At 70.7% G+C, this 915,803-nt stretch carries 854 protein-coding genes, 8 tRNA genes, 3 rRNA genes, 6 pseudogenes and 1 riboswitch (2 of these 872 only partly in view); of the genes and pseudogenes, 377 read left to right on the forward strand and 494 right to left on the reverse strand.

Annotation, left to right across the window (positions count from 1 at the left end; translation table 11 throughout):
- From otsB to OCS65_RS18385, 3 genes are all read left to right on the forward strand, one after another.
- On the forward strand, window positions 1-240 hold the final stretch of the coding sequence (gene otsB, locus OCS65_RS18375) for a trehalose-phosphatase (RefSeq protein WP_263507408.1). 3,012 nt of this gene lie to the left of the window's left edge; 240 of the gene's 3,252 nt are visible here — the last part of the coding sequence; its start codon lies off the left edge, out of view; its stop codon occupies window positions 238-240.
- Window positions 241-406: 166 nt separating this feature from the next.
- Window positions 407-925 (forward strand): hypothetical protein, encoded by a 519-nt coding sequence (locus OCS65_RS18380; protein WP_006946633.1) that lies wholly within the window; start codon window positions 407-409, stop codon window positions 923-925.
- Window positions 912-1,496 (forward strand): hypothetical protein, encoded by a 585-nt coding sequence (locus OCS65_RS18385; RefSeq protein ID WP_029543039.1) that lies wholly within the window; start codon window positions 912-914, stop codon window positions 1,494-1,496. The genes OCS65_RS18380 and OCS65_RS18385 overlap by 14 nt, the downstream gene beginning before the upstream one ends.
- A gap of 72 nt (window positions 1,497-1,568) precedes the next feature.
- On the opposite strand, the gene OCS65_RS18390 is transcribed toward OCS65_RS18385, so the two are convergent.
- The 3 genes from OCS65_RS18390 to OCS65_RS18400 all read right to left on the reverse strand — a co-directional run bounded on the left by OCS65_RS18390 (window position 1,569) and on the right by OCS65_RS18400 (window position 7,078).
- Window positions 1,569-3,911 (reverse strand): heavy metal translocating P-type ATPase, encoded by a 2,343-nt coding sequence (locus OCS65_RS18390; protein WP_263507409.1) that lies wholly within the window; start codon window positions 3,909-3,911, stop codon window positions 1,569-1,571.
- Between the two features lie 120 nt (window positions 3,912-4,031).
- Entirely contained in the window at window positions 4,032-5,423 is a 1,392-nt protein-coding gene (locus tag OCS65_RS18395; protein ID WP_263507410.1) for an FAD-binding oxidoreductase, read from the reverse strand.
- Complete coding sequence (locus OCS65_RS18400; protein ID WP_010596354.1) at window positions 5,420-7,078, reverse strand: L-lactate permease; 1,659 nt, start codon at window positions 7,076-7,078, stop codon at window positions 5,420-5,422. The genes OCS65_RS18395 and OCS65_RS18400 overlap by 4 nt, the downstream gene beginning before the upstream one ends.
- A gap of 152 nt (window positions 7,079-7,230) precedes the next feature.
- Between OCS65_RS18400 and OCS65_RS18405 the strand changes: the two genes are divergently transcribed.
- Window positions 7,231-7,914 carry a GntR family transcriptional regulator gene (locus OCS65_RS18405; protein WP_010596353.1) on the forward strand — a complete coding sequence of 228 codons (684 nt, stop codon included), beginning with the start codon at window positions 7,231-7,233 and terminating at the stop codon, window positions 7,912-7,914.
- Between the two features lie 138 nt (window positions 7,915-8,052).
- Entirely contained in the window at window positions 8,053-9,396 is a 1,344-nt protein-coding gene (gdhA, locus tag OCS65_RS18410; RefSeq protein ID WP_010596352.1) for an NADP-specific glutamate dehydrogenase, read from the forward strand.
- Between the two features lie 93 nt (window positions 9,397-9,489).
- On the opposite strand, the gene OCS65_RS18415 is transcribed toward gdhA, so the two are convergent.
- From OCS65_RS18415 to OCS65_RS18425, 3 genes are read right to left on the reverse strand one after another with little or no spacing between them, the layout of a single operon-like run.
- Window positions 9,490-9,717, reverse strand: coding sequence for a hypothetical protein (locus OCS65_RS18415; protein WP_006939021.1), 228 nt, complete (start codon window positions 9,715-9,717; stop codon window positions 9,490-9,492).
- A gap of 13 nt (window positions 9,718-9,730) precedes the next feature.
- Window positions 9,731-10,936: a fatty acid desaturase family protein gene (locus tag OCS65_RS18420; protein ID WP_029543030.1), complete on the reverse strand. Its 1,206-nt coding sequence runs from the start codon at window positions 10,934-10,936 to the stop codon at window positions 9,731-9,733.
- Between the two features lie 26 nt (window positions 10,937-10,962).
- Entirely contained in the window at window positions 10,963-12,075 is a 1,113-nt protein-coding gene (locus tag OCS65_RS18425; protein WP_043798991.1) for a ferredoxin reductase, read from the reverse strand.
- 95 nt (window positions 12,076-12,170) lie between these two features.
- On the opposite strand from OCS65_RS18425, the gene OCS65_RS18430 reads away from it, so the two are divergent.
- The 3 genes from OCS65_RS18430 to OCS65_RS18440 are packed head-to-tail and all read left to right on the forward strand — an operon-like array spanning window position 12,171 to window position 14,684.
- Window positions 12,171-12,872, forward strand: a complete 702-nt coding sequence (locus tag OCS65_RS18430; protein ID WP_029543027.1) for a TetR family transcriptional regulator — start codon at window positions 12,171-12,173, stop codon at window positions 12,870-12,872.
- 23 nt (window positions 12,873-12,895) lie between these two features.
- Window positions 12,896-13,735 carry an alpha/beta fold hydrolase gene (locus tag OCS65_RS18435; protein ID WP_263507411.1) on the forward strand — a complete coding sequence of 280 codons (840 nt, stop codon included), beginning with the start codon at window positions 12,896-12,898 and terminating at the stop codon, window positions 13,733-13,735.
- A 4-nt stretch (window positions 13,736-13,739) separates the two neighbouring features.
- Window positions 13,740-14,684 carry an SGNH/GDSL hydrolase family protein gene (locus OCS65_RS18440; RefSeq protein ID WP_263507412.1) on the forward strand — a complete coding sequence of 315 codons (945 nt, stop codon included), beginning with the start codon at window positions 13,740-13,742 and terminating at the stop codon, window positions 14,682-14,684.
- Here OCS65_RS18440 and OCS65_RS18445 read toward each other — a convergent pair.
- Window positions 14,668-15,267, reverse strand: a complete 600-nt coding sequence (locus tag OCS65_RS18445) for a TetR/AcrR family transcriptional regulator (RefSeq protein WP_006939010.1) — start codon at window positions 15,265-15,267, stop codon at window positions 14,668-14,670. The genes OCS65_RS18440 and OCS65_RS18445 overlap by 17 nt on opposite strands.
- A gap of 95 nt (window positions 15,268-15,362) precedes the next feature.
- On the opposite strand from OCS65_RS18445, the gene OCS65_RS18450 reads away from it, so the two are divergent.
- On the forward strand, window positions 15,363-16,184 hold the full coding sequence (locus OCS65_RS18450) for an acyl-CoA thioesterase (protein WP_006939009.1): 822 nt from the start codon (window positions 15,363-15,365) through the stop codon (window positions 16,182-16,184).
- On the opposite strand, the gene OCS65_RS18455 is transcribed toward OCS65_RS18450, so the two are convergent.
- Window positions 16,169-17,500 carry an MFS transporter gene (locus OCS65_RS18455; RefSeq protein ID WP_006939008.1) on the reverse strand — a complete coding sequence of 444 codons (1,332 nt, stop codon included), beginning with the start codon at window positions 17,498-17,500 and terminating at the stop codon, window positions 16,169-16,171. The two genes, OCS65_RS18450 and OCS65_RS18455, sit on opposite strands and share 16 nt — an antisense overlap.
- Before the next feature lie 165 nt (window positions 17,501-17,665).
- Between OCS65_RS18455 and OCS65_RS18460 the strand changes: the two genes are divergently transcribed.
- From OCS65_RS18460 to cmrA, 3 genes are read left to right on the forward strand one after another with little or no spacing between them, the layout of a single operon-like run.
- The gene (locus OCS65_RS18460; protein WP_006939007.1) at window positions 17,666-18,211 is read left to right on the forward strand and encodes a PadR family transcriptional regulator; all 546 of its coding nucleotides are present in this window, start codon (window positions 17,666-17,668) and stop codon (window positions 18,209-18,211) included.
- Window positions 18,208-20,235 (forward strand): NADPH-dependent 2,4-dienoyl-CoA reductase, encoded by a 2,028-nt coding sequence (locus OCS65_RS18465; protein WP_263507413.1) that lies wholly within the window; start codon window positions 18,208-18,210, stop codon window positions 20,233-20,235. The genes OCS65_RS18460 and OCS65_RS18465 overlap by 4 nt, the downstream gene beginning before the upstream one ends.
- Before the next feature lie 26 nt (window positions 20,236-20,261).
- Window positions 20,262-21,065, forward strand: coding sequence for a mycolate reductase (gene cmrA, locus OCS65_RS18470; protein WP_043798995.1), 804 nt, complete (start codon window positions 20,262-20,264; stop codon window positions 21,063-21,065).
- A gap of 6 nt (window positions 21,066-21,071) precedes the next feature.
- Here the strand turns inward: cmrA and OCS65_RS18475 are convergent, their stop codons facing one another.
- Window positions 21,072-22,820 carry a helicase HerA-like domain-containing protein gene (locus OCS65_RS18475; protein WP_231771707.1) on the reverse strand — a complete coding sequence of 583 codons (1,749 nt, stop codon included), beginning with the start codon at window positions 22,818-22,820 and terminating at the stop codon, window positions 21,072-21,074.
- Window positions 22,821-22,903: 83 nt separating this feature from the next.
- On the opposite strand from OCS65_RS18475, the gene orn reads away from it, so the two are divergent.
- Entirely contained in the window at window positions 22,904-23,503 is a 600-nt protein-coding gene (gene orn, locus OCS65_RS18480) for an oligoribonuclease (protein WP_029543010.1), read from the forward strand.
- A gap of 83 nt (window positions 23,504-23,586) precedes the next feature.
- Window positions 23,587-23,664, forward strand: a tRNA-His gene (locus OCS65_RS18485).
- Between the two features lie 147 nt (window positions 23,665-23,811).
- On the opposite strand, the gene OCS65_RS18490 is transcribed toward OCS65_RS18485, so the two are convergent.
- Window positions 23,812-25,272 carry a selenium-binding protein SBP56-related protein gene (locus tag OCS65_RS18490; RefSeq protein WP_065922690.1) on the reverse strand — a complete coding sequence of 487 codons (1,461 nt, stop codon included), beginning with the start codon at window positions 25,270-25,272 and terminating at the stop codon, window positions 23,812-23,814.
- Between the two features lie 271 nt (window positions 25,273-25,543).
- Window positions 25,544-26,686 carry a L,D-transpeptidase gene (locus tag OCS65_RS18495; protein WP_231771708.1) on the reverse strand — a complete coding sequence of 381 codons (1,143 nt, stop codon included), beginning with the start codon at window positions 26,684-26,686 and terminating at the stop codon, window positions 25,544-25,546.
- 350 nt (window positions 26,687-27,036) lie between these two features.
- Here OCS65_RS18495 and OCS65_RS18500 point away from each other — a divergent pair.
- Window positions 27,037-27,109: transfer RNA gene (locus tag OCS65_RS18500), tRNA-Lys, on the forward strand.
- Window positions 27,110-27,240: 131 nt separating this feature from the next.
- Here OCS65_RS18500 and OCS65_RS18505 read toward each other — a convergent pair.
- Genes OCS65_RS18505 through OCS65_RS18515 form a run of 3 tightly spaced genes read right to left on the reverse strand, consistent with a single transcriptional unit; the run spans window position 27,241 to window position 29,180 of the window.
- Window positions 27,241-27,810: an SRPBCC family protein gene (locus OCS65_RS18505; RefSeq protein WP_102800396.1), complete on the reverse strand. Its 570-nt coding sequence runs from the start codon at window positions 27,808-27,810 to the stop codon at window positions 27,241-27,243.
- On the reverse strand, window positions 27,810-28,481 hold the full coding sequence (locus OCS65_RS18510) for a hemerythrin domain-containing protein (RefSeq protein ID WP_231771709.1): 672 nt from the start codon (window positions 28,479-28,481) through the stop codon (window positions 27,810-27,812). Before OCS65_RS18510 ends, OCS65_RS18505 begins: the two co-directional genes overlap by 1 nt.
- 42 nt (window positions 28,482-28,523) lie before the next feature.
- Window positions 28,524-29,180, reverse strand: coding sequence for a TetR/AcrR family transcriptional regulator (locus tag OCS65_RS18515; protein ID WP_044476027.1), 657 nt, complete (start codon window positions 29,178-29,180; stop codon window positions 28,524-28,526).
- Window positions 29,181-29,429: 249 nt separating this feature from the next.
- Between OCS65_RS18515 and OCS65_RS18520 the strand changes: the two genes are divergently transcribed.
- The gene (locus tag OCS65_RS18520; RefSeq protein WP_006937571.1) at window positions 29,430-30,266 is read left to right on the forward strand and encodes a mycofactocin-coupled SDR family oxidoreductase; all 837 of its coding nucleotides are present in this window, start codon (window positions 29,430-29,432) and stop codon (window positions 30,264-30,266) included.
- Here the strand turns inward: OCS65_RS18520 and OCS65_RS18525 are convergent.
- From OCS65_RS18525 to OCS65_RS18535, 3 genes are all read right to left on the reverse strand, one after another.
- Complete coding sequence (locus tag OCS65_RS18525) at window positions 30,259-30,993, reverse strand: dienelactone hydrolase family protein (protein ID WP_231771710.1); 735 nt, start codon at window positions 30,991-30,993, stop codon at window positions 30,259-30,261. The two genes, OCS65_RS18520 and OCS65_RS18525, sit on opposite strands and share 8 nt — an antisense overlap.
- A gap of 28 nt (window positions 30,994-31,021) precedes the next feature.
- A complete protein-coding gene (locus tag OCS65_RS18530; RefSeq protein WP_006937568.1) occupies window positions 31,022-31,789 on the reverse strand; it encodes a L,D-transpeptidase in 768 nt (255 codons plus the stop codon).
- Window positions 31,790-31,964: 175 nt separating this feature from the next.
- Entirely contained in the window at window positions 31,965-32,186 is a 222-nt protein-coding gene (locus tag OCS65_RS18535) for a DUF3618 domain-containing protein (RefSeq protein WP_006937565.1), read from the reverse strand.
- A 74-nt stretch (window positions 32,187-32,260) separates the two neighbouring features.
- Here OCS65_RS18535 and bcp point away from each other — a divergent pair, with 74 nt between their 5' ends.
- On the forward strand, window positions 32,261-32,737 hold the full coding sequence (gene bcp / locus OCS65_RS18540) for a thioredoxin-dependent thiol peroxidase (RefSeq protein WP_006937563.1): 477 nt from the start codon (window positions 32,261-32,263) through the stop codon (window positions 32,735-32,737).
- Between the two features lie 8 nt (window positions 32,738-32,745).
- Here the strand turns inward: bcp and OCS65_RS18545 are convergent, their stop codons facing one another.
- Window positions 32,746-34,080, reverse strand: coding sequence for a dipeptidase (locus OCS65_RS18545; protein ID WP_037201611.1), 1,335 nt, complete (start codon window positions 34,078-34,080; stop codon window positions 32,746-32,748).
- Window positions 34,081-34,264: 184 nt separating this feature from the next.
- Here OCS65_RS18545 and OCS65_RS18550 point away from each other — a divergent pair, with 184 nt between their 5' ends.
- Entirely contained in the window at window positions 34,265-35,140 is an 876-nt protein-coding gene (locus OCS65_RS18550) for a cyclopropane mycolic acid synthase family methyltransferase (protein ID WP_006937561.1), read from the forward strand.
- A 135-nt stretch (window positions 35,141-35,275) separates the two neighbouring features.
- The gene (locus tag OCS65_RS18555; protein WP_373566480.1) at window positions 35,276-36,049 is read left to right on the forward strand and encodes a TetR/AcrR family transcriptional regulator; all 774 of its coding nucleotides are present in this window, start codon (window positions 35,276-35,278) and stop codon (window positions 36,047-36,049) included.
- Window positions 36,050-36,071: 22 nt separating this feature from the next.
- Here OCS65_RS18555 and acpS read toward each other — a convergent pair whose 3' ends face one another.
- The gene (gene acpS / locus OCS65_RS18560; protein ID WP_006937559.1) at window positions 36,072-36,473 is read right to left on the reverse strand and encodes a holo-ACP synthase AcpS; all 402 of its coding nucleotides are present in this window, start codon (window positions 36,471-36,473) and stop codon (window positions 36,072-36,074) included.
- A gap of 40 nt (window positions 36,474-36,513) precedes the next feature.
- Window positions 36,514-45,768 carry a type I polyketide synthase gene (locus OCS65_RS18565; RefSeq protein WP_231771711.1) on the reverse strand — a complete coding sequence of 3,085 codons (9,255 nt, stop codon included), beginning with the start codon at window positions 45,766-45,768 and terminating at the stop codon, window positions 36,514-36,516.
- Between the two features lie 406 nt (window positions 45,769-46,174).
- Here OCS65_RS18565 and OCS65_RS18570 point away from each other — a divergent pair, with 406 nt between their 5' ends.
- The 4 genes from OCS65_RS18570 (at window position 46,175) to OCS65_RS18585 (ending at window position 47,660) form a co-directional block, all read left to right on the forward strand.
- Window positions 46,175-46,657: an HNH endonuclease signature motif containing protein gene (locus OCS65_RS18570; protein ID WP_080688517.1), complete on the forward strand. Its 483-nt coding sequence runs from the start codon at window positions 46,175-46,177 to the stop codon at window positions 46,655-46,657.
- A gap of 47 nt (window positions 46,658-46,704) precedes the next feature.
- Window positions 46,705-46,789, forward strand: a tRNA-Leu gene (locus tag OCS65_RS18575).
- A gap of 68 nt (window positions 46,790-46,857) precedes the next feature.
- Complete coding sequence (locus OCS65_RS18580; protein WP_006937553.1) at window positions 46,858-47,277, forward strand: hypothetical protein; 420 nt, start codon at window positions 46,858-46,860, stop codon at window positions 47,275-47,277.
- Window positions 47,274-47,660 (forward strand): DUF3817 domain-containing protein, encoded by a 387-nt coding sequence (locus OCS65_RS18585; RefSeq protein ID WP_029542990.1) that lies wholly within the window; start codon window positions 47,274-47,276, stop codon window positions 47,658-47,660. Before OCS65_RS18580 ends, OCS65_RS18585 begins: the two co-directional genes overlap by 4 nt.
- Window positions 47,661-47,764: 104 nt before the next feature.
- Here the strand turns inward: OCS65_RS18585 and rdgB are convergent, their stop codons facing one another.
- From rdgB to OCS65_RS18605, 4 genes are all read right to left on the reverse strand, one after another.
- Window positions 47,765-48,373, reverse strand: coding sequence for an RdgB/HAM1 family non-canonical purine NTP pyrophosphatase (gene rdgB / locus OCS65_RS18590; RefSeq protein WP_231772922.1), 609 nt, complete (start codon window positions 48,371-48,373; stop codon window positions 47,765-47,767).
- Window positions 48,374-48,383: 10 nt separating this feature from the next.
- Window positions 48,384-49,172 carry a ribonuclease PH gene (gene rph / locus OCS65_RS18595; protein ID WP_006937538.1) on the reverse strand — a complete coding sequence of 263 codons (789 nt, stop codon included), beginning with the start codon at window positions 49,170-49,172 and terminating at the stop codon, window positions 48,384-48,386.
- Between the two features lie 13 nt (window positions 49,173-49,185).
- On the reverse strand, window positions 49,186-49,947 hold the full coding sequence (locus OCS65_RS18600) for a cyclic nucleotide-degrading phosphodiesterase (protein WP_043799009.1): 762 nt from the start codon (window positions 49,945-49,947) through the stop codon (window positions 49,186-49,188).
- Between the two features lie 124 nt (window positions 49,948-50,071).
- Window positions 50,072-50,695, reverse strand: a complete 624-nt coding sequence (locus OCS65_RS18605) for a rhomboid family intramembrane serine protease (RefSeq protein ID WP_231771712.1) — start codon at window positions 50,693-50,695, stop codon at window positions 50,072-50,074.
- Window positions 50,696-50,863: 168 nt separating this feature from the next.
- Between OCS65_RS18605 and OCS65_RS18610 the strand changes: the two genes are divergently transcribed.
- On the forward strand, window positions 50,864-51,016 hold the full coding sequence (locus OCS65_RS18610) for a hypothetical protein (RefSeq protein ID WP_006937532.1): 153 nt from the start codon (window positions 50,864-50,866) through the stop codon (window positions 51,014-51,016).
- Between the two features lie 16 nt (window positions 51,017-51,032).
- Here OCS65_RS18610 and OCS65_RS18615 read toward each other — a convergent pair whose 3' ends face one another.
- From OCS65_RS18615 to clpS, 3 genes are read right to left on the reverse strand one after another with little or no spacing between them, the layout of a single operon-like run.
- Entirely contained in the window at window positions 51,033-52,139 is a 1,107-nt protein-coding gene (locus OCS65_RS18615) for a P1 family peptidase (RefSeq protein ID WP_185712665.1), read from the reverse strand.
- Window positions 52,136-52,714: an oxidative stress transcriptional regulator AosR gene (gene aosR, locus OCS65_RS18620; RefSeq protein WP_006937528.1), complete on the reverse strand. Its 579-nt coding sequence runs from the start codon at window positions 52,712-52,714 to the stop codon at window positions 52,136-52,138. Before aosR ends, OCS65_RS18615 begins: the two co-directional genes overlap by 4 nt.
- Window positions 52,715-52,769: 55 nt before the next feature.
- The gene (clpS, locus tag OCS65_RS18625; protein ID WP_029542980.1) at window positions 52,770-53,153 is read right to left on the reverse strand and encodes an ATP-dependent Clp protease adapter ClpS; all 384 of its coding nucleotides are present in this window, start codon (window positions 53,151-53,153) and stop codon (window positions 52,770-52,772) included.
- Window positions 53,154-53,221: 68 nt separating this feature from the next.
- Between clpS and OCS65_RS18630 the strand changes: the two genes are divergently transcribed.
- The 4 genes from OCS65_RS18630 to OCS65_RS18645 all read left to right on the forward strand — a co-directional run bounded on the left by OCS65_RS18630 (window position 53,222) and on the right by OCS65_RS18645 (window position 57,519).
- Window positions 53,222-54,547 carry a nicotinate phosphoribosyltransferase gene (locus OCS65_RS18630; RefSeq protein ID WP_050035022.1) on the forward strand — a complete coding sequence of 442 codons (1,326 nt, stop codon included), beginning with the start codon at window positions 53,222-53,224 and terminating at the stop codon, window positions 54,545-54,547.
- Between the two features lie 5 nt (window positions 54,548-54,552).
- Window positions 54,553-55,131, forward strand: coding sequence for an isochorismatase family protein (locus OCS65_RS18635; RefSeq protein ID WP_029542976.1), 579 nt, complete (start codon window positions 54,553-54,555; stop codon window positions 55,129-55,131).
- A 25-nt stretch (window positions 55,132-55,156) separates the two neighbouring features.
- The gene (locus tag OCS65_RS18640) at window positions 55,157-57,187 is read left to right on the forward strand and encodes an ATP-dependent DNA helicase (RefSeq protein ID WP_231771713.1); all 2,031 of its coding nucleotides are present in this window, start codon (window positions 55,157-55,159) and stop codon (window positions 57,185-57,187) included.
- A 128-nt stretch (window positions 57,188-57,315) separates the two neighbouring features.
- On the forward strand, window positions 57,316-57,519 hold the full coding sequence (locus OCS65_RS18645) for a cold-shock protein (protein WP_029542972.1): 204 nt from the start codon (window positions 57,316-57,318) through the stop codon (window positions 57,517-57,519).
- Window positions 57,520-57,547: 28 nt separating this feature from the next.
- On the opposite strand, the gene OCS65_RS18650 is transcribed toward OCS65_RS18645, so the two are convergent.
- Window positions 57,548-58,249 (reverse strand): GAF and ANTAR domain-containing protein, encoded by a 702-nt coding sequence (locus tag OCS65_RS18650; protein ID WP_029542970.1) that lies wholly within the window; start codon window positions 58,247-58,249, stop codon window positions 57,548-57,550.
- 277 nt (window positions 58,250-58,526) lie between these two features.
- Between OCS65_RS18650 and OCS65_RS18655 the strand changes: the two genes are divergently transcribed.
- Window positions 58,527-58,721 (forward strand): hypothetical protein, encoded by a 195-nt coding sequence (locus tag OCS65_RS18655; protein ID WP_206530813.1) that lies wholly within the window; start codon window positions 58,527-58,529, stop codon window positions 58,719-58,721.
- A gap of 55 nt (window positions 58,722-58,776) precedes the next feature.
- Window positions 58,777-58,974, forward strand: coding sequence for a hypothetical protein (locus tag OCS65_RS18660; protein ID WP_050035020.1), 198 nt, complete (start codon window positions 58,777-58,779; stop codon window positions 58,972-58,974).
- Window positions 58,975-59,178: 204 nt separating this feature from the next.
- On the opposite strand, the gene OCS65_RS18665 is transcribed toward OCS65_RS18660, so the two are convergent.
- From OCS65_RS18665 to OCS65_RS18675, 3 genes are all read right to left on the reverse strand, one after another.
- Window positions 59,179-59,643, reverse strand: a complete 465-nt coding sequence (locus OCS65_RS18665) for an ATP-binding protein (RefSeq protein ID WP_029542966.1) — start codon at window positions 59,641-59,643, stop codon at window positions 59,179-59,181.
- Window positions 59,644-59,759: 116 nt separating this feature from the next.
- Window positions 59,760-60,266 (reverse strand): HPP family protein, encoded by a 507-nt coding sequence (locus OCS65_RS18670; RefSeq protein ID WP_006938378.1) that lies wholly within the window; start codon window positions 60,264-60,266, stop codon window positions 59,760-59,762.
- A 39-nt stretch (window positions 60,267-60,305) separates the two neighbouring features.
- Entirely contained in the window at window positions 60,306-61,190 is an 885-nt protein-coding gene (locus tag OCS65_RS18675; RefSeq protein ID WP_029542964.1) for an alpha/beta fold hydrolase, read from the reverse strand.
- Window positions 61,191-61,283: 93 nt separating this feature from the next.
- Between OCS65_RS18675 and OCS65_RS18680 the strand changes: the two genes are divergently transcribed.
- Entirely contained in the window at window positions 61,284-61,859 is a 576-nt protein-coding gene (locus OCS65_RS18680) for a TetR/AcrR family transcriptional regulator (RefSeq protein WP_231771714.1), read from the forward strand.
- Here the strand turns inward: OCS65_RS18680 and glgP are convergent, their stop codons facing one another.
- Window positions 61,860-64,439 (reverse strand): alpha-glucan family phosphorylase, encoded by a 2,580-nt coding sequence (gene glgP, locus OCS65_RS18685; RefSeq protein WP_029542962.1) that lies wholly within the window; start codon window positions 64,437-64,439, stop codon window positions 61,860-61,862.
- A gap of 306 nt (window positions 64,440-64,745) precedes the next feature.
- Between glgP and OCS65_RS18690 the strand changes: the two genes are divergently transcribed.
- From OCS65_RS18690 to OCS65_RS18700, 3 genes are read left to right on the forward strand one after another with little or no spacing between them, the layout of a single operon-like run.
- Window positions 64,746-66,788, forward strand: coding sequence for an alpha-1,4-glucan--maltose-1-phosphate maltosyltransferase (locus OCS65_RS18690; RefSeq protein WP_029542960.1), 2,043 nt, complete (start codon window positions 64,746-64,748; stop codon window positions 66,786-66,788).
- Window positions 66,785-68,983 (forward strand): 1,4-alpha-glucan branching protein GlgB, encoded by a 2,199-nt coding sequence (glgB, locus tag OCS65_RS18695; RefSeq protein ID WP_006938391.1) that lies wholly within the window; start codon window positions 66,785-66,787, stop codon window positions 68,981-68,983. The genes OCS65_RS18690 and glgB overlap by 4 nt, the downstream gene beginning before the upstream one ends.
- 31 nt (window positions 68,984-69,014) lie before the next feature.
- Entirely contained in the window at window positions 69,015-70,454 is a 1,440-nt protein-coding gene (locus OCS65_RS18700) for a neutral zinc metallopeptidase (RefSeq protein ID WP_269151797.1), read from the forward strand.
- Window positions 70,455-70,509: 55 nt separating this feature from the next.
- Here the strand turns inward: OCS65_RS18700 and OCS65_RS18705 are convergent, their stop codons facing one another.
- The 3 genes from OCS65_RS18705 to OCS65_RS18715 form a co-directional block, all read right to left on the reverse strand.
- Window positions 70,510-71,400, reverse strand: coding sequence for a tetratricopeptide repeat protein (locus tag OCS65_RS18705; protein ID WP_029542958.1), 891 nt, complete (start codon window positions 71,398-71,400; stop codon window positions 70,510-70,512).
- 96 nt (window positions 71,401-71,496) lie between these two features.
- The gene (locus tag OCS65_RS18710; RefSeq protein WP_263507414.1) at window positions 71,497-71,868 is read right to left on the reverse strand and encodes a DUF3817 domain-containing protein; all 372 of its coding nucleotides are present in this window, start codon (window positions 71,866-71,868) and stop codon (window positions 71,497-71,499) included.
- Window positions 71,869-71,963: 95 nt separating this feature from the next.
- On the reverse strand, window positions 71,964-73,154 hold the full coding sequence (locus OCS65_RS18715) for an acetyl-CoA C-acetyltransferase (protein ID WP_029541111.1): 1,191 nt from the start codon (window positions 73,152-73,154) through the stop codon (window positions 71,964-71,966).
- 105 nt (window positions 73,155-73,259) lie between these two features.
- On the opposite strand from OCS65_RS18715, the gene mce reads away from it, so the two are divergent.
- Together mce and OCS65_RS18725 are read left to right on the forward strand one after the other, a co-directional pair.
- Entirely contained in the window at window positions 73,260-73,742 is a 483-nt protein-coding gene (gene mce / locus OCS65_RS18720) for a methylmalonyl-CoA epimerase (protein ID WP_029542955.1), read from the forward strand.
- A gap of 107 nt (window positions 73,743-73,849) precedes the next feature.
- Entirely contained in the window at window positions 73,850-74,935 is a 1,086-nt protein-coding gene (locus OCS65_RS18725) for a coiled-coil domain-containing protein (RefSeq protein ID WP_231771715.1), read from the forward strand.
- Window positions 74,936-74,967: 32 nt separating this feature from the next.
- Here the strand turns inward: OCS65_RS18725 and OCS65_RS18730 are convergent, their stop codons facing one another.
- Window positions 74,968-75,288: a hypothetical protein gene (locus tag OCS65_RS18730; protein WP_029542951.1), complete on the reverse strand. Its 321-nt coding sequence runs from the start codon at window positions 75,286-75,288 to the stop codon at window positions 74,968-74,970.
- Window position 75,289: 1 nt separating this feature from the next.
- Window positions 75,290-75,964, reverse strand: coding sequence for an endonuclease NucS (gene nucS / locus OCS65_RS18735; RefSeq protein ID WP_029542949.1), 675 nt, complete (start codon window positions 75,962-75,964; stop codon window positions 75,290-75,292).
- A gap of 43 nt (window positions 75,965-76,007) precedes the next feature.
- Between nucS and OCS65_RS18740 the strand changes: the two genes are divergently transcribed.
- Window positions 76,008-77,549 carry an adenylate/guanylate cyclase domain-containing protein gene (locus tag OCS65_RS18740; protein WP_072634983.1) on the forward strand — a complete coding sequence of 514 codons (1,542 nt, stop codon included), beginning with the start codon at window positions 76,008-76,010 and terminating at the stop codon, window positions 77,547-77,549.
- A gap of 96 nt (window positions 77,550-77,645) precedes the next feature.
- Here the strand turns inward: OCS65_RS18740 and rrf are convergent.
- The 4 genes from rrf to murA form a co-directional block, all read right to left on the reverse strand.
- Window positions 77,646-77,762 (reverse strand): 5S ribosomal RNA (gene rrf, locus OCS65_RS18745).
- A 149-nt stretch (window positions 77,763-77,911) separates the two neighbouring features.
- Window positions 77,912-81,048: ribosomal RNA gene (locus OCS65_RS18750) — 23S ribosomal RNA — on the reverse strand.
- 296 nt (window positions 81,049-81,344) lie between these two features.
- Window positions 81,345-82,866, reverse strand: a 16S ribosomal RNA gene (locus OCS65_RS18755).
- The 16S, 23S and 5S rRNA genes sit together here, the layout of an rRNA operon.
- Before the next feature lie 638 nt (window positions 82,867-83,504).
- Complete coding sequence (murA, locus tag OCS65_RS18760) at window positions 83,505-84,767, reverse strand: UDP-N-acetylglucosamine 1-carboxyvinyltransferase (RefSeq protein ID WP_006944332.1); 1,263 nt, start codon at window positions 84,765-84,767, stop codon at window positions 83,505-83,507.
- A gap of 56 nt (window positions 84,768-84,823) precedes the next feature.
- Here murA and OCS65_RS18765 point away from each other — a divergent pair, with 56 nt between their 5' ends.
- The gene (locus OCS65_RS18765) at window positions 84,824-85,396 is read left to right on the forward strand and encodes a cob(I)yrinic acid a,c-diamide adenosyltransferase (protein WP_006944333.1); all 573 of its coding nucleotides are present in this window, start codon (window positions 84,824-84,826) and stop codon (window positions 85,394-85,396) included.
- A 19-nt stretch (window positions 85,397-85,415) separates the two neighbouring features.
- Here the strand turns inward: OCS65_RS18765 and OCS65_RS18770 are convergent, their stop codons facing one another.
- The 13 genes from OCS65_RS18770 to prmC form a co-directional block, all read right to left on the reverse strand.
- On the reverse strand, window positions 85,416-85,838 hold the full coding sequence (locus tag OCS65_RS18770) for a DUF2550 domain-containing protein (RefSeq protein ID WP_168579495.1): 423 nt from the start codon (window positions 85,836-85,838) through the stop codon (window positions 85,416-85,418).
- Window positions 85,839-85,885: 47 nt separating this feature from the next.
- Complete coding sequence (locus OCS65_RS18775) at window positions 85,886-86,251, reverse strand: F0F1 ATP synthase subunit epsilon (protein ID WP_006944335.1); 366 nt, start codon at window positions 86,249-86,251, stop codon at window positions 85,886-85,888.
- A 6-nt stretch (window positions 86,252-86,257) separates the two neighbouring features.
- Window positions 86,258-87,709 (reverse strand): F0F1 ATP synthase subunit beta, encoded by a 1,452-nt coding sequence (gene atpD, locus OCS65_RS18780; RefSeq protein WP_006944336.1) that lies wholly within the window; start codon window positions 87,707-87,709, stop codon window positions 86,258-86,260.
- A 4-nt stretch (window positions 87,710-87,713) separates the two neighbouring features.
- The gene (locus tag OCS65_RS18785) at window positions 87,714-88,697 is read right to left on the reverse strand and encodes a F0F1 ATP synthase subunit gamma (RefSeq protein WP_006944337.1); all 984 of its coding nucleotides are present in this window, start codon (window positions 88,695-88,697) and stop codon (window positions 87,714-87,716) included.
- A gap of 48 nt (window positions 88,698-88,745) precedes the next feature.
- Window positions 88,746-90,389: a F0F1 ATP synthase subunit alpha gene (gene atpA / locus OCS65_RS18790; protein WP_006944348.1), complete on the reverse strand. Its 1,644-nt coding sequence runs from the start codon at window positions 90,387-90,389 to the stop codon at window positions 88,746-88,748.
- Between the two features lie 64 nt (window positions 90,390-90,453).
- Window positions 90,454-91,293 (reverse strand): F0F1 ATP synthase subunit delta, encoded by an 840-nt coding sequence (locus OCS65_RS18795; RefSeq protein WP_006944350.1) that lies wholly within the window; start codon window positions 91,291-91,293, stop codon window positions 90,454-90,456.
- Window positions 91,294-91,298: 5 nt separating this feature from the next.
- Window positions 91,299-91,859: a F0F1 ATP synthase subunit B gene (locus OCS65_RS18800; protein ID WP_006944352.1), complete on the reverse strand. Its 561-nt coding sequence runs from the start codon at window positions 91,857-91,859 to the stop codon at window positions 91,299-91,301.
- A gap of 10 nt (window positions 91,860-91,869) precedes the next feature.
- Complete coding sequence (locus OCS65_RS18805) at window positions 91,870-92,121, reverse strand: ATP synthase F0 subunit C (protein ID WP_003935756.1); 252 nt, start codon at window positions 92,119-92,121, stop codon at window positions 91,870-91,872.
- A gap of 89 nt (window positions 92,122-92,210) precedes the next feature.
- Window positions 92,211-93,059 (reverse strand): F0F1 ATP synthase subunit A, encoded by an 849-nt coding sequence (gene atpB / locus OCS65_RS18810; RefSeq protein WP_170914067.1) that lies wholly within the window; start codon window positions 93,057-93,059, stop codon window positions 92,211-92,213.
- Between the two features lie 259 nt (window positions 93,060-93,318).
- On the reverse strand, window positions 93,319-93,735 hold the full coding sequence (locus OCS65_RS18815) for a Cg1360 family ATP-synthase-associated protein (protein WP_202917562.1): 417 nt from the start codon (window positions 93,733-93,735) through the stop codon (window positions 93,319-93,321).
- Window positions 93,736-93,797: 62 nt separating this feature from the next.
- On the reverse strand, window positions 93,798-95,003 hold the full coding sequence (locus OCS65_RS18820; RefSeq protein ID WP_006944360.1) for an MraY family glycosyltransferase: 1,206 nt from the start codon (window positions 95,001-95,003) through the stop codon (window positions 93,798-93,800).
- Window positions 95,004-95,021: 18 nt separating this feature from the next.
- Entirely contained in the window at window positions 95,022-95,684 is a 663-nt protein-coding gene (locus tag OCS65_RS18825; protein WP_029542940.1) for an L-threonylcarbamoyladenylate synthase, read from the reverse strand.
- A gap of 36 nt (window positions 95,685-95,720) precedes the next feature.
- Window positions 95,721-96,641: a peptide chain release factor N(5)-glutamine methyltransferase gene (prmC, locus tag OCS65_RS18830; protein WP_029542938.1), complete on the reverse strand. Its 921-nt coding sequence runs from the start codon at window positions 96,639-96,641 to the stop codon at window positions 95,721-95,723.
- 119 nt (window positions 96,642-96,760) lie between these two features.
- Between prmC and OCS65_RS18835 the strand changes: the two genes are divergently transcribed.
- Window positions 96,761-97,231 (forward strand): hypothetical protein, encoded by a 471-nt coding sequence (locus tag OCS65_RS18835; protein ID WP_006944374.1) that lies wholly within the window; start codon window positions 96,761-96,763, stop codon window positions 97,229-97,231.
- 24 nt (window positions 97,232-97,255) lie between these two features.
- On the opposite strand, the gene prfA is transcribed toward OCS65_RS18835, so the two are convergent.
- The 8 genes from prfA to argS all read right to left on the reverse strand — a co-directional run bounded on the left by prfA (window position 97,256) and on the right by argS (window position 107,711).
- Window positions 97,256-98,335: a peptide chain release factor 1 gene (prfA, locus tag OCS65_RS18840; protein ID WP_006944377.1), complete on the reverse strand. Its 1,080-nt coding sequence runs from the start codon at window positions 98,333-98,335 to the stop codon at window positions 97,256-97,258.
- 111 nt (window positions 98,336-98,446) lie between these two features.
- Window positions 98,447-98,680, reverse strand: coding sequence for a 50S ribosomal protein L31 (gene rpmE, locus OCS65_RS18845; RefSeq protein ID WP_006944378.1), 234 nt, complete (start codon window positions 98,678-98,680; stop codon window positions 98,447-98,449).
- 141 nt (window positions 98,681-98,821) lie between these two features.
- Window positions 98,822-100,816, reverse strand: a complete 1,995-nt coding sequence (rho, locus tag OCS65_RS18850; protein WP_006944379.1) for a transcription termination factor Rho — start codon at window positions 100,814-100,816, stop codon at window positions 98,822-98,824.
- A gap of 356 nt (window positions 100,817-101,172) precedes the next feature.
- A complete protein-coding gene (gene thrB / locus OCS65_RS18855) occupies window positions 101,173-102,102 on the reverse strand; it encodes a homoserine kinase (RefSeq protein WP_029542933.1) in 930 nt (309 codons plus the stop codon).
- A 35-nt stretch (window positions 102,103-102,137) separates the two neighbouring features.
- The gene (thrC, locus tag OCS65_RS18860) at window positions 102,138-103,232 is read right to left on the reverse strand and encodes a threonine synthase (RefSeq protein WP_006944382.1); all 1,095 of its coding nucleotides are present in this window, start codon (window positions 103,230-103,232) and stop codon (window positions 102,138-102,140) included.
- Window positions 103,229-104,554: a homoserine dehydrogenase gene (locus tag OCS65_RS18865; RefSeq protein WP_006944383.1), complete on the reverse strand. Its 1,326-nt coding sequence runs from the start codon at window positions 104,552-104,554 to the stop codon at window positions 103,229-103,231. The genes thrC and OCS65_RS18865 overlap by 4 nt, the downstream gene beginning before the upstream one ends.
- Window positions 104,551-105,972, reverse strand: coding sequence for a diaminopimelate decarboxylase (gene lysA / locus OCS65_RS18870; protein ID WP_050035015.1), 1,422 nt, complete (start codon window positions 105,970-105,972; stop codon window positions 104,551-104,553). Before lysA ends, OCS65_RS18865 begins: the two co-directional genes overlap by 4 nt.
- Entirely contained in the window at window positions 105,969-107,711 is a 1,743-nt protein-coding gene (argS, locus tag OCS65_RS18875) for an arginine--tRNA ligase (protein ID WP_050035014.1), read from the reverse strand. The genes lysA and argS overlap by 4 nt, the downstream gene beginning before the upstream one ends.
- A gap of 180 nt (window positions 107,712-107,891) precedes the next feature.
- On the opposite strand from argS, the gene OCS65_RS18880 reads away from it, so the two are divergent.
- Together OCS65_RS18880 and OCS65_RS18885 are read left to right on the forward strand one after the other, a co-directional pair.
- Entirely contained in the window at window positions 107,892-108,725 is an 834-nt protein-coding gene (locus OCS65_RS18880; protein ID WP_006944388.1) for a DUF3105 domain-containing protein, read from the forward strand.
- 1 nt (window position 108,726) lies between these two features.
- Window positions 108,727-109,437: a DUF305 domain-containing protein gene (locus OCS65_RS18885; protein WP_029542924.1), complete on the forward strand. Its 711-nt coding sequence runs from the start codon at window positions 108,727-108,729 to the stop codon at window positions 109,435-109,437.
- A gap of 79 nt (window positions 109,438-109,516) precedes the next feature.
- Here OCS65_RS18885 and OCS65_RS18890 read toward each other — a convergent pair whose 3' ends face one another.
- Window positions 109,517-111,907, reverse strand: a complete 2,391-nt coding sequence (locus tag OCS65_RS18890; RefSeq protein WP_029542921.1) for a phosphoketolase family protein — start codon at window positions 111,905-111,907, stop codon at window positions 109,517-109,519.
- Window positions 111,908-112,147: 240 nt separating this feature from the next.
- Between OCS65_RS18890 and OCS65_RS18895 the strand changes: the two genes are divergently transcribed.
- Window positions 112,148-112,223, forward strand: a tRNA-Arg gene (locus tag OCS65_RS18895).
- Between the two features lie 169 nt (window positions 112,224-112,392).
- Here OCS65_RS18895 and OCS65_RS18900 read toward each other — a convergent pair.
- The 8 genes and pseudogenes from OCS65_RS18900 to OCS65_RS18935 form a co-directional block, all read right to left on the reverse strand.
- Window positions 112,393-113,292 (reverse strand): annotated as a pseudogene (locus tag OCS65_RS18900) (MFS transporter); the annotation flags it as partial.
- Entirely contained in the window at window positions 113,280-113,498 is a 219-nt protein-coding gene (locus tag OCS65_RS18905; RefSeq protein ID WP_231385889.1) for a YbfB/YjiJ family MFS transporter, read from the reverse strand. The gene OCS65_RS18905 and the pseudogene OCS65_RS18900, both read right to left, overlap by 13 nt.
- A gap of 211 nt (window positions 113,499-113,709) precedes the next feature.
- The gene (locus OCS65_RS18910; RefSeq protein ID WP_006940201.1) at window positions 113,710-114,090 is read right to left on the reverse strand and encodes a limonene-1,2-epoxide hydrolase family protein; all 381 of its coding nucleotides are present in this window, start codon (window positions 114,088-114,090) and stop codon (window positions 113,710-113,712) included.
- A 13-nt stretch (window positions 114,091-114,103) separates the two neighbouring features.
- On the reverse strand, window positions 114,104-115,099 hold the full coding sequence (locus OCS65_RS18915; RefSeq protein WP_029542919.1) for an MBL fold metallo-hydrolase: 996 nt from the start codon (window positions 115,097-115,099) through the stop codon (window positions 114,104-114,106).
- A gap of 53 nt (window positions 115,100-115,152) precedes the next feature.
- On the reverse strand, window positions 115,153-116,268 hold the full coding sequence (locus OCS65_RS18920) for a 3'(2'),5'-bisphosphate nucleotidase CysQ (protein ID WP_029542917.1): 1,116 nt from the start codon (window positions 116,266-116,268) through the stop codon (window positions 115,153-115,155).
- Window positions 116,265-118,100: an adenylyl-sulfate kinase gene (gene cysC, locus OCS65_RS18925; RefSeq protein ID WP_263507415.1), complete on the reverse strand. Its 1,836-nt coding sequence runs from the start codon at window positions 118,098-118,100 to the stop codon at window positions 116,265-116,267. Before cysC ends, OCS65_RS18920 begins: the two co-directional genes overlap by 4 nt.
- Window positions 118,100-119,017 carry a sulfate adenylyltransferase subunit CysD gene (gene cysD / locus OCS65_RS18930; protein ID WP_029542913.1) on the reverse strand — a complete coding sequence of 306 codons (918 nt, stop codon included), beginning with the start codon at window positions 119,015-119,017 and terminating at the stop codon, window positions 118,100-118,102. The genes cysC and cysD overlap by 1 nt, the downstream gene beginning before the upstream one ends.
- Window positions 119,018-119,230: 213 nt before the next feature.
- Entirely contained in the window at window positions 119,231-120,145 is a 915-nt protein-coding gene (locus tag OCS65_RS18935) for an IclR family transcriptional regulator (RefSeq protein WP_043797219.1), read from the reverse strand.
- An 83-nt stretch (window positions 120,146-120,228) separates the two neighbouring features.
- On the opposite strand from OCS65_RS18935, the gene OCS65_RS18940 reads away from it, so the two are divergent.
- The 3 genes from OCS65_RS18940 (at window position 120,229) to OCS65_RS18950 (ending at window position 123,405) form a co-directional block, all read left to right on the forward strand.
- Window positions 120,229-121,395, forward strand: a complete 1,167-nt coding sequence (locus tag OCS65_RS18940; protein WP_043797220.1) for a hypothetical protein — start codon at window positions 120,229-120,231, stop codon at window positions 121,393-121,395.
- Window positions 121,392-122,195: an SDR family oxidoreductase gene (locus OCS65_RS18945; protein ID WP_029542907.1), complete on the forward strand. Its 804-nt coding sequence runs from the start codon at window positions 121,392-121,394 to the stop codon at window positions 122,193-122,195. The genes OCS65_RS18940 and OCS65_RS18945 overlap by 4 nt, the downstream gene beginning before the upstream one ends.
- Before the next feature lie 61 nt (window positions 122,196-122,256).
- On the forward strand, window positions 122,257-123,405 hold the full coding sequence (locus tag OCS65_RS18950) for a sulfotransferase family protein (RefSeq protein WP_065922711.1): 1,149 nt from the start codon (window positions 122,257-122,259) through the stop codon (window positions 123,403-123,405).
- Here OCS65_RS18950 and OCS65_RS18955 read toward each other — a convergent pair.
- Entirely contained in the window at window positions 123,390-123,935 is a 546-nt protein-coding gene (locus OCS65_RS18955; RefSeq protein ID WP_006940182.1) for an arsenate reductase/protein-tyrosine-phosphatase family protein, read from the reverse strand. The genes OCS65_RS18950 and OCS65_RS18955 overlap by 16 nt on opposite strands.
- Before the next feature lie 189 nt (window positions 123,936-124,124).
- On the opposite strand from OCS65_RS18955, the gene OCS65_RS18960 reads away from it, so the two are divergent.
- Window positions 124,125-124,652, forward strand: coding sequence for a MarR family winged helix-turn-helix transcriptional regulator (locus OCS65_RS18960; protein WP_006940181.1), 528 nt, complete (start codon window positions 124,125-124,127; stop codon window positions 124,650-124,652).
- Between the two features lie 54 nt (window positions 124,653-124,706).
- Here the strand turns inward: OCS65_RS18960 and OCS65_RS18965 are convergent, their stop codons facing one another.
- The 7 genes from OCS65_RS18965 to OCS65_RS18995 all read right to left on the reverse strand — a co-directional run bounded on the left by OCS65_RS18965 (window position 124,707) and on the right by OCS65_RS18995 (window position 133,869).
- A complete protein-coding gene (locus tag OCS65_RS18965; protein ID WP_006940180.1) occupies window positions 124,707-125,483 on the reverse strand; it encodes an enoyl-CoA hydratase in 777 nt (258 codons plus the stop codon).
- A complete protein-coding gene (gene mmsB, locus OCS65_RS18970; protein WP_006940179.1) occupies window positions 125,480-126,388 on the reverse strand; it encodes a 3-hydroxyisobutyrate dehydrogenase in 909 nt (302 codons plus the stop codon). The genes OCS65_RS18965 and mmsB overlap by 4 nt, the downstream gene beginning before the upstream one ends.
- Window position 126,389: 1 nt before the next feature.
- Complete coding sequence (locus OCS65_RS18975) at window positions 126,390-127,451, reverse strand: enoyl-CoA hydratase/isomerase family protein (protein ID WP_029542902.1); 1,062 nt, start codon at window positions 127,449-127,451, stop codon at window positions 126,390-126,392.
- Window positions 127,448-128,602, reverse strand: coding sequence for an isobutyryl-CoA dehydrogenase (locus OCS65_RS18980; protein WP_029542900.1), 1,155 nt, complete (start codon window positions 128,600-128,602; stop codon window positions 127,448-127,450). The genes OCS65_RS18975 and OCS65_RS18980 overlap by 4 nt, the downstream gene beginning before the upstream one ends.
- A gap of 12 nt (window positions 128,603-128,614) precedes the next feature.
- Window positions 128,615-130,120, reverse strand: coding sequence for a CoA-acylating methylmalonate-semialdehyde dehydrogenase (locus OCS65_RS18985; protein WP_006940176.1), 1,506 nt, complete (start codon window positions 130,118-130,120; stop codon window positions 128,615-128,617).
- A 189-nt stretch (window positions 130,121-130,309) separates the two neighbouring features.
- Window positions 130,310-131,068: an SWIM zinc finger family protein gene (locus OCS65_RS18990; RefSeq protein ID WP_050035011.1), complete on the reverse strand. Its 759-nt coding sequence runs from the start codon at window positions 131,066-131,068 to the stop codon at window positions 130,310-130,312.
- Window positions 131,065-133,869, reverse strand: coding sequence for a DEAD/DEAH box helicase (locus tag OCS65_RS18995; protein WP_198163299.1), 2,805 nt, complete (start codon window positions 133,867-133,869; stop codon window positions 131,065-131,067). Before OCS65_RS18995 ends, OCS65_RS18990 begins: the two co-directional genes overlap by 4 nt.
- Window positions 133,870-134,058: 189 nt before the next feature.
- Between OCS65_RS18995 and OCS65_RS19000 the strand changes: the two genes are divergently transcribed.
- The 3 genes and pseudogenes from OCS65_RS19000 to OCS65_RS19010 all read left to right on the forward strand — a co-directional run bounded on the left by OCS65_RS19000 (window position 134,059) and on the right by OCS65_RS19010 (window position 136,097).
- Window positions 134,059-134,385 carry a hypothetical protein gene (locus tag OCS65_RS19000; protein WP_006940172.1) on the forward strand — a complete coding sequence of 109 codons (327 nt, stop codon included), beginning with the start codon at window positions 134,059-134,061 and terminating at the stop codon, window positions 134,383-134,385.
- 81 nt (window positions 134,386-134,466) lie between these two features.
- Window positions 134,467-135,132 (forward strand): annotated as a pseudogene (locus OCS65_RS19005) (HNH endonuclease family protein); the annotation flags it as partial.
- Between the two features lie 140 nt (window positions 135,133-135,272).
- The gene (locus OCS65_RS19010) at window positions 135,273-136,097 is read left to right on the forward strand and encodes a shikimate 5-dehydrogenase (RefSeq protein WP_044476147.1); all 825 of its coding nucleotides are present in this window, start codon (window positions 135,273-135,275) and stop codon (window positions 136,095-136,097) included.
- Window positions 136,098-136,107: 10 nt separating this feature from the next.
- Here OCS65_RS19010 and OCS65_RS19015 read toward each other — a convergent pair whose 3' ends face one another.
- The gene (locus tag OCS65_RS19015) at window positions 136,108-136,944 is read right to left on the reverse strand and encodes a sulfurtransferase (protein ID WP_231771719.1); all 837 of its coding nucleotides are present in this window, start codon (window positions 136,942-136,944) and stop codon (window positions 136,108-136,110) included.
- Between the two features lie 100 nt (window positions 136,945-137,044).
- Between OCS65_RS19015 and OCS65_RS19020 the strand changes: the two genes are divergently transcribed.
- From OCS65_RS19020 to OCS65_RS19030, 3 genes are all read left to right on the forward strand, one after another.
- Complete coding sequence (locus tag OCS65_RS19020; RefSeq protein WP_231771720.1) at window positions 137,045-138,241, forward strand: benzoate/H(+) symporter BenE family transporter; 1,197 nt, start codon at window positions 137,045-137,047, stop codon at window positions 138,239-138,241.
- A complete protein-coding gene (locus OCS65_RS19025) occupies window positions 138,238-138,714 on the forward strand; it encodes an acyl-CoA thioesterase (protein WP_006940160.1) in 477 nt (158 codons plus the stop codon). Before OCS65_RS19020 ends, OCS65_RS19025 begins: the two co-directional genes overlap by 4 nt.
- A 93-nt stretch (window positions 138,715-138,807) precedes the next feature.
- Entirely contained in the window at window positions 138,808-139,980 is a 1,173-nt protein-coding gene (locus OCS65_RS19030; protein ID WP_029542887.1) for a thiolase family protein, read from the forward strand.
- A gap of 43 nt (window positions 139,981-140,023) precedes the next feature.
- Here the strand turns inward: OCS65_RS19030 and OCS65_RS19035 are convergent, their stop codons facing one another.
- Window positions 140,024-140,494, reverse strand: a complete 471-nt coding sequence (locus tag OCS65_RS19035) for an Lrp/AsnC family transcriptional regulator (RefSeq protein WP_006940156.1) — start codon at window positions 140,492-140,494, stop codon at window positions 140,024-140,026.
- 166 nt (window positions 140,495-140,660) lie between these two features.
- Here OCS65_RS19035 and pdhA point away from each other — a divergent pair, with 166 nt between their 5' ends.
- Genes pdhA through OCS65_RS19055 form a run of 4 tightly spaced genes read left to right on the forward strand, consistent with a single transcriptional unit; the run spans window position 140,661 to window position 145,256 of the window.
- The gene (pdhA, locus tag OCS65_RS19040) at window positions 140,661-141,764 is read left to right on the forward strand and encodes a pyruvate dehydrogenase (acetyl-transferring) E1 component subunit alpha (RefSeq protein WP_006940155.1); all 1,104 of its coding nucleotides are present in this window, start codon (window positions 140,661-140,663) and stop codon (window positions 141,762-141,764) included.
- Entirely contained in the window at window positions 141,761-142,744 is a 984-nt protein-coding gene (locus OCS65_RS19045; protein WP_006940154.1) for an alpha-ketoacid dehydrogenase subunit beta, read from the forward strand. The genes pdhA and OCS65_RS19045 overlap by 4 nt, the downstream gene beginning before the upstream one ends.
- Before the next feature lie 10 nt (window positions 142,745-142,754).
- Window positions 142,755-144,059 carry a dihydrolipoamide acetyltransferase family protein gene (locus tag OCS65_RS19050; RefSeq protein ID WP_029542885.1) on the forward strand — a complete coding sequence of 435 codons (1,305 nt, stop codon included), beginning with the start codon at window positions 142,755-142,757 and terminating at the stop codon, window positions 144,057-144,059.
- Between the two features lie 21 nt (window positions 144,060-144,080).
- On the forward strand, window positions 144,081-145,256 hold the full coding sequence (locus OCS65_RS19055) for an MFS transporter (protein ID WP_029542883.1): 1,176 nt from the start codon (window positions 144,081-144,083) through the stop codon (window positions 145,254-145,256).
- Here the strand turns inward: OCS65_RS19055 and OCS65_RS19060 are convergent.
- From OCS65_RS19060 to OCS65_RS19075, 4 genes and pseudogenes are all read right to left on the reverse strand, one after another.
- Entirely contained in the window at window positions 145,253-145,870 is a 618-nt protein-coding gene (locus OCS65_RS19060) for an NADPH-dependent FMN reductase (RefSeq protein WP_029542881.1), read from the reverse strand. The two genes, OCS65_RS19055 and OCS65_RS19060, sit on opposite strands and share 4 nt — an antisense overlap.
- 123 nt (window positions 145,871-145,993) lie before the next feature.
- Window positions 145,994-147,422, reverse strand: a pseudogene (locus OCS65_RS19065) (NAD(P)(+) transhydrogenase (Re/Si-specific) subunit beta).
- Entirely contained in the window at window positions 147,419-147,763 is a 345-nt protein-coding gene (locus OCS65_RS19070; RefSeq protein ID WP_006940142.1) for an NAD(P) transhydrogenase subunit alpha part 2, read from the reverse strand. The pseudogene OCS65_RS19065 and the gene OCS65_RS19070 overlap by 4 nt, the downstream one beginning before the upstream one ends.
- A gap of 117 nt (window positions 147,764-147,880) precedes the next feature.
- Window positions 147,881-148,450, reverse strand: a pseudogene (locus OCS65_RS19075) (Rossmann-fold NAD(P)-binding domain-containing protein); the annotation flags it as partial.
- A 259-nt stretch (window positions 148,451-148,709) separates the two neighbouring features.
- Here OCS65_RS19075 and OCS65_RS19080 point away from each other — a divergent pair.
- The 6 genes from OCS65_RS19080 to OCS65_RS19105 are packed head-to-tail and all read left to right on the forward strand — an operon-like array spanning window position 148,710 to window position 151,978.
- The gene (locus OCS65_RS19080) at window positions 148,710-149,075 is read left to right on the forward strand and encodes a DUF488 domain-containing protein (RefSeq protein ID WP_006940140.1); all 366 of its coding nucleotides are present in this window, start codon (window positions 148,710-148,712) and stop codon (window positions 149,073-149,075) included.
- The gene (locus tag OCS65_RS19085) at window positions 149,072-149,242 is read left to right on the forward strand and encodes a hypothetical protein (protein ID WP_164528083.1); all 171 of its coding nucleotides are present in this window, start codon (window positions 149,072-149,074) and stop codon (window positions 149,240-149,242) included. The genes OCS65_RS19080 and OCS65_RS19085 overlap by 4 nt, the downstream gene beginning before the upstream one ends.
- 4 nt (window positions 149,243-149,246) lie before the next feature.
- Window positions 149,247-150,017 carry an SIR2 family NAD-dependent protein deacylase gene (locus OCS65_RS19090; RefSeq protein ID WP_051445986.1) on the forward strand — a complete coding sequence of 257 codons (771 nt, stop codon included), beginning with the start codon at window positions 149,247-149,249 and terminating at the stop codon, window positions 150,015-150,017.
- Window positions 150,018-150,021: 4 nt separating this feature from the next.
- A complete protein-coding gene (locus OCS65_RS19095) occupies window positions 150,022-150,462 on the forward strand; it encodes an HIT family protein (RefSeq protein ID WP_029542872.1) in 441 nt (146 codons plus the stop codon).
- The gene (locus tag OCS65_RS19100; RefSeq protein ID WP_006940133.1) at window positions 150,459-151,343 is read left to right on the forward strand and encodes a maleylpyruvate isomerase family mycothiol-dependent enzyme; all 885 of its coding nucleotides are present in this window, start codon (window positions 150,459-150,461) and stop codon (window positions 151,341-151,343) included. The genes OCS65_RS19095 and OCS65_RS19100 overlap by 4 nt, the downstream gene beginning before the upstream one ends.
- An 11-nt stretch (window positions 151,344-151,354) precedes the next feature.
- Window positions 151,355-151,978 carry a Type 1 glutamine amidotransferase-like domain-containing protein gene (locus OCS65_RS19105; protein WP_043797229.1) on the forward strand — a complete coding sequence of 208 codons (624 nt, stop codon included), beginning with the start codon at window positions 151,355-151,357 and terminating at the stop codon, window positions 151,976-151,978.
- Between the two features lie 21 nt (window positions 151,979-151,999).
- On the opposite strand, the gene OCS65_RS19110 is transcribed toward OCS65_RS19105, so the two are convergent.
- The gene (locus OCS65_RS19110; protein WP_006940127.1) at window positions 152,000-152,317 is read right to left on the reverse strand and encodes a hypothetical protein; all 318 of its coding nucleotides are present in this window, start codon (window positions 152,315-152,317) and stop codon (window positions 152,000-152,002) included.
- Window positions 152,318-152,445: 128 nt separating this feature from the next.
- Between OCS65_RS19110 and OCS65_RS19115 the strand changes: the two genes are divergently transcribed.
- Both OCS65_RS19115 and OCS65_RS19120 read left to right on the forward strand, forming a co-directional pair.
- Window positions 152,446-152,967, forward strand: a complete 522-nt coding sequence (locus tag OCS65_RS19115; protein ID WP_006940125.1) for a hypothetical protein — start codon at window positions 152,446-152,448, stop codon at window positions 152,965-152,967.
- Between the two features lie 174 nt (window positions 152,968-153,141).
- A complete protein-coding gene (locus OCS65_RS19120; protein ID WP_006940123.1) occupies window positions 153,142-153,420 on the forward strand; it encodes a GNAT family N-acetyltransferase in 279 nt (92 codons plus the stop codon).
- 92 nt (window positions 153,421-153,512) lie between these two features.
- Here OCS65_RS19120 and OCS65_RS19125 read toward each other — a convergent pair whose 3' ends face one another.
- The 4 genes from OCS65_RS19125 to OCS65_RS19140 all read right to left on the reverse strand — a co-directional run bounded on the left by OCS65_RS19125 (window position 153,513) and on the right by OCS65_RS19140 (window position 156,854).
- Complete coding sequence (locus tag OCS65_RS19125) at window positions 153,513-154,199, reverse strand: DUF998 domain-containing protein (RefSeq protein WP_050035003.1); 687 nt, start codon at window positions 154,197-154,199, stop codon at window positions 153,513-153,515.
- 168 nt (window positions 154,200-154,367) lie between these two features.
- Complete coding sequence (tatA, locus tag OCS65_RS19130; protein WP_006940119.1) at window positions 154,368-154,541, reverse strand: Sec-independent protein translocase subunit TatA; 174 nt, start codon at window positions 154,539-154,541, stop codon at window positions 154,368-154,370.
- Window positions 154,541-155,212 (reverse strand): Rid family hydrolase, encoded by a 672-nt coding sequence (locus OCS65_RS19135; protein ID WP_043797233.1) that lies wholly within the window; start codon window positions 155,210-155,212, stop codon window positions 154,541-154,543. Before OCS65_RS19135 ends, tatA begins: the two co-directional genes overlap by 1 nt.
- A gap of 28 nt (window positions 155,213-155,240) precedes the next feature.
- Window positions 155,241-156,854 carry a flavin monoamine oxidase family protein gene (locus OCS65_RS19140; protein ID WP_144415010.1) on the reverse strand — a complete coding sequence of 538 codons (1,614 nt, stop codon included), beginning with the start codon at window positions 156,852-156,854 and terminating at the stop codon, window positions 155,241-155,243.
- A gap of 201 nt (window positions 156,855-157,055) precedes the next feature.
- Here OCS65_RS19140 and OCS65_RS19145 point away from each other — a divergent pair, with 201 nt between their 5' ends.
- Window positions 157,056-158,552 carry an APC family permease gene (locus tag OCS65_RS19145; RefSeq protein ID WP_043797237.1) on the forward strand — a complete coding sequence of 499 codons (1,497 nt, stop codon included), beginning with the start codon at window positions 157,056-157,058 and terminating at the stop codon, window positions 158,550-158,552.
- A gap of 2 nt (window positions 158,553-158,554) precedes the next feature.
- On the forward strand, window positions 158,555-159,298 hold the full coding sequence (locus OCS65_RS19150; RefSeq protein WP_231771723.1) for an IclR family transcriptional regulator: 744 nt from the start codon (window positions 158,555-158,557) through the stop codon (window positions 159,296-159,298).
- Window positions 159,299-159,317: 19 nt separating this feature from the next.
- Here the strand turns inward: OCS65_RS19150 and OCS65_RS19155 are convergent, their stop codons facing one another.
- Window positions 159,318-159,989: a sterol desaturase family protein gene (locus OCS65_RS19155; protein WP_043797238.1), complete on the reverse strand. Its 672-nt coding sequence runs from the start codon at window positions 159,987-159,989 to the stop codon at window positions 159,318-159,320.
- Entirely contained in the window at window positions 159,986-160,720 is a 735-nt protein-coding gene (locus OCS65_RS19160) for a FadR/GntR family transcriptional regulator (RefSeq protein ID WP_029542852.1), read from the reverse strand. Before OCS65_RS19160 ends, OCS65_RS19155 begins: the two co-directional genes overlap by 4 nt.
- A 133-nt stretch (window positions 160,721-160,853) precedes the next feature.
- On the opposite strand from OCS65_RS19160, the gene OCS65_RS19165 reads away from it, so the two are divergent.
- A complete protein-coding gene (locus OCS65_RS19165; RefSeq protein WP_029546562.1) occupies window positions 160,854-162,017 on the forward strand; it encodes an IS30 family transposase in 1,164 nt (387 codons plus the stop codon).
- 51 nt (window positions 162,018-162,068) lie between these two features.
- On the opposite strand, the gene OCS65_RS19170 is transcribed toward OCS65_RS19165, so the two are convergent.
- Complete coding sequence (locus OCS65_RS19170) at window positions 162,069-163,610, reverse strand: carboxylesterase/lipase family protein (RefSeq protein WP_029542851.1); 1,542 nt, start codon at window positions 163,608-163,610, stop codon at window positions 162,069-162,071.
- Between the two features lie 123 nt (window positions 163,611-163,733).
- Window positions 163,734-163,833: riboswitch (TPP riboswitch) on the forward strand.
- Here OCS65_RS19170 and OCS65_RS19175 point away from each other — a divergent pair.
- The 4 genes from OCS65_RS19175 to OCS65_RS19190 all read left to right on the forward strand — a co-directional run bounded on the left by OCS65_RS19175 (window position 163,826) and on the right by OCS65_RS19190 (window position 167,112).
- Window positions 163,826-164,545, forward strand: coding sequence for a TenA family protein (locus OCS65_RS19175; protein WP_006939427.1), 720 nt, complete (start codon window positions 163,826-163,828; stop codon window positions 164,543-164,545). (Overlaps the previous riboswitch by 8 nt.)
- Window positions 164,542-165,576, forward strand: coding sequence for an ABC transporter substrate-binding protein (locus OCS65_RS19180; RefSeq protein WP_043797242.1), 1,035 nt, complete (start codon window positions 164,542-164,544; stop codon window positions 165,574-165,576). Before OCS65_RS19175 ends, OCS65_RS19180 begins: the two co-directional genes overlap by 4 nt.
- The gene (locus tag OCS65_RS19185) at window positions 165,557-166,351 is read left to right on the forward strand and encodes an ABC transporter permease (protein WP_043797243.1); all 795 of its coding nucleotides are present in this window, start codon (window positions 165,557-165,559) and stop codon (window positions 166,349-166,351) included. The genes OCS65_RS19180 and OCS65_RS19185 overlap by 20 nt, the downstream gene beginning before the upstream one ends.
- Complete coding sequence (locus tag OCS65_RS19190) at window positions 166,348-167,112, forward strand: ABC transporter ATP-binding protein (protein WP_006939435.1); 765 nt, start codon at window positions 166,348-166,350, stop codon at window positions 167,110-167,112. The genes OCS65_RS19185 and OCS65_RS19190 overlap by 4 nt, the downstream gene beginning before the upstream one ends.
- 6 nt (window positions 167,113-167,118) lie before the next feature.
- Here OCS65_RS19190 and OCS65_RS19195 read toward each other — a convergent pair whose 3' ends face one another.
- A complete protein-coding gene (locus OCS65_RS19195; protein ID WP_037201594.1) occupies window positions 167,119-168,480 on the reverse strand; it encodes a WS/DGAT/MGAT family O-acyltransferase in 1,362 nt (453 codons plus the stop codon).
- Window positions 168,481-168,771: 291 nt separating this feature from the next.
- On the opposite strand from OCS65_RS19195, the gene OCS65_RS19200 reads away from it, so the two are divergent.
- Both OCS65_RS19200 and OCS65_RS19205 read left to right on the forward strand, forming a co-directional pair.
- Window positions 168,772-169,767, forward strand: coding sequence for an alpha/beta hydrolase (locus tag OCS65_RS19200; protein ID WP_043797244.1), 996 nt, complete (start codon window positions 168,772-168,774; stop codon window positions 169,765-169,767).
- A 134-nt stretch (window positions 169,768-169,901) separates the two neighbouring features.
- Window positions 169,902-171,287 carry a T3SS (YopN, CesT) and YbjN peptide-binding chaperone 1 gene (locus OCS65_RS19205; protein ID WP_043797245.1) on the forward strand — a complete coding sequence of 462 codons (1,386 nt, stop codon included), beginning with the start codon at window positions 169,902-169,904 and terminating at the stop codon, window positions 171,285-171,287.
- A gap of 84 nt (window positions 171,288-171,371) precedes the next feature.
- Here the strand turns inward: OCS65_RS19205 and OCS65_RS19210 are convergent, their stop codons facing one another.
- The gene (locus tag OCS65_RS19210) at window positions 171,372-173,024 is read right to left on the reverse strand and encodes a protein kinase domain-containing protein (protein WP_006939444.1); all 1,653 of its coding nucleotides are present in this window, start codon (window positions 173,022-173,024) and stop codon (window positions 171,372-171,374) included.
- A gap of 268 nt (window positions 173,025-173,292) precedes the next feature.
- On the opposite strand from OCS65_RS19210, the gene OCS65_RS19215 reads away from it, so the two are divergent.
- Genes OCS65_RS19215 through malQ form a run of 3 tightly spaced genes read left to right on the forward strand, consistent with a single transcriptional unit; the run spans window position 173,293 to window position 177,905 of the window.
- Window positions 173,293-175,059 (forward strand): sensor histidine kinase, encoded by a 1,767-nt coding sequence (locus OCS65_RS19215; protein WP_231385888.1) that lies wholly within the window; start codon window positions 173,293-173,295, stop codon window positions 175,057-175,059.
- Entirely contained in the window at window positions 175,056-175,721 is a 666-nt protein-coding gene (locus OCS65_RS19220; protein ID WP_043797247.1) for a response regulator transcription factor, read from the forward strand. Before OCS65_RS19215 ends, OCS65_RS19220 begins: the two co-directional genes overlap by 4 nt.
- A 48-nt stretch (window positions 175,722-175,769) precedes the next feature.
- Entirely contained in the window at window positions 175,770-177,905 is a 2,136-nt protein-coding gene (malQ, locus tag OCS65_RS19225) for a 4-alpha-glucanotransferase (protein WP_043797250.1), read from the forward strand.
- A 47-nt stretch (window positions 177,906-177,952) separates the two neighbouring features.
- On the opposite strand, the gene OCS65_RS19230 is transcribed toward malQ, so the two are convergent.
- Window positions 177,953-179,743, reverse strand: a complete 1,791-nt coding sequence (locus OCS65_RS19230; RefSeq protein WP_043797252.1) for an AMP-dependent synthetase/ligase — start codon at window positions 179,741-179,743, stop codon at window positions 177,953-177,955.
- Window positions 179,736-180,230, reverse strand: coding sequence for a MarR family winged helix-turn-helix transcriptional regulator (locus OCS65_RS19235; RefSeq protein WP_006939453.1), 495 nt, complete (start codon window positions 180,228-180,230; stop codon window positions 179,736-179,738). Before OCS65_RS19235 ends, OCS65_RS19230 begins: the two co-directional genes overlap by 8 nt.
- 224 nt (window positions 180,231-180,454) lie before the next feature.
- Here OCS65_RS19235 and OCS65_RS19240 point away from each other — a divergent pair, with 224 nt between their 5' ends.
- Together OCS65_RS19240 and OCS65_RS19245 are read left to right on the forward strand one after the other, a co-directional pair.
- Complete coding sequence (locus tag OCS65_RS19240; protein WP_029542836.1) at window positions 180,455-181,699, forward strand: hypothetical protein; 1,245 nt, start codon at window positions 180,455-180,457, stop codon at window positions 181,697-181,699.
- A 129-nt stretch (window positions 181,700-181,828) separates the two neighbouring features.
- Window positions 181,829-183,385 carry a long-chain-fatty-acid--CoA ligase gene (locus OCS65_RS19245; RefSeq protein WP_043797256.1) on the forward strand — a complete coding sequence of 519 codons (1,557 nt, stop codon included), beginning with the start codon at window positions 181,829-181,831 and terminating at the stop codon, window positions 183,383-183,385.
- Window positions 183,386-183,448: 63 nt separating this feature from the next.
- Here OCS65_RS19245 and OCS65_RS19250 read toward each other — a convergent pair whose 3' ends face one another.
- On the reverse strand, window positions 183,449-184,633 hold the full coding sequence (locus tag OCS65_RS19250) for a thiolase family protein (RefSeq protein WP_043797306.1): 1,185 nt from the start codon (window positions 184,631-184,633) through the stop codon (window positions 183,449-183,451).
- A gap of 115 nt (window positions 184,634-184,748) precedes the next feature.
- Window positions 184,749-185,600 carry a hypothetical protein gene (locus OCS65_RS19255; RefSeq protein ID WP_235194009.1) on the reverse strand — a complete coding sequence of 284 codons (852 nt, stop codon included), beginning with the start codon at window positions 185,598-185,600 and terminating at the stop codon, window positions 184,749-184,751.
- 375 nt (window positions 185,601-185,975) lie between these two features.
- Here OCS65_RS19255 and OCS65_RS19260 point away from each other — a divergent pair, with 375 nt between their 5' ends.
- Window positions 185,976-186,275: a chorismate mutase gene (locus tag OCS65_RS19260; protein ID WP_006939464.1), complete on the forward strand. Its 300-nt coding sequence runs from the start codon at window positions 185,976-185,978 to the stop codon at window positions 186,273-186,275.
- 99 nt (window positions 186,276-186,374) lie between these two features.
- Here OCS65_RS19260 and OCS65_RS19265 read toward each other — a convergent pair whose 3' ends face one another.
- The 3 genes from OCS65_RS19265 to OCS65_RS19275 all read right to left on the reverse strand — a co-directional run bounded on the left by OCS65_RS19265 (window position 186,375) and on the right by OCS65_RS19275 (window position 189,536).
- Complete coding sequence (locus tag OCS65_RS19265; protein ID WP_231771729.1) at window positions 186,375-186,848, reverse strand: hypothetical protein; 474 nt, start codon at window positions 186,846-186,848, stop codon at window positions 186,375-186,377.
- Between the two features lie 94 nt (window positions 186,849-186,942).
- Window positions 186,943-188,367 (reverse strand): aldehyde dehydrogenase family protein, encoded by a 1,425-nt coding sequence (locus OCS65_RS19270; protein WP_231771730.1) that lies wholly within the window; start codon window positions 188,365-188,367, stop codon window positions 186,943-186,945.
- Window positions 188,368-188,462: 95 nt separating this feature from the next.
- Entirely contained in the window at window positions 188,463-189,536 is a 1,074-nt protein-coding gene (locus tag OCS65_RS19275; protein WP_231771731.1) for an alpha/beta hydrolase, read from the reverse strand.
- Between the two features lie 147 nt (window positions 189,537-189,683).
- On the opposite strand from OCS65_RS19275, the gene OCS65_RS19280 reads away from it, so the two are divergent.
- On the forward strand, window positions 189,684-191,771 hold the full coding sequence (locus tag OCS65_RS19280; protein ID WP_203329333.1) for an elongation factor G-like protein EF-G2: 2,088 nt from the start codon (window positions 189,684-189,686) through the stop codon (window positions 191,769-191,771).
- Between the two features lie 19 nt (window positions 191,772-191,790).
- Here OCS65_RS19280 and OCS65_RS19285 read toward each other — a convergent pair whose 3' ends face one another.
- The 3 genes from OCS65_RS19285 to ppk2 all read right to left on the reverse strand — a co-directional run bounded on the left by OCS65_RS19285 (window position 191,791) and on the right by ppk2 (window position 193,786).
- Window positions 191,791-192,474, reverse strand: a complete 684-nt coding sequence (locus OCS65_RS19285) for an alpha/beta fold hydrolase (protein WP_231771732.1) — start codon at window positions 192,472-192,474, stop codon at window positions 191,791-191,793.
- Between the two features lie 50 nt (window positions 192,475-192,524).
- Window positions 192,525-192,734 carry a hypothetical protein gene (locus OCS65_RS19290; protein ID WP_044476108.1) on the reverse strand — a complete coding sequence of 70 codons (210 nt, stop codon included), beginning with the start codon at window positions 192,732-192,734 and terminating at the stop codon, window positions 192,525-192,527.
- A 104-nt stretch (window positions 192,735-192,838) separates the two neighbouring features.
- Window positions 192,839-193,786, reverse strand: a complete 948-nt coding sequence (gene ppk2 / locus OCS65_RS19295; protein ID WP_006939479.1) for a polyphosphate kinase 2 — start codon at window positions 193,784-193,786, stop codon at window positions 192,839-192,841.
- 191 nt (window positions 193,787-193,977) lie between these two features.
- Here ppk2 and OCS65_RS19300 point away from each other — a divergent pair, with 191 nt between their 5' ends.
- The 4 genes from OCS65_RS19300 to OCS65_RS19315 all read left to right on the forward strand — a co-directional run bounded on the left by OCS65_RS19300 (window position 193,978) and on the right by OCS65_RS19315 (window position 196,588).
- Window positions 193,978-194,427, forward strand: coding sequence for a DUF5994 family protein (locus tag OCS65_RS19300; RefSeq protein WP_006939480.1), 450 nt, complete (start codon window positions 193,978-193,980; stop codon window positions 194,425-194,427).
- 37 nt (window positions 194,428-194,464) lie between these two features.
- Window positions 194,465-194,599, forward strand: a complete 135-nt coding sequence (locus tag OCS65_RS19305) for a hypothetical protein (protein WP_263507416.1) — start codon at window positions 194,465-194,467, stop codon at window positions 194,597-194,599.
- A 103-nt stretch (window positions 194,600-194,702) separates the two neighbouring features.
- A complete protein-coding gene (locus tag OCS65_RS19310) occupies window positions 194,703-195,851 on the forward strand; it encodes a serine hydrolase domain-containing protein (RefSeq protein ID WP_065922738.1) in 1,149 nt (382 codons plus the stop codon).
- Window positions 195,852-195,907: 56 nt separating this feature from the next.
- Window positions 195,908-196,588 (forward strand): DedA family protein, encoded by a 681-nt coding sequence (locus tag OCS65_RS19315; RefSeq protein ID WP_231772924.1) that lies wholly within the window; start codon window positions 195,908-195,910, stop codon window positions 196,586-196,588.
- Window positions 196,589-196,612: 24 nt separating this feature from the next.
- Here the strand turns inward: OCS65_RS19315 and OCS65_RS19320 are convergent, their stop codons facing one another.
- From OCS65_RS19320 to OCS65_RS19335, 4 genes are all read right to left on the reverse strand, one after another.
- Window positions 196,613-197,827, reverse strand: coding sequence for a GNAT family N-acetyltransferase (locus tag OCS65_RS19320; RefSeq protein WP_006939485.1), 1,215 nt, complete (start codon window positions 197,825-197,827; stop codon window positions 196,613-196,615).
- A gap of 66 nt (window positions 197,828-197,893) precedes the next feature.
- On the reverse strand, window positions 197,894-198,181 hold the full coding sequence (locus OCS65_RS19325; protein WP_006939487.1) for a hypothetical protein: 288 nt from the start codon (window positions 198,179-198,181) through the stop codon (window positions 197,894-197,896).
- A complete protein-coding gene (locus OCS65_RS19330; protein WP_006939490.1) occupies window positions 198,175-198,381 on the reverse strand; it encodes a hypothetical protein in 207 nt (68 codons plus the stop codon). The genes OCS65_RS19325 and OCS65_RS19330 overlap by 7 nt, the downstream gene beginning before the upstream one ends.
- A gap of 104 nt (window positions 198,382-198,485) precedes the next feature.
- Window positions 198,486-198,770, reverse strand: coding sequence for a hypothetical protein (locus tag OCS65_RS19335; protein WP_263507417.1), 285 nt, complete (start codon window positions 198,768-198,770; stop codon window positions 198,486-198,488).
- Window positions 198,771-199,313: 543 nt separating this feature from the next.
- Here OCS65_RS19335 and OCS65_RS19340 point away from each other — a divergent pair.
- Together OCS65_RS19340 and OCS65_RS19345 are read left to right on the forward strand one after the other, a co-directional pair.
- Entirely contained in the window at window positions 199,314-199,646 is a 333-nt protein-coding gene (locus tag OCS65_RS19340; protein ID WP_043797274.1) for a hypothetical protein, read from the forward strand.
- Window positions 199,643-200,266 carry a DUF3558 domain-containing protein gene (locus tag OCS65_RS19345; protein WP_263507418.1) on the forward strand — a complete coding sequence of 208 codons (624 nt, stop codon included), beginning with the start codon at window positions 199,643-199,645 and terminating at the stop codon, window positions 200,264-200,266. The genes OCS65_RS19340 and OCS65_RS19345 overlap by 4 nt, the downstream gene beginning before the upstream one ends.
- A gap of 91 nt (window positions 200,267-200,357) precedes the next feature.
- On the opposite strand, the gene ribB is transcribed toward OCS65_RS19345, so the two are convergent.
- The 13 genes from ribB to OCS65_RS19410 form a co-directional block, all read right to left on the reverse strand.
- Window positions 200,358-201,578, reverse strand: a complete 1,221-nt coding sequence (gene ribB, locus OCS65_RS19350) for a 3,4-dihydroxy-2-butanone-4-phosphate synthase (RefSeq protein ID WP_263507419.1) — start codon at window positions 201,576-201,578, stop codon at window positions 200,358-200,360.
- Complete coding sequence (locus OCS65_RS19355; protein WP_263507420.1) at window positions 201,575-202,060, reverse strand: flavin reductase family protein; 486 nt, start codon at window positions 202,058-202,060, stop codon at window positions 201,575-201,577. Before OCS65_RS19355 ends, ribB begins: the two co-directional genes overlap by 4 nt.
- Window positions 202,057-202,560, reverse strand: coding sequence for an NADPH-dependent FMN reductase (locus OCS65_RS19360; protein ID WP_263507421.1), 504 nt, complete (start codon window positions 202,558-202,560; stop codon window positions 202,057-202,059). The genes OCS65_RS19355 and OCS65_RS19360 overlap by 4 nt, the downstream gene beginning before the upstream one ends.
- 24 nt (window positions 202,561-202,584) lie before the next feature.
- Window positions 202,585-203,616 carry an ABC transporter permease gene (locus OCS65_RS19365; RefSeq protein WP_161995023.1) on the reverse strand — a complete coding sequence of 344 codons (1,032 nt, stop codon included), beginning with the start codon at window positions 203,614-203,616 and terminating at the stop codon, window positions 202,585-202,587.
- Window positions 203,616-205,154 (reverse strand): sugar ABC transporter ATP-binding protein, encoded by a 1,539-nt coding sequence (locus tag OCS65_RS19370; RefSeq protein ID WP_263507422.1) that lies wholly within the window; start codon window positions 205,152-205,154, stop codon window positions 203,616-203,618. The genes OCS65_RS19365 and OCS65_RS19370 overlap by 1 nt, the downstream gene beginning before the upstream one ends.
- Window positions 205,141-206,319 carry a sugar ABC transporter substrate-binding protein gene (locus tag OCS65_RS19375; protein WP_263507423.1) on the reverse strand — a complete coding sequence of 393 codons (1,179 nt, stop codon included), beginning with the start codon at window positions 206,317-206,319 and terminating at the stop codon, window positions 205,141-205,143. Before OCS65_RS19375 ends, OCS65_RS19370 begins: the two co-directional genes overlap by 14 nt.
- A 226-nt stretch (window positions 206,320-206,545) precedes the next feature.
- Window positions 206,546-207,184, reverse strand: coding sequence for an isochorismatase family protein (locus OCS65_RS19380; RefSeq protein WP_263507424.1), 639 nt, complete (start codon window positions 207,182-207,184; stop codon window positions 206,546-206,548).
- A complete protein-coding gene (locus OCS65_RS19385; protein WP_263507425.1) occupies window positions 207,181-208,674 on the reverse strand; it encodes an MFS transporter in 1,494 nt (497 codons plus the stop codon). Before OCS65_RS19385 ends, OCS65_RS19380 begins: the two co-directional genes overlap by 4 nt.
- Window positions 208,667-210,319 (reverse strand): amidase, encoded by a 1,653-nt coding sequence (locus tag OCS65_RS19390; protein ID WP_263507426.1) that lies wholly within the window; start codon window positions 210,317-210,319, stop codon window positions 208,667-208,669. Before OCS65_RS19390 ends, OCS65_RS19385 begins: the two co-directional genes overlap by 8 nt.
- Window positions 210,316-211,284, reverse strand: a complete 969-nt coding sequence (locus OCS65_RS19395; protein ID WP_263507427.1) for a carbon-nitrogen hydrolase family protein — start codon at window positions 211,282-211,284, stop codon at window positions 210,316-210,318. The genes OCS65_RS19390 and OCS65_RS19395 overlap by 4 nt, the downstream gene beginning before the upstream one ends.
- A 73-nt stretch (window positions 211,285-211,357) precedes the next feature.
- A complete protein-coding gene (gene rutA / locus OCS65_RS19400) occupies window positions 211,358-212,443 on the reverse strand; it encodes a pyrimidine utilization protein A (RefSeq protein ID WP_017680428.1) in 1,086 nt (361 codons plus the stop codon).
- A gap of 127 nt (window positions 212,444-212,570) precedes the next feature.
- A complete protein-coding gene (locus tag OCS65_RS19405; protein WP_263507428.1) occupies window positions 212,571-213,623 on the reverse strand; it encodes a LacI family DNA-binding transcriptional regulator in 1,053 nt (350 codons plus the stop codon).
- A gap of 234 nt (window positions 213,624-213,857) precedes the next feature.
- The gene (locus OCS65_RS19410; protein ID WP_263507429.1) at window positions 213,858-213,989 is read right to left on the reverse strand and encodes a hypothetical protein; all 132 of its coding nucleotides are present in this window, start codon (window positions 213,987-213,989) and stop codon (window positions 213,858-213,860) included.
- A 497-nt stretch (window positions 213,990-214,486) separates the two neighbouring features.
- Here OCS65_RS19410 and OCS65_RS19415 point away from each other — a divergent pair, with 497 nt between their 5' ends.
- From OCS65_RS19415 to OCS65_RS19430, 4 genes are all read left to right on the forward strand, one after another.
- Window positions 214,487-215,026 carry a DUF4352 domain-containing protein gene (locus OCS65_RS19415; RefSeq protein ID WP_263507430.1) on the forward strand — a complete coding sequence of 180 codons (540 nt, stop codon included), beginning with the start codon at window positions 214,487-214,489 and terminating at the stop codon, window positions 215,024-215,026.
- 380 nt (window positions 215,027-215,406) lie between these two features.
- A complete protein-coding gene (locus OCS65_RS19420; RefSeq protein ID WP_263507431.1) occupies window positions 215,407-215,814 on the forward strand; it encodes a DUF4352 domain-containing protein in 408 nt (135 codons plus the stop codon).
- Between the two features lie 286 nt (window positions 215,815-216,100).
- The gene (locus tag OCS65_RS19425; RefSeq protein WP_263507432.1) at window positions 216,101-217,621 is read left to right on the forward strand and encodes a hypothetical protein; all 1,521 of its coding nucleotides are present in this window, start codon (window positions 216,101-216,103) and stop codon (window positions 217,619-217,621) included.
- Window positions 217,618-220,233, forward strand: a complete 2,616-nt coding sequence (locus OCS65_RS19430) for a phospholipase D-like domain-containing protein (protein ID WP_263507433.1) — start codon at window positions 217,618-217,620, stop codon at window positions 220,231-220,233. The genes OCS65_RS19425 and OCS65_RS19430 overlap by 4 nt, the downstream gene beginning before the upstream one ends.
- 144 nt (window positions 220,234-220,377) lie before the next feature.
- Here the strand turns inward: OCS65_RS19430 and OCS65_RS19435 are convergent, their stop codons facing one another.
- From OCS65_RS19435 to OCS65_RS19450, 4 genes are all read right to left on the reverse strand, one after another.
- A complete protein-coding gene (locus OCS65_RS19435) occupies window positions 220,378-222,963 on the reverse strand; it encodes a DEAD/DEAH box helicase family protein (RefSeq protein ID WP_263507434.1) in 2,586 nt (861 codons plus the stop codon).
- Window positions 222,956-224,614, reverse strand: coding sequence for an Eco57I restriction-modification methylase domain-containing protein (locus OCS65_RS19440; RefSeq protein ID WP_263507435.1), 1,659 nt, complete (start codon window positions 224,612-224,614; stop codon window positions 222,956-222,958). Before OCS65_RS19440 ends, OCS65_RS19435 begins: the two co-directional genes overlap by 8 nt.
- On the reverse strand, window positions 224,611-225,264 hold the full coding sequence (locus tag OCS65_RS19445) for an N-6 DNA methylase (RefSeq protein WP_263507436.1): 654 nt from the start codon (window positions 225,262-225,264) through the stop codon (window positions 224,611-224,613). The genes OCS65_RS19440 and OCS65_RS19445 overlap by 4 nt, the downstream gene beginning before the upstream one ends.
- A gap of 159 nt (window positions 225,265-225,423) precedes the next feature.
- A complete protein-coding gene (locus tag OCS65_RS19450; protein ID WP_263507437.1) occupies window positions 225,424-225,627 on the reverse strand; it encodes a hypothetical protein in 204 nt (67 codons plus the stop codon).
- Window positions 225,628-226,121: 494 nt separating this feature from the next.
- Here OCS65_RS19450 and OCS65_RS19455 point away from each other — a divergent pair.
- The 4 genes and pseudogenes from OCS65_RS19455 to OCS65_RS19470 form a co-directional block, all read left to right on the forward strand.
- Window positions 226,122-226,463, forward strand: a pseudogene (locus OCS65_RS19455) (transposase); the annotation flags it as partial.
- A 280-nt stretch (window positions 226,464-226,743) separates the two neighbouring features.
- Window positions 226,744-227,655, forward strand: a complete 912-nt coding sequence (locus tag OCS65_RS19460; protein ID WP_263507438.1) for an SDR family oxidoreductase — start codon at window positions 226,744-226,746, stop codon at window positions 227,653-227,655.
- Between the two features lie 220 nt (window positions 227,656-227,875).
- Window positions 227,876-228,679 carry a replication protein gene (locus OCS65_RS19465; protein WP_263510377.1) on the forward strand — a complete coding sequence of 268 codons (804 nt, stop codon included), beginning with the start codon at window positions 227,876-227,878 and terminating at the stop codon, window positions 228,677-228,679.
- A 345-nt stretch (window positions 228,680-229,024) separates the two neighbouring features.
- Window positions 229,025-230,542: a plasmid pRiA4b ORF-3 family protein gene (locus OCS65_RS19470; protein ID WP_263507439.1), complete on the forward strand. Its 1,518-nt coding sequence runs from the start codon at window positions 229,025-229,027 to the stop codon at window positions 230,540-230,542.
- Window positions 230,543-230,550: 8 nt separating this feature from the next.
- On the opposite strand, the gene OCS65_RS19475 is transcribed toward OCS65_RS19470, so the two are convergent.
- Both OCS65_RS19475 and OCS65_RS19480 read right to left on the reverse strand, forming a co-directional pair.
- Window positions 230,551-231,081, reverse strand: a complete 531-nt coding sequence (locus tag OCS65_RS19475) for an HNH endonuclease (protein WP_263507440.1) — start codon at window positions 231,079-231,081, stop codon at window positions 230,551-230,553.
- A gap of 183 nt (window positions 231,082-231,264) precedes the next feature.
- On the reverse strand, window positions 231,265-231,387 hold the full coding sequence (locus OCS65_RS19480; protein ID WP_255326693.1) for a hypothetical protein: 123 nt from the start codon (window positions 231,385-231,387) through the stop codon (window positions 231,265-231,267).
- A gap of 441 nt (window positions 231,388-231,828) precedes the next feature.
- Here OCS65_RS19480 and OCS65_RS19485 point away from each other — a divergent pair, with 441 nt between their 5' ends.
- The 3 genes from OCS65_RS19485 (at window position 231,829) to OCS65_RS19495 (ending at window position 235,398) form a co-directional block, all read left to right on the forward strand.
- Complete coding sequence (locus tag OCS65_RS19485) at window positions 231,829-233,223, forward strand: SLC13 family permease (protein ID WP_029542716.1); 1,395 nt, start codon at window positions 231,829-231,831, stop codon at window positions 233,221-233,223.
- Window positions 233,224-233,431: 208 nt separating this feature from the next.
- A complete protein-coding gene (locus tag OCS65_RS19490; protein WP_263510378.1) occupies window positions 233,432-234,544 on the forward strand; it encodes a PrpF domain-containing protein in 1,113 nt (370 codons plus the stop codon).
- An 8-nt stretch (window positions 234,545-234,552) separates the two neighbouring features.
- Entirely contained in the window at window positions 234,553-235,398 is an 846-nt protein-coding gene (locus OCS65_RS19495; protein ID WP_263507441.1) for an HpcH/HpaI aldolase/citrate lyase family protein, read from the forward strand.
- Between the two features lie 29 nt (window positions 235,399-235,427).
- On the opposite strand, the gene OCS65_RS19500 is transcribed toward OCS65_RS19495, so the two are convergent.
- Window positions 235,428-236,348, reverse strand: coding sequence for a LysR family transcriptional regulator (locus OCS65_RS19500; protein WP_029542709.1), 921 nt, complete (start codon window positions 236,346-236,348; stop codon window positions 235,428-235,430).
- Between the two features lie 219 nt (window positions 236,349-236,567).
- Here OCS65_RS19500 and OCS65_RS19505 point away from each other — a divergent pair, with 219 nt between their 5' ends.
- From OCS65_RS19505 to OCS65_RS19545, 9 genes are all read left to right on the forward strand, one after another.
- Window positions 236,568-237,833 carry a CaiB/BaiF CoA transferase family protein gene (locus OCS65_RS19505; protein ID WP_263507442.1) on the forward strand — a complete coding sequence of 422 codons (1,266 nt, stop codon included), beginning with the start codon at window positions 236,568-236,570 and terminating at the stop codon, window positions 237,831-237,833.
- On the forward strand, window positions 237,833-238,624 hold the full coding sequence (locus OCS65_RS19510) for an HpcH/HpaI aldolase/citrate lyase family protein (protein WP_263507443.1): 792 nt from the start codon (window positions 237,833-237,835) through the stop codon (window positions 238,622-238,624). The genes OCS65_RS19505 and OCS65_RS19510 overlap by 1 nt, the downstream gene beginning before the upstream one ends.
- Window positions 238,625-239,598: 974 nt before the next feature.
- Window positions 239,599-239,931 carry a hypothetical protein gene (locus tag OCS65_RS19515; protein WP_065922774.1) on the forward strand — a complete coding sequence of 111 codons (333 nt, stop codon included), beginning with the start codon at window positions 239,599-239,601 and terminating at the stop codon, window positions 239,929-239,931.
- The gene (locus OCS65_RS19520; RefSeq protein WP_263507444.1) at window positions 239,928-240,557 is read left to right on the forward strand and encodes a DUF3558 domain-containing protein; all 630 of its coding nucleotides are present in this window, start codon (window positions 239,928-239,930) and stop codon (window positions 240,555-240,557) included. The genes OCS65_RS19515 and OCS65_RS19520 overlap by 4 nt, the downstream gene beginning before the upstream one ends.
- Window positions 240,558-240,655: 98 nt before the next feature.
- A complete protein-coding gene (locus tag OCS65_RS19525; RefSeq protein ID WP_174824743.1) occupies window positions 240,656-242,167 on the forward strand; it encodes a DUF3375 domain-containing protein in 1,512 nt (503 codons plus the stop codon).
- Window positions 242,164-242,769, forward strand: coding sequence for a DUF4194 domain-containing protein (locus OCS65_RS19530; protein ID WP_040275769.1), 606 nt, complete (start codon window positions 242,164-242,166; stop codon window positions 242,767-242,769). The genes OCS65_RS19525 and OCS65_RS19530 overlap by 4 nt, the downstream gene beginning before the upstream one ends.
- Window positions 242,766-246,065: an ATP-binding protein gene (locus OCS65_RS19535; protein ID WP_263507445.1), complete on the forward strand. Its 3,300-nt coding sequence runs from the start codon at window positions 242,766-242,768 to the stop codon at window positions 246,063-246,065. Before OCS65_RS19530 ends, OCS65_RS19535 begins: the two co-directional genes overlap by 4 nt.
- Window positions 246,062-247,198, forward strand: a complete 1,137-nt coding sequence (locus OCS65_RS19540; RefSeq protein ID WP_263507446.1) for a Wadjet anti-phage system protein JetD domain-containing protein — start codon at window positions 246,062-246,064, stop codon at window positions 247,196-247,198. Before OCS65_RS19535 ends, OCS65_RS19540 begins: the two co-directional genes overlap by 4 nt.
- 275 nt (window positions 247,199-247,473) lie before the next feature.
- Complete coding sequence (locus OCS65_RS19545) at window positions 247,474-248,964, forward strand: stealth family protein (RefSeq protein ID WP_263507447.1); 1,491 nt, start codon at window positions 247,474-247,476, stop codon at window positions 248,962-248,964.
- Window positions 248,965-249,062: 98 nt separating this feature from the next.
- Here OCS65_RS19545 and OCS65_RS19550 read toward each other — a convergent pair whose 3' ends face one another.
- Entirely contained in the window at window positions 249,063-250,022 is a 960-nt protein-coding gene (locus tag OCS65_RS19550; protein WP_263507448.1) for a DUF1214 domain-containing protein, read from the reverse strand.
- A 118-nt stretch (window positions 250,023-250,140) separates the two neighbouring features.
- Window positions 250,141-250,923, reverse strand: a complete 783-nt coding sequence (locus tag OCS65_RS19555; RefSeq protein WP_231385879.1) for an IclR family transcriptional regulator — start codon at window positions 250,921-250,923, stop codon at window positions 250,141-250,143.
- Window positions 250,924-251,094: 171 nt separating this feature from the next.
- On the opposite strand from OCS65_RS19555, the gene OCS65_RS19560 reads away from it, so the two are divergent.
- Genes OCS65_RS19560 through dmpG (OCS65_RS19570) form a run of 3 tightly spaced genes read left to right on the forward strand, consistent with a single transcriptional unit; the run spans window position 251,095 to window position 253,918 of the window.
- A complete protein-coding gene (locus tag OCS65_RS19560; RefSeq protein WP_263507449.1) occupies window positions 251,095-251,922 on the forward strand; it encodes a 2-keto-4-pentenoate hydratase in 828 nt (275 codons plus the stop codon).
- Entirely contained in the window at window positions 251,919-252,896 is a 978-nt protein-coding gene (locus OCS65_RS19565) for an acetaldehyde dehydrogenase (acetylating) (RefSeq protein WP_263507450.1), read from the forward strand. Before OCS65_RS19560 ends, OCS65_RS19565 begins: the two co-directional genes overlap by 4 nt.
- Entirely contained in the window at window positions 252,893-253,918 is a 1,026-nt protein-coding gene (dmpG, locus tag OCS65_RS19570) for a 4-hydroxy-2-oxovalerate aldolase (protein WP_050034942.1), read from the forward strand. Before OCS65_RS19565 ends, dmpG (OCS65_RS19570) begins: the two co-directional genes overlap by 4 nt.
- A 68-nt stretch (window positions 253,919-253,986) precedes the next feature.
- On the opposite strand, the gene hcaB is transcribed toward dmpG (OCS65_RS19570), so the two are convergent.
- From hcaB to OCS65_RS19605, 7 genes are all read right to left on the reverse strand, one after another.
- On the reverse strand, window positions 253,987-254,784 hold the full coding sequence (hcaB, locus tag OCS65_RS19575; RefSeq protein ID WP_263507451.1) for a 3-(cis-5,6-dihydroxycyclohexa-1,3-dien-1-yl)propanoate dehydrogenase: 798 nt from the start codon (window positions 254,782-254,784) through the stop codon (window positions 253,987-253,989).
- A complete protein-coding gene (locus tag OCS65_RS19580; protein WP_006933065.1) occupies window positions 254,771-255,145 on the reverse strand; it encodes a bifunctional 3-phenylpropionate/cinnamic acid dioxygenase ferredoxin subunit in 375 nt (124 codons plus the stop codon). The genes hcaB and OCS65_RS19580 overlap by 14 nt, the downstream gene beginning before the upstream one ends.
- An 11-nt stretch (window positions 255,146-255,156) precedes the next feature.
- Window positions 255,157-255,717 (reverse strand): aromatic-ring-hydroxylating dioxygenase subunit beta, encoded by a 561-nt coding sequence (locus tag OCS65_RS19585; RefSeq protein WP_006933066.1) that lies wholly within the window; start codon window positions 255,715-255,717, stop codon window positions 255,157-255,159.
- Window positions 255,714-257,045, reverse strand: coding sequence for an aromatic ring-hydroxylating oxygenase subunit alpha (locus OCS65_RS19590; RefSeq protein WP_263507452.1), 1,332 nt, complete (start codon window positions 257,043-257,045; stop codon window positions 255,714-255,716). Before OCS65_RS19590 ends, OCS65_RS19585 begins: the two co-directional genes overlap by 4 nt.
- The gene (locus tag OCS65_RS19595; RefSeq protein ID WP_263507453.1) at window positions 257,038-257,940 is read right to left on the reverse strand and encodes a VOC family protein; all 903 of its coding nucleotides are present in this window, start codon (window positions 257,938-257,940) and stop codon (window positions 257,038-257,040) included. The genes OCS65_RS19590 and OCS65_RS19595 overlap by 8 nt, the downstream gene beginning before the upstream one ends.
- Before the next feature lie 22 nt (window positions 257,941-257,962).
- The gene (locus OCS65_RS19600; RefSeq protein WP_065923506.1) at window positions 257,963-258,820 is read right to left on the reverse strand and encodes an alpha/beta fold hydrolase; all 858 of its coding nucleotides are present in this window, start codon (window positions 258,818-258,820) and stop codon (window positions 257,963-257,965) included.
- A 137-nt stretch (window positions 258,821-258,957) separates the two neighbouring features.
- On the reverse strand, window positions 258,958-260,217 hold the full coding sequence (locus OCS65_RS19605; protein WP_263507454.1) for an NAD(P)/FAD-dependent oxidoreductase: 1,260 nt from the start codon (window positions 260,215-260,217) through the stop codon (window positions 258,958-258,960).
- Between the two features lie 234 nt (window positions 260,218-260,451).
- Here OCS65_RS19605 and OCS65_RS19610 point away from each other — a divergent pair, with 234 nt between their 5' ends.
- Complete coding sequence (locus OCS65_RS19610; protein WP_263507455.1) at window positions 260,452-262,104, forward strand: helix-turn-helix domain-containing protein; 1,653 nt, start codon at window positions 260,452-260,454, stop codon at window positions 262,102-262,104.
- Between the two features lie 22 nt (window positions 262,105-262,126).
- Here OCS65_RS19610 and OCS65_RS19615 read toward each other — a convergent pair whose 3' ends face one another.
- A complete protein-coding gene (locus OCS65_RS19615) occupies window positions 262,127-262,705 on the reverse strand; it encodes a TetR/AcrR family transcriptional regulator (RefSeq protein ID WP_263507456.1) in 579 nt (192 codons plus the stop codon).
- A gap of 73 nt (window positions 262,706-262,778) precedes the next feature.
- Window positions 262,779-263,576: an IclR family transcriptional regulator gene (locus OCS65_RS19620; RefSeq protein WP_256997141.1), complete on the reverse strand. Its 798-nt coding sequence runs from the start codon at window positions 263,574-263,576 to the stop codon at window positions 262,779-262,781.
- Between the two features lie 209 nt (window positions 263,577-263,785).
- Here OCS65_RS19620 and OCS65_RS19625 point away from each other — a divergent pair, with 209 nt between their 5' ends.
- Genes OCS65_RS19625 through OCS65_RS19650 form a run of 6 tightly spaced genes read left to right on the forward strand, consistent with a single transcriptional unit; the run spans window position 263,786 to window position 270,963 of the window.
- Window positions 263,786-265,033 carry an FAD-dependent monooxygenase gene (locus tag OCS65_RS19625; RefSeq protein WP_263507457.1) on the forward strand — a complete coding sequence of 416 codons (1,248 nt, stop codon included), beginning with the start codon at window positions 263,786-263,788 and terminating at the stop codon, window positions 265,031-265,033.
- A gap of 25 nt (window positions 265,034-265,058) precedes the next feature.
- Window positions 265,059-266,642 (forward strand): class I adenylate-forming enzyme family protein, encoded by a 1,584-nt coding sequence (locus OCS65_RS19630; RefSeq protein ID WP_263507458.1) that lies wholly within the window; start codon window positions 265,059-265,061, stop codon window positions 266,640-266,642.
- Window positions 266,639-267,091, forward strand: a complete 453-nt coding sequence (locus tag OCS65_RS19635; protein ID WP_263507459.1) for a MaoC family dehydratase — start codon at window positions 266,639-266,641, stop codon at window positions 267,089-267,091. The genes OCS65_RS19630 and OCS65_RS19635 overlap by 4 nt, the downstream gene beginning before the upstream one ends.
- A 36-nt stretch (window positions 267,092-267,127) precedes the next feature.
- Window positions 267,128-268,927, forward strand: a complete 1,800-nt coding sequence (locus OCS65_RS19640) for an FAD-dependent oxidoreductase (RefSeq protein ID WP_263507460.1) — start codon at window positions 267,128-267,130, stop codon at window positions 268,925-268,927.
- A 3-nt stretch (window positions 268,928-268,930) separates the two neighbouring features.
- Entirely contained in the window at window positions 268,931-270,019 is a 1,089-nt protein-coding gene (locus OCS65_RS19645; RefSeq protein ID WP_263507461.1) for a maleylacetate reductase, read from the forward strand.
- Complete coding sequence (locus OCS65_RS19650; protein WP_263507462.1) at window positions 270,016-270,963, forward strand: dioxygenase family protein; 948 nt, start codon at window positions 270,016-270,018, stop codon at window positions 270,961-270,963. Before OCS65_RS19645 ends, OCS65_RS19650 begins: the two co-directional genes overlap by 4 nt.
- Before the next feature lie 51 nt (window positions 270,964-271,014).
- On the opposite strand, the gene OCS65_RS19655 is transcribed toward OCS65_RS19650, so the two are convergent.
- Window positions 271,015-271,935: a phosphodiesterase gene (locus tag OCS65_RS19655; protein ID WP_006933091.1), complete on the reverse strand. Its 921-nt coding sequence runs from the start codon at window positions 271,933-271,935 to the stop codon at window positions 271,015-271,017.
- Between the two features lie 132 nt (window positions 271,936-272,067).
- On the reverse strand, window positions 272,068-272,862 hold the full coding sequence (locus tag OCS65_RS19660; RefSeq protein WP_029542674.1) for a hypothetical protein: 795 nt from the start codon (window positions 272,860-272,862) through the stop codon (window positions 272,068-272,070).
- A gap of 202 nt (window positions 272,863-273,064) precedes the next feature.
- Here OCS65_RS19660 and OCS65_RS19665 point away from each other — a divergent pair, with 202 nt between their 5' ends.
- Window positions 273,065-273,481 (forward strand): CoA-binding protein, encoded by a 417-nt coding sequence (locus tag OCS65_RS19665; RefSeq protein ID WP_029542672.1) that lies wholly within the window; start codon window positions 273,065-273,067, stop codon window positions 273,479-273,481.
- A gap of 85 nt (window positions 273,482-273,566) precedes the next feature.
- Here OCS65_RS19665 and OCS65_RS19670 read toward each other — a convergent pair whose 3' ends face one another.
- The gene (locus tag OCS65_RS19670; RefSeq protein WP_029542669.1) at window positions 273,567-273,860 is read right to left on the reverse strand and encodes an SHOCT domain-containing protein; all 294 of its coding nucleotides are present in this window, start codon (window positions 273,858-273,860) and stop codon (window positions 273,567-273,569) included.
- Window positions 273,861-273,915: 55 nt separating this feature from the next.
- The gene (locus OCS65_RS19675) at window positions 273,916-274,365 is read right to left on the reverse strand and encodes a DUF6325 family protein (RefSeq protein ID WP_263507463.1); all 450 of its coding nucleotides are present in this window, start codon (window positions 274,363-274,365) and stop codon (window positions 273,916-273,918) included.
- Between the two features lie 249 nt (window positions 274,366-274,614).
- On the opposite strand from OCS65_RS19675, the gene OCS65_RS19680 reads away from it, so the two are divergent.
- Window positions 274,615-275,040 (forward strand): DUF7144 family membrane protein, encoded by a 426-nt coding sequence (locus OCS65_RS19680; RefSeq protein WP_006933103.1) that lies wholly within the window; start codon window positions 274,615-274,617, stop codon window positions 275,038-275,040.
- 116 nt (window positions 275,041-275,156) lie between these two features.
- A complete protein-coding gene (locus OCS65_RS19685; RefSeq protein ID WP_263507464.1) occupies window positions 275,157-276,941 on the forward strand; it encodes an alpha/beta hydrolase in 1,785 nt (594 codons plus the stop codon).
- Between the two features lie 172 nt (window positions 276,942-277,113).
- On the opposite strand, the gene OCS65_RS19690 is transcribed toward OCS65_RS19685, so the two are convergent.
- From OCS65_RS19690 to OCS65_RS19765, 16 genes are all read right to left on the reverse strand, one after another.
- Window positions 277,114-277,644, reverse strand: coding sequence for a flavin reductase family protein (locus OCS65_RS19690; protein WP_006933107.1), 531 nt, complete (start codon window positions 277,642-277,644; stop codon window positions 277,114-277,116).
- 4 nt (window positions 277,645-277,648) lie between these two features.
- A complete protein-coding gene (locus OCS65_RS19695; protein WP_203329390.1) occupies window positions 277,649-278,437 on the reverse strand; it encodes an SDR family oxidoreductase in 789 nt (262 codons plus the stop codon).
- A complete protein-coding gene (locus OCS65_RS19700; RefSeq protein ID WP_139310991.1) occupies window positions 278,434-279,576 on the reverse strand; it encodes a LuxR C-terminal-related transcriptional regulator in 1,143 nt (380 codons plus the stop codon). The genes OCS65_RS19695 and OCS65_RS19700 overlap by 4 nt, the downstream gene beginning before the upstream one ends.
- A 68-nt stretch (window positions 279,577-279,644) precedes the next feature.
- Entirely contained in the window at window positions 279,645-281,729 is a 2,085-nt protein-coding gene (locus tag OCS65_RS19705; protein WP_037200721.1) for a hydantoinase/oxoprolinase family protein, read from the reverse strand.
- A gap of 2 nt (window positions 281,730-281,731) precedes the next feature.
- Entirely contained in the window at window positions 281,732-283,531 is a 1,800-nt protein-coding gene (locus OCS65_RS19710) for a hydantoinase B/oxoprolinase family protein (protein ID WP_065922788.1), read from the reverse strand.
- Window positions 283,532-283,547: 16 nt separating this feature from the next.
- Window positions 283,548-284,705, reverse strand: a complete 1,158-nt coding sequence (locus OCS65_RS19715) for a M24 family metallopeptidase (protein ID WP_263507465.1) — start codon at window positions 284,703-284,705, stop codon at window positions 283,548-283,550.
- The gene (locus tag OCS65_RS19720) at window positions 284,702-286,069 is read right to left on the reverse strand and encodes a styrene monooxygenase/indole monooxygenase family protein (RefSeq protein WP_263507466.1); all 1,368 of its coding nucleotides are present in this window, start codon (window positions 286,067-286,069) and stop codon (window positions 284,702-284,704) included. The genes OCS65_RS19715 and OCS65_RS19720 overlap by 4 nt, the downstream gene beginning before the upstream one ends.
- A 36-nt stretch (window positions 286,070-286,105) precedes the next feature.
- On the reverse strand, window positions 286,106-287,599 hold the full coding sequence (locus OCS65_RS19725; protein ID WP_029542647.1) for a glutamine synthetase family protein: 1,494 nt from the start codon (window positions 287,597-287,599) through the stop codon (window positions 286,106-286,108).
- A gap of 31 nt (window positions 287,600-287,630) precedes the next feature.
- Window positions 287,631-287,963, reverse strand: a complete 333-nt coding sequence (gene fdxA / locus OCS65_RS19730; protein ID WP_263507467.1) for a ferredoxin — start codon at window positions 287,961-287,963, stop codon at window positions 287,631-287,633.
- A gap of 19 nt (window positions 287,964-287,982) precedes the next feature.
- A complete protein-coding gene (locus OCS65_RS19735) occupies window positions 287,983-288,966 on the reverse strand; it encodes an NAD(P)/FAD-dependent oxidoreductase (protein ID WP_029542643.1) in 984 nt (327 codons plus the stop codon).
- On the reverse strand, window positions 288,956-289,663 hold the full coding sequence (locus tag OCS65_RS19740; protein ID WP_029542640.1) for a type 1 glutamine amidotransferase: 708 nt from the start codon (window positions 289,661-289,663) through the stop codon (window positions 288,956-288,958). The genes OCS65_RS19735 and OCS65_RS19740 overlap by 11 nt, the downstream gene beginning before the upstream one ends.
- Window positions 289,660-289,935, reverse strand: a complete 276-nt coding sequence (locus tag OCS65_RS19745; RefSeq protein WP_029542639.1) for a hypothetical protein — start codon at window positions 289,933-289,935, stop codon at window positions 289,660-289,662. Before OCS65_RS19745 ends, OCS65_RS19740 begins: the two co-directional genes overlap by 4 nt.
- 10 nt (window positions 289,936-289,945) lie before the next feature.
- Complete coding sequence (locus tag OCS65_RS19750) at window positions 289,946-290,536, reverse strand: aromatic-ring-hydroxylating dioxygenase subunit beta (RefSeq protein ID WP_006944802.1); 591 nt, start codon at window positions 290,534-290,536, stop codon at window positions 289,946-289,948.
- 13 nt (window positions 290,537-290,549) lie between these two features.
- Window positions 290,550-291,833, reverse strand: coding sequence for an aromatic ring-hydroxylating oxygenase subunit alpha (locus tag OCS65_RS19755; RefSeq protein WP_006944801.1), 1,284 nt, complete (start codon window positions 291,831-291,833; stop codon window positions 290,550-290,552).
- Between the two features lie 374 nt (window positions 291,834-292,207).
- A complete protein-coding gene (locus OCS65_RS19760) occupies window positions 292,208-293,125 on the reverse strand; it encodes a pseudouridine-5'-phosphate glycosidase (protein ID WP_263507468.1) in 918 nt (305 codons plus the stop codon).
- A gap of 64 nt (window positions 293,126-293,189) precedes the next feature.
- The gene (locus OCS65_RS19765; RefSeq protein ID WP_006944788.1) at window positions 293,190-293,930 is read right to left on the reverse strand and encodes a DUF429 domain-containing protein; all 741 of its coding nucleotides are present in this window, start codon (window positions 293,928-293,930) and stop codon (window positions 293,190-293,192) included.
- Between the two features lie 206 nt (window positions 293,931-294,136).
- Between OCS65_RS19765 and OCS65_RS19770 the strand changes: the two genes are divergently transcribed.
- Complete coding sequence (locus tag OCS65_RS19770; RefSeq protein WP_006944786.1) at window positions 294,137-294,295, forward strand: hypothetical protein; 159 nt, start codon at window positions 294,137-294,139, stop codon at window positions 294,293-294,295.
- A gap of 30 nt (window positions 294,296-294,325) precedes the next feature.
- Here the strand turns inward: OCS65_RS19770 and OCS65_RS19775 are convergent, their stop codons facing one another.
- Window positions 294,326-294,808 (reverse strand): hypothetical protein, encoded by a 483-nt coding sequence (locus tag OCS65_RS19775; RefSeq protein ID WP_006944785.1) that lies wholly within the window; start codon window positions 294,806-294,808, stop codon window positions 294,326-294,328.
- On the reverse strand, window positions 294,805-295,662 hold the full coding sequence (locus OCS65_RS19780) for a ParA family protein (RefSeq protein WP_006944784.1): 858 nt from the start codon (window positions 295,660-295,662) through the stop codon (window positions 294,805-294,807). Before OCS65_RS19780 ends, OCS65_RS19775 begins: the two co-directional genes overlap by 4 nt.
- A 123-nt stretch (window positions 295,663-295,785) precedes the next feature.
- On the opposite strand from OCS65_RS19780, the gene OCS65_RS19785 reads away from it, so the two are divergent.
- Entirely contained in the window at window positions 295,786-297,321 is a 1,536-nt protein-coding gene (locus OCS65_RS19785) for a hypothetical protein (RefSeq protein ID WP_263507469.1), read from the forward strand.
- Between the two features lie 155 nt (window positions 297,322-297,476).
- Window positions 297,477-298,457, forward strand: coding sequence for a hypothetical protein (locus tag OCS65_RS19790; RefSeq protein ID WP_065922795.1), 981 nt, complete (start codon window positions 297,477-297,479; stop codon window positions 298,455-298,457).
- Between the two features lie 44 nt (window positions 298,458-298,501).
- Here OCS65_RS19790 and OCS65_RS19795 read toward each other — a convergent pair whose 3' ends face one another.
- Window positions 298,502-299,170 carry an HAD family hydrolase gene (locus tag OCS65_RS19795; RefSeq protein WP_006941379.1) on the reverse strand — a complete coding sequence of 223 codons (669 nt, stop codon included), beginning with the start codon at window positions 299,168-299,170 and terminating at the stop codon, window positions 298,502-298,504.
- A 243-nt stretch (window positions 299,171-299,413) separates the two neighbouring features.
- Between OCS65_RS19795 and OCS65_RS19800 the strand changes: the two genes are divergently transcribed.
- On the forward strand, window positions 299,414-300,553 hold the full coding sequence (locus OCS65_RS19800) for a patatin-like phospholipase family protein (protein WP_081637013.1): 1,140 nt from the start codon (window positions 299,414-299,416) through the stop codon (window positions 300,551-300,553).
- Window positions 300,554-300,657: 104 nt separating this feature from the next.
- Here OCS65_RS19800 and OCS65_RS19805 read toward each other — a convergent pair whose 3' ends face one another.
- The 5 genes from OCS65_RS19805 to OCS65_RS19825 all read right to left on the reverse strand — a co-directional run bounded on the left by OCS65_RS19805 (window position 300,658) and on the right by OCS65_RS19825 (window position 306,076).
- Window positions 300,658-301,704 carry a zinc-dependent alcohol dehydrogenase family protein gene (locus OCS65_RS19805; RefSeq protein ID WP_029542625.1) on the reverse strand — a complete coding sequence of 349 codons (1,047 nt, stop codon included), beginning with the start codon at window positions 301,702-301,704 and terminating at the stop codon, window positions 300,658-300,660.
- A 115-nt stretch (window positions 301,705-301,819) separates the two neighbouring features.
- Complete coding sequence (locus tag OCS65_RS19810; protein ID WP_051446069.1) at window positions 301,820-302,242, reverse strand: hypothetical protein; 423 nt, start codon at window positions 302,240-302,242, stop codon at window positions 301,820-301,822.
- A 225-nt stretch (window positions 302,243-302,467) separates the two neighbouring features.
- The gene (locus OCS65_RS19815) at window positions 302,468-303,646 is read right to left on the reverse strand and encodes a hypothetical protein (protein WP_006941391.1); all 1,179 of its coding nucleotides are present in this window, start codon (window positions 303,644-303,646) and stop codon (window positions 302,468-302,470) included.
- A gap of 70 nt (window positions 303,647-303,716) precedes the next feature.
- Complete coding sequence (locus tag OCS65_RS19820; RefSeq protein WP_263507470.1) at window positions 303,717-305,570, reverse strand: acyl-CoA thioester hydrolase/BAAT C-terminal domain-containing protein; 1,854 nt, start codon at window positions 305,568-305,570, stop codon at window positions 303,717-303,719.
- Window positions 305,571-305,623: 53 nt separating this feature from the next.
- Window positions 305,624-306,076, reverse strand: coding sequence for a GyrI-like domain-containing protein (locus tag OCS65_RS19825; RefSeq protein WP_006946883.1), 453 nt, complete (start codon window positions 306,074-306,076; stop codon window positions 305,624-305,626).
- Window positions 306,077-306,920: 844 nt separating this feature from the next.
- Here OCS65_RS19825 and OCS65_RS19830 point away from each other — a divergent pair.
- The 3 genes from OCS65_RS19830 (at window position 306,921) to OCS65_RS19840 (ending at window position 316,153) form a co-directional block, all read left to right on the forward strand.
- The gene (locus OCS65_RS19830; RefSeq protein WP_043797926.1) at window positions 306,921-312,434 is read left to right on the forward strand and encodes an ATP-binding protein; all 5,514 of its coding nucleotides are present in this window, start codon (window positions 306,921-306,923) and stop codon (window positions 312,432-312,434) included.
- 885 nt (window positions 312,435-313,319) lie between these two features.
- Window positions 313,320-314,153, forward strand: a complete 834-nt coding sequence (locus OCS65_RS19835) for a 3-oxoacyl-ACP reductase family protein (RefSeq protein WP_006946880.1) — start codon at window positions 313,320-313,322, stop codon at window positions 314,151-314,153.
- 53 nt (window positions 314,154-314,206) lie between these two features.
- Entirely contained in the window at window positions 314,207-316,153 is a 1,947-nt protein-coding gene (locus tag OCS65_RS19840) for a 3-oxoacyl-ACP synthase III family protein (protein WP_006946876.1), read from the forward strand.
- An 81-nt stretch (window positions 316,154-316,234) separates the two neighbouring features.
- On the opposite strand, the gene OCS65_RS19845 is transcribed toward OCS65_RS19840, so the two are convergent.
- Window positions 316,235-317,011, reverse strand: a complete 777-nt coding sequence (locus OCS65_RS19845; protein WP_006938998.1) for an alpha/beta fold hydrolase — start codon at window positions 317,009-317,011, stop codon at window positions 316,235-316,237.
- Window positions 317,012-317,239: 228 nt separating this feature from the next.
- Between OCS65_RS19845 and OCS65_RS19850 the strand changes: the two genes are divergently transcribed.
- Together OCS65_RS19850 and OCS65_RS19855 are read left to right on the forward strand one after the other, a co-directional pair.
- Window positions 317,240-318,157: a LysR family transcriptional regulator gene (locus OCS65_RS19850; protein ID WP_043797932.1), complete on the forward strand. Its 918-nt coding sequence runs from the start codon at window positions 317,240-317,242 to the stop codon at window positions 318,155-318,157.
- 348 nt (window positions 318,158-318,505) lie between these two features.
- Entirely contained in the window at window positions 318,506-319,621 is a 1,116-nt protein-coding gene (locus tag OCS65_RS19855; RefSeq protein ID WP_263507471.1) for an MFS transporter, read from the forward strand.
- Here OCS65_RS19855 and OCS65_RS19860 read toward each other — a convergent pair.
- The 5 genes from OCS65_RS19860 to OCS65_RS19880 form a co-directional block, all read right to left on the reverse strand.
- Window positions 319,555-320,499: a 3-carboxyethylcatechol 2,3-dioxygenase gene (locus OCS65_RS19860; RefSeq protein WP_263507472.1), complete on the reverse strand. Its 945-nt coding sequence runs from the start codon at window positions 320,497-320,499 to the stop codon at window positions 319,555-319,557. The two genes, OCS65_RS19855 and OCS65_RS19860, sit on opposite strands and share 67 nt — an antisense overlap.
- Before the next feature lie 134 nt (window positions 320,500-320,633).
- Entirely contained in the window at window positions 320,634-321,503 is an 870-nt protein-coding gene (locus OCS65_RS19865; RefSeq protein ID WP_006938972.1) for an alpha/beta fold hydrolase, read from the reverse strand.
- A complete protein-coding gene (locus OCS65_RS19870; protein ID WP_231385877.1) occupies window positions 321,500-323,401 on the reverse strand; it encodes an FAD-dependent monooxygenase in 1,902 nt (633 codons plus the stop codon). Before OCS65_RS19870 ends, OCS65_RS19865 begins: the two co-directional genes overlap by 4 nt.
- Before the next feature lie 13 nt (window positions 323,402-323,414).
- Window positions 323,415-324,770, reverse strand: a complete 1,356-nt coding sequence (locus tag OCS65_RS19875) for an MFS transporter (protein ID WP_102799168.1) — start codon at window positions 324,768-324,770, stop codon at window positions 323,415-323,417.
- Window positions 324,771-325,184: 414 nt separating this feature from the next.
- Window positions 325,185-325,925, reverse strand: coding sequence for a GntR family transcriptional regulator (locus tag OCS65_RS19880; protein WP_006938967.1), 741 nt, complete (start codon window positions 325,923-325,925; stop codon window positions 325,185-325,187).
- A gap of 285 nt (window positions 325,926-326,210) precedes the next feature.
- Here OCS65_RS19880 and OCS65_RS19885 point away from each other — a divergent pair, with 285 nt between their 5' ends.
- The 4 genes from OCS65_RS19885 (at window position 326,211) to OCS65_RS19900 (ending at window position 329,877) form a co-directional block, all read left to right on the forward strand.
- The gene (locus tag OCS65_RS19885) at window positions 326,211-327,284 is read left to right on the forward strand and encodes an LLM class flavin-dependent oxidoreductase (protein ID WP_029542606.1); all 1,074 of its coding nucleotides are present in this window, start codon (window positions 326,211-326,213) and stop codon (window positions 327,282-327,284) included.
- A 29-nt stretch (window positions 327,285-327,313) separates the two neighbouring features.
- Window positions 327,314-327,937 carry a cysteine hydrolase family protein gene (locus tag OCS65_RS19890; protein WP_263507473.1) on the forward strand — a complete coding sequence of 208 codons (624 nt, stop codon included), beginning with the start codon at window positions 327,314-327,316 and terminating at the stop codon, window positions 327,935-327,937.
- 98 nt (window positions 327,938-328,035) lie between these two features.
- On the forward strand, window positions 328,036-329,145 hold the full coding sequence (locus tag OCS65_RS19895; RefSeq protein ID WP_006938963.1) for an alcohol dehydrogenase catalytic domain-containing protein: 1,110 nt from the start codon (window positions 328,036-328,038) through the stop codon (window positions 329,143-329,145).
- Window positions 329,146-329,535: 390 nt separating this feature from the next.
- Window positions 329,536-329,877 carry an excalibur calcium-binding domain-containing protein gene (locus OCS65_RS19900; protein WP_168579407.1) on the forward strand — a complete coding sequence of 114 codons (342 nt, stop codon included), beginning with the start codon at window positions 329,536-329,538 and terminating at the stop codon, window positions 329,875-329,877.
- A gap of 67 nt (window positions 329,878-329,944) precedes the next feature.
- On the opposite strand, the gene OCS65_RS19905 is transcribed toward OCS65_RS19900, so the two are convergent.
- The 4 genes from OCS65_RS19905 to OCS65_RS19920 form a co-directional block, all read right to left on the reverse strand.
- The gene (locus OCS65_RS19905) at window positions 329,945-330,661 is read right to left on the reverse strand and encodes a maleylpyruvate isomerase family mycothiol-dependent enzyme (RefSeq protein ID WP_029542602.1); all 717 of its coding nucleotides are present in this window, start codon (window positions 330,659-330,661) and stop codon (window positions 329,945-329,947) included.
- A 10-nt stretch (window positions 330,662-330,671) separates the two neighbouring features.
- Window positions 330,672-331,493: a fumarylacetoacetate hydrolase family protein gene (locus tag OCS65_RS19910; protein ID WP_029542600.1), complete on the reverse strand. Its 822-nt coding sequence runs from the start codon at window positions 331,491-331,493 to the stop codon at window positions 330,672-330,674.
- Window positions 331,494-331,499: 6 nt separating this feature from the next.
- Window positions 331,500-332,570, reverse strand: coding sequence for a cupin domain-containing protein (locus OCS65_RS19915; protein ID WP_006939100.1), 1,071 nt, complete (start codon window positions 332,568-332,570; stop codon window positions 331,500-331,502).
- Between the two features lie 125 nt (window positions 332,571-332,695).
- Window positions 332,696-333,538 (reverse strand): IclR family transcriptional regulator, encoded by an 843-nt coding sequence (locus OCS65_RS19920; protein ID WP_006939102.1) that lies wholly within the window; start codon window positions 333,536-333,538, stop codon window positions 332,696-332,698.
- Between the two features lie 47 nt (window positions 333,539-333,585).
- Between OCS65_RS19920 and OCS65_RS19925 the strand changes: the two genes are divergently transcribed.
- The 3 genes from OCS65_RS19925 to lhgO all read left to right on the forward strand — a co-directional run bounded on the left by OCS65_RS19925 (window position 333,586) and on the right by lhgO (window position 337,368).
- Window positions 333,586-334,839: an MFS transporter gene (locus OCS65_RS19925; protein WP_006939104.1), complete on the forward strand. Its 1,254-nt coding sequence runs from the start codon at window positions 333,586-333,588 to the stop codon at window positions 334,837-334,839.
- Between the two features lie 39 nt (window positions 334,840-334,878).
- The gene (locus OCS65_RS19930) at window positions 334,879-336,075 is read left to right on the forward strand and encodes an FAD-dependent monooxygenase (protein WP_029542596.1); all 1,197 of its coding nucleotides are present in this window, start codon (window positions 334,879-334,881) and stop codon (window positions 336,073-336,075) included.
- Between the two features lie 87 nt (window positions 336,076-336,162).
- Window positions 336,163-337,368 carry an L-2-hydroxyglutarate oxidase gene (lhgO, locus tag OCS65_RS19935; RefSeq protein ID WP_263507474.1) on the forward strand — a complete coding sequence of 402 codons (1,206 nt, stop codon included), beginning with the start codon at window positions 336,163-336,165 and terminating at the stop codon, window positions 337,366-337,368.
- A 4-nt stretch (window positions 337,369-337,372) separates the two neighbouring features.
- Here the strand turns inward: lhgO and OCS65_RS19940 are convergent, their stop codons facing one another.
- Window positions 337,373-338,080 carry a type 1 glutamine amidotransferase gene (locus tag OCS65_RS19940; protein WP_263507475.1) on the reverse strand — a complete coding sequence of 236 codons (708 nt, stop codon included), beginning with the start codon at window positions 338,078-338,080 and terminating at the stop codon, window positions 337,373-337,375.
- 159 nt (window positions 338,081-338,239) lie between these two features.
- Between OCS65_RS19940 and OCS65_RS19945 the strand changes: the two genes are divergently transcribed.
- From OCS65_RS19945 to OCS65_RS19965, 5 genes are all read left to right on the forward strand, one after another.
- Window positions 338,240-338,893, forward strand: coding sequence for an NAD(P)-dependent oxidoreductase (locus OCS65_RS19945; protein ID WP_263507476.1), 654 nt, complete (start codon window positions 338,240-338,242; stop codon window positions 338,891-338,893).
- A gap of 82 nt (window positions 338,894-338,975) precedes the next feature.
- Window positions 338,976-339,503 (forward strand): flavodoxin domain-containing protein, encoded by a 528-nt coding sequence (locus OCS65_RS19950; protein WP_263507477.1) that lies wholly within the window; start codon window positions 338,976-338,978, stop codon window positions 339,501-339,503.
- Window positions 339,500-340,348 carry an alpha/beta fold hydrolase gene (locus OCS65_RS19955; protein ID WP_263507478.1) on the forward strand — a complete coding sequence of 283 codons (849 nt, stop codon included), beginning with the start codon at window positions 339,500-339,502 and terminating at the stop codon, window positions 340,346-340,348. The genes OCS65_RS19950 and OCS65_RS19955 overlap by 4 nt, the downstream gene beginning before the upstream one ends.
- Window positions 340,349-340,387: 39 nt before the next feature.
- The gene (locus tag OCS65_RS19960) at window positions 340,388-340,918 is read left to right on the forward strand and encodes a flavodoxin domain-containing protein (protein ID WP_263507479.1); all 531 of its coding nucleotides are present in this window, start codon (window positions 340,388-340,390) and stop codon (window positions 340,916-340,918) included.
- Between the two features lie 406 nt (window positions 340,919-341,324).
- Complete coding sequence (locus OCS65_RS19965; RefSeq protein ID WP_263507480.1) at window positions 341,325-342,347, forward strand: alpha/beta hydrolase; 1,023 nt, start codon at window positions 341,325-341,327, stop codon at window positions 342,345-342,347.
- A gap of 65 nt (window positions 342,348-342,412) precedes the next feature.
- Here the strand turns inward: OCS65_RS19965 and OCS65_RS19970 are convergent, their stop codons facing one another.
- From OCS65_RS19970 to OCS65_RS20050, 17 genes are all read right to left on the reverse strand, one after another.
- Entirely contained in the window at window positions 342,413-344,350 is a 1,938-nt protein-coding gene (locus tag OCS65_RS19970) for an FAD-dependent monooxygenase (RefSeq protein WP_263507481.1), read from the reverse strand.
- Window positions 344,351-344,353: 3 nt separating this feature from the next.
- Complete coding sequence (locus OCS65_RS19975) at window positions 344,354-345,694, reverse strand: MFS transporter (protein WP_006939122.1); 1,341 nt, start codon at window positions 345,692-345,694, stop codon at window positions 344,354-344,356.
- Between the two features lie 135 nt (window positions 345,695-345,829).
- A complete protein-coding gene (locus OCS65_RS19980; protein ID WP_006939123.1) occupies window positions 345,830-346,765 on the reverse strand; it encodes a LysR family transcriptional regulator in 936 nt (311 codons plus the stop codon).
- Between the two features lie 235 nt (window positions 346,766-347,000).
- Window positions 347,001-348,326, reverse strand: a complete 1,326-nt coding sequence (locus OCS65_RS19985; protein WP_006939125.1) for an MFS transporter — start codon at window positions 348,324-348,326, stop codon at window positions 347,001-347,003.
- Window positions 348,327-348,377: 51 nt separating this feature from the next.
- Window positions 348,378-349,838 carry a benzaldehyde dehydrogenase gene (locus tag OCS65_RS19990; RefSeq protein ID WP_065922799.1) on the reverse strand — a complete coding sequence of 487 codons (1,461 nt, stop codon included), beginning with the start codon at window positions 349,836-349,838 and terminating at the stop codon, window positions 348,378-348,380.
- A 317-nt stretch (window positions 349,839-350,155) separates the two neighbouring features.
- A complete protein-coding gene (locus tag OCS65_RS19995) occupies window positions 350,156-351,295 on the reverse strand; it encodes a CaiB/BaiF CoA transferase family protein (RefSeq protein ID WP_263507482.1) in 1,140 nt (379 codons plus the stop codon).
- Window positions 351,296-351,326: 31 nt separating this feature from the next.
- Window positions 351,327-352,508, reverse strand: a complete 1,182-nt coding sequence (locus OCS65_RS20000) for a mandelate racemase/muconate lactonizing enzyme family protein (RefSeq protein ID WP_006939130.1) — start codon at window positions 352,506-352,508, stop codon at window positions 351,327-351,329.
- Window positions 352,505-353,758: a CaiB/BaiF CoA transferase family protein gene (locus OCS65_RS20005; protein WP_263507483.1), complete on the reverse strand. Its 1,254-nt coding sequence runs from the start codon at window positions 353,756-353,758 to the stop codon at window positions 352,505-352,507. Before OCS65_RS20005 ends, OCS65_RS20000 begins: the two co-directional genes overlap by 4 nt.
- Window positions 353,755-354,942, reverse strand: a complete 1,188-nt coding sequence (locus OCS65_RS20010) for an acyl-CoA dehydrogenase family protein (protein WP_050034903.1) — start codon at window positions 354,940-354,942, stop codon at window positions 353,755-353,757. Before OCS65_RS20010 ends, OCS65_RS20005 begins: the two co-directional genes overlap by 4 nt.
- A gap of 180 nt (window positions 354,943-355,122) precedes the next feature.
- A complete protein-coding gene (locus OCS65_RS20015) occupies window positions 355,123-356,046 on the reverse strand; it encodes a LysR substrate-binding domain-containing protein (protein WP_263507484.1) in 924 nt (307 codons plus the stop codon).
- 43 nt (window positions 356,047-356,089) lie between these two features.
- Window positions 356,090-357,022 (reverse strand): hypothetical protein, encoded by a 933-nt coding sequence (locus OCS65_RS20020; RefSeq protein ID WP_006939145.1) that lies wholly within the window; start codon window positions 357,020-357,022, stop codon window positions 356,090-356,092.
- Between the two features lie 12 nt (window positions 357,023-357,034).
- On the reverse strand, window positions 357,035-357,658 hold the full coding sequence (locus tag OCS65_RS20025) for a hypothetical protein (protein WP_050034902.1): 624 nt from the start codon (window positions 357,656-357,658) through the stop codon (window positions 357,035-357,037).
- Entirely contained in the window at window positions 357,655-359,310 is a 1,656-nt protein-coding gene (locus OCS65_RS20030; RefSeq protein ID WP_029542569.1) for a nuclease-related domain-containing DEAD/DEAH box helicase, read from the reverse strand. The genes OCS65_RS20025 and OCS65_RS20030 overlap by 4 nt, the downstream gene beginning before the upstream one ends.
- A 4-nt stretch (window positions 359,311-359,314) precedes the next feature.
- Window positions 359,315-361,399, reverse strand: coding sequence for a hypothetical protein (locus tag OCS65_RS20035; protein WP_050034901.1), 2,085 nt, complete (start codon window positions 361,397-361,399; stop codon window positions 359,315-359,317).
- A gap of 105 nt (window positions 361,400-361,504) precedes the next feature.
- Window positions 361,505-362,740, reverse strand: a complete 1,236-nt coding sequence (locus tag OCS65_RS20040) for a type II toxin-antitoxin system HipA family toxin (protein WP_029542565.1) — start codon at window positions 362,738-362,740, stop codon at window positions 361,505-361,507.
- A gap of 5 nt (window positions 362,741-362,745) precedes the next feature.
- A complete protein-coding gene (locus OCS65_RS20045; protein WP_006941585.1) occupies window positions 362,746-362,988 on the reverse strand; it encodes a helix-turn-helix transcriptional regulator in 243 nt (80 codons plus the stop codon).
- A gap of 170 nt (window positions 362,989-363,158) precedes the next feature.
- Window positions 363,159-363,350 carry a hypothetical protein gene (locus tag OCS65_RS20050; protein WP_006941589.1) on the reverse strand — a complete coding sequence of 64 codons (192 nt, stop codon included), beginning with the start codon at window positions 363,348-363,350 and terminating at the stop codon, window positions 363,159-363,161.
- Window positions 363,351-363,565: 215 nt separating this feature from the next.
- Here OCS65_RS20050 and OCS65_RS20055 point away from each other — a divergent pair, with 215 nt between their 5' ends.
- From OCS65_RS20055 to OCS65_RS20065, 3 genes are read left to right on the forward strand one after another with little or no spacing between them, the layout of a single operon-like run.
- Window positions 363,566-364,792, forward strand: a complete 1,227-nt coding sequence (locus OCS65_RS20055; RefSeq protein ID WP_006943021.1) for a CaiB/BaiF CoA transferase family protein — start codon at window positions 363,566-363,568, stop codon at window positions 364,790-364,792.
- On the forward strand, window positions 364,789-365,742 hold the full coding sequence (locus OCS65_RS20060; RefSeq protein WP_102799611.1) for a beta/alpha barrel domain-containing protein: 954 nt from the start codon (window positions 364,789-364,791) through the stop codon (window positions 365,740-365,742). The genes OCS65_RS20055 and OCS65_RS20060 overlap by 4 nt, the downstream gene beginning before the upstream one ends.
- Window positions 365,724-366,701 carry a glycerate kinase gene (locus OCS65_RS20065; RefSeq protein ID WP_231771811.1) on the forward strand — a complete coding sequence of 326 codons (978 nt, stop codon included), beginning with the start codon at window positions 365,724-365,726 and terminating at the stop codon, window positions 366,699-366,701. The genes OCS65_RS20060 and OCS65_RS20065 overlap by 19 nt, the downstream gene beginning before the upstream one ends.
- A gap of 24 nt (window positions 366,702-366,725) precedes the next feature.
- On the opposite strand, the gene OCS65_RS20070 is transcribed toward OCS65_RS20065, so the two are convergent.
- The 7 genes from OCS65_RS20070 to OCS65_RS20100 form a co-directional block, all read right to left on the reverse strand.
- Window positions 366,726-367,724: a serine/threonine-protein kinase gene (locus OCS65_RS20070; RefSeq protein WP_263507485.1), complete on the reverse strand. Its 999-nt coding sequence runs from the start codon at window positions 367,722-367,724 to the stop codon at window positions 366,726-366,728.
- Between the two features lie 79 nt (window positions 367,725-367,803).
- Window positions 367,804-369,537 carry a CocE/NonD family hydrolase gene (locus OCS65_RS20075; protein ID WP_185713658.1) on the reverse strand — a complete coding sequence of 578 codons (1,734 nt, stop codon included), beginning with the start codon at window positions 369,535-369,537 and terminating at the stop codon, window positions 367,804-367,806.
- Window positions 369,538-369,560: 23 nt separating this feature from the next.
- A complete protein-coding gene (locus OCS65_RS20080; RefSeq protein WP_263507486.1) occupies window positions 369,561-370,490 on the reverse strand; it encodes an MBL fold metallo-hydrolase in 930 nt (309 codons plus the stop codon).
- 13 nt (window positions 370,491-370,503) lie between these two features.
- Complete coding sequence (locus OCS65_RS20085; RefSeq protein WP_263507487.1) at window positions 370,504-371,445, reverse strand: alpha/beta hydrolase; 942 nt, start codon at window positions 371,443-371,445, stop codon at window positions 370,504-370,506.
- A gap of 4 nt (window positions 371,446-371,449) precedes the next feature.
- Window positions 371,450-372,577 carry an FAD-dependent monooxygenase gene (locus OCS65_RS20090; protein WP_006938622.1) on the reverse strand — a complete coding sequence of 376 codons (1,128 nt, stop codon included), beginning with the start codon at window positions 372,575-372,577 and terminating at the stop codon, window positions 371,450-371,452.
- A gap of 71 nt (window positions 372,578-372,648) precedes the next feature.
- Window positions 372,649-373,602: a phosphotriesterase family protein gene (locus OCS65_RS20095; protein WP_072634775.1), complete on the reverse strand. Its 954-nt coding sequence runs from the start codon at window positions 373,600-373,602 to the stop codon at window positions 372,649-372,651.
- Window positions 373,603-373,649: 47 nt separating this feature from the next.
- On the reverse strand, window positions 373,650-374,699 hold the full coding sequence (locus OCS65_RS20100) for a phosphotriesterase family protein (protein WP_029542549.1): 1,050 nt from the start codon (window positions 374,697-374,699) through the stop codon (window positions 373,650-373,652).
- A gap of 148 nt (window positions 374,700-374,847) precedes the next feature.
- On the opposite strand from OCS65_RS20100, the gene OCS65_RS20105 reads away from it, so the two are divergent.
- Complete coding sequence (locus OCS65_RS20105; RefSeq protein ID WP_050034894.1) at window positions 374,848-375,435, forward strand: TetR/AcrR family transcriptional regulator; 588 nt, start codon at window positions 374,848-374,850, stop codon at window positions 375,433-375,435.
- Window positions 375,436-375,472: 37 nt separating this feature from the next.
- On the opposite strand, the gene OCS65_RS20110 is transcribed toward OCS65_RS20105, so the two are convergent.
- The 13 genes from OCS65_RS20110 to OCS65_RS20175 all read right to left on the reverse strand — a co-directional run bounded on the left by OCS65_RS20110 (window position 375,473) and on the right by OCS65_RS20175 (window position 389,628).
- Entirely contained in the window at window positions 375,473-376,432 is a 960-nt protein-coding gene (locus OCS65_RS20110) for a LysR family transcriptional regulator (RefSeq protein ID WP_263507488.1), read from the reverse strand.
- Window positions 376,433-376,508: 76 nt separating this feature from the next.
- Window positions 376,509-377,654: an NAD(P)/FAD-dependent oxidoreductase gene (locus OCS65_RS20115; RefSeq protein ID WP_263507489.1), complete on the reverse strand. Its 1,146-nt coding sequence runs from the start codon at window positions 377,652-377,654 to the stop codon at window positions 376,509-376,511.
- Window positions 377,655-377,682: 28 nt separating this feature from the next.
- Window positions 377,683-377,877: a ferredoxin gene (locus OCS65_RS20120; protein WP_050034893.1), complete on the reverse strand. Its 195-nt coding sequence runs from the start codon at window positions 377,875-377,877 to the stop codon at window positions 377,683-377,685.
- The gene (locus tag OCS65_RS20125; protein ID WP_263507490.1) at window positions 377,874-379,052 is read right to left on the reverse strand and encodes a cytochrome P450; all 1,179 of its coding nucleotides are present in this window, start codon (window positions 379,050-379,052) and stop codon (window positions 377,874-377,876) included. The genes OCS65_RS20120 and OCS65_RS20125 overlap by 4 nt, the downstream gene beginning before the upstream one ends.
- A 139-nt stretch (window positions 379,053-379,191) precedes the next feature.
- Complete coding sequence (locus tag OCS65_RS20130; RefSeq protein WP_235431178.1) at window positions 379,192-380,013, reverse strand: alpha/beta fold hydrolase; 822 nt, start codon at window positions 380,011-380,013, stop codon at window positions 379,192-379,194.
- Between the two features lie 7 nt (window positions 380,014-380,020).
- On the reverse strand, window positions 380,021-380,842 hold the full coding sequence (locus tag OCS65_RS20135) for an alpha/beta fold hydrolase (RefSeq protein WP_263507491.1): 822 nt from the start codon (window positions 380,840-380,842) through the stop codon (window positions 380,021-380,023).
- Between the two features lie 90 nt (window positions 380,843-380,932).
- Window positions 380,933-382,486, reverse strand: a complete 1,554-nt coding sequence (locus OCS65_RS29825; RefSeq protein WP_050036313.1) for an HD domain-containing phosphohydrolase — start codon at window positions 382,484-382,486, stop codon at window positions 380,933-380,935.
- A 158-nt stretch (window positions 382,487-382,644) separates the two neighbouring features.
- Window positions 382,645-383,484, reverse strand: a complete 840-nt coding sequence (locus OCS65_RS20150; protein ID WP_050034890.1) for an alpha/beta fold hydrolase — start codon at window positions 383,482-383,484, stop codon at window positions 382,645-382,647.
- Window positions 383,481-383,912 carry a helix-turn-helix domain-containing protein gene (locus OCS65_RS20155; RefSeq protein ID WP_161995659.1) on the reverse strand — a complete coding sequence of 144 codons (432 nt, stop codon included), beginning with the start codon at window positions 383,910-383,912 and terminating at the stop codon, window positions 383,481-383,483. The genes OCS65_RS20150 and OCS65_RS20155 overlap by 4 nt, the downstream gene beginning before the upstream one ends.
- Before the next feature lie 129 nt (window positions 383,913-384,041).
- The gene (locus tag OCS65_RS20160) at window positions 384,042-384,527 is read right to left on the reverse strand and encodes an LppA family lipoprotein (RefSeq protein ID WP_263507492.1); all 486 of its coding nucleotides are present in this window, start codon (window positions 384,525-384,527) and stop codon (window positions 384,042-384,044) included.
- The gene (locus tag OCS65_RS20165; RefSeq protein WP_029542540.1) at window positions 384,524-386,107 is read right to left on the reverse strand and encodes an alpha/beta hydrolase; all 1,584 of its coding nucleotides are present in this window, start codon (window positions 386,105-386,107) and stop codon (window positions 384,524-384,526) included. Before OCS65_RS20165 ends, OCS65_RS20160 begins: the two co-directional genes overlap by 4 nt.
- 227 nt (window positions 386,108-386,334) lie before the next feature.
- Window positions 386,335-388,857: an ABC transporter permease gene (locus OCS65_RS20170; RefSeq protein ID WP_263507493.1), complete on the reverse strand. Its 2,523-nt coding sequence runs from the start codon at window positions 388,855-388,857 to the stop codon at window positions 386,335-386,337.
- A gap of 12 nt (window positions 388,858-388,869) precedes the next feature.
- Window positions 388,870-389,628, reverse strand: coding sequence for an ABC transporter ATP-binding protein (locus OCS65_RS20175; protein WP_029542537.1), 759 nt, complete (start codon window positions 389,626-389,628; stop codon window positions 388,870-388,872).
- A 138-nt stretch (window positions 389,629-389,766) separates the two neighbouring features.
- On the opposite strand from OCS65_RS20175, the gene OCS65_RS20180 reads away from it, so the two are divergent.
- Both OCS65_RS20180 and OCS65_RS20185 read left to right on the forward strand, forming a co-directional pair.
- Window positions 389,767-390,537: a deoxyribonuclease IV gene (locus OCS65_RS20180; protein ID WP_006938663.1), complete on the forward strand. Its 771-nt coding sequence runs from the start codon at window positions 389,767-389,769 to the stop codon at window positions 390,535-390,537.
- A gap of 47 nt (window positions 390,538-390,584) precedes the next feature.
- Window positions 390,585-391,187 carry an AMIN-like domain-containing (lipo)protein gene (locus tag OCS65_RS20185; RefSeq protein ID WP_006938664.1) on the forward strand — a complete coding sequence of 201 codons (603 nt, stop codon included), beginning with the start codon at window positions 390,585-390,587 and terminating at the stop codon, window positions 391,185-391,187.
- Window positions 391,188-391,196: 9 nt separating this feature from the next.
- On the opposite strand, the gene OCS65_RS20190 is transcribed toward OCS65_RS20185, so the two are convergent.
- On the reverse strand, window positions 391,197-391,658 hold the full coding sequence (locus OCS65_RS20190) for a PPOX class F420-dependent oxidoreductase (RefSeq protein WP_006938665.1): 462 nt from the start codon (window positions 391,656-391,658) through the stop codon (window positions 391,197-391,199).
- A gap of 193 nt (window positions 391,659-391,851) precedes the next feature.
- Here OCS65_RS20190 and OCS65_RS20195 point away from each other — a divergent pair, with 193 nt between their 5' ends.
- From OCS65_RS20195 to OCS65_RS20205, 3 genes are all read left to right on the forward strand, one after another.
- Window positions 391,852-393,753: an ABC transporter ATP-binding protein gene (locus OCS65_RS20195; RefSeq protein WP_006938666.1), complete on the forward strand. Its 1,902-nt coding sequence runs from the start codon at window positions 391,852-391,854 to the stop codon at window positions 393,751-393,753.
- Window positions 393,750-394,265: a mycothiol transferase gene (locus tag OCS65_RS20200; RefSeq protein WP_231771822.1), complete on the forward strand. Its 516-nt coding sequence runs from the start codon at window positions 393,750-393,752 to the stop codon at window positions 394,263-394,265. Before OCS65_RS20195 ends, OCS65_RS20200 begins: the two co-directional genes overlap by 4 nt.
- Window positions 394,266-394,373: 108 nt before the next feature.
- A complete protein-coding gene (locus OCS65_RS20205; RefSeq protein ID WP_029542535.1) occupies window positions 394,374-395,177 on the forward strand; it encodes a DUF1206 domain-containing protein in 804 nt (267 codons plus the stop codon).
- A gap of 139 nt (window positions 395,178-395,316) precedes the next feature.
- On the opposite strand, the gene OCS65_RS20210 is transcribed toward OCS65_RS20205, so the two are convergent.
- The 3 genes from OCS65_RS20210 to OCS65_RS20220 form a co-directional block, all read right to left on the reverse strand.
- Window positions 395,317-397,251: a DEAD/DEAH box helicase gene (locus OCS65_RS20210; protein WP_081636982.1), complete on the reverse strand. Its 1,935-nt coding sequence runs from the start codon at window positions 397,249-397,251 to the stop codon at window positions 395,317-395,319.
- Window positions 397,252-397,320: 69 nt separating this feature from the next.
- Window positions 397,321-398,361, reverse strand: a complete 1,041-nt coding sequence (locus OCS65_RS20215; protein ID WP_231771823.1) for an SDR family oxidoreductase — start codon at window positions 398,359-398,361, stop codon at window positions 397,321-397,323.
- Window positions 398,358-398,930 (reverse strand): TetR/AcrR family transcriptional regulator, encoded by a 573-nt coding sequence (locus tag OCS65_RS20220; protein ID WP_050034882.1) that lies wholly within the window; start codon window positions 398,928-398,930, stop codon window positions 398,358-398,360. The genes OCS65_RS20215 and OCS65_RS20220 overlap by 4 nt, the downstream gene beginning before the upstream one ends.
- Before the next feature lie 122 nt (window positions 398,931-399,052).
- Between OCS65_RS20220 and OCS65_RS20225 the strand changes: the two genes are divergently transcribed.
- The 4 genes from OCS65_RS20225 to OCS65_RS20240 all read left to right on the forward strand — a co-directional run bounded on the left by OCS65_RS20225 (window position 399,053) and on the right by OCS65_RS20240 (window position 403,592).
- Window positions 399,053-400,327, forward strand: a complete 1,275-nt coding sequence (locus tag OCS65_RS20225) for a TrpB-like pyridoxal phosphate-dependent enzyme (protein WP_231771824.1) — start codon at window positions 399,053-399,055, stop codon at window positions 400,325-400,327.
- A 136-nt stretch (window positions 400,328-400,463) separates the two neighbouring features.
- On the forward strand, window positions 400,464-400,895 hold the full coding sequence (locus OCS65_RS20230; RefSeq protein ID WP_006938685.1) for a hypothetical protein: 432 nt from the start codon (window positions 400,464-400,466) through the stop codon (window positions 400,893-400,895).
- 104 nt (window positions 400,896-400,999) lie between these two features.
- Window positions 401,000-401,629, forward strand: a complete 630-nt coding sequence (locus tag OCS65_RS20235; RefSeq protein ID WP_006938688.1) for a phosphoribosyltransferase — start codon at window positions 401,000-401,002, stop codon at window positions 401,627-401,629.
- Between the two features lie 160 nt (window positions 401,630-401,789).
- Entirely contained in the window at window positions 401,790-403,592 is a 1,803-nt protein-coding gene (locus OCS65_RS20240) for an AMP-dependent synthetase/ligase (protein WP_029542526.1), read from the forward strand.
- A 64-nt stretch (window positions 403,593-403,656) separates the two neighbouring features.
- On the opposite strand, the gene OCS65_RS20245 is transcribed toward OCS65_RS20240, so the two are convergent.
- Window positions 403,657-404,301: an alpha/beta hydrolase gene (locus tag OCS65_RS20245; RefSeq protein WP_203329430.1), complete on the reverse strand. Its 645-nt coding sequence runs from the start codon at window positions 404,299-404,301 to the stop codon at window positions 403,657-403,659.
- Window positions 404,302-404,333: 32 nt separating this feature from the next.
- On the opposite strand from OCS65_RS20245, the gene OCS65_RS20250 reads away from it, so the two are divergent.
- On the forward strand, window positions 404,334-405,689 hold the full coding sequence (locus OCS65_RS20250) for a DUF2252 domain-containing protein (protein ID WP_263507494.1): 1,356 nt from the start codon (window positions 404,334-404,336) through the stop codon (window positions 405,687-405,689).
- Window position 405,690: 1 nt separating this feature from the next.
- On the opposite strand, the gene OCS65_RS20255 is transcribed toward OCS65_RS20250, so the two are convergent.
- Complete coding sequence (locus OCS65_RS20255; RefSeq protein ID WP_161995670.1) at window positions 405,691-406,866, reverse strand: amino acid deaminase/aldolase; 1,176 nt, start codon at window positions 406,864-406,866, stop codon at window positions 405,691-405,693.
- A 72-nt stretch (window positions 406,867-406,938) separates the two neighbouring features.
- Window positions 406,939-407,583 (reverse strand): TetR/AcrR family transcriptional regulator, encoded by a 645-nt coding sequence (locus tag OCS65_RS20260; protein WP_263507495.1) that lies wholly within the window; start codon window positions 407,581-407,583, stop codon window positions 406,939-406,941.
- Window positions 407,584-407,660: 77 nt separating this feature from the next.
- On the opposite strand from OCS65_RS20260, the gene OCS65_RS20265 reads away from it, so the two are divergent.
- The gene (locus OCS65_RS20265; protein WP_029542516.1) at window positions 407,661-408,986 is read left to right on the forward strand and encodes a D-arabinono-1,4-lactone oxidase; all 1,326 of its coding nucleotides are present in this window, start codon (window positions 407,661-407,663) and stop codon (window positions 408,984-408,986) included.
- A gap of 8 nt (window positions 408,987-408,994) precedes the next feature.
- On the opposite strand, the gene OCS65_RS20270 is transcribed toward OCS65_RS20265, so the two are convergent.
- The 5 genes from OCS65_RS20270 to OCS65_RS20290 form a co-directional block, all read right to left on the reverse strand.
- Window positions 408,995-409,918 carry an adenosine deaminase gene (locus OCS65_RS20270; protein WP_203329431.1) on the reverse strand — a complete coding sequence of 308 codons (924 nt, stop codon included), beginning with the start codon at window positions 409,916-409,918 and terminating at the stop codon, window positions 408,995-408,997.
- 55 nt (window positions 409,919-409,973) lie between these two features.
- Entirely contained in the window at window positions 409,974-410,735 is a 762-nt protein-coding gene (locus OCS65_RS20275) for a crotonase/enoyl-CoA hydratase family protein (RefSeq protein ID WP_203329432.1), read from the reverse strand.
- A gap of 105 nt (window positions 410,736-410,840) precedes the next feature.
- Window positions 410,841-411,896 (reverse strand): class I adenylate-forming enzyme family protein, encoded by a 1,056-nt coding sequence (locus OCS65_RS20280; protein ID WP_029542511.1) that lies wholly within the window; start codon window positions 411,894-411,896, stop codon window positions 410,841-410,843.
- Between the two features lie 66 nt (window positions 411,897-411,962).
- On the reverse strand, window positions 411,963-412,760 hold the full coding sequence (locus OCS65_RS20285; protein ID WP_006938708.1) for an enoyl-CoA hydratase/isomerase family protein: 798 nt from the start codon (window positions 412,758-412,760) through the stop codon (window positions 411,963-411,965).
- A gap of 10 nt (window positions 412,761-412,770) precedes the next feature.
- Window positions 412,771-414,240 (reverse strand): DHA2 family efflux MFS transporter permease subunit, encoded by a 1,470-nt coding sequence (locus OCS65_RS20290; RefSeq protein WP_263507496.1) that lies wholly within the window; start codon window positions 414,238-414,240, stop codon window positions 412,771-412,773.
- A 38-nt stretch (window positions 414,241-414,278) separates the two neighbouring features.
- On the opposite strand from OCS65_RS20290, the gene OCS65_RS20295 reads away from it, so the two are divergent.
- Together OCS65_RS20295 and OCS65_RS20300 are read left to right on the forward strand one after the other, a co-directional pair.
- Window positions 414,279-414,974, forward strand: coding sequence for a GNAT family N-acetyltransferase (locus OCS65_RS20295; RefSeq protein WP_072634754.1), 696 nt, complete (start codon window positions 414,279-414,281; stop codon window positions 414,972-414,974).
- A gap of 28 nt (window positions 414,975-415,002) precedes the next feature.
- Window positions 415,003-416,031, forward strand: coding sequence for a glutathione S-transferase family protein (locus OCS65_RS20300; protein ID WP_050034876.1), 1,029 nt, complete (start codon window positions 415,003-415,005; stop codon window positions 416,029-416,031).
- A 1-nt stretch (window position 416,032) separates the two neighbouring features.
- Here the strand turns inward: OCS65_RS20300 and OCS65_RS20305 are convergent, their stop codons facing one another.
- Both OCS65_RS20305 and OCS65_RS20310 read right to left on the reverse strand, forming a co-directional pair.
- Window positions 416,033-416,434, reverse strand: coding sequence for a VOC family protein (locus tag OCS65_RS20305; RefSeq protein WP_050034875.1), 402 nt, complete (start codon window positions 416,432-416,434; stop codon window positions 416,033-416,035).
- Window positions 416,431-417,288, reverse strand: coding sequence for a helix-turn-helix transcriptional regulator (locus tag OCS65_RS20310; RefSeq protein WP_203329433.1), 858 nt, complete (start codon window positions 417,286-417,288; stop codon window positions 416,431-416,433). The genes OCS65_RS20305 and OCS65_RS20310 overlap by 4 nt, the downstream gene beginning before the upstream one ends.
- A gap of 116 nt (window positions 417,289-417,404) precedes the next feature.
- On the opposite strand from OCS65_RS20310, the gene OCS65_RS20315 reads away from it, so the two are divergent.
- From OCS65_RS20315 to OCS65_RS20340, 6 genes are all read left to right on the forward strand, one after another.
- On the forward strand, window positions 417,405-418,154 hold the full coding sequence (locus OCS65_RS20315) for a hypothetical protein (protein ID WP_263507497.1): 750 nt from the start codon (window positions 417,405-417,407) through the stop codon (window positions 418,152-418,154).
- Between the two features lies 1 nt (window position 418,155).
- Window positions 418,156-418,995 carry an alpha/beta fold hydrolase gene (locus tag OCS65_RS20320; RefSeq protein WP_050034874.1) on the forward strand — a complete coding sequence of 280 codons (840 nt, stop codon included), beginning with the start codon at window positions 418,156-418,158 and terminating at the stop codon, window positions 418,993-418,995.
- A gap of 43 nt (window positions 418,996-419,038) precedes the next feature.
- A complete protein-coding gene (locus OCS65_RS20325) occupies window positions 419,039-420,130 on the forward strand; it encodes an ABC transporter ATP-binding protein (RefSeq protein ID WP_050034873.1) in 1,092 nt (363 codons plus the stop codon).
- Window positions 420,127-420,912 carry an ABC transporter permease gene (locus OCS65_RS20330; protein WP_263507498.1) on the forward strand — a complete coding sequence of 262 codons (786 nt, stop codon included), beginning with the start codon at window positions 420,127-420,129 and terminating at the stop codon, window positions 420,910-420,912. The genes OCS65_RS20325 and OCS65_RS20330 overlap by 4 nt, the downstream gene beginning before the upstream one ends.
- A 125-nt stretch (window positions 420,913-421,037) precedes the next feature.
- Window positions 421,038-424,838: an ABC transporter ATP-binding protein gene (locus tag OCS65_RS20335; RefSeq protein ID WP_065922819.1), complete on the forward strand. Its 3,801-nt coding sequence runs from the start codon at window positions 421,038-421,040 to the stop codon at window positions 424,836-424,838.
- Window positions 424,839-424,945: 107 nt separating this feature from the next.
- Window positions 424,946-428,716, forward strand: a complete 3,771-nt coding sequence (locus OCS65_RS20340) for a multifunctional oxoglutarate decarboxylase/oxoglutarate dehydrogenase thiamine pyrophosphate-binding subunit/dihydrolipoyllysine-residue succinyltransferase subunit (protein ID WP_084648654.1) — start codon at window positions 424,946-424,948, stop codon at window positions 428,714-428,716.
- 118 nt (window positions 428,717-428,834) lie between these two features.
- Here OCS65_RS20340 and OCS65_RS20345 read toward each other — a convergent pair whose 3' ends face one another.
- Window positions 428,835-429,467, reverse strand: coding sequence for a TetR/AcrR family transcriptional regulator (locus OCS65_RS20345; RefSeq protein ID WP_072634746.1), 633 nt, complete (start codon window positions 429,465-429,467; stop codon window positions 428,835-428,837).
- A 71-nt stretch (window positions 429,468-429,538) separates the two neighbouring features.
- On the opposite strand from OCS65_RS20345, the gene OCS65_RS20350 reads away from it, so the two are divergent.
- Genes OCS65_RS20350 through OCS65_RS20360 form a run of 3 tightly spaced genes read left to right on the forward strand, consistent with a single transcriptional unit; the run spans window position 429,539 to window position 432,874 of the window.
- Window positions 429,539-431,122 carry a flavin-containing monooxygenase gene (locus OCS65_RS20350; RefSeq protein WP_029542501.1) on the forward strand — a complete coding sequence of 528 codons (1,584 nt, stop codon included), beginning with the start codon at window positions 429,539-429,541 and terminating at the stop codon, window positions 431,120-431,122.
- Entirely contained in the window at window positions 431,119-431,946 is an 828-nt protein-coding gene (locus OCS65_RS20355; RefSeq protein WP_006938739.1) for an SDR family NAD(P)-dependent oxidoreductase, read from the forward strand. The genes OCS65_RS20350 and OCS65_RS20355 overlap by 4 nt, the downstream gene beginning before the upstream one ends.
- 10 nt (window positions 431,947-431,956) lie before the next feature.
- A complete protein-coding gene (locus OCS65_RS20360) occupies window positions 431,957-432,874 on the forward strand; it encodes an alpha/beta hydrolase (protein WP_050034871.1) in 918 nt (305 codons plus the stop codon).
- On the opposite strand, the gene OCS65_RS20365 is transcribed toward OCS65_RS20360, so the two are convergent.
- From OCS65_RS20365 to OCS65_RS20380, 4 genes are all read right to left on the reverse strand, one after another.
- Entirely contained in the window at window positions 432,833-433,780 is a 948-nt protein-coding gene (locus OCS65_RS20365; protein ID WP_065922822.1) for a glycine betaine ABC transporter substrate-binding protein, read from the reverse strand. The two genes, OCS65_RS20360 and OCS65_RS20365, sit on opposite strands and share 42 nt — an antisense overlap.
- A gap of 80 nt (window positions 433,781-433,860) precedes the next feature.
- Complete coding sequence (locus tag OCS65_RS20370) at window positions 433,861-435,054, reverse strand: NAD(P)-dependent malic enzyme (RefSeq protein WP_029542499.1); 1,194 nt, start codon at window positions 435,052-435,054, stop codon at window positions 433,861-433,863.
- A gap of 445 nt (window positions 435,055-435,499) precedes the next feature.
- Window positions 435,500-435,919, reverse strand: coding sequence for a hypothetical protein (locus tag OCS65_RS20375; protein WP_065922823.1), 420 nt, complete (start codon window positions 435,917-435,919; stop codon window positions 435,500-435,502).
- Entirely contained in the window at window positions 435,916-436,770 is an 855-nt protein-coding gene (locus OCS65_RS20380; RefSeq protein WP_006938750.1) for a PHP domain-containing protein, read from the reverse strand. Before OCS65_RS20380 ends, OCS65_RS20375 begins: the two co-directional genes overlap by 4 nt.
- A 123-nt stretch (window positions 436,771-436,893) precedes the next feature.
- Between OCS65_RS20380 and corA the strand changes: the two genes are divergently transcribed.
- Both corA and OCS65_RS20390 read left to right on the forward strand, forming a co-directional pair.
- Window positions 436,894-437,961, forward strand: coding sequence for a magnesium/cobalt transporter CorA (gene corA, locus OCS65_RS20385; RefSeq protein WP_029542492.1), 1,068 nt, complete (start codon window positions 436,894-436,896; stop codon window positions 437,959-437,961).
- Window positions 437,952-439,766 (forward strand): hypothetical protein, encoded by a 1,815-nt coding sequence (locus OCS65_RS20390; RefSeq protein WP_082120213.1) that lies wholly within the window; start codon window positions 437,952-437,954, stop codon window positions 439,764-439,766. Before corA ends, OCS65_RS20390 begins: the two co-directional genes overlap by 10 nt.
- A 9-nt stretch (window positions 439,767-439,775) precedes the next feature.
- On the opposite strand, the gene OCS65_RS20395 is transcribed toward OCS65_RS20390, so the two are convergent.
- Window positions 439,776-440,363: a suppressor of fused domain protein gene (locus OCS65_RS20395; RefSeq protein ID WP_006938753.1), complete on the reverse strand. Its 588-nt coding sequence runs from the start codon at window positions 440,361-440,363 to the stop codon at window positions 439,776-439,778.
- Window positions 440,364-440,457: 94 nt separating this feature from the next.
- On the opposite strand from OCS65_RS20395, the gene OCS65_RS20400 reads away from it, so the two are divergent.
- Complete coding sequence (locus OCS65_RS20400; RefSeq protein WP_006938754.1) at window positions 440,458-441,303, forward strand: ParB N-terminal domain-containing protein; 846 nt, start codon at window positions 440,458-440,460, stop codon at window positions 441,301-441,303.
- Between the two features lie 189 nt (window positions 441,304-441,492).
- Window positions 441,493-443,196, forward strand: coding sequence for a RecQ family ATP-dependent DNA helicase (locus OCS65_RS20405; RefSeq protein WP_084648655.1), 1,704 nt, complete (start codon window positions 441,493-441,495; stop codon window positions 443,194-443,196).
- A 154-nt stretch (window positions 443,197-443,350) separates the two neighbouring features.
- Here OCS65_RS20405 and OCS65_RS20410 read toward each other — a convergent pair whose 3' ends face one another.
- Complete coding sequence (locus OCS65_RS20410; RefSeq protein ID WP_006938758.1) at window positions 443,351-443,884, reverse strand: DUF1360 domain-containing protein; 534 nt, start codon at window positions 443,882-443,884, stop codon at window positions 443,351-443,353.
- Window positions 443,885-443,960: 76 nt separating this feature from the next.
- On the reverse strand, window positions 443,961-445,067 hold the full coding sequence (locus OCS65_RS20415) for a winged helix DNA-binding domain-containing protein (RefSeq protein WP_065922824.1): 1,107 nt from the start codon (window positions 445,065-445,067) through the stop codon (window positions 443,961-443,963).
- Window positions 445,068-445,191: 124 nt separating this feature from the next.
- Here OCS65_RS20415 and OCS65_RS20420 point away from each other — a divergent pair, with 124 nt between their 5' ends.
- Window positions 445,192-446,712, forward strand: a complete 1,521-nt coding sequence (locus OCS65_RS20420; RefSeq protein WP_006938761.1) for an MFS transporter — start codon at window positions 445,192-445,194, stop codon at window positions 446,710-446,712.
- Window positions 446,713-446,722: 10 nt separating this feature from the next.
- Here OCS65_RS20420 and OCS65_RS20425 read toward each other — a convergent pair whose 3' ends face one another.
- The 7 genes from OCS65_RS20425 to OCS65_RS20455 all read right to left on the reverse strand — a co-directional run bounded on the left by OCS65_RS20425 (window position 446,723) and on the right by OCS65_RS20455 (window position 453,580).
- Window positions 446,723-447,535, reverse strand: a complete 813-nt coding sequence (locus OCS65_RS20425; protein ID WP_065922825.1) for a hypothetical protein — start codon at window positions 447,533-447,535, stop codon at window positions 446,723-446,725.
- A 22-nt stretch (window positions 447,536-447,557) separates the two neighbouring features.
- Window positions 447,558-448,727, reverse strand: a complete 1,170-nt coding sequence (locus OCS65_RS20430) for an ABC transporter ATP-binding protein (RefSeq protein WP_006938765.1) — start codon at window positions 448,725-448,727, stop codon at window positions 447,558-447,560.
- 5 nt (window positions 448,728-448,732) lie between these two features.
- Window positions 448,733-449,569 (reverse strand): carbohydrate ABC transporter permease, encoded by an 837-nt coding sequence (locus tag OCS65_RS20435; RefSeq protein WP_006938767.1) that lies wholly within the window; start codon window positions 449,567-449,569, stop codon window positions 448,733-448,735.
- Window position 449,570: 1 nt separating this feature from the next.
- Window positions 449,571-450,536, reverse strand: a complete 966-nt coding sequence (locus OCS65_RS20440) for a carbohydrate ABC transporter permease (protein WP_006938769.1) — start codon at window positions 450,534-450,536, stop codon at window positions 449,571-449,573.
- Entirely contained in the window at window positions 450,533-451,867 is a 1,335-nt protein-coding gene (locus OCS65_RS20445; protein WP_065922826.1) for an ABC transporter substrate-binding protein, read from the reverse strand. The genes OCS65_RS20440 and OCS65_RS20445 overlap by 4 nt, the downstream gene beginning before the upstream one ends.
- Before the next feature lie 136 nt (window positions 451,868-452,003).
- A complete protein-coding gene (locus OCS65_RS20450; RefSeq protein WP_003936099.1) occupies window positions 452,004-452,492 on the reverse strand; it encodes a YflT domain-containing protein in 489 nt (162 codons plus the stop codon).
- A gap of 131 nt (window positions 452,493-452,623) precedes the next feature.
- Window positions 452,624-453,580, reverse strand: coding sequence for an HpcH/HpaI aldolase/citrate lyase family protein (locus OCS65_RS20455; RefSeq protein ID WP_029542478.1), 957 nt, complete (start codon window positions 453,578-453,580; stop codon window positions 452,624-452,626).
- Window positions 453,581-453,638: 58 nt separating this feature from the next.
- Here OCS65_RS20455 and OCS65_RS20460 point away from each other — a divergent pair, with 58 nt between their 5' ends.
- The 5 genes from OCS65_RS20460 to OCS65_RS20480 all read left to right on the forward strand — a co-directional run bounded on the left by OCS65_RS20460 (window position 453,639) and on the right by OCS65_RS20480 (window position 458,708).
- A complete protein-coding gene (locus tag OCS65_RS20460; protein WP_029542476.1) occupies window positions 453,639-454,913 on the forward strand; it encodes a magnesium transporter MgtE N-terminal domain-containing protein in 1,275 nt (424 codons plus the stop codon).
- Window positions 454,906-455,433: a DUF1003 domain-containing protein gene (locus OCS65_RS20465; protein WP_006938782.1), complete on the forward strand. Its 528-nt coding sequence runs from the start codon at window positions 454,906-454,908 to the stop codon at window positions 455,431-455,433. Before OCS65_RS20460 ends, OCS65_RS20465 begins: the two co-directional genes overlap by 8 nt.
- A gap of 88 nt (window positions 455,434-455,521) precedes the next feature.
- The gene (locus OCS65_RS20470; protein WP_050034866.1) at window positions 455,522-456,511 is read left to right on the forward strand and encodes a lysozyme family protein; all 990 of its coding nucleotides are present in this window, start codon (window positions 455,522-455,524) and stop codon (window positions 456,509-456,511) included.
- A gap of 159 nt (window positions 456,512-456,670) precedes the next feature.
- Window positions 456,671-457,549 carry a lytic murein transglycosylase gene (locus tag OCS65_RS20475; RefSeq protein WP_006938784.1) on the forward strand — a complete coding sequence of 293 codons (879 nt, stop codon included), beginning with the start codon at window positions 456,671-456,673 and terminating at the stop codon, window positions 457,547-457,549.
- Window positions 457,550-457,574: 25 nt separating this feature from the next.
- Window positions 457,575-458,708 (forward strand): Mrp/NBP35 family ATP-binding protein, encoded by a 1,134-nt coding sequence (locus OCS65_RS20480; protein WP_006938786.1) that lies wholly within the window; start codon window positions 457,575-457,577, stop codon window positions 458,706-458,708.
- 70 nt (window positions 458,709-458,778) lie between these two features.
- Here the strand turns inward: OCS65_RS20480 and tatB are convergent, their stop codons facing one another.
- The 4 genes from tatB to sigE form a co-directional block, all read right to left on the reverse strand.
- Window positions 458,779-459,159 (reverse strand): Sec-independent protein translocase protein TatB, encoded by a 381-nt coding sequence (gene tatB, locus OCS65_RS20485; protein WP_006938788.1) that lies wholly within the window; start codon window positions 459,157-459,159, stop codon window positions 458,779-458,781.
- 84 nt (window positions 459,160-459,243) lie between these two features.
- Window positions 459,244-460,695 carry a S1C family serine protease gene (locus OCS65_RS20490; RefSeq protein ID WP_037201547.1) on the reverse strand — a complete coding sequence of 484 codons (1,452 nt, stop codon included), beginning with the start codon at window positions 460,693-460,695 and terminating at the stop codon, window positions 459,244-459,246.
- A gap of 190 nt (window positions 460,696-460,885) precedes the next feature.
- On the reverse strand, window positions 460,886-461,239 hold the full coding sequence (locus OCS65_RS20495; protein WP_029542469.1) for a zf-HC2 domain-containing protein: 354 nt from the start codon (window positions 461,237-461,239) through the stop codon (window positions 460,886-460,888).
- Between the two features lie 16 nt (window positions 461,240-461,255).
- Window positions 461,256-461,882 carry an RNA polymerase sigma factor SigE gene (gene sigE, locus OCS65_RS20500; protein WP_006938796.1) on the reverse strand — a complete coding sequence of 209 codons (627 nt, stop codon included), beginning with the start codon at window positions 461,880-461,882 and terminating at the stop codon, window positions 461,256-461,258.
- Window positions 461,883-462,126: 244 nt separating this feature from the next.
- On the opposite strand from sigE, the gene OCS65_RS20505 reads away from it, so the two are divergent.
- Window positions 462,127-462,756, forward strand: coding sequence for an O-methyltransferase (locus OCS65_RS20505; protein ID WP_065922827.1), 630 nt, complete (start codon window positions 462,127-462,129; stop codon window positions 462,754-462,756).
- Between the two features lie 19 nt (window positions 462,757-462,775).
- Here OCS65_RS20505 and glgC read toward each other — a convergent pair whose 3' ends face one another.
- Window positions 462,776-463,990: a glucose-1-phosphate adenylyltransferase gene (gene glgC, locus OCS65_RS20510; RefSeq protein ID WP_037200697.1), complete on the reverse strand. Its 1,215-nt coding sequence runs from the start codon at window positions 463,988-463,990 to the stop codon at window positions 462,776-462,778.
- Between the two features lie 87 nt (window positions 463,991-464,077).
- Between glgC and glgA the strand changes: the two genes are divergently transcribed.
- Window positions 464,078-465,253: a glycogen synthase gene (gene glgA, locus OCS65_RS20515; RefSeq protein WP_029542466.1), complete on the forward strand. Its 1,176-nt coding sequence runs from the start codon at window positions 464,078-464,080 to the stop codon at window positions 465,251-465,253.
- A gap of 10 nt (window positions 465,254-465,263) precedes the next feature.
- Here the strand turns inward: glgA and OCS65_RS20520 are convergent, their stop codons facing one another.
- The 10 genes from OCS65_RS20520 to dapE all read right to left on the reverse strand — a co-directional run bounded on the left by OCS65_RS20520 (window position 465,264) and on the right by dapE (window position 473,759).
- A complete protein-coding gene (locus OCS65_RS20520; protein ID WP_006938800.1) occupies window positions 465,264-466,115 on the reverse strand; it encodes a putative RNA methyltransferase in 852 nt (283 codons plus the stop codon).
- Window positions 466,116-466,227: 112 nt separating this feature from the next.
- On the reverse strand, window positions 466,228-466,395 hold the full coding sequence (locus tag OCS65_RS20525) for a DUF3117 domain-containing protein (protein WP_003936084.1): 168 nt from the start codon (window positions 466,393-466,395) through the stop codon (window positions 466,228-466,230).
- Between the two features lie 123 nt (window positions 466,396-466,518).
- Window positions 466,519-467,115 carry a DNA-3-methyladenine glycosylase I gene (locus tag OCS65_RS20530; RefSeq protein WP_006938803.1) on the reverse strand — a complete coding sequence of 199 codons (597 nt, stop codon included), beginning with the start codon at window positions 467,113-467,115 and terminating at the stop codon, window positions 466,519-466,521.
- A 2-nt stretch (window positions 467,116-467,117) separates the two neighbouring features.
- Window positions 467,118-467,498 (reverse strand): DivIVA domain-containing protein, encoded by a 381-nt coding sequence (locus OCS65_RS20535; protein WP_006938805.1) that lies wholly within the window; start codon window positions 467,496-467,498, stop codon window positions 467,118-467,120.
- A 42-nt stretch (window positions 467,499-467,540) separates the two neighbouring features.
- Complete coding sequence (locus OCS65_RS20540) at window positions 467,541-468,458, reverse strand: glucosyl-3-phosphoglycerate synthase (protein ID WP_029542464.1); 918 nt, start codon at window positions 468,456-468,458, stop codon at window positions 467,541-467,543.
- Window positions 468,455-469,336 carry a dihydropteroate synthase gene (gene folP / locus OCS65_RS20545; protein WP_029542462.1) on the reverse strand — a complete coding sequence of 294 codons (882 nt, stop codon included), beginning with the start codon at window positions 469,334-469,336 and terminating at the stop codon, window positions 468,455-468,457. Before folP ends, OCS65_RS20540 begins: the two co-directional genes overlap by 4 nt.
- 59 nt (window positions 469,337-469,395) lie before the next feature.
- Window positions 469,396-471,168: a long-chain-acyl-CoA synthetase gene (locus OCS65_RS20550; RefSeq protein WP_006938811.1), complete on the reverse strand. Its 1,773-nt coding sequence runs from the start codon at window positions 471,166-471,168 to the stop codon at window positions 469,396-469,398.
- Between the two features lie 70 nt (window positions 471,169-471,238).
- Window positions 471,239-471,826, reverse strand: a complete 588-nt coding sequence (locus OCS65_RS20555) for an LOG family protein (protein ID WP_051446043.1) — start codon at window positions 471,824-471,826, stop codon at window positions 471,239-471,241.
- Entirely contained in the window at window positions 471,820-472,626 is an 807-nt protein-coding gene (locus OCS65_RS20560) for an LOG family protein (protein ID WP_006933996.1), read from the reverse strand. The genes OCS65_RS20555 and OCS65_RS20560 overlap by 7 nt, the downstream gene beginning before the upstream one ends.
- Window positions 472,627-472,682: 56 nt before the next feature.
- A complete protein-coding gene (dapE, locus tag OCS65_RS20565) occupies window positions 472,683-473,759 on the reverse strand; it encodes a succinyl-diaminopimelate desuccinylase (protein WP_043799253.1) in 1,077 nt (358 codons plus the stop codon).
- A gap of 73 nt (window positions 473,760-473,832) precedes the next feature.
- On the opposite strand from dapE, the gene dapD reads away from it, so the two are divergent.
- A complete protein-coding gene (dapD, locus tag OCS65_RS20570; RefSeq protein ID WP_029542360.1) occupies window positions 473,833-474,786 on the forward strand; it encodes a 2,3,4,5-tetrahydropyridine-2,6-dicarboxylate N-succinyltransferase in 954 nt (317 codons plus the stop codon).
- 16 nt (window positions 474,787-474,802) lie between these two features.
- Window positions 474,803-476,191, forward strand: a complete 1,389-nt coding sequence (locus OCS65_RS20575) for an amino acid permease (protein ID WP_065922828.1) — start codon at window positions 474,803-474,805, stop codon at window positions 476,189-476,191.
- Between the two features lie 38 nt (window positions 476,192-476,229).
- Here OCS65_RS20575 and OCS65_RS20580 read toward each other — a convergent pair whose 3' ends face one another.
- From OCS65_RS20580 to OCS65_RS20630, 11 genes are all read right to left on the reverse strand, one after another.
- Window positions 476,230-477,780, reverse strand: coding sequence for a substrate-binding domain-containing protein (locus OCS65_RS20580; protein WP_080688523.1), 1,551 nt, complete (start codon window positions 477,778-477,780; stop codon window positions 476,230-476,232).
- A 153-nt stretch (window positions 477,781-477,933) separates the two neighbouring features.
- A complete protein-coding gene (locus tag OCS65_RS20585) occupies window positions 477,934-479,199 on the reverse strand; it encodes a PucR family transcriptional regulator (protein ID WP_006933981.1) in 1,266 nt (421 codons plus the stop codon).
- Window positions 479,200-479,329: 130 nt separating this feature from the next.
- Window positions 479,330-480,748: an acyl-CoA synthetase gene (locus tag OCS65_RS20590; protein WP_006933979.1), complete on the reverse strand. Its 1,419-nt coding sequence runs from the start codon at window positions 480,746-480,748 to the stop codon at window positions 479,330-479,332.
- Between the two features lie 5 nt (window positions 480,749-480,753).
- Complete coding sequence (locus OCS65_RS20595; RefSeq protein WP_006933977.1) at window positions 480,754-481,449, reverse strand: hypothetical protein; 696 nt, start codon at window positions 481,447-481,449, stop codon at window positions 480,754-480,756.
- Window positions 481,450-481,525: 76 nt separating this feature from the next.
- Window positions 481,526-482,545, reverse strand: a complete 1,020-nt coding sequence (locus OCS65_RS20600) for a proline dehydrogenase family protein (protein WP_006933970.1) — start codon at window positions 482,543-482,545, stop codon at window positions 481,526-481,528.
- The gene (gene pruA / locus OCS65_RS20605) at window positions 482,542-484,182 is read right to left on the reverse strand and encodes an L-glutamate gamma-semialdehyde dehydrogenase (RefSeq protein ID WP_006933968.1); all 1,641 of its coding nucleotides are present in this window, start codon (window positions 484,180-484,182) and stop codon (window positions 482,542-482,544) included. Before pruA ends, OCS65_RS20600 begins: the two co-directional genes overlap by 4 nt.
- Window positions 484,183-484,325: 143 nt before the next feature.
- Window positions 484,326-485,411: a succinyldiaminopimelate transaminase gene (dapC, locus tag OCS65_RS20610; protein ID WP_043799291.1), complete on the reverse strand. Its 1,086-nt coding sequence runs from the start codon at window positions 485,409-485,411 to the stop codon at window positions 484,326-484,328.
- Between the two features lie 35 nt (window positions 485,412-485,446).
- Complete coding sequence (gene fdxA, locus OCS65_RS20615) at window positions 485,447-485,770, reverse strand: ferredoxin (protein WP_006933964.1); 324 nt, start codon at window positions 485,768-485,770, stop codon at window positions 485,447-485,449.
- A 129-nt stretch (window positions 485,771-485,899) separates the two neighbouring features.
- Window positions 485,900-486,601: a hypothetical protein gene (locus OCS65_RS20620; RefSeq protein ID WP_044475772.1), complete on the reverse strand. Its 702-nt coding sequence runs from the start codon at window positions 486,599-486,601 to the stop codon at window positions 485,900-485,902.
- Window positions 486,598-489,231, reverse strand: a complete 2,634-nt coding sequence (locus tag OCS65_RS20625; protein WP_029542348.1) for a bifunctional FO biosynthesis protein CofGH — start codon at window positions 489,229-489,231, stop codon at window positions 486,598-486,600. The genes OCS65_RS20620 and OCS65_RS20625 overlap by 4 nt, the downstream gene beginning before the upstream one ends.
- 60 nt (window positions 489,232-489,291) lie before the next feature.
- Window positions 489,292-489,480 (reverse strand): hypothetical protein, encoded by a 189-nt coding sequence (locus OCS65_RS20630; RefSeq protein WP_006933961.1) that lies wholly within the window; start codon window positions 489,478-489,480, stop codon window positions 489,292-489,294.
- 174 nt (window positions 489,481-489,654) lie between these two features.
- On the opposite strand from OCS65_RS20630, the gene OCS65_RS20635 reads away from it, so the two are divergent.
- Genes OCS65_RS20635 through OCS65_RS20645 form a run of 3 tightly spaced genes read left to right on the forward strand, consistent with a single transcriptional unit; the run spans window position 489,655 to window position 492,415 of the window.
- Window positions 489,655-490,134 (forward strand): PH domain-containing protein, encoded by a 480-nt coding sequence (locus OCS65_RS20635; protein WP_044475775.1) that lies wholly within the window; start codon window positions 489,655-489,657, stop codon window positions 490,132-490,134.
- On the forward strand, window positions 490,131-491,684 hold the full coding sequence (locus OCS65_RS20640) for a PH domain-containing protein (protein ID WP_065922829.1): 1,554 nt from the start codon (window positions 490,131-490,133) through the stop codon (window positions 491,682-491,684). Before OCS65_RS20635 ends, OCS65_RS20640 begins: the two co-directional genes overlap by 4 nt.
- Entirely contained in the window at window positions 491,681-492,415 is a 735-nt protein-coding gene (locus OCS65_RS20645) for a uracil-DNA glycosylase (RefSeq protein WP_006933956.1), read from the forward strand. The genes OCS65_RS20640 and OCS65_RS20645 overlap by 4 nt, the downstream gene beginning before the upstream one ends.
- Here OCS65_RS20645 and OCS65_RS20650 read toward each other — a convergent pair.
- The 5 genes from OCS65_RS20650 to typA form a co-directional block, all read right to left on the reverse strand.
- On the reverse strand, window positions 492,378-492,815 hold the full coding sequence (locus OCS65_RS20650) for a hypothetical protein (RefSeq protein WP_006933953.1): 438 nt from the start codon (window positions 492,813-492,815) through the stop codon (window positions 492,378-492,380). The two genes, OCS65_RS20645 and OCS65_RS20650, sit on opposite strands and share 38 nt — an antisense overlap.
- Before the next feature lie 52 nt (window positions 492,816-492,867).
- The gene (locus tag OCS65_RS20655) at window positions 492,868-493,026 is read right to left on the reverse strand and encodes a hypothetical protein (protein WP_006933951.1); all 159 of its coding nucleotides are present in this window, start codon (window positions 493,024-493,026) and stop codon (window positions 492,868-492,870) included.
- A 50-nt stretch (window positions 493,027-493,076) separates the two neighbouring features.
- A complete protein-coding gene (gene mshB / locus OCS65_RS20660) occupies window positions 493,077-493,970 on the reverse strand; it encodes an N-acetyl-1-D-myo-inositol-2-amino-2-deoxy-alpha-D-glucopyranoside deacetylase (protein ID WP_084648721.1) in 894 nt (297 codons plus the stop codon).
- Entirely contained in the window at window positions 493,967-495,874 is a 1,908-nt protein-coding gene (locus tag OCS65_RS20665) for an ABC transporter family substrate-binding protein (protein ID WP_065922830.1), read from the reverse strand. The genes mshB and OCS65_RS20665 overlap by 4 nt, the downstream gene beginning before the upstream one ends.
- A gap of 65 nt (window positions 495,875-495,939) precedes the next feature.
- Window positions 495,940-497,826 (reverse strand): translational GTPase TypA, encoded by a 1,887-nt coding sequence (typA, locus tag OCS65_RS20670; RefSeq protein ID WP_006933946.1) that lies wholly within the window; start codon window positions 497,824-497,826, stop codon window positions 495,940-495,942.
- 401 nt (window positions 497,827-498,227) lie between these two features.
- Between typA and OCS65_RS20675 the strand changes: the two genes are divergently transcribed.
- Window positions 498,228-498,395: a hypothetical protein gene (locus OCS65_RS20675; RefSeq protein ID WP_006933942.1), complete on the forward strand. Its 168-nt coding sequence runs from the start codon at window positions 498,228-498,230 to the stop codon at window positions 498,393-498,395.
- A gap of 12 nt (window positions 498,396-498,407) precedes the next feature.
- Here the strand turns inward: OCS65_RS20675 and OCS65_RS20680 are convergent, their stop codons facing one another.
- Window positions 498,408-498,812 (reverse strand): (deoxy)nucleoside triphosphate pyrophosphohydrolase, encoded by a 405-nt coding sequence (locus tag OCS65_RS20680; protein WP_029542337.1) that lies wholly within the window; start codon window positions 498,810-498,812, stop codon window positions 498,408-498,410.
- A gap of 25 nt (window positions 498,813-498,837) precedes the next feature.
- Between OCS65_RS20680 and OCS65_RS20685 the strand changes: the two genes are divergently transcribed.
- Window positions 498,838-499,125, forward strand: coding sequence for a 4a-hydroxytetrahydrobiopterin dehydratase (locus OCS65_RS20685; protein WP_029542335.1), 288 nt, complete (start codon window positions 498,838-498,840; stop codon window positions 499,123-499,125).
- Here the strand turns inward: OCS65_RS20685 and OCS65_RS20690 are convergent.
- The gene (locus tag OCS65_RS20690) at window positions 499,070-500,317 is read right to left on the reverse strand and encodes a mannosyltransferase (protein WP_037200676.1); all 1,248 of its coding nucleotides are present in this window, start codon (window positions 500,315-500,317) and stop codon (window positions 499,070-499,072) included. The two genes, OCS65_RS20685 and OCS65_RS20690, sit on opposite strands and share 56 nt — an antisense overlap.
- A 331-nt stretch (window positions 500,318-500,648) precedes the next feature.
- Between OCS65_RS20690 and OCS65_RS20695 the strand changes: the two genes are divergently transcribed.
- From OCS65_RS20695 to OCS65_RS20705, 3 genes are all read left to right on the forward strand, one after another.
- A complete protein-coding gene (locus OCS65_RS20695; RefSeq protein ID WP_006933936.1) occupies window positions 500,649-501,503 on the forward strand; it encodes an Rv1157c family protein in 855 nt (284 codons plus the stop codon).
- Between the two features lie 100 nt (window positions 501,504-501,603).
- Complete coding sequence (locus OCS65_RS20700) at window positions 501,604-501,951, forward strand: hypothetical protein (protein WP_044475770.1); 348 nt, start codon at window positions 501,604-501,606, stop codon at window positions 501,949-501,951.
- A gap of 123 nt (window positions 501,952-502,074) precedes the next feature.
- Window positions 502,075-503,502: an MFS transporter gene (locus OCS65_RS20705; protein ID WP_006933931.1), complete on the forward strand. Its 1,428-nt coding sequence runs from the start codon at window positions 502,075-502,077 to the stop codon at window positions 503,500-503,502.
- Here OCS65_RS20705 and OCS65_RS20710 read toward each other — a convergent pair.
- Both OCS65_RS20710 and OCS65_RS20715 read right to left on the reverse strand, forming a co-directional pair.
- Window positions 503,489-504,211 (reverse strand): DUF1906 domain-containing protein, encoded by a 723-nt coding sequence (locus OCS65_RS20710; protein ID WP_065922831.1) that lies wholly within the window; start codon window positions 504,209-504,211, stop codon window positions 503,489-503,491. The genes OCS65_RS20705 and OCS65_RS20710 overlap by 14 nt on opposite strands.
- Before the next feature lie 124 nt (window positions 504,212-504,335).
- Entirely contained in the window at window positions 504,336-505,280 is a 945-nt protein-coding gene (locus tag OCS65_RS20715) for a restriction endonuclease (protein WP_006933925.1), read from the reverse strand.
- Window positions 505,281-505,436: 156 nt separating this feature from the next.
- On the opposite strand from OCS65_RS20715, the gene OCS65_RS20720 reads away from it, so the two are divergent.
- Window positions 505,437-506,003: a mismatch-specific DNA-glycosylase gene (locus tag OCS65_RS20720; RefSeq protein ID WP_065922832.1), complete on the forward strand. Its 567-nt coding sequence runs from the start codon at window positions 505,437-505,439 to the stop codon at window positions 506,001-506,003.
- A 12-nt stretch (window positions 506,004-506,015) separates the two neighbouring features.
- Here OCS65_RS20720 and OCS65_RS20725 read toward each other — a convergent pair whose 3' ends face one another.
- Window positions 506,016-506,351: a DUF1330 domain-containing protein gene (locus tag OCS65_RS20725; protein WP_029542324.1), complete on the reverse strand. Its 336-nt coding sequence runs from the start codon at window positions 506,349-506,351 to the stop codon at window positions 506,016-506,018.
- 128 nt (window positions 506,352-506,479) lie between these two features.
- On the opposite strand from OCS65_RS20725, the gene OCS65_RS20730 reads away from it, so the two are divergent.
- Complete coding sequence (locus OCS65_RS20730; RefSeq protein WP_006933920.1) at window positions 506,480-507,271, forward strand: helix-turn-helix domain-containing protein; 792 nt, start codon at window positions 506,480-506,482, stop codon at window positions 507,269-507,271.
- Between the two features lie 90 nt (window positions 507,272-507,361).
- Complete coding sequence (locus tag OCS65_RS20735; RefSeq protein WP_006933918.1) at window positions 507,362-507,577, forward strand: hypothetical protein; 216 nt, start codon at window positions 507,362-507,364, stop codon at window positions 507,575-507,577.
- Window positions 507,578-507,587: 10 nt separating this feature from the next.
- On the opposite strand, the gene OCS65_RS20740 is transcribed toward OCS65_RS20735, so the two are convergent.
- Both OCS65_RS20740 and OCS65_RS20745 read right to left on the reverse strand, forming a co-directional pair.
- A complete protein-coding gene (locus tag OCS65_RS20740) occupies window positions 507,588-508,112 on the reverse strand; it encodes a 2'-5' RNA ligase family protein (protein ID WP_006933916.1) in 525 nt (174 codons plus the stop codon).
- A gap of 35 nt (window positions 508,113-508,147) precedes the next feature.
- Window positions 508,148-508,903 (reverse strand): CPBP family intramembrane glutamic endopeptidase, encoded by a 756-nt coding sequence (locus OCS65_RS20745; protein ID WP_044475769.1) that lies wholly within the window; start codon window positions 508,901-508,903, stop codon window positions 508,148-508,150.
- A 292-nt stretch (window positions 508,904-509,195) separates the two neighbouring features.
- On the opposite strand from OCS65_RS20745, the gene OCS65_RS20750 reads away from it, so the two are divergent.
- Window positions 509,196-510,893 carry a fumarate hydratase gene (locus OCS65_RS20750; RefSeq protein ID WP_006933912.1) on the forward strand — a complete coding sequence of 566 codons (1,698 nt, stop codon included), beginning with the start codon at window positions 509,196-509,198 and terminating at the stop codon, window positions 510,891-510,893.
- Between the two features lie 96 nt (window positions 510,894-510,989).
- Here OCS65_RS20750 and OCS65_RS20755 read toward each other — a convergent pair whose 3' ends face one another.
- From OCS65_RS20755 to OCS65_RS20765, 3 genes are all read right to left on the reverse strand, one after another.
- Entirely contained in the window at window positions 510,990-511,412 is a 423-nt protein-coding gene (locus OCS65_RS20755; protein WP_029542318.1) for a hypothetical protein, read from the reverse strand.
- Between the two features lie 92 nt (window positions 511,413-511,504).
- Window positions 511,505-511,894, reverse strand: a complete 390-nt coding sequence (locus OCS65_RS20760) for a hypothetical protein (RefSeq protein WP_065922833.1) — start codon at window positions 511,892-511,894, stop codon at window positions 511,505-511,507.
- Between the two features lie 106 nt (window positions 511,895-512,000).
- Window positions 512,001-512,456, reverse strand: a complete 456-nt coding sequence (locus OCS65_RS20765) for a carboxymuconolactone decarboxylase family protein (RefSeq protein ID WP_029542316.1) — start codon at window positions 512,454-512,456, stop codon at window positions 512,001-512,003.
- Window positions 512,457-512,531: 75 nt separating this feature from the next.
- On the opposite strand from OCS65_RS20765, the gene OCS65_RS20770 reads away from it, so the two are divergent.
- Window positions 512,532-513,461, forward strand: a complete 930-nt coding sequence (locus OCS65_RS20770; RefSeq protein ID WP_065922834.1) for a sigma-70 family RNA polymerase sigma factor — start codon at window positions 512,532-512,534, stop codon at window positions 513,459-513,461.
- A gap of 75 nt (window positions 513,462-513,536) precedes the next feature.
- Here OCS65_RS20770 and OCS65_RS20775 read toward each other — a convergent pair whose 3' ends face one another.
- On the reverse strand, window positions 513,537-514,631 hold the full coding sequence (locus OCS65_RS20775; RefSeq protein WP_006933903.1) for a VOC family protein: 1,095 nt from the start codon (window positions 514,629-514,631) through the stop codon (window positions 513,537-513,539).
- 221 nt (window positions 514,632-514,852) lie between these two features.
- Between OCS65_RS20775 and OCS65_RS20780 the strand changes: the two genes are divergently transcribed.
- The 5 genes from OCS65_RS20780 to OCS65_RS20800 all read left to right on the forward strand — a co-directional run bounded on the left by OCS65_RS20780 (window position 514,853) and on the right by OCS65_RS20800 (window position 519,723).
- Complete coding sequence (locus tag OCS65_RS20780) at window positions 514,853-515,731, forward strand: acetaldehyde dehydrogenase (acetylating) (protein WP_065922835.1); 879 nt, start codon at window positions 514,853-514,855, stop codon at window positions 515,729-515,731.
- A complete protein-coding gene (dmpG, locus tag OCS65_RS20785; RefSeq protein WP_006933900.1) occupies window positions 515,728-516,801 on the forward strand; it encodes a 4-hydroxy-2-oxovalerate aldolase in 1,074 nt (357 codons plus the stop codon). Before OCS65_RS20780 ends, dmpG (OCS65_RS20785) begins: the two co-directional genes overlap by 4 nt.
- A 15-nt stretch (window positions 516,802-516,816) precedes the next feature.
- Window positions 516,817-518,295 (forward strand): aldehyde dehydrogenase, encoded by a 1,479-nt coding sequence (locus OCS65_RS20790; protein ID WP_043799230.1) that lies wholly within the window; start codon window positions 516,817-516,819, stop codon window positions 518,293-518,295.
- Window positions 518,296-518,460: 165 nt separating this feature from the next.
- A complete protein-coding gene (locus OCS65_RS20795; RefSeq protein WP_006933896.1) occupies window positions 518,461-519,213 on the forward strand; it encodes an SDR family NAD(P)-dependent oxidoreductase in 753 nt (250 codons plus the stop codon).
- Between the two features lie 81 nt (window positions 519,214-519,294).
- Window positions 519,295-519,723: a tautomerase family protein gene (locus OCS65_RS20800; protein ID WP_006933894.1), complete on the forward strand. Its 429-nt coding sequence runs from the start codon at window positions 519,295-519,297 to the stop codon at window positions 519,721-519,723.
- A gap of 121 nt (window positions 519,724-519,844) precedes the next feature.
- Here OCS65_RS20800 and nphA read toward each other — a convergent pair whose 3' ends face one another.
- Together nphA and OCS65_RS20810 are read right to left on the reverse strand one after the other, a co-directional pair.
- Complete coding sequence (nphA, locus tag OCS65_RS20805) at window positions 519,845-520,375, reverse strand: NADH-dependent flavin reductase (RefSeq protein ID WP_006933892.1); 531 nt, start codon at window positions 520,373-520,375, stop codon at window positions 519,845-519,847.
- 28 nt (window positions 520,376-520,403) lie between these two features.
- Entirely contained in the window at window positions 520,404-521,966 is a 1,563-nt protein-coding gene (locus OCS65_RS20810) for a 4-hydroxyphenylacetate 3-hydroxylase family protein (protein WP_065923515.1), read from the reverse strand.
- Window positions 521,967-522,203: 237 nt separating this feature from the next.
- Here OCS65_RS20810 and OCS65_RS20815 point away from each other — a divergent pair, with 237 nt between their 5' ends.
- Entirely contained in the window at window positions 522,204-523,226 is a 1,023-nt protein-coding gene (locus tag OCS65_RS20815) for an AraC family transcriptional regulator (protein ID WP_006933888.1), read from the forward strand.
- A gap of 54 nt (window positions 523,227-523,280) precedes the next feature.
- On the opposite strand, the gene OCS65_RS20820 is transcribed toward OCS65_RS20815, so the two are convergent.
- Window positions 523,281-524,309: an NADH:ubiquinone reductase (Na(+)-transporting) subunit F gene (locus tag OCS65_RS20820; protein ID WP_006933887.1), complete on the reverse strand. Its 1,029-nt coding sequence runs from the start codon at window positions 524,307-524,309 to the stop codon at window positions 523,281-523,283.
- Window positions 524,310-524,311: 2 nt separating this feature from the next.
- Window positions 524,312-525,526, reverse strand: a complete 1,215-nt coding sequence (locus tag OCS65_RS20825) for a cytochrome P450 (protein ID WP_029542310.1) — start codon at window positions 525,524-525,526, stop codon at window positions 524,312-524,314.
- A 131-nt stretch (window positions 525,527-525,657) separates the two neighbouring features.
- Between OCS65_RS20825 and OCS65_RS20830 the strand changes: the two genes are divergently transcribed.
- The gene (locus tag OCS65_RS20830) at window positions 525,658-526,662 is read left to right on the forward strand and encodes an AraC family transcriptional regulator (RefSeq protein ID WP_043799227.1); all 1,005 of its coding nucleotides are present in this window, start codon (window positions 525,658-525,660) and stop codon (window positions 526,660-526,662) included.
- Window positions 526,663-526,785: 123 nt separating this feature from the next.
- Here OCS65_RS20830 and OCS65_RS20835 read toward each other — a convergent pair whose 3' ends face one another.
- From OCS65_RS20835 to OCS65_RS20860, 6 genes are all read right to left on the reverse strand, one after another.
- Entirely contained in the window at window positions 526,786-528,051 is a 1,266-nt protein-coding gene (locus tag OCS65_RS20835) for an acyl-CoA dehydrogenase family protein (protein ID WP_065922836.1), read from the reverse strand.
- Window positions 528,052-528,182: 131 nt separating this feature from the next.
- Window positions 528,183-528,380, reverse strand: a complete 198-nt coding sequence (locus OCS65_RS20840) for a tautomerase family protein (RefSeq protein ID WP_006933877.1) — start codon at window positions 528,378-528,380, stop codon at window positions 528,183-528,185.
- 2 nt (window positions 528,381-528,382) lie between these two features.
- Entirely contained in the window at window positions 528,383-529,171 is a 789-nt protein-coding gene (locus tag OCS65_RS20845; RefSeq protein ID WP_006933875.1) for a 2-keto-4-pentenoate hydratase, read from the reverse strand.
- Window positions 529,168-529,962: a 2-keto-4-pentenoate hydratase gene (locus tag OCS65_RS20850; RefSeq protein WP_006933873.1), complete on the reverse strand. Its 795-nt coding sequence runs from the start codon at window positions 529,960-529,962 to the stop codon at window positions 529,168-529,170. Before OCS65_RS20850 ends, OCS65_RS20845 begins: the two co-directional genes overlap by 4 nt.
- 45 nt (window positions 529,963-530,007) lie before the next feature.
- The gene (locus tag OCS65_RS20855) at window positions 530,008-530,835 is read right to left on the reverse strand and encodes an IclR family transcriptional regulator (protein ID WP_065922837.1); all 828 of its coding nucleotides are present in this window, start codon (window positions 530,833-530,835) and stop codon (window positions 530,008-530,010) included.
- 212 nt (window positions 530,836-531,047) lie between these two features.
- Window positions 531,048-531,938, reverse strand: coding sequence for a LysR family transcriptional regulator (locus OCS65_RS20860; RefSeq protein ID WP_029542302.1), 891 nt, complete (start codon window positions 531,936-531,938; stop codon window positions 531,048-531,050).
- Window positions 531,939-532,033: 95 nt separating this feature from the next.
- Here OCS65_RS20860 and OCS65_RS20865 point away from each other — a divergent pair, with 95 nt between their 5' ends.
- Window positions 532,034-532,678 carry a LysE family translocator gene (locus OCS65_RS20865; protein ID WP_065922838.1) on the forward strand — a complete coding sequence of 215 codons (645 nt, stop codon included), beginning with the start codon at window positions 532,034-532,036 and terminating at the stop codon, window positions 532,676-532,678.
- 3 nt (window positions 532,679-532,681) lie between these two features.
- Here the strand turns inward: OCS65_RS20865 and OCS65_RS20870 are convergent, their stop codons facing one another.
- Window positions 532,682-533,998, reverse strand: coding sequence for an MFS transporter (locus OCS65_RS20870; RefSeq protein ID WP_065922839.1), 1,317 nt, complete (start codon window positions 533,996-533,998; stop codon window positions 532,682-532,684).
- Window positions 533,999-534,055: 57 nt separating this feature from the next.
- The gene (locus tag OCS65_RS20875; protein ID WP_043799220.1) at window positions 534,056-534,526 is read right to left on the reverse strand and encodes a VOC family protein; all 471 of its coding nucleotides are present in this window, start codon (window positions 534,524-534,526) and stop codon (window positions 534,056-534,058) included.
- 149 nt (window positions 534,527-534,675) lie between these two features.
- Between OCS65_RS20875 and OCS65_RS20880 the strand changes: the two genes are divergently transcribed.
- The gene (locus OCS65_RS20880) at window positions 534,676-534,849 is read left to right on the forward strand and encodes a hypothetical protein (RefSeq protein ID WP_006933860.1); all 174 of its coding nucleotides are present in this window, start codon (window positions 534,676-534,678) and stop codon (window positions 534,847-534,849) included.
- 14 nt (window positions 534,850-534,863) lie between these two features.
- On the opposite strand, the gene xylB is transcribed toward OCS65_RS20880, so the two are convergent.
- The 4 genes from xylB to OCS65_RS20900 are packed head-to-tail and all read right to left on the reverse strand — an operon-like array spanning window position 534,864 to window position 539,693.
- Window positions 534,864-536,273 (reverse strand): xylulokinase, encoded by a 1,410-nt coding sequence (xylB, locus tag OCS65_RS20885; RefSeq protein ID WP_006933858.1) that lies wholly within the window; start codon window positions 536,271-536,273, stop codon window positions 534,864-534,866.
- A complete protein-coding gene (locus tag OCS65_RS20890) occupies window positions 536,270-537,196 on the reverse strand; it encodes a carbohydrate kinase family protein (RefSeq protein ID WP_006933855.1) in 927 nt (308 codons plus the stop codon). The genes xylB and OCS65_RS20890 overlap by 4 nt, the downstream gene beginning before the upstream one ends.
- Window positions 537,193-538,665 (reverse strand): mannitol dehydrogenase family protein, encoded by a 1,473-nt coding sequence (locus OCS65_RS20895; protein WP_006933853.1) that lies wholly within the window; start codon window positions 538,663-538,665, stop codon window positions 537,193-537,195. The genes OCS65_RS20890 and OCS65_RS20895 overlap by 4 nt, the downstream gene beginning before the upstream one ends.
- Window positions 538,666-538,676: 11 nt before the next feature.
- Window positions 538,677-539,693 (reverse strand): NAD(P)-dependent alcohol dehydrogenase, encoded by a 1,017-nt coding sequence (locus OCS65_RS20900; RefSeq protein WP_006933851.1) that lies wholly within the window; start codon window positions 539,691-539,693, stop codon window positions 538,677-538,679.
- Window positions 539,694-539,809: 116 nt separating this feature from the next.
- Here OCS65_RS20900 and OCS65_RS20905 point away from each other — a divergent pair, with 116 nt between their 5' ends.
- The 6 genes from OCS65_RS20905 (at window position 539,810) to OCS65_RS20930 (ending at window position 546,783) form a co-directional block, all read left to right on the forward strand.
- Window positions 539,810-540,814, forward strand: coding sequence for a sugar-binding transcriptional regulator (locus tag OCS65_RS20905; RefSeq protein ID WP_006933848.1), 1,005 nt, complete (start codon window positions 539,810-539,812; stop codon window positions 540,812-540,814).
- A 62-nt stretch (window positions 540,815-540,876) separates the two neighbouring features.
- Window positions 540,877-542,205 carry an ABC transporter substrate-binding protein gene (locus tag OCS65_RS20910; protein ID WP_006933846.1) on the forward strand — a complete coding sequence of 443 codons (1,329 nt, stop codon included), beginning with the start codon at window positions 540,877-540,879 and terminating at the stop codon, window positions 542,203-542,205.
- On the forward strand, window positions 542,202-543,167 hold the full coding sequence (locus OCS65_RS20915) for a carbohydrate ABC transporter permease (protein WP_006933844.1): 966 nt from the start codon (window positions 542,202-542,204) through the stop codon (window positions 543,165-543,167). The genes OCS65_RS20910 and OCS65_RS20915 overlap by 4 nt, the downstream gene beginning before the upstream one ends.
- Window positions 543,167-544,048 (forward strand): carbohydrate ABC transporter permease, encoded by an 882-nt coding sequence (locus OCS65_RS20920; RefSeq protein WP_006933843.1) that lies wholly within the window; start codon window positions 543,167-543,169, stop codon window positions 544,046-544,048. The genes OCS65_RS20915 and OCS65_RS20920 overlap by 1 nt, the downstream gene beginning before the upstream one ends.
- A gap of 29 nt (window positions 544,049-544,077) precedes the next feature.
- Window positions 544,078-545,160 carry an ABC transporter ATP-binding protein gene (locus OCS65_RS20925; RefSeq protein WP_006933842.1) on the forward strand — a complete coding sequence of 361 codons (1,083 nt, stop codon included), beginning with the start codon at window positions 544,078-544,080 and terminating at the stop codon, window positions 545,158-545,160.
- 99 nt (window positions 545,161-545,259) lie between these two features.
- A complete protein-coding gene (locus tag OCS65_RS20930) occupies window positions 545,260-546,783 on the forward strand; it encodes an ATP-dependent DNA ligase (protein WP_065922840.1) in 1,524 nt (507 codons plus the stop codon).
- A gap of 43 nt (window positions 546,784-546,826) precedes the next feature.
- Here OCS65_RS20930 and OCS65_RS20935 read toward each other — a convergent pair whose 3' ends face one another.
- Together OCS65_RS20935 and OCS65_RS20940 are read right to left on the reverse strand one after the other, a co-directional pair.
- Window positions 546,827-547,486, reverse strand: a complete 660-nt coding sequence (locus tag OCS65_RS20935; protein WP_006948048.1) for an enoyl-CoA hydratase-related protein — start codon at window positions 547,484-547,486, stop codon at window positions 546,827-546,829.
- The gene (locus tag OCS65_RS20940; protein ID WP_006948046.1) at window positions 547,483-548,142 is read right to left on the reverse strand and encodes a TetR family transcriptional regulator; all 660 of its coding nucleotides are present in this window, start codon (window positions 548,140-548,142) and stop codon (window positions 547,483-547,485) included. Before OCS65_RS20940 ends, OCS65_RS20935 begins: the two co-directional genes overlap by 4 nt.
- Before the next feature lie 175 nt (window positions 548,143-548,317).
- Here OCS65_RS20940 and OCS65_RS20945 point away from each other — a divergent pair, with 175 nt between their 5' ends.
- Both OCS65_RS20945 and OCS65_RS20950 read left to right on the forward strand, forming a co-directional pair.
- On the forward strand, window positions 548,318-548,686 hold the full coding sequence (locus OCS65_RS20945; RefSeq protein ID WP_050034842.1) for a helix-turn-helix domain-containing protein: 369 nt from the start codon (window positions 548,318-548,320) through the stop codon (window positions 548,684-548,686).
- Window positions 548,687-548,787: 101 nt separating this feature from the next.
- Window positions 548,788-549,603 carry a mycofactocin-coupled SDR family oxidoreductase gene (locus tag OCS65_RS20950; RefSeq protein ID WP_006948042.1) on the forward strand — a complete coding sequence of 272 codons (816 nt, stop codon included), beginning with the start codon at window positions 548,788-548,790 and terminating at the stop codon, window positions 549,601-549,603.
- A gap of 103 nt (window positions 549,604-549,706) precedes the next feature.
- Here OCS65_RS20950 and OCS65_RS20955 read toward each other — a convergent pair whose 3' ends face one another.
- Window positions 549,707-550,300: an ATP-dependent Clp protease proteolytic subunit gene (locus OCS65_RS20955; protein WP_029542284.1), complete on the reverse strand. Its 594-nt coding sequence runs from the start codon at window positions 550,298-550,300 to the stop codon at window positions 549,707-549,709.
- Window positions 550,301-550,302: 2 nt separating this feature from the next.
- Entirely contained in the window at window positions 550,303-550,905 is a 603-nt protein-coding gene (locus OCS65_RS20960) for a ClpP family protease (protein ID WP_029542283.1), read from the reverse strand.
- A gap of 102 nt (window positions 550,906-551,007) precedes the next feature.
- Here OCS65_RS20960 and OCS65_RS20965 point away from each other — a divergent pair, with 102 nt between their 5' ends.
- The 3 genes from OCS65_RS20965 to OCS65_RS20975 all read left to right on the forward strand — a co-directional run bounded on the left by OCS65_RS20965 (window position 551,008) and on the right by OCS65_RS20975 (window position 554,807).
- Window positions 551,008-551,757, forward strand: a complete 750-nt coding sequence (locus tag OCS65_RS20965; protein ID WP_043799209.1) for an ABC transporter permease — start codon at window positions 551,008-551,010, stop codon at window positions 551,755-551,757.
- An 88-nt stretch (window positions 551,758-551,845) separates the two neighbouring features.
- Window positions 551,846-553,474, forward strand: coding sequence for a LuxR family transcriptional regulator (locus OCS65_RS20970; RefSeq protein WP_006948036.1), 1,629 nt, complete (start codon window positions 551,846-551,848; stop codon window positions 553,472-553,474).
- 115 nt (window positions 553,475-553,589) lie between these two features.
- A complete protein-coding gene (locus tag OCS65_RS20975) occupies window positions 553,590-554,807 on the forward strand; it encodes a flavin-containing monooxygenase (protein ID WP_065922841.1) in 1,218 nt (405 codons plus the stop codon).
- On the opposite strand, the gene OCS65_RS20980 is transcribed toward OCS65_RS20975, so the two are convergent.
- The 6 genes from OCS65_RS20980 to OCS65_RS21005 all read right to left on the reverse strand — a co-directional run bounded on the left by OCS65_RS20980 (window position 554,752) and on the right by OCS65_RS21005 (window position 564,423).
- Entirely contained in the window at window positions 554,752-555,117 is a 366-nt protein-coding gene (locus OCS65_RS20980; RefSeq protein WP_065922842.1) for a type II toxin-antitoxin system death-on-curing family toxin, read from the reverse strand. The genes OCS65_RS20975 and OCS65_RS20980 overlap by 56 nt on opposite strands.
- Window positions 555,114-555,317, reverse strand: a complete 204-nt coding sequence (locus OCS65_RS20985) for a hypothetical protein (RefSeq protein WP_006948033.1) — start codon at window positions 555,315-555,317, stop codon at window positions 555,114-555,116. The genes OCS65_RS20980 and OCS65_RS20985 overlap by 4 nt, the downstream gene beginning before the upstream one ends.
- A 24-nt stretch (window positions 555,318-555,341) precedes the next feature.
- The gene (gene recD / locus OCS65_RS20990) at window positions 555,342-557,225 is read right to left on the reverse strand and encodes an exodeoxyribonuclease V subunit alpha (RefSeq protein ID WP_065922843.1); all 1,884 of its coding nucleotides are present in this window, start codon (window positions 557,223-557,225) and stop codon (window positions 555,342-555,344) included.
- Window positions 557,222-560,518, reverse strand: coding sequence for a UvrD-helicase domain-containing protein (locus tag OCS65_RS20995; RefSeq protein WP_185713699.1), 3,297 nt, complete (start codon window positions 560,516-560,518; stop codon window positions 557,222-557,224). Before OCS65_RS20995 ends, recD begins: the two co-directional genes overlap by 4 nt.
- A complete protein-coding gene (recC, locus tag OCS65_RS21000) occupies window positions 560,515-563,811 on the reverse strand; it encodes an exodeoxyribonuclease V subunit gamma (protein ID WP_029542272.1) in 3,297 nt (1,098 codons plus the stop codon). Before recC ends, OCS65_RS20995 begins: the two co-directional genes overlap by 4 nt.
- Window positions 563,812-563,925: 114 nt before the next feature.
- The gene (locus tag OCS65_RS21005) at window positions 563,926-564,423 is read right to left on the reverse strand and encodes a DUF2505 domain-containing protein (RefSeq protein ID WP_006948023.1); all 498 of its coding nucleotides are present in this window, start codon (window positions 564,421-564,423) and stop codon (window positions 563,926-563,928) included.
- A gap of 66 nt (window positions 564,424-564,489) precedes the next feature.
- Here OCS65_RS21005 and OCS65_RS21010 point away from each other — a divergent pair, with 66 nt between their 5' ends.
- On the forward strand, window positions 564,490-564,822 hold the full coding sequence (locus tag OCS65_RS21010; protein WP_043799194.1) for an ArsR/SmtB family transcription factor: 333 nt from the start codon (window positions 564,490-564,492) through the stop codon (window positions 564,820-564,822).
- Window positions 564,819-565,301: an SRPBCC family protein gene (locus tag OCS65_RS21015; protein ID WP_050034837.1), complete on the forward strand. Its 483-nt coding sequence runs from the start codon at window positions 564,819-564,821 to the stop codon at window positions 565,299-565,301. The genes OCS65_RS21010 and OCS65_RS21015 overlap by 4 nt, the downstream gene beginning before the upstream one ends.
- A gap of 138 nt (window positions 565,302-565,439) precedes the next feature.
- Here OCS65_RS21015 and OCS65_RS21020 read toward each other — a convergent pair whose 3' ends face one another.
- Window positions 565,440-565,640, reverse strand: coding sequence for a hypothetical protein (locus OCS65_RS21020; protein WP_260502470.1), 201 nt, complete (start codon window positions 565,638-565,640; stop codon window positions 565,440-565,442).
- 220 nt (window positions 565,641-565,860) lie between these two features.
- On the opposite strand from OCS65_RS21020, the gene OCS65_RS21025 reads away from it, so the two are divergent.
- Both OCS65_RS21025 and OCS65_RS21030 read left to right on the forward strand, forming a co-directional pair.
- On the forward strand, window positions 565,861-567,516 hold the full coding sequence (locus tag OCS65_RS21025) for an alkaline phosphatase D family protein (protein ID WP_065922845.1): 1,656 nt from the start codon (window positions 565,861-565,863) through the stop codon (window positions 567,514-567,516).
- A 25-nt stretch (window positions 567,517-567,541) separates the two neighbouring features.
- Window positions 567,542-569,233, forward strand: a complete 1,692-nt coding sequence (locus tag OCS65_RS21030) for an FAD-binding oxidoreductase (RefSeq protein ID WP_065922846.1) — start codon at window positions 567,542-567,544, stop codon at window positions 569,231-569,233.
- Here OCS65_RS21030 and OCS65_RS21035 read toward each other — a convergent pair.
- The 3 genes from OCS65_RS21035 to OCS65_RS21045 form a co-directional block, all read right to left on the reverse strand.
- Complete coding sequence (locus OCS65_RS21035; protein ID WP_029542262.1) at window positions 569,220-570,443, reverse strand: EAL domain-containing protein; 1,224 nt, start codon at window positions 570,441-570,443, stop codon at window positions 569,220-569,222. The two genes, OCS65_RS21030 and OCS65_RS21035, sit on opposite strands and share 14 nt — an antisense overlap.
- A gap of 88 nt (window positions 570,444-570,531) precedes the next feature.
- Window positions 570,532-570,756 carry a hypothetical protein gene (locus tag OCS65_RS21040; protein WP_065922847.1) on the reverse strand — a complete coding sequence of 75 codons (225 nt, stop codon included), beginning with the start codon at window positions 570,754-570,756 and terminating at the stop codon, window positions 570,532-570,534.
- A gap of 256 nt (window positions 570,757-571,012) precedes the next feature.
- On the reverse strand, window positions 571,013-571,552 hold the full coding sequence (locus OCS65_RS21045) for a nitroreductase family deazaflavin-dependent oxidoreductase (protein ID WP_231385873.1): 540 nt from the start codon (window positions 571,550-571,552) through the stop codon (window positions 571,013-571,015).
- Between the two features lie 242 nt (window positions 571,553-571,794).
- On the opposite strand from OCS65_RS21045, the gene OCS65_RS21050 reads away from it, so the two are divergent.
- The 3 genes from OCS65_RS21050 (at window position 571,795) to OCS65_RS21060 (ending at window position 574,822) form a co-directional block, all read left to right on the forward strand.
- Entirely contained in the window at window positions 571,795-572,424 is a 630-nt protein-coding gene (locus OCS65_RS21050) for a class I SAM-dependent methyltransferase (RefSeq protein WP_029542256.1), read from the forward strand.
- A gap of 156 nt (window positions 572,425-572,580) precedes the next feature.
- Window positions 572,581-573,543 (forward strand): DUF8129 domain-containing protein, encoded by a 963-nt coding sequence (locus tag OCS65_RS21055; RefSeq protein ID WP_029542254.1) that lies wholly within the window; start codon window positions 572,581-572,583, stop codon window positions 573,541-573,543.
- A 301-nt stretch (window positions 573,544-573,844) separates the two neighbouring features.
- Complete coding sequence (locus tag OCS65_RS21060; protein ID WP_029542252.1) at window positions 573,845-574,822, forward strand: pseudouridine synthase; 978 nt, start codon at window positions 573,845-573,847, stop codon at window positions 574,820-574,822.
- 223 nt (window positions 574,823-575,045) lie between these two features.
- Here OCS65_RS21060 and ychF read toward each other — a convergent pair whose 3' ends face one another.
- Genes ychF through OCS65_RS21075 form a run of 3 tightly spaced genes read right to left on the reverse strand, consistent with a single transcriptional unit; the run spans window position 575,046 to window position 577,192 of the window.
- Complete coding sequence (ychF, locus tag OCS65_RS21065) at window positions 575,046-576,125, reverse strand: redox-regulated ATPase YchF (protein WP_006934885.1); 1,080 nt, start codon at window positions 576,123-576,125, stop codon at window positions 575,046-575,048.
- A 12-nt stretch (window positions 576,126-576,137) separates the two neighbouring features.
- Window positions 576,138-576,746: a class I SAM-dependent methyltransferase gene (locus tag OCS65_RS21070; protein WP_263507502.1), complete on the reverse strand. Its 609-nt coding sequence runs from the start codon at window positions 576,744-576,746 to the stop codon at window positions 576,138-576,140.
- A gap of 29 nt (window positions 576,747-576,775) precedes the next feature.
- Window positions 576,776-577,192 carry a hypothetical protein gene (locus tag OCS65_RS21075; protein ID WP_263507504.1) on the reverse strand — a complete coding sequence of 139 codons (417 nt, stop codon included), beginning with the start codon at window positions 577,190-577,192 and terminating at the stop codon, window positions 576,776-576,778.
- Between the two features lie 127 nt (window positions 577,193-577,319).
- Here OCS65_RS21075 and OCS65_RS21080 point away from each other — a divergent pair, with 127 nt between their 5' ends.
- Window positions 577,320-578,498, forward strand: coding sequence for an AI-2E family transporter (locus tag OCS65_RS21080; RefSeq protein WP_029542245.1), 1,179 nt, complete (start codon window positions 577,320-577,322; stop codon window positions 578,496-578,498).
- Window positions 578,499-578,508: 10 nt separating this feature from the next.
- Here OCS65_RS21080 and OCS65_RS21085 read toward each other — a convergent pair whose 3' ends face one another.
- Window positions 578,509-581,484 carry an AAA family ATPase gene (locus OCS65_RS21085; RefSeq protein ID WP_263507506.1) on the reverse strand — a complete coding sequence of 992 codons (2,976 nt, stop codon included), beginning with the start codon at window positions 581,482-581,484 and terminating at the stop codon, window positions 578,509-578,511.
- On the reverse strand, window positions 581,481-582,656 hold the full coding sequence (locus OCS65_RS21090; protein ID WP_263507508.1) for an exonuclease SbcCD subunit D: 1,176 nt from the start codon (window positions 582,654-582,656) through the stop codon (window positions 581,481-581,483). The genes OCS65_RS21085 and OCS65_RS21090 overlap by 4 nt, the downstream gene beginning before the upstream one ends.
- An 84-nt stretch (window positions 582,657-582,740) precedes the next feature.
- Between OCS65_RS21090 and OCS65_RS21095 the strand changes: the two genes are divergently transcribed.
- On the forward strand, window positions 582,741-583,904 hold the full coding sequence (locus OCS65_RS21095; RefSeq protein ID WP_029542241.1) for a DNA recombination protein RmuC: 1,164 nt from the start codon (window positions 582,741-582,743) through the stop codon (window positions 583,902-583,904).
- A gap of 53 nt (window positions 583,905-583,957) precedes the next feature.
- Window positions 583,958-584,863: a DUF6542 domain-containing protein gene (locus OCS65_RS21100; RefSeq protein WP_050034828.1), complete on the forward strand. Its 906-nt coding sequence runs from the start codon at window positions 583,958-583,960 to the stop codon at window positions 584,861-584,863.
- 10 nt (window positions 584,864-584,873) lie between these two features.
- Here the strand turns inward: OCS65_RS21100 and OCS65_RS21105 are convergent, their stop codons facing one another.
- A complete protein-coding gene (locus OCS65_RS21105; RefSeq protein ID WP_006932912.1) occupies window positions 584,874-585,875 on the reverse strand; it encodes a 4-hydroxy-3-methylbut-2-enyl diphosphate reductase in 1,002 nt (333 codons plus the stop codon).
- A 79-nt stretch (window positions 585,876-585,954) separates the two neighbouring features.
- On the opposite strand from OCS65_RS21105, the gene OCS65_RS21110 reads away from it, so the two are divergent.
- The 3 genes from OCS65_RS21110 (at window position 585,955) to OCS65_RS21120 (ending at window position 588,240) form a co-directional block, all read left to right on the forward strand.
- Window positions 585,955-586,689: a lipid droplet-associated protein gene (locus OCS65_RS21110; RefSeq protein ID WP_050034827.1), complete on the forward strand. Its 735-nt coding sequence runs from the start codon at window positions 585,955-585,957 to the stop codon at window positions 586,687-586,689.
- A complete protein-coding gene (gene xseA / locus OCS65_RS21115; protein ID WP_006932910.1) occupies window positions 586,686-587,933 on the forward strand; it encodes an exodeoxyribonuclease VII large subunit in 1,248 nt (415 codons plus the stop codon). The genes OCS65_RS21110 and xseA overlap by 4 nt, the downstream gene beginning before the upstream one ends.
- A 103-nt stretch (window positions 587,934-588,036) precedes the next feature.
- Entirely contained in the window at window positions 588,037-588,240 is a 204-nt protein-coding gene (locus tag OCS65_RS21120; protein ID WP_037201491.1) for an exodeoxyribonuclease VII small subunit, read from the forward strand.
- Window positions 588,241-588,252: 12 nt separating this feature from the next.
- Here the strand turns inward: OCS65_RS21120 and OCS65_RS21125 are convergent, their stop codons facing one another.
- A complete protein-coding gene (locus OCS65_RS21125; protein ID WP_072634681.1) occupies window positions 588,253-588,822 on the reverse strand; it encodes a DUF4245 domain-containing protein in 570 nt (189 codons plus the stop codon).
- Between the two features lie 178 nt (window positions 588,823-589,000).
- On the opposite strand from OCS65_RS21125, the gene glpX reads away from it, so the two are divergent.
- From glpX to OCS65_RS21140, 3 genes are all read left to right on the forward strand, one after another.
- Window positions 589,001-590,038 carry a class II fructose-bisphosphatase gene (gene glpX, locus OCS65_RS21130; protein WP_006932905.1) on the forward strand — a complete coding sequence of 346 codons (1,038 nt, stop codon included), beginning with the start codon at window positions 589,001-589,003 and terminating at the stop codon, window positions 590,036-590,038.
- 84 nt (window positions 590,039-590,122) lie between these two features.
- Window positions 590,123-591,532, forward strand: a complete 1,410-nt coding sequence (locus OCS65_RS21135; RefSeq protein ID WP_029542230.1) for a class II fumarate hydratase — start codon at window positions 590,123-590,125, stop codon at window positions 591,530-591,532.
- Window positions 591,533-591,627: 95 nt separating this feature from the next.
- On the forward strand, window positions 591,628-592,602 hold the full coding sequence (locus OCS65_RS21140; protein WP_263507515.1) for a phosphotriesterase family protein: 975 nt from the start codon (window positions 591,628-591,630) through the stop codon (window positions 592,600-592,602).
- A 51-nt stretch (window positions 592,603-592,653) separates the two neighbouring features.
- Here the strand turns inward: OCS65_RS21140 and OCS65_RS21145 are convergent, their stop codons facing one another.
- Window positions 592,654-594,171: a class I adenylate-forming enzyme family protein gene (locus OCS65_RS21145; protein ID WP_263507517.1), complete on the reverse strand. Its 1,518-nt coding sequence runs from the start codon at window positions 594,169-594,171 to the stop codon at window positions 592,654-592,656.
- Window positions 594,172-594,322: 151 nt separating this feature from the next.
- On the opposite strand from OCS65_RS21145, the gene OCS65_RS21150 reads away from it, so the two are divergent.
- Window positions 594,323-595,705, forward strand: a complete 1,383-nt coding sequence (locus tag OCS65_RS21150) for an MFS transporter (protein ID WP_029542223.1) — start codon at window positions 594,323-594,325, stop codon at window positions 595,703-595,705.
- 67 nt (window positions 595,706-595,772) lie between these two features.
- Here OCS65_RS21150 and OCS65_RS21155 read toward each other — a convergent pair whose 3' ends face one another.
- On the reverse strand, window positions 595,773-596,249 hold the full coding sequence (locus tag OCS65_RS21155) for a MaoC family dehydratase (protein WP_029542221.1): 477 nt from the start codon (window positions 596,247-596,249) through the stop codon (window positions 595,773-595,775).
- A gap of 169 nt (window positions 596,250-596,418) precedes the next feature.
- Here OCS65_RS21155 and OCS65_RS21160 point away from each other — a divergent pair, with 169 nt between their 5' ends.
- Genes OCS65_RS21160 through OCS65_RS21170 form a run of 3 tightly spaced genes read left to right on the forward strand, consistent with a single transcriptional unit; the run spans window position 596,419 to window position 599,497 of the window.
- Complete coding sequence (locus OCS65_RS21160; RefSeq protein ID WP_029542219.1) at window positions 596,419-597,675, forward strand: acyl-CoA dehydrogenase family protein; 1,257 nt, start codon at window positions 596,419-596,421, stop codon at window positions 597,673-597,675.
- A gap of 3 nt (window positions 597,676-597,678) precedes the next feature.
- Entirely contained in the window at window positions 597,679-598,473 is a 795-nt protein-coding gene (locus OCS65_RS21165; RefSeq protein ID WP_006940406.1) for an SDR family oxidoreductase, read from the forward strand.
- A 40-nt stretch (window positions 598,474-598,513) separates the two neighbouring features.
- A complete protein-coding gene (locus OCS65_RS21170; RefSeq protein WP_006940405.1) occupies window positions 598,514-599,497 on the forward strand; it encodes an NADPH:quinone oxidoreductase family protein in 984 nt (327 codons plus the stop codon).
- Between the two features lie 25 nt (window positions 599,498-599,522).
- Here OCS65_RS21170 and OCS65_RS21175 read toward each other — a convergent pair whose 3' ends face one another.
- The gene (locus tag OCS65_RS21175; RefSeq protein ID WP_006940404.1) at window positions 599,523-600,113 is read right to left on the reverse strand and encodes an LGFP repeat-containing protein; all 591 of its coding nucleotides are present in this window, start codon (window positions 600,111-600,113) and stop codon (window positions 599,523-599,525) included.
- Window positions 600,114-600,439: 326 nt separating this feature from the next.
- Between OCS65_RS21175 and OCS65_RS21180 the strand changes: the two genes are divergently transcribed.
- From OCS65_RS21180 to OCS65_RS21190, 3 genes are read left to right on the forward strand one after another with little or no spacing between them, the layout of a single operon-like run.
- Window positions 600,440-602,050, forward strand: coding sequence for a serine hydrolase (locus OCS65_RS21180; protein ID WP_050034820.1), 1,611 nt, complete (start codon window positions 600,440-600,442; stop codon window positions 602,048-602,050).
- Window positions 602,047-602,472, forward strand: a complete 426-nt coding sequence (locus OCS65_RS21185) for a limonene-1,2-epoxide hydrolase family protein (RefSeq protein WP_263507521.1) — start codon at window positions 602,047-602,049, stop codon at window positions 602,470-602,472. Before OCS65_RS21180 ends, OCS65_RS21185 begins: the two co-directional genes overlap by 4 nt.
- 52 nt (window positions 602,473-602,524) lie before the next feature.
- Window positions 602,525-602,935 (forward strand): carboxymuconolactone decarboxylase family protein, encoded by a 411-nt coding sequence (locus OCS65_RS21190; RefSeq protein WP_006940401.1) that lies wholly within the window; start codon window positions 602,525-602,527, stop codon window positions 602,933-602,935.
- Window positions 602,936-603,020: 85 nt separating this feature from the next.
- Here the strand turns inward: OCS65_RS21190 and OCS65_RS21195 are convergent, their stop codons facing one another.
- The 3 genes from OCS65_RS21195 to OCS65_RS21205 all read right to left on the reverse strand — a co-directional run bounded on the left by OCS65_RS21195 (window position 603,021) and on the right by OCS65_RS21205 (window position 607,241).
- Window positions 603,021-604,376 carry a PhoH family protein gene (locus OCS65_RS21195; protein WP_174824765.1) on the reverse strand — a complete coding sequence of 452 codons (1,356 nt, stop codon included), beginning with the start codon at window positions 604,374-604,376 and terminating at the stop codon, window positions 603,021-603,023.
- A gap of 267 nt (window positions 604,377-604,643) precedes the next feature.
- Window positions 604,644-605,939 carry a serine hydroxymethyltransferase gene (gene glyA / locus OCS65_RS21200; protein ID WP_263507523.1) on the reverse strand — a complete coding sequence of 432 codons (1,296 nt, stop codon included), beginning with the start codon at window positions 605,937-605,939 and terminating at the stop codon, window positions 604,644-604,646.
- A 111-nt stretch (window positions 605,940-606,050) separates the two neighbouring features.
- Window positions 606,051-607,241 carry a DUF885 domain-containing protein gene (locus tag OCS65_RS21205; protein ID WP_065922855.1) on the reverse strand — a complete coding sequence of 397 codons (1,191 nt, stop codon included), beginning with the start codon at window positions 607,239-607,241 and terminating at the stop codon, window positions 606,051-606,053.
- A gap of 175 nt (window positions 607,242-607,416) precedes the next feature.
- On the opposite strand from OCS65_RS21205, the gene coaA reads away from it, so the two are divergent.
- Window positions 607,417-608,349, forward strand: coding sequence for a type I pantothenate kinase (gene coaA, locus OCS65_RS21210; RefSeq protein WP_006940397.1), 933 nt, complete (start codon window positions 607,417-607,419; stop codon window positions 608,347-608,349).
- Between the two features lie 60 nt (window positions 608,350-608,409).
- Here the strand turns inward: coaA and OCS65_RS21215 are convergent, their stop codons facing one another.
- Window positions 608,410-609,177: an isoprenyl transferase gene (locus tag OCS65_RS21215; protein WP_006940394.1), complete on the reverse strand. Its 768-nt coding sequence runs from the start codon at window positions 609,175-609,177 to the stop codon at window positions 608,410-608,412.
- Between the two features lie 164 nt (window positions 609,178-609,341).
- Here OCS65_RS21215 and trhA point away from each other — a divergent pair, with 164 nt between their 5' ends.
- Both trhA and OCS65_RS21225 read left to right on the forward strand, forming a co-directional pair.
- Window positions 609,342-610,010: a PAQR family membrane homeostasis protein TrhA gene (trhA, locus tag OCS65_RS21220; protein WP_006940391.1), complete on the forward strand. Its 669-nt coding sequence runs from the start codon at window positions 609,342-609,344 to the stop codon at window positions 610,008-610,010.
- 62 nt (window positions 610,011-610,072) lie between these two features.
- Window positions 610,073-610,987, forward strand: coding sequence for a mechanosensitive ion channel family protein (locus OCS65_RS21225; protein WP_006940390.1), 915 nt, complete (start codon window positions 610,073-610,075; stop codon window positions 610,985-610,987).
- A gap of 12 nt (window positions 610,988-610,999) precedes the next feature.
- On the opposite strand, the gene OCS65_RS21230 is transcribed toward OCS65_RS21225, so the two are convergent.
- Genes OCS65_RS21230 through mca form a run of 3 tightly spaced genes read right to left on the reverse strand, consistent with a single transcriptional unit; the run spans window position 611,000 to window position 614,185 of the window.
- Window positions 611,000-613,024, reverse strand: coding sequence for a thioredoxin domain-containing protein (locus OCS65_RS21230; protein ID WP_043799697.1), 2,025 nt, complete (start codon window positions 613,022-613,024; stop codon window positions 611,000-611,002).
- 10 nt (window positions 613,025-613,034) lie between these two features.
- Complete coding sequence (locus tag OCS65_RS21235; RefSeq protein ID WP_006940388.1) at window positions 613,035-613,310, reverse strand: hypothetical protein; 276 nt, start codon at window positions 613,308-613,310, stop codon at window positions 613,035-613,037.
- Window positions 613,307-614,185: a mycothiol conjugate amidase Mca gene (gene mca, locus OCS65_RS21240; RefSeq protein ID WP_029542206.1), complete on the reverse strand. Its 879-nt coding sequence runs from the start codon at window positions 614,183-614,185 to the stop codon at window positions 613,307-613,309. Before mca ends, OCS65_RS21235 begins: the two co-directional genes overlap by 4 nt.
- Before the next feature lie 154 nt (window positions 614,186-614,339).
- On the opposite strand from mca, the gene OCS65_RS21245 reads away from it, so the two are divergent.
- Together OCS65_RS21245 and greA are read left to right on the forward strand one after the other, a co-directional pair.
- Entirely contained in the window at window positions 614,340-614,771 is a 432-nt protein-coding gene (locus OCS65_RS21245; protein WP_029542204.1) for a DUF4307 domain-containing protein, read from the forward strand.
- 222 nt (window positions 614,772-614,993) lie between these two features.
- The gene (gene greA / locus OCS65_RS21250; RefSeq protein WP_003935085.1) at window positions 614,994-615,488 is read left to right on the forward strand and encodes a transcription elongation factor GreA; all 495 of its coding nucleotides are present in this window, start codon (window positions 614,994-614,996) and stop codon (window positions 615,486-615,488) included.
- A gap of 93 nt (window positions 615,489-615,581) precedes the next feature.
- Here greA and OCS65_RS21255 read toward each other — a convergent pair whose 3' ends face one another.
- From OCS65_RS21255 to OCS65_RS21265, 3 genes are all read right to left on the reverse strand, one after another.
- Window positions 615,582-616,976: a bifunctional lytic transglycosylase/C40 family peptidase gene (locus OCS65_RS21255; protein WP_065922858.1), complete on the reverse strand. Its 1,395-nt coding sequence runs from the start codon at window positions 616,974-616,976 to the stop codon at window positions 615,582-615,584.
- Between the two features lie 280 nt (window positions 616,977-617,256).
- Window positions 617,257-618,411 carry a cystathionine gamma-synthase gene (locus tag OCS65_RS21260; RefSeq protein ID WP_006939059.1) on the reverse strand — a complete coding sequence of 385 codons (1,155 nt, stop codon included), beginning with the start codon at window positions 618,409-618,411 and terminating at the stop codon, window positions 617,257-617,259.
- Window positions 618,412-618,480: 69 nt separating this feature from the next.
- Window positions 618,481-619,866 carry a cystathionine beta-synthase gene (locus OCS65_RS21265; protein WP_006939058.1) on the reverse strand — a complete coding sequence of 462 codons (1,386 nt, stop codon included), beginning with the start codon at window positions 619,864-619,866 and terminating at the stop codon, window positions 618,481-618,483.
- A 120-nt stretch (window positions 619,867-619,986) separates the two neighbouring features.
- Here OCS65_RS21265 and OCS65_RS21270 point away from each other — a divergent pair, with 120 nt between their 5' ends.
- Window positions 619,987-620,949 (forward strand): SGNH/GDSL hydrolase family protein, encoded by a 963-nt coding sequence (locus OCS65_RS21270; protein WP_050034817.1) that lies wholly within the window; start codon window positions 619,987-619,989, stop codon window positions 620,947-620,949.
- Here the strand turns inward: OCS65_RS21270 and OCS65_RS21275 are convergent.
- From OCS65_RS21275 to OCS65_RS21285, 3 genes are all read right to left on the reverse strand, one after another.
- Complete coding sequence (locus OCS65_RS21275; protein ID WP_029542200.1) at window positions 620,946-621,797, reverse strand: Bax inhibitor-1/YccA family protein; 852 nt, start codon at window positions 621,795-621,797, stop codon at window positions 620,946-620,948. The two genes, OCS65_RS21270 and OCS65_RS21275, sit on opposite strands and share 4 nt — an antisense overlap.
- Before the next feature lie 96 nt (window positions 621,798-621,893).
- Window positions 621,894-623,039: a class I SAM-dependent methyltransferase gene (locus tag OCS65_RS21280; RefSeq protein ID WP_263507535.1), complete on the reverse strand. Its 1,146-nt coding sequence runs from the start codon at window positions 623,037-623,039 to the stop codon at window positions 621,894-621,896.
- Window positions 623,033-623,392, reverse strand: coding sequence for a hypothetical protein (locus OCS65_RS21285; protein ID WP_006935793.1), 360 nt, complete (start codon window positions 623,390-623,392; stop codon window positions 623,033-623,035). The genes OCS65_RS21280 and OCS65_RS21285 overlap by 7 nt, the downstream gene beginning before the upstream one ends.
- A 161-nt stretch (window positions 623,393-623,553) precedes the next feature.
- Here OCS65_RS21285 and OCS65_RS21290 point away from each other — a divergent pair, with 161 nt between their 5' ends.
- The gene (locus OCS65_RS21290; protein ID WP_065922860.1) at window positions 623,554-627,048 is read left to right on the forward strand and encodes a serine/threonine-protein kinase; all 3,495 of its coding nucleotides are present in this window, start codon (window positions 623,554-623,556) and stop codon (window positions 627,046-627,048) included.
- A gap of 51 nt (window positions 627,049-627,099) precedes the next feature.
- Window positions 627,100-628,116, forward strand: coding sequence for a magnesium transporter CorA family protein (locus tag OCS65_RS21295; protein ID WP_006935791.1), 1,017 nt, complete (start codon window positions 627,100-627,102; stop codon window positions 628,114-628,116).
- 25 nt (window positions 628,117-628,141) lie between these two features.
- Here OCS65_RS21295 and OCS65_RS21300 read toward each other — a convergent pair whose 3' ends face one another.
- Window positions 628,142-628,333: a hypothetical protein gene (locus tag OCS65_RS21300; RefSeq protein ID WP_029542193.1), complete on the reverse strand. Its 192-nt coding sequence runs from the start codon at window positions 628,331-628,333 to the stop codon at window positions 628,142-628,144.
- A 135-nt stretch (window positions 628,334-628,468) separates the two neighbouring features.
- Here OCS65_RS21300 and OCS65_RS21305 point away from each other — a divergent pair, with 135 nt between their 5' ends.
- Window positions 628,469-628,666 carry a CsbD family protein gene (locus OCS65_RS21305; RefSeq protein ID WP_263507540.1) on the forward strand — a complete coding sequence of 66 codons (198 nt, stop codon included), beginning with the start codon at window positions 628,469-628,471 and terminating at the stop codon, window positions 628,664-628,666.
- 69 nt (window positions 628,667-628,735) lie between these two features.
- Here the strand turns inward: OCS65_RS21305 and OCS65_RS21310 are convergent, their stop codons facing one another.
- The gene (locus OCS65_RS21310; protein ID WP_263507542.1) at window positions 628,736-630,247 is read right to left on the reverse strand and encodes a DUF4389 domain-containing protein; all 1,512 of its coding nucleotides are present in this window, start codon (window positions 630,245-630,247) and stop codon (window positions 628,736-628,738) included.
- Between the two features lie 364 nt (window positions 630,248-630,611).
- On the opposite strand from OCS65_RS21310, the gene OCS65_RS21315 reads away from it, so the two are divergent.
- From OCS65_RS21315 to OCS65_RS21325, 3 genes are all read left to right on the forward strand, one after another.
- Entirely contained in the window at window positions 630,612-630,755 is a 144-nt protein-coding gene (locus OCS65_RS21315; RefSeq protein ID WP_006935784.1) for a hypothetical protein, read from the forward strand.
- A gap of 276 nt (window positions 630,756-631,031) precedes the next feature.
- On the forward strand, window positions 631,032-631,733 hold the full coding sequence (locus tag OCS65_RS21320) for a type 1 glutamine amidotransferase domain-containing protein (RefSeq protein ID WP_050034815.1): 702 nt from the start codon (window positions 631,032-631,034) through the stop codon (window positions 631,731-631,733).
- Between the two features lie 94 nt (window positions 631,734-631,827).
- A complete protein-coding gene (locus tag OCS65_RS21325; RefSeq protein WP_006935782.1) occupies window positions 631,828-631,977 on the forward strand; it encodes a hypothetical protein in 150 nt (49 codons plus the stop codon).
- A gap of 19 nt (window positions 631,978-631,996) precedes the next feature.
- Here the strand turns inward: OCS65_RS21325 and OCS65_RS21330 are convergent, their stop codons facing one another.
- Window positions 631,997-633,490 carry an amidase gene (locus OCS65_RS21330; protein WP_050034814.1) on the reverse strand — a complete coding sequence of 498 codons (1,494 nt, stop codon included), beginning with the start codon at window positions 633,488-633,490 and terminating at the stop codon, window positions 631,997-631,999.
- Window positions 633,491-633,634: 144 nt separating this feature from the next.
- On the opposite strand from OCS65_RS21330, the gene OCS65_RS21335 reads away from it, so the two are divergent.
- On the forward strand, window positions 633,635-633,814 hold the full coding sequence (locus OCS65_RS21335; RefSeq protein ID WP_006935779.1) for a hypothetical protein: 180 nt from the start codon (window positions 633,635-633,637) through the stop codon (window positions 633,812-633,814).
- A 32-nt stretch (window positions 633,815-633,846) separates the two neighbouring features.
- On the opposite strand, the gene OCS65_RS21340 is transcribed toward OCS65_RS21335, so the two are convergent.
- Window positions 633,847-634,017 carry a hypothetical protein gene (locus OCS65_RS21340; RefSeq protein ID WP_006935777.1) on the reverse strand — a complete coding sequence of 57 codons (171 nt, stop codon included), beginning with the start codon at window positions 634,015-634,017 and terminating at the stop codon, window positions 633,847-633,849.
- Window positions 634,018-634,550: 533 nt separating this feature from the next.
- Here OCS65_RS21340 and OCS65_RS21345 point away from each other — a divergent pair.
- The 3 genes from OCS65_RS21345 (at window position 634,551) to OCS65_RS21355 (ending at window position 635,739) form a co-directional block, all read left to right on the forward strand.
- Window positions 634,551-634,901, forward strand: a complete 351-nt coding sequence (locus tag OCS65_RS21345) for a hypothetical protein (protein WP_263507545.1) — start codon at window positions 634,551-634,553, stop codon at window positions 634,899-634,901.
- Window positions 634,898-635,074 (forward strand): hypothetical protein, encoded by a 177-nt coding sequence (locus tag OCS65_RS21350; RefSeq protein ID WP_263507547.1) that lies wholly within the window; start codon window positions 634,898-634,900, stop codon window positions 635,072-635,074. The genes OCS65_RS21345 and OCS65_RS21350 overlap by 4 nt, the downstream gene beginning before the upstream one ends.
- Window positions 635,075-635,205: 131 nt before the next feature.
- Window positions 635,206-635,739 (forward strand): DUF1214 domain-containing protein, encoded by a 534-nt coding sequence (locus OCS65_RS21355; RefSeq protein ID WP_263507549.1) that lies wholly within the window; start codon window positions 635,206-635,208, stop codon window positions 635,737-635,739.
- Window positions 635,740-635,852: 113 nt separating this feature from the next.
- Here the strand turns inward: OCS65_RS21355 and OCS65_RS21360 are convergent.
- The 6 genes from OCS65_RS21360 to OCS65_RS21385 all read right to left on the reverse strand — a co-directional run bounded on the left by OCS65_RS21360 (window position 635,853) and on the right by OCS65_RS21385 (window position 640,347).
- A tRNA-Leu gene (locus OCS65_RS21360) sits at window positions 635,853-635,926 on the reverse strand.
- 66 nt (window positions 635,927-635,992) lie between these two features.
- On the reverse strand, window positions 635,993-636,952 hold the full coding sequence (locus OCS65_RS21365) for a Ppx/GppA phosphatase family protein (RefSeq protein WP_029542185.1): 960 nt from the start codon (window positions 636,950-636,952) through the stop codon (window positions 635,993-635,995).
- Entirely contained in the window at window positions 636,949-637,476 is a 528-nt protein-coding gene (locus tag OCS65_RS21370) for a DUF501 domain-containing protein (protein ID WP_065922861.1), read from the reverse strand. Before OCS65_RS21370 ends, OCS65_RS21365 begins: the two co-directional genes overlap by 4 nt.
- Entirely contained in the window at window positions 637,473-638,135 is a 663-nt protein-coding gene (locus tag OCS65_RS21375) for an FtsB family cell division protein (protein ID WP_006940798.1), read from the reverse strand. The genes OCS65_RS21370 and OCS65_RS21375 overlap by 4 nt, the downstream gene beginning before the upstream one ends.
- 10 nt (window positions 638,136-638,145) lie before the next feature.
- Entirely contained in the window at window positions 638,146-639,432 is a 1,287-nt protein-coding gene (gene eno, locus OCS65_RS21380) for a phosphopyruvate hydratase (protein WP_006940797.1), read from the reverse strand.
- A 153-nt stretch (window positions 639,433-639,585) separates the two neighbouring features.
- Window positions 639,586-640,347 (reverse strand): lytic transglycosylase domain-containing protein, encoded by a 762-nt coding sequence (locus tag OCS65_RS21385; RefSeq protein WP_006940789.1) that lies wholly within the window; start codon window positions 640,345-640,347, stop codon window positions 639,586-639,588.
- Between the two features lie 139 nt (window positions 640,348-640,486).
- Here OCS65_RS21385 and efeU point away from each other — a divergent pair, with 139 nt between their 5' ends.
- From efeU to efeB, 3 genes are read left to right on the forward strand one after another with little or no spacing between them, the layout of a single operon-like run.
- Entirely contained in the window at window positions 640,487-641,365 is an 879-nt protein-coding gene (gene efeU / locus OCS65_RS21390; protein ID WP_006940787.1) for an iron uptake transporter permease EfeU, read from the forward strand.
- Between the two features lie 29 nt (window positions 641,366-641,394).
- On the forward strand, window positions 641,395-642,534 hold the full coding sequence (gene efeO / locus OCS65_RS21395) for an iron uptake system protein EfeO (RefSeq protein WP_231771876.1): 1,140 nt from the start codon (window positions 641,395-641,397) through the stop codon (window positions 642,532-642,534).
- Window positions 642,531-643,805, forward strand: a complete 1,275-nt coding sequence (gene efeB, locus OCS65_RS21400; protein WP_006940784.1) for an iron uptake transporter deferrochelatase/peroxidase subunit — start codon at window positions 642,531-642,533, stop codon at window positions 643,803-643,805. The genes efeO and efeB overlap by 4 nt, the downstream gene beginning before the upstream one ends.
- Before the next feature lie 37 nt (window positions 643,806-643,842).
- Here efeB and OCS65_RS21405 read toward each other — a convergent pair whose 3' ends face one another.
- The 6 genes from OCS65_RS21405 to OCS65_RS21430 form a co-directional block, all read right to left on the reverse strand.
- Window positions 643,843-645,324, reverse strand: coding sequence for a sugar transferase (locus OCS65_RS21405; protein ID WP_043800396.1), 1,482 nt, complete (start codon window positions 645,322-645,324; stop codon window positions 643,843-643,845).
- 152 nt (window positions 645,325-645,476) lie between these two features.
- A complete protein-coding gene (locus OCS65_RS21410; protein ID WP_029542170.1) occupies window positions 645,477-647,333 on the reverse strand; it encodes a putative bifunctional diguanylate cyclase/phosphodiesterase in 1,857 nt (618 codons plus the stop codon).
- A gap of 45 nt (window positions 647,334-647,378) precedes the next feature.
- The gene (locus OCS65_RS21415; protein ID WP_420833212.1) at window positions 647,379-649,508 is read right to left on the reverse strand and encodes an Rv1355c family protein; all 2,130 of its coding nucleotides are present in this window, start codon (window positions 649,506-649,508) and stop codon (window positions 647,379-647,381) included.
- Window positions 649,508-649,852 (reverse strand): hypothetical protein, encoded by a 345-nt coding sequence (locus tag OCS65_RS21420; RefSeq protein WP_263507555.1) that lies wholly within the window; start codon window positions 649,850-649,852, stop codon window positions 649,508-649,510. Before OCS65_RS21420 ends, OCS65_RS21415 begins: the two co-directional genes overlap by 1 nt.
- A 513-nt stretch (window positions 649,853-650,365) precedes the next feature.
- A complete protein-coding gene (locus OCS65_RS21425; protein ID WP_029542164.1) occupies window positions 650,366-650,791 on the reverse strand; it encodes a hypothetical protein in 426 nt (141 codons plus the stop codon).
- On the reverse strand, window positions 650,788-651,249 hold the full coding sequence (locus OCS65_RS21430; RefSeq protein ID WP_072634659.1) for a GyrI-like domain-containing protein: 462 nt from the start codon (window positions 651,247-651,249) through the stop codon (window positions 650,788-650,790). The genes OCS65_RS21425 and OCS65_RS21430 overlap by 4 nt, the downstream gene beginning before the upstream one ends.
- A gap of 246 nt (window positions 651,250-651,495) precedes the next feature.
- On the opposite strand from OCS65_RS21430, the gene OCS65_RS21435 reads away from it, so the two are divergent.
- The 4 genes from OCS65_RS21435 to OCS65_RS21450 are packed head-to-tail and all read left to right on the forward strand — an operon-like array spanning window position 651,496 to window position 655,223.
- Entirely contained in the window at window positions 651,496-652,752 is a 1,257-nt protein-coding gene (locus OCS65_RS21435) for a class I SAM-dependent methyltransferase (RefSeq protein WP_029542160.1), read from the forward strand.
- Window positions 652,749-653,543, forward strand: coding sequence for a glycosyltransferase family protein (locus tag OCS65_RS21440; protein ID WP_029542158.1), 795 nt, complete (start codon window positions 652,749-652,751; stop codon window positions 653,541-653,543). Before OCS65_RS21435 ends, OCS65_RS21440 begins: the two co-directional genes overlap by 4 nt.
- Complete coding sequence (locus tag OCS65_RS21445) at window positions 653,540-654,193, forward strand: PIG-L deacetylase family protein (RefSeq protein WP_029542156.1); 654 nt, start codon at window positions 653,540-653,542, stop codon at window positions 654,191-654,193. Before OCS65_RS21440 ends, OCS65_RS21445 begins: the two co-directional genes overlap by 4 nt.
- A 1-nt stretch (window position 654,194) precedes the next feature.
- Window positions 654,195-655,223: an NAD-dependent epimerase/dehydratase family protein gene (locus OCS65_RS21450; protein ID WP_263507559.1), complete on the forward strand. Its 1,029-nt coding sequence runs from the start codon at window positions 654,195-654,197 to the stop codon at window positions 655,221-655,223.
- Here OCS65_RS21450 and rfbC read toward each other — a convergent pair.
- A complete protein-coding gene (gene rfbC, locus OCS65_RS21455) occupies window positions 655,207-655,761 on the reverse strand; it encodes a dTDP-4-dehydrorhamnose 3,5-epimerase (RefSeq protein WP_043800389.1) in 555 nt (184 codons plus the stop codon). The two genes, OCS65_RS21450 and rfbC, sit on opposite strands and share 17 nt — an antisense overlap.
- 14 nt (window positions 655,762-655,775) lie before the next feature.
- On the opposite strand from rfbC, the gene OCS65_RS21460 reads away from it, so the two are divergent.
- The 3 genes from OCS65_RS21460 (at window position 655,776) to OCS65_RS21470 (ending at window position 659,419) form a co-directional block, all read left to right on the forward strand.
- Window positions 655,776-656,846 carry a class I SAM-dependent methyltransferase gene (locus tag OCS65_RS21460; protein WP_251550437.1) on the forward strand — a complete coding sequence of 357 codons (1,071 nt, stop codon included), beginning with the start codon at window positions 655,776-655,778 and terminating at the stop codon, window positions 656,844-656,846.
- A gap of 44 nt (window positions 656,847-656,890) precedes the next feature.
- Window positions 656,891-657,835 (forward strand): TIGR03621 family F420-dependent LLM class oxidoreductase, encoded by a 945-nt coding sequence (locus OCS65_RS21465; RefSeq protein WP_263507561.1) that lies wholly within the window; start codon window positions 656,891-656,893, stop codon window positions 657,833-657,835.
- Window positions 657,836-657,931: 96 nt separating this feature from the next.
- Entirely contained in the window at window positions 657,932-659,419 is a 1,488-nt protein-coding gene (locus OCS65_RS21470) for a lipopolysaccharide biosynthesis protein (RefSeq protein WP_083662413.1), read from the forward strand.
- Here the strand turns inward: OCS65_RS21470 and OCS65_RS21475 are convergent.
- The gene (locus OCS65_RS21475; RefSeq protein WP_251550431.1) at window positions 659,416-660,552 is read right to left on the reverse strand and encodes a glycosyltransferase; all 1,137 of its coding nucleotides are present in this window, start codon (window positions 660,550-660,552) and stop codon (window positions 659,416-659,418) included. The genes OCS65_RS21470 and OCS65_RS21475 overlap by 4 nt on opposite strands.
- 242 nt (window positions 660,553-660,794) lie before the next feature.
- Between OCS65_RS21475 and OCS65_RS21480 the strand changes: the two genes are divergently transcribed.
- Entirely contained in the window at window positions 660,795-661,352 is a 558-nt protein-coding gene (locus tag OCS65_RS21480) for a YdcF family protein (protein WP_338049251.1), read from the forward strand.
- A 10-nt stretch (window positions 661,353-661,362) separates the two neighbouring features.
- A complete protein-coding gene (locus OCS65_RS21485) occupies window positions 661,363-661,974 on the forward strand; it encodes a serine O-acetyltransferase (RefSeq protein ID WP_072634641.1) in 612 nt (203 codons plus the stop codon).
- On the opposite strand, the gene OCS65_RS21490 is transcribed toward OCS65_RS21485, so the two are convergent.
- From OCS65_RS21490 to OCS65_RS21500, 3 genes are read right to left on the reverse strand one after another with little or no spacing between them, the layout of a single operon-like run.
- Window positions 661,937-663,262, reverse strand: coding sequence for a lipopolysaccharide biosynthesis protein (locus tag OCS65_RS21490; protein ID WP_263507566.1), 1,326 nt, complete (start codon window positions 663,260-663,262; stop codon window positions 661,937-661,939). The two genes, OCS65_RS21485 and OCS65_RS21490, sit on opposite strands and share 38 nt — an antisense overlap.
- Window positions 663,262-664,170, reverse strand: coding sequence for a glycosyltransferase family 2 protein (locus OCS65_RS21495; RefSeq protein WP_072634639.1), 909 nt, complete (start codon window positions 664,168-664,170; stop codon window positions 663,262-663,264). Before OCS65_RS21495 ends, OCS65_RS21490 begins: the two co-directional genes overlap by 1 nt.
- Window positions 664,167-665,402, reverse strand: coding sequence for a hypothetical protein (locus OCS65_RS21500; RefSeq protein ID WP_263507569.1), 1,236 nt, complete (start codon window positions 665,400-665,402; stop codon window positions 664,167-664,169). The genes OCS65_RS21495 and OCS65_RS21500 overlap by 4 nt, the downstream gene beginning before the upstream one ends.
- 292 nt (window positions 665,403-665,694) lie before the next feature.
- Here OCS65_RS21500 and OCS65_RS21505 point away from each other — a divergent pair, with 292 nt between their 5' ends.
- The 9 genes from OCS65_RS21505 to OCS65_RS21545 all read left to right on the forward strand — a co-directional run bounded on the left by OCS65_RS21505 (window position 665,695) and on the right by OCS65_RS21545 (window position 675,433).
- Entirely contained in the window at window positions 665,695-666,057 is a 363-nt protein-coding gene (locus OCS65_RS21505; RefSeq protein ID WP_338049252.1) for a putative colanic acid biosynthesis acetyltransferase, read from the forward strand.
- A gap of 4 nt (window positions 666,058-666,061) precedes the next feature.
- Window positions 666,062-667,183, forward strand: coding sequence for a glycosyltransferase (locus OCS65_RS21510; RefSeq protein WP_065922866.1), 1,122 nt, complete (start codon window positions 666,062-666,064; stop codon window positions 667,181-667,183).
- Window positions 667,180-667,845 carry an SGNH/GDSL hydrolase family protein gene (locus OCS65_RS21515; protein WP_263507574.1) on the forward strand — a complete coding sequence of 222 codons (666 nt, stop codon included), beginning with the start codon at window positions 667,180-667,182 and terminating at the stop codon, window positions 667,843-667,845. Before OCS65_RS21510 ends, OCS65_RS21515 begins: the two co-directional genes overlap by 4 nt.
- Window positions 667,846-667,886: 41 nt before the next feature.
- Window positions 667,887-668,828, forward strand: coding sequence for an SGNH/GDSL hydrolase family protein (locus OCS65_RS21520; RefSeq protein WP_232334096.1), 942 nt, complete (start codon window positions 667,887-667,889; stop codon window positions 668,826-668,828).
- Entirely contained in the window at window positions 668,825-670,138 is a 1,314-nt protein-coding gene (locus tag OCS65_RS21525) for a Wzz/FepE/Etk N-terminal domain-containing protein (RefSeq protein ID WP_263507578.1), read from the forward strand. Before OCS65_RS21520 ends, OCS65_RS21525 begins: the two co-directional genes overlap by 4 nt.
- Window positions 670,139-670,251: 113 nt before the next feature.
- Window positions 670,252-671,412 carry a hypothetical protein gene (locus OCS65_RS21530; RefSeq protein ID WP_263507580.1) on the forward strand — a complete coding sequence of 387 codons (1,161 nt, stop codon included), beginning with the start codon at window positions 670,252-670,254 and terminating at the stop codon, window positions 671,410-671,412.
- A 100-nt stretch (window positions 671,413-671,512) separates the two neighbouring features.
- The gene (locus OCS65_RS21535; protein WP_050034794.1) at window positions 671,513-672,262 is read left to right on the forward strand and encodes a hypothetical protein; all 750 of its coding nucleotides are present in this window, start codon (window positions 671,513-671,515) and stop codon (window positions 672,260-672,262) included.
- Window positions 672,259-673,668 carry an O-antigen ligase family protein gene (locus OCS65_RS21540; protein ID WP_065922869.1) on the forward strand — a complete coding sequence of 470 codons (1,410 nt, stop codon included), beginning with the start codon at window positions 672,259-672,261 and terminating at the stop codon, window positions 673,666-673,668. The genes OCS65_RS21535 and OCS65_RS21540 overlap by 4 nt, the downstream gene beginning before the upstream one ends.
- A complete protein-coding gene (locus tag OCS65_RS21545) occupies window positions 673,658-675,433 on the forward strand; it encodes a DUF4082 domain-containing protein (protein WP_203329471.1) in 1,776 nt (591 codons plus the stop codon). Before OCS65_RS21540 ends, OCS65_RS21545 begins: the two co-directional genes overlap by 11 nt.
- A gap of 17 nt (window positions 675,434-675,450) precedes the next feature.
- Here the strand turns inward: OCS65_RS21545 and OCS65_RS21550 are convergent, their stop codons facing one another.
- Complete coding sequence (locus OCS65_RS21550; protein ID WP_263507583.1) at window positions 675,451-676,308, reverse strand: glycosyltransferase; 858 nt, start codon at window positions 676,306-676,308, stop codon at window positions 675,451-675,453.
- The gene (locus OCS65_RS21555; RefSeq protein ID WP_251550421.1) at window positions 676,301-678,040 is read right to left on the reverse strand and encodes a WecB/TagA/CpsF family glycosyltransferase; all 1,740 of its coding nucleotides are present in this window, start codon (window positions 678,038-678,040) and stop codon (window positions 676,301-676,303) included. Before OCS65_RS21555 ends, OCS65_RS21550 begins: the two co-directional genes overlap by 8 nt.
- A 544-nt stretch (window positions 678,041-678,584) precedes the next feature.
- On the opposite strand from OCS65_RS21555, the gene OCS65_RS21560 reads away from it, so the two are divergent.
- Window positions 678,585-679,508, forward strand: coding sequence for a GDP-L-fucose synthase family protein (locus tag OCS65_RS21560; protein WP_072634652.1), 924 nt, complete (start codon window positions 678,585-678,587; stop codon window positions 679,506-679,508).
- A 10-nt stretch (window positions 679,509-679,518) separates the two neighbouring features.
- Here the strand turns inward: OCS65_RS21560 and gmd are convergent, their stop codons facing one another.
- The gene (gene gmd, locus OCS65_RS21565; protein ID WP_231771890.1) at window positions 679,519-680,556 is read right to left on the reverse strand and encodes a GDP-mannose 4,6-dehydratase; all 1,038 of its coding nucleotides are present in this window, start codon (window positions 680,554-680,556) and stop codon (window positions 679,519-679,521) included.
- On the reverse strand, window positions 680,556-681,812 hold the full coding sequence (locus OCS65_RS21570; RefSeq protein WP_231771891.1) for a glycosyltransferase family 4 protein: 1,257 nt from the start codon (window positions 681,810-681,812) through the stop codon (window positions 680,556-680,558). Before OCS65_RS21570 ends, gmd begins: the two co-directional genes overlap by 1 nt.
- 134 nt (window positions 681,813-681,946) lie before the next feature.
- Here OCS65_RS21570 and OCS65_RS21575 point away from each other — a divergent pair, with 134 nt between their 5' ends.
- The 3 genes from OCS65_RS21575 to OCS65_RS21585 all read left to right on the forward strand — a co-directional run bounded on the left by OCS65_RS21575 (window position 681,947) and on the right by OCS65_RS21585 (window position 684,892).
- Window positions 681,947-682,609: a hypothetical protein gene (locus OCS65_RS21575; RefSeq protein WP_050034789.1), complete on the forward strand. Its 663-nt coding sequence runs from the start codon at window positions 681,947-681,949 to the stop codon at window positions 682,607-682,609.
- Between the two features lie 264 nt (window positions 682,610-682,873).
- On the forward strand, window positions 682,874-683,851 hold the full coding sequence (locus tag OCS65_RS21580) for a hypothetical protein (protein ID WP_050034788.1): 978 nt from the start codon (window positions 682,874-682,876) through the stop codon (window positions 683,849-683,851).
- A gap of 141 nt (window positions 683,852-683,992) precedes the next feature.
- On the forward strand, window positions 683,993-684,892 hold the full coding sequence (locus OCS65_RS21585; RefSeq protein ID WP_231771892.1) for a glycosyltransferase family 2 protein: 900 nt from the start codon (window positions 683,993-683,995) through the stop codon (window positions 684,890-684,892).
- Window positions 684,893-684,952: 60 nt separating this feature from the next.
- Here the strand turns inward: OCS65_RS21585 and OCS65_RS21590 are convergent, their stop codons facing one another.
- From OCS65_RS21590 to OCS65_RS21615, 6 genes are all read right to left on the reverse strand, one after another.
- A complete protein-coding gene (locus tag OCS65_RS21590) occupies window positions 684,953-685,843 on the reverse strand; it encodes a nucleoside triphosphate pyrophosphohydrolase (protein ID WP_050034786.1) in 891 nt (296 codons plus the stop codon).
- Between the two features lie 100 nt (window positions 685,844-685,943).
- Window positions 685,944-689,576: a transcription-repair coupling factor gene (mfd, locus tag OCS65_RS21595; RefSeq protein ID WP_050034785.1), complete on the reverse strand. Its 3,633-nt coding sequence runs from the start codon at window positions 689,574-689,576 to the stop codon at window positions 685,944-685,946.
- Window positions 689,577-689,664: 88 nt separating this feature from the next.
- Window positions 689,665-690,240, reverse strand: coding sequence for a PIN domain-containing protein (locus tag OCS65_RS21600; RefSeq protein WP_006938885.1), 576 nt, complete (start codon window positions 690,238-690,240; stop codon window positions 689,665-689,667).
- A gap of 11 nt (window positions 690,241-690,251) precedes the next feature.
- Window positions 690,252-690,584, reverse strand: a complete 333-nt coding sequence (locus OCS65_RS21605; protein WP_006938886.1) for a helix-turn-helix domain-containing protein — start codon at window positions 690,582-690,584, stop codon at window positions 690,252-690,254.
- 44 nt (window positions 690,585-690,628) lie between these two features.
- Complete coding sequence (locus tag OCS65_RS21610; RefSeq protein ID WP_029542131.1) at window positions 690,629-691,264, reverse strand: ScbR family autoregulator-binding transcription factor; 636 nt, start codon at window positions 691,262-691,264, stop codon at window positions 690,629-690,631.
- Between the two features lie 160 nt (window positions 691,265-691,424).
- Window positions 691,425-692,018 (reverse strand): TetR/AcrR family transcriptional regulator, encoded by a 594-nt coding sequence (locus OCS65_RS21615; protein ID WP_037201479.1) that lies wholly within the window; start codon window positions 692,016-692,018, stop codon window positions 691,425-691,427.
- A 234-nt stretch (window positions 692,019-692,252) separates the two neighbouring features.
- Here OCS65_RS21615 and OCS65_RS21620 point away from each other — a divergent pair.
- From OCS65_RS21620 to OCS65_RS21645, 6 genes are all read left to right on the forward strand, one after another.
- Window positions 692,253-692,324: transfer RNA gene (locus tag OCS65_RS21620), tRNA-Gln, on the forward strand.
- 71 nt (window positions 692,325-692,395) lie between these two features.
- On the forward strand, window positions 692,396-693,874 hold the full coding sequence (gene glmU, locus OCS65_RS21625; protein ID WP_065922874.1) for a bifunctional UDP-N-acetylglucosamine diphosphorylase/glucosamine-1-phosphate N-acetyltransferase GlmU: 1,479 nt from the start codon (window positions 692,396-692,398) through the stop codon (window positions 693,872-693,874).
- A complete protein-coding gene (locus OCS65_RS21630) occupies window positions 693,871-694,851 on the forward strand; it encodes a ribose-phosphate diphosphokinase (RefSeq protein WP_006938895.1) in 981 nt (326 codons plus the stop codon). The genes glmU and OCS65_RS21630 overlap by 4 nt, the downstream gene beginning before the upstream one ends.
- A 53-nt stretch (window positions 694,852-694,904) precedes the next feature.
- On the forward strand, window positions 694,905-695,534 hold the full coding sequence (locus OCS65_RS21635; RefSeq protein WP_006938897.1) for a DUF2461 domain-containing protein: 630 nt from the start codon (window positions 694,905-694,907) through the stop codon (window positions 695,532-695,534).
- Window positions 695,535-695,726: 192 nt separating this feature from the next.
- A complete protein-coding gene (locus OCS65_RS21640) occupies window positions 695,727-696,395 on the forward strand; it encodes a hypothetical protein (RefSeq protein ID WP_006938898.1) in 669 nt (222 codons plus the stop codon).
- 237 nt (window positions 696,396-696,632) lie between these two features.
- A complete protein-coding gene (locus OCS65_RS21645; RefSeq protein WP_065922875.1) occupies window positions 696,633-699,191 on the forward strand; it encodes a helix-turn-helix transcriptional regulator in 2,559 nt (852 codons plus the stop codon).
- A gap of 111 nt (window positions 699,192-699,302) precedes the next feature.
- Here OCS65_RS21645 and OCS65_RS21650 read toward each other — a convergent pair whose 3' ends face one another.
- Window positions 699,303-699,944 carry a class I SAM-dependent methyltransferase gene (locus tag OCS65_RS21650; protein WP_029542122.1) on the reverse strand — a complete coding sequence of 214 codons (642 nt, stop codon included), beginning with the start codon at window positions 699,942-699,944 and terminating at the stop codon, window positions 699,303-699,305.
- 54 nt (window positions 699,945-699,998) lie between these two features.
- Between OCS65_RS21650 and OCS65_RS21655 the strand changes: the two genes are divergently transcribed.
- Entirely contained in the window at window positions 699,999-701,258 is a 1,260-nt protein-coding gene (locus tag OCS65_RS21655) for an MFS transporter (protein ID WP_006938907.1), read from the forward strand.
- A gap of 4 nt (window positions 701,259-701,262) precedes the next feature.
- On the opposite strand, the gene OCS65_RS21660 is transcribed toward OCS65_RS21655, so the two are convergent.
- The 6 genes from OCS65_RS21660 to OCS65_RS21685 form a co-directional block, all read right to left on the reverse strand.
- Complete coding sequence (locus tag OCS65_RS21660) at window positions 701,263-702,459, reverse strand: MFS transporter (protein WP_029542117.1); 1,197 nt, start codon at window positions 702,457-702,459, stop codon at window positions 701,263-701,265.
- An 81-nt stretch (window positions 702,460-702,540) separates the two neighbouring features.
- The gene (gene egtD, locus OCS65_RS21665) at window positions 702,541-703,497 is read right to left on the reverse strand and encodes an L-histidine N(alpha)-methyltransferase (protein ID WP_006938910.1); all 957 of its coding nucleotides are present in this window, start codon (window positions 703,495-703,497) and stop codon (window positions 702,541-702,543) included.
- Entirely contained in the window at window positions 703,494-704,240 is a 747-nt protein-coding gene (gene egtC / locus OCS65_RS21670) for an ergothioneine biosynthesis protein EgtC (protein ID WP_006938912.1), read from the reverse strand. The genes egtD and egtC overlap by 4 nt, the downstream gene beginning before the upstream one ends.
- Window positions 704,233-705,528, reverse strand: a complete 1,296-nt coding sequence (gene egtB / locus OCS65_RS21675; protein ID WP_065922876.1) for an ergothioneine biosynthesis protein EgtB — start codon at window positions 705,526-705,528, stop codon at window positions 704,233-704,235. The genes egtC and egtB overlap by 8 nt, the downstream gene beginning before the upstream one ends.
- On the reverse strand, window positions 705,525-706,757 hold the full coding sequence (egtA, locus tag OCS65_RS21680) for an ergothioneine biosynthesis glutamate--cysteine ligase EgtA (RefSeq protein WP_029542112.1): 1,233 nt from the start codon (window positions 706,755-706,757) through the stop codon (window positions 705,525-705,527). The genes egtB and egtA overlap by 4 nt, the downstream gene beginning before the upstream one ends.
- A gap of 79 nt (window positions 706,758-706,836) precedes the next feature.
- Entirely contained in the window at window positions 706,837-708,081 is a 1,245-nt protein-coding gene (locus tag OCS65_RS21685; protein WP_006938915.1) for an APC family permease, read from the reverse strand.
- A gap of 45 nt (window positions 708,082-708,126) precedes the next feature.
- Here OCS65_RS21685 and OCS65_RS21690 point away from each other — a divergent pair, with 45 nt between their 5' ends.
- The 4 genes from OCS65_RS21690 (at window position 708,127) to pth (ending at window position 712,349) form a co-directional block, all read left to right on the forward strand.
- Entirely contained in the window at window positions 708,127-709,305 is a 1,179-nt protein-coding gene (locus OCS65_RS21690) for an aminotransferase class V-fold PLP-dependent enzyme (RefSeq protein WP_006938916.1), read from the forward strand.
- An 89-nt stretch (window positions 709,306-709,394) separates the two neighbouring features.
- Window positions 709,395-710,864 carry an FAD-dependent oxidoreductase gene (locus OCS65_RS21695; RefSeq protein ID WP_065923519.1) on the forward strand — a complete coding sequence of 490 codons (1,470 nt, stop codon included), beginning with the start codon at window positions 709,395-709,397 and terminating at the stop codon, window positions 710,862-710,864.
- Window positions 710,865-711,069: 205 nt separating this feature from the next.
- Window positions 711,070-711,675: a 50S ribosomal protein L25/general stress protein Ctc gene (locus tag OCS65_RS21700; protein ID WP_006938918.1), complete on the forward strand. Its 606-nt coding sequence runs from the start codon at window positions 711,070-711,072 to the stop codon at window positions 711,673-711,675.
- A 101-nt stretch (window positions 711,676-711,776) separates the two neighbouring features.
- Entirely contained in the window at window positions 711,777-712,349 is a 573-nt protein-coding gene (gene pth / locus OCS65_RS21705; RefSeq protein WP_006938920.1) for an aminoacyl-tRNA hydrolase, read from the forward strand.
- 72 nt (window positions 712,350-712,421) lie between these two features.
- Here pth and OCS65_RS21710 read toward each other — a convergent pair whose 3' ends face one another.
- Window positions 712,422-714,056: a fatty acyl-AMP ligase gene (locus tag OCS65_RS21710; protein ID WP_065922877.1), complete on the reverse strand. Its 1,635-nt coding sequence runs from the start codon at window positions 714,054-714,056 to the stop codon at window positions 712,422-712,424.
- Between the two features lie 199 nt (window positions 714,057-714,255).
- Between OCS65_RS21710 and OCS65_RS21715 the strand changes: the two genes are divergently transcribed.
- On the forward strand, window positions 714,256-715,923 hold the full coding sequence (locus OCS65_RS21715; protein WP_006938923.1) for a peptide chain release factor 3: 1,668 nt from the start codon (window positions 714,256-714,258) through the stop codon (window positions 715,921-715,923).
- A gap of 85 nt (window positions 715,924-716,008) precedes the next feature.
- Window positions 716,009-716,542 carry a hypothetical protein gene (locus OCS65_RS21720; protein WP_065922878.1) on the forward strand — a complete coding sequence of 178 codons (534 nt, stop codon included), beginning with the start codon at window positions 716,009-716,011 and terminating at the stop codon, window positions 716,540-716,542.
- 126 nt (window positions 716,543-716,668) lie between these two features.
- Here the strand turns inward: OCS65_RS21720 and OCS65_RS21725 are convergent, their stop codons facing one another.
- From OCS65_RS21725 to OCS65_RS21740, 4 genes are all read right to left on the reverse strand, one after another.
- Complete coding sequence (locus tag OCS65_RS21725; RefSeq protein ID WP_029542103.1) at window positions 716,669-717,706, reverse strand: enoyl-CoA hydratase/isomerase family protein; 1,038 nt, start codon at window positions 717,704-717,706, stop codon at window positions 716,669-716,671.
- Between the two features lie 83 nt (window positions 717,707-717,789).
- Entirely contained in the window at window positions 717,790-718,236 is a 447-nt protein-coding gene (locus tag OCS65_RS21730; RefSeq protein ID WP_006938929.1) for a VOC family protein, read from the reverse strand.
- A 28-nt stretch (window positions 718,237-718,264) separates the two neighbouring features.
- On the reverse strand, window positions 718,265-718,744 hold the full coding sequence (locus OCS65_RS21735; RefSeq protein ID WP_006938931.1) for a nuclear transport factor 2 family protein: 480 nt from the start codon (window positions 718,742-718,744) through the stop codon (window positions 718,265-718,267).
- A 101-nt stretch (window positions 718,745-718,845) separates the two neighbouring features.
- Window positions 718,846-719,475, reverse strand: a complete 630-nt coding sequence (locus tag OCS65_RS21740; RefSeq protein ID WP_029542101.1) for a TetR/AcrR family transcriptional regulator — start codon at window positions 719,473-719,475, stop codon at window positions 718,846-718,848.
- Between the two features lie 100 nt (window positions 719,476-719,575).
- Here OCS65_RS21740 and OCS65_RS21745 point away from each other — a divergent pair, with 100 nt between their 5' ends.
- From OCS65_RS21745 to OCS65_RS21755, 3 genes are read left to right on the forward strand one after another with little or no spacing between them, the layout of a single operon-like run.
- Complete coding sequence (locus OCS65_RS21745) at window positions 719,576-721,090, forward strand: acetyl-CoA acetyltransferase (RefSeq protein WP_065922880.1); 1,515 nt, start codon at window positions 719,576-719,578, stop codon at window positions 721,088-721,090.
- A complete protein-coding gene (locus tag OCS65_RS21750; RefSeq protein WP_065922881.1) occupies window positions 721,087-721,881 on the forward strand; it encodes an enoyl-CoA hydratase-related protein in 795 nt (264 codons plus the stop codon). Before OCS65_RS21745 ends, OCS65_RS21750 begins: the two co-directional genes overlap by 4 nt.
- The gene (locus OCS65_RS21755; protein ID WP_006938938.1) at window positions 721,878-723,035 is read left to right on the forward strand and encodes an acyl-CoA dehydrogenase family protein; all 1,158 of its coding nucleotides are present in this window, start codon (window positions 721,878-721,880) and stop codon (window positions 723,033-723,035) included. Before OCS65_RS21750 ends, OCS65_RS21755 begins: the two co-directional genes overlap by 4 nt.
- A 61-nt stretch (window positions 723,036-723,096) precedes the next feature.
- Here the strand turns inward: OCS65_RS21755 and OCS65_RS21760 are convergent, their stop codons facing one another.
- A complete protein-coding gene (locus OCS65_RS21760; protein ID WP_006938940.1) occupies window positions 723,097-724,893 on the reverse strand; it encodes an ABC-F family ATP-binding cassette domain-containing protein in 1,797 nt (598 codons plus the stop codon).
- A 23-nt stretch (window positions 724,894-724,916) separates the two neighbouring features.
- On the reverse strand, window positions 724,917-725,843 hold the full coding sequence (locus tag OCS65_RS21765) for a 4-(cytidine 5'-diphospho)-2-C-methyl-D-erythritol kinase (protein WP_006938943.1): 927 nt from the start codon (window positions 725,841-725,843) through the stop codon (window positions 724,917-724,919).
- Between the two features lie 75 nt (window positions 725,844-725,918).
- Here OCS65_RS21765 and OCS65_RS21770 point away from each other — a divergent pair, with 75 nt between their 5' ends.
- Complete coding sequence (locus tag OCS65_RS21770) at window positions 725,919-726,908, forward strand: helix-turn-helix transcriptional regulator (RefSeq protein ID WP_065922882.1); 990 nt, start codon at window positions 725,919-725,921, stop codon at window positions 726,906-726,908.
- An 81-nt stretch (window positions 726,909-726,989) separates the two neighbouring features.
- On the opposite strand, the gene OCS65_RS21775 is transcribed toward OCS65_RS21770, so the two are convergent.
- The 5 genes from OCS65_RS21775 to OCS65_RS21795 form a co-directional block, all read right to left on the reverse strand.
- On the reverse strand, window positions 726,990-727,196 hold the full coding sequence (locus OCS65_RS21775) for a cold-shock protein (RefSeq protein ID WP_003937833.1): 207 nt from the start codon (window positions 727,194-727,196) through the stop codon (window positions 726,990-726,992).
- Between the two features lie 442 nt (window positions 727,197-727,638).
- A complete protein-coding gene (locus OCS65_RS21780) occupies window positions 727,639-727,845 on the reverse strand; it encodes a cold-shock protein (protein ID WP_003937832.1) in 207 nt (68 codons plus the stop codon).
- 267 nt (window positions 727,846-728,112) lie between these two features.
- On the reverse strand, window positions 728,113-729,003 hold the full coding sequence (gene rsmA, locus OCS65_RS21785) for a 16S rRNA (adenine(1518)-N(6)/adenine(1519)-N(6))-dimethyltransferase RsmA (protein ID WP_037201475.1): 891 nt from the start codon (window positions 729,001-729,003) through the stop codon (window positions 728,113-728,115).
- Between the two features lie 87 nt (window positions 729,004-729,090).
- Window positions 729,091-730,218 (reverse strand): resuscitation-promoting factor, encoded by a 1,128-nt coding sequence (locus OCS65_RS21790; protein ID WP_065922883.1) that lies wholly within the window; start codon window positions 730,216-730,218, stop codon window positions 729,091-729,093.
- Between the two features lie 12 nt (window positions 730,219-730,230).
- On the reverse strand, window positions 730,231-731,358 hold the full coding sequence (locus OCS65_RS21795) for a resuscitation-promoting factor (RefSeq protein ID WP_029542085.1): 1,128 nt from the start codon (window positions 731,356-731,358) through the stop codon (window positions 730,231-730,233).
- Between the two features lie 286 nt (window positions 731,359-731,644).
- Between OCS65_RS21795 and OCS65_RS21800 the strand changes: the two genes are divergently transcribed.
- Both OCS65_RS21800 and OCS65_RS21805 read left to right on the forward strand, forming a co-directional pair.
- A complete protein-coding gene (locus tag OCS65_RS21800; protein ID WP_231386008.1) occupies window positions 731,645-733,045 on the forward strand; it encodes an amino acid ABC transporter substrate-binding protein/permease in 1,401 nt (466 codons plus the stop codon).
- The gene (locus OCS65_RS21805) at window positions 733,042-733,812 is read left to right on the forward strand and encodes an amino acid ABC transporter ATP-binding protein (RefSeq protein WP_006944900.1); all 771 of its coding nucleotides are present in this window, start codon (window positions 733,042-733,044) and stop codon (window positions 733,810-733,812) included. Before OCS65_RS21800 ends, OCS65_RS21805 begins: the two co-directional genes overlap by 4 nt.
- A gap of 40 nt (window positions 733,813-733,852) precedes the next feature.
- Here the strand turns inward: OCS65_RS21805 and OCS65_RS21810 are convergent, their stop codons facing one another.
- A complete protein-coding gene (locus OCS65_RS21810) occupies window positions 733,853-734,278 on the reverse strand; it encodes a DoxX family protein (RefSeq protein ID WP_006944906.1) in 426 nt (141 codons plus the stop codon).
- 163 nt (window positions 734,279-734,441) lie between these two features.
- Between OCS65_RS21810 and OCS65_RS21815 the strand changes: the two genes are divergently transcribed.
- Complete coding sequence (locus tag OCS65_RS21815) at window positions 734,442-734,996, forward strand: VOC family protein (RefSeq protein ID WP_221776569.1); 555 nt, start codon at window positions 734,442-734,444, stop codon at window positions 734,994-734,996.
- Window positions 734,997-735,977, forward strand: a complete 981-nt coding sequence (locus OCS65_RS21820; RefSeq protein WP_065922884.1) for a pirin family protein — start codon at window positions 734,997-734,999, stop codon at window positions 735,975-735,977. It begins immediately after the preceding gene.
- Window positions 735,978-736,045: 68 nt separating this feature from the next.
- On the opposite strand, the gene OCS65_RS21825 is transcribed toward OCS65_RS21820, so the two are convergent.
- Both OCS65_RS21825 and OCS65_RS21830 read right to left on the reverse strand, forming a co-directional pair.
- Window positions 736,046-737,104, reverse strand: a complete 1,059-nt coding sequence (locus OCS65_RS21825) for a maleylacetate reductase (RefSeq protein WP_029542080.1) — start codon at window positions 737,102-737,104, stop codon at window positions 736,046-736,048.
- Window positions 737,105-737,156: 52 nt separating this feature from the next.
- Window positions 737,157-737,987 (reverse strand): TatD family hydrolase, encoded by an 831-nt coding sequence (locus OCS65_RS21830; RefSeq protein ID WP_006944914.1) that lies wholly within the window; start codon window positions 737,985-737,987, stop codon window positions 737,157-737,159.
- 36 nt (window positions 737,988-738,023) lie between these two features.
- Here OCS65_RS21830 and metG point away from each other — a divergent pair, with 36 nt between their 5' ends.
- The 5 genes from metG (at window position 738,024) to OCS65_RS21855 (ending at window position 744,272) form a co-directional block, all read left to right on the forward strand.
- Window positions 738,024-739,571: a methionine--tRNA ligase gene (gene metG, locus OCS65_RS21835; RefSeq protein WP_050034773.1), complete on the forward strand. Its 1,548-nt coding sequence runs from the start codon at window positions 738,024-738,026 to the stop codon at window positions 739,569-739,571.
- A 42-nt stretch (window positions 739,572-739,613) separates the two neighbouring features.
- Entirely contained in the window at window positions 739,614-740,792 is a 1,179-nt protein-coding gene (locus OCS65_RS21840; RefSeq protein WP_006944919.1) for a DUF2786 domain-containing protein, read from the forward strand.
- Between the two features lie 107 nt (window positions 740,793-740,899).
- Window positions 740,900-742,045 carry an FAD-dependent oxidoreductase gene (locus tag OCS65_RS21845; protein WP_174824796.1) on the forward strand — a complete coding sequence of 382 codons (1,146 nt, stop codon included), beginning with the start codon at window positions 740,900-740,902 and terminating at the stop codon, window positions 742,043-742,045.
- Entirely contained in the window at window positions 742,042-742,917 is an 876-nt protein-coding gene (locus OCS65_RS21850; RefSeq protein ID WP_006944922.1) for an RNA polymerase sigma-70 factor, read from the forward strand. The genes OCS65_RS21845 and OCS65_RS21850 overlap by 4 nt, the downstream gene beginning before the upstream one ends.
- A gap of 50 nt (window positions 742,918-742,967) precedes the next feature.
- Entirely contained in the window at window positions 742,968-744,272 is a 1,305-nt protein-coding gene (locus tag OCS65_RS21855; protein WP_065922885.1) for an aminodeoxychorismate synthase component I, read from the forward strand.
- Here the strand turns inward: OCS65_RS21855 and OCS65_RS21860 are convergent.
- From OCS65_RS21860 to rsmI, 3 genes are all read right to left on the reverse strand, one after another.
- A complete protein-coding gene (locus OCS65_RS21860; RefSeq protein WP_263507596.1) occupies window positions 744,211-748,191 on the reverse strand; it encodes a WD40 repeat domain-containing protein in 3,981 nt (1,326 codons plus the stop codon). The two genes, OCS65_RS21855 and OCS65_RS21860, sit on opposite strands and share 62 nt — an antisense overlap.
- A gap of 386 nt (window positions 748,192-748,577) precedes the next feature.
- A complete protein-coding gene (locus tag OCS65_RS21865) occupies window positions 748,578-749,972 on the reverse strand; it encodes an alanine/glycine:cation symporter family protein (RefSeq protein ID WP_006944928.1) in 1,395 nt (464 codons plus the stop codon).
- A gap of 33 nt (window positions 749,973-750,005) precedes the next feature.
- Window positions 750,006-750,866 (reverse strand): 16S rRNA (cytidine(1402)-2'-O)-methyltransferase, encoded by an 861-nt coding sequence (gene rsmI, locus OCS65_RS21870; RefSeq protein ID WP_006944930.1) that lies wholly within the window; start codon window positions 750,864-750,866, stop codon window positions 750,006-750,008.
- Between the two features lie 71 nt (window positions 750,867-750,937).
- On the opposite strand from rsmI, the gene OCS65_RS21875 reads away from it, so the two are divergent.
- Complete coding sequence (locus tag OCS65_RS21875; protein WP_170914054.1) at window positions 750,938-752,446, forward strand: dolichyl-phosphate-mannose--protein mannosyltransferase; 1,509 nt, start codon at window positions 750,938-750,940, stop codon at window positions 752,444-752,446.
- Here the strand turns inward: OCS65_RS21875 and OCS65_RS21880 are convergent.
- The 4 genes from OCS65_RS21880 to mscL (OCS65_RS21895) form a co-directional block, all read right to left on the reverse strand.
- On the reverse strand, window positions 752,397-752,957 hold the full coding sequence (locus OCS65_RS21880; protein ID WP_029542063.1) for an SAM-dependent methyltransferase: 561 nt from the start codon (window positions 752,955-752,957) through the stop codon (window positions 752,397-752,399). The two genes, OCS65_RS21875 and OCS65_RS21880, sit on opposite strands and share 50 nt — an antisense overlap.
- Complete coding sequence (locus tag OCS65_RS21885; protein WP_139310951.1) at window positions 752,950-754,602, reverse strand: BCCT family transporter; 1,653 nt, start codon at window positions 754,600-754,602, stop codon at window positions 752,950-752,952. Before OCS65_RS21885 ends, OCS65_RS21880 begins: the two co-directional genes overlap by 8 nt.
- Before the next feature lie 66 nt (window positions 754,603-754,668).
- Window positions 754,669-755,031, reverse strand: coding sequence for a GntR family transcriptional regulator (locus tag OCS65_RS21890; RefSeq protein ID WP_006944937.1), 363 nt, complete (start codon window positions 755,029-755,031; stop codon window positions 754,669-754,671).
- A gap of 82 nt (window positions 755,032-755,113) precedes the next feature.
- A complete protein-coding gene (gene mscL / locus OCS65_RS21895; protein WP_029542060.1) occupies window positions 755,114-755,539 on the reverse strand; it encodes a large conductance mechanosensitive channel protein MscL in 426 nt (141 codons plus the stop codon).
- 95 nt (window positions 755,540-755,634) lie between these two features.
- On the opposite strand from mscL (OCS65_RS21895), the gene arsC reads away from it, so the two are divergent.
- Window positions 755,635-755,982: an arsenate reductase (glutaredoxin) gene (gene arsC / locus OCS65_RS21900; RefSeq protein ID WP_006944940.1), complete on the forward strand. Its 348-nt coding sequence runs from the start codon at window positions 755,635-755,637 to the stop codon at window positions 755,980-755,982.
- Between the two features lie 34 nt (window positions 755,983-756,016).
- On the opposite strand, the gene arcA is transcribed toward arsC, so the two are convergent.
- On the reverse strand, window positions 756,017-757,222 hold the full coding sequence (arcA, locus tag OCS65_RS21905) for an arginine deiminase (RefSeq protein ID WP_006944942.1): 1,206 nt from the start codon (window positions 757,220-757,222) through the stop codon (window positions 756,017-756,019).
- Between the two features lie 116 nt (window positions 757,223-757,338).
- On the opposite strand from arcA, the gene OCS65_RS21910 reads away from it, so the two are divergent.
- Entirely contained in the window at window positions 757,339-757,806 is a 468-nt protein-coding gene (locus OCS65_RS21910; RefSeq protein WP_006944943.1) for a heme-binding beta-barrel domain-containing protein, read from the forward strand.
- A 4-nt stretch (window positions 757,807-757,810) separates the two neighbouring features.
- Here the strand turns inward: OCS65_RS21910 and OCS65_RS21915 are convergent, their stop codons facing one another.
- The gene (locus OCS65_RS21915; RefSeq protein WP_006944945.1) at window positions 757,811-758,428 is read right to left on the reverse strand and encodes a response regulator; all 618 of its coding nucleotides are present in this window, start codon (window positions 758,426-758,428) and stop codon (window positions 757,811-757,813) included.
- Complete coding sequence (locus OCS65_RS21920; protein WP_050034767.1) at window positions 758,425-759,606, reverse strand: sensor histidine kinase; 1,182 nt, start codon at window positions 759,604-759,606, stop codon at window positions 758,425-758,427. Before OCS65_RS21920 ends, OCS65_RS21915 begins: the two co-directional genes overlap by 4 nt.
- 112 nt (window positions 759,607-759,718) lie before the next feature.
- On the opposite strand from OCS65_RS21920, the pseudogene OCS65_RS21925 reads away from it, so the two are divergent.
- Window positions 759,719-760,789 (forward strand): annotated as a pseudogene (locus OCS65_RS21925) (FtsX-like permease family protein).
- Window positions 760,790-760,884: 95 nt separating this feature from the next.
- Complete coding sequence (locus tag OCS65_RS21930; protein WP_263507602.1) at window positions 760,885-761,547, forward strand: ABC transporter ATP-binding protein; 663 nt, start codon at window positions 760,885-760,887, stop codon at window positions 761,545-761,547.
- A gap of 3 nt (window positions 761,548-761,550) precedes the next feature.
- Here OCS65_RS21930 and OCS65_RS21935 read toward each other — a convergent pair whose 3' ends face one another.
- From OCS65_RS21935 to OCS65_RS21945, 3 genes are all read right to left on the reverse strand, one after another.
- The gene (locus OCS65_RS21935; RefSeq protein ID WP_006944952.1) at window positions 761,551-762,411 is read right to left on the reverse strand and encodes an SDR family oxidoreductase; all 861 of its coding nucleotides are present in this window, start codon (window positions 762,409-762,411) and stop codon (window positions 761,551-761,553) included.
- A 176-nt stretch (window positions 762,412-762,587) separates the two neighbouring features.
- Window positions 762,588-762,731, reverse strand: a complete 144-nt coding sequence (locus OCS65_RS21940) for a hypothetical protein (protein WP_006944955.1) — start codon at window positions 762,729-762,731, stop codon at window positions 762,588-762,590.
- A 110-nt stretch (window positions 762,732-762,841) separates the two neighbouring features.
- Window positions 762,842-762,917 (reverse strand) — tRNA-Ala (locus OCS65_RS21945).
- Between the two features lie 99 nt (window positions 762,918-763,016).
- Between OCS65_RS21945 and OCS65_RS29830 the strand changes: the two genes are divergently transcribed.
- Complete coding sequence (locus OCS65_RS29830; protein ID WP_276558393.1) at window positions 763,017-764,666, forward strand: helix-turn-helix domain-containing protein; 1,650 nt, start codon at window positions 763,017-763,019, stop codon at window positions 764,664-764,666.
- Window positions 764,663-765,454, forward strand: a complete 792-nt coding sequence (locus OCS65_RS21960) for a class I SAM-dependent methyltransferase (RefSeq protein WP_006944958.1) — start codon at window positions 764,663-764,665, stop codon at window positions 765,452-765,454. Before OCS65_RS29830 ends, OCS65_RS21960 begins: the two co-directional genes overlap by 4 nt.
- 84 nt (window positions 765,455-765,538) lie before the next feature.
- On the opposite strand, the gene sepX is transcribed toward OCS65_RS21960, so the two are convergent.
- From sepX to OCS65_RS21980, 4 genes are all read right to left on the reverse strand, one after another.
- Window positions 765,539-766,393 (reverse strand): divisome protein SepX/GlpR, encoded by an 855-nt coding sequence (gene sepX, locus OCS65_RS21965; protein ID WP_029542048.1) that lies wholly within the window; start codon window positions 766,391-766,393, stop codon window positions 765,539-765,541.
- A gap of 225 nt (window positions 766,394-766,618) precedes the next feature.
- Entirely contained in the window at window positions 766,619-767,254 is a 636-nt protein-coding gene (locus tag OCS65_RS21970; RefSeq protein ID WP_006944963.1) for a GNAT family N-acetyltransferase, read from the reverse strand.
- A complete protein-coding gene (gene glp / locus OCS65_RS21975) occupies window positions 767,254-768,513 on the reverse strand; it encodes a molybdotransferase-like divisome protein Glp (RefSeq protein WP_263507606.1) in 1,260 nt (419 codons plus the stop codon). Before glp ends, OCS65_RS21970 begins: the two co-directional genes overlap by 1 nt.
- 32 nt (window positions 768,514-768,545) lie before the next feature.
- Window positions 768,546-769,457 (reverse strand): UTP--glucose-1-phosphate uridylyltransferase, encoded by a 912-nt coding sequence (locus OCS65_RS21980; RefSeq protein WP_006944965.1) that lies wholly within the window; start codon window positions 769,455-769,457, stop codon window positions 768,546-768,548.
- Between the two features lie 62 nt (window positions 769,458-769,519).
- Between OCS65_RS21980 and OCS65_RS21985 the strand changes: the two genes are divergently transcribed.
- The 4 genes from OCS65_RS21985 (at window position 769,520) to mscL (OCS65_RS22000) (ending at window position 771,819) form a co-directional block, all read left to right on the forward strand.
- Window positions 769,520-770,125, forward strand: coding sequence for a 5-formyltetrahydrofolate cyclo-ligase (locus tag OCS65_RS21985; RefSeq protein ID WP_006944966.1), 606 nt, complete (start codon window positions 769,520-769,522; stop codon window positions 770,123-770,125).
- A gap of 69 nt (window positions 770,126-770,194) precedes the next feature.
- Window positions 770,195-770,494, forward strand: coding sequence for an FmdB family zinc ribbon protein (locus tag OCS65_RS21990; protein ID WP_006944967.1), 300 nt, complete (start codon window positions 770,195-770,197; stop codon window positions 770,492-770,494).
- A gap of 98 nt (window positions 770,495-770,592) precedes the next feature.
- Entirely contained in the window at window positions 770,593-771,291 is a 699-nt protein-coding gene (cpaB, locus tag OCS65_RS21995; protein WP_263507609.1) for a Flp pilus assembly protein CpaB, read from the forward strand.
- A gap of 96 nt (window positions 771,292-771,387) precedes the next feature.
- Complete coding sequence (mscL, locus tag OCS65_RS22000; RefSeq protein WP_263507611.1) at window positions 771,388-771,819, forward strand: large-conductance mechanosensitive channel protein MscL; 432 nt, start codon at window positions 771,388-771,390, stop codon at window positions 771,817-771,819.
- Window positions 771,820-771,909: 90 nt separating this feature from the next.
- Here mscL (OCS65_RS22000) and OCS65_RS22005 read toward each other — a convergent pair whose 3' ends face one another.
- From OCS65_RS22005 to mrf, 9 genes are all read right to left on the reverse strand, one after another.
- Window positions 771,910-772,536 carry an MspA family porin gene (locus OCS65_RS22005; RefSeq protein ID WP_263507613.1) on the reverse strand — a complete coding sequence of 209 codons (627 nt, stop codon included), beginning with the start codon at window positions 772,534-772,536 and terminating at the stop codon, window positions 771,910-771,912.
- Window positions 772,537-772,587: 51 nt separating this feature from the next.
- On the reverse strand, window positions 772,588-773,349 hold the full coding sequence (locus tag OCS65_RS22010) for an MspA family porin (protein WP_263507615.1): 762 nt from the start codon (window positions 773,347-773,349) through the stop codon (window positions 772,588-772,590).
- Window positions 773,350-774,132: 783 nt separating this feature from the next.
- On the reverse strand, window positions 774,133-774,630 hold the full coding sequence (locus OCS65_RS22020) for a MogA/MoaB family molybdenum cofactor biosynthesis protein (protein ID WP_029542037.1): 498 nt from the start codon (window positions 774,628-774,630) through the stop codon (window positions 774,133-774,135).
- A gap of 71 nt (window positions 774,631-774,701) precedes the next feature.
- Window positions 774,702-775,970 carry a S1C family serine protease gene (locus OCS65_RS22025; RefSeq protein ID WP_006944973.1) on the reverse strand — a complete coding sequence of 423 codons (1,269 nt, stop codon included), beginning with the start codon at window positions 775,968-775,970 and terminating at the stop codon, window positions 774,702-774,704.
- 107 nt (window positions 775,971-776,077) lie between these two features.
- Window positions 776,078-777,466, reverse strand: coding sequence for a HAMP domain-containing sensor histidine kinase (locus tag OCS65_RS22030; RefSeq protein WP_202916546.1), 1,389 nt, complete (start codon window positions 777,464-777,466; stop codon window positions 776,078-776,080).
- 38 nt (window positions 777,467-777,504) lie between these two features.
- Window positions 777,505-778,194, reverse strand: a complete 690-nt coding sequence (locus OCS65_RS22035) for a response regulator transcription factor (RefSeq protein WP_006944976.1) — start codon at window positions 778,192-778,194, stop codon at window positions 777,505-777,507.
- A 101-nt stretch (window positions 778,195-778,295) separates the two neighbouring features.
- Window positions 778,296-778,469, reverse strand: a complete 174-nt coding sequence (gene rpmF / locus OCS65_RS22040; RefSeq protein WP_006944977.1) for a 50S ribosomal protein L32 — start codon at window positions 778,467-778,469, stop codon at window positions 778,296-778,298.
- Between the two features lie 30 nt (window positions 778,470-778,499).
- Window positions 778,500-778,754, reverse strand: coding sequence for a type B 50S ribosomal protein L31 (locus OCS65_RS22045; RefSeq protein WP_006944978.1), 255 nt, complete (start codon window positions 778,752-778,754; stop codon window positions 778,500-778,502).
- Window positions 778,751-779,965 (reverse strand): ribosome hibernation factor-recruiting GTPase MRF, encoded by a 1,215-nt coding sequence (gene mrf / locus OCS65_RS22050; RefSeq protein WP_263507619.1) that lies wholly within the window; start codon window positions 779,963-779,965, stop codon window positions 778,751-778,753. Before mrf ends, OCS65_RS22045 begins: the two co-directional genes overlap by 4 nt.
- A 117-nt stretch (window positions 779,966-780,082) precedes the next feature.
- On the opposite strand from mrf, the gene rpmB reads away from it, so the two are divergent.
- The 5 genes from rpmB (at window position 780,083) to OCS65_RS22075 (ending at window position 782,150) form a co-directional block, all read left to right on the forward strand.
- On the forward strand, window positions 780,083-780,319 hold the full coding sequence (rpmB, locus tag OCS65_RS22055) for a 50S ribosomal protein L28 (RefSeq protein WP_006944981.1): 237 nt from the start codon (window positions 780,083-780,085) through the stop codon (window positions 780,317-780,319).
- Entirely contained in the window at window positions 780,319-780,483 is a 165-nt protein-coding gene (rpmG, locus tag OCS65_RS22060; protein ID WP_003937781.1) for a 50S ribosomal protein L33, read from the forward strand. The genes rpmB and rpmG overlap by 1 nt, the downstream gene beginning before the upstream one ends.
- Before the next feature lie 3 nt (window positions 780,484-780,486).
- On the forward strand, window positions 780,487-780,792 hold the full coding sequence (gene rpsN, locus OCS65_RS22065; RefSeq protein ID WP_006944984.1) for a 30S ribosomal protein S14: 306 nt from the start codon (window positions 780,487-780,489) through the stop codon (window positions 780,790-780,792).
- A gap of 10 nt (window positions 780,793-780,802) precedes the next feature.
- Entirely contained in the window at window positions 780,803-781,063 is a 261-nt protein-coding gene (gene rpsR / locus OCS65_RS22070; RefSeq protein WP_006944985.1) for a 30S ribosomal protein S18, read from the forward strand.
- A 193-nt stretch (window positions 781,064-781,256) separates the two neighbouring features.
- Window positions 781,257-782,150 (forward strand): DUF559 domain-containing protein, encoded by an 894-nt coding sequence (locus OCS65_RS22075; RefSeq protein ID WP_263507623.1) that lies wholly within the window; start codon window positions 781,257-781,259, stop codon window positions 782,148-782,150.
- A 31-nt stretch (window positions 782,151-782,181) separates the two neighbouring features.
- Here OCS65_RS22075 and OCS65_RS22080 read toward each other — a convergent pair whose 3' ends face one another.
- From OCS65_RS22080 to OCS65_RS22105, 6 genes are all read right to left on the reverse strand, one after another.
- Window positions 782,182-783,195, reverse strand: coding sequence for a zinc-binding dehydrogenase (locus tag OCS65_RS22080; RefSeq protein WP_263507625.1), 1,014 nt, complete (start codon window positions 783,193-783,195; stop codon window positions 782,182-782,184).
- Window positions 783,171-784,772 carry a phosphonate ABC transporter, permease protein PhnE gene (phnE, locus tag OCS65_RS22085; RefSeq protein WP_168579302.1) on the reverse strand — a complete coding sequence of 534 codons (1,602 nt, stop codon included), beginning with the start codon at window positions 784,770-784,772 and terminating at the stop codon, window positions 783,171-783,173. The genes OCS65_RS22080 and phnE overlap by 25 nt, the downstream gene beginning before the upstream one ends.
- Entirely contained in the window at window positions 784,769-785,563 is a 795-nt protein-coding gene (gene phnC / locus OCS65_RS22090) for a phosphonate ABC transporter ATP-binding protein (protein ID WP_065923521.1), read from the reverse strand. Before phnC ends, phnE begins: the two co-directional genes overlap by 4 nt.
- Window positions 785,564-785,630: 67 nt before the next feature.
- A complete protein-coding gene (locus tag OCS65_RS22095; protein ID WP_065922896.1) occupies window positions 785,631-786,593 on the reverse strand; it encodes a phosphate/phosphite/phosphonate ABC transporter substrate-binding protein in 963 nt (320 codons plus the stop codon).
- A gap of 30 nt (window positions 786,594-786,623) precedes the next feature.
- On the reverse strand, window positions 786,624-787,301 hold the full coding sequence (locus OCS65_RS22100) for a phosphonatase-like hydrolase (protein ID WP_231771901.1): 678 nt from the start codon (window positions 787,299-787,301) through the stop codon (window positions 786,624-786,626).
- A gap of 32 nt (window positions 787,302-787,333) precedes the next feature.
- Entirely contained in the window at window positions 787,334-788,464 is a 1,131-nt protein-coding gene (locus tag OCS65_RS22105; RefSeq protein WP_161994958.1) for a TIGR03364 family FAD-dependent oxidoreductase, read from the reverse strand.
- Between the two features lie 97 nt (window positions 788,465-788,561).
- Here OCS65_RS22105 and OCS65_RS22110 point away from each other — a divergent pair, with 97 nt between their 5' ends.
- On the forward strand, window positions 788,562-789,278 hold the full coding sequence (locus OCS65_RS22110; protein WP_006945000.1) for a GntR family transcriptional regulator: 717 nt from the start codon (window positions 788,562-788,564) through the stop codon (window positions 789,276-789,278).
- Window positions 789,279-789,330: 52 nt separating this feature from the next.
- Here OCS65_RS22110 and OCS65_RS22115 read toward each other — a convergent pair whose 3' ends face one another.
- Window positions 789,331-789,702, reverse strand: a complete 372-nt coding sequence (locus OCS65_RS22115; protein WP_263510393.1) for a hypothetical protein — start codon at window positions 789,700-789,702, stop codon at window positions 789,331-789,333.
- Between OCS65_RS22115 and OCS65_RS22120 the strand changes: the two genes are divergently transcribed.
- Genes OCS65_RS22120 through OCS65_RS22130 form a run of 3 tightly spaced genes read left to right on the forward strand, consistent with a single transcriptional unit; the run spans window position 789,659 to window position 792,171 of the window.
- Window positions 789,659-790,585 carry an AEC family transporter gene (locus tag OCS65_RS22120; RefSeq protein WP_006945002.1) on the forward strand — a complete coding sequence of 309 codons (927 nt, stop codon included), beginning with the start codon at window positions 789,659-789,661 and terminating at the stop codon, window positions 790,583-790,585. The genes OCS65_RS22115 and OCS65_RS22120 overlap by 44 nt on opposite strands.
- A 23-nt stretch (window positions 790,586-790,608) precedes the next feature.
- Window positions 790,609-791,001, forward strand: a complete 393-nt coding sequence (locus OCS65_RS22125) for a large secreted protein (RefSeq protein ID WP_072634593.1) — start codon at window positions 790,609-790,611, stop codon at window positions 790,999-791,001.
- 3 nt (window positions 791,002-791,004) lie between these two features.
- Window positions 791,005-792,171 carry an MFS transporter gene (locus tag OCS65_RS22130; protein WP_029542013.1) on the forward strand — a complete coding sequence of 389 codons (1,167 nt, stop codon included), beginning with the start codon at window positions 791,005-791,007 and terminating at the stop codon, window positions 792,169-792,171.
- Window positions 792,172-792,302: 131 nt separating this feature from the next.
- Here OCS65_RS22130 and OCS65_RS22135 read toward each other — a convergent pair whose 3' ends face one another.
- Together OCS65_RS22135 and OCS65_RS22140 are read right to left on the reverse strand one after the other, a co-directional pair.
- Complete coding sequence (locus OCS65_RS22135) at window positions 792,303-794,240, reverse strand: vWA domain-containing protein (protein ID WP_006945008.1); 1,938 nt, start codon at window positions 794,238-794,240, stop codon at window positions 792,303-792,305.
- Complete coding sequence (locus OCS65_RS22140; protein WP_029542008.1) at window positions 794,240-795,625, reverse strand: sigma 54-interacting transcriptional regulator; 1,386 nt, start codon at window positions 795,623-795,625, stop codon at window positions 794,240-794,242. The genes OCS65_RS22135 and OCS65_RS22140 overlap by 1 nt, the downstream gene beginning before the upstream one ends.
- Before the next feature lie 136 nt (window positions 795,626-795,761).
- Here OCS65_RS22140 and OCS65_RS22145 point away from each other — a divergent pair, with 136 nt between their 5' ends.
- The 3 genes from OCS65_RS22145 (at window position 795,762) to OCS65_RS22155 (ending at window position 797,866) form a co-directional block, all read left to right on the forward strand.
- The gene (locus OCS65_RS22145; RefSeq protein ID WP_263507631.1) at window positions 795,762-796,334 is read left to right on the forward strand and encodes a DUF4126 domain-containing protein; all 573 of its coding nucleotides are present in this window, start codon (window positions 795,762-795,764) and stop codon (window positions 796,332-796,334) included.
- 23 nt (window positions 796,335-796,357) lie between these two features.
- A complete protein-coding gene (locus OCS65_RS22150) occupies window positions 796,358-797,317 on the forward strand; it encodes an alpha/beta hydrolase family protein (protein ID WP_006945011.1) in 960 nt (319 codons plus the stop codon).
- A 312-nt stretch (window positions 797,318-797,629) separates the two neighbouring features.
- On the forward strand, window positions 797,630-797,866 hold the full coding sequence (locus OCS65_RS22155) for a hypothetical protein (protein ID WP_006945013.1): 237 nt from the start codon (window positions 797,630-797,632) through the stop codon (window positions 797,864-797,866).
- Between the two features lie 23 nt (window positions 797,867-797,889).
- On the opposite strand, the gene purH is transcribed toward OCS65_RS22155, so the two are convergent.
- The 4 genes from purH to OCS65_RS22175 form a co-directional block, all read right to left on the reverse strand.
- Entirely contained in the window at window positions 797,890-799,455 is a 1,566-nt protein-coding gene (gene purH, locus OCS65_RS22160; protein WP_263507635.1) for a bifunctional phosphoribosylaminoimidazolecarboxamide formyltransferase/IMP cyclohydrolase, read from the reverse strand.
- A complete protein-coding gene (gene purN, locus OCS65_RS22165; protein WP_072634590.1) occupies window positions 799,442-800,089 on the reverse strand; it encodes a phosphoribosylglycinamide formyltransferase in 648 nt (215 codons plus the stop codon). The genes purH and purN overlap by 14 nt, the downstream gene beginning before the upstream one ends.
- Before the next feature lie 54 nt (window positions 800,090-800,143).
- Window positions 800,144-801,772 carry a cell division protein PerM gene (locus tag OCS65_RS22170; RefSeq protein WP_231771905.1) on the reverse strand — a complete coding sequence of 543 codons (1,629 nt, stop codon included), beginning with the start codon at window positions 801,770-801,772 and terminating at the stop codon, window positions 800,144-800,146.
- A 66-nt stretch (window positions 801,773-801,838) separates the two neighbouring features.
- Window positions 801,839-803,068 (reverse strand): DUF5336 domain-containing protein, encoded by a 1,230-nt coding sequence (locus OCS65_RS22175; RefSeq protein WP_168579298.1) that lies wholly within the window; start codon window positions 803,066-803,068, stop codon window positions 801,839-801,841.
- Window positions 803,069-803,175: 107 nt separating this feature from the next.
- Here OCS65_RS22175 and OCS65_RS22180 point away from each other — a divergent pair, with 107 nt between their 5' ends.
- A complete protein-coding gene (locus tag OCS65_RS22180) occupies window positions 803,176-803,799 on the forward strand; it encodes an IMPACT family protein (protein WP_050036291.1) in 624 nt (207 codons plus the stop codon).
- A gap of 70 nt (window positions 803,800-803,869) precedes the next feature.
- Here the strand turns inward: OCS65_RS22180 and sucD are convergent, their stop codons facing one another.
- The 3 genes from sucD to OCS65_RS22195 all read right to left on the reverse strand — a co-directional run bounded on the left by sucD (window position 803,870) and on the right by OCS65_RS22195 (window position 807,817).
- The gene (sucD, locus tag OCS65_RS22185) at window positions 803,870-804,772 is read right to left on the reverse strand and encodes a succinate--CoA ligase subunit alpha (protein WP_003937757.1); all 903 of its coding nucleotides are present in this window, start codon (window positions 804,770-804,772) and stop codon (window positions 803,870-803,872) included.
- Between the two features lie 15 nt (window positions 804,773-804,787).
- On the reverse strand, window positions 804,788-805,957 hold the full coding sequence (sucC, locus tag OCS65_RS22190; protein ID WP_006945023.1) for an ADP-forming succinate--CoA ligase subunit beta: 1,170 nt from the start codon (window positions 805,955-805,957) through the stop codon (window positions 804,788-804,790).
- A gap of 144 nt (window positions 805,958-806,101) precedes the next feature.
- Window positions 806,102-807,817, reverse strand: a complete 1,716-nt coding sequence (locus OCS65_RS22195) for a hypothetical protein (RefSeq protein ID WP_263507640.1) — start codon at window positions 807,815-807,817, stop codon at window positions 806,102-806,104.
- 226 nt (window positions 807,818-808,043) lie between these two features.
- On the opposite strand from OCS65_RS22195, the gene OCS65_RS22200 reads away from it, so the two are divergent.
- On the forward strand, window positions 808,044-809,087 hold the full coding sequence (locus OCS65_RS22200; protein ID WP_065922906.1) for a M23 family metallopeptidase: 1,044 nt from the start codon (window positions 808,044-808,046) through the stop codon (window positions 809,085-809,087).
- Between the two features lie 77 nt (window positions 809,088-809,164).
- Here the strand turns inward: OCS65_RS22200 and pcrA are convergent, their stop codons facing one another.
- The gene (gene pcrA / locus OCS65_RS22205) at window positions 809,165-811,609 is read right to left on the reverse strand and encodes a DNA helicase PcrA (RefSeq protein ID WP_065922907.1); all 2,445 of its coding nucleotides are present in this window, start codon (window positions 811,607-811,609) and stop codon (window positions 809,165-809,167) included.
- 289 nt (window positions 811,610-811,898) lie between these two features.
- On the opposite strand from pcrA, the gene OCS65_RS22210 reads away from it, so the two are divergent.
- Window positions 811,899-812,207 (forward strand): chorismate mutase, encoded by a 309-nt coding sequence (locus OCS65_RS22210; protein ID WP_029541984.1) that lies wholly within the window; start codon window positions 811,899-811,901, stop codon window positions 812,205-812,207.
- A 327-nt stretch (window positions 812,208-812,534) separates the two neighbouring features.
- On the opposite strand, the gene OCS65_RS22215 is transcribed toward OCS65_RS22210, so the two are convergent.
- The gene (locus OCS65_RS22215; protein WP_263507642.1) at window positions 812,535-813,986 is read right to left on the reverse strand and encodes an NAD-dependent succinate-semialdehyde dehydrogenase; all 1,452 of its coding nucleotides are present in this window, start codon (window positions 813,984-813,986) and stop codon (window positions 812,535-812,537) included.
- Window positions 813,987-814,065: 79 nt separating this feature from the next.
- Between OCS65_RS22215 and pgi the strand changes: the two genes are divergently transcribed.
- Entirely contained in the window at window positions 814,066-815,700 is a 1,635-nt protein-coding gene (gene pgi / locus OCS65_RS22220) for a glucose-6-phosphate isomerase (protein WP_263507644.1), read from the forward strand.
- Window positions 815,701-815,787: 87 nt separating this feature from the next.
- Here pgi and OCS65_RS22225 read toward each other — a convergent pair whose 3' ends face one another.
- The 3 genes from OCS65_RS22225 to OCS65_RS22235 form a co-directional block, all read right to left on the reverse strand.
- Complete coding sequence (locus OCS65_RS22225; protein WP_065922909.1) at window positions 815,788-816,612, reverse strand: FAD:protein FMN transferase; 825 nt, start codon at window positions 816,610-816,612, stop codon at window positions 815,788-815,790.
- A gap of 121 nt (window positions 816,613-816,733) precedes the next feature.
- Entirely contained in the window at window positions 816,734-818,356 is a 1,623-nt protein-coding gene (locus OCS65_RS22230) for an acyl-CoA dehydrogenase family protein (RefSeq protein ID WP_044475732.1), read from the reverse strand.
- A 20-nt stretch (window positions 818,357-818,376) separates the two neighbouring features.
- On the reverse strand, window positions 818,377-818,982 hold the full coding sequence (locus OCS65_RS22235) for a TetR/AcrR family transcriptional regulator (protein ID WP_029541968.1): 606 nt from the start codon (window positions 818,980-818,982) through the stop codon (window positions 818,377-818,379).
- A gap of 58 nt (window positions 818,983-819,040) precedes the next feature.
- On the opposite strand from OCS65_RS22235, the gene OCS65_RS22240 reads away from it, so the two are divergent.
- Together OCS65_RS22240 and OCS65_RS22245 are read left to right on the forward strand one after the other, a co-directional pair.
- On the forward strand, window positions 819,041-820,282 hold the full coding sequence (locus tag OCS65_RS22240; RefSeq protein ID WP_072634555.1) for a hypothetical protein: 1,242 nt from the start codon (window positions 819,041-819,043) through the stop codon (window positions 820,280-820,282).
- 39 nt (window positions 820,283-820,321) lie between these two features.
- On the forward strand, window positions 820,322-821,860 hold the full coding sequence (locus OCS65_RS22245) for a carboxylesterase/lipase family protein (protein ID WP_231771910.1): 1,539 nt from the start codon (window positions 820,322-820,324) through the stop codon (window positions 821,858-821,860).
- On the opposite strand, the gene OCS65_RS22250 is transcribed toward OCS65_RS22245, so the two are convergent.
- The 3 genes from OCS65_RS22250 to OCS65_RS22260 are packed head-to-tail and all read right to left on the reverse strand — an operon-like array spanning window position 821,853 to window position 823,527.
- Window positions 821,853-822,179: a cupin domain-containing protein gene (locus OCS65_RS22250; protein ID WP_006933250.1), complete on the reverse strand. Its 327-nt coding sequence runs from the start codon at window positions 822,177-822,179 to the stop codon at window positions 821,853-821,855. The two genes, OCS65_RS22245 and OCS65_RS22250, sit on opposite strands and share 8 nt — an antisense overlap.
- A 59-nt stretch (window positions 822,180-822,238) precedes the next feature.
- Window positions 822,239-822,736 carry a dihydrofolate reductase gene (locus tag OCS65_RS22255; protein ID WP_029541961.1) on the reverse strand — a complete coding sequence of 166 codons (498 nt, stop codon included), beginning with the start codon at window positions 822,734-822,736 and terminating at the stop codon, window positions 822,239-822,241.
- Window positions 822,733-823,527 (reverse strand): thymidylate synthase, encoded by a 795-nt coding sequence (locus OCS65_RS22260; RefSeq protein WP_006933254.1) that lies wholly within the window; start codon window positions 823,525-823,527, stop codon window positions 822,733-822,735. The genes OCS65_RS22255 and OCS65_RS22260 overlap by 4 nt, the downstream gene beginning before the upstream one ends.
- A gap of 85 nt (window positions 823,528-823,612) precedes the next feature.
- On the opposite strand from OCS65_RS22260, the gene OCS65_RS22265 reads away from it, so the two are divergent.
- From OCS65_RS22265 to OCS65_RS22280, 4 genes are all read left to right on the forward strand, one after another.
- Complete coding sequence (locus OCS65_RS22265; protein WP_029541959.1) at window positions 823,613-824,479, forward strand: Fpg/Nei family DNA glycosylase; 867 nt, start codon at window positions 823,613-823,615, stop codon at window positions 824,477-824,479.
- Between the two features lie 59 nt (window positions 824,480-824,538).
- Window positions 824,539-825,594 carry a tellurite resistance/C4-dicarboxylate transporter family protein gene (locus OCS65_RS22270; protein ID WP_006933256.1) on the forward strand — a complete coding sequence of 352 codons (1,056 nt, stop codon included), beginning with the start codon at window positions 824,539-824,541 and terminating at the stop codon, window positions 825,592-825,594.
- The gene (locus OCS65_RS22275) at window positions 825,591-826,244 is read left to right on the forward strand and encodes an alpha/beta hydrolase family protein (RefSeq protein WP_231771911.1); all 654 of its coding nucleotides are present in this window, start codon (window positions 825,591-825,593) and stop codon (window positions 826,242-826,244) included. The genes OCS65_RS22270 and OCS65_RS22275 overlap by 4 nt, the downstream gene beginning before the upstream one ends.
- Window positions 826,245-826,513: 269 nt before the next feature.
- Entirely contained in the window at window positions 826,514-828,046 is a 1,533-nt protein-coding gene (locus tag OCS65_RS22280) for an MFS transporter (protein ID WP_065923522.1), read from the forward strand.
- On the opposite strand, the gene OCS65_RS22285 is transcribed toward OCS65_RS22280, so the two are convergent.
- Together OCS65_RS22285 and OCS65_RS22290 are read right to left on the reverse strand one after the other, a co-directional pair.
- Window positions 828,027-828,773 (reverse strand): 2OG-Fe dioxygenase family protein, encoded by a 747-nt coding sequence (locus tag OCS65_RS22285; protein ID WP_043797715.1) that lies wholly within the window; start codon window positions 828,771-828,773, stop codon window positions 828,027-828,029. The two genes, OCS65_RS22280 and OCS65_RS22285, sit on opposite strands and share 20 nt — an antisense overlap.
- A gap of 181 nt (window positions 828,774-828,954) precedes the next feature.
- Window positions 828,955-830,301 (reverse strand): nicotinate phosphoribosyltransferase, encoded by a 1,347-nt coding sequence (locus OCS65_RS22290; RefSeq protein ID WP_043797717.1) that lies wholly within the window; start codon window positions 830,299-830,301, stop codon window positions 828,955-828,957.
- Between the two features lie 151 nt (window positions 830,302-830,452).
- Here OCS65_RS22290 and OCS65_RS22295 point away from each other — a divergent pair, with 151 nt between their 5' ends.
- Window positions 830,453-832,135 carry a sensor histidine kinase gene (locus OCS65_RS22295; protein WP_051445996.1) on the forward strand — a complete coding sequence of 561 codons (1,683 nt, stop codon included), beginning with the start codon at window positions 830,453-830,455 and terminating at the stop codon, window positions 832,133-832,135.
- 13 nt (window positions 832,136-832,148) lie between these two features.
- On the opposite strand, the gene OCS65_RS22300 is transcribed toward OCS65_RS22295, so the two are convergent.
- Window positions 832,149-832,787 carry a response regulator gene (locus tag OCS65_RS22300; protein ID WP_029541947.1) on the reverse strand — a complete coding sequence of 213 codons (639 nt, stop codon included), beginning with the start codon at window positions 832,785-832,787 and terminating at the stop codon, window positions 832,149-832,151.
- A 193-nt stretch (window positions 832,788-832,980) separates the two neighbouring features.
- On the opposite strand from OCS65_RS22300, the gene OCS65_RS22305 reads away from it, so the two are divergent.
- The 3 genes from OCS65_RS22305 (at window position 832,981) to OCS65_RS22315 (ending at window position 835,197) form a co-directional block, all read left to right on the forward strand.
- Complete coding sequence (locus OCS65_RS22305) at window positions 832,981-833,901, forward strand: nitroreductase family protein (RefSeq protein WP_029541945.1); 921 nt, start codon at window positions 832,981-832,983, stop codon at window positions 833,899-833,901.
- A gap of 70 nt (window positions 833,902-833,971) precedes the next feature.
- Entirely contained in the window at window positions 833,972-834,925 is a 954-nt protein-coding gene (locus tag OCS65_RS22310; RefSeq protein ID WP_006933268.1) for an acyl-ACP desaturase, read from the forward strand.
- The gene (locus OCS65_RS22315; RefSeq protein ID WP_263507653.1) at window positions 834,922-835,197 is read left to right on the forward strand and encodes a hypothetical protein; all 276 of its coding nucleotides are present in this window, start codon (window positions 834,922-834,924) and stop codon (window positions 835,195-835,197) included. The genes OCS65_RS22310 and OCS65_RS22315 overlap by 4 nt, the downstream gene beginning before the upstream one ends.
- A gap of 180 nt (window positions 835,198-835,377) precedes the next feature.
- Here OCS65_RS22315 and OCS65_RS22320 read toward each other — a convergent pair whose 3' ends face one another.
- From OCS65_RS22320 to OCS65_RS22330, 3 genes are all read right to left on the reverse strand, one after another.
- The gene (locus OCS65_RS22320) at window positions 835,378-836,280 is read right to left on the reverse strand and encodes a universal stress protein (RefSeq protein ID WP_006933272.1); all 903 of its coding nucleotides are present in this window, start codon (window positions 836,278-836,280) and stop codon (window positions 835,378-835,380) included.
- 55 nt (window positions 836,281-836,335) lie between these two features.
- On the reverse strand, window positions 836,336-837,376 hold the full coding sequence (locus OCS65_RS22325; protein ID WP_029541944.1) for an LLM class F420-dependent oxidoreductase: 1,041 nt from the start codon (window positions 837,374-837,376) through the stop codon (window positions 836,336-836,338).
- 92 nt (window positions 837,377-837,468) lie between these two features.
- Window positions 837,469-838,419 (reverse strand): universal stress protein, encoded by a 951-nt coding sequence (locus OCS65_RS22330; RefSeq protein ID WP_029541943.1) that lies wholly within the window; start codon window positions 838,417-838,419, stop codon window positions 837,469-837,471.
- Between the two features lie 147 nt (window positions 838,420-838,566).
- On the opposite strand from OCS65_RS22330, the gene OCS65_RS22335 reads away from it, so the two are divergent.
- From OCS65_RS22335 to OCS65_RS22350, 4 genes are all read left to right on the forward strand, one after another.
- Window positions 838,567-839,013, forward strand: a complete 447-nt coding sequence (locus tag OCS65_RS22335; RefSeq protein WP_006933276.1) for a CBS domain-containing protein — start codon at window positions 838,567-838,569, stop codon at window positions 839,011-839,013.
- Window positions 839,014-839,078: 65 nt separating this feature from the next.
- Entirely contained in the window at window positions 839,079-839,519 is a 441-nt protein-coding gene (locus OCS65_RS22340; protein WP_006933279.1) for an RrF2 family transcriptional regulator, read from the forward strand.
- Between the two features lie 55 nt (window positions 839,520-839,574).
- Window positions 839,575-840,798, forward strand: a complete 1,224-nt coding sequence (locus tag OCS65_RS22345; RefSeq protein WP_161997030.1) for a globin domain-containing protein — start codon at window positions 839,575-839,577, stop codon at window positions 840,796-840,798.
- A gap of 75 nt (window positions 840,799-840,873) precedes the next feature.
- Entirely contained in the window at window positions 840,874-843,159 is a 2,286-nt protein-coding gene (locus tag OCS65_RS22350) for a M28 family peptidase (protein ID WP_263507661.1), read from the forward strand.
- Here OCS65_RS22350 and OCS65_RS22355 read toward each other — a convergent pair whose 3' ends face one another.
- The 4 genes from OCS65_RS22355 to OCS65_RS22370 form a co-directional block, all read right to left on the reverse strand.
- Window positions 843,160-844,680: a glutamate-cysteine ligase family protein gene (locus OCS65_RS22355; RefSeq protein ID WP_065922920.1), complete on the reverse strand. Its 1,521-nt coding sequence runs from the start codon at window positions 844,678-844,680 to the stop codon at window positions 843,160-843,162. It lies immediately after the preceding gene.
- Between the two features lie 76 nt (window positions 844,681-844,756).
- Entirely contained in the window at window positions 844,757-845,581 is an 825-nt protein-coding gene (locus tag OCS65_RS22360) for a M23 family metallopeptidase (RefSeq protein WP_029541940.1), read from the reverse strand.
- A gap of 326 nt (window positions 845,582-845,907) precedes the next feature.
- Entirely contained in the window at window positions 845,908-846,681 is a 774-nt protein-coding gene (locus OCS65_RS22365; protein WP_065922921.1) for a neutral zinc metallopeptidase, read from the reverse strand.
- 225 nt (window positions 846,682-846,906) lie between these two features.
- A complete protein-coding gene (locus OCS65_RS22370; protein WP_029546562.1) occupies window positions 846,907-848,070 on the reverse strand; it encodes an IS30 family transposase in 1,164 nt (387 codons plus the stop codon).
- A gap of 25 nt (window positions 848,071-848,095) precedes the next feature.
- Between OCS65_RS22370 and OCS65_RS22375 the strand changes: the two genes are divergently transcribed.
- On the forward strand, window positions 848,096-848,398 hold the full coding sequence (locus tag OCS65_RS22375) for a hypothetical protein (protein WP_263507664.1): 303 nt from the start codon (window positions 848,096-848,098) through the stop codon (window positions 848,396-848,398).
- Window positions 848,389-848,461, forward strand: a tRNA-Arg gene (locus tag OCS65_RS22380). The genes OCS65_RS22375 and OCS65_RS22380 overlap by 10 nt, the downstream gene beginning before the upstream one ends.
- Window positions 848,462-848,561: 100 nt before the next feature.
- On the opposite strand, the gene OCS65_RS22385 is transcribed toward OCS65_RS22380, so the two are convergent.
- From OCS65_RS22385 to OCS65_RS22395, 3 genes are all read right to left on the reverse strand, one after another.
- On the reverse strand, window positions 848,562-849,068 hold the full coding sequence (locus OCS65_RS22385; RefSeq protein ID WP_037200600.1) for a PNPOx family protein: 507 nt from the start codon (window positions 849,066-849,068) through the stop codon (window positions 848,562-848,564).
- A gap of 16 nt (window positions 849,069-849,084) precedes the next feature.
- The gene (locus OCS65_RS22390) at window positions 849,085-849,840 is read right to left on the reverse strand and encodes a hypothetical protein (protein WP_006930274.1); all 756 of its coding nucleotides are present in this window, start codon (window positions 849,838-849,840) and stop codon (window positions 849,085-849,087) included.
- Between the two features lie 122 nt (window positions 849,841-849,962).
- Window positions 849,963-850,706, reverse strand: coding sequence for a Clp protease N-terminal domain-containing protein (locus OCS65_RS22395; protein ID WP_263507666.1), 744 nt, complete (start codon window positions 850,704-850,706; stop codon window positions 849,963-849,965).
- Window positions 850,707-850,804: 98 nt separating this feature from the next.
- On the opposite strand from OCS65_RS22395, the gene rpe reads away from it, so the two are divergent.
- Window positions 850,805-851,536 (forward strand): ribulose-phosphate 3-epimerase, encoded by a 732-nt coding sequence (gene rpe, locus OCS65_RS22400; protein WP_006930272.1) that lies wholly within the window; start codon window positions 850,805-850,807, stop codon window positions 851,534-851,536.
- 87 nt (window positions 851,537-851,623) lie between these two features.
- On the opposite strand, the gene OCS65_RS22405 is transcribed toward rpe, so the two are convergent.
- The 4 genes from OCS65_RS22405 to OCS65_RS22420 all read right to left on the reverse strand — a co-directional run bounded on the left by OCS65_RS22405 (window position 851,624) and on the right by OCS65_RS22420 (window position 853,118).
- Window positions 851,624-852,022 carry a DUF302 domain-containing protein gene (locus tag OCS65_RS22405; protein ID WP_263507669.1) on the reverse strand — a complete coding sequence of 133 codons (399 nt, stop codon included), beginning with the start codon at window positions 852,020-852,022 and terminating at the stop codon, window positions 851,624-851,626.
- A gap of 25 nt (window positions 852,023-852,047) precedes the next feature.
- A complete protein-coding gene (locus OCS65_RS22410) occupies window positions 852,048-852,332 on the reverse strand; it encodes a metal-sensitive transcriptional regulator (RefSeq protein ID WP_037201469.1) in 285 nt (94 codons plus the stop codon).
- Window positions 852,333-852,447: 115 nt separating this feature from the next.
- Window positions 852,448-852,807, reverse strand: coding sequence for a rhodanese-like domain-containing protein (locus OCS65_RS22415; RefSeq protein ID WP_006930269.1), 360 nt, complete (start codon window positions 852,805-852,807; stop codon window positions 852,448-852,450).
- Entirely contained in the window at window positions 852,804-853,118 is a 315-nt protein-coding gene (locus OCS65_RS22420) for a rhodanese-like domain-containing protein (protein ID WP_006930266.1), read from the reverse strand. The genes OCS65_RS22415 and OCS65_RS22420 overlap by 4 nt, the downstream gene beginning before the upstream one ends.
- A 199-nt stretch (window positions 853,119-853,317) precedes the next feature.
- On the opposite strand from OCS65_RS22420, the gene OCS65_RS22425 reads away from it, so the two are divergent.
- From OCS65_RS22425 to OCS65_RS22435, 3 genes are all read left to right on the forward strand, one after another.
- Complete coding sequence (locus tag OCS65_RS22425; protein WP_006930265.1) at window positions 853,318-854,613, forward strand: lactate 2-monooxygenase; 1,296 nt, start codon at window positions 853,318-853,320, stop codon at window positions 854,611-854,613.
- A gap of 17 nt (window positions 854,614-854,630) precedes the next feature.
- Window positions 854,631-855,377 carry an amidohydrolase family protein gene (locus OCS65_RS22430; protein ID WP_037201466.1) on the forward strand — a complete coding sequence of 249 codons (747 nt, stop codon included), beginning with the start codon at window positions 854,631-854,633 and terminating at the stop codon, window positions 855,375-855,377.
- A 149-nt stretch (window positions 855,378-855,526) separates the two neighbouring features.
- Window positions 855,527-855,985, forward strand: coding sequence for a hypothetical protein (locus OCS65_RS22435; protein WP_043797747.1), 459 nt, complete (start codon window positions 855,527-855,529; stop codon window positions 855,983-855,985).
- Window positions 855,986-855,997: 12 nt separating this feature from the next.
- Here OCS65_RS22435 and OCS65_RS22440 read toward each other — a convergent pair whose 3' ends face one another.
- The 14 genes from OCS65_RS22440 to OCS65_RS22505 all read right to left on the reverse strand — a co-directional run bounded on the left by OCS65_RS22440 (window position 855,998) and on the right by OCS65_RS22505 (window position 871,501).
- Window positions 855,998-856,327, reverse strand: coding sequence for a YnfA family protein (locus OCS65_RS22440; protein ID WP_029541928.1), 330 nt, complete (start codon window positions 856,325-856,327; stop codon window positions 855,998-856,000).
- Between the two features lie 67 nt (window positions 856,328-856,394).
- Window positions 856,395-857,162: a methanethiol S-methyltransferase gene (gene mddA, locus OCS65_RS22445; protein ID WP_006930258.1), complete on the reverse strand. Its 768-nt coding sequence runs from the start codon at window positions 857,160-857,162 to the stop codon at window positions 856,395-856,397.
- Between the two features lie 134 nt (window positions 857,163-857,296).
- The gene (locus tag OCS65_RS22450; protein WP_029541926.1) at window positions 857,297-859,558 is read right to left on the reverse strand and encodes an ATP-dependent DNA ligase; all 2,262 of its coding nucleotides are present in this window, start codon (window positions 859,556-859,558) and stop codon (window positions 857,297-857,299) included.
- Window positions 859,559-859,750: 192 nt separating this feature from the next.
- Window positions 859,751-860,182 (reverse strand): type II toxin-antitoxin system Rv0910 family toxin, encoded by a 432-nt coding sequence (locus OCS65_RS22455; RefSeq protein WP_263507676.1) that lies wholly within the window; start codon window positions 860,180-860,182, stop codon window positions 859,751-859,753.
- Window positions 860,183-860,253: 71 nt separating this feature from the next.
- A complete protein-coding gene (locus OCS65_RS22460) occupies window positions 860,254-861,888 on the reverse strand; it encodes a solute symporter family protein (RefSeq protein WP_006930252.1) in 1,635 nt (544 codons plus the stop codon).
- Window positions 861,885-862,247: a DUF485 domain-containing protein gene (locus OCS65_RS22465; RefSeq protein ID WP_006930250.1), complete on the reverse strand. Its 363-nt coding sequence runs from the start codon at window positions 862,245-862,247 to the stop codon at window positions 861,885-861,887. The genes OCS65_RS22460 and OCS65_RS22465 overlap by 4 nt, the downstream gene beginning before the upstream one ends.
- A 160-nt stretch (window positions 862,248-862,407) precedes the next feature.
- Entirely contained in the window at window positions 862,408-864,219 is a 1,812-nt protein-coding gene (locus tag OCS65_RS22470; protein WP_006930241.1) for a sodium/solute symporter, read from the reverse strand.
- 7 nt (window positions 864,220-864,226) lie between these two features.
- The gene (locus tag OCS65_RS22475) at window positions 864,227-864,532 is read right to left on the reverse strand and encodes a hypothetical protein (protein ID WP_202917667.1); all 306 of its coding nucleotides are present in this window, start codon (window positions 864,530-864,532) and stop codon (window positions 864,227-864,229) included.
- Between the two features lie 158 nt (window positions 864,533-864,690).
- Window positions 864,691-865,479: a LytR/AlgR family response regulator transcription factor gene (locus OCS65_RS22480; RefSeq protein ID WP_006946359.1), complete on the reverse strand. Its 789-nt coding sequence runs from the start codon at window positions 865,477-865,479 to the stop codon at window positions 864,691-864,693.
- 88 nt (window positions 865,480-865,567) lie between these two features.
- Entirely contained in the window at window positions 865,568-866,785 is a 1,218-nt protein-coding gene (locus tag OCS65_RS22485; protein ID WP_006946362.1) for a sensor histidine kinase, read from the reverse strand.
- Window positions 866,782-867,174, reverse strand: coding sequence for an MmcQ/YjbR family DNA-binding protein (locus OCS65_RS22490; protein WP_006946363.1), 393 nt, complete (start codon window positions 867,172-867,174; stop codon window positions 866,782-866,784). The genes OCS65_RS22485 and OCS65_RS22490 overlap by 4 nt, the downstream gene beginning before the upstream one ends.
- A gap of 97 nt (window positions 867,175-867,271) precedes the next feature.
- Complete coding sequence (locus tag OCS65_RS22495; RefSeq protein WP_044476511.1) at window positions 867,272-867,475, reverse strand: YbdD/YjiX family protein; 204 nt, start codon at window positions 867,473-867,475, stop codon at window positions 867,272-867,274.
- Window positions 867,468-869,795: a carbon starvation CstA family protein gene (locus OCS65_RS22500; RefSeq protein WP_006946367.1), complete on the reverse strand. Its 2,328-nt coding sequence runs from the start codon at window positions 869,793-869,795 to the stop codon at window positions 867,468-867,470. The genes OCS65_RS22495 and OCS65_RS22500 overlap by 8 nt, the downstream gene beginning before the upstream one ends.
- Window positions 869,796-869,863: 68 nt before the next feature.
- A complete protein-coding gene (locus tag OCS65_RS22505) occupies window positions 869,864-871,501 on the reverse strand; it encodes a Na+/H+ antiporter (protein ID WP_029541922.1) in 1,638 nt (545 codons plus the stop codon).
- Between the two features lie 232 nt (window positions 871,502-871,733).
- On the opposite strand from OCS65_RS22505, the gene OCS65_RS22510 reads away from it, so the two are divergent.
- Both OCS65_RS22510 and OCS65_RS22515 read left to right on the forward strand, forming a co-directional pair.
- Window positions 871,734-872,885 (forward strand): acyl-CoA dehydrogenase family protein, encoded by a 1,152-nt coding sequence (locus tag OCS65_RS22510; RefSeq protein WP_006946371.1) that lies wholly within the window; start codon window positions 871,734-871,736, stop codon window positions 872,883-872,885.
- Window positions 872,886-873,223: 338 nt separating this feature from the next.
- A complete protein-coding gene (locus OCS65_RS22515; RefSeq protein ID WP_050034729.1) occupies window positions 873,224-874,588 on the forward strand; it encodes an MFS transporter in 1,365 nt (454 codons plus the stop codon).
- A 76-nt stretch (window positions 874,589-874,664) separates the two neighbouring features.
- Here OCS65_RS22515 and OCS65_RS22520 read toward each other — a convergent pair whose 3' ends face one another.
- Together OCS65_RS22520 and OCS65_RS22525 are read right to left on the reverse strand one after the other, a co-directional pair.
- Window positions 874,665-875,513, reverse strand: a complete 849-nt coding sequence (locus OCS65_RS22520) for a 3-hydroxyacyl-CoA dehydrogenase family protein (RefSeq protein WP_050034728.1) — start codon at window positions 875,511-875,513, stop codon at window positions 874,665-874,667.
- A 98-nt stretch (window positions 875,514-875,611) separates the two neighbouring features.
- On the reverse strand, window positions 875,612-876,790 hold the full coding sequence (locus OCS65_RS22525) for a thiolase family protein (RefSeq protein ID WP_043797757.1): 1,179 nt from the start codon (window positions 876,788-876,790) through the stop codon (window positions 875,612-875,614).
- A gap of 147 nt (window positions 876,791-876,937) precedes the next feature.
- Between OCS65_RS22525 and OCS65_RS22530 the strand changes: the two genes are divergently transcribed.
- The 8 genes from OCS65_RS22530 to OCS65_RS22565 all read left to right on the forward strand — a co-directional run bounded on the left by OCS65_RS22530 (window position 876,938) and on the right by OCS65_RS22565 (window position 884,771).
- Window positions 876,938-877,732 (forward strand): enoyl-CoA hydratase-related protein, encoded by a 795-nt coding sequence (locus tag OCS65_RS22530; RefSeq protein WP_006941059.1) that lies wholly within the window; start codon window positions 876,938-876,940, stop codon window positions 877,730-877,732.
- A 36-nt stretch (window positions 877,733-877,768) separates the two neighbouring features.
- The gene (locus tag OCS65_RS22535; protein ID WP_006941061.1) at window positions 877,769-878,500 is read left to right on the forward strand and encodes an SDR family NAD(P)-dependent oxidoreductase; all 732 of its coding nucleotides are present in this window, start codon (window positions 877,769-877,771) and stop codon (window positions 878,498-878,500) included.
- A 29-nt stretch (window positions 878,501-878,529) separates the two neighbouring features.
- The gene (locus OCS65_RS22540; RefSeq protein ID WP_006941062.1) at window positions 878,530-880,200 is read left to right on the forward strand and encodes a class I adenylate-forming enzyme family protein; all 1,671 of its coding nucleotides are present in this window, start codon (window positions 878,530-878,532) and stop codon (window positions 880,198-880,200) included.
- The gene (locus tag OCS65_RS22545) at window positions 880,197-881,387 is read left to right on the forward strand and encodes an acyl-CoA dehydrogenase family protein (RefSeq protein WP_043797761.1); all 1,191 of its coding nucleotides are present in this window, start codon (window positions 880,197-880,199) and stop codon (window positions 881,385-881,387) included. The genes OCS65_RS22540 and OCS65_RS22545 overlap by 4 nt, the downstream gene beginning before the upstream one ends.
- 13 nt (window positions 881,388-881,400) lie before the next feature.
- Window positions 881,401-882,549, forward strand: coding sequence for an acyl-CoA dehydrogenase family protein (locus tag OCS65_RS22550; RefSeq protein ID WP_006941064.1), 1,149 nt, complete (start codon window positions 881,401-881,403; stop codon window positions 882,547-882,549).
- Window positions 882,550-882,580: 31 nt separating this feature from the next.
- On the forward strand, window positions 882,581-883,243 hold the full coding sequence (locus OCS65_RS22555; protein WP_050034726.1) for a TetR/AcrR family transcriptional regulator: 663 nt from the start codon (window positions 882,581-882,583) through the stop codon (window positions 883,241-883,243).
- Window positions 883,244-883,245: 2 nt separating this feature from the next.
- A complete protein-coding gene (locus OCS65_RS22560; protein ID WP_251550391.1) occupies window positions 883,246-883,998 on the forward strand; it encodes an enoyl-CoA hydratase/isomerase family protein in 753 nt (250 codons plus the stop codon).
- A 110-nt stretch (window positions 883,999-884,108) separates the two neighbouring features.
- A complete protein-coding gene (locus tag OCS65_RS22565) occupies window positions 884,109-884,771 on the forward strand; it encodes a TetR/AcrR family transcriptional regulator (RefSeq protein ID WP_029541912.1) in 663 nt (220 codons plus the stop codon).
- Here the strand turns inward: OCS65_RS22565 and OCS65_RS22570 are convergent.
- From OCS65_RS22570 to OCS65_RS22595, 6 genes are all read right to left on the reverse strand, one after another.
- The gene (locus tag OCS65_RS22570; RefSeq protein WP_006941080.1) at window positions 884,764-885,432 is read right to left on the reverse strand and encodes a ScbR family autoregulator-binding transcription factor; all 669 of its coding nucleotides are present in this window, start codon (window positions 885,430-885,432) and stop codon (window positions 884,764-884,766) included. The two genes, OCS65_RS22565 and OCS65_RS22570, sit on opposite strands and share 8 nt — an antisense overlap.
- Window positions 885,433-885,684: 252 nt before the next feature.
- Window positions 885,685-885,873, reverse strand: a complete 189-nt coding sequence (locus tag OCS65_RS22575; protein WP_006941081.1) for an antitoxin — start codon at window positions 885,871-885,873, stop codon at window positions 885,685-885,687.
- An 86-nt stretch (window positions 885,874-885,959) separates the two neighbouring features.
- Window positions 885,960-886,205 (reverse strand): antitoxin, encoded by a 246-nt coding sequence (locus tag OCS65_RS22580; protein ID WP_006941082.1) that lies wholly within the window; start codon window positions 886,203-886,205, stop codon window positions 885,960-885,962.
- Window positions 886,206-886,311: 106 nt separating this feature from the next.
- Window positions 886,312-886,596 carry an antitoxin gene (locus tag OCS65_RS22585; protein ID WP_029541908.1) on the reverse strand — a complete coding sequence of 95 codons (285 nt, stop codon included), beginning with the start codon at window positions 886,594-886,596 and terminating at the stop codon, window positions 886,312-886,314.
- A 123-nt stretch (window positions 886,597-886,719) separates the two neighbouring features.
- Window positions 886,720-889,197 carry an HAD-IC family P-type ATPase gene (locus tag OCS65_RS22590; RefSeq protein ID WP_231771914.1) on the reverse strand — a complete coding sequence of 826 codons (2,478 nt, stop codon included), beginning with the start codon at window positions 889,195-889,197 and terminating at the stop codon, window positions 886,720-886,722.
- Window positions 889,198-889,258: 61 nt separating this feature from the next.
- The gene (locus OCS65_RS22595; RefSeq protein ID WP_006941088.1) at window positions 889,259-889,624 is read right to left on the reverse strand and encodes a YybH family protein; all 366 of its coding nucleotides are present in this window, start codon (window positions 889,622-889,624) and stop codon (window positions 889,259-889,261) included.
- A 100-nt stretch (window positions 889,625-889,724) separates the two neighbouring features.
- On the opposite strand from OCS65_RS22595, the gene OCS65_RS22600 reads away from it, so the two are divergent.
- Together OCS65_RS22600 and OCS65_RS22605 are read left to right on the forward strand one after the other, a co-directional pair.
- Window positions 889,725-890,612 carry a LysR family transcriptional regulator gene (locus tag OCS65_RS22600; RefSeq protein ID WP_043797769.1) on the forward strand — a complete coding sequence of 296 codons (888 nt, stop codon included), beginning with the start codon at window positions 889,725-889,727 and terminating at the stop codon, window positions 890,610-890,612.
- Window positions 890,613-890,700: 88 nt separating this feature from the next.
- Window positions 890,701-891,045 (forward strand): hypothetical protein, encoded by a 345-nt coding sequence (locus OCS65_RS22605; protein WP_006941091.1) that lies wholly within the window; start codon window positions 890,701-890,703, stop codon window positions 891,043-891,045.
- 6 nt (window positions 891,046-891,051) lie between these two features.
- Here the strand turns inward: OCS65_RS22605 and OCS65_RS22610 are convergent, their stop codons facing one another.
- The 5 genes from OCS65_RS22610 to OCS65_RS22630 form a co-directional block, all read right to left on the reverse strand.
- On the reverse strand, window positions 891,052-891,816 hold the full coding sequence (locus OCS65_RS22610) for a ZIP family metal transporter (protein WP_006941093.1): 765 nt from the start codon (window positions 891,814-891,816) through the stop codon (window positions 891,052-891,054).
- A gap of 111 nt (window positions 891,817-891,927) precedes the next feature.
- Window positions 891,928-893,043 (reverse strand): MBL fold metallo-hydrolase, encoded by a 1,116-nt coding sequence (locus OCS65_RS22615; protein WP_006941094.1) that lies wholly within the window; start codon window positions 893,041-893,043, stop codon window positions 891,928-891,930.
- 29 nt (window positions 893,044-893,072) lie between these two features.
- Window positions 893,073-893,804, reverse strand: a complete 732-nt coding sequence (locus tag OCS65_RS22620; protein WP_029541887.1) for an enoyl-CoA hydratase — start codon at window positions 893,802-893,804, stop codon at window positions 893,073-893,075.
- A gap of 70 nt (window positions 893,805-893,874) precedes the next feature.
- Window positions 893,875-894,075, reverse strand: a complete 201-nt coding sequence (locus OCS65_RS22625; RefSeq protein ID WP_050034723.1) for a type II toxin-antitoxin system antitoxin — start codon at window positions 894,073-894,075, stop codon at window positions 893,875-893,877.
- A 15-nt stretch (window positions 894,076-894,090) separates the two neighbouring features.
- A complete protein-coding gene (locus OCS65_RS22630) occupies window positions 894,091-894,978 on the reverse strand; it encodes an SPFH domain-containing protein (RefSeq protein WP_263510381.1) in 888 nt (295 codons plus the stop codon).
- Between the two features lie 206 nt (window positions 894,979-895,184).
- Here OCS65_RS22630 and OCS65_RS22635 point away from each other — a divergent pair, with 206 nt between their 5' ends.
- Window positions 895,185-896,285 (forward strand): NAD(P)-binding domain-containing protein, encoded by a 1,101-nt coding sequence (locus OCS65_RS22635; protein WP_263507686.1) that lies wholly within the window; start codon window positions 895,185-895,187, stop codon window positions 896,283-896,285.
- Complete coding sequence (locus OCS65_RS22640; protein ID WP_263507688.1) at window positions 896,282-897,343, forward strand: S1C family serine protease; 1,062 nt, start codon at window positions 896,282-896,284, stop codon at window positions 897,341-897,343. The genes OCS65_RS22635 and OCS65_RS22640 overlap by 4 nt, the downstream gene beginning before the upstream one ends.
- 109 nt (window positions 897,344-897,452) lie before the next feature.
- On the opposite strand, the gene OCS65_RS22645 is transcribed toward OCS65_RS22640, so the two are convergent.
- Together OCS65_RS22645 and OCS65_RS22650 are read right to left on the reverse strand one after the other, a co-directional pair.
- On the reverse strand, window positions 897,453-897,959 hold the full coding sequence (locus OCS65_RS22645) for a pyridoxamine 5'-phosphate oxidase family protein (RefSeq protein ID WP_006936055.1): 507 nt from the start codon (window positions 897,957-897,959) through the stop codon (window positions 897,453-897,455).
- A gap of 148 nt (window positions 897,960-898,107) precedes the next feature.
- Entirely contained in the window at window positions 898,108-898,932 is an 825-nt protein-coding gene (locus tag OCS65_RS22650) for an aldo/keto reductase (RefSeq protein ID WP_006936057.1), read from the reverse strand.
- Between the two features lie 86 nt (window positions 898,933-899,018).
- Between OCS65_RS22650 and OCS65_RS22655 the strand changes: the two genes are divergently transcribed.
- The 8 genes from OCS65_RS22655 (at window position 899,019) to OCS65_RS22690 (ending at window position 907,655) form a co-directional block, all read left to right on the forward strand.
- On the forward strand, window positions 899,019-900,656 hold the full coding sequence (locus OCS65_RS22655) for an ABC-F family ATP-binding cassette domain-containing protein (protein ID WP_065922927.1): 1,638 nt from the start codon (window positions 899,019-899,021) through the stop codon (window positions 900,654-900,656).
- Entirely contained in the window at window positions 900,653-901,027 is a 375-nt protein-coding gene (locus tag OCS65_RS22660) for an RNA-binding S4 domain-containing protein (protein WP_006936062.1), read from the forward strand. Before OCS65_RS22655 ends, OCS65_RS22660 begins: the two co-directional genes overlap by 4 nt.
- Window positions 901,028-901,128: 101 nt before the next feature.
- Window positions 901,129-901,419: a helix-turn-helix transcriptional regulator gene (locus OCS65_RS22665; RefSeq protein WP_029541869.1), complete on the forward strand. Its 291-nt coding sequence runs from the start codon at window positions 901,129-901,131 to the stop codon at window positions 901,417-901,419.
- Complete coding sequence (locus tag OCS65_RS22670; protein ID WP_084648664.1) at window positions 901,416-901,961, forward strand: hypothetical protein; 546 nt, start codon at window positions 901,416-901,418, stop codon at window positions 901,959-901,961. The genes OCS65_RS22665 and OCS65_RS22670 overlap by 4 nt, the downstream gene beginning before the upstream one ends.
- A 32-nt stretch (window positions 901,962-901,993) precedes the next feature.
- Window positions 901,994-902,884, forward strand: coding sequence for an ABC transporter ATP-binding protein (locus OCS65_RS22675; RefSeq protein WP_029541864.1), 891 nt, complete (start codon window positions 901,994-901,996; stop codon window positions 902,882-902,884).
- On the forward strand, window positions 902,881-904,071 hold the full coding sequence (locus tag OCS65_RS22680; protein ID WP_029541861.1) for an ABC transporter permease: 1,191 nt from the start codon (window positions 902,881-902,883) through the stop codon (window positions 904,069-904,071). The genes OCS65_RS22675 and OCS65_RS22680 overlap by 4 nt, the downstream gene beginning before the upstream one ends.
- Before the next feature lie 61 nt (window positions 904,072-904,132).
- Window positions 904,133-905,635, forward strand: a complete 1,503-nt coding sequence (locus OCS65_RS22685) for a carboxyl transferase domain-containing protein (protein ID WP_029541857.1) — start codon at window positions 904,133-904,135, stop codon at window positions 905,633-905,635.
- A 127-nt stretch (window positions 905,636-905,762) separates the two neighbouring features.
- On the forward strand, window positions 905,763-907,655 hold the full coding sequence (locus OCS65_RS22690) for a propionyl-CoA synthetase (protein WP_006936070.1): 1,893 nt from the start codon (window positions 905,763-905,765) through the stop codon (window positions 907,653-907,655).
- A 91-nt stretch (window positions 907,656-907,746) separates the two neighbouring features.
- Here OCS65_RS22690 and OCS65_RS22695 read toward each other — a convergent pair whose 3' ends face one another.
- Window positions 907,747-908,052, reverse strand: coding sequence for a DUF3618 domain-containing protein (locus OCS65_RS22695; protein ID WP_006936071.1), 306 nt, complete (start codon window positions 908,050-908,052; stop codon window positions 907,747-907,749).
- Window positions 908,049-909,602, reverse strand: a complete 1,554-nt coding sequence (locus OCS65_RS22700) for a YhjD/YihY/BrkB family envelope integrity protein (RefSeq protein WP_006936072.1) — start codon at window positions 909,600-909,602, stop codon at window positions 908,049-908,051. Before OCS65_RS22700 ends, OCS65_RS22695 begins: the two co-directional genes overlap by 4 nt.
- Window positions 909,603-909,685: 83 nt before the next feature.
- Here OCS65_RS22700 and OCS65_RS22705 point away from each other — a divergent pair, with 83 nt between their 5' ends.
- Both OCS65_RS22705 and OCS65_RS22710 read left to right on the forward strand, forming a co-directional pair.
- Window positions 909,686-910,180 carry a flavin reductase family protein gene (locus OCS65_RS22705; protein ID WP_006936074.1) on the forward strand — a complete coding sequence of 165 codons (495 nt, stop codon included), beginning with the start codon at window positions 909,686-909,688 and terminating at the stop codon, window positions 910,178-910,180.
- Window positions 910,181-910,217: 37 nt separating this feature from the next.
- Window positions 910,218-910,973, forward strand: coding sequence for a pyrimidine reductase family protein (locus OCS65_RS22710; protein WP_006936076.1), 756 nt, complete (start codon window positions 910,218-910,220; stop codon window positions 910,971-910,973).
- Here the strand turns inward: OCS65_RS22710 and OCS65_RS22715 are convergent.
- Window positions 910,945-912,000 carry a carboxylate-amine ligase gene (locus OCS65_RS22715; protein ID WP_065922928.1) on the reverse strand — a complete coding sequence of 352 codons (1,056 nt, stop codon included), beginning with the start codon at window positions 911,998-912,000 and terminating at the stop codon, window positions 910,945-910,947. The genes OCS65_RS22710 and OCS65_RS22715 overlap by 29 nt on opposite strands.
- Window positions 912,001-912,080: 80 nt before the next feature.
- Between OCS65_RS22715 and OCS65_RS22720 the strand changes: the two genes are divergently transcribed.
- The gene (locus tag OCS65_RS22720; protein ID WP_006936080.1) at window positions 912,081-912,569 is read left to right on the forward strand and encodes a CinA family protein; all 489 of its coding nucleotides are present in this window, start codon (window positions 912,081-912,083) and stop codon (window positions 912,567-912,569) included.
- On the opposite strand, the gene OCS65_RS22725 is transcribed toward OCS65_RS22720, so the two are convergent.
- On the reverse strand, window positions 912,538-913,152 hold the full coding sequence (locus OCS65_RS22725) for a TetR/AcrR family transcriptional regulator (RefSeq protein WP_029541848.1): 615 nt from the start codon (window positions 913,150-913,152) through the stop codon (window positions 912,538-912,540). The two genes, OCS65_RS22720 and OCS65_RS22725, sit on opposite strands and share 32 nt — an antisense overlap.
- 82 nt (window positions 913,153-913,234) lie before the next feature.
- On the opposite strand from OCS65_RS22725, the gene OCS65_RS22730 reads away from it, so the two are divergent.
- Window positions 913,235-913,822: a dihydrofolate reductase family protein gene (locus OCS65_RS22730; protein WP_065922929.1), complete on the forward strand. Its 588-nt coding sequence runs from the start codon at window positions 913,235-913,237 to the stop codon at window positions 913,820-913,822.
- Between the two features lie 32 nt (window positions 913,823-913,854).
- Here OCS65_RS22730 and OCS65_RS22735 read toward each other — a convergent pair whose 3' ends face one another.
- On the reverse strand, window positions 913,855-915,654 hold the full coding sequence (locus OCS65_RS22735; protein WP_065922930.1) for an acyl-CoA dehydrogenase: 1,800 nt from the start codon (window positions 915,652-915,654) through the stop codon (window positions 913,855-913,857).
- 123 nt (window positions 915,655-915,777) lie between these two features.
- Between OCS65_RS22735 and OCS65_RS22740 the strand changes: the two genes are divergently transcribed.
- Window positions 915,778-915,803, forward strand: partial view of a TetR/AcrR family transcriptional regulator gene (locus OCS65_RS22740; RefSeq protein WP_006936086.1) — the beginning only. Its footprint extends 610 nt past the window's final position; only the first 26 of its 636 coding nucleotides appear in the window; the start codon lies at window positions 915,778-915,780; its stop codon lies beyond the right edge, outside the window.

The raw sequence follows: 915,803 nt of genomic DNA on the forward strand, positions 1-915,803 counted from the left end.
CAGCGGTGCGTCCCCGGCCTCGAGACCCGGGGCGACCGGCTCGTGTTCGCCCCGCAGTGGCCCGAACCACTCGGTGCCCTCGAATTCCCGATCTTCTACCGGGGGCACCGCCTTCGCCTGCGCATCAGCGGCACAGAGGTGCAGGTGAGCGCCGGTCCCGGGATGCAGGCGCCGATCGAGATCGAATGCCGCGGCCGGGTCGCCCAACTGCACCCGGGAGGCACGGTTCGCCTGAGCTAGTGCGACGACGACGAACCCGCGACCGAGGGCAGGACGTCGGGCCTTCGCCGCGTCGGCATCGCCCGTGCGGCGTCGCTGGGGACCTACGGCCCTGGAACGAGCACGGTTCCGCGGTTCACGATGAGAGGGGGCCCGTTTCCGCGGGCCGTGATCAGGAGGACGCGCCGTGGATTCTGCTGCCTCGTACGTCCGGAAGCAGGCCGTCGTCACCGGCCTGGTGAACGTCGTCGTCAATCCGCTGCTGGCGTGGGCGGGCAAGCGCGGCACGTCGTTCGTGCCGCTGTGGTCGGCCGACGGGATCGTCGTCGACATCGCGCTGACCGCGATCATCCTCTCCGTGCTCGTCTCCTGGTTCTCCGCCGCCGGGGTGCGACGGGCGTTGCGCGCAGGGCTCGATGCGACCACCGCCGACGCCCCGCAGGCCGGTCGGTGGCTGGCGCGATTGCCGTCCGGCACCTGGTCTCTGGGCCTGTCGCTCGGGGTGGCGGCCGCGGCCGTCTCCGTGCTCGCGATCTGGGTGCTGCACCTCCTCGGTGTGTCGGGGCTGTCGACGGGATGGTTCCTGGTGCTGAAGGCCGTCTACGGCGGTGTCCTCGGCTACCTCGTCGCGCGCTGGGTGATGGTCCGGCAACTGTCGGCGACTCGAACCGCGCAGCTTCCGAGGAGCAACAATGCCGGACGGTGAATCCACCGCGACCGAACGGCAGCTGCCGGTCTTCGAGCAGCGGGTCGTACGCGCGCGGGTGGTCGACGCCCCGGCCGGGGACACGTTCGCCGCGATCCGGCGCATCGACTTCATGCGGTCCCCGGTGATCGCCGCCCCCAATCTGGCCCGGATGGCCTTCGACGCCGTGCGCGCGCCGCGGCGTCGGGAGGTGCGGGCGCACCGCTCGATCCGCCTCGGTGACCTGATCGGTCCGCAGGGCGGCTTCGAGGTGGTCGCCGAGGAACCGGGGCGGGAACTCGTGCTCGGCTTCGTCGGTCGGTGGTGGGAGCCGGGTTACGGCCGCGTCGACTGGGATCCCGGGGCGCCCCTGTCGAGCATCGCGATTCCCGAATGCGGGGTCGGCACATGGAGTTTCACCGTCCTGCCGTACGACGCGCAGACCTGCGTCCTGCTCACCGAGATCCGGGTGCACGGCACCGACGAAAAGGCCCGCAGACTCTTCCGCCGCTACTGGACGGCGGTCGGGCCGTTCGTGCGGGCCATGGCACGGCCGACCCTGTCGATGATCGCGGCCGAAGCCCGGCGCTGACCGGCCGCCCCACCGCGAACGTCGCACCGGCAGAACCGGATACGTACGGCCGCAGCCGTCCGCCCGGACCGGTCATGCCGAGCCGTCCGCCCGTTCGGCCTCGGGCGCGAGGGTGAAGTAGTTCTCCTCCTCCTGCACGAAGTGCAGCCGCAGCAGCGCGTACAGCCCGTACAGGCAGGCGAGCAGGTCGTCGCACTGGTCCGGTCGCAGCCCGCCGGCGGCGTCGGCCTGCGCCAGGTGCGTGCGCAGGCGGCGGCTGAGCCGGTCGATCTCGGCATGCATCCGGCTCATCGTCGCGGTCGCCTCCCCGCTGCCGAGCGGCACCGCGAGCGCCGGGTACAGCTCGCTGTCCTCGGCCTGCTCGTGCGGCAGCAGCGTGTCGAACAGGAACGCGTCCACGCGGCGCAGCGCCGCGTGGGCGGCGGGCCGATCGCCGGACGCGAGCAGCTGGGCGGTGTCGCGCAGGATCGACAGCTCGTCGCGCAGGACGTCGTGTTCGGCCGAGAACCGGTGCAGCATCGCCTCGGTGTCGTCGGGCAGGGCCAGCTCCCGGTCCCGGTCGCCGCGCAGGGCGCGCAGGGCGTTGAGGATCACCGCGACGTCGATGCCCTCCTGCAGCAGCGCACCCACCGCGGGAGGCAGGTAGCCGAACGCGGCGAAGCCCATGGCGACCAGCGACAGGCCCATGCCGACCGTGGCGCTCTGCACGGCGATACGCCGGGAGCGACGCGCGATCTCCATGGCATCGGCGAGCCGGTCGAGGCGGTCGGTGGTGAGCACGATGTCCGCCGCCTCCGAGCTCGCCGTGGATCCGCGGGCGCCCATCGCGACGCCGACGGTCGCGGCGGCGAGGGCGGGGGCGTCGTTGACGCCGTCGCCGACCATCACCGTCACCGCCGACTCCCGCTCGGCACGCACACCGTTCACCTTGTCCGCCGGGGTCTGCTCGGCATAGACCCCGTCGAGGCCGAGGACGGAGCCGATCTCCTCGGCCGGTTCGCGACGGTCGCCGGTGAGCATGACCAGCCGGTCCAGCCCGGCCGAGCGCAGCCGCCGCAGCGTGCGGGCGGCGTCGCGGCGCAGCGGGTCCACGAGCAGCAGGGCGCCGGCCAGGTCACCGTCGACGGTGACCCAGGCGACGACGGCGCCGTCGAGCGCGGCACGGCTGAGCACCGCCCGGGCCCAGCCGGGCGCGTCGGCGGGCAGCGGCAGGCTGCCGACGGTGACGCGCCGGCCGTCGACGGTCGCGGCCACGCCGGTGCCGGCCTGCTCGGCGACGTCGGTGGGCAGCGACAGGGTCAGCCCGCGCATCTTCGCCTCCTGCACGATGGCCTCGGCGAGCACGTGCGGGGAGAGCTGGTCGGCGGACGCCGCCAGGCGCAGCAGCTCGGCGCCGTCGCCCCCGGGTGCGGTGACGATGTCGGCGCCGGCGGGCCGGCCGCTGGTGAGCGTGCCCGTCTTGTCCATCACCAGCGTCGTCGCGTGCCCGAGGTTCTCGAGTGCGCCGCCGCTGCGGATCACCACCCCCAGGCGCGAGGCGCGGGAGAGACCGGAGACGATCGCGACGGGCGCGGCGAGCAGCAGGGGGCACGGGGTGGCCACCACCAGCACGGCGACGGCACGGGTCGCCGACCCGCTGAACAGCCACGCGAGCCCCGCCACCGTCAGCGACAGCGGCAGGAACCACGCGGCGACCCGGTCCGCGATCCGCACCACCGGGGCGCTCTCGGCGGCGGCCTCGCGGGCCAGGCGCACGATGCCGGCGTAGGTGCTGTCCTCGGCGGTGGCACGGGCGTGGATCTCGAAGGCGCCGCCGGCAGCGACGACGCCGCTGCGCACGGCCTCCCCGGTGCGGCGCTGCACGTGCATCGGCTCGCCGGTGAGGACGGACTCGTCGAGCACCGCGAGTTCGGAGGTGATCCAGCCGTCGACCGGCACCACCTCGCCCGGCCCGACGACCAGGGTGTCCCCGGGTACGACGTCGCCGAGCGGCACCACCTGCACCTCGTCGCCGACGCGGCGGCGCGCGGTGTGCGGGGCGTGCTCGAGCAGGGCCCGCAGGTCCTTGGTGGCGCGGCGTTCCGCGGCGGCGTCGAGGGCCTGCCCCGACGCGAGCATCACGCCGATCAGCGCCCCGGCGACGTACTCGCCGACCAGCAGGGTGCCGACCAGGGAGAGCACCGCGATCAGATCCACCCCGACGCGGCCGCGGCGCAGCGCGTCGATCACCCACCAGGTCGCGGGCACGATCGCGACGACGGTGCCGGCGATCCAGCAGGCGTCGGCGACGGCGTGGGCACCGAGAAGCCAGGCGATGCCCCCGGCCGTCAGGGCGGTGAGGGTGACGGCGAGCAGCGCGGGTTCGAAGGCGTGGCGCAGCCGCTCCCGCCGCGTGGATTCCGGTTGTGTCGCCACTGCCGCACTCCCCCGTTCCGCACCGGTGCCGATGTCACCTCCCACCGTGCCACCACCAGCCGTCGGCCGGGTAGGGACGGAGGTCCGTCGACGGGTCCGTCCCCGGGGGTCGCCGGCCGGTCAGATCCCGCGCCCCGGGTTGAGAATCCCGCTCGGGTCGAACGCCGCCTTGATGCGCTGCATGAGCGCACGCTCGACCGTGCCGACCTGGGTTTCGAGGTACGGCTGTTTGAGCACCCCGATGCCGTGCTCTCCGCTGATCGAACCGCCGAGCGCCAGGCATTCGGCGACCATCTCGTCGAACGCCTGCCGGGCGCGCCCCGCGACGACCTCGTCGGCGGCGTCGAACACGATGGTGGGATGCAGGTTTCCGTCCGCCGCGTGCCCGAACGTGCCGATGAGCAGCTCGTGCCGCGCGGCGATCGCCTCGATCGCCGCGAGCATCTCGGGCAGCCGCGGCACGGGAACGGCCAGGTCGTCGAGCAGGGTGCTGCCACACCGCTCGAGCGCGGTGAGCGCTACCCGCCGCGCGGCCATGAACTCCTCCCCCTCCACCGGGTCGGCGGTGTCGTACACCTCGGTGGCGCCCGCCGCGGTACAGGCCCGCGCACACACCTGCGCTTCGGCGGCGGCGTCGCGCCCGTCGCACTGGACGAGCAGCAGCGCACCGGCCGTGTCGTCGAGTCCCATGTGCGTCATGTCGTTGACGGCGGCGATGGTGGTGCGGTCCATCAGTTCGACGAGGCACGGCTCGGCCTGCTCGCGGATCGCCAGCACCGCGGCGACGGCCTGTGCGGTTTCCGGGAAGCTCGCGACCACCGTGGCGGCCGCGGTGGCGGCGGCGCGCAGCCGCACGGTGGCCTCGACGATGACGGCGAGGGTGCCCTCGGACCCGACGAGCAGTTGCGTGAGGTTCAGTCCCGCCACGTTCTTCCGGGTGACGGCGCCGGTGTGGATGATCCGCCCGTCGGCGAGCGCCGCCTTGATGCGGGCGACATGGTCGGCCGTGACCCCGTACTTCGCGCAGCAGGTGCCGCCGGCGTTGGTGGCGAGGTTGCCGCCGATGGTGGAGACGGCGCGGCTGCCGGGGTCCGGCACGTACCACAGCCCCCGCTCGGCGGCCGCGGCGGCGAGATCGCCGTTGATCACCCCGGGTTGCACTGTGGCGGTGCGTGATTCGGTGTCGATTTCGACGATGGCGTTCATCTTCTCGACGCTGAGCACGATGCCGCCGTCGAGGGCGTTGGCCGCACCCGCGAGACCGGTGCCGGCGCCGCGGGTGACGACGGGGATGCCGTGCCGGTGCGCGATCGTCAGGGTGGCGACGACGTCGTCGGTGTCCCGCGCCCGGACCAGGGCGAGCGGCATCCCGGCCGGCGTGAGCAGCGACTGGTCGCGCCGATAGGCGAGCATCCGGTCCGGATCGGTGACGACGGCGTCGCCGAGGGCGTCGACGAGCGCGGCGACGACCGGCTCGGTGTCGGGGACGGGAGTCACGACGCTGGTGTTCACGGAACCATCCAATCGAGAACGGGGGTGGACTGCAGGTAGATGACGACGGTGAGGAACACGAGCAACCCGAGGCTCCAGCCGATCAGACGGCGCAGGATGACACCCTCCGCCCCGGCCAGGCCGACCGCGGCCACCGCGACCGACAGGTTCTGCGGCGAGAGCATCTTGCCGAGCACACCCGCGGACGAATTGGCCGCCGCCATGAGCACCGGGTCGAGCCCGGCCTGCTGCGCGGCGGTCATCTGCATGACGCCGAACAGCGAGTTCGACGACGTGTCGGATCCGGTGATGGCCACGCCGATCCAGCCGATCAGCGGCGAGACGAGGGCGAACACCCCGCCCGCGGACGCGAGCGCCATGCCCAGGCCGGCGGTCTGACCGGACAGGTTCATCACGAAGGCCAACGCGAGCACCGAGGTGACGGTGACGATGGTCCAGCGCAGCTGCACGAGGGTGTCGGCGTAGGCGCGGACGGCGCGGCGTACGCCGATCCCGTACATCCCGGCCGTGACGGCCCCGGCGAGCAGCAACAGGGTGCCGGTGGCCTTGAGGTGGTCGAGCTTGAACGTCTGCGCGCTCAGCGGCTTGCCGTCGACGTCGACGATGTCGAGTCCGGGCCAGCGGAACGACACGGTGCCGATCTCGGTGAGCCACGTCTTGACGAACGGGATCTGCGCCACGGTGAAGATCGCGATGATCGTCAGGTACGGGGCGAGGGCCAGCAGCGTGCGCCGCGTCCGGCTGTATCCGTCGAAACGCGACGGCGGGGCGGCGATGCCGACCGCGGTGCCGGCGCCGACCGGTGCGGTGAGGGCGGTGTCGGTCGTGGCGACCAGGCGCTCCTCCGGCTGCCACACCTTCAGCATGCCCAGCACCGCGCCGACCGTGACGATCGCGGCGACGACGTCGGTGAGCTCGACGGTGAGGTAGTTCGCGGTGACGAACTGGGCGAGGCCGAAGGTCAGGCCCGCGACGACCGCGACGGGCCAGGTCTGCCGAACTCCGCGGCGGCCGTCGACGAGGAACACCATCACCATCGGCACGACGGCCGCGACGAACGGCGTCTGCCGGCCGGCCATCGCGGACAGGTCGTCGAGCGGCAGCCCGGTGACCCCGGCGAGCGCGAGGATCGGGGCACCCATCGCGCCGAAGGCCACAGGCGCGGTGTTCGCCAGCAGGGACGTGCACGCGGCTTTGAGCGGTGCCATGCCCGCGGCCATGAGCATCGCCGCGGAGATCGCGACGGGCGCGCCGAATCCGGCGAGCGACTCGAGCAGCGCGCCGAAGCAGAAGGCGATGAGAATGGCCAGGATGCGCTGGTCGTCCGAGATGGACCGGATGACCCGGCCGAGCTCCTCGAACCAGCCGGTGACAACCGTGAGCTTGTAGACGAAGAGGGCGTTGACGAGGATCCACAAGATCGGGAACAGGCCGTAGAAGGCTCCCTCGGCGGTCGCGGCGGCGGCCTGGCCGAGCGGCATGCCCCACCCGGCGACCGCCGCGAGCACGGCGAGCGCCAGACCGACGAGGGCCGCGCGGTGCGCCTTCCATCTGAAGACGCCGAGCATGACGAACATCGCGGCCAGCGGGATCGCCGCGACCACGGCCGACCAGGCGAGTGAGCCGCCGATCGGGTCGAGTGTCTGTTGGTACATAGCGCGCCTCTCGTTGTGATGCCTGTCACCGTTCCGAGAATTGTCAGACAAGTACACATTCCTGTCAAGAATGCATGTGCGGCGTCGTGCAAGAATGCTGGTGTTCGCGCAGGTCCGTGCGGGTGCGCGGAGAGCCGGGAAGGAGCGGGGCATTGGTCGGACGCGTCGAGGCCCTGTCGATCGTCGACGCCCTCGCCCTGGAACTGCGGCGGCGCGTGTTCGCCGGAGAGCTGACGCACGAGGACGCCCTCACCGAAGCCGAGGTGTCCCGCGCCTACGAAGTCGCCAGGCCGACCGCCAAGGCCGCCATCGAGAAGCTCGTCGGCGAGGGCCTACTGCAGCGCAGCGCCCACAAGACCGCCCGCGTGCCCCAGTTGGGCCCCGACGACGTGCGCGACATCTACCGCACCCGCGCGCACCTGGAATCGGTAGTGCTGCGCGCGCTCGCCGAGACCCGGGCGGTGCCTCCGGCGGCGTCGGCCGCCAACGCCGAGATCTCGGCCATGACCGAGGCCGACCCGCTCACCGTCGTCGAACCCGACATGCGCTTCCACACCGCCCTGGTGGACGCGCTGGGCAGCCCGCGCACCAGCCGCATGTTCGGCTCGCTCGTGTCCGAGGTGCGGCTGTGCATGGTGCAGGTGCAGGGCAAGCAGCTGCTCACCACCACGAGCATCGCGGCCGAACACCAGCAGATCCTCGACGCCGTCCTGGCCGGCGACGGCGATGCGGCGGTCGAGGTGATCACCCGGCACCTCGGACGCGCACGCGAACGCCTCGTCGCCGCGCTCGGCGGCAGCCCGGGCCCGGAAGCCACCCTTCCCGAGCCCGCGTAGCCGTCCCCCGGTTCGGCCGACACCCTCGACGCCCGGAGCCCGGGCATACTGCCCCCTTTTATCGGATGCCCGGTGCCTGCGCCTATGATTCAACGTGTTAACGCCATGTAACAGTTTCCTCACAGTCAGGTGGTGAGCGTGTCGACCCGGGACCGCATTGCAGAGATCTACGAACAGGTGAAGGCGCGCAACGCCGGTGAACCCGAGTTCCATCAGGCAGCCGCCGAGGTGTTCGAGTCCCTGCATGTCGTCCTCGAGCGTCACCCCCGCTACTTCGAAGCCGGCCTCATCGAACGGCTGACCGAGCCCGAGCGGCAGATCATCTTCCGGGTGCCGTGGATCGACGACCAGGGCAACGTGCACGTCAACCGCGGCTTCCGGGTTCAGTACAACAGCGTGCTCGGCCCGTACAAGGGCGGCCTGCGCTTCCACCCGAGCGTCAACCTCGGCATCGTGAAGTTCCTCGGCTTCGAGCAGATCTTCAAGAACGCCCTCACCGGCCTGCCCATCGGCGGCGGCAAGGGCGGCTCGGACTTCGACCCCAAGGGTCGCTCGGAGCAGGAGATCATGCGCTTCTGCCAGTCCTTCATGACCGAGCTGCACCGCCATATCGGCGAGTACACCGACGTCCCGGCCGGCGACATCGGCGTCGGCGGACGCGAGATCGGGTACCTGTTCGGCCAGTACAAGCGCCTGACCAACTCCTACGAGTCCGGCGTGCTCACCGGCAAGGGCCTGACCTGGGGCGGCTCGCAGGTACGCCGGGAGGCCACCGGGTACGGCGTCGCCTACTTCGTGGCGGAGATGGCCAAGTCCGTGAACTCCTCCCTCGAGGGCCGCAAGGTCGTCGTGTCCGGTTCGGGCAACGTGGCGATCTACGCGATCGAGAAGGTGCACCAGCTCGGCGGCATCGCCATCGCCTGCTCCGACTCCTCCGGCTACATCGTCGATCAGAACGGCATCGACCTCGAGCTGCTCAAGGAGATCAAGGAGGTCCGGCGCGGCCGCATCTCCGAGTACCTCGACGAGCGTCCCGACGCGCAGTACTTCCCGGGTGGTTCGATCTGGGACGTGCCGTGCGACGTCGCCATCCCCTGCGCCACCCAGAACGAACTGGACGAGACCGCCGCGAAGACCCTGGTGAACAACGGCGTGCGGGTCGTCGCCGAGGGCGCGAACATGCCCACCACCCCCGGTGGCATCGCGGTGTTCCGCGAGGCGGGCGTCGCGTTCGCCCCGGGCAAGGCGGCGAACGCCGGCGGTGTGGCGACCTCCGCGCTCGAGATGCAGCAGAACGCCTCGCGCGACTCGTGGCACTTCGACTACACCGACGAGCGCCTCGCCGGCATCATGCGCGACATCCACCAGAACTGCGTGGAGACCGCAGCCGAGTACGGCAAGCCCGGTGACTACATCCACGGCGCCAACATCGCCGGCTTCGTGAAGGTCGCCGACGCGATGTTCGCGCTCGGCGTCATCTGATCCGAACACACGCCGACGGCGCGGGGCGGGCACCGGATCCCGGTGCCCGCCCCGCGCTGTCTGTGTGTTCTTCAGCTACCCGGCGTTCTTCGCCTACCCGCCGGACGGCTCGGACGGCGGCTCTGCGACGCGCTCGTCGTCGGCGCTCGCCTTGCGGGCGGCCTCCCGCATCTCGATGCCGTCGCTGATCCAGTCCCCGACCTCCCGGGTGACCTCGCGGACCGCGCCGGTGATGATGCCGGCGATGTTGCCGACGTGCGTCGCCGCGGACTCGGTCAGTTCCTGGAGCGTGTCCTTGTTGCGTTCGAACCTACCCACCATGGCGGTGCCCCCTTCAGGCGCTGTCGTGGGCGAGGGTACCCGCGACCGGCACGCCGCGCTCGATGAGCACCGACGTCGTGGGCTCCTCGGAGACCCAGCTCGGCGGCAGGGCCAGCTTCACGATCTTGCGCCACACCGAGCCGACCTGGGCGAGCAGGCCCCCGGTGTTGTAGGGCAGCCCGTAGCGTTCGCACAGTTCCCGCACCTCCGGCGCCAGCTGCGGGTACCGGTGCGCCGGAAGATCCGGGAACAGGTGGTGCTCGATCTGGTGCGAGAGATTGCCCGACATGATGTGGAACAGCGGCGTGCCGGTGATGTTCGCGCTGCCGAGCAGCTGACGCACGTACCACTCGCCGCGGGTCTCGTGCGCGGTCTCCTCCTCGGTGAAGGACTGCACCCCGGACGGGAAGTGCCCACAGAAGATGATGGAGAACGCCCACACGTTGCGGACCAGGTTGGCGGCCGCGTTGCCGAGCAGCGTCGGCACGAACATCGGCCCGGACAGCAGCGGGAACGCGACGTAGTCCTTGACCACCTGCCCGCGCGCCTTACGCCACCACCCCCGGGCGAGCGGGATCACGTCGCGCCAGCTGCGTTTGCCGGCGACGACGTTCTCGACCTCGGCGTCGTGCAGCATCACACCCCACTCGAACAGCAGCATCAGCCCCGTCGCGTAGACGGGATTGCCGAGGTAGTAGGGGTGCCAGCGCTGCGCCGGATCCATCCGCAGGATGCCGTAGCCGACGTCGCGATCCATCCCGAGGATGTTGGTGTAGGTGTGGTGCAGGTAGTTGTGCGAGTGCCGCCACTGGTCGGCGGGACATACGGTGTCCCACTCGAAGGTGCGGGAGTTCAGTTCCGGCTCGCGCATCCAGTCGTACTGGCCGTGCATCACATTGTGGCCGATCTCCATGTTGTCGAGGATCTTCGACACGCTCAGCGCGGCCACGCCCGCCACCCATGCCGGCGGCAGGAAGCCCACGAACAACAGGGCACGACCGGCGATCTCGAAGCGCCGCTGCGCCCCGACGATGCGGTAGATGTACTCGCGGTCGGCCGCGCCGAGCGAGGCGACGGTGCGCTCGCGCAGGGCGTCGAGTTCGCGGCCGATCTCCTCGACCTGCTCGCGGCGCAGCACGACCGGCGACGGGTCGGGATCGCGACGGCCGGACAGGAACGCCGGCAGCGGAAGGGACAGGGGGATGGACAAACCGAACATGGTGTCCTCCAATTGTTTCGAGTGGGTCAGAGGTCGAAGGCCGCGTCGCCGACGGGGACGTTCACGCAGATCTGCACCTCGGCGCCGGGCTCGTCGTCGATCTCGCCGGTGCGCACGTCGCGGGTGCCACCGGACAGCCGGGTCACCGTGCAGGAGTGGCAGATTCCCATGCGGCAGCCGTGCTGTGGGGTGAGCCCGGCCGCCTCGGCCTGTTCGAGGGCGGTGACGCCGCTGTTCTCGGCGCGGACCCCGGACGCGGCGAAGGTGACGGTGCCGCTCGCGTCGTCGTCGCGGACGACGACGGGCGGGGTGAACTGCTCGGTGCGCAGCAGGTGCGCGGCGCCGGCGTCGCCGTAGACCTCCCGCACGCTGTCGACGAGCCCGGCCGGGCCGCAGACGTAGGCGGGTGCGCCGGCGAACCACGGGGCGACCCGCTCGAGATGACTCCGGTCGAAGCGGCCACGCAACGCACCGTCGTCCGCCCGGGTGTAGGCGAAGGCCACGTCGACGCCGGCGTGGGCGCCGGCCAGGGACTCGATCGCGTCGCGGTGCGGCACGTGCGCAGCGGTGGGCGCGTAGTGCAGGAACGCGACGGTTCCGGAGTGGCCCTCGTCGGCGAGGGTGCGCAGCATCGACAGCACCGGAGTGATGCCGCTGCCGCCGCTGACGAGCACCAGCCGCTCCGGCCGCTCCGCCGGGAGACAGAACTCGCCGGTGGCCGCCGCGAGGTCGACCACGTCGCCCGCGGTGGCGTGCTCGTGCAGGTGCCGCGAGACGACGCCGTCCGGTCGCACCCCGACCGTGAGCTGGATGCGCCCGTCGGCTCGATGCTGGGAACTCACCGGCGAGTAGCTGCGGCTGTGCCGCACACCGTCCACCACCACGCCGAGTTGCAGGTGCTGACCGGCCCGGAACTCCAGGGGCCGGCCCGGGCGCAGCTCGAGCGTCACCGCACCCGGGACATTTCGGTCAACGTTCGTGATCCGGGCGCGCGTGTGCTGCACGGCCAGGAGCGGATCGGCCAGTTCGAGGTACCGATCCGGGTGGTGCGGCGCGGAGAGTACATGCAGCGCCTTGATCAGGGCTTTGCGTCCGATCGACGGCCCCGGCCCGCGTCGGGCGCGGTGAAGCAGGGTCATGGCGTCGCTCCTCTCGAGCGAGAATCCAAAATCAGTGCACAAATGTGCACTGAGTTCAGTGTGCCAGGGTCGCCCGGTGGGCTGTCAACGTTGTTGTGGCGGCCGTCACCACGGTCCCCGACCGCCGCCGCGTCGCACTGCCTAGACTCGGAGCCGTGTCCGCAGCCCCCGTTCCCGAACCCGCGACGCGAGCTGCGCGCAAGGAGCGCACCCGCCAGGCCCTGCTCGACGCGGCGCTCGAACTCTCCGCCGATCGCAGCTTCGCGACGGTGAGCCTGCGCGAGGTGGCCCGCCGAGCCGGGATCGTGCCCACGGCGTTCTACCGCCACTTCGGCTCGATGGAGGAACTCGGCGTCGCCCTCGCCGCCGACACCATGCGCATGCTCCGCACGCTGCTGCGCGAGGCCCGGCGCACGCGCGGCCCGTCCTCGGCGCGGGCGTCGCTCGAGGCCCTGGTGCGGCAGGTCCGCGCCCACGAACAGGCGTTCCGATTCCTGGCCCGGGAGCGCTACGGCGGCCAGCCGGCCGTCGCGCGCACCGTCACCGTCGAGTTGCGGCTGATCACGGGCGAGCTTTCCGTCGACCTCTCCCGCATGCCCGGCATGGCGGACTGGGACGTCGACGACCTGGAGATGGCGGCCGACCTGCTGGTGACCGCCATGCTCGAGGTGGTGCTCGAACTGCTCGACGTGGACCGGCCCGGCGGGCCGGCGGAGGCCGAGGTCCTCGCGCGCGCCGAAAAGCAGATGCGTCTCATCGTTCTCGGCATGGGCGCGTGGAAACCTTCCCACCGCTAACGGCAACCCGTACGGTGGGCGCCATGTTCGAGACCACTCACGTCACCCTCGGAGACCTCACCTTCGACGTTCACGTCACCGGTCCCGCCGACGGCACGCCCGTCGTGCTGCTGCACGGCTTCCCGGAGACCGCCCGCAGCTGGGAGGCCGTGGCGCCGCAGCTCGCGGAGGCGGGTCTGCGAGTGCTGATGCCGGACCAACGGGGGTACTCCCCCGGTGCCCGCCCGGACGACGTGTCGGCATACACCATCGACCTGCTGGTCGGTGACGTGATCGGGCTGCTCGACGCGACGGGCCTCGGGCAGGCCCACCTGGTGGGGCACGACTGGGGCGCCGCCGTGGCCTGGCAGGTCGCGGCGCGGCACCCCGACCGCATCAGCACCCTGACCGCGGTGTCCGTGCCGCACCTCGCGGCCTACGGCTGGGCCCTGCGCGAGGACGCCGATCAGCAGGCCCGCGCCGCCTACATCAAGCTGCTCCGGCAGGAGGGAAAGGCCGAGCACGTCCTGCTCGAGGACGACGCCCGTCGCCTGCGCGCGATGTACGGCGACCGGGTGAGCCCCGAGTCGATCGACGAATACGTGCGCGTGCTGTCCGAGCCCGGCGCCCTGACCGCCGCGCTCAACTGGTACCGCGCGATGACCCGGGAGCTCTCCGAACTGGCACCGGTGCGGGTGCCCACCACCTACGTGTGGAGCACCGAGGATTCGGCCCTCGGCCGGGTGGGCGCGGAGCGCTGCGGCGAGTTCGTCGACGCGCCTTACGAATTCGTCGTCCTCGACGACGTCAGCCACTGGGTGCCGGAGGAGGCACCGGACGCGCTGGCGAAGGCGATCCTCGCCCGCATCGGCGACCGGCCGTAAGAGCATGACCACAGGAGGGGCCGTGACCACCGCAGCCTGCCACCGCCGTATGCGTCGCCGGCTCGGCGCGGTCGCGGCCGCCTCCCTCACCGTGCTCGCCGGCGCGGCCTGCACCGATCCCGGGTCGCCCGCCGATTCCGAGCCCGAGCCCAGCCCCGCCTACAGCTCCTATGTGGCCCTGGGTGACTCGTTCACGGCGGGCCCGATGATCCCGCCCCAGATCGACTCGGCGTGCGCGCGCTCGGGGAGCAACTACCCCCATGCGGTGGCCGAGACGCTGGGCATCGACAACTTCCGCGACGCGTCGTGCAGTTCCGCGACGACAGCGAACCTGACAGGGCCCCAAGTGGTTTCGTCGGGCGCCACCGTCCCTGCGCAATACGATGCGCTCACCCCCGAGACCGAGCTGGTCACCGTCGGGATCGGCGGCAACGACATCGGCCTGGTCGCCCTGGCCGGATCGTGTCTCGCGCTCGACCGCTCGTCCGGCAGGGCCGCGGCACCGGCCGGACCCCTGTGCGCGACCGCGAACGTCCGCGACGGCCTCGACCTCGTGGACCGCGCGATCGACGACTTCGCCCCCACCTACGGCGTGATCGTGCGGGAGATCCGCAACCGCGCCCCGGACGCGCGCATCCTGCTCGTCGGCTACCCGACCGGGATCCGGGACGGCGGATGCTATCCCGATCAGCCGATCCTGCCGGACGACGCGACGTACCTGCAGGCGAAGATCGACCGGCTCAACACGGCGATGGAACAGCAGGCCGACGCCGCGGGCGTCGACTACGTCGACCTGCGCGAGTCCACCGTCGGGCACGACGCGTGCCAGCCCTCCGCGCAGCGCTGGACCGAAGGCCTGTTCCCGTCCCAGCCGGCCGCCCCGCTGCACCCCAACGCCGACGGCCACCGCAACGCCGCCGAACAGGTCCTGGTCACGATCGCGGACTAGCCGCGGGGTCGATCGCCGATCGGCACAGGGCCGAGAGCTCGTCGACCACCGCGTCGAGCGGCGCCGAGCTGCGCTGCGCCTGGGCGAGCACCAGCGCACCCTCGAGCGCGCCGACGATGAGCACCGCCAACGACCGGGCGCGTTCCGGGCCCACCCCGTCCGCGACGAGCGTGCCGGTGAGCAGGCCACACCAGTGCTCGAACGCCTCCCCGGCGACGTCGCGGGCGCCGCGCTCGGTGCCCAGGGCCGCCGCGACGATCGGGCAGCCGACCGCGTAGTCGCCGGCCTCGAGACCGCGACGCCACAGGTCGGCGAGAGCCTGCAGTGCGCCGGGGGTGTCCGAGGAGTCCAGCACCCGTGCCATCCCGTCACCCAGGTGGTCCGCGGCGCTGCGGGTGGCCTCCTCGACGAGCTGCGCCTTTCCGCCCGGGAAATGGTGGTAGACCGACCCGCGCGGCGCGCCGCTGTGGGCGAGCACGTCGGCGAACGAGGTCGCCGCGACGCCCCGCTCGCGGATGAGCCGGATCGCGCTGCGGATCATCGCGGCGCGAGGGCCGGTGGTCGGGTCGCTTCGCCTCGCCATGTCCGTGCTCCGCTCTTGCCGTCGGTTTCTATGTATGTTGTCATACTTAGGTCCGGACCGTGCCGGAACGGACCCGTTCTTCCCGAGGAGTCGTCGTGACCGAGATCGCCGCCCCGCCCCACCCCTTCGACGCCGCCGTGGCGCTCGAGCCCGCGGAGGACGGTCACGCGCGGGGGCGGACCAGCCCGGAGTACACGAACATGGTCGGTCCGTTCGGCGGCGTCACCGCCGCCGCCCTGCTGCGGGCCGTCCAGCAGCACCCGGACCGGCTCGGCGATCCCATTTCCCTCACCGTCAACTACGCCGGCCCGGTCGCCGACGGCGAGTTCGACATCACCGTGCGGGCGGTCCGCACCAACCGCACCAACCAGCACTGGCTCCTGGAGCTGACGCAGGACGGTGTGGTCACCACCACCGCCACCGCGGTGTTCGGCACCCGCCGCGACACCTGGTCGGACACCGAGCTCGACATGCCGGCGGTCCCGTCGGCGGATGCGGTTCCCACCCGGACCTTCCCGGACTTCATCGCGTGGGCCCGCAACTACGAGATGCGGTTCGTCGAAGGCGCGGTGCCCCAGCAGGACGCCGGCGAGCACCCCGACTCCACCACGACGCTGTGGGTGCGCGACACCCCGGCCCGCCCGCTCGACTTCCCGGCGCTGACGGCGCTGTGCGACGTGTTCTACCCGAGGGTGTTCCTGCGCCGCGGCCGGTACATGCCGGCCGGGACCGTGTCCCTGACGGTGTACTTCCACGCCGACGCCGGGCAGCTCGAGGCCCAGGGCGACGACTTCGTCCTGGGCACCGCACGCACCCACCGCTTCTCGCAGGGCTACTTCGATCAGGCCGCCCAGCTGTGGGGCCGCGACGGCACGCTGCTCGCCACGACCCACCAGCTCGTCTACTTCAAGGACTGACCCTCCGGGGCCCGCACCGCGAGCAGCGCCGCCAGCCCCGCGCCGAGCACGACGAGCAGGCCGGCGATCCCGGCCCGGTCCGCGTCGAACGTCCAGGCGAAGAGCCCGAACAGGGTCGGGGCCAGGAACGACACGGCGCGGCCCGACGTCGCGTAGAGCCCGAACATCTGCCCCTCCCGCCCGGCCGGGGTGATGCGCGCGAGGAAGGTGCGGGCCGACGACTGCGCGGGCCCGACGAACAGGCACAGCAGCAGACCGAAGATCCAGAACATCAGCGGCCCCGACACCACGAGCAGCACGACCCCCACGGCCATCATCGCGGCGAGCGAGGCGACGATCACCGCCTTGGGGCCGACCCGGTCGTCGAAGCGCCCCGCGACCAGCGCACCGAGGGCCGACACCACGTTCGCGGCCACGCCGAACAGCAGCACGTCGGCGGCATCGATGCCGTACACGTTCACCGCGAGCACCGCACCGAACGTGAACACCCCGGCCAGGCCGTCGCGGAACAGCGCCGAGGCGCCGAGGTAGCCGACGGTGCGCCGATCCATCGCCCACAGCTCGCGCAGGTCGCGCAGCAGCACCCGGTAGGACTGCACAATCCCGGCCCGCTCCGCGCCGGGATCGGCACCGGTGGGCGGAACCTCCGGCACCGCCAGCAGCACCGGGACGGCGAAGACCGCGAACCACACCGCCGCGGCCACCACGACCAGGCGGATGTTGAGGCCGCCCTCGGTGCTCACGCCGAGGAAGCCGCGGGTGTCGCCGTCGCCGGCAATGAACCCGAAGTACCCCAGCAGCAACAACAGCAGCCCACCGAAATAGCCCATGGCCCAACCCAAACCGGAGACCCGGCCCATGTTCTCCTCGGTGGAGACCTGACGCAGCATCGCGTTGTAGGGCACCTGCGCGAGTTCGACGACGACCGACGACACACCCAGCAGCACGAGGCCGAGCCACAGGTAGTGGTAGTCGTCGCGCACGAACACCATCGCCGCCATCAGCGCGACACCGGCGTAGGACAGCACCGCCAGGGACCGCTTGCGCCGGCCGGCCGCGTCGTAGCGCTGGCCCGAGACGGGGGCGGTGACCGCGATGAAGAACCCCGATATGCCCAGCGCCCACCCGAGCCACGTGCTCGCCGACATCGACCCCGGCAGGTCGTCGCCGACGGCGTCGGTGAGATACACGGAGAAGACGAAGGTCAGCACCACCGCGTGGTAGGCCGACGACCCGAAGTCCCACATTCCCCAGGCAAAGACCTGCCGTCGCGAGGTGGCCTCCCCGATCCCGGCGGCGTCCGTGTGCGCGCTCATGCCCGCAGCCTAGGAGATCGTCGCGCCGAGAACCGGCCTCCGGTGATCCGCGCGATTTCCGGTCAGCCGCGACCGCACTCCGCGTTCGCGGCTGACCGAGAGATTCGCGACCGTCACCCCAGCTGTGCACTTGATTGCATATGCACCTCGGTGCATACTCTCGGCATGGCCCTGGAACACGCGCTGCTCGCCGCGCTCGACGAGCGGTCCGGCTCCGGCTACGAACTGGCCCGCCGGTTCGACAAGTCGATCGGCTTCTTCCACAGCGCGACGCACCAGCAGATCTACCGCGTGCTGCGGCGAATGGAGGACCACGGCTGGATCACCGGCCGCACCGTGCCGCAGGACGGTCGGCCCGACAAGAAGGTCTACCGCGTCAGCTCCGCCGGACGCACCGAGCTGGACCGTTGGATCGCCCACCCCTCCGACCCCGAGCAGCTGCGCAGCGACCTGGCCGTGAAGATCCGCGCCGCCGGGCCCGGCACCCTGCCCGCCCTCCTCGCGGAGCTCACCCGCCACCGCGACGCCCACGCCGCCCGCCTCGAGGTGTACCGCACCATCGAGAAACGCGACTTCCCCGCACCCCACCGGCTCACCGGGCCCTCACTGCACCAGTACCTCGTCCTGCGCGGCGGCATCCGCGTCGAACAGGGCTTCGCCGACTGGTGCCAGGAAGTGCTCGACGCCCTCACCACCGAGGACCACTCGTGACGAACCCCTACCCCCACCTGCTCTCACCGCTCGACCTCGGACCGTTCCCGGTGCCCAACCGCGTCGTCATGGGCTCGATGCACACCGGACTCGAGGACCGCGCCAAGAACACCGGCCGCCTCGCCGCGTACTTCGCCGAGCGTGCCCGCGGCGGGGTCGGCCTCATCGTCACCGGCGGCTACGCACCCAACCGGACCGGGTGGCTGCTGCCGTTCGGCGCCAAGCTCACCAACCGCTTCGAGGCCCGGCGGCACCGGACGATCACCGATGCCGTCCACGCCGAGGGCGGTCGCATCCTGCTGCAGATCCTGCACGCCGGGCGCTACAGCTACTGGCCGCTGAGCGTGTCCGCCTCGTCGATCAAGGCGCCGATCAACCCGTTCCGGCCGCGCAGGCTCACCTCCTGGGGCGTGCGCCGGCAGATCCGCGCCTACGTCCGCTGCGCCCGCCTCGCCCAGCGGGCCGGCTACGACGGCGTCGAAATCATGGGCGGCGAGGGCTACTTCATCAACCAGTTCCTCGCCGAGCGCACCAACCGGCGCACCGACGAGTGGGGTGGCAGCCCCGAGAACCGTCGCCGGCTGCCCGTCGAGATCGTCCGCCGCACCCGCGAGGCCGTCGGCCCGGACTTCGCGATCTGCTTCCGGCTGTCCATGGCCGACCTCGTCGAAGGCGGCCAGCGCTGGGACGAGATCGTCGCCCTCGCCCAGGAGGTCGAGCGGGCGGGCGCAACGCTGATCAACACCGACATCGGCTGGCACGAGTCGCGGGTGCCCACCATCGTCACGTCCGTCCCGCGCGCCGCGTTCGCGGACGTCTCGGCCGAACTGGCGAAGCACGTCGCAATCCCCGTCGCCGCGTCCAACCGGATCAACATGCCCGAGACCGCCGAGGAGATCCTGGCCCGCGGCGACACACAGCTCATCTCGATGGCCCGGCCGATGCTGGCCGACGCGGAGTGGGTCCGCAAGGCCACCGCCGGCGCCGCCGACGAAATCAACACCTGCATCGCCTGCAATCAGGCCTGCCTCGACCACGCCTTCGTCAACAAGCACGTCTCGTGCCTGCTCAACCCCCGCGCCGGGCGGGAGACCGAGCTGCTGCTCGCCCCCACCCGCCGCCGCAAGGCCGTCGCGGTCGTCGGCGCCGGGCCCGCCGGGCTCGCCGCGGCGGTGAACCTGGCCCGCCGCGGGCACGCCGTCACCCTGTTCGAGGCCGACGACGAGATCGGCGGCCAGTTCGGCATCGCCCGCCGCATCCCCGGCAAGGAGGAGTTCGCCGAGACCCTGCGGTACTACCGCCGCCAGCTGGAGCTGACGAAGGTCCAGGTCGAGCTCGGCACCCGCGCGACGGCCGACGACCTGATCGGTGCCTACGACGAGGTGGTCGTCGCGACCGGCGTCACCCCCCGCGTGCCCGCGATCCCCGGCATCGACCACCCGAGCGTGCTGTCGTACCCGCAGGTCGTCCGCGAGGGTGCGCCCGTCGGCGCCCGCGTCGCCGTGATCGGGGCGGGCGGCATCGGCGTCGACGTCTCCGAGTTCCTCACCCACGACCACTCCCCCACCCTCGACCTGGCCGAATGGAAGCGCGAGTGGGGCGTCACCGACCCGAAGGCCGCCCCGGGAGCGCTCACCGAGCCCCGCCCGTCGCCGTCGCCGCGCGAGGTGTTCCTGCTGCAGCGCAAGCCCGGCCGGATCGGCGCGCGGCTCGGCAAGACCAGCGGATGGGTGCACCGGGCGTCGCTGCAGCACAAGAAGGTGCACGAGATCTCGGGCGTGAACTACGAGCGGATCGACGACGCCGGCCTGCACATCAGCTTCGGCGAGGACCGCCGCGACCCGAAGGTGCTCGACGTGGACAACGTGGTGATCTGCGCCGGGCAGGAACCCGTCCGTGACCTCGTCGAGCGGCTCACCGCCGCGGGCGTGACCACGCACGTCATCGGCGGTGCCGACATCGCCGCGGAACTCGACGCCAAGCGCGCGATCGAGCAGGGCACGCGCCTCGCGGACCGCATCTGAACCGGCCGCGGCTACGCTGACCGACCATGACTCTGCCGAACCCCACCCCCGACGCCCGCGCCGTCGTGACCGGCGCCTCCTCCGGCATCGGCGAGGCCCTCGCCGCCGAGCTCGCCGCGCGCGGGCACTCGCTGATCCTGGTCGCCCGGCGCGGCGACGTGATGGAGGAGCTCGCCGCGACGCTGCGGGCGACGCACGGCGTCACCGTCGAGGTCCGCGCGTGTGACCTGTCCGACCGCGACGCGCGGGCGAAGCTCGTCGACGAACTCGGCGAGCGCCCGATCAGCATCCTGTGCAACAACGCCGGCATTGCGACCTTCGGCCCGGTGGCCCAGCTGGATCCGGGCTACGAGCGGGCCCAGGTCGAGCTGAACGCCGTCGCGGTGCACGACCTGACCCTCGCGGTGCTGCCGCAGATGGTCGAGCGCCGCTCCGGGGCGATCCTGATGGTCGGTTCCGCGGCGGGCAACATGCCGATCCCCCACAACGCGACCTATGCGGCGACGAAGGCATTCGTCAACACCTTCTCCGAGTCGCTGCGCGGGGAGCTGAAGGACAGCGGCGTGCACGTGACGCTGCTGGCGCCGGGCCCGGTGCGCACGGAGACCCCGGATCCGGCGGAGGCCTCGATCGTCGACAAGCTCGTGCCGGACTTCCTGTGGATCTCCAGCGAGCACACCGCGAAGGTGTCGCTCGACGCGCTCGCCGAGAACAAGATGCGCATCGTGCCGGGCCTGATCAGCAAGGCGATGTCCGTCGCCGGCAACTACACCCCGCGCGGCGTCGTCGCGCCCATCGTCGGCGCCTTCTACCGGAAGCTGGGCGCGTAGCCCCCGTCAGCGTCTACGGCGGCGGCCGGTGCCGAAGATGCTGCGGCTGATCTCGCGCCCCGCGGCCGACGCCGCGGACCGCAGGAAACCCTTGACGGCCGCGCTGCCGAGGACCTGCTCGACCATGCTCGGCCCCGCGTCCCGGGGCGGTGGCGTGCCGGGCAGGTCCGGCAACGGCGGGACCTGCGCACGTGGGTCCAGGTCGGGGGCGCCGGCCACCTTCGCGGTGAGCCTCTCGTAGGCGGACTCGCGGTCGACGGTCTGCCCGTACTTGCCGTACAGCGCACTCCCGCGCGCCGCGGACCGGATCGCCTCCTCGCCGACGGTGTCCAGCAACGAACGCGGCGGACGGATCCGCGTCCACGCGACAGGCGTCGGCGCGCCCTTCTCGGACAGCACCGTGACGACGGCCTCGCCGATCCCGAGGGTGGTCAGCGCCTCCTCGAGGTCGTAGAACTCCGTCTCCGGATACGTGCGGACGGTCTTGGCCAGCGCCTTCTGATCGTCCGGTGTGAATGCGCGCAGCGCGTGCTGCACCCGCGCGCCGAGCTGGGACAGCACCGCATTGGGCACATCCGTGGGCAGCTGGGTGCAGAAGAACACTCCCACGCCCTTCGAACGGATGAGCTTGACCGTCTGCTCGATCTGCTGCAGGAACGCCTTCGAGGCGTCGGCGAAGAGCAGGTGCGCCTCGTCGAAGACGAACACGAGCTTCGGCTTGTCGAGGTCGCCCTCCTCCGGCAGCGTCTGGAACAGGTCGGCGAGCACCCACATCAGGAACGTCGAGAACAGCACCGGCCGCGCCGCGTGGGCGCCGAGCTCGAACAGGCTGATCACGCCGTTGCCGCCGACGACGCGCAGCAGGTCCTCGGTCTCGAACTCCGGTTCTCCGAAGAAGGTCTCCCCGCCGCCGGCCTCGAGGTTGACGAGCGCCCTCAGGATCACGCCGGCGGTCGCCGGGGAGACCCCGCCGATACCTTTCAGCTCTGCCTTTCCCTCGTCGCTGGTCAGGTGTGTGACGACCTGCCGCAAATCCTTGAGGTCGAGCAGCGGCAGCCCCTGGCGGTCGGCCCAGTGGAAGATCAGCCCCAACGTCGATTCCTGGGTGGGGTTGAGGCCGAGGACCTTGCTCAGCAGGATCGGACCGAACGCGGTGACCGTCGCGCGGACGGGCACGCCCGGGCCTTCGGTGCCGAGCGAGAAGAACTGCACCGGGTAGGCGGTCGGTCCCCATCCGGAATCCCCGGTCTCCGCGGCGCGGGTCCGGAGCCCGTCGTCGTCCTCTCCGGGCGCCGACAGCCCCGACAGGTCACCCTTCATGTCGGCCATCACGACCGGGACCCCGGCGGCCGAGAGTTGCTCGGCGATGCCCTGCACGGTCTTGGTCTTGCCGGTGCCGGTCGCACCGGCGACCAGTCCGTGCCGGTTCATCGTGGCGAGCGGGATCCGTACCCGGGCCGACGAATCGACCACCCCGTCGTGGACGACCGCACCGAGTTCGAGGGCGACCCCGGCGGCGGCGTATCCCGCGGCGATCTGCCGGGCCGGCCCGGCGGGTGCGATCTGCCGGGCCGGCCCGGCGGGCGCGGCGTCCGTCGCCTCGGCGGCCCGCGCGGCCGCCTCCGCCTCGCGCTGTGCCTGCTCGGCCGCCTTCAGGGCCGCTTCGGCGACCCGTGCCGCTTCCTCCGCGGCCGCGCGGGCGGCCGCCGCCTTCTCGGCCGGCGACGGTGCCGGCGGTGTCGGATCGACCGTCATGCGGTGTCCTCCTCGTCCACGTGCGGCCGCGGAATGGTCACCGTGACCTTATCGCCACGACCGGCCTGACTACTCTGTGTTTCGTGCAGGACAAACTTGTGTGGATCGATTGCGAAATGACCGGATTGCGGATCGACAGCGACAAGCTGATCGAGATCGCCGCCCTCGTCACCGACAGTGATCTCAACGTGCTCGGCGACGGGGTGGACATCGTCATCCACGCCGACGACGACGCGCTCGCCGCGATGCCGGACGTCGTCACCCAGATGCACGAGCGCTCCGGGCTCACCGACGAGGTGCGCCGGTCCACGGTGAGCGTCGCCGAGGCGGAGAAGATGGTGCTCGACTACATCCGGGCCCACGTCCCGGAGGCCGGCACCGCGCCGCTGGCCGGCAACTCGATCGCGACGGACCGCGGGTTCATCGCCCGCGACATGCCCGAGCTCGACGCCTACCTCCACTACCGCATGGTGGACGTCAGCTCCGTCAAGGAGCTGTGCCGGCGCTGGTACCCGCGGATCTACTTCGGGCAGCCGGCGAAGGGCCTGTCGCATCGGGCGCTCGCCGACATAAAGGAGTCGATTCGGGAGCTGCGGTACTACCGGCGGACCGCGTTCGTCGCCCCACCGGGCCCTCCGTCGGCCGAGATCGCCGCTGTCACGAAGGAGTTGGGTCCGGCCTGACCTGCGGATTCGCCGTTTCCGGCAAAGTCAGGCTAGTATCTGTACCGCAGGCGCAACCGGCCCAGGCCGATCGCGAATGCGATGGTGAGTGTAGTTCAGTTGGTAGAGCACCAGGTTGTGATCCTGGCTGTCGCGGGTTCGAGTCCCGTCACTCACCCCCACAGGGCGAGTCCCTGACCAGCAGAGATGCCGGTCAGGGACTCGTCTTTTTCGGCGTCGCGCAGCTCTGCACCAGCGCTCCGTCCCGAGATGCGGCGCTTGGGCGGACGACCGCCGAATCGCGCGATCGACCCGCCGTGCAACGGCGATCACCCGGTGAAGCAGTACGAGTCGCTGGACGCATCCCCGCCCTGCAGGCGGGTCTGGTGCACCCTGCGTCCGCGGAAGTCGTCGCCGTGCGGGAAGAATCCACGGTCGATGACCAGACCACCGGCGGAGACGTCGGCATCGAACTTCGCCATCCACGCCCCCACCCCGTCTGGGTAGAAGACCTCGTCCCAGGCCGCATAGAGCGAGTTGGTGGCGTAGACCCGGCGCCCGTCGCGACTGACCTCCACCATCTGCGGAGCTCCCGCGAGCCGGAGGCCCGGATCCGCCGGGTGCGGCTCGCGCCGCACGATCCCACCGAGGCGCACCGATCCCGTCTCCCTCGGGTGGAACGGATCGCCGACGTCGTACTGCTTGAGTTCTCCTGTGCCCCAGCACGAGACGTACAGCCAGCGGTCGTCGACCGACAGATCGATGTCGGAGACGAGCGGCGGTACCGCGCCGAAGGGTTTCAGCGCGGGCGGCAGATCGTCGGCCTCGGCCGGCTCCGCCGGAATGGTGATCACCTTCTCGACCACCCACCGGTCGTCGCTCTTGTGCCACATCCACACGGAGGCCGACAGATCCTCCACGCTGATGACGACTCCCACGAACCCGAACGCCTCGGAGGGATTGTGAGCCGGGCGGAGTTCGAGAACCATCTGGTGCTCGTCGCCGAGGTCGACGCGCTGGGTCAGCTTGCGCTCGGACATGCTCCAGAAGTCCAGGTGGTGTCCGAACCTGCGGCCGAGGAGGTCCTCGGCGTCGAGTCCGTTCTCGATCATCGACGGCGTGGCCCACTCGGAGGTGATCACCGTGTCGTACTTCAGGTGCCACCACACGTCGTACGCCAAGAACTGCTCGCCGTGCTCCGCCTCCCACGCTCCGACGACGTCGAACGTGTCGTGGTCGAGCAGCGCGACACCGCCCGGACCCTCGGCGCCGTCGGCGCCGCCCAGGGCGGACATGAAGATGCCCCCCGGTCCGCAATGCACCGTGTGCGGCCGCGAGTATCCCGCCTTCGCGGCGAGCTCGGCGGCCTCGATCGTGCGGGTCACCACCGGGTGCCGCGGGTCGGGTTTGGTGTCGAGGATGTACGTTCTCGACGAGCGGATGCCCGGCACCACCAGGTATCGCCGCTCGAGCGGCTGCCCGTGATGCCCGGCGTGGTGATCGCCGTGCCCCTCGTGACCGTGCCCCTCATGACCGTGCCCCTCATGACACAGCGCGCTCGAGCAGGCGTTCCACCCGAAGTGGTGCAACTCGTTGCCCGCCGTCGGCAACTCGGTCCAGCCGACCACACCACCGTATGTCGGCGAACCCGGCTCGCAATCGACCACTGCGATCGCGTCCTTCGCCCGGCCTGCGGGATCGAAGGCAGCCACATAGGCAAGCCGCTCGGGCGCGGCTGCTACGGCGTCACTCGGGGTGCGGTAGAACGTGGGATCTGTCGTCGTAGACATGAATCCTCCTCGACTCGGTCCTGTCCGCCGGGCCACCCTCGGTGGTCCACGGTCGGTCGACGTCACAGGTAGGCATGCCTTTCCCTGATTGTCCGCCGCGCAGGACCGCATGTCGACCTTCCGCGGGGGCGGGCTGCCCGGAAGGCGCCGCCCGACATGGGAAGACCCCCTGGATCGTCGATCCCGGGGGTCTCGTGCCAACCCCTACCACAGGAGGCGGCCCCAGCCTGCCACACGCCGGGGTGGCGCCGCCGGGCGGCCCGGCGGCGGATCAGGCGCGTGCGTTTCCGGCCTTCCACGTCGACCACGGGATGTTCCAGTCCCCGAGCCCCTCGGTGCCTTCGAGGATGCCGCCGACGGTGTTCTTCACGATCACGATGTCGCCGCGCTTGGTGTTGTCGAAGATCCACCTGGCGTTGGCCGGGCTCAGGTTGAGGCAGCCGTGGCTGACGTTGCGGGAACCCTGATCGCCGAGCGACCACGGCGCGGAGTGGAAGAAGATGCCGCTGTACGACATCCGCGTCGCCCAGTCCACCGGGGTCCGGTAGCCCTGCGGGGAGTCGACGGCGACGCCATAGGTCGACGAGTCCATCACCAGATGCTCGAACCGGTCGCCGATCGTGTACACGCCGTTCGGGGTGGGCGTGCTGTCCTTGCCCATGGACGTGGGCATCGTCATCACGTCGACCCCGTTGCGGTTGACGGTGACCTGCTTGGTGTTGTCGTCGGCGGTGATGATCACCGCGTCGCCGACGGTGAAGGTCGAATGTACATCCGACTGCCCGAACAGACCGTCGCCGAGATCGCGGCCGTAGACCTTCACGTCCACCGTGACCGTCGTGCCCGGCGCCCAGTAGTGCTCGGGCCGCCACCGCACCTCGCGGTTGCTGAGCCAGTAGAACGCGCCCTCCACCGGCGGGTCGGTGACGACGGTGATGGCCTGCTCGACGGCGAGGCGATCAGGGATGTTCTCGTCGAACTGGATCGCGACGGGCTGGCCGATGCCGACGACCGAGCCCTCGCCCGGCATCACGTAGGGCTGAGTGAGGTTGCCGGGGGCGCTGGTGGCGAAGGAGGCGACGGTCGTGGTCGCTCCGCCGAGCCCGTACGCGACGGCCTCGAGCCGGTACTGCCGGCTGTAACCGAGGGGCTCGGTGTTGGCCCAGGTGGCTCCGTCCGGGCCGAGCGCCCCGGCGACGGGTTCCCCGTCCGGGTTGAGCAGCGTGACCGACTCGAGCTTGCCGTTGACCACCGAGACCGTCACGGGCTCGATGGGCGAGAAGCCGACTCCTCCGTCGACGACGCTCGCCGACACCGTGGGCTTGATGAGCGCGGCGAGCGGATTCGAATCGATCGGCACCTCCTCGGCCCCGCCGGCGCTGCTCGCACCGGAGCAGGCCGTGACGAAGGTCATGACGCCGACCAACACGGTCCCGAGCACCACCGCGACGGCGCGCCGATTCCGCCGTCGGCGCGGCGCCGCACTGTTCCCAACCACTCTCCACCCTCCGATTCCGGGCCTCCCCCGGGCCGCAAAAGTGCACGTCGATGCGTGTGCGCTCGATGATGCCAGCCCCGCTCGAGGCGGAGCCGTCGCGACGTCGACGACGCGAATAACGTTCGAATACCAATCGCCGCCGGACCCCTCGGCGTTACGTGTCGCTCCCACCGAAATGCGGCATGACCTGCCGATTTGGTGCGCTACTGGAAGGTGTGTAATCTTTCCTTCGTCGCCGGGACAACGGCCCGGAGACGCACCGCCAAGCGCCATTAGCTCAATTGGCAGAGCAGCTGACTCTTAATCAGCGGGTTCGGGGTTCGAGTCCCTGATGGCGCACAAGAAGGGCCAGACCTCCCCACGAGGTCTGGCCTTTTTCTTTACCCAACCCACGCCCTTGCCACCCCACCAGCCACCCCGCCTTCGACGCGGCCTCGAACACCGGCCGCGCCTCCGCGGGACCGCCCGGACTACGCCGAGTACCGGCGACGTTCCGTGCCGCGGCCGAGGGAACCGTCGGCCACAGCGCTTCCCTCGCGAGGCGGGCGCATGGCCGGCGTGTGCGACGCGGCCTCGACCGCCGCCAGTTCGGCGAGTCGGCGGAGGTCGCCCTCCAGTGCCGCGCGCCGGTCTCGGTGCGCCTTGACCAGCCGCCAATAGACCCGGTCCAGGCCCGGTGCCACGTGGAGCACACGGTAGGTCTGGACGATCTTGGTGCCTCCGGGGACGGGTTCGAGGTCGATGCGCCATTCGGTGCTGTCCGCCCGGCCCAGGAGACCCGCCGTCCGCCATGCCAGCGTCCGCGGCGGCTCCACAACGGTGAATACGCACGACCGACTCCACCGGAGGCCGCCGGAGCGGTTCCTGCCCCGGAACCGGATTCCCGGCGCTGCCGCTCGGGCGTTTCCGAGCAGGCGCGCGTCCCGGCATTCGTGACTCCACTCACCGACCCGGGTCACGTCGGTGATGATCTGCCACACCGCCTCCGCCGGGGCGCGGCTCACCGTCTCGGTCCTGCCGTGCCGCGCCAAGGTGCCCATCAGGATCGCCCCTCGAGAAGCGCAAGGTTGAGCGACGGCAGCTCGGCGGCGGGCCCGTGGCCCCACCGCAAGCCGGACTTGCGCCGGTAGGTGCGCGCGAAGCCGTGCAGCAGGATGAAGCGCGGCACGGCGGGGACCACGTGCATGATCAGCTCACGGTCGTCCTCGCCGAGCCCGTCGATGACCCAGTGGGCCTCCGCGCCGAGTTCCAGGAAGCTCTTGGGCCTGACGAAATACTCCTGTTCCACGTCGTGGTACTCGGCGGTGGTGAGGGTCGCGGCCACGACCGGCATCATCTCCAGCTCTTCACGCCGCAGATGGGGAAGGAGCACGTCGGTGAGCCCTGCCAGCGCTTCGAGCAGCGGTTGCCGAGCGTTCGCGTCGTCGCGGTAGGCCAGCGCTGCGTCTTCCAGGGCGGTGATCGCCGGTGCGATCCGCTGGTGGTCGGCGTCCATCTGGTCCAGCAGGGCGCCGGCGTCGGGGTTCTTCACCCGGATCAAGGGCCACAGCCCGACATCCTCGCCGGTGTGATGGATGTGCAGGAAGCGCATCATCCACAACACGTGCTCCGCCAGTCCGCGTCGACGCCGAGGGTCCGGGTACGGCTCGGTGGTGAGCACGATCCGGGTGCGTTCCAGGTCACGGCGAAGTGCGCTGTGCACTATTCCCATGCTGCGTGTGTCTGCGGGTCCATGGTCGGTAGTCATGGCCCATCACCTTCCACTCTCCAGGCCCAGGAGCCGGATGACGGCTCCGGTGAGCCAGTTCTCGTACTGCTCAGGGCTCCAGCCGGTGCTGCCGGTCAACAGCTCGTACACCTCCATGCTGAGCACGGCCCACAGCCCCTCGGCCTCGACCGGGCTCAGTTCACGGCCGGCCATCATCGCACCGCCGACCCGCACGTTCAGGCGCTGGCGCTCCCGTGCCTGTTCCAGCCATGTCGCGAGGTCCGGCTCCACGACGGCTGCCGCGCGCAGGGTGCGCTGCAGGCCGACGGTTCGTCGGTTGATGCCGGTCACCAGGGCGGCTGCCGCGGCGGCCCGATCCCGAGGGGTGCCCTGCGACAGGGCGGCGAACTCCGGCCGGTCCATCAGCGCCACCCGTTCGTCGTCCCCGACAACGGCGACGTCGAGCACCTGCATGAGGAGTCCCGCCTTGGAACCGAAGTGGGCATACACCGTTTCGACCGATGTGCCCGCCGAGCGCGCGACGTCTCGGACCGCGACCGACCACCCACCCTCGGAGAACAGGGTGGTGGCGGCGTCGAGGACGGCCCGCCGGTTCTGCTCGGCCTGGCGCCGGCGAAGGGTCGAGTCGTACCGCCGCGGCTTCTCCTCCACCGGGCCCACGTCGCGCGCTTCTGCGCTCATACTCCAACGGTAGAACCGTTCCGTTTTCAATACAAGTAGCTTCAGGCCAAATCTTTCGTGCACGCTGCCCGCACCGATCGGAGACTCCTACCGCGCCGGGGCGCCCGGCGTCCGTTGCCCACCGGGAATGTTCTCCACGACCGGACCGGACGCCGAGTATGCCGATCCACCTTGCGATTTCGGTCCGACCACCAGCGAACCCCTCTAGCCTCGGAGGCGGATCACATCGACCGTCGAAGGAGTGTCGCCATGGGTCAGCTCGAGGGCAAGGTCGCGTTCATCACCGGTGCCGCACGCGGACAGGGCCGCAGTCACGCCGTCCGGCTGGCCCAGGAGGGGGCCGACATCATCGCCGTCGACCTCTGCGCCCAGGTCGACACGGTGGGATACCCACTCGCGACGGCCGACGACCTCGCCGAGACCGTCCGGCAGGTCGAGGCGCTGGACCGGCGGATCATCGCCGGCCAGGCCGACGTCCGCGACAGCGCCGCCCTGAAATCGGCGGTCGACGAGGGCGTCGCCCAGCTCGGCCGGCTCGACATCGTCCTCGCGAACGCCGGCATCGCCAGCTTCGCGCCGGTCGAGGACCTGACGGACGAGATGTGGGACGACATGATCGATATCAATCTCACGGGGGTGTTCAAGACGGTGCGGGCAGCCGTGCCGCACCTGAAGGCCAACGACGACGGCGGCGCAATCGTGCTCACCAGTTCCACCGCCGGCATCAAGGGCCTGGCGAACCTTGCCCACTACGTCGCCGCCAAGCACGGAGTGGTGGGGTTGACGAAGACACTCGCCAACGAGCTCGCTCCCCACATGATCCGCGTGAACTCGGTGCATCCCACGGCAGTGAACACAGACATGATCCACAACGAGCAGACCTACTCGGTCTTCCTGCCGGACAAGAAGCCGTCGGAGATCACCCGCGAGGAAGCGGCCGAGTCGTTCAAGGCCATGAACGCCCTGCCGATCGAATGGGTCGAACCGGTCGACATCAGCAATGCGATCCTGTTCCTGGTCAGCGACGCGGGGCGCTACGTCACCGGCGTGCAGCTGCCGATCGACGCGGGCTCGGTGATCAAGTAGCCGCCCCGGGCCCGTCGCTCGCGCGCGGAGCGTCGCCGAGGTGCCTGCGGAAGAAGGCGGCGATGCGGGCGCGCGCGTCGCGGGTGGCCGGCTCGTCGTAGCGGGCGGCCACGACCTTGGCGATGGTCCTGTCCACGATCGACAGATCACCGGGGTCGTGGTCGTTCATGAAGCCGTGCCCCACGTTCGGGTATCGCTCGATGTCGTGGTCGATGTTCGCGGCCGTCAGTACCGGTTCGAGCCGGTCGGGCACCTCGCGCACGCCGGGCCATCGGTCCTTCGTCCCGAAACTGCCGACGATCGGACACGCCCGCGGCAGGGCACGCTCGACTTCCTTCGTGAGGCCGCCGTAGTTGACGCTCGCCGCGGCGAAGTTGTGGTCGGACGCGACGGCGAGGGCGAAGCCGCCGCCCATGCAGAACCCGATCACGCCGATGCGGCCCGTGCAGTCCCGCCGGTCCGCGAGCCAGTTCCGCGCGGCGTCCAGGTCGCCGCGCGGCACCCAGCCCCGGAAGAGGGAGAACAGGCAGGTGGACCGCCTGGACCCGTGGAACAGGTCCGGCGCGACGGCAAGGAAGCCCTCGCCGGCGAGCCAGTCGGCCTGGGCGCGGATGTCGCGGCTCATGCCCAGCGCGTCGTGGATCACGACGACCCCGGGCCACGGACCGGGGCCTGCGGGCGTGGCGAGGTGGGCGGGCATCGGCCCGCGCTCCGTGGGGATGGTCACGTCCGTCACGGTGCGTCCCTCCTGCCGGTCAGCCCTCCACGATCACCGGGTCGCCGATCTTCACCCGGTCGAAGTACCACTGCGCGTTCTCGGTACTCAGGTTGATGCAGCCGTGGCTGACGTTCGCGTAGCCCTGCGAGTCCACCGACCACGGCGCCGCGTGCACGAAGATGCCACCCCAGGTGAGCCGCACGGCGTACTCGGTGTCGATGCGGTAACCCTCCGGCGAGTCGATCGGGACGCCGTAGGTGGACGAGTCCATGACGAGATCGCGGAACTTCTCCAGAACCGAGAAGGTGCCGACCGGGGTCTCGTAGCCGGGCTTGCCCATCGACGCCGGCATCGTCCGCACCACCTCGCCGTTGAGGATGACCGTGAACTGGTGCGTCGACCGGTTCGCGACGGCGACGAACTCGTCGCCGACCTGGAACTCGGTGCGCGCCCCGGCCACGGCGACGGTCACGGTGGTGTGCCCCGGCCAGAGGCGGTCGGGAACCCACTGCACGCGGCTGTCGTCGAGCCACGCGAAACGGCCGCTCACGGGCTTCGACGTGGTGATCTCGACGGCACGTTCGGCGGCGGCGCGGTCACCGACCGGTGCGCCGAACCGGACGGTCACGGGATGTCCCACCCCCACCACCGCGCCGTTCGCCGGCTCGAGCGCCGACGCGGGCAGCCTGGCCGGCGGCGCACCGCCGACGGTTCCCGCCGCGGCCGCGGCCCCCGAACCGAGCAGGGCCATGGCGGTCAGGATCGAGACGAGAAGAAGTCGTGCAACCCGCTGTGCGTTCGGCATGGCCGTCAGCCCCCTCGAAGATGGCGCGGTTGGCTCGTTACCAGTCAACCACGCCAAGATCGAACTCGAAACGGGTCCTTTGTCACTCCCCCGGCGGGCACGACCACGACGCCGGGAAACGACGAAGGGCACCGCGGTCCGGCGAACCGGACGACGGTGCCCTTCGGATCAGCTGTCAGCGCAGCAGCTTGCGCAGCGCCAGGGCGCCGATGACGACACCGACCGCCGCGAGCGCGTACTTGACGTTGGGCTGGTTCACCTTCTCCATCACGGTCTGCTTGGCATGGGCCATCACGTTCTTCGGGCTGGCGCGCACACTCAATTCGTCGAGGGTGCTCGCAAGCTGGTTGCGGGCGTTCTCGATGTCCCGTTCGATGGCCTCGGTGTCCCTACCCACGTGATCCTCCAGTTGGTCGCTGCACTGTGCTGCGACCACGGTAGTGGACGCACGGGTCCGTTACCCTCTCGGAGGTGACGGAAAACAGCAGCAGGCTCGCCCCCGGCGATACGGCTCCCGAGTTCACCCTCCCCGACGCGGACGGCAACGAGGTGTCGCTGTCGGACTACCGCGGACGCAAGGTGATCGTGTACTTCTACCCCGCCGCGAGCACCCCCGGGTGCACCAAGCAGGCCTGCGATTTCCGCGACAGCCTCGCCGACCTGAACGGCGCCGGGCTCGCCGTCGTGGGCATCTCCCCCGACAAGCCGGCCAAGCTCGCGAAGTTCCGGGACGCCGAGCAGCTGACGTTTCCGTTGCTGTCGGATCCGGACAAGACCACGCTCACGGCGTGGGGGGCGTTCGGCGAGAAGAAGATGTACGGCAAGACCGTTACCGGAGTGATCCGTTCGACGTTCGTCGTCGACGAGGACGGCCGGATCGAGGTTGCGCAGTACAACGTGCGCGCCACCGGGCATGTCGCGAAGCTGCGCCGCGACCTGTCGGTCTGAGCGGCGGCTCACCGCGTGAGGGAGGCGAGCACCAGCGCCTCCGCGACGGCCATGTGCTCGAGCTCGGACGGGTCGATGCTCTCGTCGGGCCCGTGGATCCGGGCGCTCGGCTCCTCCACGCCGAGCAGCGCGATCTCCGCGTCCGGCAGCACCTGTTGCAGCACCGTGCACAGCGGGATCGATCCGCCCTGCCCGACCGTGCCGACCTCGCGTCCGTAGACGGCGCCGAGCGCGCTGCGCAGCGCGGCGTATCCCGGTCCGTCGGTCGCGGCCCGGAACGGTTCGCTCACGCCTTCCCGGTCGACCCGCACCCGCACGTTCCACGGGGCGTGGGCGTGCAGGTGGGCGACGAGGGCGTCCTGAGCGGTGGCCGGATCCATCCCCGGCGGGACGCGGAGGTTCAGCCGGGCCGACGCGCGGGGCACGACCGCCGCCGCCGACCCCACCACCGGTGGGGCGTCGATGCCGAGGATCGTCAGCGCGGGACGCGCCCACACGGCGTCGGCCACGGACCCGGCCGACAGCAGTGAGACCCCGTCGAGCACACCGGCGTCGGCGCGGAACACCTCCTCGGGATACGGTTCGCCGCTCCAGATTCCGGTGGGGTCGAGCCCGTCGATCACGGTGTCGCCGGCCTCGTCGCGCAGGCTCGACAGCAGGCGCACCAGCGCGGCGAGCGCGTCGGGGGCTGCGCCGCCGAACTGGCCCGAGTGGATCTCCCCGGCGAGGGCTTCGACGTGGACGACGACGTTCGCCAGGCCGCGCAGCGACGTCGTGAGGGTCGGCCGTCCCACCTCGGCGTTGCCGCAGTCCGCGACGAGCACCAGGTCGGCGGCGAACAGATCGGGCCGTTCGCGGGCCAGGTTCTCGAGCCCGCCGCCACCGGTTTCCTCCGAGCCGTCGCCGACGATCCGGATCCCGACGGGAAGCGGTCCCCGCTCCCGCAGCGCGCGCAGCGCGAGCAGGTGCATCACGAGATTGCCCTTGCAGTCCGCGGCGCCGCGCCCGTACCAGCGGCCGTCGCGTTCGGTGAGCGTGAACGGCGGAGTGTGCCAGAGCGATTCGTCGCCCGGGGGCTGCACGTCGTAGTGGCTGTAGAGGAGCACGGTCGGCGCTCCCGCCGGGGCCGGCGTGTGCCCGAGCACCGCGAGCGAGCCGTCCGACGTCTCGATCAGCGCGGTGTTGTCGACGCCGACCGCGGCGAACGCATCGCGCACCCATCGGGCGGCAGCGACGCATTCCTCGGCCGGGAACAGCCGCGGATCGGCCACCGACCGGAACGCCACCAGTTCCCCGAGGTCCCTGCGCGCCCCGGGCATCAGCCGGCGCACCCGCTCCCGCATGTCCGCGACGTCCACCGCGCCTCCCCGATCGTCGTGTCTCGTTTTCGCTACGGGTACCGCCCCTCGAGATCGAAGCATGCTCGCAGCGGCCGCGTCCGGCGTAGATTCCGCGATATCGAGGTTGCCATCGGGCGGAACGGTCCAGGAAGCGGGGCCGGACGGCCCTCGAACGGAAGGCACAGCGATGCCACCCAGCCCGCAGAGCGCGCTCACGCCGTTCTATCGGCAGGTCCAGTCCCACTACGACCTCTCGGACGAGTTCTTCACGCTGTTCCTCGACCCGTCGATGACCTACAGCTGCGCGTATTTCGAGCGGGACGACATGACGCTCGAGCAGGCCCAGGCCGCGAAGGTCGATCTGTCGCTCGGCAAGTGCGACCTGCACCCGGGCATGACACTGCTCGACGTCGGATGCGGCTGGGGCTCGACGATGCTGCGCGCCGCCACGCACTACGACGTGAACACGATCGGGCTCACGCTCAGCCGCAACCAGTACGAGCACGTCCGCGACCTCGCAGCGGGGCTGCCCGGCCCCCGCACCGTGGACGTGCGGCTGCAGGGCTGGGAGGAGTTCGACGGGCGCGTGGACCGCATCGTGAGCATCGGCGCGTTCGAGCACTTCCGGAGCGAACGCTACGACCGGTTCTTCACCAAGTGCCACGACATGCTGCCCCCGGACGGCCGGATGCTGCTGCACACCATCGTGGGGCACCGCCTCGCGACGCTGCGCGAGCGGGGAATCCCGGTGACCCGGGAGAACGCGCTGTTCCACATCTTCATCAAGCGGGAGATCTTCCCCGGCGGGCAGTTGCCGCAGCCGGAGACGGTGGTCGACGGCGCGGAGCGGGCGGGGTTCCGGGTCGAACGCATCCAGGCCCTGGCGCCGCACTACGTCCGCACCCTCGAACACTGGGCCGCGGCGCTGTCGGCCCGCCGGGACGAGGCGGTCGCCCTGTCGTCGGAGGAGATGTACGAGCGCTTCATGAAGTACCTGAACGGTTCCGCCGAACACTTCCGCACGGGCCACATCGACGTCATGCAGTTCACTCTCGTCAAGTGAGCGCCGGCGACCGCGGCACCACCGGCGGTGTTAGCTGAGACTCGCCCTCACAGCTAAAAGTTCGGAATTCGGACAACCTCCGGTTAGCCTGGGCGCGTGGAGTCTGCAACGAAGCGCGGCCGCACCCCACGCCGTATCGATCCGGCGCTGGAGGTCCAGGCGGCGCCCCAGGAACTCGTGCCGCGCCGTCGCCCGACGCAGGAGCGCAGCCGGCGCAAGTTCGACGCGCTGCTCGCCGCGTCCCGCGAACTGCTCACCGAGGTCGGCTTCGAGTCGTTCACCTGCGAAGAGGTGGCTGCCCGTGCCGATGTCCCCATCGGAACCCTCTACCAGTTCTTCGCCAACAAGTACGTCATCGTGTGTGAACTGAACCGGCAGGACCTGGTGGGTGTGCAGGACGAGCTCGCCAAGTTCGACGGCGTCATCCCCTCCGTGGACTGGCTGCGGTTCCTCAATGCCTTCGTCGACCATCTCGCCGGGCTGTGGATGTCGGACCCCTCGCGGCGGGAGGTGTGGCTCGCGATGCAGTCCACCCCGTCGACCCGGGCGACCGGCGCGATCCACGAGAAGGAGTTCGCCGAGCAGATCGCGCGGATGCTGGCTCCGCTCATGCCCGACACCCCGCGCGAGCGTCGCACGCTGATGGCCGAGGTGCTCGTGCACGTCGTCTACTCGATGCTGAACTTCTCCGTGCAGGACGACCAGAGCCACGCCGACGCGGTCGTCGAGCTCAAGCGGCTGATGGGTGCGTATCTGATGGTGGCGGAGAAGGAGTCACGCACCAGCGCCAAGCGGCGCAGGCGCCGTGAGGCCGCCGCCCGGGCGGAGGAGACCGAGCGGCCGGTCCCGGAGGACGACGGCCAGGTGGAAACGCGTCAGGCGGAGGAGACGCACGCCTCCCCCGCCTGACGCGGAATTCTCCCGCAGACTCCTACGCCTGCGGGTCGTCCTCGAGCACGACGAACGCGCCGGCCATGTCTCCGTCGTGGGTGAGCGAGACGTGGATCCGCACCCCGGTCAGGTGCTCGGCGACGTCGCCGTGCAGCCGGATCCCGGGTCGGCCCCACGCGTCGGAGACCACCTCGATCTGCCGGTGCACGGTCTCCGGCAGCACCGGTGGGCTGCCGAACAGCGACGCCGACCACGCCTTGATCAGCGCCTCCTTCGCCGCCCACCGGGCGGCGAAGTGCCGGCCCGGACGGGAGCTGCGGGTGTTCGCGTCGCGACGCTCGCCCGGGGTGAAGTTCGAGAGCATCGCCGTGCCTGCCCGGCCCAGCTGTTCCTCGAACTCCGACACCGTGACCAGGTCGAACCCGATCCCCGCAACTCCCATCCGTCCCGTGACCCGCTCTCTGTGACCGTGCGGCCGGCGGCTACTTGCAGCCGGGCAGACCCGAACGGTACACGTCGCCGTCACCCAGTCGTGCCTCCGGCGAGAGCAGCACGTCGGCCTCGAGCTGGCGTGCCGCCTTGGCCGGCACCGAGTCCCCACCGAAGCGACGGTCGGCGGGCCGCTGGTACAGGGCCGCACCCCCGGTCATCGCCTCCGCGAGGCGGCGCTTACCGGCGACGGCGCGGGCCTGAGCCTGCTCCACGTAGGCCTCCCGGCGCTCCGCCGGGATCGCCTCGACGAACGCCTGCGGGTGGACCACCGCGATCAGCCCCGACACGTGACCGAACCCGAGGCTGGTCAGCAGACCGGCCTTGAGCGCGTACCGCTCGCCGAAACGCAGCGGGGTGCGCGGCCACACCAGGTGCTCGAACTCGGCCATCTTGTCGTCGACGCAGTCCAGGCTGCGGTTCGGCGGGACGACGCCCTGGCTGAGGACCTGGCACAGGCCGATCAGCTGGAACGCCGCCGCGCCGCCCTTGGCGTGACCGGTCAGCGACTTCTGCGACACCACGAACATCGGCGCGCCCTCGCTGCGGCCCAGCGATCCGGCCAGACGCTCGTGCAGCTCCGCCTCGTTCGGGTCGTTGGCCGCCGTGGAGGTGTCGTGCTTGGAGATCACCGCGATGTCGTCGGCGGTGACACCGAGCTTGCGCAGCTCCCGCGCCAGGCCCGACTCGAGCCCGCCGCGACCGGCGCCGAGGGCACCGATGCCCGGAGCCGGGATCGAGGTGTGCACGCCGTCGGCGAAGGACCCGGCCCACGCGACCACACCGAGGACGGGCAGGCCCATCTCCAGCGCCAGGTCGCCGCGGGCGAGCAGGACCGTGCCGCCACCGGCGGACTCGACGAAACCGCCGCGCCGGCGATCGTTGGCCCGGGAGAACCGGCGATCGCTGATGCCCTTGGCCGTCATGTCGTCCGACTTCGCGGTGGCCGACATGTCACCGAACCCGACGATGCCCTCGATGCCGAGGTCGTCGAAGCCGCCGGCGACGACCAGCTGCGCCTTGCCCAGCTTGATCTTGTCGACGCCCTCCTCGACCGACACCGCGGCCGTCGCGCACGCCGCCACCGGATGCACCATCGCGCCGTAGCCACCGACGTACGACTGCACCACGTGCGCGGCGATGACGTTCGGCAGGGCCTCCTGCAGGATGTCGTTCGCGCGGGACTCGCCGAGCAGCGTGTCGATGTACAGCGACCGCATCGAGGTCATGCCGCCCATGCCGGTGCCCTGGGTGTTCGCCACGTACGAGGGGTGCACCCAGCGCATCAGCTCCGACGGGGTGAAACCGCTGGAGAGGAACGCGTCGACCGTGGTCACGATGTTCCACAGGCCCACCCGGTCCACGGACTCGGCCATGTCGGCGGGGATGCCCCACTTGGTGACGTCGAACCCGGTCGGGATCTGGCCGCCGACCGTGCGGGTCAGGTTCATCTTGCGGGGCACCCGGATCTCGGTGCCGGCCTTGCGGGTGACGGTCCAGTCACCGCTGTCCGGAACCGAGTGCGCGACGGTGTTCTCCGGGTCGGCGTCGACGAACGCGCGGGCCTCGGCCTCGGAACCCACCACGAACGACAGGTCCTTGTCCAGGAACACCGAGGTCAGCAGCGGCGCCGCGTTGTCGACCATCGCGCCGTCGTCGGCGTAGCGGCGGATGCCGCAGCGCTCGACCACCGCGTCGTGGTACCGGTCGGCGATCTCCGCCTCGGGCACCAGCTCGCCGGTCTCCGCGTCGTACCAGCCCGGCTTGGGATCGTTCTCCCACGCCACCAGGCCGGTGGCCCACGCCAGCTCGAGCACACCGGCGGCCGACAGCTCCTCGTCGACCTCCATCTCGAAGCGGGTACGGGCCGACCCGTAGGGGCCGAGCTCGCCGGCGCCGACGATGACCACCAGATCGGCGGGGTCGACGTCGAGCGTGTTCCACTCCGGTGCCGGCAGCGTCGCGTCCAGGCGCGGCGGTGCGGGCAGCGCCGCGATCGTCGCGTGCTCGGGCTCCGCCGCGGCGTCCTTCGCGGCCTCGGCCTCCTCCTGCGCCTGCTTGGCCAGGGCCGGCAGGTCGATGTCGGCCTCCGACAGACCCCCGGTCAGGTCCGCCACCAGCGGCTCGACCGCGGCGGCCTCCTTGGAGCCGGCGGTGACGAGCTTCAGCAGCTCGACGGCCATCTCGTCGGTCGACCAGGTCCGCACACCGGCGGCCTCGGCGGCCTCCACCAGCGGATCGTTGCCGCCCATCAGGCCCGTGCCGCGCACCCACCCGATGAGGGCGTGGGCGAGGGTGACCCGCTCGGCCCAGATGCGCTCGGCGTGCCAGCGGTTGACGATCGCGTCGAGCGCGGCCTTCGCCTCGCCGTAGGCGCCGTCGCCGCCGAACTTGCCGCGGTTCGGCGAACCCGGCAGCACGACGTGCAGGTGGGTGTCCACGTCACGGTCGGAGCCGATGTCGGCCAGGCCCGCGATCAGGCGCTCCACCGACCACAGCAGGACCCGCATCTCCATCTCGGCGCGGGCACCGGCGTCGGTCATCGACCCGGACACGCGCGGCGCGGCGAACGGGAACAGCAGCGTCGGGGTCAGGGCCTCCTTGATCAGCTTCTTGGCGCCGCCCGCGGTCTCCACGGTTTCGGTGCCGAGCCACGTCACCAGGGCGTCGACGTCGGCGTAGGACGCCATGTTGGCCGGGACCACCCACAGCGCCGCACCGGAGCGTGCGTTGCGCGCATACAGCTCCTTGTAGAAGCCGAGGCGGCTGTCGTTCAGGCTCGACGTGGTGACCACGACCGTGGCGCCGCCGGCGAGCAGCTTCGCCGCGACCGCGGCCGCGATCCCGCCCTTGCTGGCGCCGGTGACCACGGCGACCTCGCCCGCGTACTCGGCGTCGCCGGTCTGCCGGGCGGCCGTCGCGACGGCGTCGAAGACCTGCGCGAGCTCCGTGCGGCCGGCCTCGGTGGCCTTGCCCGCCCAGAACGCGGCGTGCGCGGCGACCGTGGCACCCGCACCGGCGAACCGCTCCGCGCCGATCTCGGCACCGAGCCAGATGCGAGCCAGGTCCTCGCGGGCCGTCGCCCACCGGTCGTCGATCAGCACGGCCTTGCGGGCGTCGAACGCCGGTGCGACCAGCCGCGGCCAGTCGGAGCCGAGCTCCGCCGAGACCAGGTCGACCAGCTCGGTGTCCGCCTTGTCCGCGAGGTCCGAGGCCGCGTCGGCCAGGCCCAGCTCGGACAGGATCAGTCGGGCGGTCTTGGCGAGCACACCGTTCGAGCCGGTGATGCCCTCGGCGAACTCGCCGAGCGCGGCAGCGTCGACGGTGGCACCGCCACCGCCACCGGCGGACGGCATCGACACCGCGACACCGCGGCGGCCGGCGACCGACTGCACGGCCGCGTCGATCAGCTTGTCGACGGCGGCACCGTCGGACAGCGCGCCGTCGGAGAGGCCGCCGAGCGCACCGCCGCGGACGGACGAACCGTCCCGGCTGCCCAGCGCGACCTCCGCGGTCACGTGCGACGCCCAGCCCTCGCCGAGACCCCACACCTTGGTGACCCGGTCGGCGACGTAGGCGGGACGCTTGCCCGACGGGCCGAACACCTTGCGCAGGTGGTCGTTGATCGAGTCCGACAGCACCGGACCGAAGGGCCGGTAGGTGCGGGCCAGGCGATCGACCGTGCCGGCGAGCGCGCCCATGTCGGCGTCGGCCGCACCGTCGATGGCACCGAGCGACAGCTCCGAGCCGAGGTCGACGAGCAGCTGGTTGCGCCGCGAGGACACGCCGTCGCACAGCGCCTCGATCGTGTCGGCGGGACCGATCTGATCCGGGCGCAGCTTCGTCCACAGGGCGATGAGCACCTTCGTGGCGTCGGCGGCCTTGAACGCGATGTCGTCCGGACGCGGACCACCCGCGGGAGCTGCGGGCGCGGCGGCCGGAGCGGCGGCCGCGGCCGGAGCGGCAGCGGAAGCGTCGGCCGAGGCCGGCTCGTCGTCCTCCACCGGCGCCGGATCGACGTCCGTGGAGTACACGATCGAGGCCTCGCGCTCGATGTTGAGCACCTCGACCGGCTGCCCGAAGCGGCCCGGCAGCTTCAGCGTCTGCGACGCCAGGTTCGCCACCGTGGGGGCGGCGCCGAGGCCGACCTCGACGAACCGCTCGACACCCAGGCCACCGTCGGCCTCGTCGGCGAACAGCAGATCCTGCGTCTCGATCCAGCGGACCGGGGACGCGAACTGCCACGCGAGGAGCTCGGCGAGCACCACGCGGCACAGCTTCGAGGGGTCGGCCGCCCAGGTGTCGAAGTCCGCGAGGACCTCAGCCAGCGGCTCCGACGGCACCAGGTCCGCGATCTCCTGGACGAACTCCCGGCCCAGGTTGAACGGCTTGGGCACCAGGTTCGGGATGTAGCGGCCGATGAGGATGTCGGGATCGATCTGCTCGGGCAGCAGGTTCAGCAGGCGCTCCCGGAAGTCGTCCACGCCGCCGCGCAGGACGGTCGAGTGGAACGGCACGTCGATGCCCGGGACCAGGATGAACGCACGCTTGCCCCCGAACTCGGCGACCTTGCGCTCGATCACGGACTCGAGGGCCTCGAGACCGGCGACCGTACCGGCAATCGCGTACTGCGAGCCGCGCAGGTTCAGGTTGACGATCTGCAGGAACTCCCCGGTCTCCTCGGCGACCCCGGCGACGAACGCCTCGAGATCGGCGTCGGCGACACCGAACTGCGACGGCCGGATCGCGGCCATGCGGTAGTTCGAACGGCCCTGCTCGTCGCGCGGCACGAGGGCGTGCATCGCCGACCCGCGGCTGAAGACCACCTCGAGCACCGCCTCGAGCGGCAGCACCCCGGCGACCGCGGCGAGCGCGTTGTACTCGCCCACCGAGTGGCCGGCCAGGAGCGCACCCTCGACGAAGGCGCCGGCCTCACGCAGTTCCGCGATCTGGGCGACACCCAGGGTCGCCATCGCGACCTGCGTGAACTGGGTCAGGTGCAGCACGCCGTCCGGGTGCTTGTGGGTGACGCCGCGGGCCTTGAGGACGGTCGGGTTGTCGCGCACCACGGCAAGGATGGAGAAGCCCAGGGCCTTGCGGGTGTGCTTGTCGGCGCGATCCCAGATCTCCCGGGCGGCCTTCGAGCGGGCGCGGGCGTCCAGGCCCATGCCGGGCCGCTGGATGCCCTGGCCGGGGAACGCGTACACCGTGCGCGGGGCGGCGGTGCGGCCGGTGGCGACCATCACCAGGTCCCCGTCCACGCGGCAGCTCACCTCGACGATCTCGGCGCCACGGTCGGTCGCGATGCGGTCGACGCGCACGTCGATCTGCGCACCCGGACGCACCATGCCGAGGAACCGGGCGGTCCACGCCGTCAGGCGGCGGGCCGGCAGCTTGGCGTCGGCCTCGAGGGCGGTGACGACCTGCTGGGCGGCGGCGGACAGCCACATGCCGTGCACGATCGGGGTGCCCAGGCCGGCCAGGAGGGCGGCGTTGTCCGAGGTGTGGATCGGGTTGTGGTCGCCCGACACCCGCGCGAAGGCGCTCATGTCGATCGGGGCGACGATCACGGCGTCGCGGCGGCGGCGACGCGGGGTCTCCACCGCGTCCTCGCTCACGGCACCGCCGGCACGGACCGGATCGGCCAGCTCGGCCTTGCCGGTGCGGCCACGGATCGCGAACCGCTCGATCAGGGTGGCGACCGTGGTGTCACCCGAGCCGTTGCCGTTGTCGGCGGTGATCTCGACGTGCACCTCGACGACCCGGCCGAGGTCGGTGTCGGCCACGTCCCGTGCCTCGGCCTTGACGCCCAGGATCGACGGATCGGTCGGCAGACCGTCCTTCACGTCGACGGCGTGGTCGAGATGGACCAGGTCGAGCATGCCCTCGATCACCGACAGGCTGTCGTCGGTCTGCGCGGCGCCGAGCGCGGCGAACACCGCCGGCCAGCACGCGCCGACCAGGACGTCGGGCACACCGTGGCCGCTCGGGGTCAGGTTCAGCGGCAGTCCCGAACCGGTGACACCGGCGTGGTCGGCGATCTTCTCCGGCAGCCAGCCGAGGGTGATGCGGGCCGCGCCCTTCTTCACCGCGGGCAGCTCCTGCCCCGCGGCGACACCGAGCAGCGCCGACATCGACGCCGACGCGTCGTCCGCGGTGACGACCGGGGCGCCACCGGTGTGCACGGTGGCGGGCACCGTGAGGCGGATCTCGACGGTCTTGTCGCTGGCGAGCGGCACCGTCAGGCCCACGTGCTCGGCGTCGAGAACGCTCAGCGTGGCGCCCGTCGCGCCGTGCACGGCGGCGGTGTCGGACTCGACGGACCACTCGTCCAGGTCACCGAGGCGGTGCACCGGGTTGACGGTCTGCCGGCCGGCCCAGTTGACGTCCGGAGCCGACAGCACGGCGTCGAGCAGGCCGGCCGCGAGGTCCTGGTGGCGGCGGGCCGCGATCTGCACCGGCTCGATGCCGGCCGCGATCAGCTCGTCGACCGCGGCCTTCTCGAAGCGGTCGAGCAGCTCACCGACGGGCTCGTCGGCGCGGGTGATGCCCGCGACGGCGACGGTGCCCGGGATGATGCAGACCTGATCGGCGCTGTAGCGCGGATCGTGGGCCTGCCACAGGGAGTCGGACCGCCACCAGCGACGCACGTCCTGGTCGACGACCGGGACGAAGTTCACCGGCTTGCCCGGGGTGCGGCACAGCGAGACGAAGAACGGAACGTCGGCCGGGTGCAGGACCACCGAGTCGGCGTCCGGGAACTGCTCGGTCAGCGCGGCCAGCGCCGCGTACGGCCGGTCGAGGGCCGCGTCGTCGGCGAACAGCGTCGGGATCGGGCCACGGTCGGCCGGGTGCAGGCGGGACTCGGCGCGCTGCAGCATCTCGTGGAAGCGCTCACGCCAGGTGACGTCGATCCACGGGTTCTCGGCCGCGTCGGCCACCTCCTGCGAGCCGACGGCCAGCTCCAGGTAGCGGGCGAGCCACTGCCCGTAGGTCATCTCGGCGACGTCGCCGAAGTACGGCTTCGCGGTGACGTCGAGCGCGGCGATGATCTCGTCGCGGCGCGCGGCCACGGCCTCGGCGTCGCCCGCGACCTCGTCGAGCAGGCGGCCCGTGCGGGACGCGGCGTTGTCGATCTCGTGGATGTCCGCGCCCAGCTGGCTACGGCCGGAGGCCATGCCGCCGGAGGCGGTGCCGGCGCCGACCCAGTCGGGGGTGCCGGGGGTCTCGACGAGCATCCGCTTGACCTCGGGCGACGTGGTCGCCTCGAGCGTCGCCATCGCCGCGGTGCCGACGAGGATGCCGTCGAGCGGCATCGCCGGGAAGCCGTGGGCGGTGGACCAGCGGCCGGTCAGGTAGTCGGCGGCCCGCTCGGGGGTGCCGATGCCACCACCGACGCACAGCACCAGGTTGGAGCGGGTGCGCAGCTCGGCGTAGGTGGCGAGCAGCAGATCGTCGAGGTCCTCCCACGAGTGGTGGCCACCGGCGCGGCCGCCCTCGATGTGGACGATGACCGGGTAGTTCGGCACCTCGTTCGCGATGCGGATCACCGAGCGGATCTGCGCCACGGTGCCCGGCTTGAAGGCGACGTAGCTGATGCCGGCCTCGGTCAACTCCTCGATGATCGAGACGGCTTCCTCGAGCTCGGGGATGCCGGCGGTGACGACCACGCCGTCGAACGGCGCGCCCGCGGCGCGGGCCCGCGGCACCAGCCGCTTGCCACCCACGTGCAGCTTCCACAGGTACGGGTCGAGGAACATCGAGTTGAACTGCACGGCGCGGCCCGGCTCGAGCAGCCCCTTCAGTTCCTCGACGTGGTCGGCGAAGATCTGCTCGGTGACCTGGCCGCCGCCGGCGAGCTCGGCCCAGTGGCCGGCGTTGGCTGCCGCGGCGACGATCTTCGGATCGACGGTGGTCGGCGTCATGCCGGCCAGCAGGATCGGGGAGCGGCCGGTCAGGCGCGTGAACGCCGTCTCGACGCCCTGGCGGCCGTCGGGCAGGGTGACCGGCTTCGGCGCGAACGCGGACCACGGCTGCGGCACCTCGGGCTCCGCGCCCGGGGTCAGCAGGTTGCGCTGACCGCCGCGGGTGGCGGCCGCGATGATGCCCACACCCTGGCCACGCAGGCCCGAGCTGGTCATACGGGTCAGCAGCTCACCGGGACCCATGTCCAGGATCCACGAGGCGCCGGCCGCGACGGCGTCGTCGACGAGGGCGACCCAGTCGACCGGGTCGACGAGCACTTCCTGCGCCAGCGAGCGGGCGAGGTCCGCGTCCAGGCCGCAGCGGGCGGCCCAGTCGGCGACCTGCTCGACCGCGTCGGCGAGAGCGGGGTGGTGGAAACCGATCTCGGCGGAGACCGGCTCGAAGGTCGGGGCGAACACGGCACCGCCGCGCTTCTTCGCCTCACGCTCGCGGGTCTCCGCGGCGGAGATCTCCTCGCAGCGCTGCTGCACGCGAGCCAGGGCGGCCGGCGGGCCGGACAGCACGACGCGGCGGCGGGCGTTGCGGATGGCGACGACCGCGGAGCGCTGCGGGTCCTGGTCGGCGAAGACCTCGGCGACGACGGCGCGCAGGCGCTCGGGGTCGACGTTCGCGACCGCGAGCATCGGGAAGCGCTCGGCGCCGGCGATGATGCCGCGGCGACGGCCGACGAGGGTGGCGGCGGCACCGATGAGCTGGGCGATCGCGAGGATCTGCCCGTCCTTGGCGCCGGCGGCCTCGGTGGCCGCGACGGCCAGCACGCCCTGCGAGTGGCCGATCACGGCGGCCGGGGCCTGGGCGGTCACGTCGAGGCCCTGGTTCGCCAGCGCGCGCAGCGCGGCCACCTGGGTCAGGAACACGCCGGGCAGCGAGACCGCGGCGGAAGTCAGCGTGGACTCGGAGGGGCCGGAGACGGGCGTCTCGTCCTCGTCGGCGACCTCCTGCTCGAGCATCCAGGCGATGGGGTCGAAGCCGCTCGGGCGCACGACGACGAGGTCGTGTGCGACGGGCGCGAGCAGCGCGGTGGCCTCGTTGACCAGTTCGGTCAGGACCGGCTCGAGCCCGTTGTCGCGGCTGAGTTCTTCGAGGGAGCTGAGCCAGGGAGCGCCCTGACCACCGAAGGCGAGTGCGTAGGGCTCCCCGGCGAGGAGCTTGTCGACCAGCGCGCCCTTACGGGAAGCGGGGGCGTTGCCCCGGTCACTGGCGCGTCGTGATGCCTTCGAGTTCCGTCCGTTGTCGGCTGGTGTGGTCTCGTCGATCGTCACGCGTGTAGTTCCTCTCCTGAACACCGCAAGGGCGTGGTCTCGTGGCCGCCCGCGCCGCCGTTGGCGTTCTGATGGGCTCTGATCTGCTCGTTCGGGCTACCCAAGAGTGACACAAAATCATGAGGGGTTCCTCATGTTTTGTTCCGCGCGGGTTACCTCCCCCGAAGGGGCACGTGAGATCACTCACAGGAGGTCGGAGAAGTGACCGGTTGGTAGGGAGAGTCCGCGCAGGCTGCGCGGCTACATGGACGTCCATCAACCTGAGGAATCCCTCAGGTTTATCGTTACACAATCGTTACCATCTTGACTGACCGCGAAACGCGTGCATGAGGGCACTTTCGGCAATTTGTCGGCGCCGTCCGATACAGTCCCGCGCATCGAACATACATTCGATCCAGGGGGGATGATGGGACGGTCGACGAAGTACACACGGGAAGTCCTCGAGGATGCGGTCCGAAACTCGACGAGCGTTGCGGGGGTCATGCGCTACTTGGGCCTGGTGCCGAGCGGGGGTTCGCACCATCACCTCAGTCGCCGGATCAAACGGCTGGGCATCGACACGTCGCACTTCACCGGATCGGCGCACACCAAGGGCAGTCATGCCCTGAACCGTCTCGCATGGAGGGAGGTGCTTGTCTGCAAACCGACCGGCGCTCCCCGACAGAGACCGAATCTGCTTCGCCGCGCCCTCATCGAGTCCGGTCGTCCCTACAAGTGCGAGGGGTGTGGCATCGGCACTGAATGGTGCGACTACCCGATAACGCTCCATGTCGACCACATCGATGGGAATCCGAATGATTCCCGTCCGGAGAACATCCGCTTCCTGTGCCCCAACTGCCACAGCCAAACCCCGACCTGGGCCGCGAGAAAACGCTTTGGCGCCCGATAGGTCGAGCGAGGAAGGACGGATGTAGTCGCGTATGGTGACGCTGGTAAGCGCGAGTGGCGGAACAGGCAGACGCGCGGCGCTTAGAACGCCGTGTCTTCGGACGTGGGGGTTCAAGTCCCCCCTCGCGCACCACGTGACCTCGCCCACGGCCCCCGACCGCTCTTGGCAGGTCGAGGGGCCGCTCGGGTACTTTTGATGACGTGTCCGAGAACCGTCCGCCGCGTCGCCTTGCCCTCGTCGTACTGGTGGCGGTCGCCGCGGCCGGCTGTCTCGGTCTGGGTTTCTGGCAATGGACACGGTTCGAGGCCGTGGGCGGCACGTTCCAGAACCTCGGCTACGCCCTGCAGTGGCCCGCCTTCGCCTTCTTCTGCGTCTACGCCTACCGCCGGTTCGTGAAACTCGAGACCGAGGACGCCGAGAGCCAGGCCACGGGTGCACCGCGCGCGTCGGAACCGAAGGAACCCACCGAGATCCCCGAGGATCTCCTCCCCCAGCGGCCCCGCACTGGGCTCGATCCGAACGCGGCCGTCGATCCGGACGACCCGGAGGCTCGGCAGATGCTGGAGTACAACGATTACCTCGCGCAGCTTGCGCGCAGGTCCGATAGGAGCGCTCAGTGAGCACGACCCCCGAGCAGGCACCCGACCAGACGAGCGGTTCGACCGCGCCGCAGTCCCGTCCGGAGGCCGACCGGAAGAAGATTGCCTCGGCCCTGACGCGGTACCGCGCGCTCGCCTGGATCACCGGCGTGTGGCTGCTCGTGCTCACCGGCGAGATGGTCGCGAAGTACATCCTGAAGGTCGAGAACGTCCCCGGCTGGATCGCCGTGGTCCACGGCTGGGTCTACGCGGTGTATCTGGTGCTCACGCTCGACCTGGCGATCAAGGTGCGCTGGCCCGCGGGCCGCACGATCGGCACCCTCCTCGCCGGCACGATCCCGTTCCTGTCGTTCTTCGTCGAGCACCAGCGCACGAAGCAGGTCAAGGCCGACTTCGGCGTCTGACCGGCCGGCCGATCGGCGCGCGAAACAGCAAGCCGCCCACGCGATTGCGTGGGCGGCTTCTTGTTTCGCGTGGGAGCGCAGGCTTCGCGCCGCGGCGGCGGGCGTCAGCGGGCGAGCGCTGCGAGATCGGGCACCAATCGTGCCAGTGCGCGCCCGCGGTGCGACGAGGCGTCCTTCTCCTCGGCGCTGAGCTCGGCGGCGGTGCGCTCCTCCCCCTCGGGCCGGAACACCGGGTCGTAGCCGAAACCGTTGGCGCCGCGCGGGCTGTGGACGATGGCGCCGCGCCACTCACCGCGCACGACGTGCACCGCGATCTCGCCGTCGTCACCGGGAACGGCGAGGGCACAGGCAGAGACGAATGCCGCGCCGCGGCGCTCGTCGGGAACGTCCTGCAGCTGCCCGAGCAGCAGTTCGGTGTTGGCGTGGTCGTTGCCGTGCCGCCCCGACCACCGGGCGGAGAGCACCCCGGGCATCGCATTGAGGGCATCGACCTCGAGTCCGGAATCATCTGCGACGCACGGCATTCCGGTCGCCGCCGCGCCGTCGCGCGCCTTGGCGGCCGCGTTCTCCTCGAACGTCGCGCCGGTCTCGGGCGCCTCGTCGTAGGGCGGCACGGCGTCGAGTCCGACGAGGTCGATCCCCTCGATCCCGGCGGCGTCGAGGACGCGCCGCAGTTCGCGCAACTTCTTCGCGTTCCGGCTCGCCACGAGCACCTGCACCCTGTCAGACACCGAACTTCTTCCTGGTCCGCTCGGGGGTCACGGGCTGCGGCAGCGTGCCCGGGTAGGGGGCGTCGAGCGCCTGCTTCTGGATCTCGCACAGTTCGGCGATGCCGGCGAGCGCGGAGTCGAGCATCTTGTCGAGGGTGGACCGGGCGAACGTCGCACCTTCGCCGGTCCCCTGGACCTCGACGAGGGTGCCGGTGTCGGTGGCGATGACGTTCATGTCGACCTCGGCGCGCACGTCCTCCTCGTAGGGCAGGTCGAGGCGGACGCGGCCGTCGACGACTCCGACGCTCACGGCCGCGATGGCGCACGAGATCGGCTGCGGGTCGGTGAGCCGGCCCGCCGCGCTCAGCCACGCGACGGCGTCGACGAGGGCCACGTAGGCGCCGGTGATGGCGGCGGTGCGGGTGCCGCCGTCGGCCTGCAGGACGTCGCAGTCGATGGCGATGGTGTTCTCGCCGATGGCGGCGAGGTCGATGCAGGCGCGCAGGGCGCGGCCGACAAGGCGGCTGATCTCCTGGGTGCGGCCGCCGAGCTTGCCCTTGACGGATTCGCGTCCGCTGCGGGTGTGGGTGGCGGCGGGGAGCATCGCGTATTCGGCGGTGAGCCAGCCGAGACCGGAGCCCTTGCGCCAGCGCGGCACGCCCTCTTCGACGCTGGCGGTGCACATGACGCGGGTCTGGCCGAATTCAACGAGCACCGAGCCCGCGGGGTGGTTGGTGAATCCTCGGGTGATCCGGATGGGGCGGAGTTCGTCGTCCGCTCTGCCGTCTTCTCGTGTGGTCACCCGGACGAGCCTATTAGATGGGGTAGACGTCCCCGGCGGACACCGCGTGGACGGGCCCGGAGTACTGCTCCTTGGCTTCGGCGATGACGTCCTCGCGCGAGGTCCACGGCGGGATGTGGGTGAGCAGCAACTCGCCCACCTCGGCGCGAGCGGCGAGCATGCCGGCCTCGGCGCCGGAGAGGTGGATGCCGTCGGGGCGGTCGTCGGGTGCGTGGGTCCACGAGGCCTCGGACAGCAGGACGTCGGCGCCGCGCGCGAGCTCGACGACCTCGTCGCACATGCCGGTGTCGCCGGTGTAGACAACGGTGCGCCCGGAGTCGCTGGTGATGCGGAATCCGTAGGCCTCGGGCGGGTGGTTGACCCGGCCGGGGTGGATGGTGAGCGCGCCGAAGCGGAAGGCTTCGCCGTCGGCGAGGGGGCGCACGTCGAGGGTGTCGCTGACGTCGTCCATCTCGCCGGCGATCTCGGCGGAGGCGGCGCCGATGCGCACGCTGGTGTCCGAGGGGCCGTAGACGAGGGTCCGTCCGGTGGGGCGGTTCGGGGAATAGCGCCGCCAGACGAGCAGGCCGGGGATGTCGAGGCAGTGGTCGGCGTGCAGGTGCGAGAGCAGCAGCGAGACCTCGCCGGGGTCGGCGTAGCGCTGGAGGGCCCCGAGGACGCCGGGACCGAAGTCGATCACCAGGGGCGGGGTGCCCGGGGCGGTGATCAGGTAGCCCGACGCGGCGGAATCCGGCCCGGCCACGCTGCCGGAACACCCCAGGACGGTCATGCGCATGGGGGTCATGCTGCCACGTCCCTGTGGCTGCGACGAAGCCAACGCAGGTTTTGATCGAGAGATGTCACAGTTGCGGCGACGCTGTGAGCCTACCGATCGGTCAGTTGTTGCGCGGGGGTGCGTCTCACCCGAACGAGGAGGTGGGCACGGCCGGCGGGCGGCGGCGACGCTCGTCGGCGGAGAGCAGCCAGGCGGCCAGGACGCCGCCCCCGGCGCCGAAGAGGTGCCCCTGCCAGGAGACGCGCGGATCGCTGGGCAGCACGCCCCACAGGATGCTGCCGTAGACGAACAGCACGATCACCCCGATGACGATCTGGCTCGACTGCCGGGTGAAGATGCCGCGTGTGATCAGGTAGGTGAGCCACCCGAAGACGAGGATCGACGCGCCGATGTGCACGAAGCCGGACCCGGCGGTGAGCCAGGTGCCGAGCCCGCCGACCACCCAGATGATCGCGGTGGCGGCCAGACCGCGGCCGATGCCGGAGACGAGCACGAGGAAGCCGAGCACGAGCAGCGGAATGGTGTTGGCGCTCAGGTGCGCCCAGTCGGCGTGGAGCACGGGTGCGAACGCCACGCCCCACAGCCCGTCGGCGGTTCTCGGTTCGATACCGGCGGAGTCGAGGTCGGCGGGCGCGGCGGCGTCGACGGCTTCGACGCCGTAGAGCAGGGCGACGAATCCGGCGATCAGGAGCGCCGCGCGCTGCCAGACGGGCCGGGGCCCGGGACGGGAACCGTCGGGTACGGTCATGCGCTCGCCCTTCGCGTGTGTCCTGTGCTGTGTTCCTGGCTTTCGAGCCTACCGACGTGCGCACCGCTCGACACGTGCGCGGCGACGGTCGGGCTTCGCCGTGAAAGCCCTGTCGACCGGCGGCCCGGTGGCTACTGTGAGAGGCACCGTCGGACCCGGGAGGCAGTCGTGCCGAGAAACGTCGGAGATCGCTACGCCTGCGAGAAGTGCGGCGCGCAGATCGTCTACGAGAAGCCGTGCCCCTGCACCGAGGGGATGCCGCATTCGGAGATCTGCTGCGGCGACCAGATGAAGCGCGTGTCGGAGGGCACGTCGGGCTGAGCCCTCAGCGCGGCCCTCAGCGCGACGTGGGAATCCCGGCCGTGAAGGCGGAGGGGAACACGTCACGATAGGCGGGGATACCCGCGACCGCGGTGGCCTGCAGCACCGCGTCGACGACGGCGCGCTGGACGACCTCGGCGGCCGCCTCGCACACGGCGGCCAGCACGGGCAGTTCGGGCGCGAAGGCCTCCGGGATCGGTCGGCTCGCGCCGGGGGGCGTCGCGGTGCCGGTGGCCAGGGCGAAGAGTGTGTCGCCGTCGAGGGGCGAGTGGGCGGGGCGGACGGCCCGGGCGAGGCCGTCGTGCCCGGCGACGGCGACACGGCGGCAGGCCGCGGCGGTCAGGTCGGCGTCGGTGGCGACGACGCCGATGGTGGTGTTGAGGGCGGTGCCCTTGGATGCGAGGGCGTTGGCGGCGGCGAGGTCGGTTGCGGTGGGCGCGACGAGCCCGAGCCGGGCGGCCCGGGCGGGGCCGAGGCCCCAGGGCAGGCCGGTCTCGGGGTCGAACACGGCTCCGACGGGGTTGGCGACGACGAGGGCTGCGACGGTGACGCCGGCGGCGGGGCCCTCGGTCAGGAACAGGCTCGCGGTGCCGATGCCGCCCTTGAGGGTGCCGGCGCGTGCGCCGACTCCGGCGCCGACGGTGCCACGGGCGACGGTCGTGCCGGCGGCCGCGGCGGCCCGGTATCCGCTGTCGGCGGTGGGCCGGGCGGTCCACTCCCCCACGGGCAGGTCGAAGACGACCGCGCCCGGCACGATGGGCACCACGGCCCCCGGCGGCCCCATCGGAATGCCGCGGCCCTGTTCCTCGAGCCACCGCATCACGCCGTCGGCGGCGGCGAGCCCGTAGGCGCTGCCTCCGGTGAGGAGCACCGCGTCGACGCGCTGGACGGAGTGGCTGGGGTCGAGCAGGTCGGTTTCGCGGGTGCCGGGCCCGCCGCCGCGGACGTCGACGGCGGCGGTGACGGCACGGTCGGGCACGACGACGGTGCATCCGGTGGCCCGCCCGGTGCCGAAGGCGTGGTCGGAGCCGAGGGTGACGTCGGCGTCGAGGGCCTGCCAGTGCCCCACGCGCAGGCCGGCGACGTCGGTGAGCGAGTCGGTGGGTCCGGGCGTGGCCGTCACGGCAGCAGCGCCTGGACGAGGGAGTCCTGCATCCAGGTCAGCCAGTGGTAGACGTCGAGGTGCGGGGCCCGCGGGTCGTCTTCGTCGAGTGTCTCGGGGGTGTCGTCGTCGATGCCGAGGGTGGTGCCGAGGGCCAGCCGGAGGTCGTTGAGCCCGTACAGCCAGGCATCGGCCTGTTCCGGGCTGAGCACCACCTTGCCGCCGGATTCGGGGACGGTGCGCAGGATGACGGCTCCGGCGGCGAGCTTGGCGTCGATGATGTCGGGTTCGTGCAGGCTGCGCAGGGCACCGTTGAGGTCGGCGGATTCGTCGTCGGGATGGACGGTGGCGTCGGCGTCGGGCCGGTGGAAGTCGGGCAGCAGCCGTTGCAGGGCGGGGACGTCCGGCGGGGTGCAGTTGCCGGTGCGCAGGCCGGTGAGGGCGGCGAGGTCGTCCTGCGGGGCGCCGGCGGCGCGTTCCTCGAGCATGCCGAGTACGGATGCGACGAGCGAGCGCAGCACCGACGCCTCGTGTGCGTCCATCTCGGATCGCAGCTTCACGCCTCCGAGCGAGTTCTTCCTGCTCCACTGCCGCACGTCGGTCGGCTCCTCCTGGCTTCGCGGTCGGGATGGTCGGCGAGCGGGCGGCCGATCACTCGGCCCGCTGCATCGTCGCCCACAGCCCGGCGGCGTGCAGGCGTTGCACGTCGTGTTCCATCTTGTCACGCGAGCCGCTCGAGACGACCGCCTTGCCTTCGTTGTGCACCTTGAGCATCAGCTCGGTGGCCTTGGCCTTGCTGTACCCGAACAGCTTCTGGAATATGTACGCGACGTAGTGCATGAGGTTGACCGGGTCGTCCCACACGACGGTGACCCAGGGCCGGTCGACTGCTTCGATCTCCTCGACGGTTTCGGCTTCCGCCGGCATTGCCTGCCCTGCCGCCATGGTGACGGCGGGAAACGAGGCCACGGTGACTGCGTCGGACGGCTCCGGGGGGGCGGTGCCGAACGGGCTTGTCGGGGAACACGTCGCCATGTCTCCAGGGTACGGCGTCGGCGCCCGGCAATACAGCCGCATCCCGGCCCGCGCTCTACAGTGATCGGGTGCCCGATTCCCTTCTGCCGCGCACCGCGACGGCGAGCACCGCCCTGTTCACGGACGTCTACGAGCTGACGATGCTCGAGGCCGCGCTCGCGGACGGCACCGGTTCCCGCCCTTGCACGTTCGAGGTGTTCGCGAGGCGTCTGCCGCCCGGGCGCCGGTACGGCGTGGTCGGTGGGACCGGCCGGCTGATCGATGCGCTGGAGACGTTCCACTTCGGCGAGGAGGAACTGGCCGTGGCGGGACGGTTCCTCGACGCCTCGACCGTGGAGTGGCTGCGCGGCTACCGGTTCTCCGGCGACATCGAGGGCTACCGGGAGGGCGATTTCTACTTCCCCGGTTCGCCGGTGCTGGCGGTGCGCGGCACGTTCGCCGAGTGTGTCCTGCTCGAGACCCTGATTTTGTCGATCCTCAACCACGACAGCGCGGTGGCGTCGGCGGCGGCGCGGATGGTCAGCGCCGCGGACGGCCGCACGCTGATCGAGATGGGGTCGCGCCGGACCCACGAGGAGGCGGCGGTCGCGTGTGCGCGGGCGGCATACCTCTCGGGCTTCGACGCGACGTCGAATCTCGAGGCGGTGCGCCGGTACGGGGTGCCGGGCACGGGTACCGCGGCGCACGCGTTCACGCTCGTGCACACCACCGGGGCGGGCCGCGACGAGGCGGCGGCGTTCCGGAGCCAGGTCGAGACGCTCGGGGTGGGGACCACGCTGCTGGTGGACACGTACGACATCACCAACGGGGTGCGCACGGCCGTCGAGGTGGCCGGCACCGGACTCGGGGCCGTGCGGATCGACTCGGGCGATCTCGGCGTGCTGGCCCGGCAGGTGCGGGAGCAGCTCGACGGCTTGGGGGCGACGAACACGAAGATCGTGTTGTCGGGTGACCTGGACGAGTACTCGATCGCAGGTCTGCGCGCCGAGCCGGTCGACGTGTACGGCGTCGGGACGTCGCTGGTCACCGGCTCGGGCGCGCCCACGGCCGGGATGGTCTACAAGCTGGTCGAGGTCGACGGCATCCCGGTGGAGAAGCGCAGCGCGCACAAGGAGTCCCGGGGCGGCGCCAAGCGGGCCGTGCGGTTCGCCCGCCCGACCGGCACGCTGGTGGAAGAGGTGATCTACCCGGCGGACGCGCCCGTACCGGGGGGCGACGGCGAGGTGGTGCACGAGCTGATGGTTCCGCTGGTCTGCAACGGCGAGCGGGTCGGCGACGGGCCTACGCTGGAGGAGAGCCGGGCATTGCTCGCGCACGGGCTGATCAGTCTCCCGTGGGAGGCCCTGACCCTGTCGGCGGGCGAGGCCGCGGTGCCGACCCGATTCGTGAGGTGAGGACGTTGTCGCGGGCGCTGATCATCGTCGACGTGCAGAACGACTTCTGTGAGGGCGGGTCGCTGGCCGTGGCCGGTGGCGCCGCGGTCGCCGCGGACATCAGCCGGTACCTGGCCGCACACGCGCAGGACTACGCGCACGTGGTCGCCACCCGGGATCACCACGTCGATCCGGGTGCGCACTTCGCCGAGGAGCCGGACTTCGTGGACTCGTGGCCGCCGCACTGCCGGGCGGGAACCGAGGGTGCCGAGTTCCATCCGGCCCTCGACACCACCCGCGTGGAGGCGGTCTTCTCCAAGGGGGCGTTCGAGGCCGCGTACTCGGGCTTCGAGGGCAGCCACGACACGGGCGAGTCCCTCGACGGGTGGCTGCGCGGGCACGGGGTCACCGCGGTCGACATCGTGGGTATCGCCACCGATCACTGCGTGCGGGCGACCGCGCTCGATGCCACCGCCGCCGGGTTCGACACGCGGGTGCTGCTGCCGTACACGGCCGGGGTGAGCGAGGCGACCGTCGAGTCGGCGCTCTCGGCGCTCCGGGAGGCGGGTGTGGACCTGGTCGGACAGGTCGGGCCGCGAACCTGACGGTGGTGCCCAGTACCCTGACGCGGTGCCCGAACTCCCGAATGTGCCGGAACTGCTGCGCACCGCGGTGCACGCGCTGGGCGGCAAGGAACGGCGCAACCAGCTGACCATGGCCTCGGCGGTGGCGCATTCGCTGGACACCGGCGAGCACCTCGCGGTCCAGGCCGGTACCGGCACCGGCAAGTCGCTGGCCTACCTCGTGCCGGCCGTGCGGTATGCGGTGCAGACGGGCCGGACGGTGGTGGTCTCCACCGCGACGATCGCGCTGCAGCGTCAGCTGGTGGACCGGGACCTGCCGCGGCTGGCCGGCGCGCTGGAGTCGGCGCTGGGCCGGCGCCCCCGCTTCGCGATCCTCAAGGGCCGCGGGAACTATCTGTGCCTGAACAAGATCCACACCGGTCTGGCCGAGGAGCCGCCTGCGGACGACCAGTTGTTCGACGCGTTCGCCCTGTCGCGGATCGGCCGGGAGGTGCGTCGGATCACGGAGTGGTCGTCGGCCACCGGCACCGGCGACCGCGACGACCTCGTCCCCGGCGTGTCGGATCAGGCGTGGCGTCAGGTGAGTGTCACCGCCCGCGAGTGCCTGGGCAAGTCGCGGTGCCCGGTCGGCGAGGACTGTTTCGCGGAGATCGCCCGCGCCGAGGCCGGGCAGGTCGACGTGGTCGTCACCAACCACGCGCTGCTGGCGATCGACGCGATCAGCGGCATCTCGATCCTGCCCGAGCACGACGTGGTGGTGGTCGACGAGGCGCACGAACTCGTGGACCGCGTCACCGGGGTGGCGACGGCGGAGCTGTCCGGCGGCACCGTCTCGGCCGCGGCGCGGCGCTGCGTGAAGCTGATCGAGGACGAGGACGTCGACCGACTCGAGGGGGCCGCCGAGAACTGGGAGGCGCTGCTCGAGGAGCTGCCGCCGGGGCGGTGGGACGAGTTGCCCGAGGGCGCGGGCGCGGCGCTGGCCGCGATCCGCGACGCGGCGTGGGCCGTGCGCACGGCGATCGGACCACCCAAGGCGGGGCTCGACGCCGAGGCCGCCGCGGCCCGCAACCAGGCGCTGGCGGACGTCGACGAGGTGCACGACTGCGCGGTTCGCGTGCTGACCGCCTTCGAGGAGACGGATCCCGCTGCCCGCCGGGACGTCGTCTGGCACGCCGCCGACGAGTTCCGCGGCAACACCCGCCACACGGTGCGGATGGCGCCGCTGTCCGTCGGCGGACTGCTGCGGTCCCGGCTGTTCGCCGCGTCGACGGTCGTCCTGACCTCGGCGACGTTGACGGTGGGTGGCTCGTTCGACGCGCTCGCCGTCAACTGGGGGCTGCCGCCGCAGTCGCCGGCCCGCAGCGACACCGGCGCGGCGTCGGGGACGGAACCACCGTCGGACGACGGGGACCTGCGGTGGAATTCCCTGGACGTGGGATCGCCGTTCGATCACGCCCGCTCCGGCATCCTGTACGTCGCCAAGCACCTGCCGGCCCCCGGCCGCGACGGGCTCTCCCCCGCGTACCTGGACGAGATCGCGGAGCTGATCGAGGCCGCCGGCGGCCGCACGCTCGGGCTCTTCTCGTCGATGCGCGCCGCGAAGGCGGCGGCGGAGGCGATGCGGGAGCGCCTGGACACGCCGGTCCTGTGCCAGGGCGAGGACGCGACCGGCGCCCTGGTGGAGAAGTTCGCGGCCGACGAACCGACGTCGTTGTTCGGGACCCTGTCGCTGTGGCAGGGCGTGGACGTGCCGGGACCGTCGCTGTCGCTGGTGATCCTGGACCGGATCCCGTTCCCGCGACCGGACGACCCGCTGCTGGTGGCGCGGCAGCGGGCGGTGGAGGCGCGCGGGGGCAACGGCTTCCTGTCGGTGGCGGCCACCCACGCCGCGCTGCTGCTCGCGCAGGGCGTGGGCCGGTTGTTGCGCAGCACGGACGATCGGGGTGTCGTGGCGGTGCTCGATCCCCGCCTGGCGACCGCACGGTACGGCGGGTATCTGCGCGCGTCGCTGCCCCCGTTCTGGGAGACAGCCGATCCGCGGGTGGTGCGCAAGGCGCTCGTCCGTCTGCGGGGCTGACCGGGCCGCGACGCGTCCGATCCCGAAACGTTCACGACTTTCCCGGAATTTCCGGCCGTTTCGCGGCAGCATCGAAGGCGGCGCAGGCGCCGGAGTCGAGGGTCGCAGGGACAGGGGGCTTTTCGGATATGCCACAGGGCGTTGTGAAGTGGTTCGACGAGGAGAAGGGGTTCGGCTTCATCGCGGAGGAGGGCGGCGGGCCCGACATCTTCGTCCACTACTCGGAGATCGCGGGGACGGGCTTCCGCTCGCTGACAGAGGGTCAGCGCGTCGAGTTCGAGATCGGACTGGGTGTGAAGGGACCTCAGGCGGAGAACGTCCGACCGGTGTGAGAACCGCGGCCGCCGCGGCACCCGGTGATCAGACCCGCAGGCCCACCTCGACGATCGCCTTGGCAACCGACCGCACGGGTGCCTGGTTGCTGCGGGCGTGGCCGCGGATGAGCCGGAACGCCTCGTCGGGGGTGGTGCTCCGGGCGTGGGCGATGATGCCCTTCGCCTGTTCGATGACGATGCGCGAATCGAGCGCCGCCTGCAGTTGCGCGTTCAGCTGCTCGTGCTGCCGCAGCTTGTTGGAGTTGACGATGTAGCCGGTGGCCATGTCTGCGAAGATCTGCGCCGCCGCGATCTCACGATCCGCCCATTCGCGCGGTTCGCACGCGTACAGGTCGAGAGCGCCGATCTTCTCGTCCGCGAGCTGCATCGGTATGCCGGCCACCGCCGCGATCCCGTGCTCGCGGGCCTTCTCGGCGTAGTCCGGCCACAGGTCTGATCGTGTCCGCACGTCGGCGACCGCGATGGGCTCGCCACGATCGAACGCGTACTGGCACGGCCCCACCCCGGCCTCCTCCTGGCAGCGTTCCATCTCCCCCACCACCTCGGCGGCCGCGGTGACGAACTGCAGCCGGCCCTCGCACTGCAGGCTCACGCCGCACCCGAGGAGACCCAGAACGGCGGTCACGCCATCGACGAGCTCGTCGAGCGCTGCGCCGACGTCGTAGGGGGTGGGCAGCAGGCGCGCGAACCGCGACAGCACCGCCATGAACTCGTCCTGGTCGAACACCGGCGCGCCCCCTCCGGTCGGCAACACCCTCGATAGTGACACACATCACAGTTCTTGGGTGGCGTCGCACGCGTCACATCACATATCCTGGTACACAGAGCGTCCGCCCCAGATCCCGGCGACGCCCGAATCGGAGCCGCCCCGACCCCCGGTGCTCCTCTCTCACTCTCCACGAATCGTGTGGACAGGTTTTCGGGAGAACACCGCTCGAGGCCCGGTTGCCCGTCGCTCCGAGCAGGTGTACCTCCCGGACACGATCCGCGAAGAAGGAACACCCATGGCTCACCTCGCCCATCCGGCTCCCCACAGCGACAACTCGCCGCTGCTCTCGGTACCGTCCATCATCGTCGGTGCCGGCACCCTCTCGTGCGGGCTGGCCGTCGCGATCAGCCGATCCCTCACCCTCGGCGTGCTGGCCGCCCTTCTCACGGTGGCGACGGTCGCGGTCGCAGCGGTGATGATCCGCTCCTGACCTCGCCCACTCCCGACTCCGACGGCCCGCCCGGGCCCACCCGAGCAAGGAACCGATGAACCACCTCAATCACGTCGCCGACCCGAGCACCGTCCCGGGTTCGGCGATGAGCACGGCCGAGATCAAGGCTCGTATCGACGCGATGTTCGCGGACGACCACGGGAACACTGTGACCGGCGACGATCGCAGGGCCACCGCGGCCTCGCCCCGGCGCCCCGGATGGGCGTCGAGCCGGCGCGGCCGCAGGAGCTGACCACCGACGTTCTCCCGGCGTCGGTGGTCTCCGACCGGACCACCGGCTTCCGGACAGCGCCGCAGGGGGGCGCTTCCGGAAGCCGGTGGTCCGTCACTGCCGGGTCACGGCTGATGTGTCACTGCCGGGTCACGGCTGATGTGTCACTGCCGGGTCACGGCTGATGTGTCACTGCCGGTTCACGGCTGATGCGTCACTACCGGGTCACGGCGCCGCGACGAGCGCGGGCGAGGTCGAGACGTCCCACTTCATCGAGACCGAGGTGCCGTCGGGGACGGTGACGACATCCGTGTGGGACGTCAGGGTCCGGATCAGCGCGAGCCCGTGGCCACGGCAGCTGTCGCCGGACGGATCCTCCGGGGTGCGCCAGCGGCCGTGATCGGTGACGATCACTTCGACGGAACGTTCCCCCGGTCGATAGACGGCCTCCAGGTCGACCGCGCCGACACGATCCCCGTACCCGTCGGGATACGCGTGCTCGACGGCATTGGCCAGCGCTTCGTAGCTGGCCAGCAGCACATCCTGCCCGAGTTCGACCTCGAGGTGGAGGCGGTCCAGCCACCGGTCCAGGGCCTGCCGGAGCATCGTCACCTGGCTCGGCTCGGCGCGGACCCCGCGGTAGAACAACCCGGTCGATGTGAACGCCTGAGAGGCGTGTCGCGAGTGCATCCTCCTCCTCGATTTCCGATGCGTCCTCGGTCGGACGCATCGGGTGTATACCCACCGCCCCGCGGTCCTATACCTCGAAGCGAGGGCGTGCGCACAGCGACGGGCGACCGTCCCGGTCAGCCGGCACGGGCGACCCGCGCCGGATAGACGAATCCGGGCAGCACCCGCCCGGCGACGGTCGCGACGCCGAGGACGACGAGGAGCGCCGGCACCAGCGTGGTTCCCACGTAGCCGATCCCCGGGTCCGTGAGCCCGATCGCCCCGGCACACACTGCGGCGGGCACATGCGGCGCCCGCAGCAGCGCCATGGCGACGACCGCAAGTCCCGCTGCGACGGCGGCGCCGGCCTGCGACGGACCGGCGACGGCCGCGACGACGAGCGCCGCGGCCGCGGCCGCAGGGTAGGCCCGCACGATCGCTCCGGGCCGGGCGGCCGGGGTGCCGGGTGCGAGGGCGATGAGGGCTGCGGACGCGACGTACGGCAACCCGAACACCGCCCAGTGGGCGAGGTTCTCGAGGGCGGCGAGCGCGCCGGCCGCGCCGAGCGCGACGGCCCCCGGGGCGAGGGCGGCGGCCAGGGCACGGCGGGACCCGTCCGGTGCATCACCGAGAAGCGGTGGCATCCGATTACTCTCCTTCGGTCTCGGAGTGTGCGGCCGGGCTCAGAGTGCGGCCGGGTTCAGAGTGCGGCCCAGGAATCCACGGACGAGGTCCGCGATCTCCGGCCCGTGGGTCTCGAGGGCGAAGTGGCCTGCGTCGAGCAGGTGAATCTCCGCGTCGGGGAGGTCGCGGGCGAATGCTTCCGCACCGGCGGGACCGAAGATCTCGTCGCCGCGGCCCCACGCCACCAGGGTCGGCGGCCGCCAGGCGCGGAAGTACTCCTGGAATGCCGGGTACGCGTCGAGGTTGAACTGGTAGTCCCAGAACAACTGGAGCTGGATCTCCTTGTTGCCGGGCCGATCGAGGCCCAGTTGGTCGAGCAGCCAGGCTTCCGGGGCGATCCGGTCGAGCCGGTCCTCGGGGACACCGTGGACGTACTGCCACCGGGTCGCCTCGGGCTCGAGGAGGGCACGGACGGTGGATTCGTGGGCGGCGCGGTCCTGTGCGTGGGCGAAGAGGACCTCCCAGAACGGGGTGAACCCTTCGCGGTAGGCGTTGCCGCTCTGGGTGATCAGCGCGGTGACGCGCTCGGGGTTCCCGGCCGCGATCCGCAGGCCGATCGGGGCGCCGTAGTCGTGGAGGTAGAGGGCGAAGCGCGTCAGCCCGATCCGGTCGAGCAGCGCATCGGTGATCTGCGCGAGACGGTCGAAGCTGTAGTCGAACTCGTCGACGGCGGGCATCGCCGATCGCCCGAAGCCGATGTGGTCGGGGGCGACGAGGTGGTACTGGTCGGCGAGCTCGCCGAGCAGGTGGCGGAACATGTGCGAGCTGGACGGGAAGCCGTGCAGCAGAACGAGAGCCGGCGCACCCGGGTCCCCGGCCTCGCGGTAGGAAACGTCGAGCCCGTCGATGGTCTCGGTGCGGTGGCGGACAACGGAAGCGGACATGAGTCCTCCTCGGATCGGTCGGAGAACGAGCGTTCTCCGGTACGTGGTGTAGCGTAGAGAACGATGGTTCTCGATGCAAGAGGGAGGGGCCCGATGGACGCGGACACCGCGCAGACCCGGCTGCTCGACGCCGCCGAGGAACTGTTCAACGAGCACGGCATCCAGGCCGTCGGAATGGACACGATCCGGGCCCGCTCCGGGGTGTCGCTCAAGCGGCTCTATCAGCTCTACCCCGCCAAGGACCGGCTCGTGGAGGCCGTTCTGACCCGGCGCGATCACACCGTGCTGACGGATCTGCGCCGGTATGTCGATGCCCGCACCGATCCGCGCGAGCGGGTTCTCACGGTGTTCGACTTTCTCGAGGAATGGTTCGCCTGCAGCGACTTCCGCGGCTGCACCTTCATCAACACGTTCGGCGAACTCGGCGGAATCTCCGGTGACGTCGCCGAGATCGCCCGCACGCACAAGGACGCGTTCCGGCGCTACCTGCGCGGACTCGTGGCGGACGCGGGCAGCCCCCCGGCACTGGGCGACCAGCTGGCGATCCTGGCCAACGGGGCGATGGCGACGGCGGCGATCTCCGGTTCTCCCGCCGTCGCGCGGCAGGCCCGCGACGCCGCGCGCGTCCTGCTCGACGCGAGCGGCCGCGGGCCCGGCGCGGAGAGCTAGCTAGGCGAGCACGACCTTGCCGAGTTCGGCGTCCGACGCGAGCAGCTCGTGGTGCGGCAGCACCCGCACCGTGTAGCCGACCGACCCGGCCATCGGCAGCGCGACCTCGACCTCGAAGACCTCGCCCAGCGGGTTCGTGCCGGTGTGCCGCATCGGCACCGTCACCACGTCGGACAGGGTGTCGTCGACCCCGACCCGGCCGACGACGGCCTGAACGACCACGTCGGTCACCCGGAGACCGTCGAGGTACACGTGGGCGGTCAGGGCCAGTTTGGAGCCGATCTCCGGGATGTCCGGCAGTCCGGCGCTGTCGACCTGGGCCACCCGCACGGCCGGCCATGCCGCCTCGACGCGACGCCGGTAGTGGGCGAGCTCGCGCGCTCCGGCGAACCCGTCGGCGACCGCCTCGCGCGCGGCCGCGGCCGCCGGCGCGTAGTACTGCACGGTGTAGTCCCGGACCATGCGGGAGGCGAGCACCTTCGGACCGAGGTTCTGGAGCGTGTGCCGCACCATCTCGATCCAGCGGGTGGGCACACCGCTGCCGTCCCGGTCGTAGAACCGCGGCAGGACCGAGCGCTCGAGCAGCTCGTACAGGGCGCTGGCCTCGAGGTCGTCGCGGCGGTGTTCGTCGATCACACCGTCGGCGGTGGGGATGGCCCAGCCGTTCTCGCCGTCGTACATCTCGTCCCACCAGCCGTCGCGGATGGAGAGGTTGAGCCCGCCGTTGAGGGCCGACTTCATCCCGGAGGTGCCGCACGCCTCGAGCGGGCGCAGCGGGTTGTTCAGCCACACGTCGCAGCCCCAGTAGAGGTACCGGGCCATGGACATGTCGTAGTCCGGCAGGAAAACGATGCGGTGCCGCACGTCGGCGGCATCGGCGAACCGCACCACCTGCTGGATCAGTGCCTTGCCGCCGTCGTCGGCCGGGTGGCTCTTGCCGGCGACGACCAGCTGCACGGGGCGCTCCTCGTCGAGCAGCAGGGCCCGCAGTCGTTCCGGGTCGCGCAGCATCAGGGTGAGCCGCTTGTAGGTCGGCACCCGGCGGGCGAAGCCGACGGTGAGCACGTGCGGATCGAAGACCCCGTCCACCCAGCCGAGTTCGGCCTCGGTGGCGCCGCGCTGGAGCCAGGACCGGCGCAGCCGCCGACGGATCTCCTCCACCAGCTGCGCACGCAACGTGTTGCGGGTGGCCCACAGCTCGCGCGGTTCGACCGTCTGCAGCAGTTCCCAGCCCTGGGCCTCCTCGACCCGGTCGGGACCGGCGAGACGGTTGGCGAACTCGAGCCACTCGCGGGCGGCCCAGGTATGGGCGTGCACGCCGTTGGTGACCGACCCGATCGGCACCTCGCCGGCGTCGAAGCCGGGCCACAGGCCCACGAACATCTCGCGGCTGACCCGGCCGTGCAGCTTCGACACGCCGTTGCTGCGCTGGCCGAGCCGCAGACCCAGGTGGGCCATGTTGAACACACGGGGGTCCGATTCCCGGCCGAGGGAAAGGACGCGGTCCACCCCCAGGCCGGGCAGCAGCGCCGACTCGTTCTCGCCGTTCGGTCCGGAGAAGTAGTGCCGGACGAGTTCCGCCGGGAACCGGTCGATGCCCGCGGGAACCGGGGTGTGGGTGGTGAAGACGGTGCCGGCGCGCACGGCGGCGAGCGCCTCGTCGAAGTCCAGACCGGCGCCCGTGACCAGTTCGCGGATGCGTTCGGCGCCCAGGAACCCGGCGTGTCCCTCGTTCATGTGGAACACCTCGGGATCGCGCAGTCCCGCGATCCGGGTGTAGGCGCGGACGGCGCGCACCCCGCCGACCCCGGCCAGGATCTCCTGCTTGATGCGATGGTCCTGGTCGCCGCCGTAGAGGCGGTCGGTGACCCCGCGCAGTTCCTCGTCGTTCTCGGCGATGTCCGAGTCGAGCAGCAGCAACGGGACGCGGCCCACCTGGGCGATCCACACCCGGGCGGTGAGGGTGCGATTGCCGGGCATGGCGACCTGGATCAGGGCAGGGGTGCCGTCGGCCTCGGTCAGCAGCCGCAGCGGCAGGCCCTGCGGGTCGTAGTTCGGGTAGTGCTCGCTCTGCCATCCGTCGGCGGTCAGGGACTGACGGAAGTAGCCGGAGCGGTAGAGCAGGCCGACACCGATGAGCGGCAGGCCGAGGTCCGAGGCCGCCTTGAGGTGATCGCCGGCCAGGATGCCGAGTCCGCCGGAGTAGTTCGGCAGAACCTCGGAAACGCCGAACTCCATGGAGAAGTAGGCGATGCCGGACGGCAGCCCGGTGCCCTCCTGCTGCTGGTGCTGGTACCAGCGCGGCCTCGCGAGGTAGTCGTCGAGGTCGGCCGACTCGGCGTCGAGCCGCGCGAGGAACTCCTCGTCGGCGGCGAGCGCGTCGAGACGGGCCGGCGGCACCTCGCCGAGCATCCGCACCGGGTCGTGCTCGACGCGACGCCACAGCGCGGAGTCGATCGAGGCGAACAGGTCCTGCGTGGGCGTGTGCCACGACCAGCGCAGGTTGACGGCGAGCGGGCCCAGTCCGGCCAGCCGCTGGGGAAGGTGGGCTCGTACGGTGAACCGACGCAAGGCTCTCACCCCGGGAAGACTACCGACATTCGGCCGGCCGGGAAGACCGGCAAATGCGGCGGCCGTCCGGCGGCCGGGCCACGTTCCCCGCGAGCGGACGCGCGAGCCCCGCGGCACACGGCGCCGCGGGGCTCGCTCGTTCCGGCGCGTCGACCCCGGGTAACAGCTATTGCGGGGCGTCGACGACATTACGCGTCGCATGAGGGGACGGCGGTGCGTACCTCCACTACGGTTGGGGACGGGCCGCATCCGAAGGCTCGTCAGCAGTCCGTGCGAGGGAAACGGAGCCGGCATGACAGACGGAACGGAGCGAGCGTGACAGGTCGAATCGGAGCCAGCGCGACAGGCCGCCTCGGCATCGACGATGTCCGTCCCGACATCTCGGGAGGGCGACATCCGGTCAAGGCCGTTGTCGGGGAGGTGGTTCCCGTGTCGGCAGTCGTGTGGCGAGAAGGCCACGACGCCGTCGCCGCCACCCTGGCCGTGCGCGGGCCGGGATCGGACCCGGAGAGCGAAGGGAAGCTGATCCGGATCCCGATGGTTCCCGGCGAGGTGCCCGACACCTTCCACGCCGTGTTCACCCCCACCAGTCCGGGACTGTGGACGTACCGGGTGGAGGCCTGGAGCGATCCGGTGAGCACGTGGCGGCACGCGGTGGACGCGAAGGTCGACGCCGGCCAGGGTCCGGAGGACCTGGCGAACGACATCGAGATCGGCGCCCGCCTGTTCGAGAAGGCCGCGAAGACCGCGCCGCGCCCCAACCGGCCGGCCCTGCTCGCCGTGGCCGCGGCGCTGCGTTCGGAGCGGCCGCTCGCCGACCGGATCGCCCCTGCCTTCGCCGCCGACATCACCGAGATCCTGCGGGCCAATCCGCTGCGCGAGCTGATCACCCGCGGGAAGGCGTACACCGCCGTGGTCGATCGGGAACGGGCCCTGTTCGGTTCCTGGTACGAGTTCTTCCCCCGCTCGACGGGCGGGTGGAACGAGGACGGCACGCCACGGCACGGCACCTTCGCCACCGCCGCGGAGGAACTGCCGCGGGTCGCCGCGATGGGCTTCGACGTGGTGTACCTGCCGCCCATCCACCCGATCGGCAAGGTCAACCGCAAGGGACCGAACAACACCCTCACCGCCGGCCCGGACGACGTGGGCTCCCCCTGGGCCATCGGCTCCGACGAGGGCGGCCACGACGCGATCCACCCGCAGCTCGGCACGGAGGACGACTTCCGCGCCTTCGTCGCCCGGGCGCGCGAACTCGACCTCGAGGTGGCCCTCGATCTGGCGCTGCAGTGCGCCCCGGACCACCCGTGGGCGAAGGAGCATCCCGAGTGGTTCACGGTCCTGCCGGACGGCACGATCGCCTACGCCGAGAACCCGCCCAAGAAGTACCAGGACATCTATCCGGTCAACTTCGACAACGATCCGGACGGCATCTACGCCGAGGTGCTGCGCGTGGTGCGGCACTGGATCAGCTTCGGCGTCAAGATCTTCCGGGTCGACAACCCGCACACCAAGCCACCGAACTTCTGGGAGTGGCTGATCGCCGAGGTCAAGCGCACCGATCCCGACGTGCTGTTCCTGTCCGAGGCCTTCACCCGTCCCGCCCGCATGTACGGCCTCGCCCGACGCGGGTTCACGCAGTCCTACACGTACTTCACCTGGCGCGTGGCGAAGTGGGAGCTGACCGAATTCGGACAGGAGATCGCGGCGAAGGCGGACGAGGCGCGCCCGAACCTGTTCGTCAACACGCCCGACATCCTGCACGAGTCGCTGCAACACGGCGGACCCGGAATGTTCGCTCTGCGCGCGGCCCTCGCGGCCACGCTCGCCCCGTCGTGGGGGGTGTACTCCGGTTACGAACTCTACGAACACGTCCCGCTGCGACCCGGCAGCGAGGAGTACCTCGACTCGGAGAAGTACCAGCTGCGTCCGCGACGGTTCGACGAGGCCCGCCGCCGCGGCGAATCCCTCGAGCCGTGGATCGCCACGCTCAACCGGATCCGGCGCGCCCACCCGGCCCTGCAGCAGCTGCGCAACATCCACTTCCACCACATCGACAACGACGCCCTCATCGCGTACTCGAAATTCGATCCCCGGACCGGGGATTCGGTCCTCACCGTGATCAACCTCAACCCGTTCGGCGCCGAGCAGGGCACCGTCTGGCTGGACATGCCGGCGCTCGGCCACGAATGGCACGACCAGCTCACGGTGTTCGACGAGGTGTCCGGCGCGCAGTACTCGTGGGGCCAGGCCAACTTCGTCCGGCTCGAACCCTGGCGCGCGGTGGCGCACATCCTGGCGCTGCCCCCGATCGGTGTACCGACGCGAACCACCCTCGCCTACAGGAGCAACTCGTGACAGTGCCCCCGACTCGACGCCACTCCCCCAACCCGCACGACCTCGCCCGGCTGGCGGCCGGCGAGCACCACGATCCGCACTCGGTGCTCGGCGCCCACCCGCATCCGGAAGGCACGATCATCCGGGCCATGCGTCCCCACGCGGAGAAGGTGGCGGCGCGCATCGGCGGCATCGATCACCCACTCGAGCCTCTCGGCCACGATGTGTTCAGCGCGCTCGTCCCGGTGCACGACCTGTCGGACTACCGGCTCGTGGTGACCTACCCGTTCGAGCACACCGTCGTCGTCGCCGACCCGTACCGGTTCCTGCCCACGCTCGGGGAGCTGGACCTGCACCTGTTCGCCGAGGGCCGGCACGAGCGGCTGTGGGAGATCCTGGGGGCGCATCAGCGCTCGTACGAGACCCCCGACGGCACGGTCCGCGGCACGTCGTTCGCGGTGTGGGCGCCCGGCGCGCGCGGCGTCACGGTCGTCGGCGACTTCGACGGCTGGAGCGGCCGGCTCGCGCCGATGCGGGTGCTCGGCTCCAGCGGCGTGTGGGAACTGTTCCTGCCCGACGTGGAGCCGGGTGCGCTGTACAAGTTCCGGGTCCACGGCCGCGACGGCTCGGTCCAGGACAAGGCCGACCCGATGGCGTTCGCCACCGAGGTGCCGCCGGCGACGGCCTCCGTGGTCAACCACAGCAGCTACGTGTGGGGCGACGACGCGTGGCTCGCCGCCCGGGCCGACTCCCGGCCGTGGCAGGAGCCGATGAGCGTCTACGAGGTGCACCTCGGCTCGTGGCGTCCCGGTCTCGGATACCGGGAGCTGGCCGACCAGCTCGCCGAGTACGTCGCGGCGGCCGGCTTCACCCACGTCGAGCTGCTGCCGGTGGCCGAGCATCCCTTCGGCGGATCGTGGGGATACCAGGTCACCTCGTACTACGCCCCCACCGCCCGCTTCGGCACGCCCGACGAGTTCCGTGCGTTCGTCGACCGGTTGCACGCCGCCGGCATCGGCGTGATCGTGGACTGGGTGCCCGCCCACTTTCCGAAGGACGAGTGGGCCCTGGCCCGCTTCGACGGCAGTGCCCTCTACGAACACCCCGATCCCCGGCGTGGCGAGCAGCTGGACTGGGGCACCTACGTCTTCGACTTCGGCCGCCGGGAGGTGCGCAACTTCCTCGTCGCCAACGCGCTGTACTGGATCGACGAGTTCCACATCGACGGCCTGCGCGTCGACGCCGTCGCCTCGATGCTGTACCTCGACTACTCGCGGCCCGAGGGCGGCTGGACCCCCAACGTGTACGGCGGCCGGGAGAACCTCGAGGCGGTGGCCTTCCTGCAGGAGATGAACGCCACCGTGCACAAGCTCCACCCCGGCGTCGTCACCGTCGCCGAGGAGTCCACGGCATGGCCCGGCGTCACCCGGCCCACCCACGCGGGCGGGCTCGGGTTCTCCATGAAATGGAACATGGGTTGGATGCACGACACCCTCGGGTACATCGGCCGGGACCCGGTGCATCGCACGTACCACCACCATGAGATCACCTTCTCGCTGGTGTACGCCTGGAGTGAGAACTTCGTCCTGCCCGTCAGCCACGACGAGGTCGTGCACGGCAAGGGCACGCTCTGGACCCGGATGCCGGGTGGCGACCGCGAGCAGGCCGCCGGCCTGCGCGGCCTGCTCGCGTACATGTGGGCCCACCCCGGCAAGCAACTGCTGTTCATGGGGCAGGAGTTCGGCCAGACCGCGGAATGGTCCGAGGAGCGGGGCCTGGACTGGTGGCAGCTCGACGATCCGCACAACGGACCGCTGCACCAAGGCGTGCACCGGCTCGTCGCCGACCTCAACCGGATCTACCGTGAGCACCCCGCCCTGTGGACGCTGGACACCTCGCCGAGCGGGTACTCGTGGATCGACGCCAACGACTCGGCGAACAACGTGCTGAGCTTTCTCCGTCACGGGAGCGACGGTTCCGTCGTGGCGTGCCTGTTCAACTTCTCCGGATCGACGCATTCGGACTATCGTGTCGGACTACCCGAAACAGGACAGTGGTCGGAGATCCTCAACACGGATTCGACGGCCTACCAGGGCAACGGCGTCGGCAACCTCGGCGCCGTGACGGCCACGGCACGCTCCTGGCACGGGCGCCCGGCGTCGGCGGAGGTGACGCTGCCTGCTTACGGTGCGATCTGGCTGACGTTGCAGCGGTGACCGCCGTCCTCGGACGACAGGAGAAGAACAGGTGACTCGGACGCGGCTGCCGTTCCGCCTCGCGGTACCGGCGCTGGCCGTGATGGTGCTCGCCGGATGTGCCGCTCGCATCGAGGGCACCGCCGTCTCCATCTACGACAACCCGTTCTCGGTGGCGGGCCTGCCGGTGTCCTCGGGCCCGAGCGGCCCGCGGCCCGCCGCCCCGGACGCGCAGGTGACGATCGAGAACTCGGACGGCGGGGACGTCGACGTCCTCGCCGGCAACGCGGTCGCCGACATCGAGGCCTACTGGAACGAGGAGTTCCCGCGCATCGCCCGGGGCGCGTTCGAGCCCGTCGGCACGATCGCCTCGTGGGATCCCGACGAGCGCGGTCCGAAGTTCTGCGGCGAATCCACCTTCGAGTTCATCAACGCCGCGTACTGCAACCGCGACGACGTCATCGGGTGGGACCGCACCTACCTGATGCCGCAGCTCATCGAGACGTTCGGCCCGATGGCGGCCGTGACGGTGCTCGCCCACGAGTACGGGCACGCCGTCCAGTTCAAGGCCGGGACGGTCGCCGAGGACGATCCGGGCATCGTGTTCGAGCAGCAGGCGGACTGCTTCGCAGGCGCCTTCATGCGGCACGTCGCCGCCGGCAACTCGGAGCACTTCCGGTTGAACACCTCGGACGGGCTGAACTCGGTGCTGGCGTCGATGGTCTCCTTCCGCGACAGCGACCCCAACGACCCGGACGCGATCCACGGGTCGGCATTCGAGCGGGTCACCGCGTTCCAGATCGGCTTCACCGACGGTGCGGGATCGTGCACCCGCATCGACGCCGCCGAGATCGAGTCCCGGCGCGCCGATCTGCCGCAGTTCTTCGACAGTTCCGACGACGGCGAACTTCCCGTGACCGAGGAGTCGGTGAAGGCGCTGATGGCCTCGTTCCGCCGGGTGTTCGATCTGCCGGAACAACCGGAGCTCGACCTGTCCGGCGCCGACCTCGGCTGTCCGGACGCGAAGGCCACGTCGCCGGTGTCGTACTGTCCCGCCACCAACACCATCGGGGTGGACGTCGACGAGCTGGCGGACCGCGGTACCCCGTTGCAGACCGGCGCCGGGGGGATCACGACCGACGTACGGGGCGACTACGCCGCCTACGTGCTGCTCGCCTCCCGGTACGCCCTGGCCGTGCAGAACGCGGCCGGCCAGTCGCTCGTCGACCCCCAGACGGCGCTGCGGGCTGCCTGCCTCGCCGGCGTGATCAGCGCGGAACTGAGCCCCGACAGCACCGGCGCCCAGCCGGCCGAGGACATGGTGTGGTTGTCGCCGGGCGATCTGGACGAGGCGGTCTCCGGCCTGCTGACCGACGGCCTCGCCGCCAGCGACGTCAACGGCAACACCGTGCCGAGCGGATTCTCCCGGGTGGACGCGTTCCGCACCGGGGTTCTCGGCGGCGAGGCCGCCTGCTCGGGCCGCTACCACTGACCGACGCGCGGTGGCGGCCCGGGAAGCCGGACCGCCACCGCGGGTCGGGAACCGATCAGTACAGCGCCGACGCCAGCTTGCGGCGCGCGGTGACGACGAACGGCTCGGCGGGATCGAACAGCTCGAACAGCTCCAGCAGCCGCGTGCGGGCGGCGTTCCTCTCGTCGCCGGCGCTGCGGGCGACGAACCCGATCAGCCGGGTGAAGGCGGCCTCGGGCTGCTGGGCGAACAGTTCGGCGTCGGCCGCGACGAGCTGCGCCTCGAGGTCGGCCGGGGCGGCGTCGGCCGCGGCGATCGCGTCCTCGGGCACCGACTGAGCGCGGGCGAGGAACCGGACCTGCCGCAGCGCGGCCAGAGCGTCGGCATTGGCGGGCTCGGAGTTCAGGATCAGCTCGTACGCCGCCTCGGCACCGGCCAGGTCCCCTGCCTCGAGGGCCTGCTCGGCGGCGACGAACCGCGGATCCTCCTGCTCCTCGACGGGCTCGGCGCCGGGCGGGCCGGACAGCTTTCCGGCGACCGCGTCCTGGATGGCGGCGAGCCATTGCCGAAGCTGCGGTTCGGGCTGCACGCCCTGGAAGTCGGCGAGGGGCTGCCCGGCGGCGATCGCGACGACGGTCGGCACGGACTGCACACCGAACGCCTGCGCGATCCGCGGGTTGGCGTCCACGTCGACCTTCGCGAGGACCCAGCTGCCGCCGCCCTCGTGGGCCAGCTTCTCGAGGACCGGCGAGAGCTGCTTGCACGGGCCACACCAGGTGGCCCACAGGTCCACGATGACGGGGACCTGCATCGAGCGCTGCAGCACCTCGGCCTCGAAGGTGGCCTCGGTAACGTCGACGACGGGCGTGAAACCGGACTGGGGGCCGGTGCCGGAGCCGGGCTGCGACGGAGGTGGGGGCGCGGTAGACCGCTCCTTGAGGGGCGCGAGATCCACCGCGCCGGACATCGCCGCGGCGGTCGCGGCGGAACGTGCTGCAGGACGGGAACCTGGTCGAGTCACGCCGTCCAGTCTGTCACGTTCCGCGCGACAGGGGACAGCAGGTCAGGCGAGTGCGGGCGCGTCCACCGGACGCGCTTGCGCGGACAGTTCCGCGAGCCGGCCGGTGCGCACAGCCCACCATTCGAAGACGATCGTGCCGAACGGCGGGACGGACGAGATCAGGGCCAGGCCCGTGGTGACCAGGTTCCACTTCAGCGCCCGCGCGGTGAGGGGGGCGACGAGGACGAAGGCCACGAACACGCCGCCGTGCAGCGGGCCGAAGATCTTCACCCCGATCTCGTTGCCGTTCTCGGGCAGGTACTTGAACGCCATGCCGACGAGCAGGCCGGCCCAGGTGAAGGCCTCGAGGACGGCGACGAAGCGGAACCGCTTGGCCGGGGTGCTGAGATCGAAGAAGTTCGCCATGCACACCATTGTGCCGATCGGCTACGACGAGCTGTCGTTGCTGTGAGAGACGTCACCGCCCCCACGCGGTGCGCGGGGGCGGCGACGAGAGTATTGGACGCGGTCTACGCCTTGGGGACGCGGACGATGAGGGCGTCGCCCTGGCCGCCGCCGCCGCACAGGGCCGCGGCCCCGACACCGCCGCCGCGGCGGGCCAGTTCGAGCGCCAGGTGCAGCACGATCCGGGCCCCGGACATCCCCAGCGGGTGCCCCAGCGCGATGGCGCCGCCGTTGACGTTGATCCGGGCCGGGTCCAGCCCCAGCTCGCGGCCGGAGGCGATCCCGACCGCGGCGAACGCCTCGTTGATCTCCACCAGGTCCAGCCCGGCCGGGTCCAGGCCCTCCCGGGCGCAGGCCTTGGCGATCGCCCGGGCCGGCTGGGACTGCAGCGTCGAGTCCGGGCCGGCGACCACCCCGTGCGCGCCGATCTCGGCGAGCCAGGACAGACCCAACTGTTCGGCCCTGGCCCGGCTCATCACCACCACCGCGGCCGCCCCGTCGGAGATCTGCGACGCCGACCCGGCGGTGACGGTGCCGTCCTTCGCGAACGCCGGCCGCAGCGCCGCCAGCGACTCGGCGGTGGTCTCCGGGCGGATGCCCTCGTCGGCGGTGACCACGACCGGCTCGCCGCGGCGCTGCGGGATCGACACCGGCACGATCTCCGCGTCGAACAGCCCGTCCTTCTGCGCGCGGGCCGCCCGCTGGTGGCTGGCGGCGGCGACGGCGTCCTGCTCGGCGCGGGAGACGAACCGGGTGCCGGTGTTGGCGGCCTCGGTGAGGTTGCCCATGGCCTGGTCGGTGAAGATGTCGTGCAGCCCGTCGAAGGCCATGTGGTCGCGCAGGGTCGCATCGCCGTACTTGAACCCGGCCCGGGAGTGCTCGAGCAGGTGCGGGGCCCGGCTCATCGACTCCTGGCCGCCGGCGACGACGATGTCGAACTCGCCGGCGCGGATGAGCTGGTCGGCCAGCGCGATCGCGTCGATGCCGGACAGGCACACCTTGTTCACGGTCAGGGCGGGCACGTCCATCGGGATGCCGGCGGCCACGGCGGCCTGCCGGGCCGGGATCTGGCCGGCGCCGGCGGTGAGCACCTGACCCATGATCACGTACTCGACCTGCTCCGGGGCCACCCCGGCCTTGGCGAGGGCACCGGCGATGGCGACCCCGCCGAGGTCCGAACCGGAGAGGTCCTTCAGGGCGCCCTGCAGACGCCCCATCGGGGTCCGGGCTCCGGCAACGATGACAGAACTGGTCACGAGGATTTCCTCCGGTGGTGGGAGTGACGGCTTCCGCGCGGGCTCGAGGCCGGCAAGCCCATCCCGACGCATACTGATCTAACGTTAGCGCTACCGTCTTTATTCATGACTGAGACCTCCCCCACTCCGACTCCGCTCGCGGCGCTGACCTCCGGCCTCGTGACCGCCATCGACCACGTCGGCATCGCGGTCCCCGACCTGGACGCCGCCCTCACCTGGTACGCCGAGAACCTCGGGCTCGTCTCCACCCACGAGGAGGTCAACGAGGAGCAGGGCGTGCGCGAGGCGATGCTGTCGGTTCCCGGCTCGCCGGAGGGCGCGACCGCGATCCAGCTGCTCGCCCCGCTGAACGAGAACTCGACGATCGCGAAGTTCATCGACCGCAGCGGGCCCGGCCTGCAGCAGCTCGCCTACCGCGTCAGCGACCTCGATGCGGTGTCCGCCGAGCTCCGCGCGCGCGGCGTGCGCCTGCTGTACGACGCCCCGCGACGCGGCACCGCCGATTCCCGCATCAACTTCCTCCACCCCAAGGACGCCGGCGGCGTGCTCGTCGAGCTCGTCGAACCTGCTGCGCACGGATCGCACTGACCGCCCCCATCTCACCCGGCCGACTCGCCGGGTTCACACCGCCGCAGCATTAGCACAACGCGGCGGCACGCGCAGCTCCGGCCGCTTCGAGCAGGTAGATTGGCGCCATGGTCTTCGATCGCGATCGCACCCCAAGCCACCTGCCCTTCTCCATCGTGCGCAAGGGATTCGACCGCGACGAGGTGACCAACTACTTCGCCAGATTCGAGGCCGAGCTGCGCGTGACCGCCACGGACCGGGATGCGGCCGCCGCGCAGGCTCGCGACCTGGCTCGACAGCTCGAGAACGCCCGCAACGAGATCGACGAGCTGCGCAAGGACGTCGATCGGCTGTCGGTGCCGCCCACCACGGCCGAGGGCATGAGCGACCGCATCTCCCGCATGCTGCGCCTCGCCTCCGACGAGGCGTCCGAGCTGCGGGCACGGGCCGAGGCCGACGCAGCCGAGATGATCTCCCTGGCCGAGCAGGAAGGCATCCGGCTGCGCGGGGACTACGAAGCGATGATCGCCGAGCTCGCCGAGCGGCGTAAGGCATTCGAGACGGAGCACGCCCGCACGATGGCGGAGGCGCGTGCCCAGGCCGCCCGGATCATCGCCGCCGCCGAAGCGGAGCGCGATCGCCTGGCGGCGGAGGCGGAGGCCAAGCGGGACCGGGTCCAGCAGGACTTCGAGATCGCCATGAGCGAGCGCCGCAGCAAGGTCCTCGGCGCCCTCGACGAGCTCGAGCGCACCAGCAAGGCCGAGGCCGAGCAGCGTCTCGAGATCGCGTCCCGCGAAGCGGCACGCCGGCTCGAGATCGCCACCGAACAGTCCGAGCGGAAGATCGCCAACGCCCGCGATCTGACCGAGGAACTGCGGGTGCTGCGCGGCCGCATCCTCAGCCAGTTGGACGGGGTACGCGGTCAGCTCGAGGCCGTGCCGTCGATGCTCGCCGCCGTGACGCGCGAGGGCGAGCTGCTCGACCGCGACCGGGATGCGCTCACCACCGAGGGCGAGGCCGACGCGACCAAGGAGATCGCCACCGGGGAATCCGAGAAGGAACCGGCCACCAAGGAACTCCCGGCGGCCGGCGGCAAGCCGGAGGGCAGCGACGGCGAAGCCGGCTCGGCGCAGGAGGCACGGTCCGGCGAGGAGGCACCGCCCACCGATCGCCTCGGCCGCTCACCTGCAGTGGCCAGCAAGGTCCGTAACTGAGCCGTCACTAGGACCCGACGGCTGAGCCGTCACTAGGACCACCGCCGGGTCGGTCCGCGGGTACCGCGGCCGGCCCAGCATCCGTTGTGCCAGTGCCGGCGTTCGTCGGCGCCCCCGATGTCGTCGGTGGGCCAGGCGACCACGTGGGGTGTTCCCGGCGCGATCTCGTGATCGCAGCCGGGGCACCGGTACGCCTTCGTTGCTCGCGACCCGGGGACGGTGCGCACGGTGTAGCGCTCGGACTCCGCGCCGGACGGCCCCCATTCGGTGCGGGAGGTGGCCCCGGAGAACGTCGACCCGCCGATATCGGGCCGGCGCCGGCGCTGCGATCGGGGAACGTTGCGGCGGGGCATATCAGAACAGCCGGAACTCGTTGCTCTCGGTGCCGCGCAGGGCGTCGTAGTCGAGCACGAGGCAGCGGATACCGCGATCGGTCGCAAGGGTCTTGGCCTGTGGCTTGATCTGTTGCGCCGCGAAGACACCGCTGACGGGCGCGAGCAACGGGTCCCGATTGAGCAACTCGAGGTACCGGGTGAGCTGCTCGACACCGTCGATCTCGCCGCGTCGCTTGATCTCGACGGCCACCGTGCCGCCGTCCGCGTCCCGGCACAGCAGGTCCACCGGACCGATGGCCGTGGGGTATTCCCGGCGGACGAGGGTGTAGCCGGGGCCGAGGGTTTCGACGTGCTCGGCGAGCAGTTCCTGCAGATGCGCCTCGACACCGTCCTTGATCAGGCCCGGGTCCACACCCAGCTCGTGGCTCGAATCGTGCTCGATCTCGTCGATGGTGATCCGGAGTTGCTCACCCGTCTTGTTGGTCACCACCCACAGGGCGTGCGCCTCGTCTGCGGACTCCTCGACCAGCCAGCACGGCGGACTCATCCAGTTCAGCGGCTTGTAGGCACGGTCGTCGGCGTGCACACTGACCGATCCGTCGGCTTTGACCAAGAGCAGCCGACGCGCCATCGGCAGGTGTGCCGTCAGACGTCCGACGTAGTCGACTCGACAGCGGGCAATCACAAGGCGCACGTTGCCACCCTAGAGGATCGCTCCGGACTACTCTCGAACGACCATGCCTCGCACCCGCCGCACCTCGCCCCTCGGCTCGCCGCTGCTCGGCGCGCCCGCGGAATCCGTCCGGCGCCAACGTGTTCGCGTGCAGACATTGCTCACCCTGTTGCTGCTCGGCACGAACATCGCGGGGGCCGCGATCACGGCGTTGTTGATCAACGTCGTCGTCCCGGGCCCCTCGGTGCTGCGTCCGGAGTTCGTCGTCGTCACCGGCGTCATAGCACCCGTCTACGTCGGCGGGGCCATCGTCCTGGGGACGGCCTTCGGGACCCGGCTCGGCCTTGCACAACTGCGGTGGATCCTCGAGGACCGGGATCCCACCCCCGACGAACGACGTGCAACCATGCGGCTGCCGATGCGCCTCACCGCCCAGCAGGGTGCATTCTGGGCGCTGGGGCTGGTGCTGTTCGCGACCGCGTTCGGTGTAGTGGATCCGCGCACGATCCCGAAGGTCGCCCTCACCATCGCCCTCGCGGGCCTGACGGTCTGCGGCTTCGTCTATCTGTTCAGCGAATTCGCCCTGCGGCCGATCGCGGCCCGGGCCTTGGAGGCCGGGGCGACGCCGCGACGCCGACTCACCGGCACCAGCGGCCGCATCATGGTGGCCTGGGCGCTGGGCAGCGGCGTTCCCGTCGTCGGGCTGATGCTCGTGGCGGTCTTCAGCTTCGTCCGTCCCGTATCACCCGTCCGGTTCGCGGTGACGATCCTGACGATCGGCGGACTCGCCTTGTTGTTGGGGGCGTTGCTTATGCTCCTCACCGCCCGGACCAGCGTCGCGCCGATCGAGTCGGTGCGGTCCGGCATGGCCCGCATCGAGCGGGGCGACCTCGATGCCGAGGTGGTCGTCTACGACGGAACCGAACTGGGAGAACTGCAGGCGGGATTCAACCGCATGGCCGACGGCCTCCGCGAGCGCGAACGGATCCGCGACGTCTTCGGCCGGCACGTCGGGCAGGACGTCGCGCGGGCGGCGTTGGCGTCGTCGCCGCGCCTGGGCGGCGAGGAACGCCATGTCGCGGTGCTGTTCATCGATATCATCGGCTCGACGGCAATGGCGGCCGATCGACCGCCCACCGAGGTCGTACATCTGCTCAACCGCTTCTTCGAAGTGGTGGTCGAGGAGGTGCACCGGGCCGGCGGGTTCGTCAACAAGTTCGAGGGCGACGCGGCACTGGCCATCTTCGGCGCTCCGGTCGCAATGGACGACGCGGCGGGCAGTGCGCTCGCGGCCGCCCGGGAGATGGCCCGCCGGTTGCGCACCGAGGTCCCCGAGTGCGAGGCGGGAATCGGGGTCACCGAGGGCCTCGCGGTGGCCGGAAACGTGGGCGCTCACGAGAGATTCGAGTACACGGTGATCGGCGATCCGGTGAACGAAGCGGCTCGGCTGTCGGACGTGGCCAAGACGTTCCCCGGCCACGTGGTGGCGTCGGCCCGGGCGGTAGAGGTGGCCGCGGAAGCGGAGCGCATCCGATGGTCGCTGAAAGGTGAAGTCACCCTGCGCGGGCGGTCGGAGGTCACCCGCCTTGCGGTCCCGGTGGACTGATCCCGACGAAGGACCGACGGGTTCGGCTGCGCCCCACAGGGAACGCGGAAATGCCGGAAGCCCCCCAACGAGGTTGGGGGGCTTCCGGTAACGGGTGTTCGGCGGTGTCCTACTCTCCCACACCCTGTCGGGTGCAGTACCATCGGCGCTGGAGGGCTTAGCTTCCGGGTTCGGAATGGGACCGGGCGTTTCCCCTCCGCTATGGCCGCCGTAACTCTGTGAAACGACCCACGCACGCTGTTCGCGTGGGTCGGGGGCCGCAGGCCCACCCATTCTTTGGGGGGCAGCGTTTACTCCGACTCCTCGCGCAGCGAGTGTGAGTGTGTTGTTTCAGATACCGCACAGTGGACGCGTAGCTTCTTTGTGGTAAGTCCTCGGCCTATTAGTACCGGTCACCTGCATGCGTTACCGCACTTCCAGTTCCGGCCTATCAACCCGGTGGTCTGCCGGGGGCCTTACCCCCTCGAGGGGGTGAGAAACCTCATCTTGGAACAGGCTTCCCGCTTAGATGCTTTCAGCGGTTATCCCTTCCGAACGTAGCCAACCAGCCGTGCCCCTGGCGGGACAACTGGCACACCAGAGGTTCGTCCGTCCCGGTCCTCTCGTACTAGGGACAGCCTTCCTCAAGTTTCTAACGCGCGCGGCGGATAGAGACCGAACTGTCTCACGACGTTCTAAACCCAGCTCGCGTGCCGCTTTAATGGGCGAACAGCCCAACCCTTGGGACCTACTCCAGCCCCAGGATGCGACGAGCCGACATCGAGGTGCCAAACCATCCCGTCGATATGGACTCTTGGGGAAGATCAGCCTGTTATCCCCGGGGTACCTTTTATCCGTTGAGCGACACCGCTTCCACATGCCGGTGCCGGATCACTAGTCCCGACTTTCGTCCCTGCTCGACCTGTCGGTCTCACAGTCAAGCTCCCTTGTGCACTTGCACTCGACACCTGATTGCCAACCAGGCTGAGGGAACCTTTGGGCGCCTCCGTTACATTTTGGGAGGCAACCGCCCCAGTTAAACTACCCACCAGGCACTGTCCCTGAACCCGATCAGGGTCCGAGGTTAGAGGTCCAATACGATCAGAGTGGTATTTCAACAACGACTCCACCCACACTGGCGTGCGGGCTTCCCAGTCTCCCACCTATCCTACACAAACCGAACCGAACACCAATACCAAGCTGTAGTGAAGGTCCCGGGGTCTTTTCGTCCTGCCGCGCGTAACGAGCATCTTTACTCGTAGTGCAATTTCGCCGAGTCTGTGGTTGAGACAGCAGAGAAGTCGTTACGCCATTCGTGCAGGTCGGAACTTACCCGACAAGGAATTTCGCTACCTTAGGATGGTTATAGTTACCACCGCCGTTTACTGGGGCTTAAATTCTCAGCTTCGCGGAGTGAACTCCGCTGACCGGTCCTCTTAACCTTCCAGCACCGGGCAGGCGTCAGTCCGTATACCTCGTCTTACGACTTCGCACGGACCTGTGTTTTTAGTAAACAGTCGCTTCTCTCTGGTCTCTGCGACCACCCCCGGCTCACGGAGCAAGTCCGGTCACCGGGACTGGTCCCCCTTCTCCCGAAGTTACGGGGGCATTTTGCCGAGTTCCTTAACCACAGTTCTCTCGATCGCCTCGGTATTCTCTACCTGACCACCTGTGTCGGTTTGGGGTACGGGCCGTGTGAAAGCTCGCTAGAGGCTTTTCTCGGCAGCATAGGATCATGGAATTCGCCTCATTCGGCTACGCATCACCTCTCAGGCTGTGTGCGACACGGATTTGCCTGTGTCACGCCCTACGGGCTTACACCGGTACAACCACTGACCGGCCCCACTACCTTCCTGCGTCACCCCATCGCTTGGCTACTACCACCGAAGGTCCCGTGCAGCAGGCTCTCGGCTCCCGAAGGAACTCGATCACCCTTTGGACGGTTAGTACCGATGATTCACCAGGGGCGCGTTCACACGGGTACGGGAATATCAACCCGTTGTCCATCGACTACGCCTGTCGGCCTCGCCTTAGGTCCCGACTCACCCTGGGCGGATTAACCTGGCCCAGGAACCCTTGGTCATTCGGCGGACGAGTTTCTCACTCGTCTTTCGCTACTCATGCCTGCATTCTCACTCGCGCAGCCTCCACACCTGGATCACTCCGGCGCTTCCCCGGCTGCACGACGCTCCCCTACCCACCCGCACCACTGCCGGACGATCCGTGGACCCTCCGGGGTGTTGTGCGAGTGCCGCGGCTTCGGCGGTGTACTTGAGCCCCGCTACATTGTCGGCGCAGAACCACTTGACCAGTGAGCTATTACGCACTCTTTCAAGGGTGGCTGCTTCTAAGCCAACCTCCTGGTTGTCTCAGCGATCCCACATCCTTTTCCACTTAGTACACGCTTAGGGGCCTTAGCCGGCGATCTGGGCTGTTTCCCTCTCGACTACGAAGCTTATCCCCCGCAGTCTCACTGCCGCGCTCTCACTCACCGGCATTCGGAGTTTGGCTGATTTCGGTAAGCTTGTGGGCCCCCTAGACCATCCAGTAGCTCTACCTCCGGTGAGAAACACGCGACGCTGCACCTAAATGCATTTCGGGGAGAACCAGCTATCACGGAGTTTGATTGGCCTTTCACCCCTACCCACAGCTCATCCCCTCAGTTTTCAACCTAAGTGGGTTCGGGCCTCCACGACGTCTTACCGTCGCTTCACCCTGGCCATGGGTAGATCACTCCGCTTCGGGTCTAGAACATGCCACTACAGACGCCCTGTTCGGACTCGCTTTCGCTACGACTACCCCACACGGGTTAACCTCGCGACATGCCACTAACTCGCAGGCTCATTCTTCAAAAGGCACGCCGTCACCCCCAGCAGACCAAACTGCTCGAAGGCTCCGACGGATTGTAAGCGCACGGTTTCAGGTACTATTTCACTCCCCTCCCGGGGTACTTTTCACCTTTCCCTCACGGTACTAGTCCGCTATCGGTCACCAGGGAGTATTCAGGCTTATCGGGTGGTCCCGACGGATTCACAGCAGATTTCACGGGCCCGCTGCTACTCGGGTACCCTCCACGAGAGCCGGCATGTTTTCGTCTACGGGATTCTCACCCTCTACGACAGGCCGTTCCAGACCATTTCGACTAACACACCGGTTTCTTACTCTCGCCCACCATGACAGTGATGGGAAGAAGGGCCCCACGACCCCACGAGTGCAACGCCTGCCAGCTCTCACACACCCGCGGTTTAGCCTCTTCCGTTTTCGCTCGCCACTACTCACGGAATCACATGTTGTTTTCTCTTCCTGTGGGTACTGAGATGTTTCACTTCCCCACGTTCCCTCCACACGCCCTATATATTCAGGCGCGGGTAACACGACATCACTCGTGCTGGGTTTCCCCATTCGGAAATCCTCGGATCACAGCTCGGTTGACAGCTCCCCGAGGCATATCGCAGCCTCCCACGTCCTTCATCGGCTCCTGGTGCCAAGGCATCCACCGTACGCTCATAAACACTTACAACAAAGATGCTCGCGTCCACTGTGCAGTTCTCAAACAACACACAACACCCACTACTCACCCCACCGACCGGCGGAAGCTTTGATGAGCATCGTCGCTGACAAAACACTCGCGTGTTCTCTCAGGACCCAACAGTGCACCGATATAACTCCTCGGATCCCGCACAGAAACGGGACCCGGACGAGAAGTAGCTGTCAGCGTTCCACCCATGAGCCACCGTGTCCCACATGCGGGGACAAACGGTCTCTGGCCGCACACGCGCCCCGACTGTTCGGGGTGTGTGGGCAGATGCTCCTTAGAAAGGAGGTGATCCAGCCGCACCTTCCGGTACGGCTACCTTGTTACGACTTCGTCCCAATCGCCGATCCCACCTTCGACGGCTCCCTCCCACGAGGGGTTAGGCCACCGGCTTCGGGTGTTACCGACTTTCATGACGTGACGGGCGGTGTGTACAAGGCCCGGGAACGTATTCACCGCAGCGTTGCTGATCTGCGATTACTAGCGACTCCGACTTCACGGGGTCGAGTTGCAGACCCCGATCCGAACTGAGACCGGCTTTAAGGGATTCGCTCCACCTCGCGGTATCGCAGCCCTCTGTACCGGCCATTGTAGCATGTGTGAAGCCCTGGACATAAGGGGCATGATGACTTGACGTCGTCCCCACCTTCCTCCGAGTTGACCCCGGCAGTCTCCTGCGAGTCCCCAACCGAATTGCTGGCAACACAGGACAAGGGTTGCGCTCGTTGCGGGACTTAACCCAACATCTCACGACACGAGCTGACGACAGCCATGCACCACCTGTACACCGACCACAAGGGAAACCCCATCTCTGGGGCGGTCCGGTGTATGTCAAACCCAGGTAAGGTTCTTCGCGTTGCATCGAATTAATCCACATGCTCCGCCGCTTGTGCGGGCCCCCGTCAATTCCTTTGAGTTTTAGCCTTGCGGCCGTACTCCCCAGGCGGGGCGCTTAATGCGTTAGCTACGGCACGGATCCCGTGGAAGGAAACCCACACCTAGCGCCCACCGTTTACGGCGTGGACTACCAGGGTATCTAATCCTGTTCGCTACCCACGCTTTCGCTCCTCAGCGTCAGTTACTGCCCAGAGACCCGCCTTCGCCACCGGTGTTCCTCCTGATATCTGCGCATTTCACCGCTACACCAGGAATTCCAGTCTCCCCTGCAGTACTCAAGTCTGCCCGTATCGCCTGCAAGCCCGCAGTTGAGCTGCGGGTTTTCACAGACGACGCGACAAACCGCCTACGAGCTCTTTACGCCCAGTAATTCCGGACAACGCTCGCACCCTACGTATTACCGCGGCTGCTGGCACGTAGTTGGCCGGTGCTTCTTCTGTACCTACCGTCACTCGCGCTTCGTCGGTACTGAAAGAGGTTTACAACCCGAAGGCCGTCATCCCTCACGCGGCGTCGCTGCATCAGGCTTGCGCCCATTGTGCAATATTCCCCACTGCTGCCTCCCGTAGGAGTCTGGGCCGTGTCTCAGTCCCAGTGTGGCCGGTCGCCCTCTCAGGCCGGCTACCCGTCGTCGCCTTGGTGGGCCGTTACCCCACCAACAAGCTGATAGGCCGCGGGCCCATCCTGCACCGGAAAACCTTTCCACCCCGGAACATGCATCCCGAGGTCCTATCCGGTATTAGACCCAGTTTCCCAGGCTTATCCCGAAGTGCAGGGCAGATCACCCACGTGTTACTCACCCGTTCGCCACTAATCCACCCAGCAAGCTGGGCTTCATCGTTCGACTTGCATGTGTTAAGCACGCCGCCAGCGTTCGTCCTGAGCCAGGATCAAACTCTCCGTTGAAGACTCACAATCAAACCCCGAAGGGCCGATCAGTCATAGACATCGAGCCAAATCACCAGCAAAAAACTCAAACCAGCAAAAAACACTGACCACCACAGACGGAAGAATGCGGCAGCCAGCAACAACCACCCCCCGAAAAGAGGGGCGGTCGCACCAAAAATATTTTGGCACTGACATTCATCGGCACACTGTTGAGTTCTCAAAGAACACGCACACACCATCACCCACGAACCGAGGTCCGCGGCGCTCCGGGGCAACCGTTCCAGCCTACCCACACCACCCGGCGAAAACAAACCCGACGCGCTCGGTGGGATCGGCAACGGCCCAGAACCCTACCAGAAGATTCCGAACCGAACAATCAGGCGCCTGCGTCCAACCTCGTTGTCCCGGGCCCCTGCGGGCCGGGTCGGTGTCCGTGTCGCTCTGACCTGGAATAAGTTACGTGAGGAACAACCGTGCACCAAATCCGCTGGTCAAGCTCCGATGCGGCACTGTTTTCCCAGTTCGCGGGCCGCCCCCCGCCCCGCCTCCGCGCTATCACTCCACCGTGATGCGCGGCACATTCGGACCAGCCATGGCGTGCACCCGGCCGTTTGAGCCCGAAATGACTGAGGCACAGCCGATTTCGGCGCTCCGCATCAGGAGTCGGAGTTGACCCGCTCGATGACGCCACCGAGCTCCTCGATGATCTCCACGAATCTCGGGTAGCCGCGGTCGATGTGGTAGACGTCGTGCACCTCGGTGACGCCGTCCGCACACAGCCCGGCCAGGACCAGTCCGGCACCGGCACGGATGTCCGACGACCACACCGGCGCGCTCGACAGCTCCTCGACACCGCGGACCACGGCATGGTGCCCGTCGGTGCGCGCATCGGCGCCGAGCCGGATCATCTCCTCGACGAACCGGAACCGCGCCTCGAAGACGTTCTCCGTGATCATCGACGTGCCGTCGGCGACCGCCGCGAGCCCGATCGCCATGGGCTGCAGGTCGGTCGGGAAGCCGGGATACGGCAGGGTCGCGAAGTTGACCGCCCGGGGACGGTCGTGCTGAACAACCCGGAAGCCGTCCACCTCGGGCGTCACCTCCGCGCCGGCGGCACGGAGCTTGTCGAGGACGAGGCTCAGGTGCTTCGGGTTGACGCCGCGCACGCGGACGTCGCCGCGTGTCATCGCCGCCGCGATCCCCCACGTCGCCGCGACGATGCGATCCCCGATGACGCGGTGGGTGGTGGGTTCGAGCCGGGGGACGCCCATGATCGTCAGCGTCGAGGTGCCGGCCCCGGAGATGCGGGCACCCATCTGGACCAGCATGGTGCACAGGTCGACGATCTCCGGCTCCCGAGCCGCGTTGTCGATCGTGGTCTCTCCGCTCGCGAGAACGGCGGCCATCAGGATGTTCTCGGTGGCCCCCACCGACGGAAAGGCCAGGCGGATCGCGTTGCCGTGCAGGTCGTCGGCCTCGGCCACCACACAGCCGTGCTCGATCGTGCTGTGCGCCCCCAGCAGGCGGAGCCCCGTCTGGTGCATATCGAGCGGCCGTGAGCCGATCGCATCGCCGCCCGGCAGCGCGACGACGGCCTTGCGGCACCGAGCCACCAGCGGTCCGAGGACACACACCGACGCACGGAATTGCCGGACGGCGGCGAAATCTGCCTGGTACTTCGGCTGCGCGGGGGTCGTGATGCGTACCTCGTCACCCTCGAGCTCCACGTCGCATCCGAGTCCGCGGAGAACCTCGGCCATCAGCGGCACGTCGAGGATGTCCGGGCAGTTGGTGATGACGCTCGTCCCCTCCGCCAACAGGGCGGCTGCCATCAGCTTGAGCACGCTGTTCTTGGCGCCCCCGACGACTACCTCACCGACAAGCCGGTTACCACCGGAGACAAGAAAGCGATCACTCACAACGCCACAGCCTATCGACCACACTGCGGGAATACGGGAGCGGTACCGTGACCTGCATGGCTGTCCATCTCACACGGATCTACACCCGCACCGGCGACGACGGTACGACGGGCCTCAGCGACTTCTCCCGGGTGTCGAAGAACGACCCGAGGCTGATCGCCTACGCGGACTGCGACGAGACGAATGCGGCGCTCGGCGTGGCGCTGGCTGTGGGCGACGTACCGGAACGGATGGTGCCGGTCCTGCGCCAGATCCAGAACGACCTGTTCGACGCCGGAGCCGACCTGTCGACGCCGGTGGTGCCGGAGCCGAAGTATCCGCCGCTGCGGATCACGCAGGGGTACATCGATCGGCTCGAGCGCTGGTGCGACGAGTTCAACGAGGAACTGGCGCCGCTCGATTCCTTCATTCTCCCCGGCGGCACCGCGCTGGCGGCCCTGCTGCACACGGCCCGGACGGTGGCACGGCGGGCGGAGCGCTCCGCCTGGGCGGCGGTGGCCACCCACCCGGACGACACGAATGTGCTGCCGGCGAAGTACCTCAACCGGCTGTCGGATCTGCTCTTCATCCTCGGTCGCGTCGCGAACCCGGATGGTGACGTGCTCTGGAAGCCGGGCGCGGGCGCGTGAGGACCCGGTCGGCCGGACCTCAGTTCGGCCGGCCGCGCAGGGATCGGTCCGAAGGCCGGGATTCGAGCCAGGACAGGAAGGCGGTGAGCGCACCGCTGTCGAGGGCGATCTCGAAGTTGTTTGCACCGTCCTGGATTTCGAGGATCACGATGTCCTCGGTCATGATGTCGTGCTCACTGCCCTCGGGCGCGCGACGGCTGCGCACCTCGACTCCCTGCCGGGCGAGGCGCGAGTCCGGGCCCGGGCGCAGGCTGGAGAGCTTGTAGAAGACGACCGTGCGCTCGCCGTAACGGATGACGCCGTGCCGCCACCCGGCGCCGGCGCCGTTGGGCAGGCGCCGCAGGATCGCGGCGGTGCCGCCGCCCCGCAGGGTGACGAGGCGATAGAGAAAAGCCGCGACGGCAGCCGCGAGCAGTATCACCAGAACGATGAGAACAATCATTCCAACTGACACTGCTCGTCGGCTCCGTCGCGGCTTCTCTTGTCCGGTCAGGCCCGCTCGACAGCCCGGAGCCGGCCCCGCGCCGCAGCGATCTCGGCCTCGTCCCGGCTTTCGCTCAGCACGGCGCGCGCGGACTCGACGTCGATGTTCTCCGTCAGCTCCGCGGCCTCGGCGAGGATCGTCACCGTCGTGGCGGTCACCGAGAGGAAGCCGCCGTGCACGGCCGCGACGACGCGCTCGCCGTCGCCGGTCGTGATGGAGACGACGCCGCCCTCCACGAGCTGGCCCAGGACCGGCTCGTGGCCCGGCATGACACCGATCTCGCCCTCGGTCGTCTGGGCGCTGACCAGCCGGGCGGTGCCCGACCACAGGCGCTCCTCGACGGCAACGAGGTCCACGGTCATTTCAGCCATCGCGGACTACTTCCCGGCGATCTTCTTGGCAGCGGCCTCGACGTCGTCGAGTCCACCGCAGCTGTTGAACGCCTGCTCGGGCAGGTGGTCGAACTCACCCTTGGTGACGCGGTCGAACGCCTCGATGGTGTCGCGCAGCGGCACCACGGAGCCGGGCTCGCCGGTGAACTTCTCGGCCACGATGAAGTTCTGGCCGAGGAACTTCTGCAGACGACGGGCGCGGCCGACGAGGACCTTGTCCTCCTCGGAGAGCTCGTCCATACCGAGGATGGCGATGATGTCCTGCAGCTCCTTGTACTTCTGCAGGATCCGCTTCACCTCGTTGGCGACGCGGAAGTGCTCGGCACCGACGATGCCGGGCTCGAGGATGCGCGAGGTCGACGTCAGCGGATCCACAGCGGGGTAGATACCCATCTGCGAGATCGGACGCGAGAGCTCGGTGGTCGCATCGAGGTGCGCGAACGTCGTGGCCGGCGCCGGGTCGGTGTAGTCGTCGGCGGGGACGTAGATCGCCTGCAGCGAGGTGATCGAGCGGCCACGGGTCGAGGTGATCCGCTCCTGGAGCTCACCCATCTCGTCGGCCAGCGTCGGCTGGTAACCGACGGCCGACGGCATACGACCGAGCAGGGTCGACACCTCGGAACCGGCCTGGGTGAACCGGAAGATGTTGTCGATGAACAGCAGCACGTCCTGGCCCTGAATATCGCGGAAGTACTCCGCCATGGTCAGCGCGGACAGGGCGACGCGCATACGCGTTCCCGGCGGCTCGTCCATCTGGCCGAAGACGAGGGCGGTGTCCTGGAGGACGCCCATCTCCTCCATCTCGAGGTGGAGGTCGGTGCCCTCACGGGTGCGCTCGCCGACGCCGGCGAACACCGACGTGCCGGAGAACTCACGCGCGATACGGGTGATCATCTCCTGGATCAGAACGGTCTTGCCGACACCGGCACCACCGAACAGACCGATCTTGCCGCCCTTGACGTACGGGGTCAGCAGGTCGATGACCTTGATGCCGGTCTCGAGGATCTCGGTCTTGCCCTCGAGCTGGTCGAAGGCCGGCGGCTTGCGGTGGATGCCCCACTGCTCGCCGTCGCGCCCGGTGCCCGGGGCGTCGAGGCAGTCACCGAGGGCGTTGAACACGTGGCCCTTGACGACGTCGCCGACCGGCACGGAGATCGGACGGCCCGTGTCGACGACCGTGGTGCCGCGCACCAGGCCGTCGGTGGGCTGCATGGAGATCGTGCGCACCAGGTTGTCACCCAGGTGCTGCGCGACCTCGAAGGTCAGGGTCTTCGCCACGGACGGCAGAGTGACCTCTGCGTGCAGGGCGTTGAACAGAGCGGGAACGGCACCACGCGGGAACTCGACGTCCACGACGGGGCCGATGACCCGAACGACGCGGCCGGCGGTGGCCGAGGCCGCCCCCGCCCCGTAGTTATCGGTTACTGCTGCGGTCATGTGCTTAGTCACTTCCTGCACTCGAGGCGAGCGCGTTGGCACCGCCGACGATCTCGCTGATTTCCTGGGTGATCTGCGCCTGGCGGGCCTGGTTGGCCTGACGGCTGAGGGTGTTCACCAGTTCCGTGGCATTGTCGGTGGCCGCCTTCATGGCGGTACGCCGAGCAGCCGACTCCGATGCCGCGGCATCGAGCAGCGACGCGAAGATGCGGGTGCTGATGTACTTCGGCAGCAGCGCCGCGAGCAGCGTCGAGGCCTCCGGCTCGAAGTTGTAGCCGGGCCGGGGCCCGCCGTTGCTGCCGACGTGCCGGCCGTCGGTGAGCATGTCCTCGCCGAGGTCGATCTCGTCCTCGGTGACGGTCACCTCGAGCGGCGCCATCCGGCGCACCTCGGGGGTCTGGGTCAGCATCGAGACGAAGCGGGTGTAGACGATGTGCAGTTCGTCGACGCCCTCGATCGTGCCCTCACCGTTCGGCGCGGGCACCTCGTTGCCGGACCCGGCCATGAACAGTTCCACCAGGTGACGACTCGCCTTGGCCGCATCCGTGTAGCGCGGCTCCTGCGAGAAGCCGGTCCACGCCCCCGCAACCTGCCGGCCGCGGAAGGTGTAGTAGCTCAGGCCCTTGGCACCGAGCACGTAGAACACCGGCTCCTTGCCCTCGCTGACCAGCAGCTGCCGCAGCTCCTCGGCCTCCTTGAGGACGTTGGCGTTGTAGCCGCCGGCCATGCCACGGTCACTGGTGACAACCAGGACTGCGGCACGCCTCGGGTTGGGCCGTTCGTTGAGCAGGGGGTGATCCAGCGACGCGGACGCGCTCGCCAGTTCGGAGAGCACCTTGGTGATCTCCTCGGCGTACGGCTTGGACGCTGCCACTCGGGCCTGAGCCTTCGTGATCCGCGACGTCGCGATCAGCTCCTGCGCCTTGGTGATCTTCTTGGTCGAGTTGACCGACTTGATCCGCGAGCGGAGCTCGCGCAGGCTTGCCATTCGTCGATCACACTCCCTTCACAGGACGCTGGGTCATGGTCTCCACGCTCACTTGCGAACAGTGGTGCGCTTGACGGAAACCTGCTCCTGCTCGACCTCGTCGGCGCCCAGGGCCTCGGCCTCGGCCTCGTTCACGACGCGGGTTCCGTCGGAGGCGATGAAGCCCTCCTTGAACTTGTTGGTCGCGGCGAGCAGCGCGGACGCGGAGTCGTCGGTCAGCGCCTTGCCGCCGGCGATCTGCTCGTAGACGCCCGAGGCGCTGTGGTGCAGGTCCTCGAGCAGCTCGGCCTCGAAGCGGCGCACGTCGCCGACGGGAACCGAGTCGTAGACGCCCTCACCCGCGAGGTAGATCGACACGATCTGGTCCTCGACGGCGACCGGGGAGTACTGGTCCTGCTTGAGGAGCTCGACCAGACGCTGGCCACGCTCGAGCTGCGCCTTCGAGGCCGCGTCGAGGTCGGAGGCGAAGGCGGCGAAGGCCTCGAGCTCACGGAACTGCGCGAGCTCCAGACGCAGCGAGCCGGACACCTTCTTCATGCCCTTGGTCTGCGCGGCGCCACCGACTCGGGACACCGAGATACCGACGTTGATGGCGGGGCGGATGCCCTTGTTGAACAGGTCGGACTCGAGGAAGACCTGGCCGTCGGTGATGGAGATGACGTTGGTCGGGATGTAGGCCGAGACGTCGTTGGCCTTGGTCTCGATGATCGGCAGGGCCGTCAGCGAACCGCCACCGAGCTCGTCGGACAGCTTGGCCGAGCGCTCCAGCAGACGGGAGTGCAGGTAGAACACGTCGCCCGGGTAGGCCTCACGTCCCGGCGGGCGGCGCAGCAGCAGGGAGATCGCGCGGTACGCCTCGGCCTGCTTGGTCAGGTCGTCGAACACGATGAGCACGTGCTTGCCCTGGTACATCCAGTGCTGGCCGATGGCCGAGCCGGTGTAGGGGGCGAGCCACTTGAAGCCGGCGGAGTCGGAGGCGGGGGCCGCGACGATGGTGGTGTACTCCATCGCGCCGTGCTCCTCGAGGGCGGCCTTGACGCCCGCGATGGTGGAGCCCTTCTGGCCGATCGCGACGTAGATGCAGCGGACCTGCTGCTTCGGGTCGCCGGAGGCCCAGTTGGCCTTCTGGTTCAGGATCGCGTCGACGCAGACGGCGGTCTTGCCCGTCTTGCGGTCGCCGATGACCAGCTGGCGCTGGCCGCGGCCGATCGGGGTCATCGCGTCGATGGCCTTGATGCCGGTCTGCAGCGGCTCCTCGACCGGCTGGCGCTGCAGCACGGTCGCGGCCTGCAGCTCGAGGGCCCGGTTCTCGGTCGCCTCGATGTCGCCGAGGCCGTCGATCGGCTGGCCCAGGGGGTTCACGACGCGGCCGAGGTAGCCGTCGCCGACCGGCACCGACAGAACGTCGCCGGTCCGCTTGACTTCCTGGCCCTCTTCGAGGTCCTGGTAGTCGCCGAGGATGACGGCACCGATCTCGGTGGCGTCGAGGTTCAGGGCCACGCCCAGCACACCGCCGGGGAACTCCAGCAGCTCGTTGGCCATCGCCGACGGCAGACCGCTGATGTGCGCGATGCCGTCACTGGTGTCGGCGACCACGCCGACCTCCTCGCGGGAGGCCTCCGGGGAGTAGCTCGCGGTGTAGTTGTCGATCGCGCTACGGATCTCGTCGGAGGAGATCGTCAGCTCCGCCATGTTCTTCCTGCTCTCGGTATCTGGTCTTCGAAAAGATCGCTATGTGTGTGTGTTCGGTAGTGGACTACGTGAGGCTCTTGCGCACTGCGGCGAGTCGACCCGCGGCGGTGCCGTCGATGACCTCGTCGCCCACCCGGACGACCAATCCACTGAGAAGCTCGGGAACCACCTCGACGTGCACCGTGACCGGTTTCCCGTACGTTCTGGTCAGGATACCGGTGAGCCGTTCGGCCTGCGCCGCGCTGAGAGGTGCCGCGCTGCGCACGTGGGCGACGGCGCGGTCCCGCTGGGTGGCGGCGAGGTTCGACAGTGCGTCGAACGCGTCGGCCGGGGCCTTGTCCTTCAGCCGTCCGACGGCCTGCACGGCCAGGGCCTCGGTGATCGCCGTGGACTTGCCGTAGAGCAGACGCGAGAGGAACTCCCGCTTGGCCGCCAGCGGCTTGGTGCGATCGGAGAGGGCCTGTTCGAGTTCGGCGTTGCCGGCCACGATGCGACCGAGCCGGAACAGCTCGTCCTCGACGGTGTCGAGCTGGTTCTGGTCCGCCGCCGCCGACAGGAGGGCTTCGCGGCCCAGCTGAACGAGGGAGTTGGTCAGGTCGGACTGGGTCGACCAGTCCTGCCCGGCCGCCGCCTTCAGGGTCGCGAGGGTGACGGGCGAGACCTTGCTCCCGAAGACCCGCTCGGCCAGTGCCTGCCGACCGGCTGCCGGGGCCGAGGCGTCGGCCAGCGCACTCCGCAGGGTGCGCTGATCGTCGAGCACCTCGACCACCGAGAACAGCTCGGAGCCGGCCTGCGCCGCAGCTGCAGTTGCGGCACCCGCGGCAGCGGATGCGGTGCTCGACGCCAACGCGCCCTGCAGCGCGGAACGCGTCTGAGCGAGTGCCTCACGGCTTGCTGCGTACATGGTGCTCACTTTCGGGATGCAGAGTCAGCGCTGAGGGAGTCGAGCTCGCTGAGGAAGCGGTCGATCGAGCCGGCACGCTTGACGTCGTCGGAGAGGGACTCCCCGATGACCTTCTCGGCCAGATCCACGGCGGTGCGTCCGAGATCGCCGCGCAGCTCGGTCACGATCTGCTGGCGCTGGGCCTGCAGCTGGTTGTGACCGGCAGCGACGATGCGGTCGCTCTCCTCCTGGGCCTGGGCCTTCATGTCCGCGATGATCTGCTGGCCCTGGGCACGGGCCTCCTCGCGGATCTGCGCCGCCTCGGTGCGGGCCTCGGCGAGCTGCGCGCGGTACTGCTCGAGCGCGGCCTTTGCCTCGGCCTGAGCTTCCTCGGCCTTCTTGATGCCGCCTTCGATCAGCTCCGAACGCTCGTCGAGCACCTTCTGGAACAGCGGAAGCACGTACTTCCAGAAGACGAGCCCGACGATGATCAGGGCGACCAGCGACCAGACGATGTCATACGTCGCGGGGAGCAGAGGATTTTGGTCCTCCGCCTCCGCCGCGAGCAACAGGATGCTGTCAGCCATGGTCGTCAGATCAGAAGATGAAGCCGGCGACGATACCGATCAGCGCCAGGGCCTCGGTGAACGCGATACCGAGGAACATGGTGGTGCGCAGCTGGCCGGCCATCTCGGGCTGGCGGGCCATGCCCTCGATCGCCTTGCCGACGACGATGCCGATGCCGATGCCGGGGCCGATGGCCGCGAGGCCGTAGCCGACCGCACCGAGACCGCTGATGGTGCTCTCCGTCTGGGCGAGGACGTCAACTGCCTGAAGCGCAACGCTCATTGGTGTTCCATTCCCTTTCTTGTGGCTCGGCCCCGGGGATCGGCAACCGAGTCAGTCTGTGTGTTGTGTGGGTAGTGCCGGTCGGCGCGCTAGTGCTCTTCGGCGTGCAGCGCCAGGTCGATGTACACCGCCGTCAACAGCGAGAAGATGTACGCCTGCAGGACGATCACCAGCAGCTCGAAGAAGGTGAACGCGACGCCACCGATCAGCGAGCCGATGCCGAAGATCTTCATCGCGCCTTCGGAGCTGAAGAAGAAGAACTGGGTTGCGCTGAAGAACAGCACCAGCATGATGTGGCCGGCCAGCATGTTCGCCATGAGACGGATGGTGAGCGTGAACGGGCGCAGCAGGAACGTCGAGATGAACTCGATCGGGATGACCAGCACGTGCAGCGCGGGGGGCAGGTTCGGGACGACGATGCTGCTCTTGACGTAGCGGAAGAACCCGTACTTCTTGATGCCCACGTAGTTGAAGACGACGTAGGCCAGCGCGGCCAGCACGATCGGCATACCGATGCGCGCGTTCGACGAGATGTTCAGGAACGGGATGACCGACGTCAGGTTGAGACCGACCACGAGGAAGAAAATGGTCACGAGCACCGGAAGGAATCGGCGGCCCTGCTGCTTGCCGAGGATGTCCTCGGCGATGTTGATCCGCACGAAGTCGATCATGATCTCGGCGACGTTCTGCACACCGCGGGGCACAATCTTCGGGCTGCGCATCGCGAGCGCGAAGAACAGCGCCACGAGCACGGCCACGACGACGCGGATGAGCATCAGGCGGTCCATTTCGAAGGGGGTGCCTTCGAACAGAACTGCTGGGGGGAAGAAATCGGCTAGTGACGGCGCGTGGAATTCTCCGGCAGCCAAGGTGGTGACGCTCAGCGCTCTCTCCCGTAGTCGGCCGCAGGCATTGCCGTCTGCGGTTCGATCGGACATTGACGATCCAACAAGTCGACCAGGTCGGCTCGCGTATTCGCCAGCTGCTGTCGGCTCCCGATCGGGGCCAGCGTCTGTCGGTGTCGGCGACTCTCGTCGACTCGGCGGCCATTCGAACACGACCGCCTGCGAGGGCACAACCGCACTCGACTCCTCCGGAATCGCAGGCAGTCGCACTCGCTTGGGACGACCTTATCAACACTTCTACGACGTTGTGTAGGCGGGTGCCCGTACCGCCAGGTCATTGACAACGGCGGTACTACCGCTCGTCGTTGTTCCCCTGCTCAGCGCTACCGGCAGGCTCCACGTACAGCGCCCGCTGCGACAGCACACCGTAGGTCTCGGCCCCCAGGACGATGAGCAGCGCGAAGACGATGGTGAGCACCAGCGCACCCTTGTCGTAGAAATCGAGCGGCTTGAGCAGCATCATCACCACGATCGCGAGGATCAACTTGAGCAGCCAGGTGCCCAGCAGCACCGCGCCCGCCGTCGTCGCCGGGAGCCGGGCGGTGAGCAGCACGCCGAGAGCGGTGAAGAGAATGAACCCCCCTCCCACGGCCGCGCCGATCAGCGCGCCCCACACGCCCGGCAGGCCGGCGACGAGGCCGCCGATCACCGTCGCGACGACCGTCAGTGCGATCAGTCCGAGCACGCCATAGCGGACGGCGGCGCGCATCGGCGCGGAAGAGTCGGGCAGGGCGGGCAGGGGCCGATCCGGGGAGGTCACGGGAATCAAGCCTAACGGACCCGGCGCCGGCCCCAGCGTCGCCGGGGACGGTCGGCGTCCTCGTGACGCAGCGACGGCACCGCCGTGACGACCAGCGCGAACACCAGTCCGCCCGCCACGAGCAGCACGACGGCCCGCCGGTCGAGCAGGGAGGAGCCGACGGCCCCGAACGCGAGCACCCCGACCCACAGGTAGATCAGCAGCACCACCCGGCGGTGCGAGTGCCCGATCTGCAGTAACCGGTGATGCAGGTGCATCTTGTCGGGACTGAAGGGGCTGACCCCGGCCCGGGTGCGCCGGACGATCGCCAGCAGCAGGTCGAGAATGGGGATGAACATGACAGCCCCGACGAGGATCAGCGGGGAGAGCAGGCCGAGCAGGTCGCGGGTGCCGTAGGCGGCCAGGGGGATGCGTCCCGACGCGCTCGTCGAGGTCGCCGCCAGCATCAGGCCGATCAGCATCGATCCGGAGTCGCCCATGAAGATCCGGGCCGGTTGGAAGTTGTGCGGCAGGAAGCCGAGGCAGGCGCCGGCGAGGGCCGCGGCGATCAGGGCGGGCGGATACGCGCTGACGTCGCCGCCCTGGTCGTGCAACAGCCCGACGGAGAACGCACAGATCGCGACGGCTGCGATCAGTCCCAGGCCGGCCGCGAGCCCGTCGAGGCCGTCGACGAAGTTCATCGCGTTGATCATCACCACCGCGACCAGCACGGTGAACAGCCCCGCCTGCAACTGGTCGAGGATGAGGGTGCTGCCGCCGAACGGCTCGTAGATGACGATCCAGCTCACGCCCATCACGACGAGCACGCCCGCCGCCGTGACCTGCCCGACGAACTTGGTCAGGGCGTCGAGTCCCCAACGGTCGTCGATGATCCCGACGATCACGATGATGGTGCCCGACACCAGCGCCGCACCCATGTCGGGGGTGTACTCGAAGCCTCTGGTCAGCGCCGGCAGCTGCTGGGCGAACAGCAGGCCCGCCACCAGCCCGATGTACATGCCGACGCCGCCGAGCCGTGGCGTCGGCTGGACGTGCACGTCGCGGTCCCGGGGCACCGCGACGGCACCGAACCGGATCGCGGCGATCCGCACGGCCCCGGTCGAGAGGAAGGTGACGACCGCGGCGGTGAGGAGCACGAGCAGCAGCTCACGGATGGGCACGCCGGCGCCGCGGCCCGACTGGGCCAGCACCAGGGATGCCGTGTCGGCGGCAGTCACTTCGCCCGGTCCCCGCCGTCACTCCCCGCCGGCACGCAGCTGCGCCGGGTCCTCGCCCAGCACCTCCGCGATGTCCTCGACCGCCACGGCGCCCTCGCGCAGCACGCGGGGCCGGTCGGCGGTCAGGTCGACGATGGTGGAGGCGACGGCGTGTTCGGCCGGTCCGCCGTCGAGGTACACGCTCGCAGACCCGCCGAGCTGGGTGCGCGCCTCGTCCACCGTGGTGGCCGGCGGACGGCCGGAGACGTTCGCGCTCGACACGGCCAGCGGGCCCACCTCGCGCAGCAACTCGAGCACCACGGGGTGCAACGGCATGCGCAGCATCACGGTGCCGCGCGTGTCCCCCAGGTCCCATGCGAGCGAGGGAGCTTGGTGCACAACGAGACTGAGACCGCCGGGCCAGAAGGCACGGATGAGTTCCCGCGCCTGCGGACGAACGGTGTTCACCAGGCCGTCGATCGTGTTCCACGAGCCGACCAGCACCGGCACCGGCATGTCCCGGCCCCGGCCCTTGGCGCGCAGCAGACTGGTCACCGCATCGCTGTCGAAGGCATCCGCCGCGATCCCGTACACCGTGTCCGTGGGCACGACGACGAGCCGTCCGGCCTTGAGCGCACCCTTGGCGGCGGTCAGACCGGCGGCGCGGGAATCGGGGCGACTGCAGTCGTAGACGGTGCTCACGGGTTCATCCTTCCACTGCCGCGAACGTGTCCGGCATCACACACCCGTCCCGCCCTGGGATCCGCCGCGCCGCGCCTCCACGTCGGTCGGCACCCGGCGGGCGACGACGAACCGCGGCCGGCCCGCCAGATCGGGGTGCTCGGTCACGTCACCGAACACGCGGCGCTGCGCGAACAGCTCCGCGACCTGGGCACCGTTCGTGTCGTCGTGCTCGACGCCGACGGCACCGCCGATCCGCAGCCAGCGGGCAATGTTCGACACCATCGGCTTGATCACCGACAGCCCGTCGGGACCGCCGAACAGCGCCGAGTGCGGGTCGTGCTCGATCACCTCGGGCGGGAGGTCGGTGCCCTCGGGAATGTAGGGCGGATTCGACACCACGATGTCGACCCGGCCCTCGAGCGAGGTGAGCAGGTTGCGGTCCGTCACGTCGCCCTGATGCAGGAGGATCGGCGTGTCCCCCGCCGCCGCGCAGCGTTCCGCGTTCCGCCGCGCCCACGCCAGGGCGTGGGGCTCGAGTTCGACGGCGTGGACGACCGCGTCGGGCCGGGCGTGCGCGACGGCCAATGCGAGGGCGCCCGAGCCGGTGCACAGGTCGAGCACCACCGGCGGATGTTCCTGGAGTCCTTCCAGGTACGCCAGGGCCCAGGCCAGCAGCAGCTCGGTCTCGGGCCGCGGGACGAAGACGCCGGGGCCGACCTCGATGTCGATCTCACCCATCCCCGTGCTGCCGGTGATGTACTGCAGCGGGATCCGCTTGGCACGCTGCGCGATCATCGCGCGGTACGCGTCGACCATGGCGGGGTCGACGAGCGGCACGAGCCCGAGACGGGTGCGCTCGATGCCGAGCAGATGCGCGGCGAGCAGCTCGGCGTCCACACGCGGGCTGGGGACACCGGCTTCCTCGAGCACCGACACCGCTTCGAGGATCGCCAGGCGCAGGGGTTGACGAGTCACGGCGTACAGACTGCCATGCCGGTCACCACACGGAAACGGACAGGTCACGCATCCGGTCTGCGGCATGATCGAGATCGTCCGTGTCAGGCAGCACTACGGAACTACGGAAGGATCTTCCTGTGACGAAGTCGGGATTCGCGGTTCGGGCAGCGGCCGTCGTCGCGCTCGGAGCCGCCGGCAGCCTCGCAGCGCCCGGACTTGCCTCCGCATCGCCGATCGACGTCCAACCCACGCCGCTGCTCTGCAGCTACGTCGCGCCGATCCACAGCGTGACCGAGACGGACAGCGACGCCCTCGAGGAGGGTCGGCTGTTCTTCGCCGTCGGCGAGCAGAAGGCGCAGAACGGTCAGGTGGGCTGGGTCAACACGGCCACCTGGCAGACGGGGGGCGCCTCGTTGACCGCGACACCGCAGAGCAGCGACGTCCCGGTCGCGCTGCTGAACACCGGGCCGGGCACCGTCGTGTCCGCCGTGTGGGGACCGCATCAGAACGCGAAGGGTGAGAGCTGCTTCCTGCTTCCCGGCATCGACATCTCGCAGGTGCCCGGGGACGACGATCCGGGCGACGAACCCGGCGAGACCGCGCAGTAGCCGCCCGGGGCCCGGCTCACGGCGTCACTCCGCGGCGAGCCGGGCCTCCCGGTCGGCCTTGCCCAGGGCGTCGAGCAGGGCGTCCATGTCGCCGTCGAGCACACCGTCGAGGTTGTGGGCCTTGAAGCCGATGCGGTGATCGGTGATCCGGTTCTCGGGAAAGTTGTAGGTGCGGATGCGCTCGGAGCGGTCCACCGTGCGCACCTGGCTGGCCCGGCCCGCGGAGGCCTCCGCCTCGGCGGCCTCCTCCGCCGCGGCCTGCAGCCGCGCGGCGAGCACCTGCATCGCCCGTGCCTTGTTCTGCAGCTGGGACCGCTCGTTCTGGCACGTGACGACGATGCCGGTGGGCAGGTGCGTGATGCGCACCGCCGAGTCGGTGGTGTTGACGCCCTGACCACCCTTGCCGGAGGAGCGGTACACGTCGATGCGCAGGTCCGACTCGTCGATCTGGACCTCCTCCACCTCGTCCGGCTCGGGGTAGATGAACACGCCGGCCGCCGAGGTGTGCACCCGGCCCTGGGACTCGGTGACGGGGACACGCTGGACGCGGTGCACGCCCCCCTCGAATTTCAGGCGCGACCAGACGCCGTCGCGCACATCGCTCTTCGACTTGATCGACAGCGTCGCGTCCTTGTAACCGCCGAGGTCGGAGATGGTCGCGCCGAGGACCTCCACGCGCCAGCCGGCGCGCTCGGCGTACCGGATGTACATGCGGGCGAGGTCGGCGGCGAACAGCGCGGACTCCTCACCGCCCTCCCCCGACTTGACCTCGAGCACCACGTCGTCGCCGTCGTGCGGATCGCGCGGGGCGAGCAGGTCGGTGAGTGCCTTGTCGAGTTCGCTCACCCGCTCCTCGAGGGCGGGAATCTCGGTCGCGAAGGCGGCGTCGTCCGCGGCGAGCTCACGCGCGGCCTCGAGATCGTCGCGCGCGGCCCGCAGCTTGGTGTAGGTGGCCATGACGGGAGCGAGCTCGGCGAACCGCTTGCCGACCTTGCGGGCCGTCGCCGGGTCGTTGTGCAGCGCCGGATCGGACAGCTGCTGCTCGAGACCGGCGTGTTCGGCCAGGATGTCGTCGATGGCCGACGGCTTGGTCTGCCCCGCCATGTGATTCGCTCCACTCGTCCGTCGTGCCGATCCGTGCCGCGCCCGGATCGGGATGGAAAAAGGCCGACGCCCGGTCTGTTGCTGAGACAGAACCGGGCGTCGGCGAGACAGCTACTTGTCGGCAGCAGCCTTCTTGGTGTCGCGCTTGCCGTAGCGGGCCTCGAAGCGGGCGACGCGTCCGCCGGTGTCGAGGATCTTCTGCTTGCCCGTGTAGAACGGGTGGCACTGCGAGCAGACCTCGACGGTGATCCGTCCCGACTCTGCGGTGCTGCGCGTCTCGAACGTGTTCCCGCAACCGCAGACGACGGTGGTCGTCACGTAGTTCGGGTGGATTCCTGCCTTCATGGTGTCCCTTTCGTGGCCGCCGGGTCGCCTCCGCGGATCGGAGACGTGAACCGGGACCGGACTGAGCTGTTCGATTATGCCAAACGCATGCCCGGGGGAAGAAATTCCGCCCCCGGGCATGCGGCGCCGCTGCCGCGGCGATCAGTCGTCGAGCGCTCCCGGTGCCGTCTTCGACACCTGCAGGAGGAACTCGATGTTGCTCTTGCTCTTCTTGAGCCGGTCGATGAGCAGATCGATGGCCTGGTGCGAGTCCAGACCGGAGAGCACGCGGCGCAGTTTGTGCACCACCGCGAACTCGTCGGGGCTCATCAGCAACTCGTCCTTGCGCGTACCGGAGGGGTTGACGTCCACCGCCGGGAACACGCGCCGCTCGGCGATCTTGCGGTCGAGCTTGAGCTCGGCGTTGCCGGTGCCCTTGAACTCCTCGAAGATCACCGTGTCGCCCGTCGAACCCGTCTCCACCATGGCCGTGGCGATGATGGTGAGCGAGCCGCCGTTCTCGATGTTGCGAGCCGCGCCCAGGAACCGCTTCGGCGGGTACAGGGCGGTCGAGTCGACACCACCGGAGAGGATGCGGCCCGACGCCGGCGACGAGTTGTTGTACGCGCGGCCGAGGCGCGTGATCGAGTCGAGCAGGACGACCACGTCGCGGCCCTGCTCGACGAGCCGCTTGGCCCGCTCGATCGCAAGCTCGGCGACCGACGTGTGGTCCGACGGCGGCCGGTCGAAGGTCGAGGCGATGACCTCGCCCTTGACCGAGCGCTGCATGTCGGTGACCTCTTCGGGCCGCTCGTCCACCAGCACGACCATGAGGTAGCACTCGGGGTTGTTGGTCGTGATCGCGTTCGCGATGTCCTGCATCACCGTCGTCTTGCCGGCCTTAGGCGGCGAGACGATCAGGGCACGCTGGCCCTTGCCGATCGGCATGATCAGGTCGATCACGCGGGTGGTCAGGATGTTCGGGGTGGTCTCGAGCCGCAGCCGCTGGTTCGGGTACAGCGGGGTGAGCTTGTTGAACTCCGGGCGGCGCTTGGCGGCCTCGACGTCGCCGCCGTTGACCGTGTCGAGCCGGACCAGCGGGTTGAACTTCTGGCGCTGGTTGCCCTGCTCCCCCTCGCGCGGCACGCGGACCGCACCGGTGATGGCGTCGCCCCGGCGCAGGCCGTTCTTGCGCACCATGTTCATCGAGACGTACACGTCGTTGGGGCCGGCCAGGTACCCGGAGGTCCGGACGAACGCGTAGTTGTCCAGGACGTCGAGGATGCCGGCGACCGGCTGCAGGACGTCGTCCTCGCGGATCTCGGGCTCGCGTGTGTCACCGCCGGCCTCGCCGCGGTCACGTCCGCGACGACGCTCACGGAAGCGGCGCCCGCGGCGCCCGCGGCCGTCCTCGTCGTCCTCGCCACCCCGGCCGTCGCGGCCGTCCTGACGGGGGCCCTGACCACGGTCCTCGCGGCGGCGTTCCCCCTGGTCGCGCTGGTCGCGCTGGCCGTCGCGCTGGTCGCGCTGGCCGTCGCGCTGACCGCGCTCGCGCCGACCGCCGTCGGACGGCTCGGCCTTCTCCTCGGTCTTCTCCTCGGCGCGCGGCTTCTCGTCGGTCCGCGCCTCGGCGGCGTCCTTCGGGGCCTCGGCGGTGGTCGTCTCGGCGGCCTGGTCGCCACCTCGGCGACCGCGACGCTGACGACCCCGGCGGCCACCCTCGGCCTCGCCGTCGGCGGGCTGCTCCGCCGCCTCGGCGGGCTGCTCGGGCGCCGTCGTCGCGGCGGGCCGCGCCTGGGCCGGCTCGGCGGCGGGGGCGGCGGTGTCGGCCGGGGCCGCGTCCTGGGCGGCACCACGGGCGCGACGAGCCCGGACGGGCCGGGCCGGCTGTTCCGGCGCAGGAGCCGTCTCGGCGGCTCCGCCGCCCTGACGCTCCTTGATCGCGGCGATGAGATCGCCCTTGCGCATCCCGGAGGTTCCCTTGATGCCGAGTTCGGCCGCGAGAGTCCGCAGCTCGGCCAGCACCATGCCGGAGAGACCGGCGCCACGCCGCCCACCGGCACGCGGTGCAGTCTGTGCAGGATCGGTGGCCTGCGCTCCCGCGGACGAATCCGTGGTATCGAGAACAGGCGTAGCGATCAGGTCCGTATCTGTCACGGAGATCCTTTCCTTCCCTCACTCGCGCCACGCAGAGTCGAGGGTTCGTTCCGCAGATCTTGCGTCGATCTGGGATTGCCGTACGTGTTCACGGATCGAACGGTCGGCACGTCCGCCATCACGCCATCCTCCGGCAGGTGCGGTCGGTCCATCTCCCCGAAACGAGGTCAGGTGAGGATCGATCCAGGATCGATCGCCCCGATGGATCTGGAGTGAATGCCCTGGAAAAGCCAGCGACTGAAACGCACGACGTGCGGACTAAGCACAGAATAGCGACGAACTGTACGTTGAGCAAGAAGAAGCCCCCGGGCGCGTCGCCCGGGGGTTCGCGCCCGACTCGAGAGGTTCGGGCTCGCTCACACGACCTGCACGCCGTCCGCGACGTCGAGTTCGAGCACGGTCATGTCGTCGGCCTCCGCGGCCGCGCGCAGGTCCGCGGGGAACGACTCGGTCGTGAGGGCGAGGACCGTGGGGCCGGCACCGGAGACCGCGGCGGGAATGCCCGCCGCGCGCAGGGCGGCGATCCACTTGGTGGTCAGCGGCAGGGCCGGGGCGCGCTGCGCCTGGTGCAGCAGGTCCTCCGTCGCCGGCATCAGCAGGTCCGGCCGCTCGGTGAGGGCGACGACGGCCAGCGCCGCGCGGCTGACGTTGAACGCCGCGTCGCGGTGCGGCACCAGATCGGGGAGCAGCCCGCGGGTGTGCGCGGTGGACGAGCGCGACGACGGCACCAGCACGACGACCCGGATCGCCGGGTGGACCGTGAGGGGCACGGCGCGGTAGGTGCGCTGTTCGTCGCCGACGACCGACTCGCTCCACGACACGACCGCGCCGCCGAGGATGCTGGCGGAGGCATTGTCCGGGTGGCCCTCGAATTCGGAGGCGAGCTGGACGAGCTGCGCCTCGTCGAGCACGCGCTCCGGAGCCACCTTGCGCACCAGCCCGTTGGCGGCCGCCAGGCCTCCGACGACCGCCGAGGCCGAGGAGCCGAGGCCGCGCGAGTGCGGAATAACGTTGCGGCACAACACGTCCAGGCCGTCGGCCCACACTCCGGCGGCCTCGAGGCCACGCTCGACCGCCCGCACCACCAGGTGCGACGGTCCCCACGGCACCTCTTCGGCGCCCTCGCCCTCGACGCGCACCTCGAGGCCCGATGCGGTTGTGGTGACCGTGATCTCGTCGTACAACCCGACGGCCAGCCCGAGCGAATCGAAACCGGGGCCCAGATTCGCGCTCGAGGCCGGGACCCGGGCGGTCACGGAGATCCCTACGGGCAGCGTCTGCGTCATGTCGTCTTTCCCAACGGAGGAGGGCGCGGCGGTCACTAGGCCAGCTCGAGCGCCGCGGCCACAGCGACCGGATCGACCGGGATCGGCTCCACCTGCGGCATCCCGAGCAGCGCCGTGTCGGGATCCTTCAGGCCGTTGCCGGTGACGGTGCACACGACCTTCAGCCCGGAATCGAGCCAGCCCTCCTTGCGGGCGGCGAGCAGACCGGCGATCGACGCGGCGGACGCCGGTTCGACGAACACGCCTTCGGTGGCGGCGACGAGCCGGTACGCCTCGAGGATCTCCTCGTCGGTGGCCGCCCGGAACGCGCCGCCGGACTCCTCCTTGGCGGTCATCGCCCCGTTCCACGACGCCGGGGCGCCGATGCGGATGGCGGTGGCGATGGTCTCGGGGTCCTTGACGGGGGCGCCGTGCACCAGCGGTGCCGCGCCCGCGGCCTGGACGCCGAGCATGCGCGGCTTGCGGGTGGTGAGGCCGTCCGCGAAGTACTCGGTGTAGCCGCGCCAGTAGGCGGTGATGTTGCCGGCGTTGCCGACGGGCAGCACGTGCACGTCGGGGGCGTCGCCGAGCGCGTCGGCGATCTCGAACGCCGCCGTCTTCTGCCCCTCGATGCGCACGGGGTTGACGGAGTTCACCAGCCCGATGGTGGGGAACTCGGCGGTGGTCTTGCGGGCGAGCTCGAGACAGTCGTCGAAGTTGCCCTGGACCTGGATGATCTTCGCGCCGTACATGACCGCCTGGGCCAGCTTGCCCATCGCGATCTTGCCGTCCGGCACGAGCACCGCGCAGCCCATGCCGGCCTTGACGGCGTATGCGGCCGCCGAGGCGGAGGTGTTGCCGGTGGAGGCGCACAGCACGGCCTGCTGGCCGCGGGCGAGGGCGTCGGTGACGGCCATCGTCATGCCGCGGTCCTTGAACGAGCCGGTCGGGTTCAGGCCCTCGACCTTCAGGTGCACCTCGCAACCGGTCAGTTCCGACAGGTGCGCCGCGGGCAGCAGCGGGGTGCCGCCCTCGCGGAGGGTGATGGTCTTCCAGTTTTCGCCGATCGGGAGCCGGTCACGGTACGCCTCGATCAGACCCGGCCACGGGGTGTGCACGGGGGTGGCGGTGTTCTTCTCGGGCGCGCTCATTCGGCGGATCCCTCCAGTCTCAGGACGCTGGTCACAGCGATCACGGATTCGAGTTGGTCGAGCGCTGCGACGGTGTCCGACAGCGCCTTGTCGGTGGCGCAATGGGTCAGCACCACCAGGCGGGCTCCGTCGCCGGCGCCCTCCTGGCGCACGGCGGCGATGCTCACGTCCCGCTTGGCGAACTCCGCGGCCACCGCCGAGAGCACGCCGGCCCGGTCCGCGACCTGCAGGTTGACGTAGTAGCGGGTGACGATGTCGCTCATCGGGGCGATCTCGAGGTCGGCGTACCGTGATTCGCGCGGGCCCCGGCCCCCGTGCACCCGGTTGCGGGCGGCCATCACGAGGTCGCCCATCACCGCGGAGGCGGTGGGCGAACCGCCGGCACCCTGGCCGTAGAACATCAGACGGCCCGATGCCTCGGCCTCGACGACGACCGCGTTGAACGCACCGTTGACGGCGGCGAGGGGATGCTCGCGCGGCACCAGGGCCGGGTAGACGCGCGCCGAGACCCGGTCCTTGCCGTCGGTGGTGATCCGCTCGCAGATGGCCAGCAGCTTGACGGTGCAGTTCAGCGCCCGCGCGGTGGTCAGGTCGGCGGCGGTGATCTTCGAGATGCCCTCGCGGTAGACGTCGCCGGCGGTGACGCGGGTGTGGAAGGCGATCGAGGCCAGGATCGCAGCCTTGGACGCGGCGTCGAAGCCCTCGACGTCGGCCGTCGGGTCGGCCTCGGCGTATCCGAGCCGGACCGCCTCGGCGAGGGTCTCGGCGTAGTCGGCGCCGGTCTCGTCCATGGCCGAGAGGATGTAGTTGGTGGTGCCGTTGACGATGCCGAGGACCCGGTTCACCTTGTCACCGGCGAGGGACTGGGTGAGGGGCCGGATGACCGGGATGGCGCCGGCGACGGCCGCCTCGAAGTACAGGTCCACGCGCTTGGCCTCGGCGGCCTCGGCGAGCTCGCCCGTGTACTCCGCGAGCAGGGCCTTGTTGGCGGTGACCACGGATTTGCCCGAGTCCAGGGCCGTGCGGACGAGCTTGCGCGGCAGTTCGATGCCGCCGATGACCTCCACCACGATGTCGACGTCGTCGCGGGCGATCAGGCCCTCGGCGTCCGTGGTGAGCAGGTCCTGCGGGATGCCGCGGTCGTCGCGGACGGTGCGCACGGCCACGCCCCGCAGCTCGAGCGGCGCGCCGATGCGCGCCTCGAGATCGGTGGCATCGTCGCGGATGATGCGCACGACCTCGGCTCCGACGGTGCCGTGCCCGAGCACAGCCACACCGATCGGGCGCTGCCCCGGTTCGTTGGTCACCGCTTCGGTCGTCACTCCGTAACCTCCAAGCTGAGCAGATCTTCCACGGTTTCCCGACGCAGGACGACGCGGGCGGCGCCGTCCTTGACCGCCACGACGGCGGGCCGGGGCAGCAGGTTGTACCTGCTGGACATCGAGTAGCAGTATGCACCGGTCGCGGCGACGGCCAACAGGTCGCCGGCTTCGAGGTCGGCGGGCATCCACGCGTCGCGGATGACGATGTCGCCGCTCTCGCAGTGCTTGCCGACGACGCGGGACACGACGGGCTCCGCGTCGCTGGACCGCGACACCAGGCGGGCCTCGTACTCGGCCTGGTACAGGGAGGTGCGGATGTTGTCGCTCATGCCGCCGTCGACGCTGATGTAGCGGCGTGCCTGGTGAGCCCCCACCGCGACGTCCTTGATGGTGCCCACCTCGTAGAGGGTCACGGTGCCGGGGCCGGCGATCGCGCGTCCGGGCTCGACCGCGAGCGTCGGCTCGGGCAGGCCGGCGAGTGCGGACTCGGTCTGCACGATGTGCCGCAGCTTGGCAGCGAGTTCCTCCACGGGCGGCGGGTCGTCGCTGGGCACGTAGGAGATGCCGAGGCCGCCGCCGAGGTCGACGATGTTCATCTGCGCGGTCTTGTCGACGCCGAATTCGTGGACGGCATCGCGCAGCAGGCCGATGACCCGGTGCGCGGCGAGCTCGAACCCGTCGACGTCGAAGATCTGCGAGCCGATGTGGCTGTGCAGGCCGACCAGGCGCAGGTGATCGCTCGCGAACACCTTGCGGACCGCGGCCATGGCCACCCCGCCGGCCAGGGACAGCCCGAACTTCTGGTCCTCGTGCGCGGTGGAGATGAACTCGTGGGTGTGCGCCTCGACGCCGACCGTGACGCGGATCAGCACGTCCTGCACGACGTCGAGTTCGGCGGCGACCGCGTCGAGCAGGTCGATCTCCGACATGGAGTCCAGGACGATGTGCCCGACGCCTGCGGCGACGGCGGTCCGCAGCTCGGCCACGGACTTGTTGTTGCCGTGCATGGCGATCTTCCCCGCCGGGAAGCCGGCGCGCAGCGCGACGGCGAGCTCACCGCCGGTCGAGACGTCGAGGGACAGGCCCTCCTGCTCGACCCAGCGCGCGATCTCGGTGCACAGGAACGCCTTCGACGCGTAGTGCACCTTCGCGCCCGGCCCGAACGCGGCCGCGATGTCCCGGCACCGGGAGCGGAAGTCGTCCTCGTCGACGACGAAGAGCGGGGTGCCGTATCTCTCCGCGAGGTCGGTGACGGGCACGCCGGCGATCGTCACGACGCCGTCGTCGCCGCGCCGCGCGTTGCGGGGCCACACGTTCGGGTGCAGCAGGTTCAGCTCGCCGGCGTTCGCGGGCCGCTCGGTCAGGCCCGGTGCGTGCGGGATCTCGGCGTGCCGGGGACCGGCGGGGTGCGCGTTCACATCCGCTCCGGGGCGCTCACGCCGAGCAGTCCGAGCCCGTTGGCCAGCACCTGACGGGTCGCCGCGCACAGCGCGAGCCGCGCCGCGTGCAGCGGGCCGGGCTCCTCGTCGCCCTGCGGCAGGATGCGGCAGGAGTCGTAGAAGCGGTGGTAGGTGCCGGCGAGTTCCTCGAGGTACCGCGCGACGCGGTGCGGTTCCCGCAGTTCGGCGGCCTTGGCGAGGACGCGCGGGTACTCGCCGATCGTGCGGATCAGGTCGCCCTCGCGCTCGTGGGTGAGCAGGGCCAGGTCGGCGTTCTCGGCGCCGAGACCGAGCTCGGCGGTGTTCTCGGCGCCGAGACCGAGCTCGGCGGTGTTCTCGGCGCCGAGACCGAGCTCGGCGGTGTTCTCGGCGCCGAGACCGAGCTCGGCGGCGCCCCGGGCGATGGACGAGAGCCGGGCGTGCGCGTACTGGACGTAGTAGACCGGGTTCTCGTTGGTGGTGCTGGCCCACAGCTCGAGGTCGATGTCGATGCTCTGGTCCACCGACGAGCGCACCAGCGCGTAGCGGGCGGCGTCCACGCCGATCGCCTCGACGAGGTCGTCGAGGGTGATGACCGTGCCGGCGCGCTTGCTCATCTTCACGGCGACGCCGCCGCGCACGAGGTTGACCATCTGCCCGATCATCACCTCGACGGTGTCCGGGTCGTCGCCGAACGCGGCGGCCGCGGCCTTGAGCCGGCCGATGTAGCCGTGGTGGTCCGCGCCGAGCATGTAGATGCACAGGTCGAAGCCGCGCGACCGCTTGTCCTGGAAGTAGGCGATGTCACCGGCGATGTAGGCGGCGTTGCCGTCGCTCTTGATGACGACGCGGTCCTTGTCGTCGCCGAAGTCGGTGCTCTTGAGCCACCACGCGCCGTCCTGGTGGTACAGGCTCCCGGAGGTCTTGAGTGTCTCGACGGCCTTCTCCACGGCGCCGGACTCGAACAGGGAGTTCTCGTGGAAGTACACGTCGAAGTCGACACCGAACTCATGCAGGGTGCGCTTGATGTGCGCGAACATCAGTTCGACGCCGATCGAGCGGAACACCTCGTGCCGCTCCTCTTCGGGCAGCGCGAGCGCGTCCGGGCGCTGCTGCAGCACGGCCTGCGCGATGTCGGCGATGTACGCGCCGGCGTAGCCGTCCTCCGGCGCGGGCTGCCCCTGTGCCGCGGCGATCAACGAGCGCGTGAACCGGTCGATCTGGGCGCCGTGGTCGTTGAAGTAGTACTCGCGGGTGACGTCGCCGCCCTGCGTGGTGAGGATCCGGCCGAGGGCGTCGCCGACCGCGGCCCAGCGGGTGCCGCCGAGGTGGATGGGCCCCGTGGGGTTCGCGGAGACGAACTCGAGGTTGATGCGGGTTCCGGCCAGCGCGTCCGAGTTGCCGTACGCGGCGCCCTCGGTGAGCACCTGGGCGACGATCGCGCCCTGGGCGTCGGCGGCGAGGCGGATGTTCAGGAAGCCCGGGCCGGCCACCTCGGCGGACTCGATGCCGTCGGCGGCGGTGAGGGCCTCGGCGAGCCAGCCCGCGAGTTCCCGCGGATTGACGCCGGCCCTCTTCGCGACCTGCATCGCGACGTTGGTCGCGTAGTCGCCGTGCTCCGGGTTGCGCGGCCGCTCGACCGTCAGGGTCTCGGGCAGGACGGACACGTCGAGGTCGCGCTCGGCGAGCACCCTCGCAGCGGTTCCGTGGAGCAATTCGGCAAGGTCGGCAGGAGTCACGGGTCTCTATCCTATTGGCTCCGTCCCACCCGGCGTGACGCCGGTCCGGCCTGTTGTCACGGTCACGGCCCGCCCGCCGCGGGGATGCCTGCCCGCCGCCCGCCCGTAGAGTTGACAGAGCACGCGCGGACCGAGCGTCGTGCGCCCTCTGTTGTCCATCCGTCGAAAGAGCACCCAACGATGCCCAGCGGTTCGGTAAGTGGCGGTTCCGGCAAGAAGTCCGGTGCCAAGTCTGCGAAGGCGATCAAGGCCGCCCAGAAGAAGAGCGGCGGTCGCGGCCTGCCCAAGCAGCGGCAGATTCCGTGGCTTCTGATCGGCGGCGTGGTCGCGGTGGTCGCGCTGGTCGCGGTCATCGCCGCCAGCATCATCCCGAAGTACCAGGACTCCCAGGCGCTCGCGGAGTGGACGCCGTCCGAGTCGAATCAGGACCCGTCGACTGCGATCGAGGGGGTCGTGACGGTCGACTACCCCGCCGGTCAGCACATCGGGTCCACGCAGCGCGTCGCGTACGACCAGAGCCCGCCGTTCGGCGGGCCGCACGACGCGATCTGGGCCACGTGCACCGGCACCGTGTACCCGGAGGCGATCCGCACCGAGAACGCCGTGCACTCGCTCGAGCACGGCGCGGTGTGGATCACGTACAACCCCGACCTGGTCGACCAGGCGGGCGTCGACGCGCTCGCGGCGAAGGTGGACGGCAAGTCCTACCTGATGATGTCGCCGTACCCGGGCCTCGACGCTCCGATCGCCCTGCAGTCGTGGGGGCATCAGCTGAAGGTGGACGCCGCCGACGACGAGCGGATCGACCACTTCATCGCGTCGCTGCGGCTGAACCGCTACGCCTACCCGGAGGTCGGCGCGAGCTGCTCCACGCTGCCCGGCTCGTACGACCCGAGCAATCCGCCGCCGTTCGATCCCTCCGCCCCCGGTCCGGACGCGGTGCCGATGGACGGCGGCACGGTGGACGGCACCGAGCAGGTGCCGGCCGACATGCAGGCCCCGGCGGGGAGCTGACGTGACGCACGATTCCGCTCCCACCGCCCAGGGGACTCCCACCCCCCAGGAGACGGGCCGACGCAGGGCGCTGTTGATCCTCGGTCTCGTCGCCGCCGTCGCGATCGGTTTCCTGCTCGGGTTCCTCGCCCGCATCCCGCTCGAGGACTCGCCGCCGGCGACGCCGGCCGCCGGCTCCGTCGACGTGGGATTCGCCCAGGACATGACCGTCCACCACAGCCAGGCGATCGAGATGGCCACCGTCGCGTTGACGGTGTCGGGCGACCAGCGGGTGCGCAACCTCGCGTACGACATCCTCACCACCCAGCAGAACCAGGTCGGGCAGATGCAGGGCTGGCTGTCGCTGTGGGGGCAGCCGCTGCTGCCCACCGGTGACTACATGACGTGGATGACCGAGGAGTCCGGCCACGACCACGGGAGCACGAGCCACTCCGACGGCGGCGGCGCCGGCCGGATGCCCGGCATGGCGACGTCCGAGGACCTGGCGAACCTGCGCCGCGCCACCGGCCCGGAACTCGACGTGCTGTTCCTGCAGCTGATGCTGCGCCACCACGAGGGCGGGCTGCCGATGATGGAGTACGGCGCGCAGTACGCGGGCCAGCCGGCGGTACGGACCCTGGCGCAGACGATGGTCGACACCCAGACCAGCGAGTCGGAACTCATGACGTCGATGCTGGCGGAGCGGGGCGCGCAGCCGCTGCCGATGAACTGACCGACCGGACCCGCGGACGGGGGACGGCCCACCGGGCCGTCCCCCGTCGGTGTGTACCGTCCGGGTCCCCCGTCGGTGTCTACCGTCCGGCCCGGCCCCACTCCCAGTCGCGGATGTCGGGCATGTCCTCCCCGTGGGTGCGGATGAACTGGTGGTGCTCGACCAGCCGGTTCTTCAGGTGCTCGCGCGCGTACGCGGAGATCGGATGCAGACGGGGCACCCGGTCGACGACGTCCATGGCGAGGTCGAACCGGTCGATCTGGTTGAGCACGCACATGTCGAACGGCGTGGTGGTGGTGCCCTCCTCCTTGTACCCGCGCACATGGATGTTGTCGTGGTTGGTACGCCGGTACGTCAGGCGGTGGATCAGCCACGGGTAGCCGTGGTAGGCGAAGATCACCGGCTTGTCCGTGGTGAACAGCGAGTCGAATTCGCGGTCCGACAGTCCGTGCGGATGCTCCGTGTGGTCCTGCAGCCGCATCAGATCCACGACGTTCACGACGCGGATCTTCAGGTCGGGGAACCATTCGAGCAGGATCTCCACGGCGGCGAGGGTTTCCATGGTGGGCACGTCGCCGGCGCAGCCGAGCACCACGTCGGGTTCGACCCCCTTGTCGGTACCCGCCCAGTCCCAGATCCCGATTCCCTTGGTGCAGTGCACGATTGCCGCATCCATGTCGAGGTACTGCAGTTGCGGTTGCTTGCCGGCGACGATCACGTTGACGTACTGCCGGGTGCGCAGGCAGTGGTCGGCCACCGACAGCAGGGTGTTCGCGTCCGGCGGCAGGTACACGCGGATGACGTCGGCCTTCTTGTTGACCACGTGGTCGATGAAGCCCGGGTCCTGGTGCGAGAAGCCGTTGTGGTCCTGCCGCCACACGTGCGAGGTGAGCAGGTAGTTCAGCGACGGGATCGGCCGGCGCCAGTCGATGCCGTTGGTGGTGCGCAGCCACTTGGCGTGCTGGTTGAACATCGAGTCGACGATGTGGACGAAGGCCTCGTAGCAGGAGAAGAAGCCGTGCCGGCCGGTCAGCAGATAGCCCTCGAGCCAGCCCTGGCAGGTGTGCTCGGACAGGATCTCCATCACCCGCCCGTCGGGGGCGAGCCGGTCGTCGGTGGGCAGGATGCGGGCGTTCCAGGTGCGTGCGGTGGCCTCGAGGACGGGACCGAGCCGGTTGGAGTTGTTCTCGTCCGGGGAGAACACACGGAAGGTGGTCGCGTTCTCGCGCATGACGTCGCGCAGGAAGGTACCGAGCACGCGGGTCGATTCGACGCTGCCGGTACCGGGCGCCTCGACCGGCACGGCGTAGTCGCGGAAGTCCGGCAACGCCAGGTCTCGTACGAGCGGCCCGCCGTTGGCATGGGGGTTGGCGCTCATCCGCCGCTCCCCCGCCGGGTGCAGGTCGCGGATCGCGGGCACGGGGGCACCGTGGTCGTCGAACAGTTCCTCGGGCCGGTAACTGCGCAGCCACTCCTCGAGAATCTTGCGGTGGCTTTCGTCGTCGCGGGCATTGGCGAAGGGCACCTGGTGCGAGCGCCAGTACCCTTCGACCGGGAGACCGTCGACCTCCTTCGGTCCGGTCCAGCCCTTCGGGGAACGCAGCACGATCATCGGCCAGCGCGGTCGCTCGGTGACCCCGTCGCGGCGGGCGCGGCGCCGGATCTCGAGGATCGCATCGACGCAGTGGTCCAGGGCCGCCGCGAACGCCTGGTGCATGCGCTCGGGATCGGAGCCCTCGACGAATACCGGATCGTGGCCGTAGCCGCGGAGCAGGTGCTCGAGTTCCTCGTGTTCGATGCGGGCGAGGACGGTCGGATTGGCGATCTTGTACCCGTTCAGGTGCAGGATCGGCAGCACGGCGCCGTCCCGGCGCGGGTCGACGAACTTGGTGGAGTGCCAGCTGGTGGCCAGCGGGCCGGTCTCGGCCTCGCCGTCGCCCACCACGGCAGCGACGATCAGGTCCGGGTTGTCGAAGGCGGCGCCGTAGGCGTGCGACAGGGCGTACCCGAGCTCGCCGCCCTCGTGGATGGACCCGGGTGTCTCGGGGGCGACGTGGCTGGGGATGCCGCCGGGGAACGAGAACTGGGTGAACAGCCGGGCCATGCCGTCCGCATCCTGGGACACGTCGGGGTAGATCTCGCTGTAGGTGCCCTCGAGCCAGGCTGCGGCGACCGGCCCGGGCCCGCCGTGGCCGGGGCCCATCACGTACATCATGTCCAGCTCGCGGGCGACGATGGCCCGGTTGAGGTGGGCGTAGACGAAGTTCAGCCCCGGGGTGGTGCCCCAGTGTCCGAGCAGCCGGGGCTTGATGTGCTCGGGACGCAACGGCTCGCGCAGCAGGGGGTTGCCCATGAGGTAGATCTGCCCCACCGACAGGTAGTTCGCGGCTCGCCACCAGGTGTCGAGCGCGGCGAGCTCCTCTCGGCTCAGCGGTCCGGTGCGGGTTGCCGTGTCGGGTCCTGCGTCCACGTACGGTCCTCTCCTGCAGGTGTGCGTCCGGTTTCGGGTTCGAGCCTGCCCCGGGCGGGTGGCCCACGCCGGCCGTTCCGGGAAACACTCGCCGAAGAGTTCCTCCCGGACGGCGCATCCGTGCCTGCCGGATACCCGACGAGCGCCGGAGAAACCCCCTCCGACCAGGCGATGTGGCGTATCGCCGACAATGCGCTACGCTAACTCCCGCCCCACCGAGCAACCGGTGGAGTCCGGAACGCCCTCGTAGCTCAGGGGATAGAGCGCTTGCCTCCGGAGCAAGAAGTCGCAGGTTCGAATCCTGCCGAGGGCACCACGGGAACGGCCCCGCGTCGCAGTGCGACGCGGGGCCGTTCCCGTTCTGCGGCCCGGACCTGGCGCAGAGCGACAGGACGTCGAGACCAGGTGTTGTGAAACGCGGACTCGTCACGAAGCAGGATGTGCGCATCGTCCACGCCCAGAGATTCTGTGTTCATCGTCCGATGTCACCGACTGCCGCCCCGTGCGAGAACCCGTACAGCATCAGCGCCACCGCGCTGAGCAGTGACACCGCCGCGGTGACGACGAGCAGCGACCCCAGACCGAGGGCGGGTATCGCGGCACCGGCGTGCTGCGACCGAGCTGAGGGCTCCCAAGACCAGGCAGGCTGTGAACGCCGCACCGGCGCGCTCGGGTACCAGCTCGGCGGTCCAGACCGCGAGCACCGCGGATCCTGTCATGTACCCCATGCCGAAGATGCCCGCCGAGGGTGCGGTCGTGGCTACGGAGCCACCTGCCAGCCCGAGCAGCACCAGCGCCGCACCGACCGTTGCAAGGCACAGCGCGGCGACCCGGACGCTGCCCAGTCGCTGCCCGAGGGTTCCGGTCGCCACCCCCACCATGCCGGTGAGACCGAGGGCCGCGTAGAGAGCCGGGAGGGCCGCCGCCGGGAGGGTGCCGCTGTCCAGGACGTCGGCGGCATAGGTGAAGTAGACGACCACGACCGCGAAGTAGACAACGGAGTAGGCTACCGGGACCCGAAGCGCTGCCACCAGCGAGGAGGCACCGGCTCGCCCCTCCGGACGTGGGGCCGACCCGGTCCGCGGCACCAGGCGCAGGTTCACGAGTGCGGCGGCCACGGCAGCGAGGGCGATGCCGGCCCACACCAGGCGCCACAAGCCCACCGCAGCCAGGACGGCCAGCGCGCCCAGCAGCACCAGTCCGCCGCTGGTGCCGGTGGTGATGATCGCCAACGCTCGGGGCTGCTGCCGCGAGGGCACCGATCGCGTCACTATGTCGGAGTAAGGCGCCCAGACCCAGCCACCGGCGCTGCCGGCCAAAACGACAACGACACCGACGGCAAGCAGCCCCGGGGACTGCGCGAAAGTCACGATCACCGCCCCCGCAGCGCCGCAGGCCCCGCCCGCTGTCGTCGGCGCGCGCGACCCGCGGCGAGCGGCGAGCCGCGGCGAGCGGCGAGCCGTCCGGCGAGCAACAGACCGGCCAGGTAGCCCGCAAACGTTGCGCTGGCGACGAGGCCGAGCACCAGCTCGGAGAGCCGCAGGTCTTCCCGGATATCGGGCAGTGTCAGGCCGTAGGCGTAGCGGGCCATGCCGAAGCGACTCCGACCACCGCAGCTCCGGCCAGGCCGATCCGCCCGCCTGGGGAGAGCGTCATGAATTCCCCTTCATGCCGTGGGCCCGGCTACGTCACGGACCTCGGCCCGACTCCCGGGAGCATCGGCACTCACTGCGTGCATGCACCGACTCTCCCACGGCCGGATCAACTCGGTCACCTGCGGCCGACGACCGCGAGACCGGGTGTCAGTCCGCCGGATCCTGCTGGGCGGCCTCGGTGATCGGCGCCATGTCGAAGTAGTCGCGCCAGCCGGCGATCCTGCCGTCGACGACCTCGAAAGTCCCCATCACCGGCAGTTCGACGGTCCGTCCCCCGAGCGTGAACACGTCGACCCGCTCGTTGAGCACCACGCCGCCGTGGACAGCCTGGTGCCGGATGCGGAAATCGATGCCGCCGAACGAGGCGACGAACCCGGCGATGAACTCCTCGATCGCCGCGCGCCCGCGCACCGGTTCCATCGGGATGTTGTGGTAGACGGCGTCGTCGGTGAAGTAGGACGCGAGCACGGCCGGGTCGGGATCGGCCCAACGGCGGCAGAATTCGGTGACGAGCTCGTCGGGGGTCATGCGGTTCCTTCCGTCAGGCCCGGGCGAAGCGCGCCGGGTCGGTGCCCGGGACCCGGCGCGCCCGGCCTCTCTCGATGAGGTGCCGCACGTGCGCCGAGGCCTCGGACAGCGCCATCTGCTTGCCCGTGGGCGGAGTCTGGTCCCAGGGGCGGTACCACGTCATCCGCTCGGCAGCCTGCCACAGCGTCAGCTCCTCGTCGCCGAACGCCGCGTACAGATCGTCGAGGCGTCGCTCGTGGTGCTCGACGAGCGCGTCGGTGCGGGCCGCGAGGTCGTCGATCGGCTGCCGGTGCGCGGGCAGGGTGCGCCGGGCCGGGAGGGTGCCGACGGCGCGCAGGGAGTCGATGAATTCGCCGAGGGCGTCGCGTTCGGGGAGGGGGAAATCGAAGTCGCCCACGTGCGGGGTCGTGGTGGCGAGGACGTGGTCGCCGCTGAAGAGGATGTCGTGCTCCTCGATGTAGAAGCAGGCGTGGCCGGGGGTGTGCCCGGGGGTGAACACTGTGCGCAGGGTGCGGCCGGCGAGCGTGATCCGTTCGTCGGTGGCGAGCTTGCGGTCGGGATGGACGTCGGGCTTGCCGGTTGCGCGTTCCCCGTTCACCCGGTCGAGGTAGGTGGCGATCTGGTCGTCCGGGGCGCCGGCGCGGCGCCACTGCTCGGCCTCCCACTCGGCGTTGCCGTCGCCGGAGATCATGAGCTCGAGCTGGCCGAAGTCGTCCTCGTGCATGCCGACCCAGCAGCCCGACGCCTCCCGGATCCGGCCGGTCAGACCGACGTGGTCGGGATGGAAGTGGGTGACGACGACCCCCTCGACGTCCGCGACGGAGGCGCCGACGGCGGCGAGGCCGTCCTGCAGCGCGGCCCAGGACGTGTCGTCGTTCCAGCCCACGTCGACGAGGACCAGCCCGCGCGGCGACTCCATCGCATACACCTGGGTGTCGCCGACCGGCAGGTCGCTCACCGGTACGGGGATGCGGTAGATGCCGTCGCCGATGTCGCGGGCGTGGTCCATGGGGTCCTCCGAGCTACTCGATCGTTAGCCATTCAATGAACACAAACAGTAAACTATTTGGGTTCGTGCGGCTCGATGATCGCCATGATCGACCGGATCTCCCCCGCTGGGATGGCGAAGTGCTCGGTGACCGCCACGGTGAGGGTGCCGTCGCCGGCGTCGAGGTCGAGCAGGAACCGCGCGACGACGTTGTCGTCCCACTCGCGAAACGTCAGCTCCCGCACACGACGGATCGAGCGGTACTCGGGGCCCTGCTCGAGCCGGTCGCGGATCTCGACGCCGCTGTCGCCGGTGCGCACGCCGTTCTCGACCCGCCACGCGTCGGCCGCGAGCCGCACGTGTGATGCGTCGTGTCCGACGAGGGAGCGGATGTAGGAGCGGGCCATGGCGACGCGGGCGCTGTCGGTGGGCGCGCCGGCATGCTCGGCGATCGCGGCCATCAGGGTCGGCGCCCAGTCCGGCCGGCAGATCACCAGGTCCGGCATGTAGGGGTGGGGGCGGTTGTACTCGAGCTCGCTGCCGTCGATGCGGGCGCAGTACAGCCCCGCCGCCTGCGCGACCCCCACCGGCGCCGCGGAGTCCCACTCCCACTGCCCGCCGGCGTGCACGTAGGCATCGACGTCGCCACGCACCACCGCCATGGCCTTGGCCCCGGCCGAACCCATCCGCACCACGTGGGCGCCGACGGCCCGGGCGACGTCGGCGACGAAGACCGGCGGCCGGCTGCCGCTGACGACGATCCGGGGCCGTCGGCCGGCCAGCGGCCGCAGTTCGGCGGGACGGACGTCGTCGGTGCCGTAGACGGCACCGACGGCCGGCTGAGCGACGGCGGCGGCGGTGATACCCCTGCCGGCCTCCCACAACGCGACGTGCACGGCCCAGTCCTCGTGGTCCGGCATGCCGTACTCCTTGGACCCGTCCAACGGGTCGACGATCCACACCCGCTTCGCGTGCACCCGCACCGGATCGTCGGCGGATTCCTCCGAGAGCACCGCGTCGCCGGGGCGCTCGGCGGCGAGCCGCTCGAGGATGTACGTATCGGCGGCGCGGTCGCCGCGGCGGCCGAGTTCGCGACCGGTGAGCGTGTCGGCCTCGGCCGCGCGGACGGTCAGCAACAGTTCGCCTGCAGCGGTGGCGATCTCGGCGGCGAGGGCGGCGTCATCGGTCATGGGGCCAACAATTCCATGACCAGCCCGGCCTGCGCGACCGGATCGCCGTCCTGCGGCCGCAGCACCAGGTCCGGCCGGGTGGGCGCCTCGTAGGGGTCGTCGATACCGGTGAACCCGGTGATCTCCCCGGCCCGGGCCCGGGCGTACATGCCCTTCGGATCGCGGGCCTCGCAGTCGGCGAGCGGGGTGTCGACGAACACCTCGAGGAACGGCAGCCCGGCCTCCCGGTGCTGCTCGCGGATCCGGTCCCGGTCGGACCGGTACGGGCTGATGAGCGCGCAGATCGTCACCAGGCCCGCGTCGGCCATCAGCTGCGCCACCGCGCCGACGCGCCGGACGTTCTCCGCGCGGTCCCGCGGCCCGAAGCCGAGGTCGGCGTTGAGGCCGTGGCGCAGGTTGTCGCCGTCGAGCCGGTAGGCCGGGACACCGGCCGCGAGCAGGCGCCGCTCGAGCGCCGCGGCGACGGTGGACTTGCCCGACGCCGACAGGCCGGTCAGCCACACCGTCGCGCCGCGCGAGAGGCGTTCGGCGCGGGTCGCCTCCGCCGCGTGCCACACGACGGGGGCGGCGGCGAGGGTGGGTCCGGTGATCATCCCGGCGGCGACGGTGCTGCCGGTCGCGTCGTCGACGAGCACGAAGCTGCCGGTGGTCCGGTTGCGCCGGTAGGGGTCGAACAGCACGGGACGGCGGGTCCGCAGCTGCACCCGTCCGATCTCGTTGAGGGTCAGCGATCGTGCCGTCCCGTCGCGGTGGAGGGTGGTGACGTCGAGCCGGTAGTCGAGCCGCACCACGTGCGCGGCGGTGGCGTTGGTGGTGTGCAGCAGGGTGTAGGTGGCGTCGGGTGCGAGACCCGGGCCCTCGGCGAGCCAGCACACCATCGCGTCGAGCTCGTGCCCGACGAGCGGGCGGTTCCCCGGGCGGCACAGCATGTCACCGCGGCCCACGTCGAGGTCGTTCTCGAGTTCGAGGCACACGGCGCTGCCCGCGAAGGCGCTCGGCACCGGGTCGCCGCCCGGTCCGTGGACGGCGCGCACACGCGTGCCGTAGCCCGAGGGCAGCACCACCACCTCGTCGCCGGGGGCGAACGCCCCGCTCGCGACGGTGCCGGCGTAGCCGCGGAAGTCGCGGTGCTCCCCGTGACCGGGGCGGAGCACGTACTGGACGGGGAATCGCGCGTCGATGAGGTTGCGATCGGAGTCGATGTGCACCTGCTCGAGACGGTGCAGCAACGAGGCGCCCTCGTACCAGGTCATGGTGGTGGTGCGCGTGACGACGTTGTCGCCGAGCAGCGCCGACACCGGCACGAACGTCAGGTCGTGGATGTCGAGTTTGGCTGCGAACGAGGAGAATTCGGCGCAGATCTCGTCGAAGCGCTGTTGCGACCAGTCGACCAGGTCCATCTTGTTGACGCACAGCACGAGGTGGGGGACGCCGAGCAGGCTGGCGAGAAAGGCGTGCCGGCGGGTCTGCTCGACGATGCCCTTGCGGGCGTCGACGAGAATGAGGGCGAGGTCGGCGGTCGAGGCGCCGGTGACCATGTTCCGGGTGTACTGCTCGTGGCCGGGGGTGTCGGCGACGACGAAGGCGCGGTGCGGGGTACAGAAGTAGCGGTGGGCGACATCGATGGTGATGCCCTGTTCCCGCTCCGCCCGCAGTCCGTCGGTGAGCAGCGCCAGATCGGGGGTGTCCATGCCGCGCTCGCGGCTGGTGCGGGTGACGGCGTCGAGCTGGTCCTCGGGCACGGCCTTGGAATCGTGGAGCAACCGGCCGATCAGCGTGGACTTGCCGTCGTCGACGCTGCCGGCGGTGGCGATGCGCAGCAACCGGGTCATCAGAAGTAGCCCTCCTTCTTGCGGTCTTCCATGCCGGCCTCGGAGATGCGGTCGTCGGCGCGGGTGGCGCCGCGCTCGGTGACGCGGCTGACGGCGACCTCGGCGACCACCTCGTCGGGGGTGGCGGCGGCGGATTCGACGCACCCCGTGCAGGTGGCGTCGCCCACCGTGCGGAACCGCACCAGCGCGTCGCGCGGCTCGTCGTCCGGCAGCAGAGCGAGGAACTCGTTGAGCGCCAGCAGCATTCCGTCGCGCTCGACGACGGTGCGGCGATGGGCGTAGTAGAGCGACGGCAGCTCGATGCCTTCGTCGCGGATGTAGTTCCAGACGTCGAGTTCGGTCCAGTTGGACAGCGGGAACACGCGGATGTGCTCACCGCGGCGGTGCCGGCCGTTGTACAGCTGCCACAGTTCGGGACGCTGCGCCTTGGGATCCCACTGCCCGAACTCGTCGCGGAAGGAGAACACGCGTTCCTTGGCGCGGGCCTTCTCCTCGTCGCGGCGGGCGCCGCCGAACACCGCGTCGAATCCGCCTTCGCGGATGGCGCGCAACAGCGTTCGGGTCTGCAGCCGGTTGCGGCTCGCGCGCGGGCCGACGTCCTCGACGGCCCGGCCGGCGTCGATGTCGTCCTGCACCGAGGCGACCAGCAGGCGCACCCTCCGGCGGGCCGCCTCGGCGTCGCGGTAGGCGAGGACCTCGGGGAAGTTGTGGCCGGTGTCGATGTGCAGCACCGGAAACGGGATCGGCGCCGGCCAGAACGCCTTGGCCGCCACGTGCAGCATCACCGCGGAGTCCTTGCCTCCGGAGAAGAGCAGCACGGGACGTTCGAAGGTGGCCGCCACCTCCCGGAAGATGTGCACGGACTCGGCCTCGAGCGCGCGCAGCAGGGACAGTTCGTACGACGGCGTGAGGGTCATCGGGGCTCCAGCTCACGAGCGCCGGTCCAAATATGTACCGGCTCGGTCGAAAGGTTTCGCCCCGAACAATAGAACGAGTTTCAGTTCCGGGTCAACGCCTCGCGGGGTGCGAGCGAATGTATCGCCCACTCGATCAGACCGACGGCATGATCCATTCGCTCGGTCCCCCGGGGCCGCAACACCCGGCCGTCACCGGGCCGGGCGACGCCCGCGTCACCGGGCCGGGCGACGCCCGCCGAGCTCGCGCGTGACGGCCTCGGCGGTGGCCACGAGGGCCGCCCCGCGCCGGGCGATCTCCCGGTTGGCCAGGGTCGCGCCCACGTGGAGCGTGAGCACCACCGACTGCCGCCCGTCCGCGTCGTAAGCGGGGGCGGCCAGCAGGTTCACCGGATGCTCGGCGTCGGCCGGTTCCGCCCCGGTCAGCAGCACCCGCTCCCCCAGGCTGGACACCATCTCCCCCAGCAGTTCGCGCAGCTCGGACGGCAGGTCGTGCGCCGCGACGCCCGCCATGAGCGCGTGCAACCGCCGCCCGCCCGCAGTGAGCGACTCGACCAGATATCCCGCGGTGCGGCACTCGTCGACCACGTCCCGCAGGCGGTCCCGGTCCAGCCGCACCGGAAGCGTCGGCTCGCGCGCGAGCCACTGCTCGAGCCGCTCGTCGGAGTCCCACAGCACGTACATCAGGCCCACCGGCGGCGCGAACGGATAGACCTCTCCCACCCGCGCCCCGGCACCGTCCGGATCGGCCCCGGCGACGTCGAGGACCGCGATGCGGTCGCCCACCACCGCCGACGCGGCGCAGGTGGCACCGAACTCGGCGCCGAGCGCGGCCAGGTGCCGGTGGGTGACGGGACCGACGGCGAAGCCGCGCTGCGCGGCGCGGCCCGCGACGATCAGCGCGGGACCGAGGCCGTACGTCCTGTCCGCGGGATGGCGCATCAGGTAGCCGGCCTCGGTCAGGGCGGTCAGGATCCCCAGGCACGTCGGCTTGCTCATGCCCAGCCGGCGCGCCAGCTCGGAGAGCCCGAACCGGGTCTCCGGGTGCGCGACCAGGTGGTCCAGGACCTGCACGACCCGATCGGTCGGCGGCGAACGCCGAGCGGACGACGTCGCGGCGGCCTCGGTCATTGACGCCTCCTTGGAACACGTTCTATCGTCGCTGCACCGAGAGCCTACCGCACCGGTACATATTTGAACCGCAAGGAGATCGTGTGCTCACCGATCCGCTCACATCCGCCATCGCCGAGGCCGAGAAGCTCGTCGCGACGGCGCCGCACATCCGCACCGAGCAGGACCTGATCGAGGGGTACCGCTACCTCGCCGGCGGGATCACCGCCTGCGTCCACTCGGCGTGGGCGGCCGAGAGCCCCCACCCCACGTTCGTCACCGGCACCGGGCCCTACACGAAGATGGGGCTCGACAACCCCGACACCCTCTACTTCGGGGCGCGCATCCGCGACGACGCCGAGTACGTCGTCACCGGCCGCCGCGGCACCACCTGCGACCTGAGCTTCCAGGTGCTCGCCGGCAACTACACCGACGCCGAGGTACCCGGCAACGTCACCGCGTTCGACGACCGCGAGCTGCGCATCGCCGACGACGGCACCTTCGAGGCCCGGTTCGGTCCCGGCCCTGCCGACCCCGGAAACAACTACTTCACCCTCGCCCCCGGCTCGTCCCAGCTCGTCGTCCGGGAGGTCTACAGCGACTGGTCCCAGCGGCGCGGCACCCTGCGCATCGACCGGGTCGACGCGCTCGGCACACCGCCACCCGAGCCGACGCAGGACGACGCCGCCGCTCGCTACCGGCGGGCCGGGCGCGCGCTCGTGTCCCGGGTGCGGACGTGGCTGCAGTTCCCGCAGTGGTTCTACCTCGACCTTCCGGTCAACACGGTCACCGAACCGCGGCCGACGCCCGGCGGCCTGGCCACCCAGTACTCGTCCGTCGGGCACTTCGACCTGCGCGACGACGAGGCGATGATCCTCACCGTCCCCGCCTCCGACGCGCCCTACCAGGGCTTCCAGCTGGGCAGCCTCTGGTATATCTCGCTCGACTACATCCACCACCAGACGTCGCTGAACAACACACAGGCCCAGGTCGATCCGGACGGGATGATCCGCATGGTCGTCTCCGCCCGCAATCCCGGCGTCGCCAACTGGGTCGAGACCCTGGGCCGCAGCCGCGGGTTCCTGCAGTTCCGCTGGCAGCGCCTCTCCCGCGACCTCACGACCGCGGACGGCCCGACGGCCCGGGTGGTCCCGTTCGACGACCTGGCCGCGGCACTGCCGTTCCTCGACCACAACCGGGTCACGCCCCAGCAGTGGTCCGCGCGGATCGCCGCTCGCCAGACCGCGATCGCCGACCGGATGCTCGGGTGAGCGCCGTGACCACCACCCCGAGCCCCCTGCTCGCCGGACAGACCGTCGTGGTCAGCGGCGTCGGGCCCGGACTCGGCCGCACCCTTGCGGTGCGGTGCGCCGAGCACGGCGCCGACGTCGTGCTCGCCGCCCGCACCGCCGCCCGCCTCGACGACGTCGCGGCCGAGATCACCGCCCTGGGCCGGCGCGCCCTGTCCGTCCCGACCGACATCACCGACACCGGCTCCGCGTCCCGGCTGGTCGAGACGGCCCTCCGCGAGTTCGGCCGGGTCGACACCCTGGTCAACAACGCTTTCTCGGTTCCGTCGATGAAACCGTTGGCACGCACCGACTTCCAGCACATCCGCGACAGCGTGGAACTCACCGTCCTCGGCGCGCTGCGCCTGACCCAACTGTTCACCGACGCCCTGACCGAGACGAAGGGCTCGGTGGTGAACATCAATTCGATGGTGCTGCGACACTCGCAGGAGCGCTACGGCAGCTACAAGCTGGCCAAGTCGGCCCTGCTCGCGCTGTCACAGTCCCTCGCCACCGAGCTCGGCCCTCACGGAATCCGAGTCAATTCCGTTGCCCCCGGCTATATCTGGGGAGAAACCCTGAAGGCGTACTTCGAGCACCAGGCAGAGAAGTACGGCACCACCGTCGAACAGATCTACCAGCACACCGCGGCGGGCACCGACCTCAAACGCCTGCCCACCACCGAGGAGGTGGCCGACGCCGTGATCTTCCTCGCCTCCCCGCTGGCACGGGCCGTCACCGGCCAGTGCCTGGACGTGAACTGCGGCGAATACCACCACTGACCAGCCATGCGCGTTTTCGGTAGCCGGCACTACCAGAAGCGCGCACAGGGAAGGGAGATCCATGAGTGAACGCACCAGCGTCGGCACCGTCGAGGACCTGCACGCCTCCGCGACGCGGCTGACCGGCCTGACCGACTTCGGCGACGACGACTACACCGGGGCCCTCGGCGTCCTCCTCGACTCGTATGCGCGCGACGAACACCTCACCCCGCTCGGCAGCAAGATGTCGCGGGTGTTCCTGCGCGGCGCCCTCGTCGCGCGGCTGCTGAGCGAATCGGCCTGGCGCGCGCACCCCGAGCACGCCGACGTCGCGATCGAACGGCCGATCTTCGTCACCGGCCTCCCCCGCACCGGCACCACCGCGCTGCACCGCCTGCTCACCGCCGACCCCGGCCACCAGGGACTCGAGATGTGGCTGACCGAGCTGCCGCAGCCACGGCCGCCGCGCGAGACGTGGGCCGGGAACCCGGCGTTCGCGGCCATCGAGGCCGGGTTCGCGCAGCACCACGTCGAGCACCCGGAGTTCATGGGTGTGCACTACATGTCCGCCGGCGAGGTCGAGGAGTGCTGGCAGCTGCTGCGGCAGTCCTTCCGATCGGTGTCCTACGAATGCCTCGCGCACCTGCCCACCTACTCGCGCTGGCTCGCGCGGCAGGACTGGACCGGAGCGTACGCCCGGCACCGCCGGAACCTGCAGCTGATCGGGCTGCCCGACGCCGGCAAGCGCTGGGTCCTGAAGAACCCGAGCCACCTGTTCGCACTCGACGAACTGCTCACCGTCTACCCCGACGCGCTGATCGTCGTCACCCACCGCGACCCGCGCACCGTGATCCCGTCGGTGTGCAGCCTGGCCGCGCACGCCACCGACGGCTGGTCGCACACCTTCCGGGGCGCGAGCATCGGGCGCAGCCAGCTCGACCTGTGGGCGCGCGGGCTCGACACGTTCACCGCGGCACGGAGCCGGCACCACCCGGATCGGTTCGTCGACGTGGACTACCGCGACTTCGTCGCCGATCCCCTCGGCACGGTCGGCGCGATCTACGACCGGTTCGGCATCCCGCTCACCGCCGGCGCCGAACAGGCGATGGCCGCGCTGCACGCCGAGAGCCGCAGCGGGGATCGCCGGCCGGCGCACCGCTACCGGCTCGAGGACTTCGGTCTGAGCGACGCCGAGGTGGACGAGCGGTTCCCGGACTACGCCTGTCGCTGACCCGCGGCGACCGCCGCGGCGGCGAGGACGTCGAGCAGCGGGAACAGCGCGGCGGCGATGAGATCCCCGGTCTCGACGAACGCCTGCTCGGACAGGCCGATCGGGTCGGGGATGTTCGGGGTGCGGGCCGCGCCGCTGGGATCCCGGCAGGCGTCGAGCCGGGCGATCGTCTCCGCACCGGTGACGGTCGCGATGCGGTGCGCCTCGGTCAGGGTGAACGACTTCGCCGCGGCGCCGGCGGTCAGGCCGGCGACCCGGTCGCGCTGCTCCTCGCTCATGGTCAGGACCAGGTCGGCGCCCTCGACCATCGTCGCGGTCACCCGGCGGGCGCGGAAGTCGCTCGCGTCGGCGCCGAGACCGGCGATGACCGCGGCCGCCCGGGGTTCGACGGGATACCCGACGAGGGCCCGCGTGCCCGCGCTCTCGGCGGTCAGGTCGGCCCACCCCGATTCGCACGCGTAGGCCCGCGTCAGCCGCTCCGCGATCACGGACCGGCAGACGTTGCCGCTGCAGACGAACAGGATGTGCACGCGCGCACTCTAGCCGCCGCGAATCGGGCGGAGGGGACGCGATTTTCGGCGCCGTGCGATGTTCACGTGCCGTTCGCACGCGCGCCGCGTGTCGTTCACTCACGGCGGCCGGTTCGCGGGCCGCCCCGGCGGGGTCCGGAAGCCGTGTCCACGTCACGTCCAGACCGTGCGACATGGGATGATCGACGTATGCCCGCACCCCTACCGCTCGATCCGATCGCCGAGGCCCACCGCCAGTGGACGGCCCACGGCTGGGGTGAGGTCGCGGACGGCATGGCCGCGGTGACCTCCGTGATGCGCGCGCAGCAGATCATGATGGCGCGGGTCGAGGAGGTTCTCAAACCGTTCGGGCTCACGTTCGCCCGGTACGAACTGCTGACCCTGCTGCACTTCACCAGGACCGGGGCGCTGCCCATGGCGAAGGCCAGCGCCCGGCTGCAGGTCCACCCCACCAGCGTCACCAATGCCGTGGACCGGCTCGAGACCGCGGGGCTCGTGCGCCGCACCCCGCACCCGAGCGACCGTCGCGCCACACTGGTCGAACTGACCGACGAGGGGCGGGCGCTGGCCGTCGAGACCACCGAGAAGCTCAACGCCGAGGTGTTCGCCCGGCCCGGCGTGCCCGACGACCAGCTCGAGACGCTGCTGCGGATCCTGGCCGGCCTGCGCCGCGACGCCGGCGACTTCGACACCGGAGGCGATCCCACCAGGTGGTGACACGGATCGGGGCCGTCCCGCAGGATGCGGAACGGCCCCGGTCGAGGACGACGATCAGGCGTGCTTGAACTCCGGCGCGCGCTTCTCGACGAACGCGGCCATGCCTTCCTTCTGGTCGGCGGTGGCGAACGTCGAGTGGAACACCCGCCGCTCGAACTTCACGCCCTCGGCGAGGGTGGTCTCGAAGGACCGGTTGACCGCTTCCTTGGCCATCATCGCGACGGGCAGCGACATCGACGCCACCGTGGTCGCGGCCTCGAGCGCCACGTCGAACAGGTCCGCGGCCGGCACGATGCGCGACACCAGGCCCGCGCGCTCGGCCTCCTCGGCGTCCATGTTCCGGCCGGTCAGGCACATGTCCATCGCCTTGGCCTTGCCCACGGCGCGGGTGAGCCGCTGCGAGCCGCCGATGCCGGGGATGACGCCGAGCTTGATCTCGGGCTGGCCGAACTTGGCGGTGTCCGCGGCGATGATGAAGTCGCACAGCATGGCCAGTTCGCAGCCGCCGCCGAGGGCGTACCCGGAGACGGCGGCAATGATCGGCTTGCGGGCCGAGGAGAGCCGATCCCACTGCGAGAACAGGTCTTCCGCGTACACCTCGGAGAACGTCTTCGGCGCCATCTCCTTGATGTCCGCGCCCGCGGCGAACGCCTTCTCGGAGCCGGTGAGCAGGATGGCGCCGATACCGGCATCCGCCTCGAGCTCCTCGACGGCCGCCACCACCTCACGCATCAGTTGGCTGTTGAGGGCGTTGAGCGCCTTGGGCCGGTTCAGCGTGATGATGCCGACGCGGTCCTTGCGGTCGAGCAGGATCGTCTCGAAGTCCGTCACTGGGTTTCCTGTTCTGTCGAGCGGTTGCGGATCTCGGTGATGATGGCCGAGAAGTCCAGTCCGCCGCCACCCGACTCGTTGAAGCGGTGGTAGATCTCCGCGGCCCGAAGCCCCAGCTCGGCGTCGACGCCGTTGGCGCGCAACGCGTTCGCGGCCAGACCGAGGTCCTTGTCCATGAGCGCGGCGGCGAACCCGGGCTGGTAGTCGTTGTTGGCGGGGGTGGTGGGCACCGGCCCGGGCACCGGGCAGTTGCTGGTCAGCGCCCAGCACTGGCCGGAGGCGTTGGACGCGACGTCGAAGAGGGCCTGGTTGGTCAGTCCGAGCTTCTCGCCGAGCACGAAGGCCTCGCTGATGGCGATCATCGACACGCCGAGGATCATGTTGTTGCAGATCTTGGCGGCCTGGCCGACGCCGGACCCGCCGCAGTGCACGACCTTGCGACCCATCACCTCGAGCAGCGGCTTTGCGGCTTCGAAGTCCTCCTCCGACCCGCCGACCATGAAGGCGAGGGTGCCGGCGGCCGCACCGGCCACGCCGCCGGAGACGGGCGCGTCGATGGCGCGGTGCCCGGCCTGCACGGCCTTCTCGTGGGCGGCGCGCGCGTCGGCGACGTCGATGGTGGAGCTGTCGACGAACAGCGTGTTCGGCCGGGCGGCCGGCAGGACCTCGTCGTACAGCTTCAGCACGAGGGCGCCGTTGGGCAGCATCGTGATCACGACGTCGGCGTCGCGGACCGCGTCGGTCGCGGACTCGGAGATCGTGAGGCCGTCGGCGCGGCCCTGTTCCTGGGCCGCCGGCACCGGGTCGAAACCGGTGACCGGGTAGCCGGCCTTGACGAGGTTCGCGGCCATCGGCCCGCCCATGTGGCCGAGACCGAGGAAGGCGACGTTCGGCAGTGTGCTCATGTCAGGCGGTTTCCTTCTCGGGTGCGACGAGCCCGAGTTCGAGCTCGCCGAGTGGCTGGAAGTACGCGTCGACGTCCGCGTCGGTGACGTCGGCGAGGGTCGCCGGCGACCACGCCGGGTTGCGGTCCTTGTCGACCACCTGCGCGCGGATGCCCTCGACGAGGTCGTGCGAGCGCAACGACGCCAGGGACACCCGGTACTCCTCGTTCAGCACCTCTTCGAGGCTGCCGAGTTCGCGGGCGTGGCGCACCGATCGCAGGGTCACCTTCAGCGCGACGGGCGACTTGCCGAGGATCTGCTCGGCGGCCGCGCGGGCCTCGGGCTCCTCGGCGTCCTGCAGTCGGGCGACGATCTCCTCGACGGTCGGCGCCGAGTAGGCGGCGTCGATCCAGGAGCGCTGCGCGAGCAGCGGCGACTCCGGGGCCGGCTGGGCGAATTCGGCGAGCGCCTCGTCGACCGTGCCGGATTCGAGGGCGGCGACGAACTTGTCGAGCGCCTCGGACGGCACGAAGTGGTCGGCGAAACCGAGGGCGATGGCGTCGCCGGCCGTCATCCGGCCGGTGGTCAGGGCGAGGTGGGTGCCGAGCTCGCCCGGTGCGCGCGAGAGCAGCCAGGTGCCGCCCACGTCGGGGACGAAGCCGATGCCCACCTCGGGCATCGCGATCGTGGAGCGTTCGGTGACGACGCGGACGTTGCCGTGGGCGGCGATCCCGACGCCGCCGCCCATGACGATGCCGTCCATGAGCGCCACGTACGGCTTCGGGTAGCGGCCGATGGCGGCGTTGAGGATGTACTCGTCGCGCCAGAAGTCCTGCGAGCCGGTGCCCCCGTCGCGGGCGTCGTGGTAGATCGAGACGATGTCACCGCCGGCGCACAGGCCGCGCTCCCCCGCCCCGTCCACGACGACCGCACGGACCGAGTCGTCCCCGGCCCACTCGCCGAGCGCGGCGGCCGTCACCTTCACCATGTCGTAGTTCAGGGCGTTGATGGCCTTGGGCCGGTTCAGGGTGATCCGGCCGATGCCGCCGGAGACCCGGACGAGGACGTCTTCCGTCTCGGTCATTTTGCTCCGTTCTGCGCCGCGGCCACCACGCTGCGCGCGACGACCACCCGCATGATCTCGTTGGTTCCTTCGAGGATCTGATGCACCCGCAGATCCCGCACGATCTTCTCGAGCCCGTACTCGGCAAGATAGCCGTAGCCGCCGTGCAGTTGCAGCGCGTCGTTGGCGGCGTCGAAGCAGGCATCGGTGGCGAATCGCTTCGCCATGGCGCACAGCTCGACCACGTCGTCGGCATTCCGGTCCAGCGCGTCGGCCGCGCGCCACAGCAGGGTGCGGGAGGCCTCGATGCCGGTGCGCATGTCGGCGAGCCGGAACTGCAGGGCCTGCGAGTCGAGCAGCCGCTCGCCGAACGCCTTGCGTTCGGCGAGGTAGCCGACGGTCTTGTCGAGCGCGGCCTGAGCGCCGCCGACCGAGCACGCGGCGATGTTGAGCCGGCCTCCGTTGAGCCCGTGCATGGCGATGCGGAAACCGCTGCCCTCCTCGCCGAGCAGGTTCTCGGCGGGCACCCGGGCACCGTCGAAGATCACCTGCCGGGTGGGCTGGGCGTTCCAGCCCATCTTCTTCTCGTTGGCGCCGAAGGACAGCCCGGGGGTGTCCTTCGGGACGATGATCGCGGAGATGCCGCGCGGGCCGGGCTCGCCGGTGCGGGCCATCACCACGTACACGTCCGACGTGCCGGCGCCGGAGATGAACTGCTTGGCGCCGGTGAGGACGTACTCGTCGCCGTCGCGGACGGCCCTGGTGCTCAGGGCCGCCGCGTCGGAGCCGGCGCCGGGCTCGGTCAGGCAGTAACTCGCGAGCTGGTCCATCGAGCAGAGCCCGGGGACCCAACGGCGGCGCTGCTCGTCGTTGCCGAACCGGTCGATCATCCACGTGACCATGTTGTGGATGGAGATGTAGGCGGCGATGGACGGGCAGCCCTTGGCGAGTTCCTCGAAGATCCGGACGGAGTCGAGGCGACGCAGGCCCGACCCGCCGACGTCCTCGCGGACGTAGATGCCGCCCATCCCGAGGGCCGCGGCCTTGCGCAGGACGTCGACCGGGAAGTGCTTGGTCTGGTCCCATTCGACCGCGTTCGGGGCGAGGAACTCGGCGGCGAAGTCGCGGGCGGTGTCGCGGATCGCCCGGTCGTCGTCGGTGAGGGTGAACATCGGTATCTCGTCCTAGTCCATCGTCGGGATGACGAAGTGGTCGGCGTTCTCCTTCAGGCCGGAGAACCAGCGCTGCGTGACGGTCTTGGTCTTGGTGTAGAAGCGGATCGAGTCCGGGCCGTGCTGGTTGAGATCGCCGAAGCCGGACCGCTTCCAGCCGCCGAAGGTGTGGTACGCGATCGGCACCGGGATCGGCACGTTCACGCCGACCATGCCGACGTTGACGCGGTTGGTGAAGTCGCGGGCGGTGTCGCCGTCGCGGGTGAAGATGGCCACGCCGTTGCCGTACTCGTGCTCCGAGGGCAGCCGCAGGGCCTCCTCGTAGTCGTGCGCGCGGACGACGATCACGACGGGACCGAAGATCTCCTCGCGGTAGATCTTCATCTCCGCGGTGACGTTGTCGAACAGGGTGGCGCCGGAGAAGAAGCCGTTCTCGTGGCCCTCGAGCACGAAGTCGCGCCCGTCGACGACGAGCTCGGCGCCCTCGTCGATGCCGGACTGGATGTAGTCGTGCACCCGCTGGCGAGCCTCGGCGGTGACGAGCGGGCCGAAGTCGGCGTTCGGGTCGTCGCTGCGGCCGACCTTCAGCTCGGCGACGCGTTCCTTCAGCTTGGCGACGAGAGCCTCGGCGGCCTCCTCGCCGACGGGCACCGCGACGGAGATGGCCATGCAGCGCTCACCGGCGGAGCCGTAGCCGGCGCCGACGAGGGCGTCGGCCACCTGGTCCATGTCGGCGTCGGGCATGACGATCGCGTGGTTCTTGGCGCCGCCGAAGCACTGGGCGCGCTTGCCGTGGGCGGCGGCGGTCTCGTAGATGTACTGGGCGATCGGCGTGGAGCCGACGAAGCCGACGGCCTTGACGCGCTCGTCGGTCAGCAGCACGTCGACGACGGTCTTGTCGCCGTTGACGACGTTGAACACGCCGGCGGGCAGCCCGGCCTCGATGAACAGCTCCGCCAGGCGCAGCGGCACCGACGGGTCGCGCTCGGAAGGCTTGAGCACGAACGCGTTTCCGCACGCGATGGCCGGTCCGGCCTTCCACAGCGGGATCATCGCGGGGAAGTTGAACGGGGTGATGCCGGCGACGACGCCGAGCGGCTGGCGCATCGAGTAGACGTCGATGCCGGTGCCGGCGGAGTCGGTGAACTCGCCCTTGAGCAGGTGCGGGATGCCGGTGGCGAACTCGATCACCTCGAGGCCGCGCTGGATGTCGCCCTTGGCGTCGGCGACGGTCTTGCCGTGCTCGGAGGACAGCAGCCGCGCGAGGTTGTCCATGTCGTCCTGCACGAGCTGCAGGAACTTCATCAGCACGCGGGCGCGCTTCTGCGGGTTGAACGCGGCCCATTCCTTCTGAGCCTCGACGGCGTTCGCGATGGCGGCCTCGGCCTCGGCGACGTCGGCGAGCGGAACCCGGGCCTGCACCTCGCCGGTGTTGGGGTCGAAGACGTCGGCGAACCGGTCGGAGGCACCGGGGATGTGCTTGCCCCCGACGAAGTGGGTGAGTTCTCGAACGCTCATGTCCGGATCCGTCCTAACTGGTCGAATTCTCGTGTTTCGGTGGGATGATCGGGGGCAGCGGACGACACCCCCGGAAATGTGTGCTCATCCTATAGTTGGAAGTCCATGTATGTCCATAGGCGGCTGCGCCGCCGGTGCGTCCTTTGGGTCGCTCCAGCCGCCCAAAGGACGCACCGGCCGCGGAGCGGCCTATCGCAGCCGCCGGTACATCTCTTCCAGGTCGGCGGCACCGCGGATGACCACCGACTCGTCGGTGCCGCCGGCCCGCAGGACCCGCCGCAACAGCATCGGATCGAGATCGTCCAGCGCGGGCCGGTACGGCTCGGCCGGCAGATCCGGCAACCGGATCGCGTCCCCGTAGAAGTCCTCGTCGTCGGTCTCGGCGGCGTCCACCCCGCCGATCAATGCGTTCAGGTCGACCCCGCGCAGGGTGAGCACCGCCAGCGGCTGCTCGTCGACGTGCTCGGCCAGCAGGTACCCGACTGCCGCCGCGTGTTTGCACGGCCACCCGTCGTCGGGGCACGTGCAGTCGAAGTCCAGTTCACCGGCGCGCCGCGGCAGCAGCAGCGGACCCAGTTCCTCCGGCAGCGTACCGCCCGCGAGCCGGACCAGCATGCCCGGAGCCGACCGCACCCGGTCGATCAGCTCCGTGACCGCCTCCTCGTCGAGCGTGCGGATCGAGACCGTCGAGGTGAACGGGCGCAGCTGACTGCCCTGCACCTCCCCCACCGCCACGCCGGGCTCGAGCCGCATCGAGACCACCTGTCCCGACCGGGCGTAGGTCCGGCCCCGCGCCAGCCGGCCCTTGTCGGCGACCTGCTCCATCGCCGAGACCAGCTCCTTCGACCACCAGGTGCGTCCGATCGACCCGCGCTTCGTCCGCGCCTCGATGCCGCCGACGACCCGCCGGCGCTTGCCGTAACGGTCGAACCCGCCGGCCGGGCTCACTCGCCCACCGCCTCGTCGCCCAGGGACAGCAGCGAGTGCAGCTGCTCGGTGGACAGCTCGGTGATCCAGTTCTCGCCCGCTCCCACCGCAAGCTCCGCCAATTCCTGTTTCCCCGCGATCATTTCGTCGATCCGTTCCTCCAGCGTGCCGACGCACACGAGCTTGCGGACCTGCACGTCGCGGCGCTGGCCGATGCGGAACGCCCGGTCGGTGGCCTGGTTCTCCACCGCCGGATTCCACCAACGATCCAGGTGCACCACGTGATTCGCGGCCGTCAGGTTCAGGCCCGTGCCGCCGGCCTTGAGCGAGAGCAGCATCATCGGCGGGCCGCCGTCGCCCTGGAACGCGGCGACCATCGCGTCGCGCCGGCCCTTGGACACCCCGCCGTGCAGAAACGGCACCGTGGTGTCGAACCGCTCGGCGAGATACGGGGCGATCAGCTCACCGAACTCCCGGAACTGGGTGAACAGCAGCGCCTTCTCGCCGTCGGCGAGGATCGACTCGACGATGTCCTCCACCAGCCCGAGCTTGCCCGAACGGTGCCGGCCCCGCCGCAGCACCCCGGAGCCGTCGCCCAGGTAGTGCGCGGGGTGATTGCACACCTGCTTGAGCCGGGTCAGCGCGGCGAGCACCGCGCCCTTGCGGGCCATGCCCTCCTTGTCCCGGATCTGCCGCATCATCTCGTCGACCACCGCCCGGTACAGCGCCGCCTGCTCGGCGGTCAGGTTGGCCCGCACCGTCTGCTCGAACTTCTCCGGCAGGTCCGAGATCACCGACGGATCGGTCTTGACGCGGCGAAGCACGAACGGCGACGTCAACGCCCGCAGCCGCGCGGCGGCGGCCGCGTCGCGCTCCCGCTCGATCGGGACGGCGAACCGGGCCCGGAACGTCGACGGCGAACCCAGCAGGCGGGGATTGGCGAAGTCGAGGATCGATCGCAGTTCCTCGAGCCGGTTCTCCACGGGGGTGCCGGTGAGCGCGACGCGGTGCCGCGCGGGGATCGCCCGCGTCGCGCGGGACTGCGCGGTCGCGGCGTTCTTCACGTGCTGGGCCTCGTCGAGCACCACCCGGCCCCAGCGCAGCGACCTCAACGGCGCCACGTCACGCGCGACGAGCGCGTACGTCGTGATCACCAGGTCGCTGTCGGCGACCGCCGCGGCCAGCGCGGCGTCGCGCAACCGCGCCGGGCCGTGGTGGACGTGCACGCGCAGGCCCGGGACGAACCGCTGGGCCTCGCGCTGCCAGTTGCCCACCACCGACATCGGGCACACCAGCAACGTCGGGGGCACGTCGTCGCCGCCCGCCCGTTCGTGGGCGAGCAGCGCGAGCACCTGCACGGTCTTGCCGAGGCCCATGTCGTCGGCCAGCACCGCGCCCAGCCCGAGGCCGCTCATGAACGCCAACCACTCCAGGCCGCGCTGCTGGTACGGACGCAAGGTCGCGTGCAGGCCGGGTGGGGGCGGCACCGGTTCGGGCCGGACCTGCCCGTCGAGCAGGGTCGCCACCCAGCCGGTAGCGGCGACGTCGGTGACCTCCACCGGGGGCGGCTCGTCGCCGGTGAACCGGCCGAACAACGTCGCCAGCGTCGCGTCCGTCGCGCCCTGGCCGGCGACGTAGCGGGCGGCCCGCGCGAGCGCGATCGGATCCGCCTGCACCCACTTGCCGCGCAGCTTGACCAGGTCGCTGTTGGCCGCGATCAGCCGTTCCATCTCGGCGGGGGTGAGCAGCATGTCGCCCACGGCAAGCTGCCACTCGAACGAGACGAGCGCGTTCATGCCGACGGTGTCGTCCTCGGCGGCGACGGGTGCGACCGGCGAGGACACCTGCAGCCGCAGCGACGGCTCGAGCCGCGCCCACGCGCGCGGCAGCAGCAACGCGACGCCGGCCTCACCCAGCGCACGGCCACCGTGCTCCACGAGGTCGGTCACGACCCCCGTCGGCAGCAGCAGGTCCAGGCTGTCCGGGTCGCGCGGCACGTCCTGCAGCCGCGGATACGCCTTCAGGGCGGCGCCGAGCTTGCGGATCCCGATCTGCAGCAGCTGCGCGTCGGAGCCGTCCACCGGCACCGGCACCGGCGCCTGCCCCTCCGATCGCAGGCACACCTCGAGCCGCCACAGCGTGTCGGCGCCGATGCCGTCCTCCTCGTCGTCCGGTTCGACGAGCCGCAGCACCAGGTCGGGCTCGTTTCCGGCGAGCGAGGCCCGCCATTCGTCCAGCGCCTCGGCCATGCGCTGGGAGCCGCTGTGGTGCGGCTGCCCCTCGGCCAGGGCGGCGATCAGCGGATGCAGCGAGGTACCCACGTTGCCGATCAACGCCCGGGTGATCGGATCGGTGAGCTCGGTGGCGAGGTCGTCGAGGAGCGCCGCGGGCCGGCCGGCCTGCCGCTGCACCGGCGGCATCGCGGCGGACAGCTCGGCCGTCCAGGCCCGGATCCGGTCGCCGCCGAGCAGGCGCCACCGGGCCCACCACTGCCCGTCGGCGCGGTGCAGTTCCGGGGCCACCCGCCCGGCCTGCGCCCAGCGCTCGATGCCGCGGGCGACGTGGGCGAGGTAGCGCAGGTCCCCGGCCACCCCCTCGGCGTGCCGCGGCAGCGCCAGCAGCAGCTCCGCGGCGTCGGGCGGCGCGACCGCCACCGCGGGGATCCGCCGCGGAGCGTCGTCGCCGGGCAGACGCAGCTCGACGCGGTGCCGGAACGGCCGGTCGATCCATCGTCGCAGTACAGCGGGTGTGTCGTCGGGCGGGTCGTCGCCGTCGCGCCACAGCATCAGGCCCGCTCCCGGTGACCACAGCCCGTGCAGCATGCCCACCATGGTGCCAGCCGCGACCGACACCGTCGTGACGGGCTGGGGCGCACGCCCGCCGTCGTGGCGGGTGGGCCCGCGCGGGACGGTCGTGCCGAGCGTGCGCCGAGCGCCGGTGACGATCGGCCCTGGATCGGGCTCGCTCCCCGGAGGACACTGGGCTGCAGGTGCACCCACCAGGAGACTGCGATGTCGATCATGATCCAGGTCCTCGAACAGGCCTACAGCGCCCACACCCCTTGGGAGCAGGTCAAGTACGCGTTCGTCGACTCCGAGCACATCACCACGATGCGGCTCGACGGCCAGTGCGGCGTGTGGCTCGACGGGACGAAACACGGTGAGTCCCACCGGCTCGCCGCCACCGCCACCGCGGAGCAGGCGGTGTTCTTCCTGCTGACCGTGTTCGACCGGATCGCCGAGTGCAGGCAGCACGGGGGGTCGTGGATCGTCGGGCACGACGGCCGCACCATCGAGTCCATCCACGCGACGCGGTTTCCGCTGACGACCGACGGCTGAGCGGGCACCGGCGCCGCCGCTGTCGGTGCGGTCGGTGAGAATGTCCGCGTGCGAGGGGGCGCAGCGTTCTGGGGGCTGGTGGTGGCGGTCGCGATCGCCGTGTCGTGGGGTTGGGACCGGATCGAGTCGAACGCACCACCGGCACCGGGCAGCCCCGGCCGCGGCGAGCTCGAACAGCTGCTGGCGCGGGCGGCGGTGGTGCCGCACCGGCCGCAGGTGCCGGGGTACGAGCGGGGGTGCGGACCGGGCGAGGGGTGCGTGTTCGGGGAGGCGTGGTCCGACGACCATCCGGGACCAGGCGGGCGCGACGGGTGCGACACCCGCAACAACGTGCTCGCCCGCGATCTGCGCGACGTGGCGTTCCGGCCCGGCACCGGCGACTGTGTCGTCCTGTCGGGCACGCTGACCGACCCGTACACCGGGGCGCGGCTCGAATTCCGTCGCGCCGAGGGCCGGGCCGTCCAGATCGACCACATCTACCCCCTGGCGGCGGCGTGGGACCTCGGGGCGGCGGCCTGGCCGGCCGAACGGCGCCGGCAGTTCGCCAACGACGTCGCCTACAACCTGATCGCGGTGGACGGCCCGGCGAACGAGGACAAGCGCGATCACACCCCGGCCGAGTGGCTGCCGCCGGCGGCGGCGTATCGCTGCTGGTTCGCGGGCAAGTACCTGTCGGTGGCGGTGCGCTACGGGCTGCCGATCACGGTGGCCGACCGGCGGGCGCTGGCGTCGACGATCTCCGCGTGCCGAGCCCGTCGTCGCGGCGATCGCCCGCTCGTCGGTCGGACCCATCCACGAATTGCCCGCGCGGACGCCCGGTGGTCGCGCGGCTGCCGCCCTCCGGCGACGTGCCCCGCATCCGGGCACAGGGAACTAGCGTGGCACTCATGGTTTCGCGCATCACCAAGGACACCCGCCTGTGCATCTCGCTGTCGGGCCGCCCGAGCAACATCGGCACCCGCTTCCACAACTACCTCTACGACGAACTCGGCCTGGACTTCGTGTACAAGGCGTTCACGACGACCGACCTGCCGGCGGCGGTGGCCGGGATCCGCGGCCTCGGCATCCGCGGGTGCGGGGTGTCGATGCCGTTCAAGGAAGCGGTCATTCCCCTGATCGACGAGCTGCACGACTCGGCGCGGGCCATCGAGTCGGTGAACACCGTCGTCAACGAGAACGGGGTGCTGCACGCCTACAACACCGACTACCAGGCGGTGGTGGATCTGCTGCGCGAGCACGAGGTCGACCCCGCGTTGCCGGCCGCCGTCGCCGGCAGCGGCGGGATGGCAAAGGCGGTTGTGGCGGCCCTGCGCGACAGCGGGTTCGCGAACGTGTCGGTGATCGCCCGCAACGAGAAGACCGGTCGCCCGCTCGCGCAGCAGTACGGGTTCGACTGGCGGCCCGAGCTCGGCGAGCTCGCTCCGGGCCTGCTCGTCAACGCCACGCCGATCGGGATGGCGGGCGGGCCGGAATCCGGGCAGCTGCCGTTCCCCGAAGCCGCGGTGGGCGCGGCGACGACGGTGTTCGACGTGGTGGCGATGCCCCCGCAGACGCCGCTGATCCGCGCGGCCCAGGAGCGGGGACTGCCCGTGATCACCGGCGCCGAGGTCATCGCCCTGCAGGCGGCGCAGCAGTTCGCGCTGTACACCGGCGTGACCCCGACGCCCGAGCAGGTGCGCCGCGCGTCGGAGTTCTCCCGATCCGCGGCCTGAGCCCCGGCATTCACGCCCCGGTGGCGATCTCCCGGGCCGGGTCCCGGCACCACTGCGACCACGAGCCCGGGAACAGGGCTGCGTCGATCCCGGCGAGGGCGAGCGCCGCAATCTGATGGGTCGCGGTCACCCCGGATCCGCAGTAGACGGCGACGGGACCGTCCCCGCACACGGTCGCGAAGCGGTCGGCGAGTTCCTCGGCGGTCCGGAACGTGCCGTCCTCGCGGAGGTTGTCCGTGGCGGGGGCGCTGACCGCGCCGGGGATGTGGCCGGCGCGCGGATCGACGGGCTCCTCGTCGCCCCGGTACCGCGCCGCGGCCCGCGCATCGAGCAGGGTTCCCCGCGAAGGGAACTCGGCCGCCTCGTCGATGCCGACGGTGGACATCCGGCCGCCGCGCAGGGTCACCGATCCCGGCTTCACGGCCTCCCCCGGCCCGGCCGCGAGGCCATGTCCCTCCGCCGTCCACAGCGACAGCCCGCCGTCGAGCAGGCGCACGTCCCGAAGGCCCGCCCAGCGCAGCAGCCACCAGGCCCGGGCGGCGGCGAGGCCCCCGGTGTCGTCGTAGACGGCGACGGTGTCGCCGTCGTCGATCCCCCACCGTCGCGCGTGGTCCTGCAGCCGCACCACGTCCGGCAGGGGGTGACGGCCTCGCTCGGGCGAGCCCGGATCGGCGAGCTCGGTCTCGAGGTCGACGTACACCGCTCCGGGGATGTGACCCTCGTGGTAGCGGTCCTCGCCGTTCGGGTCGTCGAGCGACCAGCGCACGTCCAGCAGAACCGGCGGCCTGCCCACCTCGACGAGATCGGCCAGTTCGCTCACGGTCATCAGCACGGGATTCGCAACCATGGCTCCGATCCTGGCACGCCCGCGCGGTGGGCGCCGCGCGACACGGGAGGTGCGGCGGCGTCCACTGCGGCAGAATGCCGCCCGGGTCCACTGCGGCAGAATGCCGCCCGTGTCAGATGCTCCCGCGCCCACCCGTCCCGCCCCGCTCACCCAGCCGATCGGGGCGGGCATCGTCACGGCCCTCGTCGGATTCACCAGTTCGTTCGCGGTGGTGCTGACGGGACTGCGGGCGGTCGGGGCGTCGCCGTCGGAGGCGGCGTCCGGTCTGCTGGCGCTCTGTATGACGCAGGGGCTCGGCATCCTGTGGCTGGCGCGGCGGTACCGCACACCGATCACCCTCGCGTGGTCCACGCCCGGCGCCGCGCTGCTCGCCGGCACCGGCGTGGTGGCGGGCGGATGGCCGGCCGCGGTGGGCGCGTTCGTCGTCGTGGGCGCCGCGATCGTCCTGACGGGGCTGTGGCCGCGGCTCGGCGCCCTGATCGCGGCGATCCCGACGCCACTGGCGCAGGCCATGCTCGCCGGGGTGCTCGTCCCGCTCTGCCTCGCCCCGGTCGAGGGGGTGATGTCCTCGCCCGCCTCGATCCTGCCCGTGGTGGCGACGTGGCTCGTGCTGCAGCGGCTGCGGCCGCGCTGGGCGGTGCCGGGGGCGTTCGCGACGGCCGCGGTGGTCGTGGCAATCCACCTGTCGCGCTCGGGAACCCGGCCCGCGGCGCGGGATCTGCTGCCCTCGATCGATCTCACGGCTCCGGCGTGGACGTGGCAGGCGCTGCTCGGCATCGCCGTGCCCCTGTACATCGTGACGATGGCGTCGCAGAACATCCCGGGCACCGCAGTGCTCGACTCGTTCGGTTACGCCACGCCGTGGCGGGCGGCGATGACGGTCACGGGCCTCGGCACCGTCGTGGGCGCGCCGGCCGGTGGGCACGCGATCAACCTCGCGGCGATCAGTGCGGCGCTGGCGGCGGCGCCCGAGGCGGACCCGGATCCGGCACGCCGGTGGGTGGCGGCGTGGTCTGCGGGCTGGTCGTATCTCGCGCTGGCCCTGTGCTCGACCGGGCTCGCGACGGTCGTGGCGATGGCACCGGACGGGGTGGTCGAGGCGGTGGCCGGATTGGCCCTGCTCGCGACGCTCGGCGGGGCCCTGGCCTCGGCTCTGCGCGACGCGCCGGAGCGCGAAGCAGCGGTCGTGACGTTCCTGGTCGCGGCGTCCGGATCGACCCTGTTCGGTATCGGATCGGCATTCTGGGCGTTGATGGTCGGACTTGCCGTCCGCGTGGGACTATCGTCAGCACGGTGACGAACCGCCAGCCGACGACGCCCGCCGCCGACCCACCCGTTCCCGCCCGGTTCCCGGTCCTCTGGCCGATGCAGACCCGGTGGGCGGACAACGACCACTACGGCCACGTCAACAACGTCACCTACTACTCGTACTTCGACTCCGCGGTCAACGGATGGCTGATGGCCACGACCGGGGTCGACATCCGGGAGCTGGACGCGATCGGCGTGGTCGCGGAGACGTCGTGCCGGTATCTGGCGGAGCTGTCCTTCCCGGACCGGCTGCGCGTCGGCCTGGCGGTGGAGCGGCTGGGAACCCGCAGCGTCACCTATTCGCTGGCCATCTTCCGGGAGGACGGCGAAGGCGGGCTGCAGCCGGCGGCGACCGGGCGTTTCGTGCACGTGTACGTCGACGCCCGCACGCGACGTCCCGTGGCGATCCCCAAGGAGATCAAGAAGGCGGTCGCCCAGCTGGTGACGCCCCCGGCGGAATAGCTCCCGACCACCAAGCATCCGCTTGGCATTGTATTCATCTACCGGATTACACTCCGGGGCATCCGCACGTCCCCGAGAGAGAGCGATCCCAAGATGCGCGATGCTGTCATCGTCGAAGCCGTCCGTACCCCCATCGGCAAGCGGGGCGGCGGCCTGTCCGGCGTCCACGCCGTCGAGCTGTCCGCCCACGTCCTGCGCACCATCGCCGAACGCACCGGCATCGACCCGGCGCTCGTCGACGACGTGCACTGGGGCACCGTGCAATCCGTCGGCATGCAGTCCGGCAACATCGGCCGCATGGCCGTGCTCGGCGCGGGCTGGCCGGAATCGGTGCCCGGCTTCACCATCGACCGGCAGTGCGGCTCGTCGCAGCAGGCCGTCTCGACGGCGGCCGCGGCGGTGATCTCCGGCCAGGCCGATCTCGTCGTCGCCGGCGGCGTCGAGATCATGTCGGCGATCCCGCTGGGTTCCTCCGCCCCCGAGGGCACCGGGCAGATGGGCGGTCCGGCCCGCGAGCGGTACGCCGACGAGCTCACCGCGCCCGGCTTCCACGGCCGCTTCAACCAGGGCGTGGGCGCCGAGATCATCGCCGAGCAGTGGGGCATCTCCCGCACCGAGCTCGACGAGTACTCCGTCCGGTCGCACGAGCGGGCCGCCCGCGCGCAGGACGAGGGGTTGTTCACGGACGAGATCGCGCCGTACACCCTGGCGGACGGCACCGTGATCGCCGCGGACGAGGGCATCCGGCGCGGCTCCACCGTCGAGAAGCTCGCGGGCCTGAAGGCCCCGTTCCGGGAGAACGGAGTGGTCACCGCCGGCAACGCGTCCCAGATCTCCGACGGCGCCTCCGGGCTGCTGATCACCACCTCGGAGAAGGCGAAGGCGCTGGGCCTGACCCCGCTCGCGCGCGTGCACACCGCCGTGGTCACCGGCGACGATCCGGTCAAGATGCTCACCGGCCCCATCCCGGCCACTGCCCTGGCGCTGAAGCGGTCGGGACTGTCGCTCGACGACATCGACGCGTTCGAGGTCAACGAGGCCTTCGCCTCGGTACCGCTGTCGTGGCAACGCGAGACGGGCGCGCCGCTCGAGAAGCTGAACCCCCTCGGCGGTGCCATCGCGCTCGGCCACCCCCTCGGCGCCTCGGGCGGTCGCCTGGCCGCGACGTTGATCCACCACCTGCGCCGCACGGGTGGCCGCTACGGCCTGCAGACGATGTGCGAGGGCGGCGGCACCGCCAACGCCACGATCTACGAGATCCTCTAGTCCGCGGTGGTGCCTTCCGGGACCCGGTCCCGGAAGGCACGCCTCATCGCTGCGCCAGCCGCTCGAGCAGCGGCGTCGTGCGCGGACCCACCAGTTCGCGCATCACCAGCGCCATGTTGGTGCGCTCGACGCCGGGGATCTCGAGGATCTGCCCGGCCAGCCGGTAGAGATCCTCGGCGTCGCGCGCGACCACCTTCACCGACAGGTCCGTCTGCCCCGTCATGCCGTACACCTCGGTCACCTCCGGGATCTGTGCCAGGGCCGCGACGACCGAATCGAGCCGGTGCTGATCGACCCGGGTGGCGACGAACGCCGCCAGCGGATAGCCGAGAGCCCGCGGATCCACCCGCCGCTCGAACGACCCGAGGACCCCCTCCGCATCCCATCGCGCGAGCCGCGCCTGCACCGTGTTCCGGGACAACCCCAGACGCTGGGACAGCTCCACCCCGGTCGCCCGCGGGGTCCGCGCAAGCTCGAGCAGCAGCCGGGCGTCGGTGGCATCGAGACTGGTCATATTTCGCAGTATGACAGCGGCGGGCACCCAGAAACCGTGCTTCCTGCACAATTGCGCATCGGCCGATTGCGCACCTGCACCCCGCGTGGATTATGTGAGGTACAACACAGGTCCGCCGGCCCGCCTCACGAGGGCGACCGGTCCCGCCATAGCGAGGTGGTGCACGGTGGTCGACAAGATTGCCTATCCGGTCCAGCTGATCCAGCCCGACGGACGACGGGTCTACAACCCCGAGTACTCCGCGCTCGTCGCCGACGTCGGACCCGACGAACTCCGCGCCCTCTACCGCGACATGGTCGTCGTCCGCCGCCTCGACGCCGAGGCCACCGCGCTGCAGCGGCAGGGCGAACTCGGACTGTGGGCGCCCCTGCTCGGCCAGGAGGCCGCCCAGGTCGGCTCCGCGCACGCCCTCCACCGCGACGACTACGTGTTCACCAGCTACCGCGAGCACGGGGTGGCCTGGTGCCGCGGCGTCGACCCCGCCGACATGACCCGGCTGTGGCGCGGGTGCGCCCACTCCGGCTGGGATCCGGCCACGGTCAACATGACCAATCCCGCCATCGTCGTCGGCTCCCAGGGCCTGCACGCCACCGGATACGCGATGGGCGCCCACTTCGACGGCGCCGAGATCGCCACCGTCGTCTACTTCGGCGACGGGGCGACCAGCCAGGGCGACATCGCCGAGGCCCTCGGCTTCGCCGTCGCGTGGGGCGTCGGCGTGGTCTTCTTCTGCCAGAACAACCACTGGGCGATCAGCCACCCGGTCCGGTCGCAGAGTCCCGTCCCGATCGCGCAGCGCGCCGCCGGCTACGGGATGCCGGCCGTGCAGGTCGACGGCAACGACGCGCTCGCGGTGCTCGCCGTCACCCGCCGGGCCACCCGGCATGCGCGGGAGGGCAGCGGCCCGTCGTTCGTCGAGGCCATCACCTACCGGATGGGCCCGCACACCACCTCCGACGACCCCACCCGCTACCGCACCCCCGCCGAGACCGAACTGTGGAAGGCCCGGGACCCGATCGACCGGCTCCACCGGCTGCTCCGGCGGGAAGGACACGCCGGCGACGAGTTCTTCGACGAGGTCGGCGCCGCCGCCGACGAGGCCGCGGCCCGGCTGCGCGCCGGCACCCTCGGTGCCCCGAACCCCGAGCCGCTGAGCATGTTCGACCACGTCTACGCCACCGACCATCCGATGATCGCCGAGGAACGAACCCGCTACCGCGACTACCTCGCCGATTTCGAGAACGCGACCCACGAGGAGGCGCTGTCATGACCACCACCACGCTGGCCCTCGGGGCCGCCCTCGGCGCCGGGCTGCGCCGGGCCCTCGAACACGACCGCAAGGTGGTGATCATGGGCGAGGACGTCGGCCGGCTCGGCGGGGTCTTCCGGGTCACCGACACGTTGCAGAAGGACTTCGGCGACAACCGCGTCATCGACACGCCCCTCGCCGAATCCGGGATCGTGGGAACGGCTTTCGGCATGGCCCTGCGCGGCTACCGGCCGGTGTGCGAGATCCAGTTCGACGGCTTCGTCTACCCCGCGTTCGACCAGATCGTCTCGCAGGTCGCCAAGATCCACTACCGCACCGCCGGGAGGGTCACCGCCCCCCTGACCATCCGCATCCCCTACGGCGGCGGGATCGGTGCGGTGGAGCACCATTCGGAGTCACCCGAGGCGTACTTCACGCACACCGCCGGACTGCGGGTCGTCAGCCCGAGCCATCCGGCCGACGCCTACACGATGATCCAGCAGGCCATCGCGCTCGACGACCCGGTGATCTTCCTCGAGCCGAAACGCCGGTACTGGGACCGCGGCGAGGTCGACCTCGACGCCGAGCCCGACCTCCCGCTCGACAAGGCCCGCGTCGCCCGGCCCGGAACGGACGTCACCGTCGTGACGTTCGGGTCGATGGTGGCCACCGCGCTGCACGCCGCGCAGATCGCCGACACCGAGGGGCACTCGGTCGAGGTGATCGACCTCCGGTCCCTCTCCCCCATCGACTTCGACACCGTCGAGGCGTCGGTCCGGCGCACCGGACGGCTCGTCGTGGTGCAGGAGGCTCCGCTGTTCTGCGGCATCGGCGCCGAGATCGCCGCCCAGCTCGCGGAGCGCTGCTTCTACCAGCTCGAGGCGCCGGTGCTGCGGGTCGGCGGCTTCGACATCCCCTATCCCCCGGCGAAACTCGAGGCTTACCACCTGCCCGACCCGGACCGGATCCTCGACGCCGTCGACCGCAGCCTCGCGGCGTGAGGAGCCGGACATGGAACCGGGCATGAGCGAACACGGCACCGTGGTGACCGAACACAGCGAGGTCTTCCGGCTGCCGGACCTCGGGGAGGGCCTGACCGAGGCGGAACTGGTGTCGTGGTCCGTCGCCGTCGGCGACCGGGTCGAGCTCAACCAGGTGATCGCCGAGGTCGAGACCGCCAAGGCAACGGTGGAACTGCCCTCCCCGTACGCGGGAACGGTCGCCGAACTGCTCGCCGAGCCGGGCGCCGGCGTGCCCGTCGGGGCGCCACTGATCCGCATCGCGGTGCCGGTCGCGGCGGGCACCGCGCCGGCCCCGACCGGTGGCGGGGACTCACCCGTGCAGGTGCTCGTCGGCTACGGGCCGGGCGCCGCGCCGGTGAGCCGGCGCGCGGCCCGCGCCGCAGCGGCGGCACCGGCCCCGGCGCAGGCACCCCCACCGCCCGGGGAGCGGCACCGCCCCGACGCGAAACCGTCGGCGCGCCGCGAGGCCCGGCTCCTCGGCGTGGATCTCACCGAGGTGACGGGAACCGGCACGGGCGGGGCGATCACCGTCCCGGACGTCCGACGCGCCGCGGAGGAACGCGGATCCGCTACGGCGGCAACAGGATCGGATCGCGAGACCCGGACCCCGATCCACGGGATCCGCAGACGTACCGCCGCCGCGGTGGCGCGCAGCGCCTTCACCGCCCCGCACGTGACCGTGTTCCTCACCTGCGACGTCACCGCCACGGTCGACCTCGTCGCCCGGTTGCGCGGCGCGGCCGCCTTCGAGGGCCGTCACCCGACGCTGCTCACCGTGGTGGCCAAGGCGCTGCTGCGGACGCTCGAGCACCAGCCCGTCCTCAACGCGGCCTGGGACGAGGAGCACCAGGAGATCGTCACCCGCCACTACGTCAACCTGGGCATCGCGACCGCCACCGACTCGGGCCTGATGGTGCCGGTGATCCGCGACGCCGACCGCATGTCGCTGCCGGACCTCGCCGGCGCCATCGCCCACGCCGCGGAGACCGCCCGCTCCGGCCGGGCCACCCCGGCCGACCTGACCGGCGGCACGGTCTCGATCACCAACATCGGCGTGTTCGGCGTCGACACCGGCACCCCCATCCTCAATCCCGGGGAGACGGCGATCCTCGCGCTCGGTGCCGTCACCCCGCGACCGTGGGTGGTCGACGGCGAACTCGCCGTCCGGCAGGTGACGACGCTGTCGCTGTCGTTCGACCATCGTCTCGTCGACGGCGAGCAGGCAGCGCGGGCGCTGGCCGAGATCGGGGCGATCCTCACCGACCCGGTGCCGGAACTGCTCGCCGGTATCTGACGGGCGGTAGCGTCGGGACACGTGACCGCTCAGGATCTTCGCCGCGCCCGCGCGGCCGTGTTCGCCACCTTCGGCGTCAACGGGTTCCTGCTCGCGATGTGGGTGGTGCACATCCCCGCGATCGAGGAGCGCGTCGGCATCGACCACGCCACGCTGGGTTCCCTGCTGCTGGTCCTCGCGGCCGGGGCGATCGCCGGAATGCAGGCCACCGGTCCGCTCGCCGACCGGTTCGGCAGCGACCGCACCACCGTCGCCGCGGCGGTCCTGCTGGCGGTGGCGACCCTCGGCCCCGGCCTGGCCGGCGCGGCGTGGCAGCTGGGCGTGGCGCTCGCGGTGTTCGGGTTCGCGAACGGCGCCCTGGACGTGTCGATGAACTCGCAGGCCGTGGCGGTCGAGCAACGCTACCGGCGGCCGATCATGGCCGCGTTCCACGGCCTGTTCTCGGTCGGCGGGGTCGCCGGGTCGCTGGTCGGGGCGGCCGCCCTGGCGACGGGGCTCGCCCCGGCCGTCGCCCTCGGCGGCGCCGGCCTCGTCGGCGCGCTCGTCGTCGCGGTCTCGGCGCCGCACCTCGTGCGGGTGCCCCGGGTCGAGCACCCGCGCGAGGCCGGCCCGCGCGGCGGATACTCCCGCCGGGTGCTGCTGCTCGGCGGGCTCGCGTTCATGCTGATGCTCAGCGAGGGCGTCGCCAACGACTGGAGCGCCCTGCAGGTCAAGGAACACCTGGGCAGCCCGGATGCGGTCGCGGCGCTGGCCTTCGGCGCGTTCTCCACGACGATGACGCTCGGCCGCTTCGTGGCGGACCGCGTCAGCGCCCGCATCGGCGCCGTGGCCGTGGTCCGGTACGGCACGCTGCTGGCGGGGGCCGGGATGGGCACGGTCGTCGCCTCCCCGTGGCTGCCCACGACGCTCGCCGGATGGGCGCTGTTCGGGCTGGGCCTGTCCGGCGCCGTGCCGCAGATCTTCAGCGCAGCCGGGAACATCGACGCCGGCGCCCCGGGCCGCAACATGTCCCGTGTCGTCGGCATGGGATACATCGGGTTCCTGGCGGGGCCCGCCACCATCGGCTGGCTCTCGGAGGCGACGTCGCTCACCGCGGCGATGACGGTGCCGTTGGCATGTGTGCTCGCCGCCGCAGCCCTCGCCGGCTCCGTCGGTGAGCGGACCCGTCGCACGCTCGCGCGCGTGGACGGCCGCTAGCGCGGGAGGACGGTCAGGACCCGCACGACGTGGTCGCGGAACTCGCGCATGTAGTTGCGGAGGAAGTCCTCGGTGCCCGAGTTGTGGACGGTGCCGTCGTCCCCGAAGACCTCGGGCGTGTAATGGATGTACGCCTCGGGCGACGTCATCTGCCGCGCGTTGCAGAAGCTCAGCACGGCGCGCAGGCTCTGCTGGCCCACGGCGGTGCCGATCGCGCCGATGGAGGCGCCGATCACGGCGGCCGGGATGTGATCGAACGAGTTCTGCCCCCACGGGCGCGACGCCCAGTCGATGGCGTTCTTCAGCGCCCCGGGAATCGACCGGTTGTACTCGGGTGAGACGAACAGCACCGCATCCACAGCGGCGATCGCGTCCTTGAGCGCGGCCCCCTCCGGCGGGTAGTTCGCGTCGTAGTCGGGGCTGTAGAGCGGCAGGTCCCGGATGGCGATCTCGACGAATTCGAGGTCGTGCGGGGCGAGCCGGATCAACGCCTTCGCGAGGATACGGTTGATCGAGGTGGACGACAGGCTGCCGACGAAGTAGCCGACCCTGTACGTCCTCTCGGTCCCTGGGTGCTCGGTCCCTGAGTGCTCGGTCCCTGGGTGCTCGGTCACGGGACGCATCCTTTCCGTCGGTGCCACGGGCCGGGGCACAGCCCGCCTGCCACCTCCGACGGTCGCACACGAGCGGGGCGCCCGCACGGTGTTCCGTGCGGACGCCCCGGTTCGTCGAACTCCCTACAGCGCCTTGAGTTCCTCGGTGACCTCGGAGACCATCTTCTTCGCGTCGCCGAAGAGCATGGAGGTGTGGTCGGCGGTGAACAGCGGGTTGTCGATGCCGGCGTAGCCGGAGCTCATCGAGCGCTTGAGCACGATGACCGACTTGGACTGGTCGACGTTGAGGATGGGCATGCCGTAGATCGGGCTGGACGAATCCTGCCGGGCGGCGGGGTTGGTGACGTCGTTGGCGCCGATGACGACGGTGACGTCGGTGCGGGAGAACTCGCCGTTGATGTCGTCCATCTCCTTGAGCGCCTCGTACGGCACCTCGGCCTCGGCGAGCAGGACGTTCATGTGCCCGGGCATCCGGCCGGCGACCGGGTGGATGGCGTACTTGACCTCCACGCCCTTCTCCTCGAGCAGCGCCGCCATCTCCTTGACCGCGTGCTGCGCCTGCGCCACCGCCAGCCCGTACCCGGGCACCACGATGACCTGGTTGGCGTAGGCCATCTGGACCGCGGCATCGGAGGCGGAGGTCGCCTTGACGGTGCCGCCGGCCCCGCCGGCGGCCGCACCGGCACCGCCGTCGCCGCCGAACGAGCCGAACACGATCGCCGGGATGGACCGGTTCATCGCCTTGGCCATCAGGTTGGTCAGGATCGAACCCGACGCACCGACGATCATGCCGGCGACGATCATCGCCTGGTTGTTCAGCGCCAGGCCGGCCGCCGCGGCCGACAGGCCGGTCAGGGCGTTGAGCAGCGAGATGACCACCGGCATGTCGGCGCCGCCGATCGGCAGCACCACGAACAGGCCCATCAACCCGGCCACGACGAGCAGCGCGACGATCCACACCGCCGAGGTCGGATCGCCTCCCGGGTCGGCCGCGAGTCCGATGTACACCGCGAGCGCGATCGCCGCGAGCGCGAGCACGATGTTCGCCAGCTGGAAGGCCTTGGCCGCGCCGACGAGGCGGCGCTCGAGGTTCTTGTTCAGCAGCTCCTGCAGCTTGGCGAACGCCACCAGCGAACCCAGAACGACACCGATCCGATGATCGCGGCGAACAGCGAGCCGACCACCACGGGCACCGTCGGTTCCTCGGCGAGGGTGGTGAAGCCGTCCGAGTCGAGGAACTCCGCCCACGCGATCAGCGCGACGGTGCCGCCACCGACGCCGTTGAACAGCGCCACCAGCTGCGGCATCGCCGTCATCTTCGTGCGCAGCGCCGGCGGGACGCCCAGGACGACACCGACGACCAGGCCGGCGACGATCCAGCTCCAGTTGTCGGTGTCGCGGATGTCGATCAGCACGGCGAGCACCGCCACGGCCATGCCGACCGCGGCGATTAGTTGCCGCGGACCGCGGTCTTCGGGCCGGTCAGGCCCATCAGACCGTAGATGAACATCGCGAACGCGACGATGTACAGGACGGAGACGAGGTAGCTCATTTCGCGTCGGCTCCCTTCTGCTCCGCCGGAGCGGCCGACACCGGCACCCGCTTCTTGGGCTTGAACATCGCGAGCATGCGGTCGGTGACGACGAAGCCACCGACGACGTTCAGCGTGCCGAACACCAACGCGACGAACAGGATGACCTTGATGCTCCACGGCGCACCGGCCGGCAGGTGGCCGAACACCACCAGCGCACCGAGCACCACGATGCCGTGGATGGCGTTGGTGCCCGACATCAGCGGGGTGTGCAAGGTGTTGGGCACCTTCGAGATCACGGCGAAGCCCACGAACCCGGCCAGGACCAGGATCGCGATGTTCGCCAACAGTTCGGTATACATCTAGACGTTCTCCTTCGAGCGGGTCACGCACGCGCCGTCGAGGATCTCGTCCGAGAAGTCCGGCGCCAGGGCACCGGACTCGTCGAGCATCAGCTCGAGCAGGGCCACGACGTTCTTCGAGGCCAGCCGCCTGCAACCCGCCACCCCCACACCGAGCACCAGCACCGTCGCCGGCTTGACCGTGCCCGCGGCGGTGGTGAGCATCGGGAAGAACCGCGTCGACTCCGTCGCGGCGACCAGCACCGACTTGTACCCGGCGACGTTCGCCTGCGACGACAGCGCGTCCATCACCTGCGCCCGGGAGATCCGCGGGATCGACTCGACGGCGAACGCCTGCACCCCGGCCGCGGCCAGCGCCCCGATCTGGTTCTCGGCGTTGCGCGGGGCGAGGAACCCGATCAGCGCCTGCCCCGACCGCATCCGGGCGACCTCCGCATCCGACGGCGGCGCCACCTTGAGCACCACATCCGCCGACCACGCATCCCCGATCCGCGCACCGGCCTCGACGTAGGCCTCGTCCGGGATCAGCGCACCGAGCCCGGCCCCGGACTCGACGACCACGTCGAGCCCCTTCTTGATCAACGACGGGACGATCATCGGCACCAGCGCGACCCGCCGCTCGCCGTCGTTGGTTTCCCGAACGACGCCGACGGTGGGTCGCGCTGTCACCGCACGTCCCGTACCCATATCCTCGGTTTCCAAAGTTTTCGACTCCTGCGTTGAATCGGCACCTCACCGCGATGAGCGGCGGGTCATGTGCGACGAGCGGCCGACTCGGGCCGTGCACGATGGGCGATGAGCCTAGTCAGACGTACCCCGCCCCCGACAGCGGCGCAACCGCTGGGTTTCGTCTGAATCGAGTCCGAACAGTCGAACGATGCCAGAATGTGAGGTAGTTCACTTCACAATTCTGCCGTATCCGCGGTGAGGGAGGAGGGGCGAGTCCATGGCACGTCGCAGCGTCGTCGTCGAGCGCGTGTACGACCATCCGGGAGACGAGGAGGCGTTCCGGGTGTTCGTCGACCGGCTGTGGCCGCGGGGGCTGCGCAAGGACGCGTTCCATCACGACGACTGGGCCAAGGACCTGGCGCCGTCGACCGGGCTGCGCAAGTGGTACTCGCACGACGCCTCGCAGTTCGCCGAGTTCCGCGACCGGTACCTCGCCGAACTGGACGGCCCGGACGCGCGTGCAGCCCTGGCGCGCCTCGACGACTTGGCCGACGGCCGGTCCGTCGTCCTGCTCACCGCCACCCGGGACCTCGAGCACAGTGGCGCCGCCGTCCTCGCGGAGCGGATGCGGGGTGCGCGGTGAACGACGTGCCCGCCGCCGGCGGCGACCCCGTGTGCTGGATGCACCGGGTCTGCCCCGACTGCGGCTTCTTCCTCGAGGAACCGGAGGCCCCGTGCCCACGGTGCGGCGCCGTCCTCCGGCACGACGAGGAGAGTACGGACGAGTCCGGCCCCGGCCCCCTACCCTGACCCGATGCCCACTCCCCCCGCGCGGATCCTCGATCTGGCCCGGCCCGCACGACGGGTCGCCGTGCTCACGGGCGCCGGAATGTCCGCCGAAAGCGGCGTGCCGACGTTCCGCGACGCGCAGACCGGCCTGTGGGAGCACTTCGACCCGGCCGATCTGGCGACACCGGAGGCGTGGGACCGCGATCCCGCGTCGGTGTGGGCCTGGTACCAGTGGCGCGTGGCCCTGGTCCGACGAGTGCAGCCGAACGCCGGGCATCGGGCGCTGGCCCGCTGGGGGCGCACCGTGGACCTGTCGATCGTCACGCAGAACGTCGACGACCTGCACGAGCGGGCCGGCAGCCCCGTGCTCTCGCATCTGCACGGCAGCCTGTTCTCGCCGCGGTGCGCCGAGTGCGGCACCCCCGCCGACCTGCCCGAGGCCCCCACCGAGCCGGTCGCCCGTCTCGATCCACCGGCCTGCGGCGCGTGCGGCGGCGACGTGCGGCCCGGGGTGGTGTGGTTCGGCGAGCCGCTGCCGGCCGGACCGTGGGAGGCGGCCACCGCCTCCGTGCTGACCGCCGACGTGGTGTTCGTGGTCGGCACGTCGGGGATCGTCTATCCGGCCGCCGGCCTGCCCTCGCTGGCCCGCCGGCACGGTATCCCCGTCGTCGAGGTCAACCCCGAGCAGACCGACCTGTCCGACCGGGTGGACGAGGTGTGGCGCACCACCGCCGCGGTGGGCCTGCCGCAACTCGTCGCAGCGGTCGCCGCGGAGCAGACGCCCCGCCTACAGTGAGCGGGTGAGCTCCTGTGTGTTCTGCGCCATAGTCCGCGGCGACGCTCCCGCCGTGCGGGTGTACGAGGACGACGACGTGGTGGCCTTCCTCGACATCCGGCCGATCGCCCGCGGGCACACGCTGGTGGTGCCGCGGGTCCACGCGCCCCGGCTCGACGACCTCGATCCCGAGCACGGCGCCGCGCTGTTCCGGGCCGGGCAGCGCATCGCCCGGGGCGTGCAACGCTCGGATTTCGCCGCGGACGGCGCCAACCTGGTGTTCAACGACGGCCGGTCCGCCTTCCAGACCGTCTTCCACGCGCATCTGCACGTGCTGCCGCGGTGGCGCGGCGACAAGCTGCGCCTCGCGGCGGGACTGCTGCGGCGCCGGCCCCACGACCCGGAGGCCACCGGTGCGGCGATCCGCGCCGGCCTGGCCCGTCTCGAAGCGGAGGACGCACTGTGACACACGGAAAGACACACGGAAACACCACGACCGGCGGCACCACCGGGCCGGACACGGACGCCGCGCCGGAGTTCCCGGTCGAGCCGATCCGCGCGCTGCTGCTCGAGCAGTTCGGGGTCATCGACGAACTGCTCGCCGACGTACACGGGGACACCTGGTACACGCCCACCTCGCTGCCCGGGTGGACGGTCAAGGACATCACGGCACACCTGATCGGGACCGAGTCGATGCTCGCCGGTATCGAGGCGCCGCACGTCGAGATCGACGTGCACGCCCTCGGCCACGTCCGCAACGAGATCGGCGCCTTCAACGAACGGTGGATCGAGTCCCTCCGCGGCACGCCCGGCGACGAGGTGCTCGCGCGGTACCGGGAGATCGTCGCGCGCCGGCGGGAGCAACTCGGGGCCATGACCCAGAAGGACTTCGACGAACCGGCGATGACCCCGGTGGGGCAGGCCACCTACGGCCGTTTCATGCGCATCCGCGTCTTCGACTGCTGGATGCACGAACTCGACCTCCGCGACGCGCTCGGCGTGCCCGGCGACGAGGGCGGCGCCCGGGCCGAGCTCGCAGCCGCGGAGATCTTCGGGGCGCTCGCGTACGTCGTCGGCAAGCGCGGCAAGGCTCCCGACGGGGCGCGGATCACGTTCGAGCTGAGCGGCCCGCTGGCCCGCACCCTCCACGTCGAGGTGGACGGCCGGGCCGCGGTGGTGCCGGCCCTGTCCGGTCCGGCGACGAGCACCGTGGCGATGGATTCGCGGCTGTTCGTGCGACTCGCCGGCGGCCGCACGCACGCGTTCGACCGTCTCGACGAGATCACCCTCGGCGGCGACACGACGGTGGGCCGGCGGATCGTCGACCACCTCGCCTTCACCATCTGATCGGCGGCTCCGTGCGGCTGTTCCTGTCGTCGTACCGGTTCGGCACGGATCCCGGGTTGCTCCTCGGAGTCACGCGGGGACCGTGCCCGATCGCGGTGATCGCGAACGCGGCCGACGCATGGCCGTCCCGGGCCCGGGACTCGGCGGTGGCGAGCGAGCTGGCGCCGCTGCGTGCGCTCGGATACGAACCCACCGAGGTGGATCTGCGGGACCATGCCGGCGCCCCCGACGGCCTGCGGGCGGCGCTGTCCCCGTTCGGAGCGTTGTGGGTGCGCGGCGGCAACACGTTCGTGCTGCGCGCGCGGCTCGCCCTGTGCGGGGGCGACGAGATCCTCACGGACCTGGTCCGTTCCGGTGGGCTGGCCTACGCTGGATACAGCGCAGGGGCGTGCCTTGTGACGCCGTCCCTGCGCGGTCTCGAATTCTCCGACGATCCCGGCGAGGTCGACGCGGTCTGCGGGGTCCCGGCCCGCTGGGACGGTCTCGGGTGGGTGGACTACGCGATCGTCCCGCACGCCGGGGACTCGCCCCTCGCCGACGCGGGCGTCGCGCGGACGCTGGACTTCCTCACTCGCGAGCGGCTGCCGTTCCGGGCACTCGGCGACGACGAGGTGATCGTCGTGGACGAGTCCTGAGGCCCCGTGGCGGTGCCGTGGTCACGGCCCGTTGCTCGCGCGGACGAACGGCGCGAACCGGTCGAGGGAGACCCAGGCCGTGCGGCATCGGCGGGCGGTGACCTCGTCGGCCCGCGCGAGCAGGATGTCGAGAAGTTCCCGGGGATTGTCCCGCCAGCGCAGGGCGAGGTGCCGTTCCTCCTCGTCCGACAGCGCCGCGAACCTGCTCGCCGCGGCGGCCCAGTCCGCCACGTCCCCGTGATGAAGGCGCTCCAGCGCGTTGTAATCGACTCGCCGCGAAAGGAATTCGTCGGACAACGCGCGGACGAGTTTCGCGTCCGTCAGCGCGGATGCGGTCATACGGCACCTCCTTCGAACGACCGTTGACGTTAGTGACCTGCGACAACCACCCGATCGCGCAGCCGGAACGATTCGATAACAGAGTGACTGGTGAGACTGATGTGACTTCCGCTGTTAGGATCCGTACGGTGGAGACACTGACCGACCTGCTCACGAGCGGTGCGGCACCCTGGTGGGCCGTACCGGTGGGACTCACGGCCGGCGTGCTCCTCGGCGTCCTCGCCACCCGGATCGGCGCGCGACCCCCGCGACGGAACGCCGCCGTGGCCGCTCCCCTGCGGGCGGCCGATCGCGCGCTGCAGGTTCGCTTCCTGCACGCCGCCGACAGCGTCTACAACCACCTGTTCGAGGCGGATCACTCCGCCCTCGCCGAGGCCGACCTCACCGAGGCCCTGCAATCCGACGACCTGCACCTGCGCTCGGTCGCCCGCGGCATCGTCGACCTCGACGCGATCGTCAACGAGATGCGGCTGTCCGCTCCCGATCCGGTGCTCGCCGCCGCCGTCGCCCTCTTCGGATACCTCACCGCCGTCTCGAGCGACGGAACCGACGACCTCGACGAGTTCCGGGACCGCTACCTGACCCGCAAGTCCGCGTTCGTCGACGCCGTCCGCGCCGCCCACCCGCCGGCCGGCCCGGTCCCCGCCTGAGCCCGTCGCCACTGTCGACTGCATCGCGTCACCACCACCACGTCACCGCTCACGTCACGCGGGGCCCGCCCTCGACACAGGTCCACAACAGGAACATCGCGGCCCGCGCCGCGCGCATTACCGCCGCCGCGGGCGGATCCCCCCGCCGGCGCGACGGCCGGTAGGGTCGTTGGCGTGACCAACGACGAGCACCGCATCGAACATCACGCCGAGCAGTCCCGATTCGCGTTGTACACCGGCGACACCCTCGCCGCGTTCGCCGACTACACCGACTCGGACGGTGTGCGCGACTTCGACCACACCGTCACCCAGCCCCGGTTCCGCGGTCACGGACTCGCCGCCGAGGTGGTCCGCCACGCCCTCGATGCCACCCGTTCGGAGGGCCTGAAGATCGCGGCCTCGTGCTGGTACGTCGCGCAGTTCCTCGACGCGAACCCCGAATACCGGAACTGACTCGCCGAGGCGCCGCCTCAATCAGCACGGAGGCGCCGCCTCTATCAGCACGGAGGCGCGCGCCTCTAACAGCGCGGAGGCGCCCGCCTCGCTCAGCGGGCGCCGGCCTGCCCGGTGGGGGCACCCCCGGCGCGCAGGCAAAGGCCCAGCGCGACGAGCGCGGGGAAGACGACCAACCAGAGAATGCCCCGCTGCACGAGACCCGCGAGGTCGTGCAGGGGCGCGTCGTCGGGCAGCACCAGCACGACCATGAGCGGCACGCCGGCCGCGGCGACGAGTCCCGCACCGAGCACGTAGCGCGACAGCGCCGGGAACCGCCCGTCGCGTGCGAGACGGCGCGACGTCACGACCAGGCCGAGCGCGATGCACGAGAAGAACGTGAAGCCCGAGACGAAGTGGTAGCCCGGGTCGTAGGTGACCCCCGCTGCGTCCTCCCGCAGCGGGAACACCGCCGCGAGCAGTGCGCCGACGCCGGCGAGACCGATCAGCACCGGGCCGAGGGCGCCCGTCCGGTCGGCCGCCGGTCCCCGGTGCACGGCGACGGTGAAGATCAGCAGCAGGAGTCCGAACACGACGAAGTTGAACTGCTGGATCCAGCCGTTCGGGCCGGCTTCGAGCGCACTGATCGTTTCCGCGGTCGGGCTGTACTCGTCCCGCCGGGCTGCCTGCTGCGCCAGCACCACCACGGTGAAGAGGAGGGGCGCGACGATCCCGGCGAGTGCGGCGGCACGTCCCCGAACCAGCCGCGTACCGGGTCCGACGCCGACGTGTGCGCTCATGACCGCTCCTGACCGAGTCCGAATCTGCCGTCGCAGAGGACGTTAGGAGCACCGACGGTGACCGGCATCGGAAGGATTGCCCATTCGGCCCGCCCCGGGATGGGAACTTCGACCCATCGCCCGGCGGACGCGGCCCGTGGGCCTGCGCCGCGGCGCAGGCCCACGCGTTCACAGCTCCCGTGGCGCGTCGCCGGTGTCCGTATGCAACTCACCCACTTCCGTCTTCAGGATTCGCATCGACCGTCCGAGGCCCCGTGCGGCCTCGGGCAGCCGCTTGGATCCGAACAACACCAGCACCACGAGAGCAATGATCGCCCAGTGGGCGGGACTGAGTGCTCCCATCAGCGGGGTCCCTTCCCCTCGGGGTAGACGGCGTCGACCTCCACTTCGACGAGCCACCCGGCCACCGGCAGACTCGCCACCTCCAGCGCGAATCGGCTCGGGCGAGCCGGGTTGCGTTCGAGCGGCGCGGCGGGCTCGGCGGTCCCCATCGGCACCAGCTCGGTGTCGCCGGTCTCGAGGTTGGTGTTCGCGAAGAACTGGCGGTACGCCCGGTTCCATCCGGCGTAGTCGGCGCGATCCGTCCCCGGGGCGTTGTCGAGGAAGACCCGCATCGTGGTCACGTCCGCCAGACCGAGCCCCTGAGCCTCGAGATTGTCGCGGATCTTGCGGAGCACATTGATGCCCTGCGCCTCGGTGACCGTCACCCCGGCCGGGAGGACACCGCCCGCGAAGGTCGCGGTGTCGATGTAGGACTCCGGGGACCCCTGCGGCGCGGCGGTGTTCGCGGCCGACGGCCCGATTCCGCTGGTCTTGTACACGGCGGCGCTGGCGCCGATGCCCACGCCCTCGGCGATCATCGGGTTGGCCTCCCCGACCGGCAGCACCGACTGCACGAGCACGGGCGGTGCCGAGCCGGCCTCCGCGTCCGTGGACGAGCACGCCACGGTCGAGGCGCCGACGACGGGCAGGACCAGGGCCGCGAGAACGGTTCGGGCGGCACGCTTGTTCATGGATCTCTCCTTGTCCGGGATGGGGATGTCAGGATGCCGCGACACGCTCGTGCAGCGACGTGACCACGGCGCGTGCGGAGGTGAACGCACCGTGTTGCCAGGCGATCGCGTTGGACAGGTGGTCGCCGGCGAAGTAGACGTTCTGCACCGGGTCGAGCAGCAGGGTGTATTCGGGGGTTGCCTCTCCCCCGTGGGAACCCCCGGCACCCTGCCACGATGCCCAGGCCGACTCCGAGTACCGGGTGCGGCGCCAGCTGCCCGAGAACGACGAGGCAATGTCGCGGGTGTACTTGTCGCCGTGGATCTCTGCCCCCTCCGCGATCGCCTTGGCCAATCTCTGCTTGTGCGTGAGCGATTCGAAACCGAGGTGCCTCTTGCCCGAGGAGTAGTAGCCGACGACCACGCCGCGGTCCGAGTTGTAGTGGTCGTAGGGGAACATGATCTGGGAGATGTCCTTGTCGGTGTTGCTGGCACCGCCGTAGATCCGGTCCTCGAGTTCCCACCAGCGGCGCGTGTACTCGATGCCGAGCTTGCCCGAGGAGCTGGGCTCGGCCGCGCCGAGTGCGTGCACGACGTCGGCGGGCAGGTTGTGGTTCAGCCGCGTCACCAGGTGCGGCGGGATGGTGCAGATCGCGAAGTCGGCGTCCACCACCCGCGGCGCACCGTCGCGGGTGTATTCCACCCGCACCCCCTCGGTCGTGTTCTGCAGGGCCGTCACCTCCGACCCGTATTCGATCCTGTCGGTACCGATGCGGTCCTCGAACGCGTAGTAGATGCGGTCCATGCCCCCGACCGGGGTGAACATCATCATCGCCTGGTCGTAGCCGAAGTCGAAGCTGAAGTTGCGGCCGATGCCGCCGCGGATCACGTCCGTCATCGCGAAGGGCGGCTCGTGCGTGCCGAAGTCCAGACCGGCGCCGGGCTCGGAGGTGTACCCGCGGCGGGTCGACCCGACGTATCGTCCGTCGCCGGACAGGTCGCCGAAGTCGCTGAGGAACTCGGACAGCGCGTCCTTGTCGGCCTGGGTGAGCACGTCGTCGAGTGCGCCGCGGGAGGCCGCCTTCTGCAACAGCTCCGACATGTACCCGTACGTGTCGGCCTTCGCCGCCCGATACGTGATGGACCGGTCGGACAACGCCGTGTCGCTCGAGTAGTGCACGAAGGTGTTGGCGTTCTGGTTGCCGAACGCCTGCAGTTCCACCCCCAGTTCGCGGCAGTAGTCCATCGTCACGTGGCTCTGCGGGATGCGGGTGGCACCGAGGTTGAAGTAGTGCCCGTCGGCGAAGGTGCAGACCTGCTTCTCGCCGTTCAGGTCCGTCTCCTCCGTTCCGGCGCGCACGGACCAGACCCGGCCACCGGGCCGACGCCGAGCCTCCAGCACCGTGACGTCGTACCCGGCCTTCCCCAATTCGTAGGCGGCGCACAATCCGGCCGGGCCGCCGCCGAGGACGACGACCGAATGATGGCCGTCCACCCGGCCGATCAGGTCGCTGCGCGCCGGCGCCCGGAAAGCCGGCGCCGACGCCGTTGCGGGCGCGAGGCCGATCGTGGACATCGCGCCGTACATCAGGCCGGCGCCGCCCGTGACGCCGAGTCCTTTCATGAAAGACCTACGTGTAACTGCCACAGTGACTGCTCCCATCGTGCAACACCGACCGTCCCGATCGGCTCGGCACCTATGGTGGGAAGAGCGGGATGCGGGGATGTCTCGCACGCGCAACGTCTTGCGGACCGGCGCTCGAGAACGACGGTCCGCCGCGGACCCGAATTCTCGATCCCGGTGCGCCCGTTCGACTTCCCCCGGAAACAGACCGGAAACACCGGGCCGATAGCTTCGCGTGCCATGTCCGCACTCTCCGACGCGATCACGCAGTCCTTCACGGCGCGTGAGCCGGAACGACCGGCCTTGTCGCCGCTACGAGCCCTCGGCCGGCGCCGGCTGTCCGGCATCGAGGTCCTCGCGCAGTCGGTCGCCACCACGGCGCCCGCCGCGTCGATGGTCGTCCTGACGACCGCGATCGTGGCCGGGCAGTCGATGCTCGCAGGCCTGCTCACCGTGGCGGCGACGACGGTCCTGCTGGGCGCGGTGGCCGGATGCTTCGCGGCCTTCACCCGCCGCCTCGCCGCCGCCGGCGGCCCGTACACGTTCGTCGCGCAGGGACTCGGCCCGCGCGCCGCGCTCGGCGGTGGTGCCGCGCTGGCGGTGAAGTACCTCGGCAGTGCCGGGCTCACCCTCTACCACGGGGGGCAGTCGATCCTGGCAGTCGCCCACGGGGCCGGCGTCTCCGTTCCCGCACTGCCGTTGTATCTCGTGCTGGCCTGCGTGATCGGCGCGTGCGTGGTCCGCGGGATCAGATTCGCGGTCCACGCGATCCTGCTGGTGGAGGCGTGCTCGCTCGCGTTCATCCTCACGCTGTTCCTCGTGCCGGCCGTGCCCACACCGGTCGCGGAACCCCCCGGCGGCGGCGCCGGCGAACTCGTGGTCCTGGCGCTCACCGCCGTGTTCGCGCTCGCCGGATTCGAGAGCGCCACCTTCCTGGCACCCGAGGCCCGGCGACCGTTGGTGACGGTCACCCGCACCGTGCTCTGGACACCGGTGATCTGCGGGGCGCTCTGCGTCCTCGCGGCCCTGGCGGTCTGGGGTGGCCGCGGCGGGACGGTGATCGACGCGTATCGCCACGGCACCGACTCCGGCGTGCCGGTCGCCGTCGTCGTGGCGCTGCATCTCGGATTGACCTGCTCGTGGCTGGCGTCCTCGATGGCATCGGTCAACGCGGTTTCGCGACTGGGGTACACGATGGGGATCGAGCGGGTGCTCCCCCGGCCCCTGGCCGCGGTGCACCGGATGTACCGCACGCCGTACCGTGCCGTCGCCGCGGCCGGGCTGGTGGCGCTCACGATCGCCGTCGCCAAGGCCGGGGCTCCGCATCTCGTCGCGGGGCTTCAGCACGCGGTACGCGTCGCGGTGCTCGTCGCGTACGTCCTGGTGGCCGTCGCCTCCCTGCGCTTCCTGACCAGAATCGGCGAGCAGACCCGCGGCTCGACCCTCGTCGGTGGTGCTGCGGCCGCGGGCGGCGCGCTGCTGCTCGGCTGCGTCGTCGGCTCCGGCATCGTCGCGGTCGATCCCGCCGTGGTGGCCGTCCCCCTGCTGCTGCTCGCCGCGGGACCCCTGTGGTACCTCCTGCTCCGGCGGCGGACGCCACGCGCTGCGACGGCGATCGGGGTGTTCGACAGCGCGGAATCCGCGGACGTGCTGCCGGGCGCCGGGGTCTTCGCACCCGACCGGCTCGGCGCGATGACCCTGGTGCGTGCCGACCGCGGCCCGCATCGGGATCTCTGACGGTGGCGCGCGAGGTCACCGGCCGGGAGCCGACGGCCGTGCAGCGTGCGCTGGCCCTGCTCGAGGCGGTAGCTCAGCTGGGTTCGGGCGCGACGGCCAAGGATCTGGCCCGGCTCACCCGCATCCCGCCGGCGACCGCGTACCGGCTGCTCAACCTCCTCGTCGCCGACGGCTATCTGGTGCGGGTGCACGACCTGTCGGGTTTCGCGCTCGGCCGACGGACGCAGGAGCTGGCGGCAGCACCGCACGCGGAGACGTGGCCGGTGGCCGAGGTGCTCGAGGATCTGCGCGCCCAGGTGCGGCACGGGGTGTATCTGGCCTCCTACGAACAAGACCGGATCCGGCTGGTGGATCGCGACCCGGACCACGAGCTGCTGGGCGAGTCGTCGTTGACCCGGCACCTGCACGCGTCCGCGATCGGGAAGCTGCTTCTCGCCGACCGCCCCCATCTCGTCCCCGGCACAACCCTGCCGAAGGTGGGGCCGCGCACGATCGTCGAGCTCGACCGGCTCGCGATCGAGCTGAGTCGCATCCGGAGCCTCGACGTGTCCGTCGAGCAGGACGAATTGCGTCAGGGACGCACCGCGGTCGCCGTCCCGGTGCGCGACGACGGCACCGCGATCGTGGGATGCCTCGCGGCGATCGGCGGTACCGGGCGCATCCGCACCGACGATCGGGATCTGATCGATCTGCTCCACGAGTTCGCCGGGCGTCTGCGGCTGCCCGGCGCAGCGCGACGCACGTGAGCGGGGTCCACGCGCCGGGTCAGCGGGACGCGTGCAGATTCCGGGCGGTCGGCGACGTCTCGACCGAGGCCGGGTCCGGTTCGGTGCCGAGAATCCGGTCGGCGGTGCCCGCGGTGGTGACGGTGAACCAGTAGTGCTCGTTCTTGAAATGGTGGTGCCGATGGTGGCGCCACACCGCGCGGTAGGGCCGCGAGTTCGGGCGGTAGTCCGTGTGGATGAGGTAGTGCGTCCATTCGTAGCTCAGGCCCAGGACGCCGACGGTCACCAGGAACGTCAGTGCCAGGCCGGCCCTGGGGAAGGCCAGCCATGCGCCGGCGACGAGAACCGGCAGCAGCCACACCAGGGTCTGCCAGGGAATGAAGATCAGCGGCACGTCGCGCGGGTCGCAGTGGTGCTCGCGGTGCTTGCGGGCCAGCAGCGAATCCAGCGTCAGTCCGGCGATCCGGCGCGGCCGCCAGTGCAGGATGCCGACGTGGATGACCCATTCCACCAGCGGGAACACCAGCAGGGCGACCAGTGGGACCAGGGCGTCGGAGATCTGCCAGTCGCCGCGGAGAACCCGCGCGACGCTCGCGGCGGCGAGCATCGCGCCGATCATCCACGGCGACGGGTGCCGCGCGAACTCGGCGGCGGCGTCCCACAGGCCGATCGAGGTGCGACGGCTACGCCGTTCGGTCCGATCCGTGCTCATGCCCGGCTCCTCGCATCTGCGTGTTCCGCATGGTCGATGGCGGTCGTCAGGGCCGACGTGCCCAGGTCGAGCAGTTCCCCGGCGGCGCGTTCGGCGCCGTCCTCGTCGTGGGCGACGATCGCGCCGGCGAGCCGTTCGTAGAGGTCGGTGCGGCCGACTTCGGCGACCAGGACGCCGGCCATCGCGGTCATGGCCGGTTCGTAGGCGTTGCGCAGGCTGTTGAAGATCAACCGGAACGCGAGGGAGTCGGCCGCGTCGACGACGCGTTCCCAGAATTCGAGGGCGGCGACCTGCAGCGCGACGGGGTCCTCTCCCGTCGCGAGCCGCGCCACGGCGTCGCGCAACCGGGGTTCCGTCTCGTCCGTCGCGCGGGCGGCGGCGAGCCGGGCAACCTGACGGCCGATGAGGCGTCGGGCCTCGAGGACGCTGCGGACGACGTCCCAGTCGGGCCGGCCGTCGCGCACGAGCAGCCGCGGGAGCAGCTCCGGACCGGCCTGGGTGCGGAAGTCGCGGACCGACGTCGCCTCCCCCTGGCGCACCTCCACCAGACCCGCGTGGGATAGCCGGGAAATCGCCTCGCGGACAGCGGGTCTCGATACACCGAACGCTTCGGCCAGGTTGCGCTCGCTCGGCAGCGCCGCCCCGGCGGCGAGGTCGCCCCCGAGCACCCGGGCGGCGATCTGGTCGTACACCTCGCCGGAGGCGGACTTGCGGGCGATCGGCTCGAACATCACGGACCGACCGTAGGCCGGAACCCGGCCAGAGGTCAAGTGGTCATACCAGTTTGGTGTCGGCCGAATGTCACAGCAGGCCGATCTGGGCTGACTCAGGTGGTCCATGCGACACGCTCCCTGACCAGGGGAGATGTCAGTGGGTCGAGCAGCACGAGAGGCGAAGAAGGCTAGGTTCTTCGCCATGCGCATGACGAAGGTGTCGATCGCCAAGGCCGCAGCCGCGGTCGGTGTCAGCCGACAAACCGGCTACCGGTGGGAGGACGAGGCCAACGGCACCGTCCGCCGTGCCCCGCACTGGGAGCACGGCGGACGGTCGTTGTCCCTGGGCGAGCGGGAGCTTGTCGCCCTCGGACTCGCCCGCAACGAGTCGGTCCAGACGATCGCCGCGCACCTGGGCCGGCACCGGTCGGTGATCTACCGGGAGATCGAACGCAACAGCAACCGCGACGGTAGCTACCGCGCCGTGTCGGCCCACGCGCGGGCCTGGACCCGAGCACTGCGACCGAAAGTCGCCAAGCTGATGGCCGCACCCGAGTTGCGCGCGTATGTCGTCGCCAAGCTGAAGCTGCGCTGGTCCCCGCAGCAGATCTCGGCCAGGCTGGTGGTCGACTTCCCCGACCGAGCGGAGATGCGGGTGTCCCACGAAACCATCTACCAGGCCGTGTATGTGCAACTGAAAGGCGAACTGCGAAAAGAGCTTTCGGAGTATCTGCGGCGCCGGCACACCCGTCGGGTGCCGCAGGGGCGAGTGCCGAGCAGTGCCCGCCATATTCCCGACAAGATCCTCATCTCCCAGCGGCCCGCCGAGGTCGAGGACCGGGCGGTGCCCGGGCACTGGGAGGGAGATCTGATCATGGGGGCGCGCAACCGCTCGGCGATCGGCACCCTGGTCGAGCGCACCACCCGGTACGTGGTGTTGCTGCACCTGCCGAAGGTCCGCGACGTGTCCGGCGTCCGCGATGCGATGATCGCCGCGATGCGGTCGTTGCCGGAGGTGATGCAGCGGTCGGTGACCTGGGATCAGGGCCACGAGATGCGTGCTCATGCCCAGATCACCATGGCCACCGACGTCGCTGTCTACTTCTGCGATCCGCACTCGCCGTGGCAGCGCGGCACCAACGAGAACACCAACGGTCTGCTCCGGCAGTACTTCCCCAAGGGCACCGACCTGTCGGTGTACACGCCCGAGGACCTGCAGCAGGTCCAGGACGAGTTCAACGGCCGCCCCCGGCAGACGCTACGCTGGCGCACGCCAACCGAAGCGTTCACCGAGCTTGTCGCATCGGCCGCCTGAAACCGCCCTGAGCGAAGTGATGTGACATTCGGCCCGCACGGAGCCGCCCGATCAGCTGAAGCCCATCACCTGGTCGCCCCAGGCCTCACGCAGCACCCTGTCGGGGTCCGGGACTAGGGTGTCGGTGCTGTCGATCAGCAGGGTCATCCGCTTTCCGGTGTCGTACGGCGCCCAGTGCCGGGACCCGTCCAGGGCGGCGGGCACACCGTGGTGCGCGAAGGCCAGCCAGCGGCGCTGGATCCGGCCCGAGACCACCGTCGCGGCCTTGCGGCCGCCGAGCCAGAACGTGGGGTCGCGATCGAGGGTCCCGAAGTTGCCGAAGACGTAGGGTAGTTCGGTGGCGTGGCCGGCGCCGATCCGCGCCGCCTTGAGCATCGGGGTGGCGTGGTCGAACCGGTACACCCACGTCGGCGAGTGGGCGCTGTGCGCGTCGGCGATCCACACCACCGGCATCCGGAACCCGGCGTCCCGCGAAAGCGCCATCGCCCCCGACGTTTTCGAGACGTCCGGATACGCGGAGATGATCTCCGCGATACGGTCGGGCGGCAGCTCCGGATGATCCGCGGCGAGCGCGTCGAGCATCGCCTGCACGGAGGCGTCGCTCACCGGCATCAGCGGCGACTTCATGAAGCGGAAGATCGACGGCTCGTCCTTGTTGGACCCGATGATCAGGGGAATCCGGTGCGCGAGCCCCTTCTGGAACGCCGCCACCGGGTACTTCGGCACCAGGTCGCGGTCGACCACCGGCGCCATCGCGAGCGTGCCGGGGAACTTCGTGGGGATCTCCCCGACGAGCACGTCGCCCGCATCGGTCAGCGTCTCGTGCGGCATGTCCCGCAGCGCCCACACCCGGGCCGGCGTGAGGTCGAGGATCTCGAGGAACCGCTCGGCGACCCGGGCAGCCCGCTCGGACCCGTATGCCGACGTCGCCGGCGGGCTCTGCGCGATGGCCCGGTGGAACAGGCCCTCGGCGCGGGGCACGGTCATCAGGGTGGTCAGCGACCCGCCGCCCGACGACTCGCCGAACACGGTGACCCGGTCCGGGTCGCCCCCGAACGCGGAGATGCAGTCGCGCACCCACTCGAGCGCGGCGATCTGGTCCCGCAACCCGACGTTGGATTCGAAGGTGGTCCCGGCTGTCGAGAACGACGAGAAGTCGAGGAAGCCGAGGGCTCCGAGCCGGTAGTTGACCGTCACCACGACGACGTCCCCGCGTTCGGCGAGCAACCGTCCGTCGTAGATCCGCTGACCCGAGTACCCGAGGACGTAGGCGCCGCCGTGGATCCAGACCATCACCGGCCGCGGCTCCCCGTCCGGCTCCGGTGCCCAGATGTTCAGCGAGAGGCAGTCCTCGCCGATCGACAGGCCCGGGTCGATGGGGATGGGATTGTTGCGGCCCTGCGGCGCGATGGGCCCGAACCGGCGGGCGTCGAGCACGTCGGTCCACGGCTCCGGCGGTTCGGGGGCGCGGAACCGAAGGTCGCCGGACGCCGGCGCGGCGTACGGGACACCCTTCCACGCGTAGACGGAACCGTCGCGGTAGCCGCGTACGTCGCCGTACTTGCACCCGACGATGAGAGTCTCGGCGTCCACGGTCCCTCCCGAACGAACGGTCTGGGGCCAAGGTACCAACAACAGACAGGCTGCACGCGCAGCCCCGGCGACCCGGCACCCCGGGCCCGCGTGGGGCGAGCCACACCCGGTGCTATCGTCGCCTCCGTAGACACGGGGTGCTCCGCACACGAGCGGGAGCTGAGATCACACCCGTCGAACCTGATCAGGTAATGCTGACGAAGGGATGTCACGGCATGACCATGCCTGCCCATGCGTCGGTCCCGGAGGGGACCGAGCGCTTCACCGATCTGCTGTGGGACCGTACGAAGGTCCTGCGCGAGGCCATCGACGACCTCGAGTTCCTGCGCCGGCTCGGCGACGGGACCCTGCCGCTCGACGCGTTCCGCTTCTACATCGAGCAGGACGCCCTCTACCTCGCCGGCTACGCCAAGGCGCTCGCCCTCCTCGCGGCGAAGGCCCCGGACCCGGCCACCGCCGCGTTCTGGGCCAACAGCGCGGCGACGGCCGCCACCGAGGAATCGGCCCTGCACCGGGGTCTGCTCACCGGTGGTGTCCTGCCGCCCGCCGAGGACACCCCCGCGCACTCCCCCGCCTGCCTCGGCTACGTCTCCTACCTGACCGCCACGGTCGCCACCGATCCGTATCCGGTCGGCGCCGCCGCGGTGCTTCCGTGCTTCTGGATCTACGCCGAGGTCGGCCGCGAGCTGGCCGTCCGCGCCGCCGACGTGCTCACCGCGGACCCCACCCACCCCTACGCCCAGTGGGTCACCACCTACGACGCGCCCGAGTTCCACGCCGCGGTCGCCACCGCCCGCGAGCTCGTCGACGTCGCGGCGGCGGCCGCCACCGACACCGAGCGCGACGCCATGGCCGGGGCGTTCACGATCGCCACCCGCTACGAGCTGCTGTTCTGGGACACCGCGCTGAACACGCAGGACTGGCCGGCCTCATGACGACCACCTCCCGGCTGCGTCGCCGGCTCACCGTCCTGGCCGCCCTCACCGCGGCGCTGCTGCTCACCGCGTCCTGCGCCGGCGGCACCGGCGACGACGACTCCGGCGACACGATCCGGTTCGCCCTGGACTGGACGCCGAACACCAACCACACCGGCCTGTACGTGGCCCAGCAGGAGGGCCTGTTCGCCGACGCCGGTCTCGACGTCGAGTTCCTGCCCTACAACAACACCACCCCGGACACCCTCGTCGACGCCGGCAACGCCGAGTTCGGCATCTCCACGCAGGCGCAGGCGACATTCTCCCGGGCGGCCGGCTCGCGCACCGTCTCGGTCCTCGCGCCGCTGCAGCACTGGGCGACCGGCATCGCCGTCAAGGCCGACCGCGCCGACCTCACCCGGCCCCGGGACCTCGACGGCCGCACCTACGCGGGCTTCGGCGACCCGGGCGACGAGGAGACGCTCGCCCAGGTGATCCGGAACGACGGCGGGCGGGGCGACTTCACCTCCGTCACCCTGGGCACCTCCGCCTACGAGGCCGTGTACTCCGGCACCGCCGACTTCACCGTCTCGTACCTGGCGTGGGAAGGCATCGAGGCCGAGCACCGCGGGCTGCCGATGCGCTACTTCCGCTACACCGACTACGGGTTCCCCGACGCCTACGCGATCGTGATCGACGGCAACGAGGACTGGCTGGCCGAACATCCGGACCAGGCCCGGGCGTTCGTGCAGGCCGTCCAGCGCGGCTACGAGATCGCCGCGCAGGACCCGGACCGCGGAGCCCGCGCGCTGATCGACGCCGAGCCCGGCGCCTTCCCCGACGAGGATCTCGTCTACGAGAGCCAGCGGATGCTGTCGGCCGGCTACCTGCGCGACGAGAACGGCCGCGTCGGCACCCTCACCCTCGAACGGTGGACCGGGTACTCCCGGTTCCTGTTCGAGAAGGGCCTGCTCTCCGGCCCCGACGGCAAGCCGTTGACCACCGAGCCGGACTGGTCGACGTACTTCACCGATGACTACCTCACGCCCTGACCCGACCCGGAATCCCTGGGTGCGGCGCGTCGCACCGGCCGTGCTGGTCGTCGCCGCGCTGACCGTCGGCTGGCAGCTGTACGTGACGCTCAGCGGCATCCGCCCGCAGGTGCTGCCCTCCCCCACCCGGGTCCTCGGGCAGGGCTGGGCGCACCGCGACGACATCGCGGGCCATGCCTGGTCGACGCTGCAGGTCACCCTCGTCGGTTTCGCGGTGTCCCTCGTCGTGGCGTGGCTCCTCGCGATCGTCGTGGACTTCTCGCCGTGGCTGCGCCGCGCCCTGGTGCCGCTGTTCGTGGTGTCGCAGACCCTGCCGATCATCGCGATCGCGCCGCTGATGATCATCTGGTTCGGATTCGGGCTGCTGCCGAAGATCCTGGTGATCGCGCTCGCCACGTTCTTCCCCATGGCGATCGGCCTGATCGAGGGCTTCGCGGCCGCGGACCGGGAGGCGGGAGCGCTGCTGCGCAGCATGGGTGCCTCCCGGTGGCAGGAGTTCCTGTACGTGCGGCTGCCGTCGGCGCTGCCCCGGTTCTTCACGGCGCTGCGCATCGGGGTCACCTACGCCGTCGTCGGTGCGGTCTTCGCCGAATACGTCGGCGCCACGTCGGGGCTCGGGATCTACATGAGCACCCAGAAGAACTCGTTCCGGACCGATCTGGTGCTCGCGGCGGTGCTCGTCACCGCGGTGGTCTCGCTGGCGTTGTACCTGCTCACCTACGCCGTGGAACGGGTGGTGGCGCCGTGGGCGCAGACGACGAGGAGCCCGCGATGAACGCCGTCACGGTCACCGGCGTGCACAAGGCGTTCGGTGCGCGCACCGTCCTCGACGGCGCCGAGTTCGCCGTGGCCGAGGGCGAGTTCGTCTCGCTCATCGGCCCGAGCGGGTGCGGCAAGTCCACCCTGTTCGGGCTGATCGCCGGTCTCGACTCTCCCGACACCGGTGCCGTCACGGTGGGTGACCGGCCGGCCGCACCGGGACGGGCCGCCCTGATGCCGCAGAAAGACCTGCTGTTCCCGTGGCGCACCGTGCTCGGCAACTGCGCACTCGGCCTCGAGGTGCAGGGCGTGCCGCGCGGCGAGGCGCGTGCCCGGGCCCGGGAGCTGTTCCCCGCCTTCGGCCTCGCCGGGTTCGAGGATGCCGCCCCCCGGCAGCTCTCGGGCGGGATGCGCCAGCGCGCGGCCCTGGCGCGGACGGTCCTGCAGGGCCGCAAGGTGCTGCTGCTGGACGAACCGTTCGGGGCCCTGGATTCGCTGACGCGCACCGAGATGCAGCTGTGGCTGCAGCAGGTGTGGCAGCGGGACCGGTGGACGGTGCTGATGATCACCCACGACGTGCGCGAGGCGCTGCTGTTGTCGGATCGGGTGCTGGTGCTCACGCGGCGCCCGGCCCGGATCTGTCACGAGGTGACGGTGCCGCTGCCCCGCCCCCGGGGTCTGGACACGTTGACATCGCCGGAGTTCGTGACCCTCGAGAAGGAACTCGTCGACGTCCTGCACGCCACCGGACCACGCAGTTCCGCACTGCCGGACTGACGCCGATCACGAAATGTCAAGTGCCACCTCGAGTTCCACAAGGGCGTCCTCGAGGTGGCCGAGCAGCCGCTGCAGGCCGGGGACCGTGCGGCGGCATCCGACGACGCCGAAGTCGACGGTGTCGGCGGTGGTGGTCAGCGTGATGTTGAGTGCCTGGCCGTTGAGCACCACCGACACCGGGTAGATCCCGTCGAGCCGGGACCCGCTGCGGTACACCCGCTCCCGCGGTCCCGGCACGTTGGAGATGATGAGGTTGAACGGCGGCGGGGCCAGGGAGACGGCGCCTGAGATCGGTGCCAGCGCGAGCCCGGCGACGTTCAGCGCCGACCACACCGTCGCCTGCAGCGGCGTCATCCCGGCGAACAGGGTCTTGCCCTCCGCCATCGAATCGCTGACCGTCGAGAGCCGGGTGAGCGGATCCTCGAGATGGGTGCCGAGGTTGCACAGCGTGACCCCTACGCTGTTGCCGCCCGCGGCCGAATCGGGAGCGTCCTTGGCTCGCAGCGACACCGGGACCATCGCGATCAGCGGGAGGTCGGGCAGGTCCTGCTGTTCGAGGAGGTAGGCGCGGAGGGCACCTGCGCACATGGCGACGACGACGTCGTTGCTCGACACCCCGGCCGCCTGCCGCACCCGCGTGATGCGTTCGCGGCTCCAGGACTGCGCCGCGAAGCGCCGCGTCCCGTCGATCGGAACGTTGAACATCGACCGCGGTGCCTCGTACGGCAACGCGACGCGGCGCCCGCCGAGGACGGTCCGGGCGATCCGCAGCGCGACGGGCGCCGCGCCGATCACGTCGCCGGCCAGTGAGCGCACCGCAGCGAACAGCGAGTCCTGCTCCCGGGTGCCGGAGCTGGGGCGGGCCGGCAGGTGCCACGGCGCCGGGAATTCGCGCACGTTCGGATCGGGGGTGTAGGTCCGCTGCAGCAGCCGCAGCCCCGAGACCCCGTCGAGCAGCGCGTGATGCATCTTCGTGTAGACGGCGAACCGGCCGTCGGCGAGCCCTTCGATCAGATAGGCCTCCCACAGCGGCCGGTGCCGGTCGAGCAGGCCGCTGTGCAGGCGCGAGACGAGGGTGAACAACTCACGGATCCGGCCCGGCGCCGGCAGGGCCGAGTGCCGGACGTGGTACTCGAGGTCGATCTCGTCGTCCACGGCCCACCAGGTGTAGCCGAGGCTCGACACCGGGTCGGCCGGGCGCTTGCGGAACAGCTCGTCGACCTGCGCGTCGGCGACCAGCCGGTTGTAGAGGTCGGTGACGTATCCCGGACCGGCGTCGGGCGGCGGCGTGAACAGCTCGAGCGAGCCGAAGTGCATCGGGCGCTCCCGCGACTCGGCGATCAGGAACATCGAGTCGGTCACAGGCATGTATCCCACCGGGACAGCCCCCTTTCGTCCGCCGTCGCACGCTGGGATGGATGGTACGTCCGGCGACCGGACGGCCGTACCGGATCGATAACGGGCACGCCGACGACCTGCGGAGTTCCCTTTGTCCGGTCTCCATCGAGTCACGATGCTTCGCCCCGGCGATTCCTCGTCGTACTGTCGGGCAACCGACCCGGACGAACGCCGCGAACGCCTCGGAGAAGGGCCGAGAGAGAAGACGGGAGCCGTCGACGAGAGGGCTCCGTCCGAGCAGGTGAGGACGAGGAGGTCCCGGTGACGAGTACCGCGTCGAACCATCCGTCGTTGTCGTATCCGCCCGTGCCGCGGCCGGTGCTCCGCCGCGAGGTCGCCGGCGTGAGCCTGCCGTCGCAGGCGCTGACCTTCTCGGTGCGCAGCACCGTCAAGCCGGTCATCGACGCGTGGGCGCGCGCCCCGCACCTGCCCTGGCCGACGGGCGTGGTGGACCGGCTGGCGTTCCCCCTCAAGCCGGTCCCCGGCACGCACCGGCACCCGGTCCGGCTGCCGTCCTGCCACGCCGAGTTCCTCGCCGCCCCCGGAGCCGACGGCGCCACGGCGATCCTCTACCTGCACGGCGGCGCGTTCCTGGTGTGCGGCCTGACCACCCACCGGCAGATGGTCTCCCGCATCTCGTCGGCGGCCGGGGCACCCGTGCTCAGCGTCGCCTACCGCATGCTGCCGGGACACCCGATCGAGAGCGCGGTCGAGGACGGCATCGAGGGGCTACGGTGGCTGATCGCGCACGGCTACCCGACGGAACGAATCGTGGTGGCCGGCGACTCCGCCGGCGGATTCCTCACCTTCCAGGTGACGCTCGAGGCGCTGCGGCTCGGTCTCGGCCGGCCGGCCGGCAACGTGGCGCTCTCGCCCCTGACCGACCTCGACACCCGCGGCAAGCTCGAACATCCCAATTCGTACCGGTGTGCCCTGTTCCCGCGCCGCGCCGTTCCGGCCCTCGCCGCTGTGATCGCCCGCATCGACGCCGCCTCCGGCCGGCCGGGTCCGCGCGCGGTGTCACCGGTCGACGCCGACCTGACCGCCATGCCGCCCGCCCTCATCCAGACCGGCTCGGAGGAGATGACGTACGTGGACGCCGAGCTGATGGCCCGGCGCCTCGCCGGCGCCGGCGTGCCCTGCGAGCTGCAGGTGTGGGAACGGCAGGTGCACGTCTTCCAGGCCGCGGCGGGCCTCGTGCCCGAGGCGGGGCGAGCCGTCGATTCGATCGGAGCGTTCGTCCGCAGCGTCGGCTGAGATTCCCCCACCGGACCACCCCGCCGGTGCCACGTGGCGACCACCACCCGCGCCGAGCCGGGCACCTGTCGGACGGCGCGACTAGTGTCTCCGGCACAGATTGGTCCGGCAGCACTGGGAAAGGGGGGCGGATCGTGACCGACACCGAGAGCCGATTCGACCGCGACGTCGACCGGTCCTGGAGCGAGTTCCGGGCACGGCTCGCCGATCACGTGGCGTCGATGTGCGACGGCGACGGGCTGCTCCTCGAGCCGCTCGTCGAGGAGGAGTCCGGACCCGCCGGACCGTGCGTGCAGTTCTACGCGTGGGGTGCAGGCCAGGTGCGGTGCGAGGTGCCGTCCAACGCCCACCTCGGCGGCGACCGTCGCCTCCGCCCGGCCGACGAGGCGCTGCTCGCCGAGCTCGGCTGGCGCGAACCGTCCCGGGGACCGGAGGACCCGGAGGACGGCGGGTCCCCGGCCTACTGGATGGACCGGCCCGCGGCGTGGGCCGACCAGCTCGCGGCCGTCGCGGTGACGGCGCTGCGCCGGGTGTGGGGGGTGCCGCATCCGCTGTTCCTGCGCACCGAGACGTTCGGCGCCGGCCGGGCGGCGGCCTTCGACCTGCCCGCGCCCGCCGAGGAGACGCCGCCGCCGGCCGCGCTTCCGCTCGCCGTCGAGACCGCGGGCGAGGAGCACGTGCGCGAGCTGATCGAGTCGACGCTGCGCGAGCGGATCGGCGACGTCCCGCTGTGGGACGAGGACGGCGACCTGGCGTTGCGGGTCGCGGGGTTGCTCGTGTTCGTCGGCGTCGGGCCGCACGAGCGCACCGTCGACGTGTTCGCCCCGATCGTCCACAACATCACCGGGCGCACCCGCGCCGCCGAGGTCGTCGCCGACCTCAACCGCCGGTGGCCGCACCTGAAGTTCGTGCTGGTCGAGGACCGGGTCGCGGTGGCGGCACACCTGCCCGCGTCGCCGTTCGTGCCGGCCCACCTGCTGACCACGCTCGACCACGTCGCGCAGTTCCTCGAGGGGCTGGACGAGGCGTTCGGCACCCGCCTCGGCGGCGAGCTGCTGCACGAGACCGACCACGACGGTGTGCCGCCGCCCCCGGACGAGCTGCCGCCGTGGACGACGGACTCCGAGGAGGACCTGCCGCCGACGCTGCTGGCGCTGCGCGATCTCCATCTCGACGGCCGGGCGGAGGTCGAGACCCGGACGGTGGCCCGCATGGCCGGCGACGAACCGGACCAGCTGCTGCGTTTCCTGCGGATGAGCGTGGACGCGCAGGTCTGCTGGCAGGCCGAGGCGATGGGGCGTGCCGCGGCCGGAGACGGCGCCGGCATCGCCCGCGCCGAGGCGAAGGCGCAGGAGTGGGAGCTGACCTGCCGCTCGCTCACCGCAGCGATGCGGCTGCTCGTGCCCCCGGCGGGCACCGCCACGACACGCGTGCGGCGGCCGCGTCCGTCCCCACCCGAGCAGATCGAGCTGTTCGAGAACCCGGACGAGCCGACGTTGTTCGACGAACTCTCCGACTGAGCACCTCGTGCGGGCGAGCCGTTTCCGCGGGACGGCGCGGCCGCAGCGCGGGCACCCGGCGTGGCCCTCGGCAGCCGGGGTGGTTCACGGGGTGGTCGCCTCGAGATGCTTGAGCACGGCCAGGACGCGTCGGTGGTCCTCGGGTTCGGGGTGCAGACCGAGCTTGAGGAAGATCGCCCGGACGTGCGCCTCGACGGTGCGTTCTCCGAGGAACAGGGCCGCCCCGATCGCCCGGTTCGAGCGGCCCTCGGCCATGAGGCTGAGGACCTCGCGTTCGCGGGTGGACAGCGTGTCGATGGGACGGCTGTCGCGGTGGGGCCGGGCCACCATCCGGCTCACCACGCTGGGGTCGATGGCCGAGCCGCCCTCGGCGACCCGGTGCAGGGTGTCGACGAACTCGTCGATGTCGGCGACCCGATCCTTGAGCAGGTAGCCCAGGCCGGCGGCCCCGTCGGCGAGCAGATTCATGACGTGGTCGGTTTCCACGTACTGCGACAGCAGTACCACCGCGGTGTCCGGGTGGTCGGCACGGATGGCCGCCGCGGCGACGATTCCCTCGGTGGTGTGGGTCGGCGGCATCCGGATGTCGACGACGGCGACGTCGGGCCGCTCGTCGGCGACGAGACCGAGCAGGGTGGCGGCGTCGCCGGCCTCGCCGACGACGTCGATCCCCTCGTCGCACAGCAGCCGGGCGATACCCTCGCGCAGCAGCACGGAGTCGTCGGCGAGCACCACCCGCAGGGGTGCCGCGCTGTCGCCGCGCCGCGTCGCGCGCCGCGTCGCGGCGACCCTGCTCGGTGACGCGGCGTCCACCGCCACCGTCCGGGCCAGGGTGTCGTCGGCTGCCGGCGCGGGGACGGTGGTCGTGGTCTCGGACGTGAGGGCGTTCCGGGCGGCGGCGGTGAGTTCCCTGCAGGTGTCGTAGCGGTCGTTGCGGTCCTTCGCGAGGGCACCCGCGACGACGGCGTCGAACGCCTTCGGCAGGTCGGGCCGGGCCTCGCTCGGCCGGGGTATCGGGCTGCGGACATGCCCGTGCCACAGCTTCGCCAGGGTGTCGCCGGAATACGGGGGCCGGCCGGTGAGCAGGTGGTAGAGGGTGCAGCCGAGCGAGTAGATGTCGGTGCGGTGGTCGAGCGCGGCGGTGGTGTCGAACTGCTCGGGTGCGGCATTCTGCAGGCTGCCGACGAACATCCCCGTGCGGGTGAGCCCGCCCGCCTCGTCGAGGGCCTTGGCGATGCCGAAATCGGTGAGCAGGACTCGTTCGGGTTCGCCCGGGCCGGCGGGTTCGGCGAGCAGGATGTTCGTCGGCTTCACGTCCCGGTGCAGCACCCCGGCCTGGTGGGCGTAGTCGAGGGCCTTGCCGATCTCGGAGACGATGTGGACTGCCCGCTCGGGCGGGACGGGCCCGTGGCCGAGCAGCGCGGCGGCGTTGGTGCCGGGGACGTACTGCATGGCGATCCAGAGCCGGCCGTCCTCGCAGCCGCGGTCGTAGACCTGGACGATGTTGGCGTGCTCGAGGCGCGCGGCATGGTCGGCCTCGAGTTCGAAGCGGGCCTTGACGCTGTCGTCGGCGGTCAGGGCGGGGTGGAGGAGTTTGAGGGCCACCTTGCGCGGCAGGTGCGGGTGCTGCGCCAGGTAGATCGAACCCATGCCGCCCGCGCCGAGCAGCCGCTCGATGGTGTACCCGGCAAACACCGAACCCGGCCCGGGAGCCCCGTTCCCCGTCACCGCCACCACCTCCCGAAGCGGCCCACCTCCTCTATTCAACCCCTCGGGGATCGTCGGCGGAACCGCTGCGGCGCGCGGTTGTCCGCCGACCTGGCGCCGGTCCGGCGCGGAGCGCACCGTGCAGACACCGGCCGGGGCTCCGTGCAGGCACGGTACGGATCTCCGTGCAGGCGCTGCCGCCGAATCACGTGACGGCCAAGATGGTCGAACAGTGCCAGCACGGTGGTCCGGCGGGGCCGGGAGCGAGATGCTGGGAGCGAGGATCGGAGGCCTCGTCGTGAGTCGTCGAACAGTGCCGGCCATCGTCGCCGTGACCACCCTGCTGGTGGTCGCGGTGGTGGTGGTGTCGCTCGATTGGCCCGGCGGTCCGCCCGTCGGCCCGGCGGAACTGGTCGCCTTCCCCGCGGTCGGCGTCGCCTTCGTCGCGGCGGGCATCATCGCGTGGCGGAGCCGCCCGGACGACAACACGGGACGGCTGATGGTGCTGGCCGGGGTGCTGTGGCTGGTGAAGGGGGGCGGTGCGTCACGCAATCCGGTCGTCTTCACCGTGGGCGCGGCGCTGACGGTGATGTATCTCCCGGTGCTGATCCATATCCTGCTCGGTTTTCCGACGGGGCGATTGAACCGGCGGTGGGAACGGTGGTTCGTCGGGGGCTGCTATGTGTACTTCCTGGTCTCGGTCCTGCTCGATCTGATGTTCTACAACCCCTCCGTGATGGTCGGCACAGAACGCTTCACCGCGCCCAACCTGCTGCTGGTCCGGGACGACCCGGCGATCTTCAGGGGGCTGCAGCTCGTCTTCGGCGCAATTGCCATCGGCATCAGTGTGGTCGTGATCGGCGTGCTGCTGGCCCGCTGGCGGTCGGGGTCCCCGGCCTACCGGGCCGCGTTCGCGCCCCTGTGGATCGCCGGCATTCTCGGATTCGCCACGGTGATCGGAACGGGGCTGGTCACGGCGCGGTCTTCCGGCGTGGGGAACGTGTGGACGGCCTACCTGAGCTATCTGGCGACCGCGCTGTTTCCGGTGGCGGTGCTGGTCGGGTTGTGGCGCTACCGGGTCGCGCGCAGCGCGGTCAGCGACGTGATGATCGAGGTCGGTGCGGCCCCGCTCGGGGACGAGTTCGTCCACGCGCTGCGCAAGGCACTGCGCGACCCCGGCCTGATCCTGTGGTCGTGGTCACCACAGTGGAACAGCTATCTCGACGCGAACGGGGAGCCGCAGAGCCTGCCGGACGACGACGACCCCCGCGCGGCGACCGTCCTCGAACGCGACGGCGTCCCGGTCGGAGCGCTGGTGTACGACCGGTCGCTGCGACATCAGCCGCAACTGCTCGCGGCGGTGCGCAGCGCCGCGACCCTCGCGCTGGACAACCAGCGCCTCCAGTCCGAGTTGCAGGCTCAGCTCGCCGAGGTCCGCCGGTCCCGGGAGCGGATCGTCGCCGCCGGGGACGCCCAACGGCGGCGGCTCGAACGCAACCTGCACGACGGTGCGCAGCAACGCCTGGTTGCCGCGACGATTCTGTTGCGGCGTGCGCAGCGGGCATCCCAGCCGGAGCGCAAGCAGGAGCTGCTCGACGAGGGCACGGCCGAACTGGACTCGGCGCTGGTGGAACTGCGGGAACTGGCCCGGGGTGTCTATCCCCCGGTGCTGCAGGAACACGGGCTCGCCGCCGCGCTGACCGCCCTGGCCGAGCGCGCGCCGCTGCCGGTGGAGATCGTCGACACCCTCACCGTGCGGGCTCCCGCCTCTGTCGAACTCGCCGCCTACTTCATCGCCGCCGAGGCGGTGGCCAACGCCACCAAGCACTCCGGCGCCACCCACATCGAGATCGACCTTCGCCGGGACGGCGGGATGCTGCGGATGGTCGTCACCGACGACGGGTGCGGCGGTGCGACGCTGACCGCCGGCGGTGGGTTGAGCGGACTGGCGGACCGGGCCACGGCCCTCGGTGGGGTGCTCACCGTGCACAGTCCCGTGGGGGGCGGAACGACGCTGACGCTGTCCCTTCCCCTCACCACCGGGACATCCGGGGAGCCGTCGTGAACCTCCGGGTGGTGCTCGCCGACGACTCCGCGGTGCTCCGCGAGGGGATCGCCGGCCTGCTGCACGACGAGGGAATCGAGGTGGTCGGCCAGGCCGCGGACGCGCAGGCCCTGCTGCGGCTGGTCGGCGAGCAGCGCCCGGACCTCGCCGTCGTCGACATCCGGATGCCTCCCACCCACACCACCGAGGGCATCGAGGCCGCCCTCACCATTCGCCGGTGCTTCCCGGGCACCGCCGTGCTGCTGCTGTCCCAGTACGTGGAAACTGAGAACGTCATGAACGTCTTCGCCGGCGGGACGGCCGGTCTGGGATATCTGCTCAAGGACCGCCTCTCCGACATCGACGGGTTCCTCGGCTCGCTGCACCGCGTCGCGGCGGGCGGAACGGCGATCGATCCCGACGTGGTCGGCCGGTTGGTCTCGCGGCCGCACCGCGACCGGGTGGCCCTCGACGAACTGTCCCCCCGGGAACGGGAGGTCCTCACCCTCCTGGTCGAAGGCCGCTCGGACCGAGCGATCGGAGCGGCCCTGTCCCTCGGGGAACGTACCGTCGGCGCGCACGTGCGCGCCGTCTTCGACAAGCTCGGTCTGCCCCCCGAACCCGACGGCCACCACCGCGTCCTGGCCGTGCTCGCCTACCTCGGCCCCGCAGTCCGCAACTGACATCGCCGGGTCTGCCGAGTGGTCCGCGACCTGGCATGATCGGGTGTCGTGACATCGACGGTGAAGCTGCGGGAACTGGCCGAGCAATTCGGGATCGCCACCTCGTATGTGGGGTGGGACAAGCAGGACCACTACGCGAGCGACGACACGTTGCGCCGGGTCCTGGCCTCGCTGGGCGTGTCCGCGGGCACCGAGGCGGAGATCGACGCCGTCCTCGCGGATCTGCCGAACGAGCCGTGGCGGCGCATGCTGCCACCCGTCCTGGTGGTCGTGCAGGGCGAGGAGCGCACCTTCCCCGTGCACGTGCCCCACGGCACTGCGGTGCAGGTGCAGGTGCGCACCGAGGACGGCGACGTCGTCGACGTCGCGCAGCGCGACGTGTGGGTCGATCCGCGGGAGGTCGACGGCCGGCTCGTCGGCCGCGCGACGTTCGCCGTCCCGGACCTGCCGCTCGGGTGGCACACCCTGCACGCCCGCAGCGACGACACCGCGGCCGAGACCACCCTGGTGGTGACACCCGCGCGTCTCGGCACCGCCGACCGGCTCCTCGAGCGACGTCGCCGGGGCCTGGCCGCGCAGTTGTACTCGGTGCGGTCGAAGCGGTCGTGGGGCGTCGGCGACTTCGCGGACCTGGCGGACCTCGCCGCGATCACCGCCTCGGTGGACGGCGGTGACTTCGTGCTCGTCAATCCCGTCCACGCGGGCGAGCCGGAGCCGCCGCTCGAGCCGTCGCCGTACCTGCCGAGCTCGCGGCGGTTCGTCCACCCGATCTATCTGCGGGTGGAGAACATCCGCGAGGCGGCGTTCCTGCCGCGCAAGCACCGCAAGACGCTCGAGGCGTACGCCGGGAAGTTCGCCAAGTCGAACCGCAAGGACAAGCGCATCGACCGCGACGCCGCGTTCCGGGCCAAGATAGACGTGCTCGGGCACGTGTTCCGGGTGCCGCGCAGCCCGGCGCGGCAGGCGGAGTTCGACGCGTTCCGCGCCGCGGGCGGGGACGCGCTGACCGACTTCGCGTTGTGGTGCGCGCTCACCGAGAAGTTCGGCGACCGCAGCGCCCGCTGGGAGACCCTGGCGGCGACCCCCGACACGCCGTACGTCGCGCGGCAGCGCACCAAGCTGGCCGAGCGCATCGAGTTCCACTGCTGGTTGCAGTGGCTGTGCGACGAGCAGCTCGCCGAGGCGCAGTCCGCGGCGCGTGCCGCCGGCATGGACGTCGGCATCGTGCACGACCTCGCGGTGGGTGTCCGTCCCGACGGCGCCGACGCCTGGACGCTCGGCGACGCCCTGATCCGCGACATGACGGTCGGTGCGCCGCCGGACGACTTCAACCGGCAGGGTCAGGACTGGACCCAGCCGCCCTGGCATCCGGTCCGGCTCGCGGAGCTCGGCTACCGGCCCTACCGCGACGTGGTGCGCACCGCGCTGCGCCACGCCGGCGGCCTGCGGGTGGACCACATCCTGGGCCTGTTCCGCACCTGGTGGATTCCCGAGGGCTGCACGCCCGATCAGGGCACGTACGTCACGTACGACCACGAGGCCCTCATCGGGATCCTGGCGCTCGAGGCGCACCGGGCCGACGCCGTGCTGATCGGCGAGGACCTCGGCGTGTTCGAGAGCTGGGTGCAGGAGTACCTGTCCCGCCGCGGCATCGCCGGGACGTCGATCCTGTGGTTCGAGCGGGACGGCGACGACCCCCGGCCCCCGGAGAGCTACCGGGAGCTGTGCCTGACGTCGGTCACCACGCACGACCTGCCACCGACGGCGGGTTTACTTGCCGGAGAACACATCACGCTGCGGTCCGAGCTGGGTCTGCTCGAACGGGACCTGGAGACCGAGGCCGCCGACGCGGCCGCCGAACGCGACGCCGTGCTGGCGGTGCTGCGGGAGCGCGGACTGCTCGACGAGGTCGCCGACGAGCGGCGGACCGTCGAGGCACTGCACCGGTTCGTCGCGGCGAGCCCGTCGGCGCTGATCGGGGTGTCGCTGGCCGACGCGGTCGGTGAGCGGCGCAGCCAGAATCAGCCGGGCACGACCGACGAGTACCCCAACTGGCGGATCCCGCTGGCCGACGAGAAGGGCCGGACCGTGCTGCTCGACGATCTGCCCGGCAACGAGCGGTTCGCGGCACTGCTCGCCGCTGTGGCGCCGGCCACGGATCCCTCCGCAGCCGACCGGGTCTGAGCGTCTCGGCCGGCTGCCGGGTTCCGAACCCGGCAGCCGGCCGCGCGTCACTTCGCGTACATGCTCTCGATGTCGGCGGCGAAGCGCTCGGTCACGACGTTGCGCTTGATCTTCAGCGTCGGCGTCAGCTCACCGGTCTCCTCGGTGAGGTCCCGGTCGAGGATGACGAACTTCTTGATGGCCTCGGCGTGGGAGACCATCGAGTTGGCGTCGTCCACGATGGACTGCAGCGCGTCGTGCAGCGCCGGGTCGTGCCGCAGGTCGGCGATGGTGGCCGTCGGCGCCTTCCCGTTCTCGGCCTTCCAGTTGTCGAGCACCTCGGGGTCGACGGTGAGCAGCGCGGTGATGAAGCTGCGCCCGTCGCCGACGACCACGGCCTGCGAGACGAGCGTGTGCGAGCGCATCCGGTCCTCGAGCGGCCCGGGCGAGACGTTCTTGCCGCCGGCGGTGATGATGAGGTCCTTCTTGCGGCCGGTGATGCTCACGTAGCCGTCCTCGTCGATCTCGCCGAGATCGCCGGTGCGGAACCAGCCGTCGTGGAAGGCCTCGGCGGTGGCCTTCTCGTTGCGCCAGTAGCCCTGGAACACGACCCCGCCGCGCAGCTCGATCTCGCCGTCGTCGGCGATGCGGGTGCTGTTGCCGCCCATGGGCTGGCCGACGGTGCCGATCTTCTGGGCGCCGGGCACGTTCACGCTGTGCGCGGCGGTGCTCTCGGTCAGGCCGTAGCCCTCGTAGATCGGGACGCCGACGCCGCGGAAGAAGTGGCCGAGACGGGGACTCAGGGCGCCACCACCGGAGATCGCGAACCAGCACTCGCCGCCCATCGCCTGCCGCAGCTTGGCGTAGACGAGCTTGTCGGCCATGTTGCGCTTGGCCTTGAGCACGAACGACGGACCGCCGTGGTCGAGCGACTCGCTGTAGGCGATGGCGGTCTCCTCGGCGAACGCGAAGATCGCCGCGTTGAACCTGCCACCGGCCGCAGCCTTGCGCGCGGCGGCGTCGCGCACCTTCTCGAAGACGCGCGGCACGCCGAGGATGGTGTTCGGGGCGTAGCGCTCGAACTGGGCGGAGATCGTGCCGAAGTCCGACCAGTGCGCCTGCGCCGCACCGCCTTCGAAGACGGCCAGCGAGACGGCACGGGCCAGCACGTGCGCGAGCGGCAGGAAGGTCAGTACCCGGCTGCCCGGCTTGGCCACCTCACCGATCGAGGCGGTCAGGATGCCGCGGACCTCGCTGTAGAAGTTGCGGTGGGTCAGCATGCAGCCCTTGGGCCGGCCGGTGGTGCCCGAGGTGTACACCAGCGAGGCGAGGTCGTCGGCGCGGATGCCGTCGAGGCGGGCCTGCAGCTGGGCGTCGTCGACGACGGCGCCCTCGGCGATCAGCGTCTCCACGGCGCCGCGCTCGATCCGCAGCGTGCGGCGCAGGGTGTCCGGCATGTCGACGAACAGCGCCTCGTGGCGCGCGGTCTCGACGACGGCGACGACCGCCTCGGAGTCCTGCAGGATCCAGCGGATCTGCTCGGTGGACGAGGAGTCGTAGATCGGCACCGTGGCGGCGCCGGCGGCCCAGATGGCGTAGTCGAACAGCGCCCACTCGTAGCGGGTGGCCGACAGCAGGGCCACCCGGTCGCCGGGCTGCACGCCCGCCGCGACGAGGCCCTTGGCGACCCCCGAGACCTGCTCGGCGAATTGCCGTGCGGTGACGGCGACCCAGTCCTCTCCCTCCGGGCGGGAGTACATCACGCGGTGCGGAGTCTTCTCCGCGTGCGTGAAGACCGTGCGGACGACCGATTCGTCGTCGCCGACGGTGAACTGGGCGGGGGTGGTGTACTCACGCACGAGCGTCTCCCTCGTTGTGGTCGGGGCGGGCAGTGGACCGGTGTTCCACTCCCTGGCGGAAGCGGCGCAGCATGTCGACGAACCGATCGATGTCGTCCTGGCCCCAGCCGGTCAGCGCCGCGCGGATCTCGTCGTGACGTCCGGCGACGGTGCGGGCGAGGGTCTCGCGGCCCCGGTCGGTGAGCCGGAGCGGGTGGCCGAGCCGGGTGGGTCCGGCCTGCGCCTGGACCAGCCCGGCGTCGATGCAGCTGCGCAGCTGACGGGAGACGGTCGACCGATTCACGCTGAACGCATCCGAGATGTCGGTGGCTCGGCAGCCCGGGTTGCGGTCGATGAAGCCGAGCATCGAATGCTGCGCCAGCGAGAGCACGTCGTCGTGGGCGCGCTCCCCCGCTGTGAGATGGCGAATCAGGTACACGAACTCGTCGTATACCTCGGATACACCGGCCGCTGCGGACTGCGCCGCAACCTCCCGCTTGTGTTGCACGACGCAACTGTAAGCCCTGTGCCGCTCGACACCCCAATCGCCTCTCCCCGCGGCACCGCACAGACGCGCCGAGACGCACGGCGTCGATCGCGAATTTCCCCGAACCGCAGGCCCGGCCTGCCCGTTTCCGGTACAGATGATGCGACAGGACCAGGCCCCCGGCGAAGGAGTTCCCCGTGGCCGCACCCGATCGTTCGACGGCCGAACCCGATCCCGCGACGGCCGTGCGCGGCCGGCGACGGACCGCCGTGCTCGTCGGCCTGCTCGCGGCGGCGCACGCACTGCTGACGCCCGCGACCTCCGCGGCCCAGGAACCCGTCGGCTCGTGCGCGTGGCAGTTCCGGTCCGACTCGACCGTGCTGGACATCGCGTTCCCCGACGTCGATGCCACCTACTGGGTGCTGCCGTACGCGCTGGCCCCGGGCGACAGCATCGAACTGCACGGCACCTATCCGGCGGCCCGGTACTTCTCGCTCAACACCTACGGAACGAACTTCGACACGGTCGACACCCTGCGCGACGCACAGATCGCACCCGATCCGGGCAGCGGGAACCCGTTCGCGGACGCGGCCGCCGAGGGGCTGCCCGCCTCGGCCCGGCGCTGGAGCGCCACCGTCGTCACCGGTCCGGCCGACCACGCCCGCAACGAGATCGGCGCGCTGCCCACCGGCGGGTCGCCCACCGCACCGGCCGGATTCCTCATCGTCCGGGTCTATGTGCCCGACGACCCGGCCTCCCCGACCGGCGGGGTCCCGCTACCGGACGTGACGCTGCACCAGGGTGGGCGCGCCGTGCCGGTGCCCACGTGCAGCTCCGACTTCGACCCCGCCGACTACGGCAGCGGACCGGTCGAGCGCGCCGCCGAGGCGGCCGTCGACCGCATCGTCGAGGGCGCGGCGTCCGGCGCCTTCCCCGGCAACAACCCCGAGGCGACCTTCGTCAGCCCGGCCACCACGTCCGGGTTGTTCCCGAACGGCGACAACAAGTACATCGGCTCCGTGCTGACGTACCAGCCGGGCCGGATCCTCGTCGTGCGCGGCAAGGCCCCCACGTTCCCCGACACCCGCGCCGGCGAACCCGTCACCACGCCCGGCCGCCAGGTGCGGTACTGGTCGATGTGCCAGAACGACCAGGTCACCCCGTACCCGGTCGTCGCGTGCGCGGCCGACTTCGAGACGGCGACCGACGCGGAGGGCTGGTTCACCTACGTCGTCGCGGCGCCCCAGGACGTGCCCGCCCGCGCCACGGCCGATCCGACGGTGACGGTGCTGCCGTGGGGCTCGACCGAGGTCCCCAAGAAGACTCTGCTCTACCGGAACATGCTGCCGGCCGACGCGTTCTACCCGCAGTCGGTGCAGGCCGCACAGGGCGGCGATCCGGCCGCGACGATGGGTCCCTACTACCCGCGGGCCGCGTACTGCGACACCGCCACCTTCGAGGCCGGCGGCTACGCCGCCTGCCTGCCCTGACCTCGCGGAGCCGGACCACGGGACCCGCCCGGCGGCGATACGTCCGATTCCGAGACGCCACGCCCCGCCGGCAATAACCTGTGTGACACCCGCCACACGGCGGCACCTGTTCCCCCAGGAGGCTCACGCATGTCCGTCCCCGCCCCGTCCGTCATCCTCGACCGCGTCGCGCACTGGGCGCAGACCAAACCGGACGAGGTCGCGGTGCAGTACCTCGACCGCACCCACACCTGGGCGCAGTGGCACGAGCGACTGCTCCACCTCGCCGGCGCCCTCGCCGCCGACGGCGTCGGACCCGGCGACACCGTCGCATTCGTCGACAAGAACAACCTCGCGTGCCTCGAGGTCACCTTCGCCACCTCCGCGCTCGGCGCGGCGAACGCCATCCCGAACTTCCGGCTCGCCGGCGACGAGCTCGACTACGTGATCAACGACTCGCGCGCCCGGATCCTGTTCGTGGGAGCGGAATTCGCGCAGGAGATCGAGTCGCTGCGACCCCGGCTGTCCACGGTGCAGAAGATCGTCGTCGTGGGCGGGGAGAACGACGAGTTCGAGCCGTGGCTCGCGGCGGCCGCGCCGGCGACCCTGCCCGACGTCGCGCCCGAGACCACCGCGCTGCTGCTCTACAGTTCCGGCACCACCGGCCGGCCCAAGGGTGTGCAGCTGACGCACCGCAACCTGTTCGCGCACTCCGAGGACGTGCTCGCGGTGCTTCCGTTCACGGAGGGTGACTGCCTGCTGGTGGCGATGCCGCTGTTCCATGTGGGCGGCACCTGTTACGCGATCATGGGTATCCACGACGGCCGCCGGTGCGTGTTCACCCGGGAGGCCGACGCGCCGTCGCTGTTCACGGGTCTCGCGGCCGGCGCGAACATCGCCTTCCTGGTGCCCCCGGTAATAGCGGCCGTCCTCGGCGCGGGAGCGCACGCGATCGGGGCGTTCTCCCGGCTCAAGCGCATCACCTACGGCGCCGCGCCGATGCCGCTGCCGCTGCTGCGCGGCGCGCTCGCCGCGTGGCCGGACACCGAATTCGTCCAGGTGTACGGCATGACCGAGCTCGCCGGCGTGATCACGGCGCTGCTGCCGGAGGTGCACCGCGATCCGGCGCAGGAGGCGCGGATGGCGTCGGCCGGCACCCCCATTCCCGGCGTGGAGATGCGCATCGTCGATCCGGCCACGCTCGAGGACGCGGCCCCGGGCGCGATCGGCGAACTGTGGTGGCGCTCGGCGCAGACCACCCCCGGCTACTGGAACCGGCCCGACGCCACGACCGAGACGATCACGGCCGACGGGTGGCTGCGCAGCGGCGACATGGGCCGGGTCGACGACGGCGGCTTCGTGTTCATCGAGGACCGGCTCAAGGACATGATCATCACCGGCGGTGAGAACGTGTACTGCCCGGAGGTCGAGCGGGTCCTCGTCGAGCATCCGGCCGTCGCCGAGGTCGCGGTCATCGGCGTCCCGGACGAGAAGTGGGGCGAGACGGTCAAGGCGGTGGTGGTGCTCGCCCCGGACCAGAAGGCGGACGAGCAGGAACTCATCGACTACACCCGTCGGCACCTGGCGAAGTTCAAGTGCCCCGCGACCATCGACATCGTCGACATGCTGCCGCGCAACCCCACCGGGAAGATCCTCAAGCGCTCCCTGCGGGCCCCCTACTGGGCCGGACACGAACGGACCATCTGAGCGGTGCGGCCTTTGGGCTGCTGCAGCAGCCCATAGGACGCACCGGCCGCGGAGCGGCCCGGCTCAGCGCACCCGGCGCAGCAGGGCGGCCAGGGCCTGGCCGCCGCCGATGCACATGGTGACGATGCCGAGTTCGAGGTCGCGGCGCACGAGGTCCTTGGCCACCCGCAGGGTCAGGATGCCGCCGGTCGCGCCGACCGCGTGGCCGAGGGCGATCGCCCCGCCGTACGGGTTGGTCTTGGCCGGGTCGAGCTTGGCGTCGCGGATCACGGCGACGGCCTGCGAGGCGAACGCCTCGTTCAGCTCGACGGTGTCGATGTCGGCCGGGGTGGTGCCGGTCTGCTCGAACAGCTTCTGCAGGGCGAGGACCGGCGCGTAGCCCATCAGCTCCGGCTCGAGCGCGGCGGTGGCGACGGACTCGATCACCGCGAGCCCACCCAGGTCCCGTTCCTGCGCGACGGACTCGCGGGCGAGGACGACGACGCCGGCGCCGTCGTTGATGCCCGAGGCGTTGCCGGCGGTGACCGTGCCGTCCTTCTGAAATGCCGGGCGCAGCTTCGCGAGGGTCTCGACGGTGGTGTCGGGCTTGGGGTGCTCGTCGGTGGTGACGACGGTGGGCTTGCGGCCGCCGATCTCGACGGGGGTGATCTCCTCGGCGAACGCGGCGCGGGCGGCGTCGGTGGCCGCGCGGCGCTGGGATTCGACGGCGAACTCGTCCTGCGCCTCGCGGCTGATGCCGTACTCGCGGGCGACGTTCTCGGCGGTGACGCCCATGTGGATGCCGTGGAACGGGTCGGTGAGCATGCCGACGGTGCCGTCGACGAGGGTGCGGTCGCCCAGCTTGTAGCCGGAGCGGGCGCCGAAGTCGTAGAACGGCATGCGGGACATGTTCTCGTCGCCGCCGGCCAGGGCCAGATCCACCCCGCCCCAGCGCATCTGCATCGCCGCCGACCAGATCGCCTGCAGGCCCGAGCCGCACAGCCGGTTGACGGTGTACGCCGGCACCGAGACCGGCAGCCCGGCCGCCAGCGCGACCCGACGAGCGTTGTAGGCATCCGGGCCGACCTGCCCGATGCAGCCCATGACGACCTCGTCGATGTCCTCGGCCGCCACGCCGGCGCGCTGCAGGGCCGCCTTCGCGGCGGTCGCGCCGAGTTCGTGGGCCGGTACGTCCTTGAACGCGCCGCCGAAGCTGCCGACCGGGGTACGCGCACCGTCGACGATGACGATCCGTTCCGGAGTGCTCATCTCACGTCCCATCTCTCGCAGGAACGGCACCGAGTGCCATCTCTTGCCCACGACGATACCGGAGCAGTGAGCCGCAACACAGTCGGGTGGCACTGCGGCGCAAGACGGGCAGCCGTCAGGCCGGGTCGCTCAGGTCGCCCCGGTCCACGCGCTCGGCCGCCGCGGCCGACCCGAGCTCCGCCCGGGCCTGCGGATTTCTCGCGTAGAAGTCGAGCATCCGATACAGCAGCACCGGGTCGCCGTCGAACTTGCGGGAGTCGACCTCGATCACCGGTTCGCGGGGCAACCGGTCCAGGCGGAACAGCCGGCTGGTCCGTCGTCGCGCCCAGGCGGCGGCCGGCGTGCCCAGCACCCAGATCTCGGGGAATCCGTGATGGACGGCGTGCACCCCGGCCACCGAGACCCACGGCAGGTACGACTCGATGGTCCAGCCGCGTTGCCGGATCCCGTCCGGGGTCAGCAGCAGCGCCCCTCGGCGGATCCCCCCGCGCAGCACCTCCGCGACGAACGCCGCGCAGGGCAGCCCGAAGGCGGCGAGCAGCACACTCACCCACGGAACGCCGTCGTCGAACAGGACTATCTCGACGGCCGCGCCGAGCGAGAGCAACGCCGCGCTCGTCGTCATCGCCCCCATCAGATGGAAGACGGCGCCGGAAGCGCGGATCTCGGTGGCCCCGCGGCCCCGCGACTCCACGAACCGGATCTCGGGGTCGCCGCGGCGCGGACGCCAGTACACGTATCCGAAGAGCGCCGTGAGGGCCATCAGGCCGGACAGGATGAGGAAGAACCGGGTCACCGCCCAGGCTCCCGCCTGCCCGGCATCCCAGGCCCGCCAGAGCGAGACGAGGATCACGACGCCGGCGAGGGCGATCGCGGCGGCGACCCGGGCGCTGAACTTCGGGGGCGGCCATTCCTCCGGGCGGATCAGCGGCACGGCGTCGGACTCGTCTTCATCGGTGCCGTGCACAAAACACCCGTCCCACTGAGTTCCCCTTCCGGAAGCGCCGGGGATCCCACCGCCCCGACCGGTTGCCGGTAGGTGGGGAACGCTACCGCAGGGCCTGCGGATTGTGGTTCACGACACGCGCCGGGGCGGGCGTCCACGGCGGAGAAGGGACCTTCGACCCTACGTCCGAGGGGCCCGACGAGGCGGATACCCGACGGTGTGACCATTGCCACAAATGCCACGGGACGGACATAAAGCCCAGTTCAAAAGGTGTTCAACTCGTGTTGGCCGGCCGCCGGACGCGGGACACGAAAATCTTGTCTACGGATGAGTAACACTGGCGCCGACGGGAACGACACAATCATCGACGATCCAGACGAGACCGGAGGAATCTGCATGACTGTCCAGCTTGATTCGCCTGGCTTCGAGTCCGCCCGCGAGGTGGTTTCGGCCCAGGAAGACCTCGGTCGACTGTTCGACGAGATCGGGACGCTCGATGCGCAGATCCTCGAGGCGATCGAGCGCCGCAGCGAGCTGTCGCGCCGGGCGGGCATCGCTGCGAAGGAGTCCGGGACCGCGCGGCAGGCCCAGAACCACGAGATGCGGGTCCTCGACCGTTTCGCCGAGCTCGGCGCCGACGGCAAGACCCTGGCGATGACGCTGCTCCGCCTCGGACGCACCCGCCTGTCCTCCTAGACCCGACGACTTCGCGCGGCCCCCGCACCGGATCGGTGCGGGGGCCGCGTCGTCGTTGCCACCCGAAGAGCCGTGGCCGCCCGAACGCAGGTACGGCGGTCAGCGCCTCGCGTGCAGGAGGCCGTCCCGCACCCAGGCCGGCTGCGGCGTCTCCAGCTCGAACTCGGCGAACGCGCGGCCGGCGACGGCGGCGATGCCCGCCGGCGGCAGCTCCTCGAACTCACCGAGCACGAGGGCGATCTGCTCGACCGGCGGCAACGTCGAGAACAGGACGGCGTCGTCGCCGCAGCCTTCCGCACGCCGATGCGCGGGCGTCTCGGCGTGCAACAGGTACACGAACCACGACACGGCGTACGCGCACAGTTCGGGACCGATCGGGCCCCGCCACGTCGCGACCGCACGCGCCAGCGCCCGGTCGAAGACCGGGGCCGCGCGCTCGGAACCGACGGACAGCAGCCGCGCGCAGGCCGCGAGGTCCGGGAGCTGGCCTTCCATGACCTCACGCAGGCCACGCGGGGGAATGTCCAGTTTGCCCGCGGACCCGCCACTCGGGTCCGGCGGCATGATGTACATCGTCCGCTCCTTCCGCGCTTTCCCTGTCGGGGAAACCGATGCCGTTTTCCCGTCTATCGTTCTGCGGCACCCGAACGTGACGTACCCCATACGGTCACCGCAGGAGTGCCTTGACCTCCAGGAACTCTTCGAGACCGAAGACGCCGGCTTCGCGCCCGACGCCGGAGTGCTTGTAACCGCCGAACGGTGCGTCGGTGTTGAAGGCGGCCCCGTTGATGGAGACCTGCCCGGTGCGCAGCTGTCGCGCGACCCGCTCGGCCCGGGCGCGATCGGCAGACCAGACCCCGCCGGAGAGCCCGTAGTCGCTGTCGTTGGCGATGCGCACGGCGTCGTCCTCGTCGCGGTATCCGATGATCGACAGGACCGGACCGAAGATCTCCTCGCGCGCGATCATCATGTCCTCGGTCACGTTCGCGAACACGGTCGGCCCGACGAAATAGCCGGTGCCGAGGCCGGTTTCGCGGCCGTCGAGGACCAGTTCGGCGCCCTCCTCGATGCCCTGGTCGATGTAGGACCGCACGCGCTTGAACTGGTTGGCGTTGACCAGGGGGCCGAGCCGGGTGGTGGCCGCGGCGGGATCGCCGACGGTGTAGGCCCGCGCGACCTGCTCGGCGAGGGCGGCCACCTCGTTCATGCGCTCGGCGGGGACGAGCATGCGGGTCAGTGCCGAACAGGTCTGCCCGGAGTTCAGGAAGCACTGGGCCACGCCGTCGGTGACGGCCCGGGTCAGGTCGGCGTCGTCGAGGATGACGTTGGCGGACTTGCCGCCGAGTTCGAGAGCCACCTTCTTCACCGTCTCCGCGGCGACGACGGCGACGCGCTTGCCGGCGCGGGTGGAGCCGGTAAACGAGACCATGTCCACGCCGGGATGCGCCGCGATGGCCTCCCCCACCACCGGCCCGTACCCGCTGACGAGGTTGAACACGCCGGGCGGCAGGCCCGCCTCGTCGCAGATGTCGACGAGCGCGTAGGTGATCAGGGGCGCCACCTCGGTCGGCTTGAGCACGACGGTGCAGCCACCCGCGAGGGCGGCGAACACCTTCAGGACCACCTGGTGCAGCGGGTAGTTCCACGGCGTGATGGCGCCGACGACACCGATGGGCTCGCGCACGATGAGGGCGTTGCCCACCTCGCCGGCGTCGAAGTCGTAGGTCGCGGCGAGTTCGGCGTAGCGGGTGATGTTCTTCAGCGGCATGCCGATCTGGACCGGCTTGGCCAGCGTCACCGGCATGCCCATGTCGCGGGAGACCAGCGCGGCGAGATCGTCGATGCGCTCGGCCATGAGGGCCGCGACCTTGCCGAGGTGGGCACCGCGTTCGGCGCCGGTGAGCGCCGACCACGCCGGGAACGCCGCCCGCGCCGCGCGTACGGCCCGGTCCACGTCCTGTGCCGTGCCTTCGGCGACGACGGCGATGACGTCCTCGGTGGCCGGGGCGATCACGTCGATCCGGCCGGTGCCGTCGGAGTCCACCCATTCGCCGCCGATGTAGATCTTCGTGCGGTCGAGCACGTTGTTCATATCGTTCCTTCTCCGCCGAGTGATGTGCTTCACACGCAGCGTACGACGCGTCCCCGACGGGCCGCGGGAAGCGGGTCCGGCCCCGTCGCGGCGCGTCAGGGCCGGGTCTCCAGGGCGCGCTGGAGCGTCGGCCACGCCTTGGGCAGCTGGTCGCGCCAGTAGCCCCAGGCGTGCACGCCGACGGGTTCGTAGGTGACGGTGACGGGGATCTTCAGGGCGCCGAGGCGTTCCTCGAGCCGCTGGGTGCACATCCGCGAGCCGGCCTCGAGGATGCCGCCGGCGACGAGGGTGCGCGCCAGGTCCGGGGTCTCGGGCGTCTCGTGGGGACCGGGCACGCCCGTCGCGGCGGACAGGTAGAGCTCCTTGCCGGCGAGGTTCTCGGCGTGCGCGACGGTGTCGTGCTCGGCCCACTCCCGGGTGCCGGGCGGACCCCACATGTTCACGACGTCGCCGCCCTGCGACGAGGTGCTGGTCTGCACGACGGCGCTGCCGAGCAGGTCGCCCGTCGAGTAGCAGCCGCTGAAGGCGGCGACGCCCCGGTAGAGCTCGGGGTGCCGGTGGGCGAGCATCATGGCCGCCTGCCCACCCATCGAGTTCCCGGCGATCGCGTTGACCCCGTTGCTGTTCAGCCGCGCGGCGAGCAGCGGCGGAAGCTCCTCGGTGAGGAAGGTTTCCCACTTGTTCAGGCCAAGCTTGGGGTCGGACTGCTGCCAGTCGCTGTAGAGGCTGCCGCGGCCGCCGTTGGGCATGACGACGTTGACGTTCTTGTCGGCGAAGAAGGCGGGCGCGCCGCCGATGTTCATCCAGCCGCTGGTGTGGTTGCGGGCGCTGACCCCGTCGAGCAGGTACAGGGTGGGGCGCGGGGCCGAGTTGTCGGCGGGCAGCAGGACCTCGACGCCCACGTCGCGGCGCAGGGCGGGGCTCGCGACGGTCAGCCGCACGGCGCGTTCGGAGATCGGGGTCTCCCCCACGATGGCCGGTGTCGCGATGTCCCGCAGCTCCGGCAGGGGTCCGGGGTCCTCCTGGAAGGCCGCCGGCACGGACGAGCCGGAATTCGATCCGGTGCCGGGTGCCGCGACGGCGACCCCCGCCCCCAGCACGGAGACGGCGGCGAGTGCCGTCCCGGCCGTGAACAGGCGGACGAGTGCCGGGCGCTGAACATCAACCACGAGGGCCTCCCTAAACCTCAAGTTCAGGTTGAGAGTAACTCGAGCATCGCCCCCGCGGCGCCTTTTCGGACCGCCGCCGATCCCGAAAGACGCCACGGCGGCGGAACCGCCTCCTACACTTGGCACAGGCCACGGGAGGAGTCGCCGATGCCCGACCGCTCTGCCGCACGCACCGAACGGGCGCCCGCCGTCGAGCGCCCCGCACAGCTCCGCAACGTCGTCCTCGTCGGTTGCAGCGGGGTCGGCAAGACCACCCTCGCCGAATCCCTGGCCCTGGCCGCCGGCGCCGTGGGCCGCGCCGGACGCACCGCCGACGGCACCACCGTCTCCGACTACGAGGCGATCGAGCAGCAGCACCGCCGCTCGGTGCAACTGGCCGTGCTGCCGCTCGAGTGGAACGGCGTGAAGATCAACATCATCGACACCCCCGGGCATCCGGACTTCGACGCCGAGGTCCGCGCGGGACTGCACGCCGCCGACGCGGCCGTATTCGTCGTCTCCGCAACAGATCCCATCTCCGCCGCCACGCGCACCCTGTGGCGCGAATGCGCCGAGACCGCGATCCCGCGCGCCATCGTCGTCTCCAAGCTCGACGTCGCCCGCACGGACTTCGACGAGATGCTCACCGCCTGTCACGACGCCTTCGACCTCGGGCCGGACACCCTGCGCCCCGTGTACGTGCCGGTCTTCGACTGCGGCCGCCCGTGCGGCTCGATCGATCTGCTCACCGGCCGCGGCTACGGCCATCCCGCCGCCGTGCCGGACACCGGCGCCGCGCGCGAGAGCCTCGTCGAGGCGATCTCCGGCCAGGACGACACGCTCATGGAGCGCTACCTCGCCGGCGAGGCCCTCGACACCGAGTCCCTCGACGAGGGGCTGCGGCACGAGATCGTCGACTGTGCACTGCATCCCGCGCTCGCCACCACCGACTACGGGGTCGGCGCCGCCGAACTGCTCGATCTCGTCGCGATGGCCTTCCCCGACCCCACCCACCGTCGTCCGCCCGCCCCCGCCGCCGATCCCGCGGGGCCGTTGACGGCGCAGGTGATCCGTGTCGCCGGGGATGCGTACGTCGGGCGCATCAGCCTGGTGCGGGTGTTCTCCGGAACGCTGCGCCCCGACACGACGATCCGGCTGGCCGGGTCCGCCGGCGACGACACCACCGAGCGCGTCGCGACCCTCACCAGCCCGTTCGGCCGGCAACAGCGACCGGTGCCCGAGGCCGTCGCCGGCGATCTGGTGTGCATCGCCAAGCTCGTCACCGCCCAGCCCGGCGACACCCTCTCCGAAGCGGGGGCATCGACCCTGCTGGACCGCTGGCCGCTGCCCGAGCCGCTGCTGCCCGTGGCCGTCGAGGCCCACAGCCGCAGCGACGACGACAAGCTCTCGCAGGCCCTCTCCCGGCTGACCGCCGAGGACCCCGCCCTGCGTCTCGAGCAGAACCCCGACACCCACCAACTGGTGCTGTGGTGCACGGGCGAGGCCCACGCCGAGGTCGTCCTCGACCGGCTGCGCACCCGCCACGGCGTGAACGTCGACGCCGTCCCGTACCGGGTGGCGCTGCGCGAGACGTTCGCGGCCCCCGCCAAGGGCCACGGCCGCCTCGTCAAACAGTCCGGCGGCCACGGCCAGTACGCGGTGTGCGACGTCGAGGTCGAACCGCTGCCCATCGGCGGCGGCATCGAATTCGCCGAACGCGTCGTCGGCGGCGCCGTGCCCAGGCAGTTCTTCCCGTCCGTCGAGAAGGGCGTGCGTGCGCAGGCCGCCAAGGGTGTGGCCACCGGAAACCCGCTCATCGACGTCCGCGTCACCCTCGTCGACGGCAAGGCACACTCGGTGGACTCCTCCGACGCCGCGTTCCAGACCGCGGCCGGGCTGGCGCTGCGCGACGCCGCCACCCACACCGAGGTCAAGCTGCTCGAACCCGTCGCCGCGGTGCGGGTGATCCTGCCCGAGGAGTACCTCGGCGCCGTCCTCGGCGACCTGTCCGCCCGGCGCGGCCGGGTCCTCGGCACCGAGAGCGCCGAGCCGGGCAGGACCCTGCTGCGCGCGGAGGTCCCCGAGCTCGAACTCGCCCGCTACCCGGTCGATCTGCGGTCGCTCACCCAGGGCACCGCCGAGTTCGCCCGGATGCACCTGCGCTACGAGGCGATGCCCGCCGCGGTGGCGGCGCAGTTCACCGGCGGCCAGGAGACGGCCACGTCGAACGGCAAGTCCCGCAGCGGAAGCCGGTAACGCGTCCGGCGACGGATCCTCATTCCCGCAGCAGCAGCGACGCCAGTTCCGCCGGGCGGGCGAGGGCGGGCAGGTGCCCGCTGTCGATCACCTCGGGCTCCACGCCCAGCCGCTCGCGAGCGAGGCGCTCGATCAGCGGCAACGGGAACAACCGATCGTGACGGCCCGCGATCACCCGCACCGGCACGTCCGGCCACCGCGGCGCCCGCCACGCCGGCTCGAACGCCGCCTCCGACATGCCCGGCTGCTCGTGCGCGAAGGCCTCGTCGACCACGTCGGCGGGCACGTCGTGGAAGAACAGCCCGCGCGGATCCAGCGGCGCGTCCGGATCGCGCCCCTCGGCGACGTCCTGCGCGCGCTTCGCCTCGGCCTGCCCCACCGCCGACCACCACTGCCCCGGCGACTCGCCCGGCGCCGGAATCATCGGGGCCACCAGGATCAGCCCGTCGACGGGCATCCGCTCGGCGGCGATCGCCGCGGTGAACGCGGACATCGACTGCGCGACCAAGGTCGGCGGCCGCGCGACGTCCCGGCCGGCCGCCACCACGACGTCCGCGTACGCGTACTGGTCGGCGCCGGGATCGGTGTACGGCAGGTCGACCGGGACGACCTCGTGCCCACGCTCGCGCAGCAGCGGCACCACCCGGTGCCAGTACCACGAGTCCGAGCCGGCCCCCGGCAGCAGGACGAAGGCACGGGTCATGTCATGGCATCGGGCATCGGCGGCTCCCGGTCGGTGACGACACGGCCCGGTCAGTCCGGCGCCTCGTCGCCCGTCACGATCGGCTTCTGCTCCTCGCGGTCCGAGACGCTGCCCTCGACGCCCTCCTCCTCGCGCTCGGACTCGACCCGCTTCTCCATGTCGTCCACCAGGTTCTCCAGGTCTTCCCGGGTGACCGGGGCGGGGCGGTCGGTGGCCTCCACGGGCTCTTCGCGCTCATCGCGCTCATCCGGACTTCCCACGGTGTGACGTCCTTTCGATGTCGGCCGGCATCCGCCGGTTCGGCCCTCTCGCAGTACCCGGTCTCCCGCACCCCGAAACGGCGCGGGCGGTCGCCGGGCGCAGATCACATCGTCGGAAAGGACTCCGAGGGGCGCTCCCCCTCGTCGTACACCGTCTCGGGCGAGCCGATGATCAGCGGATCCGGGGTGCGGACCACGCGCGGATCCTTGCCGGTGTAGTCGAAGCGGTGCAGCACCCACTTCATGGCCTCGATCCGCGAGCGCTTCTTGTCGTTCGCCTTGACGATGGTCCACGGCGCGTGCGGGGTGTCGGTGTAGAACAGCATCGCCTCCTTCGCCTCCGTGTACGCGTCCCACTTGTCGAGGCTCGCGAGGTCCGTCGGCGAGAGTTTCCACTGCTTGACCGGATCGGTGCTGCGCGCGACGAACCGCGCGTGCTGCTCCTCGCGGCCCACCGAGAACCAGAACTTGACCAGATGGATCCCCGACTGCACCAGCATCCGCTCGAATTCCGGTGCGGAGCGGGTGAATTCGCGATACTCGTTCGGGGTGCAGTAGCCCATCACCCGTTCGACGCCGGCCCGGTTGTACCAGGACCGGTCCATCAGCACGATCTCCCCACCCGCCGGCAGGTGCTCGACGTAGCGCTGGAAATACCACTGCGTGCGTTCACGCTCGGTGGGCTTCTCGAGCGCCATCACCCGCGCGCCGCGGGGATTGAGGTGCTCGGTGAACCGCTTGATCGCCCCACCCTTGCCGGCCGCGTCGCGGCCCTCGAAGATGATGACGATCTTCTCGTCGTACTCCTTGACCCAGGCCTGCAGCTTGAGCAGTTCGATCTGCAGCCGGCGTTTGCGGGCCTCGTACTGCCGCCGCGTCATCTTCGTGTCGTACGGATACCCGTGCCGCCACGGTTCGTCGACGTCGGCGACCAGGTTCTCGCGGCCCGACTTGCGCAGCAGCTCGCCGATTTCGTCGATCTCCGGGGTGACGTCGACCTGGCCGTCCGACGCGAGTTCGAACGGCTCGCCGTTCTCGTTCAACTCGTCCACTCCGTGAGATTACCGCCGGCACCCGCACCCCGCGGTTCGATCGGGTGTGCGACCCGCTGCACATTCGCCCGTTCCCGGCCCCACCCTGTAGGCTTCGGGTATCGATGGGCATCTCGCGTCGAGCCTCCCGCTCGATGGGCCCCGATTGGAACATCTTTCCGGCTGATTCGCGGCCGACCAAGGAGCGTCCTGTGACGCACACACCGCCTCCACATCCCGGCACCCGCCGGGATGCGCCGGCACGGGCGGGAACGCAGCCGTTCCCCGAGCCCACACGCACCCCGCGGCTGCTGCTGCGACCTGCCGGGGCGCCCACGTCGTCCGTCGACGGCGCATGGTTTCCCTGGACCTCGAACATCACCTCGGAGCTGCACGACCTGATCTCGGCACTCGCCCCGCGGCTCGGGTCCGTCGCACGGATCGCGTTCGAATGGAATGCGGTCAGCTCCGCTCAGCGACGCATCGACGACGTCGACGACATCGAGATCACCGGTCCGATTCCCGGACAGCCGGCGAACCTGATGTATCTGTTCGGCGAGAACGACACGCGGATCGCGCTGACGCTCGTCGATCCCCACACCGATCCGGACCGCGCCTACGAGATCATGCGAACAGTCGCCGATGCGCCCGGCGACCACTGACCCTTCCCTCCCCGATCGCTCCACAGAACAGGACACCATGCAGCACCACGAGTACCCGATCTTCCTTCAGCCCGGCACGCCCGCCGAGCCGGACACCACCGCCGACCTCGAGGCGGACACCCGGCGTCACGGACCGTACGACTACTCCGGCCTCTTCTCCGCACCGAACTGAGCGCCCGCCGCCGCTTTCATGATCGAACTGCACGCGCTGCGCCGGTGCAGGGTTCACACTGAGGTCCGATGATGTTGTCATCCTGCCGACCCTGGGAGCTGCGATGCGCCGTCTTTCGATCCTCGCCGTGAGCGCATTCGTGGTGGTGGCCGCGGCCTGCGGCTCCGACACCGGCACCGAGGACTCCGCGACGACGACCACCCGCGCGCCCGACGCGGCCCAGGCCGAGAAGTTCCAGACCGCGCTCGACGACGTGCGCAACGACTTCAAGTTCCCCGGCGTCGTCGCGCGGGTGATCACCGCCGACTACGAGTGGACCGGCAGTTCCGGGACCGCAGGCCAGGACTCCACCGAGCCCCCGACCGCCTCCGACCACACCCGCATCGGCAGCATCACCAAGACGTTCACCGTCACCGCGGTGCTCCAGCTGATGCAGGACGGCAAGCTGTCGCTCGACGACCCCATCGGCAAGTACGTGCCCGGCCTGCCCAACGGCGACACCGCCACCCTGCGCCAGCTCGCCGACATGACCAGCGGCATCCCCAGCTACACCTTCGACGAGAACTTCCAGAACCAGCTCTTCGGCGACCCGACCAAGCCCTGGACTCCCGAGCAGCTGCTCGACATCGTGCGTGGAGCGCCGCCGAACTTCCCGCCCGGGGAGAAGTGGGAGTACTCGAACTCGAACCTCATCGCCCTCGGCCTGGTCGTCGAGCAGGTCAGCGGGCAGAGCCTGGGCGACTACATCACCGGGAAGATCATCGAGCCGCTCGGGATGCGGGAGACCTCCTTCCCCGACACCGCCGAGATCCCCTCCCCCCACCTCGAAGGCATCACCGAGCAGGGCCAGCCGGAGGGACAGACCACCGACCCCACCAACTGGGATCCCTCGTGGGCATGGGCCGCCGGGGCGATGATCTCCACCCTCGACGACCTGCAGATCTGGGCGAAGGCCATCGGCACCGGCGAGGGGCTCTACGACCAGCAGACCCAGGACGTGCGCATGTCGTCGTTCCTGTACGGGCTGCCACCGAACACCGCGACCGCGGCGTACGGGCTCGGGCTCGGCGACGCCGACGGCTGGCTCAGCCACACCGGCGAGCTGCCCGGCTTCAACACCTACTTCGGCTACGACAAGAACACCCAGGACATCATCCTCGTGGCCGTCAACAGCGACATCCCCAATGCCCAGAACCAGAACCCCGCCCCCGCCGTGGTGCAGAAACTGCAGGCCGCGCTCGCCGGATCCTGACCGGGACGAGGCCGTGGCGGCCCTCACGTCGGCCGGATCCGGCGTGATCCGCCGTTATCGTGGGTGGGGTGACTGCACCACTCCTCGCCGCCATACCGGCCGACGCCGCCGTCCCGACCGAGGGCCTCGCCGGCTGGGCGCTGTCCCTCATGGACCGGCTCGGCGGCGTCGGAGCGGGGATCGCGATCGCGCTGGAGAACTTCTTCCCGCCGCTGCCCAGCGAGGTCATCCTGCCGCTGGCCGGGTTCGCCGCGAGCCTGGGCAGCTTCACCCTCTTCGGGGCGCTGTTCTGGACCACTCTCGGCTCGCTCGCCGGCGCCCTCGGCCTCTACGCGGCCGGGCGCGGCGTCGGACCGGACCGCATCCGCCGGATCGTCGACAGGCTCCCCCTCGTCGACGTCGCGGACCTCGACCGCACCACCGCATGGTTCGAGCGGCACGGCAGCAAGGCCGTGTTCTTCGGCCGGATGGTCCCGCTGTTCCGCAGCCTCATCTCCATCCCCGCCGGCGTCACCCGCATGCCCGCGTGGCGATTCGTGCTGTTCACCACCGCCGGCAGCCTCGTCTGGAACACGATCTTCGTCCTCGCCGGCTACGGGCTGGGAGCGAACTGGGCGCGGGTCGAGCCGTACGCGTCGGTGTTCCAGAACATCGTGATCGCCGCCATCGTCCTGTTCCTCGGCTACGCCATCGTCAAGCGTGTCCGGAAACGTCGCGCGCAGAGCGGTGCGAGCTGACCACGACACTGCGCCCGGGCGGGATCAGAACATGACGCCGGCGAACGGCGCCGATGCCGTCGCGAACAGCTGCTCGACCACCGGGAGCGCCTCGTCGTCGAGCACCCGCACCAGGCCGGCAACCTCCAGCTGATGCCACCGCGTCCCGCCGAGCAGCGTCGCGGCGAGCGCGGACACGTCCACCTCGAGCTGCGCCGGCTCGTCCACCCGCTCGGCCCCCGCCGCCGAGATCCGATAGGTCCCGGTGTTCTCCGGGAGACGCTCGTCGATCACGGCCAGCCGCACCTCTCCGGTGCCGGCGTAGGTCCGCGCACGCAGCGCGGCCGGCACGTCGACGATGCGCAGCCACGTCTCGTCGCCGGCACTGCGCAAGCGCACCGCGCGCGAGTCCGTCAGCAGCCACGGCAGCGGATCGTCCTGTGGGAGCGCGGCGAAGACGAACGTGTCGACCAGATCGAGGTTCAGCAGGAACCGGAGCAGGCCCAGGTAGGCGGTGCGGGTCGGGGCGAAGAAGTCCTCGACGACGACCGTCCGGTCGCGGCTGCCGAACCACATGTCGGTGCCGATCGGCCGGTACCGGGCAAAGCCCGTCTCCGCGCCCGGCTCACCGTGCACCGCGACGTACCGGGGCTCGCGGTCCCCGACGATCCGGTGCTCCTGCGACCGCCACCACGGCGGGATGCGATCGATGCTTCCGGGCCGCGACGACGGATTGGCGTCGGCAATGCGCGACAGCAGGTCCCACGCGTGGTGCGGATCGACGAGCCGCACCGGTTCGCCCTCGCCCACCGACGGACGCAGCACCGCCCGCCGCACGTCGAGCTCGACGGTGTGCGTCGTCGTGGCGACGCCGTACCCGAAGCGGCCGTAGATCGTCGCCTCGGAGGCCCGCAGCGACGTCACCACCTCACCCCGGTCCTGGGCATCGCTCAGCTGACGACGCATCAACGCCGAGAGCACACCCCGCCGCGTGTGCGTGGGCAGCACGCCGACGTGCGTCACGGCGGCGTGCGGAACCCGCCGGCCGCCGGGCAGCACCATGCCACTCGACGCCGACTCCACCGTGCCGACCATCTGCCCGTCGACGAACGCCCCGAGGGTGCGGCCCTGTTCGCGCTGGGTGAGGATCTGTCCCGGCTCGAGCGGATTCGGCGCCGGCATCCCGATCATCGCGGTACGGAACAGCTTCGCCGCCGTCAGCAGCTCGGCTTCGGTGTCCAGGACTCGAATCTCCGGCATTACCGCAGCATACGGGGATCACGGCGACGGGACCGCCCAGACGTGCCCTCCGCCCGGGCCCGCCGTTCATCGAAACGCCGCCGCCGCCCCACCGAACAACAGGACACCGACCAGCAGCGACGGGACCGCGACGCTGGAGATGGCCAACCCCGTGCCGAATCGACGGACCGGCCCGCGGAACGCCGTCAGCAATCCCCCACCGACGAGTGGACCGAGGTACGGCCACGCTGCGCCGCCGCCGGCAATGCCGAGAGGGACCGACGCCACGCACACCAGTCCGCACAGCGCCCCGACGAAGCTCTCCGGGCCGAACCAGTCGATGCGATTGGTCCACCACGACTCACGGCTCACCACGACAACAACCACACGACACAGAGAACTACCGCGGCCCCACCGACTCCGAGCGCAATGCCGCGGTCACGTTCGGCGCGTGAGCGCGCCAGCACGGCAGCGACGGCACCCATGAGTGCGGCGACGACAGCGAGGAGCCACCCTTCCGTCGGGTTCGCCCGATAGTCGATCATGCCGATCGCGGCGACAATCCCGACGAACATCGACGCTCCGCCGGCTGCGGCAAACGGCAGGGACCACGTGGCGGCCTCCCAGAAGCCGATCCGATCGAGCCGTTGCGAAAGCCCAGGCGGGAGGACCGGCCGAATCATCGGACGACCACCACACGAGGCGCATCCTCCGTACCACCGAGCCGCGTGGGCTGGTGCGGATCCGCATCCGGACGTGTCCCCGCCTCGTAAGGCGGCAACTGAGCGTACGCAGACCTGAAACGCTCGAACGCTTCCGTTCCGACCCCGATCGAATGATGGAACGGAAGGTTGATGAGCGGACCGTATTCGCTGCCGCTGTCGGCAGGTTCGATCGTGACAGTTTCCGTACCGCCCATGGGCGTATCCCGATAGACCTCGAGCGCCGGGTAATCCGTGATCACACCGTCGACAGCAATTCCTTCCGGCCGCGGCGATATCACGCTGTCACCGTTGACCGTATGCGTTGGAGTCGACACATCTGGAGCGAGAGGGTTTCTCGCGTGGTGCTGGATCCGGACCGCACCGTCGGCCTACGCACGATCCACCGCCGAGCGGCACCGGCCTCCGCAGTCCTTGCTGCAAGCAGCCGGAGTTCTTCCGGCGCGACGAAAACGCTTCCCCCATACAGTTGCCCCCTGTGTCCCCTACCTGCCCGAGGCACCTTACACAGAAGGACCCGCGGTGCTTGCGACTGCCGGAGGACCGGCTGCCGAAAATCCGACGGATCACCCGCAGCAGCGCTGACCGAGTCAGCCGGCTTGCACCCGTTCCGAGATGTAGGCACTCGTTCCAGCTCGCTGCAGCGAGTGCCTGCGTCACAAAGCAGGTGCACACTCCCGGTCGTTCCACCCATCAGTCGCCATCATCTCGCGTTCGAGCAGTGACGCACCCACGCCGTCGGCGCGCTACAGTACCCGGGCCAATGGACATCATGGGGGGATTTCATGGCCGAGGAACTTCGTCTGGATCCGCAGGCGATCGACGAGATTGTCGCGATCTGCGACACCATGCTCGGGACGCTGAAAGACGCGGCTGGGGAGGCCCGCAACCTGACCGATGCGCCCAGCTTCGGTGGGTTCGCGTCGGCCGAGGCTCTCCGCGCCGGATTCGTGCGCAAGGCCCAGGGCACACCCGACTCGCTCTACGAGCGGCTCGAGCAGTTCTATGTGGTGCTCAAGGACATGCGGGACCTCTTCGCCGCCGGTGGCGAGGGTTTCCTTGCCGCCGAGTACGACTGGATGCAGCGTGTGCACGGCGCGAGTTCGGACGAGCAGTGACCAGCCGCCGCACCGCCGGTGCGCTGCTCGCTGTCGGGGTGCTTGCCGGCTGCGCGCCGTCCACACACTCCGCCGTCATAACGGGTGAGCCGCCGACTCCCGTGACCACCACGACACGCGTGCCGCGCCTGGTCGACGAATCCGACCGACCCCTCGTCGCCTTCGACCCCTGCCTCGACATTCCCGACGACGTGCTCACCGCCGCCGGCTACGACCCGAGAACCGAGGACAATGCGGACTTCGCCGCCACGCATTTCACGATGCTCGGCTGCTCCTACGACGGCACGTTGCACATCCCCGGAGTCCTGGCCAATTATGGTCTGTCCGTATTGTCCGCCAACTTCGACTTCGAGGAGGAGAGGCAGAAGGCCACCGGTAACGGTGACGACATTGTCCCCACCCAACTGGCGGGACGACGCGCGCTGCTCAAGACCAATTCGTCCCTGCCCTACAGCTGCGGCATGAGCGTCGAAACGTCCTACGGCGTTCTCATCATCGGCCGAATCCACTTTCGCGACCGGAACGTTCCCCTGCCGGAATCCCAGTGGTGCGCAGGCATCGAAGATACCTCCTCGCGCATTGTCGCCGCCCTCGACGAGTTCGAATCACGCAGCCGCTGAGTGACATTTACAGCCGCTCCACCGTCAGTCGTCCCCTCCTGCAATACGCACGAGCGGACGACTGCGAACACCGCCGATGCAGTTCTGCGACTCACCCCTCCGCCGCCGGCAGCAGATGTCCCATCCGCCGTCGTTTGGCTTCGAGGTAACGCACGTTCGCCGGGGCCCTGCCGACGTGCAGCGGCACCCGCCCCGACACGACGATGCCGTTGTCCTCGAGCCCGGAGATCTTGGCCGGGTTGTTGGTGAGCAGCCGCACCGACCGCACACCGAGGTCGTGCAGGATCGCGGCGGCACCGCCGTATTCGCGGCCGTCGGCGGGTTCGTCCAGTTCCAGATTGGCCTGCACGGTGTCCAGGCCGCCGTCCTGCAGCCGGTAGGCGGCCAGCTTCTTCAGCAGTCCGATGCCACGGCCCTCGTGCCCGCGCAGATACACCAGCACCCCGCCCTCGTGCGCGAGACGCTCGAGGGCGGCGTCGAGCTGCGGGCCGCATTCGCAGCGCTGGGAGGCGAACGACTCCCCGGTCAGGCACTCCGAATGCACCCGCACCAGCGCCCCGTCGACCGGGTCGCCGGCGAGCAGCGCCAGGTGCTCGGCACCGGTGTGCCGGTCCAGGTAGCCGACGGCACGGAAGGTGCCGAACCGGGTCGGCATCACGGTCTCGTCGGCGCGGATCACCCGCCCGGCCGGCACCACGGTTGCGGGCAGCGGGTGCGCGGCGCGGTAGTTGATCAGCTCCGCGACGGTGAGGACGGGCAGGTCGTACCGGGCGCCGAGGTCCTCGATGCCGGGCATGCGCATCATGGACCCGTCGTCGGCGACGAGTTCGGCGATCACCCCGACCTGGGGCAGCCCGGCGAGCGCGCACAGGTCGACGGCGGCCTCGGTGTGGCCGGGACGTTCGAGCACCCCGCCGAGTCGGGCGCGCAGCGGCAGGATGTGGCCGGGCCGGATCAGGTCGCGGGTGGTGGCGGTGGGGTCGGCGAGCACCCGCAGCGTGGTGGCGCGGTCGGCGGCGCTGATGCCGGTGCTCACCCCGCGCGCGGCGTCGACGGTCACCGTGTACGCGGTCTGCTTCGGGTCCTGGTTGTCGGTCACCATCGCCGGCAGGTCCAGGGCGTCGGCGCGGGCGCCGGTCATCGGCGCGCACAGCAGGCCCGAGGTGTGCCGCACGGTCCACGCGATCCACTCCGGGGTGGCGTGGTGGGCGGCGAGGATCACGTCGCCCTCGTTCTCGCGGTCGGCGTCGTCGGCGACGAGGACGGGCCGCCCCGCGCGCAGTGCGGCCAGCGCCGCCTCCACCCGGTTCACGACGCCACCAGCCTGCGGAAGGCGCTGCGGTGGAACACGATCGGCTCGGTGCCGGAGTCGTCGCAGTGCAGTTCGCGGACCCGCAGCACGACGATGGCGTGGTCGCCCGCGGGCACTTGCTGTTCGATCGACACGTCCAGCCGGACGCTACAGCCGGCGACGAACAGCGCTCCCCCGTCACGGGTTTCGGTGTCGATGCCGGCGAACCGGTCGCCGTCCTTGGCCGCGAGCACCCGGGCGGCACCGTCGGAGTTCAGGACGCTGATGCCCAGTCGCGGTCGTGCCGCGAGCTTCGGCCAGGTGGTGGAGGTGTTCTGCACGCAGAATGCCACCAGCGGCGGATCCAACGACACCGGCACGAACGTGCTCGCGGCCATGCCGAGGCGTTCGGTGCCGGTGTCGGCGCAGATCGCGACGACCCCGGACGGGATGTGGGCGAAGGCGCGACGCAGCGCGGCGCCGTCGAGGGTCAGGGTGGTCATCGGGCCTCCGTCCGGAGAGTGGAGCGCAGGACCGGAGCCCAGCGCTGGGCGTAGTCCGCGATCCGCGTGTCGGTGGTGTAGGTGGAGTCGAGCAGGTACAGACCCGGCGCCGGGGTGGTGGCACCGAGTTCGACGAGGACCGGCTTGAGCAGCAGGTCCGGGGCCAGGGCGTGGGCCGGGCCGGCGCCGAGCATGAGCGGCACGGCGGTGACGTCGCGCAGGCCGTCGCCGGTGGCGAACTGGTCGAGGAACAGCTTGAGGATGCCGGTGTAGGTGGCCTTGAACGTGGGGCTGGCGACGACCACGAGGTCCGAGGCGGCGACGGTGTCCACCACCGCCTTGACGGCGTCGTCGCCCCAGCCGAGCAGGCCGGGTCCGAGGGTGATCACGTCGACGACGTGGTCCGGTGCGGAGCCGGTGAGTTCGGTGGCCAGGAGGGTGGCGGCGTCGAGGGTGCGGGAGCCGGGCTTGGGGTTGCCGGCGACGACGGTGGTCTTCATGGCGGGTGTCTTTCGGTCGGGCGCTCAGCGCGCGGATCGGGAGGCGGTGCGACGACGGACCGCACCGGAGAGCGCGACGGCGACGACGAGTGCGCCGCCGTAGAACAGTTGCTGGACGAAGCTGGCGACGCCGAGCATCTGCAACCCGACGACCCCGGCGACGAGGAAGTACACCGCGACGAGGGTGCCGAAGGCGTTGAAGCGGCCGGGCACGATCGCGGTGGCGCCGAGGAACGCGGCGGCGAACGCCGGCAGCATGAACGACTGCCCGGACGACGGGTCGGCGCCGCCGAGCATGCCGGCGTAGACGATGCCGGCCAGGGCCGCGACGAGCGCGGAGGTGACGAGCGCGCCGCCGCGGATGCGGTCGACGTGCAGACCGCTGAGCCGCGCGACCTGCGGTCCGCGCCCGACGAACAGCAGCCGCCGCCCGATCGGCGTGTACTGGAAGATCACCGCGGTGAGCAGGACGAGGGCGAGGGCGTAGTAGAACTGCAGCGACACCCCGAACAGGCGGGTGCCGATGGTCGCGTCGACGAGCGCGGCGTCGATGCCGGTGACCGAGGTGGAGTCGGAGATCCACTGCACCACGCCGAGGACGACGGTGCCGCTGCCGAGCGTCGCGATGAACGAGTCGATGTGCAGCCGGACGACGAGCACGGCGTTCACGACGCCGACGAACAGCGCGACGAGCACGGCGACGGCGATGGCCGGCAGCAGCGACCAGCCCTGCTGGACGTTGAGCACCGCGATGGTCATCGCGGCGAGGGACATGGTGGACACGGCCGAGAGGTCGAACTCGCCGGCGGTGAGCGGCACGATCAGCCCGAGGGCGAGGATGAGCAGCACGGCCTGGGAGCCGAGGATGTTCTGCAGGTTGTTCGCGGTCGGGTAGATCTCGGGGCGCAGCGCGCTGAACACGAGCACGACGGCGACGAGGGCCAGCACGAGCGCGTACTTCTCGACCAGCGGGCCGAGCGCGACGCGCGGCCGGGCGGAGTCCGCCACGGGTGCGGGAGTTTTCGTGGTGGTGGTCTTGTCGAGGGTGACGGACATCAGGCTTTCACTTCCTGTCGGGTCAGTCCGAGGACGCTGTCCGAGATGTGGTGCTTGGAAAGGTGGTCGCCGGTGAGGTCGGCGACGATGTGGCCGCGGGAGAAAACGAGGACGCGGTCGCACAGCACCGACAGCTGCTCGTAGTCGGAGCTGGCGACGACGATGCCCGCTCCCCCGCGCGCCGTCTCGCGGAGCATCTCGAAGATGCGGGCGCGGGCACCGATGTCCACGCCCTGAGTGGGTTCGGCGAGCAGCACCAGCGCCGGGTCGGTCTGGAGCCACTTGCCGAGCAGGGCCTTCTGCTGGTTGCCGCCGGAGAGGGAACCGTAGACGGCCTGGGGGTCGCGGGGCCGCACGTCGCAGCGTTCGGCTAGGGACGCGGCGACGGCCCTGAGCGCGCCCGGTTTGACCAGGCCCGCGCCGAGGATCGGCAGGGTGACGTTCTCGGCGACGGTCAGCTCCGGCGCGCTGCCCTCCACCTTGCGGTCCGGCGGCACGTACACCACCTTGCGGTCGAGCGCGTCGATCGGCGTGATCGTCTGTAGCGCAACGGTGTCGGGGCCGATCGTCAACCTTCCCCCGCGGGCCGGTCGGGCCCCGTAAACGGCGGGCAGCACGTCGTCGTAGCCGGAGCCGGCGATGCCGGTGAGGCCGACGATCTCGCCGGGCCGCACGTCGAAGCCGATCCCGTCGACGGTCGCGGTCTCGAGTTCCTCGATCCGGGCGAGCGGCGCCGCGTCGTCGAAGTCGCGGACGGGACCGGCGACGCGGGGGTCGGCGGAGTCGAGGCTGCGGCCGACGATGAGATCGATGAGCGAGACGGCGGTGAGGTCGCGGGTGCGGTGGGTGCCCTGGGAGACGCCGTCGCGCAGGACGGTGACGCGATCGGTGTGGTCGAGCACCTCGTCGAGGTCGTGGGAGACGAACAGCACCGCGGCCTTCCTGTCGGCGACGATCTCGCGGACGACGGAGAACAGCAGGTCGGTGCCCTCGCGGGGGAGGAAGACGGTCGGCTCGTCGAGGACGAGGAGGGTGCGGCGGTCGCCGAGTTCCTCCACGGCCCGCAGGATCGCGACGAGCGCGCGGTCGGTCTCGCCGAGGCTCGACACCGGCGCATCGGGGTCGACGTCGAGGCCGAAACGGTCGAACAGCGCTCGCGCGGTCGACTTCTCGCGTCGCCACGAGATCCACGGCCTCGAGCCGGCGACGACGGGCCCGACGCGCAGGTTCTCCACCACCGACAGGTCGGGCACGAGGGCGAGGTCCTGGTGGACGAAGCTGATGCCGAGTTCGCGGAACCCGCCGGCCGGGACGGGCAGGGGCACGTCGCGGCCGCGGACCTGCAGGGCGGCACCGGGGTCGGGGGCGTGGAACCCGGCGAGGACCTTGATGAGGGTGGACTTGCCGGAGCCGTTCTCGCCGAGCAGGCCGTGCACCTCGCCGGCGTGGATCGTCAGGCCGACGTCCTTCAGGACGGTGTGGCTGCCGAAGGTCTTGGACAGGCCGACGATGTTGACGATGGGGTCAGGGCTGCTCACTGGACCCCCACAGGGCCTCGTAGCCGGTGACGTAGGCGGTGCCGTAGCCCTTGTCGGGCTGCGGCGGGGTGCCGGTCTCGTCGATGTTGTCGGCGGTGATGAGCTTGAGCGGGGTCTGCTGGGCACCGTCCGGGACGGGGTCGTAGCCCAGGAGCAGGCGGCCGGCCTGGTCCATGGTGGCCCAGGCGAGCCACGGGATGGATTCGCCGACGTTCATGGTGACGATGCCGTCGTCCTGCTGGATCTTCAGCACGGCGGGGGTGCCGTTGACGGAGGAGATTTCGACCTGGCCGGTCTTACCGGCGGCCTTGATGCCGGACTGGGCATAGAGCGACATCGAATCGTAGATGGGCAGGACGAAGTTGATGGTGGGGTCGGCGGAGAGGGCGGACTGCACCTCGGACTGGATCTTGGTGGCCCACTCGGCGACGGGCACGTTGACGATCTTGTATTCGCACCGGGGGCAGTACTGCGCGATCTCGTCCTCCATCGCCGCGACCTCGGCCTTGGCGGGCGGGACCTCGTTGGAGGTGATGATCAGGGCGTTGCCCTCGCCGTCGGTCTGATCGATCATCCAGTCGACGGTGAGGCGGTTGGCCTCGGCGAGCGGGGCGTCGGTGGTGGCGTCGACGAGGCCCTCGAGGCCGGCGGGCAGCGACTCGCCGCGCAGGATGGTGTGGGTGAGCAGGACGGGAATGTTTGCCGCCTCGGCCTTTTCGAGGGCCGGTTTGATGAGGGAGGCGTCGATGCCCTGGGAGAGGATGATCAGGTCGACCCTCTGGTTGACGGCCTGTTCGACGCCGGTGGCCCACTGGGCGGGCTGGCCCTGGTTGGTGTATTCGATCCAGGTGGCGCCGTAGCGTTCGGCGACCTTCTTCGATTCCTCGTCGACGGCGACGTTGTAGGGGTTCTCGCTGTTGGTGGGGATCGCGAAGATCGTCTTGCCGGCGATGTTCCGCATCGGGAAGGGCTCGGCCTCGAGGGTGAACTCCGGGTCGGCCGCGTACTTCGCGAGCTGGGCGCGGGCGTACTCGATGCCGGCCGCGACGTCGGCGTCGGAGACGTCGCCGCCGCCGGAGCCGGAACTACTGCATGCGGCGAGACCGAGGGCGGCCGTGAGGGTGAGCGCGGCGATCGCGGCGCGGCCGGGAAGGGTGGTGCGCATGAATTCTCCTGGAGGGGGAAGCGGAGGTTCGACGAGAGGCGGGATTCGACGAGAGGCGGGATTCGACGAGAGGCGGGGGCGCGTCGTTGCGGGGCCGGCCGATGCGGTCGATGACTTCGAATGTATCGGGTGCCGTGTTGCGGCCGGCAACACCGTTGGTTCGTTCGTGTTAACTGCCTGCGGCTCCGCCGCCCGTGCGCGTTTCTGGTAGCCAGAACTACCGGAATCACGCACGGGCGAGGTAGGACTGGGCGCGGGTCAGCGGCCAGACCTCGGCCATCTTCTGCTGCATGTCGAACAGGTTCGAGTGGTGGATGGCCGGATCCCGGTCGCCCACGGCGTCTTCCACGACGATGGGGATGTAGCCGTGCTGCATCGCGTCGAGGGTCGTCGCGCGCACGCAGCCGCTCGTGGACAGGCCGGCGATGAGGACGGTGTCCACCCCGAGCGACGTCAGGTACGAATTCAGGGACGTCCCGAAGAACGCGCTCGCGTACTTCTTCGTCACGAGCAGCTCGGCGCACGTCGGCTCGAGGCCGTCGATGAGCTCCCCGTACGGGCTGCCCTCGCAGAACGCGACGAGCGTGCCCGACTTCTTGAAGAAGACTCCGGCGTCGGCGCCGTCGGCGCGCAGTCGCACCTCGGTGATCACGACGGGGATGCCGGCGGCGCGGGCGTCGGCGAGCAGCGTGCGCATCGCCGCGACGTTCCCCTCCACCCCGGCGTAGAGCGGGCAGTCCGGTTCGATGTAGGCGCGGGCCGGGTCGACGACGATCAGGGCCGGGCGGGTGCCGGGCTGAAGTTCCTGCCCGAAGCCGGCGCGGGCGTAGTCGGCCGCCTGGGTGGTGCGGTCGGCGAGGGTCATGCGATGTCCTTCAGGGTGGTGACGGGTTCGAGGGGACGCACGGCGGCGGGCGCGGTGACCTGCCGGCGCGGGAAGGCCAGGCACACGGCGACACCCGCGGCGGCAATGACGGTGAGCGCGAGACCCACCGCGCGGACGTTGTCGACGAACCGCGCGAGCTCGGCGCTGCCGAGCGTGCCGAGGGTGCCGCCGTACGCGGCCTGCCGCGCGGTGGCGCTGAGCCCGACGGTCGCGACGGCCAGCGCCAGCGCGGTGCTGAGCAGGTAGCCGACGTTCTGCAGCGTCGAGCGCAGCCCGTTGGCGATCCCGCGACGTTCCGCGGGCGCGGTGAGCATCAGCGCGCTGGTGCTCGGGGTCATGAACAGGCCGGTGCCGCAGCCGAGGACGAACAGGAACGGCGCCGTCGCTCCCAGCGATCCGCCGTCGGGCGAGAGCATCAGGGTGACGCCGAGCAGCCCGACGGCGTTGAGCGCCATGCCCGTGGCGGTCAGCGTGCGCGGGGTGAAGCGCAGCATGAGCGAGCCCGCGGCGGCGGCCGCGACGACGGTGCCCACCGCGACGGGCATCACCAGCAACCCGGCCGCGACGGCCGAGATCCCGCCCACTGCCTGCCCGTACAGCGACACGAGCAGCGTCACCGCGTAGGTGGCGACGGCGTTGACGAGCACCGCCACGAGGACGAGCGCGATGCCGCGGTTGCGGAAGAGCGTCAGGTCCACCAGGGGGTGGGTGCGACGGATCTGCACCGCCGCGAATACCGCGCCGAGCACCAGGCTCGCGGCGCCGCACGCCCACGGCAACCACGGCGACGACGTCACCCCCGGTGTCAGCGCCAGCACGACGGCGGTCAGCAACGCGGTCGACAGCACGGCCCCCGCCAGGTCGAACGGCTCGCGCTCGACGCGCCGGCGGGTGCCGCGCGGGATCACCAGCAGCGACGACGCGATCGCGAGCACTCCCACCGGCAGCACGACGACGAACAGCCCGCGCCAGCCGAATGCGGCCGTCGCGGCACCGCCGATCACCGGCCCGACGACCTGCGCGACGGCCGCGACGGTCGCGTTCCAGCCGAGGGCCCGGCCCAGGCTGTGCGGCGGGAAGGTGTCGGTGAGCAGCGCCGTGTTGTTGGTGACGACGGCTGCCGCCCCGACGCCCTGCAGCACCCGCGCCGCGATCAGCCCCCCGGCGGTCGGCGCGAGCATGCACAGCCCGGTCGCGACCGTGAACACCGCCAGCCCCGCCAGATACAACGGGCGCCGGCCGACGATGTCGGCGAGCCGGCCGAACACGAGGATCAGCGCGGTGGTGACGAGCATGTAGCCCAACAGGATCCACGTCGACTGCGCCGCCGAGGCACCCAGCTCGCGGGTGACGGTGGGCAGCGCGACGGTAAGGCCGCTGATGCTGAGGAACACCGCGACCACGCCGATACTGGTGGCCGCGAAAACCCGCCACGGATGCGGATGATGCCGTGCGGCAACGCTATCCATCGGAGCGACGCTCGTGGACGTCGGTGACGGCCTGCAGCGCCTGCGCCAGGCGCAGGCACGTGTCGTCGGCCCACGGCCGGCCCACGATCTGCACGCCGACGGGCAGCCCGTCGACGAAACCGGCCGGCGCCATCACCGCGGGCAGGCCGAGGTAGTCGAACAGACCGGTGTTGCGGCCGACGATCGACTGCATCGGGTGGCGCACGCCGTCGATCTCGACGGTGACGTCCGACAGCCGCGCGGCCGTCGCCCCGATGCCCGGGGTGACGAACGCGTCGATCCCGGCGGCGTCGAACGCCTGCACCGTTGCGCGCTGGGCGCCGGCGCGGCGCCGCAGCGAGCGCAGGTAGTCCACCGCCGACGGCACCAGCCCGCGCGCGATGCGCACCTGGGTGCCGATGTCGTACCGCGCGAACCGCTCCAGCGCGCCCTCCTGGTTGGCGGCAAGCTCGCAGGTGAGCACGATGGTGACGTCGTCGTGCAGGCGGCGGGCGTCCGGGACGTCGACGGGCACCACCTCGGCGCCCAGGCCCCGCAGCGCGGCGATCGCCGCCTCCCACGCGGCCAGCACGCCCGCGTCGCACAGCTCGGTGAACCACATGGTGGGGACGCCGAGCCACACCCCGGCCAGCGACGGCGCGCCGGACGTGCCGGGGTCCGCGAGGCCGGCCTGCACCTGCCGCGCCACCGCATCCGGGGCCGCGGCGGGGTCGAGGCCGTCGGGTCCGGCAAGAACGTCGAGGACGACGCGCAGGTCGGCGGCGGAGCGCGCCATCGGCCCGATGTGATCGAGGGTCCACGACAGCGACGCCACGCCCGTGCGCGGGACGAGCCCGTAGGTGGGCTTGATGCCGGTGAGGTTGCACAGGGCGCTGGGCACACGGATCGAGCCGCCGGTGTCGGTGCCGAGGGCGAGCGGGACGAGGCGCGCGGCGAGGGCGCCGGCCGAGCCGGTCGACGAGCCGCCGGTCCAGCGGCTGCGGTCCCACGGGTTGGTGACGGCCCCGTAGCGGGCGTTGTGCGGAGCGCCGCAGGCGAATTCGGTGGTCGCGGTGATCAGGACGGGGATGGCGCCGGCGGCGCGCAGCCGGGCGACGGCCGTCGCGTCGGTGCCGGCGATGCGGTCGCCGGTGGTGTGCGAGCCCGCGGTGACGGGCGCGCCGGCGACGTCGACGATGTCCTTGACGCCGAAGAAGACACCCTCGAGCGGGCGGGCGGTGCCGTCGCGCCAGCGACGGGTGGAGTCGGCGGCGGCCTCGTCGGCGCCGTGGACGACGGCGAGGATCGCCCCGCCCACGAGGGCCGGGTCGGCCCAGCGGGCGCGCAGCGCGGCGAGCACCGCGGTGGGCGTGGTGGTGCCGGCGGCGTAGGCGGCGAGCAGGTCGAGCACGCCGAGGTCGTGCAGGGCCGCGTCGGTGCGCGCGCGGTGGGCCGGGACGGGAAGGGGTGGGGCCGGGACGGGGCTCGCGGCGAGCAGCGCGACGGAGTGGGCGGGCTCGGCGGCCGGTGCGTCGGGTGCGGGCGGCAGCGGCGCGAGCCGGGAGGTCTCGAGCAGGGGCGTCATGTCGGCGCGGGCCTGGGGCAGCAGGTCGTCGACGGTGGTGGCCGCGGCGGCGGTGAGGTCGGGGTAGTCGGTGGTGGTCACCCGCTCACCTCCAGCGGCAGGGCGCTCGGCCGGGGCAGCGGCGCGGGCCGGAGGGTGCCGGCGGTGAGGTCAGCGAGCAGGCGCAGCACGTCGGGGCGACGGTCGCGGGCCAGCGGGAAGGCCGCGCGCACGGCCGGGACGGCGTCGAGGTCGAGGGTGAAGCGCAGCGTCTCCCCCGCCCGGTGCGCGGGTGCCTGCGCGACGATCTCGCCGTTCGGGGCAATGACGCACGAGAGACCGAAGTAGTCGACGGTAACGCCGTTGAGGGTTTCCGGCCCGGCGCGGTTGGCGGCGACGATCCACATCTGCGATTCGAGGGCGCGGGTCTGCAGCTCGGCGAGGAACAGGTCTTCGCGGGTGCCGAGGGACGAGACGATCGCGAGCATCACCTCGGCGCCCAACGCGCGGGCGACGGCCCAGTTCTCGGGGAAGGTGCGGTCGTAGCAGACGACGCAGCCGAAGCGGGTGCCGAACAGGTCGGCGGTGGCCGGGGCCTGGCCGGGTGCGAAGTGGTACTTCTCGTCGATGTCGACGTCGCCGACCTTGCTCGCGGGCAGCGAGAGCTTGCGGTAGGCGGGCACTGCGCCGCCGTCGGGGGTGCGCCAGGTGACGACCTCGCCGGCCGGGTCGACGAGGACGACGGAGTTGTGGGTGACGTCGTGCGCGGTGCGCTCGTACATGCCGAAGGCGATGGCGCAGCCGAGTTCGCTGGCGAGGTCGCCGAACAGCGTGGTGGCCTCGCCGGGGACGGTCTGCGCCCAGGGGGTGCGGTCCACGTCGTGGCTCGTGCAGAAGTAGGGGGTGGTGATCAGTTCGGGCAGCACCACCAGGTCGGGGACGGCGCCGGTCGCGTCGGGTGCGGCGGCGGTGCGGACGAGGGCGGCGAGCCGGGCCAGGTTGCCGAGGAGGTCCTCGGTGAGTTCGCCGGCCTGGACGATCGCGACGTCGAGGGTGCGCGGATGCAAGAGGGAACCTCCGGGTGTGGGGTGGCGGGTGGGGGCGCGGATCGGTGCACGCGCCCCCACCCGCCGCTCGGGGTCAGGCGGCTTCGGCCTGAACGGTGGTGCGGCTCTTCATCAGCGGCTGGATGCGGGTGCCGAAGTTCTCGATGCCCTCGACGAAGTCGTCGAAGGTGAGCATGATGCCCTTGATGCCCTCGATCTCGGCGACCTCGTCGAGCATCTTCGCGACGGTCTCGTACGAGCCGACGAGGGTGCCCATGTTGAAGTTCACGGCGCCCTCGGGCAGGGAGATGGTCTTGGCGGTCGAGGCGTCGTCGGCGGTGGCGTCGGCGGCGGACTGGTCGGCCATGTAGCCGAGGGCGGCGAGGTCGGCGTTGTCGTGGTAGTCCTGCCACTTCGCCTGTGCCGCTTCGTCGGTCTCGTCGGCGATGATCATGAACAGCGTCAGGGCGCCGACGTCGCGGCCCGTCTTGTTCGCCGCCTCGACGAGGGTGGCGGTGGCGTCGGAGATCGCGGTGGGCGTGTTGATGCCCGTGCCCATGATGAAGTTGTAATCGGCCATTTCGGAGGCGAACTTCATGCCGCTCTTGGACTGTCCGGCCGCGACGATCGGCACGGCGCCGCCGGTGGGGCTCGGCGAGAGGACGCACTCGTCCATCGTGTAGTGCTCGCCCTTGAAGTTGCTGACACCGTCGGCCCACAATTGCCGCATGACGGTCACGTACTCGGTGGCCTGCTGGTAGCGGTAGCCGAAGTACTCCTCGCCCGGCCATAGGCCCATCTGCGTGTATTCGTTGGGCGCCCAACCGGTCACGATGTTGACGCCGAAGCGGCCGGGGGCGATCGAGTCGATGGTCGACGCCATGCGGGCGACCATGGCCGGCGGGAGGGTGAGGATCGGGGTGGAGGCGAACAGCTTGATCTTCTCGGTGACGGCCGCAAGGCCGGCCATGAGGGTGAACGACTCGAGGTTGTGATCCCAGAACTCGGTCTCGCCGCCGAAGCCCTTGAGCTTGATCATCGACAGGGCGAAGTCGAGGCCGTGCTTCTCGGCCTTCTGCACGATCGTCTTGTTGAGCTCGAACGACGGCATGTACTGCGGGGCGCTCTTGGAGATGAGCCAGCCGTTGTTGCCGATGGGGATGAAGACGCCGATTTCCATGTCGCTCCTGAAGCTGCGGGGATTCGAAGAAGCGGTGGGGCAACATTGCCCTGCTCGCCATGACTTCGAATGTATTCAGGGGTTATTGCCGAATCGGAGCTCATGGGTAACGGACTTGTTGCCCCGGTTAACGATCTTTGACGGACTCCGCACGCCCCAGGTGACCGACGGGGGCCGCACTCCCCCGCTGCACCCATTCCACGGCGAAGTTCCGGTGCACCGGCGCACCCGCCGCGCCGTCGATCCGCGCGAGCAGCAGTTCGGCGGCGGCCGAGGCCATGTCCTCGAGCGGCTGGCGCACCGTCGTCAGGTCGAACATCGACCAGCCCGACGCGTCGAGGTCGTTGTAGCCGACGATCGACACGTCGTCGGGCACGAGCAGGCCCAGGCGCTTGGTGGCGTCGAGGGTGCCGTAGGCCATGTAGTCCGTCGCGCAGAACACCGCCGTCGGCCGGTCCGGCCGGCTCAGCAGCTCCATGCCGCCCTCGTAGCCGGTCTTCGCGTCCACCGCGCCACGGTGCACGAGCGTCTCGTCCAGCGGATGGCCGTGCTTGTCGAGCCCCTCCCGGAAGCCTGCCTCGCGCAGCTTCACGCTTGGGTTCTCCAGCGGGCCGGAGATCAGCCCGATGCGCCGATGCCCCAGCTCGACCAGGTGGTCGGCGACGAGCCGGCCCCCGCCGACGTTGTCCGACGTGACCCGGTCCACCCGGCCGGCCTGGCTGCCGTCGACGTCGCGGTTGAGGATCACCAGCGGGATCTTCCAGTCGATCATCTCCGACACGATGGGCGAGTCCAGCCGCGCCGAGATGAACACGACCCCGTCCACCAGCCCGCCGCGCAGCGCCAGGATGTCCTTCTCCAACGACCCCTCGGTCCGGTCACTCATCAGCAGCACCCGGTAGTCGTGCTGCGCGAACCGGTCCTGGAGCGTGTTCACCAGCGTCGGATACGACGGATTCCGCAGGTCACCACTGACCACCGCGATCGACGACGACCGCCGGGTGATCAGGCTCCGCGCCGTGATGTGCGGGACGTAGCCCATCTCCTTCGCCAGCGCCTGGATGCGCTCGCGGGTCTCCTCGATGACGCGCGGGTCGCCCCGGAGGGCACGGGACACCGTCGACTGCGACACGCCCGCGGCGCGCGCGACGTCGTAGCTGGTGACCGACTTGTTGCCCACGAACGGATTCTAGGTGCGCATTGCCCCTCCCGGCGCGCACGCTTGCACCCTTTAGCAACAGCGAACGGCAATCCACGCCGATCGGCTGCCCTGGGTCGCCGCGGAGGAACGATCTCGGTTGCCGCGGTCGCACCCACAGACTTGGCGCTCGACGGTGGGGAACCCGCCCGCCACCGATCAGGTGGACCGATGCCGACTAGGGTCGATGCCCCAACCGGGTGGTTCTAGGAGCGGTCACGTGTCGATCCCTGCGGACAGCTCCAGCCTTTTCGCGGATACCCCGACGATGCGCCGAAGGACAAGGCTGACATCCTCGCCAGCGCCGTCGCCGCGATTGCCGGCGGCAATATCGCCCAGGCCCGGCATGTTCTGCGCACCGGGTGCCTATCCATTCCGGCTGCGAAGACGGCGCGGAGCAGCGGTGCCACCTCAAGACGCTCGGCTTGGTCCTCCCAGCCGACCTTGACGTCCCAGTCCTTGTGAAACCGGACTCGTGGCCAGCTCATCGTGGAGCAGCACTGCCACCAGGCGCTCGGTCCATTCGACGAGCGGAGCCTGATTTCTGGGGCCGATGCCCACCGAGAACTTCGCCTCGGGCGCGGACGTAGCAAGCCAGATCGGCCAACCGGCGTCTCACTTCGACGAGATCCATCCGGTCAATGCCTGTAACAAACCGGCAAGCCCACATCGAAAGAAAGGGCGAGAAGCAAACCGCTTAGAACGGGGCCCCGATGACTCAGCCTCCGCAACCGCCGTACAGTCAGCAGCCTCCGCAGGGCGGCCAATATCCGCCGCAGTACGGGGCGCCTCAGACGCAGACACCGAAAAGGCGCAAGAAGTGGCCGTGGATCCTGGGAGCCATCGTGGCGTTCTTCGTCATCATCGCGGTTGCGACGAGCGGCGGAGGCGACGAGTCCACCAGCACCGGCAGCAGCCCCACCGGGAGCAATAGCACCGGGGAGAACAGTGAGAACTCCGGAGGCAGCTCCCTGGACGCGGGCGCAGCCCCCGCGGGGATCGGCAACGAGGTCCGCGACGGCAAGTTTGCCTTTACCGTCACCGATGTCGAGACCGGTACCACCCAGGCCGGCGACAACCCCTATGCGAACAAGGTTCCACAAGGACAGTTCGTGTTCGTGCACGTGGACGTGAAGAACATCGGGGACAAGGCCCAGTCCTACTTCGGATCCAACCAGAAGCTCATCGGCGTCCAGGGGCGTGAGTTCAACAACGACACCGAAGCAGAAATCTACGCGAACGACAACTTCACCATCGGCGACATCAACCCCGGCAACACCGCGTCGGTGATCGTCGTCTTCGACATCCCCCCCGACGCCCAGCCCAAGACCGTCGAGCTGCACGACTCGATGTTCTCCGGCGGCGCCACCGTCAATATCGGCTGATCCACTGCTCCAGCTGAACCGCATGGGTCTAGGGACGCCCCCGCAGAAACAAGCAACGGCCGGCATGGAGGGACATTGATACACGATGCAAAACCAGCATGTGGCTCTCGGAGGACCTGGTGCCGCGCCGGCATCCCCCAGTGTGAATCGTGTCCAGTTGCCCACATCTGCCGCAAGGACATCGCTGCTGCCGCCAAAGGTCGGTGGAATCTGAAGGACACCAACAGATGGAACACTCACAGCCACCACCGCACGGACAGCCACATTCAAGGCCGGACACTGATCGACGACGGTTTGTCAATGCCCTGCTCGTAATCAGCGCAGTCGTACTACTTATCACTTTCTTCGCCAACCAGGAAACCGAAACAGACACCGCAAGCGTGAGCACCGAGGTCACCTCACCAGAGTCACCGACACCCGAAACACCGACTGCATCCTTCGCCCCCGCCCAACCGCCGGCTCCGGTCAACGCCATCGGCAGACCCGTTCGAGACGGCCAGTTCGAATTCGTAGTCACCTCTTTCGACGGCAGCACCGCTCAGATAACGGTGACGAACATCGGTGACCGACCGAAGACGGTCGACGTCGGAGAGCAGGTCCTCGTTGACATCCAAGGCCGGCAGTTTGCTCCCAGCGTGAGCACCATGTCCGACATCTACTACGAGACCTTAAATCCCGGGGAATCCGTGTCAGGTGCGTTGACTTACGAGCTCAGCGGCGCAGTCCCGAACCATCTGGAGCTGCATGACTCGGTATTCAGCGAGGGCGTCGAAGTCTCGCTCCGATAGCAATCGGGCGAACGAGCACTACGTCGCACTCTTCGTTTTTGACGACGCCGGCCGAACAAGTGCGATGAACTGCTCAACCCAATCTCGATACGAGACGAAGCTGAGGGAGGAGGAAGGGACCCATACCGGGGCCGTCGGGGATGTCTTCATGGTCGTGGCGAAATTCGTCGGTGGGCGCATCACAGGACTGTTCATCGGCGCAATCATGTCGAGCTGCTCTTGACGCCGAGCCGCCTCCTCCGATCCAACGCCGAGCCGATCACCGACAACTGAAATGATCGGACCCATGATTAGCGCTCCGATACTCGAGGGGCCCGCTTGGTGCGCGCCGGGACTCGACACGAAGGGCAGCCGGTTCCCCCTGCGGGTCGAGGCACCGGTGATGAACCTGGTCGACGCTCTCGTCCCCGGTGTGTCGACGATGACCAGCAACAGCCGCTACTACAGCTTGTATTGGGCGCTGGCCGATTACGCCCACGACCAGGACTTCGACACCCTCACGTGTCGGACCGTGCTGCGGCGCGCCGAGGTTGCGCTGGCATTGGCATCACTGGTCGACACCGGTACCGGCGGACTGGACGGCCCCGGCGATATGCACGGCGCCGACACCGTCCGGACTCGGCTGCTCACCAGGTCGGCTGAGTGTCTTGCCGATGTCGGCGAGGGTTCGTATTCGCCGCGGGTGTGGGGGTTCTGGTCCCAGTACAAGGGCCCGGTCGTGACGTTGGGGATCGCCTCGACAGACCGTGAAGCTCTCCGCCGGGGCCCGCGCGCAACTCCCGACTCGGTGAAGGCCATGTTCCGGCCCTTCCTCGATCTGGTTGCCGACCGGCCGGTGACCGTCGACGACGCAGCGGACTTGATCGACCTCACCCGCGTGCTTCCCGATTCCGCGGACGTCGCGCCCCTGCGCGCGGTCATGACCGCCACCGAATCCGGTGGGACACAGACCGTGTGGACCGCCAACGATCGCACGAGACGGTCGACGTTCCGGATTCTGGCACGAGCGGTGCAGCTGCAGCCGAGCGGTAAGGGGTGGACGGACCGGTTTTTCAACGCCGTGGCCTATGGCTCCGCCCTCGACGGCGATCCCGTTCTCGCCATGGAGGGAAAACGCGCACAGACCTGGCGGGGCCTGCTGCTGCGGCACCACTCGGTCGGTGCGTGGCGGCGCCTGTGGTCGGCGCTCGTCGACCAGGTCGTCGCCGCAGGAGTACCGGTGGCACGCCAGGACCTGCACGAGTGGATCCGGGGCTCGACCACCGACGACACCGTCGAGATGTTTCTGAGGGGCTGCCCCGACCCGTTCGACGCACACGGTCACCCTGCCCCGGCCGAGGTACGGCTTCGGGAGCTGCGCGAGCCGATAGAAGCCGACCTCGGTGTACTCCTGCTCGGGTCCCTGCGAGACGACCAGCTCACCGGCGTCACCCAGCAGGCGTTTCGCGGCCACGCGGGACGAGGACGGTATCTGGACCCGCGGTGGGTGGCCCATCAGCGGCGCGAGCACCTCCACCGGCCGCTGTCGGACTTCGCGTGCACCCTGGTCGACGACATGCTCGCCCAATCCCACCGTGTCGCACTGCTGAAGATGCACATCGACGGAAACGGACGCATGAAATTGCCCACCAAGCTGCACGAGCGCAACGGCCGATACTTCGCCGACAATCGTGAGGGATCCGGAAACGTGGGGTTGCGCCTCGAGCAACTCGGTGGACTCGGCACCCAGCTCGGGCTCTTCGACACCGCCGGTGAGCGCGTGGTGACCACCGAGCGGGCGGCAACCCTGCTGGAGCTGCCGCGATGACCCGGGCACGGTTCGGGCTGCATTCGCCACTGACCTTGCTGCACGAATGGGACAACGGTCCGCTCCGGGAGGTCCTGATCACCGGGTACACCCTGGATCTGGTGTTCATCGAGCGGCACTGCGTGCCGATCGCCCGTGCCCTCGGTGCCCGGGTGACGGTGCTCTCCGACGCTCACCAGCCGGTGCACGACGCCGCGGACGTCCGCTACGCCGGCCGGACCTACCAGCAGGGCAACGTCGGCTGCCGCGGCGCGTTTCACCCCAAGCTTGCGGTGCTCGTCGGAGACGATGACGTCTGGGTGGCGATCGGATCGGGGAATCCCACCACCTCCGGATGGGGTCACAACGACGAACTGTGGTTGGTGATCCGCTCCCCGCGAACCGTCGGACCGGCGGCCTTGGTCGATCTCGCCGAGTGGCTGCGCACCCTGCCCTCGGTGGTGTCGATGCCGTCCTGGATTGCCGATACCCTGCACGTCCTCGCAGAGTCGATCACCCCGGAGCAGGTCGACGACTCGTTGCCCGAGCTGTCCATCGTGGGAAACCTCCACCGGCCGATCATCGAACGACTCCCCCAGACGCGGATGCGTTCCCTGCACCTGTCCGCGCCGTTCTTCGACCCGGCCTCCGCCGCGGTCGCCGCACTGACCGCGCAAATGACCCCGGAACACGTCGTCGTCGCGCTGCAGGAGACGGTGTCCTGGTACAACGGTGCGACGCTGGTAGATGCCACTGCGGCCGTACCAAGCGTCGAGTTCCGATTCCTCGACGAGACCCGCACCAGCCACGGCAAGCTCGTGGAATGGCAGGACAGCGCGGCGACCACTGCGCTGGTCGGCAGCGCGAACCTCAGCCGCGCTGCCCTGCTGACATCGACCCTCCAAGGCGGCAACTGTGAGCTGGTGGCAGTCCATCCGGTCGAGCACACGCTCCTGCCGGACGGAGTGGGCACCGCCGCCGCGGACGGTATGCGGACACGGTCGACCATGCCCTCCCACCCCGAATCCCGTAACCGAGTGCCACTCACGCTGCTCGGCGCCCGGTGGCAGGACGACGCGATCCTCGTCGAACTGCATACTGCGGCAGCAGGATCGATCACGGTCGAGATGTCACCGACCGGCGCGCCGGGATCGTGGCGGCGCGTCGACGTCATCGATGCGCACATCCCCGGTCGAGTCGAGACCGTCTTCCGGGCCGACGAAAGCACCGGTGGAGCGGTCCGCGCTCGGATCGCAGAACCCGACGAGTACGTGACCTCCGTCGCCTTCCTGACCGACGTCGCCCGGTGCCTACCCCGGCAGGTCGACGATGGCGGTCCGCGCCTCTCCCGCGACTACGACATCGACGATTTCATCAACGACCCCGAACTGGCGGACCGGCTGAGCAACGATCTGCTGCGGTTGATGAAGACGATCGGCCAGCACCGCGCCGCGACCCCGACGCCGGTGCCACCGGCCCGGTCTCCGCACGAGACCGAGCGCGCGGACGACCGATGGGGTGCGTGGTTGGACAGCGTGCAGCGCGCCCTCGGCCCGACGTTCGCCGGGCTGATCTTCCCCAAGGCGACGCCGGCGAGCCGACCGGAAACGGACACGGCGGTGCAGTGGACCATCGACGACACCGAACCGGTCACCGACATCACCGACGACGAGAACGACGAGGACGTCGACCCGATCGCCGACGCCGGCAACGACCAGCAGCCGCCGGTGATCGATCCCGATCAACGCGCGGCGTGGCGCACTCGCTCGGAACGACTGCGCAGCGCGGTGGTCGCCGAACACCGACGGCCTCCCCTGGAACTGCGTATGGGGGTGACCCGGATCTACATCGATCTGCTCGCTGCCGGAGTGTGGGGACCCGACGACGAGGAGTGGCGTTGGGCCCTTGCCGACGTCCTGACATCGCTGCCGCCGCGAGACCGCGATGACGAGAAGGTTCCCGACACCGCGCTGACCTACACGAGCTCGATGATCGCGGTGGGCTTGGCGCTGCTGGGGCAGGACACGAAGATGGACGGGGGATATCCCGAGGACGTCCTGTGGCGGTCGACGTGGAAAAGGCTGCGCGTCTGGCTACCGTCGGCGCGCACCGAGATCATCGACGACTATCTGTACGTGCCGTCGCAGAGCTATGCGCGGGTGGCGGACAAAGTCACCATCGATTCGTTGATCGAACTGGCTGTCGAGGCGGCGGCCGATCCGCACGCGGAGACACGTGCGACGCTCGACGCGGCCGGCTTGACGGCACAGTTCCGTGACGGCGTGTGGATCGGTGAGGCCAACAGCGGCGCTGTTCGCAAGGTCGCTGCTCGCATCGCAACAATCGTGGGTGACCCGTGTGCGGTGATCGTTGCAGGTACGGGAAAGGCGTGTGCGGTGCTGCGCGTCGGTGCGACGTTGGTGATGGGTGAGCGGACGCCCGCGATGTGGCACGTGATGACGATGCCGTCGTCCGTGAGTACCCCGATGTCTCTTCTGACAGGCGCCGACGGGCTGCCTTCGTCTCGAAAGCGAATCCCGCTGGGGACGCCGAACCCAGACGTGATCTCGGTAGCAGATGCTCTGGGTATCGACCTTGCCCAGCTTATTGAAGCCGTTCGCCGATGGGGCTGACCGACCCGAATCCGAAATCTGATGACCGCACCGGATCCCCCGCGCGATCGGCGCCCGGGCACCCACCGACCAGACGGCACCGTTGTCCGCCGCCACCCCTTGTATCAGGGCTCGGTCGTTCCCGTCCGATAAGCGCGCCTTATGTCAACTTCGAGCTACCGACTCGTGAGGTTCCGCATCGGCAGCAACGACGGTGTCGTAAAGGCCGTAGTGGCGCAGACCCTTGTGGGATTCGATACCGGTGTAGGACAGGGAGGCGTCTTCGTAGCGGCGGAAGGCGAAGACGGCTTGATTCATGTGGGTGGCGTTGAAGACGCCGAGATTGACCAGGAGGTGAAAGTCGGCGACGCTCAGACCGGTGACGGCTCTGAACAGCTCGGGCTCCAGTTTGGTGATGACGTCTTGGAGTGTGTTCTCACGGAAGTCGGTGAGGTACATGAACGCCGGGATACGGGTGGCGAACTTGACCAGCTTCTCCTGGATCTGCTTCCGCTTGGACTTGTACTCCTTCTCCTCCGCCGTCAGTTCCTTCTTCTCCTTGGGTGTTAGATCTTCGCCCTTCTCCTTCTTGGCCTTCTTTACGGCTTCACTCTTGTTGACGACGGTCTCGAAGATCGCCGACCCCAAAGCACGGAACCCTTCGATGTTCATCACTGCGTCCATCGCGGCCTGGTTGCCCATAATGCGGCGCAGGGTGTCGTTGTCGACGTTTACGAGGATCGCGGACTCCCACTTGCGGGCCAACAATGTCGCCGAGGTTCCAGCCATGGCGATATCGAGGATGCCGCCCGCGTCGACCTGGGTCATGTTCGAGCCGTCGTAGGCGAGCACCGGCAGGAACTTCACCAGTTCCTCGACGGCCTGTTCAGGGTTCTGGGTCTCCGGCGAGAGTCCCACCCCGTAATCCGAAATCTGGCGCAGCGCCCGGGTGGGGGCGAAGTCGAACACGAAGCACACCGGCTTGAGCACGGTCTCCTGGTTCGGGTCGTCCCCGTCGGGGTTCTTGATCGACCACGGTGACTGCACCCTGAACGCCGCCTGAAAGTACGTCTCGGGGGAGTTGAGGTTGCGCAGCATGAGGATCGAGGACCACTGCTTCACCGTGACCCCGGTGGTGAGCTTCCCGCATGACAGCGTGATGGTCTTGGTGTCGTGGCCGTCACGGATGGCCGCGCGCACCGGTGGCAGGGCATCGAGCCCGATCCCCGCATGCGGGCCGGCAACGACAAGGACCTTGTAGTCGTGCCAGAATACGTTCTGCCGCGCGGCCAGCAGGTTCGCCATCGCCTCGCAGGCCGAGACGGTGGGCAGGAACCAGAACGAGTGCTGCAAGTACGGCAGCAGGCGAGCATCGGAGTACGGGAACGGCGGGCGGGTGCCCATCCGCATCGCGTCGACCTGGCTGGGCAGATATGCGCCACGGATGATGTCGACCCACTTCTGCACGTCCGACTTGTGCACGAACTCGGCGGCTTTACCGGTGCCGGTGGCTTCGAAGAATGCGTTGAGGTCGAACTCGTCGAACTCGCCCTGGCTCGCTACCGCGATCAGCTCGTCGGGCATCTGGTATGTGAACAACCGCATCTCAGGCAACGCCCCGTACGGGTTCCACTCGCCGGGATGCGCGGCGGCGTAGTCGGTCTTGGCGCGCTGCTCGTCGGTGTAGGTCCAGTTGAAGATCTGCTCCTCTATGAACTCCCCGGTGGCCAGAGCCTTGAACGGGGTTCCCGACAGGTACAGGTAGGCACGGGTGGTGATGGGGAGGAAGTCGTCCTCGTCGTTGCCCAGCTCGTCGAGTTCCTCATCGAACGCGACCAATCCGTCGTCGTACTCGGCGGCGAGTTCCTTCTTTGCGACCGTGTCGTCCTCGCCCTCGAACAACTCCTTGGCCGAATCGCGCCAGGCACCGAAGTGGTACTCGTCGAAGATCACCAGGTCCCAGTTGGTGGTGTGCACCCACTCGTTCTTGGACTTGATCAGCCCCGTCTTCTTGTCACGGCCGAGCAGGTCCTGGAACGAGCCGAAATACACCAGCGGTCGAGCCCGGTCTGCGGCGTCGGGGTCTGTGCCAGCTGCAGAGGAGCGGTACTGCCAGTCCTCGAAGTCGGCATGGGACTCCAGGTCGGTCTGCCATGCGTCCTCGACGGCCGGCTTGAACGTAACCACTAGGACGCGTTGGGCATCGAGACGTTTAGCCAGCTGGTAGGCGGCGAAGGTCTTACCGAAGCGCATCTTCGCGTTCCACAAGAATCGCGGCACGGCCTGTGGATTTTCGGCCCAGATCGACTTGTAGTACTCGTAGGTCTTTTCGACAGCATGCTCCTGCTCGGGGCGCATCGGGAACGTCTCGTGATGCGTGCCGGTGAGTTTCTGCCCGGTGCGTAGCTCGGTGATCGCGGCGCGGACATCGTCAGGGGTGCAGCGCATCCACTCACGTGCCGATCCGAAGATCGGGTTGTCGAAGCCCTTCTCGATAAGGCGCTGGCGCACGTCGGTGTCACGGAAGATCGTGCCGTCGTCCCGCTCGGCCAGCTCGTCGACATGGAGAGTGTAGGCGTGCTGCATCTGTCCTTGAGACTGGCGGATGCGCGCGTTCACGTCAGCCTTCGTAGTCTGGCCGACCTTGATCAGACCGACGTAGTCGGCTGGCGGGTCGTTCGGGGTCCAGGCGTAGATGCGCAGCCGCTCGACAGGCTTGGCAGGGAGCAGCTCGGCGATGTCTTTACTCATCCCCGTCATCCCCGCCCTCGTCGAACAGGGTGTCGTCGTGTGCGGCGACCTGGGACTCGACAAACGCGATCTCGTCGTCTGTCAGTCCGTACCGCTCATAGAGTAGGGAGTCAGTCCAGTCGCGGTCGAGTGGCACGTCAGGAACGAAGGCGTACACGTCGCGGGTGGCGTGTTGCGTCGACTTGCGCAGTGAGACGAGAAAGCGAACGAAGCGGGTCCGCATATACATCGCATACCGAGCGGCTTCCTCCTCGGTGCCGAACCTTCCCGCGACCAGATAGGTCTCGGTGCAAGCGGTGCCTGGTCCAGCGATGATCGGCTTGGACAGGAACTTCGTCTCGACTGCGGCACTTGTGCCTTGCACCGCCGTCATGAGCACTTTCCACTGGTCAATCCAGGCATCGTTGAGGGGGATGTCAGATCTGTCGATCCATGTCACCTTGCGCGATCCGAAGAGTTGAACTGGGTTGCTGATTCCGCGTGGCGACTCGTTACCGTGGAAGAAGGTACGTAGACCAAATGGCTTGCCACTAGACACTCGAGTGTCGAGGGTGACCTCGCGCCGTGCGCGGACCTTCTCGAGGATGGGAACCGCTTCGTTGCGGCGGACGAGGACATCGTATGTATCGAGGTAGCGAGCGACAGCTTCTCCTACCGGCTGACCGTCCCACATCGTCTGGATGGTGCAGGGACCGTCATAGTCCCGGTCCCACAGGAAGTAGGAGACGCCGCCCCTGATCTTCACGCCAGGGAAAGCCTCGTAGAGCTTCGGGTAGTCCACAATATGGTGCATACGATGGTCGGCGAGCATCTTCTTGCGATAGTCATCGAGCCCTTTACCACCTGCGAACCAGCGGGACGGGGTGACGAAGACGGCGAAGCGCGGGTCCAGACCGAGGGCCTTCTCGACGAACATCTGATAGATCGGTGCTGCGGAAGTGCCGTAGCCGCCGTCGCTGAGCTGATAGGGCGGGTTTCCGATGATGACGTCGAACTGCATGGTGTCTCCGAACAGCTCGGCAATACGAGCGTTGATATCGTCGGTGTGGATGAACGCGTAGGCGTGGGTTTCGAGTTCGGATCCACGCCCGTAGTCGTCTTCGCTGGCACCGCAGTAGCGACATCTGCGGTGGGTGTAGATGGTGATCTCATCTCCGGTCAGCGGGTCGGCACGGAACTCCCGTTTGCCACCGACCCAGGTGTGCTCGGTGCGCTCGAACCAGATGTTGCCGTCCTCTGTGGTGAAAGACGTGGCGACCGAGTGTGGGCCGTTGGCGTACTTGGAGCAGTAGACGCTGCGGCGAGCCAGAAGCGCGGTGAGCTGGGTGATGCCGATGCCATAGACCTGCCGGGTGAGGATGTGGTCGACGCGCTCAGCTAGGTCGGGGATGGCGAGGGCAAGGCCGTCGGTGAGGCGGCGAGTGATTTCCCGGAGGAAGACCCCGGACTTGGTGAACGGGTCCAGGAAGGTGACGTCCGGACTCGCCCAGAGATTCGCGCCGTCGTTGGCATCAGACCATGCCTTGGCGAGCAGATCGAGCATGGCGTTCGCCATCTCGGGCGGGGTGAAAACCTCGTCGTTGGAGAGATTGGCGATGCATGTCAAGACGTCCGGATTGTGACCCCGCAGGGTGAAGGGTGCAAGGCTCACGCGGCACTCACCAGCTCGGCGATCTCGTGGACCGTCATCGTCGGATACGTCTTGGCCGGAGTGAAGAGATCCTGTCCCAGATCCTGGAACAACGACCCTTCCGCCTCATACGCGGCACGCTGGGTGAGGTCGTCATAGCGGAAGTCGCGGCGCTGAAACTTGCCCTTGCCGAGGTATCCCCACTCAGGGAACGTGATCGGGCGTCCGCTTGGCAGGGTCATGGTCAAAGCGTCGCCCTGGACGATGTTGGTGGTGAGGACGGTGCGGGCGGCCCGGGCCCATTCGTCCTCATCGTCGACGCCCAGGAAGGTGTTGAAGACGGTGGAGAGGTTGTCGCGGCACTCCTGCGCGTTGTCGGCGAGCAGTTCGATGCCGTAGGTGCACATCAGGGCGAACAGGGCGTAGCAGCGCTTCTCGAAGTCGTTCTTACCGTGCCGGACCAGCACGGTGGCGAGCTTGCGAGCAAGAACAGTCACGAGGAAGTTGCCGGCCCCGCAGGCGGGTTCCAGCACACGCGAGTCGATACGCTCAGACTCCCCCTTGACCAGGTCGAGCATCTCCTCCACCATCCAGGCAGGAGTGAACACCTCGCCGTGGTCGGCAACGCGTTGCTTGGACTTGACCAAGCGCTCTACGTCGCTCAGGTTCATTACCGCTCCTCACTCCATGTTCGTCTCTGCTAGGTTAAGCGCCTTCCGGAAAGTGGTGGAACTCGCCCGCTGCACCGATTAGTTCGACCCCGAATCGTCGCGAAGTCTGGACCCGGGTTTCGTACCCGTCGGACTGTTGATTCGGCGCGTTTTGCCTGTTCAGACCTGGCCGAGGGCGGTGATCGCGGCAGGCGGGATAACCCGGCAGTGACGGAAGATTTCGGCTGGCGCGGTGTTCGGCGGGGTGGTGTGGACAGCGGTGCTGGTACTGCCGGTCAGTCCTACGGCGTGCACCCTGCTAAGGGCGGCTTCTTCGACGCTGATGTGCAGGTCGGACGTGACGATGAGGTACTTGCCGTCCAACCGCTCTTCGGCTCCTCACCCTCCCGGAGCGAGCGCTGGCCGACAAGGCCCACAGCAGCACGGCCAACCATGCCTTCCTGCGCAGACGCGGCGAACGCACCGAACCCTTGGACAAGCGATCCCGTTGATCGTCTCCGTTTCGCCCGATTCCGGCAAGATTTGCAGGGCTCCCGTATCAGCTGCGGCAACGGACAGATCTGTCGACCCGAACCGCACAGTCGACGCGAGCTATCCAGGCCCTGTGGCGAGTGGGCTATCGACGTCTGCCGAAGCCGGAGAGTCCTCCTGAAACCGTCCAGACACTGGTACTCGTCACGACCGTGCCCCTTCGCCAGCGCTTCTTTGACTTCTTGGGAGCGTGATTCACCGGCTTGTCCGGCCCGGTGTCAACCAGACGGACGATCTTCTTGCCGGTTGCCTTGTCGATCCCGATGACACGCAGGGGCTCGGAAGACATTAGGAGCGACAACTCCATCAGCATCTCCGCAGCGATCGGCCCCTTCGCAGCGATCGGCGCGAGGCTGCCCGGCGCCTCCTGGCAGAGGTGCCGCACCCACTACGCGACAAATCTGATGGCGGTGACCCCGAAGTCGTCGTGGCCCTGGGTGAAGACGCTGCTACATTCGTTCTACGACCGGCCTGACGCGGAGTCCGTTCAGGCACAATATGATCGAGTGATCGATGCGCTCAGGGCGAAGCTGCCGAAGGTGGCCGATCACCTCGACGCCGCACGGTCGGATCTGTTGGCGTTCACCGCGTTCCCGAAGCAGATTTGGAAACAGGCCTGGTCCAACCTGTTCCGCATCGCAAGCAGCCCACCCGCAGCCACCACCTGACCACCGACCCCGAACGGGTCACGACCAAGGACACCAGTGGAAACGCCGGGCAGACCGGCGAGACACTCATGCCCGAAACCGGAACAACGTCCGAAAACGATCGGAGAACAGACACAGATCAACACCGGTGGATCAGGGTTGATCCACCGACGAGGAATCACGCGACGACGTCGTACACCACCTCACAGGACTTGACCCGGTCCCGTTGACCAGGTGCTGATGACCCAGTTGCCTATTCGGGTATCCACAAGGAGGTGGCTGTAGCAGTACCGTTCCAGCCATGGCACAGCCACTCGAAGGCAAGACCGCCCTGGTCGCCGGCGCCACCCGCGGCGCCGGCCGCGGCACCGCAATCGCCCTCGGTGAGGCCGGCGCGACGGTCTACTGCACCGGCCGCAGCACCCGCGAGCGCCGCTCGGAGTACGACCGGCCGGAGACCATCGAGGAGACCGCCGAGCTGGTGACGGCCGCGGGCGGAGTCGGCATCCCCGTCGCCGTCGACCACCTCGATCCCGAGCAGGTGCGACGGCTCGTGCAGCGCATCGACGACGAGCACGGCCGCCTCGACGTCCTCGTCAACGACATCTGGGGCGGCGAGAAGCTCATCGAGTGGGACACCCCGCTGTGGGAACACGACCTCACCGGCGGGCTGCGGATGGTGCATCTCTCGGTCGACACGCACCTGATCACCAGCCACTTCGCGCTGCCACTGCTGATCCGGAACCCCGGTGGGCTCGTTGTCGAGATGACCGACGGCACAGCCGAATACAACGCGAAGAACTTTCGTCTCTCGGTGTTCTACGACCTGGTCAAGTCCTCGATGCTCCGGCTTGCGTTCTCCCAGGCGAAGGAGCTGGCGCCGCACGGGTGCACGGCCGTCGCGCTGACGCCCGGGTGGATGCGGTCGGAGATGATGCTCGAGCACTTCGGGGTCACGGAGGAGAACTGGCGCGACGCCGCCGTGCCACATTTCGTCGCGATCTCGGAGTCGCCGCGTTTCGTCGGCCGGGCCGTCGCGGCGCTGGCCGCGGATCCGGACGTCCATCGCCGCAACGGCGGGTCGTTCTCGTCGGGTGGCCTGGCGCGCGAGTACGGCTTCACCGACGTCGACGGATCACAGCCCGACTGCTGGCGGTACATGGTCGAGGTTCAAGATCCAGGCCTGCCGGCGGATGCGACGGGGTATCGGTGAGCGCGACACGCCGACAGAACGACTACTGTTCGCCCACAGCACATTCCACGCAGGGGCGCCGAATCGATTGACGGCCCCGCGTCCCGGTGCGACGATGTGGCATCCCCCGCGCCCGCGAGGGCCACAATTGAAAAGGCCCGCCAGGAGTTGCCGCTCCCGACGGGCCGGATGTCCGACTGGAATGGAGTCGAACGTGGGTAAGAATACCCGCGTCGGAGGCGTGCGCCGCGCGCCGCGCCCGACGAGCAACTACACCGTCGTCCGCAACGAGACGATCGGCAACAAGGACCTCTCCTTCCGCGCCCGCGCGGTCTTGATCTGGCTGCTTTCGAAGCCGGCCGACTGGCGCATCCGCTCCGACGCGATCGCCGCGGAATCACCGTCCGAAGGCCGCGACGCCATCCGGTCCGCGATGCGCGAACTGGCTGCGCACGGCCACCTCGTCACCGAGCGTCGGCAGAACGAGCACGGCCAGTGGATCACCGTCCAGACCGTCTACGAAGTACCGCTCCGGCCCGAGCCGGGGCCTGGAAATCCGAACCCCGGCGAACCGGACACCGGAGAGCCCGGCGCTGAACAAAGAACTGAGGACCAAGAGACTGAAACAAACCCCTCACCGGCCGCCGAACCGGCGGCACCGTCCGCGCGGCCACAAGGGGTGATCAGCATTCCGGAGAAGAAGCAGATCGGCGAGCTGGCGACCGCATGCCGCGCCGCGGGCCTGACGGCGACGTTCGACTATCTGCCCGCCGCCGCGCGCTCCCAGATCGTCGCGCTGATCGACTCCCACGGAATCCCGCCCCTGGTTGCGGCGGCCCGATCGGCGCATCGACCGGGCAATCCGACGCGCTTCGCGCACGCATGGATCCCGCTGTGGCAATTGCTCCCCCAGCCGCGGCCCCCGCTGCCGCCCCGATGCGGCCGGTGCGACGAGTACGGCTGGCTGCCCGACGACCCGCACGGGCGCGCCATCCGATGCCCGTGCCGTCGCGTGCACGCACCCGCCCACCCGCTCGCCGCGTGAGTACCCGTCGACGGCGAACCGGTAGCATCGGCGAGAACTGTGCCATGACCACCGAATCGAGGTCGGACGCCCATGTCCCGTAAGCGCTCCGAGTCGAGTAGCGGATCCTCACCTCGTAAGCCACTTCCCGACAATGTCGTGTCGTTGGCCGAGCGCCGTCGCCGGACGGTCACACCGATCGAGCAGTACCGCACACTGGCGCCGGAGTTCGCCGCATGGCTGATGGAGAACGCTGGATGCCCCGCGAATCAGGCGGAGGATTTCGTTGTCAGCGTCGCGCATGCGATCGACGCGCTCTCGCGTGCAGATTCCGGGTTTGCGACCACGGCATGGCGGAGCCGCGACGTGGACCACCTTCTCGAGCGGGTGCTGACGAGTGAACTGGTCGAGGACGACGAAGAGACGCGGGCGCATATCGCCGGGGATGCCGCCGTGTTCTTGCAGTTCCTCTCGGCGACAAACCGGTGGACCGGCCAGGACGAAGACCTCGGGTACGCCCTGTCCACGCTCACGTCGTACATCGAATCGAGGCTCGCGTCTCTTCCACCCACCGAGGTCGACGAACCACCGGTCGAGCCCGAGGTCGAACGTGCCGCCTTGACGGTCGTACCGGTCGTCGCACGGCTGGACGCCCTGCTCGGCTGGATCGGTGAACGCCGGCCTGTGACCGCGACCGGCGCGCTGAAGCGTGCCCTGGTCATGGAGGCCTTCGACGCTGTCGGCGGCAAGCGCGAGGATCTGGCGCCACGCAAGGTCCAGTCGATGTGGGATCTTCCCGTACTGGCACAGACCTGGGTCGTTGCAGCCATGCTGGACCTGATCTCGATCGGAAAGACCGTCGTCAAACCCGGTCCTGCCGCGCCGGCGTGGCGGGATCCGGACCGGAATCCCGGCGAGTACCTCACCCTGTGCCGGGACGCGGTGACACATTCCCTCGTCGTGGCCCTCGGCAGGCGCGGCGAGGGGCGGCTCGTAGCATTTCATTCCGTCCTCGACGAGGCGACCGCTGCCGTCCTGTCCGCCGGTCTCGGTGAGCACCCCCTGCCGGCCGGCCCCGAGGAACGCCTGCACGCACTGTCCGTGCTGTTCCCCGGCAGGCCGGTCGGACCGAGTCTTCTCGGCAGCATGCTCGGCGACCGCCTCGACGACCTCGTCGCCGACGGGCTCCTCGACGACGCGGACGGCTACCGCGTGCCGACGCCTCTCCGTCCTGCCGTGCGGGCCGCCGTGCGCATCCTCCTCGGCGACGCGACACCCGTCGCCATCCACCCGCCCGCGCGGTGCACCCTGCGAATCACGTTGCGCGACAGCGAACCTGCGGTGTGGCGACGGGTGGTGGTCGACAATTCCCTGAGTCTGCTGCATCTGCACTTCGTCATCCAGAGCTGCTTCGCCTGGGAGGACTACCACCTGCACCAGTTCACCGAGGGCGAGCCGTTCACCGGTGGTTGCGTGTACGTGCCCGACGATCAGCTCGACGACGAGCTCGCAAACGGTCAGGACGAGGTCGTCTACGAGGGAATGGTGACCATCGGGACGGCGCTGCCCCAGGTCGGGGCATCGCTGACGTACCTGTACGACTACGGCGACGGGTGGACGCACGACATCGTCGTCGAGTCCGTCGCCGAATTCGACGCCGAAGCTCCGCGCGCCGCCTGTGTCGACGGGCAGGGCCTGGCGCCGGCCGAGGACTCCGGCGGGACGTGGGGCTGGACGGACATGCTCGCCGCGGCCGACGACCCGGCCCACGATCGACACGACGAGATCCGGCAGTGGCTCGGACTGCGGCCGGGTGAGCGCGTCGACCCGGAGTGGTTCGACCGCGACGACGCCAACGGACAGCTGCGCGCACTGTTCGGATAGCGCTGCGGTCAAACGGTTTGCGCGAATCTCGCATCGAGCGAGCAATCCTTCTCCCCGGTCCGCCGTACACCCTCGGCAGCGGTGGGTGACGACACGAAAACCTGGGTTCGGCGCCACCCGAGGCACGCCGTGTCGGGCCGATCCGCGCCCGCCGGAAGAATCAACCGGTCGGCCAGCGGCGGCTTGCCGAAGGCACGACGCAGTGGTTCGTCACTCGGCAGTGCGCGTTCCAGGTCGGTTGCGTACGTGATCGAGAGGTCCTCGGACACGGTGAGGAGGCCCGTGTCGAATGCGACATCGTGTGTGGGGCAGGCCGTCAGTCCGTTCAGGTGGTCGAGGCGTTCCTTGTTGGTGCTGTCTCGCCACGGCTTGATGTGGCTCGCAGTGAGCAGTCGCGGCCGGCGACGTCCCCCGATCACGCTCCCCATGCCGCAGAACACGCACCGGTTGCCATGGCCGGTGAGCACTGCCTTGGCGAAGCGGTGCTGACCGATACGAACGGTCGAGGTGAGCAAACGCTGCGTGATCTCGACCGGCACATCCTGCCGCTCACGCGCCCACTTCTCGACAACCCCCTCGAGTTCTCGCTCGACGGCGGCCGCTTGTAGAGGCTGGGAAGGTGCTGGACTGGAAAGCCGGCTCGATGCGCGCTGCTGCCGGACCGACTGTGGTCGACGAGCACGAGGCACACAGCGACAGGACGACCTCGTTCTGGACGAAGTTCACCTGCCGCTGTCCTCGACCTGTTCGGCCAGGTCGAGGACCGGGACCAGCCCGGCCGCGGACACGAGATTGTGTTCGTCGAACACCCCGGACCCAGCCGTGAAGGTGTCCGATGATTGCACTGAAAGCGCCTCTACGTATATGGGTAAACGTGACGTCAAGAATCTCGATTCTCTCACTACGGGAAGCGCTTTCGTCATTCACATGCCGTCACGGCCGGCGCGGTCTCCACGGATCCGGCCTCAGCGATGCCGAGAAGCAGGAACAGGGTCACCACATCGAACGGATTACGCCTCACCCCTCCGGGTGAGCCTTCAGTTCAACTAAAGCCCACCATAGCGATTCGACATTGTCATGAACACGGGCCGCTTCTAATGTGATGTAGGTAATGGTCAAGCGAAGGATGTGACATGCAAATAGTCACTCTTCCGGCACCCTGCGGGAACGCCTCGTGCGACGTGGACTGCGACAGCAAGACACGTTCTGCCTCGCTTGACCCGCCCGTTCGCAACTGCCGATCGGGCGCCGTTCGATCCGCCTCGCGGTGAACCGAAAGAACGCTCATGACTTCCATCGAGATACTGCCACTGATCGCATTGGTGGCGATGTTCGTGATCGCCACCTTCTTCCCCATCAACATCGGCATATTGGGGTTCATCGGCGCGTTCGTCGTGGGCGCGTTCCTCCTCGGCTACGACGACAAGGAGATCCTCGCCGAGTTCCCCAGTTCGATCGTGCTGACGATCATCGGCGTCACCTACTTCTTCGGCATGGCGAAGAAGAACGGGACCATCGATCTCCTCGTCAACACCTGCATACGCAGCGTCCGCGGACGAGTGACGATCGTTCCCTGGGTGTTCTTCTTCTGCGCCTCGGTACTCACGGCCTTGGGCACGTTCAGCCCGGCGGCCGTCGCCTTGATCACGCCGGCGGCGATGTCGTTCGCCGCTCGCACCCGGATGAGCCCGCTGGTGATGGGTATCATGACCATCAACGGCGCACACGCCGGAGCATTCTCGCCGATCTCGGTCTCGGGCGTCCTCGTCCGTGACATCGTCGAATCGAGTGGGTTGACGATCGCCCCGTGGACCCTGTTCTTCGCCAGCTACGGCATCAACCTGCTGCTCTCGGTCCTGACCGTGATCGGCTACGCCGTGCTCGCCCGGATGCGGAACCTCGAATTCACCGCTACCGGCTCGAGTGACGAGTTCGACTCCGACGGCGGCGGGAGTCCTCACCGCACTCCCGTCGAGGGACCCGGCACGGCCCCGTCCGGCAGCTCGGCCGGGGGAACCGGCACCCAGGTACTCATCCGGACCCCGCGCACCGAGATCGTCACCGAACCCGCACGACAGCCGGTCACCGCCGTGCAGAAGCTCACCCTCGTCCTGATCGCCGCGGTGCTGGTGCTGGTGCTGGTGCTGCACATGCCGATCAGCTTCGTCGCCATCGCCGCCGGTGCGATCCTCGCCTTCACCGACCTGTCCAAGCAGAGTGAGGCCATCGCCGGTATCAGCTGGTCCACGGTGCTGCTCGTGGCGGGCATGGTCACCTATGTCTCCCTCATGGAGGAGATCGGCACGCTCGACCATCTCGCCGAAATGGCGATCACCATCGGGGCCCCCCTGCTGGTCGCCGTCGTCCTCTGCTATGTCATCGGCGTCACCTCGGCGTTCGCGTCGTCGACCGCACTGCTCACCGCTGTCATCCCGCTCGCGCTTCCGCTGCTGCAGACCGGAGCACTCCCGGTCGTCGGCGTCGTGGCGGCCCTCGCCATCTCGGCCACCGTGGTCGACGTATCCCCGTTCTCGACCAACGGCGCGCTCGTCCTCGCCAACGCCCAGAACATCGAACGCCCCCGGTTCTACCGCCAGCTGCTGCTGAACGCGGGCATCGTGGTCGCGATCGCGCCGATGCTGTGCTGGCTGCTGCTGGTGGCCATCCCGGCCCTGGCCTGACGCGTCGACGCCACCCCCTGAGGGTTTAGCTCTAGTTAACCCTCATCGAGAAATCCGCCATTGTTCTCCACCCTGATCTCGGTCAGGGTGGGTAGTGGGACACCGCTGGCACCTACGCTCCCTATCCGATCGGAGCCTCCAGCGGTGCCTCACACACTCTTCCAACCCGAAAGGTGGGCCGACCGTGTTCACACTCCGTGGAACCTGGATGCGGGGAGGCACCAGCAAGTGCTGGCTGTTCAACGCCGTGGACGTCGATCCCCTCATCCCCCAGGCAGGGGGGCTGGACGCCATCTTGACCTCCGCGTTCGGCTCCGGCGACCCGCGCCAGCTCGATGGTGTCGGCGGCGGCAGCTCGACCACGTCGAAGGCGGCGATCGTGCGCCGCTCCAGCGAGTCCGGCATCGACGTCGACTACCTGTTCGCGCAGGTCGCGATCGGTGACCGGCAGGTCGAATGGGGCAGCAACTGCGGAAACTGCGCCACCGCGATCGGACTGTATGCGCTGCAATCCGGCTTCGTTCCGGTCGACTCCGCGGTGACGACCGTGCGAATGCGCAACCAGAACACCGGCGCAATCCTCACTGCCGAGATCGCGACCCCGGGCGGAATGATCCCCACCGAGGGTGACGCGGCCGTGCCAGGCACCAGCGCGCTGGGCGTCCCGGTTGGCCTCACCTTCGCCGGTCTCGCTGCCGATACAGCCACACTGCTGCCCACCGGCGCACCCGCCGAACAGATTTCGATCGATAACCACACGTACCGCGCCACGATGGTCGCCGCTGGCGCTCCGGCGGCGTTGTTCGACGCCGCCGACCTCGGCCTGACCGGCGCAGAAGACAATCGGACCATCGCCGAACACCTGCCGCTGCTTCTCCGGCTGCGACGGGAATCATCGTTGCGGATGGGACTGAGCAAACCGGGAGACCCGGTCACACACGCGATCCCCAAGATCGGCGTCGTCGGCCCGCCGGTGGACTACCGCACCAGCGCGGGCGTCGACATCGACGAAGACGACTACGACATCTCCGTCCGGATGCTGTCGATGCTTGCCCCGCACCCCGCAATCGGACTGACGTCCGCTGTCGCCGTCGCCGCGGCGTCCACCGTGACCGGTGGCGTCGTCACCCACAACACACGGGTCCGGTGGCCCGGATCGCTACGGATAGGGACGCCCGCCGGGGTCCTCGACGTCGACCTCACCACCTCGCCCGACGGTATCCTCGAATCGGTCACCTTGCACCGGGCGGCCCGACGCATCGCAGTGGCGGAACTCTTCGTCACCGGCCCGGCGCCCGCACTGGTCGGGTTGGCACGGTGAAGGTCCGAATGCCCGAGAACGCCACGATCGCACCCCGGACAATCGACGCGCGGATCGCCCGCTCCTGGCTGCTGGTCAACGGCGGCCGGACCGACCTGTTCGACCAGGCCGAACGTTCCTGCGCCGATCAGATCGTCCTCGACATCGAGGACGCAGTCGATCCGCAACGGAAGTCCTCAGCACGCGAGGACGTTGCCGCCTGGCTCGAACACTCCTCGGCCTGGGTCCGGATCAACGACCGGTCCTCGAAGTACTGGAGCGACGACGTCGATCGACTCGCCGGCCTTCCCGGACTGGCGGGTGTAATGCTCGCGAAAGTCGAAGCGGCCGAACATATCACCGAAACCTTCGACCGACTCGGCGGAGGCACCCCAGTTCTTGCCCTGGTCGAATCCGCCCTCGGCATCGAGCAGGCCGGCGCTATCGCCCGCGCCCGCGGCGTGTTCAGGCTCGCCTTCGGCAGCGGCGACTATCGCCGGGACACCGGCACGAGCGCCGACGACCTCGCCATGGCGTACCCTCGCTCCCGACTGGTGGTCGCCAGCCGGGTCGGCCGGCTGCCCGGACCGATCGACGGCCCCACCGTCAGCAACGGCCACACCGTGTTGCGCGAACAGTCCGCAGTGACCGTCTCCCTCGGCCTTACCGGAAAGCTGTGCCTGGACACCGATCAGCTGCAGGTGATCAACGAGGCCATCAGCCCTACACCGTCGGATGTCACCTGGGCGCGGCAGTTCCTGGCCGATTTCGAAGCCCGCGGCCGCATCATCCGCGACGGCAGCGACCTGCCCCGCCTCGGGCGGGCCGAGCAGATCACTCGCCTCGCCGACGCGTTCGGCATCTGCCGGAACTGACAGGCATCCTTCCGGGGAGGGTCGGGCCCCTATCCGGCCTCGAATCCCTCCTGCAGTAGGCGGGCGGCGGCAGTGCACACCGCGATTCCTTCCTGCGCGGCCGGGCTCAGCCGCCGCTCGGTCAGATGCGCGACCAGGATGCGCCGCTGCGGCGGGCGGGTCGCGAGGGGAATCGACCGGACGTCGGGCCGGAGGTTGAGCACGGCCAGGCGCGGCGCGATGGCCACACCGAGCTCGACGGCCACCATCGCCTGTACTTCACCGTAGTCGTGCGCGAACACGCTCGTCCGAGGCATGAAACCACCTTGTTGACAGAGCTTTTCGAGTGTCTGGGCAACCGGGTGATCGTCGGCGCGCACCACCCACGACTCGTCGCGCAGTTCGGTGATCCGGATCGAGTCGCGGTCGGCCAGACGGTGCCGTTCCGACACCAGCAACACGGTCGGATCGTTCATCAGGTGGTGGTAGGTCAACGTGGGGTCGTCGATCCGGTTCCATTCGTAGTCCCACAGCAACGACAATTCGGTCTCCCGCCGGCGCAGGGCGTCGACCAGTTGCGCGAACCGGCCGCTGAGCACCTTCAGATCGACGCCCGGGTGCCGCGTCTTGAACTCCTTGACCACCAGCGGCAGCAGTGACGATCCGGCCGTGGGAAAGGTGCCGATCGCCAGCACACCGGCCCGCAGCCCCTTGATCTCCGCGAGTTCGGCCTCGGCGGCCTCCAGCTCGACCAGGATACGTTCGGTGTGCCGAACCACCGAGCTTCCGGCCTCGGTCAGCACGATGCCTCGCGCGTGCCGCTCCAGAAGCGGCTGCCCCGCCTCCTTCTCCAGCTTCGCGATCTGTTGGGACACAGCCGAAGTGGTATACCCGAGCGCGGACGCCGCCGCGGTGATCGACCCGTGCGCGGCGACCGTGCGCAGTGTGAACATCCTGGCAGTATCCAGCACGCGCCACCCCTGACTTTAGACAAAGTTAACTGCTGTCGATATGCCCGTGATTGTAGTTGAACCCGGGGGATGTCAATCTGAGGTGGCGGCAACGGCGCCACGGACTTTTCGGTCGCGCCATGACCCTGCCGGCATCACCCGTCGGTCCGCGCTCGTGCACCCCGGCCGCTGTCGAGCGCCGCACCTGTATCGACCTTCCCCACCATCCGAGGACAGCTTATGACTGCACACCCGAGCGACAGTTACTCGACCCACGACCACCCTGGCACGAGCACAGCCGACAGCCCTCCTCCGACACGTGGCCCGTTGCACGGCCTCCGCGTCCTCGACATCAGTACCGTCTACGCCGCACCGATCACCGCCATGCTCCTCGGTGATTTCGGCGCGGACGTAATCAAGATCGAGCACCCCTCGGGCGATCCCGCCCGCTCACACGGAGCCCGGAAGGACGGCCACGGACTGTGGTGGAAGGTCATCGCCCGTAACAAGAAGTGCATCACTCTCAATCTCAGCACCGACGAAGGCCAGCAGATACTCCGCGACCTCGTGATCGATGCCGACGTGCTGGTGGAGAACTTCCGCCCCGGCGTACTCGAGAAGTGGGGGCTGGGTCCGGACCGACTCCATGCCGTCAATCCGGGACTGGTCCTGCTCCGCGTCACCGGGTTCGGCCAATCCGGACCCTACGCCGAGCGCCGCGCATTCGGCACCCTGGCCGAGGCGATGAGTGGCTTTGCACACCAAACCGGGACGGAGGACGGTCCACCGACGCTGCCGCCCTTCGGACTCGCCGACGGCGTTGCCGGACTTGCCGGCGCATTCGGCGTGGTGGCCGCACTCCTCCACCGCAACGGCTCGGCCGGCCGCGGACAGGTCATCGACATGTCACTACTCGAACCACTCCTGGGAATTCTCGGCCCCGGGCCCACCGCCTACGACCAACTCGGCACCATCGCCGGCCGCAACGGCAACCGCTCCCCCAATAACGCCCCACGCAACACCTACCTCACCAAGGATGGCCGGTGGGTTGCCGTCTCCGCGAGCGCCACCTCTGTCGCCGCGCGGGTCATGCGCCTGGTCGGCCGACCTGACATCGTCGAGCAATCCTGGTTCGACTCCGCCGGCGAACGCAGCCGCAACGGCGAACTGCTCGACGACGCGGTTGCGAAGTGGATCGCAGACAGACCCCTGCACGAAGTCACGGCCGAGTTCGAACGGGTCGGCGCCGCGCTCGCACCCATCTACGACGTCGCGCAACTCATGAGTGATCCGCAGGTCCTCGCCCGTGACTGCATCACGACCGTCGACGACGAAGACCTCGGCCCGATCAAGATGCAGAACGTCATGCTTCGCATGCTCGGGACTCCGGGCGCGATCAAGTTCCCCGGCCGCCGTCTCGGGCAGGACAACCAGGAGTTCTACCGGGACACCCTCGGCATCGACCAGGAACGAATTACCGAACTCACCGAGAAGGGCGTCCTTTGATGAACCGCAGCTACCTCTTCGCGCCTGGCCACAACCTGAATCTGCTCGGAAAGGTGTTCCACGCCGGCGCCGACGCCGTCATCCTCGATCTCGAGGACGCGGTGCCGCCCTCCGAGAAGCGGACCGCCAGGGCAAACGTCGCATCCGTCGTCACCACCAGGACCGCATGGGTGCGAATCAACGCCCCCGGAACCGGACTCGCCGCCGCTGATCTGCATGCCGTCGCTGCATCGGCACACGGCATCCGCATCCCCAAGGTCGAAACACTCGACGACGTTCACTGGGTCGCAGCCCGGGCCCCGGAAAAACCCCTGATCTGCGCCATCGAAACCGCGAAAGGGGTCGCCAATGCCTTCGATATCGCCGGTCACCCGGCGGTAACGCATCTCGCACTCGGCGGTATCGACCTGCAGAAGGACCTCGGCACGGGAGACGGGGACATACCGATGCAGTACGTGCGATCCCACCTCGTCGTCGCCGCGCGCGCCGCCGGCATCGCCCCACCGATCGACAGCGTCTACCCCCACCTCGATGACAATGACGGACTCATCCAGCAGGCCGCCCACAGTCGCAGCCTCGGCCTGTTCGGCAAGTCCGCAATTCACCCCGCTCAGCTGACGGCCATCCATGCCACCTTCACTTCGGGACAGGAGGACATCGACTGGGCCCGCGCAGTGGTCGACGCATTCGAGAAGGCCGGCGGAGCGGCGGTCCGGCTACCTGGAGGTGAATTCGTGGATCTCCCCGTCGCAGAGCGGGCACAAAAGATCTTGGACGCGGCGCGAACGTGATGCCGTCATGCTCCGCACCGTCTACACCATGTAGTGCACGAACGCGTGCCACCTGCCATGAGCAGATGCTTCGGCCGACGCATCACCTCCCGATACGCCGGCTGGTGGCTACCGAGAGTAGACCTAGGACAGCAAGGTGGTGGTGATCACGGTTCCGCGGCTGCCGGAGTGCAAGTACCGGTTCGGCAATTCCCACAGCCTGCGAACGTTGGCAACCTCGTCGAGCACCGCGAGCAGGGATAGCGGGAGCCGCTTCGACACCGTGGTGACTCCGTACTGGGGGGCGTTCCCACGATGAGGAGCAGCCACCAGAACGCGTCGAACTTCCCGACCGTCTCGCGCACGAAGTCTGGGCCTCGCTGTCCAAGGTGACGCCGGTCTGGGCGTACAGGTGGACCTCACGCTGTCGTGGGATTGCTCGGCTCCGCCTCGACGCTGTGCATGGTGCTGGTCGGGGCGGTGCTCGACGGGGCCGTCACGCTCGGCATCGTCATCGCCATGTGGCGAAAGATCGAACTTCAGCGGTCTGGGATTCTTCGGTTACTGCGTCGCCGTCGCAATCGGTACCGGCGCGCTGCTGTTCGCGATCTGACCCGCCATCGTGGTTTACCCACGGAGGTTCGATGCTCCCCGCGCACATCTGTGCATCCGCTTTGAGCTCGACGCCGCCGGCACTGCGGACTGATCGCACTGATTCTCGCCGTGGTGGGCGACCGGGGAGCGCCGATCTTCGACAAGCACTCCGCCTGGATGCTCGCCTCCGGCCTGACCGCACACACTCTCGCAGAAGCAGGCCTGACACTGGCGCTGTGAGACACCGACCCCGCCGACGAGAACCGAATCGTCCCGACCGAATCGCACGCGAGCTCGGTCGGGACGCAGGCGTCTCAACCCCCCATTCTCGAATGAGAATCCCGCGTGACCTGCAAACGAATGCGTTACAGTTCCCGGGCCAACTGATACCGGGGGGATTCATGGCAGAGAGACTTCGTTTGGAACCGCGGACGATCGAGGAGATCGTCGCCATCTGCGACACCATGCTCGAGACGCTCCGCGAAGCGGCACGGCACGCAAGCGACTTGGCCGATGCACCGAGCTTCGGGGGCTTCAAGTCGGCCGAAGACCTCCGCACCGGCTTCGTACGCAAAGCCCGCGGGACACCCGAATCGCTTTTCGAACGCCTCCAACAATTCGCAGCGGTACTCGAGAATATGCGAGAGACGTTCGCGTCAGGCGGCGAGGGATTCTTGGCTACGGAACACGACTGGAGCGCCGTCCTCAACGCGTCGGGTCAGGGTGGGCGGTGACCGCATTTCGCAGCGCCGCCGCGGCAGGTGCACTTCTGGCCCTCGCTTCGCTGATCGGCTGCGCCGACTCTACCGCCACCACGGACACCGCGAGCAAGACACCGAGCACACCGGCCACCACGACTCGCGTGCCGCGACTGGTGGACGAGTCCGACCGCCCCTTGGTCGCCTTCGACCCGTGCCTCGACATTCCCGACGACGTGCTCATTTCCGCCGGCTACGACCCGAGATCCGAAAACAACGCGGACTTCGCGGCGACCCACTACACGATGCTCGGCTGCTCCTACGACGGCACGGTGAAGCGTCCCGGGGTGGCGGCCTACGGGCTGACCGTGAGGTCGGCCAACTTCGACTGGGCGATAGAACTGCAAAAGACCGCAGACAACGGCGACAACGTTGTCCCCACCGAGATTGCCGGCCGGCGCGCACTACTCAAGACCAACACGTCCTATCCCGAGAGTTGCCATATGAGCGTCGAAACCTCCTATGGAGTGATGCTCTTCGGCCAGGTGGTATTCGGTTCCGAAGTCGAGTACTTGCCCGAGTCACAGTGGTGCGTGGGCCTCGCGCACACCGCCGAGCGCATCGTCGCCGTCCTCGACGACGTCGAGTCGCGCACCCGCTGACCCAGCATAGGGTCTGGATTCGAGCCCGGAAGCCGAACTCGAACCCGCACAGGTTGGTCGAGACCACGCCCGCGACGCTGTCGGCGCCGTATGTCAGCATGGTCGAACCCGACACCGGAGGGAGCGTCGTGTCCACCGCCGACCTGCACCGCCTGGCGCGTCTGCGTCAGGAGCACCCGGCGTGGGCGCTGCTGCGGTCGGACAATGCAGCCGCGGTGCTGGCGCTGCTGGGCCGGCACTTCGACCGCGGCACGCGACGGCTGCCGGCCCCGGAGCTGTTCGCCCGCCTCGATGCGGACCTGCAGGAACTGCGCGACGAGGGCTTCGAGCTGCCGCGCACCGGTCAGGCCTATTGTGCGGACTGGGTGCGCGCGGGTTACCTGCTGCGCCGCGCGAGCGCCGACGCCCGGGAGGAGACCCTCGAACCGACCGAGGCGACGTTCGCCGCGCTCACGTTCGTCGCGGGCCTGACGACCGCCACCAGCTCGGTCACCGAGTCGCGGCTGACCACCCTGTCGAGCCAGCTCCAGGCACTGGCGCGGGACTCGGACCCACGCAGCGAGAGCCGCCTGGCGGCGTTGCGGGCCGAGCGCGACGAGCTGGACCGGCAGATCGCCGCCGTCGAATCCGGGGATTTTCCCGTGCTGGACGGGAACCGCGCGGTGGAACGGTCCGCGGAGATCCTGGCGTTGGCCGGGGAGATCCCGGGTGACTTCGCGCGGGTGCGCGCCGAGTTGGAGGCGCTCAACCGGGAACTGCGGGCCCGGATCCTCGACGACGAGGGCGACCGCGGCGACACTCTCGGCGAGGTGTTCCGCGGGGTCGATCTGATCGGCAGCTCCGACGCCGGCCGCAGCTTCGCCGGCTTCTACGACATGATCATCGATCCGGAGCGGTCGTCGCAGCTCGACGACTGGATCGAGGCAGTGCTGCAACGCCCGTTCGCGCAGCAGCTCACCACCGAGCAGCGCAACCGGTTCCGCACCCTGCTCACCGAGATGGAGGACGCGGGCGGCGAGGTCCACGTGACGATGACGTCGCTGTCGCGTTCGCTGCGACACTTCGTGCAGTCCCGCCACTACGAGGAGCACCGGCGCCTGCAGCGGCTGTTGCGCTCGGCCCAGCAGCAGGCCCTGCAGGTGGCGCAGCGCCGCAAACCATACGACCTGCTGGACCTCGAACTGGTGCGGGTAGGCATGGGCATCGACTCGGTGGCGGCGCTGCGGCTGCACAACCCGGCCGACGACCTGGTGGCCGAGCCGGTGGTGACGCAACCGGTCGGCGAGGTGGATCTGGCGGAGCTGCGCCGCATCGTCCGCGAATCGGAGATCGACATGGACGAGCTGGCCGGCAACGTCGCCGCCACGCTACGTTCCCGCGGCAGCGCCACGATCGGCGACGTATTGCGCGACCATCCCGCCACGCAAGGTCTGGCCAGCGCGGTGGGTCTGCTGGTGCTCGCCGCGGAGCACGGTCACCGCGTCGACGGCACCGAGGAGATCGCGTGGACGTCCCCGTCGGGCGCGACCCGCGTCGCGACGGTGCGGCGGCACCTGTTCGACCCCACCGACACCGAGTTCACCGCCCGCATCACCGAGGACGCGTCATGACCGAATCGACCACACGCACCGGGCTGTATCCGGGCGACACCGGCGAACTCGACCTCGACACCCGCCGCGCGCTGGTGCAGCTGCTCAAGGGACCGCTCGTCACCGCCGACAAGCACCCGGAGGTGTGGCGGACGGTGATCCGCGACGAGCGGGTGCTGCGGTCCCGGCTCGCGGACGTGTTTCTCGATCTCGTCGTCGACGAGGACGATCAGCTCGCGTTCACCCGCCCCGCCGACACGGGCGACCACAAGGCCCCGACGGTGCTGCGCACCGAGCGGCTCACGTTCATGGACACCGTGATGCTGCTGGCGTTGCGGCACCGGCTGCTGCGCGCCCAGCCGGGCGAGCGGGTGATCGTCGACTTCGACGAGGTGGCCGGGCAGTTGGAGATGTACCGCGCTGCGACGAGCACCGATCCGGCCGGCTTCCGCAAACGGGTCAACGCGTCGTGGGAGAAGTTGAAGAAGTACACGCTGCTGGCGTCGACGTCCACGGAGGGCCGGATGGAGGTCTCTCCGGTGTTGCGGCAGTTGTTCGACGCCGATCAGGTCGCCGCCGTCGAGGCCGAGTTCCGGCGCATCGTCGAGGAGGACGCGCCGTGAGCGCCGCCCCCATCCACCCCGGCCAGTTCCGGCTCGCGCGGGTGCAGGTGGTCAACTGGGGCACCCTGCACGGGCATCACGACATTCCCGTGGCCCGCAAGGGTTTTCTCATCACGGGCGCGTCCGGCTCGGGCAAGTCGACGCTCATCGATGCGATCTCGACGGTGCTCATGCCGGGCGGCAGCGTGCGGTTCAACGCGGCCGCGCAGGAGTCGGCGGCCGGGTCGGGCCGCAACTTCGTCAGCTACATCCGCGGGGCGTGGCGGCGCGAGGCCGACGCCGACACCGACGCGCTCACCGCCTCGTATCTGCGCACCGGCGCCACGTGGAGCGCGGTCGCACTGACGTACAACGCCGCCGACGGCGCGGCCCCGGTGACCCTGGTCAAGCTCATGCACCTGCGCCGGGGCGCCAACGCCAACAACGAGATCTCGCACCTGCACCTGATCCTCGACACCGACGTGGAGCTGACCGACCTCGAACCGTTCGTCACGCGGGGAATCGACACCCGGGGCATCCGCAAGCGCTGGCCTGATGCGGTCGTGAACCCCAGCTACGCGCCGTTCGCCCGCGCGTTCCGGTCCAAGCTCGGCATCTCGTCGGAGGCCGCGCAGCGGCTGCTGCACCGCACGCTGTCCGCGAAGAGCCTGAACAGCCTCGACCAGCTGTTGCGCGACTACATGCTCGACGAGCCGCCGACGTTCGCGATGGCCGAGCGGGCCACCACGCAGTTCCGCGAGCTGCGCGAGGCGCATCGCGTCGTCGTCGACGCCCGTCGTCAGGTCGAGACGCTCGAGCCGCTCGTCGCGCTGGCCGACACCCGTCGCAGCGGCCTGCAGTCACAGCGCGACCTGCAGGACGAGACCGATCACCTCGACGCGGTGCACGCCCGGATGACGGTGGACCTGCTCAGCGACAGGCTCGACGAGACGCGGGCGCAGACCGGTCTGTTGCAGGCCGCCGCGGACAAGACCGCCGACGAGGCCGACCGCGCCGGCGAACGCACCCTCGATCTGCGGGTGCGCGCCGAGAGCGCCGGCGACGGCCGGCTCGCGACCCTCCGCGTGCACAACGAGACCGCCGAGACCGCGCTCGAACGAATTACCCAGCAACGCAAACGGTTCGACATCGCCCTCGCGCACTGGGAGGCGGAGACACCGGCCACCGCGGACGACTTCGCGCATCTGCAGGCCCAGCTCGAGGGGGAACTGCGCGAGCTCGACGCGACCGCGGACACGCGCAGGGCCGAGCTGTACGAGGTGGCCGGCGCGCTCGCCGAGCGCCGGAAGACGATCCGCGAACTGATCGCCGACCGGGAGGTCCTGGCCCGGCGGCGCTCGAACCTCGATCCCGACCTGCTGCGCGCCCGGGAACTGGTGTGCTCGGCGGCCGGACTCGGTGAGGACGCCCTGCACTTTGCGGGCGAGCTGATCGCGGTGCGCGCCGAGCACGCCGAGTGGACGGGCCCGATCGAGCGTGTCCTGGGCGGATTCGGGCGCACCCTGCTGGTGCCCGACGAGCTGTACCCGCGGGTGGCCGCCGCCGTCGACGCACACCATCTCGGTGCCCGCCTCGTATACCGGCGAGTCCGCACGGGCGTCGGTGCGCCGGACGCACCCACCACCGCCGACGGCTCGCTCGTCCGCAAGCTCGAGGTGCGCCCCGGCCCGCTCGCCGCGTGGCTGCAGCACCACCTGGCGGACCGCTTCGACTACGCGTGCGTCGACACCGCCGACGACCTGCGCCGCGTCCCGCGGGGCGTGACCCGGGCCGGGCAGGTCAAGCACGGTGGCGACCGGCACGAGAAGGACGACCGGCGGCGCATCGACGACCGCAGCCGCTGGGTCCTCGGCTTCGACAACGAGGCCAAGCTTGCCGACCTGCGCCGGCGCATCGGCGACGCCGAGACCGACGTCGACGCGCTGCAACGGCGGCAGGAGGCGCTCGAACGCGCCGAGTCTGCGATCCAGCTGCGCCGGCAGGCCGCCGCGGTGATCCGCGAGTCCGCGTGGTCCGACGTCGACGTCGCGGCGGCGGAAAACGCGGTGGACGCGATCGAGGAGCGGCTGCGCGAGTGGATGCAGGGCAACACCGAATATGCCACGCTCACCGCGGATCTGGCTCGCGCCGAGAGCGAGGAACGCGCCGCCCGGCAGGCGCACACCGCGGCGCTGGCCAAGCTCGAACAGCACCGGGACGAGCTGACCCGGGTGCAGGCGCGGCTCGACGAGGCGCAGGCCCACGCCGGCACGGCGGTGCCCGACCCGATCGCCGCGCGCATCCGGGCCCGGTTCGCCGCGGCGGTCCGCCGCGTCACCGTCGACAACATCGACCGGGCCCTGAGCACGGTGGGTCGCGCGATCAACGCGGAGATGCGGTCCGCGCAGCACGACACCGCGGACGCCGAGCGCCGCATCACCGCCATCCTCACCGGCTACCTCGCCGAGTGGGAGGCGCGGCGCGCCGAGATGCGCTCCGAGGCCGAGTACGTCGACGACGCCCTCGCGGTGCTCGCCCGGCTGCGCAGCGACGGCCTGCCCGCCTACGAGGACGAGTTCTTCCGGCTGCTGCGCGAGCAGTCGCACCGCAACATCGGGGAGCTGGCGCGCGCGATCCGTAAGGCTCCGGGTGAGATCCGCTCACGTATCGAGCCGGTGAACGAATCGCTGCGCCGCTCGCCGTTCGACACCGACCGGATCCTGCGCATCGACGTCAAGGACCGGCGCTCCCCTGCCGCGTCGGAGTTCCTGGCGGAGCTGCTGCAGATCACGAGCGGCGCGTGGAAGGAGGAGGACCGGGCCGCGGCGGAGCGGCGGTTCGAACAGATGGCGGCGGTGCTCGAACGGCTCGACTCCGGCGAGCCCGCCGACCTGCGGTGGAAGCGCCTCGTGCTCGACACCCGCCTGCACGTCGGATTCATCGGGGTGGAGGTCGACCCGGAGGGCAACGACGCCAACTATCACGACTCGAGCTCCGGCCTGTCGGGTGGACAGGCGCAGAAGCTGGTGTTCTTCTGCCTCGCGGCGGCGCTGCGCTATCAGCTGGCCGCCGCCGGCGAGGAGCTGCCGCGCTACGGCACCGTGATCCTCGACGAGGCGTTCGACCGCGCCGACCCCGCGTACACGCGACGGGCGCTGGACGTGTTCACCCAGTTCGGGTTCCACATGGTGCTCGCCACCCCGCTCAAGCTGCTGCAGACCCTCGACGACTACATCGACGGCGTGGCCGCGGTGAGCATCCGCGACAAGCGCTACTCGCAGATCGCACTGTTGCCGATCCGCGGGGACGGCACGTGAGCGCACTGTGCGTGCCGCCGTCCGCGGTCGCCAGCAAGGCCCAGGTTGCCTACCGCAGCCGCCGCACCCGATGGATCACCGATCCCACTGCGGCCGAATCGGATTCGCTGTCGATCGGGCTGCATCCGCCGTCCGAGCGGCGGGTCGCGCAGGATCCCGACGCCGTCGTCGCGTGGGTGCGTGCCTGGCACCGCTACCCGGGTGCCGGGCGGGTCGAGTGGGAGACGCGGCGCTGGCCGAGCTTCGGCACGCAGGAAGTGCCGATGCGCCTGCTGCTTTCGGGCGCGACCGAGATCGCCGCCGCGGCCGCACGAGCACCCGAGTGGCGCACCCTCACCGAACGGCAGGCGCGGCTGCTCGACGGACTCGGCCCCGGCACCGCGACGCTCGCGACAGCGATCGCCGCGACGCATGCCCGCTGGCTGGAGCTGGACGAGCCGGACTTCGCGCGGCTCGTCGCAGCGGTGCGCTGGCTGGCCGAGCATCCGTCGTCGGGGCTGTTCGTCCGCCAGCTGCCGGTGCCCGGCGTCGACACCAAATGGGTGTCGCGGCACCGCGGCCTGGTCGAGACGCTGCTCGACGGCGTGCGGGGCGATCGTGACCTGGGGGTGCGGTCGCTGCCGCGGATGTGCGAGGTGGCCGTGTGCGACCGGGCGCTGCTGGCGGGGGCGCCCCGGATCTTCGCGACGTCGCTCGACGAGCTGGCGGCACTGCCGGTGAAGCCGGCCCGCACCCTGATCCTGGAGAACAAGGAGGGCCTGCACGCGCTGCCGGAGCTGCCGGCGACGGTGGCGGTGCACGGCGGCGGCTACGCGGTGCACGAGCTGGCGGACGTGCCGTGGCTCGCCGCCTCCGACGTCGTGTACTGGGGTGACCTGGACACGCACGGTTTCGCGATCCTCGACCGGCTCCGCGGCCGCCTCCCGCACGTGCGCAGCCTGCTCATGGACCGCGGCACCGTCGAGCGGTGGCGCGACCTCGCCGTGCCCGAGGCGTCACCCGCCCCGCACACGCCCGCACACCTGACCGGACCGGAACGCGACGCGCTCGCGGTGGTGCGCACCGAGGGTCTGCGGCTCGAACAGGAACGGATCCCGTGGCCGTACGTCGTCGCCCATCTCGAGGCGCTGTAGGCGCGGGCGTCGAGCCTGTCGCCCCGCACGGGCCGCCGGTTCCGGAGTCGTCTTCCCACCTGCGGCTTCACGATGTGCCTGAAGTTGCAATAGTGAACTAGAATCAAACTTCTCATTCCCGGGATCTTTCACGGGAAATCCCTTCACAGGAAAGGAGCACTCCGACGCACACGCCGGCCCCCCACACCGTTCATCTCGTCCCCCTGCCCCACAGCGTCGGGGACGCTCCCCCGCTCGCGTCCGAGCGGCCCCGGCTGCACGGCCACCCGGACATCGTGTGGTTCCGGGATCGCTATGCGATCCCCATCTCGACGACCACGCCGCACGAGGCGATGCTCGAGGATCTGTACTTCGTGCGCCGGGTCCTCGATGACGCCGGCATCGACTTTCTGCTGGTCCGCGGCGACGGCGCGCGCCCGGTGCTGGCGGTGGACTGGGCCGACCGCAAGGAGCTGCGCGCCGCACTGGTCGTCGCGTGCACCGACGAACCGTTCTACTCCAAGACGGTCGGCACCAAGCGGCGCCGACCGGTGCTCGTCGCCGACGGCCGGCTTTCCCCTAGTTCCAAGGACCGGGTGTTCCGACTGTTCCGGCCGCGAGTCGAGCTGACCAGCGGGCTGCGGTACGGGGCGTCGAACGGGGTGCAGATCGAGCTGTGGTCGCACACCGACGACGAAATCCTCCTGCCGAAAGAGAACGCTCTGACCCGGCGCAGCGTGCCGCGGGAGGAGATCACCCGCACCACCGTCGAGCGCTACGGGCAGACGTGGCCGACGATCGAGGGGATGTTCGCGACCCATCCGTCGGACGTCCCGTTCGAGATCGACCTGGTGTTCTCGTGGGTGGACGGCTCGTCGAAGGAGTGGCAGGCCGAACGCGCCAAGCGCATGCAGAACTACGTGGTGGGCGAGGGCGACGACTCCCCCGCGCGCTTCCGGCAGATCAACGAGCTGAAGTACGCGCTGCGCTCCGTGCACATGTATGCGCCGTGGATCCGGCGGATCTTCGTCGCGACCGACTCGGAGCGACCGGACTGGCTGGCCGACGACGGCCGGGTCACGTTCGTGCGCAGCGAGGAGTTCTTCGCCGACCCGTCGGTGCTGCCCACCCACAATTCGCAGGCCGTCGAGTGCCAGCTGCATCACATCCCGGGCCTGTCCGAGCACTTCCTGTACTCGAACGACGACATGTTCTTCGGCCGCGCGGTGGATCCGCAGATGTTCTTCTCCGCCGGCGGGGTCACGAAGTTCATCGAGGCCGACACCCGGATCGGATTGGGCCGGAACCACAAGAAGCGCAGCGGTTTCGAGAACGCGGCACGCGTGAATCGCCGGCTGCTCGAGGACCGGTTCGGGGTGACGATCACCCGGCACCTCGAACACACGCCGGTGCCCCTGCGCAAGAGCATCATGGTGGAGATGGAGCGGGAGTTCGCGGAGGAGTTCGCCGCGACGGCGGCGAGCACGTTCCGGGCCGCGGAGAACATCTCGGTGACGAACTCGTTCTACCACTACTACGCGCTGATGACCGGCCGGGCGGTGCAGCAGACGACGGCCCGCATGCGGTACGTCGACACGACGATGGTTTCGGGTCTGCGCGAGCTGGACACGCTGCTGGCGACGCGGAAGATGGACTTCTTCTGCCTCAACGACGGCAGCGTGCCCGAGGTCGACCTCGAGGTGCGGACGGCCAAGGTCACGCAGTTCCTGGAGCGGTACTACCCGATCCCGGCGCCGTGGGAGACGGACTACCCGAGGCGGGCGTGACCTGCGCCCTCGGACGCATCGGGCCGTCCCGATTATCCGTGGGGCGGCCCGGCCGGGTGAACGCGAACTCGGGGACGACGCCGGGCCGGCGTCGACGCTCACCGCCCGTTCGGTGACGAGGCGAGGGCGGGAAACACCCAGCTTCCGTCGAGGACCTCCGCACGCGGGCGATACAGGCGAACGAGATAGTTCCACCCCTCCGTGACGGGAAGGTGATTGGCGCGGTCCGCATCGTCGCCGCCACCGAAACGGACGGTGATCGAGCCGTCGGCGTTGGGAACGCCTGTGAGGTTGTTGATGCTGTAGGCGTGGTGCTCGTTCGGTTCGAAGAAGCCCTCGGCGTTGTAGACCGAGACGGACCAGAAGCCGTCGACGGGCACATCGCCGACGGTCAACTCGTACTCTCCGACCGGCAGTCCCGGATCGACGCCGATGTACACGGCCTCCTCGGTCGGAAGGCCGCCCCAGCCGGCGGCGGTACCGATCAGGTGCCGGACCGGGTCGACGGTGTTCCGGGCACCGAACATCCGATCGAAGCCGGTCAGTCCTCGTGCCAGCGCCAGCAGCGCCTCCCGCGTCGCGTCGAGGCTCGCACGGTCGTAGTCGGGCGCCGCGAACGGCGTCGACGAGCCGACTTCGAGACGGAACCGGTCCTGGAGCGAGACCACGGTGCGGACGTCGTCCGGATCGGAGGGATCGACGAGGATCCGCACCGCGACGGCGACGTACGGTGTCGGGAACTCGTCGGCCGTGAACCTGTGCTCTCCCGGGTCGTGGAGGATCCGATCGACATGGTGGTCCTGGTCGACCACCATCACGGACATGTACCGCCGACCGCCGTCGGGGATGGTGAGCGTCGCTCCCTCCGAGGTGTCGACGATCGCGAGGCTGTACAGGGTGTCGCGGTTCATCCGGATCACCGTCTGCTGCTCGACCGAGGCGGGCTCCCGGTTGTGCCGGAGCACATTGATGCCCCCGGCGTCCCGCTGAAGGTCGAGAAACATCCGATCCGTCTCCGCGCGAACGAAGTTGTCCACATTCACCGGAATCGATGTCATGCGCGGCAGCCTAGACGACGAACACCCCACGCGCTGTCCGATTCGTCCGCCTCCGCGACGGTCCGGTGTTCCCTGCCGGAACTGCCGGGCCGGCCGCCGGGCACGGTGCGGCACCGTCTCATTCCGGCTCCGACATCCGCGCGCGGCGCGCGAGGGTGGCGGCGACGCCGGCTGCGGCCGCGCGCACCGACGTGGCGTGCCGCTCGGGATGGAAGCGGGCCACGGGACCGGTGACGCTGAGGGCCGCGATCGGCCGGTCGTCCGGGTCGAGTACCGGCGCAGCGACGCAGGTGATGCCCATCGCGGATTCCTCGCGTTCGTACGCGACCCCCTCGTCGACGATGCGTTCGAGCTGTGCGCGCAGCAGTCCGGGCCCGGACAGCGTCTTCGGGGTGCGCCGTTCGAGTGGCTCGGCGAGCACCCTCTCGAGGATCTCCGGATCGGAGTAGGCGAGGAGGGCCTTTCCGATGGCCGTGCAGTGCAGCGGCATTCGGCCGCCGAGACGGGACGGGGAGCGGGCCTGCCGGTGTCCCCCGATCTTGGAGATGTAGACCACTTCGGTGCCCTCGAGGATGCCGAGGTGCACCGTCTCGTGCGTCCGCTCGTACAGGTCCTCCATGAACGGGGTTGCGACCTCGATCAGGCTGCGTTCGGTGGACGCCCGCATTCCGAGTTCGAACAGTTGCCCGCTCAGCCGGTAGCCGGCCTGGGTGCGGTCGAGAAGGCGCACCTTGACGAGGTCGGAGACCAGCCGGTGCAGGGTGCCCTTGGGGATGCCGGTGCGCCGGCCGAGTTCCGCGAGGCTGAGCCCGTGGTCGTCGACGGTGAACGCATACAGCACGGTGACGACCTTGCCGAGCACGGTGTTCGGGTCGATCTGCACGTCGCTGGGAGTGTGCACCGCATTCCCCCTTTCGTCCGGTGACCTGGCGATTCGGGTCACCAGCCACTGTACGTTCCACTGAGTCGAACACTTTCCTGGCCGGATGCCGGCTCGCCCGGCGACAGTGGGCAGACCAATTCCCTTCGACCTTCCGGGACCGCCATGACCCCCTCCCCAGGAACCGACCACATGCCGGCTCCGCCCTCCGGCGGCGCCGCGACGGACGATCCGGCTGTACACGCGGCCTTCGTCCGGATCGACCACGCGGTGCGCACCCACTCACCGTGCCCGCCGGTGCGTGACCTCATCGGCAGCTCCGATATCGAGCGCGCCTACGCGGTCCAGACGAAACTGAACGCGGCACGCACGGCCGCCGGCGCTCGTGTGGTCGGTCGCAAGATCGGGCTCACGTCACCGGCGGTCCAGCGGCAACTCGGCGTGGACCGGCCCGACTTCGGTGTCCTGTTCGACGACATGCAGTACACCGAGGACGAACCCGTGCCCTTCCACCGCCTGCTGCAACCGAAGGTCGAGGCGGAGATCGCCTTCGTGCTCGGGCAGGACCTCGCCGACGGCCCGCTCGACGACCGGCGCATCCGCGACAGCGTCGACTACGCCGTCGCCGCCCTCGAGATCGTCGACAGCCGGATCGCAGGGTGGGACATCACCTTCGGGGACACGGTCGCCGACAATGCCTCGTCCGGGCTGTTCGTCCTCGGCACCCGGCGCCGCGGGCTCGACGAGTTCGAACCGGTCGACACCGAGATGGCGATGCGCGTCGACGGCGCGGCGGTGTCCACCGGGAACGGCGCGGCCTGCCTGGGCGACCCGCTGCGGGCCCTGGCGTGGCTCGCCGACACCGCCCGCCGGTTCGGTGAACCGCTCCGCGCCGGGCAGATCGTCCTGTCCGGGGCCCTCGGGCCGATGGCGCCCGTCCACCCCGGCTCCACCGTCACCGCGGACATCACCGGACTCGGTTCCGTAACCGCGACCTTCACCGAGGAGGACCACACATGAGCACCCGCAGAACACAGGTGGCCGTCATCGGCTCCGGCAACATCGGCACCGACCTGATGATCAAGGTGATCCGGAACTCGACCAATCTCGAGATGGGCGCCATGGTCGGCATCGACCCCGACTCGGACGGCCTGGCCCGCGCCCGCCGGCTGGGTGTCCCCACCACCGCCGACGGCGTGGCGGGCCTGATCGGCCTGCCGAACTTCGACGAGATCGGCTTCGTGTTCGACGCGACGTCGGCACAGGCGCACCGGGCCAACGCCCGGGCGCTCGAACCCTACGGCAAGCGGCTGATCGACCTCACGCCCGCAGCGGTCGGCCCGTTCGTCGTTCCGGCCGTCAACCTCGACGCACACCGGCACGCCCCGAACGTCAACATGGTCACCTGCGGTGGGCAGGCAACCATCCCCGTCGTGGCGGCGGTCTCCCGCGTCACGCCCGTCGCCTACGCCGAGATCGTCGCGTCCATCGCGTCGAAGTCCGCCGGACCCGGCACCCGCGCGAACATCGACGAGTTCACCGAGACGACGGCGCACGCGATCGAGTCGGTCGGCGGCGCGGCCCGGGGTAAGGCGGTGATCGTCCTGAACCCTGCCGAGCCGCCGCTGATCATGCGGGACACCGTGTTCTGCCTGATCTCCGAGCCGAGCGCAGTCGTGCACGACGCCGTCCGGGAGTCGATCGAGCGGATGGTCGCCGACGTCGCCGCCTACGTGCCGGGCTACCGGCTCAAGCAGCAGGTGCAGATCACCCCGGTCCCGGAGGGGCAACCGGTGCATACCCTGCTCGCCGACGGCGCCCCGGCCACACCCACCCACCAGGTGTCGGTATTCCTCGAGGTCGAGGGTGCCGCCCACTACCTGCCCGCGTACGCGGGCAACCTCGACATCATGACCTCGGCTGCCCTGCGGTTCGCGGAGGCCGCCGCCGAGACGGACACCGCGCGCGCGGCAGAACTGGAGACCACCCGATGACGACCGAACTGTTCATCCAGGACGTCACGCTCCGGGACGGGATGCACGCCGTTCGGCACCGCATCACCCCGGACGACGTGGGCCGTATCGTGGCCGCGCTGGACGCGGCCGGTGTCGACGCCATCGAGGTCGCCCACGGCGACGGCCTGGCCGGGGGCAGCCTCAACTACGGACCGGGCAGCCACACCGACTGGGAGTGGATCGAGGCCGCGGCCGCGAACGTGTCCCGGGCGCGCCTCACCACGCTGCTTCTGCCCGGGATCGGCACGATCCGCGAACTCGAGCACGCCTACCGGCTCGGGGTCCGCTCGGTGCGCGTGGCCACGCACTGCACCGAGGCGGACGTCTCGGCCCAGCACATCGCGACGGCCCGCGAGCTGGGCATGGACGTCTCCGGATTCCTCATGATGAGCCACATGGCACCGCCCGCCGAACTGGCGCGACAAGCGAAGTTGATGGAGTCCTACGGCGCGCACTGCGTCTACGTGACCGACTCCGGCGGTCGTCTGACCATGGACGGGGTACGCGAACGGGTTCGGGCCTACCGGAGCGTGCTCGACCCGGGCACCGAGATCGGTATCCACGCCCACGAGAATCTGTCGTTGTCGGTGGCGAACTCCGTGGTCGCCGTCGAGGAAGGTGTCACTCGCGTCGATGCCTCCCTGGCCGGACACGGCGCCGGGGCCGGCAACTGCCCGCTCGAGGCGTTCGTCGCCGTCGCCGACCTGCAGGGCTGGACCCACGGCAGCGACCTGTTCGCGCTGCAGGACGCGGCCGACGACCTGGTCCGGCCGCTTCAGGATCGGCCGGTCCGGGTGGACCGCGAGACCCTCACCCTCGGCTACGCCGGCGTGTACTCCTCGTTCCTCCGCCACGCGGAGGCTGCGTCGGAGCGTTACGGCATCGACGTGCGCACCCTCCTGCTCGAGGTCGGGCGGCGCGCGCTCGTCGGCGGGCAGGAGGACATGATCGTCGACATCGCCCTCGACCTGCTGGGGGAACGTGCCGGCAGCCCGGCGTGACCCGGGATCCGCATACACGCCGGGGCGGGTCTGTCGCGAACGACAGACCCGCCCCGGTCGCTGCGCCGTCAGACGGCGTCGGTCCTCTTGGGTGTTCCCCAGCTGCTGACGTCCACCACCGTTCCCGTCACGGTCGCGGAGTCGTCACGGCACGCGAGATAGAGGTAGGCGCCCACGTAATCGTCGGGTTCCACCTCGATCTGCAGAGCTCCGTTGTCGCGCACCATCTGCCGGATCGGAATGGCCTCGGCCACCGAGCGGTCGGCGAGCCCCATCGCGCCGGGCCCGCGTAGGTCGGTGGCCATGCCGCCGGGAGCGACCGCATTGACCCGAACCTCCGGGGCAAGTTCGTACGCCAGCTGGCGCACGAGTCCCACGCCGGCATGCTTGGACGAGACGTACAGCGGGCCACCGCCGCCCGGGAAGAAGGCCGCGTTGGACAGGGTGAAGATCATGCTGCCGCGGGAGGACTTCAGGTGCGGCGCTGCGGCCTTCGCACCGAGCAGATAGCCCTTCACGTTGACGGCGAACAATTCGTCGAACCCGGTACCCAGTTCTTCCGGCGACGCGTCGAGCAGCGAACGACCGAAGTCCCAGACTCCGGCGTTGCCGACGAAGGTGTCGAGAGCACCGAACTCGCGCACGGCGAGATCGGCTGCTTGCTTGTTGTCGGCGAACGAGGTGACGTCGCCCGTCAGGGTGCGCACGCTGGTCCCGAACGCCTCGCGCAGTGCGGTCAGCTTCGGCTCCGACCTGTCGAGCACGGTCACGCGACCGCCGTTCTCGACGAACCGTCTCACCAGGGCGTGGCCGAGCCCGGATCCGCCGCCGGTCACGAGAATCGACTTTCCGTCAAGCCGTCCCACTACGGGCTCCTTCCTTCAGTTCGTACGAGTCGGGAAGTCCGACGTGGATGTCGCCGCCCTCGATACGGACCGGGTGCGTGCCGACCGCGGTCGTCGCGGGCGGATTCAGGGGCCGGCCGGTTCGGAGGCAGAACTTCGCCATGTGGAGCGGGCATTCCACGACGCAGTTCTCGATCCATCCGTCGGCGAGGGAGTACGTCTCGTGCGTACACGTGTCGTCGACGCAGAAGTACTCCCCGTTCGACCTGAACACCGACACCGGCGGACGCGAGTCGAGCCGCACCGCGTCGTCGTCGTCGAGGTCGCCGACCGCGCAGACACGAACCCACCGCGTGTTCTCACTGGATGATTCAGCCGTCATCGTCGGATACCTCACAGGAAGATGCTGATGCTGGGGGCGAGGATCGTGGTCTGCTCGAGGACGATCCGGCGCTCGCGGATCTTGAAGGGCAGGGTGCCGGTGTGGTGGCGCAGCACATCGAAGCGCTCACCGACGAACCAGTCCTGGTGCCGCTCGAGCCGGCTGCGGTAGACCCAGAAGTTGCACACCACGTCGAGATCGCCGTCCTCGCGGTGCGCGACACGGACATTGGTCAGCAACCGCCGGGTGCGCGACGGGGGCTCCTCCGACCACGACAGGCCCGAGGTCAGCCGTCGGACCCTGCCCCGCAGGAAGGGGAAGTCGTCGTCGATGAACGCGCCCTCGTCCGGGCCGGAGATCTCGGCGTCGCGTTCCCGGAACGTGCGGGTCATGCGGGTGGGCGCCCAGTAGTGCACGTCCTCCCCGAAGAACTCGAGCCATTCGTGGTAGCGGTGGTTGTCGAGGTGTTCCGCCTCGGCATACAGGAACTGTTCGACCGCGTGCTGCAGATGCACGTCGGCGCGCTGGACGGCCGCGGGCAGCCCGTCGGCGCTGCGGGTGTCGGTGGTCATCGGTTCTCTCCTGCGTGTTCGGAGCGCTTGGCCTCGTCGGCTCGGCGGAGGATTTCGTCCCACGGCAGGCCGTCGACGAGATCCAGCCACCGCTGGTAGAACCCGCGGGCGGCGGTTTCGCTGTAGACATCGTTGGACAGGCCGGGAAGACCGTGACTGTCGCGTTCCTCGAATCCCATCCCCATCTGGACGTTGAACTCGGTGCTGCGCGACTTCCAGCCTCGCAGCACTTGCTGCACCTCGGTCCAGTTCTCGCCGTCATCGGTCTCGAAGACCCCGGCCGGGCTGAAGGAGCGCTGGGTGCCCCGCCGCATTCCCGCCTTGGCCTCCGGCGAGGCATCCTTCGGTACGAACGTCCATGCCCACACTTCGATCTGTCCGGGACCGCGCGGATGCCACACGCGCATCGTGTTCACGGGTCCGAGCCAGGAGAAGTTCGGGAAGATCAGATTGTGCCCTGAGACCTTGACGGCGCGGTCGGCGCCGATCCGCCGGAGGACTTCGTCGCGATGTGCGGTCTGCCAGGCGCTGTACTCGGGGCCTGCGTGCAGGTCGGGACCGAATTCGGGGAGCCAGAAGCTCCCGGATCCGTGGCCGTCGCCGGCGAACTGCCGGCCCGGTGCGTCGGGCGGTGGGTTGAGCAGACCGTGGAAGGCCGGATCCTCGTGCAGGGCCAGCATCGCCGACGAATGCGAGATCGCGGCGTGGTACATGTCGCTGGCGAACTGCTCCGCCGGCAGCTTCCAGTTGCAGTCGATGACCCACTTCGCGGCGCCCTTGACGAACTCGATGCCGTTGTCCCATCGATCGATGGTCGCGTCGAAGTAGTACGCCATCTCGCCCAGATACTCGACGAAGTCCGGGACCTCGTCCGACCAGGTGCCGAAGTGGAACCCCCGGTAGCTCGCGATGCGGGGGACCTTCGTGGCGCCCCAGGAGGATTTGTCGATCCGGTCACGGTATCCGCGTTGCTGCTGCGGCACGTTGATGAGGTTGCCCTCGAGGTCGTACGACCAGCCGTGGTAGGTGCACGTGAACGCGCGACTCGTGCCCTCGTCCGATCGGCAGATCCGCATTCCCCGATGCCGGCACTGATTGAGGAACGCCTTCACCGAGCCGTCTCGCTGGCGCACGACCAGAACCGGATCCTCACCCATGTACGTCTGGACGAACGACCCGGGCTTCGGCAACTGACTGTCGTGCGCGAGGAAGAGCCAGGTCCGGCCGAACACCCGCTCGAGCTCCAGTTCGTAGATGCCCGGGTCGGTGTAGATGGTGGGGTTGAGTAGGCCGTGAGCGGGGTCGACCAGCGCATGGATGTCACTCATCGTCGGCCCCCACTGCCACGGCGCTGGGGACGTCGGCAAGGACCTGATGGCCCCACGTGCTGGCCGACCGGTAGTGGCCGACAGTCCACGAGTCGTCGTCCACGAGTCTGCCGTTCCATCCGTACTCGATCGCGAACCCGGACGGTGTGGACAGATAGAACGAGGTCATCTCGTCGTTGGTGTGTTCCCCGAGGGCGCGGACGACCTGTCCTGGCGTCTCCATCGCCAGATCGAGTGCACGGCCGACGGAGTCGAGGCGGCTGAGCTCGAGCATCACATGGCCGATCCCCGGTTCGAAGCCCGGGATGGCGGCGAGCGCCACCGTGTGGTGACGCGGATTGCAGTGCAAGAAGACTGCATTGGTCGGGCCGAAGGCGATGGTGTCGCTGGGGCGGAAGCCCAGCATCGACTGGTAGAACTCGGCGGATCGCTGCGCGTCGGATGCGAAGAGGAACACATGCCCGAGGCCGAGATCGCCGGTGACGAAGTCGATTCCCCGCGGCGACACGAACGGGGTGTGGTCGTGCGGATGACCGTACACGACCTCGATCGGGTTGCCGTCGGGGTCATCGAAGGCGATGAGCCGCTGCACATGCCGTGCACGCGCCAGATCGGCATCCTCCGAGACCGGGACCGAGTTCGCGACCAGGCGGCGGGCGAGCGCGTCGAGGTCCTCGCTGGTCCGCGTCTCGAACCCGAGGGCGAGCAGGGCGTCCGCCCCGGGGGGACCGTCCTCGACCGTCAGCCGGTACTCACGCTCGTCGAACCGGAAGCGGGCCTCGGTGGGGTCGTCGGACGGCACGAGTTGGGCTCCGACGATGCGGGTGCCGAACTCCCTCCACTCGTCGACGGGGCCGCGCACACGCAGGTATGCAAGAGCCTTCACAGTGCTCACGGGATTTCCTTTCGTTGACATCTCAGATCCGGCCGCGCAGGAACAGCGTGCTGAGCTGGACGAACCGATCGGCCTGTTCGATCTGCGCCCAATGACCGCAGTGCGGCATGACATGCAGGCGCGCGTTGGGGATTCGCCGGGCGAGCCATTCGCTGCTCTCGGCGGGGACCACCGAGTCCTCGCGGCCGTGGACCAGCAGGACGTCATTGCGGATCCGCCGCAGCGATGTCTCCGGGACACGTAGGCCCGGAAGCCCGGGACCGGATTGCGGAAGCCCGAAGGTGAGGAGATGGGATCGACGCACGTCCGGACGCAGCGCCGTCTCGAGCCGGTCCCGGGCGATCGAGTCGATCTCGTCGCCGAACAGGTCCGGATCGTGGAGCATGTACGAAATCAGCTGCTTCATGCTCTCGAGCGTGGGGTCGTTGTAGAACTCGATGAGCTTGAGCAATTCCCCGGTCGGGGCGGGGTTGCCGCCGCCACCGGCCCCCATTCCGATGACCTTCCCGATCCGGTCCGGGGCGACGGTCAGCATGTTCAGGGCGACGACCCCACCCAGCGAGTTCCCCACGAGGTGCACGCTGTCGAGGCCGAGGGCGTCGACCAGCGCCAGGTTGCTCAGTACGAGCTGCCGCACACGTCCGCTCGGGGGGAGCTCGGCCGGGTGACTCGAGTCGCCCCAGCCCACCTGGTCGATCACAAGACAGTCGTAGTCGTCCGCGAAGGCGGAAACGGTCGCGGCATAGTTCGACAACCCGGTGGCACCGGGCCCCGATCCGTGCAGGAACAGAATCGTCTCCCCGGTGCGCGGGCCGGCTCTGTTGAGCCGGATGCGGAAACCGCCGGCTTCGACGTCCGAAGTCTCCATTGTTGTCGTCATCGTCATCCTCTCTACGTCCGGGTGTGCCAGATTTCACCCCGGGCCGGGGCTAGCGGGACCACGCCACGGGGCACCTGAAACGCCCGGCCCGGGCGAATCCGGTTATGGAATAGATTCGGGTCGCGTCTGTTTCGGGATCACCCGGTCACATCGACGTCGCGCCGGGTGTCCGGGCTCCTCAGTTGGCGGACCAGCCTGCGCAGGTCGGTACCGGCGAACCGCAGAGTCTCGTCCGGAACTTCGATCCTGTTTTCCGCCAGGATTTTTGCCGATCGGACATCGCGCGGCTCGTCCAGGGCGGCTGCGGCGGCAACACGCCCGTCGCGCACCCAGAAGGCCACGAATCCGGGTTCGGTGGTCGAGTCACGGACAATCACGCGGTCGCCGGGCCGCCCGCGCCCGTACATCTGCAGCGTGTGCTGGTACTGGTGCGACCAGAAGTAGGGGATTTCGCGGTTGACGGTCGCGTTCCCCGCCATCGACGCTCCGACGGCCGCACCGTGCCGGCGGGCCACGTCCCAGTGCTCGATCCGACCCCGGTGACCGAGGTGCGGGTTGACGTGCGCGGCGATGTCTCCGGCCGCCCAGATCCAGGGGTCGCTGCTGCGGCCCAGGTCGTCGACGGTGATGCCGTCGGCGCAGGCTACTCCCGCCTGTCTCGCGAGACCGTCGTTGGGGACGACACCGCACCCGACGACGACGGTGGCCGCGTCGAGACGTTCGCCGGTCGACAGCCGCACCGACTCCACTGCGCGCGAGCCCGCGAACGCGTCGACCGTGCGGCGCGTCAGGATGCGCACCCCCCGTTCCGTGTGCAGCCGGCAGATGCGCCGGGCGATCTCCGGGCCGACGGCCGCCAGAAGGGGGAGCTCGCCGAGTTCGACGACGGTGACGTCGATTCCGCGGTCCACCGCGGCCGCAGCGACCTCGAGGCCGACGAACCCTCCACCCACAACGACGAGCGGCCCACCCGCCCTCAGCCGGGCGGACAAGGCCGCGGCGTCGGCCGCATCCCGCAGCGTGAGGATGTTTCCGAGGGCGGCCCCGGGAACGTCCAACCGCCGTGCCGCCACGCCGGTGGTGAGCAGCACCCGGTCCGCGACAAGCTCTTCCCCGTCGGATGTGTCGATGCGCCGGTCCGACGGTCGAAGCCGGCACACCCCGACACCGAGGCGCAACTCGATGTCCAGGCGCCGGTACTCCGTCTCGGCCACTATCTCCCGCAGCCTGCGGTCGGAGAGGTACTCCTTCGACAGTGGCGGGCGTTCGTAGGGTGTGTGAGGGTCGGCGTCGACGACGGTGATTCGACCGGCGAATCCGTTGTCTCTCATCGCCGACGCCGCGGCCAGGCCGGCGGCGCCGGCGCCGACGACGACGTGGTGCTTGTTACGGGTCAAGGTGCCATCTCCTTCACGGAGCGGTTGGGAGGTGCCCCACTCCGCAGGCATGTTGTACGGATCACAGTAGGTTCGCGTGGACACCGCCGTCCATCGACTGTTCCGTGCGCCGGAACTCCGACCGGGACGGTCCTGTGAAGTGTGATGCGGCCCAGCGTTTCTCTCATCTGCGGACCCGAATCGGCACGGCGAATCCGCCGGAGCACGGCCGTGGTCGAGCGTATGCTCACCGCCATGCCTGCCGAACGATCCGGGCGCGCTCAGTACACCGACATCCTGACTGCTCTTCGCGACATCGTCGCGGCCGACAGTGCCGACGACGTGGTGCGCGCGGCACTCACCTCGGCGCGCGCCACCGCGCGTGCCGACGCGGCGTTCTGGATGGACGCCCGCGAGGACGGCCTCCACATGGTGGCCGGGTCGGGTCTGAGTCAGCCCGAAGTCCATGCCCTGAGCCACATACCGCCCGACCGGGGGCTCGGAGGCGAAGTGCTGCGCAGCGGCGGACCGGCATCGACACCCGACTACAGCGCGGACCCCCGGGCGATCCCCCGGATGCGGCAGCTGCTGGAACGAGAGGGACTGGTCTCGGCGGCGGCGGTGCCCGTGAGCGGGGCCGCGCACGTCGACTCGGTGCTGTATGTGGTGTCACGCGCACGCCGCCCCGTCGAGTCGGAGGAGCTGCGCGCGCTGGCCGGTCTCGCGTCGATGGCCGGGGAGCTGCGCGAGCGGGCTGCGGAACGAGCACGCGCCGCGCAGGACATGCGGACGCTCGAGGACGACCGCGAGCGGTCCCGCGCCGAGCGGGAGCTGTATCTGGCCACGGCCGAATCGATGCTCTCCGGTGCCGGTCTCGACCACTGTCTCGAACTCGCAGGCGACGCGTGGGGCGCATCGGTGCACCTCGAGGGGCCGAACGGCCGCCCGCCGCGGCCGGGCAACCCGACCGTCGACCGAAGCCGCACGACGGGGTGCGTGCGGGAGTTCCGCGTCCCCGGAACGGACAACGCAACGCTGACCCTGCGCGGGGCCGCCGCCACCGGGGACGACTCGGTGCGCGTGCTGGCGGCTCTCGTCGGGATGGACCTCGCGCGGCACCGTGCCGCCCTCGAAACCGAGATCCGCCTCACCGATCACTTGGTGCGGAGCCTGCTGGACGGGTCGAAGGACGAGCTGCGCCGGCTGTGGCATCGGGCTCTGCTGGTCGGGCTCGATCTCGGCGTCCCTCGGGCGGTCGTCGCCGTGGGAGGTGACCGGCACGTGGATCGGGCACTGCTCGACACCCTGGGCCGGCGGGTGCGGTCTCGGGTTCCCGGCGCGCAGCTGACCACGTTCGAGGGCGACGCGTTCGTGCTGTGGCCCGTGCGCGGCGACGCGGAATCGACCGTCCTCGCAACGCACCTCGCTGCGATCGTCGAGGAGTGCCGCCCACACATGCTCGGCGCCGGCATCGGTCCGGTCTGTCGCCGGGCCGAGGACTATCCCGCGGCCGTGCGCGAGGCCCGCTTCGCGCTGCGCGTCGGTGTCCACGGACGACGCGAACGCGCCGTCGTCTCCGTCGAGTCTCTCGGAATGTACCGCCTCTTCGCGCACGTCGGCGGGGTCGACGCACTGGCGGCCGCGGCGGAGGAATCGTTGGCTCCGGTGCTGCGCGCCGACACCCGCGACGGCTCCGATCTGCTGCACACGCTGCAGACGTATCTGGAGAAGGACCGGCGAGCGGCCGAAACGGCCCGTGCACTGCACGTTCACGTCAACACGTTGCGCTACCGCATCGAACGCGTCTGCAAGCTGCTCCGCGTCGATCTCGACGACCCGGATGCTCGCTTCTTCCTGCTGCTGGCGCTGCGGTTGAGCACCGTCGTGGGACGCCGGGACGGCCGCTGACGCGGGCCGCGCGACCGTGCTCCTACGGGCCGGCGCCGCGGCCGGCGCCCTGGGCGACGATGTCGGCGCGCAACATCCGGTAGAGGGCGCCGATCTTGCGTTCGAGGTACGCCGCGTCCCCCCCGGATTCGATGACGGCGCCGCGCACGAAGGTCACGCTGGTCAGAGCGAGTTCGACCGCGAGCGCGCGCGGGTCCACCACACCGGCCTCCCGCGCGAACGGCTCGATGACGTCCACCAGCTGGTCGCGGGCATAGCCGGTGGCCTTCGCCACCACAGCGGCGAGTTCCGGGTCGGCCGCCCCGTGCCAGACGATGTCCGCCTCGAGCTGGAAGTACGAGATGTGTTCGGCGATGGTTGCGGCCGCAGCCGACCAATACGCGCGCATCGCCTCCTCGGTGGATCCGGAAATATTCACCGCCCGAGGAAGATTGGCGAAGAACCTCCGGCTTCCCCGCTCGATCACCGCGGCGAGCAGGCCGGACTTGCTCTTGAAGTGGTGATAGATCGATCCGACGGGAAGCCCCGATGCACGCCGGATGTCCGCGATGGAGGTCCGGTGGTAGCCCTGAGCCGCCATCAACTCCTCCGCGACGTTCATCAGGTGATCGCGACTGTTCTGTGAAATTGCCTCCGCGCCGGCCATGGATCCGGTCCCCACCTCCTCGACTCGTCTAGACAGATACGTAACGCGCCCCGAGCGACCGGCCGATCGCGGCCGACGCCTCCCGCAACGGCGAGACGAGTTGCTCTCCGGTGCCGTACCCGCTCGGAAACGCCACGGAGATCGCCGCGACCGCGTCGTCGCCCACCAGGACGGGAACCCCTACGCACGCCAGGCCTTTCGCAGATTCCTCGCGATCGAGCGCGTACCCGGAGATGCGGACGCGCTCGAGACACGTGTGCAGGTCGTCCGGACGCACGATCGTGCTGGGTGTGCGCGGGACGAGGACGCGAGATCGCGACGGCGCGGGGCCGAGGGGTGTGTGTGCGAGCAGAGCCTTGCCGACCGCCGTGGCATGAGCCGGCAGCCTGCCACCCACCGAGGCCGGGGTCGACGTTGCACTACCGGTCATCTTCGCCAGATAGACCACGTCGTTTCCGCGCAGGACTGCAAGGTTCACGGTCTGCCTGGTGGCCCGGTGGATTCGTTCGAGGAACGGCAGCGCAGCGTCACGGAGTTCGAGCTCGGCGGAGCAGAGTCCCACCGAGAACAACCGCAGTCCCACCTGATACCGGTCGTCGATACGCTCGACGGCGCCCACCTCCTGCAGCATCGCGAGGAGACGGTGCGTCGTGGACTTGGGCAACCCGCTTCCGCGCGCGAGTTCGCTCAGTGTCATGGACCGTCGGGACTGAGTGAATACACCCAGGATCTCGAATGCCCGCCCGAGCAACGATGCGGTAGCCGCACGATCGTCCGGCGCCGAAACACTGCGGCATTCCAGTCCGGGACGAGGATCTCCTGCCATAACGCCTCCAAGCTGGCTAGAACGATCGTTCCAATGAGGCTATCCACCGACCGGCACCCTGTCAACGAATCACGCCCGCCGCACCGCCTGCGCCCCTCGGGGCCGCGTCCACGTGCCCACCGCCTCGAGTCGATGCCCACAACACCCGGCCCGATCGCTGGACGAGTCATCCATTGAGCACCGATCCGGGTCCGACCACAGTCGAAGCCATGACATCCGAATCCCCCTCTCCCCCGGACCCGACCTCGGCGCCACGAATTCAGGTCCTGGTCGTCGGCGCCGGCCCCGTCGGACTCGTGGCGGCCCTCGCCGCGCACTCACACGGCCTCCGGACGACAATCCTCGAGGCTGAGGACAGCAACCGGCTCCGACCCGGAAGCCGCGCGACCTACCTCTACCGCGAAACGCTGGACCAGCTCGACGCCTTCTCCCCCGGCCTGGGCGCGCGGCTCGCCCGCGAGGGCGTGACCTGGCCGCGTATCCGTTCGACGTACCACGGCCGCACCGTGTACGAACGGACCTTTCCGCGCGCGCCCCACGGCGCGTTCGGCGCCAGCATCTCGCAGCGGCTGCAGGAGCGGGCGATGCTCGAACACGTCGAGAAGGCCGGGATTCCGATCCGGTGGAGCAGTCGGGTCGGCAGCGTGTCGTCCACCGAGAACGGGGTCACCGTCCACCTCGTCGACGGCAGCACGATCGACGCAGACTACGTCGTAGCCGCCGACGGTGCGCACTCCGCGGTACGCACGTCGCTGGGAATCGGCATGGAGGGTCCGCGGTCCGACGCGTCCTTCGTCATCGTGGACGTCGACGAGGTCGCCGACGACCCGCTGCCGCTCGTGCGGGAGTTCCACTACCGGCACCCGGCGGTCGAAGGACGCAACGTCCTCGTCCTGCCCTTCCAGGGCGGGTGGCGCCTCGACCTCCAGGCACGCCGAGACGACGACGTCGAGGCCCTCCAGTCGGCCGACGGCACCGCCGCCTGGGTCGCGGCCATCCTCGGCGAACGCTACCGCGATCGCATCGCGTGGGTCTCGCGCTATCGATTCCACCGCGCGGTCGCCGCGCGATTCACGGACCCGCACAACCGGGTGTTCCTCGCGGGTGAAGCGGCGCACCTGTTCGCACCGTTCGGCGGCGGACGCGGATTGAACTCCGGAGTGCGCGACGCGCAAGCCGCGATCGAGGCGTTCGCCGCCGCCGATCGCGACGGCGGGGACGCCGCCGCCCGGGAACAGGTCGGCGCGACGGGCGAGACACGCCGCCGTGCAGGGCATTTCAACGCCGATGCCGCCGGAGGCGCGCTCGCCCAGATGGAGGCGAACACCGTGTTCGACCGTGCCGCGCAATGGGGTGCGGCGTTCGCCGCGCGCTGGTGGACCCGGCCGGGAATGTGGCTGGACAGCCGGGTGACATCCGGTTCCGCCGAGCGCTTCTCGCCGTCCACCCGATTCTGACCATCACCGCACGCCGAGGACCATCATGATCGATCAACCTCATCCCAGCCCCGGCACCTCGAACACCAGCCTCTGGGACGTGTTCGCCCGCCGCGCCGCCGCCCACCCCGATCGCGAGGCCGTCGTGCACGGTTCGTTCCGCTGCACCTACGGCGAACTGCGCGAACAGGCCGAACGCACCGCCGCCGGTCTCGAAGCGCTGGGGGTGTGCCCCGGCGACCGGGTCGGCATGCTCTCGTACCCGCGCCCCGAAGTCGTCGCCGTCTATCTCGCGTGCGCCCGATTGGGCGCCCTCTTCCTCGGGATCGGAACGCGGGTGAACGAGAAGGAACTGGACTACATCCTCACGGACGCCACGCCCTCCGTCCTTGTCACCGTGGAACGATTCGAGGGCACGCAGTTCGGTGCCCTCGTCGATCGGGCCGCGGAACGCCACGACATTCGTGCCGTCGTTCATCTCGGTGACGAGCCGGGCGGGCCAGTGCCCTTCGAGGCGGTTCCCGCACGATCCGTCGCGCGGCCCGTCGATCCCGACGCCCCGCTGTCGATCGTCTACACGTCCGGGACGACGGGGGACCCGAAGGGCGCCGTCGTGACCCATCGCGGCATCCTCACCTTCTCCGCGCTCCTGCGCCACACTCCCGTCGAGGCGCCACGCATCCTGTCGCTCATGCCGATCGACCACATCGGTGGTCAGGGCAACGAAGTCGTGTCCGCCATTCTGTCCGGCGGCACCCTCGTCCAGCTGCCGCGCTTCGAGGCCGGCGCCGCACTCGACGCGATCGAGCAGGAGAAGGTCACCCTCTGGCAGGGTGTCATCCAAACCATGCTCAACAGGCTCATGGCACACGATCGGTTCGAGACCGCGGACCTCGGCTCGCTCGAGCGGTTGTGGTGGGTCGGACCGTTGCCGGTGAGCCTGGCGGAACGGCTCGCCGCCCGGATCCCCGTCGTCGGCACCTCCTACGGCATGACGGAGATCGGGTGCATCACCATGACCGATCGGGACATCACCCCTGCGGAGGCGACCCGCACCGTCGGCAAACCGCTCGACGACATCGACATCCGGATCGAACCGATCCCGGGGCACCGCCCCGGCGAGCCCGGCGAGATCCTCGTACGACGCAACCCGTTGATGCACGGGTATTGGGGAAAGCCCGACAAGACCGCCGAAGCGATCACGCCGACGGGATGGCTCCGCACCGGCGATCTCGGGTACTTCGAGGACTCGGGAAACCTTGTCCTGGCCGGTCGTTCGAAACTGCTCATCCGCTCGGGCGGCTACAACATCTCACCGATGGAGATCGAGCAGGCCGTCGAAAACCACCCCGGCATCCAGCTCGCCGCCGTGGCCGCCGTGCCGGATCCCGACCTCGGCGAGGCCGCCCACATGCTTGCGGTCCCGGCCCGCGGGCACGCCCCGACCGAGGAAGAAGTGAAGAGGTTCCTTCGCGAGCGCCTCAGCTCGTACAAGATCCCCAAGAGCGTGCGGTTCTGCGACCAGCTCCCGTTCCTGGCCAACTCCAAGCTCGACCGCCGGGGCGTGCAACAGATGCTCGACCCGAGATCCGACAGCCCCGCACCCGTCCCGTCCCAGGAGGAACGATGACCGTCTTCGGCAGCACCGCCGATCTCACCCAGCACGTCGGCACACATCTGGGCTCCAGTCCGTGGGTGACGCTGGACCACCAGCACATCCGCGGATTCGGTGAGGCCACACACGACTTCAACTGGATCCACTTCGACACCGAGCGCGCCGCGGCGTCCCCGTTCGGATCGATCATCGCGCACGGCTACCACACGTTGGCGCTGATCGGCGGGCTCATCCAGCAGACCATCGATACGTCCTTCTGCTCCCTCGGACTCAACTACGGCCTCAACAGAGTTCGTTTTCCGGCCGCGGTTCCGGTCGACACGCGGGTACGGCTGGACCTGCACCTGGCCGACACCGTGCCGTTCGACGGCGGCGTCGACGCCGTCTACCGGTGCGTCATCGAGATCGAGGACGGCGACAAGCCCGCCTGCGTCGCCGAGGTGATCTTCCGCTACTACGACTGATACCCGCCGCCCGTCACCCCTGCCTTCGGAGAACCCATGCCTGTCTTTCACGACGGTCTCGCCGAGACCGCTCCTCCCCGTGGCCCGGTCGTCGAAACCGACGTCGCCATCGTCGGGTCCGGCCCCGCCGGCGCCTCCGCCGCACTGTTCCTGTCCACGCTCGGCATCGACAACATCATGATCACCAAGTACCGGTGGACCGCCAATACGCCACGCGCTCACATCACCAATCAGCGGACGATGGAGATCTTCCGCGACGTGGGCATCGAGCAGCAGGTCCTTGCGGAGGCGTCCCCCCACGCCATCATGGGTGACACCGTGTTCTGCACCGCCCTGGCGGGCGAGGAACTCGGGCGGATCCTGGCGTGGGGTACCCACCCCGCACGCGAGGCCGACTACGTGCTCGCCTCGCCGTCCCTCAACTGCGACATTCCGCAGACGCATCTCGAACCGATCCTCGTGAAGAACGCCACGGTCCGCGGTACGCAGACGCGGTTCTCGACCGAGTACCTCTCGCATTCCGAGGACGCCGGCGGGGTCACCGTCCGTGTTCTCGATCGGCTCGACGGCCGCGAATTCGACATCCGGGCCAAGTATCTGATCGGGGCGGACGGCGCCCGCTCCACGATCGCAGCCTCCCTCGACCTGCCGTTCGAGGGCCGGATGGACATTGCCGGTTCGATGAACATCACGTTCCGTGCCGACCTCACCGACCTCGTCGCGCACCGCCCCTCGGTGCTGTACTGGGTGGTGCAGCCCGGCTCGGATGTCGGCGGCATCGGCGCCGGACTCGTCCGCATGGTGCGCCCGTGGAACGAGTGGCTCGCGGTGTGGGGCTACGACATCGAGCTGCCGCCACCGGAGATGAACGACGATCACGCCCGGGAGATCGTCCGCACCATGATCGGTCGCGACGACATCGACGTGGAGATCACGGGCTACTCGCTGTGGGGCAACAACGAGATGTACGCCACGCACATGCAGTCGCACCGGGTCTTCATCGCCGGCGACGCGGCCCACCGTCACCCGCCGAGCAACGGCCTGGGCTCCAACACCTCCATCCAGGACTCCTACAACCTCGCCTGGAAGATTGCCGCCGTGCTGGAAGGACGCGCCGGTCCGGGACTCCTCGAGACCTACTCCGTCGAACGTGTCCCTGTCGCCGAGCAGATCGTCAGGCGGGCCAACAAGTCCAGTCGGGAGTTCGTGGGAATCTTCGAAGCCCTCGGCACAACTCGGGCGACGACGGTCGAACACATGCAGGCCGAACTCGCCGAACTCCGGGCCGACACACCCGAAGGTGCCACCAAGAGGCAGGCGCTCGCGGCGGCGATGGAGCTCAAGAACTACGAATTCAACGCTCTCGGCGTCGAGCTGGGGCAGAACTACGCCGGCTCCACCGCGGTGGCCGGGGACGGGAGCGTCCTGCCCGCCCCCGCGCGGGATCCGGAACTCTACTACGAGCCGCACACGTATCCCGGTGTGCGCCTGCCGCATTGCTGGGTAGGCAACTCGACGAGCAAGATGTCCACGCACGATCTGGCGAAGTACACGCAGTTCACTCTCTTCACCGGCAAGACCGGCCGGGCGTGGGCCGGCGCGGCGGCGAAGGTCTCGGAGGAACTCGGCGTCGAGGTGGTCCCGATCGTGCTCGGAGCCGGCGAGCAGGTACAGGACCTGTACTTCGACTGGAACAGGCTGCGGGAGGTGGCGGAGGACGGTGCGGTCCTGGTCCGGCCGGACACCCACATCGGATGGCGAGCACACCGTGTGGCGGACGACCCGGTGGCCGCACTGCGCGACGCCATGCTCCGAATCCTGCACCGGCAGGCGTGACCGATGGGACTGTCGTTCACCCATGAGGCCCTTCCGCAGCGCGTGGTGTTCGGGGCCGGAGGCGCACGCCGCCACCTCGCGGCCGAGATCGACCGGCTCGGCGCCGCGCGGGTCATGCTCGTGGCATCGGCGGCGGAAGATGCCCTCGCCGACCGCATCGCCGGGGACCTGCCGGTGGTTTACCGCTGGTCGGAGGTCCATCCGCACGTCCCCGTCGAGGTTGCGCGACGAGCACGGCGGGCCGCAATCGACGCCGAGGCCGACGCCCTCGTCAGTATCGGCGGAGGATCGGCCGTCGGCCTGGCCAAGGCCGTCGCGATGACCACCGGCCTACCGATCGTGGCCGTGCCGACGACCTACGCCGGTTCGGAAGCGACCAACGTGTGGGGGCTGACCGAGAAGGGGGTGAAGACCACCGGCGCCGACAACGCGGTCCTTCCGGCCTCGGTGATCTACGACTCCGAGCTGACCGTCGGCCTGCCGGTCGATCTGAGCGTGGCCAGCGGCCTGAACGCGCTCGCCCACTGCATCGACTCGCTGTGGGCCCCGCGCGCCGATCCGATCAATGCCGCGCTCTGCCTCGAGGGCGCCCGTGCCCTCGCCACCGGCCTGCCGGAGGTTGTCGCGGACCCCGGCGGCATCGACGGCCGCGACCGCTGCCTGTACGGCGCGTACCTCGCTGCCGTGGGGTTCGCGTCGGCCGGCGCGGGCATGCACCACCAGATCTGCCACGTCCTCGGTGGCGCGTACGGTCTGCCGCATGCGCAGACCCACGCCGTCGTGCTGCCCTACGTGCTGGCCTTCAACGCCGCGTCGCTCCCCACGCTCGGCCGGCGCCTCGCCGTCGCGCTGGGATCCCCGACCCCGACGGATCCCGATGCGGCCTCCGCTGCGCTCGACGAACTACGGCGGCGCTCCAACGCTCCGACGTCTCTCGCCGAGCTGGGGATGCGCGAGGCGGACCTTCCCGACGCGGTGCGGCGCTGCCTTGCCGCCGTTCCCGACACCAATCCCACACCCGTCACGCCGCGGAACCTGACCGAGCTGCTGTACGCGGCGTGGTCGGGTCGGCAGACCCGGAGGACTCCGTGAACACCGCATCCGATCACCCTCACGAGCCGTGCCACCCGACCGCCCGCCCACTCGACGCGGCGCCCTCCGTATCGCCCGAACAGGCACGACGCGAGCAGGACCTCGTCGACCGGGTCGTCGCGTCGTTCGACAACACCGGTTCGCCGCGCCTGCGTCAGCTCATGCAGGCGCTCGTCCAGCATCTGCACACGTACGTGCGCGAGGTACGGCTCACCGAGCAGGAATGGAGTACCGCCGTCGGCTTTCTCACCGAGTGCGGACACATCACCGACGACAGACGCCAGGAGTTCGTCCTCCTCTCGGACGTCCTCGGTGTCTCGATGCAGACCATCGCCGTCAACAACGAGGCCATCGGCGACGCCACCGCGTCGACCGTGTTCGGGCCGTTCTTCGTCGACGGGTCACCGCGCATCGAGACCGGCGGCGACCTGACGTTCGGCGCGAAGGGCCAACCGTGCCGAGTGCAGGGCACCGTCCGCGACCTCACAGGCCGGCCTGTGCCGGGCGCGCGCCTCGAGGTGTGGGAGGCCGACGAGGACGGACTGTACGACGTGCAGTACCGCGACGAGCGCGTCGCGGCTCGCGCTCACCTGTTCACCGGCGACGACGGCCGGTACAGCTTCTGGGGACTGACCCCCACCCCCTACCCGATTCCGCACGACGGTCCGGTCGGGCGGCTGCTCGAAGCCGCCGGGCGGTCACCGATACGCGCGTCCCACCTGCACTTCATGGTGTCCGCGCCGGGACTTCGAACGCTCGTCACCCACATCTTCGTCGACGGCTGCGACTACCTCGACCGCGACAGCGTGTTCGGTGTCGAGGACTCGCTCGTCAAGGACTTCGTCCAGCACTCGGCTCAGGAGCCGCCGCCGGACGGACACGACCTCGCGGGGCGCAGCTGGGCGAGCGTCGATTTCGACATCGTGCTGGCGCCCGCCGAGTAGGCCGGCCGTGGCGACGCCGGTACCGACCGTCCGAGTTTGTGCGGCGCGCGCCTAGACGCGGACGGTGACGTCCGGGTTCTCGGGGATGCGGATTCCGGCCTCGGCGAGACGCTGGGCCGCGTCCTCCGCGGTGGACGGCCGGCCGGTGGTGATGTAGCTGCCGGTCGGCACCACGGAGTGGACGATGGTGTCCGGGTAGACGTGCACGAGGTTGAAGCCCTGGGCACCGTCGTGGCCGCGCTGGCACCCGGCCGGAACGTTGAGGTCCTGGGTGTAGCACGTCGAGGAGGCCACGGAGACGGGGATGTCGGCGAAGGTCGCGGTCGTGGTGTAGTGCAGGTGCCCGGCGAGGATGGTGCGCACGTCGGTGCCGCGCAGCACCTCGGCGAGGCCGGCCTGGTCGCGCAACTCGACGAGCACGGCCTGGTCGAACACGCTGGGCACCGGCGGGTGGTGCATGGCGAGGATGGTGCCGAAGCGCGCCGACGTCTCGAGTTCCTGCGCCAGCCAGTTCAGCTGTTCCTGCGAGATCTCGCCGTGGTGGAAGCCGGGCACCGAGGTGTCGAGGGTGATGATGCGCAGGCCGTTGACGTCGTATACGCGGTCGATCGGGCCGGTGGACGGCGCCTGATCCAGCAGCAGTTCGCGGAAGGTGGCGCGGTCGTCGTGGTTGCCCATGGCCCACACGATCTGCGCGCCGAGTGCCTGCGCGACGGGCTCGACGAGGCCGCGCAGCTTCGAGTAGGCGTCGGGCTGGCCGCGGTCGGCGAGGTCGCCGGTGAACACGAGCGCGTCCGGCTGTACCTGGGACGCGCGGATATCGGCGAGAATCTGCCGCACCCGGGCGTCGGCGTCGACCGTCCCGTAGAGCAGTTCGTCTCCGCCGACCAGGTGGGTGTCGGTGATGTGCAGCAGGGTGTGCGAGGGCCTCGGGTATTCGGCTATTCGCTCGGCCCCACGAGGGCTGCCCATGATCTCTCACTTCCGTTCGCCGACGTGCTCAGGGGCACACGTCGAGTATGACCATAGTCGAACGGGTTCGGGTTGCCCTTGGGCACCCCGGAGTCGACGCGACGGCGAACAGGGCGGAAACCTCGGGTGCCGTCAGGCGAGGTGCGCCCCCAACGGCGTGGATTCCGGCTGGTCGAGGCGCCAGAACATGCCGCCGTCGCACGATTCGACGTCACCGCTGAGGTAGCTGGCGACGGCGACGGCGGCGGTGGTCGGATCGGGAAACCGCCGGCCCTCCATCGGACCGGCCGTGATCTCGAGGACGCCGGTGGCGGGGTCGAACCGCCCCTTGACCCGGTAGCCGTCCCAGTCGGCGAGCACCGGCAGCCGCGGGTCCTCGGCGACCTCGGGTTCGGCCGCCCCGCGTGCCTTGCCCGAGGCGCTCGCCTTGCGCGCGCGGTTGCGGGCGAGCCGCTCCTGCTCGGCCTCGGCCGCGTCGTCGTCGGTGTAGCGGGTGGTGTCCTTGGCCGGCGTCAGGCCGAGCAGGTCCCAGCGGTCCTTGCCGTGGGCGACGCTGCTGAGCGGGATGGCGTGGCTTCCGGTGCGGGTCCGGCCGCGCGCATCGGCCATCCAGATGTCGACCTCGGCGGCGATCCCCGCCGCGACCTCGTCGGACGGAAGCACGAAGTACGTCACCGGGGTGCTCCCCAGGTCCACGAAGACCCAGAACTGCGAGCCCGTGTCGTCGGCGTCCGGCAGGGCGTCCTGCCGTCGCGCCTGCCAGTCCCCGTCGATCTTGGCGCGGACGCGCACGATGCAGCTGTCCCCGTCGACGCCCCACACCTGGACCGGGTTGCGCGGCAGGTGCTCGAGCCGCTCGGCGCGGCCCCCGCGCTGGATGACCTCGGAAATGAAGGCTTGGATGCCTCGACCGGCCGTATCTTGCACTCGACTGCGTCCATTTCTGTGCTGCGCCCCGTACGCATCGGTGAGCTGTGTTGCGACGGGTCCAACGCGGCACGACTCGAGTTTCTGTACTCCAGAGTACGGGCAGGGGTTCGGCGGTGGCCGGACGAGTCGGCCTTCGGTGGGTCGGACCGGGTGCCGCGACGATGTCCGCCCCGCGCCGACGAGGGGTAATTTTGCTGCCATGAGCACGTCCTGGCAGGACCCGAAGGCTGTGAACCTGATGCTCGACGACTGCGACACCTGGGCGGTGGTCGGGCTGTCCGGCAATCCCGGCCGGACCGCGTATCGGATCGCGCGCCTGTTGCAGGAGCGCGGCAAGCGGATCGTCCCCATTCATCCGAACGCGCCGACGGTGCTCGGCGAGCAGGGCTACGCGTCCCTCGCCGACGTCCCGTTCCCCGTCGAGGTGGTCGACGTGTTCCGCCGGTCGGAGTCGGCGGGCGAGTTCGCCGACCAGGCCGTCGCGATCGGCGCGAAGGGCGTGTGGTTCCAGCTCGGCGTGATCGACGAGGACGCGTTCCGGCGCACCACCGAGCAGGGCGTGGCGATGGTGATGGACGCGTGCCCGGCGATCGAGTGGGGCAGGCGGCGCGGCTGAGCCCGCTGCTGCGCCGCGGCGTCGCCCTCGCTGACCGGCCGACCCGCCGGCGACGGCCGGCCGCCGTGCCGATCGAGCGGAGGGATCAGGACGCCAGGATCCGGGCCTTCTCGGCCTCGAACTCGGCCTCGGTGAGCACGCCTTGTGTTTTCAGCTCGGCGAGGTCCTTCAATGCGGCGATCCGGTCCGTCCCTCCCGGCGCCGCCGGGGCGGCCGGCGTCGGGGCAGGTTCGGGCGGGTACTGCGCATCGCGGTCGTATGGAGCCTGCTCCTGCGCCGCCCAGCGCCGGCCCTGCCGCCGGGACACCCGGTTGGACACGGCGGTGGCGGTTCCGGCCACCACGGCGGTACGGGCGACTCCGCGAAGCAGTCCGGGCATGGTGCACTCCTCGGGTACTCGAATGGCATGTCGATTCGAATTACTTTGCTCTACTTCAGCTTTCAGATCCAAGGGCGTCCAGAGACGACAGGATGCTCTGCACCGGGATGCGGCCCGACGCGACGAGCTGGGCGCCGTTGCGACGCAGTGCCCGCGCGAAGGGCGCGGCCCAGGTGTTCTCGTAGACCAGGACGGCTGCCGAGCAGCCCGGCTCGAGCGCGGCTCCGGCTTCGGCGAAGTCGGTGTCGTCGAGCAGACCCGAGGCGGCCTCCGCGAACAGGGTCACATCGAACTCGCCCTCGAGCCCGACCTCGGCGATGTCGATCCCGGCGACGGAGCCGTCAGGGTCCTTGCGGACGAACGCCAGGTCCAGCACGCGGATGATGCCGCGCTCGACGAGATCGCGCAGGAGCGGTAGCGCCGACCCGTCGGGAGGGCGATCGGCAGGAAACTCGATGACGAAATAGTCGACCGGACCCATCTCGTCGATGTCGGAATCGGTCACCAGGAGCCTCGTTTCAGCGACGGAACCAGTGTTCGGCGGGCGCACCACCCCACCACCTGTTCGACGATAGTCCGCGCGCGGCAACCCGCATCGGTTTTTGCACATGCGGCATCGGGACACCGACCCGCCCCCGGCGCATGCCGGTCTCGTGACCGCTTCGAAACGGGAAAAAGGCCCAAAGCCACTGCAGAGAAACAGAGCCGAAGCGCACACTGGGCGATACCAGTCCCGCCTCGGAAGGGGAGCATCATGTCTCAGAACGTGCGTGCCGATCAGGAAGGCATGTCCGTCAAACAGGGCATCGCCGCGGGGACGTCGATCGGGGCCGCGGTCATCATGGCCACGATCGGCATCCTGCAGTTCTTCCAGGGGATTGCGGCGGTGGCCGAGGACGAGGTGTTCGTCCAGGGCCAGGAGTACACCTTCAAATTCGACCTCACCACCTGGGGGTGGGTCCACATCGTCTTCGGCGTGGTGATGGTGGTCGTGGGCATCGCCCTGATCAGCGGCGCGACGTGGGCACGAGTGTCGGCAATTGTCATCGCTGCGCTGTCGATCCTCGCGAACTTCCTGTGGCTCCCGTACTACCCGTGGTGGTCGATCCTGATCATCGCGCTCGACGTGGTGGTGATCTGGGCGATCTCGACCTGGAACCCGCGAGCCGACTACTACTGACCAGGGCGAGGAGGAGATCCGGACCTTCGTTCCCCTGCTGATCGAGAAGTCGGCCTGGCGCGAAATCGGGAATGCTTCTCGCTCGTCCCGGACCGGTCGCACATAGGCGGACAGCAATGACACCACAGGGAACCGGGGCCCAGGACGATTCGGCGCCGAGCGCGCCCGACACGGCGACCACCGGTGCAGGTCTTCCCGGCTCCGGACATCGCACCGCGACCGTGGAGGCCGCGGCAGGAGACGACGAGAGCCGGTCGCCCGAGACCGTGGGCCGCCGGAAGCTGCTGTACGTCACCCTTCCGGGGTGCTGGGGCGCACTGATCTTCGCGTGCTTGTCGTTCACGCCGTCGCTGCTACCACGCGGAGGCCTGCTCCAGGGCCTGATCTGTGGCATCACTGCCGCGATCGGCTACGGGTTGGGGGTGTTCGCGGCGTTCGTGTGGCGCGCATTCGCCGACCGAGGCCCTCGACGTCCGCGGCGCGGCTCCTGGCTGGTCTTCCTCGTCGCCGCGGCGGTGCTGTTCGTCGGCTCCTTCGCCATCGGTCAGTACTGGCAGCACGAGATCCGCGTGTTGATGGGGGTCACCGAGTACAACGTCGCGCTCGTGGTCCTCTCCCCCGTCGTGGCTGCAGTGATGTTCGGTCTCCTCCTGGCGGTCGGGCGCGGCGTCCGGGGCTTGTATCGCTGGCTGGCCGCTCTGCTCAACCGGTGGATCGGACATCGCGCGGCGACCGTGGTCGGGTGGCTCGCGGTCGCCTGGCTCGTCTATGCGGTCGTGTCGGGTGTGCTGCTCGGTGGCCTCGTCGGTGTCGCCAACTCGGCGTTCTCGGTGCGGGACACCATGACCCCGGAGGGCATACAGCAGCCCACGACCGGCCTGCGTTCGGGCGGACCGGGATCGGTGGTGCCGTGGGAGTCGTTGGGGTGGCAGGGGCGCAGCTTCATCGGCTCCGGCCCCTCCACAGAGGAGCTCACACAGTTCGCCCAACGCCCGGCCCTGGAGCCGATCCGGACCTATGCCGGACTGGCGTCGGCCGACGACTCCGAATCCCGGGCGGCGTCGGCGGTCGAGGACCTCAGCCGTGCCGGAGGTTTCCAGCGGGGGAACCTGCTGGTGATCACCACCACGGGAAGCGGGTGGGTGGACCCGGCGCTGGTGGATTCGTTCGAGTATCTCACCGGTGGCGACGCGGCGACCGTGGCGCTCCAGTACTCGTACCTGCCGTCGTGGATCTCCTATCTGGTCGATCAGTCGAAGGCCCGGCAAGCCGGTCGCGATCTGTTCGACGCGGTCTACGACGTGTGGTCGAAACTGCCACAGGACAACCGCCCCCGGCTGTTCGTCGCCGGAGAGAGCCTCGGCTCGTTCGGCGGCGAGACCGCCTTCAGCGGCGAATACGATCTGCGCAACCGCACCTCGGGGACGCTGTTCGTCGGCCCCCCGAACTTCAACACCCTGTTCCGGGAATTCAGCGATCGGCGTGCCCCGGGCAGCCCGGAGATCGAGCCGGTCTACCAGAACGGGCGCACGGTGCGGTTCACCAACGATCCCCGGACGGAGATTCCTCCCGCGGACACGCCCTGGGACGGCAGTCGGGTCCTGTACCTGATGCATCCGTCCGACCCGATCGTCTGGTGGAGCCCGAATCTGATCCTCGGCGAACCGGACTGGATCGGTCAGCCACCCGGACAGGATGTGCTCGAGGAGATGTTCTGGATGCCGTTCGTGACGTTCTGGCAGGTCACCGCGGACCTGCCGTTCTCCACCGGTGTCCCGGGCGGCCACGGCCACAAATACACCTCCGGGTACGTCGACGGGTGGAACGCGGTCATGCAACCGACGGGGATCACCCCCGAGCAACTCACCACCCTCCGGACGATCATCGAAGCCGGCGAGTAGGACAGGAGGGGCGTTCCGGTGGCGATGATTCGAGTGATGTTCCGGCACCGAATCTTCCGAGACCCGGGGAACCACCTGCTCGTCGACGTCGACGACAGTCCGACCAGGGCGTGGCGGTAGTGATGGACGCGCGCCCGGCCGTCGGGTGCGGCAGGCGGCGCGGCTGACGGCCCTACCGAGCGGCCGGCGAGCGGGCGACGCACCCGGGCACGGCCTCCCGGGGTGCGGCGAGCCGGTAACTGCCGGCGTGGAACAGCAGCGGCTCGTCCTCTCCCCGTTCGTACTCCCGCACCCGGCCGACGAAGATGGTGTGATCGCCCTCCACGTAAGCATTTTCGCGGGTGCACACGAACCGGGCGAGGCATCCGCCGAGCAGCGGCACCCCGCCGGGCCCCTCGTCGACCGGCAGCCCGGCGAACTTGTCCTCGGCGGGCCGGGAGAACCGCTGCGACAGCCCCTGCTGCTCGACCCCCAGCACGTGGACTGCGAAATACTCGGCGGTGCAGAATGTTTCATAGCTGGGCGCCCGGTTGGCGAGGCAGAACAGCAGCAGGGGCGGATCGAGCGACAGGGAGGTCAGCGAGTTCGCGGTGATGCCGGCCCGCCGGGCGCCGGCGCCGCGCGCGGTGATGACGGTGACGCCGGTGGCGAACTGACCGAAGGCGTTGCGCAGGTCGCGGAGATCGAGTCCGTGGGTGGTCATGGCGTCACTCCTGTCCGGCGAGTTCGGCCATGAGCTGATCGGCCCGTTCGGGGCCCATGGCGGTGTAGCCGCCGTCGACGGCGTAGTCGGCTCCGGTGACGAACGACGCCTCGGGCGAGAGCAGGAACCGCACCACGGCAGCCACCTCCGCCGGGTCGCCGGTGCGGCCGAGCAGGTGCAGCGGCGCGGCCACCCGGTCGGCCTTGACGCGGTCCCCGCCGGCGAGCTGGTCGATGGCGTTGGACCAGGTCCAGCCGGGCGAGACGGAGTTGACGCGGATGCCGTCGGCGGCGAGGTCGAGGGCCATGTTGCGGGTGAGCTGGACCATGGCGGCCTTGCTGACGGGGTACGTCCAGCGCCCGGCCTGCGCGACGCGCGCGGAGGTGGAGGTGAAGTTGACGACGGCGGCCCGGTCGGAGCGGCGCAGCCACGGCAGCGCGAGCCCGGTGAGGACGGCGGCGCTGACGACGTTGACGTCGAGGGTGGCGAGCCAGTCGGAGCGGGTGGAGGCGGGCCCGTTGTCGCGGTAGACGCAGGCGAGGTTGACGAGGTGGTCGATGCCGCCGTGACGGTCGGCGATCGCGGCGACGGTGCCGGCGAGGGCTTCGTCGTCGGTGAGGTCGGTGCGGTGGAAGCTCGCCTGCTCGCCCAGCCGGTCGGCGACGGCTCCGCCGGCGGGATCGACGTCGACGATCGCGACGGACCAGCCGTCCTTGGCGAGGGCTTCGGCGACGGCCGCGCCGATCATGGTGGCGCCGCCGGTGACGACGGCAGTGGGGGCGGTGGTGGTCATGGCTGCTCCGGGGTCGTGGGGCGCGGTCCGTCGTCGGCGGGTTCGCCGGTGAGGGCGGCGCGGGTGAGCTCGAGCCGGGATCGGATCCCGAGCTTGCGGTAGGTGGTCTTGAGGTACTGCTTGACGGTGTAGCGGCTGAGGAAGAGCTTCTCGGCGATCTGCTGGTCCTGCAGGCCCGCGACGGCGAGGGCGGCGATCTCGCGTTCGCGGGCGGAGAGCTGCGAGGCGAGGTGGTCGGGCAGCGCGGCGACGCCCGGTGCGGCGGGCAACAGCTCGAGCAGTGCCACGACGCGGCGGGCGCCGCCCCGGTCGGTGACGCAGCTCTGCACCTGCAGGTGCCGGGACACCCCGTCGAGGCGCACGTCCAGGACGAACGTCTGCCGCATGCCGGCGTCGGCGTCGCGGCCGGGCCCGCCGGCTTCGATGAGCCCGGTCAGCCAGAGCGTGGGCTCGCTGATGCCGACCCGGCCGAGCAGGGCCCGCGCGGCGGCGTTGACCTGGCGTTGCCCGGTGGCGAGATCGAGGATGACCGTGGCCTCGCTCGACAGGTCGAGCGCGGCCCACAGGTCGTCCTGCACGGCGCGGGCCGCCTCCCGCCGGGCCACCTCGGTGACCGCGACACCCACGAGACGGCCCAGGGCGCCGGCGACGGCGATCTCCGCGGGCGACGCCAGCGCGAGCCGGTCGTTGTCGGCGAAGTTGAGGGTGCCGACGACGTGGCCGCGTTCGATGATGGGCGCCTCGAGCACCATCCGCATGTCGTGCAGGCGGGCCACGTCGCGGAAGAACGGGGACTCGGTCCACGTGTTCTCGCTCATCAGCCGGCTGCTGTGGGTGGGGCGGCGGCGTTGCTCGAGCGTGCGCAGCACGGGGTCCTGGTGGCGGCCGAGTTCCTCGTACAGCGTCAGGAAGCGTTCGCTGACGCCCTCCGCGGCGGCCAGCGGGGTGCGGCCGGGCGAGTCGCCGAACAGGTAGATGCCGAAGGCACGGGACGGCAGCACCCGCGGGACGAGGTCCATGCACAGGTCCTGGATCGCCTCGACCGTGTCGACGGCGAGGAGGGACTCGGCGACGTCGGCGAGATCGGTCGCGACGGTGCGATCGTCGTCGTCACCGTCGAACGGGAACTCGATGTCCATGGCCCCCTGCACCTCCTCGGCCGCCCGTGCGGCGGCCTCCACCCTCGTATCGGCAACCCGCCCGGCGTTCAGGACGCCGCCGGCCGGTAGCGGAGGACGAACGACCCGCGGTCGTCGACCTCGACGGCGAACTCGTCGGGCACCACGACGCTGCTGGTGCCCAGTTCGATGATCGCCGGCCCCTCCAAGTGTGCGCCCACGCCGAGGCCGTGCCCGTCGTACACCGCGGCCTCGACCATCGTCCGGTGCAGCACCGACCAGATCGGGCGGGTGCCGATCCGCCCGGTGCCGTCGCCGGTGGGCACGACGGCGCTGTCGAGGCGCGGCTTGGGGGTGGTGCCGACGACGCTGAGCCGGATGTTGAGCACGTCGATCGGCATGTCCGGGGAGCGGTAGCCGAACAGGGTGTCGTGCATGGCGTGGAACCGCTCGGCGACGTCGGCGAGGTCGACGCCGTCGAGGGACGACGGGTCGAGCGGCACGTTGATCTCGTACCACTGGCCGCGGTAGCGCATGTCCAGCGAGGGTTGCAGGGTCACCTCGGTGTCGGCGACGCCTTCCTCGGCGAGGATCTTGCGGCCGCGCATGGCCATGTCGTGCCAGATCCCGAGGAGTTCTCCGGTGTCGAGGGCGGCGAGTTCGGCCTTGTGGCTCTGCACGAAGTCGTGCTGGAAGTCGCACACGAGCATGCCGGCGGCGCAGAAGATCGACGACTCGCGCGGGGTGACGAGCACGGGGATCTCGAGTTCGCGGGCGATGGCGGCGGCGTGGACGGGCCCGGCTCCCCCGGCGACGACGATCGGGAAGTCGCGGGCGTCGAGACCGCGGCGGACGGTGATCTCCCGGACACCGGCGGCCATGCCGACGTTGACGACGTCGTAGATGCCGGCGGCGGCCTCCTCGACGGAGATGCCGAGGGGTTCGGCGACGTCGCGGCGGATCGCCTCGATCGAGGCCTCCCGGTCGAGGGGGATGTCGCCGCCGAGGAAGCTCGCGGGGTCGACGTAGCCGAGGACGACGTCGGCGTCGGTGACGGTAGCGCGGGTGCCGCCGCGGCCGTAGCAGGCGGGTCCGGGGACGGCGCCGGCGCTCTCGGGGCCGACGCGCAGCAGGCCGCCCTCGTCGACGTAGGCGATGCTGCCGCCGCCGGCGCCGATGGTGTGGATGTCGACCATGGGCAGGGCGATGCGGCCGCGGTCGATCTGCCCGTCGGTCATCACGAGCGGCCGGCCGTCGTTGACGACGGCGGCGTCGAAGCTGGTGCCGCCCATGTCGACGGTCAGGCAGCGGTCCCAGCCGTGCGGGGCGACCTCGAGCAGGCCGGCGGTGGGCCCGGACGCCGGGCCGGACAGCAGCGACAGGGCGGCACGGCGGGCCAGCTCGTCGGGGGTGGCGACGCCGCCGTTGGACTGCATGAGCAGCAGGATGCCGGTGAATCCCGCCGCGTCGAGCGCCTCGGTGAGCACCCGAAGGTAGCGCGTGATGATCGGTCCCGCATAGGAATTGAGCACGGCGGTGCTGGTGCGGTCGTAGTAGCGCACCTGCGGCAGCAGCTCGCTCGAGCGGGTCAGGTACACGCCGGGCAGCTCGGCGGCGAGGATGTCGGCGGCCTGTCGTTCGTGCTCGTCGCCGGCGTGCGAGTGCATGAACGACACCGCCACGGCCTCGACGCCCTCGCGCCGGAACAGTTCGGCGGCGGCACGCACGTCGTCGGTGGCGAGCGGGGTGACCTCGGTGCCCTCGTGGTCGAGGCGGCCGCCGACGGGCCGGCGCAGCGCCCGGGGCACGAGCGGCGCCGGCGGCGTGAGCCGGTTGTCGTAGGCGTCCTCGCGGGTGCCGTCGCGCATCTGCAGCACGTCGCGGAAGCCCTCGGTGGTGAGCAGGCCGGTCTTGGCGCCGGTGCGGGTGAGCAGGGCGTTGGTGGTGACGGTGGTGCCGTGCACGATGGTGTGGACCTGCGCGAGCAGGCCGGTGAGGGTCTCCCCGCGCCGCTCGGCGATCTCGGTCAGGCCCTTGACGACCGCGGTGGACGGGTCGGAGGGGATGGAGCTGGTCTTGTGCACGAGCCGGGTGCCGTCCTCGTGGACGACGAGGAAGTCGGTGAAGGTGCCACCGACGTCGACTCCGATGCGGATGCTGGGTGTTGCCGACATGGTCACTGTCCGCCTTTCCGGGTGTTGCGCAGCTGAGCGGTTGCCTCGGCGTCGAGGGTGCGGGTGGCGGCGTCGACGACGACGCCGTAGCGGATGCGGGCCTGTTCCGCGGAGAGCAGTTCGTTGCGGACCTCGTCGGCGACGAGGTCGGCGGGCCGCAGCAGCGGGTCGCCGTAGCCGGCGCCGCCGCCGCTGACGGAGCGGACCACCGAGCCGGACGGGAGCTCGACGAGTTCCTTCGACCCCCACTCGTGGGTGGTGCCGTCGGGGTATTCGACGGTCATGCGGTTCATGCCGGAGGGGCCGCCGCCGAACAGGCCGGCTCCGGGGGCGCCGCCCTCGGATTCGACGGATTCGCCGATGGTGACGCCGATTTCGGAGTCGCCGTAGCAGCGCCACGCCGAGCGGGTGCCGAGGCCGCCGCGCCACTGGCCGGCGCCGGCCGAATCCGGTAGGTACTCGTGATATTCGAGGAAGTGCGGGCTCGACAGCTCGAACATCTCCGGGTCCGGGGAGCGCATCTGCCCGGCGGTGCCGGTGAAGCCGAGCGCGTCCCACCCGTCGGTGCCCTTCATGGCGCCGGGGCCGTTGCGCTGGAACACGGTGAGGGTCACGAACGGCTGTTCGGTGCGCGGGTCGGTGCCGTTGAGGGCGGTGCAGATGAATTTGTTCCACCCGGCGGTGACGCGGTCCGGCAGGGCGTCGGCGAGGGCCGACATGATGGCGTCGACGACCTCGTCGCACATCTGGTTGCCGAAGATGGTCGCGGCCGGGAAGTGCGGGTTGAGCAGCGAGCCGGGCCGGAACACGGTGTGCACGGGCCGGAACAGGCCGTCGTTGGTGGGGATGTTGATGCCGCCGGCGGCGACGAGCATGAGGAACGCGATGCGCACGGCGCCCATCGCGGAGGCGGGCGGCATGTTGGTGATGCCGGGGGCCTGATCGTCGGTGCGGGAGAAGTCGAAGGTGACCTCGTCGCCGGAGACGGTGATGTCGCAGGCGACCTTGTAGCGGCGAGTGGGGTCGAGGCCGTCGGAGATCATCCAGCTCTCGCCGTGGTACACCCCGTCGGGCCAGCGGCCGATCTCGGCACGGACCTGCTTCTCGGAGCTGTCGAGGATGTAGTCCATGTGGGCGTCGAAGGTGCCGCGGCCGTAGCGGCCGAGCAGTTCGACGAGGCGGCGCGAGCCCACGGTGCACGCGCCGACCATGGACTTGATGTCCTCCATGACGAAGTCGATGCGGATGTTGGCGCCGACGAAGTCCCACACGTCCTTGCGCAGCACTCCCCCGGCCATGATCTTCACGGGCGGGATGCGCAGGGCCTCCTGCCAGATCTCGGTGGCGCTGGGGTTGTAGCCGCCGATGGTCATGCCGCCGATGTCGGCCATGTGGCCCTTGGCGGCGGCCCAGCCGACGAGTTCGCCCTCGTGGAAGATGGGCAGGTAGACGCCGGTGTCGGCGTTCTGGTTGCCGCCGGTGTAGACGTCGTTGTGGAGGATGACGTCGCCTTCGGCGATGTCGTCGCCGAAGTAGTCGATGATGTATTCGAGTGGCGGCTGGGCGCCGAAGGCGATGATGGCGGCGAACTCGGCCTGGGCGAGGGTGCGGCCGTGCTTGTCGAACAGCACCGTCACCAGGTCGCCGATCTCGTTGAAGATCGGCGAGCGGGACGAGCGCATCAGCATCGTCGCCATCTCCTTGGCGATGGCGTCGACGCGCCGCTGCAGCACCGACGCGAGGATCGGGTCGATGGCGGTGCCGCCCGCCGTGCCGGCGGTGGGGCGTTCCAGGGTGGTCATGATTGCTCTACCTCTCTCAGACCCGGTACAGCTCGGTCGGAAACTTGGACAGGGTGCGGGTGCGCCCGGCCTCGACGACGCAGGTGTCGGCCATGTAGCCCATGGCGCCGGAGTCGGCGTCCCACAGCATGGGGTGCAGGGCGATCACCATGCCCTCGGCGGTGGCGGTGACGGCCTCGTGGTTCTCGTTGTCCTGCACCATCTCCAGGCCCACCCACGGCTCCTCGAGCACGTCGAGGCCTAGGCCGTGGCCGGACCAGTAGGACGACCTGACCCCGTGCTGCTCGATCGCGGCGATGACGTCGCGCTGCACGCCGGACATCGTGGTGCCGGGGCGCAGGGCGGCGCTTCCGGCGGCCAGGCCGGAGCACACCGCGTCGGCGAGGCGCTGCACCTCCGGCGTGGGCGGGGCGAAGGTGACCATGCGGGACAGTTCCATCCAGTAGCCGGCGGGCCCGACGAGTTCGTAGCTGAAGGTGAACACGTCGTGGGCGGTGAGTTCCCGGCCGCCGGGGGCCCCGAACGTCGGGCACGGGCCGGTCGGCTCGTCGTCGGCGTACATGGTGAGGAACAGCGGGTCCTCGGCGCCGAGCGAGTAGGCGACGCGGTACATCTCGGCGGCGACGGCGCGTTCGGTCGTGCCGGGGCGGGCGATCTCGAGCAGCCGTTCGAAGCAGCGGTCGGCGATGTACGCGGACTCCTCGGCGCCACGGATCTCGGCGGCCGTCTTCACGGCGCGGACCTGCTCGAACATCGCACTCGCGTCCTCGAACACGGTGCCGGGCAGTTCCTCGGTGAGGTGCAGGTAGTCCTCGACCTTCATGACCTGCCCTATGCCGACGATGCCGACGCGGGCCGGTGCCGCACCCCGGGTGAGGGTCTTGACGAGCGCCTCGGAGAGTTTCTCGGCGTAGACGTAGTCGTCGATCCAGCCGGTGCGGGGCCGGCGGCCGCCCTCGAGGTTCTTCGGCAGCACGAGGGTGGGCGCGGCGCCGGGGTGCAGGACGGCGTAGCCGAAGCGGTGCGAGAGGTTGTAGTCGGCGAGGTAGCGCAGGGCGCCCTTGTGGCCGCGGTAGTCGGCGGCGGCGAACAGCAGCGCGTCGTAACCGTCGCGCTCCATCCGCTCGTGCAGCAGCCGCCAGCGCCGGTCGCGCTCGGCGAGGGTGGCGATCACGCGCTCACCGCCCGCGGGAAGTGGCTGCCGCGCAGCGTGTTCCGGACCTGCCCGGCGAGGATCTTCGCGGTGCCGGCGGCGACGACCGCGCCGGGGCGGCGATCGGTGTGCTCGCCGATCCACCGGTCGGCGGCCGCGCGCTCGGTGAGCCACGGGAAGGCGGTGGGAGGTGCGTCGAAGACCTGCGCGAAGCGGGTGGCGAGGCGCTGGTCGGCGAAGCACGCGGTGAGCACCCGCTGCGGTGTCTTGCCGAGCGGTTCGAGGAGCAGGTTGGTGAACCGGTAGGTGCCGGCGATGTGCTCCTCGTAGACGCCTTCGAAGGTGCGGGTGATCCAATCGGCGTCGAAGGGTCCGTCGCCGCGGGCGAGGAGGGCGTCGAAGTAGTGCCCGGCCTGCCGGATGCCGGAGCCGGCGCCCTGACCGGCGACGGGGTCGTAGGCGACGGACGTGTCGCCGAGGCTCATCATCGGCCGGCCGCCCGGGGTGGTGCCCAGCCCGGAGCGCACGGACGGGGTGACCCGGCCCTTGAGCCACGAGTGCGGGTCGTCGAGCATCGGCTCCATGTTCCGCATCGACGGCCAGTCCCACGGGGCGTAGTCGCGGGCCAGGCGCGAGGCGGTCGCGAAGGCCTGCTCGACGGTGGTGACGTCGGCCCAGCAGTCGAACGGGCCGCCGGGCTTGGCCTCGAACACCAGGCACCAGACGTTCTCGCCGGACTTGTGCAGGAACGGCACCCAGAAGATCTCCCCGGCGTCGCCGAAGAGATTGAAGCACACGCCCGTCGAGCCCTCGACACGGTTGGGGAAGGCGGTGCCGTCGGTGGGGATGCCGCGCACGAGCACCATGGCGAGGTTGCGCTGCGGGGTGTCGTAGACGCTGCGCCGCGCGTCGCGGGCGAACAGCGACGACAATCCGTACTTGCCGGTGGAGACGACGGTCAGGTCGCTGCCGGCGGCGATGTCGTCGAGGTCGTCGGGCTGCACCGATGTCACGACGATGTTGCCGCCGAGTTCGGCCAGGCGCACCATCCGGTCGTACGACTTGCGGCGCACGTCCACGGCACCGCCGGCGGCGTCGCCGAGCGCGGAGCCGAAGTGCACCAGCTCCTGCCCGATCTTCGGACTGAAGCACACGTGCAGGGCGTCCATCGGCACGCCCTTGTCGTCGTAGCCGGGGCAGCCGAGCCGCAGCTCGGTGGCGACCGAGCGGTGGAACAGGGCCGCGGTGCCGGTCGGGGAGGTCTCGTGCAGGATCTCCTCGGCGGTCTTGTCGGTGTAGAGGTCTACTTGGAAGCCGTTGGCCTGCAGGGCCATCGACAGGAGGGTTCCGGCCTGGCCGGCCCCGATCACGGAGATTCTTCTCATGGCGGTCATCCCTTGTGCCGGTGGGTGGAGCGGTGGTCAGAAGAGTTCGAAGTACTCGCGGTGTTCCCACTCGGTGACGGTCTCGGCGTAGCCCTGCGGGTCGGGCTGCTCGGCCAGGTGCGCTTCGTAGCGCGAGACCTCGCTGGACTTCATGGTGACGAGGTAGTCGACGAACCGGTCGCCGAACGCCTCCCGGTAGAACCGGCTCGCCCCCAGGGCCGCGAGCCCTTCCTTCAGGCTCGTGGGCAGGCGCGGAACGTCGGCGGCGTACGGATCCACCGACGGGGCACCCGGCTCGGTCTTGTTCTTGATGCCGTCGAGCCCCGCGGCGGCCTGCGCCGCGATGTACAGGTACGGGTTGGCGGCGGGCTCGCCGACGCGGTTCTCGACATGTGAGGCCTTGTCACCGGGAGCGCTGATGACGCGCATCATCGCGGCCCGGTTGTCCAGGCCCCACGTCAGCCGGTCCGGGGCCAGGGAGTACGGGCGACGGCGGCGGTACCCGTTGATCGTGGGCGTCATGAACGGCGACGCGGCGGCGGCGTGGGCCAGGGTGCCGCCGACGTAGTGCCGGCCGATGTCGGACAGCAGCTCCCCCTCCCCCGGCACCATGACGTTCTCGCCGGTGACGGTGTCGACCAGGGAGGTGTGCAGGTGCCAGCCGCTGGCGTAGAAGCCGGGGATGCCCGGGGTGGACATGAAGGAGGCGAGGTAGCCACCGCGGCGGCAGATCTGCTTGACGGCGGAGCGGAACAGCAGCATCGAATCCGCGGCGGCCATGCCCTCGAGCACGTCGAAGGTGGTCTCGACCTGGCTCGGCGCCCACTCGTCGTCGATCGAGCGCAGCGGCAGCCCGAGCGCGGTGACGGCCTGTCGCACCGGGCGCAGCACGTCGTCGATCTCGTCGAGATGCGATTCGAGGAGGTAGTTGTAGCCGCGGGCGACGGCCGCGACCTCCGGCGGGTCGGCGGGCATCCCGGGGGCACCGAGGGAGCCGGTGACGAGCTTGTCGTCGAGGACGCGGGTGAGATACCACTCGACCTCGAGGCCGGTGATCAGGTGGTAGCCGGCGCTTTCGAGCTGGGCGAGGGTGTTGCGCAGGATGCTGCGGGGGGAGAACGGGAAGGGGCTGCCGTCGCGGAAGTACAGGTCGCACAGCACCCAGCCGGTGTCCGGCGCCCACGGCAGCACCCGGAAGGTGGTGGGGTCCGGAACCATGGTGAGGTTCGGGCTGCCGGACAGCTCGGGCATGTCGAACCCGCCGCCGGGGCTGAACGGGTTGAAGACGATGGCGTTGGCGGTGTCGAAGAAGAACGGCGCCATGGTGATCTCGGTGCCGGACTCGAGCGCCGCCAGGTAGCTGTCGACGGTCATCGTCTTGCCGCGGATCAGGCCGTGCTGATCCGGCCAGGCCAGGCGGACCATCTCGATGCCCTTCTCCGCGAGAAGGTTCCGGGCGCGGTCGGCCGCCTCCTGCTGCGCGGCGTCGTACAGGGCGTGGCGGGCGACGAACTTGGCTGAAGTGGACATGCGGTCCTCCGTGAGGGGTGGGTTCGTGGGGTCAGTCGCGTGCCGCGACGAGTGGGGTGTCGACCCCGATCGGGCCGGTGTGCACCGCCCCGCCCGGGGAGCCGAGCGGGACGTCGCGCCCGGGCAGCACCGCACTGAAGAAGACGGCGTTGTCCTCGAGATGGATGCGGGTGGTCTCGTCCACCCGGCGGTCGTTCGAGATGGCCTCCATCGGGCAGACCGATTGGCAGGCACCGCAGTCGACGCATTCGAACGGGTGGATGTAGAGCTTGCGGGCGCCCTCGTAGATGGCGTCGACGGGGCATTCCTCCATGCACGACTTGTCCATGACGTCGGTGCAGGGTTCTCCGATGAAGTACGGCACGGTTCCTCCTGGGGGTGCGTCAGCTCGGGACGGGGCCGGCGTCGGTGGAGTGGCCGGGGAACAGCGGCGCATCGTCGTCGATGCGGTGCGCGATGTGGTTGACGGCGGTCGCGGCCTCACCGAAGCCGACGGACATCAGCCGCACCTTGCCGGGGTACTCGGCGATGTCGCCGGCGGCGTAGACGCCGGGGACGTTGGTGGCCATGTCGCGGCCGACCACGATGTGCTGACCGTGGAGTTCGAGGCCCCAGGTGCGCAGCGGCCCGAGCTGGGCGGTGAAGCCGAGCGCGGCGATCAGCTTCTGCGCCGGCAGCCGCACGGTGTCGCCGTGCTCGTGGCGCAGGACCTCGACGAGTTCGAGACTGTCGGTGCCGTGTGCGGCGGTGACCTCGGCGTTGGTGTGGATGGTCGCACCGCGGCGGCGTAGTTCGTCCACCGACGCGGCGTGCGCGCGGAAGCGGTCGCGGCGGTGCACGAGGGTGACGGACCCGGCGATCGGATGGAGGGCGAGCGCCCAGTCGAGGGCCGAGTCCCCGCCGCCGACGACCACGACGTCGCGGTCGCGGTAGTCGCCGAGGTCGGTGACGAAGTACGCGGCGCCGCGCCCGGCGTACCTGTCGGCGGCGTCGAGGGGCCGGGGCCGGAAGGACCCGATGCCACCGGCGACGAGGACGGCGCGGGTGCGGATGCGCTCGTCGTCGTCGGTGCGGACGGTGAGCACGTCGCCGTCGCGATCGAGGTCCACGGCCTGCCGGCCGAGGAGGTACTCGACGTCGTCGCCGGCCTGCTCGACGAGCTGCCGGACGAGGTCCTTGCCCTTCACCGCGGGCAGGCCGGCGACGTCGTAGATCTCCTTCTCCGGGTAGAGCGCGGCGACCTGGCCGCCGAGCTCGGGGAGCGCGTCGACGACGACGGTGCGCAGGCCGCGGATGCGGGCGTAGTAGGCGGCGTACAGGCCGGTGGGGCCGGCACCGAGGATGAGCAGGTCGGCGTCAGTGTTCATGACCGGCTCCGGGACTCGGGCACAGCGCCGGGGCGAGCAGGTGCTCGACGAGGTCGGCGAGGTGATCACGGGAGGGATCGGCGAACTCCGGTGCCTTGTAACGGATTTCGTCGGGGTCGGCGCCGGCGGCGCGGACCTTGTCCGGCTCGCCGGCCATGAGCCCGGCGATGCCGTCGACGGAGCTCTCGGGGTGGTACTGCACCCCGATGGCGGAGCGGAACGCGAAGGCCTGCACGAAGTCCCGGGACCGGGCCAGGACGGTCACGTCGGGCGGCAGCTGGAAGGTGTCCCAGTGGAAGGAGAACCGGGTGCCGGTGAAATCGACGGGGTGATCCAGCCCCGCCCCGCAGGCGGTGACGTCGACGAAGCCGACCTCGGCACGGTCGCTGCCGCGCACCGCCGTGCCGCCGAGCGCGAGGGCGAGCAGTTGGGAGCCGAGGCAGATCCCGAGCGTGGGCACGTCGCCGGCCGCGGCGGTGCGCAGGAAGTCCCGTTCGCGCAGCAGGTAGTCGTGCGGGTCGTCGGCGGACTCCTTACCGCCCAGGCAGATCACCGCGGCGGCCTCGTCCGGCGCGGGCAGCACGTCGCCGCGGAAGGGGCGGACGATCCGGATCGGGACGCCGTGATCGCGCACGACGTCGCCGAGGACGGTCAGGTCGGGGTCGTCGACGTGGGCGACGACGAGCAGGGGTTTCATACGGCACCTCGGGGTTCCAGAGTGTGTGTCCACGGTCGCCAGTGGTCGGTGGCGGCGAGGGCGCGCAGCAGGGCGACGGCGTCGGCGCGGTCGACGGCGATCCAGCTGCCGTCCGGGACGAGTTCGTAGGGGGTGAAGTCCCAGAACTGCGCGCGCCGGATCGCGTCGGCGACCTGCCGGTGGGCGGCGAGCTCGCGGTCGAGGCGGTCGACGCGCCGCGTGAGCCGGTCCACCTCGGCGCGCAGGCGGTCGAGTTCGGTGTTGTCGGTCATGGCGGGCCCGTCAGAGGACGAGGGTCAGGTTCTCGTGGCCGTGTTCGCAGTCGACGAGGTTGACCTGCTTGACCGCGATCCGCCACTGCTCGTCCCGGCGGACGAGTTCGTGCCCGCACCAGCCGGCGTACGTCTTGGTCGTGCCCGCCCGGAACTCGGTGATCAGGAAGTTCGATCGCACGAGCCGGCGGTCGGGTGTGTCGAGGACCTCGACGTTGGTGACGAGCCGCCGGGTGCGCGACGACGGGATCTGGCAGAACGCGAGTCCGGTGCGCAGCCAGTAGATCCGGTCCATCAGCCGGCGACGGTCGTCGAAGGCGTGGGACACCTCGCGCCGGGGGTCGCCGCCGCCGGGGGTGGTGGGCACCCAGTAGAGGCATTCGTCGGTGAACAGCTCCACCCAGTCGTTGAAGCGGCCGTCGTCGATCAGGCGCGCCTCCCGGTAGAGCAGGTTCTCGACCTCGGAGCGCACCCGCGGATCGGGTTCGCTCCAGTCCTCCTGCCAGGCCCCCATCAGCTCGGCCAGGTGGTCGTAGTAGGCGGAGTCCAGGTAGTACGAGTACCGGGAAGTGTCGTGGCGTTCGTTGCTCTGCACGGTCATCTCTCGTGTCCCTTCACCGGCTCATCAGCCGGAGCCATTCCTGGTAGTAGCCGCGCATGTGCAGCTCGTCGGTCACCGGCCCGGTCACGACGCCGTCGGCGTCGACCTTCTGCCGGCCCTCCACACCGAATCCGCGGTTCATCTGCACCCATGCGACCTCCGGGATGCTCAGGCCGCGCTGGGCCTCCTCGAAGTTGGCCTGGTCGTCGGGTTCGCCGAAGGCCGGGAAGTCCTCCTGGGTGCGCATGCGCAGGACGTTGACCTCGTCCGGGACACCGCCGACGGTGGTGGCGTACCAGGTGAGCTGGGTACGGTCCACGGCGAGCGGCTCGATCACCTGCACCTGGTTCCCGATGATGAGCAGGTTCGGGAAGATGTTGAGGTTGATCTGGGCGCCGACGGTCAGGTCGAGGTAGCGCAGCGCGTCGTCGGGGTACTCGCTGCGGATCAGCTCCTCGAACACCTCCCTCCCGGGTTGCGGGCGCTGGTTGGCCCAGAACGCGCCGGGGCCGTCGTAGCTGGGGCGCTGGTCGATGAAGGTGTGTCCGTTGCCGAGGTACTGCACGTACATGGGGCCGCGGTCGGGGGTGCGGCCGAAGTACGTCATGTCCTTGGACTCGCCGAGCCGTTCGGCCATCTGCAGCAGGGAGCGGTGCGAGAACGCCGGATGGTATCCGTCGCCGGCGTTGTCGTACGCCAGCTTCCAGTTGCCGCGGTAGACCATGCGGTGCGCGGAGTTGCGGAGGAACACCTCACCACCCGGGGCGCGGTCGATCCAGTAGTCGAGGGGTTCGCGGACCGGGCCGAGATGCTCGGCGAGCGGCGGCGCATCGGCGTTGAGGGTGCCGAAGACGAAGCCGCGGTAGCTCTCCACCCTCGGCACCACGCCGAGGTTCAGGTCGGTGCGCTCGAAGTCCGGTCCGTACGCGTCGGGCCACGGCACCCCCACGAGCTGCCCGGTGTTCTTGAAAGTCCAGCCATGATACGGGCATTGGAAGTTCTTGGCGGTGCCGCTCTCGTCGCGGCAGACGGTGGCGGCCCGGTGGGTGCAGCGGTTGAACAGGGCGTGCAGCTCGCCGGCCCGGTCTCGGGTGACGATGATGGGGCGCAGACCCAGGTAGCCGGTGCGGTAGCTGTTGGGAGTGGGGACCTGACTCTCGTGCGCGAGGTACACCCAGGTGCGGCCGAAGACGCGGCGCATCTCGTCGTCGAAGATCGACGGGTCGGTGTACAGCGTGCGGTGCACCCGGTCGTGCTGCACCAGCTCGTCGTACGAGTGGGTGGAACTCACGGTCATGGCTCTTGCCCTTTCGCCGAGGCGTCACGTGGCGGGATCGTTCGTCGTCGCCCGAGGTTCGGGCGGTTTCCGATCGCGTCGGATTGCGTTCGCGTCGGGTTAATCCTGGCCGGGCCGCACGGGGCTCGGTATCCCTCCCAGGAGGGGTATTCACCGGCCCGCAAGGGTCGAACGACACCAGAAATCCCGTGTGTAACAAGAGATTTACAGAACGGACCCATGACGGGTCGCGGCACGACGGCCGATTACGGCGGGGTTACGACACCCGCCGGACGTGGGCATGATTGTGCCCCAGGTCACAGTCGCTGTCAACGCGCGGTGGCGCACCGGGCACGGCCGCCCTCGAGGCGGCGGGCGGGAACCCCGGCCGGCGGCTATCGCGGTTCGGCGGCGAGCGCCGTGGCGACGGCACCGCCGAGCGCGACATTGCCCCGATAGACCTCGACATTGACGTCGAGGCTGCGGCCGCCGGTCGCGCGGTGGAAGTGGTCGAGCAGGAACGGGGTGGTGTCCTTGCCGACCACTCCGGCCGCCGCGGCCCGCTCCTCGGCCTCGTGCAGCACCCGCGCATGCAGCGCGGGGTCGAGCTGGGCGTCTTCCGATACCGGATTCGCAAGCAGGACACCGGATTTCAGGCCGAGTGCGTCCCGGGCACGGACAAGGGCGGCGACCTCGGCCGGCGACCCGACGGAATGTTCGAGCGGGCAGCCGCTGTCGCGGATGTAGAAGCCGGGGAAGCTGGTCGTGCGGTAGCCGACGACCGGAATGCTCAGGGTCTCGAGCCGCTCCAGCGTGGCCGGGATGTCGAGGATCGACTTGACGCCGGCGCTGACGACGAGGATCGGCACGGTGGACAGGGCGACCAGGTCGGCGGACTCGTCGAAGGTGCTCTGCGCGCCGCGGTGCACGCCGCCCAGCCCGCCCGTCGCGAAGACCTCGACCCCGCCGCGGTGTGCGAGCAGCGCCGTGGCGGCAACGGTGGTGCCGCCGGACAGTCGTCGCGCCACGGCGATCGGCAGGTCGCGCACACTCAGCTTCGTCACCGTCTCCGCCGTCGCGAGGTCGGCGATCTCGTCGGTGGACAGCCCCACGGTGGGGACGCCGCGAAGCACGCCGACGGTGGCGGGGACGACGTCCGCCTCCCGCAACCGCGCCTCCGCCTCGAGCGCCACCTCGAGGTTGCGGGGGCGCGGCAGGCCGTGGGTGAAGATCGTCGATTCCAGGGCCACCACCGGCCGGCGGGCTGCGACGGCGTCGCGCACCTCGTCCGATATCCGGATCACCGGGTCCATGCGGCTCCTCTCGTTGCGTGCAGGGTAGCGGCGGAGGGCGAGCGTCGCCGATCATCTCGGAAATTCAGAGCAGCTCACGGATTCCGCACAGCGGCAGATGGATCCACCCCTCCCGGACCGCGACGGCGCGCTGCGCCGCATCGGGCCGGACGGTTCTTCCGAGCGCTGCCGCTCGGGCGACGAGGCCGGCGACCACCGCATCGAACGCGTCGTCGGAGGCCACACAGAGGTCCCGGAAGCCGCCGAGCCTCAGTCCCGGAAGGGCGCGTTCCAGTGCGGCCACCGATGCGGCCCGCGCCTCGCGGTTCTTCGCGCTCTTGTATCCCTTGAACGGCAGGCCCCAGCCCTGCAGCGCAGCAGCGGGATACACCTCGACCACCGTTCCGTCGACGCGGTCGACATCCACCCCGACGGCATCGAGTTCCGCGAGCAGACCCGCACACCGCAGCGCCACATGGGCGATGAGATCCGCGGACACGCTCAACGGGACGATTCCCGTCCCGGCATGCACCACGCGGTCGGTCAACCGCCGCACCAGCGGGAGCCGTCCGGCTCGGCTGCTCAGGGCGCGCTCGCGCGAGTACTCGAGGCGATGGTGCGCGCCGACGAAGTCCACGAACGCGTCGGGCCACCCGAACGGCGCGTCGATGCCGGTCCGGTCCGCGGCGGCCACCGCGTTGACGACGTCCGGGTCGGTCGCGCCGAGCCGTAGCTCCTGCACCGTCGCGGTGCCGTGCTCCCAGGCGACGGTGGCGACCGCCGTCTTCGCCGGCTCCGCCGCGAGGTCGACCCCTACCGTCTTCACGGACGTCACGGTATCCGCTGCCCGGCCCCGGAGCCTGCACTCGTACTGTGCACCGCGCACCCCCGGTCCCGCCACAACGGGGGCAGGCACGCCCTGGAGGGAGCAAGCCGCCGGCACGCACAGGATCGGCGGGCACGCAATCGTGGACTACGTTCCGCATCCGTGCCACGGTGGAGGCGGATATCTCTTCCAGGAGGTGCAACACCATGGAGCACACCCAGCAGAACAGCGCCGCACAGGAATGCCCGGACTGCCATGCCCTCGCCGCGGACCTCGCGGCTCACAAGCAATGGCACTCCAGGGTCGTCCACGACCTCGCCGTCGCCGTCGAGAAGGAAGTGGATCGACGGACACGGACACCCTGACCGGCGCCGCTCCGCGATCCGGTTGCGCCGTCAGCGGAAGGCGTCGCCCTTCGTCGTGAGCGCCTTGACCCGCTCGACGATCCTGTCCTGCAACTTCTTCGGCGTGCGCCAGCGCATGGCGAGGCGGTCGTAGTCCATCGCGTGCTCGGCGACGATGTCCTTGAGCTGCTCGACGTCCAGCGGCGCCAGCTTCGCGCGCAGGCCGGCCTCGCCGCCGTCGCGGAACGCGGCGAACGGGTCGAACGGCCCCGGGGCGCGTGTGCCGCGCCGAGCGGCGGGGGCCTTCCGCGGTGCCGGGGCGGGCGACGGCGCCTCTGCCGGCGCGGTGAGTGCCGAGGCGAGGGCGTGCGCAAACCGCGGGGTGCGGGCGGCCTCGTCGGCGATCACCTGCACCAGCCGCACCAGGGCGGTCGCGGCGGCGGGGCTCGATCCCTGCAGCCGCAGCAGCGCGGCGCTCGCCTCCCCGATCTGCACTCGGAGGCGGGCCTCGTCGCGGTCGACGGTGCCGGTCACAGCAGCACCTGCGCGTTCATCAGGACGTCCTCGGTCAGCATGCGCAGGGCGTCGAACTGCCCGGAGTTGCCGTACTTGCGCTTGAGGGTGCCGTACGGGACGAACTCCGCGGACTGCGCGATCTGGTTGGCCTCGGGGATCCACGCCGGTACGACGTTCGCGATCCGTTCGTCGCGCTGCAGCTGTTCGATGATGCTGCGGTGCAGGTTCGACGCACTCCGGTACTTGGTGATGACGAGGCCGATCTCGCGGATGGGATGTCCCGTCCGCTCGGCGAACGCCCGCACCCGGGTCTGCAGCTGCGGGATCCCGTAGGTCGAGAGGATGTCGGGGATGGTCGGAATGAGGTAGCCGTTCGCCAGCCGCAGGCCGTTCTGGGTGAGCATGCCGAGGTTGGGCGGGCAGTCGACGAGGATGTAGTCGTACCGGTCGGCGATCGGGGTGATCGCGTGCAGCAGCACCTGGAGGGGCCGGGTGGACTTCGGGTCGGCGTACTGCTGGTGGCTCAGTCCCTCCTGGATGTCCATCAGATCCAGCGACGAGGCGAGCAGGTCGACGTTCTCGACGGCGCGCACGGGTGAGACGTCGCGCTGGAGGGCCTTCTCGATGTCGAAGGCGGGGGCGTCGGGATCGACGGCACCGCGGAACAGCGTGGCGAGGGTGCGGTCGAGCTGGTTGAGCTCCTGCCAGCGCTCCTCCCCGATCATCATCGTGGTGAGGTTGGTCTGCGGGTCCAGGTCGATCAGCAGCACCCGCTGCCCGAATTCGGCGGCCATGAACTCCGCGAGGGCGGCCGTCGTCGTGGTCTTGCCGACGCCGCCCTTCAGATTGATCGTCGCGATCACCCGCGCCACACCACACCCCCAGCACACTCGCTACTCGTTCGCTCAGCAAAGTACACCGGGACCCGGACGAATCCGGCGCCGGGCACCGGCGCACCCCCTAGATTCGAGGCAGTCGGCGACGGGAGCCCGCGAGTGCGAGAGGGACGGTGGAGGCGCTGGTGGCCGCTCGCGGCCACCGCGGCGCTCGTCGTGCTGCTCGCCGCGACGAACGCGGTCCCGACCTGGCCGGGGCTCATCCACCTGGTGGCGCTGCCGCCGCTGGATCAATTCACCGACCTGCGGATCCTGCTGTCGCGGGCGTCGTCGTGGCCGGCGTTCCTGGTGTTGCTCGCCGGGGTGGCCGCAGCCCGGGTGGCGCTCATGGCGTGGCTCCTGGGCGGCCTCGACGCCCGCCGGCTGCGCTTCGCGGCCCTGTTCTACACGGTCGCGTTCGGGCCGGTGCTGCTGGCGGCGTTCGCCGACGCCACCGCCTACGCGGTCCTGTACTCCCGGCTGTTCTGGCCCGCCGTCGCCCTGATCGGGGTGCTGGTGCTCACGCTCGGCCCGGTGCCGTGGCAGGGCGGATCCCGGTTGCGCGCGGCCGTCGCGCTGACCTGGCGGCGGGGGCTGCGGGTCGAGGTGATGCTGCCGTACTGCGCGGTGATCCTGGCGCTGGGTGCCGTGGCCGAACGGGTCCCGGTCCTGACGGTGCCGCTCGTCCCGGTCTCGGCCGTCGCGACCGGCCTGGCGATCCGGGCGATGGGCCGCCCGGCGCTGCGCCGGCCGGGGGCGGTCCTGACCGCGCTCGTCGCGGTGCTCGCCGCCGCGTCGCTCGTGTTCGTCGCGACCCGCGGGTACGACGAGCCGGAACCCGGACCGCCGCAGCCGGGTTCGCTGTTGATCCTGTCGGGGATCAACTCGGCGTCGGGGCGGGGCGCGATCCACGCGACGGACGTGCACCGCCTCGGTTACCGCTGCGAGCAGGTGTACTACTTCTCGTATGCCGGACCGGGCGACGGGCAGCCGCAGCGAGACGCGACCTGCCCGATCCGCACGGGTGCCCCCTACGGGCCGAGCGACACCCAGCGTCCGTTCCACGAGCAGGTCGATCTGTTCGTCGAGCAGGCGTCCGCGCTGCCTCGTCCGCTGGTGGTGGCCGCGCATTCGCACGCCGTGTGGGTGGTGTGGGAGGCCGTCGCCACCGGACGGGTCGACGTCGATGCGCTACTGCTGGTCGGCCCGTTCCCGAGCACCCCGACCGGCTATCCCCCACCGCACGTGAACGCGCCCGGCCGCGTCTTCGGCGACCTGCTGCGTGCCGCCGCTCCGGCCACCGACCTGGTCCGGTTCCACTTCGACCCGGACACCCCCGCCGCGCGGGAACTGCTCGGCACGGCGGGAGCCGCGGAATCCATCCTCGCTCAGCCACTTCCCGCAACGGTACGAGCAACGAGCCTCCCCGCGGCCACCGATCTGCCCCTGATGCCGGACGACTGGCAGCTCGACGTCGAGCGAAACGGGTGCCCGGCCCGCGTCGCCCACCCGTACCTGCCCAGATCGGCGGCATTCGAGGACGCGGCGATCCGCTTCCTGAACGGCCGTCCGCCCCCACCGTGCCCGCCGTGGCGGGACTGGGGTGCCGTACTCGTGCGGCCGTTCGGGGTGCCGGCCGGGCAGGCTCTGCGATGATCCCGAATTCCCCGGCGACGATCGCCGCCGAGGGGGATATTCGGAGGAGGCCACCACCGGTAACGAACGCGGCATCGCCGGAAGCAGCGCGGTGCTCACGACCCACGACCGCCACGACCCAACGACTGCCACGACCCAACGACTGCGGAGTACCCATGACACTGCTTCCCCGCCCCGGTCTGTCGACGATCGTGACGGTTGCCGCCGCTGCACTACTGTCCGTGTCGATGCCGCCGAACGCGCTGGCCTTCGCGCCCGACATCCACGGCGCGATCCTGCGTGCAGCGCTGCCCCCGGCCACCCTCGACGGGGGTGTCGACGACCCGGCGCTCGCCGAGATCACCGGAAGCCTCCTCACCGGCACCGGCAACGAAGGCAGCGACCTGTTCCAGGGCGACGCCTTCCGGCACTTCGACAACGCCGCGCGACCGGCGGACGTCTGCGACCGTGCCCGGGACGCGTGGAACTTCTTCGTGCCCGCCGTGATCGCCGGTGCGCAACCCACCGGCCCGCCGGAGTTCCGCACCTCCGCGAACGGCTTCGCGGCCCGCAGCGCCTTCGGCGGCCTGACCCACGCACTCGCCGACTTCTACTCCCATTCGAACTGGGTCGAGCTGGCCGTCGGCACGGATCGGGCACCGGGGCTCGCCCCGCTCTTCCCGACGTGCGATCCCACCGCTCTTCCGGCCGGACTCCACACCGGATACTTCGAGCTGACCCCGGCGAACGGCCTCGACGGCTGCCCGAGCGGTCCACCCGCTCCCCCGGCCGGGTCGTCCGTCCCACCGGCCGAGGGCCCGCCCGCCCCGCCCGCCCCGTTCGAGGAGTGTCACCTGACCCTGAACAAGGACGATCCGGGCACGCTCCGCGGTCGTGAGCCGGTCCCCGGATATCCCGGCACGACGTATCACCAGCTCGCGGTGCAGCTCGCCGTCGAACACACCACCGCGCTGTACCGGGAGGTCCGCGGTCTCGTCGCCGGTTCCGTCCCCGCCGGTGTCGACGGCGAGTGCGTCGCCGACAACCTGTTCCGGGCCGCGCAATTCGCACCCTGCGCGGTCCCGGCTCCCACTCCCGTTCTTCCCAAACGTGTTTCGGGTCAGCCGGTCGGCGTTGCGCCGAGTCCCCCGGCATAGGGGCGAGACCGGCTGCACCGGGGCAGGGCCCCGGCATCCACCTCTCACCTCATCGCTGCCACCGCGGCCGGGGTGAGACTGTCCAAGCCGGGCAGCACCAGTCCTGCGAGGGCGAGCGCATCCGGGTCGGGTGGGTACCGGGGATGGGGAATCGCGATCACCCGCATGCCGGCCGACGCCGCCGACCGCAGCCCGTTGCTGGAATCCTCCACCGCCGCACACCGAGCCGGGTCCATCCCGAGTCGCTCGGCCACCGTCAGGTAGATGTCGGGTGCCGGCTTCCCACGCGCCACACCTTCGGTGGACAGCGCCACGGTGAACACGTCTCCCAGCGCTGCGGCGTCGAGCACGCCGTCGATCAGAGCCTGCGGGGACGAGCTGGCCAGCCCGAGCGGCCACCGCGCCGCCATCGCGCGCACCGCCTCGACCGCACCCGGAATCAGCGGCAGCCGGTCGGCGTAGCGAGCGCCCATGCGATCGATGACCAGCGCTGCCACGTCGTCGGGCGGCAGGTCGACACCGAGACCGTCGCTGAGATACCTCGACCACTCCGGGGTACTCATGCCCATCAATCGGCTCTGCGCGTCGGCAGTCCACCGACCCCCGTGCTCGGCCACGACCTGCCGGCGCACCTGCTCCCACAGCGGTTCGGAGTCGACCAGCACACCGTCCAGGTCGAACACCACCGCTTCCACACCGCCGATATCGGACACAGGCCCAGTCTCGGCCACACTCGTCCGCAGGCACGACACCGACACGCAACCGATCGGCGGACGGATCCGGCGCCCCCGGCCGGATGCCCGTGAGCGCTGCCGACGGGGCGAGGATGTGCTCGTCGCGCCCCTCGTCCGCCTCCTGCGGATCACGCATTCGGCGCCGCACCGGCGCGTATCGTTCTCCGATGTACGCACGTGCTCGTCGTGAGGGGGACGACCGTGAGCGAAACCGTAGGTCTGGTGGTATCCGGCGCGGGCGCCCGGGGCGCGTACGAGGCCGGAGCTATCGCATCGCTGCTGCCGCACCTGCCGAGGTCGGAGCACCCCCCGATTCTGGTGGGAACCAGCGCCGGCGCACTGAACGTCGTCGCGTTGGCCGCCTTCGCCGGGGACGGGTACAAGGCCGCAACCCACAGGATCGTGAGCCTGTGGTCGACGGTGGGACTGGACGACGTCTTCGGCCCCGTGGGGACGCTGGTCGGCACGGGCCTGCGCTACCTCGGTCAGGCCGCCGGTCTGGACGTCACGCTACCGAGCCTTCTCGACACCGAGCGCATGCACGACCTGCTGGACTCTCTCATCTGCTGGGAGGACCTGCACGCCAACATCCGCAGCGGCGCCATCGGGGCGGTCGCGGTGACCGCAACGTCGGTCGCCACCCGCGGCACCGTGGTCTTCGTCGAGAAGCACTCGTCTGTGCCGCTACCTCCCTACGACGAACATCGCAACATCACCTACGTCGAAACGGAACTGACCGTCGAGCACGTGCTGGCATCGGCGGCGGTGCCGGTGCTGTTCCGGCCCGTCCGGGTCACCGAACCGGCGGCGTGGGCAGGCTGGTACGCCGACGGCGGTCTGCAGCTCAACACCCCGCTGAAACCGGCCCTCGCCTTCGGCGCGGACACCCTCGGAGTCGTCGCGACCCAGCCGCGACACTGGATCGAACGGCCTGCCGCCGACCTCGTGCCCTGCGACGACGAACCGCCCGACGTATTCGGTGCCGCCGCGCTGATCCTGCGCGCCCTCCTCTCGGACCGCATGATCGAAGACCTCCACCAACTCGAGGTCCGTAACGACCGGCTGATGCGCATCCGTGCAGCCGGAGTGGACAGCGCGGACGTGACATCGGATCGGGAGATCCGGGTGCGGTTCGCGGGCCCGTCGCTCGATCAGGCGTACGACCTCGGCCGGCTCGCGTACGACGTGTACAGCAGGAAGGCCGCGGGCGTCGGCGGTCTGCGCCATCCGTGGCTGTCGGTCCTGGGTCGCCTCGCCGGGGGAACACGCGAGGACCACGGCGACCTGCTGAGCTTCCTGCTCTTCGACCCGGACTTTACTTCCGCCGCAGCCGAACTCGGAATTGCGGCAACTCACGAATGAGCGCGGCCCGAGCGAATGTATCGCTCACCTCGGTAGTCCGACGGAACGATACATTCGCTCGCCTGTGGCGGCGCGGGTGAAGCAGCGAGCGCAGCCGCGCCAGGTTACCGGCTGCCCGTCAGCAGCACCTTGAGCGCACCGGTCTCACCCGCGCGGCCGAAGACGTCGTAGGCCTCCTCGAACTCGTCGAGTGCGAACCGGTGGGTGATCATCGGCGAGGTGTCGAGTTTGCCGCTGCGGACCAGGCCGATCAGGGTCGGCGTCGAGTAGGTGTCGACCAGGCCGGTGGTGATGGTGAGGTCCTTGATCCAGATGCTCTCCAGGTGCAGGGTGGCGGGCGCGCCGTGGACGCCGATGTTGGCGACATGGCCGCCCGGCCGGACCAGTTCGACGGCCTGTTCGAACGTCGCCGGCACTCCGACGGCCTCCATGGTGACGTCGGCGCCGAGGCCGCCGGTGAGGTCGCGCACCACCGCGGCGACGTCGTCGCGCCCGCCGTTGACCACGACGTCGGCGCCGAACGCCTTGGCGGCCTCGAGGCGGCTGTCGGCGAGATCGACCGCGACGACGTGGCTCGGGCTCAGCAGCCGGGTGGCGAGGATCGCGGCGAGACCGATCGGTCCGGCGCCGACGATGACGACGACGTCGGCGGGCCGCACGCATCCGTTGAGCACGCCGACCTCGTAGGAGGTGGGCAGGATGTCGGCGAGCATGAGCATCTGCTCGTCGCTCACGCCCTCGGGTACACGGTGGGTCGAGTTGTCGGCGAACGGGACTCGCACGAGTTCGGCCTGGGTGCCGTCGATGAGGTGGCCGAGGATCCAGCCCCCGCCCCCGAGGCACTGGCCGTAGCGGCCCTCGCGGCAGAAGCGGCAGCGCCCGCACGAGGTGATGCACGAGACGAGGACCCGGTCGCCGGGCGCGAGGTTCTGCACGCCCGGCCCGACCTCGACGACGGTGCCGACGGCCTCGTGCCCGAGGATGCGCCCGTCGGTCACCTCGGGGACGTCGCCGCCGAGGATGTGCAGGTCGGTGCCGCAGATGGTGACCGCGTCGACGCGGACGATCGCGTCGGTGGGGTCCTGGATTCGGGGGTCGGGAACGTCCTCCCAGACGCGCTTGCCCGGACCGTGGAACACCAGTGCCTTCATTGCTTCGGCCCTTTCGCCGATGGGTGTCTGCCGGTCTCAGCGTCCCATCGTTCGCGCCCGTTCGGAACGGGTCCTTGGACCTCGAATCGGACGGGGGGATGTCACACCGGGTCGGTCAGTGGCCGGAGACGATCGTGAGCCGGTCCGGGGCCGCCTCGACCAGCGCCTCGGGGGTGCCGTACCCGTCGACCTCGACGACGGGTGCCCGGTCGACGGTGGCACGGACGACGGCGCCGTCGGACATGAAGACGATCAGGCCCTGCCCCGCGGTGTCGGGGAGGTTCTCCCACACGGTGCCCGTCAGGCCGAGATCCCGGTTGATCGAGCTCATCAGCAGGGGCAGCGAGAATCGGTACATGCGGTCCCACGACCCCGGCGACAGACCGGCGTCCTCGGCCACGGAGGCGAGGGTGCGGGGTTCGCCCGTCAGCAGGACCGTGTCGAACTCCGCCTCGAGGATCGGGGCGTCCTGCACCCGGACCGTGCCGCCGGACCCGCCGCAGCCGGCGACGGCGAACACCGTCGCCGCCAGGAGCATCCCCGACCTCCGGGCCGTGCACGCCGGCACCGTGGGTCTCGGCACCGTGCATCTCGGCGCCGTGCATCTCGACACACTGCGCAGCATCCGTTCACCCCCAGTCGATTTCGCTCGAGAACGCGTGAAAGTTACAGCACCGCCCGCACGAGAAGCAGTGCCGTCGGGCGACGTCGGAATCACCGAGGAGCTGGGCTGTGACAGCTGACAATCGACGCGCGGGCGGCCTCACTCCCGCGCGGTGAGCTCCGCGATGTCGCCCCTCAGCTCCGACCGGAGCGAACCCATCAGCTCTGCCGCGATCCCGAACTGGTCGCCGACGAAGTGGGTGTTGTCGGCGGACAACTCCCGCGCTCCCGATCGGCCGATGAGGGAGTCGATCCGCTCGTCGAGGCTCGCGGTGCGGGCCTCGACCTCGGCCGTGCGCAGCTGGACCTCGGCGACGGTGAGCAGTTCGCCGATGCGGGCCAGTGCCGCCACCCGGTCGAGAAGCTGATCCCACACCGGTGCGAGCGCGGCGATACGCGCGTCGACGGCCGCGCGAGCGGACGGCGCCGCGCGCCGGGCGTCGGCGAGTTCGGCGAGCAGGCCCCGCAACGTCACGGCGTCCACGGCGATCTGCGTCAGCTCGTCGGCGAGATCGAGCTGGGACCGCTGCACCGCGAGGTGGTCCGACCGCCAGGCCGTGGAGCCTTCGATCCGATCGAACAGGGTGCCGGCGAGGAACAGCAGGGTGTCGTACCGGTCGACGAAGTGATCGTCGCCGTCGGGCACCTGCCGGCCGAGGGCGTCGGCGGCGCGACGTCCCACCGCGGCCGCCGCGGTGCCGTCGGACCAGCGCGTCACCCGGTCCACGGCCACGCCGAGCACGGCGCCGCGCACCTGATCGGTCGTTCTCTCGGGGATCGGCGCGGGCGTGCGCTGCAGCGCCGCGAACAGGGCGTCACGCTGGTGCGGGTCGAGGTGCACGCCGTCGCGCCGTTCCCGCCGCACGGCCCGCACGCCCTGCGCGTAGTGCCGGCCGGACACGGTGAGCGTGTAGTGGGCGTTGCGCAGCCGCTTGGCCAGCTCCCCCGCCCGGTACTCGAACACCAGCCGGGCGGCGCCGGGGCGCAGGTCGGCGGCTCGCACCGTGAGGCGGGCGTGCTCGTCCGTGAGATGGCGCAACGCGCCGAACCCGCCGAGCGTGGGCAGGCCGCGGCCGATCCGGCGGCGCCGGGCCAGGATGTCGCGGGTCTCGTCGTCGAGGTGGCCGGCGGCCAGGCAGAGAGCGGCGGCGTCCGACAGCGGGGCGTGCCGGCCGTCGAGCCGGTGCTGCTCGCACCAGCGGCGCACCTGCGCGGCCATCCGCTCGCGGCGCTGCTCGGCCGGTTCGAACCCGACCGGGAACTGCGGGTCGTCGGACATCGGGACCTCCTCGTGGCGTCCGGACCCCTCCACTGTTCCAGAAAACCCGGGACCGCGACGGGAGCGCCGGTCAGGCGAGGAACTCGGTGACGGCGTCGACCGCGGCGCGCTGGGCCCTGCCCTGCCCGGCCGGGGTGCCGCCGAAGGCGATGCCACCGCTCCACTGGGCGTCGCCGGGGAACATGCCGAGGCGGATCAGGTGGCCGGCGCCGTCGACGGACAGGTGCCGGTCGCGACCGTCGCCGCGCCGGGCGAGCAGGGCGCCCGCCATGTCCGTGGCCGGCCACAGCTGGTCGTCGGTGCCGGTGATGCACAGGATCGGGGCGTCGATCTTCTCGGACCGCAGGTGGGCGGGGTCGGGCGCGTCGCGCAGTCCCGCGCGGTAGGCGTCGGACAGCCGCAGCAGCGACGGCCGGTGCCGGGCGACGTCGCGGCCGGCGCGCCAGGCGTTGCGGATCATCTGCGGCATCAGCGCGGAGCTGGGCAGCGGTGCCCAGGGCTGTGGCGCGCCGCCCAGGGTCCACGACGGAGTGTCCGGGATCTCCCCGTCCGGCCCGAGTCCCTGCCACGAGACGGAGCTGGGGCTGACGAGCACCAGCGCCCGCAGCGACGTGCCGTCGGCCGCGACGGCGGCGAGAAGGCCTTCGGCGCCCCGGGAAATGCCCACGGCGGCAACGTTGTCGGTGTCGATCTCGGGCAGGGCGGCGAGGTGGCGCAGCGCGCCGGTGAAGCGCTCGAGCGGTACGGACGCGACCTCGGTGTTCTCGTCGAGCCACGAGTAGGCGAGGGCGACGTGGCCGTGGGAGGCGAGGGCGGCGATGGTGGCGCGCTGGGAATCGACGCCGCCCTCGGATCCGCCGACGCACAGCACCGCCGGCCATCCGCGCGGCGGAGCCGGGCCGTCCGGGCGGGCGAGCAGACCCGGCCGTCCGGCGACGTCGAGGTCTTCGACGGTCACGCCGGGCGCGGCGTCGGTGCGGATCACCGTGCGTCGCGTGGTGTGCGGGCCGTCGGTGACGGTGAGCGTGACCGGCCACCGGCCGGGCGGGGGGACGAACAGGTCGGGTACGCGGTCGGGCTCGTCGAACCGCATGTCCCACAACGGTTCGTCGACGACGTCGACGCTGCCGTCGTAGCTGCGGTGCGACCGCCAGCGGGCGCCGGACATGTCGGCGCCCTCGGCGGTGACGGTGATCGTCGCGTCGGGCCGCGACCCGGCGAGGGTGAGGCGGAACGGCTCGTCGTGCCGCGACTGGCGCGGTACGACGAGGTGCACCCGGGGCGAGTCGAGGTCCGGGGGTGGTGCCGTCGGGGACGCGGGTTCGGGGCTCGGGTTGGCGGTGGCGGCGAGCGCGGACTTCGTGTCGAACCACTTGGGAAACAGGGCCGAAACCAGTCCGGCGGCACCCAGGACGACGAAGGGGACGACCCAGTAGCCGACGACGGAGAGCGCGTCGGTCTCGTCGCGGACGGTGGCGGAACCGTCGACGATCGGCGGGATCAGCGAGGACACGGTCATCACGGCGAACGCGGCGGCCCACATCCACGTCATCGCGGTGGTGATGTACCGGAAGCCGCCGGATGCCGCGGTCGCGGGATCGACTGTCTCGACGGCGTATTCGCGCACGAACGGTCGTCCGGCGAGGATGCCGCCGAGGACGACGAGCAGCAGTCCGAGATTGCCGACCGGCTGCAGCCAGCGTTCGAGGACGGCGTCGTCGAGCGTGAGCGCGGCGATCAGCAGCAGCGCGAAGACGACGACGGTGCCGACGTCGAGGGAGCGCCAAGGCTTTCCGCGCACCCGCTGTACGAGGGGGCCGGCGGCGGCGAGCGCGAGGGCGGCGGCCACGGCGGTGACGAACCCGGTGTTGCCGACGAGGATCCAGTACACAATCCACGGCGCGAATCCGACGACGAGGGACATTCGCGGATTGTCTCCCGCCTCCCGCCGCCGTGGGGGTGCTTCCGCGATACGCCTCAGGAGTTCACGGGAACGAAGATCACGGTTCGCACTTCCTCGGCGGGGGTGCCCGGCGGGCTCCAGTACTCCTCCCACGCGGTGCTCAGGTCGAGGTCGTGCCCCTCGCGGGCGGCCCAGGCGGCGAGGGCCTCGTAGGTGTGCTCGAGCGTGTCGTAGGGACCGAGGTGGGTCTCGGTCGCGACCTGGCCGGCGGGCAGGTCGATCGGGACCACGTGGCCGTCGCCGTCGATCCGGGTGGCGACCTCGAAGCCGGCGGCGCCGTCGAAGCCCTCCCTGGTGAAGTTGCGGTAGTACGCGACGGCCGGGCCGGCCGGCGACGTGCCCGCGCCGGCCAGGTACTGCTCGACGGCGCCGTACGCCTCGCCGAGGTGCTCACCGATGTGCGCCACGTCGGTGCTGAACTCCACGGCGGCCAGATGCCTGGCCGGTGCGTGCACGATCTCGGGCATGCGTCCTCCCCTGTCGAAGCCTGGGGCCACGATAGGCGATTCACACTGCCGATTCGTGAACTTCCGGAGACATCGAGCGCCCGGGCTGTGCGGGGGTTGCCGGCGGCCGAATGTCACATCCGGTCGATGCAATCGAATCGATGTGACATTCGGCCCGCACACACGAGCGCTCCGACTACCGTGACAATCGTCACAGCACCGGCCGGACCGCAGCGACCCTCGTCGCGGCGGCGCGACGGGTCCCGCAGCCGGCGGCCCGTGTCCGCTTCGACCCGTTCGCGGCGTCGATGCCGGTCCGATGCTGGACAATTCACGTAGCCGACGGCGCTCGCGGACCCGACATCGTGCCGCGCGAAAGACCAACGGCCCGAATGTTACTGCCCGGTGTTACCCGGCGGTATTCCCGGGCCCGCCGAGGCCGGGCCCCGGAATCGTCCCCCATTTCGATCGTAATCGACTGTCCGCCAGCGGTTCCCGCGCGCGAGGCGGAGAGGGAGCGGCAAACCCCGCCCTGCCGACCACAAAACGTGACAAACCCTCATGTTTCCTTCATGCTGTTAGCGGAAGGATCGTCCCCACCGGGGGGCACTCGGCCGTCGACGACGACGGTCCGCGGGACGAGGCCGACCGCCTGTCCGCCGACACCCAGGCATCCGCCGGGCCAGTCGGTGCACACGTCCGCACGCATACGCCGACACGAGGAGCCGACCGATACATGTTCTTGCTCGCGTTATCAACCCGTGACGCGGGCCTCGACATCGGTTAACTTTTTTCACTCACTGGCGAGAAGCTTCGACGAGCGTCGCACGAGCGCGCACAAACCTGGAGAACGGTGGCAACGAGTATGTTCAAACGGATCGCGGTGGTCAACCGAGGTGAGGCGGCAGTACGCCTCATCAGAGCAGTCCGGGAGCTCAACTCCGAGCACGGCTACGACATCAAGACGATCGCCCTGCACACCGAGGCCGAGCGGCGGGCCATGTTCGTCCGCCAGGCCGACGAGGGCGTCACCCTGCGGCCGTCCACCACGGCCGCCACCCCCTACCTCGATCACGCCGAACTCGAGCGCGCCCTCCTCGAAGCGAAGGCCGACGCCGTGTGGGTCGGCTGGGGCTTCGTGGCCGAGGATCCCGCCTTCGCCGAGGTCTGCGCCCGCCTGAACATCACCTTCATCGGCCCGTCGGCCGAGGCCATGCGCCTGCTCGGCGACAAGGTCGAGGCCAAGCTGCTCGCCGAGAAGGTCGGCGTGCCCGTCGCCCCGTGGTCGGGCGGACCGGTCGAGACCCGCGCCGACGCGCGCCGGCACGCCCAGGCCATCGGCTACCCGCTGATCATCAAGGCCCGTTCCGGCGGCGGCGGCCGCGGCATCCGCAAGGTGTACTCCGAGGACGAGCTCGAGCTCGCCCTCGAGCGCACCCAGGGCGAGGCCGAGCGCTCGTTCGGCGATCCCGTGGTGTTCATCGAGCGTCTCGTCACCGACGCCCGCCACGTCGAGGTCCAGGTCATCGCCGACGGTCACGGCAACGTCTGGGCGCCGGGCGTGCGCGACTGCTCCATCCAGCGCAAGAACCAGAAGGTCATCGAGGAGTCGGCCTCGCCGCTGCTGACCAAGGAGCAGGCCGACCACCTGCGCGCGGTCTCCGCGGACCTCGTGCGCGCCGCCGGGTACTGCGGCGCCGGCACCGTCGAGTACCTGTACCAGCCGGACCTGAAGATCTTCACCTTCCTCGAGGTCAACACCCGCCTGCAGGTCGAGCACCCCATCACCGAGGCCACCACCGGCATCGACCTGGTCAAGCTGCAGATCCTGGTGGCCTCCGGGGAGAAGCTGCCCGGCGACTGCCCGCCCGAGTTCGGTCACGCCGTCGAGGCCCGGCTCAACGCCGAGGACGCCGACAACGGTTTCGCCCCCGCCCCCGGCTCCGTGCAGCTGCTCAAGTTCCCGCTCGGGTCCGGCCTGCGCGTCGACACCGGCATCGCCCAGGGCGACGTCATCCCGCCGGACTACGACTCGATGGTTGCCAAGATCATCGCGTGGGGCCGCGACCGCGACGAGGCCCTGGCCCGCCTGCGCACCGCGCTGCGCGAGACCACCGTCGTCCTCGACGGCGGCACCACCACCAAGTCGTTCCTGCTCGACCTGCTCGACCGCGAGGAGGTCATCTCCGCGTCGGCCGACACCGGCTGGCTCGACCGCACCGGAGCCGGCACCGCCACCGGTCCGTCCCGGGTGGCCGACATCGCGCTGATCGCCACGGCCGTCGACGTCTACGACGCCGAGGAGAGCCACGAGCGCGCCGCGTTCCTCACCTCCGCCCGCGGCGGCCGCCCCCGCGCCGGGCACTCGGTGGGCCGCAAGGTCGAGCTGAGCTACCAGGGCCAGGCCTACGAGCTGCTCGTCGGACAGGTCGGGCCGCACCGCTACCGCGTCGACGCCGGCAGCGGCGAACTCGAGGTGGACGTCGACCGGCTCGGGCAGTTCGAGTCCCGGCTCGTCCTCGCCGGCCGCCGCCACCACATCGTCTCGATCGCCGGCGCCACCGGCTTCCTCGTCGAGGTCGACGGCATCAGCCACCAGATCAGCCAGGACGAGGCCGGCGTCGTGCGCACCCCCGCGCCCGCCGTCGTCGTCGCGGTGCCCGTCGCCCCCGGCGACGACGTCGAGGCCGGCCAGACGCTCGTGGTGCTCGAGTCCATGAAGATGGAGACCGCGGTGCGCGCGCCCTTCGCCGGCCGCGTCCGCGAGGTCCTCGCCGTGGTCAACTCGCAGGTCGACGCCGGTGCACCGCTGCTGCGTGTCGATCGGATCGCCGAGGAGACCGTCACCGAGACGGTCGAGCGCGTGCAGTTCCCCGCACCCGCCGCCGTCGTGACCGGCGACGCCGCGGCCGACGCGCTGGCCCGGCTCGACGCCCTCGAGGCGCTCGTCACCGGTTACGACGTCTCCGGCAAGCGGACCGCGACGCTGCTCGCCGAGTACGACCGCCTGCGCGGCGAGGCCGCCGGGAACTGCGACCTGGTGCGCGCCGAGCTGGCGCTGCTCACCACGTTCGCCGACGTGTGCGAGCTCTCGCGCAACCGCCCGACGCAGGCCGAGGAGTCCAGCGACGAGCGCGTGCACAGCCCCCGCGAGCACTTCCACGGCTACCTGCAGTCCCTCGACGTCGAGGTCGGCGGCCTGCCCGAGAGCTTCCGTGCGCGACTGTCGCAGGCGCTGCGGCACTACGACGTCACCGAGCTGGATCGCACCCCCGAGCTCGAGGAGGCCGTCTACCGGCTGTTCCTCGCGCAGCAGCGCATCGAGACGCAGGTTCCGGTGGTCTCGGCACTGCTCGAGCGGTGGCTCGAGGAGACCGAGGGACCGGCCGGCATCTCGCAGGAGCTGAACGAGGTCCTCGACCGGCTCATCGTCGCCACCCAGGTGCGCTACCCGGTGATCGGCGACGCGGCCCGCAACCTGCGCTACCGCCTCTTCGAGGAGCCGGTGATCCGCAAGGTCCGCGAGCAGGTGTACGACGGGGTGCGCGGCAGCCTCGCCCACCTCGCCGACCACCCCGGCGCCGCGGACTACGCGCAGCGCGTCGAGGCCCTGGTGGCCACCCCCGAGCCGCTGATCGACCTGCTCGCCCAGCAGATCGCCCGACCGGAAACCGTTCCGGGCCCGCTGCTCGAGGTCATCACCCGCCGCGCCTACAAGATCCGCACGCTCGAGCAGGTGCAGTCCGAGGTGCGCGGCGGCCGGCAGTTCGTCACCGGCAACTTCGATCTGCGCGGCACCCGCCTGTACCTGATCTCCACCGAGGCCCGGCACGCCGAGCTCGAGGCGGCCCTGGACACCGTCGAGGAGTCGGCGCGCACCCTGCCCGGCACCGACAACCTGGTGGTCGACCTGTACCTCGCGTGGGACGACGCCCCCGCCGACGCCGACGCGCAGGCCGAGGCGCTGCGCGCGGTGCTGGCCGGCCGTGAGGTCGCCACCGCCGCCCGCCGGGTCACGGTGACGGTGTGCCACACCGACCGCGCCGAGGAGCACGTCTTCACCTTCCGCCCGTTCGAGACCGGGTACGCGGAGGAAACCAACATCCGCGACATGCACCCGCTCACCGGTCAGCGCCTGGATCTGTGGCGGCTGAAGAACTTCGTCGGCACCCGCCTGCCGGCGAACCCGGACTCGTACCTGTATCACATTGCGGCGAACGAGAATCCGTCCGACGAGCGGCTCATCGCCCTCGCCGAGGTGCGGGACCTGACCCCGCAGCGCGACGAGACCGGCACGATCGTGGGCCTGCCCGCGTTCGAGCGGGCCCTGTCGAGCTGCCTCGACGCGATCCGCCGGTCGCAGGCCGCCCGCGGCAAGCGCCGGCTCGACGCGAACCGCGTGGTGCTGTTCGTGTGGCCCGAGGTGGATCTGAGCATCGACGACCTGAAGCGGGTCAGCCGTGGGGCGGCCCCGCTCACCGTCGGCGCCGGCCTCGAGGAGATCACCGTCATCGGCTGGTGGCGTGAGACCGCGGAGGCCGAGCCCCGCGAGGTGGCGCTGCGATTCTCGTACCGCTCCGGCGCCGGCGTGGTCGTGCGGGTGACCGATCCGCCGAAGGAGCCGCTGCAGCCGCTCGACGAGTACACCCAGAAGGTCCAGCGCTCCCGCGCCCGCGGCACCGTGTACCCGTACGAGCTGATCCCGCTGCTCACCGGCAGCAAGGGCAGCTTCGTCGAGTACGACCTCGACGACTCCGGGGCGAGCGCAGCGACGGGGGGTGTCACCGGTGCCGTGGTGCCGGTGCAGCGTCCGTACGGACGGAACAAGGCCGGTCTGGTGGTCGGGCTGGTCACCACCCCGACGCCGCGGTACCCGGAGGGCATGACCCGCGTCGCGCTGTTCGGCGATCCGACGAAGGCGCTCGGCACCGTCGCGGAGGCCGAGTGCGCCCGCGTCGTCGCCGCGATCGACCTGGCCGAGCAGCTCGGCGTCCCGGTCGAGTGGTTCGCGCTGTCCTCCGGCGCCACCATCTCGATGGAGTCCGGCACCGAGAACATGGACTGGGTCTCGCGGGCCCTGCGCCGCATCATCACCTTCACGCAGGCCGGCGGCGAGATCAACGTCGTGGTCACCGGCATCAACGTCGGCGCCCAGCCGTACTGGAACGCCGAGGCGACGATGCTCATGCACACCAAGGGCATCCTGGTGATGACCCCGGACAGTGCGATGGTGCTGACCGGCAAGCAGTCCCTGGACTACTCCGGTGGCGTGTCGGCCGAGGACAACTTCGGTATCGGCGGCTACGACCGCGTCATGGGCCCCAACGGTCAGGCGCAGTACTGGGCGCCGAACCTGTCGGCCGCGGTCGAGGTGCTCTTCGGGCACTACGAGCACGCCTACCTCGCCCCGGGCGAGCGGTTCCCCCGCAAGGCCGAGACCGTCGACCCGATCGAGCGCGACGTCCGGGTGTACCCGCACGTGCACCCGTCGAGCGACTTCACCACGGTGGGCGACATCTTCTCCGCGGAGACCAACCCGGACCGCAAGAAGCCGTTCGACATCCGCACGGTCATGCGCGCGGTGGTCGACCAGGACCACCCGGTGCTCGAGCGGTGGGCAGACATGGCCGACGCCGATACGTCGGTGGTGTTCGACGCCCATCTCGGCGGCAACGCGGTCACGGTGATCGGCATCGAGTCCCGCGCCATCGCCCGCAAGGGCTGGTTCCCCACCGACGGGCCGGACCAGTGGACCTCGGGCACGCTGTTCCCGAAGTCGTCGAAGAAGACCGCGCGGGCGATCAACGCGGCGAGCGGCAACCGCCCCGTGGTGGTGCTGGCGAACCTGTCCGGGTTCGACGGCTCCCCCGAGTCGCTGCGTAACCTGCAGCTCGAGAACGGCGCCGAGATCGGCCGGGCGATCGTCAATTTCGACGGCCCGATCGTCTTCGTCGTGGTCTCCCGCTACCACGGTGGCGCCTTCGTGGTGTTCTCCGGCGCGTTGAACGAGAACATGGAGGTGCTCGCGGTCGAGGGCTCGTTCGCCTCCGTGCTCGGCGGCGCACCCGCCGCGGCGGTGGTGTTCACCCGCGACGTCAATGCGCGCACCGCGGCGGATCCGCGGATCACCGAACTCGAGGCGCAGCTCGCCGCGGCCGAGGACGGCGAGAAGGCCCGCCTGCGGGTCGAGCTGGCAACGCAGCGCACGGCGGTGCGGTCGGAGAAGCTCGGTGAGGTGGCTGCGGAGTTCGAGGCCATCCACAACATCCAGCGCGCCCAGCAGGTCGGCTCCGTGCACTCGATCATCCCTGCCGCGGACCTGCGGCCGGAGATCGTCGCCGCCGTCGAGCGAGGCATGGCGAAGGTGCTCGCGCAGTAACCGCACGATCCCCGAAGGGCCCCGCACCGGTTCGCCGGTGCGGGGCCCTTTCTTGTGCCCTCACGGGTCCGTCACCGTCTCGGCCGGCGTCCCGGGTACTTTCTCCCGCCGGGACGGCCGTACGTCGCCCTGCAGTCGCTGGGCGAGACGACCGATCCGCGCACACAACCCCCGATCCGGAGTGTCCCAATCCCGGGAAATATGCGATCGTGAGCAAGCTCACAGGTTTGCGGCGGCGTGGAGCCGGGTACCGATTTTCGCCCCCCACACCCCCCGCGCAGGTCGCTACATGCACGCTGTTGGCACGCAGTGCTTTCGAGCCGGCACCCCCCGTTCGATCGGAACAGCCACGGATCGAGCAGTGAATTATGTTGTACTGGAGTATGTTTCGCAGGCAGATCACGAATACGCGAACAGACCAGCTGCATGTATGCCGCACTCCTGACCGTGCAGTAGTACCGCGCGCCATTCCGATCGGCCCGCTGCGCGTTGCGTGTTGTGACGAAGGTCCCGGAACGGACATGCAGTCGGCCTGTAGGTGAACATCACCCCAACAATGACCGTAATCCGTTGTTATTCAAGACTATTCAGTATCATTAGCGTAAGTCATTGCTCTGCCAATCATTTTCGGCGAAAGACATGACACATGACGCGCGATGCTGCATCATTGAACTCGACAGGGGAGAACGAGCGGGAGCACTACGTGAATTCGGTTGGCAGGGGCGAATATCGCGAAGCGTGCAGGGACGCTCACATCAGCTGCTCGCGGTAGCACCCACGCCGATCGGACTCCGGGCACCGCCGCTCGGGGCACCGGCATCGCCGGCCCGACACATCTGTACTCGACGGCATCCGTCGAGTTCGCCGCATTCGAGGAGAACCGACATGACCAGCACCATCGAACCGTCGTCCCGTACCACCGTCGCCGGCACCAAGCTGCGCGGCCGCGTCGCATTCGTGACCGGTGGAACGCGCGGCATCGGCGCGGCCATCAGCCGCAGCCTCGCCGCCCAGGGCGCGACGGTGGCCGCCGGGTACGGGCGCAACACCGCCCAGGCCGACCAGTTCCTCGCGGACATCCAGGCGAACGGCCAGAACGGCGTCGAGTACAGCGTGCACAAGGGCGACGTCGCGAACGCGGACGACTGCCGTCGCACCATCAACGAGGTCATCGAGCGGCACGGGCGCCTGGACATCCTCGTCAACAACGCCGGCATCACCATCGACCGCACCGTGCTGAAGATGGAGGACGACGACTGGAACAACGTCATCTCCGTCAACCTCTCCGGCGCCTTCTTCCTGGCCCAGGCCGCCCTGAAGCACATGCTCGAGCGCGGCACCGGTCGCATCGTCAACGTCTCGTCCGTCATCGGCGAGACCGGCAACATCGGCCAGGCGAACTACGCGGCCTCGAAGGCCGGCATGTTCGGCCTGACCAAGACGCTCGCGAAGGAGGCGGCGTTCACGCTGGCCCGCTCCGGCAAGCTCACCCCGGACAGCATCGGCGTCACCGTCAACACCATCACCCCCGGCTTCGTCGCCACCGAGATGGTCGAGACCATCCCGGACAAGGTCCTCGATCGCATCAAGAGCACGATCCCGGTGAACCGCCTGGCCGATCCCGAAGAGATCGCCCGCGTCGTCCACTTCCTGGCCGCCGACGCCTCGTCCTACATCACCGGTCAGGTGTGGGGCGTCAACGGCGGACTCGACATGTGACCCGCTGCACCCAGACACACCTCCGCACTTCTCACTGAACGGTACTTCGGCACATGCAGCCTTTCGAGCTCAACCGACACGGGCGGATCGTCTTCCCGTCCAACTTCTTTCCCGATCTCGATTTCTCGACGATGACGAGCGTCGAGCAGCTCGATGCCGTCATCCGTCGCGATTTCGAGACCAAGGCCCCCACGGTCTCGGAGATCCTCTCGCGCCACGCGCAGGGCGTCTACCGCACCAAGGTCGATCTCATGCGCGACATGGCGCTGAACCTTTTCTGGGCCAACCGCTTCGCGATCACGATGTTCGACAAGCGCCCCACCCGGTGGTCGGACGTGCCGCGCAACCGCGACGACGTCTACATGCCCGTCCTGACGCCGTGGCCGGACAGTGAGACGAAGACCGCCCAGGTCGCGGACGCCTACCGCGCCCTGCCCGCGGGCTGGGACGACCCCGCCGAGGACCGGATCTTCGAGACCCTCTTCGACGTCTTCGGCGCCCGCAAGCACATCGCCTCCGGGTTGCCGACGGTCAAGCCCACCGTCGCAGAGCTGATCTCCGATCCGTCGAACCGGACGATGCGCCTCGGTGCGTACAACCCGGACTTCCCCCGGTTCGGCTACGACGAGATCCTCGACTGCCACGAGGACGTCGCCGAGCTCGAGGCGCTGCGGCGCTGGTCGATGGTGCTGCACAACCAGCAGCCGTGGGAGCGAACCCAGGTCGAGCTCACCGAGGTGGGGCAGCTGCGCGACGACGACTACGTCGTGCTCTACTACCCGCGCGACCGGCACGTGCAGCGGTTCATCTCCCGGGTCACCTCGGGTCGGACCGCCCGCGCCGCCGTCCCCGCGAAGGTCGAGCCGGTGCAGCCCTCGCGGCCGTACCCGACGATCGACGTACGCCGCGACTTCGCGGTGCAGCCGCGCATCGAGGCCCTCGCCGTCGCGCACGGTGATCAGGTGTGCACCAACGAGGATCTGATCCGCAACTCGGCCTACAACTGGTCGCCGATGACCGCGGACGAGATCACCGCCAAGACCGGCATCGAACAGCGCCGCTACACCTCGGGCAGCTTCGAAGACCTCGCGCTGTCGGCGGCGAAGTCGGCGATCGAGCACGCGCAGGTGGGACCCGAGGACATCGGGGCCGTGATCGTGTGCACCTGCACCAGCGCCCGGCTGATCCCGTCGCTGGCCACGTGGATCTCCGGCGAGCTGGGCATCGCCCAGACCCACGCCTCGTTCGACCTGGTCGCCGCGTGCGCCGGCCTGCCGTACGGGCTGGCGGAGGCCACCCGGATCCTGCAGCAGGTGCAACGGCCGGTGCTGGTGGTGTGCGTGGAGAAGTTCTCCGACAAGATCGGCAATGTGCGCCCCTCCCGGATGATCTTCGGCGACGGCGCGGCTGCGCTCGTGGTCGGCGTGGCGCCCGAAGGCTCCGCACCGGACATCGAGTACATGCAGACCTACGCCAGCGGCCCGAACAGCCAGGTCAACTCGATCATCTGGCCCAACCCGGACTTCGACAACTACATCACCGTCTACGGACCCGAGGTCAAGGCGCTCGCCGGCCGCTATCTGGTCCAGATGCTCGACGACGTGAAGGCCCTGCCCGCCCCGGAGGGCGGCATGGGAACGCTGCTCGACAACATCGACCTGATCGTCCCGCACCAGGCGAACAAGACGATGATCACCGAGCTCGCGGCGGACGCCGGCCTTTCGTCGGACCGCCTGTACTTCAACATCGAGAAGGTGGGCAACGCCTCGTCGGCGAGCATCCCGCTCGCCATCCACGACGCGGTCCGGGACGGGGTGATCACCGAACCCGTGCGGATCTTCGCTCCGGGCTTCGGCGCCGGCGCCGTCGCCGGCTTCACGGTGCTGCGGATCGATCCGGCGGTGGTGGCACCGTTCCGCCCGGTCGACGGTGGGGCCGTGGCCATCGACCCGCTGCGCGCAGCGTCCACCTCGGACGACGTGACACTCGCCTTCGGCTGATCGAACCGTCGTTCCCCGCGTGGGGAATCGTTGCCCGCGTGCGCACCAGCGCACGCGGGCAACGGCTTTCGGTACCGATGCTCAGGGCAGGACGCGGATCCAGTCGATCAGGGCCCGGGCGACCTCGTGCGGAACCTCGGGGATCAGGGCATGCCCGGCCCCGGGGATCAGCACGACCGTGACCCGGTCGGCGCCGAACTGCCCGGTGAGTTCGCCGCGGGTCGGCGCCGGACGGAACACGTCGTCGCCTGCCTGCAGGTCCAGCAGCGGCGACGGCGCGACCGTCCACCATGATTCCTTGTCCGTGGCGGCCATCGCCCGGCGCTGCGCGACGATCGCGGCGGGCCACCAGCCGTCGAGCCACACCGCCGGGTCGTGCCCCTCGGCGAAGAACACCGCCCGCAGATGCTCGAGCCGCTCGGCACCCGGCAGCGACAGGTCGGAGCACTTGGCGACGCGTTCGGTGAGCGACTCCGGGAACCGGCGGGCGCCCGCGGCGAGAATCGCCACCCCCCGCACCAGGTCGGGCCGATCCGCAGCGAGGACCCGCGCGACGTAATGGCCGAAGGCGTGCCCGGCGAGGACGGCCGGGCCCGCGTCGAGCCGCTCGATCACCTCGGCGACGTCGCGGGCGAGGTCGTGCAGGTCGAGGTCCTCGAGCGGACCGCGGCTCGTGCCCACGCCACGCGGCTGGGGCCGGATCGCACGGAAGCCCTCGGCGGCGAGGTCGGTTGCGATCGGGTCGAACTCGTAGGAGTCGCGGCCGAGGGACGGCAGCAACACCACGGCCGGGCCGGATCCGTCGACGAGCACCTCGATCTCCACGTCGCCGAACGCGACGGTGTGTATATCGCTCATGGCGACATCCTTCCAGTGCCGCCGACCAGGGGCGCGGCCCTGTCCGACGCTTGCGTGGCTACTGCCGAAAGAATGCGATCCGTTGGGTTCTGACGAATATTCGCCTTCGTCGTCCGCCTTCTCGGCCGGAGCGTCGAGTTCCCACCGGGAGGCTCTGCTGAAATTGATGCTCGCCAAATATCAATAGCGGCCCGGTCTGATAGTCGAGATAGATCAATGGGGGCAGTAGTGGAGATCCGTCACCTGCGCACGTTCCTTGCGGTAGCGGAGGAACTTCACTTCGGCCGGGCGGCCGCGCGGCTTCATATGGCGCAGCCTCCCGTCAGCCAGCAGATCCAGCAGTTGGAGAAGGAGCTCGGCGTCCAGCTGTTCGAGCGCAACACACGGTCCGTCTCACTCACGAAGGCGGGCCAGGCGTTGCAGGGCCCGGCGCAGAAGGTTCTGAACGACTTGGACCTGGCAAAACGCGCGGCGATGTTCGGCAGCTCGGGAATCACCGGCAGAGTTTCCTTGGGTTTTGCCAGCGCCAGCAGCCGCCGCGTCCTGCCTCTGATCACCAGGGCCGTCAAGGGCAGCGAACCGGGCATCGACCTTGCTCTCCAAGGGCAGACGTACGGCGGAGCGGTGGTGAATCAGATCCTCTCCGGAAGCCTCGACATGGGCTTGGCTCGTCTGCCTGTGCGCGACCCGTCGATCGACTGGCACATCATCGACTTCGAGACGCTGGTGGCTGCGCTGCCCGAAGACCACCCACTGGCGGCGAAACCGGAGCTGGAAGTCGCCGACCTGGCCGGTGAGCCGTTCGTGACTTTCCCTGGCACGCAAGGCTCTACGGTCAGGGACGCCACGGCGCTGATCGCCCTGCAGGCGGGCTTCTCCCCGCGCATCGTCCAGGAGGCGCCCGATTCCTATACGATCCTCAGTCTCGTCGCCGCCGGTGTCGGGATCACAGTGACAGTCTCCTCCGTACAGCACATCCAAATGCCCGGACTTTGCTATCGGGCGTTTTCCACACCGGTACCGAAAATGGCCGCTGTGCTGGCATGGCACAAGAAGAACACGGATCCTGCCCTGCACGCTGTCGTGGCCATTGCCCAGGAGCTCCTGCCCACACCCGAGCCCGAGCCGGTACTCCTCATCCGGTAACCCGACGTTGCCCCGAAAGGGCCTGATCAGCCCCGCCGGACTCACCGAAGCCCCGGTTCCGCTGGGGTTCTTGTCGTTCCCGTCGACGTACCTTCGGATTGGTTAATCCCCGCTATCGAACTCATAGTGAATTCAGATCAATCAGAATTGGATTGCACTACTGTGGATATGAGAAGCTCTGCGCGGTGGGTCACAACTCCCGCCCCGGGGGGCGCGCCTCATAGGAGCCGTTCCCCTCCCTCAACTTCTCCCTTCGATAGGTTCTCCATGTCAACAACAGCCACTGCCGGCGACGGCGCCGGAATACCAGACGGCACAGGGCACTTTCCGAGAAATCAGCGGAAGTCCATGATCGCCGTCGTCTCGGGAAACTTCCTCGAATGGTTCGACTGGACCATGTATGCGCTCCTGACCACATACTTGGCCGCCAACTTCTTCGACAAGAACGATCCCCAGTCGGCGCTGCTCTCCACGCTGGCGGTGTTCGCCGGCGGCTTCCTCGCCCGCCCCCTCGGCGGGCTGATCTTCGGCCGACTGGGAGACAGGCTGGGACGCAAGACATCCCTGGTCATCTGCATGCTCATGATGGGCGCAGGCAGTCTCCTGATCGCGGTGATCCCGACCTACGACTCCATCGGCATCTGGGCCTCGGTTCTCCTTCTGACGGCTCGGCTCATCCAGGGCATCGCCCACGGCGGCGAAAGCGGAAACGCCTACACATACCTGGCCGAGATCGCCCCGGCGAACAAGCGGGGCCTGTGGGGTAGCAGCATCATGATGACCATGCTGCTCGGCGTCATGGCGGCAACCGCGATGAGCATCCTTCTGACGTCGATCATCTCCGAGGACGACATGTCGGAGTTCGGGTGGCGCATCGGCTTTGCCATCGGAGCAGTGCTGGCCATCTTCGCGCTGTTCCTCCGCCGTCAGGCCGAAGAATCCGGATTCTTCGAGGAAGCCAAGGCGGCCGCCGGCACCGCGTCGGTCCGAGTGATCACGCGCCGGCAGCTGGTGATCATCGCCGTCCGCATTCTGATGCTGAGCCTCCTGACCAACGTCCTTTACTACACGTGGGTGAACTTCTCCTCGTCGTTCGCCATTTCCGGCAAGGGCATGGATCCCAACGGGGCTTACATCGCAACGTTCTGCGCACAGATTCTTGCCTTCATCGCACTGCCGTTCTGGGGGCGGCTCTCGGACCGGATCGGGCGCCGCAAGCAACTGGTGTTGTGGGCTGTCGCGGTCATTGTGGTGGTGTTCCCCATCAACTGGGTCCTGACGTCGGCGCCGTGGACCCTGTTCGTGTCGCAGCCCGCGTTCACCGACGGCGAGCACGGGCGGACGGAGGTCATCCGGGGCCACCTTTCGTTGGGACTGCGGGGCGGGAGCGGCGGGGTCTATTCGTCGACGGCGACGGCGGTAACAATTCCGAATCCTGCTATCCACTCGTGGATTTCGCGGTAGAAGGTCGAGGTGACGCGGTACTTCCCGGCGGCGCTCATTGCCGCGTACGCGGCGATCCAGGTGCGCACTTCGTGGGAGGAGTGTCCGGCCTGTTCGACGAACCAGTCGTTGGTCCACGCGTCGATCTGCTCGAGGTCGCCGGAGGCGAGGACGTCGAGCAGGTGCCGGTCCCATTCGGGGTTCAGTGGCTGGATGGCGGCGGTGCCGGCGGCGAAGTCCCGCCCGGCGGTGATGACGCGCTGTTCGCGGGCATCACGTTCGGCGGCACTGGGATTGCGGCCGTCGATCAACCGCTCGCGCACTTCCTCTGGCGCGGTGGCGAACTGCGGGACCGGCGGGTCGTGGGACAGGCCGCCGGATCCGACGAACAGCACACGCTTGTCCAGCTTGGCAGCGGCCCGCCCGACCGCCTCGCCGAGCAGCCGTACCCGGCTGACCGGGCCGAGCGGTTCGGCGACCGAATTGATGAAGATCGGCACGGTCGGCACGGCGGTGATCGATCCGACCAGCAATTGGAGTGCTTGGGCGAATCCGTGGTCGACGTGCATGCGTTCGGAGAATGCGACGTCGATGCCGCTGTCGAGGACTTCGCGGGCGACTGCGTAGGCGGCGTCACGGTCGACGTCGAGAGGGCCGGCTTCGGTGCCGTAGTCGCCGACGGACTGCGCGGCGGCACCGATACAGAACGGCGGCAGCAGGTCGTAGAAGACGCCGTTGTAGTGGTCGGGGGCGAAGATGACGATGAGATCGGGGGCGAAGTCGGCGACGAACCGGCGCGCGTGGTCGAATGCGGCGTCGACGGCGTCGATGACTTCCTGTTCGGGGTCGTTGCGTCCCATCAGGGGGGAGTGCGACATCGCGCACAGCGCTACAGGCATCGCGGCGGTCTCCTTGCTGCTGCTTCGGCGCTTTCTCTCCGGGGGTCCGGACGAGAGCGCAATAGGTCGGGTAAGTGGGATCCGGCCGGTGCCGCCCGGGTTGCAGGGGTTGGCGGCACCGGCCGGGGTCTGTGTCAGCTGCGACCGAGGAGGAAGTCCAGATGCAGCTTGTTGAAGGTCTCGGGGTCCTCGTACTGGGGCCAGTGGCCACAGTTCTCCATGATGGCCAGCTTGGCGCCCGGGATGTGGGAGGCGATGCGCTTGGCTTCGTCGACCGGACCGGAGGGGTCCTTGGTGGTCCACAGCACCATCGCGGGCACCGTGATGCCGTTGAGAGTGGCGTCGGTGATCATGTTCCGCTTGCGGGTTTCGAGGTCCTGCAGTGCCATGTTCATCTCGCAGGCCTTGAGCCAATCCGGCTGCTGGAAGATGGCCTGGCGGGTGCGGATCAGGTCGTCGGTGACCATGGTCGGGTCGGCCATGAGCCATTCGAGGCGTGCTTTGACGCGTTCCCAGCTCGGGTCCTTCGCCGCTTCCATCGACAGGGTATAGAGACGTTCCATCACCTGAGGGTTGGCCATGGTGCCGCCCATGGTGTTGAGCACGATCCGGTCGACCTTCTCGGGATGGTCGTGCGCGAACTGGGCGGTGACCCAGCCGCCGAGAGACTCCCCGGAAAACGAGGCCTTCTCGACGCCGATGGCGTCCAGGAACTGCAGCACGTGGTCGATGTAGTGCTTGATCTCGAGCGGGTGGTCGGGCTTGGTCGAGTAGCCGTGGCCGATGAAGTCGATTGCCCAGACGTTGAAGTGCTCGGAATGCGAGCGCAGATTGCGCACGTACGCCTCGGCGTGGCCGGTGATGCCGTGCAGCAGGATCAGCGTGGGCTTGGACGAGTCGCCGGCGTGTAGGTATCGGGTCCGGTAGGGGCCGGCCTGGATGAATCCCTGGCTGAACTCGACCTGGTTCAGGTCGTCCCAGACGCTGGTGTAAGGACGGGTCATCGGTTCTCTCCCTCGACTGTGGTGGTGCGGGTGGCGGAAGCTGGTGCTGCATCCTCGGCGGTAACGTGCGGAACGACGATCGGCACGGCCCGGGTGCTGTACTGCGGCTCGTTTGTGCCGCTCGGGTTCCCGTTGTCGCTGGCCGAGTGGTCGAGGACCGCGGTGAGAGCGTTCTCGAGGCTGGTGAGCGCTTCGGTGTCGTCCCAGACCGGAGCACTGTGTCGCCACGCGACGTAGCCGTCGGGCCGCACGAGCAGGGCGCCGGCCTCGTCGATGTCGCGGACCCGCCGCCAGTATCCGTAAGGGTCGATGGTGCCGGGTTCGCCGACAACGACGGTCCGCAGGAACGGCAGGTCGAGTTTGGCGGCGGCACGCTTCCATGCCTGGCCGCCGAGTCCGGTCAGCAGGGTCATCATTCCCTTGCCGGTGACGTCGAGGGTGGAGATGCGGGTTCCGTCGGCGCCGACCAGCCACGCATGCGGCAGCTTCGCGCCCGGCCGGGTGGTGGCCTGCAGGTACAGCTCACGATCGCGCACCCACACTTCCTCGCCCGCCTCGGGGTCGGGAACGACCGCGGACGAGGTGTAGCGCTGGTTGAGTTCGACGCCCTGGGCGTTGAATTCGGCGTTCTTCACCTCCAGCGCCTCGTACAGCCGCTCACGCAGAGCAACACCTTCGGACGAGGGTTCCTTCAACTTTGCCAGGCCGGCGGCGACCGGGTCGTCGCTCTCGTGATCGAACCATTCGCGCAGCCCGGCGTAGTCCTTGCGGGACTGGTTGGCGCGAGCGACGATCTGTTTGCCGACCGGAACACGCTCAGGAGAGTAGGACTCGAGCAGACCCGGTCCTGCATACCCCTTCACGACGAACGCGATCTTCCATGCCAGGTTGAACGCGTCCTGCATGGACGTGTTCGAGCCCAGCCCGCTGCTCGGCGGATGCCGGTGCACCGCGTCGCCGCCGCAGAACACTCGACCGGACTGGTAGTGCTCAGCCCACTGCTGGTTGACGTACCAGAAGGACCTCGACACGATCTCGACGTCCAGGTGCGGGTCGCCGACGAGGGTCCGGATCTGTTCGAGGACAACGTCGTCGGAGACATCCGGCTCGCCGTTCGCCATGTCGAAGCCCCAGCCGGCGATCCACTGGTCCCACGGTCGGATCGCGCGCAGCAGACCCATGCCGATCTCACCGAAACCGGCCTTCGAGTTGACGATCCAGTGCAAGATGCTCGGCCGATGAGCGACATATTTGCTCAGGTCCGCGTTGAACAGGATGTACGCGGTACCGGCGCGGGCGAGTTCACCTTCGAACGGAAGCCCGATCTGTTCGGCGATCTTCGATCGTGCGCCGTCGAAACCGAGCAGGAAGCGGGCTCGCTGGGTGAACACGGTGCCCGAGCGGACGTCGCGGAACCGGACGGTCACCCCGTCCTCGTCCTGGGCGTGGTCGAGGTATTCGGTGTTGAAGCTGATGACCGCACCACGTTCGGCGGCGTTCTTGATCAGCACCGGCTCCATCAGGGGCTGCGGAATGTCGAGCATCGTGCAGGGGCTTCCGGACAGGTAGTCCCCGTAGCGGATATCGCCCGTACCCCAGGTCTGCATCCGGACGATCTCCTCGCCGGCCAGGCTCGTGGTGAACAGCGTGTCGCCCATCTGGTCCCACGGGGTGGCGTAGTTGCGCGCCTCGTCTTCGACGCCCAGGTCACGCAGCACTTCGACGGCGCGCTGGTTGGTGATGTGCGCGCGCGGCGAGTTCGCCACCCAGGGGAACATCGAGACGGCGTGAACGCGGATGCCGTAGCTGGCCAGGGCAAGCGCCGCTGTGCCACCGGCGGGGCCGAGGCCGACGATCACGACGTCGGTGTCGTAGGAGGTGCGGTCGTGGTCACTCATGTCTGTCATCACTTCACTTGTCGAGGACGCGCAGGGATGCTGCGGTGTCCGGAACTGTCCGAGTCGAAAATGTTTCGGTGTCAGGCATTTTCGGTGTGGAGGTGGCCTGGTCGCGAGTGAGCTGGCTCGCAGCGCCCTTGCGCCCCCAGCCGCCGGGCAGCAGGATCACCGAGACGATCGAGATGGCCGAGACGATCAGCAGGTAGGTCACGATCGAGTTGCTGGTGTTGGTGGAGGCGTACAAGGCGGTCGCGATCGTCGGGGCGAACGCGGAGCCGGCGACCTGGGAGATGGTGTAGCCGATAGAGACACCGCTGTAGCGCACGTCCGCGTCGAAGACCATCGTGAACAGGGAGCCTGTCACGCCGGCGGCGGGGGCCATTGCAATTCCGAAGACCAGCACCTGCGCGGCCATGAACAGCCACGGGTTGCCGGTGTTGATCAGTGCGAAGGCGGGGGCGATCACCACACCCATCGCGGCGGCGCCGAGCAGGTACATGGTCTTGCGGCCGAAAGTGTCGGACAGAGCGCCGAACACGGGGTAGAGGAGGACGGCGACGATGCCGGCGACGAATACTCCGGCCAGGGCGAAGGTGCGGCTGATCCCCGCGACGGTGGTGCCGTAGGAGACGAGGTAGGCCATGCAGATATAGGCGAACACTCCTTGGGACAGGTAGGTGCCCGCGATGAGGAGAATTTCCTTCCAGTGCTTGCGGAACGCTTCGGCGATCGGCATTCGCACCACGGCGCTCTGTGCCTTCACCTCGGCGAAGTCGGGGCTTTCGGCCAGGGACAGGCGAATGAACAGCCCGATCACGATCAGCACCGCGCTGAACAGGAACGGCAGTCGCCAGCCCCAACTCAGGAACTGCTCGTCGGGCAATTGGGAGACCGCGAAGAACGCCAGGGTTGCGACGCTGGTCCCGGCGGGTGCCCCCATCTGGGAGAAGGATCCGAAAAAGCCCTTCTTCGCGGTGGGGGCGTGCTCGACGGCCATCAGGGTGGCTCCACCCCACTCGCCGCCGACGGCAAAGCCCTGCACCAGGCGCAGCAGGGTCAGCAGGATGGGGGCGGCGATCCCGATTTGGGCGTAACCGGGCAACAATCCCATCAGTACGGTGGCCGAGCCCATTCCGACCAAGGAGATCACCAGCATCTGCTTGCGGCCGACCCGGTCACCGAAGTGCCCGAACACTATGCCACCCAGCGGGCGGGCGAGGAACCCAACGCCGAAGGTCGCGAACGACAACAGGATTCCGATCGCGGACGAGACATCCGGGAAGAACAACTCAGGGAATACCAGCGCGGCCGCGGTGCCGTAGATGAAGAAGTCGTAGTACTCGACGGTGGTACCGATGAAGCTGGCCATCGCTACCCGCAGCGGTGAGGTCTTCGTCGGGGAGGTAGGTGTGGTGCTCACGGTCGGGCTTCCCCGATCTGTGGGCGGAAGTGGGCTCGTGCCCCGAAGGACGATGCGTGCGAAGCGGTCGTCATGGCCGCTCCTTTCTTCTGGGGATGTTCGAGAGGGGTTCTCTGGAGAATCTTCGAGAGGGAGCACTCAACTAGAATGCTAGACGTCTAGTTCAGACGCTACTCGGGCATAGAGGGTGACGCAAGTCTCTGGATGAGGGTAAAGGTGATCGACGGCGCGCCGGCCCTCTGGGGCGAGACAGGGGTCAGCGTGGAGGGTGCCGGTGGATCGTCTGCAGCGCTACGGCCGAGAGTCCCCCCTCGGCGTAGGTGGCGCGATAGCGGAGCCGGTCGATGGCCCGGGTATCGGGGTCTAGCTCGGCAGCTGGGCGTTGGATTCGTCGCGGATTACTGCGATGGTGCCGACGATGTGGCGTTCCATGGCCTCGCGGGCGGCAGCTGCGTCACGGTTGCGGATGGCCTCGGTGATTTCGTGGTGGTCATGCTGCCGGTCGGGCAGTGCGCTCGAGAGCGGGTTGGTGATGCCGGTGGTGTTGATCAGGAAGTCCGACAGATCCCACATTCGCTGGCTGGTCTCCTCCATGATCCGCGAGTGCGCCATCGCGTGGATGGCCGCATGGAACTCCCGGTTGTGCACGCGGTACCCGCGGGCGCGGACCACCGGGTCGTGGGAGGTGATCAGGGCGTCGACCCGCGCCGAGATCAGGTCCAGCTCCAGCAACTGGGCCTCGGTCCGCCGGGAGGCCGCTACCGCGGCGATGGTCCCTTCGAAACCGCCGAACAGGGTGTAGAAGTCTTCCACTTCGCGCGGGGCGTAGGAGACGACCTCGCAACCGACCTGGGGAACGATGTGGACCAGCTTGTCGCTGGACAGGCGGCGCAGAGCGTCCATGACGGGCTGCTTGCTCACCCCGAACTCTTGCCGGATCGACTCGACGACGATCTTCTCGCCTGCCGCATAGCGCCCTTCGAGCAGCCGGTTCTTCAGAATGTCGTACAACGCGGAGGACAGCCGCGCCCCCGAGGTGCGGACATTGGCGAGCAGGGCGGCGGCCTCACTGCCCGGCTTGGGGCCGGTGTCGGTGGTGGTCATCGAGTCAGGCTTTCCGTCGGCGTCCCGGACATGGCTCCCCCTTATGCCGCGGCGCTCACCGCAACAGCTTGCATTCTAGTACTTGTGGTGTGAGTCACTGTGGGTTACCTTCGTCTGGAACGCTAGCATTCCAGACCTGATGGACGGGGCATCGTGGCCAACCTCGGGGTTAACGCCGGAGGGCACGCCGTACGCGCCATATCCCGGCACCCGGACATGCGCCCTCTGCGGGCGACAGGCCGAGCAGTGCCCTCGGCAACGCGGGCCACATGCAAGGAGAAGAACATGGAATTCTGTATCGGTACCTGCGCCAAGATCGATCAGGTCGCAGTGGTGAAACGGGCCGAGGACCTGGGCATCACACACTTCGGCGTCGGCGAAGGCCCCTTGCTGTTCTCCGACCCTTACCAGTTCCTCGCCCTTGCCACCCAGCACACCAGCACCATCAACCTGGGGACCATGGTCACCAATCCGCTGACCCGGATCGCCCCGGTCACCGCCAATTCGATGGCCACCCTCAACGCCCTGGCCCCCGGCCGGACCTTCCTCGGCATCGGCACCGCCAACAACGCCCTGCGCTCGATGGGCAACCGCACCGCGAAGATCTCCGAACTCACCCACGCCATCGAAGTCTCACGAGAGCTGATGGCCGGCCACCGGGTCACCCACCATTGGCTCGGGCAGTCCCGGGAAGTGGAATTCCTCGACAAGGACAGTGGCTTCTACAACGTCACCGACCACATACCCATCTGGGTCGCGGCCGGCGGACCCCGCGGGCTCGCCGAGGCGGCGAAGTACGCAGACGCCGTCGTCTACTGCCTCGGGCCCGACACCGACATGATCGGCCTGATCCGCCGCGAACTCGACAAGGCGGTTGCCGATGCCGGCCGGGCACCGGGTTCGGTCAAGCTCGTCTCTCTGTCGTGGTTCTACCAACTCGGCAACGGGGAAACCTGGGAAGACGGCGTCACCAACGGCTTCGGTTCCGGCCCGATCAGCTCATGCATCACCAACGCCGGGCTGATGGACCAGCACCGCGAAGAGCTCGGCGATCCGATTGTCGACGCGTCCCTCACCGCCGCCCAGCAGTACCTCGCTGACCCGAAGACCCCGGACCAGCCGCACTACCTCGATGTCTGGGCGAAATACCTGCGCGGACTCGATCCCCGACACCGTCCGATCATCACCAAAGAACTCGTCGACTACTGGTGCCTGTACGGATCCCCCGCCGACCTGCGCGAGAAGGCGGCCCTGATGCGCGAGGCCGGCGTCGACATACTCCAGGTCTTCCTGTCCAACCCGTTCACCGCTGCCCGCGACATCGACAACATCGGGCACTCGATCCTCGCCCACGCCTGACCGCCCCCACCCTTCCCAGCCAGGAGCTCTTGACGGAACTCGACCCGCGCACCACCGCCGTCGTGGCAGTGCACTGCCAAGGCGACATCGTCGGCCCCACCGGCGCCTTCGCCGACTTCTTCCACCAGCAGGTCACCGTACGCCACGTCATCGACCAGATTGCCGCGCTCATCGCCGCCGCCCGCACGGCCGCCGCAACCGTCGTCTACACCCGGGTCGCGTGGAAGCCCGACTTCTCCGATCTCGAGGTCAATTCACCCCTGCTGGGCATCGTCGCTCAATCCGGCTGCCTCAAAGAGGGCAGCGAACTCGCCGAGATCGTTGAACCGCTCGCACCGCACGGAGATGACATCGTGCTCACCCATCAGCGCATCGGCGCGTTCGCTCGTACCGACCTCGACACCGTCCTGCGCGAGAAGGGCATCACCACTCTCGTCTTCGCCGGAGTGGCCACGAACGCCTCCGTCGAGGGCACTGCCCGGGTGGCCAGCGATCTCGGCTACCGGGTGGTGATCGTCGAAGATGCATGCTCCGCAGCCACCCCCGCAGCGCACCACGCGAGCATCGACTCACTCGGACTGCTGGCCGAGATCAGCACCGTCGACGAGGTCCGCACCGCCCTGACCGCGACGGTCACCGGCACCCGCGCCTGATCACACCGAAGCTCGCTTCGATGCGGGCACATGACCGCGCCGTACATCCCCACCTATAGACCGCGACCAAACACACTAAATATCAGGAGTTTTCGTACATGAAGTCCACCATGCGTGTGGCCCGCCTCCACGAGATCAATCAGCCGATGCAGATCGAGGACCTCCCTGTTCCCGAGCCACGGCCGACCGATGTGCTGGTACAGGTCAAGGCATGCAACGTCGTGCCGAACCTGAGCAACGTCCTGGCCACCTACAGCGAATGGTTCCCCTATCTGCCGCTGCCCAAGCTCCCCGCCGTCTTCGGTCTCGACTCTGCCGGTGTCGTCGCCGCCGTCGGCAGCCATGTCACCGACGTCGCCGTCGGTGACCGGGTCTACGTCAACCCCGGCATCTCCTGCGGCGGCTGCCGCGCCTGCCGGCAGGGCAACGATCAGAACTGTGACCGCTATACCTTCATGGGCTACTTCTCCTTCGGCGCCGACGGCCAGAAAATGTTCGACGCCTACCCCTATGGCGGCCTCAGCGAGTATCTGACCGCACCCCAACGCAATCTGGTCAAACTGCCCGACACGGTCAGCTTCGAGGAAGGCGCCCGCTTCGGCTATCTCGGCACCGGCTACTCGGCACTGCGCAAGGCCGGCGCCGGCCCGGGCACCACGGTCCTGATCGACGGCATCTCAGGAACTCTGGGCCTGGGCACCTGCCTGAACGCCCTCGCGCTCGGCGCGACCCGCATCTTCGGCACCGGCCGCAACGCCGGCCTGCTCGACGACGTCCGCGCGATCGCCCCCGACCGCATCCACGTCCTCCCCGCCGGGGAGGGTGAGCTGCGCAGCTGGGTGCACGAGCACAACCACGGCGAGGGCGTCGACATCGTCATCGACGCCCTCGGTCCCGGCGCCCCTGCCGAATCGTTCCTCGACGCCATTACCACCCTCCGTCGCGGTGGCGTCGCGGTCGATATCGGCGGCATGATGGAACGCCCACCGCTGGATATGTTCTCGCTGATGTGCCGGCAGATCAGCGTGCTCGGCAGCTTGTGGTTCTCCACCGCCGAAGCCCAGGACATGGCCGACCTCGCCGGCGCCGGGGTCCTCGACCTCTCGGTCTTCGAACACCACAGTTTCCCGCTCGAGAAGATCAACGAAGCACTCGCCGACCTGCCTGCCCGACATGGCGGATTTTCGAACTTCATCAGCGTTCCCTGAGGTGACACGCGAAAGATAAGAGCGAGACTCGGTGCAGATGGCCTTTGCGATGAAGATGCGAAGGTCATCTGCATTCAGCGCCGGTAGCTACGCGCGCATTGCAGGTTCAGTGCCGATAGCCGAAATCATGTGAGTCTGGAGATAGCAAAGCTCATTTCCCACTGCGATCCACTTCCTGCCGAACTCCATGATCGTCCTCCTGTCGTCGGTGCGCCCTGTTGCGCACCACAACCGTGGTTCCCGCGCGTGAAACCCCGGGGAGACCGACATCAGCGAGTTCTCATGATCGAAGAAGGGATCGATGCGGTGCCGCGAATGGACAAAAGGGATAATCGAGCGGCCGCGCGGATTCCCCCGATCCGTGCGCCGTCCCGAGAGAAAGAGACACACATGAAGATTCGTCGGCTCATCGCCACCGCGGCCGGGTGCGCTGCCCTCGTCGTCGCCGCTCCGGCCACCGCGAACGCATTCTCGCTCGCCGACCTGCTGCCCACCGGATCCGCGGATTTCCTGTTCCCGCAGCCCGCCCCGCCGGCTCCTGCCCCGGCACCCGCGCCCCAGGCGGCCCCGGCCCCGGCGCCCGCGCCGGCGCCGGCGCCGAGCGTCGGATACAAGAACTGCACCGAGGCGTGGAACGCCGGCGTGGCGCCGCTGTACCGGGACGAGCCCGGCTACGCGCCGAAGCTGGACCGCGACGACGACGGCATCGCCTGCGAGGTCGACCCCCGCTAGGATCCACCGACGCGGCGGGGGCCTGCGACCGTGTCCGGTCGCAGGCCCCCGTCGTCGTGTGCGGTGATCAGAGCCAGCGCGGCGGCTGCACGTCGGCGCCGGCGGTGAGTCCGACGGCGCCACGTCCGGCGGCCCAGCGCACCACGGCGGCGAGCGGGCCGCTCACCTTGGTGACCGGGTCGGCGTCCTGTCGCACGGCGATCGGGTCGCGACCGTCGACCTCGAGCACGAGGCCGGCGCCGAGATCCTTCTTGCGCCACATCCCCACGATGTCGTCGAGCAGCGAGTCGAGGACGACGGGCGGGAAGTCGCCGAAGCGCGCGCCGTTGCCCAGATCCACCGCGTGGATCCACACCTCGCGGGTGCGCATCCAGGCGGTCTCCTCGGCCGGCACCAGCCGGCCCTGCGCCGTGCGGACCTGCGCCTGCCACGCCGACTCCGGCAGGTGCCGCCACTTCTCGTCGAGCCGGGCCACGGTGTGGGTGAACAGGTTCCGCAGCGCCGCCGCATTGAGGGTGGCGCCCTCGGCGATCTCCTGTCCGCGCTGCTCGGTGGAGGCGTACATGGGCGTCTCGACGCCCGTGGCGGCCCAGTCCATGAGCCGGCACAGGGCCGCGGCGTTGTAGCCCACGTGCGCGACGAGGTGCTTACGCGTCCACCCCTCGAGCGCGGTCGGTGCGTCCAGCTCGTCGTCGGTGAGTTCGGCGAGACGCTGGGAGAAGTACGCGGTGCCGCGCCGGGCGATCAGCAGCCGCTCGGACAGGTCGAGATCGTTGAACCCCACGGGTGAGCTCCTACTTGACGATGGTCTTGTTGCGCACCGAACCGAGGCCCTCGATGCTGACCTCGACCGTCTCCCCGTTGCCGATGTAGCGAGCAGGCTTACGGGCGTGCCCGACCCCACCGGTGGTGCCGGTGATGATGACGTCGCCGGGCTGCAGGGTGACGATGTGGGAAATGTAGTCCACCAGCTTGGCCGGGGTGAACACCAGGTCGTCCGTGGTGGCCGACTGCATGACCTCACCCTCGAGCCGGGTCTCGATGCGCGAGCCGAGGGCGTAGTCGGTGCTCAGGAACGGACCGAAGCCGCTGGTCTTCTCGAACGTCTTGCCCTGATCCCACTGCAGCGTGCGGTACTGGTAGTCGCGCATCGTGTAGTCGTTGATCACCGAATAGCCGGCGATGTACTGCTCGGCGTCGGCCTCGGAGACCTGGTACGCCTGCTTGCCGATGACGACGGCCAGCTCGGCCTCCCAGTCGAGCTGCGCGGCGGCGTACTCGGGGACGATCACGTCGTCGTAGGGGCCGGTGAGGGCCTCCTTGAACTTCGAGAACAGGGTCGGGTACTCGGGCAGGTCGCGGCCCATCTCCTTGATGTGGGTCCCGTAGTTCAACCCGACGCAGACGATCTTGCCGGGGTTCGGCACGACCGGCGCGTAGTCGGCGTTCGTCAGGTCGACGGTGCGTCCGGAGGCCCGCTCGGCGACGGTCTTCCAGTCCGGGTCGGTCAGCAGCGCGGACAGGTCGGCGTAGCCGTCGATCACGGTGGCGGTGGTGTCGGAATCGACGCGCACGGCGGCGGTCGTGCCGTCGAGGCGGAGGGTGGCGAGTCGCATGTCGGGTCAGGCTCCTTCGGAGATGTAGGTGCGGTTGAAGTGAAGGCGTTCGACGATCGGGGCGTCGGAGAAGGCGAACAGGTCGACGCCGCCGTCGGTCTCGAGCGACCACTCCACCCAGGACGGCACGACGATCATGTCCCCCTTGGTGACCGTGTGGTCCCGGCCGCCGAGGTGGAAGCGACCTTCACCCTCGAAGACCTGGAACACGGTCGAGCCCACGTCGCGCCGGGTGCGGGTGTGCGCACCGGCGCGCAGCCGGTGGAACTCGGCGCGGATCGTGGGCATGACGTCGCCGCCGGTGGTCGGGTTGGTGTACCGGATTGCGGCGTGGCCGGGTTCCGGGGTGGCGGCGTAGCCCTCGTCCTCGAGGGCGAGCTGCTCGTTCAGCGCGGCGTCGGTGTACTTCCAGCGGTAGCACGCGATCGGCGAGCTGGACTTGGCGTCGAGGCCGACGAGCGGGCGCAGACCGGGGTGCACCCACAGCCGCTCGGAGCGGGAGACGTCCGGGGTGGACTCGTCGGTCACGCCGTCGGACCCGAACTCGAAGAACCCGGTGTCGGTGTAGTGGACGAACGGGATGTCGAGGCCGTCGATCCACGCCATCGGATGGTCGGTCTCGTTGTGGTGGCCGTGGAAGTTCCAGCCGGGGGTGAGCAGGAAGTCGCCGCGGCACATGGCCACCGGATCGCCGTTGACGACGGTCCACACGCCTTCGCCTTCGACGACGAACCGGAAGGCGTTCTGCGAGTGCCGGTGCTCGGGCGCGGTCTCCTTGGGGCCGAGGTACTGGATCGCCGCCCACAGCGTGGGGGTGACGTAGGGGACGCCGCCGAGACCGGGGTTGGCCAGCGCGATGGCACGCCGCTCGCCGCCGCGGCCGACGGGCACGAGATCGCCCGCCCGCTGGGCCAGGGGGTACAGGGTCGACCACTTCCACACGAACGGCACGGCCTTGGACGTCGGGGCCATCGGCATCAGGTCGCCCAGCTGGGTCCACAGCGGATTGAGGTGCTCGGTCTCGAAGTCTGCGTAGAGCTGCTGCAGCTCCGGATCGGTGTTCTCGGTAGCGGTCATGACCTCTCCTCGTGAAGCGGGACACGTGCGGCGTTGCTCTCAACGTAGGTCTCCGGTCCCCCCGCAGCACAAGCAATTCTTCTATGCGGAATCTCTGCGCCGCCCTCCGCGGGGCCCGGGCGGCGTCATTCGATGTGCGCGACGTCGACCTCGATCCCGCGGACCGTCGCGCGCATCCGGGAGACGAGGGCCCCGTTCAGATGCTGGCGGTACCGCGTGATCGGCACCGCGGCCGTGATCGCCGCGATCGCCCGCCCGCGCCCGTTGCGGACGGCGACACCGAATGCGGCGACTCCCTCCTCGGTCTGCTCCACGTTGACGGCGAACCCCACCCTGCGGGCCGCCTCGAGCTCGGCGAGGAACACCTCGAATTCCCCGGGGGCGAGCCGGCGGTCCACCCCGTACCCCGCGATCGGGCGCGGATCGATGTGCGGCTCTTCCGGCGGCCTCAGGTAGAGCTGCTCGAGCGTCTGCCTGGGCAACTCCGCCAACAGGATTCGCCCTCCGGCCGTGAGCTCGGCGGCCAGCACCTGACCTTGGCGGTCGCCGACCCGCAGCATCGACTCGGACTCCGCGGAGTAGAGGAACCGGGCCTGCGACCCCACCCGGATGACGAGGTTGATCGTCTCGCCGGTCAGGATCGCCAGCGCCTCCATGTGCGGCCGGCAGAGTTCGGTGAGTTCCCGCGTCCAGCCCTGCTGCGCGGGTCCCACTCCCATCGCCGGGCCGGGGTGGTAGCGGCGCTTCTCGTCCTGCACGGCGAACCCCCGGTACACCAGCATCGACAGCAGGCGGTGGGCCGTCGACGGGGCCGTCCCGAGTTCCTCGGCGGCATCCTTGAGCCGCAGCGCACCGACGTCGCGGAGCATCTGCAGCAGGCGCAGGGCGTTGTCCACCGATTCCAGCGCATACGACGGCCGGGTGATGGTCTTCGATGCCTTCTTCGGGGCCGCGGACTTTTTCTGCACACCAGAACTTTATTGCACCGGAGCGTGGGGCGCATCACGGTAGAGCCATGCACAGTTCTTCCGGCGCCGACGCCGCCCCCGGCGAACGCACGATCGTCCTGAATCGCGGCACGGCGCTCGCCGTGATCGTCTGCTGGCTGTTCGTCGTCTTCGACGGCTACGACCTCATCGTCTACGGCAACGTCATCTCCAGCCTCCAGGACGAGTGGGGCATCAGCTCCGCGACCGCCGGAACCCTCGGCAGCCTCGCGTTCCTCGGCATGATGATCGGCGCGGTGCTCGCCGGGCGCCTGTCCGACGCGATCGGCCGCAAGCAGGCCGTCATCGGCTGCGTGGTGGTGCTGTCGGTGTTCACCACGCTCTGCGCCTTCGCCACCGGTCCGTTCATGTTCGGCGCCATGCGGCTGATCGCCGGACTCGGCCTCGGCGGCCTGGTACCGACGTCGAACGCCCTGGCCGCCGAACTCGTTCCGCGGCGGTGGCGCGCCGCCGTCGCGACGATGATGATGTCCGGCGTGCCGATCGGCGGATCCATCGCGGCCCTGCTCGGCATCCCGGTCATCCCGAACTGGGGCTGGCGCCCGATGTTCCTGTTCGCTCTCGTGCCCCTGTTCGTCCTCGTGCCGTTGGCGCTGAAGTACCTGCCCAACACCCATTCCAAGACGGACGCCCCGGCCGGCGGCGGCTTCCGCGAACTGCTCGGCTCGAGGTTCCGGACCATCAGCATCATGTTCGCCCTGGTCACCGTGGTGACGCTGCTCGCCTGGTACGGCCTGGGCACGTGGCTGCCGAAGCTCATGCAGAACACGGGCACCGACCTCGGCAGCGCCCTGACCTTCGCGCTGGCGCTGAACCTCGGCGCGGTGGCCGGCTCGTTCATCACCGCGTGGGGCGGCGTGCGGTTCGGCACCGTGCCCACCAGCATCGTCGCGGCGTTCGTCGCCGGCGTGGCCCTGCTCGCCCTGCTGCTCTCCCCACCCACTGCGGTGGTGTACGCGATCTTCGTGCTCGCCGGCGTGGGCACCCACGGAACGCAGTGCCTCATCATCGCGGCGGTGGCCTCCTACTACCCCGACCATCTGCGCGGCACCGCGCTCGGCTGGGCGCTCGGCGTCGGCCGGATCGGGGCCGTGGCCGCCCCGCAGATCGGCGGCTGGCTGCTCGCCGCCGGACTGGGCGCGAACTCGAACTTCATCCTCTTCGCCGTGAGCGCGCTGATCGCCTCGCTGTTGCTGACCGTCGTGTGGAAGCGCTTCCCCGTCAGCGACGACGCACCGCGCGGCCCGATCATGGCCCACTGATCCATTCGTCATATCGATCTACCGACCACAAGGAGTGTCATGTCCGATCTGAAGGACGCGCGGGTTCTCATCGCCGGCGGCGGCATCGGCGGAGTCGCCAACGCCCTCGCCCTCGCCCTCAGGGGAGCCGAGGTCACGCTGTTCGAGCGCGCTTCGGAGTTCGGCGAAGTGGGCGCCGGACTGCAGATCGGCCCGCACGGCTCCCGCATCCTCCAGGCGCTCGGCGTCTACGACGAGGTCATCTCCAAGGGTGTCCTGCCGAAGAACCTCGTCTTCCGCGACGCCGTCACCGCCGAGATCCTCACCAAGGTCGACCTCGGCCACGACTACCAGCAGCACTACGGCGGCGTGTACTTCGTCGTCCACCGCTCCGATCTGCACGCGGTGCTCGTCGACGCCGCCCGCCGGGCCGGCGCCGACCTGCGCACCGACGCCCCCGTGAACGACGTCGTCACCGAAGGCGACAAGGTCCGCGTCATCCTCGAGAACGGTGAGGAGCACGTCGGCGACATCGCTCTCGGCATGGACGGCCTGCACTCGCGGCTGCGCCCGAAGCTGTCCGACGACAAGCCGGTCGGCTCCGGATACGTCGCCTTCCGCGGCACGTTCCCGATGAACGAGGTCCCGCTCGAGGAAGAGATCGAGGACGTCGTCGGCTACATCGGCCCGCGCTGCCACTTCATCCAGTACCCGCTGCGCCAGGGCGAGATGCTCAACCAGGTTGCCGTCTTCCAGTCGCCCGCATTCCTGCGCGGTGAAGAGAAGTGGGGCAGCCCGGACGAACTCGCGCACGCCTACGACCACTGCCACGAGAGCGTCCAGACCGCGCTGAAGTACCTGTGGACCGACCGCTGGTGGCCGATGTTCGACCGCAACCCGATCGACAACTGGGTCGACGGCCGCATGATCCTGCTCGGCGACGCCGCGCACCCGCCGCTGCAGTACCTCGCCTCCGGCGCCGTCATGGCGCTCGAGGACGCCAAGTGCCTGGCCGACTACGCCGCCGAGGACTACCAGGGCGACAACGCCAACTGGCCGAAGATCCTGCGCGACGTCAACGCCGAGCGCGCACCGCGCTGCAACCGCATCCTCACCACCGGCCGCATGTGGGGCGACCTCTGGCACCTCGACGGTGCCGGCCGCGAGGCCCGCAACGAGCTGTTCCGCATCCGCGACACGTCGAGCTACAAGTACACCGACTGGCTGTGGGGCTACAGCTCCGACCGCAACCGCTGAGCCACCGGGCGTGTGGCCGAATGTCACACGCGTTCGATCCAAGCGAACCCGTGTGACATTCGGCCGCCGGCTCGTAGGCTGGCGCGCATGGGTTCGCTGCGGGCCGCAGTCGTGGGCGGGGGGATCATCGGCGCCGCCACCGCGCGGAAGCTGGCGATGCACGGGGCCGACGTCACCCTCTTCGAGAAGGAACCCCGGCTCGCCGCGCACCAGACCGGCCACAACAGCGGGGTGGTGCACGCCGGGCTGTACTACCCGCCCGGCAGCCTCAAGGCGCGCCTGTGCCGGCGCGGGGTGCAGTTGCTCGCCGAGTTCACCGCCGCCCGCGGCCTGCCGTACGAGGAGTGCGGCAAGCTCGTCGTCGCGCTCGACGACAGCGAACTCGACCGTCTCGACGCCATCCACGACCGCGCCGTCGCCAACGGGGTGCCGGGAATCCGCCGGATCGGGCCCGACGAGATCACCGACATCGAGCCGCACGCGCGCGGCATCGCCGCCCTGCACTCCCCGCACACCGCCATCGTCGACTACGTCGCGGTGACCACCGCTCTCGCCGACGATGTCACCGCGGCGGGCGGCACCGTCCGGCTCGCCACGCCCGTCACGGCGATCCGCTCCCTCGGCGACGAGGTGCTCGTCGGCACCGACATCGGCACCGACTGCTTCGACCTGGTGATCACGTGCGCGGGCCTGCAGTCGGATCGGCTCGCCCACGGCGCCGGGGACCTCGCGACACCCGCGATCGTGCCGTTCCTCGGCGACTACCACCTGCTGCGGCCCGAGGCGGCCGGGCGAGTGCGCGGACTGATCTATCCGGTGCCCGATCCGCGGTACCCGTTCCTCGGCGTGCACCTGACCAAACGGGTCGACGGCGCGATCATGGTCGGGCCCAACGCCTTCCTGGCGCCGGGCCGCGAGGCGTACCGCCGCCGGTCGGGGTCGCTGCGGGACCTGCGCGACGCCCTCGTCTTCCCCGGATTCCGCCGCTTCGCCGTCCACAACGTCCCGGCCGCGTCGCGCGAGCTGCGCACGGCCGTGAGCATCCGGCGGTTCGTCGCCGAGGCCGCGAAGTACGTGCCCGGGTTGACCGTCGCCGACGTGCTCCCCGGACCCCGGGGGATCCGCGCGCAGGCCATGGAGGCCGACGGCTCGCTCGTCGACGACTTCGTCATCACCGGGCACGGGCGCGTGGTCCACCTGCGCAACGCCCCCTCCCCCGGCGCGACGTCGTCGATGGCGATCGCCGAGCACCTCGTCGGCGCGGCGCTCGAGCGGGCCGGTCTGCAGGCCTGAGCGCTCACACGACGTACGTCTCGAGCCACCGCTTCATCACGGCCGCCGCGTGCGCGACGGTCTCGGGCTGTACCGAGCGCAGTTCGGCGGCGACGGCGTCGGCGGACCCGGGCCCGAGGGCCGCCTCGAGCGACGCCCGGTACTCGTCGATCGCGAGCCAGTCACCGAGTTGGTCGGCGTCGGCCTCGAGATGGAACTGCACGCCGTAACTGCTGCCGTGCCGGAACACCTGGTTCGGGTAGGCCCGCGACGACGCGAGCAGGGTGGCGCCCGGCGGCAGGTCGAAGGTGTCGGCGTGCCACTGCAGCACCGGGAAGGTGGACGGCAGCTCGCCCCACACCGGGTCGGCGGCCGAGGCGTGCGCGAGTTCCACCTCCCCCACGCCGACCTCCGGGACGGGGCCGGTGTAGACGTCGGCGCCGAGGGCCGCGGCGAGCAGCTGCGCGCCGAGACACACCCCCCACACCGGAATGCCGGCGGTGACGGCGGACCGCAGGTACGCGATCTCCTCCCCCAGCCACGGAAGCGTCGCGGCGTCGGCGACGCCCATCGGGCCGCCCATGACGACGACGGCGGCGTAGTCGAGCGCCGTGGGCACCGGGTCGCGCCCGAGCCGGACGGTGCGCACCTGCGCGTACTGCTCGAGCACCGGCAGATACGCGGCGGGGCCCTCGCATTCGACGTGGCGGAGTTCCAGGACGACAGGGTTCATCGCCCCAGCATGCCCGCTGTACGTTGCACCTCGGGTGCCCGGGGCGTGAACGTTCGGTGAGCGAACGTCGCCGACCGGTGCTCCCCCACGGACCACCGCCGCCGTGGTGCGATGGTGGGAGGCGGCCCGACGGGCGGGCCGGCGACGGAAGGATTCGACATGGCACGGATCGTGATCATCGGCGGCCACGGGAAGGTGGCACTGCACCTCGAGCGGCTGCTCGCCGACGCCGGCGACGAGGTGACCGCGGTGATCCGCAACCCCGACCACGCCGACGACGTGCGCGCCGCGGGCGCGACCCCCGTCGTGGCCGACGTCGAGCACCTCGGCGTCGACGAACTCGTGCCGCTGCTGTCCGGTCACGACGCCGTGGTGTGGTCGGCCGGCGCGGGCGGCGGCAATCCGCAGCGCACGTACGCCGTGGACCGCGACGCGGCGATCGCCTCGATGACCGCGGCCGAGCGCGCGGGGGTTCGCCGCTACGTCATGGTGTCGTACTTCGGGGCCGGCCCGGACCACGGCGTGCCCGAGGACAACGGCTTCCATCCGTACGCCGAGGCGAAGGCGGCCGCGGACGCGCACCTGCGCGGCACCGATCTGGACTGGACGATCCTGGGCCCGAGCCTGTTGACCCTGGATCCGCCGACGGGCCGGATCGAGACCGGCCCGGACGCCGGCAAGGGGCAGGTCTCGCGGGCGGACGTGGCGGCGGTCGCGGCGGCGGTGCTGCACCGGCCCGCGACGGTGCGGCACACCATCGAGTTCAACAACGGGGACACCCCGATCGAGGAGGCCCTCGACGCACTCGGCTGAGCAGCGCTTGACGGGTGACGCCGGCGGGGCCGATGGTGGAACGGGCCGGCAGGAGCACAGCTCGACGACAGGGGTATCCGCCATGAAGGTTCTCGTTGCATACGCCAGCCGGCACGGCGCCACCGCCGGGATCGCGGAGCGGATCGCCGAGGTGATCCGGACCGAGGGGCACGTGGTGGACACTCTGGAACTGCCGGCTCCGGCGTCGGTGGACGACTACGACGCGTGCGTCGTCGGCAGTTCCGCCTACCTGGGGCACTGGGAGAAGCCGGCGAGCGCGTTCGTGCGCGAGCACCGCGACGGACTCGTCGCCCGCCCGGTCTGGCTGTTCACCAGCGGACCGCTCGGCACCGACGAGGTCGACGAACAGGGACAGAACGTGCGGGAGAGCGCGGCACCGCAGGAACTCTCGGAGCTGACCGACGCGGTCGCGCCACGGGAGCATCACGTGTTCTTCGGCGCCCTCGACCCGAAGACTCTCGGTGTCGGAGCGCGGTTGATGCGCAAGCTGCCCGCCGGACGAAAGCTCTTGCCTGAAGGCGATTTCCGGGACTGGCAGGAGATCGAGGACTGGGCGAGGAGCATCGCACGGACGCTGGACGCGGCGTGATCGCAGCGCAGGAGGGCACCTGGAACTCGGGCATGCCCTACCTGCGCGCCGGTACGGGTCCGCCCCTGCTGTTCATGCCCGGCCTGTCGAACCACCACCGGCCACCCCGCGGCTTCGACCGCCGCACCCAGCTGGGACAGATCGCGCCCTGGACGACGACGCGACGCGTGTGGTGGGTGAACCGCCGGCCGGGCCTGCAGCCGGGGACCACCATGGCGGATCTCGCCCGCGACTACGCGGAGGCGATGCCCGACCACTTCCCCGGCCCGGTCGACGTCCTCGGTGTCTCGACCGGCGGCAGCGTCGCGCTCCAGCTGGCTCTCGACCACCCGGCGCTGGTGCGCAGGTTGGTGCTCGTGGCGTCGGCGCACCGCCTCGGCCCGGGCCGCGAGGTGCAGCGACGGGCCGCGGCCGCCGTGCGCGAGGGGCATCCGCGACGGGCGATGGCGGAGCTCGCGGCGACGACGGGGGCGCGATGGTGGTCGCGCAGGCTGCTGTGGACGCTGGGATGGCTGCTCGAGCCGTCGGGTGCCCGGCACGGGTACGACGATTTCCTCGCCGTGGCCGAGGCCGAGGACCGCTTCGACGTGACCGCCCGGCTCCCCGGGGTGTCGTGTCCGGTGCTCGTGGTCGGCGGCGACCGGGACGGCTTCTACGGCGCGGCGCTGTTCCGGGAGGCTGCGGCGGCCGTGCCGCGGGGCCGGGCGCTCGTCCATCCCGGGGTGGGCCACCTGGGCGTGATAACGGGTGAGCGGAGCGTGAGGGACGCTTCGAGCTTTCTCGACACTCCCGACGCGCCGGACTTTCCGGGGAACTGGCGGGCACCCTCCGGCACAGCCGGATAATCGTCGCGTCATCGGGACAGGTCGGCGGAGGGAGCTCACGTGAAGGTACTGGTGGCGTACACGACGGCATACGGGGCGGCCCGCGGCGTGGCCGAACGGATCGCACAGCGGCTCACCGAGGCCGGGCACGACGTGGACCTTCGGGATCTGGCCGAGCCGGTCGATCCGTCGGACTACGCCGCGATCGTGCTCGGCAGCTCGGTGCACAACGGGCAGTGGCTCGCTCCCGCCGCTCGTTTCGCGGATCTGCACCGCGCGCTCCTCGCTGGGAAGCCCGCGTGGCTGTTCTCGGTGCAGACCATCGGTGCGACGAGCGCGATGATCTCCGCGCGGCTGGCCGGGTGGGTGCGGCCGAAGCTGAAGGAGCCGAAGGTGGCGGCGGCGCTGCGGGCGACGGCGAACGTGCGCGAGTACCGGGCCTTCGCCGGGGCGATCGAGCCGGAGCAGTGGCCGGGGCCTCTGGGCCGGGTGGTGTTCCGCCTGACCGGCGGCCGGTACGGCGATCACCGGGACTGGGCCGACATCGACGCCTTCGCCGCCCGGATCGTCCGGAATATCGACCGGCCGTAGCCGGGAATTCACATTTCGGGCCGACCGCGCGAATCGCACATAATTCCGAATCCCCGCGTCCGTGCTGCGGTCCGAACAATATGCTCACCCATATATCTGCAGATTTCCCCGGCCCTGACCGGCGGAAATACCGAATATCAAATAAAAAGGGTAATCGGTACCCGAACTACCTGCGAATCAACCACACTCGTGTTACACATGAAAAGTCCGCCCGAACTGACAGAATGAAGGAGCTTTCATGTCAAGCCTCGCAGATTTGCTCGGTTCAATCGAGCTCGGTGACCTGCTCGAACTTGTCCTGGATCTGCTCAGCTGACCGTCCGACGCACAAGAGCCCGCACATGCCCCGTGCGGGCTCTTGTGCGTCGTAGCATCGAAGGATCTCGTCCCGACCGAAGGTGATCCCATGCGCCGTCCGAGACCGTTCCGTCGAGTGACGGCAGTCGTCGCGGCGACGCTGACGGCCGCCGCGCTCGCCGTGGCCGCACCCGCGGCGGCACAGCCGGCCCCGAGCGCCGACGGTTCGTACCTCGAGCGCAGCGAGGACAACAGCCCTCGGCAGCGCACTCTGCATGTGTACTCGGCGTCGATGAGCCGCGTGATTCCGGTGGCGGTGCTGCTGCCGCGCGACACGAGCACCCCACGCCCGGTGCTGTACCTGCTCGCCGGCGCCGGCGGCGGCGACGGCGGCACCCTCACCTGGCTCGACCGCACCGACGTGGCCGACTTCTTCGCCGACAAGGACGTCAACGTGGTGCTGCCGCTCGAAGGCGCGTTCAGCTACTACACCGACTGGAAGCAGGACGACCCGGTCCTCGGCCGGAACCGGTGGACGACCTTCCTCACCCGCGAGCTGCCGCCGATCGTCAACGCGGCTCTCGGCACCACCGGGGCTAATGCCATTGCGGGACTGTCGATGTCGGGGACTTCTGTGCTGAGTCTCGCGGAGTCCGCACCGGGCCTGTATCGCGGTGTCGGCGCCTTCAGTGGCTGTGCCCAGACGAGCACCCGTCCCGGCCGGACCTACGTCGAACTCGTCGTCGAGGTGCGCGGTGGCGGCGACGCCGACAACATGTGGGGTCCCGAAGGCGACCCCACATGGGTGGCCAACGACCCCTACGTCAACGCCGAGAAGCTGCGCGGGACGCAGATCTACCTGTCCAACGGCACCGGGTTGCCCGGTCCGTACGACCGGCTCGATCATCCGAACGTCGCCGGCGACCCGGCGAACCTTGCCGAGCAGGTCGTCGTCGGGGGCATCATCGAGGCCGCCACCAACGAATGCACGCATCTGCTGGCCCGGCGGCTCGCCGAGCTCGGCATCCCGGCCACCGTCGACTTCCGGCCCGTGGGCACCCATTCCTGGGGCTACTGGCAGGAGGACCTGCACCGGGCCTGGCCGATGCTCGGCTCCGCCATCGGCGCCTGACCCGCAACGCGCGACGGCACCCCCGTCCGGGATCCGCCGGGCGGGGGTGCCGTCGTCGGACGGACTCAGGCCTGTGGGGCCAGTTCCTCGGTGCGCACCGGCGACGTGTCGGTCGCCGCAGCGATGGCCTCTTCGAACTCGCGGTGGCCGGCCTGCGAGCCGAGCTGCAGGGCGAGGCGGACCAGGAAGCCTTCCCGGTCGGACGGGTCCACCTGATCGAGCGCATCCGACAGACCCAGCCACACGTTCTCGCGGCGCTGCTCGTCGTCGGTGAGCACCTGCGCGGGGCGTGCGGGGACGGCCGGGCCCTCGGGTGCCGTGCCGGCGCGGAGCGCGGCCGCGACGCCGGACAGTTCGGCGACCGGCACCCGGCACAGCAGCAGGCCGTCGGGGCGGATGACGAAGGCCTCGCCCGCGGTCGCGCCGAGCGCCTCGGCCAGGTCGGGCGCGTCGAGCACCGTGACCCCGTCGTCGGCGGTACCGCCGACGGCAACAGAACTGTCGGCGCCGCCGACGGCAGCAGCGCACACGCTCTCCGGCGCAAGAGCGGCGGCGAGGGCGGAAGCGGCCGCGGCGAGGGCGGCACTGCCGTCGGCGTCGAGACCGAAGCCCACGACGGCGAAGCCGGTGCCGCGAACCACGTTGAGCGACGACGCGGTGCTGCCGTCGGCGGTGACGACCCGCACGCGGCGGTCCTCGACGGGGTCACCGGGCAGCACCCCGGTCAGGCCCTCCGCGACCGGCCAGGTCAGCGGCGACAGGCGAGCGTGGGTGGCGCTGGACTGGCGCGGGTTGATCAGTTCACCGAACTCGGGGCGGCCCACGGCGAGCGCCAGCACCGCGTCGCGGGTGGTGCGGTACCCGTGGGTTCCCGGGGACATGATGAGCGTGGACTTGCCGGCGTTCGCGACGTTCTGCTCCCACGCGTCGTGCCGCTCGATCGAGTACGCCTGCAGCAGCGCGGCGTCGGCGTTGCCGTGGACGACGGCGGCGAGCTGCCAGGCCAGCGTCTCGGCGTCCTCCATGCCGGAGTTCAGGCCGCGCACGCCGAAGATCGGCACGAGGTGCGCGGCGTCGCCGGCGAAGAGGATGCGGTCGTGGGTGAACTCGCGCAGCGCGAGGGCGCGGGCGCTGTAGAACCCGTGCCACTCGAGCGTCCAGGGCAGGTCGTTCTGCAGCCAGTCGAGGTGCTTGGCGATGCGGGCCCGGATGGCGTCTTCCTGGGTCTCGATCTCCGCGTCCTCGGACGGGTCGAGCTGGTAGTCGATGCGCCAGATGTTCTTCGGCTGCTTGTGCATGATGATCGTCGAGCCGGGGTTGCTCGGCGGATCGAACCAGACCATGCGCTCGGCGGGCAGGTCCGACTCCCAGTGGATGTCGGCGATGACGTAGCGGCCCTCGTAGTTGGTGCCCTCGAGGCGCAGGCCCGCGAGCTCGCGCATGCGGCTGCGGCCGCCGTCGGCGGCGACGACCCACGCGGCGCGCAGGTGGCGCTTGCCGAACGCGGTGTCGACCTCGAGGGTCACCTCGTCGTCGCCGCGGAGGATGCCGGCGATGCTCGCCTGCCAGTGCAGCGTGATGAGCGGGTTCTGCTCGATGGTGTCGACGACGATCTGCTCGTACTCGGACTGCGAGACGTTGATCATCGGCGGCCGCACATCGAACTCGCGCTGCGGCATCCGGAAGTGCAGCACCTGCTGGTCCCGGTAGAAGCTGCGGCCACCGACCCAGGGCAGGACGATCTTCTCGAGCTCGGCACCGAAGCCGAGGCGTGCGGCGGCCTCGAGGCTGTGCCGGGAGATGCAGATGGCGCGGCTGCCGAAGGAGACCTGGTCCGCCGCCTCGAGGATCGTCACGGGGATGCCGCGCTGCGCGAGACCGAGGGCGACGGCCATGCCGACGGGTCCGGCTCCGACGACGACGACGGGCAGCGCCTCGGCGTCGGGCTGCATCGACGGGAAGTCGGATGCGGGGTACTTGGGGGGCTGGTAGTAGGTCGACATGCCTCAGGCCACTTCCTGCTCGGACCGATGGGAGGGCGCCACCGCGACCGACGGGTCGTGGGGGTGGCGAAGAAGGAGGATGCTGATCAGGCTGACGAGCGCGATCAGCACGAAGTACGCGGTGACGGCGAGCGAGGTGCCGAAGGCCGCGAAGAGGGAGGTCGCCACGATGGGGGCGAGGCCGCCGCCGAGGATCGCGCCGATCTGGTAGCCGAGCGACGCGCCGCTGTAGCGGATGTGGGCGGGGAACAGCTCGGCGAACAGGGCGGACTGCGGCCCGGCGCAGGCGCCGAGGACGAAGCCGAGGGCGATCATCGCGACGAGCATCACGGGCAGGATCGCGGTGTCCATCAGCGGGAAGAACAGGGCCGCGACGATCACGAGGGCGATCGAGCTGACGATGTAGACGCGGCGCCGGCCGACGATGTCGGACTTGTAGGCGCTGATCGCCATGCCGGCCATCCAGAACGGGCACGAGGCGATGAGCAGGAACAGCATCGTGGACTTGTCGAAGCCCAGTTCCTTCTCTCCGTACTTGAGGACGTAGACCATGTAGGCGTAGGCGATGCCGTTGGTGGCGACGAAGGTGCCGCCGGCGAGCAGCACGGTCTTCCAGTGCTTGACGAGGACCTCGGCGAGCGGGAGCTTGACGTCCCCGGCCGCGTCCCGGCTCTTCTCGAAGTCGGCGCTCTCCTCGAGCCCGAGCCGGATCCACATGGCGACGCCGACGAGGGCGGCGCTGAGCAGGAACGGCACGCGCCAGCCCCAGTCCGCGAACGCGGCGTCGTCGAGGACAGCCGTGAGCGGCAGGAACACGAGGTTGGCGAGGAGGACGCCCGCGGGAACGCCGATCTGGGGTGCGGCGCCGTAGAGGCCGCGCTTGCCCGCGGGCGCGTTCTCGGTGGCGACGAGGACAGCCCCGCCCCATTCGCCGCCCACGCCGAGGCCCTGGACGAAGCGCAGGGCCACCAGCAGGATCGGCGCGGCGACGCCGATGGCGGCGTAGTTGGGCAGCAGCCCGATGGCGACGGTCGCGAAGCCCATCAGCAGCAGCGAGGTGACGAGCATCGATTTGCGGCCGACGCGGTCGCCGAAGTGGCCCATGACGATGCCGCCGATGGGGCGGGCCACGAAGCCGACGGCGAGGGTCGCGAAGGCGGCGAGGGTGCCGGCCAGTTCGGACGTGCCGGGGAAGAACTGCGGCCCGAGCACGAGGGCGGCGGCGGTGCCGTAGATGAAGAAGTCGTACCACTCGATCGCGGTGCCGACGAAACTGCCGAGCGCAGCCTTGCGGGCCTTGCGCTGCAGCACCTCCGGCGACGGTGCCGGCGTGGTAATCGTCATGTGTTGCTTGCCTTTCACGATGCGGCCCGCGTCACGGCGGACCGGGCAAGCATGACCCCCATCACAAGCGGTTGAAAAGCGCAACTATTCGTGCTGATACCCCGGAAATTCCGTGGTACTCCGGATCACCGCAGGTCAGGGTCTCGCGGTGGGTGTCCTTCCCGTGGACGCGAAGTGAATGAATGCTCGTGTCACCCGGCTGAGCATCGAGTCCTGATGCCACGCGACGACCACGTCGACGGAGTCGGGAACCGGATCGACGAGCGGCCTGACGACGAGCGGGAGATTCTCGTACGTCACGTCGAGCGGGGGCCGCTGCAGCAGCAGGGTCCACCCCAGGCCGCGACCGACGAAGGCCCGCGCCGTCTCGTAGTTGGAGGTGCGGTAGGCCACGCGCGGCGCGAACCCGGCGCCCCGGCACACCTCCATCGCGTGGTTGCTGCTCGGCGGCGCGTCGAGCAGCACCATCGGGTCGTCGCGCAGATCGGCCAGCCGCACCGGGCCGTCCCCGCCGGCGAGACGGTGGTTCGCGTCGAGCAGCACCGTCGGCTCGCGCGTCATCAGCGTCGCCTTGCGCCACTCCGCGGACAGTTCGAGGTCGTAGACGATCGCGAGGTCGAGCTCGCCGTTGTCGAGCTGGGTGCGCAGCCGGTTCTGGGTGTCTTCCCGGAACTCGACCCGCGCGCGCGGGAAGCGGTGGGTGAATCCGGCGAGCAGCGCGGGCAGCACCGTCGGCCCGAGGGCGGGGTAGCACCCGATGGCGACGGGGCCGGCCACACCGCCGCCCTCCCCCACCGCGTCGGCCTGCAGTTCGCTCGCCTGGTGCAGCAGCACCCGGGCGCGGGCCAGTACCGCCTCCCCCATCGCCGTCAGCTGCACGCCGCGCGCCCGCCGTCGCACGGCCAGCTGCGTCTGGAGCGACTTCTCGAGGTCGGTGAGCGCCGCGGACAGCGCGGACTGTGACAGGTGCAGCCGCTCGGCGGCGCCGGCGATCGTTCCCGTCTCGGCGACCGCGACGAACGCCGCGAGCTGGCGCATGGTGAAGTTGGGCACCGAGTCGGGACGGGTCATGCGGGCTACGGTATCGAGCGGGAGCTTTCCACCCCCAGCGGGAGGTTGTCGCCGGCGCTACTCGACGGATGGCGCAGCGACAGCCCGGTGGTCGCGACAACCTCCCGTTCCCACGGGCCCGCGCCCGTCGCGGTGCTCGGGCGGGCGCAGCAGCAGCACGACGTCCCGCCCGACATCGACTACGCGCGGCGGGGCCGGGCACCTGTGCGGTGCCCGGCCCCGCCGGTGACGCGGATCAGGCGCTCAGGTCGACGTCCTTGCTCTCCTTGACGAACCGGGCGAGGACCACGGCACTCAGGGCGCAGCCGGCGACCAGGTACACGATCACGCTGCCGATGGTGCCGGAGCCGGCGTACAGCGAGGCCACGATGACCGGGGTGAAGCCGGCACCGAGGAGGCTGCCGATCTGGTAGCCGAGGGAGGCGCCGGTGTAGCGGGCGCGGGTGCCGAACTGCTCGGCGAGGAACGCCGGCATGGGGCCGAACGTCAGCGACTGCAGGACCGAGCAGGCGATCACGAAGGCCAGCACGACCAGCAGGAAGTTGCCGGACGAGGCGAGCTGGAACAGCGGCCACGCCAGGACGACCATGCCGACGAAGCCGGTCATCATGACGGGCTTGCGCCCGTAGGTGTCCGACAGCCGGGCGGCGCCGAGGATGCCGAAGATCGCGACGAACTGGCAGATCGCGAAGGCGGTGAGGCCCTGCGACCGGGACACGCCGTTCCCGGCGGCGTAGGTGATCACGAACGTCGAGAACAGGGCCTGGATCACGAACGGCGCGGTGCACACCAGTCCGGCGAGGATCAGGGTGCGCGGCGCGCGCAGGATCGTCACCAGCGGGATGGTCTCCTTGGTCCGGTCCTTCTTCGCCTCGGCGGCGCGCAGCGCCTCCTCGAAGACGGGGCTCTCGGCGATGCGGGCCCGCACGAACAGGCCGACGGCAAGCAGGACGGCCGAGAACAGGAACGGGACGCGCCAGCCCCACGAGAGGAAGTCGTCCTCCGGCAGGAGAGCAGCGAGCGAGAGGGCGACGGTGCCGAGCACGGCGCCGGTGGGGCCACCGGCGTTGGTGAACGCCGCCGCGAAGCCGCGGTTGCGGCCCTTGACGTGCTCGAGCGACATCAGGGCCGCCCCGCCCCACTCGCCGCCGATCGCGACGCCCTGCACCGCACGCAGCAGGATCAGCATCGCGGCGCCCCAGGTGGGTATCGCCGGGACGAGGCCGATCAGGAAGGACGCCACTCCCATGATCGTCATCGACAGCATGAGCATCTTCTTGCGGCCGATGCGATCGCCGAAGTGACCGAAGACGATGCCGCCGAGCGGGCGGGAGATGTAGCCGATGGCGAAGGTCGCGTAGGAGGCGATCAGCGCGAGGCCGGGGCTGAGGTTCGCGAAGAACACGGGGCCGAACACGAGCGAGGAGGCGGTCGCGTACAGGATGAAGTCGTAGAACTCGACGGTGCTCCCGAGGTAGCTCGAGAACACGACGCGACGGATGTCCTTGTTCCGCTGCGCCGGCGCGACGATGGCGGCGGGCTCTGGGTCCGCGAGGGTCATGGTGGGTCCTTACTCTGCGAGGACGATGCTAGATCCGGTCGGCGGGGCCGCTCAGAAGGGGTAGACGGGCACGTCGCGGCTGACGGTGATCCAGCGCGACTCGGTGAACGCCTCGATGCTGTTGGCGGCACCGCCGAATCGGGCGCCGTTGCCCGAGGCGCCGAGACCACCGAACGGGATGTTCGCCTCGTCGCCGACGGTCTGGTCGTTGATGTGGGCGATGCCGGTGGGGATCCGCTCGGCGAGGGCGAGGCCCTTGCCGACGTCGCGGGTGAAGATGCCGAGCGACAGCCCGTACTCGGTGTCGGTGGCCAGGGCCACGGCCTCGTCGAGGGTCGAGAACTTCACGACGGGAGCGACGGGCCCGAACACCTCCCGGGCGTAGGCGGGGGCGCCGGCGGGGACGTCGGCGAGGACGGTGGGCCGGTAGAACAGGCCCTCGTACGTGCCGCCCGCGACGAGGCGGGCGCCGGCGTCCACGGACGCGGTGACCAGAGCGTGGATCTTCTCGAGCTGACCGTGGTCGATGATCGGCCCGAGCGCGACCTGCTCGGTGGCCGGGTCGCCGACGGGCAGCGCCTCGGCCTTGGCGGCGAGCTGCGCGACGTACTCGTCGTAGACGGACTCGTGCACGATGTGCCGGCCGGTGGTCATGCACACCTGGCCCTGGTGCAGGAAGGAACCGGCGGCACCGGCGGCCACCGTGGCGGCCAAGTCGGCGTCGTCGAGGACGACGATCGCGGAGTTGCCGCCGAGTTCGAGGTGGACCTTCTTGAGGTTGCGGGACGCGGCGGCGCCGACGGCGCGGCCGGCCGGGGTGGAGCCGGTGAAGGAGATGACCGGTACCCGCGGATCGTCGACGAGGGCGGCGCCGACGTCGGCGCCGGCGGGCAGCACGGACAGTACCCCGGCGGGCAGGCCGGCCTGTTCGAAGATGCGGGCGAGGGCCACGCCGCCGCAGACGGCGGTACGCGGGTCGGGCTTGAGGATCACGGCGTTGCCGAGGGCGAGCGCCGGCGCGACGGATCGGATGGCGAGGATCAGGGGGAAGTTGAACGGCGCGATGACACCGACGACACCGACGGGCACGCGCTTCGACATGCTCAGGCGCGGTGCCTCGCTGGGCAGGATCTCGCCGAGCGCGTGCGAGGGCAGGGCCGCGCCCTCGAAGCACTCCTGCGCCGCGACGTGCGTCTCGAGCTGGGCCTTGGGGCGCAGGGAGCCGGACTCGCGCATGATCCAGCGCTCGATCTCGTCGGCGTGCCGCTGCCACAGGTCGCCGGCGCGGCGCAGCACGGCGGCGCGTTCGGTGTGCGGGCGGGCCGCCCAGTCGCGCTGGGCCGCGACGGCACGGTCGACGGCGCGTTCGAGGTCGCCCTCGTCGGCGAGGCCGACGCTGCCGAGCGTCGCGCCGGTCGCCGGTTCGACGACCTTGATCTCACCGGCGCCGCCGGGGATCCAGTCTCCGGCGAAGATCTTTCCCTGCCAAATGGATTCGTCGAGAAGTGCCATCACGAACTCCTTGTGTACGGGTGCCGGACCGGCCGGCGGGCGAAGCGGGGCACGCGGCGGTCGCGGCCGTGAATGAGGGGACCGCCGAGGCGGCCGTGGGTGAGGACCGCCGAGGCGGCCGGACGAGGCGGCTGGACGCTCGCTCGGTGCCGGGGAGCGAGCCCTCCGTTGGCCCCTGAAGTATGGGTCACGTCACAATGGCGTGAAAAGCAGAATTAGCCGGTGATATTCCACAGGTCTGCTCAACAATGGTGACATGCGGGACCGCGGGCGGCACCGAAGCCGGTCGCCACCCGCGGATCCGGTGAACCTGCAGTTCAGGGGGTCGGCGCGACGGCGTCGAGAATGCCCCACGTGCGCAGGATCTCGGACGGGTCGTCCCGTCCGGGCACGGGAGGCGCGGCCGGCACACCCGCCGGGGTGCGCGAGAAGCGAGGCGCGGGCGCAGGTTCGGGGTGACCGTCCCGGTACAGGAAGGTGCCCCGCGCGGTGAGGTGCGCGTCGGCGGGCGCCTCGGTCATCGAAAGGATCGGGGCGACACAGGCATCCGTGTCCCGGAAGACTGCCGCCCACTCGTCGCGCGGGCGGGTGGCGAACGCGGCGGCGATCCGCTCGCGCAGATCCGGCCAGCGCCGGCGGTCCCACTGCCCCGGTAGCTCGCCGTCCGTATCGAGGCCGAGCCCCGCGAGAAGCTGCGCGTAGAAGGGTGGTTCGAGGGCCGCGACCGCGACGTGCCGGCCGTCGGAGGTCTCGTACACGTCGACGAACGGGGCCCCGGAGTCGATGAGGTTGGTGCCGCGCGCGTCCTGCCACGCGCCCCCGGCGAGCATCGAGTACGGGTTGGCCATCAGGTGCGCGACGCCGTCGACGATCGCGGCGTCGACGACCTGGCCGCGCCCGGAGCGCTGCGCCTCCCACAGCGCGGCGAGGATGCCGGACACGAGATACATTGCACCGCCGCCGAAGTCGCCGACCAGGCTGAGCGGCAGCTGCGGGGGTCCGCCGGCCCGGCCGATCGCGTGCAGCGATCCGACCAGGGCCTGATAGGTGGGGTCGTGCCCGGCGCGCTGCGCGAGCGGCCCGTCCTGGCCCCAGCCGGTCATCCGGCCGTACACCAGCTTCGGGTTGCACGCCCAGCAGTCCCCGGGACCCAGGCCCAGGCGTTCGGTGACGCCGGGCCGGTAACCCTCGATCAGCACGTCGGCCTTCTCGACCAGCGCGAGCACCGTCGCGAGCCCGTCCGGGTCCTTCAGGTCGGCATCGATCATCCGCTTGCCGCGCTGGAGGGTGTCCAGCCGCGGATCGATCGGCATGGTGAACCCGGCGCCGGCACGCTCGACGCGCACGACGTCGGCGCCCTGATCGGCGAGGAACATCGCGGCGAACGGCGCCGGTCCCAGTCCGGCCAGTTCCACGACCTTCAGGCCGGCCAGCGGGCCCGTCCGGTGTTCGGTCATCGTGATCTTCTCCTGCAGGTTCTCGGCGCCGCTAGACGCCGACGAGCTCGCCGACGGTGACGGTCTGCTTGCCCTCGGTGATGTGCGAGGCGATGAACTCCTCGTTCAGTTCGATGCCGAAGCCCGGGCCCTCGTTCGGGTAGAGCTTGCCGTCGGCGAAGATCGGCACGTTCAGGGCGATGTCCTGCGTGATCTTCTGCTCGGCGTTCTCCCACTGGTTGTTGATGATCAGCGGGCCGAGGTTCTCGTGGGTGAACTGCGACGCCCAGTTGTTGGCGATCATCAGGTGCGCCGAGGGGCTGGCCTCGAGGCCCGAGCCGATCATGCAGCCGCTCATGACGGCCATGTCGGCGAGGCGCGCCATCGTGAGCCAGCGCTGCGCCTTGAGCAGGCCACCGGCCTTCTGCATCTTGATGAACAGGCCGTCGGCGGCGCGACGTTCGATGATCTCCCGGATGTTGTGCAGCTCCTGCGCCGACTCGTCGGCGAAGATCGGCGTGTCGATGCGGCTGCGCAGGCGCGCCATGCCCTCGATGTCCCAGTGCGGGACGGGCTGCTCGATGCACTCCATGCCGTACCGGTCCAGCCGGCGCATCGTCTTCAGCGCCTGGTCGTAGTTCCAGAAGCCGTTGGCGTCGACCACGATCCGGGCGGAGTCGCCCAGTGCGGCACGGACCTCGCGGACGTTGTCCACGTCGTGGTCGGAGTTGCCGTCGGACTTGAGTTTGATCAGGCAGAAGCCCTTCTCGTGGGCCTGCACGGCCTCGGCGACCACCTGGTCGACCGGGCCGGCGGAGGCGACCCAGCCCTGCACGGAGGCGTCGGCATTCTTCCCGCCGAGCAGCTGGTACACGGGCACGCCCAGGGCCTTGCCCTTGAGGTCGTGCAGCGCGAAGTCGACGAGGGCCTTGGCCTGGTTGTTGTCGCGGACGAAGGTGTCCATCTGCCCGACGATCTTCTCGATGTTGAGCGGGTCCTGGCCGATCAGGAACGCCGGGGCGATGTGGTTCGCGATCATCGCCGTCATCGATTCCTGGGTCTCGCCCCGGTACCAGGTGGAGGTGTCGCCGCTGTCGCCGTAGCCGACGATCCCCTCGTCGGTGTGCAGCTTCAGCACGACGGAATGGATGTGGGTGATCCTGGTCCCCGGCATGAGAAACGGCTTGACCAGCGGTGTGGAGACCGGGATCAGTTCGACCTTGGTGATGATCATGCGACGTGCTCCTGAGCGGAAGAAGGGATGACGGTGGCGCCGGCGTCGGCCAGGGCCGTGAGTTCGGCGGTGTCGAGGCCGGCCTCCCGGAGGATCTCGACGGTGTGCTCGCCGATGAGCGGGGCGCGGCGCTCGACCGCGCCCGGGGTGCGGGAGAGCTTGGCGGGGATGCCGGGGACGGTGACGGCACGGCCGTTGTGCGGGTGCGTGACGGTCGGCAGCATGTCGCGGGCCCGGAAGTGGGGGTCCGCGAAGATGTCCGCGGCGTCGAGGATCGGGCCGAGCGGCACCTTGCCGCCGAGCAGCTCGATGAGTTCGGCGACGGTGCGGGTGCGGGTCCAGGCGTTGACCACCTCGTAGACGGCGTCGCGGTTGAGCCACCGGTCGTGGTCGGTGGCGAACCGCGGGTCGTCGACGAGTTCCGGCTGCCCCATGACGGCGGCGAGCTTGGCCCACTGCGGGTTGTGCGGGGCACCCAGCGCGACGACGCCGTCCTGTGCCTGCACCGTGTCGAACGGCGCGAAGCCCTGCAGCTGGTTGCCGAGCGGGCCGGGGACCCGGCCGGTGTGGCCGTAGGTGTTGACCACGACCTCGGAGATCGCGAGGACGGCGTCGGCCATGGCGACGTCGACGTACTGGCCCTGCCCGGTGCGCTCGGCGTCGCGCAGGGCGGCGAGGATCCCGAAGGCGGCGAACAGGCCCGGAACCGTGTCGCCGACACCGGAACCCACCCGGACGGGGTGCTCGGCGTCGGTACCGGTGATGGACATGAGCCCACCCATGGCCTGCGCGACGATGTCGAAGGCCGGCCAGTCCCGGTAGGGGCTGTGCCCGCCGGTCTTGTCGCCGAATCCGCGGATCGAGGCGTACACCAGGCGGGGATTGCGCGCGGCGAGGGTGTCGTAGTCGAGGCCGAAGCGGTCCATGACGCCGGCGCTGAAGTTCTCGACGAGGATGTCGGCGTCGTCGATCAGGCGCAGCAGCACGTCGCGGGCGTCGGGCTTCTTCAGGTCCAGCACGATCGAGCGCTTGTTGCGGTTGGCCGACTGGAACACTCCGCCGTAGTCGCGGGGCTCGTCGTCGGAGGCGAACGGGCCGGCGTAGCGGAGGAAGTCGCCGCGCGGCGGCTCCACCTTGATCACGTCGGCCCCCTGGTCGGCGAGCAGCGACGTGCAGAACGGCCCGGCGAGGGCCTGGGTCAGGTCGATGACCCGCACCCCGTCGAGGGCGCGGCGCCGGCTGGTTCTCATGCGGTGGCCTCCCGTCCGAGCAGCGCGCGGCCGATGACGACCTTCTGGATCTGCGGGGTGCCCTCGCCGATCTCGAGTCCGGAGACGTCGCGCAGCATGGCCTGCAGCGGCAGTTCCTCGGCGAAGCCGCTGTGGCCGTGGGCGACGATGCAGTCGCGGATCGTCTGCAGCGAGACGTCGGTGGCGTAGAGCTTGGTCATCGCGGCCTCCTTCGTGAAGGGCCTGCCGGCGTCGGCGAGAGAGAGGGCGCGGTAGGTGAGCCAGCGGGCCGCCTCGAGCTTGGTGGCGTTCTCGGCGATCGGGAAGGACACACCCTGGAACGAGGCGACCGGCTTGCCGAACGCCTTGCGGGACTTGACGTAGTCGATGGTGATGTCGAGGGCCTTGCGGGCGACTCCGGTCGACATCAGGCCGATGACCGAACGGGTGTAGTCGAATTCGCTCATGACGAGCCGGAATCCGTTGCCGACGCCACCGATGACGTACTCGTCCGGGACGAAGACGTCGTCGAGGAACACACCGGCCCGGCCGAGCGGCTTCCAGCCGGCGTCCGGAAACTTCTGCATGCTCACGCCGTCGGAGTCGAGGGGCACGAGGAAGGCGGTGACGCCGGATTCCTCCGGGGTGGCGCCGCGGGCCTTGACGAAGGTGATCATCGCCTTGGCGTGCGGGGCGAAGGTGATGGACGTCTTCTCGCCGTTGAGCTTCCAGCCGCCGTCGACCTTCTCGGCCTTGGCGCGCATGGCCATCGCGTCCGAGCCGCTGCCCGGCTCGGTCAGGCCGAGGGCGACGACGTGGCGGCCCTCGACGATGCCGCGCACCCAGTCCTTCGCGACATCGGGGGCGAGGAAGCGCTCGAGCAGCGGGCCGGTGAGGTTGTTCGTGTAGGCGAGCTGGCTGAGGTAGAAGTTCGCGTAGGCCAGTTCCTCGTGGGCGATGCCGAGGTGCGTCTTGGTGAGCACCTCGCCGATGCGGCCCTGACCGCCGTTCTCCTCGGAAACGCCGAGGCCGAGGAGGCCCTGTGCGGCCATCTTCTCGGCGAGGTCCCACGGGAACTCCTCGCGGTGGGCGCGTTCGAGGTAGCTCTCGGCGTGCGGTGCCGCGAACTCGCGGACCCACTGGGCGAACTCCTCGTGTTCCGGCGCGAAGAGGACCGGCGGATGCAGGGCGTCCGTGGCAGACATTATCGATCTCCTCGAAGTGGTTGTGAATCAGCGCTTCTCATCGGAGCCGGGAACGGAACCCGGACCGCGCGCTGCCGATCAGCGCGTCGGAACCCAGTATGTCCGCAGTCACAACCTCAGAAAAGAACAGGAATCTGCTGATCGATATGAGAAATACTCAAGAATGGTCGGCGGCGCCGCTCACAGCGCGCCCACGCGGGCCGTTGCGAACGAGATGAACTCGCGTACCACCCGGCTGAGCACCACGTCGGGACGCCAGGCGATGACCAGCCGCACCGGATCGAGGTCGGGGACGTCGATCGGCAACAGCACGATCTTCAGTCCGCCGTAGGTGCGGTTGAGCTGCGGCTGGTGCAGCATGATCGTCCAGCCCAGGCCCCGGCCGACGTACGCCCGCACGGTCTCGTAGTTCGCCGACCGGTACTCGATCCGGGGCGTGAACCCGGCCCGCGCACACACCTGCATCGCGTGTGTCGACGCCGGCGCCGCGTCGAGCAACACCATCGGTTCGTCCCGCACCGAGGCCAGCTCCACCGGGCCGGGCGTGGCCGCCAGCCGGTGCCCCGCCGGCACGACCAGTGCCGGCCGCCTCGTCATCAGCGTGGCGGTGCGCCATGCCGGTGGCAGCTCCAGGTCGTAGGTGATCACCGCGTCCAGCGCCCCGCCCTCGAGCCGCTCGGCCAGCTCGTCGGCCATCGCCTCCCGGAACTCGAGCGACACCCGCGGATGAAGCTCGGTGAACTCGGACAGCAGCGGCGGCAGGATCGTCGGCCCGACCGTCGTGTAACATCCGACGGCGAGCCGGCCGGCGAGTTCGCCGCCCGCCCCGAGCATCTCGTCCTCGATCTCGCTCGCCTGCTGCAGCAGGGCCCGCGCCCGGGCCAGCAGCGACTCCCCCGCCGGCGTGAGGTGCACGCCGTGGGCACGGCGGCGCACGCACAGCTGCGCCGACAGCGCCTTCTCGAGTTCGGTGACCGCCAGCGACACCGCCGACTGCGACACCAGCAGCCGGTCGGCCGCCGCGCTGATCGTCCCGGTCTCGGCGACGGCGACGAAGGCGACCAGTTGCCGCATGGTGAAGGCCGGCGCCCGGTCGCTGCTCATGAATCGATCATATGGGCGGTCCGCGCCGCGCCCGTCGCGGCGGTCAGGCGTCGGGGGCGGTCGTCAGCGGCACGTCGCCGCCCGGCCGCCGGCGGGGCTCCGCGACCCGGTGCAGCCCCCGGCCCAGCTTCCCGACCCCGGTGCTGCCCGCCCCGACGGCCCGGCCGCCGAGGGTGCGGGCGCTGTCGCCGAGGGCACCGCCGACGGCCCGGACCGGGTTGCCCAGCTCCGCCAGGTTCTCGGCCACCGACGGATCCTCGGCCTCGAGGGCGCGCTCCGCGGCGCTGCCGAGCGCCGCCGCGACGTCGTCCAGGTCCGCCCGGAGCCGGGCGATGTCCTTCTTCACCCGGGCGGTCGACAGCCATCGCACCAGCTCGAACGGCTTGAGCGCGGCGTAGCTCGCCAGCCGTGCGCGGGCGCGCAGCAGCAGCCCGACGTCCCGCTCGACGCGCCCGGCGAGCGTCGTGCCGATCGCCGCGCATTCGTGCTCGAGCCGGTCCGGTTCGGTGGTGCGGATCCGCGCGAGCCGCAGCCGCTGCCACAGGTTCAGCGAGTCCTCGACGAGGACGAGTAGCTGCAACGTCTCGCCGAGCCGGTCGGTCTCCACGGCCTGCTGCAGGCAGGCCACCCGGTCCTGCGCCGGAGCGTCGGCGGCGAGCCCGTCGAGCACTTCTCCGGTGTGGGCTCGCAGCCGCCCGGCCCGATCGGCGAGTACGTCGCCGAGGCCGCGCACGGATTCCCAGTCGGTGGCGCGCAGCTGCCCGGTGGCGTCCAGGAGCCCAGCCACCCTGGTCAGCGCGTTGTGGTGGTCGACGGCGTCCCCGCCTCCGGGTGCGCCGACCAGCTCGAAGATCTCCGCGGAGAACTCGTGCACCCGCGCGACGGCGGCCTCGACCGAGACGATCGCGTCCCGCAGGGCGCGGGCGACGGCTTCGTCGGCGGGACCCGGTTCCTCGATGTGCGCGTCGTCGGCCATGGCTCCATGGTGCTACGCGCGCACGACGGGCGCAGCAGGATGCTCCGTGCCGAGCAGGTGACGGATGCCGAAGCCGGTGACCAGGGCGGTCACAAACGCCATCAGCAGGCCGCCGAGCGCCCCGATCGCCACGGTGAGCCACAGCGGCTGGCCGGGCTGCCACAGCGGCGTGCACACCACGAGGAACAGCGTGAGACCGGCCAGCCACGCACCGGCCGTCCACACGATCCAGCGCCCGGCGCGCGGGAGGTGCCGACGCAGCTCGAGCCACTGCGCGACCCCGATCGAACCCAGCAACGCCACGCCGAAGAGGACACCGAGCGCGATCGGGATCGCCACCGGCCACGCGGACCACGTCTCGTAGAAGGTCGAGGGCGACATCCCCAGCAGGTAGGCGCACGCGGCGGCGACACCCGTGCCCAGCACCCAGCGCCGGACCGACATCGCCGGCAGCCGGTGCCGCAGCACCCGCGCCTGCGACCAGCCCAGCACCGATCCCTCGACGACACCGGCCACCATCAGCGCCGGCAACGCCGCGGCACTGTCGAACAGCACGGCCCCGACGACGGCGGGAACGAGGAATCCGACGAACTCCCCCGCCGTCGCCGACACCGTCCAGTCCCGCAGCAGGCTCATCGGCCGATCCCCAGCCGTGCCGCCAGCTCCGGACCGCCGACCTGCCGGACGAAGTCCGGGTCCCCGCACACCACCAGCTGGTCGCGGGCCCGGGACAACCCCACGTACAGGCGCTCGCGCGAGCGCTCCTGGGGCTGCGTCTCGTTCACCGCGAGCACCACCGCCCGGCGCTCGAGTCCCTTGAAGCCGAGGACATGCCCGTAGAAGACCTGTTCGGTGTCCCAGAAGCTGTCCCAGTACGCCGAGTTGCCCTCGGACTGGCGCGCCACCTGCTCCGGGTGCCGGCTGCCCGTCGCGAGCAGCGCGACGTCGCCGGGCCGCCAGCCCTCCTCGAGCAGGGCGTCGATCCGGTCGTCGGCCACGGCGAGCGCCTCGTCGCCGCGGCACGCGACGAACTGCACGTCGGGGCCGTCGCCGCCGAGCAGCCGCATCCGCTGCCCGACGAGCGGGCCGAAGGTCCCCGCGATCTGCCGGGTGTTGCGCAGGTTGTGGTCGAGCACCAGCGGAACCAGCGGCACCGGGGGCCGGCCCTCCCGGTCGAACACCCGCTGCGCCTCGTCGGTGAACACGTAGATGCCGCTGGTCTCCTCGTCGCGCAGGGCGGCCATGATCGGATCCCACCAGGCGTCGGCGAAGTCCTGCGCCTCGTCGACGACGACCGCGTCGAAGCGCTGTCCCTCCGGCAGCGACCGGGCCAGCTCGGTCATCTGGGCGGGCAGGTCGTGTTCCCAGAAGCGCACGGTGTCGGCGGTGCGCAGGGCCTCGTCGGGACCCTCGGCGGCCCCCCACAGCCGGCCGAGGGCGTGGAACTCGCCGACGTATGCGGGCCGCTTCTTCCGGTTCCACGTCGCGGTGATCCGCTGCAGGTACGACGCGAGGCCGTGCGAATAGCAGATCAACGCGACCCGCTGGTGCTGCTCGGCGAGGCGCCGGGCCTGCTCGAGGGCGAGGAACGTCTTGCCTGTGCCGGCGCCGCCGCGCACCTCGACCCGGGTCAGCAGTCGGGTCGCGTCGAGGATGACGGCCTGCTGCTCGGTGAGCCGGTCCGCGGCGTCCTCGTTGGCGACGGCACGCGAAACCACGTCGCGCTGCGGCAGGCCACGGCCCGCGAGCACCTCGGCGAACTGGTCGACGCCGTCGGCGACGAGGGCCGGCCGGTCGAGTTCCTGCTTGTCGAGCACCGCGCGCAGCCGTTCGGCGATGCTGCCGAGGTCGTTGCGGTCGATCACCTTCCAGCGGGGGCACTCGGGCAGGGCGAAGTCGGCGCGGACCTCGGTGTTGGGCAGGACGACGAAGTGGTCCCAGCGCAGCCGGCCCTGCGTCCAGCGGGGGTCGGCCTCGACGTAGCGGCGCAGCGCGTAGCAGGACTGCATCACCTGCCGGACCGGATCGATCGACCGGTCCTTGCCCTGCCGGGCCTGCACCCACTGGAAGCCGTCGTGCCACACCTGGCCGCCCTTGACCTCGAGGCACGCGATGCCGTGGCCCTCGAGGGCTAGGACGAAGTCGATCTCGTGGTCCTTGAGATGGTCGGTGACGCGCAGGCCCGCGGCGACGAGATCACCGTCGCCGAGCTGCCGGACGAGCGCGTCCCAGACGACGCGTTCGGCGTCGTTCGCCAACAGCGGATGCTCGGGTCTGCGGATCGGCATGCGCTCAGCTTGGCACGCGCACCCATGCCTGCTCGAGCAATGCGGTCACCTCGGCCTCGTGCCGGGCCCGATAGGCGCTGAGCACCCGGCGCGGCCGGGTCTCGTCGCCCAGGCCGACGGCGGCGGCGAAGGCCGGCGCGACGCCCTCGTCCGGCACGATCTCCGGGGCCGAGTGGCCGATGAGGGCGAGCGCCTTGCGCAGCGGTTCGGCGTTGTCGGCGACGGTGCGCAGCGGCAGCACGTCGAACCGGCCGCCGGGATGGAACTCGAGGAACATCTCGTTGCCCTCGTCCACCCCGAGGTCCTCGAGAAACCGTCGCACGCTGCCGAGATGGGGGGACGCGCCGGTCCAGCGCACGACCTGGGTGCCCAGCCGGGACGACAGGGAGACCTCGCGGCCCGGCGCGCAGCCGATGACCCCCGCGACCGCGGACGGCACCGGGAAGTCGGCACCGCGCAGGTGGTCACGCGTGGCGGTGACCCGCAGCCGCCACACGTCGCCGAGGCGGTAGAGGCGGCGGGTGCGGTGCGGCGGCTTGATGCTCACGTGGGTGCGGCGGCGCCGGCGCACCCGGCCGTCGACGATCTCGAAGTCACCGCTGCCGGCGAAGATGCGGGCGCTGGTCGGCGACACCCCGAAACGCTCGACCAGACGGTCGACGACGCGGTCCAGGTCGGCGGATCCGCCGTCGGCGTCGACGATCCGGGCGATGCGGCCGCGCACCGCGCCCGCCTCGTCGGTCTCCCATTCGCTGAGTGACCACCTGCCGTCCTCGGAGAGCGTGAACCGTTCGTCTGCGCCGATCGCGTCGATCACGGCGGCGGGACCCGCGGGGGTGCCCATGCGGTCGACGAGCTCCGCGGCCGGCAGCGGATCCCCGATCACCTCGAGAACCGCCGCGGCATGATCGGCGAACGCGGACCGCCGGGTCAGAGCGCGGCCCTCGAACATCGGTACACCGCACCGGCGCAGCCACGCGGCGAACTCCGCGGCGGGCAGGTCCCACACGACAGCGACGGCCGCGGGTTCGACGACCCCGTTCGGGGATTCGAACTCGGCGAGCAGCGCGTGGGTGCGGCGCTCGGCCTCGGCCAGGCCGGGCACGGCGACCCACCCGTCGACCACCTCGAAGCGGTCGTCGAGGCGGGCGAGAGCCCGCCACAGCGGCACGTCGAGCCCCGGGACGGGCTGGGCCAGCTCCGGCCGCAACCCCAGCATCCGGTCGAGGGCGGCGACGGGGCGCACGTCCACGCGCAGCGCCGCGAGCAGGTCGCCGACGGCGGTACCGAACGCGAAGGTCGACGGGGCGTCCGGGTCGGGCGGCTCGTCGCCGAGGACGCGGCGGCGGATCGCGTCGCGCTCGGGCGCGGACAGCCCGGCGACGTACGCGGCGAGTTCGTCGAGCGCGCGGTGGGGCGCCGGCACGGGCAGGTCACGCGCGGTCAGGGCGGCGATGCGCGCGGCGACCTGCTGGATCTCCTCGGGGGTGCCGTCCTCGAGCTCGACCCGCACCAACGGCCGGTCGGGGTCGGCGCGCAGCCCGCGCCACCGCGCGAGCGCGACGAGGTCGTCGATCAGCAGCGACAGCGCCGGCGGGAGCGTGGGGGCGTCGGTCGCCACCCGCAGCGACGCCGGGTCCCGCAGGATCGCGAGGACGAGGACGGCCTGCACGATCTGGTGCACGGTCTCCGGGCCCGCACCGCGCACGGAGAACAGGGCGGCGGGCGTGTAGCCGAGCAGGCCGGCGGTGGTCGCCGCGCGGGGCAGCCGCGCGACGGTGGCGGCGGCGCGGGTGCCGAGCCCGAGCGCCGCGACGGGGACGTCGACGGTGTCGGCGATTCCCGTGGAGAACGCGAGATCGGGGTGCTCGGTGACGTAGATGCGGGCCAGTTCCCCACAGATCGCCACGACGTCGGCGGAGGCGGCGGTCTCCGCCGGGGACCGGCGTTCCCACCAGCGTTCGTCGGGGACGAGGGCGGCCAGTTGCGCGTTGCGGGCCGAGCCGTACCGGTCGAGCCACGGCATCAGGTCGAGCCAGACGTACTCGCTGAGCATCCCGGGGGACAGTGCAGTCGACCACAGCGACACGACCCGGTGCTCCTCTTCGATGCGCGACAGGCGACCGCGGTCTCGTGCGGAACGCCCGTCGGGGACTCTACCGGCCGGCGGTCCGGCCGTCGTACGACGACCGGATCAGCCGAGTTCGTCGGCGCGCCGGACCAGCATGTCCCGCAGGCGGGCCGTGTCCCGGTCGTCGAACCCGATCTCGGCGACGCGGTCGAGGCCGCCGGCGATCCCGCGCCGGATCCCGTCGAGCATCCGGACGACGGCGCGTTCGGGCACGCCGAGCCGGCCACCGGACTCGACGAAGTGGCGGCGGGTGAGCTTGTTGGCCTTGCCGTACAGGTCGAGGGCCATCGGGTCGCGCCAACCGAGGTAGGGCTGGGTGCACAGGAGGTCGTACGCCGGGGTGACGGCCCACAGCCCGGCCTCGGTCAGGTGGATGGAGAAGTTCTTCCCGTGCAGGTCGCCGTTGCCGACGGCGTACGAGTAGGCCACGAGCCGCAGCAGTTCGAGGGTGGCGACGCGGGCCGATCCGCCGCCGCGCTCGCACGCGGCGGCCAGCGCCTCGACGACGCGTTCGGTCTTCAGCCGGTACTTGGCCGCCGGGTAGACACCGAGGACCTGGCAGGCGTCCTCCTGCGCGGTGCGGTGGACGGTGTGGCCGGGACCGATCCAGCGGTCGAAGCGGGCGACGAGCAGTCCCGCGTTGCCCCTGCGGTCGTAGACGAGCTGATGCCCGGCGACGGCGAGGCCGCAGGCGGTCGCGAGACCCATGAAGAAGTGCTCGTTCTCGACCAGGCGGGGGTAGCCGCGGGGCGGTGCGAGTTTGAGGATGGCGGGGCCCTGCACCGTCGCGACGGGGGCGGAGTACATCTGGGCGGACACCTTCGCCTGCACTCCCGGCAGGGAGGTCGGGTCGAGGACGACGGACTCGTGGCCGGAGATCCGGTCGAACAGCTCGTGCAGGTCCTCGCGCCGGACGGCATCCGGGTCGAGCAGGAGCGTCGACGTCGGGGGCCGAGCGCCGGCGGGGAGCACCCGCACATCGCCGATGGTGTCCGCGCCGACCGCCATGAGGATGGTGAGATGGTCGTCTTCGGAGGTCTTGGTGGCGGCGACGGCGCCACGGAGCCGGATGCCCTCCGGCAGCAGGCCGGCGAAGAACGGGGGCACGCTGCCGCCGCCGGCGCGGACCTCCTCCCCGGTCTTCGGCACCGTCCACGCGAGGGCGGGAGCGGCCGGATCGTCGAGGTAGTCCTGCGCGTACCGGAACACGACATCGTGGCCGTCCCGGGTGAGGTGCCCGGCCAAGCGGTCGCCCTTGTACACGTCGGCGCTGTCGACGGCGACCAGGCGTTCGACCACCGCGCTCACCCGGCCCGGTCGCCGCGCGTGGTGAGGGTCAGGTCGCAGCCCAGCGCGTCGGCGATCGCCACGACGAGGTCGAGTTGCACGGTGGCGCGCCCGGACTCGAGCGACTGGACGCTCGAGCGCGACACCCCGGCGAGGTCGGCCAGCTCGGACTGGGTGAGGCCGAGCCGGTGCCGCCGGTCGACGAAGTGGTCACCGAGACCGCCGCGTCCCGTGCGGGCGCGACGGCGGGGCGTGGCCACGGCGCCTCCTCCCTGTGCTTGCGACGGCATGCTTTGCGTCGAGTGTGCCGTCGCTACGCGCAGTTGTCCAGGGCTATGCCTGCAATGGCAAGCTCAAGAGTCGCAAAGCCGGCCCGTCCACGGGAGTTCGTGGCTTCGGCCTGGCCTCGCAAGCCCAGGGGTGCGGCCGGTCAGGGCGTGACGCGATCCGGCTCGACCTCGAGCTGGGCCGCGGGCCGAAGCCGCAGCAGCACCAGGCCCGCGACCGACGCCACGATCAGTGAGCCGACGGCACCGTGCACGTGCAGCGCGTTGACGGCGATCCCGGCGCCGACCAGACCCGCCAGCAGCGCACACCACAGAACGACTTTCGCGACCACCATGACCCAAGCACCTTCCCGAGGCCCCCCGCCCGACTACGAAGAATAGTGCGCTGGGTCACACGATCGCGGGAGGGGCGCGGCGTGTCCGCTCGCCGGAGGTGCGGGGCACACGCCGCGCAGCGGCACAGGGCACACGCCGCGCAGCGGCACAGGGCACACGCCGCGCAGCGGCACAGGGCACACGCCGCGCAGCGGCACAGGGCACACTGTTGCGCATGAACTCGGAGGAGATCCTGCGCCCTCTCGAGGGCATCCGCGTCCTCGAACTCGGCAACTACATCGCCGCACCCACCGCGGGCCGGCTGCTCGCCGACTTCGGCGCCGAGGTCATCAAGGTCGAACGTCCCCGCACCGGCGACGAACTGCGCAACTGGCGCCTGTACGCCGGGGACACGTCGATGCTGTACCGCACGGTGAACCGCAACAAGAAGTCCATCGTGGTGGACCTGCGTACCGACGCGGGCCGGGCCGTGATCCTCGATCTGGTGCGCCACTGCGACGTGCTGCTCGAGAACTTCCGGCCGGGCACCCTGGAGAAATGGGGCATGGGCCCCGAGGTGCTGTCGGAGATCAAGCCCGACCTGGTGATCACCCGGATCTCCGCGTTCGGCCAGACGGGGCCCCTCGCGGATCGCCCCGGATTCGCGGCCGTCGCCGAGGCCGTCGGCGGGTTCCGCGAACTCGTCGGGGACCCGGACCGGCCGCCGGTGCGGGTCGGGGTGTCGATCGGCGACTCCATCGCCGGGCTGTACGCGGCCTTCGGCTCGGTCACGGCGCTGCTGCAGCGGCAGCTGATCGGGTCGCTGCCGATGGTGAACCGGGTCGTCGACGTCGCCCTGAACGAGTCGATGCTGTCGATGATGGAATCGCTGATTCCCGACTACCTCGCCTACGGCGTCCGGCGCGAACGGGTCGGCGGCCGCATGGAGGGCATCGCCCCCTCGAACGCCTACCCCTGCTCGGACGGCACCTCCGTGATCATCGCCGGCAACGCGGACGCCATCTTCCAGCGCTACATGCGCACCATCGAGCGGCCCGACCTCGCCGACGATCCCGGCCTGACCACCAACCACGGGCGGTGGGACCGGCGGGAGGAACTCGACGCCGCGATCGCCGACTGGACGCGGCGCCGGCCGCGCGACGAGGTGCTCGGGATCCTCGAGGCCGCGGGGGTGCCGTGCGGGCCGATCTACACGGCGGCCGACATCGTCGACGACGAGCAGTACCGGGCCCGGAACATGATCCAGCACTTCGCCGTCGACGTCGGCGAGGACGAGCCGAAACAGGTCGGGTTCCCGGGCATCGTGCCCGTGCTCGGCGGCCGGTCGCTGCCGATCCGCAACGTCGGGCCGGACCTGGGCGAACACACCCGCGAGATCCTCGGCGGCCTGCTCGGCCGGACCGAGGCCGAGATCGACGAGCTCCTGGAGGTGGTGTCGTGAGCGGTGGTGTCGTGAGCGGTGGTGTCGTGAGAGCCGGGGCACCGCAACTGCGCGATGTGACCCTGCGCGACGGGCTGCAACTGACCGGCAAGGTGCTGCCCGTCGAGCGCCGGGCACAGATCGTCCGTGCCCTGCTGGCCGCCGGCGTGCCGCAGCTCGAGATCGGCTCGATGGCCCGGCCCGATCTGGTGCCCCCGATGGCCGGCACCGTCGAACTGATCGGGATGCTCACGCCCGAGGAACTCGACCGCTGCTACATCTGGGTGGCCACGCCGCGGCACGTGGAGAAGGCGGCCGCCGCCGGCGCCCGGCACTTCCAGTACTGCCTGTCGGTGTCGGATGCACACAACCGTGCCAACATCGGCCGGGACACCGACGCGAGCCTCGCCGCGATGCCCGCCGCGGTGGAGCACGCCCGCGCTGCCGGCGGCAGCATCCAGCTCTGCCTGGCCACGGCGTTCACCTGCCCGTTCGACGGGCCTGTCGACCCCGATCGGGTGCTCGAGATCGCGTGCGACCCCCGCGCCGACGGCGCCGCCGACATCGTCCTGGCGGACACCCTCGGCCAGGCCGTGCCGGCGCAGGTCGCGGCGCTGGTGTCCCGGGTGCGCGACGACTCCCCCGCCCGCCGCATCGTCTTCCACGGCCACGACACCTGGGGTCTGGGCGTCGCCAACAGCCTCGCGGCGATCGGGGCGGGCGCCGCGGTGGTGGACGGTTCGCTCGGCGGTCTCGGCGGCTGCCCGTTCGCCCCCGGCGCGAGCGGCAATACCGCGAGCGAGGACCTGCTCTTCGCCACCCGGCCCCCCTGGCTGACCCCGGCGGTGTTCGCCGACCTGGTCCGGCTCGGGGAGTCCGTCGTCGCCGACCTGGGCGAGCCGAACCGCTCCCGCGCTGCGCAGGGGGCCCGATCCGAGGCCGCGGCGTTCGAATGGGTGGTGAACCGGTGAGGGTGCTGATCGCTCCGGACAGTTTCAAGGGCACGTACCGGGCCGCGGAGGTCGCCGAGGAGGTGGCGGCCGGCGCGGAATCCGCTGGGCTCGAGGCGATCCGGATGCCGGTGGCCGACGGCGGCGACGGCACCCTCGACGTGCTCACCGGCGCGCTCGGCCTCGAGCCGATCGAGATGGAATCCGTGAACCCCTGGCGAGCACCGTGCTCGGGATCGTTCGGACTCGGCGAGGACGGCACCGCAGTCGTCGAACTCGCCACCTTCAGCGGAATCACCACACCGCACAAGGGCTTCCGTGATCCGATGACGGCGGACACCTACGGCACCGGGCTGGCGATGGTCGAGGCACTGCGGCGCGGCGCCACGCACATCGTCGTCGCGGCCGGCGGGTCGGCCACGACCGACGGCGGGCTCGGCGCGATCACCGCCATCGTGGAGGCCGGCGGCCTGGGCACCGCCACCGTCACGGTGCTGACGGACGTGACCACCCGCTACGCCGACGCCGCCGTGGTGTTCGGCCCGCAGAAGGGCGCCGACGAGACAGCCGTGGAGCGGCTCACGCGGCGCCTCGAGGACGCGGCCGTGACGCTTCCGCGTGATCCGCGCGAGGTCGACGGCACCGGCGCGGCCGGCGGTTTCGCCGGCGGCATGTGGGCGCAGTTCGGCGCGGACCTGCGCTCGGGAGCCGAATTCGTGCTCGACGCCGTCGGTTTCGACGCGGCCCTCGCCGACGCCGACCTCGTCGTCGTCGGCGAGGGCCGCCTCGACGGACAGTCCCGTGCCGGAAAGATCGTCTCGGCGATCCTCGCCCGGGTCCACACGGTGCCGGTGGTGGCGGTGGTGGGATCCGTCGGCGACGACCTCGGTGACTACCGCGACCGATTCGCGGAGATCATGGTCGCCACCGATCTCGACGCCATGCGTGCGGCCGGCGCCCGGCTCGCACGCCGCGCCTGAATCGAACGATATTCCGGGGGAACGTCATTCGCACGGGGGTGCGGTGACGGTCGTCGTCGGCGGCGTCGGGCCGGGGTGGGGGCCGAGGTCGGGGTCGGACGCCCGCACCGACCAGCCCGCGGGACGGGCCTCGGGCGCCTGCGCGGCCGGAGTGTCGCGCCCCGGGCACGGAACCGCGGACGGCGTCCCGGTCTCCGGCGAGAGGCTGGTCTGCGGTGCGGGCACGGACCGGACGGCGTCGGCCGGGCGCGGCGGCTCGGACGGTCCGGCCCCACCGATGGCGACGGCCAGCCCGCCGCCGAGCAGCACGGCCAGCGCGACGAGGGCCGACACCAGCACCGCCACCCGGCGGCCCGGGGAAGGTGCCGGGGCCGGCGGCCGATCGGTGTGTGCGGCCACGAGCGCGGCTCCGGTGGCCCGGTGCCACGGCACGCCGTGCGGGGTCACGAACGGCACGCCGAGCACCGCGGACAACTCCCGGGCGACCGCGGCGTCGCCGGGTCGCAGGTCCAGGAAGGCCAGCGCCTCCGGCGCCACCCCGGCCCGCGCCACGGCCTCGTCCGCGGCCTCCGGCAAGGCCGGGGCGATCCCACCGAAGTCGTCCTCCGCCACGGCGACCGACGCGAGGACCGCCCCCGAACGGATGTCGGCGACCGACGCGGTCGTGGCCGCATCGTCGCGGCCGATCAGTGCCACCACCCGTACACCCTCGAGTTCCGGGGCCGCGGCGAGGAAGGCCAGCCGGGCCTCGTCGACCCCCACGGCCTGCACCGGCACCGCGGTCTCCCCGGGGTCCGGCACGACCGCCTCGGACGCCACCAGTCCGGCGCGGGCAAACGGCACCCCGGCCCGCGCGGCCCGCTCGGTCATCACCGCGAGCGCCCGGCGCACCGCCTCCGCGTCCGCGCGTTCGCCGGCGGCCCACCGCTGCGTGTCGAACGGTCCGAGCGCCGGAACGTCGGCATCCACGAGCACCGCACAGACCTCACCGGCATCGATCGCAACGCCGAGCACCGCACGCATCACTGCCCTTCCGCCGACGGGACGATGCCCGAGCGTAACGCACCGTGGCGGAAGGACGTGGCGTCCGAAACCGCTGTCGCTACTCCTTCTCCCCCGCCCTGCGCGTCGTGAACGGCAGCACGAGCCGGGACCGGTGGGCGGCGTCCCGGTAGATCTTGTGGGTGACCGGGCGGCCCACCGGCAGGTGGAACGCATCCGGCGGGAGCAGCGCGTTGTGCTCGTCGGCCAGCGGCTCCCCGTTGGACAGCTCCACGGTCAGCTTGTGACCCGGCTGGAAGGTGTTCGCGAACGGGTAGAGGCGCAGCACGTACTCCTCGATCTTCCCGGGCTCGACCGGCACAGCGCGGGTGTGCGGGTGGTACGGGTTGCCCTCGGTGGTGCGCTCGTCCAGCTCGCGGTGCGAGGCCTTCAGGTAGCCGGTGGTGATCAGCTGGCGCTTGCCGCCCGGGGCGTAGTCCCACAGGCGCAGGATGAAGTTCGAGTCCGGCTGGTCGATTTCCGCGAAGATGTGCGCGGCACCGGTGCCGATCATCTCCGTCGACTCCTCGAACACCGGGGTCTCCCACCTCAGGATCTCGACCTTGTCGGTGACGGTCAGCGGGGCCTGATAGAAGCCGTCCGGGGCGGCGTACTGCGCACCCATCGGCTCCGGCTCGGTGGAGAGCTTGCCGCGCGGGCGCAGGTAGAGGGACGTGTATTCGATGTCCTTCGGCGGCCACTGGTTGCCGGTCACCCGCTCACGCGAGCCCTCGACGAAGACGCTCACCGCGGGCTCGTCCATGATCCCGTTGTCGATGCCCTTGATCCAGTAGTCGTACCAGCGGAACATCTTGTCGTGCTCCTCGATGAAGGGGCGCGACTGCATGGGCGGGTACGGGCCGATGTCCAGCTTCTTCGGACCCTTCAGCGCGTCGAAGAGTTCGATCGTGCCGTCCATCGTCCAGCCGCGACCCTGGTCGATCTGCAGATAGACCGGGATGTCGATGTTCGGGGCCAGAGTGATGGGGTTGCGCTCCTCGTACCACTCGCCGTCCAGCTCGTTCATCACGATGTCGAACCAGGCCTCGTGGTGCTTCGGGTAGTTCAGCACGTGGACCAGGTTCGGCCAGGCGGCCACATCCGGATCCTCGAGGCGCTCGGCGACGCGCTCCCTGATCTCCTCCGGGGAGTACGTCTCGAGCATGCGGGACTTGACGTTGTCGGTGAAGGCCCAGCCGGAGTCGCCGCCGCGGCCCTCGCGGGCGGCCCGCGGCATGAACCACATGATGCCGCCGTGGTAGGTGGTCTCGTAGAAGTCGTAGTGGCCGCCGCTGACGAAGATCGCCTTCAGATGCGGCGGACGCTCCGCGGCGGCGAGCACCTGCATCGACCCGAAATAGGAGATGCCGATCATGCCGACGTTGCCGTCGCACCACGGCTGCTCGGCGACCCACTCGATGAAGTCGTAGGCGTCCTGCCCCAGCGGCACGCCGCCGGCGTTGTAGTTGCCGATGTGTTCGCCCTCGGAGGCGCCGGAGCCGCGCAGGTCGCCGATCACGTGGACGTAGCCCTCCGCGACGACGCGGGCGATGTCCCCGGCTTCGATGCAGCCGTCCCACATCGGGCTGGGGCGACGCTGCGGCGGCGTCGTGAGGGCGAGCGCCTGCAGCTCCTTGCCGTAGGGGCTCAGCGCGACCAGCGCCGGTCGAGGCTTGTCGTCGACACCCTGGTAGGCGTCTGCCGCCAGCTCGATCCCGTCCCGCATCGGGACCCGGAGATCCTTGTGGATGTGGATGGTCCGCCCACCCGCGTCGAATTCTTCGAAATCGGCCATGAGTCTGCGACTCCTATCCTCGGTCAAGACTTCTGGGTGAACTGTGTGCGGTAGCCGTGCAGCGACGTGAAGAACGGGGACGGTTCGAGCGTCGGATCCCCCTCGTAGCCGAGGTCCTCCGCCACCGGTGCGAACGGCGAGTACGCCGAGTCCGTCTCCTGCAGACCGGCGCACAGGCACCGATGGGCCGCGCCGCGGACGCCGCCCTCGATGTCCACACTCTCCCGGAGTGCCTCGGCAGCCTGGTCCCGATCGAGTTCGACGCCGTACGCGACACCGTCCGCCCGACGGTACGGATGCCCCAGGTACAGGTGATTCGGGCGGATCTCGTCCCGCAGGTACTGCAGGCTCGACCGGTACGCGTCCGGATCCTCGTAGCCGGGGAAGCCGTTGGCCGCCCCGTGGACCTGCACGGCGTCGCCGACGAACACGGAGTTCTGCCCCTCGACGACGTACGCGACCGATCCTGCGGTGTGCCCGGGGATGGAATGCACCGAGACGGTGACGTCGCCGCCGAGGGACAGCCTTTCGCCGCCCCGCACCAGCATCGTCGGCTCCATCTCCCCGGAGATGACGGCCTCCGCGGTGGCGGTCTGCTTCGCAGCGCCCTCGGGATCGTGCAGGTACTGCCCACGCACCGACAGGTACTCGTCGACGTGGGCCCGCCGCGAGCGCAACAGGTGCGCGTCGGCCTCGTGGATCACGACCCGGGCCCGTCTGCCGGTGAGTTCCCACAGGGCGCGCGCCCCACCGATATGGTCGATGTGGCCGTGGGTCAACAGGATCCAGCGCACGTCCTCGATCCTGCGCCCGAGAGCCTCGAGCGCAGGAGCCATGCCCTCGGCGGGCGACGAGGCGATCCCGGTGTCGACGATCGCCGGCTCCGGGGCGTCGATGAAGAAGCTGTAGAGACCGAATCGACCCCACGGCGAGACGAGCGGATGAATCTTCACGTCCTGCACCACGTCACTCCCCCCGGCCGGGTCGGGCCTGCCGAAGGAACTCCGCCGTCTCCTCGAACGCCCGGTGGAACTCCGGGATCCACGAGAAGTTCTGGACGAAACCGTGATTGGCGCCCGCGTAGCGCCGCACCGTCGCGTCCACTCCGGCCTCGGTCAGACGCCGGCCGTACAGCTCGCCCTCGTCGCGCATGGGGTCGAACTCGGCGGTGACGATCAGCGCAGGGGGCAGCCCGGTGAGATCCTCGCGCTTGATCGGGGAGACGAGCGGGTCGGCCGGGTCGGCACCGCTGTCGACGTAGAAGGAGTTGAAGCCCTTCAGTCCGGCCGTCTCCACGCCGTACCCTTCGGCGTTCTCCCGCAGGGAGGCGTAGCGGTCGACGTCGAAGTCCAGGTCCAGCGACGGGTAGTACAGGACCTGATGCGTGATGCGGTCGAATCCCTCGTCGCGGGCCATCGCGGCGACGGCGGCGACGAAGGTGCCGCCCGAACTGTCACCGGCCAGCGCAAGGGTCTCACCGTTCCACTTCAGGGCCTCGCCGTTCTCGGCGGCCCACCGGACCACCCCGAGGCAGTCCTGGAGGCCGGCCGGGAACGCCGCCTCGGGTGCCCGGCGGTAGCCGACGGAGACGACCTTCAGCCCGGTCTCCGCGGCCAGGTTCCGCGCGACGTGGTCGTGCGTGTCGAGGCTTCCGAGGAAGAACGCGCCGCCGTGGAAGTACACCAGCAGTCCGTACGAGTCGGCGTCGACCGGGGTGTAGATCCGGACCGGCACGTCCCCCGACGGGGTCTGCGCGGTCGTGTCCTCGACGGCGTGGAGGGGCAGGCGCTCCTCGACGGGAGCAACCTGCGACTCCTCCGCTGCACGCATGGCCGCGGGGTCGAGCGGGCCCTCGGGCGGGGCCGGCAGGTTCGCCAGGACCTGTGCGATCTGAGGATGCAGTGCCATGGCGTCAGACCTGCGGCTGGGAGACGGACGCCTGGGACGACGGCTTCTGCCCGGGGAAGACGTCGTTGACCTCGTCCTCGGTCCATCCCTGACGGGAGATGCGCTGCAGCTCGTCCGTCACCGGCTTGCGGGTTGCCTGGTACGACGCGAGCGCCTCCCTTACGGAGTCCGCCTCCCGCAGGGCGTCGGCGAGACCGCCGGCGTCCAGGATTGCCGAGTTCGCGCCCTGGCCCTGGTGGTGCAGCATCGAGTGGGCCGCGTCGCCCACGAGGACGACCGAGTCCGAGTGCCACGTGTCGACCGGGTCGATGTCGTAGACCGCGCGGATGTTCACGGTGTCCATGTCGAGGTCGCGTGTGATGTTCACGATGCGTTCGTCGAAGCCTTCGACGGTCCTCAGGAGATCGTCCTTGGTGATCTGCGGCGCCCAGGTGCTGTCCGGGCACAGGGCAGTGATGTCGAAGGACACCTGGCCCCGGTGGCGCAGCGGCAGCAGGTAGACCTTCGTTCCCTTGCCGATGTACATCCGGAGATTGTCGTCGGTGACCATCCCGTGGGCGTCGTCGACGGAGATCACTGCGCGGTAGGCGTGCTCGCCGGAGAACCGTGGGTCCTTGTCGCTGAACAGCTCCCGGCGCACCACCGACTTGATGCCGTCGGCGCCGACGACCAGGTCGGCCTCGACGGTCGTGCCGTTCGTGAAGGTGAGGACGGAACGGTCGCCCCGGTCCTCGACGGTCTGCAGCTTGTGACCGAGGTGCACCATGCCGTCGGGGAGCACGCCCAGGAGAGCGTCGATGAAGTCACCGCGGTGGATCAGGTAGGTCTTCGTCTGGTCGGCGGAGGCCGGCCAGGTGTCCTTCATGATCGGATCACCGGTGGCGGTGAGGATCTCGAAGTAGTCACTCGGCGAGCTCACGTTCGCGATCGCGTCGAAGATCCCCCATTCGCGGAAGCGGTCCATGCTGGACGGACGCAGACCGATGCCGGCGCCGACCTCCCGGACCTCGGTGGCCTGCTCGTACACGTCGACATCGGCGCCGAGCAGGCTCAGTGCCTTGGCCGCCGCCGCGCCGGCGTATCCCGCGCCGACGATGGCGACGCGGAGGTTCTTCAGGTCTGAAGGCTGCATGGGTCTCTTCTCTCTGGGTCGGGCGTACGGGAGCGCCCTGGGAGTGGATGCGCTGGGTTGTCCTGGGGCGATCAGGACTGGATCGTGAGGAAGTCGGCCGGGTTCTCGACGAACAGCGTGGTGATCGTGGCCTCGTCCAGACCGGCCTCGCGCAGATCCGGGATGAGGTCCTCGAAGAGGTAGTTCACGGTGTGGCCCTTGACACCCGGCCACCCGAGCGGGCTGCAGTTGGCATCGACGCCGGCGAGTGCCTGGTCGAGGTGGCCCTCCCCGAGGAACCGGAGGAAGTGGTCCAGGCGTTCCTTGCGCGGCCGGGCCCAGAACGGCGGGTCCTCGAGTTCGGTCTCGTATCCGAAGGTGTCGAAGCCGACGCGGCCACCCTGTTCGGCGATCCAGGTGTCGCGCGTCTTCTCGGCGTTCACGCCGTCGTCGGCGTGCCCGAACAGCACGCGGTCCAGCGGGAGGCCCTCTTCGTTGAAGATGGTGATGGCGTTCTCGGCGTCGATCGCCAGGTGGGTCAGGATCGGCACGCCGGTGCTCAGCGCGGCGCGAGCGGCAGCACGGTAGATGCGCTTGTCCAGCTCCGTCATCCGGCCACCGCGGCTCACCCCGACCTTGATGACGCCGGCGCGGCTGCCGGTGTCGCCGATGCCGACGGTGATCTCGTGCACGAACTGCCGGGTCAGGTAGTCCACGCTCGCCCGTTCGAAGAACGGCAGGGCGGTGTCGCCGCCGACGAATCCGGTGCAGGCGATGATGTTCACGCCGGTCTTGGCGGACAGCGACTTGTAGTAGTCGATGTCACGGCCGTTGCAGATGCCGGTGACGTCGACGAAGGTGCCGCCCCCGTATTCGTGGAACCTGCGCAGCTTCGGGACGGTCTCCTCGTAGCGCTCCTCGGGGGTCTTCCACCATCGGGTGTCCAGTTCGGAGCCGGGCATGCCGTATCCGATGTGTTCGTGGATGGCGACGATGCCCAGTTCCTCGGTCGCGATCGGACCCAGAACGGTGTTCACTCTCGACACAACAACTCCCCTTCGGGAAAATCTCTTCGGCGGTTTCGGGTGGGGCGTCAGCGCACGGCCAGCAGGTCGCGCGGGTTGCCGGTGAGGATGCGCTGGATGTCCTCGTCGCCGAGACCCTGCGCGGCGAGCAGGGGCACGAACGTCGAGAGCACGTAGCTGAACGGCAGGTCGCGGCCGGGCCGGCCCGTGTCTCCGCCGGGCCGGCCCGTGTCTCCGCCGGGTTCGCCCGTGTCTCCGCCGGGTTCGCCCTTCGACACGCCGGTCGCGTTGCACGAGAGCAGGATTCGGTTTCCGTGCCCGGCCTCGATCAGTTCGCGGATCACGGCGGCGCGCTCCTCGTCGGTGACGTGGATGTCGTCGGCCGTGCCCACGTGGTCGAGGGCGACGAAGGCTCCGCGGCGAGCGATCTCGAGCGGTGCGCCGGCGGCGATCGCGTCCTTGCGGTCGAGACCGCCGACGACGACGCGGTCCGCCGGCAGCTTCTCGGCCAGGACGATCCCGAGGTCGTGGACGGCGTCGTTCCCGTAGCGGATCGAGGCCGCGACTCCCGTAGCGAGGGCGGTGCGGGCCGCGCCGCGGAACAGGCTCTCCTCGGTGGCGGTCATACCGTCGGGATCCGCGGCGGTGGTCACCAGGCCTGCGGCGCCGCGGCGCTCGACGCGGGGAACCACCATGCCCTCGGTGATCTCCCTGGTGAACAGGTCGGCGAACTTCTCCGCGGGCCACGGGGTGGGCGGGTTGGTCTGCGGCGTGAGGAAGTAGCCGCCGAGCAGGTTCTCCGGGCCCATGCCGGTGGACGCGACGATGTGCACGCCTGTCGTGCGGGAGAGTGCCTCGTACAGCTTCACGTCGCGACCGTGGAACATGCCGGTGCTGTCGACGATCGTCCGTCCGCCGTGTTCACGGAAATCGGTCAGCTTCGCGGCCAGGGTCTCGAAGATCTCGGCGCGGTCCATGGTGATGTCGAATGCGTGCTCCGCGCCCGGAACCACCGACAACAGCGCCTCGTGAACCGAGACAACCCCCAACTCGTCGGCGGGAACGGGGCCGAGGACGGTATGGACGGTGTTGCCCTCGGCAGTGTGGGCGCCAGTCATCGGCACTTCCTTTCGTCAGCGTCGCGTCGGCACGACGTGGTGCGCATCACAGTAGGCGTTCGCATTACATCATGTCAAGTAACGATGCATATCGACATGTGACTGTGCTGACAAGTCAGTGGCTGTACTGCGGCTAGAATCCGAGCCCATGTCGCTCCGTGCCGCACAGAAGCAGATGACCTACGAGCTCTTCCTCACGAAGGCACTCGAGCTGTTCGGAACCAAGGGCTACGCCGCGACCACGATCGACGACATCGCCACCGCCGCCGGCTCGACCCGGACCACCTTCTACCTGCACTTCGCGTCCAAGGCCGAGGTGATGAGCGCACTGCTGACGAAGGTCGACGCGATCCTCACGACGGCCGACGACCCCACGCTGACCGCAGTGGTCGCCTCCGGCTCGCGCGACCGGATCCAGGAGTGGCTGGACCGCAAGTTCTCGCAGTGGGACGAGATCAAGCCCTACCTCACCGCGTCCTACCAGGCCGCCCATGAGCCGGACGTCGCGGCCAGGACCGAGCAGTGGTTCGAGGACGCGGTCGGCCAGATGACCGAGGGGCTGAACCTGGCGAATCGATTCCCGCCGGACCGTCGCCGGATCCGCTGCGTGCTCGCGTTCGGCCAGCTCGAGTACCTCTCGCGCCGCTACTTCTCGGTCGGCTGGCGGCCCCCCCGCGAGATCTGTCTCGACGAACTCACCGGATCCTGGTGCCACCTGCTCGCATCGGACGACTGAGGCTCAGCATCGGCACGAGGAAGTCCGTCCCCGACGATCACCCGTCACGGGCCGCCCGGGACGTCGGTGCCGCCGGCTCGAAGGCGGACGCGTCGACCAGGATCGCCCGCAACCAGCCGATGAACTCCTGATCTGCCAGGCGCGGGTTCCACACCATGTCGACACCCAACGGAGAGACCGGCAGCGGGAACTCCTCGATGCGGAGGTTCACCCGTTCCCGCATCGCGACAGCGACCCGGAAGGTGTGTACCGCCACCCCACCGGCCGTTGCCACCAGATGCGGGATGAGCAGGTGGTCCGAGATCAATTGCCCGATCCGGTAATGGACGCCGTGCGCGTCCATCGCGGCGTACGGTGCCACCCGGTGCCGGGAGTCGTAGGTGACGTGGGGCAGCGAGGTGAGCAGGTCCAGCGCAGACGCCTCGGGATCGCTGTCCGGGTGGGCGATGACCACCCAGCGGTTCTCGTAGAGCCGGTGGCGCGGGTACGGCGAGGAGAACGCCTCGGACACGAGTACGACGTCCACCCCGTCGTCGGTGAAGTCGCTCGGATGCGGCTCGACGAAGTTGCGCATCCGGAGGGTCGCATTCGGTGCCCGCTCGGCGATCAGTCGCGCCAGATTCGGCCCGACCACGAAGGCGGTGCTGGTGGTCATCGCCACCGTGATGGTGCGGCTGTCGCGAGCGGGATCGAAGCCCGGGAAGTCCACCACCCGCGCGGTCTGCCGCAGCACGTCACGCAGCGGAGCGATCAGTTCCAGGGCGCGCGGGGTGAGCACCAGGCCGCTCCCCTGCCGCATCACCAGGTCGTCGCCGATCAGCCGGCGCATCCGGCCCAGGGCATGGCTCATCGCGGGCTGGGTCATGCCCACCCGGGCCGCGGCGCGGGTGACGGACCCCTCCTCGAGCAGTGCCAGCAGCGGCACCAGCAGGTTGAGGTTGACCGAGGCGAGCCGTCCCAGGTCCGGATCGCTCGGGTGGTCGAGCGGTTGGTTCATCCACACGAACTCTACGTATCCGTCGGCCGACCCCGCGGCGACAGTCGAAACTGCGGCGTCAGTCGATACTGCGGTGTCACGCGTCGGCCGAGGCCATGCGGCGCAGCTTCGGGATCGGGATCCGGTGATTGACGGCGACCGCGACGCCGCGTCCGTCGTCGTGCGTCCAGCGCATCACCGACGGTCCGTGCGGGCTGTCACCGACGAGGAACTCGGGTTCGCCGGCCGCCGGCAGGTGGCCGGTCGCCTTGAGGTTCAACCCGAACTGCTCGGTCCAGAAGTACGGATCGAGGTCGAGTTCGGGCGCGGCGTCGCCGGCCAGGAGCGCGACGGCCGCGACCTTGGCCTGCTCGATCGCGCTGCTCCACAGCGGAATCCGGCGCACACCCCCACGCGTCGGGATCGCCGCGACGTCACCGGCCGTGACGATGCCGGGCGCGACTCGCCCGCGCGAGTCCGCCTCGAGGCGGCCGTCGACCATCAGTCCGCTGGTGGCCAGCCACTCCGTGTTGGGAATGTCGCCGATCGCGGTGACGATCAGGTCGGCCTCGACCCGTGAGCCGTCGCTCAGGACCACGGCACGCGCGCCGTCGATTCCTGCGGCGGTACCGTCGACCAGTTTCAGCCCCTGGGCGACCGCAGCCGCGGTGAACGCTTCGGACAGGCACGGCCCCAGATGCGGGAGCATCGGCCTACCGTCGGCCACCAGCGTGACCTCGCATCCCGCCGACAGCGCCGCGGACGCGATCTCCATGCCCAGTGGGCCGGCGCCGACGACCACGACAGACGGCCGCGCCGCCAGCCGCTCCCGCAACGCGAGGGCATCGTCGAGGGTGCGCAAGGTCAGCTCCGGGCTGTCGGGACCACCGAGGCGCCGGGCCCGGGAACCCGTCGCGATCACCAGTCCGTCGAAGCTCAGCTCCGATCCGTCGGCGAGACTCACGCGGCGGGACTCGACGTCGAGGCCGACCGCTGCGACCCCGAGCACCTCGGTGGCCTCGTGCGTGGGCGGGGCCAGTTCGTGGGAACCACCGTCGACCAGGAGCGCCTTCGAGAGCGCGGGCCGCGAATAGGCCGCCCGCGGTTCGTCCCCGACGATGGTCAGGTCGCCGTCGAAACCCGCGGCGCGCAGGCTGTCACAGGCCGTCTGGCCGGCAATCCCGTTGCCGACGACCACGATTCGTCGGGGAGCTTCGGTGCCGTTCATGTCGGTGCCGTTCATGTGGGTTCCGTTCCTGCGGCTGTCGGTGTCAGGCCAGTTTGAGGGCGGCCACGGGGCAGACCCGGACGGCGGCACCTGCGGCGGCGAGTTCGGTGCTGCCCTCGGGGAGCTCGCCGACGTCGATGATCAGTTCGCCCTCGTCGTCGAGGTGCATCAGTGCGGGAGCGACCTCTTCGCACAGTCCGTGGCCTTCGCAACGGGGCCTGTCGAGCACGATCTTCATGCGGGGACCACCTTCAGGATCTCGAGTTCGTCGATGGAACGGGTGATGTTGCTGGGCACGCGAACCGGCTCGGCGGCCACGAGCCGCTGCGCGTGATTCGCCAGTGCCGCGATGACGGCGTGAGCTTCGAGACGGGCCAGACCCTGACCGGCGCAGCCGTGCGGACCGTAACCGAAGGACAGATGGTCGACCGGGTTCCGTTCGACCAGGAAGGCGTCCGGGTTCTCGTAGTGCCTCGGGTCGCGGTTGCCCGCACCGAAGAGGATCGCCACCTGGGATCCGGCCGGCACCAGGGTGCCGTCGATCTCCACGTCCTCGGTGACCGAGCGGCCCCAGGCATGGATCGGAGCCCAGAAGCGAAGTGCCTCGTTGAAGGCCGCCGGCACCAGGGCGGGATTCCGGCGGACCAGGTCGAACTGGTCGGGGAAGGCCGAGAAGAGCGCGACGATGTTGCCGAGCGCGGTGATCGTGGTGTCCACCCCCGCACCGAGGTACTGGTGGATGATGTGGCCGGCGGTGTCGGGGGGAATGACGCCCCGGGCCTCGGCATCGAAGATCCCGCGACCCACCGACCCCGGTGCCAGATCCTCGGCCCGGACCCCGGCGCACCATTCGTAGAGTTCACCCGCGATCGGGAAGTTCTCGGCCGTCCGCTGGTTCATCGGGCCGATGACCTCGATCGCGGCCTGTCCCCAGCGCAGCATGTTGTCGCGCGCCGCGCCGGTGAAGCCGATCAGGTCGGCGACGACCTCGAGCGGAAAGGCGCGGGCCAGCGCATCGATGGCCTCGAACGATCCCTCGGCCACCAGGTCCGCGACCAGCGCATCGGCCTTGGCCTCGATCTGGCCCTTGAGTCCCCGCAGCGCCCGCGGGGTGAGGTTCTCGGTGAGCGCCGCGCGCAGTTCGGTGTGGATCGGCGGGTCGGAGGCCAGGGACGTGCCTCGGAGCGCCTCGTTGACCATCGGGTTGAAGCCGATCGTCCGGGACGAGAAGGTGCCGGGGTCGGCCAGGGCGTCGCGGATGACGTCGTACCGGGTGAGGGCATAGACGTCGTTGGCGGGCAGATGCACCACCGCGCCGAGATCGCGGAGTTCGGCGTACGTCGGATAGGGGTCGGTCAGGACCTCGTCGGTGAAGAGGTCGATGTCGGAACTCGCGGGAGTGCTGCTGGTCATGCACCCATTGAAGTGACTCCACTCACATAAATCCAAATCATATTGTGCATACGACTACATGCACTTAGTTCATGTGATGTCCCGCGGTCTTCGGGGGTACCGCCGGTAGGAGATGGCGTTGAGGCGGGGACGGCCGCCTCTACGACCGGATGAACCGGCCGATGACGGTGGCGACCATGGCGGGATCGGTCTTGTGGGCCATGTGGGCATGCCCTTCGAGCATCTGGATCCGGGCGTCGGGAATTGCACCCGCTGCGCGGTGAGTTGCCTCGTTCAGCCGAGAAGGGCTTTCGGTGCCCGCCGGCAGGAGCGTCGGGGCCGCGATCCCGTCGAACCGGCCGGGCCGATACACCCAGCTCTCCTCGGCTCTGCACTCCCTGGACACGGTGGGCGCAGCGGCGAGGAGGGCCGACCATTGCGGACCCGATCGCATTGTGTCGCATTCCTCTTCGGTCAACTCCAGGATCTCGACGAGGATTGCACGGATCGCTGTTTCCATGTCGCCGGCAGCCACCGCCTCCTCGATCGCATCGATCAAACCCGCGGGATAGACCATCCCCAGGCTCGGCTCGTAGAGCACGAGGTGATCGACGTTGCGCGCGAGGGCAGCTCCGCCCATCGCGCAGTTGGCCCCGTAGGAGTGACCCCATACAGCGACAGTCCCGCCGGTGCGGGCCACGACGGCATCCACGACCGCGGCCACGTCCTCGAAATCACGCTCGATGGCGTAGCCCGGTGTGTCGCCGCTCGCACCGAAGCCTCGGCGGTCCATCGCGAACGTGGTGACGTCGGCGTGCAGCTCGTCCACCAAGGGGCCGAACGTGGTGTGGTCGCGGAGGGACCCGTGCACCATGACGAGCGGCGGCCCGTCGCCGTCGACCCACACGGCCAGCGGTGTCCCATCGGTGGATCGAACGTCGAATCGGGTTGCTCTGCCCTCGGCAGCCCTCATGTGACTCATGACCGTCTCACCTGCCGCCCTGTGCGGCTGCCGCGCGCCGGTCGAGCTCGGTGGCGAACGACGACGCGGCGTCGGCGAATTCGTCGGGCCGCTCGGCGTAGGTGACGTGGCCGCTGCCCTCCAGCTCGACGAAGCGAGCGTCGGGGAGGGCCGCGGCCAGTTGACGGGCGATCGACCGCAGCGACGGGTGGCTTTCGCTTCCGGCGACGACGAGCGCGGGCACTGCCACGGCGGCCAGGTCCCCGGCCGTGACCTCGAGCGACGGGGACCGCAGGTCGGTGAAGCCGATGTCGGCGTTGGCTCGATAGCGGTTCCTTCGCTCGTCGTCGATCATCGACCACAGCCCCGGGCAGACGACGGAGAAGAACGCGTCGACCCCGGCGGCCGGTCCGCCGGCGGCGGTGGCCTGCTCGACGCGGGGCACCACGTCGCGGAGGACGACCCGGCCGGCAACCGGATCGAGGCTGAACAGCGGCGGCTCGCTGAACACCGCGCCGCGGAGCAGGTGACCGTGGCGCAACGCGACCTCGACGGCGACGGCGGCGCCGCTGCTCGATCCCACCAGCAGGCAAGGGGCAAGTTCCAGGGCTTCGATCAGGGCGGCGGCGTCGTCCGCGTGCAGGGAGTCGCTGATCGTGGCGTCGCCGCGGGAACTTCGGCTGTGGCCCCGGCGGTCGTAGCGCACGCACGTGTAGCGGTCCGACAACCGCCGTGCCTGGTCTGCCCAGACCTCGGCGTCGCCGCACATACCGTGCACGAACAGGATCCCCCGCCCTGACCCCGTGCGCTCGAAATAGATTCTGGCGTCGTTGATGTCGATCGTGGGCACGGCTGCCTCCCTCGTCTTCGGTCCCTGTCGGCGAGTGTGAACCGGTCGCCGCCGGCGCACATCGGGCGTTCGCCCCATTTCCGACGCCGGTCAGGGTGAGAGGAGGCCGTGCTCCATCGCGAACAGCGTCGCGCCCGCTCGCGTGGTGACCCCGGCCTTGGTGTAGATGTGTTCGATGTGGTGTCCCACCGTCTTGGGCGAGATGACGAGGGCGCTCGCCACTTCCTTGTTGGTGCGGCCGCGGGCGATGAGCGCCAGCACGTCGACCTCGCGCTCGGTGAGACCCGCGGGACGGGAGACCCGCGGCGGGCGGCTCACCTGACCGGCAGCATCGAGTACCGCGTCGACCTCGACCCGGGTGAAGCGGCCCGCGTCGACCTCGTCGAGCAGCTGCGACGCCGCCTCGGCCGGGGTGAGCGCCGGCCGGTGCGGCCGGTTCTCGGTCATCGCGTGGTAGGCATCGGCGGCGCCCAGCAGCCGGGCACCAAGGCCGAGCTGGTCTCCCGAGGCCCCGCGGTGGTAACCGGAGCCGTCGGCTCGCTCGTGGTGGCGCGCCGCCAGGTCGGCGAGGGGGGCCAGGAGCGCGCAGCGGTGCAGGACCCGCTCGCCGAGGTAGGGGTGCAGCCGAACCCGTTCCCACTGCTCGGCGCTGAGCGGACCCCGGCGATCCCAGATCCCGTTGGGGATACCGACACGTCCGACGTCGTGGACCAGTCCGGCTCGGCCCAGCGTCGTCGCGTCGGCAGTGGCAAGGCCGGCAGCTTCGGCGGCGGCAACGGCCAGCCGCGAGACACCGGTGGAGTGGCCTCGAAGGTACGGCGACTTCAGATCGGCGAAATCGGCCACCGCGGTCAGAGCCAGGTCGAGGTTGCCCGACTCGATCGTCAGGGCCGGTGCCGGCTCGGCATCGAGGACCGCCGCGCACGGGTCGTCACCGATTCCGGCGAGCCAGTGTTCACCGTCGGCGACCACGGCGTCGACCACGGCCGGGTCGTACGCGCGGCCCCTGCGGTGCAACAGCACGTCGGTGGCTGCCGCCCAGCCCGCCCGGCGCGCCCACAGCTCGGCGTCTCGGGCGACCGTCACGATCCGCACCGCCACCGGCACCTCGTCGGCCGCCAGACCGGCCGGATAGCCCTTGCCGTCCCAGCGTTCGTACGCATGCGCGAGCGACCGGCGGACGGATTCGGCCATCCCGAGGCGGGTTGCCAGGCGGGCGCCCGCCTCGCAATGTTGCGACAGGCTGCGCCGATTCATGTCCGGGTCGCTCAGTGCCCGCACAATCCGCCCCACGCGGCGGTGCGACGGGAGATCGTTCGCCAGATGGCGGACGAAATAGCGCACACCTTCACCGGGCTCGGCCATCAGCATCGGCGCCATCGTCGCGTCGAATGCGATGTCGTCGCCGCCGGCCAGTACCGCGGTCTCCGACGCATCCGACGTGCATCCCAGAAACCGAAGCAGCGCAACGTAGTACACGCAGGACCGCGCCGGCGCGGCCAGCCCGAGTGCCTCCGACGCGGCCAGTGACAGCCAGCACGTACGCAACCCGTGCTCCATCGGTTGCCCCGTGCCCAGATCCGTCGCCAACGACAACGCAATCGTCAACTCCGCCACGCGTCCGGACCGGGCATGGTCGCTCACAACCACCACTATCCCAGCCGGAACTCCCTGGTAGTCGCGATTCGACCGTCGATCCTGCGGCGGTCCGCGGGTCGGCCCGTCTCGTGAGGCAGGTTCGGGGACATGACGCTTCTTCCTGGCGGATTCGCCTCGACCGAAGCGGGTTGCCGCGCGACGGGTCAGTCGCGCAGGAATTCGAGGACGGATTCCGTCCGGCCGAGGATCGCGTGCCCGGCCTCGGGTAGCACCTCGACGGTCGCGTGCGGGAGGCACCGGTGCACGCGGTCGGCGGTGCCCTCGGAGTCGAACAGGACGTCGCGGCCACCGACGATCACGAGCGCGGGCATGGTCAGCCGCCGCAGCGCGTCGTCGGAGAACACGGGCAACCGCTCCGTACGCGGCTTGAAGTGGGCGAACGTCAGCACCACCTCGTCGAGGACCGGACGCGTCTCGGGAGTGTCCAGGCCGGTGACGACGGCCGCCGAACGGAGTGCCCCCCGGCGCCCGAAAAGACGCAGGAACATCGCCTTGACCAGCCAGCCCATCCGCTGCCGGCCCAGGCCACCGGGGCACAGCAGGACCAGCCGCGTCACCCGTTCCGGGCGCCGGGTGGCGTAGTCCACCGCCATCCAGCCGCCGAGGGACACGCCGACGATCGCAGCGCTCGTGACCCCCAGACCTTCGCGCACGTCATCGAGCCACAGCGCGTACGCGTCGGAGGCCAGGGGCGGCCGGGACGGCGCGCTCTCCCCCGGTTCACCGACGAGGTCGACGGCGTAGGTTCGGAAATGCCGCGCCCAGGAGCCGATGTCGTCGCGCCACATCGTCGCGTTCGCTCCCGAGCCGTGCAGCAGCAGCACGGGCGGCGCGTCGTCCGGACCGGAGACGAGCACGAAGGTCTCCCCCTGGCGGGTGGGTACCCGCACATGCTCGGCCGGAATCGGCCAGTCCCGCAGGGCATCACGATAGCGCCGCCGGACCTCGCGGGCGCCGGCCTCGGACGTGTAGATCGTGGTCATGACTCGAGCACCCCGTCGATGTAGTCGAACAGCCGGGCGGTGTCGGCCAGCCCGCCGAGGATGACGATCTTCATCCTCGCCCTCCTCTCGTCGTACACCGTCTCGATCCGCAGCGGCTCGTCGCCCGAACGGCGGTTGCCCGCCGCGCTCGTCACGAGAGTGGTCAGGCGGTGGGCCGTCTCGGCGCCGACCGCGTCGATCTCCACGATGCTCGACACGTCGGTGTGCCGCCGGCGTCCGGCCGACTCGCGCGACGACGGCGGCATCGGGCGGCCGGTGAAGGCCTCGAGGTCCTGCTGCGCGATGCGGTACTGCTTGCCGATACGGACCGCGGGGAGCCGCCCGGAGCGCACGTAGTTGCGGACGGTGCGCACGTGCAGACCCAGGCTTTCGGCCACCTCGTCCACCGAATAGAGACGTTCACTCACATAAATACCCTAAACTTCCCTCCCTATCCGCGCAATAGGGATATTCAAGTGCGTATGAGGAACCTCCCTCGCTCCTCGCCTCCCAGCCCTTTCTGCCCTCGTCGCACACCGGCGGGCACGGGGAGTTCACTACGGCCGGTCCGGGTAGCACCCCGCCGTCAGCCCCACCGTCGCGGCGAGATAGCTGCCGAACGAGATGGAGGAACCGTCCGCGGCGAACATCCGGATCTGGAGCCCGGTCTCGACCGGCAGCGACCGGGCACCGCGGAAACCGGTGCCCGCCAACGATTCCTCGAACACCCGCGCCGCCCGCTCCAGTTGCCCCGGCGGCACCGGCCGATCGGAGAGGTGGATCGGGAGGAACACCGTGGTGCCCGCCGATCCGTCGGGCATCTCGCAGTAGGCCGTCGTGGCCGGGTCCGATTGCCGGAACTGCATCTCCGGGAAAGCGTCCGACAGGGCGGCCATCGCGTCGCGCTGGACCCGGGTGTAGTACTCGACGGCACCGGCGCGGTCCGCCGCCACCGGCTCGGGCACGGCGACGGGGACCGGCCCGCCCGCGCACCCCGCGAGCGACAGGGCCAGCACCGGCACACCGACGCGCAGAACCTTCATCGCACCACTCGATCCGGGAGGCCGCCGACGACCGCGGCGACGTTGTACAGGCTCATCGTTCCGTCGCTCAGGTACTCGCTGTGCCCGGTCGAGCCGAGCCGCGGCCGGCCGGACGCGTCCGCCCCGGCGTCGCTCGACAGGTGGGTCACGCCGTCGAGGAAACTCGGATCGCCGTCGAACGTGCCGACGTCACCGACCGGGTCGCGGTCGGCCTCCACGAGGTACGTCGCGCCCGGCGGCACACCGAGTTCGGCGACGTCGTCGGTGCCGATTCCCGGGGCGCCGAGGAACACGGCGGCGTCTACCCCGACACCCTGCTGCAGCGCCAGGCCGGTGGCGAGCGCACCGTAGGAGTGACCGACGGCGGTGACGTGCGGGTCCCGCTCGGCGTACAGACCGTCGAGAAAGCCGGCGAGCCGCGGGGCGGCACGAACCGCCGCGAGGTCCGACACCGGGCTCAGCTCGGTGCGGGCGAGGCCCCAGCCCCATTGCGGCACCTGGTAGTTCAGCCACGTCACGGCGGCGACCGACTCGGCGGCACGGCCGGCCTCCTGCAGGTGGCGCATGGCCTCCTCCCGCAGCGCCGCCATCCGGGTGTCGTACCCGGCGAGGTTGCCCTGCACCGTGGAGCCGGCGCCGGGGGTGAACACGGTGACGTGGTCGGCGGTGTCGACGTCCCCGACCGCCACCGCGGCCATCGCTTCCCGGCCCGACAGATCGAGGCCCAGCAGCCGCCTGTCCTCGCGGGCCAGCGTCGTCTCGATGGCGTCGAGCGCGGCGATCTTGTTGCGGGTCTGGGCGAGTCCGGCGTCGGCGTTGCTCGCCAGTCCGCCGAGCGGATCGGCGTCGAGCTGGGCCTGCAATCGGGCGGCGACCTCCTCGAGCCGGCGCCGTTCCCCCGCCAGTTGCGCGCGGTTGGCCAGGTCGCGGACCGCGGCCGGCACGCCGTCGAGGTTGCCGATCAGCTCGGGTGCCAGGGTGACGACCTTCGTGCGCTCGCCGTGGTCGAGTCCGGCCCACCACGCGGCGACCTGGGCCGCCGCCGTCCCGGGCGCCGGCACCGCCGGGGTGGACGCGGGCGCAGCGCGCACGCCCCCGAAACCGAGCGGACGCGAAGGGCTTTGGTCCGGCACCCGGCCGAGGTCGGCTGCGGCCCGCCGATCCAGCGTCTCGGCCCGGTCGAGGACCGCACGGATGCGGGCCTGTGCCTCGTGCCGCTCCGGGTCGGTACCCGGTCCGCCCGCGACGGTTCCGTCGTCCCGCACGGTCAACGCCCGGTCTCGCGCCCAGCGGGTCGCGTCGTCGAGTTCCGCGCGCAGTGCCCGCAGCCGCGGCGCGCACCACGCCGCGCAGCGGCTCACCTCCCGATACGCGTCGGACCGTCGCACGATCCCGCCGGTGACGTCATCGAGCCGCTGCTCGGCGGCCGCGTGCGCGAGCCCCGACCACTGTCCGTCGAACCGTCTCGACGCGGTGATCTGCGCGCCGATCCGCTCGAGTTCCCCCGCATGCCGGTCCAGCACCGCGCCGAGACCGTCCAGCGCATCCGGGTCCCACCGCTGCAACTGCCGAAGATCCATTCGATCCACCCCCTCGGCGCAGCAGCGTAATCCGCTGCGCGCCTGCCGCGGCGGGGCGCACTGCCGCCGGCGTGAAACTGTGGAAGAACGGGCCGGTTGTGGACAACTCACGTCCGGAGACGAGGGTCCCGGTCACCGCGGCCGGGTCGCGCCTGCGGCAGCACGAGTTCCGCCCCCGGCGCGCGGGGCACCGGGGGCGGAGGGAGACGGGCGGGGGTCCCGTCGCGTCAGATGTCGGAGATCGCCTCGAGCGGCGGCGTGCGTGCGGCACGGACGCCGGGCCACAGGGCGGCGAGCACACCGACCACGCCGGATCCGACGAGCATGGCGATCACCTGCCCCCACGGGACGGCGATCTTGTCGAGGCCCTGGTCGGCCAGCGTCCGGACGAAACCCCAGCCGAACGCCAGGCCCAGCACCAGACCGACGACCGCGCCGAACACCGCGATGAGCATCGACTCGATGTAGATCGTGCGGCGGACCTGGACCCGCTGCATGCCGACCGCGCGGAGCATGCCGATCTCCCGGTGACGCTCCACCACCGACAGGGCGAGGGTGTTGACGATGCCCAGGACCGCGATGACCACCGCCAGCGCCAGGAGCCCGTAGAGCACGGCGAGCAGCGTGTCGATCTGGGCGGCCTGCTGGCCCTTGAACTGCTCCCGATCGAGCACCTGGACCACGACGAACTGCTTGGTGGCGTCCTCGAGCGCCGTGCGGATCGTCTCCGGATCGCTGCCGGCCGCGGTGTTCACGAACACCACGAAGTCCGAGCGCGACGCAGGCGGGGTGAACTGCTGGTAGACCTCCTCGGAGACGACCCACGAGCCGAGCAACTGGTTGTCGGCGAAGATGCCGCTCACCGTCGTGCCGACGTCCTCGCCGTCGCGGCTGGTGAGGGTGACCGCGTCGCCGACCTTCCAGCCCTTCTCGCCCGCGGTGGTCTGCGACACCAGCAGGTCGGTGCCGGCGACGTCCTCGCGGCCCTCGGTGACGTCGACCTCGAGCACGTCGCCGAGGGGGCCGGACAGCGCGACGCCGAACGTGTCCTCGTCGCCGATGCGCGCCGGGACGCCGTGCATCGCGATGGTCTCCTCCACGCCCTCGGCCCGCGCCGCTGCGGCGGCGGCCCCCACGGGCACCCCGATCATCTGCGGTCCGGTGAGCATGAAGTCGGACTTGACGCCGGTGTCGACGAGCGAGTTGACGCTTTCCTTGGCGGACGCGCCGAACACCCCGATCACCGACACCAGCATCAGACCCAGCGTGAGCGCGAAGGCGGTGGCGGCGGTACGGCGGGGGTTGCGCACCGCGTTGGTGCGGGCGAGCCGGCCCACGGCCCCGAACGGGCGGGCGAACACCGCGCCGAGCCCCGCGACGAAGGGCCGCGACAGCGCGGGCGCCGCGAGCAGGACCGCGATGATCAGGGCGAAGGCCCCGACGCCGACGGTGGAGGCCGCGCCACCGCCGGTGCCCTGGGCGCCGACGACGACGGTGACGGCACCGGCCACGGCGGCGACGGCTCCGATGACGGTCCGCAGCCGCAGCGACTCGACGGTCGCGGTGGACTCCTCCCGCATGGCCGCGACCGGCGGGACCTTGCTCGCGCGGCGGGCCGGCGCGTAGGCGCTGACCACGGTGACGACGACGCCGATGAGCAGGGCCACGAGCACGGTCCGCGGCGCGAGCTGCAGCGGGCCCGAGGGCAGGCCGACGTCGAACGCGTTGAGCGCGGAGCGCAGCCCGTAGGCCAGGGCCACGCCGCCGGCGATGCCGAGGGCACTGCCCACGATCCCGACGACCAGTGCCTCGAGGTTCACCGACCGGCCCACCTGGCTGCGGCTCGCCCCGATCGCCCGCAGCAACGCGAGCTCCCGCAGTCGCTGCGCAACGATCATCGAGAAGGTGTTGTAGATGATGAAGGTGCCCACCAGCAGCGCGATCGCGCCGAACGCGAGCAGGAAGTAGTTCAGGAAGCTCAGCGCCTCCTCGATCTCGGTCTTGATCTCCTCGCTGACCTCGGCGCCCGTCTGGACCTTCTGGCCGGGCACGGCGGCGGCGATGCGGTCCCGCAGCTCGTCCGCGGGCACACCGTCGCCGGCGACGTCGATGTACTGCACGTGCGTGCCGTCGGTGAACAGGGTGCGGGCCTGGTTCTCGGTGAACATCGCCCCGACGTAGCCGCCGGTGTCGGTCTCGACGTCGTAGATGCCGCTGACCGTGACCGGGACGATCCCGGCCGAGGCGGCGAGGATCTTCGTCGGGTCCCCGACGGACAGTCCGGCACGCTCGGCGGCGCTCGAGTTGAGCGCGATCTCGCCGTCGACGGCGGGCGGTTGTCCGGCGACGAACTCGTTGGGGTCGCCGAGCTGCTGGTCGGGGGGCAGGTAGGCGGTGCCCTCGCTGGGGGCGCCGCCGGTCTGGATGGCCGCGCCCTCGGAGTCGAGGACGATGACCGGCCCACCGAACGCCGGCACCACGGTCCGCACGCCGGGGACCGCGGCGACGACGGCGACGTCGGAGTCGGGGACGCCGCTCGCGCCCTGCTGTTCGCTGCTGACGCGGACGTCGACGCCCTTGGCGGCGTCGGCGAAGATGCTGTCGAATGTGCGCTGCAGGGTGTCGGTGAAGACGAAGGAGCCGGTGACGAACGCGGTGCCGAGCACCACGGACAGGACGGTCAGCAGCAGCCGCACCTTGTGGGCGGCGAGATTGCGCAGGGCAACCCTGCGGATGGGATTCGCACTCATGATCGGCTCGCCCTACTTCGCCGTGGGAACGGCGACGGCGTCGAACTGCTTCATCCGGTCGAGGACCGAGTCGGCGGTCGGGTCGCGCATCTCGTCGACGATGCGCCCGTCCGCGAGGAACACCACCCGATCCGCGTAGCTGGCCGCACGCGGATCGTGGGTGACGATCACGACCGTCTGCCCGAACTCGTCGACCGCGGCCCGCAGGATCGACATCACCTCGCCCGAGGAACGGGAATCGAGGTTGCCGGTGGGCTCGTCGCCGAAGATGATCTCGGGCCGGCCGGCGAGCGCGCGGGCGCACGCCACGCGCTGCTGCTGACCGCCGGACAACTCCCCGGGCCGGTGGTCGAGCCGGTCGCCGAGTCCCAGGCGGTTCACGACGGTGTCCAGCCATTCGCGGTCGACCTTGCGGCCGGCGATGTCGACGGGCAGCGTGATGTTCTCGAGTGCAGTGAGCGTGGGCACCAGGTTGAACGCCTGGAAGACGAAGCCGATGCGGTCGCGCCGCAGCTGCGTCATCTGTTTGTCCGACAGGTCGGTCAGGTCCGTGTCGCCGAGGACCACCGAACCGGACGTGGCGGTGTCGAGGCCGGCGAGGCAGTGCATCAGCGTCGACTTCCCCGAACCCGAGGGACCCATGATGGCGGTGAACTCCCCCGCCGCGAACTCCGCGTTCACCCCGTCGAGGGCGTGGACGGCGGTCTCACCGGTTCCGTAGATCTTTCTCAGGTCGATTGCGCGCGCGGCAGTGGCGGTGTGGGCTGGCATGCCCACCATCTTCCTGACTTTTCCGACAGGGCACCATCGGGGACGTCCCGGATTCCGCGCCGGACGGTTCTCAGGGTGCGCCCGGTGACGTCCCGGTGAGGTTCTCCTGCGTCGCCGCCGGGCGCTACCGTCGAGACCATGCGGATAGGAGCACACGTCCGGCAGGACGACGATCCGATCGGCTGCGGCGAACGCGTCGGCGCAGACCTGGTGCAACTGTTCCTCGGCGATCCCCAGCAGTGGACGAAGCCGGGCCCGCACCCCCGGGAGGAACAGATCCGCGATTCCGACGTCGCGGTGGTGGTGCACTCCCCCTACGTGATCAACGTGGCCAGCACGAACAACCGGCTGCGGATGCCGTCGCGCAAGGCCGTGGCCGAGCACGCCGAGGCGGCCGCCCGGATCGGCGCCTTCGGCCTGGTGGTGCACGGCGGCCACGTCCGGTCCGGCGAGGAGGTCGCCGCGGGCGTGGAGAACTGGCGCAAGCTGTTCGAGCGACAGGAGGACAAGGGCGGGTTCGCGGTGCCCGTCCTGATCGAGAACACCGCCGGGGGCGAGTTCGCGATGGCCCGGCACGTGGATGCGATCGCGCGGTTGTGGGATGCCGTCGGCGACTACGACGTGGGCTTCTGCCTCGACACCTGCCACGCGTGGGCGGGCGGCGAGGACCTCGTCGACGTCGTCGAGCGGGTACGGGCCGCGACCGGCCGGATCGATCTGGTGCACCTGAACAATTCCCGCGACGGCTTCGGCTCCGGCCGGGACCGGCACGCCAACATCGCCGCCGGCACGATCGACCCCGGCCTGCTGGTGGCGGTGTGCCGGGCCGCGGACGCGCCGATCGTCCTCGAGACCCCGGCGGAGGGGATCGCCGAGGATGTCGCCTACCTGCGCGAACTGCTCGGGTGAGGCACGCCTCCCGGAGACCGGGCCGTCACAGCCGTAACATCTTGCTCATGAAGCACGCCCGGATCGCCTTCGCCGTCACCGCCGCCGCGCTGGTACTTGCGGGCTGCTCGGACGCCGACAGCCCGGCACCGTCCGCGTCGGCGAGCACCGCCACCTCCACGATCTCGTCGGGGTCGGGGTCCGCCGACTCGTCGCCGACCCCCGAGCCCGCGCCGACCGACGCATCGGACAAGACGTCGCCCGCCTCGGCCGGCGCGAAGCTGACCGTCACCGACATCCGCACCGGCCGGCACGAGAACTTCGACCGGGTCGTGTACGAGATGGGCGGCACCGGCACCCCGGGGTGGCGCGTCGGATACGTCGACCGGGCGGTGCAGGACGGCAGCGGCAACGACGTGGCCGTCGCCGGCGGCGCGATCCTGCAGGTGCTCATCGACGGGTCCGCGTATCCGTTCGACAGCGGGGTCGAACCGTACTCCGGCCCCAACCCGGTGCTCGCGCAGCCGGGCGGCTCGGTCGTCGAGGTCAACGGCTCCGGCGTCTTCGAGGGCGTGACCCAGTCGTTCGTCGGCGTCGCGGAGCCGAACACGCCGTTCGCCGTGTACGCGCTGACGAACCCGACGCGGCTGGTCGTCGACGTCGCTCGCTGATCGGGCGGCTCAGGCCCGGCCGGGCGGGAAACCGCCCGTCGCGACCGGACCCCAGTCCTCGACGGTGATGCGGATCAGCGACTTGCCCTGCGTGCGCATCGCCTCCCGGTACTCGTCCCAGTCGGGGTGCTCCCCGGCGACGGCGCGGAAGTACTCGACGAGGGGCTCGACCGAGTCCGGCAGGTCGATCACCTCGGCGGTGCCGTCGACCTGGACGTAGGGCCCGTTCCAGTCGTCGGAGTGGATCAGGATCGACACGGCCGGGCGGCGGCGGATGTTGACGACCTTGGCGCGTTCCGGGTAGGTCGCGATCACGATGCGGCCGGCGTCGTCCAGCCCGCACGTGACCGGGGACATCTGCAGCCGGCCGTCGGACCGGGTGGTGACCAGGGTGCCGCGGTGGCGCGGGCGGACGAATTCGAGCAGCCGGTCGCGGTCCACGCGGTCCGCCGTTGCGATCTTCGGTGCCATGCTCCGACCCTACGTGCGCGGCCGTGACGACGGGCCCTGTCGGAGGTCACGTGCAGAATCCGGTGGCGGGTTCTACACGAACGGGCAGACTCGGTGCCGGCCTCGCGAGCCCGCAGCAGTCCGCGCACCTACGCTTGACCTCGAGTCCACTCGAGGTTCTACGGTCGGGCGACCGACTTCAGGAGGCTCCCGCATGAGCATGGAAGTGACCGCGTGGAACGCGATGTACAACGCGATGCACGCGCAGAGCGACCGGCGTCCGTTCTCGCGCGCCAGCCTGCGCCGGATCGCCGAGTTCGCCCGCCCCCACCGCCGCAACATCGGCATGTACCTGCTGCTGAGCGTGGTGATCGCCGCACTCGGCGTGGCCACCCCGGTCCTCGCCGGCCGGGTGATCGACGCCATCGTCGACCGCGCCGACCTCTCGGTGATCACGTGGCTGGCGGTGCTGATCGCCGCCATCGCCGTCGTCGAGGCCGGGCTCGGCATCCTGAACCGCTGGCTGTCCGCGAGCATCGGCGAGGACCTCATCCTCGACCTGCGCACCACCGTGTTCGACCACGTGCAGCGCATGCCCATCGCGTTCTTCACCCGCACCCGCACCGGCGCCCTCGTCAGCCGGCTCAACAGCGACGTCATCGGCGCCCAACGGGCGTTCAGTGACACCCTGTCCGGCGTGGTCGGCAACCTCGTCACCCTCGCGATCACGCTCGTGGTGATGATCGGGATCTCCTGGCAGATCACGTTGCTCGCACTGTTGCTGCTGCCGATCTTCGTGGTGCCCGCCCGGCACATGGGCGTGCGGCTGGCACGCCTGAATCGTGAAGCGGCCAACCACAATTCGGTGATGAGCACCCAGATGACGGAGCGATTCTCCGCGCCCGGCGCGACGCTGGTGAAGCTGTTCGGCCGGCCGTCGCAGGAGTCGTCGGAGTTCGCCGTCCGCGCCCGCCGGGTGCGCGACATCGGGGTGAAGACGGCGATGCTGCAGTCGGTGTTCGTCACAGCCCTGACCCTCGTGTCCGCCCTCGCGCTGGCCCTCGTCTACGGCCTCGGCGGCTTCTACGCGCTGCGCGGCCAGCTCGAGCCGGGTGCCGTCGTGGCGATGGCGATGCTGCTGACGCGCCTGTACTCGCCGCTGACGGCACTCGCGAGCGCCCGCGTCGACGTGATGAGCGCGATGGTGAGCTTCGAGCGGGTCTTCGAGGTGCTCGACCTGCGGCCGCTGATCGAGGAGGCCCCCGACGCCCGCCCCGTCCCCGACGGCCCGGTCGCCGTCGAGTTCCGGCACGTGGACTTCGCATACCCCGCCGCCGACAAGGTCTCGCTGGCGTCGCTGGAGGAGGTGGCCACGCTCGACACCCGCGGCGGCGCACCGGTCCTGCACGACGTGAGCTTCCGGGCCGAGCCCGGGCAGATGGTGGCCCTGGTGGGCTCCTCCGGCGCCGGCAAGTCCACGATCGCGCAACTGGTGCCGCGGCTCTACGACACCGACTCCGGATCCGTGCTGCTCGGCGGGGTCGACGTGCGCCGGCTCACCACCGCGTCGATCCGCGGGACCGTCGGCATGGTCACCCAGGACGGGCACCTGTTCCACGAGAGCGTGCGGGCGAATCTGCTCCTGGCCCGCCCGGAGGCAACCGAGGACGAGCTGTGGGAGGTGCTGGGCCGGGCCCGGCTCACCGACCTGATCCGCTCCCTGCCCGACGGCCTGGACACCGTCGTCGGCGAGCGCGGGTACCGGCTCTCCGGCGGTGAGCGCCAGCGGCTGACCATTGCGCGGCTGCTGCTCGCCCACCCGCGGGTGGTCATCCTCGACGAGGCCACCGCGCACCTGGACTCGACGTCGGAGGCTGCCGTGCAGGAGGCGCTCACGGAGGCGCTGGCCGGACGGACCTCCGTGGTGATCGCACACAGGTTGTCCACGGTCCGCGCGGCGGATCTGATTCTCGTGGTCGAGGCCGGACGCATCGTCGAGCGCGGCACCCATTCCGAGCTGCTCGCCGCCGGCGGGCGTTACGGCGAGTTGTACCGCACCCAGTTCGCCGATTCAGGACCGCGGGTGTCCGCAATGGCTCCCACACTGGGCGCATGACGACGAACGAGACCGATCTGCTGCTCCTGCTTCTCGACAATCAGCGCGCCGCGTTCCGCAACGCACTGTCCGGCCTGACCGAGGACCAGGCGTGCAGCGTGCCCAGCGCCTCCGCGATGAGCCTGGCGTCGCTGTTGAACCATGTGATCGACGGCGAGGTCGCCGCCGCCGACCGCATCGCCGGGACGCAGAGCCGCGAGCCGGACCCGGTGGCGGCGTGGACGGCCGGGTGGGCGGTGCGCGACGACGAGACCGTCGCGGATCAGCTCGCCCGGCTCGACACAGTCGCGGCCCGCTTCGCCGACGTGCTGCGGGCGGACCCGGACCTGGACCGGGTGGTGGACCTGCCGGCGGACATCGCCCGATGGCTGGACCAGGGCGTGCCGCTCTCCGTGCGGTTCCTGGTCCTGCATCAGATCGAGGAATGGGCCCGGCACGCCGGCCACGCCGACATCATCCGCGAATCCGTCGACGGCGCCACCGCCGACGTCCTGGCCGGCAGGGTCCGGTAGCCGGCGCCGGCGAACCCGGACGACGCCCCGCCGGCGCGATAGGCTCCCCGTAGGCACCACTGCCGGGGCGCCCCGGCGCAGTCGCCGCGAGATCCTGGAGGCCGTCGCGTGACCGGACAACAGACCAGCACGGGAGCTGCGGGCGCTGCCCAGCACCCGATGTTCGAGAAGGTGGCGCGGGTCGGACAGGCCGCGAGCGGGGTCGTGCACCTGCTGATCGCCTACATCGTCGTCCAGGTCGCGTTCGGCGATCCGGCCAGTGCCGATCAGTCCGGTGCCCTCGGCGAGCTCGCCGCCCAGCCCGGCGGCCGGATCGTCCTGTGGATCCTGGCCGTGACGCTCACGGCGCTGGCACTGTGGCGTCTGGTCGAGGCCGCAGTGGGCAAACGTTCGGACGTCGAGAAACCGTCCGCCCTGGACCGGGTCAAGACCGTCGGCGTCGCCGTGGCGTACCTGGCGCTGGCACTGGCCGCGTTCCAGTTCGCGCGGGGCACCGGCAAGTCGAGCGGTGAACAGAACGCCGGACTCAGTGCTCGCTTGATGCAGTCCGGAGGCGGCAAGGTCCTGCTCGTCGCGGCCGGGCTGGTGATCATCGGAATCGGCGCCTACCACGTCTACAAGGGCGCGGCGAAGAAGTTCCTCGACGACCTGCACCGGGCGCGGTTGCCCCGGTACGCCGAGCCGCTCGGCGCCGTCGGGTACGTCGCGAAGGGCCTGGCGATCGCCGGCGCCGGCGTCCTGGTCCTCGTCGCGACGTTCACCACCGATCCGTCCAAGGCGACGGGACTGGACGGTGCCCTCAAGACGCTGGGCACCGCCCCGTTCGGTCAGATCCTGCTCGTCGCGGCCGGCCTCGGTATCGCCGCGTACGGCGCGTACTGCTTCGTCCTCGCGCGGTACGGGAAGATGTGAGCCCCGCCGCTGCGCTCAGTCGCGCCCGCGGTGGCCGCCGCTGTGCTCAGTCGCGCCCGCGGTGGCCGCCGCTGTGCTCAGTCGCGCCCGCGGTGGCCGCCGCTGTGCTCAGTCGCGCCCGCGGTAGCCGCCGCTGTGCTCAGTCGCGCCCGCGGTAGCCGCCGCTGTGGCCGCCCGAGCCGTGTCCACCGGACTGCCCGCGCTCGCCGGAGCGTTCACGGAATCCGCGGTTCGGCTTGTCGCCGAACCGGTCGCCGCGCCCACCGAAGTCCTTGTTGCGGCCGCCGCGATCGCCCCAGTCCTTCTTGCCGCCGTACTCCTTGCGCTCACCCTGACGGCGTTCGCCGCGGTCGTCGCGCTGACGGTAGGTCGACGGCCGACCCGCCGGTGCGCCGCTGTCGGGCTGCAGCTGGATGAGCACCCCGGAGATGCGGGTGCCGCGCAACGCCTCGAGCGTCTCCGGCGACAGGTCCTTCGGCAGCTCGACGAGGCTGTGGTCCGGGCGGATGCTGATGTGCCCGAAGTCGCTGCGGCGCAGGCCGCCCTCGTTGGCGATGGCGCCGACGATCGCGCCGGGCACCACCCGGTGCCGCTTACCCACGGCGATGCGGTAGGTCGCCATTTCCTGCCCGTCGCGCCCGACGCGTGACGCACCGTCGTCGTCGAACCGGCGCGGCGGCCGCTCCCGCGGCTCGCGTTCCCGCCGCGGCGGCGCCACGGGCTCGGGTTCGGCCTCCATGAGGAACGACTCCCCGTCGCGGGAGAGCACGGCCAGCGCCGCCGCGATGTCGGCGAGGGGCACGTCGTGCTCGCGCTCGTAGTCCTCGACGAACGTGCGGAACAGCGACAGGTGATCCGACGTGAGCGCCTCGGTGATCGAATCGTTGAACTTCTCGACGCGCTGGGCGTTGACATCCTCCACCGACGGCAGCTGGATCTCGGTGAGCGGCTGCCGGGTGGCCCGCTCGATCGCCTTGAGCAGATGCCGCTCGCGGGGGGCGACGAACAGCAGGGCGTCACCGCTGCGCCCGGCGCGGCCGGTGCGGCCGATGCGGTGCACGTAGGACTCGGTGTCGTGCGGGATGTCGTAGTTCACGACGTGGCTGATGCGGTCGACGTCCAGACCGCGGGCCGCCACGTCCGTCGCGACGAGGATGTCCAGCGCACCGCTCTTGAGCTGGCCGATGGTGCGTTCGCGCTGGGCCTGCACGATGTCACCGTTGATCGCGGCGGCCGAGAAACCGCGGGCTCGCAGCCGCTCCGCGAGGTCCTCGGTGGCCTGCTTCGTACGGACGAAGAGGATCATCGCCTCGAACTGCTCGACCTCGAGGATCCGGGTCAGGGCGTCGAGCTTGCGCTGGTGCGACACGAGCACCCAGCGCTGGGTGATGTTCGCCGACGTCGTCGTCTTCGACTTGACCGTGATCTCGACCGGGTCGTGCAGGTACTGCTTGGACAGCCGGCGGATCGCGCCCGGCATGGTCGCCGAGAACAGCGCGACCTGCTTGGTCTCCGGGGTGTCGGCGAGGATCCGTTCGACGTCCTCCTGGAAGCCCATGGTGAGCATCTCGTCGGCCTCGTCGAGCACGAGGAACTCGAGCTCGGAGATGTCGAGGGTGCCCTTGGCGAGGTGATCGATCACACGTCCGGGGGTGCCCACGATGACGTGCGCGCCACGGCGCAGCCCGGACAGCTGCACGCCGTAGCTCTGGCCACCGTAGATGGGCAGCACGTGCAGACCCGGGATGTGCGCCGAGTACTTACCGAAAGCCTCCGCGACCTGCAGGGCGAGCTCACGGGTGGGAGCCAGGACCAGTGCCTGGGGCCGCTTCACCGCGGTGTCGATCCGCGACAGGATCGGCACCGCGAACGCGGCGGTCTTGCCGGTGCCGGTCTGCGCGAGACCGACGACGTCGCGCCCCTCCAGCAGCGGCGGGATGGTGGCCGCCTGGATCGGCGACGGGGTCTCGTAGCCCACATCCGAAAGCGCTTGCAGCACACGGGCGTCGATGTCCAGATCGGCGAACGTGGGGGTAGCGGTGTCGGCTTCGGGGTCTTGCACAGTATCACTCATTTGACCTGCAGTTTATCGGATGGACGGCCATGACCCTTCCACAGCGCCGGACAAGGGTCCCCGACCACCCTATCCGGACGCCGCATCCGGTGCCGTCGCCGCCACGTGGCGGGCCCACAGCCGCAGCGCCGGCCGCACCGGCGGGTACTCGAGCCCGTGCCGGCGCGCGAGGGCGGTGGCGGGCGCCGTCGGATAGGTGTCGGCGCTGAGAAAACTCAGGGTCTCCTTCTCCGCGCCGGTCAGGCGGGCCGGCAGAGCCCGCAGCGCCGCGACGGGTATCCGCAGGCGCGGCGCGGCCACCCCGAGTTCGTCGGCGACCAGCGCGACCAGCTCGGGCAGCGGCGGCGTGGCGTCGTCGAGGACCCAGTAGGCCCGCCCCGCCGTCTCCGGGTCCCGCGGCATCAGCGCCAGGAAGCGCGCGAGGTGGTCGATGGTGACGACGGGCAGCACGGTGCGCCGCGAGCCGGGCACGGCGCGCAGCTGCCCGCGGGCGAGCTGCACGACCAGCTCCGCGAGACCCAGGTACTGATCGGCCTCCCCGGTCCGGGAGTCGCCGATCACCGTTCCGGGGTTGACCACCGTGAGGGGGACCCCGAGCTCCGCGGCGAGTGCACGCACCACCGCGTCGGCCTCGATCTTCGACGCCTCGTACGCGCCGAACCTCCGGTAGATCCGGCGCCGGTACCGGGGCGGCCACGGCGCCGGCACGGCCGGGTACGCCGCGACGCGGTATCCGCTGACGTGCACCAGCCGGCGCGCGCCGGCAGCGGCCGCGAATCGGGTGATCTTCTCGGCCAGAACCACATTCACCTCACGCGCCGCCCGGGCCGTCATCCCGAAGGCGAACGCGGCGGCGAGGTTGTAGACGTCGCGCACGTCCGCCGCCACGGGATCCAGGACGAGCTCGGCGGAGCCCGGATCGAACACGTGGACCGAGAGCCGGTCCAGCGGCACCCCGCCGGACACGAGCCGGTCGCGCAGCCGCGCCCCCGACTCCGCGGTCCGCACCGCCGCGACGACGAGATCGTCGCCGTCCGGGTCGGCGAGCAGTTCCCGCAGCAGGCCGCGGCCGATGAACCCCGTCGCGCCGAAGACCACCGCGGCGCTCATCGCGCGGCTCCGAGGAGGTCGAGCGCGACGGCACGGGCGTCCACCAGAGGGGCCACGTCGTGCCGGGCACGGGCGACGGTGGTCGCTCCCTCGACGAGGCTGACGATCACCCCGGCGAGCCGGGCGGCATCGGGCATCCCGTCGCGGGCGAGCACCCGCTCGAGGACCACCCGCCACGACTCGTAGACGCGGGCGCAGCTCTGCTGCAGAACGGGGTTGTCGGTGGCGGCGTCGACGGCGACGGAGGCGACGGCGCAGCCGGCCGCGAACCCGGATCGCCCGAGCCGGGCGGCGAGGTCGTCGAACACCGCGGCGACGATCTCGGCGGCGGTCCGCCCCTCGGCCAGCAGCGCCTCGAGCAGGCCGGTGAACTCCGCACCCACCCGGTCCAGCGCCGCCACGACGAGCTCGTCCTTGCCGCCGGGGAAATGGAAGTACACCGAGCCCCGGGGCGCACCGGAGGCGTCGGTGATGCGGGCGAGGCCGGTGCCGTGGTAGCCGCGGGTCTGGATCAGCTCCAGCGTGGTGTCGATCATGCGCGCCTTCGTGCGTGCTCCCTTGGTGGTCACGGCAAAATAATAGACCGGTCTACATATTTCTGTCGACATCGCGAGCCCTCCGCCGGACGGGCCACGTGCGACGGGGGGCACACTGAACCGGTTCCACTCTCGACAGACGAAAGGACCTTCCGGTGCCGGAGCTCGTCAGCATTCCCACCCACTGGTACAACATCGCGGGAGATCTGCCCGACGCCCCGCCGCCGCACCTGCATCCCGGCACCAGGGAACCGGTCACGGCCGCCGACCTCGAACCGCTGTTCGCCGCCGGCCTGATCGAGCAGGAGCTGTCCACCGAGACCGACATCGCGATCCCCGAACCCGTCCGGGAGGCGTACGCGACCTACCGCACCACGCCGCTGCTGCGGGCCCGGTCCTTCGAGCGCGCACTCGGCACCCCCGCCCGCATCTACGTCAAGTACGAGGGCGTGAGCCCGGTGGGCAGCCACAAGACGAATTCGGCTCTGGCGCAGGCGTATTACAACTCCCTCGACGGCGTGAAGAAGCTGACGACCGAGACCGGCGCCGGCCAGTGGGGCAGCGCGCTGTCGTTCGCATGCGCCAAGTTCGGCATCGATCTCGAGGTGTGGCAGGTGCGCGCCTCGTACGAGTCCAAGCCGTACCGCCGGCACCTCATCGAGGTGTACGGCGGCACCGTGCACTCGAGCCCGTCGGAACTCACCGCGTCCGGCCGCAAGGTGCGCGCCGAACAGCCGGACACCCCCGGCTCGCTGGGGATCGCCGTGTCCGAGGCCGTGGAGGTCGCCGCAGGCGACCCCGCCGCCCGGTACGCGCTCGGCAGTGTGCTCAACCACGTCGTGCTGCACCAGACCGTGATCGGTCTCGAAGCCGTCGCCCAGCTGCGCGCCGCCGGCGAGGAGCAGGCCGACCTCGTGTTCGGCTGCGCCGGTGGCGGCTCCAACCTGGCCGGCCTGTCGTTCCCGTTCCTGCGCGAGGTGCTGCACGGTCGCGCCACGACGCGGGTGGTGGCCGCCGAGCCGGCCGCGTGCCCGTCCATCACGCAGGGCGAGTACCGCTACGACCACGGCGACATCGTCGGCCTCACCCCGCTGCTCAAGATGCACACCCTCGGTCAGGACTTCATCCCCGACCCCATCCACGCCGGCGGGCTGCGCTACCACGGCATGGCGCCGCTGCTCAGCCACACCGTCGAACTGGGATACGTGCAGGGCACGGCCGTCGCGCAGACCGATGCCTTCGCGGCGGCCGTCGAGTTCGCCCGCAGCGAGGGCATCGTGCCCGCCCCCGAGTCGGCCCACGCCCTCGCGGCGGCCGCCGAGTACGCGCGGACCGTGACCGGGCCCGAGGTGATCGTGATCGGACTGTCCGGGCACGGGCAGCTCGACCTGCCGGCCTACGCCGCATACCTGCACGGCGAGCTCGGATAGCGCCGGAGCGTGTCTTCCTCCCCTGTGACGGGGAGGAAGACACGCCGAGGAACTCTGTGATGCAACACACGCCCGGTCATCAGCGATACACCTGTGGAACCGCTCCACCGCGCCATGTCACCACCGGGAGGCCCCGATGCCCGACGCAGCCGACAACCTGGCCCTGCGCCTGCTCGACGCAGTGCACCGCACCCGAGGCGTAGATCCCGGGATCGTCACCGATCGCTACCGGGCCTACCGGGCCGCCCAGGGCGCGGACGCCGGCCGCGACGGGATCCGCGCGCTCCTGCGCACCTTCGAGGAGACCGGCGGCAGCGCCCAGTGGGCCGGCAAGGTCGGCCACTACCGTCGCCGCTACAGCCCCGACGAGGCCCCCATCGCCGCCGACACCGTCGAACTGGCCGCCGAGGTCCTGTACCGGCACGGCGTCGACACCATCGACGACCTCGCCGGTACGGACGACACCACCCTCGCCGGCGAGTGGCAGCGGCGCGGCGGCGACGCCTCCACCTGGCAGCCGCTCCTCGACGCCCTGCGGCCCGCCCGAGCCCTGCACACCGTCGCCTGAGCCCTGCACACCGTCGCCTGAGCCCTGCACACCGTCGCCTGAGCGGGCCCGGATCCGGACGCAAACCCGCCCGGGCCGCCCGCCGCCGGGCGCATACTCGACCTATGCGTTATTCCGGCCGTCCGGAGGCCGGGCGGCGGCTGGCCCGCTCGGTCGCCCACCTGCGCGACGCGAACCCCGTGGTCCTCGCCCTCCCACGCGGCGGCATCCCCGTCGCCCGCGAGGTGGCTCGCGCCCTCGACGCCCCGCTCGACGTGCTCGTCGTCCGCAAGCTCGGGGTGCCGTGGCAGCCGGAACTTGCGATGGGCGCCATCGCCGAGGGCGGATTCCGCGTGCTCAACGAGGACGTCATCCGGATCGGCCGGGTGGCCGAGGACTCGATCGCACGGATCGAGGCCCGTGAACGCACCGAACTCGACCGTCGCGCCCGGCTGCTGCGCGGCGGCAAGGAGCGCACGTCGCTGTCGGGACGCACGGTGGTCCTCGTCGACGACGGCATGGCCACCGGCGCGACCGCAGCCGTCGCCTGCCTGGCCGCTCGGGAGTCCGGTGCCGAACGGGTGGTGCTGGCGGTGCCCGTGGCGTCCCCGGAGGCGGCGCGTCGCGTGGGCGCGGTGGCCGACGAGGTGGTGTGCCCGTTCACGCCCGCGGACCTGGGCAGCGTCGGCGCCGCATACGACGACTTCCATCAGCTCTCCGACGACGAGGCCGCCCGCCTGCTCGAGCCCGCCTGAGCACGCACCCGCGGACAACAGTTGTCCGTGTCCGTCATTAACAGGTATCTTCACAGGTCAGAGCGAAAAGGCTACAAATCGGGCACCCCCGTTGCTGCGTTTTCCGTCCTCGTGTGATGCAATGCACATCCACCAGTGAAAAATTGATGGAGGGGTCACCGTGAGAGAGTTTGCCGTGCCACAGTCGTTCTCGATTCCCGAGGACGCATCGATGGCGGACGCCGTCTTCCGGCACGAGAAGGAGTCGCCGACCTGGGTGCCGTTCGAGCGCAGGGTCGACGGCCGGTGGGTCAGCGTCACCGCCGCCGAGTTCGCCGCCCAGGTCCGCGGGGTGGCCAAGGGCCTGATGGCCTCCGGGATCGAACTCGGCGACCGGGTCGCGATCCTGTCGAGCACCCGCTACGAATGGGTCCTCATCGACTACGCGATCTGGGCCGCCGGGGGCTGCACCGTCGCGATCTACGAGACCTCCTCGGCCGACCAGGCCCAGTGGATCCTCGAGGACTCGGGGACATCGCTGCTGGTCGTGGAGAACGACAACCACGCGCGGACGGTCGCCGCCGTGGCCGAGGCCGCGCCGGCCCTGCGCGAGGTCCTGCAGATCGAGGGCGCAGCGGGAGCGAAGGGCGCCGTCGACGAACTGATCGCGCGCGGCGCGGCGATCACCGACGAGCAGCTCGAGGAGCGGCGCCACCAGGTGCGTGCCGAGTCCCCCGCCACCCTGATCTACACCTCGGGCACCACCGGCCGCCCCAAGGGTGTGCAGCTGACCCACAGCAACCTGTGGGCCGAGGCGGCGGCCGTCAAGCTCGCCCTGCCGAACTCCATGGTGAGCGGCAAGCGGACCCTGCTGTTCCTGCCGCTCGCGCACGTGTTCGCCCGCGAGATCTCGTTCGGCGCGTTCGAGCACGGCGTCACCGTCGCGCACACGTCCGATCTGACCACGCTGCTCGACCAGCTCGGCGAGTTCAAGCCGAACTTCATCCTGTCGGTGCCGCGCGTGTTCGAGAAGGTCTACAACTCGGCCAAGCAGAAGGCGTACGACGGCGGCAAGGGCCGGATCTTCGAGAAGGCCTCCGATACCGCCATCGCGTACAGCGAGGCGCTGGACAAGGGCCGGCCCGGTCTGGGCCTGAAGATCAAGCACGCGGTGTTCGACAAGCTGGTGTACAGCAAGTTGCGCGCGGCCCTCGGTGGCGAGTGCGAGCAGGCGGTTTCCGGCGGCGCAGCCCTCGGCGCGCGCCTGGGCCACTTCTTCCGCGGCGTCGGCATCCCGATCTTCGAGGGCTACGGCCTGACCGAGACCACCGGTGGCGTCACCATCAACACCCCCGAGCACCAGCGGGTGGGCAGCGTCGGCCGGCCGGTCAACGGGCACGCCGCACGGATCGCCGAGGACGGCGAGCTGCTGCTCAAGGGCCCCGCGGTGTTCGGCGGCTACTGGAAGAACGAGAAGGCCACCGCCGAAGCGATCGTCGACGGCTGGTTCCACACCGGTGACATCGGCAATATCGACGAGGACGGATTCGTCCACATCACCGGCCGCAAGAAGGAGCTCATCGTCACCGCCGGCGGCAAGAACGTCGCCCCGGCCGTGCTCGAGGACGCTCTGCGGGCGCACCCGCTGATCAGCCAGGTCATCGTCGTCGGCGACGCGAAGCCGTTCATCGGCGCGCTGATCACCCTCGACCCCGAGGCCCTGCCCGGCTGGAAGGAGCGCCACGGCATTCCGGCCGACGCCCCGGTGTCCGAGCTGTTGAAGAACCCCGACCTGATCGCGGAGATCGACGCCGCGGTGGCCGAGGGCAACAGGAAGGTCTCCAACCCCGAGCAGATCAAGAAGTACCGGATCCTCGAAGTGGACTTCACCATCGAGACCGGCGAGCTGACCCCGACGCTCAAGCTCAAGCGCAACGTCATCCACGAGGCGCACGGCACGGCGATCGAGGCCATCTACTCGTAGGGCCACGCCCATGGTGAGCGATTGTATCCTTCATCTCCTCTGATCGAGTGAGGGATACATTCGCTCACTGTTGTTGGGGGGCCGGCACTTCGGTCACGGTCCGGACGAACTCGGCGACGTCGCGCGTCACCGTGCGGTGCACCGGTTCGTGCAGCAGGTCGTGGCCCGCGTCGGGGTACTCGCGCAGGTCCAGGGCCGGGATCGTCCGGGCCCAGGCCCGCACGGGGTCGATCGGGGCCAGCCGGTCGTCGGCGCCGTGCACCGCGAGCAGCGGGATGCGAGCCCCCGCGAGGATCTCGGCCGTCGCGGGCACGGCCGCCGAGCGCGGCGTCCCGCACAGCACGGCGCCACGGAAGCAGCCGGCGTCGGTGCGCAGCAGCGTGAGGGCGGTCGCCGCGCCGAGCGAATGCCCCATCACCACCAGCGGCATCCCCGGCTCGGCACGCTCCGCCACCTCGGCGACGCGCAGCAGGTCCGCAGCCAGGTCGTCGAGGACGCCCGGTTCGCCGGGGCTGCCCTCGGACAGACCGTGCCCGGCGAGATCGATGCCCCACAACGCGATGCCGTGCGTCGCCAGGCCCGCCGCGAAGCGGTGGTAGTGGCCGGTGTGCTGACGCATCCCGTGGGCGAAGACGACGGCGGCCGCCGCGCCGTCGACGGGCCAGTGTCGGTAGTGGATACGGCCGGTGCTGCCGTCGAAAAAGGGCATGCGGTCATTGTGCGCCGGTGCACAATCGCGGGATGACACCGACTACCGCCGCCGAGCGCAGTCGAGCCGAGGGGCGTGCCGCCCGCACCCGCGTGCCCCGCGGTGCGCACGGCGAATTCCGTTGCCCCGACCGCGACCCCGTGGCGATCTTCGAGCAGCAGAACCGCACCCGGCTGCCGGAACTGGTGCCGATCCGGTACGAGCGGATGACGGAGTCCCCGTTCGCCTACTACCGCGGCAGCGCCGCCGCGATGGCGGCGGATCTGTCCACCGAGGCCGTGACGGGACCGCACGTGGTGGCCTCGGGCGACGCCCATCTGGCGAATTTCGGCCTGTACGCCTCGCCGGAGCGACGGGTCCTGTTCGATCTCAACGACTTCGACGAGGCGTATCCGGCGCCGTGGGAATGGGACGTCAAGCGGCTGGCCGCCTCGGTATGGCTGGCCGGCCGTCACACCGGCTGCACCGAGCAGCAGTGCCGGGACGCGACCCTCGCGACGGTGCGCTCGTACCGCGAGACCATCCGGTTCCTGTCCGGCCTGACGGCCACCGAGCGGTTCTACTTCCAGGTCGACGCGGAAGAGATCGAGCAGGCGTCGCGGAATCCGGAGGCGATACGAGCCGTCGTGCAGAAGGCTCGCAGCCGCACGTCGGAACAGGTCCTGAGGAAACTGACGGTCACCACGGCCGACGACGTTCCGCGCATCGTCGACCAGCCCCCGATCGTCCGCCACCTCGACATCGGGTCACTCGACGCCATCGAGCGGATCGTCGCGTCCTACCGTGCGACGGTGCGGGCGGATGCCCAGCTGCTGCTTTCCCAGTACCGCGTCGTGGATTTTGCGATGCGGATCGTGGGGGTGGGCAGCGTGGGCACCCGATGCTTCCTCGTCCTGCTGCTCGGCCCGGCCGACGAGCCGCTGTTTCTCCAGGTCAAGGAGGCCGGGCGGTCGGTGTTGGAGACGCACGGCGGGATCCGGGAGACCCCGCACCGGGTCGAGGCCGACCTCATCGCGCACGGCCAGGGCGCCCGCGTCGTGGGGGCACAGCGGATCCTGCAGGCCCACTCGGATCCGCTTCTCGGCTGGATCACCGGCGTCCCCGGCGCCGACGGCGTGCGCCGGGACTTCTATGTGCGTCAGTTCCGGGACATGAAGGGATCGGTGCAGTGGGAACGGCTCAGGCCCGCACAATCGGAGCAGTACGGCCGGCTGTGCGGAGCGCTGCTCGCCCGCGCCCACAGCCAGAGCCCGGACGGCGCGTTCGTCGCCGGGTACCTCGGCCGCGGGACGGTGTTCGACGAGGCGGTGGCGCGGTGGTCCGCCGCCTACGCCGATCGCACGGAGCAGGACTGGAAGGCGTTGTGCACCAGCGCGGCACCGGCGTAGCTCACCAGCAGTGCCCCTCGCCGCGATAGGTGGGGACGGTGGTGCGGGTGCCGCCGGCGTCGACGAGATGCAGGTGCGCGAACCGCTCGCACAGCTCCCCCGCCTTGGCATGCCGCAGCCACACGCGGCCGCCGACGGGCAGGTCTGCGGCGGCGCGGCCGGTGACCGGGGTCTGCACCTCGCCGGCACCCTCGGCGCGCAGCAGCCGCAGTCCGGCGGGCCGCACCGGCCGCGGTACCCGGGACGGACCCGTCGGGCCGGAGGCGATGTAACCGCCACCGAAGAGCGTGGCGATGGTGGGACTGGGCCTGCGCACCGTGGGCAGCGCGAAGTACAGCGCGGGCCGCGGTGTGAAGGCCCGGTATCGGTCGAACAACGTGGGCACGTAGAGGCCGGAGCCGGCGGTGACCTCGGTGACGACCGGGTCCGCGGAACTGATCTCGAGCGAACCCGTGCCGCCGCTGTTGACGATCTCGAGGTCGCCGACGACGGCGCGGACGGCCCCGACGACGGCGCTGCGACGGGTGGCCAGCTCGGCGGCCGACCGGCGCTTGATCAGGCGGACCGCGAGCGACGTGTCGGGCAGACCGGCGATCTGCGCCTCGTAGAACATCACTCCGACGACGGCGAAGCCGGCGGTCGTGGCGCAGCGGGCGAGCTGCCCCACCTCGTCGGGCGTGCGCAGCGGCGAGCGCCGCACGCCGAGGTGCACCGGCCCGAGCCGCAGCGACGCATCCACGTCGAGGCACACGCGGGGTCGCACACGGGCGGTGCCGAGGGCGTCGCGGACGATGCCGAGCTGGGCGGCGGAGTCGACCATGAGGGTGACCGCGTCGAGGGCGTGCGGCCGGCCGGCGAGTTCGGCGAGCGCGGCACGGTCGACGGTCGGGTATCCGAGGAGCACGTCGCGGGCGCCGCGCTCGACCAGCCAGAGCGCTTCGCGCAGCGAGTACGCCATGATCCCGCCGAAACCGCCGTCGGCGGTGAGGCCGGTGCCGAGCACCTCCTCGAGGACCGCGCGGCACCGGACGGACTTGCTCGCCACCCGCACGGGCGTGCCCCCGGCGCGACGGACGAGGTCGGCGGCGTTGCGTCGGAGTGTGGGAAGGTCGACGGCCGCGAGCGGCGGGTCCAGGTCGGCCGTCGCGTCGTGGAGCCGGTCGAGGGGGTGGGTCACGGCGGGGGTCCAATCCACGGCAGGTCGGGTCGTCGCGGCCAGTCAAGCACCGACTTGGACCTGTGTCCAGGTTCAGGTCGTTTCCACGGCCCGGCCGGCGACGATCGCGGCGATGTCGTCGAGTTCGGTGACGATGGCGTCGCTGTCACGATCCACCAGCCACCGCAGGACCAGGCCGTCGAGCATGGCCAGCGCCAGGCGCGCGACGGTCGAGACCGGCTCGACCCACTCGGTGCCGGTGCGGGCGGCGCACTCCTCGAGAAATGCCTGGGCCTCGACGTCCATGATGCGGTACTGCTCGGTGGCGATGTTGCCGCCGAGCAGCTCGCCGGCAGCGCGGTGGCGCAGCGAATAGGTGGTGATCTCGTAGGTGAGCAGCTGACGGTCGGCCGTCGCCTCGATCGTCGGCCACATCGCAGTGATCCCGGCGTAGAGCAGCTGCCGCAGCCCGCGCGGGCCCTGCGGGTCCGGCCCGTTCTGCGGGAGGGTGAAGGCGGTGCGCAACGCCTGGCTGAGCTGGAGCACCAGCGTCTCCCCCATCGCGGCGACGAGGGCTTCCTTGCTCTCGAAGCAGTAGTGCACCACCCCGAGCGATACGCCGGCGTGCTCGGCGACGGCACGCACTGTGACGGCCCCGAGACCGCCGCCCTCGGCCAGCGCGAGGGCGGATTCGACGAGTTGGGCTCGACGTTGGTCCGCCGGCAACCGGTTCAGCATGCCTCCGATCGTAGAACCCGGTCCGGATCCGTCGGCCCCTATTGACCTGGACGGTCGTCCAAGTCGATGATTGCCCCATGGCCACCGACCGTCCCGCAGCCACCTGGCGCAACTGGGCGCGCACCGAATCCGCGACGCCGCGCGCGTACGAGACTCCGGAATCCCTGGACGAGATCGCCGCCGTCGTCGCACGCGCATCCGAGCGGGGCCTGCGCGTCAAGGCGGTCGGGGCGGGACACTCGTTCAGCGGCGCCGCCGTCACCGACGGCGTGCTCGTCTCCCTCGACCGGTTCACCGGCATCGAGGACGTCCGGCCCACCTCCGCCGGTGCGCTCGTCACCGTGCGGGCCGGCACCCGGCTGCGGGATCTCAACCGGCTCCTGTGGGATCAGGGTCTGGCCGTGCCCAACCTCGGGGACATCGACGTGCAGTCGCTCGCCGGCGCGATGTCCACCGGCACCCACGGCACCGGCGCGCGATTCGGGGGCCTCGCCACCGTCGCCCGCGCCGCCACCGTGGTGCTCGCCGACGGTTCCGTCGTGCACTGCTCCCCCGACGACCACCCGGAACTCTACGAGGCCGCCCGGCTCGGCCTCGGCGCCGTCGGCATCCTCGCCACGATCACACTCGAGTGCGTGCCCGCCTTCGCGCTGCACGCCGCGGAAGCGCCCGGCACGCTGCACGACACCCTCGCCGTGCTCGAGCGCGACCGGCTCGCCGTCGACCACTTCGAGTTCTACTGGTTCCCGCACACCGACCGGGTGCTCACCAAGCGCAACACCCGGCTGCCCGCCGACGCGCCCGGCGCCCCGGTGGGCCGGGTACGGGGCTTCGTCGACGACGAGGTGCTCGCCAACGGCATGTTCGAGGTCGTCCAGCGCGTCGCGACCCGCGCCCCCGCGACCATCCCGCGGCTCAACGAGTTCGCCGCCCGGACGCTGTCGCCGCGGGAGTTCGTCGACCGCAGCTATCGCGTCTTCGCCTCCCCGCGCCGGGTCCGGTTCCGGGAGATGGAGTACGCCGTACCCGTCGGCTCGGTGACCGACGTGCTCACCGAGATCGATGCGTGGCTCTCCCGCAACGACTTCCGTGTCGCTTTTCCCGTCGAGGTACGCTTCGCCGCCGCCGACGACGTGTGGCTGTCGACGGCACACGGCCGCGACAGCGCGTACCTCGCCGTGCACCAGTACCACCGGCGCGAGCACCGGGCGTACTTCGATGCGGTCGAGGCGATCGCCCGCGCCGTGGACGGACGGCCACACTGGGGCAAGATGCACGGCCGCAGCGCGGCCGACCTGCGCACGACGTATCCGCGCTTCGACGACTTCCTCGCCGTCCGCGACCGCGTCGACCCGCAGCGCACCTTCGCCAACCCGTACCTGGACCGCGTGCTCGGCCCGTAGGCCGCGGGCTAGCCGAAGGACGCCGCGATCGAATTGCGCGCCAACGTCTCCCGCTGATCGGACGTGAGCCCGAGCCGATCGCGCAGCGCCGCGAACGTGTCGTCGACGTACCCGCCGAAGTACGCCGGATCGTCGGAGTTGACGGTCACCAGCAGACCCGCCTCGAGCATGCGCGGCAGCGGATGCCGCTCGAGCGAATCCACCACGCGCAAACGGACGTTGGACAGTGGACAGACCGTGAGCGGAATCTGCTCGTCCACGAGGCGCGTTACGAGGAGGGGGTCCTCGAGGGATCGGATGCCGTGGTCGATGCGTTCGGCCCCGAGCAGATCCAGTGCCTGCCACACGTATTCGGGCGGGCCCTCCTCTCCCGCATGGGCGACCGTGTGCAGGCCCTCGGCGCGGGCGCGGGCGAACACGTCCTCGAACAGCGACGGCGGATAGCCCACCTCCGCAGAGTCCAGACCCAGCCCGATGATCGGAGCCGACAGGCGCAGCAGCTCCCCGAACACCTCCTCGGCCTCGTGCACGGGCCGGTCCCGCACGACGGAGGCGATCATCGCCGCATCGACGCCGAACTCTCGCCGGCCCGCCGCGACGGCGTCCGCGAGGCCCTCGACCACCTCCGTCAGCGGCACGCCGCGGCTCGTGTGCGCCTGCGGGTCGAAGGAGAACTCGGCCCGCGTCACGCCGGCCTGCGCCGCCCGGCGCAGGTACGCCCGCGCGAGATCGGCGAAGTCCTCGGCCGTCCGCAGCACCTGCATGTTCGCGTAGTACAGGTCGAGGAAGGACTGCAGATCGGTGAACTCGTACCGGCTGCGCAGTTCGGCGAGGTCGGCGTACGGGAGCGCGACCCGGTTGCGCTCGGCCAGAGCGAAGATCAGCTCCGGTTCGAGAGTGCCCTCGATGTGGACGTGCAGTTCGGCGAGCACGATCCTCCTTCGTCGACGCGTCCCTTCCGCGGCCGCGCGGAAGGGACGCGGGTCGTCAGCGGCCCTTCCAGACCGGGGAACGCTTCTCCGCGAACGCCGTCGCGCCCTCGCGGGCGTCCTCGGACACGAACACCGGGCCGACGATCTCGCGTTGCCTGTCGAAGGCCTCGTCCGCCGGCCAGTCGGCGGCCTTGGCGATGACCTCCTTGGTGGCCGCCACGGCGAGCGGGCCGTTGGCCGTGATCCGTTCGGCGAGGGCCAGGGCACCCTCCAGCGCACCGCCCGGCTCGGTGAGAATGTTGACGAAGCCGTAGCCGTGGGCCTCCTCGGCGGTGAACGCGTCGCCGGTGAGGGCCAGTTCCATCGCCTTCTGATACGGGATCCGGGTGGGCAGGCGCAGCAGGCCGCCGCCCGCGGCGACGAGTCCGCGCTTGACCTCCGGGATGCCGAACCTGGCGTCCGCGGCGGCGACCACGAGATCCGTGGCGAGGACGAGTTCGGTGCCGCCGGCCAGCGCAAAGCCCTCGACGGCGGCGATGATCGGTTTGCGCGGCGGCGCCTCGGTGAAGCCGAGGCCCTTGCCCGGCACCGCGACGTTCTCCCCGGCGACGAACGCCTTGAGATCCATGCCGGCACAGAAGTTGCCACCCGCACCGGTGAGCACGCCCACGGACAGGTCGGGATCGGCGTCGAGTTCGTCGACGGCGGCGGCGAGGGCGTGGCTGACGGCCGCGTTGACGGCATTGCGGGCCTCGGGCCGGTTGATGGTGATCACCAGGATTCGACCGCGACGCTCGAGCAGGACCTCGTCGGACATGCGCGCACACCTTTCACAGGATTCGGTAGCCGACCGCGCGTACCGCGGTCCATTCGCTTATACCGCAACCGAACCCGGCGGCGGCGGACCGGCCGTACCGCCGTGTCACGACACCCGGACGGCGACGGGCGTGACGAAGCCGTCCCCGTCGATGTGCACCTGGTCGCCGGTGTGGAACCAGCCGTCGTCGAAGGTCTCGGCGGTCGATTCCGGGTCGTTCCAGTAGCGGCGCGCGACGCTGGGACCGCGGCACAGCAGTTCGCCGACGCCTTGATCGGCGGCCGGGCCGAGGAGCGCGACCTCCATGCCGCCGAACGGAACTCCGACGCTGCGCGGGTGCGCGGCCCGCTGGTCGGTGGGCAGCAGCAGCCCGATGCCGCCGGTTTCGGCCACCCCCCAGCCGCGTACGCACCTCGCCGCGGGGAACGACGCGCGCAGGTGCCGCCACGGCACCCGCACCCCCCGGGCCCCGGCGGCGACGACGGTGCCGCCGGCCGCCAGGGTGGGCAACAGCTGCACGGCGCTGCCCGCCGCCGTGGACAGCGGTGCGGTGAGCACCGTGCGCGCCCCCTCCGCGGTCAGGTCCATCGCGTGCACCACGGCCTCGATCGTGGAGAGGATGTTCTCGTTGGTCAGCTCCACCCCGTGCAGTCCCCCGCCGCGTTTGCGCACGTAGTACAGCACCGCGAGCTCGTCCGGCGCGGCGCCCTCGTCCAGGAACGCCACCCCGTCGGGCAGCTCGCCGTCGAGGGTCAGGACGGCGCCGCTGTCATCGGCGATCCACTCGAGTTCCGGATCGCTGCACGTCGGATCCGGCAGCACCGGCACCCCACCGGCGAGGACCACCCCGAGAAACGCGTACAGCCAGCGGAACCCGTTCGGATAGTGGACGACCACCCGGTCGGCCGGGCCCACGCCCTGATCGAGCAGTCCACCCGCCACCCGTGCTGCCGACGACCACATCTGCCCGTAGGTGAGGGCGTTGCCGGCCCGGTCGACGGCGGCGACGCGGGCGGAGTGCCGCAGCGCGCTGCGGTCGAGCAGCTCGGCCAGGCACGGCTCGAGGTCCTCGTACCGCAGGACACCGTCCAGTCGGCGACTGACACGCTCGTCACGGAACCACCCCGCTGCGCACGAAACCCGGACCACCGCCACCGACATCGTCACCTCCGCCTCGTCGTGTGCCTGCACTATATGGCGCGGGTCACAACTGGGGGCGGGATCGGCTCACCTTCCGGTGTACGACGCCTTCCCCGGGCCGACGGTGAGGAAGCTGCGCACGGCACCCTTCAGGTCGTCGGTGCCGAACAGCGCGCCGGAGACGTCCGGGGTCTCCGAGTCGGCGTGCGCGACGCCACCGGACCGCCACGCGCCGATGATCTGCTTGGTGGCGTCGTGGGCGCGGGTGGGGCCGTCGGCGAGCCGGTCCGCCAAGGCGCGTGCGGCGGAATCCACGTCCTCGTGGACCGCGTTGACCACGCCCCACGACCGCAGCGTCTCGGCGTCGTAGAGGTCGCCGGTCATCACCAGTTCGCGTGCGCGGCCGGAGCCGGCACGCTCGGCCAGCCGCTGCGGCCCGCCCATCGACGGGGTCAGACCGACGACGGTTTCCACCAACCCGAACTTCGCGCCCGGCGCCGCGAGGACGATGTCGCAGGCGAGGGAGATCTCGAACGCCGCGGTGAGGGTGAGCCCGTGCGCGGCGAACACCACGGGGCACGGCAGGGCCTCGAGCGGGTGGATGATCTGCGCGAACAGGTCCTGCCACAGCTGCGCGCCCTGCCCGGCGTCGAGGCCGTCGAACAGGTGGACGTCCACCCCGCCGGAGACGACCTTGCCTTCCGCGCGGATCAGTACCGCGCGCGGCGGCGCGGCCACGAGCGCGGTGATGTCGGCGATCACGGCGTCGAACAGGGCCCGGTCGAACAGGTTCAGCGTGCCGTGCGCGACGGTGAGCACGGCGACCTCGGCACCGGCCGCGGTGGTGTGGCGCTCGAGGCGGGTGGGATGTGTGGTCTGCGTCATGCGCGCCACACTAGGCGAGCGTGCGGCGCTGCTCGAGGGGTGGTCTCGGCGCCGGCTCGGTGCGCACAGGCCGCGTGAAAAACAGCGCCGCGGCGAAGCCGACGAGCAGGACCGCGGCAGGCAGCAGCGTCGACTCGGCCATGGCGGCGGCGAACGGCGCGCGCACCGGCTCGGGCAGGGCCGTCGTCCCGCCCTCGCCGGCACCGCCGCCGGCCAACCCGTGCACGGCGAGGCGGGACGTGATGAGCGCACCCACGGCGGCGCTGCCCAGGACGGCACCGACCTGCCGGGTGGTGTTGTAGACACCCGACCCGGCCCCCGCCTGATGCGGCGGCAGGCCGTGCGTCGCGGTGGCGGCCAGCGGCGACCAGATGCCGGCCATCGCGGCGCCCATGAGGGCGATCGGCAGCAGCAGCTGCCACACCGGCGAGTCGGGCGTCATCACCGCGGCCAGCCACGCCAGCGACACGGCGAGCAGCGCGAATCCGGTGCCGGCGATGTAGCGCGGATGGGTTCGGTCCACGAGCCGCCCGACCATCGGGGCGAGCACGCCGGTGAGGACCGCCATCGGGGCCATCAGCAACGCCGACTCCGTGGGTGTCCAGCCGCGCACGCCCTGGGCGTAGAACATCAGCGGCAGCACCATCGCGGTGACCGAGAAGCCCATCGTGGCGATGCCGATGTTGGCCAGCGAGAAGTTGCGGTCGCGGAACAGGCCGAGCGGAACGAGCGGCTCCCCGCGCCCCCGGGACTGGTACCACACGAACACCGCCAGCAGCGCCACCCCGGCGGCGATCAGCACCCACACGGGAGTGGACCAGTCGTAGGAGTTGCCCTCCTGGATACCGAACACGAGACAGAACATGCCCGCGCCGCTGAGCAGCACGCCGAGGAGGTCGAACCGGTGCGGATGGGTGGGCAGCGCCGGGACCAGCCGCGCCGCGAGGACGAAACCGACGATCCCGACCGGCACGTTCACGAAGAAGATCCATTCCCAGCCGAGGTTGTCGACGAGGACACCGCCGGCCAGCGGGCCCACGAGGGTCGCGACCCCCGCCACCGCGCCCCACAGGCCCATCGCGGTGCCTCGCCGGTCGGGCGGGAAGGTGCGGGTGATGATCGCCATCGTCTGCGGGGTCATCAGGGCCGCGCCGAGGCCCTGGAAGCCCCGGGCGACCACGAGAGCGGCAACGGTGCCGGACAATCCGCACCACAGCGACGCCGCGGTGAACAGCACCAGGCCCGCCAGGTAGACGCGCTTCGGGCCGAACCGGTCGCCGAGGCGGCCGGTGACCAGCAGCGGCACCGCGTATGCCAGCAGGTACGCGCTGGTGACCCACACGACGTTGTTGATGTCGGTGTCCAGCGCCCGCATGATCGCCGGGTTGGCGACCGCCACGATGGTGCTGTCCACCAGGATCATGAAGAACCCGAGGCACAGCGCCCACAGCGCCGGCCACGGACTTGTCTCGGTCTCCACCCGCACGTCCTCCGCTCGTAGGCGTCTACGGTAGCGCCGTGGACGGACATCTCCTGGACATCGTGCGGCTGGCCTGGTGCCGCGAACTCGGGCTCGACGACGGAGCGCTCGCCGCGCCGGGACGGGTGACGCGGGTGGACGACGCGTCCGCGCTGGTCCGGGTGCTGCGCCTCGGTGAGGCCACCGCGGTGGTGGGTCCGAGCTGGGCGGTCGAGGCCGTCGCGGCGGTGCCCGACGCGGAGCTGGACGCGTCGGCGTTGCTCGACCTGACCCGCGGCCGCGCGGTGCGCAGCCACGCGCTGAGTTACTGCGCCGACTGGGTCGACGCGACGCGGGTGCGCGATCCGCTGATCTCCCACGAGGTCGACGATCTCGCGGAGCTGTTGCGGCGCTGCCCACCCGACGACGCGACCGAGGCGGGACTCGAGAATGTGAACGGGGAGGCCTCGTCGTTCGTGCTGCTCGACGACGACCACCGGCCGCTGTCGGGGGCGGTGTACCGGGAGGTGCAGTCGATCCTGGCGGACGTGACGGCACTGACCGTGCCGGAGCACCGCCGGATCGGTCTGGCGGCGACGGTCGCGACGCTCGCGACGCACGACGCGCTCGACGCCGGGCTGATCCCGCAGTGGCGGGCCCGGCGCGACAACACCGCGGGCCGTGGCCTGGCCGCGGTGCTGGGATACACCGAACTGGGTACCCACACCTCGGTGGCCGTACCGGCTAGCGTCTGAACGGGCCGCACCGAGCGAAGGGAGCCCTGTGAACAAGCACTCCGGAGGCGACAGTGACGGGTATGTCACGCCCGGCGCCGAGTACAGCCGCGACACGCACTACATCACCACGCGCATCACCGCCGACGGGCGCGACGGGTATCCGGTGGAGGCGGGCCGGTACCGGCTGATCGCCGCCCGCGCCTGCCCGTGGGCGAATCGCACGCTCATCGTGCGCCGGCTGCTGGGGCTCGAGGACGCGCTGTCGCTGGGGTTGTGCGGGCCCACGCACGACGAGCGCAGCTGGACGTTCGATCTCGACCCGGGCGGGGTGGATCCGGTGCTGCAGATCCCGCGGTTGCAGGACGCGTACTTCGCCCGGGACCCCGAGTACCCACGGGGCATCACGGTCCCGGCCGTCGTGGACGTGCCCACCGGCCGGGTGGTCACCAACGATTACGCGCAGATGACCCTGGACTTCTCCACGGAGTGGACGGCGCTGCACCGCGACGGCGCCCCCGACCTCTACCCGGAGCCGTTGCGCGACGAGATCGACGAGGTGGCCCAGCTCGTCTACCAGGACGTCAACAACGGCGTGTACCGGTGCGGGTTCGCCGGGTCGCAGCGCGCGTACGACCGCGCCTTCGACCGGCTGTTCGCGCGGCTGGACTGGCTCGAGGAACGGCTGAGTTCGCGCCGGTACCTGGTGGGCGAGACGATCACCGAGGCGGATGTCCGGCTGTTCACCACGCTGGCCCGCTTCGACGCCGTCTACCACGGGCACTTCAAGTGCAACCGGGGTCTGCTCTCGTCGATGCCGGCGCTGTGGGGGTACGCCCGGGACCTGTTCCAGACGCCGGGCTTCGGCGACACGATCGACTTCGTGCAGATCAAGGAGCACTACTACATCGTGCACGCCGACATCAATCCGACGCAGATCGTGCCGAAGGGCCCCGACCTGAGGGGGTGGCTGACGCCGCACGGCCGGGAAGAGCTGGGCGGCAAGCCGTTCGGTGACGGCACGCCACCGCCCCCGCCGCGGGCGCAGGAGGCGGTGCCGGCCGGTCACGGCGCGTGATTCACGCGCCCGGATAGGTTCCGAAGCTCCAGTACACCCCCTGCGGGTCCCGGCACGTGAAGTCGTGTGAGCCGTAGTCGGTGTCGTGCAGGGCGACGACGATCGTGGCGCCCGCGGCCACGGCGCGTTCGTGCAGCGTGTCGACGGCGGTGGCATCGGGGGCGACGAGGTAGATGCAGCCGGTGCCGGCGGGCGTCTCGATCGGGCCGCCCCGACCGGCCGAGCCGAGCATGACGCCGCCGCCGTGCGGCCATCTCAGCTCGGCGTGGTCGACGCGGTCGCCGTCGCCGTAGACGGCGTTCTCGGTGAAGCCGAACGCGTCGACGAGGAAGCGGATCGCCGCCCGGGCGTCGGTGTAGGAGAGGCAGGGCCATACGGTTGTGGTGAGTGCTGTCGTGGTCATGTCTGCCAGTGTTCGTCGACGGCCGGGTCGCCGTCTTGGACGATTGGGAACTGCTCGTCGCGCAGCCAGCGCGACGGCGGGACCCCGGCGATCTCGCGCCATTCCCGCGCGAGGTGGGCCTGGTCGTAGAACCCGCACCGGGCGGCCACGTCGGCGAGCACGTGCGGCCCGGGGCTGCGCAGCAGCCGACGGGACCGGTCGAATCGGATCACCCGTGTCGCCTCCTTGGGCCCGACCCCGAACTCGGCGGTGAATCGCGACGTCAGATGCCTTCGGCTCCAGCCGATCTCGTCGGCCAGATCGGTGATCCGCGGACCCGGCGAACGCGGGTCCTGCAGCCTGCGCCACGCGTGCCGCAGACGGGGGTCGATCTCGCCGCGCCCACCGGCGAGGCGCCGGCCGAGCACCTCGTCGAGGACCCGGAACCGGCTCTCCCACGCCCCGGTGGCGGCGATCCGTTCGCCGAGCTCGCGGGCGGCGGCGCCGAGCACCTCCTCGAGGTCGACGACCCAGGCGCCGAGCGCACCGGCGGGCACGCCCAGCAGCACCCGGGCTCCCGCGGGGGTGAGTGCGAGCTGGATGCCGTGCTGGTTGCCGTCGTGGGCGATGGTGACGGCGGTGGTGGCCAGCCCGCTCGCGAGCGCACCGAACCGGCCGGGCCCCTGGCCCGGTGCGGCGGCCCGCGCGAGTTCGAGCGGTGCGCCGATCGTGAGCACGACGGTCAGGTCCGGGGACGGCAGGCCGAGGTGGGTGCCGGGTGCGAATCCCGTCAGCCGGTACCCGTCGTAACCGCGCACGTAGGGACGCAGCGACGGGGCGGGCCGCCGCCGGGCACCGTCCGAGATGCCGGTCACGGTCCCAGGGTAAACAGGGATAGAGGACACGCCCATGGGGTACACGGGGTGAGCAGCCGTGGACTCACGGCGGCGCATGCAGGCCCGGGAGGGCCGGGAGGATCGAGGACGGAACGATGACCGACAGGGTGGGACGCGTGGAGAAGTATCTCGTCACGCTCCTGGACAACGGCAGCAGGCTGCAGGCGCCCGCGGTGGCGCGCTACGTCGAACTGACGCGGCGCGCCCATCCCGGCGAGACTCCGGAGCAGATCATTGCGCGGCTGGAGAAGATCTTCCTCAACGGAGTCACCGGCAGCGGCACGGCGGCGGGCGCCGCCGCGACCGTTCCCGGCATCGGCACGCTCGCATCGATCGCCGCGGTCGGCGCCGAAACCGCGTTCTTCCTCGAGGCTGCCGCGCTGCTGACGCTTGCGGTGGCGTCGGTGCACGGGATCGAACCGCACGAACACGAGCAGCGCCGCGCCCTCGTGCTCGCCGTGGCACTGGGTGAGGCAGGCATGGAGATCGTCGAGCGGGCCACGGGCACGACCGCGAAGACGTGGACGTCGGCGATCACCGACAAGATCCCCGGCGCCCAGCTGAGGTCCGTGAACAAGTCGCTCGCGCGGACGTTCGTCCGCAAGTACCTCGCCAAGCGCAGCGCCCTCGTGTTCGGCAAGCTGGTGCCGGCCGGGATCGGTGCCGCGATCGGCGGCGTGGGCAACCGCGCGCTGGGCAAGCGGGTCATCGCGAACGCGCGCGATGCGTTCGGCCCGCCGCCGGCGCAGTGGCCGGCGAAGCGTCCGCCGCTCGCCGGACCGGCCACCGGGCCGGACGGCGATCCGAACTGGCAGGCGCTGTCCTCTCCCCTGACCGGCTGGTGAGATGTCCGCGGGCACGGTGTTCGTGCGCGAGAGCGGATCCGGCCCGCGCACCGTGGTCCTCCTGCACGGATACTCCGACCACGGGGGCACCTGGTGCAAGGTGGCCCCGGCCCTGGCCGAACGCCACCGGGTCCTGACCGTCGACCTGCCGGGGTTCGGCCGGAGCGCCGGGCACTGGCGGGCGCCGGTACTGGACCACTACGTCGACACCGTCGCCGACGTGATCGCCGACTGCCGGGATCCGGTTGCGCTGATCGGCAATTCGCTGGGAGCGGTGACGTCGCTGGCGTTCGCGTCGACGTATCCGCGCCGGGTGGACGGCGTCGTACTCGCCGACATGCCGGGGATGGCCGGCATACCGCGCAGCTGGCTGGGCGGAGCGCGGCTGCCGTTGGACATGGTGTCGCGCGCGCTGTCCCGGCCCGTGCCGCCGGCGCTCGTGCAGTTCGCCGTCGCCGCCCTGTACACCCGCGCGGCGCTGCACCGCCCGGACCGGCTGGGCGTCGACACGCGCACCGCGTTCGCGGCGAACTACGCGACGCGGCGCCGCATCGAGACCATGCTGGCCGTCGGCCGGGCCGTGATCCCCGAACTGGGCCGGCTGCCGATTCCCGAGATGGTGAACTCCCTGACCGTGCCGGCGCTGCTGGTGTGGGGCGAGCGGGATCTGATCACCCCGGCGCGCGCCGCGGGCCGGGTGAACACCGGGGCCCGGCGACGGGTCGCGATCATTCCGGACGCCGGGCACTGCCCGCAGCTCGACGCCCCGAGCGAATTCCTCGAACTGGTGCTTCCCTTCCTCGACCGGTCCTTCTCCCGGTCCGCCGCGCCGGGCACGTAGGCTCGCGGGGTCCGAGCAGGGGCCCACACCAGGGAGGGTATCGATGACAGCGCCGTTCCCGACGGGGCCGGTCGCCGGCGCCGGGTACGCGAACGCGGCCGCGCCGCCGCCGGGCATCGCCGTGCAGGGGCTGAGCAAGACCTTCCGCAACGTGCCGGCGGTGTCGGACCTGTCGTTCTCCGTCCCGCCGGGATCGATCACGGGATTCCTCGGACCGAACGGCTCCGGGAAGACGACGACCCTGCGGATGCTGCTCGGCCTGGTGCGCCCGACGGCCGGTGCCGCGCTCGTCGACGGGATGCCCTTCACCTCGCTGCCGCAGCCGGCGCGGGTGGTCGGTGCAGTGCTGGACGCGCAGAGCTTCCATCCCAAGCACACCGCCGGAACCCATCTCGACGTGTACGCCGCCGCGATCGGCGTGCCGGCGGCCCGGGTGCGGCACGTTCTCGACCTGGTCGGGCTCGGCGCGGCCGCCCGACGGCGGATCGGCGAGTTCTCCCTCGGCATGCGGCAGCGGCTGGCCCTGGCCACCGCGCTGCTCGGCGAACCGCGCTACCTCGTGCTCGACGAACCGGCGAACGGCCTGGACCCCGAAGGCATGGCCTGGCTGCGCGACTTCCTGCTCGGCTACGCGCGTTCCGGGGGCACCGTGCTGATCTCGAGCCACATCCTGCGGGAGGTCGAGCAGACGGCCGACCGTCTGGTGATCATCAGCCGCGGCATGCTCGTGCACCAGGGCACGACGGCGGACCTGCGGCACGCGCACCGCGCGCGGGTCCTCGTCGCCGCCTCCGACCCGGCCCGCCTGGCGACGGCGCTGGCCGCGGCGGGCCACACCGACGCGCAGGTGCAGCCGGACGGCCGGCTCGCGATCGTCGGGGTGGAGCCCGAGCGCGTCGCGGCGCTCGCCGCCGGACACGGCGTGACGGTGTTCGGGACGAGCGTCGAGCACGCCGACCTCGAACAGGTGTTCCTGGCGATGACGGCCGGGCAGTATGTGGGGGCCGCGCCGGGGTGGGGCATGCAGGGGCCGACGCCCCCGCAGCAGCCGCCCTACCCGGGACAGTTCCCGCCGCCCGGCCCGTTCCCGCCCGGGCAACAGCATTCGCCGACCGGCTGGGAGGGACCCCGATGACCGCGTTGCTGACGGCCGAGTTCCGCAAGGTCCTGGGCCTGCGCTACTGGTGGATCCTCGGCATCACCCCGGTGGTGGTGGGCCTGTTCTCCGGTGCGCTGACCCTGCCGATCCTCGGCACGCTCGAGAGCCTCGTCGGCGAGAGCTTCGCCGAGACCGCCGCCGCCGCGATCGGGGTGAGCGTCGCGCTCGCGCTGGTGTTCCTGTTCGCGGCGCTGTTCGGGGTGGTCAACACGGGCAGCGAGTTCCAGCACCGCACCATCGTCACCAGTTTCCTGACCACGCGCGGCCGCGACGGGGTGATCGCCGCCAAGCTGACGACGGCGGTCGCGTTCGGGCTGCTGTACTGCGTGGTGGTCGAGGCCGTGTCGATGCTGACCATCCTGATGTTCGGCGGTGGTCTCGCCGGTGACGGCTCGAGTGCGGGCAGTGTCGCCGCGGTCCTCGGCGCCGGCCTGTTCGCCGCGATGCTGTGGGCCCTCATGGGCGCCGGGCTCGGCCTGCTCACCGGGTCGACGGCCGGCAGCGTCCTGGCGATCACCGCCTGGATCCCGTTCGGGGAGCTGATCGTCTCGCTGATCCTCGACGGCCTCGGGGCGGGCGCACTCGCCCGGCTGCTGCCCGGGCAGCTCACCTGGTACACGGTCTTCACCGTCATCGACCTGCCCGAGGAGGTCGACCCGGCCGTGACGTGGCCGGCGGCGCCGCTGGGGCTGCTCGGCTGGACCGCGCTGATCTGCGGCCTCGGCTGGTGGCGCACCCGGACCCGCGACATCGTCTGAGTCCGACGGCGGTTCTCGCGGCGAAGGGGAGGTTGCTGCGGCATCGATCGAGTGGTGGGCGCAACAACCACCCCCTCGCCGCAGAATCCTCCCGTGTCCCCGGCCGGCGCTAATGTCGGAAGACGATGGCACACGACGCGCGTTCCCCCGGTTGGATCCGTCGGCTGGGCGCGGAGGCCTGGCAGCATCGCCGCGTCGCGCTCGGCGCGCTGACCGTCACCGTCGTCGCCGCACTGATCGACATCACGTTCCCGTTGCTGACCAAGCTGGCGCTCGACAGCGCCACCCACCCCGACGGCCACGACCTGCAGCTGATCGGGCTGGCGGCGGCGGCGATCGCGGTGGGCGCGCTGGTGCGGTTCGGGTGTCAGTACGGCAGGCGGATGCTCGCCGGCCGGCTCTCGCTGGACGTGCAGCACGACCTGCGGCTCGGGCTGCTCGCCTCGCTGCAGCGGCTCGACGGGCGCGGCCAGGACCAGATCCGCACCGGGCAGGTGGTGTCGCGGTCGATCACCGACCTGCAACTCGTCCAGGGCCTGCTGGCGATGGTCCCCATGTCGGCCGGGGCGCTGTTGCAGTTCGCGCTGGCGCTGGTGATCATGGCGGTGCTCTCGCCGCTGCTGACCCTCGTCGCCCTCGTCACCGTCCCGGTGATCGCCGGGGTGGTCGCCGTCGTCCGGCCCAAACTGTTCGCGGCGACGTGGTCGGCGCAGCAACGCGCGGCCGACCTGGCCCAGCACGTGGAGGAGACCGTCACCGGGGTGCGGGTGGTCAAGGGGTTCGGGCAGGAGGCCCGCGCCGTGGACCAGCTCGAACAGCACGGCCGCGCCCTCTATGCCGAGCGCATGCGCGCCGCCCGGATCAACGCCACGTTCGCCGCCCCGATGGGTGCCATCCCGCAACTCGGGCTCGTCGCCGTGATCGCGCTCGGCGGCTGGCTGGCCCTGCAGGGCACCGTCACCGTCGGCACGTTCCTCGCGTTCGCCGCCTACCTGGCGACGATGACCGCGACGACGCGCACGCTGTTCTCGGTGGTGATCATGGCGCAGCTCTCCCGCGCCGCGGTCGAGCGGGTGTACGAGGTGATCGACACCGAGCCCGACGTCGCCGACCCGCCGCATCCGGTGCCGCTGCCGGACGGGCCGCTGGGGCTGGTCCTCGACGCGGTGACGTTCGGTTTCGAGCCCGGCCGGCCCGTGCTCGACGGTCTCGACCTCGAACTGGCGCCGGGCGAGACCGTCGCCGTGGTCGGCTCCGCCGGCTCCGGCAAGACGGCGATGTCGCTGCTGCTGCCCCGGTTCTACGCCCCCGAATCCGGCGCCGTGTACGTCACCACCGCCGACGGCGACAGGATCGACGTCGCCGCCCTGCGCGCCGAGCACCTGCGCGAGGCGGTGAGCCTGGTGTTCGACGAACCGTTCCTGTTCTCGGACACGATCGCGGCGAACATCGCGCTGGGCCGGCCCGAGGCGAGCGCCGAGGAGATCCGCGCCGCCGCGCGGGCGGCGTGCGCCGACGAGTTCGTCGAGGCGCTCCCCGACGGGTACGACACCGTCGTCGGGGAGCGCGGTCTGACGCTGTCGGGTGGGCAACGGCAGCGCGTCGCGCTCGCCCGGGCGCTGCTGCTCGACCCCCGGGTGCTGATCCTCGACGACGCGACCTCCGCGGTGGACGCGGAGACGGAGGCCGCGATCTTCGCGGCGCTGCGGGCGCGCCCGAAGCGCACCACGCTGATCCTCGCGCACCGGCGGTCCACGCTGTCGCTCGCCGACCGGGTCGCGGTGCTCGACGGCGGTCGCGTCGTCGACTCCGGGACCGTCCACGAACTCGAGGCGCGCAACGCCCTGTTCCGGGCCCTGCTCAGTGGCGCCGAGGACGAGACGCCGGAACCGGACCGCGCCGACGGGTACGGCGTCGAAGCGTTGTGGCCGGAGGCGGCGCCCGACTCCGATCCGGCCGCGGTCCGGGCGGCCGCGCCGCAGGCGGGGCCGGGCGGGGGTGGCCGCGGCGGCGGTCCGATGAGCGGCGCCCTCGGGTCGATCGCCCCCACGCCGGCGCTGCGCCGGGCGGTCGAGGCGTTGCCCCCGGCCACCGAGCAACCGGGGCTGGACACGGCACAGCTGCGGCGCCCCGACCCCGAGTTCCGCCTCTCCCGGACGCTGCGGCCGGTGCGGTGGCTGCTGGCGGCGGTGGTGCTGTGCCTGGCGGTCGAGTCGCTGACGTCGATCGCGTTCCCGTCGATCGTGCGTTACGCCGTCGACCGCGGCGTCACGCCGGGCGAACCCGCGCGGCTGTGGGCGGCCACCGCCGTGGGCGCCGCGCTGGCGCTCCTGGCCTGGCTGGTGGTCGCGGTGCTCACCGTGCTCACCGCCCGCGCCGGCGAAAGGGTGCTGTTCGGGTTGCGGGTGCGCAGCTACGCGCACCTGCAGCGGCTGGGTCTGGACTACTACGAGCGGGAGCTGTCCGGCCGCATCATGACCCGGATGACCACGGACGTCGACGCGCTCTCCTCGTTCATCCAGACCGGGTTGTCCACCGCGGTGGTGAGCGTGCTGACGCTGGTCGGGATCTCGGTCGCCCTGCTCGCCACCGACCTCACCCTGGGGCTGGTGGCGCTGGCGGTGGTGCCGCCGTTGCTCGCGGCGACGCTGTGGTTCCGGCGGGTCTCGTCCACGGCCTACTCGGTCTCCCGCGAACGCATCTCCCTGGTCAACGCGGACTTCCAGGAGAACGTCACCGGGCTGCGGGCGGCCCAGGCCTACCGCCGGGAGGAGTTCGCGGCCCGCCGGTTCGCCGAGCGCGCCGATGCGTACCGGCGCAGCCGGATGCGCTCCCAGCGGGCCATCTCGCTGTACTTCCCGTTCATTGCGCTGCTGTCCGACCTCGCGCTGGCCGCGGTGGTGTTCGTCGGAGCCCGGGAGGTGGCCTCCGGGGCGACGACCGCGGGCGTGCTCGTCGCGTTCGTGCTCTACCTCGGCCTGCTGTTCGGTCCCATCCAGCAGTTGTCGCAGGTGTTCGACGGCTACCAGCAGGCCCGGGTGGGGCTGCGCCGGATCGGCGACCTGCTGCGCACCGAGAGTTCCCTCGAGACGGGCGGCACCGGCACGGTGCCCGTCCCGGGACACCTGCGCGGCGACGTGCGCCTCGACGACGTCGGGTTCCGCTACGCGGGAGCCGACACCGACGCGCTCACCGGCGTGGACCTGCACTTCCCCGCCGGCTCCACGGTGTCGCTCGTCGGCCGCACCGGCGCCGGCAAGTCCACGATCGTCAAGCTGCTGGCCCGGTTCTACGATCCGACGTCCGGCTCGGTGCGGGTCGACGACGTCGACCTGCGCGGGTATCGCCTGCCCGAGTACCGGGCCCGGCTCGGCGTCGTCCCGCAGGAGGCGCACCTGTTCACCGGCACCGTCGCGAGCAACATCGCCTACGGGCGGCCCGACGCGGACCGCACGGACATCGAGGCCGCCGCACGCGCGGTGGGGGCCCTCGACATGATCGCCGGGCTGCCCGGCGGCATGCTGCATCCCGTCGGCGAGCGCGGGCAGGGCCTGTCCGCCGGGCAGCGTCAGCTCGTGGCGCTGGCCCGGGCCGAACTCGTCGATCCGGACCTGCTGCTGCTCGACGAGGCCACCGCGACGCTCGACCCGGGCACTGAACGGGCGGTGCTCGCGGCGGGCGAGTCGGTGACCCGCAGCCGCACCGCCGTGGTGGTGGCCCACCGGCTGGCCACCGCGGCACGCTCCGACCTGGTCGTCGTGGTCGACGGCGGGCGCATCGTGGAGACCGGATCGCACGACGCACTGCGGCACGCCGGAGGCGTGTACACGACCCTCTGTGATGCGGCCCAAATGCGGGCAGGGAATAATCGGCTGTCGAGAACCGTCGTCGATGGGGATCCCATCGAATCAGAGATTGTGAGGTAGGTCTCGACCGTGGCAGAGCTTTTTTGTTCGTCACAGCCGCGGGCTAGCCTCATATACATAGGCACTCCGATCGGGTACCGAAGAAAGAAACGAGGCGAACAACTGCCGTGAGCAGCAGCTCTACTTCCCAGTTCGGACAGAACCAGTGGTTGGTTGACGAGATGTACCAGCGGTTCCAGGACGATCCGTCGTCCGTGGACGCCAGCTGGCACGAATTCCTGACGGACTACTCCCCGGAGGCGGCGGTCGCGGGTGGCGCGAACGGCGCCACGCAGACCCAGCGTCCGGCGCAGAGTTCCGCCCCGACCTCCACCGAATCCGCCCCCGCCTCGAAGGCCACCCCGGCCCAGGCTCCGCCGAAGGCCGCTACTGCCCCGGCGAAGCCCGCACCGGCACCCAAGGCGGCTCCCGCTCCGGAACCGGCCAAGCCCGCCGCCGCCAAGCCGGCCCCCGCGAAGCCCGCCGCCGCCAAGCCGGCCCCCGCGAAGCCCGCCGCGCCGGCCACCCAGGAAGAGTCCAAGGTTCTCCGTGGCGCTGCCGCTGCCGTCGCGAAGAACATGAACGCCTCGCTCTCGATCCCGACCGCCACCAGTGTGCGCGCCATCCCTGCGAAGCTGATGGTCGACAACCGGATCGTCATCAACAACCACCTCGCCCGTACCCGCGGCGGCAAGGTGTCGTTCACTCACCTGCTCGGCTACGCCATCGTGCAGGCGGTGAAGGCGTTCCCGAACATGAACCGCCACTTCGCCGAGATCGACGGCAAGCCGAACGCGGTCACCCCCGCGCACACCAACCTCGGCCTGGCCATCGACCTGGCCGGCAAGGACGGCAACCGTTCGCTCGTCGTCGCCGCGATCAAGAACTGTGAGTCGATGAACTTCGCGCAGTTCTACTCCGCGTACGAGGACATCGTCCGTCGTGCGCGCGACGGCAAGCTCACCGCCGAGGACTTCTCCGGCGTCACCATCTCGCTGACCAACCCGGGCGGCATCGGCACCGTGCACTCGGTACCGCGGCTCATGCCGGGTCAGGGCACCATCATCGGTGCCGGTGCGATGGAGTACCCCGCCGAGTTCCAGGGCGCCTCGGACGAGCGCATCGCCGAGCTCGGCGTCGGCAAGCTGATGACGCTGACCTCGACGTACGATCACCGCATCATCCAGGGCGCGGAGTCCGGCGACTTCCTGCGGACCGTCCACAACCTGCTGATCAGCGACGATTTCTACGACGAGATCTTCCACACGCTGCACATCCCCTACGAGCCGGTCCGCTGGCGCAAGGACGTGCCGGAAGGCGCGGTCGACAAGAGCACCCGCGTCCTCGAGCTGATCGCCGCCTACCGCAGCCGCGGCCACCTGATGGCCGACACGGACCCGCTGCAGTTCGTCAAGGACAAGTTCCGGTCGCACCCGGACCTCGACGTCACCACGCACGATCTGACCCTGTGGGACCTCGACCGCGAGTTCAACGTCGGCGGCTTCCACGGTCAGCAGCGCATGAAGCTGCGCGACGTGCTGTCGGTGCTGCGCGACGCCTACTGCCGCCACGTCGGCGTGGAGTACACCCACATCCTCGATCCCGAGCAGCAGCAGTGGCTGCAGGAGCGCGTCGAGGCGCACCACGTCAAGCCGACCGTGGCGCAGCAGAAGTACATCCTCAGCCGCCTCAACGCCGCCGAGGCGTTCGAGACCTTCCTGCAGACCAAGTACGTCGGCCAGAAGCGGTTCTCGCTCGAGGGCGCCGAGTCGGTCATCCCGATGATGGACGCGATCATCGACCAGGCCGCCGAGCACGAGCTCGACGAGGTCGCCATCGCGATGCCGCACCGCGGCCGCCTGAACGTGCTGGCCAACATCGTCGGCAAGCCGTACTCGAAGATCTTCACCGAGTTCGAGGGCAACCTGAACCCGGCCGCCGCCCACGGCTCCGGCGACGTCAAGTACCACCTCGGCGCCGAGGGCAACTACATCCAGATGTTCGGCGACAACGACATCAAGGTGTCGCTCACGGCGAACCCGTCGCACCTCGAGGCCGTCAACCCGGTCCTCGAAGGCCTCGTGCGCGCCAAGCAGGACATCCTCGACAAGGGCGAGGGCGGCTTCACCGTCATGCCGCTGCTGCTGCACGGCGACGCCGCGTTCGCCGGCCAGGGCGTCGTGGCCGAGACCCTCAACCTCGCGCTGCTGCGCGGCTACCGCACCGGCGGCACCGTGCACATCGTCGTCAACAACCAGGTCGGCTTCACCACGGCCCCCGAGCACTCGCGGTCGTCGGAGTACTGCACCGACGTCGCGAAGATGATCGGCGCGCCGATCTTCCACGTCAACGGGGACGACCCGGAGGCGTGCGTGTGGGTGGCCCGGCTGGCCGTGGACTTCCGGGAGAAGTTCAACAAGGACGTCGTCATCGACATGATCTGCTACCGCCGTCGCGGCCACAACGAGGGCGACGACCCGTCGATGACGCAGCCGGCGATGTACGACGTGATCGACACCAAGCGCAGCGTCCGCAAGAGCTACACCGAGTCCCTCATCGGTCGTGGCGACATCTCGCTCAAAGAGGCCGAGGACGCGCTGCGCGACTACCAGGGCCAGCTCGAACGGGTCTTCAACGAGGTCCGCGAGCTCGAGAAGTACAAGCCGGAACCGTCGGAGTCGGTCGAGCTCGACCAGACGCCGCCGGCGAAGCTGACCACCGCGGTCGACAAGTCGGTGCTCGAGCGGATCGGCGACGCGTTCGTGAACGTCCCCGAGGGCTTCTCCGTGCATCCGCGCGTCAAGCCGGTCGTCGAGAAGCGCCGGGAGATGTCCCGCGAGGGCCACATCGACTGGGCGTACGCCGAGCTGCTGGCGTTCGGTTCGCTGGTCGAGCAGGGTGCCCTGGTGCGCCTGGCCGGTCAGGACTCGCGCCGCGGCACCTTCACCCAGCGCCACGCGGTGCTCATCGACCGCAAGTCCGGTGCCGAGTACACCCCGCTGCAGCAGGTGGCGGCCGAGGGCGGCAAGGGCGGCAAGTTCATGGTCTACGACTCGGCGCTGACCGAGTTCGCGGGCCTGGGCTTCGAGTACGGCTACTCCGTGGGCAACCCGGAGGCGCTGGTGCTGTGGGAGGCGCAGTTCGGTGACTTCGTCAACGGCGCCCAGTCCATCATCGACGAGTTCATCTCCTCCGGCGAGGCCAAGTGGGGTCAGCTCTCCGACGTGGTGCTGCTGCTGCCGCACGGCCACGAGGGCCAGGGCCCGGACCACACCTCGGGCCGCATCGAGCGGTTCCTGCAGCTGTGCGCCGAGGGGTCGATGACGGTGGCCATGCCGTCGACGCCCGCGAGCTACTTCCACCTGTTGCGCCGCCATCACCTCGACGGCATCCGCCGCCCGCTGGTGGTGTTCACGCCGAAGTCGATGCTGCGCAACAAGGCCGCGGTCAGCGACCTCGAGGACTTCACCACCGGCAAGTTCCGCTCGGTGTTCGAGGAGCCGCTGTACGAGAACGAGGGCGGCGACCGCGACAAGGTCACCCGCGTCCTGCTGACCTCCGGCAAGCTCTACTGGGAGCTGAAGGCGAAGAAGGACAAGGAGAAGCGGGACGACATCGCGATCCTGCGGATCGAGCAGTTGTACCCGGTGCCGCGTCGCCGCATCGCCGAGGCGCTCGACCGGTACCCGAACGCGCACGAGTTCTTCTGGGTGCAGGAGGAGCCGGCCAACCAGGGAGCGTGGCCGTTCCTGGGTCTGGCGCTGCCGGAGATGCTGCCCGAGAAGCTGTCGGGCATCAAGCGGGCGTCGCGGCGCGCGATGTCGGCTCCGTCCTCCGGCTCGAGCAAGGTTCACGCGGTCGAGCAGCAGGAGATCCTGGAGAAGGCGTTCGGCCGGTAGTCACCGGCGGTAGCCCCGCGGTTCTCACGCGAGCCGGGTCGTGCCTGCCCTTCGGGGCGGCCGGCCCGGCTCGCGCCGTTTCCGCCCCCCCCGGGACGTGACCGAATGTCACACGCGTTCACTCAGATCGAACCGCTGTGACATTCGGTGCGCCCGCGGCGAGGGCGAGCGCGGGCAGGGCGGCGACGGCGAGGTCGACGAACTCCTCGCGGGTGAGCTGCGGGTCCCGGAGCCAGGCGATCGTCGTGTCCTCGACGAACGCGATCCAGCCGCGCACGGCCAGGGCGACGGCGGGCCCGGCGTCGATGCCGATGCGGGGCAGGTACGCGACGGTGCGATCGACCATGGCGGTGCGTGTGTCCTCGAAGACCTGCCGCATGTCCGGGTCCCCGCTCGCGGTGCCGCGCAGCATCGACAGGTAGGTGTCGCGGTGGTCGGTGACGTAGTCGACGTACGCGACGATCGTGCCGCGCAGCATCTCCATCGGTTCGAGGCTGTCGTCGGGTGCGGTGCGCTCGAGCATGTCCCGGCTGGTGTGCCGGACGAGTTCGACGTGGAAGTCGTGCTTGGACGCGAAGTAGTGGAACAGCAGCCCGCGCGACACCCCCGCCTGGTCGGCGATGTCCTCGACGGAGATCTGCTCGAGCGGCCGTTCGGCGAGCAGTTGCACGCCGAGGTCGACGAGCTGGGCCCGCCGCTCGGCGGGACTCAGCCTGGTGCGCTTGATGCTGTTGCTCTTCACAGGTGCCATGCAAACACTCTTGTTGAATCGCAGTCAACAGGCTATTGACCGGCGCTCAATATGGCCCTACGCTTATTTACATGAGTCTTCCGGTTACAGACACCATCGCCACCGATGCGCACCCACGTCAGGTCGACACGCTGATCATCGGCAGCGGGTTCGCCGGACTCGGCGCCGCCGTCCGACTGACCCGGGCCGGCAAGGACTTCGTGGTCCTCGAGCGCGGATCGGAGGTCGGCGGCACCTGGCGCGACAACACGTACCCGGGCGCCGCGTGCGACGTCCCGTCCAACCTGTACTCCTACTCGTTCGCCCTCAACCCCGGCTGGACGCGGTCCTTCTCCCCCCAGCCCGAGATCCAGGCCTACATCGCCTCGGTCGCCGACAGGTACGACGTACGCCGCCGCACCGTGTTCGGGTGCGACGTGCAGACCGTCCGCTGGAACACCGCCACCCACCGCTGGGACGTGCAGACCACCAAGGGTGCGTTCGACGCCCGGATCGTCGTCTCCGCCGTCGGGGCGCTGTGCGAGCCGTCGCTGCCCGACATCGCGGGCATCGAAGGGTTCCGGGGCGAGATCTTCCACTCCGCCCGGTGGAACCACGACGCGGACCTGACCGGCAAGCGCGTCGCCGTGATCGGCACCGGAGCCTCCGCAATCCAGATCGTGCCCGCCATCGCCGGCAAGGTCGCCCACCTCGACGTCTACCAGCGCACCGCTCCCTGGGTGCTGCCTCGCGCCGACCGCGAATACACCCCCGTCGAGCGGCTCGCGTTCCGCCGCGTACCCGGGTTCCAGCGCCTGTCCCGCGCCCTGCAGTACCTCACCCGCGAGACGCAGGTCGTCGGCCTGGCCAAGGCACCGGTCTTCATGAAGCCGCTCGAGCTCGCCGCCCGCGCGCACATCCGCCGCCAGATCACCGACCCCGAGCTGCGCCGCAAGGTCACCCCGAACTTCCGGATCGGCTGCAAGCGGATGCTCATCTCGAACAACTACTACCCCGCGCTGGCCCGGCCGAACGTCGACCTGGTCACCGACGGCATCGCCGAGGTCACCGCAGACGGCATCGTCACCCGCGACGGCACCACCCGCCAGGTCGACGCCATCGTCGTCGCCACCGGCTTCCACGTCACCGACTCGCCCACCTTCGCCGGCATCTTCGGCAAGGACGGCCGCAGCCTGGCGGACGTCTTCGACGCCACCGGCATGCAGGGCTACAAGGGCGCCGCCGTCGCCGGTTTCCCCAACATGTTCTTCCTCGTGGGACCGAACACCGGACTCGGCCACACCTCGATGGTGTACATGATCGAATCCCAGCTGAACTACCTGGTGGACGCGATCGAGACGATCGACCGCCACCGGATCGGCACCGTCGAGGTGCGCCCGGAGGTGCAGGGCGAATACAACCGCAACCTGCAGGACGCCCTGAAGCGCAGCGTGTGGAGCAACGGCGGCTGCGCCAGCTGGTACCTCGACAAGCACGGCAACAACACCACCCTGTGGCCGAGCTTCACGTTCGAATTCCGCCGCATCACCAAGCATTTCGACCTGGACGCCTACCGCAGCGTCGCCGCGGCGGACCTCCCCCCGGTCCCGGCGCAGACGCCGGCGACCGTCCGTGACTCCGACGAGACCGACACCCGGAAGGTGGCAGCGCAGTGAGCGAGTTCGCAGGAAAGGTCGCCGTGATCACCGGCGCCGGATCGGGCATCGGCCGTGCCCTGGCGCTCGAGCTCGCCCGGCGCGGCGCCCGGCTGGCCCTGTCCGACGTCGACACCGCCGGGCTGGACGAGACTGTGCGCCGGGCCCGCGACCTCGGCGCCGAGGTCAAGGCCGATCACCTCGACGTCACGCAGCGCGAGGCGGTGCTCGACTACGCCGACGCCGTCGCCGTCCACTTCGGCCAGGTCAACCAGATCTACAACAACGCCGGCATCGCCTACCACGGCGAGTTCGAACGCTCGGAGTTCAAGGACATCGAGCGGATCATGGACGTCGACTTCTGGGGCGTGGTGAACGGCACCAAGGCGTTCCTGCCCCACGTCGTCGCGTCCGGGGACGGCCACATCGTCAACGTCTCGAGCCTGTTCGGGCTGCTGGCCATCCCCGGTCAGAGCGCCTACAACTCCGCGAAGTTCGCCGTCCGCGGCTTCACCGAGGCGCTGCGCCAGGAGATGCTGGTCGCCCGGCACCCCGTCAAGGTCACCTGCGTGCACCCCGGCGGCATCAAGACGGCGATCGCCCGCAACGCCGCCGTCCCGGCCGGCGACGATCAGGAGTCCTTCGCCCAGTTCTTCGACCGCAAGCTGGCCCGCACCAGCCCGGAGGACGCGGCCCGCACCATCGTCGAGGGCGTGCGCAGGGGCAGGGCCCGGGTACTCATCGGCGCCGACGCGAAGTTCCTCGACGCCTGGGTGCGCGTGGTGGGCCCGTCCTATCAGCGTGTCGTCGCATTCGTCAGTGGCCGCTTCGTGCCGAAGGGCTAGGGTCGCGGTCATGCCCCAGCTCCCCCTGCCCGTCGTGCGGGCCGCGGTGCGGCCGGCCTACCGGCTCGCCCTCAACGCGCGGCTGCCGTACCCCGTCCAGCGCCGGCTGCTCGAGCTCGTCGCGCCGATCCAGACCCTGCCCGAGGGCACGGTGGTGCAGCAGGTCACGCTCGCGGGCCGGCCCGCCGAACGCGTCACCGTCGGCGCCACCGAACGTCCCACCGCGGTCCTGTACCTGCACGGGGGCGGGTACACGGTGGCCTCGCCCGCCACGCACCGGTCCCTGGCCGCGCACCTGGCCGCGGCCTCGGGTTCGGCGGTGTACGTGCTCGACTACCGGCTGGCCCCGGAACACCCCTACCCCGCCGCACTGGACGACGCGGTCGGTGCGTACCTCGAGCTGGTGACCGAGCACGGCGTGACCCCGCAGACCGCCCCGATCGCCGGCGACTCGGCCGGGGGCGGCCTGACGGTCGCGGCGGCGCGCCGGCTGATCGACCGGCACGGGGTGCGGCCCGCCGCCCTGGGGCTGATCGCGCCCTGGGTCGATCCCGCCTCGCGGGACTTCCCCTTCGACCGGGACACGGTCCTCAACGCCGCCTGGATCTCGGCGTCGGCGCGGGCGTATCTCGGCGACCGCGACGCCTCCGACCCCGGCTACGCGCCGCTGCGCGGAGACCTGACCGGCCTGCCGCCGACGCTGATCCACGTCGGCACCGGCGAGATGCTGTACCCGCAGGTCACCGAGTTCGCCCGGAAGCTGCGTGAGGCGGGGGTGGACGTGACGGTCACCGAGCAGCGCGAACTGTGGCACGTGGCCCATCTGCAGGCCGCGCTGGTGGGCGAGGCCGCCGACGCGGTGGCACAGCTCGGCGCCTTCCTGCGCTCACACGTGCTCGGTGAGCCACGCCTGCGCGACGACGGCTGAGTCCTCGCCGCCGCCGATCCGGTCGAGCATCTCGGCCAGGTCGGCGGTGGTCAGCTCCCCCGCGACGAGACTCAGGGCCTCGAGCTGACGTTCCTCGAGGACGTGCTTGCGGAACACCGGGACGACGTTCTGTGCGGTGAACACCGGTGGCTCCGTGCCGGTTCCGGTCTCCGGACCGGATCCGGGCGCGCGGTCCGGCGCATCCTGCAGCGCGACGCCCGTCGCGTCGCGCGCGGCGGCCGAGGCGGTCGTCAGCGCGGCCACGCCCCCGCCGGCCGCGGGCCCCGGCGCGTCGTCGGTTTCGACACGGCCTGGGACGCAGCCTCTTTCGGCCATGTCCCGCAGTCCGTCGTTCTCCTCGAATCCGCCCGTGACCGTCACGGTCAGCTCGCCGCACCGGCCGACGATCCCGGCCAACTCGGTGGTACCGAGCCGGGCAGCGGTGGCGTCGGAGACGAACAGCACCGAACGATCCTGTGCGGCAGCATAGTCCGTGATCGCCATGTCGTCGGGCAGGGATCGGGCGAGCGCCTCGAACACGTCCTCGGCGTCCGTGTCCGTCGCAGCCGGGGCGAAGTACCGCAACAGCCGTCCGGTGTAGTCCGGCACGAGGGTCACCTCGGCCGCGTCCAGCGCCGCGAGGTAGTCGGCGCGGCCGCCGAGCCCGGTGCGCAGTTCGGTCCGGGTCCCGCTACCGGCCAGGGCGCCCGCGTAGATCCGGGCGAGCAGTTCGCTCGCGGCGTCGTCTCCGGCGCCGACGACCACGGTGGCGACGTCCGTCGACTCGTCGACCACCGACGGCCCGCACCCGGTCAGCACCGCGACGGCGACCACCGGCCCGGCCACCGCCCGAATGAATCCCTCGCCCCGCAGTCCCCGGCTCCTCGCGCTCCACACGATGCCCATCCTCGCGCATCCCCGGAAAGCCGAACGCCCCGGTCCGGAACCTGGGTGCGGGCTCCGGCCGGGGCGTGCGGTCGATCGCGTCAGTCGGTGACGCCCTCGGCCCGCGCCGCGGCCGCGACGGCCTCGGCGACGGCGGGCGCCACCCGCGGATCGAGAGGGCTCGGGACGATCTTGTCCACGGCCAACTCGTCACCGACGACCGAGAGGATGGCCTCGGCGGCGGCGAGCTTCATGCCCTCGGTGATGCGCCGGGCGCCCGCGTCGAGCGCGCCCTTGAACACACCGGGGAAGGCCAGCACGTTGTTGATCTGGTTCGGGAAGTCGCTGCGGCCGGTCGCGACGATCGCGGCGTGCTTGGCGGCGACCTCCGGGTGGATCTCCGGATCCGGGTTCGACAGCGCGAACACGATCGCGCCGTCGGCCATCCGAGCGACGATCTCCTCCGGCACCGTGCCGGCCGAGACGCCGATGAACACGTCCGCGCCGTCGAGGGCCTCGATCAGCCCGCCGTGCCGGCCGGCCGGGTTGGTCCGCGCGGCCAGGTCGACCTTGACCTCGTTCAGGTCGGTGCGCTCGGCCGAGACGATGCCCTTCGAGTCCAGCACGGTCACATCGGCCGCGCCGGCGGCGAGCAGGATGTTCGCGACGGCGACGCCGGCGGCACCGGCGCCGGAGATGACGATGCGCAGGCCGGCCAGCTCGCGGCCCTGCACCTTGGCGGCGCCCTTGAGCGCGGCGAGTGCCACGATGGCGGTGCCGTGCTGGTCGTCGTGCATGACCGGGCAGTCCAGCGCCTCGATGACGCGTCGTTCGATCTCGAAGCAGCGCGGGGCGGAGATGTCCTCGAGGTTGACCGCGCCGAAGCTCGGGCGCAGCCGGATCAGCGTCTCGACGATCTCGTCGGGATCCTTGGTGTCGAGCACCAGCGGGATCGAGTTCAGGCCCGCGAACTTCTTGAACAGGGCGGACTTGCCCTCCATCACCGGCAGCGACGCGCGCGGGCCGATGTCACCGAGGCCGAGCACCGCCGAACCGTCGGAGACGACCACCACGAGGCGGTTGGTCCAGGTGTAGCGGTCGGCGAGGGTCTCGTCGGCCGCGATCGCGCGGGAAACCTGCGCGACGCCGGGCGTGTAGGCGATCGACAGATCGCGCTGCGTCTCCAGGGGTGCGGTGAGCTCGACGGACAGCTTGCCGTCGATATGGCTGCTGAAGATTTCCTCGTCGGTCAATTCGACCTTCCGGGGGGTAGGTGCATCAGACACGATTGACACGATGACACTCCTGCTCGAGCCGGAACCACTCGGGTTCCGGTTACTGCGAAGTAGCTGCGCGACGGACATCCGGCGCAGCGCTTCGCCAAGGACATTTCGGTGAAGCTTCCGGGCGCGATCACGGTTACCGCTGTACAACGCTGTACGACTTCCGGAGCGTGATGGCGCCGAGGCGGGTGAGCCCTGGCGACGAGCCCTCTACAGGGTCTGCCATCTTCGTCCGGCTTCGGGGCGGTGGCACCGACGCCGGATTGAGGAAAAGTTTGCCACCTTCACAACCCAACAATCAAATCGGTATTTCTTGCGAATGTCTCACGTTTTTCCCCGCTCACCTGTGAGTTTGGACAGCAGAGCCGGAATGTCGACCCCGCGATCGGAGCCGTTCCGAGACAAAAGCCCGAGATGCCGGCCGGTTACCTACCGGTAACGGACGGCGCGCGAAACGTCAGCCCCACCACTGGGTGAACATCAGGACCGCGCCCGTGAGATAGACCACACCGGCGCCCACGGCGGCGGCGAGCCCGCGCCGGCGGTCCGCGAACACCTGCGCGGCCGACGCGACGACCACCGCGACGACGTGCGCGGACAGCGACGCCGAGCCCGGTCCCGGGAAATCCCGCTTGTCGCCCAGGTACTGCGCCGCCCAGACCACCACCGTCAGGACGATCACCGCGCCGCACACCACGCCGGACAGCGCCCGCAGTCCCCGCACGACGAGCCCGTCCCGCCGCGGCGCCCCGCGACCCGGGCGGGACGGCGCCGCCGTGGGGGCGCCGTAGGGGTCGCGGCCGGAGTCGTCGGCGAAGTAGTCGTCGTACCCGTCGGCGCGGTCGTGACGTCGCGCAGGGCGGCCCCAGGTGGTCATCCCGCAAGCACCTCGATCCCGGTGGCACGGGCCGTCAGGGCCTCGAGCGCCTCGGGGTCCGTCGTGTACCGGCCGAGGGAGACTTTCTTGTTGCCGCCGTGGTAGTCGGACGACCCGGTCACGAACAGGTCGAGCTTCGCCGCCATGTCCCGCATGAGCCTCGCGTCGGCCGGATCGTGGTCCGGATGGTCCGCCTCGAGGCCCCCGAGGCCCAGCTCGGCGAGCTCCTCGATGTGGTCGAGCGCAAGCAGCCGCCCGCGCGAGCGGGCACGGGCATGCGCCACGACGGTGACGCCGCCGGCCGCGGCGACCATGCGCACGGCGTCCGACAGCGGCGTGTCCGCCTTGGTGACGTAGTAGCGGCCCCGCGACGAGAGCAGGTCTGCGAAGGCGGCGTCGATGCTCGGGACGACACCCGCCTCCACCAGCGCACGCGCCAGGTGGGGTCGGCCGGCCACCGGGCCGGCGGCGGTGACGATCCGTTCGGGGTCGACGGGCAGCCCGTCGTCGGCCATCCGCTCGGCCATCGCCCGGATGCGGGCCACCCGCTCCGCCCGCAGGCGCTCCCGCTCGACCGCGAACGCCTCGTCCCGCGGGTCGAACAGGTACGCGAGCAGGTGCACCGCCACGGGCCGGCCGTCCTCGCCGCGCCCGGTGCACGACATCTCCATGCCGCGGATCAGCCGCAGTCCCCCGGGCAGGGCGTCGGCCGCAGCGTCCCAGCCGGCGGTGGTGTCGTGGTCGGTCAGGGCGACGACGTCGAGCCCGGCCTCGGCGGCCGCGCGGACGAGCCCCGCCGGGGTGTCGGTCCCGTCGGAGGCGAGCGAGTGGGCATGCAGGTCGATACGCACCCCACCAGTGTGTCAGGTGCCGTCGCGCAGCCCCGGCGGCCGGCCCGGGGCGGGTTAGCATGACGCAGTGACGGCCCGGACCCGCCCGGTGCGGGCCGGAGCGTGCCGCGCGGAAGGGAACCGATGCCGAACCTGCCCTCGCACTCGTCGCGACGCACCGGCGCCGCGGCGCCCGCCCTGCGGATCCCCGCCGAGCGGGCCGTCGTGGACTGCGCCGTCTACGTCGACGGCATGCGGCTGCCGGGCCGTTACGCCCACGGCGCGGCGCTCGCGGAGGTGCGCCGCCGCGGCGCCGGCTTCGTGTGGCTCGGCCTGCACGAGCCCGACGAACAGCAGATGACGAGCGTGGGCCGCACGTTCGGCCTGCACGAGCTGACGGTCGAGGACGCCGTGCACGCACATCAGCGGCCCAAGCTCGAGCGCTACGACGACGTGACGTTCCTGGTGCTGCGGACCGTGAACTACGTCGAGCACGAGTCGGTGACCACGACCAAGGAGATCGTCGAGACCGGCGAGATCATGCTCTTCTGCGGCCGGGACTTCGTCGTGAGCGTCCGCCACGGCGACCACTCGGCGCTGGCGGACGTGCGGCATCGGCTCGAGGCGGCCCCGGAGCGGCTGGCGCTGGGGCCGTCGTCGGTGCTGCACGCCGTCGCCGACCACGTCGTGGACACGTACCTCGCCGTGGTCGACGCCGTGCAGCCGGACATCGATGACCTCGAGGAACTGGTGTTCACGCCCGACACCCGCATCGCGGTGGAACAGATCTATCTGCTCAAGCGGGAGATCGTGGAGTTGCGGCGGGCGGTGCTCCCCCTCGCGACGCCGCTGCGCCAGCTGACCCGCGGCGCGGGCAATCCGGTGCCCAAGGAGGTCCGGCGCTACTTCCGGGACGTGGCCGACCATCACACCAAGGTGGCCGAGCGCATCGCGGATTACGACGAGACGCTGAGCACTCTCGTCGATGCCGCGATCGCGAAGGTGACGGTGCAGCAGAACACCGACATGCGCCGGATCTCGGCATGGGTGGCGATCGCGGCCGTACCCACGATGATCGCCGGGATCTACGGGATGAACTTCGACAACATGCCCGAACTGCACTGGGAGCACGGATACTTCGTGGTCATCGGGGCCATCGTCGCGATCACCGTCGGCCTGTTCGTCACGTTCCGCCGCAACAAATGGCTCTGATCACCGCGGCCCGGGAGCGCCTCGCGCCGGTCTCCCCCGACGGGCGCACACCCGGCCCGGCGGTGCTCGCGGCGGCACTCGTCCTGATCGCCCTGCAGCTGACGGTGCGCTCGCTGCTCGCCTTCCGCGGGGAGTTCTACTGGGACGACCTGATTCTGGTCGGACGCTCGGGCATGCACCCGCTGTTGTCGTTCGAACTCCTCGGCTACGACCACGACGGCCATCTCATGCCGGGTGGGTTCCTGGTGGCCGGCGTCGTCACGGCCCTCGCGCCGCTGCAGTGGTGGCCCGCAGCGGCGACGCTGGTGGCCGGCCAGGCGCTGGCGTCGCTGGCCGTGCTGCGCGTGCTGTGGTTGCTGCTGGGGCCGCGGCCGGCGCTGCTCGGCCCGCTGCTGTTCTACCTGTTCACCCCTCTGACGCTGCCGTCGTTCGCGTGGTGGGCGGCGGGGCTGAATTCGCTGCCACTGCAGGCGGCCCTGGCGTGGGTGGCCGGCGACGCGATCCGGCTGGTGCGCACCGGCCGGATCCGCTACGCGCTGAGCGGGACGGCGGTCACCGTCGTCGCGCTGCTGTTCTTCGAGAAGTCGGTGCTGGTGCCGGCGGTGGCGTTCGCGACCGTCGCCCTGATGTACCGGCTGGACGGCCGCCGCCGGCCGGTGCGCACCGCGGCGGTGCGCGGGGCGCCGCTGTGGCTCGGCTCGGCGCTCGCCCTCGCCGGGTGGGCAGCCGCCTACCTGTCCCTGGTGGAGTCCCGGTTCGGGGCGCCCACGGCCGACATGGTGCGCGGGCTGACGCACCACGGCGTCTCGTTCGGGGTGCTGCCGACCCTGCTGGGCGGGCCGTGGCGATGGGACCGCTGGAATCCGGGCCCGCCGTGGGCGGATCCGCCGGCCGGGCTGGTCGTGGCGGCCTGGGCGGCGGTGCTCGCCGTCCTGGTGTGGTCGCTGCGGCGGAACCGGCGCACGGGCTGGGTGTGGGCCGCGACGGCCGTCTACGTGGCAGCCTCGACGGCCGCGATGATCAGCACCCGCTTCGGTCCGGACACGACGTACGAACTGGCGCAGACCCTGCGCTACCACACCGACACGGCCGTCGTCGTCGCGATCGCCGCGGCGCTGATCCTGCACGCTCCGTCGCGCGGCGACGCGCCCCCCGCACAACCGGCACGGCGGCTCGTCGCGGCCGGGTGCGCGGTCACCTTCGCGGCGAGCAGCCTGTGGTCGACGGCGACGTTCGCCCGCACCTGGGCCGACAACCCCACCGGCGCGTACCTGGCCGCCGCGAAGTCCGCGCTCACCGCGCGGCCGGACATGCCGATCCTCGATCATCCCGTCTCGGTGTGGGTGCTCCTGCCGGTCACCCACCCCCACAATCTGCTCAGCCGCGTGTTCTCGCCGCTGCCGGGACGCGCCGAGATCGGCGCCGTCACCACCGAACTGCAGGTGCTCGACGACGGCGGACGGCTGGTGCCGGCGGGTCTCGTCCCGGTGCGGCACGTGCTGCCCGGGCCGGTGCCCGACTGCGGGCATCTGCTCACCGCGTCGACGACGACCGTGCTCCCCGCCGACACCGCGCTGGTGGGCGGGGAATGGACGGTGCAGCTGAACTACCGTGCCTCCGCGGACGGCGAGATCGAGGTGGGCTTCCCCGCCGCGCCACGGGTGCGGGTGCCGGTCACCGCGGGACTGGGCACGGTGTACGCGCGGGTCCCGGGCGCGGGCACCGGGCTGCAGGCCCGCTCCGCGTCGGCCGGGCTCGACGTCTGCCTCGCCGGTGGCCCGATCGGGGTCGTCGTGCCCCGCTGACGGCGCGATTCACATGCGGGCCGGGGCGCGGTTCGGGTCCCGCACGTCGATGCCGGCCTCCGACCACGCTTCGCGCAGCGCAGCGCCGCCGCGCAACCGCTTCCACGCGGCCTCGGTGCCGGTCAGCGGTATCACCTCGAAGAACCGCACCGGGTCGGCGGGCTCGGGCAGCACCAGGTCGGGGACGTCGCTCGGCTCGAGCATCACCGCGGTGAAGGTGGCGCCCTGCCACAGCGGCTCCCCCAGGTCGAGCAGGGCGTCGTCGGTGAGGACGACGCCCTCCACCGCGGGCAGGGCGGCGAGCGTCGCGAGCGTGCGGACCAGTCCCGGGAGACTGCCGCTGAGGCCGCGCACGCTGAGGATCAGCTCGGCGCGCGGCCCGCGGGTCGGGTCGGCGACCGTCGCGGTGGGGTCGCCCATCGGGTGCCGCGAACACCCCAGGGTCGCGAACCGCACCAGGTCCGGCTGTTCCACGCGGAAGCGCAGCACCTCGATGGGTTCGAGGCCGAGGAACGTCACGGACGCCGTCTCCGGCTCGCCGCCCCCGAGGCGGGCGCTGAGATGGGCACGGACGGCGGGCAGCACGGCGTCGATCACCCCTGCAATGTAGACCCGAGGCGGGTCCCGCGCCGCCGGTGCGGCCTGCGCCGATCCGGCCGACCGGGGCCCCGTCCGCCGGTACCGTCGTGTAATGGTGCGAGACACCGGCTTCCCCGGCGCCGACGCCGGCGACGACTTCTCCCGGCAGCGGCGGCGCGCCGAGTACGCGCGGCTGATCGCGTGGCTGCGCCGCGAACCCGAGGACGTCAACGCCGTGCTGCCGTTCGACGCCGTGGTGCGGGCCCTCGGCCGGGTCGGGGAACGGCGCCTGGGCCTGCAGAGCATCGACGTGGCCTCGATCGTCGGCAGCGTGGACCGCACCGAGGACTTCGACCGGCGGTTCCGGCCCACGTCGGCGCGGCTGCGCCAGCGGTGGGAGAAGCTGGCCACGGCCCGCCGCCGGGGCGAGGCGGTGCCGCCGATCACGGTGTACCGCATCGGGACGATGCATTTCGTGGTGGACGGGCACCACCGCGTCTCCATCGCCTACGCCCGCGGTGACGCGACCATCGACGCCTACGTGACCGAGATCGTCACCCGGATCTCGCCGGAGGGCGTGACCCAGCACTCGGACCTGATGCGCAAGGACCATTACCGGATGTTCCTCAGCCGGGTGCCGCTCACCGGCAGCCGGCGTGATGCGGTGACCGTCCGGGACCCGTGGGACTACGCGGAACTGGCCGAGTGCATCGAGGCGTGGGGCTTCAGGCTCATGCAGGAGCGCGGCGAGTTCCTCACCCGCGACGTGGTGGCGCAGCGGTGGTTCGACGAGGAGTTCGTACCGGTGGTCGACATGGTGCGGGCGGCGGGGATGCTGCGCACCCGCACCGACGCCGAGGCGTATCTGTGGCTGGCCGGCGAACGGTACCGGCTGGTGCGGCGGCACGTGTGGAACGAGGAGATCATCGAGCGGCTGCGGCGGCGGGCCCCGCGGTGAGCGCACGCCCACCGGTTTGGTCCCGGGGCGCCGGAGGTATCCCCGGTCAGCCACCGAGGGCGCCCACCGAACGCCCGGGTGCCTCGGGCCGGTCGAGAAGCGTGCCGGCGCCGGTCCGCGCTGGGGTTGGGGACTCCATGCGCTCCGTACCCTGGTCGGGAGGACCGGGCCCACGACAGGAGGACACGCTTGACGGCGACCGTGCAGGACGCAGCCGACACGACCGGACCGCGTGACATCCGGGCCGAGCTACGGGCGGCCGCGCGCCGCGTGTTCGGCTGGGAGGAACTGCGTCCCGGCCAGCTCGACGCGATGGAACCGCTGGTGCGGGGCCGGGACGTGCTCGCGGTGATGGCCACCGGATCGGGCAAGTCGGCGATCTACCAGGTGCCGGCGTTGCTGATCGAGGGCACGACCCTGGTGATCTCCCCGCTCATCGCGCTGCAGAACGATCAGATCGCAGGTCTCGACGCCACCTCGGCGCCGGACGCGGTCGCGATCAATTCCCGGCAGCGGGCCTCGGAGACCGCGGCCGCGTGGGAGACGATCCGGGAGCGCACCGTGGAGTACATCTTCCTGGCGCCGGAGCAGCTCGCCAACGACGAGGTGGTGGCCCGTCTCGCCGACGCGCACGTTTCCCTCGTGGTGGTCGACGAGGCGCACTGTGTGTCCGCGTGGGGCCACGACTTCCGGCCCGACTACCTGCGCCTGGCCGACGCGCTCGACCGGCTCGGCCGGCCGCCGGTGGCGGCGCTCACGGCCACCGCGTCGCCGCCGGTGCGGCAGGAGATCGTCGAGGAGCTGCGCCTGCGCGACCCGGTGGTGATCGCCAGCGGATTCGATCGGCCCAACATCGATCTGGCCGTCGAGCGGTACACGACCGACGCCGAGAAACGCCGGGCGGTGATCGAGACGGTCGCCGGACTCGAGACGCCCGGGCTGCTGTACACCGCGACGCGCAAGGACGCCGAGTTCTATGCGGCCGAACTGGCCGAACGGGGGCAGCGGGCGGCCGCGTACCACGCCGGCCTGCCGTCGGCCACGCGCGAGCGGGTACACCACGGGTTCCTCGACGGCCAGTACGAGGTGGTGGTGGCGACCTCCGCGTTCGGCATGGGCATCGACAAGCCCGACGTGCGGTTCGTCGCGCACGCCTCCGCGCCGGATTCCGTGGACAGCTACTACCAGCAGATCGGCCGGGCCGGGCGCGACGGGCTCGAGGCGAAGGCGCTGCTGTTCTACCGGCCCGAGGACCTCTCGCTCGCGAAGTTCTTCACGACCCACCGCCCGGACGAGGAACTGCTCGGCCGGGCGTTCACCGCACTGCGGCGCGCGAAAGCTCCGACGCGACTGAAAGACCTACGCGCCGAACTGGATACCCGCGGCCGGACCCTGACCAACGCGGTCAACCTGCTCGAACGGGCCGGGGTGGTCTCCTCGGGACGCAAAGGGTTCACCGCACGCACCGTCGAGGTGGAGATCGCCGTCCGGCGCGCGGCGGAGGTGGCAGCGGTGGGCGAACGGATGGACCGCTCCCGCGTGGAGATGATGCGCGGCTACGCCGAAACCCGCGGCTGCCGAAGGCAGTTCCTGCTCGGGTACTTCGGCGAGTCGCTGATCGAACCGTGCGGCCACTGCGACTGCTGCCGCGAGGGGATCCCCGAGAGCCGGCCCGAGCCGGCGAATCATGTTCGTCACGAATCGATTCCGCTACACACCCGGGTCGTGCACGCGCAGTGGGGCGCCGGCGAGGTGATGAGCGCGGAGACGGACCGGATCACCGTGCTGTTCGACGGATACGGCTACCGCACCCTCTCGCTCGAGGCGGTCGAGGAGCACGACCTGCTGCGCCCCGAGAACTCGGAGCCCGAGCCGGAGCCCGACATCGCCTGACGTCCCCAGGCGGGCCGGGCGGATGCGCCCGGTGGATCCGCCCGCGACTTCGGAATCCGCCCACGCCGCAGCACGGGCGGATTCCGAACCGGCGCGTGGATCCTGCACGGCCCGTCCTGCCCGAGACGGCACAGGGGGCGACGGGCCGCGGCGCTCACCCGACGCTCTGCTGCGCCTTCGCGTAGGCGAACTGCAGGAAGTCCGCGCCGGCCAGGGCCGCGAACAGCCCGGCGACGAGCCGCGTCGGGCGCGGCGCGAAGACCATCCCGATCGTGAAGAAGGTCGCCACCCACACGTCGAAGCAGAACGGGCAGGTGAGCAGCTCCCCGAGGCTGTGCCGCAGGGTGTTCGTTCCGCGCACCTCCTCCGTCACCTCGGCGGGGCCGCCCCGTCCCGTGTACCGGGTGAAGGGCGCCCGCAGGGGGCTGGTCACCGCGTCCTTCGTGACCGTCCGCGACAGCTTGTGCGTGCCCAGGGCGAGCACGATCAGGTCCTCGCCGCTCAACCGGTCGGGCAGCCGCCGGCCGGTCACCAGCGCGCCGATCACGGCGACGGTGACGAGCGTGCTGTACCCGGCAAGGACCGTCGCGTACCCCCGCATCGGGAGGTCCTCACCCGCCGTGTATTCGCGGGCGTGCCTGCGGGCGGTCTCCGCGAGGTCGAGGGACGTGTCGGTCTGATTGCTCATCTGCTGCTCCTGCGGGTAGTTCGGTCCGCCCGCCGGATACCCCGTCCGCGGGCGGGCCACGCCTGCCGCCGCGCGCCTACTGTTCGACGAACCGCACCTCGTGCACTTCGGCGGTCGCAGCAGCGAATCTCGTCAGCCGCAGACCTTCCGTCTCGACCGCCGCGCGCCGGGTGGCCGTCAGTCGCTGCCACGGGGTCACCTCGAGCACGGCCGAATTCTTCGTGACGATGAAGTTCGCGGCCCCGGCGACGGTCCCGTCGACGAGGAAGGTCGAGCGCACGATGCCGTTCTGCGTCATGATCCGGCGACGGTGCTCGTCGGGCACGATCCGGGTCCGGTCGGCGTGCGAGAGCAGCACGTTGTCGTAGGGCGCAAGGATCCGCACCGGCGCCGGCGTCGCCGGTTCGGGTCGCGGGGCGTCGGGCAGGTCGAACACCTCGACACCGTTCTCGTCACGGAACACCTCGAGCGACGGACGCAACCGCTCGAAGACCTCACCGAGCCGTGTCAGCCCCGACCAGGTCTGCGCGTCGCGCACGCTCGCCGGCCCGAACGCGGCGAGGTATCGCCGGAGGACGACGGCCGGGTCCGCCCGTGCCGGGCCGCGACCGATCCACTCGTCGAGCGGCGTGAGTCTCGGCTGCCCGGAGCGCCCCCACAGCCCCCGCGGCGGCACCTGCACCAGCGGAAGCAGATTCCGCAGCCCGTAGGCGAGCGCGGCCGGGTCGCGGCCGGGGAACCGCTCGGCGAGCAGCGGGCGCAGCTCCTGCAGGCTGCGCGGGCCGTCGCGGAACAGGCCGCGGCCCACGGCGGCGAGCTCGCGCAGATCCAGCCCCGCCAGACCGGCCGCATACTGGGTGTTGGTGGTCAGGTCCCGGTCCAGCAGCGGCTGGATCCAGTCCCGCAGGGCCACCGCGTCGGCCGCCGAGACGGCGAACACCGTGCCGCGCATGAGCACGATGCGCACCACGTCGCGTGATTCGAGGAGGTCGGCCAGGGCCGTCGGCCGGAACCGCCGCAACCGCGCCCACAGCGCGAAGTAGGGCGGGCTCGGCGCCTGGGCCTGCAAGCCCAGCAGATGCTCGACCAGCTCGATCGCGGGCAGGTCGCCGCGCCGCAGCAGGTGCTGCCGGGCGGGGGTGGCGCGGCCGAGCGCGCGGGCGGTGAGGGTGCGCGGCGTCACGGGGACACCCTGCCACGGCGGTCCGACGGCGGCCCGGGTTTCGCATGTGCCTGGACGGCGAGACCGAGCGTCCGGTAGATGTTTAGTTGAATTTAGTTTCATGTTGCAGCGTCGAGGAGAGCCGATGTCCGATCCGAGAGGTGCGCGGCTGCTGGTTCCCGTGCTGTGCTTCATCATCACCACGATCGCCGTGATGCAGACGTCCGTGGTGCCGATCGTCGGCACCATCCGCGACCAGCTGGGCGTGAGCACGACCGCCGCCGGCTGGGTGCTGACCGCGAACCTGCTCGCCGCCGCCGTCACCACGCCGCTGCTGGGCCGGCTGGCCGACCTGCGCGGCAAACGCCCGGTTCTGCTCACCGTCCTCGCCGTAGTGCTCGTCGGCTCGCTGCTGTGCGCCGCCACGGACTCGTTCGCGCTTCTGCTTCTCGGCCGGGTACTGCAGGGCGTGTCGTTCGCGTTGTTCCCCGTCGGCATCGCCGTGCTGCGCGCCGAACTGCCGCCGCAGCGGCTGATCGGCGCGATGGGCCTGTTCTCGGGCACGCTCGGCGTGGGTGGTGCGATCGGCATGGTGCTCACCGGCCTGATGGTCTCGGGCGGCGACTACCGCCGGGTGTTCTGGCTGGTGGCGGCGTTCAACGTCGTCGCGTTGCTGAGCGCCTTCCTCGTCGTGCCGAAGCGGCGGCGGGCCGAGGGAGGCCGGATCGACTGGCTCGGCGCGGCGCTGCTCGCCGTCGGCCTGGCGCTGGTGCTGCTCGCCCTGTCCGAGGGCGGAACGTGGGGGTGGGCGGCGCCGCCCACCGTCGCGAGCGCCGCCCTCGGCCTGGCCGTGCTCACCGGGTGGTTCCTCTTCGAACGGCACGTCGACGAGCCGCTCGTGCCGCCGCGGATGCTCACCCACCGGCCGGTGTTCGTGGTGCACGGCGCCGCGTTCCTCGTCGGCATGGCCATGTTCGTCAGCTTCCTCGCCACCGCATACTTCGTGCAGACCCCGCCCGCCGTCGCCGGATACGGGTTCGGCGCCACCGTGCTCGAGGCGACCGCGGTGTACATGCTCCCGGGCGCGCTCGTCGGTGTGGTCGCCGCGGCACTGGCGGGCCGGCTCATCCACCGGTTCGACGCCCGCTGGGTGCTGATCGGAGCGTGCGTTCTCGGGATCGCCGGCTTCGCCCTGGTGGCGGTCGTGCACGACCGGAGCTGGCAGCTGATCGTCTCCGGCATCCTCGTCACCACCTTCGTCAGTCTCGCCTATGCGGCGCTGCCGGCGCTCCTCGTCGCCGAGGTGCGCCCCGATCAGACCGGGGTCGCGAACAGCATCAATTCCATCGCCCGCACGGCGGGCAGCTCGCTCAGCAGCGCGGTGGTGACGACATTGCTGGCCACGCTGACCGTCGCCGGCACCGGCGGCGTCGTCCGCGAGAGCGCGTTCGTCGCGGCGTTCGCGCTGGGCGCCGCGGCCGCGGCCGCCGCCGCGGTGCTCGTTCTCGTCGGCGGGCAACCGGCGACGCGTCCGCTCAGCGACCGCGAGGAGGACGAGGTGGAGGCGACGGCCCTCGCCGCCGAATGGGGATCGGTGTCCGGTCTCGCCGCCACGCCCGTCGTCGCGGACGAACAGGCCGAGGCCGCCGCGGCGCGTCGGGGCTGATCGGGCGACGTCAGTCCTGCTCCCGCAGCGCGCGCACCGCCTCCTCCGCCTGCCGCGCCGCGTCCTCGGCCTTCGCGGCGTCCTCGTCGGCCGACCGGGCGGTGCGTCGCGCGAACTCGCGCCGCTGCTCCACCCGGCTCAGCTCCTCGCGCAACCGCGCGACGTGCCCGTCGAGTGCCTCGACCGCCGCGCGTGCCCGCGCCGCCACCGACTGCGCCTCGTCGGCGGTGTTCCGCGCCGCCTCCGCCTCGGCGACGGCGGTCTCCAGGGCGGCGGCGCGCCGGGTGCGCTCGGCCTCGTCCGCCTCGGTGTCCGTCCGTCCCGGCGGGGGCGGGACGACCGACAGCCCCACCGGGCCGAAGCCGCTGTAGTCCAGGGGCGCCTCGAGCCGGCCTCCGCGCACCTGCTCGGCCAGATCGGCGTCGGCGAGGGCGGCGTGCAGGGTCTGGCCGACCTCGCGCAGGGCCGCCTCCGACGCCCGCCGGCCATGCTCGGCGGCGAGGCGGGCCGCGGTCTTCTCGAGCGCACCGATCACCCGCCGTCGCTGCGTGGACAGCCGCCGCAGCTCGGACCCGGAGAGCTGGCGCTGCGCGGAGCGCAGGGCGTCGCCGAGCCCGAGCAGGGCCGTGACCTCCTCGGACTTCTCGCGGACGAGCATGTTCACCAGCCAGGCCGACACGGTCGGCTTGCGCAACCGGCCGACGGCCGCCGCGAGCTCGCGGTCTCCGGCCTCACGGGCGCGGGCGACGTGCTCGCTGCGGGCCGCGGTGAACTCGCCCGGATCGAGCCCGTACAGCTCGTCGGCGATGTCGTCGAGGTCCACCGGCCTACTATGCACCGCTCGGTCAGAGGGTGATGTTCTCCCCCGTCGCCTGGTCGAAGAGGGCGATCTTCGCCGGATCGAACCACAGCTGGACGGGCCGGCCCTTCGCGACGCCGGACTCGGCGGGCAGCCGCGCGACCATCGACCCGCCGGCGAGGTCGGCGACGCCGACGTCGGCCGCCAGGTCGTCGAGGTCGCTCGAATGCAGGTCCGGGGACTCGACGGTGAAGTACGCGTACTTGTCCGACCCCATCGATTCGAGCACGTCGACGTCCACGGTGAAGGTCGTACCCTGCTCCCGCTGGGCCGGGTCCAGGAGCGTGGCGTCCTCGAAGTGTTCGGGCCGGACGCCGACGACGACGTCACGTCCCGGATTGTGCTTCTGCACGGCCGCCCACCGCTCGGCCGGCAGGGTGAAGTCGCCGATCACGGTGCGCACGCCGTTCGACTCGAGCTGGCCGGCCAGGAAGTTCATCGACGGAGAGCCGATGAATCCGGCCACGAACAGGTTTCTCGGCCGGTCGTAGAGCTCCTGGGGCGCGCCGATCTGCTGCACCAGCCCGCCGCGGAGGACGACCACCCGGTCGCCGAGGGTCATCGCCTCGGTCTGATCGTGGGTGACGTACACCGTGGTGGTGCCCAGCCGTTTCTGGAGGCGGGCGATCTCGGTGCGCATCTGCACCCGCAGCTTGGCATCGAGGTTGGACAGCGGCTCGTCCATGAGGAACGCCTTGGGGTTGCGCACGATCGCGCGGCCCATCGCCACCCGCTGACGCTGCCCGCCGGACAGATTCGACGGTTTGCGGTCGAGATGGTCCGTCAGGTCGAGGATCTTGGCGGCCTCGGTGACCTTCCGCTCGATCTCGTCCTTGGGCATCTTGGCGAGGGTGAGCGGGAAGGCGATGTTCTCCCGCACCGTCATGTGCGGGTACAACGCGTACGACTGGAACACCATCGCGATGTCCCGGTCCTTGGGCGCCTTCTCGTTGACCCGCTCGCCGCCGATGCGCAACTCGCCGGAGGAGATGTCCTCGAGCCCGGCGATCATGTTCAGCGTCGTCGACTTCCCGCAGCCCGAGGGACCGACCAGGATGATGAACTCGCCGTCGGCGATCGTCACGTCCACGTCGCTGACCGCCTTCGCCCCGTCGGGGTAGAGCTTGGTCACCTTGTCCAGCACGATTTCAGCCATCTGGGTCATCCCTTCACTGCGCCGGACGTCAGGCCGGCCACGATGCGACGTTGGAAGATCAGCACGAACACGATGATCGGGATGGTGATGACCACCGCGGCCGCCGCGATCGAGCCGGTGGGCTCCTCGAACTGCGAGGCCCCGGTGAAGTTGGCGATCGCCGCGGGCGCGGTGATGGACCGCTCGGTGGAGGTCAGCGAGATCGCGAACAACAGGTCGTTCCAGCAGAAGATGAACACCAGGATCGCGGCGGTGACGATGCCCGGCGCCGCCAGCGGCGCCACCACCTTCCGGAACGCCTGCCCGGGCGTGGCGCCGTCCATCTTGGCGGCCTTCTCGAGCTCCCACGGGATCTCCTTGAAGAACGCCGAGAGCGTGTAGATCGCCAGGGGCAGGGAGAAGGTGATGTACGGGATGATCAGGCCGGCCCACGTGTCGAACAGCCCGAGTTTGCGGATGATGTCGAAGAGCGGGCTGACGAGGGAGATCTGCGGGAACATCGCGATCAGCAGCGCCACGCCGACGAGGATCTTCTTGCCCGGGAAGTCGAGCCGCGCGATGGCGTAGGCCGCCATGGTACCGATGACCACGGCGACCACCGTCGCGATCAGCCCGATACCGATGGAATTGATCAGGGCGCTGGTGAACGCGTCGGTGCGGAAGATCCCGCGGTAGTTGTCGAGCGTCCACTCCCGGGGAATGAACCGGCCGTCCTTGATGGTGCCGGCCGGCTTGAACGACAGGCTGGCGATCCACACGACGGGGATCAGCGCGTACAGCAGGACGAGCAGGTTCACCACCGACCAGCTCAGCTTGCGGCGCGGGGTCTCGGTCGTCGTCATGTCACCGTTTCCCTTCCGGATCGGAGCCCGGTGCGGACGCCCCGAACAGCTTGATGAACACGAACGCGATGATGGCCACGCACAGGAAGATCAGGACGCTGATCGCCGACCCGATCCCGAGGTTGAACGCCTTGAACAGGTTGTCGTATCCGAGGATCGACACCGAGCCCGTGCCGTTGGATCCGCGCGTGAGGACGTAGATGTTGTCGAAGATGCGGAAGGCGTCGAGGGTGCGGAACAGCAGGGCCACCAGGATCGCCGGCTTCATCAGCGGCACGATGATCCTGGTCAGCCGCGTCCATGCGCCGGCGCCGTCGACCTGGGCGGCGCGCAGCAGGTCGTCCGGGACGAGGGCCAGCCCGGCGAGCAGCAGCAGCGCCATGAACGGGGTGGTCTTCCACACCTCGGCGAGCACGATGATCGCCAGCGACGGAAGCTGCTGCGTCAGTGGGGCACTGCCCTCGGGCAGGAGGTTCGCGAGGTAACCGGTGCCCGGCGTCCACGCGTAGTACCAGCTGTAGGCCGCGGCGACGGTGACGATGCCGTACGGGATCAGCACCACGGTGCGGACGGTGCCCTTGCCGACGATGGTGCGGTGCATGATCAGCGCCAGTGTCAGGCCGAGGACGAACTCGATCGCCACCGACACGACGGTGATCCCGGCGGTCACGGCGAACGCCTGCCACCAGAACGCGTCGGTGAGGACCGAGACGTAGTTGGCCAGTCCGACGAACTCGCGTTCGTCGGGGAACCGCAGGTCGTACCGTTGCAGGCTCAGCCAGACCGCGTACCCCACCGGGTAGGCCGTGACGGCGAGCATCAGCAGCGCCGCGGGTGCGACGAGCCACAGCCCGAGCCGGCGTTCGGCCTTCTTCCCTTCGGAGAGAAGGGCTTTCTCGCGCCGGGACGGTGCGGTCCGGGCGCCCTCGGCCGGCGGGACGGGTCTGGTTGCGGGCGTGGTGGTCACGGGATCAGCCCTTCCGAATTGACCGCCTTGCGAACCTGTTCCGCGAGTTCGTCGACCGTGCGCGGCGGATCGATCCGGTCGACCGGGTTGAGCGTGGCGGTGATGAGCGTCGAAATGCTCTGGTAGGCGGGCGAGACCGGGCGCACCGCCGCGTTCTCGAGGCTCTCGCGCACCTCCCGCCAGACGGGGTACGCCTGCTGGAACTCCGGGTCGTCGTAGAGCGAGGCGAGGGTGGGCGGAACGCCGCCGTCGACGGCGTTGTTGCGCTGGTTCTCCTCGTTGCGCAGGCACTGCATCGCCTCGAACGCCAGGTCGGGGTTGCGGCTGGTGCGCGCGACGGCGATGTTGAACCCGCCGATGGTGACCCGTGCGGGCGTGCCGGCGATCACCGCCGGGTACGGCGCGGGGAGGAAGTTCTGCTCGCCGTTCACCGTCAGCACCGTGTTTCCGGTGTTCTCGGCGGTCACGTTGCCGTTGTCGTCGATGGAGGGCAGGAAGCCCTTCTCGGCGTTCTCGAGGATGCCGGGGTAGACGAACGGCCAGTTCACCTGGAAGGCGGCCTTGCCGCTCTCCATGCCCAGGCGGGCGGCGGCCTCGTCGGACTGGTTCAGCGACGGGTCCGCACCGGGCGCCGTCGCCACGCGCTTCATGATGTCGAGGGCTGTCACGGCGGCGTCACCGTCGGCCACGGTGACGGTGGTGCCGTCCTCGGCGACGACGGATCCGCCCGCGCTGGCGAGCAGGGTGTTGAACCACACCATCAGGCCCTCGTACTGGCGGGCCTGTACCCCGATCCAGCTGGGCCGGCCCTCGTCCGCGAGCCCGCTCGCGATGTCGATCATCTCGTCCCACGTCTGCGGCGGGCGGCCGCCGGGCATCAGGTCCTTGCGGTACCAGAGCAACTGGGTGTTCGTGTTCAGCGGAGCCGCGTACAGGGTGTCCTGCCACGTCGCCGAGGCCAGCGGCCCGGCGAGGGTGCCCTCGGACACCGAGGCCGCGACGTCCGGCGGCAGCGGCAGCGCCCATCCCGCCTCGGCGAACTCGGCCGTCCACACAACGTCGAGGGTCATCAGGTCCAGCGTGTCGTCCTCGCCGGTGAGCCGCCGCGCGAGCTGCAGCCGCTGGTCGTCGGCGCCCTTCGGCAGGGTGCGCTGCTCGATCGTGTACCTGCCGCCGGCGGCGGCCGTGCAGTTCGCCGCCGCGGCGGCGTACTGCTCCGCACCGTCGGCGGCGGTGTAGAAACTCAGTACCGTCCCGCTCGACTCGCTGCCGCACGCCGCGACCGACGACAGCGCGAGCACCGCCGCGGCACCCACCAGTCCGACCCTCACCGCCCGTCTCCGCACCGCAGCCTCCGCCCGTCGTCCAGCGCGACGGTGACTTCCGTCACACTTGGTGCGAACGTAACGCACCGGGCGCCGGCGCGCGACCCAACTGCCGCCCGGAGCGGAACTGTGATCGAACGGTTTACAACGCGAGCTTGGCGAGCAGGTCCCGGGCCCGTTCGGCGTTGCGCGGCGCGCACAGCACGTCGTAACGGCCGGCCACCAGCTGCATCGTCGACGAGAAGTCACGCTGGCCGCGCGTCGCGGCGTACGGGATCGTCGTGGAGATCAGGCCGAAGACGATGCCGCCGACCATGCCGACGAGCAGGGGGCCGAGGAAGTCGGTCGAGAAGATCCCGAGCAGCAGGCCGAAGAACAGACCGAGCCAGGCGCCGGAGGCGATGCCGCCCCCGATCACCTTCGCCCACGTCAACCGGCCGGTGACCCGCTCGACCTGCATGAGGTCGACGCCCACGATGGTGACGTCCTCGACCGGGAAGGACTGGTCCGAGAGGTGGTCGACAGCCCGCTGCGCCTCGGCGTAGGTGGTGTACGAACCGACCGGCCAGCCGCTCGGCGGAGTCGGCAGGCCCGGCGTGGCGCGTCCCGGCTGTCCGAGGGGGTTGGTCATCTTCGGCTCCTTCTCGTGACTGCGCGCCCCGATCCGGCGCACCTGTCCATTCTGCCCGTGTGCGCCTTCGGCGCCGGTGCGTCCTTTGGGTTGTTTCCGCCGCCCGAAGGACGCACCGGCGGCGCAGCCGCCTACTGCGGCGGCTCGAACTTCGTGGTGCGGGTCATCCCGGCCGCCCGGCCCTTCGCGGAGATCACCAGCGCCATCTTGCGGCTGGCCTCGTCGATCATCTCGTCCCCGAGCATCGCGGCGCCGCGCGCGCCGCCGGCCGCGGAGGTGTGCCACTCGTAGGCGTCGAGGATCATCTCGGCCTTGTCGTAGTCCTCCTGCCGCGGGCTGAAGACCTCGTTCGCGGCGTCGATCTGGCTGGGGTGCAGCACCCACTTGCCGTCGAAGCCGAGGGCAGCGGTCCGCTGCGCCGAGCGCCGGAACGCCTCGACGTCGCGGATCTGCAGGTACGGCCCGTCGATCGCCTGCAGGCCGTGGGCCCGGGCCGCCATGAGGATGGTCATGAGGATGTGGTGGTAGGCGTCGCCGCGGTCGTAGCCGTCGGGCTGCTCACCGACGACGAGGGTGCGCATGTTGATGCTCGCCATGAAGTCGGCCGGGCCGAACACCAGGGTCCGGACGCGCGGGCTCGCCGTGGCGATGGCGTTGATGTTGGTCAACCCGAGTGCGTCCTCGATCTGCGGTTCGATGCCGATGCGGCCCACCTCGAGGCCGTGGGCCTTCTCCACCTGGGTCAGCAGCAGATCGAGCGCCTGCACGTGGCTCGCGTCGGGGACCTTCGGCAGCAGGATCGCGTCGAGGTGCGCGCCGGCGCCGCCCACCACGGTGGCGACGTCGAGGTAGGTGGCGTCGGTCGTCCAGTCGTTGACCCGCACCACCTTCAGCTGCTCGCCCCATCCGTCCTCGTTGAGGGCCTCGACGATCGTCGTGCGGGCCTGCTCCTTCGCCAGCGGGGAGACGGCGTCCTCGAGGTCGAGGAACACCTCGTCGGCGGCGAGGCCCTTGGCCTTGTCGATCATCTTGCGGCTGCTGCCGGGAACGGCGAGCACGGACCTTCGGGGCCTGAAGTCGAACGACATGGGCTGGGCAGACCTCCGTGTTCCGAAATCGACGACCGCACGTTCTAGCCTGACCATCATGGCAGCAGTGAGCAAGGTATTCGCGGCGAGGCTCGCCGGTCTGGTGGTCCTCGGGCCCGACGGCGAGTCGATCGGCCGGGTGCGCGATGTCGTGCTCACCATCCGGATCGGCCGGCAGCAGCCCCGGGTGCTCGGCCTGGTCGTCGAACTGCCAACGCGCAAGCGAATATTCGTGCCGATGCTGCGGGTGACGGCGATCGAGCCGGGCGCCGTCACCCTGAACACCGGCAACGTGAGCCTGCGCCGGTTCACGCAGCGGCCGACCGAGGTGCTGGCGCTCGCGCAGGTGCTCGATTCGAAGGTCCGGGTCGACGATCCCGAGCTGGGCGAGCTCGCGGGCGTGGACGTGGTCGTCGTCGACCTCGGCATCGAACTGACCCGCACCCGGGACTGGCTGGTCTCGCGGGTGGCCGTGCGCGCGCACCGCGGCCGGCTGGGCCGGAGGTCCGCGATCCACGTCGTGGACTGGCAGCACGTGCACGGTCTGACCTACACCAACCTCGGGATGCCCGGCCAGGGCGTCTCGCAGCTGCTGCTGCAGTTCGAGGACATGCGCGCCGCCGACGTCGCGAACGCGCTCCGCGAGCTGCCGGAAAAGCGCCGGCACGAGGTGGCGGTCGCGCTGGACGACGAGCGGCTCGCCGACGTCGTGCAGGAGCTGCCCACCGACGACCAGACCGATCTGCTGATGCACCTCGAGGTGGAACGCGCCGCGGACCTGCTCGAGGCGATGGATCCCGACGACGCCGCGGATCTGCTCGGTGAGCTGCCCGACTCGGAGGCCGAGTCGCTGCTCCGCCTGATGGATCCGGAGGATTCGGAGCCGGTGCGGCGGTTGCTCGAGCACTCCCCCGACACCGCCGGCGGCCTGATGACCCCCGAGCCGGTGGTGCTCACCCCGGCGACGACGGTGGCCGAGGCGCTGGCCCGGGTCCGCGACCCGGACCTCACGCCGGCGCTCGCGTCGATGGTGTTCGTGGTGCGGCCGCCCACCGCGACCCCGACGGGCAAGTATCTGGGCTGCGTGCACCTGCAGCAGCTGCTCCGGGAGCCGCCGGCCGGCCTGGTGGGCGGGATCGTCGACAACGACCTGCCGCGACTGGACCCGGACGACTCGCTCACCGCGGTCACCCGGTACTTCGCGACGTACAACCTGGTGTGCGGGCCCGTGCTGGACGACGAGGGGCACCTGCTCGGTGCCGTGACGGTCGACGACGTGCTCGACCACCTGCTGCCCGAGGACTGGCGCGAGGAGGAGGCCGACGATGAGTGACCGTTCCGCCGTGGCCCGGCAGCGCCTCGACACCCCCCGCACCGGCCGCTTCCGGGTCAACTTCGACGTCGAGGCCGTCGGGCGCGTCAGCGAGTCGATCGCCCGGTTCCTCGGCACCGGACGCTATCTGGCCATCCAGACCGTCGTGGTGATCGTGTGGATCCTGCTCAACGTCTTCGCCGTCGCGCTGCAGTGGGACCCGTACCCGTTCATCCTGCTGAACCTCGCGTTCTCCACGCAGGCCGCGTACGCCGCGCCGCTGATCCTGCTCGCCCAGAACCGGCAGGAGAACCGGGACCGGGTCTCCCTCGAGGTGGACCGGGCCCGCGCCGCCCAGACCAAGGCGGACACCGAGTTCCTCGCGCGTGAGCTGGCGGCGCTGCGGCTGGCCGTCGGCGAGGTGGCCACCCGCGACTATCTGCGCCGCGAACTCGACGATCTGCGCGCACTGCTGATCGAGCCGGAAGAGGAGGACACGGCAACGACGACGGCCGGAAAACCGCGCCCTCCCCGCCGCTGAGACGTGACTCGCTGTAACGTTCATCACAGCCGGTCGATGGTGTCGGTGGGGTAACGGTCCGCGACGAGTAGGTCTGTGGGGTGATGGCGTGCGCTGGCAGGGTCTGATCGCGGTGCCGGTGGTGCTCGGCGCGGGGTTCGCGGCGGTCGCGTCGTCGCCGGCGACGGTGGCCGCGACGGAGAACACGGAGCCGGTCGCCGTGACGGCGGCGGACGGCAGCACCGGGATCGGGGTGCTGCCGGCGGATCCGGCGTCGCCGCGGCCCGTGCGCGGAGCCGCGGGCACGGCTCCCGATCCCGCCGCGGACCTACCGCCCGCGGTCACGGTCGCTCCCGGACAGCCGTCTCCCGTGATGGCCGGTGAGGGCCCCCTGGCGATCCCCGAACTGGTGCTCTACGCGTACCGGGCGGCCGAGATGCAGCTCGCGATCAGCGAGCCCGGGTGCGCGCTGCCGTGGCATCTGCTCGCGGCGATCGGACGGATCACCTCGCAGCACGCCGATTCGGGACGCACCGACGTGCTCGGCACCCTCACCACCGCGCGCGTGGCCCCCGGGACCGGCAGGCTCGGGCCGATGCAGCTGCCCCCGGCGGTGTGGTCGCAGTTCTCGGCGGACGGCAATGCGGATGGCGCCGCCGACCCGCAGAACGTCTTCGACGCCACCCTGGCGGCCGGCACCTGGCTGTGCTCGGACGACGCTCGCCTCGCCGAGCCCGACGCCCGCGCCCGGGCAGCGGCCCGGTTCGACCCGTCGCCCGAGTTCGTCTCCAACGTGCAGGCCTGGTCGGCCGCCTACGAGAAGGGCGCCGCGGTCTCGCCGGGGATCGTCGTGCCACCCCCGATGCCGTCGGCCACGCCGGCCGTTCCGGCCTTGCCGAACACCGTCGACGTCGCCGAGACCGTCCCGGCTCCCGTCGCCGGGACCACCGGTGCGCCCCCACCGGGGCCGGTCCCGGCGCCCGCGGTCGAGCCGGACCCCGCCCCCGCGCCGGTCGTCGGGACGCCGCCGCCCGCGCCCGTGCTGCCGCCGCTGCCGTGTCTCGTCCCGGCGCTGTGCCCGGCGCCGCCCGTGCCCTGATCCGGTCACGACTCGATCTCCCGGTAACCCCTCCCTGCCACCGTATGCCCAGCTCAGCGCGTTACATCACGGTAGGGTAACGGAAACGCATCACTTCATGTATGGTCGATACCGCCATGTAACGAAAGCGTCTCGGGGTAGGCGCCCAGGAGGTATCGAGTGGGCCGGCACAGAAAGCCTTCGGAGTCCAAGCTTCGCCGCAATTCGGTCATCGCCCTCACCGGACTGGTTCCGGTCGGCGTGGTCGCCGCCGCCACCAGCGCCGGTGCGAGCCCGAAGACCCTGTTCGGCGTCCAGGACACCGAAGCGGTGGCCGAGCCCGTGACCGCCGCGTCCGAGACCACCTACGTCGCCGACGGGGTCTCCCGCGACGTCGCCGCCGCAGCCGCCCTCATGACCGCTCCGGAGCCTACCGCGGAACCCGCGGCGGCCCCCGCGCCCGCCCCGGAGCCCGCACCCGCCGCCCCGGCGCCGCTGCAGCCCGGCCCCCTCGGGATCCCCGGCATCAACTTCGCCGCCTACCAGAACGCCGAGCGGATCCTCGCCGCCGAGAACCCCGGCTGCAACATGTACTGGACGCTGCTCGCCGGCATCGGCCAGGTCGAGTCCGGCCACGCCAAGGGTGGCAAGGCCGACGACAAGGGCAACCTCCTCGAACCCGTGATCGGCCTGCCGCTCGACGGCAGCCTGCGTGGCCAGGCCGTCATCCGTGACACCGACGGCGGCACCCTGGACGGCGACACCGTCTACGACCGGGCGGTCGGCCCCATGCAGTTCATCCCGTCCACGTGGAAGCTCTACGCCGGTGACGGTGACGGCGACGGCGACGCCGACCCGCAGAACCTGTACGACTCCACCCTCACCACCGCCAAGTACCTGTGCGACGGCGGAAACAACATGCACGACATCGCGCAGGCCACCAAGGCCATCCATCGCTACAACAACTCGATGGCATACGTTGCCAACGTGCTCGCCTGGTCGGCCGCCTATTCGACCGGTGTCACCCCCAGCGCGGCGGACCTGCCGCGCATCCACTGATCGGGCGCCACCTACGATTGATGCCATGGCAGTCAGCGAGTCCGACGTTCGCAGCGCCCTGGCGCGGGTCCAGGATCCCGAGATCCGCAAGCCCATCACCGAGCTCGGCATGGTCAAGAGCATCGAGATCGGCGGCGACGGCAGCGTCGACGTCGGCATCTACCTGACAACCGCCGGCTGTCCGCTGCGCACCGAGATCACCGACCGCGTCACCAAGGCCGTCGCCGACGTCGCCGGGGTCTCCGCCGTGCGCGTCGAACTCGACGTCATGACCGACGAGCAGCGCACCGAGCTGCGCAAGTCGCTGCGCGGCGACTCCACCGAGCCGGTCATCCCGTTCGCCCAGCCCGGCTCGCTCACCCGCGTCTACGCGGTGGCCTCCGGCAAGGGCGGGGTCGGCAAGTCCTCCGTCACGGTCAACCTCGCCGCCGCGATGGCCGCGCGGGGCCTGTCCGTCGGCGTGCTCGACGCCGACATCTACGGCCATTCCATCCCACGGATGCTCGGCACCGACGCCAAGCCCACCCAGGTGGAGCGGATGATCATGCCGCCCGTCGCGCACGACGTGAAGATGATCTCCATCGCCCAGTTCACCCAGGGCAACACGCCCGTGGTCTGGCGCGGGCCGATGCTGCACCGTGCGCTGCAGCAGTTCCTCGCCGACGTGTTCTGGGGCGATCTGGACGTGCTGCTGCTCGACCTGCCGCCCGGCACCGGCGACGTGGCGATCTCCGTCGCGCAGCTGATCCCGGGCGCCGAGATCCTCGTCGTCACCACGCCGCAGCAGGCCGCCGCGGAGGTCGCCGAACGGGCCGGCTCCATCGCGCTGCAGACCCGCCAGCGCATCGTCGGCGTCGTGGAGAACATGTCGTGGCTCGAACTGCCCGACGGTACCCGGATGGACGTGTTCGGCACGGGCGGCGGTCAGGCCGTCTCCGAGCGGCTCACCCGCGCCGTCGGCGCGACCGTCCCGCTGCTGGGCCAGATCCCGCTCGATCCGGCGGTGCGCGAGGCCGGCGACGCCGGCACCCCGATCGTTCTCAGCGCCCCCGAGTCGCCTGCGGGTACGGCGCTGCGCGAGATCGCCGAGAAGCTCGCCGTGCGGCGCCGCGGCCTGGCCGGCATGTCGCTGGGGATCGACACCACCCGCCACCTGTAGGCGCCTGCGGCGCCGGTGTGCCCTTTAGGTTGCTCCTGCCGCCCGAAGGACACACCGGCCGCGCAGCGGCCTACGTCGCGTCGGAGTCGATGGGGGGCTTCTCCCCGGCCGCCAGCGGCGGCGGGACGGGCTTGCTCACCGGCTTGGTGCCGGGCTTGTCGAAGTTGCCGGTGAGCAGCGAGTCGTCGCCGTCCAGCAGGTGCTTGGTGATGACCGCCTTGGGCGTCATGCCGCGCAGCTCGTTGAGTTCGGACAGGGGTTGACGCAGGTCGTCGAACTCGGGGCCCAGCTCCTCCTTCAGCTGCTCCTTCGCGCCGGACGCGTAGTCGCGGACCTGCCGCAGCGACTTGGTCACCCACGACACCGCGCCGGGCAGCCGCTCGGGGCCGAGGACCACGAGCGCCGCGACGAGGAGGACCATGAATTCGCCCCAACCGATGTTGCCGAACACCGCTCCAGGGTACGTGGTGCCGCGCCGTTCGCAGCCCGGAGGACCCAGGTCACAGCGAATTCCCAGCGAACAGGGAGCCGACGGTCAGTCGGACTGCGGGGTCACCTGCACGTCCACGAGACGGCCCGAGCGGACCAGCTGCACCGTCACCGGCTCGCCGATCTTCTGGGCGTGGACCGCGACGACCAGCTCGTCCGCGCTGGTGACCTCGCGGTCCCCGACCTTGACGATCACGTCGCCCTCGACGATCCCGGCCTGCTGCGCGGGGCTGCCCTCCTGCACGTTGGCCACCTCGGCGCCGCTGGCGACGTCGTTGACGACGCTGCGGGCGTTGACGCCGATCTCCGGGTGACGCATCGCGCCGGTGCGGATCAGTTCCTGGGTGACGGCGGTGACGTCGTCGATGGGAATGGCGAACCCCAGACCGACGGAACCGCCGGTCTCGGTCTTGATGGCCGAGTTGATGCCGATGACGCGGCCCTCGGCGTCGACGAGCGGGCCGCCGGAGTTGCCGGGGTTGATGGAGGCGTCGGTTTGCACCGCGTCGATCACGGCGTCGGTGTCGGTGCCCTGACCGCCCAGGCGCATCGGCCGGTTGAGGGCGCTGACGATGCCGCGGGTGACGGTCTTGCTCAACCCGAGCGGCGAACCCACGGCGATGACGTCCTCACCGACCTGCACGTCCCCGGAACGGCCCAGTTCGGCGACCGTGAGGTTGTCCACGTCGACGGAGAGCACTGCCAGGTCGGTCTTGATGTCGCGCCCGACGATCTGTGCGGGCACCTTGGTGCCGTCGTTGAAGGTGACCTGGATCTTCGCGTCCGGACCGGTCGCGGCCATCGAGATCACGTGGTTGTTGGTGACGATGTATCCGGCACCGTCGATCACGACACCGGACCCGGTGCCGGACTCGTCGCCGACGGTGACCTGGATGGAGACGACGGCGGGCAGCACCGCGTCGGCCACGCGTGCCACCTGCCCGGTCGGCAGGTCGCCGTCCTGCTCCACCTGGGCCAGCGTCACGCTGCGGCTGGTGAGGGAGCCGGTGTCGGACGTGATCAGCGCGACGACGAGACCGCCGATCATGCCGATGGTCAGCGCGACCGCCGCCAGCGTCGCGAGGGCGCGGGTCTCGATCCGACCGCCGAAGAGGACTTCCCGCAGCGTGAGCTTGGGGGCGGGCGGCAGCGGGCGCTCGTCGCGGGCCTGCGCAGGCGCGCCCAGGCGCACGTTCGTCGTGGGGTCGCGCCACGGGTCGGGCTCGGGGCCGTCCGCATCGGTCTCGGCATCCGGGTCGGCCGGGGGCCGCTGCAGGATCTCGGAGGTGCCCACGGGTCGGCCGAACGCCTCGGCCAGCACCGGATCGGCGGGCGCACCGTGGCCGACCCGCGGCTCCGCGGCCCGTTCCTCGGCGGACCGGCCGAACGAGCCCGTCGTACCGGCCGGCCGACCGAAGACGCTGCTGGCGGCGGCGTCGACGTCCGGGCGATAGACCGGGCGGGGCTGCAGGCGCGGGGCGTCGGCGCGGTGCGACACGCCCGGCGCGGGAGCGCCGTCCGTGTCCGACGTCGAGGCGGCCCGGCGCTCGGACTCCACTGATTCCGCTGTCACGCGTGCCCGTCTCCCCCGTGTCCGTCAGTCACGGTGCCCAGTATCACCGATGGCACCGGTGGCACCGCCACCGACCGTCGCGGGTCGATCACGGCGCGGAAGGACGCGAGCACCGTCAACGGCGCCAACGGATCGGCCAGCGCCGCCCGGCGGGCCAGGACTGGTCGGCCGCCAGCACTCCCCCGAAGCCGGGCGCGGACAGGTCCTGGTGGTGCTGCGGGATGTCGGCGAGGGCACCCAGGAGGGAACTCGGCATCGGGGGCGGCGCCGTCCGGGCGGCGTCGCGCAACGCGCGCCGGGCCTGCTGCTGGGCCTCGACCTCCGTGGCGCACTCCGGGCACACGGCCAGGTGCTCGGCCGCCCGGAGATACGCGTTCATCCGCAGTTCGCCGTCCACGTACGCTGCCACAGCCTCACTCGCCAGGTGCTCCGTGGAACCGAACCGGCGGGTCGGGTGTGCCCTCGTCATGAAATCCTCCTGGCGGCTACCCCGCATCGACTCGACCGACTTCGACCTTCCCATGCTCGCGCAGGTGCTCACGCAGCGCCTGCCGTCCGCGATGGATGCGGCTGCGCACCGTGCCGAGCTTGACTCCCAGTGTGGCACCGATCTCCTCGTAGGACAGGCCTTCGATGTCACACAGGACGACAGCAGCACGATAGTCCGGCGCCAGCGAGTCCAGGGCGGACTGCAGGTCGGCGCCGAGCCGGGCATCGTGGTAGATCTGCTCGGGGTCGGGGCCCTCGGAGGGCACGCGGTCGTAGTCCTCGGGCAGCGCCTCCATGCGGATGCGGTTGCGGCGCCGGACCATGTCGAGGAACAGGTTGGTGGTGATGCGGTGCAACCAGCCCTCGAAGGTGCCCGGCTGGTAGTTCTGCAGCGAGCGGAAGACCCGGATGAACGTGTCCTGGGTGAGGTCCTCGGCGTCCTGCGCGTTTCCGGACAAGCGGTAGGCGAGCCGGTACACCCGGTCGCCGTGCTCGCGCACCAGCTCGTCCCACGACGGCATCACCGCACGGTCACCGGTGGCGTCGAACACTGCCGTGCCGGTGAGCTCGACGTCGGCCGTGGGCTCGGCGTCGGGGCTGGGGAGCTGGGGGGAATCGGCCATGTGGATCGCTGGATCCTCCTCTTCGGGACCGCTGATCGTGGGTGTCGGTGTCTTCGTCCAACACCCGAGGGCGCCGGCTTGTTCCCGGTACCCCGATCGCGCTGTCGGTGCGGTCTGATGTGGTATCTACACCCTCACGCACGGGGATGTGGTGCCGATATGAGCAACCTGAGCATCGCCTGAGAATCCACCCGCCGTGCGCGCCTGCCTGCGACCGGCCCCCGGCGACGATAACCTCACTGGGGTGCACACGAATGCCGAACGGATCCTGGCCCACGTCGAGAACGTCACCGAGGACGAGAACCTCGCCCTGGCGCGTGAGCGTGCCCTCGATCTCGGCGCAGATCCGATCCCGGCAGCAGTGGGCGCGGCCCTGACGATGTTCACCCGCATGCTCGACGCACGGACGGTCGTCGAGGTCGGCACCGGCGCCGGCGTCAGCGGACTCTGGCTGCTGCGGGGCCTGCGCGAGGACGGCGTCCTCACCACCATCGACAGCGAGCCCGAGCATCAGCGTGCCGCCAAGACCGCGTTCCGGGAGGCCGGCGTCACGGCCTCCCGCACCCGGCTGATCAACGGGCGCGCGCTGGACGTGCTGCCACGGCTGGCCGACTCGGCCTACGACCTGGTCTTCGTCGACGCCACCCCCGCCGATCATCCGCACTACGTCCGCGAGGGCGTGCGGCTGTTGCGACCGGGCGGGGTCATCGTGTTGCACAACGCGCTGCTCTGCGGCCGGGTCGCCGACCCGGGCGAGCGTGACTCCGCCGTCCTCGCCGTCCGAGAGGCGACGCGGGCCGTGGTGACCGACGAGCGTCTCGCACCGGTGCTGCTGCCGGTGGGCGACGGGCTGCTCTGCGCCGCCAAGCTCTAGGCCCCGGCGCACGCCCCGATCAGATCCACACGCCCTTGCCGATGGCGACGACGCCGCCGCTGCTGACGGCGAAGCGCTGCCGGTCGCGTTCGAGGTCCACGCCGATGATCTCGCCGTCGCCGACGACGACGTTCTTGTCGAGGATCGCGCGCCGCACGACCGCGCCCTTGCCGATGCGCACGCCCGGCATCAGGACACTGCCCTCGACGGTGGCGCCGTCCTCGATCATGACGTTGGAGCTGAGCACCGAGTTGCGGACGGTGGCGGCCGACAGGATGCTGCCCGATCCGACGATCGACTCCTGCGCGAGACCGCCCTGGACGAATTTCGCCGGGGGCCACATCTCGGAGGCGCCGCGGATCGGCCAGCGCCGGTTGTAGAGGTTGAAGATCGGGTGCACCGACACCAGGTCCATGTGCGCGTCGTAGAACGCGTCGAGGGTGCCGACGTCGCGCCAGTAGCCACGGTCGCGTTCGGTGGCGCCCGGCACGACGTTGTCGTTGAAGTCGTAGACGTGCGCGGCGCCCTGCGCGACGAGGGCGGGGATGATGTCGCCGCCCATGTCGTGGTCCGAGTCCGGGTTCTCGGAGTCCGCCCGCAACGCCTCCACCAGCACCTTGGTGGTGAAGACGTAGTTGCCCATCGAGGCGAAGGTGACGTTGGGATCGTCCGGGGTGCCGGGCGGGTGCGCGGGCTTTTCGAGGAACTGGGTGATGCGGCCCTGCTCGTCGGTGTCGATGCAACCGAACGCGAACGCCTCGCTGCGGGGTACCCGGATGCCGGCGACGGTCACGCCCGCGCCGGACTCGATGTGCTGGCTCACCATCTGCTCCGGGTCCATCCGGTAGACGTGGTCGGCGCCGAACACCACGATGTACTCCGGATCCTCGTCGTAGACGAGGTTGAGCGACTGGAGGATGGCGTCGGCGCTGCCGGTGTACCAGCGCGGCCCGAGCCGCTGCTGCGCCGGCACCGGGGTGATGTACTCGCCGGTGAAGCCCGACAGGCGCCAGGTCTGGGAGATGTGCCGGTCCAGCGAATGGGACTTGTACTGGGTCAGCACGCAGATCCGCAGGAACCCGGCGTTGACCAGGTTGCTCAGCACGAAGTCGATCAGTCGGTAGGCACCGCCGAACGGTACCGCCGGTTTCGCGCGGTCCGCCGTCAGCGGGTACAGGCGTTTGCCCTCGCCGCCGGCGAGCACGATTCCAAGCACATGGGGCTGGCTCCTCACACAGTCAACCTATCCGCCACCCCCCTCCGCCGCCAGCGAAGAGGCCCATCGGTGGCCGGAACGTCACGCGCCGGATAGTTTGATCCGGTGCGGGTGGCAATGATGACGCGGGAGTACCCGCCGGAGGTCTACGGTGGTGCCGGCGTGCACGTCACCGAATTGGTTGCGCAGTTGCGCCGGCTGTGCGAAGTCGACGTGCACTGCATGGGGGCGCCCCGCGAGGGCGCCTTCGTCCACGGACCCGACCCCGAACTGGCGGGCGCCAACCCGGCGCTGACGACGCTGTCCGCCGAGCTGCGGATGGCGCACGCCGCGAGCGGTGCCGGCGTCGTCCACTCCCACACCTGGTACACCGGCCTCGCGGGGCATCTCGCCGCCGAGCTGTACGACGTGCCGCACGTGCTGACGGCACATTCGCTCGAACCGCGCCGGCCGTGGAAGGCCGAGCAGCTGGGCGGCGGCTACCGCGTCTCCTCGTGGTCCGAACGCAACGCGGTCGAGCACGCGGACGCGGTCATCGCGGTCAGCGCTGGGATGCGCCTCGACGTGCTGGACGCATATCCGTTCGTCGACCCGGCCCGTGTGCACGTGGTGCGCAACGGCATCGACACCGGGGTGTGGCACCCGGGGCCGGCCGAGCCGGGCGAGCCGTCCGCCCTGGAGAAGATCGGGGTGGACCCCGATCGGCCGATCGTCGCGTTCGTCGGGCGCATCACGCGCCAGAAGGGCGTCGGGCACCTCATCGCCGCCGCCCACGACGTGGACCCCGGGATTCAGCTGGTGCTGTGCGCCGGCGCGCCGGACACCCCGGAGATCGCCGCCGAGACCGAGCAGGCGGTGGCCGAACTCGAGCGCCGGCGCGGCAACGTCTTCTGGGTCCGCGAGATGCTCCCCACCGACTCGGTCCGTGAGATCCTTTCCGCGGCATCAGTTTTCGTGTGCCCATCGGTGTACGAGCCACTGGGTATCGTGAACCTCGAGGCGATGGCCTGCGAGACCGCTGTCGTCGCGTCGGACGTCGGTGGCATCCCCGAGGTCGTCGAGGACGGGGTCACCGGCCGGCTCGTGCACTACAACTCCTACGAGCCGCGGGCGTACGAGCAGGCGCTGGCCGCGGCGATCAACGAGGTCGCCGGCGACGCCGCCCTGGCTGCGGAGATGGGCCGGGCCGGACGGGTGCGGGCCATCGCGGAGTTCTCCTGGGCGCAGATCGCGCGGCAGACCCTCGCGGTGTACCAGGAGGTCGCCGCCGCGCGGCACTGAGCGTCCCGGCTCAGTGCGTCGCGCGCCGTTCCCACACGGTGACGGTCACCGAGGCGGTCACCGGGAACGGCTCCGGCAGCCCCGAGACCAGCTCCGCCAGCCGCTCGGCGGTCAGGTGGTGCCCCGAGGGCCCCATGCCGGCCAGCTGTCCGAGTGCCGGACGGTCGAGCTCCAGGGTGTACTGCACGTCGGCGCGGTCGACCCGCTCGAACGCGCCGGACAGGGCCGCCCCGAGCCGCTCGGTCTTGCGCTCGTCCACCTGGACCATGCCGGGCAGGGCCACCAGCTCGCGCAGGTGCGACGGGGTGGGGGCCGCGACGACGAGCACGCCGCCCGGCGCGAGGACCCGGTGCGTCTCGGCGGCGTTGCGCGGCGCGAAGACGGACAGCACGTGGCTGAGGACGCCGCTGCGGATCGGCCACTGCCGCCACACGTCGGCGAGCACGGCCCCGACGCGGGGATGGCTGCGGGCGATGCGCCGGACCGCGGGCTTGGACACGTCGAGCCCGACGCCGCGGCTGCCCGGCAGCGCGTCGAGCACCGCCGCGAGATACCGCCCGGTGCCGGCGCCCACCTCGAGGACGCGGGCGGTGCCGTCGCCGCCGGGACGCTCGGCACAGGCGCGGGCGACGGCGTCGCGCAGCGGATCGTAGTGTCCCGCCTCGAGGAAGTCCGCCCGCGCGGCGATCATCTCCGCGGTGTCGCCGGTGAACCGCGTCGCGGCCCCGGTGAGGAGGCTGACATACCCCTGGCGGGCGACATCGAAGCTGTGCCCGGCCTCGCACAGCAGCACGCCGTCGTCGAGATCGAGTCCGCGCTCGCACTGCGGGCAGGCGAGCAGATCGGTCACCGCGTCGAGCACGGGCAGTCCTTCCGAGAAACGAAGAGCACCGGAGTACGAACAGCAACGGGCCCCGCGCACCGTGGAGCGCGGGGCCCGGAGAACCCGGCGAATCGTCGCCGGGTGCCGACACCTAGCTGGTGACGCCCTTGAGCTCTTCGCCGAGCGCTGCAGCTTCCTCCGGCGTGAGTTCGACGACCAGACGTCCGCCACCCTCGAGTGGAACCCTCATGACGATTCCTCGTCCCTCTTTGGTTGCTTCGAGGGGACCGTCCCCGGTCCGGGGCTTCATGGCCGCCATCCTCTGCTCCCTCCAAATCTGCGCTCGACTCTTGCGCGCGTGGGTTACCGTGGGGGCCTCGTCGGAATTCGACGAGGCTCGCCACATCATTCTTCCCTATCCGGCCGACCGCCGGGTAGCTGACTATGCCCTAATGTGGCCGGAAACTGGTCGAACGTCCGTCTCGACCCAGCAGTCGGCGAGGTGATCGTCGACCATGCCGGTGGCCTGCATGAGCGCATACGCCGTGGTAGGACCGACGAACGCGAAGCCGCGCCGCTTCAGTTCGCGGGCCATCGCCGTCGACTCCGGTGTCACCGCCGGCACCTCCGCCACGGAGCGGAACCGCCGGGCGCGCCGCGCCGGCGCGAACGACCACAGCAGCGCGTCGAGGTCCGTGCCCTCCAGGTCGAGCACCGCCCGGGCGTTGGCGACCACCGCCTCGACCTTGCGCCGGTTCCGGACGATGCCGGCGTCGCCGAGCAGGCGAGCGACGTCGTCGTCCGTGTAGCGGGCGACCACCTCGACGTCGAACCCCGCGAACGCCGACCGGAACGCCTCCCGCTTGCGCAGGATCGTCAGCCACGACAGCCCCGACTGGAACGCCTCGAGGGCAAGGCGCTCGAACAGCTCGTCGCGCCCGTGCAGCTCGCGGCCCCACTCCTCGTCGTGGTAGTCCCGGTACAGCGTGGACCCCGGCGGATCCACCGCCCACGGACAGCGCACCCGGTCCTCGTCCATCGCTACTCCCCCCTGTCCGAGCGGTCCCCTGCGGCCTCTGCCGCAACGGATGCGTCGGCCTGCCCCACCGCGGCGTCGCCACCGGGCGTGCCCCGCTCGGCGTCCTCGTACGCGGCGAGCCTGGCCCGCAGGTCGTCGATCTCGTGCGAGAGCCGGTCGAGCGCCCAGTCCACCTCGGCGGTCTTGTAGCCCCGCAGCACCTGCTGGAAACGCAGATCCCGGACGTCCGCGCCGGTCACGTCGGTGACCGGCAGGGCCGTGGCGGTGGTGCCCGGCGGGATCGGCGCCAGGGTCTCCCCGCGGCCGAACACCGCGCTCGCCACGAGGAACAGCACCGCGCCGACGACCACCATGACGAGCAGGTAGAGCAGAACCGTCAGCATGTACCGATCTTGGCACGGGCCACCGACAGGGCGCCCGGGGCGTCAGGCCACGGTGGCGGCCGGGGGCCGGTCCGCGAGGCTGACCTCCGTGGTGACGGGGACGAACGCGTCGCCGTCCACCAGGAACTGGGTCAGGCCCGCCCCCGAGTCGGGGATCCCACAGCGAGCGAGCATGGTGCCGACGATCTGCCGGCTCATCACCCCCAGCTCCCCGAGCGGCCGGTTCCGGTGCTTGCGCACGCCGAGGTTGACCTGGGCGATCGCGCCGATCCCGAGCCGGTCGTAGGTGTCGAGCAGCAGCCCGATCTCGACGCCGTAGCCGGGCGCGAACGGCACCGCCGACAGCAGTTCCCGGGTACCGGCGTACTCGCCGCCCAGCGGCTGCAGCACGCACGTCAGCTCCGGCCGCAGCGCCGCGAGCAGCGGCCGCGCCACCAGTTCCGTGACCCGCCCCCCGCCGTTGGCCTCCTCGGCGCCGCTGACCCGGAGCGGGCGGCGGTAATAGCCCTTGACCAGGTGGATTCCGTCGCCGGTGAGCAGCGGTCCGAGCAGCTTGGGGACGAACGCCGGATCGGGGTCGAGCAGGTCCGAATCCACGAACGCGATGAGATCACCCGTGGTGGCCGCGACGGAGCGCCACAGCACCTCCCCCTTGCCCGGCACCGGGGCGAGGCCCGGCACCGCCTCTTCCCGGGAGAGGACGCGGGCGCCGGCGCTGCGGGCCCGCTCCGCCGTGCGGTCGGTGGACCCCGAGTCCAGCACGATCAGCTCGTCGACCAGCCCGCCGAGCAGCGGATGGATGGTGTCCACCACCCCCGCGACGGTCGTCTCCTCGTTGAGCGCGGGCAGCACCACCGACACGGTTCGGCCCCGCTTCGCGCGTTCGAGTTCGGCGATGCTCCATCCGGGCTCGTCCCAGCTGTTCGCCTCGGCCCACGGCCGGGTCATCGCGGTGCTCATGCCAGCCCCCTGACGGTGCGCGCCGGGGGGCGCGTTCCGACGACGGCCGCCACCATGTCGACCACGCGACGGGTCGCCGCCACCTCGTGCACCCGAAACATCCGCGCGCCTGCCGCGGCCGCAAGTGCTGTCGCTGCCAATGTGCCCTCCAACCGGTCGGCGAGTTCCACCCCCAGAGTCTCCCCGATGAAGTCCTTGTTGCTCAGCGCCATGAGCACGGGCCACCCGGTATTTACGAGAACGTCCACGTGCCGCAACAACTCGAGGCCGTGGAAGGTGTTCTTGCCGAAATCGTGGGTCGGATCGATGAGGATGGCGTCGCCGGGCACCCCGGCCTTCGCGGCCCGCTCGGCCGCGGCGACGATCTCGCGCGTCACCTCGGCGACGACGTCGGTGTAGCGCACGCGGTGCGGCCGGGTGCGCGGGACCGCACCTCCGGTGTGCGAGCAGACGATGCCCGCGCCGAGTTCGGCCGCGACGGTCACCAGTTCCGGATCGGCACCCGCCCACGTGTCGTTGATCAGATCCGCCCCCTCCGCCACCGCGCGCCGCGCGACGTCGCTGCGCCAGGTGTCGACGCTGATGAGCAGCCCGGGGTGGCGGGCCCGGATCGCCGCGACGAACGGCACCACCCGCCGGGTCTCCTCCGCCGCGTCGACCACCTCGCCGGGGCCGGCCTTCACGCCGCCGATGTCGACGAGGTCCGCGCCCTCGGCCACGGCCCGATCCACGGCCGCCATCGCAGCGTCGTCGGTGAAGGTCGCGCCCCGGTCGTAGAACGAGTCCGGAGTGCGATTGACGATCGCCATCACCAGGGCCCGGTCGGTGGCGACCGGGCGGCCGCAGAGGGTCGGCGAGACGGTGACGGAGGCGGTCATGATTTCCATCCTGGCACGCACCCGCGGGCGGGCCCGGGCAGGAACCGGCCCAGCGGGAGTCAGCCCGCCGGCAGCTCGCCCCCGGCGACGGCCTCGACGTAGCCGTCGTACGCGGGCCGGTAGCCCTCCTCCGGCCCGGTGAGCACGTAGACGGGGTCGTCGCCTGTGTCGGCGTAGCCCTGCTTGCGCAGGTCCACCTTGCGGCTCTTGAACGTCGAGGTGTGCTCGAGTTCGCCGACGACACGGACGAAGAGCGGCACCGCGTACGACGGCAGCGCCCGGTACAGCTGCGCCGCGAGCGCGGTGCCGTCGAACTCGGCCCCGTCGTGGAGCGTGATCGCGGCCATGCCGGCCCGGCCGTCGGTGCCGGGGATCTCGACCCCGTAGACCACTGCCTGCGAGATCGACTCGTTCGCCGACACGGCCGCCTCGACCTCGGTGGTGGCGACGTTCTCGCCCTTCCACCGGAAGGTGTCGCCGAGGCGGTCGACGAACGCGACGTGCATGAAGCCCTGGCTGCGGACGAGGTCGCCGGTGTCGAACCAGGTGTCGCCGTCCTCGAAGCCGTCGCGCACGAGTTTGGACTCGCTCGCCTCGGGATCGGTGTAGCCGTCGAACGGGGCACGGTCGGTGACCTTCGCCAGCAACAGGCCCACCTCGCCGCGGCCGACCCGGCGCAGCCGGCCGTCCGGTCCGCGGAGCGCCTTGCCGGTCTCGTGGTCGTAGTCGACCACTGCGTACGGAAGCGGGCAGACACCCGCGGTGCGCGGCTGGTTGAGCGCGTTGACGAACGCGATGTTGCACTCGCTGGCGCCGTAGAACTCGGCGACGCGGGCGATGCCGAACCGCTGGGTGAACTCGGTCCAGATCTCGGACCGCAGTCCGTTGCCCACCATCAACCGGATGCCGTTGTCGCGGTCGTCCGGCGACGGTGGCTGGTTGAGCAGGTAGCGGCAGATCTCCCCGATGTAGACGAACGCCGTCGCGCCGTTGCGCTTCGCGTCGGCCCAGAATCCGGTGGCGGAGAACTTGCGGCCGAGCGCGAAGGTGGCGCCGGCGGCGAGCACCGACGACAGCGACACGGTGAGGGCGTTGTTGTGATACAGCGGCAGGCAGCAGTACAGGGTGTCGTCGCGGCGCAGCCGGACGCCCAGGCTGCCCAGGCCCGACATGGACTTCAGCCACCGGAAATGGGTCATCCGGCTGGCCTTGGGCATGCCGGTGGTGCCCGAGGTGAAGATGAAGAAGGCGGTCTCCTTCGCCTGCAGGCGGTCGGTGACGGCGGGGTTCGCGGAGTCGGCGGCGACGGCGAGGTCGTCGAGTTCGCCGACGCGCAGCACCTTTCCGGCCGGCGGCGCCCCGTCGAGGGACTCCAGGGCCTCCTCGCATTCCTCCCCGACCACGAGCACCCGGCTGTCGAGCAGGCCGAGGCTGTGCGCGAGCACCTCGCCGCGCTGATGGTGATTGAGCATGCCGGCCGCGGCACCGAGCTTGACCGTGGCGAGCGCGACGAGCAACGCCTCCGGACGGTTCTTCATCAGCACGCCGACGACGTCGCCGGTGCGCACACCCTGCGCGGTGAGCACGGCGGCGTAGCGGTTGACCTGGGCGTTGGCGTCGCCGTAGCTGAGGGCGTCGCCCTCGAATCGCAGGAACGGCCGGTCCGGGTTCCGCTCCGCGAGGCGCTGGAACACCGACCCGATCGTCTCGCGCGCGTCCGGCCGCCGGATGAGACCCCGCGCGCCGCGTAGCAGGCTCGGTGCGTCGGGCAGCATTCGCGGAAGCTGGGTGGCGAGACCCACCAGGGAGATCGTCGAGCCGGACTCGGTCATGGCATCCTCGGTTACTGGCGGACAGGAACTTACTGCAGAGTAAGCAACCTCGGCGCGAAGCGGAAGCCCCTCACCCGGCGCAGCGGTCGAGGGCGTCGTCGATGTCGCCGGTGACCTGCAGGCCGTCGAGCGCGTGGCGGTTGACGAAGCCGGCCGGCACCATCGCCTCGAGCCAGTCGAGCAGCCCCCGGTAGTGCCCCACCGGGTCGAGCAGCACCACCGGCTTGGCGTGCATGCCCAGATAGCCGGCCGTCCACGTCTCGAACAATTCCTCGAGGGTGCCGATCCCGCCGGGCAGCGTGACGAACGCGTCGGCGCGCTCCTCCATCGCCTGCTTCCGCTGGCGCATCGTGTCCGTGACGATCAGCTCGTCGGCGTCGACGTCGGCGACCTCGCGGTGCACCAGCGCCTTGGGGATCACACCGACGGTGTGCCCGCCGGCGGCGCGCGTCGCCTGGGCGAGCGCACCCATCATCGACACGTTGCCGCCTCCGGAGACGAGCTGCCAGCCGCGCCGTCCGATGGCGGTCCCCACCGCCGCCGCGAGCTCGAGGTAGGACTCGTCGACCGGCCCGGAGGCGCAGTACACGCACACCGCCCGCGCCTCGACGGTGCGCTCGCCGCCGATGCCCTCGAACGGATGGAAACCGCTCACCACGCCCCGCCCCCTCCGTACAGCGCCGACTCGTCCTGCCCGCGATGGGCGTCGACGACGATCTGCACCGCCTCCTCCACGCTGTCGGTCAGGTACAGCAGATCGAGGTCGCTCGGTGAGATCCGGCCCTCGCCGACCATCGCGTGCCGGATCCATTCGAGCAGCCCCGCCCAGTAGTGGGTGCCCAGCAGCACGATGGGGAACCGGGTGATCTTGTGGGTCTGGACCAGCGTGAGCGCCTCGAACAGCTCGTCGAGCGTGCCGAAACCGCCGGGCAGGCAGACGAAGGCCTGGGAGTACTTCACGAACATCGTCTTGCGGGCGAAGAAGTAGCGGAAGTTCAGTCCGAGGTCGACCCATTCGTTGAGCGCCTGCTCGAACGGCAGCTCGATACCCAGTCCGACGGAGAACCCGCCCGACTCGCTCGCGCCGCGGTTGGCCGCCTCCATCGCCCCCGGCCCACCGCCGGTGACAACCGCATAGCCCGCCGCGGCCAACGCGGCCCCGAGGGCACGGCCGGTGACGTACTCGGGGTGGTCGACGGGGGTGCGGGCAGAGCCGAAGACCGCCACCGCGCGCGGCACCTCCGCCAGCGCACCGAAACCCTCCACGAACTCGCTCTGGATGCGCAGCACCCGCCACGGATCGGTGTGCACCCAGTCGGAGGGGCCCCTCCGGTCCAGCAGTCGCTGGTCCATCGTCGTGGTCTCGGTCGCCCGGTCCCGGCGCAACTGGACGGGACCGCGGTGCACCACATCGGCACTCGCACGGTCGCGGGATCCGGGGTCGGTGTCGCGCGCCATGCGCCCAGATTAGGGGATGCCGCCGGGCCGCCCCGGCCGATGCCCCGCATCGTGCGTCAGGCGGCCAGATACCTCCGCAGCGTGCCGGCGACCTCCGTGATCTGCTTCACGGGCACGTGCTCGTCGCGCTTGTGCGCGAGGTTCGGATCGCCGGGACCGTAGTTGACCGCCGGGATCCCCAGCGTCGCGAAGCGCGCGACGTCCGTCCATCCGTACTTGGCCCGGAACCGGCCGCCGGCCGCGGCGACGAGGTCCGCGGCGGCGGGGTGGGCCAGGCCGGGCAGCGCGCCGGGCGAGCTGTCGGTGAGCTCGAGGGTGACGTCGAGACCATCGAGCACCTCCCGCACGTGCGCGAGAGCCTGCTCGACGGTGCGGTCGGGCGCGAACCGGAAGTTGACGTCGAGGTCCGCGGCGTCGGGCACCACGTTGCCGGCGACGCCGCCGGCGATCCGTACCGCGGACAGACCCTCGCGGTAGACGCAGCCGTCGATGTCCACCGATCGCGGTTCGTAGGCCGCGAGCCGCTCCAGCACCGGGGCCAGCCGGTGGATCGCATTGTCACCCAGCCAGGACCGCGCCGAATGCGCGCGCACCCCGGTCGCCGAGATCCGCACCCGCAGGGTGCCCTGGCAGCCCGCCTCGATCTGCCCGGCCGTCGGCTCGCCGAGGATCGCCACGTCCGCGTCCAGCCAGTCCCGCAGGTCCCGCTCGATGCGGCCGAGACCGTTGTAGGCCGCGGCGATCTCCTCGCAGTCGTAGAAGACCAGCGTCAGATCGTGCGCCGGGTCCGCGATGGTGGCGGCCAGGTGCAGGAACACCGCGTCGCCCGACTTCATGTCGGCCGTGCCGCAGCCGTACAGCAACTCCCCGTCGCGCCGCGACGGCACGTTGTCCGCGATGGGCACGGTGTCGAGATGCCCGGCCAGCAGCACCCGGCTCGGCCGGCCGAGCCGGGTCCGCGCGAGGACCGCGTTGCCGCTGCGGACGATCTCGAAACCGGTGGTCTGCTCGCGCAGCGCCTGTTCGACGGAGTCGGCGATCACCGCCTCGTCCTGCGAGACACTGGGGATGTCGACCAGCGCAGCGGTCAGCTCGATCGGATCGGCGTGCAGGTCCAGGCGCGGTGCAGACATGCAAGAACAATACGTGGAGCGATTTCCCAGGCCGCCGGTGCGAACGACGACGCCTCGCGTACGCTTCACGACCGTGAGTGCACAGGGAGCATCAGCAGTAGGCATCGCCAACATCGCGGCGGACGGCACCGTTCTCGACACCTGGTACCCGGCCCCCACGCTGGGCGAATACAGCGAGACGGGCACGTCCCGGCTCGAGGGCACGGACATCCCGTCGGACTTCGCGCTGCTCGTCGGCGCCGACGAGGCGCGCGAGGTCAACCAGGTCGCGGTCCGCACGACGATCGCCGACCTGTCCCAGCCGCCGGCCGACGCGCACGACGCCTACCTGCGGCTGCACCTGCTGTCGCACCGCCTCGTCCGGCCGCACGGCGCCAACCTCGACGGCGTGTTCGGTCTGCTCGCCAACGTCGTGTGGACCAATTACGGCCCGTGCGCCGTCGACAACTTCGAACTGGTGCGCTCGCGCCTGCGCATCCGTGGCCCCGTGACCGTGTACGGCGTCGACAAGTTCCCCCGCATGGTCGACTACGTCGTGCCGTCCGGGGTGCGCATCGCCGATGCCGACCGTGTCCGCCTCGGCGCGCACCTGGCCGCCGGCACCACCGTCATGCACGAGGGCTTCGTGAACTTCAACGCGGGCACGCTCGGCAACTCGATGGTCGAGGGCCGCATCTCCGCGGGCGTCGTCGTCGACGACGGCTCCGACATCGGTGGTGGCGCGTCGATCATGGGCACCCTGTCCGGCGGCGGCAAGGAGGTCATCGCCATCGGCAAGCGCTGCCTGCTCGGCGCCAATGCCGGTGTCGGCATCTCCCTCGGCGACGACTGCATCGTCGAGGCCGGCCTGTACGTCACCGCCGGCACCAAGGTCAGCGGCCCCGACGGCACCGTCGTCAAGGCCAAGGACCTCAACGGCCGCTCCAACCTGATGCTGCGCCGCAACTCGGTCACCGGCGCCGTCGAGGTCGTTCCCACCAAGGGCACCGGCGTCGAACTGAATGCGGCGCTGCACGCCAACGACTGACCCAGAGAAACCGATCGTGTCGAAAACCGAGCACACACTCACCGAAGCCGACCACCTCGAGCACGGGCTCAAGGTCCGGCACCTGACGATGATGGGACTCGGTTCCGCGATCGGCGCAGGCCTGTTCCTCGGGTCCGGCGTCGGCATCGCCGCCGCCGGACCCGCGGTGATCGTCTCCTACGTCCTGGCCGGCATCATGATCGTCTTCGTGATGCGCATGCTCGGGGAGATGGGAGCGGCCCTCCCGGCCAGCGGATCCTTCTCCCATTACGCCCGCATCGGCATCGGTGAATGGGCCGGCTTCACGATGGGCTGGCTCTACTGGTTCATGCTCATCATGGTGCTGGGCGTCGAGATCACCGGCGCCTCGGCGATCGTGAGCAGCTGGCTGCCGGGCGTGCCGCAATGGGTGGTGGCCCTGGTGTTCGTCACGTTCTTCGCGGTGGTGAACCTGGCGAAGGTCGCCAACTTCGGCGAGTTCGAGTTCTGGTTCGCGGCGCTGAAGGTCGCGGTCATCATCGCGTTCCTCGTCATCGGCGTGATGCTGGTGTTCGGTTTGCTGCCGGACACCGAGCCGGTGGGACTGACACACCTACTCGGCGACGGCGACGGTTTCGCCCCCAACGGGCTCGCCGGTATCGCCGCCGGCCTGCTGGCCGTCGCCTTCGCGTTCGGCGGCATCGAGATCGTCACCATCGCCGCGGCCGAGTCGCGCGACCCCGAGCGGTCCATCGCGACCGCGGTGCGCACCGTCGTGTGGCGCATCAGCCTGTTCTACCTGGGCTCGATCTCGATCATGGTGCTGGTGCTGCCGTGGACGTCGGCGAGCGGGGAGACCTCGCCGTTCGTGAGCGTCCTCGACATCGCCGGCCTGCCGTACGTGTCGGGCTTCATGGAACTCGTCGTGGTGATCGCCCTGCTGTCGGCGTTCAACGCCAACGTCTACGGCACCTCACGCATGGCGTACTCCCTCGCCCGGGGCGGCGACGGCCCGACCGTCCTCGCGAAGCTCTCCCGCACAGGTGTTCCCCGCAACGCCGTGCTGCTGTCCGTGTTCTTCGGATTCGTTTCGGTCCTGCTGAACTGGTGGCTGCCGGAGGACATCCTCGGCATCCTGCTCAACGCGGTCGGCTCCGCCCTGCTGGCGATCTGGATCTTCATCGTCGTCTCGCACCTGCGGCTGCGGCCCACGCTCGAACAGGAGGGCCGCCTCACCGTCCGGATGTGGGCGTTCCCCTACCTGAGCTGGCTGACCCTGGCCATGCTCGGCGCGTTCATCGTGCTCATGCTGTTCGACTCCGCCGCGCGGATACAGCTGGCCTCGACGGCGGTGCTGTTCCTGTTCATCGCCGCGGTGTCCCGGCTGTGGCAGCGCCGGAGCCGGTCCCGCACCGCGGCGCGGTAGTGCCGGAGGCGCGGTAGGTCCGGGGGTGGCCGGCGGCCTCAGCGCTCGCCGCGGTCGGCGAGGGCGTTGACGAAGACGTTCGCGATGTCCGCGGGGTCGCGGGCGACGTAGCTCGAGCCGCCGGTCACGCGGGAGATCTCGGCGAGGGTCTGCGCATCCGCGTCCTCCGTGATGCCGATCGTCACGACGATCACCGGCCGTGCCGGGTCCTGCTCCCGCGCGAGGATCTCGAGGAGCTGCGCCTCGGTGATGCTGTCCGGATCCTCGTTCGCTCCGTCGGTGAGGACGATGACGCTGTTGACCGCGCGCGGGTCGTAACTCTGCTGCACGGCGCGGAACGCCGCGAGAGTCGTGTCGTACAGGCCGGTGCCACCCCCGACCAGACCGGGCACCTTCTCCGCCTGGGCCGCCATCACCTCACGCTGGGTGCGCCCGTCCACGTCGGTGTCGTACCGCCGGATCGGCACCAGCTCGAGATAGTCCTGGCCGTCACCGCCGAGGTCCTGCGAGAACGCCCACAGCCCGGCGGAGACGCTGTCGGGGAACATCGCATTGCCCGCGAGGGCGGCCCGCACCGTCAGGTCCATCCGGGTGCCGTCGCCGGCGGGAAACCGCATCGAACCGGACACGTCGATCGCGACGAGCGTGCGGATCGGCAACGCCATCAGCGACCAGGCGCCGAGCGCCTCCTCCGCCATCGCCTCGTCCCGCAGTGACAACAGCGGCACGCCCCCGATGCCGCGGCCGTCGGGCAACGGCTCGCCGTCGGGCCCGCGGAACCCGTGGTCGTGGAACACGTCGAGGGCCTTCTCCGTGCCCAGCACCTCGATCAGTACCCGTGCGGCGTCCGTCGCGCGATGGTGCCGGTCGGGCACCGGCGACGTCACCACCACCGGATATTCCAGCAGGATGCTGCCGTTGTCCGGTACCCGCGCCTCGAGGGCCGACTCGTTCGCCGTCGTGAAGGCCAGCACCTGCTGCTCGGTGGCGACGCCGATGCCGTCGGCGCCGATCGTCGCCAGCAGGTCGGCGCCGCTGGGCGCCTCCTCGGTGCGGATGCTCTCCTTCTGGGCCAGGGGCACCATGGCGGTGCGCACCGTGCCGACGGCGACGGGGTCGTCCTGGGTCTCGGCCAGGGCCGCCCGGATCGGGGCGGCGGCGACACCGGTCCGCAGCGGGTTGCCCAGCACCAGATCCGGGATCGCGAGGGCGGCGCGCCAGCTGGACACCTCCGGAACCGCCCCTGGGGGCCCGACCAGCACCGCGGGGGTGCTCGCGACCGCCCCGGCGATCATCTGTACCGGCCCGGCGGCGGTCGGTGCCGCACGACTCGCCCACCACCGGGCATCGGGAATCCACAGGTCGGGCGCGTCGATCCCCTTGCCGAGCAGCCCGGCGACGTCCCCCGGTTCGGCGGTGTCGACCGTGAACTCGTAGCAGTGGGTGTCCGCGTTTTCCGAGAGGACGGAACTCACGGCCGGTTCGATGCTCGGAGCGACGGCGAGGCTGTACTGCTCGACGGTGTCGCATCCGCCGGTCAGGGCGCGGACGACGCCGACTCCGGCCGCCGCGAGCACTACCACCACCACCGCTCCGACGACTGCGACAACCCGGGTCGATCGGCCGTCACGTGACGTCCGCACGCTGTGGCGGCCTCCTGCCATGTGGTCCTCCCCTGCCGGTGCCGGGCCGCGCCGCACACACCGTCGTCATGATCTGCGCCACATCGTAACGGTCCGGTCTCACGTGCCGTCGGAAGGTGAGCCGCCGGCTGCCGCTCCGCTCTGGAGGCGCCGCGCGACGAGCGCGGCGTGCAGGTGGCGCAGCCCGGAGGGGACGGTGGGATCGAACCCGGTGAGCTGCGCGACCCGCTTGAGCCGGTAGTCGACGGTGTTGGCGTGCACGTGCAGGCTCCTCGCGGTGCGCTGGCGGCTCAGTTCGTGGGCGATGTGGGTCTCGAGGGTCTCGACCAGCTCGGGCGCGTCGGCGAGCGGTTCGAGCACCCGCACGAGGTGCTCGCGGGCCGGCCCGGGCCGGGTGAGCTGATACTCGAACGCGAGGTCCTGCATCCGGTACACGCCGGCGGGCCGGCGCAGATGGCCGACCAGTTCGAGCAGCTCGTGCGCCTGGTGCGCCGCGGCGGGGATGCCCGGGACGTCGGACTCGACGAGCGAGACCGTCAGCGGCACCCCCGCGGCACGCGCGACCCGCTCGTAGAGCGCGGTGCGGATGTGCTCGGCCGGGGTGTCGCCGAGCAGCACGGTGCCGCCCTCGGGTCCGAGCATGGTCAGCTGCCGGCCGTCGCACACCCGGTCCAGCTCGGTCTCGAGCCGCCGCAGGGTACGCCGCGCGACGACCTCCGGCCGCACGTGCGGATTGCGCTCGTCCGGGTGCCGGCCCAGCCGCACTCCCAGCACCGTGTACCGCTCGGCCAGCTCGAGCCCGGACCGGCGCGCGACGGCGGCGGCGTCCTGCCCGCCGAGCAGGGCCGTCACGAGCTCCTGGGCCGCGACGTCGCGGTTGCGGCGCATCGCCTCGAGTTCGGCGACGAACCCGGTGGTCGCGGCGACGGTGACGCGTTCGAGCAGCGCCATCCACAGCCGCGACGCCGCGGCGACCGACTCGACGTCGCCCTCGCGGGCCCGGGCGGTGACAAGTTCCCAGCCCAGCCGGATGCCCTCGTGGTAGATGCGCAGCATGTATTCCAGACGGAACCCGGCGCGCGCCCACTGGGCGGCGCTGCTGCGCAGCTCCGACAGGTCGGCGTCGGTCGGCAGCTCCCCCGTGTCGAGCACCTGGATCGCCAGGCGCAGGCACCGGACGGTGATCTCGGTGACGTCGCCGCGCAGGGCTTCGCCCGGTTGCAGCGAACACGGCGCGACGTTGTCCGCGAAGTGCGCGACCAGCTTGCGGGCGACGGCGCGCAGGTCCCGCAGCGGGACCGAGGCGGGCCTTCCGTCGACGACGAACGCCACCCCGGACCGCGAACCGTATTCGGACACCGACATTCCGCGGAACCCCCCATGACTCCGGAAAGAGACGAACTTACTCTGCCGTAGGAAGGTACGTGGCCCGGGCGAATCGGACAAGGGCCCGCAGAGACCTGGCTCACACCCGGCGGCCCCGACGGGCCGAGACTCAGGTCAGCAGCTGCTTCTTCTGGACCTTGCCCATCGCGTTGCGCGGGAGGGTGTCCACCACCCGCACCTCCCGCGGCCGCTTGTGCACGGAGAGCTGACGGGCCACGAGCTCGATCAGCGCGCCCGGGTCGACGGCCGGGCCGTCCGGGGCGGGCACCACGAAGGCGACGATGCGCTGGCCCAGGTCGTCGTCGGGGACGCCCACCACCGCGACCTCCCGCACGGACGGATCGCCGAGCAGCACGGTCTCGATCTCGCCGGCCCCGACCCGGAAGCCGCCGGACTTGATCAGGTCCGTCGACTCGCGACCGACGATGCGGTGGAACCCGCCCGGATCGATCGCCGCGACGTCGCCGGTGACGAACCACCCGTCCGGGGTCCACGCCGCGGCCGTCGCGTCGGGACGGTTCAGGTAGCCGTCGAACAGCATCGGCCCGCGCACCTGCAGCCCGCCGATGCTCTCCCCGTCGTGGGGGACGTCGTTGCCGTGCTCGTCGCGCAGCCGGGTTTCGACCCCGCGCACCGGAGTACCCACCCATCCGGGCCGGCGCTCCCCGTCGACCCGGGTGCTGAGCGTCAGCATCGTCTCGCTCATCCCGTACCGCTCGATCGGGGTCAGCCCGGTCAGCTCGCGCAGGCGCTCGAACACCGGGACGGGCAGCGGCGCGCTGCCGGACACGAGCAGCCGCGCACCGCTCAGGGCCTTCGCGGATTCCTCGTCCTCCACGACGCGGGACCACACCGTCGGCACCCCGAAGTACAGGGTGCCGTGCGCCTGCGCGTACGCCTCCGGGGTGGGCCTGCCGGTGTGGATCAGCCGGCTGCCGACGCGCAGCGGACCGAGCACGCCGAGGATCAGGCCGTGCACGTGGAACAAGGGCAGCCCGTGCACCAGCGTGTCGCGTTCGGTCCAGTCCCACGCCTCGGCCAGCGCGTCGATCCCGGCCGCGATCGCGCGGCGGCTCAGCAGCACGCCCTTGGGCGCGCCGGTGGTGCCGGAGGTGTAGAGCACGAACGCCGTGCGGGACGGATCGGGTTCCGGGTGACTGTGCCAGTCGCGGGCGTGCAGCCGCACCGGCACCACCGGCAGGCCGGGTTCGTCCGGCACGTCGCCGAGCCACGCCTGAGCTCCGGAGTCGCGCAGGATGTGCTCCCGTTCCGCGGGGCCGGAGTCCGGTGGCACCGGGACGACGGTGACCCCGGCGAGCAGGCAGCCCACCACCGCGATCACCGTCGTCGCCGTCGGCGCGGCGAGCACCGCGAGACGTTCGGCTCCGCCGATGCGGCGGGCCAGGGCACCGGCCGCGCCGAGGATGTCGCTGCGCGAGAGCGTGTGCCCGTCGATGCGGACCGCGTCGGGCAGGTCGTCGCCGCGCGCGACGGCCAGGGGGTTGAGGGAACGAAGCAGCGAAGACACGTCGGTCAGGATCGCACAGCCGCCGCGAGGGCGGCGCGGCGCGGCGGCGCCACCGTCCCGAGCACCGCGCCGAGCAGCACACCGACGAGGACGGCCACGCCGTGCCCGTCACCGGCCACCACCAGCACCGCGCCGGCGAGGCCGATGCCGACGGCGGCCGCGAGCACGGCCCCGCGAGCGCCGACCGCCAGCCACAGGCCCGCGATCGACCCCGCGACCGCGAACGACGCGCCCGAGCTGCCGGCACCGGTCGACGGCGACACGAACGCGGTGAACAGCCCGAACAGCAGCTGGCTCACCGCGAACAACCCGACCGCCCGGCCCGGGCCCCACACCCGCACCGCGACGGTCGCGACGACGGCGAGGAGGAGCAGATTCACCAGGGTGACGAACACGCCGCCGTCCTGCACGAGCACCGAGGTCAGGACCCGCCACCATTCGTCCTCGGCGCGGATCCGCAGCGGGTCGCGGCCGAACGTCCCGAGCAGCGACGGCACGGCCAGGCGCAGCAGCGACGGGACCGCGACTACGAGCCACAGCACGAGCGCGGTCACCGGCGGCGGCCACAGCAGCTGACCCGGCGGGGGCCACCACACCAGCCGCCCCGGCGGCGCGCACCGACGCTGCGCGAGCAGCACCGCGAGGGCCGCGACGAGGGCGAGCAGGAGCACCGAACCGGGGTCGGCCTCCGAGGTGCTCACGGGCGTCAATGTACCTGCGGACGTACCCGGCGTCCGGTTCCGTCGACGGCGGGTCCGCTCCCCCGGCGCCGGACGTTCAATCCCGTGACACCACCGAGCGCAGGAAGAACCGCAGGTTCGACGGCCGCTCCGCGAGCCGCCGCATCAGGTACCCGTACCACTGGGCCCCGTAGGGGACGTACACCCGCATGCGTAGCCCGGCGCCGGCGAGCCGGCGCTGTTCGAGGTCGCGGATCCCGTACAGCATCTGATGCTCGAATCCGTCCGGGCCGCGGGCGTGCTCGGCGGCGAGCGGGCCCACGGCCGCCACGATCGCCGGGTCGTGCGAGGCCACCATCGGATAGCCCTGCCCGGCCATGAGCACCCGCAGGCACCGCAGGTACGAGGCGTCCACCTCGGCGGAATCCTGGTACGCCACCGACGCCGGTTCGCGGTAGGCGCCCTTGCACAGCCGCACCCGCGAGCCCGGGCCGGACAGGTCGCGGCAGTCCGCCTCGGTGCGGCGCAGGTAGGCCTGCAGCACGGCACCGACCCAGGGGAAGTCCTCGCGCAGCCGCCGCACGATCGACAGGGTGGCGTCGGTGGTGGTGTGGTCCTCGGCGTCGACGGTGACCCACACCCCCGCCGCGGCGGCGGCCGCGCAGATCTGCCGGGCGTGCCCGAGCGCGATGCCGGGGCCCTCGGCGCCGAGGGCCAGGCCGAGCGCGGTGAGCTTGACCGACACCTCCACCGCCGGCATCGGCGCATCGCGCTCGACCAGCGGAGCCAGGTCGGCGATCAGCGCCTCGTATTCGGCGACGATCGCCCGGGCCTGCGCGAGATCGGTGGTGTCCTCCCCGAGGTGGTCGATGCTCACCGCCCGTCCGGTGCCGAGCAGGGCCTTCGTGGCCGCCAGCGCGTCGGGGCGGGTGTCCCCGGCGACGAACCGGTCGACGAGCCGGCGTGTCGGCGGCGCCGTGGTGACCAGCGCCCGGACGCGGGGCGACTTCGCGGCCGCGAGGATCACCGGCCGCAGCGGGTTCGACGCCAGCCGCGGCAGCGCCCGCGACGTCACGGGCGGCGACGGCAGCGGTTCCGAGGCGACCACGGACCTCACCCGCCCTTCATGTGCGGGTACCGGTAGTCCGTCGGTGGCACGAACGTCTCCTTGATCGTCCGCGCCGACACCCAGCGCAGCAGGTTCAGCGGCGAGCCCGCCTTGTCGTCGGTGCCGGACGCCCGGCCGCCGCCGAAGGGTTGCTGCCCCACCACCGCGCCCGTGGGTTTGTCGTTGACGTAGAAGTTGCCGGCCGCGAACCGCAGCGCGGCGGTGGCCTCCTCGACGGCCGCGCGGTCCTCGGCGATCACCGAGCCGGTGAGCGCGTAGGGGGCGCCGCGGTCGACGAGGTCGAGCACCCGCCGCCACGCGTCCGGCTCCGCGTCGTCGTAGACGTGCACACTCAGCACCGGACCGAAGTACTCCGTGCACATCGACTCGTCACCCGGATCGTCGGTGAGCAGGACGGTGGGCCGCACGAACCAGCCGACCCACTGGTCGTACCCGCCGCCGACGGCGATCTCGATCGACTCGCGGTCGCGGGCCCGCTCGAGGGCGCCGACGACCTTCTCGTAGGCGGTCCGGTCGATCAGGGCGCCGCCGAAGTTCGACAGGTCGGTCACGTCGCCGTAGGTCAGGCTCTCGACCTCGTCGAGGAACTCGGTGCGCATGCGCCGCCACAGGGAGCGGGGCAGGAACGCCCGCGACGCCGCCGAGCACTTCTGCCCCTGATATTCGAAGGCCCCCCGGATCAGGGCCGTGGACAGCACGCCCGGATCGGCCGACGGGTGCGCGAGGACGAAGTCCTTGCCGCCGGTCTCCCCCACCAGCCGCGGATACGTGCGGTAGCCGTCGATGTTGGCCCCGACCTCCCGCCACAGGTGCTGGAACGTCCGGGTCGACCCGGTGAAGTGGATACCGGCCAGCCGCGGATCGCGCAGGAGCACCTCCGACGCGACCCGGCCGTCCCCGGTGATCAGATTGATCACGCCCGGCGGCATCCCCGCCGCCTCGAGCAGGCGCATCGTCCAGTACGCCGACAGGGACTGCGTCGGTGCGGGCTTCCACACCACGGTGTTGCCCAGCAGCGCCGGAGCGGTGGGCAGGTTCCCGGCGATCGCCGTGAAGTTGAACGGGGTGATCGCGTACACGAACCCCTCGAGCGGCCGGTAGTCCATCCGGTTCCACACACCCGGCGACGAATACGGCTGGTCGGCGAGCAGCGCCCGGGCGAAGTGCACGTTGAATCGCCAGAAGTCGACCAGTTCGCACGGCGCGTCGATCTCCGCCTGCTGCACCGACTTGGACTGGCCCAGCATGGTGGCGGCCGCGATCGTCTCCCGCCACGGCCCGGCCAGCAGGTCGGCGGCCCGCAGCAGCACGGCCGCGCGGGCGTCGAACGACATCTCCCGCCACGCGGGGGCCGCGGCCGTCGCCGCCTCGACGGCCGCCGTCGCCTCCGCCGGGGTGGCGTTGCGCAGGGTGCCGAGCACCGCGTGATGGTTGTGGGGCTGCACGATGTCGAAGCGATCGCCCTCACCGTGCACGTGCTCGCCGCCGATGACGTGCGAGACGTCCACCGGTTCGGCCGCCAGCTCCTTCAGCTTGGCGGTCAGACGCTCCCGCTCCGGGCTGCCGGGAGCGTAGGTGTGGACCGGCTCGTTGGCCGGCGCAGGAACTGCAGTGACGGCGTCCATGGGGCCTCCCTGGGCCCAGGGTAGCGCCGAACACGGCGTCGCATACGGCAATCCTGCTCGGGCAGCGTCGCTTCCGCCGCGCGCCGCCGCGCGCGCATCACGTCAGCCGGTGCGCGCACATCACATCAGCCGGTGCGCGCGCATCACATCAGCCGCTGCGCGGCGGCCGCGATCCTCTCGTCCGAGGCCGTCAGCGCGATCCGCACGTGCTGGACGCCGCCGGGACCGTAGAACTCGCCCGGGGCCACGAGGATCCCGCGTTCGGCGAACCAGTCCACCGTCGCGCGGCACTCCTCGCCGCGGCTCGCCCACAGGTACAGGCCGGCTTCGGAGTGATCCACCGTGAACCCGGCACCGCGGACGGCTGCGAGCAGCACCTCGCGGCGCTTGCGGTACAGCTCGCGCTGCGCGTTCTCGTGTTCGTCGTCGTTCAGCGCGACGGTCATCGCCGACTGGATCGGCAGCGGCACCATCATGCCGGCGTGCTTACGCACCTCGAGCAGGTCCGCGACGAGTTCGGCGTCGCCGGTGACGAAGCCGGCGCGGTAGCTGGCCAGGTTCGACGTCTTCGACAGCGAGTGCACCGCGAGCAGGTTCGTGTGGTCGCCGTCGCACACGCTCGGGTGCAGGATGGACAGTGCCTCACCCTCCCAGGTCAGGCCCAGGTAGCACTCGTCGGAGACGACGATCGCGTCCCGGCTGCGCGCCCAGTCCACCACCTTGCGCAGGTGTTCGAGGCCGAGCACCTTGCCCGTCGGGTTCGACGGCGAGTTCACGAACACCAGCGCCGCGCCCTCGGGTCCCAGGCGGTTGAGGCCGTCGGCACGAATGATCCGCGTGCCGGCGAGCAGCGCTCCCACCTCGTACGTCGGGTACGCCAGCTCGGGGATCACCACCAGGTCGCTGCCGCCGAGGCCGAGGAGGCTCGGCAGCCACGCGATCATCTCCTTGGTGCCGATGGCCGGCAGGATCGCGGACGCGTCGATGCCGGTGACGCCGTAGCGTCGGGCCAGCGCCCCGACCGCGGCAGCGCGCAGCGCTTCCGTGCCGTGGGTGGTCGGATACCCGGATTCCTCCGCGACGGCGAGCAGCGCCTCACGGATGACCGGGGCGACGGGGTCGACGGGGGTGCCGACCGAGAGATTGACGATGCCGCCGGGGTGCGCGGCCGCCTTCTCCTTCGCGCCGGTCAGCGAGTCCCACGGAAAGTCCGGCAGGCTCGCGGCCACCGAACGACGAGTGCGCGTCACGGTACCGCCGATCACTATTCCTCGCCCATGGGCGGCAGGGCCTTGACGAACGGCGGGTCGTAGTCGACCTTGCCGAGCTTGGCGGCGCCACCCGGGGATCCGAGATCGTCGAAGAAGTCGACGTTGGCCTTGACGTACGCGCTCCACTCGTCCGGCACGTCGTCCTCGTAGAAGATCGCCTCGACGGGGCACACCGGCTCGCAGGCACCGCAGTCCACGCACTCGTCCGGATGGATGTACAGCATGCGACCGCCCTCGTAGATGCAGTCGACCGGGCATTCCTCGATGCACGCCTTGTCCAACACGTCCACGCACGGTTCCGCAATCGTGTACGTCACTGGTGTTCTCCCTGCCTCTCTGGTCGCCCGCCCACCTGCACGGTCACGCCGAATCGGGGCGCGCTCCGCGTCCGTCGACGTCCAGTATCCCCCGCCGCGGGGACACCCCTCCGAGTTAGGGTGCCCTGACTAGATGGGCCCCGGCTGGGCGCCCAGCCACTGCTGCCCGTCCGCGGCGGCCCGGGACAGGGCGGACCGCTCGCCGACGTATCCGGCCAGTGCCCCCACCAGCGGCAGCACGCCGAGCGCGCGCCACGCGCCCGACGGCTGCGGACGCCGCGCGAGTTCCGCGTTCACCGCGCGGACCAGGTCGATCGTCGACCGCACCGGACGCCGCACCCACGACAGCGGTGTCCCGGTTTCGCCCGTGCCGAGGAGGTCGCGGCGGCACAGCACGGCCGCGAGCATCCGCACCTGGCGGTCGCGGTCGTGGATTCCGCGTTCCCGGGCGACGGCGAGCAGCACGACCGCCTGGTTCACGAAGCCGAGCGCGTCCTGCAGCGGCAGCATCCGGCCCACCACCCCGAGCATGCCGGGGAACGCGACGGGCAGCGTCGAGACCGAGCCGAGCCCGCCGACCCACCAGTTCACCCGCTCCTGTTCCGACGCGGCCGCCCACGCCGCCGTGCCCGGCACGCGACCGGCGTCGAGCACGGCCGCGGCCGCGTCGAGCACCTGCTCGACCGGGGTCCGCTCCCGCACCGTGGGCACGAACGTGCGGGCCTTGAGACCGAACGGGTCGAGGTACGCCAGGTCGAACAGCGGCCCGACGCCCGCGGCGGTCGCGTCCAGGGCCGCCACGACGACCCCGTCGCCCAGCCTGGGGCTCACCGGCCGGCCCCGCTGAGGGCGCCCCCGTCGACAGCGAGCGGCGCGTAGGCGGTGCTCCGCTGACGGGCCGGGCGACCGATGCCCTCGGCGATCGCCACGAGTTCCGCCACGGTCTTCTCCGAGCCGTGCTGGGAACCCGCCATCCGGGAGATCGTCTCCTCCATCAGGGTGCCGCCGAGGTCGTTGGCGCCGCCCTGCAGCATCGCCTGCGTGCCGGCGACACCGAGCTTGACCCAGCTGGTCTGGATGTTGTCGATCCGGCCGTGCAGCATGATCCGCGCCAGCGCGTGCGCGGCGCGGTTGTCGCGCAACGTCGGACCGGGCCGCGACGCGCCGGCCAGGTACAGCGGCGACGACTGGTGCACGAACGGCAGCAGCACGAACTCCGTGAAGCCGCCGGTGCGGTCCTGGATCCCACGCAGCACGTTCAGGTGCCCCACCCAGTGGTGCGGCTGGTCGACGTGGCCGTACATCATCGTCGAGCTGGACCGCAGCCCCACCTCGTGTGCGGTGGTGACCACCTCGATCCACTCCGCGGTGGGCAGCTTGCCCTTGGTGAGCACCCAGCGGACCTCGTCGTCGAGGATCTCCGCGGCGGTGCCGGGGATCGTGTCGAGGCCGGCCTCACGCAACTCGGTCAGCCAGTCGCGGACGGACACGCCGCTGCGGGAGACGCCGTTGGCGATCTCCATCGGGGAGAAGGCGTGCACGTGCATCGACGGCACCCGCTCCTTGACCGCGCGGACCAGGTCGGCGTAGCCGGTGACGGGCAGTTCCGGGTCGATGCCGCCCTGCATACACACCTCGGTGGCACCGGCGACGTGCGCCTCCCACGCCCGGTCCGCGACCTCCGCGGTGGACAGGGTGAACGCGTCGGCGTCGCCCTTGCGCTGCGCGAACGCGCAGAACCGGCAGCCGGTGTAGCAGATGTTGGTGAAGTTGATGTTCCGGTTGATCACGTACGTGACGTCGTCGCCGACCGTGTCCCGGCGCAGCTGGTCGGCCAGGGCGACGACCGCCTCGAGGCCGGGCCCGTCGGCGTGCGCGAGGGCGACGTACTGGGCGTCGGTACAACCGGCGGGGTCCTTCTCCGCGGCGCGCAGCGCCGAGAGCACGTCCCCGTCCAACCGCACCGGGGCATTCGCGCCGAGTGCGAGGACCTGCTCGCGCACGGTGTCCCAGTCGCCGAACGCGCTGCCGAGGTCGGAGCGGTACTCGGTGTTGCGCCCGGTCACGTCGATCTCGGAGTTCAGATCCACGCGGCCGCTGGACTCCCAATCGAGGTCGGGCTCCTGCCACGGCTGCCCCTGCGGGGTCACGTCCCGGGCCAGACCGGTCGCCGGGTCCGCCAGCGCGCGCACGTGGGCGGCGATCCGCGGGTCGATCCACGGCTGCCCGGCCAGCACGTACTGCGGCTGGGCCGCGATCCGCTCGGTGAGGGTGAACCCGGCGTCGGCGCTGATCCGTGCGAGCGCGTCCAGGTTCGGCCACGGCCGTTCCGGGTTGACGTGGTCCGGGGTCAGCGGTGAGACCCCGCCCCAGTCGTCGACGCCCGCGGCGAGCAGCGCGCGGCACTCGTCGGCGGCGACGAGGTTCGGCGGCGCCTGGATGCGCATGGACGGGCCGAGCACGAGCCGGGCCACGGCGATCGCGGCCCGGAACTCGTCGAGTCCGGCGTCGTCCACGTCGCGCATCGCGGTGTCGTCCTTCGCCCGGAAGTTCTGCACGATCACTTCCTGGATATGTCCGAACGCCTTGTGCTGCTTGCGGATTGCCGCGATGGATTCGGCGCGCTCGGTGAGCGTCTCGCCGATGCCGACGAGGATGCCGGTCGTGAACGGCACCGACAGCCGGCCCGCGTCGGTGAGCACCCGCAGCCGCACCGCCGGGTCCTTGTCGGGGCTGCCGTAGTGGCACTCCCCCTGCTCGGTGAACAACCGGGTCGACGTGGTCTCGAGCATCATGCCCATCGACGGGGCCACCGGCTTGAGACGGGACATCTCGGCCCAGCTCATCACCCCGGGGTTCAGGTGCGGCAGCAGCCCGGTCTCCTCGAGTACCCGGATCGCCATCGCGCGCACGTAGTCGAGGGTCGAGTCGTAGCCCCGCTCGTCGAGCCACTGCCGCGCCTCCGGCCAGCGCTCCTCGGGCCGGTCACCGAGCGTGAAAAGCGCTTCCTTGCAACCCAGTTCGGCTCCACGCCGGGCGATGTCCAGGATCTCGTCGGGCTCGAGATACATCCCCTGCCCGGCGGCGCGCAGCTTGCCCGGCACGGTCACGAACGTGCAGTAGTGGCAGCGGTCCCGGCACAGCCGGGTGATGGGGACGAACACCTTGCGGGAATAGGTGACCGTGCCCGGCCGGCCCGCCGCGAGCAGACCGGCGTCGCGCACCCGGGCGGCCGAGGCACACAGGTCCTCGAGATCCGATCCCCGGGCGGCGAGCAGGATCGCGGCCTCGTCGACGTTGAGCGTCGCCCCGTCCCGCGCGCGCCGCAACGCCCGCCGCATGCCCGACGGCGAAACCCGCACAGGATCCGCCGCGGACGACGCGGGCCCGGCCGCGCCGGCGCGGACCGAGGGCAGGGGCAACATCGCGGGCGTGGCACCGTCGTGGGTCGAATCGGTCATTCGCCGATCATGCGCCACCCGCCGTACCCATGCCACCTCGGGGGCACGTCCCCGGCGAACTCACTCGCGGGGATAGTCCTCGTCTCCCGGGACGACCCGGCTCTGCTCGAGAACGTCCGCGGGCTCCACCTCGAGCGGCACCGAGGTCACCTCGTCGTCGGCCGGTTCGTCCTCGGCCGGCATCTCCTGCTCGATCCGATCGGCCTCGGGCAGTTCCGTGTATTCGGTGGTCTCCGATGATTCGGTCACGGCGGTCCTCCTCCTCGTGTCGACTCCGAACCCGGTCGCGGCATTGCCGGGTTTGCTCGCCCGATCAGCTTAGCCTGGAACCGACTGGACACCACCGACGAGGAGAACCGCGTGAACCGGGACGACCCCCCGCCGCCCCCGGCAGCCGGCAGGGCCGCCCCGCCGCCGGTGACGATGGCCGATCCGGCGTGGCGCCCCAGCCCGAGGGCGCGGCTGCTGTGGGCGGTGAGCGCCGCACTGCTGTGGGTGCCGGTCGTGGCCGCGCAGGTGGTGTGGGCGATAGTCGACTCCGGCCGGCACCCGGGTTGGCACGTCGCCGCCGGCGTCGCCACCGCGGTTCTCGCCGTCGCGCACGTGGCCGTGATGCCGCTGTGGCGGTACCGGGTGCACCGCTGGGAGATCACCGACACCGCCGTGTACACGCGCTCGGGGTGGCTCACCCAGGAACGCCGGATCGCGCCGATCTCCCGGATCCAGACGGTCGACACGGAGCGCGGCCCGATCGAACGATGGCTCGGCCTCGCCACCGTCACCGTCACCACCGCCTCGTCCGCGGGCGCCGTGGAGATCACCGCTCTCGACGTCGGGGTCGCCGACGCCACCGCCGCCCGGCTCACCGCGATCGCCGGCAGCAGCCAGGCCGATGCCACGTGAGCGACGTACCCGTGCCGCCGGAGCGGGAGGACGCCCCCGCCCTCGCCGCCGAGGCCGAGCAGCCGTGGTTGCGGCTGGATCCGCGGATGCTGCTGATCCACCCCGTCGAGGAGGTACTGCGGCTGCTGCCGGTGCTGGTGGCGTCGGTGCTGCTCGGCAGCAGCAGCGGCAATCACGGCTGGGGCCTGGCGGTGGCCGCGCTGCTGGTGGTGATCGGCATGCTGCGCTGGTTCACCACGACCTACCGGATCGGACCGGTGCACGTGGAGCTGCGCCGGGGCCTGCTGCAGCGCCAGCTGCTGTCGGTGCCGCGCAGCCGCATCCGGTCCGTGGACGTCGAACAGCGCCTGCTGCACCGGCTGTTCGGGCTGGCGGTGGTGCGGATCGGGACCGGCCAGCGGACCGGCGCCGGACGCGACCGCAACCGGTTCGAGCTGAACGGCCTGGCGGTCGGTGCCGTGCCGGCGCTGCGCGCCGCCCTGCTCAGCACGCACCCGGGAGCGCCGGACGAGGCGGCCGGGGCGGCCGCCCCGGCCGAAACCGCGATCGCCCGGTTCCAGCCGGGCTGGGTGCGCTACGCCCCGTTCTCGACCACGGGGCTGGTCACCGTCGCGGCGGTGGTGGGACTGGCCTTCCAGTACGGGATCGCCGAGCGGCTCGGCGAGTCGGCCACCGTCGAGCGCGGGCTGTCGTCGATCGAGGCCGCCGGCCCGTTCGTCGCCGCCGTGCTCGGCCTGCTCGTCCTGGGCGTGGTGGCGAGCCTGGCGGCGTGCGTGCGGTACGTGCTGCTGTACGCGGACCTGTCGGTCACCGACGACGGGCGGATGCTGCGGGTCGGGCACGGCCTGCTGCGGCACCGGCACACCACCCTGGACCGGCGCCGCCTGCGCGGCGTGAGCCTTCGCGAGCCGCTTGCGCTGCGCCTGGCCGGCGGGGCCCGCCTGGACGCGGTGATGACCGGCGTCGCCGCCGAGCACGGCGAGTCGTCGCTGCTGCTGCCGCCCGCGCCCTCCGCCGAGGCGCGACGGGTCGCGGCAGCGGTACTGCGCGACACGCGGCAGCTCGACGCCCCGCTGCGGCCGCACGGGCCGGCGGCGCGGCGGCGACGGTTCACCCGGGCGCTGAGTCCCGTGGCGCTGGCCGTCGCCGCCGGTGCGACGGCGGTCGCGGTCACCGGCCGCACGGTCCCGGTGGCGGCATGGGGTCCGGCGGTCGCGGCCGTCACGGTGGCGGCGGTGGGGCTGGCGTGGGATCGCTACCGCAGCCTGGGGCATGCCGTGCTGGGGGCGGGGCCGCAGGACGCGACGGCGTGGCTGATCACCCGCGGCGGGTCGCTGGATCGGCGCCGCGTCTCGCTCGAGGCGGACGGCATCATCGGCTGGACGGTGCGGCAGACGTTCTTCCAGCGCCGCGCCGGGGTGGCGACGGTCGTCGCCGCGACCCCGGCCGGTACGGGCCGCTACGCGGTGGTGGACCTCCCCGCGGAGCAGGCGTGGGCGCTGGTCGAGGCGGTCACTCCCGGGGCCGGCGACGGATGGGTGCGCCGATGAACCCGATCGATCGGCCCCCGGACCTGGCCGCGCTCGACGCGCGCCTGATCGAGTGCCGGGCTTGCCCGCGACTGGTCGCGTGGCGGGAGCAGGTGGGCCGCGAGAAGCGTGCCGCATACCGCGACGAGGAGTACTGGGCGCGTCCCGTGCCCGGGTTCGGACCGGCGGATGCGTCCCTGCTGATCGTGGGCCTGGCCCCGGCCGCGCACGGCGGCAACCGGACCGGCCGGATGTTCACCGGCGACCGCTCGGGCGACTTCCTGTACGCCGCGCTGCACGCGGCGGGCCTGGCGTCGCAGCCCACCGCGACGCACCGCGGCGACGGCCTCGAACTGTTCGGCACCCGCGTCACGTCGCCGGTGCACTGCGCGCCGCCGGCCAACCGGCCGACGCCGCAGGAGCGGGACACGTGCCGCACCTGGCTCGACGCGGAGCTACAGCTGCTGGCGCCGACGTTGCGCTCGGTCGTGGTGCTCGGCGGCTTCGGATGGCGGGCGCTGCTCCCGGTGCTCGACGACGCCGGCTGGGCCGTGCCGCGTCCCCGCCCCGGATTCGGGCACGGCACGGCGGTGGAACTGCGGCCGCGCGGCGACGCTGCGGACCGCAGGCCGCTACACGTGTTCGGTTGCTATCACGTGAGCCAGCAGAACACGTTCACCGGCCGGCTCACCCCGGCCATGCTCACCGCCGTGCTCACGGACGCGGCGCGGGCTGCCGGACTGCGCTCGTGAGCGCGGCCATGCGGGCGACGAACAGGTGCAACCCTGCGGGGGCGAGCGCACCGACCGGCAGCAGCAGGGTCCGCCAGTCGGCGACGAGGAGCTGATCGCCGCCGGGACCGCCGGCCAGGCACACCACGAAGCCGACGATCCACGCCAGCAGCGGCCACGCCGCGCGCGAGGCGGACCCGGTCTCGGCACGCATCGCCATCACCAGGAGCATGTTCGCCGCGCCGGCCAGCACGATCGTGATCGGGAACGGCACCGTGCCGATGTACAGGCCGAGGAAGAACACGGACAGCAGCGCGCAGAGGAAGCCGTCGAAGGTCAGCAGCGCGACGATGCCCGGCCGCGGCTTCGGCGCCGGCGGGGCGGGAGCTTCGGTGGCTGTGGTGGCGGGATCGACCGTCATCGTTCGATAGTGCGCCACCGGCGCGGGTGGGTGGTCACCGGGTCCCGGCCGATCACGGCACCGGCGGGTAGCCCATGAGCGTCAGCACGTGGCTGGCCTGGTCCGCGAATCCGTAGAGCGCCTGGTAGTAGGCGGCGTTGATCTGGTCCGCGTAGGGACGCAGCGAATCGACGAATGCGACGATCTGGTTCTGGACGGACCAGTTGTACATCAGGACCCTCTCGTGTGACCACGATCACCTGTCCGGTGCTCGTGGTCACACTAACTCAGCCCGGCGAAGAGGTCACGCTCCCGGCCGGAGCCGTCGACGTCGCCGCGGTCGCCCCGGACGAGCACGTAGTGCTCCTGCTCCAGCACGGGCTGCGCGACGAGGTTGGACAGGGCGAACTGTGCTCCGCCGGGCGCGACGACGACCTGGGTCGCGTGCGCCGCCAGGGCCGCCCGCTTGGCGTCGAGCACGCCGGCGACGTCGACCACGGTGGTGACCTGTTCGTCGGGCACGCACGGCAGGTCGTCGGGGCCGGGACGCTGCCACCCGTCGGGCAGGCCGGTCATCTCCGCGATGCCGCGATGCAGGGCGCTCGCCTCGGTGACGGTCCAGTACAGCTTCGCCGGATCCCACGGTGCGCCGGCGTGCGGGTAGGCGCCGGTCCCCGCAGCCTCGACCGCTGCGGTCACGACGTAATGCACCCGGATGTGGTCGGGGTGGCCGTAACCGCCCACGGGGTCGTAGGTGACCACCACGTGCGGGCGCAGTTCCCGGATCACCGCGACGAGTGCGGCCACCGCCTCGTCGCGGTCGGCGTTCACCCAGGCCCGCGGGTTCGCGGCCGACGGGGTGCCGGCCATCCCGGAGTCGCGCCAATGCCCGGCGCCGCCGAGGAAGCGGGGCGCGGGCACGCCGAGGGCGGCCAGCGCCCGGCCGAGCTCGTGGATGCGATAGCCACCGAGCTGATCGGCCCGGTCGGCGGTGAGCTGCGCCCATTCGTCGCCGACGACCTCGCCCTCCTCCCCGAGGGTGCACGTCACGACGGTGACCTCGGCGCCCTCGGCGGCGTAGCGGGCGATGGTGCCGCCCGTGGTGATGGATTCGTCGTCGGGATGGGCGTGCACCAGCAGCAGGCGTTTCGGCGCGGGGGCGTTCCGATCGGTCACGGTGTGGTCCTCCACCAGTTCTGCGCGTCGGACAGGGAACCGGCAGGGATCGAGCCGGCCAGCGTCACGCCCTCGACGCCGGGTCCCGCGGCGATCACGGTGCGGTCCTGCACGATCGGCAGGGTGACGGCGAGGTCCCACAGCTTCGGCTGCGCCCCGGCCAGGACGGCGGGCACGTCGCCGGCGCCGCGCAGGGCCCCGGCGAGTTCCGGGTCGAGGGTGGGGTCGCACACCCCGGACACGTTGCTCGGTGCGGCGAGTTGCGCCTCGGCGGCCTCGATCTCGTCGTCGGGAACCGGCCCGGCGTCACCGTCGGGAACCGGCCCGGCGTCACCGTCCGGAACGGACTCGGCGTCACCGTCCGGAACGGACTCGGCGTCACCGCCGGGGGCGGGCTCCGGCGTCGGGGTGGGTGCGGGAGCCGGCTCGACGGAGCCGGGGCCCTGCTCGGGAAGCACTGGGGGGCAACCGAATCGGGACAGCGCAGCGGTGGCGGGGTCGCCTCCGGCGCGCGTCCAGCCGACCACCGCATGCACGGTCCCCTCGACGAGGGCGTCGCCGTAGAGCTCGTCCGGCGGCAACGTCGTCACGGTGGCGGCGACGCCGGCCCCACGCAGCTGGTCCGCGGCGGTGCGGGCGACGGCGTCGGCCACCGGCGAGTTCTCCGGCACGCCCAGCACGAGGGTGAGCGGCACGCCGCCCTGGGCGAGCAGACCCGTGGTCGCGGTCTCGGGCGCCGGGGTGCCGGTTGCGTCGATCGTCGCCGGGCCGGCCGGTACATACCCGGCCCCGGCGAGGAGCGCGAGGGACTCCTCGCGGCCGGGCCGCGGCGGCATCGTCGGCGAATAGCCGGGATCGGACGGGGCGAGCACCTGCGCGCGGGCCGCGACGACGGCCGATTCCGTGCCGGCCGCGACGGTGGCCAGCAGGTCCGGGTCGAGAAGCCCGAGGACGGCCCGGCGCACGCGCGGATCGGCGAACTCGGTCGTGCGGCCGTTGAGGGTCAGCTCGAGGACGCGGGGCTGCAGCTGGGTGCCGGTGCGCACCTGCGGGATCGCGCCGAGCTGGGCGAGCAGCGCGGATCCCCCACCGTGCATCTGCGCGACCTGCGCGTCGCCGGTGCGAATGGACTCGGCGAGCTGCGCGTCGGTTCCGCCGCGGCGCAACAGGATCCGGTCGGGCCGGGCCGGCGTGCCCCAGAAGCGATCGTTGCGTTCGAGCAGGATCTCGCCGCGGCCGCGGTCGACGGACTTGACATGGAACTGCCCGCCGGACACCGGGATCGATTCGGCGAGGCTCGTGGTGAAACCGCCCGGAGTGTCCTTGACGAGGTGAGCCGGCAGCAGGTGGATGAACAGTTCCCGCCACGCCGGGTAGGGCTCGCGCAGCGTGACGGTGACGGTCTTGCCGCCGCCGGAGGATCCGACGTCCTCGATGAGGCGGTATCCGGCGGGATCGACCACACCGGGCTGGGTGATCATCTGCTGCCACAGGTACCGGAAGTCCTCGGCGGCGATGGGCGCGCTGTCGGACCACTGCGCCTCGTCGCGCACCTGATAGGTGATGGTGAACGGGGCCTGCGAGGTGACCTCGGCCGATGCGAGGACGGACTCGTCGAGCACCCAGGCGGAGGCGCCGGGCCGCGCGGGGTCGGGCACGGGCCGGAACGCGCTCGGCAGCACCATCCCGGCGACGGTGTTGCCGACGGGCGACTGGTCGGCGAGCAGGTGCGGGTTGAGCCCGGCGCCCACGTCGTCGACGGCCACCACGACGGTGTTGAGCTGGGGAACCGGGGTGGGGATCCGGGTGGGCTCGGTCTGCTCGATCGGCGGCGGCGGATCGGCGGTGCACGCCGTCAACCCCAGCACCGCGGCGACCGCGGTGATCCCGGCGATCCTGCGCATCCGGCCTCCCTTCCCTCCGGGATGCGGCGGTGGTCCCGGCTGCGCCGGGACCACCACTGCCGCGACTACTTGTTGCGAGCCTTCTCCCGCGAGCGGGCGCGGGCCCGGTCGGTGGCCGACAGGTGCACCTTGCGGACGCGGAGGATCTCCGGGGTGACCTCGACGCACTCGTCGGACGCACAGAACTCCATGGCCTCCTCGAGGCTCAGGGTGATCGGCTTCGCGAGGGTCTCCATCACGTCGGCCGTGGAGGAGCGCATGTTGGTGAGCTTCTTCTCGCGGGTGACGTTGATGTCGAGATCCTCGGCGCGCGGGTTGATGCCCACGACATGGCCCTCGTAGGTGTCGCTGCCCGGCTCCACGAAGAAGGTGCCGCGGTCGCCGAGCTGGATCATGGCGAACGGCGTGACCGAGCCCGAGCGGTCGGAGACCAGCGAGCCGGTGTGCCGCGCGCGGATCTCCCCGGCCCACGGGGCGTAGCCGTGGAAAACGGCGTTGGCGATGCCCGTGCCACGGGTCTCGGTGAGGAAGTCGGTGCGGAACCCGATGAGGCCGCGCGACGGGACGATGAACTCCATGCGCACCCATCCGGCGGCGTGGTTGGACATCTGCACCATCTTGCCCTTGCGGGCCGCGAGCAGCTGGGTGATCGCGCCGAGGTGTTCCTCGGGGCTGTCGATGGTGAGTTCCTCGTAGGGCTCGTGCACCTTGCCGTCGACCTGCCGGGTGACCACCTGCGGCTTGCCGACGGTGAGCTCGAAGCCCTCGCGGCGCATCTGCTCGACGAGGATGGCCAGCGCCAGCTCGCCGCGGCCCTGCACCTCCCAGGCGTCGGGGCGGCCGATGTCGAGCACGCGCAGCGACACGTTGCCGACCAGCTCCGAGTCGAGACGGGACTTGACCATGCGCGCGGTCAGCTTGTGGCCCTGCACGCGGCCGACGAGCGGCGACGTGTTGGTGCCGATGACCACCGAGATGGCCGGCTCGTCGACCGTGATGCGCGGCAGGGCGACCGGGTTGTCCACGTCGGCAAGGGTGTCGCCGATCATGATGTCCGGGATACCGGCGACGGCGACGATGTCGCCGGCGACGGCGACGTCACCGGGCCGGCGCTCGACACCGATGGTCTGGAGCAGCTCGGTGATCTTCACGTTCTTCACGCCGTCGGCGTGCATCCACGCGACGGTCTGGCCCTTGCGCAGCTCGCCGTTGTGGATGCGCAGCAGCGCCAGGCGGCCGAGGAACTCGGAGGCGTCGAGGTTGGTGACGTGGGCCTGCAGCGGTGCGGCCGGATCGCCCTTGGGGGCGGGGATGTACTTCATGAGGACGTCGAACAGCGCGTCGAGGTTCTCGGCGGAGGGCGCCTGTCCGTTCTCGGGCTGTTCCGTCGACGCCTTGCCCTCGCGCCCGGAGGCGTACAGGACCGGCAGGTCCAGCAGCTGCTCGGCGGCCTCGGAGGCCTCGTCGTCGAGGTCGGAGGCGAGGTCGAGCAGCAGGTCGTGGGTCTCCTCGACGACCTCGGCGATGCGGGCGTCGGGGCGGTCGGTCTTGTTGACCACCAGCAGCACCGGCAGCGACGCGGAGAGCGCCTTGCGCAGCACGAAGCGGGTCTGCGGCAGCGGGCCCTCGGATGCGTCGACGAGCAGGACGACGCCGTCGACCATGGACAGGCCGCGCTCGACCTCGCCACCGAAGTCGGCGTGACCGGGGGTGTCGATCACGTTGATGACGGTGACGGTGCCGTCGCCGTTGTACCGGTGCACGGCGGTGTTCTTCGCGAGAATGGTGATGCCCTTCTCGCGCTCGAGGTCACCGGAGTCCATGACCCGGTCGACGAGTTCCGCGCGCTCGGCGAAGGCGCCCGACTGGCGCAGCATGGCGTCGACGAGGGTGGTCTTTCCGTGGTCGACGTGCGCGACGATGGCGACGTTGCGGAAACTGGCGGTGCTCACGCGATGGCTCTCCTGGCTGTTGTCCGGCCACACGGCACTGGACCCAGACGGCACCTCGCCCGTACGGCGTTCTTGCGGTGGCCGCGTCGCGAATGCGAGTCACCCGTTCGCGGCCGCGAACGGCCCGCACAGGCACTGCGGCCTCCAATACAGTACAGGCCGGACGTGGTACCTCGCGCCCGCCGACGGCTGATTCACCAGTTCGCGGGCCGGAGCGTGACGTTCGCCACGTCCCGGCGCACTGTTCGGCGAACCCGCCGGCGGCTGCGGGCCGCCGAAACCGGCTCGCCGGGCGCCTCCGCCTTTGTTAGGGCATGCTAACCTTCCAATTGATGTGACCAGGGGCCCAGTGCTGTGGTCCGGGACCCACCGACGAAAGGCCGGCGACACGGATGGGCAAGGTGAAGGCGAGCAGGGTCGCGCAGCTCGAGCCCAAGAAGAAGTGCTGCCGCAAGAAGACCCGCTGTGTGCGCTGCCCCGTGGTGATCATGCGGATGAAGAGGCTCGAGCACGAGGGCCTCGGCGGGAAGGAACTCGCGAAGCGCCTGAAGAAGGCCCGCGCCGCCTGACCGGCCGCCCCGTCAGCGCCCGAGGTGCGCGCGCAGCTCCGGCAGCCACAGCCGGTCGTTCGGCACCAGGTCGATCTGCTCCAGCTCGTCGGCGTCCACCCAGCACAGCGCCGCGTGTTCGAGCGGCCGCGGTTCCCCGGAGAGCAGCTCCACCCGGTAGGCACGCAGCACCCGGCCGCCGTCCAGCGGCACCCCGACCCCGACCCGCTGCGCACCGGCGACCTCCACGCCCAGTTCCTCGCGCAGCTCCCGGCGCAGCGCCGCCTCGGCGGACTCCCCCGGCTCGGCCTTGCCGCCCGGCAGCTCCCACAGCCCCGCGAGCTCCGGCGGCCCGATGCGCTGGGCCAGCAACAGCCGGCCGTCGCGGAAGATCGCCCCGGCCACTACCTCGTCCGCCCGGCCCGTCGTTGCACTCATGTGCGGCATCGTCCCAGAATGGGGCATGGCCGAGTTGCTCTCCGACGCCGACATCGATGCCGCCCTCGCCCAGCTGCCCGAGTGGCGACGGGACGGGAACGCGATCGTGCGGACCGTCGAGTCCTCCTCGTTCCCCGCGGCCGTCGCGCTGGTGGACAGGGTGGCCGAGGCCGCCGAGGCGGCGAACCACCACCCCGACATCGACATCCGCTGGCGGAAGGTGACCTACTCGCTGTCCACCCATTCCGCCGGCGGGATCACCGGGTCGGACGTGGAGCTGGCCCGGAAGATCGACGCGCTGGCCCGCGGCTGACGGGCGGGGCCGCAGCCGGGCGCCCGGTGTAGACGATCCACGCGTACACCGCCAGCACCCCCACCACGTTGCACGCGCCCGCCCAGGCCAGCAGGGCGGGGCGGGAGATGTCCCACATCGAGTCCTGCGCCAGGCCGAGGAGCCACGGCACCCCGACGACGGTCAGCACCGCCCAGAACCCGGCGAGCACACGGGTGCCGAGGCGGCCGGCGAGCGGCCCGTAGACCAGCCACAGCAGCATCGGCAGCACCCACACCCAGTGGTGCATCCAGGAGATCGGCGACACCAGCAGCCCGAACAGTTCGACGACGACGATCGTGCCGAGCCGGTCGTCCGGGCCGAGGGCACGCCAGGCCGCGACGGCGAGCGCCGCCGAGGCCGCGACAGCCGCCAGCCACAGCGGCCCGGTGCCCACGTCGTGTCCCACGATGCGGCTCAGCGCTCCGCGCAGCGACTGGTTCCAGACCGACCCCACCGGCCCGATCCGGTCGGCGTCGCCGAACAACGTGGTGAAGTAGGTCCGCGCCTGGTCGCCGAGGAGCAGCCAGCTGACGGCGACGGTGGCGGCGAAGGTCGCCGCGGAGAAGAACGCCGCCGCCCAGCGGCGACGCGCCACGAAGTACATGCCGGCGATCGCCGGGGTCAGCTTGATGCCGGCGAGCAATCCGACCAGTCCGCCCGAGAGCCACCAGCGGTTGCTGCGGACCGCGACCATCACGCCGAAGGCCAGGAACACGTTGACCTGTCCGTAGTCGAGGGTCGTGCGGATGGGCTCCGTCCAGATGCCCACCGCCGTCCACACGAGCGCGACCGCCGTCCAGCGCGCGCCGTGCGCCGCGGAACCGAACAGCAACTCGAGGCAGATGCGCAGGAGGCCGAACAGGGCGGCCACGGTCAGCAGCTGCCACGCCACCCCGACCACCGGGAAGGGCAGATAGTGCAGCGGGAAGAAGACCAGTGCCGCGAACGGCGGGTAGGTGAAGGGCAGGGAGAACTCGGGAGTGTCCCGGGTGTAGGTGAAGTCGTACAGTTCGCCGCGCAGCAGCGCCGCGGAACCGTCGACGTACACGTGCAGATCCACGAGATTCATGCCGTTGGGCGTGAGGAAGTTCCACGCCAGCCGGGCTCCGACGGAGACGGCCAGCAGGGCCGCGCACCACCACAGTCGATGCGGGCGAACCGGATCGGACACTGCGGTGCGGCCTCCCGTCGTCACGTCACCCCGGGGGGAAGGGCCGGGGACGGATGCAGACTATCCGTTCCGCGGCGGCGGGCCGAACACGATACTCACATCAGTAACAGTTTCATCTACTCTCACAAAAACCACATCAGTCACACGTAGTCTCGAGCGGACACCACTGATCGGAACACGTTATGGCTAGACTCCCGCCAGTACGGGCGCGGCTGTGAGACCGGCCACGGCTTGTACTGATCGGGGGGCCTACATAAAGTGTCTCCCCGAGCCGTCAGCGGCATCGGCGCCTCGCGCTCCGGAGCCGCTTCAACGACAAGGATGGGGAAAAGTGCTTCGAACCCGAGCAACGCGCAGGATGTTCACCGCCTGCGCCCTCGCCGCCGCCGCGGCGCTCACCGTGCCGTCGCAGGCGGTCGCGCAACCCGTCGTTCCGGGCATCCCCGACGTGCTCCAGCTGCCGGCCGAGTTCGCCGGCTACCAGGTGCCGGCGGATCTGTCGATCGAGTCGCTCATGGGCATGCTCAGCACCCAGGCAGCCGCCCCCGAAGAGGTCGAGGCCCTCGCCTCCCTCGCCCCCGCCATCGTCGGAGCGGCGGCCGGCCCGGCCGACGTCGCGGACGGCAAGAATCAGCTCCTCGACCAGGCGAAGGAACTGCTCGCGAACTCGCAGCTGCCGGACTCGGTCAAGGCCCTGCTCCAGCGCGTGATCACCTTCCTCGACGGCAGCGGCGGCGGCGGACCCGACATTCCGGAGCCGGGCGCCGTGGCGATCTCGCAGTTCCTGTACCCGAGCATCGGCAAGGACTGCATCCGCGACGGCGGCGACTCCATCGGCACCGCGCTCGCCGTGGCCGGCCCCGCGCCGCTCCCGCCGCCGGGCCCGAAGGCCGGCCAGGCCGGGTTCGTGTTCACCGCCCTGGGTACCGCCAAGTTCGCCGACCAGCAGGCGCAGCCGCTGACGGTGAGCTGGATCAACGTCTCCAACGGCCGCAGCGGCACCGCGACGTTGACCAACGAGGCCAGGATCAATCCCGACGGGCCGACGACGCTCAGCGCGATCGCCGACACCGGCTCCGGCAACGTGGCCGCCGTGATCTCCGGCGGCATCACCACGCAAGCCGCGGGCGCGGCCCCGCGTTCGTGCACCTTCCTGCCGACGATCGGGCTCGTCACGGTCGCCTGACCGATCATCCGCACCTTGGCCGAGGCCGCCGGGATCATCCCCCGGCGGCCTCCGTCGTCCGGGCGCTTCCCGAGCCGGGAACCGCGTGGTAGACCGAGTCATGGCCGAAACACCGTCCAGGCTCACCGCTTCCCGGTCCCTGCGCTCGCGCCGTTCACACCGGTCGATCCTGTCCGTCCGCTCCGAGGGCTCGATCCTGTCCATCGGCTCGGCGTACTCGATCCTGTCGATCGGCAGCGTGGGGTCGGTGCTGTCCGTCGGTTCGGTGGGCTCGTTCGGTTCGGCCCTGTCGTCGCTGTCGTTCGCCAGCCTCGGCTCGGCGCTGTCGGGACTGTCCCGCTGGTCGCTGCTGTCGTGGCGCGGTGTCCACGATGCCCCCGACAACCCGCATCCCACGCTCGTCGTCACCGCCGCCGAACCCGACCCCGCCGCGCACTGCCAGAGCTGACCGGCCGGGCCCGTGTCCCGATCGGCGGGCGCGCGGCTGCCCTCCCGGTGGGGAACCTGATACATCTCGTAGATCACGTCCATGCCCGCCCGTATCGCGCGGCCCCCGGACCCGAGGAGGCGCATGGCCGTCGAGACCCCCGTTCCGGTCACAGCCGAACGCCCCGCACCCCGTGGTCTCGTCGCGGTGCTCTCCCTGTGCGGGATCGTCGTCGCGTTGATGCAGACCCTCGTCATCCCCCTGCTCCCCCAGCTGCCGCACCTGCTCGGCACGTCCGTGGAGAACGCCTCATGGGCGGTCACCGCCACGCTCCTCGCCGCGGCGGTCCTCACCCCCATCAGCGGCCGGCTGGGCGACATGTTCGGCAAGCGGCGCATGCTGCTGGTCAGCCTCGGCGCGGTCGTGGCCGGCTCCCTCGTCTGCGCCCTCGCCGAGTCGCTGCTCCCGATGATCGCCGGCCGCGCCCTGCAGGGCGCGGCGACCGGCGCGATCCCGCTCGGCATCGCGATCCTGCGCGACGAACTGCCGCCCCGGCGGATCGCCGGGGCGATGGCGACCATCAGCGCCACCCTCGGGGTGGGCGGCGCCGTCGGATTCCCCGTCGCCGCGGCCATCGCCCAGATCGCCGACTGGCACATGTTGTTCGCCGCCGCCGCCGGCTTCGGCCTGCTGGGCATCGCCATGGTGCTGAAGGTGATCCCGGAGTCGCCCCACCGCAACCCCGGCCGGTTCGACGTCGTCGGCGCGATCGGCCTCTCGGTCACGCTGACGCTGTTGCTCCTGCCCGTCACCAAGGGCGGCACCTGGGGCTGGTCGAATCCCCTGACCCTGGGCATGTTCGCCGGCGCCGCCGGCGCGGCGCTCGTGTGGGGATACTACGAACTGCGCACGGCGCGACCCCTGGTGAATCTACGGATCTCCGCGCGGCGCCCGGTGCTGCTGACCAACCTCGCGTCGGTCGCCGTCGGATTCGCGATCTACGGACAGATGCTCGCGTTCCCGCAGTTGCTGATGGCCCCCACCGAGACGGGCTACGGATTCGGGCTGTCCATGGTGACGGCCGGCGTGCTCATCGCGCCGGGCGGGATCGTCATGATGGCGCTGTCCCCCGTCTCCGCGCGGATCACCGGCAGCCACGGGCCACGGGTCACCCTGGCGAGCGGGGTCGTGGTGGTGGGCGCCGGCTACGTGCTGGTCTACGTCGCGTACACCGAGATCTGGCACATCGTCGTGGCGGGGATGATCATCGGGGCGGGCATCGGCCTGGCGTACGCGGCGATGCCGGCCCTCATCATGGGCGCGGTGCCGCTGTCCGAGACCGCCGCCGCGAGCAGTCTCAACACGCTGATGCGTTCGATCGGGACGTCCACGTCCGCGGCGGTGGTGAGCGTGGTGCTCGCGGCGATGACCACGACGGTCGGCACCTACACGGTGCCCGCCCTCGACGGGTTCCGCGCCACCTTCCTGCTGTCGATCGCGGCCTCCGCCGTCGCGCTGGCCCTGACCGCCGCCGTTCCCCGGGCGCGGCCCGGCGGGCTCAACCGGCGGTGAGCGACCACTGCCCGTAGTCGGCGCTGAATACATTGTTGACGTCGATGCCGATGCCGTCGATCGTCCCGCCACCCACCTGGTGCAGGTTCGCCGCGGGATGCACGTAGCCCTCAGCCGTGCCCCAATCATGTTGCCAGTAGAACGATCCCAGGCCGGCGTCGCGGGCCCAGGAGATGGTCGGCCCGTTGGCGTACACGCCGGTGTTCCCGGCGCCGAGCACGTCGTGCCAGCCCTGCAGGTACGGCGCGATCAGGTCGGCGAACTGTTGCTCGGACGGATTGTCGTCGACCGAGGCGTAGATCGGCCGGTCCGCCGGTCCCCCGGCCGCCCGATGCAGCTCGAGGCCGCGCGTCGCGTGCCGGACCCCGGCGTCGTATCCGCCGAGCCAGTCCGCCGTGTCGGCCTTGCCGAACTGATAACACGACACGACCTCGAGGTCGCCGGCGACGAGCGCGGCGGCCTCCGACTCCGTCAGCGGCTTGGCCAGCATCCATTCGGCGCCCGGCCGGCGGTCCGAGACGTACCGGATGGCACCGATGTGCCCGGCGGCACGGATCGACGACGGCGACGGCACGGCCGCCGAGTAGTCGACGATCGTGCCGAGCACCTCCCGGCCGTGCGCCACCCCGGGGGCGGCGACGGCCGACACCCAGGCCGCGCACGAGCCGACGGCCGCGTACCGCAACAGTTCCCGACGTGAGATGGCCATCGAACCTCGCTTGGACGAGCGTGCACGGCGGACAGGGTGTCGAGCTTCCGGTATTGCACCACACTCGCGGGTCCCGCGCGGGCACATCGGGATTCGGGGCCCGCGCGACGGGGACGCGGCGCGGCTACCGGCCGCCGAGCTCGGCGAAGAAGGCGGGAACGAGGGCGACGTCCTCGACGGTGCGCACCGTGGTGTGGACCCCGAGACCGTGCTCCTTGAGCAGATCGCACAGGCCGTCGCCGTCGACGAGTTCGATGGGCGGCGCGCCGAGGCGATGCGCCTCGGCGCGGGCGTCGTCGCCGAACGTCCCGGTGGTGACGAGCAGGCCCTTCTCGCCGCGACCGGCCATCGCGGCGCGGAACTCGCGCACGACGTCCGCGCCCGCCCGCTCGGGGCCGCGCAGGAACCGGAAGAACACCGAGAAGCCGAGCAGCGACACCCGCAGCACGCCGGTGCCTTCGACGTCGACGTCGTTGTCGGAGCCGGTGTCGAGGTGACCGCCGTGCGGGGGCACCGAGATGGTGGTGAAGCCGGCGGCGCGGAGCACCGCGACGGCGAGCCGTTCGAAGCCCTCGTCGGGGAGCTCGGCGACGGCGGCGAGCACGGGCTCGCGCCACAGCTCGGGATCCTCGGGGGCGGCCGCGAGGGTCACCACCTGCGCGCGCGACGACGCGTTGCGCACGAGCCGCTTGCGCCGCTTCTCCGCGGTGTATGCCACCTGCAGGGGCTTGATCTCGGATTCCTGCACCGCGCGGCCGCGGTCGGTGACGCTCCACACGCCGCGACGGGTGTTGGCGAGCAGCCCCATGCCCTTGAGGTAGGTGCGCGCCCAGCCGACCCGGTACTCGATCTCGGTGACCGGCCCGTCGCCGTGCAGTACGGACCGCGCGGCCTCGGACAGACCTTCGCGCGCGATGACGGCCTTCTCGAGCTCCTCGATCGAGGCCGAGCCTCCGAGCCCGATCAGCGCCTGCAGGGTGGGCCACAGCAGATCCGTGTACGGCGGTAGCGCCACCTCGCGGCCGGACGAGTCTCCGACGGGGTTACCGATCACGTTCCGGCGCTGCACACCTTCCCCTATCGTTTCGGCCCTGCTCGCCGCGGCTGTCCGGTCCCGCCACGACGCGCATTTCACCCTAGCCGATGGGCGCGGGCGCGATGGCGGCCACACTCCCCGGGCCCGGCACTGCCGGGGCCGGCGGCGCCGCTCGCTACCGTGGGGCGGGTGGGATTCACGCGCGCCGAACTCGAACGCTTCCGTGACGCGGTGGTGCCCGATTTGATCGGGCCGGACTGCCGGCTGCTGTTCGTGGGCATCAACCCGGGCCTGTGGACGGCGGCGACGGGTGCGCACTTCGCGCGGCCCGGCAACCGCTTCTACCCGGCGCTGCTGCGGGCCGGCATCCTGCTCCGGCCCATCGACCCCACCTCGGGGATGAGCGAGGACGACAGGGCCCACCTGATCGAGCGGGGCGTCGGGATCACCAATCTCGCGCCGCGCGCCACGGCCCGCGCGGACGAGCTCACGGCCGAGGAACTGCGGGCCGGGGCGGTGCGGCTGGCCGAGGTGGTGGCGCTGCACCGGCCGCGGGTGGTGGCCGTCGCCGGCATCACCGCGTACCGGTCGGCGTTCGGGCACCGGAAGGCCGTCGCGGGGCTGCAGGCGGAGACGCTCGGCGGGGTGCCGGTGTGGGTGGTGCCGAATCCGAGCGGGCTCAACGCCCACGAGACGGTGGACACCCTCGCCGAGGCGTATGCGGCGCCGGCCCGCGCGGCCGGGATCCTGCGCTGAACCGCGGACGGATCAGCCGCGTCCCACCTTGGCGAGGTAGTCCCTCGCCCGGTATCCCGGCGGCACGCCGTCGACGAGGATCGCCGAACTGTCGGAGTGCTCGGTGCGCAGCGGCAGAATCGCCTGGTAGGCCGGCGACCGGTACCAGGCGCGGGCCTGCTCGAGGTCGGGGAACTCGACGACCACGACGTGGCCGGGCCACGGTCCCTCGTGAACCTCGGGTTCGGCGCCGTGGACGACGAACCTGCCCCCGTACGGCGTGAAGGTGTCGTCGATCTCCTCGAGGTAACGGACGATCTCGGGGCCGAAGTCGACGGAACGCAGATGGGCGATCGCGTAGGCGGTCATGGGGTCCTCCCGGTCGGTCGGTGGCGGCGGTGTGCCGCACACCGACGAGACTGCCGCGCTCCGGTGCCCGAATCGATTACCCGGCAGGTAATGGCCGCCCTTCCCACTCCGCGCCTACGGTGACGGGCATGACCACCGTGCACGAGGAACCCGTCGGAGTGCTGCTGCGGCACTGGCGCGAGCGTCGCGGCCTGAGCCAGCTCGCGCTCGCCAACCGGGCGGAGGTCTCGGCGCGGCACGTGAGCTTCCTCGAAACCGGCCGGTCGCGGCCGACCCGCACCATGCTGCTGCGCCTGGCCGATCAGCTCGACATCCCGCTGCGGGAGCGCAACTCGCTGCTGCTCGCGGCCGGCCTGGCCCCCGCGTATCCGGAGCACCGACTCGGGGACGTGCCGATGGCCGCGGTGGCCGACGCGATCGAGCGGATCCTGGCGTCGCACCGGCCGTATCCGGCGCTGGTGGTGGACCGGCACTGGACGATGGTCGACGCCAACGACGCCGTGGTGGGACTGCTCGACGGCTGCGCGCCGCGGCTGCTCGAGCCCCCGGTGAACGTGCTGCGGGTGACGCTGCACCCGGAGGGCATGGCGCCGCGCATCGCCAACCACGGCCAGTGGCGGGCGCACCTGCTGACACGTCTGCGGCACCAGCTCGCCGCGACGGGCGACCCGGTGCTGCGACGGCTGCACGCCGAACTGGCCGCCTACCCGTGCGACGACGGCCACGACGCCGAGCTCGACCCGGCCGGCGCCCACGCCCTGGTGGTGCCGCTGCGGCTGCGCACCGACGACGGCGAGCTGTCGCTGTTGAGCACGACGACGCTGTTCGGCACGCCGCTGGACGTCACCGTCGCGGAACTGGCGATCGAGGCGTTCTACCCCGCCGACGAGACCACCCGCCGTCTGCTGGGGAGCCGATGACCCGGATCGGCGAACCGGTGCCGCGAAGGCCCGCTCGGGAGTAACGTCCGGCCCGAGACCTGTCCCGTCCCGCACCGGAGGGCATCGATCATGAGCAGGAAGAAGTGGTGGGTACTCGAGGGCCCGGAGAGCGGGTTCTCGCTCGAGGAGCGCGCGACGGGAGACCTCGTCCTCGTCAACACGCAGACGTCGGAGGAACACACCCTGCACGGCTACGTGTGGAAGCACGCCCCGCACTTCGGAGTGCAGATCATGGGCGAGGGCCCCCCGCCCTACGGCAAGTGGGTGGAGAACCCCGAGGAGTGAGCGACGTCGGTCACGGGACCCGCCGCAACGGACGGCGCTCCCCCGTCGTGGTGTCGATCAGTGCCGCGCCGGACACGGCCGTTGCGAGGGGCAGCACGTCGTAGACGGCCGCGGCCACCCGCGGCAGGTCGTCCAGCCGTGCGCGGGGGCTGAGGGTCAGGTGCGGGGTCCATACGCCCGGCCGGTAGTGCTTGTGCAGGTCCGCGCCGGTGGCGGTGACGGTGTCGACCACACGCTGCTGGCGCCGCAGGAGGTCGGCGGTGGGGGCGGGCGCGAGCCAGATCCGTCCGCGCCGGAAGGCGCCCAGGCCGTCGGAGTAGAGGGTCAGCGGCCCGCCGTCGGGCAGCGCCTCGAGCGCGGCCGTCACGTCGTCGACGTCGTAGCTGCGCAGCACCGCGTACGACAGGTGCGGCACGTGCCGGCCGTGGGTATGGGTGAGCAGCGTCGGCACACCGAGATCTTCGAGCCGGGCCCACAGCTGTTGCAGGGCGCGCCGGGCGGCGGCGTCGAAGAGCAGGCAGACCGCGAGTGCCATCAGCGCACGGTACCGCGGTGGCGGTTCGCCGGCGGTCAGTTCAGGGTGGCGTGCCAGACCAGGGCCGCGGCCAGGGCACCGGCGCCGTTGAGCGACCAGTGCAGGGCGATCGGGGCGATCAGGCTCCCGCTGCGGCGGCGCAGCCAGGTGAAGACGAATCCGGCGGCCGCGGTCGCCACGACCGCTCCGGCGATGCCCAGCACCTGTCCCCACAGGCCGCCGCCGAGGACGCCGCTGAGCCCGCGGTTGCCGTTCGTGAGCCCGAGCGACGAGGCGATGTGCCACAGGCCGAACAGCAGCGAGCCGGCGGCGAACACGCCGCGCGCACCCGAGACACGTTCGAGCGTGCCGTGCAGCACGCCGCGGAACGCGAGTTCCTCGGGGATGACCGTCTGCAGCGGGATGACGATCATCGACGCGAGGAGCGCGCCGGAGATCGTGGCGTAGCGGTCGGACAGGAAGAACTGCCGGGTCGGGGGCAGCGCCACGCCGACAGCGATCACGGCCAGCACGATCCCCGCGGCGCCCAGCGCGTAGAGCGAACCGGACCGCCAGTGGCGCGGCGAGAGCCCGAGTTCGGACCAGCGCATGCCCCGGCGGCGCATCAGCGCGACGAGCACCACGGCCGCGATGGGCACCGTCGCGATGCTGGCCCACACGGTGGTGAAGTGCGCGATCAGGTTGGTGGCGACGAGGACGACCACCACGACGGCGACGTCGAGCCAGGCGTGGGCGCCGCGAAGCGATCCGCGGTGCGCAAGTGCCGTCGTCGGCACGGTCTCGGTACTCAATGTGTTCTCGAACTCCCGCTCTCGGGTCTGTCGGAAGCGGTGCCCTCCGGGTACCCGATGCTCTCCGAGTACCCGTTCCTGTGCCGTACGAACCATCCATACCAGTGTACGGATCGCGTGCCGCCGGGGCCGTGACCGGCGCCACAGCGACGGCCGAATTCGATAGTGACGCAGGTCACGACGGGTGCGGGAGCGGATTGCGTCACACGCCCCGGCGTCGGGGCGCCGTGTCGCCCGGACTAGCCTTGTCGCGAACATCAGCCCCGCTGTCCAGGACAGTTCAGGAGAAGAAATGGCCGACTTCCTCTACGAGGACCTGCTGCCGATCGGGGAAGACCCCACCGAGTACCGGCTGCTGACCACCGAGGGGGTGTCCACCGTCGAAGGACCGGGCGGCCGCACCTTCCTGCAGGTCGAGCCCGAGGCGCTGCGCCTGCTCACCGAGACCGCGCTGCACGACATCCAGCACTACCTGCGCGCGGATCACCTGAAGCAGCTCGCAAGCATCCTCGACGACCCGGAGGCGTCGGACAACGACAAGTTCGTCGCGCTCGATCTCCTGAAGAACGCCAACATCGCCGCCGCCGGGGTGCTGCCGATGTGCCAGGACACCGGCACCGCGATCGTCATGGGCAAGCGCGGCCAGCACGTCCTCAGTCCCGGCAACGACGAGGAAGCCATCGCCCGCGGCGTGTACGACGCGTACACCCGACTCAATCTGCGGTACTCGCAGAACGCTCCCCTCACCATGTGGGAGGAGAAGAACACCGGCTCGAACCTGCCGGCGCAGATCGAGCTCTACGCCGACACGGCGGCCGGCCACGAGAACGCCTACAAGTTCCTGTTCATGGCCAAGGGCGGCGGATCGGCCAACAAGTCGTACCTGTACCAGGAGACGAAGGCGATCCTGAACCCGGACTCGATGATGCGATTCCTCGAGGCCAAGATCCGCTCGCTCGGCACCGCCGCGTGCCCGCCGTACCATCTCGCGATCGTCGTCGGCGGCACCTCCGCCGAGTTCGCCCTCAAGACCGCCAAGTACGCCTCGGCGCACTACCTGGACGAGCTGCCGAACGAGGGCGCGATCACCGGCCGCGGCTTCCGCGACCTCAAGCTCGAGGAGCAGGTGCTCGAGCTGACCCGCAAGATCGGGATCGGCGCGCAGTTCGGCGGCAAGTACTTCTGCCACGACGTGCGTGTCATCCGCCTGCCCCGGCACGGCGCGTCGCTGCCGGTGGCGCTGGCCGTGTCCTGCTCCGCCGACCGGCAGGCGAAGGCGAAGATCACCCCGGAGGGCGTGTTCCTCGAACAGCTCGAGTTCAACCCGGGCCGCTTCCTGCCCGAGATCACCGACGCCCAGCTCGACGCCGAGACCGAGGGCGTGTCGGGCACCGGCAAGGGTGCCGCGGTGAAGATCGACCTGACGCGGCCGATGCCGGAGATCCTCGCCGAACTGTCCAAGCACCCCGTCAAGACCCGGCTGTCCCTCACGGGCCCGCTCGTCGTCGCCCGCGACATCGCGCACGCGAAGATCAAGGAACGCCTCGACGCCGGCGAGGGAATGCCGCAGTACCTGAAGGACCACCCGGTGTACTACGCCGGGCCGGCCAAGACCCCGGACGGCATGGCCTCCGGTTCGTTCGGCCCCACCACGGCCGGCCGGATGGACTCCTACGTCGAGCAGTTCCAGGCCGCGGGCGGCTCGATGGTCATGCTCGCCAAGGGCAACCGCTCGCAGCAGGTCACCGACGCCTGCAAGAACCACGGCGGCTTCTACCTCGGCTCCATCGGCGGGCCGGCCGCGCGCCTCGCACTCGACTGCATCAAGAAGGTCGAGGTTCTCGAATACCCGGAACTGGGTATGGAAGCGGTGTGGAAGATCGAGGTCGAGGACTTCCCGGCGTTCATCGTCGTGGACGACAAGGGCAACGATTTCTTCGCCGGCACCGGCGAGGTCACCCTGACGATCGGCAAGCGCCCCGGCCTGTAGGCGGCTGCGCCGCCGGTGCGTCCTTTGGGCTGTCCCAGCAGCCCGAAGGACGCACCGGGATGCTGCGGCGCCGGACGAGCCGACGCATCCGGTCGATCAGGCCTCCGACGGGCCGGACTTCTTCGGTTCGCCGGTGGCGGGGTAGTCGAGCAGCGACTGCTGCAGACGGGACCACTGATGGGCCAGACCCTGCAACGGCGCCAGCGACTTTTCGACCACCTCCAACTGACGGTCGAACGCCGACAGTTGTGCCTGCAGCGCCTGCACCGATTTTCGCTGCGCGTGCAGCTGCTCGACGAGTGCGTCGAACTCGGTGAGGACGGGTGGCACGAGCTCCATCACCTGCCGAAGAGAGCCGAGCATCCGGTTCGCGGGCGCGGACAGGGGCTCGGGAATCGCGCCGAGGGCGTCGCTCCCGATCGACCCGACCGCGTCCGCCACGGCGCGGGTCCTCTCCAGCAACTCCTCCATCGCGGACCCGAGCAGTCCGAATCGACGGGTCTCGCCTTCCTCCGCCATCGTCACCCTCCTCCGGACCACGGTTCGGTCCCGATCCGATCATGCCCCCCGGGCACCGTCTCGGCAGCCGAACCCCGTCGCGGCGGGCTCCCTCAGGCCGCGGGGGTGTCCGTGCGGGAGAGCACGGCGGGCGCCTGCGCGACGAGGCCCTGCAGAAAGCGGACGACGGTGCCGGCCGCCGGAGCGGCGTCCGGCGTCAGCATCGCGCACAGCGTCCGGTAGCTGCCCGGATCGAGTTCCGGCTGCGCCCGGAACTGCGCCGTGAGCGGCACCGTGAACGCGATCGTCCGGTCCCGCGAACGGATGTCGAGCGTCGGTCCACCCACCGCCGCGGTCAGCCGGACCTCGAACCGGTTCGCGCCCACGGTGTGCACGAAGCCCACGGTGCGCACGTTGGCGCGTGCCATCTGCCGGTAGAGCGGCCGCAGTCCTCCGAGGACCATCGACGGAAGCGTGACGGCACCGGAGCCGGCGGCGAACATGAGCGCACTCCTTTTCGTTCGGGGCCGTCACCACGCGGGCGACGACCCTCCGACGCATTATCTGGAATGATTCCAGAAAATACGGCGGGGGGCAACGTCGCGGTCGTCACCACTGCGCGCCGGCCACCTGCTTGACCGTCGCGTTGAGCCGGTTCCACACGTTGATCAGCGAGATCTGCAAGATCAGCGCCGCCAGTTGCGGCTCGTCGTAGTGGCGGGCGGCCTCGTCCCAGACGTCGTCGGGCACCGGGTCGGGCCGGTCCGCGAGCCGGGTCACCGCCTCCGTCAGCGCCAGGGCCGCCCGCTCGGCATCGGTGAAGTACGGCGCCTCGCGCCACGCCGCCACCGCGAACAGCCGCTTGTCGGTCTCCCCGTCCTTCTTCGCCAGCCGCGGGTGCATGTCCACACAGACGCTGCATCCGTTGATCTGGCTCGCCCGCAGATGCACGAGGTGGGTGGTGCGCGCCGGCAGCCCGCCACCGTCGGCGGCGTTCCCCAGTGCCTGCAACGCCGTCACCGCGTCGGGCAGAACGAGCGCGGGATTCGTCATTCGAGCCTTCATGATCGTCTCCTTGTCACATCCGGGGTCGTGCGTTCGTCACAGCCATGACGGATCCCGACGACAGAATGTGACGACATGAGCGACGGATACTTTTCGGCCCACCCCGGCGGCGCCTTCCCCGCCGAACAGTTCGAGGCACATCGGGACCATCTCCGGGCGGTGGCCTTCCGCATGCTCGGCTCGGCGAGCGAGGCCGACGACGCCGTGCAGGAGGCCTGGCTGCGCCTGCACCGCTCCGGCACCGACGAGGTCGCCAACCTGGGAGGCTGGCTGACGACGGTGGTGAGCCGGGTGTGCCTGGACATGCTGCGCTCCCGGGGCTCGCGCCGGGAGGTCCCCCTCGATCAGCCCGACCGTCCCGAACCTGGGTCGACGGACCCGCGCGACGTTCCGGAAAGCGCTGCACTGCTGGCCGATTCGGTCGGTGTGGCCATGCTCGTCGTGCTCGACACCCTCGCCCCGGCCGAACGCCTCGCGTTCGTGCTGCACGACCTGTTCGCCGTCCCGTTCGACGAGATCGCCCCGATCGTGGAGCGCTCCCCCGCCGCCACCCGCCAGCTCGCGAGCCGCGCGCGGCGGCGCATCCAGGGCGCGACCGCCCCACGGGCCGACCTGATGCGCCGCCGTCGCCTCGTCGACGCGTTCCTCGCCGCGTCGCGGGAGGGACGGTTCGACGACCTGCTGGCCCTGCTCGATCCGGACGTGGTCCTTCGCGCGGACGACGTCGCCGTGGCGACGGCCCGTGCCGGCGCGGCTCACGGCGCACCGGCGCTCGCGCACGAGCTTCACGGACCCCACAGCGTCGCAAAGGTTTTCGACGGCCGCGCCCAGGCCGCCCGGACGGTGCTCGTCGACGGAATGCCCGGTGCCGCATGGGCGCCGGGCGGCCGTCCGCGCACGGTGTTCGCCTTCACGATCGAAGACGACGCGATCGTCGAGATCGAGGTGGTGTCGGATCCCGGGCAGCTCGCGGCGCTCGAGGTGACGTTCCCGGACGCCGGCTGACACGCGGGTGCGCACCTCTCGTCGCGGCACGCCGGAGACCGGCGCGGGAGGTGCGCACCCGCAGAAGGCCAGGGCTCAGACCGGGGATCCCGAAACCGCTCGGGAATGGTCGATTTCGTCCGGAACCGCGCGTTCCGCGGCACTCACCTCCGGGTCGTCGACGGGAGCACCGGGACCGAAGTGCGAGAACTTCTCGATGTGCTGATCGAGTGCGAGCGGATTCGGGGTGCCGTAGGTGAAGTACGTCTCCCACGGCAGCTTCGCGCCGCCGACCGCGAGACCGGTGTCGATATCGGACATCTGCCAGGTCTTGGTCTCGGCGTCCGGATCCAGGTGCAGGTAACCGGCCTCGCCGAACAGTTCGATGCGGTTGCCGCCCGGCTCGAACACGTAGAGGAACTGCCCCTGGGTGATCCCGTGCTTGTCGGGGCCGGCCTCGATCTGGATGTCGTAGTCGCGGAACATCTCGACCGCATCGGCAAGGTGCTGGCCGGTGCCGTAGTAGAACGCGAGGTGGTGGAGCTTGCCGCGGCCGCCGGTCATGTCCCGCATGCAGGCGACCTCGTGGCCGAGCAGGTTCGAGCTCATCCAGGCGCCGATCTCGACGTTGCCGTCCACGACGCGTTCGGTGGTGCGGAATCCGAGGTGCCGCTCGAACGAGTCCTTGAGCGGGGTGACATCCGAGGCCATCAGGTTGAGGTGGTCGATCCGCTTGACCGGAATCCCCGACAGCGGCTTCTTCGACGGCCGCGAGAGGATCTTGCTCTGCAGTTCCTGCGGGGCGACGTACTTCTCCACCTCCCACAGCAACTGCAGGTTGTGACCGTCCGGGGACTGGAACTCGAAGGTCTTGCCGTAGCCGAACTGGTCCTCGCTCCACGTACCCTCGACGTTGCCCTGCTTCAGCGACGCCACGCGGCGCTCGAGCGCCTCCGGCGAACTGGCGCGCAGCGCGGCGTGGCCCATGCCGGCTTCCGGCGCCTCGGTGACCTTCAGGCTCCACTGGTACGGGTCTTCGTACCCACGCAGGTAGACGGACTGCCCCTCCCGATGCGTGACGTACATGCCGAGGAACTTCGTGAAGAAGTCGAGGGTTTCCTGCGGCCTGGGGGTGAACAGTTCGGCACGGGCGAGGTGCGCGATGTCGAAACGGGCAGTGGGGTCGGTCATGGCTACTCCTGATCTCCGCTGGCCGGGCTTGCTGCTCCGGTTGTGGTGGATGTCACGAGCTTGCGGGGGTGCCGGCGCTTCCGTCAGCGCTGTTCGGGATAGCCGAACACCGATCGGATCACGGCCGGGCGTGTCCGGTACCGCCGGATCACCCGCCGTCTACCAGGGGATCGCCCCTAGCGTCGGCAGCATCACCCCGACACTGGAGGGAAGGCCCACAGATGAGTCGATTGAAAGCCGCGATCGTCGGATCCGGGAACATCGGGACGGACCTGATGTACAAGCTGTTGCGGTCCGAGCATGTCGAGCCGGTGTACATGGTCGGCATCGATCCGGCCAGCGAGGGACTCGAGCGGGCCCGGCAGGAGGGCCTCGAGGCGTCCGCGGAGGGGCTCGAGTGGCTCCTGGCCCGGCCCGAGCTGCCGGACGTGGTGTTCGAGGCCACCTCGGCGAGGGTGCACGCCGCGGCCGCACCCCGGTACGCCGCGGCCGGCATCACCGCGATCGACCTGACGCCCGCCTCGGTGGGCCCGTACGTCGTGCCCGCGGTCAATCTCACCGAACACCTCGACGCACCGAACGTGAACATGGTCAGCTGTGCCGGTCAGGCCACGATCCCGATCCTGTACGCGATCAACCAGGCCGCGGACGCCTACTACGGGGAGATCGTCGCCGCGATCGCCTCGCACAGCGCCGGCCCGGGCACCCGCCAGAACCTCAGCGAATTCAGCGAGAAGACCGGCCGGGCACTCGCGCAGGTCGCCGGCGCGGACCGCGCCAAGGCGATCTCGGTGATCAACCCGGCCGAGCCGCCGATGAACATGCGCGACACCGTCTACGCCAAGGTCCGCCACCCCGACCCGGACGCGATCGAACGCGCCGTGGTCGAGATGGTCGCCAAGGTGCAGCAGTACGTCCCCGGCTACACGTTGCGTCTGGTCGATGTGGACGGCGACCTGGTCACGGTCATGCTCGAGGTCGTCGGCGCCGGCGACTTCCTGCCCACCTACGCCGGAAATCTCGACATCATCACCGCCGCCGCCGTGCAGGTCGCCGACGTCATGGCGCAGCGCAGCCTCGTCCAGGGAGCAGCCCAGTGAGCACCACCGACACCACCCACACCCCCGGCACTCCCGGCGGGCGCCGCAAGGTCACCCTCGTCGACACCACCCTGCGCGACGGCATGTCGTCGGTCTCGCACCGGTTCACCCCCGGCAACGTCGCCGACATCGCCCGCGGCCTCGACCGGGCCGGGATCCCCACCATCGAGGTGGCCCACGGCATCGGCCTCGGTGCCTCCTCGATCCAGTACGGCTTCGCCGCCGCCACCGACCCCGAGTACGTGCGTGCCGCCGTCGACGCCGTCGACGATGCGGACATCGCGGTGCTGTACGTCCCGGGCATCGCCACCCTCGCCGAACTGCAGGGCGCGATCGACGCCGGCATCAAGACCGTGCGCGTCGCGGTGCACTGCACCGAGGCCGACTGCGCCCAGCAGCCCGTCGAGTGGGCCAAGGACAAGGGCCTGAACGTGATGACGTTCCTGATGATGAGCCACAAGCTCGAGCCCGAACCGCTCGCCGAGCAGGCCGCCAAGCTCGACTCCTACGGCGCCGACGTCGTCTACGTCGTCGACTCCGCCGGCGCGATGGTGCCCCGGCACGCCGGCGACCGCGTCGCGGCCCTGCGGCAGGCGATCTCCGCCGACATCGGTTTCCACGCTCACAACAATCTCGGGGTCGGCATCGCCAACGCGCTCACCGCGGCCGAGCACGGGGCGACGTTCATCGACGGGTCGCTGCGCGGGCTCGGCGCCAGCGCCGGCAACGCCCAGACCGAGGTGCTCGCCGCCGCGTTCGAGCGGGCCGGCTGGGACACCGGGGTCGAGCTGTTCCCGCTGATCGACACCGCCGAGCACGTCGTCGCCCCGCTGATGACCGAACCGCAGATCGTCGACGAGACCGCCCTGATCCTCGGCTACGCCGGGGTGTACTCGACGTTCTTCCACCCGACCAAGCGGGCTGCGAAGAAGTTCGGCCTCTCCACCCGCGAGATCCTGCTCGAGCTCGGCCGCCGCGGCGTCATCGGCGGGCAGGAGGACATGATCGTCGATGTCGCCTCCGAACTGGCCGGCCGCACCTACGAACTGCCGGCCCGAGCCGGCGTCTGACCCGGGGAGACTGCCATGACACAGACCCAGAACACGCCGTCGGTGACGCAGGTCCGGCACCTGATCGGCGGCGAATGGAAGCCGGCGTCGGACGGGGCCACCTTCGAGTCCCGCGACCCCCACGACGGGGCGCTGCTCGGGGTCGTGCCCGCGGGCACCGCCGAGGACGGTGCCGCGGCGATCACCGCCGCCCGCACCGCCTTCGACGACGGCCCCTGGCCGCTGCTGTCCCCGAAGGAGCGCGCGAAGATCCTGCACGCGGTCGCCGACACGGTCGACGCCCACCGCGAGGAACTCGCCCTGCTCGAGACCCGCGACGGCGGCAAGAGCATCAACCAGTCGCTGCACGCCGAAATCCCCCGCGTGGCCCACAATCTGCGGTTCTTCGCCGACTACGTCGCGATGGCCGCCAACGAGGCCTACCCCGACGGGGACCTGCTGTCCTACGTGCTCTACCCGCCGGCCGGTGTGGTCTCGGCGATCAGCCCGTGGAACGCACCCCTGATGCTGGCCACCTGGAAGATCGCCCCCGCGTTGGCCTTCGGTAACACCGCGGTGCTCAAGCCGGCGCCGCAGACCCCGCTGACCGCGCACCGCTTCGCCGAACTCGCCCTCGAGGCCGGACTGCCCGAGGGCGTGCTCAACGTCGTGCACGGGTTCGGCGGTGAGGCCGTCGCCGGGCCGCTGACCTCGGATCCGCGGGTGGATCGGATCACCTTCACCGGCTCGAGCGCGACGGGCGTGAAGATCCTGCAGGCCGCGGCAGTCAACCACACCCCGGTCTCGGCGGAGATGGGCGGCAAGTCCGCGAACATCGTCTTCGCCGACGCCGACCTCGACGTCGCCGTGCCGATGGCGATCCGCGCGATCTTCGGCGGCAACGGACAGGTGTGCCTGGCCGGGTCCCGGCTGCTGGTGCACAACAGCATCATGGACGAGTTCCTGGCCCGGTTCACCGAGCAGGCGAACACGCTCACCGTCGGCGACCCGAAGGACCCGTCGAACTTCCTGGGCCCGCTCATCGAGCAACGCCACCTCGACAAGGTGCACGGCTACGTCGAACTCGCCCAGGAGGAAGGCGGCAAGGTCGTCACCGGCGGCGCCCGCCTCACCGACCAGGCCCGCGCCGGCGGCTTCTACTACCCGCCCACCGTGATCACCGGGCTGAGCAACGACTCCCGCACCGCACGCGAGGAGATCTTCGGTCCGGTCGAGACCGTCCTCGGCTTCGACACCGAACAGGAGGCCCTGCGCATCGCCAACGACTCCCCCTACGGCCTGGCCGGGATGCTGTTCACCCAGAACCTGGACCGGGCCCACCGGATGGCCGCCCGCTGGAAGGCCGGCACCGTGTGGATCAACACGTTCTTCGAACGCGACCTGCGCCTGCCGTTCGGCGGCGAAGGCGCCAGCGGCCTCGGCCGCGAAGGCGGCCAGTACTCGCGCGAATTCTTCACCGAACCCCGCGCGGTCACCCTCCGATTGCGCGGCTGAAACGGCCGGAGAATCGGATTCGCTCCGCAGACCGGAATCCGCCCACGGCATCTTGCGTGGGCGGATTTCTGTTCGGCGCGTCGATCGCGGCCGAACGACCAATCGCCCGTCCCGCTACTGCGCGGATCGTCCGGGCGTTCCACAACGGCAAGAGGGAGCACAGGTATGACTTCGTCCTCAGTGTGTGTCGTCGTCGGCGCGACCGGTGCGATGGGCACCGAGTTCACCCGTCGCCTGGCCCGTCGCGGCCTTCGCGTGATCGCCGTCGCCCGCAACGCCGACGACCTCGACAAGCTGGCGGCCTCGGACGACCTGATCGTCCCGTGCGTCGCCGACATCGCCGACGACAGCGCGATCGAGGCGATCGCCGCCCACGTCGACGCACCGGTGCGGATGGCCGTGTTCGCGGCCGGACTTCCGGTGCGCGGCTCGGCCGACACCATCGCGCCGGGAGACTTCGCGGTCGGCGCGAACATCAAGGTCGGCGGGCTGGTGCGGCTGCTGCACGCCGTCCGCGACCACCTGGTGCCGGGTTCGCGTTTCGTGACGATCGCCGGGTCGCTCGGACTCGAACCCGGCCCGCTCGACGCCGGGCCGGGGACGGTGAATGCCGCGGTCTTCAACCTCATGCGCCAGCTCAGCGCGCTGTACGGCCCGAAGGGCGTCACCACCCACACCATCGCGCCGGGGCCTGTCGACACGCCACGGCTGCGGAAGTTCGTCGAGACCGAAGCCGCCGAGACCGGCCGCGACCCCGGCGAGATCTGGAACCGCTACCGCGCCAAGACCACGCTCGGCCGGCTACCGACCCTCGACGAGATCGGCTGGACTCTGGAGATGCTGCTCGCCCCCGAGGCCGCCGTGCTGCACGGAAGCGTCCTCACCGTCGACGGCGGGACCCGGCACGGAGTCCAATAGTCACGGAGTCCAATAGTCACGGAGTCCAATAGTCACGGCGTCCACTAGATCTGTACCCCAAAACGTCACAAAGGAGCGGCCATGCCCGTTGCACACTTCCATCTCGTCGACGGCGCCTACACTGCCGAGCAACGACGTCGGCTGCTCGCCGACGCGAGCCGCTGCTACGCGGAGGTCCTCGACTCCCCGATCGAGCGAGTGCGGGCGTTCGTCGTCCGGTACGACCCGGACGACGCCGCGACGGCCGGGACGGTGATCGCCGACGGCGGCACCCCGGCCCCCTACTTCACCGCGATCGTCCTCGCCGGACGCCCGATCGAGCAGCGCCAGGAGTTGGCGGCTCGATTCACCGATCTGATCGTCGAGATCCTTGGGGCGCAGCGGGATCTGGTGCGCGGACAGATCGTCGAAGTCGATCCGGTGAACTGGTCCATCGCAGGCAACCCGGCCGCTGCCACGCGCGCCGGCGAGATCACGGCGCGCGCGGCGGCCGCACAGCCGGCGCGGTGATCAGCGGGGCATGAGCGAATGTGCCGTTACGTCGATCTATCCGACACAACGGCACATTCGCTCGGGGGTTCGAGAGGCGGGGTGACCGCGACGCCCGCCGCGGCCACCCCGCCCTGCTCGATCAGAACCCCCAGGGTTCGTCCCTGCCCTGCAGCTCGAGCGACCGGAAGGTGCCGGTGTAGAACACCAGCGGGTGCCCGTCGTCGTACCAGAGCCGCTCCACCCGGCCCACGTGCAGGGTGTGGTCACCCGCGGGATGCGAATCGACCACGGTGCACGCGAGGTGAACCAGTGCACCTTCGAGGAGAGGCACGCCCTTGCGCCACACGAACCGAACCAGATCCGGCTGGTTCGCCGCGCCGGCGAAGTGCAGGGACAACGGTTCCTGGTCCCCGGCGAGGATCGAAACGCCGTACCGCCCCGCCTCGCGGATCCGCTCGTTCATCTTGGCGCGGTTGGCGATCGATACGAGCACGAGCGGCGGATCGAGCGACACGGAGGTGAACGCGTTGGCGGTCATTCCGTGCACCGAGGCCTCGTCCTCGGACTCGGCGGTGGTGACAATGGTGACGCCGCTGGCGAACCGGCCGAGGGCCTTACGCATGTGCAGAGGCGTGACGTCGAGATCGGATCCCCGGGCGGTGTCGGTCATGACCGTACTCCTCATCGCTGCGCCCCGTTCAGCTACGGACGATCTTCAGATCGTCGTTGTTGATCAGGTCCGGGCGCGTCCAGCCGTCGATGTCGTATTCGGACATGCACTGCTCGGCGAAGCCTTTGAGCTGATTGTCCAGGCCCTGAGCCTGGTAGGCGAACAGCGTCTGGAAGCGCACGGCCTCGTGGTCGCCGCCGTAGTTGCGCTCGTACAGTTCGTGCCGGCCGCCGAACTCGGTACCGACGGCATCCCAGAGCAGCTTGAGCAGCTTGACACGATCGATGGCCACGATGCCGTTCGACCCGCGAACGTACTGGTCGAGGTACGGCCGGATCTCGGGGTTACCCCAGTCGCTCGCATGCGAATTCAGGTAGATCAGGCCGCTGCCGAGGGTCTGCTGGATGATCTCCTTGATCCGCGGGTAGCCGACGCCCATGAAGGTGCGGTAGGCGAGACCGTAGTTGAGGTTCGGTTGCACGGCCCCGTTGACCCACGGATCGGGCGTCTTCGCCATCGCGTCGGACAGTCCCCAGAACATGTCACGCCAGTTGAGGATCTCGCCGATCTGCATCTGCACGCCGCGGAATCCGGCCGAGCCGGTCATCTCCACCGCCTTCATCACACAGCCGGCGATGAAGTCCAGCTTCACGGCGAGACGGGCGCAACCGTGGAACATGAAGCGAGACATGAAGCCCGACTTCATCACGAACCCGTTGGTCGTCTCGGTGTCGTAGGCGAAGACGTTCTCCCACGGAACCAGCACCCGGTCGAACACCATGATGGCGTCGTTCTCGTCGAATCGGCTCGAGAGCGGGTAGTCGAACGGCGTACCCATGACGGCGGCGTTCATCTCGTAGGACGTACGGCAGAACAGCTTCAGGCCCGGCGAATCCATCGGGACGGTGAAGATCAGGCCGAACTCCTTCTTGCGGAGCGGCAGGCCGTAGTGCGCGATGAAGTTGGCGTTGGTGATCGCCGACCCGGTCGCCACCACCTTGGCGCCGGACACGATCAGGCCCGCGTTGGTTTCCTCCACCACGTGCACGCAGATGTCGGCGGTCTCGTCGGCGGGCTTGTCGCGGTCGATCGGGGGGTTCACGATCGCGTGGTTCATGTAGATCACGCGTTCCTGTGCTTCCTTGTACCACCGCTTCGCGTTGTCCTGGTACTCCCCGTAGAACTCCGCGTTGGCTCCGAGGGTGCCGAGGAACGACGCCTTGTAGTCGGGCGAGCGGCCCAGCCAGCCGTACACCTCGCGCTGCCAGGTGGCGATCGCATCACGAGCGAGGAGCAGATCGTCGGCACTGTGCGCCGTCTTGAAGAACGGATGGGTGAATCCTCCGTTACCGGTGTCGGTCGGCACCGACAGGATGCCCTTCGCTTCCGGCTTGTGCATCGCGTCGTACATCCGGGCCACCGACCGGACCGAATTGCGGAAGGCCGGATGTGTGGTGACATCGTCGACCCGCTCGCCACGGAAGTACACCTCACGACCGTCGCGGAGCGACTCGATGTACTCGTCGCCGGTCATGGGCCGGACGGTGTTGGGCGCTCCGACGGCGTCGCCCAGGATCGATGTGGTCGTCATGGTCTTCACTCCTGGTCTCGGGGGTGTGGTGCAGGAATCGGCTCGGGTGGGGAACGGCACGACGGGCGTCGACCCGGCCCGGCCGTATCCGCCGACTTCGGAGGATCCCGGCACCGATCACGCTGGCGCGCTTCGGTAACCGTCCTCGGTGGTCGCGCGGGGCCGGGGGTTGGGATATCGTTCCGGGCGCCACGTTCCTGTGATCTGTAACACTAGAAGGCGGAGGTGTGGTGGAACATGGCTGAGCGCGAACAAACGGGTGACTCTGCGCGCAACGGAGCGGCCCCCGGCATCGTTTCCCTGCGGACGCAGGAGCTGGACACGAGCGAGGGGCACACCCGATGGGCGAGCACGCTGGGGCAGCTGTACTGCGAGATGGACGTCGCGTGGCCGAACCCACGACGTCACTTCGACGCGGAATGGGGCGGCCGGCCGTTCGGCGATCTGCACGTCAGCACGATCCGGGCCGACGCCCACACGGTGGTCCGCTCGCCCGCGATGGTCGACTCCGACTCCGGTGCAGGCTATCTCGTGTGCATCGTGACCGAGGGCCACGTCGAGGTGCAGCAGTCGGGCCGGACCACGACGGTCGAGCGAGGGTCGTTCGCATTGCTCGACTGCGCCACCCCGTTCGTCTTCCACTCCCCCGCGCCGTTCCGGCAGATCGTCGTGCGGTCTCCTCGTGAACTGCTCACCTCGCGCCTGCCGGGGCGGATCGTCGAACACGGCACGGCCCGCACGATCTGCGGCGAGACCGGGCCGGGCGGACTGGTCGGTCGTTTCTTCGTCGACATCGCGTCGATGAATGCCCCCATCTCGCGGGGGGCCGCCGTGTCGTTCGCCTCCTCGGCCGTCGACATGCTGGTCACCGCCCTCACCGAAGGCACTGTCGCGACCGGTGCCGCCCAATTGCACCGCACGGAAGATCTCACCCGCGTCCAGCGGGTCATCGAACAGAAGCTGCACGATCCCGAGCTCACGCTTCCGGACGTCGCCGCCGACGCCGGGATGTCGTTGCGCAACGTCCAGAAGCTCTTCAGCGCAGCGGGCACCACTCCGCGCGCATGGCTGTATCAGGCACGGCTCGAGCGCGCGCGGAAGTACCTGCTGACGACCGAGATGTCCGTCGCCGAGGTCAGCGAATGCGCGGGCTTCCGGGACGTCTCCCACTTCAGCAGGACGTTCCGCGCCGCCTTCGGCGCGAGCCCCGGCCAGTATCGGAAGGAACGCGCCGGCCGCGAACCGGGGCACCGACACTGAACGACGACCGGCCGGGTGCTCGGGCTGAACCCGAACACCCGGCCGCGGAACCGGTCACACCGGCGACATCACCGGCGGCGCGCTGCCGACGGTGAACTCCTCCTTGAAGATCAACCGGGGCGCCATGCGACGCCGTTTGAGCGCCTTGACCGCCGCGGTGACCATGGCGGGTGGCCCGCACAGGTATGCGCTGCGCCCCTTGCAACTGGCGAAGTCGTCGAGCACGGCGTCGGTGACCACGCCGGTGGCGCCGTCCCACTGCTCCTCGCTGAGTACAGGGTGGTAGCGGAATCGGGGATCGGCGGCCTCGAGAGCCCGGAAGAAGTCCACGTCGTACAGATCCGCCTGCCCGCGCCCTCCGTGGTACAGGTCGATGCTCGGGACAAGATCGTTGGAGAGTGCATGGCGCACAATCGACTTCAAGGGGGCAAGCCCCGTTCCGCCGCCGACCAGAATGGCCGGTTCTTCCTGGGGACGAACCAGGGCGAACTGCCCCAGCGGCCCGCGCAGCCCGATCCGGTCTCCCGGCCGAAGCGAGCCGAAGATCCACCCCTCCGTCGCGAGCCCTCCATCGACCCGCTTGATGTGGAACTCGAGCCGGCGCGACTCGGAGGGCGGATTGGCCATCGAGTACTGACGCGCCACAACGGAACCCGGCACGATCAGCTCGGCGTACTGACCGGCGGAGAACTCCATCGGCTCGTCCAGCTCCACGACGAGCCGGCGGGTGCACCGTGCGATGTCGGCCAGCTCGAGCACGGTGCCGGCGTGGTCGCGCAAGGGATGCCTCGGCCCGTCCGGGGGCACGTCGTTCAACGGCGCGACGGTCAGATCGGTGCGAGGTGTCGCCTGACAGGCGAGTGTGAGCCCGGACGCGCGCTCCGCCTCGCTCAGGATGGTCTCGTCGGGCCGGCCGTGGTCCACCTCGCCGCACAGCACCCTGATCTTGCAGGTCCCGCAGGTGCCCTGCGAGCACGCGTGCGGCAACCAGCGGTTCGCCCGCAGTGCGGACTCGAGTACCGAACGGTCGGGCGCGCCGGGAAAGGCCCCGTCCTGCCCGGAAACGGTCACCGAGTGGCTCACGACTACACCTCCCATCGGACGTGCAGGCCCTGCGGGCCGCGGAAGGTCCAGCCCCAGAAGCTCGGGGTGCGGTCGGGGTCGGGTTCGATGTTCGGGATCGTCTCGAACAACTCCTCGAGGGCGATCCGGACGATCGCGGTCCCGAGGTAGGTGCCGGCACAGGCGTGCTTGCCGGCGCCGAAGGCGAGGTGCGGCATGACCGGCCGGTCCACGTCGTAGGCGTCCGGGTTCGCCCACACCGTCTCGTCGCGGTTGGCCGAGCCGTACGCGAGTATGACCGGCGTACCCGCGGGCAGGTCGACGCCGCCGACGGTGACCTCCCGGTTCGCGACCTTGACGGCGGCGCTCCAGATCGGCGCTACCCAGCGCGCGCCCTCGTTGACCGCCCGCGGGAGGAGATCCGGATCGTCGACGACGCGCTCGAGCTGGTCGGGATGCTGCAGCAGGCCCGCCAGTGTCGTCGTCATGACGTGACCGGGCTCCTGCAGCGCACCGAGCAGGAAGACGTAGATGTTCGGGTAGATTTCCGACCGCTCCCGCACCTGCCCCTCCGGCATTCCGTCGTGCAACCAGTGCGAGATCAACGTGTGGTCGGGATTGCGGGTCCAGTGGTCGAGCAACGGATCGACGGTGGCGACGATCTCCTCCTTGATCCGGTCTCCGGCCTCGAAGGGCTCGGCATGGGCGAACTCGCCGTTCTCGTCGACCTCGGCGTTGCCGTACGACAGCGCGAGCGTCTGGAACCACCGCACGAGCGTCTCCGAGGGGACGTTCCGCAGACCCATCAGGTCACCGACCGCACGGACGCTGACCGGAGCGAAATAGGCCTCCTGGATGTCCACGGCCCCGAGTTCCTCGATCCGTTCGAGGATGCTCCGCGCCTGCGGCCGGACCAGCGCTTCCACGTAGGAGTCGACCGCGGCGGGCCGGAGTTGCGGATCGATCCATTCGCGCAGCTTGCGGTGCCGCTCGCCGTTGGAGTCGAGCACGGTTCCGGTCCCGAACGTCCGCCCGCCCGAGGGGGCGATCACCGTGGACCACGTCTCGGAGTCCTGGGTGATCTGCAGGCACAGCTCCCTCGTGGCCACCACGTGCATCCCGATCGCCGGGACGTAGGCGACCGGCGCCTCCCGGCGCAGCCGCTCGTAGATCGGATTCGGGTCGCGGTCGAGTTCCTCCATGGTGATCTCGTCGATCCAGGTATGGGTGGTGGTCATGATGTCGCTCTCCTGTCGTGGGCTCATCCGGAGATGACGGCCGGGGTCGCGCAGACGGGGTGTCCCGCGGTATCGTCCGCCCGCCGAGTTCCTGTGATCTGGAACACTAGAAGGCGGAGGTGAGCGGGAACATGACCGACAGTGCACCGAAGGATGACTCCCCGTGCACCGCGGCGTCCGGCCGGAGATTGGCGCTGAGCACGCGCGAACTGGAGTCCACCGAAGGTCGTGCCCGGTGGACGGACACGCTCGAGACGACCTACTGCGAGATGGACGTCGACTGGCCGCAGACGCACGACCGTTTCGCGGCGGATCTGGTCGCGCGCCCGCTCGGGGAGATGACCGTCAGTGTGGTGCATGCCGATCCGCACGCGGTGGTGCGGACACCGTCGATGATCACCTCGGATCCGAACGACGACTACCTGCTGTGCTTGATCACGCGCGGTTCCGCGATCCTGACGCAGGGGACCCGGTCGGCGACCCTCACCGACGGCGCCTTCGGCATCGTCGACTCGTCGGCACCGTTCGTCGTCGACGCCACAACCGAATTCGAGCAGATCGTGCTGCGCACGCCGCGTGAGCAGCTGACCTCCCGCCTTCCTGTCGAGCTCATGAACAGCGTGACAGGCCAGGGCATTTCCGGACAGTCCGGAATCGGACGGTTCGTGTCCCGGTTCCTCGTCGAGGTCGCCACCGCCGATACCCCCTTGTCGCAGGGCTCTTCGGCAACCGTTGCGGCCGCGGCGCTGGATCTGCTCGTGAGCGCGATCGGTGAACAGTCGCCCCCGTTGAGCGCCACGAAGCGGATCCACGCGGACGACCTTCGCAAGGTGCAGAGCACCATGGTCCGGTATCTCCGAGACCCCGACCACACGCTCGCCGATGTCGGCGCGGAACTCGGAATGTCCGTGCGGTACATCCACAAGTTGTTCAGCACGGCGGGAACCACCCCCCGCACCTGGCTGTACCAGGTACGCCTCGGACGCGCGCGTGCCCTGCTGTCGGAAACCGACCTCACGGTCACCGAGATCAGCGGCCTGGTCGGCTTCCGGGACGTGTCCCACTTCAGCCGTGCCTTCCGTCGGCAGTTCGGCTCCAGCCCCGCGCATTTCCGGCTCGGTCGAGCCGTACGATAGTCGCCGGGACGGGCGGACCGCGTGCACCGCGCGTCCGCAGTCCCGCGAGAACCGTTCGTCCCGTTGCCTCGCCGGAGATCGACGACCGTCCCGCGCTCCGAATGATGTGCGGAGAATGTTCCGTTATCCGGTGTGATCGCGTCCGAAGATCTGTCGTGCGAGGACCCATCGCTGGATCTCGTTGGCGCCCTCGTAGATCTCACCGATCTTGCTGTCCCGGTATATCGCCTCGACCGGTCCTTCGGTGTCGTCGGCTCCGAGGGACTGCACGAATCCGAGTCCGCCGAACGCCTGCACGGCATCCCGGGCGATGCGCGCCGCCAGGTCGGTGCCGCGCAGCTTCGCCATCGCCGCTTCGGGCTCGGGAAAATGTTCCCCGGTGTCGAGCCGAAGAGCCGCTTTCAGGTACAGGCTGCGGGCGGCCTCGAGATCCGCCGCGTAGTCGGCCATCACGAACTGCCAGTGCTGTTTGGAAGCCAGCGAACCACCGAACGCGTGCCGCGACTTCAGATGCGCGACGGTGCGGTCGAAGGCGGCCTGCGCCATGCCGACGCCGGCGGCGCCGATTCCGATGCGGCCGTACGTGAGTGTCCGGAGCGCGACGCGCAGGCCGCCGCCGACCCGCCCGAGCACCGCTTCCGGTCCGAGCCGAACACGGTCGAGGATCACGTCGGCCGTGATCTGCCCGCGGTTGCCGAGTTTGCGGTCGGGTGTGCCGACGGTGACGCCCGGTGCGCTGGTGGGAACGATGAAGGTGGTGAGGCTGTCGCCGGTCCGGGCGAGCACGACGACGACGCCGGCGACGACCGAATTGGTGATCCACCGCTTGCGGCCGGTGAGTACCCACCCGTCGCCGTCCGGGCTCGCGACGGTCTGCACCGCTTCGGGAGAGAGATCGCTCGACGCACCGGGCTCACTCGTCGCGAACGACCCGACGATCTCCCCGTCGACGACGGGACGCAGCCATCGGTGCCGTTGCTCCTCGGTGCCCTGGTCCAGTGCCGTGCCGGCGAGGATGCAATGGACGTCGTAGATGGCGGCGACACTGTTGGAGTAGTACGCCAGTTCCTCGACGGCCACCGCGGTGGCCGTGGCGCGATGCGTGAGTCCGTCGCCACCGACGTCCGCGGTGAAGGGAATGCGGAACAGACCGTTCGAGGCCATGGCCTCGAACGCGTCCCGCGGGAACCCGTCGAGGCGCTCGTCCCCGCCGGCGATCCGGCCGGCGATCGGCGCGACGGCCCGGGTGGCGAAGTCCCGGACGCGGTCGCGCACCTGTCGCACCTCCGGTGGCGACAGCAGGTCGTGGTACATCCGGTCCGCCACCCGTTCGCAGCCGGGCTCGGGCTCGGCAACCAGGGTCAGGGCGCGCTGTCGGTTCGACGTCATCGGGTTCTCCGGGGGATACAGGGGATGGTGTCTCCCTTGTGTATCCCGCGGCCCCGCCCCGATCCGGTCCGATCACGATGCTCGACTTCGTCGCCGGCGGGCGTTGTCGCAGTTCGGGATATCCGGACCGTTCAGGCCCGTGTCTCACGCTCGGCGATCGTCACATCACCCGCCGCGAAGTGTGTCTTCGGCGTCTCCCGCAGCACCACCCGGATGTTGGGCAGCGGCGCGTCCAGGGCCCGGTGCGCCGCCTGGGTCAGTTCGTGGATCAGCCTCCGGAGCTCGTCCGGGCTGCGCCCCTCCGCGATCGTCACGTCGATGAACGGCATCGTCAGCCTCCCGCGACGGTGACGGTGCCGAGGGTGGTGAAGTGCGCGGCGATGCGCGCCCCCGGCTGCACCGGCACCGCGTCGGTCATGCCGCCGGTGAGCACCACCCACCCTGCCTCGATGGCGAGTCCCCGCTCGGCCAGGGTGTTCGCGGCGAAGGCCAGCGCCTCCGCGGGATGTCCGTGCACCGCGGCGCCCGTCGCCGAGTCCACCACCTCGCCGTCGACCTCGAGCAGGCACGCCTCGAGGGCGAGATCGAGATCCTCCGGCGCACGGCCGACCGGACCGGTCACGTACCGTCCGGACGAGTTGTTGTCCGCGACGGCGTCCATCATCGAGAACTGGTAGCCGGAGAACCGGCTGTCGATGATCTCGATCGCGCCGACCACGTGCTCCACCGCGGCCAGCGCGGTCGCGGCCGAGACCCCGGGTCCCTCGAGCCTGCGGCCCATGACGAACGCGATCTCCGGCTCCGCGCGGGCGTGGATCATCTTCTCGCGCGGGACAGGCTCGCCGATCGGCAGGATCATCCGGTCCGTGAGCCACGCGGTGGACGGCGAGTCCACGCCCACCTGCCGTTGCTTCGCCTTCGACGTGACCCCGAGCTTCACGCCGGTGAGCCGCTCGCCGCGGGCGAGCCGCATGCGCAACGCGATGTCCTGCGCGGCGTACGCGGTCCCCAGGTCCAGTCCGTCCCATTCCGCGAGGATCGACGTCTGCGGGGTCGCGGTGTCCTCCGCACGCAGCAGCACGTCGGCGACGCGGGCCGCGCTCCACAACTGGTCGCTCATTTCTCGTCCTTTCCTCCGAGCACGGCGGTGACGCTGCCGAGCCCGCTGATGTTCGCCACGACGGAGTCGCCCGCCGCCACCGGGAACGCCCTGGTCATGGAACCTGGAAGCACCACATGCCCCGGTTCGAGGGTGACCCCGAGCGGGCCGACCGTGTTGGCCAGCCACACCAGTGCGTTGAGCGGGGACCCGAGCACGGCTCCGCCTGCTCCCGTCGCGGTGAGTTCACCGCCTATGTGGAGCGTGCATCCGATCAGCCTCAGGTCGACGTCGCCGAGGGAGACCGGCCGGCTCCCCAGGATCACCCCGCCGGAGGAGGCATTGTCCGCGATGGTGTCGAAGATGCCGATCTTCCAGTCCCGGATCCGCGAGTCGACGATCTCGAGTGCGGGCAGCACGAAGTCCACGGCCCGCGCGGCTTCGGCGGCGGTGACGCCCGGACCGGCCAGCGGCCGGCCGAGCACGAACGCCACCTCGGGCTCGATCCGCGGCTGCAGGAAGCGGCCGGCGGGGATCGGCTGGTGCTCGAGGTGGAACATGCTCGCGGTCAGGTGCCCGAAATCGGGTTGATCGACGCCCATCTGCCGCTGGATCGCGCGGGAGGCCAAGCCCACCTTGTGGCCCTTGACGACATCACCGGCCAGCGTCCACTGCTCGACCTGCAGCTGTTGGATCCGGTAGGCGAGTTCGATCGACGCGTCGGGATGGTCCGGGGTGAGCGGATCGATCGGTTCCCCCGTGCGATACACCTCGAGCAGTCGGTCTGCGGCCTTGTGGGCGGCGGTGTCCATGGCTCCTCTTTTTCGCTTGTCTCGTTCGTGCGGTCGGATTCGTGGTCAGGAGGCGCGTGGGCTCGCCGCCGTCAAACCGGCGGCACCCGGGTCGTCCCGCAGGAGCACGGGACTGCAGTCGTGGGCTTCGGCGATCGCCCGGGTGATCTCGTGCGCGGCACCGACCACGGCCCGCTCGAGCTGCGGTCGCCGCTGGACGAAGCGCGTCGCGGGCACGCTCACGCTCACGGCCGCCACGACGGAACCCAGGTCGTCGCGCACCGGGGCGGCGACGCAGTGCACCTCCGAGACCGTCTCCCCGAGGTCCGCAGCGAAGCCGGCCGAGCGCACACCGGCCAGGGCGTCCAGAAGTGCCTGGGGGTTCGTGGTGGTCGACGGTGTCAGCCGCCGCAACGGGCGCGTGGCCAGATACCGGCGCACCTCGATCTCCTCGAGTTGCGCGAGCAGCACCTTGCCCACCGCCGTGGAATGCGCATCCAGGCGCGTCCCGATCCGCGCACCCTGCACGGTGATGTTGTGATTGCCGAGAATCTTGTCCACATAGAGGACGTTCCATCGATCCATGACCGCGAGATGAGTTGTCTCGCCGCACTTCTCCACCAGGCGCTCGAGGACCGGGGCGGCACAGGACCGGACGTCGACGGTGCCGCGCAGCGTCTCTCCCAGCTCCACGACGCGCCAACCGAGCCGGTAGCGTCCGCGTGCGCGGCACTGGAGCAGCCCCGTGTCGACCAGGCTCGACAGCAGGGCGTGCGCGCTCGATCGGGGAACGTCGATCGCCGCCGCGACCTCGGAGACTCCCCACTCGGGTTGCTGCACCGTGAACAGGTCCAGCACCGGTCCGATCCTCTGCACCGTCTGCAGTGACGCCACGTCCAGGTCCGTCCTTTCGGGTCGCGGCGGAGGCCTCGAATGCGCACCGCCGCCGCCGGATGCTTGTGATCTGGAACACTAGGTCCCCGGATGGCGGGCGAACATGGCTGGGAATGCACAGAAGGATGACTCCACGCGCACCGAGTGCGCACATCCCGTCGCGCGGCCTCGGGAATCGGCGCGAGACGTGCGCACTCGCGGGGCCTCGGCGGTTACGCGCCCAACGACATCCGCAGGTGCGCCACGACGTGCGCGAGGGTCGGGTCGTCGACCTGACCGGCGCGCCGGACGACGCTGACGACCCGCACGGCGCCGGGCGCGGGTATCGCCACCAGGTCCGGTCCCAGCGGCCTGCGGCCCAGTCGCGGCACCAGCGCGGCGGCGAGCCCGGCGCGCACGAAGTCCAGATGGATGTCGAAGTCACTCGACGTGCAGGTGATCCGGGGGCGCAGGCCGTGCCCGGCGAACATGGACATCAGCCATTCGTGGCACAGCGTCCCCTCGCCGGTGGACACCCAGTCCGACGACGAGAGCTGTTGCGGTGAGAGCGTTTCGCCGAGGGCCGGCGGATGGTCCGCGCGCACGATCACGTCGGCGCCGTCGTCGAGCACATGTTCGGCGACGAGGGTGTCGGGCAACACCCGCGGCAGCGACCGCCAGTGGTGCAGCACGGCGACGTCGGCCCGCCCGGTGGCCACCCTCAGGGCAGCGTCGACCGGGTCGGCCTCGACGACCCTGACGGACAGATCCGGCCGGCCCATGGTGGCCGAGGCCAGCGCCGCGGGGATGCCGGCCCGGATCGCCGTCGTGAATGCCGCCACCGTGACCGCGCCGGCGATCCGCGACGATCCCGAGACCCGGAAGAAGGCCGATTCCAGCTGCCCGAGAAGGGGTTCGGCGTCGTCGAGGAGGCGCTGGGCGGCGGGGGTGAGCACCACCCGGCGGCCCGCCGGGGCCGTGAGGGCCGCGCCGAGGCGTCGCTCGAGCCGTTTGACGCGCTGGCTGACGGCGGAGGGCGTGTATCCGAGGGCGCTCGCGGCCTCGGTGACCGTGCCGTGGTCACGCAGCGCACGCAGGGCCACGAGCCCGTCGACGTCGAGCATGTAGCAACATTACACAGAACCCTGCACAAAGCCGTGATGGACGTGCACGTTTCCGCGCGGCACTCTCGATCCTGTCCCGAACGGAAGGGGTTCCCGTGGTTTCTGCCTCCGCTGCGGCCGGGGTGGCCGTGGTCGCGCTGGGCATGGTCCTCACGCCCGGCCCGAACATGATGTACCTGACCTCCCGGTCGCTGGCGCAGGGCCGCCGGGCCGGCCTGGTGTCCCTCGCGGGTGTCGGCGCCGGGTTCCTCTGCTACCTGCTCGCCACTGCGGCCGGGCTCTCCGCCCTGTTCGCCGCGGTCCCCGTCGCCCACGATCTCCTGCGGTTCGCCGGCGCGGGCTATCTCGCGTATCTCGCATGGGGCATCCTGCGTCCCGGCGGCGGTGCACTCTTCGCCCCGGCCCCTGCGACCGAGCACTCGGCGGCGCGACTGTTCGGCATGGGCCTCGCGACGAACGTGCTCAACCCGAAGATCGCCCTGATGTATGCGGCGCTGCTGCCCCAGTTCGTCTCGCCCGTCGCCGGTCCCGAGTGGCGGCAATTACTCGTGCTCGGCGCGGTCCAGATCGGGGTGGCGCTGACGGTGAACGGGTTGATCGTGCTCGGCGCGGCAGCCGTCGCGCGCCGCGTGGCAACGCACCCGCGGGCCGTGCGGGCGCAGCGCCTCGTCACCGGCACGGCCCTCGGGGCCTTCGCCGTGGCGACGGCCTGCAGCCAGGCGCCGCCCGCACGGTCGTAGGGCTCAGGCCTCGAGCACCTGCCCCTTGCGTTCCGGCAGCGTGTAGGCGGCGACGGCGGCGACGGCGAACGCCGCCGCGAACACCCCGAAGACGAGCGGGTTGCCGCCGGCCGTGAGCAGCCCGGGCACCAGCAGCGGCGCCAGGATCGACGCGATGCGCCCGAACGCGGCCGCCGCACCGGTCCCGGCGGCCCGCACCGACGTCGGATACAGTTCCGGACCGATCGCGTACAGCGCGCCCCACGCGCCGAGGTTGAAGAACGACAACGCCATTCCGGCGGCGACGATCCGGGTGGGGGTGTCGGCGAGGCCGAACAGCCCCGCGGCCGCCGCCGAGCCGACGAGGAAACTCGCCAGGGTGGCGCGCCGCCCCCACACCTCGATCAGCCACGCGGCGACCGCGTACCCCGGCAACTGCGCGAGCGTGATGATCAGCGTGTACTCGAAGGACTTCACCAAATCGAAGCCCTGGGTGACCAGCAGGCTGGGCAGCCAGATGAAGGCCCCGTAGTACGAGAGGTTGATGCCGAACCACACCGTCCACAGGGCGACGGTCCGGCGCCGCAGCCGCGACGACCAGATCGACTCGGCCGCCGCCGGGTCGGTGCGCACCGGGCGCGACGTCTCCTCCTGGTCCGGGGGCGCGTCGACGCCGGCGGACGTCTCGAAGGACCGGACGGCCGTCTCGGCCTCGCCGTAGCGGCCACGGCTCTCGAGGTACCGGACGGATTCGGGCAGGCCGAACCGCACGACCACCGCGTACAGGGTGGGGACGATCCCCACGGCCAGCGCCCAGCGCCAGCCGTCGTCGCCGAGCGGGATCACGAAGTAGCCGATGAGGGCGGCGAGGATCCACCCGGCCGCCCAGAACGCCTCGAGCGCCACCACCATGCGGCCGCGCTGCCGACGCGGCGCGTATTCACTGACCAGGGTCGACGCCACCGGAAGTTCGGCCCCGAGACCCAAACCGACGACGAACCGCAGCACGATCAGCACCGCGACGGAGCCGGCGAGCGCGGCGGCACCGGTGGCCAGGCCGTACACCAGTAGTGTCACCGCGAACACCTGGCGCCGGCCGATCCGGTCGGCGAGCAGGCCGCCGAGCGCGGCGCCGACGGCCATCCCGACGAAGCCGATCGAACCGATCCACGACAACTGGGTCGTGCTCAGGCCCCACTGCACCGCCAGGGCGGCCATCACGAACGAGATGAGCCCGACGTCCATGGCGTCGAGCGCCCAGCCCACACCGGAGCCGAGCAGCAGCCTGCCGTGTTTGCGGGTGAACGGGAGCTCGTCGAGCCGCTCGGTGCGCGTGGTCATCGACCGAAAGCTATCACCGCCACCGCGGTGATAGCTGGGCTCGGCCGCCGCGCCGGTTCAGCCGCGGGCGGCGTCCTCGAGCGGCGCGATCTCGATCTTGCGCATCTGCAACATCGCCTCGGTGATGCGCCGTCCCACCTCGGGGTCGGTGTCGGAGAGCAGCTCGTAGAGCCGCCGCGGCACCACCTGCCAGGACAGCCCGAAGCGGTCCTTCAGCCAGCCGCACTGGCTCTCCTCCCCGCCCTCGGTGAGGGCGTTCCAGTAGTGGTCGACCTCGTCCTGGTCGGCGCAGTCGATCTGGAGCGACACCGCCTCGGAGAACGAGAACTCCGGGCCGCCGTTGAACGCGACGTAGCGCTGGCCGTCGAGTTCGAAGTCGACGGCCATGACGGTGCCGGCCGGCTTGGGGCCGGCGTCCTGGTAGTAGGTGGTGCCCAGGATGCGGGAGTCGGGGAACACACTGGTGTAGAACTTGGCCGCGTCCTCGGCCTCGGTGTCGAACCACAGGAACGGGGTGATCTTCGGCATCGTCTTCTCCTTGCTCGGGTGGATGACGGCACTGCCCTCGGTGTCACAGATATCGACCCGAGACGGAACCGGAACTCATCGCGGTCGCGAACCGGTGCATGCCCGGGCGATCATGAACTGGTTTCGATACCCGTCGGAAGGAGACGCTCATGCGGACGTCGGCTCGCATCACCACGGCAGTTCTCGGCGCCACAGTCCTGTCGGCGCTCGCGCCCGGCACGGCCCTCGCCGACACCACCGACGAGGGCTCGAGCGTGATCGGGTCCGTCGAGATCTTCTCCTGGCTGATCGACTTCCTGGCCAGTGCCTTCGGCCTGTCCTGAGCAGGCCACCCGCGTCAGCTGCAACGGATCGTGTCCTCGGTCAGGTCGCGGACCTCCGCGTACCGGGCGCGCACGGCCGGCATCGGGTCGGTCTCGTAACGCTGCACGGCACCACCCTGCCACCGCGGTGGTTCCGCACCGCCGTCGAGCACCCACGCCGCCTGGCGGGCCGCGCCGACGGCGACGTACTCGCCCGGCTCGGGCACCTCGACCGGGACCCCGAGCACGCCGGGCGCGACCTCGCGCAGCGCGCGGGAACGGGCGCCGCCACCGACGAGCAGCACCCGTCGCACCGGCACGCCCTGCGCGGTGATGTGGTCGAGGCCGTCCGCGAGCGAGCACAGCAGCCCCTCCACGGCCGCGCGCGCCAGGTGCTCCCGCGTCGAATTCGTCAGGCGCAGGCCGTGGATCGCGCCGGTCGCGCCGGGGCGGTTGGGGGTGCGCTCGCCCTCGAGGTACGGCACCATCACGAGCCCGCCGGCGCCGGGCGGGGCCGACAACGCGAGCCGTGACAGTTCGTCGTGGTCGACGCCGAGCAGCGCGGCGGTGGCGTCGAGGACCCGCGCCGCGTTGAGGGTGCACACGAGCGGCAGGTGGCGGCCGGTGGCGTCGGCGAAGCCGGCGACCAGCCCGTCGGGGTCGCGGGTGGAGGTGACCGAGACCGCCGAGACCACGCCCGACGTGCCGACGGAGACGATCACGTCGCCCTCGCGCGCACCGAGGGCGAGGGCGGCGGCGGCGTTGTCCCCGGCGCCGGGTCCCAGCGCGGCGCCCCGGCTCGTCTCCCCGACCTGTTCGGCCGGTCCGGCCACCCGGGGCAGCAGGGGCCGCCGGCCGCGCAACGCCAGTTCGAGCAGGTCGGTGCGATAGGCGTCGTCGGCGGCGCTGTAATAGCCGGTGCCGCTGGCGTCGCTGCGGTCGGTGATCAGCGCACCGATGTCCGATCCTCCGGCCAGCCGCCAGGTCAGCCAGTCGTGCGGCAGGCACAGCGCCGCGGTGCGGTCGGCGCGGGCGGGCTCGTGGTCGGCGAGCCAGCGGGCCTTGGCGACGGTGATCGCGGCGAGCGGGACGACGCCGACGGCGTCGGCCCACTTCTGTCCGCCCCCGAGGTCGGCGACGAGGTCGGCGGCGGCCGCGGCCGAGCGGGTGTCGTTCCACAGCAGCGCCGGGCGCACCACCGTCCCGGTCTCGTCGAGGGTCACCAGCCCGTGCTGCTGACCGCCGACCGACACCGCGGCGACGTCGGCGAGCCCGCCGGCGGCGGCGACGGCGCGGTCGAGGGCGTCCGCCCAGGCACGCGGGTCGACCTCGGTGCCGTCGGGGTGCGGGGCGCGGCCCTGCCGCACGATGCGGCCGGTGTGCGCGTCGCAGACGAGCACCTTGCAGGACTGGGTGGACGAGTCGATCCCGGCGACGAGCGTCACCACGGCTCCTTCGGGTCGGCGTCCCGCTCGTCGCGGGTGGGCAGGTCCGCGCCGGCACGCGCGACGGTGCGGGCCGCGGTGAGCGCGGCGACGTCCAGGGCCGTGCGCAGCGCGTCCGGTCCGATTCCGCGCAGGCCCTCGCGGTCGCCGAGCAGCTCCTGGGTCCACAGGGCGTCGAGCAGGCCGGCCATGAACGCGTCGCCGGCGCCGACGGTGTCGACGACCTCGACCGGGTGCGCGGCGACCTCGACGGCGCCGGACCGCGCGACGGCGACGGCACCGCCCGCACCGAGCGTCACCGCGACGAGTGCCGGCCCGAGCGCGAGCCACTCCCGCGCGACGTCGCGGGGGTCGCGGCCGGGGGCGAACCAGCGCAGGTCTTCGTCGCTGGCCTTGACGACGTCGGCGCCCGCGACGAACCGGGTGATGCGGTCGCGGGCGCGCGGGTCGTCGCCGACGAGCGCGGGCCGGACGTTCGGGTCGTAGCTGACGGTCGCGGTGGGCACGTGCCGGTCGAGCAGCGCGGCGACGGCCTCGCAGCCGGGTTCGAGCAGGGCCGCGATGGATCCGGTGTGCACGTGCCGGGCACCGGGCGTGGGACGAGGATCGGGCAGTTGCCATTCCAGGTCGAACTCGTATGTGGCGGAGCCGTTCTCGTCGAGCACGGCGGTCGCGGTCGGGGTGCGCGCCGCGGTGCTGCTGCCGGCGGCGAGCCGCACCTTCGAGGCCGCGAGGTGGCCGACGATACGGCGGCCGCGGTCGTCGTCGCCGATATGGGTGACGAACTCGACGTCGCGGCCGAGCCGGCCGAGGCCGACGGCGACATTGAGCGGGCTGCCGCCGACGTGTTCGACGGGCTCGGCCGCGCCCCGGCGGACGATGTCGACGAGCGCCTCGCCGATCACGAGGACGGGCCCGTTCACGATCCGACCTTGCTGCGCAGGGCTTGCAGGGTGGCGCGGGCCCCGACGCGGTGCAGGGACCCGAGCGCCCACAGGTAGGCCTCGACGAACCGCGGCTGATCGGCGAGATCCCCGAAGACGGACCGGTTCCCGAGGAAGGCGGTCGGCTCCTCGCGCTGGCTGCGGGCGAGGGGCCCGAGGGTGTCGGCGAGCCGGTCGACGACCTCGATGGGGTCGCCGGCCTCGTCGATGCCCTCGGCGTAGCGGGCCCAGCCGGCCACGACGGCGGCGGCCAGGCGCACCGATCCGCCCGTGGCGAGGTTCTCCCGCACCACCGGCAGCAGCCACTTCGGGATGCGGTCGGAGGATTCGGCGCACAGCCGGGCGACGGTGTCGCGGATCTCGGGATTGGCGAAGCGCTCGATCAGGGTGCGCTTGTACTGCGCGAGGTCGATGCCGGGCACGGGCCGCAGGGTGGGGGTGGCCTCGGTGTCCATGTAGTCGAGCAGGAACTCCGCGAACAGAGGGTCCTGGGCGGCCTCGTGCACGTAGCGGTAGCCGCACAGGTGGGCGAAGTAGGCCAGCGCCTGGTGGCTCGCGTTGAGCAGGCGCAGCTTCATCAACTCGTACGGCGCGACGTCGTCGACGAGTTGCACCCCGGCCTCGTCGAAGGCCGGACGGCCGCAGGAGAAGTCGTCCTCGAGCACCCACGAGGTGAACGGTTCGGAGACGACGGGCCAGCGGTCGCGGACGCCGAAGCGGGCGTCGAGTTCCGGGGCGATGTCGTCGGTCGTGACGGGGGTGATGCGGTCGACCATCGAGTTGGGGAACCGGGTGTGCTCGCGCATCCAGCCGGCGAGATCGGGGTCGACGAGTTCGGCGAAGGACGTGAAAGCCCGCCGGGCGACGGTGCCGTTGCCCTCGATGTTGTCGCACGACATGATCGTCGGCGACGGCAGCCCGCGCTCCCGGCGGCGCGCGAGCGCGGCGGTGACCAGGCCGAAGACGGTGGCCGGCGCGTCGGGGTGCTCGAGGTCGCGGCGGACGGCGGGGTCGTCGACGTCGAATTCGCCGGTGTCGTGGCGGATGTTGTAACCGCCCTCGGTGACGGTGAGCGAGACGACGCGGGTGGTGGGTGCGGCGATCAGTTCGATCACCGCCTCGGGATCGTCGGGGGCGTAGCGGTAGTCGACGATCGAACCGATCACCCGCGGTTCCCATTTGCCGTCCGGGTGGCGCAGGATCAGGGTGTAGAGGCCGTCCTGGGACGCGAGGGCGTGGCGCATGCGGCGGTCGCCGGGCATGACGCCGACGCCGCAGATGCCCCAGTTGCGGGCGCCGCGTTCGAGCAGCCGGTCGACGTACATCGCCTGATGGGCACGATGGAATCCGCCGACCCCGAAATGCACGATGCCGACGCCGATGTCGCGGCGCGAGTAGGTCGGGCCAGGGACGGGCAGGGCGTTCAGGGTGTTCTCCCCCAGGTCCACTTCGGGGCTCCTTACGTGTCGTCGCCGGGGTGCACCCGCACGACGGTCTTGATGTTGCCGGGTGTCCGGTCGGATTCGAGTGCTTCGGCCGCCCTCTCGAGCGGGAAGCGGGCGGTGACCATCGCGTCGAGGTCGACGCGGCCGGTGGCGGCGAGGGCGATCGCCGTCGGCCAGGTGTGTGCGTAACGGAAGACGCCGGTGAGGACCAGCTCGCGGTTCTGGATCAGCTGGACCGGCAGGTTCATCGTCTCGGCGCCGGAGCCGACGAGGACGACGGTGCCGGCGGGCCGGACCGCCCGCATCGCGGCGGCGACCGCGGCGGGGGCGCCGGAGGCGTCGATGTAGGCGTCGACGTGCAGGTCGCTGACGTCGTCGGTGCGCGGGTCGAGCGTGGCGGTCGCCCCGAACTTCCGGGCCAGCGCGCGCCGGTCCGCGTCGAGGTCGGTGACGACGATGTCGATGGCGCCGAACGCGCGGGCGACCTGCGCGGTGACGATCCCGATGGGGCCCGCGCCGGTGACCAGGACCCGGGAACCGGCGGTGACGCCCGCCTTGCGGACGGCGGCGATGCCCACGGACAGCGGTTCACAGAGGGCGGCGGCGTCGTCGGAGACGGTGTCGGGCACGGGGTGGGCGAATTCCGCCCCGATGGTGACGTAGTCGCAGAAGGCGCCGTCGACGGGTGGGGTGGCGTAGAACCGCATGTGCGGGCAGAGGTTGTAGCGCCCGCGCCGGGTTTCGTCGGTGGTGGGGTCGGGGCGCTGCGGCTCGATGGACACACGCTGCCCGACCCGGCCGGCGGGGACGCCGGCGCCGACCGCGGCGATCGTGCCGGCGGCCTCGTGGCCGAGGACGAGCGGGGCCTCGACGACGAATTCGCCGATGCGGCCCTCCCGGTAGTAGTGCGTGTCCGATCCGCACACGCCGACGGAGGTGACCCGGACGAGCACGTCGCCGGGTGCGGGTTCGGGGACCGGCCGTTCGCGCATCTCGATCCGTCCGGGTTCGACGAGGACGGCGGCGCGCATGCCGGCCGGGATCGACGGGGGTGTTGTGTGGGTCACATTGCCGATGCTAGCGTACTGAGCAAATGAACGCACCCATGAGCATTTGCTCACGGTGTTCCTCCGAACCAGGAGATGTCGTGACCGTCCCCCACGTGACGAACCAGCCCGCGGCCGCCGCCGCGCCGGAGGAGCTGCGCCTGGCGCTGCGCGCGGCGACGCTGTACTACCTGGACGGCCTCACCCAGGCGGAGGTCGCGACGCGCCTCGGCGTCTCCCGGCCGACCGCGGGACGCCTCGTCGCCCGGGCCCGGGCCCAGGGCCTGGTGCGCATCGAGGTGAACGTGCCGGCCAACCTGCGCGACGACCTGCACGCCGACGAGGAACGCGCCCTCGAGGAGCGCTTCGGCCTGCTCGAGGCCGTCGTCGTCGGCGACGGCGTGGACGCGGCCGGCCCGCTCGACGAGGCCGCCAGCTTCGCGGGCGTCGGACGGGCCGCCGCCGCCCTGATCAGCCGGCGGATCCGCGCGACGGACACCCTCGGATTCACGTGGGGCCCGGAGACCGTGGCCGTCGCGCAGGCCCTGCCGCCGGGCGGGGCGACCTGCGCGACGATCGTCCAGCTCGACGGCGCCGTCACCGCGTCCGACTACCAGACCGGCGCCGAGTACGTGCTCGGACGATGCGCGGAACAGTTGCAGGCCAAGATGGTCCGCCTCCCCGTTCCCCTGTACGCCGACCCCGCGACGGTCGCGTCCATGCGTGCCGACTCGATGATCTCCCGCACCCTGGACATCGGCCGCCGCGCCGACATGATGATGTTCGGCGTGGGGGCGGTGTCCACGTCGACCACCCTGTTCGAGGGCAGCTACCTCGACACCGCCATGCTCGACTCCCTCACCGACCTCGGCGCGGTCGGGGAGATCGCGGGACGGTTCTTCCACGCCGACGGCACGGCCGTCGGCGGGGACCTCGACCGTCGCGCCGTGTCGGTCTCGCTCGACGACATCCGCGCCTGCCCCGGCACGGTCCTCGTCACCGGCGGGGCCGCCAAACACCAGGCCGCGCTCGGGGCGCTGCGCGGCGGCCTGGCCACCATGCTCGTGTGCGACATCGAGTGCGCACGTTGGCTACTCGACCGATAACCCCACCGGAGAGACCGAAGAAGAGGCGACGATCGGTGAACACATCCAGAACGACCACCCGAATGCTGGTGGCCGGAGCGGGGGCGCTCAGCCTCACGCTCACCGGCTGCGCCGGCGCCGGCTCGCTCGGCGCCTCCGACCAGACCGTCACCATCGCGATGGTGTCGAATTCCCAGATGCAGGACGCCCAGCAACTCGCCGCGCAGTTCGAGGCCGAGAACCCGGACATCGACCTGCGGTTCGTCACGCTCTCGGAGAACCAGGCCCGCGCGAAGATCACGGCCTCCACCGCGATGGGCGGCGGCGAGTTCGACGTGGTGATGATCAGCAACTACGAGACCCCGCAGTGGGCGGAGAACGGTTGGCTGACCAACCTCTCCGACTACGCCCGGCAGACGGAGGGCTACGACGAGGACGACTTCATTCCCTCCCTGCGCGAATCGCTGTCCTACGACGGCGACATGTACTCGGTGCCGTTCTACGGCGAGTCCTCGTTCCTGATGTACCGCAAGGACCTGTTCGAGCAGGCCGGCATCGCCCTGTCCCCCACCCCCACATGGGACGAGGTCGCCGCTGCCGCCGCCCGCCTCGACAGCCCCGACACCGCCGGGATCTGCCTGCGCGGCAAGCCCGGCTGGGGTGAGGTGCTCGCCCCGCTGAACACGGTGATCAACACCTTCGGCGGCCGGTGGTACGACGAGAACTGGAACGCGCAGCTCACCAGTCCCGAGGTCGTCGAGGCCGTGCAGTTCTACGTCGACCTGGTGCGCGAGCACGGCCAGCCGGGCGCCGCCACCAGCGGTTTCAGCGAATGCGCCACGCAGCTCGCCCAGGGCCGCGTCGCGATGTGGTACGACTCCACGTCGGCGGTCTCCACCCTCGAGGACCCCGCGTCGAGCAACGTGGTCGGAAAGATCGGGTACGCGCCGGCACCGATCCGGGTCAAGGACGACGCGGGCTGGCTCTACAGCTGGTCGCTCGGCATCCCCGTCGACAGCGACAACGCGGACTCGGCGTGGCGGTTCGTCTCGTGGATGACGAGCAAGGAGTACCTGCGCACCGTCGGCGAGACCCTCGGCTGGGAGCGGGTGCCGCCCGGCAGCCGGCTGTCCACCTACGAGATCCCCGAATACCGTGAGGCCGCAGCCGCTTACGGGCCGCTCACCCTCCGGTCCATCGAGAACGCGACCCCGGACGCCCCGACGGTCGAGCCGGTGCCCTACACCGGCGTCCAGTTCCTGGCCATCCCCGAGTTCCAGGACCTCGGAACCCGCGTGAGCCAGCAGATCAGCGCCGCGATCGCCGGCCAGAAGACCGTCACCGAAGCGCTGGAACAGGCCCAGGAATACGCCGACGTCGTCGGTGCCACCTATCGGGAGGATCAACAATGACAACCGTGGCAGTCGGCGCACCCACCGCCGACGACTCGGAACGCATCCGCCGGGTGCGGGAAGCCAAGAGCGACGCGGTCTCCCGCGCGGAAGGCTGGCGCCGCCGGGGGCCCCTGCTGCCGGCCCTGATCTTCATGATCGTGGTCACGCAGATCCCGTTCGTGTTCACCCTCTACTACTCCACGCAGTCGTGGAACCTGGTGCGCCCGGGCTCGCGCAGCTTCGTGGGCCTGCAGAACTACGCGGACGTCTTCCGCGACAGCCAGTTCCGCGAGGTCGCCGTCAACACCGTGATCCTCATCGTCGGCACCGTGCTGATCTCCGTCGTGCTGGGCCTGCTGCTCGCGCTGCTGCTCGACCGGGTCTTCCTCGGCCGCGGCATCGTCCGCACCCTGCTCATCACGCCGTTCCTGGTCACCCCCGTCGCGGGAGCGCTGATGTGGAAGACCGCGATGTTCGATCCCGTGTTCGGCATCGTCAACTTCGTGCTCTCCCCGTTCGGCGTCGGGCAGATCGACTGGGTCAGCCGCTACCCGCTCGCCGCGGTGATGGCCAACCTGGTGTGGCAGTGGACCCCGTTCATGATGCTGCTCATCCTGGCCGGGCTGCAGTCCATGCCGCGTGACACCCTCGAGGCCGGCCGGGTCGACGGGGCCGGCGCCTTCGCCCTGTTCCGCGAGCTGACGCTGCCGCACCTGCGGCGGTTCATCGAACTCGGCGCCGTGCTCGGCGCGATCCACCTGGTCAACACGTTCGACGCCATCTACATGATGACCCAGGGCGGACCGGGCACCGCCAGCTCCAACCTGCCGTTCTACATCTATCAGCGGGCGTTCCTCGGCTTCGACATCGGCCAGGCCGCCGCCATGGGCGTGGTGGTCGTCGTCGCCACCATCGTCGTGGCCACCGTCGCGCTGCGGCTGATCTTCACATCGTTCACGGGCAAGGAGGAGGCCGCCTGATGAGCACCACCGCCCCCACCACACAGCAGCTCCCCGCACCGGAGACCGTCCCGGCGCGCCCACGGAAACGTAAGCACCGCAAGGCAAATCCATGGGGCGTCGTCGCCTGGATCGCCGCCCTGGGGTTCTTCTTCCCGGTGTTCTGGATGGTGCTCACCGCCTTCAAGCAGGAGGCCGACGCCTACTCCGATCCACCGAAGTTCTTCTTCACACCCACCCTCGACCAGTTCCGCGCGGTGTTCGACACCGGCGTCGGTGTCAGCCTGCTCAACTCGGCGTTCGCCACCGGCGTGTCGACGATCCTCGTCCTGCTGCTCGGCGTGCCCGCCGCGTTCGCCCTGTCGCTGCGGCCGGTGCGCAAGACCAAGGACGCCCTGTTCTTCTTCATCAGCACGAAGATGCTGCCGATCGTCGCCGCGATCATCCCGCTGTACGTGATCGTCGCGAACATCGGTCTGCTCGACAATATTTGGGCCCTGATCATCCTCTACACCGCGATGAACCTGCCGATCGCGGTGTGGATGATGCGCTCGTTCTTCCTCGAGGTGCCGGGCGAGCTGCTCGAGGCGGCGAGCATGGACGGCGCCGGCCTGTGGACGTCGGTGCGGGAGGTGATCCTGCCGCTCGTCTCGCCCGGCATCGCCGCCACCGCCCTGATCTGCGTCATCTTCTCCTGGAACGAATTCTTCTTCGCCGTCAACCTCACGGCGGTGCAGGCGCAGACGATTCCCGTGTTCCTCGTCGGCTTCATCACCGGCGAGGGCCTGTACTGGGCTCGCCTGTCCGCGGCCGCGACGATGGCGGCGCTGCCCGTCGTCCTCGCCGGCTGGGTCGCCCAGAACAAGCTCGTGCGCGGCCTGTCGTTCGGCGCAATCAAGTAACTCTCCCGATCACTTTCGAAGGAATCGTCATGGCCGAGATCACCTACCGCAACGCGTCGTGCATCTACGAGAACTCCGACACCCTCGCCGTCGACTCGCTGAACCTGGACATCCAGGACGGGGAGTTCGTCGTCCTGGTCGGACCGTCCGGCTCCGGCAAGAGCACCGCGCTGCGGATGCTCGCCGGACTCGAGGACATCGACGAGGGCTCGATCAGCATCGGCGGCCGCGACATGGTCGGCGTGCCGTCGAAGGACCGTGACATCGCGATGGTCTTCCAGAACTACGCCCTGTACCCGAACAAGACCGTCGCCGAGAACATGGGCTTCGCACTGAAGATGCGCGGCGTGAGCGCCGACGAACGGCGGCGCAAGGTCGAGCAGGCGGCGAAGCTGCTCGACCTCACCGACTACCTGGACCGCAAGCCCGCCAAGCTCTCCGGCGGCCAGCGGCAGCGCGTCGCGATGGGCCGGGCGATCGTCCGCGAACCGCAGGTGTTCTGCATGGACGAACCGCTGTCCAACCTCGATGCCAAGCTGCGGGTGCAGACCCGCACCCAGATCGCCGCGCTGCAAAGGCGTCTCGGCACCACCACGGTGTACGTCACGCACGACCAGGTCGAGGCGATGACCATGGGCGACCGGGTGGCGGTGCTGCGCGGCGGCACGCTGCAGCAGTTCTCCTCCCCCACCGAGCTGTACGACCGGCCCGCCAACGCGTTCGTCGCCGGGTTCATCGGCTCGCCCGCGATGAACCTGCTCGACGCGCGGATCGTCGACGGCGGCGTGCAGATCGGCAGCACCGTCGTCGACGTCGAACGGGACCGCATCGCCTCGCTGCACCGCGCCGGCCTCGAGACCGTCACCGTCGGGATCCGGCCCGAACAGCTGGAGATCACGGACGGCGACGGCGTCGAGGCCATCGTCGACCTCGTCGAGGAACTCGGCAGCGAGTCGTACGTGTACACCCGCGTCGCGCGCAGCGACACCACCCTCGTCGCGCGGTCGCTCACCCGCACCCCGGCCCGGCTCGCGGACACGATCCGGCTGCGCAAGCGGGAGGGCTCGGTGCACCTGTTCCATCCGGAGACGGGCGAACGCGTCGGCGACTGACCGGCCGGCGGTGAACCTGCGCCGGAACCGGCGGTGAACCTGCGCCGGAACCGGCGGTGAACCTGCGCCGGAACCGGCGGGGGTCGGTACGGTCGGGACGTGCTCTTCTCGACGATCGTCGCCACCTCACGGGCCGTCGGCACCACCCGGTCGCGACGGACCAAGGTGGAAGAACTGCGCAGCCTCCTCGCCATCCTCGACCCCGTGGAGGTCGAGCCCGCGGTGTCGTGGCTGGCGGGCGAGCCCCGCCAGGGCCGCATCGGCGTGGGCTGGCGCACCCTCGCCGGGGCCCGCGTCGACCCGGCCGACGCGCCGTCGCTGACCGTCTCCGACGTCGACCGGGCCTTCACCGAGCTCGCCGGTCTGGCCGGGACCGGATCGACGGGGCGGCGCCGCGAACTGCTCGCCACGCTGCTCGGCGCGGCCACCACCGCCGAACAGGAGTTCCTGGTGCGGCTGCTCACCGGGGATCTGCGGCAGGGCGCGCTCGAGGGCGTGATGACCGACGCGGTGGCCGCCACGGCCGGTCTGCCCGCCGAGACGGTGCGCCGGGCGTTCATGCTCTCCGGGCAACTGTCCGTGACGGCGGCCGCCGCGCTCACCGGCGGCGCCGACGCGCTCACCGCGTTCCGTCTCGAGGTGGGCCGGCCGATCAGGCCGATGCTCGCCTCTCCCGCGCCGTCCCTCGCCGACGCCTACAGCCGGTTCGGCGGCGACGTCAGCGTCGAATACAAGCTCGACGGCGCCCGCATCCAGGTGCACCGCCACGACGAGACGGTGCGGGTGTTCACCCGCACCTTGCGCGAGATCACCGGCAGCGTACCGGAACTCGTCGATCTGGTCGCCGCGCTGCCGTGCACGTCGGTGGTGCTCGACGGCGAGACCCTGGCGCTCGACCCCGAGGGCCGGCCCCGGCCGTTCCAGGAGACCATGAGCCGCTTCGGCGCCGAGTCCGCCCACGATCTGTTGCTGCACCCGTACTTCTTCGACTGCCTGCACCTCGACGGCGTCGACCTGCTCGACGCACCGCTCGCCGAGCGTCTCGACGCCCTGCAGCGGGTCGCCCCCGAGCACCGGATCCCGGGCGTGCTGCAGCCGGACGACGCCGCAGCCAAGGCCCAGTTCGAGGCCGCGCTCGCCGCCGGCCACGAGGGCGTCGTCGTCAAGGACCTCACCGCACCCTACGCGGCGGGCCGGCGTGGCCGCGCCTGGCAGAAGGTCAAGCCGGAGCACACCCTCGACCTGGTGGTGCTCGGCGCCGAGTGGGGCTACGGCCGCCGCACCGGGTACCTGTCCAATCTCCATCTGGGCGCGCGGGACCCGGACGGCGGTGAACCGATCATGGTCGGCAAAACGTTCAAGGGGCTGACCGACGCGCTGCTGCAATGGCAGACCGAGGAATTCCCGCGTCACGAACGCAGCCGCGACGCACACGCGGTGTACCTGCGACCGGAGCTGGTCGTGGAGATCGAACTCGACGGCGTGCAGGTCAGCCCGCGCTACCCCGGCGGGGTGGCGCTGCGATTCGCGCGGGTGGTGCGCTACCGCCCCGACAAGACGGCTGCCGAGGCGGACACGATCGACGCGGTGCGGGCGCTGCTGCCGGCGACGGATTCCGGTTAGCGCCCCGCACTTCCGCCCGATACCGGATGTCGCTCGTGGCCGGTCATGCCCGCCCCTGGGCGAGCGACTCGACCACGGTGGCGAACATGGTGGACTTGATGACACCGAGGGTGCCGGGGTCTTTCCCCACGAGCGGGGTGACGAGCTCGACGGCGGCATCCAGGACGGTACCCTCGCCGGCTGTGCGGTCGACCAGGCCGGCAGCCTCGGCCTCGAGGCCGCCGTAACGGTGCCCGGTGGTCATCGCGGTGACTGCAGTCTGCGGGGTCAGCTTGGCCTGGATCAGGGCGGCCATGCCCGGCGTGAACGGGATGTGGATGTCGACCTCGGGGAAGCAGTAGTAGCCCCGGTCGGCGCGCATCACCCGGTAGTCGTGCGCGATGCCGAGCATGGCGCCCGCCCCGAACGCGTGCCCGACCACCGCGGCGACTGTCGGCAACGGGAAGGTGAGGATGCGGCTGAACAGCGCCTGCACCCGGCCGACGTACCACTGCGCCCGATCACCGTGCGCCGTCAACCATTCCAGGTCCAGGCCGTTGGAGTAGAACTTCCCCGTCGCCGTGGTGACGAGCGCGTGCGCGTTCTGCTGCGCTTCGTCGAGGAGGCGGTCGACGGTGTCGAGCCAGTCCGGGGAGAACCGGTTCTCGTCGTCGCCGAGGTCGAGGACGGCGATCTTGTCCCGGTAGGTCAGAGTGGCAGTCATCGAGAACCTTTCGTGTGGCCGCCGCGCCGGGGCGGCGCCGGCGGAGGATCGAGGGCGAGAACCGCACGGACCGCGGCCTCGAGGCGTTGCCGCAAGGCGGTGTCGGGGACACGCCGACGCCGGAGCAACAGCCCTGTGGGCAGACCGACGACGCAGTCCTCGACGACCGCGACCGCACGCGCGTCGCCGCGGCCCCACAACGTCCGAGTCAGGCGAACGAGCAGCGCGACCAGAACCGAATCGAGCCGGCTCAACTCTGCGGCGACATCCTCCGGCAGGTCGGACCCGAGCAACTCGTCGCGCCGGACGGTGAGCAGAAGACGCGAGGACTCGGGGAAGCGGGCGGCGAACGCCGCCGGGGTATCGGCAGCTGCGACGACGGCGTCGACCCCGACGGCCCAGCCCGGCGCCGAGGCGGAGCCGAGAACCTCGTCGACCGCCGCGTGTTGCAGGTCGAGGAAGCGGTGGGCCGCGCGCAACCAGGCCCGGCCGACCAGCCCGCCTCGTGAGCCGAACGCGTGATACAGAGCGCCGTTCGACATCCCCGTGGCCGCGGCGACCGCACGCAGCGTCACCGCACTCGCGCCACCCTCCACCACCAGACTTTCGGTGGTGTCGAGAACCTCGTCGAGGTCATGGATGCGGGGGCGGGGCACAGCGGGACCATAACAGAACATGCGCTCTATTACTAGGCGGTAACCGCGGGGTGGCGATCGGCTGCGCTGCCGAACCGCGGCCGGCCGTGCCGCGTCGCGTCGCGGACGGAGGCCCCCGTTTCGCTGTCGGTGAATACCCCGGCCCCGGCGCCGGCATCGTGCGAGACTTCGGGGCATGTCAGCAGCGGACCGGCCCGCCGTCGCGGATCTCGACGCCCGGCGCCGACAGCACCGTGCCAAGCGGCCGCGGCCCGAGCGCCTGCTGCGCGAGGTCTACGGGGAGATCCTGCGCGACGAACGCCGGGATCAGGACCGCAGCCTCGCCGACGTCGCGGCCGCGGTCGGCATGTCCAAGCAGTACCTGTCCGAGATCGAGCGCGGCCGCAAGGAGCCGTCGTCGGAGGTGCTGCGCTCGGTGTGCGGCGCGCTGCACCTGCCCGTCGAGCACCTGCTCTCGCGCGGGATCCGGCGGTTGACCGCCGCGCGAGTGAACGCGCAGGTCGAGCGGGTGCGCGACCCGCGCGTGGAGCTGTGCGCCGCCTGAGCCCCGGTCCCGCTGAGCGGAACCCGTGGTATCGCCCGTCGCTTCGGGGCTGGAGAATCCGCGTCCGACCCGACGATCCCCCCACTGCCGAGGAGACGAGCATGGATGCCGCCGGCCGTTTCGAGAACAAGGTCGCCTTCGTCACCGGCGCAGCCCGCGGCCAGGGCCGCGCCGAGGCGGTGCAGTTCGCCCGGGAGGGCGCCGACATCATCGCGATCGACGCGTGCATCGATTTCGCCTCGACCGCCTACCCGGGCGCCACGGAGGAGGATCTCGCGGAGACCGTGCGGCTGGTCGAGACGACCGGGCGTCGCATCGTCGCCACGACCGCGGACGTGAGGGACTTCGACGCGCTCTCGCGGGCACTCGCCGACGGCGTGGACCGGCTCGGCCGGCTCGACGTGGTCGTCGCCAACGCCGGCATCTGCTCGGGCGCGCTGTCGTGGGAGATCACCCTCGAGCAGTGGCGCGAAACGGTGGACGTCAACCTCACCGGAGTGTTCCACACCGCGAAGGCCGCCGTGCCCTACCTGATCGAGCAGGGCGAGGGCGGCGCGGTCGTCTTCACCAGTTCCGTCTCGGGTCTCAAGGGCACCCCGTTCACCGGCCACTACGTCGCGACGAAGCACGGCATCACCGGACTGGCGAAGACGATGGCGAACGAACTCGGCGAGCACCGGATCCGGGTCAACACCGTCCACCCGGCCGGGGTGGAGACCGGCATGAAGGTCAGCGACCTGCACCCGCTGATCGCGAAGTACGCGACCACTCTCGGCCCGATCTACATGAACTCCCTGCCGTACGAGATCCTGCAGCCCGAGGACGTCGCGGCCGTCGTCGCGTGGGTGTGCTCGGACGAGGCGAAGTACATCACCGGCGCGCAGATCCCGGTCGACCTGGGGAACCTGATCCGCTGAGCGCCCCCACCCAACGTGGCCGAATGTCACACCGCTTCGATCCGAGCGAACGCATGTCACATTCGGCCACCCGAAGGGGGGAGTGCACCCTGCGGCCCGGCCACTACGGCTCGCGGTCGACGATCAGCTCGTCGGCGAGCCCGTAGTCGATGGCCTCCTGCGCGGTGAAGACGCGGTCCCGATCGGTGTCCTTGCGCAGGCGCGCCGGGTCCTGACCGGTGTGCTCGGCAAGGATCTCCTCGGTCTGCGCGCGGATCCGCAACACCTCTGCGGCCTGGAGCGACAGGTCCGAGATCGTGCCCTGCCCCTGCGTCGACGGCTGGTGCAGCAGCACCCGCGAGTGGGCGAGCACGAAGCGCCGGCCCGGTGCTCCGGCCGCGAGCAGCACCGCCGCCGCGGACGCGGCCTGACCCATGCAGTACGTGGCGACGGGCGGCCGCAGGAACCGCATCGTGTCGTACACGGCCATCATCGCGGTGCTCGACCCACCGGGCGAATTGATGTAGAGGCCGATCTCCCGATCGGGCGACTCGGCTTCGAGGTGCAGCAGCTGGGCCATCACGACGTTCGCGACGCCGTCGTCGATCTCCGTGCCCAGAAAGATGATTCGCTCGTTCAGCAGCCTGCTGAACACGTCGAAGGACCGCTCCCCCGCCGGCGTCCGTTCGATCACGTGCGGAATCGTGTACTGGGACATGATCACAACCCCATCCGGCGACCGGCCGCGAACGGGGCGAGCTGACCGAACGAGTCGACCACTGCGTCGACGATGCCGTACTCGCGGGCCTGCTCGGGCGTGAACCACCGGTCCCGGTCGCTGTCGGCGGCGATCTGCTCCACCGGGCGCCCGGTCTCGGCCGCCAGGATCTCCTCGGACTGGCGCTTCATGTATTCCCAGTTGTCGGCCTGGATGGCGATGTCGATCGCGGTGCCGCCGATCCCCGCCGACGGCTGATGCATCATGATGCGACTGTGCGCCAAGGCGATCCGCTTGCCGTGCGTGCCGGCGGCGAGCAGCACCTGCCCCATGCTCGCGGCGAACCCGAGAGCCACGGTGACCACGTCGTTCGGAATCAGCTTCATGGTGTCGTAGATCGCGAGCCCGGCGAGGACCGATCCGCCCGGCGAGTTGATGTAGACGACCACGTCGCGTTCGGTGTCGGCCGTGGCGAGCAGGACGAGTTCGGAGCAGACCCGTTCGGCCGTGTCGTCGTTCACCTCCCCGGTCAGCAGCACCGTGCGGTGCTGGAAGAGCCGGTCGGCGAGTTGGTCGCGGTAGTTCAGCGGTGGTGTGGTGATCATGACCGTCATCCTGGCGCCGGCTCCGCGCGCCGGGGCGCTTCGTCTGCCGACGGCAGACACAGGTGATGTTGCAGGGGCGCGACCGGCGGATACGCTCCGGAGGTGACCTGGTCCCTGGAGTTGGTGCCCACCGCCGTCGGGGTGGCACTGCTCGTCGGGACGACGACCGCGGTGCTGTGGGGCTACCGCGCCCCGCATCAGTTCGCGCCGGCGATCGCGGTGCTGCGGGGCGCCGTGCAACTGGCCCTGATCAGCGTGGTGCTGTCCGGGGTGATCACGAATCCGATCTGGGTGGGCGCCGCCCTGCTCGTCATGTTCACCGTGGCGGCTCTCACCGCATCGCGCCGGATCGGCTGGAGCCCGGGACACGTGGCCCTCGTATCCGGTGCGATGGCGCTCGGGATCGCCGTGACGCTCACGATCGTCTTCGTCACCGGCGCCATCGAGTTCTCCCCGCGGTACGTCCTGGCCATCGGCGGCATCGTCGTCGGCAACGCCATGACGATCGCGACCCTCGCCGGGCGGCGCTTCACGGAACTGACCGGGGACAACTGGGACACCGTCGAGGGCTGGCTCGCGCTCGGTGCGACGCCGCGGCAGTCCACCCGCGAGCTCACGCGCCTGGCCGTCCACTCGGCGCTGATCCCGTCGACCGACCAGACCAAGACCACCGGGCTGGTGACGCTGCCGGGCGCCTTCGTCGGCGCGATCTTCGGGGGTGTGTCCCCGCTCGAGGCCGGACGCTTCCAGATCGTGGTGCTCGCCGCGATCATGGCCGCCGGAACGATCACCGCCGTCGTCCTCGTCTCCGGTCTGGCACCGGTCCGTACCCGGCCCGGCCTGCCGGACTGATCTCCGCTGCGCCCCGGACCGGGAGGCCGGGGGGCGTAGGATCGCAGGCAACCACTCGGTGCACGTTCGGTCGCCGCAGGGAGCGAGGATGGGCCCGTCGACGGTGCTCGACCACGCGCGGGCAGCGTTCCACGCGCGGGACTGGACGCGGGCGTTCGACGCGTTCCGCGCCGCCGACGCGCACGAGCCCCTCACCGCCGACGACCTCGACCTGTTCGCACGGTCGGCGTATCTGGTCGGCCGGGACGACGACTGCGCGACGCTGTACGAACGTGCGTTCTCGGCCCATCTCGACGCCGACGACCCCGAGCGGGCCGGACGCAGTGCCTTCTGGCTCTGCTTCCTGCTGATGAACCGTGGTGAGGTGGCGCGCGCCGGCGGCTGGCTCGCCCGGGCCCAGCACCTGAGCGAGCCCGGACGCCCGGACTGCGCGACGCGCGGCTTCCTGCTGCTGCCGGCGGCGGTGCAGGACATGCATGCGAACCGCCCGGCCGACGCCCTGCCCGCGTTCACCGCCGCCCAGGAAATCGGCCGGTCCTGCGGCGACGCCGACCTCGTCGCGCTGAGCACCCTCGGCATCGGGCAGTGCCGCATCCTGCTCGGCGACGTCACCGGCGGTCTCGGCACGCTGGACGAGGTGATGGTCGGCGTGACCCTCGAAGAGGTCTCGCCGGTCGTGGCCGGCCTGGTGTACTGCGCGGTGATCGAGGCCTGCCAGGACACGTTCCAGCTGCAGCGGGCCAGGGAATGGACGCGGGCACTCGGCCGCTGGTGCGACGCCCAGCCCGGCCTCGTCCCGTTCCGTGGACAGTGCCTCGTACACCGCGCGGAGATCCTACAACTGGAGGGCGCCTGGACGGAGGCCATGGACCTGGCCCGGCTCGCCTTCCGTCGGCTGTCGGACCCACCGGGGCAACCGGCCGTCGGCATGGCCCTGTACGAACAGGGTGAACTGCACCGGCTGCGCGGCGAGTTCGACGAGGCCGAGGACGCCTACCGCCGCGCGGGCCGGCTGGGCCGCGAGATCCAACCGGGCATGGCGCTGTTGCGTCTGCGTCAGGGCGACCCCGACGCGGCGCTCGCCGGGATCCGGCGGGCGCTCGGCGAATCGCTTCCCCTCTATCGTCCGCGGCTGCTGGCGGGCCACGTGGAGGTCGCGCTCGCCGTCGGCGACGTCGCGGCCGCGCGCCGCAGCGCCGACGAACTCGCGGCGCTGGCCCGCGAACAGGACGCTCCGGCGTTGAGCGCGATCGCCGAGCAGGTCACCGGGGCCGTCCTGCTCGCCGAGGGCGCACCGCGCGCCGCCCTCGACCGGCTGCGCCGCTCGTGCGGGCTCTGGCGCGGGTTCGAGGCGCCCTACGAGTGCGCGCGGGTGCGGGTGCTGCAGGGCCGCTGCTGTGATGCGCTCGGCGATGCCGAGTCGGCGCGGCTCGAGTACGAGGCCGCGGCGGCGACGTTCCGGGACCTGCACGCCGAGCCGGACCTGCGGGACCTCGCGCGAGTGCCGACGCGGCCGGCCGCGCGGGGCCGGCTGACCCCGCGCGAGGTCGAAGTGCTGCGGGCCGTCGCCACCGGGAAGACCAACCGGGCCGTGGCCCGTGAACTCGTGTTGAGCGAGAAGACCGTGGCGCGGCACCTGAGCAACATCTTCACCAAGCTCGACGTGTCGTCCCGGGCGGCCGCGACGGCATACGCGTACGAGCACCACCTGCTCTGAGCTGCACAGAATTACCCATCCGGGTTCTCGGGCCGGCTACATAGTTCGCCCGACGCGGCCGATGCCGGCGGCGCCTAACGTCGTCCGTCCAGACCCCTCGAGCCAGGAGTTCCCCATGACCACCGACAGTGCACCCCGACTGATCGACACCGTCGTGATCGGCGCGGGCCAGGCGGGTCTGTCCGCCGGCTACCACCTCGCCCGGCGCGGCCGCTCTTTCCTGATCGTCGACGCGAACCGGCGGATCGGCGACAACTGGCGCAGCCACTGGGATTCGCTGCGCCTGTACAGCCCCGCCGGATACGACGGCCTGCCCGGCATGCCGTTCCCCGGCGATCCGCACCGGTTCCCGACGAAGGACGACGTCGCAAACTATCTCGAGGCATACGCCGCGCGGTTCGATCTCCCCGTCGCGGGCGGCACCCGGGTGCGTCGGCTCTCACGCGACGGCGACCGCTTCCTCCTCGACTGCGGCGAGATGCGGATCGAGGCCGGCAACGTCGTCGTCGCGACCGGCACGTTCGGCCGCACCCCGAGCATCCCGGAATTCGCAGCGGAGCTGGACCCGCGGATCGTGCAGCTGCACTCGAGCGAGTACCGCAATCCGACACAGCTGAACGACGGGCCGGTGCTCGTGGTGGGCGCCTCCCACTCCGGCGGCGACCTCGCCTACGAGGTGGCGACGTCCCATCCGACGATCCTGTGCGGCCGCGACACCGGGCAGCTCCCGGTGCGGATCGAGAGCCGCCGGATGCGGGTGCTCTTCCCCGTCCTGTGGTTCGTGTGGGGCCACGTGCTCTCCGTACGCACCCCGCTCGGCCGGAAGGTGCGTGAACACGAACGCCGGCACGGCGCACCGCTGTTGCGGGTCAAGCGGGAGGATCTCGCCGAGCTCGGCGTCGAACGGATCACCGAACGGGTCACCGGGGTCGTCGACGGCCGTCCGGTCCTCGCCGGCGGGCGCGTCCTCGACGTGACGAACGTGTTGTGGTGCACCGGTTTCCGCCAGGTCTACGACTGGATCGACCTGCCGGTGCTCGGCCCGGACGGCTGGCCGCTCGAGGACCACGGGGTGGTGACCGACATCCCCGGCCTGTACTTCACCGGGCTGTGCTTCCAGTCGTCGTTCCGCTCGATGCTCGTGGGCGGGGCCGGCGCGGACGCCGGGCACGTCGTCCGGCACCTGGTCGAGCACCGCGCGCCCGTCGCCGCTGGGGTTCCGACCCGACTCGGCGCTCCGGCGCACGGCCGTTCATACGGCTCGTCGGGGACCTACGCTACGTCCAGCCGGCGAGTGTCTCGGCTGCTGCCCGGTAGTCGATCGTCCCGGTAGAGACGGCGATCACCAGGTCGTACGCGTCGTCATCCGGCGCGTCGAGATCGAGCCCGTTGAGGCCGTAGAAGACGAACACCGCCATCCACGAGAGCCGCGTGTTGCCGTCGACCAGAGGATGGTTCCGCGCGATCGATTCGAGCAGCACCGCGGCCTTCTCGTGGATCGACGGATAGGCATCACGCCCGAAAAGCGAGGAGCGAGGTCGGTGCGCAGCCGAATCCAGGAGACCGAGATCGCGAATGTGCGGCACTCCCAGATCCTCCGCAAGCGCGAGCAGATCCTCGAGTTCCAGGTACTCGACGTTCACTGAGCCAATCGGTCGAGCAGCGCAGCGTATCGCTCCCGGCCGTCACGGGACAACGCCTGCACCCGCGTGTCCCGCACGCGCCGCGCCGCCGCCTCCGTGATGGCACGCACCGTCGCCTCGTGCTTACTCACACCGTCGGCCTCCGCCAACAGCGCAAGTGCTCGCTCCTGCTCTTCGGTCAACCGGAGTGTCATGGCCATGAGTCCGATGCTACCACTTTGGTATCACCGGACGGCCCGAGGGCCCGGCAGCTGCCGGCGCAGGCCGCTGGCTCGCAGCACCCGCCGCTCGACCCCGGCGCGGACGGCTTCCTCGGTGCCGATCAGGCGCACGTGACCGCGCGCCCGGGTGATCGCGGTGTACAGCAATTCGCGGGTCAGCAGCGAGGATTCGGGTGGGGGCAGGATTACCGAGACCGTGCCGTACTGGCTGCCCTGGCTGCGGTGGATGGTCATCGCGTACACGGTCTGCACGGCCGACAGCTGGCTCGGGTGGAGCCGGAACGGCTCCCTGCCGCGCGCGAATGCCGCGACGGGTTCGCCGGCGGCGTCGACGACCACGACGCCGGTGTCGCCGTTGTAGATGCGGGTCTCGTGGTCGTTGGCGGTGACGAGCAGCGGCTGACCCGGGTACCAGCGCTCGGCGTCGAGCCGCCGGCCGGTGTCGGTGGCGATCCACTCCATCGCCCGCCGCGCCCACCACTGCACCCCGTACGGTCCCTCGCGGTGCGCGCACAGCAGGCGGTGCGTCTCGAACTGCTCGAGCGCAGTCCCGGCGTCGCCCGCGACGGCGGCGGCGGTGACGGTCGCGGCGGTGGTGACGACGTCGTGCCGCAGGGCCTCCAGGTCGTTCGGGGCGTGGAAGGACACCTCGGTGCCACCGCCCCCGAGAATCCGCATCACCGCGTCGGCGTCGCCCTCCCGCACGGCGACGGCCAGGTGTGCGATGTCTCCACCGAACCGCCGGCCGCGGCTGAGCCGGATCACGCCGCCGCGCAGCCGGTTCCGTTCCCCCGGCGAGAGCGCCGCCTCGGCGGGGTCGTCGCCGGCGTCGAGGTCGGGTCCGACGACGCGGCCGAGAACGGGGTTTCCCGCGGCGGTGACGGGACGGGCGACGAGGTCGGCCAGGACGGCGCCGGCGTCGACGGAGGTCAGCTGGTCGGGGTCGCCCACCAGGATCAGGCGGGTGCCGGGGCGGACGGCCTCGAGCAGCCGGCACATCATGGTCAGCGACACCATCGACGTCTCGTCGACGACCACGACGTCGTAGGGCAGGTGGTTGCCGGCGTGGTAGCGATACCGGGTGCGGCCGCGCTGCCAGCCGAGCATGCGGTGCAGGGTCATCGCGGACAGGTCGGCGCGCAGGCCCAGCGGCTCGGCCTGCTCGCGGACGGATTCCTGCAGCCGGGCCGCGGCCTTGCCGGTGGGCGCGGCCAATCCGATGCGCAGGGCGGGGCCGTGCAGCGTGGTCAGGAGCGCCAGGATCCGGGCGACGGTGTGGGTCTTGCCGGTGCCCGGCCCGCCGGCGATGACCGTGGTCCACCCGGTGGCGGCCAGCGCCGCGGCGATGCGCTGCCGATCCGGTGCGGCGGCCGGGCGGCCGGGGTCGCGCTGGTCCCGGAACAGCTCCCGCAGCCCCCGCTCGAGCGTCTGCTCGTCGACGACGGGATGACCGAGCCCGCGGGCGTCGAGGATCTGCCGGACTGTCTCTTCCTGACGGAAGTAGCGCTCGAGGTACAGCAGCGGACCGTCGGCGGTGTCCACCAGGCGCAGCGGGCGCAGCGGGCCGCGGTCGCCGCCGACGACGAGCGGACTGCGGCGCAACCCGGCGACGACGGCGTCGTCGTCCGGCCACGGCAGCGCCGCGAGATCCACCTCTGCGGCCTCGTCGACGGTGACCTCCCGCAACCGGGTCAGGTCCAGGCACACCGAACCGGCACGCACGGCGCGCACGGCCAACGCGGTCGCGAGGTGCACGTCCTCGGCGGTCTCCCCGGACAGCTGGGCCAGCCGCAGCGCGACGTGCACGTCGGCGGCCGCGAGCACCCCGGCCTCGTTGAAGACCCGCAGGGCCCCCTTGCCACGCTGGGCCACCTGGGCGTTCGTCACGGGACCTCCTTGCCTGCCAGCAGGTCGGACAGTTCGGCGACGAGGGCGGGCGGCGGCGCCCAGTCGAACACGCCGCAGCCCGCGGGGGTGTCCGGGCCGACCATGCCGCGCACGAACAGGTACTGCACGCCGCCGAGGTGCACGGCCGGGTCGTACCCGGGCAGCCGCCACCGCAGATACCGGTGCAGGGCAACGGCATACAGCAGCGCCTGCATCGGGTAGTGGGCGCGCAGCATCTCCTCGGCCATCCGGTCCCGGGTGTAGTGGGCGGTGGTGAGCTCCTCCGGCCCGAGCCGGTTCGTCTTGTAGTCGACGATCACGAATCGCGGCTCGGTGCCGTGGATCCGCAGGACCGAATCGATGCTGCCGGTGAGGTAGCCGCGCAGCGGGGTCGGCTCGAGGATGCCCACGAGATCGGCGTAGGACGCGAACGGGTCGCCGGCGGGCAGGTGGGCACGCAGCAGCCGGGCGACACCGTCGAGGGTGACGGTGGTGGCGACGGGGTCGTCACCCCCGGCGAGGGGCAGCTCGAAGTCGAGTTCGGCGAGCCGGTCGGCGGGAGCGATGTCGGCGAGCGTGCCCGCGCCCCCGGCGAGCGGGGTGCGCAGGACCGGCAGCAGGGCCTCGGCCAGCTCCTCGGGGTCGACGTCGGAGAATTGTTCGGCGACGGTGTCGCGGCAACAGCGCAGCAGTTCCGCCCCGAGGTCGGCGGCCGCGGTGTCGACGACCTCGAGCACCGCGTGCACGAGGGTGCCGAACACGGCCCCGCCGGGCAGCGGGTTCATCGGGGACGCGATGCCGTCGTCCGCCGCGTCGGCCGGCAGCAGCGGGGGTTCCTCGGGTTCGTCGGTCTTCGCGGGCTGTTCGGCCTCGGCGCCCGCGCCGGGCCCCTCGTGGGCAGCGGCGGTGAGGGCGGTGTAGGAGGTGCGCCGCCAGGCGTCGTCGAGCTCGCGGTCGAAGCGGGCGGCCTCGAGTTCCACGACGGTCTCGTGCGGCCGCACCCACGTGACGGCGGGGATCGGCGCCGATCCGACGGCCTCGACGGACGCCGTGCCTGCGGCCCGGCCGGCCCACCCGGTCAGCTGCTGCGCCACGATCGGGTCCTCGGGCACGCGCGCCTTGTGGGCGATCTCGGAGGTGCCCGGCACGCGGCCGAAGAGCATGCGGTGCAGCGGGGCACCGGAGGTGCTGTACCCCGGAGCCCACCACAGCACCAGGTGACAGCGGGCGCGGGTCAGCGCGACGTAGAGCAGGCGCAGTTCCTCGCCGGCCACCTCCTCGTCGTGGCGCCGGCGGCGCTCGCCGTAGCCCGCGCTGCCCTCGCCGCCGACGTCGAGGACGCGGCGGCCGTCGTCGTCGTGGAGCAGGAGCCGGTCGGGTTTCGACCGGACGCCCGACTCCCACGCGAACGGCACGTACACGACGGGGAATTCGAGGCCCTTGCTGGCGTGGACGGTGAGCACCTGCACCGCGGCGGCGTCGCTGTCGAGGCGGCGGCTGCGGTCGGCGCGGGCCGTGCCCGCCTCGGCGATCCGTTCCGTCAGCCAGCGGGTCAGCGCCGTGACACCCAGCGCCTCGGCCGACGCGGTCTCGTCGAGCAGTTGCGCGAGGTGCCGCAGATCGGTCAGTTCCCGCTCGCCGCCCGGCCATCCCAGCAGCCGCGGTTCGAGGTCGCAGAACGCGGCGAGGCGCTCGAAGAGCGCGGCGAAGCCGGACCGCTCGAACACGACGTCCAGTTCGCGCAGCAGGGTGCCGATCGCGGCGACGAGTTCGTCGCCCCGGGTATCGACGTCCTCGGCGGTGCGGCCCATCAGCGAGGTCAGAGCGGCCAACCGCACCCGGTCGGGGCGGTGCGGCTGTTCGAGCGCCTGCAGCACCCGCAGCCATTCCCGCGCGGCCGGGGTCGCGAAGACACTCGTCCCGCCGGCCAGCACGGCCGGGATCCCGGCACCGGTGAGCGCCCCGTGGACGAGGGCGACCTGCGCATTGGTGCGCACCAGGACCGCGACGTCGCCGGGTTCGACGGGCCGGCGGCCGGCCCCGAGGTCGACGGTGACGTCGCCACCGAGCAGGGCCGCGACGTCGGCCGCGACATCGCGTGCCACCCGTTCCTGCAGCGCCTGGGCCTTCGGGAAACCGGAGGCGCCGCACGGGCCGGCCCCGGTCCGCGGCAGGTGCCGCAGCCGCAGCGGCGCTGCCCCGGCGATCCGGGACGCCGGCTGCGCCGCCTCCACCGGGTGCGCGACGATCCGCGGATCACCCAGGGCCGCACCGCCGTACAGATGGTCGAGGGCGGCGAGCAGGTTCCCGTCGCTGCGCCAGTTGCAGACGAGTTCCTGGTGGCCGTCGGCGAACTCCATCGCGCCGAGGTAGCTCAGCACCTCGGCGCCGCGGAACGCGTAGATGGCCTGCTTCGGGTCGCCGACGAGGACGAGGGTCGTGCGGCGGTGGAACGCGCTGCGCAGGATCTCCCACTGCAGCGGGTCGGTGTCCTGGAACTCGTCGACGAGCACGACGCGGAAGCGGGAGCCGATGCGGCGGCACGCGACCTCGCCGTGCTCCGGGTCGGTCAGCACCGCGTGCAGCAGCGCGAGCTGGTCGTCGTAGTCCCGCAGGCCCGCGAGGCGCTTGCGCCGGTCGACCTCGGCCCGCACGGCCCGGGCGAACTCGACGCGTTCCCCGGCGGGCGTGCCGTCGGCGCCCTCGGGGGCGAGGGCGGCCTGGGGGTCGAAGACCGCGGCGCGCGCGGCCTCCGCGGCCTCGGCATGCGAGATCGGTGCCCTGTCCGCCCGCCCGTACCGGCGCAGGTACAGGTCCGCGATGACCTCGATGGTCAGGTCGTCGACGTCCTCGACGAGCACCGCGTCGGTGTCCCGCTCGCCGGCGGTACCGAGCTCGTCGAGCATGCGCTGGCAGAATCCGTGCGTGGTGGCGATGGTGGCGGCGTCGAAGTCGGACAGGGCCCGCAGCAGCCGGCGCCGGTGCGTGGCCACGTCGCCGCCGGCGAGGTGCCGGATCAGCTCGTCGGGGTGGTGCCGCGCGGCCTCCGGGTCGGCCAGCGCCCGCGCGACGCCGGCGAACCGGTCCCGGGTGCGTTCGCGCAGTTCCTGCGTCGCGGCGCGGCTGAACGTCACCAGCAGCAGCTGCGACAGCTCCGCCGCCCCCTCGGCGACGAACCGGGTGGCCAGGCCGACGATGGCGTAGGTCTTGCCGGTTCCCGCGCTGGCCTCGAGCACGGTGGTGCCCGTCGGGAGCGCCCCGAGCAGGTCGAACTTCGACACGGTTCGGGTCACGGACGCCCCTGGATCTCGTTGGACAGCAACGGCTCCCACAGGCGCCGCGCGAGGGCGCCGAACCGGGTGGGCTCGCCGTGCCACGCCTGCTCGTCGTCGCGGGCGGCGACGGCGGTCAGGTCCCGCAGCGTCACGCCGGAGCCGTACAGGTAGGCGATGTGCCGGTCGGTGCGTTCGCCGTAGGTGGAGCCGAACTCCTGGGCGGCGGCGTCGACGCCCATCTCGACGGAGTCGCCGCGGTGTCGCCGCTCGGCGTACTCGGCGGCGGCGGCGGTGGCCGTCGGCAGCGGCTCGTGCAGCCCGCGGTCGCGCAGGTCCACGAGCCGGGCGAGCTGCTCGAGCGCGTCGGCGGGGGCGTTGATCGTGGACCGCCAGGCCGGGGTGCTGCGGAACCGGCCGCGGCCGGTGGTGATCGCCTGCCACTGCCCCGGCCGGTCCGACGCGGCGACGGCGAGCAGGTGCACCCAGGCGGTGAGGCGGTGCTTCGGCGCCAGCCGGGAGAAGGTGCTGCGGGCGACGACGGTGCCGTGGACCCCGCCGACCGTGCCGGTCAGCCGCCGGCCGTCGCCGAGGTCGACGTTCACGTCGACGGTGTCGGCCGGTCCCGTGTAGATCGGCCGGCACACCGCCACCAGGGCGTCCACGGTGCCGGCGACGTCGTCGAGCGCGAGCTCGCCGAGCCGGTACGGCGGCAGTGTCCCGCGCCGCCATTCGGCGGCCCGGAAGTCCGCGGGGTCCGTGCCGGCGAGCAGCGCCTCGAGCATGCGGTCGCCGAGGTCCCACCGGGCGAGCGGGTCGAGCCCGATGTCGAGGGCGTCCGCGATGTCCTCGTCCCGGTCGGGCACCCGCACCCCGAGCCGCTGCCGCAGGAACGCCTGGGTGGGGTGGGTGACGAACGCGACGAGGTCGGCGAGGTCGACGTCGGTGCGCGCGACGGGCGCGAGCGGACGGTGCAGCAGCCCGGGCCGGTGCCTCGCCGGATGCTGCGCGGCGCGCGCCCCGGCGAGTGCGGCCCGGTCGAAGCTCAGCGGGCGGCCGGGCCGGAAGTTGCGCGGATCGAACGGCTGCAGCGGATGCCGGGTGACGACCTCGGCCATGCCCTCGGGTCCGACCATCGTCTCGACCACGTCGCGCAGCTCGCTGAGCGGGATCGCCGGGGGCCGGCGGGCGCCGGTGACCGGGTCCGCACCGGTGTAGAACAGCAGTAGCGTCTCCCCCGCCGACATGACGGCGTCGAGCAGCAACTGCCGGTCCTCGCTGCGCGGATCACGTTCTCCCAGACAGGGGTTCAATGCCAGCACGTCGTCACCGTCGATGTGCGCGGCGCGGGGGAAGACCTCGTCGTCGAGGCCGAGCAGGACCACGACCCGGTGCGGCACCGACCGCATCGGCACCATCGTGCACACGGTCAGTTCACCGGTGCGGAAGTTCGCGCGCGTCGGCCGCCCCGCGAGCCGGGCCGCCAGCATGGCCCGCACGTCGGCGAGCCGCAGCGGCGCCGGCCCGGCGTGCTCGACGGCGGCCGCGAGTTCGCGGTGCGCCTGGGCGAGCTGCCAGGCGTCGGCGGGCTCGACGTCGGTCAGCAGGTCCAGTGCGCGGGCGAGGGCGGCGGCCCACTGCGCGGCCGGTTGCGGACCGCGCAGGCCGTGCAGCGCCACCGTCAGCCGGTCGATGTACTCGGCGAACCGTCCGGTCAGGTCGATGTCGTTGCTCTCGACGTCGTCGAGCGGGAGGGTGAGCCCGAGCCACTCGCTCTGCGACTCGTCGGCGGCCGCACCGAGCAGGATCCGGTCCAGTGCCGTGCCGAAGGTGTTCTGCGGGAAGTCCCCGAGCCCGAAGGCGTTTCGCTGTCCCTTGCCGATGCCCCATCGGGCGCCGGCGGCGGCGGTCCACTCCTGCAGCCGTTCGAGGTCGTCGTCGACGAGGCCGAACCGCCGGCGCACCGGCGCGGCGGCGGCGAGGTCGAGGACCTCGCTGGCGGTCACCCGCGCGTCGGCGAGGTCCACGAGCGTCGACACGACCGCCAGCACCGGGTTGGTGCGGCGCAGGCCCCGATCGGCCAGACGCACCCGCAACCGGTGCCCGGGGTGTCCGGAAGCGTCGCGCTGGGCGAGGGCGCCCTGACCGAAGGCGGCCTGCACGAGCGGCGCGTAGGTCTCCACGTCCGGGCACATGACGACCACGTCGCGCGGTTCGAGACCCGGATCGTCCGCGAACAGGTGCAGCAGGCACTCGCGCAGCACCTCGACCTGCCGGGCCGGGCCGTGACAGGCGTGGATGCGGATCGTGCCGTCGGCGACCGCGGAGCGGGCCGGGGGCCGGTCGGCGCGGAGGTCGTCCTGCAGCCGGCCGAGGAGGGTGTCGGGGCCGGGCCGGCCGGTGTGGTGCACGTCGGCGACTCCGGGGCCGGCCAGGTGCGCGCGCAGTTCGCGCACGTCACGGGCCAGGCTCGCCAGGAGGGGGTGTTGCACCGCGAGGGCGCTGCGGTCGTCGGCGCGCCGGCGCACCGGCTCCGCGGCCGCCTGCCCCTCCCACATGGCCGGGCTGGGGTGCGGAATCCACAGGTGCACATCGCGGTTCGCGGCGATCGCGGACAGCACGGCGCACTGGGCGACGGTGAGCCGGGTGGGTCCGAACAGCGACAGCCGCGACGGCCAGTCCACGAGCGCGGGCTCGGCGCGCAACCGCGCGCAGGCGGCGGTGAGCCGCTCGGCGGGACTGTCGTCGCCGATGCGCTCGCGCAGCCGCCGCCACAGCCGTGCCTGCCACCCGAGGTGGTCGGCGAGGCCGTGGCCGGTGCCGTCCGTGTCGCGTCCGGCGGCCCAGTCGACGAGCATCTCCGGGCGCTGCGTGGAGTAGCTGCGGAACAGGCCGGCCAGGTGGGCGGCGGTGGCGTAGCGACGGCCGGCGCGGTGATCGACGCCGTCGCGGCCGAGATGCCGGGCGAGGACGGTGCACCACGATTCGTCGAGGCAGTCGTCGACGACGTCGAGCAGCGTCCACAGCATCCGGTCGGGATGCCACGGGTCGTCCTCCGCAGCCCGGCCGGTGGCGGCGGCCAGTGCCTCGTCCACCAACCGTGCCGGCGACGGGTGGTCGATGTTGGCGGCGACGCCGTCGCCGCAGGTGCCCCCGAGCACCGTCGACAGCCGCTGGGTCAGCCACCGCTCGACCCCCTTGGCGGGGACGGCGACGAGCTCGCGGGCGAACGGGTCGGCGAGGGGCACGGCGAGCAGGTCGGCGAGGGCGGCCGCCAGGGTGTCGGCGCGCTCGGCGCGGTGCAGCGTCAGCACGCAGGTCCCCTCGTCGCTCGGTGTGTTCCGGTCCTCCACCGGCTTATCACACCGCGGTGACAGGGCTCGCCGCCGCGGCGGTGCAGCAGGCGCGGCGCGGGCGGTCGCGGCAGGTCAGCGCGACAGCCACGCCGCGATCGCGATCCGATCGTTCTCGACGATCTGCAGGACCATCCCGTGCACCATCGACTCGATCCGGCCCCCGAGGAGCGGGACCCGGACCACGACCTGCCCCTGTACGTCGATGAACGTGCCGCCGGTCTCGCTCACCCGCAGCCGCGAGCGTCCCTCGAGGGCGACGGGCAGGCCGGTGGCGCCTCCGGACATCCGCCCCTCGGCGGCCTCGCCCATCAGCGGACCCCATTCGTCCGTGCGCTCGATGACCAGCGGGCCGCGCAGCATCCCGCGCACGATCGACGGCAGCTCCGAGGGTTCGGACCGGTCCGTGACGGTCACGCGCAGGGTGCCCGGACCGTGCGGTTCCTCGACCACCGCGGTGGCGCTCGCCCGGTCCGCCACCCGGTCGAGCCAGTACCGCTCGTCGATCAGGGCCGCGTGCACGTCCCGGACGTGGTGGTCCAGCTCGGTGGTGAAGGCGAAGGACTTCGGCATGAGCTGCACATTATCGGCCCGCCCGGACCGTTGACAGGGCTCCGCCCCGATGCAACACTGAACCTAATGGTTCAGTATTCGAGTCTCGATGCCACGTTCGCGGCGTTGTCGGACCCCACCCGGCGCGGGATCCTCCAGGACCTGCGTGCCGGACCGGCCTCGATCAGCGACCTGGCCGCCCGGTACCGGATGACGCCGACCGGGATCACCAAACACGTCCGGCTACTCGAGGAGGCAGGTCTCGTCGTCACCGAGAAGAAGGGCCGGGTGCGCTACTGCCGGCTCGGCACCAACCCGCTCGAGCGGGAGGCGGACTGGATCCGCAACCACCAGCAGATGATCGAGGGCCGCATGGACCGCCTCGCGGAGTTCCTCGACCGAACGAAAGGAACGTCATGACCACCACGAATCCCTCTGCTCCGCTTGCCGTTACGACGCCCAGCGAGCGCGAGATCCGGGTCGAGCGCGTCTTCGACGCCGACCGCGACCGCGTGTGGGCCGCCTACACCGAGCCCGAACTGCTCGCCCAGTGGTGGGGCCGGGGCAACCGGCTCGACGTGGAACGCTACGAGTTCGAACGGGGTGGACACTGGCGGTTCGTCGAGCACAGCGACGGCGAAACCCACGGGTTCGAAGGGCGATTCCGGGAGATCACGCCCAAGGACCGCATTGTGCAGTCCTTCGAATGGGACGGGATGCCGGCATACGTCGCCATCGACACCGCGACGTTCGAGGACCTCGGCGACGGCCGCACCCGCGTGGTCACCGTCTCGCAGTTCCACACGCCCGAGGAACGCGACGGCATGCTGAACTCCGGCATGGCCGAGGGTCTCGGCCAGAGCTACGACGCGCTGGACGCGCTGCTCGCCCGGATGTGACCGCCGTCCGGGCTCAGCGTCTCCCCGCGGTGCGGGGCTCAGCGCCTCCCGGCGGTGCGGGGCTCAGCGCCTCCCCGCGGTGCGGGGCTCAGCGCCTCCCCGCGGTGCGGGGCTCAGCGCCTCCCCGCGGTGCGGGGCTCAGCGACCGGAGGCGGTGTCGCCCTCCTCGTCGACCTCGTCGGACCCCGTGTCGACGAGGTCGGCGAACGCCGTGCCCGACACCGTCCCCCCGGTCCCGGGCAGCGTCACCGTCGGCCGGGCCCCCGGCTCGTACCGGCGCTGCATCTCCTCCGCCTGTTCCTTCGCGCGGCGCTTCGTGTCCTCGTCGATGTTCTCCAGCGGATCCTCGGGCCTGTGCTCGGTACTCAACGGTTTCGCTCCGATCCCCTCGCGGTGCACCTGGCCGCCGGTCGCCCGGCACCCCTCACGATCCTCCGCATCGGCGCCCGGCACCACCCCCGCCGACGAATCGGCCGAGCCGGGCCGCGGAGACCCCGCGGACCAGTAGGCTCGTGCGCATGGCTGTATCGCCGATCCGAACCCCGAGGTAGGTGGCGCCATGGCGAAGCTCATCCTGGGCCCGGTCCTTCGGCACGTCGGTCGCAGCGACGCCACCGTGTGGGTGGAGACGTCGGACCCGTGCACCGTCGAGATTCTCGGCCACCGGGAGCGCACCTGGACCGTGGCCGGCCACCACTACGCACTGGTGGTGATCGAGGACCTCGAGCCCGGCTCGACCACTCCGTACGAGGTCCGCCTCGACGGCGATCCGGTCTGGCCGCACCCCGACTTCCCCGCGTCCGTCGTCCGCACCCTCAGCGACGACGGGCCGCTCGAACTGGCCTTCGGTTCGTGCCGGTTCGCCACCACGTCCGCCACCGAGAACCACGACAAGCTCGGCGCCGACGCCCTCGACGCATACGCGCAGCGCATGATGACCCGGACCCCGGACCGGTGGCCCGACGCGCTGCTGCTCCTCGGCGACCAGGTCTACGCCGACGAACTGTCCGAACAGACCCTCGCGCGGGTCCGCGAACACCACGACCTCGACGAGCCTCCCGGCCCGCAGGTCCGCAACTACGAGGAGTACACCTGGCTCTACGCCGAGTCGTGGTCCGATCCGCACGTGCGGTGGCTGCTGTCCACCGTCCCCACGTCGATGATCTTCGACGACCACGACGTGCACGACGACTGGAACACCTCGCAGTCCTGGCGCGACGAGGTCGAGGCCACCTCGTGGTGGGAGGAACGCATCGTCGGCGGGCTGGCGTCGTACTGGGTGTACCAGCACCTCGGCAACCTCGACCCCGTCCAACTGGCGGAGAACGCGCTGTACCAGCGCGTCCGGAAGGCAGACGGGGACGCCGAGCCGCTGCTGCGCGAGTTCGCGTCGGCCGCGGACGAGGAGGCCGACGGCGCGAAGGGCGCCCAGTGGTCCTACCGGCGCGACCTCGGGAGGGTGCGACTGCTCGTGATCGACTCGCGGTGCGGGCGGGTCCTGTCCGGCGGCCGGCGGGAGATGGTCTCGGACCCGGAGTTCTCCTGGATCGAGCGGCAGACCCAGGGCGACTACGACCACCTGCTCGTCGGGACGTCGCTGCCGTGGCTGCTGCCGCGGGCGCTGCACGACCTCGAATCCTGGGACGAGCGGCTCGCCGCCGGGGTGCGCGGGAATCGGGTCGCCCGCTGGGCGGAGACCGTCCGTCGCGGCGCGGATCTCGAGCACTGGGCGGCGTTCCGCGACTCGTTCGACCGGCTCGCCCGGCTCTTCGCCGACATCGGCCGGGGCCGTTGCACCGAACCGTCCGGCCGTCCCCCCGCGACGATCTGCGTGCTCTCGGGCGACGTGCACCACGCCTACGTCGCGCAGGCGCGGTTCCCGGATCCGATGCCGACCCGCGTGTACCAGCTGACCTGCTCGCCGCTGCACAACTACGTGCCCGCCGCGGTCCGGGCGGTGTTCCGCATCTCCTGGAGCCGGGCGATGGAACGGACCGTGCGCTTCGCGCTCGGGCGCGTGTCGGAGGTGCCGCCGGTGCCGATCGAGTGGACCAAGGCGACGGGACCGTTCTTCGGCAATCAGATCGCGACGCTGCGCCTGGCCGGCCGCGCCGCGCATCTGGTGCTGGAACGGGCCGGCCGGGTCCCGCACGGTCCCATCGGCTTCACCACCACCGCCGACCTCGTGCTGTCGACGCCGGACGAGACCACGTGACCCTGCGGACCGCGAGGCGGGTCCGGTGACGGGATCCGGCACGCGTTCCTGGTGGGGCTGGGGCACGGTCGAGGACGCGGTGCGCGGCGCCGAGCTGCGGGACCTGGTCGACCGTGCCTCGGCCCTGCTGCCCGGCGCCGACCTCACGGACCACCCGCCGCCCGACGTGCCGTCGCTCGGACTGCCGCCCCCGCGGATCGTTCCACCGGATTCCCTTGCGGCGCTGTGCTCCTCCGACCCGACGGACCGGGCCGCCCACACCCACGGGCGCGCGTTCCGGGATGTGGTCCGGAACCTGCTCGGCGACCTGCGCCATCCGCCCGACCTCGTCGTGCGGCCGACCGTCGAGGGCGAGATCGTGGACGTCCTGGACTGGTGTGCCCGGGTGCACGTCGCCGTGATTCCGTTCGGCGGCGGCACGTCCGTCGTCGGCGGTGTCGAGCCGCGGCTCGACGGCGACTTCTCCGGTGCGGTGAGCCTGGATCTCGGTGCCCTCGAAGGAGTTCGGGAGATCGACCGCACGAGCCGGGCGGCCCGCATCGGGGCGGGCACCCTGGGTCCCGCGCTCGAAGACGAACTGCGCCCGTCCGGTCTGACGCTGCGCCACTTCCCGCAGTCGTTCGAGTTCTCCACGCTGGGAGGCTGGCTGGCCACGCGTTCGGGAGGCCACTTCGCGACCGGATACACCCACATCGACGACCTGGTGGAGTCGATGCGGGTCGTCACCCCGGCGGGCACGTGCGAGTCGCGTCGCCTGCCCGGCTCGGGAGCGGGACCGTCACCGGATCGCCTGTTCCTCGGTTCGGAGGGGGTCCTCGGTGTCGTCACCGAGGCCTGGATGCGGCTGCATCCGCGCCCCCGGTGGCGGGCGGACGCGTCGGTGCACTTCACCGACTACGGAGCGGCGGTGGCGGCGACCCGCGCCGTCGCCCAGTCCGGTCTCCGGCCCGCCAACTGCCGGTTGCTGGACCCCGTCGAGGCGTTCGTCAACGCGGCCACGCCGTCGGGGGGCGGTGTCCTCCTGCTCGCCTTCGAGTCGGCCGATCATCCCGTGGACGCCTGGATGGACCGCGCCGTCGAACTGTGCCGCGGGCACGGCGGCACCCTGCCGGAAGCGCCGCGGCGCACCGCGCCGGAGGCGCCGCGGCGCACCGCGCCGGAGGCGCCGCGGCGCACCGGCTCGGCCGGCGACGAGAGGGACACGGACGCCGCGGGCAGGTGGCGGTCGTCGTTCCTGCGCATGCCGTACCTGCGCGACGCCCTCGCCGCGCGGTCGATGATCGTCGAGACCTTCGAAACCGCCTGCACGTGGGACACATTCGATTCTCTTCGGGCGGCGGTGCACGACGCCGCGAACGACGCGATGCGCCGGGCGGGCGCGACGGGGGTGATCGCGTGCCGATTCAGCCACGTGTACCCGGACGGCCCCGCACCCTACTTCGGCATCTACGCCGCGGGCCGGTGGGGCAGCACGGTGGCCCAGTGGGACGACATCAAGGCCGCCGTGTCGGAGGCGATCCTCGCTGCGGGCGGCACGATCACCCATCACCACGCGATCGGCCGGGATCACCGGCCCTGGTACGACCGTCAACGCCCCGAGCCGTTCGCGGCGGTCCTGCGGGCGGCCAAGTCGGCTCTCGACCCGGCGGGCATCCTGAACCCGGGGGTCCTGATCGGCCCGGTGGCATCCGCGCCGGACGGCCCTACGTCGTCGTGAACCGGTCCATGATCGAGCGGGCGCAGCGCACCACGGTGTCGCGGTCGTACGAGACGACGTAGTCGAACTCGCGGTCGAGGTCGGCGGTGCCGCGATGCAGGTCCACGGCCGACAGCACGCACGCGAAGTGCGGGCCGAGGACGACGACGTTCCACTCCTCGACGAGCGGGTCGTCCGGGTCGAGCGGCGCGTGGTGGATGCCCGCCTCCGCGTAGTGCCCGAGGCCCACGCCGTACACCCCGGCGTACGCGATCCGGTCCGCCATGTACTGCCACCGCGCGCGGGTGCGCTCACCGAAGTGCCGGGCGTACTGGAAGGTGCCGAGCACGATGGTCTCCGGGCCCGCGGCGCCGGCCTGCTTCTCGAGATTCGTGCTCATCGCGACCAGGAGGCGCTTGAGGCTGCGCACGGGCCGGCGCCCCACCGAGGCGATCGCGAACGGGGTGCGCGCCTCCTCCGGGCGGACGCTGCGGACGGGTGCGGGCGGGAAGGGGTCGATCCCCTCCTCGTCGAGTTGTTCCGGGGTGTCGACGGCGGGGTACAGCGCGCCGAGGCCGTACGTGGCCCCGAGCCCCAGGGCCCGTCGCCGGCACAGTTCCGAGTCGACGCCGTCCGCGATCACGAGCGCGCCCGTCCGCTCGACCTGGGCGGCCACGGCGTGCGCGGTACGGGCGGTGTCCGTGTCCGCACGATGGGCCAGCAGCCGCGCCGCGAGGATGATCACGTCCGGTTCGACGAGCGGCAACAGGGCCAGGGACTGCGGACGCGACCCGACCTCGTCGACCGCGACGACCTTGCCACTGCGGCGGGCATCGGCCACCGCGCGCAGCGTCCGCGACGGGTTGGCCGTCAGGGACTCCTCCGTGATCACCACGACGTCGCGCCGCAATCCCTCCGAATCGGGAACGTCGAGGCTCTCGACCGACTCGAGGTCCATCGCCACCAGCGCGGGTACGTTCCGGACCGGCCTCGACTGCGCGACCGACCACTTGAGCCGGTCGAGGTGCCACTTCTCGCTCATGGTCCGCGCCGCGACCCGCAGGGCCTCCGCGGTGGCGAGCGGCCCGTCCGCGGGGCCGCGCAACTGGACCTCCACCGCCGCGAGCGCGCCCGAGTCCAGCCGGCGCACCGGCGCGTAGGACGGCGTCACCTGCAGGCCCGCGGCCTCGGGATCCGCGTGCCGGGTGGGGTCGGAGAGGACGAACACCATGACCCCAGCGTCGCATGCGCGACCCGCTGCGCAAAGGCCGGTGCGGGCGACGGGCCCGGTCCCGACCTTCCCCAGCCGGGACCGGAGATCACACGACGGCGACCAGCACCGCGGCCAGCCCGCCGACGAGCAGCACCACCGAGATCCCGATCAGGAACGACCCGGCGATCGACGCCGCCACCAGTCCCCCACCGAGGCCGAAGAGCGTCAACAGAATCCACCCGACCCCGGGGCTCTCGACGAGCGGGGCGGCCCGCTCGGAGGACGCGGTTCGCTCGGAGGACACGGTGGGGGATGCCGGTCTGGTCGCCATGGTCACGTCCCAACCTCGTGCGCACCGCACAGTCGTCGCCCGACCGTTGCTGCTGATGCTCCTGAGCCTGACGTGCTCGAGCATGCCCCCCTACGGTGACATTCCCACCCCTGCCGACATCACCGAACGGCAACAAACGGTCACGAATGAATAACAGACCCGGGAGGGTCTGCCTCGGATCCGGCGCCTCTCCGGGGGCGCCCCGGTTCCGGTGAGGTTCGGTTCCGGAGAGGTTCGGTGCCGGAAGAGGTTCGGTTCAGCCCTCGGACGTCCCGCACGGGGCGAGTTCGAACACCGGGTGGCGGTCGGCCTCGGCCGCGAATTCCTCCGGGGAGGCATTCTTGTCGGCCTGGAAGTAGTCCCGGGTCGCGGATGCGATGGCCACGTACTTCTGCAGGACGGGTCCGGCCTCCCGCGCCGACACCTCCCGGATCGTGTAGTGACGGGTGCGGAACCTGCGGGTCAGGCCGATGCGGCCGGAAGCGCGCGCGTTGAGCACCCAGGGCACCACACCGTAGGGCGCTACCAGCCAACGTCGGCCCGCATGCTCGACGACCGTGACCGGGTTGGCGCGCTTCCGGCCGGTGCGACGACCCCGGGTGGTCAGCAGGTACGAGTGCGGGACGACGCCGGCCCGGACCAGCGCGCTCATCAGGGCGTTCTCCAGGCGATGAGCCCGGCCCCTGCGATACCGGCGGATCGGCCGCGCCGCGCCGGGGCGGTTCCCGGCGCCGGGCCCCTCGTCCGGAACCGGACGGTCGGGCTGGGCAGGGGAATTCACATCGCGGGAACTCACATCGCGCTCCTTTGCGCCGGAGATCGGGCGAGCAGGGTGCACGACTCCCACCACGGCCGCCGTCGTCGGATTCGTCCCACCGGAGATTTGCCCCCGGGCGCGGAAATGTCAACCTGCCCGAGACAGGTCGGTGACCGGGCATCGGGCGGGCGGGCATCGGCGGGCCGACGCCCCGGGTGCCTAAGGTGGGCCGCACAGGTGACCGCGGCGTGCCGCGCGGTCGAATCGAGGAGGAACCGACGATGAGTGCACGTACTCCCAGCGATCGCACCCCCAGCCAGTGGGAGGAGATCACCGCTGCCGATCCCGCGCATTCCACGTGGTACGTGGAGCGTTTCCGGTCGATGGCGGCGGAGGGCAAGGACATCGTCGGGGAGGCACGCCTGGTCGACGCGATGCTCGGCCGCGGCGGACGGGTCCTCGACGCGGGGTGCGGACCGGGCCGGCTCGGTGGCTATCTGCACGATGCCGGTCACGTGGTGGTCGGCGTCGATGTCGATCCGGTGCTGATTGCCGCCGCGGAGGAGGACCATCCCGGCCCGACCTGGCTCGTCGGTGATCTCGCCGAGCTGGATCTGCCGGCCCGCGGGGTCGCGGCCGACTTCGACGTCATCGTCTGCGCGGGCAACGTGATGACGTTCCTGGCGCCGTCCACCCGGGGCGCGGTACTGGCGGGATTCGCCCGTCATCTCGCGCCCACCGGCCGGGCGGTCGTGGGGTTCGGGGCCAACCGGGGCTACGAGTTCCCGCAGTTCCTCGCCGACGCCGCGGCCAACGGTCTCGTGGTGGACCTGAAGCTCTCGACCTGGGATCTGCGCCCGTTCACCGACGAGTCCGAATTCCTGGTGGCGGTGATGTCGCGCGCGGACTGATCGCCGGCGTCGGGGCCGGACCAGCAGGCCCCCGATCACATCCCGCTGGATGTGTCCTCCCTCACATCGTGTTACCCGTCGGTAGGAGTCGGGTAGCCGAATCGTGTCACGTCGGTGAGCCCCATCGATGACATCGACCGAAGGAGCGAACGCACGATGACCAAGACCGACACCGCTACGTTGCTCACACAGCTGCGAGCACTGCTCGACCTGACCAACACCGAGATCCAGGTCGCCGAGACCCGCATTCCCCAGGCCCGCACCGACGCGGTCCGCCGCGAACTGACCGAGAACGCCGCCAACGGCCGGGCCCGCGCCGAAGCCATCGAGCGCACCGTCCGCGAGCTGGGCGGACTGCCCGACGTCATCGGCCCGTTCGTCGGCCGCGCCGCCGCCGCGGTGAAGGCCATGGCCGAACAGGCCCAGCCGTTCGACGAGGCACTGCTGGGCGACCTCGCGCTCGAGCACCAGCTACTCGACCGCGCCCGCTACCTCAAGGCCCTCGCCACGGCGGCCCAGGCCCCCGCGGTCGTCGGCCTGGCCGACCGGCTGATCACCGCCCACAGCGCGACCGTGGAGTGGCTGACCACCGTCCTGGCCGAGGATGCGCTCGGCGGACCCGCCGCGCTGCGGCGCACCCCGCTGCAGGCCGCCGCGGGCGCCGCGGTCCGCATCGTCAACCTGCCCGTGACGTGGTCCGCGCGCGGTATCGACCGCGCGATCGACGCCGCCCGCTCGACGCGGCCCGCCTTCGGCGCGCTGCTGGCGCGCGGCGCCCACGCCGGCGACGTCGCCACGAAGACCCTGACGGCCAGCCGGGACGCGGCGCTCGAGACCGCCGAACGGATCACCCGCCGCGAAGGTGCGGACGGGACCGCCCGGGCGATCCACACGGCCCGCAGTGCCACCGGAATCCTCACTGCCGAGGAACTCCCGATCCCCGACTACGACAGCCTCAACGTCTCCCAGGCGGTCGCCGCCGTCAAGGAACTGACCGAACCGGCCGACGTGCGCGCGATCGTCGCGTACGAGGAGGCCCACAAGAACCGGCACGGCGTCGTGTCGGCCGCCCAGACCCGCCTGGCCGCCATCGCCCAGGAGGTCGTCGGGCTCCACTGATCACACGCCCCAGGAGATCGCCGGGTTCCGCGCCGCGGGGCCCGGCGGTCGCTTGTGAGCCGGGCAGTCCCGCGCGGGCGGGAATCTCCCCCGGTCCCATTGCGTACGTGGATGATTCGACGCACCGCGCGACCGGCTGCGAATCCCGGTGCCGGAAGGGATCAACCACGAACCACAGGACCCCCGGGCACCCTCGTCCCGGAAGCATCCGGTTTCGGACGTCGGCGGCACACCGAGGAATCTGCCGCCTCACCCCACGTCTCGTCGCGACCCGCGGCGGGACGAGACGGCAGGCGGTGGGATGATGACGGGCGTGCCGATGCCCTCACCGCTCCCCGTCAAGAACGGGGTCGGACCGACGCGCCTGCGCGTCCCGACGTCCGGTCCGTGGGCAACGATCGCCGCGTACGTCGTCGCGAGGTTCGACCACCTGGACGCCGACGACCTGTACCGACGGTTCGACGCCGGCGAGATCGTGGGCTCCGACGGCAGTGCGATCGGTCGCGGCACCGCGCTGGGCGCGCATCGGTTCGTCTGGTACTACCGCGATCTGCCGGTGGAGGAACCGATGCCGTTCCACGAGGAGATCCTGCATGTCGACGACGACCTCGTCGTGATCGACAAGCCGCACTTCCTCCCGACCACTCCGGGCGGACGATACCTGCGCGAGTCCGCGCTCGTCCGGTTGCGGACCCGCCTCGACAACCCGGACCTGACGCCGATCCATCGACTCGACCGAGCGACCGCCGGCCTGGTGATGTTCTCGGCCCGTCCCGCGACGCGCGGCGCATACCAGTCGCTGTTCGAAAAGCGGCGGGTCGTGAAGGTTTACGAGGCGGTGTCGGCGCGACCACCCGGGTGGGACCCGGACGCACCGGCGCTTGCCGGGCGCGCCCTGCCCATCGTCTACCGCAACCACATCGAGGCGCGGCGCGGGGAGTTACGGGTGGTCGTCGACAACTTCCGTGAGCCCAACGCCGAGACGGTGGTCGATGTGAGTGGGACCGGCGTGAGCGCCTCCGGACGTGCTGTGCTGCACACGGTTCTGCGTCCACACACCGGACGGATGCACCAGTTGCGGGTGCATCTGGCAGCGCTCGGCGCCGGGATCCTGGGCGACCGTTGGTATCCCGACCTGCTGCCCGAGGCCCCGGACGATCATTCCCTCCCACTCCAATTGCTCGCGCGGGAACTGGAGTTCAGCGATCCGCTGTCGGGGACGCCGCGACGGTTCGTCACCCGCCGGACGCTGTGCGAGGCACCCGTGCCGGGGCGCTGAGCGCCGCGCGTGCGCGGCCGGGTGACGTCGCGCTCGGCAACCCGGTGGACGCGACGGCCGAGGTCGCCGCCCGGATCGAGCAGTGGCGACGCGAGCAGAAGCGGTCGGCGCGGCGCCTCGCCCTCGCGCCGGCCGCGGCATCGGGCACATCCACCGCATCGTCACCGACACCGGCTCGTGAGCAAACGCCGAGCCGGTGCCGCCAACGTCGTGGCTCTTACATCTAGACGTTGAAGCGGAACTCCACGACGTCGCCGTCCGCCATCACGTAGTCCTTGCCCTCCATGCGGACCTTGCCCCGGGCCTTCGCCTCGGCCATCGACCCGGCCGAGTCGAGGTCCTCGAAGGAGACGACCTCGGCCTTGATGAAGCCCCGCTCGAAGTCGGAGTGGATGACGCCGGCGGCCTGCGGTGCGGTCGCACCCTGCGGGATGGTCCATGCACGAGCCTCTTTCGGCCCGGCGGTGAGGTAGGTCTGCAGGCCGAGAGTGTGGAAGCCGACGCGGGCGAGCGAGTGCAGGCCCGGCTCGGTCTGGCCGATGGACTCGAGGAGCTCCTGGGCCTCGTCGGGCTCGAGTTCGATCAGCTCGGATTCGACCTTCGCGTCGAGGAACACACAGTCGGCCGGGGCGACGGCCGCGCGGAGTTCCTGCTGCTTCGCCTCGTCGGTGAGCACCGCCTCGTCGGCGTTGAACACGTACAGGAACGGCTTGGTCGTCATGAGGTTCAGCTCGCGCAGCAGGCCGAAGTCGAGCGAGTCCTTCGCCGCGAACAGGGTCTTCCCCTCGTTGAGCACGCCCTGGGCCTTGACGGCCTCGTCGAACTGCGGCTTGAGTTCCTTGTTCTTCTTCGCCTCCTTCTCGAGGCGCGGCAGGGCCTTCTCCAGGGTCTGCAGGTCGGCGAGGATCAGCTCCGTCTCGATGATCTCGATGTCCGCGAGCGGATCGACGCGGCCGTCGACATGGACGACGTCGTCGTCGGCGAACACCCGCACGACCTGGCAGATGGCCTCGGCCTCCCGGATGTTGGCGAGGAACTTGTTGCCGAGCCCGGCACCCTCGGAGGCGCCCTTGACGATGCCGGCGATGTCGACGAACGACACGGTCGCGGGCAGGATCCGCTGCGACCCGAAGATCTCGGCGAGCCGCTCCAGCCGCGGATCCGGCAGTTCGACGACGCCGACGTTCGGCTCGATGGTGGCGAACGGGTAGTTCGCGGCAAGCACTTCGTTCTTGGTCAGCGCGTTGAACAGCGTCGACTTTCCGACGTTGGGAAGACCGACGATTCCGAGGGTTAGGCTCACGGAATCGATATTCTACGTGGTCGCGGTCGCGCCCCTTCCATCCCCACGGCGTGCGACGGCCACCAGCCACTCGGCGTCGTCGTGCCACGGCCGCAGGTCCCAGGTGGCGAAGCGGTGCTCGAGGCTCAGGCCGGCGGCCGCGAGGTCGGCGGCGAACCGCGACGGGCGGTATGCCGCGCCGGTGGTGAAGCCGGCGACGAACACCCCACCGGGACGCAGATGCGCGGCGATCCGCTCGAGCACGGTCCGCTCCGAACCGGGCGCGAGGAACATCATCACGTTGCCGGCCGAGACCACCGCGTCGAACCGCTCGCCCGGCAGATCCAGCTGTGCCAGGTCGGCGAGATGCACGGTCAGCTCCGGGTGCGCCCGGGCCTCCTCCACGAGCACCGGGTCGAGGTCGACGGCGGTCACGCTGTGGCCACGCCGGGCCAGCTCGAGCCCGACACGGCCGGTGCCGCAGCCGGCGTCGAGGATCCGCGCGCCGCGCGGAACGAGCACGTCGACGAACCGGGCCTCCCCGTGCAGATCCGTCCCCGCATGGGCGAGCTCGGCGAACCGCTCGATGTAGGCCCGGGAATCCCCGGCACTGCGCTCGGACTGCCATCGCGTCGCGGACATGGGCCCGATGCTAGCCCGGGCCGCGGGCGTCAGCAGGCGACGCGGACGAGCTGCGAGATCCGGCCGGCCTGATCCTCGGTGGGAGCGGTGTCCCCGTTCTGTGCCAGCTCCCCGACCTTCGCGATCACCTCCTGATCGCTCGCGCCGGAGTCGATCAGTGGGCACGTCTCGATGACGATCGCCTCGATGGAGGCGTCGTCGCGGTCGGCGGCGAGGTTGGGATAGCCCGTGCGGAACGCGGCGACGAACGTCGCGAGCTTCGCCTCGTCGAAGGCGCCGCGCGCCCGCTCGGCCACGCTCGACGCGGCGGAGGCGAGGCTCGAGGCCGCCCCGCCGAGCGTCGTGCGCGCCGCATCGGATTCGTTCGACGCGTCGTCACCGGAACTGCAGGACACGAGCACGACGGCCGCGGCACCCGCGGCCAGCACGGCGGTGAGCTTCCTCATGATCAGAGCCTGCCACGATCCGGGTGTTCGCGCCGGTGAACCGCCCCGCGGGGCGCGGTTCCCGTAGATTGCAGACGAGCCCGATCCACGTCGTCGAGAGCATCGGAAGGACCGTCCGTTGAGCGATGTGCAGAGCACCGAGCGGAAGCCACCGGCACCGAAACCGGACCGCACCACGCTGATCGCCTCCGGCGGGTTGACGCTGGCGAAGTGGTCGGCGGCGTTGGTGGTGATCGCGGCGGGCGCACTGGTCATCGGCTGGATCATCGAGAAGATGTGGGTGATCGTCCTGCCCGTGGCGCTGGCGATCGTCATCGCCACGATGCTGTGGCCGCCCACCCGCGGCATGATGAAGCGCGGCGTGCCGCCGGCGGCCGCGGCGGGCCTGACCCTGTTCCTGTTCTTCGCGATTCTCGGCGGCATCATCGCCGGCATCGTCCCGTCGGTGGTGGCGCAGGCGCCGGAGCTTGCGAACAAGACCACCGACGGCATCAACAAGGTGCTGGACTGGGTGCAGGGCCCCCCGGTCAATCTGAAGGACGAGCAGCTCGAGAACGCCACGCAGGTGGTGATCGACAAGGTCCAGGAGAGCGGCGCGACCATCGCCAGCGGCGTGTTCACCGGTGTCAGCACGGCCGGTTCCCTGCTGGTGACGATCGGTCTGGTACTCGTCCTGGTGTTCTTCTTCATCAAGGACGGCCCGCGGTTCATCCCGTGGGTGCACGCCGTCGGCGGCGGTCGCGCCGGGCGGCACCTCGAGGAGGTGCTGATCCGGATGTGGAACACCCTCGGCGGTTTCATCCGCACCCAGGCGCTCGTCAGCTTCATCGACGCGTTCTTCATCGGCCTGGGGTTGGTCATCCTCGGGGTGCCCCTCGCGCCCGTGCTGGCGATCCTCACGTTCATCGGCGGGTTCATCCCGATCGTGGGTGCCTTCGTCGCCGGAGCGCTCGCCGTCCTCGTGGCGCTGGTCGCGAACGGTCTGACCACCGCGATCATCGTTCTCGTCATCATCATCGCGGTGCAGCAGCTCGAGGGGAACGTGCTGCAGCCCGTGCTGCAGTCACGCAGCATGCACCTGCACGCGGTGGTGGTGCTGCTCGCCGTCACCGCCGGGACGTCGCTGTTCGGGATCATCGGTGCGTTCCTCGCCGTCCCCGTCGCGGCCGTCGCCGCGGTGGTGCTGCGCTACGTCGGCGAGCAGATCGACGAACGCAGCGCCACGCCGGAGGAGCCCGAAACTGCCGGGGAGGAGACCCCGGCGCTGCCGCCGGGACCGGCGGCAGCCGAGCCGGGCCCGGCCTGATCGGCGGGGCTCAGCTCGCGATCTCCACCGTGGATCCGGTGCGGCCGCGCACGACGTGCAGGCGGCTGGGGATGCGCTGACGCATCTCGTCGACGTGGCTGACCACGCCGACGACGCGGCCGCCGGCGCGTAGCTCGTCGAGCACCCCCATCACCGCGTCGAGCGCGTCGGCGTCGAGCGTGCCGAACCCCTCGTCGATGAACATCGTGTCGAGCACCAGTCCCCCGGATTCGGCGGCGACGACGTCCGCGAGCCCGAGGGCCAGCGCCAGCGACGCCTGGAACGACTCGCCGCCCGAGAGGGTCTTCGTCGACCGCACCACACCGGTGTACTCGTCGTGGATGTCGAGGCCGAGGCCGCCGCGCTTGCCGTGCGTGCCGGCGGCATCGGAGTGCACGAACTCGTAGCGGCCGCCGGACATGCGCCGCAGCCGCACCGACGCCGACTCGGCCACCTCCTCGAGGCGCGCCGCGAGGACGTACGAGCGCAGCGACATCTTGCGCGTGTTCTGCCCGGTGCCCGCGACGACGTCGGCGAGCGCTGCGAGTTCGGCCTGCTCGTCCCGCAGCGGCACCAGCTTGGCGTACTCCTCTTCGAGGCGCGCCGCGAACTTCTCGATGTCGGCGTGGCGCCGCTCGGCCTCGGAGGCCGCGGACACCGCCGCGGCCAGCGCGGCCGCGCTCCGGGTGACCGCCGCCTCCGGTTCCGTCAGGTCCACCGGGTCGTCGCCGACCCGGGCGGTGTCCGGGTCGTCGAGCACGGCCTGCGCGGCCGCACGCCGGTCCGCCGCCGCGCGCAGGGCCTGCTCGATCTCGCGGAGGCGCGAATCGGGGCGCACCGCCGAGAGTGCCTGCTCGATGCTCGCGAACCCGGCCCGTTCGGCGGCTGCCGCCGCCTCCTGGGCCCGCTCGCGCGCGACCGTCGCGGCGTTCGCGGCCCGCACCCGGGCGTCGAGCAGGTTCGCCGCGGCACCGGCGAGCGCCGCGATCCGACGTCGGCGGGCGGCGAGGGAGTCCTCGGCACCGGCCGCCGCGGTGATGCGGGTGCGGATCTCGTCGGCCTCTGCCGCGGCGCTCTCCTCGCGGTGCGCGGCCTGGGCGGCTTCGACGTCCACCGCGTGCGCCTGCTCGCGCAGGTCCGCGTCGAGCCCGCGCAGCCGGGCGATCTCGCCGCGATGGCGCTCGCGTTCGGCGGCGGTGGCCGCCGTCGCGGCGTGCGTGGCGGCGGCCGCGGCCCGCATCTCGGTGAGCGTGTCGAGACCGGCGTCACCGCAGCGCTGCCGCAGCACCGCGACGGTGTTGGCCGCGTCCGCGACCGCCGCCTGCGCCCGCGTCAGTTCCGCGGCGGCTCGCTGCTCGGCCTCCCGGGCGGCGTCCTCGTCCGCCTTGGTCGCGGTGTCCGAGGCGGGCCGGGCCGGGTTCGGGTGCGCCGTGGCTCCGCACACCACGCACGGACGCCCGTCGACCAGATCGGTGGCCAGCTCGGCGGCCATCCCGGCGATGCGGCGCTCGCGCACGTCGAGCAGGGCGGTGCGGGCGTCGTGGTGTGCGTCGCGCAGGGCGACGACCTCGTCCTCGAGGCGTCGCAGCCGGGGGGCCCGGTCCTGGAGTTCGGTGGCGGCCGCGAGGGCGTCGGTGGCCCGCGCCAGTTCGGCCTCGAGCCGGGGCAGCGTGGCCGCGGCCCGCTCGGACCGGCGCGCGGCCTCCTCCGCGGCGTCGCGGCGGCCCGGAAGTCCCTCCAGTTCCGCGGCGATCCGCTCGGCGCGCACGGCCAGGTCGCGCCGCTGCTGCTGCAGGGCGACGCGGTCGGCCTCGAGCCGGGTCAGGCGCTGCTCCTGTTCGAGCAGGGCGTCGAGGCGGACCACCTCTGCAGACCACCGCTGTTCGTGGGGGCGGATCAGAGCGCGGTCGGTTTCGGCGGGGGAACCGTCGAGCTCGGCGGCGAGGGCCTGTCCCTCCCCGTCGGCGGCGAGCGGGGCGGCCGCGGCCACCGCGGCGGCGTGTGCGGCGGCGGCGGCCTCCGCGGCGCGGTGCGCGTCGCGGGCGACGTCGACGACCGGCGCCGCCCGCCGGGCCGTCTCGAGTTCCGTGGACAGGGTCTGCAGCTCGCCGGCCCCGGCATCGAGGTCGGCGAGTTCGGCGACCGCGCGGGCGCGTCGTTCCTGGCACCGTCGCAGCTCGGTCGCCTCGGCGAGGACCGCCCGGTCGCGGGTGTCGTCGGCGCGCGCGACGTCGAGCGCCGCGAGCGCGAGATCGCGGCTCTCGGCGGCGTCGTCGCGCAGCCGGTGCGCCCACACGACCGGTTCGGCGTCGGCGCCGGCCTCGAGGCCGGCCGCGGCGCTGACCTTGGCGAGCAGCAGGTCGACGGCGCGTTGCTGTTCTTCGAGGCGTTTGGCGGCGGTGCTGCGGCGGTCCTTGAACCAGCGCTCGACGGAGCCGAATCGCGTGGTGTCGAACAGCCGCTCGAGCAGCTTGCCGCGGTCCTCGCTGTCGGCGCGCAGGAACTTCGCGAACTCGCCCTGCGGCAGCAGCACCACCTGGAAGAACTGCTCGGCACTCATCCCGAGCAGGCGCCGGACGGCGTCCCCGATGTCGGGCAGTCGAGAGAGGTGCTCGCCCGAGCCGTCGAGCCAGGTCAGGCTCGCCTTGGCATTCTGCTTGACGGTCCCGGTCCCGCGCAGCTTCGGGCGCTCGTAGTCGGGACTGCGCACGATCCGCAGCCGCCGGCCCGCGATGGTCGCCTCGAGACTCACCTGCGGTGCGGTGCTGGCGGGGGCGTGGTCCGACAGCAGCCGGCGTCCGTCGGCGCGGGCTCCGGGCACCGTGCCGTACAGGGCGAACGCCACCGCGTCGAGAATGGAGGTCTTGCCGGCGCCGGTGCGGCCGTGCAGCAGGAACAGGCCGTCCGCGCCGAGCTCGTCGAAGTCCACCCGCACGGTGTCGGCGAACGGCCCGAACGCGGTGATCTCCAGCTGGTGCAGCCTCACGCGGACGCCTCCCCCGGTGCGACGGTCTGCTCGGTCCCGACGCCCGCGGCACGGTCGACGTCGCGCAGCGCCTGCTGCACCCAGCGCAGCTCCCGCTCGGACGGCTCCGATCGCACATCGGCCAGGAATCCGCGGGTGACGTCGAGGTCGCTTCGGCCGCGCACCTTCTGCCGGTAGGTGACGGTCGATGCCGCGACGGGCGGTTCCCACTCGACGTGGACGGCACGGGGGAAACGGGACTGCAGCCGACGCATCGCGTCGAGGGGGCGCACGGCGTCGGTGAGGACGGCCGAGACGTAGTGGTCTTCCGCCCCGGTGTGCGCGACGTCGGTGAGCAGGTCGTCGAGGACGCCGGTGAGACGGCTCAGGCCCCGCACGACCGGCAGGTCGACGCGCTCGACGGCCGCCCGCCCGGTGGCGTCCAGATCGACGAGCCACACGGCCTTGCGGTGGGTGCGTTCGCCGAACGAGTACGGCAGCGGCGAGCCCGAGTAGCGGATGTGCTCGGCGACGGTCTGTGGGGAGTGGAGGTGACCGAGCGCGACGTAGTCGACGCCGTCGAACGCCGACGCCGGGACGGTTTCGACGCCGCCGACCGAGATCGACCGTTCGGAGCCGGCGGCCTCGGCGCCGACGACGAAGGCGTGGGCGAGCACCACTGCGCGAACGCCGCGGGCGCGCGCGTCGGCGCGGACCCGGTCCATCGCCGCCCCGAGGATCTCCGCGTGCGAGCGGGCCTCGGGCACCCCCAGTTCGGCGCGGGTGATCTCCGGCTCCAGATAGGGGATGCCGTAGAAGGCGACGGTGCCGTGGGCGTCGTCGAGCAGGACGGGCCGGTCGACCTGGGAGACCCGGGTGATCAGGTGCAGCCCGCCCTCGGCGGCGAATGCCGCGGCGGCGCCGAGACGGACGGGTGAGTCGTGGTTGCCGGACGTCGCGACGATGACGGCGCCGGCCCGGCGGATCGCCTCGAATCCCGCATTGCACACCGCGACGGCATCCGCGCTCGGGATGGACCGGTCGTAGACGTCGCCGGCCACCACCACCACGTCGACGCGCCGCTCGGCGACGAGGTCGGCGAGGGCAGCGAGGGCCTGCGCCTGGTCGGACAACAGATCCACGCCGTGGAAGGTGCGGCCGATGTGCCAGTCCGAGGTGTGCAGGATCCGCATGCCGTCAGACCGTAGAGCAGCGCACCGACACGACATCTCCCGGTCCGGGTGAGCCTGTCGGTCGTCTCGGGCATCATGCGCACCATGACGGCACTCACGGCACTCGCGTTGCTCGCCGCCCTCGCACTCGGCGCGGTTCTCGGCTGGTTGCTGCACGCCGCGCGCAGCGGCGACCGCGCCGCGCGGGCGGAGGCCCAGCTCGCGGCCCTGCGCGAGAACGAAGCGCAACTACGGCAGGCGCTCGGTGCCGTGAGCGAGGATTCCGCCCGCCGGCATTCCGGTGCGATCGGCGAGCAGGTCTCACGTCTCGTCGGGCCGTTGCAGGAGGCGGTGGGAGCCCTCGCGCGGCAGGTGGAGCACGTCGAGCGGAACCGGGTGCACGCCTACGCCGGCCTGACCGAGCAGGTCGAGGGCATGCACCGCGCCTCGCAGCTGCTCTCGACGCAGACGCAGCAGCTGGTGACGGCCCTGCGCGCCCCGCAGGTGCGCGGACGATGGGGCGAGATCCAGCTCGAACGCGTGGTCGAGCTCGCCGGGATGGTGCGGCACTGCGACTTCGACACCCAGGTCGCCAAGGACGGGGTGCGCCCGGATCTGCTGGTGTATCTCGCCGGCGGCAAGCAGATCGTCGTGGATGCGAAGGTGCCGTTCGCCGCCTATCTCGACGCCGCCCAGGAGGAGGACGTCGCCCGGCGGGACCAGCACCTGGTGCGGCACGCCCGCCAGGTGCGCACGCATATCGATCAGCTCTCGGCGAAGGCCTACTGGGAGTCGTTCGATCCGACGCCCGAGTTCGTGGTGCTGTTCGTCCCCGGCGACCCGTTCCTCGATGCGGCGCTGGCTGCGGATTCGGAGCTGCTCGAGTACGCGTTCGCCCGGAACGTGATCCTGGCCACTCCTACCACCCTCGTCGCGCTGCTGCGCACCATCGCGCACACGTGGCGGCAGGAGGCCCTGTCGAAGGAGGCCGCGACGATCCACCAGCTCGGCCGGGAGCTGTACCAGCGGATCGGCGTCGTCGGGGGGCACCTCGATCGGCTCGGATCCCAGCTGGGCAAGGCCGTCGACTCGTTCAATCTGACCGTCGCGTCGATGGAGTCCCGGGTGGCGGTGACGGCGCGGAAGCTGAGCGAACTGGAGATCTTCGACGGCGAGCACCCGGAGGTGCGACCGGTCGACGCGTGGCCGCGCCGCACGACTCCGACCGACATCTCCGAGTCCGGCGGTCCTGTCGACGAAGCAAGTTGACCCGATGGGTCTAGTGTCGACATGTGTCTGCAACGCAACGTGCTCGCTCGGCGGTGCCGCTCGACATGCGGTCGGTGGCGCCCACTGTGCCTGGCGTCCCGTGGTGGGGCGCGATCCTCGTCGCGGCGGGCTCGACCCTGCTCGGCTTCCTCATCGACGCGGCACGCGGTAACGAGCTCGGCTCGGCGTTCTCCGCGTTCTACGTGCTCGGATGCATCGCGGCGGTGGCGGCCGTGCAGCACCGGGCGCTGTTCACGGCGATGGCGCAGCCGCCGCTGCTGCTCCTCGTCGCCGTCCCGATCGCGCAGGAGTTCCTCGTCGAATCCGGCGGCGGCGGCCTGAAGGATCTGGCGCTCAACGTCGCGTATCCGCTGGTGAACCGCTTCCCCGTGATGCTCACCGCCACGGTGGCGGTCCTGGTCGTCGGCGGCCTGCGGATCTTCCTGAGCCGGCCCCCGGTGCCGGCTCCGGCCCGAGCGGGCAGGAGGAGCGCACGCGCGGCAGCGCGTGCGGCCAAGGCCCCGTCGCGGGCCGCGCAGCAGGACCGCGACACCGCCGTGCCCGCGAAGCCGGCGCGGGGCCGTCGCGGGCGCCCGGCCGCGCGGCCGCCCGCCTCCACCAAGGCCAGCGTGCGGCAGGTGGCGGACACGCGCGACAACCCGGTGGTGCGGCGCCGCACCACGGCCCCGGCCCCGGCTCCGGACGCGGTCCGTCGCGGCGCAACCGAACCGGCCGCGGCACGTGACGTCGCCGACCGGCCGCGGCGCAGCGAACCGGCACCGCGACGGGCCGCCGAGGCCCGCCGGGAATACGACCGGCGCGGCGACCACCGGACCCGCACCGACCGGCCCTACGAGCGGGGCGATGTTCCCCCGCCGCCCCGCAGGCAGTCCCCGGTTCCGGAGACCCCGGAATACCGGCGGCCCCGGGTGCGCTACCGGGACCGGTACGAGGACTGAGCGTGCCCGATCAGGCGCGCCGCGCGGAGCGCAGTTCCCGGGGCAGCGCGAACACCAGGGTCTCGTTGGCCGTGGTCACCGACTGCACGTCGGCGAAGCCGTGCTCGGCGAGCAGGTCGATCACGCCGCGCACCAGAACCTCCGGCACCGATGCGCCCGAGGTGATCCCGACGGTCTGCACGCCCTCGAGCCAGGCCGGGTCGACCTCGCGGGCGTAGTCGACGAGATGCGCGGCCCGGGCACCGGCACCCAGCGCCACCTCCACGAGCCGCACCGAGTTCGACGAGTTGCGCGAGCCCACGACGATGACGAGGTCGCATTCGGGCGCCATCGCCTTGACCGCCACCTGCCGATTCTGGGTGGCGTAGCAGATGTCGTCGCTCGGGGGGTCCTGCAGCAGGGGGAACTTCGTGCGCAGCCGCTGGACCGTCTCCATGGTCTCGTCGACGCTGAGGGTGGTCTGCGACAGCCAGATCACCTTGGCCTCGTCGCGCACGGTGACGTGGTCGACCGCGTCGGGCCCGTCGACGAGCTGGACGTGGTCGGGAGCCTCGCCGGCGGTGCCTTCCACCTCCTCGTGACCCTCGTGACCGATGAGCAGGATGTCGTAGTCGTCGCGGGCGAAGCGCTTGGCCTCCTGGTGCACCTTCGTCACCAGCGGGCACGTGGCATCGATGGTGCGCAGGTTGCGTTCGGCGGCGGAGGCGTGCACCGCGGGCGAGACACCGTGCGCCGAGAACACCAGCACCGCGCCCGCCGGCACCTGGTCGGTCTCGTCGACGAAGACCACGCCACGCTCGGCGAGGGTCTCGACCACGTGACGGTTGTGGACGATCTCCTTGCGGACGTAGATCGGGGCACCGTGCTTCTCGAGTGCCTTCTCCACCGTTTCGACGGCCCGGTCGACGCCGGCGCAGTACCCGCGCGGCTCGGCGAGCAGGACGCGCTTACCGGCAGCAGGTGAACCGGCCGACCGAGTGATTCCGACTTCGAGGGGAACAGGCGCAGACATGCCTCCAGGGTACGGGCCGTTCGCGGGGTCGGCCCTCGTCGGCTACCAATCGGGCGGCACGTGAGGCAGTCTGTTTCTCATGATCCGTCCACCGTTCATGGCGCGGGTGGCGGCCGGGCTGGCCGTCACCGCGTACGAAGAGACCCTCAAGCTGCCGTCCACCGCGGTCGCGCTGCCGATGACCACGGTCAGCCAGATCCTTCAGACAACGATGCGGATCCAGCAGACGATGACGTCGCTCGCCATCAAGGGCGACCAGCTGTTCGAGCTGCTCGGCGCGGCCCCCGCCGAGGAGCCGTCATGGGCCACCTTCGACGACGACGCCGAGGTGCCGGCGGGCACTGCCGAGATGTCGACCGCCGCAGCGCCGGGGCGGTTCGCGCTCTACTCGATGCCGCCGGCCGCGGAGGCCGCGGTGCCGGTGGCCGCCGGCCCGAAGGCGGGCAAGTCCCCCGTCGCCGAGACGGAGACCGCCGGCTCCGGCGCCGCCGAGACCGGGTCGCCCGCCGAGTCCACCGCCGCGAAGATCAGCGCCGGCAAGACCGCCGTCGGCGGCGCCGACGCGGCCGGGGGCAAATCCGCGAAGAAGGCGGCGAAGAAGACGGCCGCCGGGAGCGCGGCAGGATCCGAGGTGCCCGAGATCGTCGAACTGCTCGACTACCCGTCGCTGACCCTGGCACAGCTGCGGGCCCGGATGCGCACCCTGTCGGTCGAGGACCTGCGGGCGCTGCTCGAGTACGAGAGCGCCACGCGCGCACGCGACCCGTTCGAGACCATGCTGTCCAACCGGATCGCGAACGCAAGCACCAAGTGACCTCCGCGCCCACGGTCACCCCGTCCAACTCCGCGGAGCATCCGTGGCCGGTCCGGACCGTCTCGCAGAAGGTCGCCGGCTGGATCGACCGGCTCGGTTCGGTCTGGGTGGAGGGCCAGATCACCCAGCTCAACGTGCGTCCCGGCACCCGCACCGCGTTCCTCACGTTGCGGGATCCGTCGGCGGACATGTCGCTGTCGGTGACGTGCTCGCCGCAACTGGTGCAGAACTCCCCCGTACCGCTCACCGAGGGCAGCCGGGTGGTGATGTTCGGCAAGCTGTCGTTCTGGACCGGCCGCGGCACCCTCGCCCTGCGGGTCACCGAGATCCGCGCCGTCGGTATCGGCGAACTCCTCGCCCGCATCGAGCGGCTGCGTGCGCTGCTCGCGGCCGAGGGACTGTTCGACCCTCGGCTCAAGCGGCCCCTGCCGTTCCTGCCGCAGCGGATCGGTCTGATCACCGGGCGCGCGAGCGCCGCCGAGCGGGACGTGCTCAGCGTCGCGCAGCGCCGATGGCCGGCCGTCCGTTTCGAGATCCGCAACACCGCCGTCCAGGGGCCCACCGCGGTCCCGCAGATCCTGGATGCGCTCGAGGAACTCGACGCCGACCCGTCCGTCGACGTCATCGTGCTCGCGCGCGGCGGCGGCAGCGTGGAGGACCTGCTGCCGTTCTCGGACGAGGCGCTGTGCCGCGCGATCGTCCGGTGCACGACGCCGGTGGTCAGCGCCATCGGGCACGAACCGGACAGCCCGCTGTCCGACCACGTCGCCGACCTGCGGGCGGCGACCCCCACCGACGCCGCCAAACGGATCGTGCCGGACGCGGTGGCCGAACAGGACCTGGTGGACGAGCTACGAGGGCGGTCGGCGGCGGCGCTGCGGAACTGGGTGCGCCGGGAGGAGCACGTGATCGAGCAGTTGCGCAGCCGGCCGGTGCTCGCAGACCCCCTGAGCACCGTCGACCGGCGAAGCGAGGAGATCGAGCGGCTGCGGCAGTGCGCCCGTCGCGACGTGACCCGCGCGATCGACGCCGAGGCCGCCCGGATCGAGCACCTCGGCGCGCGGCTCGCGACCCTCGGTCCCGCCGCCACCCTCGCCCGCGGCTACGCGGTGGTCCAGCGGGTGGTCCCCGACGGGGATCCGGAGGTGCTGCGGTCGGCCGGCGACGCACCGCCCGGCACCCAGCTGCGGGTGCGGGTCACCGACGGGGCGCTGCGCGCCGCCGTCATCGGACGAGAGAAGTGACGGGGAACGGATGAGCGAGACGAAGACCACGGCCGCGAGCGGCCCGAAGGACACGGCCGCGAGCGGCCCGAAGACCACCTCCGCGAGCGGCCCGAACGACGACGTGGCGGAGTTCGGCTACGAGCGTGCGCGCGACGAACTGGTCAACGTGGTCAAGATGCTCGAACAGGGTGGCTTGGACCTGGACGATTCGCTGGCGCTGTGGGAACGGGGCGAGGCGCTCGCGCGGCGCTGCGAGGAGCATCTCGCCGGTGCCCGGCAGCGTGTGGAGACCGCGCTGTCGCACGCCGACGACGACGAGGAGTGAGCGGAGCGGCTGCTAGGGCTGCAGCGGTTCGGCCGCACCCGCGGCGGTCGCCAGCTCGCGGAACTCGGCCTCGTCGCCGGAGCCGCCGATGAGGATCCGGACGTCGCCGAAGTCGGACACCCACAGCGGTTCGACGCCCTCGCCGCCGTAGACCACCCAGTCGCGGCCGGCGAGGCTCTGCGCCCCGGTCGCGGTGCGCGGCTCCCCGGCGACGAACCGCACCAGCTCGTCCTCCCCCGCATTCGACTGGGTGAACCGCACGTACCGGCCGTCAGGGGTGATGAATCCGACGGTGCTCGAATCGCCACCCTGCTCGCCGGTGATGATGCTGCGGCTGCCGGAGTTGGCCTGCCAGTCCTCGGGCACCTTCGGCTGCCGGATCGGGAAGTCCAGCTCGCGGGCGTCGTACTTCAGGCCGGCGTCGACGTCGAAGCTGGGCACGGGTCCCGCCGTGGGGCCGCCGGGGCTGAAGGAGCATTGGCTGGCGATCGCGGCCACGACGACCATGATCAGCAGAAGCGGGATCAGCGACCACGCCATGTCGCGCGTGTCGTGGAGAATGCGGGGTTTCTGGGAGGCCACGCTTCCAGTCTGACAGCCGTCCGCACCGATACCCGCACGTGGCCGGGTCCGAGCCCCGCCGACGGGGCGGTGATGAGAGAATTACCACTCGAAACCATCGGAACCCGGCGGCTGTCCCCTCGGCGGCCGTCCCGCGTCGGCGTCCGCGCCGACCGACTGCATCAGGAGGCAGTAGCCCATGACGGCCAGCACCCCGACCCGCCGCCAGGCCCCGGACCGCAATCTCGCCCTCGAGCTGGTGCGTGTCACCGAGGCCGCGGCGATGGCTGCGGGCCGCTGGGTCGGCCGCGGTGACAAGGAAGGCGGCGACGGCGCCGCCGTCGACGCCATGCGTCACATGGTCAGCTCGGTGTCGATGCGCGGCGTCGTCGTGATCGGTGAGGGCGAGAAGGACGAGGCGCCCATGCTCTACAACGGCGAGGAGGTCGGCAACGGCGACGGCCCGCTGTGCGACGTGGCGGTCGACCCGATCGACGGCACCACCCTGATGGCGAAGGGTGCGCCCGGCTCCATCGCGGTGCTCGCCGTCGCCGAGCGCGGCGCCATGTTCGACCCGTCCGCCGTGTTCTACATGGACAAGATCGCCGTCGGCCCGGAGGCCGCGGACGTCATCGACATCACCGCGCCTGTCGCCGAGAACATCAGCCGGGTCGCGAAGGCGAAGCACTCGGAGATCTCCGACATCACCGTCACGATCCTCGACCGTCCCCGGCACGCGCAGCTCATCAGCGATGTGCGCGCGACCGGCGCGCGCATCCGCCTGATCTCCGACGGTGACGTCGCCGGCGCGATCGCCGCGGCGCGCCCGGGTTCGGGTGTCGACATGCTGCTCGGCATCGGCGGCACCCCGGAGGGCATCATCGCCGCGGCCGCGATGCGCTGCATGGGTGGCGCGCTGCAGGGCCGGCTGGCGCCGAAGGACGACGCGGAGCGGCAGAAGGCGATCGACGCGGGCCACGAACCGGGCCGCGTGCTGACCACCACGGACCTGGTCAAGGGCGAGAACATCTTCTTCTGCGCGACCGGCGTCACCGACGGCGAACTCGTCAAGGGTGTCCGCTACTACGGCGGCGGCGCGACGACGCAGTCGATCGTGATGCGCAGCAAGTCCGGCACCGTCCGGATGGTCGAGGCGTACCACCGTCTGAAGAAGCTCAGCGAGTTCACGTCGATCGATTTCCACGGCGTCGCGGGGGCCGTTCCTCCCATGCCGTGACCCGCTTCGCGGTCGTGGTGTCCTTTCGGATCTCCGCCGGTCCGAAGGGGCGCCCCTGCGGCGCGAGCCGCCTACTGTGAAGCCATGGCCGAGAATCCCGAGCAGCAGTTCCGAATCGAACACGACACCATGGGTGAGGTCCGGGTCCCGGCCGACGCCCTGTGGCGCGCTCAGACCCAGCGGGCCGTGGAGAACTTCCCGATCTCCGGCCGCGGCCTCGAACGCACCCAGATCCGCGCGATGGGCCTGCTCAAGGCGGCGTGTGCCCGGGTCAACCAGGACCTGGGCCTGCTCGACGCGGAGAAGGCCGACGCGATCGTCGCCGCCGCTACCGAGATCGCCGAGGGCCTGCACGACGACCAGTTCCCCATCGACGTGTTCCAGACCGGTTCGGGCACGAGCTCGAACATGAACGCCAACGAGGTCATCGCGAGCCTCGCCGCGCAGCGCGGGGTGACGGTGCATCCCAACGATCACGTCAACATGTCGCAGTCGTCGAACGACACCTTCCCCACCGCGACGCACGTCGCCGCCACCGAGGCGGCGGTGAAGGATCTCATCCCGGCCCTCGACCAGCTGCGGGCGTCCCTCGCCGCGAAGGCGGAGGAGTGGAAGCGGGTCGTCAAGTCCGGCCGGACCCATCTGATGGATGCCGTGCCGGTCACGCTCGGGCAGGAGTTCGGGGGCTACGCCCGGCAGATCGAGGCCGGCATCGAGCGGGTGCAGGCGACGCTGCCGCGGCTCGGCGAGCTGGCCATCGGCGGCACCGCCGTCGGCACGGGCCTGAATGCCCCCGAGGGGTTCGGCCCCCGCGTCGTCGCCGAACTGGTGCGCGCGACCGGGGTGGAGGCGCTGACGCCGGCGAAGAACAGTTTCGAAGCGCAGGCCGCGCGCGACGGCCTGGTCGAGGCGTCCGGGGCGCTGCGGACCATCGCGGTCTCGCTGACGAAGATCGCCAACGACATCCGGTGGATGGGGTCGGGTCCGTTGACGGGTCTCGCCGAGATCCAGCTGCCGGACCTGCAGCCGGGCAGCTCGATCATGCCGGGCAAGGTGAACCCCGTGCTGCCGGAGGCGGTGACCCAGGTGGCGGCGCAGGTCGTGGGCAACGACGCGGCCGTGGCGTGGGGCGGCGCCGCGGGCGCGTTCGAGCTCAACGTGTACATCCCGATGATGGCCCGCAACCTGCTCGAGTCGTTGCGCCTGCTGGCCAACGTCTCGCGCCTGTTCGCCGAGCGGTGCGTCGACGGTCTCGTGGCGAACACCGAGCACCTGCGCACACTGGCGGAGTCGTCGCCGTCGATCGTGACGCCGCTGAACTCGGCGATCGGATACGAGGAGGCCGCCGCGGTCGCGAAGGAGGCGCTGCGGGAGAAGAAGACGATCCGGCAGGCGGTGATCGACCGGGGCCTGATCGGCGACGGCCTGAGCGAGGAGGAGCTGGACCGGCGGCTCGACGTGCTGGCGATGACGCGGGTCGAGCCGCAGGGCTGACTGCGCCCGACGCCGGTGGGGTCTTGTGACAGGCGTCTCATCGTGATCTCATATGAAGCTGAATTCCAATTCAGGTCTTCAGGAAGCGAGACGCCATGACCACCGTCCCCACCGTCACCGGCACCGTCGACAGCGGCAGCCTCGGCCGGACGTTGATGCACGAGCACCTGTTCGTCCTCTCCCCCGAACTGCACGGCAACTGGGACATCGGCGTCGACCTCGACGCGGCGGTCGCGGAGGCGATCGACCGCGTCCGGGAGGTGCACGCGGCCGGCTTCGACACGTTCGTCGACCTCACCGTGGTCGGCACGGGCCGCAACATCGACCTGATCCGGCGGGTCGCCGAGGCCACCGACATGAACATCGTCGTGGCGACCGGTCTCTACACCTACATGGACCTTCCGCACTACTTCCACTACCGCGGCCCCGGCACCCTGTTCGGTGGCCCGGAACCCCTGGTGGACTTCTTCGTCCGCGACATCGAGGAGGGCATCCTCGATTCCGGAGTGCGCGCCGGAATGCTCAAGTGCGCCATCGACGCCCCGGGCCTGACCGCAGGCGTCGAACGCACGGCCCGGGCCGTGGCGGTCGCCCACCGCCGCACCGGCGTGCCGATCACCGTGCACACCCACGCCCACTCCGAGTCGGGGCTGGTGATGCAGCGCCTGTTCACCGAGGAGGGTGTCGACCTCTCCCGTGTGATCGTCGGCCACAGCGGCGATTCCGACGACATCGGCTACCTCACGTCGCTGATGGACGCCGGGTCGTACATCGGCATGGACCGCTGCGGCGTCGACGTCTACCTCGGATTCGAGCAGCGGGTGAAGACCATCGCGACCCTCGTCGAGCGCGGCTATGCCGGCCGGATGCTGCTGTCGCAGGACTACGCCACCCTCAACGACTGGCTCGATCCGAAGATGCTCGCCGTGGAGACGCCGCGGTGGAGCTACATGCACCTGCACAACGACGTGCTGCCCGCCCTGCGGGAGGCCGGGGTGAGCGAGGCGGACATCGACCGGATGCTGATCGACAACCCGCGCGACATCTTCGAACGCCGCGACACGTACTGAGTCGGGTGCCGTCCGCTGCCGGGTGTGGCACCCGGCAGCGGACGGCGCGGATCACACCGCCGACTCGGAGCGGCGTACGACGAACCGGGACAACTCGTCCCGGTCGATGGCCCGCTTGAGGATCTTCCCGGACGCCCCCTTCGGCAGTGCGTCGACGAAGCGGACGATGCGGGGTGCCTTGTAGGCGGACAACCGCTCCCGGCACCATCGCACGACGTCCTCGGCGTCGGCGCCGCCGCCGTCGCGCAGCACGACCACCGCGGCGATCTCCTCGCCGTAGTGCCGGTCCGGGACGCCCACCACGGCGGCCTCGACGACGTCGGGATGCTCGTAGAGCACCTCCTCCACCTCGCTGGGGTACACGTTGTAGCCGCCGCGGATGACGAGGTCCTTGACCCGGTCGACGATGCGCAACCGGCCCTGCTCGTCGAACTCTCCGAGGTCGCCGGTGCGGAACCAGCCCTGCTCGTCGAGCACGGCCGCGGTGTCGGCCGGGCGCTGCCAGTAGCCGGCCATGACGACGGGTCCGCGGACGAACACCTCCCCCACCTCGCCGGGCCCGCACGGGGCACCGTCCGGCCCGTAGACCTCGACCTCGATGTCCGGGGCCGCGGTTCCGCTGTACCCGATGCGCGCCGGGACGTCCCCCCACGAGAAGGTCGCCATGGCCGTGGTCTCCGTCAGGCCGTAGCCCTCCCGGATGGTGCAGCCGAAGCGCTGCTCGAAGTCGCGGGCCACCTCACCCGGCAGCGACGCTCCCCCCGAGACCGCCAGCCGCAGCCCCTCGAAATCCGCCGGGCCGTAGGGCGATTCGGCATGCAGCATCGCGTTCCACATGGTCGGAACCCCGCACACCACCGTCAGCCGATCCCGGACCACGAGATCGAGCATCGCCGCCGGGTCGAACGGGGACAGCAGGGACAGGGAGGATCCGGCGGTGAACGCCGACATCATCACCGAGGCCTGGCCGAAGATGTGGAACAGCGGCAATCCGGTCCCCACGCGGTCCTCGGGTCCCGATCCGGACAATGTGCACGAAATACGGCCCGCGGACAGCAGATTCGAGACGGTGAGCTGGGCCCCCTTGGGGCGGCCGGTGGTGCCCGACGTGTACAGCACCGCCGCGATGTCGCCGTCGGCACGGTCGACGGGGTCGATGGGGTCCTCCCCGACCGCGGCGCCCGGCTCCAGCGGCAGCCACGGCACGCCGAGACCCTCCGCGGCCTCGGCCACCGAGGCGGAGGCGCCGTGCCAGGCGATCGCGAGCACGGCCCGCGAGTCCCCGAGCGTATAGCTCAGCTCGGCCGCGGTGGACATGGTGTTCACCGGAACCACCACGGCGCCGACCGCCTGGATGCCCAGGTAGGCCACGACGAATTCGGGTACCGACGGGGCGAGCAGGAGCACCCGGTCGCCGGTGGTGACGCCGCGACCGCGGAGCAGTGCGCCGTAGCGCAGCGCGTCGTCGCGAAGCCGGCGATAGCTTCGCTGCCCGTCCTGCGTGCGCAGGGCGATGCGTTCCGGCGCCGCGTCCGCATGGGCGAGGACGGGGTCGAGAACACTGGCCATGACTGGTTTCCCTTCGTCGAGTGACATTTTGGGGGGAGGCCCGCTCGTGATTGACATCACATGACGGATGCCCCAGACTAGCACCACAGCCTGAACCCGAATTCATGTTTGAGTGCTGTTTCTCGGCCCGTCCGACCGGAGGAATTGATCTGTGACATCGTCATCCGTGAGTCCGACCGGCATCGCGCCCGCCGGCACGTCGCACCACACGCGCGCTCATCGTAAGCTGCTCGCCGCCGGGCTCATCGGCAGCTCGATCGAGTGGTACGACTTCTTTCTCTACGGCACCGCCGCGGCGCTGGTCTTCCCGCACGTGTTCTTCCCCGACAGCTCACCCCTGATGGGAACGCTGTTGTCCTTCAGCACCTTCTGGGCCGGATTCGTGGCCCGTCCCATCGGCGGACTCGTAGCCGGCCACTTCGGTGACCGCTACGGCCGCAAACCCGTCGTCGTGGTCTCCCTGCTGCTCATGGGCCTGGCGACGTTCCTCATCGGCTGCCTGCCCTCCGCCGCCTCGATCGGCGTCCTCGCCCCCATCCTCCTGGTGACGCTGCGCTTCCTGCAGGGCATCGCCTGCGGCGGACAGTGGGGTGGAATCGTCCTGCTGCTCACCGAGTCCGCGGATCCCAAGCGGCGCGGCTTCGCCGGCACGTTCGGGCAGATGGGTGTGCCGTGCGGCGTCATCCTGGGCAACGTCGCCTTCCTGACGGCGACGGCCGCGATGCCGAACGAGGTGTTCCTCGACTGGGGCTGGCGGATCCCGTTCCTCGCCAGCGCGGCGCTGTTCCCCGTCGTCCTCTACATCCAGACCAAGGTGGAGGACACCCCCGAATTCCGGGAACTGCAGGCCGAAGTCGCAGCCACCCGGCCCGAGCAGCAGGTCGTCCAGGCCCCGCTGGCCGAGGCGATCCGCACCCACTGGCGCAAGATCCTGCTGGGCTGCGGCCTGCTCGCCGCGACGAACTCGCTGTTCTACATCAGCATCGCCGGCGTCCTGAGCTACGGCACCACCGAACTCGGCATGAACCGCAACTCGATCCTGGCCGTGTCGCTGGCCAGCTCGCTGGTGGGTCTCGGGTTCATCCTGTGGTCGGGGTGGATCTCCGACCGCGTCGGCCGCCGGCCGATGATCATGATCGGGGCCGCGGCGCTCGTGCTGTGGGCCTTCCCCTACTTCTGGCTCGTCAACACCGCGAATCTCGTGTTGTTCGCGGTGGCCGTCACGGTCGGCTCGATCTTCCAGTCCATGACGTACGGCCCACTGGCGGCGTACCTGGGCGAGCTCTTCGAACCGAACGTCCGGCTCTCGGGCGCGTCGCTCGCCTACCAGCTCGCCGCCGTCACCGTCAGCGGTGGCACGCCGTTCATCATGACCGCCCTGATCGCCAACACCGGCACGACGACGTGGGTCTCGGTGTTCGTGGCCCTGATGGGCGCCCTCACGCTGTTCTCGGCGTGGGTGCTGAAGGAGACCAACCCCGCCGCGGTGCGCCGCGACCCGAAGGCCGTCCCGGGCATCGCCCACGCACGGTAACCGGAACGGGTGCTGCCGGCCTCCACGATCACTCGTGGAGGCCGGCAGCATCTTTGCCGTATACCCCTCAGGCGACGACGCGGGCGAGCGACTCGGCCACCGCGACCGGCTTCTCCTGCCCCTCGCGCTCGAACGTCTGCAGCGTCCGGATCTGGATGCCGCCGCCGGCGGCCTCGGCCCCGAGAACCTGCATGCGCATCCGGATGCGGGAGCCCACCGGCAGCGGCGAGACGAAGCGCACCTTGTCGTAGCCGTAGTTGAGCCCGTGGGCGAACCCGTCGAAGCTCATGAGCTTGTAGGACAGTCCCGGCCCCAGCGAGAGCACTAGCAGACCGTGCGCGATCGTCGTGCCCAGAGGACTCGTCGCGGCGCGCTCGGGGTCGACGTGGATCCACTGGTGGTCGTCGGTGACCTCGGCGAAGGCGTTCACGAGTTCCTGGGTGACCGGCACCCAGTCCGTCGGCCCGATATCCCGTCCCACCAGGGCCTGGAGGTCGTCGAGGCCCGTGGGACGCACGGGCAGGGTGGTGATGTCGTCGGTCATGGATGCTTCCTCTCCGCGCGGCCGGAACGACTCGCGCCGAATCAAAACTTGAAGTTGAAACCGCATTCAACTATACAGAGAGGGAGACGTCCGTCACCATCCTCTTCGCGACGCACCGCCTTCGACGACGGGCGATCCCAGCCCTGCCCCCCTTCCGCCAGGAGTGACCATGTCGGTCTACGAAATGTCCGAGCGCACCGTGCAGTACCGCGACACCCTGCTCGCCTTCATGGACGAGCACGTCTACCCCGCCGAGGCGGTGTACGAGGAGCAGATGCGCGCCTCCGGGGACCCGCACTTCCAGCCCCCGATCCTCGAGGAGCTCAAGGCCGAGGCCCGCCGGCGTGGCCTGTGGAACCTCTTCCACCCCCACCCCGACTGGGGCCCGGGCCTGACCAACCTCGAGTACGCGCCCCTCGCCGAGATCATGGGCCGCAGCCACATCGCCTCCGAGGCGTGCAACTGCAACGCCCCCGACACCGGCAACATGGAGGTGCTCACCCTCTTCGGGACCGACGAGCACAAGGAGAAGTACCTGCGCCCGCTGCTCGAGGGCACGATGGCCTCGGCGTTCGCGATGACCGAACCCGCCGTCGCCAGCTCCGACGCCACCAACATCGAGCTGTCCATGGTCCGGGACGGCGACGAGTACGTCCTCAACGGGCGTAAGTGGTTCGCCTCCAATGCGATGCACAAGAACTGCAAGGTGCTCATCGTGATGGGCAAGACCGATCCCACCGCCGCCCCGCACCGCCAGCAGTCGATGATGGTCGTCCCGATCGACGCCCCCGGCGTGACAGTGGTGCGCAACCTGCCGGTCTTCGGGTACGCCGACCGCGAGGGCCACGCCGAGATCACCTTCGAGAACGTGCGGGTGCCGAGCAAGGACGTCCTCGCGGGCGAGGGCGAGGGCTTCGCGATCAGCCAGGCCCGGCTCGGACCCGGCCGCATCCACCACTGCATGCGCGCCATCGGCATGGCCGAGCGGGCCCTCGAGCTCCTGTGCCGGCGCGCGTCGAGCCGGGTGACGTTCGGTCAGCCCCTCAGCGAGCGCGCCAACATCCAGGACTGGATCGCCGAGGCCCGCATCGAGATCGAGATGACCCGGCTGCTCACCCTGAAGGCGGCGCACCTGATGGACACCGTCGGCAACAAGCAGGCACGCATGGAGATCGCGGCCATCAAGGTCGCCGCCCCGACGATGGCGCTGAAGATCATCGACCGTGCCATCCAGGTGCACGGCGGCGGCGGCGTCACCGACGACTTCCCGCTCGCGATGATGTACGCACACATGCGCACGCTGCGCCTCGCCGACGGCCCCGACGAGGTGCACAAGCGCTCCATCGCCGTCGCCGAGCTGCGCAAGTACCGCACCGCTCCCGCCGGCGCCCCGTCGGTCAACGGCCACAAGGTGACGGTGGGCTGACCCATGACCGGACTCGATCTGACCGGCCGCACCGCGATCGTCACCGGGGCGTCCCGCGGTATCGGCCTGGCCGTCGCCCGGGACCTCGCGGCGGCCGGCGCGAACGTGGTGCTCACCTCCCGCAAGCAGGACGCGGCCGACGCCGCGGCCGCGCAGGTCACCGCGGCCGGGGTGCGGGGCACCGCACTCGGTGTCGGCGCGCACGCGGTCGACGAGGACGCGGCCCGGCGGTGCGTCGAACTCACCGTCGAGCGGTTCGGGCGCCTGGACATCCTCGTCAACAACGCCGGCACCAACCCCGCGTTCGGCCCGGTGATCGCCCAGGACCACGCCCGGTTCGCCAAGACCTTCGACGTCAACCTGTGGGGTCCGGTGCTGTGGACCTCCCTGGCCGTGCGGGAGTGGATGGGCGAGCACGGGGGCGCGGTCGTCAACACCGCCTCCGTCGGCGGGATGGCACCCGAAGCGAACATCGGCCTCTACAACGCCTCGAAGGCGGCGCTGATCCACCTCACCCGCCAGCTCGCCCTCGAGCTGGCGCCGCGGGTGCGGGTCAACGCCGTCGCCCCGGGCGTCGTGCGCACTCGCCTGGCCGAGGCCCTGTGGAAGGACCACGAGGACCGGCTCGACGCGGCCCTGCCGCTCGGCAGGATCGGCGAACCGGCCGACATCGCCTCGGCGGTGGCCTTCCTCGCCTCCGACGCGGCGAGCTGGATCACCGGCGAGACCCTCGTCGTCGACGGTGGAGCGATGCTCGGTACCGCCGCCGCAGCCGAGACCGGCGTCGCCGCCCGCTGAGCGCACCTCCGCACACCGAACTCGAGCGAAAGGTAACCCTATGAAGGCCTGGCGAATTCACGAAGTGGGCGAGCCCAAGGAAGCGCTGCAGCTGACGGACGTCCCCGACCCCGAGGCGGGGCCCGGACGGCTCGTCGTGCGCGTCGCCGCGGCGCCGGCCAACTTCCCCGACGTGCTGCTGTGCCGCGGGCAGTACCAGCTGAAGCCGGAACTGCCCTTCACACCGGGCGTCGAACTCGCCGGGACCGTCGTCGCGGCCGGCGAGGGCGTCACCCGCTTCGCCGTCGGCGACCGGATCATCGGCAATCCCGAGTTCCCCTTCGGCGGATTCGCCGAGCTCGCCGTGGTTCCGGAGGAGGACGCCTACCGCGCTCCGGCGTCCCTCGACGACGCCGAGGCCTCGGCGCTGTCGATCGGGTACCAGACGTCGTGGTTCGCCCTGCACCGCCGTACGCAGTTGCGGGCCGGGGAGACCCTGCTCGTGCACGCTGCCGCCGGTGGGGTCGGCAGTGCCGCAGTGCAACTCGGCAAGGCCGCCGGGGCCACCGTGATCGGTGTCGTCGGCGGTGCCGAGAAGGCCGACTACTGCCGGGCTCTCGGCGCCGACGTCGTCGTCGACCGGCACCGCGAGGACTTCGTCGACGTCGTCAAGGACGTCACCGCCGGCCGCGGCGCGGACGTGATCTACGACCCCGTCGGCGGCGACTCGTACAACCGCTCCACCAAGTGCATCGCGTTCGAGGGCCGCATCCTGGTGATCGGGTTCGCCGGGGGCACCATCCCGCAACCGGCGCTGAACCACGCGCTCATCAAGAACTACTCGATCATCGGCCTGCACTGGGGCCTGTACCGGCAGTACAACCGTGCCGCGATCGAGGCGTGCCACGAGGAACTGTGCCGCCTCGCCGACGACGGCGCCATCAAGCCGCTGATCAGCGAGCGGCTCTCCCTCGACGACGTCGCCGACGGGGTGGCCCGCCTCGGGGACGGGCACACCGTCGGCCGGCTCGTGTTCCAGCCGTAGCCGGCGCGGGCTACATCGGGACGGGTTACTTCGGGATCACCTGCGTCGCACCCGCGACGTAGGTGATGGTGCCCATCTCGAACTCGCTCTCCAGGCCGTTCGGGATCGGGCGCTCGTCACTGATCGGGAAGCCGAGTTCACCCTCCGCGCCGCCCTGGGCCTCCCAGGCGGTGCGGATCTCGCCCCACACCACGTGCGAGTCGGTGTCGGGACTCCAGGCGATGATGCCGCCCTCGAACTCCGCAATGTAGCCGTCGCCGACGTCCTGCTGATCCGCGGTCGGCGCCCCGAGGGGGCTGTTCGCCCCGCCGATCTCGTTGTACTTCGCGAGAATCGGCCCGCTGATGGTGTACTCGGCGCCGCCCGCACCCGGCAGCGTGGTCGTCTCCTCCACGGAGGCGCCCGGTTCCGTGGGGCCTCCGGTTCCGGTGGCGTCTTCGACCGCGGACCGGCCGGCGGACGTTGCCCCCTCGACCGCGGACTGCGCTGCACTCGTGGCGCTGCCGACCACATCCTCTGCGGTGGTGCCGTCGTCGCTGCTGCAGCCGGCCAGTACCAGCCCTGCAGCGGCGACGGCCGCGGCGACAGTGGCAGAACGACGCGGGATTCGATTCATGGGATCACTCCTCGTTGGCATCCGAACACCGGCCCCTCGACGCTAACCATCCCGTGCCGTCCCGTGCGGCGGTTTCCTCGCGCCGGACCGGACCGCGCGGCCGGTGCCCGTCCGCGCCCCGCCGCGATCGCAGCATCGGCGCAGGTCGCGCCCGGTGCGGCGGTTCGACCGTCCCGGCCCGCTCTCCTCGTCACAGTCGGACAACGATCGGCGAACGAGGCTGCGACCGGCGTCCGTCGCCGTCACCGGCGCCCGTGACGCGGAACAGAACGCTTCCGCGCCACGGACGCAGGGCTTACCATGCGACGGACGAGAAAGGCCGTGACATGCGCGCACCCCGTCGTCGCCGGATCGGCGCCGCCCTCGCCCTCGTGGCGACCCTGTCGGCCGGGTGCGTCTCGGTCGACACCGATTCCCCGACGTCCTCGGCACCGGCCTCGCCGGAGTCCCGGTCGCTCACTCCCCCGCAGGTTGCCGGCGTCGACATCCCGGACGGGCAGGTCGACGACGCCGTCGGCCGCCTCGACGACCTCGCACGCGAACTGATGGATCGGACCGCCATCCCCGGGATGGCCGTCGCGGTCGTGCACCGCGGTGAGATCGTGTACGCGAAGGGGTTCGGTGTGCGCGAGGCCGGCCGCGACGCCGCAGTGGATGCCGACACCGTCTTCCAGCTGGCGTCGATGTCGAAGCCGCTCGGCGCAACCGTCGTCGCACACCAGGTCGGCGAGGGCGTGATCGGCTGGGACACCCCGGTGATCGAACGCCTGCCGGGCTTCGCCCTCGCGGACCCGTACGTGACGAGCCGCGTGACCGTCGGCGATCTCTACGCCCATCGCTCCGGGCTTCCCGACCACGCCGGCGACGAGCTCGAGGATCTCGGTTTCGACCGCGAGCAGGTGTTCGACCGGTTCCGCCTGCTGCCGCTCGGGCCGTTCCGGGATTCCTACGAGTACACCAACTTCGGGCTCACGGCCGCGGCGCAGGCGGTGGCCGACGCGTCCGGGGCCGACTGGGCGGACCTGTCGGCACGGGTGCTGTACGAACCCCTCGGAATGACCTCCACCAGTTCACGATTCGAGGACTACGAGGCCCGGCCCAACCGGGCCGTGGGTCATCAGCTCGTCGACGGCGACTACGTCGCGCGCGCCGTCCGCGATCCCGACGCCCAGTCCCCGGCCGGCGGGGTGAGCGCCTCGGTCACCGACGTCGCGCGGTGGCTGACCATGCTGCTCGGCGACGGTGAGTACCAGGGCCGGCGCATCGTCGACGCGGACGCCCTGCTGCCGGCGGTGTCCCCGCAGGCCGTGTCGAGCCCGCCGGGCACCGTCGACAGCCGGGCGGGGTTCTACGGGTACGGGTTCAATGTGGGCACGAGCCCGGCCGGGCGGGTGACGCTGAGCCATTCCGGGGCGTTCTCGCTGGGTGCCGCGACCGCGTTCACGGCCCTGCCGTCGGCGGACGTCGCGATCGTCGCGCTCACCAACGCCGCCCCGATCGGCGTGCCGGAGACCCTCGCCGCCGAGTTCGCCGATCTCGTGCAGTTCGGCGAGATCCGCGAGGACTGGTTCGCCCTCTACGAGAAGGCGTTCGCATCGTTCGACGACCCGAAGGGCTCGCTCGTCGGACGCCCCGCTCCCACGAATCCGGCCCCGGCCCGCCCCCTCGGGCAGTACACCGGCGTCTACACCAGCGAGTACTACGGTCCCGCGCGGATCGACGATCGCGCCGGCACACTGGTGCTCACCATCGGTCCCGCCGGGCAGACCTACCGGCTCGACCATTGGGACGGCGACGTGTTCACCTTCCCGATCGACGGCGGTGAGAACGCCCCGGACGGGACGATCTCCACGGCCACCTTCACCCCCGACGGCGTCACGTTCGAGTACTGGAACGAGAACGGCCTGGGAACCTTCACCCGAACAGGAGCGTCATGACCGAGCCGCACACCTCCGTGGACGAGAAGTCCGTCGCCGTCGTCCGCGAGTTCCTCGACGCGATGGTCGCCGAGGACGTCGAGCGCGCCGCCGCCCTCCTCGACCCGGACATCGCCTGGCACAACACGTCGCTGCCGACCGTGCGGGGCCTGCCCCGCGTGCGGCGCATCCTCGAGGGCCTGCGCCGGCCGTCGCTGGGCTTCGACGTCACCATCCATCACATCGCCGCGACCGGAAACGTGGTGCTCACCGAGCGCACCGACGTCCTGCGCCTCGGCCCCGTCTCCACCCGGTTCTGGGTGTGCGGCACGTTCGAACTGCGCGACGGGAAGATCGCGGTGTGGGACGACCACTACAACGTCGGCACGATCGTCGGCGCACTGGGCGCCGGCGCGCTCCGGGCGGTGCTGCGCCGGTCGTAGAATCTCCCCGGCCGCCGAACCGTTCGACGGCGACGAGGCAGGGAGCACGACGATGACCGACGCCGACCGGACGCCCGCGTTCGAGGCCGGAGTTCAGGTCCGCAGCGAGGTGATGGGCGCCGACTTCGTCGAGCGGGCCTTCGACCGCGCCCGCGGCACCGACTCCGAGGAGATGCAGGAGTTCGTCACCGAGCACGTGTGGGGCTCGGTGTGGACCCGGCCGGGACTCGACCGTCGCAGCCGCAGCCTGCTCAACCTGGGCATGCTGATCGCGCTGCGCGCGGAGAACGAGCTGCGCGGGCACGTGCGCGGCGCCCTGCGAAACGGTCTGACCCGCACCGAGATCGTCGAGGCGGTCATCCACGCGGGCGCCTACTGCGGCGCCCCGGCCGGCCTGGCCGCGATGCGCGTCGTCCAGGAGGTCCTCGAGGCCGAACTCGGCCCGCGCCCCTCCCAGGACTGACCCGCTCGCGCGGGGCGGTGGCCGAATGTCACATCGGGTCGATCACATCGCACCGGGGTGACATTCGGCCCACCAGCCGACGGCGTCAGGCGCCCGGGGCGAACTCCTCGAGCATCTCGGTCACCAGCGCCGCGATCGGCGAGCGCTCACTGCGGGTCAAGGTGACGTGCGCGAAAAGCGGGTGTCCCTTGAGCTTCTCGATCACCGCCGCGACGCCGTCGTAGCGGCCCACCCGCAGGTTGTCGCGCTGGGCGACGTCGTGGGTGAGCACCACCCGCGAGCCGGCGCCGAGCCGGGACAGCACGGTGAGCAGCACGTTGCGCTCGAGGGACTGGGCCTCGTCGACGATGACGAACGAGTCGTGCAGCGACCGGCCCCGGATATGGGTCAGCGGAAGCACTTCCAGCATGCCCCGGCTGATGACCTCGTCCATCACCTCCGGGCTCGCGAGACCGTCGAGGGTATCGAACACGGCCTGCGCCCACGGCCCCATCTTCTCGCTCTCGCTGCCCGGCAGATAGCCCAGTTCCTGTCCGCCGACGGCGTACAGCGGCCGGAACACCACGACCTTGCGCTGGGTGCGACGCTCCAGCACGGCCTCGAGGCCCGCGGTCAGCGCCAGCGCCGACTTGCCCGTCCCGGCTTTCCCGCCGAGCGAGACGATGCCGACGGACTCGTCGAGCAGCAGGTCCAGCGCCACCCGCTGTTCCGCGGAACGGCCGTGCAACCCGAACGCCTCCCGATCTCCGCGCACCAGCTGCACCCGCTTGTCCGGCGTGACCCGGCCCAGGGCGCTGGACGAGCCGCCCAGCAGCCGGATCCCCGTGTGGCACGGCAGATCCCTCGCGGTGTCGAGGTCGACGATCCCCTCGGCGAACAGGTCGTCGATCAGCGCCCTGTCCACCTCGAGCTCGGTCATGCCGGTCCAGCCCGACGTCACCACGTCCTGGGCGTGGTACTCGTCGGCGGTCAGCCCGACGGCACCGGCCTTGACCCGGAGCGGAATGTCCTTGCTGACCAGCACCACGTCGCGGCCGTCACCGGCGAGGTTCAACGCGCACGCGAGGATCCGGGAGTCGTTGGTGTCGGTGCGGAATCCGGCCGGCAACACCTCCGGGTCGGTGTGGTTGAGCTCGACGTGCAGGGTGCCTCCCGCGGTCCCGATGGGGATGGGCTGATCGAGCCGGCCGTACTGCAGGCGCAGGTCGTCGAGCAGCCGCAACGATTCCCTCGCGAACCAACCCAGTTCGTGATGGTGCCGTTTGCCTTCGAGTTCGCCGATCACGACGAGGGGCAGCACCACTTCGTGCTCAGCGAAGCGGGTCACCGCCCACGGATCGGAGAGCAACACGGAGGTGTCCAGTACGAAGGTGCGTACATCGGGTTTCTTCGCCGGGGTCCTGCCGGAGCGGCGGGCGGGGACGGAGCGTGTTGCAGTCACGTGAGGCTCCTAGATCTGTGCAGCACCACACAGACTTCGTTCGATGGGCCGGTCGAACCTGGTGTCCACGAGGGACACGAGGGCCGGGTGCCGGCCCCTCGCTCTGCCTGTCACAGTCACGATCAGGACCTCCCGCGTAGCCGGCAACTGCGCCGTCTACACCCCCGACGCTAACGCCGACACGCCCCGTCCGCTCGATGAGCGACGAGGCGTGTCGGTGAAGATTGGGTAAACGAGACGATCCGGACAGATTGCCGGGCGTCGCGCCTAGACCAGGTTCCAGTCCTCGAGACCCTGGTACAGCGGAGCGGCGGCGGCAAGCTTGCTCACCCGGCCGCGCAGCGTCGCGGTGTCGGACGACCCCGTCAACGCGGCCGCGATGATCTCGGCGACCTCGGTGAACTGCTCGTCCCCGAAGCCGCGGGTGGCCAGTGCCGGGGTGCCGATGCGCAGACCGGACGTGACCATCGGCGGACGCGGGTCGAACGGAACCGCGTTGCGGTTGACGGTGATGCCGATCTCGTGCAGCAGGTCCTCGCCCTGCTGGCCGTCGAGCTGCGAGTTGCGCAGATCGACGAGGACGAGGTGCACGTCGGTGCCGCCGGTCAGCACGGTGATGCCCTTGTCGGTGACATCGGACTGCATCAGGCGCTCGGCGAGGATCTGCGCACCGGAGACGGTGCGGCGCTGCCGGTCCTTGAACTCCTCGCTCGCGGCGATCTTCAGCGCGACGGCCTTCGCGGCGATGACGTGCATGAGCGGGCCGCCCTGCTGGCCCGGGAACACCGCGGAGTTGATCTTCTTGGCCCACTCCTGCTTGGCGAGGATCAGACCCGAGCGCGGGCCGCCGAGGGTCTTGTGGACGGTGGTGGACACGACGTCGGCGTACGGCACCGGCGACGGGTGCAGGCCCGCGGCGACGAGCCCGGCGAAGTGCGCCATGTCGACCCACAGGTAGGCGCCGACCTCGTCGGCGATGGAGCGGAACGCGGCGAAGTCCTCGTGCCGCGGGTACGCGGACCATCCGGCGACGATGACCTTCGGCTTCTCGGCCACCGCGATGGAGCGGACCTCGTCCATGTCGACGCGGTGGTCGTCCTTGCTGACCCCGTAGGACGCGACGTCGTACAGCTTGCCGGAGAAGTTCAGCTTCATGCCGTGGGTCAGGTGCCCGCCGTGGGCGAGGTCGAGCCCCAGCAGCTTCTCGCCCGGGTTCATCAGCGCCATCAGCACGGCGGCGTTGGCCTGCGCGCCCGAGTGCGGCTGGACGTTCGCGAACTCGGCACCGAACAGTTCCTTGGCGCGGGTGCGGGCGAGGTCCTCGACGATGTCGACGTTCTCGCAGCCGCCGTAGTAGCGGCGCCCCGGGTAGCCCTCGGCGTACTTGTTGGTGAGCACGCTGCCCTGCGCCTGGAGCACCGCGCGCGGCACGAAGTTCTCCGACGCGATCATCTCGAGCGTGTCGCGCTGGCGCGACAGCTCGCCGGCCATGGCCTGCGCCAGCTCGGGGTCGAGGTCTGAGAGCGAGGCGGTGTTGACGTCGGTGCCGGGCACAACGGTCATCGAGGATTCTCCAAGCTGGGGACGGCAGGAATTCACCTACCAGTCTACGAACCTCACCCCCGGTCGAGGAACCCGGTCCCCTCGGGCAATGGCCCAGCTCACGCCCGCTCGTTACCGCAGGGCGCTGGGCACCAGCGGTTCGTCGAGCAGGCGACGGAACCGGTCGATGCGTTCCGCGCCCGCAGGGGCCTGCGCCAGCCAGCCACCGAGCAGGCGGTAACCCTCGACGTAGGTGCTGATGTAGGCGCGCCACAACGGCGACGACAGGAAGCGCAGCGACTGCCGGGCCCGCTCCGGGCTCGACAGCGACCAGCGCTGCAGGAAGGCGACGACGTCGTCGCCGGTGCGGCCGCGGTCGTGCAGGAGCAGGGCGGCGTCCTGGCGGACGCCGAGCAGGCCGGCGGACGCCTCGTGCAGCTTCTCGGCGAGTTCACCGTCGAACCGCAGGCCCAGGTCGGCGTAGATGTCCTGCGCCCACTGTCCCCAGCCGGGCCCGACGATCGTCTCGAGGGCGAGGTCTGCGAGCCCCTCGGCCATGAGGCACTGCGGGGTGTTGACGACGAAGAGGGTCTGCTCGTCGTGCCCGCCGGCGACGAGTCCGGCCTCCTTGCGGCAGTGTTCGGTGTGGTGGCCGGGGTAGGACTCGTGCGCGATCAGCCGCGGCAGGTGGGACATGTGCTGTTCGAGGTCGGAGTTGATCGCGACGCGGGAGCGGTAGTTGCCGAGGTAGTAGTTGAACCCGGACCACGGTTTGTCGCCGACCACCTCGTATTCGACGGTTTCGGTCTCGGGCAGTGGGAACACCGCGCGGACCCTGTCGCGCAGGGCGCTCGAGAAGGCGTCGACACACTCGGCGAGGCGGTCGGCGGGGACGACCTCGGACTTGCGGTGGGCCTGCACTCGCTCGGCGAGCGGGCCGCTGCCGGGCAGCAGCGCGTCGATGCGGCGGTGGGCCTCGCGGTACGCGTCCTCGTCGCCCATGTCGATATGCACGTCGAAGTAGGCCTCGACCTCGTCGACGAAGGCGATGTCCGCACCGGCGAACTTGCGGGCCGAGCATTCGAGGGCGCGCAGGTGCACGTCGAGGAAGCGGGTGCGCTCGTCGGAGAGCCCGGAGACGGGCAGCGCGGCCCGCAGTGTGCGCGCGGTGTGGGATAAATCACGAGGATCGGGGGCCGGCGCGTTCTCCACCCGGCCACGCAGGGCGGGGTCGCCGGTGAAGGCGTCGACGAAACCCTCCTCGAGCCGGTCGAATGCCAGGCCGAGCAGGAGATATTCGCGCACCAACGAGTCCGGGTCCATGCCCTGGCACCCTAGTCCCCCGGATCGGCCCCGTGCCTGCCGGCGAACCCGGAAACCGGACCCCGCGCGGCGAGCGGATGTGTCAGCGAGCACAATCGGCCGATATGGACATCCTTCGCCGCCAGCCATACCCGGGGTATGCCGCCGGGCCCGTCGTCGAGTCGGGAGTGTGCCGGTGGCGCGTCTGAGCGAGCCGAGTCCGTACGTCGAGTTCGATCGCAAGCAGTGGCGGACGCTGCGCAAGTCGACGCCGCTGGTGCTGACCGAGGAGGAACTGCGCGGCCTGCGCGGCCTCGGCGAGCAGATCGATCTGGCGGAGGTGGCGGAGGTGTACCTCCCGCTGGCCCGTCTGATCCACCTGCAGGTCGCCGCGCGGCAGCGGTTGTTCGCCGCGACCGCCACGTTCCTCGGCGAGAAGCACCCGGACCAGCAGGTGCCGTTCGTGATCGGGGTGGCCGGGTCGGTCGCGGTCGGCAAGTCGACGACGGCACGCGTGCTGCAGGCACTGTTGGCGCGGTGGGAGCACCATCCCCGGGTGGACCTGGTGACCACCGACGGCTTCCTGTACCCCTCCCGGGAGCTGATGCGTCGGAACATCATGCACCGCAAGGGCTTTCCGGAGAGCTACGACCGTCGCAAGCTGCTGCGGTTCGTCACGGAGGTCAAGTCCGGCGCCGCAGAGGTGGCCGCTCCGGTGTACTCGCACATCTCCTACGACATCATCCCGGGCCAGTACCACGTGGTGCGGCAACCGGACATCCTCATCATCGAGGGCCTGAACGTCCTGCAGACCGGTCCACGGCTGATGGTCTCGGATCTGTTCGACTTCTCGATCTACGTCGACGCCCGCCTCGAGGACATCGAGAAGTGGTATGTCGAGCGGTTTCTCGCGCTCCGCAAGACGGCGTTCTCCGACCCCGACGCGCATTTTCACCACTACGCGAACCTGTCGGACCGCGACGCCGTGGGGGCCGCGAAGGAGATCTGGCATTCGATCAACCGGCCGAACCTGGTGGACAACATCCTGCCGACGCGGCCGCGCGCAACGCTGGTCCTGCGCAAGGACTCCGACCATTCGGTCAACCGCCTGCGCCTGCGGAAGCTGTAGGCGGCTTCGCCGCCGGTGTGTCCTTCGGGCGGCGGAAACAGCCCGAAGGACACACCGCGGCTACGTCCCGAACCGGCGGTGCCGCGCCGCGAAGTCGCGCAGGGCGCGAAGGAAGTCCACGCGGCGGAACTCCGGCCAGTAGGCCTCGGTGAACCAGATCTCGGAGTACGCGCTCTGCCAGAGCAGGAAGCCCGAGAGCCGCTGCTCGCCGGAGGTCCGGATGACGAGATCGGGATCGGGCTGCCCCGAGGTGTAGAGGTGATCGCTGATGGCCTCGACCGTGACGGCCTCGACCAGGCCCTCGCCGTCGAGCCCCTCGGCCTGCTTGGCCCGGAGCAGGGCCTGCACGGCGTCGGCGATCTCCTGCCGGCCGCCGTAGCCGACCGCGACATTGACGTGGGTGCCGGTGCGCCCCTGCGTGCGCTCGGCGGCCTCGCTCAGCCGCCGGCCCAGTTCGTCCGGCAGCAGGTCGAGCGTGCCGACGATCTTGACGCTCCAGTTCTGCTCCGGTCCGGAGATCTCCTCGACGACGTCGGTGATGATCTCGAGCAGCGCCTCGAGCTCCTCGGGCTCACGTTGCAGGTTCTCCGTGGAGAGCAGGTAGATGGTGGCCCGCTCGATGCCGGCGGCGTCGCACCAGCTCAGCAGTTCGGCGATCTTCAGTGCGCCCATGCGGTGCCCGTGGCTGACGTCGGTGAACCCGTTCTCGCGGGCCCAGCGACGGTTGCCGTCGCACATCACGGCGACGTGCCGGGGGTGCTGCGCGCCGTCCAGCTTGCTCAGCAGCCGTCGTTCGTAGAGCTGATACAGCAGGCCGCGCGCGTTCACCCCGAGATCACCACGCGGGTCACATTACGCTCACGGTCGTCTCCGGTCGCAGCGGCGGTCGTGGCCGACGCCCGTGCGCAGGCCTCCACCCCGTCGCGGATCCGGCACACCGCGAAAGTTACGGAAGCGTAGGTTACTCTTCGGTATCGAAGGGAGGCCCGACCATGACGGTTTTTGGGATCGACGAACTGCCCGTGAAGCCGCGGATGCGCGGCTGGATCCATCTGTGGGCGTTCGGCGTCGCAGTGGTGGCCGGCATCGCGCTGGTGGTCCTGTCGCAGACCGTGGCCGATCCGCCCGCGGGCTGGTCGACGGTGATCTACAGCCTCACCGTCTGCGGTGTGTTCGGCGTGAGCGCCCTCTATCACCGCGTCCACTGGCACAATCCGCGGGCACGCACGTGGATGAAGCGTGCGGACCACTCGATGATCTTCCTGTTCATCGCCGGCAGCTACACCCCCTTCGCGACGCTCGCCCTGCCGCCGGAGACCGGCCGCACCCTGTTGTTCGTGGTGTGGGCCGGCGCCCTCGCGGGGGTCGCGCTGAAGATGCTCTGGCCCACCGCGCCGCGCTGGGTGGGAGTCCCGCTGTACCTGCTGCTCGGCTGGGCGATCGTCCCCGTCGCCGGTCAGCTGATCGACGAGGCGGGCATCGTCCCGATGGTGCTGCTGCTCGTCGGCGGCATCCTCTACAGCATCGGCGCGATCCTCTACGCCACCAAGTGGCCCGACCCGTGGCCGCACGTCTTCGGCTACCACGAGTTCTTCCACGCGGCGACCGTGCTCGCCGCGCTGTGCCATGCCGTTGCCGTGTGGCTGGTGGTGTTCGGGTAAACCCGTTCGGACAAAGATCACATCGGTGGCAGCCGCGGCACGGATCCGTAGACTCGGCCGGGATGACTGTTCAGCGACTGGCATTCGAACTGACCGAAACCAACCGGGAGTGGCTCGTCGAGCGGCCGCTGACGATCGCGGGATACCTCGTGGCAGCGCTGATCCTGAGGTATGTGCTGCACCGGTTCATCGACCGGATGACGAAGCCGCGGCACCAGAACGGCAAACCCGGCCTGCTCCGGCCCTTCCAGGAACGCGCCCCCAGGGGCCTGCCGGGCGTGCTGGTCAACGAGCGGCGCACGCAGCGCGCCGAGACGATCGGCTCGGTGCTCAAGTCCGGCGTCTCCGTCGTGGTTCTCGTCTGGTGCGTCCTGCAGATCCTCGGCACGCTCGGACTCAACGTCGCGCCGTTCATCGCGTCCGCCGGCATCGTCGGCGTGGCCCTCGGTTTCGGTGCGCAGAACCTGGTGCGTGACTTCATCTCCGGAATGTTCATGCTGCTCGAGGACCAGTACGGCGTCGGCGACGTCGTCGACCTGGGCGACGCGGTCGGCACCGTCGAATCCGTCGGCCTGCGGGTCACCACCGTCCGCGACATCAGCGGCACCCTCTGGTACTGCCGCAACGGCGAGATCCTGCGCGTGGGCAACATGAGCCAGGGTTACGCCGTCGCCGTCGTCGACTCCCCCATCGCCCACGCCGCCAACGTGCACCGGGCCTGCGAGGTGGCCCTGCGCGCGGCCCTCGAGACGGTCGAACGCGACGACCTGGCCGGCGACATCCTCGAGCCGCCCGAGATGCTCGGCGTCAACTCCGTCACCCCGGAGTCGGTGACGCTGCGGCTCACCGTGCGCACGCGTGCCGGCAAGCAGTGGGCCGTGCAGCGGGCGATCGCCCGCGCGGTGCTCGAGGCGTTCGACGGCAACGGCATCGACGCTCCGCTGCCGGCGCTGCTCACCCCGTCCCGCGCCGGCTGAGCCCCGGACCGCTCAGGCCGAGAGCGCCGCGCGCAGTTCGGCCTCCGTCGTGACCGGCCTGTCGCACACGTATCCGCGGCACACATACGCCGCCGGCCCTCCGTCGACCAGCGGGCGGTCGGCCAGCAACGGGGACGAGTCCGGGTCCCCGCCGACCACGACGGCGCCGCCGGGGGCCGCCTGCCGCACGACGGAGAGCAGCTCGCCGCCGCCGACCACGGCCACCTGGATCGGGCCGCGCACCGCCGCCTCGGCGACCGTCAACCAGTGCCCGGCCGAGCGCGGCGCCCGTTCGAGCAGCACCACCGCCGACCGCAGCGACGCGTCCGCCGCGTCGGCGTACCGCGGGTCCTCGGGCACGACCGCGGCGAGGGTGAGCAGGGCCTCGGAGATCAGCGCCGCCCCCGACGGGGTGGCGCCGTCGATCGGGTCACGAGGCCGCGCCACCAGGGTCTCGGCGTCGTCGGCGGTGTCGAACCAGCTTCCGGGCCGCGCCGGATCCTGGAAGTGCGTCAACGCGACGTCGGCGAGGGCCCGGGCCGGGTCGAGCCACGCGGCGTCGCCCGTCGCCTGGTACACCGCCAGCAGGGCGGTGACGAGGGCGCCGTAGTCCTCGAGCACACCCGCCGGGGCGCCGACCGTGCCGCCGAGGGAGGCACGCCGGAGCCGTCCGTCCACCAGGTGCAGGTCCAGCAGGGCCCGGGCGCAGTCGACGGCCGCGTCGACCCAGTCGGTGCGGCCGAACGCGGCACCGGCCTCGGCCAGCGCGGTGATCGCGAAACCGTTCCACGCCGTGACGACCTTGTCGTCGCGGCCGGGCTGCGGCCGCTGCAGCCGGGCGGCGAACAGCTCGGCCCGCACCCGCTCGTAGCGCTCGGCATCGTCCGGGTCGGCGAGCAGCTGCAGCACCGACGAGCCGTGTTCGAAGGTGCCGGCGTCGGTCACGGTGAACAGCTCGGCCGCCCACTGCGCGTCGTCGCCGAGGACCTCGGCCAGCTGCCCGGGGGTCCACACGTAGGTCAGGCCCTCGACCCCGTCCGTGTCGGCGTCGAGAGCGGAGGCGAAGCAGCGCCCGGCCGTGCGCAGGTCCCGCAGCAGGAACTCGACGGTCTCCTCGGTGACCCGTCGCACCCAGGGCGCCGACATCCGTCGCGCGAGGTGCGCGTACACCCGCAGCAGCAGCGCGTTGTCGTAGAGCATCTTCTCGAAGTGCGGGACCACCCACCCGGCGTCGACGCTGTAACGGGCGAAGCCGCCGGCCAGCTGGTCGTAGATGCCGCCCCGCGCCATCGCTTCGGCCGTCCGCTCGACGAGGGACAGCACGGCCGGGTTCCCGCTGCGCTCGTATCCGCGCAGCAGACCCTCGAGCAGCGCGGACGGCGGGAACTTCGGGGCGCCCCCGAACCCGCCGTGCACCGCATCCTCGTCGGCGGCGACGGCGGCGTCGGCGGCGTCGAGCAGCGCGGCGTCCACCGGGCGCTCGCCGGGAGCGAGGCCGCCGCTGCCGCGGCGCAGCTCGGAGACGATGGCGACGGCGGACCGGTGCACGTCGGCGCGACGGTTGCGCCAGGTCTCGGCGATCGCCTCGAGCAGCTGGGTGAACGACGGCATGCCGCCGCGCGGCATCTTCGGGTAGTAGGTGCCGCAGTAGAACGGGGCACCGTCCGGGGTGAGGAAGCACGTCATCGGCCAGCCGCCCTGCCCGGTCATCGCGACGGTGGCGTTCATGTAGATCGCGTCGATGTCCGGGCGTTCCTCCCGGTCCACCTTGATGCACACGAAGTGCTCGTTCATCAGCGCGGCGGTGGCCTCGTCCTCGAACGACTCGTGCGCCATCACGTGGCACCAGTGGCACGCCGCGTACCCCACGGACAGCAGGACCGGCACGTCCCGCTCCCGGGCCCAGGCCAGCGCCTCGTCACCCCACTGGTGCCAGTGCACCGGGTTGCCGGCGTGTTGCCGCAGGTAGGGGCTGGTCGCCTCGCCGAGGGTGTTCCGGTTGCGGGTGCCGGGCACCGACGGCTCCGGGGGTGTCACGACGCGCCCGTCAGTTGGTGGCCATCGGGGGCTGGGGGTGGTCGGGTTTGCGGCTCTCCGCGGCCCCGCGATCGGTCCCCTCGTCCGCGGCCTGGTCCGGCTCCGGATGCTCGGGCTCGAACGTCTCGGGCAGCTTGCCGAGCCGCTTGTTCATCGAGCGGATCAGCAGGGCGGTCGCCACGAGCAGGATCACGATGAGCGCGAGACCGAGCGGCGACGCCTTGCCGAATTCGGGGCCGGTGGGGTCCTGGGCCAGAACCTCGGCCGCCAGCATGCCTACCGTCATCTCACCTGTCCGTCCTCGAGGCCCGCGAACAGATCCGTTTCGGGGATCGCCGTGTGCACGCGGGTCTTGGCCAATTCGAATTCCTCCGTCGGCCACACCTTCTGCTGGATGTCCAGCGGCACGGCGAAGAAGGAGCCGTTGGGGTCGATCTGCGTCGCATGGGCGCGCAGTGCGTCGTCCCGCTTCGGGAAGTAGTCGCTGCAGGTGATCTGCGTGGTCACCCGCGCCATGATGTCGCCCTGCTCGGTGCGCCACCGCTTGAGCCATTCCTCCATGGGGAACGGTTCGCCGCGCCGCTCGTACTCCTCGCGGAACAATTCCAGGCGCTTGCGGATGAACCCGTGCGAGTAGTACAGCTTCTGCACCTTCCACGCCGGGCCGGCCTCGGGGAACCGATCCGGGTCGCCGGCCGCCTCGTACGCCGCGACGGAGACCTCGTGGCAGCGGATGTGGTCGGGGTGCGGGTAGCCGCCGTTCTCGTCGTACGTGGTCATCACGTGCGGCCGGAACTCGCGGATCACCTCGACGAGCTTGCGGGTCGGTTCCTCGAGGGGCACCAGCGCGAAGCAGCCCTCGGGCAGCGGCGGCTTGGGGTCGCCCTCCGGCAGCCCGGAGTCGACGAAGCCGAGCCAGCGGTGCTGCACGCCGAGGATGCGGGCGGCCGCGGCCATCTCCTCGCGCCGGACCTCGGGCATGCGGTCCTGGATCCCGGGGATGTCCATGGCGGGATTGAGGATGTCGCCGCGTTCACCCCCGGTGAGGGTGACCACCAGCACCTCGTGCCCTTCCGCGGCATAGCGGGCCGTCGTGGCGGCACCCTTGCTCGACTCGTCATCGGGATGGGCATGCACGGCCATGAGCCGTAGTCCGCTCACGTCTTTCCTCCACCTCGCCGTCGGCTGCATCGTCGCGGCCCGGACCACCGGCACTGCGAGCCGGCGTCCTGGGTTCCTCCCCTATAGTTCCACCTGACACGTCCATCGTCAGCCACGCCCCCGCGGCCTTCGCGGGTGCACGAAAGTAAATGTGATGACCGACACCACCCCGATCGACCGCTACCCGACCGGCCGCTACCCGGCGACGGGCGGATCCCGCCGCACCTGGTTGTGGGCGCTGGTCGCGGTCGGGCTCGTCGTCGGGGTGGTCGGGGCGTTCCTGCTCTACCAGAAGTTCGGCACCCCGGAGATCGAGAGCGACGTCGTCACCTACACCGTCGTCGACGACTCCACCGTCCAGGTGCAGTTCACCGTGACGCGGAAGGATCCGTCGCAGGAGGCGGTGTGCATCATCCGCTCGCGGTCGAAGGACGGGTCCGAAACGGGCCGCCGCGAGGTGCTGATCCCCTCGTCCGAGTCCGGCACCCTGCTGATGGACGCACCGGTGGTGACGTCGCAGCGCCCGGGCATGGCGGACATGTACGGCTGCAGCTTCGACGTGCCCGAATACCTGCGCGCACACTGACCGCACGCTGCGGATTCCGTGGTGGAGACCACGTTGGTGCTAGAATCGCCGGATACACGGTTCCACCCTTTGGGGCCGTGTATTGCTGCATAGGAAGCAGTGCGGTCCTGTTCGCCACTGGCTTGGGGGGAACGTTCGAGGGATCCGCGTTGCCGTCGTCGCTGCGAGTGCGGCGACCAGTCGACGGAGCCGGGGGCTCCAACCCGAAGGAAGTGATCGAGGATGACCGAGACCCAGGTGACCTGGCTGACACAGGAGTCGTACGACCGACTCAAGGCAGAACTCGACCAGCTCATCGCGAATCGTCCCGTCATCGCGGCCGAGATCAACGAGCGCCGTGAAGAGGGCGACCTCAAGGAGAACGGTGGTTACCACGCCGCTCGCGAGGAGCAGGGTCAGCAGGAGGCCCGGATTCGTCAGCTGCAGGAACTGCTGAACAACGCGAAGGTCGGTGTTGCGCCCACCCAGTCCGGCGTCGCGCTGCCCGGCTCGGTCGTCACGGTGTACTACGACGGCGACGAAAGCGACAAGGAAACGTTCCTCATCGCCACCCGTGAGGAAGGCGCCCGGGGCAACGAGATCGAGATCTACTCGCCCAGCTCCCCGCTGGGCGGTGCCCTGATCGACGCGAAGGTCGGCGAGACCCGCGAGTACACGCTCCCCAACGGCAGCACCATGAAGGTGACGCTCGTCAGCGCGGAGCCGTACCACAGCTGATCGGCAGCAGCCGCCTCGCGGCGCGGCCGGCACGACGTGAAGGGCCCGACCGGTCTCCGGTCGGGCCCTTCTCGCGCGCCCGGGGCAGGCGGTTCAGAGCAGGCGCCGGGCCTTCATGCCGGGGAAGACCGCGCCGACGCGCACCACGTCCCCGAACGTCGGGGCGTGCACCATCTGACCGCCGCCGATGTAGATGCCCACATGCCCCGGCCCGTCGGACTGCCAGTTGCCGAACACCAGATCCCCCGGCCGGGCCAGCTGGATCGGGATCTCGGTGCCGACCCGCCACTGCGTCTGCGAGGTGCGCGGCAACCTCACCCCGGTCGCCGCGTACACCGCGTACGACGTCAGGCCCGAGCAGTCGAACCCGCCCCCCGACGGACCGTTGACGTTGCCGCCACCCCACACGTACGGCAACCCCAGATACCGGAACGCCAGGTCCACCACCCGGTTGCCGGTCTCGGTCATCCCCGGCAACCCCAGCCCGAAGAACGGCGAGAGCAGCCGCGCGAACACCATCTCCGTCGCCCGGATCTTCGCCACGTACGGCTTGGTCTGGTTCTCGTAGTCCGGCGACCCCGACGGCATCCCCCCGGACCGGCGCACCGCCCCCAACCCGGCGTTGTACGCCGCCAACGTCAGGTCCAGGGTGTCCCCGCGCACCACCCCCTGCGCCTTCCACTGCTCGATCTGCCGGTAGTTGTCGCACAACAGATTCCCCGACGCCATCACCGGATCGGCGATGCCCAGCACATCGGCCCGCCCGTCCCCGTCGGCGTCCTTGCCGTAGGCATCCCAGGTTCCGGGCATGAACTGCCCCGGCCCCTTCGCCCCCACCGGCGAGACCGGGGCGCTGGGCCCGTACCGGAAGCCGTTCTCCGCCGAGTACAGCGCCGCCAGCACCGGCGCGCCGACCCCGTCGCACAACTGGCCGGCCTTGCGCAGCCACGGCGCGAACACCGCGATCGCGCCGATCGGCGCCAGGTTCGTCCCGGGCAGGATCGCCGGGATCGACGGCAACGTCACCGCGCCGCCACCCCACGCCGGACCCGGCGCCCACGCGCCGCTGCCCGTCGCCCCGGTGGCCGGCGCCCCGAACACCGACGGCCGTCCCGCCGGCGCGGCCGGCGCCGGCACCGACGGCACCTGTTCGAGCACGGCCTGCACCGGGTTCTCCACCGGCGCCGGCGGCGGTTCGAGCACCGCGGCCGCCTCCGCCGGCAGGTGCGGCATCAGCGCGTCCTTCGCCGCCGACGTCGCGTCCGCCACGGCCTGCTCCGCCGCCGGACGCATCGGCTCGGGCAACCCCGCCACCAGATCGGCGACCTGCCGGTCCGTGGTCGCGGCGGAGGCTTCGGCCGATGCCTGGAACGACTCGACCGCCTGCGTCACCTGTTCCTTGATCTGATCCGGGATGTCCGCTCCCTGTACCAGGGCACTCGCCGCCGTGGCCACCGCCACAATCACCGCCGACGGGTCAACTGACATACGCGAACTCCCCATCCCTCAGACGACCGCCTTCACCGTACTTGTGATCTCTGTCACCGGTGCGGTTTCGTTACTTGGATATCATATATATGTAAGAACCTGTTCCAGTTTGGCTGTTGTGACGCGCCACACAGCGAACTCGAAGTTACATCAACAGGGAACGCGGCGCTCGATCACCGCGCGGTCGACCGGGAGGTTCGGGGGTCGAGAGGGCGGTTCCTGCGGCCACATGCGAGAAAGGGCGCCCACATCCGCCCCCTCGGCGCAGTCACATCCGGGTTTACGCCTCCAGTGCCTGCTCGATGTCCGCGACGAGGTCGGCGGCATCTTCGATGCCGACGGACAGGCGCACCAGGTCTTCCGGGACCTCGAGCAGCGACCCGGCGGTCGAGGCGTGCGTCATCGCGCCCGGGTGCTCGATCAGCGACTCGACACCACCGAGGGACTCGGCGAGGGTGAAGATCTCGGTGCGTGCGCAGAAGTCGAGGGCAGCCTGCTTGCCGCCGGCCAGGCGCAGCGAGACCATGCCGCCGAACCGGCGCATCTGCTTCGACGCGACGGCGTGGTCGGGGTGCGCCTCGTGGCCGGGGTAGATCACCTGGGCGACGGCGGGATGCCCGTCGAGCAGCTCGACGATCTTCTCGGCGTTGTCGCTGTGCCGTTCCATCCGCAGTGCCAGCGTCTTGATGCCGCGCATCGTCAGGTACGCGTCGAACGGGCCCGGGACGGCGCCCGCACCGTTCTGCAGGAACGCGAACCTGGTGTCGAGTTCCTCGTCGTTCGTGACCAGCGCGCCGCCGACCACGTCGGAGTGGCCACCGAGGTACTTGGTGGTCGAGTGCAGTGCGACGTCGGCCCCCAGGGCCAGCGGCTGCTGCAGGTACGGCGACGCGAACGTGTTGTCGACCACGATCTTCGCCCCACCGGTGTGCGCGACGTCGGCGAGGGCCGCGATGTCACCGATGTTGAGCAGGGGGTTCGTCGGGGTCTCGACCCACACCAGCTTGGTGGTGGGCCGCATCGCCTCGCGCACGGCGTCGACGTCCGAGATGGGCGCGGGCGTGTACTCGATGCCCCACTGCGTGAACACCTTGTCGATCAGCCGGAAGGTGCCACCGTAGGCGTCGTTGGGGATGACGAGGTGATCGCCGGGCCGCAGCACCGAACGCAGCAGGCAGTCGGTGGCGGCCATGCCGGAGCTGAACGCCCGGCCGAAGGTGCCCGCCTCGATGGCCGCGAGGTTCGCCTCGAGCGGCTTGCGGGTGGGGTTTCCGGTGCGGGCGTACTCGAATCCGCCGCGCATCCCGCCGACCCCGTCCTGCGCGAACGTCGAACTCGCATAGATGGGGACGTTGACGGCGCCGGTCGCCGGGTCGGGATCGTATCCGGCGTGGATCGCTCGGGTGGAAAAGCCGTGGCTGCGCTGCTCACTCATGCGGCTCAGCCTAGTCGGGGGCACACGCCGGTGGCCTGGGGAACACACCCCGGGCCACCGGCGCGGCCGCTACGAGCCCGCGCTGATGAACCCGAGCAGGTCGTGACGGGTGATCACGCCGACGGGCTTGCCGTCGTCGATGACCAGCAGCGCATCGGTGTCGCCGAACGCCTTCGTGGCGGCGGCGATCGACTCGCCGACACCGATCAGCGGCAGCGACGGGCTCATGTGCTTCGCGACGGGGTCGGCCAGCCTCGCGCGGCCCTCGAAGACGGCGCTGAGGAGCTCGCGCTCGCTGACGCTGCCCGCGACCTCACCGGCGGTGACGGGCGGCTCGGCACCCACGACCGGCATCTGCGAGACCCCGTACTCGCGCAGGATCTCGACGGCGTCGCGGACCGTCTCCGACGGGTGCGTGTGCACGAGGGCGGGCAGCTCCCCCGACTTGCTGCGCAGCACGTCGCCGACGGTCGAATCGTCCGGCTTGCCGTCGAGCGGGGCCCGCAGGAAACCGTACGAGGCCATCCACTTGTCGTTGAAGATCTTCGACATGTAGCCGCGCCCACCGTCGGGAAGCAGTACCACGACGAGCGCGTCCGGTCCCTCGCGCTCGGCGACCCTCAGGGCGGCGACGACGGCCATGCCGCACGACCCGCCGACGAGCAGGCCCTCCTCGCGGGCGAGACGCCGGGTCATGTCGAACGAGTCCGCGTCGGAGACGGCGATGATCTCGTCGGGGATCGAGGGGTCGTAGGCGCTGGGCCAGAAGTCCTCGCCCACACCCTCGACGAGGTACGGGCGACCGGTGCCGCCGGAATAGACGGAGCCCTCCGGGTCGGCGCCGATCACCTTGACCTTGCCGCCGGAAACCTCCTTGAGGTAGCGGCCGGTGCCGGTGATGGTGCCGCCGGTGCCGACGCCGGCGACGAAGTGGGTCACCTTGCCGTCGGTATCGCGCCAGATCTCCGGGCCGGTGGTCTCGTAGTGGCTCTCCGGCCCGGCCGGGTTGGAGTACTGGTCGGGCTTCCAGCCGCCGGGCAGTTCCCGGGCGAGCCGGTCGGAGACGCTGTAGTAGCTGTCGGGATGCTCCGGGGGCACCGCGGTCGGGCACACCACGACCTCGGCGCCGTACGCGCGGAGCACGTTGCGCTTGTCCTCGCTGACCTTGTCGGGACACACGAACACGCACTTGTAGCCGCGCTGTTGCGCGACGAGCGCGAGACCGATGCCGGTGTTGCCGGAGGTCGGCTCGACGATGGTGCCGCCCGGTTTCAGCGCACCCGAGGCTTCGGCGGCGTCGACCATCTTGACCGCGATGCGGTCCTTGGAACTGCCACCGGGGTTGAAGTATTCGACCTTCGCCGCGACCAGCCCCGAACCCGGCTTCGTCACCGAGTTGAGCTTGACCAGCGGCGTGTTTCCGATGAGACCGACGACGGAATCCGCTATGCGCATTCCTCCATGGTCTCAGATGCCTCTGCACAACGCCGTTCCGGCTGCTCGAGCGACGCATACGACGCACACTGGACACGGCAACTTCAGGGTGTGGCCGTCCTCTCGGAAAGGTGATCCACCGTGCCCCGAACTTCGTGGCGTGCCGCGGCGCTGGCCGGCGCGACGGCCGTCGCCGCCGGCTCCGGCGCCGGCGGCGCCTCGTGGCTGACGTACACGTACCTGATGCGCCAGGCGACGGAAGCGAGAGGCGTCATCGGCCGCACCTGGGCGAAGCCGCCCGAGGCGGACGGGGTGTACCTGCCCGGAGCGCAGTCCCCGGTGCCGTGGCGCCGCGACGTGCCGTTCGACCTGCACCTGATGATCTTCGGGGATTCGACGGCGGCCGGCCTGGGCTGCGCGAGCGCCGCCGAGGTGCCCGGGGTGCTGCTGGCCCGCGCCCTGGCCGACGAGTCCCGTCGCCGGGTCCGGCTCAGCACGAAGGCGATCGCGGGGGCCACCTCGCGAGGCCTGGCGGGGCAGGTCGACGCGATGTACGTGGCGGGACCGCCGCCGGACGCGGCCGTCATCCTGGTCGGTGCCAACGACGTGACCGCGAAGCAGTCGCTGCATCGTTCGGCGCAGCGGCTGGGCTCGGCGGTGCACCGGCTGCGCGCCGGCGGCGCCGTCGTGGTCGTCGGCACGTGCCCCGACCTCGGGGTGGTCGGCGCGATCCCCCAGCCGCTGCGCACGGTGGTGCGGACGTGGGGGCGGCAACTGGCCCGCGCGCAGGCCGCGGCGACGCGCGCGGCCGGTGGGCATCCGGTGCCGCTGGCCGACCTGTTGACGCCCGAGTTCCTCTCCGCGCCGGACCGCCTGTTCTCCGCGGACGGGTTCCATCCCTCGGCCGCGGGATACGAGCTGGCGGCCCGTCACCTGCTGCCGGTGCTGGCCGCCGCGCTGGGTCACTGGGCGGGCGGTCCGGTGCCGGAGCCGCCGCTGACGTCGGCGGCTGCCCGGCTGTGGCTGCCCCGGACACGCCGCGGGCCCCGGGAACGGCTGTTCCCGGGGCCCGCGGTCGGCACGGTGGCCGGAGAGATCGGCTAGTCGTTCTGGAAGTACGACAGCAGGCGCAGGATCTCGACGTACAGCCAGACCAGGGTGACGGTCAGACCGAAGGCAACGCCCCACGCGGCCTTCTCCGGCGCCTGGGCGCGGATGAGCTGATCGGCGGCGTCGAAGTCCAGCAGGAAGCTGAACGCGGCGATGCCGATGCAGACGAGGCTGAAGACGATCGCCAGGGTGCCGCCGTCGCGCAGGCCCAGGCCGCCGTCGACGAAGAAGCTCGCCACCAGGTTGCCCAGCGCCAGGACGAGGACACCGATCAGCGCGCCGACGATCATGCGCGTCAGGCGCGGGGTCACGCGGATCGCCCCGGTGCGGTAGACGACGAGCATGCCGAAGAACACGCCGAACGTGCCGAGCACCGCCTGGACGATCAGGGTTCCGCCGCCGGCGCCACCGAAGGTGATGTCGGTGAACATGAACGACAGCGCACCCAGGAAGAAGCCCTCGGCGACGGCATAGGCCAGGACGATGGCCGGGTTGTCCATCTTGCGGCCGAAGGTGGCCACGAGGACCAGGACCAGGCCGATGAGACCACCGCCGATGACGAACGGCGCGGCCAGATTCACGTTGCCGTTGACGAGGACGTAGGAGATCAGCGCCGAGATCGCCAGCACGCCGAGCGTGATGCCGGTCTTGGTGACGACGTCGTCGATCGTCATCGACCGCTCGGTGGTGGGCCGGGCCCAGGGGTCCGCCTGCGCGTACTGCGGCTGGCCGAATTGCTGGGTGACCTGCGCGGCGCCCGCCGTCGCAGAGCCGAACGTGGCGTATCCGCCGCCCTCTTGCTTGGGCAGGTTGCGGAACACCGGGTTACTGGTGGTGCGCACCGTGCACATCCCTTCTCGTGGTCGGTTCTGTCCGTTCAACGATCCGCGGACGCCGGGAGTTCCCCGGACCGGAGCCGAGCACGGACAAACCGGACTCTACCGGGTGCGCACGGAGCGGGTCACGGTGAACTTACGGTTGCGTCCTGCAACTTCTGTGCGGCCGACCGTCCGCTGCAGCATCCCACGATAGTTCAGGTGGGTGTTGTAGACGGTCCACAGTTCACCGCCCGGGCGCAGCAGCCGGGCGGCCGCGTCGAACATCTTCACGGCCGCGCCGGTGTGCACGGCGGCGCCGACGTGGAACGGCGGATTACACAGCACCACGTCGACGGAGGCGTCCGGCAGCGACCCGGCCACGTCGTCGCGCAGGACCTCGACCCGGTCCGCGACGTGGTTCGCGGCGGCGGTGGCGGCGGCCGACGCGACCGCCGCGGCCGACTGATCGGTGGCGATCACCCGCAGCCCGGGGAACCGCCGGGCCGCCGCGACGGCGAGGATGCCGGTGCCGCAGCCGAGGTCGACGGCAGTCCTCGCGTCGCGTGGCAGCCGGGGCAGGAAGTCCAGCAGGAATCGGGTGCCGATGTCCAGGCGGGAACCGGCGAACGCGGCCCCGTGCGCGACGACGGTGAGCCCGACGTCGGTCACCGTCTCGGTCACCGGGTAGGTCGGCTCGGCGGCGATCGGGCCGCGGGCGGTGAGCACCCGTGACTTCTGCCGGCCCCGGGAGGCCCAGACCTCGGTGAAGCTCCGGGCCAGCACCTCGTTCATCGCGGGCGTGATGTGCTTGTCGCGGCCACCGGCGAACACCGTCACGCCGGGGTCGGCGTGCCGGGCGACGGTCTCGGCGATCTCGGTGAGCGCGGCGAGCGACCGCGGCAGCTGCAGCACCACCACCCGGGCCCCGGTGAGCAGATCGGCGCCGAGACCGTGCACGGTGAAGCGATCGGACAGGCCCTCGCGCGCGGCGTTCGCGGCCAGGGCCCGCTCCCCCACCACCGAGTCCTGGTGCACCCGGATCCCCGACGCGGAGTACCGCACGGCGACGCCGAGGGTGAGGGCGCCGTAGTGGTCGTCGATCACCGCGACGGTCCCGGCCGGCGCCGCGGCGAGCGCGGCGTCGGCTTCGTCGAGGATCAACCTGTCGGCGGCGTCGACGGCGACCAGGTTGGGCGCCTCCACGTCCGGGAGGCGCCGCAACCGGCCGAACAACTCGTCGCCGGCAGCAGAGTCGCCGGTCAGCACTGCCCCTTGCCGGCGTTCTCGACGGCGCGCAGCGTTTCGGCCTGCTGTTCCTCGCTCAGCTCCGCCCAACCCGGCAGCGACTTCTGCGCGTCGGCGACGGAGGTCGCGGCCTGGGTGCGGTCCTGCCCCCAGGATTCGAGCTGGTCGAAGTACGGCACCAGGGCGCTGCAGATCTGGTCGTAGCTCTGGCCCAGCTCGATGCCGGTGCTTCCGGTGACCTGGCTCGTGCTCGGCGCGGCGGTGGTGGACTCGGTGGTCCCCTCCCCTGCGGAGCCGGAGTCGCCGGACGATCCGCAGGCCGCCGCGAGCAGCACCGCACCCGTACCGAACAGCGCCGCGAGAGTCTTCTTCATCGTTTCCCAATTCCGATCGCAGTGTCGTTTCCCGGAGTTTCCGGCCGTCGTTGCCGGGAGGCCCGGCCGGACAACGGTAATGGAGAACCGGCGATCGATCCGTGTCGTGCCCGCCACACCCGGGACTATCCTGGAGGAATCCACGTGAGGTGAGTGCCCCGATGGCAGAGAACGATCCACTCGCCACCCGGCGAGCCCCGGTCTCCCACGCCGGCGCGGCGGAGGACGAGACCGTCGAAGATCTGCGCCTCGCGGGGTTCGCGGACGCCGTGGAGATCGGCCGCGGCGGTTTCGGGGTGGTGTACCGGTGCCGGGAGACGGCACTAGACCGCACCGTCGCGGTGAAGGTGCTCACCGCGACGCTCGACGCCGACAACCTCGAACGGTTCCTCCGCGAGCAGCGCGCGATGGGCCGGCTCTCCGGGCACCCGCACATCGTCACCGTGCTGCAGGTCGGCACGACCGGCAGCGGCCGGCCCTACCTGGTGATGCACTACCACCCGCACGACTCGCTCGAGGCCCGCATCCGCCGCTACGGACCGCTGCCGTGGCCGGACGTGCTGCGCATCGGCGTCAAGCTTTCCGGGGCGCTCGAGACGGCACACCGGGCCGACGTGCTGCACCGCGACGTCAAGCCCGCGAACATCCTGCTCACCGAGTACGGCGAACCGCAGCTGACCGACTTCGGCATCGCGCGCATCGGCGACGGCTTCCACACCTCGTCGGGCGCGATCACCGGCTCCCCGGCGTTCACCGCGCCGGAGATCCTGGCCGGCACGCCGCCCACCCCGGCCGCCGACGTCTACGGCCTGGCCGCCACCCTGTTCTGTGCGCTGACCGGGCACGCGGCGTTCGAGCGGCGCCGCGGCGAGCAGGTCGTCACACAGTTCCTGCGGATCACGACCGAACCGGTCCCGGATCTGCGTAGCACCGGCGTCCCGGACGACGTGTGCTCGGCCCTCGAGCGCGGCATGGCCACCGAGCCGGATGCCCGTCCGCAGTCCGCCGCGGAGTTCGGGGAGCTGCTGCAGCAGGCGCAGGAGCGCGGCGGCTGCGACGTGGACGAGATGGCGCTGCCCGTGGGTCCGGACAGTCTCGGGCCGCTGCCGGTCGCGGGGACCACGCACACCACCGGACCGCACCCCACGCCCACCGCGATCACCACGCCGCCGGTGCCGGCGACCCGATTCCGGCCGCAGGCACCCACCCGGCCGCTGGTGAAGCGCACCCGGCTCATCGACCGGCTGCGCCTCGGCCGGCGCCGCCGCCTCGTCGCGATCCACGCCCCGACCGGGTTCGGGAAGTCGACGCTGGCCGCCCAGTGGCGGGAGGTACTCACCGCCGAGGGTGTTGCGGTGGCGTGGCTCGCGGTCGATCGGGACGACAACAACGTGGTGTGGTTCCTCACCCATCTGATCGAGGCGTTCCGGCAGGTGCGTCCGCAGTTCGCCCGTCAGCTGCGGCAGGTGCTCGAGGCCCACGGCGACGACGCCGAGCGGTACGTGCTGTCCACCCTGATCGACGAGATCCACCGGGAGGAGGCGCCGATGGCCCTGGTGATCGAGGACTGGCACCTCGTCACCGCCCCGGGGACCGTCGCCGCACTGGACTTCCTCCTCGACCGCGGGTGCCATCACCTGCAGATCGTGGTGACCAGCCGGAGCCAGGCCGGCTTACCGCTCAGCCGGATGCGGGTCCTCGACGAGCTCATCGAGATCGACTCGGACGCCCTGCGTTTCGACGCCGAGGAATCCGATGCCTTTCTGCGCGACGTGAGCGGCCTGGACCTCGAGCCCGAGGACGTCCGCGACCTGACCGACGTCACCGACGGCTGGGTCGCCGCGCTGCAACTGGTGTCGTTGTCGCTGCGCGACAGTGAGGATCCGACCGGGCTGATCGAGAACCTCTCCGGCCGGCACCACGCCATCGGCGAGTTCCTCGCGGACAACGTGCTCGACACCCTCGAGCCGGAGGTGTACGAGTTCCTGCTCGCGACGTCGATCACCGAGGAGATCACCGGCAGCCTCGCCACCGCGCTCACCGGCGACCCGCACGGGCAGGCGATGCTCGAGCAGATCGAGGAGCGGGACCTGTTCCTGCGCCGGGTCGACGACGAGGGCCGCTGGTTCCGCTACCACCGGCTGTTCGCGGACTTCCTGCGCCGCCGGCTCGAACGCGATCACCCCGAACGCGTGGGCGCGCTGCACCACGCCGCCGCGGAATGGTTTGCGCGCCAGCACATGCTGCGCGAGGCCGTGGACCATGCGCTCAGCGCCGACGAGCCGGAACTCGCGGTCGAGATGGTCGCCGCCGACGGGATGCTCCTGGTCGAGCACTCCCACATGACGACGCTGCTGGCGCTGGTCGCGAAACTGCCGCCGCGTGGGGTGGCGGCGCATCCGCAGCTGCAGATGACCGTCGCGTGGGCGAACGCGTTGCTGCAACGGGCCGACCAGACCCGCGTCGCCCTCGCCGCGGCCCGGGGATGCCTGAGCTGCTGCAACGCGCCCGAGGAGGACATCGCGGTCCTGCAGGTCGAGGCCGACGTCGTCGACGGTGTCGTCGCCGCCTCCACCGACCACACCGCCGGCGTCGCGGACAAGGTCGCGCCGTGCCTGGACGACCCGGACACCTTCCGCCCTTGGGTGGTGTCCGTCGCGGCGAACGTGGCGACCTTCGTGGACGTCTACCGGTTCGACTTCGAGGCGGCGCGGCGACGGCAGCGGTGGGCCGAGCCGTACCACCGGGCCACCAACGGCCCCTTCAGCCTCGTGTACGGGCTGTGCCTGCTCGGCATCGCGGCCAACGAGCAGCTCGACGTCGCCACGGCCGAAAGGCACTTCCGCGCGGGGTTGCGGGCCGCCCGCAAGGGGGGCGGCGTCCACACCCATGCCGCGCGCCTGGCCGCCGCCATGCTCGGGGAGCTGCTCTACGAGCAGGGCCGGATCGCCGAGGCCGAGGCTCTGCTCGACGAGAGTCACGAGCTCGGAACCGAGGGCGGCGTACCGGACTTCATGATCGCCCGGTTCGTCACGGCCGCGCGGCTCAAGGCGCTGCGCGGCGACCGCGCCGCGGCGGCGGCACTGCTCGACGAGGGAGCGCGGGCCGCCGACGACTACCGGTTGCCGCGGCTGCGTGCCCGGGTGATCAACGAACGCGTGCGGCTCGGCCTGCCGGTTCCGCGGCCCGCCCCGCGGGAGATGCCGGATTCCGACGCCCCGGATCCGGACGGCATCGCGGAGATCACCGCGCAGGTGGAGGACGCCACCGCCATCCGTCTCCTCTACGGCACGGGCCGGGCCGAGGACGTGGCCCGGGCCTGCGACTGGGCCCGGCTGTGGCATCGCCGGGTGTCCGGCCGCGGCCGGTACCGCGCCGAACTGCAGGCGGCGCGGCTGCTCGTGGCGTGCCTGCACGCGGCCGGACGTCTCGAGGAGGCCCAGGAGGTGCTGGCCCCCGCGGTGGCCACGTGCGGGCGGCTGGGCATGCTCCGCTATCTCGTCGACGGTGGAGCCCATGTGGTGCAGGTCCTCCCGTTGCTCCGCGACCGGCTGCAGACTCTGCTGTGGCCCCCGGACTGGCCGGCGGTGGACGAGGCCTTTCTCGACGAGATGCTGCGGCTGACGGAGTCGGGCGGCACGAGCACCGCGCTCTGAGCACCGGCCGTCGGGGCACGCGTCGGCGGACGGGTAGGGCAGACTGCGAACGTGACCGCTGCTGTTCCCGACCACGTCCGCACCCGGCTCTGGCGCGACGGACGGCTCGTCGCCGAGAACTATCCGCTGGCCGAGGTCTCCGAGCACCTTCAGGACGAGGGGGCCCTGGTGTGGGTGGACCTGCACGATCCGACGCACCGCGAGCTGTCCGACGTCGCGGACGAGCTGGATTTCGATCCGCATGCCGTCGAGGACGTCGTGGCGCACGCGGAACGCACGAAGGTCACCCGCTACGCCACCCACACCTTCATGACGATCTACGCCACGTCGCTGGCGGACGAGAGCGAGCCGGCCGATGCGCACGGGTCACGGCTCAGGATCACGCGGGTCTCGGTGTTCGTGGTCCCGCGCGGCCTGGTCACGGTGCATCGGGGCACCGGATTGGACGTCGGCGAGGTGATGCGGCGCTGGGACGACAACTCCGATCTGCTCCGGCACGGCACCGCCGCGTTGCTGCACGGGCTGCTCGACGTCGTCGTCGACGGCCAGTTCGAGACCATTCAGGGGCTCGACGACGCGATCGAGGAACTGGAGGACGGGTTGTTCGACGAGCGCGCGCACATTCGCGCGCTCCAGCGTCACACCTACCGGGTACGCAAGGAACTCGTCCAGCTGCGCCGGGTCGTGCTGCCGATGCGGGAGGTGGTGGCCGCGGTGATGCGGCACCGGGCCGAGCGGGGAAACTCCGTCGAGCTCGACGGCTGGTACACCGACCTGTACGACCACGTGATCCGCGCGACGGAGTGGACCGAGTCGCTGCGCGACATGGTCACCACGGTTTTCGAGACCAACCTGTCGCTGCAGGACGCGCGGCTGAACATGGTGATGAGGAAGCTCACGGGGTGGGCCGCGATCATCGCCGTGCCCACCGCGGTGACGGGCTGGTACGGCCAGAACGTGCCGTACCCCGGCTTCGGGCAGTGGAGCGGGGTGTTGTCGAGCACCGCGATCATCGCCGGGTCGGCGGGGATGCTCTACATCGTGTTCAAGCAACGCAACTGGTTGTGACCGGCGCGGCCCGCGTCCGGCCGTGCTACGAGGTTCCTTCGGTGTCGTCGAAGAACCGCCAGTCGTGGTCGCCCTCGACCCTGACCTCCATACGCCAGCCCAGCTCGCTGTTGTCGGCCTTGGAGTCCACGAACCAGGCGTGCGCGTCGTCCGCGCTCTCGATGTCCTTGGTCGCCACCACTTCGCCCTTGGGGTCGATCACTCGGTAAGTAGCCATGCCCGGGGCTTTCCCCGGTGACGCGGCGGCCAAACCCGCGGCGCGGGGGATTGAGCCGTCCCCGCGGCGCGGGGATTGAGCCGACGCGCTGTGGGGTAACCGGCAGGGGAAGCGACCACGGACGAAGGAGGAGACATGGCTGATTTCATCGACAAGGCCAAGCACAAGGCGGAGGACGTGTCCGGTCAGGCCAAGGAGGGAGCGGGCCGCGCGACCGGTGACCGTAACCTCGAGGCGGAGGGCCGGGGCGACCAGGCGTCGAGCAGCCTCAAGCAGGCCGGCGACAAGATTTCCGACGCCGCCGGCAAGGTCAAGGACTCGTTCAAGAAGTAGTGCCGCGGCACGCATGCACGTGGCCTCGTCGACCCTGTCGACGAGGCCACGGCTCATGTCCGGGGACCGTCAGCGTCCCTCCCCGGGGCGGGTCTGCTCCCCGGAGGCCGGGTCGCCGTACTGCTCCTTCGAGAGCGGGATCTGCGTTCGGGTGGGGCCGTGTTCGGGCGGGAGGTCGTCGTGCGGCCCCTCCGGTGCCACGTACTCGTGCAGTTCCCGGGGACCCTGGTCGAGCCGGAACGGCGGGTACTCGTCGCGCAGCAGGGCCGCGTAGGCCCACACGCGGAACCGCCAGCGGTTGATGCCCACGACGAGATCGAACAACCCGCTCGGGTAACGGGCGGTGAACAGCAGGGCGATCGCCGCGACGAGCACGAGAATGCCGAGCAGCGACCACGAGTAGGTCCACACCGCGTCGTCCCAGTCGTCGCCGTTCCCCGACGCCGCTGTGGCCCCACCCCCGACGAGCACGGCGAGGATCAGATAGTGCGGGACGGCGAGCAGCCACCACTTGACCAGCACCAGTCCCCGGGAGAGGCGTTCCGGGTAGGGGACGTCGAAATCGGCGGGATAGTCCGTGCGGTGCAGCGTGAAGGGCGGATACCGGTCGGTGCCCAGGGCCGCGTAGGTGTAGAACCCGACGCGCCACCACCACCGCATCACGCCGACGTTGAAGTCGAACAGCGGCCGTGGGTAGCGGCCGGTGAACAGGATCGCGAAGCCCGCGACGATCGTCGTGACGAAATGCGCGATCGCGAGGAAGAAGAGCACGATGTAGTGCGGGATCGCCAAGAGCCACTTCACGAGCCACAGCCCGCGCGACGGCGCGTCCGGATCGCCGCGCAGCATCACCGGATAGGAGCCCGGGGCGACGGCTGCGGGAGGCGGAGCGTGCGCCGCGGGCGGGCCGTGCCGGCCGAGTCCCACCGCTCCGAGGACGAGCAGCGGCACCCCGATCACCAGTAGCACGAGCCCGCTGATCAGCAGCCACAGCGCGAGCGGTCCCAGGAACGGGAACTGGGCGCCCGCCTGCAGGTCCACCGCCACGCCCGGGGTGGCGTCGGCGTTCATCACGACGATCGACCACACCCCTTCCTGGAATTCCCAGCGCAGCTCCTGGGTGCCCGGGCCGGAGGCCGACGCGGCCCAGAAGTCCTCGTCACCGGGCACGCGGGCGGGGTCGTCGCCTGGGATCTCGCGATACTCGGCGCGGAACGGCTCGAACCGGACGTCGGTGATCTCGGCGTGCGCGACGCCGGACAGGAAGGCGTCGACCTCCGCCTGCGGGCCGATGCCGACGAACACCGGCCGGCCGGGATCCTCCGACGCCGCACGCAATCTGAGCCGGCCGAGGTCCTCGGCGCCGAAACCTGTCGGCGCGTCGTCGAAGACCAGGTCGATGCGCTCGGAGACGAGCGCACTCGAGTCGGTGCGGTACCGCTCGGTGGGAGCGGTGAACCAGCCGTCGTCGCGCTGGGCGAAGTATCCCCAGCCGAGCACTCCGGCGGCGACGAGCAACGCCAGGCCGAGCATCGACAGCAGGACGCCTACAACGAACATGACGATCTTGCCGGCCTTCATATCGGCCTCCGATTCGCAGTGTCGTACACGCGGTCCGCACTCACCGTAGACGCCACCGAACAGGACGAACAAGACTTTGCCTCACCTCGCCGCGCCGCACCCCGCGACACGTCACGCACAGGTTCCATGCGCGTAACGCATCGGCCACCTCCCGCCGTGTAGGGTGACTGCATCGACGACACGTCTCGGTCGATCGCTTCCGATCGGGCGAGTACAGCGTGATTTCGGTCGAGCACCACCAACCGAGCCCTGTCCCGTGACCGTCCTACCCGCATACCGGGTACGGGTGTAGCGGCGGCAGCGTCGGGGTACCACAGCTGCGGCTCCGCCGCCCCGACCCGGCTCGCCGGCCCGAAAGGACATCATGCACAACGAAACCGAGTTCCAGACGCCGCTCTTCGTCGAGCCCACCACTCCCGGCGACGAGGGGAACACCGAGCCCGTCGCGACCTCGCAGCCGCCGAGCGGTCCGTACGACTACCACGGCATCTTCTCCGCCCGGGCCTGACCCGCGTCGCTGCCGGCCCGGATTGCGGGATGACAAGCCCGCCAGACGATCCCGGCAGTCTCCCTGTCCTAGAGGCCCGTGCGACAGGGCCGCCGTCCGGAAGGCGTACAGTGGACGGCGGCCGGTGGGGAAGACCCGGCCACGCGAACGCCCCGGCCCCGCGCCGGGGCGTTCGTCATTCCGGACGCCGTTCGGTCGACGATTGGAATCGGCCGGGAACGGGAACGCAGTCCGAGGGTCGCCCACGACCCTTTCCCGACCGGAAGGACTTCCATCATGACCAAGGTGCTGTTCGTCGTCACCGGAGCCGATCACTGGACGCTGGCCGACGGGACGCGACACCCCACGGGGTTCTGGGCCGAGGAGCTGATCGAGCCGTACCGGGTGTTCACCAACGCCGGATTCGACATCACGTTCGCCACACCGGGTGGCCGCACCCCCGTCGTGGACGAAGCCAGTCTCGCGCCCGACGCCGCCGGAGGCGAGGAGCGCAGCGACGAACTGCGGCAGACCCTCGCCGACCTGAAGCCGGTCCTCGACTCCCCCACCGTGCTCGAGGACGTGCGCGCCGAGGACTACGACCTCGTGTTCGTCCCGGGTGGGCACGGCCCGATGGAGGATCTTGCCGTGTCCGAACCGTTCGGCCGGCTGCTCGGGAACTTCCTGGACGCCGACAAGCTCGTCTCCGTCGTATGCCACGCCCCCGCCGCACTGCTGCCGGCACGACGCGCGGACGGCGGCTGGCTCTTCGACGGGTACCGGATGACCGGCTTCACGAACGAGGAGGAGACGCAGGCCGGGCTGGCCGAGAAGGCGCCGTGGCTGCTCGAGGATCGCCTCCGTGAGAGCGGCGCCCAGTTCTCCGCGGGACCGGCGTGGCAACCGCACGTCGTGGTCGACCGCCGCCTCTACACCGGACAGAACCCGGCGTCGTCGCGCGAGGTGGCGGAGCGGGTGGTCGAGGCGGCGAAGAACTGATCTCGCCCCGAGCGGGCGACGCTTGTCGCCCTGACCGAGCCGGGGCGCGGGGTGTCACATTGCGGACATACCGGTCACCCGGTTTCATGTAGGGGTGCGCCGGCTGTGGAAGTGGAACAAGGAAGAGCCGTTCTTCGGGGACCCCGAAGAGCCCCGTGGCACGGCCGCGATCGTCGTGATGATCGCGGTCGTCGTCGCAGTGGGGACCGTGCTGTTGCTGACGGCGGGCGCGCCGCTGCCCTGACGCGTGGCCGACACTGCAGTCAGGCAGCCGGCACCGACAACGGCGGCTGCAGGTCGAACCACGGTCGTGCCCGCTCGAGTTCGGCCGCCAGGGACAGCAGCAAACCCTCACCGCCCAGAGGCGCCACGAACTGCACCCCGAGCGGCAGGCCCGTCGTCGTCCAGTACAGCGGCAACGAAATCGCCGGCCTTCCGGTCAGATTCGCCAACTGGGTGTAGGGCGTCCGACCGAGGTTCTCGTCCACGATGCGATCCATGACGCCCGCCCGGCGGAGGACCCCTCCCAGATGTGCCGCGAGGAGGGCGCGACCGGCGGCGCGGACGACGCGGGGGGTGGTCAACTCACCGATCCGCGCCGGCGGGAACGCAAGCGTCGGAGTCAGCAACAGGTCGTACGTCTCATGGAAGACCGCCAACCGGCGGGCGTATCCGTTCCACCGCTCGAGCGAGGCGAGGTACTCGGACGGCCGCACCGAGTCCCCGAGGGCGGCGAGAAGACGGGTGTCCATTTCGAATCCCTCGGGACCACACCCGGTGAGCCGACGGGCTCGCCGGATCTCGACGGCCACCCCCGCGAACCACATCGTCAGGAAATCCACTGCGAGGCCGCGTTCGTCGACTCCGGTGGCCGCGGGTTCCACGTGGTGCCCGAGTTCGCCGAGCAGGGTCGCCGCATCGGCGACGGCCGCGACGGCCGCCGGATCCACCGGCGTGCCGAGCGGCGATTCCGTCGCGAATCCGATGCGCAGCCTGCGGGGTTCTTCCGACGCCACAGAGGAATACGAATCCTCGGGCATGGCAACCAGATACGGACCCGCCGGGTCCGGACCGGCGAGCACGTCCAGCATCGCCGCCGTGTCCCGTACCGTGCGCGTCACCACCCCGTGGCTGACGGCTCCGTGCAGGAGCTCACCGAACGCGGGACCACTCGGAACCACACCGCGCCCCGGTTTCAGGCCGACCAGCCCGCAGCACGCCGCCGGGATGCGGATCGAACCGCCGCCGTCGTTCGCCCCCGCCGCCGGCACCACCCCCGCCGCCACCGCGGCGGCCGAACCCCCGGAGGATCCGCCCGGGGTGTGCGCGGGATTCCACGGATTACGGGTGGGACCGTTGACCTCCGGCTCGGTGATGCCCTTCGCGCCGAACTCGGGGGTGTTGGTCTTCCCGAAGATCACCAGTCCCGCTCCGAGCCACCGGTCCACGACCAGCGCGTTGCGCTCGGCGGGCAGTGCGGCGAGGGCGCGGCTGCCACTTCCGGTGGGCGTCCCGGCGACGTCCTGCAACAGATCCTTGACCAGGAACGGCACCCCGGCGAACGGGCCGGTGAGTATCTCGCGCGCCCGGGCACGGGCGCGCTCGTCGAGCCGGTACACCACCGTGTTCAGAGTCGGCTCCACAGTGTGGAGTCGGCTCAGCGCCGCTTCGAGCAGCTCCCCCGCGTCGACCTGCCCGCTCGCGACGAGCCCGGCAAGGCCCACGGCGTCGAACCGGCGGTACTCGGCGTAGTCCACGGCTCCGCCTCCTCGGGAACCCGGCGGTGTCTCCTCATTCTCCCGCCGGGGCCAGCGCGAGGGGAGCGCTTTCCCGCGATGTTCGCGCGACCGGGTTCGACCGAATGCGCCCGATCGGGACGGGGGCCTGCAACGATTTTGGATATGAAGCACTTTCGGATAGTCAACGAAGACGGGTCCGTCGTCGACCAGCAGCCGTTCGAGACCGAGGACGAGGCCCTGGCGTGGGCGCACACGCATCCGCGGGCGGGAACCCCGGGATGGACCCTGGAGGAGCAGGTCGAGGCAGACTGGGAGAAGCGGGAGAACTCCGAGCGGACCTGACCGCAGCGGACCGGGCTGCTCGGGGGGTGGATTCAGCCCTCCTGACGCTTCGCCCACGTCAGCACGAGTCTCGGCTCTGCAGAATTGGACGAATCGAGTTCCAGCGTGGCGTCTTCCGGAGCGCCCGCGAGGAACGCACGGACGATGCTCATCGTGACCGGGGTGCTGAGGGGCAGAACGGCACTTTCGGTTTCGTTCGACATACACCGAACGTATCGTCATCGCGGGTCCTCCGCTGGGTGAGACGAGCGGTCGTCCGCCTCCGTCAACGCTCGCCGGCAGTCACGAGCGTCCGAGAACAGAACCCCGACAACGGTGAGGACCTGGTCGGTCCGCAAGTCCGTGCGAACAAGATCATCAGTGGGTGTCGGTCGGCTGTCGGGGACAGCAACAGGCCTTCGCTGCCTGGCGGCTGCTGAGCGCAGATGATTCGACGAATGCGCCGCGACCAGGGCCTTCGTCCGGGACGATGCCCACTGGAAGTACTCCCGGATCGTGCACACGGACGGCGCCGTCGTCGACGAGCAGCCGTTCGCGACCCAGGACTAGGCGGACGCGTGGGCACGCACGCACCCGTGGACGCTTCCCGACCGAGGAATGGGCTGGGAGCAGGCGGGGCCTGCGCTCCTCATCCCTTGCAGGTGAAGGGAGCTACTCGATCGGCGGCCGACGACTGTGTACCGCGCATCCGGGGCTCAACCTGCGAGTCCACTGATTCCGAGAGAGGACCGACATCATGGACGAAACCACGCGGCCTTCGGAGGCCCTCAACACGTTCCTGAATGCACTTCCCGGAGTCAACAGCTGGGCGATGCGCAAGGGGTATCTCGAGGCGGGCATCCGGGACAACGACGTCGTCGTGTGGTCGGGGATGCTGGACTCCAGGACGATCCTGCTCGGGGGAAGTTCCAGCTCTCTCTACTTCTCGACGTCCGCGGACCTGACCTGCGGTCCACTGGTGGTCGAGAGTCGGCCGCTCACACTCACATTCATGAACGACATGTGGGCACGGTGGGTGACCGACTCCGGCATGGGCGGCCCGGACCGCGGTGCCGGCGGTTCGTCGAGGGAACCGGTCTCCCCATGAACACCGTCGATCCCAACGACAGTTCGTTCTACCAGTTCGCGAGTGACCTGGTGAGCGACCAGCCCGCCGAGGCACTCGATGCCGAGATTGCCGGCGAACTCGCCGCGATCGGGATCGTCAAGGGCAAGGCCTTCGAGCCGGATGCGCGGATGCGCGGATGCGGGAGATCCTGACCGAGGCAGCCGCCGTGGGCAATGCGATCGCACGCACCCTCACCTTCCGCCCGCGCACAGAAGACGGGGTCCACTACTACGGGGAGGCGTCGCAATAGGTCAACGGCCTGCTCGCGGGCGGTTACGACTTCATGACCCCGCCCGCGGAGGTTTCCGACACGGGAATCGGGCCGTACCCGTCCGACGGCGCACGGAAGCTGCATCTTCGCACCCAGTTCTTCCGCCTCGCCTGGGGAATCAGTCCGGCGATGTGCATGCGGATCACGAACCTCGGTTCGCAGTACCTCGTCGCGGCCGCGGACAAAGAGGGCCGAACCCTCGACGGCGGCAGGCATTACACGGTGTCGCTTCCCCTGGCATCCCGGCCGCCAGGTTCTGGTTCCCTGACCGCGTGGGACAACCAGACCCGGTCCATGCTCGACACACCGCAACGATTCTCGAAAGTCGGCAGCCAGGGCTACCCTCGCCGGGCTGCGACCGCCGATCCCGACGGGTCGATGACGGTGCACTTCGCGCCCGAACTCCCCGACGGCGTACCCGATGGCAACTGGATCCAGACGACGCCGGGCAGGGGATGGTGTGTGTGCCTGCGTCTCTACAGCCCGCTACAACCGTTCTTCGACAAGTCCTGGCGCCCCGGGGAGCTCGACGAAGTGGAGATCTGAAGGGATCACCGCCGTCGATGCTGGGCACCTCGTGCTGTTCACCCGACGACGCACCCGGTGGTGCGGGTCATTTGCTACGGCCGCGAATTGGTCGCCGAATTGTATAGATCGAGTGCCCCCAGTCGGACTCGAACCGACACTGCGCGGATTTTAAGTCCGCTGCCTCTGCCAATTGGGCTATGGGGGCGCAAGAAGAGGGTAGTGCGTGGTGTCCTTCCGGACCCGGGCAGGTCCGGAAGGACACCACGGCGACCTACGCGATCGACAGCGCGATCCCGTCGAGGATGTCGTGCTCGCTGACGACGAGCTCGCCGATGCCCGCGCGACGGCCGAGTTCGTCGGCCAGCACGGTCGTGACGATCGCCCCGCCGCCGATGACGTCGACCCGTCCGGGGTGCATCGGGCCGAGCGCCGCGCGCTCGTCGTGCGTGGCGGCGAGCAGGCCGTCGCACACCTCGCGCAGCCGGTCGAAACCGACGGTGGACAGGTGCACGCGTTCGGGGTCGTACTCCGCGAGGCCGTTCGCGAGGGCCGCGATCGTGGTCATGGTGCCGGCGACGCCGACCCAGGTACGGGCCTGCTCGACCGGCACGTGTGCGAGCGCCTCGGCGATCTTCTCCCTCGTGAACTCGCGGGCCGCCGCGATCTGTTCGGCCGTGGGCGGGTCGTCGTGCAGGCACCGCTCGGTGAGCCGCACGCAGCCGATGTCGGTGGAGTAGGCGGCATGGACACCGTCGGCGTCGCCGAGCACCACCTCGGTGGAGCCGCCGCCGAGGTCCACGACGACGAACGGCCCCCGGGTGGGGTCGAGTTCGCCGACGGCGCCGGTGAAGGACAGCCGCGCCTCCTCGTCGCCGGTGATGACCTCGGCCTCGGCACCGGGGATCACCGCACCGAGGACCTCGCGGGTCATCGCGAAGAAGTCGTCCCGGTTGGCGGCGTCGCGGGTGGCGGAGGTCGCGACCATCCGCACCGCCTGCGCACCGGTCTCCCGGATGAGGCCGGCGTATTCGACGAGGGCGACGCGGGTGCGTTCGATCGCCTCGGGGGCGAGCCGGCCGGTGGCGTCGACGCCCTGCCCGAGCCGGACGATGCGCATCAGCCGCGTCACGTCGGTGAGCCGGCCGTCGTCGCCGAGGTCGGCGATGAGCAGGCGGATGGAGTTGGTGCCGCAGTCGATCGCCGCGACGCGGCGGGCGCCGACGGCGGTCACTCGGTCTCTCCGCGCAGCTCGGCGTAGGTCGGCCAGTCGGCGGGGACGGCGGTGCCACGCAGGCCGGCGTCGGCGGCGAGGGCGACGGCCTCGTCGCCGAACGGGTTCACGCCCGGCCCCTTGGCGAGGGAGTGCGCGATCAGCACGTGCAGGCACTTGACGCGGTCGGGCATGCCGCCGCCGCTGAAGTCGGTGCCGAGCGAGTCGATGGCGTCGCGTTCGGCGAGGTAGGACTCGTGGGCCCGCCGGTACGCGGCCGCGAGGTCGGGGTCGGCGGCGAGCCGCTCGGTCATCTCCTTCATGACCCCGCCGGATTCCTGCCGGCTGGCCTCGGCGGTGAGCCGCGGATCGGTGAGGTAGAACAGCGTCGGGAACGGCGTGCCGTCGGGCAGTTTCGGCGCGGTCTTCACGACGCCGGGGGCTCCGTCCGGGCAGCGGTAGGCGATGGCGAGGACGCCACGCGGGGCCCGCCCGAGCTGGGCGGCGACGGCGTCGAGGTCTTCCTGTGCGACGGGATCGGTCACCCGGTCGGTTCTCCTGGTTCTGGGGGCGCCACCGGCATCTGCCGCGGCACCGGGGCGGGTTCGGGTTCTGGCGCGGGAACGGACACCGACTGCCACAGGTCGCTGTACCAGGCGCCGGTGGAGGGCAGTTCCTCGGTCTGCTCGGTGACCGGTTCCTGGTAGTCGCCGGGCAGCTGCACCTGGTAGGGAGTCTCGCCGGGCATGACGAACCGTAGCCGTTCGCGGGCCTGGGCGCGGATCCACGCCGGGTCCTCGATCTGCGCCTTCTGTTCGCGGAGCGCCGCTATCTCCTGCTCGAGCTGTGCCCGTTCCGCGGCGACCCGCTCGGCCTCGGAGCGCTGGCTGACGTACGTGCGCAACGGAACCGCGAGGGTCAGGGCGAGGCCGCACACCACGAGGGCGAGGACGACGGCACGGCCGGTGGACAGGCCGAGGAAGGTGCGCTCGGCACGGGCGGGCCGGGACTCGCGCGGCGTTCCGACGCGGGTGGGCCGGGCCCGCCCCGATGCGCCCCCGGTGCGGGCACCGGGAGCGTCGGCGGGCGGTTCCGTCGAGGCGGTAGGTCCGGCCGGGCGGGCCCGTCCGGGCCGCCGGACGCCCGGCGCACCCTCGGTGCGGGTGCGCCGGGCACCGGGCCGGGACCTACCGCGCTGGCTCATGCGGGTGCGCTCAGCCCTCGATGTTGAAACGCGGGAACGCCAGTTCGCCGGCGTACCGGGCGGCGTCGCCGAGCGACTCCTCGATGCGCAGCAGCTGGTTGTACTTGGCGACGCGCTCGGAGCGGGCCGGGGCACCGGTCTTGATCTGGCCGCTGCCCACGGCGACGGCGAGGTCGGCGATGGTGGTGTCCTCGGTCTCGCCGGAGCGGTGGCTCATCATCGACTTGTAGCCGTTGCGGTGCGCGAGGTCGACGGCGTCGAGGGTCTCGGTGAGGGTGCCGATCTGGTTGACCTTCACCAGCAGCGCGTTGGCGGCGCCCTTGACGATGCCTTCCTCGAGACGCTCGGGGTTGGTGACGAACAGGTCGTCGCCGACGAGCTGCACCTTGTTGCCGATCTTGTCGGTCAGTGCGACCCAGCCGTCCCAGTCGTCCTCGCTCAGCGGGTCCTCGATGGACACCAGCGGGTACGCGGAGAGCAGCTCGTTGTAGAAGTCGGCGAGCTCGTCCGCGGTGCGGTCCTTGCCCTCGAACTTGTAGCCGGCAGCTTCGGTGTAGAACTCGGTGGCGGCGACGTCGAGCGCGAGCGCGACGTCGGTGCCGAGCTTCAGACCGGTCTTGGCGACGGCCTCGCTGATGAGGTCGAGGGCCTCCTTGGTGCCGGCGACGTCGGGCGCGAAGCCGCCCTCGTCACCGAGACCGGTGGCCAGGCCGCGGCTCTTGAGCACGGACTTGAGGGCGTGGTACACCTCGGCGCCCCAGCGCAGGGACTCCTTGAAGGTGGGGGCGCCGATCGGGGCGACCATGAACTCCTGGACGTCGACGCCGGTGTCGGCGTGGGCGCCGCCGTTGAGGATGTTCATCATCGGCACGGGCAGGATGTGGGCGTTCGGGCCGCCGAGGTAGCGGAACAGCTCGAGTCCGGAGGACTCGGCCGCGGCCTTGGCGACGGCGAGGGACGCGCCGAGCAGGGCGTTGGCGCCGAGCCGGCCCTTGTCGGGGGTGCCGTCGGTGTCGAGGAGGGCCTGGTCGACGGTGCGCTGTTCGGTCGCGTCGAGGCCGATGATGGCCGGGGCGATCTCGCCGAGGACGCCCTCGACGGCCTGCTCGACGCCCTTGCCCAGGTAGCGTTCGCCACCGTCGCGCAGCTCGACGGCCTCGTGCTCACCGGTGGACGCACCGGAGGGCACCGCAGCGCGGGCAAAACTTCCGTCGTCGAGCAGCACCTCGACCTCGACCGTGGGGTTACCACGCGAATCGAGGATCTCGCGGGCTCCTACCTGCTCAATGATGGCCACTGGCTGATTCTCCTTCGATGGACTTCACGCTGCGGGGTCTGCACGCTGGGAACAGCCTAACCGCCCCGACCTGCGCCCGAAGCACGGCGCGCCCCACGGCGGCGGCCACCGGCCGCCCGCCCGGCGGGGAGGCGGACGGATCGGGCAGCCGCGTCAGGGCCGACGGCCCACCCCGTACGCGGCGGCGCGGTCGCGCACCAGCGCGAGGTATTCGCCCGAGAGGTTGTAGGCCGTCAGCGCCCGCGTCCAGCCTTCGGCGGTGGTGAGGTCGCCGCCCCGGTCGCACAGGTAGCGGCCGGCGGTCAGGGTCGCGTCGTCGATGTTGTCGGGGTCGGCGACGCCGTCGCCGTTCGCGTCCACGCCCCAGCGGAACCAGGTCTCGGGGATGAACTGCATGGGCCCCACCGCCCGGTCGAGAACGGGGTCGCCGTCGAGCCGGCCGCCGTCGGTGTCCCGGATCTCGGCCAGTCCGGGACCACCGTCGAGGGGCACACCGCGGATGGGCGGGTCGACGCGTCCGTCGGGGGCGATGCTCGCGCCGTTGTACCGGCCGTGCCGGCTCTCCACGCTCCCGATGCCGGCGAGCGTCGTCCATGCGAGCCCGCAGCCGGGGCGCGAGGCGGCGAGCACGGCTGCGGCGTGACCGTAGGCCTCGAGCGCGGTGCGGGGGATGCCGAGCGCCTCGGCCTGCGGTGCCGCCCAGTCCCGCAACTGGTCGGCGGTGCGGCCGGGGGCGTCGACGTCGATCGCCGGGACCGCGGTTCCGGGGGCGGGCGGGACGCCGTCCGGGATCGGGATGCGCGGCTCGCGCGGGCTCCAGACGGCAACGCCGACGACCACGAGGATCACCGCGGCGACGGCGCCGACCAGGACGCGCGGCCACGGCGAGCGTCGGCGCGAGGCGGCAGGGGGCATGGTTCCCATCATCCATATCCCCGGCAAAGCGCAGGTAAAGAGACCAAGGTCCCTGTCGACGGAGTCCCGACCGGGTGTATGTTTTCGGCTTGCATCACCTAAGAGAGGTTCGCCTCACCTAACCGTTGGAGTCATGCCCATGTCCGCACTCGCCGCGAGCTCCGAGGCCCCGTCGATCGCCACCCAGCTGTTCGGCTCCGGCCTCATCGGGCTCCGCGAGGGCCTCGAAGCGGGCATCGTCGTGATGATCCTGGTCGCCTTCCTCGTCAAGGCCCAGCGCCGCGACGCCCTGAGGTGGGTATGGCTCGGCGTCGGCACCGCGGTCGCCATGGTCGCCGCGACGTTCGGGATCATCCACTTCGGCACCACCACCCTCACCGGCCTCGCCGCCGAGGTGGCCGCGGGCCTCGCGTCGCTCGCCGCGGTCGTGATCGTGACCGCCATGGTGCTGTGGATGCGCAAGGCGTCGCGGTCGATCTCCGGGGACCTGCGCTCCGGAATGGAGAAGGCACTGCTCGCGGGACCGGCGGCGGTGCTCACCCTGTCGTTCTTCGCGGTCGGCCGTGAGGGCCTCGAGACCGCACTGCTCATGGTCGGGTACGCGGAGAACACCGCCGGCAGCGCCTGGCCGCTCGTCGGCCTGCTCCTCGGCATCGGCGTGGCCGCCGGGCTCACGGTACTGATGTACCTCGGGGCGATCCGGATCGACATGGCCCGCTTCTTCAAGTACACCGGCGCCTTCCTGATCGTGGTCGCGGCCGGCATTCTCGCCTACGGCCTGCGCGCCCTCCAGATCGGCGGCGTCCTGCCCGGGGGCTCGAACCTCGCCTTCGACGTCTCGGCCCACTACGACGCCGGCAGCTGGTACGGCACCGTGCTGGCCGGGATCTTCAACCTCCGTCCGGACCCCACCGTCCTCCAGGCCGTCGCGTGGGTGAGCTACCTCGTCGTCGTCCTGTACGTGTTCCTGCGTCCCGTCGCGCCGGCCCGCACACCCGAACCGGCCGTCGCCGTCTGACCCCCTCCCTGTTCGAAAGGCACCGATCCATGCGTCGATCCACGTACGCCCTCGCGGCGGCAGCGGCCCTGCCCCTCGCCCTGGCGGGCTGCACCGAGAAGTCCACCGCCGGCGACGACGCGATCGCGGTCACCGCCACCGACACCGCATGCGACGTGGCGGCGGCGGACGGCGCGACCGGGCACTCGACCTTCAGCATCACCAACAACGGCACCAAGGTCACCGAGTTCTACGTGTTCGCCGCCGGCGACCGGGTGATGGGCGAGATCGAGAACATCGGCCCCGGACTCACCCGGCAGCTGATCGTGAACCTGCCCGAGGCCGGCACCTACGAGCTGTCCTGCCGCCCCGGCATGGTCGGCGACGGGATCCGTCAGGAGTTCGTGGTCACGGGCGATTCCCAGGCCGCCACCGACGCCGACGGCAAGCTCACTGAGGCGGGCGACGGCTACCGCCGGTACATCCGCAGCCAGACCGAAGCCCTCGTCACCGCCACGGGCGAGTTCGTGGCCGCCGTGAAGGCCGGCGACGCCGACGAGGCCAAGCGGCTGTTCCCGGTCAGCCGCACCTACTTCGAACGCATCGAGCCGGAGGCGGAGAGCTTCGGCGACCTCGACCCGCGGATCGACCTGCGCGAGGCGGACCTCGAGCCCGGCCAGGCCTGGACCGGATTCCACCGGCTCGAGAAGGACCTGTGGGTGCAGGGCCCCCAGCTCGACACGGGCGCGATCGCCGATCAGCTCGCGGTCGACGTCCAGGAGCTGGCCGACCTGGTGAACGCCGCCGACTACACGGTCGACCCGACCAAGATCGCCGGAAATGCACAGGGCCTGCTCGACGAGATCGCCACCTCGAAGATCACGGGTGAGGAGGACATCTTCTCCCACACCGACCTGTGGGACTTCCAGGGCAACGTGGACGGCTCGCAGGCCGCGGTCGCCGCGCTGCGCCCGATCCTCGACGCGAACGATCCCGAGCTGGGGCAGGCCATCGACGCCCGGTTCGCCGACCTCGACGCCGCGCTCGCCCGGTACCGGCAGGGCGACGGCTTCGTCTCCTACGACACCGTGACCGAGCCACAGCGGCAGGAACTCTCGCGCCTGATCGACGCGCTCTCGGCCGAGGTGAGCAAGGTGCAGGGTGTCGTCGCGGGAGCTGCAGGCGCATGAGCGGGACCCCGGACACCGCCGCGGCCCCCGCCGCCCGCGGGGGCATCTCCCGCCGCCGCCTGTTCGGTGCGGTCGGTGCCGGCGCCGCGCTCGCCGGAGCGGGCGCGGTGGTCGGCCGGGTCACCGCACCCGGCGCGGACACCGCCCACGCCGGCGCCGTCCCGTTCCGGGGCGAACACCAGGCCGGGATCGTCACCCCCGCCCAGGACCGCATGCACTTCGTGGCGTTCGACGTCACCACCGACGACCGGGACGAACTCGTCGCGCTGCTGAAGACGTGGACCGAGATGGCCGAGCGGATGACCGCCGGGCTCGAGGCCACCGAGGACGGCGCCACCGGCGAGGGCCCCTACCATCCGCCCACCGACACCGGCGAGGCCCTGGACCTCGACGCCTCCCAGCTGACCCTGACCATCGGGTTCGGCCCGTCGCTGTTCGACGGACGGTTCGGTCTCGCCGACCGCAGACCCGCTGCACTCGAGGAACTTCCGCACTTTCCCGCCGACAACCTCGATCCGGCCCGCAGCGGCGGCGACATCGCCATCCAGGCGTGCGCCAACGATCCCCAGGTGGCGGTGCACGCCATCCGCAACCTGGCACGGGTCGCGTTCGGCACCGCGTCGGTGCGCTGGTCGCAGCTCGGATTCGGCCGCACCTCGTCCACCTCGACGTCGCAGCAGACGCCGCGGAACCTGTTCGGATTCAAGGACGGAACCAACAACCTCAAGGCCGAGGACCCCGGCGCGCTCACCGAGTCGGTGTGGGTCGGCCCCGGCGACGACCAGGCCTGGCTCGCCGGCGGCACCTACCTGGTGGCGCGGCGGATCCGCATGCTCATCGAGCAGTGGGACCGAGCGGTGCTGCAAGAGCAGGAGCAGGTGATCGGCCGCACCAAACGCGACGGCGCTCCGCTGGGGAAGACCGGCGAGTTCGACGAACTCGACCTCGAGTCCAGGGGACCGGACGGGCCGTTCGTCCCCGTCGACGCACACGTGCGCCTCGCGTCGGCCCAGCACCTCGGCGGGCTGAAGATCCTGCGCCGGGGCTACAACTTCACCGACGGCTCCGACGGCTTCGGCCACCTGGACGCGGGCCTGTTCTTCATCGCGTTCTGCCGCAACCCGCTCGAGCAGTTCGTGCCGATGCAGCGCGAACTGGCACGGCGCGACGCGCTCAACGAGTACATCCAGCACGTCGGGTCGGCGGTATTTGCGTGCCCGGCCGGGCCGGCACCGGGCGAGTACTGGGGGCAGGCGCTCTTCGAGGCGTGAACCGTCCCGGAACGAGATCGGTGACGCCGAGCGGGGCTCAGTAGGCGCCGTCGCGGTGCAGGACGGCCCGGAGGGTCCTGCGCAGGATCGACAGATCGAGGGCGAAGGTCCAGTTCTCGACGTAACGCAGATCGGCGCGCACCGATTCCTCCCAGCTCAGGTTGCTTCGTCCGCTGACCTGCCACAAGCCGGTCAGTCCCGGCTTGACGAACAGCCGCCGGCGGGCGCCGTCCTCTCCGTACCGCGCCACCTCGCATTCCAGCGGGGGACGTGGGCCGACCAGCGACATGTCGCCGGTGACCACGTTGAACAGCTGCGGCAGCTCGTCGAGCGAGTACCGACGGATGAAGCGGCCGACCCGCGTGACACGGGGGTCCTCCCGCATCTTGAACAGGATCCCGTTGCCGTCGCTGCAGTCGGTCAGGTCGGCGAGACGATCCTCCGCATCGACCACCATGCTGCGGAATTTGAACATCGTGAACGTCCGCCCGTCCCTGCCGACCCGGGTCTGCCGGAAGAGCACGGGACCCGGGCTCGTGAGCCGGACGGCGAGGGCAATGGCCAGCAGCAACGGCGCCAGGAGCACCACGATCATCAGGGCGGCCACGCGGTCGAAGATGTTCTTCACCAACCACGCCGGGCCGGCGTAGCGCGGGGCACTGAGCTGGAGCAACGGCAGCCCGGCGAGCGGTGCCATGTGCAGGCGCGGCCCCACCAGGTCCATGAGAACCGGGGCCATGAGGAGATCGGCGCCCGTGTGCTCCAGATCCCAGCTGAGTCTGCGGGTCTTCGAGTGCGTCCAACCGCTCGACGGCAGCAGCGCCACCGCCTGGAATCCGTGCAGCTGGGTGATTCCGACGATGTCGTCCTCGGTCCCCAGCACCGGCACATCGTCGACGGCGAGGGGCAGCACCACTCCTGACGTCCTGGCGGGCAGGCAGATCCCGTCCACCTGCCAGCCCGCATCGCGCAGCTCCCCCGCCCGGGCCAGCAGCTCGTGCACCTCGATCGAGTCACCCGCGACGAGCACCGACCGCACGAGGCGTCCCCGGCGGCGGCGCATGCGGACGAATCGCCGCAACAGCAGGCGGGCACCCAGCGTTGCAGCGCCGGCCAGGGGCAAGGCGCCGAAGATCCAGGACTGGCCGCTCGCCGTCCCCCACGCGTATCCGGCCCCCGCCAGGACCGCGATCGCAAGGACGTAGGCACGGCCGACACGCCGGAACTCCTCGACACCCGCCCCGAGAACCCTGGCATCCCATGCCTTTTGCACCGCCAGGGCGAGCACGGCAGCGAATGGTACGACCATCACGAGCGCGAGCGTCTTACCACTGGGCAACTCCCCCCGGTGGTAGCCGAAGGTGACGGCCAGGTCCGCAATCAGCACGCACAAGAGGTCGATGCAGAAGACAAGAATCGCATAGCGTCGTTCCCAGGCCGGCCGCGGCACGGCTTCCGGAGCACACAGCCCGGGCAGGCTCCGGACCACTCCTGTCCGGTCCCCGCCCCTTCGCTCCACGGACGAGCCTTCTGGGGCGTTTCCCGCCCCAGCGAAGGTTCTCGCCGTTTCCCGGTTTTGCATCAGGGCCCGCCCCATTTCGGAGTCGCACGACTCTCGGACCCCTAAAACATACTCGGAGATTGTTTCCCCGGCAATAACGGACTGGTAGTTCATTCGGGGAGCGAAGCCGGAAGTCTCCACGGGAGTTCGATCCTGCCGTGACGCAGCATCTCGACGATTTGCTCGGGCGGCTGAGGCCGGCTGAGGAGGAATCCTTGCGCGCGTCGACACCCGAGTTCCAGCAGCTTCATCGCCGCCGCCACGGACTCGAGCCCTTCGGCCACGACGTCCAGCCCGAACGCGGAGGCCAGCCCCATGATCGATTCGACGATGACGCGGTCGCTCTCGCTGCGCTGCAGATTGAGCACGAACGCCTTGTCGATCTTGAGTGTGTGGACCGGCAGAGACTTCAGGTGGGCGAGCGAGCTGTAGCCGGTGCCGAAGTCGTCGATCGCGCAGCACACACCCAGACGCTCGAGCCGGCGCAGTGTCTTGCGGGAGCGCTCCAGATCGCTGACGACCACGTACTCGGTGATCTCCAGACACAGGCACGAGCTGCCCAGGCCGAACTCCTCCAGCGTGCTCTCCACCGTCTCCACGAAGTCCAGGCTCACCAGCTGCACCGGCGAGACGTTCACGCTCATCTGCAGGTTCAACCCCGGAATCCGGCGCCGCCACTCGGCCAGCTGCCCGCACGCCGTCCGCAGCACCCAGCGACCGAGTTCGCCCGCAAGGTTCGTCGACTCGGCCACCTCGATGAACTCGGCCGGCTGCAGCTTGCCCAGCACCGGGTGATTCCACCGCACCAGGGCCTCGACACCGAGAATGCTGCCGTCGCGCAGGTCGAATTCGGGTTGATATTCGAGGGTGAGGTGCTCGTCGTCGATCGACGTCCGCAGGCTCAGCTCGATGAGGTTGCGGCGTTCGCTCGCGCCCCGCATGTCGTCGGTGTACGCGACGACGCTGTTGCCGCCCTTGCTCTTGGCCATCAGCATCGCCTCGTCGACGCGCCCGAGCAACGCCACCGGAGTGATCCGTCCGGGCTCGCCTACGGCAACACCGAGGCTGCCGCCGCGACCGACGACCTGGCTGCCCAGCTGCACCGACATCCCGACCGCCCACCGCAGTGCCTCGGCGCGTTCCCGCGCCACCTCGAGCGACACCGCCCCGTCGAGCACGATGACGAATTCGTCACCGCCGAGGCGCGCCACCATGTCCTTCGGATCGCACACCCGCGACAGCCGCTGCGCGGTGCGGCACAGGAACACGTCGACGGCCGCGTGACCGAGGAAGTCGTTGAGCGGCTTGAGGCGGTCCAGATCGAGGAAGAGGACGGCGACCGGTCCCGGCTGCCCCCGCTTCAACCGCTCCTCGAGGTGTTCGAGGAGAGCCCGCCGGCTCGCCAGGCCGGTGAGGTCGTCGTGATAGGCGGCGTCGCGCAGGTCCTGTTCCGCGCGGACCCGGGCCTGCACCTGGGCCAGCAACGCCGCGATCATCATCAAGGTATTGATCTCGTCCTCGCTCCAGTCACGATCACCGGCCTTGATGAAGCCCAGGGTGCCGGTGGTGACGCTGCCGGAGATCAGCGGCACCGCCGCGACCGAGACCTCGGGCACTCCCGAACCCGCACGCACCCGGTCCGCGTATTCGGCACCCGACTGCGCCGGACGGCTGACCGCCGGTTCCTTCATGGTCTCGGTCATGGCGAAGATCGGGTCGGCGTCGCGGAAGTGCACCACGCCCAGAGGATCCGGGCTCGGCACGAACTCCCGCGGCGGCCACTCGGCGACGAGCACCGTCGCGTGGATGTCATGGTCGTTGTAGCGAAGGAAGCAGGTGTCGACCTCGAAGTGCTCGACGAGGTCCTGGAGCACCCTTTCGATCACCGAGTGATGAGACGCGGCGTCCGCCGGCATGAGGCGGGAAGCGACCCGGGTGACAATGTTCTCGAAGCTCTTCTCCGCCATCCCAAACCCCTTGTGAGCAGCACATCCGACGCGACCGTGGCCGCATCAGGGATGTCTTCGAACCCTATCCGAGCGGCGCGCACTGCGAACCCGTTCCGGCTTCGCCCGCGCCACCCGGAGCAGGAGGGCGAAGCGTCGTCCGATCGGTCTGTCGAACACGTCGTCGAACGTCGACTGCAGCTTTCCGAGAGCGCCGAACCGGGCCTCCGAGAGCCGGGTGAGGTCGGTGTCGTCCTCGGCGTAGAGGAACACCGGTGACGCCGGCTGAACCGCCAGGCCCATGCCGTGGGCGCATATCCACACGCTCTCGGCCGCCATTCCCGCTCGGACGTAGTCGGCCGGCCGCGGTCCCGACGCGAAGACCGCTACGAGTGCCGAGCTGCTCCGCACCCGCGTTCCGGTCAGACGCCCCAGACCGTGCCCGAGGTCCCACTCCCCGAGTTGATCGAGCACATCGTTTCGCACCGTCAGGTCGAGCATCGTGCGCTCCGCGTCGTCCATCCCGAGTGCTCCGACGTCGATGCCACTGTCGATGGCCTCGGAGTGCGGCCACCGCAGTTCCGCGAGCATCTCCCGGCGCAGGACGGGAGTCAGGTAGCGGATCCTGTCCGATTCCGCGAGCAGCTCCGCGGTCTCGGCCAGGCGATCGACGTCCGTGACGACCCGGATCCGGCCGCCCTCCCGCGCGGCCGCCTCGTACAGGGCAGCCGTCTCGGCATCGGACAGTGGCGTTCCGTCACCGGGTTGCCGATTGGTGCCGCGCGAGAGCATGGCCTCGTACTGGGCGGCCAGCACCGGGTCGGTGTCGTCGGAGAACCGCATCGTCGCGATCACCTCGCGCGGCGGCTCGCCGCGGTCCCGCGCGAGCACTCGGACCGGGCCGAGTATCCGGTGGGCCGCCGCGGCGATGCGCGCGTTCTGCAGGGCTGCGCCGAGCGCCACGTAGGTGCCCCGACAGTGGATGTCGATCGCGGTCGGCACGAAGTCGTCCGAGATGTCGATCTCCAGCATCCCGCCGCCGGCCGTGATGGACCAGGGTTGGCTGTTACCTCCCGAGGGGGCTCTGTTCGCGGCATGCAGAACCCGGTCGATCGGATCGTCCGATTCCGCGGGCAGGGGGGCTTCCGCGACGGCCCGGTTCCCCGGATCCGCAGGTGGGGTCAGGGCGTCGAGGCAGGCCTCGACGTCCACGCGGCCTCGCCCCGAGTTCAGCGGCTGCCCGAGGCCCAGCCGGCGCACGACCGCGGCGACCGTCGCGCCGCCGAGCATCACCTCGCTCCCCAGTTGAGGCCAGGTGACCAGCGTCCGCTCCACCTCCAGGAGGGAGGCGGCCATCCGGGTCGAGATCCGCTCCGGTCCCAGCAGGCGCAGAGCGTACGGAATCTTCTCCCGACCCGACAGGGCGGCGAGCCGCTGCGGGTCGATCTCTCCCAGCAATCCGTGAAACGGGGGTCCCGGCCGCAGATCGAAGCGCTCGACGTCGATCAACCCCCGGTCACTCGTCTCCATCACCACCGGGATTGCTCGCCGGGCCGCTTCCGCGCGCAACACGACCTTGACGTCCAGGGAGTCGCACTCGTCCACGACGACGTCGAGTCCGTCCAGGAACTCGCTCATCGTTTCCGGTCCGACCCCGTCGGGCCACACCGACAGGGACAGGTACGGATCCAGCTCCGAGAGTCGTCGCGCGGCCACGACCGCCTTGTTCGTGCCCAGATCGACGAGGGAGGCCGGCACCCGGTTGAGATTCGACAGCTCGATCGGGTCGAAGTCGGCGAGCCGCAGTTCCCCGCCCACCCCGTCGAGCACCAGCGCCTGCGCAACCGAGAAGCCGACGCTCAATCCGACGATCCCCACCGTCACCCCGCGCAGCCGGTCCTGTTCGGCCGACGTCACCTTGTTCCGGTTGCGGTCCAGCCGTAGCCGCCGGAACGAGTGCGGGCCGAGCACACGGACGACGGTCCGGCGCCAGGGGTAGTGGACCCACCGTGCCGGTTCGTCGAGCAATTCGCTCCCCGGCGGTGGGAGCACTTCGCGCAGTCCTCTCACCTGATCGGCGAGACGGTCGACGACCACGAGGCCGGGTTCGGAACGAACGCGCCGGAATTCCTCCATATCCTCCGGCCGGTCTTCCACAAACACGGAAGCCGTCCATCCCGCCTCGCCGTCGGACATCACGCCGGCTCCCCGTCGAACGGAAAACCACCCACTTCTCGTCGGAGTTCGTCGCCGAGCGGATCGGCGCGCAGACGGTCCCACCACATGAGCCGGGTCCGATAGCGGGCGTCCGGGTACGGGGTGGCCGGCATGCTCTCGTCCACCACTCCCCCGCAGGTCTTCCACAGATCCAGAAGGTTGTCGGCGGCTGTGGCCATCATGTACCGGGATTGGAGCAGGTCCATGAACTTCGCGCCCATCCGGGCTATCGCAAGGGTGAGCTCTCGACGTTGGGGCACATCCTCGGACACCCATGCGGCCTTCGCCTCGATCAGACCGAACGGGATTCGGCTCTCGATCATGCTGCGGAGGTGATCGACGTGCTCCGGAGCACTCCACTCGGTCACGGCATGGGACTCGTCCGCACTGCGAAAAGGCCCCTGAGCTCGTACCCCACCCACGACGACCCCCCTTCGATCGAGCCCTGCGCAGAACATCGCCGTGTTCTCCCCGCTTCGCACCTTCTCGTACTCGAGTGCGCACTCGACGCCGAATCTGCGATAGGCACCCAATGCCCGGGCGAGATATTCGTTCCACAGATCCGGCGCCGCACTCGGTGCGGCAGCGACGAACGAATAACCGGAGGCAGGATCCCTGTAGGTCGAGACACGCTCGCGCACCGAGTCCGATGCGACCCGCACTGCTCGATCCACTGTCGGCCTCCGACCTTGCGGGTGACCCCGATCGGAGTCACCCGGCGGACCACATCAGGCCCTCTCGCTCACCGCCGTCGTGATCGTCGACCTGGGACGGCACGGGGCATACATGTGGCTGTATAGGTCGAGTATGCAGTATTCGGGTGTTTCACAAGGTCTTCAAGCCAAAGAAATGTAAAGTTCCGTTACTCCCGACGGGCCGATGACAGCCACCTCCTCACGGTACGCCCGCTCGATCCGACCCTCCTTTTCGGCAATCTCGACCTGGTGCCACACGTCCTCGACGGGATCGGAGTGATCCCCGCCCGGAACGAAGCGGGCGAAGTATCCGGTGGGGATCCGCACCAGCGAGTCTCCGATCGTCAGGTCGGACAGGCCGTCGCAGCGATAGCCGACCACCGCGTTCCATCCGACCTCGGGGTGGCAGATGTAGACCACGACCACCTCGCCGATGCCGCGCGCGCGGATGCGATCCTCCGTAAAGGTCAGCAGTTCGGACCGCTGCCCGGTTGCCCCCGGCTCGAGTCCGGGCAGAACGAGTCCTCCCACATAGTGGTCGTGCAGCTTGGTGAGTTCGAAAGTCATTGCGCACCACCCTTTTCCGTGGTTCGGATCGCCACGTACATGTCGATGCGGTACGCGTGGGGATAGAACTCGAAGTCGCCGGTGAACGACCGGACGATCTCGCCCGCCTCCTCGGCCGCACGGATCTGGTTCCACAGGTCGATGAAGACGCCGGGAAACGTACCGGTCGAGGAGAACTTCGCGTAGGTCCCGGCGGGCAGGCAGGCCACGAGGTGGCCTTCGGTCACCTGATCCAACGACTCGCACTGATAGCCGACCGTCTGGGTGTAGTAGGAGTCGATGTCGACCGCATGATCGGTGTAGGCGGAGGCCAGGGGCCCGCCGAGTTCCTGCTTCAGCACCGCCGACCATGCCCGTTCGAGCGCCCGGTCGCGAACCTTGCCGAGGGCCCGGCGCGGGCTGCGCACGGGTAGGCCGGCGACGAGCGTCTGGTCACGCTGAACGATCTGAAACGACATCGGGCGACCTCCCCAGGATCTCACCGTACGCCTCGACACCCCGGCGTGCCCGACCCACGTGTGGGGTGTGAGTGATTCGAGTCTAGGGGTGTCTACCAATTGGCACCAAACAGCAGGCAAAACAATCTCGAAGATTGTTTCAGGGTTCCATTCATCCCCTCAGTATGATTATCTAATCGAGTCGGACCTGATGTTGCGAATATCTCGTCGGCACGGTTCCCACCGACTGCCCGAGGGGTGCCATCAATGAAGTGCCGCCTGTGCGAATCGGAACGGCTCCTCAGCGTGCTCGATCTCGGCGCCACACCGCCGTGCGAACGCTTCCTGGCCGCGGACGAGCTCGACCTGCCCGAGACCACCTATCCGCTGCACCTGCGGTTGTGCGAGGACTGCCTGCTGCTGCAGATCCCGGCGCTGATCACACCCGAGGACACCTTCACCGAATACGCCTACTACTCGTCGTTCTCCGACTCCTGGGTCGACCACGCGCGGCAGTTCGTGGAAGCCGCCATCCGGGATCTACATCTCGGCGCGGGCTCGTCGATCGTGGAGGTCGCCAGCAACGACGGTTATCTGTTGCGGCACGCGGTCGCGGCCGGCATCCCGTGCCTGGGCATCGAACCGTCGGTGAATGTCGGTTCCGCGGCTCGTGCCATCGGGGTTCCCACCGTCACCGCTTTCCTCGACGAAAGCCTCGCCGAGGACATCCGCGGGGAGTACGGGCCCGCGGACCTGGTCGTGGCGAACAACGTCTACGCCCACATCCCGGACCTGCTCGGGTTCACCCGATCGTTGCGCACCCTCGTCGCCGACGACGGCTGGATCTCCATCGAGGTGCACCACGCACTGAACCTCGTGCGCGAAGCGCAGTTCGACACCGTCTACCACGAGCACTTCCAGTACTACACGGTGCTGTCCGCGATGCGGGCGCTCGCCACCGGCGGCCTGTCGGTCGTCGACGTGGAACTTCTCGGCACCCACGGCGGATCGATCCGGCTCTGGGCCCGGCCGGACGAGGTCGCGGATCCCCCCGGGTCACGGGTGGAAGCCGTGCTCGAGGAGGAACGCCGGGCGGGTCTGCACACGAGGGCGGGTTACCGCGAACTCGAGGCCCGCGCCCGTTCCGTCCGCCAAACCCTCCTGCGCTTCCTCCTCGACTGCCACGACCAGGGCCTGTCCGTCGTCGGTTACGGCGCGCCGGGCAAGGGCAACACCCTGCTCAACTACTGCGGCATCCGCCCCGACCTCATGGCGTACACCGTCGACCGGAATCCGTACAAGCACGGGCGCTACACGCCCGGCGCCCGGATCCCGATCCTGCCGCCGGAGCAGATCGACAAGGACCGGCCCGACGTGGTCGTCGCCCTGCCGTGGAACCTGGCGGCCGAACTGACGACGCAGCTGCAGTACATCGCCGCCTGGGGCGGCCGGCTCGTCTTCCCGCTGCCCACTCTGCACACCACCATCGGCCCCGCCGACTTCGTCAGGAGGATCACGGTATGAAAGTCGTTCTGTTCTGTGGCGGCTACGGCATGCGGATGCGCAGCGACCGCACCGACGAAATCCCCAAGCCCATGCAGATGGTGGGACCGCGGCCGCTGCTGTGGCACATCATGAAGTACTACGCGCACTTCGGCCACACCGAGTTCATCCTGTGTCTGGGCTACGGGGGCACCAAGATCAAAGAGTTCTTCCTCGACTACCACGAGGAGGCATCCAACGACTTCGTCATGCACCGCAACCGGGTCGAACTGCTCCATACGGATATCAGCGACTGGTCGATCACCTTCGTCGACACCGGCCTCGAATCCTCGATCGGCGAGCGGCTTCGACGCGTGCGGAACTATCTCGGAGGCGACCAGCACTTCCTGGCCAACTACGCGGACGTGCTCACCGACGCGCCACTCGATCGGATGATCGAGCGGTACCACGAGTCCGGCGCGACCGCCGCACTGCTGGTCGTACCCCCACAGTCCTCGTTCCACTGTGTGGATCTGGCCGAGAACGGCGAAATCAAGGAAATCGTGCCGGTCAGCCACTTCCCCATCTGGGAGAACGGCGGCTACTTCGTGCTGAATCGGGAGATCTTCGAGCTGTTGCCGCCAGGGGGTGACCTTGTCACCGACGTGTGCGGCACCCTTGCGGGCCGCGGCCGCCTGTTCGGATATCGGCACGACGGATTCTGGAAGCCGGCGGATACGTTCAAGGAACGTGCGGAGCTCGACGACAACTACGCGCGAGGGATCCGGCCGTGGATGCTGTGGGAACCGACTGCCGTGGCGGTGCAATCATGATCGAGCTCTGTGCCGGCGACGTCCGAGAGATCGCAGTGCTCGGTGCGCACTGCGACGACATCGCCATCGGTGTCGGCGGCACATTGCTGACGCTGTCGGCTCGGGTCTCGTCCCCGCTGCGCGTGCATGCGTTCGTACTTTCCGGTGAGGACTCGCGGCGCGAGATCGAAGAGCGGCACGCTCTGGCGGCGCTGTGTCCCGGTGCCGAGGTCGAGGTGAGGGTCCTCGACGTTCCCGACGGCCACGCCCCTGGATACTGGGAGCCCATCAAGAACGCACTCGAATCGTTCCGGCACACCTGCGAACCCGACGTGGTGTTCGCGCCGCATCGCGACGACGCGCATCAGGATCATCGAATACTGGCCGAACTGGTGCCCACCGTCTTCCGTGACCACCTGGTCCTGGGGTACGAGATCCTCAAATGGGAAACGGATACGCCACGACCGACGATCTACCATCCGCTGACCCGCAGGATCGCCGAGGAGAAGGCACGGATCCTGCTCAAGCACTACCCGTCCCAGACCGACCACGACTGGTTCGACGAACAGGCATTCCTGGGTCTTTCCCGTCTCCGCGGCGTGCAATGCCGACGGCCGCACGCCGAGGCCTTCGTCGTGGAAAAGGCCACCGTCCACTTCGGAAAGGTATGACATGCGTGTCCTCGTCACCGGTCATCAGGGATACCTCGGGTCGATCATGGTGCCGGTCCTTCGCTCGTACGGTCACGAGGTGATCGGCCTGGATTCCGGTCTCTTCGCCGACTGCATTCTCGGGCCCGCTCCGCAGGATCCTCCCGCGATCCGGCTCGATCTACGGGACATCACCGCATCGCACCTGACGGGATTCGACGCCGTGATCCACCTCGCGGCCCTGTCCAACGATCCCCTCGGCGCGCTCGAACCGAGAATCACCTACGAGATCAATCACCAGGCCTCCGTGCGGCTCGCTCGATGCGCCAAGGCGGCTGGTGTGCGTCGCTTCCTCTACGCATCCACCTGCTCTGTCTACGGCGCCGCCGGGGAAGAGGCCGTCGACGAGAGTGCACCGCTGCGCCCGCTCACGCCGTACGCGGAGAGCAAGGTGCGCGTCGAGGACGACGTGGCTGCGATCGCCGACCCCGGCTTCTCGCCGGTGTTTCTCCGCAACGCCACCGCATTCGGGTTTTCCCCCCGACTGCGAGCGGACATTGTCCTGAACAACCTGGTGGGGTATGCCGTTCTCACCGGCGAGGTGCGTGTGCTGTCGGACGGAACCCCTTGGCGACCGTTGGTGCACGCTCGGGACATCGCGGAAGCGTTCGCGCGCTGCCTCGTGGCGCCGGTGGACGCCATCCACTGCCACGCATTCAATATCGGCACCGAAGCCAACAACCTGACGGTGGCCGACATCGCCGGTGCCGTGGTGGACGTTGTCCCTGGCTCCGAACTCGTGATCACCGGGGAGAGCGGCCCCGACCCTCGCTCGTACCGGGTCGACTTCTCTGCTGCTCGGGATCGGCTCGGCTACGAGGCGAAATGGACAGTTCCCGAAGGCGCCGCGGAACTGTACGAGAAGTACACCGCCTTCAGCTTGAAAGCGGAGGACTTCCACGAGCGGTTCACCCGGCTCTCACACCTGAAGGAGCTACGGGAAACAGGAATCCTGGACGAATCGATGCGGTTTGTCAATGCAATCGCGTGAGCAACTCCCGCCAGCTTCCGGCCTTCGCGTCCCTCGCGGACACGGCCGTTACCGGCAGCGGCCAGTCGATCCCGAGATCCGCGTCGTCGTAGGCGACGCCGATGTCCTCCGCCGGGTCGTGCGGCCGATCGATCCGGTAGCAGACGTCCGCCGTCGCGGTCAGTGCCTGGAACCCGTGCAGGAATCCCGGCGGAACGTAGAGGTGGCGAAATTCTTCGTCGTCGAGCCGGAAAGCCTGGCTTCGTCCGAACGTCGGCGAGTCGGGCCGGATGTCGATCAGGACGTCGTGCACCGCGCCGTTCGCACAGCGCACGAGTTTGGCTTCGCTACGGCCGGACCTACCGTGCATTCCCCGGACGACGCCGCGGACCGACCGGGATTGGGAGTCCTGCACGAACGCCGCGGCAGTTCCCGGCCTGCCGAGGTGGTCATCGAACGTCTCCGCGTCGAACGTGCGCGTGAACAGCCCCCGTTCGTCGCGGAAGGGCTGCGGAATCAGCACGATCACGTCGGCCAACTCGGCTTCCTCGATGCGCACGAGGAAATGTTCCCATGAGTGTGTGCCGAGCGTGCGGAATGCCCGATCTGGATCGAGTACTCGATCTCGGAAAGGTGCCGGCCGCCGATCACTTTCCCCCGGCCGACGACGTCATCGGCGACGACGAGGTCTCGCATCCCCTTGCCATGGATCTGTGTGCGACGTGCGGCCTCGCGCAACTCGCCGAGGACGACACGATCATCGAGGAGCCACGCGGCGTCGAACCGCAGGCCCTGAGAGAACAGGCCGTGTGTGCGGTACGGTGCGTCGCTCGATCCGAGCGGTTACGGGGCTCGACCGTACGGGAGTTCGGCAGTCCCCACGGAGGGACGTGGCTTCCGCTGCTCGTCGAGCGTGGCTTCACCGTGGCCGACGGTACCTGCGACGTCGTGCTCGACTGTTTCGGCCTGATGCACGAACCGGACCAGTTGAAGGCCATGGTCGAGCGAGCCGCTGCCACAGCCCCGGACGGTGTGCTGCTCGTCCAGTTCCATTCCCTGGCCACCATCGTCTGCCGGGGCCAGTGGAACGCGCTTCGTCATGGCCACTTCGCGTACTACTCGATGACGGCGCTGAACCGCCTCCTCGAGGACGTCGGCATGGGTCCGGTGGCGGCCTGGACGTTCGACCTCTACGGCGGCACGGTCCTCGTCGCGGCCATGCACGGGCAGGTCGAACCGGACGAATCGGTGCGGAGGGTCTTCGCCGACGAAACCGGTATGACCGATCCACGCACCGTAGGTTCACTGCAACGTGCTGCCGACGACCATGTGCGCTCACTGCGCACCTGGCTCGAGGACGAATACCGTTCCGGCAAACGCGTGTACGCATATGGCGCGGCGTCCCGTGCGGTGGCGTTGTTCAGCCTCGCGGCCGTCGACCGGAGGCTGGTGGCCGCGGTAGCCGACGCCTCACCGGCTAAACAAGGGCGCCGAATGCCCGGCACCGACGTGCCGATCATCTCGCCGGAGGAACTCGTTGCAGCTGAGCCGGACCGGGTGCTGCTGACACTTCCGGATCTGCTACCGGAAGTCGATCGGAGGTACCCCGCACTAGCCGGACGATGGAAGGTCGACGGTTCATGAGCTCGATCGGACATGCCCCTCCCGCGATGCGCATGATCGCGCCCATGCCTCGGCTCCGGACCGACGGCGCCGGATGGATCGCCGACGTGCGCCGGCTCGAATCCCTGGGGTTCGACACGGTAGCCGTCTCCCAGCACGTCAGCCACGGCTGGCAACTTGCTCCACTGGTCGCCATGGCATACGCCGCGGCCGGCACCAACCGGTTACGGGTCCTGTCCCTCGTGTTGCCGAACGATCTTCACCACCCGGCGTTGCTCGCCAAGGACATCTCGACGATCGACGTGCTCTCAGGCGGACGAGTCGAAGTCGGGATCGGCGCCGGCTGGCAGCCGGACGACTACGCGGCCCTCGGCCTCCGATTCGACACCACCGGCCGGCGGATCGCGAGGCTGGACGAAGCATTGACGGTGTTGCGGCGCTACTTCACGGCCGAGTTCGTCGATTTCGAGGGAGAACACTATCGAATCGGCCACATGGAAGCCCTTCCACGGTGCGTACAGCAACCGAATCCGCCGATTCTCGTCGGCGCCGGAGGGCCCCGGATGCTCGACCTCGCCGGACGTGCCGCCGACATCGTCGGGATACACCCGAGCATGCGCGCCAACACGATCGACGAAGCGGCGATCGCCGACCTCACGCCCGATCGCATCGAGGCCAAGATCCGGAGAGTCCGGGCCGCCGCCGACGCCGCGGGGCGGCCCTGTCCCGTCCTCCAGTTCAACTGCTACTACGTCCGCGTGACGGACGCGCCGCACGGTTCCGTGCCACGTTCGTCGTGGTCGGGGCACATCGAGGCGGCCGGCGACACGTTGAAGGGCTCGCCGGCGATACTTGTCGGCACGGCGTCGGAATGCGCGGCGCAACTGCTCGAGTGGCGAGACCGATACGGAATCACATACTGGCACTTGGGTCAGGACGTCGACAGCGCTGCTCGGATCATCGAAGAACTGGCTGTACAGTCCGTTTCGGTCCGGACGGCTGCGCCGTGAGTACATCGGCTGCACCCGATACTCCGCTACGCCGGGGCCTTCGGCGATTCGCCACGCACCGAGGGCTCCCGCTGCGATCCCGGGCACGGACCCCCCATGGCTGACAGCAGTCTGTCCACGGGAATCCGCTGGAGCGGCATTTCCGTGATCGGTAGGGAGGTGTCCCGAGCCGGGTTCACGATCGTGCTTGCCCGGTTGATCGGTCCCGAGGCATTCGGCATCGTCGCGCAGGCATTGGTCTATATCGGCATCGTCGCACTCCTTCTGGACCAGGGCTTTTCCAGCGCACTGATCCAGCGCGAACGCATCGAACCCGACATGCCCGGTGCGGTCGTTACGGTCAATCTGGCCGTCGGGGGGGCGCTCACCGCCCTGACCTGTGCCGTCGCCTCGACATGGGCCTCCTTCATGCACTCCCCCGAGCTCACCCTCGTGCTCGTGGCGCTTTCGCCCAGCTTGCTCATCCGAGCCGCCTCGATCACTCCGCGGGCGCTGCTCCAGCGCGACATGCGGTTCCGCGAGATCGGCCTCGCCGACATCACGGCCGCAATGGTCGGCGGGTTGGCCGGGTTGGGTGTCGCGCTGGCAGGGGGCAGTTATTGGGGACTGGTGGCACAGATTGTCACCACCGACTCGGTGCTGCTGCTGATGCTGCTGGCAGCGGGAGCCGGACGGTCGCCGAATCTGCGTCTGAGGCACCTGCGCGACATCGCCGCCTTTTCGTGGCGGGCGTTCACCGCCGGACTGCTGATCAACTCGGTGTCCCGGAATATCGACAACCTGTTGGTAGGACGGTTTCAGGGCCCTCAAGCTCTGGCCTTCTACGGCTTGGCGTATCGGCTGCTGCTCTTGCCGGTTCAGCTGGCATGCACCACCGTCGGCGCGGTGTTGTTTCCCGCGTTCGCCCGACTGGCGCACGACCTCGACGCGCTTCGTAGGGAACTGGCGCGTGCAACGCGCGCCAATGCCGTCCTCGCGCTGCCCGTCATGGCCACGGCCGCCGTAGCAGCGCCCCAATTCATGGCCCTGCTGTTCGGCTCCCAATGGGAACCTGCAATCCCCATCATTCAGGTACTCGCCATGGCAGGCGCCATACAGGCGATCTACCAGCCGTCGACAGCTCCCCTGATGCTCGGGCTCGGGCACGCAGGGCTCAACCTGCGCTATGCGTGGCTCACCACCGTCGTGTCCACCACAGGCATCGTCGCCGGTCTGCCGTTCGGTCCGTTCGGCGTGGCAGTCGGCTACAGTCTTGCGACCGGACTGCTCGTCCCCGTCGAGTGGCTCATCCGGCGGCGACTCCTCGGCGTAACTCTGCGCAGCCAGGTCGCCTTGTTGCTGCCGGGTCTCCACGTGGCGATCTGGGCGGCGGCGACCTACCTTCTGGTTGCCGTCCTCGTGCCGGATCGCACTGTGGTCGTGCTCGTACTCGGAATGCCGGGAGCGGCCGTTGCGGGTGCAACCGTTCTGCGACTCGCACATCCAACACTCTTCGCCGAACTTCGGCACATGGCCGACCGGGTACTCGGCCGCGGGGGCGGTCCGCCCGTTTCCTCCGAGGGTCGCACCGACGTTGCGCGCTAATCGACAGCGGCCTCGACCACGGGCTGCATCCGACGCTCCCACGAAACCGCGTCGATGAACTGCTGTCGCCGGCCTTCCGGTGCGCTCCCCATGTCGAGGACCCGCTTCACGCCACTCGCCCATTCCTCGCGCCGGCAGATACACACCCGCTCGTCGTCGACTCCGTGAATGGGGGGCAGATCAACCGACAGCACGGGGAGCCCGGCAGCGAGATACTCGTAGAGTTTGAGGGGCGACATCGCGCGGATACAGGCCTGATCGCGGTGCGGAATCAATCCGACGTCGCAGGCTTGCACCAATGCTGCGAGTTCATGCTGCCCGACTGGGTCGAACACATGCACGCGGTCGAGCGAACGCAGCCACTCGACGGTCCGCGCATCTCCTGGATAGCCGATCATGACCAGCGAACCCACCATGCTCGCCGTGGTCTCGACCAGATCCGCTTCGAGACGGTCGTCGATCGTGCCGGTGTAGACGGCGCGAGGTCGCGGCAGCGCCGCGATCCGATCGGGTTCAGGATGCCGCGGACGCCACACGTCGGCGATCACCCCGTTGGGCACGACTGTGGTGCGCGGCGAAATACGCTCTGCGAGTTCCTCGGACACCGCGAATATCGCGGCTCCGCGTTCCTCGATGCGCCGGTAGGCTTCGCGGTAGAGATCCCACCATCGAACCACCCCCTCCCCTGTCGCCCAATCGTCCTGGCCGAAATACACGACCTTGCTGATCCACGGAGAATCACAGAATGCCGCCACGAAGGGGTTGTAGGTGACCAGGGCCGCCGACCTCGGACGCGGTTTCCGTTCGCCGCGAGTCCGAGCCAGCGCGCGCCCGAGCACTGCGCCGTAGCGGCGATAGGACCGTTCCACCCTGCCGAGATCGGTGGGATCGCCCGTCCGCAATCGGTGAGGCCGGACGCGGACCGCGTTTCGCCCGGCGACTGTGATGTCCTCGACGAGCCGGACAGGCCGACGGCGCGCCGCGGATACGACGTAGGAACGCCACGGATCGGCCACGATCAGTCCGCCGACCCGATCGTCGTGGGCAAGGGCAAGCAGCGTCTGGTCGGGCGGTCGGCAGAATTCACGACCGACTGCATCGTCGAACATCTCGTACGAGAACCCGAACACCACGTCAGGCCGGGGAGACGCCGAAGGGCTTCGCTCCATACCTCCAGATCCTAGGTCGATCGGTGCAGGGAAGGTCGCCGATCGGGATCCGCGATATCGAGGTCCTCGCGTGCCGGTCAGGCCCGACCGTAAGGCAGGATTCCGTCCGTATCGATTTCGACGCCGACCGCACGATCCGACAGAGCTGCGTCCCATACACTGGCCGGTAGTCACGGCACCCTCGGCTCGAAACGGAGAACGCGTGGGTGAGGCTTCGTAACAACTGGCCTTCCATCCGTGTGGTGGTGGCGTCGATATGCATGCTGGTGATCGCAGCACTGGTTACCGGGTTGCCGGTCTACGTCCGGCCACAGACTGATTCGCTGCGCCCTGCCGACGCGATCTTCGTCCTCGGCGGTGAGGACTGGCGCCGCCACTCGCTCGGCATCGAGCTCGGCATGGCAGGCTGGGCGCCGAAGGTGGTTCTCTCCCATCCCGACGGGCCGGGTGACAACTGGGCCTCGGAGAACTGCGGGAAGGCGTATCCCGGATTCGAAGTGGACTGTTTCCTCCCCGATCCATCGACGACCCGGGGCGAAGCGCGAGAAGTGCGCCGCCGGGCCGAGCAGTACGGTTGGAACCGGGTGATCGTCGTGACGTACACACCGCACATCTCCCGAGCTCGATTCGTCCTGCAGCGGTGCTTCGACGGCGAATTGATCATGGTGGCAAGCCCAGCGGAGCTCTCGCTGTGGGGATGGGCGTCCGAGTACCTATACCAGACCGCGGGCTATCTGAAGGCCGAACTGGAGCCGGGATGTTGAAAGGCGGACGATGCGAGGCAATCGTGCAGTACTGCTCCAGGGCGCACGCATCTGGGCGTTTCCGCTGTGGTGGATCTCCGCCCACTGGGACTCGACGGATGCGATCACGGAGGACGTCGACTGGTGGAGCGAGTGCATCGGGGACGCGGATCTGGCGTCCCTCGACAGGTACTCGAGATTCGCCTATCTGGCGGGGGCGCTCACCGAGTTTCGTACGCTCGTGCACTACCGTCTCCGTTCCGCCCCGCCGGTCCTACGGATGCTGCTTCGCGCGCTGTACCGACCCGCCGCCACGCTGACTCTCGAAGCGGACCGAATCGGTCCCGGTCTCTTCATTCAGCACGGCGTCGGCACGATCGTCACGGCCGAATCCATCGGGCGTCATTGCTGGATCAACCAGCAGGTCACCATCGGTCACGACGCGCGGGGAAGGCCGACCCTCGGTGACGGAGTCCGCGTCGGCGCCGGCGCGATCGTGATCGGTCCGATCACCCTGCACGACGGGGCGACCGTCGGCGCGAACGCGACGGTGATCCGTGATGTGCCTGCAGGGACGACCGTAGTCGCCCCGTTGGCCACCGAACTCAGGGGCCCGCGAGTGACCGGCGACGAACCAGGCTAGGTACCCACAGCAGATCCGGGAGAACTTGCGCCAGGCAAATGCCCAGTACAGACGCGCACACCACGCCCACTGCTCCGAACGGTCCCGCCAACGCGAACCCTAGCCCGAGACTGAGTGCGGCCATGACGACCGTCCACAGCGCTTGCCACCGCGCCTCGCCGGGACCGACCAGCAGCACGTTCGCCGGGAGATGTGCGGTTTGTGCGACCATCAGCACACCGAATCCGAGCGCGAGCAATGTAGACACGTCGATCTGACCGCCCGAAAGCACGGACGCGGCCCATGGGCCGAGCAGCGCGATTCCGCTGGCCCCGATCGATGCGCACAGGACGAGTACAGCCGTGAGCCGCCACCACATCCGGATCGTCTCGTCAGGGGCGGACCGTCGTTGCACGAACACCGGCCAATAAGCCAATCCCACCGTCGAGAGAACCGACCAGACCACACCGTAGATCTGGGCCATCACGGCGTACTCGGACAGTTCAGTGGGTGTCGACAGATGCGCCAGGAGAACCCGTCCGGACTGGAGCCCGATGGGCAGCCCCACGCCGACGACGAACAGCCATCCGCTGCCCGCCAGCAGCCTGGCGCCGGTCGTCGGTGCGGACGTCCGTGCAAACGCCGACCATCCGAGCCCGCTCAGTCGCAAAGCCAAGACCGTACCGAGAATCTGTCCGCCGAGCAGACCACCGAGCGCCGATACTGCGTACCAGATCTCGTTCACCCCGGTCACGTACAGCACGAGGGTGATGACCAGCGCGACAGCCGGACAGCTCATCTGCACCAGCGTCGCCTCAGGGATCCGTCCGATCCCGATGAGGATCCGGAAACCGAGGCCGGCAGGAATCGTGAGCGCGAAGACACACGCGGCAAGAGTGATCGCCCACCGGTCCGCGGGACCACTGGACATGCCGACGAGCACGGTCCAGCCGTCGAATGCCATGACGACCAAGGCCCCGGACACGACTGCGGCGGCGACCACGAACAGGACGCGATAGGCACGTCGGATGACATCGGCCGCACTCGAATCCCCTTCATGCTGATGGAGCGTCGCACTGGCGCTCAGCACCGTCGCGCCGATCCCGAAGTCGACGAATGGCACGAGAAGAGTGATCGTTGCGATCAAGGACACCAGCCCGAAGACCGCCGCTCCCGTCTCGTGCGCGATGACGGCCGTGTTGGCGAGTCCCAGGACAGCAACCACCGGAGTACCGAGAATGCGGTACAGCGTGCCCCGGAACAATGCTCGACGCTCCTCCGGCGTGAGCTGATCGTGCTCCGCTGCCATCAACGGACCGATGCATGTGCTGTGCGCACAAGTATCCGCGCGGCGCCGAGAACTGCGTAGACGACCGCGAACGGACCCGGCCTGCCATGACGTATCGCCGACCACATCGAGCGCCGCACACCTGCCAGCGACCGCGCGGACACCGCCGCGCTCACCGGGCTCGTGCAGAGGTAATCACCACGAACGCGCGGCGATTCCTCACCGAGATACTGCAGTCCCCAGGCAATGTACTCATCGGCTCGGTCCGACGAGCTGTGGGACAGGGACGAATTCCCCACGTGGTAGGTACTCAACACGTCCGGATGGTGGACGAGGCAGACATCAGGGACGGCACGTCGGATCCGGAGCAGCCAGCTCGCCTCCTCGTGCGGCGCGTCCGCGTCGGTATCCCATGGGACGGTGCCCACGAGGTCCACGGGGAAGCACAGTGTCGAGGTCTGCAAAGTCGCGCCACCGACCGTGAATCCGGTGAACCGGAACAGATACTCTGCGACGGATTGCTCCGATCCGATAAGTCGCCGCGGCCAGACTCGCCGCCGGGTCCCCGGCCCGACGACCGCCATACGCGACGATGCGATCCAGGGCTTTCCGAAGGCCGCCTCATGCTCGACGGCCGCCAACTGTCGTTCGAGCTTGACCCGGCGCCACTCGTCGTCGTCGTCGAGCAGAGCGATCACGCTCCCGTGCGCGGCATCGATTCCCAGTTGCCGACATCTGGCGGGTCCGACCCGACCTTCGCTGCGCAGCACCACGATGCGGTCGTCCGACGGCAGGGACATGGCCAGATCGGTGTCCGCGACCACGATGACCTCGGCGACCGGATACGTCTGCTCGAGAGCGGATTGCACAGCGCCGTACAGGGAAGGCCGACCGAGCGTGGGGATCACGACGCTCACACTCGGTCTCATGACGAGTCCCGTACAGCAACCATCGGCCGGCGGACGCGTACCGCGCAGAAGAAGAGCGTGATGCAGACAAACTCCGGGATCATGTTGTACGTCCATGGCGCGTAGAGCAGGTCCCAGATGCCTTGCAGTGCGAGGGTCACCACGAGCGGACTCCAGCGGCCGAAAGATGTGCTGTTCCAGACCACGCCGACGCAGGCGACGAGGAGCCACAGCGGCAGAAGCACCGCCAGAATGCCGCCCTCGACCCAGGAACCCAGCAGGATCGAATGGGTTGCGGAGTAATCACTCGGCGGCAGCCGCCAGTAGAGTTCGAACGGGAAAGTGGGATCGAATCCCATCCGGATCGCCAGGTGCTGGGCCCGGGCATACACGTCCGGAGTCAGGTTGAAGGCACTTCCCCAACCGAGGAACGGACGCTCGAGGATCGCTGTGATGTTCAGCGGGGGCTCGGTGCGGCCGGCCAGCAGCAACGGCAGATTCGTGGCATCCTGCTCCAGCGTCTTCTGCTGCAGCGCGGCCCCGAACAGTCCTGCCCGCGCAGCGATCGGCATCACCTGCGCGAAGACCAACCCGAACACCGCGACCCCCAGGAACTGCCAGCCTCGTCCGATCCGGGAGCCCAGCATGTGCCGGGTGAAGACGATGGCGCCGGCGAGGAGACACACGAGGGCATGCGAGCGGAAGTTCAGTCCCAGGCTCGCCAGCCCAAGCGCCACGAGCACCGCCGACTGCAACAGCGGCTGAATCCGCGCCGTCGTCATTCCGAAGAGGACGAGAATCGTCACCGCGTGAGCGATTCCGTACTTCCAAAGGTCAGGAATGCTCCCGGTTCGCGTCAGTTCGATTCCCTGGGTCAGGAAGAAGGCCATAGTGCCGGTGGCGATTCCGGCGAGGACTGTGGCGGTCGCGTCCACCGCACGGACTGTGAGCACGGTCAGGCCCACGAGGTAGAGCAGGAATGCAGGAAATGCGATTGCGTTGGGCCATAGCACGGTGACCCCGTTCACCGCGCACGACGCGACAAAGGAGAGTGATCCCGCCACCGCGAGTACGGCCGGCAACAGGTCGATCCCCCGGTGCATCATGAGCAGGAATCCGGGTGCCAGCAGCAGACAGACCACCGACAACCCGGTGACGGTGAAATTCGCCAATTGAACACCCGATGTGGCGCCGATAGCGAACAGGGCCACTCGGGCCAGCACCTGACGGTGTGCACGCTGGCGTTCGGCCACGGTAGGGACGGATGCACACCCGAGATCTGTCACGAAATGCCCCTCGGTCGGAGCCGAACACGGCGTATCCTCTCGAAGTGTAGTGCGTTGTCCTGCGGAGGTGCGCGTGTCCGCTGCACAGTCCAAGCGGTCGCTGCAATCCCTGCGTGGCCGCCCCTACGACAAGGGTCGCGGCTTCGCCGCCCAAGCCCTGTGGGTTGCGGTCTCGACGCTGATCTTCACCCAGGTATGGTGTCCGGCGCGCCTGCGGTGCACGATCCTGCGGTGCTTCGGGGCCCGCATCGGCACCGGGGTGCTGATCAAGCACCGGGTCAAAGTTCAATGGCCGTGGAAGCTGGTGGTCGGGAACGATTCGTGGATCGGAACAGATGCCGATCTCTACAACATCGACGAAATCGTGATCGGTTCGGATGTCTGCATTTCGCAGTACACCTACCTCTGCACGGGGAGTCACGACAGGCGGTCGAAGACCTTCGAGTTCGACAACGGCCCGATCGTCATCGAGGACGGCGTCTGGCTCTGCGCCGGTTCCACCGTCTTGCGGGGCGTGACCATCGGCGCGAATTCGGTCGTGGGAGCGAGAGCACTGGTGACCGCCGACGTTCCTCCCGATTCACTCGTCCGGGCTCCGCGATCGATCGTCACACCGGGTTGACTCCGTGCGCATCCTGCAAGTGGTCACGCTGCTCGACCCCGACGGCGCGTACGGGGGACCCGCCCGGGTCGCGCTCAATCAGAGTATGGAGCTGATCCGCCGGGGCCACGAGGTGACGCTCGGCGCCGGCGCCCGGGGGTTCCCGGTCGTACCGACCCGCTTGAACGACGTACCGGTCAAGCTGTTCACCGTCCGAACCGTAGTTCCCAGGACGGGGTTCGCCGGTGTCGGTGCGCCCGGATTGCAGCGATGGTTCCACCGCAACCGAACTCGGTTCGACATCGTCCACATCCATTTCGGCCGCGACCTCGTCGTGCTCCCGCTTGCGGTGAGCGCGCGGCACCACGGGATCCTGTACGTGCTCCAGCCCCACGGCATGGTCACTCCGTCCGATCATCCGCTCGCCGGCCCACTCGACGCACTGTGGACGAGGAAGGTGCTGCGCGACGCCGGAGCCGTGTTCCACCTCACCGCGCTGGAGAAGGACCAGCTCGCCACCGTCGCACGGACGTCATTGCCTTTCGTGCAGCTCGGCAACGGCGTGCCGTGCTACCCACCCGGCCGGCCGAGCGCGGAACCTCCCGAGGTGCTCTTCGTCGCACGCATGCACCCGCGCAAACGCCCGACGGCTTTCGTGGAAATGGCCGAAGTTCTGCTCTCCGCCGGGATGGACGCCCGGTTCACCCTGGTGGGGCCGGACGAGGGCGAGGGCCCGGCGCTGCGCGCCATGCTCGCAGCCGAAGCAGACCCGCGGATTTCCTGGGAGGGAGCGCTCGACCCGGACGACGTGCCCCGGCGAATGGCGGCAGCGACCGTGTACGTGCTCCCCTCAGTGCGTGAGCCCTACCCGATGTCGGTGCTCGAAGCCATGTCCGTGGGTGTTCCCGTCGTGGTGACCCGCGACTGTGGGCTCGCCCCGACGATCGAACGAACAGGCAGCGGAATCGTCACGGAGCCGACAGTGCCCGCTCTGGTCACCGCGGTCGAGTCGCTGCTTGCCGACCGGTCTCTCGCGCGTGCCATGGGGGAACGAGGACGCCGTGCTGTGCGCACCGACCTGGGGATGCACGCGGTCGGTGACCGACTGCTCGATACCTACACGGACGTGGCCGGGAGTGAACGATGAAGCGACTCACCATTGCTCCACGGACGCTCATGGCCGTCCTCGCGGCCAACGTCTTGGTCAGCGCCCTCGTAGCCACTTCGGTCTTCGCGATGACACGTACCAGCGAGGCAGATGCGTCCCCACTCGCCATCGCGGTGGTGGGCGACGAATGGTCGGCCGGATTCCGCAACCGAACGGTGTGGCCGACGCTCATGGCCGAACGAACGGGATGGTCCGTCGCCAATTTCGCCCTGCCCGACTCCGGCTTCGTCGCCGATGGTCAGGGCGGCCACGCGTTCACCTATCAGGTCGACCGCGCGGATGCTGTCGATCCACGGGTCGTCCTGATCGTCGGGGGGCTCGGCGACACCGGACTGCCGGACACGGAGGCGATCGTGGTGGGCGCGACCGATGCGATCAACAAGATCATCGTCGGTGGCCGGCGCCCCCTCTTGGTCGGGCCCACGTGGTTCGAGACGCCGGTTCCGGCATCCGTCGTCCGGGTGTCCGACGTTCTCCGCAGCACCGCAGACGAGATGGGGGTGCCGTACCTGGATGCACTCGATCCCCCGTTGCTGACGAGGGATCAGATGTGGCCGGACCTGAGCGGGCCGACGGACGCCGGACAATCGGCGCTCGCCGACATGATCGCGGCGTGGGTCCGCACGCAGGTCATCCGATGAACCGCACCCGACTGTTGGGTACGGCCGCGATGATGCCGGCCGTGGCGATCGCGGGCGGCGCGGTGTTCGTGTTCTATCGCAGACGGCGTGCTCGACGAGATCATCCTTCACCGCCGGCAGCCCCCCGCCGCCGGGCCCTCGAGATTCGAAGTACGGATTCGGAATCTCGCCGCGCAGATTTCCGGTACTCGCCGGGCCGGAGCCAGGGAGGGAAGGGCGCCACATCTCGACGCGCTCGGTGGGATCTGGCCGCAATGGTGTCGGCCCTGGCAATCGCGATCGGCCTGGTGTTCGTCTCCGGACCGATGTACACCGCAGATGCACCATCCACACGCCCGTCCCCGGAGATCAATCGCCTCAACGTTGCCGGCGACAGCCGGCCTTCCGCACTGTTCATCGGCGATTCGTACACCGGCGGGACCGGTCTTGCGGAAATGTCCTACGCCTGCACGACGGCAGTCCGGATGGGGTGGCTGTGCAACCTCGCGGCTGTGCCGGGAACGGGCTACATCAGCGGCGGACCGGCCAACAGGTTCGTGGTCGACGAGTACATCGGTCGGTCGACGTCGTTCGCCGAACGCATCCCGCGCCTGGCCACCGTCTATGCACCCGACGTCGTGGTGCTCGACGGCGGACGAAACGATCTCTTTCCACCCACCGAGGACGTCTTCCGGGCAATGGTCGCGACCGTCGAAGACGTACGGCGCACCTGGCCCGCGGCCACGGTCGTCTTCGTCAGGCCCCGCCTCCTCGCCGACCCATCCGATGATCTGGGATTCGACGACGAATTCATGGCGCGCCTGGCGGCAGAACCCGCCGCCGAGGGTGTCCTGTTCGTCGATCCCATCGCGCCGTTGAGCGGGACGGACACCTCCGCGCTGCTGGCTGCGGATCGAAAGCACCCCAATCCCCTCGGTGTGCAAGCCATCGGTGCGGCGCTGACCGATTCGCTCGAAGCTCTCGGACCGGGCGTCCGATCATGAACGACACGGTTTCCGAGTACGGTCGCGTACTGCGTGAGCGGTGGCGCTGGATCGTATGGGGAGTTCTGCTGACGCTGGCTGCAACGACGCTGTTCCTGCTGCTGCGTCCGCCGCTGTACCGGTCCGAGGCCGCCGTGTTCGTCCGCACGCCCGGTGATGTCAGCCGCGTTCTCGACGGGGGCGACTCCTACGCGCAGGGCCGCGCCCGAACCTATGCCGCACTGGCGAACAGCCGCGACGTGGCAGCTCGGGTGATCGCCGATCTCGGTCTCGGCCTCACGCCCGAGGTGCTGTCCGCGCGAGTGGAGGCCGTCAATCCACCGGGCACGGCACTCATCGAGTTCGAGTTCCGTGCTCCTTCGGCCGAAGAGTCCGAACAGATGGCGACCGTCTTCCTCTCCGAACTCGCGGCCACAGTGCGCACTCTGGAGTCGGTTCCCGGATCGCTCGTCCCACGCGCCGAGTTGATCGTCGTCGATACCCCGGGGCCGACAGCTCGTGTCGTCGCCATGCGTGCCACGATCCCGGTCGTCTTGTCCGGCGCGGTGCTGATCGGGGCGCTCCTCGGCTCCGCGGGGGCCGTGCTGCGCTTCCTCTTCGATCACTCGATCCGCGACCCCCGCGATGCTGCACGGATTTCCGGGCGGCCGGTTCTCGGTTCGATCGGCGGGGAACCGACGGAGCAGTTCACGGTGGAGGAGCGCGGGATCCTGTACCGTCTGCTCGCGGCCGTCGACCGGTCGGAACGCGGCGCGTTCACGGTGACCGGCGCCGGTCCCGGATCCACGGTCTCCGCGGTGTCCGTCTTCCTCGCCACGGCGCTCGCCATGCGCAGCGATTCGGTGGTACTGGTCGATCTCGACTTCCGCTCCGCCGAACTGACGGAAGCGCTGTCGGATCGCCGCGCGTCCGGGGTTGCCGACGTCCTGCGCGGAGAGACGACACCGGCTGAAGCGGCGAGAGAAGTCTCGCTGCGAACCACCCACAGCAGTTTCATCGGAGTAGGCACCGCAGCGGGGGCCATCGATGACCGGATGCTCACAGCCCCACTGCGGGAGATGGTCTACGCCCTCCGCACGTCGTACACATGGGTGGTACTCACGTGCCCCTCGCTGCCGGCAGCAGTAGAGATCGGGGCCGAGTCGGATGTGGTCGTGCTCGCGGTGGGAAAGAATGTGACGACAGAGGAGCAGCTACGTCAGGCCTCGGCGTTGCTGCCGAGGGACGCGGTCGTGGTCTTCGACATGGACACCCACTGGAGTCCCGGCCGAAGTTCTGAGCGCGACAGGAAGACCGAGGCGGCAGAGTGAGACTGGACGGGTTCCTTGCCGAGCTGAAGCTGTACCGGAAGACGTTTCTCGTCGTCACCGTTGTGGTGTTCGTCGCAGGTCTCGCCTGGCTTCTCCTGGCCCCGGACAGATACGTGTCGACCACCAAGCTGATGGTGTCGATCGAGGGATCGACGACCGCCGCCGCATACCAGAACGACGAGGTGGTCGCAGGACGGGTCAACTCCTATGTCGTCCTGCTGACCAGCGACGTCGTGACCCAGCTCGTTGTGGATGAACTCGGCCTGCCGGAGACGGCCCGAGAAGTGTCCGGCAAGGTGAGCGCAACGGTCGTGCCGCCGAGAACGTCGATCATCGACATCACGGTGACGGACCGATATCCGGATCGTGCTCGGCTCATCGCCGACGCGCTCGCGCGCGAGTTCGTCGGGTATGTCGAAGCACTGGAAACACCGACCGGCGACGACGGTCAGAAAGTGAACACGCGGATCGCCTCTTCCGCGTCCGAGCCGCAGCAGGCGTGGGTCGAGCGGGCAGGTCCTGCTGCCGCCATCGTGCTCGCCGCACCATTGCTGGGCGCCGTCGCGGTGTGGATCCGATCCCGAACCGACCCCATAGTGCGAACCGCCGACCGCGCCGTCACCGTGTCGGGAGTTCCGGTGCTCGGACGCGTGGACGGGGTGGATTCCGCAACCGACAGTGATATGGACGGGTATCGCCGGCTGCGGCTGCGGCTGCGCCCCGACCCTCGTGCCGAGCCTGGTGATCGGGCACAGGTCTGGGTCGTGACGTCGGCTGCAGGAGAGGCCGACACAGCGACGCTGGCGTCGAACCTGGGGCGTGTCACGGCATCGAGCGGCGATCGGACGCTCGTCGTCCATACCGACGAGCGAGGGAGCCGGGCGGAAGCCGGGACACGGGGACCGGCCTGGACCGAACCGGCGCAACGCGACGGCGCACCCGGCCTGACCGATTCCACGCCCGGACTCACCGGCTACCCCTCCGACCCGACGACCATCGCGACCGACGCGACCGATCCGACTGTCACGATCGACCGTCTGCGACCGGACTACGCGCAGGTCATCGTGGCCGCGCCCGCCGTCCTGTCGACGTGTACGGCCTCGATTGCGGGCGAACAGGCCGACGGCATCCTCCTCGCGGCCGTATTGGACGTGACGCGACGGCGGGATTTGAGTCGCGCCGTCGAGTCCCTTCGCTCTGTCGGCGCGCCTGTGACCGGCGTGGTGCTGTCGGATGGGGCAGAAAGGTCACAATGGACGGGTTTCAGTCGGTAGGGTTGAACTGCTCGGGTCGGCGAGTCTGCGGGTCGTCGAGCACGGTTCGTCCTCGGCAGGTAGCTCACGTCGGTTCATCCGATGATGAGGGGGCATTGACATGGATCTGTTCGATGTCGTGCGGTCGTGCTTCCGCCGCTGGTATGTCGTACTTCCACTTCTGGCGATCACCGCGTGGTACAGCTACGGCGTCTACAGCTCCGTGAAACCGGTCTACTACGCAAGCGCGGTCATCGGCTTGGCTCCGCCGAGTGTCCGGCAGGACACGCCCTCGACTGGCGGCGAGATCCGGCGGAACGGTCTGCTGGATGTCGGTGGAGCGTCACTGCTGGCGAATCTGACCGCACTCGGGCTGAGGGAACCGTCCGTGGTGGACCGGGTCGTGGCGGCCGGTGGCCTGTCCGATTACGGCGCGAAGGCATTCCCGACCCCATCTCCCAACCCGCAGCTGCCGCTGGTGTTCGTCGAGGAGACGGCGTCGGATCCTGCCGACGTGACGAAGACCTTGGAGCTTGTTGCCGCACAGGCCGAAGTGACGCTGCGGACCCTGCAGCAGCAAGCTCGGGTACCCGAGGATCAGATGGTCACGTCGTTCGTCGTGACACCGCCCGGCGTCCCGACGGCCGCGATGCCCACCCGCACACGCTCGACCGTTGCGATCCTTGCCACCGGGGTCGGACTATCGATCCTGTTCACCGTGTTGGTCGACGTTTCGCTGACGCGGCTGAAATCACGCAGGCAGACAGCCCAACCTCCGTCGCCGGCAGGTCCGCGCCCCGGCAGATCCTCGTACAACCCCGACGGCGAAGGCGGACGTATGCCTGCCGACGGTGCCGTGGATGCCCGATGAAGACTACGGTCTTCGTTGCGCGCCGACGGCCGGGCGATCACTTCGACGGTGCGGTCCGCGGTGCCGAACAGCGAGAACGCACCCCGTGGTTTCTCGCCTTCCTGTGTCTCCTGATCCCCTGCCTACCGGCCTTCGCCACCCTGCCCGGCCCGCTCAAGAGCAACGGTTCACCTGCGCGGATGGCCGCGGTCATGCTGTTCGGCCTCGTCGTCCTCGGATTCCTGACGGTCCGACGCACCACAACTCACCCCACGGTGAACCCTGGGGTGGTCGTCATGCTTCTGTTCTTCCTGCTGCTGACCCTGGTCTACGGAATCGGGTTGCTCCGTACGGGCGATGCCCTGGTAGAAGCCAACAAGACCCGGGCGATCATCACCCTGGTCGCAAATGTGGGGGTGGCCCTCTATGTTCTCGTGAGAATCGAGAGCACACGGCAGCGGACCATCATCCTCGGCTGCCTCACCGTAGGTCTGGCATTCGCGTGTTCGGTCGGACTACTCCAGAGTCTGACCTCGATCGATCTGCGATTCCTGTTCATGCCCCCGGGCTTCGTCGTGAACCTCGATCCCGAGTACCTGCAGTTCACCGAGCGGAGAGGCGCCGTGCGTGTTGTCGGTACCTCCGAGCACGCGATCGAATTCTCCGTTCTGGCTGCAGTGACCGTGCCGATGACCATCCACTTTGCGCGTTACGCCACGCGCCGGAGCGCCCGCTGGGCTGCAGTCGCCACGTGCGGTGTGGCGTTGGTGTCCATGCCCGCCGCCATCTCTCGCACCGGCGTGCTCACTCTGCTCGCGTGCCTGCTCGTCTACATGTTCGCGTTCCAGGTTCGGCAGCTGGTCCTGGCCGCCGTCGCCGGGGCGGCCGCGATCATGGGCTATGCCGTCGCCTTCCCGGAGACACTGGATGCGCTGTGGCGGACGATCACGGGTTCGGAGCAGGATGACAGTATCCTGACGCGGACAGCCGACTATGCCGCAGTGTCGCAGACCTTTCGCGAGAATCCTGTCTTCGGGGTCGGCCTCGGTGGAGCTCCTCCCAGCGCGTATCAATTGCTGGACAACGAGTGGCTACGGACGATCGTGCAGGGCGGTGTTGTAGGACTCGCCGCGATGATTCTGCTGACGGGAGGAGCAATCTTCGGCATCTCGGCGGGATTGCGCCGCGCCACCTCACCCCGGGAACGCGATCAGGCCTACATGATGGGATCAGTGCTGGTGGGCATCCTGGTCTCCAGCACTACCTTCGACCTGTTCTTCTACCAGCAGGCAACCTTCGTCTTCTTCATCGTGTTCGGCCTGCTGTGGTCCACCTTCAGCGTTTCGGTGCCGGAAATCGACTCACCCGACCGATACGACGCAGAACGCGACATTTCCTCGCCACAGGCTGACGACAGTGCTCGATAAGCGCCCGACAGCACGTTCCCTCGTCGCCCCGCTGCTCGTGGCGGTGATGGTGCTTACCGGATCATGCACGCAAGGCTCCCCCGACACGGCCGAACGTCCCGGCTCGCCGGCAGGAAGCCTGTGGTCCGACGAAACCGTCCCGGCCGTCTCCGGCGATCCCGCCGCGCGGCCGATCGAAGTCGGCACCGAGTTCACGACGACGAGCGATGGAGTCGTCACCGCCGCGCGGTTCTATCAGGGACCGGAGGACACAGGGGCGGTCACCGCCACCTTGTGGTCGTCCGACGGCACCGCCTTGGGTACCGTCCCGATCACCACCGGCCCGAGCGGCTGGCGGAACGTACCGTTCGACGAACCGATTCCGATACAAGCGCACGGAAGCTACGTGATCTCCTACCGTGCTTCGAATGGGAACTATCCGACGGATCCGAACACCTTCGACCTGGGCGCAACCGTGAAGAGCGGATGGTTGACCGCGCGCGACGGACGGTTCACCTACGGCGAGGGAATCCCCGACCAGTCGGGAAACGGTGCCGCCTATTTTGTCGACGTCGTGTTCGAGCCGACGGGTCCGTCGCTGCGATCGGTCGACGGCGGTGAGGAGTACTACGACACCTTCGAGAATTCGCTGCCAACGTCGCCGGACTACTTCCCTCTCGCAGTATGGTTCGCGCGCGTGACCTCCCCTGAGGAGGCTGCCGTCGATCGGACCATCGGACTCAATACCTACGTCGAACTGACCGAAGACAGCGACGTGCGGGTGATTCGTGACAGCGGGATGTTCGCCCTTCCCAGCCGCCCGGACCCGCTCGCGTCCGGTCAACTGACCACAGACGAGGCGGACATGTGGGCGGGTGCCGGAGATGCGCCGTGGACGGGTCGGATGCCTGACGATCGACCGATCTGCGTACCCGAACAAGCTAAGTGCGGTTACACGGTGATGTATGCGTTCAGGAGCAAAGTACCGTCGGGCGTCATGACTTTCACGAATTACGGCAAGGGCGTCACCTTCTGGGAGCCCCGGGACGCAGCCGAACGATTCGTCAACGACTTTCAGGATGTCGTATCCGCAGACAACTACTGGTTCACCGACGATACGATCTGTCAGGCCGACCAGGGCGGTGTCCTCACGAAGGACGGGCAGGCCGACCTCTCCCCCGCGGAGTGCCATCTGGCGGCCAATTACGGTGTGACAACACGATACGTCCGCTCCTTGGTCCAGCCGCGTGCGGCGATGCCGGTGTGGAACTTCGTGGAGGTGGGTCACCCCTTCGAGGAGGACACGGGCGGCACGATCACGGGCCCGCAGATTCGAGCCGCGGTCTGGAGCAGCATCATCAACGGCGCACGCGGCATCGTCTACTTCTCCCACAACTTCGGCGGGCCGTGCCTGTCGTACAACATCTTCCGGGATCGGTGCGGAGACGGCATCCGCGACGACGTCAGGGCAGTCAACGATCAGATCAATCGACTGGCCCCAGTTCTCAATGCACCGTTCGTCGACGGATTTGCCAGATCCGACGGACCCGTCGATCTGGCTGCCAAGTATCACGAGGGAAGTCTCTACGTGCTCGCGGGATCCACGCGGAACGAGGGCGGAGACGCCACGATCGCCCTTGCATGCGGGAATGCGGACCAGGTGGAGGTCTTGGACGAAGGGCGGAGCATACCCGTCACCGGTAACACATTCCGGGACACATTCGACGACGGCAACGCCGTTCATCTTTATCGGATCGACCGGACTGCCGACTGCGACCTCCAGTAGCACCCCTCATGAACCCCTCACCGAGGCTCTCGACTGCTTTCGTCGCGCTCCCACGGCACGTTCGGATGCAGTGCACCCCGCCGGGCCGCGAGCGCCACCGCGATGTACACCGCTGCATCCCCAGCCGATCCGGGTCCCCGGATCGACCGCAGCACCGCGCGAGCGGTGGCCGGGCCGGTGCGGCGCACGCGACTCCGGTCGACGACGCGCGCTTCGGTGCCGCCGCGATGACTGCGACGCAGAATTGCGAGCAGACTTCCGACATCAGTGGGAGTCGTGACCACGGCCGGTTCCGTACGCACCACGGATTTCTCATCGGCGTCGAACAGAGAGTCGACGAAAAGATCGTCCCCCGTAAGATCCGGGAAGGATCCGAACCTCGCATGCCCCTGTCTGCTCAGGCCGTACACACCGGCACCCCACAGTATGGGCTCTCGCTGCGGAATCCGCTGCCGGGCACGGTAGTAGCTGCGAACCAGTGGGTCGGAGCGGTCGAACGCGTAACGGAACTCGGGACGAGCGGCGAGCACGTCACCGCGGGCGAGTCGATCGAGGACGGCCAGTACCGCACCGGCCGAAATCCGGATGTCGGCGTCCAGGTACAGCCGGGGCCACATCGTGGCGATCCGGTCACCGGTATTCAGTGCCGCAGGTTTGGACCCCTCCCGCAACTCGACAACGTGCACGCCCGGGATACGTCGGGCCACCGCGGCGGTGTCGTCGGTACAGCCGTTGGGCACCACAATCAGCTCGATATACCCCTCGGTTGCAGCGTGGCCGAGCGGCAGGAGCGTCCGCTCGATCACCGCGGCTTCGTTGTACGCGGGAACGATCACTGCGCCGCGTCGGTGCGGTCCCGACAGTTGTTCAGCCATGTGAGGTCGCGTGCGGGAGATCTCGCCATTTCCTGCGGTTCAGCACAGCTGCGAGCGTACGTCGACGCTCCCGATCGTAGGAGCGCAGCGCTTCGGCCAATGCCACGGCTCCGCGGAAAAGCACCGCGTACGCGGCTCCGTGGTGTCGTTTCACGTATCGAATTCGGTTCACGGCCATGAGCCGTGCGAGAGCCGGCGATGTACCCGAGCCTCCCTGGCGGTGTTGCACCACCGCCGACGGCTCGAACCGAACCAAATGGCCGCTCTCGCGGATGCGACGGAAGTAGTCCGTCTCCTCGGAGTAGAGAAAGAACTCCTCGTTCCAGGGGCCTACCTCGTGCGCCACCGTGGTTCGAATGAGCAGTGCGGCTCCGGTTGCCCAGTCCACATCGTGAGCTTCGAGGTAATCTGCTGGACAGTAATCGATTTCGGAAAGCAAGGACGGCCTCTTACGAAGTCTGCGGCCGAGCAATGCGTCCCCGACCGCACGCGAGAGCGAGGGCTCGCGTCGAATCGAGTTGTAGACTGCGCCGTCTGCGTCGAGAATGAGCGGTACCACGGCCCCTATTCGGTCGTCGCCACGGAGCGATGTCATCAAGCGGGTCACCGCTCCAGGGGCCAACGACAGATCAGGATTGAGTATCAGCACGGCCTCGCACGGCTCCACGAACGGCATCGCCGCATTGATGCCACCGGCATAGCCGAGATTCCCCCCGGACTCGACCAACGTGATGTCGGTGTGCGAGCGCACCACATCGGTTGTGCCGTCGGACGACTGGTTGTCGACGACAACGACGCGGATCGACTGGTCGCGAGCAGCGATACGCAGGTCGTCGATCAGCCCGGGCAGATCGGACACACTGTTGTACGTCACCACCACCACGGCGACGGTAGCCCGCCGTCGGTGCCCGACGAATGCACCGCGCCCCACACTCCTGTCGGGATGCGCCATCGCCGCTTCGTGCTGGAGGGTCGGTTCTCGGCGCATCAACCGCAGCAATTCCGGCGGATCGTGCACGAGATAGCGACGGCTCAACCGTCGTGGCTCCAGCATCAGTCGCCACGTCCACTCGAAGCCGTGGTCCGCCATCCACCGCGGCGCCCGGCTCACGCGGCCGGCGAGGAAGTCCACCACGGCACCGAACGCGAGCAGCACCCGCGCTCCGGTGTCCGGGCCGAATCGCGCAATCCAATTCTCCTGCAGGGGCTTTCCCAGTCCCACGATCAGGATTTCCACCTCGGCCGAACGGATGTCGGCGGCGATTCCCGCCGACGTTCGGGAGTCGAGTATCTCGGATCGCGCCGGCGCCCAGGTGCCCGCGACCTGCAGGGCGGGAAGGCGCATCCTCAGCGTCTTGCGGAGTTGCTCGTGTGTCTCGGCGGTCCCGCCGAGAAACCCCACCCGCGTGCCGTGTTTCGCCGCGTACTCCAGAATCGGCCAGATCAGGTCACTGCCCGAAAGCTTCGGCCAAGGCCGACCGCTGAGTGCCTCGGCTTTCCGGACGAGCGGCACTCCGTCGAGCAGTGTGAGCCAGCGCAGCCCCCTGGACGGGTCTCCGATGGAAACCGCAGGTGGACGGTCCGTCCAGAAGCTGTCGCGTTCGAAGTGATGGAGATGGTCGAGGTTGGCCGATGCGACGGCGAGCGGGTCCGGTAGGCGGAGCGCATCGACGATGAGGGCCATCGCGAGCTCTCGATCGACCAGATCGATCGGAACGGCATCCACAACCATTCGAGGCCACGGCGTCGGACATGGGTGCGCCGGACCGCGCAGGTCTCGCTGTCCGTGATCCCAACTCGTCCCACCCAACTCGCACCCCTCGAGGCGTCGTTGTTCCGTCGAATTTTACCCGAGCTGCATGCAGTTCGGGCCCGATACGTGCGTGCGCGGCCAGATCGGAGCACCCGACGACGCGGTGAGCTCGCCGGCACGTGCCGGCCGTGTCGCGTTCCGTCGGCTCAGTCGCAGTCCTGCCCTTGCACCGGGCACGCGCTGAGAATCTCCGCGCATCGACGAACGAGCAAGTGGTAACCTTCGAACCCGGTACCGGCTCCGGTTCGAGGTGATCGGTTGGAGGAAGTTGCGGTGCGTGCATGTGCCACCCTCTCCCGGACATCACCGGAGCGTTCGGGACCCCCACCGGAGGATCGAGGTGGCCGTGTCGGATACCGACCCTGCACGGGATAGCGTCGATGTCGATCGGTCCGATCGAGCCTCCTGCGTCGCAGGTCGTCATCCCGGGACGAACTCCTACCCCCTACCTCGAAGCACCCGGATCTACATCGCGGGTCACCGGGGACTGGTGGGATCGGCGCTGTGGCGCCACTTCGCAAAGCGCGGCTTCGAGAATCTGATCGGACGTAGTTCGGCCGAATTGGATCTGCGCGACGCCCGCGCTACCACGGAGTTCTTCGAGGCGACCCGCCCGCAGGTGGTGATCGCCGCAGCAGCACGGGTCGGCGGGATCGCAGCGAACGCTCGTCGACCCGCCGACTTCATCTCCGACAATGTGCGCATACAGGTGAACCTGCTGGACAGCGCCGTCGCGAGTGGCGTGAAGCGATTCCTCTTCCTGGGGTCGAGCTGCATCTACCCCAAGTTCGCAGAACAGCCGATTCGCGAAGAGGCACTCTTCACGGGTCCCTTGGAGGAGACGAACGAAAGCTACGCGGTCGCGAAGCTGGCCGGGATCGCGCACGTCACCGCCATCCGCCGCCAGCACGGCCTGCCCTACATCAGCGCGATGCCCACGAACCTCTACGGTCCGGGCGACAACTTCAGCCCGCACGACAGCCACGTCCTGCCCGCCATGATCCGTCGCCTCCATGACGCGGCCCGGGACAGCGCTCCGCATGCAACGTGCTGGGGCACGGGCCGGCCCCGGCGCGAGTTCATGTATGTCGACGACTTCGCGGATGCCTGCCACTTCCTGCTGGACCACTACGACGACTGCCGGCCGGTCAATGTGGGCACTGGTAGTGACGTAACGATCGCCGAGATCGCGCACCTTGTCGCCGACGTGGTCGGCTACCGCGGGGAGATTCGGTGGGATCCGTCGAAGCCGGACGGCACCCCGCGCAAGTTGCTCGACGTCCGACGCCTCACGGAACTCGGATGGACCGCGAAGACCCCGCTCGAGGAGGGCGTCCGGATGACATACGAGTGGTTCGTCGCGCATCAGGGAACCTGTCGCAGCTGATCCCACAGGGTCAGTGCGACGAGGTGCCCCACCCCGGCAGCTCGGGTCTGTCGATCCGGTGACCGCCTCGAGATTCGAGTGCCGCGAGGTCGGCGTCCACCATGATCTTCACGAGTTGGGGAGTGCGCACCCGAGGATTCCAGCCGAGGATCGCTCCGGCCTTCGCTGCGTCGCCGATCACCGAGTCGACCTCCGCGGGGCGAAGGTAGCGTTCGTCGAATCGCACGTACTTCTCCCAGTCGAGACCGGCGTGGTCGAACGCGAGGGCAAGGAATTCGCGCACGGAATAGCCTTCTCCCGTCGCCAGCACATAGTCGTCCGGGGTCTCGGCCTGCATCATCCGCCACATCCCCTCGACGTATTCGGGTGCGTAACCCCAGTCACGGACTGCGTCGACGTTGCCTATGTACAGATGCCGATCCAGGCCGGCCCGGATGCGAGCCACCGCACGGGTGATCTTTCGCGTGACGAAGGTTTCCCCCCGTCTGGGTGATTCGTGGTTGAACAGGATGCCGTTGACTGTGAAGAGACCATATGCCTCCCGGTAGTTGCGTGCCGTCCAGTAGGCGAACACCTTGGCGGTGCCGTACGGCGAGCGGGGATGGAACGGCGTCTCCTCATTCTGCGGCGGCGGCGATGCGCCGAACATCTCCGAACTCGACGCTTGGTAGAAGCGGCAGTCGAGTCCGATCTGGTGAATCGTCTCGAGCAGCCGAATTGTTCCGAGTGCTGTTGTTTCGGCGGTGTATTCCGGCTCGTCGAAACTCACGCGAACGTGTGACTGCGCCGCCAGGTGGTACACCTCGTCGGGACGAATCGCCGACAGCAGCGCCGTGAGCCGTGCCCCGTCGAGGAGTTCTCCGTAGTGCAGGAACAACCTCGCGCCGGGTACGTGAGAGTCCACGTACAGGTGTTCGATCCGGTGGGTGTTGAACGTCGAGGCACGGCGGATGACTCCGTGGACCTCGTAGCCCTTGTTCAGCAGCAACTCCGCGAGATAGGACCCGTCCTGTCCGGTTATGCCGGTCACGAGTGCGCGTTTGACCATCAGCGCGACCTCTGCCTGCGCGACTCGCGCACGAGATCCCCGATCCATTTCTCGTAGCGCTCCAGGGCCTCGTATGTGGACAAGGTTGTAGCGCAGTAGCGACGTCCCTGCTCTCCCATGTGTGCGGCGAGCGCCCCGTCCGTGCCCAATCGGACCGCCTCCCGGAGCAACAGGTCCGGTCGGTCGGCCGGGATACGGATACCGGCCCCTGATGCGGCGATCTCGGTCGCCGTGAATCCGTCCGCGTCGGTCGCCGCGAGGACAGGCTTGCCGGAGTTGAAATAGGACGTCAGCTTGCTGGGTACCGCCATCTGCGCGACGCCGGGTCGTTCGTTCACGAGAAGCACATCCGCAGCTCCGAGCGCTGAAGGAAAGTCCTCTTCTGTGACCGGCGGCAGGAACTGCAGTGTGGGGATTCCGGCGCCCGCAGCCTCCAGACGAACGCGCTGGTTGCCGTCACCGAGCAGGACGAACCGCACACGGCGGCCTTCGCGACTTGCCAGCCGGGCCGCCGCGACAACATTCTCCAAGCCCTGTTTGGTGCCCATGTTTCCAGCATGCAAGATCACCACCTCGTCGGAATCCCAGCCGTGTGCGGCACGGAATGCGGAGCTGGCCGCGGGATCCGGGGGTGCGACATGGTTCCAGTTCCGGATCGTGCGAATTCTTCTGCGGTCGACGCCGAGGTGCTCCTCGAGGATCTGCGCGAATCCGTCGTGGATTACCACAATGCCGTCCGCCGACCGAAGGAATGCAGATTCCACCGCCTGTGCCACGCAGGCGGACAAGCCCGACAGCGCCGCCGCCTCCACGACCCCACGGCTGTAGAGGTCGTGGACGATGACGCCGATTGCAGGTCGCCGCCACGACAGCCGTGCGCGCACCACGGACAGTCCTGCCGCCAGCAATGGTGGACTCACGCAGAGGACGACGTCGGGTCCGTTCCATCGCGCGAGCAGAAGCTGAAGCCCGAAGCTCATCTCCATCAACGCTCGACCGACTGCCGTAGCACCCCGCGGGACGTGGTGACCGAAGCGCCGAATCCGAACGCGATCCTCGATTTCGTCGGATCGGAACCGGAAACCTCCGTCCAGGCGCTTCCATTGCGGATAATGAGGGAATCCGGTCAGAACTTCGACTTCGTGCCCACGCGCGGCCAATCCGGACGCGAGAAGGGTCGTATAGGGCGCGATCCCGGTCGGCTCTGGGGCGAAGTTGATGCCCAGGATCGCGATACGAACCTTCGGTCCGGTCATGAGAACCGAGGGTAGTACGCGCGAACCACGCAAACGGCGCATCGAACCGGATCGAGATCGGCCCTGTCGTCGCACGGCGGTGATAGCATAGGCGTCTTGCGAACGTCGAGAGCCTGATCACCGGAGGGGGATCTGTGGCCGGCACCCAACTGCGACGCATACTCGTGGATTCTCCGACATCTCTGGGCGCCAGAACGAGGATGCGGCGTTGGCAGATGTTTCGTGAGGCATTCCCGGCGATCGAGAACATGCGGGTTCTGGATCTCGGCGGAACGATAGAGGCATGGCGCCGTGCCCCGGTCAGGCCCGAGCACGTTACGGTACTCAATCTCTTCGAGCCCGGTGAGTCCGACGACGGGTGGATCGTTCCCGTCCTCGGTGATGCGTGCGATGCGACCCGCGTCCTTGCACAGGCGGACGTCGACTCCCGCTTCGACATCGTGTTCTCGAATTCACTCATCGAGCACGTGGGCGGACATGCCCGCAGAGCGGAGCTGGCGCGACAGGTCCGGCGCCTCGCGCCGCACTATTGGATTCAGACGCCATATCGTTACTTCCCCCTCGAACCGCACTGGCTCTTTCCCGGAATGCAGTTTCTGCCTGCCGCTGCCCGGGTCGCCATTGCCGCACACTGGCCCTTGGTCCACACGAGGCCGGCGAACATCGACGAGGCGCGCAACGAGGTTCTGTGGACCGAACTGGTGAGCATCACAGAGATGCGCGACTACTTCCCCACGGCGACCATTCTGCGCGAACGGATACTGGGTGTCCCCAAATCGATCATCGCGGTGGGCTGACGGATGCCACTCCCGACACCCGATTCGACCCGAAATCCTGGGGTGCTTTCCGACAGAGCGCTCCGTCCGAGTCGAAGATTCGACGGCAAGGCCGGAGGTAGCATCGAAATGGAACAGGCCCCGATGGCGATCCCGAACACGAATCGCCCGTTCGCCCGGTAGCGCAGCGCGGAGGACGTCCCGGATCGCTGCAATCGTGGTCCACCGCGTACACCCGGACATCCGACGCGCTGCAGCCCCCAGGGAGGGAAGGAAACACTCACGATGACGAAGTCCGCGACCATTCCGGGCCTGCGCGTCGGCGACCTGGTCGAGGTTCGAAGCGCCGAAGAGATCCTCGCGACGCTGGACGAACGGGGCGAGCTCGAGAACCTGCCCTTCATGCCGGAGATGCTCGGGTTCTGCGGCCGTCGGCTGACCGTGCACAAGGTTGCGCACAAGCTCTGCGACACCATTTCGGGCAGCGGCATCCACAGGATGGACAATGCGGTCCACCTGACCGATTCGCGCTGTGACGGCTCCGCGCACGGGGGCTGCCAGACAGCGTGTTCCCTGTACTGGAAGGAAGCCTGGCTCAAACGCGTCGGCCCCGGAACGCCGACTTCGTCCGTCTCCGGCCGTATCGAGATTCCATTGCTCGAGGTCAACACCCGCAAGGAACCGGGACCCGACGGCCGACCACGCTATTCGTGCCAGGCCACCGAGCTGATGCGCGCCGCGCCGACGTGCCTGCCGTTCCGCGATCTCGGCCAGTATGTGACGGACGTGAAGACCGGAAACGCCGGTCCCATCGACTCGATCAAGGCCTTTCTCGTAAGCCTGTTCAATCGCCTGCAGGACGCCAGCAGGCGGCGGCTACCGCGCAAGCTGTGGTTCCGCGACGGGCTGCCCTGGGGCTTCGTCGCGGGCAAGGCGGTCGGAAGGACGCCGACCGCCCACCTGAACCTCCAACCGGGCGAGATGGTACGCATCAAGCCCAAGGATCAGATCATGTTGACGCTCAACGAAGATCGGTTGAACCGGGGCATGGGCTTCGAGGAAGAGATGGCCCGCTACTGCGGCCGCACGGCACGAGTGCAGGCCCGGGTCACCAAATGTATAGACGAGAAGACCGGCGAGTTGCTGACCATGAAGAACCCCTGCATCGTGCTGGCGGACGTCGTCTGCAGCGGCGCGTACAACGCCAACTGCCCCCGCGAATTCGTGCCTTTCTGGCGGGAAATCTGGCTCGAACGTATCTGAAAACCGGACTCGGTGTCCGGTCCACCGAGTACCGGCCTGATCGAAGAAGCCGCCAGGCCTGTCGTCGCCCCGGCCCGAGCATTCCGCCCGAGGCGTGGAGGCACGGTGTAATGCACGAGTCGAGCGACGAGGGGGTGCCCGATGGGCCACACCGACACGCTGGTCTCCATCGGGTTGCCCGTTCGCGACGGGGCGGATCGCCTCGAGGTCGTGGTGCAATCGGTGCTCGCCCAGGACCACACCGACATCGAACTCGTGATCTGCGATAACGCCTCCACCGACGGGACCGAGGAGCTGTGCCGCAGCCTGGCGGAGCAACACAGCCGGGTCGTCTACCACCGGCACCCCGTGAACGTGGGCCTGCTCAACAACTACATCAGCGCGCTCCGGCTGGCCACCGGCACCTTCTTTCGGTGGGTAGGCGATGACGACTGGCTTGCACCGCGCTGCATCTCCAGGGCTCTGGAGGCGTTCGCAGCCGACGACCGGCTGATCCTGGTGACGAACCGAATCGAGTACACCGCTCCGGACGGCCTGACACGACTCAGCCCGCACCACGGCACGGCCCTCGCTTCCGACGACCCGGTTACGCGGTTCACCGCGATGCTGGGGATGCTGAACGAGGCCATCCCACTGGTCGACCCTCTGTACAGCTTGATCCGACGCGAACCCGCGGTACGGATCGAGCGTCGGAACATGCTGCGCGAAGACGAGGTGTTCGCCGCCAAGCTGGCGCTTGCCGGGCCATGGGGGCACGTGCCGGAGGTGCTGGCGCGACGGCACCTGACGCATGCGACACCGTCGATGCTGGCACGCAAGCTCGACGTACCGTCGTGGCAGGCGTACATCGCGACCACACTGGAGTGCAGGGAAATGGTGCGATCGCTGGCCGAGTACGACCTGAGCGCCGAGCAGCGGCGCAGGGCGCGGCGCGCAGTGGCCCAATTGTATGCACGGCGCCAGCAGGACTTGCTGATTCGAGTCGGCCGCAAGCTCACGCGCACGACCCGCCGACATGCAGGACGTCGCCAGACAGGTTAGGCCGCGGGCGGCGGGCTGCCGCATCCTGCCGGGTCGGGCGACCCCGACCGGCGTCGTCGCTCACGTCTGCGGCCAATACCTGCGCCAGTCGTCGCTCGACAATGGTCTTCGCTTACCGCGATCGGCTTCGGCGGCGTCTTCGGCTCTGCGGATCCGGCCGGCGAAAGCCACGACAGCGGTCCGCAGCGTCTGCTCGGCGCTGCCCTCACCGCAGATCCGTACCGAACCGAGCGATTCCGGTACCAGATCCGACGGAAATCCCGCCTTGGCGCTGCGGGTCAGCACCTTCTCGGTCAACGCCAGCGCCGGCTGCGCCATCGCGATGCCGTCCAGGCAGGAGGGCCGGGCCTTCTCCGCCGCCTTCGCCACCTCCCACGCCGCCTCCTGCTCGGCCACGTCGATCGGGCCGGTGTGACCGTTGGTCAGGTGCGGGCTGCGCAACGCGAGCTTGGTGACGAGCGTGTCGGCGACATCGTCGACGGTGAACGGGTCGGTGCCGGACTCCTGGGCGATCCGCGAGTGGAACAGCACCTGGAGCAACAGGTCTCCCAGTTCCTCGCGCAGGCCGTGCGGGTCACCTTCCTCGATCGCGTCGAGCAGTTCGTAGGTCTCCTCGAGCAGGTAGCGGCGCAACGAATCGTGCGTCTGCGTGACCTCCCAGCCGCCGAATCCCCACAGCCGGTCCATCACCTCCACGGCACGCAGCAGGCGCTCCCCCGGCGCGGGCGGGGCGGCGATCACCCGCTCACCCCGCCGCACGCGTTCACGCACCGCCTCGTGCCCGGCGTCGACGGCCACCAACGTCTCGGCGTCGGATCCCGCTGTCGCGCCGAGCGTTTCCCGAACCGCCGCCGGCACGTCGTCGGTGCAGGCGAGCGGCCCGGTCAGCAGCGGCACCGCCTCGAGCGGCACCGATCCGGGCCGGTACGGGTCGAGCAGAATCACCGTCACGGCCGTCGCCTCACATTCCCCGTCGCTGCGCTCGCCCCGGTCACATTCCCCGTCGCTGCGCTCGCCCCGGTCACATTCCCCGTCGCTGCGCTCGCCCCGGTCACACGCTCGCGACGGCCGGCACGCGCACGTCCACCGAACCCTGCGCCTTACCGTCGAGGGCGAGCAGGAAGTCCGCGATGTACTGCAGCAACTCGACGTCGCGCACCCGATCGGAGCCCACCCCACCGGTCCGCGGCAACGGCAGCTGCACCAGGCCGCTCGTGGCCCGGTACTGCGCCGCCGGGTAGAGCCGCTTGAGTCGCATCTGCTTCGAATCCGGCAGATGCATCGGCGAGATCTTCAGCTGGGTACCGGAGACCGCGACCTCCTCGAGGGCGTACTCGCGGCACAGCAGGCGCAGCTTGGCCACCGACACCAGCCGGCCGACCTCCTCGGGCAGCGGGCCGTAGCGGTCGACGAGTTCCTCGACCACCGCGGCGATCGCGTCGTCGTCGTGCGCCGCGGCGAGCTTGCGGTAGGCCTCGAGCCGCAGCCGGTCGGAGGTCACGTAGTCCGGCGGGATGTGGGCGTCGACCGGCAGGTCCACGCGCACCTCCTTGGCGGCCTCCTCCGTGGCGACGGGCCGGCCGTCCGCGGCGGCCCGGAAGGCCTCCACCGCCTCGCCGACGAGCCGCACGTACAGATCGAACCCGACGCCGGCGACGTGACCGGACTGCTCCGCGCCCAGCACGTTTCCCGCGCCGCGGATCTCGAGGTCCTTCATGGCCACGGCCATGCCCGCACCGAGGTCGGAGTTCTGGGAGATCGTGGCGAGCCGGTCGTACGCCGTCTCGGTCAGCGGCTTCTCCGGCGGATACAGGAAGTACGCGTAACCCCGCTCGCGGGACCGGCCGACGCGCCCGCGCAGCTGATGCAGCTGCGACAGGCCGAGCGAATCGGCGCGTTCGACGATGAGGGTGTTGGCGTTGGAGATGTCCAGGCCCGTTTCGACGATGGTGGTGCACACCAGGACGTCGTACTGACGTTCCCAGAAGCCCTGCACGGTCTTCTCGAGGGTGTCCTCGTTCATCTGCCCGTGCGCGACCGCCACCCGCGCCTCGGGGACGAGGTCACGAATCCGCTTGGCGGCCTTGTCGATCGAGCTGACCCGGTTGTGCACGTAGAACACCTGCCCGTCGCGCAGCAGCTCGCGACGGATGGCGGCGGCGACCTGCTTGTCCGCGTAGGCGCCCACGTAGGTGAGCACCGGGTGCCGCTCCTCGGGCGGGGTGAGGATCGTCGACATCTCGCGGATGCCGGCCATGCTCATCTCCAGGGTGCGCGGAATCGGCGTCGCGGACATGGTCAGCACGTCGACGTGCGTGCGCAGCGCCTTGATGTGCTCCTTGTGCTCGACGCCGAATCGCTGCTCCTCGTCCACGATCACGAGGCCGAGGTCCTTCCAGCGCACGCCGGTCTGCAGCAGCCGGTGGGTGCCGACGACGATGTCGACGGCGCCGTCGGCGAGGGCAGCGATCGTCTCCTTCGACTCGGCGGGATCGGTGAAGCGGCTCAGGCCCTTGACGGTGACGGGGAACGACGCCATCCGCTCCGTGAAGGTCTGCAGGTGCTGTTGCGCCAGCAGCGTGGTGGGCACCAGCACCGCGACCTGCTTGCCGTCCTGCACGGCCTTGAACGCGGCGCGCACCGCGATCTCGGTCTTGCCGTAGCCGACGTCGCCGATGACGACGCGGTCCATCGGGACCGCCTTCTCCATGTCGGCCTTGACCTCGGAGATGACGGTGAGCTGATCCTGGGTCTCGGTGAACGCGAACGCGTCCTCCATCTCCTTCTGCCACGGGGTGTCCGGGGCGAACGCGTGCCCGGGCGCAGCCTGGCGCGCCGCGTACAGCTGCACCAGCTCCCCGGCGATCTCACGAACAGCCTTGCGCGCCTTGCGTTTCGTGTTGGCCCAGTCGGAGCCGCCGAGCTTGCTCAGGGCGGGCATCTCGCCGCCGACGTAGCGGGAGAGCTGATCGAGGGACTCCATCGGCACGAACAGCCGGTCACCCGGCTGCCCGCGTTTGCTCGGGGCGTACTCGATGACCAGGTACTCGCGGCGGGCACCGCCCACGGTCCGTTCCACCATCTCGACGAAACGGCCGATGCCGTGCTGGTCGTGGACCACCATGTCCCCGGCGGTGAGCGCCAGCGGGTCGACCTGGTTGCGACGCTTGACCGGCGTGCGGCGCCCCTCGGCGGCGGTCACCCGGTTGCCCGTGAGGTCGGACTCGGTGACGAGCACCAGGCCGGGCACGTCCGCGCCGTCGCCCGGCAGGACCACGCCGTCGTGCAGCGCGCCGCACAGCACCCCGACCGTGCCGCGCACCGGCTCGGCGCCCGGATCGAGACGCGCGGCGGGCACGTCGTTCTCCTGCAGGCGCTCGAGCACCCGCTGCCCGGTGCCGGCGCCCGCGACGACGATCGCGGCCCGCCCGCCGGTGGTGACGTGCGCGCGCAGGTTCGCGAAGAGCATCGTCAGCAGCTCGTCCGAGCCGCGCACCTCCGGCGCCGGCTGCACGTCGAGCACGACCTCGGTGTCGGCGCCCGACGCCAGCGGGCTCAGCGTCCACCACGGCCGGCCCGCCGCCTCCGCCGTCTCCCGCACCTGGGTCAGCGGCCGGTACGCCGACGCGGCCAGGTCCACGCCCTTCATGTTGGCGGTGTCCAGCGGCGCGGCACCACCGAGCGAGGCCGCGGTCCACGACGCCTCGAGAAACTCCTGACCGGTGCGCATCAGATCCGCCGCGCGGGTGCGCACCTTCTCCGGATCGCACAGCAGCACGTGCGTGCCGGCCGGCACGACGTCGGTCAACAGCTGCAGCTCGCCCGTCTGCAGCACCGGCAGCAGCGCCTCCATGCCCTCGACCGGAATACCGGAGGCCATCTTGTCGAGCATCTCCACCAGCGCCGCATCGGCCGGGTTGTCCTGCGCCAGCCGGGCCGCGCGCTCCTTGACCTGCTCGGTGAGCAGCAGCTCCCGGCAGGGCGGGGCGATGAGGGTGCCCACCTCGAGTTCGGGGATGGACCGCTGGTCGGCGACGGAGAACGGGCGCAGTTCGGTGACCTCGTCGCCCCAGAACTCGACCCGCACCGGATGGTCCGCGGTCGGCGGGAAGACGTCGAGGATGCCGCCGCGCACCGCGAACTCGCCGCGCTTGCCGACCATGTCGGCGCGGGTGTAGGCCAGCTCGACGAGCCGCTCGATCAGCTCGTCGAAGTCGTGCTCCGCGCCGACCCGCAGGGTGACGGGCTCGATGTCGCCCAGACGCGGGGCCATCGGCTGCACCAGCGACCGCACGGTCGCGACGATCACCCGCAGCTCGGGGCCGTAGTCGCGGTCCTCGGGGTGGGCGAGCCGGCGCAGCACCTGCAACCGGCGGCCGACGGTGTCGGCGCTGGGCGAGAGCCGCTCGTGCGGCAGCGTCTCCCACGACGGGAACTGCGCGACGACGTCGCCGAGCATCTCGTGCAGTTCGGCCGTCAGGTCGTCCGCCTCGCGGCCGGTCGCGGTCACCACGAGCAGCGGCGTCTTCGCGGCCAGCGCGGCGGCGACGAACGGCCGGGCCGACGGCGGGGCCACCAGGGCCTGTTCGGCGGTCCCGGCGAGGGCGGCCACACGTTCGAGCTGAGCGTCGGCCAGCGCGATCCGCGCCAATCCGGACAGGGGGGTGACGGACACGTCGGACACGGGAAGGGCGCTCCTGGGTTCGAGAAGAGGACCGTCCGAGTCTATGCGGTGTCCGGTTCGGGCTGCCAGGACCACCGGGGGCGTCCGGTCACGGTCGGACCGGGTCCGCGGCCAGCAGATCGGCGCTGTTGTCGCCGAGATCGCGACGGGCCCACGCGGCCAGCCGGGTCTGCAGGGCGGCGTCGGGGGTCTCCTCGCCGGGCCCGAGCCACCGCCGTCGCGCCATCCGCAGCAGCACGCGCCGGCAACGCTGCGGCTCGGCGTCGAGCACGTACGCGACGAACGCGTCCGGCGTCTGCGGCTCGACCCCGGACCGCTCGAGCGAGCGAGCGAGACCGGCGTCGGTGGTGACGACGACGTCGGCCTGCGCGAACAGCGCCACCGCGGTCAGGTGCGCGTCGCGGGGATCGCTGATGTACGGCACCTCCCGCAGCACCGTGGCCGGCCAGGTCACCCGGGCCTCGGGGAAGGCGGTTTCGAGTTCGGCGAACAGGAAGTCCCGCGCCGGGCGCGACATGTGCGACGGCAGCCGCCGCTCCACCTCGGCGACGATGCCGTCGCTCCAATAGGGCTGGAACAGCGTGTCTTCGGCCAGGGCGAGCAGCACGTCGCGCACGCGTGGCGGCGTCAGCGCCGGCGCGTCGAGTACCGCTCGGATCGGCACGACCGTTCCCCCTAGAAGTCGTCGTCGTAGAGGCCGTCGCGGCGGCTCAGGTCGGCGACGGTGTCCAGGGCCCGGGTCCGGGTCTCGGCGCGCCGCTCGGCGTAGGCGAGGACGTCGGCGCGGCGGATGCGGCGGTGCAGGCCGCGGAACCGGGACGGCAGGGTGCCGTCGTCGACGAGGCGGCCCACATGCCGGCGACCGACGCCGAGCACGTCCGCCGCCTGGGCGGTGGTGAGCATCGCCGGCACCGGGGTGATGGTCACGGCGGCGGCGGCGCCGAGCTCGTCCAGGGTGCGGGCGAGTGCCGCACCGGCCGCGTCCGCGTCGAACGGTCCCAGGGTCACGGCGGCGATCGTGTCAGGCGGAGGCACCGAACGCAATCGCCCGGCTACACCCGCAGCCGGCGCGAGACGAACTGCCGGAAGTACTCGACCTTGTCGGCGGGCACGAGCGCGGGCACCAACAGGCGCCACATGTTCTCGAGGTGCTCGACGAGCTCGTCCCGACGATTCAGTGCCGCCGCGACCGCGCGAGCCCCGGTCAGGGCCTGCAGCACGAGCAGGCCCACCGCGTCCGGTTCGAGCTCCTCGCTCAGGTCGCCCTCCGCGAGGGCCCGCTTGGCGAGATCCTGCACCGTCGAGAGCCAGATCGCGAAGACCCCTTCCCCGGACCCGCGGTAGTCGCCGATCTCGATCACCAGCCGGAACATGGCGCGCACGATCGGGTCGGCGCGGGACACGTCGACCGTGAGGACCGACAGTTCGATCATGGTCTCGAGGGCGGGGGTCCGGTCGCTGATCGCGCTCAGCCCGGCCGAACCCAGCCGGGCGAAGCCCTCGTCGATGACCGCGCGGGCCAGCTCCTCCTTGGAGGCGAAGTGGAAGTACAGCGCGCCCTTGGTGACACCGGACTGCTGGATGATCTCGTTGAGGCTGGCGTTGGCGTAGCCGAGATTCATGAACACTTCCGCGGCGCCGCGCAACACGGAGTCGCGCGTCACCTCGGCGCGAACCTGCCGGGCCATTCATCCCCCTCGATGCGGGCTCGGCGCCACCCGGCGACCCGGACGATCGGCGCCGATCGCCGCTCCGCTGGGTACCACGATCACCTCGCAATTGCTCGTCGAGTCGGCTGGGCAACGATACCACCTGGTAGGGGCGCGATCGGGAGTTCGCATCGCCCGGTCAGTCGGTCCCGAGCTGCGGATTCGCCTCCAGATGGGTGAGGCCGTTCCAGCACAGGTTCACCAGGTGGGCGGCCACGACCTCCTTCGACGGGCTGCGCTCGTCCAGCCACCACGTGGCGGCCGTCGCGACCATGCCCACCAGCGCCTGCGCATACAGCGGGGCCAGGTCCGGGTCGAAGCCCCGGCGGGAGAAGTCGCCGGCGAGGATGTGCGCCACCTGCCGCACCGCCTCGTTCAGCAGGGACGAGTACGTGCCCTCCTCCGCGGCGACCGGGGAGTCCCGCACGAGGATGCGGAAGCCGTCGGTGCGTTCCTCGACGTAGGTGAGCAGGGCGAGCGCCACCCGCTCGACCCGGATGCGCGAGCGGTTCTGCGTCAGGCTCGCGCTGATCATCGACATCAGGGTCGACATCTCCCGGTCCACGACCACGGCGTACAGGCCTTCCTTGCCGCCGAAGTGCTCGTAGACCACGGGCTTGGAGACCTGGGCCCGCTGGGCGATCTCCTCGATCGACGCCGCCTCGTAGCCGCGCTCGGCGAAGATCGCCCGCCCGATCTCGATGAGCTGTTCCCGGCGCTGGGTCCCGGTCATCCGGACCCGGGGGCTGCGGTCGGCGTGGTTCTGCGACGGTTTCGACACGTGTACATCCTTTCCGGCACCCGGCCGGACCCTGTGCCACCGGAAAACACCGAGGACGACGCGCGGCGGGTTGCGATCAGCCTATCCGTGGCGGCGACGCGCCCGGCCCCGCGTTCGACTCCGGGTGTGGCGGCATGCGAGGATCACAGACGCATGACCGGGGCGTCGGCGCCGGGAATGCGGCAGTCCGCCGTGGTGTAATCGGCAGCACCTCTGATTTTGGTTCAGATAGTTCAGGTTCGAGTCCTGGCGGCGGAGCGGGGCAGTCGGGGCCGGCGAGCTCCCCTGCCGGTGCCGAACCTGCGCATGTCGAACGTCGAGGGAGCTTCATGCAAGTGCAGACCGCAGTTGTCGTTCTGGCGGCCGGAGCGGGTACGCGAATGCGATCCAAGACCCCGAAGGTGCTGCACACACTCGGGGGTCGCACGATGCTCGCCCATTCGCTGCACGCGGCCGCAGAGCTGGACCCGAGCCACCTGGTGGTGGTCGTCGGGCACGAGCGCGAGCGGGTTTCCGCCGCGACCGCCGAGATCGCCGAGACGCTCGACCGCAAGGTGTCGATCGCGGTCCAGGACCGGCAGCTCGGTACCGGGCACGCGGTGCAGTGCGGGCTCGACGCGCTGCCCGGCGACTTCTCCGGCGTGGTCGTCGTCACCAACGCCGATGTCCCGCTGCTCGACGGCCACACCCTCGAGGCTCTCGAAGCCGAGCACCTCGCCGAACCGGCGCAGTCGGCGGTGACCGTCCTGACGTTCCTCGCCGACGATCCCACCGGGTACGGCCGCATCGTCCGGAACGGCCACGGCGAGATCCGCGAGATCGTCGAGGAGACCGACACCGACGCCGAGCAGGCTGCCATCAACGAGGTCAACGCCGGCATCTACGCCTTCGACGCGAAGTTCCTCCGCAGCGCGCTGACCCGGCTGCGGGCCCACAATGCGCAGGGCGAGCTGTACCTGACGGACGTCGTCACGATCGCCCGGGAGGACGGCCTGCCGGTGTTCGCCGCCCAGCTCGCCGACCCGATGAAGGTCGCGGGCGCGAACGACCGGGTGCAGCTCGCGGCGCTCGCCGCGCAGTTGAACCGGCGCACCCTCGAGCACTGGATGCGGGCGGGTGTGACCGTGATCGACCCGTCCAGCACGTGGGTGGACGTCGACGTCGTCCTCGCCCGGGACGTGACCCTGCACCCCGGGGTGCAGCTGCACGGCCGGACTGTGATCGACGAGGACGCGGTGATCGGCCCGGACACCACGCTGACGAACGTGCGGATCGGCGCCGGGGCGTCGGTCGTGCGCACCCACGGGTCGGACTCCGTGATCCGCGAGGGCGCGACCGTCGGGCCGTTCGCCTACCTGCGGCCGGGCACCGACCTCGGCGAGTCCGGCAAGATCGGCACGTTCGTGGAGACCAAGAACGCCGAGATCGGCGCGCACTCGAAGGTGCCGCACCTGACCTACGTCGGCGACGCCACCATCGGCGAGTACTCGAACATCGGGGCCTCGAGCGTGTTCGTCAACTACGACGGCGTGCACAAGTCGCGCACGGTCGTCGGATCCCACGTCCGGACCGGGTCGGACACCATGTTCGTGGCCCCCGTGACGGTCGGCGACGGAGCTTACACCGGCGCCGGCACGGTCCTGCGCCGCAACGTTCCGCCGGGGGCGCTTGCGGTGTCGGGTGCGCCACAGCGCAATATTGAAGGCTGGGTCCAGCGAAACCGACCCGGGACCCCCGCGGCCGAGGCAGCGTCTGCAGCACGGCAGCAGCAAGAGATCGAACGGCATAAGGACGGCCAGGACCAGTGACCTCCAATTGGATCGACAACCAGAAGAACTTGATGCTCTTCTCCGGCCGGGCCCACCCCGAGCTGGCCGAGCAGGTGGCGAAGGAGCTCGACGTCCAGGTCACCCCGCAGACCGCGCGTGACTTCGCCAACGGCGAGATCTTCGTGCGGTTCGAGGAGTCCGTGCGCGGCTCCGACGCGTTCGTGCTGCAGAGCCACCCGTTCCCGCTCAACCAGTGGGTGATGGAACAGCTCATCATGATCGATGCGCTCAAGCGAGGCTCGGCCAAGCGCATCACCGCCGTCCTGCCGTTCTACCCGTACGCCCGCCAGGACAAGAAGCACCGCGGCCGTGAGCCCATCTCCGCCCGCCTGATCGCCGATCTGCTCAAGACCGCCGGCGCGGACCGCATCATCACCGTCGATCTGCACACCGACCAGATCCAGGGCTTCTTCGACGGACCGGTCGACCACATGCACGCCCAGGGCCAGCTCGCCGAGTACATCCGCGACAGGTACGGCGTCGAGAACATCGCCGTGGTCTCCCCCGACTCCGGCCGCGTCCGCGTCGCCGAGAAGTGGGCCGACACCCTCGGGGGCGCCCCGCTGGCGTTCATCCACAAGACCCGCGACCCGCTGGTCCCGAACCAGGTCAAGTCCAACCGCGTGGTCGGTGAGGTCGAGGGCCGCACCTGCATCCTCATCGACGACATGATCGACACCGGCGGCACCATCGCCGGGGCCGTGAAGATCCTGAAGGAGGCCGGCGCGGGCGACGTCGTCATCGCCGCCACCCACGGCGTGCTCTCGCACCCCGCCTCCGAGCGCCTCGCCGCGTGCGGTGCCGAGGAGGTCATCGTCACCAACACGCTGCCGATCGACGACGAGAAGCGGTTCCCGACGCTCACCGTCCTGTCGATCGCGCCGCTGCTCGCGCGCACCATCCAGGAGGTGTTCGAGAACGGCTCGGTGACGTCGCTGTTCAACGGTTCCGCGTAGTCGCGGAAGGCGGTGTACCTTCGGACCGTCACCGGACCGAAAGGACACCCGGCATGTTCACCGGCTTCCCCGTTGCCGCCCTCGACTTCTACGAAGACCTCGAGGCGGACAACAGCAAGCCGTTCTGGGCCGCGCACAAGGCCGTCTACGACGACTGCGTGCGCGGCCCGATGCTTGCCCTGCTCGCGGAACTCGAACCGGAGTTCGGCCCGGGCAAGGCGTTTCGTCCGCATCGCGACGTCCGCTTCAGCGCGGACAAGTCGCCGTACAAGACTCATCAGGGCGGATTCGTGCAAACCGGGCCCGGCGTCGGGTTCTACGTGCAGATCGACGCCGCCGGGCTGCGGATCGCCGGCGGCTTCTACGCGGGCTCGTCCGCACAGGTCTCCGCATACCGTGCCACCGTGGACGATTCGCGCCACGGCCCCCGGCTCGAGACGCTCGTGCGGCGGCTGCGCCGGGCCGGGTACGAGATCGGTGGCGAACGGCTGAAGACCCGTCCGCGCGGCGTCGCGGAGGACCACCCCCGTCTCGACCTGCTGCGGCACAAGTCCCTCACCGCCGCGCGGGAGCACCCGTCGCCCGAGTGGCTCGACACGCCGCGCACCCTCGACGAGGTGCGCACCACCTGGCGCGACGTCCGGCCGCTCGTGGAGTGGCTGACCGCCGCCACCGCCGCCTGAAAAGCGTTCGCATCGCGGTCGATTCCGAGCCCCCTCGGCAAACCGATCGGTATGGAAAGTCGTGTGGCACAAGGCTTTGCCGCCCGGACGCCGACGGTTAACATGATCTTCATCACTCCGACATCCCTCAGCCGCAGGTCGTGCAGGACCCCCCCGACCGACCGGGCCGGCTTTGACTTAAGGTGGCTCCTCGTGATCGACGCTCAAACCCTCGAGGCCCCCACCGAAAACGCGAAACTCGAGACCGTCCGCCGGTGGAGGCCGGGAGCCTGCGTCTGGTGCGGCGACACCGATTCCGTCGAGGAGTTCCGCAACGAACCCCGTTGCGCCACTTGCCGCACGCACGAGTCGATCATCGACGAGGCGCGCAAGTTCGTCGGCATGTACGGCCTGCGTCCCATCGGCGGCACCCTGCAGTCGGACGACGAGGAGGAGTACGAGCACCGCAAGGCCGCCCGCGACTCACGCCGCGTCCTCAACGACATCCGGCTCGCCGAACAGCCCGACCCCGCCCTCGTCCGCAAGGCCCTGCGCCCCCGCGCCGCCGCCGTCGTCGCCGAGACCGCCCCGGCGCGCCGGACCGCCACGCCGCGCACGTCCTCGTCGCGCCCGTCGCAGCGCGCCGCCTCCGAGCCGGCCCCCGCGCCGGTGCGCACCGGCGCCGTCGACGTCGACGAGATCCAGAACCGCGCCCTCGCGCTGCTCGACCAGCTCTCCGCGATCGACGCGCAGCTCGCCCTCGTCGCCGAGCAGTCCGGCCTCGCCGCCCGCGCCCGCCGCGGTGACCTCGAGAAGCAGAAGGCCACCGTCCTGCGCACCCTGGCTGCCCTGGAGAAGGCCCGGCTCAGCGCCACCCGATAGGGAACTTTCTCGCCCCGAGGGGGAGGTTGTCGCGGCATCGTTCGAGTGCCGCAGTCGACAACCTCCCCCTCGTCGCATATATCACCTGGTGGGACTACGCATACCGGACATCCCTCCCCTCGATCCGTAAGAGACCAGGTAGTCTGCCCGTGCCGAAGGGTCTGTCGGGGACACCGGGGTATCGGTGGAGACCGCACATGCAGGCTTGCGTGGACCGACCGATCGAGAGGAGTTGCCGTGAGTGTCCCCGGCGCCGGCCGTACGGGGGTACCGACGTGGCGGGCGCTGGCCACCGCGCTGCCCCGTCCTCGCCTGTTCGAGATGCTCGACCGCGGGTCTGCGCTGACGGTGGTCCACGCACCGGACGGGTTCGGCAAGAGCACGCTGCTCGCCACGTGGCTGCACGGCGGCGGCGTACCCGGGCGCGACGTCGCGTGGGTGCCGGCGGCGACGGACGACGGGACACCGGACCGCATCTGGTCCGACGCGTGCGCGGTGCTGGGCGACCATGTCGTGGCCGGCGACCCGGTCGACCGGCTCGCCTCGACCCTCGGCGGAACGCCGTCCCTGCTCGTCCTCGACGGGCTCCCCGGCACCGCCCTCGACGACCTGCTGCCGGCGATCCGGCAGCTGCTGGATCGCTGCCCGTCCGTGGACGTCGCCGTCTGTCTTCGCGGCAGCACCACGTCCGCCACCGTGGCCGCGGCGGGCCTCGACTGCACGTTCGTCTCCGCCCACGACCTCCGGTTCACGCCCCGGGAGACGGCGGAACTCTTCCGCGCCGCCGGGGTGGAACTCGGGATCGACGAGTACGGCGACCTGTGCCGCGCCCTGGGCGGGCTGCCCCAGCTGATCTCGGGCGCCCTGAACGTCGCCCGGCTGCACCGGGGCGCACCGGTCGACGAGGAGGGCCGGCCCTCCCCCGACCTGGCCGTCGCCATCGCCGGGTTCGCGTCCGGTCTGCTCGACACGCTCACCGCCGAGGAACGGGCGTTCGCGATGTGCGTCGTCGCCGCCCGCGATCTCGACGCGGAACTCGCCGCCGAGCTCACCGGCCGGCCCGAGCCGGCCGCGCTGCTCGACCGTCTCGAGGCGCGAGGCCTGCTCGTCGTCGACGAGGCGGACGAGACACGGACGTGGTCGTGGCCGTCGGCCCTGCGGTCGGCGGTACTGGAACAGGCCCGGCAGGAGGAGCCCGCACGGGTCGACGAGCTGATGACCTTTCTCGCGCGCCTGCACCGGGATGCGGGCCGGCCGGCGCAGGCCGCGGTGTACGCGGCCGAGGCTCGCAACTGGACGATGGCCGCGGGCATCGTGGAGCGCAGCTGGGGCGAGATGGTCTCCGAGCACCTGGAGGTGCTCATCCTCGTGTTGCGGACGATCCCGGAGGACTTCCTGGAGGACTACCCGGCGGTGCTCGCCGGACGGGCGCTGTTCGTGCAGATGCTCGCCGATCACCCCATCCTGCGGGCGTCGCTTCCGAGCGAACCCGACGAGCTGCACACGCTCGGCGCCGGGCCGGACGCCGCGAACGTCCTGCACCTGGCGACGGTGCAGTCGCTCGCGCTGCGTGTCGCCGGGGACTTCGTCCAGGGCGCCGACTGCACGCGACGGCTCGAGCCGCTGGTACAGAGCATGCTCCTGCACCAGCCGGACAACATCACCCCGCAGCTGCCGCTGCTGCGGGTCCAGTGGGCGATCACCTTCCAGCTCGTCGCGGAGCTGGCCGAATCCAACCGGCAGTTCGAACTGGCCTACCGCGGCGGTGTCGCCGCGGACACCCCCTACATCGTCCAGAACGCCGCGGGCAGCTCGGCGCTCAACTGGGCTCTGGTCGGCGACGTCCCGCGCGCCCGCCGGTGGCTCGACCGGGAGGCGACGACGGAACCGTCCGACGGGCTCTTCGGCGAACTCGTCAAGGTCGGCGGCCGGGTCGCCGCGGCCCTGACCCATCTCGACGCGCTCGACGTGGGCGCGGCCGAGTCGATGATCGAGCTGCTCGGCGCGCCCAGCGATCGGGAGGAGCTGTGGGGGTTCGTCGCCTACGCCCACGCCCAGCACGCCCTGCTCACCCTCGAGGCGTACGCGGGTCTGACGTGGTTGCACCACACCGTCGCCGGCCACGCCCACCGGCACGGCGACGGCGCATTCTCCCGGACGCTGCTCACCGCGACGGAGATCGACCTGCACCTGGCTCTCGGCAACGGCAACCTGGCCCGCGCCGTGGCGGACCAGGAGCCCCGGCACCATCCGATACTCGTCGTCTCCGACGCGCGGGTGGACCTGCTCGGTGGGAGTCCCGACCGGGCCGCCAAGAAGCTCGCGCGGGTGTCGTGGCCGGACTGCGGATTCCCGCGGGCCCATCTCGAGGCGTTGCTGCTGGACGCCGCCGCGCAGCTCGATCTCGGCAATCCCCGGTCCGCGATCGTGTGCTGGGAGCGCGCCTGCACGCTCGCCCGGACGCTCGGCAATCGGCGCGCCTTCACGACCGTGCCGGACCGGCATCGGCGAGAGCTCGTCGAGCGCAGCGGTATTGCGGTGCCGGGCGGTTCCGTCGAGGCGGTGTTCCCGGACGAGGTCGTGCGGGTCGAGCTGTCCCCGCGGGAGAGGCGGGTGCTCGCGTTGCTGGCCGACGGATCACCGCAGAGCGAGATCGCCCGGCTCCTGTTCGTCTCCCCGAACACGGTCAAGACGCAGCTGCGCAGCATCTACCGCAAGCTCGAGGTCCACACCCGGGTCGAGGCCATCACCCGGGCGCGGGAGCTGCGGCTGCTGCCGGTGACCGGTGAGCTCTAGGCGCGCTTCCGCGGCCCTTTCCGGCGCCGACGTCCCCTCCCGAACCGAGCGAATGTATCGCTCATCTCCGCAGATCGACGCGATGGCACGTTCGCTCGGCTCGGGAGGAGGTCACGCCGGTTTGTGGGCGAGCACCCGGAACACGATGCCCATCCGCCCGGTGCGGTGCACGTCGTCGACCACGAGGCCGGCCTCGGTGAGATAGGGGACGGGGTCGCGGAGCAGGTGGTCGGCGCCGAAGCGGATGCTGAGCGGCTCGATGCCCCGTTGCAGGGCGCGCAGCGCCCGGTTCGTCGACGGCCCGTGCTCGGCGAGGACGACGCGGCCGCCGGGGACGAGCACGCGGTGCGCCTCGGCGGCGGCGCGGGCCGGGTCGGGCACGGTGCAGAACGTGAAGGTCGAGAGCACGGTGTCGGCGCTCGCGTCGGGCAGATCGAGGGCCTGGACGTCGCCCTCCCGCAGTTCGACGCGCGGATCGGCGGCGGCCTTCGCCCGGGCGAGTTCGAGCATCCTCGGTGAGATGTCGATGCCGACGACGTGCTCGACCTCCGGCCCGTAGAGGGGAAGGTTGAGCCCGGTGCCGACGGCGAGTTCGACGACGCGGCCGCGGGCCTGCGCGGCCGCCCAGTGCCGGGCCGGCCCGAGGATCAGCCGCTCGACCAGGCCCATGCCGCGGTCGTAGTTCTTCGACATCTCGTCGAAGATCCGCGATACGCGGGCGTTCTCGTTCTCGACCTTCTCCGAATCGGTCACCGTGTCTCCTTACCGCCGGGTCACCGCCGACGTTACCGGCGTACCCTCCCGGCTGTGACCGAACCGATCCCGGAACAGCGCCGCGTCCTGACCGTGCTGGTGGCCGCGCAGATCCTCAGCGGTGCGGGCCTGGCCGCCGGCGTGACCGTCGGCGCGCTCCTCGCGCAGGACATGCTGGGCAGCACGAGTCTCGCCGGGGTGCCGAGCGCCCTGTTCACGATCGGGTCGGCGGCCGCGGCCGTCGCCGTGGGGCGGATCTCGCAGCGCGCCGGGCGCCGTGGGGGCCTGACGTTCGGCTACACCACGGGCGCGATCGGCAGCGCGGGGGTGGTGGCCGCGGCGGCGCTCGACACCGCGGTGCTGCTGTTCGCGGCCCTGTTCGTCTACGGCGCGGGCACGGCGACGAGCCTGCAGGCGCGCTACGCGGGCGCCGACCTGGCCGCCCCGGCGCGGCGCGGCCGCGCCGTGAGCACGGTGCTGGTGGCGACGACCCTCGGGGCGGTGGTGGGCCCGAACCTGACCACCGTGATGGGCGACGCCGCCGAATCGTGGGGCATTCCCCGGCTGTCCGGGCCGTTCGTGCTCTCCGGCGTCGCCTACGGTCTCGCCGCCGTCGTCCTGTGGGTGCTGCTGCGCCCGGACCCGCTCCTGCTCGCCCGCAGCCGCGCCGCCGCGGAAACCCTGAGCGGCACCGTCGGCGAGGATCCGGCGCCGGCCGGCGACCCGCCGGCGCCGGGCCGGCCGTGGACGCCCGCGGTGACCGCCGGGGTCGTGGTCATGATCGTGACGCAGCTCGTGATGGTTGCGGTGATGACGATGACGCCGATCCACATGCGCGACCACGGGCACGACGTCGGCGCGACGGGCGTGGTCATCGCGATCCACGTTGCGGCGATGTTCCTGCCCTCACCGATCGCGGGGATGCTCGTGGACCGGGTCGGGCCCTACCGGGTCGCGGCCGCCGCGGGACTCGTCCTGCTGGCCTCCGGGGTGTCCGCGGCGCTGGCCCCGCCGCACTCGGTGGCGGCGCTCGCGTTCGCGCTGGGCCTGCTCGGCTTCGGGTGGAGCCTGGGCCTGGTGAGCGGCACCGCGCTCGTCACCGATGCGGTGCCGCTCGAGTCCCGCGCGGCCACGCAGGGCACCGCGGACCTGTTCGTCGCACTCGCCGGGGCGGGCGGCGGCCTGGGTTCCGGGCTCGTCGTCGCGGCGGCCGGGTTCCCCGCCCTGGCGCTGACCGGTGCGGCGGTGTCGCTGGTGATCCTTCCGGTCCTGGCGCGACGGTCCGCACACGTCGCGCAGTCCGCCGTCCACTAGCATCTCAGGCCGGCACGGCGACGGCTCGTCGCGCCACCCGCAGGTCCGCGACCCACACCAGGGCGGTCACGACGGCCGCCGCCACCCCGAACACGCACACCCCGGTCCAGCCGGCGCTCGTCCACGCGACCGCGCCGAGCGCCGAACCGGCAGCGGCGCCGATGAAGTACGTCGTCATGTACACCGCGTTGATGCGGGAACGCGCCGCGGGCGCCAGCGCGTAGACGATGTTCTGGTTGCTGATGTGGATGGCCTGCAGCGCCAGGTCGATCGCGACCATCCCGATCAGGAACCACGCCAGCGAGTACGCGCCGGCGCCCAGCGCGGCCCAGGACGCGACGAGCACCGCCGCGCCGGCGCCCGAGGTGAGCTGCGCGAGCCCGCGATCGGCGAGGCGGCCGGTGAGGTTGGCCATCACCGCGCCGGCGACCCCGGCCAGGCCCACCAGTCCGATCTGCACCTCGTCGAAACCGTAGGGTTCGCCGGCCAGCAGGAACGCCATCGTCGAGAACAGGGCGCTCACGGACGCGAACGACAGGGCGCCGAGCAGCGACCGGGTGCGCAGCCTCGGCTGGGTGCGCACGAGGGTCCCGAGCGAACGCAGCGTGGTCCCGTAACCGATGCGCTCGGCGGGTCGCGACGTCGGCAGCACCCGCCACAGGGCCAGCGCGACCACGACCATCACGGCGGCGCTCACCCGGTAGACGGTGGCCCACCCGCCGACGCCGGCGAGGAGCCCGGCGACGCTTCGGGCGAGCAGGATGCCGAGCACCAACCCGCTCATCACCGTCCCGACGGCCTGGCCGCTGCGCTCCGGTGTGGCCAGGGTCGCGGCGAACGGCACCAGCACCTGCGCGGCCACCGAGAACAGCCCTGCGATCGCCGTGCCGACGGCCAGCACCGCGATGTCCGGGGCGAAGCCGCTGATTGCCTGGCCGGCCGCGGCGGCGAGCATGAGCCCCACCGTGAGGCGGCGCTTGTCGAACATGTCACCGAGCGGCACCAGGAACAGCAGGCCGAGGCCGTAGGAGACCTGGGCGATGGTGACGGTGGCTGCGGCGGCGGAGTGGGAGGTGCCCAGGGCGGCGGCGATCGAGTCGAGCAGGGGCTGGTTGAAGTAGTTGCCGCCCACGCACAAACCGGTGGCCGCCGCCATCAGCAGCAGCACGGGGGTGGTCAGCACGGGCCGGGTCGACGTCACGTCTGCCAGCCTCGCGCGGCCGGGCCGGTGCTGTCCAACCGGCTTCCTGCCGTCGGCGGCCCGGGACCGCCGACGCGCGGCTCAGGCGCGGCTCGCGCCGATCAGCGCGAACCTCCCGTCGGGATCGATCCACTCGCGCCGGACGACGAACCCGGCCTCGGTCAGTTCACGGCCCATCCCGTCGAGACGGAACTTGGCGGAGATCTCGGTGCGCAGCTGCTCACCCGCCGCGAAGGAGATCTCGAGATCCAGCCCGGGAATTCGGACGGTCATGGGCTCGGTGGCCTCGAGCCGCATCTCGATCCATTCGTTGATCGGGTCCCACACGGCGACGTGCCGGAACTTCCCGGGTTCGAAGTCCGCACCGAGCCGGTTGTTGAGCACGTTCAGCACGTTGCGGTCGAATTCCGCGGTGATCCCGGCCGCGTCGTCGTAGGCCGGCACGAGCACGTCCGGGTCGGTGACGAGGCCGATGCCGAGAAGCAGCCACTCCCCCGGCTCGAGCACGGCGGCGAGATCGGTGAGGAACGCGGCGCGCTCGGCGGGCGCCAGGTTGCCGATGGTGCCGCCGAGGAACGCGATCATGCGGCGTCCGCCGCCGGGCAGGTGCGCGAGCGAGCCGGTGAAGTCTCCGACGACGCCCCGCACCGTCAGGTCCGGGTACTCGGCCGAGAGCCGGGTCACCGCGGGCTGCAGGGCGGCCTCCGACACGTCCTGCGGTACGTACGTATGGATGTACGGTTGCAGCGCGTCGAGCAGGATCTCCGTCTTCTCGGAGGAGCCCGACCCGAGTTCGACGAGCATCTCGGGGCGGGCCTCGTCGGCCAGTTCCGGTGAATGCTTTTGCAGCAGAGCCCGTTCGGTGCGGGTGGGGTAGTACTCCGGCAGGCGGGTGATCCGGTCGAAGAGCTCGCCGCCGCGCGCATCGTAGAGCCAGGTCGGCGAGAGCCACTTCGGCGACGACGTCAGCCCGCGGCGCGCGTCGGCCCGCAGCGACTCGTCGAGCTGCTCCGGGGTCAGGTACACGTCCACCGTCATGAAACGGCCACCTCCATGGGGGACACGATGAGGTGTCCCGGTCGGGCGCTGACCAGGTGCCGGTCCGGCACCTGACGCCAGCGCGGATCGTCGTCGTACGGTTCCGAGGACACCACGGCGACGTCCTCGTCGACGAGGGTCCACAGCGAGTGGTACCAGGCCGTCGCCCACAACCCGGAACCGTTGCCCAGCAACAGGTTCAGCCGCGAACCCGGCGCGACCGCGAGCACGTCGTGGACGAGCCGCATCAGCGCCTGCTCGGGCCGCGAGGAACGCAGCCGCGAGTACAGCAGCAGCCACAGCGCGGCCGCGTCGGTGGGCGACTCGAGCTGCAGCAGTTCGGCCACCGGCAGGCGCTGGGCCAGCGAGACGAGCGAACCGGGCCACCCGCGGACCAGCCCGTTGAGGCTGAACGCCCAGCCGTCGCGGGTGAACGGGGCGCAGGCCGAGCGCTCGACGGGCATGCCCTCCGTCGCCGAGCGCAGCGACGCCATGACGGCTCCGGCGCTGATGTGCGAAAGGCCTTCGGCGACAAAGGGGTCGGACCAGATCGGAGCGGGGTTCCGGTAGCGGCCGAAGCCGTCGGCACCCCACCATGCCACCCCGAACCCGTCGGCGTTGATGGTGCCGCCGCCGCGCATGTCCTTCGGCGCCCACGATTGGCGCAACAGCGACCGGGGTCCCTCGGTCACCAGGGAGCTCACCGAGCGGACCGGCCCGAGATATCCCAGGTGTCTACACATCCGGCACGTCCCGCGCGCAGCGGAAGCCGGCGAAGATCTGCCGCCGGATCGGCAGGTCCCAGTTGCGGAAGGTGCCGCGGCAGGCCGCGGGGTCGGTGCCGAACGAGCCGCCGCGCAGCACCCGGAAGTCGCCGCCGAAGAACACCTCCGAGTACTCCCGGTACGGGAAGGCGGTGAACCCGGGATACGGCTCGAACCCCGAGGCCGTCCATTCCCACACGTCGCCGATCAGCTGGTGCACGCCGAGGCGCGACGCACCCGCCGGATAGGCACCGACGACGGCCGGCTCGAGGTGCCGCTGGCCGAGGTTGGCGTGGGCCTCGGTCGGTTCCTCGTCGCCCCACGGGTAGCGCCGGCTCGCCCCGGTCAGCGGGTCCCAGCGGGCAGCCTTCTCCCATTCGGCCTCGCTGGGCAGCCGGCGCCCGGCCCAGCGCGCGAACGCCTCGGCCTCGTGGAAGCACACGTGCACCACGGGCTCGTCGGGATCGAGCGGCACCACCGCCCCGAACCGGCGGCGCCACCACGTGCCCGAGTCGTCGCGGGTCCAGAACTGGGGGGCCTCGAGACCCGCCTGCTCGCGGTGCACCCATCCCTCCGGGCTCCACAGCTCCCGGCGGGCGTAGCCGCCGTCGGCCAGGAACTCGAGGTAGCGCCCGTTGGTGACCGGCACCGTGTCGATCGCGAACGCCGGTACGTACACCCGGTGCGCGGCCCGCTCGTTGTCCAGCGCCCACGGATCGGTCGAGGTCCCCATCTCGAACTCGCCGCCCGGGATCAGCACCTCCTCCGCGGCCGGCGGCTCGGCGCGCCGCGGCGGCGGTGGGGCGTCGAGCACGGGCGATCCCGCCCGCAACTGGTGCGTGGCCAGCATCGTCTCCGCATGCTGCACCTCGTGCTGGACACTCATCGCGAAGACGAATCCGTCACGGGTGAGGTCGGTGTCGAATGCACACTGCGCCAGCACGTCCGCCGCCCGCGCGCGGACCTCCGCCGCGTAGCCGCGGGCCTCCGCCGGCCCGAGCAACGGCAGCGCCGGACGGTCCGCGCGGGGATGCCGGAAGGCGTCGTAGAGGTCGTCGACGTCCGGGCGCACACCGCCCTGACCGCCGGCCGCCCGGAGCAGCCAGCGTTCCTCCTGGTTGGCGATATGCGCGAGATCCCACACGAGGGGGCTCATCAGCGGCGAATGCTGAGCCGTGAGCTCCGCGTCGTCGATGTCGGTCAGCGCGAGGACCCGCGCCCGCGCGCGGGCGAGGTCCCGGCCGAGCCGGGTGCGCAGACCGCTCACCGGTCCTGGACCTCCGGGGTGCGACCGCGGCAGCACCGCGCCGCCGCCGAGTCCAGGGCCGTGGTGAACCGCATGTCCGGCGACGCCTCCGCGGCGAGGGCGAGCAGTCCGACCGCCGCGGCCCGGAGCTCGAGGTCCGCGAGACCGAACTCGGCAGCCTCCTGCCAGCGGTCCACGACGGGTGCGGCGACGGCCAGGGCCTCGTCCATCACGGCCGGCGAGGTGAGCAGCGCCTCGACCGCGGCGACCGGGACCTGCCAGAGGGCACCCGGCTGGGCGTCGATGTACCGGACCTCGAGATGCCCGGCGGGACGCACCGGCGGAAACAGGGTGGTCAGGTGGTAGTCCAGGTCGGCGACGGTGGGCCGGCGCCCGATCTCGTCGTCGAGACCGCCGCCGAGCCAGTCCGCGAACGACGCACCCGGCGGCGCGTGCCAGTCCCCGTCGGACGCGCGCACGCACAGCAGCGGCGCGTCGAGCGCCCAGGCCGGGTAGTGCGCCGGATCGGGGACGGGCGTGGTGCGGTCGGCGTCCAGCGCCAGCCAGGTCCGCATCCGCTGCGACGCCCAGGTTCCGTCCGGGGCGCCGCGCAGCGAGGGGGAACACGCGAACGCGGCCACGAGCGCCGGTCCGACGGCGTGCAGCACCCGCCACCGGCGGGCCAGCTCGTCGTCGTCGGCGCCGGCGTCGACGCTCACCTGAGTGGCGGCGGTGCTGTTCATCATCAACCGGCCCAGCGGCCCGATCCGATCGAACCGGAGCTCCATCGCGCTGTACCGGGGGGTGCGCAGCAGCCGCTGCGGGGGGCGCAGTTCGTCGGCCGCCGCGTCGATCATGTCCACCGACCGGCGCGCCAGCAACGCACGGAGCATGCGGGCATCGGCGGTGAGACGGTCGCAGACCTGCCGCGCCGAGCCACACGGCACGCTCGACAGTTCGACCTGCCCGCCGGGCTCGAGGGTCACGGCGCTGCCCGACGGCAACGGCCGCGCCGAGGAGCCGGGAGCCAGCTGCCGCGGGGCGTGCGGGCCGAGGGCCTCGAGGATCGCCTGCAGCTCCGGCCGGGCGCTCGTGCCGTCGGCCCGGGCCGTGAGCCATTCCAGTTCCACCCCGATCAGCCGGGGCGGCCCGAAGCGGAAGCTCACCCTTCGCACGTGCAGTTCGGCGGCGGTTCGCGAGGCGATGCCGGCGTCCGCGCGCGGCACCGCCGTGTCGACTGTGATCACCACTCGGTCCGCCCCTCCCTCGCCTGTGGGCCAGCTCACGGACGAGCCTAACGTCAACCGGCGACAGGATGCGGGTGAACGCTCACGGCACGGCCCGGCGCGTCGCCCGTGCGAGGACACCGACCGCCAGCACGGCGGCGCCGACCCCGACGGCGCCCGGCGGCAGCGTCAGTGTCAGCGCGACGCACCCGACGGCCCCGATCACCTGCAGGAATCGGGGGTAGCGACGGTGCTCGTCCCGCTGGGTGAAGGCGGACAGGTTCGCGACGAGGTAGTACACCAGCACCCCGAAGGATGAGAATCCGATCACTCCGCGCAGATCGACGGTCGCGACGAGCAGGCACACCACCGCGGCGACGGCGAGTTCGGCCCGGTGCGGCACCGCGAACCGCGGATGCACCGCCGCGAGCGGGCGCGGCAGATCGCCCTGCCGCGCCATCGCGAGTGCGGTGCGGCCGACGCCCGTCACGAGGGCGAGCAGGGCGCCCAGCGACGCGACCGCGGCCCCGGCCACCACGACGGGCGCCGCCCACGCCCAGCCGCCCGCGCGGACCGCGTCGAGCAGCGGCGCGCTGCTCGACGCCACCCGGTCCGGCCCGAGGCACGCGAGCAGGGTCACCCCGACGACGGCGTAGAGCAGCACCACGAATCCGAGGGCGCCGACGATCGCGCGCGGGATGGTCCGGCGCGGCTCGCGCACCTCCTCACCGAGCGTTGCGATCCGCGCGTAGCCCGCGAAGGCGAAGAACAGCAGGCCGGCCGCCTGCAGCACCCCGTACGCGCCGCCGCCGACGGGGCCGAACGGATCGGCGGGCTGCGCCCCGGGGCCGGCCCAGCTCGCCGTCACCGCCACGGCGAGGGCGACGAGCACCAGCGCCACGATGATGCGCGCGAGCCGGGCCGTGCGGGTGATGCCCCGGTAGTTCACGGCGGTCAGGGCGAGGACCGCGGCGACGGCGACCGGCCGCCGCCACGGTTCCGGCACGGCGTAGGCGGCGAAGGTCAAGGCCATCGCCGCGCAGCTGGCGGTCTTGCCGATCACGAAGCCCCAGCCCGCCACGAAGCCCCACCACGGCCCGAGCCGTTCCCGGCCGTACACGTAGGTGCCGCCGGACGTCGGATACTGCGCGGCGAGCTGCGCCGACGACGTGGCGTTGCAGTACGCCACGACTGCGGCGACGGCCAGGCCGACGAGCAGGCCCGCGCCGGCCGCGGCGGCGGCCGGCGCGAACGCCGAGAACACCCCCGCCCCGATCATCGCGCCGAGCCCGATGGCGACGGCGTCACCGGTGCCGAGCCGGCGCTGCAGGGGTGTCGGTTCGCTCACGCGTACATTCCAACCACGAAGACATGAACGGGAGGTACGTCCTCGATGCTCGACCTGCAACGCGCCCGTCGGGACACGCCCGGCTGCTTCGACCGGGTCTTCCTCGACAGCGCTGGCTCGTCGCTGCCGCCCACCCCGGTGCTGGAGACGACCGTCGCGCATCTGCGGCGCGAGGCCGAGGTCGGCGGGTACGTCGCGGCCGCGGAACGCGCCGGCGACCTCGCCGCGGTGAAGACCTCGATCGCGCGGCTGATCGGCGCGGAGGCGTCGTCGATCGCGCTGGTCGAGAGCGCCACCCGGGCGTGGGCGAGCTTCTTCTACTCGGTGCCGCTCGGCGAGGGCGACCGGATCCTGCTCACCCGCTCCGAATACGCCAGCAACGCCGTCTCCGCGCTGCAGCGCGCCCGCGCGACCGGCGCGACGGTGGAGACGATGCCCACCGACGCGCTCGGCCGGATCGACGTCGACGCCCTCGGCCGCACCCTCGACGAGCGGGTCAAGCTGGTGTCCGTCGTGCACGCCCCGACCAACGGCGGGCTCGTCAACCCGGTGCGGGAGGTGGCCGACGCCGCGCACGAGGTCGGTGCGCTGGTGCTGCTCGACGCGTGCCAGTCCGTCGGCCAGCTGCCGGTAAGCGTGCCCGAGTTCGACGTCGACGCGCTCTCCGCGACCGGTCGCAAGTGGCTGCGCGGACCCCGCGGCACCGGCTTCCTCTACGTCCGCCCCCGGCTGATCACCGAGCTCGAACCGGCCGTGCTCGACCTGCACAGCGCGCAGTGGACGGCCCCGGACGAGTACCGGGTCGCCGACGACGCGACGCGGTTCGAGCTGTGGGAGACCAACGTCGCCGCCCGCCTCGGGCTCGGCGCCGCCGTCGACTACCTGCTCGACTTCGGTGTCGACGCGGTGACCGAGGCGGTCGCCTACCGGGCCGAGCACCTGCGCGACGGGCTGGGCCGGATCCCCGGCGTGGCCGTGCGCGACCTCGGCAAGGAACACAGCGGCATCGTCTCGTTCACCGTCGACGGCTGGGATCCGGCGCACCTGCGCGAGGCGCTGGCCGCCGAGGCGATCACGGTCACGGTCAGCGGGCGCGGCTCGACGCTGCTCGAGATGTCGGCGCGACGGCTCGAGTCGGTGGTGCGGGCCTCCCCGCACTACTTCGTCTCCCCCGCCGACGTGGACCGGTTCCTGGCGGCCGTGCGGTCGCTCACCCGGTCCTGACCGTCCCGGCAACCGGGACAGCCGGTACCGCTCCCCCAGGTCGCGTGGTCAAGGTGTGCGAATCCCCGCACCACTTCGAGAGGATCGCGATGACCGAGACCAGTCCCGTCCGTCCTGTTCCCGTCGACCGGATCCCCGCCTGGGATCTCGAGGCCGACGTCGTGATCGCCGGATACGGCATCGCCGGTGTCTGCGCGGCCATCGGCGCCGCCGACGCCGGAGCCGACGTGCTGGTGCTGGAACGCACCGGCGGGTGGGGCGGCGCGGCCGCCCTCGCCGGCGGGTTCGTCTACCTCGGCGGCGGCACGACCGTGCAGCGGGCCTGCGGGTTCGAGGACTCGGTGGACGACATGCGCGCGTTCCTGACTGCGGCACTCGGACCGGGCGTGGACGAGGAGAAGATCGCCGCGTACTGCGCGGGTTCCGTCGCGCACTTCGACTGGCTCGTCGGGTGCGGGGTGCCGTTCAAGCACGAGTTCTGGGGCGAGCCCGGGTGGGAGCCACCCACCGACGCGGGCCTGCAGTACACCGGCGGGGAGAACGCGGCGCCGTTCCACAGCGTCGCCCGGCCCGCGCCGCGCGGTCACGTGCCGCAGATGAGCAACAAGCGCACCGGCGAGCAGGGCGGCGGCTACATGCTCATGAAGCCGCTCGCCGAGAAGGCCGCCGCGCTCGGGGTCCGCGCCGAGTACGACGTGCGGGTGCAGACCCTCGTCACCGATGCGTCCGGACGGGTGGTCGGGCTGCTGGCCAAGCGGTACGGCACCGACCTGGCGATCCGGGCGCGCCGAGGGGTCGTTCTCGCCACGGGCAGCTTCGCCTACAACGACGACATGGTGCGGGCGTACGCGCCGCATCTGGTGGGCCGTCCCGCCGCGTCGATCGAGGAGCACGACGGCCGGGCGATCCGGATGGCGCAAGCCCTCGGCGCCGACCTCGCGCACATGAACGCGACCGAGGTGGCGTTCTTCTGTGATCCTCAGCTGATCGCGCGCGGCATTCTCGTCAACGGGCGCGGCCAGCGATACGTGCCCGAGGACACCTACCCGGGCCGCATCGGTCAGCTGACCCTGCTGAAGAACGACAACGAGGCGTTCCTCGTCATCGACGAGGCGGCGTACGAGGCGGGGATCGCAGCCCCGACGTCGTCGGAGCAGCTGCGGCATCAGCCGAAATGGGTGTGCGAGACCGTCGCCGACCTCGAGGCCGAGATGGGTCTGCCCGAGCAGGCGCTGCAGTCCACGGTGCAGCTGTACAACCGGCACGCCGCACGGGGCGAGGACCCGCTGCTGGGCAAGAAGCGCGAATGGGTGAAGCCGATCGGTTCGCCCGTCGCGGCGATCGACCTGCGCGGCATGACCGGCGGGTTCACGCTCGGCGGCCTGCGCACGAGTCTGGACTCGGAGGTGCTGCACGTCGACGGCACGCCGATCCCGGGGCTGTTCGCGGCGGGACGGGCGGCGGCCGGGCTGTCGGCGTGGGGATACTGCAGCGGCATCTCCCTCGGCGACGGCAGTTTCTTCGGCCGGCGGGCGGGCACCGCCGCCGCGCGCGGCTGAGCGCAGGGCGGCGTTCGACTGGCCCGGGCGGATCCGGTAGAGTCGTTCGAGTTGTCTCGGCGAGGGTGAACCGCGAAATCGCTGGCTCACCGTGATCGACGCGGCTGCGGCTCCGCTCGAGCGTGTCCACGCTCCTGGCCGCGCGCGTCGCCCCTCGCCGGGAAGACCGCCCCAGTTCGAGCCATATGCGTAGGAGCCTTTCAGCATGTCCGACGAAAACCGTCTCGTAGCCGCCGTCCGTACCGAGTTCGGCAAGGGTGCCGCCCGCCGCGCCCGCCGCGACGGTCAGGTCCCCGCCGTTCTGTACGGCCACGGCACGGACCCCAAGCACCTCGCCCTCCCGGCCCGTGAATTCGCGGCCGTGCTGCGCGCCCACGGCACCAACGCCCTGCTGACCCTCGAGGTCGACGGCGGCGAGGAGCTGGCGCTGACCAAGTCGGTCGTCGTGCACCCGATCCGCAACTACATCGAGCATGCCGATCTGCTCGTCGTGAAGAAGGGCGAGAAGGTCACCGTCGAGGTCCCGCTCGTGGTCACCGGCGAGGCCGCCTCCGGCACCCTGGTCGTCAACGAGGTCAGCACCGTCCAGCTCGAGGCCGACGCCCTGAACCTGCCCGAGCAGGTCGAGGTGTCCATCGAGGGTGTCGAGGCCGGTACCCAGATCCTCGCGAACAACGTGCAGCTGCCCGCCGGTGCGACCCTGCAGGGCGACCCGGAGCTGCTGCTGGTGAACGTGGTCGCCGCACCGACCGCCGCCGCGATGGAGGGCGAGACCGCGGAGGGCGAGGCCGCCGAGGCCGAGGAGGCCTGAGCCCCCACCGGCTCCGCGTGACGTGACGAGCGGCGCGTCATCCCACGGGATGACGCGCCGCCGTCGTGACAACACCCGCCGCAACGGAAGGACACCGCCAAGTGAGCGACGGCACCGCCCTCGTCGTCGGGCTGGGCAATCCCGGCCCGCAGTACGAGAAGACCCGCCACAACGTCGGCTGCATGGTGGCCGACACGCTCGCCGCCCGGGTCGGCGGAAAGTTCAGCGCGCACAAGCGCAGCAACGCCGACATCGTGCAGGCCCGCCTCGACGGCCGGCAGGTGATCCTCGCCAAGCCACGCACCTACATGAACCTCTCGGGCGGGCCGGTCGCCGGACTCGCGCGGTTCTTCTCCGTCGAGCCCGCCGACGTCGTCGTCCTCCACGACGAGCTGGACCTGGACTTCGGCACGATCCGGCTCAAGCTCGGCGGCGGCGAGAACGGCCACAACGGGCTGCGGTCGATCTCGAGTGCCCTCGGCACCAAGCACTACCTGCGCACCCGCATCGGGATCGGCCGCCCGCCCGGCCGCATGGACCCGGCCGACTACGTGCTCAAGCCGTTCTCCTCGACCGAACGCAAGGACCTCGACCTGATCCGCGAGCAGGCCGCCGACGCGGTGGAGCTGTTGCTGCGGGTCGGCCTGGAAGAGGCGCAGAACAGGCTGCACTGAGCGCGGCGTCAGCCGCCCAGCAGGTGCACTGAGCGCGGCGTCAGCCGCCCAGCAGGTGCACTGAGCGCGGCGTCAGCCGCCCAGCAGGTGGACGGAGCTGCCACGGCGCAGCTTGCCCGACGACGTCTTCGGGATGCTGCCCGGCCCGAGCACCGCGACGGTGCGCGGCCGCACCCCGACCTCCGCGACGACCGCGTGCACGACGTCGTGTTCGATGCGGCGCACCTCCTCCGGATCGTCGATCCGGTTGGTCTCGACGGCGACCGCGAACGACTCGCGTTTGTCGCCGGCGTCGAGGCGGATCGCGACGGCGTTGCCGGGGCGCACGCCGTCGACGCTGCACGCGGCCCGTTCGATGTCGGTGGGATAGACGTTGCGCCCGCCCATGATGATGACGTCCTTGACGCGTCCGCACACCACGATCAGGCCGTCCTCGGTGAAGTAGCCCACGTCGCCGGTGTCGAACCAGCCCTGCGAGTCCTGCGCGGGCACCGGACCGTCGACGGTGAGGTAGCCGTGGGTGACCGCCTTGCCGCGCAACTGGATGATGCCGACGCCGCGGGGCGGCAGCAGCTCCCCGTCCTGGCCGACGACGCGGCCCTCGAGGCCGGGCACGAGGTGGCCGAGAGTGGGCAGGCGACGGGCGTTGGACCGGCTCGACGGCACCGCCATCCCGCCGGCCTCGAGCAGGTCGGGGTCGACGAGATCGAGGATCTGCCCGCGTCCGGGGTCCGGCACCGAGACCGCGAGGGTGGTCTCGGCCATGCCGTAGACCGGCGCGAGCGCGGCGGGGTCGAGGCCGAACCGGGCGCCGGCGGCGGCGAGGGCCTCCATGGTGTCCGGGTCGACCGGCTCGGCACCGTTCCACATCCACCGCACCGACGACAGGTCGACCGCGCCGTCGGGCGCCTGCGCAAGCTTGCGCGCCAGCAGCGAGTACGCGAAGTTCGGTGCGGCCGTTACGGTTCCGCGGTACTTGCTCATCAGCTCGGCCCACAGCAGCGGGGACCGCAGGAAGTCGAGCGGGGTCACGGAGACGACCTCGGCGCCGACCTGCATGGGCACGCTGAGGAACCCGACCATCCCCATGTCGTGGAACAGCGGCAGCCAGCTGACCATCACGTCGTCGTCGAGGGAGAACTTGATCCGCTCGATCATCGCGTACGCGTTGACGTAGAAGTTCTCGTGCGTGATCTGCACGGCCTTCGGGGATCCCGTGGACCCGGAGGTCAGCTGCTGCAGCGCGATGTCCTGTTCGTCGGTGGGCAGCGGGTCGACGGGCGTGCCGGCGTCCATCTCGGCGATCGTGACGACGGGGATGCCCCGCTCGGCGAGCAGCGGCGCGGCGATCTCGAAGGGGGCGCCGAGCACCACGGTGCGGGCGCCGATCATGCCGATGACGACCTCGGTGTCGCGGGCCCACAGGGCCAGGTCGGTGCGCGGGGTGGGCTGGTGCAGCATCGTCACCGAGGCACCGCGCATCCACACGGCCTGGCAGGCGGGGGCGATGTCCACCGGATTCCCGGCGAGGATGCCGACGGCGTCGCCGTGGCCGATGCCGGCCGCGGCGAGGGCACCGGCCATGCGCCGGGCCTGCTCGTGGATCTGCCCCCACGTCTGCCGCAGCGGGGCGTCCGGCTCGCCGGTGACCAGAGCATGCGGCGAGCGAGCCGCGGTCTCGTACATCTCGTCGGTGAATCTGCTCACGAACCACTCCTCACGCCGGATACGACCACGCCCAGGGTGCCCCCGATCCGCGCCGAGGGGGAGTCTCTTCGGCGAATGTGACCGAATCTGGCGGAAATCGACATTCAATCGCCGAGTAACATGGACGAGTTGTCTGCGATGCGCGAGCCGCCCGCGCGCATCCACGAGCCGCACATCCGCTTCGAGAGGTTCTCCTGCGTTGACTACCCCGCCCGTTTCCACCGGCAACGACGCCGGCAACACCGCCGTGTCGTCGAAGGAAGTGCTCGCGGAAGCGGGTCGCCGCCGCACCTTCGCAGTGATCTCCCACCCGGACGCCGGCAAGTCCACGCTGACCGAGGCGCTGGCCCTGCATGCGAAGGTCATCGCGGAGGCCGGTGCGGTGCACGGCAAGGCCGGGCGCAAGTCCACCGTGTCCGACTGGATGGAGATGGAGAAGGCCCGCGGCATCTCCGTCAGCTCCACGGCGCTGCAGTTCAACTATCGCTCCGAGGAGTCCGGCGACGACGTCGTCAACGTGATCAACCTCGTCGACACCCCCGGCCACTCCGACTTCTCCGAGGACACCTACCGGGTGCTCACCGCCGTGGATGCGGCGGTGATGCTCATCGACGCCGCCAAGGGCCTCGAGCCGCAGACGCTCAAGCTGTTCCAGGTGTGCCGGCACCGGGGCATCCCCGTCATCACCGTGATCAACAAGTGGGACCGGCCCGGCCGGACCCCGCTGGAACTGCTCGACGAGATCGACGAGCGCATCGGCCTGACCCCCACCCCCCTGTTCTGGCCCGTCGGCATCGCCGGCGACTTCCGCGGCCTGCTGCGCCGCGGCGAGGACGGCGCACCGGTCGAGTACGTCAAGTTCACCCGCACCGCCGGCGGCGCGAAGATCGCCCCCGAGGACCGGCTCTCCCCCGGCGAGGCCGAGGACCGCGAGGGCGAGACGTGGATCGAGGCGGCCGAGGAGTCGGAGCTGCTGTCGGCCAGCGGGCAGGACCACGACCAGGAGCTGTTCCTGGCCGGGCAGACCTCGCCGGTGATCTTCGCGTCGGCGATGCTCAACTTCGGTGTCCGGCAGATCCTCGACACCCTCGTCGCGCTGGCGCCGCCGCCGCGCGCCCGGCTCGACGTGAACGGCAACTCCCGCAACGTGGACGACCCGTTCAGCGCCGTGGTGTTCAAGGTGCAGGCGGGCATGGACACCGCGCACCGCGACCGCCTGGCGTTCATGCGGGTGGTGTCCGGGGTGTTCGAGCGCGGCATGGTCGTCACGCACGCGCAGACGGGCAAGCCGTTCGCCACCAAGTACGCGCTGACGGTGTTCGGCCGGGAACGGTCCACGGTCGAGAACGCCTACCCCGGCGACGTGGTCGGCCTGGTCAACGCCACGGCTCTCGCGCCCGGGCACACCCTGTACGTGGACAGGAAGGTGGAGTTCCCGCCGATCCCGTCGTTCGCGCCCGAGCACTTCTCGATCCTGCGCGCCGAGAGCGCCTCGAAGTACAAGCAGTTCCGCAAGGCCGTCGATCAACTCGACTCCGAAGGCGTGGTGCAGATCCTGCGCAACGACATCCGCGGCGACGCGTCCCCGGTGATGGCAGCCGTCGGTCCCATGCAGTTCGAGGTGGTGGCGGCCCGGATGAAGGCCGAGTACAACGTCGAGCCGCGGATGGAACCGCTCGGCTACGCGCTGGCCCGCCGCACCGACGCGGCCTCGGCGGACGAGCTGAACCGGCAGCGCGGCGTCGAGGTCTTCACCCGCTCGGACGGGGTGCTGCTGGCGCTGGTGAGCGACAAGTGGCGGCTGCAGTACATCCAGAAGGAACTTCCCGAGCTCACCCTCGAGCCGCTGGTGGCCACCGCCGATTAGGGACGCCCGTGGTGCGTGGGGCTGGTGTTACTGGTAGTTTGCTGTGCCGTCGAGCCGACCGAGCTCGCGGATGTCAGGAGCGTTCATGGACGACGACTCGGCCGCACCGACCGACGGCACGCCGCTGCGCGGCCGTTCCGACCCGGCGGACGAGTCGCCGGGGCCCAAGCGGGCGGGCACCTTCGTCTATCCCCTGCCGGGAACCCTGACCGGTAACGGCGCGTCCGCCCCGCACTCGGTGGGAAGCCACGCGGCGGACCACGACGTCGCCGACGAGGCCGGTGGCAACGGCACCGATCCGCTCTCGCTGCCGAGCTTCGACGAGATCGTCGCCGGCACGAACGGCGTCGCCGCGGACAGCACGCCGACCGCCGCGTCGCGCCGCAACTCGATGGGAGTGGCATCCGTGCGGATCGCGGCGCGACTGGCGCACACCGAACTCGCCGCCCGCGCGCAGCGGCCCCCCGCCTCCGACCCGACGATCGGCACCGACGAACTGCTCACCCTGCTCGGCGAGTACCTCGTCGCGGGCGGGTTCGAGAACCCGGAGATCCGCGCCGTGCTGGGCGGCCAGGAGATCGTCGTCGACCTGCTCGCGCCGCAGCGCAGCGCACGCTGACGCCCGCATCCGCGCCCCCGCCGGTCGGCAACGCACGAAACAACCCGCACTGCTGAGGATTTCGTGCGCGGATGCGTCGTCTCGTCGCGCCCCACTCCCCGCGCGGGACTGCGGCCGGCCGAGCGTCTACTCCCGGAACAGCCCCGCGACGACGGCCGGGTCCACCTCGCCGATCCCCCGCGGCGACCACGACGGGTTGCGGTCCTTGTCGACGAGCACCGCGCGCACCCCCTCGGCGAAGTCGGGCTCGGCGGTGATCCGCACCGCGACCTCGAGTTCCCGCGCGAAGCACTCGCCCAGGGTGCTCTCGGCGCCGCGACGCAGCAGCTCCGCGGTGGCCCAGAGGCTCGTCGGGGACGCCGCGCACAGCGCCGCGCGGGTGGTGACGGCCCACTGCTCGTCGAGGTCGTGGTCGCCGGAGAGCCGTTCGACGGCGTCGGCGACGGTGCCGTCGCCGAACACCGCGTCGATGTCGGCGTAGCGGTCGGCGATCGCCGATGCGGGGGCCGCCTCGGCGAACTCGTCGAGCGCCAGCTGCCAGTGTCCCTCGCGGATCCGGTCGGCGAGGGCTTCGATCCGGTGACTGGGAACGAAGTGGGTGGCCAGGCCGACGGCGATGGCGTCGCCCGCGTCGGCGCGGGCGCCGGTCAGCGCCAGATACAGGCCGACCGCGTCGCAGCGGGCGGTGGTGCCGCGCAGCCGCGGCAGGAAGTGGCTGGCGCCGACGTCGGGGATGAAGCCGATCGCCGTCTCCGGCATCGCCAGCATCGCCTTCTCCGTCACGACGCGCACCGCGCCGTGTACCGAGATGCCCAGCCCGCCGCCCATCGTGACGCCGTCGAGGAGCGCGAGATACGGCTTGGGGTAGGTGGCGACCAGTTCGTCGAGCCGGTACTCGTTCGCGAAGTAGTCCCGCACCGTGGCGGTGTCGCCGGCCACGGCGGCGTCCCGCACCGGCTTGATGTCGCCGCCCGCGCAGAACGCCCGGTCGGATGCGCTGGTGACCAGCACCGCGGTGATCTCGGGGTCGTCGCGCCACGCCAGCAGGGCCTCGTACATGTCGCGGATCATCGACGAGTCGAGGGCGTTGAGCGCCACCGGCCGGTCGAGCACCACCTCGCCGATGCCGTTGGCGACGCGGGTGCGGATGAAGGTGTCGGTCACGGGGCGGAGCCTACCGGGCCGCTCCCCCGACGGCCGATCGTGTGAGCCCGGCGGCGCGCGTGTCGAACTCGGCGCACCGCGGCCTACTGTCCGGTACCGGCGGTGCCGTCCTGCCGGCGACCGGTCGGGGGGCCGATGAGCAGCCAGCGGTGCCCGAACGGATCGAGCAGCGTGGCGTTGCGGTGACCGTGGCTCTCGGCGATCCAGCGCTCGACGGTGCCGCCGGCGTCGTGGGCCTTCGCGAGAACGGCGTCGGTGTCGGCGACCGGCAGCATCAGGCTCACCGACGTCGCGCCGGCCTCGGGCGCGGCCAGGCCCATCTCGGGGAACTCCTCCGCGAGGTAGACCATTCCGGTCGGAAAGACCAGCTCGGCGTGCCCGATCCGGCCGTCCTCCAGCACCACGGGGTCCGCGGCCAGTGTCGCGCCGAACACCTGCCGGTACCAGTCGATGGCGCTGCGGGCGCGCGCCACGATGAGATACGGGAGCGCACCGGCCCGGGGGAAGACTTCGGTGTCGGTCGCGGTCATCGGGCGGGGTCCCCTCCTCTCGGGTGGTTCAGGATGCGCGGGGCGGCTGCTGCAGCAGCGACCACCGGTTCGACGTGAGCCGGAAGCTGGGCATGTCGGACACGGATGTGACTGTCTCCCAGTTTCTTTCGTATCCGGTATGGGAGATGCGCCAGCTCCCGTCGGAGCAACGCACATAGCGGTCGTGGTAGTAGGCGGACCCGCGCATCACCAGCCCGTCCTCGGGCACCACCACCGTGTCGGCCAGGAACCAGATGCCCGTGGCCGTGTCGCCCTCGACGTCGATCTCGGGATGGCCACAGTGATGTTCGGTGATGACGTGGGATCCGAGGGTGTTCTCGAGGAAGTTCAGGAACGCGTCGCGCGACTCGAAACTCAGGTGCTCGCCGTAGACGGCGGTGGCCTCGGGAACCATGGTGTCGGCCAGTTCGATCCACGACTTCGTGTCGAGCGCCCGCGCGTAGCGGTACTTCAGCCGCTCGATCTCACCTATCGCCTGCAGATCCATTCTCGCGCCTCCCACCACAGGTAAGACCTGTCAGCCAGGCTAGCCGGGATCACCCTCGGAGGGTATCGATTTCGGCGGCTCGCCGGGCAATTCGATTGCAGTTAGGTCACGGCACCTGGATCGTGTTCCCGTTCCGCGACCAGCGCCCGGATCGCGGCGTCGACGAGCGTGCGGGCATAGGCGTCGTCGTCCGCCGCCGATCCCGGGTCGGCGAGGGAGAACAGCACGTGACTGAGCGCCGCGCCGGTGACCATCTCGAGCAGCAGGGTCACCGAGACCGCCGGGGGCAGCTCGCCCCGCTCGACCGCCCGCAGCACGATGGTGCGGGCCGCGACGAGGCGGCTCCGGTTGAGCGTGGTGGTCAGGTTGGCCAGCAGGTCCGGGTGCACGCGGGCGTCGAGCGCGACGCGCAGGCTCACCAGCCCGGGCGTGGTGCGGTAGCCGCGCAGCAGCTGGGTGACGAGCTCGACCAGGTCCGAGCGCAACGATCCGGTGTCGATCGGCACCGGCAGCGGGCTGCGCGCCTCGAGGGCCTGCACGAGCAACTCGTCCTTGGTGGCCCAGCGCCGGTACAGCGCCGCGCGGCCCACCCGGGCGCGCCTGCCGACCGCGTCGATGGTGAAGCCGCGCCAGCTGGTCTCGGAGTAGACCTCGATCACCGCGTCGTAGACGCGGTCCTCGAGGTCGGCGTCGCGGGGTCGGCCCCGGCGACGGACGGTCGGCTCGGTCACGGTCTGCAGTGTGCCAGACACCCCACCCCATTTACAGACTGAATCAGTCCGTATTAGTGTGCGGGTGACCGATCCCAGGACAACTCCCCCGAGGACCGCCATGACCGACCCTGCCCGGGTACCCGTCGTCGTCGGCGTCGGCGACCTGCGCTCCGGACGCGCCGGCGCCCCCGCCGACCCCCGCGAACCGCTCGACCTGATCCACGAGGCCGCCGTGGCCGCCCTCGCCGACTCCGGTGCCGACGGACTCGCCCAGCGCATCGACTCCGTGTACGCCGTCAAGACCGCGAGCTGGGCGTACGACGACCTGCCCGCCCTGCTCGCCGCGCGTCTCGGCGCCGCAGCGGTCCGCACCCACACCAGCCCCATCGGCGGGCACTGGCCGGCCGCCCTGCTCGACCGGATCGCCCACGAGATCGCCACCGGCGCCGCGGGTGTCGCGCTGCTCGTCGGCGGCGAGTCCCAGGCCTCGGTCACCGCCGCGACGAAGACCGGCACCGACCCGGCCACGCTCGGCTGGACCACCGACCCCGGCGGGCCGCCGGCGTTCGACCCCGACGACCTCGGCAGCCCCGCCATGCAGCGCGCCGGGATGATCGCACCCACGCGCGTCTACCCGCTGTTCGAGACCCGGCTCAGCCACGAACTCGGTCACTCCCGCGACGAGTCGCTGGCCTGGTCCGCCCAGCTGTACGCCGCGTTCTCGGAGATCGCCGGCCGCAACCCCGCCGCCTGGAACCCGGACCTGCGCACCGCCGAGGACATCACCGCCGTCGGCCCCCGCAACCGGATGGTCACCGCCCCGTACCCGCTGCTGCTCAACGCGATGCCGTTCGTCGACCAGGCGGCCGCCGTCGTCGTCACCTCCCTCGCGACCGCCCGCGAGCTCGGCGTCGCCGAGGACCGGATCGTGTACGTGTGGGGCGGTGCGGGCGCGACCGAGCCGGCCGACATCCTCGCCCGCGCCGACTTCGGCCGGTCCGCGGCGCTGGCCGACGCCCTCGCCCGCACCCTCGAACGCACCGATCTCCGGCCGGCCGACCTCGATATCGTGGACGCCTACAGCTGCTTCCCCGTGGTGCCGAAGTTGCTCATCGAGCACCTCGGCCTGCCCCGCGAGACCGTCCCGAGCGTCACCGGCGGCCACTCGTTCTTCGGCGGACCGCTCAACAGCTACACGCTGCACTCGTTCGTCGCCGTCACGCGCCGGCTGCGCACCGACGCCGAGATCGCCCTCGTCCACGGCAACGGCGGCTACCTGACCTACCAGCACACCGTCGTGCTCGCCGCCGCCCCGCACACCCGCGGGTACGTCGGCGACCCCGAGCCTCGCGTGCTGACCGCCACCGCACCCGAGTTCGCCGCCGACTACACCGGAGAGGTCGAGATCCACACGGCCACCGCAGAATACGGACGCGACGGCCACCCGGCGATCGGGTTCCTGGTGGGCACCACCCCCGACGGCCGCCGGGTCTCCGGCTACACCGATGCGGCGGGCGCGGCGGTGCTCGCCGGCGGTCCCGACCTCGCCGGCCGCACCGTCCACGTCGTCGACCGCGGTGGCGCCCTCACCGTCACCCTGACCGACCCCGTCCCCGAGGAGACCCCCGCATGACCGAGCCCGTCGTCCTGGTCGAGCAGCGCGGCCACACGTTGCTCGTCACCATCAACCGGCCCAAGGCCGCCAACAGCATCAACGCCGACGTGCACACCGGCCTCGGCGAGGCGTGGGAACGCGCCGACAAGGATCCGGACGTGCGCGTCGTCGTCCTCACCGGCGCCGGGGACAGCGTGTTCTGCGGCGGCGCCGATCTCAAGGCGCTCGGCACCGCCGGCCCGGGTGGGGTGACCCCGCCCGAGACCGCGCACTGGGGCTTCGCCGGCGTGGTCAGGCACCACATCACCAAGCCGATCGTCGCGGCGGTCAACGGCACCGCCCTCGGCGGCGGTACCGAGCTCGCCCTCGCGAGCGACCTCGTCGTCGCCGCCGACACCGCCGAATTCGGGCTGCCCGAGGTCCACCGCGGCCTCATCGCCGGCGCCGGCGGCGTATTCCGGATCGTCGAAGCCCTCCCGCGGGCCGTCGCGATGGAGCTCGTGCTCACCGGCAAGCCGATGGCCGCGACCGACGCGCTGCGCTGGGGTCTGGTGAACCGCGTCGTTCCGCGGACCGACCTCCTCACCACCGCGCTCGAACTCGCCGACCTCGTCGCCGCCGGCGCACCCCTGGCCGTGCAGGCGAGCAAGACGATCGCGCGCGGGATCGTCGACGGCATCGTCCCGTCCGAGGAACAGGCGTGGGCCGCGACCGACGCCGCCCTGGCCCGACTGACCACCAGCGCCGACACCCTCGAGGGTGTCATGGCCTTCATGGAGAAGCGCACACCCGTCTGGAGCGGACGATGACCACGACGTTGAACAGGGAAACCTGGGACACCCCCGAGCGGGCCGCGCTGCGCCGGCTCGCCGCCGACTTCACCCGCAAGGAGATCCTCCCGCACCTCGACACCTGGGAGCGCGAGGGCGCCGTCCCGCCCGAGCTGCACCGCACGGCGGCCGACGCCGGGCTGCTCGGCGCCTCGGTCGCCGAGGAGCACGGCGGTTCCGGCGGCAACCCGCTCGACATGCTCGCGATCCTCGAGGAGATCATCCTCGCGGGCGGCTCGTCCGGCCTGATCTCCGCGTTGTTCAGCCACGGCATCGCCACCCCGCACATCGTCGCGTCCGGGAACCGGGACCTGATCGAGCGGTTCGCCCGGCCCGCCCTCGAGGGCCGGATGATCGGCTCGCTGGGTATCACCGAGCCGGGCGGGGGTTCCGACGTCGCGGGCATCCGGACCACCGCCCGCCGCGACGGCGACGAGTACGTGATCAACGGCGCCAAGCTGTACATCACCTCCGGCACGCGCGCCGATTTCGTCACCACCGCCGTCCGCACGGGTGCGGCGGGAGCCGGGGGCATCTCGCTGATCGTCGTGCCCACCGGCACACCGGGATTCACGGTCTCGCGCAAGCTCGACAAGATGGGCTGGCTGTGCTCGGACACCGCCGAGCTGTTCTACGACGACGTGCGGGTGCCCGTCGCGAACCTGATCGGCGAGGAGAACAGCGGGTTCGCACAGATCGCGCAGCAGTTCCAGGGCGAGCGGCTCTCGCTCGCGTTCCAGGCCGTCGCCACCGCGCGGCGTTGCTACGACCTGGCGGTGGAGTGGGTCCGTTCGCGCGAGACGTTCGGCCGGCCCCTGTCGAGCCGTCAGGTGGTGCGCCACCGGCTCGCGGAGACGGCAACCGAGATCGCTGCGGCCCACACCTTCTGCCGCTCCGTCGCCGAACGCTGGGTGAACGGCGAGGCGATGCTGCTCGAGACGTCGATGGCGAAGAACTTCGCCGTCCGGGTGTGCGACCACGCGGTGATGGAGTCGGTGCAGCTCTTCGGCGGCCTCGGCTGCATGCGCGAGAGCGAGGTCGAACGCCACTTCCGCGATGCCCGCGTTCTCGGCATCGGCGGCGGCACCACCGAGATCATGAACGAGATCATCAGCAAGCTGCTGGGATTGTAGGCGGCTTCGCCGCCGGTGTGTCCTTTGGGCTGCTGCTGCCGCCCAAAGGACACACCGGGGCCTACAACCCCTCTGCCAGCTCCATCCACTGCTCCTCGGCGGCCTCCTTCTCCGCGACCACGCTGCGCAGCTCGGCGTCGAGCTTCTGCAGGCGATCGGGGTCGGTGGCCGCGTCGGCGAGGTCGTGGTGCAGCTTCTCCTCGCGCTCGGTCAGCTTCGCCACGCTCCGCTCGAGCCGTGCCAGTTCCTTGCGGGCGGCGCGCTCGGCCGCACCGTCGCGCTTCGGTTGCGCCGCAATCTGGTCCGGAGTCGACGCCTTTGCCACGGTGGAGGCCGACGACGGGATGTCCCCGTCGCCCAGCGCCGCGCGCCGGCGCAGGTACTCGTCGATCCCGCCCGGGAGGTTGGTGAGCCTGCCGTCGCCGAACAGCGCCCACGTCGAGTCGCAGATCCGCTCGATCAGGTAGCGGTCGTGGGAGATGACCACCATGGTGCCCGCCCAGCCGTCCAGCAGGTCCTCGAGCTGCTGCAGGGTGTCGATGTCCAGGTCGTTGGTGGGCTCGTCGAGCAGCAGCACGTTCGGCTCGGCCATGAGCACCCGGGTCAGCTGCAGCCGTCGGCGCTCGCCGCCGGAGAGGTCTCCGACGGGGGTGCGCTGCCGCGCCGGGGTGAAGCCGAGCCGTTCGGCGAGCTGGCCGGCCGAGATCTCCTTGTCCCCCAGGGTGATCCGCTCAGCCACGTCCTTGACTGCGTCGAGCACCCGCAGGTCGGTGGGCAGGTCGTCGAGTTCCTGTCGCAGCCAACCGATCTCGACGGTCTTGCCCTGGATGCGACGACCCGACGCCGGTTCGAGTTCCCCGGCGAGGGTGCGCAGCAGCGTCGTCTTCCCCGATCCGTTGACCCCGACCAGGCCGATCCGCTCGCCCGGGCCGAGCCGCCACGTGAGGTCGTGCACCAGTTCCCGGCCGTCGGGGGTGGTCAGCGTCGCGTCCTCGAGTTCGATGACCACCCGGCCGAGGCGCCGTTTGGCGAACGACGCCAGCGCCACCGTGTCCCGCGGCGGCGGCACGTTCGCGATCAGCGACTCCGCCGCCTCGATGCGGTAGCGCGGCTTCGAGGTGCGCGCCGGAGCCCCGCGCCGCAGCCACGCCAGTTCCTTGCGCGCGAGGTTGCGGCGCCGTTCCTCCATCGCATCGGCCTGCCGGGCCCGCTCGGCGCGGGCGAAGATCCAGTCGTTGTAGCCGCCCTCGTAGCTCTCCACCTGCCCGTTCACGACCTCCCACGTGCGGGTCGCGACGGTGTCGAGGAACCACCGGTCGTGGGTGACGACGACGAGGGCGCTGCGCCGGGCGAGCAGGTGCTCGGCGAGCCACTGCACGCCCTCGACGTCGAGGTGGTTGGTGGGTTCGTCCAGCACGAGCAGGTCGAGGTCCTGCACGAGCGCGGCCGCGAGCGCGACGCGCCGTCGCTCGCCGCCGGAGAGACCGTCGACGAGCGCGTCGAGGCCGAGCCGGTCGACGCCGATGCCCGCGAGGACGGAACGGATCCGGGCGTCGCCGGCCCACTCGTGCTCGGCGACACCCAACGGCCCGAGCACGACCTGCCCGACCGTGGACCCGGGCGGCAGAACACCGCGCTGGGTGACGACCGCCATGCGCAGCCCGCCCACCCGGCTGACCCGGCCCGAGTCGGGCTCCTCGAGGCCGGTGAGGACCTCGAGCAGGGTGGTCTTGCCGCCGCCGTTGAGGCCGACGACGCCGATGCGTTCACCTTCCTGCACGCCGAGGGACACCGAGTCCAGCAGCGGCTTGATGCCGAAGGACTTCGAGACCTGTTCGAGGTTGATCAGATTCGCCACGCGGAGCAATGCCTTCCGAGAGATCAGTGGTGGGAGTTGTCGACGACGCGCGCGCCCGGGACCGGCCCGGAGGCCACGCGCACCGTCCGGCACACGCCGGCACCGGCCAGCTCGGCGCTCACCGTCACCGCCGCGGCGGCGTCGGCGCACAGGAACGCGCATGTGGGTCCGGACCCGGAGACGATGCCCGCCAGGGCCCCGGCCTCCACGCCCGCACGCAGGGTGCGCCGCAGCGCGGGCTCGAGCGACAGGGCAGCGGCCTGCAGGTCGTTGCCCAGCAGCGGCGCCAGCGCGTGTGGATCGCCGGCGGCAAGCGCCTGCAGCAGACTGTCGAGTCCGCCGACCCGGGGCGGGGAGCCCTCGGCCCGGAGCCGGTCCAGCTCGCGGAACACCACCGGGGTGGACAGGCCGCCCTTGGCGAGGGCCAGCACCCAGTGGAACGTGCCGCGGGAGAGCACGGGCACCAGGCGCTCGCCGCGCCCGGTGCCGATGGCGGTGCCGCCGTGCAGGCAGAACGGGACGTCGCTGCCCAGTTCGGCGGCGAACTCGTCGAGGTCGTCGCGGGTGAGACCGAGCCCCCACAGGGCGTCGAGGGCGACGAGCGTGGCGGCGGCATCGGTGCTGCCGCCGGCCATGCCACCCGCGACGGGAATGCCCTTGTCGATCGTGATGGCGACCTCGGGTGCGCGTCCGGCGCGCTCGGCGAGCAGGGCCGCCGCCCGCCACGCAAGGTTGCCGGCGTCGGTGGGGACAGCCGCGGCGTCGGCACCGCGTACCCGCAGGCTCAGCGTGTCGGCGCGGGCGACGGACACCTCGTCGCTCAGCGACAGCGCGTGGAAGACCGTGCGCAGCTCGTGGTATCCGTCGTCGCGCAGGTCACCGACGGCGAGGTGCAGATTCACCTTGGACGGCGCCCGCACGGTGACGGGGCTCGGAACGACGGACAGCACGGATATACAGCTTACGCACCCGCGCGGAACCGATTGCGGACGACGGCTGTCCTCGTTCACTGGCATGCTCGGGCCATGCGCGAAACGTCCGCTCGCCTGCTGCGCCTGCTGTCGCTGCTCCAGACCCGACGGGACTGGTCCGGCACCGAGCTCGCCGAGCGCCTGCAGATCACCACCCGCACGGTGCGCCGCGACGTCGACAGGCTTCGCGACCTCGGCTACCCGGTGGACGCGACCGTCGGGGTCGGCGGCGGGTACCGCCTCGGCGCGGGTGCGGAGATGCCGCCGCTGCTGCTCGACGACGAGGAGGTCGTCGCGGTGGCGGTCGCGCTGCAGTCCGGCGCGACCGGCTCGGTGACGGGCATCGGGGAGGCCTCGGGCCGCGCCCTGGCCAAGCTGCGGCAGGTGATGCCGTCGCGGTTGCGGCACCGGCTCGAAGCGCTGCGGGTGGACGTGGTCGAGCAGGCTCCGGCCGCGTCCGCGGTCGACGCGGGCCTGCTGTCCGCCGTCGCCTCGGTGTGCCACGCACACGAGCGGCTGCGCTTCGACTACCGCACGCACGACGGCGGATTCTCGCGGCGGGAGGTGGAGCCGTACCGGCTGGTGCGCTCCGGGGCACGGTGGTATCTGGTGGCGTGGGATCTGCACCGGCAGGACTGGCGGTCGTTCCGCGTCGACCGGATGGAACCGAAGATCCCCACCGGTCCGCGGTTCACCACACGCGGGCTGCCGCCCGGCGGGGCCGCGGAGTTCGTGGCCCGGGGCATCGCGCGCGGGTCGGTCCGGGTCCGGGCCCGGGTGCTGCTGCACGCGCCGTTCGAGTCGATCGCGCCCATGGTCGACGAGCAGTGGGGCACCCTCGAACCGGTCGACGACGACCATTGCGCGGTGGCGCTCGGCGGCACGTCGCTCGGGTCGATCGCGGGCTGGCTCGCGGCGTTCGACGTCGACTTCACCGTGCTGGATCCGCCGGAACTGCGGGACGCGTGCCTGCACGCGGGACGGCGCCACGAGCTGCTGGCCCGGCGATACGAACGCGCCGGCTCCGTCGCTGTGAGCGACTGAGCCGGCGCGTGCGATGACCGGATGTCACACGTATTCGATCGAACCGAACTCGTGTGACATCCGGCCGGTGAGGCGGGTGTGTCAGCCGATGACGGTGACGCCGGTGGCCTGCGGGCCCTTCTGACCCTGGCCGACCTCGAAGCTCACGCGCTGGTTCTCCTCGAGGGTGCGGAAGCCGCCGCCCTGGATCTCGGAGAAGTGCACGAAGACGTCCGCGGAGCCGTCGGCGGGGGCAATGAAGCCGAAGCCCTTTTCGCCGTTGAACCACTTCACGGTACCTTCAACCATGTTCATTCCTAAGAAGATTCGGGAAGCACCAGGCTTCCCCACTCGTCGAGCGACACATCGCCGCTCGGGTCTGTCACTCGACGGTAGAAAACGATTCCGTGTGGGCTATCGCATCCGCTCGCGACCAGAAATGCGCGAGGGGTGAACCACGAACACTACCTAACGACCGAGTGCAAGTAGATCACATCGGCGCCCGCACCGCCAGCGATATCGCCGGAACTGCCACGAAACAGCGTTGTGCCGAAACGTTTTCGCAGGACACGACGCCGACGCCCGGATACGACGACGCCGGCCCACCGACACGAAGAGGGGCCGGTCCCTGCGGACCGGCCCCTCTTCACTGCTCGGATGCACCTCTCACGGCGACACTTCCACGACGACCTCACGAGGCCGTCGGAGAAGGCACCTGCCCGGGGAACGCGCGCCGAGCGTTCGACCTACGTCAGCCGATGACGGTGACGCCGGTGGCCTGCGGGCCCTTCTGACCCTGGCCGACCTCGAAGCTCACGCGCTGGTTCTCCTCGAGGGTGCGGAAGCCGCGACCCTGGATCTCGGAGAAGTGCACGAAGACGTCCGCGGAGCCGTCGGCGGGGGCAATGAAGCCGAAGCCCTTTTCGCCGTTGAACCACTTCACGGTACCTTCAACCATTTTCAACCTCATACATCTCGGAAAGCCGTGCGGCCTTCATCTTTCGTCGAACGACACGACGTCGTCCGGGCCTGTCACTCGACGGCTGAGAAGGATTCCGTGGGAATTTCGCATCCGCTCGCAACTAGAAATGTGCGAGGGGTAAACCACGAACACACTACCTAACGACCGTGTACCAGTAGAGCACAGATCCGCCCGCCTGCCAAGCGCTGCGACGGAACCGACCCGCCCGGCGCCGTCACTGCGTACCGGCCCTGCCCGGCGCCGTCACTGCGCGGCGGCGATCCGCACGAAGGCAGCGGCGTCCAGCTTCTCCCCCCGCGTCGACGGATCGATCCCGGCGGCGAGCAGGCGTCGCTCGGCCTCCGCGGCCGAACCGGCCCAGCCGCTCAGCGCTGCCCGCAGCGTCTTGCGGCGCTGCGCGAATGCGGCATCGACGACGGCGAATACCCTGCGGCGGTGCCCCTCGTCCGTGGGCCACGGCGGCTCGGCGTAGCGGTCGATGCGCACCAGCCCGGATTCCACCTGGGGCACCGGCCAGAAGACGGCCCGGCCCACCGACCCGGCGCGACGGACGTGGCCGAAGAAGCCGGCCTTGACACTGGGCACGCCGTACACGCGGCTCCCGGGTTCGGCGGCGAGCCGATCGGCCACCTCGGCCTGCACCATCACCAGAGCCGTGCGCAGCGAGTCGAATTCGGCGAACAAGTGCAGCAGCACGGGCACCGCGACGTTGTAGGGCAGGTTCGCGACGAGCGCCGTCGGGGTGGCCGGCAGGTCGGCCGGATACACCCGCATGGCGTCCTTCAGGACGACGTCGAGCCGCCCGGCGAGGTCGGGCGCGCGGTCGGCGACCGTCGCGGGCAGGCGCTCGGCGAGCCTGGGATCGATCTCCACGGCGACGACGCGGTCGACGACGTCGAGCAGGGCGAGCGTCAGCGAGCCGAGGCCCGGGCCGACCTCGAGCACCACGTCGTCGCGGCCCACGCCGGCGACCGAGACGATGCGGCGCACCGTGTTGGCGTCGTGCACGAAGTTCTGGCCGAGTTGTTTGGTCGGCCGGACCCCGAACTCCTCCGCGAGGGCGCGCACCTCGGCGGGACCGAGCAGGGCGGCACGACCGCGAGCGGTCACGTCGGAACCGTCGCGGGCGGTCACGTCGGAACCGTCGCGAGCGGTCACGTCGGAACCGTCGCGGGGGGTCGAGCCGGGGTCGCCGGGTGAGTGGTCTGGCACGTGCCGAACCTAACGCACGCCGATGCGGGACGAGCAGGACGGCCACGCTCCCCAGCCCTGGGCACGCTGCATCCGGCTCGCGACGGCGATCTGTTCTTCCCGGGTGGCGAGGTCGGCACGGGGCGCATACTTCAGGCCGCCCTGGCGCTCCCAGGTGCTCTGGTCGAACTGCAGGCCGCCGTAGTAGCCGTTGCCGGTGTTGACGGCCCAGTCGCCGGTGGCTTCGCACTGCGCGAGGGCGTCCCAGGCGTCGCCGTTCTCGACGGGCGGCACCTCGGTTCCCGGCTTGGCGCCCACGCGCACGATGCGCGGCTGCGCCGGGGTGGTGACGACGGCGTCGATCTGTTCGCGGGTGGTCTCGACGCCGTCGACGGTGGTGACGGCGAAGGTGACGTCGTGCACGCCGGGCACGCCGGGGTTCTCGACGACCGTCCGGCTCATGTTCATGGTGGGATCCTCGATGCGCTGCTCCGGAGGCGCGAGCGGCTGAGTCTCGGTGACCCGGACCGTGCGCTGGCGGGTGACGCGGATCTCGAGGCCGTCGGTCAGCGCCGCATCGACCGCCGGCACCACCGAATCGGCCTGCTCGAGCGCCACCCCGTGCGCGGCCAGGAACTCCCCGACCGTCGGCGCCGCCATCCGCACCTGAACCGCCGGCGCACCGCCGTCGAGCAACCGCACCGTCTTCGGGCTCACCACGTCGAGCTCGGCACCCTCGAGCGGCAACCGGTGCGACCGCGACGCCGAGGTGTACACATCCGCCGCCAGCTCGAACTGCGCCAGCGCCTCGTCCACCGTCGTCGCCGTCGTCCACACCGTGCGCTCGGCACCGTCGACGCTCAGCTGCACCTCACGCGCCCGCCGCAGCACCACCGTGTCCCCGTCCGACACCTCGGCATCGACGGCCGGGGCCACCACGTCGCGCTCGCCGACGGGGTAGCCGGCGTGGGCGAGGACGGCTCGGACGTCGGTGCCCATGGTGCCCAGGGTGAGCCGGTCCCCGTCGACGTCGATCGTCACGGTCTTGTGCCGGGCGAGCGCCGTCGCGGCGCCGGCCACCAGGGTGGCCAGGAGCGCCGCGACGACGGCGTACAACAGCACGGAGCGCGAGTTGTTGATCTTCGTCAGTGGGGACACAAGCCGTACTTCTTACCGCAGTCCCATCTTGCTGGTGCACGCCGGCCAGGCTCCCCAGCCCTGCGCGGCCTGGACCTTCTCGGCGACGGCGATCTGCTGCTCGCGGCTGGCCAGGTCGGCGCGCGGCGCGTACTGGGTGCCGCCGAACGCGGCCCAGGTCTGCTGGGTGAACTGCAGACCGCCGTAGAAGCCGTTGCCGGTGTTGATGGCCCAGTTGCCGGTGGCCTCGCACTGCGCGAGGGCGTCCCAGGTGGAGGAGCGTCCGGAGGCGGGCACGGCCGGCTTCGGCTTGGTGCCGACGCGGACGATCGCAGGAGCCGGCTCCCGGACGGTGGTCGAGGCCTTCTCGGTGCGGCCGACCTCGACGCCGTCGATCGTGTGCACGTCGAGGGTCACGGTGCGCTCACCGGGAGCGCCCGGGTTGTCGAGCGCGGTCTCACCCTCGGTCATGTTCGGGTCGTCGACGCGCTGCTCGGGCGCGGGGACCGGCTGGTTCTCGATGCGGGTTTCGATGCGGTCGCGGGTGATGCGGATCTCGAGGCCGTCGGTCAGCGCCGCATCGACCGCCGGCACCACCGAATCGGCCTGCTCGAGCGCCACCCCGTGCGCGGCCAGGAACTCCCCGACCGTCGGCGCCGCCATCCGCACCTGAACCGCCGGCGCACCGCCGTCGAGCAACCGCACCGTCTTCGGGCTCACCACGTCGAGCTCGGCACCCTCGAGCGGCAACCGGTGCGACCGCGACGCCGAGGTGTACACATCCGCCGCCAGCTCGAACTGCGCCAGCGCCTCGTCCACCGTCGTCGCCGTCGTCCACACCGTGCGCTCGGCACCGTCGACGCTCAGCTGCACCTCACGCGCCCGCCGCAGCACCACCGTGTCCCCGTCCGACACCTCGGCATCGACGGCCGGGGCCACCACGTCGTGCTCGCCGACGGGGTAGCCGGCGCCGGCGAGAACGTCGCCGACCTCGGAGCTCATGGTGCTGAGCGCGATCCGCTCACCGTCCACGTCGAGGGTGAGTTCCTTGTGCTGAATCAGGGCGGCGACGCCGCCGGCCGCAAGGGTGAGGAAGAGTGCGGCGACGACCACGTACAGCGTGGGCGATTTCGCTCGGTTGATCTTGGTGAAAGGTGACACGGCTATTCCTGCACTGTCGACAACTTCGATCACGGCACGGTAACGAATCGGCATTGATACGGCAACTGCACCATTTCTACCTGCAGTTTCTCGGTAACGAGACAGGTGACGATTCGTAATTTTCGATCAATAGCCGGGCCGCGACCGAAGGTGCGGGCTAGCGTCGATTCGACGCTCGGGAAAACGTGCCGCACGACGCGCGAATTACAGAGGTGGGATTACTTTGGGTGACCGAATTCACCGTCCTCCGGCGCGGCGGAGTGCGGCGCTGCTGACCCTGCTCGGCATGCTCGGCGCGCTGCTGCTCGCTGCCACCCCGGCGGCCCTGGCGCAGTCCCCCGCCGCCGGCCGCACCTACGTCATCGCCACCGACGTGACCTTTGCACCCTTCGAATTCCAGAACGAGCAGGGCGACTTCGTCGGCATCGACATGGACCTGATCCGGGAGATCGCGGAGGATCAGGGCTTCACCGTGGAGGTTCGTCCGCTGGGCTTCGATGCCGCCCTGCAGGCGGTGCAGGCGGACCAGGCCGACGGCGTGATCGCGGGCATGTCGATCACGGAGGAGCGCAAGCAGGTCTTCGACTTCTCGGATCCCTATTTCGAGTCCGGCGTGCAGATGGCGGTACTCGCCGGCAACGACGAGGTCGCGTCGTACGCCGATCTGGCAGGCAAGCGCGTCGCGGTCAAGAACGGCACCGAGGGCGCCGCGTTCGCCGAGTCCATCAAGGGCGAGTACGGGTTCACCACGGTCTACTTCGCCGACTCGGCGAGCATGTACGACGAGGTCCGCACCGGGAACTCGGTCGCGGTCTTCGACGACTACCCGGTGCTGGCGTACGGCATCGCCCAGGGCAACGGGCTGAAGACGGTCACGGAGAAGGAGGCCGGTGCGAACTACGGGTTCGCGGTGAACAAGGGCCGCAATCCCGAGCTGCTCACCGCGTTCAACGCGGGCCTGCAGAATTTGCGGGACAACGGCCGCTACGACGAGATCGTGGAGAGTTACCTCGGCGAGGGCGCCGTGCAGGCCGACAACTCCATCCCCGGCCTGCTCCGCAGCACCTGGCAACTGCTGCTCGAGGGGCTGTGGCTGACCCTCGTGCTGTCGGTCGTCTCGATCGCGATCGCGCTGGTGCTCGGTGCGCTGTTCGGCCTCATGCGGGTCTCACGCAACATCGTCCTGCGCGGGATCGGCACCGCCTACGTCGACGTCTTCCGCGGCACCCCGCTGCTGGTGCAGGCCTTCTTCATCTACTTCGGCATCCCGGCCGCGGCCGGATTCCAGATGTCGGCGTTCACCGCGGGCATCATCACGCTCTCGCTCAACGCGGGCGCGTACATGGCCGAGATCGTGCGTGGCGGCATCCTGTCCGTCGACAAGGGGCAGATGGAGGCCGCCCGCAGCCTCGGCATCGGCTACCTGCCCGCGATGCGCAAGGTGGTCATGCCCCAGGCGGTGCGCACCATGATCCCGTCGTACATCAATCAGTTCGTGATCACGCTGAAGGACACCTCGATCCTGTCGGTGATCGGCATCGCCGAGCTCACCCAGACCGGGCGGATCATCATCGCCCGCAACTTCCAGTCGTTCCAGATGTGGCTGATCATCGGGGTGATCTACTTCGTCGTCATCATGGCGCTGACCAAATTGTCGGACCGACTCGAGAAGAGGATCAACCGTTGACCGAGGCAGCCGCGGCCCAGCCGCTCGAGGACGGTCGCGAGGTGAAGATCCGCGTGCGCGGCCTGAAGAAGTCGTTCGGCGAGAACGAGGTGCTCAAGGGCATCGATGTGGACATCCTCGCCGGCGAGGTGGTGTGCGTGATCGGCCCCTCCGGTTCGGGCAAGTCGACGTTCCTGCGATGCTTGAACCGGCTCGAGGACATCAGCGCCGGTTCGGTGGTGGTGCACGGGTTCGACCTCGCCGACCGGAAGATCGACATCGACCGGGTGCGCCGCCACATCGGGATGGTGTTCCAGCACTTCAATCTCTTCCCGCACATGACGGCCCTCGAGAACATCGTGCTCGCGCCGGTGCTGACGAAGCGGGCGACCAAGGAGGAGGCACGGACGCGGGGGCTCGCCCTGCTCGACCGGGTGGGGCTGAGCGAGAAGGCCGACGCGAAGCCGGCCAACCTGTCCGGCGGGCAGAAGCAGCGCGTCGCGATCGCACGGGCGCTGGCCATGAATCCGGACATCATGCTGTTCGACGAGGCGACCAGCGCCCTCGACCCGGAGATGGTGGGCGAGGTGCTGCAGGTGCTGCGCGACCTGGCGGCCGAGGGCATGACCATGGTCGTGGTCACGCACGAGATGGGCTTCGCCCGGGAGGTCGCCGACCGGGTGCTGTTCATGGCCGACGGGTACGTCCTCGAGGAGGGCACGCCGAAGGAACTGTTCGGGAGCCCCCGCCAGGAACGGACCCGCGACTTCCTCGCGAAGGTGCTCTGAGGCCGGCGCCCGGTTCCCGGGCGCCGGTCCTCACCCACGGCTACGCGGTCTGCAGGAACCGCACCCGGCGGGCGAGCAGGGCGTCGACGCTGTAGGCGCCGGCGCCGACGACGGCGAGCACCAGCGCACCCGCGCCGAGGGCCCCGACGAGTTCCCATCCGCCGTCGGTGACGTAGATGCCGTTGCCGATGTGGACGACGAAGAACGCGCCGAGCATGTTGATCAGCAGCAGGACGCCGAAGATCGGCACGAGCAGGCCGATGATGAGAGCGATGCCACCGAGCGTTTCCACCCAGGTGGCGTAGAAGGCGGACAGCGCGGGCACGGGCACGTCCATGCCCTCGAATCCGGCCTTGGTGGCGGAGTATCCCTGGTTGATCTTCTGCAGGCCGTGGGCCAGGAAGACGATGCCGATGACCACTCGGGCGACGAGCAGCCCGACGTTGCGCAGGACGGGGTTGTTCATGGAGATGACCTTTCGGTGCGGGCGGTGGGGGGCTCGTCCTTCGATCGAAGCCGCGTCCACGGTAGCTGCGCAAGGTTGAAGGTTCAACCTTGGGGTGCCCGAGCGCCCCGGCTGCCGGAAGGTCGGGGGCCGAAAAGTAGTTGATTAATCAACAATGTGGAGTATGCTCCTCGTCGAAGGGGCAATCACCGGCCGAAGGAGCACTATCGTGGCAATCAGCGTGGAAGAGGAGCGCAGCCGCCGATCCGCGACGCTGCGGGAGGAACTGCGCAGCCGTTACCTCCGGCCGGTCGACGAGCGACCCGCGTCGTCGGCCCGCGGGCTGCACCACACCGCGCTCGTCAGCAGCGACGTCGAACGCACCGTGCGCTTCTACCAGGACGTGCTCGAATTCCCTCTCACCGAACTGATCGAGAACCGTGACTACCCCGGTTCCTCGCACTTCTTCTTCGACATCGGCAACGGAAACCTGCTGGCGTTCTTCGACTTCCCCGGACTCGACGTCGGGCCCTACCGGGAGGTCCTCGGCGGCCTGCACCACATCGCGATCAGCGTCGAGCCCGGCAGGTGGGAACGCCTGCGCACCAAGCTGACCGACGCCGGCGTCGAGCTCGTCGAGCACAGCGAGGTCTCGCTGTACTTCCGCGACCCCGACGGCGCCCGCATCGAACTCATCGCCGACCCCCTCGGCGAGATGTACGGAAACAAGGTCCTCTAGATGAGCAACGTCGACGCCGAGCCCACCGAGATCCGCTGCGAAACCGAGCCCGCCCCCACCCGTGTGCAGATCATCACCTCCCGCGAGGTGCCGCTCGGCGGCCCGCGCGCGATGCCGGTCCGCCGCACCCTGCCGCAGCGCGCCCGGTCCCTCATCGGGGCCTGGTGCTTCGCCGACCACTACGGGCCCGACGACGTCGCCGCCACCGGCGGAATGGACGTCGCGCCGCACCCGCACACCGGCCTGCAGACGGTGAGCTGGCTGTTCGCCGGCGAGATCGAGCACCGCGACAGCCTCGGCAAGCACGCGTTCGTCCGCCCCGGCGAACTGAACCTCATGACCGGCGGCCACGGCATCGCCCACTCGGAGGTCTCCACGCCGGCCACGACGGTCCTGCACGGCGTCCAATTGTGGGTGGCCCTGCCCGACGCGCACCGCGGCGCACCCCGCGACTTCCAGCACTATGCCCCCGAACCCGTCCGGATCGAGGGCGCGACCGTGAGCGTGTTCCTCGGCTCCCTCGCCGGGTCCGCGTCGCCCGTGCACACCTTCACCCCGCTGCTCGGCGCCGAGATCACCCTCGACCCGGGCGCGACCGTCGAACTGGCCGTCGATCCCGAGTTCGAGCACGGTCTGCTCGTCGACACCGGCAGCGTCCGCCTCGCCGGCACCGTCCTCGCCCGCTCCGCGCTCGGCTACGTCGGCACCGGAGTCCCCACGCTCCCCCTGACCAATCTCACCGTCGAACCCGCGCGGGCCGTCCTGCTCGGCGGTACGCCGTTCGGCGAGGAGATCGTCATGTGGTGGAACTTCGTGGGCCGTAGCCACGACGAGATCGTCGCGTTCCGGGACGAGTGGCAGCGCGAGGGGGAACGCTTCGGGCGGGTCGAGGGCTACACCGGGAAGGTGACACGGCTACCCGCGCCGGCGCTGCCGAACGCGCAGATCCGGCCGCGCCGCAACCCCCCGACCGCCCCCTGAGTGAGCACACACCGAGTGAGCACACACCGAGTGAGCACACACCGAGGGCACACACCGAGCGCGCACCGTCACTCGGGGCGGACTCCGGCATAGGCGTCCCCGAGCAGGCGCCGCACCCCGACCCGGGTCACCTCCCGCGGGTTGGGGTACTGCCGCTCGGTGGCCAGGTGCGCCGCCTCGTCGAGGTCGCCCTCGGACATCCCCAGTTCGGCGAGCGTCGTCGGGCCGCCCGCCGCCGCCACCAGGTCGAAGACCCCGGCCGGGGCCGTGGGGGTGCCGAGGGCGTCGGCAATGCGGCTCATCACGGTCGGCACCGACGGCGCGTTGAACGCCATCACATGCGGTAGCACCACGGTGTGCGTCGGCGCGTGCGGCAGGTCGAAACTGCCGCCCAGGACATGACACAGCTTGTGGTGCAAGCCCATTCCCACCGCGCTCAGGCACGTGCCGGCCAGCCACGCCGCGAGCAGCAGATCCGAGCGGCCCTCCCGGTCCGCGGCGTCGGCGCCGAGGACCGGCACGCCCCGGGCGATCGCGCGGATGGCCTCGAGCGCCAGCGTGTCGACGATCGGGTTGGCATGCTCGGCGTACAACGCCTCCACGGCATGCGCCATCGCGTTGATCGCACTGGTCACCGCCATCGGGATCGGCATCGACAGGGTGAACTCGACGTCGTAGATGACGGTCTCGGGCAGGATGGCCGGCGACGAGTGCGTGGTCTTCACACCGTCCGCGGTTTCCCCGAGGACGGGAGTCACCTCGGATCCGGCGTAGGTGGTCGGCAGGATCACCTGGTCCACGCCGGTGCGCACCGCGATCGCCTTCGACAGTCCCGTCGTCGACCCCCCGCCCACGGCGACGACGGCATCGATGTCGTGTTCGGAGACCAGGCCCAGCACCTTCTCGGTGACCGCCACCGGCGTGTGCATGACGGCGCCGTCGAACCGGGCGACCTGCAGCCCACCGAGGGCCTTCTCGACGAGTTCCACCTGCGGACGGACGTGCTCACCACCCAGCAGGAGAACCCGGGAGCGGTCGAGGCGGCGCACCTCGTCGGCGACCCGCGCCGCGGTTCCCGGCCCGAACACCACCCGTGACGGCTGAGCGTTGTAGACGAAGCTGTGCATGCCGTCCATTGTCCCGGCCGCACGGGCCGGCCGCCTCGGAACGGCGACACCGTTACGAAAGTCCGTACACCCGTTCGGCGTTCGCGGTGGTCGCGGCGGCCAGCTCGGCCGGGTCCGCGCCGCGCACCTCCGCCAGCGCCCGCACCGTGTACGGCAGGCAGTACGACTCGTTGGGCGCGCCGCGGAACGGATGGGGCGTCAGGAACGGAGCGTCCGTCTCCACCAGCACCTGCTCGAGCGGCACCAGCGGGGCCGCGGCACGCAGCGCCGCGGCGTTCTTGAAACTCACCGTCCCGGAGAAGCTGAGCAGGTAACCGGCGTCGACGCAGGCCCGCGCCATGTCCGCGTCCGACGAGAAGCAGTGGAAGATCACCGTCTCCGGCGCACCCTCGTCGTGCAGCACGCGCAGCAACTCGGCGTCGGCGTCGCGGTTGTGGACCATGAGGGTCTTGCCGAGCCGTTTGGCCAGGTCGATGTGCCAGCGGAAGGCGTCCTCCTGCTCGATCGGGTCGGCGCAGCCGTCGAGCTTGCCGGGCCAGTACAGGTCCAGGCCGGTCTCCCCCACCGCGACCACGCGCGGGTCGGCGGCGAGCTTCTCGATCTCGGCCCGGGTGGCGTCGTCGAGCGCGTTCGCCCGGGTGGGGTGGATCGCCACGGCGGCGTAGACCCGCTCGTCCCAGTGCGCGGCGTCCACGGCGAAGCGGGCGGCGACGATGTCGTCGGCGACGGTGACGACCCGTCCGACCCCGACCGCGGCCGCCCGGTCGAGGATCGCCGCCACCGACTCGGCGTCGTGCGCGCCGCACGCGTCGAGGTGCGTGTGGGCATCGACGAGAGGCGAGAGCGGCTGCGGAGGCTCGGGCGCGGGGCGGGTTCGGCTCACGGCCCATACACTATCTACCTATAAAGTGGACGCACCATGACTGTTCCTGCCGCCTCCCGCCCGCCGTTCTACCTGACGACCGCGATCGCTTACCCGAACGGCGCCCCGCACATCGGCCACGCCTACGAGTACATCTCCTCGGACGCGATCGCCCGGTTCAAGCGCCTCGACGGCTTCGACGTGTTCTTCCTGACCGGCACCGACGAGCACGGCCTGAAGATGCAGCAGACGGCGGCGAAGGAAGGCCTGGACGTGCGGGACCTCGCGGCCCGCAACTCCGGGGTGTTCGAGGCCATGGACAAGTCGCTGAACATCTCCTTCGACCGGTTCATCCGTACCACGGACGCCGATCACCGCGAGGCGAGCAAGGCCATCTGGCAGCGCATGGCCGACAACGGCGACATCTACCTCGACACCTACTCGGGCTGGTACTCGGTGCGCGACGAGGCGTTCTACGCCGAAGCCGAGACGACGGTGCTCGAGGACGGTACGCGCATCGCCACCGAGTCGGGCACCCCGGTGGAGTGGACGGAGGAGTCGACGTACTTCTTCCGGCTCTCGGCGTATCAGGACAAGCTGCTGAAGCTGTACGAGGAGCGACCGGACTTCATCGCCCCCGCCACCCGGCGCAACGAGATCGTCAGCTTCGTCTCCGGCGGGCTGAAGGATCTGTCGATCTCCCGCACCACCTTCGACTGGGGCGTGCCGGTGCCGGACCACCCCGAGCACGTGATGTACGTGTGGGTGGACGCGCTCACCAACTACCTGACGGGCGCGGGCTTCCCCGACACCGAGGCGGAGTCGTTCCGCCGCTACTGGCCCGCGAACCTGCACATCATCGGCAAGGACATCACCCGGTTCCACACCGTGTACTGGCCGGCGTTCCTGATGTCGGCCGGAATCGAGCTGCCCGAGCGGGTGTTCGTGCACGGCTTCCTGTTCAACAAGGGCGAGAAGATGTCCAAGTCGGTCGGCAACGTCGTCGACCCGCTCGAGATGGTCGAACAGTACGGTCTCGATCCGCTGCGCTTCTTCCTGCTGCGGGAGATCTCCTACGGCCAGGACGGCAGCTACAGCCACGAGGCGATCGTGACCCGCGTCAACGCGGACCTGGCGAACGAACTCGGCAACCTGGCGCAGCGCTCGCTGACGATGGTCGCCAAGAATCTCGACGGCGTGGTGCCGACCCCCGGCGACTTCACCGAGGACGACCGCGCGCTGCTCGCGCAGGCCGACGCCCTGCTCGAGAAGGTCCGGGCCGAGTTCGACGTGCAGGCACTGCACCTCGCACTGGAGACGATCTGGCACGTGCTCGGCGAGACGAACCGGTACTTCTCCGCGCAGGCACCGTGGGTGCTGCGCAAGACGGACCCGGCCCGGATGGCGACGGTGCTGTACGTGACGCTCGAGGTCGTGCGGATCGTCGGCCTGCTCGTGCAGCCGGTGATGCCCGATTCGGCCGCGAAGATCCTCGACCTGGTGGGCCAGGACCCGCAGGCGCGGCAGTTCGCGGACATCGCCACACGCCTCGCCCCGGGCACCCCGCTGCCGGCCCCGGCCCCGGTGTTCCCGCGGTACGAATAGGCATCCCGCCGCCTGTCGGTGGCCTCGTGCACACTCCCGCGCATGGGGCGAGATAGAACATACTTTCGACAGGCGCCGGCGGGGTCCGGGGCATCCGACGAGGTCTTCCACCTCGGCACCCGGCCACTTCTCGACGAACTGTGCGCCGCCTACGAGCGCGGCTGGCAGCCCGCCGACGTGCTGCACGTGACGGCCCGGTCCGGCGACGCCACGGACGTCCCACTGGCGGCCGCCGCGGTGCTGTACGACGCCCGGCGCAGCCACGCGGCCGACCGGGCGCCCATGGACTGGGTGCAGCAGCTCGGTGTGATCGCGGAGCGCTGTCCCGGTGCCGCGCGGATCGCCGAACGGGTTCCGCCCGACGCACCGGTGCGCCACCTCGGCGTCGAACTGCTGCGCGAGCTGCCCGGCCTGTCCCGCTTCCAGGTGATGGGGCTGGCGTTCGCCTGGAAGTACCTGCCGCGGTTCGCCCCTCTCCTGCCGCCGCCGTCGCAGTGGCCGCCGTTGCGCCCGGTCCCCGCGGCCGGCGAATCCCTGTGCCCGGACCCGAGGGTGCTCGCACGGATCCGCGGCCTCCTGGCGAAGGCCGAGTCCACGGACTATCCGGAGGAGGCCGAGACCCTCACCGCCAAGGCGCAGGAGCTGATGACCCGGTACGCGATCGGCGCGGCCCTGCTCACCGGCGCCGAGACGGGCGCCGCGCGGGGGCGCCGCCTGCACGTCGACAACCCGTACGCGAAGGAGAAGGTGCTGCTGCTCACCGCGATCGGGAACGCGAACCGCACCCGCACGGTGTGGTTCACCAAGGTCGGGATCGCCACGATCGTCGGCGCCGACGTCGACCTGCAGCAGGTCGAGGTGCTGTTCACGTCGCTGTCGGTGCAGGCGAGCCGGGCCGTGCGCGCGGCCGGGACCGGGGGCCGCACCGGCGGCGCGGCGACGGCGTTCCGTCGCGCCTTCCTGGCGGGGTTCGCATACCGGATCGGCGAACGGCTGCGGCAGGCCGACGTGCGCGCCACCGCGGCCGCCGCGGCCGACGCGAGCATGGCCGTCACGCAGCTCGCCCCGTTGCTGGCCCGTCGCTCCGAGGCCGTGGACTCGGAGTTCCGCCGGTTGTTCCCGACGACCCGGTCGACGCGCACACGCAGCGTCGACGCCGAGGGGTGGTTCGCGGGCCGGGACGCGGCCGAGTCGGCCTTCCTCACCCCCGGTTCCCCGTAGCGGGCCGGCCGTGTGAGCACTGCCACGCCGCACCCTGTCACATTCGCGGGCCGGCCGGTGTCCCATGCACGACCGCGAAATCGTCGACAGCAGAAGGGGTGGTCAGGATGGCAACCGACGTGGTGGTGCTCGGGGCCGGGTACGCGGGCGTGATGGCAGCGAACCGCATGCTCGCCGCGCATCCGGAGGTATCGGTGACGGTCGTCAACCCGCGACCGGTGTTCGTCGAGAGGGTGCGGCTGCACCAGCTCGCGGCCGGATCCGGTGCGGCCGCGCACGACCTCGCCGAGGTGCTGCACCCGGCGGCGGTCGTGCACCTCGGCACCGCGGTGCAGATCGGTGCGGATCGTGTGCTGCTCGCCGACGGGACGGCGCTGCCGTTCGACGTGGCGATCTACGCCGTCGGCAGCGGCGCCGGCGTGCCCGCGATCCCGGGCGCCGACCGGCTGCACTCGCCGGCCGAGTTCGAACGCGCCATGGACACGGCCGCCGCGCTCGACAGGCTCGGCGACGGTGCCGGCGTGGTGGTCGTCGGCGGCGGGCTCACCGGCGTCGAATCGGCCGCCGAGATCGCCGAGGCGCATCCCCACCTGACCTGCACCCTCGTCGGGGACCCCGTCGCACACCTGCCCGGCGCCACCCGGCGGTTCGTCGCCGCACGGCTGCGACGGCTCGGTGTCCGGGTGCGGCCGGGCCGGGTCGTCGCGGTCACCGGGCGGGAGGTGCTGCTCGCCGACGGCGAAGCGGTGCCCGCGGAACTCACGATCTGGGCGGGCGGCTTCACGGTGCCCGACCTGGCCCGGCGGAGCGGGTTGCCGGTCGACGGGACCGGTCGGCTCCGCGTCGACGCCACCCTGCGGAGCACGGGCGCAGCCAACGTCGTGGGGGTGGGCGACGCCGTGACCGTCGACGGCCAGGATCACATCCGGATGAGCTGCCAGGCGGCGCTGCCGCTCGGCGCGCACGGCGCCGACACGGCATGGGCGCTGCTGGCGGGCCTGGAGCCGCAGCCGCTGTCGCTCGGTTTCGTGGCGCAGTGCATCTCGCTGGGCCGGGCCTCCGGCGTCGTGCAGCGCACCCGCCCGGACGACACGGCCCGCGGCGGCGCCCTGCGCGGTACGTTGGGCGCATTCGGCAAGGAGATGGTGGTGCGCGGAACGGTGTGGACACTGCGCCGGCAGGCACGGGGGCACGGCTATCCCTTCCCGAAGGGACCGGCCGCTGCGCACGATCCGATCGCGGCGCCGCGATGACGCACGACGAGCTGTTCACCCGGCACCGCGGCCTGCTGTTCGGCATCGCGTACGAGATCACCGGCAGCGTCGCCGACAGCGAGGACATCCTGCAGGACAGCTACCTGCGGTGGGCCGAGGTGGACCTCGACGAGGTCGCCAACCCCCGGGCGTATCTGAGCCGCGTGGTCACCCGGCAGGCGCTGAACGCGCTGCGCACCGCGCAGCGTCGCCGGGAGGACTACGTCGGGCCGTGGCTGCCCGAGCCGGTACGCACGGCGCCGGATGCCGCCGAGGACGTCCTGCTCGCGGAGTCGGTGTCGATGGCGATGATGCTGGTGCTCGAGACACTCGGCCCGCTCGAACGGGCGGTGTTCGTGCTGCGCGAGGTGTTCGGATTCGACCACGCCCAGATCGCGGCGGCGGTCGGCAGGCCGGAGGCGACGGTGCGGCAGATCGCCCACCGCGCCCGAAGCCACGTGCACGCGCGGCGCAAGCGGTACACGGCGTCCGGCGCGGAGACCCGCCGGGTGGTCGAGGAACTGCTCGCCGCCGCCGGCACCGGCGACGTGGAGGCGCTGATGAAGGTGCTGTCCCCGGAGGTGGTCTACGTCGCCGACGGCGGGGGCAAGGCGACGGCCGCACGGGTTCCGGTGTCCGGGGCGAAGAAGGTCGCGCGGCTGTTGCGGAACCTGGGGCGCAGGCCCCTGCCCGACATGCGCTTCGAGTTCGCGTCGTTCAACGGTCTGCCCGCGCTGGCGGTGTACTCGGCCGAGCGGCTCGACCTCGTGATGATGATCGAGACGGACGCGGGCCTGGTCACGGGCCTGTATGTGGTGCGGAACCCGGACAAGCTCGGCGCGGCGGACAGGGTGATGCCGCCGGTCCACTGAACGCCCGGTGTGATTCGGCCCGTTCCGGCATCCCGTGGGAGGCTGTGCTCATGCGGATGGAACGGCTCGGCGCCGGGGGTGGCCCGGCGCAGGTGCTGCGGGTGCTGGGCGCCCGCGCCGAGGCGGCGGGAGCGCCCCCGCCGGCCGCACTGACCGGCACGTGGTTCGGCGCGGCGGCGGTCCTCGCGCCCCACGTCGAGGCCGTCGCCACCCCGCCTTCCGACGCGTTCGTCCTGCGCGAGGGCCCGTCCCTGCGCACCCGCGACGACGGGCCGGTCGTCGGCGGGGGGTGGATCGGCTACCTGGCGTACCCGGACCGAGCCCCCGCCCACCCGGCGTTGCCTCGCGCGGCCGGGGGGTGGGCGGACACCGTGCTGCGACTCGACCACGACGGCTGCTGGTGGTATGAGAGCCTCACCGACGCGCCGTGCCCGGCCGGGCTCGCCGCCGCCGTCCGCGAGGCGCCCGAGGCTTCCGGGCGGGCGCCGTGGCATATCGACTGGACCGCGCCGGACCGCGGCGCCCATCGCCGCGGCGTGCGGCAGTGCCTCGACGCGATCCGGGCCGGCGAGGTCTATCAGGCGTGCGTGTGCACTCGCTTCACCGGCGCCTGGTCGGGCAGCCCGCTGCACTTCTTCGCCGACGGGATCGAGCGCACCGCGCCGGCCCGGGCCGCCTACGTCGCAGGCGGGTGGGGGGCGGTCGCGTCGCTGTCGCCGGAGTTGTTCCTCGCCCGCCACGACGACCGGGTGACGTCGAGCCCGATCAAGGGCACGCTCCCGATCGGCGCGGATCCGGCCCGGCTGCGCGCGTCCGTCAAGGACGTCGCGGAGAACGTGATGATCGTGGACCTCGTGCGCAACGACCTCGGACGCGTGGCCGAGACCGGAACCGTCACCGTGCCGGATCTGCTCGGGGTGCATCGGGCCCCCGGAGTCTGGCACCTGGTGTCCACCGTCGCGGCCACGCTGCGGGCCGGTGTGGACACCGCGCGGTTGCTCGGGGCCGCGTTCCCGCCGGCCTCGGTGACCGGCTGTCCCAAGCTCCGGGCGCGGGAGTTCCTGCGGGTCTGGGAGCCGCAGCCGCGGGGCGTGTACTGCGGCACCGTGGGCATGGCCAGCCCGCTCGCCGGGCTGGAGCTCAACGTGGCGATCCGCACCGTCGAGTTCGGCGGCGGGGACGCGGGCACGCCGGGGTCGTGTGGTCTCGGCGTCGGCGGTGGCATCACCATCGATTCCGATCCGGACGCCGAATGGCAGGAGTGCCTCGACAAGGCCGCCAGCATCCTGGCGCTCAGCCCCCGCACACCGTCCGGCCGGCCACCGGCAGATCGGACTGCGGCAGCGATGCGGTGATCCGGCCCGTCGTCGCCGCGCAGATCCGCGCGATGATCGACTCGACGTCCAGGCCCCACGTGCGCACCATCCCGTCGCCACCCGCCGCGATCACGGCGTTGCTGCCCGGCAGGAAGCCCACCTGCCACCGGCCGACGCCGACGTCGGTGATCGGGCCGCCCACCGGGTGCATGTCCTCCGGGTCGCCGACGTGCCACAGGCGCACCGTGCCGTCGTCGCCGCCGCTGACCACCTCGTGGCCGTTCGGCGTCACCGACACCGAATAGACGGTGCCGGTGTGCCCGCGCAGCGCCTCGGGGCGGACGGTGAACGACCCGTCGGGTCCGCGGTCCCACACGCGGACCGTGTGGTCGTCGCCGCCGGTGGCGAGGACGTTGCCGTCGGCGCTGAACGCGAGGGCGTTGACGCCGGTGGCATGGCCGTCCGACACCGGCACCGGGACCGGGGCCGCGGGATCGGCGACGTTCCAGGCGTAGAGCGAGCCGTCCGCGCTCGCCACCACCAGGTGCCGGCCGTCCGGCGCGAACGCCGCCGCCCGGATCAGGTTGGTGGGGCCCCCGAGCGGGGCGCCCCACGGCGCCGGACGCGCCGGATCCGACACGTCCCACAGCACGAGGGAGTGGTCGTCGTCTCCCGTGACGAGGGTGGTGCCGTCGGGACCGAATGCGAGTTCGGACGTGAACCGGGTCTCGGTGACGATCGGGTTCGCCCAGAGCCGCGGAACGGTGGGGTCCCGGACGTCCCACAGGTGGATCTCGCCGTCCGTCGTCGAGGCCGTGGCCAGTGTGCTGGCGGAGGGAGACAGGGCGGTCGTCACCGCACCCCCCAGCGGTCGCGGGCGGTTCACGGCACCGAGCGGCGACCAGCGCCCGTCGGGGCCGATCCGCCACAGCGGCACGGTGGCGTTGTAGCCCCCGGTCGCGACAAGCGAGCCGGTGCGGTCGATCGCCGGGAGGGTCAGGGCGGAATCCGCGACCGGGACGCGTCCGCGCGGCAGCGTCCAGACCCGGATGGTGCCGTCGTGACCGCCGGTGACCAGCGCGGCACCGTCGGGGGTGAACGCGAGCGCCGGGACGCCGCCGCCGTTGCCGGCGAGGGCCGGCCGCATCTCGTCGACCGCTCGCGTCGCCGGGTCGATCGACCACAGCTTCGCGGTCCCGTCCCACGACGCGCTCGCCAGGGTGCGGCCGTCGGGCGCGAACGCCACGGTCCACACCCCACCGGTGTGCGCCTGCACGGGCGGGCCGGCCGGCCGTACCGCCCCGGGCTCGGCGGTGTCGAACAGCGTGAGGACGCCGTCGTCGCTGCTGACCGCGAGGGTCCGGCCGTCGGGGGCGAACGCGACGGAATGCGCCACGTCGCGGAAACCGGTCAGCGGCTCGCCGAGCGGCGCGGCGGCCTGGTCGGTCAGGTCCCACAACCGCACCGAGCGATCGTCGCTCGACGTGGCCAGCACGGTGCCGCCGGGGTGGAACGCCACGGTCCGCACGGCCGCCCCGTGCGCGGGCAGGACGGTGCGGGGAAATCCCCGCGTCCGGGGTTCGCTCGTGTCGACGAGCACCACCGACCCGTTGTCGTACGGCACGGCGAGCAACCGGCCGTCCGGGCTGAACCGCACGTTGTGGATGACCTCCGGCACGAGCACCTCGGCGGTGAGCAGGGCGACCGGCCGGTCGCGATCCGTGACGTCCCAGATCCACACCGCGCCCGTCGCCCCACCCGCCGCGAGCAGGGTGCCGTCCGGGCTGAACGAAACCGATGCCAGATACTCGGGCTCGCCCGACACCAGCGCTCCGAGCGGCCGCGGGGCGGTCCGGTCCGACAGGTCCCACAAGCGAACGCTGCCGTCGTCGCTGGCCGAGGCGAGGGTCGTGCCGTCCGGCGCGATCGCCACCCCGTAGACGGGACCGCTGTGGCCTTCGAGAGGCAGCGCCAGCGGCATCTGCTCGGTCGCGACGAGCCGCGAGTACGCGACCTCGCTGTCCGGCTTCAGCTGCCACGCCGCGAGCGCCAGCTGGGCCGCGGTCGACGGGTCCTTCTCGCGCATGGAGTCGGCGAGCGCGACGACCTGCTGGAACTGGGCGGCACTGCGCTCGGCCTCCGCGCGGTTCTTGCCGGCCCAGGCCAGCGTCCCCATCACCACCGCGACGATCGTGGACAGCACGAGGGCGGCGATCGCGCCGTTGCGGATGCGGGTCCGCCGGCGGATCTGCCGCCGCGATTCCCGGAGGAAGTCCACCGCGGTCGGGCTCAGCGCGGCCTCGACGCCGACGGGCCGCGTCCGCCCCGCGAGGTCCCCGGCCTCGTGCTCGGCGACGAGGTCCATCCGGCCGCGCTGGTAGAGCAGGTCCGCGTGCCGGCGTCCCTCGACCCACCCGGCGGCGTCCGCCTCGATCTGCTGGCACAGCGCCGCGTACGAGCGGTCCGCCTGGATCCAGGACTTCAAGCGCGGCCAGGCGTCGATCACGGCGTCGTGCAGCAGCTCGACGCTGCCGGCGTCGACGACGAGGACGCGAGCGGTGACGAAGTGGTCGACCACCCGGCGCCCCGCGTCGACGTCGTCTCCGGCGACGGCGAGCAACCGGTCCAGCGGACGCCGGATCTTCACGTCGGTGCCGGTGTCGGTCACATAGACCAGGTGCACGAGCATCGCGCGAGCGAGGCGGCGGCCACGGTCGTCGAGCTCCTCCCACGCGCGTTCCGCGCTGGCGGCGATCGATCCGCGCACCCCGCCGGTGGCACCGTAGCCGGCCACGGTCAGGTGGCCGCCACGCCGGCGTTCCCACAGGGTGTCGAGCAGGTGGGACAGCAGCGGCAGCTCCGCCCCGCCGACGTCGTCGGCGGTCAGCACGCCGAGGTCGTGCAGGATCAGCTCCACCAGCCCCGGCTCGAACCGCAGGCCGAGCAGCCGCGCCGGTGCGGAGATCACCTCCACCAGATCGTCGCGGGTCAGGGGCTGGACCGTCTTGCTGTGCCGCTCCAGCGCCCGCGCCAGCACGGGATACGTCACGGCCCGGTCGTAGAAGTCCGACCGCAGCGTGGCCACCACCGCGATCGGGGTGTCGCCGTCGCCCACGGTCGCGGCCCGCTCGAGGAGCGCCAGGAACGCCGAGCGTTCGGCCGGGTCCTCGCAGTGGGTGAACAGCTCCTCGATCTGGTCGACGACGATCAGCAGGCCCGAGCTGCCCTGACGGCCGGCGGCGGCGCGCAGCCGCGCGACGGCGGAGGGCTCGTCCGCGTCCGAGATGTCGGCGAGTTCGGGTATGCACTCGACGAGCTGCGCCACGGGGTGCCGCCCCGGAGTCAGGACCACCGGCCGCCAGCGGCCGTCGCGGCACAGTTCCGGGATGAGGCCGGCCTGCACGAGCGAGGACTTGCCGACGCCGGAGGCGCCGGTCACCACGACGATGCCGTGCCCGTGGGCGGCGACGACGGTCTCGACGAGCTCGCGCACACTCCGGCTCCGGCCGAAGAACAGCTGCGCGTCGCGCTCGCGGTACGCCTCGAGTCCCCGGTAGGGCCGCACACCGGTGGGCGGCGTCGCGGCGGGCGCCTCGGACGTCTCCGCCCGGGCCCGCCCGGCTGGTCCCCGGGCGAGTTCCCACCACCGTTCCCACCGCTTTATCGAGTAGAGGCCGGGTGCCGGCGGCTGGGCGTGCAGGGCCCGGGCGGCGCGGATCAGGACGACCAGGACCGGACGGATCGCCTCGAAGGTGGCGGGCACCCGGGCGCCGGATCGCCAGTCGCTGAGCCGCTGCACCGACACGGTGCGATCGCTGCCCACGGCGCGGGCGACGGCCGCCGCCTCGGAGGAGACCTTCTTGAGTGCGGGACGCCCCGCCGCCGCGAACAGAATCCGGAGCTGGTCGGCGAACACCTGCCGCGGCTCAGCCTCGGTTCGCTCGTCCGCCGGTTCCATCTCCCGCATCCTCCCTGCTCCGCACCCCTCGAGAGCCCGGATCGTCCGCTGCGGAAAAACTCCTCACCAGCCCTGACCTGGGATGATATCGCGAGCGGCACGCGAACCGGTTGGTCGCCCCGGATATACCCGACAGAGTTGTTCCCGAGCGGGAAGACCCCGCGACGCGCTGCACCTCCGCACCGGCCGGAACCCGACGAGGGGTGGTTCCGCCCGAGGCGGAGGGAAGGCAGCGCGCGACCCGAACCGAGGGATCGTGTACAAGCTCGTCGACCGGATCGTCAACGGCGTTCCGCCCACGTTGGTCGCGGCCCTGATCGTGGCCGTCGCCGTGTTGCTGATCGTCGCGCTCTCCTCGGCCGCGCCGTAGCGACGGCCGGCCGCGCCTACCGGGCCGGCGTGCTGCTGCCCTTCTCGCCGAGCAGGTACGGATCGCGGGCGAGGTACTCCTTCGTCTCGCGGGCGATGAGACCCGAGAGGACGAGCAGGCCCACCAGGTTGGGCAGTGCCATCAGCCCGTTCATCACATCGGAGAAGTTCCACACCACCTCGAGCTCGGTGGTGGCGCCGACGTAGACGACGAGCACGAAGATCGCCCGGTACGGGAGGACGCCGCCCCGGCCGACGAGGCGTTCGACGCAGCGGTCGCCGTAGTACGACCACCCGAGGATCGTCGAGAAGGCGAAGAACACCACGGAGATCGTGACGATCCAGCTGCCCCAGTCGCCGCCGAGGCCGTCCGAGAAGGCGAGCGAGGTCATTGCCGCGCCCTGCTCGCCGGACTTCCAGGCGCCGGTGGTGATGATGACCATGCCCGTGAAGGTCACGACGATGATCGTGTCGATGAACGTCTGGGTCATCGACACGAGGCCCTGCCGCACCGGATGGGTGGTCTGCGCCGCGGCGGCGGCGATTGCGGCGCTGCCCATGCCGGACTCGTTGGAGAAGATGCCGCGGGCCACGCCGTAGCGCAGGGCGATCATGAACACCGAGCCGATGAAGCCGCCGGTCGCGGCGGTTCCGGTGAATGCGTCGGAGAACACCAGGGCGAACGCCTGCGGGATATCGGTGATGTTGACCGCGAGGACGATGATCCCGGCGCCGACGTACAGCAGGATCATCGCGGGCACGAACCCGGCGGTGACCTTGCCGATGGACTTGATGCCGCCGAGCAGCACCGCGGCGGCGAGCACCGTCATGACTATGCCGGACAACCAGGTGGGCACCCCGAAGGTGGAGTCCATCTGGGTGGCGACGGTGTTGGCCTGCGTCATGTTGCCGATGCCGAAGCTGGCGAGCACGGCGAACACCGCGAACATCAGGCTCAGCGCCAGGCCGAACTTGTTGGGGATGGCGCGGGCCAGGTAGTACTGCGGGCCGCCGGACTGCTCGCCCTTGGCGTCGGTGACGCGGTACTTGACGCCGAGGAACGCCTCCGAATACTTGCTGGCCATGCCGACGAGACCGGTGACCCACATCCAGAACAGGGCGCCCGGGCCGCCGAAGTAGATGGCAGTGGCGACACCGGCGATGTTGCCGACGCCCACGGTGGCGGCCAGCGCGGTCGTCAGCGCCTGGTACTGGGAGATGTCACCCTCGGTGGCGTCCGGGTCCTTGCGGATGATCAGCCCGAGCCGCAGGGCCGGCCACAGCTTGCGGAACTGCACGCCCCGCAGCCGCACCGTCAGGATCACGCCGGTGCCCAGCAGCAGCGGTATGAGCAAGTACGGCCCCCACACCACCGACGCGACCTCGACGAGGAATTCGTTCACCGACTCCATCCGTACCTCCTGCTGCGCGGTAAGGGGCAGAGTCTACGACGACGGCTCGTCCTGCCGCGCGGCCAGTACCGCGTCGTACAGCTCGCGTTTGGACACCCCGGACGTCGCCACCTGCGCGCACGCGTCCTTCAGCCGCACCCCGTCCGACACCAGCCGTTCCACCTCGTCGACCAGCTCGGCCGGCTCCGCGATCTGCGCCGACGCGCCCTCGAGCACGACGGTGATCTCGCCGCGCGCCCCGTCGGCCGCCCACCGCGCCAGCTCGGCGAGCGTGCCGCGACGCACCTCCTCGTAGGTCTTGGTCAGCTCCCGGCACACCGCGGCGCGCCGCTGCCCGCCGAGCACGTCGACGGCGTCGGCGAGGCACGCGGCGAGGCGATGCGGGGCCTCGAAGAACACCACCGCGCGCGGCTCGGCGGCGAGGGTCTGCAGCCAGGCGCGACGGGCGCCGGCCTTGCGCGGTGGGAAGCCTTCGAAGCAGAACCGCTCGACCGGCAGCGCGGACAGCGCGAGTGCGGTGGTCACCGCGGACGGGCCGGGCAGGCACGTGACGGGCAGCCCGGCCGCGACGCACGCCGACACCAGGCGGTAGCCGGGGTCGCTGACGGACGGCATGCCGGCGTCGGTGACCAGCAGCACCGTCTTGCCGGCCTCGACGTCGGCGACCAACGCCGGCGTCCGGGCGGCCTCCACCTGGTCGTAGAAGCTGACCACCCGTCCGGTGACGGTGACCCCCAGCGCGGCGGCGAGCGCCCTGGTACGACGGGTGTCCTCGGCCGCGACGACGTCGGCGCTGCCGAGCGCGTCGCGGAGCCGTTTCGAGGCGTCGCCGATGTCGCCCATGGGGGTGGCGGCGAGCACGAGCCGGCCCTGTCCCGGATTGTCTGCCTGCATGCGTCTCAGCCTACGATCGGGGCGTGACCGTGACGGACGAGCGCCCTGCCGTGGCATCGGACCGCCGCCGGATGAACAGCCCGGGCCCGACGGTGCCCGCACCGGATTTCGGTCCGGTCGACCGCGGCCGGGGCTGGGTGGTGACGCTGTTCGTCACCGCGATCGCGGCGATCACCCGGTTCACGATGCTGCACTACCCCACCGACGCGAAGACGCCGGTGTTCGACGAGAAGCACTACGCCCCGCAGGGCTGGCAGGTGCTCACCGGCGGCGGGATCGAGGACAACCCCGGGTACGGCCTCGTCGTGCACCCGCCCGTGGGCAAGCAGCTCATCGCGCTCGGCGAGGCGCTGTTCGGTTACAACGGGTGGGGGTGGCGGTTCTCCGCCGCCGTCGCCGGGACGCTGCTGGTCCTGCTGGTGGTGCGGATCGTGCGGCGGCTGACCCGCTCGACCCTGCTCGGCGGCCTGGCGGGGATCCTGCTGATCGCCGACGGCGTCACGTTCGTCTCGTCGCGCCTCGGGATGCTGGACATCTTCCTGGCGCTGTTCGCGGTCGCCGCGTTCGGGTGCCTGATCGTCGACCGGGACGAGATGCGGGAACGCATGGCGCGCGTGCACGCCGAGGGACGCATCGCCGACACGGTGTGGGGTCCCCGGCTGGGCGTGCGGTGGTGGCGGTTCGGAGCCGGCGTGCTGCTGGGTCTGGCGGTGGGCACCAAGTGGTCGGGGCTGTATCTGATCGCCTTCTTCGGGCTGATGTCGGTGGCGTTCGACGTCGCCGCCCGCCGGGCCTACGGCGTGCAACGGCCGTGGCTCGGCACCGGGCTGCGCGACGTCGGTCCGGCGCTGTACGCGCTGGTGGTGGTGCCGCTCGGGGTGTACCTGGCGACGTTCTGGGCGTGGTTCGCCGGCGAGACCGGGGTGTACCGGCACGCGGTGGGTCGTCAGATCGGCACGGACGGGGCGTTCGCATTCGTGCCGGACGCCCTGCGGTCGCTGTGGTATTACAGCGCCTCCGTGCTCGAGTTCCACTCGGGGCTGACGAACTCGGCCGGCAACCTGCATCCCTGGGAGTCCAAGCCGTGGACGTGGCCGATGGGGTTGCGCCCGATGCTGTACTACTTCGCCGACGGCGAGCAGATCCGTGGGTGCGGCGGCGAGCAGTGCGTCAAGGCGGTCATGCTGGTGGGCACCCCGGCGATGTGGTGGCTGGCGCTGCCGATGCTCGCGTGGGGTGGGTGGCAGCTGCTGGTGCGGCGGGACTGGCGGTGGGCCGCGGTGCTCACCGGTTACACGGCGACGTTGCTGCCGTGGTTCGCGACGCTCGACCGGCAGATGTACTACTTCTACGCGGTCCCGCTCGCGCCCTTCCTGGTCATGGGGCTGGCGCTGGTGCTCGGCGACGTCCTCGGCTCGCCGCGGGCCTCGGCCGAGCGACGCTCGACCGGCCTGCTGGTCGTGTGCCTCTACGTCGGCCTGGTGGTGGCGAACTTCGTGTGGCTGTGGCCGATCCTCACCGCAGCGCCGATCACCGTGGAGACGTGGCAGCAGCAGCTGTGGCTGCCGAGCTGGCGGTGACGTCCGGCGGCGCGGCCCGCACGCCGACGGTCCGCTCGCGCTCGACGATGTCGACGATCGCGTAGCCGCAGCGCGAGAGCAGCGCGCTGATCCGCATGGACACCGGTCCGAGGGCGAGGCCGGGCGGCGGTTCGTCGAACACCCACAACTCGCCGGCGGGTCGCAGCAGCGATGCGACGGCCGTCGGCGCGGCCGGGTCCTCGCTGCGGAAACCGGGGACGTTGACGGCGAAGACCAGGTCGAACGATCCCGGCAGGTCGACGCCGGGGAATTCGCCGACGCGCAGTTCGGCGAGCCCGGCGTCGACTCCGTCCCGGTTGCGGCGACGAGCCCGATCGATCTGCGTGGCCGAGCGGTCCACCCCGACGACCCGGCCGCGGCGGCGCAGCCGCTCGCACACGAGCGCGACGGCGACACCCCCACCGCAGCCGATCTCGAGCACGTCGCTGCCCGGCTGCGGGTCCATGGCCTCGACCGCGAACGCGATCCGCGCCGGCACGGCACTACTCATTCGAAGTCCGTTCTTCTCCGCGCCGCGCCGGGGACCGGTACTCGGCGCGGCGCAGCAACCGCCGACCGCGTGGGGACACCAGTGGGTCCCGCGACAGGTCCCGGTACAAGGACACGCACAGACCCACCATGACGAGCACGAACGGCGCCGCCGCGATGATCGTCATGGTCTGCAAGGCGGTGAGGGCATCGGCACCGCCCGTCCACAGGAGCAGGGCGGCGACGCCGCCGGTGAGCACGCCCCAGAACACCACGACCCGACGGTGCGGGGAGAGTGTGCCGCGCTGGGACAGGGTGCCCATCACGATCGATGCGGCGTCGGCCCCCGAGACGAAGAAGATGGCCACGAGCACCATCACGACGGCGGCCGAGATCGTGAACAGCGGCAGATTGTCGAGCATGCCGAACAACTGCGCCTCGGTCGTGCCGACGTCGGCCAGGCCGAGGCCGTCGCGCTGCTCGCCGATGGCCGCACCACCGAACACCGCGAACCACACCAGGCTCACCGTGCTGGGAACGACGATGACCCCTACGACGAACTGGCGGACCGTGCGGCCACGGCTGATGCGGGCCAGGAACATCCCGACGAACGGCGTCCACGAGATCCACCATGCCCAGTAGAAGACGGTCCACGCGGAGAGCCACTCGGCGACCTCGGGGCTCGACGCCGCGGTACGAGCGGACATGCGGGCCAGATCGGCGGCATAGGCGCCGAGAGTGGTGGGTACGAGATTCAGGATCAGCACGGTGGGACCGACCACGAAGACGAACGCGGCGAGCGCGAGCGCGAGCACCATGTTGATGTTGGACAGCCACTGGATGCCACGAGCCACACCGGACACCGCGGAGGCGACGAAGGCTGCTGTGAGCAGCGCGATGATCGCCACGAGCAGCAGCACCCCCGTCTCCTCGAGCCAACCGGTCACCGCGAAGCCGGACCCGATCTGCAGGGCCCCGAGGCCGAGCGAGGCAGCAGTGCCGAACAGCGTGGCGAACAGGGCGAGGATGTCGATGACCTTCCCGGCGGGTCCCTCGGCGCGGCGGCCGAGCAGCGGCAGGAAGGCGGAACTGATCAGCTGCTTACGCCCCTTGCGGTAGGTGCCGTAGGCGATGGCCAGACCCACCACGGCATAGATCGACCACGGGTGCAGGCTCCAGTGGAACATCGTCGTCGCCATCGCCGGTCCCACGCCCCCGGCTGTGCCCGGCGGCGGGGTCACGAAATGGGCCAGGGGCTCGGCGACACCGAAGAACATCAGGCCGATGCCCATACCGGCGCTGAACATCATCGCAATCCAGCTGACGGTGCGGAACTCCGGCACCTCGTCGTCCTTGCCGAGCGGGATCCGTCCGAACCGGCTCAGGGCCAGCCAGATCGAGAAGACCACGAAACCCGACGCGGTGAGCACGAACAGCCACCCCAGGTTGACCACCAGCCAGTCCAGTACCGCCCCCGTCACGGCGGCGAAATTGTCCGGTGCGAGCAGCCCCCAGACGACGATCGACACCACGATCAGGGCCGTCGGGACGAACACGGCCGGATCGATCACCGGTGCGGTCCGTCGGCGCAGCCCTCCCGGGCGAACCGAAACGAGCCGGCCACGCTGAGCGTCGTGCGGATCCGTCGGTTCGTCCGAAAGGCCCATGATGTAAACCTCGTCCACTTCCCTGCGGAGCGCAACCGTCACCGCTCCAGGGGGAAGTCGGACGAGTCACGCGCCCCGCAGCGCCGCGACGACGAATTCGAGCACCTCGTCGTCGGACATGCCGAGGGTGCGCAGTTCGCGGACGTAGCCGGTGGCGGCGCGCTGGGCGAGCGTGCGGGTGGGGTCACCGGACTCGGCGACGAACGTGCCCGCCCGGCCCCGAGTCTCGATGATGCCGAGATGCTCGAGCTCCCGGTAGGTCTTGGCCACGGTGTTCGGGGCGATGCCGAGGTGTTCGGCCAGCCCGCGGACGGTGGGAAGCTTGGTGCCGGCGATCAGCTCGTCGCGCCGCACCATCGTGACGATCCGCTGGCGCAGCTGCTCGTACGGCGGGACCGGCGAGTCGGGGTCGATGACGATGTCGAGCATCGGGGCGTCCTCAGGTGGGCAGGTGGTGCGTCGAGGCTAACAGTGCGGGCCGACCGTCCCCGACTGCGCCGCGGGGGCCGCCTCAGACCCGCGCCCTGTCCTCGTCGGCGTCCGCGGCCCGGGTGTAGCTGCCGGTCTCGAGCAGGTCGCGGATCTGGATCAGCAGGTCGGTCTCGCTCAGCGGCTTGTCGCCCTCCTCCTTGGGGGCGAACCGGGCCTTGGCGGTGTTCACCGGCAGGATCAGCACGAAGTAGACGACCGCGGCGATCAGCAGGAAGTTGATCACCGCCGACACCACGGCACCGATGTTGACGAACGTCTCCGGGCTCGAGGTGATCTGGAATCCCCAGCCGTACTCGTTCGCGCCGCCCACCGAGGCCACGAGCGGGTTGACGATGTGGTTGGTGAAGGCGGTGACGATGGCCGTGAACGCGGCACCGACGACCACCGCGACGGCGAGCTCGACCACGTTCCCGCGCAGCAGAAAATCCCGGAATCCCTTCAGCACGACACCTCTCCTGTCCTTCACCGACGCCGGGACGATGGTAGAGACCGGCCGCGCCGCACTCAACCGGAGCGGGTGCGGCACGGCAGAATGTGGCCATGGCAACGACCGCGACGATCTACCACAACCCCCGGTGCAGCACGTCCCGCAACACCCTGAAGGTGCTGCAGGAGGCGGGCCTCGAGCCGACCGTCGTCAAGTACCTCGAGACCCCGCCGTCGCGCGACGGGCTGCGCAAGCTGCTCGACGACGCAGGACTCGTGCCGAGCCAGGCGATCCGGCGGAAGGAGGCACTGTTCGCGGAGCTGAACCTGGCGGACGCCTCCGAGGACGAGCTGCTCGACGCGATGGTGAAGCACCCGATCCTCATCGAGCGGCCGATCGTGGTCACCGACAAGGGCACCGTGCTCGCCCGTCCGGTGGAGAAGGTGCGCGAGATCCTCTAGGGTCCTGCCCGCTCGCCCGCGCCGGACGCGCCGGTCAGCCGCGGGCGAGCGGGCAGGACATGCAGCGCGGCCCGCCGCGTCCGGAGCCCAGTTCGGACCCGGCGATCCGCAGCACCTCGATGCCCGCGTCCTCGAGGCGGGTGTTGGTCTCGATGTTGCGTTCGTAGGCGACCACCACGCCGGGCGCGAGGGCGAGGGTGTTGTTGCCGTCGTCCCACTGTTCACGCTCGGCGACGACCGGATCGAGGCCGGTGTCGATGACGCGGAGCTTCTCGATGCCCATCGCGTCGGCGGCCGCCTCGAGGAACCCGCGCGGCCCGCCGATCCGGACGTCGCCGTTCTCCCGGCGCAGAGTGAAGGCCTGCAACGTTTCCCGCACCGCGGGGTACATCACCACGGCGTCGACGTCCACCATGGTGCACACGGTGTCCAGATGCATCGAGGCCCGCTGCTGCGCGATCGGCACCGCCAGCACGGTGTGCGCGAGACCGTCCTCGAAGACGCTGCGCGCCAACGCTTCCGCACCCGCCGGTGTCGTGCGCTCCCCCACGCCCACGGCCACGACTCCCGGGCCGAGCAGCAGCACGTCGCCGCCCTCGACCGGCGCCGTGTGCGATTCGTAGGCGCGGCGCACCCCCAGGAACCGCGGGTGGAACGCGTAGATCAGGTCGGTGATCGAGGCCTCCCGGCGCCGGGCCGGCAGTGCCAGGGTGGGGATCGCGACCCGCGGGCCGATCCAGAACGACGAGTCGCGGGTGAACAGCAGGTTCGGCAGCGGCTCGATCACGAAGTCGGCTCCGTGATGCATCAACCGCACCAGCGACGGCGCGGCTCCGAGGCCCGCGACGGGCAGTTCGTCGAACGTCATGCCCGCGACGAGGACGCGGGTGAGATCCGCGGCGGACATCGCGCGCAGGTGCGCGGCGAGTTCCTGCGCCAGCCCGTGCCCGAGCCGGCGCGGATCCACCGCGGACGACACCCCCTGGACGCGGGCGGCCCCGCTGACCTCGAGGGTCTCGGTGAGCAGGTCGGACAGGAGCAGCACCTCCACCCCCCGCCCGCGCAGCAGGTCGACGAACGCGTCGTGTTCCTCCTGCGCCCGCGCCACCCACGGCAGCGCGTCGAACAGCAGCTGGTCGTTGTTGCGGGGAGTCAGGCGTTCGAGCTCCGCGCCCGGCCGGTGCATCAGCACCGCCCTCAGCGACCCCACCTCGGAATCCACACCCAGCTGAGCGTTCATGAATAAGACCGTAATGCCGCGGCCCGCCGCGCGGCGCGCCGAAACTCCGCGAAGCCGGCCGGGCGCCCGCCCGGCGATGGCAGGATCGACGGTGCCCGACGACCGAGGAGACCCACATGACCGACACCGGCCCGCTCGGTGATCTCGCCGCCTTCGCCGGCCGCTGGGTGGGCGGCGGCGAAGGCCACTACCCCACCATCGAGGACTTCACCTACAACGAGACCATCGAGTTCACCCCCACCCCGGGCAAGCCGTTCCTGATGTACGTCAGCCGCACGAAGAACCCGGGCACCGGTCAGCCGATGCACACCGAGAACGGATACCTCCGTCTCGCCGATCACGAGGTGGAGCTGCTCGTCTCCCAGCCGACCGGGTTCGTGGAGATCCAGCGGTCGCGGCTCACCCACGGCGTCCTCGACTTCACCACCGTGCACCTCGAGCGCTCTCCCCACGCGAAGCCGGTGCACGAGCTGCGGCGGCGGTTCGTCCTCGACGGCGACGAACTGTCCTACGACCTGTGGATGGCGCACGCCCAGACCCCGCTCACCCACCACCTGCACGCCCGGCTGCGACGCGCCGGATAACCGTTCACAGCAGGCCGCGCTCGCGCGCCGCCGCGACCGCCGCGGTGCGCGAATCCACGCCCAGCTTCGAGAAGGCATGCACCAGATGGGACTTGACGGTGGCCTCGCTCACGAACAGTTCCTTGGCGACGGCCCGGTTGGAGAGCCCCCGCGCCACCGCGCCGAGCACCTCGATCTCGCGGGCGCTCAACTCCACCCGCGGCGTCTGCATGCTGCGGTAGAGCCGTTGCGCCACACCGGGATCCAGCACGGTTTCGCCCCGGGCGGCCCGGGCCACCGCGTCGACGAGCACGGCCGGGTCGGCGTCCTTGAGCAGATACCCGGCCGCCCCCGCCTCGACCGCGCGCAGGATGTCGGAGTCGGTGTCGTAGGTGGTCAGCACCAGCACCTTCGGCGGATCCGGCGCGGAAGCCAGTTCGGCCGTCGCCTGCGCCCCGTCCATCCCGGGCCCGAGCCGCAGGTCCATCAGCACCACGTCCGGGCGGTGCGCCGCGTTCTGCGCGACGGCCTCCCGACCGGACGCAGCCTCGGCCACCACCTCGAGCCCGGGCTCCGACGCGAGGAGGGCACGCAGCCCCGCCCGCACAACGGGATGGTCGTCGACGAGCAGTATCCGGATCACGGCAGCACCCGCACGGGAAGCGTTGCCGCCACGGCGGTTCCGTCGCCCGGCGCCGACTCGAGGAACACCGTGCCGCCCAGCTCGGCGAGCCGCTCCCGCATGGCGGTGAGCCCGAACCCACCGCCCGAGCCCGCGTCGCGGACGTCGAAGCCGACGCCGTCGTCGACCACGTCGAGCCGGACCTCGTCCGGGGTGTAGGCGAGGGTGACCCGCACGCGGCGCGCGTGGGCGTGCAGCCGGACGTTCGCCAGCGCGCTCTGCGCCACCCGCAGCAGCGCGACGTCGAATCCCGTGGGCAGCGGCAACGGTTCGCCGTCCACGCGCAGTTCCGCGTCGATGCCGGTGTCGGCACGCAACCGGTCCAGGATGCGGCCGAGGGCCGCCGCGAGCGGCGCATCGTCGAGATCGGACGGTCGCAGCTTGTCGACGACCCGGCGGGCCTCGACGAGATTGCGCCGTGCCGTCTCCTCGATCCGGCCGAGCAGCGCCGCGGTGTCGTCGCCGGCCCGCAGCCCGGCGCGGGCGAGCAGCAGGATCGACGAGAAGCCCTGGGCGAGGGTGTCGTGGATGTCGCGGGCCAGCCGGGCCCGCTCGGCGGTGGCACCGGTCTCCCGCTGCAACCGCACCAGCTCGTCCTGGGCGTCGAGCAGTTCGCGGTGCGCCTCGGTGAGCTCGGCGAGCAGCGCGTCGCGCTGCTCGGCGTCGCGCACGAGCTGCCGGTAGATCAGGGCCGTGCCGGACGCGACGAGCGCCCCGAACAACGGGCCGACGACGGCGGCCGTGGCGTTGGCCGTGCCGTGGCCCAGGCTCGCGGCGATCGCTACCGCCGTCAGAGCCGCCGTCGCGGCGAACGCGGCGATCGTGGGCAGCAGGTGGAAGCACAGGAAGAACAGCGCGAAGGCGAGCCACACGAAATCCGGTGCGAGCACCACCAGCGCCAGCCAGCCGGCCAGCAGCACCGCCAGCCAGATCCCGCCGCGGGACCCGCGCCGGGCGAACCACAGCCCCGAGATGTACCAGGCGAATTCGGCGCCCGCGAGGACCAGCACCCCCGGGGTGCCGCCGCCGCGCAGCACCCCGACGAGCAGCAGCAGTACGAACAGCGCGTGCTGGCCCAGCTGCATCGCACGCAGCACCGGGACCGTCCCCTCGGGGCGGTGCTGTCGGGCGGTCTGCATTTCACCGACGCTAACACCGCCGCGCACGCCGCCGCCTCCCACTTTCGATTGATCCGGGAACCCATCCACCGAGCGATGCGCCGGCATCGCCGCACCGGGCACCGTGGAACTCATGTTCCTCGCACTGCGCGATCTGCGCTTCGCCACGGGGCGCTTCGCCGTCATGTCGGCGGTGCTCGTCCTGGTCTCGTTTCTCGTCGTCATGCTCTCCGGCCTCACCGCGGGCCTGGGCAACCAGTCGATCGCCGCGATCCGCGGCATCGGCGCCGATCACTTCGCCCTCGACGGCGGTGACGCCGATCCGTCCGACCTGTCGTTCGGGGAGTCCACCGTCACGGACGCGCAGCGCACCGCCCTCGCCGCGCAACCCGGCGTGACCGACACCGCCGTGCTCGGCGTTGCCCCCTGACGCGTCGGTGCGGGCGGGCGCGAGGTGATGGCGGCACTGTTCGGGGTCGCTCCCGGTTCCTTCGCGGCACCGGCGGCCCTGCGCCCGGCGACGGCGGCGGTCGACGCGCAACTCGCCACCGACAACGGCTGGACGCCGGGCACCGTCCTGACCGTCGGCGGGCGGGAGGTCACCCTCACCGCTCTCGTCGAGGGCTCCTACTACAGCCATCAGCCCGTGGTGTGGCTCGACCTCGGCACCTGGCGCGAACTCCCCGCGACGGCCGGCGCCGACGGGACGGTGATCGCGCTGCGGACCGGTCCCGGGTTCGACACGGCGGCGGCCGCGGCCGCGACCGGCACGAGCGTCCTCGACACGTCCGCGACCCTGAACACCGTCGGCTCGTACACCTCCGAACGCGGGTCGCTGCTGCTGATGCAGGGCATGCTGCTCGTCGTCGGCGCCCTCGTCGTGGGTGCGTTCTTCACGGTGTGGACGGTCCAGCGCAGCCGGGACATCGCGGTGCTGCGCGCGGTCGGCGCCTCCACCTCCTACCTGCTGCGCGACGCCCTCGGACAGGCCGCGGTGGTGCTCGTGCTCGGCACCGGCCTGGGCACCGTCGCCGCGACAGCCGCGGGAGCGGCCGCAGCCACCGTCGTGCCGTTCACGCTGAGCGCGGCCACGACCGTGCTGCCGTTCGTCGCGCTGGTCGGGGTCGGCCTCCTCGGGGCCGCGGCGGCCGTCGCACGCATCGGCTCCGTCGACCCGCTCACCGCGCTCGCCGCGGCCCACTGAGCTGTTCGAGACACCGACGCTGTTCGAGACACCGACGCTGTTCGAGACACCGACGCTGTTCGAAAGACACCGACCCGTTCGAGAAAGGCACCACCATGAGCGTGCGGCTCACCGACATCGTCCTCACCTATCCCGACGGCGACGCCACGCTGCGCGTCCTCGACGGCCTGGACTTCCACGCCGAGCCCGGCGAGACGGTCGCCGTCACCGGTCCGTCCGGATCCGGCAAGTCGAGCCTGCTGGCCGTCGCGGGGCTGCTCACCGTGCCCGACTCCGGGCGGGTCGTCCTCGACGGCGTGGACACCACGGGCCTCGACGCGGCGGCCCGCACGCGGCTGCGGCGCGAACGGATCGGCTTCGTGTTCCAGCAGGCGAATCTGCTTCCCTCGCTGACCGCCACCGAACAGCTCTCGCTGATCGCGCACCTGAGCGGGCGCCGGCTCGACCGGGCCCGCGCCCGCGACCTGCTCGCCGCGGTGGGCCTGACGCAGCAGGCCGACCGCCGCCCGCACCAGCTCTCCGGCGGGCAGCGGCAGCAGGTCGCGATCGCCCGGAGCCTGGTCAACGATCCGGCGGTGCTGCTGGTCGACGAGCCGACTTCGGCGCTGGACGCCGAGCGCAGCCGGGAGATCGTCGAGCTGCTCGAACGGATGGCACGCGAACGCGACGTCGCCGTCGTGATGGTCACGCACGATCGGGAGGCGCTGCGGGCGGGAACACGGCTGCGCGAGTTCGCCCTCGACAAGACGCCCGCCTGAGCGTCACCGGCGGGTACGCACCGCCTCGAGCGTGCGGGAGAAGTAGTTGTTGGCGAGCTGCATCACCACGTTGTACGGAGGCGCGAACTTGCGGGCCCACCAGTAACCGAAGCGCACGTCGAACGACGTGTACACCAGGAAACGGTTCTTCCGGATCCCGGCGAGGATGCACCCGGCGACCTTCTCCGGCGACGCGGCGTGCCGCTCGAACCGCGAGGTGAGCTTTCGGGCAGCCGGATGGTCGCGGTCCACGCCGACGATCTGCACCGAGTTCACCAGCGGGGTACGCACGGCGCCGGGCACGACGAGCGAGACCCCGATGCGGTGCCGGTGCAGGTCGAAGCGCAGCACCTCGGAGACCCCGCGCAGGCCGAACTTGCTCGCGCTGTACGCCGCGTGCCACGGCAGGGCCAGCAGGCCCGCCGCGGAGGAGACGTTGACGAGGTGCCCGCCGCGGCCGGCCTCGATCATGGGGGGCACGAAGTTCTCGATGACGTGGATCGGGCCCATCAGGTTGACGTCGACCATCTGCTTCCAGTGGCGGTGCTCGAGGGCGTCGACCGTGCCCCACACCGACGTTCCGGCGACGTTGGCGACCACGTCGAGGGCGCCGGCGCGGTCGTGGACGTCGGCGGCGAAGGCGGTGACCGCGTCGTAGTCGGAGATGTCGAGGGCGGCGGCGTGCAGCACCGACCCACCCCCTTCGCGCACCGTCCGCACCGTGTCGTCGAGACCGTCGGCGGCGAGGTCGGTGAGCACCAGTTCGGCACCCTCCGCGGCGGCGGCCAGGGCCAGCGCCCGGCCGATGCCGCTGGCCGCCCCGGTCACGAGGAACTTCCGGCCCCGCAGGTCCTTGATCGCCATCTCCGCCCCCGATTCGTCGTGTGCGGGTCACCTTAGCGCGGCGCGATCCGCCGCGGCGCCGCGCGGGCGCCGCGGTGAGAGCGAGGGGCTGAGGGCGTATGGGACCGCCGGCCGCGCGCTCGACAGTGCGTGTGCGCGACGAATGCGCGCGGGCGGCACCGATGCGCGCGGACGGCTCAGAGACGCTGGGCCATCTCCTCCTGGTACTTGCGGATCGTCTCCTCGATGCCGTCGGCGTCGGCCTCGCGCCCTTCGCTGCGGGCGCTGTCGGCACGTTCGCGGAGCACTCGAATAGCGCGCCGCAGTTCGTCGTCACTCATTCTGTGTTCCATGTCACACAGTCTCCCCGACCGCGGGCCGGTTCGGCCGGCAATCGGCGGCACGGCATCGACGACGAAGGGCGCCTCCCTGTCCGGGAGACGCCCTTCGGTGGTGGAGCTGAGGGGAATCGAACCCCTGACCTCTTCGATGCGAACGAAGCGCGCTACCAACTGCGCCACAGCCCCGCAGGTTCCGTTCGGAACCGCTCGCAAACTGTAGCAAACCAGCGAGCCGGAGACGAAATTGCGGTATCGGCACAGGTCACGGCGGCGGACAATCGACATGTGGATGCAGTGCGCCTCCGCGGGGACCAGGCCCTGCGGGAGGGTCGGTGGGCCGCCGCGCTGGCCGACCTGACGTCGGTGGCGGCCGCGACCGACGATCCGGCGGCGTGGCTCGGCGTCGGCGAGGCGTCGTGGTGGCTCGGGCGCCTCGACGACAGCGTCGCCGCCTATCGCAGGGCCTACACGACGGCTCTCCGGAGCGGCGACCGAGAGAGTGCGGTTCGCTGCGCGGCGTGGCTGAGCATCAGCTACACGTCCGATTTCGGCAACCGGTCGGTGGCCCACGGTTGGGTCCGCCGGGCGCAGCGACTGCTGCCCGAGGGTGCACCGGGCGCGTTGCACGCCCTGGTGTGGGTGGCACACGCCCACCGCCTGCTCCCGGACGCCGCAGCGGCCGGACCGTGGGCGGCGCGCGCCCTGGACGCCGCACACCGATGCGGCGACCGGGATCTCGAACTGGTGGCACTCGCCCAGTCCGGTCACGTGGCTGTGGCCCGGGGCGACCTGGAACCCGGATTCGCGCTGCTGGACGAGGCCGCGGCGGCCGCTCTGGGCGATGCGGACCGCCGATTCGACACCGTCGTGTTCGTCTGCTGCGACATGCTGGGCGCGTGTGCGCTCGCCGGCGACACCCGTCGCGCCGACGAGTGGTGCCGCGTCGCCGAGGACTTCACCTCCCGCTGGGGGTGTCCCTTCCTGTACGTCGAGTGCCGCACCCTCTACGGGGCATTGCTGCTCACCGCGGGCCGTTGGGCGGAGGCGGACCGGCTCCTGACGGCGGTTCTCACGCTCGACGAGAAGGTCTGCCCCGCCGTCCACGCGCGCGCCGTCGCGGCCCTCGCCACGCTCCGGGTCCGGCAGGGGCGGCTCGACGAGGCCCGGGCGATGCTGGACCGATCCCGCCGCCCGACCACGGAATTGGACACCGCCCGCGCCGAGGTCGCCCTCGCCGACGGCGATCCCGCAACCGCCCGGCGGCTGCTCGAACGTCACGGCACCACGTCCCTGCTGTGTGCCCGGGCCCAGGCGGCCACGGGCGACCTGAACGCGGCGACGACCACCGCGGCGGCGCTCGATCCCGACGGTCCCGAGGCGGTGGAGGCGTCGGCGCTGACTGCCGCGGCGCAGGGCTGCGTGGCGGCCGCGGTCGATGCCTTCGAGACGGCCGCCGCTCGCTGGGCGGACCGCTCGGCGCCGTTCGAGGAGGCCCGATGCCTGCTCGAACTGGCCGCGTCGGCGATGAACGACGATCCTGTCCTCGCGACCGCACGCGGGCGAACGGCGGTGACGATCTTCCGGGAACTCGGAGCCGTCGCCGCCGCGGACCGTTCCGCGGCCCTGTTGCGGCGTCTCGGGGTGCGCGGCGCCGGCATCCGCGCCACCACTCGCGCCGGCCCGGATCTCGACAGCGGCCTCACCGCCCGCGAACGCGAAGTACTGGACCTGCTCGCGAGGGGTTTGACGAATCCGGAGATCGCCGGCCGGCTGTTCGTCTCCCGCAAGACGGTGGCGCACCACGTGAGCCACATCCTCCGCAAGCTCGGCGTGCGGAACCGCTCGGAGGCCGCCGCGTATGCCGCCGCCCACCCGGAAGATGGGTCACCTGCCCGATGCGCGGCACCCGGGCGCGGCGCCATCCTCGGTGTATGACGAACACAAGCGAGAACTTCGGGATTTCACCGGCGGCCGCGGAGGTGTACGAGTCACGCTTCGTACCCGCGATCTTCGCGCAGTGGGCGCCACGGCTGCTGGACCAGGCTGCGATCACGACGGGCACGCGGGTGCTGGACGTGGCATGCGGAACCGGGATCGTCGCGCGCGTAGCCGCCGACCGGGTAGGCCCGTCGGGACGGGTGGTCGGTGTCGATGCCAGTGAGGCCATGCTGGCGGTGGCACGTCGGTTGCGTCCCGACCTCGAATGGCACCGGGGTGACGCCGGCGCGCTGCCGTTCGCGGACGGTTCGTTCGATGCGGCGCTGTGCCAGATGGCGCTGATGTTCTTTCCCGATCGTGCACGGGCGCTGCGCGAGATGCGCCGCGTGGCGACGGAGATGGTCGCCGTGTGTGTGCCGGCCGCGTTGGACGAGCAGCCGGCATACCGAGACTTCGTCGACGTCGCGGTGCGGCACGCCGGCCCGCCCGCGGCATCCCTCCTGGGCACCTACTGGAGTTGCGGGGACCGCGACGAACTACGGGGATGGTTCCGCGACGCCGGACTCACCGTCGATCGGTTCACCACGCACACCGGAAGCGCGCGGTTCCCGTCCGTGGATGCGATGGTGGCGACCGAGGTCGAGGGCAGCCCGTTGATCGAACGGCTCGACGCCGGAACGTACGAGGCGATCACCTCGGAGGCCCGAACGGTGCTGGCCCGGTTCACCGACCCGGACGGCTCGGTGTCGGCGCCTCTCGTGGCACACATCGTCACCGCGCGCTGAATACGCCCCGCTCCGAGCGAATGTATCGCCCGCTACCGCTGAGGAGATGAACGATACATTCGCTCGGCCCGAACGGATCGGTGACTACTCCCCGGAGGCCCGACGCACCGGGTAGTCGTCGGCGTCGTAACGGGGTTCGTACGTCTCGTGGGCGGGCTCGTCGTCCGTGTAGTGGTCCAGGTGCTCGAACACCGGGTCCTCGTCGTCCACCTCGAGCACCACCGCGCCGGGGCGTCGCAGCCGGGCCGGGACCAGCCGCAGCTCGTCGTCACTGTGTGACTCGACGCCGAGCCGAGAACGGTTCAGGCGCGCCATGCGACGGCGGCGGATCTCCTGCTCGACACGCACCTGGCGACGGAGGTAGATCAGGTAGCCGGCGAGGGCAGCCGTCGCCACCGTGCACAGCCACCACAGGGCCGACGAGACGATGAGGGCGAGGGCGGCGGTGATGATCGCGGCGAACAGCAGGCCGAGCACGGTGCGCTGCCGGAACTCGTAGCGCGCGGCCCGGGCCATGGCGTCGGCCTGCGGGTCGAACCCGCCGCGTCCGCGGCGCTGGGGCACGAACTCCCGGGCGGGAGCCCGGTCGGGACGCTCCTCGAAGTCGATGTCGGTGTCGTGATCGGTGTCGAGCTGTGTGTCCATGCGGTCCTCCGCTGGGTGGCGGTGTCTGCGGTCGTCCACCGTGCGGGCGCGACCGGAGTCGTCGCCGGCTGTGGGACGGGCGGAATCCCGACTCGGACGCCAGTGGGGGTCGGTGCGATGACCGGCGGCCGGCCCGCGCGGGGCGAGTGGCTCGTCGTCACCTCGGTGCAGGACCCGGGTTGCGAGTGCGGCGTCGGTCGTCTGGCGAATACGGGGGCGCTTCGTGACCAGCATGGGCACCAGAACGAACAACCACACGGCAACCAGCCCGATCCACAGGAGCGAGTTCGGCATTTCGGCGGCCCTCCTCCCAGTTGTCGCCTACCAGTCCGTCGACGCCACTGACCCCGTCAGGTTAGCGGCCCCGAAGCCGTCACCCGGACAGAAACGCCGACTCAGATGACTACAGCTGTCACACGAGTCACGCGAATCATGTGACACTCTCTTCACTCTAGTCACAGAGATATAGGACCGTGTGGGTATTACTACGCAGCGATGCACGTAATCTGCGTTACAAGATCAGGCCCAGGTGGCCCGGCCGCCCCGGATCAGCACATCGGACACGCTTCCGGGGACCTCCTCGACCGTCATCGCGACCAGCAGATGGTCGCGGAACCGCCCGTCGACGTCGAGGTAGCGCTGCAGCAGGCCCTCCTCCCGGAAGCCCACGTTGCGCAGGACCGCGCGGCTAGCAACGTTCTCCGGCCGCACCGTGGCCTCCACCCGGTGCAGCCCGGCCGGCCCGAAGCAGTGGTCGAGCCCCAGCGCCACCGCCGCCGTCGCCACGCCCAGGCCGTTGACGTGCTTGGCCACCCAATACCCGATCCACGCCGACCGCAGCGCGCCGCGCACCACGTTGCCCACGGTGATCTGCCCGCAGAACTCGCCGTCGAGCTCGATCGCCATCGGCAGCATGTGGCCCCGGCGGGCCTCCGCCCGCAGGCTGCGGTACAGCCCCGGCCACACGGTGATGTGATGGCGCATCTCCCACGGCACGTCGCCGGTGGGTTCCCACGGCTCGAGATGCGCCCGGTCCCGGATCCGCAACCGGCTCCACGCCGCCGCGTCCCGCAGCCGGATCGGCCGCACCGTGACCAGGCCGCCGGCCACCCGCAGCGGGCCCAGCTCCGCCGGCCATCCCGGATGACGGGTCATCAGCCGCGCTGTCCGAGGAAGGCGACGTCCACCGGATCCCCGGTGCGCACCTCGGTCACCTCCGGCTCGATCAGCACCAGGCAGTTCGCCTCGGCCAGGGTCGCCAGCAGGTGCGACGACGCGCCCGCCGCCCCACCGAGCGCCTGGACCATGTACTCGCCGGTCGCCTCGTCGCGCATCAGCTGCCCCCGCAGGAATCCCTTGCGGTCCGGGATCGAGGTGATCGGCGTGACGGTGCGGGCGGTGACGACGCGGCGCATCGGCTGCCGGCGGCCGAGCGCGATACGGATCAGCGGCCGCACCATCACCTCGAACACGACCAGCGCGCTGACCGGGTTGCCCGGCAGCAGGAAGGTGGGCACCTCGTCGCGGCCGAGCTGGCCGAACCCCTGCACCGAGCCGGGGTGCATCGCCACCCGCTCCACTTCGAGCTTGCCGAGATCCGACAACGCCTCGCGCACGTTCTCGAGCGCACCGCCACCGACGGCCCCCGCAACGACGACGATCTCGGAGCGGATCAGCTGGCCCTCGACGACCTCCCGCAGGCGCTTCGGGTCGGTGCTGGCGATCCCGACGCGGTTGACGTCCGCGCCGGCGTCGCGGGCGGCCGCCGCGAGCGCGTACGAGTTGACGTCGTACACCTGGCCGGGGCCCGGGGTGCGGTCCACGTCCACGAGTTCGCCGCCGATGGAGATCACCGAGAGCCGGGGACGCGGATGGACCAGCACCTTGTCGCGGCCGACCGCCGCGAGCAGCCCGACCTGGGCGGCCCCGATGATGGTGCCGGCCCGGACCGCGACGTCACCGGGCTGGACGTCGTCGCCGGCGCGGCGCACGTAGTCGCCGGTCCGGACAGGACGCAGGACCTTGATGCGCGCGCGGCCACCGTCGGTGCGGTCGAGCGGGAGGACGGCGTCGGCGAGGGTCGGCAGCGGCGCCCCGGTGTCCACCCGCACGGCCTGCCGTGGCTGCAGCCGGATCGGTTGACGCGAGCCGGCCGAGACCTCCCCCACCACGGGCAGAGTCAGCTCGATCGGCTCGCCGTCCTCGCCGGTCCGGTCGGTGCCCGCGCCCTGGACGTCGACGCTGCGGACCGCGTAACCGTCGATCGCGGCCTGGTCGAAGCCGGGCAGTGGCCGTTCGGTGACCACTTCCTCCGCGCAGAGCAGCCCCTGGGCCTCGGAGATGGCGACCCGGACCGGCCGTGGTGCCACCGCCGCCGCCGTGACCCTGGCCTGTTGATCCTCGACCGACCGCATACCGCTTCTCGTCCTCCCGACCTGTCGCGCCGTCAGTGCTTCAGGCGCTCGACCAGCCACTCCCGCAGGGAGGGGCCGTACTCCTCGCTGTTCAACGCAGAGTCAACCGCAGCGCGCAGATAGCCGCCGGGATTTCCGAGGTCGTGTCGAGTGCCGCGATGCACCACCACGTGCACGGGGTGACCCTCCTCGATGAGCAGGGCGATCGCATCGGTGAGCTGCAGTTCGCCGCCCGCACCGGGGGTGATCCGGCGCAGCGCGTCGAAGATCGCCCGATCGAGCAGATAGCGGCCGGCAGCGGCGAAGGTGGACGGCGCATCCTCAGGCGCCGGCTTCTCGACCATGCCGACGACCTTCAGCACGTCCGGGTTGACGGCGTCGGGCACCTCCTCGACGTCGAAGACGCCGTAGGCGCTCACCTGGTCCTTGGGCACGTCGATCGCGCACAGCACCGTGCCGCCGCGCTTGGCACGCACCCGCTGCATGGTCTCGAGGACGCCGCGCGGCAGCACGAGGTCGTCCGGGAGCAGCACCGCGATGGAGTCCTCGTCCGGATCGAGGGCGACCTCGGCGCACGCGACGGCGTGCCCGAGCCCGAGCGGCTTCTCCTGCACCACCGACTCCACCTCGAGCAGGCCCGGCGCCTTGCGGACCTTCTCGAGCAGGTGGTACTTGCCGCTCTCCTTCAGCTTCGACTCGAGGACCAGGTCCTCGACGAAATGCGCGACGACGCCGTCCTTACCCGGAGCCGTCACGATCACCAGGCGCTCGGCACCCGAGTCCGCGGCCTCCCCCGCCACGAGCTCGATTCCGGGCGTGTCCACCACCGGAAGAAGTTCCTTCGGCACGGTCTTGGTCGCGGGCAGAAAGCGCGTACCGAGACCGGCTGCGGGAACCACCGCCGTCCGGAAGTGGCCGGCTTCACCGGTCGCTCTGTTCGTCATAAACACCCACCCTAACTTTCGGCTACCACCCGGTAGATACGTCAGATCCTAAGGTGGCGGATATGAGCGCACTCTCCAAGTCGGAATGGCGGGCCCGAATCGTTGCTGCGCGACGGGCCCGCAGCGACGGGGAGCGCCGCGGCGAGGACGATGCCCTCGCCGCGGCGGCACGGTCGCTGGCCCCCGCTCGGGCGACGGTCTGCGCGTACGTGCCGGTCGGTTCGGAACCCGGTGCGTTGTCCCTGCTCGACGCCCTGCGCGAGGCCGGAAACCGGGTGCTGCTCCCGCTCACCCGTCCGGACAGCACCCTGGACTGGGCGCAGTACACCGGCCCCGGCGCCCTCGCCCCCGCCGGGTACGGCCTGCTCGAACCCACCGGGCCGGCGCTGGGCCCGGAGGAGGTGCGACGGGCGCACACCGTGGTGGTGCCGGCGCTCGCAGTGGACGAGCGCGGCGTGCGGCTCGGTCGCGGGGCCGGCTTCTACGACCGGACCCTGCACCTCGCCGCCGCCGACGCCGTCCTGGTCGCGGTGGTCCGGGACGACGAACTCGTGCCGGAGCTGCCGGAGGATCCCCACGACATCCGGATGGGCTGGGCCCTGACCCCCGGCCGCGGCCTGGTGCCGCTGAACGGGTCGCGCGACACCGGGAATAGAGCACCCAGGTAGCCACGTTGGCACTGTCGGCTGTAGAGTGCTAATGCTGCGGTCGCCAACCAATTCGCGGAGGATCCACCGGTGCCCACTTACTCCTATGCCTGTACGTCCTGCGACAACCGATTCGACATCGTGCAGTCGTTCACCGACGACGCCCTGACGGAATGCAACGAGTGCTCGGGCAAGCTGCGCAAGCTGTTCAATTCGGTCGGCATCGTCTTCAAGGGCAGCGGCTTCTACCGCACCGACTCCCGCGGCGGAGGCAGCACCGCCAGCGAGCCGGCCAAGTCCGACTCGTCGTCCGGCAGTTCGTCGAGCACCTCGTCGTCGGACTCCTCGTCGTCGAGCACCTCGTCGGCACCGGCCGCAGCCGCGAGCTGACACAGTTTCATCCACAGGCGGACGGTTCATCCACAGTCCGCCCGTGACCGGCACTTCACCGGGCCGGCGGGCACGGCCGAACTCGTAGGGTTCGGACCATGCCCGCCGGTCCGTTCTCGTTCCCGCCCCTGCGGAATCCGCTCGATCCCACCCTGCCAGACCGCCTCACGGCCCTGACACGACCGGGCTGGGCGCGCACCGTCGCCGTCCGCCGCGCGATCGCGGCCGGTCTCGTCGGGGTCGCGGCGGTCTCCGCCCTCACCGGCGGCCCGTCGGGCGACCGGACCCCCACGGTCGTCGCCGCCCGCGACCTGCGGCCCGGGCAGACCCTCACCGCCGACGACGTCACCGTCGTCGAGCGCGACTCGTCCCAACTCCCGTCCGGGGCACTCACCGACCCCGCCGAGGCGATCGGCCACACCCTGGCCGGACCGGTGCCCGCCGGCGAAGCCCTCGTCGGGGTGCGGATGCTCGGGCCGCGGCTGGCGGCGTCCGCCACCGGCGACGCGGCGGCCCGGGTGGTCCCGGTGCGCCTGGCCGATCCCGGCGTCGGGGATCTGCTGCGCGAAGGCGACCTCGTCGACGTCCTCACCGTCGCCGAGGACGACCCCCCCTCGTCGGGTGCGGCACCGGAGGTGCGGGTACTGGCCACGGGGGCGACCGTCGTGCTGGCCCAGGGAACGGACCGGACGAGCGACCGCGGCGAGAAGGTGGTCCTGCTCGCCCTGCCGCCCGAGCCGGCGACGACTGTGGCTGCTGCATCGCTCGTGAGCGCGTTGACGGTGACCCTGCACTGATCCGGGTCGGGATCCGCATTCCGGACTTTGCGACATACCTACTGGTCTATGGTGCGACTGCGAGCATGACGACAAGACACGTCTAGGAGAAGCGCCATGTTGAAAGGCTTCAAGGACTTCCTGCTCCGCGGAAACGTACTCGACCTCGCTGTCGCGGTCGTCATCGGCACCGCGTTCACGGCCATCGTCACGGCCTTCACCAGCAACGTCATCGAACCCCTGATTGCCGCGCTCGGCGGCGACAACGAGATGGGCTGGGGCTTCCAGATCCTCGCGGACAATCCCGCCACGTTCGTCAACATCGGCGCGGTGGTGTCGGCGATCATCAATTTCGTCATCATCGCCGCCGTCGTCTACTTCGTGCTGATCGTCCCGGCGAACGCGGCCAAGAAGCGGTTCGCCACCGAGAGGGACGACACCAAGGCGAGCGCCGAAGACCTGCTCATCCAGATCCGCGACCTCCTCCAGGCACAGTCCGGTCAGACCGGCGCACACGCCAAGCCGAGCCTCGAGGAGAGGGAACGGTAGGCGCACCCGTGCCGATCGACGAAAAAGGTTGGGCCCGCTCGGAATTCCGAGCGGACCCAACCCGTGTCAGCCTGTCGGCAGGACGTCGTGTCAGACGGTCCAGGGCTTGCCGTAGGTGGTCACGTTGTCGCCGTTCGCGGTGATGGCGCGAACGAACGGACGGACCTGAACGGCGCCGATGACGCCGGAGGCAGTGCCGTGAACGTTCGAGAACTGCACGGACTTGAAGTCACCGTCGAACTCGCCCTCGGCGACGACAAGCTCCTCGATGCCCGGAGCCGGGGTCAGCTCGAGCTCGGCGTAGGCCTGCGGGAGGATGTCGGTGACGGTGGCGCCGTCGGGGTCAATCTCCAGCTGCGGGGTGGAGTAGGTGACGCCGATGGCGCCGTCGATGCTGCCGGCCCACGCGAACTGGTAGCCGAACTGGAACGTGGTGCCCTCGGCGTCGGCGGCAGACTCACCGACGAGGTTCGCGGTGCCGCGGCCGTTGTGGAAGAACTCGCGGTTGAACGGGCTGCCGCCAAGGGCCGGAACACCCTGGATGAAGGTGTCCTCCTGGGTCACCACGACCTCGTAGCCGTCCGTGGAGACGATCCGGTTCTGATCGTCGACCGCAGCCTGCGCGGAGCCGGTCGCACCGAGGACCAGGCCCAGGACAGCGGCACCGGACACCGCGGCGTTACGTGCAGCCTTGAAGCCACGCGACTTGATTCCCATGATTTCTCCGTATTTCTTGGTGGGGATTACTGCGGGGTGGGGCGAGCAGGACTAGATCGTCCAGACCTTGCCGTAGGTGGTGACGTTGTCGCCGTTCGCGGTGATCACGCGGACGAACGGGCGGACCGAGACCGCGCCGATGACGCCGGTGGCGGCGCCGTGGACATTGGCGATCTGGACTTCCTTGAAGTCGCCGTCGAACTCACCCTCGGCGACGACGAGCTCCTCGATACCCGGGGCCGGGGTCAGCTCGATGCCCGCGGTGAACTGCGGAAGGATGCTCGAGACGGTATTGGTGTTGTCGATTGCGTCGACAACCTTGTAGGCAGGGACGGGCTTACCATCCTTGTCAAGGATCGCGTTACCGTCCTTGTCATACTGAAACACCGGCTTGCCCTCGTCGTCGAGGATCGGCTCCTCGACCTGAGTGGTCGCGAACTCCGCTTCGAGCTCGGGGCTCGCCCACGCGATGCCGATCGAGCCGTCGACAGCGGCGGACCACGCGAACTGGTAGCCGAACTGGAAGGTCGAGTCCTCGAAGTCCGCGGCGTCGGGGCCGACGATGTTGGCGATGCCACGGCCGTTGTGGAACCACTCGCGGCTGAGCGGGCTGCCGCCGATCGGGGGAACACCCTGGATGAAGGTGTCCTCCTGGGTCACGATGACCTCGTGGCCGTCCGACACGATCCGGTTCTGGTCGTCGACCACAGCGCCGGCGGTCCCGGTCGATCCCAGAACCAGGCCGAACACGGCAGCGGCGGCCACCGTGACGTTGCGGGCGGCCTTCACACCGCGTCGCGTCTGCATCTTCATGAATGCCTCATCCATTCTCTGCGTGCCGGGTCACGCACACGCGTCCGACAACTGCCCTGTCGCCCGCGAGGCATGCCACACCTGAGACACCGGGGAGCGTGCTCACCGGTGCCGACGTGTGCGTCATCCGCACGGTTGCGTTTCCGATTCGTGATGAAGATCGTCGCGTTAGCTACCGATCTTGACCTGAGCGAACCAGGACAGAGACTAGACCGTGATCTCTGAAGCCAGCAACGGCTACGTCCCGGGGCGAGGCGTCGTCGAACCCGGAATTGTTTCGGCCCGATGAAACAATCGGTGCCATTTCAACGGACGGCCAGAAGGGTTGCGGAGGCGTCGACAACCGCCTCCCACCCATGAACAGAGCCGCATACCCCCTGGTGGCGCGTTCACGCGCGGCTGTGGCCGAATACATACTGCTGATACGTTCGTGATACGCGCCACCGAAAGTGGAGCGCGCGTCGGGCGCGACTCGCCGTGTTGCAGAGTTACGAAAAGGTTGCGGAATCCCACCGCTGAAATTAACGATTCGGCATCGGCCGACTTCTACAAGTGGGGTAGATCACATGTGGCCGTGGTGCGGCGGTACCTGCCGGCGCAGCCATTCTTCCGAGTCGGACGAATCGTCTCCCGGCGAGCGCTCGTCGCGGGTCGTCTCGGGGAGGACGTCGCCGAAGATGCGGCGGAGCCGGGCCCGGTCGATCCGGGCCCGGCTCGCGTCGTCGCGCCGTGGTGCGTCGTCCGACGACGCGCCGGACGCGCTCTCGTCCGTGCCGGTGATGGCTATCCCTCCACCCGCGACAGTTCCTCGATCACGTGCGAGGCGAGCGGCAGGAGCGTGGCCATGCCGTCGCGGATCGCCGCGCGCGAGGAGGCGAGGTTCGCGACCAACGTGGAGCCGGACAGGCCGACCAGACCGCGGGACAGACCGGCGTCCATCGCACCGGCGGAGAAGCCGGACGAGCGCAGGGCCTCGCCGATCCCCGGGAGTTCCCGGTCGAGCACATCGGAGGTGGCGTCGGGCGTCACGTCGCGCGGCGACACCCCGGTGCCGCCGACGGAGATGACCAGGTCCACGCCGCCGATGACGGCGGTGTTGAGGGCGTTGCGGATCTCCACCTCGTCGGCCGACACCGTGACGACACCGTCCACGGCGAATCCCTCCTCTGCGAGGAGCTCGGTGACCAGGGGCCCGGCGGAGTCCGGGTTGTCGCCGTGCGCTACCCGGTCGTCCACGATCACCACGAGGGCTCGCCCGGTCCTGGGGGTTTCGAATTCCATGATGCCCACCGTAGTTGCCCTGTCCGTCGAACGAGCTGTATGTCCGAGAATGAATCCGGCGGCGTCTCTTCTCATCGGCCACCCGCCTCGGCCGCCGCGAGCTGCACGTCGACGGTCTTCTCGCTGCCACCCTGTGCGTCGGTGTAGGTGATGCGCACGGTGTCGCCGGGCGCGTACGAGCGGACCGCCGCGATCAGGGAGTCCCCGTCGGTGACGAGCCGGTCGTCGACCTTGGTGATGATCACGCCGCTCGGAATACCGGCCCGTTCCGCGGGCCCGCCGCCGGTGACCTCCATGACCCGAGCGCCGCGCACGTCGCTCTGCGACGGCACCTGGACGCCGATGACGGCGTGGGTCGCCTTGCCGGTGTCGACGAGTTCGTCGGCGATGCGGCGTGCCTGATCGACCGGGATCGCGAAGCCGAGGCCGATGGATCCGGACTGTCCGCCGGCCGTGGCGATCGCCGTGTTGACGCCGATCAACTGGCCGTCCATGTTCACCAGCGCGCCGCCGGAGTTGCCGGGGTTGATCGCGGCGTCGGTCTGCAGCGCATCGATGACGGTGTTCTGGTTGCCGGTCTCCCCGCTGGTCGACACGGGCCGGTCCAGGGCCGAGACGATACCGGTGGTCACCGTGCTCTCGAGACCGAGCGGCGAGCCGACCGCCACCACCTGCTGGCCCACCTGCACGGCGTTCGAGTCGCCGAGCTCGATCGGGGTGAGGTCGGTGCGGCCCTCCGCGCGGATCACGGCGATGTCGGAGATCGGGTCGGCGCCCACGATGGTCGCGGGGACCGAGCTGCCGTCGGAGAAGTACACCGTGAGCTGCGCGCCGGCGCCGCCCCCGGCGACGACGTGGTTGTTGGTGAGGATCAGGCCGTCGGAGGACAGGATCACGCCCGAGCCCTCGCCCTGCGCGGTGCGGCCGACCACCTCGATGCGCACGACGCTCGGTACGACCTTCTGCGCGACGGCCTGCACCGAACCGGCGGGGGCGGCGGCGACGGTCGTCGTGGACGGCCGCGGCGCGTCGAGGGCGTTGGTGACGGCCGTGCCGCCGGTCGACTGCTGCGTGGTCCACGCGCCGACGGCGCCGCCGATCCCGCCGCTGACCAGTGCCAGCGCGACGGCGCCGAGGGCGAGCAGGCCCCGCGCCGATCGGGGTGAACCCTGGGGCCCCGGCGCGGGCTGGGGCGGGGCGCCGAACGGCGCGGTGTGCCCGTACCCGGCATAGGGACCGGAGGGAGCCTGGTAGGGATTCGGCTGGTGCGGTGTCGGCTGCTGCGGTGTCGGCTGGTGCGGCTCGGGGCGGCCGCCACCCGGTGTGGGGTCCTCGCTCATCTCATCGCTTTCGGTCTACACGGCCGCCGGGTCGGCGGCTCGTCGTTCGGCTTCCAGCATGCCCGCGGCGGCTGAGAGTCCGCTTAGATCCGACGGCGATTTTCCTGTCAATCCGCCGGGTGTTCGAGCTGCGGGGTGCCGGGCAGCACGATCCGGACGAGGGCACCCCCACGCGACGAGATGTCGACCGCGATGGTGCCGCCGTGCTTCATCACCACCTGCCGCACGATCGCGAGGCCGAGGCCGGATCCGGGCATCGACCTCGACGCGGTGGAGCGGTAGAACCGCTCGAACACCAGCTCGCGGTCCTCCTCGGGGATGCCGGGCCCGGCGTCGTCGACGGTCAGTTCCATCAGGCCGGTGCCGAGCTGGCGCATCGACACCAGCACCTCGGCGTCGGCGGGACTCCACTTGGCAGCGTTGTCGAGGACGTTGAGCACCGCCCGGGAGAGCGCGGCGTGGTCGCCGTAGACGAACCACGGTTCCGTGTGCGCCGTGAAGTCGATGTCGGAGCGGCGGCGCCGGGCGCGTTCGAGGCTGCGCTCGACGACCTCCGAGATGTCGACGGGTTCGAACACCGTCTCGGGGGCGTCCTCGCGGGCGAGGTCGACGAGGTCGCCCACCAGGGTGGACAGCTCCTCGATCTGCGCCACCACGTCGGCGCGCAGCTCCGCCATGTCCTCCTCGGGCAGGTTCGGCGCGTCGGGCCGGCTCGCCGCGATGAGCAGCTCCATGTTCGTGCGCAGCGACGTCAGCGGGGTGCGCAGCTCGTGGCCGGCGTCGGCGACGAGCCGGCTCTGCCGCTCCCGCGACTCGGCGAGGGCGCGCAGCATCGTGTTGAAGCTCTCGGTGAGCCGGGCCAGCTCGTCGTGCCCGGTCACGCGGATCGGCCGCAGGTCATCGGTGCGGGCGACCCGCTCGGCCGCCGCGGTGAGGCGCGCGACGGGGCGCAGACCGGTGCGTCCCACCGTCGCGCCGGCAGCGGCGGCGAGCACCACGCCGCACCCCCCGACGACGAACAGCACGCTCGCGAGCCGTTTGAGGATGTCCGCCGTCGGCTGCAGGCGCTGGGCGATGACGATGGTGCTGCCGTCGGGGATGCGCTGCGCGAGCACCCGCTGATGGCCGACGGTGCGCAGCGACGACTCCCGTTCGCCCTTCGCGACGGCGAGTTCGGCGCCGCCGATCGGGACGGACGACCCGGGCGGCACGTACTGCCCCAGGTTGGAGTAGATGAGCGCCACGCTGATGTCGGAGCTGTAGAGCTGGGCGCCACCGATGTAGCGGGGGTCGTAGGTGATCAGGGTGCTGCTCTCGACGAGCGCGGCAGCCCGCGCCCGCAACTGCTTGTCGACGTCGGCGTAGAGGGCGCGGGCCACCACCGCGTACGCCGCGATGGAGGTCACCGCGACGGCGATCGCCACCGCGCCGGCGGCCAGCAACGTGACACGCCGGCGCAGCGGCACCGACCGGGTCAGCAGCAGCGGGGGGCGCATGGGGCGCTTCGAATCCGGGTCGGCGCCGTCGAGCCGGGTCACGGCGGGGTTTCCCGCAGGACGTAGCCGACGCCGCGCACCGTGTGGATCAGGCGCGGCTCCCCGTCGGCCTCGGTCTTGCGGCGCAGGTAGCCCACGTACACCTCGAGGGCGTTGCCGGAGGTGGGGAAGTCGTAGCCCCACACCTCCTCGAGGATGCGGCTGCGGCTGAGGACCCGGCGGGGGTTCGCCATGAGCATTTCCATGAGCGCGAACTCGGTGCGGGTGAGGCTGATCGACCGGGTGCCGCGGGTCACCTCGCGGGTGGACGGGTTCAGCGTCAGGTCCGCGAAACGCAGCGTCTCCTCCGACTCGGTGGCCGGGTCGGGCGAGGCGCGGCGGAGCAGCGCGCGCAGCCGGGCGAGCAGTTCCTCGAGCGCGAACGGCTTGGGGAGGTAGTCGTCGGCGCCGGCGTCCAGGCCGGCGACGCGCTCGGAGACGGAGTCACGGGCGGTCAGGACGAGGATGGGCAGGTCGTCGCCGGTACTGCGGAGTCGGCGGCACACCTCGAGGCCGTCGACCCGCGGCATCATCACGTCGAGGACCATCGCGTCGGGCCGCTCGGCCGCGACCTGTTCGAGGGCGTCCTGCCCGTCCGTGGCGAGTTCGACGGTGTATCCGTTGAAGCTCAGTGATCGGCGCAGGGACTCCCGCACCGCCCGGTCGTCGTCGACCACCAGAATGCGCATGGCCTCCAGTGTGGACCCGACCGCTGAGAGGTGTCTGAGAGGGCGGCGGCGTGTCCGGCGAGGGGGACCCGCCCGGCGCCGCGGTTCCCCCTCGCGGGTCGTCACACCTCGTTCGGGTCGATCACCCCGAGCCGCACGGCCTTCACGAGCCGTCGCGGGACGTGGTGCGTGACACCGGCGACGGTGACCGGCACCAGGGCCGGGACCTGCGCGTGCCACTGCGAGCGGCGGCTGCGGGTGTTGGACCGGGACATCCGGCGCTTGGGTACTGCCATGGTGATTCTCCTCGGGTGTCCGGGTGGGGGTCAGGGACGGCGACGCTTGCCGTACTTGCGTTCGAACTTCTCGACCCGGCCGGCGGCGTCGAGCACGCGGGCAGTTCCCGTCCAGAAGGGGTGGGATTCGCTGGTGACGTCCACGACGATCAGCGGGTAGGTGTTGCCGTCGGACCATTCGACCGTGCGGTCGGCGGTGACGGTGGAGCGGGTCAGGAACGCCGATCCGGTGTTGGCGTCCTGGAACACCACGGGGTGGTAGTCGGGGTGGATGCCGGGCTTCATGCTCGTCCTTCTCCTTCTGTCGGTGCGGTGCCGGCGGTGGGTGCCGGCAGGTCGTCGCACGGGTCTTCGTGGTACTCGCCGAACGGGTCGTCCCACGTCGGCCAGGCCGCCGGGCCGGCGAACTCCTCGTCGGTGAGCAGCGCCCACTCCAGGGCGCGGTGGATCTCGTCGGGGTCCGCGTCGTGGGTGAGGATCACCATCGAGGTGTCGCGGTCCCCGTGGGTGTCGTCCCAGCGCAGTGCCGCCATGGCCCGCCGTTCGCCGGAGACGCGTTGCTGTTGCTCGGGAGTCATCGCGGCGAGCCACGGCCCGGCGTGGGCGACGCGCAGGCCCTCACCGGCGGACTCGATCAGCAGCGCGTTGTCCGGTTGCGTCGCGACCCAGGCCCGGCCGCGGGCGCGGACCACGCCGTCGAGGAGGACGTCGATCGCCTCGTGCAGGCGCTGCGGGTGGAAGGGCCGGCGGGCACCGAACTCGAGCAGCCGCACGCCGCAGTCCTCGCCGAGCGGTGGTTGACCGCGCAGCAGCGGAGAGTGCGCGTCGGACACCGTCCCGCGCCGCGCGCCGGGCGGGATCTGCCGGAGCAGGTGTTCGACGTCGACGTCCTCGCCCCACGCGACGGGTGCGTCGGGCGCGAGCCGCGAGAGCACCGCGTGCAGCTTGGCCTGCTGCCAGCCGTCGGCTCCGGGCCGGACGACGAGGGCGTCGGCGAACTCGACCTGGCCGACGACGACCTGGGCGACGGTGCGGTCGTCGTCGAGTTCCTCGTCGCCGGTGGCGTCGGTGAGCCAGGTGGCGGCGTCGATGCAGGTGACGGTGGCCTCGATCCGCACGTCGTGGGCGGCGGGTCCGTCGATCTGCCCGACCACGCCGGAGACGACGACGTGCTCGACGGCCCAGCACAGCGCCTCGGGTTCGAGCCGTGGGTCGAGGAGCAGGACGATGCGGTCGACGTTGCTGCGGGCGTGCAGGCGCCGCAGCAGTGGGAGCAGATCCTCGCGGAGGGTGCAGGATACGCAGCCGTGGGCCAGTTCGAGCACGTCGAGGCGGTGGTCGTGCACGGTGGTGAGGGTGCGGCGCACGACCCCCTCACCGACGTGGTCGAGGTCGTGGTGCACGACGACGGTTCCCGGACGCAGCAGGGCCCGCGCGGTGCGTTCGGTGGGTCCGCCCCGGCCCGAGACGACGATCAGCGGCGTTCTGGTGTCCACCGGAACCCCTTTCGGTAACGATTGTCATTAGCTCGAAGGGAGCGTACAGTCGCTCGGGCCATTTGTCGAAAACGATTGTCGTTACGCCCTCGGGGCGCCGACAGAAGGGAGCCCGCCGTGTCGGCGCACTGCCAGGTGACCGGACGCAAGCCCGGCTTCGGGAAATCCGTCTCCCATTCGCACGTCCGCAGCAACCGCCGCTGGGACCCGAACATCCAGCGCAAGACCTACTACCTGCCCTCCGAGGGACGCCGGGTCACCCTGACGCTCTCCGCCAAGGGCATCAAGACCATCGACCGCGACGGCATCGAAGCCGTCGTCGCCCGCCTCCGCGCCCGAGGAGAAAAGCTCTAGTGGCTCGCAACGAGATCCGACCCATCGTCAAGCTCCGCTCCACCGGCGGCACCGGGTACACCTACGTCACCCGCAAGAACCGGCGCAACGATCCCGACCGGCTGGTCCTGCGCAAATACGATCCCGTGCTGCGCCGCCACATCGACTTCCGCGAGGAAAAGTAGGCCATGGCCAAGAAATCGAAGATCGCCCGCAACGAGCAGCGCAAGCTCGTCGTCGCCCGCTACGCCGCACGTCGCGCGGAACTGAAGGAGATCGTGCGGCGCCCGTCGAGCACCGACGCGGAACGCCTCGCCGCCCGGACCGCCCTGCAGCGTCTGCCGCGCGACGCCAGTCCGGTACGATTGCGCAATCGAGACGCTGCGGATGGACGTCCGCGCGGCCACCTGCGGAAGTTCGGGCTCTCACGCGTGCGCGTGAGGGAACTCGCGCACCGCGGCGAGCTGCCCGGCGTCCACAAGTCGAGCTGGTGAGGAGCGAGTCATGGCAGTCAAGAGGGGCCCGTCGAAGAAGTCGCGTGCCGTGGAAGGCCGCAAGCCCAAGAAGAACCCGCTGTTCGCGGCGAAGATCGAGTACGTCGACTACAAGGACGTGAACCTGCTCCGCACGTTCATCTCCGATCGCGGCAAGATCCGCAGCCGTCGCGTGACCGGCCTGACCCCGCAGCAGCAGCGGCAGGTCGCCGTCGCGGTCAAGAACGCCCGCGAGATGGCGCTGCTGCCCTTCACCACCACCAGCAAGTAGAGCTCCACTCGCGACGAGGGTCGCGCGGGCACGTGCCCGCGCGACCCTCGTCGTATCTGTGGACCGTCGAGTGTGCACAATTCGCGCTGGCTCACGGTGTGTCGTCCCGAGATGTGCACACTCGCGCGAGTTGTCCACAGGCCGTCGCGACCGCGGTTCCCTCCCGCACGGTCACCGGGCATCCTCGGCGATCATGGGGGAATTCGACGAACCGTTCCTGGGGACGCAGGCCGTACGGGCGGGCCTTCTCACGCCGCACCAACTTCGGCGATTCCGGCGCGTACACCGGGACGTGTACATCCACCGGGACGCGGCCGTCACACCGTACGGCCGCGCACGGGCCGCATGGCTCTGGGCGGGAGGCGACGGCGTGCTGGCCGGCTACTCGGCCGCTGCCCTGTTCGGCAGCCGATGGATCGACGCGACCGCGCCCGCCGAACTGATCCGACGCGGTAGCCGCCGGGGTACGGACGGGGTCGTCGTGCACGCCGAGACGATCCTCGACGACGAAGTGTGCACGCTGGCAGACATGCGGGTGACGTCTCCGGCCCGGACCGCGTTCGATCTCGGCCGTCGTCTCGTCCTGGATACCGCGGTCGAACAGCTCGACGCGCTGTGCCGTGCCACCCGCTTGGACCCTGCGCATGTCGCCGAACTGTCCGATCGGCACAGCGGCGCCCGCGGCGTGCGGCGGCTGAGGCAGGCGCTCCCACTGGTCGACCCCGGAGCCGAGTCGCTCCCGGAGACGCGGGTACGGCTGCTTCTCGTGCGTGGCGGCCTACCCCGCCCCAGCACCCAGGTCCCGGTCGCCGGCGTGGACGGACGCGTCCTCGGGTGGGCCGACCTGGGCTGGAAGCAATGGCGCACCCTCGTCGAGTACGACGGCATCCATCACTGGACGGACGAGCGACAGCGCACCAAGGACATCGAACGATACGAGGCATTTGCGGCGCTGGGCTGGTCCGTGGTCCGCGTCAACTCCGAACAACTGCGCCTGCGCCCTGGATCGGTCGTGGAGCGCGTGCGGATGCGGCTTCGAGCGGCAGGCGCTTCCGTCCGACCGCCGAGTGCGCACAATTCGCGCTGAGTCACGGCGTGTCGTCACGAGAAGTGCGCGCTCACGGGGCGACGGACGCGCGCAGGGCGGGCGCGGCGGGCCGACGCAGGGCGTCCGCGAGATCGTCCAGCCGGACCGGTTCGGCGACGAGTTCGTCCCACGGGTAGGTACCGGCCGTGCGGGTCAGGAACGCCACGGCACGACGGAGGTGGGCGGGCTCGTAGTTGTGGACTCCGGTGACGGTGAGCCACCCCCGCACGACGGCCTCGGGGTCGAGGGGCACCGAAGGGCCCGGCGTCACGGACCCGGCCAGCACGAGGCGGCCCCCGACGTCGAGCCGGCGCAGGCACTCCCCCACCGCCGCGACGGATCCCGAGAAGTCGAGCGCGACGTCGACGGGGCCGCCCTCGTCGCCGAGGGCCCCGAACCGCTCGGCCACCGCGATCCGTTCCGCATCCGGGTCGGCGCCGCGCACATCGGCACCGGCCGCCGCGCACAGCGCGATCGCGGTGACCCCGAGCAGGCCGGCGCCGCACACCAGCACCCGCCGTCCGGCGACGTCACCGGCCGCCTCGACAGCGGCGACCGCCGTCGCCGTCGCACATGCCGCCGGGGCCGCGACGACGTCCGGCACCGAGTCCGGCACCCGAACCACGCCCACCCCGGCCGGCAGCACGATGTGGTGGGCGTAGCCGCCCGACAACGCCCAGTCGCCGTCGAACGGTTCGTGCCCCACCTTGCGCACGGCCCGGCACTTGGCGGTCCGCCCGGACACGCACCTGTCGCACGCGCCGCACGAGGCCGTGACAGTCCACACGACGCGCGTGCCGACGACGGTCCCGGCACCGGGACCGGCCGCGACGACGTCACCGACGGCTTCGTGCCCCAGCACCGACGGCCGCGGCCCGGGCCGCCGTCCGGCGACGGTGTGCAGGTCGCTGCCGCACACGGTTGCGAGCCGGACACGCACCAGCAGTTCCCCGTCACCGAGCCGCGGGACGGGGACGTCGCGCACGTCGACGCCGTCGCCGGTCCACACGGCCGCGCGCGTCAGACCACCAGCGACCGGATCCATCCCGACATCCTTTCGATCAGGTAGACGACGGCGAACACGATGATCACGATCGCTCCGGCGAACTCGAAGTTCAGGGTGCGGATCGCCTCGAACAGCAGGAAGCCGACGCCGCCGGCGCCGACGATGCCGAGCACCGTCGAGGTGCGAATGTTGACGTCGAGCAGGTAGAGGCTCGAGCCGATGACGGACGGCACCGCCTGCGGAATCACCGCCGCGAACAACGTCTTCCACCAGCCCCCGCCGACGGCCCGCACCGCCTCGACCGGCCCGGGATCGATCTCCTCGACGGCGTCCGCCACGAGTTTGCCGAGGAATCCCACGGATCCGAGAGCGAGTGCGCACGCCCCCGCGACGGGACCGAGGCCGATCGCGGCGACGAAGATCACCGCGAGGATCAGCTCGGGCACCGCGCGGACGAACAGGATCACCGAGCGAGCCGACCAATACACAGCCGAGTTCGGGGACACGTTGCGGGCGGCGAGTATCCCGAACGGCAGGGAGAGCACGATCCCGGCGGCCGTGGCGACCGCACCGATCGCGAAGGTTTGCAGGACGGCGTCGAGCAGCCTGCCGCCGACGGCGGTGAAGTCCGGCGGGAGCAGCCGGGTGAACACCTCGAGTGACGGACCGATCCACGTGACCAGCGCACGCGGGTCGATACGCAGGCTGATCAGTGCACCGATCGTGGCGGCGGCGACCGTGCCGGAGAAGATGAGTCGCGCGGCTCTTTCCCGGCGCGGATCCGGAACGGAGGGTGCCAGCAGAACCCGCCGGACGACGACCGCGAGCACCTCCATCGCGGCGATGATCGCGAGGATCACGCACACGATGCCCAACGCCCGCGGATACACCAGTCCGCGCAGGGCGTCCTGGAGCGCGAACCCGATGCCGCCGGCACCGACGAAACCGAGCACGACGGAGGTGCGCAGGTTGATGTCGATGCGGTAGACGAAGGTACCCATCCAGGACGGAACCACCTGGGGCACCACGGCATTGAGCATCTCGCGGACATAGCCGGCACCCGTGCTGCGTACCGCCTCCCGTGGTCCGGGATCGGTCTGCTCGACGGCGTCGGCGAACAGCTTGCCGAGCATGCCGATGGAATGCAGCGCGAGCGCGAGCACGCCGGGCAGGACACCGATGCCGAGGGCGCGGACGAACAGCACCGCGAACAGCAGGTCCGGCACCGCCCGGCAGAAGGTGATCACCGCGCGCGCCACCGTGTACACGGCGGGGTGCGGGGTGGTGTTGCGGGCGGCCAGGAAGGCCAGCGGCACCGACGCGACGGTCGCGAGCACCGTCCCGAGCACCGCCATCAGCAGCGTGTCGAGGGCGAGTTTCCAGATCCGGCCCGGATCGTCGAGGGTGGGTGGAAACATGCGGCCGAGCAGGCCGGCGACGTCGTCGAGCCCGTCGAGCAGTGCCGCGGGGGCGAAGTCGATGTAGCGGGCGGAGACCAGGACGACGAGGAGAGCGACAGCCGCGCACGTTCCCAGCAGACGCCGGCGGCGGACGGCCGACCGCGGCAGGCGCCGCCCGACACGGTCGGGCGGCGACGGCGCGAGGGCGGTGCTCACGACGGTCCCGTCGGCGCCGAGGCCGGCCGGGCGGCCGGGTCGACCCGCCGGTAGATGTCCATGGCCTCACCCCTGCTCAGCTCCACGGCCGGCCGGTCGAGCACCTTCCGTCCGCCGCGCAGGCCGACGATCCGGTGGGCCCAGCCCAGCGCGAGGTCCACCTGGTGCAGGGTGCACACGACGGTGAGCTTGTCCTCCATGCACACACGGAAGAGCAGGTCCATCACCACCCCGGCGTTCTCGGGGTCGAGGGACGCGACCGGTTCGTCGGCGAGCAGGACGGTGGGACGCTGCATCAGCGTCCGCGCGATCGCGACCCGTTGCTGCTGCCCACCGGAGAGGGTGTCGGCGCGACGATCCGCGAGGTCGGCCAGCCCCACGCGGTCGAGGTGGTCGAGGGCCTCGGTGCGCATCCGCTTCGGGTACGTCGCGGCGCCGTAGCGGGGCAGGCGCAGGCGCCCGAGCCCGCCGACGAGGACATTCTCGAGGCAGCTGAGCCGTCCGACGAGGTTGAAGTGCTGGAAGACGAACCCGACCTCCCGCCGCAGCATGCGCAGCTCGGCGCGGGACGCCAGATCGACGCGGGTGCCGGCCACCTCCACGGCCCCGTCGGTGACGCTGTGCAGACCGTTGAGGCAACGCAGCAGCGTCGACTTGCCGGAGCCGGACAGGCCCAGCAGCACGACGAGTTCGCTGCGGTGCACCTCGAGGTCGACACCGTCGAGAGCCACGGTGTCGCCGAACTTCTTCGTGACGCGACGGGCGGAGACGACGACATCATCGCCCGCCACGGTGAGGTCTTCGTCACCCGCGACGGTGAGGTCTTCGTCGCCCGCGACGGTGTGATCGCTGTTCAACTCAGCCCTTGCACTTGTCGGACTCGGTCAGGGCACACACCTCGCGCACGCCCTCGTAGTCGGCGTCGGTCGCGGCGACGACGCCCCACGCCCGTTCGTCGGTGATGCGGCACTCGCCGTCGCACAGTCCCGCGGCGCGCATGTGATCGGCGTTGGCCTTGTCGACGAAGATCGTGCGGAGCCGGTCGACGGTGTCGGCACCGAGCGAGTTGCTCGCCACGAACAGCGAGCCGGCGATCGTCTCGGACTCCCAGACCTTCTTCAGTTCGCCTTCCTTCAGGTCGCCGCTGGCGATCATGGTCTCGTCGACCATGGTGTCGAAGGCGAATCCGGCATCGCAGTCGCCGGCGGCGATCGCGAGGGCCGAGGCGTCGTGGCCGCCCGCGTAGATCGGGTTCACACCGGCGGCGACGGCCTGCTCGGTGCCGGATTCGACGACGCCGGCCTCGATGAGTCCCGCGGAGGGGTAGAGGAATCCGGACGTGGATCCCGGGTCCACGAAGCACACGTCCTTGCCGGCGAAGTCGTCGATGCCGTCGATCTCGGTGTTGTCGGAGCGGGTGAGGCCGTAGGACCGGTAACCCGGCTCGCCGCCGGCGGCCTGGACGACGGCGCCGAGCGGGCTGACATCGGCGCCGTTGACGCCGGCCACGACGTAGGCGAACGGGCCGAAGAAGGCGAGGTCGACGTTGTCGGCGATGATGCCCTCGACCACGCCGGCGTAGTCGGAGGCCTGCACGAACTCGACCTCGGCGTCGGTCTCGCGCTCGAGGAGCGCGATGAGCGGGTCGTAACCGGCCTGCAGGTCCGCCGAGTTCTCGGCGGGAATCGCGGCCAGGGTGAGCTTCTCGGGGAAGCCCTGGGCGTTGACGGCGTCGGGATCGGAGCCGCCGCAGGCGGTGAGGGCGAGAGCGAGGCCGGTCGCGAGCGCGGTCGCGGCGACCGTTCGGCTGGAGCAGTGCATGTCGGGAAGTCCTCGGGGTCGGGGTGTCTGTCAGGACTGCAGGAGCAGATCGGGCAGGTCGGCGACGGAATCGACGATGTGGGTGGCCCCGGCGTCGCGCAGCGCCTGTTCGTCGTGGGCGCCGGTGCGGGTGCCGGCGACGACGGAGGCACCGGCGCGGCGGCCGGAGAGCATGTCGCCCACGGTGTCGCCGACCACGGCGACCTCGCGAACGTCGTCGATCTCGGCGCGCAGCAGCGCGGTGAGCACCAGGTCGGGGTACGGCCGGCCGCGAACGGCGTCGGACGGCGCGAGGGTGAGATCGGCGAGGTCCTCCCAGCCGAGGGCGGCGAGCAGCCGGTCCTGGGTGGTGCGGCTGAAGCCGGTGGTGAGGGCCACGGCGAGGCCGGCGTCGCGCAACCGGGTGATCGCCTCGGCGGCCCCGGGGATCGGCTCGACCTCGCCGGCGTCGACGAATTCGTCGTAGGCCCGCTCGAAGGCGGCGTTCGCGGCGCGGGCCCGTTCCTCGGAGCCGAACAGGGACCGGAAGACGACGATCTTGGACCGGCCCATCGTGTCGAGGACGTAGCTCCGGGCGGCGTCGCGTTCGGGCCCGTCGGCGGGCAGTCCGACGCTGGTGGCGGCCGCGTCGAAGGCGCGGAGGACGAGGCCGCCGTCGGCGACGGTGGTGCCGGCCATGTCGAGCACGGCCAGTCGGATGACAGTCATTGCTACTCCGGAATCGTTGCGGGAGAGGATGTTCAGAGCTCGAGGAGATCGGCGGTCCGCTCGCCGAGGTAGGGGCCGAGGGTCATGCCGCGGCCGCCCGGCCCGGCGATGATCCAGATGTCGTCGTCGACGCGGGCACGGTGGACGAGTTCGGTGGGATCGAGGCACTGGCTGTAGACCCCGGCCCAGCGCCGCATCACCGGCGGGAGCCGGCGTCCGAGCAGGTCCTCCGCGACGGTGACGAGGTGCTCGTACGGGGCCTCGTCGACGTCGAAGGCGAACGGTTCGTCGTACTCGTGGGTGTCGCCGAGAGTGAGCCCGCCGTCCAGGCGCTGCACGCACAGCAGCTGCATGCGGTGCCGCTCGGCGGTGAGCGCCTGCGGTTCGCGCGCCTTCAGCTCCTCCAGCGCGGCCCCGGCGAATCCCGGGTAGTAGCGCAGGCTGTCGCCGTCGGCGACGGACGTGGTGAGCTTCTCCCCCAGCGGCGCGGTCTGCATCATCTGCAATCGCACGCGGCGCAGGGGCAGGTCGCCGCCGAGTTCGCGGGCGAGACCGGACAGGGTCGCTCCGGGGCACACGAGCACGAGGTCGGCCTCGTGGACGGCGCCGTGGTCGTCGCGCACCTGCACGGTGCCGTGGGCGGTGCGGGTCACGGTGCGCGCCTCGGTCTCCGGCCGGAATCGATACCGCCCGGAGGTGGCGAGGTGCCACCGGATCGCGGGCAAGGCGACGCGGGATTCGACGGCGGCGTCGGTGCTGCAGTGCAGACCGGCGACGAACTTGCCGCGCAGGGCGGGATTGAGCCGCCGGACCGCCTCGGGCTCGAGCAGGGTGAAGCCCCGGTCACGCGCGTCGGCGCGGTCCGCGGCCTCCCGGGCGACGGCCACCTCGGCGTCGGTGCGAAGAAGGGTGATCGACCCGTTCGCCCGGAAACCGATGCCGGGGACGCGGGCGCCGAGGTCGGCCCACAACTCGCGGGAGCGCAGGGTGGCAGCCAGTTCGCCCTCGGTACGCCCGGAGACCCACACGAGGCCGAAGTTGCGGACGGTGGCGCCCCGGGCCTCCGGTTCGCGTTCGAGGTGAACGACGTCGTGTCCGCGGCGGACGGCGGCGTCGGCGTGGGCGGTGCCCAGAATGCCGCCGCCGATGATCAGGATTCGCATGGCCCCGAGCCTGAGCGATGGTCTAGACCAATGAGGGGACGGCAGGCGAACGCGCGGTGAACAATTGGTATAGACCAAAATCCGGTACGCTTCGAGCGTGACAGCAACCGCTCGCGAGGCCCGGGTCCCCAAGCACCAGATCGTGCGGCATCAGGTCGACGCCCTGCTCGACGAACTCTCCGTCGGCGACCCGGTGCCCTCCGAGCGCGACCTCGCCACCCGGTTCGACGTGGCCCGGGAGACCGTGCGCCAGGCGCTGCGCGAACTCCTCGTCGACGGCCGCATCGAACGCCGCGGCCGGGGCACCGTCGTCGCGAAGCCCAAGATCCTGCAACCGCTGATCATCGGCTCCTACACCGAGGCCGCCCTCGCGGAGGGCCGCAGCGCGGGACGCATTCTCGTCGGCTGGACCGACCTCGCCGCCGACCCCGACCTCGCCGAGGTACTCGCGATCGCCGTCGGCGACCCCGTCCTCGAACTCGAACGCGTCCTGCTCACCGACGGCGTCCGCGTCGGACTCGAACGGACGCGCCTGCCCGCCGATCGCTATCCGGGGCTCGTCGACAGCTTCGACTCCACGTCGTCGCTGTACGCGGCGATCCGCGCGCGCGGGATCACCTTCGCGCGCGCGGTCGAGTACATCGAGACCACCCTGCCCGACGCCCGCGAGGCGGCACTCCTCGACGCCGACATCCGCACGCCCATGCTCCTGCTCAACCGCGTTTCCTACGATCAGCACGACGCGCCGATCGAGCAGCGGCGGTCGCTCTACCGCGGGGACCGAATGACGTTCGTCGCCACGGTGACGCCCTGAGTCCGCCCCGGAGCACGGCGGCGAGGTGCGCCGGTCCCGGGCCCGGAGCCCCTCAGGAACCGTCGTCGCCGCACACGCCGAGATGCTGCAGGACCAGTTCCTGCCGTCGCACCAGCCGCTCCGAGATCGTCCAGTCGGCGTGCTGGTAGCGCGGATGCTGAGCCAGCGCGATGACGTTGGCCGGGGGGTGAACAATCGGGTCGGTCGGCATTTTTTCAGCATCGCAGACTTTCGCCCGCGATGCCCGGCCGGGCTCCCACCCGCATCGTTCCTGCTGCCCGGCACGCCCGGTGAGCCGCGGTGCCGTTACCGCCGGTAAGGTTCTCGGCCTGGCGTGCAGCGCCTGAGTGTCGGGTGGTGACGAAGGGTTGTGACGGTCGGTGTCGGGCGTGATCGCGGGATTCAGCGTCATCTTCGTGATCATCGCGATCGGATTCGCGCTCGGCCGCACCGGCACGCTCGGACCCGAGGGACAGTTCGTGCTCAGCCGGATGGTGTTCTTCGTCGCCACCCCCGCGCTGCTGTTCGACTCGCTGGCCACCTCCGACCTGTCGGTGATCTTCTCCCCCACCCTGTACGTCGCCGCGGCCACGGCGTTCGCCGTCGCCGCGCTCTACCTCGTCGTCGCGAAGCTGTGGCTGCGCCGGCCCCTGCCGGAACTGACGATCGGCGCGCTCGCCGCCTCCTACGTCAACTCCGCCAACCTCGGCATCCCGATCGCGGTGTTCGTCCTCGGCGACGCCTCCTTCGTCGCGCCGCTCCTGCTGTTCCAGATCGTGCTGTTCTCCCCCATCGCGTTGACGATGCTGGACCTGTCCACGATGCGCGCCGGGGCGTCCCGGATGGAGACGATCACCGCCCCGTTCAAGAACCCCATCGTGCTGGCCGGTGCGGCCGGGCTCACCGTCGCCGTCGCCGGCTGGACGCTGCCCACCGCGCTGATGCAGCCGTTCCACCTCCTCGGGGGCGCCTCGGTGCCGGGTGCCCTGCTCGCGTTCGGCCTGTCGCTCCAGGGCGTGCGGGTGCTCGAAAAGGGCACGAGCCCACGCCGCGACGTCGCGCTCGCCTCGGTACTCAAGATCGTGGTGCAGCCCGTCCTCGCCTACGTCATGGCCCGCCACCTGATGGGCCTCGACGGGCACGAGCTCTTCGCGATCGTCGTGGTGGCGACGCTGCCGACCGCACAGAACGTGTTCGTCTACGCCAGCCGCTACGGCCGCGGCATGGTGCTCGCCCGCGACGCCGCGCTGGTCACCACGCTCGCCTCGATACCCGCGATCGGCGTCGTCGCCGCGCTGCTGGCATGACGGGCACGGCTAGGTTGAGACCCATGCGATTGCTGCTGCTCGCCGCCTGCTGCGTCCTGGCCGTCGCGTGCGGTCCGGGCGGCGCCGGCGTCCCCGCCCTGCCCGAGGCGCCGACGCCGGAGGGGGCAACGGTCTTCACGGCCCGCGACGATCTCGTCGACCCGCACCCGATCCCGATACAGTCGTGGACCCGCGTCGACGGCGACCGCATCGCCGTCCACTTCGAGACCGGCACACCCGAGTGTTTCGGGGTCGACGCCACCGTCACCGAGTCCGGCACCACCGTGACGGTGGCGCTGCGCGGCGGCACGCTGCCCGAGGCGGTGGACCGGGCGTGCATCATGATCGCCGTCACCGGTGTGCTCGAACTGACGCTGCGGGCGCCGCTCGCCGACCGGATCGTGACGGCCGGCTGATCGATGGCCCGCACCCCCCGGCACTGGCTGCTGCTCCTGTGCACGGCGACGGCGCTGCTGCACGCGACGTTCCAGTCGGTGCGCGTCCTCGTCTCCTACCGCGTTCTCGCCCTCGGCGGCGACGCGGCCGTGATCGGCGTGGTGACGGCCCTGTTCGCCCTCGTTCCGCTGGTGCTCGCGGTGCCACTCGGCCGGGCCGTCGACCGCCGGCACGCGGCCGGAATCCTCCGGGCCGGGGTGGTCGTGTCGGTGGCCGGTGCGCTGATCATCGCCCTCAGCCCGGACCTGCTGGTGCTCGGTCTCGGCAACGCCGTCCTGGGTCTCGGTCAGCTCCTGGTGACGGTGTCGGGGCAGGCGTTCGTGTCGATCCTGTCGCCGCCGGGCGAGCTCGATCGCGGCTTCGCGGGCATCACCCTCGGGGTGTCGGTCGGTCAGGCGATCGGGGTGCCGCTCGCCGGCGTGATCGCTGCGGCGAGCAACGGCGAGACCGTCGAGACCACGCCGGCGCTGCTCGTGATGACGGTTCTGGCCGCGATGGCCCTGCCGTTCGTCGTCGGCTTGCGCGAACCACCCGGTTCCGGACGCACCCCGGACGACGCGCCCCCGCAGTCGGTGCTGTCGATGCTGCGCACGCGCGGGATGAAGCCCGCGATGTTCTCGAGCCTCGTGGTGCTGGCGTCCGTGGACATCGTCGTCGCGTACCTGCCGCTGCTCGGTGAGGAGTTCGGATTCGGGGTGCTGCTCGTGTCGGCTCTGCTCACCGCCCGCACCGTCGCGTCGATCGTCTCGCGCGCGGTGCTGCCGTGGGCGCTGCGGACGATCCCGCGGCGACGTCTGCTGCTGTCGGCGACGGCGTGCACTGCGCTGCCCGTCGCGGCCCTGCCGTTTCTGCCCAACCCGTGGGCGCTGGGCGCGCTCCTGGCGCTCTGCGGCGCCTTCTGGGGTTTCGGGCAGCCGCTGACCATGACGTGGGTGGTCGAACTGGTGGCACCGGCGGACCGGGCGTCGGCGCTGGCGGTACGCCTCACCGGCAACCGTCTCGGCCAGGTGTCGGTGCCGTTGGCAGCCGGCGCGATCGCCGGGGTCGCCGGCACCGCCTCGGTGTTCCTGGTAACCGCGGGACTGCTGTCGGCTGCCGCGGTGAGCACGTGGCGGGCGCTGCGCAGGTAGACGCCACCCGTGCGCGCTTTCGGTAGCTCCCACTACCGGAACCGCGCACGGCCGCGTCAGCGGCGGCGCAGCCGCGCATAGTCACCGGCGGCGCAGCCGCGCATAGTTACCGGCGGCGCAGCCGCGCATAGTCACCGCCGGCGCAGCCGCACGTAGTCACCGACGACGGCGGCGCCGAGTCCGTCGACGTCGGGCGCGACGACCCGCCCACCGACCCGGCGGGCCATACGGTCGACGATCCGTGCCAGCCCGGGATCGTCGCCGAGCCGGAAGATCGTCACGTGCGCACCGGCGCGGGCGAGATGATCGAATTCGCGGACCGTCATCCCCAGGGTGCGGGCGCTGGGTGGGTAGTCGAACGCCGCGTAGCCGTCCGCCTCGAGGTGCGCGGTGGGTTCGCCGTCGGTGACCACCAGCACCACCGGCTGGGCGTTGGAATGCCGGCGCAGGTGCCGGCCGGCCAGCATCAGCGCATGATGCAGGTTGGTGCCCTGCTCGTAGACCCCGTCCAGCCCGGCGAGTTCGGTGGCGGTGACGACCCGAGCGTGCCGGCCGAACGCGATCAGCTGCAGCGCGTCACCGCGGAACCGGGTCGAGACCAGGTGGTTGAGGGCCAGTGCCGTGCGCTTCATCGGCACCCATCGACCGTCCATCACCATCGAGAACGAGGTGTCCACCAGCAGTGCCACGGCGGCCTGGGTGCGCTGCTCGGTCTCGACGACCTCGACGTCGGTGACGTCCATCCGCACCGGGATTCGCGCGGGAGCGCGCAGGGTGGCGTTGGTGAGGGTGCGCACGACGTCCCACGGCTCGGTGTCTCCGAACTCCCACGGACGCGACGCCCCGGTGGGCTCGCCCGTCGCCCCCGCACGGCGGGTCTCGCGCTGCCCGCCGCGGGTGGACAGCTGGTCCATGACGTCGCGCAGCGCGGTCCGGCCGAGTTCGCGCATCGCCTTGGGCGACAGTCGCCACTGCCCGTCGGCGCCGCGATCGAAGAACCCCTGCCGTTGCAGTTCCTTCTCGAGCTGGGCGAGCATGCGCGCGTCGGCCGCGGCCTCGTCGCCGAGCTGGCGAGCCAGCGCGTCGAGGTCGATGTCGTCGAGGGAGGCCCCGGCGTACTGCTGGGAGAGCTGCTCGGCGAGCGCGTCGAGTTCGGCAACCTCCTGCAGCGCCCCGGTCGCTTCGCCGAGGCCCATGCCCTGGTCGCCACGGAACCGCTCCGACCCGGTCCAGTCCTCGCCGGGACGGGCGGCGCGCAGGTGCGAGTCGAGGCGGTCGAGCTGCGACATCAGGCTCGGCGAGCCGAACGCCTGCTGGGCGAGAGCGTCGAGCTCGTCCCGCTGTTCCTGGCTGAGCGAGTTGCGCAGTCGCTGCGCCGCCGCCGCGCGCTGGGCGAGCGAGTCGAGCAGTTCCTCCACGTTGCGGGGGTTCTCCGGGAAGAAGTCGCCGTGCTCGGCCATGAACTGCTCGAAGTCCTCCTGGGTGTCCTCCCCGCGGGAATGCTTGTCCAGCAGATCGTTCAGATCCTCGAGCATCCGGTTCACACGTTCGCGGTCCTCGTCGGTCGCGCCTTCGAGGGCCTGCTTCATCCCGGCGAACCGCTGGTCGAGCATCTCCCGCCCCAGCAGATCGCGGATCTTCTCGTAGTCCTCCCGGGCTTGCGAACTGCGCCAGTCGTAGTCGGCGAGTTCCTGCACGGCCTGGGCGGCGGAGGCGGGCAGTTCCTCGATCCGCATCTCCGCGAACCGGGCCTCGTCGTCGAGAGCGCGCGCGAGCGCCTTGCGCTCCTCGAGCACGGCCCGGTCGAGCAGCTCGCGCACCTCACGCAGCGTGCCGTCGAGATTCGTGCGGTCCAGCAGGTCCCTGCGACGCCGATTCGCCTGCGCGGCAAGCCGGTCCAGGCCGCGCATGGACCCGTGCCCGCGGCGCAGCAGCTCCCGCAGCGCCCGTCGCGGCGAACTGCCGGACAGCACGTCCTCGCCGATGGCGGCGAGGGCCTCACGCAGATCCACCGGCGGGGCAAGCGGGTCGCCGCCGTCGTAAGGTCCGTACCTCGCGCCCCGGCTCATCAGGAGTACACCGCGGCACCGTCGTCGTCGGCGTGCTTGGCGATGCGCCGCGCCAGATAGAGGCCCTCGAGGGCGAGTTCGACGGCGGCAGCCCGGGTTCCGATGCCGTCCGCGCCGAGCCGTTCGGCGACGACGTCGAGGACGGGCAGGTCGGGCAGCTCGTCGAGCAGCGCCTTGGCGGTGATCCGGTCGCCGGTCACCACCGGCCGGCCCTGCTCGACGGCCGCGACGAGCGGACCGAGGTCCACCCCGGCCAGCCGGGTGCGGGCGGCGTCCGCCGTGGCCCGCCGGAGCAGGTGGTCGAGCACCTCGAATTCCCGTCCCTCCTCGCCGGATTCGAACTCGACCTTGCCGCGCAGCACCTCCACGACGGTGCCGAGGTCGACGGGCCGTGCGACGGGGTCGGCCTCGCCGAGCACGGCCCCGCGACGCATCGCGGCGGCCGCGACGGTCTCGGCGCCGGCGACGGCGAAGCGCGCGGACACGCCGGAACGCTGGTCCACCGACGTGGATTCGCGCAGCAGGCGGGTGAAGCGGGCCAGGATCTCGAGCAGGAAGTCCGGGACCCGCGACTGCAGCTGCGCCTCCTGCTCGATGACGGCGATCTCGTCGTCGAGCTGCGTCGGGTAGTGGGTACGGATCTCGGCGCCGAACCGGTCCTTGAGCGGGGTGATGATTCGGCCCCGGTTGGTGTAGTCCTCCGGGTTGGCGCTGGCGACGAGCAGGACGTCGAGCGGGAGCCGCAGCGTGTACCCGCGCACCTGGATGTCGCGCTCCTCCATCACGTTGAGCAGCGAGACCTGGATGCGCTCGGCGAGGTCGGGCAGCTCGTTGACGGCGACGATGCCGCGGTGGGCGCGGGGTACGAGACCGAAGTGGATGGTCTCGGGGTCGCCGAGGCTGCGGCCCTCGGCGACCTTGACGGGGTCGACGTCGCCGACCAGGTCGGCGACGGAGGTGTCGGGGGTGGCGAGCTTCTCGGCGTAGCGCTCGCTGCGGTGCCGCCAGGCGACGGGCAGGTCGTCGCCGAGCTCCGCGGCGCGGCGGATCGAGGCGGGGGTGATCGGGTCGTAGGGATGCTCCCCGAGCTCGGAGCCGGCGATCACCGGTGTCCACTCGTCGAGCAGCAGGGGCAGGGTGCGCAGCAACCGGGTCTTGCCCTGACCGCGTTCGCCCAGCAGCACCACGTCGTGGCCCGCGAGGAGGGCGCGTTCGAGTTGCGGAACGACGGTGTCGTCGAATCCGACGATGCCCGGCCACGGGTCGATGCCGTCGCGCAGGGCGGCGAGCAGGTTCTGCCGGATCTCGTCCTTGACGGAGCGGTGCACATGGCCCGAGGCGCGCAGCTCGCCGAGGGTGGACGGCCTGACTGTGGGTGACGTCACCCCTCCCAAGGTACGAGCGTTCGGTGATTTCGGCACCTGCAGCCGCGGCGCGTCGCCGCGGCGGGAACGCCGCGCGGGAGCGCCTGCCCGGCCCGGTTCGGTACCCGATGTCGGCGGCGATCCCTACACTCCCGCCATGGACACCTGGCTCCTCGCGGCACTGCTGGGCCTCGGGCTGGCCGCCGCCACCGGCCTGCGCACCTTTCTCCCGCTGCTGATGCTCGGCACCGCGGTGCACTTCGGCCTGTTCGGGATCGCGCTCAACGAGTCGATGCAGTGGGTCGGGTCGACGGGCGCGCTCGCCGCCCTGGCGATCGCCACCGTCGTCGAGATCGGCGCCGACCTGGTCCCCCTCGTCGACAACGTCCTCTCGGCCGTCGCCACCGTCGTGCGGCCCGTCGCCGGCGCGCTCGCCGCCTGGGCCGCGTTCGCCGATCTCGACCCGGCGATGGCGGCCCTCGCCGGCATCGTCGTCGGCGCCCCGACCGCGATGGCGGTGAGCACGGTGCAGACCGGCACCCGCGCGGCGAGCACGGTCACGACCGCGGGACTCGGCAACCCGGCGCTGTCACTGCTCGACGACCTGCTCTCCTTCGTCACGTCGTTGATCGCGCTCGTCGTCCCGCTGCTCGTGGTGCCCCTGCTCGCCGGCTTCGCGTGGGCCGTCCACCGCGGGTACCGAGGGCTGAGCCGCCTGCGGACGGACTGACCGGTTCTGATAGACACGACGCCATGGCGGACACCGACATCTCCTTCTCCAGCGGCGACGTGACCCTGCACGGCAGCCTGCGCGTGCCCGCCGCGGGCGACGGGGACGTCCCCGCCGTGCTGCTGCTCGCCGGCAGCGGTCCCACCGACCGCAACGGCGACAGCGCGCTGCTGCCCGGCCCGATCGGCACCCTGCGTCACCTCGCCGACGTGCTCGAACGCAACGGCTTCGCCAGCCTGCGCTACGACAAGCTCGGCAGTGGCGTCACCGGCCTCGGTCCGTACGACGTCTCCGACGTCGCCGACCTCGGATTCTCCACCTTCATCGACGCCGCCACCGACGGCCTGCGGTTCCTCGCCGGACAGCCGGGCGTCGACGCCGAGCGGCTCTACGTCGTCGGGCACAGCGAGGGCGCGCTCATCGCCCTCTCCCTCGCCCACGCCGGCGCGCCCGTCGCGGGCATCGCCCTGCTCGAGCCGCTGGCGGTGCGGCTGCTGGACCTGCTCACCGCCCAGATCGACGCCCAGCTCGACGCCGTCGTCGACGCCGGTCAGCTCCCGATCCAGGTGGCCGACGAACTGCGCCTCGCCCTCGCGGACGCCGTCGAATCGCTGCGGGCCGACGGCACCCTCAGCGACACCCTGCCCGAGCCGCTCCGCAACGCCGGACTGGTCTCGGCCAACGCAAAGGCCCTCGCCGAGGAGGACGCCCTCGATCCGCGGATGCTCGCGGCCCAGCTCGACGGGGCGCTGCCGGTACTCACCAGCGTCTCCGCGAAGGACATCCAGGTGCGGGTCGAGGACGTCGACGCCCTCGACTCGGCACTCGTGCACACGAGCCTGACCTCGCTGCGCCTGCACCGGGCCAACCACGTGCTCAAGGACATCGGCGACCAGCAGTCCACCGGCGCCGACTACATCGCCGATCTGCCCTTCTCGGACGAGTTCACCCGCGGTTTCGAGGCGTGGCTCGCCAAGCTCTGACCCGCCGCCCGAGATGGGCGGAAAACAGAAGATGTCAGATTCGCGTTACTCGGGTATGGTGTCCGGTTAACCCGTAGGAACACACGAGAAAGGTACGGTCCGATGCGAGACGACAAGGTCATCGCGGCGAAGTCGATGCGCATTGCCGTACCCACCTGGTGCCGACACACCTACGCGTACTTCCACTTCGCCAAGTGGCAACCCCGGGAATGAGTCGACGACTCGAAAGACTCCTTCTCGGGCACCCGGGCACATCGCCTCGGGTGCCTTTCTTTATCCCGTACCGATCTTGTCCAGTAAGAGGAGAACACGATGAAACTGCGACTCGGCGCCACCGGCGCCGTCCCCAAGGACCTGCCCGACGATCTCACCGGTCACGCGATCACGATCGACCTGAGCCACGTCGGCACCGAACAGGCCGCGGCCGCTGCGGACCTCATCCGCGAACTGCTCGACCGCGGTGCCGCCCGGCTGGTCATCTCCGACGCCCGCGACGCCGCGCCGCGGACCGTGACCCGCCCGGCGACCGGCCACCCGCACGCGGCCTGACGGCGCGGGCGGCCGGGCGGCGCTCAGTGCGCGAAGTGCCGTGCGCCGGTGAGGTACAGGGTCACGCCGGCCTCGCGAGCGGCCTCGATCACCTCGTTGTCGCGCACCGAACCACCCGGCTGCACGATGGCCTTGACGCCGGCCTCGGTGAGCACCTGCAGGCCGTCCGCGAACGGGAAGAACGCGTCCGATGCGGCGACGGATCCGGTGACACGGTCCCCGGCGCGTGAGACCGCGAGCCGGGCGGAGTCCACGCGGTTGACCTGGCCCATGCCGACGCCGACGGTGGCGCCGCCCGCAGCGAGCAGGATCGCGTTGGACTTCACGGCCCGGCAGGCGCGCCAGGCGAACTCGAGATCCGCGAGGGTCTCGGCGTCGGCGGCCTCGCCGCAGGCCAGCTCCCAGTTCCCGGCCGAATCACCCGGCGCCGTGAGGGTGTCGCGCTCCTGCAGCAGCATGCCGCCGGAGATCTGACGCAGCTCGATCTGCGCCGCCTGCGGCGAGTCGGCCCGCAGGATGCGGATGTTCTTCTTGCGGCTGAGCACCTCGACCGCGCCGGCCGCGTACGCCGGGGCGATGATCACCTCGGTGAAGATCTCGGCGACCTGTTCGGCCATCGCCACGCTCACCTCGCGGTTGACGGCGATCACGCCGCCGAACGCGCTCACCGGATCGCACTCGTGCGCCTTGCGGTGCGCCTCGGCGACGGTGTCGGCCACCGCGATGCCGCACGGGTTGGCGTGCTTGATGATCGCGACGCACGGCCGGTCGTGGTCGTGCGCGGCGCGCCAGGCCGCGTCGGCGTCCTGGTAGTTGTTGTAGGACATCTCCTTGCCGTGGAACTGCTCGGCGCGGGCCAGGCCCGGCTCGCCGGCCTCGTTCACGTACAGCGCCGCCGCCTGGTGCGGGTTCTCGCCGTACCGCAGCACGGCCGCACGCTGCCACGTCGCACCGGCCCAGGCCGGGAACTGCTCGGCGGCGTCCGCCTCCGGGACGGCATAACCGGCGTTCATCCAGCTCGCCACCGCCACGTCGTAGGCGGCGGTGTGCTGGAACGCCTCAGCGGCAAGGGCTTTGCGCTGCGGCAGGGTGAAGCCGCCCGCCTTGACGGCGTCGAGCACGTCGTCGTACCGGGCCGGGTCGACGACGACGGCGACCGACGGATGGTTCTTCGCGGCGGCACGCACCATGGACGGGCCGCCGATGTCGATCTGCTCGACGCACTCGTCGGGGGTGGCCCCCGAGGCGACGGTCTGCGTGAACGGGTACAGGTTCACCACGACCAACTCGAACGCCTCGACACCGAGCTCGGCGAGCTGGTCGAGGTGGTCCTGCTTGCGCGTGTCGGCGAGGATGCCGGCGTGCACTCGCGGGTGCAGCGTCTTGACCCGGCCCTCGAGGCACTCGGGGAAGCCGGTCAGGTCCTCCACCTTGGTGACGGGGATGCCGGCGCCGGCGATGGTCGCGGCCGTGGAGCCGGTGGAGACCAGCGCGACACCCGCCTCGTGCAGACCCGTCGCCAGTTCGACCAAACCGGTCTTGTCGTAGACGCTGACGAGTGCACGTCGCACAGCCTTACGTTCGGTCACTGGGGATCACGGCCTTTCGTCCATCGGATACAACTCCACGGGTGGCGACGGCGGCGACCACGTCGGCCAGCAACCGTCGCTCCACAACCTTGATGCGTTCGTGCAGGGTGGCCTCGTCGTCGTCGTCGAGGACCGGCACGGGTTCCTGCGCCAGGATGGGGCCGGTGTCGACACCGGAATCGACCAGGTGCACGGTCGACCCGGTGACCTTCACCCCGTAGGCGAGGGCGTCGGGGACTGCGTGCGCGCCGGGGAACGCCGGCAGCAGCGCAGGGTGGGTGTTGACGATGCGGCCGCCGAACCGGTGCAGGAAGGTCGGCCCCAGGATCTTCATGAAACCGGCGGAGACCACCAGGTCCGGCTCGTGCGCGGCGACGGCGTCGGTGAGGGCGCGGTCCCACGCGGCGCGGTCCGGGTGCTCACGCAGCACGACGCGGAGATGCGGGATGCCGGCGGCCTCGGCATGCCCCTCGGCGGCGCACTCGCGGTCCACTCCGACGGCGACGATCCGGGCGGGGTACCCGTCCGTGTGCGTCGCGTCGATCAGCGACCGCAGCAGGCTTCCGGTGCCCGAGGCGAGGACGACGACCCGTGCCGGCGCAGTCGGCGGCAGCTGGTCACGCGAGGCAGTCAGCGCTCTACTCCTGGAACTCGAGAGGGGTCGGCCGGATGCTCGGCCGGGTAGAGCCTAGCCCTTGGGGGGTGCGGCCCCCTCCGGCAGGTCACCGTTGCGCTCCGGCGGCGCGCCGGCATCCTGCTCGGTTGCGCCGGACCCGCCCGGCTCGTCGGCGGCGTCCTCGAGCTCCGCGTCGGCGACGTCCACACGCTCGTCGTCGGCGGGGTCCACGCGCTCGGCGGGGTCCTCGCCCTCGGTGCCGGCGTCGGCGGGGTCCTGCTGCCCCTCGGGGCCGTCCTCGACGATCTCGGCCTCGAGCACGTCGGCGGTCGGCGTCGCCGGGCCCGCCTCGAGCGCCTTCGCCTCGTCGAGCGGGGTGGCGTCGGCCTCCTCGACCGGCTCGTCGCCGTCGGGATTCTCGGCGGCGGCGGTCTCCGTGGCGGACTCCTCCGCGGCGGCCGACGCTCGGGCGGCCTCCGCCGCGGCCAGGCGGTGCTCGCGCCACAGCAGCAGCTGCGACGTGACGAGGCCCAGCAGCCCCGACCACGCGAATACCAGAACCCCGGCAAGCCACCAGTTTCCGCCGACCACGCCGAAGATCCCCAGGGGGCCACCGGCGACCCACGTGGCCAGCGCGCTCGTCGCGCCCGCGAGCGCCGCCGCAGCGACCACCGTGAGCGCGGCGTCGGTGGACGACACGTACTCCCCCCGGGCCCGCGCCTCGAGGTGGCGCTGGGCGACGTACCGTCCGAGCAGCGCACCCACCGTCGCGGGAACGGCCAGCAGCACCGGCCAGAACGGCGCGGCCGGTCCCGGTGGGATCACGGCGAGCACCGGCAGCGCGGGCAGGTCACCGCCGGTCGCCTCGAACAGGCTCAGGGTCACGTCGCCGAACTGCACCGTGCTCCCGGCCACCACGGCGGCGGCCCCGATCAGCACGTTGGGCAGGTACAGCACCGACAGCACCGTCAACCCGAACGCCCCGGTCACTCCCCCGCCGCGGCCGATCAGGTCACCGACCACGGTCCACGACCACAGCAGCCCGAGTACGGTCACCACCCCGGCCGCGGCGAACATCCCCAGCACCGCGCGGGCCGCGGGGCGCACGGCGGCGACCAGCCAGTTCGGCACGCCGTAGCGGACGGACAGCGGCCGCCACGTCCGGGCACCGATGCCGAGCCCGGCCCCGAGCAGGTAGAGGGCCGTCACCCAGGCCAGCGCGGCCGCCGGATTGGGGGTGACGACGGGCAGGACACTCGCCGCATCCTGGATCACGATCAGTGCCACGATCGTGATCACCGTCGGACCGGCGAGGGTGGCCACGGCGATGCGTGAGGCGTTCCGACGATCGAGCGGACGGCCGCCGAGCGCGACGAAGGCGTCGGTGGCCGAACGCGCGGCCCGGGCGGTCAGCCACACCAGCACCGCCGTCGGCAGCAACGGCAGCACGCCGAGCGCTACCCCGTCGATCGTCAGCGTCACCTGATGCAGGGCCAGCCAGCTTCCCGCGATCGCCGCGTAGATGCCGGTCAGGTCGCTGCTCGCGGCCACCATCGTGGTCACCACCAGCGTGGCGATCAACGCGAGGGTCACTGCCGGCACCCTGGCCGCCGTGCCGAGCAGGATCCGCAGCTGCTCCGGTTCGACCGGGTTGCCTTCCGGGGTGGTGCGCCGGTCGGACCGGCCTAGCGTCGAGGTCATCGTGTCGAGAGTGTCACCCGGCGACGGTCGTGACGGTCAGGCGCGCCGCAGCACGTGCGGGAGCCGTCACCGCGGCTCGTCACCGGGGCGGAACGCCTGCGTCGGCGCCGGGTCCGACGTCCGCTCGGCGTCGTCCTCCGACGGACGCCCCGCGGCATCCTGCTCGGAATCGGCGTGCCGGGGGGCGAGCACGGTCGGCTCGTCCGCGCCGCCACCGGCGGGCTCCCCCGGCCGGCCCGAAGGACCGGGCGACCCGGCGCCGTACGGGGCCTGGGCTCCCGTCGGGGTGTAGGCCTGCTGGCCGGGGTGCTGCCCCTCGGATTGCGGCCGGTCGACGCGCAGCGGCTGGCTCAGGTGCTCGGTCTGGGCGCCGTAGTCCGGGCTGGGGTAGTGCTCGCGCGGCTGCGCGCCCGAGTACTGGGTGCCCGGGTACTGGGATCCCGGGTACTGTCCGGACGGGTGCTGCCCGGACGGATACTGGCCGGTGGAGTACTGCCCCGACGGGTACTGCCCGGTGGAGTACTGCGGCTGCTGGTAGCCGGGGTACTGCGCCGAGGACCCCGAGGGGTAGGCCGAGGACCCCGAGGGGTAGCCGGAGCCCTGCGTTCCGTATCCGCTCGACGCCGCGCCGGGAGCGTAGCCCTGACCGGACGGATAGCCCTGCCCCGCGCCGGCACCCTGCGCTCCGTAGCCCTGGCCGCCGTACCCCTGACCGCTGTAGCCCTGGCCGCCGCTGTACCCCTGGCCCACGCCCTGCCCGCCGCCTCCCTGGCCGCCGAACGACTGCGCGGGCGCGCGGCGCTGGCCGGGCACCAGGATGCCGATCCCGAAGAGCAGCGCCATCAGCGCGAGCGCGGTCTGCAGGAAGCCGAGGACGAGGATCGACACCCCACCCCACGAGATACCGGTGTCGTCGGGCAGGTGGAAGAGCTGGAACAGCGACACCACGAAGCCGACCGCGGAGGCCGCCACCGCAACGGAGCGCAGGTCCTGACCCGGTAGCAGCGACAGTGCCGCGGCCGCGCCACCGAAGAGCAGGAAGGCCAGCGGCACGACCGCGAACCCGAAGTCGAACGACGACAGCGCAACCTGGGTGCCGAAGGAGATCCGCACGTACGGGGCCAGGCCGAGCAGGAAGTTCAGCACCGCCAGCACCGCGACGGCGATCGGCAGGAGCAGCGGCACCACCTTGTCGGAGCCACGGGAGGCGAGGCTGGATCCGCCCCCGGTCGACGACCCCGTGGGACCTGACGGGGTGTCGGACCGGCCCGTTCCCGAGCCTGCTGGGTAGGTCATCGCTCCTCCTGATGTCGTCGGCTGCTCTGTGACCAGCCTAGGCACGATCACCGTGGGCGGCAGGAGTCCCGGGAATCCGGCGAATCCCCACCGGCGAGAATGTGCGCATGCCCAGCACCCTCGAGCCCGGAGCGGACGTCGTCGCCGAGACGGAGATCAAGCATTCCCGCTTTCTCGCCGCGCTGCGTCGCGTCGACTCGGATACCGCCGCGCTCGCCTTCGTCGAGGAACAGCGGAGGCTGTATCCCGATGCGCGGCACCATTGCTGGGCCTTCGTGGTGGGCGACGAGCCGGCGCACCGGGCGGAACGGTCGAGCGACGACGGGGAACCGGGTGGCACGGCCGGGGTGCCGATGCTGCAGGTGCTGCACCATCGCGATCTGGTGAACGTCGCGGTGGTGGTCACCCGCTGGTTCGGCGGCATCAAGCTCGGCGCGGGGGGACTGGTCCGGGCGTATTCGGGTGCGGTGGCCGTCGCGGTCGACGCGGCGACGCTGGTGCCGCGGGAGCGACGGGAGGTGTTCACCCTGGCGGTGGGGCACGGTGACGCCGGCCGGGTGGAGTCGGAACTACGGGGCCGCGGGGTGAGCGTGCTCGACGTGTCCTACACGGAGCGTGTCGTCTTCACGGTCGCGGCCCGGGATGCGGCCGGGTTGCGGAGCGTGGTGGCGTCGGCGACGGCCGGCGCCGGCGAGCTCGAGCCCGTCGGCACCGAATGGGTGGACGGGTAGGCAGCGGAGCTGCCGGTGCGTCCTTTGGGCGGTCAGGACCGCCCAAAGGACGCACCGGCGGCGGAGCCGCCTACAGCGACTGCAGGATCTCGCGCGCGAGAGCGGCGGTCTCGGACGGCGTCTTGCCGACCTTCACGCCGGCCGCCTCGAGGGCGTCCTTCTTGGCCTGCGCGGTGCCCGAGGAGCCGGAGACGATGGCGCCGGCGTGGCCCATGGTCTTGCCCTCCGGAGCGGTGAACCCGGCGACGTAGCCGACGACCGGCTTGGTCACGTTGGCCTTGATGTAGTCGGCCGCGCGCTCCTCGGCGTCGCCGCCGATCTCGCCGATCATGACGATGAGCTTGGTCTCGGGGTCCTTCTCGAACGCCTCGATGGCGTCGATGTGGGTGGTGCCGATGACCGGGTCGCCGCCGATGCCGATGGCGGTGGAGAAGCCGAAGTCACGCAGCTCGAACATCATCTGGTAGGTCAGGGTGCCGGACTTGGACACCAGGCCCACCGGGCCCTTGCCGGAGATGTTGGCCGGGGTGATGCCGACCAGCGACTCACCCGGGGTGATGATGCCGGGGCAGTTGGGGCCGATGATCCGGGTCTTGTTGCCCTTCTCGACGTTGTAGGCCCACGCGTACGCGGTGTCCTGCACCGGGATGCCCTCGGTGATGACCACGAGCAGCGGGATCTCCGCGTCGATGGCCTCGATGATGGCGTCCTTGGCGAACTTCGGGGGGACGAACGCGATCGAGACGTCCGCGCCGGTCTCCTTCATCGCCTCGGCGACGGTACCGAAGACGGGCAGCTCGACGGCCGAGCCGTCGGCGGCGGTGTGGGACACAGTGGTGCCGGCCTTGCGGGCGTTGACGCCGCCGACGACCTGGGTACCGGCCTTGAGCATCAGGGCGGTGTGCTTGGTGCCCTCGCCGCCGGTGATGCCCTGGACGATGACCTTCGAGTCCTTGTTGAGGAAGATAGACATGTTCTCCGTGTGTCCTTACTTCGCGGCGTGCGCCAGCTCGGCGGCCTTGTCAGCGGCCTCGTCCATGGTTCCGACCAGCGTGACCAGCGGGTGGTTGGCGTCGGCCAGGATCTTGCGGCCCGCCTCGACGTTGTTGCCGTCCAGGCGGACGACCAGCGGCTTGTTGGCCTCGTCGCCGAGGATCTCCAGCGCCTTGACGATGCCGTTGGCGACCGCGTCGCACGCGGTGATGCCACCGAAGACGTTGACGAACACGCTCTCGACCTGGCCGTCGTTCAGGATGACGTCCAGGCCGGCGGCCATGACCTCGGCGGACGCGCCGCCACCGATGTCGAGGAAGTTGGCGGGCTTGACGCCGCCGTGCTTCTCACCGGCGTACGCGACGACGTCGAGGGTCGACATGACCAGGCCCGCGCCGTTGCCGATGATGCCGACCTGGCCGTCGAGCTTGACGTAGTTCAGGTCGTGCTCCTTGGCCTTGGCCTCGAGCGGATCGGTGGAGTCCTTGTCCTCGAGCTCGGCGTGCTCGGGGTGGCGGAAGCCCGCGTTCTCGTCGATGGTGACCTTGCCGTCGAGGGCGAGGATCTGATCGTCGGGGGTGCGCACGAGCGGGTTGACCTCGACCAGGGTGGCGTCCTCGGCGACGAAGACCTCCCACAGCTTCTGGATGGTCACGGCCGCGGCGTCGAGCACGTCGGCGGGCAGGTGGCCCTGCTCGGCGATGCTGCGCGCGAACGCGAGGTCGACGCCCTTGACGGCGTCCACGGGAACCTTGGCGAGACGCTCGGGCTTGGTGGCCGCGACCTCCTCGATCTCCATGCCGCCCTCGACCGAGCACATGGCCAGGTAGGTGCGGTTGGCCCGGTCGAGCAGGAAGGAGATGTAGTACTCCTCGGCGATGTCGCTGGCCTCGGCGACCAGCAGCTTCTTGACGATGTGACCCTTGATGTCGAGGCCGAGGATGTTCTCGGCGTGGGTCTTCGCATCCTCGGGGGTGGCGGCGTACTTCACGCCACCGGCCTTGCCACGACCACCGGTCTTGACCTGGGCCTTGACCATCACAGGCTTACCGATTTCCTCGGCGATCGCCTTGGCATCGTCGGCCGTGTCGGTCACACGACCCAGCGACGTCGGCACACCATGCTTGGCGAAGAGTTCCTTCGCCTGGTATTCGAAGAGATCCATCTGCTCACCGTCTCGTCTGCGTTGACGCCCGCTCGAGGGGTATGAGCGGGTCCGTTCGGACTGTAACTAGTCGGAAGTCCCACCAAACGCCCGCACTCCTGGTATGTGTCGCATGTCACCGGAGCGAGGGGCCCGAGGGGTACCTCACGGATTTTCCTCCCGGATTGTGAGCCACGCCGCAGCCAGGAGGAACACCACCCCAAGGATTGCAGGCAGTGTGAGGACGCCGTTCACCGGCTCCTGCTCCGGGCTCCGCACGAGCAACCACGACGCCGCATACAGGGCCACCGACGCCGCCGCGCCGAGCAGCAGCACACCGCCCCGGGCCGGCCGCGACCGCGCTGCGACCAGCACCGCTGCGACCACCGCGACGGCGAGCAGCACCCGCCCCCACACGTCGTAGCCCCACGGATAGCCCAGGACCGAACCGGCCCCGGGCTGCACCGGCAACAGCACACCGGCACCGGCGACGAGAGCCGCAGCCGCGCCCACCGCGCGCACGACCGGCCCGGCGATCCGTTCGACGGAGGTGTCGATGCCGTCGCGTTCCGCACCCCCGGCCAGCACGACGAGCACCCCCGTCGCCGCCGCCCCCAGGATCGCGGCGCCGGCCAGCCACGCGCCCGGCCCGGCACCGACGCCGGGCAGGTCCGCGGCGAGCACCCAGGACTGCAGCACCGCCCCGGCGGCGGTGACCACCGCGACGACCGGCACCGCGACGGCGGGCCGCAGCGGGGCGGCGAATTCGGAGAGCAGCAGCCACACGCTCAGCGCCAGCACGAGCAGGCCTGCGGCGAGCAGCAGGCGAGTGGCCGGCAGGTCGGGCGCCGGCGCCCCGGCCGGGACCGACAGGGTGGGCAGCAGCGCACCCGCCGTCGCGACGACGCCGGTGGCAATCCCCGCGACGCCCGCGGTGACGTGCCGGCGCAGCATCGCCGGGACGGACGTGACCGCCCTGGGCACCGGCCCTGCGGCGCGGGCGGACCGGGCGACGAGCCGGGGCAGTGCGACCGCGGCCGCGACGAGGGCGACGGCGGCGACCACCCCGACGGCGGCACCGGGCGACGGCGCGAGCCGCTCACCGGTGAGGCCCGCCGCCAGGCGCGGGCCCAGGATGCCGAGCGCACCGAGCCCCGCACCCGCCACCAGGCCCGTCGCGGCAGCCGGCGAACCGGTCACCAGCGCCCACGTCGCCGTCAGCACCACCGCGACCGCGGCGGCCAGGGAACCGATCGCGGTGGCCGTGGTGGCGTCGAGGACGCCGGGGCCGAGCAGCACCGGGTCGTCCGAGACGAAGGGCGGGGCGAGGAGCGCACCGGCCGCGACCAGGGCCGCCACCGCCACCGCGGTCGCCGCCGGGGCCCCGACGCGCACACCCACCGGGCCGTCCTCGCCGGGCACGTGTGCGGGGTCGGCCCCGAGCCGCCGGACCGCGACGGCCCCGAGGACTCCGGCGCCGACCGCGGCGAGATGGCCGGCGAGGACGACGCCCGCGCCCGGGCCCGCCGTGAGGCCGGCGGCTGTGAGGGGCCGGAAGAGCTCGAGCCGGTCGGCGTCGAGGGCGTCGGTGAACAGCGCGACGTCGAGCAGGGCCGCGCCGAGTGCGACGAACCCGGCCCCCGCAAGCAGCGCGCCGGCCCGGATTCCGGCGAGGGGCCCGGGCCGACGGGCGAGACTCACCGCGCCGACGGGCACCGCGAGCGCGGCGGCGACGGCGACGAGCGTCGCGGCGCCGAGGGCGGCGCCGACGGGCCCGGCGTCGGCGCGGACCGCCGGCAGGAACGGCGCGACCGCCACGGCGATGGCGCCGAGCACGGACAGGACGAACGCGGCGACGAGGACGGGCGGGCGGCTCGGCACGCCCCGACGCTACGGCGACGTTCCGATTCATCGCGGCGTGACACACCGTGAATATTCGGTATCGCGCCGTAACCGAAGGAACGTTTCCATATACGCCCAGCTCAAACTGTGATGCCAGTCACAAGGCCCGATTTCCAGCCCGTTTGGGTTGCCACGCTTGCGATCGTTTCGTTACCGTCGCTTCGGTCCGAATAACGGTCAGGTCACGAACGGAGGACGGCAGTCGATGCACACTTGCACTCCACGCGCCGACAGCCGTCCCGGCAGCGGGTTCGGTGACTTCGAGTCCACGGAGGCCACCGACCATCTCTATCCGGGCCACTGGCAGCCGCACGAGCGTTACCTCGACGAGGGCCCGGCGGACGATCTAGACGTCTCGAGCATTGTGAACTTCCGCAACACCAGTACCACCGAGCAGTACGAATTCTATGGCACCGAGCCGGCCGAGCCGCTCACCGCCCCCGGATCACCCGACGGCGATCTGGCCGCCCCCACTCGTCGCGGCGGCGCCCACCGGGTTCCCACTCCCCCCGCCGCCCTCAAGGGCCGCGCCGCGGTTCTCGCGGTCGCCGCCGGCGCCGTCGTCGCCGCGGGCCAGGCCGCCGCCAGCGGCCCCGCCCAGGAGTCCGAGCACTCCGAGGTCGCCCTCGCCGCGGACGCCACCGACTCGCACGTCATCACCGCCACCGCGGTGCCGCAGGCCGCGCAGTTCGCCCCGGAGACCGAGTCCGAGGGCGCCGCCCCGTCCCAGGCCCCGCAGGTCCTCAACATCGCGGACCCGAACGACCTCTCCCAGTTCTCGAACCTGCTCGCCAAGGGCCAGCGGTTCAGCGAGGAGCGCGCCGCCCGCGAGGCCGCCGCCCGCCGCCCGCTGTTCGTCCTTCCGGCCGCCGGCGTCTTCACCTCCAGCTACGGTGCCCGCTGGGGCACCCTCCACGCCGGGGTGGACATCGCCGGTCCGATCGGGACCCCGATCCTCGCGGTCGCCGACGGCACCGTCATCGACTCCGGTCCGGCGTCCGGCTTCGGCATGTGGGTGCGCCTGCGCCACGCGGACGGCACCGTCACCGTCTACGGCCACATCGACCAGTCCATGGTGACGGTCGGTCAGCAGGTCATGGCCGGCGACCAGATCGCCACCATGGGCAACCGCGGCCAGTCGACCGGCCCGCACCTGCACTTCGAGGTGCACCTCAACGGCATCGACAAGATCGACCCGCTGCCCTGGCTCGCGACCCGCGGCATCTCCCTCGGCATCCGGAACGACTGACCTCCGGCGTTTCTCGCGAAACGGGCCCCGCACCGGCTGGTGCGGGGCCCGTTTCGCGTCCGGCCGGGAACCCGGGGTCAGAGCTTGACCATCGGCACGCCGCCGACGAGCATCAGCCGCACCTTCCCGGCGCTGCCGAAGTCGATGACCACCGTCGCCGTCGGCCCGGAGCCGCGGGTCTCGAGGACCGTGCCGAGGCCGTACTTGTCGTGGCTGACCCGGTCGCCGACGGCGAGCACGAGATGGTTGTTGCGCGAGCGCGCGGCCCCGAAACTCGGTGTCGACTGCCGGTCGTCGCCGAACCGGGACGCTCCACCCCCGAAGCCGGAGCCGACTCCGCCGTAGCCGCCCCGGCCCCGGCCGGCTCCGATGGCGTGACCACCGGCCACCCCCGGATCCTCCCGGCGCCACTCCACGAGTTCCTGCGGAATCTCTTGCAGGAAGCGCGATTCCGGATTGGTCACCGGCTGCCCCCAGGCCGAGCGCAGCACCGCCCGGCTCAGGTAGAGGCGCTGCCGCGCGCGGGTGAGCCCGACATAGGCCAGGCGCCGTTCCTCCGACAGCTCGGCCGGGTCGCCGAGCGCTCGCATGTGCGGGAACTGCCCGTCCTCCCACCCGGTCACGAACACCACCGGGAACTCGAGACCCTTGGCGGTGTGCAGCGTCATCAGGGTGACGACCCCGTCGCCCTCCTCGGGGATCTGGTCGGCGTCGGCCACCAGCGACACCCGTTCGAGGAACGCGGCGAGCGAGCCGGGCTCGGGCTCCCCCTCCGCGCCCTCCCGTTCCTCCTCGAGACCCGCGGCATTGCGGGCATCCGAACTGAATTCCCTTGCCACGCTGACCAACTCGTTGAGATTGTCGAGCCGCGTGCCGTCCTGCGGGTCGTCGCTGGCCTCGAGCTCGGCGCGGTAACCGGTGCGGTCGAGGACCGCCTCGACGACGTCGCCGATGTCGACGAGGTCGTTGCCGTCGGCGTCGGTCTCGGTGAGCATCCCCCGCAGCTCGTCCATGAGGTCGACGAACGCGGCGATGGCCTTCTGCGAGCGGGTGTTCAGCAGGGGCACGGTGCCCTCGGCCGCGTCGCGCAGGGCCCGGCCGAACCCGACCGCCGTGCGTTCGGCGTGCACCGCCACGCAGGCCTCCGCGCGGTCGCCGATGCCGCGACGGGGGGTGTTGAGGATACGGCGCAGGCTGACCGTGTCGTCCGGGTTGGCGAGCACCCGCAGGTACGCGACGAGGTCGCGAACCTCCTTGCGCTCGTAGAAGCGCACGCCGCCGACCACCCGGTAGGGCACGCCGTGCCGGATGAACACGTCCTCGAGGGCACGGGAGGAGTTGTTGGTGCGGTAGAACACCGCGACGTCGGCGAACCTGGCCTCACCGGCGTCGACGAGCCGGTCGATCTCCGCGGCCACGAACTGCGCCTCGTCGTGCTCGTTGTCGGCGACGTACCCGGTGATCGGTTCCCCCGCGCCGGAGTCCGTCCACAACCGCTTCTCCCGTCGTCCGGTGTTGCGCGCGATCACCGCGTTGGCCGCCGAGAGGATGTTCTGGGTGGAACGGTAGTTCTGCTCGAGCAGGATCGTGCGAGCGTCGGGATAGTCGCGTTCGAACTCCTCGATGTTGCGGATCGTCGCGCCGCGGAACGCGTAGATGGACTGGTCGGCATCGCCGACGACACACAGCTCCCCCGGCGCGACCGCATCGTCCGTCACGGTGTCGTCCGCACCGCCCACGAGCGTGCGCACGAGCACGTACTGCGCGTGGTTGGTGTCCTGGTATTCGTCGACGAGAACGTGGCGGAACCGTCGGCGGTAGTACTCCGCCACCTGCGGATGCGCCTGCAACAGTGCCACCGTCTCGCCGATCAGGTCGTCGAAGTCGAAGGCGTTGGCCGCGCGCAGCCGCTGCTGGTAGTGCGCGTAGACCCGCGCGACGATCCGCGGCAGTTCCGCCGCCTCGCGGTCCGCGTCGGCCGCGGCCTCCTCGGGGCCGATCAGCTCGTTCTTGAGATTGGAGATGTGCGTCGCCAGCAGCCGCGCGGAATACCGCTTGACGTCGAGGTCGAGATCCTTGGCGATCATGGTGAGCAGCCGCCGGGAGTCGTCCGCGTCGTAGATGGTGAAGTTCGAGTTCATCCCCGACAGCAGCGCCGACTGCGCCCGCAGGATCCGCACGCAGCTCGAATGGAACGTCGACACCCACATGCTGTTCGCGCGCGGACCGACGAGGTGGGCGACGCGCTCGCGCATCTCGGCGGCCGCCTTGTTGGTGAACGTGATCGCCAGGATCTGGCCCGGCGCCACCCCACGCTCACCCAGCAGGTACGCGATGCGCCGGGTCAGCACCGCCGTCTTGCCGGAGCCGGCCCCCGCGACGATGAGCAGCGGAGACCCCGTGTGGGTCACGGCCTCCCGTTGCTGGGGATTGAGCCCCTCGAGCAGCGCGTCGGGGGTCATCGCCCGCACCCCCGAGTTCGACGCGGGGACGGGACGGCCGGAGGCAACGGGTGTGTTCATCGTGGTACCAAACTACCGGCGATCGCCGACAGCCGTGCCGGCCGGGCCGGGGCGATTCGGCAGGTATGCCTTACTTGGCCGGTTCGGGGACGGGTGGCAAACTGAACGTCATGTCATGCGCTCCACGTCGCCACTATCGGCGACACTTCCATCGGTGTGAGAGCCGATGACCGAGGCCTGACCACACCCGAGGCTTCGGCTGCTGCGCCACCGAAGTCCCGAGCCGACGGCCGGACCGGTAACGCCCGCAGTATCCGAAGCGATCCCAGAGCTGACGCGAGGAGACGACATGAGCACCAACACCGAGGCCGCCGGTTCCGGAGCCAGCGCATCCGACGCTGCCCTGCCCACCACCGAGGCGGAGATCGACGAGCTCCGTAAAGAGATCGACCGGCTCGACTCCGAGATCCTGGCGGCGGTCAAACGCCGTACCGAGGTCTCGCGCATCATCGGCCAGACCCGCATGGCCTCCGGCGGTACCCGCCTGGTGCACAGCCGCGAGATGAAGGTTCTCGAGCGCTTCAGCGAGCTGGGCCAGGAGGGTCACACCCTGGCCATGCTGCTGCTGCGGCTCGGCCGCGGCCGTCTCGGTCACTGACGCCACGGCCGTCCGGGTCACCGAGGCCACGGCCGTCCGGGTCACCGAGGCCACGGCCGTCCGGGTCACCGAGGCCACGGCCGTCCGGGTCACCGAGGCCACGGCCGTCCGGGTCACCGAGGCCACGGCCGTCCGGGTCACCGAGGCCACGGCCGTCCGGGTCACCGAGGCCACGGCCGTCCGGGTCACCGAGGCCACGGCCGTCCGGGTCACCGAGGCCACGGCCGTCCGGGTCACCGAGGCCACGGCCGATTCGGTCACCGAGTCCCGCCGGTACGCCCCCGAGCCCGTCGGTCCCGACGCTCGGGGGCGTCACCGTCGCGCAGGTCACTGCAGCGCGATGTACTTCGTCTCGAGGTACTCCTCGATGCCTTCACTGCCGCCCTCGCGGCCCAGCCCGGAGGCCTTGACACCGCCGAACGGCGCCGCCACGTCGGAGATCACGCCCCGGTTGACGCCCACCATGCCGGACTCGACGGCCTCGGCCACCCGCAGCGCCCGGTCCAGGCTCTGCGTGTAGATGTACGCGGCCAGTCCGTATTCGGTGGCGTTGGCCGCATCGATCGCCTCCTGCTCGGTGTCGAACCCGGCCACGGCGGCGACGGGGCCGAACACCTCCTCCCGCAGGATCCGGGCCTCGGCCGTCACCCCGTCGAGCACGGTCGCCGGGTAGTACCACCCCGGGCCGTCGGGGACGGATCCGCCGAGCCGGAGGCTCGCCCCGGCCCCCACCGCGTCCTGCACCAGCGCGCCGACGGTCTCCCGCTGGCCGGCGTTGATCAACGGCCCGAGTGTGGTGCCGGGGTCGGTGCCGCGCCCGAGCCGGTACTGCGCCATCCGCTCGGTCAGCTTCTTCACGAACTCCTCTCGCACCGAGTTGGCGACGTGGAAGCGGTTCGCGGCCGTGCACGCCTCGCCGCCGTTGCGTAGCTTCGCGGCCAGCGCGCCCTCGACCGCGGCGTCGAGGTCGGCGTCGTCGAACACCAGGAACGGCGCGTTGCCGCCCAGCTCCATCGACGTGCGCAGCATCGCCTTCCCGGCCCGCTCGGACAGGGCCCGGCCGACCCCGGTGGAACCGGTGAAGGTCAGCTTGCGCAGGCGGGGATCGTCGATCAGCGGACCGGTGACCGCCCCGGCGCGCGACGTCGGCAGCACGGACAGCACCCCCTTCGGCAGGCCGGCCTCGGCGAACAGCTGGGCGAGCAGCAGCATCGTCAGCGGGGTCTCCGACGCGGGCTTCATCAGGATCGTGCAGCCCGCAGCGAGGGCGGGACCGATCTTGCGGGTGCCCATCGCGAGCGGGAAGTTCCACGGCGTGATCGCCAGGCACGGTCCCACCGGCTGCTTCGTCACCAGGATCCGTCCGTTGCCCGCGGGCGCGTGGGTGTAGCGGCCCGCGATCCGCACCGCCTCCTCGGCGAACCAGCGGAAGAACTCGGCACCGTACTTGGCCTCGGCCCGGCTCTCCGGCAGGGCCTTGCCCATCTCCAGGGTCATCAGGAGCGCGAAGTCCTCGGCACGTTCGGTGATCCGCGCGAACACCGAACGCAACAGTTCGCCACGTTCGCGCGGCGGGGTCGCGGCCCACTCGTGCTGGACGGCCACCGCGGCGTCGAGGGCGCGGACGGCGTCCGCCGGACTCGCGTCGGCGACGTCGGTGAGCGTGTCGCCGGTGGCGGGATCGTGGACGGGGAAGGTGGCGCCGTTCTCTGCGCCCACCCACTCCCCGCCGAGGAACAGTTCTGTCGGTACGGTCCGGATCAGTTCTTCGGTGTCCATGACCCACATCATGCGCTCCACGACCCGAGCGGATTCCGAACCCGCCGGTAACTGCGGCCCCGCACTAGGCTCTGAATTCATGAGCGACGTGACTCGAACCGCACCGTGGCAGCAGCTGTCCCAGCACCGTTCGGAGCTCGAGGCGGTGGATCTGCGGGGGTTGTTCGCGGCGGATCCGGGGCGGGCGCAGCGGTTCTCGCTGACCGTCGGGGAGTGGTACATCGACTACAGCAAGCATCGGATCACCGACACCACGGTGGGGTTGCTGCTCGAGCTGGCCCGGGCGTGTGGGCTCGAGGCCCGCCGCGATGCGATGTTCGCCGGGGACCGGATCAACACCACCGAGGACCGGGCGGTGCTGCACACCGCGCTGCGGCTGCCGCGGTCGGCGACGCTGACCGTGGACGGCACCGACGTGGTCGCCGAGGTGCACACGGTGCTCGACGCGATGGCCGGCTTCGCCGAGAAGGTCCGCTCGGGCACCTGGCGCGGCGCCACCGGCGAGCCGATCGCCACGGTGGTGAACATCGGGATCGGCGGCTCGGATCTGGGCCCGGCGATGGTGGCGCGGGCGTTGCGGCACTACGCCGACGGCCCGGCGGTGCGGTTCGTCGCCAACATCGACCCGGCGGATCTGACCGCGCAGCTGACCGGCCTGGACCCGGCCACCACGCTGTTCGTGGTGGCGTCGAAGACGTTCACCACCGTCGAAACCCTCACCAACGCCACCGCCGCGCGGCGCTGGCTGGTCGCCGCGCTCGGCGAGGACGCCGTCGCGGCGCATTTCGTGGCGGTGTCCACCAACGCGAGCAAGGTCGCCGAGTTCGGCATCGACCCGGCGAACATGTTCGGGTTCTGGGACTGGGTGGGCGGGCGGTACTCGGTGGGCTCGGCGATCGGGCTGGCGGTGATGTGCGCGATCGGGCCGGTGCGCTTCGCCGAGTTCCTCGCCGGGATGCACACCGTGGACGAGCACTTCGCCACCGCCCCGCTGGAGGCGAACGCGCCGGTGCTGCTCGGGCTGCTGGGGGTGTGGTACGCGTCGGTGCTGGGGGCGCAGTCGCGGGCGGTGCTGCCCTACAGTCAGGACCTGGCCCGGCTGCCGGCGTATCTGCAGCAGCTGACCATGGAGTCGAACGGCAAGAGCGTGCGGCGGGACGGCACGGCGGTGGACCACGAGACCGGGGAGATCTTCTGGGGCGAGCCGGGCACCAACGGGCAGCACGCGTTCTACCAGTTGCTGCACCAGGGCACCCGGCTTATCCCGGCCGATTTCGTCGGGTTCGCCGCCGCGTGCGAGGACCTGCCCACCCGGGACGGGACCGGCAGCATGCACCAGATCCTGCTGGCGAACATGCTCGCCCAGGCCAGGGTGCTCGCGTTCGGGCGCACCGCGGCCGAGGTCGCCGCCGACGGCACCGACCCGGGGTTGGTGGCGCACAAGGTGATGCCCGGCAACCGGCCCTCGACCACCCTGCTCGCCCCGGCGTTGACCCCGGCGACGCTGGGCCAGTTGATCGCGTTGTACGAGCATCAGACCTTCGTCCAGGGCGTGATCTGGGGCATCGACTCGTTCGACCAGTGGGGCGTCGAACTCGGCAAGACCCAGGCCCTGGCCCTGGCACCGGCCCTGACCGGCGCGGCGGACCCCGACACCGGCGACACCTCCACCGACACCCTCGTCCGCACCATCCGGCGGTGGCGTCAGAAGTAGAGCAGGCACCCGTCACGGCGGGCTTGCACCGGTTTCCGACTGCGGAAACGGGGGCAAGCTCACCGATTCGGGCGCAAGCTCCGCCGCTCAGGCGGCGTGCGGGCGGGACCAGCGGCGCGTCGTGTGCACCCGGCCGCCGCTGTCCACGAGCCGGGCGGCGAGATCGTACTGCTCGAGCCACCGCACCGCCGGCGCCCCGCGGCGCAGCGCCGCCGCGGCCGCGGCGTCGGCCCACAGCGCGTCCCCGGCGATGACGGTCACCTGCGCCCACCGCCCGGCGACGTCGTTTCCGCCGTTCTCTTCCACCTCGTCGGGTTCGGCGGCGCGCACGCGCGTCGCCATCGCGCTGCCCGCCGGAAGTTCGACCGTGCCGGCTCCGGGGATGGCCACCTGCCAGCCCCCGGCGGGGCTGTGACCGGCGGTGGCCGTCACGTCGCCCATGCGCACCAGGACACCGCATTCGAGACTGCGTGCGACGGTCGCGGCGGCCCGATCGGCCGTGTCGGCCCTGGCCGTTTCGGTGATGTCGAGGTTGACGCCGAACGGGGCCAGCACGGTCTCGCCGTCGAGGTGGATGTCGCTGTAGTCCGGAAGCGGATGGATGGGCGGGGTGGCCTCCTCGTCGATTCCCGCGTCGTCGGCCGACAGGGGGCTCACCGCCCCGTCGGTCATCCGGGCGACCCAGAGCGCCGAGCGCAGCAGCGCCGACAGCCGCGGACTGACCTGCACGGGAATGCCCTGGGCGAGATTGACCTCGTGGATCTCCGCGTCACCGCGCAGGGGGTTGCAGGCCGCCTCGGATTCTGCGATCGCGGCGCGCACCAGCGTTTCGGCCTCCACCAGTGCGGCGCACTCGGTGACGGCCACCTCGACCGGGACCCCCCACTCCCGCCATTCGCTGCTGCTGATCATGAGGGGCTCCGGCCTCGCTCGACGATCGTTGTCGTTACCCCAGTATGCCCCTGCGGATCGTCGCCGGTCGGATGCGCGCGAGAATCGCCACTGTTCAGATGCGCGCGAGAATCGCCACTGTTCAGATGCGCGCGAGAATCGCCGCGGTGTCCACGCCGGTCGGCATGGTCCCCAGGGCGATGCCCCAGTCGTCGCCCAGCCGCGTGGCGCAGAAGGCGTCCGCGACTGCGGGATGCCCGTGGCGCACAAGCTGTGCCCCCTGCAGCACCAGCGCCATCAGCTCCACGATCCGGCGGGCCCGGTATTCGACGTTCTCGAGGTCGGCGAGTTCCTTGCCGACCCGGGCCACGGCGTCGTCGAGCCGGGGGTCGGCGCCCTCGGCGAGGCGCAGCTCGGCGAAGAACGCGTCCACGGTCTCGGGCTGCTTGACCATCGCCCGCAACGCGTCGAGGGCGGCGACGTTGCCGGAGCCCTCCCAGATCGACATGAGCGGTGCCTCGCGGTACAGCCGCGGCATCCCGGATTCCTCGGCGTAGCCGTTGCCGCCGAGGCATTCGAGAGCCTCCGCGGCATGCGCGGGGGCGCGCTTGCACACCCAGTACTTGGTGACCGCGAGGGCGATGCGGCGCAGCGCCGCCTCCTGCGGATCGGTCGACGCGCGGTCCGTCGCGCCGGCGAGCCGCATCATCATGGTCGTCGCGGCCTCCGACTCGACGATCAGGTCGGCGAGCACGTTCCGCATGAGCGGCTGGTCGACGAGCAGGGCGCCGAACGCCTTCCGGTGCCGGGCATGATGCACCGCGCGCAATGTCGCCGCGCGCATCCCGGTCGCCGAGCCGATGACGCAGTCGAGGCGCGTCATGTTCACCATCTCGATGATGGTGTTGACGCCGCGGCCCTCCGCACCGACGAGCCAGCCGGTTGCGCCCTCGTATTCGATCTCGGAGGAGGCGTTGGACTTGTTCCCGAGCTTGTCCTTGAGCCGCTGGATGTGGATGCGGTTGCGGCTGCCGTCGGGAAGCACCCGCGGCAGCAGGAAGCACGAGACGCCGCTCCCGGTCTGCGCCAGGGTGAGGAACAGGTCCGACATCGGGGCGGAGGTGAACCACTTGTGCCCGACGATGCGATAGCTGCCGTCCGCCTGGGGGGTCGCCGTCGTCGTGTTGGCCCGCACGTCCGATCCGCCCTGCTTCTCGGTCATGGACATGCCGGCGATCAGGCCGCGCTTGGTGGACGGTTCGCGTAGCCCGAAGTCGTAGTGCGGGGCGGCGAGCAGCGGCTCGTACGTCGCGGCGAGTTCCGGGTTGTGCCGCAGCGCCGGGATCACGGCGTACGTCATGGAGATCGGGCACATGTGTCCCGCCTCCGCCTGGCCCCACACGTAGAACTTGGCGGCCCGGGCGACGTGCGCACCGGCCCGGGGGTCGCGCCACGGCGCCGCGTGCATGCCGTGCTCGACGGCCACCGTCATGAGGTCGTGCCAGTGCGGATGGAACTCGACCTCGTCGATGCGGTGCCCGTAGCGGTCGTGGGTGCGCAGCACGGGCGGGTACTCGTTGACGAGCCTGCCCCAGTCCTGCGCGCGCACACCGCCGGCGAGCGCGCCGATCTCCCGGACCTCGTCCTCGGCCCAGGCCGCGCCCTCGCGGCGCAGGCCCTCGAGCAGCGCCGGGTCCGCCGCCGCCTGGTAGGGCACCAGATCCGGGACCTGGTTGAACACCTCGTGAGTGGCGGGAAAGTTCACCGGGTGGGGGGCGGGCGAATTCACTGTCGGGCTCCTATTGCGCGTAGGGCGAATGCGACGAGTTCGGGAACGGTGTCGGCGGCGGCCGCACCGGACTGCAGCGGACCGGTGAGGACCTCGCCGACAGCGCCGACGAGGGCGGCGGCGGCGAGGGCCGCGTTCCGGGGGGCGAGATCGCCCGAGTCGATGCCCCGGCGGACGGCCCCTTCGAACGCGGCCGCGAAGGCGCGTCGCAGCACCAGGCGCTCGGCGTCGACGGCCGCGTCGACGGGTTCGGCGAGCAGGGCGTAGGCCAGGGTGGGGTTGCGCATGGCGCGACGGGCGAAGGTCTCGACGACGGCGGCGACCTGCGCGGCGGCGCCGTCCGGCCGTGCCGTCTCGGCGGCGGCGACCACGGCGTCGACCTCCCGCCCGCACAGGCTGCGGAAGATGCGCACCATCAGCTCGGACTTGTCCACGTAGTGCCGGTAGACGCTGCCGGTGGCGACGCCGGCCCGCTCGGCGACGGCCGCGATGGACAGGCCCTGGTAGCCCCGTTCGGACAGCAGGCTCACCGCGGCGTCGGCGATCGCGTCGCGTTGCGCGTCGAGCCGTTGCTGCACGGCGGGGGTCCGGCGGTAGGCCACGAAAGGATTGAACCTCGATTCATAGCTTGGGTCAAGGATCGCGGCTACCGTCGGGGAGGTGAACCGGCTCAGCGTGGTGGACGAGATCTTCCTGCACAGACACCGTGGCCTCGGCATGCCCGTCGCCCTGCAGGGACTGTGGCGCACCGGCGACACCGTCGGCGCCCCCCTGCTGATCTCGCTGCACGACGCGCTCGGCCGCAGCCCCCTCGGCCGGCGCGTCGTGCGCCCGCACGTCCCCGGCGCGCGCCCCCGGCTCGAACCGGGTCACCACAGCTACCCGCTGCGCTACCCGCCCGAGCCGATCCCCGCCGCCGACGTCCTCGCCTGGGCGGACCAGCAGGCGGAGGTGGACGTCAACCCCGAACTCGGACCGGGATGGGCGCTGACCGCCACCCGGGTCGAGGGCGGCGGGACCGTCGTCTCGCTGGTGTGCTCGCACGTGCTCGCCGACGCGCGCGGCCTGATCGACGCCGTCGCCGACGCGCTGGCCGAGCGGATCCGCCCGTCCGACCCGGCGCGTGTCTCCGACGTGCGCGACGCCGCGCGCCTGGTCCGGCGTGTCGCCCGGGGCATGCGCCGGGCCCGCTGGTCCCCCGCCACCGAGAAGCCCCCGCGGCCCCGCCCGATCCGCTCCCCCGCCCGCACGGCACTGCTCGACGTCGACGCGACCGCGTGGGACACCGCGGCGGACGCGGCCGGCGGCACCCCCAACTCCCTCTTCCTCGCGCTCGCCGCGGGCATCGCCCACCGCGCCGGGCTCGACTGGCCGCTGCGGATCGCGGTGCCCGTCGACGGCCGCACCGCCGCCCCCGGCCTCCCCGACGACGGCGCCGGCAACGGAGTGACGATGACCGAGGTGGTGGTCGACGCGTCCGACACCCCGGCCTCGATCCGCCACCGCGCCCGTGCGGCGTACACCCGCCGCCGGGAGGGGGCGCCGCACGGTCTGCCGGACGAGGTGCTGCAACTGCTGCCCGACCGGCTCGCCGCGCGCCTCGCCGCGGGGGCCGGCGAGCGGGACCTGCTGTGCTCCAACATCGGGCCGCTGCCCCCGGTGCTCGACGGATTCGGCCCGCACCGCACCACCGGCGTCGCCACCCGCGCCGTCCACCCGGGCCTCGCGACCGCCCGGGCCTCGACGTCCACCCGGCTCGCCGCGTACCTGTGCCGGCAGGGCGACCGCTACACCCTGGCCCTCGTCGCGCTCGACGACGAGCACTTCCCCACCCGGGCCGCCCTGCGCGCGGACACGGACGCCGAGCTCGCCGCCCACGGGCTGCACGGCCGGCACTGGTAACCGCGGCACCTATGACTCGGCGTCACGTACAGTTCGAGCATGGCGGCTGAGACCCTTGTCACTGTTCCCGACGGCGCCCTGCGCGGCACCCGCATCGGCGACCTCCTCGCCTGGCGCGGCGTCCCCTACGCGGCACCCCCGGTGGGACCGCTGCGGCTGCGCGCCCCGCAGCCGGTGCAACCGTGGACCGGTGAACGCGATGCCACCCGCTTCGGCGCCGCGGCGAGCCAGCACCCGCGCGGCCTGACGATCGGTTTCCGGAAGCAGCAGCCCGCGAGCGAGGACTGCCTGACGCTCAACGTGCTGGCGCCCGCGGCGCCCGCCGCGACGCCGCGGGCGGTGCTGGTGTTCATCCACGGCGGCGCCTACACGCTGGGCACCACGGCGATGCCGCTCTACGGCGGGGAATCGCTGGTGCGCCGCGGTGACGTCATCTACGTGTCGATCAACTACCGGCTCGGCAGCCTCGGCTATCTCGACTTCACCCAGTTCTCCACGGCGGAAAGGCCTTTCGACTCGAACCTGGGGCTGCGCGACCAGGTCGCCGCGCTGGCATGGGTGCGCCGCAACATCGCCGCCTTCGGCGGGGACCCCGACAACATCACGATCTTCGGCGAATCCGCCGGCGGCAACGCCGTCACCACCCTGCTCGCCACACCCGCCGCCGCGGGACTGTTCGCCCGCGCCATCGCCCAGAGCTCGGCACCGAACCTCGTCGTCGACGCCGACCACGCGGCCGAGTGGGCGCGACGTTTCGTCGAACTGCTCGGCGCAGAACGAGATTCCGCGGTCGCGGCGCTCGAGTCCGCGACCCCGGCGGAGCTCGGCCGCGCCGCCCAGCGGCTCAGCGGGCGCATCCTGCACCAGACGCCCGGACTGCACGCGTTCGGTCCCGTCATCGACGGCGACTACCTACCCACCGCCCCGATCGAAGCCTACGAAACCGGTGCCGCACATCGGGTTCCGCTGATCATCGGCACCAACGCGCGGGAGGGCACGCTGTTCCCGCGGGTCCTCGACGCGCTGCCCACCAATCAGCTCCGCATCGAGCAGATGTTCGGGCTCACCGATCCCACGGCCCAGGAGCGCGTCGTCGCGGCCTATCCCGGCTACCCGGAGGCCCGCGCGGCCGTCGATCTCGGCGGCGATCTCACGTTCTGGCATCCCTCGATCGAGATCGCCCAGGCCCACGCCCGCCACGCCCCCACCTACAGCTACCGGTTCGACTACGCGCCGCCGCTGCTGCGCTGGACCGGCTTCCACGCCACCCACGCGTTCGAGCTGCTCGCCGTGTTCGGCCAGGCCGACACCGCGCTCGGCCGGGTGGTCACGGTCGCCGGGGGCCGGCGCGCGCTGCGCACGGTGAGCGACACGGTGCAGCGTCAGTGGCTGCACTTCGCGCAGGAGGGCGATCCGCTGCCGTCGTGGCCGCGCTACGACGAGCGCGACCGCGCCACCGTCATCTTCGACGACCCGACGCGCGTGGAGTACGACCCGTGGCGGGAGCGGCGGCTGGCCTGGGCCGGGTACCGCGGCTACCGCGGTCTCGCGCTGCCGCAGGCGGGAGCGGTCACTTGACCACGGTCAGCAGGAACACGACGTCCTCGAGCGCGGTGACGCTGTGCCGGACGGTGGGCAGCACCAGGTAGTCGCCGGTTGAGCCCTTCCAGGAGTCGTCGCCGGCGATCAGGGACAGCCGCCCGCCGAGCACCTGCAGCGACCCCTCGCCGGGGCCGTCGTGCTCGGCGAGTTCGTGGCCGGCCAGCAGTGCCACCATCGTCTGCCGCAGATGCTTGGCGTGCCCGCCCAAGATCGTCTGCGAGCTGCGGCCGCTGCTCGATGCCGCCGCCAGCTTCAGTTGCTGTCGCGCCAGAGCCGTGAGGGAAAGCTTGTCCATGGCAGCCCTTCCTGGTCGGGGTACGCCCTCGCAGTATGGCCCACCGGGCGCGCCACCGGTCAGGTTCGCGCGTACCGGACGAAGCGGAACCCGATTCCGTCGCCGGATTCCTGCCGCGCGCCGACGTCCACGGCCGTCCACCCGGGACCGATCCGCGGGGCGAAGGCGTCCGCGCCGACCTCGAGGTCCACCTCCGTGACGAGCAGCCGCGTCGCATGCGGCATGGCCTGCGCGTAGATCTGGCCGCCGCCGATGACGCAGACGTCACCGCCGCCGGCGAGCGCCAGGGCCTCCGGCACGCCGTGGGCCACCTCGGCGCCCGCGTCCGACCAGGCCGGGTCACGGGTGACGACGATGTTGCGCCGGCCGGGCAGCGGCCGGAACCGCGGCGGCAGCGACTCCCACGTCAGCCGGCCCATGATCACCGGTTTACCCGTCGTCGCGGCCCGGAAGTGCGCCATGTCCTCGGGGATGCGCCACGGGATCGCGCCGTCACGGCCGATGCCGCCGTCGCGGTCCTGCGCCCAGATCAGGACGATGTCGCCCGTCTCCGTCATACCGCGACCGGCGCCTTGATCGGCGGGTGGTGCCGGTACCCGGTGATCTGCACGTCCTCGTACTCGTAGTCGAAGATCGACCCGCGCCGGTTCAGCTCCAGGGTGGGATACGGGTAGGGCGCGCGGGAGAGCTGCTCGGTGACCTGCTCGACGTGGTTGTCGTAGATGTGGCAGTCCCCGCCCGTCCACACGAACTCGCCCGGCTCGAGGTCGGTCTGCTGGGCCACCATGTGGGTCAGCAGCGCATAGCTGGCGATGTTGAACGGCACGCCGAGGAACAGGTCGGCGCTGCGCTGGTACAGCTGGCAGCTGAGCTTGCCGTCGGCGACGTGGAACTGGAAGAACGCGTGGCACGGCGCGAGCGCCATCCGGTCGATCTCGCCGACGTTCCACGCGGAGACCACGATGCGCCGCGAGTCGGGGTCGGTGCGGATCGTGTCGATCGCCTTGGTGATCTGATCGATGTGCCCGCCGTCGGGGGCGGGCCAGGAGCGCCACTGCACCCCGTAGACGGGACCGAGCTCGCCGTCGGCGTCGGCCCACTCGTCCCAGATCGTGACGCCGTGCTCCTGCAGCCACTTGACGTTCGAGTCGCCGCGCAGGAACCACAGCAGCTCGTACACGATGGACTTCAGGTGCACCTTCTTGGTGGTGATCAGCGGAAAGCCCTGCGAGAGGTCGAAGCGCATCTGGTGCCCGAACAGGCTGCGCGTCCCGGTGCCCGTGCGGTCGGCCTTGGGCGTGCCGGTGTCGAGCACGAGGCGGAGGAGGTCTTCGTACGGGGTCGGCACGGCAGTCACCACGACAGGCTATCGCCCGTGCGTGGTTGTGGTCGTTGGGGCAGCCCGAAGCACGCACGGGCGATAGCCTGACTCCATGCCCGAGCTGCCCGAGGTGGAGGCCCTGGCGGTGTTCCTGCGCGAGCACGCCGTCGGTGCCGTCGTCGGCCGGATCGACGTGGCGGCGCTCAGTGTCCTGCAGACCGCCGACCCGCCGATCACCGTGCTGCAGGGCCGCGACGTCACCGGCGTGTCCCGCTTCGGGAAGTTCCTGGCCGTCGACTGCGCCGGTCTGTGGCTCGTCACGCACCTGTCGCGGGCGGGGTGGCTGCGCTGGCAGGACAACCCGTCGCCGGCACCGCCGAAGCTGGGCCGGGGGCCGCTCGCGCTGCGGGTACACCTGTTCACCCCCGACGCCGCCACCCCCGCCTTCGACCTCACCGAGGCCGGCACCCGCAAGCGCCTCGCCGTGTGGATCGCCGACCGTCCGCAGCAGGTGCCCGGCATCGCCCGGCTCGGTCCCGACGCCCTGGCCGTCACCGCCGACGAGCTGGCCGCGCGGCTGGCGGGCAGCACCGCACGCCTGAAGACCGCCCTCACCGACCAGCAGGTGCTCGCCGGGATCGGCAACGCCTACTCCGACGAGATCCTGCACGTCGCACGGCTGTCGCCGTTCGCGCCGGCGGGCCGGCTCACCGACGAGCAGCGGCAGGCGCTGTACGACGCGCTGCGCACGGTGCTCCTCGACGCCGTGAGCCGTTCCGTGGGCCAGGATGCCGCGCGGCTCAAGGGTGAGAAGCGGTCCGGGATGCGGGTACACGCCCGCACGGGCCTGCCGTGCCCGGAGTGCGGCGACACCGTCCGCGAGGTCGCCTATGCCGAACGTTCCTTCCAGTACTGCCCCACGTGCCAGACCGGCGGGAAGATCCTCGCGGACCGGCGGCTGTCGCGGCTGGTCAAGTGAGTGGTGTCGTTCGGGACCCGCGCAGATCCGGAAGGACACCACGGCGGTAGCGTGCGGCTGTGACGGTTCTCGACGGTCTCCGCGGGGGTGCCCGCACGCTCGACCCCGGCTACTTCGCGCTCGTGATGGCGACCGGCATCGTGTCGATCGGCATGCACCTGCAGGGCCTGGTCACGGTGTCGGCCGCGTTACTGCTGGTGTCCGTCGCCGCCTACGCCGTCCTGCTGGTGTTGACCGGGTGGCGGCTCGTGCGGTTCCGCGGCGAGGTCCGCGCCGACCTCACCGACGCGAGCCGCGCGTTCGGGTTCTTCACGTTCGTCGCGGGCAGCAACGTGCTGGGGATCCGCCTGACCATGGACGGGTGGCACTCGACGGCGGCGGTCCTGCTCGTCGGCGCGGCCGCGACGTGGCTCGTGCTCGGCTATGTGATTCCCTGGACGGCGGTGCTCGGCACTCGCAGACGCCCGGTGATCGCCAAGGCCAACGGCAGCTGGTTCGTGTGGGTGGTCGCGGCCCAGTCGGTCGCGCTCGCCGCAGCCACCCTCGAGCCGATCTACGACGACCTGCGGCGGCCGCTGTCGCTGGTGGCCGTGTTCGCGTGGTCGGTCGGCCTGTTCCTCTACGCCGCGGCGGGCGTGTTCGTCGCGGCCCGGATGATGCAGTATCCGCTCCGGCCGGTGGACCTCACGCCGTCGTACTGGGTGTCGATGGGCGCCGCGGCGATCACCGTGGTGGCCGGCTCACGCATCGTGGCGATGGAGTCGGCCCCGATGGTCGACGCCACCCGTGGACTCGTCGCCGGGCTGGTGGTGGTGTTCTGGGCGTTCGCGACGTGGCTGCTGCCCGCCCTCGTCGCCGCCGGGTGGTGGCGGCACCGCACCCACCGCATCCGGCTGCGCTACGAGCCGGGCCTGTGGTCGGTGGTCTTCCCGCTCGGGATGTACGGCGTCGCCGGGGTCTACCTCGCCGAGGCCGACGAGTTGCCGTGGGTCGGGGTGGTCGGCAGGACGGAACTGTGGGCGGCCGTGACGGTGTGGGCGGCGGTGTTCGCGGCGATGCTCGTGCACCTGTGGCGCACGGTGCTGCGTCCGCGTCCGGCTACCGTGGGCCGGTGACGACCGAGGACCTCGACGACGATTCCGTGCACGGCGTGCTGCACCACCCGGCCGGTGTCCCGTGCGGCGCGGTGGCGCTGACCCACGGGGCCGGCGGCAACTGCGACGCGCCGATCCTGCGGCAGGTGTGCAGCGCGTTCGCCGACGCCGGGTTCCTCGCGTTGCGGTTCGACCTGCCGTTCCGGCGCCGGCGGCCGAAGGGGCCGCCGCAGCCGTCGCGGGCGGCGGAGGACCGGGCCGGGATCGCGGCGGCGGCCGAATCGATGCGGGCCCGCGCGAGCGGCCCGCTGGTACTAGGCGGGGTCTCCTACGGCGGCCGGCAGACATCGATGCTCGCGGCCGAGCGCCCCGACGTCGCGGACGCGCTCGTCCCGCTGTCCTACCCGCTGCACCCGCCGGGCAAGCCCGGGAAGGCCCGCACCGAGCACCTGCCGTCCCTGACGGTGCCGACGGTCTTCGCGCACGGCGACCGGGACCCGTTCGGCACCCTGGACGAACTGCGCGCCGCGCTGACCTTGATTCCGGCGCCCGTCGTGCTGGTCCCGGTGACCGGCGCGGCGCACGACCTCGGCAAGGCGAAGACCGATCCGGCACTGCCGATCGTGCACGCCGTGTCCGGACTGCTCTCGGACACGGCGTCCCGGCCGTGACACCCGGGGCCGCGGGTGTCACGCGTCGGTGGCGTGGGCCCGGCCGGAGGGCGGTGACCGCTGCCCTCGGGCCGGGCCTGGCCTCGTGTAGATCCTCGACGGCGGCGGCCGGGGCGGTCTGTCGCATCCTCCACGAGCCGACCCGCCGTTGTGGCCGGTGTCAGGCCGCCAGTTCGCCCCTCCAACCTCCGACGGGACGCGGAAGCCGGGGCTAGAGTCGATCAAGTCGGACGTGGGAGCAGGGGAGGTGGGCGGTGCCTACGTCTCGGTTGCGGACCAACGCGAGGACCCTGCCGATCATCCTGGCCCTGTCCCTCGCCTTCACGATCACGGTCGTCGACCCGCTGGTGCTGAGCCTGAATCTGCCGCAGGTGAGCCGGGCCCTCGACGTGCCACCGCAGGTCGTCGGATTGCTGGGCGGTATGGCGACGCTGGTGATGGCCGCAGCCGTCCTCGCCGCGGGCAACCTTGGCGACGCGTTCGGGCTTCGACGCTTGCTGAGGTCGGGACTGGTCGTCGTCACGGTCGCCAATCTGCTCTCCATGCTCTCGCCCAACTACGCTTTTCTGCTTGCGATGCGCGTCTTGGACGGATTGGGAATGACGGCGCTGCTCGGAGTGCCGCTGGCCCTGCTCAAGACGTCCGTGACGGACAAGCAGCGGCCGACGGCCATCGGCGTTTTCGTGGCCATCGAGATGGTTCTCTGCGGGGTACTCCCGGCGTTGACGGGCTGGGCGGTGGCGGCCGTCGGCTGGCGAGTTGTGTTCCTGGTCGCACCGCTGCTTGCCATGATCTCGCTTCTGCTGACGGCGAGGTACGTCCCGGAGACGCCCGTTCAGCATCGCGCTCGGCTGGACGTGGCCGGCGTCATCCTGGTCGGTATGGCCCTCCTGGCACTCGTCATCGGACTGGCAGCCGCGCAGAACGGCGTCTTCCGGCCCGAGACATGGCTGCCGCTGGCCGTGAGCGTGGTCGCCGCCGTGCTTTTCGTTCGCCACGAACACCGCACTCCCCAACCGGCACTGGACCTGGCTCTGTTCGGAAACCGGCCCTTCAGCGTGGCTCTGGCGGCGGCCTTTACGCTGAATTTTCTCATGGCAGGGCTCGGCATCGTCCTGGGGCAGTTCGGCAGTGTGGTGCTCGCGCTGTCACCGGAGACCATCGGCCTGTTGTTCCTCCCCGGCACACTGCTGATCGCCGGTTTCGTGGTCTTGTCCGGGAGCCTGGTGGGGAAGTTCTCGCCGAGACCGGTGATGGTCGTCGGCCTCCTGCTCATGGCAGCCGGCGGACTGCTGATGGCGGGCACGGTCAACCCGGCAATGGCGCTGTGGTTGCTCGTGGCGGCCGTATGGCTGTACAACCTGGGCTCGATGGTGACCTCCACATCGGTATCCGAGACGGTGCTCTCCCAGGCGCCGAGCGGGCAGTCCGGAACGGTGGCTTCCGTGCAGTTGGCCTTCGGGATGACCGGCTATGCGTTCGGGCCCACCGTGTACCTGCTGCTTCTCAACGTCTTCTTCCAGCGAGAATGGCTGGCCGACACCGAGGCACGCGGGCTGACGGCGACCCAGGGCGAGCAGGCCGTGGATGCCGCGCGTAGCGCGGTGGCGCAGAGCCCCGGGGGCGCCGGGTACGACCCGAACCTGCTTCGGCAGGTGGGCGGTCTCGATCTCGGAGCGGACTTGGCCGACGCGGTGCGACTCACCATGCTGACTGTCAGCGCCCTGCCGATCGCGGTGGCGGTGGCGGCCTTTGTGCTCATGTCCCGCCGCAAGAGGCCGATCAGGACGGTACGCAGGTGACCACCAGCACGTCCCTACGTGCCGGCTTGCCGCGGTCGACCGCTCGGATCGGCGAAACACCGTGCCGGGTGCAACGGTCGTCGCCCAGAAGGAAGGTGCCGGGTTCGCGCAGGGTCGTCGTCAGAAGGCGATCGCCCTCCGGGCCGAACACCGAACTTTCGCCGCCGACGGCATTGTCGACGCCGATCAACAGGGAACTGACCAGCGTGACACCGTCGCGGTGCACGCCCTCGGGCGTGGGCCGGCCCTCGTCATCCGCCGTTGCGACCACGCGGAACGGATGCACCCAGACCGTCCATTCGGGAGCTTCGTCGAGGACCGGCGCGATCCGGCCCACCAGCTTCACCGTGCGCTCGAACAGCGGATCTTCGAGGAACGCGGCTGTCAGCGGTTCGAAATGGCGGTCTCGTGCGAGGTAGAGGGCGTTGGAGTCGTCAGGCTGTACGAATTCACGGTGCGCCGTCGGCGCCAGCGCGCCGTCGGCCGCCCGGTACCGGAACCGGCCGTAGCGCCGCAGCCGGTGAACGCCCTGTTCTGCCGCGTACGGGTCGGGCGCAAGCTCCTCCCAATGCGCGGAGAACCGAACCCACGCATCGGCGTCGGCACCGATGGATCGCCACAGGTCTGCCGCCGACATCAAGAACGTGCCCACGGAGGCGAGTGCTCGCCGGGCGGCTTCGACCGGATCCGTGCCGGCCTCCGTACCTCCCGCGGCTTCTTCCCTCATCTGCTCAGAGGTAGCAAGGACGGTCCCGACGCGCAACCATCGCCGGTGCAGACGGATGAACGCAGCTGCCCACCGAAAAGGCGCCGAACGAAATCCATTGGGTCGAAGAGCGCGAACGCCACCGTCGGCACGGCGAGTTGCCCCGAAGCGGCCTCCGCCCGCCCGACGCGGCAGGCCCCGGTCAGGGAGTCTGCCGCGCCCGGCGTAACCGGTCGAGATCGTCCTGCACCCGTGCGCTCACGGCCACCGGATACGGCGCTCCCGCCTCGTCGAGGGAACGAAGCGCCGGCGGAAGAGCGTCGATCTGCTGCCGTGCACGCCGTCGCGCCGCGTCGAGTCCGGCGTCGTACTGCGACAGCCGCCGCCCGCCCCGCATCACGGGCACCAGCAGCGGCTCACCCGGGAGGTTCTCGTCGGGCCGGCCGATGATGTCGCCTGCGAAGACGCCGTCGTCGACCCGGCGGTACACCTGCTTGCGCCCGGGAGGGAGGACCTTGCCGCTCGACAGCTTCGTCCGCCCGACGCCGGCGTACTCGACGAGCTTGTATGCCATGTCGAGCGTGGGCGCGTCCTGGGCGACGGAGAGCTGGGTGCCCACCCCGAAGCCGTCGATGGGACAGCCGTCGGCCAGCAGTGCCGCCACGCTGTACTCGTCGAGGCCCGACGAGGCGAAGATCCGGACGTCGTGCAGACCCGCCGCGTCGAGCCGGGCGCGCGCCGCCTTCGACAGCGCCCCGAGATCCCCGGAATCCAGCCGGACCGCCCGCACGTCGAACCGGTCGCCCAGTCGCTCCGCCAGTTCGACGACCAGGTCGACGCCGCGGAGTGTGTCGTAGGTGTCGACGAGCAACGTCGTGCCGGGGTTGAGCCGGGCGAACGCCTCGAAGGCGTCGAACTCGTCGTCGAACGCCTGGACGAAGCTGTGGGCCATCGTGCCGAACGCGGGTATTCCGTATTCCTTGGCCGCGCGCAGGTTGGAGGTTCCCGCCGCACCCGCGAGGTAGCTGGTCCGGGCGACCTCGAGGGCGGCGTCGGTGCCGTGGGCCCGGCGCGCCCCGAAATCCACCACCAGCCGCCCGCGGGCGGCCTCGACCACCCGCGCGGCCTTGCTCGCGAGGACACACTGCAGGTGGATCCGGTTCAGAACGAAGGTCTCGACGAGCTGCGCCTCCAGGATCGGCGCGACGACCTGGACGATCGGCTCGTTCGGAAAGACGACGGTGCCCTCCGGCACGGCCCACACGTCGCCGGTGAAACGCACCCCGGCGAGCCGCTCGAGGAACTCGTCGGAGAACAGGCCGAGGCCGCGCAGGTACTGCAGGTCGTCCTCCTCGAACCGGAACGCCTCGAGGAAATCGAGCACGTCGGGCAGGCCGGCGGCCAGCACATAGGACCGCCCCGGCGGAAGCTTGCGGAAGAACGTCTCGAACACGGCCGTGTCCGACATTCCCAGAGCCAGATAGGCCTGCGCCATCGTGACCTCGTACAGGTCGGTGAACAGCGCGGCACCGCGCGGCGGAACTCCCATGGCAGCCGTCACCCGTCTCCGTCGAACCCGGCCCGTCCGGGCCCGTTCTCCATATGCGGATTCTCACACGCCGGCGACGGGCTGCGGCCGTGTTGCCCCCTTTTGCCGCGGTGCACGGACCGGCACGCAGGGCCGCGCGAGGAGTGCACCTATGCTGACGGGTGTGAGCGCTCCCGGTGACAACGGCACGATCGACGACACCGCCGACATCGACGGACTGCTCGCCGAGATCCGTGAACGGCTCACCGACACCGTTACCACCCCGGCGAGCATGCAGAGCCTGCTCGAGGCGGTGCTCGTCGTCGGGTCGGGCCTCGAACTCGACTCCATGCTGCAGCGCATCGTCTCCGCGGCCGTCGCGCTGCTCGGCGCCCGCTACGGTGCGCTCGGCGTGCGGGCGCCCGACGGCAGGCTGTCGGAGTTCGTGTACGTCGGCATCGACCCGGCCGAGCGCAGCCGCATGGGGCACCTGCCCGAGGGCCGGGGCCTGCTCGGCCTGCTCATCAACGACCCGCGGCCGGTGCGGATCGCGGACCTGTCGGAGCATCCCGCCTCGATCGGCTTCCCACCCGGCCACCCACCGATGAAGAGCTTCCTCGGCACGCCGATCATGGTGCGCGGCAGGGTTTTCGGGAGCATCTATCTCACCGAGAAGATCGACGGTCCCGCCTTCACCGAAGAGGACGAGGTGATCCTGAAGGTCCTCGCCACCTCCGCGGGCGTCGCGATCGACAACGCCCGCCTGTTCGAGGGGTCCCTCACCCGCGAACGCTGGCTCGAGGCGGTGGCCGCGATCAACTCACGGTTGCTGGTGGGCGGTTCCGTCGACGAGACCCTGGCGCTCCTGGTCGACCGGGTCCGGGCCCTCGCCCACACCGTGGGCACCTACGTCCTGCTGGTCGACGGCACCGAGGGGACCGTCCGGGCCGCCGCCGCGCCCGGCCCGCCGGCGACGGGCTCGCGTCTCGACCTCACCGATTCTCCTGTGCTGCAGGCGATCCGCACCAGGCGCACACTGATCACCGACAACCTCGAGGGGCTTCCGGCAGCCGGCGCGGGCCGCGCCGCGATCCTGCCGCTGTCCGCCACGTCGGGGGTCACCGGCGTACTGATCGCCACCCGGTCGGCCCGTTCCGATGCGTGGGACGACGCGGAGGTGACGCGCCTTAAGTCCATGGCCGACCTGGTCACGGTGGCACTCGAATTCGCGGCGCAACAACGCAAGAAGCGGCTGCTCGACGTGCTCGCCGACCGGGACCGGATCGCACAGGATCTGCACGACAACGTGATCCAGCGCCTCTTCGCCACCGGGATGAGCCTGCAGAGCACCCTGGTGCCCGGCACCGATCCGGACCGGGTCGCGGACATCGTCCAACACGCCGTCGAGCAGCTCGACCGTACGGTCCGCGAGATCCGCACCACCATCTTCGATCTGCATACCACCGGCGCCGCGGCGTCGACCAGCCTGCGGCGGCGGCTGCTGGATGTGGTCGGCGACCTGACCACTCAGTCCCCCGTGGCGCCGAACGTCCAATTCGCCGGCGCCATCGACACTCTCGTACCCGCACGCATCCATCCACACGCCGAGGCGGTGCTGCGGGAGGGACTGAGCAACGCGCTGCGCCACTCGCAGTCGGAGAAGATCTCCGTATCCGTCACCGCGGGCGACGAGTTCACGATCGAGATCGTCGACGACGGCATCGGGCTGCCGGACACCCCGCGCCGCAGCGGCCTCGCGAACCTCGAGCGGCGCGCCCAGCAGTGCGGCGGCCGCTGCAGCACCGGACCCGGCGACAGGGGCGGGACGCGCGTGCTGTGGCAGGTCCCCCTGTGACCCGGGGTCCCCGTCAGACCTCGCGCTGCTTGCGCAGCTCGGTGGCGAGCACCGCGGCCTGCGTGCGGCGCTGCATCCCGAGCTTGGCCAGCAGCCGCGAGACGTAGTTCTTGATCGTCTTCTCCGCCAGGAACAGCCGCTCGGCGATCTCGCGGTTGGTCAGGCCCTCCCCGATCAGCTCGAACACGGCCCGCTCCTGCTCCGACAGCTCGGCGAGCGGGTCCGCCGTGCGGGACGCGCGGATGCGTTCCATGAGCGCGGCCGTCGCCCGGCTGTCGAGCAGCGAGCCGCCGGCCGCGACGGTCCGGATCGCCGAGACCAGGTCGGTGCCGAGGATCTGCTTGAGGACGAATCCGGACGCGCCCGCCATGATCGCGTCGAACAGGGCCTCGTCGTCGGCGTAGGAGGTGAGCATGAGCGCGCGCAGCTCCGGCATGCGGGCCCGCAGCTCGCGGCACAGTTCGACGCCGTTGCCGTCGGGCAGGCGCACGTCGAGCACCGCGACTTCGGCTCCGCTGCCCGGGATGCGGGCCAGCGCCTCACCGACCGACGCGGCCTCCCCGACAACCGTGAAGTCGGGCACGCTGTCGAGCAGGTCGACCAACCCGCGCCGCACGATCTCATGGTCGTCGACGAGAAATACCCGAGGCATCGTCCCTCACCTTTCCTGACACCGGCATTGCGGTGACCATCGTCTCAGCTCGCTCGCGCGCCGCCGACCCCGGGCCGTTCGACGGCAGTTTCGGGACCTTCGGCACATGCGCCCGGTGCAGCCCGCGGGCGATGCTCGGACAGTCATCCTCGATGAGCCGTGCGAGGTGACCGACCAGGACGAGGAGGCTGCGATGTCCACGGTGCCCGACACCTGGTCCACGAGCGACACCGAGGTGATCGCGCGTGCCGTGATCGAGGCCCCCTCGATCCACGACACTCAGCCGTGGAACCTGCGCCTCCCGGCCCGCACGGCCGAACTCGAGGAGCGGGTCGAGTTCGCCGCCCCCGGCCAGGACCCCCTGCGCCCGGATCGGCTGATCTCGTGCGGAGCCGCCGTCGCCAACCTCGAACTCGGCATCCGGGTGCTCGGCTGGAGCACCCGGACCCTGCTGCTGCCCGAGCCGGAGCGGCCCGAGCTGATCGCACGGATCGAGGCAGCGGCGCCGGCCACTCCTTCGAGCACCGACCTGGGGTTCTTCGCCGCCATCTCGCACCGGCGCAGCCACCGCGAGTCGTTCGCCCGGATCCCGGTGCCGGCGACCACCATCGCCGACGTGATGGCCGCCGCCGACCTCCCCGGGGTCGAGGTTCGCCTGCTGGCGTCGGACGAGGCCCCGGCGCTCGCCGACATGCTCACCTACTCGGCCGACGCGATGCGCCGCAATCCGTACTACCAGCGCGAGATGTTCCGGTGGACGTCGCACTGGCACCCCGAGGGCAACGCCGAGGTGGTGACCGACTGGGGCGCCGATCTCGACGCCGGCGGACCCGCCGGGCGCGCGCTGATCACCACCGGTGTGCCGGACACCGCCGAACTCGCGGCGGCCATCGACCGGGAGACCGTGCTGGTGTTCTCGGTGCACTCCGGCGATCCGATCGACCTGGTCCGGGTGGGCATCGCGTCCGAGCGGGCGTGGCTGGCGGCGGTCGACGCCCGGTTGTCGGCGTCCGTACTCACCTATCCACTGCGCGTGGAGGATTCGGCTGACCGGCTCGCCGAGCGGATGGACATCGACGGCCTGCCGCAACTGATCATGCGCATCGGGTTCTGACCCGACCGAACCGACCGCCGGGCGCCGCAGGGGGGCGCCCGGGGTCCCACCAGAGAGGGAATACATCACTGTGACCAGGGAACTCACGGATCTCGAACTGCTCCGAGAGCTCGAGCCGATCGCCGAGGACAACGTCCACCGCCACCTGGCGATGGCGAAGGACTGGCATCCGCACGACTACGTTCCGTGGGACGCGGGCCGCAACTTCGCCGCCCTCGGCGGCATCGACTGGGACCCCGACCAGTCCGCGTTGTCCGAAACCGCGCAGGCAGCGATGATCACCAATCTGCTCACCGAGGACAACCTGCCCTCCTACCACCGCGAGATCGCCGAACACTTCAGCCTCGACGGCGCCTGGGGCACGTGGGTGGGCCGCTGGACGGCCGAGGAGAACAAGCACTCCGTCGTCATGCGGGACTACCTGGTGGTCACCCGCGGTGTGGACCCCGTCGCGCTCGAGAACGCACGCATGGCGCACATGACCACCGGATTCGACCCGGGCTCGACGTCGATGCTCGAGTCCGTGTCGTACGTGACCTTCCAGGAACTGGCGACCCGGGTCTCGCACCGCAACACCGGTAAGGCCTGCGGGGATCCGATCGCGGACCGCATGCTCGCCCGCGTCGCCGCGGACGAGAACCTGCACATGATGTTCTATCGCAACATCGTCGAGGGCGCCCTCGACATCGCCCCCGACCAGGCGCTCGCCGCGATCATGAGCGTGCTGACCCGCTTTCGGATGCCGGGCGCGTCGATGGCGAACTTCCGGCGCAACGCCGTGCTGATCGCCAAGGGCGGCATCTACGACCTGCGGCAGCATCTCGACGACGTGGTGCTGCCGGTGCTCCGCAAGTGGCGCGTGTTCGACCGCACCGACTTCGGCAGCCGCGGCGAACAGCTGCGCGAGGACCTCGACGCCTTCCTCACCGACCTGCAGACGAAGGCCGAGCGGTTCGAGGAGGCCCGGGACCGGGCGCTGGCCCGTCAGGCCCGGCGCGACGAACACGCAGGGGCGAGCGCATGACCAGCGTGCGCGAGCCCGGATCCCGGGAGGACCGCGACACCGGGTCGGCAGAGCTGTTCGGCTCGGTGCTCGACATGGCCCGCGCCGCGAAACGCGGCGACGTGTCCGGATGGCTCACCGTCAAGAGCGGCACGCACCGCCCGGAGGACGTCGCCTTCCTCAGTTCGCAGATGCTCGGCGTGCTGATCGAGAACGACGCCGTCCGTCGCGGGGTGCATCCCGCCGACGTGTGGAGCGAGCTGCGCCGGCGCGGCCTCGGCGACTTCGGCTGACCACGCGGCGACCCGGAACCACCCGGCGACGATGCCCGGCACCCGCTCAGGGTGCCGGGCATCGAGCGTCCGGGTACGTTCCCGGCGGTCGCGCGCTGCGGCGCTTCCCGCGCGCGTAGGGACGCGCGCGGGAAGCACCCTGCCGCGCCACCACATGCGGCGCAGGCCGCGACGGGACGGCTACTTCTCGCCGTCCGGCCGGACGATCAGCACGGGGCAGTCGGCCGTCTGCATCAGCGCGTTGCTGGTCGATCCGAGCAGCAGGCCCTTGAAGCCGCCGCGGCCGCGGGAGCCCACGACGATCAGCTGGGCGCGTTCGGCGTACTCGCTCAGCACCCGCACCGGCCGGTCCCGCGCGACGACGCGCTCGACGACGACGTCCGGGTAACGCTCCTGGAACCCGGCGAGGTTCTCGGCGAGCACGACCTCCTCCCCCGTCTGGATCCTGCTCCACTGCGGATCCTCGGGCACCGCGCCCAGGGACGGCTGCACGCTCACGTCGCTCCACACGTTCACCGCGACGAGCGTCGCCTTGCGGGCGGCCGCCTCGGCGAACGCCACCTCGACCGCGCGCACGGAGGCCTCGGAACCGTCGACGCCGACCACGACCGGGCCGTCGGAGGGCGGTGCCCCGTCGAGGGTGCGGCCGCGCACGATCGCGACCGGGCAGTGGGCGTGCGAGGCGAGACCGAGGGTGACGGAGCCGACGAGCAGCCCCTTCACCTCCCCGAGCCCGCGCGAGCCGAGCACGATGGTGTCGGCCCGGTTCGAGAGGTCGACGAGGGTGGGGACGACCTTGCCCTCGATCTGCTCCGTGGTGATCTCGACCGGGCCCTGCTCGTCGGCGATGCGCTTGGCGAGCACCTTGGCACTGTCGAGCCGCGCCCGCGCCGTCTCCTTCATCTCCTCGTGGAAGCTCTCCGCGAGGTAGGGCTCGGAGTAGTAGAACGCGGGGATGTGCACGACGGTGACGATGTGCAGCGGCAGCGCGCGGGCCGCGGCAGCGCGGGCCGCCCAGATCACCGCGGTCGCCGCCGCGTCGGATCCGTCGACCGCGACGACGATCGGTTGGGTTTCGGTCATGAATTCCCCTCTGTCGGCGGGCCGGTGGGCCCGGGTTCTCACATCGGCGCGGGTGTCAGTTGCAGATCTCCCGCAGCTGTTCGATCAGTCGGACCCGGCCGGCGGTGTTCTCCGCGATCGGGTTGACGTTGAGGGTGGTGACGCCGGCTTCGGCGAACGCGGCGACGCGTTCCCGGACGTAACTCTCGGGCCCGATGAGCGAGACCGCCCGCACCAGGTCGTCGGGCACCGCGGCGGCGGCCTCCTCCTTCCGGCCTGCGAGGTACAGGTCCTGGATGGTCTCCGCCTCCTTCGCGTACCCGTAGCGGACGGCGAGGTCGTTGTAGAAGTTCTTGCCCTTCGCCCCCATGCCGCCGATGTACAGCGCGAGGTGCGGGCGTACGAAGTCGAGCAGGAAGTCGACGTCGTCGCCGATCGCGAGCGCCGCGCCGACGTAGACCTGCAGGTCCCCGAGCGCGGGATCGCGCTTGGCCTTGCCGCGCGCGAGGGACTCGCCCCACACGTCGGCGGCCTTCTCGGGATAGAAGAAGATCGGTTCCCAGCCCTCGGCGATCTCGGCGGTCATCTCGACGTTCTTGGGGCCGATCGCGGCGATCAGGACGGGGATGCGTTCGCGCACCGGGTGATTGATCAGCTTGAGCGGCTTGCCGAGTCCGGTGCCCTTCTCCGGCGGCAGCGGGATCTGGTAGTACTTGCCCTGGTACTCGACCTTCTCCCGGCGCCACACCTGGCGGCAGATGTCGACGAGTTCACGGGTCCGGCCGAGCGGCGCGTCGTATTTGACGCCGTGGAATCCCTCGATGACCTGCGGGCCGGACGCACCGATACCCAGGACGAAGCGGCCGTCGGAGACGTAGTCGAGACCTGCGGCGGTCATCGCCGTCAGGCTCGGCGTGCGGGTGTAGATCTGGAAGATGCCCGAGGCCAGCTCGAGTCGTTCGGTCTTGGCCGCGAGGTAGCCGAGCTGACTGACCGCGTCGAACGAGTACGCCTCCGGTACGAAGACGATGTCGAGGCCGGCCCGTTCGAGATCGGCCACCTCCGCCGCCGTCTCGGCGAATCCGCCGCTGTAGTTCAATCCCATCCCGATGCGCATCCGCATACCCCGTGATTCGTTGGTGCGTGGTCCTGCCGGGCACGCTCGTACCCGTGTGCCAGGTACCCTACCGCCGGGGTGTGGCGCGACCTTCAGGACTCGTCGGGGCGCACCACCATGACGGGGCACTGCGCGTCGCGGATCAGCGAGTTGCTGGTGGAGCCGAGCAGCATGCCGGTGAAGCCGCCGCGGCCGCGGCTGCCGAGCACCAGCAGCTGCGCCTTCTCCGACCAGGCCAGCAGGTGGGCGCGCGGCCCGTCGACGTACACCTCGCGACGCACGTTCACGTCGGGGTAGCGGTCGTGGAACCCGGCGAGGCGCTCGGCGAGCAGGGCCTGCTCGGATTCCGCGAACGCGTTCGGATCGATCGAAACCTCCACGGCCTCGTCGAAGGTGCCCCGCCGCATGTCGCTCCACACGTGCACCGCGACGAGGTCGACGCCGCGCAGGCCGGCCTCCTCGAACGCCGCGCGGACGGCCTTCTCGCTGAGGGGGCTGCCGTCGACCCCGACGACGACGGGCCGGGTGTCGGGCAGGGTCTCCGGAGCCTTGCCGCGGACGACGACGACCGGGCAGCGACCGTGGCTGGCGACGGACACCGGGGTGGAGCCGAGCAGTGCCTCGCCCACCCGGCCGGTGCCGGAGGAGCCGAGCACGAGCATCCGCGCGCGGGCGGACAGGTCGATGAGCCAGCGCGCGCTGCCGGTGGCGGCGAGCCGGGTGGTGATCTCGAGTGCCGGCGCGACGGTGCGGGCGACCTCCTCGGCGCGCTGCAGCAGCGTCTTGCCCTCGTCCTCGACCCATTCGAAGACCTGTGCGGTCTGGATGAACGGCGCCCCGCTGTAGCCGCTGGGGGCGAAGTCGAGAGCGTGCACGATGTGCAGCGGCAGCCCGCGGTCGGCGGCCGTCGCGGCGGCCCACCGGACGGCGTCGTCGGAGGCCGGGGATCCGTCGATCCCGACCACCACGGTGTTCGAGCGCACCGCCTCGTCGTGCGTGGGCTCGTGGTGCGCCTTGCTGCCTGGGAACTTCACGTCGGTCACCGCTCTCGTCGCAGGGATCGTCCTCGGGGTCGAGGTTAATCCGCTCCCCTGGGGGCAGGAATGGTCTTTGGTCCCTCTCCGGGAAGTCCGGAGCCACTGGCCCGGTAGCGGGGATGCGGCCACAATCGTAGGCAGAGGAGGCGCATCATGTCCGGTGGACCGATCCGCATGGCGGGGCCCGCGGCCCACAAGGTCCGCGCGGCGGACGTGATGAGCACGCCGGTGCTGGCCGTGACGGTCGACGCCACCCTGGAGCGGGCCGGGGAGGTGCTGGCCCGCAACGGCTTCACCACCCTCCCGGTGGTCGACGAGCACGGCCGGCTCTGCGGCCTGATCACCGAGGAGGCGCTGGCGGGGGCGCATCTGGCGCGCCTGTCGATGTACGCAGACCTGCCGCTCGTCACCGCGATCCGCCGGCCGCTGACGGTGCGGGCGGTGGCGTTGCCGCCGGTGGCCCTCGACGCGGACGCCGAGCTGTTCGACATCGCGCGGGCGATGCTGCAGATGCGGCTGCGGTCCGTGCCGGTGGTGCGCGACGGCAGGCCGATCGGAATCGTCAGCTGGCGCAATATCCTTCCCGTGCTCGAACGCTGACGCACCGAAGCGATCTACGTCACATTAAATTGTCATTTCAGATACCAATTATCTAGTCTCAGGTCATGCAACTCACCCAGTTCACCGATCTCGGACTGAGAGTTGTCATGTACCTGGCGGCCGCCGCGCCCGACAGCTCCCCCAGCACCAAGCGCGTCGCCGAGCAGCTGCAGCTGTCGTACGCACACACCACCAAGGTGGTCGCACGATTGAGCGAACTCGGCGTCGTCACGACCCGCCGCGGCCGCGGCGGCGGACTGACCATCACCGAGCTCGGCCGGGGCGCGTCCGTCGGATGGCTCACCCGGCAACTCGAAGGCGACGGCGAGGTCGTCGCCTGCGAGGGCGACAAACCGTGCCCGCTGCGGGAAGGATGCAGCCTCCGCGGCGCACTGCGCCGAGCCCAGGAGTCCTTCTACGCGGCGCTCGACTCCGTCACCGTCGCCGATCTCACCCGGGCCCCCACCCGCACCGTCCTGCTCGATCTCACCCGCCCCGCCGTCTGACCGCACGGTTCCACAGCCCGGAACCGGCCCAGCCCTACCCGAAACGGAGTTCACGATGCCGCTCTCAGCCGAGTCCAAGGAAGTTGTCCGCGCCACCCTCCCCGCCGTGGGTGCCGCCATCGGCGACATCACCCCGCTGTTCTACAAGAAGATGTTCGCCGCGCACCCCGAACTCGAGCGCGACCTGTTCAACCGCGGCAACCAGAAGCAGGGCGAACAGCAGAAGGCCCTGGCCGGCTCCATCGCCGCCTTCGCGACCCTGCAGCTCGATCCCGACCCGGCCCGGGTCGAGGCGATCCTGTCCCGCATCGCGCACAAGCACGCCTCCCTCGGCATCAAGCCCGACGAGTACTGGATCGTCCACAAGCACCTGTTCGAGGCGATCGTGGAGGTCCTCGGCGAGGCCGTCACCCCCGAGGTCGCCGCGGCCTGGGACGAGCTGTACTGGCTGATGGCCAACACGCTCATCAAGCTCGAGGACGACCTGTACAAGGCCGCGGGCGTCGCGCCGGGCGACGTGTGGCGCACCGTCCGGGTCGCCGAGCGCCGGCACCAGTCCGCCGACACCGTCTCGTTCGTCCTGACCTCGCTCGACGGCGCCCCGCTGCCCGCTTTCCGTCCGGGACAGTACCTTTCGGTGGGCGTGAAGCTGCCCGACGGGGCCCGCCAGATCCGCCAGTACAGCCTGACCAACGCGCCGGCCCAGGGCGACTGGCGCATCACCGTCAAGCGGATCGTGGCGACCACCACCCCCGACGGCACCGCCGCGCCGGCCGGTGAAGTGTCGAACTTCCTGTACGACAACGTCTTCGAGGGTGACGAGCTGCAGGTCACCACCCCGTTCGGCGACCTGGTGCTGCCCGACGACGGCGCCCCGCTGCTGCTGGCCTCCGCCGGCATCGGCTGCACCCCGATGATCGGCATGCTCGCGCACCTCGCGGAAACCGGTGACGAGCGCAAGGTTTCGGTGCTGCACGCCGACCGCTCCGTCGCCAACCACGCGCACCGGCACGAGCTGGCCACCCTCGTCGAGCGCATCCCGTCCGCCGAGGTGCACCGGTGGTACGAGGACCTCGGCGCCCGCGAGCCGCTCGAGACCGTGCGCGTGGGCCGGGCCGACGTGTCGGACCTGCCGCTCGACCCGAACACCAAGGCGTACCTGTGCGGTCCGCTGCCGTTCATGCTCTCGCTGCGCGAGGCCCTCATCGAGCGCAACGTGCCCGCCGAGAACATCCACTACGAGGTGTTCGGTCCCGACAGCTGGGCCCCGAACGCCTGAGTCGCCTCCGACCGTGCCCCGGCCCCCGCGGCCGGGGCACGGTCGTCTCCACGATCCGGCGCTAGGCTCGCTCGCATGGACGATGCTCCGGCCCCCGCCGGCGCGGGCCGCACCCGCCGGGCCGGCCGGATCGGACTGCTCGTGCTGCTCCTCGTCGGGCTCGCGGCCACGCTGCGGACCCCGGCGGCACCCGCACCGGCCGACGCTCCCCCCACCGCGTTCAGCGCCGTCCGCGCGACGACCCACGTCGAGGCGGTGGCCGCGCGGCCGCGCACCCCGGGTTCGGCCGGCCATGCCGAGGCCCGGGAGTACCTGGTCCGCATCCTCGACGACCTCGGCTGGTCCGTCCGCGTCGACGACGGCGTCGGCTGGTCGGCCACCGCCGTGCAGGGCACCCAGCGGGGCGGCCGGGTCGCGAACGTCGTCGCCACCCTGCCCGGCACCGACCCCACCGGCACCGTCGTGCTCGCCGCGCACTACGACACCGTCGCCGGCTCCCCCGGCGCGGGCGACGACGGGATCGGGATCGCCACGGTGCTCGAGGCGGCCCGCGCCCTGACCGCCGGCCCCCGTCCCCGGAACGACGTCACGGTGCTCGTGACCGACGGCGAGGAACGCGGCCTGCTCGGCGCCGAGGAGTACACGCGGCGGCAACCGGCCGACGCGAGGTCGACGGTGGTGCTCAACCACGAGGCCCGCGGCAACGGCGGGATCCCCGTCACCTTCCGGATCTCCTCCCCCAACGCGGGTCTCGTGGGTGTGCTGTCCGGCGTGCCCGGCACGACCGCGGACTCGTTCACCCAGACGGCGTTCGAGTTGCTGCCCAACGACACCGACTTCCGCCGCCTCACCGAGGCCGGCATGCACGCCGCGGACACCGCGATCGCCGGCGGCGGCGCCTACTATCACAGTCCCCTCGACACCCCGGACCGGCTCGACACCGCGTCGCTGCAGCGCATGGGAGAGACCACCCTTGCTGCGGCACAGCGGTTCTCGTCCGCCGACCTGGCAGTGCTCGGCTCGGGGGGCGACGACGTCGTCGTCACGCTGCCCTGGGGGCCGGTGCACTACCCGCGCCCGCTCGAGATCGCCCTGACCGCGCTGCTCGCCGCCGTCACCGGCGCCCTCGCGGCCCGGCGGATCCGGGACGGTGCCGCCTCGGCGGGCCGTCTCGCGGCGTCGGGCGGGATCTCGATCGCCGTGGCGGCCGCGGCGGCGGGTGCGGCGTTCGTGCCGTGGTGGCTCGCGCTGCGGATCGCTCCCGGTCAGGCCTCGGCGGTCCTGCGCGAGCCGTACCTGCCGGTGCCCTATCAGGTCGCCGCGGCGGCCGCGGCCGTCGCCGTCCTGCTCGCGGCGTATCCGCCGGTGCGCCGCCGTGTCGGCCCTGCCGCGTTCGCGACGGGCGCGCTGCTCGCCGTGACGGTCACCGCCCTGGCCGCGCTGCCCTTCCTCGGCGTCGCGACCGTCCTGGTGCTGCCGGCGCTGCCCGCGGCGATCGCCGCGCTCGTCGTGGACCTGCTGCCCACCGATCGGCGCGGGTGGCGGACGCCGGTGACGCTGGCCGGGACAGTTCCGGCGGTCGTGGTGCTCGTGCCCGCCGCGGTGGCGTCGTTCGACGCCGGTCTGCTCACCGGAGCGCCGCTCGCGGGGGTGTTCGTCGCGGTGCTGTTCGCGCTGGCGCTGCCGCTCGTCGACGCCGCCGGCGCGCCGTCGCAGCTGCGGCTCGCCGCGATCGCCGCCGCGGGGGTCGTGCTCGTGGCCGCGCCGGTCGGCGGCTGGGTCAACCGCGACGGCGCCACCCCGCCGCGGCAGGAACAACTGCTCTACGCGCTGAACGCGGACACCGGTGCCGCCGTGTGGGCGTCGCCGCGCGCCCCCGCCTCGGCCTGGAGCCGCGCCCTGCTGACCGAGGAGCCGGCCACGCTGCCGGACGCGTTCCCGTGGCGCAGCGAGACCAGGTTCGCCCACGGGCCCGCGCCGGTCGCGCCGCTGCCCGCGCCCGGGCTCGCCGTCGTCGCGGACGTCACCGACGGCGACGAACGGACGCTGACCCTGCGGCTGACGTCGCCGCGCGGGGCGCCGACGATCGGGCTGTGGGTGGACGGGACGTCCGCGGCGGTGCGGGAGGCGGTGGTGGCCGAGCGGAGCGCCGCGCCGGCCGCGCCGTTCGGGTTCCTGTTCTCCGGGACCCCGGCCGAGGGCATCGAGGTGCGGCTGACCGTCGCCCCGCGCGACGGCGCGGTGGTACTGCACGTCGCCGACGTCACCGACGACCTCACCGTCGTCCCGGGATACACCGCTCCGGAGAACCGGGCCGTGGTCACCCCCGCGGTCACGGTGACCCGCACCGTCCGGTTGTGATCATGCCGTGCCGAGCGGCCACTCGTGAACGGGCTTGCCGCCCAGCATGTTCCGGATGTAGTCACGCATCATTCCGTGCAGGGCGGTGCGCCGGTCGGCGCCGGCGTCCTCCCGTTCGACGACCTGCGCCCGCTGCCACGCCGCCCCGGTCTGCCGGTTCAGGCACCGGCCTTCGATGATGCCCAGGTACCGGTCCCGCGCCTGCTGCGACAGTCCGAAGGCGGTCAGGCCCGCGTCCGCCATCGGCAGCAGCCGGCGCAGCACGAGTTCGTCGGCGCCCACCCAGCCCAGGCCGGGCCAGTACAGCCGCGCGTCGAGGCCGTACTTGGCCCCGATCCCGAGGTTCTCGCGGGCCGCGTCGAAGCTCATGAACCGGCACAGCGGCACGTCGGCGTCGACGAGGGCGCGCAGCGCCCCGTAGTAGAACGCGGCGTTGGCCATGATGTCGAGCACCGTCGGGCCCGCCGGCAGCACCCGGTTCTCGAGCCGCAGGTGCGGGTGCTCGTCGGCGACGTCGTAGACGGGCCGGTTCCAGCGGTAGATGGTGCCGTTGTGCATCTGCAGCTCGCGCAGCCGCGGAGTCCGGCCGGCATCGAACTCGGCGATCGGATCGACGTCGGACACCTCGGGCAGCAGCGCCGGGAAGTACCGCGAGTTCTCCTCGAACAGGTCGGTCACCGAGTCGATCCAGCGCTCGCCGAACCACACCCGCGGCCGCACCCCCTGATTCTTCAGCTCCTGGGTGCGGGTGTCGGTGGCCTGCGCGAACAGCGGGATCCGGCTCTCGTGCCACAGCGCCTTGCCGGCGAGGAACGGGGAGTTCGCGGCGAGCGCCACCTGCACTCCGGCCAGGCATTGAGCGGCGTTCCAGTGGTCGGCGAAGTCCTCCGGGGCCACCCGCAGGTGCAGTTGCAGCGACGTGCAGGCCGCCTCCGGCACGACCGAGTTGGCGTCGGCCCGCAGCTGTTCGGCGTCGTCGCGGCCGGGGAGGGGCACGCCGTCGAGATCGAGCTCGATGTCCTCCCCGCGTGCGGCGAAGATCTGCTCGTTGAGGGCCTCGTAGCGCGGGTTGGCGGTGATGCGCTCCCGGTCGAGGTGGGCGAGCTCGAGCGTGGGCAGCATGCCGATCATGACGAGCTGGGCGTCCTGCCGGTGCATCCGCGTGTCGGCGCGGCGCAGCGACTCGCGCAGGGTGTTCTCGATGTCGAGGGTGGCGTCACCGGCGAACGGCCCGGGGTCGACGTTCATCTCGACGTTGAACTGGCCCAGCTCGGTCTGGAACACGGCGTGATCGTCGATCGCCTGCAGGACCTCGAGGTTGCACATGGCCGGTTCCATGTCGTCCTGGACGAGGTTGAACTCGATCTCCATGCCGAGCAGCGGCTCCGGCCGTTCGCGCGCGTCGGTGAAGGCGCCGTCGCGCAGCATCCGGTCCAGGGCGGCGAGGCAGGCCTGCACCTTGGTGCGGAACTCGCGCCGGTCGGCGCGGGTGAAGGAGCGAGCCTTGATCTGCGTGCCCATGGAGCCGTGTCCCTCTCCCCCGCTAGGTGATGATTCGTCAGCCTAGCGGCCGAGCGACCGCAGTTGGGGGCGAGCGTCAGACGGCGCGGTAGCTGCCCCAGTCGGCGACGACGCCGCGGGTGCTGAGCCAGGCGTTGGGGTCGGTCTTGCCGCCGGCCTGGTCCCACACCTCGAAGTGCAGGTGCGGGCCGGTGGACCAGCCGCGGTTGCCGACGGTGGCGATCTGCTGACCGGCGGTCACCCGCTGACCGGCACTGACCTGGTAGGTGTCGACGTGGCCGTAGACGGCGGTGGTGCCGTCGTCGTTGAGGACGCGCACCCACTGGCCGTAGCCGGAGGCGGCGCCCGCGTCGAGGACGGTGCCGTCGGCGGCGGACTTGATCGGCGTGCCGATCGGGGCGGCGATGTCGATGCCGCCGTGGTGGCTGCCCCAGCGGGGGCCGAAGTCCGAGGTGAGCGTGCCCGAGACGGGCTGCACGGTGGCAGGCTTGGCGGGGTTGAGGTTGTTCAGCCAGCCCTGGCCCGCGGCGAACTGGTCGACCAGGGTGTCGAGCTCCGGCGGCAGGGCGGGAGCGGCGGCGTGCTCGTGGCCGTGCTCGTCGGCCGGGGCGGGCGCACCGGGCAGCTGCGGGAGCTCGAAGCCCTCGGGCAGCAGGCCCTGCGGCACCTCGAACGGCAGGGTGCCGGTCTGGGCGGGGGCGGGCGCGGCACTGGCCGTGCCGGCGGCGAGCTGGGCACCCACGGCGAAGAAGGCGCCGGTGGCGGCGGCCACGGTGGCGGCCTTCACGGGTGCCGACGGACCGGTGGGCTCGACGCGGTGCCGGCCGCGGCCGGAGGACGCACCGGACAGATCCATCTCGAAGGTGGTCGCCTCGTCGCCTGCCCGCTGGTGCCGTCCCACAGTTGCTACCTCATCCGTCGTCCGTTGCGCGCCGGGTGTGCCCCGGCCGTTTCTGGCGACTCAAAGTAACAAAACGATATAGGGCAGCGCCAGCGTTACGTTTCGGACACTTCTGCGGTGGGTACCGACGGCGACCCGGCGGCAGCCCGGCCGGATGCAGCCCTGCCCCACCTGCGTGAACTGCGGAAACACCCTCCTGGTGCGCGCGGGCGGGGTTGGGACGTCCGCCGGGGCCGGCGGCTCCCGGCGCCGCCTCGCGCGCATACAGAACCGCGAGGAGACGACGGCAGTTATGTGATTGTGATCACAGCGGAGCGCCCGGCGCGTCAGCCGATGTACGCGATGGGCGCCTCGGGGATGTAGTCGACGCACGAGAGCAACGGGGTGGGCGACGGGCTGAGGTAGCCGGTGTCGAATGCCTGGATGCGCTGCTCGGCGGTGCCGTGGGTGCGCTCCGGCCCCTTGTCCTCCCCCACCGCGGCGAACGCCCGGCCCAGCGACGCCAGGTCGGTCTGCTCGACCGTGACGCCGAGGTCGCGTTCGGAGTACGCGACGAAGGCGCCCGATCCACAATCGGCCTGGTTCTCGTAGGGGATGGCACTGTTGGGTTCGGCCGGGTCGGGCTCCGGCAGTGCCAGCATCGTCTGGAAGTGATGCGTCACCTCGTGGCTCAGCACCGCGGCAATGGCGATCTCCCCGTAGCCGTTCACGAGGTCCATCGCCGCCTTCTCGCCGATGTAGAGGCTGCGGTCGGCCGCGCAGTACATCAGCGAGTTCTCGTCGTAGGCGCAGCCGGGCGCCGCCTCCCCCGACTTCCCCGCCGCCACCGAGTAGTAGGCGGTGGGATGCGGCATGTCCTGGTACGTGGCATCGATCCACGACTCGATCGACGGAAGGAAGCACTGCACATACGGTCCCATCGCGTCCGTCGCGTACTGCCCGGTGCTCCCGGCGGCGAACGGACACTCCGCTGTGGGCGAAAGCTGTTGCAGGGCAGACTCGTCCTCCGCGGCGGCCGGAGCGACGGCACCCAGGGCGGGCACCACGGCGGCGACGGCCACGGCGGCGAAGCGGATCGTGCGCGAGATCGAGCGAGGCATGAGTACTCCCGGGGACGAGGATTCGGCGTGCGGATCCACCCTCCGGCACGCCACGGCCGCACTCCAGGGCTCTTCGGGCTGCACACCGCACCCCGAGGGGGACGGTTCCCACCCCCGGGGTCACTGGCCGCACCTCCGACCGAAGGTCACCGGCCGCAGGTCACCTGCCGCAGGTCACCTGCCGCACCTCCGGCCGAATGTCACATGCGTTCGGTTGGGGCGGTTTCAGGCGGCCGATGCGACAAGCTCGGTGAACGCTTCGGTTGGCGTGCGCCAGCGTAGCGTCTGCCGGGGGCGGCCGTTGAACTCGTCCTGGACCTGCTGCAGGTCCTCGGGCGTGTACACCGACAGGTCGGTGCCCTTGGGGAAGTACTGCCGGAGCAGACCGTTGGTGTTCTCGTTGGTGCCGCGCTGCCACGGCGAGTGCGGATCGCAGAAGTAGACAGCGACGTCGGTGGCCATGGTGATCTGGGCATGAGCACGCATCTCGTGGCCCTGATCCCAGGTCACCGACCGCTGCATCACCTCCGGCAACGACCGCATCGCGGCGATCATCGCATCGCGGACGCCGGACACGTCGCGGACCTTCGGCAGGTGCAGCAACACCACGTACCGGGTGGTGCGCTCGACCAGGGTGCCGATCGCCGAGCGGTTGCGCGCCCCCATGATCAGATCTCCCTCCCAGTGCCCGGGCACCGCCCGGTCCTCGACCTCGGCGGGCCGCTGGGAGATGAGGATCTTGTCGGGAATATGGCGGGCACTGCTCGGCACTCGCCCCTGCGGCACCCGACGGGTGTGCCGGCGCCGCAGATACTCCGAAAGCTCTTTTCGCAGTTCGCCTTTCAGTTGCACATACACGGCCTGGTAGATGGTTTCGTGGGACACCCGCATCTCCGCTCGGTCGGGGAAGTCGACCACCAGCCTGGCCGAGATCTGCTGCGGGGACCAGCGCAGCTTCAGCTTGGCGACGACATACGCGCGCAACTCGGGTGCGGCCATCAGCTTGGCGACTTTCGGTCGCAGTGCTCGGGTCCAGGCCCGCGCGTGGGCCGACACGGCGCGGTAGCTACCGTCGCGGTTGCTGTTGCGTTCGATCTCCCGGTAGATCACCGACCGGTGCCGGCCCAGGTGCGCGGCGATCGTCTGGACCGACTCGTTGCGGGCGAGTCCGAGGGCGACAAGCTCCCGCTCGCCCAGGGACAACGACCGTCCGCCGTGCTCCCAGTGCGGGGCACGGCGGACGGTGCCGTTGGCCTCGTCCTCCCACCGGTAGCCGGTTTGTCGGCTGACACCGACCGCGGCTGCGGCCTTGGCGATCGACACCTTCGTCATGCGCATGGCGAAGAACCTAGCCTTCTTCGCCTCTCGTGCTGCTCGACCCACTGACATCTCCCCTGGTCAGGGAGCGTGTCGCATGGACCACCTGAGTCAGCCTGGATTGACGGCGTGTGACATTCGGGTGCACGACCGGGCGGGAACGGCGATCGCCCTCACGGGCGCCGCGATCTACGGGTCGAGCTTCCGTACCCCGGCCCTGCTGTCCGCCTCACACGCCTCCGACCAGGCCTGGACCGTCACGTGGATCGCCGTCGGCGCGGCGGCGGCGCTCGCCGTGCCGCTGGTTCCGCGACCGTTTCACACCGGCGCCGCGATCCCGGCTACACTCACACCGCGCATCGAATCGGCACCGCCGGTCCACCGCGCGCCGCCCTCGTAGCTCAGGGGATAGAGCACGGCTCTCCTAAAGCCGGTGTCGCAGGTTCGAATCCTGCCGGGGGCACAAGAGACCGCTGGTCGAGCTCACCCGCAGCCGCTCTCTACGGACCGCCGCTCGCGGGGAGCGGGCGAACCAGCGCGATGCCCCTGCTCCAGCCGCTCGATCAGTCCGCCTGCACGCCAGGGGCGATGTCCAGCCGTAGATACGACTCGACGCCGAACAGTCGGTGCATCCTCCTCGATGCCGACGACAGATGCGGTTCCGCCTCCGCCGCCGGCACGATCACGGGAGCGACGGCGTCGTAGCGCACGCCCTCGCGCTCGAGGACGCAGCCCCCGCCCGCCAGAACGTTGCGGCACCAGTCGACGTCGGTGCCGTAGGGCAGATGGATGAAAAACGACTGTCCGGATCGTTCCGCCCACACCGGGGTCACGTATGGCCATCCGGATGTGCGACCCACGTGATGCACCGCTGTGACCGTCTTCCCTCCCCTCTTCAAGATCACCGGGTTGAGGACGACCTTGTTGTACCGGCGCAGGGCAGTCAATGCCGGCTTCCAGCGCGAGCGCCACACGACGACACGGATCACCGTGAAGACCGTGTCGACGACGAGCACGACGCCGCCGAACACCCACTCCGCCAGTCGCCGGAGCGTTGCCTTTTCGGTCACGGGTCCGCCCTCTCGCTCAGGAGGAATCTCGACCCGGATCGCTGCGTGGCGGCGAGCGGTCCACGGCACCCGGCCCGTCCTCGGAGTTCGCCCACCGGAGGAACCTCGCCGCGAGGTCGGCACGGATCTCTGCGAGAAAATCGCCGTCCCGGGCGTGATCCAACTGCTCGACAGTGTCCAGTTCAGCCCGTACCGTCGCGGCCTCGTCGCCCCGAAGGCTCGCGATCCACCGTTCCACCGGGCCGGGCGGTGCGGGAACCGGACGGGGTACCACCACGTACTTCTCGAATACGTTCCGGAACCGCTCCCAGCATTGCTGTTCCTGCTGCAGAAGGAACCACGGCCATTCGACGATCCGGCCCTGGAGGCACACCTTCTTCGAGGGACCGTACTCGAGCGGATTCCACTGCGGCGGACGCGTGAACACGACCTGCAGGTCCACACAGTCCTGATCGCTGCCGGGCGTGCTCATCAGCGAAATGGTGTGCAGGTTCCTACCGTCTCCGGGACACCGGTATCGGATCGTCGGCACTCCTTGGCACGGCGCATAGTAGCCTGCCGGCGATATCGCCGCGCCGTTCACGATCCAGCCGACGGACAGGTCGTCCTGGCCGTGCTCGAAGGACATCAGCACGGTTTCGGAAAAATCGACCCGACGCCCCACCCAGACACCGCGACGACAGAGCGACGGCGTCTTCGTGTAGTCCTCGATCACGAAATGCCGCCCGGCTTCCGAACGTTCCCGGGACTTCTCGACGAGCGGGTAGGTCATCGTTCCCCCTCTCGGCTGCCTCGACTCAACGGTAGATCGAGGAGCGGACCGGGGAGGCGGTTTCGCCCTGCGGATGAGGCCCTCTCAGCGACGGGTCGGCTGGACAGCGGATCGCTGCCTGCTCATTCCGCGTCTCCGCGCTCCGCGTGTGCGGCCTGCTCCGCCGCCACGGCCGCGGCGACGTGCGCTTCGGCGGCCGTCTTGTCCACGCCGAGACCGGTGAGGACGCCGTTTCCGTCCTCGTATTCGAGGAGGGCGAGGAGGATGTGCTCGGTGCCGATGTAGTTGTGCCCGAGACGAAGTGCCTGCCGGAACGTCAGCTCCAGGGCCTTGCGCGCACGCGCGTCGTAGGGGATCAGGTCGGGCACGTCCCCGGACGCCGGCGGGAGCTTCTCCACCACGGCGCGACGGACCGCGTCCGGCGAGACGTCCTGCGCGACGAGCGCGCGGACCGCGAGGGCGTCGGGCTCGCTCAGCAGACCGAGGACGAGATGCTCGCCGGTGATCTCGGCGTTGCCGGCCGCCCGGGCCTCGTTCTGTGATGCCATGACGACGTTACGGGCGCGTTCGGTGAATCGGCTGAATCCTTGTTCGGGATCGAGATCGGCAGAACCCTTGGGCACGAAGCGCTTCTGTGCCGCCTGCTTGGAGACGCCCATGCTGCGCCCGATGTCCGTCCAGGACGCGCCGGAGCGGCGGGCCTGGTCGACGAAGTGGCCGATCAGATGGTCGGCGACCTCCCCGAGATGCTCGGCGGCGAGGACCGCGTCGGTCAGTTGTTCCAGGGCGTCGGTATGCACCTTCTTGATGGCATCGATGAGGTCGTCGAGCCGGACGGGATTGCTCATGGGTACCGGGTTCGTCATTCGTCAACCATAGGTTGACGCGCTCATGGTCGTCAATGCCCGGTTGACGATCGATCCGGTGCGCCTCGCCGGCACCGCGAGGCGGGTACTGTCGTCGCATGGACCCCGACGTCCGCGCTGGTCACCGGGCCGATCGCCGCCCGCGGCGCGAGCCGATGATCGCGCCCAGCCTGGCCTCGGGCGACCTGGCGCGCCTGGCCGACGAGGCGCGGGCCGTGGCCGGTGGATCCGATCGGGGCGCGGACTGGCTACACGTCGACGTGATGGACGGACACTTCGTCCCCAACATCACCTTCGGGGTGCCGGTCGTGCGGTCCCTCGCCCGGCACACCCCGCTGCCGCTCGACTGCCACCTGATGATCGAGGATCCCGACCGGTGGGCGGTCGACTACGCGGAGGCGGGCGCGCACAACGTCTCCGTGCACGTCGAGGCCGTCCGCGACCCGGTCGCTCTCGCCGGCCGCCTGCGCGACGCCGGCGCCCGCGCCGGTCTCGCGCTCGCGCCGCAGATCCCGCTCGAGCCGCACATCGGCACGCTCTCGCACTTCGACACGCTCCTGGTGATGAGCGTGCCTCCGGGATTCAACGGCCAACGGTTCATCCCCGAGATGCTCGACAAGGTGCGCGCGGCGCGACGCCTGGTCGACGCGGGGGAACTCGACGTGCTCATCGAGGTCGACGGCGGGGTGAACCTCGACACCATCGGGGCTGCCGCGGCGGCCGGCGCCGACTGCTTCGTGGCCGGCACGGCCGTCTACGGCACGGACGACCCGGCCCGCGCCGTGCGCCTGCTGCGCGAGAAGGCCCGGGCGGCGTACGGGAGACCGTGACGAGCGGGAGACAGGACGAACGGGCGACAGGACGAACACGGGAACGGGCGCCGAGAGACATCTCGGCGCCCGTTCTCGAGTGACGGCTCAGCTCCCCAGCGCGTCGATCGCTGCCTGCAACCGCCGGGCGGCCTCGTCGGCGACGGGCTGCAGCCCGGGATCCTCGGCCACCTGCACCATCAGTTGCGGGTTCATGGCCTCGACGTGCACCAGGTTGGCGTCCTCCGGATCGCGCCGGACGACGACGTTGCACGGCAGCAGCAGCCCGATCTGCCGATTGACCGAGACGGCCTGGTGTGCGAGCGGCGGGTTGCACGCCCCGAGGATGACGTACGGCTCCATGTCGACGTCGATCTTGGTCTTCAGGGTGGCCTGCATGTCGATCTCGGTGAGCACCCCGAAGCCCTGTTCCTTCAGCGCCTCGCGGGTGCGCTCGACGGTGTCGCCGAGCGGGGCGCGCAGCGTGGTGGCGAGAGCGAGTGTCATGCTGCTCCTTCGTGGTTCGCTGTTGTCAGGCGAGCGCGAGGAAGAGCTTCTCGAGTTCCTCCTCGGTCAGCTTGTCGACGCAGGTGTCGTCCTGCTCGTCGAGGACACACTGCCGCAACCGGGTGGCGACGATCTTGAATCCGGCCCGGTCGAGGGCGCGCGAGACCGCGGCGAGCTGGGTGACCACCTCGCGGCATTCGCGCCCGTTCTCGATCATGGAGATCACGCCGGCGAGCTGGCCCTGTGCGCGGCGCAGCCGGTTGAGCACCTGGGTGGTGGATTCTGCGGCATTCACGGTGTTAACTGTCATGGTCGGCCCCTTCATACTGAAGATGAACCCATCATACCCGGTGGGGTATTCCCGTGCCCACATTCCGGCTCGGCGCCGATTCCCGGACCTCGGGCCGGTCGACCCGGCGATTCCTTCAGCGGCGACCGCCCTTGACCACCCGCTCGCCGGCCCGCTCCCAGGCGATCATGCCGCCGCGCAGCGAGGCGACGGGCGCCTGCGCCGCCGGGGCGAACATCCGCGCGGCGCTCGCGGAGCGCATGCCCGAGTGGCACACGAACACCACCGGCCGGTTGCGCACGATCCGCGCCGCCTTCGTCGGAACCTGGGAGAGTTCGCAGTGCTGCGCGACGGGCGCGTGCCCGGACCGGTACTCGGCGGCGGAGCGTACGTCGACGAGGACCGCCCCGCCGTCCAGCAACTCGCGCGCCCGGCCGACGCCGACGGACTCGTAGGGCTTGGCGAAGCGCGCCTTGATCTTCTCGAGCAGGCTCATCGGGTTCCGCCCTGTTCGGCCGGGTGACCGGCGCGCAGCCAGCCCTTGGTGCCGCCGGCGACCGAGACCGCGGACCGCCCCGACGCGGACACGATGTCCGCGCCGCGCAGGCTGCGATTGCCGGAGGCGCAGATGACGTAGACGAGGTCGGTCCCCGGGATCTCGGCGAGACGGGAAGCGAGTTCGCCGAGCGGGATCCACTGGGCACCGGGCACGTGCGCCTGCTCGTATTCGTAGTCCTCGCGCACGTCCACGACGGTCGCGCCGGACTTCCACTCGTCGGCGAATGCAGCGATGTCGATTTCCCTCATTGTCCACTCCTCGGCCCACACCGGTGGGCATCGTGCCGTCGTTCGAGGTTCATACCCCATGGGGTACTGCATACCCTAGGGGGTATATCGGAATCTGTCCACCGTCTCCGCCGGACGACCGGCGCTTCGGCCCGGCGCGTGGGCGCTTCCGTGTAGCGTCCGAGACGATCCCGCCCGACGCACCAGTGAGGAATCGCCGATGAGCGACGGACCCGTGGCGCCGCAGCCCGGCGCGGGCCGTGCCCGCCAGAACGTCATCTACCGGGCAGGAGTGCTCGGGCGCACCCCCGCGGTGCCGACCGACTTCGCCGGCCTGGAACGCCTGGCGCGACGGAAGACGAGCCGGCGCGGCTGGGCCTACATCGCCGGGGGCGCCGGCGAGGGCGCGACGATGCGCGCCAACCGCGAGGCCTTCGACCGCTGGAAGATCGTCCCCCGCGTGCTGCGCGACGTCTCCCGCCGGGACCTGAGCGTCGAGCTGTTCGGCCGCACCCTGCCCGCCCCGGTCCTGCTGGCGCCGGTCGGCGCCGCCGAGCTCGCGCACCCCGACGCCGACGTCGCGATCGCTGGCGCGGCGGCCGAACTCGGCGTGCCCTACATCTTCTCCAACCAGGGCTGCGCCCCGATGGAGGAGAGCGCCGCGGCGATGGGAGACTCCCCGCGCTGGTTCCAGTTGTACTGGAGCAGCGACGACGACCTCGTCGACAGCCTGCTCGCCCGCGCGAAGACGATCGGCGCGGACGCCGTGGTCGTCACCCTGGACACCACCCTGCTGGGCTGGCGGCCCCAGGACCTCAACCTCGGATCCTTGCCGTTCGCCCGCGGCGAGGGCATCGCCCAGTACACCTCGGACCCGACGTTCGTGCGCATCGTCCGCGAGCGCATCGCGGCCGCCGCCGGCGCACGACCCGAGGTGGAGGTGACCCTAGGCGCGATCAGGACACTGCTCTCGATGAGCCGGCGCTACCCCGGCCGCCTCCTCGACAACCTCCGCTCCCCCGAGCCCCGGGCCGCCGTCGAGACCTTCCTCGACATCTACTCCCGGCCCTCCCTGACGTGGACGGAGATCGAGTCGCTGCGCGAGCGCACCGATCTTCCCGTGCTGCTCAAGGGCATCCTCCATCCGGACGACGCCCGGCGCGCCCTCGACGCCGGGGCCGACGGCATCATCGTCTCCAACCACGGTGGCCGCCAGGTGGACGGCGCGATCGCCTCGCTCGACGCCCTGGTCGGCATCGCACCCGCCGTCGACGGCCGGGTACCGGTGCTGCTCGACAGCGGAATCCGCACCGGATCGGACGTGTTCAAGGCGCTCGCCCTCGGCGCCGACGCGGTCACCGTCGGCCGCCCGCACCTGTACGGGCTGGCGGTGGGCGGCCGCGAGGGGGCCCGCGACGCCGTCGCGAACATCATCGCCGAGTTCGATCTGACGCTCGGGCTCAGCGGGCTGACGTCGGTGAAGGAGATCACCGCGGACGCGCTTACGCGCACGTGACCGACGGGCGACGCGTGATGCCGATCTTCGACGCCCACTTCCATATCGTCGACCCCCGCTTCCCCGTGACCCCGAACGAGGGATACGTGCCGCCGGCCTTCACGGTCGCCGACTATCTCGAGCGGGTCCGCGGGCTCGGCGTCACGGGTGGCGCCGTCGTGTCCGGCTCCTTCCACGGCTTCGATCAGGGCTACCTGCTGGACGCGCTGGCCCTCCTCGGCCCCCGCTTCGTGGGCGTCACCCAACTGCCGGCGACCGTGACCGACACCGAGATCGCCCGGCTCGACGAGGCCGGCGTGCGCGGGATCCGGTTCAACCTGCGCCGCGGCGGTTCGGAATCCGCCGCCCACCTCGACTCGCTCGCGCGGCGGGTCCACGACGTCGCCGGCTGGCACACCGAGTTGTACGTCGACGCCCGCGAACTGCCCGCGCTCACCGGGACCGTCGCCGCCCTGCCCGCGGTGAGCATCGACCACCTGGGCCTGTCCGCGGCCGGACTGCCGCACCTGCTGGACCTGGTCGACCGCGGGGTCCGGGTCAAGGCGACCGGGTTCGGCCGCGCCGACTTCGACGTCGCCGCCGTTCTGCGCGCCGTCGCCGACCGGAACCCGCACGCCCTGATGTTCGGCACCGACCTGCCGTCCACCCGGGCGCCGCGGCCGTTCACCGACACGGACGTCGCAGTGGTCACCGATGCACTGGGTCCGGACCTCGCCGCGCGGGCGCTGCACGACAATGCCGCGCAGTTCTACCGCGTGCGTTGACATCCCCGGCAAGCAAGATCTCCGAAACGTCGTATGCTCCGCCGTTCGCGATCTAGACTCGGGGGCGTCATTCGGTGCGCGGGGCGCGCCGCCGGCGGGGCGCGGCGGTCGGCACCCGGACGTGACATTCCGATCACAGGAGCATCAGCATGAGCGCCGCCCGAACCACCCGAGCAATCCTCGCCACCGCCGCACCGATCGCGGCCGCCGTCCTGTTCGCCGGCAGCGCCGGCGCCGCACCGCCCCAATCCCTCGGCACGGCACTGACCTTCGGGTGCCTCAACCAGGGCAGCCTGGCCTCGATCACGGCGGTCACCGCGCAGGCCGGCCCGGAGGCGAACCCCGCGATCGCACCCGGTCACGTACTGTTCTCCACCGCACCGGGAATGGGCCCCATGCCCGCTGCGGGGCAGGTGTCGGTCGCATGGCTCAATCAGAGCACCGGCCAGGCGGGGATCGTCGACCTCGAGGGGACGTACCCGAACCTGGCGAAGGTGGTGAACACCGGCCCGGGCACCGTGCTCACCACCGTATTCGGTTCGGTGAACCTGAGCAGCGGCCCGATCTGCAATTCGACACCGGCCGCGGGGACGGTGACCGTCGGCTGACGGTGCCGGAGTTCAGCGCGGGCTGTACATGATCAGCGCCACGCCGAGCAGGCACACCAGGGCGCCGGCCACATCCCACCGGTCGGGGCGGAAGCCGTCGACGATCATCGCCCACACGAGCGATCCGGCGACGAACACTCCGCCGTAGGCAGCGAGGATGCGACCGAAATTCGCATCCGGCTGCAGCGTTGCCACCATTCCGTACCCGCCGAGCGCAATCACACCGGCGCCCACCCAGATCCAGCCGCGCTGTTCCCGGATTCCCTGCCACACGAGCCAGGCACCGCCGATCTCGAACAGGGCCGCGACGACGAACAGGACGAGGGACTTCGCGATGCTCACGCGAAGTACCCTACGGCGCTGCACGGCTCCGGTGCGGGTGCCCGCACCGGAGCCGGCCGGAACATGGTCAGGTTCGGCTCGCCGCGCGCGGGCGGGGCACCAGCCGGGGCACGCGGGCACTGTAGTCGCGGTACCGGTCGCCGAACGTGTCGGTCAGATCGTGTTCCTCGAACCGCAGCGCGACGAGGATGTATCCGGTGGTGACCGCGGCGAACAGCAGGTGGCCCACGCTCATCGTCGGCGCCACCCAGAACGCGATCAGGAAGCCGAGATACAACGGGTGACGCACCACGCGGTACAGCATCGGGGTGCGGAATACGACTTCGGCCGGGGGTTTTCCGGCGAAGTTCCGCAGCACCTGCCGCAGGCCGAACAGGTCGAAGTGGTCGATCGCGAACGTCGATGCGAGCACGAGGCCCCATCCTGCGAAGGACACCGCATAGAGCACCACGCGCACCGGTGTCGCGTCCACGTCCCAGATCTCCTGTGGCAGTGGATGCCACTGCCACATCACCAGCGCCAGGGCGGCGGTGGCGAACAGGACGAACGTGGAGCGTTCGATCGGCTGTGGGACGATGCGGGTCCATCGGTCCTTGAACCAGGGCCGGGCCATGACCGAATGCTGAACGGCGAACACGGACAACAGGGCCAGGTTCACCATCACGGCGACGACGATCGGCGTCTGCGGCCCCTCGTCGATGGTGCGGGGCACCACGAGACCTTCGACCCACCCGATCGAGTACAGGAACACTGCGAAGAACACGGCGTAGGCGGCCGCGCCGTACGCGGTCATCAGGGTGCGGCCGAGGCGGCCCCTGTCGGTCGTCTGCAACATCGTCGAACCTTCCCTCCTCCGGGCGCGCCGGCCCGTGCCACAGTCGGCGGATGTGCCGTGTGACCACGGTGCGCCGACGCGCCGGAGGACGACAGGCACCCCGGGGTGAGGTTTTCGGCACCCGGGGCGGGCGGTCATCCGCGGCCGCGGGCCACGTCCTGCGGGTCGATGTCGTCGCGCAACCCGCGCCAGCTCGGATGCCAGAGCTTGCCGGCGTCGGTCCACTCCCGGAACCGCACCTCCCCCACCAGCTTCGGGCTCACCCACACCGCGTCCCGCGCGTCCTCGCGCGGGACGTCGCCGGCGAAGGGGGTGGTGCGGCGCCGCAGACCCGCCATGGCGGCCGACAGTTCGGCGAGCTGGGGTTCGTCGAAGCCGGTGCCGACGCGGCCGACGTACTCCAGCCCGGCCTCGCCCTGCACGCCGACCAGCAGCGAGCCGAAGGTGCCGGCGCGGGCCCCCTTGCCGAGGCGCCAGCCCCCGATGACGACGTCCTGGGTGAGCCAGTTCTTCGACTTCACCCAGTCGGGGCTGCGCCGGCCCGGCATGTACACCGAGTTCCGCCGCTTGGCCACCACCCCTTCCCAGCCCCGCCGGGTGCTCTCCTCCAGCGCTTCGGATCCGTTGCCGTGCAACAGTTCCGGAACAACCAGCCCGTCGGCCGCGGCGGCGAGCGCGTCGAGCACGCGCCGCCGGTCGGAATACGGCTTGCGGTACAGGGTCACCCCGTCGAGGAAGAGGACGTCGAACACGAAGTACTGCGGGGTGCCCCCGGTCCGCAGCTGCCGGAAGCTTGTGACACCGAGGGTGTCGCACGCGACCACCTCGCCGTCGAGGACCACCTCGTGCCCGTCGAGGATGCGGGTGAGATCGGCGAGAGCGGGGTAGTCGCCGGTGATGTCGCGGCCGGAACGCGAATGCAGCCGCAACTGCCCGTTCTCGATCTCGGCGACGGCGCGGTAGCCGTCCCACTTGCCCTCGAACGCCCATTCGTCGGCGTCGAGACCGGTCACCTCACCCGGTGTCGCGAGCATGGGCTCGAGGTCGCGCGGGAAGCTCGTCGGCGGGCCCGACGGCGCGCTCTGGTCCTTCATGCGGTGCGCGAGCCACTGGTTGCCGGCCGTGCGGATCAGCGCGTACCGGCCCTGCACCCGCGCGCCGTGCAGGCGCACGATCACCTCGTCGTCGCGCCATTTCTCGGTGTCGTAGGTGCCGGTGTCCCAGATCGTCATGCCGCCGGCGCCGTACTCCCCCTTGGGGATCACGCCGTGGAAGGTGAGGTACTCGAGCGGATGGTCCTCGGTGCGCACCGCGAGGTTGTTGCGGCCGGGATCGTCCGGCAGATTCTTCGGCACCGCCCACGACGCGAGCACCCCGTCGCGCTCGAGCCTCAGGTCGTAGTGCAGGCGGCGGGCGTGGTGCTCCTGGATGACGAAGGAATTGCCCGGTCCGGATCCCACGGTGGCGGGGACGGGTTCGGGGGTGCGGGACGGGTCGCGCTTGTGCCGGTACTCGGTCAGGGCGTCGGACTCGGGCAGCGGCGGGTCGAGCGCGGCGAGCGGGTCGGGTCCGGCCTCGAGGCGCGCGAGCACCTCGTCGAACCGCAACTGGTGCAACCCGGGGTCGTCGAGTTCGTCCCAGGTGCGGGGCGCGGCGACCCACGGCTGCTCCCGGCCGCGCAGGGAATACGGCGCGATGGTCGTCTTGGCCTGGTTGTTCTGGCTCCAGTCGAGGAACACCCGGCCACCGCGCACGGCCTTGGCCATGGTGGCGGTGACCAGGTCGGGATGCAGCGTCTCGAGGTTGATCGCCACCTGCTTCGCCACGGTCGACGCCCCGCCCGGTGCGAGCTCGCGGTCGAGCGGCACATACAGGTGTATCCCCTTGCTGCCGCTGGTGACCGGGTAGGCGGGCCAGCCGAGCCCGCCGACCATGTCGCGCACCAGGCGGGCAACCTCGGCGCACTGCGCCAGCGTGACCCCCTCCCCCGGGTCGAGGTCGAACACGATCCGCGTCGCGGGACCCGGGACGGAACCCGAGAACCGCCACTGCGGCACGTGCAGCTCGAGTGCCGCCTGCTGCCCCAGCCAGGCCAGCGACGCCACGGAGTCGAACACCGGATACGTCACCGACCGCTGCTTGTGGTGAACAGTCTTGCGGGTGAGCCACTTCGGCGCGTGGGAGGCGAGGTTCTTCTCGAAGAACGACTCGCCGCCGACACCCTCGGGCCAGCGTTTGCGGGTGCCGGGCCGGCCCGCGACGTGAGGTAGCAGCACCGGGGCGACGGCGACGTAGTAGTCGACCACGTCGGCCTTCGTCGTGCCCGTGCTCGGGTACAGCACCTTGTCGAGGTTCGTCAGGTTCAGACGACGGCCTTCGAATGTGCGGGTCGTCATCGCCTCATTCTGCCGAGCGCGGCCCGCGGGCGCGCACTTCTCGCGCCGGTCCCCGGCGTGTCGCCCGCGCGGAGGGCGCTTTCGGTGCTGCGCTCACGAGCACCTTCGGCGCTGGGACACATGAGCGCCTTCGGTGCTGCGCTCATGGGCACCTTCGGTGCTGGGACCCATGAGCGCCTTCGGCGCTGCGGCTCAGCTGTAGAGTTCGGCGAACCGGCGCAGCGAGGCCTCGATGTCGCCGTGCAGGGCCCGCGCGACGCCGGAGCCGATCGGCCCGAACAGCGGCGCCCCGCCGAGGTCGATGTTCAGGCTGAGCACGGAGCCGATCCCGGCGGCCCGGACGGTCATCCGCAGCTTGAACCGGGTGCCGCCCTTGCCGGAACCGTGGAGCACGAGGTGGTGCGGCGAGCCGATCTCCCGGACGGTCCACGCGACCCGGTTACGCATGCCCTTGACCGAGACGACGGACTCGGCGGTGGTGCCGACGACGAGTTCGCTCGGCAGGTCGCTGCGCCACCCGTCGTGGATGGTCAGCCATTCGTCGAATCCGTGCAGGTCCGACGCCCGCACCCAGGTCACGTGCGGTTCGAGCGGAAGGTCGGTCGATACCTCGAGTTTGGCCATGCCCCGCAGCGTAGACGCCGAAGCGCGGACGCAGGGTGATCGACCCTGCGTCCGCGCTTCGTGGGTGTTGCCTAGTGGGCGACAGCCTTTTCGACACCGACACCGGTGAGGGAGCGGACCTCCATCTCGGCCTGCTTGGCCGGGTCCTCCAGCTTGCGCCGGCCGATGTAGGTACCGACGATGCCGAGGACGAAGGCCAGCGGGATCGACACGATGCCGGGGTTGGCGAGCGGGAAGAGGGCGAAGTCCGCGTTCGGGAACATCGAGGACGGCTTGCCGGACACCGCCGGGGAGAAGGCGATGAGCAGCAGGCAGCTGACCAGGCCGCCGTAGATGCTGAACAGGGCGCCGGTGGTGTTGAACTTCTTCCAGAACAGCGAGTACAGCAGCGTCGGCAGGTTGGCGGACGCGGCGACTGCGAAGGCCAGGGCCACCAGGAAGGCGATGTTCTGGCCCATCGCGAGGATGCCCAGCACGATCGAGACCACGCCGATCACCACGACGGTGATGCGGGAGACCCGCACCTGATCCTCCTCGGAGGCGTTGCCGCGCTTGATCACGCTGGCGTAGATGTCGTGGGCGAAGGACGCGGACGCGGTGATCGCGAGGCCGGCGACGACCGCGAGGATCGTGGCGAACGCGACGGCGGAGATGATGCCGAGGAAGATGGTGCCGCCGAGTTCGAAGGCGAGCAGCGGCGCGGCCGAGTTCTCCTTGCCGGGGGCGCCGAGGATGACGTCCGGTCCGACCATCTTGGCGGCACCGTAGCCGAGCACCAGGGTGAACAGGTAGAACCCGCCGATCAGGGCGATGGCCCAGGTCACCGAGCGCCGGGCCTCCTTGGCGGTGGGCACGGTGTAGAAGCGCATCAGCACGTGCGGCAGGCCGGCGGTGCCGAGCACCAGGGCGATGCCGAGCGAGACGAAGTCGAGCCGGGTCATGTCGCTGATGCCGTACTTGGCGCCGGGGGCGAGCACGTCGCGGCCGGCGACGGCCTCGTTGGTGGAGCTGTTCACCATGGCCTGCGCGTCGGCCAGCAGCTGCGAGAAGTTGCCGCGGACCGCGAGCAGCACGAGCACGAACATGATGCCGGCACCGGCGACGAGCAGCACGGCCTTGACCATCTGCACGTAGGTGGTGCCCTTCATGCCGCCGATGAGCACGTACACGATCATCAGGACGCCGACCACGGCGACGACGATGCCCTGGCCGAGCTTGCCGTCGATGTTGAGCAGCAGCGCGACGAGGCCACCCGCACCGGCCATCTGGGCGAGCAGGTAGAACAGCGACACCGCGAGGGTGGACAGCGCGGCGGCCATACGCACCGGACGCTGCTTGAGCCGGAAGCTCAGGACATCGGCCATGGTGAAGCGGCCGGTGTTGCGCAGCAGTTCGGCGACGAGCAGCAGGGCGACGAGCCAGGCGACGAGGAAGCCGATGGAGTACAGGAATCCGTCGTAGCCGTAGACGGCGATGGCGCCGGCGATGCCGAGGAACGACGCGGCCGACAGGTAGTCGCCGGCGATCGCGAAGCCGTTCTGCGGGCCGGAGAACTGCCCGCCGCCGGTGTAGAAGTCCGAGGCCTTCTTGGTGGAGCGGCTGGCCCGGATGACCAGGCTCATCGTCACGACGACGAATGCGACGAAAATCGCGATGTTGAACAGGGGGTTGCCGACGTCGGTGGCACCCTGGGCCAGAACTGTCACTGGGCCGGTCCTTCCAGCTCTTCACGGATCGCGGCGGACCGCGGATCCAGGTCACGGTTGGCGAACCGCACGTAGAGCGCGGTGATGACGAAGGTCGATACGAACTGCGCGAGTCCGAGGATCAGGCCGAGGTTGATGTTGCCGAGCACCTTGGTCGCCATGAAGTCGGCGGCGTAGGTGGCCAGCAGGACGTACACGAAGTACCAGGTGAGGAAGAGTCCCGTCATCGGGAAGACGAACCGCCGGAGCCGGCGGCGCAAGTCCTGGAACTCCGGACTCGCCTGCATGTCGACGAAGTCCTGCGCATCGGGCGTGCGGCGCTCGAGCGCCCCGCCCTTGCCGAGGTGAGCTGTGGTCACTGCCGACTCCTTGGTCGTGGCTTCAGGGATCGCCCCTGTGAGACGTACTACCAGTAGACCGTAATGAGACGAGAGTCACACGAGAAGATGGTGGCACCGGTCACACGCCGAGCTGTCGACCGGTGCGGCGAACGGTCCCCCGGGCGCGACGAGTGGCGGCTCAGTGGCCTCGCGGCCGGGGCGACTTTCCGGGTCCGCGCCGGTCCGCGGGGTCGCCGGTGTCCTCGAACGCCCCGAGCTCCCGGTCCCGGCCCATCCCCAGCCGCTCGGGCACGTGCATGCGGGAGAAGACGCGACCGATGTCCGCCGGGACGCGGGATCGGGTGGCGAGGCTGACGACGACCATGGTGACGAACGCGAGTGGCACGCTCACGGCGGCCGGGTAGCCGATGACGGCGGCGAGCCAGCCTCCGCCCGTCCCGGGGTCGATGCGCACCAGCACGACCACCAGGGCCGCGCCGCCGGCCACCACCGCGCCGACCACCATGCCGGCGGCCGCCCCGGCCGCGGTGAGCCCGCGCCACCAGATGCCGAGCATCAGCAGCGGACACAGCGTGGAGGCGGCCACCGCGAACACCAGACCTACCGCCCGCGACAGGTCCAGCGACGTCACCGCCAGCGACAGGCCGAGCGGCACCAGGCCGGCGAGGACGGCCGCGATCCGGAAGTCCCGCACCCGCCCCCGCAGCACGTCGGTGGACAGCACGCCGGCGACGCTGACCAGCAACCCCGAGGACGTGGACAGGAACGCCGCGATCGCGCCGGCGGCGACGAGCGCGGCGAGCAGCTGGCCGCCCCAGCCGGACAGGACCGACCCCGGCAGCAGCAGCACGGCCGCGTCGGAGCGGCCGGTGATGAGCAGTTGCGGCACGTACAGGCGCGCGAACACCCCGAGCAGCGTCGGGAACAGATAGAACACGCCGAGCAGGGCGATCACCGCGAGCGACGTCATGCGGGCCGCACGCCCGTCGGGGTTGGTGTAGAAGCGCACCAGCACGTGCGGCAGCCCCATGGTGCCGAGGAAGGTGGCGAGGATCAGCGAATACACCTGGAACATCGGGTGCGCGCCGCCGATCCCGCCGCCGGGCGCGGCCCAGTCGTCGTTGGTGGCGGGTGCCCCGGCCACCACCGGCACGGCTGCGCCGGGCTCGAGCACCAGCGCCGTGCCGGCGGCCACCTCGTGCTCGCCGGGCGCGAGCAGCACGGTGCCGTCCACGGTCCGTCCGTCGACCCGTCCGGTGGCGGCGACCTCGAGAGGCTCGCCGACCTGGACGACGACGTCGGTGGTGACGTCGACGGTGGTGCGCTCGGTGACCGTCGGCGGCGCCGGCTGCCCGACGGCGCGGTCGTCGTCGAGGAAGTGGACGGCGAGCACGAGGGCCGGCACCGCGACGGCGGTGAGCTTGAGCCAGTACTGGAACGCCTGGACGAAGGTGATCGAGCGCATGCCGCCACCGACGACGTTGCCGACGACGATCAAGCCGACCGCGACGACGCCGACCCAGTCGGGGACGCCGAGCAGGATGTTCAGGGTCAGTCCCGCGCCCTGGAACTGGGGGACGAGGTAGAGCACGCAGACGACGGCGACGATCACCATCGCCAGGGTGCGCAGCCATCGCGCGCCGAGCCGGAACTCCGCGAAGTCGGGCACCGTATAGGCGCCGGACCGGCGCAGCGGCGCGGCGACGAACAGCAGCAGGCCCAGGTAGCCCGCCGTGAAGCCCACCGGATACCACAGGGCGTCGGCGCCGTACTTGGCGATCAGCCCGGCCACTCCGAGAAACGAGGCGGCGGAGAGGTATTCACCGGATATGGCGGCGGCGTTCCAGCGGGGGCCGACGCTGCGGGAGGCGATGAGGAAGTCGGAGGTGGTGCGGGCCAGCCGGACTCCGTAGATGCCGATCGCGACGGTGGCGGCGGCTGCGGCGACGAGCCCGATGACGGTGACGACGGGGATCGAACCGGTATCCATGAGCCGCTCAGTCGTCGACCAGGTCGGTGAAGTCCTGCTCGTTGCGTTCGGCCAGGCGGACGTAGAGCCCGCCGATGCCGAGCAGCAGCGGGTATCCGACGAATCCGAGCAGCAGCCACGGCAACCGGATGCCGAGCACCGTCAGGTCCGTCAGGCGCGGCACGAAGTGGAACAGCAGCGGCAGGGCACACAGCAGGCACACCGCGACGAGCGAGAGCCGCGCGGCGAGGCCGAGCTGGGCTCGGACCAGGCCGCGCACCATGGCCTCCCCGACCTCGGTCTGTTCCTGGACCTCCACGCGGGTGCGCACCATGCGGGCGCCGCGGCGCTGGGCGAGCACCACCCGTTCGCGCGGCGGCGGGCCGCCCGAACCACGCGGCGGCGGGCCGCCCGAACCACGCGGCGGCGGGCCGCCCGAACCACGCGGCGGCGGGCCGCCCGAACCATGCGGCGGCGGGTTGCCGGACGGACTCATCTGGTCGTCCAGGTCTGCATCGGTCCGCGGATCAGGCGGTCCTTGAGCTCGCGGGTGTGGCGACGGCTCACCGGCAGTTCGACGGGCGGCTTGCCCTCCTCGGCCCGCAGGCACACGACGAGGCCGGAGCCGACGCTGCGAATGCCGGTCACCAGGGGCAGCGACACGAGGTAGGAGCGGTGCACCCGCAGGAACCCGGCGTCGGCCCAGCGGCTCTCGAGGGTGGAGATGGGGATGCGCACCAGGTGGGAGCCGGTGCCGGTGTGCAGGCGTGCGTAGTCGCCGTCGGCCTCGACCCACTGCACCGACGACCGCGGCACCAGTGTGGTCACGCCGCCGAGTTCGACGGGGATCACCTCGTCCGCCGCGGCCGCGCCCGCGGCGGCGGATTCGGTTTCGCGGGTGCGGCGGCGCTCGGCGATGCGGCGCACCGCCTCGGCGAGACGTTCCTCGCGCAGGGGTTTGAGCAGGTAGTCGACCGCGCCGAGGTCGAAGGCCGCCACCGCACGGTCGTCGTGCGCGGTCACGAACACGACGGCGGGCGGGTTCGCGAAGTTGCGCAGGATGCCGGCGAGCTCCAGGCCGTCGAGGCCGGGCATGTTGATGTCGAGGAACACCGCGTCGATCCCACCGTCGCGCAGCAGCCGCAGGGCGGTGGTCGCCTCGCCCGCGGTGTGGACATGGCCGATCTCCTCGCGTCGCCGCAGCAGGTACGCGAGCTCGTCGAGGGCCGGCGGTTCGTCGTCGACGGCCAGCACGGTGAGGGTGTCGGTGGTGTCGTTCACAGCCGGTCCATCGTGCCATGCCGGACCGTCCGCGCGGAGCGGACCGGTCCACTCGCGCGGAGCGGGGCCGGGTGGCGGAAGGGTCGCGTCATGCCCGTATCCCGGGCCGGAACTTCGGCACCCGCATGCTGACCTTCGTTCCGGCCCCCGGCGCCGTCTCGACGACGAGGCCGTAGTCGTTGCCGAACGCTGCGCGCAGGCGATCGTCGACGTTGGCCAGTCCCACGTGCGCCGCCTCCTTGGCGCTGGTGCGCCCCTGTCCCTCGGCGACGGCGTCGAGATCGCCGGAGCGCAGGAGTTCGGGATCCATGCCGACGCCGTCGTCCTCGACGCTGATGACGCAGTCGGTGCCCTCGTCCGCGGCGACGATGCTGATGGTGCCGGTGCGGGTGCTCTTGCCCGCGATGCCGTGCCGCACGGCGTTCTCGACGAGGGGCTGCAGGGCGAGGAACGGCAGCACCACGTTGAGCACCTCCGGCGCGACCTGCAGCCGCACCTCGAGGGCGTTGCCGAACCGGGCCCGCTCGAGCGTGAGATACCGGTCGATGTTGCGCAGTTCGTCGGCGAGCAGCGTGTACTCCCCGGCCGCGCGGAAGGAGTACCGGGTGAAGTCGGCGAATTCGAGGAGCAGTTCGCGGGCGCGTTCGGGGTCGGTGCGCACGAACGACGCGACGGTGCCCAGGGCGTTGTAGATGAAGTGCGGGCTGATCTGAGCGCGCAGCGCCAGCACCTCGGCGCGGTCGAGGCGGGCGCGGGAGGCGTCGAGTTCGGCGAGTTCGATCTGGCTGCAGGCGTAGCGGGCGACCTCGGTGAGCACGCCGAGCAGAGCCGGGCCGGGCTCGGTGGTGGTCACGACGCCGAGCGCACCGACGACCCCGACGTTGTCGATGACGAGCGGCTGCACGATCACGGCGCGCGCGGCCTGCTCGTCGGGACCGCGCTGGAGGTCGCCGTGCCCGACGAGGACGCGCCGGTCGTCGGCGATCGCGCGCTTCGCGGCGGTGAGCAACTGGGCGGACAGCCCTTCGAAGGGGCCGCTCCACGCCAGGCGGGTGCCGTCCGCGTCGACGAGCGCGACGGACGACGTGCCGGTGAGCGAGCGCAGGTGCGGGGCGGCCTCCTGCGCGGACGTCGCGTCGAGGCCCCGGCGCAGCGGCCGCGCGGCCAGCGACGCGGTGTGCAGGGTGGCGTGCACGGCACGTTCGGCCGGTGTGGTCAGGCCACGCCGGGTGCGCAGCCACAGCACGGTGACGCCGGCGACGACGAGCAACGCGACGGCCAGGAGCGCGGCGAGGGTTGCGCTCACCGCGGGTCCGGTCCCGGCTCGGCGTCGAGCCGCGCGACGAGGGTCTTCGGCGCGACGGTGCGGTACGCGTCCTCGACGATGTCCGCGACGTCGTCCCAGAAGGCGTCGCCGGTGGCGCCGGGGCCGTCGAGGCGGACCCCGATCCAGCCACGGGTGCCGACGTACGGCGGCCGGAAGAAGCGATCCGGGTCCCGCTCGATCCAATCCTGTTGTGCGCCCGCGGGTGCGGCCGCCCAGAACGCGACACGGTCGTCGTGGTGGTGGTCGGCGAAGGTGGCGAACTGCGGGGAGCGGCGGACGAACCAGGCCGGTTCGCCGTGGCTGACGCGTTCGGTGACGTCCGGAAGCGCGGTGCACAGGGCACGCAGGCGGTCGAGCGGACTCATCATGGGTTCACGCTAGGCCACCGCAGCGACGCCGTTGCGGGGTACACGGTGGCCGGGTGCACGCGGATCGGCGCGGCGCCGGCCGGTGCCCGCACAGGCCTCAGCAGCAACGTGCCCCCGGGTTCGCGTCCGCGGCGGCGTAACGGGTGCGCCAGTACTCGCGTTCGGTGGGGATCTCGGCTCCGGGGTGCAGCCGTTCCAGGTGGGCGACGTACCGCGCGTAGTCGTGGTCGCCCATCAGCGCTCCGATCCACCAGCGCACCGTTCGTCCCCGCGCGGCGAGCGCGGCGAGCACCCTACTCATGGTGCGCTCCGGTCGGCTCCGAGCGGGGGCCGCGAGCGGGACGGATGTGCGCGGCGCCCGGGGCGCGCACGCGTCCGGACGCGATGAGCACGTCCCACTGGTGCTGTATTCGTTTCTCGGCGGCCGTGGGTACGAACCCGGCCGGGGCGAAGATCTTCGACGGAACGTCGGGAGCCTCGGTGGTGGGCAGCCCTCCGGCCCGGAACGCCTTGACGCACACGATGGCTCCCGCGACGGCGACGATCAGCACGAGACTCGCGAACACGATCGACAGTGTGCCCTGGATGAAGGTGTTGCGGATCACCGCGTCGATCGCGGCGGGGCTCGTCGCGGACCGGAAACTGGTCTCCCCGGCGTCCTTGGCGGCCTGGAAGTCGAAGTGCTGGGTCCAGTACCCGATCGCGGGATCCCCCGAGAAGATCTTCTGCCACGAGGCGGTCATCGTCACGATCAGGTCCCACACGAGCGGAACGCCCGGGATCCATGCCCATTTGAACAGGCCCTTCTTCATCACCACGGTGAGCACGACCGTCAGGGCGATCGCGGCGAGCAGCTGGTTGGCGATGCCGAACAGCGGGAAGAGGGTGTTGATGCCCCCGAGTGGATCGGTGACGCCCATCAGCAGGATCGCACCCCACGCGGCCACGACCAGCAGCGAGCACAGCCACGCGCCCGGACGCCACGACGGGTCCTTGAACCGGCGGGCCGGTCCCCCGAAGTTGCCGAGCGAATCCGAGAGCATGAAGCGGGCGACGCGGGTGCCGGCGTCGACGGTCGTGAGGATGAACAGGGCCTCGAACATGATCGCGAAGTGGTACCAGAACGACTTCAGCGCGTCGCCACCGAACAGGTCGCTCAGCACGCTGGACATCCCGAACGCGAGGGTCGGGGCGCCGCCGGTGCGCGAGATGATCGAGTCCTCCCCGACGTCGGCGGCGGCCTGGGAGATGGCCTCCGGGGTGATATCCGGGGCACCCAGTCCGAGGCCGTTGACGTAGTCCGCCGCAGTGGCGGGAGTGCCTCCGGTCACGCCGGCCGGGGCGTTGAGCACGAAGTACAGATGCTGATCGATCACGCAGGCGGTGATCAGCGCCATGATCGCCACGAAGGATTCGGTGAGCATGCCCCCGTACCCGATCAGCCGGGTCTGCTTCTCCTTCTCGAGCAGCTTCGGGGTCGTGCCTGAGGAGATGAGCGCGTGGAAGCCGGACAGTGCGCCGCAGGCGATGGTGATGAACAGGAACGGGAACAGCGATCCGGCGAAGGCCGGGCCGTTGCCCTCGAGAGCGAAGGAGGTGACGTCCGGCATCTGCAGGGTCGGGCGGACGATGAGAATACCCACGGCGAGCAGCGCGATCGTCCCGACCTTCATGAACGTGGACAGGTAGTCTCGCGGCGCCAGCAGCAGCCACACCGGTAGCACCGAGGCGGCGAATCCGTACGCGATCATCAGCCACGTGATGGTGACCTTGGACAGGGTGAACCACTCGGCTCCCCAGTCCGTTTCGGCCACCCAGCCGCCGGCGACGATGGCCAGCAGGAGCAGTGCGACGCCGATGAGCGAGACCTCCGAGACCCGGCCCGGCCGCAGGTAACGCAGGTACACCCCCATGAAGAGGGCGATGGGGATGGTCATCGCGATGGAGAACAGACCCCATGGGCTCTCGGCGAGCGCATTGACCACGACCAGAGCGAGAACCGCGATGAGGATGATCATGATGACGAAGACCGCGACCATGGCGGCGATTCCGCCGACGACGCCCAGTTCCTCCCGCGCCATCTGACCGAGGCTGCGCCCGCGGCGCCGCGACGAGATCGACAGCACCAGGAAATCCTGCACCGCACCGGCGAACACGACGCCGAGGATGATCCACAGGGTGCCCGGCAGGTACCCCATCTGCGCGGCGAGCACCGGACCGACGAGAGGACCGGCGCCGGCGATCGCGGCGAAGTGGTGTCCGAACAGCACCCGCCGGTCCGTCGGGATGTAGTCCTTTCCGTTCTCGAGGATCTCCGCCGTGGTGGCCCGGTCGTCGCGCGGTTGGACGATCTTGCTCTCGACCAGCCTGGCGTAGAAGCGGTAGGCGATCAGATACGTGCACACCGCGGCGATCACGAACCAGACCGCGTTGACGTTCTCCCCGCGGACCACCGCGATCATCGTCCAGGCGACACCACCGAGCAGCGCCAGCACGACGAACACGACGCGGGCCGACGAAGGCATCGGGGAACGGTCGACGATGCCGACCGGCGGGAGGTCGGGATCCGTGCGCAGGTATTCGATCCGGGGCGGGGACTCGGGAACCGATTCGACGGCCATAAGGAATCCTAGAATCGTCTGCTCCCGCCCCGGCGGGAAAACGCGGATGTCGGCAGTCCGGGGCCCGGTCAGTACCGGGTGCGCCGGTTGAGCCGTTCCTCCGCGGCCGCCTCCTCGACGTCGAGTCCCTCGAGCACCGTGCGGAGCGTCTCGTCGTCGAGGTCGCCGTTGTCGCGTGCCGCGATCAGGGCCTGCCGCTGGGCGCGCAGCACGGAGCGCCGGAGCTTCTCGAACAGGGTGCCCGAGTCGGGCACGGCCGGTTCGTGCTCACCGGCCTCCTCGGCCTGCTGCGCTTCGAGGCGGGCCTTCATGGACCGGTTCACCCGGGCGAGGATGCGTTGCAGCGCCTCGGCGTCGACGCCGTCGGGCGGATTCTTCGCGAGCAGCGCGAGGTGCTGTTCGGCGGCAGTGCCGGAGATGGTCCGCGCACGTTCCATCTGCTCCTGGGCATACAGCCGTTCGTAGGGATCGGCGACGTTCAGCACCCGGATGAGGGCCGGCATCGTCGCCCCCTGGATCAGCAGGGTGCCGACCGCGACCACGAAGGCGATCACCTGGATCGTCTCGCGACCGGGGAACGGCTCGCCGGAGGCCAGGACGAGCGGCACGCCCCCGGCGGCCGCGAGGGTCACCACACCGCGCATCCCGGCCCACGAGATCACCAGGTACTCACGGCCGGTGAACTGGTCGCGCCCCAGCCGGTCGAGCCCGACCTCCCGCGTGAGGCGGCGACGCGCCCAGTGCAGCAGCACCCACAGCGGCCGCACCGCGATCACCACACCGAGCACCGCGAACGCGTAGAGGAACGCGCGGTGCACGTCGAGACCGCTCTCGCGGACCTCGTCGATCACGAACTTCAGCTGCAGTCCCATGTAGGCGAAGACGAACATCTCGAGCAGCACGTCGAGGCTCTCCCACACCGCCCGTTCCTGGATGCGCGTCGCCACGGACGCGTCGGTGGCCCGGTGCCCCATGTACAGGCCGGCTGCGACCACGGCCAGCACACCGGACGCCTCGATCTCCTCGGCGGCCAGGTAGGCGGTGAACGGGAGCACCAGTCCCAGCACCGTTTCCAGCGGCGAGTCGTACATGCGGCCGCGCACCCGGTGCACCACGACGGCGAGCAGCAATCCGATCGCCACGCCGCCGGCCACCTCGTACCCGAAGAACACCACGGGCGAGTCCACCAGCACCCGGGTGCCGGCGACGGCGGAGACCGCGACGGTGAACAGGGTCAGCGCGGTCGCGTCGTTGACCAGACCCTCACCGGTGAGGACCGCGATGACGCGTTTGGGCAGTCCGAGTCGCTGTCCGACGGCGACGGCGCTGACCGCGTCGGTCGGCGCGACCACGGCCCCGAGCACGAGTGCGGCGCCGAGGGTCAGATCCGGCACCAGCGCCGAGGCGGAGAACGCGACGGCGAAGGCCGTGACCAGGACGGTGAAGATACCCAGCCGCAGGATCGGCGCGAGGTGCCGGCGGAAGGTCGCCACGGAGAAGCGCAGCGCCGCCGAGTACAGCAGCGGCGGCAGCACCACCCCGAGGATGATGTCCGGATGCAGCTCGAGCCGCGGCATGCCGGGCAGGAACGAGGCGATCGAGCCGATGGTGACGAGGACCAGCGGGGCCTGGAGGTTTCCGCGGTTCGCGAGTCCGGTGACTGCGACGGCCGCGATGACGACGAGGAGGATCCAGGTCCCGTTCACCCGTCGATTGTGACCCGGACGGGCGGTGGGCGCCGCCGCACGATCCGAGTGCCCGGTGTCCGAGCCCACCGGGCACCGATACTCGCGTGCCCTGCACCGCACCCTTGACACCCCCCGAGAAACGAACGTATATTCACCTCAAGTGAATGAGCATTCATTTTGCTCGTGTGCTTTTCGAAATCCGACGCACCCCGCCCCGAAGGCCCCGGTGGTGCCCCAGCAAGGAGTCGACATGGATCTGGCGTTGACGGAGGAGCAGCAGAGTTTCCGGCAACTCGCACGCGAGTTCCTCGACAAGGAGGTGGTCCCGCACCGGGCCGCATGGGACCGCGCCGAATCGGTGGACATCTCGATCGTGCCCAAGCTCGCCGAGATCGGGTTCTTCGGGCTGACCATCCCCGAGGAGTACGGCGGCCTCGGCGGCGACTACATCACCTACTGCCTCGGCATGGAGGAACTCGGCCGCGCCGACTCCGCTGTGCGCGGCATCGTGTCCGTCTCGATGGGCTTGGTGGGCAAGGTGATTCTGTCCCACGGCACCGAGGAGCAGAAGCACGAGTGGCTGCCACGCATCGCTTCGGGTGAGGCGCTCGCATGCTTCGGTCTCACCGAACCCGACAACGGCTCCGACCCCGGCCACCTGAAGACCCGCGCGGTGCGCGACGGCGACCACTACATCATCAACGGGTCGAAGATCTTCATCACCAACGGAACCTGGGCGAACCTGTGCCTGGTCTTCGCCCGCACCGGCGGTCCCGGCCCGAAGGGCGTGTCCGCCTTCCTCGTTCCCACCGACACCCCGGGCTTCGAAGCCCGGGAGATCCACGGCAAGCTCGGCCTGCGCGGCCAGGCCACCGCCGAGCTGTACTTCACCGACATGAAGGTGCCCGCGAGCGCGCTGCTCGGCGAGGAGGGCCAAGGCTTCTCGATCGCCATGCACTCGCTGGACAAGGGCCGGGTCTCGGTCGGCGCCGGCTGCGTCGGCATCATCCAGGGCTGCCTCGAGGCCGCCGTCGACTACGCGACGAACCGCAAGCAGTTCGACCGGCCCATCGCCTCGTACCAGCTGATCCAGGACCTGATCGCGGACATGTCCGTCGACGCCGACGCCGGCCGCCTGCTGACCTGGCGGGCAGCCGACCTCATCGAGCGCGGAGAACCGTTCGGCACCGCCGCATCCAAGGCGAAGTACTTCTGCAGCGAGGCTGCGGTGCGAGCCGCCAACAACGCGATCCAGCTCTTCGGCGGGTACGGCTACGTCGACGAGTACCCCGTCGCCAAGTACATGCGCGACGCCCGCGTGATGACCCTGTACGAGGGCACCAGCCAGATCCAGAAGCTGCTCATCGGCCGCGCCGAGACCGGCATCAGCGCCTTCCTGTAGACCGTCCAGGACGGCGGGCCCGGGATCGCCGGCGGAGCCGGAGGGGGGTCGTCGCCACACCGGCGGGTAGTCAGGCGGTAGTAGATCACGCACAACGCTCGGCTGGGGTCTCCCAGTCGAGCGTTGTGCGTGATCGGCCGTAGAGGCCCCGGCCGGGAACCCCGGGCAGGGCCTCGACGCGCACCCTTGACAGAGTGACGCGCGCCACACTACCGTTCTGGTCGAACACAATGAATGAGCATTCATCCACTACGAATTTTTGTTCACTCATCGTTGTCGCTCCGACGGGGCCGACCCGCCCCGGCGAAAACTCGCCCCCTGACACACACGGAGTTCTCATGCCCCCTGTCTCGGCCGACTGGACCAGTACGCAGCATCGACGCTCGGTGACGTGGATCGTCGCCCTCGCGACGGCAGCGCTCGTCTTCGACGGATACGACCTGGTCGTGTACGGAACCATCCTCCCGATCCTCATGAAGGATCCGACCCAGCTCGGTGCCGTCTCTGCCGAACAGGCCGGGGTGCTCGGCTCGTACGCCCTGGTCGGGGTCCTGATCGGCGCCCTGCTCGCCGGCGCCTTCGGCGACCGGGTCGGCCGCCGAAAGCTGACACTGATCAGCATCACGTGGTTCTCGGTGGGCATGGCTGCCGCGGCGATGACCCACTCCGTGACGATGTTCGGCGCCATGCGACTGCTCACCGGCATCGGCGTGGGTGGACTCATCGCCACCACCGGCGCGGTGGTCGCCGAGTTCGCGCCGCCCAGCAAGAAGAACATGTACAACGCGATCGTCTACTGCGGCGTCCCCCTCGGCGGTGTCATGGCGTCGCTGCTCGCCCTGCTGCTGCGTGACGCCATCGGCTGGCGCGGCCTGTTCTGGATCGGAGCGCTGCCCCTCGTGGTCCTGCTGCCGCTCGTGCTGCTGAGGCTTCCCGAGTCGCCCCGCTGGCTCGTCGCCCGTGGCCGGATCGACGAGGCCCACGCGATCACCGCACGTACCGGCATCCCTTCTCCGACAGCCGAAGAACTCGTCGTCGAGCGGGCGGGTGCCCAGAAGGTCGGATTCGCCGCGCTGGCCACCCGCCGGTACGCGCTCGGCACCGCACTGCTCGGCCTGATGAGCTTCGGCGGCATCATGCTCACGTACGGGCTCAACACCTGGTTGCCGAAGATCATGGAGAACGCCGGGTTCGACGCGAAGAACTCGCTGGCATTCCTGTTGGTGCTCAACGGCGGCGCGATCGCCGGCGTTGTGCTCGCCTCCCGGACGGCGGATCGCACCGGCCCGCAGCGGGTCATCGTCGGCACGTTCCTGCTCGCGGTGCTGTCGCTCATCGTGCTCACCCTCGACCTGCCGCTGGCGGTGCTGCTCGGCGCGGTCGCGGCGGCCGGTATCGGCGGGATCGGCACCCAGATCCTCATCTACGGCTTCGTCGCCAACTACTACTCGACCACGGCACGCGCCGCCGGCGTCGCGTGGTGCGCCGGATTCGGCCGTCTCGGCGGGATCTTCGGGCCGCTCGTCGGTGGGCTGATCCTCGGCGCCGGACTGAGCAGCAACATCGCCTTCTACATCTTCGCGGGCATTGCGCTGCTCGGCGCGGGCCTCACCGTGCTGGTGCCCACCCGTCACGAGACCCTCGCGACAAGCCCGAGCGGGACGCACCGGGCGGCCGAGCCCGCCATGGTGACCGTCGACTGACCGCACCCGGAACGGGGGCGGGTCCGTGGTTACGGACCCGCCCCCGTTCGTGCGTGGACGTCGGATCCTTGCCCGCTCAGCTCCAGTCGTAGAAGCCGCGGCCGGACTTGCGGCCGAGCTCGCCGCGGGCCACCTTGTCGCGCAGCAACTGCGGCGGCGCGAACCGCTCCCCCAGGGTGCCGTGCAGGTACTCCGCGACGGCCAGCCGGATGTCCAGGCCCACGAGATCCGTCGAGCGCAGCGGGCCCATCGGATGCTTGTACCCCAATTCCATTGCCCGGTCGATCGACTCGGCGTCGGCCACGCCCTCCTCGAGCATTCGGATCGCCTCCAGGCCGAGCAGCACGCCGAGGCGGCTGGTGGCGAAGCCCGGCGAATCGCGCACCACCACGGGCGTCTTGCCGAGCAGCTCTACCCAGCCCGCGACGTCGCGCACCAGCGCGTCGGAGGTCGTCTCGGCGCGCACGATCTCCACCAGCTCCGACGCGGGCACCGGGTTGAAGAAGTGCATGCCCAGGAACCGGGACGGGTTCCTCAGGGCGGCGCCCAGCTCCGTCGGCGACAGCGAGCTGGTGTTGGTGGCGATCACCGCGTCGTCGGGCACGACGCGCTCGGCGTCGGCGAGCACGCGCCTCTTCAGGCCGGGATCCTCGGGCACCGCCTCGACGAGCAGCCGGGTGTCGCCGGGCAGCTCGGCCACCGACGCGACGAACGCGACCCGGCCGGCCACCACGTCGAGCGGATCGACGAGCTTGCCGCGCTCGGCCGCGCGGGAGAGGCTGTCCGTCAGCCGCTTTCGCGCGGCATCCAGGTCGCCGGTCTCGGACACGGTCACGGTCGCGCCGAGCGCGGCGAAGGCATGGGCGATGCCGACGCCCATGCGGCCTCCGCCGATCACGGCAACACGGTCGGGAAGTCCTGTCATCTGCTGGTCCTCTTCTCCAGGAATCGGGTCATGCGTTTCTACCTGTCCACGGCCCCGTACCGCACCGCCCGGGCGGATCGTCGAGATGATGTGGTCGCTCACAGCGCCTCCACCGCCAGCGACACGCCCTGGCCGACACCGACGCACAGGGTGGCCAGGCCCCGCGCCGCGCCCTCGCGTTCCATGCGGCCGAGCAGGGTGACGAGGATGCGCGCCCCGGACGAGCCGAGCGGGTGACCGAGCGCGATGGCGCCGCCGTCCGCGTTGACGAGGTCCTCGTCCAGGCCGAGTTCGCGGATGACGCCGAGCGACTGGGCGGCGAAGGCCTCGTTGAGCTCGATCGCGCCGATGCCGTCGAGGGTCCAGCCGGTGCGGTCGAGCAGCTTGCGGGTGGCGGGGACCGGGCCGAGGCCCATGATGTGCGGGGCGAGCGCCGCCGAGGCGCTGCCGACGATCCGGGCGCGCGGCGTCAGCCCGTGCCGGCGCACCGCGTCGGCGCCGGCGAGCACCAGCGCGGACGCGCCGTCGGACAGCGACGACGACGAGCCGGCGGTGACGATGCCGCCGGCCCGGAACACCGGCTTCAGGCGGGCGAGTTTCTCCTCGTCGGTCCCGCGCCGCGGGCCCTCGTCCACGTCGACGACGCCGTCGCGTACCGGCACCGGGACGATCTCCTTCTCGAACCGGCCGGCGTCGATGGCGGCGAGGGCGCGCCGGTGGCTGCGGACCGCGAACGCGTCGCTCGCCTCCCGGGTGATGCCGTGCAGGGCCGCGACCTCCTCTGCCGTCTCGCCCATCGACAGGGTGGTCGTGTCGTCGAAGCGCGGGTTGGTGAACCGCCAGCCGATGGCGGTGTCGAAGACGGCGCCGGGCTTGGCCCAGGGCGTGCCGGGCTTGCTCATCACCCACGGCGCCCGGGTCATCGACTCGACCCCGCCGGCGACGACGATGTCGGCCTCCCCGGACCGGATGGCCTGGGCCCCGGAGGCGACAGCGGTGAGCCCGCTCGCGCACAGGCGGTTGACGGTGTACCCGGGGACGGTCTGCGGCAGGCCGGCGAGCAGCACCGCCATGCGGGCGACGTTGCGGTTGTCCTCGCCGGCCTGGTTGGTGGCGCCGAGGATCACCTCGTCGATCGCGTCGGCCGGGACGCCGCTGCGCGCGACGGCCTCGCCGACGACGAGTGCGGCCAGGTCGTCGGGCCGCACCGGGGCGAGCGCGCCGCCGTAGCGGCCCTGCGGTGTGCGGACTCCGTCGACGACGTAGACGTCGATCATCCGTAGATCTCCCTTCCGAAACCGGGGGCCGTGTGACCCTTGACACCCTCCGGTAGTGAATGTACGTTCATAGTTAGTGAAGCACAATTCATCACTCATGAACAGAACTTCAATTCCTGACCCGACCTGCGCTGACGAGGAGTCATCATGACCGTGTTCGAGGACATCACCTACGAGATCGACGGCCCCGCGGCGATCATCACGATCGACCGCCCGCACCGCTACAACGCGTTCCGCGGCAAGACCGTCGAGGAGCTCATCAAGGCGTTCCGCGCCGCGTGGGCCGACAGCCGGGTCTCGGCGATCATCCTCACCGGCGCCGGCGAGAAGGCGTTCTGCACCGGCGGCGACGTCAAGCAGCGCGCCGAGACCGGCGACTACGGCCCCACCGAGAGCGGCATGTTCGAGATCGGCTACCTGCACAAGCTGATTCGCGACATCCCGAAGCCGGTCATCGCCGCGGTCAACGGAGTCGCCGTCGGCGGCGGACACGTGCTGCACGTGCTGTGCGACCTCACGATCGCCTCGGAGAACGCCAAGTTCGGCCAGGCCGGCCCGAAGGTCGGATCGTTCGACGCCGGTTTCGGCTCGGCCTTCCTCGCCCGCGTGGTCGGCGAGAAGCGCGCCCGCGAGATCTGGTACCTGTGCCGCCAGTACGACGCCGCCACCGCCGAGCGCTGGGGCCTGGTCAACTGGGTCGTGCCGCAGGACAAGCTGCTCGACGAGGCCAAGGCGATCGCCGCCGAGATCGCCGAGAAGAGCCCCACCGCCATCAAGTTCCTCAAGCAGTCGTTCAACGCGGACACCGACCACCAGGCCGGCCTGAGCAACCTCGCGATGTCGGCGCTCGACCTGTTCGGCAAGTCCGACGAGGGCCTCGAGGGCGCCAACGCGTTCGCCGAGAAGCGGCCCGCCGACTTCGCCAAGTTCGTCAAGGCCTGATCCCTCCCCATTTCGGATTCCCCGAGAGGACCCCTCATGAGCAACATCGCACTGGTCACCGGCGCCGGCTCCGGCATCGGCAAGGCCATCGCACTGGCCTTCGCCGCACAGGGCGACCGCGTGGTCGCCGCCGACCTCGACCTCGCCGCCGCCGAGGCCACCGCCAAGGAGTACCCCGAGCTGATCACCGCCCTGCCGGTGGACATCGCCGACCGGGCCCAGGTCGACGAGCTGCGCGAGCGCACCCACGCCGAGGTCGGCGTGCCGAACGTGCTCGTCAACGCCGCCGGCTGGGACCGCACCGATCAGTTCCTCAACGCCACACCCGAATTCGCGCAGAAGGTCGTGGCGATCAACTACCTCGGCCCGGTGCACGTGTGCAGCGCCTTCCTGCCCGGCATCATCGAAGCCGGCAACGGCGGCCGCGTGATCAACCTCGCCTCCGACGCCGGCCGCGTCGGCAGCTCCGGCGAGTCGATCTACGCCGGGGCGAAGGGCGGCGTCATCGCGCTGACCAAGTCCCTCGCCCGCGAGATGGCGCGGCACGGCATCAACGTCAACTGCGTGTGCCCCGGCCCCACCGACACCCCGCTGTTCCAGGCGCAGGACGAGAAGCTCAAGGCCGCACTGATCAAGGCCATCCCGTTCCGCCGGCTCGCCCGGCCCGACGAAGTCGCCGCCCCCGTGCTGTTCTTCGCGTCGGAGGCCGCGTCGTTCGTCACCGGTCAGGTGATCAGCGTCAGCGGCGGCCTCACGATGGCCGGCTGACCGCGGACACGCGAGGGAGGACGGACACCATGACCGCGTCGTACAACGCCCGGGCCTACCGGGAGTACTTCGAGAACGACTTCACGTACCTCAACGGATTCCGGCGCAACACCAAGCGTTACGCACACCAGGTCGCCCTGAGCGACCCCGGCACCGGGCGGCAGTGGACCTACGCGCAGCTCGGGGAGCGCGTCGACCGGATCGCGACGGGCCTGGCGGACGCGGGGGTGCAGACCGGGGACGTCGTCGCCTACCAGCTGTTCAACGGCGTCGAATTCGCCGAGCTCTACCTCGCCACGCAGGCCGTCGGGGCGGTCGGCTCGCCGGTGAACTTCCGCCTGGCGGCCGGCGAGACGGCGTTCGTCCTCGACAAGTGCACCCCTGCGGTATTCGTCTACGACACCGAACTCACCGACATGGTGCAGGAGGCGTTGCGGCTCGCAGCGCACACTCCGAGGGTGATCGTGGCCGTCGGCGACGGCGACACCGTCGAAGTCACCGGCGTCACGGTGATGCGGTACCGGCACCTGGCCGCCGACCGCATCGCGCTACCGCCGCTGCATCGCACGGTGTGGGACGAGACCACCCGTCTCTACACCTCCGGCACGACGGGCATGCCGAAGGGCGTGCCGCTCAACAGCATGATCGAGATCTTCAGCGCCCACGACGTGATCATGCACTTCCCGCTCGGCCCCGACGACAAGACGCTCAACATGACCCCGTGGTTCCACCGCGGCGGCCTGCACGCGGGCGGGCCCAACCCGACGTTCTACGTCGGCGGTGAAGTGGTGCCGCTGCGGTCGTTCGACGCCGACCGGGTCCTCGACCTCGTCGCCGCGTACGGACTGACCTTCCTCATCGGCGCACCGACCAATCTCGCCATGCTCGCCGCCGCCCAGGAGGCGCGCCCGCGCGACCTGTCCAGCCTGCGCGGCATCGTCACGATGGGCGCGCCGCTCGAGAAGGAGGCGGCGCTGCGCTACCAGAAGGTGCTCAACCCCCGGATCTTCAACGGCTACGGCACCACCGAGGCCTTCTGGAACACCTTCCTGCGGCCGGCCGACCTGCCCGACCGCGCCGGCAGCGCCGGCCGCGCCTGCACCGACGACGAGGTCCGCGTCGTCCACGTCTACCCCGACCGGCTCGCCGACCCCGACGACGTCGTCGCCCACGACGGCCACGACGTCGGTGAGGTCATCGTCCGCTCCCCCAAGTGCGCCAACGCCTACTTCGACACCCCCGACCAGGAGAGGGCCAAGTTCCACCAGGGTTGGCTGCACATCGGCGACCTCGCCACCTGGGACGCCGACGAGTTCGTCACCATCGTCGGACGCAAGGACGACATGCTCATCTCCGGCGGCGAGAACGTCCACCCGGTGCAGGTGGAAGAGGCACTCAACGCCCATGCGCAGGTGCAGGACTCGCTCGTCGTCGGCGTCCCGGACGAGAAGTGGGGACGCATCGTCGTCGCCTACATCGTCGCCGAGGATCCCTCGCTGACGGTCGATCACCTCGACGCCCACTGCCGCTCCCACCCGATGCTCTCGTCGTTCAAGCGGCCGCGCGCCTACCGGTTCGTCGAGACCCTGCCCGTCTCCCCCACCGGCAAGAAGCTGCATTACAAGGCCACCGAAGCCGCCGCGGCCGAGTTCGCCGCCGGCCTCTTCTCCGCTCCCTCCGACTCGAGGATGACCCGATGAGCACCGCCACCACCCTCCCCAAGTTCGACGCCCTCGACCCGCTCGCCATCGACTCGCTCTACTCCGACGACGAGCTCGCCGTCCGCGACACCGTTCGCAAGTTCTGCGCCGAGCACGTCACTCCGCACATCGCGGAGTGGTTCGAGGCCGGCGACCTGCCCGGCGTGCGCGACCTCGCCCGCGAATTCGGCAAGCTCGGCCTCCTCGGTATGCACCTCGAGGGCTACGGGTGCGGTGGCTCGTCCGCCGTGCACTACGGCCTCGCCTGCCTCGAGTTGGAAGCCGCCGACTCCGGCATCCGCTCCCTGGTCTCGGTGCAGGGCTCGCTCGCGATGTTCTCGATCTGGAACAACGGTTCCGAGGAGCAGAAGCAGCGCTGGCTGCCGGGCATGGCGGCGGGCGAGATCATCGGCTGCTTCGGCCTGACCGAACCCGACGTCGGCTCCGACCCGGGGGCGATGAAGACCCGCGCCCGCCGGGACGGATCCGACTGGGTTCTCGACGGTCGCAAGATGTGGATCACCAACGGCTCCATCGCCGACGTCGCCGTGGTCTGGGCGAACACCGACGAGGGCGTCCGTGGCTTCGTCGTGCCCACCGACACACCCGGTTTCAGCGCCCACACCATCAAGCACAAGCTGTCGCTGCGCGCCTCGGTCACCGGCGAACTCGTCCTGGACAACGTGCGCCTGCCCGCCGACGCGCTGCTGCCCGAGGCCAAGGGCGTCAAGGCGCCGCTGCAGAGCCTGTCCGAGGCGCGGTACGGCATCATCTGGGGCGCGATGGGCGCCGCGCGCTCGGCGTGGGAGGCCGCCCGCGACTACTCGATGCAGCGCACCCAGTTCGGCCGCCCCATCGGCGGATTCCAGCTCACCCAGGCCAAGCTCGCCGACATGGCCGTCGAACTGCACAAGGGCCAGTTGCTGTCGCTGCACCTCGGCCGGCTCAAGGACAGCGTCGGGCTGCGGCCCGAGCAGGTGAGCTTCGGCAAGCTCAACAACACCCGCGAGGCCATCGAGATCTGCCGCACCGCGCGAACCATTCTCGGCGGCAACGGCATCTCCCTCGAGTACCCCGTCATCCGGCACATGGTCAACCTCGAGTCCGTGCTCACCTACGAGGGCACCCCCGAGATGCACCAGCTGGTGCTCGGCCAGGCCTTCACCGGCGAAAACGCCTTCCGCTGACAGGAATCCCACCATGAACGCACGATTGATCCACGACTCCGAGCACCTGCAGTTCCGCGAGGTCGTCCGTGACTTCGTCCGGGACAAGATCACCCCGGTGCACGAGGACTGGGAACGGGCGAGCTGCCTCGACCGGTCCCTGTTCACCGAGGCCGGCAAGCTGGGCCTGCTCGGCTTCCCGGTCCCGGAGGAGTACGGCGGTCCCGGCGTCGACGACTTCCGCTACAACGCCATCCTGATCGAGGAGGTCAACCGGGCGGGCAACGCGGCCGCCGGGATCGCGTTCTCGCTGCAGAACGACGTCGTGCTGCCGTACCTGACCGACATGACCACCGACGAGCAGAAGGCGCGCTGGCTGCCCGGCGCCGTCACCGGCGAGACCGTCCTCGGCATCGCGATGACCGAACCCGGCACCGGCAGCGACCTGACCGGCATCCGCACCTCGGCGGTGCGCGACGGCGACCACTACGTGGTCAACGGCGCCAAGACGTTCATCTCCAACGGGCAGAACGGCGACCTGTTCGTCGTCGCCACCCGCACCTCCGACGACCCGCACAAGGGCCTGACCCTGCTCGTCGTCGAGGCCGACACCGCCGGCTTCTCCCGCGGGCGCAATCTGGAGAAGATCGGCCTGCACGCGCAGGACACCAGCGAGCTGGCCTTCACGGACATGCGGGTCCCGGTCGCGAACCGGCTCGGCGAGGAGGGACAGGGCTTCTACCAGCTCGTGCACAACCTGCCGCAGGAACGGTTGTCGCTCGCGATCGGCGCGGTCGCCGCGGCGGAGGGCGTGTTCGCCGAGACCCTCACCTACGTCAGGGAGCGCAAGGCCTTCGGCAAGCCGGTCTCGAGCTTCCAGAACACCCAGTTCGTGCTGGCCGAACTGGCCACCGAGCTGGATCTGGCCCGCACGTTCCTCGACGACTGCATCGCCGAGCACGTTGCCGGCGAGCTCACCGCCGCCCGCGCGGCGCGGCTGAAGTGGTGGGCCACCGAACTGCAGGTGCGGGTCGCGGACCGGTGCCTGCAGTTGCACGGCGGCTACGGGTACATGCGCGAGTACGCGGTGGCACGCGCGTTCGTCGACGCCCGCATCCAGACCATCTACGGTGGCACCACCGAGATCATGAAGACGATCGTCGCCAAGGATCTCGGGATCTGAGCGGCCGTCCCGAGCGACGAGGAGGACGCCCATGTCGGCCGATCCGAGCGAGCTGCCGATCGACGAGGCCGTGCGCGCGGTCCGTGCGAACTCCCGGCGCAGGCAGATCCTGATCGCTGCCGCGAAGGTGATGCAGCGCACAGGGTTCCATCAGATGTCCATGCAGGCGCTGGCCGACGAGGCGAACGTCAGCGTGGGCCTGCTCTACAAGTACTTCGGCAACAAGGAGGAGATCCTCCTCGCCACCATCACCGCCATCCTGGACGCGTTCCGGGATCAGCTCGAGCCCGCGATGGCGGCGGCCGGCACGGACCCCGTGGAGCGCCTGGCCGCGGGGATCGGCCGGTTCGTGGAGATCGTCGACGAGAACCTCGACGCCGTGGCCCTGACCTACCGCGAGAGCCGCACGCTCGACCCGGCCGGGCGGGAGATGCTCAAGCGGCTCGAGATCGCCACCTCCGCCCCGCTGCGTGCGGTGCTGACCGACGGCATCGACGCCGGCATCATGAACCCGGTCGACGTCGACCTGATGGTCTTCGACCTGGTGCTGCTCGCCCACGGCTGGGCGCTCAAGCACTGGCATTTCGGCCGGCTCTACAGCCTCGACGACTACATCCGGCTGCAGACCCGGTTCGTGCTCAACACCGTTCTGCCACAAGAACACCGAACCCGCTACCGACACCTGCTGGAGTAACCGTGAGCGTCGTCACCACACGCGAAGACCGCGTCGGGATCATCACCCTCGACCGTCCCCCCGCCAACGCCTTCGACGAGGCGCAGGCGGAGGCCCTGGCCGAGGCGGTCACGACGCTGGGCGAGGACCCCGCCGTACGGGCCGTCCTGATCCGCAGTGCCCGGCGGATCTTCTGCGGAGGCGCGGACATCGCGATGATGGAGTCCTGGAGCACGCAGCCCGATCGGGGTGCACGCCTGCGCCGCTTCACCGCACGGCTCCAGGACGTGTTCGCCCGCATCGAGGCGCTGCCGAAGCCCTCGGTGGCCGCCCTCGCCGGTGCCGCCACGGGAGGCGGCCTCGAGTTGGCCCTCGCGTGCGACTTCCGCGTCGCGGGCGCCTCGGTGAAGCTCGGGCTTCCCGAGGTGGGAATCGGGCTCCTCCCCGGTGCGGGGGGCACGCAACGGCTCACCCGGCTGGCCGGTCCGTCGGTGGCGCACCGGCTCGTTCTCGGCGCCGAACTGGTCACCGGCCGTGCGGCCGAACGGCTCGGAATCGTGCAGTGGGCCACCGACGCCGACGTCGAGACCGAGGCCCGAGCCTTGGCCGATCGACTCGCGCAGCTGCCGCCGGCCGCCTACGCGTCCGCCAAACGCTGCATCGTCGCAGCTCGGGGCGATGAGGGGTTCGCCCGAGAGCTCGACGAGATCAGCCGGTTGATCGAGACGCCGGACACCGTCCGCTTGCTGGAAGGATTCGTCGCGCGCGCCCGGTAGCCCGGCGTGCGGGCCGTCGCGGGATGTCCGCCGCCCGGGGCTGCGCCGGACGACCCGCCCGGATCACTCGGTACTGTGGATCCGACCCAGCGGCGACGAGGAGCACCACCATGACCACCGACCACGACGCGCTACCCGTGGACGAGGCCGTGCGAGCCGTGCGCACCAGCTCCCGCCGCAAACAGGTGCTCGACGCCGCGGTGACGGTCATGCAGCGGACCGGGTTCCACCAGATGTCCATGCAGGCGCTGGCCGACGAGGCCGGGGTGAGCGTGGGGCTGATCTACAAGTACTTCGGTGGCAAGGAGGACGTCCTCCTCGCGACCATCCTCGCGATCCTCGACGCCTTCCGCGACCAGCTCGAACCGGCCATGGACGCCGTCGGCGACGACCCCGTCGAGCGGCTCGCCGCCGGGATGCGCCGCTACATCGAGATCGTGGACGAGAACCTCCACGCCACGGTGCTCACCTACCGGGAGAGCCGCACCCTCGACGACGCCGGACGCGCCCGGATCAAGGAACTCGAGGTGGAGTCCTCGGCGCCGCTGCGCGCCGCGCTCGACGCGGGGATCGATGCGGGCGTGATGAACCCGGTCGATGTCGACCTGATGGTCTTCGACATCATGCTGCTGGCGCACGGCTGGGCGCTCAAGCACTGGCACTTCGGGGCGATCTACACGCTCGACGAGTACATCCGGCTCCAGACCCGCTTCGTGCTGAACACGCTCCTCCCGGCCGAGCGCCGCGACGACTACGCGCAGTTGCTCACGTAGCCGACACGGGAAGCAGGTCGCCGCCGAGAGGTAGCGACCAGCGCGCCCCGCGCACCGTCTCGATCGCGTCGTGGCGGGAGGTCGGCATGATGCCGGGCAGCAGCAGCGTCCACATCTGGTCGATCCGCTCCTCGAGGTCGACGCGCCCGGCGAGGACGTCGGACAGGAGCTGCACGCCCGTGAACGCGGAGATCACGAAGTGCGCCAGCATCGACGGATCGAGGTGGGCATCCAGGTCGCCTTCCTCGACGGCACGACGGCCGAACGCCTCGCAGGCCGTGATCCAGTCCAGGTACGGCCCGGCGGGCTTGTCGAGACTGCCGAGTTCGAGGGTGAGCCGGATCCCGGCGCGCACGACGGGGTCCTCGATCATCTGCCGGCCGATGCCGTGGCACAGCATCACGATCTGTTCGAGGGTCGACGCCTCGGTGCCGGCGATCGCATCGACGAGCGCGATCGAGCGGCGGTGCTGCTCGGCGACGATGGCGCCGGCGAGGTCGATCTTCGACGCGAAATGGAAGTACACCGCCCCCTTGGACAGTCCCGTGTCGCGGAGAATGTCGGCGAAGCTGGCGCCGTGGAACCCTCGTTCGTCGAACATCGCGGCGGCGGCGCGCACGATCTGCTGCCGGGTCACTGCGGCGCGGGCTTGCTTGGCCACTCACTCACCTTTCTCGCGAGGCGGATTCCGACGAGACACCTCGGCCCGAGGCATCCGACGTACATCCCCTCGACAACCCCCGACCGACACACCGCCGACTCCCCCTGGGCGGCCCGCCGGGATCTGCGTCGATCCCGGCGGAAGGCACCAGCCACCTTAACAAGACCGATCGACCGTTCAACGGAGGGTGGACGGCACCGGCGTGCCCGCCCCGCTCCCCCTCGGCAGCACGGGCCGATCGGCGGCCCCGGCCTATCCGGCGCCGAGGGCCTTCTTCGCCGCGTCCTGCGCCTTGTCGACCTGCTCGGCGTACTTTCCGCCGGTCTTGCGGTCCGCGAGATCACCGGCCTTCTCGATCGCCTCGTCGACCTTGTCGGGGTTCTGCGCCGCGAACTCCTTGCCCTTGTCGACCAGCCCCTTGACCGAATCCATGAAACCCACGTCGCGTCCTTTCGTCCGAATGATCGAGCGGGCCAAGCCTGCCACAGCAGGTCGCGACCGGACGTGGGGCCGGGTCCGACGCCGCGCTATCGGGGGTCGGGTCCGGGAGCCGGGCCGGGTCCGGCAGCCGGACCCGGTCCGCGACCTTCGGTGCCGAGGGTCTTCTTCACCGCTTCCTGCGCCTTGCCGACGTGCCGGGAGTACTTTCGGGGCCCCTTCGTCCGGGCGAGATCGCCGGCCTTGTCGATGGCGTTGTTCACCGTGTCCGGGTTCTTCCGGGCATAGTCCTTGCCCTTGTCGACCAGGCCCTTGAGCGAATCCATGAATCGCATCGGGTCCATCCCTTCTCTGTGCAATGGTCGGATCGTCACCAGCGTGCCACCGGTGGACGCAGAGCGGGAGATCCCTGTCGGGACCACCCGCCGAAGACCTGCACTGCTACGGGCTGCGCGGGCCCGGCTGCGCCTGCGGGCCGGGATCGGACTCCGGGCCGGGCCGTCCCGCGGGACCCGGAGTCGCACCGGGAACGGGATGGTCCGCGGTACCGAGGTGCTTCTTCGCGGCGTCCTGCACCTTGTCCACGTGCTGGGCGTACTTGCCGCCCGTCCGGGCATCGGCGGCGTCGCCTGCCTTGTCGACGAACCCGCCGGCCTTGTCGGGGTTCTTCTCCGCGTACGCCCTGCCCTTGTCGACCAGGCCCTTGATCGAATCCTTCAAACCCATCTGCCGCTCCTTCCGTTCGAGGGATCGATGCCTCAGCGTGCCACCGCGGGCCGGTTCCCAAACCTGCCGCGGCGGCGCAGTGTCCCCGTCCCCGGCCGGGCCGGGGCAGTGCCCTCGTCCCCGTCAGTGCACGCCCGGCAACAGGTCCTCACTGGCGGCGAACAGCCGGCGGTGCTCACCGTGGACCCGCCCGGTCACCCACCACGAGACCTCCACGAGGACCACGCCGATCGCCCCGCACGTGAACGCCGTGACCATTGCGCCGACGTTGGAGATGTCGAGGGCGAAGAACTCGCGGGCGAAGGGGAAGGCGAACAGGACCAGGTACCCGAGCACCGAACCGGCCAGCAGCACCAGTTTCCACATCACGTACGGCCGCGCCACCACGGCGAGCACCCACAGCGCGATCATGATCAAGGTGATCAGCGCCGCGGTGCCGGCCTGCATCTTCTGCGCCTCGGTCTGCTCGGGCCCGGCGTACACCAGGATGTAGCAGACGTACGTGCTGATCCCGATGATCACACCCGACGGGATCGCCAGGCGCATCACCCGCGACACGAAGCCGGAGCGGGCCCGCTCGTTGTTGGGGGCGAGCGACAGGATGAACGCGGGGACTCCGATGGTGAACCACGCCGCGATCGTCACGTGCCGCGGCAGGAACGGATACGGCATCGGCTCGTAGCCGAACACCTGGGACAACGCGCCCGAGAGCCCCACGAGGAACGCCAGCAGTACGGAGTACACGGTCTTGGTGAGGAACAGGTTCGAGACCCGCTCGATGTTGCCGATCACCCGCCGGCCCTCGGCGACGACGTAGGGCAGGGTGGCGAACTTGTTGTCCAGCAACACGATCTGCGCGACCGCACGGGTAGCCGGGCTGCCGGAGCCCATCGCGACCCCGATGTCGGCGTCCTTGAGCGCCAGCACGTCGTTGACCCCGTCGCCGGTCATGGCGACGGTGTGCCCGCGCGACTGGAGGGCTCCGACCATCGCCCGTTTCTGGTCGGGCCGCACGCGACCGAAGGTGGTGGCCGAGTCGAGGGTGTCGGCGAGCCGGTCGCGGTCCTCCGGCAGGGTGCGGGCATCGACGGGGTGATCGGCGTGCGGCAGGCCGAGCGACGTCGCGACCGCGCCGACCGACACGGCGTTGTCGCCGGAGATGACCTTGACCTCGACCTGCTGGCTCGCGAAGTACTCGAGGGTCGGCTTGGCGTCGGGCCGGACCCGCTGCTCGAGCACGACGAGGGCCTGCGCGGTGACCGTGCCGGGGGCGTGCGGGTCGTCGACGGGACGGTCGCACCGGCCGAGCAGCAGCACCCGCAGCCCCTGCGCCCCGAGCGCCTCGGCGCGCCGGGCCGCCTCCGAGCCGGGATCGAGCAGCACGTCCGGTGCGCCGAGCACCCAGTCGCCGTGGTCGCCGTACGACTGGCCGCTCCACTTCTTCGCCGACGAGAACGGGGCGACGGCGGTGGCCTCTCCCCAGCCGGGGTCGTCCGGCATCGCCTCGCGGACGGCGAGGACGCTGGCGTTGGGACGCGGGTCGTCGGCGGCCATCGCCGCGAGCGCGGCACGGGCGGCCGTCTCGTCGCTGCCGTCGACGCACACGACGTTCGCCAGGCGCATGCCGTTCTCGGTGAGCGTGCCGGTCTTGTCGGCGCAGACCACGTCGACGCGGGCGAGGCCCTCGATGGCCGGCAGTTCCTGCACGAGGCACTGCCGGCGACCGAGACGGATCACGCCCACCGCGAACGCGATCGACGTCATCAGCACCAGGCCCTCGGGGACCATCGGAACGAGCGCGGCGACCATGCCGCTGAGTGCCGGGCCGAGCGCCTCGCCGCTCGAGAACAGCTGGTTGTAGATGATGAGCAGGCCCGCCGGGATCATCAGGTAGGTGATGAATTTCAGGATCTTGTCGATGCCGGCGCGCAGTTCCGAGTGCACGAGCGTGAACTTGCTGGCTTCCTCGGCGAGCCGGGCTGCGTACGCGTCACGGCCGACCTTCGTGGCCCGGTAGGCGCCGCTGCCCGCCGCGACGAAGCTGCCCGAGAGGACGTGTGCGCCGAGCTCCTTGTGCACAGGATCGGCCTCACCGGTGAGCAGCGACTCGTCGAGTTCGAGCCCCTCGGCCTCGACGACGAACCCGTCCACCACCGCCTGGTCGCCGGGGCCGAGTTCGATGATGTCGTCGAGCACCACCTCGCGCGGCGGGAGCTCGGCCACCACTCCGTCCCGGCGCACGAGAGGCTTGGCCTGGCTGACGATCGCGAGCCTGTCGAGGGTCCACTTCGCGCGGATCTCCTGCACGATTCCGACGGCGCTGTTGAGGATGATCAGCAGGCCGAACATGCCGTCGATGATCGAGCCGGTGGCCAGGACGATGGCCAGCAGGACGGCCAGGATCGCGTTGATGCGGGTGAAGACGTTGGCGCGGACGATCTCGCCGACCGACCGCGACGCCCGGTCCGGCACGTCGTTGGTGGCGCCCCGGGCCACGCGTTCGGCGACCTGCTCGGTGGTCAGGCCCAGCTCGATGTGCCGCGCGTCGGTCGGGGGCGCGGCCGCCTGGTCGGCGACGGCGGTGGGCTCCTCTGCTGCCATGGGAATCAGGCTAAGCCACCCGCTGCGCTCCGCCGCCGTGCCGTGACGCCTCGCGCCGGGCTCAGCTGTCCGGGCGGACGAACTCGGGCTGGTCGAGCACGCGCAGCCAGCTGCCGTCGGGCTGGCGGCGGGCCACCTGGGCCCGGGCGCCGGCGCCGTCCTTCGGCGGGGTGGCGGTCAGCGCGAGGTCGCCGCTGATCAGTGTCGGCAGCGGCGGCTCGGGTTCGAAGTGGGGCGCGTGTTCCAGCACCTGCTCCCACAAGCGGCGGATGGCCTCGCGGCCCACCGTGCGACCGCCCGGCGGGTAGGCCATCACGGCGTCCTCCTCGTACAGTGCGGCGACACCCGCCGCGTCGCCGGCGTTGGAGCGCTCGACGAACAGGCGGGTGAGATCCTCTGGCTGCCAAGCCTTCTCTGCGTCGGACACGGTCATCCTCTCCAGGAACGGAAGCGGGACACCTCCAGCCTCCGACCCGCAGAGTCAGAAGTCCAACAGATTGTTCTGATCGGAACTAGAATCCGGGGTTATGGAACTGCGGCAGCTCGAGTACTTCGTCGCGGTGGCCGAGGAGGCGAACTTCACCCGGGCGGCCCACCGCGTCCACATCAGCCAGTCCGGGATCAGCGCCCAGGTCCGCCGGCTCGAGCACGACCTCGGCGCCGCCCTGTTCGACCGCTCCACCCGCACCGCCACCCTGACCACGGCCGGGGAGGCGGCCCTGCCGCACGCCCGGGCCGCGCTGGCGTCCGCCGCGGCCGCCCGGCAGGCGGTCGAGGAGGTGACGGCACTGATCCGCGGACGGCTGGTGGTCGGCATGGTCACCGCCTGCACCGTCACCGGGCTGTTCGACGCGCTCGCCGCGTTCCACCGCGCGCACCCGGGGGTCGAGATCACCCTCGTCGAGGACGCCTCCGACCGGCTCGTCGAGCGGGTCCGCTGCGCCACCGTGGACCTCGCCCTCGTCGGCTCCGCCGGCAGCCCGCCCCCGGGCCTCGAGGCGCTCACCCTCGTCAGCGAACCGATCGTCGCGGCCGTGCCGCCCGGTCACCCGCTGACCGGCCGCGCCCGCCTCACGCTCGCGGACGTGTGCGCGCACCCCGTCGTGTCCATGCCCGAGGGCACCGGGATCCGGACCGTGTTCGACCGGGCGTGTGCCGCCGCCGGCCTGCGCCCCGACATCGCCCTGCAGGCCAGTTCCCCGGACACCGTCGCCGACCTCGCCCTCCGCGGGCTGGGCGTGGCGATCCTCAGCCGCTCGATGACCGCGCACTTCGAGGGCCGGTTGTGCGGGCTCACCCTGGACGACGCCACCGGGCCCGCGGTGCTGTCGCTGATCTGGTCCGATACGGACGCTCCGGCCCTGCGCGAACTCGTCCGGCACAGCCGTCGCGCCTTCGCCGTCGCAGGGACCTAGGACACTTCCCCGGCGGCGGCCCGCGGCCGAGAATGGGCACGGGCCGGCGAACCGGCCGGAGTCGAATCCACGACGACAGGGGGCGGACATGAATCTCGAGGACCTGATGGCCAAGGCACGCGACACGGTCACGGTCAAGCGCGTGTACTCGGAGCCGGTCGAGAAGGACGGCCTGACGGTCATCACCGCGGCCGTGGTCTCCGGCGGTGCCGGCGGAGGCGGGGGGTACTCGCCCGACGGGGAGAACGGCGAGGGCGGCGGCTTCGGCGTCGGGGCTCGCCCGGTGGGCGCGTACGTCATCAGCGGCGGCAAGCTGTCGTGGCAGCCGGCGGTGGACGTCAACCGCCTGGTGCGTACCGTCGCGAGTGTGGCGATCGCCTTCCTCGTCACGCGGGCGCTCGTCGAACGCAAGCGTGCCGCTACGACGCGCTGACACCGCTCACAGCGTCGCGAGGACGAACGACAGCACGAATCCCGCGGCGGTGCTCAGCGCGACCGTGGGACCGCCCTTCTCGTAGGCCTCCGGCATGAGCGTGTCGGCCAGCGACGCCAGCACCGCGCCCGCCGCGAACGCCAACGGCAGGGAGATCGTCTCCGGCGGGGTCACCGCGAGCGGCCCGGCCCCGACGACGACGGCGACGGTCAGCAGCGTGGCGCACGCGACCCACATCCCGAGGATGTACCCCCGGGACCGGCCCTGAGCGCGCATGGAGGCGCTGCCGACGAGCGACTCCGGGAAGTTGGACACGAAGATCGCGACCAGCAGGGCGAGGCCGCCGGTGCCCTCCCCCAGGGACACACCGAGCGCCACGTTCTCGGGCACCCCATCGAGCGTGACCGCCGCCAGCAGCGCCAGCCCGGCCGCCCCGCTCACCGAGGACGACGACGGCGCGGTTTCCTCGGCGGCCGCGTCGACGTCGAGTTTCTCGCTGCCGTGGTCCTTCTCCCGCCGGCCCTCGGCCACCCGGTCCAGCCACGCGCTGAGCACGGTGAACACGAGCGCGCCGACGACGAGTCCGATCGCCGCGCGCCAGATGCCGCCCTTCTCGTACGAATCCTCGAACAACTCGAACGACAGGGCGGTGATGAGCGCGCCGGCGGCGAACGCCAGCATCGCCGCGAGAACGCGTTTGGGGATCTCCACCCATCCGCCCACCAGGGCACCGAGCACCAGCGCACTCGAGGCGATGATCCCGAAGAGCAACGATTCGACGATGGCCCCGCCCTCCCTCCGACGCTCCCCGACGGACGGCGGGATACCCGCTGCGGCGGCCCGGAAACCCCTACCGGCCTGGAAACCCCTACCGGCCCGGGGTCAGCCGAGCGGAACCCACCACGGATCCTGCGAGCCCGGCCGCAGTGCGTCGACCCGCTGCCCCGGCATCGGCACGGCCGTGGGCACCCCCTCCTCCCGAGCGGCCGGCAGGAGCCGCGCGATCGGCTCCGACCACGCGTGGAACGCCAGGTTGAAGGTGCCCCAGTGCACGGGGACGAGCAGGCCGGGGTGGTCGCCGCCCCCGAGATCGAGGTGGGTGCGCACCGCCTCCTCCGGGTTCATGTGCACGTCGGGCCACCGCGGGTCGTACGCCCCCACCGGCAGCAACGTCAGATCGAACGGGCCGTAGCGGTCCCCGATGCCGGCGAACCGGGGCGTGTAGCCGCTGTCGCCGCCGAAGAACGCGGTTCGCGTCGGCCCCGCGATCACCCACGACGACCACAGCGTGATGTTGCGGATCAGGCCGCGTCCGGAGAAGTGCCGCGCCTCGGTGCACGTGACGGTGAGCGCGCCCACCTCGGTGTGCTGGTCCCAGTCCAGCTCGACGATCCGGTCGGCCGGGATCCGCCACCGGCGCAGGTGCGCGCCCACGCCGAGCGGCACCAGGAACCGGGCCTCGCGCTGCGTGGCCGCGAGCGCCTCCACGGTCTCGCGGTCCAGGTGGTCGTAGTGGTCGTGGGAAATCACGACGGCGTCGATCGGCGGCAGTTCCGCCAGTTCGACCGGCGACGGGTGCAACCGGGCCGGGCCCACGGCCGGCGACGGCGAGACCCGCTCGCTCCACACCGGGTCGGCGAGGATCCGGTGGCCGTCGATCTCGAGGAGGACGCTCGAGTGCCCGTACCAGGTGACCGCCAGTTCCGCGGCCTGCACCGGCGCGAGCTGCGGCGCGAGCGGCACCGCGTCGCGCGGCGTGCCGGAAGACCGTCGGGTGAGCATGTCCTTGACGAGGCTGCCGCCGGCCTCGGGCAGCACCGTGCTGCTCGGCTCCGAGTTGTGGAACCGGCCGTTCCGATACCGGGGTGAGCCGGCGGCGTACGGGCGGATGTCCGCCGGAGTCGCGCCGATCGAGCCGGGGACGCCGCGGGCGGCGCGCGCCACCCACAGCAAGCCGGCGCCGGCGAGGGCGGACGAGGCGGTCTGCTTGACGCTCACCCCACCACTGTAGAGGGGCGCGGGCGCGCTCAGCGGCCGCGGAAGACCGGCTCCCGGCGTTCCGCGCGGGCGAGCCGGGCCTCCTGGACGTCCTCGCTGAGCCACGCCGCGGCCAGCGCGGCCGTCTGCTCGGGCGACGGCTCGTCGCGGGTGCCGTCGTCGTTGAGGAACAGCTTCATCGCGTGCAGCGACAGCGGTGCGAGCTTGGCGATCTCGTGTGCCCAGGACTGCGCGGCGACGAGGTCGCCGATCCGGTTGGCCAGGCCGCGGTCCACGGCCTCGTGGGCGTCGACCGGCTCGGCGGCGAGCAGCACGGCCCGCGAGGGGCCGCCGCCGAGCAGGGAGGCCAGCCGTCGTACCGTCCACCGGTCCACCGAGATACCAAGGCGCGCCGCGGGAATCGCAAAGCGAGCACCCGGCGCGACGACCCGCAGGTCCGCGGCGAGAGCGAGCTGGGTGCCCGCGCCGATGGCGGGGCCGTTGATCGCGGCGATCACCGGCACGGGCGCCTCCTGGATGGCACGCAGCATCTCGCCCAGGCTGTCGAGGAATCCCTCCGCGTAGACGTCCCCCGACAGGTCGGCGCCGGCGCAGAAGCTCGAGCCCCGGCCGGTGATCACGACCGCACGCGCACCCCCGTCGAGCGCCTCCTCGAGTCCCTCCCGGACCTGGACGCACAGCTCGGTGTTGAGCGCGTTGCGGCGCTCCTCGCGCCGCAGTTCGAGCGTGACCACGTCGCCGTCGCGGCTGATCCCCATCATGTGTGCTTCACCTTTCGTCGCCGGCACGCATCATCGCACCCGCCGCGCACGGGCGCGACGTCGCTCCGCGTCAGCCCTCGTCCGCGCGCGGCCGGCCGGGCTTGCGGATGCGCCCGGCGTCGCGCGGCATGCGTCCCGCCTCGCTCAGCGCGCGCCGGAGCAGGAACTCGATCTGCGCGTTGGTGCTGCGCAACTCGTCGGCGGCCCACCGCGCGAGCGCGTCGTGGACCGCCGGGTCGAGCCGGAGCAGGAGCTTCTTGCGTTCCGCCATGGCGTCGACGAGCCCTCAGGCGTAGAGCGATCCGGTGTTGAGCACCGGTTGCGCGCTCTGGTCACCACACAGGACCACGAGCAGATTGCTCACCATCGCGGCCCTGCGCTCCTCGTCGAGTTCGATGGTGTGCTCCTTCTCGAGCTGTTCGAGGGCGGTTCCGACCATGCCGACCGCGCCCCTGACGATCTGCTCGCGCGCGGCGATGACGGCACCCGCCTGCTGGCGGCGCAGCATGGCCTGCGCGATCTCGGGCGCGTACGCGAGCCGGTTGATCCGGGATTCGACGACCCGCACGCCGGCGGATCCGACCCGCTCGTCGACTTCCGCGGAGAGCCTCGAGGTGATCTCGTCGGCGTTCTGCCGCAGCGACAACGTCTCCGGGCCCGCGTCGTACGGGTAGCTGCCGGCGATGTGGCGGACGGCCGCCTCGGTCTGCACGGCGACGAACTCCTCGAAGTCGTCGACGTCGAACACGGCCCGGGCGGTGTCCTCGACCTGCCACACGATGACGGCGGAGATCTCGATGGGGTTGCCGTCGGCGTCGTTGACCTTGGCGATCCCGGTCTCGTGGTTGCGGATGCGGGTGGAGATCTTGCGCCGGGTGTTGAGCGGGTTCATCCAGCGCAGCCCGTCCTGCCGGAGGGTGCCCGAGTACGAGCTGCCGAGCAGCTGCAGCACGCGGGCCTCGTTGGGTTCGACGAGGACCAGGCCGGCGAGCGCCACGGTGGCGGGGACGAGCAGCACCGCGCCGGCCACGACGAGCGCGACGTTGTGGTTCACCGCGCCGAACACGGCGAGCGCCGCTGCCACGACGTCCACGGCGAGCGCGATCGCGAGGACGGACCAGCCGCTCGCGGATCGTCCGGGCCGCTCGATGGTTACGGAGGGGGTGGCGGACATGGCGGTGACTCCCTTCCCGGTCATTGCAATGCGATATTAAAGTGATATCACATTTTTGGCCGTGCGGAAAAGCCCGTGAGTCCCTCCGACGGTGGTCGCGCCGGCCCCGATCGTGCCGACGGCACGGCCCCGATCGTGCCGACGGCACGGCGGCGACGGGGACGCCGGTGCATCATGGGTGCGGACCCACGGAAGGGAGGGCGGTGATGACGACGGACGCACCGGCGACCCCCGTCGACGTCGTGGTGATCGGCGCGGGCCAGGCCGGGCTGTCCACCGCCTACTTCCTGCAGCGGTTCGGCGTCGAACCGGAGTCCGGGTTCGTCGTGCTGGACCGGTCGTTCGGCCCCGGCGGCGCCTGGCAGGAGCGGTGGCCGTCGTTGACGCTGAGCACCGTCAACGGAGTACACGACCTGCCGGGGTGGCCGTTCTCCGAAGCGGTCGACACCACCGCCGGGCAGGTGCCGGCGGCCGCCGCGGTTCCCGAGTACTACCGCGCCTACGAGGCCCGCTTCCACCTGCCGGTGCACCGCCCCGTCCAGGTCGGCGTGGTGTGCGCCCGCGGCGAGCGACTGCGCGTGGAGACCGACCGCGGCGTGTATTCCGCCCGCGGACTGGTCAACGCCACCGGCACGTGGGAACACCCCTTCGTGCCCTGGTACCCGGGCGCCACCCGCTTCCGCGGACGCCAGCTGCACACCCGGGACTACCGCAGCGCCGACGAGTTCACCGGCCGCCACGTCCTCGTCGTCGGCGGCGGCATCTCGGCGGTGCAGCTGCTCGACGAGATCTCCCGCGTCACCGAAACCACCTGGGTGACCCGCCGCGAACCCGCCTGGCGCAACGAGGATTTCACCCCGGAACTCGGCCGGGCCGCCGTCGCGCTGGTCGAGGACCGGGTACGGCGGGGCCTGCCGCCCGGGTCGGTGGTGTCGGTGACCGGACTGCCGGTCACGCCCGCTATCCGTGCGGCCCGCGAACGCGGCGCACTCGACCGCCTCCCGATGTTCGACGAGATCACCGAGACCGGCGTCCGGTGGCCCGACGGCACCACGCTCGATGTCGATGTCATCCTGTGGTGCACCGGTTTCCGCAGTTCCCTCGACCATCTCGCGCCCCTCGGCCTGCGCAATCCCGGCGGCGGCATCACCATGACGGGGAAGCTGGCGACGCAGGTCTCCGCGGACCCGCGGGTCCACCTCGTCGGGTACGGGCCGTCGGCGTCGACCATCGGCGCGAACCGCGCCGGTCGCGCCGCCGCCCGCGAACTCGTCGACCATCTCGCGGCCACCGCGCCGGGGCCGTGATCCGCCGCATCGGCGCCGTCCTGGCGATGGTGTCCGCCGGACTGGTGCTCACCGCGCCGGCGACGGTCGAGATCGTCGTGCTGCCGCCGCCACCCCCGGCACCCGCCCCGCCCGTCGTGCCTACCACCGAGGAGGTGGCGGCACGGATCACGCCGGCCGTCGTCACCCTCTCCGCCAACCGCGGCTGGCGCGGCATCTCGGGCACCGGCATCGTCCTCACCGCCGACGGCACGGTGCTCACGAACCACCACGTCGTCACCGGCGCCACCGACATCAGCGCGGTCAGCCCCCACACGGGTGCGAGTTACGACGTCGCGGTGCTCGGCTACGACACCACCCTCGACATCGCCGTACTGCAACTCGGCTCCGCCGCCGGCCTGCCGGTCGCGGCCGTCACCGAGAGCCCCCTTCCGCAACCGGGAGCGCCGGTGACCGCCTTCGGCAACGCGGACGGCGGCGGGGTCGTCGTGCCTGCGCCCGGCACGGTCGTCGCCGTCGACAAGACGGTGTCGGTGCGCGATTCGATGGACGGATCCCTGCGCCGGCTCAGCGGAATGCTGCAGGTCGACGCGGCGATCCGGCCCGGGGACTCCGGGGGTCCGCTCGTCGACGCGTTCGGCACCGTCGTGGGGGTGAACACCGCCGGGGCCCTGGAACCGGATCCGGCCGTCGTCCCCGACCCACCCGAGGCGTACGCGGTGCCCATCGGGATCGCCCTCGACGTGGTGGACCAGGTCCGTACCGGCACGAGCGCCGGGACGGTGCACGTCGGCCCGACCCCGCTGCTCGGCGTGAGCGTCACCACCGGCCGGACCGGCGGCCGGGAGACCGGCGCCGAAGTGCTGTGGGTCGGCTACGGCACCCCGGCCGCCGGCACCGACCTCGAGATCGGCGACGTCATCGTCGCGTTCGACCGGCGCCCGGTCTCGTCCACGGCGGACCTCGAGGAAATGCTGATGGCGCGACGGCCGGGCGACAGCGTGGAGATCGGCTGGCTCGACGCCGCCGGGCAGCGACGCACCGCCACGCTCACGCTGGACGCCGGCCCGCCCCGCTGACAGGCGACCGGCGCGATGCTCGCGCGGCTGTGTGGCCGAATGTGACATGCGTTCGATCGGATCGAAGCAATGTGACATCCGGCCGGGAACGGGCCGTCGGCACGGGCGGTCAGGCGAACCGGTGCGTGGTCTGCCCGAACGGCCCCTTGGCGAAGACGAGCACCTTGCTCGGCTCGACGCGGAAGACCCAGCCCGGGTCGTCCACCGGCCCGACGGCGTCGCCGTGGACCTCGAACCGCCACTGCTGGCCGTACTTGACGTAGTACGCCTCGGCGACGTCGCGCAGCGCGTCGCCGTCGGTGACGCGCCGGGCCCGCCCCTCGACCACGACGTCCGTGCCGGCCGCCCACGTCGCGACGCCCGTGGTGACAGCCACCGCATCGTTGTGCCGGAGGTTGTGCGTCTTCTGCTCGCCCGGGCCCGTGCAGAAGACGAATCCGCCCGCGTGCCACAGTCCGATCAGCGGTGTCACATGCGGTACGCCGTCGCGCCGGACCGTGCTGAGCCAGTACAGCTGCGCGGACTCGAGAAGCTCCTCCGTGTCGGTCCACGGCAGGGGCGGCTCCCCTTCGTCCCCGAAGCGGGCATCGACGGTGGTGGTGACAGGTGTGCTCACGACGACTCCTCTCCCGGCTCCGGCCGGAGCCCGTATCGATACGGACCGGTCGGACCGGGAGAACTCATCGCCCGCCCGGGCCGAATGTCACACTGCGTCGATCAGATCGAACGCGTGTCACATTCGGCCACCGCCCCGGCCCCGCGGATCAGGAGAACGTGGCGGGATCGCCGCCGATGCGGCCGCCGTCGTCGTGCAGCCCGCGGATGCGGTCGAGGTCGTCCGCGGTCAGCTCGAAACCGAAGACGTCGAAGTTGCTCGCGATGCGCTCGGGCGTGACGGACTTCGGGATGACGATGGTGCCGAGCTGGATGTGCCAGCGCAGGATCACCTGCGCGACGGTGCGGCCGTGCGCCTGCGCGATCGACCTCAGCGTCGGGTCCTCGAGCACGGTGCCCTGGCCGAGGGGGCTCCAGGCCTCGGTGGCGATGCCCTTGCCGGTGTGATACGCCCGCAGCTCGGCCTGGTTGAACCGCGGATGCAGCTCGATCTGGTTGACGGCCGGGACCTCGCCGACGGCGTCGATCAGCCGGTCGAGATCCTCGACCCGGAAGTTGGAGACGCCGATCGAGCGGGCGCGGCCCTCCGCCTTGATCTTCTGGAAGGCGCGGAAGGTGTCGATGTAGCGGTCCTGGGCCGGCGCCGGCCAGTGGATCAGGTACAGGTCGACGTAGTCGAGGCCGAGCCTGCCCAGGCTCGTGTCGAAGGCGCGCAGCGCCGAGTCGTAGCCCTGGTCGCTGTTCCACAGCTTGGTGGTGACGAACAGCTCGTCGCGGGGGACGCCCGAGTCGCGCAGCGCGCGGCCGGTGCCGGCCTCGTTGCCGTAGAGGGCCGCGGTGTCGATGCTGCGGTAGCCCACCCGCAGCGCCTCGGTCACCGCGTCGTAGCTCTGCTCGTCCTCGACCTGCCACAGGCCGAAGCCGAGCTGCGGAATGGTGTTGCCGTCGTTGAGGGTGATCGTGGGAACGGTCATGATCGGCCCAACCCGTTCCGGCCGCCCGGTGTTCCCCGCATCCCACCATCCGGAAACCCCGCGACGCGCGTGGGGATAATCGAGAGGTGACTGCAACACTGCGCATCAGCGGCCTGTCCGCCTCCCGGGGCGAACGCACCCTGTTCACCGACCTGAGCCTGACCGTCGCGCCCGGCGACGTGATCGGCCTGGTCGGCGCCAACGGCGCAGGCAAGTCCACCCTGCTCACGACGCTCGCCGGGGTCGGCACCGCCGACGTCACCGGCACGGTCGTCCTCAGCCCGCCCGACGCCACCGTCGGGTATCTCGCCCAGGAACCCGAGCGCGTCCCGGGCGAGACGATCCTCGGCTTCCTCGGCCGACGGACCGGTGTCACCGACGCCGAGCACGCGATGAACGCCGCGGCCGAGGCGCTGGGGACCACCGATGTCGACGACTACACCCCCGCCCTGGAACGGTGGCTCGCGCTCGGCGGCGCGGATCTCGCCGAACGCGCCGAGAAGGTCGTCGCCGACCTGGGCCTCGAGGTCGGGCTGGACGCGCCCATGACGGGGCTCTCCGGGGGACAGGCGGCGCGGGCCGGGCTGGCGGCCCTGCTGCTGTCCCGGTACGACGTGCTGCTGCTCGACGAACCCACGAACGACCTCGATCTGGCCGGCCTCGATCAGCTCGAGCGATTCGTCGCCGAGACCCGCACCGCGCTGATGGTGATCAGCCACGACCGCGAGTTCCTGGCCCGCACGGTCACCGGGATCGTCGAACTGGATCTGACGCAGCAACAGATCGCGGTGTACGACGGCGGTTACGAGGCCTACCTCGTCGAACGCGAGGTGGCTCGGCGGCACGCCCGCGAGACCTACGAGGAGTACGCGGACACCAAGCAGGAGCTCGAGGATCGCGCCCGGATGCAGCGCAACTGGCTCGAGCACGGGGTCCGCAACGCCCGCCGCAAGTCCAAGGACAACGACAAGCTCGGCAAGAAGTTCCGCGCCGAGGCCACCGAGAAGCAGGCGGCGAAGGCGCGGCAGACGCAGCGCCGCATCGAGCGGCTCGACGTCGTCGAGGAGCCGCGCAAGGAGTGGGAGCTGCGCATGTCGATCGCGGCGGCGCCGCGCAGCGGTGCGGTGGTGGCCACCCTGAACGGCGCACGCGTCGACCGCGGCGACTTCGTGCTCGGCCCCGTCACGACGCAGGTGCAGTGGGGCGACCGGATCGTCGTCACCGGCCCGAACGGCGCCGGGAAGACGACGCTGCTGCGCCTGCTGCTGGGCCGGATCCGGCCCGACACCGGCACCGCGGCCCTCGGGTCGGGCGTGAGGATCGGCGAGATCGACCAGGCACGTGCGCTGTTCGAGGGCGACGAGCCGCTCGTGGACGCCTTCGCCGCGCAGGTGCCGGATTGGCCGGACGCGGAGGTGCGGACGCTGCTCGCCAAGTTCGGGCTCAGGGGCCACCACGTGCTGCGGTCCGCGTCGTCGCTGTCACCGGGCGAACGCACCCGGGCCGGACTGGCCCTGCTGCAGGCCCGCGGGGTGAACCTGCTGGTGCTCGACGAACCGACGAACCACCTGGACCTGCCCGCGATCGAGCAGCTCGAGCAGGCCGTCGACAGCTTCGAGGGCACGCTGCTGCTGGTCACCCACGATCGCCGGATGCTCGCCAACACCCGTTCGACCCGCCGGTGGCACCTCGACGGGGGGCGGCTGACGGAGGAGCCGGCATGACGGCGGGCAGCGTCCGGGTGGACAGCTGGACCTGGGCGGTGCGCCTGTTCAAGACGCGGTCCGCCGCCGCGGCCGCGTGCCGCGGCGGGCACGTGCGGGTCAACGACGCCCCCGCGAAGCCGTCGCAGCCCGTGAAGGTCGGCGACGAGGTGCGGGTGCGCGTGGCCGGGGCGGAACGGATCGTGCGGGTGACGCAGCTGCTGGCCAAGCGGGTGGGGGCGCCGGTCGCCGCCCAGGCGTACGAGGACCACAGTCCCCCTCCCCCACCGAAGGAGATCCTCGCCTCGATTCCCCGCCGCGACCGCGGCACGGGCCGGCCCACCAAGCGGGACCGGCGCGAGCTCGACCGGCTCCGCGGGCTGCTCGAGTAGGACTCCCGCGGGTCTTTCGGCGGCGCGCCGGGGTGCTGCCTGCCGCGCGGACGCGTCGACACCGCTTGACCGTTCGTTGGGTTTTTACAATACTTCGTTGTATGAGTCCGGTACGTCGGGGGGAAACCCTGCCGATCCACAACCGCATCCGCGTCCTGCGCGCGGAACGCGGGATGAGCCGCGCGCAGCTCGCGCAGCTCGTCGAGGTCAATCCCCAGACCGTCGGCGCCCTCGAGCGTGGCGACCACTACCCGAGCCTCGACCTCGCCTTCCGCATCTGCGACGTCTTCGGCCTCCCGGTCGAGGCCGTGTTCTCCCGCACCGAGTTCGGGCCGCTGTCCACCGAGGTGTACCGGATCCGCACCGCAACCGAAGGACGTGACGCACAGTGACCGAGATGCCCGTGCACGACGCCACCCTCCTCGAACGGTACGAGGCCTTCCGCACCCGGCGCTTCCTGAGGAACGAAGAAAAGTTCCGGAACATGTTGCCGCGCTGGCGCACTCGTCGACGCCGCCGAATCCTGGTCGTAGCTCTCGCCGCGACGTTCGTTCTCATGTTCACCGTGGGCGTGCTGTGCCACTTCTTCGAACGGGGACCACTGCTGTGGCTGCCGGCGTGCCTGGCGTTCTTCCCCCTCTGGATCTCGCTGCAGATCGTCTCGGGCCGGCAGGGCGACGCACCGCGCGCGGCCCTCGACGAGCGGGAGATCCAGGAACGCAACAGCGCTCGCTCGATCGCCCTGACCGTGACCCAGTCCCTGGTGATGATTCCGGTGCTCTACCTCGTCGTCGGCAGCGTGCTGACCGACGGCATGCATCCCAGGATGGCCTATGCGGGCGGGCTCATGACGCTGACCGCGACGCTGATCGGCGGTTGCCTGCCCGCGATGATCCTCGCCTGGAACAACCCCGATCACGACGAAACCGACTGACGCAGAGAACAACCCGAGAAGACGGAGGAAACGTGACGCTCACGATCAACGGTGTCTCGAAACGATACGGTGACGTCGTCGCGCTCGACGACGTCACCTTCGACGTGCGGCCCGGTGAGCTGTTCGGCTTCGTCGGCAGCAACGGCGCCGGGAAGACCACCACCATGCGGATCGTCCTCGGGGTGCTCGCCGCCGACTCCGGTGAGGTCCGGCTCGACGGCCGGCCCGTCGACCTCCAGGTGCGCCGCACCATCGGGTACATGCCGGAGGAACGGGGGCTGTACCCCAAGATGCAGGTCGGCGCGCAACTGTCGTACCTCGCTCGGCTGCACGGACTCTCCCGTTCCGAGGCCGATGCCGCCGTGACGCGCTGGACGAGCCGGCTGGGCATCGCCGAGCGGGTGGACGACGCCGTCGACGCGCTCTCCCTCGGTAACCAGCAGCGGGTCCAGCTCGCGGCCGCCCTGGTGCACGACCCGAGGGTGCTGGTCCTCGACGAGCCGTTCTCGGGCCTGGACCCCGTCGCCGTCGACGTCATGAGCGACGTGCTGATGGAGAAGGCCGAAACCGGTGTCCCGGTGATCTTCTCGAGCCACCAGCTCGATCTCGTGCAACGGCTCTGCCACCGTGTCGGGATCATTTCCAAGGGAACGATGCGCGCCGTCGGCACCGTCGACGAACTGCGCGGCCACGGTGAGGCTCGGCTCGAGGTGCACGCCCCACAGGCCCCCGAGGGCTGGGCCGCCGGGCTGCCCGGCGTCACCACCGTCGCGCACGGCGGCGGGCGCACCGTCCTCGTCCTCGGCAACGGCGCCGACGACCAGCAGATCCTCCGGGCCGCGCTCGCCACCGGCCCGGTGCACGAGTTCTCCGTTCGTCGGCCGACATTGACCGACCTGTTCCGAGAGGTGGTCGCAGCGTGAGCGCCCCGTTGAGTCCCGCCCGCGCCGTCGCGCTGGTGGCCCGCCGTGAGTTCCTCACCCAGATCCGCAAGAAGAGCTTCCTGATCAGCAACGCGATCATCCTGCTCGCGATCGTCGGCGGCATCGTCGCCGTGTCGCTGTTCTCCGGCGACGACGAACCCGCCACCGTCGGCGTCGTCGGCGACCCGGCCCTCGGCGCCGCCGTCACCGCCGTCGGAGAAGCCACGGGCAGCCCGGTCGACGTCACGGAGATCCCGGACGCCGGCACCGGCCGCGACCGGGTACGCGACGGCGAGCTCGACGTCGCGCTGGTCCCGGGCCCGGCGGGTTCCGTCACCGCCGTCGCCGAATCGGAGATCGACCCGGCCGTGCGCGCGACGATCGACACGGCCGTCGCGCAGCAGGCGCAGGTCGACGCCCTCACCGCGCGCGGCGTCGACCCGTCCGCGCTGGCGGCGGACACCGCCCGCGCCACCGTGACCGTCGAGGCCCTCGACCCGCCGGACCCGGAGCAGGCGCAGCGCACCACCCTGGCGATCGCGGCGGTCGTGTTGCTCTACATGCAGATCATGATGTTCGGGATGTACGTGGCGATGGGCGTGGTCGAGGAGAAGTCGTCGCGCGTGGTGGAGCTGCTGCTGTCGACGCTGCGCCCGCTGCAGTTGCTGTGGGGCAAGATCCTCGGCATCGGTGCGGTGGGTCTGCTGCAGCTCACCGCATACGGGGTGGCCGGGGTGGGGGCCGGTCTCGCCACCGGCACACTCACCGTCACCGGCGCGGCCCTGGGCACGCTCGCCGGCACACTGGGCTGGTTCGTCCTCGGGTTCGCGTTCTTCGCGGTCCTCTACGCCGCGGCCGGCTCGATGGTGTCGCGCCAGGAGGACGTGAACGCCACCGCGTCCCCGCTGATGGTGCTCATCGTCGCGATGTTCTTCGCGGCCTTCTCGTCCGTGGACGACCCCGAGTCGACGTGGAGCACCGTGCTGAGCTGGATCCCGCCGTTCTCGGCGATCCTGATGCCGCTGCGCATCGCCTCCGGCGTGGCGACCCCGCTGCAGATCGTCGGCACGATCGTGCTGATGCTGCTCGTGACCGGCGCCCTGAGCGTGGTCGGGGCGCGGATCTACCGCCGGTCCATCCTGCGCATCGGCCGCGTGGTCACCTGGAAGGAGGCGATCGGCCGGTAGGCGCCGGTGCGTCCTTCGGGAGCCTGGAGGCGCCCGAAGGACGCACGGCTAGGGTCGTGCCATGGCCCTCAGGATCTCGGCGCAGGAGTTCATCGACAGCGTGCTCGACGCGGGCAGCTTCCACTCCTGGGACACCGCCCCCGTCGACGTGCACCCCGACGAGCAGTACCGCGCCGAGCTCGAGGCCGCGGCGGCGAAGTCCGGCGTCGACGAGTCCGTGATCACCGGCGTCGGAACCGTGCACGGCCGGCACGTCGCGGTGATCGCCTGCGAGTTCGCTTTTCTCGCCGGGTCGATCGGGGTGGCCGCGGCCGAGCGCATCGTCCTCGCCGTGGAACGCGCCACCCGCGAGAAGCTGCCGCTGCTGGCCTCCCCCACGTCCGGCGGCACCCGGATGCAGGAGGGCACCCTCGCGTTCGTGCAGATGGTCAAGATCGCGGCGGCCGTCACCGCTCACAAGGCCGCGCACCTCGGCTATCTGGTGTACCTGCGCAACCCCACCACCGGCGGGGTGTTCGCGTCGTGGGGTTCGCTCGGGCACGTCACCGCCGCCGAACCCGGCGCGCTCGTCGGCTTTCTCGGCCCCCGCGTCTACCAGGCGCTCTACCACGAGGCCTTCCCGGAGGGCGTGCAGACCGCCGAGAACCTGTCCCAGAAGGGCGTGATCGACGGGGTGGTGCCGCTCGCCGGGGTCCGCCAGCTCGTGCACCGGATGCTCCGCGTGCTCACCGAGCCGACGGTCATCGATGCGTCCGCAGGTCCCGCGGTCACCTCCGCCGACGACGTGCCCGACGTGCCGGCGTGGCAGTCGGTAATGCTCTCCCGCCGGACGGAGCGTCCCGGCATCCGGCAGTTGCTGCGGCATGCCGCGGCCGCGCAGGTCCCGCTGTCCGGCACCGGGCAGGGCGAGTCCGACCGCACCGTGCTGGTCTCGCTCGCCCGGTTCCGCGGCGCGTCGTGCGTGCTGTTCGGCCAGGACCGCAGCGGGCAGTCCGCAGCGCGGACGATGGGTCCGGGCGCGCTGCGCGAGGCGCGGCGCGCGATGCGGCTGGCCGACGAACTCCGCCTTCCCCTCGTGCTGGTGATCGACACGCTCGGCGCCTCGCTGTCCAAGGAGGCCGAGGAACGCGGACTCGCACCGGAGATCGCCCGCTGCCTGGCCGACCTGGTGACCCTGCCGACGCCCACGGTGTCGGTGCTCCTCGGGCAGGGCACCGGCGGTGGCGCGCTGGCGCTGCTGCCCGCCGACCGGGTGCTGTGCGCGCAGAACGGCTGGCTCGCCCCGCTGCCGCCCGAGGGCGCCAGCGCGATCGTGCACCGCGACACCACCCACGCCCCGCAGATGGCGGCGGCTCAGGGCATCCGCTCCCGCGACCTGCTGCGCGACGGTGTCGTCGACGGTGTGATCCCCGAGTTCCCCGATGCCGCGGAGGAGCCCACCGAGTTCGCCAAGCGTGTCGGTGCCGCCGTCGCCCGCGAACTCGGCGTGCTCGTCGGCCAGGACCCGACGCTGCGATACCGGCGGCGGCTCGAGCGCTACCGGAAGCTGGGGCTGCCCCGGTAGCCGCGTGCCCGCTCACCGACGCCGAGGCGCCGCCCGGCGCACCGGCCGAACGGGCAGTGCCTCACCCCGGGGGCTCTCGAATAGGGTGGTCAGCGTCACAGGCTGTGGTCAGAGAGGATGCGAATCGATGAGCTCGTACGCGGAGGCCTTCCGGCAGAGCGTGGAGGACCCCGAGGGGTTCTGGCTCGAGGCGGCCCGCGCCGTGGACTGGGTGAACACGCCGACGCGCGCCCTCGACGGCTCGCAGGCCCCGTCGTTCCGCTGGTTCCCCGACGGCACGCTCAACACCAGCTTCAACGCCCTCGACCGGCACGTGCAGGCCGGACACGGCGACCGGCCCGCCCTGATCTGGGATTCGGCGATGGTCCCCGCCAAGCGCACCTACACCTACGCCGAGCTGCTGGACGAGGTCGCGGCCTTCGCCGGGGTGCTGCGCGATCAGGGCGTCGTCGCCGGCGACCGCGTCGTGATCTACATGCCGATGATCCCGGAGGCCGCGATCGCGATGCTCGCGTGCGCCCGCATCGGCGCCGTGCACTCGGTGGTGTTCGGCGGTTTCGCCGCCAAGGAACTCGCCACCCGCATCGACGACGCCCGGCCGGTGCTGCTCGTCACCGCCTCCGGCGGCCTCGAGCCGGGCCGCACCGTCGAGTACCTGCCCATGGTCGAGCAGGCACTGTCACTGTCGCAGACCCCGCCGCACACCGTGATCGTCAAGAACCGGGAGATGATCCCGGGCTCGGCCGCCGACTACAAGGCCTCCGTCGCCACGTGGTTCGACTGGGACGAGCTCACCGCCGACGCGGACCCGGCCGGGCCGGTCACCGTCGCGGCCACCGACCCGCTGTACATCCTCTACACCTCCGGCACCACGGGGAAGCCGAAGGGCGTGGTGCGCGACAACGGCGGGCACGCGGTGGCGCTGACCTGGTCGATGCGCAACATCTACGACATCTCCCCCGGCGACGTGTGGTGGACCGCGTCCGACGTGGGCTGGGTCGTCGGCCACTCCTACATCGTCTACGGCCCGCTGCTGATCGGCGCGACCACCGTCATGTACGAGGGCAAGCCGGTGGGCACACCGGATGCCGGCGCGTTCTGGCGGATCATCAACGAGAACAGCGTCGTCGCGTTGTTCACCGCGCCCACCGCGATCCGCGCCGTCCGCAAGGCCGACCCCGAGGCGAAGGAGCTGGAGAACTACGACATCTCCTCCCTCCGTACGCTCTTCGCCGCGGGCGAGCGGCTCGACCCGGACACCTACGAGTGGGCGACGAAGGTACTCGACCGGCCCGTCGTCGACCACTGGTGGCAGACCGAGACCGGCTGGGCGATCGCCGCGAACCTGCGCGGCCTGGACCCCATGCCGATCAAGGCGGGCTCGCCCACCGTGCCGGTACCGGGCTACCGCGTCGACATCGTCGATGCCGAGGGCAAGCCCGTCGAAGCCGGCACCGAGGGCAACATCGTGATCGCTCTGCCGCTGCCCCCGGGCACCCTGACCGGGCTGTGGCAGGACGAGGACCGCTACCGGCGGTCGTACCTGGAGACCTTCCCGGGCTACTACCTCACCGGCGATTCCGGCTACGTCGACGAGGACGGCTACGTGTTCGTCCTCGGCCGGTCCGACGACGTCATCAACGTTGCCGGCCATCGGCTTTCGACCGGAAGCATGGAGGCCGTGGTGGCGTCGCACCCGGCCGTCGCCGAGTGCGCGGTCGTCGGCATCCGCGACGAGCTCAAGGGCCAGCGGCCGTCCGGTTACGTGGTGCTCAAGTCCGGCGTCGAGATCGACCCGGAGACGCTGCGGCAGGAACTCGTGGCGATGGTGCGCGAGCAGATCGGCGCGGTCGCCACATTCCGTGACGTGACCGTGGTGCAGGCGCTGCCGAAGACCCGCTCCGGCAAGATCCTCCGCAAGACGATGCGGCAGATCGCCGACCACGAGCAGTACACCGTGCCGTCGACGATCGAGGACCCGTCGGTGCTCGAGGCGCTCGAGCAGCAACTGCGCGGATAGCTCGCCGCTCGCAACGTCGAGAGGGAGGTTGTTGCGGAGCCCTTTCGGGCGATGCCGCAACAACCTCCCTCTCGATAAGGAGACCTCCCGCTCAGTGCTTGCGGCGGCGGCGCACCACCTTGCGCTTGCCGTTGCGCTTGCCGCGGCGGCGCGCCACCCGGCCCACGACGAGGGCCGCGACGATGCCGCCGACGACGGCCGCGACGATCTGGGGACGTTCCTGCGCTTTCACCTGGACTTCGTGCACCTTCTCCTGGGCGGCCGACTTCGCGCGGGCCGGGACGTCGACCTTGTGGGCGAGGGCCTCCACCGTCTCGGCGAGCTCGGCGCGTTGCTGCTCGACGCTGGGCACCGCGTCGGCGGCCTCGGTGTTGCGTGCGGGGTCGGGACCGGTCATCGCACATGCTCCTTCACGGTGTTCACGTCCTTGCGGATACTCTCCGCCGTCTCGCTGGGTACCGGTGGGGCCGAGTTCTTGGCCCGCGACCTGCCGACGGCGGCCAGGGTGCCGCCGACAGCCAGGACGATCAACGAGACGATCAGCGCGGCCAGCCACGGGGAGAGCACGGTGGCGAGCCCCAGGATCGCGGTCGCGATGAGGGCGCCGACGCCGAGGTAGATCAGCATCAGCCCGGCACCGGCGATGCCGACGCCGACGCCCATCCGGGTGCCCTTGGCCTTCACCTCGTCGAGGGCGTGGGTGACCTCGGTGCGCACCAGGGTCGGCACCTGGGTGGTGAGCCGCTCGATCAGTTGCGCGGTGGACAGTTCGCTGGGGTCCGTGGCACTGTGCGTGCCGCCGGGGGACGCGGTCATCGTCGAGTCCTTTCGGTGTGGTGCGACGTCTCGGTCCGATCTGTCGCCCTCCGCATCGTCGTCGGCGCCCTCGCGGGCCGACGCGGTGTGCGCAAGGCGGAGTTCACGGCCGCGGTCGATGTCCTCTTGCCGCTTCTCCTCGTTCTTCTCGATGTTGCGGGTGTCCCGCGGCGGCAGCTGCAGCGTCTCCTCCGCCTCGATGCCGGCCTGCAGCTGACGTCCACGCTCGAGCTCGGCGTCGAACTCCGCGCCGAACAGCAGCGCGAGGTTGGTGATCCACAACCACAGGAGAAACACGATCGCGCCGGCGAGGGAGCCGTAGGTCTCGTTGTAACTGCCGAAGTTGGAGACGTAGAACGCGAACGCGACCGACGCCACGATCCACGCGAGGATCGCGATGGCGGCACCCGCACTGATCCAGCGGAACTTCGGCTGCGTCACGTTCGGCGTCGCGTAGTACAGCACGGCGACGATCATGATCACCAGGATCAGGATCACGGGCCACTTCGCGATGTTCCAGACCGTCACCGCAGTCTCGCCGAGCCCGATCACGTCCCCCATCGCCCGGGCCACGGGACCGCTCACGACGAGCATGAGGGCCGTCGCGCCCATCGCGATCAGCGCGAGGGCGGTGATGAGCAGCATCCACGGCCGCAGCTTCCAGATGGGGCGTCCCTCGTCGACCTCGTAGATGCGGTTCATGGCGCGGCCGAACGCGCCGACGTAACCCGACGCCGACCACAGCGCACCGGCGATACCGACGACGAGCGCGAACCCGGCCGCCGGCGCCTGCACGAGTTGTTCGACCGGGCCGCGGAGCGTGTCCACGGCGGTGGCCGGGCCGAGATCCTCGACGATCTGCATCACCGCGTCCACGGTGCTCTGGCCCTGGCCGAACACGCCGAGCAGGGACACGACGACGAGCAGCGCCGGAAACAGGGACAGCACGGCGTAGTACGTCAGCGCGGCGGCGAGGTCGGTGCACTGATCATGGCTGAACTCGCGAGCGGTCTTGCGCAGCACGAACTTCCACGACGGTTTCGTCAGGTCGGTCGGCGAGTCGGGTTTGCGAGAATCGTCCGGTCGCGGGAAGTCCTCCGCCACGTCGGGGTCGCCGTGTTTGGCCGTCATGTTGCCGCGATTACCCGTACACGGTGGGGACCAAACGCCGCAACCGGCCGGAACAGGAGGCCGGGCGGCGTAGGAATGAAGGCATGACGAGTGCACACAAGGTGTTCCATTCGATCGTCGGCCGCCTGGATCAACCGGTGTTCGTCGTCACCACCCGGGTCCTCGAGGAGCGCACCGGGTGCCTGGTGGGGTTCGCCACCCAGGCCAGCATCGACCCGCCCCGGTTCCTGGTGGGGTTGTCCACCTCGAACCGCACCTTCCGGGTGGCCACCGCCGCCGAGCATCTCGTCGTCCACGTACTGGGACGGGACCAGCTCCCCCTGGCGCGCCTGTTCGGCGGCGAGACGGGCGACGAGGTGGACAAGTTCTCGCGATGCGCGTGGCACGACGGCCCGCACGGCCTGCCCGTCCTCGACGGCGTCCCGGCGTGGTTCATCGGACGCGTCGTCGGCCGGGCCGCGCTGGGCGACCACGTCGGATTCCTGCTCGACCCGGACGGCGGGGAGTGCCACGGCGAACTGAACGACGTGATCCGGCACGGCGACGTCCGTGACCTCGACGCCGGGCACGCGCCCTGATTCCCCACGGCGCCGCGACGCGTGGTGTGATCGAGCGATGCGGCGCCTCGACGATCCGACCTGCCCGGCCCGTCCGCTCGACGACGACGAACTGCGGGCCCTCTACGCGTATCCGGCCGATCTGCGGTCGCCGTGGATCCGGGTCAACTTCGTCTCCTCCCTCGACGGGGCCGTCGCCGTGGAGGGCCGCTCGGGTGGGCTCGGCACACCGTCGGACAAGAAGGTGTTCGGGCTGCTGCGGGGCCTGGCCGACGTGATCGTCGTGGGCGCGGGCACGGCACGCGGCGAGAACTACGGCGGTGCCCGCACCAGCGCGGCGCTGCGGGAGCGGCGCCTCGAGGCGGGCCTGAGCGAGGTGCCGCCCGTCGCGGTCGTCACCGCCACATGCCACCTGGACCCCGGGTGCCGGTTGTTCACCGACACCACCGTCGCGCCGGTCGTCCTCACGTGCGAGACCGCGCCCGGGACCCGTCGTCGCTCTCTCGCCGCCGCCGGCGCGGACGTGCGGGTGATCGCCGAGCATTCGATCGACGGGCACGCGGTGCGCGACGCGCTGGCCGCGGCGGGCTGGACCCGCGCGCTGTGCGAGGGCGGGCCGCGGCTGTTCGGTCAGCTGATCGCCGACGGCGTGGTCGACGACCTGTGCCTCACGCTGGCGCCGCTGCTCGCCGCAGGTCCGGAGGGACGCATCGCCACCGCCCCGCAGACGGCGGTGACGTCGATGCGGCCCGCCCACGTCCTCGCCGACGACGACGGCACGGTCCTCACCCGGTGGATACGCGGGGAGCGGTGACGGGGTGGGGCCCCGCCAGGAGCTTCTGCACCACGTCGAGATCGCCGTGCGCCCGCAGCGTCGGCGCGACGCGGTCCAGCAGGCGGGCGAGCATGTCCCGGGCCGGGATCCGGGTGCCGGTGTGCACGTCCACCGCCGGGCCGTCGAGACCGTACCGGGCGGCGCTCCACACCGCCGCCGCACCGAGGTCCGGCTCGACCGGCCGCACCTCGACGCCACGGCGCAGATCGCCGAGAGCGGCGCCGACCAGGCCCCGGCCCAGGGCCGCCTGCAGGACCGTGCCGTCGACCGTTGGGGCGGTGTCGGCCGCGCGGATCTCCACCGTCGGCACGTGGACCGACGGCCGGGCGAGCCAGAACGTCATCCGGGAGTCGAGCAGCACCCCGGCGTCGACCAGGCGGGCGACGAGAGCGGCGGCGTGCTGCGCCGAACGCAGGTACGGGGGCAGACCGAAGCCGGGAAACCGGCTCTGCTGCACGATGCGCCAGCTCGCGTAGCCCGTGTCGCGGCCGCCGTGCCGCGGGGAGTTGGCGCCGAGCGCGACGAGCGTGGGCAGCCACGGGGTCAGATGGTTCACCACGGCTGCCGCGGTGTCGCGGTCGGCGACGCCGACGTGCACGTGGCAGCCGCAGGCGTGGTAGTCGTCGACCAGCGCGCGGTACCGCTCGGCGATGGCGGCCCGCCGACCCGCCGCGACGAGGGTGCCGGGTCCGGCGTCGGACTCGGGGACCCCGACGGCGGCGAACCGCAGCCCGCATCGGCGGGCTGCGGCGTCGAGCGCGGAGCGGGACGAGGTCAGCCGGGTCCGCAGCTCCGCGAGGGTCCGGCACACCCCGCCCACGGCCTCGATCTGGGTCGGGTGCAGTTCGCCGACGAACGTCACCCCGGGTACCCCCGGAAGCCGGCCGCACACCGCGTCGAACCCCGGCGCGGGGTGACCCGTCGCCGGGTCGACGAGGAGGAATTCCTCCTCCACGCCCATGGTGACGCCGTCGCCCGGCGCCGCGCCGGAGGTTTCGGGGTTCATGGTTGCGGGCTACCCGTTGCCGCCGGCGGCGACACGCCGGCCGGTAGAGTCCGGACAGCATCCGGCGGAAGGAGTTCCCCATGCCCGACGACGTTCCCGAAGGATCCGCACGGTCCAGCGCGACGGCCGAGCGGATCGGCGAGCTCGCCGCCGACCGCGATCTGACCGTCGCGTGCGCGGAGTCGCTCACCTCCGGCGCCCTGGCCGCCCGGCTGGGCGCCGCGCCGGGCAGCGCAGGGTGGTTCCGGGGCGGCATCGTCGCCTATTCCCGGGCCGTGAAGCACTCGCTGCTGCGGGTGCCGGAGGGCCCGGTGGTCTGCGAGGCGGCGGCGCGCGCCATGGCCGAGTCGACGGTCGAACTGCTCGGCGCCGACCTCGCGGTGGCGGTGACCGGGGCGGGCGGCCCGGACAGCCAGGACGGGCAGGAGCCGGGCACGGTGTGGTTCGCCGTGGCCGGGCGCGGGCCGACGCACGCCGAGGAGAAGTTCTTCCCGGGGGAGCCCGAGGACGTGCTGGCCGAAACGGTCTTTCACGCGCTCACTCTGCTCGCGGACCGCGCGGCGAGCTGAGCGGGCCGGTGCCCGCCCGGCCGAGCAGGCGGGTGACGAGTTCGGTGACGAGTTCGTCGGGTGTGGCGTCGGCACCGATCGAGGTGGTGAGCAGGTCCAGCAGCAGCCCGTCGACCGCGTAGTGCAGCAGGGCGACCTCGAGCGCGGTGGCGGGTAACTGTGCGGCGTCGTTGAATTCGACGTCGAGCCGATAGTTGCGGGAGAGCGTCGCGCCGAGCACCTCGGCGAGTCCCGGGCTTCTGCGGGACTCGAGGCGCAGTTCCATCAGGGCGACGGTCAGGTCCGGCTGGGCGGTGGTGCGCTCGACGAGGTATCGCATGTAGTCGATGTAGAGGTCGACGCTCGGGGTCCGGCCGGCGAGCGCCTCGAGCCGGTCCGGGTCGGGGGCGAGCCGCTCGAAGATGCGCGCACCGAGGGCGCCGAGCAGTTCGTCCCGCGTCGGAAAGTAGTTCGCGCAGGTGCCCAGGGGCACTCCTGCCTCCCGGTCGACGGCGCGGTGGGTCAGCTTGCGGGCGCCGTCCGCGCCGAGCACGCGCAGGCCGGCATCCGCGAGCTGTGCTCGGCGCTCCGGATTCGCTGCCATGAAAAAACTCTAGCATCGACTACAACACCTGTTGTAGTTTGACCACCACAGGTGTTGTAGTCGACGATCCGAGGAGCCCTTCGTGCGAAAACTGACCTACTACGTCGCGACCACGCTCGACGGCTTCGTCGCCGACCCGGCCGGCGGATTCGACTTCTTCCCGGTCGAGGGCGACCACATGGGATACCTCCTGCGGGAGTTTCCGGAGACGTTTCCGGTCCACGCCCGCGGACCCCTCGGAATCGAGGGACCACCGAAGCACTTCGACGCCGTCGTGATGGGCCGGCGCACGTGGGAGCCCGCCCGCGCCGCCGGGCTGACGAGCGCGTACCCGCACCTGCGACAGTACGTGTTCACCACGACGATGACCCAGGCGCCGGACGAGACGGTCACGCTCGTGGCCACCGATCCGCTCGAGTACGTGCGCGACCTCAAACGCCAGGAGGGACTGGGAATCTGGCTGTGCGGCGGGGGCTCGCTCGCCGGGGCGCTGTTGCCCGAGATCGACGAACTGGTGCTGAAGGTGAACCCGATCGTCGTCGGCGACGGAATCCCGTTGTTCCGCCGCGGGTTCGAGCCGCACCGCTTCACCCGGCTCGAGACGAAGACCTTCGACAGCGGCGTCACGGTGTGCCGCTTCGCGTCCGGTGTGTCCTTTGGGCGGCCCTGACCGCCCAAAGGACACACCGGCGGCGCAGCCGCCTAGAGCCAGGCGGGATCGGTGTCGAGCGTGGTCCGGTCCAGGCTGTCGAGCAGGTCGAACTGCGGACCCGTCTTCGGCAGTTCGAACGCGAAGAAGTATCGGGCGGCGGCACGCTTGCCGTCGTAGAAGCCGCCCTCCCGGGTCCCGGCCGCGAGGAGCTGTTCGAGCCACATCCACGAGACGATCACATGCCCGACGGCCTCGAGATACACCGACGAATTCGCCAGCGCCACCTCGGGATCGCCGGTCGACCACAGCCGTGCGGTGGTCGCCGCGACACGCGTCACCGCCGCCTGCAGCTGCCCGGCGTAGCGGGCCGCGTCGCCCCCGGCGTCGACGGCCCGCGCGACGGTCCGCCCGATCGTCTCGCCGAGCAGCGCCAGCCCCGCCCCGCCCTGCATGACCACCTTGCGCCCGAGCAGGTCCAGCCCCTGGATGCCGTGCGTACCCTCGTGAATGGGGTTGAGGCGGTTGTCCCGGTAGAACTGCTCGACGTCGAATTCGCGGGTGTAGCCGTAGCCCCCGTGCACCTGGATCGCCAGGCTGTTCGCCTCGAGGCACCACTGCGACGGCCAGGACTTCGCGACGGGGGTGAGCATGTCGAGCAGCAGCCCGGCGCGGGTGCGGGCCTCCTCGTCCTCGGCGGTCTGCTGCTCGTCGACGAGCGTCGAGCAGTACAGCCCCAGCGCCAGCGCGCCCTCGACGTAGGCCTTCTGCGCGAGCAGCATCCGGCGCACGTCGGCATGCTCGATCAGCGGCACGGGCGGCGACGACGGGTCCTTGTCCCCGAGGGGGCGGCCCTGGGTGCGGGTGCGGGCGTACTCGAGGGACTGCAGGTAGCCGGCGTAGCCGAGCGACGTGGCGAGGAACCCGACGCCGATGCGGGCCTCGTTCATCATGTGGAACATGTACGCCAGGCCCTTGTGCGGCTCGCCGAGCAGGTAGCCGACGGCGCCGGCGCGACCGCCGGGGGTGAAGGTGCCGTCGCCGAAGTTCAGCAGCGTGTTGGTGGTGCCGCGGTTGCCCATCTTGTGGTTGAGACCGACGAGGGCGACGTCGTTGCGCTCGCCGAGCTGCCCGTCCCCGCCGACGAGGATCTTCGGGACGATGAACAGCGAGATGCCCTTGACCCCCGCCGGACCACCGGGAATCTTCGCCAGCACGAGATGGACGATGTTCTCGGACAGCTCGTGGTCGCCGCCGGAGATCCACATCTTGGTGCCGGTGAGCCGGTAGCTGCCGTCGTCCTGCGGCACGGCCTTGGTGGTGATGTCCGCCAGCGACGATCCGGCCTGCGGCTCGGACAGGCACATGGTGCCGAAGAACCGGCCCTCGAGCAGGGACGGCACGTACGTGGCGATCTGCTCCTCGCTGCCGTGGGTGGCGATGAGGTTGGCGTTGCCGACGGTGAGGAACGGGTAGGACGAGGTGCCGGCGTTCGCGGCCTGGAACCAGGCCATCGCCGCACGCAGCACGGTGACCGGCAGCTGCATGCCGCCGAGTTCCTCGTCGAACGAGGACCCGATGAGCCCGGCCTTGGCGAACAGCTCCAGCGCCGCCTTGACCTCGGGGATGATCTCGACCTTGCCGTCGTCGCCGATCCGCGGCTCCTGGGCATCCGCCTTCTTGTTGTGCGGCGCGAAGTGCTTGGTGGCCATGTCCGCACTGAGGTCGAGGACGGCGTCGAACGTCTCCCGTGAGTGCTCGGCGAACCGCGTCCGCGCGGTGAGGGACTCGACGTTCAGCCACTCGTAGAGCAGGAAGTCGAGGTCACGCCGGGACAGGACGGGAGCGGGCATGGAGGTTCCTTTCACAGTGCCACGGATTCACTCAGCGGCCACAGATTCACTAAGCGCTCACTTAGTACAGCAACGACGGTGCATGATGTCAACGGACCAGCACGGCGACGGAGAGACCCCAGCATGATCGACACGCCCATCACCGACCG

The sequence above is a fragment of the Rhodococcus aetherivorans genome (genome assembly GCF_025722975.1).
Taxonomy (GTDB): domain Bacteria; phylum Actinomycetota; class Actinomycetes; order Mycobacteriales; family Mycobacteriaceae; genus Rhodococcus; species Rhodococcus aetherivorans.

Coding starts and splice junctions, on each gene's coding strand:
- clpS (WP_029542980.1), bottom strand. CDS start 53,153: ATGGCGACGTGTTCCCCGACAAGCCCGTTCGGCACCGCCCCCCCGGAG.
- OCS65_RS20120 (WP_050034893.1), bottom strand. CDS start 377,877: ATGAAGATCGTGCTCGACAGGCCCCGTTGCGAAGGCCACGGACTGTGC.
- OCS65_RS21820 (WP_065922884.1), top strand. CDS start 734,997: ATGAGCAACGTCGACGCCGAGCCCACCGAGATCCGCTGCGAAACCGAG.
- OCS65_RS19090 (WP_051445986.1), top strand. CDS start 149,247: ATGCCCACTCCCCCCGCGCGGATCCTCGATCTGGCCCGGCCCGCACGA.
- OCS65_RS18385 (WP_029543039.1), top strand. CDS start 912: ATGCCGGACGGTGAATCCACCGCGACCGAACGGCAGCTGCCGGTCTTC.
- OCS65_RS20350 (WP_029542501.1), top strand. CDS start 429,539: ATGAGTCTTCCGGTTACAGACACCATCGCCACCGATGCGCACCCACGT.
- OCS65_RS21320 (WP_050034815.1), top strand. CDS start 631,032: ATGACCAAGGTGCTGTTCGTCGTCACCGGAGCCGATCACTGGACGCTG.
- OCS65_RS20410 (WP_006938758.1), bottom strand. CDS start 443,884: ATGAGCAATCAGACCGACACGTCCCTCGACCTCGCGGAGACCGCCCGC.
- OCS65_RS21135 (WP_029542230.1), top strand. CDS start 590,123: ATGGCCGAGAATCCCGAGCAGCAGTTCCGAATCGAACACGACACCATG.
- sucD (WP_003937757.1), bottom strand. CDS start 804,772: ATGTCTATCTTCCTCAACAAGGACTCGAAGGTCATCGTCCAGGGCATC.
- OCS65_RS19860 (WP_263507472.1), bottom strand. CDS start 320,499: ATGCCTGTAGCGCTGTGCGCGATGTCGCACTCCCCCCTGATGGGACGC.
- OCS65_RS19010 (WP_044476147.1), top strand. CDS start 135,273: ATGGTTTCGCGCATCACCAAGGACACCCGCCTGTGCATCTCGCTGTCG.
- OCS65_RS22470 (WP_006930241.1), bottom strand. CDS start 864,219: ATGGATACCGGTTCGATCCCCGTCGTCACCGTCATCGGGCTCGTCGCC.
- OCS65_RS20880 (WP_006933860.1), top strand. CDS start 534,676: ATGCGGACGTCGGCTCGCATCACCACGGCAGTTCTCGGCGCCACAGTC.
- OCS65_RS18815 (WP_202917562.1), bottom strand. CDS start 93,735: ATGCGCGCCGCCGTCCGCTATGGCGTGCTCGGACTGATCGCACTGACG.
- OCS65_RS19840 (WP_006946876.1), top strand. CDS start 314,207: ATGCAGCCTTTCGAGCTCAACCGACACGGGCGGATCGTCTTCCCGTCC.
- OCS65_RS22285 (WP_043797715.1), bottom strand. CDS start 828,773: ATGAGGGAAGAAGCCGCGGGAGGTACGGAGGCCGGCACGGATCCGGTC.
- OCS65_RS20550 (WP_006938811.1), bottom strand. CDS start 471,168: ATGACCGAGTCCGGCTCGACGATCTCCCTGGTGGGTCTCGCCACCCAG.
- glpX (WP_006932905.1), top strand. CDS start 589,001: ATGACGGCCAGCACCCCGACCCGCCGCCAGGCCCCGGACCGCAATCTC.
- OCS65_RS22540 (WP_006941062.1), top strand. CDS start 878,530: ATGACCGCGTCGTACAACGCCCGGGCCTACCGGGAGTACTTCGAGAAC.
- OCS65_RS22395 (WP_263507666.1), bottom strand. CDS start 850,706: ATGACGAACCCGGTACCCATGAGCAATCCCGTCCGGCTCGACGACCTC.
- OCS65_RS19610 (WP_263507455.1), top strand. CDS start 260,452: ATGCCTGCCGAACGATCCGGGCGCGCTCAGTACACCGACATCCTGACT.
- OCS65_RS22320 (WP_006933272.1), bottom strand. CDS start 836,280: ATGACCGAAACCCAACCGATCGTCGTCGCGGTCGACGGATCCGACGCG.
- OCS65_RS22700 (WP_006936072.1), bottom strand. CDS start 909,602: ATGACGGCCAAACACGGCGACCCCGACGTGGCGGAGGACTTCCCGCGA.
- OCS65_RS20840 (WP_006933877.1), bottom strand. CDS start 528,380: ATGCCGTTCATCGACGTGACGATCGCGGAGGGGCGCAGCCCGGACGAG.
- OCS65_RS19495 (WP_263507441.1), top strand. CDS start 234,553: ATGCCCGAGAACGCCACGATCGCACCCCGGACAATCGACGCGCGGATC.
- OCS65_RS22415 (WP_006930269.1), bottom strand. CDS start 852,807: ATGAGCCTGCTCGAGAAGATCAAGGCGCGCTTCGCCAAGCCCTACGAG.
- OCS65_RS19050 (WP_029542885.1), top strand. CDS start 142,755: ATGGAACCGGGCATGAGCGAACACGGCACCGTGGTGACCGAACACAGC.
- OCS65_RS22500 (WP_006946367.1), bottom strand. CDS start 869,795: ATGGCCGTCGAATCGGTTCCCGAGTCCCCGCCCCGGATCGAATACCTG.
- OCS65_RS21445 (WP_029542156.1), top strand. CDS start 653,540: ATGATCGAGCTCTGTGCCGGCGACGTCCGAGAGATCGCAGTGCTCGGT.
- pcrA (WP_065922907.1), bottom strand. CDS start 811,609: ATGAACACACCCGTTGCCTCCGGCCGTCCCGTCCCCGCGTCGAACTCG.
- OCS65_RS20365 (WP_065922822.1), bottom strand. CDS start 433,780: ATGGGCATCGTGTGGAGCGCGAGGAGCCGGGGACTGCGGGGCGAGGGA.
- OCS65_RS21825 (WP_029542080.1), bottom strand. CDS start 737,104: ATGCACAGCTTCGTCTACAACGCTCAGCCGTCACGGGTGGTGTTCGGG.
- egtD (WP_006938910.1), bottom strand. CDS start 703,497: ATGACGGTGGACGTGTACCTGACCCCGGAGCAGCTCGACGAGTCGCTG.
- OCS65_RS19720 (WP_263507466.1), bottom strand. CDS start 286,069: ATGAGAAGAATCTCCGTGATCGGGGCCGGCCAGGCCGGAACCCTCCTG.
- OCS65_RS18740 (WP_072634983.1), top strand. CDS start 76,008: ATGCCTCGCACCCGCCGCACCTCGCCCCTCGGCTCGCCGCTGCTCGGC.
- OCS65_RS22010 (WP_263507615.1), bottom strand. CDS start 773,349: ATGAAGATGCAGACGCGACGCGGTGTGAAGGCCGCCCGCAACGTCACG.
- pruA (WP_006933968.1), bottom strand. CDS start 484,182: ATGGACGCCGTCACTGCAGTTCCTGCGCCGGCCAACGAGCCGGTCCAC.
- OCS65_RS19980 (WP_006939123.1), bottom strand. CDS start 346,765: ATGACCCGTCCCGACTCGGTGCCCAACTTCACCATGCGCCAGCTCGCG.
- OCS65_RS18675 (WP_029542964.1), bottom strand. CDS start 61,190: ATGTCCGCTTCCGTTGTCCGCCACCGCACCGAGACCATCGACGGGCTC.
- OCS65_RS19380 (WP_263507424.1), bottom strand. CDS start 207,184: ATGACCCTCGCCGACCGCACCACCCAGGCGGCCGACTACGCCCGCGCC.
- OCS65_RS19385 (WP_263507425.1), bottom strand. CDS start 208,674: ATGGATAGCGTTGCCGCACGGCATCATCCGCATCCGTGGCGGGTTTTC.
- OCS65_RS22555 (WP_050034726.1), top strand. CDS start 882,581: ATGTCGGCCGATCCGAGCGAGCTGCCGATCGACGAGGCCGTGCGCGCG.
- OCS65_RS20110 (WP_263507488.1), bottom strand. CDS start 376,432: ATGAACCAACCGCTCGACCACCCGAGCGATCCGGACCTGGGACGGCTC.
- OCS65_RS19950 (WP_263507477.1), top strand. CDS start 338,976: ATGAAGGTTCTCGTTGCATACGCCAGCCGGCACGGCGCCACCGCCGGG.
- OCS65_RS18950 (WP_065922711.1), top strand. CDS start 122,257: ATGAGTGAACGCACCAGCGTCGGCACCGTCGAGGACCTGCACGCCTCC.
- OCS65_RS19425 (WP_263507432.1), top strand. CDS start 216,101: ATGATTAGCGCTCCGATACTCGAGGGGCCCGCTTGGTGCGCGCCGGGA.
- OCS65_RS20870 (WP_065922839.1), bottom strand. CDS start 533,998: ATGACCACGCGCACCGAGCGGCTCGACGAGCTCCCGTTCACCCGCAAA.
- OCS65_RS18980 (WP_029542900.1), bottom strand. CDS start 128,602: ATGTTCACCCTCACCGACGACGACCGGGCGATCCGCGACACCGCCCGC.
- OCS65_RS20680 (WP_029542337.1), bottom strand. CDS start 498,812: ATGAGTGCAACGACGGGCCGGGCGGACGAGGTAGTGGCCGGGGCGATC.
- OCS65_RS21205 (WP_065922855.1), bottom strand. CDS start 607,241: ATGGACCCGGACTCGTTGGTGCGCGAATATCTCCTGCTCGGCCTGGCA.
- OCS65_RS21095 (WP_029542241.1), top strand. CDS start 582,741: ATGACGGCACTCACGGCACTCGCGTTGCTCGCCGCCCTCGCACTCGGC.
- OCS65_RS19340 (WP_043797274.1), top strand. CDS start 199,314: ATGGCCGAGGAACTTCGTCTGGATCCGCAGGCGATCGACGAGATTGTC.
- OCS65_RS19195 (WP_037201594.1), bottom strand. CDS start 168,480: ATGCCTGTGACCGACTCGATGTTCCTGATCGCCGAGTCGCGGGAGCGC.
- OCS65_RS19900 (WP_168579407.1), top strand. CDS start 329,536: ATGAAGATTCGTCGGCTCATCGCCACCGCGGCCGGGTGCGCTGCCCTC.
- OCS65_RS22605 (WP_006941091.1), top strand. CDS start 890,701: ATGAATCTCGAGGACCTGATGGCCAAGGCACGCGACACGGTCACGGTC.
- OCS65_RS19750 (WP_006944802.1), bottom strand. CDS start 290,536: ATGACCGTGCAGAGCAACGAACGCCACGACACTTCCCGGTACTCGTAC.
- OCS65_RS19825 (WP_006946883.1), bottom strand. CDS start 306,076: ATGCCCGAGATCGTGCACGCACCGGCCAGGCATCTGGCCGCCGTGGAG.
- OCS65_RS21490 (WP_263507566.1), bottom strand. CDS start 663,262: ATGGCAGCGGAGCACGATCAGCTCACGCCGGAGGAGCGTCGAGCATTG.
- OCS65_RS20955 (WP_029542284.1), bottom strand. CDS start 550,300: ATGTCCCAGTACACGATTCCGCACGTGATCGAACGGACGCCGGCGGGG.
- OCS65_RS18795 (WP_006944350.1), bottom strand. CDS start 91,293: ATGTACGCAGCAAGCCGTGAGGCACTCGCTCAGACGCGTTCCGCGCTG.
- OCS65_RS18460 (WP_006939007.1), top strand. CDS start 17,666: ATGGCCCTGGAACACGCGCTGCTCGCCGCGCTCGACGAGCGGTCCGGC.
- OCS65_RS19805 (WP_029542625.1), bottom strand. CDS start 301,704: ATGAAGGCACTGGTGTTCCACGGTCCGGGCAAGCGCGTCTGGGAGGAC.
- OCS65_RS20740 (WP_006933916.1), bottom strand. CDS start 508,112: ATGGCACTCGCGGTCTGCCTGCTCTTCGACGCCGCCGCCCGGCGCGCC.
- OCS65_RS20900 (WP_006933851.1), bottom strand. CDS start 539,693: ATGCGCGCCGCCGTCCTCGTCGAACCCGGACGGATCGAGATGCGCGAA.
- OCS65_RS22565 (WP_029541912.1), top strand. CDS start 884,109: ATGACCACCGACCACGACGCGCTACCCGTGGACGAGGCCGTGCGAGCC.
- OCS65_RS20455 (WP_029542478.1), bottom strand. CDS start 453,580: ATGTCGTTCGACTTCAGGCCCCGAAGGTCCGTGCTCGCCGTTCCCGGC.
- OCS65_RS21105 (WP_006932912.1), bottom strand. CDS start 585,875: ATGTCTGCGCCTGTTCCCCTCGAAGTCGGAATCACTCGGTCGGCCGGT.
- OCS65_RS18800 (WP_006944352.1), bottom strand. CDS start 91,859: ATGGCTGACAGCATCCTGTTGCTCGCGGCGGAGGCGGAGGACCAAAAT.
- OCS65_RS19590 (WP_263507452.1), bottom strand. CDS start 257,045: ATGAGTGACATCCATGCGCTGGTCGACCCCGCTCACGGCCTACTCAAC.
- OCS65_RS21035 (WP_029542262.1), bottom strand. CDS start 570,443: ATGGTGTTCGTCCTCTCCGACCCCACCCGGCACGCGGATCCCGAGGCC.
- tatA (WP_006940119.1), bottom strand. CDS start 154,541: ATGGGAGCACTCAGTCCCGCCCACTGGGCGATCATTGCTCTCGTGGTG.
- OCS65_RS22705 (WP_006936074.1), top strand. CDS start 909,686: ATGACGAGTGCACACAAGGTGTTCCATTCGATCGTCGGCCGCCTGGAT.
- OCS65_RS20790 (WP_043799230.1), top strand. CDS start 516,817: ATGACACAGACCCAGAACACGCCGTCGGTGACGCAGGTCCGGCACCTG.
- OCS65_RS20780 (WP_065922835.1), top strand. CDS start 514,853: ATGAGTCGATTGAAAGCCGCGATCGTCGGATCCGGGAACATCGGGACG.
- OCS65_RS19600 (WP_065923506.1), bottom strand. CDS start 258,820: ATGACGACAACAATGGAGACTTCGGACGTCGAAGCCGGCGGTTTCCGC.
- OCS65_RS21040 (WP_065922847.1), bottom strand. CDS start 570,756: ATGGCGACCAGACCGGCATCCCCCACCGTGTCCTCCGAGCGAACCGCG.
- OCS65_RS20710 (WP_065922831.1), bottom strand. CDS start 504,211: ATGGCCATCTCACGTCGGGAACTGTTGCGGTACGCGGCCGTCGGCTCG.
- OCS65_RS20160 (WP_263507492.1), bottom strand. CDS start 384,527: ATGAAGGTTCTGCGCGTCGGTGTGCCGGTGCTGGCCCTGTCGCTCGCG.
- OCS65_RS22245 (WP_231771910.1), top strand. CDS start 820,322: ATGGCGGCTGAGACCCTTGTCACTGTTCCCGACGGCGCCCTGCGCGGC.
- OCS65_RS22290 (WP_043797717.1), bottom strand. CDS start 830,301: ATGGGAGTTCCGCCGCGCGGTGCCGCGCTGTTCACCGACCTGTACGAG.
- OCS65_RS21140 (WP_263507515.1), top strand. CDS start 591,628: ATGACCACCGTCCCCACCGTCACCGGCACCGTCGACAGCGGCAGCCTC.
- OCS65_RS18680 (WP_231771714.1), top strand. CDS start 61,284: ATGGACGCGGACACCGCGCAGACCCGGCTGCTCGACGCCGCCGAGGAA.
- OCS65_RS18645 (WP_029542972.1), top strand. CDS start 57,316: ATGCCACAGGGCGTTGTGAAGTGGTTCGACGAGGAGAAGGGGTTCGGC.
- OCS65_RS20170 (WP_263507493.1), bottom strand. CDS start 388,857: ATGAGTGCGAATCCCATCCGCAGGGTTGCCCTGCGCAATCTCGCCGCC.
- OCS65_RS20460 (WP_029542476.1), top strand. CDS start 453,639: ATGGCAGCAGTGAGCAAGGTATTCGCGGCGAGGCTCGCCGGTCTGGTG.
- OCS65_RS22315 (WP_263507653.1), top strand. CDS start 834,922: ATGACCAGCGTGCGCGAGCCCGGATCCCGGGAGGACCGCGACACCGGG.
- dapE (WP_043799253.1), bottom strand. CDS start 473,759: ATGTCTGCACCGCGCCTGGACCTGCACGCCGATCCGATCGAGCTGACC.
- OCS65_RS19135 (WP_043797233.1), bottom strand. CDS start 155,212: ATGAACAAGCGTGCCGCCCGAACCGTTCTCGCGGCCCTGGTCCTGCCC.
- glp (WP_263507606.1), bottom strand. CDS start 768,513: ATGCGGTCGGTCGAGGATCAACAGGCCAGGGTCACGGCGGCGGCGGTG.
- OCS65_RS22530 (WP_006941059.1), top strand. CDS start 876,938: ATGACCGTGTTCGAGGACATCACCTACGAGATCGACGGCCCCGCGGCG.
- OCS65_RS19865 (WP_006938972.1), bottom strand. CDS start 321,503: ATGACCCGTCCTTACACCAGCGTCTGGGACGACCTGAACCAGGTCGAG.
- efeB (WP_006940784.1), top strand. CDS start 642,531: ATGAGCGGGACCCCGGACACCGCCGCGGCCCCCGCCGCCCGCGGGGGC.
- OCS65_RS20985 (WP_006948033.1), bottom strand. CDS start 555,317: ATGGCCATGACACTCCGGTTGACCGAAGAGCAGGAGCGAGCACTTGCG.
- OCS65_RS18670 (WP_006938378.1), bottom strand. CDS start 60,266: ATGCCACCGCTTCTCGGTGATGCACCGGACGGGTCCCGCCGTGCCCTG.
- OCS65_RS22625 (WP_050034723.1), bottom strand. CDS start 894,075: ATGGCGGAACGCAAGAAGCTCCTGCTCCGGCTCGACCCGGCGGTCCAC.
- OCS65_RS19760 (WP_263507468.1), bottom strand. CDS start 293,125: ATGGACCCGGTGATCCGGATATCGGACGAGGTGCGCGACGCCGTCGCA.
- OCS65_RS19615 (WP_263507456.1), bottom strand. CDS start 262,705: ATGAACGTCGCGGAGGAGTTGATGGCGGCTCAGGGCTACCACCGGACC.
- OCS65_RS18995 (WP_198163299.1), bottom strand. CDS start 133,869: ATGCTGCACGGGCTGTGGTCACCGGGAGCGGGCCTGATGCTGTGGCGC.
- OCS65_RS19620 (WP_256997141.1), bottom strand. CDS start 263,576: ATGGCAGGAGATCCTCGTCCCGGACTGGAATGCCGCAGTGTTTCGGCG.
- sepX (WP_029542048.1), bottom strand. CDS start 766,393: ATGCCGAACTCGCTCCTGTGGATCGGGCTGGTTGCCGTGTGGTTGTTC.
- OCS65_RS20025 (WP_050034902.1), bottom strand. CDS start 357,658: ATGAGCCTGCTGCGGGACTGGACGGTGTCGGCGACGGCGGGGGAGTTC.
- OCS65_RS22125 (WP_072634593.1), top strand. CDS start 790,609: ATGCGATTGCTGCTGCTCGCCGCCTGCTGCGTCCTGGCCGTCGCGTGC.
- OCS65_RS19560 (WP_263507449.1), top strand. CDS start 251,095: ATGCCGGCTCCGCCCTCCGGCGGCGCCGCGACGGACGATCCGGCTGTA.
- OCS65_RS20245 (WP_203329430.1), bottom strand. CDS start 404,301: ATGCCCTTTTTCGACGGCAGCACCGGCCGTATCCACTACCGACACTGG.
- OCS65_RS21450 (WP_263507559.1), top strand. CDS start 654,195: ATGCGTGTCCTCGTCACCGGTCATCAGGGATACCTCGGGTCGATCATG.
- OCS65_RS21070 (WP_263507502.1), bottom strand. CDS start 576,746: ATGTCCGCGACGCGATGGCAGTCCGAGCGCAGTGCCGGGGATTCCCGG.
- OCS65_RS20945 (WP_050034842.1), top strand. CDS start 548,318: ATGTCAGCAGCGGACCGGCCCGCCGTCGCGGATCTCGACGCCCGGCGC.
- OCS65_RS22215 (WP_263507642.1), bottom strand. CDS start 813,986: ATGGACACCGAAGAACTGATCCGGACCGTACCGACAGAACTGTTCCTC.
- OCS65_RS18960 (WP_006940181.1), top strand. CDS start 124,125: ATGCCCGCACCCCTACCGCTCGATCCGATCGCCGAGGCCCACCGCCAG.
- OCS65_RS22375 (WP_263507664.1), top strand. CDS start 848,096: ATGGACCACCTGAGTCAGCCTGGATTGACGGCGTGTGACATTCGGGTG.
- OCS65_RS20645 (WP_006933956.1), top strand. CDS start 491,681: ATGAACCCGATCGATCGGCCCCCGGACCTGGCCGCGCTCGACGCGCGC.
- sigE (WP_006938796.1), bottom strand. CDS start 461,882: ATGGCCGATTCCCCCCAGCTCCCCAGCCCCGACGCCGAGCCCACGGCC.
- OCS65_RS21160 (WP_029542219.1), top strand. CDS start 596,419: ATGTCGGTCTACGAAATGTCCGAGCGCACCGTGCAGTACCGCGACACC.
- OCS65_RS20810 (WP_065923515.1), bottom strand. CDS start 521,966: ATGACGACCACATCGATCCTGGGCGACGCCGTCGGAGCGCCCAACACC.
- OCS65_RS19510 (WP_263507443.1), top strand. CDS start 237,833: ATGAACCGCAGCTACCTCTTCGCGCCTGGCCACAACCTGAATCTGCTC.
- OCS65_RS18770 (WP_168579495.1), bottom strand. CDS start 85,838: ATGATTGTTCTCATCGTTCTGGTGATACTGCTCGCGGCTGCCGTCGCG.
- OCS65_RS18445 (WP_006939010.1), bottom strand. CDS start 15,267: ATGGCGAGGCGAAGCGACCCGACCACCGGCCCTCGCGCCGCGATGATC.
- OCS65_RS18420 (WP_029543030.1), bottom strand. CDS start 10,936: ATGTTCGGTTTGTCCATCCCCCTGTCCCTTCCGCTGCCGGCGTTCCTG.
- OCS65_RS22525 (WP_043797757.1), bottom strand. CDS start 876,790: ATGATCGACGTCTACGTCGTCGACGGAGTCCGCACACCGCAGGGCCGC.
- OCS65_RS21055 (WP_029542254.1), top strand. CDS start 572,581: ATGACCAAGACCGACACCGCTACGTTGCTCACACAGCTGCGAGCACTG.
- rpsN (WP_006944984.1), top strand. CDS start 780,487: ATGGCCAAGAAATCGAAGATCGCCCGCAACGAGCAGCGCAAGCTCGTC.
- OCS65_RS18705 (WP_029542958.1), bottom strand. CDS start 71,400: ATGTCCGGCGCGGTGGATCTCGCGCCCCTCAAGGAGCGGTCTACCGCG.
- OCS65_RS19045 (WP_006940154.1), top strand. CDS start 141,761: ATGACCACCACCACGCTGGCCCTCGGGGCCGCCCTCGGCGCCGGGCTG.
- OCS65_RS19375 (WP_263507423.1), bottom strand. CDS start 206,319: ATGCGCACCACCCTTCCCGGCCGCGCCGCGATCGCCGCGCTCACCCTC.
- nphA (WP_006933892.1), bottom strand. CDS start 520,375: ATGACCGACACCGCCCGGGGATCCGATCTCGACGTCACGCCTCTGCAC.
- OCS65_RS19635 (WP_263507459.1), top strand. CDS start 266,639: ATGACCGTCTTCGGCAGCACCGCCGATCTCACCCAGCACGTCGGCACA.
- OCS65_RS18515 (WP_044476027.1), bottom strand. CDS start 29,180: ATGAGCGCAGAAGCGCGCGACGTGGGCCCGGTGGAGGAGAAGCCGCGG.
- OCS65_RS21495 (WP_072634639.1), bottom strand. CDS start 664,170: ATGAGACCGAGTGTGAGCGTCGTGATCCCCACGCTCGGTCGGCCTTCC.
- atpD (WP_006944336.1), bottom strand. CDS start 87,709: ATGACCGCAGCAGTAACCGATAACTACGGGGCGGGGGCGGCCTCGGCC.
- OCS65_RS20360 (WP_050034871.1), top strand. CDS start 431,957: ATGCCCCAGCTCCCCCTGCCCGTCGTGCGGGCCGCGGTGCGGCCGGCC.
- OCS65_RS22035 (WP_006944976.1), bottom strand. CDS start 778,194: ATGCGCATTCTGGTGGTCGACGACGACCGGGCGGTGCGGGAGTCCCTG.
- OCS65_RS20075 (WP_185713658.1), bottom strand. CDS start 369,537: ATGGCCGATTTCGAAGAATTCGACGCGGGTGGGCGGACCATCCACATC.
- OCS65_RS22685 (WP_029541857.1), top strand. CDS start 904,133: ATGGCCCTCAGGATCTCGGCGCAGGAGTTCATCGACAGCGTGCTCGAC.
- OCS65_RS19155 (WP_043797238.1), bottom strand. CDS start 159,989: ATGAGCACGGATCGGACCGAACGGCGTAGCCGTCGCACCTCGATCGGC.
- OCS65_RS22405 (WP_263507669.1), bottom strand. CDS start 852,022: ATGACACTCGCTCTCGCCACCACGCTGCGCGCCCCGCTCGGCGACACC.
- OCS65_RS19700 (WP_139310991.1), bottom strand. CDS start 279,576: ATGGACATCGAGTTCCCGTTCGACGGTGACGACGACGATCGCACCGTC.
- OCS65_RS20050 (WP_006941589.1), bottom strand. CDS start 363,350: ATGGTGGTCGCGAAAGTCGTTCTGTGGTGTGCGCTGCTGGCGGGTCTG.
- OCS65_RS20585 (WP_006933981.1), bottom strand. CDS start 479,199: ATGTCGGTGTCCGAATACGGTTCGCGGTCCGGGGTGGCGTTCGTCGTC.
- OCS65_RS20065 (WP_231771811.1), top strand. CDS start 365,724: ATGGGTGGTGAACCGGTGAGGGTGCTGATCGCTCCGGACAGTTTCAAG.
- OCS65_RS21585 (WP_231771892.1), top strand. CDS start 683,993: ATGGGCCACACCGACACGCTGGTCTCCATCGGGTTGCCCGTTCGCGAC.
- OCS65_RS21190 (WP_006940401.1), top strand. CDS start 602,525: ATGACCGACGCCGACCGGACGCCCGCGTTCGAGGCCGGAGTTCAGGTC.
- OCS65_RS22075 (WP_263507623.1), top strand. CDS start 781,257: ATGGGGGAATTCGACGAACCGTTCCTGGGGACGCAGGCCGTACGGGCG.
- OCS65_RS22660 (WP_006936062.1), top strand. CDS start 900,653: ATGACGGCGGGCAGCGTCCGGGTGGACAGCTGGACCTGGGCGGTGCGC.
- OCS65_RS19030 (WP_029542887.1), top strand. CDS start 138,808: ATGCGCGATGCTGTCATCGTCGAAGCCGTCCGTACCCCCATCGGCAAG.
- OCS65_RS19140 (WP_144415010.1), bottom strand. CDS start 156,854: ATGGGAGCAGTCACTGTGGCAGTTACACGTAGGTCTTTCATGAAAGGA.
- OCS65_RS19985 (WP_006939125.1), bottom strand. CDS start 348,326: ATGACCCTCGCGGACCCAGAGCCCGCCGCCATCGTCGCGCCGGCGCAG.
- OCS65_RS21890 (WP_006944937.1), bottom strand. CDS start 755,031: ATGCTCGACATCGTCATCGACCCCGACTCGCCGGTCCCGCCGTACGAG.
- OCS65_RS21875 (WP_170914054.1), top strand. CDS start 750,938: ATGAACAGCCCGGGCCCGACGGTGCCCGCACCGGATTTCGGTCCGGTC.
- OCS65_RS18975 (WP_029542902.1), bottom strand. CDS start 127,451: ATGACCGAGACGGAAGACGTCCTCGTCCGGGTCTCCGGCGGCATCGGC.
- dmpG (WP_050034942.1), top strand. CDS start 252,893: ATGACGACCGAACTGTTCATCCAGGACGTCACGCTCCGGGACGGGATG.
- OCS65_RS21260 (WP_006939059.1), bottom strand. CDS start 618,411: ATGAGTGAGCAGCGCAGCCACGGCTTTTCCACCCGAGCGATCCACGCC.
- OCS65_RS19020 (WP_231771720.1), top strand. CDS start 137,045: ATGCCGCCCGTGTCAGATGCTCCCGCGCCCACCCGTCCCGCCCCGCTC.
- OCS65_RS22585 (WP_029541908.1), bottom strand. CDS start 886,596: ATGGGTTTGAAGGATTCGATCAAGGGCCTGGTCGACAAGGGCAGGGCG.
- OCS65_RS22155 (WP_006945013.1), top strand. CDS start 797,630: ATGAAACTGCGACTCGGCGCCACCGGCGCCGTCCCCAAGGACCTGCCC.
- OCS65_RS19690 (WP_006933107.1), bottom strand. CDS start 277,644: ATGACCACCCACGGACTCGATCTCCGCGACCTGCGCAACGCCTTCGGT.
- OCS65_RS20320 (WP_050034874.1), top strand. CDS start 418,156: ATGTCCGCGGGCACGGTGTTCGTGCGCGAGAGCGGATCCGGCCCGCGC.
- OCS65_RS20700 (WP_044475770.1), top strand. CDS start 501,604: ATGGCCGAAACACCGTCCAGGCTCACCGCTTCCCGGTCCCTGCGCTCG.
- atpA (WP_006944348.1), bottom strand. CDS start 90,389: ATGGCGGAGCTGACGATCTCCTCCGACGAGATCCGTAGCGCGATCGAC.
- OCS65_RS18530 (WP_006937568.1), bottom strand. CDS start 31,789: ATGCCGAACGCACAGCGGGTTGCACGACTTCTTCTCGTCTCGATCCTG.
- OCS65_RS18655 (WP_206530813.1), top strand. CDS start 58,527: ATGGCTCACCTCGCCCATCCGGCTCCCCACAGCGACAACTCGCCGCTG.
- OCS65_RS22355 (WP_065922920.1), bottom strand. CDS start 844,680: ATGGGCACGCAGATCAAGGCTCGCTCCTTCACCCGCGCCGACCGGCGC.
- OCS65_RS20260 (WP_263507495.1), bottom strand. CDS start 407,583: ATGCTGAACCGGTTGCCGGCGGACCAACGTCGAGCCCAACTCGTCGAA.
- OCS65_RS20925 (WP_006933842.1), top strand. CDS start 544,078: ATGGCCGAGATCACCTACCGCAACGCGTCGTGCATCTACGAGAACTCC.
- OCS65_RS20335 (WP_065922819.1), top strand. CDS start 421,038: ATGGCACACGACGCGCGTTCCCCCGGTTGGATCCGTCGGCTGGGCGCG.
- OCS65_RS20330 (WP_263507498.1), top strand. CDS start 420,127: ATGACCGCGTTGCTGACGGCCGAGTTCCGCAAGGTCCTGGGCCTGCGC.
- mce (WP_029542955.1), top strand. CDS start 73,260: ATGACTGAGACCTCCCCCACTCCGACTCCGCTCGCGGCGCTGACCTCC.
- OCS65_RS18505 (WP_102800396.1), bottom strand. CDS start 27,810: ATGGGCACCTTGGCGCGGCACGGCAGGACCGAGACGGTGAGCCGCGCC.
- OCS65_RS18880 (WP_006944388.1), top strand. CDS start 107,892: ATGCCCAGCGGTTCGGTAAGTGGCGGTTCCGGCAAGAAGTCCGGTGCC.
- OCS65_RS21770 (WP_065922882.1), top strand. CDS start 725,919: ATGCGCGAAACGTCCGCTCGCCTGCTGCGCCTGCTGTCGCTGCTCCAG.
- OCS65_RS20915 (WP_006933844.1), top strand. CDS start 542,202: ATGACAACCGTGGCAGTCGGCGCACCCACCGCCGACGACTCGGAACGC.
- OCS65_RS20935 (WP_006948048.1), bottom strand. CDS start 547,486: ATGACTGCCACTCTGACCTACCGGGACAAGATCGCCGTCCTCGACCTC.
- OCS65_RS21815 (WP_221776569.1), top strand. CDS start 734,442: ATGCTCCTCGTCGAAGGGGCAATCACCGGCCGAAGGAGCACTATCGTG.
- OCS65_RS19260 (WP_006939464.1), top strand. CDS start 185,976: ATGACTGTCCAGCTTGATTCGCCTGGCTTCGAGTCCGCCCGCGAGGTG.
- OCS65_RS19975 (WP_006939122.1), bottom strand. CDS start 345,694: ATGACGATTACCACGCCGGCACCGTCGCCGGAGGTGCTGCAGCGCAAG.
- prfA (WP_006944377.1), bottom strand. CDS start 98,335: ATGGCGGGGCAGACCAAGCCGTCGGCCATCGACGACATCCTGGCCGAA.
- OCS65_RS20735 (WP_006933918.1), top strand. CDS start 507,362: ATGAGCAGGAAGAAGTGGTGGGTACTCGAGGGCCCGGAGAGCGGGTTC.
- OCS65_RS21305 (WP_263507540.1), top strand. CDS start 628,469: ATGGCTGATTTCATCGACAAGGCCAAGCACAAGGCGGAGGACGTGTCC.
- OCS65_RS19505 (WP_263507442.1), top strand. CDS start 236,568: ATGACTGCACACCCGAGCGACAGTTACTCGACCCACGACCACCCTGGC.
- OCS65_RS21090 (WP_263507508.1), bottom strand. CDS start 582,656: ATGCGGATCCTGCACACCTCGGACTGGCACATCGGCCGCACCTTCCAC.
- OCS65_RS21780 (WP_003937832.1), bottom strand. CDS start 727,845: ATGGTTGAAGGTACCGTGAAGTGGTTCAACGGCGAAAAGGGCTTCGGC.
- thrC (WP_006944382.1), bottom strand. CDS start 103,232: ATGAGCGCGCCCGAGAAGAACACCGCCACCCCCGTGCACACCCCGTGG.
- rpe (WP_006930272.1), top strand. CDS start 850,805: ATGGACCCCGACGTCCGCGCTGGTCACCGGGCCGATCGCCGCCCGCGG.
- OCS65_RS21415 (WP_420833212.1), bottom strand. CDS start 649,508: ATGTCCGACGGCGAGGCGGGATGGACGGCTTCCGTGTTTGTGGAAGAC.
- rpsR (WP_006944985.1), top strand. CDS start 780,803: ATGGCAGTCAAGAGGGGCCCGTCGAAGAAGTCGCGTGCCGTGGAAGGC.
- OCS65_RS18775 (WP_006944335.1), bottom strand. CDS start 86,251: ATGGCTGAAATGACCGTGGACCTCGTTGCCGTCGAGGAGCGCCTGTGG.
- OCS65_RS18545 (WP_037201611.1), bottom strand. CDS start 34,080: ATGCGGGAGCGGGTGCGCCGGCTGATGCCCGGGGCGCGCAGGGACCTC.
- OCS65_RS22365 (WP_065922921.1), bottom strand. CDS start 846,681: ATGCCTCGCTCGATCTCGCGCACGATCCGCTTCGCCGCCGTGGCCGTC.
- OCS65_RS22300 (WP_029541947.1), bottom strand. CDS start 832,787: ATGCCTCGGGTATTTCTCGTCGACGACCATGAGATCGTGCGGCGCGGG.
- OCS65_RS21010 (WP_043799194.1), top strand. CDS start 564,490: ATGGTTCAGTATTCGAGTCTCGATGCCACGTTCGCGGCGTTGTCGGAC.
- OCS65_RS20540 (WP_029542464.1), bottom strand. CDS start 468,458: ATGAGCACCGCGATGACCCGGCCGTGGGCCGAGGCGAACAGCTGGGAC.
- OCS65_RS21335 (WP_006935779.1), top strand. CDS start 633,635: ATGAAGCACTTTCGGATAGTCAACGAAGACGGGTCCGTCGTCGACCAG.
- OCS65_RS19270 (WP_231771730.1), bottom strand. CDS start 188,367: ATGAACAACGTGCTCGACCGCACGAAGATCTACATCGGCGGCGAATGG.
- OCS65_RS20950 (WP_006948042.1), top strand. CDS start 548,788: ATGGATGCCGCCGGCCGTTTCGAGAACAAGGTCGCCTTCGTCACCGGC.
- OCS65_RS20450 (WP_003936099.1), bottom strand. CDS start 452,492: ATGACCAACCCCCTCGGACAGCCGGGACGCGCCACGCCGGGCCTGCCG.
- OCS65_RS22535 (WP_006941061.1), top strand. CDS start 877,769: ATGAGCAACATCGCACTGGTCACCGGCGCCGGCTCCGGCATCGGCAAG.
- OCS65_RS19145 (WP_043797237.1), top strand. CDS start 157,056: ATGTCCGCACTCTCCGACGCGATCACGCAGTCCTTCACGGCGCGTGAG.
- OCS65_RS22030 (WP_202916546.1), bottom strand. CDS start 777,466: ATGCGCCCCCCGCTGCTGCTGACCCGGTCGGTGCCGCTGCGCCGGCGT.
- OCS65_RS20655 (WP_006933951.1), bottom strand. CDS start 493,026: ATGTACAACTGGTCCGTCCAGAACCAGATCGTCGCATTCGTCGATTCG.
- OCS65_RS20210 (WP_081636982.1), bottom strand. CDS start 397,251: ATGAGTGATACTGTGCAAGACCCCGAAGCCGACACCGCTACCCCCACG.
- OCS65_RS22150 (WP_006945011.1), top strand. CDS start 796,358: ATGGCGGACACCGACATCTCCTTCTCCAGCGGCGACGTGACCCTGCAC.
- OCS65_RS21440 (WP_029542158.1), top strand. CDS start 652,749: ATGAAAGTCGTTCTGTTCTGTGGCGGCTACGGCATGCGGATGCGCAGC.
- OCS65_RS20625 (WP_029542348.1), bottom strand. CDS start 489,231: ATGACCGATTCGACCCACGACGGTGCCACGCCCGCGATGTTGCCCCTG.
- OCS65_RS21615 (WP_037201479.1), bottom strand. CDS start 692,018: ATGACCGGGACCCAGCGCCGGGAACAGCTCATCGAGATCGGGCGGGCG.
- OCS65_RS20180 (WP_006938663.1), top strand. CDS start 389,767: ATGCGGATAGGAGCACACGTCCGGCAGGACGACGATCCGATCGGCTGC.
- OCS65_RS19640 (WP_263507460.1), top strand. CDS start 267,128: ATGCCTGTCTTTCACGACGGTCTCGCCGAGACCGCTCCTCCCCGTGGC.
- efeU (WP_006940787.1), top strand. CDS start 640,487: ATGTCCGCACTCGCCGCGAGCTCCGAGGCCCCGTCGATCGCCACCCAG.
- metG (WP_050034773.1), top strand. CDS start 738,024: ATGACTGTTCCTGCCGCCTCCCGCCCGCCGTTCTACCTGACGACCGCG.
- OCS65_RS20850 (WP_006933873.1), bottom strand. CDS start 529,962: ATGGACACCGCCGCCCACAAGGCCGCAGACCGACTGCTCGAGGTGTAT.
- OCS65_RS22145 (WP_263507631.1), top strand. CDS start 795,762: ATGGACACCTGGCTCCTCGCGGCACTGCTGGGCCTCGGGCTGGCCGCC.
- OCS65_RS21290 (WP_065922860.1), top strand. CDS start 623,554: ATGGCAGAGAACGATCCACTCGCCACCCGGCGAGCCCCGGTCTCCCAC.
- OCS65_RS21535 (WP_050034794.1), top strand. CDS start 671,513: ATGGATCTGTTCGATGTCGTGCGGTCGTGCTTCCGCCGCTGGTATGTC.
- OCS65_RS19180 (WP_043797242.1), top strand. CDS start 164,542: ATGACGACCACCTCCCGGCTGCGTCGCCGGCTCACCGTCCTGGCCGCC.
- OCS65_RS19740 (WP_029542640.1), bottom strand. CDS start 289,663: ATGAAACCCCTGCTCGTCGTCGCCCACGTCGACGACCCCGACCTGACC.
- OCS65_RS21235 (WP_006940388.1), bottom strand. CDS start 613,310: ATGACGGTAGGCATGCTGGCGGCCGAGGTTCTGGCCCAGGACCCCACC.
- OCS65_RS22665 (WP_029541869.1), top strand. CDS start 901,129: ATGAGTCCGGTACGTCGGGGGGAAACCCTGCCGATCCACAACCGCATC.
- OCS65_RS18435 (WP_263507411.1), top strand. CDS start 12,896: ATGTTCGAGACCACTCACGTCACCCTCGGAGACCTCACCTTCGACGTT.
- OCS65_RS19645 (WP_263507461.1), top strand. CDS start 268,931: ATGGGACTGTCGTTCACCCATGAGGCCCTTCCGCAGCGCGTGGTGTTC.
- OCS65_RS22005 (WP_263507613.1), bottom strand. CDS start 772,536: ATGGGAATCAAGTCGCGTGGCTTCAAGGCTGCACGTAACGCCGCGGTG.
- OCS65_RS21540 (WP_065922869.1), top strand. CDS start 672,259: ATGAAGACTACGGTCTTCGTTGCGCGCCGACGGCCGGGCGATCACTTC.
- OCS65_RS20315 (WP_263507497.1), top strand. CDS start 417,405: ATGACCGACAGGGTGGGACGCGTGGAGAAGTATCTCGTCACGCTCCTG.
- OCS65_RS20085 (WP_263507487.1), bottom strand. CDS start 371,445: ATGGCACTGCATCCTCAGATCGCACAGGTCCTGGCGAACCTGCCGGCC.
- OCS65_RS20235 (WP_006938688.1), top strand. CDS start 401,000: ATGCGTTATTCCGGCCGTCCGGAGGCCGGGCGGCGGCTGGCCCGCTCG.
- OCS65_RS20765 (WP_029542316.1), bottom strand. CDS start 512,456: ATGAAGGCTCGAATGACGAATCCCGCGCTCGTTCTGCCCGACGCGGTG.
- OCS65_RS19165 (WP_029546562.1), top strand. CDS start 160,854: ATGTCAGTGGGTCGAGCAGCACGAGAGGCGAAGAAGGCTAGGTTCTTC.
- OCS65_RS19815 (WP_006941391.1), bottom strand. CDS start 303,646: ATGTCCGACGACCCGCAGTTCCCGGTCGGGTTCGAACCGGCCGAGCAG.
- OCS65_RS20375 (WP_065922823.1), bottom strand. CDS start 435,919: ATGACCACCTGGGGCCGCCCTGCGCGACGTCACGACCGCGCCGACGGG.
- OCS65_RS22105 (WP_161994958.1), bottom strand. CDS start 788,464: ATGCGAATCCTGATCATCGGCGGCGGCATTCTGGGCACCGCCCACGCC.
- OCS65_RS20390 (WP_082120213.1), top strand. CDS start 437,952: ATGGCTCTGATCACCGCGGCCCGGGAGCGCCTCGCGCCGGTCTCCCCC.
- OCS65_RS19485 (WP_029542716.1), top strand. CDS start 231,829: ATGACTTCCATCGAGATACTGCCACTGATCGCATTGGTGGCGATGTTC.
- OCS65_RS21755 (WP_006938938.1), top strand. CDS start 721,878: ATGACCACGACGTTGAACAGGGAAACCTGGGACACCCCCGAGCGGGCC.
- OCS65_RS20100 (WP_029542549.1), bottom strand. CDS start 374,699: ATGACTGGCGCCCACACTGCCGAGGGCAACACCGTCCATACCGTCCTC.
- OCS65_RS19680 (WP_006933103.1), top strand. CDS start 274,615: ATGTCTCAGAACGTGCGTGCCGATCAGGAAGGCATGTCCGTCAAACAG.
- OCS65_RS18935 (WP_043797219.1), bottom strand. CDS start 120,145: ATGACCGAGGCCGCCGCGACGTCGTCCGCTCGGCGTTCGCCGCCGACC.
- OCS65_RS19885 (WP_029542606.1), top strand. CDS start 326,211: ATGGAATTCTGTATCGGTACCTGCGCCAAGATCGATCAGGTCGCAGTG.
- OCS65_RS22390 (WP_006930274.1), bottom strand. CDS start 849,840: ATGACCTACCCGCTCGTCGAGAAGTCCCGGGAACGTTCGGAAGCCGGG.
- sucC (WP_006945023.1), bottom strand. CDS start 805,957: ATGGATCTCTTCGAATACCAGGCGAAGGAACTCTTCGCCAAGCATGGT.
- OCS65_RS20480 (WP_006938786.1), top strand. CDS start 457,575: ATGGCAGTCAGCGAGTCCGACGTTCGCAGCGCCCTGGCGCGGGTCCAG.
- OCS65_RS20525 (WP_003936084.1), bottom strand. CDS start 466,395: ATGGCGGCCATGAAGCCCCGGACCGGGGACGGTCCCCTCGAAGCAACC.
- OCS65_RS21180 (WP_050034820.1), top strand. CDS start 600,440: ATGCGCGCACCCCGTCGTCGCCGGATCGGCGCCGCCCTCGCCCTCGTG.
- OCS65_RS19735 (WP_029542643.1), bottom strand. CDS start 288,966: ATGAACACTGACGCCGACCTGCTCATCCTCGGTGCCGGCCCCACCGGC.
- egtC (WP_006938912.1), bottom strand. CDS start 704,240: ATGTGTAGACACCTGGGATATCTCGGGCCGGTCCGCTCGGTGAGCTCC.
- OCS65_RS21155 (WP_029542221.1), bottom strand. CDS start 596,249: ATGACCGACGACATCACCACCCTGCCCGTGCGTCCCACGGGCCTCGAC.
- OCS65_RS21300 (WP_029542193.1), bottom strand. CDS start 628,333: ATGGCTACTTACCGAGTGATCGACCCCAAGGGCGAAGTGGTGGCGACC.
- OCS65_RS20005 (WP_263507483.1), bottom strand. CDS start 353,758: ATGAGAACCAGCCGGCGCCGCGCCCTCGACGGGGTGCGGGTCATCGAC.
- OCS65_RS19310 (WP_065922738.1), top strand. CDS start 194,703: ATGCGCCGTCTTTCGATCCTCGCCGTGAGCGCATTCGTGGTGGTGGCC.
- OCS65_RS18475 (WP_231771707.1), bottom strand. CDS start 22,820: ATGACGGTCGATCCGACACCGCCGGCACCGTCGCCGGCCGAGAAGGCG.
- OCS65_RS18910 (WP_006940201.1), bottom strand. CDS start 114,090: ATGACCCCCGACGAGCTCGTCACCGAATTCTGCCGCCGTTGGGCCGAT.
- OCS65_RS20345 (WP_072634746.1), bottom strand. CDS start 429,467: ATGGCACCTGTGAAGAGCAACAGCATCAAGCGCACCAGGCTGAGTCCC.
- OCS65_RS21920 (WP_050034767.1), bottom strand. CDS start 759,606: ATGCAGACCGCCCGACAGCACCGCCCCGAGGGGACGGTCCCGGTGCTG.
- OCS65_RS22350 (WP_263507661.1), top strand. CDS start 840,874: ATGGACGATGCTCCGGCCCCCGCCGGCGCGGGCCGCACCCGCCGGGCC.
- OCS65_RS21570 (WP_231771891.1), bottom strand. CDS start 681,812: ATGACCGGACCGAAGGTTCGTATCGCGATCCTGGGCATCAACTTCGCC.
- OCS65_RS19515 (WP_065922774.1), top strand. CDS start 239,599: ATGGCAGAGAGACTTCGTTTGGAACCGCGGACGATCGAGGAGATCGTC.
- lhgO (WP_263507474.1), top strand. CDS start 336,163: ATGGGTTCGCTGCGGGCCGCAGTCGTGGGCGGGGGGATCATCGGCGCC.
- OCS65_RS22490 (WP_006946363.1), bottom strand. CDS start 867,174: ATGATGAGTCCGCTCGACCGCCTGCGTGCCCTGTGCACCGCGCTTCCG.
- OCS65_RS22265 (WP_029541959.1), top strand. CDS start 823,613: ATGCCCGAGCTGCCCGAGGTGGAGGCCCTGGCGGTGTTCCTGCGCGAG.
- OCS65_RS19580 (WP_006933065.1), bottom strand. CDS start 255,145: ATGACGGCTGAATCATCCAGTGAGAACACGCGGTGGGTTCGTGTCTGC.
- OCS65_RS19845 (WP_006938998.1), bottom strand. CDS start 317,011: ATGAGCGATATACACACCGTCGCGTTCGGCGACGTGGAGATCGAGGTG.
- OCS65_RS20265 (WP_029542516.1), top strand. CDS start 407,661: ATGGCCACCGACCGTCCCGCAGCCACCTGGCGCAACTGGGCGCGCACC.
- OCS65_RS19550 (WP_263507448.1), bottom strand. CDS start 250,022: ATGACATCGATTCCGGTGAATGTGGACAACTTCGTTCGCGCGGAGACG.
- OCS65_RS20015 (WP_263507484.1), bottom strand. CDS start 356,046: ATGAGCAGCGACCGGGCGCCGGCCTTCACCATGCGGCAACTGGTCGCC.
- OCS65_RS21555 (WP_251550421.1), bottom strand. CDS start 678,040: ATGGTTGTGGATGCCGTTCCGATCGATCTGGTCGATCGAGAGCTCGCG.
- OCS65_RS22225 (WP_065922909.1), bottom strand. CDS start 816,612: ATGATCAGCAGCAGCGAATGGCGGGAGTGGGGGGTCCCGGTCGAGGTG.
- OCS65_RS21695 (WP_065923519.1), top strand. CDS start 709,395: ATGACCGAGACCAGTCCCGTCCGTCCTGTTCCCGTCGACCGGATCCCC.
- OCS65_RS20000 (WP_006939130.1), bottom strand. CDS start 352,508: ATGATCATCACCAAGGTCGAACTGATCCCGGTCTCCACACCGCTGGTC.
- OCS65_RS21485 (WP_072634641.1), top strand. CDS start 661,363: ATGCGAGGCAATCGTGCAGTACTGCTCCAGGGCGCACGCATCTGGGCG.
- OCS65_RS20770 (WP_065922834.1), top strand. CDS start 512,532: ATGAGCGACGGATACTTTTCGGCCCACCCCGGCGGCGCCTTCCCCGCC.
- OCS65_RS21350 (WP_263507547.1), top strand. CDS start 634,898: ATGAACACCGTCGATCCCAACGACAGTTCGTTCTACCAGTTCGCGAGT.
- OCS65_RS18550 (WP_006937561.1), top strand. CDS start 34,265: ATGCCACCCAGCCCGCAGAGCGCGCTCACGCCGTTCTATCGGCAGGTC.
- OCS65_RS19725 (WP_029542647.1), bottom strand. CDS start 287,599: ATGTCCACTTCAGCCAAGTTCGTCGCCCGCCACGCCCTGTACGACGCC.
- OCS65_RS21225 (WP_006940390.1), top strand. CDS start 610,073: ATGACTGTTCAGCGACTGGCATTCGAACTGACCGAAACCAACCGGGAG.
- OCS65_RS18510 (WP_231771709.1), bottom strand. CDS start 28,481: ATGGGAATAGTGCACAGCGCACTTCGCCGTGACCTGGAACGCACCCGG.
- OCS65_RS22720 (WP_006936080.1), top strand. CDS start 912,081: ATGCCCGACGACGTTCCCGAAGGATCCGCACGGTCCAGCGCGACGGCC.
- OCS65_RS19835 (WP_006946880.1), top strand. CDS start 313,320: ATGACCAGCACCATCGAACCGTCGTCCCGTACCACCGTCGCCGGCACC.
- OCS65_RS18730 (WP_029542951.1), bottom strand. CDS start 75,288: ATGCCCCGCCGCAACGTTCCCCGATCGCAGCGCCGGCGCCGGCCCGAT.
- arsC (WP_006944940.1), top strand. CDS start 755,635: ATGGCAACGACCGCGACGATCTACCACAACCCCCGGTGCAGCACGTCC.
- OCS65_RS19320 (WP_006939485.1), bottom strand. CDS start 197,827: ATGCCGGAGATTCGAGTCCTGGACACCGAAGCCGAGCTGCTGACGGCG.
- OCS65_RS21385 (WP_006940789.1), bottom strand. CDS start 640,347: ATGCCCCCTGCCGCCTCGCGCCGACGCTCGCCGTGGCCGCGCGTCCTG.
- OCS65_RS22450 (WP_029541926.1), bottom strand. CDS start 859,558: ATGACGACCCGCACATTCGAAGGCCGTCGTCTGAACCTGACGAACCTC.
- rutA (WP_017680428.1), bottom strand. CDS start 212,443: ATGGAAATCGGCGTCTTCATCCCCATCGGCAACAACGGCTGGCTCATC.
- trhA (WP_006940391.1), top strand. CDS start 609,342: ATGACGGTTTTTGGGATCGACGAACTGCCCGTGAAGCCGCGGATGCGC.
- OCS65_RS20725 (WP_029542324.1), bottom strand. CDS start 506,351: ATGACCGCCTACGCGATCGCCCATCTGCGTTCCGTCGACTTCGGCCCC.
- OCS65_RS18805 (WP_003935756.1), bottom strand. CDS start 92,121: ATGAGCGTTGCGCTTCAGGCAGTTGACGTCCTCGCCCAGACGGAGAGC.
- OCS65_RS19035 (WP_006940156.1), bottom strand. CDS start 140,494: ATGACCAGTCTCGATGCCACCGACGCCCGGCTGCTGCTCGAGCTTGCG.
- OCS65_RS21690 (WP_006938916.1), top strand. CDS start 708,127: ATGCTCGACCTGCAACGCGCCCGTCGGGACACGCCCGGCTGCTTCGAC.
- folP (WP_029542462.1), bottom strand. CDS start 469,336: ATGACCGCCTCCGTCACCGTCTCGCCGACCCTCTGCGGCCGCCCGGTC.
- efeO (WP_231771876.1), top strand. CDS start 641,395: ATGCGTCGATCCACGTACGCCCTCGCGGCGGCAGCGGCCCTGCCCCTC.
- OCS65_RS21750 (WP_065922881.1), top strand. CDS start 721,087: ATGACCGAGCCCGTCGTCCTGGTCGAGCAGCGCGGCCACACGTTGCTC.
- OCS65_RS18415 (WP_006939021.1), bottom strand. CDS start 9,717: ATGGTGGGTAGGTTCGAACGCAACAAGGACACGCTCCAGGAACTGACC.
- cysC (WP_263507415.1), bottom strand. CDS start 118,100: ATGACCCGGTTGCTGCGCATCGCCACCGCCGGCAGCGTCGACGACGGC.
- OCS65_RS22130 (WP_029542013.1), top strand. CDS start 791,005: ATGGCCCGCACCCCCCGGCACTGGCTGCTGCTCCTGTGCACGGCGACG.
- OCS65_RS18710 (WP_263507414.1), bottom strand. CDS start 71,868: ATGGTGTGCATGGCGAACTTCTTCGATCTCAGCACCCCGGCCAAGCGG.
- OCS65_RS21050 (WP_029542256.1), top strand. CDS start 571,795: ATGAGTGCACGTACTCCCAGCGATCGCACCCCCAGCCAGTGGGAGGAG.
- OCS65_RS21285 (WP_006935793.1), bottom strand. CDS start 623,392: ATGAAGAAGACTCTCGCGGCGCTGTTCGGTACGGGTGCGGTGCTGCTC.
- OCS65_RS22340 (WP_006933279.1), top strand. CDS start 839,079: ATGCAACTCACCCAGTTCACCGATCTCGGACTGAGAGTTGTCATGTAC.
- OCS65_RS20325 (WP_050034873.1), top strand. CDS start 419,039: ATGACAGCGCCGTTCCCGACGGGGCCGGTCGCCGGCGCCGGGTACGCG.
- OCS65_RS19820 (WP_263507470.1), bottom strand. CDS start 305,570: ATGTCCCTCGTCGTCGGATTCGCGCCGTGGATTGTGTACTGGATCCTC.
- OCS65_RS21145 (WP_263507517.1), bottom strand. CDS start 594,171: ATGGCCAGTGTTCTCGACCCCGTCCTCGCCCATGCGGACGCGGCGCCG.
- OCS65_RS22435 (WP_043797747.1), top strand. CDS start 855,527: ATGAGCGCCGCCCGAACCACCCGAGCAATCCTCGCCACCGCCGCACCG.
- OCS65_RS22430 (WP_037201466.1), top strand. CDS start 854,631: ATGCCGATCTTCGACGCCCACTTCCATATCGTCGACCCCCGCTTCCCC.
- OCS65_RS21745 (WP_065922880.1), top strand. CDS start 719,576: ATGACCGACCCTGCCCGGGTACCCGTCGTCGTCGGCGTCGGCGACCTG.
- cpaB (WP_263507609.1), top strand. CDS start 770,593: ATGCCCGCCGGTCCGTTCTCGTTCCCGCCCCTGCGGAATCCGCTCGAT.
- OCS65_RS21580 (WP_050034788.1), top strand. CDS start 682,874: ATGACGAAGTCCGCGACCATTCCGGGCCTGCGCGTCGGCGACCTGGTC.
- OCS65_RS19305 (WP_263507416.1), top strand. CDS start 194,465: ATGCAGCACCACGAGTACCCGATCTTCCTTCAGCCCGGCACGCCCGCC.
- OCS65_RS21410 (WP_029542170.1), bottom strand. CDS start 647,333: ATGGCGGAGAAGAGCTTCGAGAACATTGTCACCCGGGTCGCTTCCCGC.
- OCS65_RS20230 (WP_006938685.1), top strand. CDS start 400,464: ATGCCCGACGCAGCCGACAACCTGGCCCTGCGCCTGCTCGACGCAGTG.
- OCS65_RS20130 (WP_235431178.1), bottom strand. CDS start 380,013: ATGAGTCACATGAGGGCTGCCGAGGGCAGAGCAACCCGATTCGACGTT.
- OCS65_RS22115 (WP_263510393.1), bottom strand. CDS start 789,702: ATGATCACGAAGATGACGCTGAATCCCGCGATCACGCCCGACACCGAC.
- OCS65_RS21375 (WP_006940798.1), bottom strand. CDS start 638,135: ATGAGCCAGCGCGGTAGGTCCCGGCCCGGTGCCCGGCGCACCCGCACC.
- OCS65_RS19630 (WP_263507458.1), top strand. CDS start 265,059: ATGATCGATCAACCTCATCCCAGCCCCGGCACCTCGAACACCAGCCTC.
- mmsB (WP_006940179.1), bottom strand. CDS start 126,388: ATGAGCACACTGCCGAACGTCGCCTTCCTCGGTCTCGGCCACATGGGC.
- OCS65_RS21255 (WP_065922858.1), bottom strand. CDS start 616,976: ATGTCAGTTGACCCGTCGGCGGTGATTGTGGCGGTGGCCACGGCGGCG.
- OCS65_RS21245 (WP_029542204.1), top strand. CDS start 614,340: ATGACCGACACCACCCCGATCGACCGCTACCCGACCGGCCGCTACCCG.
- OCS65_RS20860 (WP_029542302.1), bottom strand. CDS start 531,938: ATGCTCGACGTCGACGGGCTCGTGGCCCTGCGTGCGCTGCGTGACCAC.
- OCS65_RS20835 (WP_065922836.1), bottom strand. CDS start 528,051: ATGACGTCGAACCGACAGCGCGCCCTGACCCTGGTTGCCGAGCCCGAG.
- OCS65_RS19710 (WP_065922788.1), bottom strand. CDS start 283,531: ATGACCACCCTGGAACGCCCCACCGCCGGCACGGCGGGCGGCACCGCC.
- OCS65_RS22255 (WP_029541961.1), bottom strand. CDS start 822,736: ATGACGGAGACGGGCGACATCGTCCTGATCTGGGCGCAGGACCGCGAC.
- OCS65_RS20420 (WP_006938761.1), top strand. CDS start 445,192: ATGTCCGATCCGAGAGGTGCGCGGCTGCTGGTTCCCGTGCTGTGCTTC.
- OCS65_RS21735 (WP_006938931.1), bottom strand. CDS start 718,744: ATGGATCTGCAGGCGATAGGTGAGATCGAGCGGCTGAAGTACCGCTAC.
- OCS65_RS21720 (WP_065922878.1), top strand. CDS start 716,009: ATGGACGACGACTCGGCCGCACCGACCGACGGCACGCCGCTGCGCGGC.
- OCS65_RS19685 (WP_263507464.1), top strand. CDS start 275,157: ATGACACCACAGGGAACCGGGGCCCAGGACGATTCGGCGCCGAGCGCG.
- OCS65_RS19565 (WP_263507450.1), top strand. CDS start 251,919: ATGAGCACCCGCAGAACACAGGTGGCCGTCATCGGCTCCGGCAACATC.
- OCS65_RS22250 (WP_006933250.1), bottom strand. CDS start 822,179: ATGGACAAGCTTTCCCTCACGGCTCTGGCGCGACAGCAACTGAAGCTG.
- OCS65_RS22180 (WP_050036291.1), top strand. CDS start 803,176: ATGCCCAGCACCCTCGAGCCCGGAGCGGACGTCGTCGCCGAGACGGAG.
- OCS65_RS20125 (WP_263507490.1), bottom strand. CDS start 379,052: ATGACCAGCAGCACTCCCGCGAGTTCCGACATCGACCTCTTCACCGAC.
- OCS65_RS19830 (WP_043797926.1), top strand. CDS start 306,921: ATGTTCAAACGGATCGCGGTGGTCAACCGAGGTGAGGCGGCAGTACGC.
- OCS65_RS19970 (WP_263507481.1), bottom strand. CDS start 344,350: ATGTCGACCTACTACCAGCCCCCCAAGTACCCCGCATCCGACTTCCCG.
- gmd (WP_231771890.1), bottom strand. CDS start 680,556: ATGGTCAAACGCGCACTCGTGACCGGCATAACCGGACAGGACGGGTCC.
- OCS65_RS20920 (WP_006933843.1), top strand. CDS start 543,167: ATGAGCACCACCGCCCCCACCACACAGCAGCTCCCCGCACCGGAGACC.
- OCS65_RS19330 (WP_006939490.1), bottom strand. CDS start 198,381: ATGTTCGTCGGGATTGTCGCCGCGATCGGCATGATCGACTATCGGGCG.
- OCS65_RS19855 (WP_263507471.1), top strand. CDS start 318,506: ATGATCGCCGTCGTCTCGGGAAACTTCCTCGAATGGTTCGACTGGACC.
- OCS65_RS21170 (WP_006940405.1), top strand. CDS start 598,514: ATGAAGGCCTGGCGAATTCACGAAGTGGGCGAGCCCAAGGAAGCGCTG.
- OCS65_RS20275 (WP_203329432.1), bottom strand. CDS start 410,735: ATGTCCGACGAGGTCCTGCTCGAGCGTCGCGGTCGAATCCTGGTGATC.
- OCS65_RS20830 (WP_043799227.1), top strand. CDS start 525,658: ATGACCGACAGTGCACCGAAGGATGACTCCCCGTGCACCGCGGCGTCC.
- OCS65_RS20755 (WP_029542318.1), bottom strand. CDS start 511,412: ATGGCGGAGGAAGGCGAGACCCGTCGATTCGGACTGCTCGGGTCCGCG.
- OCS65_RS18785 (WP_006944337.1), bottom strand. CDS start 88,697: ATGGCAAGCCTGCGCGAGCTCCGCTCGCGGATCAAGTCGGTCAACTCG.
- OCS65_RS20495 (WP_029542469.1), bottom strand. CDS start 461,239: ATGACGAGGGCACACCCGACCCGCCGGTTCGGTTCCACGGAGCACCTG.
- OCS65_RS21015 (WP_050034837.1), top strand. CDS start 564,819: ATGACCACCACGAATCCCTCTGCTCCGCTTGCCGTTACGACGCCCAGC.
- OCS65_RS22630 (WP_263510381.1), bottom strand. CDS start 894,978: ATGTCCGCCACCCCCTCCGTAACCATCGAGCGGCCCGGACGATCCGCG.
- OCS65_RS19245 (WP_043797256.1), top strand. CDS start 181,829: ATGTCCGTCCCCGCCCCGTCCGTCATCCTCGACCGCGTCGCGCACTGG.
- OCS65_RS20030 (WP_029542569.1), bottom strand. CDS start 359,310: ATGCCGATCCGCAGACCCGAGCATCCGCTGTTGGCGAACGACGCCGAA.
- OCS65_RS20845 (WP_006933875.1), bottom strand. CDS start 529,171: ATGAGCGACCAGTTGTGGAGCGCGGCCCGCGTCGCCGACGTGCTGCTG.
- OCS65_RS18600 (WP_043799009.1), bottom strand. CDS start 49,947: ATGCGCATGACCGTCCTGGGGTGTTCCGGCAGCGTGGCCGGGCCGGAT.
- OCS65_RS22370 (WP_029546562.1), bottom strand. CDS start 848,070: ATGTCAGTGGGTCGAGCAGCACGAGAGGCGAAGAAGGCTAGGTTCTTC.
- OCS65_RS20305 (WP_050034875.1), bottom strand. CDS start 416,434: ATGACCACGACAGCACTCACCACAACCGTATGGCCCTGCCTCTCCTAC.
- OCS65_RS21980 (WP_006944965.1), bottom strand. CDS start 769,457: ATGACGAACAGAGCGACCGGTGAAGCCGGCCACTTCCGGACGGCGGTG.
- OCS65_RS19695 (WP_203329390.1), bottom strand. CDS start 278,437: ATGACCACCACCGCCCCCACTGCCGTCGTCACCGGCGGCGCCACCATG.
- OCS65_RS19285 (WP_231771732.1), bottom strand. CDS start 192,474: ATGACCCGTGCCTTCGTCCTGCTGCCGGGGGCCGGCTCGGACTCGTGG.
- OCS65_RS20055 (WP_006943021.1), top strand. CDS start 363,566: ATGAACTCGGAGGAGATCCTGCGCCCTCTCGAGGGCATCCGCGTCCTC.
- OCS65_RS20775 (WP_006933903.1), bottom strand. CDS start 514,631: ATGACCGACCCCACTGCCCGTTTCGACATCGCGCACCTCGCCCGTGCC.
- OCS65_RS19585 (WP_006933066.1), bottom strand. CDS start 255,717: ATGACCACCGACACCCGCAGCGCCGACGGGCTGCCCGCGGCCGTCCAG.
- OCS65_RS22715 (WP_065922928.1), bottom strand. CDS start 912,000: ATGAACCCCGAAACCTCCGGCGCGGCGCCGGGCGACGGCGTCACCATG.
- OCS65_RS20185 (WP_006938664.1), top strand. CDS start 390,585: ATGAAGCACGCCCGGATCGCCTTCGCCGTCACCGCCGCCGCGCTGGTA.
- OCS65_RS22210 (WP_029541984.1), top strand. CDS start 811,899: ATGAGCACCAACACCGAGGCCGCCGGTTCCGGAGCCAGCGCATCCGAC.
- OCS65_RS20465 (WP_006938782.1), top strand. CDS start 454,906: ATGAGTGACCGTTCCGCCGTGGCCCGGCAGCGCCTCGACACCCCCCGC.
- glyA (WP_263507523.1), bottom strand. CDS start 605,939: ATGACCGTTGTGCCCGGCACCGACGTCAACACCGCCTCGCTCTCAGAC.
- OCS65_RS19705 (WP_037200721.1), bottom strand. CDS start 281,729: ATGTCGGCAACACCCAGCATCCGCATCGGAGTCGACGTCGGTGGCACC.
- OCS65_RS19940 (WP_263507475.1), bottom strand. CDS start 338,080: ATGAACCCTGTCGTCCTGGAACTCCGCCACGTCGAATGCGAGGGCCCC.
- OCS65_RS22455 (WP_263507676.1), bottom strand. CDS start 860,182: ATGGCCAAACTCGAGGTATCGACCGACCTTCCGCTCGAACCGCACGTG.
- OCS65_RS21985 (WP_006944966.1), top strand. CDS start 769,520: ATGAGCGCACTCTCCAAGTCGGAATGGCGGGCCCGAATCGTTGCTGCG.
- OCS65_RS18765 (WP_006944333.1), top strand. CDS start 84,824: ATGGCTGTCCATCTCACACGGATCTACACCCGCACCGGCGACGACGGT.
- OCS65_RS18495 (WP_231771708.1), bottom strand. CDS start 26,686: ATGACCTTCGTCACGGCCTGCTCCGGTGCGAGCAGCGCCGGCGGGGCC.
- OCS65_RS19870 (WP_231385877.1), bottom strand. CDS start 323,401: ATGAGTGACCACGACCGCACCTCCTACGACACCGACGTCGTGATCGTC.
- OCS65_RS18425 (WP_043798991.1), bottom strand. CDS start 12,075: ATGACCCTGCTTCACCGCGCCCGACGCGGGCCGGGGCCGTCGATCGGA.
- OCS65_RS22170 (WP_231771905.1), bottom strand. CDS start 801,772: ATGACCTCGACGCTAGGCCGGTCCGACCGGCGCACCACCCCGGAAGGC.
- OCS65_RS21635 (WP_006938897.1), top strand. CDS start 694,905: ATGTTCACCGGCTTCCCCGTTGCCGCCCTCGACTTCTACGAAGACCTC.
- OCS65_RS22345 (WP_161997030.1), top strand. CDS start 839,575: ATGCCGCTCTCAGCCGAGTCCAAGGAAGTTGTCCGCGCCACCCTCCCC.
- OCS65_RS21850 (WP_006944922.1), top strand. CDS start 742,042: ATGACGCACGACGAGCTGTTCACCCGGCACCGCGGCCTGCTGTTCGGC.
- OCS65_RS22580 (WP_006941082.1), bottom strand. CDS start 886,205: ATGCGATTCATGGATTCGCTCAAGGGCCTGGTCGACAAGGGCAAGGAC.
- OCS65_RS19490 (WP_263510378.1), top strand. CDS start 233,432: ATGCGGGGAGGCACCAGCAAGTGCTGGCTGTTCAACGCCGTGGACGTC.
- OCS65_RS19915 (WP_006939100.1), bottom strand. CDS start 332,570: ATGACCGCTACCGAGAACACCGATCCGGAGCTGCAGCAGCTCTACGCA.
- OCS65_RS22025 (WP_006944973.1), bottom strand. CDS start 775,970: ATGAGCGAGGACCCCACACCGGGTGGCGGCCGCCCCGAGCCGCACCAG.
- OCS65_RS21430 (WP_072634659.1), bottom strand. CDS start 651,249: ATGTCGTTTCAGATCGTTCAGCGTGACCAGACGCTCGTCGCCGGCCTA.
- OCS65_RS22325 (WP_029541944.1), bottom strand. CDS start 837,376: ATGCGCATCGGGATGGGATTGAACTACAGCGGCGGATTCGCCGAGACG.
- OCS65_RS20795 (WP_006933896.1), top strand. CDS start 518,461: ATGACTTCGTCCTCAGTGTGTGTCGTCGTCGGCGCGACCGGTGCGATG.
- OCS65_RS21865 (WP_006944928.1), bottom strand. CDS start 749,972: ATGGAGTCGGTGAACGAATTCCTCGTCGAGGTCGCGTCGGTGGTGTGG.
- greA (WP_003935085.1), top strand. CDS start 614,994: ATGACCGAGACCCAGGTGACCTGGCTGACACAGGAGTCGTACGACCGA.
- OCS65_RS21465 (WP_263507561.1), top strand. CDS start 656,891: ATGCCTCGGCTCCGGACCGACGGCGCCGGATGGATCGCCGACGTGCGC.
- OCS65_RS21855 (WP_065922885.1), top strand. CDS start 742,968: ATGCGGATGGAACGGCTCGGCGCCGGGGGTGGCCCGGCGCAGGTGCTG.
- OCS65_RS21420 (WP_263507555.1), bottom strand. CDS start 649,852: ATGATCGAGAGCCGAATCCCGTTCGGTCTGATCGAGGCGAAGGCCGCA.
- OCS65_RS20090 (WP_006938622.1), bottom strand. CDS start 372,577: ATGCAGCCTTCAGACCTGAAGAACCTCCGCGTCGCCATCGTCGGCGCG.
- OCS65_RS18905 (WP_231385889.1), bottom strand. CDS start 113,498: ATGGCCCGCTACGCCTACGGCCTGACACTGCCCGATATCCGGGAAGAC.
- OCS65_RS20705 (WP_006933931.1), top strand. CDS start 502,075: ATGGCCGTCGAGACCCCCGTTCCGGTCACAGCCGAACGCCCCGCACCC.
- OCS65_RS20970 (WP_006948036.1), top strand. CDS start 551,846: ATGGGCCCGTCGACGGTGCTCGACCACGCGCGGGCAGCGTTCCACGCG.
- OCS65_RS19410 (WP_263507429.1), bottom strand. CDS start 213,989: ATGCCGGGCCTGGGCGATATTGCCGCCGGCAATCGCGGCGACGGCGCT.
- OCS65_RS18665 (WP_029542966.1), bottom strand. CDS start 59,643: ATGCACTCGCGACACGCCTCTCAGGCGTTCACATCGACCGGGTTGTTC.
- OCS65_RS21775 (WP_003937833.1), bottom strand. CDS start 727,196: ATGGTTGAAGGTACCGTGAAGTGGTTCAACGGCGAAAAGGGCTTCGGC.
- OCS65_RS19965 (WP_263507480.1), top strand. CDS start 341,325: ATGCGCCGTCCGAGACCGTTCCGTCGAGTGACGGCAGTCGTCGCGGCG.
- OCS65_RS19435 (WP_263507434.1), bottom strand. CDS start 222,963: ATGAGTAAAGACATCGCCGAGCTGCTCCCTGCCAAGCCTGTCGAGCGG.
- OCS65_RS19080 (WP_006940140.1), top strand. CDS start 148,710: ATGGCACGTCGCAGCGTCGTCGTCGAGCGCGTGTACGACCATCCGGGA.
- OCS65_RS21265 (WP_006939058.1), bottom strand. CDS start 619,866: ATGCGCATAGCGGATTCCGTCGTCGGTCTCATCGGAAACACGCCGCTG.
- OCS65_RS20195 (WP_006938666.1), top strand. CDS start 391,852: ATGAGCATGGAAGTGACCGCGTGGAACGCGATGTACAACGCGATGCAC.
- OCS65_RS21885 (WP_139310951.1), bottom strand. CDS start 754,602: ATGGGCCTTTCGGACGAACCGACGGATCCGCACGACGCTCAGCGTGGC.
- OCS65_RS21340 (WP_006935777.1), bottom strand. CDS start 634,017: ATGTCGAACGAAACCGAAAGTGCCGTTCTGCCCCTCAGCACCCCGGTC.
- OCS65_RS20430 (WP_006938765.1), bottom strand. CDS start 448,727: ATGGCTGAAATCGTGCTGGACAAGGTGACCAAGCTCTACCCCGACGGG.
- OCS65_RS22545 (WP_043797761.1), top strand. CDS start 880,197: ATGAGCACCGCCACCACCCTCCCCAAGTTCGACGCCCTCGACCCGCTC.
- OCS65_RS21165 (WP_006940406.1), top strand. CDS start 597,679: ATGACCGGACTCGATCTGACCGGCCGCACCGCGATCGTCACCGGGGCG.
- OCS65_RS18725 (WP_231771715.1), top strand. CDS start 73,850: ATGGTCTTCGATCGCGATCGCACCCCAAGCCACCTGCCCTTCTCCATC.
- OCS65_RS19355 (WP_263507420.1), bottom strand. CDS start 202,060: ATGACCACCCTGACCCTCGACGGCGCCGCGCTGCGTCGCGCCTTCGCC.
- OCS65_RS19175 (WP_006939427.1), top strand. CDS start 163,826: ATGACCATGCCTGCCCATGCGTCGGTCCCGGAGGGGACCGAGCGCTTC.
- OCS65_RS22495 (WP_044476511.1), bottom strand. CDS start 867,475: ATGAGTAGGGTGCTCGCCGCGCTCGCCGCGCGGGGACGAACGGTGCGC.
- OCS65_RS20020 (WP_006939145.1), bottom strand. CDS start 357,022: ATGGCCGACGACGCGCACATCGAGGAACCGGGTCCCGCCGACGAAGCC.
- OCS65_RS18660 (WP_050035020.1), top strand. CDS start 58,777: ATGAACCACCTCAATCACGTCGCCGACCCGAGCACCGTCCCGGGTTCG.
- OCS65_RS20760 (WP_065922833.1), bottom strand. CDS start 511,894: ATGTTCGCCGCCGGCTCCGGTGCCGTCACGCTTCCGTCGATGGTCCTC.
- mscL (WP_263507611.1), top strand. CDS start 771,388: ATGTTGAAAGGCTTCAAGGACTTCCTGCTCCGCGGAAACGTACTCGAC.
- cmrA (WP_043798995.1), top strand. CDS start 20,262: ATGACTCTGCCGAACCCCACCCCCGACGCCCGCGCCGTCGTGACCGGC.
- OCS65_RS19445 (WP_263507436.1), bottom strand. CDS start 225,264: ATGAACCTGAGCGACGTAGAGCGCTTGGTCAAGTCCAAGCAACGCGTT.
- OCS65_RS22410 (WP_037201469.1), bottom strand. CDS start 852,332: ATGACAGTTAACACCGTGAATGCCGCAGAATCCACCACCCAGGTGCTC.
- OCS65_RS19250 (WP_043797306.1), bottom strand. CDS start 184,633: ATGAGCACTCCGGAACGGATCGTCATCGTCGACGGTGCGCGTACCCCG.
- OCS65_RS20750 (WP_006933912.1), top strand. CDS start 509,196: ATGGCCGACTTCCTCTACGAGGACCTGCTGCCGATCGGGGAAGACCCC.
- OCS65_RS21110 (WP_050034827.1), top strand. CDS start 585,955: ATGATCCGTCCACCGTTCATGGCGCGGGTGGCGGCCGGGCTGGCCGTC.
- OCS65_RS21470 (WP_083662413.1), top strand. CDS start 657,932: ATGGCTGACAGCAGTCTGTCCACGGGAATCCGCTGGAGCGGCATTTCC.
- OCS65_RS21610 (WP_029542131.1), bottom strand. CDS start 691,264: ATGGCCCGGCAGGTTCGCGCCGAGGTGACGCGCGACTCCGTGTTGCGC.
- OCS65_RS22305 (WP_029541945.1), top strand. CDS start 832,981: ATGTCCACGGTGCCCGACACCTGGTCCACGAGCGACACCGAGGTGATC.
- OCS65_RS19360 (WP_263507421.1), bottom strand. CDS start 202,560: ATGAAGACCACCGTCGTCGCCGGCAACCCCAAGCCCGGCTCCCGCACC.
- OCS65_RS22175 (WP_168579298.1), bottom strand. CDS start 803,068: ATGACCTACCCAGCAGGCTCGGGAACGGGCCGGTCCGACACCCCGTCA.
- OCS65_RS19365 (WP_161995023.1), bottom strand. CDS start 203,616: ATGTCCGTCACCCTCGACAAGACCACCACCACGAAAACTCCCGCACCC.
- OCS65_RS22600 (WP_043797769.1), top strand. CDS start 889,725: ATGGAACTGCGGCAGCTCGAGTACTTCGTCGCGGTGGCCGAGGAGGCG.
- OCS65_RS19995 (WP_263507482.1), bottom strand. CDS start 351,295: ATGACCGAACACCGGACGGGCCCGCTGGCCGGCCTGAAGGTCGTGGAA.
- OCS65_RS21185 (WP_263507521.1), top strand. CDS start 602,047: ATGACCGAGCCGCACACCTCCGTGGACGAGAAGTCCGTCGCCGTCGTC.
- OCS65_RS20730 (WP_006933920.1), top strand. CDS start 506,480: ATGACCACCGTGCACGAGGAACCCGTCGGAGTGCTGCTGCGGCACTGG.
- OCS65_RS21460 (WP_251550437.1), top strand. CDS start 655,776: ATGAGTGTGTGCCGAGCGTGCGGAATGCCCGATCTGGATCGAGTACTC.
- OCS65_RS21930 (WP_263507602.1), top strand. CDS start 760,885: ATGAGCGTGCGGCTCACCGACATCGTCCTCACCTATCCCGACGGCGAC.
- OCS65_RS20530 (WP_006938803.1), bottom strand. CDS start 467,115: ATGGACGAGGACCGGGTGCGCTGTCCGTGGGCGGTGGATCCGCCGGGG.
- OCS65_RS22420 (WP_006930266.1), bottom strand. CDS start 853,118: ATGAGGGAAATCGACATCGCTGCATTCGCCGACGAGTGGAAGTCCGGC.
- OCS65_RS19430 (WP_263507433.1), top strand. CDS start 217,618: ATGACCCGGGCACGGTTCGGGCTGCATTCGCCACTGACCTTGCTGCAC.
- OCS65_RS19895 (WP_006938963.1), top strand. CDS start 328,036: ATGAAGTCCACCATGCGTGTGGCCCGCCTCCACGAGATCAATCAGCCG.
- OCS65_RS21880 (WP_029542063.1), bottom strand. CDS start 752,957: ATGAGTAGTGCCGTGCCGGCGCGGATCGCGTTCGCGGTCGAGGCCATG.
- OCS65_RS18520 (WP_006937571.1), top strand. CDS start 29,430: ATGGGTCAGCTCGAGGGCAAGGTCGCGTTCATCACCGGTGCCGCACGC.
- OCS65_RS19790 (WP_065922795.1), top strand. CDS start 297,477: ATGACACTGCTTCCCCGCCCCGGTCTGTCGACGATCGTGACGGTTGCC.
- OCS65_RS21525 (WP_263507578.1), top strand. CDS start 668,825: ATGAACGACACGGTTTCCGAGTACGGTCGCGTACTGCGTGAGCGGTGG.
- OCS65_RS19910 (WP_029542600.1), bottom strand. CDS start 331,493: ATGCGACTCGCCACCCTCCGCCTCGACGGCACGACCGCCGCCGTGCGC.
- OCS65_RS22475 (WP_202917667.1), bottom strand. CDS start 864,532: ATGGTGCGCACCCGCGTGGAGGTCCAGGAACAGACCGAGGTCGGGGAG.
- OCS65_RS21515 (WP_263507574.1), top strand. CDS start 667,180: ATGAAGCGACTCACCATTGCTCCACGGACGCTCATGGCCGTCCTCGCG.
- OCS65_RS18570 (WP_080688517.1), top strand. CDS start 46,175: ATGGGACGGTCGACGAAGTACACACGGGAAGTCCTCGAGGATGCGGTC.
- OCS65_RS20685 (WP_029542335.1), top strand. CDS start 498,838: ATGGCCGAGTTGCTCTCCGACGCCGACATCGATGCCGCCCTCGCCCAG.
- OCS65_RS22095 (WP_065922896.1), bottom strand. CDS start 786,593: ATGCACTGCTCCAGCCGAACGGTCGCCGCGACCGCGCTCGCGACCGGC.
- OCS65_RS21005 (WP_006948023.1), bottom strand. CDS start 564,423: ATGCCGAAGTCCTTCGCCTTCACCACCGAGCTGGACCACCACGTCCGG.
- rpmE (WP_006944378.1), bottom strand. CDS start 98,680: ATGAAGGCAGGAATCCACCCGAACTACGTGACGACCACCGTCGTCTGC.
- OCS65_RS22650 (WP_006936057.1), bottom strand. CDS start 898,932: ATGACCGTTCCCACGATCACCCTCAACGACGGCAACACCATTCCGCAG.
- OCS65_RS21840 (WP_006944919.1), top strand. CDS start 739,614: ATGGGGCGAGATAGAACATACTTTCGACAGGCGCCGGCGGGGTCCGGG.
- OCS65_RS20250 (WP_263507494.1), top strand. CDS start 404,334: ATGACACCGACTACCGCCGCCGAGCGCAGTCGAGCCGAGGGGCGTGCC.
- OCS65_RS20650 (WP_006933953.1), bottom strand. CDS start 492,815: ATGACGGTCGATCCCGCCACCACAGCCACCGAAGCTCCCGCCCCGCCG.
- OCS65_RS21075 (WP_263507504.1), bottom strand. CDS start 577,192: ATGAGGAAGCTCACCGCCGTGCTGGCCGCGGGTGCCGCGGCCGTCGTG.
- OCS65_RS22295 (WP_051445996.1), top strand. CDS start 830,453: ATGCTGACGGGTGTGAGCGCTCCCGGTGACAACGGCACGATCGACGAC.
- OCS65_RS21550 (WP_263507583.1), bottom strand. CDS start 676,308: ATGGCTGAACAACTGTCGGGACCGCACCGACGCGGCGCAGTGATCGTT.
- arcA (WP_006944942.1), bottom strand. CDS start 757,222: ATGAACGCTCAGCTGGGTGTGGATTCCGAGGTGGGGTCGCTGAGGGCG.
- OCS65_RS21025 (WP_065922845.1), top strand. CDS start 565,861: ATGGCGAAGCTCATCCTGGGCCCGGTCCTTCGGCACGTCGGTCGCAGC.
- pgi (WP_263507644.1), top strand. CDS start 814,066: ATGAGCGACGTGACTCGAACCGCACCGTGGCAGCAGCTGTCCCAGCAC.
- atpB (WP_170914067.1), bottom strand. CDS start 93,059: ATGTCCGATCGAACCGCAGACGGCAATGCCTGCGGCCGACTACGGGAG.
- OCS65_RS18490 (WP_065922690.1), bottom strand. CDS start 25,272: ATGTCTACGACGACAGATCCCACGTTCTACCGCACCCCGAGTGACGCC.
- OCS65_RS21175 (WP_006940404.1), bottom strand. CDS start 600,113: ATGAATCGAATCCCGCGTCGTTCTGCCACTGTCGCCGCGGCCGTCGCC.
- OCS65_RS19110 (WP_006940127.1), bottom strand. CDS start 152,317: ATGACCGCATCCGCGCTGACGGACGCGAAACTCGTCCGCGCGTTGTCC.
- OCS65_RS19460 (WP_263507438.1), top strand. CDS start 226,744: ATGGCACAGCCACTCGAAGGCAAGACCGCCCTGGTCGCCGGCGCCACC.
- OCS65_RS21960 (WP_006944958.1), top strand. CDS start 764,663: ATGACGAACACAAGCGAGAACTTCGGGATTTCACCGGCGGCCGCGGAG.
- OCS65_RS21800 (WP_231386008.1), top strand. CDS start 731,645: ATGCTCGGCGCGCTGCTGCTCGCTGCCACCCCGGCGGCCCTGGCGCAG.
- OCS65_RS21355 (WP_263507549.1), top strand. CDS start 635,206: ATGACCCCGCCCGCGGAGGTTTCCGACACGGGAATCGGGCCGTACCCG.
- OCS65_RS20215 (WP_231771823.1), bottom strand. CDS start 398,361: ATGAGCGCCGCGGTGGTCTTCGGCGCGACGGGGTTCATCGGCCGCGGC.
- OCS65_RS20010 (WP_050034903.1), bottom strand. CDS start 354,942: ATGTCTGCCACGGACGCCCTGCATCCGCCGGTCCTCTTCGCGCCGGAA.
- OCS65_RS19670 (WP_029542669.1), bottom strand. CDS start 273,860: ATGCCCGGACTGCTTCGCGGAGTCGCCCGTACCGCCGTGGTGGCCGGA.
- OCS65_RS18440 (WP_263507412.1), top strand. CDS start 13,740: ATGACCACAGGAGGGGCCGTGACCACCGCAGCCTGCCACCGCCGTATG.
- OCS65_RS19070 (WP_006940142.1), bottom strand. CDS start 147,763: ATGTATACCGAACTGTTGGCGAACATCGCGATCCTGGTCCTGGCCGGG.
- OCS65_RS19190 (WP_006939435.1), top strand. CDS start 166,348: ATGAACGCCGTCACGGTCACCGGCGTGCACAAGGCGTTCGGTGCGCGC.
- OCS65_RS19525 (WP_174824743.1), top strand. CDS start 240,656: ATGGTCGAACCCGACACCGGAGGGAGCGTCGTGTCCACCGCCGACCTG.
- OCS65_RS18455 (WP_006939008.1), bottom strand. CDS start 17,500: ATGAGCGCGCACACGGACGCCGCCGGGATCGGGGAGGCCACCTCGCGA.
- acpS (WP_006937559.1), bottom strand. CDS start 36,473: ATGGGAGTTGCGGGGATCGGGTTCGACCTGGTCACGGTGTCGGAGTTC.
- OCS65_RS19625 (WP_263507457.1), top strand. CDS start 263,786: ATGACATCCGAATCCCCCTCTCCCCCGGACCCGACCTCGGCGCCACGA.
- OCS65_RS22510 (WP_006946371.1), top strand. CDS start 871,734: ATGGATCTGGCGTTGACGGAGGAGCAGCAGAGTTTCCGGCAACTCGCA.
- OCS65_RS20635 (WP_044475775.1), top strand. CDS start 489,655: ATGGCCGATCCGGCGTGGCGCCCCAGCCCGAGGGCGCGGCTGCTGTGG.
- OCS65_RS19755 (WP_006944801.1), bottom strand. CDS start 291,833: ATGACCGTGAGTTCCACCCACTCGTACGACGAGCTGGTGCAGCACGAC.
- OCS65_RS21435 (WP_029542160.1), top strand. CDS start 651,496: ATGAAGTGCCGCCTGTGCGAATCGGAACGGCTCCTCAGCGTGCTCGAT.
- OCS65_RS20535 (WP_006938805.1), bottom strand. CDS start 467,498: ATGCTGACGGTTCTGCTCTACCTGCTCGTCATGGTGGTCGTCGGCGCG.
- OCS65_RS19810 (WP_051446069.1), bottom strand. CDS start 302,242: ATGCTCCTGGCGGCGACGGTGTTCGCCGTCGCCGGCTGCGGCGGGTCC.
- OCS65_RS19280 (WP_203329333.1), top strand. CDS start 189,684: ATGCCCGACCGCTCTGCCGCACGCACCGAACGGGCGCCCGCCGTCGAG.
- OCS65_RS21810 (WP_006944906.1), bottom strand. CDS start 734,278: ATGAACAACCCCGTCCTGCGCAACGTCGGGCTGCTCGTCGCCCGAGTG.
- OCS65_RS19265 (WP_231771729.1), bottom strand. CDS start 186,848: ATGTACATCATGCCGCCGGACCCGAGTGGCGGGTCCGCGGGCAAACTG.
- OCS65_RS22735 (WP_065922930.1), bottom strand. CDS start 915,654: ATGCCCGCTCCCGTCCTGTCCCGGCGTGACCTCGACTTCCTGCTCTAC.
- OCS65_RS19530 (WP_040275769.1), top strand. CDS start 242,164: ATGACCGAATCGACCACACGCACCGGGCTGTATCCGGGCGACACCGGC.
- OCS65_RS19015 (WP_231771719.1), bottom strand. CDS start 136,944: ATGGTTGCGAATCCCGTGCTGATGACCGTGAGCGAACTGGCCGATCTC.
- OCS65_RS22080 (WP_263507625.1), bottom strand. CDS start 783,195: ATGGATCCGGTCGCTGGTGGTCTGACGCGCGCGGCCGTGTGGACCGGC.
- OCS65_RS22620 (WP_029541887.1), bottom strand. CDS start 893,804: ATGATGGGGATCAGCCGCGACGGCGACGTGGTCACGCTCGAACTGCGG.
- cysD (WP_029542913.1), bottom strand. CDS start 119,017: ATGACCCTCACGCCGTCGTACGAACTGTCCCTGCTGCGCGCGCTCGAG.
- OCS65_RS21700 (WP_006938918.1), top strand. CDS start 711,070: ATGTCCGACGAAAACCGTCTCGTAGCCGCCGTCCGTACCGAGTTCGGC.
- OCS65_RS21310 (WP_263507542.1), bottom strand. CDS start 630,247: ATGAAGGCCGGCAAGATCGTCATGTTCGTTGTAGGCGTCCTGCTGTCG.
- OCS65_RS21425 (WP_029542164.1), bottom strand. CDS start 650,791: ATGACTTTCGAACTCACCAAGCTGCACGACCACTATGTGGGAGGACTC.
- OCS65_RS19925 (WP_006939104.1), top strand. CDS start 333,586: ATGCACAGTTCTTCCGGCGCCGACGCCGCCCCCGGCGAACGCACGATC.
- OCS65_RS21940 (WP_006944955.1), bottom strand. CDS start 762,731: ATGAGTGACGACGAACTGCGGCGCGCTATTCGAGTGCTCCGCGAACGT.
- OCS65_RS19125 (WP_050035003.1), bottom strand. CDS start 154,199: ATGAGCGCACACGTCGGCGTCGGACCCGGTACGCGGCTGGTTCGGGGA.
- OCS65_RS20800 (WP_006933894.1), top strand. CDS start 519,295: ATGCCCGTTGCACACTTCCATCTCGTCGACGGCGCCTACACTGCCGAG.
- OCS65_RS18985 (WP_006940176.1), bottom strand. CDS start 130,120: ATGAGCGTTCGAGAACTCACCCACTTCGTCGGGGGCAAGCACATCCCC.
- OCS65_RS22690 (WP_006936070.1), top strand. CDS start 905,763: ATGAGCTCGTACGCGGAGGCCTTCCGGCAGAGCGTGGAGGACCCCGAG.
- OCS65_RS18605 (WP_231771712.1), bottom strand. CDS start 50,695: ATGACCGTACCCGACGGTTCCCGTCCCGGGCCCCGGCCCGTCTGGCAG.
- OCS65_RS20435 (WP_006938767.1), bottom strand. CDS start 449,569: ATGACGACGACCGAGACCCCGCGCCGCAAGCTGAGCTGGTCGGTGGTG.
- OCS65_RS20875 (WP_043799220.1), bottom strand. CDS start 534,526: ATGCCGAAGATCACCCCGTTCCTGTGGTTCGACACCGAGGCCGAGGAC.
- OCS65_RS19745 (WP_029542639.1), bottom strand. CDS start 289,935: ATGACCGACAACACCGAACTCGACCGCCTGCGCGCCGAGGTGGACCGG.
- OCS65_RS19945 (WP_263507476.1), top strand. CDS start 338,240: ATGGCACGGATCGTGATCATCGGCGGCCACGGGAAGGTGGCACTGCAC.
- mddA (WP_006930258.1), bottom strand. CDS start 857,162: ATGTTGCAGACGACCGACAGGGGCCGCCTCGGCCGCACCCTGATGACC.
- thrB (WP_029542933.1), bottom strand. CDS start 102,102: ATGACGCAGACGCTGCCCGTAGGGATCTCCGTGACCGCCCGGGTCCCG.
- OCS65_RS22725 (WP_029541848.1), bottom strand. CDS start 913,152: ATGGCAGCGAATCCGGAGCGCCGAGCACAGCTCGCGGATGCCGGCCTG.
- OCS65_RS22550 (WP_006941064.1), top strand. CDS start 881,401: ATGAACGCACGATTGATCCACGACTCCGAGCACCTGCAGTTCCGCGAG.
- OCS65_RS22020 (WP_029542037.1), bottom strand. CDS start 774,630: ATGGAATTCGAAACCCCCAGGACCGGGCGAGCCCTCGTGGTGATCGTG.
- OCS65_RS19770 (WP_006944786.1), top strand. CDS start 294,137: ATGGAGCACACCCAGCAGAACAGCGCCGCACAGGAATGCCCGGACTGC.
- OCS65_RS21060 (WP_029542252.1), top strand. CDS start 573,845: ATGATGACGGGCGTGCCGATGCCCTCACCGCTCCCCGTCAAGAACGGG.
- OCS65_RS20910 (WP_006933846.1), top strand. CDS start 540,877: ATGCTGGTGGCCGGAGCGGGGGCGCTCAGCCTCACGCTCACCGGCTGC.
- OCS65_RS21910 (WP_006944943.1), top strand. CDS start 757,339: ATGACCGACACCGGCCCGCTCGGTGATCTCGCCGCCTTCGCCGGCCGC.
- OCS65_RS20400 (WP_006938754.1), top strand. CDS start 440,458: ATGGTGCGAGACACCGGCTTCCCCGGCGCCGACGCCGGCGACGACTTC.
- OCS65_RS22590 (WP_231771914.1), bottom strand. CDS start 889,197: ATGGCAGCAGAGGAGCCCACCGCCGTCGCCGACCAGGCGGCCGCGCCC.
- OCS65_RS22695 (WP_006936071.1), bottom strand. CDS start 908,052: ATGACCGGTCCCGACCCCGCACGCAACACCGAGGCCGCCGACGCGGTG.
- OCS65_RS22045 (WP_006944978.1), bottom strand. CDS start 778,754: ATGAAGCCCGGCATCCACCCCGACTACCACCCCGTGGTGTTCCAGGAC.
- OCS65_RS19990 (WP_065922799.1), bottom strand. CDS start 349,838: ATGGCACTTCTCGACGAATCCATTTGGCAGGGAAAGATCTTCGCCGGA.
- OCS65_RS20070 (WP_263507485.1), bottom strand. CDS start 367,724: ATGCGTGCGGTGCTCGGCGTTGCGATCGATGCCGGTGAGGTCTGTGCG.
- rsmI (WP_006944930.1), bottom strand. CDS start 750,866: ATGCAGGCAGACAATCCGGGACAGGGCCGGCTCGTGCTCGCCGCCACC.
- OCS65_RS19000 (WP_006940172.1), top strand. CDS start 134,059: ATGTCGATCATGATCCAGGTCCTCGAACAGGCCTACAGCGCCCACACC.
- OCS65_RS20175 (WP_029542537.1), bottom strand. CDS start 389,628: ATGCCAGCCCACACCGCCACTGCCGCGCGCGCAATCGACCTGAGAAAG.
- OCS65_RS20105 (WP_050034894.1), top strand. CDS start 374,848: ATGTCGCTCCGTGCCGCACAGAAGCAGATGACCTACGAGCTCTTCCTC.
- OCS65_RS20560 (WP_006933996.1), bottom strand. CDS start 472,626: ATGGCGCGCGACACCGACCCCGGATCCCGCGACCGTGCGAGTGCCGAT.
- OCS65_RS19185 (WP_043797243.1), top strand. CDS start 165,557: ATGACTACCTCACGCCCTGACCCGACCCGGAATCCCTGGGTGCGGCGC.
- OCS65_RS22635 (WP_263507686.1), top strand. CDS start 895,185: ATGACGACGGACGCACCGGCGACCCCCGTCGACGTCGTGGTGATCGGC.
- OCS65_RS20200 (WP_231771822.1), top strand. CDS start 393,750: ATGACGACGAACGAGACCGATCTGCTGCTCCTGCTTCTCGACAATCAG.
- OCS65_RS21935 (WP_006944952.1), bottom strand. CDS start 762,411: ATGGCGATCAAGGACCTGCGGGGCCGGAAGTTCCTCGTGACCGGGGCG.
- OCS65_RS21345 (WP_263507545.1), top strand. CDS start 634,551: ATGGACGAAACCACGCGGCCTTCGGAGGCCCTCAACACGTTCCTGAAT.
- OCS65_RS20665 (WP_065922830.1), bottom strand. CDS start 495,874: ATGCGCAGGATCGCCGGGATCACCGCGGTCGCCGCGGTGCTGGGGTTG.
- OCS65_RS19930 (WP_029542596.1), top strand. CDS start 334,879: ATGTCCGATCTGAAGGACGCGCGGGTTCTCATCGCCGGCGGCGGCATC.
- OCS65_RS18920 (WP_029542917.1), bottom strand. CDS start 116,268: ATGACCGATGACGCCGCCCTCGCCGCCGAGATCGCCACCGCTGCAGGC.
- OCS65_RS18915 (WP_029542919.1), bottom strand. CDS start 115,099: ATGGACCACGCCCGCGACATCGGCGACGGCATCTACCGCATCCCCGTA.
- OCS65_RS19665 (WP_029542672.1), top strand. CDS start 273,065: ATGAGCACGTCCTGGCAGGACCCGAAGGCTGTGAACCTGATGCTCGAC.
- OCS65_RS20150 (WP_050034890.1), bottom strand. CDS start 383,484: ATGACCACGATCTACACGTCCGAGGCCGGCGCCCGCGAGGTCCGGCGG.
- OCS65_RS21845 (WP_174824796.1), top strand. CDS start 740,900: ATGGCAACCGACGTGGTGGTGCTCGGGGCCGGGTACGCGGGCGTGATG.
- OCS65_RS22515 (WP_050034729.1), top strand. CDS start 873,224: ATGCCCCCTGTCTCGGCCGACTGGACCAGTACGCAGCATCGACGCTCG.
- OCS65_RS20190 (WP_006938665.1), bottom strand. CDS start 391,658: ATGGCACCGAAGATCGCAACGGCGGACCGCGTGGACCGCGACCGGCTG.
- OCS65_RS22100 (WP_231771901.1), bottom strand. CDS start 787,301: ATGACTGTCATCCGACTGGCCGTGCTCGACATGGCCGGCACCACCGTC.
- OCS65_RS20285 (WP_006938708.1), bottom strand. CDS start 412,760: ATGACGCAGACCACACATCCCACCCGCCTCGAGCGCCACACCACCGCG.
- rpmF (WP_006944977.1), bottom strand. CDS start 778,469: ATGGCAGTACCCAAGCGCCGGATGTCCCGGTCCAACACCCGCAGCCGC.
- OCS65_RS22135 (WP_006945008.1), bottom strand. CDS start 794,240: ATGAGCCGGGGCGCGAGGTACGGACCTTACGACGGCGGCGACCCGCTT.
- OCS65_RS19875 (WP_102799168.1), bottom strand. CDS start 324,770: ATGGCCAGCTTCATCGGTACCACCGTCGAGTACTACGACTTCTTCATC.
- OCS65_RS22425 (WP_006930265.1), top strand. CDS start 853,318: ATGAGCGACGGACCCGTGGCGCCGCAGCCCGGCGCGGGCCGTGCCCGC.
- OCS65_RS20975 (WP_065922841.1), top strand. CDS start 553,590: ATGACCACCGACAGTGCACCCCGACTGATCGACACCGTCGTGATCGGC.
- OCS65_RS19160 (WP_029542852.1), bottom strand. CDS start 160,720: ATGTTCGAGCCGATCGCCCGCAAGTCCGCCTCCGGCGAGGTGTACGAC.
- OCS65_RS19655 (WP_006933091.1), bottom strand. CDS start 271,935: ATGGGCAGCCCTCGTGGGGCCGAGCGAATAGCCGAATACCCGAGGCCC.
- OCS65_RS20115 (WP_263507489.1), bottom strand. CDS start 377,654: ATGAACGGCACCGACATGAACGGCACCGAAGCTCCCCGACGAATCGTG.
- OCS65_RS20165 (WP_029542540.1), bottom strand. CDS start 386,107: ATGGATCTTCGGCAGTTGCAGCGGTGGGACCCGGATGCGCTGGACGGT.
- OCS65_RS21860 (WP_263507596.1), bottom strand. CDS start 748,191: ATGGAACCGGCGGACGAGCGAACCGAGGCTGAGCCGCGGCAGGTGTTC.
- OCS65_RS21315 (WP_006935784.1), top strand. CDS start 630,612: ATGCACAACGAAACCGAGTTCCAGACGCCGCTCTTCGTCGAGCCCACC.
- OCS65_RS22335 (WP_006933276.1), top strand. CDS start 838,567: ATGTCCGGTGGACCGATCCGCATGGCGGGGCCCGCGGCCCACAAGGTC.
- OCS65_RS20960 (WP_029542283.1), bottom strand. CDS start 550,905: ATGATCACCACACCACCGCTGAACTACCGCGACCAACTCGCCGACCGG.
- OCS65_RS20815 (WP_006933888.1), top strand. CDS start 522,204: ATGGCTGAGCGCGAACAAACGGGTGACTCTGCGCGCAACGGAGCGGCC.
- OCS65_RS19880 (WP_006938967.1), bottom strand. CDS start 325,925: ATGACCACCACCGACACCGGCCCCAAGCCGGGCAGTGAGGCCGCCGCC.
- OCS65_RS21730 (WP_006938929.1), bottom strand. CDS start 718,236: ATGACCGCGACCGACACCGAAGTCTTCCCCCGGGCCGGTGCGCTCCCG.
- OCS65_RS22520 (WP_050034728.1), bottom strand. CDS start 875,513: ATGACAGGACTTCCCGACCGTGTTGCCGTGATCGGCGGAGGCCGCATG.
- corA (WP_029542492.1), top strand. CDS start 436,894: ATGCCGAACCTGCCCTCGCACTCGTCGCGACGCACCGGCGCCGCGGCG.
- OCS65_RS22200 (WP_065922906.1), top strand. CDS start 808,044: ATGCACACTTGCACTCCACGCGCCGACAGCCGTCCCGGCAGCGGGTTC.
- OCS65_RS20280 (WP_029542511.1), bottom strand. CDS start 411,896: ATGTCGGTGGCGGTGGTCCGGGTTTCGTGCGCAGCGGGGTGGTTCCGT.
- OCS65_RS20825 (WP_029542310.1), bottom strand. CDS start 525,526: ATGACCACCACCCATACCTGGATCGACGAGATCACCATGGAGGAACTC.
- OCS65_RS22710 (WP_006936076.1), top strand. CDS start 910,218: ATGCGGCGCCTCGACGATCCGACCTGCCCGGCCCGTCCGCTCGACGAC.
- glmU (WP_065922874.1), top strand. CDS start 692,396: ATGCAAGTGCAGACCGCAGTTGTCGTTCTGGCGGCCGGAGCGGGTACG.
- OCS65_RS21970 (WP_006944963.1), bottom strand. CDS start 767,254: ATGACCCGTCATCCGGGATGGCCGGCGGAGCTGGGCCCGCTGCGGGTG.
- OCS65_RS18400 (WP_010596354.1), bottom strand. CDS start 7,078: ATGTACCAACAGACACTCGACCCGATCGGCGGCTCACTCGCCTGGTCG.